The organism is Flavobacterium rivuli WB 3.3-2 = DSM 21788 (assembly GCF_000378485.1).
In the GTDB taxonomy this organism is placed as follows: domain Bacteria; phylum Bacteroidota; class Bacteroidia; order Flavobacteriales; family Flavobacteriaceae; genus Flavobacterium; species Flavobacterium rivuli.
Window position 1 is genome coordinate 1 of record NZ_KB899966.1, and the last position, 712,694, is coordinate 712,694.

659 protein-coding genes, 2 tRNA genes, 1 other RNA gene and 1 pseudogene are annotated in these 712,694 nt (G+C 39.2%); 331 read left to right on the forward strand and 332 right to left on the reverse strand.

Annotated elements, in window-relative coordinates:
* On the forward strand, positions 1 to 194 hold a 194-nt coding region (locus F565_RS20920), incomplete at its 5' end, for a transposase (protein ID WP_020211123.1).
* Between the two features lie 130 nt (positions 195 to 324).
* Here F565_RS20920 and F565_RS0100010 read toward each other — a convergent pair.
* The 3 genes from F565_RS0100010 to F565_RS0100020 all read right to left on the reverse strand — a co-directional run bounded on the left by F565_RS0100010 (position 325) and on the right by F565_RS0100020 (position 2,122).
* A complete protein-coding gene (locus F565_RS0100010; protein ID WP_020211124.1) occupies positions 325 to 675 on the reverse strand; it encodes a translation initiation factor in 351 nt (116 codons plus the stop codon).
* Between the two features lie 53 nt (positions 676 to 728).
* Entirely contained in the window at positions 729 to 1,103 is a 375-nt protein-coding gene (locus tag F565_RS0100015; protein WP_020211125.1) for a GxxExxY protein, read from the reverse strand.
* Between the two features lie 68 nt (positions 1,104 to 1,171).
* Positions 1,172 to 2,122 (reverse strand): isopenicillin N synthase family dioxygenase, encoded by a 951-nt coding sequence (locus F565_RS0100020; RefSeq protein WP_020211126.1) that lies wholly within the window; start codon positions 2,120 to 2,122, stop codon positions 1,172 to 1,174.
* Positions 2,123 to 2,281: 159 nt separating this feature from the next.
* Between F565_RS0100020 and F565_RS20925 the strand changes: the two genes are divergently transcribed.
* Positions 2,282 to 2,956, forward strand: a complete 675-nt coding sequence (locus F565_RS20925; RefSeq protein WP_020211128.1) for a hypothetical protein — start codon at positions 2,282 to 2,284, stop codon at positions 2,954 to 2,956.
* 148 nt (positions 2,957 to 3,104) lie between these two features.
* A complete protein-coding gene (locus tag F565_RS0100035; RefSeq protein ID WP_020211129.1) occupies positions 3,105 to 4,799 on the forward strand; it encodes an alkaline phosphatase D family protein in 1,695 nt (564 codons plus the stop codon).
* A 333-nt stretch (positions 4,800 to 5,132) separates the two neighbouring features.
* Here the strand turns inward: F565_RS0100035 and F565_RS0100040 are convergent, their stop codons facing one another.
* Positions 5,133 to 5,714 carry a PhnA domain-containing protein gene (locus tag F565_RS0100040; RefSeq protein ID WP_020211130.1) on the reverse strand — a complete coding sequence of 194 codons (582 nt, stop codon included), beginning with the start codon at positions 5,712 to 5,714 and terminating at the stop codon, positions 5,133 to 5,135.
* A gap of 174 nt (positions 5,715 to 5,888) precedes the next feature.
* Positions 5,889 to 6,257 carry a hypothetical protein gene (locus F565_RS0100045; protein ID WP_020211131.1) on the reverse strand — a complete coding sequence of 123 codons (369 nt, stop codon included), beginning with the start codon at positions 6,255 to 6,257 and terminating at the stop codon, positions 5,889 to 5,891.
* 619 nt (positions 6,258 to 6,876) lie between these two features.
* Between F565_RS0100045 and F565_RS0100055 the strand changes: the two genes are divergently transcribed.
* Positions 6,877 to 8,853, forward strand: a complete 1,977-nt coding sequence (locus F565_RS0100055; protein ID WP_020211133.1) for an alpha-ketoacid dehydrogenase subunit alpha/beta — start codon at positions 6,877 to 6,879, stop codon at positions 8,851 to 8,853.
* Positions 8,854 to 8,998: 145 nt separating this feature from the next.
* Here the strand turns inward: F565_RS0100055 and F565_RS0100060 are convergent, their stop codons facing one another.
* From F565_RS0100060 to F565_RS0100070, 3 genes are all read right to left on the reverse strand, one after another.
* Positions 8,999 to 9,304 (reverse strand): hypothetical protein, encoded by a 306-nt coding sequence (locus F565_RS0100060; protein WP_154652496.1) that lies wholly within the window; start codon positions 9,302 to 9,304, stop codon positions 8,999 to 9,001.
* A gap of 23 nt (positions 9,305 to 9,327) precedes the next feature.
* On the reverse strand, positions 9,328 to 10,551 hold the full coding sequence (locus tag F565_RS0100065; protein WP_020211135.1) for a sterol desaturase family protein: 1,224 nt from the start codon (positions 10,549 to 10,551) through the stop codon (positions 9,328 to 9,330).
* A gap of 115 nt (positions 10,552 to 10,666) precedes the next feature.
* Positions 10,667 to 11,860, reverse strand: coding sequence for a serine hydrolase domain-containing protein (locus tag F565_RS0100070; protein WP_020211136.1), 1,194 nt, complete (start codon positions 11,858 to 11,860; stop codon positions 10,667 to 10,669).
* A 206-nt stretch (positions 11,861 to 12,066) separates the two neighbouring features.
* On the opposite strand from F565_RS0100070, the gene F565_RS0100080 reads away from it, so the two are divergent.
* The 23 genes from F565_RS0100080 to F565_RS20940 all read left to right on the forward strand — a co-directional run bounded on the left by F565_RS0100080 (position 12,067) and on the right by F565_RS20940 (position 36,156).
* Complete coding sequence (locus F565_RS0100080; protein WP_020211137.1) at positions 12,067 to 12,909, forward strand: 1,4-dihydroxy-2-naphthoyl-CoA synthase; 843 nt, start codon at positions 12,067 to 12,069, stop codon at positions 12,907 to 12,909.
* Between the two features lie 51 nt (positions 12,910 to 12,960).
* The gene (locus F565_RS20930; RefSeq protein ID WP_020211138.1) at positions 12,961 to 13,560 is read left to right on the forward strand and encodes a PH domain-containing protein; all 600 of its coding nucleotides are present in this window, start codon (positions 12,961 to 12,963) and stop codon (positions 13,558 to 13,560) included.
* Entirely contained in the window at positions 13,484 to 15,046 is a 1,563-nt protein-coding gene (locus tag F565_RS0100090; RefSeq protein ID WP_081621296.1) for a PH domain-containing protein, read from the forward strand. The genes F565_RS20930 and F565_RS0100090 overlap by 77 nt, the downstream gene beginning before the upstream one ends.
* Positions 15,047 to 15,081: 35 nt before the next feature.
* Entirely contained in the window at positions 15,082 to 15,984 is a 903-nt protein-coding gene (menA, locus tag F565_RS0100095; RefSeq protein ID WP_020211140.1) for a 1,4-dihydroxy-2-naphthoate octaprenyltransferase, read from the forward strand.
* Between the two features lie 59 nt (positions 15,985 to 16,043).
* Positions 16,044 to 16,721, forward strand: coding sequence for a metal-dependent hydrolase (locus F565_RS0100100; RefSeq protein ID WP_020211141.1), 678 nt, complete (start codon positions 16,044 to 16,046; stop codon positions 16,719 to 16,721).
* A 110-nt stretch (positions 16,722 to 16,831) separates the two neighbouring features.
* Positions 16,832 to 17,866, forward strand: a complete 1,035-nt coding sequence (locus F565_RS0100105) for an o-succinylbenzoate synthase (protein WP_020211142.1) — start codon at positions 16,832 to 16,834, stop codon at positions 17,864 to 17,866.
* Positions 17,866 to 18,501 (forward strand): zinc-dependent metalloprotease family protein, encoded by a 636-nt coding sequence (locus tag F565_RS22180; protein WP_020211143.1) that lies wholly within the window; start codon positions 17,866 to 17,868, stop codon positions 18,499 to 18,501. Before F565_RS0100105 ends, F565_RS22180 begins: the two co-directional genes overlap by 1 nt.
* Before the next feature lie 159 nt (positions 18,502 to 18,660).
* Entirely contained in the window at positions 18,661 to 19,080 is a 420-nt protein-coding gene (locus tag F565_RS0100115) for an IS1/IS1595 family N-terminal zinc-binding domain-containing protein (protein ID WP_020211144.1), read from the forward strand.
* 104 nt (positions 19,081 to 19,184) lie between these two features.
* A complete protein-coding gene (locus F565_RS0100120; RefSeq protein WP_026299782.1) occupies positions 19,185 to 20,555 on the forward strand; it encodes a hypothetical protein in 1,371 nt (456 codons plus the stop codon).
* Between the two features lie 19 nt (positions 20,556 to 20,574).
* Positions 20,575 to 22,110, forward strand: coding sequence for an MFS transporter (locus F565_RS0100125; RefSeq protein WP_020211146.1), 1,536 nt, complete (start codon positions 20,575 to 20,577; stop codon positions 22,108 to 22,110).
* A gap of 12 nt (positions 22,111 to 22,122) precedes the next feature.
* Positions 22,123 to 22,344, forward strand: a complete 222-nt coding sequence (locus F565_RS0100130; RefSeq protein ID WP_020211147.1) for a DUF6814 family protein — start codon at positions 22,123 to 22,125, stop codon at positions 22,342 to 22,344.
* Between the two features lie 72 nt (positions 22,345 to 22,416).
* Positions 22,417 to 22,611: a hypothetical protein gene (locus F565_RS0100135; protein ID WP_020211148.1), complete on the forward strand. Its 195-nt coding sequence runs from the start codon at positions 22,417 to 22,419 to the stop codon at positions 22,609 to 22,611.
* Complete coding sequence (locus F565_RS0100140; protein WP_020211149.1) at positions 22,604 to 25,312, forward strand: ATP-binding protein; 2,709 nt, start codon at positions 22,604 to 22,606, stop codon at positions 25,310 to 25,312. Before F565_RS0100135 ends, F565_RS0100140 begins: the two co-directional genes overlap by 8 nt.
* Before the next feature lie 6 nt (positions 25,313 to 25,318).
* Positions 25,319 to 25,684 (forward strand): response regulator transcription factor, encoded by a 366-nt coding sequence (locus F565_RS0100145; protein ID WP_020211150.1) that lies wholly within the window; start codon positions 25,319 to 25,321, stop codon positions 25,682 to 25,684.
* Positions 25,685 to 25,842: 158 nt separating this feature from the next.
* Positions 25,843 to 27,753, forward strand: a complete 1,911-nt coding sequence (acs, locus tag F565_RS0100150) for an acetate--CoA ligase (protein WP_020211151.1) — start codon at positions 25,843 to 25,845, stop codon at positions 27,751 to 27,753.
* Between the two features lie 98 nt (positions 27,754 to 27,851).
* Positions 27,852 to 28,988, forward strand: coding sequence for an NAD(P)/FAD-dependent oxidoreductase (locus tag F565_RS0100155; protein WP_020211152.1), 1,137 nt, complete (start codon positions 27,852 to 27,854; stop codon positions 28,986 to 28,988).
* Positions 28,979 to 29,692: a methyltransferase gene (locus tag F565_RS0100160; protein ID WP_020211153.1), complete on the forward strand. Its 714-nt coding sequence runs from the start codon at positions 28,979 to 28,981 to the stop codon at positions 29,690 to 29,692. The genes F565_RS0100155 and F565_RS0100160 overlap by 10 nt, the downstream gene beginning before the upstream one ends.
* Positions 29,689 to 30,741, forward strand: coding sequence for a type III polyketide synthase (locus tag F565_RS0100165; protein WP_020211154.1), 1,053 nt, complete (start codon positions 29,689 to 29,691; stop codon positions 30,739 to 30,741). The genes F565_RS0100160 and F565_RS0100165 overlap by 4 nt, the downstream gene beginning before the upstream one ends.
* Positions 30,742 to 30,758: 17 nt before the next feature.
* Entirely contained in the window at positions 30,759 to 31,196 is a 438-nt protein-coding gene (locus F565_RS0100170; RefSeq protein WP_020211155.1) for a 3-hydroxyacyl-ACP dehydratase FabZ family protein, read from the forward strand.
* Positions 31,193 to 32,467, forward strand: a complete 1,275-nt coding sequence (locus tag F565_RS0100175) for a beta-ketoacyl-[acyl-carrier-protein] synthase family protein (protein ID WP_020211156.1) — start codon at positions 31,193 to 31,195, stop codon at positions 32,465 to 32,467. The genes F565_RS0100170 and F565_RS0100175 overlap by 4 nt, the downstream gene beginning before the upstream one ends.
* A gap of 4 nt (positions 32,468 to 32,471) precedes the next feature.
* The gene (locus tag F565_RS0100180) at positions 32,472 to 32,726 is read left to right on the forward strand and encodes an acyl carrier protein (RefSeq protein WP_026299784.1); all 255 of its coding nucleotides are present in this window, start codon (positions 32,472 to 32,474) and stop codon (positions 32,724 to 32,726) included.
* Positions 32,723 to 33,208 carry a 4'-phosphopantetheinyl transferase family protein gene (locus F565_RS0100185; RefSeq protein WP_020211158.1) on the forward strand — a complete coding sequence of 162 codons (486 nt, stop codon included), beginning with the start codon at positions 32,723 to 32,725 and terminating at the stop codon, positions 33,206 to 33,208. Before F565_RS0100180 ends, F565_RS0100185 begins: the two co-directional genes overlap by 4 nt.
* A gap of 215 nt (positions 33,209 to 33,423) precedes the next feature.
* On the forward strand, positions 33,424 to 36,156 hold the full coding sequence (locus tag F565_RS20940) for a PAS domain S-box protein (RefSeq protein WP_020211159.1): 2,733 nt from the start codon (positions 33,424 to 33,426) through the stop codon (positions 36,154 to 36,156).
* 11 nt (positions 36,157 to 36,167) lie between these two features.
* Here F565_RS20940 and F565_RS0100195 read toward each other — a convergent pair whose 3' ends face one another.
* Both F565_RS0100195 and F565_RS0100200 read right to left on the reverse strand, forming a co-directional pair.
* Positions 36,168 to 36,770 (reverse strand): 3'-5' exonuclease, encoded by a 603-nt coding sequence (locus tag F565_RS0100195; RefSeq protein WP_020211160.1) that lies wholly within the window; start codon positions 36,768 to 36,770, stop codon positions 36,168 to 36,170.
* Between the two features lie 2 nt (positions 36,771 to 36,772).
* Complete coding sequence (locus F565_RS0100200) at positions 36,773 to 38,692, reverse strand: DUF294 nucleotidyltransferase-like domain-containing protein (protein WP_020211161.1); 1,920 nt, start codon at positions 38,690 to 38,692, stop codon at positions 36,773 to 36,775.
* Positions 38,693 to 38,853: 161 nt separating this feature from the next.
* Here F565_RS0100200 and F565_RS0100205 point away from each other — a divergent pair, with 161 nt between their 5' ends.
* Both F565_RS0100205 and F565_RS0100210 read left to right on the forward strand, forming a co-directional pair.
* A complete protein-coding gene (locus F565_RS0100205) occupies positions 38,854 to 39,366 on the forward strand; it encodes a DUF2911 domain-containing protein (protein ID WP_020211162.1) in 513 nt (170 codons plus the stop codon).
* Between the two features lie 248 nt (positions 39,367 to 39,614).
* Positions 39,615 to 40,187, forward strand: a complete 573-nt coding sequence (locus F565_RS0100210) for a pentapeptide repeat-containing protein (protein ID WP_020211163.1) — start codon at positions 39,615 to 39,617, stop codon at positions 40,185 to 40,187.
* A gap of 328 nt (positions 40,188 to 40,515) precedes the next feature.
* Here the strand turns inward: F565_RS0100210 and glyA are convergent, their stop codons facing one another.
* Complete coding sequence (glyA, locus tag F565_RS0100215; protein WP_020211164.1) at positions 40,516 to 41,790, reverse strand: serine hydroxymethyltransferase; 1,275 nt, start codon at positions 41,788 to 41,790, stop codon at positions 40,516 to 40,518.
* Positions 41,791 to 41,898: 108 nt separating this feature from the next.
* Here glyA and fahA point away from each other — a divergent pair, with 108 nt between their 5' ends.
* The 13 genes from fahA to F565_RS0100280 all read left to right on the forward strand — a co-directional run bounded on the left by fahA (position 41,899) and on the right by F565_RS0100280 (position 56,679).
* Entirely contained in the window at positions 41,899 to 43,185 is a 1,287-nt protein-coding gene (fahA, locus tag F565_RS0100220) for a fumarylacetoacetase (RefSeq protein ID WP_020211165.1), read from the forward strand.
* A 296-nt stretch (positions 43,186 to 43,481) separates the two neighbouring features.
* Entirely contained in the window at positions 43,482 to 44,720 is a 1,239-nt protein-coding gene (locus F565_RS0100225) for an MFS transporter (RefSeq protein WP_020211166.1), read from the forward strand.
* Between the two features lie 498 nt (positions 44,721 to 45,218).
* Positions 45,219 to 45,854, forward strand: coding sequence for a GNAT family N-acetyltransferase (locus F565_RS0100230; RefSeq protein WP_020211167.1), 636 nt, complete (start codon positions 45,219 to 45,221; stop codon positions 45,852 to 45,854).
* On the forward strand, positions 45,847 to 47,043 hold the full coding sequence (locus F565_RS0100235) for an argininosuccinate synthase (RefSeq protein WP_020211168.1): 1,197 nt from the start codon (positions 45,847 to 45,849) through the stop codon (positions 47,041 to 47,043). Before F565_RS0100230 ends, F565_RS0100235 begins: the two co-directional genes overlap by 8 nt.
* Positions 47,036 to 48,013: an N-acetyl-gamma-glutamyl-phosphate reductase gene (argC, locus tag F565_RS0100240; RefSeq protein WP_020211169.1), complete on the forward strand. Its 978-nt coding sequence runs from the start codon at positions 47,036 to 47,038 to the stop codon at positions 48,011 to 48,013. The genes F565_RS0100235 and argC overlap by 8 nt, the downstream gene beginning before the upstream one ends.
* Before the next feature lie 82 nt (positions 48,014 to 48,095).
* Complete coding sequence (locus F565_RS0100245; RefSeq protein ID WP_026299785.1) at positions 48,096 to 49,229, forward strand: aspartate aminotransferase family protein; 1,134 nt, start codon at positions 48,096 to 48,098, stop codon at positions 49,227 to 49,229.
* Between the two features lie 45 nt (positions 49,230 to 49,274).
* Entirely contained in the window at positions 49,275 to 50,222 is a 948-nt protein-coding gene (locus F565_RS0100250; RefSeq protein ID WP_020211171.1) for an N-acetylornithine carbamoyltransferase, read from the forward strand.
* The gene (gene argB / locus F565_RS0100255; protein WP_020211172.1) at positions 50,215 to 50,997 is read left to right on the forward strand and encodes an acetylglutamate kinase; all 783 of its coding nucleotides are present in this window, start codon (positions 50,215 to 50,217) and stop codon (positions 50,995 to 50,997) included. The genes F565_RS0100250 and argB overlap by 8 nt, the downstream gene beginning before the upstream one ends.
* A 15-nt stretch (positions 50,998 to 51,012) precedes the next feature.
* Positions 51,013 to 52,140, forward strand: coding sequence for a M20 family metallo-hydrolase (locus F565_RS0100260; protein WP_020211173.1), 1,128 nt, complete (start codon positions 51,013 to 51,015; stop codon positions 52,138 to 52,140).
* A 19-nt stretch (positions 52,141 to 52,159) separates the two neighbouring features.
* Positions 52,160 to 53,440, forward strand: a complete 1,281-nt coding sequence (gene argH / locus F565_RS0100265; RefSeq protein ID WP_020211174.1) for an argininosuccinate lyase — start codon at positions 52,160 to 52,162, stop codon at positions 53,438 to 53,440.
* Positions 53,441 to 53,483: 43 nt separating this feature from the next.
* Entirely contained in the window at positions 53,484 to 54,530 is a 1,047-nt protein-coding gene (locus F565_RS0100270) for a TlpA family protein disulfide reductase (RefSeq protein WP_020211175.1), read from the forward strand.
* 149 nt (positions 54,531 to 54,679) lie between these two features.
* Positions 54,680 to 55,555, forward strand: a complete 876-nt coding sequence (locus F565_RS0100275) for a carbon-nitrogen hydrolase (protein WP_020211176.1) — start codon at positions 54,680 to 54,682, stop codon at positions 55,553 to 55,555.
* An 86-nt stretch (positions 55,556 to 55,641) separates the two neighbouring features.
* The gene (locus tag F565_RS0100280) at positions 55,642 to 56,679 is read left to right on the forward strand and encodes an agmatine deiminase family protein (RefSeq protein ID WP_231559617.1); all 1,038 of its coding nucleotides are present in this window, start codon (positions 55,642 to 55,644) and stop codon (positions 56,677 to 56,679) included.
* Positions 56,680 to 56,763: 84 nt separating this feature from the next.
* On the opposite strand, the gene trxA is transcribed toward F565_RS0100280, so the two are convergent.
* Positions 56,764 to 57,084, reverse strand: a complete 321-nt coding sequence (gene trxA, locus F565_RS0100285) for a thioredoxin (RefSeq protein WP_020211178.1) — start codon at positions 57,082 to 57,084, stop codon at positions 56,764 to 56,766.
* A gap of 169 nt (positions 57,085 to 57,253) precedes the next feature.
* Here trxA and F565_RS0100290 point away from each other — a divergent pair, with 169 nt between their 5' ends.
* Positions 57,254 to 58,828, forward strand: coding sequence for a L,D-transpeptidase family protein (locus tag F565_RS0100290; RefSeq protein ID WP_020211179.1), 1,575 nt, complete (start codon positions 57,254 to 57,256; stop codon positions 58,826 to 58,828).
* A 129-nt stretch (positions 58,829 to 58,957) separates the two neighbouring features.
* Here F565_RS0100290 and F565_RS0100295 read toward each other — a convergent pair whose 3' ends face one another.
* From F565_RS0100295 to F565_RS0100305, 3 genes are all read right to left on the reverse strand, one after another.
* Positions 58,958 to 59,473, reverse strand: coding sequence for a C40 family peptidase (locus tag F565_RS0100295; RefSeq protein ID WP_020211180.1), 516 nt, complete (start codon positions 59,471 to 59,473; stop codon positions 58,958 to 58,960).
* 212 nt (positions 59,474 to 59,685) lie between these two features.
* The gene (locus tag F565_RS0100300; RefSeq protein ID WP_020211181.1) at positions 59,686 to 59,973 is read right to left on the reverse strand and encodes a putative quinol monooxygenase; all 288 of its coding nucleotides are present in this window, start codon (positions 59,971 to 59,973) and stop codon (positions 59,686 to 59,688) included.
* An 11-nt stretch (positions 59,974 to 59,984) separates the two neighbouring features.
* Positions 59,985 to 60,593, reverse strand: coding sequence for an NAD(P)H-dependent oxidoreductase (locus F565_RS0100305; RefSeq protein WP_020211182.1), 609 nt, complete (start codon positions 60,591 to 60,593; stop codon positions 59,985 to 59,987).
* Between the two features lie 101 nt (positions 60,594 to 60,694).
* On the opposite strand from F565_RS0100305, the gene F565_RS0100310 reads away from it, so the two are divergent.
* The 4 genes from F565_RS0100310 to F565_RS0100325 all read left to right on the forward strand — a co-directional run bounded on the left by F565_RS0100310 (position 60,695) and on the right by F565_RS0100325 (position 65,591).
* Positions 60,695 to 61,591, forward strand: a complete 897-nt coding sequence (locus F565_RS0100310) for a LysR family transcriptional regulator (protein ID WP_020211183.1) — start codon at positions 60,695 to 60,697, stop codon at positions 61,589 to 61,591.
* A 131-nt stretch (positions 61,592 to 61,722) separates the two neighbouring features.
* Positions 61,723 to 62,145 (forward strand): SRPBCC family protein, encoded by a 423-nt coding sequence (locus F565_RS0100315; protein ID WP_020211184.1) that lies wholly within the window; start codon positions 61,723 to 61,725, stop codon positions 62,143 to 62,145.
* Positions 62,146 to 62,173: 28 nt separating this feature from the next.
* On the forward strand, positions 62,174 to 63,028 hold the full coding sequence (locus F565_RS0100320; protein ID WP_026299787.1) for an aldose 1-epimerase family protein: 855 nt from the start codon (positions 62,174 to 62,176) through the stop codon (positions 63,026 to 63,028).
* Between the two features lie 91 nt (positions 63,029 to 63,119).
* Entirely contained in the window at positions 63,120 to 65,591 is a 2,472-nt protein-coding gene (locus tag F565_RS0100325; protein WP_020211186.1) for a glycoside hydrolase family 95 protein, read from the forward strand.
* Positions 65,592 to 65,702: 111 nt separating this feature from the next.
* On the opposite strand, the gene F565_RS0100330 is transcribed toward F565_RS0100325, so the two are convergent.
* The 4 genes from F565_RS0100330 to F565_RS22185 all read right to left on the reverse strand — a co-directional run bounded on the left by F565_RS0100330 (position 65,703) and on the right by F565_RS22185 (position 70,589).
* Positions 65,703 to 67,127 carry a TolC family protein gene (locus F565_RS0100330; RefSeq protein ID WP_020211187.1) on the reverse strand — a complete coding sequence of 475 codons (1,425 nt, stop codon included), beginning with the start codon at positions 67,125 to 67,127 and terminating at the stop codon, positions 65,703 to 65,705.
* Entirely contained in the window at positions 67,102 to 68,454 is a 1,353-nt protein-coding gene (locus F565_RS0100335) for an HlyD family secretion protein (protein WP_020211188.1), read from the reverse strand. Before F565_RS0100335 ends, F565_RS0100330 begins: the two co-directional genes overlap by 26 nt.
* Positions 68,455 to 68,457: 3 nt before the next feature.
* A complete protein-coding gene (locus tag F565_RS0100340; protein WP_020211189.1) occupies positions 68,458 to 70,113 on the reverse strand; it encodes a peptidase domain-containing ABC transporter in 1,656 nt (551 codons plus the stop codon).
* A 98-nt stretch (positions 70,114 to 70,211) separates the two neighbouring features.
* Positions 70,212 to 70,589 (reverse strand): hypothetical protein, encoded by a 378-nt coding sequence (locus F565_RS22185; RefSeq protein WP_020211190.1) that lies wholly within the window; start codon positions 70,587 to 70,589, stop codon positions 70,212 to 70,214.
* Positions 70,590 to 70,874: 285 nt separating this feature from the next.
* Between F565_RS22185 and F565_RS0100350 the strand changes: the two genes are divergently transcribed.
* Positions 70,875 to 71,555 carry a Crp/Fnr family transcriptional regulator gene (locus F565_RS0100350; RefSeq protein ID WP_020211191.1) on the forward strand — a complete coding sequence of 227 codons (681 nt, stop codon included), beginning with the start codon at positions 70,875 to 70,877 and terminating at the stop codon, positions 71,553 to 71,555.
* Positions 71,556 to 71,624: 69 nt separating this feature from the next.
* On the opposite strand, the gene F565_RS0100355 is transcribed toward F565_RS0100350, so the two are convergent.
* A complete protein-coding gene (locus F565_RS0100355; protein WP_020211192.1) occupies positions 71,625 to 73,439 on the reverse strand; it encodes a hypothetical protein in 1,815 nt (604 codons plus the stop codon).
* A gap of 177 nt (positions 73,440 to 73,616) precedes the next feature.
* Between F565_RS0100355 and metN the strand changes: the two genes are divergently transcribed.
* The 4 genes from metN to F565_RS0100375 are packed head-to-tail and all read left to right on the forward strand — an operon-like array spanning position 73,617 to position 76,811.
* Positions 73,617 to 74,648 carry a methionine ABC transporter ATP-binding protein MetN gene (gene metN / locus F565_RS0100360; protein WP_020211193.1) on the forward strand — a complete coding sequence of 344 codons (1,032 nt, stop codon included), beginning with the start codon at positions 73,617 to 73,619 and terminating at the stop codon, positions 74,646 to 74,648.
* Positions 74,641 to 75,294: a methionine ABC transporter permease MetI gene (metI, locus tag F565_RS0100365; protein WP_026299789.1), complete on the forward strand. Its 654-nt coding sequence runs from the start codon at positions 74,641 to 74,643 to the stop codon at positions 75,292 to 75,294. Before metN ends, metI begins: the two co-directional genes overlap by 8 nt.
* Before the next feature lie 28 nt (positions 75,295 to 75,322).
* On the forward strand, positions 75,323 to 76,141 hold the full coding sequence (metQ, locus tag F565_RS0100370) for a methionine ABC transporter substrate-binding lipoprotein MetQ (RefSeq protein WP_020211195.1): 819 nt from the start codon (positions 75,323 to 75,325) through the stop codon (positions 76,139 to 76,141).
* A 43-nt stretch (positions 76,142 to 76,184) separates the two neighbouring features.
* Positions 76,185 to 76,811, forward strand: coding sequence for a trimeric intracellular cation channel family protein (locus tag F565_RS0100375; RefSeq protein ID WP_020211196.1), 627 nt, complete (start codon positions 76,185 to 76,187; stop codon positions 76,809 to 76,811).
* Here the strand turns inward: F565_RS0100375 and F565_RS0100380 are convergent.
* The 26 genes from F565_RS0100380 to F565_RS0100505 form a co-directional block, all read right to left on the reverse strand.
* Positions 76,804 to 77,952 (reverse strand): alpha-hydroxy acid oxidase, encoded by a 1,149-nt coding sequence (locus tag F565_RS0100380; protein ID WP_020211197.1) that lies wholly within the window; start codon positions 77,950 to 77,952, stop codon positions 76,804 to 76,806. The genes F565_RS0100375 and F565_RS0100380 overlap by 8 nt on opposite strands.
* A 104-nt stretch (positions 77,953 to 78,056) precedes the next feature.
* Positions 78,057 to 79,433, reverse strand: coding sequence for an FGGY-family carbohydrate kinase (locus tag F565_RS0100385; protein WP_020211198.1), 1,377 nt, complete (start codon positions 79,431 to 79,433; stop codon positions 78,057 to 78,059).
* Positions 79,434 to 79,444: 11 nt separating this feature from the next.
* On the reverse strand, positions 79,445 to 80,725 hold the full coding sequence (locus tag F565_RS0100390; protein WP_020211199.1) for a sugar isomerase: 1,281 nt from the start codon (positions 80,723 to 80,725) through the stop codon (positions 79,445 to 79,447).
* Positions 80,726 to 80,736: 11 nt separating this feature from the next.
* On the reverse strand, positions 80,737 to 82,833 hold the full coding sequence (locus F565_RS0100395) for a bifunctional rhamnulose-1-phosphate aldolase/short-chain dehydrogenase (RefSeq protein ID WP_020211200.1): 2,097 nt from the start codon (positions 82,831 to 82,833) through the stop codon (positions 80,737 to 80,739).
* Between the two features lie 159 nt (positions 82,834 to 82,992).
* Complete coding sequence (rhaM, locus tag F565_RS0100400; RefSeq protein ID WP_026299791.1) at positions 82,993 to 83,307, reverse strand: L-rhamnose mutarotase; 315 nt, start codon at positions 83,305 to 83,307, stop codon at positions 82,993 to 82,995.
* An 8-nt stretch (positions 83,308 to 83,315) separates the two neighbouring features.
* The gene (rhaT, locus tag F565_RS0100405) at positions 83,316 to 84,404 is read right to left on the reverse strand and encodes an L-rhamnose/proton symporter RhaT (RefSeq protein ID WP_020211202.1); all 1,089 of its coding nucleotides are present in this window, start codon (positions 84,402 to 84,404) and stop codon (positions 83,316 to 83,318) included.
* A 221-nt stretch (positions 84,405 to 84,625) separates the two neighbouring features.
* Positions 84,626 to 85,786: a glycoside hydrolase family 88/105 protein gene (locus tag F565_RS0100410; RefSeq protein WP_020211203.1), complete on the reverse strand. Its 1,161-nt coding sequence runs from the start codon at positions 85,784 to 85,786 to the stop codon at positions 84,626 to 84,628.
* Between the two features lie 25 nt (positions 85,787 to 85,811).
* A complete protein-coding gene (locus F565_RS0100415) occupies positions 85,812 to 86,597 on the reverse strand; it encodes a rhamnogalacturonan acetylesterase (protein WP_020211204.1) in 786 nt (261 codons plus the stop codon).
* Positions 86,598 to 86,603: 6 nt separating this feature from the next.
* Positions 86,604 to 88,409, reverse strand: a complete 1,806-nt coding sequence (locus F565_RS0100420) for a rhamnogalacturonan lyase (protein WP_020211205.1) — start codon at positions 88,407 to 88,409, stop codon at positions 86,604 to 86,606.
* A 221-nt stretch (positions 88,410 to 88,630) separates the two neighbouring features.
* Positions 88,631 to 90,268, reverse strand: coding sequence for a UxaA family hydrolase (locus tag F565_RS0100425; RefSeq protein ID WP_020211206.1), 1,638 nt, complete (start codon positions 90,266 to 90,268; stop codon positions 88,631 to 88,633).
* Positions 90,269 to 90,280: 12 nt separating this feature from the next.
* Positions 90,281 to 91,777 (reverse strand): tagaturonate reductase, encoded by a 1,497-nt coding sequence (locus tag F565_RS0100430; protein ID WP_020211207.1) that lies wholly within the window; start codon positions 91,775 to 91,777, stop codon positions 90,281 to 90,283.
* 1 nt (position 91,778) lies between these two features.
* The gene (locus tag F565_RS0100435; protein WP_020211208.1) at positions 91,779 to 92,606 is read right to left on the reverse strand and encodes a DUF4350 domain-containing protein; all 828 of its coding nucleotides are present in this window, start codon (positions 92,604 to 92,606) and stop codon (positions 91,779 to 91,781) included.
* Positions 92,607 to 92,634: 28 nt separating this feature from the next.
* Positions 92,635 to 95,421 carry a glycosyl hydrolase gene (locus F565_RS0100440; protein ID WP_020211209.1) on the reverse strand — a complete coding sequence of 929 codons (2,787 nt, stop codon included), beginning with the start codon at positions 95,419 to 95,421 and terminating at the stop codon, positions 92,635 to 92,637.
* Positions 95,422 to 95,449: 28 nt separating this feature from the next.
* Positions 95,450 to 96,784: a rhamnogalacturonan acetylesterase gene (locus tag F565_RS0100445; RefSeq protein ID WP_020211210.1), complete on the reverse strand. Its 1,335-nt coding sequence runs from the start codon at positions 96,782 to 96,784 to the stop codon at positions 95,450 to 95,452.
* 43 nt (positions 96,785 to 96,827) lie between these two features.
* Positions 96,828 to 98,192 carry a glycoside hydrolase family 88/105 protein gene (locus F565_RS0100450; RefSeq protein WP_020211211.1) on the reverse strand — a complete coding sequence of 455 codons (1,365 nt, stop codon included), beginning with the start codon at positions 98,190 to 98,192 and terminating at the stop codon, positions 96,828 to 96,830.
* 52 nt (positions 98,193 to 98,244) lie between these two features.
* Complete coding sequence (locus F565_RS0100455) at positions 98,245 to 101,094, reverse strand: glycoside hydrolase family 2 protein (protein WP_020211212.1); 2,850 nt, start codon at positions 101,092 to 101,094, stop codon at positions 98,245 to 98,247.
* A gap of 168 nt (positions 101,095 to 101,262) precedes the next feature.
* Complete coding sequence (locus F565_RS0100460) at positions 101,263 to 103,347, reverse strand: beta-galactosidase (protein WP_020211213.1); 2,085 nt, start codon at positions 103,345 to 103,347, stop codon at positions 101,263 to 101,265.
* Between the two features lie 33 nt (positions 103,348 to 103,380).
* Positions 103,381 to 104,958, reverse strand: a complete 1,578-nt coding sequence (locus tag F565_RS0100465; RefSeq protein WP_020211214.1) for a rhamnogalacturonidase — start codon at positions 104,956 to 104,958, stop codon at positions 103,381 to 103,383.
* A 6-nt stretch (positions 104,959 to 104,964) separates the two neighbouring features.
* Positions 104,965 to 106,641, reverse strand: coding sequence for a glycoside hydrolase family 28 protein (locus tag F565_RS0100470; protein ID WP_035642327.1), 1,677 nt, complete (start codon positions 106,639 to 106,641; stop codon positions 104,965 to 104,967).
* Between the two features lie 11 nt (positions 106,642 to 106,652).
* Positions 106,653 to 107,810, reverse strand: coding sequence for a glycoside hydrolase family 88/105 protein (locus tag F565_RS0100475; RefSeq protein WP_020211216.1), 1,158 nt, complete (start codon positions 107,808 to 107,810; stop codon positions 106,653 to 106,655).
* A gap of 34 nt (positions 107,811 to 107,844) precedes the next feature.
* Positions 107,845 to 109,974 carry a hypothetical protein gene (locus F565_RS0100480; protein WP_020211217.1) on the reverse strand — a complete coding sequence of 710 codons (2,130 nt, stop codon included), beginning with the start codon at positions 109,972 to 109,974 and terminating at the stop codon, positions 107,845 to 107,847.
* A 54-nt stretch (positions 109,975 to 110,028) separates the two neighbouring features.
* Positions 110,029 to 111,351, reverse strand: a complete 1,323-nt coding sequence (locus tag F565_RS0100485) for a rhamnogalacturonidase (protein WP_020211218.1) — start codon at positions 111,349 to 111,351, stop codon at positions 110,029 to 110,031.
* A gap of 173 nt (positions 111,352 to 111,524) precedes the next feature.
* The gene (locus F565_RS0100490) at positions 111,525 to 112,826 is read right to left on the reverse strand and encodes an acetylxylan esterase (RefSeq protein WP_026299795.1); all 1,302 of its coding nucleotides are present in this window, start codon (positions 112,824 to 112,826) and stop codon (positions 111,525 to 111,527) included.
* A gap of 330 nt (positions 112,827 to 113,156) precedes the next feature.
* Positions 113,157 to 113,462 (reverse strand): hypothetical protein, encoded by a 306-nt coding sequence (locus F565_RS0100495; RefSeq protein ID WP_020211220.1) that lies wholly within the window; start codon positions 113,460 to 113,462, stop codon positions 113,157 to 113,159.
* Positions 113,463 to 113,465: 3 nt separating this feature from the next.
* Entirely contained in the window at positions 113,466 to 114,056 is a 591-nt protein-coding gene (locus tag F565_RS0100500) for a glutathione peroxidase (protein WP_020211221.1), read from the reverse strand.
* A gap of 30 nt (positions 114,057 to 114,086) precedes the next feature.
* Complete coding sequence (locus F565_RS0100505) at positions 114,087 to 117,335, reverse strand: cytochrome c biogenesis protein (protein ID WP_026299796.1); 3,249 nt, start codon at positions 117,333 to 117,335, stop codon at positions 114,087 to 114,089.
* 250 nt (positions 117,336 to 117,585) lie between these two features.
* Between F565_RS0100505 and F565_RS0100510 the strand changes: the two genes are divergently transcribed.
* The 9 genes from F565_RS0100510 to F565_RS0100555 all read left to right on the forward strand — a co-directional run bounded on the left by F565_RS0100510 (position 117,586) and on the right by F565_RS0100555 (position 128,041).
* A complete protein-coding gene (locus F565_RS0100510) occupies positions 117,586 to 118,170 on the forward strand; it encodes a hypothetical protein (protein ID WP_020211224.1) in 585 nt (194 codons plus the stop codon).
* A 16-nt stretch (positions 118,171 to 118,186) separates the two neighbouring features.
* Entirely contained in the window at positions 118,187 to 120,112 is a 1,926-nt protein-coding gene (locus F565_RS0100515; RefSeq protein WP_020211225.1) for a M1 family metallopeptidase, read from the forward strand.
* 129 nt (positions 120,113 to 120,241) lie between these two features.
* Entirely contained in the window at positions 120,242 to 121,006 is a 765-nt protein-coding gene (locus tag F565_RS0100520; protein ID WP_020211226.1) for a Rossmann-like and DUF2520 domain-containing protein, read from the forward strand.
* Positions 120,990 to 121,517, forward strand: a complete 528-nt coding sequence (locus F565_RS0100525; RefSeq protein ID WP_020211227.1) for a KdsC family phosphatase — start codon at positions 120,990 to 120,992, stop codon at positions 121,515 to 121,517. Before F565_RS0100520 ends, F565_RS0100525 begins: the two co-directional genes overlap by 17 nt.
* Before the next feature lie 65 nt (positions 121,518 to 121,582).
* Positions 121,583 to 122,482: a UbiA prenyltransferase family protein gene (locus F565_RS0100530; RefSeq protein ID WP_020211228.1), complete on the forward strand. Its 900-nt coding sequence runs from the start codon at positions 121,583 to 121,585 to the stop codon at positions 122,480 to 122,482.
* Positions 122,469 to 123,059 carry a Maf-like protein gene (locus F565_RS0100535; protein ID WP_020211229.1) on the forward strand — a complete coding sequence of 197 codons (591 nt, stop codon included), beginning with the start codon at positions 122,469 to 122,471 and terminating at the stop codon, positions 123,057 to 123,059. Before F565_RS0100530 ends, F565_RS0100535 begins: the two co-directional genes overlap by 14 nt.
* Positions 123,060 to 123,062: 3 nt before the next feature.
* A complete protein-coding gene (locus F565_RS0100540; protein ID WP_020211230.1) occupies positions 123,063 to 123,596 on the forward strand; it encodes a mechanosensitive ion channel domain-containing protein in 534 nt (177 codons plus the stop codon).
* A 25-nt stretch (positions 123,597 to 123,621) separates the two neighbouring features.
* Positions 123,622 to 126,105, forward strand: a complete 2,484-nt coding sequence (locus tag F565_RS0100545; protein ID WP_020211231.1) for a PIG-L family deacetylase — start codon at positions 123,622 to 123,624, stop codon at positions 126,103 to 126,105.
* 235 nt (positions 126,106 to 126,340) lie between these two features.
* Entirely contained in the window at positions 126,341 to 128,041 is a 1,701-nt protein-coding gene (locus F565_RS0100555; protein ID WP_020211233.1) for a sodium:solute symporter family protein, read from the forward strand.
* A gap of 112 nt (positions 128,042 to 128,153) precedes the next feature.
* On the opposite strand, the gene F565_RS0100560 is transcribed toward F565_RS0100555, so the two are convergent.
* Positions 128,154 to 129,722: a DEAD/DEAH box helicase gene (locus F565_RS0100560; protein ID WP_020211234.1), complete on the reverse strand. Its 1,569-nt coding sequence runs from the start codon at positions 129,720 to 129,722 to the stop codon at positions 128,154 to 128,156.
* Between the two features lie 146 nt (positions 129,723 to 129,868).
* Here F565_RS0100560 and nfi point away from each other — a divergent pair, with 146 nt between their 5' ends.
* The 3 genes from nfi to F565_RS0100575 are packed head-to-tail and all read left to right on the forward strand — an operon-like array spanning position 129,869 to position 131,915.
* Entirely contained in the window at positions 129,869 to 130,597 is a 729-nt protein-coding gene (nfi, locus tag F565_RS0100565) for a deoxyribonuclease V (RefSeq protein ID WP_197062240.1), read from the forward strand.
* Positions 130,598 to 130,640: 43 nt separating this feature from the next.
* Positions 130,641 to 131,537 carry a toll/interleukin-1 receptor domain-containing protein gene (locus F565_RS22190; RefSeq protein WP_020211236.1) on the forward strand — a complete coding sequence of 299 codons (897 nt, stop codon included), beginning with the start codon at positions 130,641 to 130,643 and terminating at the stop codon, positions 131,535 to 131,537.
* Between the two features lie 36 nt (positions 131,538 to 131,573).
* Positions 131,574 to 131,915 carry an iron chaperone gene (locus tag F565_RS0100575; RefSeq protein ID WP_020211237.1) on the forward strand — a complete coding sequence of 114 codons (342 nt, stop codon included), beginning with the start codon at positions 131,574 to 131,576 and terminating at the stop codon, positions 131,913 to 131,915.
* A 146-nt stretch (positions 131,916 to 132,061) separates the two neighbouring features.
* Here the strand turns inward: F565_RS0100575 and F565_RS0100580 are convergent, their stop codons facing one another.
* The 3 genes from F565_RS0100580 to F565_RS0100590 form a co-directional block, all read right to left on the reverse strand.
* Complete coding sequence (locus F565_RS0100580; protein WP_026299798.1) at positions 132,062 to 134,398, reverse strand: ATP-dependent helicase; 2,337 nt, start codon at positions 134,396 to 134,398, stop codon at positions 132,062 to 132,064.
* Between the two features lie 267 nt (positions 134,399 to 134,665).
* A complete protein-coding gene (locus tag F565_RS0100585; RefSeq protein WP_020211239.1) occupies positions 134,666 to 138,097 on the reverse strand; it encodes a methylmalonyl-CoA mutase family protein in 3,432 nt (1,143 codons plus the stop codon).
* 85 nt (positions 138,098 to 138,182) lie between these two features.
* Positions 138,183 to 138,833, reverse strand: coding sequence for a VOC family protein (locus F565_RS0100590; protein WP_020211240.1), 651 nt, complete (start codon positions 138,831 to 138,833; stop codon positions 138,183 to 138,185).
* A gap of 257 nt (positions 138,834 to 139,090) precedes the next feature.
* Between F565_RS0100590 and F565_RS0100595 the strand changes: the two genes are divergently transcribed.
* Both F565_RS0100595 and F565_RS0100600 read left to right on the forward strand, forming a co-directional pair.
* Positions 139,091 to 139,987 carry an EamA family transporter gene (locus tag F565_RS0100595; RefSeq protein WP_020211241.1) on the forward strand — a complete coding sequence of 299 codons (897 nt, stop codon included), beginning with the start codon at positions 139,091 to 139,093 and terminating at the stop codon, positions 139,985 to 139,987.
* 1 nt (position 139,988) lies between these two features.
* On the forward strand, positions 139,989 to 140,477 hold the full coding sequence (locus F565_RS0100600; protein WP_020211242.1) for a hypothetical protein: 489 nt from the start codon (positions 139,989 to 139,991) through the stop codon (positions 140,475 to 140,477).
* A 56-nt stretch (positions 140,478 to 140,533) separates the two neighbouring features.
* Here F565_RS0100600 and F565_RS0100605 read toward each other — a convergent pair whose 3' ends face one another.
* Positions 140,534 to 142,015, reverse strand: a complete 1,482-nt coding sequence (locus F565_RS0100605; RefSeq protein WP_020211243.1) for a catalase — start codon at positions 142,013 to 142,015, stop codon at positions 140,534 to 140,536.
* Between the two features lie 305 nt (positions 142,016 to 142,320).
* Between F565_RS0100605 and F565_RS0100610 the strand changes: the two genes are divergently transcribed.
* The 4 genes from F565_RS0100610 (at position 142,321) to F565_RS0100625 (ending at position 145,981) form a co-directional block, all read left to right on the forward strand.
* A complete protein-coding gene (locus F565_RS0100610) occupies positions 142,321 to 143,055 on the forward strand; it encodes a DUF4197 domain-containing protein (protein WP_020211244.1) in 735 nt (244 codons plus the stop codon).
* 111 nt (positions 143,056 to 143,166) lie between these two features.
* Positions 143,167 to 143,883 (forward strand): DUF4197 domain-containing protein, encoded by a 717-nt coding sequence (locus F565_RS0100615; RefSeq protein ID WP_020211245.1) that lies wholly within the window; start codon positions 143,167 to 143,169, stop codon positions 143,881 to 143,883.
* Positions 143,884 to 144,136: 253 nt separating this feature from the next.
* Entirely contained in the window at positions 144,137 to 145,456 is a 1,320-nt protein-coding gene (locus tag F565_RS0100620) for an HTTM domain-containing protein (protein WP_020211246.1), read from the forward strand.
* Between the two features lie 81 nt (positions 145,457 to 145,537).
* Positions 145,538 to 145,981 carry a thioredoxin family protein gene (locus F565_RS0100625; RefSeq protein ID WP_020211247.1) on the forward strand — a complete coding sequence of 148 codons (444 nt, stop codon included), beginning with the start codon at positions 145,538 to 145,540 and terminating at the stop codon, positions 145,979 to 145,981.
* A 65-nt stretch (positions 145,982 to 146,046) separates the two neighbouring features.
* On the opposite strand, the gene F565_RS0100630 is transcribed toward F565_RS0100625, so the two are convergent.
* The 3 genes from F565_RS0100630 to F565_RS0100640 form a co-directional block, all read right to left on the reverse strand.
* Positions 146,047 to 146,556 (reverse strand): pyridoxamine 5'-phosphate oxidase family protein, encoded by a 510-nt coding sequence (locus tag F565_RS0100630; protein ID WP_020211248.1) that lies wholly within the window; start codon positions 146,554 to 146,556, stop codon positions 146,047 to 146,049.
* A gap of 43 nt (positions 146,557 to 146,599) precedes the next feature.
* Positions 146,600 to 146,971, reverse strand: coding sequence for a SpoIIAA family protein (locus tag F565_RS0100635; RefSeq protein WP_020211249.1), 372 nt, complete (start codon positions 146,969 to 146,971; stop codon positions 146,600 to 146,602).
* Positions 146,972 to 147,086: 115 nt separating this feature from the next.
* On the reverse strand, positions 147,087 to 147,578 hold the full coding sequence (locus tag F565_RS0100640) for a GNAT family N-acetyltransferase (protein WP_020211250.1): 492 nt from the start codon (positions 147,576 to 147,578) through the stop codon (positions 147,087 to 147,089).
* Positions 147,579 to 147,723: 145 nt separating this feature from the next.
* On the opposite strand from F565_RS0100640, the gene F565_RS20955 reads away from it, so the two are divergent.
* Complete coding sequence (locus F565_RS20955) at positions 147,724 to 148,989, forward strand: hypothetical protein (RefSeq protein ID WP_020211251.1); 1,266 nt, start codon at positions 147,724 to 147,726, stop codon at positions 148,987 to 148,989.
* A gap of 67 nt (positions 148,990 to 149,056) precedes the next feature.
* Here the strand turns inward: F565_RS20955 and F565_RS0100650 are convergent, their stop codons facing one another.
* Positions 149,057 to 149,749 carry a DUF421 domain-containing protein gene (locus F565_RS0100650; protein WP_020211252.1) on the reverse strand — a complete coding sequence of 231 codons (693 nt, stop codon included), beginning with the start codon at positions 149,747 to 149,749 and terminating at the stop codon, positions 149,057 to 149,059.
* Positions 149,750 to 149,912: 163 nt separating this feature from the next.
* On the opposite strand from F565_RS0100650, the gene F565_RS0100655 reads away from it, so the two are divergent.
* From F565_RS0100655 to F565_RS0100690, 8 genes are all read left to right on the forward strand, one after another.
* On the forward strand, positions 149,913 to 150,461 hold the full coding sequence (locus F565_RS0100655) for a type 1 glutamine amidotransferase domain-containing protein (RefSeq protein WP_020211253.1): 549 nt from the start codon (positions 149,913 to 149,915) through the stop codon (positions 150,459 to 150,461).
* Positions 150,462 to 150,550: 89 nt separating this feature from the next.
* Positions 150,551 to 151,321, forward strand: a complete 771-nt coding sequence (locus F565_RS0100660; protein ID WP_020211254.1) for a dienelactone hydrolase family protein — start codon at positions 150,551 to 150,553, stop codon at positions 151,319 to 151,321.
* 102 nt (positions 151,322 to 151,423) lie between these two features.
* A complete protein-coding gene (locus F565_RS0100665) occupies positions 151,424 to 152,455 on the forward strand; it encodes a M28 family metallopeptidase (RefSeq protein ID WP_020211255.1) in 1,032 nt (343 codons plus the stop codon).
* Between the two features lie 71 nt (positions 152,456 to 152,526).
* The gene (locus tag F565_RS0100670; protein WP_020211256.1) at positions 152,527 to 153,102 is read left to right on the forward strand and encodes a Crp/Fnr family transcriptional regulator; all 576 of its coding nucleotides are present in this window, start codon (positions 152,527 to 152,529) and stop codon (positions 153,100 to 153,102) included.
* A gap of 68 nt (positions 153,103 to 153,170) precedes the next feature.
* A complete protein-coding gene (locus F565_RS0100675) occupies positions 153,171 to 153,608 on the forward strand; it encodes a carboxymuconolactone decarboxylase family protein (protein WP_020211257.1) in 438 nt (145 codons plus the stop codon).
* Between the two features lie 19 nt (positions 153,609 to 153,627).
* Entirely contained in the window at positions 153,628 to 154,218 is a 591-nt protein-coding gene (locus F565_RS0100680) for an FMN-dependent NADH-azoreductase (protein WP_020211258.1), read from the forward strand.
* Positions 154,219 to 154,228: 10 nt separating this feature from the next.
* Positions 154,229 to 154,660 carry a GNAT family N-acetyltransferase gene (locus tag F565_RS0100685; protein WP_020211259.1) on the forward strand — a complete coding sequence of 144 codons (432 nt, stop codon included), beginning with the start codon at positions 154,229 to 154,231 and terminating at the stop codon, positions 154,658 to 154,660.
* Positions 154,661 to 154,682: 22 nt separating this feature from the next.
* Positions 154,683 to 155,126 carry a DoxX family protein gene (locus F565_RS0100690; protein WP_020211260.1) on the forward strand — a complete coding sequence of 148 codons (444 nt, stop codon included), beginning with the start codon at positions 154,683 to 154,685 and terminating at the stop codon, positions 155,124 to 155,126.
* Positions 155,127 to 155,342: 216 nt separating this feature from the next.
* Here F565_RS0100690 and F565_RS22195 read toward each other — a convergent pair whose 3' ends face one another.
* Complete coding sequence (locus tag F565_RS22195) at positions 155,343 to 156,341, reverse strand: helix-turn-helix domain-containing protein (RefSeq protein ID WP_020211261.1); 999 nt, start codon at positions 156,339 to 156,341, stop codon at positions 155,343 to 155,345.
* 220 nt (positions 156,342 to 156,561) lie between these two features.
* Here F565_RS22195 and F565_RS0100700 point away from each other — a divergent pair, with 220 nt between their 5' ends.
* Positions 156,562 to 158,547: a GEVED domain-containing protein gene (locus F565_RS0100700; protein ID WP_169336012.1), complete on the forward strand. Its 1,986-nt coding sequence runs from the start codon at positions 156,562 to 156,564 to the stop codon at positions 158,545 to 158,547.
* Between the two features lie 168 nt (positions 158,548 to 158,715).
* Here the strand turns inward: F565_RS0100700 and F565_RS0100705 are convergent, their stop codons facing one another.
* The 6 genes from F565_RS0100705 to F565_RS0100730 form a co-directional block, all read right to left on the reverse strand.
* Entirely contained in the window at positions 158,716 to 160,119 is a 1,404-nt protein-coding gene (locus F565_RS0100705; RefSeq protein WP_020211263.1) for an MFS transporter, read from the reverse strand.
* A gap of 27 nt (positions 160,120 to 160,146) precedes the next feature.
* Positions 160,147 to 160,806, reverse strand: a complete 660-nt coding sequence (locus tag F565_RS0100710; protein ID WP_020211264.1) for a bifunctional 4-hydroxy-2-oxoglutarate aldolase/2-dehydro-3-deoxy-phosphogluconate aldolase — start codon at positions 160,804 to 160,806, stop codon at positions 160,147 to 160,149.
* Between the two features lie 92 nt (positions 160,807 to 160,898).
* Positions 160,899 to 161,912, reverse strand: a complete 1,014-nt coding sequence (locus F565_RS0100715; protein WP_020211265.1) for a sugar kinase — start codon at positions 161,910 to 161,912, stop codon at positions 160,899 to 160,901.
* 11 nt (positions 161,913 to 161,923) lie between these two features.
* Positions 161,924 to 163,327 carry a glucuronate isomerase gene (gene uxaC / locus F565_RS0100720; RefSeq protein WP_020211266.1) on the reverse strand — a complete coding sequence of 468 codons (1,404 nt, stop codon included), beginning with the start codon at positions 163,325 to 163,327 and terminating at the stop codon, positions 161,924 to 161,926.
* Between the two features lie 65 nt (positions 163,328 to 163,392).
* Positions 163,393 to 164,229 (reverse strand): 5-dehydro-4-deoxy-D-glucuronate isomerase, encoded by an 837-nt coding sequence (kduI, locus tag F565_RS0100725; protein ID WP_020211267.1) that lies wholly within the window; start codon positions 164,227 to 164,229, stop codon positions 163,393 to 163,395.
* Between the two features lie 76 nt (positions 164,230 to 164,305).
* Complete coding sequence (locus F565_RS0100730) at positions 164,306 to 165,496, reverse strand: DUF4861 family protein (RefSeq protein WP_020211268.1); 1,191 nt, start codon at positions 165,494 to 165,496, stop codon at positions 164,306 to 164,308.
* Positions 165,497 to 165,794: 298 nt separating this feature from the next.
* Here F565_RS0100730 and F565_RS0100735 point away from each other — a divergent pair, with 298 nt between their 5' ends.
* Positions 165,795 to 166,841 (forward strand): GntR family transcriptional regulator, encoded by a 1,047-nt coding sequence (locus F565_RS0100735; RefSeq protein WP_020211269.1) that lies wholly within the window; start codon positions 165,795 to 165,797, stop codon positions 166,839 to 166,841.
* A 318-nt stretch (positions 166,842 to 167,159) separates the two neighbouring features.
* Here F565_RS0100735 and F565_RS0100740 read toward each other — a convergent pair whose 3' ends face one another.
* On the reverse strand, positions 167,160 to 168,107 hold the full coding sequence (locus tag F565_RS0100740; protein ID WP_020211270.1) for a PhoH family protein: 948 nt from the start codon (positions 168,105 to 168,107) through the stop codon (positions 167,160 to 167,162).
* Positions 168,108 to 168,212: 105 nt separating this feature from the next.
* On the opposite strand from F565_RS0100740, the gene F565_RS0100745 reads away from it, so the two are divergent.
* From F565_RS0100745 to gldG, 4 genes are all read left to right on the forward strand, one after another.
* Positions 168,213 to 169,040, forward strand: a complete 828-nt coding sequence (locus F565_RS0100745) for an SAM hydrolase/SAM-dependent halogenase family protein (protein WP_020211271.1) — start codon at positions 168,213 to 168,215, stop codon at positions 169,038 to 169,040.
* A 192-nt stretch (positions 169,041 to 169,232) separates the two neighbouring features.
* Positions 169,233 to 169,529, forward strand: coding sequence for a putative quinol monooxygenase (locus F565_RS0100755; RefSeq protein ID WP_020211272.1), 297 nt, complete (start codon positions 169,233 to 169,235; stop codon positions 169,527 to 169,529).
* Positions 169,530 to 169,572: 43 nt separating this feature from the next.
* On the forward strand, positions 169,573 to 170,298 hold the full coding sequence (gene gldF, locus F565_RS0100760; RefSeq protein WP_026299801.1) for a gliding motility-associated ABC transporter permease subunit GldF: 726 nt from the start codon (positions 169,573 to 169,575) through the stop codon (positions 170,296 to 170,298).
* Positions 170,298 to 171,962: a gliding motility-associated ABC transporter substrate-binding protein GldG gene (gene gldG, locus F565_RS0100765; protein ID WP_020211274.1), complete on the forward strand. Its 1,665-nt coding sequence runs from the start codon at positions 170,298 to 170,300 to the stop codon at positions 171,960 to 171,962. Before gldF ends, gldG begins: the two co-directional genes overlap by 1 nt.
* 59 nt (positions 171,963 to 172,021) lie before the next feature.
* On the opposite strand, the gene F565_RS0100770 is transcribed toward gldG, so the two are convergent.
* A complete protein-coding gene (locus F565_RS0100770; RefSeq protein WP_020211275.1) occupies positions 172,022 to 172,885 on the reverse strand; it encodes an AraC family transcriptional regulator in 864 nt (287 codons plus the stop codon).
* Positions 172,886 to 173,059: 174 nt separating this feature from the next.
* Between F565_RS0100770 and F565_RS0100775 the strand changes: the two genes are divergently transcribed.
* On the forward strand, positions 173,060 to 173,812 hold the full coding sequence (locus tag F565_RS0100775) for an alpha/beta fold hydrolase (RefSeq protein WP_020211276.1): 753 nt from the start codon (positions 173,060 to 173,062) through the stop codon (positions 173,810 to 173,812).
* 84 nt (positions 173,813 to 173,896) lie between these two features.
* Here F565_RS0100775 and F565_RS0100780 read toward each other — a convergent pair whose 3' ends face one another.
* The 3 genes from F565_RS0100780 to F565_RS22200 all read right to left on the reverse strand — a co-directional run bounded on the left by F565_RS0100780 (position 173,897) and on the right by F565_RS22200 (position 175,987).
* On the reverse strand, positions 173,897 to 174,133 hold the full coding sequence (locus tag F565_RS0100780; protein WP_020211277.1) for a hypothetical protein: 237 nt from the start codon (positions 174,131 to 174,133) through the stop codon (positions 173,897 to 173,899).
* Positions 174,134 to 174,182: 49 nt separating this feature from the next.
* Entirely contained in the window at positions 174,183 to 175,349 is a 1,167-nt protein-coding gene (locus F565_RS0100785; protein WP_020211278.1) for a THUMP domain-containing class I SAM-dependent RNA methyltransferase, read from the reverse strand.
* A 152-nt stretch (positions 175,350 to 175,501) separates the two neighbouring features.
* Positions 175,502 to 175,987: a hypothetical protein gene (locus F565_RS22200; RefSeq protein ID WP_020211279.1), complete on the reverse strand. Its 486-nt coding sequence runs from the start codon at positions 175,985 to 175,987 to the stop codon at positions 175,502 to 175,504.
* A gap of 197 nt (positions 175,988 to 176,184) precedes the next feature.
* Between F565_RS22200 and F565_RS0100795 the strand changes: the two genes are divergently transcribed.
* The 4 genes from F565_RS0100795 to F565_RS0100810 are packed head-to-tail and all read left to right on the forward strand — an operon-like array spanning position 176,185 to position 178,678.
* A complete protein-coding gene (locus F565_RS0100795) occupies positions 176,185 to 176,916 on the forward strand; it encodes an SAM-dependent methyltransferase (RefSeq protein WP_020211280.1) in 732 nt (243 codons plus the stop codon).
* A 5-nt stretch (positions 176,917 to 176,921) separates the two neighbouring features.
* Positions 176,922 to 177,632: a ZIP family metal transporter gene (locus F565_RS0100800; protein ID WP_020211281.1), complete on the forward strand. Its 711-nt coding sequence runs from the start codon at positions 176,922 to 176,924 to the stop codon at positions 177,630 to 177,632.
* Positions 177,633 to 177,654: 22 nt separating this feature from the next.
* Entirely contained in the window at positions 177,655 to 178,470 is an 816-nt protein-coding gene (gene murQ, locus F565_RS0100805; protein ID WP_020211282.1) for an N-acetylmuramic acid 6-phosphate etherase, read from the forward strand.
* A 10-nt stretch (positions 178,471 to 178,480) separates the two neighbouring features.
* Positions 178,481 to 178,678, forward strand: a complete 198-nt coding sequence (locus tag F565_RS0100810) for a DUF6095 family protein (RefSeq protein ID WP_231559616.1) — start codon at positions 178,481 to 178,483, stop codon at positions 178,676 to 178,678.
* Positions 178,679 to 178,715: 37 nt separating this feature from the next.
* Here F565_RS0100810 and nhaA read toward each other — a convergent pair whose 3' ends face one another.
* Both nhaA and F565_RS0100820 read right to left on the reverse strand, forming a co-directional pair.
* Positions 178,716 to 179,885: a Na+/H+ antiporter NhaA gene (nhaA, locus tag F565_RS0100815; protein WP_026299802.1), complete on the reverse strand. Its 1,170-nt coding sequence runs from the start codon at positions 179,883 to 179,885 to the stop codon at positions 178,716 to 178,718.
* Positions 179,886 to 179,952: 67 nt separating this feature from the next.
* Positions 179,953 to 180,420, reverse strand: a complete 468-nt coding sequence (locus tag F565_RS0100820; RefSeq protein WP_154652499.1) for a hypothetical protein — start codon at positions 180,418 to 180,420, stop codon at positions 179,953 to 179,955.
* A gap of 227 nt (positions 180,421 to 180,647) precedes the next feature.
* Between F565_RS0100820 and F565_RS0100825 the strand changes: the two genes are divergently transcribed.
* On the forward strand, positions 180,648 to 181,061 hold the full coding sequence (locus F565_RS0100825; RefSeq protein WP_020211286.1) for a hypothetical protein: 414 nt from the start codon (positions 180,648 to 180,650) through the stop codon (positions 181,059 to 181,061).
* A 45-nt stretch (positions 181,062 to 181,106) separates the two neighbouring features.
* Here the strand turns inward: F565_RS0100825 and F565_RS0100830 are convergent, their stop codons facing one another.
* Positions 181,107 to 181,337 (reverse strand): VF530 family protein, encoded by a 231-nt coding sequence (locus tag F565_RS0100830; RefSeq protein WP_026299803.1) that lies wholly within the window; start codon positions 181,335 to 181,337, stop codon positions 181,107 to 181,109.
* 58 nt (positions 181,338 to 181,395) lie between these two features.
* Between F565_RS0100830 and F565_RS20970 the strand changes: the two genes are divergently transcribed.
* Together F565_RS20970 and smpB are read left to right on the forward strand one after the other, a co-directional pair.
* Entirely contained in the window at positions 181,396 to 181,905 is a 510-nt protein-coding gene (locus F565_RS20970) for a phosphoglycerate mutase family protein (protein WP_020211288.1), read from the forward strand.
* A 55-nt stretch (positions 181,906 to 181,960) separates the two neighbouring features.
* The gene (gene smpB / locus F565_RS0100840) at positions 181,961 to 182,419 is read left to right on the forward strand and encodes an SsrA-binding protein SmpB (RefSeq protein WP_020211289.1); all 459 of its coding nucleotides are present in this window, start codon (positions 181,961 to 181,963) and stop codon (positions 182,417 to 182,419) included.
* A gap of 55 nt (positions 182,420 to 182,474) precedes the next feature.
* Here the strand turns inward: smpB and F565_RS0100845 are convergent, their stop codons facing one another.
* Positions 182,475 to 183,122, reverse strand: a complete 648-nt coding sequence (locus F565_RS0100845) for a protein-L-isoaspartate(D-aspartate) O-methyltransferase (RefSeq protein ID WP_020211290.1) — start codon at positions 183,120 to 183,122, stop codon at positions 182,475 to 182,477.
* A 167-nt stretch (positions 183,123 to 183,289) separates the two neighbouring features.
* Here F565_RS0100845 and F565_RS0100850 point away from each other — a divergent pair, with 167 nt between their 5' ends.
* The 9 genes from F565_RS0100850 to F565_RS0100890 all read left to right on the forward strand — a co-directional run bounded on the left by F565_RS0100850 (position 183,290) and on the right by F565_RS0100890 (position 192,202).
* Positions 183,290 to 184,255, forward strand: a complete 966-nt coding sequence (locus F565_RS0100850) for a Gfo/Idh/MocA family protein (protein ID WP_020211291.1) — start codon at positions 183,290 to 183,292, stop codon at positions 184,253 to 184,255.
* A 5-nt stretch (positions 184,256 to 184,260) separates the two neighbouring features.
* On the forward strand, positions 184,261 to 185,262 hold the full coding sequence (locus F565_RS0100855; protein WP_020211292.1) for a PDDEXK nuclease domain-containing protein: 1,002 nt from the start codon (positions 184,261 to 184,263) through the stop codon (positions 185,260 to 185,262).
* 5 nt (positions 185,263 to 185,267) lie between these two features.
* Positions 185,268 to 186,158, forward strand: coding sequence for a 3-hydroxyacyl-CoA dehydrogenase family protein (locus F565_RS0100860; protein WP_020211293.1), 891 nt, complete (start codon positions 185,268 to 185,270; stop codon positions 186,156 to 186,158).
* Positions 186,159 to 186,280: 122 nt separating this feature from the next.
* Positions 186,281 to 187,495 (forward strand): DUF1015 domain-containing protein, encoded by a 1,215-nt coding sequence (locus tag F565_RS0100865; RefSeq protein WP_020211294.1) that lies wholly within the window; start codon positions 186,281 to 186,283, stop codon positions 187,493 to 187,495.
* A 67-nt stretch (positions 187,496 to 187,562) separates the two neighbouring features.
* The gene (locus F565_RS0100870; protein WP_020211295.1) at positions 187,563 to 188,225 is read left to right on the forward strand and encodes a YggS family pyridoxal phosphate-dependent enzyme; all 663 of its coding nucleotides are present in this window, start codon (positions 187,563 to 187,565) and stop codon (positions 188,223 to 188,225) included.
* Positions 188,226 to 188,312: 87 nt separating this feature from the next.
* Positions 188,313 to 189,686, forward strand: coding sequence for an exonuclease domain-containing protein (locus F565_RS0100875; protein ID WP_020211296.1), 1,374 nt, complete (start codon positions 188,313 to 188,315; stop codon positions 189,684 to 189,686).
* A 51-nt stretch (positions 189,687 to 189,737) separates the two neighbouring features.
* Positions 189,738 to 190,544: an ion transporter gene (locus F565_RS0100880; RefSeq protein ID WP_026299804.1), complete on the forward strand. Its 807-nt coding sequence runs from the start codon at positions 189,738 to 189,740 to the stop codon at positions 190,542 to 190,544.
* Between the two features lie 3 nt (positions 190,545 to 190,547).
* A complete protein-coding gene (miaA, locus tag F565_RS0100885) occupies positions 190,548 to 191,462 on the forward strand; it encodes a tRNA (adenosine(37)-N6)-dimethylallyltransferase MiaA (protein ID WP_020211298.1) in 915 nt (304 codons plus the stop codon).
* A complete protein-coding gene (locus tag F565_RS0100890; protein WP_020211299.1) occupies positions 191,462 to 192,202 on the forward strand; it encodes an acyl-[acyl-carrier-protein] thioesterase in 741 nt (246 codons plus the stop codon). The genes miaA and F565_RS0100890 overlap by 1 nt, the downstream gene beginning before the upstream one ends.
* A 233-nt stretch (positions 192,203 to 192,435) precedes the next feature.
* Here the strand turns inward: F565_RS0100890 and F565_RS0100895 are convergent, their stop codons facing one another.
* The 7 genes from F565_RS0100895 to recN form a co-directional block, all read right to left on the reverse strand.
* A complete protein-coding gene (locus F565_RS0100895) occupies positions 192,436 to 193,158 on the reverse strand; it encodes a response regulator transcription factor (protein ID WP_020211300.1) in 723 nt (240 codons plus the stop codon).
* A gap of 4 nt (positions 193,159 to 193,162) precedes the next feature.
* Positions 193,163 to 194,683: a sensor histidine kinase gene (locus tag F565_RS0100900; protein ID WP_020211301.1), complete on the reverse strand. Its 1,521-nt coding sequence runs from the start codon at positions 194,681 to 194,683 to the stop codon at positions 193,163 to 193,165.
* 59 nt (positions 194,684 to 194,742) lie between these two features.
* Positions 194,743 to 195,342 carry a dephospho-CoA kinase gene (coaE, locus tag F565_RS0100905; RefSeq protein WP_020211302.1) on the reverse strand — a complete coding sequence of 200 codons (600 nt, stop codon included), beginning with the start codon at positions 195,340 to 195,342 and terminating at the stop codon, positions 194,743 to 194,745.
* Complete coding sequence (locus F565_RS0100910) at positions 195,342 to 196,334, reverse strand: glycosyltransferase family 2 protein (protein ID WP_020211303.1); 993 nt, start codon at positions 196,332 to 196,334, stop codon at positions 195,342 to 195,344. The genes coaE and F565_RS0100910 overlap by 1 nt, the downstream gene beginning before the upstream one ends.
* A gap of 112 nt (positions 196,335 to 196,446) precedes the next feature.
* Positions 196,447 to 200,961, reverse strand: a complete 4,515-nt coding sequence (locus F565_RS0100915) for an Ig-like domain-containing protein (protein ID WP_020211304.1) — start codon at positions 200,959 to 200,961, stop codon at positions 196,447 to 196,449.
* Positions 200,962 to 201,237: 276 nt separating this feature from the next.
* Positions 201,238 to 202,428: an enoyl-ACP reductase FabV gene (gene fabV / locus F565_RS0100920; protein ID WP_020211305.1), complete on the reverse strand. Its 1,191-nt coding sequence runs from the start codon at positions 202,426 to 202,428 to the stop codon at positions 201,238 to 201,240.
* Positions 202,429 to 202,486: 58 nt separating this feature from the next.
* Positions 202,487 to 204,139, reverse strand: coding sequence for a DNA repair protein RecN (recN, locus tag F565_RS0100925; RefSeq protein ID WP_020211306.1), 1,653 nt, complete (start codon positions 204,137 to 204,139; stop codon positions 202,487 to 202,489).
* Between the two features lie 294 nt (positions 204,140 to 204,433).
* On the opposite strand from recN, the gene F565_RS0100930 reads away from it, so the two are divergent.
* Positions 204,434 to 204,961 carry a DUF7935 family protein gene (locus tag F565_RS0100930; RefSeq protein WP_020211307.1) on the forward strand — a complete coding sequence of 176 codons (528 nt, stop codon included), beginning with the start codon at positions 204,434 to 204,436 and terminating at the stop codon, positions 204,959 to 204,961.
* A gap of 550 nt (positions 204,962 to 205,511) precedes the next feature.
* On the opposite strand, the gene F565_RS0100940 is transcribed toward F565_RS0100930, so the two are convergent.
* Positions 205,512 to 207,656 (reverse strand): M1 family metallopeptidase, encoded by a 2,145-nt coding sequence (locus F565_RS0100940; RefSeq protein ID WP_020211309.1) that lies wholly within the window; start codon positions 207,654 to 207,656, stop codon positions 205,512 to 205,514.
* A gap of 138 nt (positions 207,657 to 207,794) precedes the next feature.
* Here F565_RS0100940 and F565_RS0100945 point away from each other — a divergent pair, with 138 nt between their 5' ends.
* On the forward strand, positions 207,795 to 209,576 hold the full coding sequence (locus tag F565_RS0100945) for a mechanosensitive ion channel family protein (RefSeq protein WP_020211310.1): 1,782 nt from the start codon (positions 207,795 to 207,797) through the stop codon (positions 209,574 to 209,576).
* Positions 209,577 to 209,613: 37 nt separating this feature from the next.
* On the opposite strand, the gene F565_RS0100950 is transcribed toward F565_RS0100945, so the two are convergent.
* Both F565_RS0100950 and F565_RS0100955 read right to left on the reverse strand, forming a co-directional pair.
* Positions 209,614 to 210,453, reverse strand: coding sequence for a hypothetical protein (locus F565_RS0100950; protein WP_020211311.1), 840 nt, complete (start codon positions 210,451 to 210,453; stop codon positions 209,614 to 209,616).
* A gap of 194 nt (positions 210,454 to 210,647) precedes the next feature.
* On the reverse strand, positions 210,648 to 211,673 hold the full coding sequence (locus tag F565_RS0100955; protein ID WP_020211312.1) for a hypothetical protein: 1,026 nt from the start codon (positions 211,671 to 211,673) through the stop codon (positions 210,648 to 210,650).
* Positions 211,674 to 211,903: 230 nt separating this feature from the next.
* On the opposite strand from F565_RS0100955, the gene F565_RS0100960 reads away from it, so the two are divergent.
* From F565_RS0100960 to xth, 5 genes are all read left to right on the forward strand, one after another.
* Positions 211,904 to 212,233 (forward strand): hypothetical protein, encoded by a 330-nt coding sequence (locus tag F565_RS0100960; RefSeq protein ID WP_020211313.1) that lies wholly within the window; start codon positions 211,904 to 211,906, stop codon positions 212,231 to 212,233.
* Between the two features lie 51 nt (positions 212,234 to 212,284).
* The gene (locus tag F565_RS0100965) at positions 212,285 to 212,515 is read left to right on the forward strand and encodes a hypothetical protein (protein ID WP_020211314.1); all 231 of its coding nucleotides are present in this window, start codon (positions 212,285 to 212,287) and stop codon (positions 212,513 to 212,515) included.
* Between the two features lie 162 nt (positions 212,516 to 212,677).
* Positions 212,678 to 214,777, forward strand: a complete 2,100-nt coding sequence (recG, locus tag F565_RS0100970) for an ATP-dependent DNA helicase RecG (RefSeq protein ID WP_020211315.1) — start codon at positions 212,678 to 212,680, stop codon at positions 214,775 to 214,777.
* 193 nt (positions 214,778 to 214,970) lie between these two features.
* Positions 214,971 to 215,762: a glucose 1-dehydrogenase gene (locus tag F565_RS0100975; protein ID WP_020211316.1), complete on the forward strand. Its 792-nt coding sequence runs from the start codon at positions 214,971 to 214,973 to the stop codon at positions 215,760 to 215,762.
* A gap of 87 nt (positions 215,763 to 215,849) precedes the next feature.
* Positions 215,850 to 216,629, forward strand: a complete 780-nt coding sequence (gene xth / locus F565_RS0100980) for an exodeoxyribonuclease III (protein WP_020211317.1) — start codon at positions 215,850 to 215,852, stop codon at positions 216,627 to 216,629.
* Between the two features lie 95 nt (positions 216,630 to 216,724).
* On the opposite strand, the gene F565_RS0100985 is transcribed toward xth, so the two are convergent.
* Complete coding sequence (locus F565_RS0100985) at positions 216,725 to 217,075, reverse strand: hypothetical protein (protein ID WP_020211318.1); 351 nt, start codon at positions 217,073 to 217,075, stop codon at positions 216,725 to 216,727.
* 356 nt (positions 217,076 to 217,431) lie between these two features.
* Here F565_RS0100985 and F565_RS0100990 point away from each other — a divergent pair, with 356 nt between their 5' ends.
* Entirely contained in the window at positions 217,432 to 218,298 is an 867-nt protein-coding gene (locus F565_RS0100990) for a bestrophin family protein (protein WP_020211319.1), read from the forward strand.
* Positions 218,299 to 218,414: 116 nt separating this feature from the next.
* On the forward strand, positions 218,415 to 218,585 hold the full coding sequence (locus F565_RS22775; RefSeq protein WP_020211320.1) for a hypothetical protein: 171 nt from the start codon (positions 218,415 to 218,417) through the stop codon (positions 218,583 to 218,585).
* Here the strand turns inward: F565_RS22775 and F565_RS0101000 are convergent, their stop codons facing one another.
* Entirely contained in the window at positions 218,586 to 219,704 is a 1,119-nt protein-coding gene (locus F565_RS0101000) for a serine hydrolase domain-containing protein (protein WP_020211321.1), read from the reverse strand.
* 166 nt (positions 219,705 to 219,870) lie between these two features.
* On the opposite strand from F565_RS0101000, the gene F565_RS22205 reads away from it, so the two are divergent.
* Complete coding sequence (locus F565_RS22205) at positions 219,871 to 220,545, forward strand: hypothetical protein (protein ID WP_020211322.1); 675 nt, start codon at positions 219,871 to 219,873, stop codon at positions 220,543 to 220,545.
* A 57-nt stretch (positions 220,546 to 220,602) separates the two neighbouring features.
* Here the strand turns inward: F565_RS22205 and F565_RS0101010 are convergent, their stop codons facing one another.
* The 3 genes from F565_RS0101010 to F565_RS0101020 form a co-directional block, all read right to left on the reverse strand.
* A complete protein-coding gene (locus tag F565_RS0101010; RefSeq protein ID WP_020211323.1) occupies positions 220,603 to 221,613 on the reverse strand; it encodes an LLM class flavin-dependent oxidoreductase in 1,011 nt (336 codons plus the stop codon).
* 199 nt (positions 221,614 to 221,812) lie between these two features.
* On the reverse strand, positions 221,813 to 222,505 hold the full coding sequence (locus F565_RS0101015) for an SIMPL domain-containing protein (RefSeq protein ID WP_020211324.1): 693 nt from the start codon (positions 222,503 to 222,505) through the stop codon (positions 221,813 to 221,815).
* A 57-nt stretch (positions 222,506 to 222,562) separates the two neighbouring features.
* On the reverse strand, positions 222,563 to 223,201 hold the full coding sequence (locus tag F565_RS0101020) for a rhomboid family intramembrane serine protease (RefSeq protein ID WP_026299806.1): 639 nt from the start codon (positions 223,199 to 223,201) through the stop codon (positions 222,563 to 222,565).
* 115 nt (positions 223,202 to 223,316) lie between these two features.
* On the opposite strand from F565_RS0101020, the gene F565_RS20985 reads away from it, so the two are divergent.
* Positions 223,317 to 224,228, forward strand: coding sequence for a lysophospholipid acyltransferase family protein (locus F565_RS20985; protein ID WP_051087069.1), 912 nt, complete (start codon positions 223,317 to 223,319; stop codon positions 224,226 to 224,228).
* Here F565_RS20985 and F565_RS0101030 read toward each other — a convergent pair.
* The 5 genes from F565_RS0101030 to F565_RS0101050 all read right to left on the reverse strand — a co-directional run bounded on the left by F565_RS0101030 (position 224,203) and on the right by F565_RS0101050 (position 231,266).
* On the reverse strand, positions 224,203 to 225,705 hold the full coding sequence (locus F565_RS0101030; RefSeq protein WP_020211327.1) for an aminotransferase class V-fold PLP-dependent enzyme: 1,503 nt from the start codon (positions 225,703 to 225,705) through the stop codon (positions 224,203 to 224,205). The genes F565_RS20985 and F565_RS0101030 overlap by 26 nt on opposite strands.
* A 57-nt stretch (positions 225,706 to 225,762) precedes the next feature.
* Positions 225,763 to 228,129: a hypothetical protein gene (locus F565_RS0101035; RefSeq protein WP_020211328.1), complete on the reverse strand. Its 2,367-nt coding sequence runs from the start codon at positions 228,127 to 228,129 to the stop codon at positions 225,763 to 225,765.
* A complete protein-coding gene (locus F565_RS0101040; protein ID WP_020211329.1) occupies positions 228,062 to 229,165 on the reverse strand; it encodes a hypothetical protein in 1,104 nt (367 codons plus the stop codon). The genes F565_RS0101035 and F565_RS0101040 overlap by 68 nt, the downstream gene beginning before the upstream one ends.
* A 102-nt stretch (positions 229,166 to 229,267) precedes the next feature.
* Positions 229,268 to 229,894 (reverse strand): hypothetical protein, encoded by a 627-nt coding sequence (locus tag F565_RS0101045; protein ID WP_020211330.1) that lies wholly within the window; start codon positions 229,892 to 229,894, stop codon positions 229,268 to 229,270.
* 151 nt (positions 229,895 to 230,045) lie between these two features.
* Positions 230,046 to 231,266, reverse strand: a complete 1,221-nt coding sequence (locus F565_RS0101050) for a porin (RefSeq protein WP_020211331.1) — start codon at positions 231,264 to 231,266, stop codon at positions 230,046 to 230,048.
* Between the two features lie 248 nt (positions 231,267 to 231,514).
* On the opposite strand from F565_RS0101050, the gene prmA reads away from it, so the two are divergent.
* From prmA to F565_RS0101100, 10 genes are all read left to right on the forward strand, one after another.
* Positions 231,515 to 232,345, forward strand: a complete 831-nt coding sequence (gene prmA / locus F565_RS0101055; protein WP_020211332.1) for a 50S ribosomal protein L11 methyltransferase — start codon at positions 231,515 to 231,517, stop codon at positions 232,343 to 232,345.
* Positions 232,346 to 232,364: 19 nt separating this feature from the next.
* Positions 232,365 to 232,640 carry an ATP-dependent Clp protease adaptor ClpS gene (locus F565_RS0101060; RefSeq protein ID WP_020211333.1) on the forward strand — a complete coding sequence of 92 codons (276 nt, stop codon included), beginning with the start codon at positions 232,365 to 232,367 and terminating at the stop codon, positions 232,638 to 232,640.
* Positions 232,641 to 233,001: 361 nt separating this feature from the next.
* Entirely contained in the window at positions 233,002 to 234,450 is a 1,449-nt protein-coding gene (locus F565_RS0101065) for a T9SS type A sorting domain-containing protein (RefSeq protein WP_020211334.1), read from the forward strand.
* Positions 234,451 to 234,558: 108 nt separating this feature from the next.
* A complete protein-coding gene (locus F565_RS0101070) occupies positions 234,559 to 237,366 on the forward strand; it encodes a helix-turn-helix and ligand-binding sensor domain-containing protein (RefSeq protein WP_231559615.1) in 2,808 nt (935 codons plus the stop codon).
* 241 nt (positions 237,367 to 237,607) lie between these two features.
* Complete coding sequence (locus F565_RS0101075) at positions 237,608 to 240,643, forward strand: SusC/RagA family TonB-linked outer membrane protein (RefSeq protein ID WP_026299809.1); 3,036 nt, start codon at positions 237,608 to 237,610, stop codon at positions 240,641 to 240,643.
* An 11-nt stretch (positions 240,644 to 240,654) separates the two neighbouring features.
* Positions 240,655 to 242,154: a RagB/SusD family nutrient uptake outer membrane protein gene (locus F565_RS0101080; RefSeq protein WP_035641809.1), complete on the forward strand. Its 1,500-nt coding sequence runs from the start codon at positions 240,655 to 240,657 to the stop codon at positions 242,152 to 242,154.
* Between the two features lie 13 nt (positions 242,155 to 242,167).
* Positions 242,168 to 243,727 carry a PKD domain-containing protein gene (locus F565_RS0101085; protein WP_020211338.1) on the forward strand — a complete coding sequence of 520 codons (1,560 nt, stop codon included), beginning with the start codon at positions 242,168 to 242,170 and terminating at the stop codon, positions 243,725 to 243,727.
* A gap of 7 nt (positions 243,728 to 243,734) precedes the next feature.
* Positions 243,735 to 245,384 (forward strand): glycoside hydrolase family 16 protein, encoded by a 1,650-nt coding sequence (locus F565_RS0101090; protein WP_020211339.1) that lies wholly within the window; start codon positions 243,735 to 243,737, stop codon positions 245,382 to 245,384.
* Between the two features lie 89 nt (positions 245,385 to 245,473).
* A complete protein-coding gene (bglX, locus tag F565_RS0101095; protein WP_020211340.1) occupies positions 245,474 to 247,774 on the forward strand; it encodes a beta-glucosidase BglX in 2,301 nt (766 codons plus the stop codon).
* A 13-nt stretch (positions 247,775 to 247,787) separates the two neighbouring features.
* Positions 247,788 to 248,552: a glycoside hydrolase family 16 protein gene (locus tag F565_RS0101100; protein WP_026299811.1), complete on the forward strand. Its 765-nt coding sequence runs from the start codon at positions 247,788 to 247,790 to the stop codon at positions 248,550 to 248,552.
* Between the two features lie 198 nt (positions 248,553 to 248,750).
* Here the strand turns inward: F565_RS0101100 and kdsB are convergent, their stop codons facing one another.
* Together kdsB and F565_RS0101110 are read right to left on the reverse strand one after the other, a co-directional pair.
* Positions 248,751 to 249,476 (reverse strand): 3-deoxy-manno-octulosonate cytidylyltransferase, encoded by a 726-nt coding sequence (gene kdsB / locus F565_RS0101105; protein ID WP_020211342.1) that lies wholly within the window; start codon positions 249,474 to 249,476, stop codon positions 248,751 to 248,753.
* A 111-nt stretch (positions 249,477 to 249,587) separates the two neighbouring features.
* Complete coding sequence (locus F565_RS0101110; protein WP_026299812.1) at positions 249,588 to 251,009, reverse strand: ATP-dependent DNA helicase; 1,422 nt, start codon at positions 251,007 to 251,009, stop codon at positions 249,588 to 249,590.
* Positions 251,010 to 251,253: 244 nt separating this feature from the next.
* On the opposite strand from F565_RS0101110, the gene F565_RS0101115 reads away from it, so the two are divergent.
* The 5 genes from F565_RS0101115 to F565_RS0101135 are packed head-to-tail and all read left to right on the forward strand — an operon-like array spanning position 251,254 to position 253,996.
* The gene (locus F565_RS0101115; RefSeq protein ID WP_020211344.1) at positions 251,254 to 252,057 is read left to right on the forward strand and encodes a DUF3822 family protein; all 804 of its coding nucleotides are present in this window, start codon (positions 251,254 to 251,256) and stop codon (positions 252,055 to 252,057) included.
* Positions 252,054 to 252,647 (forward strand): 16S rRNA (guanine(966)-N(2))-methyltransferase RsmD, encoded by a 594-nt coding sequence (rsmD, locus tag F565_RS0101120; RefSeq protein ID WP_020211345.1) that lies wholly within the window; start codon positions 252,054 to 252,056, stop codon positions 252,645 to 252,647. Before F565_RS0101115 ends, rsmD begins: the two co-directional genes overlap by 4 nt.
* 15 nt (positions 252,648 to 252,662) lie before the next feature.
* Entirely contained in the window at positions 252,663 to 253,403 is a 741-nt protein-coding gene (locus F565_RS0101125; protein WP_020211346.1) for a CPBP family intramembrane glutamic endopeptidase, read from the forward strand.
* A gap of 60 nt (positions 253,404 to 253,463) precedes the next feature.
* The gene (locus F565_RS0101130) at positions 253,464 to 253,706 is read left to right on the forward strand and encodes a type II toxin-antitoxin system ParD family antitoxin (protein ID WP_026299813.1); all 243 of its coding nucleotides are present in this window, start codon (positions 253,464 to 253,466) and stop codon (positions 253,704 to 253,706) included.
* Entirely contained in the window at positions 253,703 to 253,996 is a 294-nt protein-coding gene (locus F565_RS0101135; protein ID WP_020211348.1) for a type II toxin-antitoxin system RelE/ParE family toxin, read from the forward strand. The genes F565_RS0101130 and F565_RS0101135 overlap by 4 nt, the downstream gene beginning before the upstream one ends.
* On the opposite strand, the gene F565_RS0101140 is transcribed toward F565_RS0101135, so the two are convergent.
* On the reverse strand, positions 253,997 to 256,234 hold the full coding sequence (locus F565_RS0101140; RefSeq protein WP_020211349.1) for a TonB-dependent receptor: 2,238 nt from the start codon (positions 256,232 to 256,234) through the stop codon (positions 253,997 to 253,999). It lies immediately after the preceding gene.
* A gap of 199 nt (positions 256,235 to 256,433) precedes the next feature.
* Here F565_RS0101140 and F565_RS0101145 point away from each other — a divergent pair, with 199 nt between their 5' ends.
* A complete protein-coding gene (locus F565_RS0101145; protein WP_020211350.1) occupies positions 256,434 to 257,798 on the forward strand; it encodes a sensor histidine kinase in 1,365 nt (454 codons plus the stop codon).
* A gap of 4 nt (positions 257,799 to 257,802) precedes the next feature.
* On the forward strand, positions 257,803 to 258,480 hold the full coding sequence (locus F565_RS0101150) for a response regulator transcription factor (protein ID WP_020211351.1): 678 nt from the start codon (positions 257,803 to 257,805) through the stop codon (positions 258,478 to 258,480).
* A 51-nt stretch (positions 258,481 to 258,531) separates the two neighbouring features.
* Here the strand turns inward: F565_RS0101150 and rnpB are convergent.
* An RNA gene (gene rnpB, locus F565_RS22270) (RNase P RNA component class A) lies at positions 258,532 to 258,846 on the reverse strand.
* 236 nt (positions 258,847 to 259,082) lie between these two features.
* Between rnpB and F565_RS0101155 the strand changes: the two genes are divergently transcribed.
* The 7 genes from F565_RS0101155 to F565_RS0101185 all read left to right on the forward strand — a co-directional run bounded on the left by F565_RS0101155 (position 259,083) and on the right by F565_RS0101185 (position 266,616).
* Positions 259,083 to 261,023 (forward strand): glycoside hydrolase family 97 protein, encoded by a 1,941-nt coding sequence (locus F565_RS0101155; protein WP_020211352.1) that lies wholly within the window; start codon positions 259,083 to 259,085, stop codon positions 261,021 to 261,023.
* 189 nt (positions 261,024 to 261,212) lie between these two features.
* Positions 261,213 to 261,518: a hypothetical protein gene (locus F565_RS0101160; protein WP_020211353.1), complete on the forward strand. Its 306-nt coding sequence runs from the start codon at positions 261,213 to 261,215 to the stop codon at positions 261,516 to 261,518.
* 3 nt (positions 261,519 to 261,521) lie between these two features.
* Positions 261,522 to 262,598, forward strand: a complete 1,077-nt coding sequence (locus tag F565_RS0101165) for a DNA topoisomerase IB (protein WP_020211354.1) — start codon at positions 261,522 to 261,524, stop codon at positions 262,596 to 262,598.
* 188 nt (positions 262,599 to 262,786) lie between these two features.
* Positions 262,787 to 264,034 (forward strand): Na+/H+ antiporter, encoded by a 1,248-nt coding sequence (locus tag F565_RS0101170; protein ID WP_026299814.1) that lies wholly within the window; start codon positions 262,787 to 262,789, stop codon positions 264,032 to 264,034.
* Between the two features lie 165 nt (positions 264,035 to 264,199).
* Positions 264,200 to 265,285 carry a DNA polymerase III subunit gamma/tau gene (dnaX, locus tag F565_RS0101175; RefSeq protein ID WP_020211356.1) on the forward strand — a complete coding sequence of 362 codons (1,086 nt, stop codon included), beginning with the start codon at positions 264,200 to 264,202 and terminating at the stop codon, positions 265,283 to 265,285.
* A gap of 35 nt (positions 265,286 to 265,320) precedes the next feature.
* On the forward strand, positions 265,321 to 265,971 hold the full coding sequence (locus tag F565_RS0101180) for a hypothetical protein (protein WP_020211357.1): 651 nt from the start codon (positions 265,321 to 265,323) through the stop codon (positions 265,969 to 265,971).
* A gap of 27 nt (positions 265,972 to 265,998) precedes the next feature.
* Positions 265,999 to 266,616, forward strand: coding sequence for a hypothetical protein (locus tag F565_RS0101185; RefSeq protein WP_020211358.1), 618 nt, complete (start codon positions 265,999 to 266,001; stop codon positions 266,614 to 266,616).
* Between the two features lie 32 nt (positions 266,617 to 266,648).
* On the opposite strand, the gene F565_RS0101190 is transcribed toward F565_RS0101185, so the two are convergent.
* Complete coding sequence (locus tag F565_RS0101190; protein WP_020211359.1) at positions 266,649 to 267,059, reverse strand: hypothetical protein; 411 nt, start codon at positions 267,057 to 267,059, stop codon at positions 266,649 to 266,651.
* A 143-nt stretch (positions 267,060 to 267,202) separates the two neighbouring features.
* Here F565_RS0101190 and F565_RS0101195 point away from each other — a divergent pair, with 143 nt between their 5' ends.
* Positions 267,203 to 267,532 (forward strand): toxin-antitoxin system YwqK family antitoxin, encoded by a 330-nt coding sequence (locus tag F565_RS0101195; RefSeq protein ID WP_020211360.1) that lies wholly within the window; start codon positions 267,203 to 267,205, stop codon positions 267,530 to 267,532.
* 470 nt (positions 267,533 to 268,002) lie between these two features.
* Here the strand turns inward: F565_RS0101195 and F565_RS0101200 are convergent, their stop codons facing one another.
* The 27 genes from F565_RS0101200 to F565_RS21000 form a co-directional block, all read right to left on the reverse strand.
* The gene (locus F565_RS0101200) at positions 268,003 to 268,740 is read right to left on the reverse strand and encodes a Mom family adenine methylcarbamoylation protein (protein WP_035641773.1); all 738 of its coding nucleotides are present in this window, start codon (positions 268,738 to 268,740) and stop codon (positions 268,003 to 268,005) included.
* A gap of 164 nt (positions 268,741 to 268,904) precedes the next feature.
* Positions 268,905 to 269,357: a hypothetical protein gene (locus tag F565_RS0101205; protein ID WP_020211362.1), complete on the reverse strand. Its 453-nt coding sequence runs from the start codon at positions 269,355 to 269,357 to the stop codon at positions 268,905 to 268,907.
* A gap of 19 nt (positions 269,358 to 269,376) precedes the next feature.
* Complete coding sequence (locus tag F565_RS0101210) at positions 269,377 to 269,571, reverse strand: hypothetical protein (protein ID WP_020211363.1); 195 nt, start codon at positions 269,569 to 269,571, stop codon at positions 269,377 to 269,379.
* Positions 269,571 to 270,887, reverse strand: coding sequence for a hypothetical protein (locus F565_RS0101215; protein ID WP_020211364.1), 1,317 nt, complete (start codon positions 270,885 to 270,887; stop codon positions 269,571 to 269,573). Before F565_RS0101215 ends, F565_RS0101210 begins: the two co-directional genes overlap by 1 nt.
* Positions 270,877 to 271,152 carry a hypothetical protein gene (locus F565_RS0101220; RefSeq protein ID WP_020211365.1) on the reverse strand — a complete coding sequence of 92 codons (276 nt, stop codon included), beginning with the start codon at positions 271,150 to 271,152 and terminating at the stop codon, positions 270,877 to 270,879. The genes F565_RS0101215 and F565_RS0101220 overlap by 11 nt, the downstream gene beginning before the upstream one ends.
* Positions 271,152 to 271,565, reverse strand: coding sequence for a hypothetical protein (locus F565_RS0101225; protein WP_020211366.1), 414 nt, complete (start codon positions 271,563 to 271,565; stop codon positions 271,152 to 271,154). The genes F565_RS0101220 and F565_RS0101225 overlap by 1 nt, the downstream gene beginning before the upstream one ends.
* The gene (locus F565_RS0101230; RefSeq protein ID WP_020211367.1) at positions 271,562 to 272,005 is read right to left on the reverse strand and encodes a hypothetical protein; all 444 of its coding nucleotides are present in this window, start codon (positions 272,003 to 272,005) and stop codon (positions 271,562 to 271,564) included. Before F565_RS0101230 ends, F565_RS0101225 begins: the two co-directional genes overlap by 4 nt.
* Entirely contained in the window at positions 272,005 to 272,778 is a 774-nt protein-coding gene (locus F565_RS0101235) for a hypothetical protein (protein ID WP_020211368.1), read from the reverse strand. The genes F565_RS0101230 and F565_RS0101235 overlap by 1 nt, the downstream gene beginning before the upstream one ends.
* Positions 272,757 to 273,275: a hypothetical protein gene (locus F565_RS22210; RefSeq protein ID WP_020211369.1), complete on the reverse strand. Its 519-nt coding sequence runs from the start codon at positions 273,273 to 273,275 to the stop codon at positions 272,757 to 272,759. Before F565_RS22210 ends, F565_RS0101235 begins: the two co-directional genes overlap by 22 nt.
* Complete coding sequence (locus F565_RS0101245; RefSeq protein WP_020211370.1) at positions 273,272 to 274,168, reverse strand: hypothetical protein; 897 nt, start codon at positions 274,166 to 274,168, stop codon at positions 273,272 to 273,274. The genes F565_RS22210 and F565_RS0101245 overlap by 4 nt, the downstream gene beginning before the upstream one ends.
* Positions 274,169 to 274,171: 3 nt before the next feature.
* A complete protein-coding gene (locus tag F565_RS0101250) occupies positions 274,172 to 274,447 on the reverse strand; it encodes a hypothetical protein (RefSeq protein WP_020211371.1) in 276 nt (91 codons plus the stop codon).
* Positions 274,428 to 274,772, reverse strand: coding sequence for a hypothetical protein (locus F565_RS0101255; protein ID WP_020211372.1), 345 nt, complete (start codon positions 274,770 to 274,772; stop codon positions 274,428 to 274,430). Before F565_RS0101255 ends, F565_RS0101250 begins: the two co-directional genes overlap by 20 nt.
* Entirely contained in the window at positions 274,772 to 274,981 is a 210-nt protein-coding gene (locus F565_RS0101260) for a hypothetical protein (RefSeq protein WP_020211373.1), read from the reverse strand. Before F565_RS0101260 ends, F565_RS0101255 begins: the two co-directional genes overlap by 1 nt.
* 6 nt (positions 274,982 to 274,987) lie before the next feature.
* Entirely contained in the window at positions 274,988 to 275,491 is a 504-nt protein-coding gene (locus F565_RS0101265; RefSeq protein ID WP_020211374.1) for a hypothetical protein, read from the reverse strand.
* Positions 275,484 to 276,455, reverse strand: coding sequence for a hypothetical protein (locus F565_RS0101270; protein ID WP_244874854.1), 972 nt, complete (start codon positions 276,453 to 276,455; stop codon positions 275,484 to 275,486). The genes F565_RS0101265 and F565_RS0101270 overlap by 8 nt, the downstream gene beginning before the upstream one ends.
* 14 nt (positions 276,456 to 276,469) lie before the next feature.
* The gene (locus F565_RS20995; protein WP_020211376.1) at positions 276,470 to 277,141 is read right to left on the reverse strand and encodes a DUF6046 domain-containing protein; all 672 of its coding nucleotides are present in this window, start codon (positions 277,139 to 277,141) and stop codon (positions 276,470 to 276,472) included.
* Between the two features lie 2 nt (positions 277,142 to 277,143).
* Entirely contained in the window at positions 277,144 to 279,078 is a 1,935-nt protein-coding gene (locus F565_RS0101280) for a tape measure protein (RefSeq protein WP_020211377.1), read from the reverse strand.
* Positions 279,071 to 279,226 (reverse strand): hypothetical protein, encoded by a 156-nt coding sequence (locus F565_RS22995; RefSeq protein ID WP_020211378.1) that lies wholly within the window; start codon positions 279,224 to 279,226, stop codon positions 279,071 to 279,073. Before F565_RS22995 ends, F565_RS0101280 begins: the two co-directional genes overlap by 8 nt.
* Positions 279,227 to 279,321: 95 nt before the next feature.
* Positions 279,322 to 279,648: a hypothetical protein gene (locus tag F565_RS0101290; RefSeq protein ID WP_020211379.1), complete on the reverse strand. Its 327-nt coding sequence runs from the start codon at positions 279,646 to 279,648 to the stop codon at positions 279,322 to 279,324.
* A gap of 2 nt (positions 279,649 to 279,650) precedes the next feature.
* Positions 279,651 to 280,067 carry a hypothetical protein gene (locus tag F565_RS0101295; protein WP_020211380.1) on the reverse strand — a complete coding sequence of 139 codons (417 nt, stop codon included), beginning with the start codon at positions 280,065 to 280,067 and terminating at the stop codon, positions 279,651 to 279,653.
* 3 nt (positions 280,068 to 280,070) lie between these two features.
* A complete protein-coding gene (locus tag F565_RS0101300; protein ID WP_020211381.1) occupies positions 280,071 to 281,294 on the reverse strand; it encodes a DUF2586 family protein in 1,224 nt (407 codons plus the stop codon).
* On the reverse strand, positions 281,294 to 281,632 hold the full coding sequence (locus tag F565_RS0101305) for a hypothetical protein (protein ID WP_020211382.1): 339 nt from the start codon (positions 281,630 to 281,632) through the stop codon (positions 281,294 to 281,296). Before F565_RS0101305 ends, F565_RS0101300 begins: the two co-directional genes overlap by 1 nt.
* Before the next feature lie 6 nt (positions 281,633 to 281,638).
* Positions 281,639 to 282,139, reverse strand: coding sequence for a hypothetical protein (locus tag F565_RS0101310; protein WP_026299816.1), 501 nt, complete (start codon positions 282,137 to 282,139; stop codon positions 281,639 to 281,641).
* A 3-nt stretch (positions 282,140 to 282,142) separates the two neighbouring features.
* The gene (locus F565_RS0101315) at positions 282,143 to 282,589 is read right to left on the reverse strand and encodes a CHAP domain-containing protein (RefSeq protein ID WP_020211384.1); all 447 of its coding nucleotides are present in this window, start codon (positions 282,587 to 282,589) and stop codon (positions 282,143 to 282,145) included.
* A 4-nt stretch (positions 282,590 to 282,593) separates the two neighbouring features.
* Complete coding sequence (locus tag F565_RS0101320) at positions 282,594 to 282,869, reverse strand: hypothetical protein (protein WP_020211385.1); 276 nt, start codon at positions 282,867 to 282,869, stop codon at positions 282,594 to 282,596.
* Positions 282,870 to 282,882: 13 nt separating this feature from the next.
* Positions 282,883 to 283,767 (reverse strand): phage major capsid protein, encoded by an 885-nt coding sequence (locus F565_RS0101325; RefSeq protein WP_020211386.1) that lies wholly within the window; start codon positions 283,765 to 283,767, stop codon positions 282,883 to 282,885.
* 13 nt (positions 283,768 to 283,780) lie between these two features.
* Positions 283,781 to 284,770, reverse strand: a complete 990-nt coding sequence (locus tag F565_RS21000) for an HK97 family phage prohead protease (protein WP_020211387.1) — start codon at positions 284,768 to 284,770, stop codon at positions 283,781 to 283,783.
* A gap of 182 nt (positions 284,771 to 284,952) precedes the next feature.
* Here F565_RS21000 and F565_RS22215 point away from each other — a divergent pair, with 182 nt between their 5' ends.
* The 5 genes from F565_RS22215 (at position 284,953) to F565_RS22220 (ending at position 290,297) form a co-directional block, all read left to right on the forward strand.
* The gene (locus F565_RS22215) at positions 284,953 to 285,504 is read left to right on the forward strand and encodes a hypothetical protein (protein ID WP_020211388.1); all 552 of its coding nucleotides are present in this window, start codon (positions 284,953 to 284,955) and stop codon (positions 285,502 to 285,504) included.
* Complete coding sequence (locus F565_RS0101340; protein WP_020211389.1) at positions 285,504 to 287,024, forward strand: hypothetical protein; 1,521 nt, start codon at positions 285,504 to 285,506, stop codon at positions 287,022 to 287,024. The genes F565_RS22215 and F565_RS0101340 overlap by 1 nt, the downstream gene beginning before the upstream one ends.
* A gap of 159 nt (positions 287,025 to 287,183) precedes the next feature.
* Positions 287,184 to 287,642: a phage protein Gp36 family protein gene (locus F565_RS0101345; RefSeq protein WP_020211390.1), complete on the forward strand. Its 459-nt coding sequence runs from the start codon at positions 287,184 to 287,186 to the stop codon at positions 287,640 to 287,642.
* Complete coding sequence (locus tag F565_RS21010) at positions 287,635 to 288,858, forward strand: phage portal protein family protein (protein WP_020211391.1); 1,224 nt, start codon at positions 287,635 to 287,637, stop codon at positions 288,856 to 288,858. Before F565_RS0101345 ends, F565_RS21010 begins: the two co-directional genes overlap by 8 nt.
* Before the next feature lie 167 nt (positions 288,859 to 289,025).
* Positions 289,026 to 290,297 (forward strand): phage minor head protein, encoded by a 1,272-nt coding sequence (locus F565_RS22220; protein WP_154652501.1) that lies wholly within the window; start codon positions 289,026 to 289,028, stop codon positions 290,295 to 290,297.
* On the opposite strand, the gene F565_RS0101360 is transcribed toward F565_RS22220, so the two are convergent.
* Positions 290,294 to 290,476, reverse strand: coding sequence for a hypothetical protein (locus tag F565_RS0101360; protein WP_020211393.1), 183 nt, complete (start codon positions 290,474 to 290,476; stop codon positions 290,294 to 290,296). The genes F565_RS22220 and F565_RS0101360 overlap by 4 nt on opposite strands.
* A gap of 21 nt (positions 290,477 to 290,497) precedes the next feature.
* Between F565_RS0101360 and F565_RS21020 the strand changes: the two genes are divergently transcribed.
* Both F565_RS21020 and F565_RS0101370 read left to right on the forward strand, forming a co-directional pair.
* The gene (locus F565_RS21020) at positions 290,498 to 291,046 is read left to right on the forward strand and encodes a hypothetical protein (protein WP_020211394.1); all 549 of its coding nucleotides are present in this window, start codon (positions 290,498 to 290,500) and stop codon (positions 291,044 to 291,046) included.
* Positions 291,043 to 291,519 (forward strand): hypothetical protein, encoded by a 477-nt coding sequence (locus tag F565_RS0101370; protein WP_020211395.1) that lies wholly within the window; start codon positions 291,043 to 291,045, stop codon positions 291,517 to 291,519. The genes F565_RS21020 and F565_RS0101370 overlap by 4 nt, the downstream gene beginning before the upstream one ends.
* Here the strand turns inward: F565_RS0101370 and F565_RS0101375 are convergent.
* From F565_RS0101375 to F565_RS0101390, 4 genes are all read right to left on the reverse strand, one after another.
* Positions 291,516 to 291,740, reverse strand: coding sequence for a hypothetical protein (locus F565_RS0101375; RefSeq protein ID WP_020211396.1), 225 nt, complete (start codon positions 291,738 to 291,740; stop codon positions 291,516 to 291,518). The two genes, F565_RS0101370 and F565_RS0101375, sit on opposite strands and share 4 nt — an antisense overlap.
* A 115-nt stretch (positions 291,741 to 291,855) precedes the next feature.
* Positions 291,856 to 292,392 carry a hypothetical protein gene (locus F565_RS0101380; RefSeq protein ID WP_020211397.1) on the reverse strand — a complete coding sequence of 179 codons (537 nt, stop codon included), beginning with the start codon at positions 292,390 to 292,392 and terminating at the stop codon, positions 291,856 to 291,858.
* 2 nt (positions 292,393 to 292,394) lie between these two features.
* Positions 292,395 to 293,054, reverse strand: coding sequence for a hypothetical protein (locus F565_RS0101385; RefSeq protein ID WP_020211398.1), 660 nt, complete (start codon positions 293,052 to 293,054; stop codon positions 292,395 to 292,397).
* Position 293,055: 1 nt separating this feature from the next.
* Positions 293,056 to 293,268: a hypothetical protein gene (locus F565_RS0101390; RefSeq protein WP_020211399.1), complete on the reverse strand. Its 213-nt coding sequence runs from the start codon at positions 293,266 to 293,268 to the stop codon at positions 293,056 to 293,058.
* 138 nt (positions 293,269 to 293,406) lie between these two features.
* Between F565_RS0101390 and F565_RS0101395 the strand changes: the two genes are divergently transcribed.
* Together F565_RS0101395 and F565_RS0101400 are read left to right on the forward strand one after the other, a co-directional pair.
* A complete protein-coding gene (locus F565_RS0101395; protein WP_020211400.1) occupies positions 293,407 to 293,766 on the forward strand; it encodes a hypothetical protein in 360 nt (119 codons plus the stop codon).
* Between the two features lie 168 nt (positions 293,767 to 293,934).
* Complete coding sequence (locus F565_RS0101400) at positions 293,935 to 294,630, forward strand: LamG domain-containing protein (protein ID WP_020211401.1); 696 nt, start codon at positions 293,935 to 293,937, stop codon at positions 294,628 to 294,630.
* 33 nt (positions 294,631 to 294,663) lie between these two features.
* Here the strand turns inward: F565_RS0101400 and F565_RS0101405 are convergent, their stop codons facing one another.
* Genes F565_RS0101405 through F565_RS0101415 form a run of 3 tightly spaced genes read right to left on the reverse strand, consistent with a single transcriptional unit; the run spans position 294,664 to position 295,258 of the window.
* Positions 294,664 to 294,858 carry a hypothetical protein gene (locus tag F565_RS0101405; RefSeq protein WP_020211402.1) on the reverse strand — a complete coding sequence of 65 codons (195 nt, stop codon included), beginning with the start codon at positions 294,856 to 294,858 and terminating at the stop codon, positions 294,664 to 294,666.
* On the reverse strand, positions 294,852 to 295,070 hold the full coding sequence (locus F565_RS0101410) for a hypothetical protein (RefSeq protein ID WP_020211403.1): 219 nt from the start codon (positions 295,068 to 295,070) through the stop codon (positions 294,852 to 294,854). Before F565_RS0101410 ends, F565_RS0101405 begins: the two co-directional genes overlap by 7 nt.
* Entirely contained in the window at positions 295,070 to 295,258 is a 189-nt protein-coding gene (locus F565_RS0101415; RefSeq protein ID WP_020211404.1) for a hypothetical protein, read from the reverse strand. The genes F565_RS0101410 and F565_RS0101415 overlap by 1 nt, the downstream gene beginning before the upstream one ends.
* 40 nt (positions 295,259 to 295,298) lie before the next feature.
* On the opposite strand from F565_RS0101415, the gene F565_RS0101420 reads away from it, so the two are divergent.
* The gene (locus F565_RS0101420) at positions 295,299 to 295,478 is read left to right on the forward strand and encodes a hypothetical protein (RefSeq protein WP_020211405.1); all 180 of its coding nucleotides are present in this window, start codon (positions 295,299 to 295,301) and stop codon (positions 295,476 to 295,478) included.
* On the opposite strand, the gene F565_RS0101425 is transcribed toward F565_RS0101420, so the two are convergent.
* From F565_RS0101425 to F565_RS0101505, 16 genes are all read right to left on the reverse strand, one after another.
* Positions 295,475 to 297,004 (reverse strand): DNA cytosine methyltransferase, encoded by a 1,530-nt coding sequence (locus F565_RS0101425; protein WP_020211406.1) that lies wholly within the window; start codon positions 297,002 to 297,004, stop codon positions 295,475 to 295,477. The two genes, F565_RS0101420 and F565_RS0101425, sit on opposite strands and share 4 nt — an antisense overlap.
* Before the next feature lie 2 nt (positions 297,005 to 297,006).
* Entirely contained in the window at positions 297,007 to 297,513 is a 507-nt protein-coding gene (locus F565_RS0101430; RefSeq protein ID WP_020211407.1) for a hypothetical protein, read from the reverse strand.
* Positions 297,513 to 297,797, reverse strand: a complete 285-nt coding sequence (locus F565_RS0101435; protein ID WP_020211408.1) for a hypothetical protein — start codon at positions 297,795 to 297,797, stop codon at positions 297,513 to 297,515. The genes F565_RS0101430 and F565_RS0101435 overlap by 1 nt, the downstream gene beginning before the upstream one ends.
* A complete protein-coding gene (locus tag F565_RS0101440) occupies positions 297,794 to 298,138 on the reverse strand; it encodes a hypothetical protein (RefSeq protein WP_020211409.1) in 345 nt (114 codons plus the stop codon). Before F565_RS0101440 ends, F565_RS0101435 begins: the two co-directional genes overlap by 4 nt.
* A gap of 330 nt (positions 298,139 to 298,468) precedes the next feature.
* Positions 298,469 to 298,903, reverse strand: a complete 435-nt coding sequence (locus F565_RS22225) for a hypothetical protein (RefSeq protein WP_020211411.1) — start codon at positions 298,901 to 298,903, stop codon at positions 298,469 to 298,471.
* Positions 298,878 to 299,108: a hypothetical protein gene (locus tag F565_RS23000; protein ID WP_020211412.1), complete on the reverse strand. Its 231-nt coding sequence runs from the start codon at positions 299,106 to 299,108 to the stop codon at positions 298,878 to 298,880. The genes F565_RS22225 and F565_RS23000 overlap by 26 nt, the downstream gene beginning before the upstream one ends.
* 64 nt (positions 299,109 to 299,172) lie before the next feature.
* Entirely contained in the window at positions 299,173 to 299,361 is a 189-nt protein-coding gene (locus tag F565_RS0101460) for a hypothetical protein (protein WP_020211413.1), read from the reverse strand.
* A gap of 1 nt (position 299,362) precedes the next feature.
* A complete protein-coding gene (locus F565_RS0101465) occupies positions 299,363 to 299,611 on the reverse strand; it encodes a hypothetical protein (RefSeq protein WP_020211414.1) in 249 nt (82 codons plus the stop codon).
* A 114-nt stretch (positions 299,612 to 299,725) separates the two neighbouring features.
* The gene (locus tag F565_RS0101470; protein WP_020211415.1) at positions 299,726 to 300,466 is read right to left on the reverse strand and encodes a DUF3164 family protein; all 741 of its coding nucleotides are present in this window, start codon (positions 300,464 to 300,466) and stop codon (positions 299,726 to 299,728) included.
* Position 300,467: 1 nt separating this feature from the next.
* Positions 300,468 to 300,698 carry a hypothetical protein gene (locus F565_RS0101475; RefSeq protein ID WP_020211416.1) on the reverse strand — a complete coding sequence of 77 codons (231 nt, stop codon included), beginning with the start codon at positions 300,696 to 300,698 and terminating at the stop codon, positions 300,468 to 300,470.
* Positions 300,695 to 300,856 (reverse strand): hypothetical protein, encoded by a 162-nt coding sequence (locus F565_RS22780; protein ID WP_020211417.1) that lies wholly within the window; start codon positions 300,854 to 300,856, stop codon positions 300,695 to 300,697. Before F565_RS22780 ends, F565_RS0101475 begins: the two co-directional genes overlap by 4 nt.
* Positions 300,837 to 301,241, reverse strand: coding sequence for a hypothetical protein (locus F565_RS0101485; RefSeq protein ID WP_020211418.1), 405 nt, complete (start codon positions 301,239 to 301,241; stop codon positions 300,837 to 300,839). The genes F565_RS22780 and F565_RS0101485 overlap by 20 nt, the downstream gene beginning before the upstream one ends.
* Positions 301,242 to 301,258: 17 nt before the next feature.
* Entirely contained in the window at positions 301,259 to 301,882 is a 624-nt protein-coding gene (locus F565_RS0101490; RefSeq protein ID WP_020211419.1) for a P-loop NTPase family protein, read from the reverse strand.
* The gene (locus tag F565_RS0101495) at positions 301,872 to 302,729 is read right to left on the reverse strand and encodes an AAA family ATPase (protein ID WP_020211420.1); all 858 of its coding nucleotides are present in this window, start codon (positions 302,727 to 302,729) and stop codon (positions 301,872 to 301,874) included. The genes F565_RS0101490 and F565_RS0101495 overlap by 11 nt, the downstream gene beginning before the upstream one ends.
* 57 nt (positions 302,730 to 302,786) lie before the next feature.
* On the reverse strand, positions 302,787 to 304,718 hold the full coding sequence (locus tag F565_RS21030) for a kinase (protein WP_169336013.1): 1,932 nt from the start codon (positions 304,716 to 304,718) through the stop codon (positions 302,787 to 302,789).
* 61 nt (positions 304,719 to 304,779) lie between these two features.
* Entirely contained in the window at positions 304,780 to 305,001 is a 222-nt protein-coding gene (locus F565_RS0101505) for a hypothetical protein (RefSeq protein ID WP_154652502.1), read from the reverse strand.
* Positions 305,002 to 305,082: 81 nt separating this feature from the next.
* Here F565_RS0101505 and F565_RS0101510 point away from each other — a divergent pair, with 81 nt between their 5' ends.
* From F565_RS0101510 to F565_RS0101525, 4 genes are all read left to right on the forward strand, one after another.
* A complete protein-coding gene (locus F565_RS0101510; RefSeq protein WP_081621299.1) occupies positions 305,083 to 305,820 on the forward strand; it encodes a S24 family peptidase in 738 nt (245 codons plus the stop codon).
* A gap of 729 nt (positions 305,821 to 306,549) precedes the next feature.
* Positions 306,550 to 307,203 carry a hypothetical protein gene (locus F565_RS0101515; protein ID WP_154652503.1) on the forward strand — a complete coding sequence of 218 codons (654 nt, stop codon included), beginning with the start codon at positions 306,550 to 306,552 and terminating at the stop codon, positions 307,201 to 307,203.
* Positions 307,204 to 307,398: 195 nt separating this feature from the next.
* A complete protein-coding gene (locus F565_RS0101520; protein WP_020211425.1) occupies positions 307,399 to 307,674 on the forward strand; it encodes a hypothetical protein in 276 nt (91 codons plus the stop codon).
* Positions 307,675 to 307,721: 47 nt separating this feature from the next.
* The gene (locus F565_RS0101525) at positions 307,722 to 308,186 is read left to right on the forward strand and encodes a hypothetical protein (protein WP_020211426.1); all 465 of its coding nucleotides are present in this window, start codon (positions 307,722 to 307,724) and stop codon (positions 308,184 to 308,186) included.
* A gap of 29 nt (positions 308,187 to 308,215) precedes the next feature.
* Here F565_RS0101525 and F565_RS0101530 read toward each other — a convergent pair whose 3' ends face one another.
* On the reverse strand, positions 308,216 to 308,587 hold the full coding sequence (locus tag F565_RS0101530) for a hypothetical protein (protein WP_020211427.1): 372 nt from the start codon (positions 308,585 to 308,587) through the stop codon (positions 308,216 to 308,218).
* 222 nt (positions 308,588 to 308,809) lie between these two features.
* On the reverse strand, positions 308,810 to 310,084 hold the full coding sequence (locus F565_RS0101535) for a Glu/Leu/Phe/Val family dehydrogenase (protein WP_020211428.1): 1,275 nt from the start codon (positions 310,082 to 310,084) through the stop codon (positions 308,810 to 308,812).
* A 329-nt stretch (positions 310,085 to 310,413) separates the two neighbouring features.
* Between F565_RS0101535 and F565_RS0101540 the strand changes: the two genes are divergently transcribed.
* Together F565_RS0101540 and F565_RS0101545 are read left to right on the forward strand one after the other, a co-directional pair.
* Entirely contained in the window at positions 310,414 to 311,820 is a 1,407-nt protein-coding gene (locus F565_RS0101540) for an MBL fold metallo-hydrolase (RefSeq protein ID WP_020211429.1), read from the forward strand.
* Positions 311,821 to 311,907: 87 nt separating this feature from the next.
* Positions 311,908 to 313,080: a TlpA disulfide reductase family protein gene (locus F565_RS0101545; protein WP_020211430.1), complete on the forward strand. Its 1,173-nt coding sequence runs from the start codon at positions 311,908 to 311,910 to the stop codon at positions 313,078 to 313,080.
* A 106-nt stretch (positions 313,081 to 313,186) separates the two neighbouring features.
* On the opposite strand, the gene F565_RS0101550 is transcribed toward F565_RS0101545, so the two are convergent.
* Positions 313,187 to 314,143 carry a phosphoribosylaminoimidazolesuccinocarboxamide synthase gene (locus F565_RS0101550; RefSeq protein WP_020211431.1) on the reverse strand — a complete coding sequence of 319 codons (957 nt, stop codon included), beginning with the start codon at positions 314,141 to 314,143 and terminating at the stop codon, positions 313,187 to 313,189.
* Between the two features lie 498 nt (positions 314,144 to 314,641).
* Between F565_RS0101550 and F565_RS0101555 the strand changes: the two genes are divergently transcribed.
* From F565_RS0101555 to F565_RS0101570, 4 genes are all read left to right on the forward strand, one after another.
* Positions 314,642 to 319,750 (forward strand): translocation/assembly module TamB domain-containing protein, encoded by a 5,109-nt coding sequence (locus F565_RS0101555; RefSeq protein ID WP_020211432.1) that lies wholly within the window; start codon positions 314,642 to 314,644, stop codon positions 319,748 to 319,750.
* Positions 319,740 to 322,097, forward strand: a complete 2,358-nt coding sequence (tamL, locus tag F565_RS0101560; protein ID WP_020211433.1) for a translocation and assembly module lipoprotein TamL — start codon at positions 319,740 to 319,742, stop codon at positions 322,095 to 322,097. Before F565_RS0101555 ends, tamL begins: the two co-directional genes overlap by 11 nt.
* Positions 322,098 to 322,266: 169 nt before the next feature.
* A complete protein-coding gene (locus tag F565_RS0101565) occupies positions 322,267 to 323,136 on the forward strand; it encodes a nucleoside phosphorylase (protein ID WP_020211434.1) in 870 nt (289 codons plus the stop codon).
* A gap of 174 nt (positions 323,137 to 323,310) precedes the next feature.
* Entirely contained in the window at positions 323,311 to 323,451 is a 141-nt protein-coding gene (locus F565_RS0101570; RefSeq protein ID WP_020211435.1) for a hypothetical protein, read from the forward strand.
* An 8-nt stretch (positions 323,452 to 323,459) separates the two neighbouring features.
* Here the strand turns inward: F565_RS0101570 and F565_RS0101575 are convergent, their stop codons facing one another.
* Positions 323,460 to 323,972: an adenine phosphoribosyltransferase gene (locus tag F565_RS0101575; protein WP_020211436.1), complete on the reverse strand. Its 513-nt coding sequence runs from the start codon at positions 323,970 to 323,972 to the stop codon at positions 323,460 to 323,462.
* Positions 323,973 to 324,078: 106 nt separating this feature from the next.
* Here F565_RS0101575 and F565_RS0101580 point away from each other — a divergent pair.
* Positions 324,079 to 324,155: transfer RNA gene (locus F565_RS0101580), tRNA-Arg, on the forward strand.
* A 142-nt stretch (positions 324,156 to 324,297) separates the two neighbouring features.
* Here F565_RS0101580 and F565_RS23150 read toward each other — a convergent pair.
* Both F565_RS23150 and F565_RS23450 read right to left on the reverse strand, forming a co-directional pair.
* Positions 324,298 to 324,468 (reverse strand): helix-turn-helix domain-containing protein, encoded by a 171-nt coding sequence (locus F565_RS23150; protein ID WP_231559600.1) that lies wholly within the window; start codon positions 324,466 to 324,468, stop codon positions 324,298 to 324,300.
* A gap of 78 nt (positions 324,469 to 324,546) precedes the next feature.
* A pseudogene (locus F565_RS23450) lies at positions 324,547 to 325,189 on the reverse strand (sigma-54 interaction domain-containing protein); the annotation flags it as partial.
* Positions 325,190 to 325,259: 70 nt separating this feature from the next.
* Between F565_RS23450 and F565_RS23160 the strand changes: the two are divergent.
* Both F565_RS23160 and F565_RS23165 read left to right on the forward strand, forming a co-directional pair.
* Complete coding sequence (locus F565_RS23160) at positions 325,260 to 325,682, forward strand: polysaccharide deacetylase family protein (protein ID WP_231559593.1); 423 nt, start codon at positions 325,260 to 325,262, stop codon at positions 325,680 to 325,682.
* Positions 325,663 to 326,046, forward strand: a complete 384-nt coding sequence (locus F565_RS23165) for a polysaccharide deacetylase family protein (RefSeq protein WP_231559594.1) — start codon at positions 325,663 to 325,665, stop codon at positions 326,044 to 326,046. The genes F565_RS23160 and F565_RS23165 overlap by 20 nt, the downstream gene beginning before the upstream one ends.
* Positions 326,047 to 326,225: 179 nt before the next feature.
* On the opposite strand, the gene F565_RS0101595 is transcribed toward F565_RS23165, so the two are convergent.
* From F565_RS0101595 to F565_RS0101645, 10 genes are all read right to left on the reverse strand, one after another.
* Complete coding sequence (locus F565_RS0101595) at positions 326,226 to 327,800, reverse strand: alpha-amylase family glycosyl hydrolase (RefSeq protein ID WP_020211437.1); 1,575 nt, start codon at positions 327,798 to 327,800, stop codon at positions 326,226 to 326,228.
* Between the two features lie 65 nt (positions 327,801 to 327,865).
* Positions 327,866 to 329,587, reverse strand: a complete 1,722-nt coding sequence (locus tag F565_RS0101605; protein ID WP_020211438.1) for a glycoside hydrolase family protein — start codon at positions 329,585 to 329,587, stop codon at positions 327,866 to 327,868.
* A gap of 14 nt (positions 329,588 to 329,601) precedes the next feature.
* Complete coding sequence (locus F565_RS0101610) at positions 329,602 to 330,909, reverse strand: MFS transporter (RefSeq protein WP_020211439.1); 1,308 nt, start codon at positions 330,907 to 330,909, stop codon at positions 329,602 to 329,604.
* A gap of 6 nt (positions 330,910 to 330,915) precedes the next feature.
* The gene (locus F565_RS0101615; RefSeq protein ID WP_020211440.1) at positions 330,916 to 331,968 is read right to left on the reverse strand and encodes a glycoside hydrolase family 130 protein; all 1,053 of its coding nucleotides are present in this window, start codon (positions 331,966 to 331,968) and stop codon (positions 330,916 to 330,918) included.
* Between the two features lie 77 nt (positions 331,969 to 332,045).
* Positions 332,046 to 333,524 (reverse strand): RagB/SusD family nutrient uptake outer membrane protein, encoded by a 1,479-nt coding sequence (locus tag F565_RS0101620; protein ID WP_020211441.1) that lies wholly within the window; start codon positions 333,522 to 333,524, stop codon positions 332,046 to 332,048.
* Between the two features lie 11 nt (positions 333,525 to 333,535).
* Positions 333,536 to 336,631 (reverse strand): SusC/RagA family TonB-linked outer membrane protein, encoded by a 3,096-nt coding sequence (locus tag F565_RS0101625; protein WP_020211442.1) that lies wholly within the window; start codon positions 336,629 to 336,631, stop codon positions 333,536 to 333,538.
* Positions 336,632 to 336,808: 177 nt separating this feature from the next.
* Entirely contained in the window at positions 336,809 to 340,936 is a 4,128-nt protein-coding gene (locus F565_RS0101630) for a hybrid sensor histidine kinase/response regulator transcription factor (RefSeq protein ID WP_154652504.1), read from the reverse strand.
* Between the two features lie 548 nt (positions 340,937 to 341,484).
* Positions 341,485 to 342,450 (reverse strand): zinc-dependent alcohol dehydrogenase family protein, encoded by a 966-nt coding sequence (locus F565_RS0101635; RefSeq protein WP_020211444.1) that lies wholly within the window; start codon positions 342,448 to 342,450, stop codon positions 341,485 to 341,487.
* 49 nt (positions 342,451 to 342,499) lie between these two features.
* Entirely contained in the window at positions 342,500 to 342,805 is a 306-nt protein-coding gene (locus tag F565_RS0101640; protein WP_020211445.1) for an ArsR/SmtB family transcription factor, read from the reverse strand.
* Between the two features lie 322 nt (positions 342,806 to 343,127).
* Positions 343,128 to 343,712: a Crp/Fnr family transcriptional regulator gene (locus F565_RS0101645; protein WP_020211446.1), complete on the reverse strand. Its 585-nt coding sequence runs from the start codon at positions 343,710 to 343,712 to the stop codon at positions 343,128 to 343,130.
* 459 nt (positions 343,713 to 344,171) lie between these two features.
* On the opposite strand from F565_RS0101645, the gene F565_RS0101660 reads away from it, so the two are divergent.
* The 5 genes from F565_RS0101660 (at position 344,172) to F565_RS0101680 (ending at position 346,982) form a co-directional block, all read left to right on the forward strand.
* Positions 344,172 to 344,825: a hydrolase gene (locus F565_RS0101660; protein WP_020211448.1), complete on the forward strand. Its 654-nt coding sequence runs from the start codon at positions 344,172 to 344,174 to the stop codon at positions 344,823 to 344,825.
* A gap of 83 nt (positions 344,826 to 344,908) precedes the next feature.
* The gene (locus F565_RS0101665) at positions 344,909 to 345,268 is read left to right on the forward strand and encodes a hypothetical protein (protein ID WP_020211449.1); all 360 of its coding nucleotides are present in this window, start codon (positions 344,909 to 344,911) and stop codon (positions 345,266 to 345,268) included.
* Between the two features lie 51 nt (positions 345,269 to 345,319).
* Positions 345,320 to 345,736 (forward strand): nuclear transport factor 2 family protein, encoded by a 417-nt coding sequence (locus F565_RS0101670; protein WP_197062220.1) that lies wholly within the window; start codon positions 345,320 to 345,322, stop codon positions 345,734 to 345,736.
* The gene (locus F565_RS0101675) at positions 345,733 to 346,047 is read left to right on the forward strand and encodes a phenolic acid decarboxylase (protein WP_020211451.1); all 315 of its coding nucleotides are present in this window, start codon (positions 345,733 to 345,735) and stop codon (positions 346,045 to 346,047) included. Before F565_RS0101670 ends, F565_RS0101675 begins: the two co-directional genes overlap by 4 nt.
* A gap of 536 nt (positions 346,048 to 346,583) precedes the next feature.
* Positions 346,584 to 346,982 (forward strand): hypothetical protein, encoded by a 399-nt coding sequence (locus F565_RS0101680; RefSeq protein WP_020211452.1) that lies wholly within the window; start codon positions 346,584 to 346,586, stop codon positions 346,980 to 346,982.
* A 454-nt stretch (positions 346,983 to 347,436) separates the two neighbouring features.
* Here F565_RS0101680 and F565_RS0101685 read toward each other — a convergent pair whose 3' ends face one another.
* From F565_RS0101685 to F565_RS0101750, 14 genes are all read right to left on the reverse strand, one after another.
* Positions 347,437 to 348,300 (reverse strand): SDR family oxidoreductase, encoded by an 864-nt coding sequence (locus F565_RS0101685; protein ID WP_020211453.1) that lies wholly within the window; start codon positions 348,298 to 348,300, stop codon positions 347,437 to 347,439.
* Positions 348,301 to 348,378: 78 nt separating this feature from the next.
* Positions 348,379 to 348,948: a Crp/Fnr family transcriptional regulator gene (locus F565_RS0101690; protein ID WP_020211454.1), complete on the reverse strand. Its 570-nt coding sequence runs from the start codon at positions 348,946 to 348,948 to the stop codon at positions 348,379 to 348,381.
* Positions 348,949 to 348,997: 49 nt separating this feature from the next.
* A complete protein-coding gene (locus F565_RS0101695) occupies positions 348,998 to 350,017 on the reverse strand; it encodes a VOC family protein (RefSeq protein WP_020211455.1) in 1,020 nt (339 codons plus the stop codon).
* Between the two features lie 68 nt (positions 350,018 to 350,085).
* On the reverse strand, positions 350,086 to 351,054 hold the full coding sequence (locus F565_RS0101700; protein ID WP_020211456.1) for a pepsin/retropepsin-like aspartic protease family protein: 969 nt from the start codon (positions 351,052 to 351,054) through the stop codon (positions 350,086 to 350,088).
* 48 nt (positions 351,055 to 351,102) lie between these two features.
* A complete protein-coding gene (locus tag F565_RS0101705) occupies positions 351,103 to 351,492 on the reverse strand; it encodes a RidA family protein (protein ID WP_020211457.1) in 390 nt (129 codons plus the stop codon).
* A gap of 151 nt (positions 351,493 to 351,643) precedes the next feature.
* Positions 351,644 to 352,294, reverse strand: coding sequence for a CPBP family intramembrane glutamic endopeptidase (locus tag F565_RS0101710; protein WP_020211458.1), 651 nt, complete (start codon positions 352,292 to 352,294; stop codon positions 351,644 to 351,646).
* A 117-nt stretch (positions 352,295 to 352,411) separates the two neighbouring features.
* Positions 352,412 to 354,022, reverse strand: coding sequence for a Na+/H+ antiporter (locus F565_RS0101715; RefSeq protein ID WP_231559596.1), 1,611 nt, complete (start codon positions 354,020 to 354,022; stop codon positions 352,412 to 352,414).
* A 55-nt stretch (positions 354,023 to 354,077) separates the two neighbouring features.
* Positions 354,078 to 354,518: an OsmC family protein gene (locus F565_RS21045; RefSeq protein ID WP_020211460.1), complete on the reverse strand. Its 441-nt coding sequence runs from the start codon at positions 354,516 to 354,518 to the stop codon at positions 354,078 to 354,080.
* A gap of 53 nt (positions 354,519 to 354,571) precedes the next feature.
* Positions 354,572 to 355,477 carry an alpha/beta hydrolase gene (locus F565_RS0101725; RefSeq protein WP_020211461.1) on the reverse strand — a complete coding sequence of 302 codons (906 nt, stop codon included), beginning with the start codon at positions 355,475 to 355,477 and terminating at the stop codon, positions 354,572 to 354,574.
* Positions 355,478 to 355,559: 82 nt separating this feature from the next.
* A complete protein-coding gene (locus tag F565_RS0101730) occupies positions 355,560 to 356,516 on the reverse strand; it encodes a pepsin/retropepsin-like aspartic protease family protein (protein WP_154652505.1) in 957 nt (318 codons plus the stop codon).
* 83 nt (positions 356,517 to 356,599) lie between these two features.
* Positions 356,600 to 356,884: a hypothetical protein gene (locus F565_RS21050; protein ID WP_051087073.1), complete on the reverse strand. Its 285-nt coding sequence runs from the start codon at positions 356,882 to 356,884 to the stop codon at positions 356,600 to 356,602.
* A gap of 8 nt (positions 356,885 to 356,892) precedes the next feature.
* Complete coding sequence (locus F565_RS0101740; protein ID WP_020211463.1) at positions 356,893 to 357,210, reverse strand: GNAT family N-acetyltransferase; 318 nt, start codon at positions 357,208 to 357,210, stop codon at positions 356,893 to 356,895.
* 157 nt (positions 357,211 to 357,367) lie between these two features.
* Entirely contained in the window at positions 357,368 to 359,008 is a 1,641-nt protein-coding gene (locus F565_RS0101745; protein ID WP_020211464.1) for an FAD-dependent oxidoreductase, read from the reverse strand.
* A 258-nt stretch (positions 359,009 to 359,266) separates the two neighbouring features.
* Positions 359,267 to 360,142, reverse strand: a complete 876-nt coding sequence (locus tag F565_RS0101750) for a pirin family protein (RefSeq protein ID WP_020211465.1) — start codon at positions 360,140 to 360,142, stop codon at positions 359,267 to 359,269.
* 276 nt (positions 360,143 to 360,418) lie between these two features.
* Here F565_RS0101750 and F565_RS0101755 point away from each other — a divergent pair, with 276 nt between their 5' ends.
* Positions 360,419 to 360,991, forward strand: a complete 573-nt coding sequence (locus F565_RS0101755; RefSeq protein WP_020211466.1) for a Crp/Fnr family transcriptional regulator — start codon at positions 360,419 to 360,421, stop codon at positions 360,989 to 360,991.
* 364 nt (positions 360,992 to 361,355) lie between these two features.
* Here F565_RS0101755 and F565_RS0101765 read toward each other — a convergent pair whose 3' ends face one another.
* Positions 361,356 to 362,318, reverse strand: a complete 963-nt coding sequence (locus F565_RS0101765) for an alpha/beta fold hydrolase (RefSeq protein WP_020211468.1) — start codon at positions 362,316 to 362,318, stop codon at positions 361,356 to 361,358.
* 85 nt (positions 362,319 to 362,403) lie between these two features.
* Here F565_RS0101765 and F565_RS0101770 point away from each other — a divergent pair, with 85 nt between their 5' ends.
* On the forward strand, positions 362,404 to 363,258 hold the full coding sequence (locus F565_RS0101770; RefSeq protein WP_020211469.1) for a LysR family transcriptional regulator: 855 nt from the start codon (positions 362,404 to 362,406) through the stop codon (positions 363,256 to 363,258).
* 194 nt (positions 363,259 to 363,452) lie between these two features.
* On the opposite strand, the gene F565_RS0101780 is transcribed toward F565_RS0101770, so the two are convergent.
* From F565_RS0101780 to F565_RS0101865, 16 genes are all read right to left on the reverse strand, one after another.
* Entirely contained in the window at positions 363,453 to 363,737 is a 285-nt protein-coding gene (locus tag F565_RS0101780; protein ID WP_020211471.1) for a GNAT family N-acetyltransferase, read from the reverse strand.
* An 89-nt stretch (positions 363,738 to 363,826) separates the two neighbouring features.
* The gene (locus F565_RS0101785) at positions 363,827 to 365,266 is read right to left on the reverse strand and encodes an alginate export family protein (RefSeq protein ID WP_020211472.1); all 1,440 of its coding nucleotides are present in this window, start codon (positions 365,264 to 365,266) and stop codon (positions 363,827 to 363,829) included.
* An 81-nt stretch (positions 365,267 to 365,347) separates the two neighbouring features.
* The gene (locus F565_RS0101790) at positions 365,348 to 366,370 is read right to left on the reverse strand and encodes an LLM class flavin-dependent oxidoreductase (protein WP_020211473.1); all 1,023 of its coding nucleotides are present in this window, start codon (positions 366,368 to 366,370) and stop codon (positions 365,348 to 365,350) included.
* Between the two features lie 27 nt (positions 366,371 to 366,397).
* Positions 366,398 to 367,312, reverse strand: coding sequence for a pirin family protein (locus F565_RS0101795; RefSeq protein ID WP_020211474.1), 915 nt, complete (start codon positions 367,310 to 367,312; stop codon positions 366,398 to 366,400).
* 495 nt (positions 367,313 to 367,807) lie between these two features.
* The gene (locus tag F565_RS0101805; RefSeq protein WP_197062221.1) at positions 367,808 to 369,523 is read right to left on the reverse strand and encodes an amidohydrolase; all 1,716 of its coding nucleotides are present in this window, start codon (positions 369,521 to 369,523) and stop codon (positions 367,808 to 367,810) included.
* A 260-nt stretch (positions 369,524 to 369,783) separates the two neighbouring features.
* Positions 369,784 to 370,365 carry a Crp/Fnr family transcriptional regulator gene (locus F565_RS0101810; protein WP_020211477.1) on the reverse strand — a complete coding sequence of 194 codons (582 nt, stop codon included), beginning with the start codon at positions 370,363 to 370,365 and terminating at the stop codon, positions 369,784 to 369,786.
* A gap of 1,043 nt (positions 370,366 to 371,408) precedes the next feature.
* Positions 371,409 to 371,496: transfer RNA gene (locus tag F565_RS0101815), tRNA-Ser, on the reverse strand.
* A 321-nt stretch (positions 371,497 to 371,817) separates the two neighbouring features.
* The gene (ribB, locus tag F565_RS0101820) at positions 371,818 to 372,960 is read right to left on the reverse strand and encodes a 3,4-dihydroxy-2-butanone-4-phosphate synthase (RefSeq protein ID WP_020211478.1); all 1,143 of its coding nucleotides are present in this window, start codon (positions 372,958 to 372,960) and stop codon (positions 371,818 to 371,820) included.
* Entirely contained in the window at positions 372,957 to 374,459 is a 1,503-nt protein-coding gene (locus F565_RS0101825) for an LptF/LptG family permease (protein WP_020211479.1), read from the reverse strand. Before F565_RS0101825 ends, ribB begins: the two co-directional genes overlap by 4 nt.
* A 7-nt stretch (positions 374,460 to 374,466) precedes the next feature.
* Positions 374,467 to 375,117, reverse strand: a complete 651-nt coding sequence (gene lolA1, locus F565_RS0101830) for an outer membrane lipoprotein periplasmic chaperone LolA1 (protein ID WP_051087076.1) — start codon at positions 375,115 to 375,117, stop codon at positions 374,467 to 374,469.
* A 1-nt stretch (position 375,118) separates the two neighbouring features.
* Positions 375,119 to 377,665, reverse strand: coding sequence for a DNA translocase FtsK (locus F565_RS0101835; RefSeq protein ID WP_020211481.1), 2,547 nt, complete (start codon positions 377,663 to 377,665; stop codon positions 375,119 to 375,121).
* A 35-nt stretch (positions 377,666 to 377,700) separates the two neighbouring features.
* The gene (locus F565_RS0101840) at positions 377,701 to 378,075 is read right to left on the reverse strand and encodes a diacylglycerol kinase (protein WP_020211482.1); all 375 of its coding nucleotides are present in this window, start codon (positions 378,073 to 378,075) and stop codon (positions 377,701 to 377,703) included.
* Positions 378,076 to 378,084: 9 nt separating this feature from the next.
* Positions 378,085 to 378,582, reverse strand: coding sequence for a thiol peroxidase (gene tpx, locus F565_RS0101845; protein ID WP_020211483.1), 498 nt, complete (start codon positions 378,580 to 378,582; stop codon positions 378,085 to 378,087).
* Between the two features lie 133 nt (positions 378,583 to 378,715).
* Positions 378,716 to 379,987: an MFS transporter gene (locus F565_RS0101855; RefSeq protein WP_020211485.1), complete on the reverse strand. Its 1,272-nt coding sequence runs from the start codon at positions 379,985 to 379,987 to the stop codon at positions 378,716 to 378,718.
* A 39-nt stretch (positions 379,988 to 380,026) separates the two neighbouring features.
* Positions 380,027 to 380,251 carry a hypothetical protein gene (locus F565_RS0101860; protein ID WP_020211486.1) on the reverse strand — a complete coding sequence of 75 codons (225 nt, stop codon included), beginning with the start codon at positions 380,249 to 380,251 and terminating at the stop codon, positions 380,027 to 380,029.
* 10 nt (positions 380,252 to 380,261) lie between these two features.
* Entirely contained in the window at positions 380,262 to 380,858 is a 597-nt protein-coding gene (locus F565_RS0101865; RefSeq protein WP_020211487.1) for a TetR/AcrR family transcriptional regulator, read from the reverse strand.
* Positions 380,859 to 381,041: 183 nt separating this feature from the next.
* Between F565_RS0101865 and F565_RS0101870 the strand changes: the two genes are divergently transcribed.
* The gene (locus tag F565_RS0101870) at positions 381,042 to 382,100 is read left to right on the forward strand and encodes a class I fructose-bisphosphate aldolase (RefSeq protein ID WP_020211488.1); all 1,059 of its coding nucleotides are present in this window, start codon (positions 381,042 to 381,044) and stop codon (positions 382,098 to 382,100) included.
* Positions 382,101 to 382,306: 206 nt separating this feature from the next.
* Positions 382,307 to 385,084, forward strand: coding sequence for an aconitate hydratase AcnA (acnA, locus tag F565_RS0101875; protein ID WP_020211489.1), 2,778 nt, complete (start codon positions 382,307 to 382,309; stop codon positions 385,082 to 385,084).
* A 27-nt stretch (positions 385,085 to 385,111) separates the two neighbouring features.
* Here acnA and F565_RS0101880 read toward each other — a convergent pair whose 3' ends face one another.
* The 8 genes from F565_RS0101880 to F565_RS23355 form a co-directional block, all read right to left on the reverse strand.
* Positions 385,112 to 386,365 carry an MFS transporter gene (locus F565_RS0101880; protein ID WP_020211490.1) on the reverse strand — a complete coding sequence of 418 codons (1,254 nt, stop codon included), beginning with the start codon at positions 386,363 to 386,365 and terminating at the stop codon, positions 385,112 to 385,114.
* A 156-nt stretch (positions 386,366 to 386,521) separates the two neighbouring features.
* Positions 386,522 to 387,367: a sugar phosphate isomerase/epimerase family protein gene (locus F565_RS0101885; RefSeq protein WP_020211491.1), complete on the reverse strand. Its 846-nt coding sequence runs from the start codon at positions 387,365 to 387,367 to the stop codon at positions 386,522 to 386,524.
* Between the two features lie 24 nt (positions 387,368 to 387,391).
* A complete protein-coding gene (locus F565_RS0101890; RefSeq protein ID WP_020211492.1) occupies positions 387,392 to 388,798 on the reverse strand; it encodes a carbohydrate porin in 1,407 nt (468 codons plus the stop codon).
* Positions 388,795 to 390,057: a sugar MFS transporter gene (locus F565_RS0101895; RefSeq protein ID WP_020211493.1), complete on the reverse strand. Its 1,263-nt coding sequence runs from the start codon at positions 390,055 to 390,057 to the stop codon at positions 388,795 to 388,797. Before F565_RS0101895 ends, F565_RS0101890 begins: the two co-directional genes overlap by 4 nt.
* 11 nt (positions 390,058 to 390,068) lie before the next feature.
* Positions 390,069 to 391,007 carry a carbohydrate kinase family protein gene (locus tag F565_RS0101900; protein WP_020211494.1) on the reverse strand — a complete coding sequence of 313 codons (939 nt, stop codon included), beginning with the start codon at positions 391,005 to 391,007 and terminating at the stop codon, positions 390,069 to 390,071.
* A 45-nt stretch (positions 391,008 to 391,052) separates the two neighbouring features.
* On the reverse strand, positions 391,053 to 392,075 hold the full coding sequence (locus tag F565_RS0101905; protein ID WP_020211495.1) for a LacI family DNA-binding transcriptional regulator: 1,023 nt from the start codon (positions 392,073 to 392,075) through the stop codon (positions 391,053 to 391,055).
* Between the two features lie 91 nt (positions 392,076 to 392,166).
* Positions 392,167 to 393,183, reverse strand: a complete 1,017-nt coding sequence (locus F565_RS23350) for a cation:proton antiporter (RefSeq protein ID WP_316931030.1) — start codon at positions 393,181 to 393,183, stop codon at positions 392,167 to 392,169.
* Positions 393,122 to 393,739 carry a cation:proton antiporter domain-containing protein gene (locus F565_RS23355; protein ID WP_316931031.1) on the reverse strand — a complete coding sequence of 206 codons (618 nt, stop codon included), beginning with the start codon at positions 393,737 to 393,739 and terminating at the stop codon, positions 393,122 to 393,124. Before F565_RS23355 ends, F565_RS23350 begins: the two co-directional genes overlap by 62 nt.
* A 186-nt stretch (positions 393,740 to 393,925) precedes the next feature.
* On the opposite strand from F565_RS23355, the gene F565_RS0101915 reads away from it, so the two are divergent.
* Complete coding sequence (locus tag F565_RS0101915) at positions 393,926 to 394,720, forward strand: HipA family kinase (RefSeq protein WP_020211496.1); 795 nt, start codon at positions 393,926 to 393,928, stop codon at positions 394,718 to 394,720.
* Positions 394,698 to 395,081: a DUF3037 domain-containing protein gene (locus F565_RS0101920; RefSeq protein WP_020211497.1), complete on the forward strand. Its 384-nt coding sequence runs from the start codon at positions 394,698 to 394,700 to the stop codon at positions 395,079 to 395,081. Before F565_RS0101915 ends, F565_RS0101920 begins: the two co-directional genes overlap by 23 nt.
* Before the next feature lie 136 nt (positions 395,082 to 395,217).
* On the opposite strand, the gene F565_RS0101925 is transcribed toward F565_RS0101920, so the two are convergent.
* On the reverse strand, positions 395,218 to 395,775 hold the full coding sequence (locus F565_RS0101925; protein WP_020211498.1) for a flavin reductase family protein: 558 nt from the start codon (positions 395,773 to 395,775) through the stop codon (positions 395,218 to 395,220).
* A 12-nt stretch (positions 395,776 to 395,787) separates the two neighbouring features.
* The gene (locus tag F565_RS0101930) at positions 395,788 to 396,468 is read right to left on the reverse strand and encodes a hypothetical protein (RefSeq protein ID WP_020211499.1); all 681 of its coding nucleotides are present in this window, start codon (positions 396,466 to 396,468) and stop codon (positions 395,788 to 395,790) included.
* A gap of 250 nt (positions 396,469 to 396,718) precedes the next feature.
* Between F565_RS0101930 and F565_RS0101935 the strand changes: the two genes are divergently transcribed.
* Together F565_RS0101935 and F565_RS0101940 are read left to right on the forward strand one after the other, a co-directional pair.
* The gene (locus tag F565_RS0101935; protein ID WP_020211500.1) at positions 396,719 to 397,276 is read left to right on the forward strand and encodes a helix-turn-helix domain-containing protein; all 558 of its coding nucleotides are present in this window, start codon (positions 396,719 to 396,721) and stop codon (positions 397,274 to 397,276) included.
* Positions 397,277 to 397,299: 23 nt separating this feature from the next.
* Entirely contained in the window at positions 397,300 to 397,746 is a 447-nt protein-coding gene (locus tag F565_RS0101940; RefSeq protein ID WP_026299824.1) for a response regulator, read from the forward strand.
* Positions 397,747 to 397,805: 59 nt separating this feature from the next.
* Here the strand turns inward: F565_RS0101940 and F565_RS0101945 are convergent, their stop codons facing one another.
* Positions 397,806 to 398,066, reverse strand: coding sequence for a DUF4834 family protein (locus F565_RS0101945; RefSeq protein ID WP_020211502.1), 261 nt, complete (start codon positions 398,064 to 398,066; stop codon positions 397,806 to 397,808).
* 124 nt (positions 398,067 to 398,190) lie between these two features.
* On the opposite strand from F565_RS0101945, the gene F565_RS0101950 reads away from it, so the two are divergent.
* Positions 398,191 to 399,168, forward strand: a complete 978-nt coding sequence (locus F565_RS0101950) for a transporter (RefSeq protein ID WP_020211503.1) — start codon at positions 398,191 to 398,193, stop codon at positions 399,166 to 399,168.
* Between the two features lie 18 nt (positions 399,169 to 399,186).
* A complete protein-coding gene (locus F565_RS0101955) occupies positions 399,187 to 400,305 on the forward strand; it encodes a GNAT family N-acetyltransferase (protein WP_026299825.1) in 1,119 nt (372 codons plus the stop codon).
* A gap of 127 nt (positions 400,306 to 400,432) precedes the next feature.
* On the opposite strand, the gene F565_RS0101960 is transcribed toward F565_RS0101955, so the two are convergent.
* Positions 400,433 to 401,308 carry an AAA family ATPase gene (locus tag F565_RS0101960; RefSeq protein ID WP_020211505.1) on the reverse strand — a complete coding sequence of 292 codons (876 nt, stop codon included), beginning with the start codon at positions 401,306 to 401,308 and terminating at the stop codon, positions 400,433 to 400,435.
* Positions 401,309 to 401,410: 102 nt separating this feature from the next.
* Here F565_RS0101960 and F565_RS0101965 point away from each other — a divergent pair, with 102 nt between their 5' ends.
* The 6 genes from F565_RS0101965 (at position 401,411) to F565_RS0101990 (ending at position 406,051) form a co-directional block, all read left to right on the forward strand.
* Positions 401,411 to 402,445: a formimidoylglutamase gene (locus tag F565_RS0101965; RefSeq protein WP_020211506.1), complete on the forward strand. Its 1,035-nt coding sequence runs from the start codon at positions 401,411 to 401,413 to the stop codon at positions 402,443 to 402,445.
* A 123-nt stretch (positions 402,446 to 402,568) separates the two neighbouring features.
* Positions 402,569 to 403,846 carry a DEAD/DEAH box helicase gene (locus tag F565_RS0101970; RefSeq protein WP_020211507.1) on the forward strand — a complete coding sequence of 426 codons (1,278 nt, stop codon included), beginning with the start codon at positions 402,569 to 402,571 and terminating at the stop codon, positions 403,844 to 403,846.
* Between the two features lie 137 nt (positions 403,847 to 403,983).
* Positions 403,984 to 404,553, forward strand: a complete 570-nt coding sequence (locus F565_RS0101975) for a hypothetical protein (protein ID WP_020211508.1) — start codon at positions 403,984 to 403,986, stop codon at positions 404,551 to 404,553.
* 226 nt (positions 404,554 to 404,779) lie between these two features.
* Complete coding sequence (locus F565_RS0101980) at positions 404,780 to 405,094, forward strand: hypothetical protein (protein ID WP_020211509.1); 315 nt, start codon at positions 404,780 to 404,782, stop codon at positions 405,092 to 405,094.
* Positions 405,095 to 405,098: 4 nt separating this feature from the next.
* Positions 405,099 to 405,377 (forward strand): hypothetical protein, encoded by a 279-nt coding sequence (locus tag F565_RS0101985; RefSeq protein ID WP_154652506.1) that lies wholly within the window; start codon positions 405,099 to 405,101, stop codon positions 405,375 to 405,377.
* Entirely contained in the window at positions 405,374 to 406,051 is a 678-nt protein-coding gene (locus F565_RS0101990) for an ATP-binding cassette domain-containing protein (RefSeq protein ID WP_020211511.1), read from the forward strand. Before F565_RS0101985 ends, F565_RS0101990 begins: the two co-directional genes overlap by 4 nt.
* Before the next feature lie 3 nt (positions 406,052 to 406,054).
* Here F565_RS0101990 and F565_RS0101995 read toward each other — a convergent pair whose 3' ends face one another.
* The 14 genes from F565_RS0101995 to F565_RS0102065 all read right to left on the reverse strand — a co-directional run bounded on the left by F565_RS0101995 (position 406,055) and on the right by F565_RS0102065 (position 423,758).
* The gene (locus tag F565_RS0101995) at positions 406,055 to 408,682 is read right to left on the reverse strand and encodes a DNA gyrase/topoisomerase IV subunit A (protein ID WP_020211512.1); all 2,628 of its coding nucleotides are present in this window, start codon (positions 408,680 to 408,682) and stop codon (positions 406,055 to 406,057) included.
* A 10-nt stretch (positions 408,683 to 408,692) separates the two neighbouring features.
* A complete protein-coding gene (locus F565_RS0102000) occupies positions 408,693 to 409,271 on the reverse strand; it encodes a hypothetical protein (protein WP_020211513.1) in 579 nt (192 codons plus the stop codon).
* Between the two features lie 285 nt (positions 409,272 to 409,556).
* Entirely contained in the window at positions 409,557 to 411,410 is a 1,854-nt protein-coding gene (locus F565_RS0102005) for a DNA topoisomerase IV subunit B (RefSeq protein ID WP_020211514.1), read from the reverse strand.
* Between the two features lie 116 nt (positions 411,411 to 411,526).
* Positions 411,527 to 412,498 carry a transglutaminase domain-containing protein gene (locus F565_RS0102010; protein WP_020211515.1) on the reverse strand — a complete coding sequence of 324 codons (972 nt, stop codon included), beginning with the start codon at positions 412,496 to 412,498 and terminating at the stop codon, positions 411,527 to 411,529.
* Positions 412,499 to 412,944: 446 nt separating this feature from the next.
* Positions 412,945 to 413,628 (reverse strand): TIGR02117 family protein, encoded by a 684-nt coding sequence (locus tag F565_RS0102020; RefSeq protein ID WP_020211517.1) that lies wholly within the window; start codon positions 413,626 to 413,628, stop codon positions 412,945 to 412,947.
* Positions 413,612 to 414,151 (reverse strand): NADPH-dependent FMN reductase, encoded by a 540-nt coding sequence (locus tag F565_RS0102025; protein ID WP_020211518.1) that lies wholly within the window; start codon positions 414,149 to 414,151, stop codon positions 413,612 to 413,614. The genes F565_RS0102020 and F565_RS0102025 overlap by 17 nt, the downstream gene beginning before the upstream one ends.
* A 164-nt stretch (positions 414,152 to 414,315) precedes the next feature.
* Positions 414,316 to 417,216 carry a serine hydrolase domain-containing protein gene (locus tag F565_RS0102030; RefSeq protein WP_020211519.1) on the reverse strand — a complete coding sequence of 967 codons (2,901 nt, stop codon included), beginning with the start codon at positions 417,214 to 417,216 and terminating at the stop codon, positions 414,316 to 414,318.
* 83 nt (positions 417,217 to 417,299) lie between these two features.
* Entirely contained in the window at positions 417,300 to 417,782 is a 483-nt protein-coding gene (locus F565_RS0102035) for a hypothetical protein (RefSeq protein ID WP_020211520.1), read from the reverse strand.
* Positions 417,783 to 417,794: 12 nt separating this feature from the next.
* Complete coding sequence (locus F565_RS0102040; protein ID WP_026299826.1) at positions 417,795 to 418,586, reverse strand: (Fe-S)-binding protein; 792 nt, start codon at positions 418,584 to 418,586, stop codon at positions 417,795 to 417,797.
* A 6-nt stretch (positions 418,587 to 418,592) separates the two neighbouring features.
* Positions 418,593 to 419,045 (reverse strand): LNS2 domain-containing protein, encoded by a 453-nt coding sequence (locus F565_RS0102045; RefSeq protein ID WP_020211522.1) that lies wholly within the window; start codon positions 419,043 to 419,045, stop codon positions 418,593 to 418,595.
* Positions 419,046 to 419,060: 15 nt separating this feature from the next.
* Positions 419,061 to 420,392, reverse strand: coding sequence for a 4Fe-4S dicluster domain-containing protein (locus F565_RS0102050; RefSeq protein ID WP_020211523.1), 1,332 nt, complete (start codon positions 420,390 to 420,392; stop codon positions 419,061 to 419,063).
* A 24-nt stretch (positions 420,393 to 420,416) separates the two neighbouring features.
* Positions 420,417 to 421,394, reverse strand: coding sequence for an MlaD family protein (locus tag F565_RS0102055; RefSeq protein ID WP_020211524.1), 978 nt, complete (start codon positions 421,392 to 421,394; stop codon positions 420,417 to 420,419).
* A 54-nt stretch (positions 421,395 to 421,448) separates the two neighbouring features.
* Positions 421,449 to 422,579 carry an N-acetylmuramoyl-L-alanine amidase family protein gene (locus tag F565_RS0102060; RefSeq protein WP_020211525.1) on the reverse strand — a complete coding sequence of 377 codons (1,131 nt, stop codon included), beginning with the start codon at positions 422,577 to 422,579 and terminating at the stop codon, positions 421,449 to 421,451.
* 42 nt (positions 422,580 to 422,621) lie between these two features.
* Positions 422,622 to 423,758, reverse strand: coding sequence for an N-acetylmuramoyl-L-alanine amidase family protein (locus F565_RS0102065; protein ID WP_020211526.1), 1,137 nt, complete (start codon positions 423,756 to 423,758; stop codon positions 422,622 to 422,624).
* 183 nt (positions 423,759 to 423,941) lie between these two features.
* Here F565_RS0102065 and F565_RS0102070 point away from each other — a divergent pair, with 183 nt between their 5' ends.
* The 3 genes from F565_RS0102070 to F565_RS0102085 all read left to right on the forward strand — a co-directional run bounded on the left by F565_RS0102070 (position 423,942) and on the right by F565_RS0102085 (position 427,937).
* The gene (locus tag F565_RS0102070) at positions 423,942 to 426,602 is read left to right on the forward strand and encodes a putative LPS assembly protein LptD (protein ID WP_020211527.1); all 2,661 of its coding nucleotides are present in this window, start codon (positions 423,942 to 423,944) and stop codon (positions 426,600 to 426,602) included.
* Positions 426,603 to 427,008: 406 nt separating this feature from the next.
* A complete protein-coding gene (locus F565_RS0102080) occupies positions 427,009 to 427,527 on the forward strand; it encodes a hypothetical protein (protein ID WP_020211529.1) in 519 nt (172 codons plus the stop codon).
* A 26-nt stretch (positions 427,528 to 427,553) separates the two neighbouring features.
* Positions 427,554 to 427,937: a RidA family protein gene (locus F565_RS0102085; protein WP_020211530.1), complete on the forward strand. Its 384-nt coding sequence runs from the start codon at positions 427,554 to 427,556 to the stop codon at positions 427,935 to 427,937.
* Here F565_RS0102085 and F565_RS0102090 read toward each other — a convergent pair.
* The 5 genes from F565_RS0102090 to F565_RS0102110 form a co-directional block, all read right to left on the reverse strand.
* Positions 427,915 to 428,292 (reverse strand): methylglyoxal synthase, encoded by a 378-nt coding sequence (locus F565_RS0102090; protein WP_020211531.1) that lies wholly within the window; start codon positions 428,290 to 428,292, stop codon positions 427,915 to 427,917. The genes F565_RS0102085 and F565_RS0102090 overlap by 23 nt on opposite strands.
* Positions 428,293 to 428,305: 13 nt before the next feature.
* The gene (locus F565_RS0102095) at positions 428,306 to 429,157 is read right to left on the reverse strand and encodes a hypothetical protein (RefSeq protein WP_020211532.1); all 852 of its coding nucleotides are present in this window, start codon (positions 429,155 to 429,157) and stop codon (positions 428,306 to 428,308) included.
* A gap of 151 nt (positions 429,158 to 429,308) precedes the next feature.
* On the reverse strand, positions 429,309 to 430,310 hold the full coding sequence (gene gap / locus F565_RS0102100; protein ID WP_020211533.1) for a type I glyceraldehyde-3-phosphate dehydrogenase: 1,002 nt from the start codon (positions 430,308 to 430,310) through the stop codon (positions 429,309 to 429,311).
* Between the two features lie 48 nt (positions 430,311 to 430,358).
* Entirely contained in the window at positions 430,359 to 431,345 is a 987-nt protein-coding gene (gene pfkA, locus F565_RS0102105; RefSeq protein ID WP_020211534.1) for a 6-phosphofructokinase, read from the reverse strand.
* Between the two features lie 210 nt (positions 431,346 to 431,555).
* On the reverse strand, positions 431,556 to 436,022 hold the full coding sequence (locus tag F565_RS0102110; protein ID WP_154652507.1) for a translocation/assembly module TamB domain-containing protein: 4,467 nt from the start codon (positions 436,020 to 436,022) through the stop codon (positions 431,556 to 431,558).
* Between the two features lie 162 nt (positions 436,023 to 436,184).
* Between F565_RS0102110 and tsaD the strand changes: the two genes are divergently transcribed.
* Together tsaD and F565_RS0102120 are read left to right on the forward strand one after the other, a co-directional pair.
* Positions 436,185 to 437,207: a tRNA (adenosine(37)-N6)-threonylcarbamoyltransferase complex transferase subunit TsaD gene (gene tsaD, locus F565_RS0102115; protein ID WP_020211536.1), complete on the forward strand. Its 1,023-nt coding sequence runs from the start codon at positions 436,185 to 436,187 to the stop codon at positions 437,205 to 437,207.
* A complete protein-coding gene (locus F565_RS0102120; RefSeq protein ID WP_020211537.1) occupies positions 437,207 to 437,914 on the forward strand; it encodes a 16S rRNA (uracil(1498)-N(3))-methyltransferase in 708 nt (235 codons plus the stop codon). The genes tsaD and F565_RS0102120 overlap by 1 nt, the downstream gene beginning before the upstream one ends.
* Before the next feature lie 152 nt (positions 437,915 to 438,066).
* Here the strand turns inward: F565_RS0102120 and F565_RS0102125 are convergent, their stop codons facing one another.
* Positions 438,067 to 439,113 carry an RluA family pseudouridine synthase gene (locus F565_RS0102125; RefSeq protein ID WP_020211538.1) on the reverse strand — a complete coding sequence of 349 codons (1,047 nt, stop codon included), beginning with the start codon at positions 439,111 to 439,113 and terminating at the stop codon, positions 438,067 to 438,069.
* Positions 439,103 to 439,723, reverse strand: a complete 621-nt coding sequence (locus tag F565_RS0102130; protein WP_020211539.1) for a PASTA domain-containing protein — start codon at positions 439,721 to 439,723, stop codon at positions 439,103 to 439,105. The genes F565_RS0102125 and F565_RS0102130 overlap by 11 nt, the downstream gene beginning before the upstream one ends.
* Positions 439,724 to 439,829: 106 nt before the next feature.
* Here F565_RS0102130 and F565_RS0102135 point away from each other — a divergent pair, with 106 nt between their 5' ends.
* The 5 genes from F565_RS0102135 (at position 439,830) to F565_RS0102155 (ending at position 445,663) form a co-directional block, all read left to right on the forward strand.
* Positions 439,830 to 440,816: a D-alanine--D-alanine ligase gene (locus F565_RS0102135; protein ID WP_020211540.1), complete on the forward strand. Its 987-nt coding sequence runs from the start codon at positions 439,830 to 439,832 to the stop codon at positions 440,814 to 440,816.
* Between the two features lie 152 nt (positions 440,817 to 440,968).
* Positions 440,969 to 441,424 carry a pantetheine-phosphate adenylyltransferase gene (gene coaD / locus F565_RS0102140; protein WP_020211541.1) on the forward strand — a complete coding sequence of 152 codons (456 nt, stop codon included), beginning with the start codon at positions 440,969 to 440,971 and terminating at the stop codon, positions 441,422 to 441,424.
* A gap of 9 nt (positions 441,425 to 441,433) precedes the next feature.
* Positions 441,434 to 443,161 carry a M14 family metallopeptidase gene (locus F565_RS0102145; RefSeq protein ID WP_026299831.1) on the forward strand — a complete coding sequence of 576 codons (1,728 nt, stop codon included), beginning with the start codon at positions 441,434 to 441,436 and terminating at the stop codon, positions 443,159 to 443,161.
* Positions 443,162 to 443,228: 67 nt separating this feature from the next.
* Positions 443,229 to 443,969: a hypothetical protein gene (locus F565_RS0102150; protein ID WP_020211543.1), complete on the forward strand. Its 741-nt coding sequence runs from the start codon at positions 443,229 to 443,231 to the stop codon at positions 443,967 to 443,969.
* A gap of 74 nt (positions 443,970 to 444,043) precedes the next feature.
* Positions 444,044 to 445,663 carry a M1 family metallopeptidase gene (locus tag F565_RS0102155; protein ID WP_020211544.1) on the forward strand — a complete coding sequence of 540 codons (1,620 nt, stop codon included), beginning with the start codon at positions 444,044 to 444,046 and terminating at the stop codon, positions 445,661 to 445,663.
* 60 nt (positions 445,664 to 445,723) lie between these two features.
* Here F565_RS0102155 and F565_RS0102160 read toward each other — a convergent pair whose 3' ends face one another.
* Both F565_RS0102160 and F565_RS0102165 read right to left on the reverse strand, forming a co-directional pair.
* Positions 445,724 to 446,776, reverse strand: a complete 1,053-nt coding sequence (locus F565_RS0102160) for an AMP-binding protein (RefSeq protein ID WP_020211545.1) — start codon at positions 446,774 to 446,776, stop codon at positions 445,724 to 445,726.
* Positions 446,766 to 447,728 (reverse strand): CPBP family intramembrane glutamic endopeptidase, encoded by a 963-nt coding sequence (locus tag F565_RS0102165; RefSeq protein WP_020211546.1) that lies wholly within the window; start codon positions 447,726 to 447,728, stop codon positions 446,766 to 446,768. The genes F565_RS0102160 and F565_RS0102165 overlap by 11 nt, the downstream gene beginning before the upstream one ends.
* Before the next feature lie 86 nt (positions 447,729 to 447,814).
* On the opposite strand from F565_RS0102165, the gene arsC reads away from it, so the two are divergent.
* Together arsC and F565_RS0102175 are read left to right on the forward strand one after the other, a co-directional pair.
* Positions 447,815 to 448,156 carry an arsenate reductase (glutaredoxin) gene (gene arsC, locus F565_RS0102170; RefSeq protein WP_020211547.1) on the forward strand — a complete coding sequence of 114 codons (342 nt, stop codon included), beginning with the start codon at positions 447,815 to 447,817 and terminating at the stop codon, positions 448,154 to 448,156.
* A gap of 88 nt (positions 448,157 to 448,244) precedes the next feature.
* The gene (locus F565_RS0102175; protein ID WP_020211548.1) at positions 448,245 to 450,821 is read left to right on the forward strand and encodes a TonB-dependent receptor; all 2,577 of its coding nucleotides are present in this window, start codon (positions 448,245 to 448,247) and stop codon (positions 450,819 to 450,821) included.
* Positions 450,822 to 450,988: 167 nt separating this feature from the next.
* Here F565_RS0102175 and F565_RS0102180 read toward each other — a convergent pair whose 3' ends face one another.
* Positions 450,989 to 452,167 carry an AIR synthase related protein gene (locus tag F565_RS0102180; protein WP_020211549.1) on the reverse strand — a complete coding sequence of 393 codons (1,179 nt, stop codon included), beginning with the start codon at positions 452,165 to 452,167 and terminating at the stop codon, positions 450,989 to 450,991.
* Between the two features lie 149 nt (positions 452,168 to 452,316).
* On the opposite strand from F565_RS0102180, the gene F565_RS0102185 reads away from it, so the two are divergent.
* Entirely contained in the window at positions 452,317 to 453,567 is a 1,251-nt protein-coding gene (locus tag F565_RS0102185) for a hypothetical protein (protein ID WP_020211550.1), read from the forward strand.
* Positions 453,568 to 453,885: 318 nt separating this feature from the next.
* A complete protein-coding gene (locus F565_RS0102190; RefSeq protein WP_231559597.1) occupies positions 453,886 to 454,674 on the forward strand; it encodes a phosphatase PAP2 family protein in 789 nt (262 codons plus the stop codon).
* A 58-nt stretch (positions 454,675 to 454,732) separates the two neighbouring features.
* On the opposite strand, the gene F565_RS0102195 is transcribed toward F565_RS0102190, so the two are convergent.
* The 5 genes from F565_RS0102195 to F565_RS0102215 form a co-directional block, all read right to left on the reverse strand.
* Positions 454,733 to 455,866, reverse strand: coding sequence for an aldo/keto reductase (locus tag F565_RS0102195; protein ID WP_020211552.1), 1,134 nt, complete (start codon positions 455,864 to 455,866; stop codon positions 454,733 to 454,735).
* A gap of 91 nt (positions 455,867 to 455,957) precedes the next feature.
* The gene (locus tag F565_RS0102200; protein WP_020211553.1) at positions 455,958 to 456,851 is read right to left on the reverse strand and encodes an OmpA family protein; all 894 of its coding nucleotides are present in this window, start codon (positions 456,849 to 456,851) and stop codon (positions 455,958 to 455,960) included.
* Positions 456,852 to 457,032: 181 nt separating this feature from the next.
* Complete coding sequence (locus F565_RS21060; protein ID WP_154652508.1) at positions 457,033 to 457,533, reverse strand: hypothetical protein; 501 nt, start codon at positions 457,531 to 457,533, stop codon at positions 457,033 to 457,035.
* Between the two features lie 41 nt (positions 457,534 to 457,574).
* On the reverse strand, positions 457,575 to 458,084 hold the full coding sequence (locus F565_RS0102210; protein ID WP_020211555.1) for a hypothetical protein: 510 nt from the start codon (positions 458,082 to 458,084) through the stop codon (positions 457,575 to 457,577).
* Between the two features lie 18 nt (positions 458,085 to 458,102).
* On the reverse strand, positions 458,103 to 458,867 hold the full coding sequence (locus tag F565_RS0102215; RefSeq protein WP_020211556.1) for an MBL fold metallo-hydrolase: 765 nt from the start codon (positions 458,865 to 458,867) through the stop codon (positions 458,103 to 458,105).
* A gap of 85 nt (positions 458,868 to 458,952) precedes the next feature.
* On the opposite strand from F565_RS0102215, the gene F565_RS0102220 reads away from it, so the two are divergent.
* The 5 genes from F565_RS0102220 (at position 458,953) to F565_RS0102240 (ending at position 462,567) form a co-directional block, all read left to right on the forward strand.
* A complete protein-coding gene (locus tag F565_RS0102220; RefSeq protein ID WP_020211557.1) occupies positions 458,953 to 460,425 on the forward strand; it encodes a hypothetical protein in 1,473 nt (490 codons plus the stop codon).
* A gap of 90 nt (positions 460,426 to 460,515) precedes the next feature.
* Entirely contained in the window at positions 460,516 to 460,719 is a 204-nt protein-coding gene (locus tag F565_RS0102225) for a SymE family type I addiction module toxin (RefSeq protein ID WP_020211558.1), read from the forward strand.
* 17 nt (positions 460,720 to 460,736) lie between these two features.
* On the forward strand, positions 460,737 to 461,504 hold the full coding sequence (locus tag F565_RS0102230; RefSeq protein ID WP_026299833.1) for a 5'-methylthioadenosine/adenosylhomocysteine nucleosidase: 768 nt from the start codon (positions 460,737 to 460,739) through the stop codon (positions 461,502 to 461,504).
* A gap of 2 nt (positions 461,505 to 461,506) precedes the next feature.
* Positions 461,507 to 462,226 (forward strand): transglutaminase domain-containing protein, encoded by a 720-nt coding sequence (locus F565_RS21065; protein WP_035641786.1) that lies wholly within the window; start codon positions 461,507 to 461,509, stop codon positions 462,224 to 462,226.
* Positions 462,166 to 462,567 carry a hypothetical protein gene (locus F565_RS0102240; protein ID WP_020211561.1) on the forward strand — a complete coding sequence of 134 codons (402 nt, stop codon included), beginning with the start codon at positions 462,166 to 462,168 and terminating at the stop codon, positions 462,565 to 462,567. Before F565_RS21065 ends, F565_RS0102240 begins: the two co-directional genes overlap by 61 nt.
* Before the next feature lie 16 nt (positions 462,568 to 462,583).
* Here the strand turns inward: F565_RS0102240 and F565_RS0102245 are convergent, their stop codons facing one another.
* Together F565_RS0102245 and bcp are read right to left on the reverse strand one after the other, a co-directional pair.
* Positions 462,584 to 463,336: a LuxR C-terminal-related transcriptional regulator gene (locus F565_RS0102245; protein ID WP_020211562.1), complete on the reverse strand. Its 753-nt coding sequence runs from the start codon at positions 463,334 to 463,336 to the stop codon at positions 462,584 to 462,586.
* Between the two features lie 68 nt (positions 463,337 to 463,404).
* On the reverse strand, positions 463,405 to 463,857 hold the full coding sequence (bcp, locus tag F565_RS0102250; RefSeq protein ID WP_020211563.1) for a thioredoxin-dependent thiol peroxidase: 453 nt from the start codon (positions 463,855 to 463,857) through the stop codon (positions 463,405 to 463,407).
* Positions 463,858 to 463,890: 33 nt separating this feature from the next.
* On the opposite strand from bcp, the gene F565_RS0102255 reads away from it, so the two are divergent.
* A complete protein-coding gene (locus tag F565_RS0102255; protein WP_020211564.1) occupies positions 463,891 to 464,559 on the forward strand; it encodes an endonuclease III domain-containing protein in 669 nt (222 codons plus the stop codon).
* 15 nt (positions 464,560 to 464,574) lie between these two features.
* Here F565_RS0102255 and F565_RS23005 read toward each other — a convergent pair whose 3' ends face one another.
* From F565_RS23005 to F565_RS0102270, 3 genes are all read right to left on the reverse strand, one after another.
* On the reverse strand, positions 464,575 to 464,718 hold the full coding sequence (locus F565_RS23005; protein ID WP_020211565.1) for a hypothetical protein: 144 nt from the start codon (positions 464,716 to 464,718) through the stop codon (positions 464,575 to 464,577).
* Positions 464,719 to 464,776: 58 nt separating this feature from the next.
* On the reverse strand, positions 464,777 to 465,361 hold the full coding sequence (locus tag F565_RS0102265) for a sigma-70 family RNA polymerase sigma factor (RefSeq protein WP_020211566.1): 585 nt from the start codon (positions 465,359 to 465,361) through the stop codon (positions 464,777 to 464,779).
* A 260-nt stretch (positions 465,362 to 465,621) separates the two neighbouring features.
* The gene (locus F565_RS0102270) at positions 465,622 to 466,107 is read right to left on the reverse strand and encodes a DUF1905 domain-containing protein (RefSeq protein WP_020211567.1); all 486 of its coding nucleotides are present in this window, start codon (positions 466,105 to 466,107) and stop codon (positions 465,622 to 465,624) included.
* Between the two features lie 350 nt (positions 466,108 to 466,457).
* On the opposite strand from F565_RS0102270, the gene F565_RS0102275 reads away from it, so the two are divergent.
* The 3 genes from F565_RS0102275 (at position 466,458) to F565_RS0102285 (ending at position 468,882) form a co-directional block, all read left to right on the forward strand.
* On the forward strand, positions 466,458 to 467,810 hold the full coding sequence (locus tag F565_RS0102275; protein WP_154652509.1) for a Gfo/Idh/MocA family protein: 1,353 nt from the start codon (positions 466,458 to 466,460) through the stop codon (positions 467,808 to 467,810).
* Between the two features lie 201 nt (positions 467,811 to 468,011).
* Positions 468,012 to 468,284 carry a SemiSWEET family sugar transporter gene (locus F565_RS0102280; protein WP_020211569.1) on the forward strand — a complete coding sequence of 91 codons (273 nt, stop codon included), beginning with the start codon at positions 468,012 to 468,014 and terminating at the stop codon, positions 468,282 to 468,284.
* 61 nt (positions 468,285 to 468,345) lie between these two features.
* Positions 468,346 to 468,882 carry an STM3941 family protein gene (locus F565_RS0102285; RefSeq protein ID WP_154652510.1) on the forward strand — a complete coding sequence of 179 codons (537 nt, stop codon included), beginning with the start codon at positions 468,346 to 468,348 and terminating at the stop codon, positions 468,880 to 468,882.
* Positions 468,883 to 468,893: 11 nt separating this feature from the next.
* Here the strand turns inward: F565_RS0102285 and F565_RS0102290 are convergent, their stop codons facing one another.
* Both F565_RS0102290 and F565_RS0102295 read right to left on the reverse strand, forming a co-directional pair.
* The gene (locus F565_RS0102290) at positions 468,894 to 471,047 is read right to left on the reverse strand and encodes a TonB-dependent receptor (RefSeq protein WP_020211571.1); all 2,154 of its coding nucleotides are present in this window, start codon (positions 471,045 to 471,047) and stop codon (positions 468,894 to 468,896) included.
* Between the two features lie 321 nt (positions 471,048 to 471,368).
* Positions 471,369 to 471,800, reverse strand: coding sequence for a response regulator (locus F565_RS0102295; protein ID WP_035641845.1), 432 nt, complete (start codon positions 471,798 to 471,800; stop codon positions 471,369 to 471,371).
* A gap of 199 nt (positions 471,801 to 471,999) precedes the next feature.
* Here F565_RS0102295 and F565_RS0102300 point away from each other — a divergent pair, with 199 nt between their 5' ends.
* From F565_RS0102300 to F565_RS0102315, 4 genes are read left to right on the forward strand one after another with little or no spacing between them, the layout of a single operon-like run.
* The gene (locus F565_RS0102300; RefSeq protein ID WP_020211573.1) at positions 472,000 to 472,518 is read left to right on the forward strand and encodes a thioredoxin family protein; all 519 of its coding nucleotides are present in this window, start codon (positions 472,000 to 472,002) and stop codon (positions 472,516 to 472,518) included.
* A 5-nt stretch (positions 472,519 to 472,523) separates the two neighbouring features.
* Positions 472,524 to 472,907 carry a rhodanese-like domain-containing protein gene (locus tag F565_RS0102305; protein ID WP_020211574.1) on the forward strand — a complete coding sequence of 128 codons (384 nt, stop codon included), beginning with the start codon at positions 472,524 to 472,526 and terminating at the stop codon, positions 472,905 to 472,907.
* A gap of 3 nt (positions 472,908 to 472,910) precedes the next feature.
* Positions 472,911 to 473,663 (forward strand): sensor histidine kinase, encoded by a 753-nt coding sequence (locus F565_RS0102310; RefSeq protein ID WP_035641789.1) that lies wholly within the window; start codon positions 472,911 to 472,913, stop codon positions 473,661 to 473,663.
* Entirely contained in the window at positions 473,632 to 474,354 is a 723-nt protein-coding gene (locus F565_RS0102315) for a LytR/AlgR family response regulator transcription factor (RefSeq protein ID WP_026299836.1), read from the forward strand. The genes F565_RS0102310 and F565_RS0102315 overlap by 32 nt, the downstream gene beginning before the upstream one ends.
* Positions 474,355 to 474,372: 18 nt before the next feature.
* On the opposite strand, the gene F565_RS0102320 is transcribed toward F565_RS0102315, so the two are convergent.
* Entirely contained in the window at positions 474,373 to 475,047 is a 675-nt protein-coding gene (locus tag F565_RS0102320) for a hypothetical protein (protein ID WP_154652512.1), read from the reverse strand.
* An 84-nt stretch (positions 475,048 to 475,131) separates the two neighbouring features.
* Complete coding sequence (locus tag F565_RS0102325; RefSeq protein WP_020211578.1) at positions 475,132 to 476,025, reverse strand: sulfite exporter TauE/SafE family protein; 894 nt, start codon at positions 476,023 to 476,025, stop codon at positions 475,132 to 475,134.
* Positions 476,026 to 476,210: 185 nt separating this feature from the next.
* On the opposite strand from F565_RS0102325, the gene F565_RS0102330 reads away from it, so the two are divergent.
* A complete protein-coding gene (locus F565_RS0102330) occupies positions 476,211 to 477,848 on the forward strand; it encodes an NADP-dependent glyceraldehyde-3-phosphate dehydrogenase (protein ID WP_020211579.1) in 1,638 nt (545 codons plus the stop codon).
* 69 nt (positions 477,849 to 477,917) lie between these two features.
* Here the strand turns inward: F565_RS0102330 and F565_RS0102335 are convergent, their stop codons facing one another.
* The 3 genes from F565_RS0102335 to F565_RS0102350 all read right to left on the reverse strand — a co-directional run bounded on the left by F565_RS0102335 (position 477,918) and on the right by F565_RS0102350 (position 479,413).
* Positions 477,918 to 478,127: a hypothetical protein gene (locus F565_RS0102335; RefSeq protein ID WP_020211580.1), complete on the reverse strand. Its 210-nt coding sequence runs from the start codon at positions 478,125 to 478,127 to the stop codon at positions 477,918 to 477,920.
* Between the two features lie 196 nt (positions 478,128 to 478,323).
* Entirely contained in the window at positions 478,324 to 478,809 is a 486-nt protein-coding gene (locus tag F565_RS0102345) for a hypothetical protein (RefSeq protein ID WP_154652513.1), read from the reverse strand.
* A gap of 112 nt (positions 478,810 to 478,921) precedes the next feature.
* Positions 478,922 to 479,413 (reverse strand): DNA-deoxyinosine glycosylase, encoded by a 492-nt coding sequence (locus F565_RS0102350; RefSeq protein WP_020211583.1) that lies wholly within the window; start codon positions 479,411 to 479,413, stop codon positions 478,922 to 478,924.
* Positions 479,414 to 479,608: 195 nt separating this feature from the next.
* On the opposite strand from F565_RS0102350, the gene F565_RS0102355 reads away from it, so the two are divergent.
* The 6 genes from F565_RS0102355 (at position 479,609) to F565_RS0102380 (ending at position 487,142) form a co-directional block, all read left to right on the forward strand.
* Positions 479,609 to 480,280 (forward strand): YciE/YciF ferroxidase family protein, encoded by a 672-nt coding sequence (locus tag F565_RS0102355; RefSeq protein ID WP_026299839.1) that lies wholly within the window; start codon positions 479,609 to 479,611, stop codon positions 480,278 to 480,280.
* A gap of 79 nt (positions 480,281 to 480,359) precedes the next feature.
* Entirely contained in the window at positions 480,360 to 481,016 is a 657-nt protein-coding gene (locus F565_RS0102360) for a DUF6766 family protein (protein WP_020211586.1), read from the forward strand.
* Between the two features lie 31 nt (positions 481,017 to 481,047).
* A complete protein-coding gene (locus F565_RS0102365; RefSeq protein WP_020211587.1) occupies positions 481,048 to 482,205 on the forward strand; it encodes a zinc-dependent alcohol dehydrogenase in 1,158 nt (385 codons plus the stop codon).
* A 106-nt stretch (positions 482,206 to 482,311) separates the two neighbouring features.
* Positions 482,312 to 483,097, forward strand: coding sequence for a non-homologous end joining protein Ku (gene ku / locus F565_RS0102370; RefSeq protein WP_026299840.1), 786 nt, complete (start codon positions 482,312 to 482,314; stop codon positions 483,095 to 483,097).
* Positions 483,098 to 483,102: 5 nt separating this feature from the next.
* Positions 483,103 to 485,904: a non-homologous end-joining DNA ligase gene (gene ligD / locus F565_RS0102375; RefSeq protein ID WP_020211589.1), complete on the forward strand. Its 2,802-nt coding sequence runs from the start codon at positions 483,103 to 483,105 to the stop codon at positions 485,902 to 485,904.
* A 29-nt stretch (positions 485,905 to 485,933) separates the two neighbouring features.
* Positions 485,934 to 487,142 carry a S41 family peptidase gene (locus F565_RS0102380; protein ID WP_020211590.1) on the forward strand — a complete coding sequence of 403 codons (1,209 nt, stop codon included), beginning with the start codon at positions 485,934 to 485,936 and terminating at the stop codon, positions 487,140 to 487,142.
* 51 nt (positions 487,143 to 487,193) lie between these two features.
* On the opposite strand, the gene yajC is transcribed toward F565_RS0102380, so the two are convergent.
* The 4 genes from yajC to F565_RS0102400 form a co-directional block, all read right to left on the reverse strand.
* Entirely contained in the window at positions 487,194 to 487,487 is a 294-nt protein-coding gene (gene yajC / locus F565_RS0102385) for a preprotein translocase subunit YajC (protein WP_020211591.1), read from the reverse strand.
* 13 nt (positions 487,488 to 487,500) lie between these two features.
* The gene (locus F565_RS0102390; RefSeq protein ID WP_020211592.1) at positions 487,501 to 487,977 is read right to left on the reverse strand and encodes a DUF1573 domain-containing protein; all 477 of its coding nucleotides are present in this window, start codon (positions 487,975 to 487,977) and stop codon (positions 487,501 to 487,503) included.
* 19 nt (positions 487,978 to 487,996) lie between these two features.
* Complete coding sequence (gene nusB / locus F565_RS0102395) at positions 487,997 to 488,941, reverse strand: transcription antitermination factor NusB (protein ID WP_020211593.1); 945 nt, start codon at positions 488,939 to 488,941, stop codon at positions 487,997 to 487,999.
* Between the two features lie 89 nt (positions 488,942 to 489,030).
* Entirely contained in the window at positions 489,031 to 490,134 is a 1,104-nt protein-coding gene (locus F565_RS0102400; protein WP_020211594.1) for a Glu/Leu/Phe/Val dehydrogenase dimerization domain-containing protein, read from the reverse strand.
* Positions 490,135 to 490,331: 197 nt separating this feature from the next.
* Here F565_RS0102400 and F565_RS0102405 point away from each other — a divergent pair, with 197 nt between their 5' ends.
* Together F565_RS0102405 and F565_RS0102410 are read left to right on the forward strand one after the other, a co-directional pair.
* The gene (locus F565_RS0102405) at positions 490,332 to 492,092 is read left to right on the forward strand and encodes an ABC transporter ATP-binding protein (RefSeq protein ID WP_020211595.1); all 1,761 of its coding nucleotides are present in this window, start codon (positions 490,332 to 490,334) and stop codon (positions 492,090 to 492,092) included.
* A 69-nt stretch (positions 492,093 to 492,161) separates the two neighbouring features.
* On the forward strand, positions 492,162 to 492,539 hold the full coding sequence (locus F565_RS0102410) for a PUR family DNA/RNA-binding protein (protein ID WP_020211596.1): 378 nt from the start codon (positions 492,162 to 492,164) through the stop codon (positions 492,537 to 492,539).
* A 175-nt stretch (positions 492,540 to 492,714) separates the two neighbouring features.
* Here the strand turns inward: F565_RS0102410 and F565_RS0102415 are convergent, their stop codons facing one another.
* The 5 genes from F565_RS0102415 to F565_RS0102435 form a co-directional block, all read right to left on the reverse strand.
* Entirely contained in the window at positions 492,715 to 493,047 is a 333-nt protein-coding gene (locus F565_RS0102415) for a tRNA-binding protein (protein ID WP_020211597.1), read from the reverse strand.
* A 134-nt stretch (positions 493,048 to 493,181) separates the two neighbouring features.
* Positions 493,182 to 494,114 (reverse strand): peptidylprolyl isomerase, encoded by a 933-nt coding sequence (locus tag F565_RS0102420; protein WP_020211598.1) that lies wholly within the window; start codon positions 494,112 to 494,114, stop codon positions 493,182 to 493,184.
* A 110-nt stretch (positions 494,115 to 494,224) separates the two neighbouring features.
* Positions 494,225 to 494,557 carry an SRPBCC domain-containing protein gene (locus F565_RS21070; protein ID WP_316931032.1) on the reverse strand — a complete coding sequence of 111 codons (333 nt, stop codon included), beginning with the start codon at positions 494,555 to 494,557 and terminating at the stop codon, positions 494,225 to 494,227.
* Between the two features lie 103 nt (positions 494,558 to 494,660).
* Positions 494,661 to 495,038 (reverse strand): DoxX family protein, encoded by a 378-nt coding sequence (locus F565_RS0102430; protein WP_020211600.1) that lies wholly within the window; start codon positions 495,036 to 495,038, stop codon positions 494,661 to 494,663.
* Positions 495,039 to 495,043: 5 nt separating this feature from the next.
* A complete protein-coding gene (locus F565_RS0102435) occupies positions 495,044 to 495,547 on the reverse strand; it encodes an SRPBCC family protein (protein WP_020211601.1) in 504 nt (167 codons plus the stop codon).
* Positions 495,548 to 495,771: 224 nt separating this feature from the next.
* Between F565_RS0102435 and F565_RS0102445 the strand changes: the two genes are divergently transcribed.
* The 4 genes from F565_RS0102445 (at position 495,772) to F565_RS0102460 (ending at position 498,691) form a co-directional block, all read left to right on the forward strand.
* On the forward strand, positions 495,772 to 496,221 hold the full coding sequence (locus F565_RS0102445) for a DUF1569 domain-containing protein (RefSeq protein WP_020211603.1): 450 nt from the start codon (positions 495,772 to 495,774) through the stop codon (positions 496,219 to 496,221).
* A 66-nt stretch (positions 496,222 to 496,287) separates the two neighbouring features.
* Positions 496,288 to 497,334, forward strand: coding sequence for a TlpA family protein disulfide reductase (locus F565_RS0102450; RefSeq protein ID WP_081621300.1), 1,047 nt, complete (start codon positions 496,288 to 496,290; stop codon positions 497,332 to 497,334).
* A gap of 115 nt (positions 497,335 to 497,449) precedes the next feature.
* Positions 497,450 to 498,124, forward strand: a complete 675-nt coding sequence (gene trmD / locus F565_RS0102455) for a tRNA (guanosine(37)-N1)-methyltransferase TrmD (protein ID WP_020211605.1) — start codon at positions 497,450 to 497,452, stop codon at positions 498,122 to 498,124.
* Positions 498,125 to 498,142: 18 nt separating this feature from the next.
* Entirely contained in the window at positions 498,143 to 498,691 is a 549-nt protein-coding gene (locus tag F565_RS0102460) for a hypothetical protein (protein ID WP_154652515.1), read from the forward strand.
* A 47-nt stretch (positions 498,692 to 498,738) separates the two neighbouring features.
* Here F565_RS0102460 and F565_RS0102465 read toward each other — a convergent pair whose 3' ends face one another.
* Positions 498,739 to 499,764 carry a threonine aldolase family protein gene (locus F565_RS0102465; protein ID WP_020211607.1) on the reverse strand — a complete coding sequence of 342 codons (1,026 nt, stop codon included), beginning with the start codon at positions 499,762 to 499,764 and terminating at the stop codon, positions 498,739 to 498,741.
* Positions 499,765 to 499,820: 56 nt separating this feature from the next.
* Here F565_RS0102465 and prfB point away from each other — a divergent pair.
* The 3 genes from prfB (at position 499,821) to F565_RS0102480 (ending at position 501,784) form a co-directional block, all read left to right on the forward strand.
* A protein-coding gene (gene prfB / locus F565_RS0102470; protein WP_154652516.1) for a peptide chain release factor 2 occupies positions 499,821 to 500,919 on the forward strand; the annotation gives its coding sequence in 2 pieces (ribosomal slippage) (positions 499,821 to 499,883 and positions 499,885 to 500,919; 1,098 coding nt in all).
* A gap of 88 nt (positions 500,920 to 501,007) precedes the next feature.
* Positions 501,008 to 501,565 carry a DUF6934 family protein gene (locus F565_RS22240; protein WP_020211609.1) on the forward strand — a complete coding sequence of 186 codons (558 nt, stop codon included), beginning with the start codon at positions 501,008 to 501,010 and terminating at the stop codon, positions 501,563 to 501,565.
* A gap of 33 nt (positions 501,566 to 501,598) precedes the next feature.
* Positions 501,599 to 501,784 (forward strand): hypothetical protein, encoded by a 186-nt coding sequence (locus tag F565_RS0102480; protein WP_020211610.1) that lies wholly within the window; start codon positions 501,599 to 501,601, stop codon positions 501,782 to 501,784.
* Positions 501,785 to 502,095: 311 nt separating this feature from the next.
* Here F565_RS0102480 and F565_RS0102485 read toward each other — a convergent pair whose 3' ends face one another.
* The 4 genes from F565_RS0102485 to rpsF form a co-directional block, all read right to left on the reverse strand.
* Entirely contained in the window at positions 502,096 to 502,563 is a 468-nt protein-coding gene (locus tag F565_RS0102485; protein ID WP_020211611.1) for a DUF6495 family protein, read from the reverse strand.
* 160 nt (positions 502,564 to 502,723) lie between these two features.
* Complete coding sequence (gene rplI, locus F565_RS0102490; RefSeq protein WP_020211612.1) at positions 502,724 to 503,170, reverse strand: 50S ribosomal protein L9; 447 nt, start codon at positions 503,168 to 503,170, stop codon at positions 502,724 to 502,726.
* A 15-nt stretch (positions 503,171 to 503,185) separates the two neighbouring features.
* Positions 503,186 to 503,482, reverse strand: a complete 297-nt coding sequence (gene rpsR / locus F565_RS0102495) for a 30S ribosomal protein S18 (protein WP_020211613.1) — start codon at positions 503,480 to 503,482, stop codon at positions 503,186 to 503,188.
* A 2-nt stretch (positions 503,483 to 503,484) separates the two neighbouring features.
* Positions 503,485 to 503,826 carry a 30S ribosomal protein S6 gene (gene rpsF, locus F565_RS0102500; RefSeq protein WP_020211614.1) on the reverse strand — a complete coding sequence of 114 codons (342 nt, stop codon included), beginning with the start codon at positions 503,824 to 503,826 and terminating at the stop codon, positions 503,485 to 503,487.
* A 172-nt stretch (positions 503,827 to 503,998) separates the two neighbouring features.
* On the opposite strand from rpsF, the gene F565_RS0102510 reads away from it, so the two are divergent.
* On the forward strand, positions 503,999 to 504,697 hold the full coding sequence (locus F565_RS0102510) for a LytR/AlgR family response regulator transcription factor (protein WP_020211615.1): 699 nt from the start codon (positions 503,999 to 504,001) through the stop codon (positions 504,695 to 504,697).
* Positions 504,698 to 504,808: 111 nt separating this feature from the next.
* Here F565_RS0102510 and priA read toward each other — a convergent pair whose 3' ends face one another.
* Positions 504,809 to 507,256, reverse strand: a complete 2,448-nt coding sequence (gene priA / locus F565_RS0102515) for a replication restart helicase PriA (RefSeq protein WP_020211616.1) — start codon at positions 507,254 to 507,256, stop codon at positions 504,809 to 504,811.
* A gap of 173 nt (positions 507,257 to 507,429) precedes the next feature.
* On the opposite strand from priA, the gene ligA reads away from it, so the two are divergent.
* The 3 genes from ligA to rlmH all read left to right on the forward strand — a co-directional run bounded on the left by ligA (position 507,430) and on the right by rlmH (position 511,282).
* Positions 507,430 to 509,892, forward strand: coding sequence for an NAD-dependent DNA ligase LigA (gene ligA, locus F565_RS0102520; protein ID WP_020211617.1), 2,463 nt, complete (start codon positions 507,430 to 507,432; stop codon positions 509,890 to 509,892).
* Positions 509,882 to 510,733, forward strand: a complete 852-nt coding sequence (locus F565_RS23360; RefSeq protein WP_020211618.1) for an exonuclease domain-containing protein — start codon at positions 509,882 to 509,884, stop codon at positions 510,731 to 510,733. The genes ligA and F565_RS23360 overlap by 11 nt, the downstream gene beginning before the upstream one ends.
* Before the next feature lie 75 nt (positions 510,734 to 510,808).
* A complete protein-coding gene (rlmH, locus tag F565_RS0102530; protein ID WP_020211619.1) occupies positions 510,809 to 511,282 on the forward strand; it encodes a 23S rRNA (pseudouridine(1915)-N(3))-methyltransferase RlmH in 474 nt (157 codons plus the stop codon).
* A gap of 66 nt (positions 511,283 to 511,348) precedes the next feature.
* On the opposite strand, the gene F565_RS21085 is transcribed toward rlmH, so the two are convergent.
* The 8 genes from F565_RS21085 to F565_RS0102570 all read right to left on the reverse strand — a co-directional run bounded on the left by F565_RS21085 (position 511,349) and on the right by F565_RS0102570 (position 522,430).
* Positions 511,349 to 512,296 carry a glycoside hydrolase family 43 protein gene (locus F565_RS21085; RefSeq protein ID WP_035641797.1) on the reverse strand — a complete coding sequence of 316 codons (948 nt, stop codon included), beginning with the start codon at positions 512,294 to 512,296 and terminating at the stop codon, positions 511,349 to 511,351.
* A complete protein-coding gene (locus F565_RS0102540; RefSeq protein ID WP_020211621.1) occupies positions 512,296 to 513,474 on the reverse strand; it encodes an aldose epimerase family protein in 1,179 nt (392 codons plus the stop codon). The genes F565_RS21085 and F565_RS0102540 overlap by 1 nt, the downstream gene beginning before the upstream one ends.
* 1 nt (position 513,475) lies before the next feature.
* The gene (locus F565_RS0102545) at positions 513,476 to 514,525 is read right to left on the reverse strand and encodes a glycoside hydrolase family 2 TIM barrel-domain containing protein (protein WP_020211622.1); all 1,050 of its coding nucleotides are present in this window, start codon (positions 514,523 to 514,525) and stop codon (positions 513,476 to 513,478) included.
* An 11-nt stretch (positions 514,526 to 514,536) separates the two neighbouring features.
* A complete protein-coding gene (locus F565_RS0102550; RefSeq protein WP_020211623.1) occupies positions 514,537 to 515,568 on the reverse strand; it encodes a glycoside hydrolase family 43 protein in 1,032 nt (343 codons plus the stop codon).
* Positions 515,568 to 516,584, reverse strand: coding sequence for a glycoside hydrolase family 43 protein (locus tag F565_RS0102555; RefSeq protein WP_051087074.1), 1,017 nt, complete (start codon positions 516,582 to 516,584; stop codon positions 515,568 to 515,570). The genes F565_RS0102550 and F565_RS0102555 overlap by 1 nt, the downstream gene beginning before the upstream one ends.
* Positions 516,585 to 516,606: 22 nt before the next feature.
* Positions 516,607 to 517,797: a glycoside hydrolase 5 family protein gene (locus F565_RS0102560; RefSeq protein ID WP_020211625.1), complete on the reverse strand. Its 1,191-nt coding sequence runs from the start codon at positions 517,795 to 517,797 to the stop codon at positions 516,607 to 516,609.
* A gap of 63 nt (positions 517,798 to 517,860) precedes the next feature.
* Positions 517,861 to 519,390, reverse strand: a complete 1,530-nt coding sequence (locus F565_RS0102565) for a RagB/SusD family nutrient uptake outer membrane protein (RefSeq protein ID WP_020211626.1) — start codon at positions 519,388 to 519,390, stop codon at positions 517,861 to 517,863.
* A gap of 19 nt (positions 519,391 to 519,409) precedes the next feature.
* The gene (locus F565_RS0102570) at positions 519,410 to 522,430 is read right to left on the reverse strand and encodes a SusC/RagA family TonB-linked outer membrane protein (RefSeq protein ID WP_026299843.1); all 3,021 of its coding nucleotides are present in this window, start codon (positions 522,428 to 522,430) and stop codon (positions 519,410 to 519,412) included.
* Between the two features lie 367 nt (positions 522,431 to 522,797).
* On the opposite strand from F565_RS0102570, the gene F565_RS0102575 reads away from it, so the two are divergent.
* Positions 522,798 to 526,763, forward strand: coding sequence for a hybrid sensor histidine kinase/response regulator transcription factor (locus F565_RS0102575; RefSeq protein ID WP_020211628.1), 3,966 nt, complete (start codon positions 522,798 to 522,800; stop codon positions 526,761 to 526,763).
* Here the strand turns inward: F565_RS0102575 and F565_RS0102580 are convergent, their stop codons facing one another.
* Together F565_RS0102580 and F565_RS0102585 are read right to left on the reverse strand one after the other, a co-directional pair.
* A complete protein-coding gene (locus F565_RS0102580) occupies positions 526,764 to 528,047 on the reverse strand; it encodes a glycosyltransferase family 4 protein (protein ID WP_020211629.1) in 1,284 nt (427 codons plus the stop codon).
* Positions 528,048 to 528,114: 67 nt separating this feature from the next.
* Positions 528,115 to 530,574, reverse strand: coding sequence for a YfhO family protein (locus F565_RS0102585; RefSeq protein WP_020211630.1), 2,460 nt, complete (start codon positions 530,572 to 530,574; stop codon positions 528,115 to 528,117).
* A 770-nt stretch (positions 530,575 to 531,344) separates the two neighbouring features.
* On the opposite strand from F565_RS0102585, the gene F565_RS22250 reads away from it, so the two are divergent.
* The 3 genes from F565_RS22250 (at position 531,345) to F565_RS21100 (ending at position 537,635) form a co-directional block, all read left to right on the forward strand.
* Positions 531,345 to 531,953, forward strand: a complete 609-nt coding sequence (locus F565_RS22250; protein ID WP_020211632.1) for a biliverdin-producing heme oxygenase — start codon at positions 531,345 to 531,347, stop codon at positions 531,951 to 531,953.
* A gap of 7 nt (positions 531,954 to 531,960) precedes the next feature.
* Positions 531,961 to 534,216 carry an ATP-binding protein gene (locus tag F565_RS0102600; protein WP_020211633.1) on the forward strand — a complete coding sequence of 752 codons (2,256 nt, stop codon included), beginning with the start codon at positions 531,961 to 531,963 and terminating at the stop codon, positions 534,214 to 534,216.
* Positions 534,217 to 534,347: 131 nt separating this feature from the next.
* Positions 534,348 to 537,635 (forward strand): CheR family methyltransferase, encoded by a 3,288-nt coding sequence (locus tag F565_RS21100; protein WP_020211634.1) that lies wholly within the window; start codon positions 534,348 to 534,350, stop codon positions 537,633 to 537,635.
* Positions 537,636 to 537,753: 118 nt separating this feature from the next.
* Here the strand turns inward: F565_RS21100 and F565_RS23010 are convergent, their stop codons facing one another.
* On the reverse strand, positions 537,754 to 537,915 hold the full coding sequence (locus tag F565_RS23010; protein WP_020211635.1) for a hypothetical protein: 162 nt from the start codon (positions 537,913 to 537,915) through the stop codon (positions 537,754 to 537,756).
* A 200-nt stretch (positions 537,916 to 538,115) separates the two neighbouring features.
* On the opposite strand from F565_RS23010, the gene fumC reads away from it, so the two are divergent.
* The 3 genes from fumC (at position 538,116) to F565_RS0102625 (ending at position 540,720) form a co-directional block, all read left to right on the forward strand.
* Positions 538,116 to 539,513 (forward strand): class II fumarate hydratase, encoded by a 1,398-nt coding sequence (gene fumC / locus F565_RS0102615; RefSeq protein ID WP_020211636.1) that lies wholly within the window; start codon positions 538,116 to 538,118, stop codon positions 539,511 to 539,513.
* 81 nt (positions 539,514 to 539,594) lie between these two features.
* Positions 539,595 to 540,233, forward strand: coding sequence for a hypothetical protein (locus tag F565_RS0102620; RefSeq protein ID WP_020211637.1), 639 nt, complete (start codon positions 539,595 to 539,597; stop codon positions 540,231 to 540,233).
* Positions 540,223 to 540,720: a GNAT family N-acetyltransferase gene (locus F565_RS0102625; RefSeq protein ID WP_020211638.1), complete on the forward strand. Its 498-nt coding sequence runs from the start codon at positions 540,223 to 540,225 to the stop codon at positions 540,718 to 540,720. The genes F565_RS0102620 and F565_RS0102625 overlap by 11 nt, the downstream gene beginning before the upstream one ends.
* Here the strand turns inward: F565_RS0102625 and F565_RS0102630 are convergent.
* From F565_RS0102630 to corA, 4 genes are all read right to left on the reverse strand, one after another.
* Positions 540,707 to 541,528 carry a helix-turn-helix domain-containing protein gene (locus tag F565_RS0102630; protein WP_020211639.1) on the reverse strand — a complete coding sequence of 274 codons (822 nt, stop codon included), beginning with the start codon at positions 541,526 to 541,528 and terminating at the stop codon, positions 540,707 to 540,709. The genes F565_RS0102625 and F565_RS0102630 overlap by 14 nt on opposite strands.
* Positions 541,529 to 541,581: 53 nt before the next feature.
* Positions 541,582 to 542,457, reverse strand: a complete 876-nt coding sequence (locus tag F565_RS0102635; RefSeq protein WP_020211640.1) for an SDR family NAD(P)-dependent oxidoreductase — start codon at positions 542,455 to 542,457, stop codon at positions 541,582 to 541,584.
* Between the two features lie 89 nt (positions 542,458 to 542,546).
* Positions 542,547 to 543,248 (reverse strand): DUF1003 domain-containing protein, encoded by a 702-nt coding sequence (locus F565_RS0102640; RefSeq protein WP_020211641.1) that lies wholly within the window; start codon positions 543,246 to 543,248, stop codon positions 542,547 to 542,549.
* A gap of 15 nt (positions 543,249 to 543,263) precedes the next feature.
* A complete protein-coding gene (gene corA, locus F565_RS0102645) occupies positions 543,264 to 544,349 on the reverse strand; it encodes a magnesium/cobalt transporter CorA (RefSeq protein ID WP_020211642.1) in 1,086 nt (361 codons plus the stop codon).
* Positions 544,350 to 544,424: 75 nt separating this feature from the next.
* Between corA and hutI the strand changes: the two genes are divergently transcribed.
* Positions 544,425 to 545,660 (forward strand): imidazolonepropionase, encoded by a 1,236-nt coding sequence (hutI, locus tag F565_RS0102650; RefSeq protein ID WP_020211643.1) that lies wholly within the window; start codon positions 544,425 to 544,427, stop codon positions 545,658 to 545,660.
* Between the two features lie 368 nt (positions 545,661 to 546,028).
* Positions 546,029 to 546,376, forward strand: coding sequence for a hypothetical protein (locus tag F565_RS0102655; protein WP_020211644.1), 348 nt, complete (start codon positions 546,029 to 546,031; stop codon positions 546,374 to 546,376).
* Between the two features lie 620 nt (positions 546,377 to 546,996).
* On the opposite strand, the gene capA is transcribed toward F565_RS0102655, so the two are convergent.
* Both capA and F565_RS0102665 read right to left on the reverse strand, forming a co-directional pair.
* On the reverse strand, positions 546,997 to 548,037 hold the full coding sequence (capA, locus tag F565_RS0102660) for a cysteate synthase (protein ID WP_020211645.1): 1,041 nt from the start codon (positions 548,035 to 548,037) through the stop codon (positions 546,997 to 546,999).
* An 80-nt stretch (positions 548,038 to 548,117) separates the two neighbouring features.
* The gene (locus tag F565_RS0102665) at positions 548,118 to 550,250 is read right to left on the reverse strand and encodes a S9 family peptidase (protein WP_020211646.1); all 2,133 of its coding nucleotides are present in this window, start codon (positions 550,248 to 550,250) and stop codon (positions 548,118 to 548,120) included.
* A 73-nt stretch (positions 550,251 to 550,323) separates the two neighbouring features.
* On the opposite strand from F565_RS0102665, the gene F565_RS0102670 reads away from it, so the two are divergent.
* From F565_RS0102670 to F565_RS0102695, 7 genes are all read left to right on the forward strand, one after another.
* Positions 550,324 to 550,647, forward strand: coding sequence for a YbaB/EbfC family nucleoid-associated protein (locus tag F565_RS0102670; RefSeq protein WP_020211647.1), 324 nt, complete (start codon positions 550,324 to 550,326; stop codon positions 550,645 to 550,647).
* 114 nt (positions 550,648 to 550,761) lie between these two features.
* A complete protein-coding gene (locus tag F565_RS0102675) occupies positions 550,762 to 551,322 on the forward strand; it encodes a helix-turn-helix domain-containing protein (RefSeq protein WP_035641865.1) in 561 nt (186 codons plus the stop codon).
* Between the two features lie 192 nt (positions 551,323 to 551,514).
* Entirely contained in the window at positions 551,515 to 552,261 is a 747-nt protein-coding gene (locus F565_RS0102680; protein ID WP_020211649.1) for a heavy-metal-associated domain-containing protein, read from the forward strand.
* A gap of 168 nt (positions 552,262 to 552,429) precedes the next feature.
* Positions 552,430 to 553,524, forward strand: coding sequence for an SGNH/GDSL hydrolase family protein (locus F565_RS0102685; protein ID WP_020211650.1), 1,095 nt, complete (start codon positions 552,430 to 552,432; stop codon positions 553,522 to 553,524).
* A complete protein-coding gene (locus tag F565_RS23180) occupies positions 553,514 to 553,834 on the forward strand; it encodes a hypothetical protein (RefSeq protein ID WP_020211651.1) in 321 nt (106 codons plus the stop codon). The genes F565_RS0102685 and F565_RS23180 overlap by 11 nt, the downstream gene beginning before the upstream one ends.
* Positions 553,835 to 554,893 carry a sialate O-acetylesterase gene (locus F565_RS21105; RefSeq protein ID WP_262486797.1) on the forward strand — a complete coding sequence of 353 codons (1,059 nt, stop codon included), beginning with the start codon at positions 553,835 to 553,837 and terminating at the stop codon, positions 554,891 to 554,893. It abuts the gene before it with no gap.
* 105 nt (positions 554,894 to 554,998) lie between these two features.
* Positions 554,999 to 556,246: a glycoside hydrolase family 27 protein gene (locus F565_RS0102695; RefSeq protein WP_020211653.1), complete on the forward strand. Its 1,248-nt coding sequence runs from the start codon at positions 554,999 to 555,001 to the stop codon at positions 556,244 to 556,246.
* A 73-nt stretch (positions 556,247 to 556,319) separates the two neighbouring features.
* Here the strand turns inward: F565_RS0102695 and lpdA (F565_RS0102700) are convergent, their stop codons facing one another.
* The 6 genes from lpdA (F565_RS0102700) to F565_RS0102725 all read right to left on the reverse strand — a co-directional run bounded on the left by lpdA (F565_RS0102700) (position 556,320) and on the right by F565_RS0102725 (position 562,094).
* Complete coding sequence (gene lpdA / locus F565_RS0102700; protein WP_020211654.1) at positions 556,320 to 557,726, reverse strand: dihydrolipoyl dehydrogenase; 1,407 nt, start codon at positions 557,724 to 557,726, stop codon at positions 556,320 to 556,322.
* 205 nt (positions 557,727 to 557,931) lie between these two features.
* Positions 557,932 to 559,563 (reverse strand): carboxylesterase/lipase family protein, encoded by a 1,632-nt coding sequence (locus tag F565_RS0102705; RefSeq protein ID WP_020211655.1) that lies wholly within the window; start codon positions 559,561 to 559,563, stop codon positions 557,932 to 557,934.
* Positions 559,564 to 559,641: 78 nt separating this feature from the next.
* Entirely contained in the window at positions 559,642 to 560,547 is a 906-nt protein-coding gene (locus F565_RS0102710; RefSeq protein WP_020211656.1) for a S66 peptidase family protein, read from the reverse strand.
* On the reverse strand, positions 560,548 to 560,862 hold the full coding sequence (locus tag F565_RS0102715) for a hypothetical protein (protein WP_020211657.1): 315 nt from the start codon (positions 560,860 to 560,862) through the stop codon (positions 560,548 to 560,550).
* Between the two features lie 341 nt (positions 560,863 to 561,203).
* Positions 561,204 to 561,599 (reverse strand): endonuclease domain-containing protein, encoded by a 396-nt coding sequence (locus tag F565_RS0102720; RefSeq protein WP_020211658.1) that lies wholly within the window; start codon positions 561,597 to 561,599, stop codon positions 561,204 to 561,206.
* 186 nt (positions 561,600 to 561,785) lie between these two features.
* Positions 561,786 to 562,094, reverse strand: a complete 309-nt coding sequence (locus F565_RS0102725; RefSeq protein WP_020211659.1) for a hypothetical protein — start codon at positions 562,092 to 562,094, stop codon at positions 561,786 to 561,788.
* Positions 562,095 to 562,192: 98 nt separating this feature from the next.
* Here F565_RS0102725 and uvrA point away from each other — a divergent pair, with 98 nt between their 5' ends.
* The 3 genes from uvrA to F565_RS0102740 all read left to right on the forward strand — a co-directional run bounded on the left by uvrA (position 562,193) and on the right by F565_RS0102740 (position 567,660).
* Positions 562,193 to 564,982, forward strand: a complete 2,790-nt coding sequence (gene uvrA / locus F565_RS0102730) for an excinuclease ABC subunit UvrA (RefSeq protein ID WP_020211660.1) — start codon at positions 562,193 to 562,195, stop codon at positions 564,980 to 564,982.
* A 159-nt stretch (positions 564,983 to 565,141) separates the two neighbouring features.
* Positions 565,142 to 566,938 (forward strand): NACHT domain-containing protein, encoded by a 1,797-nt coding sequence (locus F565_RS0102735; protein WP_020211661.1) that lies wholly within the window; start codon positions 565,142 to 565,144, stop codon positions 566,936 to 566,938.
* Between the two features lie 50 nt (positions 566,939 to 566,988).
* Positions 566,989 to 567,660 (forward strand): DnaJ domain-containing protein, encoded by a 672-nt coding sequence (locus F565_RS0102740; RefSeq protein ID WP_020211662.1) that lies wholly within the window; start codon positions 566,989 to 566,991, stop codon positions 567,658 to 567,660.
* Positions 567,661 to 568,038: 378 nt separating this feature from the next.
* On the opposite strand, the gene F565_RS0102745 is transcribed toward F565_RS0102740, so the two are convergent.
* Positions 568,039 to 568,539 (reverse strand): hypothetical protein, encoded by a 501-nt coding sequence (locus F565_RS0102745; RefSeq protein ID WP_020211663.1) that lies wholly within the window; start codon positions 568,537 to 568,539, stop codon positions 568,039 to 568,041.
* Positions 568,540 to 568,543: 4 nt separating this feature from the next.
* Complete coding sequence (locus F565_RS0102750; RefSeq protein ID WP_020211664.1) at positions 568,544 to 569,491, reverse strand: heme-binding domain-containing protein; 948 nt, start codon at positions 569,489 to 569,491, stop codon at positions 568,544 to 568,546.
* 369 nt (positions 569,492 to 569,860) lie between these two features.
* Here F565_RS0102750 and F565_RS0102755 point away from each other — a divergent pair, with 369 nt between their 5' ends.
* Both F565_RS0102755 and F565_RS0102760 read left to right on the forward strand, forming a co-directional pair.
* Positions 569,861 to 570,337: a Dps family protein gene (locus tag F565_RS0102755; protein WP_020211665.1), complete on the forward strand. Its 477-nt coding sequence runs from the start codon at positions 569,861 to 569,863 to the stop codon at positions 570,335 to 570,337.
* Between the two features lie 134 nt (positions 570,338 to 570,471).
* Positions 570,472 to 571,440 carry a hypothetical protein gene (locus F565_RS0102760; protein WP_020211666.1) on the forward strand — a complete coding sequence of 323 codons (969 nt, stop codon included), beginning with the start codon at positions 570,472 to 570,474 and terminating at the stop codon, positions 571,438 to 571,440.
* A 79-nt stretch (positions 571,441 to 571,519) separates the two neighbouring features.
* Here F565_RS0102760 and F565_RS21110 read toward each other — a convergent pair whose 3' ends face one another.
* The 7 genes from F565_RS21110 to F565_RS0102795 all read right to left on the reverse strand — a co-directional run bounded on the left by F565_RS21110 (position 571,520) and on the right by F565_RS0102795 (position 581,448).
* Positions 571,520 to 572,203, reverse strand: a complete 684-nt coding sequence (locus tag F565_RS21110) for a YoaK family protein (protein ID WP_020211667.1) — start codon at positions 572,201 to 572,203, stop codon at positions 571,520 to 571,522.
* 92 nt (positions 572,204 to 572,295) lie between these two features.
* Complete coding sequence (locus F565_RS0102770) at positions 572,296 to 573,330, reverse strand: cupin domain-containing protein (protein ID WP_020211668.1); 1,035 nt, start codon at positions 573,328 to 573,330, stop codon at positions 572,296 to 572,298.
* Between the two features lie 484 nt (positions 573,331 to 573,814).
* The gene (locus tag F565_RS0102775; protein WP_020211669.1) at positions 573,815 to 574,975 is read right to left on the reverse strand and encodes a sensor histidine kinase; all 1,161 of its coding nucleotides are present in this window, start codon (positions 574,973 to 574,975) and stop codon (positions 573,815 to 573,817) included.
* A gap of 280 nt (positions 574,976 to 575,255) precedes the next feature.
* A complete protein-coding gene (locus tag F565_RS0102780) occupies positions 575,256 to 577,460 on the reverse strand; it encodes an ATP-binding protein (RefSeq protein WP_154652517.1) in 2,205 nt (734 codons plus the stop codon).
* Positions 577,461 to 577,561: 101 nt separating this feature from the next.
* A complete protein-coding gene (locus F565_RS0102785; protein WP_020211671.1) occupies positions 577,562 to 578,257 on the reverse strand; it encodes a LytR/AlgR family response regulator transcription factor in 696 nt (231 codons plus the stop codon).
* Positions 578,258 to 578,487: 230 nt separating this feature from the next.
* Positions 578,488 to 578,964, reverse strand: a complete 477-nt coding sequence (locus F565_RS0102790; protein WP_020211672.1) for an ankyrin repeat domain-containing protein — start codon at positions 578,962 to 578,964, stop codon at positions 578,488 to 578,490.
* A 213-nt stretch (positions 578,965 to 579,177) separates the two neighbouring features.
* On the reverse strand, positions 579,178 to 581,448 hold the full coding sequence (locus tag F565_RS0102795) for a tetratricopeptide repeat-containing sensor histidine kinase (protein WP_020211673.1): 2,271 nt from the start codon (positions 581,446 to 581,448) through the stop codon (positions 579,178 to 579,180).
* Positions 581,449 to 581,783: 335 nt separating this feature from the next.
* On the opposite strand from F565_RS0102795, the gene F565_RS0102800 reads away from it, so the two are divergent.
* The 13 genes from F565_RS0102800 (at position 581,784) to F565_RS0102860 (ending at position 594,163) form a co-directional block, all read left to right on the forward strand.
* Positions 581,784 to 582,416, forward strand: coding sequence for a hydrolase (locus F565_RS0102800; protein WP_020211674.1), 633 nt, complete (start codon positions 581,784 to 581,786; stop codon positions 582,414 to 582,416).
* A 143-nt stretch (positions 582,417 to 582,559) separates the two neighbouring features.
* A complete protein-coding gene (locus F565_RS0102805; protein ID WP_154652518.1) occupies positions 582,560 to 583,852 on the forward strand; it encodes an alginate export family protein in 1,293 nt (430 codons plus the stop codon).
* Between the two features lie 20 nt (positions 583,853 to 583,872).
* On the forward strand, positions 583,873 to 584,607 hold the full coding sequence (locus F565_RS0102810; RefSeq protein ID WP_020211676.1) for a M17 family peptidase N-terminal domain-containing protein: 735 nt from the start codon (positions 583,873 to 583,875) through the stop codon (positions 584,605 to 584,607).
* Between the two features lie 5 nt (positions 584,608 to 584,612).
* On the forward strand, positions 584,613 to 586,499 hold the full coding sequence (locus F565_RS0102815) for an amidohydrolase (protein WP_020211677.1): 1,887 nt from the start codon (positions 584,613 to 584,615) through the stop codon (positions 586,497 to 586,499).
* A 10-nt stretch (positions 586,500 to 586,509) separates the two neighbouring features.
* The gene (locus F565_RS0102820; RefSeq protein WP_020211678.1) at positions 586,510 to 586,941 is read left to right on the forward strand and encodes a DoxX family protein; all 432 of its coding nucleotides are present in this window, start codon (positions 586,510 to 586,512) and stop codon (positions 586,939 to 586,941) included.
* A 4-nt stretch (positions 586,942 to 586,945) separates the two neighbouring features.
* Positions 586,946 to 587,617 (forward strand): YoaK family protein, encoded by a 672-nt coding sequence (locus F565_RS0102825; protein WP_020211679.1) that lies wholly within the window; start codon positions 586,946 to 586,948, stop codon positions 587,615 to 587,617.
* A gap of 103 nt (positions 587,618 to 587,720) precedes the next feature.
* On the forward strand, positions 587,721 to 589,907 hold the full coding sequence (locus F565_RS22255; protein ID WP_169336014.1) for a histidine kinase dimerization/phosphoacceptor domain -containing protein: 2,187 nt from the start codon (positions 587,721 to 587,723) through the stop codon (positions 589,905 to 589,907).
* Entirely contained in the window at positions 589,907 to 591,289 is a 1,383-nt protein-coding gene (locus tag F565_RS0102835) for a sigma-54-dependent transcriptional regulator (RefSeq protein WP_020211681.1), read from the forward strand. The genes F565_RS22255 and F565_RS0102835 overlap by 1 nt, the downstream gene beginning before the upstream one ends.
* Positions 591,290 to 591,310: 21 nt before the next feature.
* Positions 591,311 to 592,246: a ring-cleaving dioxygenase gene (locus F565_RS0102840; protein ID WP_020211682.1), complete on the forward strand. Its 936-nt coding sequence runs from the start codon at positions 591,311 to 591,313 to the stop codon at positions 592,244 to 592,246.
* A gap of 8 nt (positions 592,247 to 592,254) precedes the next feature.
* A complete protein-coding gene (locus F565_RS0102845) occupies positions 592,255 to 592,551 on the forward strand; it encodes a GNAT family N-acetyltransferase (protein ID WP_020211683.1) in 297 nt (98 codons plus the stop codon).
* Between the two features lie 2 nt (positions 592,552 to 592,553).
* Positions 592,554 to 593,171 carry an alpha/beta hydrolase gene (locus F565_RS0102850; RefSeq protein WP_020211684.1) on the forward strand — a complete coding sequence of 206 codons (618 nt, stop codon included), beginning with the start codon at positions 592,554 to 592,556 and terminating at the stop codon, positions 593,169 to 593,171.
* Between the two features lie 5 nt (positions 593,172 to 593,176).
* The gene (locus F565_RS0102855; protein ID WP_020211685.1) at positions 593,177 to 593,527 is read left to right on the forward strand and encodes a cupin domain-containing protein; all 351 of its coding nucleotides are present in this window, start codon (positions 593,177 to 593,179) and stop codon (positions 593,525 to 593,527) included.
* 12 nt (positions 593,528 to 593,539) lie between these two features.
* Positions 593,540 to 594,163, forward strand: coding sequence for a TMEM175 family protein (locus F565_RS0102860; protein WP_020211686.1), 624 nt, complete (start codon positions 593,540 to 593,542; stop codon positions 594,161 to 594,163).
* A 333-nt stretch (positions 594,164 to 594,496) separates the two neighbouring features.
* Here the strand turns inward: F565_RS0102860 and F565_RS0102865 are convergent, their stop codons facing one another.
* Positions 594,497 to 596,098 carry a sigma-54 interaction domain-containing protein gene (locus F565_RS0102865; protein ID WP_020211687.1) on the reverse strand — a complete coding sequence of 534 codons (1,602 nt, stop codon included), beginning with the start codon at positions 596,096 to 596,098 and terminating at the stop codon, positions 594,497 to 594,499.
* Between the two features lie 242 nt (positions 596,099 to 596,340).
* Here F565_RS0102865 and F565_RS0102870 point away from each other — a divergent pair, with 242 nt between their 5' ends.
* The 8 genes from F565_RS0102870 to F565_RS0102905 all read left to right on the forward strand — a co-directional run bounded on the left by F565_RS0102870 (position 596,341) and on the right by F565_RS0102905 (position 602,977).
* Positions 596,341 to 596,856, forward strand: coding sequence for a MaoC family dehydratase (locus tag F565_RS0102870; RefSeq protein WP_020211688.1), 516 nt, complete (start codon positions 596,341 to 596,343; stop codon positions 596,854 to 596,856).
* A 276-nt stretch (positions 596,857 to 597,132) separates the two neighbouring features.
* Entirely contained in the window at positions 597,133 to 598,098 is a 966-nt protein-coding gene (locus F565_RS0102875) for an alpha/beta fold hydrolase (protein ID WP_020211689.1), read from the forward strand.
* 65 nt (positions 598,099 to 598,163) lie between these two features.
* Positions 598,164 to 598,478 carry a hypothetical protein gene (locus F565_RS0102880; protein WP_020211690.1) on the forward strand — a complete coding sequence of 105 codons (315 nt, stop codon included), beginning with the start codon at positions 598,164 to 598,166 and terminating at the stop codon, positions 598,476 to 598,478.
* A gap of 45 nt (positions 598,479 to 598,523) precedes the next feature.
* Entirely contained in the window at positions 598,524 to 599,687 is a 1,164-nt protein-coding gene (locus F565_RS0102885; RefSeq protein ID WP_020211691.1) for an MFS transporter, read from the forward strand.
* 20 nt (positions 599,688 to 599,707) lie between these two features.
* Positions 599,708 to 600,709: a type I glyceraldehyde-3-phosphate dehydrogenase gene (locus tag F565_RS0102890; protein WP_020211692.1), complete on the forward strand. Its 1,002-nt coding sequence runs from the start codon at positions 599,708 to 599,710 to the stop codon at positions 600,707 to 600,709.
* 226 nt (positions 600,710 to 600,935) lie between these two features.
* Complete coding sequence (locus tag F565_RS0102895; RefSeq protein WP_020211693.1) at positions 600,936 to 601,832, forward strand: pirin family protein; 897 nt, start codon at positions 600,936 to 600,938, stop codon at positions 601,830 to 601,832.
* Between the two features lie 3 nt (positions 601,833 to 601,835).
* Positions 601,836 to 602,126 (forward strand): GNAT family N-acetyltransferase, encoded by a 291-nt coding sequence (locus F565_RS0102900; protein ID WP_020211694.1) that lies wholly within the window; start codon positions 601,836 to 601,838, stop codon positions 602,124 to 602,126.
* A 53-nt stretch (positions 602,127 to 602,179) separates the two neighbouring features.
* Complete coding sequence (locus F565_RS0102905) at positions 602,180 to 602,977, forward strand: alpha/beta hydrolase (RefSeq protein ID WP_020211695.1); 798 nt, start codon at positions 602,180 to 602,182, stop codon at positions 602,975 to 602,977.
* A 79-nt stretch (positions 602,978 to 603,056) separates the two neighbouring features.
* Here F565_RS0102905 and F565_RS0102910 read toward each other — a convergent pair whose 3' ends face one another.
* The 12 genes from F565_RS0102910 to F565_RS0102965 all read right to left on the reverse strand — a co-directional run bounded on the left by F565_RS0102910 (position 603,057) and on the right by F565_RS0102965 (position 613,350).
* Positions 603,057 to 603,995, reverse strand: a complete 939-nt coding sequence (locus tag F565_RS0102910; RefSeq protein WP_020211696.1) for a DUF5996 family protein — start codon at positions 603,993 to 603,995, stop codon at positions 603,057 to 603,059.
* 80 nt (positions 603,996 to 604,075) lie between these two features.
* Complete coding sequence (locus F565_RS0102915; RefSeq protein ID WP_020211697.1) at positions 604,076 to 604,981, reverse strand: alpha/beta hydrolase; 906 nt, start codon at positions 604,979 to 604,981, stop codon at positions 604,076 to 604,078.
* A gap of 128 nt (positions 604,982 to 605,109) precedes the next feature.
* A complete protein-coding gene (locus F565_RS0102920; protein WP_197062222.1) occupies positions 605,110 to 606,054 on the reverse strand; it encodes a bestrophin family protein in 945 nt (314 codons plus the stop codon).
* Positions 606,055 to 606,140: 86 nt separating this feature from the next.
* On the reverse strand, positions 606,141 to 606,584 hold the full coding sequence (locus F565_RS0102925; RefSeq protein WP_020211699.1) for a carboxymuconolactone decarboxylase family protein: 444 nt from the start codon (positions 606,582 to 606,584) through the stop codon (positions 606,141 to 606,143).
* Positions 606,585 to 606,632: 48 nt separating this feature from the next.
* Positions 606,633 to 607,304: a succinate dehydrogenase cytochrome b subunit gene (locus F565_RS0102930; protein WP_026299847.1), complete on the reverse strand. Its 672-nt coding sequence runs from the start codon at positions 607,302 to 607,304 to the stop codon at positions 606,633 to 606,635.
* A gap of 92 nt (positions 607,305 to 607,396) precedes the next feature.
* Positions 607,397 to 607,741 carry a YciI family protein gene (locus F565_RS0102935; RefSeq protein WP_020211701.1) on the reverse strand — a complete coding sequence of 115 codons (345 nt, stop codon included), beginning with the start codon at positions 607,739 to 607,741 and terminating at the stop codon, positions 607,397 to 607,399.
* 59 nt (positions 607,742 to 607,800) lie between these two features.
* Positions 607,801 to 607,974 (reverse strand): hypothetical protein, encoded by a 174-nt coding sequence (locus F565_RS22785; protein ID WP_020211702.1) that lies wholly within the window; start codon positions 607,972 to 607,974, stop codon positions 607,801 to 607,803.
* 39 nt (positions 607,975 to 608,013) lie between these two features.
* The gene (locus F565_RS21120) at positions 608,014 to 608,892 is read right to left on the reverse strand and encodes a pirin family protein (protein WP_020211703.1); all 879 of its coding nucleotides are present in this window, start codon (positions 608,890 to 608,892) and stop codon (positions 608,014 to 608,016) included.
* A 237-nt stretch (positions 608,893 to 609,129) separates the two neighbouring features.
* A complete protein-coding gene (locus tag F565_RS0102950) occupies positions 609,130 to 609,888 on the reverse strand; it encodes an SDR family oxidoreductase (RefSeq protein WP_020211704.1) in 759 nt (252 codons plus the stop codon).
* Positions 609,889 to 610,251: 363 nt separating this feature from the next.
* A complete protein-coding gene (locus F565_RS23075; protein ID WP_231559598.1) occupies positions 610,252 to 611,907 on the reverse strand; it encodes a sigma 54-interacting transcriptional regulator in 1,656 nt (551 codons plus the stop codon).
* Entirely contained in the window at positions 611,807 to 612,886 is a 1,080-nt protein-coding gene (locus F565_RS23080; RefSeq protein WP_020211706.1) for a GAF domain-containing protein, read from the reverse strand. Before F565_RS23080 ends, F565_RS23075 begins: the two co-directional genes overlap by 101 nt.
* Before the next feature lie 212 nt (positions 612,887 to 613,098).
* Entirely contained in the window at positions 613,099 to 613,350 is a 252-nt protein-coding gene (locus F565_RS0102965; RefSeq protein WP_020211707.1) for a DUF7660 family protein, read from the reverse strand.
* Positions 613,351 to 613,575: 225 nt separating this feature from the next.
* Between F565_RS0102965 and dnaN the strand changes: the two genes are divergently transcribed.
* From dnaN to F565_RS0102985, 4 genes are all read left to right on the forward strand, one after another.
* On the forward strand, positions 613,576 to 614,694 hold the full coding sequence (gene dnaN, locus F565_RS0102970; protein WP_020211708.1) for a DNA polymerase III subunit beta: 1,119 nt from the start codon (positions 613,576 to 613,578) through the stop codon (positions 614,692 to 614,694).
* 267 nt (positions 614,695 to 614,961) lie between these two features.
* Positions 614,962 to 615,414 (forward strand): response regulator, encoded by a 453-nt coding sequence (locus F565_RS0102975; protein WP_020211709.1) that lies wholly within the window; start codon positions 614,962 to 614,964, stop codon positions 615,412 to 615,414.
* 133 nt (positions 615,415 to 615,547) lie between these two features.
* Complete coding sequence (locus tag F565_RS0102980) at positions 615,548 to 615,880, forward strand: hypothetical protein (RefSeq protein ID WP_020211710.1); 333 nt, start codon at positions 615,548 to 615,550, stop codon at positions 615,878 to 615,880.
* Between the two features lie 319 nt (positions 615,881 to 616,199).
* Positions 616,200 to 617,477 carry an acetyl-CoA C-acetyltransferase gene (locus F565_RS0102985; RefSeq protein WP_020211711.1) on the forward strand — a complete coding sequence of 426 codons (1,278 nt, stop codon included), beginning with the start codon at positions 616,200 to 616,202 and terminating at the stop codon, positions 617,475 to 617,477.
* Positions 617,478 to 617,552: 75 nt separating this feature from the next.
* On the opposite strand, the gene F565_RS0102990 is transcribed toward F565_RS0102985, so the two are convergent.
* On the reverse strand, positions 617,553 to 618,839 hold the full coding sequence (locus F565_RS0102990; protein ID WP_020211712.1) for an NAD(P)/FAD-dependent oxidoreductase: 1,287 nt from the start codon (positions 618,837 to 618,839) through the stop codon (positions 617,553 to 617,555).
* A 257-nt stretch (positions 618,840 to 619,096) separates the two neighbouring features.
* Here F565_RS0102990 and F565_RS21125 point away from each other — a divergent pair, with 257 nt between their 5' ends.
* The 9 genes from F565_RS21125 (at position 619,097) to F565_RS0103045 (ending at position 625,644) form a co-directional block, all read left to right on the forward strand.
* Positions 619,097 to 620,077 carry a YihY/virulence factor BrkB family protein gene (locus F565_RS21125; protein ID WP_020211714.1) on the forward strand — a complete coding sequence of 327 codons (981 nt, stop codon included), beginning with the start codon at positions 619,097 to 619,099 and terminating at the stop codon, positions 620,075 to 620,077.
* A gap of 77 nt (positions 620,078 to 620,154) precedes the next feature.
* Positions 620,155 to 620,913: an alpha/beta hydrolase gene (locus F565_RS0103010; RefSeq protein ID WP_020211716.1), complete on the forward strand. Its 759-nt coding sequence runs from the start codon at positions 620,155 to 620,157 to the stop codon at positions 620,911 to 620,913.
* 242 nt (positions 620,914 to 621,155) lie between these two features.
* On the forward strand, positions 621,156 to 621,713 hold the full coding sequence (locus tag F565_RS0103015; RefSeq protein ID WP_154652519.1) for a hypothetical protein: 558 nt from the start codon (positions 621,156 to 621,158) through the stop codon (positions 621,711 to 621,713).
* 77 nt (positions 621,714 to 621,790) lie between these two features.
* Positions 621,791 to 622,390 carry a hypothetical protein gene (locus tag F565_RS0103020; RefSeq protein ID WP_020211718.1) on the forward strand — a complete coding sequence of 200 codons (600 nt, stop codon included), beginning with the start codon at positions 621,791 to 621,793 and terminating at the stop codon, positions 622,388 to 622,390.
* A 1-nt stretch (position 622,391) separates the two neighbouring features.
* On the forward strand, positions 622,392 to 622,688 hold the full coding sequence (locus tag F565_RS0103025) for a winged helix-turn-helix domain-containing protein (protein ID WP_020211719.1): 297 nt from the start codon (positions 622,392 to 622,394) through the stop codon (positions 622,686 to 622,688).
* A 56-nt stretch (positions 622,689 to 622,744) separates the two neighbouring features.
* Entirely contained in the window at positions 622,745 to 623,401 is a 657-nt protein-coding gene (locus F565_RS21130; protein WP_020211720.1) for a DUF1361 domain-containing protein, read from the forward strand.
* Positions 623,402 to 623,450: 49 nt separating this feature from the next.
* On the forward strand, positions 623,451 to 623,888 hold the full coding sequence (locus F565_RS0103035; protein ID WP_020211721.1) for a hypothetical protein: 438 nt from the start codon (positions 623,451 to 623,453) through the stop codon (positions 623,886 to 623,888).
* Between the two features lie 2 nt (positions 623,889 to 623,890).
* Positions 623,891 to 624,214 (forward strand): hypothetical protein, encoded by a 324-nt coding sequence (locus F565_RS0103040; RefSeq protein WP_020211722.1) that lies wholly within the window; start codon positions 623,891 to 623,893, stop codon positions 624,212 to 624,214.
* A gap of 5 nt (positions 624,215 to 624,219) precedes the next feature.
* Positions 624,220 to 625,644, forward strand: coding sequence for a B12-binding domain-containing radical SAM protein (locus F565_RS0103045; RefSeq protein WP_020211723.1), 1,425 nt, complete (start codon positions 624,220 to 624,222; stop codon positions 625,642 to 625,644).
* On the opposite strand, the gene F565_RS23015 is transcribed toward F565_RS0103045, so the two are convergent.
* Positions 625,609 to 625,830: a hypothetical protein gene (locus F565_RS23015; protein ID WP_020211724.1), complete on the reverse strand. Its 222-nt coding sequence runs from the start codon at positions 625,828 to 625,830 to the stop codon at positions 625,609 to 625,611. The two genes, F565_RS0103045 and F565_RS23015, sit on opposite strands and share 36 nt — an antisense overlap.
* Positions 625,831 to 626,428: 598 nt before the next feature.
* Here F565_RS23015 and creD point away from each other — a divergent pair.
* The gene (creD, locus tag F565_RS0103060; protein ID WP_020211726.1) at positions 626,429 to 627,820 is read left to right on the forward strand and encodes a cell envelope integrity protein CreD; all 1,392 of its coding nucleotides are present in this window, start codon (positions 626,429 to 626,431) and stop codon (positions 627,818 to 627,820) included.
* A gap of 51 nt (positions 627,821 to 627,871) precedes the next feature.
* On the opposite strand, the gene F565_RS0103065 is transcribed toward creD, so the two are convergent.
* Entirely contained in the window at positions 627,872 to 630,745 is a 2,874-nt protein-coding gene (locus F565_RS0103065) for a triple tyrosine motif-containing protein (protein WP_020211727.1), read from the reverse strand.
* A gap of 470 nt (positions 630,746 to 631,215) precedes the next feature.
* Here F565_RS0103065 and F565_RS0103070 point away from each other — a divergent pair, with 470 nt between their 5' ends.
* The 6 genes from F565_RS0103070 to F565_RS0103095 all read left to right on the forward strand — a co-directional run bounded on the left by F565_RS0103070 (position 631,216) and on the right by F565_RS0103095 (position 642,316).
* Positions 631,216 to 634,347 (forward strand): SusC/RagA family TonB-linked outer membrane protein, encoded by a 3,132-nt coding sequence (locus tag F565_RS0103070; RefSeq protein WP_020211728.1) that lies wholly within the window; start codon positions 631,216 to 631,218, stop codon positions 634,345 to 634,347.
* A gap of 18 nt (positions 634,348 to 634,365) precedes the next feature.
* Positions 634,366 to 635,880, forward strand: coding sequence for a RagB/SusD family nutrient uptake outer membrane protein (locus F565_RS0103075; RefSeq protein WP_020211729.1), 1,515 nt, complete (start codon positions 634,366 to 634,368; stop codon positions 635,878 to 635,880).
* Positions 635,881 to 635,883: 3 nt separating this feature from the next.
* Positions 635,884 to 636,765 (forward strand): hypothetical protein, encoded by an 882-nt coding sequence (locus F565_RS22260; RefSeq protein WP_020211730.1) that lies wholly within the window; start codon positions 635,884 to 635,886, stop codon positions 636,763 to 636,765.
* A 122-nt stretch (positions 636,766 to 636,887) separates the two neighbouring features.
* On the forward strand, positions 636,888 to 638,339 hold the full coding sequence (locus tag F565_RS0103085; protein WP_020211731.1) for a glycoside hydrolase family 30 protein: 1,452 nt from the start codon (positions 636,888 to 636,890) through the stop codon (positions 638,337 to 638,339).
* A gap of 21 nt (positions 638,340 to 638,360) precedes the next feature.
* Positions 638,361 to 641,621: a carbohydrate-binding protein gene (locus F565_RS22590; protein WP_020211732.1), complete on the forward strand. Its 3,261-nt coding sequence runs from the start codon at positions 638,361 to 638,363 to the stop codon at positions 641,619 to 641,621.
* A complete protein-coding gene (locus F565_RS0103095; RefSeq protein WP_020211733.1) occupies positions 641,618 to 642,316 on the forward strand; it encodes a hypothetical protein in 699 nt (232 codons plus the stop codon). The genes F565_RS22590 and F565_RS0103095 overlap by 4 nt, the downstream gene beginning before the upstream one ends.
* A 79-nt stretch (positions 642,317 to 642,395) precedes the next feature.
* Here F565_RS0103095 and F565_RS0103100 read toward each other — a convergent pair whose 3' ends face one another.
* Positions 642,396 to 642,950 (reverse strand): DUF4468 domain-containing protein, encoded by a 555-nt coding sequence (locus F565_RS0103100; RefSeq protein WP_020211734.1) that lies wholly within the window; start codon positions 642,948 to 642,950, stop codon positions 642,396 to 642,398.
* A gap of 429 nt (positions 642,951 to 643,379) precedes the next feature.
* Between F565_RS0103100 and hisG the strand changes: the two genes are divergently transcribed.
* The 11 genes from hisG (at position 643,380) to F565_RS0103155 (ending at position 653,345) form a co-directional block, all read left to right on the forward strand.
* Entirely contained in the window at positions 643,380 to 644,237 is an 858-nt protein-coding gene (hisG, locus tag F565_RS0103105) for an ATP phosphoribosyltransferase (protein ID WP_026299850.1), read from the forward strand.
* A 6-nt stretch (positions 644,238 to 644,243) separates the two neighbouring features.
* Positions 644,244 to 645,533, forward strand: a complete 1,290-nt coding sequence (gene hisD / locus F565_RS0103110; RefSeq protein ID WP_026299851.1) for a histidinol dehydrogenase — start codon at positions 644,244 to 644,246, stop codon at positions 645,531 to 645,533.
* Positions 645,526 to 646,551 (forward strand): histidinol-phosphate transaminase, encoded by a 1,026-nt coding sequence (gene hisC / locus F565_RS0103115; protein WP_020211737.1) that lies wholly within the window; start codon positions 645,526 to 645,528, stop codon positions 646,549 to 646,551. The genes hisD and hisC overlap by 8 nt, the downstream gene beginning before the upstream one ends.
* Complete coding sequence (gene hisB, locus F565_RS0103120) at positions 646,548 to 647,636, forward strand: bifunctional histidinol-phosphatase/imidazoleglycerol-phosphate dehydratase HisB (protein WP_020211738.1); 1,089 nt, start codon at positions 646,548 to 646,550, stop codon at positions 647,634 to 647,636. Before hisC ends, hisB begins: the two co-directional genes overlap by 4 nt.
* Positions 647,633 to 648,211, forward strand: coding sequence for an imidazole glycerol phosphate synthase subunit HisH (gene hisH, locus F565_RS0103125; protein ID WP_020211739.1), 579 nt, complete (start codon positions 647,633 to 647,635; stop codon positions 648,209 to 648,211). The genes hisB and hisH overlap by 4 nt, the downstream gene beginning before the upstream one ends.
* On the forward strand, positions 648,208 to 648,921 hold the full coding sequence (hisA, locus tag F565_RS0103130; RefSeq protein WP_020211740.1) for a 1-(5-phosphoribosyl)-5-[(5-phosphoribosylamino)methylideneamino]imidazole-4-carboxamide isomerase: 714 nt from the start codon (positions 648,208 to 648,210) through the stop codon (positions 648,919 to 648,921). Before hisH ends, hisA begins: the two co-directional genes overlap by 4 nt.
* Entirely contained in the window at positions 648,915 to 649,667 is a 753-nt protein-coding gene (hisF, locus tag F565_RS0103135) for an imidazole glycerol phosphate synthase subunit HisF (RefSeq protein ID WP_020211741.1), read from the forward strand. Before hisA ends, hisF begins: the two co-directional genes overlap by 7 nt.
* Positions 649,664 to 650,257 (forward strand): bifunctional phosphoribosyl-AMP cyclohydrolase/phosphoribosyl-ATP diphosphatase HisIE, encoded by a 594-nt coding sequence (gene hisIE / locus F565_RS0103140; protein ID WP_020211742.1) that lies wholly within the window; start codon positions 649,664 to 649,666, stop codon positions 650,255 to 650,257. The genes hisF and hisIE overlap by 4 nt, the downstream gene beginning before the upstream one ends.
* 146 nt (positions 650,258 to 650,403) lie before the next feature.
* Entirely contained in the window at positions 650,404 to 651,492 is a 1,089-nt protein-coding gene (locus tag F565_RS0103145) for an AI-2E family transporter (RefSeq protein WP_020211743.1), read from the forward strand.
* Between the two features lie 27 nt (positions 651,493 to 651,519).
* Complete coding sequence (locus F565_RS0103150; protein WP_026299852.1) at positions 651,520 to 652,341, forward strand: alpha/beta hydrolase; 822 nt, start codon at positions 651,520 to 651,522, stop codon at positions 652,339 to 652,341.
* 62 nt (positions 652,342 to 652,403) lie between these two features.
* A complete protein-coding gene (locus F565_RS0103155; protein WP_020211745.1) occupies positions 652,404 to 653,345 on the forward strand; it encodes an alpha/beta hydrolase in 942 nt (313 codons plus the stop codon).
* A 54-nt stretch (positions 653,346 to 653,399) separates the two neighbouring features.
* Here the strand turns inward: F565_RS0103155 and sucD are convergent, their stop codons facing one another.
* The 9 genes from sucD to F565_RS0103205 all read right to left on the reverse strand — a co-directional run bounded on the left by sucD (position 653,400) and on the right by F565_RS0103205 (position 662,208).
* A complete protein-coding gene (sucD, locus tag F565_RS0103160) occupies positions 653,400 to 654,272 on the reverse strand; it encodes a succinate--CoA ligase subunit alpha (RefSeq protein ID WP_020211746.1) in 873 nt (290 codons plus the stop codon).
* A gap of 127 nt (positions 654,273 to 654,399) precedes the next feature.
* Positions 654,400 to 654,756 carry a nuclear transport factor 2-like protein gene (locus tag F565_RS0103170; protein WP_026299853.1) on the reverse strand — a complete coding sequence of 119 codons (357 nt, stop codon included), beginning with the start codon at positions 654,754 to 654,756 and terminating at the stop codon, positions 654,400 to 654,402.
* An 8-nt stretch (positions 654,757 to 654,764) separates the two neighbouring features.
* A complete protein-coding gene (locus F565_RS0103175) occupies positions 654,765 to 655,688 on the reverse strand; it encodes a UDP-3-O-(3-hydroxymyristoyl)glucosamine N-acyltransferase (protein WP_020211749.1) in 924 nt (307 codons plus the stop codon).
* An 8-nt stretch (positions 655,689 to 655,696) separates the two neighbouring features.
* Positions 655,697 to 657,013, reverse strand: a complete 1,317-nt coding sequence (locus F565_RS0103180) for a carbohydrate porin (RefSeq protein WP_020211750.1) — start codon at positions 657,011 to 657,013, stop codon at positions 655,697 to 655,699.
* Between the two features lie 28 nt (positions 657,014 to 657,041).
* Positions 657,042 to 657,608 carry an elongation factor P gene (gene efp, locus F565_RS0103185; protein WP_020211751.1) on the reverse strand — a complete coding sequence of 189 codons (567 nt, stop codon included), beginning with the start codon at positions 657,606 to 657,608 and terminating at the stop codon, positions 657,042 to 657,044.
* A gap of 105 nt (positions 657,609 to 657,713) precedes the next feature.
* Positions 657,714 to 658,499 carry an acyl-ACP--UDP-N-acetylglucosamine O-acyltransferase gene (gene lpxA / locus F565_RS0103190; RefSeq protein ID WP_020211752.1) on the reverse strand — a complete coding sequence of 262 codons (786 nt, stop codon included), beginning with the start codon at positions 658,497 to 658,499 and terminating at the stop codon, positions 657,714 to 657,716.
* Between the two features lie 12 nt (positions 658,500 to 658,511).
* On the reverse strand, positions 658,512 to 659,900 hold the full coding sequence (locus F565_RS0103195) for a bifunctional UDP-3-O-[3-hydroxymyristoyl] N-acetylglucosamine deacetylase/3-hydroxyacyl-ACP dehydratase (RefSeq protein WP_020211753.1): 1,389 nt from the start codon (positions 659,898 to 659,900) through the stop codon (positions 658,512 to 658,514).
* Entirely contained in the window at positions 659,900 to 660,940 is a 1,041-nt protein-coding gene (gene lpxD / locus F565_RS0103200) for a UDP-3-O-(3-hydroxymyristoyl)glucosamine N-acyltransferase (RefSeq protein WP_020211754.1), read from the reverse strand. Before lpxD ends, F565_RS0103195 begins: the two co-directional genes overlap by 1 nt.
* A gap of 23 nt (positions 660,941 to 660,963) precedes the next feature.
* Positions 660,964 to 662,208: an HD domain-containing protein gene (locus F565_RS0103205; RefSeq protein ID WP_020211755.1), complete on the reverse strand. Its 1,245-nt coding sequence runs from the start codon at positions 662,206 to 662,208 to the stop codon at positions 660,964 to 660,966.
* Positions 662,209 to 662,397: 189 nt separating this feature from the next.
* On the opposite strand from F565_RS0103205, the gene F565_RS0103210 reads away from it, so the two are divergent.
* The 5 genes from F565_RS0103210 (at position 662,398) to F565_RS0103230 (ending at position 666,835) form a co-directional block, all read left to right on the forward strand.
* Positions 662,398 to 662,670 carry a hypothetical protein gene (locus F565_RS0103210; RefSeq protein ID WP_020211756.1) on the forward strand — a complete coding sequence of 91 codons (273 nt, stop codon included), beginning with the start codon at positions 662,398 to 662,400 and terminating at the stop codon, positions 662,668 to 662,670.
* Between the two features lie 99 nt (positions 662,671 to 662,769).
* Entirely contained in the window at positions 662,770 to 663,375 is a 606-nt protein-coding gene (locus tag F565_RS0103215) for a hypothetical protein (RefSeq protein ID WP_020211757.1), read from the forward strand.
* 185 nt (positions 663,376 to 663,560) lie between these two features.
* Positions 663,561 to 665,114 (forward strand): T9SS response regulator signal transducer PorX, encoded by a 1,554-nt coding sequence (porX, locus tag F565_RS0103220; protein WP_020211758.1) that lies wholly within the window; start codon positions 663,561 to 663,563, stop codon positions 665,112 to 665,114.
* 69 nt (positions 665,115 to 665,183) lie between these two features.
* On the forward strand, positions 665,184 to 665,591 hold the full coding sequence (tsaE, locus tag F565_RS0103225; protein WP_020211759.1) for a tRNA (adenosine(37)-N6)-threonylcarbamoyltransferase complex ATPase subunit type 1 TsaE: 408 nt from the start codon (positions 665,184 to 665,186) through the stop codon (positions 665,589 to 665,591).
* A gap of 50 nt (positions 665,592 to 665,641) precedes the next feature.
* On the forward strand, positions 665,642 to 666,835 hold the full coding sequence (locus F565_RS0103230) for an alanine dehydrogenase (protein ID WP_020211760.1): 1,194 nt from the start codon (positions 665,642 to 665,644) through the stop codon (positions 666,833 to 666,835).
* A gap of 155 nt (positions 666,836 to 666,990) precedes the next feature.
* On the opposite strand, the gene F565_RS0103235 is transcribed toward F565_RS0103230, so the two are convergent.
* The 4 genes from F565_RS0103235 to glmM all read right to left on the reverse strand — a co-directional run bounded on the left by F565_RS0103235 (position 666,991) and on the right by glmM (position 670,774).
* Positions 666,991 to 667,407 (reverse strand): OB-fold nucleic acid binding domain-containing protein, encoded by a 417-nt coding sequence (locus F565_RS0103235; protein WP_020211761.1) that lies wholly within the window; start codon positions 667,405 to 667,407, stop codon positions 666,991 to 666,993.
* A 177-nt stretch (positions 667,408 to 667,584) separates the two neighbouring features.
* Positions 667,585 to 668,583: an alpha/beta hydrolase gene (locus F565_RS0103240; protein ID WP_020211762.1), complete on the reverse strand. Its 999-nt coding sequence runs from the start codon at positions 668,581 to 668,583 to the stop codon at positions 667,585 to 667,587.
* A gap of 147 nt (positions 668,584 to 668,730) precedes the next feature.
* The gene (gene def, locus F565_RS21145) at positions 668,731 to 669,381 is read right to left on the reverse strand and encodes a peptide deformylase (protein ID WP_020211763.1); all 651 of its coding nucleotides are present in this window, start codon (positions 669,379 to 669,381) and stop codon (positions 668,731 to 668,733) included.
* 4 nt (positions 669,382 to 669,385) lie between these two features.
* A complete protein-coding gene (gene glmM / locus F565_RS0103250; RefSeq protein ID WP_020211764.1) occupies positions 669,386 to 670,774 on the reverse strand; it encodes a phosphoglucosamine mutase in 1,389 nt (462 codons plus the stop codon).
* A 197-nt stretch (positions 670,775 to 670,971) separates the two neighbouring features.
* On the opposite strand from glmM, the gene F565_RS0103255 reads away from it, so the two are divergent.
* From F565_RS0103255 to F565_RS0103270, 3 genes are all read left to right on the forward strand, one after another.
* Positions 670,972 to 671,553 carry an acyl carrier protein phosphodiesterase gene (locus tag F565_RS0103255; protein ID WP_020211765.1) on the forward strand — a complete coding sequence of 194 codons (582 nt, stop codon included), beginning with the start codon at positions 670,972 to 670,974 and terminating at the stop codon, positions 671,551 to 671,553.
* A gap of 175 nt (positions 671,554 to 671,728) precedes the next feature.
* On the forward strand, positions 671,729 to 673,543 hold the full coding sequence (locus F565_RS0103260) for a chloride channel protein (RefSeq protein WP_020211766.1): 1,815 nt from the start codon (positions 671,729 to 671,731) through the stop codon (positions 673,541 to 673,543).
* Positions 673,544 to 673,712: 169 nt separating this feature from the next.
* Complete coding sequence (locus tag F565_RS0103270; RefSeq protein ID WP_020211768.1) at positions 673,713 to 675,662, forward strand: glycoside hydrolase family 97 protein; 1,950 nt, start codon at positions 673,713 to 673,715, stop codon at positions 675,660 to 675,662.
* Positions 675,663 to 675,843: 181 nt separating this feature from the next.
* Here F565_RS0103270 and F565_RS0103275 read toward each other — a convergent pair whose 3' ends face one another.
* A complete protein-coding gene (locus F565_RS0103275) occupies positions 675,844 to 676,341 on the reverse strand; it encodes a metallophosphoesterase family protein (RefSeq protein ID WP_020211769.1) in 498 nt (165 codons plus the stop codon).
* 174 nt (positions 676,342 to 676,515) lie between these two features.
* Here F565_RS0103275 and truA point away from each other — a divergent pair, with 174 nt between their 5' ends.
* From truA to F565_RS0103325, 10 genes are all read left to right on the forward strand, one after another.
* Positions 676,516 to 677,250 carry a tRNA pseudouridine(38-40) synthase TruA gene (gene truA / locus F565_RS0103280; RefSeq protein WP_020211770.1) on the forward strand — a complete coding sequence of 245 codons (735 nt, stop codon included), beginning with the start codon at positions 676,516 to 676,518 and terminating at the stop codon, positions 677,248 to 677,250.
* Positions 677,251 to 677,318: 68 nt separating this feature from the next.
* The gene (locus F565_RS0103285; RefSeq protein WP_394362539.1) at positions 677,319 to 679,040 is read left to right on the forward strand and encodes an ABC transporter ATP-binding protein; all 1,722 of its coding nucleotides are present in this window, start codon (positions 677,319 to 677,321) and stop codon (positions 679,038 to 679,040) included.
* 355 nt (positions 679,041 to 679,395) lie between these two features.
* Positions 679,396 to 679,977: a Fic/DOC family protein gene (locus tag F565_RS0103290; protein WP_020211772.1), complete on the forward strand. Its 582-nt coding sequence runs from the start codon at positions 679,396 to 679,398 to the stop codon at positions 679,975 to 679,977.
* Positions 679,978 to 680,276: 299 nt separating this feature from the next.
* Positions 680,277 to 681,665, forward strand: a complete 1,389-nt coding sequence (lpdA, locus tag F565_RS0103295; RefSeq protein WP_020211773.1) for a dihydrolipoyl dehydrogenase — start codon at positions 680,277 to 680,279, stop codon at positions 681,663 to 681,665.
* Between the two features lie 149 nt (positions 681,666 to 681,814).
* Entirely contained in the window at positions 681,815 to 682,399 is a 585-nt protein-coding gene (locus tag F565_RS0103300; protein WP_020211774.1) for an outer membrane beta-barrel protein, read from the forward strand.
* 306 nt (positions 682,400 to 682,705) lie between these two features.
* On the forward strand, positions 682,706 to 683,920 hold the full coding sequence (locus tag F565_RS0103305) for an RsmB/NOP family class I SAM-dependent RNA methyltransferase (protein ID WP_020211775.1): 1,215 nt from the start codon (positions 682,706 to 682,708) through the stop codon (positions 683,918 to 683,920).
* A 77-nt stretch (positions 683,921 to 683,997) separates the two neighbouring features.
* Positions 683,998 to 685,110, forward strand: coding sequence for an endonuclease (locus tag F565_RS0103310; RefSeq protein ID WP_020211776.1), 1,113 nt, complete (start codon positions 683,998 to 684,000; stop codon positions 685,108 to 685,110).
* Positions 685,111 to 685,210: 100 nt separating this feature from the next.
* On the forward strand, positions 685,211 to 685,918 hold the full coding sequence (locus F565_RS0103315) for a hypothetical protein (RefSeq protein WP_020211777.1): 708 nt from the start codon (positions 685,211 to 685,213) through the stop codon (positions 685,916 to 685,918).
* Positions 685,918 to 686,580 (forward strand): GldM family protein, encoded by a 663-nt coding sequence (locus tag F565_RS0103320; protein ID WP_020211778.1) that lies wholly within the window; start codon positions 685,918 to 685,920, stop codon positions 686,578 to 686,580. The genes F565_RS0103315 and F565_RS0103320 overlap by 1 nt, the downstream gene beginning before the upstream one ends.
* 111 nt (positions 686,581 to 686,691) lie before the next feature.
* Positions 686,692 to 688,116, forward strand: coding sequence for an L-serine ammonia-lyase (locus F565_RS0103325; RefSeq protein WP_020211779.1), 1,425 nt, complete (start codon positions 686,692 to 686,694; stop codon positions 688,114 to 688,116).
* A 226-nt stretch (positions 688,117 to 688,342) separates the two neighbouring features.
* Here the strand turns inward: F565_RS0103325 and F565_RS0103330 are convergent, their stop codons facing one another.
* Together F565_RS0103330 and F565_RS0103335 are read right to left on the reverse strand one after the other, a co-directional pair.
* On the reverse strand, positions 688,343 to 688,963 hold the full coding sequence (locus tag F565_RS0103330; protein ID WP_020211780.1) for an L-threonylcarbamoyladenylate synthase: 621 nt from the start codon (positions 688,961 to 688,963) through the stop codon (positions 688,343 to 688,345).
* 132 nt (positions 688,964 to 689,095) lie between these two features.
* Positions 689,096 to 689,608, reverse strand: a complete 513-nt coding sequence (locus tag F565_RS0103335) for a DUF6155 family protein (RefSeq protein WP_020211781.1) — start codon at positions 689,606 to 689,608, stop codon at positions 689,096 to 689,098.
* A gap of 122 nt (positions 689,609 to 689,730) precedes the next feature.
* Between F565_RS0103335 and F565_RS0103340 the strand changes: the two genes are divergently transcribed.
* The 3 genes from F565_RS0103340 (at position 689,731) to F565_RS0103350 (ending at position 691,757) form a co-directional block, all read left to right on the forward strand.
* Positions 689,731 to 690,099 (forward strand): hypothetical protein, encoded by a 369-nt coding sequence (locus F565_RS0103340; protein WP_020211782.1) that lies wholly within the window; start codon positions 689,731 to 689,733, stop codon positions 690,097 to 690,099.
* A gap of 125 nt (positions 690,100 to 690,224) precedes the next feature.
* Positions 690,225 to 690,512 carry a DUF3817 domain-containing protein gene (locus tag F565_RS0103345; protein WP_020211783.1) on the forward strand — a complete coding sequence of 96 codons (288 nt, stop codon included), beginning with the start codon at positions 690,225 to 690,227 and terminating at the stop codon, positions 690,510 to 690,512.
* A complete protein-coding gene (locus tag F565_RS0103350) occupies positions 690,513 to 691,757 on the forward strand; it encodes a mechanosensitive ion channel family protein (RefSeq protein WP_020211784.1) in 1,245 nt (414 codons plus the stop codon).
* A gap of 14 nt (positions 691,758 to 691,771) precedes the next feature.
* On the opposite strand, the gene holA is transcribed toward F565_RS0103350, so the two are convergent.
* Positions 691,772 to 692,776 carry a DNA polymerase III subunit delta gene (gene holA, locus F565_RS0103355; protein WP_020211785.1) on the reverse strand — a complete coding sequence of 335 codons (1,005 nt, stop codon included), beginning with the start codon at positions 692,774 to 692,776 and terminating at the stop codon, positions 691,772 to 691,774.
* Positions 692,777 to 692,820: 44 nt separating this feature from the next.
* Between holA and F565_RS0103360 the strand changes: the two genes are divergently transcribed.
* The 3 genes from F565_RS0103360 to F565_RS0103370 all read left to right on the forward strand — a co-directional run bounded on the left by F565_RS0103360 (position 692,821) and on the right by F565_RS0103370 (position 695,176).
* On the forward strand, positions 692,821 to 693,273 hold the full coding sequence (locus F565_RS0103360) for a type I restriction enzyme HsdR N-terminal domain-containing protein (protein WP_020211786.1): 453 nt from the start codon (positions 692,821 to 692,823) through the stop codon (positions 693,271 to 693,273).
* Entirely contained in the window at positions 693,270 to 694,259 is a 990-nt protein-coding gene (locus F565_RS0103365; RefSeq protein ID WP_020211787.1) for a glycosyltransferase family 2 protein, read from the forward strand. Before F565_RS0103360 ends, F565_RS0103365 begins: the two co-directional genes overlap by 4 nt.
* Before the next feature lie 80 nt (positions 694,260 to 694,339).
* Complete coding sequence (locus tag F565_RS0103370) at positions 694,340 to 695,176, forward strand: OmpA/MotB family protein (protein WP_026299857.1); 837 nt, start codon at positions 694,340 to 694,342, stop codon at positions 695,174 to 695,176.
* Between the two features lie 291 nt (positions 695,177 to 695,467).
* Here F565_RS0103370 and F565_RS0103380 read toward each other — a convergent pair whose 3' ends face one another.
* Positions 695,468 to 696,754 (reverse strand): tetratricopeptide repeat protein, encoded by a 1,287-nt coding sequence (locus F565_RS0103380; RefSeq protein ID WP_020211790.1) that lies wholly within the window; start codon positions 696,752 to 696,754, stop codon positions 695,468 to 695,470.
* A gap of 16 nt (positions 696,755 to 696,770) precedes the next feature.
* Entirely contained in the window at positions 696,771 to 699,359 is a 2,589-nt protein-coding gene (gene gyrA, locus F565_RS0103385; protein WP_020211791.1) for a DNA gyrase subunit A, read from the reverse strand.
* Positions 699,360 to 699,631: 272 nt separating this feature from the next.
* Here gyrA and F565_RS0103390 point away from each other — a divergent pair, with 272 nt between their 5' ends.
* Positions 699,632 to 702,181: an ATP-dependent Clp protease ATP-binding subunit gene (locus F565_RS0103390; RefSeq protein ID WP_020211792.1), complete on the forward strand. Its 2,550-nt coding sequence runs from the start codon at positions 699,632 to 699,634 to the stop codon at positions 702,179 to 702,181.
* Between the two features lie 272 nt (positions 702,182 to 702,453).
* Here F565_RS0103390 and F565_RS0103395 read toward each other — a convergent pair whose 3' ends face one another.
* Positions 702,454 to 704,142: an RluA family pseudouridine synthase gene (locus tag F565_RS0103395; protein WP_020211793.1), complete on the reverse strand. Its 1,689-nt coding sequence runs from the start codon at positions 704,140 to 704,142 to the stop codon at positions 702,454 to 702,456.
* Positions 704,143 to 704,458: 316 nt separating this feature from the next.
* Between F565_RS0103395 and F565_RS0103400 the strand changes: the two genes are divergently transcribed.
* From F565_RS0103400 to F565_RS0103415, 4 genes are all read left to right on the forward strand, one after another.
* Complete coding sequence (locus tag F565_RS0103400; protein ID WP_020211794.1) at positions 704,459 to 704,884, forward strand: hypothetical protein; 426 nt, start codon at positions 704,459 to 704,461, stop codon at positions 704,882 to 704,884.
* Positions 704,885 to 705,060: 176 nt separating this feature from the next.
* Positions 705,061 to 706,143, forward strand: coding sequence for an efflux RND transporter periplasmic adaptor subunit (locus F565_RS0103405; protein ID WP_026299858.1), 1,083 nt, complete (start codon positions 705,061 to 705,063; stop codon positions 706,141 to 706,143).
* A 26-nt stretch (positions 706,144 to 706,169) separates the two neighbouring features.
* Positions 706,170 to 709,370: an efflux RND transporter permease subunit gene (locus F565_RS0103410; protein ID WP_026299859.1), complete on the forward strand. Its 3,201-nt coding sequence runs from the start codon at positions 706,170 to 706,172 to the stop codon at positions 709,368 to 709,370.
* Positions 709,357 to 710,799 (forward strand): TolC family protein, encoded by a 1,443-nt coding sequence (locus F565_RS0103415; RefSeq protein WP_020211797.1) that lies wholly within the window; start codon positions 709,357 to 709,359, stop codon positions 710,797 to 710,799. Before F565_RS0103410 ends, F565_RS0103415 begins: the two co-directional genes overlap by 14 nt.
* Before the next feature lie 548 nt (positions 710,800 to 711,347).
* Here F565_RS0103415 and F565_RS0103420 read toward each other — a convergent pair.
* Positions 711,348 to 712,694 (reverse strand): DUF4982 domain-containing protein (locus F565_RS0103420; protein ID WP_020211798.1); only part of this gene is annotated, 1,347 nt, incomplete at its 5' end.

Here is a 712,694-nt window from a genome sequence, read left to right on the forward strand (position 1 = left end):
CGAGGGAACTGCTTTTAAGCGAAAAAGGGTTACAAAAAAGAAAACAGCGCTCTGCCGATGTAGAACCTGTGTTCGCACATCTCAAACACAATAACAATTTTAAGAGGTTTACTTTAAAAGGACTTGAAAAAGTAGAATTAGAGTTCGGATTAATGGCCTTAGCACACAATCTGAGAAAGAAAATAGCGGCGTAAGCCACTTGAAAAATATCCTGACCTGAAAAATATAATAGCCTAATATAATAATGCTAAAAATGAAAAAACCGCCTCAATTGAATATTGAGACGGCTTCTTTGCAATTTAATATCAGGTACACGGTATTAAACTATCCGCCTACACGTTTTACTTTATAACCTTCTTTAATAAGGAAATCCATTATTTTATCACGGAAGTTTCCCTGAATGATAATTTCGTTATCCTTAGCCGAACCACCAACACCACATAAGGTTTTAAGCTGTTTTGCAAGGCTTTTAAGGTCATCATCTGTTCCTTCAAAACCTTTTATGATGGTTGCTACCTTGCCGCCACGGTTTTTTTTATCAAGATGCGCCTCAAGTTTTTGCTGACTGTTAGGCAACGTTTCCTGAGGTTCTTCATTAGAGCCTATTTCAAAATCTTTATTGGTAGAAAATACAAATCCGCCAAGGTCTTCAAGACTGCTTATTTTTTTTGCCATATTTATTTATAATGGAACGCGGATGCCGCCGATCAGGCGGATTTTCGCGAATCTTATTTGTTAATGTTTTCAAACACTTTTCTGACAAACTCTGGCTTCTTGCCAAAATTAAGTAATAGGCCAACTTCACAATGAGTGCTCCTTAGATAATTTACGATTTGGTGTTCAAAGTCTTTTGTTAGGTAATCACAAGCTTTAAGTTCAAGTATAATTATATTATTTACAATAATATCGGCAAAGTAGTCCCCAACAGGCAAGTCTTTATAATATACCGTAATTTTCCGTTGAGCATTCACTTCAAAACCTCTTGATTTCAATTCATAAAACATAGCATTCTGATAAACCCGTTCCAAAAAGCCATAACCAAGCTCATTATATACATCATAGAATGCCTTTAATATTTCAGATGTCAATTCCTTATAAAGCATTATGATAATTATTATAAATCTGCGTAAATCCGCTCAATCCGTGGCATCCGCGTTCCATACATTAATTATTATTTCTTAATCAAACCAAGCTCCACAAGCCTTTCATATAAAAAATCGCCGGCTGTAATATCATCATAAAGTTTAGGGTGTTCTGCATCTATACAATTAGGCAGGCAGTCCAGTTTCATTTCACTAACCGGATGCATAAAAAATGGTATAGAGTAGCGTGATGTACCCCAAAGTTCTCGTGGCGGGTTAACCACCTGGTGAATAGTGCTTTTTAGCTTATTGTTTGTATGGCGGCTAAGCATATCGCCTACATTTATAACAAGTTCGTCGGGTTCAGCAATAGCATCAATCCATTCGCCCTCATGGTTTTGTACCTGCAGGCCTTTGCCCTGTGCACCCATAAGCAGCGTAATAAGATTAATATCACCATGTGCGGCAGCACGTACTGCATTGTCAGGCTCAGATGTTATGGGAGGGTAGTGTATAGGGCGCAGAATACTGTTGCCCTCTGCCGCATATTTATCAAAGTAAAACTCGTCAAGGCCAAGGTAAATAGCAAGCGCGCGAAGCACATATACCCCTGTTTTTTCAAGCATTTTATAAGCCTCTTCGCCTACTTTATTAAACTCAGGAAGTTCTTTAACTTCTACATTGGCAGGATATTCGTTCTCATATTTAGAACCCTCATCAAGATACTGCCCAAAATGCCAAAACTCTTTAAGGTCGCCCTCTTTACGGCCTTTAGCATGCTCTTTACCAAAAGAAACATAACCACGCTGACCACCAATACCCGGAATTTCGTACTGCTCTTTTATATCAACCGGAAGGCTGAAGAAATTTTTAACTTCGGTATACAGGCTGTCTACAAGCCTGTCGTCCAGAAAATGCCCTTTAAGTGCTACAAAGCCTATATCTTCATACGCTTTGCCGATTTCATTTACAAATTTTTGCTTGCGTTCCGGGTCGCCCGAAAGGAAATCACGCAGGTCCACACTGGGAATGTTTTGCATACAGGTAGTTTATTGTTAATAACTTTAATGGCTATAAAGCCTTGCAGTTACAAAGCTAACAATAATTTTTTACCTGACAGGGGGGAAGTTGTTAACAAGCCTGTATCTTATAATACTTAACAATTACTATATTGCAGCCCAAATAGAAATCTGCTATAAATGAATGATCCTGTCTATACAGTTATATTATTATTGCTGGGTACTGCAATATTAATTATGTTATTGTTTTTTACCGGTAAAGCCAGGATAAGACGTAAACTGGGAAAAGCTCCAATAAAAAAGATAAGCGAATTTAAAAGTGGCGAAACTGCAAAAATAAAAGGTAAAGTCAAAATTATAGGCGACCCGGTGATTGCCCTGCTGTCGAAGCGTAAATGTGCCTATTATCATGTTGTCGTAGAGAAAAAAGTTTACAATAGAAGAAATATAAACTGGAAGACAATTATCAATAAAGAGTTTGCGGGCACTTTCGTAATTAAAGACGGTAACGAATACGCCTATATTGACAGGGGAAATATAAAAAGTTATATCATGTTAGACAGAAATTATACATCCGGTTTAAGCAAAGATGCCCATCCTGTATTAGAAGCTTATTTAAATAGTCATGGTTATGATACAAAGGGAGTTTTCGGTCTTAACAATACTTTTCGTTATAAGGAAGGTATATTAGAAAATGGTGAAAGCATAGCTGTATTAGGTAAAGGCAAATGGAAAGACGCAAAGGAGGCCGGATTACCTTCTGATTACAAAAATATCCTTGTTATTAGTCAGGAAAAAGGCGAATACGTTTATCTAAGCGACGACCCTGACGTAGTAGAAGGTACTATGTACTAAGAGTTTTGTCGGTTTCAGTCATATTGCATAACTCTGGTGTTCTCGTAACAAATTTTTAACCAATAAAATCATTCAATAATAAAACGGTAAAGATTAAGTAACCCGGTTTCCTATTAATAACACCATTTTTGGGCAAACTAATTTACTTATGAAACCAACACAACAAAGCAGGAGAAACTTTCTTAAAACAACCATGTGGGCTGCCGGGGCAATTATTATCGCTCCAAATTTTATTAGCTGTAATGATGACGATGATACACCAAGCGGCATTAATTCTTCGGGGTTCACTAATAAAAATTTTAACGAAGGCCTTGCGAGTTTTGATCCTACAAGCTCATCTGTAATAATCTGGACACGTTATAACAGGCCAAATGCAGAGGTTATATGGGAGGTTGCTACAGCACAGGATTTTAAAACCATAGTAAGGACTGGTAAAATTACTACAGAAACTACGAGAGACCTTACAATATCTATAGAGCTGACAGAACTTGATGCCGACCAAAAGTTATACTACCGCTTTATGAATGTGCAGGACGAGGCTATTTCTGTTATTGGAGAAACCCTTACGCTTCCTGTAAACCCATCATCGGTAAAGCTTGCGGTTTGTTCATGTTCTAACTATCAGGCAGGATATTTTAATGTGTATGATGCTATGGCAACATCTGATGCGCAGGTTATCGTGCATTTGGGCGATTATATTTATGAGTATGAAGCAGGAGGGTATGGGTCTACGCCTCAAAATGCCTCGCTAAACAGGCAGCACATCCCTTCGGGCGAAATACTATCGTTAGAGGACTACAGAACGCGCTATAAACAATACAGATCTGACGTTTCGTTACAGCTTGCCCACCAGAAAAAGCCTTTTATATGTGTATGGGATGATCATGAAATAGCCAATGATACTTATAAAGACGGTGCAGAAAACCATACCCCTGCAACCGAAGGTAATTTTGAGGTAAGAAAACAGCATGCACTACAGGCTTATAGCGAGTTCATCCCTTTTTCGAGACAGGACGAAAACAATAATTCGTTAATTTACCGTACTATAAAAATAGGCAGCCTTGTAAACCTTATCATGCTGGATACCCGCGTTATTGCACGCGACAAGCAGCTCAATATTACCGATTATTATACATCTTCAGGATTTGATGGTGTGGCATTCCAGACAGCACTTACCAACCCGTCACGAACGTTAATGGGTACTACACAACGTAACTGGCTTATAAATGAAATTAGCGGAAGCAGTGCCAAATGGCAGGTGTTAGGGCAGCAGATATTAATGGGCAAAATGTACATTCCTGCCGAGCTACTGTTAGCTTTTGGTCAGCCAGGCTTTGCAACAATATTGCAGCAGTTGGTTACTATTAAAGTGAGGATGGCTAATAACGACCCTACAGTTACAGCTCAGGAAAGGGCACGCGTACAAACCGTTATACCATACAACCTTGATGCGTGGGATGGTTACCCTGTAGACCGTGAAATACTATACGGCGCACTAAATGGCAAAAAAATTATTACTCTTGCAGGAGATACCCACAATGCATGGCACAATGTACTGCGCGCACAGGATGGTACAGAGGTAGGTGTAGAGTTTGCCACATCGAGTGTTACATCGCCGGGGTTTGAAACGTATTTGGGCAATGTTGATGCTGCTACTATTGCAGCTTTCCAGCAATCGCTCTTATTGCTGGTAGACGGTCTTAAATATTTTGATGCCGCAAGAAGAGGTTATCTTATGGCGACCTTTACTCAAGCCGATGTAAAATCAGAATGGGTATTTGTAAACAGCATTTTGTCTCAGTCGTATGCCACAGAGATTGGGCATAGTGTGACGTATTCATAACAGGCTATTTTATAAAACAAAAAATCTCCCGGTTATGGGAGATTTTTTGCTTTATAATAATACCTCCAAACGGTATATTTGTAAATGATGATACATTTTATAGCAGGTATTATTGCCTAATGTATTCAAAAATGTCACGCAAAGGCGCAGAGTCGCAAAGGGGTAATAAATACGATTGCATCCCAGCGACTGTTAAGTCGCAAAGCTTTGCGACTTAACAGTCGCTAAAAAAGTAATCCTGCTGTAGGTTGCAAACTTTGCGCCTCTGCGCCTTTGCGTGACAATATTACTATAGATTTATGAAATTTGTGCAATTCGTGGCTAAAAAACAATCTATGATTTTTTTACATACTTGGTAAGGATAACAATTAACTGGCCGTCAATTTTTCCCTCTACCTGTTCTATATTATCATGTACCAGGCGGATGTTGCGCACTGCTGTACCCACTTTTGCATTAATGGTAGAACCCTTTACATCAAGGTCTTTTATAAGGGTAACAGTATCGCCGGTTTGCAAAATATTGCCGTTGCTGTCTTTATGAAACTGCACGCTGGCATCGCCGGTATGGTCGCCGGTAGCTTTAGCCCATTCTAACAGTTCGTCGTCAACGTACATCATATCAAGTGCATCGGCAGCCCAGCTCTCGTTACGGAAACGGTTTAGCATACGCCAGGAAACCACCTGTACGGCAGGCACTTCACTCCACATAGAGGTTGGTAGTACACCCTGCCAAAAATCGGCATCCGGTTCCTCTTTTTTCTCTATCTGGTTAAAGCATTTTTCAGTTATAAGTATGTAACCATCTGCACCGCGGTTAATGGCCGGTGGCACCTCATAAGCGGTAAGATTGTCTGCTACACTACTTAGTTCGCATTGGTTTCCGCTTCGTTGCTGCAGTATTTCTTCTAATTTCATTGTTTGGCTTTTATGGGCGCAAAGATAGGGATTTGGAAAAAATAATAGGTATTAATAAAAGCAATTGTATATACAGAGTACAGTTGCTGGCGTGAGCGTCACGCTCGTGCGTTAAATATTACATTTGTTTATAACTTTACCGGCACGAGCTTGAAGCTCGCGCTAGCGGGGGGATTACTTAATTCTTGTATATTCATCTTTATATTCATTTACAGTCACTGTGCCATCTGTTTCTGATTCACTTGGTAGATATAATTTTCCATCTTTGAACTTATATTTTATCTTTTTCGTACTCACCATTGTACCGCTCATAAAAATAGTTTCAATGTAATATGTTATTCCATTTTCTGATTCAAGTTTGTAGGTTGCTTTTAATTTTTTATTAATACTTTCAAGGGTAATAAGATTTAAAAAGTTTAATTGCCCATCCTTCGTAAATTCAATAGCTGTCTTACTTTGCGGGGATTTAGTCCAAACTCCAACTATACTTTGAGAGAAAGCTATGCATGGAAAAAGGACTAATAAAATAATATATTTTTTCATTATTTACATGGTATTAAAGACGGTCGGGCTGTTTGGAGTTAATTTTTTAAAGTCCGAATGACGTTGGACTCTGAATAAAATTGTTTTATAGGAGGCAATGGGTAAACTCATAAAATCAATATTTATCAATTCTAAATATGCATTGAAAAGGAACTTCTTTTCATCTTCCATAAACCTACTTATAATTAAATAAACTTACAAAAATTATTCTTACAAGGAATAAAGATTTTCATCGATAATCTTTACATACTAATACCATTGTTCTGCTATTTTCTAATTTTTGTTTGTCACATAATAAATGATTATTCTAAAATCACTACGGATTTCAACTCAAAATTTAAACATAAGCATCTCTCCCGTGCAGGCTTTGAAATACACGAGAGATTAATGCTTACTAATAGTTGGTTAATGGTGTAATAAGTTTATTGTTGGGGAAAATAATCTATTAATAACCAAACTGTTCAAAAATACACAGAACATTTTCGGCAAACATAAAGCCTTTATTGAATGATTAAAGGAGGTTTTCCTCATTTTAAAATATTTTTTATAACACTCACATCATCTTATGTTATTTTCTTACTTTTGAAATATCATAATTAATGATTATTCAAAAATCGCTATGGATTTCGACAGAAAGCAACTAACAAACGAACAATTACTCGATTTATATAAAAAATTACTAAAACCAAGGCTTATAGAGGAGAAGATGCTTATCCTCATCCGTCAGGGCAAAGTATCTAAATGGTTTAGCGGCATAGGGCAGGAGGCAATCTCTGTAGGGGTAACTGCCGTACTGCATAAAGACGAATATATTTTACCCATGCACCGCAACCTCGCTGTGTTTACCGGCAGGGATATCCCGCTTTACAGGCTATTCTCGCAATGGCAGGGTAAGGCTAATGGCTTTACTAAGGGCAGAGACAGGTCGTTTCATTTTGGTACGCAGGAGTTTAAGATAATAGGCATGATATCGCACTTAGGTCCGCAGCTTGGAGTGGCAGATGGTATTGCTCTTGCCCATAAACTGCGTAACGAAGGTAAAGTTACTGCCGTTTTTACCGGCGAAGGTGCTACCAGCGAAGGCGATTTTCATGAGGCACTTAATATTGCTGCCGTATGGGAACTGCCTGTAATGTTTATTATAGAGAATAATGGCTACGGACTGAGCACGCCTACCAACGAGCAGTACCGTTGCGAGAATATTGCCGATAAAGGCATAGGCTATGGTATAGAAAGCCATATTATAGATGGTAATAATATATTAGAGGTATATACTAAACTTGATGCCCTTGCTACCTCTATGCGCGAAAACCCAAGGCCTGTTTTGCTGGAATTTAAAACCTTCAGGATGCGCGGGCATGAAGAAGCAAGTGGTACAAAGTATGTTCCGCAGGAACTTATGGATATGTGGGCTGTAAAAGACCCTGTAACTAATTACAGGGAATATCTTAAAACTGAAAAGGTATTAACCGATGAATATGACGAAGCACTTCGCGCTGAATTAAAGAAAGAAATCGACGAACATTACCAACAGGCTTCTGCTGAGCCAGCCATTGAAGCTAATTTAAGTGAAGAATTAAATGATGTTTACAAAACTTATGTATTTGAGGAAGTTAACTCAAAAAGTAATTCTGAAAATGTGCGGATGATTGATGCTATTTCGCAGGGGCTTAAACAGTCTATGGAGCGTCATGATAAGCTTGTTATTATGGGTCAGGACATTGCAGAATATGGCGGCGCGTTTAAAATTACTGATGGCTTTGTGGCCCAATTTGGGAAAGACAGGGTAAGGAATACACCAATATGTGAGTCGGCTATTGTGTCGGCAGGAATGGGATTGTCTATTAATGGATATAAGTCGGTTATCGAGATGCAGTTTGCTGATTTTGTATCTACCGGCTTTAACCCCATAGTTAATTATCTTGCCAAAGTACATTACCGTTGGCAGGAAAACGCCGATGTAGTAGTGCGCATGCCATGTGGTGCAGGAGTACAGGCAGGGCCTTTTCATAGCCAGACCAACGAAGCATGGTTTACAAAAACACCCGGGCTTAAAGTGGTATATCCGGCATTTCCTTATGATGCAAAAGGATTATTGGCAACAGCCATAAACGACCCTAACCCGGTTATGTTCTTTGAGCATAAGGCACTTTACCGCAGTATGTACCAGGATGTGCCAACAGATTATTACACATTGCCCTTTGGTAAAGCATCGCTTATAAAAGAAGGAGATGATGTAACTATAATAAGTTTTGGCGCTGGCGTACACTGGGCATTAGAAACTTTGGCTAAAAAGCCCGAAATCAATGCTGATTTACTGGATTTAAGAACGCTTCAGCCACTTGATATGGAAGCTATTTTTACATCAGTTAAAAAGACAGGCAAGGCAATTATATTGCAGGAAGATACCCTGTTTGGTGGTATTGCCAGCGATATCGCCGCCATGATCATGGAAAATTGTTTTGAACACCTTGACGCCCCGGTTAAACGTGTGGGTAGTTTAGAAAGTGCCATTCCGTTTACAAAAGCATTAGAAGACCAGTATTTACCTAAAGCCCGCTTTGAAACTGCTTTAGCAGAATTGATAGCGTATTAATATTTTAAAATAGATTCTTGTAACATACAATTTAGACAGGTATATATACTAATTATGTGCCTGTCTTTTGTTTTGAAGAAAGATGGTGAAGCTATTGTTAATCTATTTTTTGCTGTAGGATCGTCAAATATAAGCTGGTAATCGGCTATAGCCAAAGAATGCCTTTTAGCCGGGTTTTTACACTACAATGGGTAGCGGGTTTAGAGCCACGGCAGCCATCATCTGTAATATCTAAAATCTCTGCTTTAAGGTCTTTTATGGTTAAGGGCTGACCGTCGGCACGGTAAGCAATCACAGTACTGTTATCAAGATGAACAGCGTGGGCCACAGAATTTTCTTCGGCATCACCATCCGGTTTATTTAAAAGTTGCTCAATCTTAGTTGTAAAACCGGCATCATCAGATTCCATTATTTTACTTATTACCTGTAATTTTAATTCAGCTATATTCATAACAAACATTTATAAAGTTAACATTAAGCCCCGTCATCGGTCTGTAAAACATATTCCTGATAACGTTTACCCAGAGAAAAAGATTTTTCAGAAATTATCATGAGCATAACAGGTATAAATAAATACTTGGTTTGCCCCTGCGTGTAAAGTAAATAAGTTGATACTATAAACAACCTGCCATATTCCAGGTAGTATATCCATTTACGTTGCTCTAACAGTGCGCCACAATTTATCAGGGTAATAAGTATAAAAGCAGCTGTAAATATTTTAGTAACCGCATCCTGGCTTTCATAATAATACGTAAACCACATAAGCAGGGCAGTACATAATGCTACCTGAAAAGCAAGATATCCTTTAAACCGAAGTTGTTTAAGTTTAAGATTCCTGTCCTGTAAAAATTTCTTTTCCAGTTCCGGCCGTATGTCTTGATCCATATTGGCCGGGCTCCCAAAAACGGCTTTCCATTTGGCTTTGGCGCCCTCGGCTCTTTTATAACTTTCATAGATCTCGAAATAATAATGAAAATGCATCCATAAAAAGCTAAAACTTTTAAGGGGGTGGGTTAGCCCATACTTTGGTTTTTCTTCCTCTACCTGAAAAGTACCAAACATTTTGTCCCAAAACACGAACATATCGCCATAGTTCTTATCAAGATATTTTTCGTCAGATGCATGGTGTACACCATGTAAAGAAGGTGTTATAAAAACATACTCGAGCCATTTTATACGCTCAATAATTTGGGTATGCGTAAAAAATGAATAACTGCCGTGCACCAATAGCATTGTTATAACCATTGTAGGGTGAAAACCCAACAATGGTAACACGCACCAAAACCCTGTACGTATAACAGCCTGTATGGTAGTTATACGGGCCGCCGCCGTAAAATTAAATTCTTCGCTATGGTGGTGTACTATGTGGGCTGCCCAAAAAATATTTACCTCATGGCCAAGGCGATGGTACCAGTACCATACAAAATCTGTGGCGAGTATTAGCGCTATCCACACCATCCAATTGGCTGGAATAGTGAATAGTGCATAATGATTATATATCCAGTAATATAACTGGTAAAAACTGGCAGCAACAAAAAGGTTAAGAAGCCTCTCTGCAATACCAATGCTTACGTTTGATACCGAACTTTCATATTTAAATAAATATTCCTTTTTTTTATACTGCGCTGCTTTATATTCTAAAAAAACAAACAGGAAAAAAGCAGGCATGGCGAAAGCCAGATAATTTATATTCTCCATATCATTTAAATGTGTAAGGTACAAAAATAACAATACTCTACTAATTTAGTAGGGTATTTGTATAAAAAAAATATCAACCGGTTAAAGTTGATATTTAAAGTATTGAAATTTAGTGCTATTCTGCACCATCTTCTTTGTCCGGCTCTATAGGATATTTACCAAACTGGGTAGAAAGTTTCCATATTTTGTAAGGTTTGTACGAAAATTTGTTCGACAATGATATAAGCGCTACAGTATCGCCCTTAAGGGTAACGTAAGACGACGTATTACCATGCCACCAGCCGTTGTGGTAAAATAGTTTTTCGCCGGTTTTCCATTCGTGCATACGTATGCCAAGGCCATAATTGCGCTCGCCTTTATGCTCATAGCTATACCCTTTAAAAACCTGTTTTACAAGTTTCGGGTTCAGGAATTTTTTAGAATAAGTGGCAAGGTCAAACTTTAGCAGGTCGCGAGGAGTAGAGTAAATATTTTTATCGCCATAAACAGCATCAAGAAAATCGAAGCCGTACTGTACATTATTACCTTTATATGAGAGGGATACTTTTTGCCTGTCGGTATCATAATTAAAGACAAAAGTGTTTTTCATTTCAAGCGGATCGAAGATAATTTTCTTCATAGCATCGCGGTAGTTCATGTGCGTAACCTTTTCTATAACCAGTGCAAGCATGGCATAATTGGTATTACAGTAACCAAATTTTTTGTCCGGCTTAAAGTAAAGGTTAAATTTATGCTCTGCTAAAAGGTTTAGTACATCCTGGTTTGTAAGCACACTCCTGTCCCATATTGCACGGTCATCGGCAAAATAGGCATAGTTAGGCAGGCCGCTACGGTGGTTAAGCAGCATTTGAATGGTAATATCCTCATAAGGAAATTCAGGCAGCAGGGTATTTACCTTTTGGTCGAGCTTAAGTTTATCAAGGTCTATAAGTTTTAATACCACGGCGGCGGTAAGCACTTTACTTACAGATGCTATATGTATAGGAGTGTTAGCTGTAATTTCTTCTTTAGTGCTTCGGTTAGCAAGGCCACCATATTTCTCGAACAATATCTGGCCATTTTTAGCCACAAGAAAACCTCCGCTAAGATCATTCTTTGGCCATATTTTATTATAAAAGTGCTCTATGGCATTTTTTTTAGAATTTTTATAGCCAGTTGTAAGTTTGTTAAGTTCTATTTTTAGGGGAGTTATGTGTAAAACAGTATCTTTTACATTTTGCTCTTCTTCATTTTGTGCTGTGCTATTGTCTTTTTTGCATGAGGTTAAAAACAATATAAATATATAAGGTAGTATGTACTGGATCTTCATTTTTGGAAATAACATAAAAGGGGCAAATATAGCCAAACCAAAGTTGTGTAAAACGGTTTTTATATAAGGTTAACAATTAAAATTTAGATTTATTGCCCTATTAAAACATAAAGTTTTGAAATGCAGTATGTTTACCCTTTTGCATTTATTTTATTTTAAGGCTAAACCAAAATTGCCTATTTTTACGGTAAATTATTACACTAACAATGGATAAAATAGACTGGAAAACCGTTAAGGAATTTGAAGATATAACCTATAAAAAATGCAATGGTGTAGCTCGTATAGCCTTTAACAGGCCGGATGTGCGTAACGCATTTAGGCCAAAAACCACAGCCGAGTTATTTGAGGCTTTTCTTGATGCACGTGAAGATACCTCTATTGGGGTTGTATTACTTTCTGCAGAAGGGCCATCGAGCAAAGACGGTATATATTCTTTTTGCAGTGGCGGCGACCAAAAGGCGCGTGGGCAGCAGGGATATGTGGGCGATGATGGTATGCACCGTTTAAATATACTTGAAGTTCAGCGATTGATACGTTTTATGCCAAAGGTAGTAATTGCCGTTGTACCGGGATGGGCAGTAGGTGGCGGGCATAGCCTGCATGTAGTGTGCGACCTTACCCTTGCCAGTAAAGAGCATGCCATTTTTAAACAAACTGATGCCGATGTTACCAGCTTTGATGGCGGATACGGATCTGCTTATCTTGCTAAAATGGTGGGCCAGAAGCGTGCCCGTGAGATTTTCTTTTTAGGCAGGAACTATTCTGCGCAGGATGCTTACGAAATGGGCATGGTTAATGCTGTAATCCCTCATGACGAACTTGAAGACACTGCATACGAATGGGCTCAGGAAATACTGGGTAAATCGCCAACGTCTATTAAGATGCTTAAATTTGCATTTAATGCTACCGATGACGGTATGGTGGGGCAGCAGATATTTGCGGGTGAAGCCACACGCCTTACTTATATGACCGAAGAAGCTAAAGAAGGCCGTGATGCTTTCCTTGAAAAAAGAAAGCCTGACTTCAGGAATATAAAATGGATACCATAGAGTAATTTTCAAAGTCCAATTTTCAAATTACAAACAGAAATAAACAATAATTTGGAACAGCCATTTTCTAACGAGATCATAGATACTTTAGCGCTTCCGCAGTTTGAGGATGTGCAGCTTACTCCGTTACACCCGTCTTATCTTAAGGTAATATGGTTTAACATTGCGTTGGTTTTTAGTATCATGGCAATAGCTGCGGGAGCAGGTTTTTATTTTATAAATGAATTGCAACCATACCGGCTGGTAATTAGCGGTGCTTATATTTTTGTAGTAATCCTTACCATTGTAATAAACGTAATAAACTTTAAAACACGTGGATTTGCCTTTAGGGAACATGATGTTATATACCGCAGTGGTGCCATATCTGTAAGTACTACTATCATACCTTATAACAGGGTGCAGCATGTAGCCATTCATGAAGGCCCCGTTGCCCGCTGGTTGGGTTTAGCTACAATTGAAGTTTTTACTGCCGGTGGTGTAGGCGGCGATATTAAAATTCCTGGGCTCGAAAAAATTCACGCTGCTGCTATAAAGCAACTGGTTGTAGGCAAAATAGATTCTAAACAGGCAGAAGATGAAGAAGATATTTACACTGCAGCTACTAAAGAACAAGACTTACCGGAAGAAGATAATAATTATGAAAGATACTAATATTGATTTTAGCCAGCCACAGCGGCAGTCATTGTTAGGCGTTTTTATAATGTTTGCCGATGCTTTTCAGGAAAGTGTTCGAGCATTATTTCCTATTATTGTGATTTCGCTATTATCTGAAAAAAAGAAATTTATCTTTTACCTTATTACTGCCGGCGTTGTGCTAATAGGGGGTTTATTAAGAGGCTATTTAAGATATCGCAATTTTACATTTTATATAGACAACAACGAGTTTATATTACAGAAAGGGATCTTTAAAAAGACAAGAATTGGCATACCGCTACATAAAATACAGCAGGTAAACATTAACCAGAACTTTTTACAGCGTTTGCTTAAAATGTATGAAGTTGAGATTGATACTGCAGGAAGTTCTAAAACAGAAGTAACAATTAAAGCTGTTACAGCCCAATATGCACAGGCTCTAAAAGAACGCCTTATGCAGGATGTAGTTGGAAAAAACAAAATTGGAGATATTGCTGCTGATAGTGTACAAAACAAAGAAATACCTTTTATTACAGTTAGTTTTGCAAGTCTTTTAAAAACAGGTATTACCAGTAATTACGTTAGAAGCTTTGGTATTTTACTTGCCTTTTTTATTTCTACGTTTCAGCACCTTGATGAGTACCTTACCTACAGCGATACCAAAGACAATTTTATAAGCGAATATTTTAATACAACGTTTTTACTTCGCTTTATTGCGTTCATTGTTTTTTTAATCCTGATTTTAACTCTCGTTATCAATCTTGTACGTACAATTTTACGCTTTTACAATTTTAAAGTAGTAAAGCAGCAAAACTCTCTGTTGCTTTCTCATGGCCTTATCAATACGCGAAATACAATTATACGGCCAGACAAAGTTCAGATGGTTACCGTTGGACGCAATTACTTTCAGAAAAAATTTGATGTAAATGATGTAAAGATCCGCCAGGCATCAGATCTTGAGCAAAGTAAAGACCGGGCAAAAATGTCGATGGAAATTCCGGGGGTTAATCAGGCTGAAAAAAATGCCCTTTTAGAATTTCTGTTAGAAAAAATGCCAGAGCGCGGATTTCCTATTAAGCCTAACTTCCGTAAAATGATATTTGAGGCGTTTAAATATATTATTATCCCTGTTAGCTTACTATATGCATACACAAGGCTGATTCCGGATATTGCAGATATATTATATATAATACCTGTTTATATCGTTTTTGTAGCTACCCTTATTTATTTTGCCTTTCGCAACAGTCGCCTGTTTATAACGCCCGATTTTATTATTCGGCAGCGTGGCGCCTGGGATATAGATAATGATATTTTGGCACCCCATAAAATACAAGGCATTAAACTGCAACAGTTTTTTTGGCAGAAAATGAGTAATGTGGGCACGATAAAAATTTACACAGCCGGTGGAGACGTTCATTTTGGATTAGCTAACTTTACACAACTGAAAAAACTCGCCAATTACTGGCTATACCAGGTAGAGACAATCAATAAAAACTGGATGTAATACAATTACGAATTTTAAATTAGGAATTTTAAAAAATGTCAAATACAAAAGCGTGGCTACAGGCCGCACGTTTACGCACACTGCCGCTGTCGGTATCAGGAATATTAGTAGGGAGTTTCTACGCCTTCTCTCAGGGATTTTCTAACTGGGCAATACTTGCTTTCGCCCTGGTAACTACATTAGGCTTACAGGTGCTTTCTAATTTTGCCAATGATTATGGCGATGGTGTTAAGGGTACCGATAACGAACATCGTATAGGTCCGCAACGTGCCATACAAAGTGGCTCAATAACTATTGAAGCTATGAAAAAAGGCATAATAATTACATCTGTACTTACATTAATAGCTGCCGTTGTACTTATTTATATATCGTTTGGCAAAGAGAATTTTGCTTACTCCGTATTTTTCTTTTTTTTAGGTTTGGCAGCTATTGCTGCTGCGATTAAATATACAGTAGGTAATTCCGCTTACGGCTACAGAGGTTTGGGCGACTTGTTCGTGTTTATTTTCTTTGGGCTGGTAAGTGTACTGGGCTGTTACTTTTTATTTGCCAAACATATAGATGGTTTTGCTGTACTACCGGCAATATCTGTTGGTTTACTAAGTGTGGCGGTACTAAACCTTAACAACATGCGCGATCAGGTAAGCGACGCTATGTCGGGTAAAAATACACTTGTGGTAAAAATGGGACCTAAGCTGGCTAAGGTATATCATTATTCTATAATAATAACTGCACTGGTACTTACATTAACCTTTGCCATACTTAATAATTTCAGGCCTTTACAATATATTTTCTTAATTGCATACATCCCATTTTTAATACACATAAAAACGGTTGCTAAAAATACCGTACCGAGAGACCTTGACCCTGAACTTAAAAAAGTGGCGCTGGGAACATTTTTCTTATCGGTACTGTTATGCATAGCAATGCAGCTATAAATAGCAATATGTAATTGGTAACCATTCAATATCTATAAAAAATAATAACACATAATACTATGAAAATTACATTTTACGGCCACGCGAGCCTTGGAATAGAAGTAGGAGGTAAACATATTTTAGTTGACCCATATATTACAGCCAACGAACTTGCAAGCCACATTGATATTACGCAGCTTAAAGCCGATTACATACTGGTTACTCACGCTCACGGCGACCACGTTCTTGATGTGGAGGCTATTGCAACTAACACCGGTGCCACGATAGTATCTAACGCAGAGATTGCAACGTATTACACAAAAAAAGGTTTTAATGCGCACCCCATGAACCACGGCGGTAGCTGGAAATTTGATTTTGGCAGCGTTAAATATGTAAATGCTATACACTCAAGCCAGTTTCCTGATGGTACGTATGGTGGTAACCAGGGCGGTTTTGTTATAGAAACTACTAATAAAAACATTTACATTGCCGGAGATACTGCACTTACATATGATATGAAACTTATTCCGTTGCGTACTAAGCTCGATCTTGCCATCCTGCCTATAGGCAGCAACTTTACCATGGATGCAGAAGATGCTATTATAGCGTCAGATTTTGTAGAGTGCGATAAAGTATTAGGTTATCATTACGACACCTTTGGCTACATCAAAATAGACCATGAAGATGCCAAAAAGAAATTTGCTGATAAGGGCAAAGAATTAATTCTTTTAGAAATAGGCTCTTCTATCGAATTATAATTTATTTAGCCACGAATTACGCAAATTCCACTAATTTAATTGGTGAAGATTCGTGTAATTCGTGGCTAATTTTTTTAAGCAATTCATAATTTAAATTCGTAATTAATTAAATGAAGGCAACTTACAAAAGATACATTTTAGATTTTAAACGCCCCAGTGGTACATCGAGAGGTGTAATGACGGAAAAGGAAACCTGGTTTATCATTCTTGAAAATGATGGTAAGCAGGGCATAGGGGAGTGTGGTATTTTGAGGTCGCTTAGCATAGATGACAGGCCTGATTATGAAGAAAAACTAAAATGGGCGTGCGATAATATTCATTATGGTGAGGAAAAATTATGGAATGAATTGATTGAATTCCCGTCGATACAATTTGGACTGGAGACAGCTTTTAAATCGTTGCAGGGAGAAACTTCCTATCTTTTATTTCCATCAGAATTTACAAAAGGAGAGGCGAACATCCCTATAAATGGACTCGTTTGGATGGGTGATGAAGCTTACATGAAAGAGCAAATAGAAGATAAAATTAAGCAGGGATTTAATTGCATAAAGCTTAAAATAGGCGCCATAGATTTTGTCTATGAGTTGGGTTTATTACGGTTTATTCGAGAAAATTTCACACCACAAGAAATAGAAATAAGGGTAGATGCTAATGGTGCTTTTACCTTAGAATCTGCTTTAGATAAACTACAACAACTATCAGAATTTAAATTACATAGCATAGAGCAACCTATTAAAGTAGGGCAGCCTGACAGAATGGCGCAACTATGTAAAAACTCTCCATTACCAATTGCATTGGATGAAGAGCTAATAGGAGTTTTTGCTTATGAAAATAAAGAAGAGTTACTAAAAAAAATACAGCCACAGTACATCATATTAAAACCAAGTTTAGTGGGCGGATTTAAGGGATGTGCAGAATGGATAACAATTGCAGAAAAACTAAATATCGACTGGTGGGTAACATCTGCGTTAGAAAGTAATATAGGGCTTAATGCAATTGCACAATGGACATTTATGCAAAATAACCTTATGCCACAGGGATTAGGAACCGGGGCTTTATACACCAATAATTTTGAAAGCCCTCTTGAAGTTAAAAATGGTGAACTGTGTTATAATCCTAACATAGCCTGGGAGATAAATATATAATGAAGCCTCACTTTGTATACTTCGCATTATTTTTAATAGTACTTCTCGGTTGCTCTAAAAGCAATACATTTTCTAAAGAAACTACGGTAGGTGTTGTTCCTTACAAAGGAATGAGTGCCCAAAAAATTGATGAGCTTACAAAAGCCATAACGAGTTATTATGGCGTTACCGTTAAAATTCTACGTCAAAAAACACTACCTAAATCTGCTTTTATAAACATCAAGTCGCCCAGGTATAGGGCTGATAGTATTATTGCAATACAGGAACGCAATATGCCTGAAGGTGTAGATTATATTTTAGGGCTTACAACTAAAGATGTTTCTGTTACCAAACATGATGGTAACGGGAATATTAAACACCCTGAATGGCGTTATAACGACTTTGGTATTATGGGGTTGGCATATTGTCCCGGCAAAAGTTGCATCGTATCCGATTTCAGGCTGAAAACTAATGATAAAGATTTACATCTCGCCCGGTTTAAAAAAGTTGTTATCCATGAACTGGGCCACAACTTTGGCCTGCCCCATTGCCCTAACAAAAAATGCGTAATGACCGATGCAGTGGAATCTATAAAAACAATTGACAATGCAGATCCCGGGGTATGTAATGCATGTAGAAAAAAATTGAGGCTATAGTCTAAAATAATTAGCGAAGCTATGATTACATCTTATTAGTGTATATTATTCATATATTTTAGTATTAAATTGTATAGTAAATAAAAAAATCAATTTATTTTTTTATTATTCGTTTTTATATTGTTGCTAAATTAGTATATTTATGCAAAAATACTATAGATGGATATTTTAGCCTGCCCTAAATGTCAGGATAATAAGATCGTTAAAAGCGGTGTTATCAATGATAAACAAAGGTATCTCTGCAAGAACTGCAACTATTATTTTACCGTTAACAAGATGGGTAAAAAGATAGATAATTATTATGTTACCAAGGCATTGCAGTTGTTTCTTGAAGGTCTTAGTTTTCGTGAAATAGAGCGTATTCTTGGTGTATCGCATGTTACGGTAAGCAACTGGGTAAAAGAGTTTAATATAACTAAGCCTTCTCACGGCGATTACCATCCTACCTATAAGATTTTCAATCATTTAGAATTAGTTGAGTATCTTAAAAACAAACAACAGTTATCTGGTGCAGGCATGATAATTACAGAACTTGGCGATAAGTTTATGCTTATAAAATGGGAGCGTTTTAAAGACTAGCTATAGTACTTTACAGATATATATATTACTATAGTAATTCTTTCACATAAATTTTGGAATTTGGCTGTACCAAATAATTAATTCACCTAATTCCAAAACAAACCATGAAACGAATTTCCATCATTGCGGGGCTGCTACTCTGCTCGTGGGCAGGTTTTTCTCAGGGATCTAATGAATACAGTTCCGGTTTAAAGTTTAACCTCGATTCTACAGGTAATAAATACATGCGTGCCATCATTTGGGACCAAATATGGTTCCGGTCTACAGAAATGAACCCAGGCACCATGATAAATGGCGAGGCGGCAAGTAACAGTACAGATATTGGCAACCGCAGGCTACGTATTTTATTATATGCGCAAATATCCAAGCGTTATATGATACTAACACATTTTGGTATCAACAATCAAACGTTTACTAATGGTGGTGCGGCAAGCACTACCGGCACAGGCGGGTATGGAGCTGCTAAAAAGCCCGGTATGTTTTTTCATGATGCATGGAATGAGTATGCTGTGGTACTTCCGGGAGAAAGCGGCAAATTTAGCCTTTCAATAGGGGGTGGGCTTCATTATTATATGGGGCTTTCGCGCATGACAATGTCATCTACCTTAAATTACCTCGCTGCCGATGCACCAATTTTTAACTGGCCACTCATAGAAAATTCTGACCAGTTTGCCCGCCAGATGGGGATTTTTGCAAAGGGTAAATATGGCAAGTTTGAATATCGCATGAGTGTAAACAAACCGTTTGCCACAAATCTTGCTCCGGTAGATTCGCCCACTGCAGATGCTGCTGTTGCGGTAGACAATAGTGGGAATACCAAATGGAGCAAGGCAGGTTACTTTGAGTACCAGTTTCTTGATGTAGAATCTAATTTATTGCCTTATAAAGTGGGCAGTTACCTGGGAACAAAAAAAGTATTTAATGTGGGAGCCGGTTTTTACATGGCTCCCGATGCTACAAAAACATCTGTAGCGGGTGCATTACGAAAGCATGATATCAAACTCTTTGCAGGAGACGTGTTTTTAGATATGCCTGTAGGTACTAAAAAGGGAGCTGTTACGGTATACAGTGTTTTTTATGATTATGATTTTGGCCCAAATTACCTTCGTAACTTAGGTATAATGAATGTAGGCGTAGCAGATGCTGCATTTACAGGAACTCCTGCTCTTGCCGGTGCCGGTAATGCACAGCCTACTATGGGTTCCGGAACAATATGGTACACACAGGCAGGCTTTTTAATACCAGATTCTCACGATAAACCAAAGGTGCGCATACAGCCTTTTGGGGCATTTACACACAAAAACTTTGATGCTTTGGACAAGGCAAGCTCGCAGTTTGACATAGGCTCTAACTTTTTTATAGACGGGCATCATGCCAAAATAACTACGCAATACTCTACAAGGCCGGTATATACCACGCCAGGGTCTTCCAGCCTTAAAGGCGAATTTTTAATTCAATTACAGGTATATCTATAAACTATAATTAACTAATACTATGAGCGTAACATCTACTAAAGGGATATGGAAGGTTATTACAGCATCGTCCCTGGGAACACTTATCGAGTGGTATGACTTCTACATCTTTGGAAGCCTTGCTGTGGTAATTTCCACAAAATTTTTCCCGGCAGATAATCCTACGGCGGCATTCCTGTCTACATTGGCAACCTTTGCCGCGGGATTTGTAGTGCGCCCGTTTGGGGCACTGTTCTTTGGCCGGCTTGGCGATATCATTGGGCGTAAGTATACCTTTATGGTAACACTACTCCTTATGGGTGGGGCAACCTTTTTAATAGGCTGTATACCCAGTTATGAAAGTATAGGTTTCTGGGCACCGCTTGCTGTATTAATATTGCGCTTGCTACAAGGCCTTGCTCTTGGTGGTGAATATGGCGGTGCAGCAACGTATGTGGCCGAACATTCTCCTGCTAACCAGCGAGGCTACTGGACCTCATGGATACAAACCATGGCAACCTTTGGGCTTTTTATATCTTTAATGGTAATATTAGTTACAAGGGCAGTACTCTCTCCCGAAGAATTTGACCTTTGGGGATGGAGGATACCTTTCTGGATCTCTATCATCATGGTGGTTGTATCGTATGTTATTAGGAGAAAAATGCACGAATCGCCGGTATTTGCTAAGGCTAAAGCCGAAGGTAAAACAACTACTAATCCGCTTAAAGAAAGTTTTGGCAATAAACTGAACCTTAAGTTTGTATTGCTTGCACTGTTTGGTGCTGCAATGGGCCAGGGTGTTGTGTGGTACACAGGGCAGTTTTATGCCATGAGTTTTCTTAAAACGGTAATGTTTATAGACTCTTCTCAGGTAGATGCTTTATTAGGTATCGCTCTATTAATGGCTACCCCATTCTTTGTTTTCTTTGGCTGGCTGAGCGACAAAGTAGGCCGTAAGTCTATCATGATGACGGGTATGCTGCTCGCTATATTACTCTACAGGCCTATATATACTGCCATGTACCAGACTACAGATGTGGCTACAAAGACCGAATTAGTTGAGAAAAGCACTAAAGTAGCTGTAATTAAAGAAGCTAAAGAAGGTAAAATGGATTCTATTTATACAGCAACGAAAGAATTTGCAGATGGCACTAAATGGAGCCAGATTAAAACGGTACATTTAGAAGATGGAAAAAGTGTAATAGTGAATGGTAAGGTTAAAGCCGATACTAAAACTACAATTAACATAAACAACCATGACCGCTGGTGGTTAATATTCCTTGTGTTTATTCAGGTAATTTTTGTAACCATGGTATACGGCCCTATAGCTGCTTTCCTTGTAGAGATGTTCCCTGTAAAAATACGTTACACATCTATGTCATTGCCATACCACGTGGGTAACGGTATATTTGGCGGATTGCTGCCCGCAATATCTACATATTTTGTAACTACGGCAAAAGATGACGGCGACCCGCAGTTTTACCTTGCAGGCTTATGGTATCCTATAGTTATTGCAGCTGTAAGCTTCCTGATAGGGATGGTATACTTAAAAACCAAAAACAACATAGAACACGACTAAAACACAACGATCATGAAAACATTAAAAAGAATTTTAGGTGTCTTGTGGATAGCCCTTGCGGTGGCTGCAGCATACTTTTGTATATTTGAATTTGGTTTGCCCAAGTTTACATCGGGCAAGCAGGAAGACCTTGTTTTTGGTATCATTATACTTTTTATACTTACGCCGCTTATTGTATTAGGGCTGGGAATATTTGGTATATATGCCGTAAAAGGAGAATATGATAACGTTTAGTTAATTAAGTTTTTAGAAGTTACTATAGCTCTGCCATAAACACGGTAGGGCTATAACTGTTATAAACCGTATATGAGAAAAAGGCACGAACAAAAACTGCTTATACTGGCCATATTGCTGCTCATGGCATTTAACATGCCGTTAATGCTGCTGTTTGACAGTGCCGATGCCGTGGGTGGTATCCCTCTTTTATATGTTTATTTCTTTTCGGTCTGGACGCTTTCAATATTGATTTCTGTTTTTGTAATAAAAAGGTATTATGAGTAGCGCAGTATTATTACTTATACTATCTGTTTATCTTGGACTGCTATTTTTTGTAGCGCATTGGGCAGAAAAAAAATCCAACAGCAAGTGGACAAACAACCCATTTGTTTATTCGCTTTCGCTGGCGGTTTATTGTTCAGCGTGGACGTATTATGGCAGTATAGGTGTAGCAGCAAAATCCGGATTAACCTATTTACCCACTTATGTTGGGCCCATCATCATCATACCGGCGTGGATGATTATCCTGAGGCAGATAATCAGGATATCGCGGGTTAATAAAGTATCCAGCATTGCCGATTTTATTTCGCTGCGCTATGGTAACAGCCGTTTTTTAGGAGCTTTAGTATCATTGGTTTGCCTCTTCGGTATTTTGCCTTATATAGCACTACAGCTTAAGGCAATATCTGAAACCTTTCACGTAGTTACAAAAACGGGGTTAAGCTCTAATGTATTTAACGATACAACAACTTATGTAGCTATTGCACTGGCGTTGTTTGCGTCATACTATGGTACACGCTATGTAGATGCATCCGAAAAAAGGAAAGGTATAGTAACCGCTGTAGCTTTAGAATCATTATTAAAACTGTTCTTTTTTATACTGGTAGGATTGTATGTAACCTATTTTGTTTTTGATGGCTTTAGTGATATTTATGCACAGGCCAGTAAGCTGGAAGGCTTTGCAGCAAAAAACACAATAGGTGGGATACCCGAAGCACTCAACTGGTTTTTACTTTGTGTACTCTCATTATTCGCTATATTTTTATTACCAAGACAGTTCCAGATGAGTGTGATAGAAAATCATAGGGAAAGCCATGTAAAAACAGCAGTGTGGTTATTCCCGTTGTACTTATTGCTTATAAATATATTTGTATACCCGTTAGCCTGGGGTGGTAATATTTTGTTTGATGGTAAACATGCAAATGCCGACACCTATTCGTTGCTTATACCACAGCTTATGGGGAATCAAACCATAACGGTACTGGTTTTTCTTGGCGGATTTTCAGCAGCAATAAGTATGATCGTGGTTTCCTCTATAGGACTGTCAACAATGCTGAGTAACAACGTATTAATTCCGTATGGATTTTTAGGTACGTTACAGTCCGGCACTCCCGAAGAAAATACCCGCCGCATTGTAAATATAAGGCGTGTAGGTATTTTTAGCCTTATCATTAGTGCCTATTTTATATATAGGGTAGTAGTACTTGACTATAACTTAGTGTCGATAGGCCTTGTGTCATTTGCAGTAATAGGGCAATTGGCACCGTCATTTTTTGGAGCAATAATTTGGAGGAGAGGATCGCGCAGGGGAGCTGTGGCAGGTATTATTGCCGGGTTTGCAGTATGCACATATACGCTGCTTATTCCTTATGCAACCGGGGCATCACACATTGGCAGCAGTTTTATAACAAAAGGGTTGTTTGGCAACAGTCTGCTTAAACCATTTGCTTTATTTGGTTTAGACTATCTCGACCCTGTGCCGCACGCTTTATTTTGGAGTATGTTTGCAAATATGTTTGTGTTTTTATGGGTTTCGGTGGCATTTAGGGGTAATTATCGTGAGCGCAATTATGCCGAGATGTTTGTAGATATAGACAAGTATATAACCATGCATGAGAATGCTTTTATCTGGAAAGGGACGGCCTATACTAGCGACATTCAAAAAGTGCTGAAGCGATTTTTAGGCGAAGAGCGGACTATTCGTGCAATGAACATTTTTCACAACAAATATAGTGTAGACCGTAATGAAGATCTTGCCGATGCCCGCCTTATTAAATTTGCCGAAAACCTGCTTACAGGCCATATAGGTACAGCCTCAGCTAAAATATTAATTGCGAGTGTAGTAAAGGAAGAAAAGATAACGTTACCGGAAGTATTAAAGATTCTGGAGGAATCTCAGGAGAATCTTATCATCAATAAAAAACTCACAGAAACTTCAAATGAGCTTAAAATTATATCCGGAGAATTGCGGCAGGCAAATGAAAAGCTGATAATTAAAGACCACCAGAAGGATGAATTTCTTGATACGGTAACACATGAGCTTAGAACGCCCATAACTGCTATTAAGGCAGCCAGCGAGATATTGTATGAAGATGATGATGTGCCTAACGAAATACGGAAACAATTTTTGCAAAATATTATTTCTGAATCGGACAGGCTAAACAGGCTGATAGATAAAATACTGGACCTTGAAAAATTTGAAACCGGCAAACAGAAAATAAATGCAACATTAAATAACCTTGACCTTACTATCGAAAAGGCTTTAGAACCCCTTCAACAACTAATCAGGAATAAGGGTATAAGCATTCATCAGGTTAAGTGCGGCAGCGTAAATGCCTTTTATGATGAAGACAGGATCGTGCAGGTAATAACTAATTTGGTATCTAACGCTATTAAATTTTGCCCGGAAACAGATGGGAACATTTATATATCCATCAATGCGGATGAGCATGATATTATAACAGCAGTAAACGATAACGGCAGGGGCATACAACCTGAGGATATTGAGACTATTTTTGATAAGTTTTACCAGTCTAACAACCAGAATATAAAAAAGCCTGAAGGCAGTGGGCTGGGGCTTGCCATAAGCAGGCAGATTATAGAATACCACAAAGGCAGGATCTGGGCAGAGAATCGCCGTGGTGGGGGCGCAAGCCTTATTTTTACATTACCAAAAATTGATAACCAAAGAAAAGAACAAGCATAAATTGCCATGAAAAAAATACTTATTGTAGACGACGAACCTAATATAGTGATGTCGCTGGAATATACTTTTAAGAAAAATAACTTTGAAGTCTTTATTGCCCGCGATGGGCAGGAGGCTCTTGAACTGCTTAAAGATCAAATTCCGGATGTAATAATACTTGATGTTATGATGCCTATGGTAGATGGCTATGCAACCGTTGAGCAAATAAAAAAGAACGGCCGCCTTAAAAATACGAAGGTAATATTCCTTTCTGCTAAAAATAAGGAGAGCGATATAGAAAAGGGGTTAGCATTAGGCGCAAATCTTTATATGACAAAGCCTTTTTCTATTAAAAAACTATTAGAGCAGGTTAATGAACTGGTTGGGAAGTAATTTCCTGCCAAACAGATTAAATATTTATAAACGCTAAACCTCAAAAAAAGGATAAACAATAACGTTATATATATTATTTTTGCATAAATATATGTGATTTAAAAATAATCCTTAATATATTTACAAAGTCTTTAAAAATTGAATCAAAAACACACGCAATGAGTTATTATCAGGTAAAAAACTTAGAACAATATTTCAAGCATTACAATAAATCCGTACGCGAACCAAGAAAATTTTGGGATAAAGTAGCCGATGAGAATTTTACATGGTACCAAAAATGGGATAAAGTTGTAGAGTTTGATATGCAGGAAGCTGAAGTTAAGTGGTTTATAAATGCAAAAGTTAACATAACAAAAAACTGTATAGACCGTCATTTGGCAAAAAGGGGTGAAAAGACCGCCATTATTTTTGAACCGAATGATCCTAAAGAAGATGCACTTCATATAACATATAACGAGCTGTACGACCGCGTTGCTAAAATGGCTAATGTGTTACGCTCACAGGGTATTAAAAAAGGTGACAGGGTATGTATCTACCTGCCCATGATACCGGAACTTGCCGTAAGTGTACTGGCATGTGCCAGGATTGGGGCAATACACTCGGTTATATTTGCAGGGTTTTCTGCCTCGGCAGTAGCCAGCAGGGTAATTGATTCAGGGTGTAAAATGGTTATCACATCAGATGGTGGTTTCCGTGGCAGCAAAAAAATTGAGCTTAAAAGTATTATAGACGATGCCTTAAAAACATGCCCGACTATAGATAAAGTATTAGTTGTAAAACGTACTAATGCAGATATTGATATGAAAGAAGGCCGTGACCAGTGGTTACAGCCACTGCTTGATGAGGCAGAACCTAATAATGTTGCCGAGATAATGGATGCTGAAGACCCGTTGTTTATATTGTATACTTCAGGATCTACAGGAAAGCCGAAAGGCATGCTGCACACTACTGCAGGCTATATGGTTTATGCTGCTTATACCTTTAAGAATATATTTGCCTACGAAGAAAATGATGTGTACTGGTGTACTGCCGATATTGGCTGGATTACTGGGCACTCTTACATACTATACGGGCCATTATTAAATGGCGCTACTACGGTAATTTTTGAAGGCGTACCGTCATACCCAGACTTCGGCCGTTTTTGGGAAGTTATAGACAAGCATAAAGTTACCCAGTTCTACACAGCGCCAACAGCTATTCGCTCGCTGGCTAAAGAAAACTGGTCTTGGGTAGACAAACATGATCTTACATCGCTTAAAGTAATAGGCTCTGTAGGAGAACCTATTAACGAAGAGGCATGGCACTGGTATAATGACCACGTGGGCAAAAAGAAATCGCCTATTGTAGATACCTGGTGGCAAACAGAAACTGGTGGTATTATGATATCGCCACTACCATTTGTAACGCCAACAAAACCTACTTATGCAACATTACCTTTACCGGGTGTACAGCCGGTATTGATGGACGAAAAACGTAATGAGATAGAAGGCAACCAGGTTGTGGGCAGCCTTTGTATTAAGTTTCCATGGCCGGGTATGGCGCGTACCATTTGGGGTGATCATCAAAGGTTTAAAGATACTTATTTTACAACTTTCCCTGGTAAATACTTTACAGGAGATGGTGCATTACGCGACGAAGTTGGCTATTACAGGATAACCGGCCGTGTAGATGATGTTGTTATAGTATCTGGCCATAACCTTGGCACAGCACCTATAGAAGATGCTATAAATGAGCACCCTGCTGTGGCAGAATCTGCAATTGTAGGCTTCCCACACGACGTTAAGGGTAGCGCGCTGTATGGCTTTATTATTCTTAAAGAATCGGGCTCGGGTCGCGTTAAAGAAAATCTTGAAAAAGAAATTAATGAGCACATATCCAGCCATATAGGTCCAATTGCCAAACTTGATAAAATACAGTTCGTATCGGGATTGCCTAAAACACGATCTGGTAAAATTATGAGAAGGATATTACGTAAAATTGCCGAAGGCGACTTTAGTAATTTTGGTGATACATCTACATTACTAAACCCTGAAATTGTTGAAGAAATTAAACAAAGCAGGATAGAGTAATATTTTCTATAAATTATACAGGCGGCATCATTAGGTGCCGCCTTTTTTTATATTAATCATAACATTTGCCCACTATTAATTTGTTAAATTAGCACGTTATGGCTACAAATCATGATGTGCTTATTATTGGTGGTGGACTGGCCGGACTGGCCTCTGCCATTCATTTGTCTAAACAGGGGCTATCTGTTATTGTTATAGAAAAATCAGGTTATCCCAGGCATAAAGTATGTGGCGAATATATTTCGAATGAAATTTTGCCATACCTGGAATGGCTTGATGTTGATGTTTCTACATTAAATCCGACACAACTACACCGTTTAGAATTTTCTACCACAACCAGAAGAGCCATTACTGCACAATTGCCATTGGGCGGTTTTGGCATAAGCCGTTTTACTTTAGATAATTTTCTGTATCTAAAGGCATTGGCTAATGGCTGCATGTTTATAGAAGATACTGTTAATGATGTTTTTATTCAGGATGATATGTTTAGGGTACAGACTAAAAATGATATGTATATGTCTAAAATAGTATTAGGTGCCTTTGGCAAACGATCAAATATCGATCAGCAATTAGCAAGAAGTTTTATCGGGACTAAATCACCCTGGCTTGCTGTAAAAGCACATTACAGCGGTAATTTCCCTAATGATTTAGTAGCATTGCATAATTTTAGCGGTGGCTATTGTGGTGTGTCTAAAGTTGAAGACAATAAAATAAACATTTGCTACCTCGCAGATTATGCTACTTTTAAGCAGTATAAAAATATAGAAGACTATCAGCATGAAGTACTGTATAAAAATAAATGCCTTGAAACAATCTTTGAAAATAGCACCATCATGTTTGATAAGCCCTTAACGATTGGCCAGATATGTTTTGATAAAAAACTGTCTGTTGAAAAACATATTCTTATGATGGGCGATAGCGCCGGGCTTATTCATCCGCTTTGTGGTAATGGTATGGCCATGGCAATACATAGTGCTAAAATTGCATCAGAGTTGGTTTTATGTTATTATTCCGGGCAAATAACCCGTGAAGTTTTAGAAAAACAATATGCCCTCCACTGGAACAGGCTGTTTAACAAACGCTTGTTTACAGGCAGGATGCTGGGCAAGGTTTTACAAAATAAATCGCTGACGAACCAGCTGATGGAAGCTGCAGTAAATTTCCCGGTAATAGTGTCAAAAATTGTAAAGCATACTCATGGTAAACCCATTAAAACTGCTGCTAAATGGGAATAAATACTAATTACCGCACACAGGAACCAGAAATAATGGACGATTTTTTACTTAAAGGTGAGGAACTACGTGATGCTTTAGACAAAATTGCAGCCATTAATCAATTGCTTGGCGGCAATAAACTTACATTAAGCGGGATTAGGCGATTGCTTACCAATCATGACAAAAATAAAACTATTACTATAGTTGATATTGGCTGTGGAAATGGCGATATGCTGCGCATGCTTGCTAATTATGGCAAAGCACAACATCTTAACCTAAATTTAATAGGTATTGATGCTAATGCCTTTACCATTAGTTATGCAGAGCAGCTTACAGAGAAATATTCTAATATAACATTTAAGTGTATCGATATCTTCAGCCCGCAATTTAATAAACTAAATTATGATATTGTACTATGCACACTTACGTTACACCATTTTTCAGACAACGATATTGAAGATATTATTGCTACCTTTAAGAAAAATGCAGCTATAGGTGTTGTAATAAACGACCTGCACCGTAGTAAATTAGCCTATAGGCTTTTTGCTGTAATCTGCAGGATCTTTGCCTTAAACAGGATGTCTCGTAAAGACGGCCTGGTATCTATACTACGAGGTTTTAAAAAAGAAGAACTTGAAGCCTATTCTCAAAAACTGAATTTAAAAAACTACAGCATTCACTGGAAATGGGCATTTAGGTACCAATGGATAATATATAACCTATGAGTGTAAAAATAGTAACCGCTACAAAGCAATTGCCTCAATATTCGCGAACTACAGCAGATATATTACCCCTTTTAGACGGTTGGCTGCAAGGCCAGGACGAGCGTTTTATCAAAAAGGTAAAGAAAATATTTGAAGGTGCAGCAGTAGATGTCCGCTATTCTATAATGGATCCGCTGGAGGTTTTTACGGCCACATCATTTGAAGATAAAAATGATATTTATGTACGCGAAGTAATTAAGCTTGGCGAACAGGTATTGCAAAACGCATTAAGTAAAGCAGGGTGGGAGCCGCAAACGCTGGATTATATTATAACAGTGAGCTGTACCGGCATAATGATACCCTCGCTTGATGCTTACCTTATTAATAAAATGAATCTGCGGCAGGATATTGTGCGCCTGCCGGTAACAGAGATGGGCTGTGCAGCAGGTATATCAGGAATTATATATGCTAAGAATTTTTTAAAGGCAAATCCGGGAAAACGTGCTGCTGTTATAGCAGTAGAGTCGCCAACGGCAACATTTCAGCTCGATGATTTTTCTATGCCTAATATTGTAAGTGCAGCAATATTTGGCGATGGTGCAGCCTGTTGCTTATTATCATCTTACAAAGAAGATAGTGGCCCTGAAATTATAGATGAGCAAATGTATCATTTTTATGACGCAGAACACATGATGGGCTTTAAGCTTACTAACAGTGGCCTGCAAATGGTTTTAGATATTGAAGTGCCGGACACAATTGCGGCACATTTTGGCGATATCATTCATCCATTCCTGCAACGCAATAATCTTACTATAGAAGATATTGATCATCTTATATTTCATCCCGGTGGAAAAAAGATAGTACAGACGGTAGAAGAATTATTCTCCGGCCTTGGCAAGAACATAAACGATACTAAAGAAGTATTGCGGCACTATGGCAACATGTCGAGCGCAACGGTACTTTATGTTTTAGAACGTATTTTAGACAGTAACCCAAAAGTGGGAGAGCGGGGGGTAATGCTAAGTTTTGGTCCAGGATTTTCGGCGCAACGTGTTTTATTACAATGGTAAACAAAAAGATTTAATTTATGGAATTTAATGATATTTTAGCAAAGCTGCCATATAGCAAACCCTTTTTATTTGTAGATGAGCTTTTACATGTAGATGAAAATAGCATAAGCGGCACATATACTTTTGATGAGAATCTCGACTTTTACAAAGGCCATTTTAAAGGCAACCCTGTGACCCCCGGAGTAATTTTAACCGAAACTATGGCACAGATAGGTATGGTGTGCCTTGGAATTTATCTCTTAGATGATAAGTTGACACCAGAGACTGTAATAGCCTTTACATCAGCCGATATGCAATTTTTAAAAGCTGTTTATCCTAATGAAAAAGTAACCGTATTTGCAGAGAAAACATTTTTTAGGTTTGGTAAGATAAAATGTAACGTGGTTATGAAAAACGAAGCTGGAGACGAAGTTTGTAAAGGCGTAGTTGCAGGCATGATAACTAAAAACCTATGAAGCGCAGAGTGGTAATAACCGGCATGGGTATAGTTGCCCCAAATGGGGTAGGTATTCCTGCATTTACCCACGCTATAAAAAACGGCACATCGGGTATCAGGCATGATAAGCAGTTAGAACAACTTAAATTTTCCTGCCAGATTGCCGGTCAGCCTGTTATTACAGAAGAAATAAAATCTAACTATTTTACTGACCTTGATCTTCGCGGCTTTAACAGCACCGGAATTATGTACGGTATTATTGCAGGTATGGAAGCATGGGTTAATGCCGGTTTGCCCATCAATAATAATGAAGACCCTGACTGGGATAGTGGGACTATTTTTGGTTCCGGGACATCCGGTATTGATAAATTCAGGGAAAGTATTTATAAAATAGACGAGTTACAAACCCGAAGGTTAGGCAGTACCGTTGTAGCACAAACCATGAATAGTGGCATAAGCGCCTATCTTGGAGGTAAACTGGGGTTAGGTAATATTGTTACCACAAACTCTTCGGCCTGTGCAACAGGTGCAGAGGCTATTTTAATGGCTTATGAACGTATACTATCAGGCAAGGCAAAACGTATACTTGCAGGCAGTACAGGAGACAGCGGCCCTTACATTTGGGCAGGATTTGATGCTATGCGGGTTTGTACCTCTAAACATAATGATTCTCCTGAAAAAGGATCGCGTCCAATGAGTGCTTCTGCGTCAGGATTTGTGCCCGGAAGCGGTGCAGGAGCATTAGTTATAGAAGATTTAGAAACTGCCCTGCAGCGCGGAGCTACCATTTATGCCGAAATACTGGGTGGCCATGTAAATTCTGGCGGGCAGCGTGGTAGTGGAACTATGACGGCACCAAATAGTGTTGCGGTGCAGCGATGTATAACATCGGCTTTAGAAAATGCAGGGGTAACTCCGGATGCTGTTGATGTAATCAACGGGCATTTAACAGCAACCACCAAAGACAGCCTTGAAATAGAGAACTGGACTAAAGCATTAGGGCGCAGCGGAGTAGATTTTCCTTATATAAATTCGATAAAATCAATGACGGGACACTGCCTTAGTGCCGCAGGAAGCATAGAAAGTGTTGCTGCAGTATTGCAATTGCATGAAGGATTTATATTTTCAAATATTAACTGCGACGACCTGAACCCAGAGATTGCAGTACTGATTGATGCTTCAAAAATTCCAACTAAAATCATAAATAGAGAACTGAATATAATTGCCAAAGCCAGTTTTGGTTTTGGCGATGTAAATGCATGCATCATATTTAAAAAATATAATACTTAACGCCATGAACAAACAGGAACTTATAGAAAAACTAAAGATTATTGTAAAACCTTATACAACAAATAGTGAGGCGTACCAAAACCTTAATGAAAATACTGACTTTATAAAGGACCTGAAAATAAATTCGGCTAACCTTGTAGATATTGTACTGGATGTAGAAGAGCAGTTTGATGTGATAATTGAAAATGAAGATATGGAGCGGATGCTCGATATAAAGACAGCTGTAGAAATCATTGAAACCAAACTTGCAGCAAAATGATAGGTAATGATGTTGTAGATATCATACAATCGCGTAAAGAAAGCAACTGGCAGCGCCAGGGTTTTTTAAATAAGATATTTACCACCGAGGAACAGCAATTTATTACAATCTATCCTGATCCGGAAATTATGGTATGGATACTCTGGAGTATGAAAGAAGCAGCTTATAAAATATATAACAGGCAAACAGCAGTACGTTCATTTAATCCCAAGCATCTGGTTTGTAATATTAATAATAAACATTACGGGACAGTAATGTGTTATAATTTAATATTTTATACTACAACAAGTGTAAAAAAAAATTGCATTTATACAGTTGCCTCAACATCAAAAAAAAATCTTAAAAACGTATACGAAATATATGACCCGTTGATTTTTAAAGATAATAATGGATTGCCTTATGTAATAAATAACAAAGGAAAGATACAGCCAGTATCTGTAAGCCATCATGGAAAATATTATAAAATTGCTGGATTAATATAGGTTAAGTTAAAACTAAGAAAGGAAATATTAAGTTTTGAACCTATAATGACAATTTTGATTGAAGTGGAAATAGAGATTTTTGTTATAGATATTGGCTTTTTAGCACTGCATAGCATGGTGTGTAATTTTTTTTAAGAGTTTATATTAACACCCATTGTTTGAGTATTATCCATTTTTAAATATATTTGTATTGCAACCCCACTAAAATTTAAATAATGCTAACAAATGGTGCCGATACCGATCATCTTCGTAAAGCCCTTGAGGCTTCCGGTACAGGTACTTGGTGCTTCGACGTGGCTTCGGGAAAAATCTTTGCCGACGCTATAGCAAAACAACTGTTTGGCATTACAGCATCTACTACAACATACACACATTTGTTTGCACTGGCGCACCCCGATGACAGGGAGGCAGTAAATAATGCAGTATTAACAGCTTTATCATTTGGTGTTTTAGATGTTACTTATAATACACTCAATGGCAGAATAACTGTAAAAGGTAAAAAATTTACCGACGAACATAGTGGTATACAAAGTTTTCATGGAACTGTTCGCCTTACAGTATTTAAAACGAAACCACTTGCAAAAGTAGCCAAAAATGAAGATACACTTAATGCCATTATTGAGCAATCGCCCATAGCAATCGCTCTATATGTGGGCCGCGAAATGGTAGTAGGCCTTGCTAATGATGTTATGCTTAATTTTTGGGGTAAAGATAAATCTATTATAGGGCAACGCCTTGAAATTGCAGTACCCGAACTTGAGGGGCAGCCATTTTTACAAATACTTGATAATGTATTTACTACGGGAGAAACTTACCAGGTTACTGAAGCCCCTGCAAAACTTGCCGTAAATGGTATTTTAGATATTTATTATTTTGATTTTACATACAAGCCCCTCTTTGACGATAAAGGTAAGGTCTATGCCATTATGAATATGGCGGTAGATGTATCTGACAGAATGCAATCTAAAGAACTATTACAGCAAAGTGAAGCCCGTTTCAGGACAATTACAGAGCAAAGCCCCATGGCAATAGGCCTGCTAAAAAGCAGGGACATGATTATTGAGTTAGGTAATGAAAAGATTTTTGAGGTGTGGGGCAAAGATGCTTCTATTGTAGGTGTACCTTTAATTGAAGCATTGCCAGAAATTGAGGGTCAGGGTTTTATAGATATTTTGAGAAATGTTTACGATAGCGGCATGGCCTATAAAGGCTATGATGTAGTTGCAAAACTTAGGCACAACGGAATTTTAACGGATGTGTATTTTGATTTTATTTATACACCGCTTAAAGATGAAGATGGCAACGTATCTGGTATATTAATACTTGCTAATGATGTTACCCAGCGCATACAAACCATAAAAAAAATAGTGGAGAGTGAGGAGCGGTTTAAAGCCGTGATTTACTCTGCACAGGCAGCAATGGCCGTATTTAAGGGGCGCGATTTAGTTGCTGATATTGCCAACGATGCTTTTCTCGAATTTGTAGGCCGTACAGAAAAAGAAATGATAGGCCGCCCGTTGCTGGAATCTATGCCGGAAATGGCAGGGCAATCGTCTATAGAATTAATGCATGAAGTATTTGATAAAGGTATTAAAACCCATCATTACGGCAGGCTAATATACATATTAAAAAATGGCGTTTTAACACCTAATTACTATAATGTAAGCTATACACCTTTGTTTGACAGTGAAGGTAATGTATATGCGGTGCTTGATATTGCTATTGATGTAACCGAATCTATTAAAGCACAACAGGCCATTGAAGAAGCTGAAGCATCTCTTAGGGGGGCGATAGAACTGGCTGAATTAGGTACATGGAACCTTAATCCGCAAACAGGTATCCTAACTTATTCTGAAAGGATGTTAGAATGGTTTGGCTTCACGGGAGAACCTGAAAACCTGAGAGATGTGTACAATATTATTAATGACACCGACAGGGAAAGGATAGAAAAAGCAATATTAAGGGCGCTTGATCCTGAGTCTGACGGTATTTACAATGAGGAATACACGATTGTAAACAGGGTTACAAAGCGCGAACGAATTTTACATGCCCAGGGTAAGGCGTTCTTTGATGCATCAGGAAAAGCATATATGATTAGTGGTACCGCACAGGATATTACTACACAAAGAAAATTACAACTTGCTTTAGAGGGCGAAGTAAAAGCAAGAACTGTAGCACTGCAGGAAGCTAACAAGGAACTCGAAGATATTAATTACAGGCTTGTTAATACAAATAAAGAGCTGGAACAATATGCTTATGTGGCAAGCCATGATTTGCAGGAGCCATTACGTAAAATAAGCATGTTTTCTAATTTATTAAGAGACCGGGATAAAGATAGTATACATAAATCTACTATTGATAAAATTGTGCGTTCATCTGAAAGAATGTCTCTGCTTATAAAAGACCTTTTAGAATTTTCGAGGCTATTAAATCCCGATACCCGTTTTGTGCGTACAAATATGCAAACAATTGTCAGTGCTATTATAACTGATTTTGAATTGATGGTGGAGGAAAAGAAAGCTGAAATAATTGCAGATGTCCTGCCTACGATTGATGCAGTACCATTACAAATGAACCAGTTATTTTTTAATCTGATTGGTAACTCATTAAAATTTATAGGACCCGAAACTATACCTAAAATAATTATTGGCTGTAGAAAAATTGATAGGGAAGAGGTAAAACTATATTTACCACAGCTAACAGATTATAACTATTATTGTTTCTCTGTAAAAGATAATGGTATTGGTATTGACGAACAGTATCAAAAACAAATTTTCGAAGTTTTTAAAAGGCTACACTCTCGTACCGAATATTCAGGTTCGGGTATTGGCTTGGCTATTTGCAGGCGCATAGCAGCAAATCATGGAGGTGCTATCTATATAGAGTCTGCATTGGGCAAGGGTACAACTTTTAATGTTATCTTGCCAGAAAAGCAACCAGAGGAGTAAACAAAAAATAGTTATATCCCTATTTTTCGTTTTAATTTAAGGAAAACAAGAGCAGTAGTGTAAGCATTTCCCCATGCTGTAAGCCTGTCACTCTTATCTATTTTTAGAGCATCGCACACATCATCCAGGCTGGTTCGTGTGTCATCCGGCAGGCCTTTCCATCGTTGGTAAAGTGCATTTGTATCCATTAACGGGTTTTTAAGCCTGCCAAGGTCAAGACGTTTTAATGCCTGGTTAACCATCTCAATGTCAAGATTAACATTATGGCCCACTAATATTGAATCTTTTACAAAATTAAGAAACTGTATCATGCCTTCGGCTTCTACAACTTTTTCGCTACTAAGGTCTACAATACCATTGTTAAAAGCTATCGACTTTGGGCTAAACTTATCCTGCAGTATAGCAACTTCAAGAAAGTCGCCCACCTCAATACCATTCCCTACAACGGCAATTGCACCAATAGATAATATTACATCTTCTTTAGCATCAACACCTGTAGTTTCCATATCAAAAACTACAAAACGCTTTTGTGCAGAATTATCATCTGTATCAAATAAGTTAATATAATTTTTCCAAAACTGTGGGGTACTCCCGGTAAGCCATTCAAAAGCCATAATTAATTGATGTAGGTTAGTGAAAAGCGGTTTTTAATAAGGTCGTGAATATCACTAATAGGCTGAAAACAGTTTTTAAGTTTTACTTTATCATTTTTAGATAACTCACTTAAATTTAAATACCTGCCATTAGAACTATTTACTAATCCTTCTTCTGTTCTAAAGCGTTGCAATACGTTAAAAGCCTCGGCACATTCTTCATAAAGATCGGCATGTTGCGGCTCTATATCGGCCAGTTTTTTAAAGCGATGGTAGGTATTAGTAATTTCAGTTTGCCCCTGACTTAGAGCTAAAAGCCTTGCAGCATCTATAAGAGGCTCAAGGGCACGGGCTTTTATATCAAAATAATCTTTATGTTCTCCGTCGCCTTCAACCAGAAACTGCCTGAAAAACCCAAGCGGTGGCGGGTTCTTTAGCGTATCATTGGCAAGAAAAGCAAAGAACTTTTTATTTCGTAAAATTCGTTCCTTAATAAGTTCTGTCAATGTGTCTTCAATAGCGGGGAAACCGTAAATAAAATCAAAATCAAAAAACAAAGTGCTTATCTCTACACCTTTTTCTGCCGGAGTATTAATCCAGGTGTTATATTGCTTAATCCAGTCTGTTAATGATTTACACCATTGCGGATTTCTTGCCATTATATTATGTGGCGAAAATTCGTACCCCACTTTGCTAAGCGATTCAGTAACCAATTCTGCAAGTTCTAAAAAATAACGTTTAACACTTTCATACTGTTCTGGCTGTACATCTTCAAAAACCAATGCATTATCCTGGTCTGTAAGTAATAATTGCTCTTTACGTCCCTGGCTACCTATGTTTATCCATGTAAAGCGAACAGGGGGGTGGGTACCCATTTTTAGTACTGCAAGCTCTATGGCTCTTCGTGTTAATGCTATATTAATCTCTGCAACAATGTTAGACATGTGCGAGATAGGAATGTTTTTATCTATAGAACTTTGTATAAGGTCGGTAAGTTTTTCACGAACATACTTAAGTTCTTTATTATTAGTTGCCCTGCGGGTTTGTTTTAAAAGTACCCCCGGTGTGTTTGCTTGTGCTGCCACTACATCATGCTCTGATATTATGCCGCTTACTGCAGATTTATCGCTACCATCGCGGGTTACACACAAGTGGCCCACATCATGCTTAAGCATAATCATTTGCGCTTCTGCAACCGATATATTCTCCGGAACTGTAATTACCGGGCTTGTCATAACTTCCTGAGCCTCGGCAGTAATAGGAAAAAGGCCGGTAGCAATTTTAGAACGAAGATCCCTGTCGGTAATAATACCAACAGGCAGCTGGTTTTGCTGGATTATCACACTACCTATGGCACTGTTTGCCATTGTTTTAGCAATAAACATCAAAACATCATCCGGATTAGCAGTAATGGGGTTCCGTGTGTATTTAATGGGTTGGAAGTATTGTATGTCTGCATCCTGCTCATTAAATATTGTATTTTCCGATAATAAACGCCCGCTACGTTCCTTATCATAAGGATTACGTGTTTGCGAAGCAAAACTTTCAAGCAAAAATTCGAGTACTTTTGGATTTTGCGTTACGTACGGCTGAAAAACCTTTATAGGAATACCATATATTATAGCTTCTTCGCGGGCACGGGCAGTCATCAAATAGTCATTCTTAGCAAAAAAAGGGCGCAGGCCGAGAATATCACCTTCATCACACTTATCTATTAGAGTCTCTTCAGCGTCAGACGTAAGAGAAAGTCCTAAAGCCCCATCTTTAACTATATAAAAATCAGAATGTGTGGTATCACCTCCTTTAAAGAGCACCTGGTTTTTTTCGAGATACACAACTTTACATTGCAGTGCAATATCAAGCAGCTCAGCAGGCGTAAGGCTACTAAAGGGCGGGTAGTGCTTTAAAAAATCGGCAACATTTTGAGCAACAGGGTTTTTCATTACCACTAAATTTATGCTAAAAATACTGTTTTTTAAGTATATCCAAAAGAAATGCTAATGTGAAAAACACAAAGATTTGTTAAATTTATTTTGTTAAAGCATTAGCCCTTGGCTGTATGCTCTAAGTTGCTACCTTTACATAATAACACAAATTTATAACAATGAAATTTACAACGAAAATTGCCATACTATTTATGGCTGTATTTACAACATCTATGGCTGTAGCACAGGAAAAAAAACCTGCAAGCCCGGCAGCTACTGCAACAGGAACAATTAACGGATCTGTAGTAACTGTTAACTACAGCAGCCCATTTGTAAAAGGCAGGACTATTTGGGGCGAACTTGTGCCTTATGGTAAGGTATGGCGTGCAGGTGCTAATGCTGCTACAACTTTTGAAACAAGCAAAACTGTAAAAGTTGAAGGTAAAGACCTGGCTGCAGGAAAATATACTTTTTTTGTAATACCGGAAAAAGATGGTAAAGCAACGGTAATATTTAATAAAGAAATTACCGACCTGAATCCGTTTAATTATGATGAAAAGAAAGATGCTTTAAGAGTTTCTGTAAAAACAAAAAAATCGGCTAAACCATTTGAAAGTCTGGTTTATACAGTTGGTAAAAATAATGTAACTCTTAGTTGGGAAAATCTTGAAATTCCTGTTAGTATAAAATAAGCACTCATATAATATATTAAGAGTCCGTTATATTAAGGTATAGCGGACTTTTTTATATTAATTAAACAGATTACTCAAAGGTTTTTGCTATTTTATATTTTACATAATATACATTATAAGTCAAACTGAATGAATTTAAAAGGAGGGATGTTTTAGCTATTTTACAATATAAAATTATAGACTTTAAATGTATTACCATGCTTCTGTAATCGTCTACTTTATTTACCTTGCGGCAAATTTTAAAAACTATGTCGGCCAACTATATTGTAGATACACAAATAACAGATAAAATTTATAGCGTACAGGAAATTATGTACCGTGATTTTGAACGTTGCACATTTACCAATTGCGATTTTACACAGGCAGATTTTCTTGGTGTTGCCTTTACCGATTGTATTTTTATTTCTTGCAATTTTAAAGAAGCTAAAATAAACTATGTTTCGCTACGCGATGCATCGTTTACTAATTGCAATTTTACAAGCGTAAATTTTGCAATGGTTGATGATTTATTATTTAGTGTAGAATTTAAAGACTGTATACTCGACTATGCAAAATTTTACACCTTAAAGCTTAAAGGAACTTTATTTACTAATTGTAGTTTAACGGCTGTAGATTTTATGAAATCTGATCTTACAGATGTTATATTCGATAATTGCAACCTGCACAAAAGCGTTTTTAGCGACACAATTGCTAATAAAACTGATTTTACTACCAGTTATAACTTTACAATAGATCCTGAAAGGAACAAATTAAAAAAGGCAAAGTTCTCGCAGGCAGGACTTAAGGGTCTTTTAGAGAAGTATGATTTAATAATTAAGTAAATTTAGCCCGTATTCATTAGGAATATAGTAACATTTAGTTTACATTTGCAGCTTACTATTAATCATGTTATGGGTTTTTAGTATTTAAGACCCGGGGGCTTCCACCATCGGGTCTTTGCTTTTTTATATAGGTTTGTAATTTTAATTTCTTCAAAAATTAAAATCTGTATTACTCCTTAAAAATTTTCCTTAACTTATTATTGACATATGGAGTATCATCTTTGCAGATTCTCTTTATAGATATTCAACGTCGCAGATGTACCTTTGATTAGCAAACATAAAAAATCCCTCTTACGAGGGATTCTAACATAATATAAGCAGGTCAATATTAATAAACAAATATTGGCCTTTCGCTCATCATCTCATTCACTTCATCAGCCACTTCTTCAAGAACAGCCTCATCAGTATGGTTTGTAATAACTCTGTCTATAAGATTAACAATAGTTTCCATATCAGCTTCAACAAGTCCGCGTGTAGTTATAGCAGCCGTACCAATACGGATACCCGATGTTACAAACGGAGATTTATCATCAAACGGAACCATATTCTTGTTTACAGTAATTTCAGCTTTTACAAGGGCATTTTCGGCATCTTTACCAGAGATGTTTTTGTTTCTAAGGTCGATAAGCATCATGTGGTTATCAGTACCTCCAGATATAATATCATAACCTCTTTTAACAAAAGCTTCGGCCATAACTTTGGCATTTTTTTGTACCTGCCTTGCGTATGTAAAGAACTCATCAGATAATGCTTCGCCAAAAGCAACAGCCTTAGCAGCAATAATGTGCTCTAAAGGCCCACCCTGGTTACCTGGGAAAACAGCAAGGTCTAATAAAGAAGACATCATTCTTATTTCTCCTTTAGGAGTCGTAAGACCAAATGGGTTTTCAAAGTCTTTACCCATTAATATAAGCCCTCCCCTTGGCCCTCTCAGGGTTTTATGAGTTGTAGTAGTAACTACATGGCAATGAGGTAAAGGGTCGTTCATTAAGCCTTTAGCAATAAGCCCTGCAGGGTGTGCAATATCGGCAAATAAAAATGCGCCCACGCTGTCAGCTATTTGACGAAAACGCTCAAAATCCATATCACGTGAGTATGCCGAGGCACCTGCAATAATTAGTTTTGGTTTTTCTCTTTCAGCAATTTCCTGTATCTTATCATAGTTTAAACGACCTGTTTCCTTTTCAACGCCATAAAATACAGGAACATATAGTTTTCCTGAAAAGTTTACGGGAGAACCGTGTGTTAAATGGCCACCGTGGGAAAGGTCGAAACCTAAAATTTTATCACCCGGCTTAATAAAAGCATGAAATACCGATGCATTAGCCTGAGAACCTGAGTGTGGCTGTACGTTAGCATACTCTGCGCCGAACAGTGCTTTTGCCCTGTCTATAGCTATTTGCTCTACAACATCTACTACTTCGCATCCACCATAATATCTTTTGCCCGGGTATCCCTCGGCATATTTATTAGTTAGCACAGATCCTGCAGCTTCCATTACCTGGTCGCTTACAAAGTTTTCAGATGCAATTAGTTCCAGGCCGTGTATCTGCCTGTCCTGCTCTTCAAGAATAAGGTCGAAAATTTGTTCGTCGCGTTGCATTGTATAATTTTTCGTTAATTTGCCGACAAAAATACAAAAAACGTTTGTTAAAACGAGATATGCAACTATATTTGATAACGCAATAAAGCAAGAAACACACATACAACTATGCCGCTAATAGCAAACAACCCTAATAGAAAATCCTGGCTTAATGTACCTAAAGACAGCGATTTCCCCATACAAAACATTCCTTTTGGTGTGTTTATAACTAAAGATGATGTAGTAACTATAGGTACACGCATAGGCGACAACGCTATAGATCTTGGCGCTTTGCAGCAACTTAATTATTTTGAAGGTATAGAACTTACCGATGATATGTTTATGCAGGATACGCTAAACGATTTTATATCAGATGGTAAGAAAACATGGCGACTTGTGCGTAACCGAATTGCTGAATTATTTGATATTAACAATGCAAAATTAAAAGATAATGAAGCCCACAGGGAAGTTGTTATTTTTAATATAGAAGATGTAGAAATGCAATTGCCTGTACTTATAGGTGATTATACCGATTTTTACAGTAGTAAAGAACATGCTACAAATGTAGGGATGATGTTTCGTGATCCTGAAAATGCTTTGCTGCCTAACTGGCTGCATTTGCCTGTGGGGTATCATGGCAGGTCGTCTACCATTGTACCTTCGGGTATACCGGTACACAGGCCATTAGGACAAACGTTACCAAATGGTGAGAGCAAACCCGTTTTTGGTCCGTCTAAACTGGTAGATTTTGAGCTTGAAATGGCTTTTATTACTACCGATGCCAATGTAATGGGCGAAACCATTCCTGTGGAGGAAGCCGAAGAGCATATTTTTGGGCTTGTGTTATTTAACGACTGGAGTGCGCGCGACATCCAGAAATGGGAATACGTGCCGCTTGGGCCATTCTTAGCCAAAAATTTTGCATCGTCTATGTCGCCATGGATTGTTACGCTTGATGCTTTGGAACCTTTCCGTACTAAGGGGCCGGAGCAGGACCCACAGCCTATGGAATATTTACAACAACAGGGCGAGCACGCATTTGATATTAAACTTCAGGTAGCTATAGAGCCTGAAGATAGTGAAGAAACCATAGTTAGCAACTCTAACTTTAAGTACATGTACTGGAGTATGAGCCAGCAGCTTGCACACCATACCATAAATGGCTGCCGTATTAATAGTGGCGACCTTATGGGCAGCGGAACAATATCCGGACCTACGCCGGATAGTTTTGGGTCGATGCTGGAACTAAGCTGGGGCGGTAAAAACCCTGTAAAACTTAATGACGGCAGCGAACGTAAATTTATTAATGATGGCGATACCGTTATTATGCGCGGCCATTGTGAGAACGATACTATACGTATAGGCTTTGGCGAAGTTTGTAGTAAGCTTCTCCCTCCCTTTATTAAACATAAATAGTATTTACTAATAATACTTCAGACACGAATTTTACTAATTAGCATGAATTAAATTTGTGAGAATTTGTGAAATTCGTGTCTTTCTATTTATCAACCACTTAAAGTAGATGTTAATTCTGCATAAAATCATTTCAACAGAATATGAGGTTAAAAATTTTACTTTAAAATTTCGCACCCCATATTTATATTACTATAATTTTAGCATATTCTTATTAAATTTCTTATAGTTTACTTTTATGGTTATTGTGTAAAAAGCAGTTCGTAACTTTATTGTTTCACTTTGAAACAATAATTGTAATGAATTCTGATATATCTCCTAAAAAGGGCATTAATCCTTTTGTAATTGCCTGGATACTTGGCCTGCTTTTTTACTTTCTCGAATATGCGGTACGCTCTGCCCCCAGTATTATGATACCACAACTTAGGGAGGCATTCTCCACATCAGCCAGTGGTGTAAGCACTATTATTGGAGCTTACTACATTACCTATTCTATTACCAGCCTTGCCGCCGGTATGGCTCTGGACAAGGCTGGGGCTAAATACCCGCTCTTTGGCGGCGCCATAGTTTTAGGCTTAGGCTGCCTGCTGTTTACGTTTGCAGGTTATTATCCCGGTTACATTAGCAGGTTGCTGCAAGGCGCGGGGTCGGCAATGGCATTTCCTGCCTGTGTGTATATTGCTGTAAGGGCATTTTCGGCAAGCAAGTTAGCTACAGCCATTGGCGCAACACAAAGTTTGGGCATGCTCGGTGGCTCTGCAGGGCAATTTTTAGCAGCCCCTCTATTACAAAATGGCCTTTCATTAGCCCATTTCTGGATTATTTTAGGAGTATTTTCATTTATCATAGGTGCATTTATCGTTTATATTATTCCACAGGAAAAAATCACAATAGACGCTAACGTGCAGCGACAAAGCTTACTGGCACCCTATAAAATAGTATTCTCGAACCCGCAAAGTTACCTTTCGGGATTAGTCTCAGGATTGCTCTTTGCCCCTACTACAATTTTTGCAATGACCTGGGGTGTGGCTTTTTTCCAGACGGGCAGGCATTTAGATTTTAGTAATGCAACACTAACCTGTGCCATAGTCCCTTTAGGCTGGGCTGTAGGCTGCCCGTTACTCGGTTGGCTTGCCGACAAAATTGGACGTAGGAAACCTGTGGTTATAGGTGGGGCATCGGTTATGATAATCAGTTTGTTGCAACTAATTTATTTACCAAATCTCATGGCACCCTACATTACAATGTTTATAATGGGCGTTGCATCTGGCGCAGCAATGATACCCTACTCTATAATTAAAGAGGCAAACCCTGATAAAGTTAAAGGCAGCGCAACGGGAACCATTAATTTTCTAACATTTGGAGTTACATCATTATTAGGCCCGCTCTTTAATTATATGTATGGCAAAGACCTTTCTACCACTACCGATAATGAAGGGCATTTTCGTTCGGCGGGAATGTTTTGGGTTATAGGAATAGCATTAGCCATGGTTATCTGCTTTTTTTTAAAGGAAACCGGCTCTAAAAAGAAAGTATAGCTTTAAAATAATTTTACCTTAATATAATACGCACCCCTATTTTGTGGTGCGTTTTTTGCTTTATATGGCAATAAGTTAGTAGTTGGTATTTAACTTTTAGGGGTTTATTCGTGAAATTTATTTTTTTTACCGAAAAACCTGTAATGTTTTTTATAAATGATTTACATTTGCAACCATGAATAAAAATGAATTACATAGTAATGCTATGTCGCGCACTAACACCCCGGTAATTTGCCGGATGGTGCGGCTATAATAATGCCGCAAAAGTTTTTAGCCAGAATTTTCACTTTTATTTTTTATTACATTGAAAACACAACCTGTTTTTTTTATAGGGTCTTCTCTCACAGACCATGGTTTTATAAGCAACCTTAACTCTTTCCCGAGCCCGATGCGTCTCAGGCCGTAAGGTATACTTATATTTTAAGAATGGGTCCGTCCTGTTTATTACACCACAATTAGTTTCCCTATTTATACATCATTTATTTCTTTTTCCCCGAAATGAATATATCTATTGTAATAGCCCGAGAGGAGCACTACAAGTTTGCCCAGGAAATTTGCGACACCATGTACGCAAGTGCTATACAGCGCGGTACGGGTATTGCCAAACGTTCGCCTGAATACATTGTTAAAAAAATGGAAGGCAGTGATGCCATCATTGCAGTTGCCGATGGTAAGTTTGCTGGCTTTTGCTATATAGAAAGCTGGTCGCACGGTAAGTATGTCGCTAATTCCGGACTTATTGTACACCCTGATTATCGTAATCATGGTTTAGCCAAAAAAATCAAAACAAGGGTTTTTGAATATTCGCAGGAAAAATATCCGGGTGCCAAAATATTTGGTATTACCACCGGCCTTGCGGTTATGAAAATAAACTCCGATTTAGGATATAAACCTGTACCCTTTAGCGAACTTACAGACGACCCTACCTTTTGGAAAGGCTGCAGCGGCTGTAATAATTTTGATATCCTGCAACGTAAAGATTATAAAATGTGCTTGTGTACCGGCATGTTATATGATCCTGCAGAGAAGAAAAACGAAGAAGAAGATCAATATACCTTTAACAAAAAAGTGCTGGCAAGGTTAAAAAGCATCAAGCAGGCACTATTTCTTAAAAAAGACAAAGACCATGAGTAAAAAATTAGTTTTGGCATACAGCGGCGGATTAGATACGTCTTATTGCCTAAAGTATCTTAAAAACGATTTGGGGTATGAAGTACATACCATACTTATAAACACCGGCGGTTTTGATGAAGCTGAACTTACAGCTATAGAAAAACGCGCGTACGAGCTGGGCAGCGCCCACCACGTTAACCTTGACATAATAGACAAGTACTACGACAAAGCCATTAAATATTTAGTTTATGGTAACGTACTTAAAAATAATACCTATCCGCTATCTGTAAGTGCCGAGAGGGTTTTCCAGGCTTTAGAAACAGTACGCTATGCAAAAAACGTAGGTGCCGATGCTATTGCCCACGGTAGCACAGGAGCAGGTAACGACCAGATTCGTTTTGATCTTGTTTTCCAGACCATTGCTCCGGAAATGCAGATCATTACCCCTATTCGCGACCTAAAGCTAACACGCCAGCAGGAAGTAGAATACCTTCAAAAAAATGGAGTGGAATATTCATGGGAAAAGGCACAATACTCTATCAATAAAGGTATTTGGGGAACGAGCGTGGGTGGTAAAGAAACGCTTACATCTTCGCAGCCATTACCGGAGAGTGCTTACCCATCTCAATTATTAAAAATAAAAGAAAGTAAAGTTACGCTTCATTTTGAAAAAGGAGAACTTATAGGTTTGGATGATCAATTTGAAAAGCCTTCGGCAAATATCCAGAAACTGGAAAAACTGGCTTCGGCGTATGCCATAGGCCGTGATATTCACGTGGGTGATACTATTATAGGCATTAAAGGCCGTGTAGGTTTTGAAGCTGCTGCTCCGCTAATAACCATTAAAGCGCACCACCTGCTTGAAAAACATACGTTAGGCAAGTGGCAGCAATACTGGAAAGAACAATTGGGCAACTGGTACGGTATGCTGTTTCATGAAGGGCAATACCTTGACCCCGTTATGCGCAACATAGAGACGTTTCTTGAGGATACCCAGAAAACCGTTACCGGAACAGTAACTGTTACCCTTAAACCATACCACTTTACGCTTGACGGAATTGAATCGGCACACGATTTAATGAATACCGGATTTGGACAGTATGGCGAAGTGAATAATGCCTGGACAGCAGATGATGCCAAAGGCTTTATTAAAATAGTGGGCAATGCCCAGAATATTTACGCTCAGGTTAACAACGAAAAATATGATTAACATTGGCATCATTGGCGGATCGGGATACACTGCAGGCGAATTACTACGCTTACTGGTAAACCACCCGCAGTCTACTATCGATTTTGTGTACAGCACCACCAATGCCGGTAGCCCGGTAGCTTCTGTACACGATGATCTATATGGTAGTCTGGAATTGAACTTTACCGATACAGTTAAGCCTGATGTTGATGTAGTGTTCCTTTGTTTAGGCCATGGTAAATCGATATCATTTTTACAGGAACATCCTTTTTCGGCAAATGCCAGAATAATTGATCTCGGTAATGACTTTCGCCTTGCAAAAGATGCTGCCTTTAATGGTAAAACCTTTGTATACGGATTGCCGGAAATGAATCGTGAAGTTATAAAATCGGCACAATATATTGCAAATCCGGGATGCTTTGCCACAGCAATACAATTAGCATTATTGCCACTGGCAAAAAATAGCCTGCTTATTGATACTGTGCATATAAACGCAACAACGGGCAGTACCGGTGCCGGGGTTATGCCTTCGCCTACTTCCCATCACCCGTGGCGTACAAATAATATGTCGCATTATAAAGCATTCGAGCACCAGCATTTGGGTGAGATCATCCAGAGTTTGCAGTTAACGCAACAAGGATTTAACGAAGAGATATTGTTCATTCCTAACCGTGGCGATTTTACACGTGGTATTTTTGCAACACTTTATACCAAACTGCCAGCTGATTTTAATCAAGTTGTAGAACTGTATAAAGAGTATTATGATGGTGAGCCTTTTGTAAAAGTAACTACAGATAATATTAGTCTTAAGCTTGCTATACAAACTAACAATTGTTTTATAAGCCTTGAACAAAAGGGTAATTATTTACTAATAACATCAGTAATAGATAACCTTGTTAAAGGTGCAAGCGGGCAGGCAATTGAGAATATGAACCTGATGTTCGGGCTGGAAGAAACAACAGGATTAAAACTGAAAGCTGCGGGATTTTAATTCCCTGCAGTTACGTAAACTAATTTAAACCTACAAGGTCTTGGAGACCTTGCAGGTTGAGCAAAACCTAAAAACAAATACAATGAGTTTATTCAATGTATACCCCATATACAATATTACCCCGGTTAAGGCACTGGGCGCAAAAGTATGGGACGATAAAGGCCAGGAATACCTCGATTTTTACGGAGGCCATGGAGTGATTTCTGCCGGTCACTCCCACCCCGACTATGTTAAGGCAATTACAGAGCAGGTTGGTAAAATAGGATTTTATTCTAACTCCATACAAAACCCATTGCAGGAAGCCCTTGGTGTAAAACTTACACAGTTTTCCGGCTATCCTGATTATACATTATTTTTATGCAATTCGGGAGCAGAGGCTAACGAAAATGCACTTAAGCTCGCATCATTCCATAATGGAAAGAAAAAGGTAATTGCATTTAAAAAAGCATTTCACGGACGTACATCTGCGGCTGTAGCAGCTACCGATAATCCATCAATTGTTGCACCTATAAACGCAGGCCATGAAGTGGTTTTTCTTCCTTTAAATGACATCGATGCATTAAATGCAGAGATTACTAAAGGTGATGTTTGTATCGTAATTATAGAAGGCATACAGGGCGTAGGCGGATTAGACCAGGGAACAACTGAATTTTTTCAGGCTGTGGCCAAAGCCTGCGAAGCTAATGGTGTTGTATTGATATTAGATGAAATACAAAGCGGTTACGGGCGTTCGGGAAAATTCTTTGCGCACCAGCACCATGACATTAAGCCAGACATTATAACACTTGCTAAAGGTATGGGCAATGGCTTTCCTATTGGTGGCATACTAATATCTCCCAAATTTACAGCGTCTTACGGTTTATTAGGAACAACCTTTGGTGGTAACCATCTTGCTTCGGCAGCAGCATTATCTGTTTTAGAGATTATCGAAAAAGAAAACCTGATCGAAAATGTAAATACCATAAGCGCCTATTTTAAAGAACTTGCAGTACAGATACCCCAAGTTAAAAATATAAAAGGCCGCGGCTTAATGTTGGGGCTCGAATTTGACTTTGATGTGACAGAGCTTCGAAAAAAGCTTATATATGAGGAATTTATTTTTACAGGTAATGCCTCTCAAAAAAATCTGCTGCGTATATTGCCTCCCCTTTCTATAACAAGAGAAGATGTGGATGTATTTTTTGCCGGGTTAAAAAATGTATTAAAAGATTTATAACTGTTTTATTAATTAAACATAAGGTTAGGTTAACCAAAACAACAAATGAAAAACTTCACCTCTGTTGATGATATTCAGGATCTTAACGAACTTGTATCGTTGGCTAAAGCCATTAAGGCGGCACCTTTTGCTGATAAAGAAATTGGTAAAAACAAAACCCTTGGGTTATTGTTTTTTAATCCAAGTTTAAGGACAAGGCTCAGTACACAAAAGGCGGCGCTCAACCTTGGGATGGATGCCATTGTAATGAACCTGAATACCGAAGGCTGGCTGTTGGAATTTGAAGATGGCGTAATTATGGATGGCAATAAGGCCGAACATATAAAGGAAGCAGCACAGGTGGTATCGCAATACTGCGACATCATTGCGGTGCGAAGCTTTCCTTCACTTACAGATAAGCAAAAAGATGAAGAAGAGCAGGTTATAAATTCATTTAAAAAATATGCATCAGTGCCGGTAGTAAGCCTTGAAGGTTCTACAGAGCATCCTTTACAGGCAGTAGCCGATGCACTTACCGTTGAAGAATATAAAACAACAGCCAGGCCAAAAGTGGTACTTACATGGGCTCCGCACCCTAAAGCGTTGCCGCACGCGGTACCTAATTCGTTTGTTAAAGTGATGAAAAAGGCTGATGTTGATTTTGTAATTACCCACCCTGAAGGCTATGAATTGAATCCTGAATTTACAGAGGGAGTTACTATTACACATAACCAAGATGAAGCATTTAAAGATGCAGATTTTATTTATGCTAAAAACTGGAGCAATTATATAGATTACGGACAAATTACAAGTAAAGATCCGTTGTGGACAGTGACCACCGAAAAAATGGCACTGACAAACAAGGGTAAATTTATGCACTGCCTTCCCGTGCGCCGTAACATGATTGTTACCGATGAAGTATTAGATAGCGATGCTTCTATCGTGATTCAGCAGGCAAATAATCGTACCTATGCTGCGCAGGCCATACTAACTAAAATACTTAAGGATGAGTAAACCACAGCTTTCGGTAGTAAAAATAGGCGGCAATGTAATAGATAACGAGTCGGCGCTACAAGCTTTTTTGGTTGATTTTGCTGCACTTGAAGGCTTTAAGATACTGGTACATGGTGGCGGTAAAATAGCAACCAAGATTGCCGAAAGCCTTGATATTACAGCGATCTTTCATGAAGGCCGACGCATTACCGATAGACCAATGCTTGACGTTGCTGTAATGACGTATGCCGGATTAATAAATAAGGATATAACCGCTAAGTTACAGGCTTTACAAAACAACGCTATGGGCTTTACAGGAGCCGATGGTAACCTTATACTATCTGAAAAGAGAAAAAATGCCGCCGTTGATTTTGGCTTTGTAGGAGATGTTGTAGCAGTTAACGCCGATTTAATACAGGTTTTACTGCTGCAAAATGTGGTTCCTGTTTTTAGTGCAATTACGCATGACGGTAAAGGCCAGCTGTTTAACACTAATGCCGATACTATTGCCAGCACTATTGCCGTTGCGTGCAGTAATTACTTTAATGTAAACTTATTGTATTGTTTCGAGAAAAAAGGTGTCCTCATGGACTCCGAAAATGAGGAATCTGTTATAAAAAACCTTACTTTTGAAGCCTACCGGGAGCTGTGTGAGCAAAAAGTTATCCATTCTGGCATGTTGCCTAAACTGGAAAATTGCTTTGATGCACTGCATAAGGGGGTTTCGCAAATTGGCATAGGAAGCCCGGAAATGCTGAAAAAAGATAACAGCATTTTTACACTGGTAACTGCCTGACCAAATATTAACTGAATGAGTGGCAAAACAATACATACCTTAACACAAGAAGCTATAAACCTGCTAAAACAGCTAATTGCTACGCCTTCTTTTTCATCTGAAGAAGATCAGACGGCAGCGCTGATTAATGCCTGGTTTACTAATAACACTATCCCTTTTAAAAGGGAAAATAATAACCTGTGGGCGTTTAATAAGCATTTTGATGAAGCTAAGCCTACCTTATTGCTTAATTCGCACCACGATACTGTAAAACCAAACCAGGGTTACACTTTAAACCCGTTTGAACCTATTGAGAAAGACGGAAAATTATTTGGTTTGGGCAGTAATGATGCAGGAGGTTGCTTAGTATCTTTATTAGCAACATTTACGCATTTTTATAACGCTGAAAACCTTGCTTACAACCTTGTCATGGTAGCATCTGCCGAGGAAGAAAGCAGTGGGCAAAATGGATTGAACAGCGTATTAAAACATTTACCGGAACTGGATTGCGCCATTGTGGGTGAACCTACAGAAATGCAGCTTGCCATTGCCGAAAAAGGGCTTTTAGTGCTTGATGTTATAGTTGAAGGTACACCGGGACATGCTGCCCACCCTAATGATAATGTGTCTATTTACAACGCAATAGAAGTTATAGAATGGTTTAGGGATTACCGTTTCGAGAAAGTATCTGATGTTTTAGGACCTATGAAAATGACCGTTACAGGTATACATGCCGGTAAACAACACAATGTAGTTCCTGCTGAATGTCAGCTTGTTGTAGACGTTCGTGTAAATGATTGCTATAACAACCCGGAAGTACTGGAGATTATTAAAAATGAGTTGGACGGTAAGGCAAAGGTAACACCAAGATCGCTGCACCTTAACTCATCATCAATACCTAAAGAGCATGCACTTGTACTGGCAGGTATAGAATTAGGCAGGACAACCTATGGTTCACCCACATTGTCTGACCAGTCGGTACTAAGCTGCCAGTCGCTTAAACTGGGGCCGGGTTACTCTCCCCGCTCGCACAGTGCTGATGAATTTATATATATCAAAGAAATTGAAGAAGGAGTAGCATTGTATATTGAGATACTTTCTAAATTCCTGAAACAAGAAACAATACCGGTGCATCAAGCCGTAACACAGCCTGAAAATTTATAGGCAACCTAATTACAACTAAATGAAACTCTGGGATAAAGGCATACCTACCGATAAAAAAACCGACCTCTTTACTGTGGGCAATGACCGCGAACTCGACCTTGTGCTGGCCAGGTATGATGTTATAGGTTCTATGGCACATGCTAAAATGCTTGGGAAAACTGGATTGCTTACCCCTCAGGAAGCTGATGATCTGATAATTGCTTTACAGGATATTTTAGTTGACATTGAAAACGGGAATTTCACAATAGAAGATTCTTTTGAAGATGTACATAGTAAAGTAGAGTACCTGCTTATAGAAAAGTTAGGCGATACCGGTAAAAAAATACACGTAGCGCGTTCCCGTAATGACCAGGTTTTAACTGATGTTCATCTTTATGTAAAGGCCGAATTGTTAACTATTAAAGCACAGGTAAAAGAATTATTCAATTTACTTATTGCATTAAGTAAGCAATACCAACAAATTCTGTTACCGGGATATACGCATTTTCAGGTCGCTATGCCATCATCGTTTGGGATGTGGTTTTCGGCGTATGCTGAGAGCCTGATAGACGATGTTACAATGCTTAATGCAGCACTTACGGTGGCTGATCAAAACCCGTTAGGATCGGCAGCGGGATATGGCAGCTCCTTCCCTATCGATCGTACTTTTACAACTCAGGAAATGGGGTTTGCAACATTAAAATACAATTCGGTTGCAGCACAAATGAGCCGTGGCAAGACCGAGAAAACAGCTGCTTTTGCAATGGCATCTGTAGCAGGAACATTATCTAAACTGTCAATGGATATTTGTTTGTACCTGAGCCAGAATTTCAATTTCATAAGCCTGCCGCAGCATTTAACAACAGGCAGCAGCATTATGCCGCACAAAAAAAATCCGGATATTTTCGAGCTTATTCGCGGTAAATGCAATAAAATTCAGGCATTGCCGTATGAGCTAACCCTTATTACCAATAACCTGCCAAGCGGCTATCATAGGGAGTTTCAATTACTTAAAGAAGGATTATTTCCTGCGTTGCAAACCTTAAAGTCATGCCTTGAAATGGCTGTCTATTCGATTAAAGAAATCAAAGTAAACGAGCATATACTCGACGATAAAAAATACGACTACCTGTTTACTGTCGACAAACTTAATGAGCTGGTTACTGCCGGAGTGCCCTTTAGGGATGCCTACAAAATTGTAGGAGAACAGGTGGATAACGGCACATTTACATCGCCAAAGGCAACTGAACATACCCATGAAGGCAGTATAAATAATTTATGCCTTGATGAGATTGTGGCCAAGATGGAGAAGGTTTTGTAGTTTTTTTCATAACTTAACACCTTACCATTTAATGTATTAAGTTATGAAAAATTTTATATTAATTATATTGGTATTTTTTTTCATCTCATGTAAAAAAGAGGATACATTATCATCAATATCTACGGAAAATAATGGAACTCAAATTGATGTAGAAATTACCTCTGATACTAAAGCTGATAGTATTATCGTTACTGATATTGAATACAAAAATTGGAAATCTTTTCCTGACCAGCCACAATTTACGGCACAATTTGATACAAATGTGCCTCATCAATATATAATTGCATTTTATTTAAATGGCAAACCGTATACTAATGATAAAGAACTATGGCTTAACAATGGTAACCCAAAAGTAAAGCTACATTTTAAAGATAAAAAAGTAGTAATTGATACTGTAGCCAACTCTCTAATTTATTATGAGTACTTTTCTTTTATTAAAAAACTGGATTCGTTAGATACTGATAATGATAGTATTTCCCGGAATAAATATTTATTAAATAAAATTGAAGAACATTTTAATGATTCATTTTCTAATCTTGTTGCTGCGAACTATTTAGGTTATAATAGGTCTAATAGTAAGAATCTTAAAATCCTACTTAGCAAAATTGAAAAGCAGAGTAGTGATATAAAAAACTCAAATTCATCAGTCTACACGCAGTTAAAACAGTTACTTACTACTAAAAAGTTCAATCTTTCAGAATACTCGCTAATTAATACTAATGGCGATACAATTAAGCCTATTGTAAAACAGGACAAACTTTATCTTATAGATTTTTGGTTTGTAAGATGCCTTCCTTGTGCTGCCGATCATAAACTTATACAGCAGCGTATTAATGATTTCAAAAAGCATAATATTGAAGTTGTGGGTATTGCTAAAGAAAACTCATTTAAAAGCTGGGACAATTATCTTAAAAAGCACAATTATAACTGGACGAATTATAAAGAAATGATTCCGTTTAAAACTAATCCATCTGATAGTTTAGGGATTGATGTTTATCCCACTTATGTAATTGTAAACAGTAAAGGAGAAGTTGCATCTAAACGTTACAACTACGTTAAAGATGTATTTGAGGATTATCTCGATAAGTAAACGTACTCAGTTTTGCCAATGGACTCAACATTAAATATATTGTAAAGTGCTCAAAAACCTGATTATCATTTAAGAAAAGCGTAACAGGCAGGTACTTAAAAAACCAACTTTTTTTAGTAAATTTGCGGCTTAAATTTTATGTAACTGTCATGGGAAAAGTAAAAATTGGATTGGTACAAATGAGCTGTGTTAAAGACAAGCAGCCCAACATGGATAAAGCAATTAAAGAAATTCGTAAAGCTGCTGCACAAGGCGCAAACATTATATGCCTTCAGGAGTTATTTACTTCCTTATATTTTTGTGATGTAGAAGATTATGAGAACTTTAAGCTGGCAGAGGCAATACCCGGTCCCTCTACAGAAGCGCTTAGTGCTGTAGCCAAAGAGCTTAACGTTGTAATAATTGCTTCGCTTTTTGAAAAACGTGCCGAGGGGCTTTATCACAATACTACTGCTGTGCTTGATGCAGATGGTACGTATCTTGGTAAGTACCGAAAAATGCACATTCCGGATGATCCGGCTTTCTACGAAAAATTCTATTTTACCCCGGGCGACCTGGGTTATAAAGTATTCCAAACAAAATTTGCTAAGATTGGTGTGCTTATTTGCTGGGATCAGTGGTATCCTGAAGCAAGCCGCATCACAGCACTTATGGGGGCCGAGGTTATGTTCTACCCTACCGCTATTGGCTGGGCAACAAGCCAGGACGAAGATACCAACAAGGAACAATATGATGCTTGGCAAACCATTCAGCGTTCGCATGCCGTTGCAAATGGCGTACACGTTGTTAGCGTTAACCGCGTAGGCTTTGAGCAGGATGGCGACATGAAATTTTGGGGTGGCAGCTTTGTGGCAAACCCACAAGGTAAATTACTATACTTAGGATCTCATGAGAACGAAGAAACAACTGTTGTTGATATAGATACTAATGCTACTGACCATTACCGCACGCACTGGCCATTCCTTCGCGACCGAAGGATTGACAGCTACCAGCCTATTACAAAACGATATTTAGACGGAGATTAATCTTTGTTAGAAGTTTAAAGTTTTAGGTTATTCATAATTGTTTCAATTTTACAATGATATTAAACACAGCACAAACCCCCAAATCTTTGGGATTCCATTTTCCGGCAGAGTTTGAAAGACAAAGAGCGCTATGGTTATCATGGCCGCACAAAGAGGCTTCATGGCCCGGAAAACTGCACCTTATATATAAACCATACTGCGAATTTATACTACAGGTTTCACGCCACCAGAAAGTATGCATTAATGTAGGCGATGCTGCAATGCAACAGTTTGCACTATCTCAAATTGAGAAGTTTGCACCGCTTGTTCCGGTAGCACAATTAAATGAAATTTCATTTTACCTGCACCCTACCAATGATGCATGGTGTCGCGACCATGGCCCTGCATTTTTAGTAAACAAAACTACAAACGAAAAAGCAATTGTTGACTGGGGATATAATGCATGGGGCGATAAATACCCTCCGTATGACCTGGACGATGTAATACCTACCCGTATAGGCGAAGCACTTGGGCTTAAAGTATTTAATCCGGGTATTGTTATGGAAGGCGGCAGTGTAGAGTTTAATGGTAAAGGAACTTTACTAACCACTACGGCTTGTTTACTTAATAAAAACCGTAATCCGCATTTAACGCAATCTCAAATAGAGGAATACCTTATACAATATTATGGTGTAGAGCATATACTATGGCTTGGCGATGGTATTGTAGGCGATGATACTGATGGCCACATTGATGATATTACCCGTTTTGTAAACGAAGACACAGTTGTTACTGTTGTAGAACATCATAAGAATGATGATAATTACGAGCTGTTGCAGGAAAATTTAAAAAGCCTGCACACCATGCGCCTGCAGGATGGTAAACAGCTTAATGTTATTGAACTTCCAATGCCTAGAGCAGTAGTTTACGAAGACCAAAGGTTGCCGGCATCTTATGCTAATTTTTATATAGCTAACGAGACCGTTATTGTGCCAACTTTCCGTGATACAGAAAATGACACTAAAGCTCTTGATATTTTGCAGGATTGTTTTAAAAGCCGTGAAATTATAGGCATAGATTCGACGGATCTTATTTGGGGGTTAGGCAGCTTTCATTGTCTTAGCCAGCAGGAACCGTCTATTTAGTTAGCAGTATTCAGTTACAGTAGGCAGCAGCTTCACTCTTAAAAAGTAAACAGTTTTAGTCGCAATAATCACGCAAAGTGCTGATTACTGTGACTGTGACTGAGTCTGAAAACTTAAAATTGTTCGTATAATATCATCCTTCGGTACAACGCCTGATTGCCTCCATAACATTTTTCCGTTCTGGAAAAGCATGAGCGTAGGCACTCCTTTTACCTGAAATTGTGGAGTAGACATTAATGCCTGATTTTTGTCTACATCTACTTTTATAATTTTTATTTTATCGCCCAGGCTTTCCTTTACGTCTTTAAGTATAGGAGCCATCATTTGGCATGGGCCACACCAGGTTGCAAAAAAATCTATAAGCACAGGTTCTGAACTATTTATAAGGGTAGAAAAGCTATTCATATCTGATAATTTTATTTAAAATTAGTAAATTCCGATTAGACATTTACCACGTTAAGATAAAATTATAATGTTCATAATTGTTAGTTAAACCTATCTTATAGAATTGGTAACACTAATTTTTACAATAGTTTTTTTCCTACTTTTAACGCAAACAAACAGAAATTGCGCCATGAAAAAAACACATTTTATAGTAGCCTTTATTTTAGGATGTACGCTGCTTACTACCTCTTGTAAGAAAAAAGATGGAGAAGTAACGGATAACACCGAAGTACATGACCATGATGAAGCTACAATACCATTAGACACCACTAAAATTACTGCTTTCTTTGTAAAACACCCCGATTTTAAGCAGTTTGAGCAAGAGGTAAAAAAATTATACTCTAAACACAATCATTATGTATGGCAGGATAAGGGCGGACTTATAGAGTTTGCAGATGTGGTTCATAATAAAGTAAATCAGCTTGATAACGAAGGACTTGAGGTTAAGGTTCCTTATAAAGATGAGTTAAATGCCATTTTTGATGATGCTAAGAGCAAACCCGATACTGATAGTGAGCTGCTTATTAGCTCGATGTATTTTTTTTATGCTAAAAGAGTACTTGAAGGACTTGATCCAAGTAAAAGTAAAGAAACAGGATGGTACCTGCCGCGTGACAGGGTAGATTATGTGGCATATCTTGATACGTTAATGAAAGACCCTAAGCTGATTAAGCGTGATGAATCGGAACTTTTTAGCCAGTACTATAACCTGCGTAAAGGTTTACAAAAATATCGCGATATTGAAAAAAAAGGCGGATGGGGAACCATTGCACTTAATGAAGGTGTAAAATCATTGAAAGAAGGCGATTCGGCTGCGGCTATTGTACAAATACGTAAAAGGCTTACACTTGAAGGATACCTTAAAAGTGATTCGGGAAAATCAGTATTTGATACAGACCTTGCCGGTGGGCTTAAAGCCTATGAGGAAAAGCATAACCGCGTTTTTGATGGTAAAATAGGCCCTGCTATAGTTACAGAAATGAATATGCCGGTAGCACAGCTAATAAAAACCATATCGATAAACATGGAACGTTGCCGATGGATATCTCCTAAAATGGATAAAGCTCCAGAGGTTATAGCGGTTAATATACCATCTTACAGGCTGGTTTATTTTAAAAGTGGTAAGCCCGTATTTACATCTAAGGTTGTTGTGGGTAAAGAACTTAATAAAACGGTTGTATTTAGCGGACAAATGAGTTACCTTAATTTTGCGCCTTACTGGAATATCCCTACCAGCATTTTAAACAAAGAAATTAAACCTGGTATTGCTAAAAACCCTAACTATCTTGCCAAACACAATATGGAGTGGAACGGTAATATGGTGCGCCAGAAACCGGGTGGGCAAAACTCCTTAGGTAAAGTAAAATTTATGTTCCCAAATACTAATAATATTTACCTGCACGATACACCGGCCAAAAGTCTTTTTAATAAAGACGACAGGGCTTTTAGCCACGGCTGTGTACGCGTAGAAAAAGCCCGCGACCTTGCCATTATGATTACTAAAGAAGATGGAAACTGGACAGAAGCAAAAGTTGATAAAGCCATGAATGCGGGTAAAGAAAGTACTTACGTACTTAAAAAGAAAATACCGGTATACATTGCCTATTTTACTGCATGGGCAGATGAAAATGGGAATGTAGCTTTCTTTGAAGACATTTACAAACGCGACAATAGATTATCAGGCTTGCTTTATGCATCAAAATAGAATAATGCTTTAACTCAGCCTACTAAAAAAATAAAAAGGTTATTCCTTAATGCGATGCATTGGGTTTAACCTGTTTTTATTTATGTTATATAATGTATTATCTTATGTCTGTATTCAGACGTTTTTCAGCTAAAGTTTCAGCGGATCTATACATTTATAGAACCTCCTGGTGTATTGGTCACTGCCTAATTCACTTATTGTCACAGCCATTTCTTTGCCTGATGATGCATGGATAAATTTAGATTTCATACCATTGGCTTCGCATACTATACCCACATGCCCAACAGATTTACTGTCTCTGTACCCATAAAATACCAACACATCCCCTACTTTAAATTCTTCAGGTTTTAACGGTTTTCCAACTTTTGAAAACCCCGATGAACTTCTTGGAAGTTCAATGTCAAAATTTTTAAAAACAAAATTCACAAAGCCGGAACAGTCAAAACCTTTTTGTGGGCTGCCACCTGCATAACAGTATTTAGTACCCATGTATTTTTTTGCAAATGCAATTATAGAATCGCGCTGAATATCATCGGCAGATATTGCAGACGATACTATATTAGTTTTTACAGGTTTTGCCTCTTCCCTGCACGAAAAAAATGCGATGCCTGCCAATAGTAAAATAGTGTGTTGTAATAACTTCATAAAAGCGAAGATAACAAAACACATTTTTTAAGTAGTAAATAAATGTGGGTTTAACGCTTAAAAACAATTATTACCTATTAAGTACCCTATATAGTAATAATATAAAAATGATGGGTTTTTATTTAAAAAGAAAAATCCCACAACCATTATAGTGTGAGATTATTGTTTAGCAAATAATTTAAAACTATTGGCTAACCATCTATGCTATGTAATTATTTTATTTTATTTGTAATGTAAATTCCCGGTCCCTCAAGTAATAAAGGCTCAGCTTCCTTAATAAATTTAAGAATATGAGGTGTTTTATTGTGCGCTTCCAGTTCTTCTGCGCTACGCCATATTTCATGAAAAATAAAAATGTTAGGTTCGTCTACTGCCTGATGCAGGTCGTATTGCAGGCATGCAGCTTCGGTTCGCGATCCTTTTACAAGCTCCTCTAAAACAGCTTTCATTTCGGCTACTTTATCAGTCTTGCTTTTTATTATTGCGGTTAATGGTATCATAATGTTCAATTTTATAGTGTTACTTGTGTACCTAAAAAAACTTCTGTTAAGTGGTTCTTGTACAGTTGCATATCGCGTACAATATCGGCATTTTTTTCTATATCATGAAAGTGTATGCCCGGCAAAGGTTCCATACCTGTAAAAGCATTCATACGATGAAACCCAAAAAGCGGGCCTTCATCTACACTATGTTCATTAAAGAATTCCCCCGGCAGCGTAAAAGCTTCTTTAGGAGCATTCCATGATGTGGTAACCATATATTTACGCCCCTGCATAGTACCGCCTGTGCCGTAATTTATGGCAGGATTAGAGCGCGATCGGCCGTCGCTGTTATAAATACCTTTAGCATGGCCTTCGGTAAAAACAACATCTATATATTTTTTAAAATTGTGTGGTAGCTGAAACCACCATATTGGGGTATGGTAAATTACTACATCTGCCCAAACGTATTTTGCAACTTCTTCGGCGGCATCATATCCCGAACTAATATTAGTTATCTTAACTTCAAAATCACTGTGGTTACTAAAAAAAGCAAATGTTTCGGCAGCCACAGTATCGTTAAATTTTCCACCGGAATGGCCAAACTCCTGTCCACCATTTATTATAAATATCTTTGTCATAATTATTTGATCATTTTTTATAATGCAAATTTACAACGCAATAAACTATTATTAAAATAACATAATTTATACCTTTGCATCATAATTATAATAGTTACGTTATGGTAAATTTAGAATGGTACCGCACTTTTAAGGCTGTTTATAAAACGGGAACACTTACCGGCGCAGCGCAGGAGCTGTTTATATCCCAACCCGGCGTAAGCCTGCACCTTAGCTCATTAGAAAATTACACCGGTTATAAATTATTCGATCGTAAAGGCCGACGCATGGAACCTACAGAGCGTGGAAAAGTACTGTATAACTTTATTACCGAAGCACTTACTAAACTTGAAGATGCCGAAAAGAACTTTCAGCGCAGTACAGAAAAGCATACACCTACCATAAGCGTAGGGATGTGTTTTGAAACATTTCAGATTACTTTAGAGCCCTACATTGCTACCCTGCCCTTTAATGTAATCATTCAATTTGGCGAGTACCCGGAAATGGTTGCCAATCTTGAAAAAGGTATACTCGATCTTATAATCACCCCGCAAATGGTAACGTCAGCCACAGTTGAATATGAAGCCTTTAGTAAAGAAACCATTGTGCTTGTGGGTGGTACTACTACCGATGAAGAAGCTTTTAAAACACTCCTTTCCTTCAACGATCAGCAAGATTTGGAAGAATGGTTAAAGCACCAAAAATGGTATGGCACCACGGGCGATATGGAACACCTACGCCGTTTTTGGCAATTAAATTTTGGTAAATATCCAGATTTCAGGCCAAATTATATTGTACCTAACCTTAATTCTATTGTACGCTGCCTGGGTAGCGGCATTGGGCTGGCAGTTATACCCGATTTTTTATGCCGCAGAGAATTAGATAACGGTACCATTAAGCTTATTTGGGAAGGGAACTCTAAACTTACTAACATCCTTCATTTTGCCACAAGAAAAAAAACAATGTATGCTGATGAGATTGATGTTATAAAAAATATATTTAAAGAGGTAATGATATAAAATTTTAGAATTTAGCTTTAAATTACTTTAGTAAGAAGATTGATGTAAAAATTTGGATTAAAGTAACGTTAAATGGTTTTTACCCAATATTAGCTTTTGGTAATTTTAAGTATAAACTTAAAAATCACACCATGAGCAAGTCGTTAATTGTAAAGCACAGCATAAAAATAGATGCAGCACCAAGCCGTATTTGGGAAATTCTTACAAAACCGGAGTATATCCGTCAATGGGATAAACTGCCGGAAGATTTTGGTGATTACGAAATTCATCCCGCCACAATTATAGAATGGCCTGAACAAAAAAGGCTTAACGTAGTAGAGTTTGATTTGAACAAATCGTTAAAATACTCGTTGTCAATACCCGAATGGCGAGAACAAGGCGTTTTGCACATTGGCTACAATTACAATTTGTCAATTGATTCTGAAGGGTACACGTGGCTGGGTGTAGAAATTGGCGATTTTGCAATTCTTACAGAAGCAGATAGATATTATAACGAAAATAGTATCTTTGGGCAAACGGCTTCTCAAAAAATAAAAGAGCTTGCCGAAAATTAATTCACAGCATATTAAAACATATTATATTTTGGATATTACCATTACTAATAAGCAACTTACAGCTACCATAAACCCTAAAGGTGCCGAACTGAATTCTCTTAAAAGCAATACCAATACAGAATATATTTGGGAAGGCAATGCTAAATACTGGGGCAAGCACTCACCGGTGTTGTTCCCTATTGTAGGCACTTTAAAAAATAATTCGTATTTATATGAAGGACAGGTGCATGCACTTAGCCGCCACGGGTTTGCAAGGGATAACAACTTTACAGTAAAAAATCAAACCGAAGACAGCGTTACATTTTCACTTTCATCTAATGACGATACCCGTCGTGTATATCCATTTGATTTTGAGTTAGAACTGGTATATACCATAAAAGACAGCACCTTATTTTTAGACTATGTAGTTACTAATAAGGGCGATAAGCCACTGCCCTTTTCCATTGGTGCGCACCCTGCTTTTGCGTTACCCGGAAAATTTGAAAGTTACAGCCTCCAGTTTGAACAAGATGAGCCATTAGTTAGTACACAACTTACAGATGACTTACTATCTGATAAAACCGATATACTAACTGCGGAAAACGGAATTTTACCGCTGACTTATAAATTATTTGAGAATGACGCCTTGATATTTAAGTCTTTACAATCAAGAGCAGTAACAATAAAACAGGACAATAAAAATATTTTGAAAGTAACGTATCCTAATTTTCCGCATTTAGGGATATGGACTAAGGAGAATGCCCCATTTTTATGCATAGAGCCATGGCAGGGATATTCTGACTCGCCTGAAACCAAGGGGAATTTAATTGAAAAGGAAGGAATTATACTTCTTAACTCAGGCGATAAGTATACGGTCGGTTTTAGCGTAAAAATTTATAATTAATTTATTATATCGCATCCCATTACGTTATGCAATAAGAAATTAAATTTTAATTATCTTAACAACAACCTTACAAATGGCTAAATTCATTTAAATGCGCAATATCACACGTAAATTTTTTATTCCCTTATATTTAATATTATTTGTAATCCCGCTTTATGCCCAAAAAGATGTAAAGCTAACCTATACTAAACCTGCTGCCGTATGGACAGAAGCCCTGCCTGTAGGTAACGGCCGGTTAGGTGCTATGGTTTTTGGCGGTGTAAATGATGAGTTAATTCAGCTCAACGAGGCAACTTTATGGAGTGGTGGCCCGGTTAAAAAAAATATTAACCCTGATGCCTATCAAAACTTAGAGATCGTGCGAAATGCCCTTAGGGAAGAAGATTTTGCAAAAGCGTATGAAAGCACTAAAAAAATGCAGGGTCTTTACTCTGAAAGTTATTTGCCTTTAGGCGATTTAAATATAAATCAGGATTTTAAAAATGCTGTACCAACATCCTACAGCCGGGAACTAAACCTTGAAGATGCAATTACAACTACCACTTTTACCATTAATGGTGTAACTTATAAAAGAGAAGTTTTTGCATCGGCACCTGGACAGTGCATTATTATAAGGCTCACTGCCAGCCAAAATAAAAAACTATCCGTATCAATAAATGCTTCAAGCCAGCTAAAGTTTGAAAAATCTTTTAATAGCAACTCTTTATACATTAAAGGCAGAGCTCCTGCACATGCCGATCCCAGTTATATAAATTATAATAAAGAGCCTATTGTATATAACGACGCTACGGGATGTAATGGTATGCGTTTTGAAATAATTATGAAACCTGTTGTTAAACATGGAAATATAACTATAGATAACGATACACTGAAAATAGAAAATGCTACAGAGATAGTACTTTTTGTATCTGCTGCAACAAGCTTTAACGGGTATGATAAGTGCCCGGACAGCGATGGTAAAGACGAACATTTATTGGCAACAGGATATTTAAAAAATGCTGTAAACAAAAATTACAATCAGTTACTTAAAGAACATTTTGATGATTTTCATAACTACTTTAACAGGGTGTCACTAAACATTAATGAGTCAAAAATGGATCTTTCGGCAGTACCAACTGATAAGCGACTAATGGATTATGCCACAGGAAAAAAAGATAACGGGCTTGAAGCACTTTACTTTCAGTACGGCAGGTATTTACTAATATCATCATCAAGAACTAAAGATGCACCAGCAAACCTTCAGGGTATATGGAACAAAGAGTTGCGTGCACCATGGAGTAGTAACTATACTACCAATATTAATGTGCAAATGAATTACTGGCCTGTTGAAAGTGCCAATCTCACTGAGTTATTTTCTCCGCTTAACGACCTTATAAAAAATGTATCTATTACAGGGGCAGAAACAGCTAAGAGCTTTTACCATGCTAACGGGTGGGTATTGCACCATAACTCTGATATATGGGCTACAACAAACCCCGTAGGAGATTTAGGTAAAGGCGACCCTAAGTGGGCAAACTGGTACATGGGGGCAAACTGGATAAGCAGGCACTTATGGGAACATTATCAATATACCGGCAACAAAGAATATTTAAAGGAAATTTATCCTATAATGAAAGGTGCCGCCCTATTTAGCCTTGACTGGCTGCAGACAGATAAAGAAGGATATCTTGTTACTATGCCGTCTACATCTCCCGAAAATGATTTTTATTATGGCGATAAAAAAAAGGGAATTGTAACTGTTGCCAGTACAATGGATATGGCTATTATTAAAGACCTTTTTAAAAATGTTATGCAGGCCGCCACAGTTTTAAACACAGATAAAGATTTTGTAAAAGAACTTGAAACTGCTAACGGAAAATTATACCCTTTTAAAATAGGCAGCAAAGGGCAATTACAGGAATGGTATAAAGATTTTGAAGATGTAGACCCACACCACAGGCACACCTCCCATTTATATGCACTGCACCCTGCCGAACTGATATCTCCCATTAAAACGCCTGAGCTTGCTGAGGCTGCGCGCCGCACACTTGATTTACGAGGTGATGACGGAACAGGCTGGAGCCTTGCATGGAAAGTAAACATGTGGGCAAGGCTGCTTGACGGTAACCATGCATATACATTGTTTAAAAATTTACTGCGCCTTACTAAAGAGAATGACACCAGTTATAACAAAGGTGGAGGTGCCTACCCTAACCTTTTTGATGCGCACCCTCCTTTTCAGATTGATGGAAATTTTGCCGGTACTGCCGGTGTTATAGAGATGTTAATGCAAAGCCAGAATGATGAAATTTTTTTACTGCCTGCGCTTCCCGACGAATGGCAGGATGGAAATATAAAGGGTATTGTAGCGAAGGGTAATTTTGTAACAGCTATTAACTGGAAGAGTAATAAACTTGCTACAGCTACATTACTTTCGCGCAATGGTGGAAAATGTACTGTAAGAAGTAAAACTCCTTTTATGATAGCAGGATTAAAAATAAAAAGCCAAAAGTCAGAGATTGGATATACACTGACATTTGATTCTAAAAAAGGAAAATCGTATGATATAACTGCTACAAACTAATAGAACTTACACATAAATAAACAAAGCCTGAATAAGTTAGTTATTCAGGCTTTGTTTATTATTTAGCAGATATCAATATATCATACACTAACATATTTATTTAAATATAAATTAATCGGGATTTGCCAGTATTCTGAACAGCTGTGCATTTGAAGCAAAGTATTGATTCTCGATACTAATTTGGGAGAGGCGTGCATTAACCAAATTGTTCTCGCGGGAATTTATCAGGAATATAGAACTTTCGCCAAACGAGAAAAGTTTCTCTTCAGAGTTTAGCATGGTAGTATAATCCGTTACTAAAGCATCTATAATGTTCTTTTGTTTGCGTAGCGACTCGATCTCTGTTTGCTGTGCCGATATCTTATTTTTAAGTTCTAAGCGTTGCTGGCTAAGGTCGTATTCTGCATCCTGAATTTTAAGTTTGGCAAGTTTTAAGTTGCCGCGTTCTTTACGCAAAAAAATGGGGACGCTAAAGTTTACATTAAACTTATAATCTGCTACCCTAAAACTGTCAAAGTTTTCAGGTTCAGAGAGATAATTATATCCTACATTAGCTTTTGGCAATAGCTTATTAGCCTTTAGCTGCCTGTTTATCTCCAGCATAGAGAGCTTGGTTTGCAACGATTGTATTTTAGGATGTCCATCAAGTTCGTTTACATTTATTGCCAACTCATTAGTACGCAAAGTTTCGGGTAAAGTCTGCAATAAATTTTGTTCCGGTTTTACATTATCTTCAAGTTCTACCGGTACATCTTCAATCCATAAATAATTTGCAAGATTGAGTTTTGCCTTAACCAGCTTTAGGTTTGCATTTTCAAGGTTTAGCTGCCGGTTACGTACCGTTATACCTGCTTCTACACTATCTATGGCAGGAGAATCGCCCAGTTCTATTAATTGCTTTACACCATTAAAACGTGTGCTGGCAAAGCCCAGATAATTTTTATACAGTTCGGCTTCGGTAAAACTCCTTTTCCAGTCAAAATAAGCCTCACTTGCTTTATACAATACCTCTATAGCCCTTAGCTTACGTTGCGCATCACTAAGTTGTAATTGCAGTTTACCCTCCCTCACGTCGGCCATGCGCTCGTTAATAATAAGCCCCTGCCCTAATGGCACAGTTATACCTAACGATGTAAGCCCGCCCTGCGGGGTACGGTTTTCGGGGTTAAAATACCGGCCATCAGTCTGGTTAAAGCCGGCTTTAATTTCTATACCATACCAGGTAGGTATTTTAAAACTGCTGTTTAAAAGCGAATAATACTCTGTACCACTAAATCGCTTCTGGTCATAATCCACCTCTATCTTGGGGTCAAAACCACCACGAGCCAGCATAAGTGCAGCCTGTGCATTGCTAACTTCAAGGTTTGCCTGCTTAACTAAAGGGTGGTATTTTTTTACGTACCCTAAAAATTCGTTATAACTTAGTTCTTCTTTATTAAAATCCTGCCCGTAAACGTTTGTCACACAAAGCAAAAAGAGCAGGAAATATAGTTTTATAAAATGCAGCATATTATTTTTTTTCCTTACTTTTTCCATCATTTAAATCAGACTTGTAGTAATTAGGCGGGAATCCATTAAGGTTTCGCCATATCTCATACCATACAGATACTGTTTCGAGCAAAGCGATACTTTGAGCACCGGCACCTATGCTCAACTCTTTAGGCCATTTTTCTGCCTCACTGTCCGGCGATATTAGCACCCTGTATTTGCCATTCTGGCTTATAAAATTTTCTATAGCTACTACACGCCCGCCGTATGTACCATAAGAAAGTCCCGGCCAGCCAGAAAACACAATTCTTGGCCATCCGTCAAACCATACCCTAACTTTTGCACCACGGTGTACTAATGGCAAATCTATTGGGTTTACATAAGTTTCTATAGCAATATCATATCCCGCAGGCATAATACTTACTATTGGGGTTCCCTCCTTAATAGTTTCGCCAATACCGGCGAGCAAAGCACGGCTTACGTAACCATCCTGTGGTGAAGTAATATAGTACAGCCCGTTCCTCATGCTGTAATTTATATACTGGTTCTGCAACTTATTAACCTGTGCTTTAGTATCATACTGTGTACTGATTGCCGTAAACTTATCACTCTGAGATTTAGATATTTTTTCGGCATACTCTGCAGTAATACGGTTAATCTCTACCCTTGCATTTAAAAGTTCATTCTGGCTACTTAAGAGCTTGTTTTCCTGAGTAATAATATAAGCCTCAGCCTCCTGTAATTTGAGTTTTTTTTGCTCTACATCGGTCATTGGTTTCAGGCCTTCTTTATTAAGTGCTGTAGACCGGTTAAACTGGGTTTGTGCAATGCGAAGTTGTGTTTTTATGGCTTCAAGATCCATACTGTCGCTTTTAATTTTTAAGTGCGCCTGCTTTATCTTGTTTCGCGCCTGTTGTAGTTTCAGCCCTCTTTCTGTACCAAGTGATTCTGATTGCAGTTCGAGTGAACTCACTTTATCACTATACGATTCTACTGCCATTTTTTTTGCATCAACCTGTTCCTTAGTGTTGGATACAAGGTTAGGATCTAAATAATCCTCTTTAATTTCAGATATAAAAAGTATGGTATCGCCTTTCTTAACATAATCACCTTCCTGTACATACCATTTTTCTATACGGCCGGCAATGGCATTATGTACTGTTTGTGGCCTATGATCAGGCTTTAATGTTGTTACAGAGCCGTCTCCCGATATATTCTGGGTCCACGGCAGGAATAAACAGGCTACTAAAAAAATTAAGAAGCCAATAATTATTTTATTGAGGGTTTTATAATGGGGCCTGCGGGCTACATTTGTTATAGAGGCATACTTACCCGGGGTAATAAGTACCTGATTATCTTTAGATATATTAAGCATGCATTAAAGTTTTATATCGTTAGTAATTTCTCCACCTTCTATGGCAATCAGTCGGCTGCTTTTATTTTTAAAGCAGCTGTTTTTAGAGGCTACAATCAGTGTCCATTTATTTTCCTGAGAAAGCAAAAAGTCAATAATTTTTGTAGATGTCACCTCATCCATATTAGCGGTTGGCTCTTCCAGAATAAGCACATTAGGTTTATGCACTATACTTCGCGCAAGTAATATTTTTTGAACGTCAGAGCCAGATAATTGCCTGCCGCCGGGATGTATGTGCGTTTCTAATCCGTTAGGGAATGTCTTAATATAATCTGTAAGGTAAACGTTATCTAAAGCCCATTTTAAATCGTCGTTATCAATATTTTCGTTGCCATAAACTATATTATCCCTAATGGTACCGTCAAAAAGCGATTCGCCCTGTATTAGGGTACCTGTTTTAGCCTTAAATGCATCTTCATTAAGGTGGTTCATGTAATTATCTGTAATGTAAACAGATCCGTAATCAGGTTCTACAACCCCGGCAAGTAATCGTAACAGGGTACTTTTACCTGCACCATTAGTACCGGTAACCACAATTTTTTCTCCTTGTTTAATTTTCAGACTGATATTTTTAAGTGATTTTTTTTCATGCCCGGGATAGCTGTAATTAATACTATCCATTTCCATATTGATATCTATTTCACTTTTATTTAAAAAATCGGGTATAGCAGATGTTTGCATATCAGTAACCTGACCAATTTTTTCGACTGATGTTAGCACATCATAAAAAGATTCAAGACCAAAAATTATCTTTTCCACAGAGTTGATAAGCAATACAATTATAATTTCTGAGGCTATAAACTGCCCTATATTCATTTGGTTATTTATAACCAAAAAACCACCTACAGATAGTAATGCTGACGTAATTACAACTTTAAAAATAACAAGTTGTATATACTGCTTTCTCATTACACCAAAGTGTTTTTCGCGATAATTTACATAATCGTTAACGTAGCCATCATTCCTGTTAAGCGCATATTCAAATTGATTTTTTCTGCTAAAGCTTTCCCTATTACGGGCAATTTCCTGTATCCAGGCCGCCACTTTATACTTGTAAGTAGACTCTTTAAGGCTGGTCTCTAAACCATCTTTGTAAGAAAATTTAAAAATTATATACAAAACAGCAACGAGCAAAAGGCCTATAACTAAAAAGAAAGAATGGTAAAATGCAAGCAAAATAATACCAAAGCCTACCTGAAGAAATGCTGTAGAAAAATCAAGCAGTAGTTTTGCCGCGCCTTTTTGTACCATTAATGTATCAAAAAAACGGTTTGCCTGTTCCGGTGCATATTTTTCATAGAGTTCTTTAAATTTAATCAGGGGCATCCTGTAGGCAAATTCAAAAGAAGAACGTACAAATATGCGTTGCTGCAGGTTTTCTAATATTCGCAATTGCATAATGGTAAGCACGCCTGCAAAGCCAACTCCTATTGTTACTACAATTACAAGTACGATCCAGGACACGCTTACCTGTCCGCTTTGTATAAAGTTAATAATAGCCTGCACGCCCAGCGGTAAAGAAAGGTTTACCAACCCTGCAAATGCGGCATAAAATATAATTTGGTAAACATCGCGTTTATCAAGTTTGAGTAAATTATAAAGTCTTTTAAATGGAGTCATATTTTAAAAATAGTACGGTGTTTGTAAATAAATTACACGCATTTATATAAATAAATACTATATGTCTTAGTAAATACTAAAACATTTAAATTGTTGTATTACAAAACTATACGTTCGGGCGGAGGTAAATAGATTTTATTGTATAAGATACCGTTAAGGTTACAATCAGTCAGATAAATTTTATTTACCGATGTTGCAAAAACATGATGATAAATAGCTGCCTGAACAGGCACTAAATAATCTATTGTAAGTTTAATTTTATTATTGCAGCCTGTAGATTCATCTTCGATCTCTTCCTCGCCGGCGTTGCATTTAATAAATTTTTTACAAAGGCTCCATACCGCACTTTCTTTTTTGTGAATGTCTGTATTTTTGGTAGTAACCCTTGTAATGGTATTTGACAGATTTAAACTGCTAATTAGAAAATAGCCGATAAGAAGCACCTGAAGTACTTTACTAAATACGCTATTTTTCAATTGATTCATCATTGCACACAAATATCAACAGTTGTGCCAAATAAAAGAATTATTCATCTAAACAGCAAATTTTCAGCATTAAATTGTGTATATTAGAAATTCTAATGAATTAAATTAAAAATTTTAATTTTGAACCGTATTAATGGCAGTCCGTATTTTTAGAAATGAAAAGGCTGAGATTACCCTGCGACAGATACGAAATTGCTAAATCAGGCATATTGCTACAAAAACAATACTATCTATTGTACAAATGCTTAAATTTGCAATAGTATTTAAGGTAAGGCAATGAGCAAATGTGAACAATGTATTGTAAGGGAATTTAGTTCGCTAAAAACACTGAATAAAGAAGAGCTGCTCAGGATTGCCGATTGTAAATCGTCCTACATCATTAAAAAGGGCGAACCCATTTTTACCGAAGGAGAAAACGTAAACGGCATTTTTTGCATTAAGGATGGTGTTTGCAAGCTCACTAAACTTAGTCCTAACGGTAACGACCATATTTTAAAGCTTATTACTAAAGGCGAATTACTGGGACAACGCTCTATGATAAGCGATGAGCCTGTAAACCTTAGTGCTGTAGCCCTGGAAGATATGGAGGTTTGCTTCATACCAAAAACAGAGATTATGGGTTTATTTAACCAGAATAATAAATTCTCTATGGATGTTATGAAGGCTATTTGCGGCGACCTTAAAGACGCCGATGACCATGTGGTTGCTATGGCACAAAAATCGGTTAAGCAACGCTTGGCAGAAACCCTTATTTACCTTAATGACGCCTTTGGCATTAATGACGATAAAAGCCTTAAAATAAAACTATCGCGCGAAGAGCTTGCGGGCATGGTGGGTACAGCTACAGAAAGCTGCATCCGTTTACTATCTGAATTTAATAAACTTGGCGTGATAGAACTTTCCGGTAAAAAAATTACAATTACTGATATGGGCAGGCTGGACAAGCTTACAAATTAAAGAAGTTTGCCACGAATTACACAAATTATCAAATTTAATTGGTAAAAAAGCAATTCGCAGCAAAACATTTTAAACCAAAACCATTTCCGGAATTGCAATACCTTCTAATTGATTTTTATAATATTGCAGTTTGTCCAATACGTCCTGCTTCTCTCTTTGAAAGTAATTGTTGTTGGCAAACAATTCGTTGTAATAAGCAATTCCCTCCAATAAATTACTTTTAAAAGTATTCCATTTTTTAAGCTGGGCTTTGGTTATATCCTGTGCTACATTACCGATATCTTTAGCAAAGTAATCGATATATAATTGAAGTTCTTTTATAAAAAAGTTAGGCCTGTAAGCACTTGCCAATACATTAGCCTGTCCATAAATGTGGCGTACCATATCTTTTAAAGAAACTTCCTTATCAAAATAAGCCATATTAGGACCGGGACAAATAACTACACCCTGCGCTTCGCCTTTTATAGTAATATGATTTTCTATATATGCAGGATTTGCAAGCCCTACACAAAGGCATGATTTTACGGTAATAGCTTCTTCTTTCTCTTTAAAGGCTTTTGCAGTAAGGGTGTCTTTTTGCAATTGAAGTTCTGCCAGCTTTAACTGTTGGTACTTGCGCGATGCTGTACATATACCCTGCTCATCATACTCACGGCTTAGCGCCAATAGTTTTTTAGGACAGGAGCTGCCTGCTTTATGGTGGGCAATACGCATGTTTTTAAGGTGCTCGTTTGTAGTACCATTAACCGTATTAAAAGGCACACCCAGTGGCGATATATCACTATGATAAAAATCAGATTCTGTGGCATTTGCTAATAAATTACGGGTGGCAGCATCTGTAGCAGTAGCCTCCGGAACCAATAAAAATGGCGACCCCCACCCTACTGAGTCTGCACCATAATGGCCGAGTAAAAATTCATGTTCCTGTGCAGTCCCTACTCCGCCCTGTACTGTAATCTTTAAATCTAAAGCCTGGCCAGGTATAGGCAATCCTTTACTATCAAGAGCCTTACACATTAGCTGGTGTCCGGTTTGTACCAATTCATTTTTACGTAGTTTAAACTCTTCCATAATTGGGCCAAGCAATAGTCCGTCAGTCGCAAAAGCATGCCCGCCACAGTTAAGACCCGACTCTATACGGTATTCGCTAACCCAAACTCCTTTCTTTGCAAGAAAGCTGCCTTGTATCATCGCCGATCGAAAATCGCTTACCTTAAGGATTATCTTCTTTTTAAGCTGCCCATTTGCATCCGGTAAAAAACTGTCAAATTCGGCTATGTAATTGTATAATGAGGGGTTCATCCCTGCTGATAGTACAAGCGACGAACTTAAATTACTATTTGCAAAACCACGTAATGCGGCATGGGCATCATTGTACTCAGCAGGCAGTGCAATATTTTTAATATAATTTGCTTTATCTACCTTAGTCATGATATTAACATCTATTGCTCCATGGCAAAGATGTTTGTTTACAAAGTTTCTTATTTCGTTTGTTTTATCAAACGGGCTTGAAACATAAAACTGTAGTGCATTTTTTATATCTGATACCTGCGGCAGCATGGCTATAAAATTGTTTAATGCTTTTTTACTCGTAGCAAGTTCATCGCAAAAGGCAGCATATTTTTTCTTAACAATTTTATCTACCAAATTTAGGTATGACGTTATACGTTCAGCTCTATAATCCTGAACTTTCTGAGAAATTTCCCTGTATGGCAATTCAAATTTTTCGCTGTAAAAAGCGTTCATTTTTTCCATCAGCTCGTCATCTACAATAGATATAACAGAGTCAATACCATAGTGTGCAACCCTTATAGGGCTGTCTATTGTATATGCAAGCCCCATAACCGGTATATGAAACGTGTGAAGTTTTTTCTGTACATTCATTCTATCAATATTTAATGCACAAATATTAAATATTGCACTCACTTAAAACCTGATAAATATCATGTTGATGAAATTGCCGTTAAATTATTATTTATGAGTATTTATTAATCTACAATTTCTATAGACTTTGTTATTAAATGATTCCGCCTTACATTTGCAGCCTGAAAAAAGCACTTAATGATCGAATTAAAGAATATAACTAAAAAATTTTATAAAACCACCAGGGAGGTTACAGCGCTTAATAACGTATCACTACATGTACCTAAAGGTAAAATTTTTGGTGTAATAGGTACCTCCGGTGCCGGTAAAAGTACTTTGATACGTATTATAAATTTGCTTGAAAAACCTACAACCGGCGATGTTATTGTTGATGGAATATCGCTTCCCGGCCTTAGTAACTCGCAGCTTGCAAAAGAACGCAGACAGATAGGTATGATATTTCAGCATTTTAATTTACTGACATCAAGAACGGTATATCAAAATATAGCTTTTGCCCTGGAACTTGCCAATACTCCTAAAAACGTTATAGATGAAAGGGTAAAAGAATTATTAAAGCTCGTTAACCTTGAGGAAAAAATAAACGATTATCCCGCAAGCCTTTCGGGCGGGCAAAAGCAGCGTGTTGCCATTGCAAGGACATTGGCAAATAACCCAAAAATTTTATTGTGCGATGAGGCAACCAGTGCGCTCGATCCTGCCACAACACGCTCGATTTTAAATTTGCTTAAAGACATTAATAAAAGGCTTAACATTACTATTTTGCTGATTACCCACCAAATGGAAGTTGTAAAAGCCATTTGCGATGAAGTAGCTGTAATAAGCAATGGCGAACTTATAGAGCAGGGAACAGTAGGCGAAATATTTGCCAACCCCAAACATGAACTTACGCAGGAGTTTATAGCATCGTCATTGCATATTGAGATCCCTGCAATTTATAATGATAAAATTACAACGGCTTACGTTAAGGGATTGAGCAGCATGGTACGGTTAGAACTTAGTGGAAACAGCGTAGATGAACCCGTACTCACCGATGCTGCAAAACAATTTGGCATTGGTGCAAAAATCATCAGTGCGCAAACATCTTATGCAGGCGATACCAACTTTGGGATAGTGATCATAGAACTGTCCGGTGAATTCTCGCAGCAGTTTGAAGCATTAAAGCTCTTCCGTGAAAAAAATATTAAAACTGAAATACTTGGCTATGTCTGATTCTACCATAACACTTTTATTAAACGGCACGTGGGAAACTATTATGATGACTTTTACGTCAGGATTTTTTGGATTTGCATTAGGCCTGCCTGCCGGTATACTTCTTTTTCTAACTCGCAAAGATCAAATCCTGCAAAATACAGCATTAAATAAGAGCCTTTCTGTACTGGTAAATATATTCAGGTCGATACCATTTATTATACTTATCGTTTGGATGATACCTTTTACCCGTGCATTGGTAGGCACATCTATTGGGGTAAGTGCTGCATTGGTTCCCTTAAGTATAGGAGCCGCTCCTTTTATTGCCCGCCTTGTAGAAAATAGCCTTTTGGGTTTACCATCAGGCCTTATTGAGGCTGCAAGGGCTCTGGGCGCGACGCCATGGCAAATTGTATACAAAGTTTTATTGCCGGAGGCTCTCCCGTCATTAATTAATGCAGCATCTATTACGCTAATAACCCTTGTAGGTTATTCTGCAATGGGTGGCGCGGTTGGTGCCGGCGGGCTTGGGCAAATAGGTTATCAGTACGGTTATATAGGTTATGATGCTGTTATAATGAATACTGTGCTTGTATTACTGGTACTGCTTGTTTTTGCTATACAATTTGCCGGAGATAAACTATCTAAGAGTTTTGACCACCGATAAAAATCTTTAAATCCTAATTATACAATTTATGAAAACCATATTTAAAATATCTATACTAACCATACTATCTGGATTCTCTTTAATCGTAACAAATTGTGGTGGCGATAAAAAAAATGACCCTCATCATATTAAAGTGGGCGTTGCAGCGGGACCGGAATTTGTAGTGGCACAGGCAGCACAAAAAGTTGCCAAAGATAAATATGGCCTTGAGGTAGAGTTAATATCCTTTAATGACTACGTTATACCTAATGAAGCTTTAAACAATGGCGATATAGACGCTAATGCCTTTCAGCATAAGCCTTACCTTGATGAGCAATCTAAGCAAAGAGGTTATAAGCTTGCCATAGTGGGTAAAACATTTATATACCCCATAGCGGCCTATTCTAAAAAAATTAAATCGCTTACAGACCTTAAACCCGAAAGCACAATAATTATTCCTAACGATCCTACAAACGGCGGGCGTTCTTTATTGCTGCTTGAAAAAAATGGTTTGATAACGCTTAAAGAAGGTGTTGGTCTTTTGCCAAAATTAACGGATATTACAGCTAACCCAAAAAACCTGAAAATACTGGAACTTGAAGCACCACAAATACCTCGTGCATTAGATGATCAAAATGTAACTGTTGCTATTATCAATAATACATTTGCATCTCAGGCAGGCTTAGTACCATCGCGCGATGCGCTATTTGTAGAAGATAAAGATTCACCTTATGTAAACCTTGTTGTAACGCGTGAGGATAATAAAGATGAAGAAAAAGTACAGCAGTTTGTAAAAGCATACCAGTCTGCCGAAGTAGAAAAAGCAGCCGAAAAAGAATTTAAAGGTGGCGCAGTAAAAGGCTGGTAGTTTAACCTAATAAAGTTATTTTTGGCAAACTATATTTACATTTATGCAAATACAATATTTGTTTGAACTTTTAGGTACCTGCTTCTTTGCAATTTCCGGTGCTTTGGTGGCCAATAATAAGTCGGCACCAGATTGGTTCGGGGTAACTTTTATAGGTTTCATTACCGCTATTGGCGGTGGTAGCCTTAGAGATATATTATTAGGCAGCTATCCCATAGGTTGGGTAAAAGATGTACATTTTATATATGCAATATTAGCAGGAACGCTGCTTGCAAGCATTTTTTATACAACGCTGCACAAGCTGCGTAAAACGCTTTTTTTGTTTGATACGCTGGGTATTGCATTATTCACCATAGTGGGTACAGAGAAAGCGCTCGGGCTTGGTGCCGGTCCTGTTACTGCTGCAATTATGGGAATGTTTAGCGCTGTAATGGGAGGAGTATTGCGGGATATACTTACCAATGAAATCCCTATAATCTTTCATAAAGAAATATATGCCACTGCCTGTCTTACAGGAGCGGCATTATATCTTTTATTGTTTTATTTTAATATAGACAGGAACCTTAATTTTTGGCTTTCAGGAGCACTAATTGCAGGGATAAGAATATTGGCAGTAAGGTACAATCTTAGCCTTCCAAAATTCAGGAAAGACACCGCCGATACTATTTGATTAGGTGATTCGGGAAATCTTCCACTTTCTCACAACACACCTGTTCCATAACCTGTTGCAGTTGTATTTTTAGCATAGAGATGGCGTGGTTACCACCTTCATTGCCTAATGCCGCTACGCTGTACATAAACGTCCTGCCCAGGAATGTAAAGTCGGCACCGCTGGCAAGTGTCCTCGCTACATCTACGCCCGAACGGATACCGCTATCCATCATAACCTTTATTTGTCCTTTATATTTTTCAACAATAGGATGCATAGATGCTATGGCACTCTGCCCGGCATCAAGCTGCCTGCCACCGTGGTTAGATACTATTACACCATCAAAACCAAGGCGTATTGCCATCTCTACATCTTCTTCGCTTGCCACACCTTTAAGCACAAGTTTACCTTTCCACTTATCCCTTACAGGCGCTATGCGCTCTTCGTTTAACCTGCCCGAAAATGTCCGGTTCATAAACTGGCCCAACTGCTTCATATTCATTCCCTTTTCCATGTAGGGTTTTAGGGTTTCAAAAGCCGGTTGCCCGTGTATCAGTGTTTTAAGAGCCCATTCCGGCCTGCCCAGTATTTGCAATATATTCCGTACCGACATACTTGGCGGCATTGCAAGGCCATTACGAATATCTCTTGGCCTAAAACCAAATGTAGGTACATCACTTAGTGCTACGAGTACAGGATATTCAGCATCGGCGGCACGTTGTATAATACTGTCCCTAACACTTGCTTCTGCCGGATGGTATAACTGGTACCACGCCCTGCCTTGGGTAATTTCTGCAATACGCTCTATACTTGCAGTTGTAACAGTACTAAGAATAAATGGAATGTTATGTTCAAATGCAGCTTTTGCCAATATTTCCGGCGCATTAGGCCACATAAGTCCTTGTAATCCTACGGGCGATATACCAAATGGGGCATCATACGTGTGGCCAAACAATTCTGTCTTCATTTCAGAACGTTCGTGTTTGGTAAGGTAGTAGGGTTTTAACTCTACATTACGTATATCGGCAGTGTTTTTTATAAGGTTTACATCCTCATTACAGCCACCATCAAGATATTCAAAAGCAAATCGTGGTATTTTACGCTTAGCCTGTTTTATTAAATCTTCGACCGATGGATAACTGCTATTATATTTTAACTGCATTGTAAATTTTTTGATCTTTCTGCACTATTGTATACTACTGTAAAGATATATGTTATCTTTTATACAAAAAACAGAAAATAGATATTATAAAAGTAAAACGATAGTTACACGTCAAAGAAAAGTGGTACAAGCTTTTTCATTCTATAATTTTCTTTCAGGAATTTAGAGGTTACCTGCTTGTCTGATATTACCATGGCTGCCCCAAGTGCCGAACCTAACGGCGACTGTGTAGACAACACTTTAAAATTACTAAAATGGTGCGACATGAGTTTCATAAACACATCATTATCTGTAAAGCCGCCGTCTATATATATAGTCCTTATCTCACTATTGCCTATAGCGTTACTTATGGTATCTATTTGCAGTTCCATAAGCTCTATCATAAGCTGGTGATAGGCTTCTTCAAAAGTAGCAAAATGCTCTAAATCTGTTTCCTGTGGCAGGCGTTGCAATGAAATACCTTCAAATTTGAAATACACTTTAGGCTTCTCTATAAGCTTTAAGTAAATGTCCTGATTAAACTGTACTTCAAGATGATAGCCATATTCTTTTTTATAATAATCGGTAAGTTTTTCTACCTGAAGGCGGTACTCGTTGCCCATAAAAAAACGGGAAGCTTTTACACGCTTGCCATCTATACGTAAATAATTAAGGCTGTTGTTCTTAATATCAGCTTCTGTAAGGCTTTCAGAGTTGTACGGGTTTAATGCTATACTCCATGTTCCTGTAGAGAGCAACAGGAACGGCTTTTTTTTGCTTAAAATATAGGGTAGTAAGGCCGACGAACTGTCGTGTATACCTACACCTATTTTAATCTTTTTGTCTTTATAAGATGTATTAATACTTGCCGATGTGGGTACTATGGGCGGCAATATCCTGTCGATACCTTCGGCATATACCCAGGCATGATAATCTTCGCTATCATAGTCCCAAAGGCTTGTATGGCAGCCAATGCTTGTATACTCACTTACCGGAATACCTGTAAACAAAAATGACAGGTATTGCGGCAGGTGAAGACTATATTTTATCTTACTAAAAACATCCGGCTTAGTTTGCTTTAGCCAAAATAACTGCATACCGCTATTAAGCATACCAGATTGAGGGGAAGCAGTCTGAGCAGCAACAGTTAATAAATTGCCATGCTTTTCAGCGAATGTTTTAGTTACTTCTTCAGGAAATTCTTTAGTATAATTATATAAAGGTGTAAGTGCTTTGCCTTTGTAATCTAAATGTACGAGGCTCGCACCGTAAGAAGAAAAATTAAGCGTTTTAACATCAAACCCCTGATTTTCAAGAATGGTGTCAAAGGTTTTTTTTATCCAGCCGCGCAGGGCTTCAAGGTCTTCCGTTTCAAAACCGTCTTCGTCTACAGTAAGCGGGAGGTTTACATACTCCCTATGAACCTCATTATAGTTATCATCAAAAAGGAAGAATTTTTTATTGGTCTTCCCAATATCAAAAACGGCATTCACTTTTACCATTGTTTCTTTATTTACAAGCCTGTAGCTTTACTGTTGGTTCCTCTTTCTGTAATAAGTCCGTTACGAACCGCAAGGCTACGGTATGCCGCTAACGGATCTATTGCCCCACCTGCTTTTTGGCGTGCTGCCTTAAGTATCGGGCGAACATCGGTACGGTAGGCATCCTGCAATATTTCCTGGCATTTTACCACATCATTGTCCTGTTGCGCTGCCCTAAGTTCGTCCTGGTTTACAAGCAAAGCCTGTGTATATGCAATTTTTATAGCTTCTAACGATTGTATTAAATCTTCTAACGGATCTTTAGTATTATGGCTGGCATCTATCATCCAGGCAAGGTCGGGGTTTTGCGGATTGTTCTCTATACCATACACCAACTCGTTAAAAATAAGGAATAACGGGTAAGGCTTAATAGAACCTACGGTTACGTCATCATCGCCATACTTACTGTCGTTAAAATGAAAGCCGCCCAGTTTGCCTTTTAGCATAAGGGTAGCTACAATTTGTTCAATATTAGTGTTGGGTAAGTGATGGCCAAGGTCTACAAGAGTATAGGCTTTATCTCCGCAGGCATTTGCAAGCATGAACGATGTACCCCAGTCCTGTATAACGGTACTGTAAAAAGCAGGTTCATAAGGTTTGTATTCTATAAACAGTTTCCACTCTTCCGGCAGGTCTGCGTAGATGGCTTTAAGGCTGTCCTCGGTATGTTTTAAAACAGTCTGGAAGTTGCGCTGTCCCGGAAAGTTAGAACCGTCAGCAAGCCATACAGTAAGGCTTTTGGACCCTAATTGCTCGCCTATTTTAATAACATCAAGATTATGCTGTATGGCATAATCGCGGGATGCATCTACAGTGCTGCTTAGCGAGCCGTGCTTATAACTTTCTTTTGCTCCCGGCTGGTCCTGAAATGTATTAGAGTTCATCGCATCAAAAATAATCCCATGCCCTGCAGCTACTTCTTTTATAGCTTTGTAGTCTTCCGGCACGTCCCACGGAATGTGTAGTGATACCGCTCCAGCAGATTGTGTTAGTGCATGAAGCAAACCAATATCATCAAGCTTTTGCTCTAAAGTTGCAGGCTCACCACCGTAAGAAAAACGCCCGAAACGCGTTCCTCCTGCGCCTAATGCCCAGCTTGGTATTGCAACCTGAAATTTAGCAACTTTATTAACAATGACATTTACATCTACACCTTTTTTTGCAAAGCGGTTTGCTATCAAATCCAGCTCTGATGTAAATACAGAATCTTCCTTTTTATTAAGGTCAGCAATTTGCTGTTGTGTTATTTTCATAATATTTAATATTAACGTACAAATGCATTAGCCATACCGCCATCTACATTTATAGTGTTACCGGTACTTTTATCTAATAATGCCACACATGCAAAAACACCGTTGGCTATATCGTCCGGAAGTATTATTTCGTTTAATAAATTTCTTTTTGCGTAATGCGCAGGTAATTCTTCAACAGTAATTCCGTAAGCTTTGGCGCGGCCTTCGGCCCACTCGCCTTCCCATATTTTACTGCCTACAATAACACCGTCAGGATTTACTGTGTTCACACGTATTTTGTCTGCGGCAAGTTCTGCAGCAAGTAAGCGTGTCATGTGCTGCTGTGCTGCTTTTGCAGTGCCATAAGCTACATTGTTAGGGCCGGCAACAAGGCCGTTCTTACTGGCAATATTTACAATATCACCGCCAAGTTTTTGCTTGCGCAATATGGCAACACCCTCCTGAGCCATTAAAAACTGGCCTTTTACGAGTACATTTTGCAGGATATCCCAGTCTTTAAGGGTAGTTTCTTCTAATGGTTTAGAAATAGCAAGCCCTGCCGAATGGATAATAATATCGATACCACCAAAAGATAACGAAGCTTTTTTAAATGCTGCTGCCACCGCCTCTTTATCAGACACATCGCACACAACACCATCGGCCTGATCTCTCTTATAAGTAGCCAAAGCAGTTTTAATAGCCTCATCACTAAGGTCTGCCAGTACAACAACTGCACCTTCAGCCACAAGTTTATCGGCAATTGCCTTCCCTATACCACCACCGCCACCGGTTACAATAGCAATCTTGCGGCTTAATGGTTTTTCGACAGGCATACGGCTAAGCTTTGCTTCTTCAAGCAGCCAGTATTCAATATCAAACGCTTCCTGCCTTGGCAATGAAGTATAAGATGTAATTGCTTCGGCACCGCGCATTACGTTAATGGCATTTACATAAAATTCGCTCGCTACACGTGTAGTTTGCTTATCCTTTGCAAAGCTGAACATACCTACTCCCGGATAGATAATAATAACCGGATTAGGGTCTCTCATTGCCGGGCTGTTAGCATGTTTACACGTATTGTAGTAGTCAGCATATTCCTTTCTGTACTGTTCAAAAGCGGGTTCAAGTTTTTTAAGTACTTCTTCAGTATTATTTACATCTTCATCAGTACTTAAATTAAGCACCAATGGCTGAATTTTAGTACGTAAAAAATGGTCCGGGCATGATGTACCCATTGGTGCAAGCCTTTCCAGATCATTACTGTTTATATATTGTAAAACGATATCGCTATCGGTAAAATGCCCTATCATCCTGTTTTCACTTGAAGCAAGCCCACGCAGCAATGGCATTAGTGTAGCCGCTTTATCCAGCCTTTCAGCTGCCGGTAAGCTTTCTATTTTCTGGCCGCCAAAAACACTGCCTTTTTCTTTTATTTTCTTTTCTATGTAAGCACTTGCCGTTTCTATAACTTCAAGGCTGTTAATATAGCATTCGTATGATGTATCACCCCAGGTAAATAAACCGTGGCTACCCAATACAATACCTCTTATACCCGGATTATCGGCAAGGCATTTTTCAAGCTGAAGCCCAAGGTCAAAACCCGGGCGCTGCCATGGCACCCAACCCATAGTATCGCCCCAAATTTCTTTGGTTACCTGCTCACTGTCTTTAGCAGCAGCTACGGCAATAAGCGCATCAGGATGTAAGTGGTCTATATGTTTAAACGGAAGCAGTCCGTGTAATGGCGTATCTATAGAGGGTGCTTTACTGGCAAGGTCGAATATACAATGGTCAAAAAGGCCTACCATACGGTCTTCATCGGCAAGGCCGCCGTATACATTTTTAAGATTGCGAAGCCTGCCGGTGTACAAACCTGCAATACCGCTTCGGGTAAGGGTGCCTATGTCTCCACCCGAACCTTTTACCCACATAACTTCTACTTCCTCATTTGTAAGGGGGTCTTTTTCTATTGTTTTGCATGAGGTATTACCACCACCATAATTTGTTATCCTTAAATCAGCGCCCAGGATGTTAGAACGGTACAGGAACAAAGCAACCTGGTCATCGCCAAGCTCAGCCGCTTTTTGCTCATTCCACAAATAATTTACGTATTGAAATGTTTTTTCCATTATATATTACGATGATTTGATTTAATATTATTTACATCCAAAAGTATCTTTATTTAACAAATAGGGTATCCTGTAGTGTACAGCCCAAAAGCAAAAAAAATAAACAAATTGCAGCAATTATATAAGTGTTATCCGTTTATATTTGATAAATCATCAGTATTACGGCAGGTAAAACACTTCTTTAAGAGGTGTACTTACAGGCGAATTGTCTTCGTTACTCTGCATAATATCTTTCATGTAAGCCCACCATTTTTGCATTACAGGGTGCGATGGCAAATCGTTTAATTTAGATTTGTCGCTAACAAGTAGTGTTGCAAAAAGGCTATTTGTTGTTTCGTCTAAAAAAATAGAATAGTCGCTTACACCTGTTTGTTTCAATAATTCTTTAAGTTCCGGCCACAATTCATCATGGCGCTTTTTATATTCTGCTTCAAAGCCTTTATGCAGTTGCATTTTTGATGCTAATCGTTTCATTGATATTTTTATTTTAATGAATTACCGTAGCCTACTACCATAACCGACAGTAAAATTGCCAGTATACCTAATGATATTGTAGATACAGTTTTACTGTTTACACCTTTCCACTCTTTTAAAACCACACCCCAAACGTTAGCTGTAAATATAATAAAGGCCATGTGCAGTATCCAGGAACTTGGGCCATTGCCCATGCGGCTCTCTCCCATTCCGTAAAAGAAAAATTGCAAGAACCAGGTTGTACCTGCAAGGGCACAAAAAACAATATTCTTTAATTTAGGCACGCCCGATTTAGTATAATCGCCAAGTGTTTTATTTTTTATGGCAAGAAAAAGGCAGCCTATTAAATTACTAAGCAAACCACCCCAAAGCACTACTATATAAGTAACATTATTTTGAAACAAAAATTCCCCCTGCCCCGGATTTGAGGCTTTCCAAACTTCGTTTGCAATATCTGCCATTGGTTTTCCTGCTTCTAATCCAAAATTAAAACAGGCACTAAGAACACCCGATATGATTGATACAATAAGCCCTAAGCCAAATTTATATTCTGTTTTAACCGAGACTCCGTGAGGGTCTGTACCGGCTGTGCTTAGTTGTTTTTCCTTCATTACACCTGCTTTACCACATATACCAATACCTATAACACATATAAGCAGGCCAAGTAAAACCATTTGCCCCCAGGAAGAAGATACTATTGCACCTATACCGTCTTTACCCGCCTGCGGATAAAATTCATAATACACAGACGGAAGTAAGGAACCAAAAACCATGCATAAACCCAGGATAACACTACTGCCTAAAGCCACGCCAAGATAGCGTACACCAAGGCCATACGTAAAGCCGCCTACACCCCATAAAATTCCGAATATAAATGCGAGGCTTATTACAGAAGAATCTGCATTGGCAATAATACTCCAAAAGCCAGGAATTGTAAGCCATGCTGCTAATGGCGGAACTATTAGCCACGAAAAAATACCACCTATAAGCCAGTAGGTTTCCCACGACCAGCCTTTTACTTTTTTAAACGGAATATAAAAACTACCGGAAGCAAACCCTCCGATTAAGTGAAAAAGAACGCCAAAAAGAGCTCCCATAAATATGATCTTTAGTAATTATAACCTTTTACAGGTTACACTTGTTAAAAATGTGAAAATAGCCATAATTACATCAATCACTGTCATGCAGTGTCATGTAAAATTATATTATTAAAAATTTTAATCTTATATAATTTCACTTAGTGTAATTTTAAACACCCTATCCAATATTAATATAATACCCCTAAAATTTTTATACAAAATATTAGGGGTATTGATTTTTATTTAAGTTTATATACCTCGCTACCTGCAAGTAGCAGGCATCCAAGTCCGTAATCTTCAAAATCAGGTTCTTTAGAAACCGATAGCGGCTGACCGTCTTTAGGTTCTTTACCGGTGCCCTGTACCCATCCTAAAAATCCGTTGGGCTGTACACAATCTTTTACTATAGCATCCCAGGCTTTAAGCACTATTGGTAAATAAACTTTGCGATCTATTATACCTTTGTTTATTCCGTAAGCCATGCCATAAACAAAAAGGGCGCTGCCGGTCATTTCTTTACCCCCAAAATTAGTTGGGTCATGAAGGCTCGCATTCCATAGGCCATCGGTACGTTGTATAGCCGGCAGGGCCGATAGCAAATCTTTATAATCCTGTAGATACTCGGCATAATGCGGATCTGATTTTGGGGTGATATCAAGAGTGCGCACTAAAGCGGCAACTACCCAGCCATCGCCACGGCTCCAGTAACAATCCTGCCCATTAGGCTCTTTATACGGTGGCACAAAATCTTTGTCACGCCACCATAATTTATCTACCGGATTGTAAAGCCCGTTTACTCCCTGCTTATTTTTAGTGTAGGCGTACATTTCATAATTGCGTTCATAGTATTTAGGGTCGTTATACAACTTACCCAGTTTAGCATAAACGGGCATAGCCATTTGTAAAGCATCAATCCATGTCCAGTCATCTACTTTATCTGTAGCCATCATCCTGTCTATAGATTCTTTAATATCCTTTACTCTTTCAGGATTCTTTTTACCATCAATTTCATAAAGGTCTATATACGTTTGCCCCGCACAATGGTTATCGGCATGCCTGGTTTCTATACCGCCCCTTAAGCCCCATTTATGACTTTCGCCCCAATTTACGGCATAGTCATGATATTCTTTTTTAGGGTCTACGGCATACATTGCCATTAAGCCTTCGTAATACACAGCCCTTGTCCATAAATTGCTCGACCTTTCTTTACCACCACCAAAGGTGGGTGCGCCCGGGTCTGGCCATTTTTGCATAAAATAATTATTTGTCCTCTCCATTACTTCAAGGACATCTTTTTTAGCAGGAATTTTTTCGTTTGATGCTGTTGTACTTTTTTGAGAACCACAGGATGTTAAAAGAACACCGGCAGCGATAAAACTTAATAGAGAATTATATTTCATAGTTTGAATTAATGAGTTTGTACTCTTATTTTATTATATATTTATTTACTTTACAGCCCTTTAATTGTTGTAATCCCTTTACAACCAGTTGTGCATTAAGTTGGGCACCTGCTTTATTAGTATGTGTATGGTCTTTTGGGAAATAACTTTTAGTAGCCGCAATTCCTATTTTCTCATATTCTGCAATAACCAAATCATTTAAAGGGATGAAATATGCGTCTGTTTGCTGCGCTACATCTTTAGCCCAGGCGGCATATTTGTCTACCCCTATTTTGCCTTTTTCGTTAAAGTCAGATCGTGGTACGGGTGAACAAATAATAACCGTAGCTCCTTTAGCTTTAGCTTCGTTAGCATATTTTTTCATGTACCAACCGTAGCTGTGTACTGTCTCATTTACTTTTCTTATAGGATTAAAAATCTCGGTACTGTCATTGCCCACGCCCTGTAATGTTCCTCTTGCACGGGCGGTATCATCAAGCGGGCCGCCATCGTTATGGCCAAACTGCATCATTACATAATCATCTTTTTTTAGGGTTTCCAAAATTTTATCCCATCGCCCATCAGTAAGAAATGTCCGGCTGCTACGGCCTCCTATGGCATGGTTTTGAATATCTATCTTAGTCGTATCTATATATTTCTCCATAAAGCTGCCCCAACCCCAAAGCGAATCAGCCCCATTACCTGACCCGTTTTTAACGGTAGAATCGCCAATAATGTACAGCGTAGGTTTAGCCTTAAAAGAACTAAATGACAGACAGAATACCGATAACAATAATATTGCTGTTGTGACAAAGTGGTTTGTAATTTTCATGCGTAATTATTTCTTTTTCACAATAACAATATTAGGTACCGGTGGTTCAGGCATTTTTTCATCCATATAAAAATCAGTATGAGGTGGCTGGTTGTAGGCAACATTTTGCCAGGCTATACTCTGCCTGTATTGTGGATTGTGCATAAGAGTATAAAGCCTGTGCTCTGTAGGAATGGTTGTGGTAAAAATGCGTAATTCCTTATTATCAGTTGTTCTGTAAATTACCTCTTCGCGCCAGTCTCCAAATAAATCGGCAGATAGTACAGGATTCATTTTAGTACCGTTGTTAGATTCGCAATTATACTCTTTAGCATCAAACAGGGTATTGGTTTTATCAGCCATATAATCCCATTTATCAATAACGGTTCCGTTAAGAATTTCACTAAGCATGTCGCCATCCCAGTAAATACCAAAATTACATGCAGGTGCCGATTCAGATATTCTGTTCCCCTTACTGTCATACATTCCGCTCATACCTGCATTTATTGCCCAACATTCCGATCCCGGGTAACGGGGATCTACATTAATGGCAAGACCACGCCCGGGCCCCTGCCCTTTGTCTGCTTTAGATAGTGATGGTTTTTTCCAAAGTACCTCACCTGTGGCGCCATCCCTAAAATGCATACCTGCATCATCAAAGCGTTCCTGAATATCAAATATCTCTATTCCCGGGTGGGTAGGGTCAAGATCACCTACATGCAGTGCATCGCCGTGGCCATATCCTGTGCTGTTTAGCACTGTCCCGTTGTCATCTACCGTCATAGCGCCATATACAATTTCATCCCTGCCATCGTTGTCCACATCTGTTATAGAAAGGTTGTGGTTGCCCTGCCCCCTGTATTTTTTATTTTCTTCTGTGCTGTCGCTGTCAAAAAGCCAGCGCAGGCTTAGTTTTTTATTTTTAAAATCCCATGCGGCAATGGCAGTGCGGGTGTAATAACCCCTCGCCATAATAAGGCTGGGCGATTTACCATCTAAGTAAGCTGTTCCCGCAAGGTAGCGGTCACTGCGGTTGCCATTGCCATCTCCCCAAACCTGCTTTAACTGTTCTGTAGTTGGGTTATCTGTGTCAGGGTGGCGGGGTACTACAAATTTTACGGTATGCACTTCGGCGCCGGTTAGCCCATCAAAAACGGTTAGATATTCCGGGCCTTCTAAAATATGCCCATCGTTATTTCTAAAATCTTTAGAGGCATCGCCAATAATTTTGCCCTTGCCATCTTTAGTTCCGTCGGCAGTTTTCATGGCAATTTCTGCTTTGCCATCACCATCAAGGTCATACACTATTAATTGCGTATAATGCGCGCCTTCGCGGATATTTTTACCTAAATTAATAGTCCACATTAAAGTACCGTCTAATTTATACGCCTGAAATATGGGTTCATCTGTTGGGCCGTTGTGGCTATTATCATGTGCTTTTCCTGTCTGATGTAAAATAATTTCATATTCGCCATCACCATCAAGGTCGGCTACAGAAGCATCATTTGGCGAGTATCCCTGAGGTGTTTGCAGCGGAATGGAAATATAAACCGGCTGGTCTTGTTTTAAAATAAAAACTCCATCTGCAGGTAACTCCTTTTTACCCGAAAGTGTTTTTACAACATAGGTGTTTACCTGTTTGCTATCTGCAGCTGTATCTAAAAAGTTAGTTCCTGCTGTTAACGGCTTTTTGTTAAGCTTAACTTCTTTGTCATTGGTTACTCTGTAAAGGTTAAAAGCTGCTTTTCTGTCTTCTGTGCCTAAAAGCCGCCAACTTACAAACACGCCCTCTTTACTATTAGTAGCTACAACTCCCCTGTTTAAATATTCCATTTGCCGTTGTGCCATAAGGCTGCTGCTGCCAATAAAAAATATCGTTGTACAACAAATCAGATTACGAAAACGATTTAGAAAACAAGGTATAGTTGGTGCCATAATAAATGTTTTAGTTTGAATTAGAATAGAAATTCATGATGTGAATTTATAGCTGCCGGAACATACCAGCAGCTATAAATAATTAAACAACCCGTAATCCAATTATGGATTTATCTCAATTAAAGGGAAACCCCACGTTTCCACGGAATGAAATCGTCCTGGTTAAGTAATACTGCTTTTGGAGTAACCTCGCCACTTGCTGCCTTAATGCAATACTCCAGTATCTCTGCACCCATTTGCTGTATGCTTTTCTCTCCTTCTATTACCGGGCCACAGTCAATATCTATAATATCGCTCATGCGTTTTGTAAGGTTACTGTTTGTAGATACCTTAATTACAGGGCAAACCGGGTTTCCTGTGGGAGTACCCAACCCTGTAGTAAATAAAATAAGTGTTGCGCCACTTGCGGCTTTACCTGTAGTAGCCTCTACATCATTACCCGGCGTGCATACCAGGTTTAGCCCCGGCTTTGTTGCAGGCTCAGTATAATCAAGCACATCTACTACCGGAGATGTACCTCCCTTTTTTGCAGCACCGGCACTCTTAATAGCATCGGTTATCAGGCCGTCCTTGATATTACCGGGCGACGGGTTCATAGAAAAACTCGAACCTGCATTTGTAACAATCCTGTCGTAGCTGCGCATCAGGTGGATAAATTTTTCAGCCGTAGGTTTGTTAACAGACCTGTCTATTATTTCCTGCTCTACACCACACAGCTCAGGAAATTCTGCCAGTAAAACCTGCCCGCCGAGGCCAACAAGTAAATCGGCACAATATCCTACAGCCGGATTAGCAGATATACCGCTGAAACCATCGCTGCCACCGCATTTTACGCCAAGGCTTATTTTACTTAACGGTGCGGGTTTACGTTCAAGTTTATTTATCTGCGTTAGACCCTCAAAAGTAGACCGTATGGCTGTTGCAATGAGTTGCTCCTCACTTTGCGATTGCTGTTGTTCAAAAATATGCAGTGGTTTATCAAAGTTTGGATTATGAGCCCTTAAGTCGGCCATGAAATCATGTACCTGAAGGTTTTGGCACCCCAGGCTTAATACCGTTACCCCACCTACGTTAGGATGGTCTGCATAGGCAGCGAGCAATTTACTAAGCACCGCTGCATCCTGGCGGATGCCACCGCAGCCACCCTGATGGTTAAGGAACTTGATACCATCTACATTTTTAAATGCCCTGCTCTGGGTTACAGAAGATGGCATAAGATCTATAGTATCTAATGTTTCTCCCCTGTTATGTGCTTCAAGTAATTGATGCGTAAACTGCTTGTACTTATCTGTTACTGCGTATCCTAACTCATTGTGCATTGCTTCCCGAATGACATCGAGGTTTCTGTTTTCGCAAAAAACTGTAGGGATGAACAACCAATAGTTAGCCGTACCCACCCTGCCGTCGCTACGGCGGTAGCCATTAAATGTTTTTCCTGCAAATGCCGAAATATCGGGCGCATGCCACTCATAATCAACCTCTCTGTAACCATAAGGCTCTGCCGCGTGCTTAAGGTTTTCTGTACTCATCCTGTTACCGGCTTTTACCGGTTCCTGAATTTTACCTACAAGCACACCATACATTATCACTTCATCTGCGGGCTGCATATCCTGCATGTAAAATTTATGCTTTGCAGGTATATTTTCCTGCATTACATAATCATGCCCCTCAAAAGAAATAGTTTCCCCTTTTGTTAAATTAGATAACGCCACTATAACATTATCCTTACTATTAACTTTCAATACCTTGTGTGCCATGTATTATTTTACTTAGTTAAGCGCTGCCACAGTTTGCAAAGCGCCATTGGCAATTATATTTTTTAATTGAGTTTTTACAAAGGCTAAAAAGCCAGGTAACTGGGTAAGGTCTGTACCCCAAAAAGCCTCATTTTCAAGTACTAATTCTGGCACATGGGCGGCATCTTTTTTTTGCCATACATTATAAAAGTAGTCTGCTGCATCATCTTTAATTTCATACAGCTCGCCGTTTCTTTCGCCATAGTATTTATCGCCATCCTTTTTTACCACTTTCATATACAAAAGATAAGCGGCAAACCCCGTACCCATATATTGAGGTACCGAATTGAATTTTTTGTAATGGCTAATCAGTAACGGTACATTACGCATATTCATTTTAGAGGTATATTGCGTAGTTATACTTTGCCATTGATGGTTTATAAACGGGTTACAAAAACGCTCAAAGGTGTTTTTTACAAAAGCCGCTTTTACGTTTTCAGCAATATCATAAGGTATTGCGTCGCTTATTTGCTTCATAAGCTGTTTAGCAAATACACTAAACTGCACATCGCCCACAGCTTCCCTTGTTAAATTAAAGCCGCTTAAAAATGCTGTACCGCAATTAAAGGTATGTGTACCATTAAGTATTCTTAGCTTTAATTCTTTAAACAAAGTAATGTCCGGTTCAATTTTTACAGCATCGTCAATTTTATAAAAAGACAATACTTCTTTTACCTTATCATTACCTTCTATTGCCCACAACCTGAAGGGTTCGCTCATGGTCAATAAAGCGTCTGTATAACCTAATGAGGCTTCCAGTTCAGCTAAATCTTTACCTGAAGGTTTTCCAGGTACTATCCTGTCTACAAGAGAATTGCAAAATGTATTGTTTTTCTCTAACCAGTTAATAAAGGCACCGTCTAATTTGTTATAGTTGGCTAACTCTGTTATTATACCTTTTAATTTATCACCATTATCTGTAACCAGCTCTGTAGGTACGATCACCATACCACTATCTTCAGATCCGTTAAACGCTTTATAACGCTCGTGTAAAAATGCCAGCAACTTACCCGGGAATGACGATGGTGAGCCTTCAAGCACATTTTCTTCTACATATTGTATACCTACTTCTGTAGTGTTAGATAGCACAATGGTCATCTCGCTATTGTGTGCACATTTTAAAATCTCTGCCCAATTTGATTTTGCAGCAAGAACACGGCTAACCGATGCGTTGATGATATCTTCCTTAACTTCCTGGCCGTTCTCCAGTCCGCGAACACTTACAGTATACAAACCATCCTGCTGTGCAAACTCATCATTGCTGCCATCTGTAGATTTTACAATTACCACACGGCCGTTAAATATACCCTGTTTGTTAGCTTTATCTATAAAATAATCAGGCAATCCGCGAAGCAAAACCCCTGTGCCAAATTGTAACACCTTTTCCGGCAGGGAAAGTAATTTCTCATCCGGAATTTCGATACCCGGTTTTGCTTCAATATTTTTTAATGTGTGTTTAGATAGTTGCATATTATTTAGTTTGTTTCAGTAACCATTTTACCCATTCTTCTGCTGCTGCATAATTTTGGAATTCGGCAGGCATCTTTTTGCCGCCCACATATTCATTGTAAATCCACGGGTCTCCCAGTGCAAATACAGTACCCTTACCATATTTTGCCACAGCCATAAGGTTGTTGTCTCCGCTTTTTAAAACTGTTTTGGCAGGGCTGCTGATATTTAGCGAACTGTATTCTTTTACATATAATTTTTTAGAAGTGCCAAATATCTCATGCCCTTCCGGAGTTATTACAGCACCCTGCTCAAAGGCATCTTTTTGCACGCGGTTGTGGCTGTCTTCATTAAAATGAATACCAAATTTTTCTGATAGTTTATTAAAATTCTTTAATTCTGCATTACCGCTATCGTTGGTAAGCAATACCAGGACGCCACCTTTTTTAACCCATTCAGCAATAGATTCTGCCGCTTCTGCATCCATAAAATTTGGCTTTGCAGTTTCTTTCTCCGTATCAGGGTCTACTATAATGTATACAGAAGCATTTTTTAAATTAGCCGCTGTTGGTTTATTTTCCAGCGATGTTATTTTTGCATTCTGCTTTTTAAACATATCTCCTAATACCGAGTAGCCCCCAAAGGTAGTATCTTCCCACGTATAGTGCCAACGGATTTCTTTTCCTTCAGCATCTTTTTTCCACTCATTATTGTAATAATAATCTAACACAACAGTTTTTTCTTTACCTGCAATTTTAGACTCATTAATGTGGTTAGGAAAAAGCTGCGGTAACAAAAACATGCCGCAAACAGATGCCAGTACCTTAATTTTGTGTTGATAATTTATCATATTCTTTTATCTTTTAAATTGCTATTGTTTATTTTGAAAATTTTACGGGTGCAATGGTTATTACTCCACCTAATCCCGATGGCATTACATCCCACTTAGAAGCATCAAAACTTTCATATTTAATATTTACAAAATTTATTTCGTGGTATTTTCTCCACTCTATTTTATTTTGGTCCATATACCTTATACGGTTTGCCATTAAGTTACAAACCTCAATTTCTATAGTGTTTTCACCCTTTTTAAGATAATTGCCTATACTTAGTTTAAAAGGAATGCTCCATATAATACCCGCATCTTTACCATTCACTATAACCCTTGCACTCTCATATAATTTGTCTAAATGTAAAGTATAATCATCTGCCTTTTTGCCATTCAGCTTAAAGGTGGTAGAATATATACCTGTACCGGAGAAAGACTGTGTTGCCACATCATCCTTAAGATCTGTCCATGGCATTGTGCTTTCAATAGTACTGTCTGCGGGAATAACCGGCCCTCCATCTTTAAAGTGTAACTTCCAACTATTGCTTAACGCTATAGGCTTAAGATTTTCACCAATATAATTCCATTTTTTGCCCGATGCTTTTGAAGCATCCAGTAACTTAACAATTACAGCTTCGCCGGGTTCTAATTGCAACTTAACATTTGTAGCATTTTTTTGCGGTGTAAAATTTGCCAGGCCGGTCTTGCCTGTCTGAGGGTCAAGTAATGCTACGCTGCCCGCGATAGTATTTAATGTAACAGGTCCATCAATTATATTAGGAGTATGGTTAACTATGTAATAATACTTACCACCGTCTATTTTCCTTTTTATAAATTTTAATCCGTTATCGGTAAGTGTTTCCCTCTCTATATTTGCATACGCTAATCCCTGCGCGGGATTTTCGGCTATAATTATTTTTCCTTTACCGGTTACAGCTTCCTTAATGCCGTTACTTTTTTGCACAAAACTAACAGAAGCTATAAGTTCCTTCAGCTGTTTACGCTTAGCTTCAAGATTATTAAAACCAGGAACATCTTCCGGCAGTTGTTGTAATACAATAGTTGCACCGTTTTGTGCCAATCGTATAATATTTTGTAAAGTGGCAACAGGCATGTAAGTAGTTTTAGAAACCAGTAACACTTTATAAGCAGCCCCTTTATCGGTAATTTTAATTTCACCGTTTATAACCTTTGCCTCCGCCAGCATTTTATCTGAAGAAAAATCAAGAGAATATCCCTGGGCGTGCAGTACCGTAGCATTAGTATAAAAATCGGTTGGGCACAGCCAGTTGTCTATCTGGTGTATGCCAAAAGCCATGTCTAAACCTTTAGGGTTTGCCCAGCTGTCATAAACCGGCCAGTAAGCAAGCACTTCATTATCGGGCTCACCACTTTGCAAAACAGTTTGGCAACGCGTTATATATTCATTAAGCCCTTTTAAATGTGGCCATAAGCTATTTTGAGGCACAAAATTTACAGAGGCGTAGAACAACCAGCCGGGAAAAGGAACATTGGCAGGTGCGTAAGTAGTACCATGATAAAATACATGGTTAATTCCACTTAAAAAAACATGTTCAACCTCTGGTTTACACTGGCTCCATGACGTTTTAAAATGTTCTGTAAGCCAAGTAAATGTTTCGTTAGATGTTAGCTTTTTACCTGTAACGTGTGCCGCAGATGATGCAAACTTAAGCACATTAAGGTCGGGTTCCACGCTTTGTACATCGGCACTGTCCCTTCGTAATCCCGGAACATGAAATGTAGTACTGCCAAAAGTTTCAGATTCCGGAATATCTACCGCGGCATACAGGTCTAATAAATTGCCCGGCGAACCGTGTGCCTGATTAGTATTTATTGATTTTTTATTATGTGCCCATTCTGTAAATTTTGTAGTGAAATTTTCAAGCATCAGGGCACTCATGGTTTCCCTGTAGTCACTTTTAATCCTTGCCGCCTGCTCATCATTAGATTGTTTGGAAAGGTCTTTAATGTAGCGCCTTAAATCATAACCTCTCCTTTTCTCAAACTCATCAAAAAAATCAGGTGTCCAGTTGGCACCATAAACTTCGTAGCTGTCGTTAAAAAAAGAACGCACACCATGATTTGAATTGCCAAAGGCTTCATCAAATTTTTTAAAGTAGTTGCTTAGTGCTGTAGATGAAAAATGGTCTAACGTATAGCCTTCGCCACCAGCCGCAGCACGTTTTACCTTTTGACCTGTTTTGCACACAAACAAGGCATACAACTGCCAGTTCCCAGTAGGTGGTATCCAGTTTAAGCTACCATCCGATACTATCTTATCGGTTATTACAATTGCTTTCCCGCTATCATCATAAGCTGTTACAGCACTCAAAAAAACTTCGGGAATCCCCTTTTGCTTTTCGTCATTTATTACAATTTTGTCTTTAAATTTTTCCCCTGCTTTTATAGTATACGTTTGGATTATCATTTTTGTAGCAGCATCTTCGGTAGTTACCTGTGGGCCACCAATGGGCCAACCGGTACCTACAGAAATATCTACCCCCATATTTAAATTTTTAGAAGTAGCCACTGTATAATCAAGCATATTCATCCACTGTGGGGTAAGATAATTAATATACTTATCTTCATAACCTATTGCACCATAAATGGGTACAACCTGAGTACCGCCAAAGCCTGCGTTGTCTAATTGCTGCAACTGGTTTTTAATTCCCTGTTCATCTACCGCGCTGCCCATCCACCACCACCTTGTCCATGGTTTGGTCGTTTGGGTAATGGCAGGCCACTCTGTCTGTGCATTAACAGCGAGTGTTAAACTCAGGGCGGTAGCTACAAGTAATGTTGTTCTTAAACTCATTATATTTTATTTTCCTCTGTATGTAATACTAATTTCCGTCCGGCTTTACAGAACTTACAAAACCACTTTGTGGCCAGTAAAATTTATCTACAGGAGTAGGGTTGGCAGGATTATAATCAATTACATCTTTTCTGATAAATTTTGCCAGGGGCAAATTTTGCCTGCGTATACTGCTTACCACACAATTTGCAAGTTCGTATGCACCATAAGGGTTAAAATGGGTATTATCCTCTAACGCTTTGGCCTGATTAGGATACGTATTGGCAGGATAGTGTACAAATGCCTTTACCGATTCCTTCTCGCCCAATGCTTCATAAAATATTTTGCTCATAGCTGCCAAATCAATCAAAGCCACATTTTCTTCTTTGGCTGTCTGGCGCAATGCTTCAGGATAATCCAGTAATGTATTTTCTATATGGCCATCTGCATCAAACTTTCGACGGTTGGTAGATGTTACTAAAACAGGAATCATTTTTCTGTTCCTGGCTTCAGCTATCCATTTTTTTACGGTTTCCTTATAGGTTGTAAATGCATCAAGATGGTTAGGTCCCGGCTTTTGGTCGTTATGCGTAAATTCTATAAAAAGGTAGTCACCAGCCTTAGCAAGGCTAAATATCTTCTCAAACCTTTTTTCATTTTCGAATGCCTTAAGTGTTTCGCCACTCTCGGCATAATTGGCTACAGCCACTTTAGACGGCACTAAAAATGACGGAAACATTTGCCCCCATGACGCATAAGGGTCTTCCGGTTGGTCTACCACAGTAGAATCTCCCGCAAGAAAAATGGTTGTCGCCATTTTGTTAGGTATAATTTCTATAGCACATATTTTGGGCAACGAGTCATTAAACTCAATAGTTAATACATTATCCCAATGCAGGTAATTTTTTTCGCGTGGTTTAATTCGGACTTTACTAACTACAGCGCCATTGGCATCCCTTAATAGGCTATCCTTTACGTGTACCGTAAATGTTTTTTCGATTATCTCACCCTGTTTTGTGGTTACTTGTGGCAGCATTAGCCTGCGGCACTCGGCACGAATACTGGTGGCAGATGCCCCTTTTACATCGCCCAAAATAAGTTTAACATCATAATTACCTTCCGGCACTTTGACCGAAAAATAAAATGGCCCTTTACCGGTAATGTAATTTCCCGTTAACCCTGCTGTACCTCTGTCAACTGCTTCTACTTTAGATCCGGATACAAAACCGTAATCTGCTTGCGTAGTGTATTTAGTATCAGGCGTAATTTTAATGTATCCCTTCTGAGCCTTCCCCGTACCAAAATCAAACTTGTAAGAATTTGTCTGGGCATAAGACAGTGCAGAAAGTAAAAATGCTACCGCTATGTAAAATTGCTTTTTCATTTATAAATACATTTATTTAAAGACCTGATACTTTACGCTACTACTATTTTTTGTAATACTGGATAGCGCTGTCGTTTATTTTAATAGCGCTATTATTTGCCAGCGTTATTATCTCTGCCCCTGCCATTAATACCGGGCCATAACCGTGCGCTGCATAATTGTTAACCGGGCGGTAGTAATAATAAGCAGGGTCAAAACCCATACCCGTACCTACGCAGGTACCTTCTACTTCGCCTTTTGCATTAACTTTTGTGCTAACGGCATTCCACGCTAAAACAGCCATAGGGCTATAAGCCTGTGCATCGAGCCAGCCATTATTAATTCCGTGTGCTATACAATAGGCATATATAGCAGTTGCCGAAGTTTCCAGATAAGAGTCCTGCCTGTCCAGCAACTGATGCCAAAACCCGGTACCCGACTGGTAAGCCGCAAGCCCTTTTACATGTGCCTGAAACTGTGCCAGTACAAATGGCCTGTCAGGATGGTTTGCAGGCAGTACATCAAGAAGTTCTACAGCTGTTAGCAGTGCCCAGCCATTTGCCCTTCCCCAATGAAACTGCGGGTGCGGTTCCATCCCCTCAATCCAACCATGCATATAAATGCCTTTTTGGGTATTAAACATGCGGGGAACAAACTGTTTAAACTGTTTTACAGCATCATTAAGGTAAGCTTCCTTACCTGTAAGCATACTTAATTGTGCCAGTGCCGGTATGCCCATATACATATCATCCAGCCATAGTGCTTTATCTAAAGGGCGTATCCTTGACAATGTGCCATCGCTAAGGCGGTGTTCTTTATTTGTAATAAAATCGGCAAAAACATCTAAGGTTGGTTTCAATCCTGCCTCATCTGCATTGCTTGTTTTAATGGCTTTTATCATTGCGGTACATATAGCCCCACAATCATCCAGCGCTTTTGGCTCTAAACAATGCCTAAAGGGATAATCTTTACCGGTTAAACTTCCGTTATCTACGGATTTTTTTATGACCGGCAACCACGTACCTAAAAAGCTAAATCGTTTGCGAACATAGTCTGAATAACGCTTGTCTCCTGTGCTTTTAGCAACAGACAGCATAGCCCCGTAAGTAACTCCCCACTCATAGCTCGTTAAGCGGTAAGTACCTTGTTTTACAGTAACGGTATTGTCTATTTTTTTTGTGTTTGTATATACAGTGCCCTCTTTTTTAAGAATCATTTCTGCAGGAGTACCCTCATCAAGATAAGTAAAAATACGGTCCAGGATTACCTTTACGTCCTGCACTTTAGGAGGTGTATAAGGCATAGGATAATCCGGTTTTAACAAATGTAGCGGTGTAGTAACATCGTTACCGTTTTTCTCTGTGTATTGTGCCGATGCCTGTAAGGTAAAAGCACACAATAATGGTAATATATAGTATTTTTTTTGCATAATATATTAATGTGTAACCATTAGTTAATGACTTGTTCTATAGTAAATAAGATTAATCTGTAAGTATGTTTTCCTTAGGCATTACAAACTGAGTGTTTTTAGAGTCGCCTTCGGGTGTGCCAAAATAAAAGTACAGTGTCCTCTTTTTTGTTCCCTGCAGTTTATTAGGCTCTCCGAGCGGGCCAAGAGAGGCTGTATCGTTATTAAGGTTAAATGCCAGCTTGCCGCCTATTGGAGGGATGCATTCTAAAAATGAAATATCCCCTTTGGGCAATACCGGTTGCGGTACCGGCCCCGATAAGCCATAAAAATCGAACAGGCGCACGAAGAGGTTTTCCTGCTCTGTGCCTACCAACAATTTGCCTTCAGCAGTGTCAAGTTCTATCCAGGATACATCGGCATAATATCCCTTAAATTCAGGATATCCCCATGAGTAACCCGTTTGTATTGTATTAATTATATTGCCCCATACATTATGGGTTACGCCTTCCATACGGTTTTTCCAAACTCTGTACGGGCCTTTGCCCAGCCATTTTGCCGAGAACACATTATTTTCCGGATAACTAAAACTCACACCGGAAAACGTAAAGTCTCCATCTGCCTGAAATTCGTAAGATACTTCCAGCCACCCGTTAGGCCTAAGCTTCCAAAGCACTTTTTTCATATCTCCGGAATAGTTACATTCCACTACCTGTGCATTACCCTCTTTATATGCTTTAATATTTTGTAGCGCGCCCGAACCCGAAACTAATACTGGACCATTTGCAAACGACATTTTTTTACCTTTCTCTGACATTACAGATGCCAGCAATCCGTCTTTTTTATTAATAGTTATCACTTTAGTATTAGCGTTAAGCTCTATAACAGCATCAGTTTCATTCACAGTAACCTCTGCTGCTTTTTCGGGAGTTTTTAGTAATGCATCAGCAACCTGCTTATTAGATTTTATTTTCCAGGTCCATGTGTACAACTCTTTACCAAAGGCATCTGTAACACGAAGCTGTAAAGCATCATTATCTTTCCAGTTTTTAGGAAGATCTATTTTTAAATCTCCCTTTAGCGTTGGTTTAATATTAGGCGATTTTGCTGTACCGCCTGTAACTACTGTATAACCTAAAATGCTCTCGCCCGGTTTAGGAAATGTAACCAGTTCCCAGTTAAAAACACATTGGTTTGTGTTTGTAAAATGGTAACGGTTTTCTACGGGTATTGTGCCCGTAAAATTATCAGGAAGGGTTTTAAGGCTTATTTTAACCGGACTGTATATTTCTTTTATAGCATTATAACTGCCTTCCTTTTCGCGGTGTGGCCCTAATATACCATCAGGAGCGTTAATACCATCAGTATCTATACGGTTGTTATAATCTGTGCGCACAAGTCCTTCATCAAGCAGTGCCCATATAAAGCCACCCGCACCCTTTTTAGAATTCCAGTGAAGTTCCCAAAAGTCAGACAGGGAAGCCGCCCCGCCACCATCATCCTGGGCGTGTAAAAACTCGGTAACCATATAAATATTTTCGCCCTCAAGAATTTTTTTACTGCTGTAATAGTTTTCATAGTGGTTACAGTCTATACCCCTAAAATCATTACCGGGTTTATGGTGGGCATGAATTACAGGACGCGCAGAGAGATCGTATTTAGAATACTCATCATCAAGATCAAAGTTATGGCCTCCTTCGTTACCATTGCTCCAAATAATGATTGATGGATGGTTGCTGTCGCGAATAACCATTTCCTTTACTAAAGGTTTTCCGGCTTTAGTACTATACGCTTTTTGCCATCCGGCAAGCTCATCTAAAACATACAACCCCAGCGAATCGCAATACTGTAAAAATGCTTTGTCTGGAGGATAATGCGAGCATCTTACGGCATTCATGTTCATGCCCTTAATGATCTCAACGTCCATCAAATCTATTTTAGGGTTGATGGTCCTCCCTGTTTCCGGCCACCACACATGGCGGTTAACGCCTTTCATTTTTACCTTGGTACCATTAACATAGATACCATCGCCTTTACGAACTTCTATAGTCCTGAAACCAAAGCGGTCTTTAGTTTTATATGCAACCTGAGTTCCCTTCTTCAGCGTATAATAAACTGTATACAGGTTGGGAGTTTCGGCAGTCCACAACAATGGCTTCTTTACATCAACACTTACTTTACTAAGGGTATCGCCCGCTTTTACTGCAACTGTAGCAGAACCAACTATTTTATCATCTTTATCTTTTAATTCAACCAATAATTCAGATTGCTGTTTAATGCCTTCCAAATAAACATTGCTTTTAAAGTTACCATTGGCTTTAGCATCTATAGCCATCCAGGTAATATGGTCCTGTGGTGTAGCCTCAAGGTACACAGGCCTGAAAATCCCGCCAAATATCCAGTAATCTGCCAATCGCTCTGCATTGTTTACAGAAGCATCTGCCGACATTTTAGAAACGGTAACTTCGAGCTTATTTTCTTTACCAAACTGAATTTTATTTGTAATATCATATTTAAACCTATAAAAAGATCCCTGGTGTACAGCGCCTGCCAACTGGCCGTTTACCTTAACCTCGGTATCTGTCATAGAGCCTTCAAATACAATGGTTATTTTTTTCCCTTTCCATGACTCAGGTATTGTAAAAGTGTGTCGGTAAATACCTTTTTCATCATGAAATGTAAAGTTCTTTCCGTGTGTTACATAATCTCTCCCGTAATTGTAAGCACCAAATCCCTGTTGCTCCCAGTGGCTTGGTACCTGTATAGTAGACCATTTTCCTGCTTTTCTCCCGCCAGTTACCCAAAAATCCCAGGCAACAGTATTTTCATTATCAGTCCCGGAAAGATATTGTATCTGTTTAGTTTGTCCGTGAACAGATAAGCTAAGGGTAATAATAAAAATAAGAAGCAAAAAATTACGCATACAATTGAAGCTTTATAAAAAAAAATAAATTTAAAATGCTAATCTAATACCTTTAAAGTAAAGAAGTGTCATGACCTATCCTGTATAATAGCCCATGACACTTAATATTATTCCTATAAATTTAATTTCCGGTTAAGATATATGCTGCACGCAGTATAAATTAAAAAGTTACTTTTTTAATTTCCAAACTAATACTCCCGCCGTAGCAATAGTTTTTTTGCCAACTAAAATTTCGGCATCTTTAGGCAGGTTCATTTCATAAGGCTTATCAGAATAATTCATGGCAATACCAAAACCGTCACGATATTCTACAGTTACACCCACAGGGTAGTTTTCTATAGCAATACCCAGCTTTTTATAAAGTTTTGTAAGCACCGCCTGCTCTAAATTTCCGGTGTTACTGTCTGCACCAACATAAGTTACAGTTCCTTTTCCTAATTTAGTAAAGGTAACGGCTGCCTTACCTGCATAAAAATCTCCCGCATAGGTGCCCCAGGTTTCGGTTGCTCCTGTTGGCTTAAGAACATCTCCCCAACTGGTCCATGAAAAACTCTTGTTTTCCAAAACCACATTGTCAGGAGCATGAGGTTTAAGTAAATCATAAAATTCAATTTCGGCACCAATAAGTGGGTATATGGGCGCTGCATGGCGTGTCTGCCACAGGTGGCCCTGCTCATCCTGGTGGCCTGTCCTGCTGCTAAGTACAAGGTTGCCCCCTGCTTTGGCATAGCTGGTTAATTTGGCAATAAGCTTTTGGCTCATTTGCTGGTATGCAGGAACTACAATTACCGGATATTGTGAAAAATTGGCACTATCGCGAATAAAATCAACAGGAGCACCAAAACCTTTAAGGGGTTTATAATATTTTAATACATGTGCTTCGGTATTCCAAAGTGTGGTTTGTTTATTCTGGTTAATAGCTACGGTATTATCCGGATCATACAAAATAGCTGTTTTGCGTTTTGTGTAGTCGGTTGGTGCTTTACCAGTCCCAATATTTTTCCGTAACACCTTAACATCTTTAATAAACTGCTCAAACTCTAACCCTCCAGATGTGGGCGTAACACCATCTGTACCTAAAATACCTGCATGGTACTGCTCAAAACCATAAATAGGCGCACGAAAACGGTAGGTACACGTAAATTTACTACCACCTGCAAACACATGCCATAGCCACAGGTTTACTGCACCAGGAAGTGGCTGAGAATTAATTGTTCCCCAGTTTACCTGCCCCGGTTGTAGTTCCATTACCCCATAAAGTGGCGATAATGGCCTAAAATAATCATTTGCCATGGCTATACGCGAGTAATCGCCTACACGATAACCTTTTAAGCCGGTACCATCATGCTCGCCGTATACCATATAACGCGTATAAGTAATAAAATCAAGTTCTTTACTATTGCCTATGTAACGCGACTGATAATTAGGTATATAGTTAGATGTTATCCATTGTTTAGGATCGGTATTTTTTTTAAGCGTTTTTGCCTGCAGGTCTAAAAAATTAGCCGTTTCGTAATCACAAAATCGGCTGTGGTCCAGGCACTGGTATAAATTCATACCCCACTGGCTGTGCTGCGGTATATTTATCTGGTTAAAATCGGTATATGTACCGCTCCAAAAATTTGTGCCCCACGCTTTATTAAGTGCATCAACTGTTTTATATCTTTCTCTTAGCCAAACACGAAAACGCTTTTGGGCATCATCGCCATAATCAACGTTAGATCCCGGTTCGTTATCAAGCTGCCAGCCCATAATACGGCTGTCTTTGCCATAATGTTTTGCCAGTTCGGCAATCATTTTCATAGAATAGGTACGATAAAATTCACTCGAAAAAGAAGCATGCTGCCTTGATCCATGGTCTTCATACGTGCCATCTTCCCTCTTTTTTAATATTTCAGGATGCTTACGGCTTAACCATACGGGTGGTGTCGCAGTAGAGGTACACATAATTACCTTAAGCTTGTACTTAGCGGCAAGTGCAACCGCACGGTCCAGCCATGCAAAATCGTAGCGGCCTTCTTCGGGTTCCAGTTGTGCCCAGGCAAATTCGGCAAAGTGGGTAAATTCAAAACCCATATCGGCCATTTTTTTTAAATCACGATCCCATTGCGATTCATCCCAATGTTCAGGGTAATAATATGCCCCAACCGTGGTAAGGTCTTTATCAGGAAAAAATGGTGCCTGCTTATTTTGAGCCGTTGCACTTAACATAATTCCTGCTAAGAATGCGGCACTAAGTATTTTTTTTATCATGGTATAAATTTGTAATTGTAAGAATAAACCGGATTACAATTTTAAGCTTTTTACAGCTTTTATAGTCTTATCTTTTAAATTATTTATTCTGTGAATGCTAAAATTACTAACGTCCTTTAAATCAAATATTGGAACACCGGGCATGATTTGTACTTTAATATCTGAAAAATCTGCGCCCTTAACATCCTCAAGAATAAATGCAGGACGGTAATCGGGATTTTCAAATTCAAGGGTTATATGGTGCATTGTTATATTGCGCGCATGGCGAATGTAAAATCCGTAAGCAGGAATTTTGCCAAATTCCTGAGGGTCGGGATAAGATGTTTCATTTTCCGGCACTATAACTGCTCCCTGTTGCTTTGTGGCTCCTCCTTTAATTTTTATCATAATATTAGAGAAAACAATATCTTCTACATCATGCCCGGGTATGCCCATAAGCATAGAGCCGTACTGCGGATTTGAAGCCGTAATAATAACATTATCTATAAGTACATGCTTAAGGCTGCCCACCGCCATTTCGGCAGGGCCGCGCATACGCCTGCCAAGCCTAAAAAAGAAAGGGGCATTTAAAATATTATCCATTACAATGTTAGTAACTGTTATATTTTCCAACACTGAACCATCTACAGTTTCTAAAGCAAGGCCGCGGCAATGCTGAAATGTACAGTTTGAAATTGTGATGTTTCTAAAAGCACCATTAGATTCGGTACCCAGTTTTATACGGCCTGTAACCACGCCTTTATCAGGGGCGGCTTTTTGAGTGGTCTTATAAGTACCATCAAGAAAAGTGCCTTCATCATAACCATAAACGGCGCAGTTAGTAATGGTAATATTTTCGGTAGGTGCTGCATAGCCTAAAGCGTAAGATGCTTTAAGTACCAGCGCATCATCGTTTGGGGAATTTAGGGAACAGTCAGAAATTTTTACATGTCTGCAACAGTCTATATCTATAGCATCGCGGTTGGTATCAATTTTAAGATTGTTGATAGCCATATTATCTACACCCGTTGCCAAAATAGCAAAATGCCCACCGTGCAGTACCGTAAAATCACGGAGTATTACATTGCGGCATTTTTTTAGTGCTATGGATTTATTGCCAAGACCGGGAGTGGTTTTACCCCATTTTTGCAGCCCTTTACCATGAATTAATCCGGGACCTAATATAGAAACATTATCAAGATCTTCGCCCCAGATGAGGCTGTTGCGAAAATGGCTGTGCCCAAAATCCTGATACTGCAATGAGTCGCCCCAAATGTTAGGTTCAGGATCATCATATTTACCGTGATGTTCTTCCATATTGGCGGCAATTATGGTTGAACCTGCACTTAGGTATAATGAAATATTACTTTTTAAACGGATGGAGAAACTAAGGTAGTTACCCGCAGGAAAATAAACAGTTCCACCTCCCGACTTAAAAGCAGCATCGATAGTTTTATTTATGGCATCGCTATCTAAATGTAATCCATCACCAAGGGCACCAAAATCTTTTACATTAAAAACATGCTCGCCGTTAGCTTTGTTTTTAATTACCGGCTGGGTTTTTTGGATTGGAGAGCCACTACAAATAATACTGTTTAGCAAGATAATCAGGTACGTAATGGCTTTATTCATAAACTATTAATTTACTTTAGATAACTTAACTACAGTGTTCTTAACCTCTTTACCTGTTTTTAATTTTTCTTTACCGTATGGTGACTTAATAGCTATATTTTTTGAATTAGCGCCCGAGATATCGTAAACAGTTACCTGATTTTCGTTTCCTGTAAAACCATCTACGTCTACGTTTTTTACATTTTTAAGTATCAGTGCAGGGCCCTGTTCTGTAGTGATCTTTATATTTTTAAGCTTTATATTTTCAGATTCTACAATTTCTCCACCTTTATCGGCATGCACCGTGATGTTTTCTATATTAATGTTCTCAATATTTTTTTCGGGCAGGCCATTAAAGAACATTGCCCTTTTTGCGCCGCTGCACACCACATCCTTTATATAGATATTTTTAAAAACAGGCGTTGTTTTATCTACCGCCGGCAATACTGCTACTTTAGGCGTTTGGATACCTTCATCGGATGTTTCTACAGCCGATTTACCACCATAATACAAATCAAAAAGCAGCGGCTCTGTAGATATATCAAACATACTAATATTAGATATATAAATATTTTCTACAACGCCTCCCCTGCCGCGTTTACTTTTAAAACGCAGCCCCACATCTGTTCCTAAAAACTGGCAATTTGTTACTGATATATTTCTTACACCGCCCGACATTTCGCTGCCCACAACAAAACCTCCGTGCCCCCTAAAAACGGTACAGTTATTTACAATTACATTTTCACAGGGAAAGTTGCGTTTCCAGCCGTCTTCGTCTTTACCAGATTTAATGCAGATGCCATCATCTCCGGCATCAAAAGTACTGTTGATGATAAGGGCGTTTTTACACGATTCAAGATCGAGCGCATCGCCATTTTGAGAATATGGCGGGTTACGTGCCTGTATGCCGTCTATAATAATATTTTCGCACATTAACGGATGCAGGTTCCATGCCGGCGAGTTCTGAAAGATGACTCCCTGCAATAAAACATTTTTACAATTCTGAATGCTAACCATTACTGGCCGCAAAAAATCACGTATAGACTCCCATTCTGCATCAGTTTTTAAATTTTTAGGAATGTTCATATCACTTATGGTATCGCCATGTAAAAATTGTGCCGATGGTACCCAGTAATCCTTGCGTTTAAATACACCTCCTTTAGATGTTGCCTCTTTCCACTGCCTGTCGGTTACCTTATCTTTTTTTAATGCCCTCCAGTACTGACCGTTACCATCTATTGCACCTTTGCCTGTTATAGCAATATTTGTTTGCCCTTTAGCCCATATTGGCGACTGGCAGCGGCGGGTATCTAATCCTTCAAAAGAGGTTTCTATAATAGGATACAGGTTTTTATCCGGCGAAAAAAGGATAATGGCCCTGTCTTCCAGGTGCAGGTTAATGTTACTTTTAAGCACTATAGGTCCGGTAAACCAAACCCCCGCAGGCACAATTAATTTGCCGCCACCTTTAGCTGTAAGTGCTTCCATTGCTTTAACAAATGCCTGGGTATTTAGTGTAACCCCATCGCCTGTACCACCGAAATCTTTTATTGAAACTTCGTTATCAGGGAATACCGGAGCCGATATAACCGGCATTTTAAAAGGCAGGTTTTTATATAGATATTCGTAGTCGCTTTTTTGTGCAGATACAGAAAAACTACATAAAGTGGTAATAACGGTTAACAGTAAGATTGCTCTTTTCATCTTTATTTTTTTTATTTTCCTAATTCTAAACATCCCATAATAAACGGACCTGTTGCTTTTGCATCATTATCCCTAATGCGTTCGTTCACATAGTATTCAAAACTCCCGTCGCGGTAAGGAGTACCTCCTAACCCGGCTACAGCACAGCATTTAGTAAGTGTTAAAGTACCATCTGCATTCTTTAATATCAGGTTTTTCATAAGCCCGTCGTATGCTTTTTCAGCAACCTTTTTATATTTGGCATCTATATATCCTTTATTTACTGCCTTGGCATAACCATACATAAACATAGAAGATGCCGAGGCTTCGAGGTAATTGCCCTGTTGCATACCTTTATCTACTACCTGATACCATAAACCTGTTTTATCCTGGTAGTGCGTTAATGCTTCAGATAATTCTTTAATAATACGTATCAGTTCAGGACGTTTAGGATGATCCTGCGGTATATAATCCAGTGTATCTACAAGCGCCATATACCACCAGCCTATGCTCCTTCCCCAAAAATTAGGCGACTGCCCGGTAACCGGATTTGCCCACTTTTGATTTTTGCTCTCATCCCACGCATGGTAATACAAACCTGTTTTGGCATCATACGTATGTTTTGCACACACAAGAAACTGGTTAATAACATCATCTGTCATTTCCGGTTTATTAAAAGTAACCGCATACTGCGCAAGAAAAGGCGAACCCATATATAAACCGTCAAGCCATATTTGGTGCTGGTAAATAAGTTTATGCCAAAAAACGCCCTCATGCGTACGTGGCTGATTTTTCATTTGTTTAACGAGCCTCTCCATTGCAAGTTTATACTTTTCATTACCGGTTTCTTTATAAACATCAAAAAGAACCTTTCCGGAGTTAACATAGTCTATGTTATAGGTTTCTACCTCATACAGGTAAATTTCACCCTTATTATTTATAACAGTATCTGCCCACTTAACAACATAGTCAAGGTATTTACGGTCATTAGTAGCTTTCCACACCTTTAGCATCGCAAGGCAACCCAACCCCTGGGAATAACCAAAATACAAACGCTTGCCATAGTCCAGCTGCCAGGCTTCGGGAAAGCGTTTCATTTCAGAGTCGGCAAACAATTTCGCGGTCTGCTGGGCTTTTACCGCCGGTGTTCCAAGAAGAAATAAGAGTACTATTATAATGTATTTTTTCATCTTTTTTATTCTGATTATTGAACCATAAATTAAACTAAGGCATTGGCTTCATACCCTCCCAAACCACATTCCATGTACCATCTTTAGGAAAGCCGGGGTTTGCAACCTCATTGCCGTCCCAGCCGGCACACATCATACCTACAGCGGCAAGCAGGCCGCCATTACCAGGTAGATATACCCGAAGCCTGTCGTCCTGATAGTTATGCCCATTAATTAAATACGTGTTTGTGCGTTTATCCATTAATAATGCCTCTACAGCTTTATCGGGCTCGCCAAGGCGTGCCGCGCTCATGGCTGCCATGGGGTAATCCCAACCCCAGGTTTCATCCCAGTTCCATTTATCCCAAATCCAGTCGAAGGTATTTTTCATTATTTCCGGCTTTACAAGCCTGCTTTGTGGCAGGATGCCCACCGCTCCAAGTACAGCAGGATGATCTGATGTAAAGCGTACATCGGTATAAGTATTTACAGCATCTTCAGATGCAAGGTATAAACCGTCTTTGGCTGTAAGCGGCGACAGTTTAGCAATTAGGTCGTCCCATTCCGGTTTGCGTTTTTGCCCCATACGTTCCCTCCATTTTTGTGCCACCTGCATGGCGTAGTGCCAGTAAGAAAGCTCAAAGGGCGGGTTTACCGTTTCCGAAGCCCTCAGTGTTTCCTGTGCGGCAATAATACCTTTTAAAACATAGCGGTTTTTAGCTTGGTCGTAGGTTGCAAAAGATGCCATGAATTCTGCAGTTTCCTGCACAAGGAGATTATATTTTTCCAATACTTTTTTATCAGGGTTGTTCCTGTATATAAGTTCTGACATGTAAATGAAATGCGGCTGTTGCCAGATAAGGAACGACCCTACCCCGGACGGTGCTTCCTGCGCGGTAGGATCGGTCATTTTCATCCATCGAATGCCTTTAAACTTTTGTCTTTCGGCAATTTGCTTAGCTACAGGATAAGCCTTGGCATACCAGTCCATACTGCGTTCCAGTAAATCGGTGCGGTTCCATAATGCAAAATGCGCAGCGTGCCACCAGTGCATTTCTAAGTGAAATTTACCAAACCAACTGTTATAGGTAAGCCCGGTTTCCTGCGGGGGATATTTTCCTGCCGACTGTATGGCCATTAAATATTGCGACAGGATAACACGGCGCTCTAACTCTTTTGCCCTTACATCTGTACATTTAGAAAAATCTACAGCCGCACCTTTTTGCCAGAAATCATTCCAGTATGCCGAAGAAATCGCGTATACTTTATTTACATTTTCTGATAATTTAGCAGGCTTATTTTGTGTAAACTCACACACAAAAGAAAATTCATTTCCCTGCGGGGTTACTATAAAATAGTGTGGTTCTTTTTGAGATAAAACGGCTTTGCCTTCGTACCTTACAGACACATAATATACAGTAGTATCAAGAGTTCTCTTAAGAACAAATGAATGTTCATCCTGAGATACTATTTCGGTTTTATGCTTTAATGGCGACGACCAGTCGGTAGCATCATCGGTATGTTTGCCTGACGGGTATGGAAAACGGAAATTTACCTTTATTTGCTTTTTGCCCAACAAAGCCGATTTAAGCGTAACTGCCAGCTGGTCTTTATAGGCACTTACAGCGGTTTTAGCAGTAATCTTTGTACCCTCAAGACTGTAGTTACTCTCTATAAAACCGTTCCATAGGTCAAGCTTCTGGTCAATGTTAGTAATGTCTTCCGGTTTTACAGCAGCGCCGTCTTTCTTAGACATTTCGAGACCAATATATCCTAAATGCAGTCTGTGTTCGTTTGCCCTTAAATATTCGGAAGCATCATGCTGCCTGCCCGGCTCTTTTATCTGAACGGAATATGGCTCTTCCCACCCCCTGAAATTGTAATTTTTAAGTGCTTCTTCAGGTTTAAAATTTTCTGTATTAGGAAAACTATGCCAGCCCCATTGCGACTGGGTGCCCAGTGGTACACCAGTGCTGTACACATCAGGAAATGTCTGTAATCCGGTAGCGTCAACCGTATATGCAAAATTGCCGTTCCCTACAGATAGCGACGATAATTTATCAACCTGTTTTACATGCGGGCTGTTTCTCTCTACGAGCGCATGCCTGTCTATCTTTGCCTTTTGCGCAGCGCATGATAATGAGAATAGAGCCAACAGACTTAAAACTAATTTTTTAATAATCATAGTATAGTATTTATAGCATTTTACGTCAGATAAAAACTGATTATCTTTGTAGTGCTATGGGTTGATTGTTACATTTTTAAGGATTACATTTTTAATACTCTTTGTATTGTCCTGCAGGCCCTTATCTGTTTTTAAAGTAATGTTATCAAAAACGAAATCCTTAAGCTGGTATTTGTCAGATTCAGTTATATCAAAACCCTGCCTGCATTCCAGTTTAATATTTTTCATGGTTATGTTTTGAGCATAAGACATTAACGGCTCTGTTCTGCCTTTTAAATCAAAAAACTGTTTCCACGGCGCAATGCTTATTAAACTTCCGGCATCGCCACTAAGGTCTTCAACAAGAATATACTCATAAAGCTGCGGGGTATCGGGGCGCATTTTTAAATGAAGTGTTTTTTGTGCTTCGTGTAATTTGCATCGCCTGAATATTATATTGTAGTTATGTACAGATTCGCTGCCACACGTTAGCGCGCTGTGGCAAAAGCCATACTCATTATCTTCAATTATTATATTTCGGTTCTCGCCATTGGTTTCGTCTTTATCTGCAAATGGGCCCTTACCGCCTTTTAGTGCAATGGCATCATCATTTACCGACATGTAGCAGTTTTTTACCAATACATTTTTACAGGCGTCTAAATCTATAGCATCAGTACTTGGCGCCTTTACAGGTGTTTTAGGCGATGTAATGCGCAGGTTAAGCAGCTTTACATTTTCACACTTATAGTAATGGGTAGTCCAGAAAGGGGAGTCTTTTAAATGCAAGCCGGAAACCTGTACATTTTTACTGTTTGATATAAATATAAGGCGTGGACGCATCTCATCCATATTAGTGCATTTAGGATTCCAGTCGCGGCGCAGCCAAAAGGCTTTCCAGTACCTTAAACCGTTACCGTTTATGGTTCCTTTGCCCGATATGGTAAAACCATCTACACCATCGGCATTTACAAGTGCCGGGAAATACTTAACCGACTGGCCTTCTATGCGGGTCATTACAACAGGAAAATCGCTAATATCGTCACTGCCCTTAAGCACGCCACCCTGCTCTACATATAAATGTGTACCCTGTTTAAAAAAAAGTGAGCCCGTAAGATAAGTACCTTTAGGAACAATAATAACCCCGCCACCAGACTGTGCAGCTTTGTCTATTACAGCCTGTATGTTTTGTGTTTGTACAAGTGTACTGTCATTACCTACAGAGTAATCTGTTATTTTATATTGCCTGCCAAGTTTATTAATATTAGTTGGTTCACTTTTTTTAAACCAGTCGGGTATTCGTGTCCCATCTGGAAATTTATCCTGTGAGAAAACGGTAGTTGGAATTATAAATAGCAGAAACAAAATTTTAATAAAAAATCGTTTACAGATGTATTTCATAATAAGGGTTATTATAACTATAAGTTGTAAATTTATCCTTTAAGAAAACAAACTGTATCCTGCCTTATCCTGAAAAAATTAAATTAGTAACAATTTTATTTGATTTTAAATACAATATATTTAATAACTGAATAAGCTACATCGTGTGAGGACTTATTTACCAATATGTATATTTATTTAAGCTGTGTTTTTATCCAGTCTAATATTACTCTCCTTGTGTTGTCTGATACCCAATGCTCAGTAACGGGTGTAATAAGAGATTTTTTTTCGGATTTGATAACATTATACGTAATGTAGCTTGTAGTGGGCGGGCAAACATTATCGTTATAACCAAAAGTCATAAACACAGGTACCTTAATGAGCTTAGCAAAATTTACAGCATCAAAATACTGTAATGTTTTAATAATTTCGGGTTTATCCATATTTTTATATTCAGTAAAAAGGTGTGGGTAGCCCCCTGCCCTGTTGTCAAGATATCCTGCCATATCGCAAAGTGCAGGGTGTGTAGCGGCACAGGCAGTAATCCTGTTATCTAATGCTGTAGTTACTAATACTAATGCGCCACCCTGGCTTGTACCCTGCGCAATTAAATTTTTACCGTCCCATTGTGGCAATGTAGTAAGATAATCTATGGCTCGAATGCAGGACAGATATACTTTTTTCATGTAATACCTATCCTTATCTTCAATACCATTTATGAGGTAACTGTTATCTCCTCCGCCAAATGACCTGCTGATTTCTTTATACGTTTTAGCATCAAGGTCTGGCCGTATGCCGTGAATTTCCATATCAAAACGTATCACGCCATTTTCGGCATAAAAAGTATGCGTTAAAGGGTCCATAGGTTTTATGCCTGCACCGGGAGGTGAAAATACCACCGGATATTTACCCTCTTTTTTGGGCAGGGTTAAATAGCCATATACATTGTAGCCTTCTTTATACGCCTGGATTTTAACAAGGTAGCAATCTACTTTGTCGGTGCAGTACTCTGGTGCTAATATTTTTTCTATTTTTATCGGGCATAGTGCGGCTTCTGCTTTGGCTTTATCCCAAAATGAAGTAAAATCAGTTGGAAACTGAGTGTAAGGCTTTAATTTCTCGGGCTCAAACCCAACTTTAATGTGGTGCGAATATGTTTTATCATTAATTTCTGCCTTAAACCTGCAATCTAAAAATCCCGGTTTTTTTAATGTTCCCACGGTAAGCTCTGCTTTACCGTTTGCTAATTTAACCTTGCCTTCTCTTTCGGCTTTCATTAGTTCAGGGCCTATGCTGTAGCTTATTTCAATATCTTTTTGCAAAACACCATACAGGTATAATTCTATAGTTATTTTAGCCTGCTCATTTACTTTATAAAGCCAGTTATTATGGCTGGGATTAGTTACCCATTCTACATCGCTATGATAGGGTTCGTTTTGAGATTGCATGGTATAAGTGCTAAACTGCAAAATGCATAACAGTATAATTTTATTCATAAAATCTTATTTACCTGTATATTAGTATTAAAATTTAAGATCGTTCTTTTAAGTAATCATTACCCAGTTATACTATTGAATTCAAATTGACTTTCTTCAATTGGCTGCAAAATGATCTTTTCGCTCTATATTTTACCTCTTTTATTATTCCGTAGCGCTGCTATGCAATGCAGAAAAGCCAAAATCTGAAACAAAAATCTCTATTTTTCGCTTCAATCAAAAAAGTCAGGACGGGTTCATTGCTTAACTATTTTTTATGCAAATTGCGAACTATTTATGCAGGTTATATTCCCATACTTTCTACCCCCCGACGACAGCCCTATATCTACATTATTGAATTATAGTAAATGTAATCATCATGGTGGCAATAAATAAAGAAATAAGACCCGATAGAAAAACTACATCGGCAACACGCTCATAAGCCGGGCTCGATGGTTTATTACTGCGCATAGACAGGTAAGACAGTATACTGCTTACCATAAACAGCATAATTGCTATTGCCGTACACTCATCTATATAAGATGCCTCTTTATAATTATTTACCTTTAGTGATGTTAATACCACAAAACACAGCCCCACCAGTGTTGATGAGGCTGAAAGTATATGTGGAAAATTATTGTTATTGTTAGCAGACATAATTTATGCCTTTACCCAGTCCATAACTTCAGGATCTGTAACAAGGGTTTTAGGGCTTATTACTTTTACAAGCTCCCCCTTTTCATTAATTAGGTATTTCTGGAAATTCCATTGTACCTCGCTGTCTTCAAGTCCGTTTTTACTTTTTTGGGTCAGGAATTTATAAACCGGCGACATATCTTCTCCTTTTACAGATACCTTATCCATCATAGGGAAAGATACTCCATAATTTTTCTGACAAAATGCAGCAATATCTTCTTTAGTTCCCGGTTCCTGCTCAGCAAAATTATTAGCAGGGAAACCCACTATTACAAGGCCCTTATCTTTGTATTGTTCATACAATGCTTCAAGGTCTTTATATTGAGGTGTTAGTCCGCATTTAGATGCTGTATTTACCACAATAACCTTTTTGCCTTTAAGCGATGCAAAATCAAAGGTATTACCGTAAAGATCCTGAACTTTAAACTGGTATATATTTTCTGCTGCCATAGTTTTTGTTTTACTTTTTGCTGTATTGGTTTTGGCTGTTTGTGCCTGGTTTTGGCAACTAACCAACATTAAAAGCCCACAGGCAAGTATCGCGAATTTTTTCATTTGTTTTATTTTTATATAAATGTACAAAAATTACTTTTTTAAATGCTTTCGATATTGCATTAATGCAAAACCGCCCAGTATACATACACCCAGTGCCATATAAAAGAAATACATTGGTGTACGTAACTCTCCGCTGGCGTAACTGTGTAATCCGGTAAGGTAAAAATTTACCCCAAAATACGTCATTAATATAGATGCATAGGCAAGTACACTAAAAAAGTTATAGATCCAGGTACCTCTAAGCGACGGTACAAAACGCATGTGTATTACAAAAGCATAGACCATAATACTTACCAATGCCCATGTTTCTTTAGGGTCCCATCCCCAGTAACGACCCCAGCTCTCGTTAGCCCACTGCCCACCTAAAAAGTTACCTATAGACAACATAACAAGCCCTACGGTAAGTGCCATTTCGTTAATATAAGTAAGCTCTTTAATGGTAAGGTCCATTTTTATTTTGTTGTTTTTATTGGTAAATAACATAAGTATTAATGCTACAAGCCCCAATATCATGCCCAGTGTAAGCGGGCCATAACTACCTACAATTACTGCAACGTGAATCATTAACCAGTAAGAATTTAGTACCGGTACAAGATTAGCGATTTCAGGATCGGTCCAGTTCCAGTGAGCAACAGTAAGTACTATAGCTGCAACAAGTGCAGTAGATGCAACCGTAAGTTGTGACTTGCGGCCAAAGGCGAGACCGAAAAACATGGTTGCCCATCCAACATAAATAACCGACTCATAAGCATTACTCCACGGGGCATGACCTGATACATACCAGCGAACAGCCAGCCAAAGTGTATGCAGTGCAAATAAAACTATAATTAAACCATGAAAAAATGTAACGCCATACCTTACTGTCTTACGGCTGTTAAATAGCTTAATAATAGTAAACAGGAACATGAATATACCTGCCATTGCATACCATGAATACAATTTTTTAAACAGGTCGTACTTATTGTAATACAGCTCGGCATTAATCTTATCGTCTGATGGCATAACGGCAGCTCCTGCTTTCTTTTGGTATTTAGAAAGCCCATCCAGTATACTTTCTGCTGTGCTGTAATCTTTGGTTTGAGTTGCTTTGCCTAAAGCACCAAAGTAAAAAGGAACAATATTTCTTATTGTATCAAGACCTTTAATACTGCCTTCAGCAGCCTCCGGGTATGATACCCATTTGTTGCCTTTATCGTTAGGAATAGGTAATACTTTTAATATTTGGCCTGATATGGCCCAGTTAAGCAGGTTTATCTTTTTATCTATATCTATAAAATCTTTCTGGAACTGATTGGGTTCTTTTTCTTTATATGCATCCTGCAATAAAGGAGCCAATTTATAATTACCTACATTATCAAAAAAGTCGGACATTGCTGCATACTTAACTTTGCTTTCCAAACCTGCAATTTTACGAATACTGTCGTTTCCTCTTTTTAGGGCAATAATAGGCACATCATACCATATCTCGCCAAGCATGGACATAGATAATAATGCCTGATCTGCATTTAGTTTATTATAAGTATCCTTCTCGCTCACTTTACGCAACAACTCAGATGCAAAAGTATTTGCAGGCTTCATCCTTCCGCCGAAATCCTGAATAACTATACGGCTGAATTTTGCAGCATGTTCATCGCTAACTTTGTACTTATTTATAACACTGTCAAGCTGCGCCTGTGTAGGTTTTACGCGTTCATGAGCATGTTGGTCAGTAGCAGCAGTATGATTATGAACTTCTGCCGCTTCGTGTTTGTGGCCATCTCCTTCTGTGTGCACATGTCCATCTCCTTCGGTATGCACATGTTCCTGAGAAAATCCTGCAAGGCTTATCATTAACAACATAATTGTTAAAGCAGCTTTCTTGGCATTCACTTTATCAAGCTTCCTTTTAAGGTCGCCAAAACGAGTGTTTTTATCATCAAAAAGTATTGCCATAAGGCCAATATATAAAAGGAAATAACCTAAATAAGATATCCATGTACCCCAAAAATCATGGCTTACAGATAGTCTTGTACCCAACTCGTCCGGGTCATAGCTCGCCTGGAAAAAACGATAGCCTCTGTAATCTAAAACATTATTCATAAATATCCTCACATCTTCTGTATGGTTCTTTTCTTTGTCAATTATAGTTACCTTACTTTCAAAAGAAGCGTAGCTATTTTCTGTACCTGGATATTTCTCGGCAATAAAATCATTAAGTTTAATTGCAAAAGGTAATTCATACGTTTTGCTGCCATACATAATAGTATATTCAAGCTTGCCTTGTTTAAATGAGACAGGAATTCCTATTTTTTGCCTTCCGCCCAGTAGTGTAATTTCTTTTTCTTTACCTTCAGATTTTACCACAACAGTAAGCGCAGCATCCTCTTTGGTTTTGTAATCGTTGTTAGACTGGTAAGCCACTTTACCTTTTATGGCATGATCCGGAATTACAAACATTGCCCCTTCAAGGTTATATAAAGAGCGAAACATTAATGGTTGCACAGAATCTTTAGCTACGGGCCCCTGAAACTTATCAATCATTCGCATAAAGTTTCCGCTAAAAGGGGTTTGAACGGTGTAGTCTTCGCCTTTTTTTATGATATTTACTGCACCCTGTGTTTGCTTGTTAAAGGCAAAAAGTATGTTGTTTATGCTTTGCACTTCACCTTCTTTAAGGTAATGGTCGTGGCGAACACCTGCACCCTGCTCTACCAGTTTAAGATATTGTGTACCGTTAGGGTCTTGTGTAATAACCTCTTTTGCACCAAGTGTAAACTTTTTATATTCTATCTCAAAAGGGATATTATTAAATTCGTTAGAGATGCTAAAGTAATTACTGGCTATAAACGGAACTTCTTTAGATGTAAAAAGCAAAGGCTGCTCAAAAGTACGGCGTTGCATAGAACCCTGATATTCTCCATCTACCATTACGGTAAGATAAGGTTTATCGCTGTAAAAACGGCTTTCGGTAGCATTTTCCCTAATGGGCATCATACCTTCAAAACTTATGTAACGGGTTACAAAAGCACCTATAATAATAAATATGAACGAAAGGTGCAGCAACAGCGTGGCCCACTTTTCTTTTTTATTTAACTGGTAGCGTTTAATATTACCTATAAAATTGATTACAAACAATAACATTATGGCTTCAAACCATTTGGCATTGTATATAAAAACACGGGCAGTCTCTGTATTGTAAGCATCCTCTATAAATGTGCCAATGCCCATAGAGGCTGCAAAAACAAGGAACAAAATGGCCATTAAACGCGTGGAGGAAAAGAAGGAAATTATTTTATCCATGGGTATACGGAAAGGTTCTTTAAAAGTTAGTGCAAAAATACTCAAAACTTCAGTTTTAGCCTTATAATATATATTAAAATTACACAAATGGTAAATTTCATTACGTCTAAATGACTGCTAACACAAACCACTTAGATAAAATATTTTTGTAAGAAATGATTAGCCGGAGACTTAAATAGCAAAAAAAATACTGTTTTTAACTAAACTCAATTATATTTGCTTTAACAATTACCAACCCTATTATTAAATTATGACCATTAAATTAATTACGGCATCGCTGCTACTTATCCCCGCGCTCTCCTACTGCCAGACCGAAGCAACCACTAAAGATGGCAAAAAAGTTATTTTAAATAAAGATATGACCTGGACTTATGCTGATTGCAGTGCCCTGACCGAAACTAAAACCTATGCAGGCGGTAAGGTAATGACATCATCCAAAGAAAATTTTAGGGTTTCTGCCGATGGCAAAAACGGAATTGACATATCTATTTTAAAAGGTACAGGCACAATTATTTTTAACTTCGCCTCTATAAACCAGGATGTTAAATGCGTTAATAAAGATGCAGCGGGAACAATAGAGTTTACTGATGGCTCTAAAGTTGACATTAAACACATGAGTGACTTAAATTGTAAGGGCAATTTTAGCTGCTTTTTCGGATTGGCCGTAGGCACCGAAACAGAGGCTAAAGCGGTACAGGATAAAAAAATAAAAAGGATAAGCCTGGAGTATACTAAAAAAGAAAATAATACTTTCGTAAAGTATACCGAAGATTTCAATGTTGCCGCAGCACAGGCAGACAGAATCTTAAAAACAATACAATGCCTGTCTAATTAATAACTGATATTAGTTAATGAAAATACATAAAATACTATTGCTTACAGGCCTTATAGGCTTTGCATCTCTTGCCCAGGAAATTACTCCTAACAACCAGTCTAAATTTGATGATGTTACTTATCGCCGTAGTAACGTTTACAGGTCGGCGTCCGGTAAACCCGGGCCGCAATATTGGCAAAACAGCGCCAGCTATGCTATAGAAGCAGAGCTTGATGATAAAGCCAATACGCTAAAGGGCAAAGTTACCATGACCTATGTTAACAACAGCCCTGAAGACCTTAATTATATATGGATGTATGTAGAGCAAAACCGCTTTACACCCGAATCGCGCGGTACGCTAACTACTCCGTTACAAGGAAATCGATACTCCGGCGATATAGATGGCGGTGTCTCAATAACAAACCTTAGCGCCAAAACTAAAGGAGATGCGTCAACAAAATTCCTGATTACAGATACCCGTATGCAGGTGTTTTTTAACGAGCCACTTAAAGCCAAAGGAGGCAAGGCTACTGTAAGTATGAACTTTGAATTTAAAATTCCGGAAGCGGGTATGGACCGTATGGGTATGCTTGCTACAGAAAAAGGCACCACTTACTCTATAGCGCAATGGTACCCGCGTGTTGCTGTATTTGACGATGTAGTAGGTTGGAATACTGAGCCTTACCTTGGCGCAGGAGAATTTTATGTTGAGTATGGCAACTTTGATTATAAAATTACCGTTCCTTATGAGCATATTGTTGTAGGATCTGGCGAGTTAGTTAATGCTAAAGAAGTGCTTACCGCAGAACAGTTAAAACGTTGGGAACAGGCTAAAAATAGCGATAAAACCGTTTATCTTATATCGCCTGCCGAGGCTGGAAATGCTGCCGTTACCCGCGCTGCAAAAAGTGGTAAGGTAACATGGCATTTTAAAATGACCAACACACGCGATGTAGCTTTTGCATCAGCCAAAAATTTTATATGGGATGCCGCAAAGATAAACCTGCCAAGTGGTAAAAAAGCACTGGCGCAATCTGTTTATACTGCCGAGAGTGACGGCCCTCAGGCATGGACACGCTCTACTGAGTTTACTAAAGCATCTATAGAGAATTACTCTAAAATGTGGTTTGAATATCCTTACCCAAATGCTGTAAACGTAGCATCTAATGCCGGTGGTATGGAATATCCGGGCGTATCATTTTGCCATGCCAGCAGCACCGGCGCCGATCTTTGGGATGTGACCGATCATGAATTTGGACACAATTGGTTCCCCATGATAGTAGGTTCTAACGAGCGCCGCTACCCATGGATGGATGAAGGCTTTAATACGTTTATAAACTACTACAGTGCCGTTGCTTTTAACAATAACGAATTTCCCAGCGATGTGGCTAAAAGCCGCAGCAGGGTGCCATGGCTAAAATCTAAATACAGGGAAAGTATTGCTACCTACCCGGATGTTGCAAGGCCAATGAATCTTGGTTTTACCGCATATTACAAACCTGCAACAGGACTTATTATGCTTCGTGAATATATATTAGGACATGAACGTTTTGATAATGCTTTTAAAGCTTACATAAAAACATGGGCTTTTAAACATCCGCAACCTACAGATTTTTTTAACGCTATGGATAATGGTGCCGGCGAAAACCTTAATTGGTTCTGGAAAGGCTGGTTTGTAGATAATGATAATATAGATCTTGGAGTAACTAAAGTTACAGAGAATAAAGACAATACAATTATTACTTTTACTAATAAAGGCGATATGCCTGCCCCAGTGGTATTTAAGGTTACGTTTACTGATAATACAAGTGAGGTAAAGACCCTGCCTGTAGAGATATGGCAGCGCGGCAACGAGTGGGATTACCTGCTTCGTACTCCTAAAAAAGTTAAAACTGTTGATATAGATCCGGGACGCTTTATTCCTGATGTTAATATTAACGACAACTCCTGGATTAAAGAATAATCCCGGTGCAATAAAAGTTTAAAAGGATGGTTTTCTTAAAGAAAGCCATCCTTTTTTATTTGCAGATAATAATTATGGTTATTAGTAAAATTTGCGCTTGTAAACTTTAATTTTTATAATTTAGCCACCATGTTACAAGTAGTTATTATAGGATCGGGCAATGTAGCGCAACACCTTATTAAAGCATTTGCAACCACGTTGCAAGTACAACTGGTGCAGGCTTTCGCACGTCATCCCGAAAATCTGTCACACCTTTTACCTCAGGAAAAAATCACAAATTCGTTTGATGACATCGCAGAGGCTGATGTTTATATTATAGCCGTATCTGACGATTCTATAACTGAAGTGTCATCGCAGTTGCCTGTAAAAGGAAAGCTTGTAGTACATACATCGGGCAGTGCAGGGCTCGACCAGCTTGATGCTAAAAACCGCCGCGGTGTATTTTACCCGCTACAGACTTTCACTAAAAATAAATCGGTCGATTTTTCTTTAGTACCCATTTGTCTGGAAAGTGAGCATAAGGAAGATTACCGGCTGCTTGAAACTTTAGGTTATGCGCTCGCAAACAGTGTTTACAGGATAGATTCGGCACAGCGGCAGGCACTGCACGTGGCAGCAGTATTTGTAAGCAATTTTACAAATCATTTATACGGTATTGGCAGCACGGTATGCAAAGAAAACCACATACCGTTTGATATTTTAAAACCGCTGATTAAAGAAACGGCCAGTAAAATAACTACCCTGACACCACTGCAGGCACAAACAGGACCTGCCATACGCAACGATAAAAAAACCCTGCAAAGGCACCTCGCCTTTTTGCAGAACACTAACCAGAAAGAAATTTATACCCTCTTAACCCAATCTATACAAAAGGCAAATGAGCAAAAGTTATAAAGAGATAATGAACGATATTACCACATTTATATTTGATGTGGATGGCGTATTGACTGATGGCAACATACACATTGCCCCTAATGGCGAAATGCTGCGTAACATGAATATAAGGGATGGCTATGCCATGAAAGCCGCTGTAGAAAATGGATATACTGTGTGTATCATTTCGGGCGGGCTTAATGAGGGTGTGCGTATCCGCCTGCGCAACCTGGGCATAACCGATATTTACCTGGGTGTGCCTAACAAGGTTGAAACTTTTGACGAGTTTACCGATATTTATAAGATTAAACCGGAACAGGTATTATATATGGGCGACGACATTCCTGATTATCATGTTATGAAACTCGTAGGGCTACCTACCTGCCCGCAGGACGCCGCACCCGAAATTAAGGAGATAAGCAAATACATATCGCACAAAAATGGCGGTACAGGCTGTGTACGCGATGTTATTGAGCAGGTAATGAAGGTGCAGGGAAAATGGATGGAGCATTTTAATGCGAGATACGACTAAGAAAGATTTTAGAGAATAAATATTAGGCTTTTAGAAATTATCCTAAAAAAGAGATAGTAATCAGAATGAAATTAGTAAGATTATACAGCCTGCAAAATGTACTATTGCTGGCTATTGGTATGTTAGCTTTTAAATATGGTTTCCTGGACAGGCAGCCTGTTGTGCTGGCACTTAACAACTGGCAGTATATTGTTATGGTATTAGCTTGCTGCTTTATTGCTGCAGGCGGTTTCTATATAAATAATACAGCCGGGGTTGGTAAAGAAAACAATACCGAAATTAGCGAAGCTAAAATTTACAACATTTACATTGCCCTTACACTTATAGGTGTGGGCTTAGGGTATTACATTGCAAATTTTGTAGGCAGGCCTATGCATTCGGGTATATTTGTCGTGGGTGCGGCTACGCTGTATATTTATGCCACGAGCCTAAAGCAAACAGTTTTAGTGAGCAATATTGTTATTGCATTACTAATGGCGTTACCGCTTATTGCTATAGGTATTTTTACAATGTATCCGGTGCTTAATGCCGAGAACAAGCTTTTACTGGCAACACTGTTAGACCTTATGCTGGATTATGCCTTATTTATATTTGTAATTGGGCTTCTGATTACATTTATTAACGACCTCTCAAATGCCGATACTGATTACAATAATGGCATCACAACATTACCTATAACCCTTGGCAGGGCACGTACCCAAAAAATTGTTTTAGTATTTGCTTTATTACCTGTGGGTATGCTGCTCTATTACGGCAACGCCTATATAAAAGAGCTTCTTTTTGCGTTGGGCTACGGACTGGTATTTATATTGGCTCCTATGATTTACTTCCTTATAAAATTATGGAACGCCAAAACACCTAAAGATTTTCAGCATTTAGAAATGGTGCTTAAAATAGTATTGTTATTTACAGTGCTGTCTGTAGCAGTAGTAACCTTTAATATACAGTACAATGCTAAAGGATAAATTAAAAAACTATAAGCTCATTTTAGCATCAGGATCGCCACGCAGGCAGCAGTTTATGCGCGATCTTGATGTAGATTTCGAAGTTCGTCTTAAAGATGTGGAGGAAATTTATCCGGACCATTTACAGGGTGCCGAAATAACTGATTTCCTTGCCATACTTAAAGCAAAAGCACTTGAAAATCTTACGGATAATGAAATTGTAATTACCAGCGATACTATTGTTTGGCATGAAAATAAAGCGTTAGGCAAACCCAAAGATTATAATGATGCCTTTGCGATATTACGTTCGCTATCGGGTAAGACACATGAGGTAATAACATCTGTATGTATAAAGAATGCGGGGAACAGTGATGTGTTTAATGAAACAACAAGGGTTACTTTTAATACTTTATCAGACGAAGAAATAACGTATTACCTTGATAACTATAAACCATTTGACAAAGCCGGCGCTTATGGCATACAGGAATGGATAGGCCTTGTAGCTATTGCACGCATAGAAGGTTCTTATGCAAATGTTGTTGGGCTGCCGGTTGATAAAGTTTACCAATATTTGTGTAAATTTACCGAAAAGGAATAAAGAATGGATATATTAGGATCTGAGTATAGTAAAGAAATAATAAGGACAGTAATTGTCCTGATAGTATTTGTATTACTAAATTTTGTGATTAATATATTTACCAAACGCTACGCTAAAGCATCACATCTGTCGGAGCATCGTACTAATCTTATTTCCAAATATATAGACTTTATAATGTTTGCGCTTTTCTGTATTGTAATATTTGCAGTATGGGCCAGCAAGTCGCAGGATATTTTTGGGTTTATAGGTACGGCCATTACGGTTATAGGCGTGGCATTATTTGCGCAGTGGTCTATACTTAGCAACATAACATCGGGTGTAATAATGTTCTTTACGTTCCCTTTCCGCATAGGCGATGTTATTCGTGTGCATGATAAAGATTTTCCCATAGAAGCCCAAATAGAAGATATAAAAGCCTTCCATACCATACTTAAAACCCGCAATGGCGAAATGATTACCTATCCTAACAGCCTGCTGCTGCAAAAGGGTGTGAGCATAATTCCCATTAAGCAGGACGATAAAGAATTTTACGATTAAAGGTTTACCAAACCGCCCTTTTACAATGCAAAAACTACTATTATCCTTATTACTTATAACCACACTTTGCAATGCACAGCCCGAAAAGCCTACATCGGCAGAGATTTACCATAAACTCGAAAAACTTAACTTTCTGGGTTCGGCATTATATATCGCTGCCCACCCCGATGACGAGAATAACCGCCTGATATCGTTTTTAGCCAACAGCACCAAGGCACGCACAGGCTATCTGTCTTTAACGCGTGGCGACGGCGGGCAAAATTTAATAGGTTTAGAGCTAAGGGAATTACTTGGAGTTATCCGTACGCAGGAACTTATCGAAGCCCGTAAAATAGATGGTGGCGAACAGTTTTTTAGCCGTGCCAATGACTTTGGGTTTTCTAAACTACCTAATGAAACATTACAAATTTGGGATAAAAAAGAGGTATTGCAGGATATGGTCTGGGTAATACGCAATTTTGAACCCGATGTTATTATTACCCGTTTTGATCACCGCTCACCGGGAAGCACGCACGGGCACCATACTACATCGGCCATGCTCACGCAGGAAGCGTATGAACTGGCAAACGACCCAAACTATGAAACTGAACAGCTAAAATTTACCAAAACATGGAAACCTAAACGCGTGCTCTTTAATGTATCCTGGTGGTTTTTTGGCGGAAAAGACAAATTTGAAAAGGCTGATAAGTCCAATTACGTTAACCTTGAAACAGGTTCTTACTACCCATTAACAGGCAAATCGAACCAGGAGATTGCGGCCCTTAGCCGCAGCAGGCATAAATCGCAGGGCTTTGGTTCTACCGGTGAACGTGGCGACGATATGGAATACCTTGAATTGATAAAAGGTGATGCCCTTAAAGACAAGCAAAACCTATTTGAAGGTATAGACACCTCATGGAACCGTGTAAAAGGCGGTAAACAAATTGGCGATGCTATTGCAGCCATTCTAAAAAGTTACGATTTTAAAAATCCGGCGGCATCGGTACCGGCATTGGTAAAAGTGTATAGCCAGCTTAGCAGGCTGGAAGAGGGCTACTGGAAAAAACTAAAGCTGCAGGAACTAAAAGAAGTTATCGCTACATGCAGCGGCCTTTATTTAGAAGCCATTGCAGAACAGCAGTCGGTTACTCCGGGCAGTATTTTAAAAGTACGCTGGGAAGCTATTAATCGCAGTGCAGTACTTATGAACTTAAAATCACTTTCGGCTTTACCAGAAAATACGGTAACTACTCAAAACCTGCCATTAGCTAATAATGTGGGTCAGGGTACAACGATAGATGTGCAGTTGCCAAAGACTACACCGTACACTTCACCTTACTGGCTTACCGAAAAAGGAACATCGGGCATGTATAAGGTAACCGATCAGCAAAAAATAGGCAAAGCAGATATTATTCGGGAACTGGCCATTGCATTTAATGTTGATATAAATGGGGTTAGCATTCCGTTTGAGCGTAATATAGTTTATAAAACAAATGACCCTGTAAAAGGCGAAGTGTACGAACCACTTGATGTTATTCCTGCTGTTACGACTCGCATAACCAATAAAGTACAGTTGTTTACCGATACAAAAAAGCAAACAGTAAACATAAAAATAAAGGCCGGGCAGGACAATTGCAAAGGCAGCCTGAGATTTGAATTGCCACAGGGTTGGCTTGTAAATCCGGCATCAATTCCGTTTGACCTGAAAACCAAAGGCAGCGAAACAATGGTTAGCTTTGAGGTTACACCTCCTGAAAACCCTATGGAAGCTACTGGTAAAAGTATCGCTACTATAAACGGCGAGGAGTTTGACCGTGAACAAACCATTATAGATTACCCGCACATTGCACCACAAAATGTATTGCTGCCATCTACTGCTAAATTCTCTAAAGTAGACCTTAAAATCAAAGGACAAAAAATAGCGTATGTGATGGGGGCAGGCGACAATATCCCTGAAAGCCTAAAGCAAATGGCCTATGATGTAACATTGATTACCCCTGAAGCTATAACTATACAATTACTAACCTCTTTTGATGCTGTTATAATGGGTATCCGTGCCTACAATGTTTTAGATGGTATGGCGTTTAAGCAGCAGCTTTTGTTTGATTATGTAAACAACGGTGGCACTATGATAGTACAATATAATACACCCGGCAAGCATACTGTAAAAGATCTTGCCCCCTATCCGTTACGACTTTCGGGCAAGCGTGTAACGGATGAAAATGCTAAAGTTACGTTTCTTGACGCAACCAATCGCGTTTTAAATTATCCTAATAAAATCACAGCAAATGATTTTAAAGGATGGGTTCAGGAACAGGGACTATATTACCCGGATGAATGGGCTAAGGAGTTTACGCCAATATTCTCATCGCATGATAAGGATGAAGAACCACTTAAAGGAAGCCTGCTTGTAGCAAAATATGGCAAAGGATACTATATTTACACAGGATTAAGTTTTTTTAGGGAATTGCCGGAAGGTGTTTCCGGGGCTTACAGGCTAATGGCGAATTTGATTGCGGTAGGACAGTAAAGATTTTAAACATTAGATTTGAGACTATAGATAATAGAAAATACCCTGAAAGGGTAAGAAATAATAGCCCGGAGCGTTGCATTGGGTGTAACAATTACACTACAAATGAGTCTTATGATAGAAACAGAGCAAATGAAGAATAAACCGGTATGGAAAAAAAACTATACGCTGGTGCTGCTGCTTAACATTATCTATATAGTGTTATTTTATTTTTTAATGGAAATATACTCATAGCATGCAGTTATTAGACTGGATAATACTTACTGTTACACTGGTTTTTATTGTGGCTTATGGTGCACTTAAAACCCGTGGAAGCAAAAACGTAGAAGAATATATACTGGGCAACAACGAAACCCCGTGGTGGACTGTGGGCCTATCGGTCATGGCTACACAGGCCAGTGCCATTACGTTTCTTTCAACCCCGGGGCAGGCTTACCATGACGGTATGGGCTTTGTGCAATTTTACTTTGGCTTGCCGCTCGCTATGGTGGTTATTTGCCTTACCTTCATCCCTATTTACCATAAATTAAAGGTTTACACTGCATACGAATTTTTAGAACAGCGCTTTGATGTTAAGACCCGAACGCTGGCATCAATATTATTTATGATTCAGCGTGGGTTAGGTACAGGCCTTACCATTTACGCCCCTGCCATTATACTATCTTCATTACTGGGCTGGAACCTTAGCCTTATGAACCTTGTTATAGGCATTATGGTAATTATATATACGGTTTCGGGTGGTACTAAAGCAGTTAATGTTACCCACAAACAACAAATGTTTGTAATAATGGGAGGCATGATCATTACGTTTTTTATTATCATGGATTACCTGCCGGAAGAGCTTAACTTTAATAATGCCCTGCATATTGCCGGTGCTAATGATAAACTTAATATACTGGAATTTTCTTTTGATCCGGAAAAACGCTACACTGTGTGGAGCGGCCTTGCCGGTGGTTTCTTTCTTGCCCTCTCCTATTTTGGTACAGACCAGTCTCAGGTGCAGCGCTACCTTTCAGGCAAATCCATACGCGAAAGCCAAATGGGTTTAATAATGAATGGCCTGCTAAAAGTGCCCATGCAGTTTTTTATATTGCTTATAGGTGTTATGGTGTTTGTGTTTTTTCAGTTCCACTCTGCCCCGCTGCATTTTAACCCTATTAATACCAGGCTAATTGAAACCTCCCAACATAAAGGCGAATACACACAACTTGAAAAACAACTTACCGAACTGGCTACCGAAAAGCAGGAGATTAGCATGTTGTATGTACACCAGCTTAATCAGGATTATGATAATAGAGAGTTACATAATCGCATGATAGCGCTTAATACCCGCGAAAAAGACCTTCGTGACCAAGCGAAAGAACTTATAACACAGGTTGACCCCAATGCCGAAACTAACGATAAAGATTATGTATTCCTTTATTTTATCCTGAACTTTTTACCCAAAGGAATGATAGGCCTGCTGCTGGCAGTAATAATTTCTGCAGCCATGTCATCATCGGCATCTGGGTTAAATGCCCTGGCATCTACTACGGCTATCGATATTTATAAACGCAACGTAAAAGGCGAAAAATCAGAGAAGCATTTTGTAAATGCCACCAAGTTGTTTACCCTGTTTTGGGGCATTGTAGCCATATTGTTTGCTTGTGTAGGTACACTTTTTGAAAACCTTATACAGCTTGTAAACATTGTGGGCTCTATATTTTATGGCACCGTACTGGGAATATTCTTAGTAGCATTTTACATAAAATATGTAAGGGCCCAGGCCATTTTTATTGGTGCATTAATAAGCCAGTGTACAATATTTTACATTTACTTTTTTACCGATTTTATAGGGTTTCTTTGGCTAAATGTTATTGGTGCGGCACTTACTATTATACTTTCCAGTTTAATACAATTGTTTTTAAACCAGAGTAAACCGGCAATTTCAACATAATACTTCTCTATGGGTTGCAGTCATCACATAAAATTCTAAAGAAAATAATAACTATAACAAAAAAAATGCCTGTCGAAAAAATTTCGACAGGCATTTTTTATAAACTTAGTTTTTACCCGTTGTCTTTATTAATTTCAACCGGTTCATCCTCTTCATCATCAAATACCTGGTATTTTATAAACAAACGGCCTATCATAATATTAAGGCGATTTTTATAATCTTCTACCAGCCACTCACGATAATTTTTTGTCGTTTTAGACAATAGTTTAGAGTACTGTTTTACGCGGTACTCAATATCAGGATCAAGCTCTTTAGATAATTTACGTGCAAGCGATATGCTATCTGTATTAATAATACACATAACCGCATGCTGGTGTATCGATTTATCTATTACAGCTTTTGGCTTTTCTTTTCTGTCTGCCGAAAGCCTGAATTCTTCATCAACATCAAACCTGACGTCTTCATCTGCCGATTTTGCGAATTTCTCTCTTAGTTCATCCGGCATAACATACACATGATAACTCTCGATTTCAGAATCGCTGCGGATGTTCTCTAAAAACTGGTCTGGATTTTTAAATATATACTGCCAGTCTACAGGGTCGCTCCACAGGCCAAAACGCTGAGCATTATTACCAAGGTCTATTACGGTAAAATAATCTTTTAGCGGCAACTTGCGCGATCCACGGCCTATCATCTGGAAATATAGTGTAAGCGATCGTGTGGCACGGTTAAGTATTATAGTTTCAACCGTAGGCTCATCAAACCCCGTGGTAAGAATAGATACCGATGTTAGTATAGCATCGGGTGTCTTTTTAAACCATGTAAGTATTTTTTTACGCTCCAGGTCGGGAGTTTTATTATCAAGGTGCCTTATGGGTAAACCCGCTGCCCTGAAGGTTTCATAAACATACAGGGATGTATTAATACCGTTATTAAAGATAAGCGTTTTCTTGCCGTGTGAACGGGCCACGTAGGTTTGCAAAAGCAGATCCTGCATGTTTACACGCGAGTATAATTCATCTGACGATGCTACGGTATAATCTCCGTTAATACCCAGTTTAAGCGATGTAAGTTCTACATCATAACCATACATAACGGCATTGGCAAGAAACCCCTGGTTTATAAGCGATTTTATGGGTTCGCCTACCATAAGTTCGTCATACGTTTCATGCATGGGCAGCTCAATGTTAGAACTTAAAGGCGTGGCAGTAACCCCAAGGAACAATGAGTTCTTAAAATACGTAAACAGTTTACGGAAACTATTATAATGCGCCTCATCTACAATTACAAGCCCCACATAATCCATGTGGAATTTCTTGTCTTTAAGACGGTTATTAAGCGTTTCTACCATAGCTACATAACACTCATAATCGTTGTCATAAGGCAGTTCCTTTACATTACTGTCTATAACGGTATTTTTTACGCCAAAGCCCTTAAGCATTTGCGATGTTTGCTTACTAAGCTCTATCCTGTGAGTTAATACAAGTACTTTACGCTTATATTTTTCTATAAATCGGCGGGCAATTTCCGAGAAAATTACGGTTTTGCCACCTCCTGTGGGTAACTGGTACAGTAAATGATAGTTATCGGCCTTACCTTCAAACTTTTCAAAAATCTTGTCAATGTCTTCCTGCTGGTAACTGTACAGCTCTTTTCTTTCCCCTTCTTCTTCGGCTTGCATAATTGTGGTGTGTAAAATTCAAAAATATCAACTTATCAAACATTACTATGTTTAATAAATCATAATTCTGGTGGTGTTTTAATTTTGGCTAAATATTTGCAAAGATAACACTTTAAAAAGGTAGTTAATTACTAAATTTGTTATAAGTGGAAGGAAATATTATGCTAAATTATGACCATTTTTCGATAGAAGAAGCTACACAACTGCAAAATCAACTACGCCATAACCTTGCCAATCAAACAGATATAAAGGATTTTACCACCATTGCCGGTGCAGATATTTCGCATAATAAAGATACCGATATTGTTTATGCAGGCATAGTAATTTTAACCTATCCGCAAATGGTAGTGCAATCTTATTCGCTCATAGAGGCTAAGACAACTTTTCCTTATGTGCCAAATTATCTGGGTTTCAGGGAGGTTCCTTCTTTGCTGCAAGCCTGGGAGCAGCTACCTGTAAAGCCCGGCGTAGTAGTGTTAGACGGACAGGGAATTACCCACCCGCGCCGTATGGGTATAGCATCACATTTTGGCCTGTTAACAAACCATGCCACTATAGGCTGTGCAAAGACAATGCTCTTTGGCCATTTCCCCGATTTAGGGAGTACTAAATTTAGCAATAGCCCAATTATGAGTCCTGCTAATGAGCTTTTAGGGTATGCCTTACGTACAAAAGATAAAGTTAACCCTGTATACATATCGCCTGGGCATAAAATGTCGGTGCCCGATAGCCTTACCATAATGAAACAGTGCATACAACATCATCGGATACCGGAACCTACCCGACAGGCACATGAATATGTAAATATGTTACGTACCGGGCAGTTACAGCCGGGATACTATACAGCAAATTCGCAGTTGGGATTGTTTGATTAAAAATTTTATTCGATTATATTAACCTAACTTTTAATTTAAAAATATGCCCTCACTAATCGAATATTTTAATAATGACTTCAAAGATGTTAGTATTGATAGAACAATATCTATAGATAAGACTACAGATGATGGTTCTGAAAACGTAACAATTGAAATAAGTGAGAGAGTTCGTTGTTATACGAATTCTGATGTAAGGTATTTAACGTATTATATTCCTTACACGGGTGATAAATTAGAGCTTACTAAAATATTGCTAACTCAGGTTTGCTCGCAACGAAGATATTTACAAGATGTAAGTATACTCTCTGGATTTGGTGGAGATATTAATATCGGAGAATCAAAAATCGTATATTCGAATAGAATATATCTGTATATAGAGGATGACACATTGCTTGAAAATAGTAAAAGTGAATTAGAAAACATAGCAAATAGCTATGACTTTTATCTAACAATAAGAAGTAAAACTTATATAATTAAGAAAATGGAAATTGAAAAACCTATTGCATTTATCTCACATGATTTAAGAGATAAAGAGTTAATTGCAAAAAGACTTGCTTTGGGATTAAATTCCAGGCTATGTTACGTTTGGTATGATGAGTATTCTTTAAAAATCGGTGACAGCTTAAGAGAATCCATTGAAGATGGAATTAAAAATGCTCAAAAATGTATTCTCATTTTAACAAAAAACTATTTAAATAATCCAGGATGGGGAAAGAGAGAGTTTGATTCGATTTTTACCAGAGAAATGATATACAATGAAAGAATAGTTTTACCAATCTGGTTTGATGTGACCAAAGAAGAGATCTACGAGTATTCCCCATCTCTAGCCGATACTTTTGCCCTTGTATGGCCATCTCCTCAAAATAAAAACGAAGATGTGTATAAACAAGAAATTGAGCAAATAATTAGTAAAATTCATTCTGCAATTATCAGTAATTGATTTTTAGATAACATTTACTAATTCATATAGTATAAAGTGAACCCCGTACAAAACTACATATCAACATTTTCTCCGGAAGTTCAGGAGTTATTAAAGCAGGTGCGTGAAATTATTACAAACACTGCTCCCGAAGCGGAAGAGAGCATTGGCTACGGCATGCCGGCTTATAAACTTAGCGGTAAGCCTTTAGTTTATTTTGCGGGCTACAAAAAGCATATTGGACTTTACGCCCTGCCTTCGGGCCATGAAGCATTTGCCGAAGAACTCAACAAATATAAAAAAGGCAAAGGATCGGTACAGTTTCCTGTAAATGAGCCTTTGCCTTTAGATCTTATTGAACGTATTGTTAAGTTTCGTAAAGAGGAAAATTCGGGGTAAATAGTCGTATAAGACTGCTTAATGATACACTCGTCAGCTTCATCGCATAGCATAAGCGATCCTGGAATAACAGATAGGAAAAAACTATACCGACTACATCCGAGTAAGTAACTATAAACTTTTAAACATTAAGCTTTAAACAAAAATTACCCTATAACATCAAGCTTTGCAAATCGTAATAAAAGTTTTTTTAGACCACCTACTTCAAAGTTTATTTCAGCTTTTTTATCGGCTCCCACACCTTCAAGGTTTACTACCTGCCCACGGCCAAAACGTTCGTGCATTACCACATTGCCGGGCGCCAGTTTACTATCGGGCATGGCAGCAGCACTATCCTGCGGAGCAGGGCGCGACATAGGTTTTAACCTGCGTATACCGCTATCGGGTTTTGGGTCATTGTCGGTAATCCATTTGGGCGGTGTGCCGTTAGTTGGTTTTTGTTGCCTGAATTTAGATTTATCTACGTCGCCAAAAATGTCTGCATTTATCATTGGCTTATACTTATAGTTTGTCTCCGTTGGCGTAAGGTAATCCAGAAATTTATCGGTAATTTCTTCAATAAAACGCGATGGTTCACTGTCTACCAGCTTCCCCCAACGGTATCGCGACTGTGCATACGTTAAATATGCCTGATGCTCGGCACGTGTTAATGCCACATAAAACAATCGGCGTTCTTCCTCCAGTTCGCTGCGGGTATTTAAACTCATCGCACTCGGGAACAGGTCTTCCTCCATACCTACAATAAACACATACGGAAACTCAAGCCCCTTTGCAAGGTGAATGGTCATTAGCGCTACACGGTCGTCATCGCCGGTATCTTTATCAAGGTCGGATGCCAGGGCTACGTCTTCTAAAAATTCAGACAGCGCTCCCCTCGCTCCGTCAACTTCTATCTGGCCTTCAATAAAATCACGGATACCATTAAGCAACTCCTCAATATTTTCTACACGGGCAACACCCTCTGGCGTGGCATCTTTTTTAAGTTCCTGTATAAGTCCGGTTTTCTTGGCAATATGGTCGGCAAGGAAAAAAGCATCCTGGGTTTCGTTAATAACCTGAAAACTTTTTATCATGGTTACAAAATCCAGTAGCTTATTTTTAGTCCCGCTGGTAAGCTTAAGGTCTATGCGCTCTATGGCTTCCATAACCTCAAAAACAGATCGGCCGTAATGGTTTGCCGCTACGGTAAGCTTTTCTAACGTACTGTTACCTATACCCCTTGCAGGATAATTAATGACACGCATTAAAGCTTCTTCATCCTTCGGGTTTATAACCAGGCGCAGGTAGCCTAAAACGTCTTTAATTTCTTTACGTTGGTAAAAAGACAACCCGCCATATATACGGTAAGGGATATCGCGCTTGCGGAGGGCATCCTCCATAGCGCGGCTTTGTGCATTGGTGCGGTATAAAATGGCAAAGCTCCCGTTTTTTAACTGCTGCTGCATTTTTTGCTCAAAAATAGTGCTGGCCACAAAACGGCCCTCTTCGCCATCGGTTAGGCTGCGGTGTACACGTATGGGTGGCCCATCATCATTGGCGGTCCACACTACTTTATCAAGCTTAACCTTATTTTTATCTATAATGGCATTGGCTGCCTCAACTATATTTTTTGTAGAACGGTAGTTTTGTTCCAGGCGGTACATTTGTACGCCCTCATAATCCTTCTGGAAATTAAGGATATTGTTAATGTTAGCCCCGCGAAATGCGTAGATACTTTGTGCATCATCACCCACCACACATATATTCTGAAATCGGTCACTCAGCGCACGCACAATAAGGTATTGCGAGTGGTTGGTATCCTGGTACTCATCTACCATTATATACCTAAAACGGTCCTGGTATTTAGCAAGTACATCAGGAAAACGGTTCAGCAATTCATTGGTGCGCAATAGTAAATCGTCAAAATCCATAGCTCCCGCTTTAAAACAACGGTCTACATACTGCTGGTATATTTCGCCAAGGCGGGGTTTCTTGCTCATGGCATCGGCCTCCTGCAATTCAGGATTATTAAAATAAGCCTTAACCGTAATAAGCGAGTTTTTAAATGACGATATGCGGCTTAGAACCTGTTTTGGCTTATAGACATCTTTATCAAGCTGCATTTCTTTTATAATAGATGATATAAGGCGCACGCTATCCTGAGAATCGTATATACTAAAGTTAGAGGGAAAACCCAGTTTATCGGCCTCAAAACGTAATATTTTGGCAAATATGGAGTGAAAAGTCCCCATCCATAAGTTTTTAGCTTCAGATGAACCTACAATATCGGCAATACGCTTTTTCATTTCCTTAGCTGCCTTATTGGTAAAGGTAAGTGCGAGGATATTAAAAGAATCTACCCCAAGGCTCATCAGGTAGGCAATGCGTATAGTAAGTACCCTTGTTTTACCAGACCCTGCACCGGCTATGATAATCATAGGGCCATCTTTTTGTAGTGTAGGTGCCTGCTGGGCTTCGTTAAGCTGACTTATATAATTCTGAATGTCCATTGTATAACTTTAGTTGCAAAAATAATGATTTAAAGTGACAATTTATCACTCATTTTTTGTCGGGAAACCATAATATGCCATTGTTGCGCATGTAAAATAACCCTGGAAATTATTCACAGCAACATTAAGTTACCTATGTTTAAAATGTACATTATTAACTCCGTATCAATATTCAGGATCGGAATGATTTTAAACGAAAAGCCCTTCCTGTCGGAAAGGCTTTTCGTCTATAATCTATCATCTAAGATCTAAAACTCTCTTTTACATATTCCTTCTGTACTGCCCTCCTACCTCAAACAATGCCGAAGTGATCTGTCCTAATGAGCATACCTTTGTAGCTTCCATAAGCTGCTCAAAAATATTTTCATTTTGGATGGCAGTTTCCTGAATAGTAGCCAATGTCTCAGCGACTTTTTCTTTGTGAGCCGTATGTAATATTTCGAGGGTTTTAATCTGGAATTGCTTTTCCTCCTCCGTTGCACGGATAACTTCCGCAGGAACAACCGTAGGTGATCCTTTAGAGCTCAGGAACGTATTTACCCCAATGATTGGGAATTCGCCTGTATGCTTAAGTGTTTCGTAGTAAAGGCTTTCTTCCTGAATTTTAGAACGCTGGTACATTGTTTCCATAGCACCAAGTACGCCGCCACGTTCTGTAATACGGTCAAATTCTGCAAGTACGGCTTCCTCAACAAGGTCGGTTAATTCTTCAATAATAAACGACCCCTGAATAGGGTTTTCGTTTTTGGCAAGGCCCAATTCTTTATTGATAATCAACTGTATAGCCATTGCGCGGCGCACACTTTCTTCAGTCGGGGTCGTAATAGCCTCATCATAAGCATTGGTATGCAGCGAGTTACAATTATCGTAAATAGCATAAAGTGCCTGTAATGTTGTACGGATATCGTTAAAGTCAATTTCCTGTGCATGGAGCGACCTTCCAGATGTTTGTATATGGTACTTAAGCATTTGTGCACGCTCATTAGCGCCATACTTATTTTTTAATGCCTTCGCCCAAATTTTACGTGCCACACGGCCTATAACAGCATACTCAGGGTCTACACCGTTCGAGAAAAAGAACGAAAGGTTAGGCCCAAAATCATTGATGTTCATGCCCCTGCTTAAGTAATACTCTACATAGGTAAAACCGTTAGAAAGCGTAAAGGCCAACTGCGTAATTGGGTTGGCACCAGCCTCGGCAATATGGTAACCGGATATAGAAACCGAATAAAAATTACGTATATTATTGGTTATAAAATACTCCTGAACATCGCCCATTAACCTCAACGCAAATTCTGTAGAGAAAATACAGGTGTTTTGTGCCTGGTCTTCCTTTAAAATATCCGCCTGAACGGTACCACGAACCTGGCTTAACGTTCTTATTTTTATATCTTTATATACATCAGCAGGGAGTACAAGATCGCCGGTAACTCCAAGTAGTATTAGCCCCAAGCCGTTGTTACCCTGCGGCAGCTCGCCGTTGTAACGTGGACGTTCAATACCTTTAGATTTGTATATTTCGTTTATGGTTTTATTTACCTCATCTTCAAGATCGTTCTCTTTTATATATAACTCACATTGCTGGTCTATGGCCGCATTCATAAAGAAGCCTAAAAGCATGGGCGCAGGCCCGTTAATGGTCATACTAACAGATGTTAACGGATGTGCAAGGTTAAAACCCGAATAGAGTTTCTTGGCATCGTCAAGGCAGCATATAGACACTCCCGCATTACCTATTTTACCATAAATATCCGGACGTAAATGCGGATCGTTGCCGTAAAGCGTAACGCTGTCAAACGCTGTAGATAAACGCTTTGCAGGCAACCCTGCACTTACATAATGAAAACGCTTGTTAGTCCTTTCGGGGCCACCCTCTCCGGCAAACATGCGCGATGGGTCTTCACCCTCGCGTTTAAAAGGATAAAGCCCTGATGCAAACGGAAACTCTCCCGGTACATTTTCCTGCAGGCACCAACGTAGTATATCGCCCCATGCCTGGTACTTAGGCAGCGCAACCTTGGGTATTTGCGAATGCGAAAGCGACTCAGTATGTGTAGCTATCTTAATTTCTTTATCGCGTACTTTAAAGCTGTAAACCGGATTTTTGTATTTATCAACCTTATCTTTCCATGTCAGGATTATCTCCCAATTGTATGGGTCAAGATTCATTTTAACCCTGTCGAATTCGCCTGTTAATAATTTTAAAAAGTCAGCATTAGCTTCATTCTTAACTTTATCTATGCCTTCTTCATCAATACCAAACTTGGTTAACCCCAGCGTTACATTAGCAACTGATTCTATAGTTTTAAATATGCCATAAAGCTTTTGTGCAACTTCCTGCTGGCTCAACGCTATAGCATCATACTTGCGGTTATTTTCGGCAATTTCGCTAAGGTAACGCGTTCTGTGCGGAGGGATTACAAATATTTTTTCGCTCATTTCGCGGGTAATGGCAAAGGTAGTTTTCAGGTCGGCACCCGTTTTTTCTACCACTTTGTCCATCATGGCCTTATAAAGGGTATTCATGCCGGGGTCGTTAAACTGCGAGGCAATCGTACCAAAAATTGGCATACTATCAGGGCTGGCATCCCACAGGTTGTGGTTGCGCTGGTATTGTTTTTTTACATCACGCAGGGCATCAAGAGAGCCGCGCTTGTCAAATTTATTAATGGCCACCATATCGGCAAAGTCCAGCATATCAATCTTTTCAAGCTGTGTTGCTGCACCAAACTCCGGCGTCATCACATATAACGAAACATCGCTGTGCTCGATGATCTCGGTATCGCTTTGCCCAATACCCGATGTTTCAAGAATGATAATATCATATTTGGCAGCCTTCAGCACCTGTATAGCCTCAGCAACATATTTAGAAAGAGCTAAATTACTCTGTCTCGTAGCCAGCGAACGCATATAAACCCTTGGGTTATTAATGGCATTCATCCTTATACGGTCGCCCAATAACGCCCCACCCGTTTTGCGTTTAGAAGGGTCTACAGATATTAAACCTATAGTTTTTTCGGGAAAATCAATAAGGAAACGGCGCACCAGTTCGTCTACTAATGACGATTTACCTGCTCCACCCGTACCTGTTATGCCGAGTACCGGTATCTTGCTTGTAAGATTTTGCTGATGGATAATATCCAGCGCTTCTTTTGCCACTTCAGGAAAATTCTCTGCCGAAGATATTACCCTTGCTATTGCTGTGGGGTTCTTGTCTTCGAGATGGTTAACTTCGCCATTAAGTTTGTCGCCAATAGCAAAGTCTGATTTTTGAACTAAATCGTTTATCATCCCCTGAAGCCCTAATTCGCGGCCATCATCGGGAGCATAAATACGGGTAATGCCATATTCCTGCAGTTCTTTAATTTCTTCAGGAAGGATAACTCCGCCTCCGCCGCCAAATATTTTAATATGCCCTGCCCCTTTTTCTTTTAAAAGGTCGTGCATGTACTTAAAATATTCGTTGTGCCCTCCCTGGTAAGACGTTAGCGCAATGGCATTGGCATCTTCCTGAATGGCTGTATTTACAACTTCTTCCACACTGCGGTCGTGCCCAAGGTGTATTACCTCTACACCGGTGGCCTGTATAATGCGGCGCATAATGTTTATGGCGGCATCGTGCCCGTCAAACAACGAGGCTGCTGTTACAATACGTACTTTATATTTAGGAATGTAAGGCTTTGCTTGCTCCATGATGAATTATCTTCAATTTTAGACTTGCAATTTACATATTTATTAAGAATACCAAAAATTTATTGCAATTTAATTGAGGTAATCATTATCTAACAATATGCCCTACGTTTCCCTGATCCATAAACAGGACACGGGTACTAAAAGCCTTTGCTTTTATGGTGGTAGGAAACCAATCACGGTCTTTCTGCACGATTATGAACAAACCTGTATCATCTCCTGAAACAGTAAAATTATCACTGCGGGGCTGGCGTTTAAATATGGATACGCCATATTCGTCTTTAAGAATATTGGCAAGTTCGGGCACATTATTAGTTACCAGGCCTATCTCGCTAATACCTACATAGCATTTATAGCTAAAGGCTTCACGGTAATACTCTTTGTTGGGGTAACGGGTAATGAACTCTAAAATATTACCGTTATTATCGTAAAAGTAAAACGATTTGGCATCCCAGTTTACAAAGTTGGCAATATCATCGCCTTCGGCTGGCACTATTGGGGTAAGTGTTTTTATAAAATCGTGTGCATCAAAAAAACGGTTGGTGGGTACATCTATGGCAAAGTGGTAAACCGGTTTTAAATTATCCGACTTACGGAAAATAAGTTTTGTAGCCCCAACCGTAAAAAATATACGGGTTTTATCTTCCCTCATATACGGCTCAAGACCTAAAATTTTTTTGTAAAATTTTTCGGTTTCGGTAAGGTTGTCACTCAGTAATTCAAGCTCAATAATTTGCATGCGTTACGTTTATTTGGCTCTTGCTAATATAATGATTTATAGTGGCTTTTAGTTTAAATGAAAAATAATTTATTGTAGTAATAAAAGAACGAGGATGATATTTTGAAACACGAATAATACCGATTAAAAAAATTATACATGCCCTAAAGCAAATCCGCACAAATCCGCATTTGCGAAGCATCCGTTTAATCCGCGTTCCATTTATATATAAGTATAAAAAATAAAGTACTTTTGCACACTCTTTTGATACTAAAAAAATGCGTTATAAATATTACCTCGCAGCGGCAACAGCTTTTACCATTTGGGGATTGTTCAGTTTTGTTTTAAAACCGTTGCATGACTACCCGTCTCCTGATATTTTATTTTACCGCATATTTTTCTGCGTTACTTTAATGACGGTAACCAACCTGCTTTTCAGACGAAAAAATATTGTTGAAACTCGTAATAGTTTTGCGCTATTAGACTCTAAAACAAAAACAAACCTGCTCGCGCTTACCATTATAAGTTCTATATTACTGGCAGGTAACTGGTTCTTTTTTATTTATGTAATGAACCACATTAGCGTTAAGGCAGCATCGCTTGCTTATTTGGTTTGCCCTATACTCACCACCGTTTTTGCATTTATTATATTAAAAGAAAAGCTATCAAAATTACAATGGCTATCGGTAGTATTAAGTATTGTAAGCTGCGTATTACTATCTTTAAATAACTTTAATGATGTGTTTTACAGCATAGTAGTGGCGGCAACCTATGCTATGTACCTTGTGCTGCAAAAGAAATTTGCAGGTATAGATAAGTTTCTTTTACTATCTGTTCAGCTTGTCATTACCTCTGTAATATTATTACCATTTTATCCTGTATACAGTGGAACATTACCTACAGAGACTTCATTTTATTTATACATTTTGGTTATAGCTATAGGTTTTACTATTGTACCTATGCTCCTTAACCTGTATGCTTTAAAAGGGATAAACTCTTCTACATTAGGCATATTGCTATACATTAACCCAATTATAGGTTTTTTGTTAGCAGCATTTTATTACCACGAGGTTATTACGCAAATGCAAGTTATTGCCTATAGTATAATCGTAGTATCAATAGCAATATTTAACGTTGGGAGTTATTTACGACTGAAAACGATTACTCAACAATAATATGACTGCCAATCAATATATAGAGCTTTCTTGTATAGCCAAAATCCCTCTTAAGGATTTAGCAAGAGAGCTATATAGTAGTCCGAATAACAAATATTACATCTTACTCGAACAAAATAGGGAAAGTATTATTAATGATTTTTTTGAAACTTTCTTTTTAAAACTTGATCAGAAAAAATACTCTTTACTTAAGGAACATTTTATATTGTTATTAATTGACCCTTTCACTATAAAGGATGGTCCACGTTTTTTACAGATGCTATATTTTGTAAATAATGAAGCAGACAGCGGAATAACAGATGATTTATTAGACAATTTATGGACAATACTGGATAATGTTTTTCACAACTCGCTGCATGAAGATGTGCAAAACGAATTTGAAACCGAACTCAAAAAATTGAGATTGAAAATTTTAAGGTTACCACATTGCTCACTTGATTCTGTTGCTTTGTTAGAACAAAAAATTGGTCATTTTTTAGGATATGATTAAATCAAAAATCCCCTGCATAATTAAATACGCAGGGGATTACTAAGAATTAAAATATTTTAATGCTGTATCATAGACGGGTCAAGGTTAACCTGTAAGCCCTGTGCTATACCCATACCCAGCGAAATATCTGCCCTAAACCAGTGGCACAGCTGGCGGTTAATTATCTCTTCGCGCTTAGGCCCGGCAATTCCGCTCATGGCGCCTACAATATTGTTTATGGTATTTTGCTTAGCTTCTGCATCCATAAGCCTGAAAAGGTTACCCGGTTGGGTGTAATGGTCATTCTCTCCCTCTGCATTGCGGTCATACCAGTTAGCCGTAAGGCTTTCCAGCTCCCATGCAGGCTCTTTGTAGCTTTCGTCTTCTACAATAGTATCAAAACTGTTAGGATAGTAGTTTGGGTTGCTGCCGCCGTTACCATCTACGCGCATTTGTCCGTCGCGGTGGTAATTATTGGTCATATAAGGGCAACGGTTTACAGGTATCTGCTCAAAGTTGGCACCAAGGCGGTATCGTTGAGCATCAGGATACGAAAGCAACCTTCCCTGTAACATTTTATCGGGAGAAAAACCAATACCGTTTACAATGCGCGATGGCGAAAATGCTGCCTGCTCTACATCCTGAAAATAGTTGTAAGGGTTGCGGTTTAGTTCTATCTGCCCTACATCAATCAACGGATAATCGCCATGCGGCCAAACTTTAGTTAAGTCGAACGGATTAATATGATACGTACTTGATTCAGCTTCAGGCATTACCTGAATTTTAAGGTCCCATTTAGGAAAATTGCCGCTTTCTATGTTTTCAAAAAGGTCGCGTTGTGCAAAATCAAGGTCTTCGCTTTTCTTGGCTGCTGCTTCGCTATCGGTAAAATTCTTAATGCCTTGTGCTGTTATAAAATGAAACTTTACATAAAATCGCTCGTTTGCCGCATTTATAAAACTATACGTGTGGCTGCCAAAACCATGCATGTGGCGGTAACCTACAGGTGTGCCCCTGTCGCTCATTAATATTAGTACCTGGTGCAGGCTTTCCGGGTTTAGCGACCAGAAATCCCACATCATCGTAGGTGATTTTAGGTTAGTTTGCGGGTCGCGTTTTTGGGTGTGTATAAAGTCGCTGAATTTTTTAGGGTCTTTTACAAAAAATACCGGCGTGTTGTTACCTACAAGATCCCAGTTACCATCTTCCGTATAAAATTTCATTGCAAAACCACGTGGGTCGCGCTCTGTATCGGCCGATCCTTTTTCTCCACCTACGGTACTAAATCTAAGTACCATCTCTGTTTGTTTACCTACGGCTGCAAATATTTTCGCTTTGGTATATTTAGAAATGTCATGTGTAACTGTAAACGTTCCAAAAGCCGCCGAACCTTTTGCATGTACTACCCTTTCCGGTATACGTTCACGGTTAAACTGGGCCATTTTTTCGTGAAGTATAACATCTTGTAATAATATAGGGCCACGGGGGCCAACAGTTTGCGAGTTTTCGTGTTCGGCATAAGGGCGGCCGGATGCTGTGGTAAGTTTAGTTTGTGACATGGGTATGTGTGTGTTTTATATTATTTGATTACAAAAATAGGTTTGTGAAGATGTTGTTCCTTCTTAAAACTATTGATTTTGCCTATAGTGCCATTACAACTATGTTACCAAATTTACAAAATATTGATAACCATAATACTACAAAATCGTACTTTAAGATAGATTTACGATATATCGAAAATTTATGTAAGCATAGATGAAATATCAATAAAATGAGGAGTATAAGCAATAAATTGCGGTAAAGCTTACAATGCAGGAATGGTTTTTGTTTTACTTTTGGACAACACATTAACCCTTATCATCTAATGAAAAAAATTGCATTTACATTACTACTGCTTACCGTTATAAGCATCGGAGTTAACGCCCAGCTAAAAAATGTTTTAAGCAAGGCTAAAGAAAAAGTAACAGCCGCTACAACAAAGACCGGAAGCTTTAGCAATGCCGATATAGGCAGCGCACTTAAAGAAGCCCTTAATAAAGGCGTTACAGAGCAGGTTACCAAGCTTACTGCTACCGATGGTTTTTATAAAAATGAAGCTGTAAAAATACTCCTGCCTGCAGAATTACAAAAGGTAGATACAAAGCTACGCCAGATAGGCTTGGGCAGTATGGCCGATGAAGGTATTAAAGTACTTAACCGCGCTGCCGAAGATGCCGTTAAAGAGGCTACCCCTATTTTTGTAAATGCTATTACCAGCATGACTATTACAGATGCTAAAGGTATACTTATGGGCGCAGACAATTCGGCTACTGCATATTTAGAAAAAACTACTACAACGCCTTTATATGGCAAATTTAGCCCAGTGGTTAAAACATCTCTTAGCAACGTAGGTGCCGACGCCGTTTGGGAAAAGATCATTAAAAAGTATAATGGCCTGCCGCTGGTTACAAAAGTAAACCCCGACCTTACAGACTATGTTACTGATAAAGCACTGGAAGGTGTTTTTAAAATGATAACTGTAGAGGAGAAAAAAATAAGGACCGACCTGTCGTCACGAACTTCTGATTTGCTGAAAAAGGTATTTGCATTACAGGATTAAGATATTCATTTATTTTCAAAAAAACTTTTAGCACAAATTTATCAGTACAGGCCTTTATACTTTCTTTAAAAAGTGGTTGCTTTACAGCATTAACCGGTAAAACTATACTAAATGAAAAAACTTATCATTCCCATACTTGCCATAAGCTTTATGCTATCGGGCTGTGCAGAGCTGCAACAAGTCGCCTCGCAATTACCACAGGGTGTTGGCACTCTCTCTAATGCAGATATTGCTGCCGGGCTCAGGGAAGCGTTAGATAAAGGTATAGACACCCAGGTTACCAAGCTTACCGCCACAGATGGTTTTTACAAAAACAACCTTGTTAAGATATTATTGCCCGCCGAATTGAAAAAGGTTGACAAAACCCTGCGCGACATTGGCCTCTCCAGTCTTGCCGATGAGGGTCTTAAAATGATGAACCGCGCTGCCGAGGAAGCTGTAAAAGAATCGACACCAATTTTTGTAACTGCTGTTAAGAACATAACCTTTACAGATGCGAAAAATATTCTTTTGGGGAACGATGAAGCAGCTACTTCTTTTTTAAAAACTAATACCAACACACAGTTGTATGCTAAATTTAATCCGGCAATAAAATCGTCTTTTAGTAAAGTTGGGGCAGATAAAGTGTGGGCAAACATTATTACCACTTACAATAAAGTGCCCCTTGTTACTAAGGTAAACCCAGACTTAACAGATTATGTTACCACACAAGCCTTAAACGGAGTGTATAAAATGATAGCCGTAGAAGAAAAAGATATCCGTACAAACCTCAATGCACGTACATCTGCCCTGCTAAAAAAGGTATTCGCTTTACAGGACAGCAAATAGGTTAATTTTTTAATATACAGACACATACATATAACATATCCTTAACATTTGTATTAATTATAAATGTGTAATTTGCATTATATAAATGGTTTTCTCACATTTGGTTAGGGTTAGTTAGAAAAAATGCCGGTGATACACTCACCGGCATTTTTATTTTGCATGCCATTCAACATGTACTGCAATCGTCAAAAATTAATTACCCTTTATTTTTTGCACGCCTATTTATGTATTTTTGCAGCTACTATATTTAGCTATGTTCAACTCCCTTTACAAAAAAACAGATAATGCGCCATTAGTGGTTTTCAGGATATTGCTTGGGCTGCTCATGATATACCATTGCATAAGCCATATTTTTGATGGTACTGTCTACAGCCTGTATGTAAAGCCTAAAGTAACATTCTCATTTATAGGCATGGAGTGGTTACAGCCGCTTCCAGGTAATGGCATGTACATTTATTTTTGGGCAATGGCTGTATTTGCTATCTGTATAACAGTTGGATTTTGGTACAGGTTTAGCACCGCGTTTTTTACTATACTCTGGGCAGGGACCTACTTTATGCAAAAAACGGTATACAACAACCACCATTACCTTATATTATTGCTGCTTATAATTATGCTAATGTTTCCTGCAAATGCTTACGCCTCTGTAGATAGTAAACTTTATCCTAAAATAAAACAGCGCAGTATGCCTGTATGGTATATCTGGATATTTATACTGCAAATTGCCATAGTATACTTTTTTGCATCTGTAGCAAAATTTTATCCCGACTGGCTAAATGGCCGTTTTACCGGGTTTATTACACGAAAAATAAATAACCCATACATTACATGGCTTACTTTTAACCATCAGTTTCATTTGTTTATAGCATACGGAGGCATATTGTTCGATCTCTTAATTGTGCCTTTACTCCTTTATAAAAAAACCCGCAATGTTGCTGCAATACTTTCTGTGGGCTTTCATCTTTTTAACTGGGCAATGCTTAACATAGGTATCTTCCCTTTTCTCTCTATGAGTTACCTCGCATTTTTTTATCCTCCGGAAACGATTCGCGCTTTATTACTACGAAAAAAACCACCTCTAACCCAGGATGAACTTAATGGTATAGATTTGAGCAGCAAAAATCTTCTGCGCTATTTTTTTATACCCTATTTTATAATACAGCTTGCTTTACCAATACGCCATCATTTTATTAAGGGCGATGTATTATGGACAGAAGAAGGCCACCGCCTTAGCTGGCGCATGATGCTTAAAAACAAAAAGGGCACTGCCGTTTTTGCAGTTGAAGATAAAACTACCAATGATTCTTTTGTGTACGACCTTACTAAAATTTTAACCAGGCTGCAAATTAAAAACCTTGCGAACAAGCCCGATATGATATGGCAAACAGCACAAATTATTAAAAATGAATATGCTAAAAAAGGGCACAATGTGGCAGTATATGTTACTGCAAAAGTGTCTGTAAACAAACGTACCTCGCGATTGCTCATAGATCCTAAAGTTGATTTGGCACATACCCGATGGAACTATTTTGCACATAACGAGTGGATTTTACTTTACTACGAACTACAGTAGAAATTATGCTATAAATATTTTAAAATAAAGGTATTAAACCATTTTTAAATGCCATTACTTTTATAATTTTGTAAAAAACAAATGAAAGTGAAAAAGTCGGTCGTAGTGCTGTGCCTGATGATAAATGTTGTGGGGTTTTGCCAGGAATGGCATACAGACTTTGATGTGGCTAAACGTAAAGCGGCTGCATCTAACAAAAATATTGTGCTTTTATTTTCGGGGTCAGACTGGTGCATGCCATGTATTGAACTGGAAAAAAAAGTATGGGAAACTCCTGAATTTAAGGCAGAAGCAAAAGACAAATGGGTACTGCTACTTGCTGATTTCCCACAAAAGAAAGGCGACCCTGAGCCTGTAAACATTAACGACCCAAAAATTATCCTTGCCGAAAAATTTAACCGCGACGGCTTCTTTCCCTTCTTTGTAGTGTTAGATAAAAACGGAAGGTTATTAGGCAAGCGTGGTTATGAAGGTTTAGACACCGCACAGGAATACATCGCCCTTTTTGATAAGCTGTCGCGATAATAGTAATATCCAAAAAAAAACTCCCAGAGGGAGTTTTAAGAGAATGTATGTAGAGTGGAATTATATTATATTGTAATACTGCCTTCTACCCCACCATCATCGCCAGTTTTACCGGTAATAGCACTAACAGCAATTTTTAAAAAGCTAACCATTTTACCATCTGTGGTATCCCAATAATAAGCTTCTGACGGAGATACTTTAATTACGGTAACGTCCGGGTCTTCTTTGCCTTCTTCAAACCAGGCTTTTGCAACGGGCGACCAAACATCTTCTATATGTGCTTTGTCTTTATAAATGACCGCCGTACCAAAAACCGACAGAAAATGTGAGTCCGAATTTTTGGCGAAAATAAGCTGTACATCATCATCGTGCTTAATCTCGAAATTTTTGTTGCTTGCAGCAGAGCTAATGAACCAAAGGTTACCCTCTTCGTCTATATCCTGCAGGCTCATTGGCCTTGTAGGTATTGGCCTTACAGAAAGCTCTGTGCAAAACATGCACACCCTTATATCTTTTGCCAGCTCTTTTATTTTAGCAATGGCTTCTTCGCTGTATAAATCTTTATAATTTCCCATGGTAAATTGTTTTACGTTGTTGTTTGTATTTTTTTGGTCTTAATTAAACGTCAGATCGTTCAGAAACCCAGTTTACAGCCTTGGCATATTCGGTTTTAGGATAGCCCCTGAATTCGCCCGGCATAAGTTTACTAAAAACTTCAGTAAATTTTATAACTGCTTCAGAATCGGATATTATAGCCGCACGATTCCATTTGGTAATATTGCTAATACCAAGCAGGGCATCCTGTAGCCAGGCGCCAAGTGTAAAATCTTTAGGAGAGTTGTCAAGAAAAAGCAGGTAATTAAGCTTGCCTGTTTTTTCTACCAGTTGTGCTACCTCTTCTTTAACAAGTTCAAAATCTTCTTTGGTAACTTCGCCATCGGCACGAAAGCCTACCATATTATCAGGAACATCAGGAATTTGTACTATCATGATATTGAGTTTTAAAATTAGTTTTACTCAAAAGTAGCCAACACAATTTTAAACAACTGTTATAGTCCTGATAATAAATACCAAACGAAATGATAAACTTTTAAAGATTATATTTTTAAAGTTGTTTTACCATAAGGTAATCTTCCATAAGGTAACCATTGCCAATATCTACATCATCTTCGCCTTTATTTTCAAAACCTGCCTTTAAATAAAAATGAACGGCAGGATTATATCGGTTTACATTAAGCAGGAGTTTATCATTAATGTTTTTTCGGGCAGCATTTTCTACAACTGTTACCAGTGCCTTACCCACTCCTTTGCCATGTGCCTGTGGCAACACATACAGCTTGTGTAATTTTGTAGTTTCGCTTTGGTAATTAACCTCATAAGATGCAAAACCTAAATATTCTGTACCTTCTACTGCCAGTAAAAACTGATGCCCTTTAACAGATACCTGCTCTGTAAAAGCTTCTTCACTATAAAATAACTTCAGCATATAATCCATCTGTTCCTGTGTAAGGATAGTTTTATAGGTAGCATCCCACACCGGGATAGCAATATTATATATAGTTTTATAATCTGTAAGCGAAGCTTTTATAATTTCCATGGTTATATTTTTTACTTGAAAGCCCAGTTATTAAAAGGGTTTTTAATAATGTAAAGGTATAAAATAATTATTGGCACAGTAATTGGATATTGTTAAACATCAACAACGAAAAACAATTATAAGGGCACCAAACTTTACTTTAATCATGAAAACTAAATTAATAAATACAGTCTTATTTTCCTTACTCATTGCAGGGGAAATTTTTGCCCAGGACGTAACTACCGTAAGGGCTAACAGCAGCGACATAAGCGATAACCTGGATCTTCAGGCAGTTGCCTCCATATTTGGAGACTCTCAGGATCTTGAAGATTTTGAGCACAGGCTTAACGACCCGGATGCGCAAATATCTAACCTGGATCTTAACAACGACAACAGGGTAGATTACCTTAGAGTTATTGAAGTTACAGAAAAAAATACACACGTAATCATTTTGCAAAGTGTACTTGCAGTAGATACTTACCAGGATGTAGCGACTATAGAGGTAGAACGCGACAGAAACAATAATGTAACCGTGCAAGTAGTGGGAGACAGCTATATATATGGCAATAACTATATTTATGAGCCTGTTTATGTAACACAACCCGCTATGTTTAACGTGTTTTGGGTAAGCAGCTACCGCCCTTATTATTCACCGTGGTATTATGGCTACTACCCTACTTACTACAGCTATTGGGCTCCTTACACACCATACCGCTACAGGTACCATGTACACAACCATATAAATTATAATAATAGTTATCACTACGTTAATACAGGAAGAAGCACCCGTGCGCAGAACCTGTATGCCACCCGCAGTGCTAATGCCTATGCAAGGCAGCACCCTAACCAGTCTTTTACAAGCAGAAATGCAAATGTAACCAACAGGCACCAACTGGAGCAGACAAGGAGTACTACTGCGGGAACAAGAGGCACTACACGTGGTGTTAATGCTAACGGAACCGGACGCACATCTGTAAGAAATACGGCAAACAGCGATACCAGTATCAGGAATAACGGCAGCGTAAGAAGCAGCAATAGCTTAACTCCTGCAAATGGAACCCGCAATACAGTGAGGAGTACTAATCAGCCTGCACGATTTTCAGGCAGCGAATCTGCCACAGTAAGGACACCCGCAAATAACAATAATGGTTCAACGAGATTTCAGGGTAACGCGCCTCAACAGGTAAGAAGTTCAAATACAGTAACTCCGGAAAGGGCTAATAATACAGTTAGAAACACTCCTGCGCAGCAATACAATGCACCATCAAGAGTAAATAATACACAAACTCCTGTAAGAAGCATGCCTGCTCAAAGTGCACCGGCTGTAAGGAGTATGCCGGCTGCTGCACCATCAAGATCTATACAGGCTCCTGCACAGCAACAGCAAAGACAGGCTGTGCCTGCAGCAACAAGCGGCGGCAGAAGAGGTTAAAAAACTATATATTTGAGTTAGTCAGTTAAATATATAAAACCGGATTGTTTAGGCAATCCGGTTTTTTTTATACTATACGTTTACTGTTTATAGCAAGCACCCATTCTGTACGGTTACAAACGGTGCATACGCCAGTAGTAGGATCCAGTTTTTGGGTATTGGCACAAAACGTACACGCATAAATCCCTGATTTTTGTATTATAGTGCTTTTAAGGTTAAAAAGCTGCGGACGAATGGGTAAGCCATATTTTACATCTTCATCTTTATAAAAGTAAAGGCTTATGGCACCATTTGTTTCCATATAGGCATTACGCACCTGCCCTAAATGCTCTATAGAACGCAACCGCATCTCGGCAAAAAACTCATCCTGGGCAAGATCTTCACGTTCAAACGTTTGTATCGAAAACTGGCCATCTTCTATAATACACTCCACTTTACCCTCTATAAAATTTTCAAATCTTTTGCTTTTTCCTAATAGCCAGGTTACGCCACGATACATCATAATAATTACAAGAAATACCGCTATGGCGGGTACAAGGCCCACATCTTCATAAAACATAGGATCGCCGGCAGCAGAGCCTAATGATATTACAATAACCACCTCAAAAACAGAAAGTTGTTTCACTCCCCGTTTACCAGTAAAGCGTAAAGTTACAAGTACTACGAGAAACATTATTACAGTTCTAAAAACTACTTCAAACAAAAATTGTATGGGTAGGTCGTTAAACAGCAGGCGGTTCCATTCAAAAATCTCTTTCATGATTTATATAAGAATTATCGTTATAAAATTAGAATATTTTTATTGCTGTTAAAGTCCTCGTTAACAAACATTAGCACAACTTTAATAGAGCATTACAAATTGACCTCGCCCTGATGGAGTAATTTTATAAAAACCAATTTTATATAATCTAAAATTTAAAATCATGAGCAAAAGGATAGCCATACTGGCCACCAACGGATTTGAAGAAAGCGAATTAAAATCGCCAAAAGAATTTTTAGAAGCACAGGGCTGGACTGCCGAGATTGTTAGCCCGGAAGCCGGAACTATTAAATCGTGGGCAGAGACCGACTGGGGCCCGGAATATAAAGTAGACAAGGTACTTGGCGAAGTATCGTCATCTCAGTACCATGCACTTGTATTGCCCGGTGGTGTTATAAACCCAGACAAACTTAGGACTAACGAAGAAGCAATAAAATTTGTAAAGTCATTTTTTGACGAAAAGAAACCGGTAGGCGCAATTTGCCACGGTCCGCAAACACTAATTAATGCCGATGTTATAGATGGCAGGGAGCTAACCTCTTATCCATCAATTAAACAGGATTTGATTAATGCAGGCGCATTGTGGAGTGACAAAGAAGTGGTTGTAGATAATGGTTTTGTTACCAGCCGTACCCCTGCCGATTTGCCTGCTTTTAATAAAAAGCTGGTGGAAGAAATTAAAGAGGGTAAACATGAGCTGCAACACAGCTAATAAACAAAGTTAATATTAATTTAGCAGGGAAGCTTTTATGCCATTGGTATAAAAGCTTTCTTTTTATATTTACATAAAATAAATACATAATGAAAAAACTTATTGCACTTACACTAATTTTTATGGCTACACAATTACAGGCGCAGCTTAAACCTGTTGCATATACAGAGGGTGGACAAAAACTTAACGGCTTTGCAGCAACACCTGCAAAGGCTTTAAAAAACAAACCGGGAATACTTATACTACCCGCCTGGATGGGGATTAATACACATAGTAAAGAAGTGGCAACAGAGCTTTCTAAACTGGGCTACCATGCTTTTGTAGCTGATATTTATGGCGAAGGCAAGTATCCTAAAAGCACCCAGGAAGCAGGACAGCAGGCAGGTTACTATAAAGGCAATCCTGAAGCGTATCAAAAACGAATATCAGCAGCACTGGAAGCTTTAATAAAAAGTGGTGCCGATGCTAATAATATTGTGGTTATAGGATACTGTTTTGGCGGTACAGGGGCTCTTGAGGCTGCCCGTGCAGGCCTTAACGTAAAAGGTGTGGTTAGTTTTCATGGTGGTTTAGGCAAAGATGCATCGAGGGCTAATGGTGCTGTAAAACCTAAAGTGCTGGTACTTCATGGTGCTGATGACCCTCATGTTCCACAAAAAGAAATTGATGGCTTTATTACCGAGATGAAAGATGCTAAAGCCGATTGGCAACTTGTATATCTTTCTAACGCTGTACATGCATTTACAGAAAAAGAAGCCGGTAACGATAACAGTAAAGGTGCTGCCTATAATGAAAAGGCCGACAAACGCTCATGGGCTTATTTCATGGATTTTTTAAATGAAATTTTTGCTGCTAAGTAATTTTAAACTATCATGTAACAATAAAATACAAAAAGCCAAACTAACGTTTGGCTTTTTGTATTGATATTATTTCTATTTTTATGGCTAATAACTTCATCATCTATGATAAAAAGATCCATAATATCAATGTCAGCACTTGCTTTACTGATTGCATGCGGGGCGGGTAAAAACTCAAAAAAAGATTATGCTAAGGCAGATGTTGCCAAGTACATGAATACCATTACAGAAGCCGACCTCAAAAAGCACCTTACCATTGTAGCATCTGACGAGATGGAAGGCCGTAATACAGGCTCTGAAGGACAAAAAAAGGCAGGTAAGTATCTTATAAGCCAATACGAATCCGAAGGAATATCTTTTCCTAAAGGAGCTACCGATTTTTACCAGAAGGTACCATCGGCTTTTATGGCGCGTAACTTTAGCCCTAAGCTTCCAGATTCTGAAAACATCTGGGCGTACATTGAAGGATCTGAAAAACCAAACGAAGTATTGGTAATATCTGCGCATTATGACCACGTGGGCATGAAAAATGGCGAAGTGTACAACGGTGCCGATGATGACGGATCTGGTACTGTGGCACTGCTGGAAATTGCCCAGGCTTTTATGCAGGCAAAAAAAGATGGCTACGGGCCTAAACGTTCTGTGCTATTTCTGCACGTTACCGGCGAAGAGCATGGTTTGCATGGCTCGAGGTATTATTCGGAAAATCCGCTTTTCCCGATAGACAGTACTATTGCCGACCTTAATATTGATATGATAGGCCGCCGTGATGATGCTCATAAAGCCGATGGCAACTATGTATATGTTATAGGTTCTGACAGGTTAAGCACAGATTTGCATAACATAAACGAAGAGGCTAATAAAAAGTATACACACCTGGCTCTTGATTATACATTTAACGACAGGAACGACCCTAACCAGTTTTACTTTAGGAGCGACCATTACAATTTTGCTAAAAAGGGTATTCCTATTATTTTTTACTTTAACGGTGTACATGATGATTATCACAAGGCTACAGATGAAGTAAGTAAAATAGAGTTTAATTTACTTACTAAACGTGCACAGCTTGCCTTTGTTACCGCCTGGGAACTTGCCAACCGCGATAACCGCCCGGTAGTAGATAAAGACGGTAAATAAATTTTTAAATATACTAATAACATAAGGCTTGCAGCAAATGCAGGCCTTACTGTTAATAACCATTATTTATAATGCACGAAAAATTAATTAATCATATTAATACTTTACTAACTGCAGATGCCGGCCTTGCAACTGCTGCCCCTGATTATTTTAAAGAAATAAAACTTAAAAAAAAGGAAGTACTATTACAGGAAGGGCAAACATGCAATTATAATTATTTTGTGGTTAAGGGGTGTTTAAGGTTATATTACATTAATAATAAGGGTGTAGAGCATACCACCCAATTTGCCTTAGAAAACTGGTGGCTGTCAGATTATATAGCTTTTCAAACAGGGCAGCCGGCAAGTTTTTACATTCAGGCTGTAGAAAATTCAGAAATCCTGGCAATAGACCATAAATCGTTAGAAAAACTTTATAAATTATTTCCATGTGTAGAAAGTTATTTCAGGGTAATATACCAAAAGGCTTATGCGGCCTCCCAGCTTAAGGCAAAATATTTTAACGACTATTCTAAAGAAGAACTTTACAATCATTTTAGCAAAGCCTACCCCATGTTTATTAACAGGCTGCCACAATATTTAATTGCTTCTTTTTTAGGTTTTACTCCGGAATATCTTAGCGAAATAAGAAAGCGCAGCGTTTCTTAAACCAGTTTAAGTTTTCATGATAGCTGCCTGTTTTAACTTTGCTATAAATAATTAAAACACTATTTATCATGCAAACAAGAGTAAACATTCAGGCAACAGAACCGGCAGCATTTAAAGCAATGTTTGGGCTGGAAGGTTATTTACACACTACAAAATTATCTGCAATACAATTGCACCTTATAAAAATAAGGGCATCACAAATTAATGGCTGTGCCTATTGTATAGACATGCATACTAAAGAAGCATTGAAAGATGGCGAAACACAACAACGCATTTTTCTGCTTAATGCATGGAACGAAACTACGTTATTTACCCACGAAGAAAAAGTACTGCTTGCCGTTACCGAAGAGATAACCCTTATACATAAAGATGGCTTAACCGATGCTACTTACGCTGAAGCCAAAGCCCTGTTTGACGAAAACTTTATTGCTCAGCTTATCATGGCTATTGTAGCAATAAACGGCTGGAACCGCATTGCAAAAAGCACCCAATTACAAGTACAATAATTAAGTCAACCCAATTATTATGAATATATTACATGTAATTTCGAGCCCAAAACAAAAGGCGTCAACAAGTTTTCAGTTATCAGATGCAATTGTAAAGCAACTGCTTGAAAAACATCCTGATGGTAAAGTTGAAGAACTTATACCCGCCGGCTTCCCACATGCAAGCCAGGAGTTTATTGCCGCATACGACCTGCCTAAACACCAGCAGACAGCCAGGCAAAACGAAGTACTTACACACTCTGACAAGGCTATAGAACAGCTACAACGTGCCGATATTATTGTTATTGGCCTGCCGCTATATAATTTTGGCATCCCATCATCATTAAAGGCGTGGATTGACCAGATAGTAAGGCCGGGAATTGCATTTACCTACTCTGAAGAAGGTATTGTAGGATTAATAAAAAATAAAAAAGCTTATTTAGCACTATCATCCGGCGGGGTATATTCTGACGGCCTTTCTCATTTTAGCGAACATGCCTTAAACCACCTTAAAACCGTTCTTGAATTTATTGGTATTACAGATGTTAGTACGTATCGTGCCGAAGGGCTTGCGTACCCGTCATTAATGGATACAGCACTAACCAAAGCCATAAGTTCGATAGAAATTTAAAGTACATAATATGGAAACCATTATAAAAACCGCTAATACAGATGTGCAAATTGCCCTATGCTGGAAAGCCATGCACCTGCTAAGGCCCATGCTTAAAGAAGAAAACTTTGTAGCTATGGTAAGGCTGCTGCAAAGTGAAGGTTACATTCTTAACTATATAGAAGATAATGGCATGGCGGTGGCAGTGGCGGGATACAGGTTTAGGTACATGCTGCTTTGCGGTAAAATGCTTTATATAGATGACCTGTTTACCCTTGAAGAGAGCCGTGGTAAAGGATATGCCTCCCTCCTGCTGCGACATATAGATGCAGTAGCATTATCTCAAAACTGCAAAACGGTACAATTAGACTCGGGTGCAGAGCGTACTGTGGCGCATAAGTTATATTTTAAGGAAGGCTTTACTATTGGTGCATTTCATTTTGCCAAGCCCGTAAAGCTTTAAAACAAACCCAATCAACATAATTATGGAAAAGACATTAAACACAGCCCAAATTTACTTAAGGCTTGCCTTAGGCATTAGTTTTATATTGCCGGTTTTAGACCGCCTTGGCTTTATAGGCGCTCCGGGTACAGAGGGCATTGCATGGGGCAACTGGGACAACTTTGTAAATTACACTAATAGCCTCACGCCTTATTTAAATAAGCCCCTTGCTAATTTTAGTGGCATTATAGCATCCATATTCGAATTTGTATTTGGCTTAATGCTAATTGCAGGATATAAAACAAGGGTAGCAGCATACGGTAGTTTTGCTCTTTTACTTGTCTTTGCGTTTAGCATGCTATTATTTGCCGGCTACAGGTCACCCTTTAGCTACTCGGTATTTACAGGAAGCGCAGGAGCTCTATTGCTATCTGTACTACCAGATTACAGGTGGAGCATAGATGCCATTAAAAATGACAGAACTTAAGCGTTAATAATTTAGAATGAAAAAAGTCGTGTTTTACAATTAGAAACTTCTCCTTTGTCGAAATGAAAATACCTTGTGTTTCATTTCGACCGTAGCGCAGCGAATTGGAGAAATCTCATAATCATTATAAAAATAAATTGTCATTACTTAATTTGTTGACGTATAAAAAACTCTTTAGAAACCTAAAGAGTTTTAGCGCATTGTAAACTATTGGTTTTAAACCCTGCCTGTTGCATGATGCTTAAACTTTTCGGGCGTAGTGCCATATTTTTGTTTAAACGCCTTAGTAAAAGACTGTACATAAGCATATCCGCAGTATTCAGATATTTCGGTTATATTTATGCTGCTATTATATAGCATTTCTTTAGCCTTTTCCATGCGCAGTTCGTGCAAGTAGCCAAAAACGGTGTTACCAAAAAGTTCTTTAAAACCCTTTTTAAGCTTAAAGTCATTTAGTCCCGTTTTTCTGGCAAGTTCAGTTAACGAGTATGGGGTGGTAATATTTTGTTCTAAAAGCTGCCTGGCATAATGTAGTTTATCTACATCATATTCTTTAACCGTGCCAATACTCTTTTTTACAAAGGTGGCTTCGTATTGTTCAAACTGTAATTGTAGCAATTTAAGTACGTTTGTTTCTATATAAAGCTGTTTTATTATACCTTCTTTTTCGCAATGCACTATATCGTTAAGTACATTAAACATCTCTGTAGTAATAGGTAAATCGGCATCACAAAGTATAGAGAGTTCACCATTATTAACTTTTTCGGTAAACGATTTAAAAAGTGAATGCCCATTAGGCATAAGTCTTTTAAAATAATCCTGGGTAAACTGTATTTGCAGCGATATATTTTCGGCTTCATTAACAGAGGGCTCTATAAAAAATTCTGTATCCGGTATAAAAAAGATGTTGTGGTGGCTTGCTGCTACGGCACTACGCTGATTGCTTTGTGTAAAAAAAATGTCCCTGCTGCCTGCTAAAGAAAAAAACATCTCTACATACGGATCTGTGTTAAGCATTTTTACCGGTAGTGGCCTTTTAAATTTAAGGTTGCTGTAGAGCAGCCTTACACCCCTGAATTTTATTTTTTTAAAAGATGTTTCTCCAAAGTCGTAAGAAAAAGACACTTCTTTTTCAATAACTTCCTGAAGATTTCCAAGGTCTGCGTGAAGGTTCGTTTTACAAATTATTTCATCTAAAATCGTATTAGTTTTCATCGTCTTAAAAAATTATCCGTTTAGCTTAAATAAAAATCCGTCAGGAACACAACAGGTTTTATTTTGTTGCAGAATTTTGCGTAAAAGTAATTATTATTATTTAGACTAATTACTAATAATAGACAAACAAAGGGTTGAAATGATAAAATTAACAAATCGCAGCCCTTTTGTTATTAAACTAAAAAATCGACAAACAAACAAATTTCAACAAAAAACAGCTATGTTAAACTTTTACAAAAACAAGGAAATTACATTCCGTTTTGGCAAAGCCGCCCTGCTTTCGTCTTTCTTATTTTTAAGTACAGCAAACGCCCAGGAGAACTGTACTGTACCACAAAATTTCACAACAGGTAACGGTATTGCCCACACCACACTTGCTTGGGATGTACCTTCTACTCTGCCTGCTTATGGCTACGAATGGGAAGTCAGGCTTACAGGAAGCGAAACGATTATTCAATCGGGATCTGTACAGAATACCTCATTACTGATTCAGAACCTTAGTGCTAATACAGAATACACCTTTACTGTACGTGCACACTGCGCCACCATGGTATATAGCGAGTGGGCAACAGAGATTGTTAACACAAGGGCATTATCTGCTTCATTAACTACACAAATAGGTACAGGTGCCGATGCTAATGCTTTTTTTGGTTCTTCATACGGCCCCATAATGTATGCCAATATTGTACAAAGAAATGGCTCTGTAGCCAACATGCTTTTTACAGAAGCAGAAATGGAAACAGCGGGTATACCACAGGGAGCAGGCATTACAGGCGTAGCCTTTAATAAAATTAACGCTGCCAATAATAATGCAGACACTTATCCTGAAACAAGGGTAAGGGTTTTAGCAGCAAACTCTGAAACTGTTGCCCCGTTAAGTATGCTAACCACGTTAGGTGATATAGAAGATACTCATACAGAACTGATGGATAATGCTGATTACCAGCTTCCGGATACGATAGGATGGATTGATTTTAATTTTGACACGCCGTTTACATACAATGGCCAATCGCTTGAAATTGCAACGGTTATGTATCAAAATGGACAAACAGCACCGTTTAGCACCTGGATTACATGGCAGTATACAGCAGGTTTCAGGGATTATATGATTGGTGCATGGCCTATAAATACTGTACCCCTTGATGAAAATGTTGTATTGAGCCACAATAATGGTGGTGGCCAGTATAAAGACCGCCCTAATATGCAGGTTTATTATACAGTATCTAACGTACCGGTAATAGTTACTGCTACTACAACAGATGGTGCTCCTGCCGAAATTACTGTAAATAATGGTACTTTACAGTTAGCAGCAGCTGTAGCTCCTGCCACTGCAAGCCAAACATTAGTATGGGAAATAAGTGAGGGAACCGAATTTGCCACTATTGACCAGAATGGCCTTATATCCGGCTTTGCTAACGGAGATGTTGTTGCAAGAGCAGTATCTGCCGATGACGGAACAGTTTTTGGCGAAATTACTATTGTTATATCCGGCCAGGCGCCATGTAGTATAAACTTCCCTGATAATGCAGAACCTATATCGTTAGTACAATTTGCAGGTATTAACAATGATTCTGAAACTACAACAGGCGGCATAACACCTGCATACGAAGATTTTAAAACCCTAATTCCTGCTGCAGAGGTTGCTTTAGGCCAGGAGTATACCATAACCGTAAAAGGAAATACCAATGGTCCCTTTACCCATCAGGTTGTAGCCTATATAGACTGGAACAAAAATAATAGTTTTGAAGATGAGGGTGAAGCTTACATCATTGGCGCCCTTGTAAACTCTACAGGTACAGATGATGTAGCCGTTAGTTCAACTATTACTGTGCCAACGGATGCTCCCCTTGGTGTTACCACAATGAGGGTTACCAAAAAATTTAATGTCGCAGCACTTCCATGTAATACACTTGGTTACGGCCAGGCCGAAGATTACAGCTTAAATGTAAACAGGGAAATTGTGGCAGGTGCAGATGGTATTGCTACAACTTTAATTAGCCTGTACCCTAACCCAACTACAGATAATGTACACTTGCAAACAGAACAGGAAATCAAAAGTATAGAGGTATTTAACTCTCTTGGCCAGTCAGTCATTAAAGCTAATGGTAAAGATATAAGCCTTGCCACCCTTAGCAACGGTATATACCTGCTTAAAGCAGATACCGTAAATGGTAAAAACCATACTTTTAGGGTTGTGAAAAAATAGTTTAAAGAAAATATATTTATGCAGGAAGCCACCTCAGTTTGAGGTGGCTTTTTTTATTTTGGGAGTGGAGAGCAAAAGAGGCTGCCTAAAAGCAGCCCCTTAACCCAAATTTAAACTAACCAAATAACAATAACATTCTTAATTAAATACAATATACTTTTTACCAAATTACATATCAGTAATTGGCTCATACTTAGGAACCAATAATTTCATAACACTCCAGGCAATAATATATGCTAATCCGCAAAAGGCAAACATTATTGTGTATCCCGTTTCTATATGCCCTAGGGCTTTATAATGATCAAATAAAGCTCCGCCGGTTTTTGTAATAATAACGCCGCCTATGCCACCGGCCATACCACCAATGCCTATTATACTGCCTATCGCTTTTTTAGGGAACATGTCGCTAACCGTGGTAAAAATATTAGCACTCCACGCCTGGTGTGCACTGGCACCTATACCAATAAGTATAACAGGAATCCAGAAACTAATACTGCCAAAGGGCTGGGCAAGTAAAACAATTAATGGAAACAGAGCAATAGTCAGCATGGCACGCATACGGCCATCGTATGGCGAATAGCCTTTATTGATGTAGTAAATAGGAAACCAGCCACCGCCTATACTGCCAAACATGGTCATTGTATACAATATTGCCAGCGGCAACTGTATTTCTGAAGATTGCATGCCGTACTGTGCATTAAGATATTTTGGTAACCAGAATAAAAAAAACCACCATACCCCATCGGTCATAAATTTGCCAAACACAAACGCCCAGGTTTGCCTGTAGCTTAATAATTTAAGCCATGATATTTTTACTGAAGCCTCTTCATGTTTTGGTTCTGTAACAGGGGCTACATCTTCTTTATCGCTATTAATATATTCCAGTTCTTCGGCCGAAAGCCATTTTTGTTTTTGTGGTCTATCATAAAAAATGAACCAGAAAAACAGCCATATAAAACCTGCTGCACCTACTAATATAAATGCCATACCCCAACCCCATACAGATGCTATTACAGGTACGCTTATTGGTGCAAGTATAGCCCCTACATTTGCCCCCGAATTAAAAATACCGGTGGCAAATGCCCGTTCTTTTTTAGGAAAATACTCTGCGGTAGCTTTAATTGCTGCCGGAAAATTGCCTGCTTCGCCAAAGCCGAGAACTGCACGGCTTATCATAAAACCTATAACAGATGGTACAGCTATAATACCAAAAGCAGATAGTATACCGGAGGCTGCATCGCCCACAGGTACTGCTTCGGCATGCAGTATAGCGCCAAGGCTCCAGATAACTATTGCTATTGCATAGCCCCATTTTGTACCAAGCTTATCGATAATCCTGCCTGCAAAAAGCATTGATAGTGCATAGATAAATTGAAACACCGCTGTTATGTTAGCGTAATCTGTTTCGCTCCACCCAAATCCACCTTCAGCTATTGGTTTTGATAGTTCCGGCGCAAGCAAACTAAGTACCTGCCTGTCGAGATAATTAATTGTAGTAGCAACAAATAAAAGGGCGCAAATAGTCCATCGGTATTTACCCACGGGTTTGGCTATAGTAATGGTTTGGCTCATAATTACGGATATTTTGGCAGTGGGTTATTAACCCCTAACCTGTTTTATAGTCTGCAGCAGTTGCTGGGTATTATCTTTAATAATATCATACTGTTTATTATTCATAAGGTCTTTAGTAACCAGCTTGCTACCCATACCTACAGCGCAAACCCCTGCATTAAACCATGCCGAAATACTTTCTGCAACAGGTTCTACACCGCCTGTAGGCATAAACAATAAATCAGGGAATACATCGCGTATACTGCTCATAAATTCAGTACCAAGAATATTACCCGGGAACAGCTTTATAAATTGCACACCATTATTTTCGGCAGCAATAATATCTGTCGGGGTCATGCATCCCGGCGCATAAAGCATATTATTAGTATTTGCAAAATCTGCAATTTCGGCTACAAACCCCGGACTTATTAAAAAGTCAGCACCGGCCTCAGTATATTTTTCGGCATCGGTTCCAGTTTTTAAAGTACCAATACCTAAAAACAAGTCGGTCATTTCAGTATTTTTTACTTTTACCATAGCCTTAAAGTTGCTATAGGCCTCTTTACCACGGTTAGTATACTCCACAGCTCGTATACCTCCTGCATATAGGGCACGCAGTACTTCAATACTTACAGTTTCATCAGCATTAAAATATAGGGGCAAAACGCCTTGTTGTTTTATGCTATTTATTATAGATTCTTTATTCATTTTTAATTTATTATTGCGTATCCTTAAAACTATATCGATTGAATTTTTTGAAATGAGTGTACTTTTCCACTCATTATTTAATCAATATAATATTATCGTTTAAGGCGTCCGCTATGGTTACCATTTGCCACTTCGGCAATTTCCTGTACCGTTGCAAGATTTACATCTCCTGCAATAGTATGTTTTAAAGCGCAGGCAGCATTTGCAAAAGCAATTGCTTCAGGATCATTCATACCTGATATAAGTCCATAAATAAGTCCGGCAGCATAAGCATCGCCGGTACCTATACGGTCTACCACCTGCGTAATTTCTATCTCTTCGGTTTTACTATAGGTATTCTCCGTCCATGACTGCGCAAATATTTTTTGGTGCGTTGCACTTAGTCCTGTACGTACTTTGTCATATACTTTAATAATAGCAGGATAGGTCTCCTGCAATCTTTTTGCCGCAGTGATAAAACCATCTTTATCATGAGTAAAGGCAGTACCCAATATTTCGTTTACTTCATTGACCCCACCTATAAAAACAGTACTTAGCCCAATTAACTCTGCAAGAACCTCATGCCCACTACGTCCATATTGCCACAAGTTACTGCGGTAAGCAGGATCGGCAGTTATGGTAATTCCTTTCTTTAAAGCCAGGGTTAGTCCCTGTTTTAAAGTTTGATATGCTCCTTCGCTAATGGCAGGAGAAATCCCCGTCCAATGCAATAGTGAGCAACCATCGAGAACCTTTTCCCAGTCTACAAGATCCGGACTTATGTTTGCAAAAGATCCATGAAGGCGGTTATATGTTATCTGGCTTGCCCTTAAACCGGAGCCGGCCTCCATAAAATATAACCCTAATGGGTGGTTAACTTTATTAATGTGTGTAACATCGATACCATAGCCCTGCATACAGCTAATAGCAGCATCGCCCACAAAATCGTTGCTTACATTACTTACATGCTGTACCTGTAAACCAAATTGTGCCAAAGAGCCCGCCACATTCATCTCTGTCCCTCCAAAAAAGAACTCCATGCTCCGGCTTTGTTTCATTTTATCGAAACCCGGTGGCGAGAGCCTCATTATTACTTCGCCAAAGGTTACCACTTTTTGTTGTGTCATTTTTTTGTGGTTTACAATTCAAAATATTGTTTGACATTGCGGTAGCAAATATCAGATACCATACTGCCCACCCATGCTGCATCCTGCGGAAGTTCGCCACTTTCCATCTCCTGGCCTAATAGGTTACATAATACCCTCCTAAAATACTCATGCCTTGGGAACGATAAAAAGCTTCGCGAATCTGTAAGCATGCCAACAAAAGTACTTAACAGCCCCATATTACTCAATGCATTTACCTGCCTAATAATACCGTCTTTTTGGTCTAAAAACCACCACCCGGAACCATATTGTACCTTACCGCGCAACGAACCGTCGTTAAAGTTACCTACCATAGTGGCAAACAATTCGTTATCGGCCGGGTTAAGGTTGTATAAAATAGTTTTAGCAAGCTTATCTTTAGTATCTAATGCATCTAAAAATTTACTTAATGTAGCAGCCTGCGGATAATCGCCTATACTATCCCAACCGGTATCGGGCCCAAGCAGGCGATGCATACGCACATTGTTATTGCGAAGTGCCCCCAGGTGAAACTGCTGCACCCAGTTACGTGTAGCATACTCTTCGCATAAAAACAACATTAACGCTGTTTTAAACTGCTCTGTTTCGTGGGCAGAGACAGGCGTTCCTTTACGTTTTTTGTCGAAAACAGCATTTATTTCCCAATCCGTATAAACGGCAAAAGGCAACTGGTTTAAACCGTGGTCGCTGATTCGGCAACCATTTTCATGGAAAAAATCCAATCTTTTTAAGAGTGCAACTTTTAGGTCATTAAAAGTGGTAATGCTAATACCCGATGCTTTTTCAAGCTGGTTTATATAGTCATTGTAGGTTTCGCTTTCTATCAGTATTGCTTTATCGGGCCTGAAGGCAGTATTAACTTTGGTTGTAAAACTGCTACCTGCTAATTTTTTATGATGCTCTAGGGTATCAGTAGGATCTTCTGTAGTGCAAAGCATCTCTACATTCATACGGCTTAATAATCCCTGTGTAAAGTATTGAGGGTCTTTAAGCTTTTGATTTACGGAAGCGTAAACATCAGCTGCATTGCCTTCATTAAGATAATCATCTATATCAAAATAGCGTTTAAGCTCCAGTTGAGTCCAGTGAAAAAGCGGATTGCGCAACGTATGTGGAACCGTTTTTGCCCATGCTGTAAACTTTTCTTCATCGGGGGCATTACCGGTAATGTATTTTTCATTAATACCAAACGTTCGCATAGCCCTCCATTTATAATGATCGCCGGCTATCCAAAGTTGGGATATAGTATCAAAAACCCTGTTATCTGCAATTTCTGCAGGGGGCAAATGGTTATGGTAATCAATTATAGGCTGCTTTTCAGCATAATTGAAGTATAACTCCTCTGCAAATTTATTCTGCAATAAAAATGTATCGTTTATAAAAGGCTTAGCTGCCATAATTATTGTTTTAATAGGATGCCCGGATATGCTTTTGCCACCAGGAATAATGTTATAATCTGTCCTTATTTCAACTCATCTGTTGCCACGGCATCCATATCGCCATAGTCAAGGTTTTCGCCTGCCATACCCCATATAAAAGAGTAGTTACTGGTACCACAGCCAGAGTGTATACTCCACTCAGGGCTAATAACTGCCTGATGCCCCTGCATAAATATATGTCGGGTTTCATCCGGCTGGCCCATAAAGTGGCTAACGGTTTGCCCTGCTGCAAGATCAAAATAAAAATAAGCCTCCATCCTGCGCGTGTGGGTGTGCGATGGCATAGTATTCCATACATTACCTTCATGCAGCTCTGTAAGCCCCATTTGTAACTGGCATGTAGGCACTATACTATTTACAATAAGTTTATTAAGTGTACGGCGGTTAGCTGTTTTCTGGTCGCCAAGCTCTATAACCTCTGCATCTTCCTTACCTACTTTTTTAGTAGGATAAGCATGGTGCGCAGGAGCAGAATTAATATAAAAATAAGGCTGCTCACCATCAGCCGTTTCAAAAATTACTTCTTTACTGCCTTTTCCTACATATAAGGCTTCTTTTTTGTTTAGCTCATAAACGGTGCCGTCTACAGTAACTTTACCTTTACCGCCTACGTTAACAATACCCAGCTCACGGCGCTCTAAAAAATAGTCTGCCTTAAGTTCATCAATAGTTTCAAGCACTAAAGGTTTATTAAGCGGAAAAGCACCGCCCACAATGTAGCGGTCATACATGGTGTATACAAGCTTTATAGTATCTTCTTCAAACAGTGTTGGGATTAAAAAATGTTCCCTTAATTCCTGCGTAGTATAATGTTTTACATCTTTCGGGTGGTGCGCATACCTGAATTCTGATTTGGTCATTTTATATTGTATTATGTATTTATCTTAAGATTCTATTTTAGGTAATACCCGTTAGTACATTTAGTACTGTTTATGGCTACTTAACAGTAACCGTTAGCGGGCTTTTAATTATTTGAGCCTGTTTTTTAAGTAACGCATCCCAATCTGCCTTATTAGCTCCCTGCCCGCTTTTCTCCCATACAAAACCTGCATAATAGGTAAGCTTAGGGCTTGCCTTAGTTACAATAATAAGGTTGCTTTGGTCTTTTGTTTTACTTTTATTTACAAAAGCTTTCTCTATAATATTTGGCTGCATTATAATCCCTTCACCCAGATAGGTTCCGTCTATTTTTTCATGGTAGGCAAAAACGCCCTCTTTAGTAAGCACTTCTGCCTCGCCTTCATTTTGGTGCAGTGTAATACCTGTTGCATAATTAGGTACCTGCTTTGCAGAACTATGCATTACTTCAAACTTTGAAAAATTAGAACCAAGATCGAGCGATATACGTTTTGTCTCTTTAACCTGATAGGGGCTAAATGGCGCATAAGACAGTTCGAAAACAGTGCGTAGCGGACCAACAGCAATAGTTTTATATGTAACAAAGTTCTTAGATACCAACAGGCTGTCTTTTTCCCATATACCCGTACCGCCTGTACCGCGGCTTGCCCCAACATGGTATGGATCATAGCCTTCGCCACGATCGCTATGGTAAAACATAGGGTCTGTAAGATACCCTTTGTACCATTTATTTATAATAGGCAAAGGTGTACGTTTAAGCCAAATATCTATTCCGCTGCTTAACGTTCCATTTTCGCGGTGCTGCTCTGTACGCATTTGTGCATCCGGGCCATAAGTCCTAAAAGCTACCTTATCATTTTCCCAGGTATAATCGTCTGTACGCTCCGGTACAAAACGCGAAAATGTTGTTATTTGAGAAACTGGCACAGGTACACTTGCATCGCTAACTAAAGTATATATAGCTGAACTATTAGGCTTTACAGTAGCCATAAAAAGTAGCTCATCATTATTTTTGTCTCCATCATTGTCAATCCACTGCAGCGGCTCCATTTTGCCGGTAGTATTATTTTTAACGCGAATATCCTTTTCATTTTTGCCTTTAAGAAACCCTGTAATATCCTTGCTATTAATAGTCACAACCTCATTGCGGTCTATACCCAGGTTATTTTTTATCGTTACCGTCAGGCTTTCCTGTGCCATAACTTGTAACCCCGCAAAAGATGTAAACATTAAAGCAGTTAATAAAGCAGGTGTTTTTATATACCTCATAAATAATTTCGTTTTGTAGTTAATGTGCTAAAAATAGATTTTTTAAAACTTATGCTATAGATTTAACTAAGTTAATTTTAAATCAAATCATAATATAACACCTTATAAGGATAAACACATTATTATTTATATCCTAATATATCAATTAGCACCTAAGCAAGGGGCACATGGTTATTTTCAAAATTAAACGTATACAATACCGAATACATCCTGTAGTATCCTGCTTAAAAAGCTAACAAAAAAGCACGGTTGCGCTGTAAATTTAGTATATTTACGGGTGATAAAAATTTTTTAAGCTATGACGCAATCGTTTGATTTAAAAATTAATGAAAATTCCCGCATACCAAAATACAAGCAAATTATAGATTCTATTTTAGCCGATATTGCAAGGGGTAATATTAAGGTAGGCGAAAAAATACCTTCTATAAACGAACTTAGCGAAATGTGCTACCTGTCTCGCGATACTGTAGAGAAAGCTTATAAACAGCTAAGGGACAGGCAAATTATTGTATCTGTAAAAGGTAAAGGATACTATATTACCCGCATGGACAAGATTAATAAGTTAAGTATATTTTTTCTTGTAAATAAACCCAGTACTTACAAAATGATGATTTATGATTCTTTTGTAAATGCCATAGGGGCTTACGGACAGGTAGAAATGTATGTATACCATTGCGATGAAACCTTATTTATAAATGCACTTGAGCGTAATATGGGCGCTCACGATTATTACATTGTTATGCCCCATTTTAGAGACAACAACTCTAACCACGTGAGCTATACAGATAACATAATTAAAGTACTGGAGGAGATACCAAAGGATAAACTTATAATGCTGGATAATACCAAACCCGGTATTACAGGAGAATATGGCACTATATATCAGGATTTTAAAAACGATATTTACAACGCCTTAAAGGAAGCATTAGATAAAATAAGAAAGTATGATAAGCTTATTTTAGTATATCCTAATAAATCTGCAAATCCTTACCCCCGCCGCATTGTTCACGGTTTTCAGCGTTTTTGTTCAGAATATGATATTGATTTTGAGATACTGGATGAAATTTATGACGATATGGAGTTTGAAGGGCGCGATGTTTATATAACTATTCAGGAGCGCGATCTTGTAAATTTAATGCGACAAATACGCAACAACAAGTTGCAGTTGGGTAAAGATGTTGGTATTATATCTTATAACGAAACACCGCTTAAAGAGTTGCTTGATATTACGGTCATCAGTACTGATTTTGTAGCTCTTGGAGAATCAGCCGCTTATATGGTGTTAAAAAACAAGAAAGAAAAGGTAAAAAATGTGTTTAAATACATAGAAAGAAACTCGCTTTAATTTTAAGTTTGTTTATACTTAAATAAAAATTTCCAGCACAACCATATCTTCAATCCCATAATATAGATGAAGTATTAATAACAATCTGACATCAGGAAGGTAAAATAGACAGGTTGCCTTAAATAAAATGTATGTTAAACCTCTGCGGTTGGACTAAAGCACTGCCCGGATTTAGTTCTTAATGTCAGGTTATCGACAATAACAATCAGGAAATTAATCCGGCAGGCGCTCCATAAACCACAGAGGTTTTATAAAAAAACTAAAACGGAATATTACATTATAACTTAATATAAAATTCCTTTAAGTTTCTTAGAACCTCTAATCGTGATTCTCAATACTCTTATATGCTTCAATAATTTTCTTAACAAGGCGGTGGCGCACAATATCTTTATCGTCAAGATAAATAATGCCTACACCCTCTACATCTTTAAGTATAAGGATGGCCTCTTTAAGTCCGCTAATGGTGCGGCGCGGTAAATCTACCTGCCCGGGGTCGCCAGTTATCATAAATTTGGCGTTTTTGCCCATACGGGTAAGAAACATCTTCATTTGCGAGTGCGTGGTGTTTTGGGCTTCATCCAGTATTACAAAAGCATTATCAAGCGTTCGCCCACGCATAAAGGCAAGCGGTGCTATTTGTATAATCCCTTTTAATATATAATCTTCCAGCGTTTGCGGTGGCAACATATCGCGCAGGGCATCATAAAGCGGCTGCATGTAAGGATCCAATTTTTCCTTCATATCACCCGGCAGAAAACCAAGGTTCTCCCCTGCCTCTACAGCCGGGCGTGTAAGTATAATTCGCTTAACCTGTTTTTCTTTAAGGGCTTTTACTGCAAGGGCTACACCTGTATACGTTTTACCGGTACCGGCAGGGCCTATGGCAAATACCATATCATTCTTGGCCATGTAGTCTACCAGTTTTTGCTGGTTGGGCGTCATTGCTTTAATAAGCTTGCCGCCTATGCCATGCACAAGTATCTTATCGCTTGGGTCCATGTGCTCAACATTACTGTCGCTCTGTATTACGCGCTCTATAACATTATCATCTATAGTGTTATAGCGGGAAAAATGTTGCATGAGGCGTTTAAAACGTTTTTCGAACTCATCCAGCAATTCTTTTTCGCCAAAGGCCTTAAGCGTGGTGCCGCGGGCAACTATCTTTAACTTAGGATAATATTTTTTAATAGTTTCAAGATGAGAATCCTGTGCTCCCCAAAAGTCTTTAGGGGCTATGTCTGTCAGTTCAATCGTACGTTCGTTCAAAGGCAGAGGTTTTAATTTTTAAAAATTGTAGCTATATAATTAGTAGCTTTGCATTCAAATTTAGTGAAATTTTAGTCGCACTTTTTAAAAGTTTTGCACAATTTTATGTCAATAATTACTCTAACAACCGATTTCGGACTTAAGGACCATTTTGTGGGCGCACTTAAGGGCAAGATACTTTCCTGCTATGCTGAGGCGGCTATTGTTGACATTTCACACCACGTAGATCTATTTAACGTATCGGAAGCCAGCTACATAGTAGGTGCAGCATACGCAAGTTTCCCAGCGGGAACGGTACACCTTATAGGGGTAGATGCCGAGCTTACCAAAGAGAACCGCCATATTGCAATGTTATGGAACGGCCACTATTTTATTTGTGCCGATAATGGCATACTTAGCCTCCTTACAGAAAAAATTGTACCCGAAAAGATTGTTGAGATTAACATACACGACCGCGTGCCCGAAAACAGTAGCGAGATGGACGTTTTTGTTACCGTTGCATGCCACCTTAGCAAAGGCGGGCTGCTTAACGTTATAGGGCGCGAAATTACAGAGATTAAACAAATTTACGACCTTCACCCTGTTGTATCACCAGATAATGCTACAATAAGGGGCTGTGTGGTTTACATAGACCACTTTGGGAACTGTATTACCAATATTACCAAAAGGCAGGTTAAAGAAGTTGCCAAAGGCCGGGATTTTGAGATTACCTTTAGCACTAAGAGCATTAAGGCGGTTAAAGCAGGCTATTCTGATTTTACGGTAAATGAGCGTTTTTCACTTAAAGATTATGAGGGCGAAAAACTGGCTATTTTTAATGAGGCCGGTTTTCTCGAAATTGCTATTTACCGCAGTAACCCTTCTACCGTAGGAACTGCAAAAACATTGCTTGGCCTAAAATTCAGAGATGTAGTGAGTGTAGTATTTCGTTAGTAATTCAGATTTTAAATTTAAGAATTCAGATTGAGCTACATTTAAAGTACAGTCGCAGTTTTCAGTATCAATTGAATAACAATCCGGTTAAGTGTAGCTGGTTTCCCTTTAAAGAGGGGTTAGGGGTGTGTTATATGCCAAAAAAGGCCGTTACCATAAAAATTACATTTAAATAATAAACCAAAAAACAGTATGTTTGTACGCATCGTAAAAATGGGTTTCTATGAAGATAAAGTAGACGATTTCCTTGCTAATTTTGATATTGTTAAACAGGACATACGAAACTTTGATGGTAACCGTTTTTTAGAGTTATATCGCGACAAAACAAACCCAACCGTGTTTTTTACCTACAGCTATTGGGAAACAGAAGCGCATCTGGAAGCCTACCGAAAATCGGCATTGTTTTGCGAAACATGGGCTGTTACAAAGCCCTTATTTAATAGTAAGCCAGAGGCATGGAGCGTAGATAAGCTTGTTAGCCTGCCATAATATAATACCCTTATAAAAGGAAGTAATTAGTTTTAAAAGAAGAATGAAAGCATTATTAATCAGAGAGATAAAATCCTTTTTTGGTTCGCCCATAGGTTATTTAGTTATCGCTATTTTTCTCGTCTTAAACGGGTTGTTCCTTTGGGTATTTGAAGGCGATTATAATATTTTAAACAGTGGCTTTGCCGATTTATCGCCGTTTTTTACCCTTGCCCCCTGGATACTTATTTTCCTTATACCGGCGGTAACCATGCGCAGTTTTAGCGACGAAAAAAAGCAGGGTACTTTAGAGTTACTCTTTACCCGCCCTCTTAGCATTTGGGAAATTGTAAACGGCAAGTTTTTTGGTGCACTAACACTTATTGTATTGGCGTTATTGCCTACAATAATTTACGTAGTGGTAGTGTCGCAGCTGGGCAACCCGCCCGGTAATATAGATATGGGCAGTACGCTGGCATCTTATTTTGGCCTGTTGTTCCTTATTGCAGGTTATACGGCTATTGGGGTGTTCACCTCTACCCTTTCAGAAAACCAGATCGTGGCCTTTATCATATCAGTATTTTTTTGTTTTATACTTTATTTCGGGTTCGAGGAGCTTGCCCTATATTCGGGCAGTTTTAGTAATGTGGTAGCCTCTTTTGGTATGGATTATCATTTTAAAAGTATGAGCCGTGGCGTAATTGATACCCGCGACATTATATATTTTACCAGCATTGCCGTTTTCTTTTTATCGTTAACCGCTTATCAGCTTAAATCATTAAAAGGGTAATGGACGCAAGAAAACAAAAAAACCTTAAGCAACTGGGCCTTGTTGCAGCCGCACTAATTGTAATAAACTTTGCCGGCAGCTATATTTTTAAGCGCTTTGACATGACCGACGATAAGCGCTATACGCTGTCTGAAGCATCGATAAAAGTAATTGAGGAAGTTAAAGACCCTTTATATATTGACATTTTTTTAGGCGGCGACTTACCACCAGAGTTTAAGCGCCTGCAAAATGAAATACGACAGGTACTGGAGGAGTATCAGGTATATAACAGCAACATCACTTTTAATTTTGTAGACCCGCTTGCCGAAGAGGAAGATGTGCAGAAGAACATACAGGAAATGTATGCCTTGGGCTTCTCTCCAACTAATATTGATATGACCCGAAAGGGAAAGAAATCACTGATACAGATTTTCCCGTGGGCAATTGCTAATATGGGCCAGAAATCGGTGCGCATACCATTACTGGTCAACAATTTTATGACCAATAAGGATGATAACATCAATAAATCTGTACAATTATTAGAGTACAATTTCTCTGATGCCATAACCAAGCTTGCCATAACCAGCAAAAAGAAAATTGCAGTAATAAAAGGTAACGGCGAAATGCCCGATAAATACATGTCGGATTTCCTTATCAGTCTTAAGGAATATTATGTACTGGGCGAGTTTAACCTTGACTCTGTGCGCGGAGACAAGCAAAGAACACTGGATAATTTAGAGCGCTTTGACCTTGCCATTATTGCTAAACCTACTGAGGCTTTTACCGATGAGGAAAAGGCAGTATTTGATCAATATATTATGAATGGCGGCAAAACCCTGTGGATGGTAGACCGCGTAGCTGCAGATCTTGACAGCCTACGTAATGCACAGGCAACTACGCTGGCAATACCCAGGGATATTAACCTGGACGACATGTTTTTTAAATATGGTGTACGTGTAAATGCAAACCTGGTTCAGGACCTGTTAAGTACCCCTATAACCGTACAATCGGCTAACGGCGAGGTACCTGTAGACTGGCCGTTCTCTCCTGTGGTTCGCTCGCGCGAAAACCACCCCATAAACAAGAACATTAATATAGTTAAGTTAGAATTTGCAAGCCAGATAGATACGCTTAAAAACAACATAAAAAAAACGGTATTGCTGGAAAGTTCTGAACAATCTAAAACAGTTGGTATACCTGCGCAAATAAGCTTATATGAATTTGTAAATAAAATAAACCCAAGCCAGTTTAATAAAGGTAATCAAACTCTGGGTGTGCTGCTTGAAGGTAAATTTACATCGGTTTATGAAAACAGGATGAAGCCTGTAAAATTCAGGAATATACTGGATAAAGGTAAAGAAACCAAAATGATAGTTATTGCCGACGGCGATATTGTAAATTACAAATATGCCAACAAAAAATTACTTACCGAAGGTATAGACCCGTGGCTGCAGCAAAACTACAGTAACAGGGAGTTTTTACTAAACTGTGTAAACTACCTTATGGACGATGAAGGCCTTGTAAAAATAAGGGGCAAAAATGTAAACCTTCGTTTTCTTGATGCAAAAAAAGTTCAGGAGGAATATACCACAACCCAAATAGTAACTATTGGGTTGCCATTGCTTATACTGGGTTTATTTGGGCTTGTATTTACATACTTACGTAAAAGGGCATACGCTAAGTAAGCTATATATCTAAAATAAACAAACCTCCTAAAAGCAATCTTTAGGAGGTTTTTATTTTATTATAGTTGTTGTGTCTTTTCTAAATTAACCGTCCTGAAATCGGATGGGTTAATGTTAGTTGCATTTTTAAAAAACCTGCTAAAGTGGCCCGCATCTGTAAAGCCAAGCTCGTAGGCAATTTCCTTAACCGATAATGTTGTGTAATAAAACAGGCGTTTGGCTTCCATCAAAATACGCCCCTGTATTGTAAGCGACGGCGTCACATAGTTAAACCCCTTAAAGATACGGGCAAGTGTCTTAGGCGATTTATTAAGAAGGTCGGCATAATAACTTACCTGATGCTCATTTTTATAATGGGTATCTACTAAAAGATTGTATTGCCTTATCAGGTCAAATCTCTCATCTTCATACACTACCCCTTCCAGATATTGCTCCTTCGCCAGTCTTGTAGTAAGGATAACAAGGCGCTTAAGCAGCATTTGCAGCATATCTGTCTGTATGGTATCTATAGTTTCATACTCCTCAATAAATAATTTTTGCAGCCCGATAATCTTTTCATGGTAATGTTCATCAAGATTTAAAAACAGGTTACCCTTAAAGCCCGAAAAAAGCAGGCCAAGGCAACTTATCTCAAAATAATTATCTATAAGGCAGTAAAAATCCCGTGTATACTGCCATGCTGTAATAAGTTCGGGTTTTTCAAAACTAAATAACTGGCCGGAAACTAAGGGCACAATGCTATATGGTGCAAACTCATAATCAATTCCGTTAATAACCATTCGCTGCGATTGTTCACCATTTAATGCAATAGTAAGCAAATGGCGCTCGTCAGGGTCTTTTTTATGCAAATGATGTGCATTTGCAGCACAGTGTGTAAATATTAATTTACCGTTTGTTTTAGGCGATATATGGGTAAGGTGCATATTGTTATAATTATCCGGTTGCTAAGCTACAGCTTTCCCTATTCTTAAAAATCAAACCCGTGGGATAAATTGGCATGCCTTTGAGAAAAATGTCCATCTGCTTTGTAAGCCTTATGTCGCAACTTTGTAATGTGATTAAGAACAAATAAAATTAAACATTAAATTATTCAAAAAATGAAAACGATCAAATTTTTAGCCCTCGCATTATTACTATCATTAGGAGCATTAAACACGTATGCCCAGGAAGCAAAACCTACTATTATTTTTGTACATGGCATCTGGGCCGATGGCTCTTCTTGGAGTAACCAGATCACTGCATTGCAGGCAAAGGGTTACCCTGTAATATCTGTACAAAACCCTATAACCTCGCTGGCCGATGATGTTGCCGCCACAAAACGCGCTATAGAACAGGCAAAAGGAAAAGTTATTTTAGTAGGCCACTCATGGGGCGGCTTTGTAATTACACAGGCAGGAAACGACCCTAAAGTTGCCGGACTGGTTTTTGTAGCAGCACTGGCACCAGATCTTGATGAATCGTTAATGTCGCTATCTGCTAAAGGACCTGCGGTTACACTGGGCAATTATTTTGCACCTGTGGGTGGATTTATATACTTAACCCAGGAGGGTGTGAAAGCAGTATTTGCACAGGATCTTAAAGAAAAAGAGCAAACCTTAATTTATGCAACACAAACACCGGGAGCACAAAATGTATTTGCAGATAAAAGCGGAGCTCCTGCCTGGAAAACAAAACCAAGCTGGTATATAGTTGCCAAAAGCGATAAAGCTATACACCCTGAACTGGAACGATTTATGGCTAAAAGGATAAATGCAAAAACTACAGAAATTGAAGCAAGCCATGTAGTAATGCTGTCGCATCCTAAAGAAGTGCTTGCAGTAATAGAAGAGGCTGCTACCGGTAAAAAATAAACAGTATTTACAATGATAGCCTGAAAATAGAAATGCCCTGAAGAAATTACTTCGGGGCATTTTGTATTTGGGTAATTTTATAAATTACTTTATTTCTTTCACGCCTTTTAAAAACAGCCAGCTTACAAACAATTTTTCTTCTCCCTGAAATTTAGCTGCCTGAAATTTTGGCGAAAGTATGGTAGATGCTACAAATGCCACACCAGATATCCATAAAGTGTTAGGCAGCCCTGTATATTCTTTTGCAAGAAAATAAACAATTAAAAATATTGGGGCAAAACCCAGGAAATTATAAAGTACAGCTTTTACTTTTTTATTCATTGTGCTTAATTGATAGATAATAATGGGCTTAAACGATACAGCTTAAAAATTAAAGATCTTCTTCTTTAAGGTACTTATCTTTTTTACTGCCTTCATACATTTCGTATTTTACAAAACGCGTTTCGAGCTTACCGTTAAACAGTTTAATTTTGCGTGATGGCCTTAGCCCTACAAACTTAAGCGCCTCAAGGTTGGCGGTTATAAACCAGGCATTGGTACCCGGATAGCCCTGTTTTAGGGTGTCGCCTATTTCACGGTAAAAACGCTCAAGGTCTATTTCCAGCCTTTCACCATAAGGTGGGTTAAATACAATATGCAGTGGGCCACGGGTTTCTTTTTCTGTCCTGAAAAAGTCTTCCTGGGTTATAGTAACATATTCGTCCAGGTTAGCATTCTTAATATTATCTTTTGCCTTCATTACTGCCGACGGTGCTTTGTCATATCCTTTTATGGTATAATGAAACTCGCGCACGCGCTTAAGAAGCGAATCGGTAACGGCATCAAAGAGGTCGTTATCCCAGTCGTTCCATTTCTCAAAAGCGAACTCTTTACGGTTTAAGTTAGGCGGAATGTTACACGCTATCATGGCTGCCTCGGCAAGAATGGTTCCGCTACCACACATAGGGTCAAGAAAATCGCCCTGCCCATCCCAACCGGAAAGTAACAGCATACCTGCAGCAAGTACCTCGTTTATAGGCGCAATATTAGTAGCTGTACGGTAGCCACGCTGGTTTAGCGAATTTCCGGAACTATCTAAAGCTACAGAGCATTGGTCGTTAAATATATGGAGGTTTACACGAAGGTCAGGATAATCTTTATCTACATCGGGGCGTTTGCCGTAACGGTCACGAAACTGGTCTACAATTGCATCCTTAGTTTTTAGTGCCACAAACTGCGAGTGGTTAAACTGCTCACTGTGCAATGTAACATCTACCACAAAGCTTTGGTTAGCATTAATATACTCGCTCCAGTCTATAGCCTGTATGCCTTTATATAGGGTTTGCTCGTTGTAAGCCCTGAAACTGTTTATGGGCTTTAAAATTTTAAGTGCGGTACGCAACCCCAGGTTGGCTTTATACATAAAGCCTTTATCGCCCACAAAACTAACCATACGTACACCCTGCTGTACTTCCTGTGCACCAAGTTGTTGTAATTCTTTTGCCAGTATTTCCTCAAAACCAAAAAAGGTTTTGGCAATCATTTTAAAATTCTCCATTACGCCTGTATTGTATATCTAACCCTGTTAAAGGCTGGCAAAGATACAATTTTACAATTGCATGTTTATACACTTTACTAAAAGCATTATATAAGAAACAAAAAAAGCCTGCTTACAATGTAAACAGGCTTACTATAAATCTCTTCAAAATTTTATTCGTAGTAGTGTGTATGTACACTATCTGTATGAAGTACTTCTTTTGCTTTAGCAATTTCTTCTTCACTGCCACCTACAACCAGTACAAATTTACCGGCCTCAATATGGTCTTTAATATTTTCTATGTGGTCGTCTTTAGTAAAATATTTAGCTAATAGTGATACAAAACCACCTCCTATCAATCCGGTTTCGGCACCTGCAAAAGCACCTGCAAGGGCTCCTGCTCCATATAATATACCTATACCCGGTATAGCAAAAAGGCCAATACCTGTAAGTAAGCCTATAACGGTACCTGCACCTATGCCCACATAAGCAGGTACATTGGTAACCTTATCTGTTTCGTCAAGGTGTAGGTTCTCTTCGTCTACTCCTGCTTTACCTATTATTGATACATCGTCAAGAGAAAAGCCGCTCGCTTTTAATTTTTTAAGTGCGTCAACCGCTTTTGCATGCGAGTCAAATATTGCAACTTGTTGTTCCATAATGTTTGTTTTAAGAGTTATGTATTTTTGTCCCGGGTTAATTCAGGTGGGCTAAAGTTACTAATAATATTGACTGTTTTAGCTTAAATTGTAGTTAATATCCTGAAAAAACTTACAATATAGTAAACCATAATTTTACAGTATACTATCGTGCGTTTGTCTTTAAAAAACTAAATTTGCAGGTACATTTTATAACTATGCAAAAAGAAACAAACAACTGGTTTGCATCCTGGTTTGATACACCTTATTACCATATATTGTATAAAGACCGCGATTATGATGAAGCCCAGCTCTTTATGGATAACCTTACCAGTTACCTTAACCTGCCCGACAACGCTAAAATACTGGATCTTGCCTGTGGCAAAGGCCGGCACTCTGTTTACCTGAACCAACTGGGGTATGACGTTACCGGTGCCGACCTCTCACAACACAGTATAGATGAGGCTAAAAAATTTAGTAACGATACACTGCATTTTGAGGTGCACGATATGCGCGAGCCTTTTGATCAAAAGTATGATGCCATATTTAACCTGTTTACAAGCTTTGGCTACTTTGAAAACGAGGGCGATAACATTAAAACTTTAAAAGCTATATGCGAAAGCCTTGGCGAATACGGGTTTGGAGTAATCGATTTTATGAATGTAAAAAAGGTTATAGAAAATTTAGTACCCAAAGAAGTTAAGACAGTAGAAGGTATTGAATTTCATATAAAACGCTATTTAATAGACGACTACATTTATAAAGAAATAGACTTTGAAGATAAAGGCGAGAACTATCACTTTGTTGAAAAAGTAAAAGCATTAACATTACAGGATTTTGAAGCCATGATGGAAGAAGCCGGGATTTACCTGCTTGATACCTTTGGCGATTATAAGCTGCGCAAATTTTTTAAAAATGAGTCTGAACGCCTTATCATGATCTTTAAATAATAAGGATGATATATTTAATACCCTTACTTTCGGTAATTTTTGGCTATATAATGGCCCTGATATTAAAGCCGGAAAATAAAAAGAATTTAAAACTCCTGCTGGCTTTTAGTGGTTCGTTTTTATTATCGCTTACGGTAATGCATATTTTGCCCGAAGTGTATGAAGGCCTGCACAGCCATGAAGATGGCGAAGGAGAGCACCGGCACAATAACCCTGTGGGGTTATTTATCATGGCAGGTATTATCTTTCAAATCGTGCTTGAGTATTTTAGTAAAGGTGCAGAGCATGGCCATGTACACAGCCACAAACATGAGCATGAACACAGTATGCCCTGGCTGCTGTTTATAAGTTTGTGTATCCATGCATTGCTGGAGGGTATGCCGGTGAGCCATCATCATGATATGGCCTGGGGTATTGCCATACACCACTTTCCTATTGCCATTATATTAACGGCTTTCTTTATTAACTCAGGGCTTAACAAAACTGCCATAATGCTGTTTATGCTTGCCTTTGCAGTAATGACACCGCTGGGCACGCTGGTTTCCGGCCAGTTGCAGTTTGTAAGCAATTACCATACAGAAATATCTGCCGTTGTGGTAGGTATCCTTTTTCATATATCGTCTACCATAATATTTGAGAGTGGCGAGAACCATAAATTTAACCTTGCCAAACTTATGGTTATTATATTAGGTGTAATTATGGCCTATTATCTTTAACTTTATATTAAAGCCTTAAACAATGTCTTTTACAAGAACTACCGAACAAGCCTCTAAATACGAACATCTGGAAAAGATGTCTGTGCATGACTTGCTTTCAAACATAAATAACGAAGATAAAACCGTACCGTTGGCTGTAGAAAATGCGCTTGCGCAGATAGAAAGCTTTATACAGCAACTCGTTGAACGCATGAAGAACGGGGGCCGATTATTTTATATAGGCGCAGGTACCAGCGGCAGGCTTGGCATAGTAGACGCATCAGAATGCCCTCCTACCTTTGGTGTTCCGTTCGATATGGTTATTGGCCTTATAGCCGGTGGAGATACTGCCATTCGCCGTGCAGTAGAATTTGCCGAAGATAACCGCGAACAGGCATGGAAAGACTTATCTGATTACAACGTTAACTATAAAGATGTTGTTGTAGGCATTGCAGCATCTGGCAGTACACCTTATGTTATAGGTGGCTTAGAGCAATGCAATGCTAATAATATATTAACAGGCTGTATTACCTGCAATGCAGGCAGCCCCCTTGCAGCTACGGCAAAGTATCCTATAGAGGTGGTTACAGGCCCTGAGTTTGTAACAGGAAGTTCGCGCATGAAAGCCGGTACTGCACAAAAACTGGTGCTTAACATGATTACTACGGCTACTATGATTCAGCTTGGGCGTATAAAGGGGAACAAAATGGTAGATATGCAGCTTAGTAACCATAAGCTTGTGGGCCGTGGCGTGCAAATGATCGTGGACGAACTTAACATCCCTCAGGAAGAAGCAGCTAAATTATTAGATGAACATAAAAACGTACGCAAAGCAATAGAAGCCTATGCCAACAAATAAAAAAGTTTTAATGAAGGGTATTAAATACCTTAGCATAGCATTACCCCTGTTTTTTATAGGGCCTGTAGTTATACACAGCTCTTTTAAAAACCAGGCGCACCCGCTTTACATACCAGTTCTTAGTGGTGGCATTATTTTTTGTATTGCGGCAATTGTATTTGTATTTTTAGGCTTGCGCACCATTATGAAAAGCATGTTTAATAAATAAATATTTATTAAACCTTAAAGTCAAGTAATCGACCCTATTATCTTTTGTTATAAACTTTTAGCAGTAAAAAACCGGCAGTACCGGCAATAACGGACGCTGTTAGGACTGCAAATTTAGCTTCGTTTTGATAAGCAGTATCATTAAAAGAAAGCAATGCAATAAAGATAGACATTGTAAAACCTATACCCCCTAACAAGCCTAACCCTATTACATGCATCCAGTTAGTACCAGCGGGAAGTTTTGCTACATTTAATTTTACCGATAGCCAAGACATAGCTACAATACCTACGGGTTTGCCAACTACAAGGCCAAGCAAAATCCCTAAACCCATAGTGCCTGCAAGACCATGCAGCATACCGGCCTCAAAAGTAATATTAGTATTAGCCAGGGCAAAAAGGGGCATGATTATAAAGTTTACAGGGCGTGTAAGAAAGTGCTCCAGTTTTTCTAAAGGTGAATCAGAGTCATTTTCGTTAGTAGGCAGCGTTAGTGCAGTTAATACACCTGCAATAGTGGCGTGTATACCGGAATGATGTATAAAATACCACATTACCACACCCGGAATTATATAGAATGCTATATTCTTAATTCCCATTCGGTTAAAGATAATCTGTAGTATAAAAATAGCACCCGCATAAGCAAGATAATCAAAATGCAGTTGCGATGAATAAAAAACGGCTATTACCATTATTGCCAAAAGATCATCTGCAATTGCCAATGCAGCTAAAAAGACCTTAAGCCCAGTTGGTACTTTGCTACCCAAAAGTGAGAGTATGCCTAATGCAAAGGCAATATCTGTAGCCATAGGGATAGCCCACCCTTTAGCCGTAAACGCATTTGATGAATTAAAAACTGTATAGATAACAGCTGGCACAATTACACCACCTATGGCTGCAAGTACCGGCAGCGATGCCTGCTTTACAGATGACAGTTCACCTTCTGCAACCTCCCTTTTAATCTCTAAACCAACGAGTAAAAAAAAGATTGCCATGAGCCCATCATTAATCCACAATAAAACAGGATATCTCAAATGAAAATTATTCACTTCGAAGCCGGCTTCAGCATTCAGTAATTCGGTAAAAGCATTTGCCCAGCCGGTATTAGCTATTAGCAAAGACGTTACAACACAAAGGACTAATAATATTCCACCTGCAGAAGATGATCTAAAAAAATGAGGGAAAATCTTTAGGTTAATTAATTTTGTCATAGGCGTAAAAATACATCCCGTCTTTTTAGTAAGCAAGCAAAATATGGTAATTCAATATAGATAAGGATTAAGCGGCAACTCTGCTCTTCATATCAAAGCTAAAAATGTTTTGCTGTTTATTAAGTATAGGGTTATTTAGCTCTTGCGAATGATGCAGAATTAGTTCTTTTTTCTTTAAAGCTATAATACACCTTTCATAAATAGTTTCTCTGCTTTGAAGGCTGTTAAGATCTAACCGTAGCCGCATTTCTATAACCGCGCTGCAATGGTATGGCTCATTAAGGTATGATAGTGTGTTCTCTTTATTATAATTGCCAGACCAGTTAAAATCTGCAAGGGTAAGTTCATGTTCGGCCATTTTCTTTAAAATTATAGACGATACGCCCGCCTTGTCCTTCAAAGATTTTTTCGGTAAACCTAACTCCCCTTCATAAACAAATGTCATTGTGTAGGTATACATATTGAGTATTTTAGTTAAAGTGAATGCATAGTTAAAGTTAGCATTTATAATACCACATTTAAAAATGAGTATCATAAACATATATTAAATATCATGTGCATTCGCCAATATATCTTAATATACATAATAATAACTTACATTGTACTGATAATAATCATAATTGTTTAACCCAAATACAATTCTGGTAAACAATCGTTAGCTGTAAAATATTATAGGTTACATAATATAAAAAATATACTTTTGTAATAAACTAAAGTTCTGCCCGCAACTTTTAAGTGTCTATCATAACAAAACAACAACTAATGAAAAATATTAAATTAAAATTTTTAGCTTTGATAATCATTATTGCCGGTATAACTGCCGCCTGCAGTTTAGATGGCGATAACGATACTACCTGCTACTCATCGGGTTTTGCTTATACAACTGCTGTGTCAGGACCCGACTCTACAATAGTAAACAGGCCAATAACCATTAACCTTGATTTTAAACTGGATAATTCATGTGGTAGCTTTAACCGCATTGCAGAAACGAATGGTTATCCTAAAGACATTGTTCCGGTTGTAGAGTATACCGGCTGCAATTGTACCGCAACATCTACCACACTTACAAAACCTTATATATTTACAGCCCCTGCAGCCGGTAGTTATGTATTAAGGTTTCAAAAAGATGGTACCCTAGCTTACATTACAAAAACCATTGTGGTAACAGCCCAATAAAAATACAATTTTGCTTAAAATCTCCTTATTAAGGAGATTTTTTATTTAAGCAGGTAATTTTGGCAGTGTTTTAATGTAAAGTCCTTCCACTTTTTTACGTGCCCAATCGGTTTTACGTAAAAAGGTAAGGCTTGATTTTACACTTGGGTTTTCTTTAAAACATTTAATATTTATAAGTTCGCCTAACGTATCAAAGCCATAAAAAGCCTCAAGGTCTTCAAGAATTTTTTTAAGAGTAATGCCGTGCAGCGGGTCTTTGGGCTTAAGGTTTTCCATAAGTGTAAAAGTAATAATTATAAAATGTATATTTATAATTCCAATCAAACTTTAAACCATGAAAAACTTTTACCTTACTATTGCCCTGCTTTTGTTTTTTGCAGTGCAGGGACAGGAAGCCACTACCACTATTTATCTTATTCGTCATGCCGAAAAAGTAGATGACAGCGCAGATCATGAATTATCTGAAGCCGGGAATTTAAGAGCAAACAAATGGGCAGATTATTTTAAAGAAAAGCAAATTTCGATATTTTACACAACTGCTAACAAGAGGTCTGTTTACACAATTATGACTGCAACCGTTATTGCTTTAGATCGTACTCCGGGCACTACATATAATACAGAAATTAATACCTACGACCCTAAAAATTTCTTTTTAAAAGATATTGCCGAAAAACATAAAGGCGAAAAAATTATTGTTGTAGGGCATGGTAATACAATACCAGCTACTATAAACAACTATTTAGGAAAAAATATTTATAAAGACATACCGGAAAATGAATATGGCAACCTATACATAATTACCATTAAAGGAGACAACATAACCCATGAGCTGGTAAAAATATAATGTACTCTTAACGCTATTGCTACATTAAACTATTGTGCTTACCTTTGCCATCCTTATGCTAAAAACAGTAAATATATTAAATAAGCGCGCCCGGTTTGATTACGAAATTATAGACCGATATACGGCGGGTATAGTGTTGGCAGGATCTGAAATAAAATCCATACGCCTGGGTAAAGCATCTATTGCCGAAAGTTTTTGCGAATTTCATGATCTTGAGCTATTTGCAATTAATACCAATATTGAGGAGTATACCTTTAGCCGTAGCTTTAACCACGCCCCTAAAAGTGAACGAAAGCTTCTTTTAAATAAAAAAGAATTAAAGAGCCTTAACAAAAGTGTACAAAACCAGGGTTTAACCATTGTTCCGCTACGGTTGTTTACTAATGAGAAAGGCATGGCTAAACTTGAAATAGGCCTTTGCCGTGGCCGTAAAAACTATGACAAACGCGAAAACCTGAAAGAACAGGATACTAAACGCGATATTGCCCGGATTAAAAAAGAATTCAGGACTTAAATAAAACAATAGAGGCTTCAATTATTGGAGCCTCTATTGTTTTATTATATAAACACTAATTCTTGTTTTCTAATAGCGGTACAAACCTAAATTCGCCAAACTCATGTTTCTCAAACTGGGTTTCGTTTTTGCGTATCAGCATTGTCATTATTTGTGCCTGCCCTTCTTCACCCACGGGTATAACAAGCCTGCCCCCCACTTTAAGCTGCGCCATAAGCGGCTGCGGAATCATAGGGGCACCGGCTGTTACAATTATGCTGTCAAACGGGGCATAATTGGGCAGCCCTTTGTAGCCATCACCAAAAGTTAATAACTTAGGCCTAATGTTTAACTTAGGCAACAGCAGCGAGGTACTTTTAAAAAGTTCGTTTTGCCTTTCTATACTAAATACTTTAGCGCCCATAGTGTACAGCACGGCAGTCTGGTAGCCAGATCCTGTGCCTATTTCGAGTACCTTATCGTCTTTTTTAACTTCCAGCAACTGGCTCTGGAAAGCTACTGTATAGGGTTGCGATATAGTTTGCCCCGCCCCTATGGGGAAGGCTTTGTCCTGGTAGGCGTAATCTTCAAAACTGGAGTTTAAAAACAGGTGCCTGGGTATTTTTTTAATAGCTTCCAGCACATTTTTATCGGTTATACCTTTTTGAGATAAAACAGAGGCGAGCTGATTACGAAGTCCTTGGTGTTTGGCGGTGTCTTTCAAAGTGCAGATATTGTTTGGCGGTAAAAATAACAAACAAATTTGACAAATTCCAACTCTGCCGCACATCTCTTCACGATTATAAAACATCGATTTCGCTACACTCTTTTGCCCTGTTAAGTTTGGAATATCAAAGTAAATAATGTTATTTTTGATAAAAATTTATTATTATGCTAAAAGTTGGCGTTTTAGGCGCGGGCCATCTGGGAAAGATACACCTGCGTTTGCTCAACCAGTCCCAAAAATATGAACTTGTAGGTTTTTACGACCCTAACAGCGATAATGCCGATAAAGTGGCCAAAGAATTTGGCTACCAAAAGTTTGATACCATAGCTGCTCTTATTGCCGCTGCAGATGTTATAGATATTGTTACCCCTACCCTGTCGCACCACGAATGTGCAGTAGAGGTTATAAAAGCCGGCAAACATGTATTTATAGAAAAGCCTATAGCTAATACTATAGAAGAAGCTGATGAAATACTACAGCTGGCTAACCAATATAATATTAAGGGCCAAGTAGGCCATGTAGAGCGCTTTAATCCTGCATTTACAGCTACTAAAGCCAAGATAGAAAACCCTATGTTTATAGAAACACACCGTCTTGCCGAGTTTAACCCTCGCGGAACGGACGTGCCAGTGGTCCTGGACCTTATGATACACGACATTGATGTTATATTGAGTGTGGTAAAATCGAAGGTTAAGAATATTTATGCCAGTGGCGTTTCTGTAATTAGTGATACGCCCGATATTGCCAATGCCCGTATTGAATTTGAAAATGGCTGCGTGGCAAATCTTACTGCAAGCCGCATCTCTATGAAAAACATGCGTAAATCGCGATTTTTCCAAAAAGATGCCTATATCTCTGTCGACTTTTTAGATAAGGTATGTGAAGTGGTAAAGATGAAGGATGCACCGGAAGTTCCCGGCGATTTTGATATGATACTCCAAAATGCTGAAGGTATAAAAAAACAAATATATTTTGACAACCCTGATGTAGCAGCAAACAACGCAATACTGGACGAGCTTGAAACTTTTGCCGATGCCATAAATAACAACACTACCCCTGTTGTAACGCTGGAAGATGGTACTGAAGCGCTAAGGGTTGCTTATAAGATTATTGACTGTTTTAAGAAGTAGAAGATATGCTGCAGCCTAATTTACTTTCTGATGTTAAGACATTAATAGCTGCTGCTAAAGAGAATGCTATTCGTTCGGTAGATCATTACCGTACTTTATTATACTGGCATATTGGCGAACGCATATTTAATGAAGAGCAACAGGGTAAAGATAGGGCTGATTATGGGAGCTATCTTATAAAATATCTTTCTAAAGAATTGCAGCCGGAACATGGTGAAAGCTTTTCTTCAAGAAATTTAAATTGGTATAGGCAATTCTACAAAACATTCCCAATTGTGAACACACTGCGTTCACAATTAAGCTGGAGTCATTACAGAACATTATTACGTATTGAAAACAACAACAAACGAGAATATTATATTGCTGAAACTGTAAAGAATAACTGGTCGGTAAGGCAAATGGAGCGGCAAATCAACAGCCAGCTTTATGAAAGGTTATTAATGAGTAATGATAAGGAAAGCGTATTAGCGGTTGCCCGAAACGAAAAACTGCCAACCACACCCCAAGAGATTATTAAAGACCCTATGATACTTGAGTTTTTAGGACTAAGACGCGAAAGTGCTTATTATGAAAAAGATTTAGAGCAGGCTATTATTACTCATTTACAGGATTTTTTACTTGAATTAGGTAATGGATTTTCTTTTGTTGCACGACAAAAAAGGATTCACCTTGATGGAGATGAATTTTATGCCGATCTTGTTTTTTACAATCGTTTACTACAATGTTTCGTTGTTTTTGAAATTAAAACACATAAGCTTACCCATGAAGATTTAGGGCAATTGCAAATGTATGTCAATTATTTTGACAGGGTAGAAAAACTGGAACATGAAAAACCTACTATTGGTGTATTACTTTGCGCTGATAAAAATAATGCCGTCGTAAAATTTTCGCTTCCCGAAAATAACAAAACTATCATGGCAAGCCAATATAAACTTATTCTGCCTACAGAAGAGCAATTACTTAATGAGTTAAGAAAAGAAATAGAAAACCAAAACAACCAACCATAACAAACATGAAAAACATAGCAGTAATAGGTGCCGGAACCATGGGCAATGGCATAGCACATGCATTTGCACAAAGCGGTTTTAGCGTTAAACTTATTGATGTATCTGAAAAATCGTTAGATAAAGGTATGAACACCCTTGCGGCCAACCTGGACAGGATGGTAAGTAAAGGGACGATTACCGAACAAGATAAAATGAACACCATAGGCAATATTATTACCTATACTGATATTGAGGATGGTGTAATTAATGTAGACCTTGTTGTTGAGGCTGCTACAGAGAATGTAGACCTTAAACTTAAAATATTTAAAGACCTTGACAGATATTGCGAAGAGCGTACCGTTCTGGCAACCAATACATCGTCTATATCCATTACCCAGATTGCTGCGGTAACTAACAGGCAGGACAAAGTTATAGGCATGCACTTTATGAACCCTGTGCCTATCATGAAACTGGTAGAAATTATCCGCGGGTATAATACATCCGATGAGGTGACAAAAGACATCATGGCGTTATCTGAAAAACTGGGTAAAGTTCCCGTAGAGGTAAACGATTATCCCGGGTTTGTGGCTAACCGCATCCTGATGCCCATGATTAACGAGGCTATAGAAACACTTTACAACGGTGTTGCAGGCGTGTACGAAATTGATACTGTTATGAAACTGGGCATGGCGCACCCTATGGGTCCGCTACAATTAGCCGACTTCATTGGCCTTGATGTTTGCCTTTCTATACTTCATGTAATGCACGATGGTTTTAAAAACCCTAAGTATGCCCCATGCCCCCTATTGGTAAATATGGTACGTGCCGGTAAGCTTGGAGTAAAATCGGGCGAAGGTTTTTATGATTACAGCGAAAGTAAAAAGGCCGAAAAAGTAGCACGCCAGTTTACTAAATAGTCTAAGCAGCGGTATTTAGCTTATCATTCAAAGCGAAGTGCAACGAAGCGCAGAATCTCTATTTTTATTAAGTATATCAACTTCAAAAAACTTTGAACCTGAAACTTTAAACAACAAACCCCTTGGCAAAAATAGTCCCTTTTAAAGCAGTACGCCCGGCACGCGATAAAGTGAGCCTGGTAACATCCCGTTCTTACGATGAATACAGCCCTGCAGAACTGGCCTCTCAGCTGGATTATAACCCTTTTTCTTTTCTTCATATATTAAACCCTGCCTACATTAACCTTCAAAAAGCTTCGGCAGAAACAAGGTTCAAATCGGTACGCACAAGATATGAGGAGTTTAAGCACGAAGAGATATTAAACCAGGAAGATGCACCGGTATTTTATTTATACGAAATACAAAGTAAAAATCAGGTCTATTCAGGCATTATAGCAGGCACAGCTGTAGAAGATTATCAAAATAACGTTATAAAAAAACATGAAGATACTTTAGAGTACCGCGTAGAATATTTTAAAGATTACCTTCATCAAACAGGCTTTAATACAGAGCCGGTACTCATAACGTATCCCGAAAATCTTGCTTTAAAAAAATGGATATCTACCCGCAAGCACAAGCGGCCTGTATATTTATTTTCGTCACTTAACCGCGACAAACACACGTTATGGCGCATAAAAGACGATGCCGAAATTGACTGGCTGCAACAACAATTTGCAGGTATGAAAAGCCTTTACATAGCCGATGGCCACCATCGCTCAGCTTCGGCAGAATTGCTTTATGAACAGGACAAAGCTTCAGGTAATGAAAACCTTAACTATTTTATGAGTTTTCTTATTTGCGAAACCGACCTGAAGATATACGAATACAACCGCATTATCCGCGACCTTAACGGGCATACTAAAAAACAGTTTCTTACTGCACTTGCTAAAGATTTTACTGTTGAGAACAAGCACATGGAATTGTGGAAACCGGAAAAAAAATACCAGTTTGGGATGTATCTTGATGGAGAGTTTTATGCACTTAAATTAAAGGACACGAATTTTAGTTCAGTGCGCGAGGCGCTTGATGCACAGATACTTTATAACAAAGTACTTGAACCCTTACTTGCTATACACGATCTACGTAATGACGAGCGTATAGAGTATATTCCCGGAAGCAAGCCCATAACAGCCATTAAAGAAATTATAGACAGTGGCGACTACCAGGTAGGTTTTATATTGTTTCCTGCAAGCATACAGGAAATAAAAGAACTTGCCGATAATAACCTTATTATGCCGCCTAAAAGCACGTATATTGAGCCTAAGTTCAGGAGTGGTTTGGTTGTGTATGAACTTTGATAAGATTTCAGAATGTAGATTTCAGATTTTGATGCTCCTTAAAGCAACATGCTATAAATAAAAATAAATGTCAATACAAAATAACCTACTCGAAATAAAAAACGACCTTCCGGGGCATGTTACACTCGTAGCTGTTTCTAAAACAAAACCTGTACCTGATTTGATGGAGGCTTATGATGCAGGGCAACGCATTTTTGGCGAGAACAAGATACAGGAAATGGCAGATAAGCATGAGCAGATGCCAAAGGATATTGAGTGGCACATGATTGGGCATGTACAAAGCAATAAGGTAAAATACATGGCGCCATTCGTGAGCCTCGTTCATGGTGTGGACAGCCTGAAACTATTGGCCGAAATTAATAAACAGGCTGCTAAAAATGGCAGGATTATTGCCTGTTTATTGCAGATGCATATAGCAGAAGAAGACTCTAAATTTGGCTTAGATGAAAGCGAACTGCAGCAATTGTTAGAGTCGGAGGAATTTAAGCACATGGAAAACATTAGGGTAACCGGCCTTATGGGCATGGCTACATTTACGGATGATGAAACGCAGGTAACTAAAGAATTTACGCGTCTTAAAGCTATTTTTGACAGCCTTAATGAGTTGCCAACAACTAATAACTTACAGCCATCAACATTATCAATGGGCATGAGCGGCGATTACAAAATTGCGATTGACTGCGGCAGTACCATGGTAAGAATTGGCAGCAGTATTTTTGGCAGCAGATAGGTGGTTTGCATTTACGAACTTTGTATCTTTACATAAAGCAATAGCAAAAGTGTATTGCTTTTTAAACTTTTAACCTGAATAAGATATTTGTACGCAATACTTGACATAGAAACGACGGGTGGACAATTTAATGAAGAGGGAATTACAGAGATTGCCATTTACAAATTTGACGGCCACGAGGTTACAGACCAGTTTATAAGCCTTGTAAACCCCGAAAAAGAAATACAACCCTTTGTGGTTAAACTTACCGGTATTAATAATGCCATGCTGCGCAGCGCACCTAAGTTTTATGAGGTTGCAAAACGTATTATAGAAATTACAGAGGGATGCATTATTGTAGCCCATAATGCCCAGTTTGATTATCGCATTCTTCGTACAGAGTTTGACAGGCTTGGTTATAATTTCGAACGTCAGTCGCTTTGTACGGTAGAGCTTTCACAAAAATTACTGCCTGAACAAACATCCCACAGCCTGGGCAAGCTTGTTCGCGCACTGGGTATACCCATGAGCGACAGGCACCGTGCCACCGGCGATGCTCTTGCTACGGTAGAATTATTTAAACTTCTTTTAGATAAAGATATAGAAAAAGAAATTGTAAAGGGCCTCGTAAAATCGGAGAATTCCCAACAAAAGAAAGGGCTTTCTACCAAGCTGCTTGATATGCTTAATAGCATACCTGCCGTTACGGGTGTGTATTACATTTATAAAGAAAACGGCGAACTTATTTACATTGGCAAAAGCCGAAACATAAAAAAGCGTGTTAACCAGCATTTTACAGGAACATCAAGGCGGTCTAAGCGCATACAAAAAGATGCTTTTACCGTTACTTACGAAGAAACCGGCAGCGAACTTATAGCCCTGCTTAAAGAATGCCAGGAAATAAAAGTAAACCAGCCGCTACTTAACCGTTCGCAAAAAAAGGCTACTTTTCCGTGGTCATTGTATGCTGCAAAAAACACCAATGGTTACATAGCGTTAAGCCTTACAAAAACTGATGGCCGTAAAAAAGAAATCATCTCATTTTCGGGTGCTGCCGAAGGTAAAAATGCGCTGATACGAATTACCGAAAAATATAATCTGTGCCAAAAAATAAATGGCTTAGACCCTTCTGTTACAGATGCCTGCTTTCCTTATGGCACAGGTAATTGTAACGGCGGCTGTATAGGTGCAGAACTTCATACTGAATATAATGTTCGAGTGGGAGAATTTATAAGCTTTAATTCGTTTAACGGTCAAACCATGGCAATTATAGACCGTGGCCGGAAGGTTGACGAGCGCAGTGTGGTGCTTATAGAAAATGGCAAGTATATAGGCTATGGTTTTTATAAACTTAACTACCAGGTTAACAATCTTGATATACTTAAAAACATTCTTGTGCTTATGGAGGACAGTAAAGATGCTAAAAGTATAATAAGAGGGTATATAAGGAAAAAGAAAGATTTAAAAATACTGCACTTTTAAGCTATTTAGTATCTTTATGTAATGCAGGAAAACCCACCCATAAACCGCGGAATGATTTCCGAAGATTTCCGGAAAAAGCTACATACTATAATTTATGAGGCAGATACCCGCGCAGGCAGGCTTTTTGACATTATATTGCTTTGTGTTATTTTTTTAAGCATTGTAGCCGTAATGCTGGAAAGTGTCGCCTCGATAAAAATTGTATACGGTCACCAGCTTGCTGTTATAGAATGGGTAATAACAATACTTTTTACCCTCGAATATATAGGCCGTGTTATTGCTGTTCGTGAACCATTACGTTACGTTTTTAGCTTTTACGGCATTGTAGATCTTTTGGCAACATTGCCTAAATATATCGGGCTTATGTTTCCCGGTACAGGTTTCCTTATTGCTATCAGGGCGATAAGGCTGCTAAGGGTTTTCAGGATACTAAAATTGCACAATTTTGTTGGGGCATCTAACCAGCTTGTTGAAGCTTTAAAGAAGAGCCGGACTAAAATAGCGGTTTTTCTGTTTAGCGTTGTAGTGCTTTGTGTTATAATGGGCACTTTAATGTATATGATAGAAGGCCCTGCAAGTGGTTTTACAAGTATACCTGTAAGCGTATACTGGACAATTGTAACACTAACAACAGTGGGCTTTGGAGACATTACCCCACTTACCCCACTGGGGCAGTTTCTTTCTACAATTATTATGATAATGGGTTACGGCATTATTGCTATACCCACTGGGCTTGTTACTGCTCAGTTTATGAACGAAAAAGCACACCTTAACACACAGGCATGCCCCAATTGCGGCACCCACCAGCACCGCGACGACGCTAAGTTTTGTTATAATTGTGGCGCCAGCCTAAAATAATCTATGAACACCTCTCAAAAAAAATACCTTATTGCAGTAATAGGCCCTACCGCCATTGGCAAAACAGCTCTGGCAATACAAATTGCGCAGCATTTTAACTGCGAAATCATTTCGGCAGACAGCAGGCAGTTTTTTATAGAAATGGCTATCGGTACAGCAGTACCTTCTGCCGAAGAACTCGCTGCAGCACCCCATAATTTTATACAAAATATTTCTGTTTTTGAAGAATATACGGTTGGCGACTTTGAGCGCGATGCCATTGCTAAACTTGCTGAATTGTTTTTGACTAATGACTATGCAGTACTTGTTGGTGGCTCTGGTTTATACATTGACGCCATACTAAAAGGTTTTGATGATTTTCCCGATGTTGAACCAGACGTTCGCGAAAGCCTGAAAGCTAACTACGAATTACATGGTATTGAATATTTACAACAGCAGTTACAACTACTCGACCCTGTGCATTATGAAAAAGTTGCAAAGGAAAATCCGCAGCGTTTAATGCGCGCCTTAGAGGTTTGCATAGGCTCCGGCCGCCCTTACTCTTCTTTTTTAAACATTAAAAAAAACAGCCGTACCTTTACCCCTGTAATCATTGGGCTTGAAGCCGGACGACAGCTCATGTACGACCGTATTAACCAGCGGGTAGACATTATGGTTGAGGCTGGGCTTATAGATGAAGCACGGGAATTATATCCGAATAAAAGCCTAAATGCCTTGCAAACCGTGGGCTATCGCGAATTGTTCAGCTACTTTGATGGAGAGTTTACATTGCCCTTTGCTTTAGAGGAAATAAAAAAGAACACCCGCCGTTTCGCAAAAAGGCAGATGACTTGGTTTAAACGTACTGAAGGAGCTAAATGGTTTGACTTTAAAACACCATTAACCGAAATTATAAATTACATAGAAGAAAAAGTATAATGCCAATATCTCCAAATTTTACATCAGTATACTCACACGACTGGGAAATAAACTTTTTGCAATGCACGCCCAACGGCTTACTTAAACATACCGAATTGTGTAATATACTGCAGCTTACTGCCGGTTACCATGCCGAAATGGGTGGGATAAATTTTACCGATATGCAGCTGCATGACCAGGCATGGGTACTTAGCCGTATGCGTGTAGAAATTGACGAATTACCTAAATGGACAGAGACAATTACTGTAACTACGTGGATATATGACTTGCAGGGATCACGTTCTATAAGGGCATTTGAGGTTCATGTGGGCGGACGTAAAATTATAGGGTCGGTTACATACTGGGCGGTGTTTAATACTAAGCTTCGTAAAGCCGAAGCCCTCGCCCTGCCCCATGAGCATGTTGAAACATATCCAGAAAGAAAAGCAACTGAAGAATCCTTCAAAAAAATAGATGTAAACCGGGAATTATTATTAAATAGTGAGCGTAAGGTAATGCTGTCTGACGTTGATATTGTGAACCATGCCAATAACGTGAAATATTTGGAGTGGTGCCTTGACAATATAGATCCGCGCCCTATTTTAAAACAGCAATTAAAAAGTTTTGATATGAACTTTATGCGCGAACTTAAACTGGGCGATGCTGTGCAGTTATTTTCTGCTAAAGAAGACAATGCTACCATCTTTACCATTAATAAAGATGATAAGCCGTGCTTTGCTTTAGAACTTGACTGGAAGTAGTTTTAGTCTCAGTCTCAGTTTTCTGTTTTCAGCTTTCTATGTTTAAGGATGGAATGCAGAAATGCATATTCAATTATGTATATTAAATAGATTGCTTTTTTATTAGATTCATACATAGTTATAATAAACAACAAAAAAGAGATTCTCCCTTACGTTGGAACAGCATCCTTTAAAGAAACGCTACCCAAGAGTAAAAAAAGAATCTCCTAAATTATATAAACAGTTGCCTGTTCTTATTTTTCTTCAGCTACTTTGTTTTTTACAACAAGCCTGAAACCTTCTCCGTGAATGTTTAGTATCTCTACATCCTCATCTACTTTAAGGTATTTTCTCAGTTTAGCAATGTAAACGTCCATACTTCTTGAAGTAAAATAGTTGTCATCTCTCCAAATTTTAGTTAGAGCAAGTTCCCTTGGCATAAGGTCATTTTCATGCAGGGCAAGCATTTTTAACAATTCGTTTTCTTTTGGCGATAGCTTTATAGGCTCATCGTTTTCAAAAGTAAGGAAACGTAATTTAGAGTTCAGGTGCAATTTACCAATCTGGAATTCAAATTTAGAATTATCAGTTTTAGTTTCAGATGCCTTTCTCTGTATAATAGCTTTAATTTTCATTAAAAGCACTTCAGAGTCAAACGGTTTATTAAGGTAATCATCTGCACCTACTTTATAACCTTTAAGCACATCTTCTTTCATAGATTTTGCTGTAAGGAAAATAATAGGCACTTCTTTATTTTTTTCCCTTATTTCTCTTGCAAGGGTATATCCGTCTTTATAAGGCATCATTACATCAAGAATGCAAAGGTCGTAGTTGTCTTTTTTAAACTTCTCAAACCCTTCCATGCCATTTTTGGCTAATGTAACATCAAAATCATTAATTAAGAGATAATCTTTTAGTACGGCTCCAAAGTTGGGATCATCCTCAACTAAAAGAATCTTTTTGTTTACTTCTTCCATATTTTTAATTTATTAGTGGCATTTTTATTATAAAGGTGCTACCCTTTCCTTTCTCACTTTCTACATATATATGACTGCTGTGATCATCTACTATTCGTTTTACATAAGCAAGCCCCAGTCCGTGGCCTTTTACATTATGTACATCGCCGGTATGCTCCCTGTAAAACTTCTCAAAAATCCTTTTTTGGGTAGCTTTGCCCATACCCAGGCCATGATCTTTAATTTTTATCAAAATAAAATCCTTAACGTTCTCTGTAGATATATCTATAACAGGTTCGTCCGGCGAATATTTGATGGCATTATCCAGTATATTAACAAGAACGTTTGTAAAATGAACATCGTTTAACAATGTCGTGGTTCGCAGCGCATTAAAATGACGTGTAAGCGTTCCATGTCTTTCTTCAATTATTAAATCAACATGCTCAATTGCACCTTCAATCACATCGTGTATGTCTGCCTGCTCTTTATCAATGTCAAGCTCTTTCTTTTCGAGCCTCGATATTTGCAGTACATTTTCTACCTGGGAGTGCATACGCTTATTTTCGTCCCTTATCATTTGCAGGTAGCGCTGTACCTTCTCTTTATCGTCAAATATTTTTGGGTTTTTAATAGCATCCAGCGCCAGGTTAATAGTGGCAATGGGTGTTTTAAACTCATGGGTCATGTTATTAATAAAATCGGTCTTAATTTCCGATATATTTTTTTGTTTTATCAACTGGTTAATGGCACTTAAGTAAGCTATAATTATTATAAGCGTAAATACCAGTGACAACGATGTTATGCCAACAATTGATGAGAAAATAAAAGTTTTCTTTTCAGGAAAGCTTACGATTATCTTGTACCGGGTAGACCCTTCACTGTCTTCAAAAACCGGGTGGTCATACATTCCTGCTTCGTGCTTAAAATTTGCCGACCTTACTTTTGTAGAAAGGCTATTGTTGTAAATAGCAAACTCAAATGGTGTTTTAACGCCGCTTTGCTCTAACTCAGCGGCGATCATTTTTTGCAGTTTTCCTGTATTAATCCAGCTTTCAAGGTAATTATACTCCCTATAGTCTTTAAGAAACCCTTCTATCTGAAAACGCAGCCATCTGTCGGCATCAGCGTTAACCTTGTTTTTTTTAGTATCCTGAGAAACATTACTTCCTTTAGATTTTTTTCTTACAAGATCGTCTATCTTATCTTTATCAAAGAACACTTCATCATATTCTCTTGTAACCTGGTCAGAATATATTACAGTATCATCGCCCTCTTTTACGGCCCTGTCATAAAACGGTAATAAATCAGCACGTAATGGTACACGACCCGTACTGTCTTTAAAACGACTGTAAGTCTTATAAAACTCTTCGCCTTCCTGCTGCTCCAGTTTAAAAGCAACTTTGCTTAACACCTGCTGGATGTGGAATTTAAATTGTTCTTCGTTATTTTTAAGCGACGAGTTAACCCAATATAGCTGTACAAGTATTATACCTATCAGCGATAGGCTCATAAAAAACACCAGTAAGCGAAATTTTGTTTTATTCATCACTACAAATTTAACATTTTAACATTTACAGCTAAAAAATATTAACCAAATATTAACGCCTACCCCTTATTTATAACATTTTTTAAAAGATTATTAATGTCAACCACCTGTTCTTTAGCAGATTCCAAATCAATGTTATTTATCACGAAATTGCTCAGGGGTATCGTTTTTTGGTCATTCCACTGGTTTTCTATACGTTGCAGTACTTTTTCCCGGGTAACACCATCACGGTTCATCACTCTTTGTATGCGCACATCCGTTGGGGCAGTCACTAATATTATAAAATCGCAGTCTTTATAACTACCGCTTTCAAACAAAATTGCTGTTTCTTTAATAACAAAAAGTTTGCCACTATTTTGTAAAACCCAATCTTTAAAATGCTCTGCTACTTTAGGGTGTATTATACTATTTAGCTTTGCAAGCTGCTCTGGATTATTAAAAACAAGGGCTGCTATTTTTGCCTTATCAGGAATGCCCTCTGTAAGTATATCATTACCAAAAATTGCTATAAGTTCTTTAACCACATGAGGCATAAAAAGTATTTTTTTTGCCTCATCATCAGCAATATAAACCGGTATATCAAGTGCAGCAAAATAACCCGCAATGGTACTCTTACCACTGCCAATACCCCCCGTAAGACCTATAATTTTTGGTTTCATTAAAAAAATAATTCAGGAAATGCCTGTTGTGGTTGCTGCTTTAGCAAATTAATTTTTATAAACGAATTTATATACCCGGTACCATAGCCATAAAATTGTATAAAAACCGCTGCTACTGATAACAGACCCACTTTTACATTTTTATTGGCAACAGAAGAGAGCACAAATACCGCTGCGAAGTACAAAATATAAAGATAAAAGAAGAAATGCACATTAATTAACATTAGTATAAGAGAACCCGCAAGCCCTGCTATGAAAAATGACGGAAATAAAAATGTGATCTTTTTATACTCCGGATGCCATTTATCTAATATAGGCCTTGCCTTACCAAATTTATTAACCTGTATATAAAATTTATCCCAGTTAATACGGCGTTTATGATATACGTAAGAGTCGGTAAAAAGCTTGGTTGTGTATCCTAACTTCCATAACCTGATAGACAAATCAGGATCTTCGCCGGGATGGATGTTACCAAAACCCTGCGAGGCAATAAATGCAGCTTTAGAAATACCCATATTGAAACTACGCGGCTGAAATTTCTCTATCGTCTCTGATTTTCCCCTTATGCCGCCGGTAGTAAGAAAAGATGTCATAGAAAAGTTAATGGCCTTTTGCACATCACTAAAAGAATTAAGCGCTCCATCCGGACCTCCAAAGCAATCAGTATATTGTGCTTCAAGGTTAATGTCTACGCTTTGCAAATATTGCGGGGGTATTATGCAGTCAGAATCAAGTATTATAAAATAGTCTCCCTGCGCCTTTTGCATACCATAATTACGGGAATCTCCCGGGCCGCTGTTAGGCTTAAAATAATACGATATATTTAGACTGCTATCATACTTTGCGATAACATCGCTACATGGTACAGATGAACCGTCTTCTATAACCACCACCTCATAATCATTGGTATATACCTGCCTGGTAAGACTTTCTAAAAGTTCTTCAATTTCGTCCGGCCTGTTGTAAACGGGTATAATAAGAGAAAAAAACATGTACAGTAATTTTTAACAAAGTTACTCTTTATAAATAAAAAAGCCACCAAAAATTGGTGGCTTAGTTTGTAATAAAATTTTACTTTTTACTACGGTAATCTATAATAAGCTATTAATTCTTTTTAATTACTTTAATAGTTTTAACAGCATTACCGGCAGTAACTTTTACTAAGTAAGTACCCTCTGCAAGCATAGAGGTATCTACTTTAGCATTAGTAGTATTAGGCTTTTGCTCATTTACCTGCTGGCCTAAAAGGTTAAATATTGCAACAGATGTAATATCTGAAGAATAAGTTAGGTTAAGCACATTGTTAACCGGGTTAGGATAGTAAGAGAACGATGCAAGATCAAACCCTTTACCACCAAGTATCTCCTCGATAGTTACAGCAAGAACCTCAGTGCTTGTACAGTTGCCTATAGTTTGAGTAGCATAGTACGTGTTACCTTCTACAAGCTGAGTACCTTCCGGTAGCGCAACACCTGCAATAGCGTCGCTCTCAGTTGCATACCATCTAACAGTCCCAGTAGCTGTTACTACAATATCTTCAATCGTAGCATCTGTAGCAGAAGCAACAGTAAAGCTTTGAGGAGATACACCCGTTGGTGCAGGAGTATTATTAATAGTTACAGTAAATATAGACTGGTTAGTACAGTTTGGCGTAGTGGCAGATGTTGCAAAAACATACAGGGTTGTAGTTTCTTCAATTAATGCACCGGCCTCAAGCATTGTGCCTGCACCATTGTTTTCTGTATAGTAATTACCATTAGTTAATGCCGGTAAAGTATATGTTCCACCACACTGTGTAACATCTTCGGGGTCATCAACCAGAACAGTTGTTAAAACAACAGTAACCGGAGTTCTAGTTTCGCTTTCGCAACCGTTAGCAGTTTGCGATGCATAATATATTTCACCATTTACAAGCGCAACATCATCTACTAATGCAATACCACCTGTAGCATTTTCATACCATTTAATATCTGTACCTGTAGCCATAAGTCCCGCAATAACGCCGGCACCACAAAATGTTTGTGTAGCATCGGCTACAGGAGCCTGCGTAGCTGCAACAGTTATTACAGCCGTAGCAGTAACACTACAGCCAGACTCGTTTGCAGCACTAACAGTGTAAGTAGCGCTTTGGGTTAATTTTGCATATACAGTCTCTATATCCTGTCCTGTATAAGCTATGGTTGCAGCCTCATCTGTAAATAAACCTGCAGCTGGTGTCCAGGTTACAACAGTGTCAAAACTATAGTTAAAGGTTACATTAAATCTTTTAGGAGATAATGTACCTGAACCAGAGGTTAAATTGTTGTAATTAAACAGAGTGGTATTAGCACCAAGATCTGTATAATACGTTTTAGCATTATTTACATTATCTGCACCTAAATGAGAAACACTTATAACAATGTTAGATACACCATCCCAAACATAAGGAGTTGTAAATGTAATAGTGTTTACACCTACAGCATGTGTATAAGTTGCCGGTCCGTAAACGGTTGTAAATCCGGTTTCGCTTAAATATGTCGTATTTGCAAATACTGCATTTTCTGTACTGCCCAATTTTACAGTATAGCTATCGTTATTAGCAGCATCCCCTAAACTTGATATATTGTAAGCTATAGATGTTATGCTACCAGGCTGTAAACCCGCAGCAATAAGTTCTGCAGCAGTGTAAATTGTCTGGCTCTTGTAATTTACCCTCCTGTTAGAGAAAGCCGTAAGTTCTTCTGTATCTGTAGTCTGGGTTGTTGCAGTACCTACTGTAGCTGCACCATTAGCAGATGCTCCATTAATTGTAAGTGCTACTATTGCATCAGGGCAAACTGTTGGTGTAGCAGGAGTTACGGTAATTGCAGCTGGTAGTGTATTAACTGCAACCGTAATTTGCTCTACCGCCACACAGCCTGTAACAGCATCTGTTGCAGTAACAGTATAAGTTGTAGTTTCTGCAGGCGATACTATTTGAGACTCACCAGTAAGGTTAGTTCCCGGTGTCCATACATACGTATAATCATCATTATCGCTTGCAACAGAAAGTGTTGTGCTCTGCCCTTCGCAAATTGAAACCGCTGTAGCGGCAACTTCAATCGCAGGTGCGCTTGTTACTGTAACTGTAACCGCTTCACGAGGCGACTGGCAAACACCATTACCATTAAATGTAAACTGTGGCCTTACAGAATAGGACTCCAGGTTAGATCCTGTAGTTGTACCACATATAGCACTTGCTGATGTAGCATCGGATACATGGAATTTAACCGTTGATACGTACGATGTGTTATCTGTTTTCACAGTCCTGCTTAAAGTAGCAGTTGATGCAGCATTACCATGGCAAAACTCTACAAGAATATTTGATGTACCATCCCAGTTAAAAGGTGTTGTAAATGCAAAAGTATTTATTCCTGTAGTTGGCTGATATGTTGCACTTGTATAAACAGTTGCAAGGCCATTGTTACTAACAAAAGTTGTTAGCTGCGTAGCTGTAGTTGTACCGATTTTAATAGACAGATCGGTATTAGCAATAGAGCTTGTTGAAGTAACATTTAGAGCTATCGAATTTAAATTACCTGCTGTAATACCTGCACTTCTTAATTCCTGAGCTGTAATAAGGTGTTGCGTGTGATTATTGCTCCAGTTAGAATATAGCGGGTTAGAATATGTATCAGATGTTGTTGCACCTGCACCCACCGCTACATTAGAATTTGATACAATTTGCGTTGCACTAACATAAAAATCTCTTGTGGCATTTACCGATGGCGATGCAAATGGGCTGCCTGATCCAATAAAGTTTCCGTTTACAGGAGCATCATACCAGTATAGTAGTCCGCTATTAGTAGCTGTAGCAGTAAGCTGTGCAGGTCCTTCTCCACATACTGTTGCATCATTAGCAGTAACTATTTCAGGATAGTCGCAAAGCGTAGTAAATGTAGCCACTGGTGCCCATACACTTGTACCATTTGTAGTACCACAATTACCTCTTACCCATACATAATATGTAGTTGAAGGCTGTAAACCTGATAAACCGGTAGTTACGCCTGTTGCTGTTGCATTAGCTACAGTCTCTGCTGTAGGCGCAACATTGCTTGTAGAATAATAAATTTGATATCCTTCAGATGGTACTGTACCCGGCGCTGTCCATGAAAGGGTAGCCGCAGCTTTGCCTATAGCCGAAACCTGTACTGCACTTGGTGGTAAACATGATGGCGATACATCTACTGTGATATCATCTACAAATAACCTGTTCCTGTCGGTAATAGAATATACATTAAAGCCAATGTAGTATACTCCCGTTGATGATGGCGTAAAATCGATAGTATTTGTAATTGGTGTTGTATTATTTACAATATTGCTATGATTTGCTAATTCTGTAGTCATGCTTGTAGCAATATTAGCAGTACCATAAGACACCCTTAGCCTTTCTACATAAGTAGTACCTCCATTATTACCATACTTATATGTTAACCTGTAAGATACTCCGGCCGTTAAATTTAAACCACGGGTATAAAACCATGCATTTGCAGGGTTATTGCTGTTATAAGTATAATTAAGTACTTTACTTGTAAACCCGTTTCCGGCTGGGCTGTATGTTGTCCAGTTATTACCGTTACCCACGTTTTGAGATGTAGTACAACCTGGCAATGCAGGCGTTGTAGCTGATTCAAAATTTTCAGAATATGGGATGCCTGTAGCTTCACATGGAGTTGTAAATGTTATAGATGGTGTCCAGGTGCTAAAATTTTCTCCGCAACTGCTTCTTACCCAAACATAATATTGTGTGTTTGCTGTTAAGCCCGTTATAGTGGCTGTAGTACCTGTAGTAACCGGCGTACCCTCTGTTGTAGCAGTGGGTGCGGTGTTATTTGTTGAATAGTAATACTGATATCCAGATGACGGAGCAGTAGACGGAGCCGTCCATACAACCGTTGCCGTGGTTGAAGTTGATCCGGAAAATGTTAAGCCTGTGGGCGCAAAACATGATGGTGGTGCCGTTAAAATAAATCGCGCCTGTGGTTTAAAATCATTAGCAGTATCTGTATCCTCATTGCAAAGTGCATCTTCATCTGAAACAACAAACCTGCTGCTATCATCTGCCGTGCCGTATACAAAAACCTGTCCGTACGGATCGTCAAAGTCTGCTTCGCCATAACAAACATCAACAAGTATGTTACTTGTACCGTCCCATACAAATGGTGTGGTTAATGTAAACATATTATACCCACCTACAGACGTGTAGTTGCCGCTATAAACTTCTGTGAGGGCTGCATTATTATGCGTAGCAGAATTTGTAGCTGTAGTTTGCGCTAACCTGATTTTATAGTTAGGCAAAGTAACCACAGAGGGTGTTGCTACATTCCAGCCGAACTGGCTAATAGTACCTGTTGCCCCACCGGCAGCAGTAATTTCTGCAGCTGTGTATACAACCTGGTAATGCATGTATGCATAATAGCTGTTTACCGGTCCAAGCCCGCTACCGGAGTCTGCCACAGATACTTCTGTGCCAGATCCTAACGTAACTGTTTGTGCAAATGCATTTGTACCCACAAGTACAAAAAGCATCATAAAGCTGGCTATCCATTGCTGAGGTTGGCGCCATTGCTTTTGCAAAATTTCTAAAGTAGATTTTTTCATAAAATAATGTGTTATTAATCTACTAAAACTATAGAAAATAGCATCGTGCTTAACAAAATGTTGTAAAATTACTGCTTACGCAACTATTTTGTTAAAACATAATGCTCAAATAAGATGGAATGTGAAAAAAATGAATTGTAAGCATTAAATTTATGTTAACATAAATTTAATGCTTGTTAGAAAAATAATGGTTTTAACTACTTTAAATAAAAAAAGCCCCTAACAAGGGGCTAAATGTTATATTTATGCAATGACTTGCATTAATTGGGTTAAAAATTAGTCAAGACTATCTATTTTAACCATTTCGTTAGAATCTTTGTTATAATCTAGACCTTGAATATCAAAACCAAACAAGTTGTAAAAATCTTTACGATAACCTTCAAGATCGCCTATTTCGGCAAGGTTTTCTGTTGTTGCCTGTGTCCATAATGCTGCAACTTTTTCCTGTATATCATCACGCATTTCCCAGTCGTCTATACGAATCCTGCCTTTGTCATCTACAGGTACTTCGCTTCCCGCATAAAGCCTTTCGGAATAAAGGCGCTGAATTTGCTCAATAGTTCCTTCATGTACTCCTTCTTCTTTCATTATTTTATACAATAACGAAATATAAAGAGGTATAACCGGTATGGCAGAGCTTGCTTGTGTAACTAATGCTTTATTTACAGATACATAAGCTTTACCATCAATATCTTTTAGGCTGTCTGTAATTTCAAATGCTGTTGCTTCAAGGTGGTCTTTAGCACGGCCAATAGTTCCTTTTCTGTAAACTGCCTCTGTAAGTGAAGGCCCTATATAAGAATATGCAACAGTTGTTGCGCCCGGAGCTAAAAGGTTTTCTGCTTTTAGTGCATCAATCCACATAGCCCAGTCTTCTCCTCCCATCACCGCAACAGTATTTTCTATATCACCTTCCACTGCTGGTTGTATAGAAATATCTGATACTTTACCTGTATGAAAATCTACTGTTTTGTTAGTAAACACACCTCCTATAGGCTTTAGAACCGAACGGTGTAATACACCTGTTTCCGGATGCTGGCGTACTGGTGATGCAAGGCTGTAAATAACAAGGTCTACCTGTCCAAGATCGGCTTTTATAAGGTCTAAAGTTTGTTGCTTTATTTCTTTAGAAAATGCATCACCATTTATGCTTTTTGCATAAAGGCCTGCTTTGTGCGCTTCTTCCTCAAAAGCAGCTGAATTATACCAGCCCGGTGAAGCTGTTTTACCTTCTACAGGTGGTTTTTCAAAGAAAACTCCTATAGTAGCCGCGTTGCTGCCAAAGGCACTTGTAACCCTCGATGCAAGGCCAAATCCTGTTGAAGCGCCTATTACAAGCACTTTTTTTGCGCCATCTATAGCACCTTTAGATTTTACATATTCAATTTGGTTTTTAATGCTTTGTGCTGCACCTTCAGGGTGGGCAGTAAGGCATATAAATCCTCTCATTCTGGGTTCTATGATCATAATTTAAGGTATATCTTTATTGGTAAATATTTTTGCGGAACAAATATAGCCCGATTTTTTAGTTAAGCAATGCCCGTGCATGATTAAGCGCAGAGTCGCTTACATCTTTGCCCGAAAGCATCTCGGCAATTTCCCTTACGCGCTCATCATGGGTAAGCAGTTTAAGTTCAGATACTGTGTTATCTCCTTGGGTAGTTTTAAACACTTTATACTGCCTGTCGCCTTTTGCGGCTATTTGTGGCAGGTGGGTAATGGCCATAACCTGCATCTGTTGGCTCATGTTTTTCATGATGTCACCCATTTTATTAGCAATTTCTCCCGAAACCCCTGTATCTATCTCATCAAAAATAATACTTGGCAGCTTACTGTAATTAGCAAGCACTGCCTTTACAGCGAGCATAATACGGGACATCTCCCCACCGGAGGCTACTTTCTTCATCAACCCAAAATCTGTTCCTTTATTACCAGAGAATAACAGGCTCATCTGGTCTTTGCCATTGTTAAAATAGCTTTCTGTTACTGCAACTTCAAACTTAAAGCGTGCATTGGGCATACCAAGCTGGCTAAGTATTGCTGTAATTTTTTCGGTTAAAACAGGTATCGCTTTTTGCCTGGCTTCGTATAACTTAGCAGCAGTACCATCGGTTATGGCTTTAGCTTTTTCAGCCTCATCTTCCTGTTGTTTAATAGCATCGTCTATATTTTCTACAAGTACAACTTTACTTTCGAGCTCTTCCTGAATTGTCAATAAATCAGCCACTGTTGCCGCCTGATGCTTTTTTTGCAGGGCATAAATAAGCTGTAACTTCTGGTTAACACGCTCCAGTTCGGCCGGGTCGTCAGCGAGTTTTTCATAACCTTCGGCAAGGCTGCCGGTAATATCGTCAAGCTCTATAACAAGGCTTGATACCCTTTCGTAATATCCTGCATATTCAGCCGAAAGGCTACTTATTTTTTGCAATGAATTTTTTATGTCTTTCAGGTTTTGCAGTGCCCCTAACTGTTCTTCATTGGCTATGGCCAATGCCTTAGCTACAGATTCTTTAATGAATTCTACATTGCTAAGCATTTCCAGTGACTCTTCCAGTTCTTCCTGCTCCCCTGCTTTCAGGTTAGCAGTAACCAGTTCCTGTAGCAAAAATGCATTGTAGTCCTGCTCTTTAGAGAGTGATGCCTTCTGGTCCTGTAATTTTTTTAGCTTAGATAGTACCTCTTTGTACAGGGTATACTGTTTTTTATAGGTAACAAGCAAGTTATTGTTACCTGCAACGGCATCCAGTATCTGCATTTGGTATAGTTCGTCGCTAAGCTCGCGGGTTTGCTGCTGGGAGTGTATATCTATAAGATATTCTCCCAGTTGTTGCAGTTCCTGTAAGTTAATAGGAGTATCATTTACAAAGGCACGCGATTTACCCGACGGTAATATTTCACGGCGAATGATAGTCGTATCTTCATAATCCATATCATTTTGGGCAAAGAATTCATTGAGCTGGTAATCGCCAATATTAAAGTGGGCTTCTACCATACACTTTTGTTCTTTGTCTTTAAGCGATGTAAGGTCGGCACGATTGCCCAGCACAAGGCCAAGCGCTCCTAAAAGGATAGATTTACCGGCACCGGTTTCTCCTGTTATGGTAGAGAAACTGCCGGAAAAATCGATATGGAGTTGCTCTATAAGAGCAAAATTTTTAATATGTAATGTTTGCAGCATAAGGATTTAAAGTGCAATAGCAGCACAAATATAGTGTTTTAAGAAGTATTGCAAAGCCACGATACAGACTAATTTTTCATAAAATTTACCCTTTGAAAACCCTTTTAAATTAAATGTTTAGTAAGCTTGCTACATAAAGGTGTATAAAAAACACCCATACTATACAGAACTACATTGCATTAAATTTATTTTTTAAGGCTTGCAACTTTTATAACTAATTTCGTTATTTTCGCTTTTTACAATTATTTTAACGTAGCAACGTTATTTATGCTACTAACCATTTAACCGCACATTATGGAATTTGAAAGTTTCCTGCAAATTGTTTTCTCTGTTGTACCATCAATAATAGTGGGTGCTGTTGCTTACTATTTCTTTAAAATGCATACTGAAAATGAAGAAGGCCGTCGCCGTTACCTTATACATAAAGAAGCCCAGAAGACAGCTTTGCCACTACGTTTACAGGCTTACGAACGGCTGTCGTTATTTTTAGAACGTATAGACCCTGCAAAACTACTTATACGTATCACACCGCAGTCTAACAATAAACATGACTATGAAGACTATGTAATTGCACAGGTAGAGCAGGAATACGAACATAACCTTACCCAGCAAATTTATGTATCGGCAGAATGCTGGAATATTATTACCACTGCCAAGAATGCCACTATACAAACAATACGCAAGACCAATATGAGCGAACGTGTAGATACTGCAAACAAATTGCGCGAAGTTATGCTTACCGACCTGTTTGACAAACAAAGCCCAAGCAGCATTGCCCTTGCCCACTTAAAAAATGAGGTATCAGAACTTTGGTCGGAATAACTTAAAATAATTTATCTTTATACTTAAAAGGCATCTTTACAGATGTCTTTTTTTTATAAATATTAATATATGGCAGCATTTATAAGATACAAAATATACCTCATCGGATTGGCATTGCACTATCAGGAGAACAAGTAAAAAAATTACCTGCAATAGCTGCATTATCAGTGTTGATAATGCCGGTAGAAGCTTATATATTAGATATAAAAGGAATTGATCATATTGATTATTACACCCCTTACGCTAATTAGCAGTATACTTACATGTTCGTACTTTTTACAGGCTTCTATAAAAATAAGCAATCCTTATTTAAGCAGGACGATAAGTTATATTGGGCAAAATACAATGACCATTTTTGTTACTAACCCCCTGATTATTTTATTACTTACTTTAGCAATACCAACAGATTTTTTTAATTGTACAACATTAGCAGAAAAAAAATTGCTGCCTTTTTTATCTACAATTTTAATACTTTTAATAAGCTTGGCAATAAATGAGATAATAAAAAAAATAAAATTGAATGGAATATTAAATTAATAATTAACAACTGCTACTTCTCTCCCAACAACTGTTCGAGCTTCTTTTTCTCGGCTTCCGGTAATTGTGGCAGCATGGTTTCAAACAGTGTCCTGTAACCCTCTTTTTTAAGCAGTTTACGAATGTTGTCTTTACCAAATTTTACAAACTGCCATTTGTGGTGTAATGTAGCGTTTAAAAGGTTTTGCCATACAATAGGGTCGGCTTTGCCAATGTAAAGCAGGTTAGCCAGTGCATTTTGCCGTACCGAACTTTCGTATCGTGGAGAAGCATACTGTAATAACTCACCATAAAAATCGGCTTTCTTTTCCGGGTGGTAATACTTGGCGGCATAAGCCAGCGTAAGCCACAGAATACGCAGGTTTTTGTCATTAAAACCTATCCAATGGATACCTTTATCTAAAAATTCTCCCTGCCGTTCAGGAAAACGGCGGCATAAAACATTTAGTGCAACTTCGCGTGTAATGTAAGAATCATCATTTAGTAATGTAATATATTCCTTTTCAAACTCAGCCGGGATGGTAGTAACAGTACGCGCCACAGCCTGGCGCAGTTTAATATCTCCTGTATTCATTGCATACCTTACCAGTTCTGCTTTATCGGCAAACGGCACTTTTGCGGTCTGAAAAATTACTTCCTGTTTTACAGGGTAAAACTGGTCGCTTTGCAACACCTGCATAAATACAGGTTTCTTATCTTCAAAACGTTTATCACTCAATTCGCCCAACTTAAGGTATAATTGCATAAACTGGTTTTTACTCAGCAATTCTATAGCTTCGGCAACTTCAAATCCCGGGCTTTCCAGCCAGCGTTTTTTAAACGATGCAGTATCATAAGATGATACTTTGTTTATCTCTGCTAAAAATTCGTCGGTATTCACATTTTTATAAGCATACTTTTCGAGGTAATTTTTAATCGCCGTTTTAAAAACATCATGCCCTATACCCTCTCTAAGAACATGTACTGCCCATGCGCCCTTTTGATAAAAGGAAAGCGTACTTGCCTTCTCGTTCATTACCGGTATAGTATCTGTTTTTGCAGCTTGCTGCAGGCGTTCGGCCATTTCATAAAGCTGGTAGTTAAAATGGTCATTGCCATACAATTCCTGCTCTGCAAGTAGTGCAAAGTAGGTAGCAAAACCTTCCTGCAGCCAATGATGTGTTCCACTTTCGGCAGTTATAAGGTCACCAAACCACTGGTGTGCCAGTTCATGAGCGTTTACATTAATATAAGAACGATCATTAAAACCGGTTTCGTCTACCACAAAATCTTCGCTAAAAATAGTCGACGTAGTATTTTCCATACCCGCATACAAAAAATCAAGTACCGGTACCTGGCGGTAAATTCTCCACGGATAGTTTACCCCTATTTCACGCTCTAAAAAATCGAAAATACGTTTGCTGTCGCGGTACGTTGGTCCAAATTTAGACGCATCTTCAGGTCGGTACCAAAATTCTAAAGGCGTTCCTGTAGCTGCGGTTTGCGACTGGTGTTCAAACTGCCCTATGGTAAGCATAGCAAGGTAACTGCTCATGGGCTTATCCATTTGGTACTCCCACTTTTGCAGGTTGCCCTGAACCGACTTAGATTTCAGAACCCCATTTGCCATAACTTCATAACCTTTTTCATAACCAATAGAAAGGTTAAAGATTACTTTTTCATTAACATCATCAAAACTTGGCAGCCAGTGGCTGGTATATTTGCCCTGCCCCTGCGTCCATATTTGCACATCACTGTCGCCTATGCCATTTGGTCCTGTTGTCGCAGTATTATTACATTCAGGACAATCAAAACGTACAAAGTATAAAGTTTGTTTGGGTTGCGCAGTATAGGTAAACTCAACAGTGTTCTTCCCTTTTTTATAACCTTTAAAAAGCTTTAAAGCACTTGCCGAAGCCGCCCAGCCCGTCTTCTTTTTACCATTAACCTTTACATCCTTAAACTGCATGTTATGGGCATCTATATAAATAGTGTCGGGTTTAGATGATACCTCAAACGTGTAAGTAACTTTACCCGTTACCTGTTTTTGCGAAACATCAAAAGTCAGGTAGGCATCAATCGTTTTAAAGTCGACATCTTTTAATTGCTGAGGGTGCTGTGCTTGCGCAAATAGTATGGTGGTGCTAAATAACGCAAGGGCTTTTAAGCAGGATTTCATTGTATATTTTTTTACAAAACTACACAAATAGAATCATAATAATTGTAAAGGTATGCCAATCTCTTTTTTTAAACTTTACGTTAAAACAGCTCAAATTAAAGTTATAATTTCTAATTTTAACAATCTAATGTTTACAGCATGCCATACATCTCTTTTACATATAAAAAGTTAATTGCCGGTTTAGCGTTATTAGTGCTATTAGTATTACCACAATATACGCACGCGCAATTACTTACTTCGCCGGAGAGCAAAACAGAGGAAACAAAATTCCCTACTGATTCGCTTAACCGCCGTACACCGCGCGGTACCGTAAATGGCTTTATTAAAGCAATGGCCGACCAAAACTACATTAGAGCAAGCCAGTTTTTACAACTTAAAAGAAGCTGGAGAAAAAATTCGCAAAGGCTACGCATTGTACAAAGTTTTCAGCGGCTGTTAGATCAGGGTGGCGACATGGCACCTACAGCGCTGCTTAGCGACAAGTATGAGGGTAATCCTGATGATGTTCTTGAAGAGAACAGCGACCTTGTAGGTACAATAATTATTGACGATAAAGAAATAACGTTATATGTGGTTAATACCGCCCTCGAAGGCCAGCCTCCGCTATGGCAATTCTCGGCAGAAACGGTTGCCGAAATTTCGGCAACTACATCAGATGAAGATACATTGCTTAATAACATATTACCTAATTATTTAAAAAACAAAAAATTAGGTGGTGTGCCCATAGGCCACTGGATAGCAGTAGTAGTTATTGTATTAGTTAGCTACCTTATTGCATGGGCATTAGTTGCACTTATGGGTTTAATTATAAGAGCTACATGGAAAAAGACCCGCGAAGAAGAAGAATGGCTGCTCGTAAGGGCAATGGGTTTACCCATAAGGTTATGCATTGCGTTGTGGCTTTTCGTTGCCGTTTCGCAGTATGCAGGCATCTCTATAATTGTGCGGCAGCGTTTTAGTGCCATAACATTTGTAATAGGCATTGTGGCATTCCTTATCCTGCTCTGGAGGCTTTCAGACATTGTGAGCGATTACACTAAAAACCGCATGACGCTGCGCAACCGGATATCGGCTATATCTGTAATATTGTTCTTAAAGCGTATGGCTAAGGCAGCCATTGTTATCATTGGGTTCATAACCATATTGGGCGCAATAGGGCTCGATGTTACTACCTGGTTTGCCGCATTGGGTATAGGTGGTATAGCACTGGCACTGGGAGCCCAGAAAACCATGGAAAACTTTGTGGGCAGTGTTACCCTTATTGCCGACCAGCCCATTCGTGTAGGCGATTTTTGTAAAGTAGGCGAAATTACAGGAACTGTAGAGTCTATAGGAATGCGAAGCACCAGGATACGTACTAATAGGCGAACCGTAGTTACTGTACCCAACGGTAGTTTTTCGAGCAATAATATAGAAAACTATGCACACCGCGACCGCTTTTTATTCGACCCGGTATTAGAATTCAGGATGGAAACCACACCCGACCAGCTCCGTTATTTACTTGTAGAAATTCGTACATTGCTGTATTCGCATACCAGTATAAACCCCGAGCCGGCAAAAGTGCGCTTTACCGGCCTTACAGCCAGTGCTTACAAAGTTGAAATAATGGCCTATATAGAAGCTGTTAACCTTGATGCTTCGCAGGAAGTGCAGGAAGACCTGTTGCTGCGTATACTGGATATCGTGGCACAAAGCGGTACTGATTTTGCCTTCCCGAGCCAGACGTTATACATGGCACGCGACAAAGGAACCGATGAAGATAAAACTACCGCTACTAACGATATTGTAAAGCAATGGCGCGAAGCTAATGAGCTGCACCTTCCTTCTTTTACCCCTGAACATATTGAAAAGCTTAAGGGTAGTGTAAAGTTTCCGCCAGAGGGGTCGGCTGTGGGGAGAGAAGATGGTAAGACGGTTTAGCGTTAAAAAATTAAATCAGTATCTTATTGATTTAAACCTATATGTTATCAATGCCTAAAGCTTTAAAAAATACTTGATGTCTTTTTTCGGAGAAATCAAGCATTTGCTCGTAAGACATGACCTCAATATGCAAATTTAGTGATGGATTAATTTTATATAAATGTCCATGCGCACTTCGTTTAAAGTCATTCCATTTAATATTAAACTCAATATTTTCCTTATTTAATTCGCATATTATATATCCGAATTTTGGTGTATTATCCTCAATATTTAATAAATTACCCTTTTTACTTCTGGCCTTACTCTTCATCAAATCACGAAAATATTTTAAAACTAGTTCATCCAGATTAGTAGTATTACTCAATTCTCTACCGGGCTTTTTGAATTCAAAAACCACCAAAGAATTGATATTATCTATACTATCGGAATAAGCACAAGGCACATCGTAAATTAATAAATCTGCTTCCTTATTACCTTCGCTCTCGATATTTTTGACAGATTTTGTCTTTATATCCGATGAAGTATGGGTGTGAAATGTAAATCGTTCATCTAATAGCCACAAATTATGGTAGTCAACTGGCATATTATTGCTCTCTGCACCCATTGTGAAAATTATATTATGTAAATCCTCTTCAAGCATAAAATTTTCATCAGTTCTCCATTGTATATACTTTTGAAACAACTTTATAACCGATTTACGCTTAATCATTAAGTCCGCTAACTTGTCTTTTGAAAAAGCCGCTTCCTCTCGCAGAATATTATGAACAATTTCTCCAAAAGCTTCCTTATCATATTCTTTCTTTTTAAATACTTTTTCAAAAGCTTTAGATCTTTTTTGTTCTAATTTAAATTCTTTTTCATGAAGTCTTGCTTCCAATGTCTCATCAGAAGCATTAATGGGAATATCATTAAAAGCATTTTCAACGCTTAATAAATGTCTATATCTAAGTCTCGGTTTATTAGGATTTAAGATATATTTTTCGATTCTTTCATTTTTTTCCTTTTCTGCCTCTTGAATGTGTTCAGCAAAATTTACTCGAACATTATCTGATATATGATTAAAAAGTTCCTCTAATGAAAATTTATCAAAGTCATTTTTTTTGAAGAATTTTCAGGAATTGTAAATTTATTTCTTTGAGGGTGGTTGTTTTCATCCAAAAATACACTTTCAACATATATAGATAAGTAATATTTATTTTCTTCATGATAAAGTTCCTTAAATGATGGTAAATAATTTGTCAAAGACTGTTTTTTACCAACCTCTCTTTTATTTGCACATAAATGTATTGAGTGCGAATGTACGCCGTTGTAGTTTCTAATATAACTCAAGTTAAAAGTTTCCTCAATATCTGAAAACTTCAAATTGGGTTCAGTTTTTTCAATTTGAATAACTGATTTATATATATCGTTTAATATAATAGCATCTTTGATATCATCTTCTTCATAAAGTATTCTAATAGTAGGTATATTATCTGAGCCAATAAAAAATAAAAGACAATGTTGTATAATTTCGTCAGCAATTTGTTTAATCTCTATTTTAAAATTCTGAATATATTTATAGTATTCAGGTAAAAAATTATTCAATTTTACTACAGTTCTATTTATTAAATTATCAGTAGTTATATTTGATGATTCAGGATATTTTTGAAGTCCTTGAACCGTGTCAAATCTATATCGACGATTATGCATTAAATCTTTTTCGATAAATGTACTTTCAATATCCATACTGCCGAAACAAGCAAGTACAGTATATCTACCCATACCTTTTCCCCCTTTATTATAGTTGAAATTTGTATATGGTGTACTAAATGCGATCTCTCTTTTGTCTGTAAAACCAACGCCATTATCAATAACTGTAAATCCTGAAATTGGATGATAATTGTCGAGATTGTCTAATTCAAGTTTTTCTTGAAAATTTCTGTGAACTTTAATTATTATTGAGCCATTATCTTTTGGATTGACTCTGTCCTCAATGCTTTGTAAAGAATTTACAACAACTTCATGCAATGGCAACAAATATTCATCCGGTTTAATATCAATACTATTAATCAAACCTGCATAATTTACTTTTTGCTCAATAATTTGAATATCTTCCATATTAATTCCTGTTTCTACAAATGTAATTAAATAGCATTTAACATTTCATTAGAGATTGTAATTACAATTTATTAAATTTCTATCGAATTTTAAAGCTTACCCTTACCTTCTTCCCTTTCACCCACACTTAACTCCCATTAAAAGACACCATATAACCGTTTAACGAAAATAAAAATATACAGCGTTTTATAAATATACTTTTGGGTTATAATCAAATAGCCCTTACAATAATGAACGACTATATATTTAACTTAGAAAAAGAATTTCAGGCATACCTGCCGGAAGGATACTATACTTTTATTGGCCCTGCACACCAGGAACTTCTGGGCGATTTTACCAGCGTGGTTAATCTGGTTGCACCTGCTAATAATATAGCCAGAACCATAAACAATACCCTTAGTAATAAAAAAGCGGTTAAGCAGGTACTCTCTGCCCTATACCATGATGCTGAACTAAAAGTTTATGTTGTGGAGGGCGATTCGCCATACGGCCTTGTGTACACTACCGTTGAAGAATATTGCGAACGTGCCGATATACAGTTTCGGTCGCTGAGCTCGTAAAATATTTCTTTAAGCATTAACTACAATTTAATTTTACATACAAAGTATATCATGGCTACAAGGCTAACTCTGGTTGACGACGACGGCAACGCAATGGAATGTTTTTTAAACAAGAACAACACAGTACAGGTAAATGTATCTACAGACAGCGACGAATTTTTAAGCACGGCGTCTATAAGCCTGCATAAGGAGCACGTACAAAAGCTTATTAGGATACTAACAGAAACATTAAGCACTATGGAAGATACCATTGCCCCTAATGAAAGTGTACTTGTACAGTAGACTTTTAAATTATAGCAGCCCAGGATGTTTCTGTAATTTCTTATTTATAATTATCTTCGTGCTTTAAAATATCATAAAGGTTAATTGAATAGACCATCTGCCTTCTAAGCAGGCGGTCTCAAATTCGAATCCTGATGTGATTACAACACGGAGCCATAATTAATGAACAACCTTCTCGATACCCCCATAGAATACCTTAAAGGTGTGGGCCCGGCACGCGGCGAGCTACTCCGTAAGGAGTTGGGTATTCATAAATATAGCGACCTTGTAAGCCTTTTTCCTAACCGTTATATAGACCGCACCCGATACTATCGCATTAACGAGCTGCTAAATAGTAATTCTGAAATGCAAATTGTTGGTAAGGTTATCAACCTGAAAACCGTTGGCGAAAAACGCACCCGCCTTGTTGCCACGTTTACCGATGGTACCGGCGAAATGGAGCTTGTGTGGTTTCAGGGGCAAAAATGGATCAGGGAAAACCTTAAGCTTAATGCCCCTTATGTAATTTTTGGTAAATGCACTTCGTTTAACGGTGTCTTTAATATGGCACACCCCGAGATGGAACCCCTTGCCGAACATGAGGCGAGCCTGCGTAGTGCCATGCAGCCCATTTACCCAAGCACAGAAAAACTTATTCAGCGCGGCATTACCAATAAGGTGGTAAACAAAATAATGCAGCAGCTGTTTATAGAAACACAGGCATTATTTAGCGAAACACTCCCCGTAAACCTTATACAGCAGTTGCAGCTTATACCTAAAAATGCTGCGTTGTTTAACATCCATTTTCCTAAAAGCCAGGACATACTGGCACGGGCACAGTTCAGGTTAAAGTTTGAAGAGCTGTTTTTTATACAGCTACAGCTTATTACCAAGAACCTCATCCGTAAGCATAAAATAAAGGGCCATCCTTTTGGTACGGTTGGAACTTATTTTACAAATTTTTACAACAACCACCTTCCGTTTGATCTTACCGGTGCGCAGAAGCGCGTGCTTAAAGAAATTAGGAACGATATGGGCCAGCCTGCCCAAATGAACCGCCTGTTACAGGGCGATGTAGGCTCTGGCAAGACCATTGTAGCTTTAATGAGTATGCTGTTAGCTTTAGATAACGGCTTTCAGGCGTGCCTCATGGCACCCACCGAGATTTTGGCCAATCAGCATTTTATAGGATTATCAGAACTTGCAGCTCCTCTTGGCATCAACATAAAAATACTTACCGGATCTGTTAAAACCGCCGAACGACGCATCATTCATGAAGCGCTCGAAGATGGTTCACTGCACATTATTATTGGCACCCATGCCCTACTGGAAGATAAAGTTAAGTTTAAAAATTTAGGCTTGGCTATCATTGATGAGCAGCACCGTTTTGGGGTAGAGCAACGCAGCAAACTCTGGAAGAAGAACGAAATACCACCACACGTATTGGTCATGACGGCTACGCCTATTCCGCGTACGCTTGCCATGAGCCTGTATGGCGACCTTGATATTTCGGTAATTGATGAACTGCCACCTGGGCGTAAACCCATACAAACGGTACACCGGTCGGATGCTAACCGCTTAAAGGTCTGGAAATTTTTAAAAGATGAAATTGCTAAAGGCCGACAGATCTATATTGTATATCCGCTTATTCAGGAAAGCGAAAAAATGGACTATAAAGATTTAATGGATGGCTACGAAAGCATAAGCCGCGATTTTCCTTTACCGGAATACAGCGTTAGTATTGTACACGGACAAATGAAACCCGCCGATAAAGACAGCGAGATGGCTCGGTTCTCAGCAGGAAAAACTAACATTATGGTTGCCACCACCGTTATAGAAGTAGGCGTAAATGTACCTAATGCAAGTGTAATGGTTATAGAAAGTTCTGAACGTTTTGGGCTTTCACAGTTGCATCAGCTTCGTGGGCGTGTGGGCCGTGGTGCCGACCAGAGTTATTGTATACTCATGACCGGCCATAAACTTAGCAATGACAGCAAACTGCGCATAGAAACCATGTGCCGCACTAATGATGGCTTCGAAATTGCCGAAGTAGACCTTAAGCTGCGTGGCCCCGGCGATATTATGGGTACACAACAAAGCGGCGTGCTAAACCTGCAAATTGCCGACCTTGTTAAAGATCGCGACATCCTTATGCTGGCGCGAGAATATGCCATAAAAATTCTTAAGGACGATGCTGCCATGGCAAAGCCGGAACACACTGCTATGAGAAATGCCTATATAGAGATGACCAAGAAAAAAAGTATCTGGAATTATATTAGTTAAACAAGTTCATAGTTTATTGTCATTTTTCATAATCAGCCTTAAACATATTATACGTTTTTAACAATTACTGCCCGCATAACTCAGTAAAACAATCATCGCTTCAAAAAGAAACATAACAAGCCGTTAATTAACGGTTATTTAACCTGATACAGTATTATGATTTGTAATTTTAGTAAATAAATAATTACAGATCATGAGTACCTTTCAAGGAAAAACAGTTATAGTAACAGGCGCCGCTATGGGGCTTGGGCTTGCAGCAAGCAAAGTATTGGCACAAAAAGGGGCTAACCTCTCTATTGTAGATTACAATGAAGAAGCACTTGTTAAAGCTAAAGAAGAAATTAATGCACTTGCACCCGATGCAAAAATACTTACCGTTGTTGCCGACGTTTCGGATGAAGCAGCAGTGAAAAATTACGTAGATAAAACCGTGGCAGAATTTGGCCGGATAGATGGTTTTTACAACAATGCCGGTATAGAAGGCAAACAGGCACCGTTAGTAGATTATGATATTAACGTGTTTAAAAAAGTAATCGACATTAACCTTATGGGAGTGTATTACGGACTTAAACATGTAATCCCGGTAATGCAAAAACAAGGTGGTGGCAAGATTGTAAATGTAGCATCGGTAGGTGGTATAAGGGGCGTTGTAAACCAAATGCCTTATGTAGCGAGTAAACATGCGGTATCGGGTATGACAAAAAATGCCGCTATCGAGTATGCTAAAGATGGTGTTTATACCAATGCTATTGCCCCCGGCGCTATACTAACACCGATGGTTGCCGAAGCTTTTAAACAGATTAATTCTGCAGACCCTAAAGCCGCAGAAGCCGAATATGCCCAAAGGAACCCAACCCGCAAACTTGGCCTTCCTGAAAATGTGGGTAACCTTGTGGCCTTTTTACTTAGCGACGAATGCCAGTATGTAAACGGACAAACCATTGCAATTGATGGCGGCGAGTCTAACCTTTACGGAAATTCGTAACCCGAATAAACTTAAATTTTTTAAAACGGATAGTGGTCATACCATTATCCGTTTTTATCTTTAAGCATAATTGTATAATTTAACGGTATGAAAATAGCTACCTATAACGTAAATGGTGTTAACGGCCGTCTCCCTGTATTGCTGCGATGGCTCGAAGAAACGAGCCCCGATGCGGTATGCCTGCAGGAACTTAAGGCTCCGCAGGAAAAATTTCCTGAGCAGGCGATTATAAATGCCGGATATAACGCTATATGGCACGGGCAAAAGCAGTGGAATGGTGTAGCAATTTTGGCTAAAACTGAGTTTGAAATTAAAGAAGTGGGGCGTGCACTACCCGGCGACCCCGAAGATGTACAGAGCCGTTACATTGAGGCTATGATAAACGATATATTGGTTTGCTGCCTGTACCTGCCTAACGGTAACCCCGCACCGGGACCAAAATTTGACTACAAGCTATCATGGTTTAAGCGTTTGCACGATCGTGCCGCTGCTCTGCTGGAATTTAAAATCCCTGTGGTTATTGTAGGCGATTTTAACGTTATGCCAACCGAACGGGATGTTTATAAACCGGAACGCTGGATTAACGATGCCCTCTTTAGGCCCGAGGTAAGGGAGGCTTTTAAAACATTGACAGGTCAGGGATGGACGGATGCGATACGCACGCTCTACCCTACCGAAACGATATATACCTTTTACGATTATTTCAGGAATGCATACGGTCGCGATGCCGGGCTGCGCATAGACCATCTTTTGTTAAGCCCGCAGCTAAGCCTAAGACTTAAAGCCGGTGGAGTAAATAAAGACGTACGCGGTTGGGAGAAAACAAGCGACCACGTACCGGTTTGGATAGAAGTATCTGATAAATAATATATTTTACCTAAAAAAAATAACCCTGTTTTAAATGAAATTGTTGCACTTTCATTTAAAACAGGGTTATTTTATATAAGTCTTACACTATGTAATTAGCACTCCATAGTAACAAGCTGAAAATTATGCGCTTTGTCTATAACATTTACGGCGGCAGGTTTAATCATTGATCTCGAAGCCTTTTTATAAATCGTGTTGGTATTCTTTACGCTCTCCATTGGCATTGTTACCAATACGAAAGTAGTAAACTTTTCTATCTGCAAAACATGCCTGCGCAAATCTTCAGATACACCTGTATCCTTGCGGCATGAAATTACTTTAGCAGTGCCCTTATTAATGGCTTTTTTTGCTTTTGTCCAAAAATGCTCACTACTCTCTATACTCTCGTTAAATAAGAATTCCGGCTCCACCGGAAGTTCAAATACTATAAAATAATTTTGTGGCATAAACGTCGATTTGATACTATATTACGTACAAAAAAATACTTAAGATTTTATGTTAAGATATATTTAACATCCTTGTAATCCTTAGCCTTACAAATAAAAAACATATATTATTACATTTCAATACTTTAATCACAAAAAAAGAGCGTTAAAAAAATTTATTTATGATTTAAATAATAGTTTAAATTGTGAATAAACACGTTGAATGGTAAATTTTAGGGGTCGAAATTTTAAGATTTTTTTAATAAGAAAATTTTAAAGAATTTGCGCACATCGGGAAACAAAAATTAATTAGAGATAGTAATTACAAAACATAATTTTAAAAATCTTTGTGCATCTTTGCAGCCTAATATTTCGGTATGCAGTCGTACAATCCTAAAGAGTGGTTTTCGTTTATTTTCCAGTTCCATAAAGGCGATACGTTTAGGGCACTTAGCCCCATAATGGCAGGTATAGCTTTATATTGTGGCGTGGTAGCCTACCTTGAAACAGAATATTTTGACCTGCCCGATACCAGCCACGTAAAAAATATATCTATAATGCATACCATGCTGGGGTTTGTAATATCGTTGCTGTTGGTTTTCAGGACAAATACTGCTTATGACCGCTGGTGGGAAGGCCGCCGCATGTGGGGCTCGCTGGTAAACAACAGCCGCAACCTGGCACTTAAGCTCGCAGTAATGCTGAAAGATAAAGAGGATAAGGATATTTTTAAAAGACTTATCCCGGCGTATGCAGAAGTACTTAACCTGCACCTTAAAAATGCAGACATTAGCCATGAACTTTTTGATGATGCCATATTGTCTTCTAACCACTATACGCACAAGCCTAACCAAATTGCTAAAACTATTATGGCTAAGCTTAATGAGCTTTACATGCAAGGGAAACTTACGGGCGACCAACTAATTATACTTAATGGTGAAGCCCTTAGCCTTACTGATATTTGCGGTGCTTGTGAGCGTATTAAAAATACTCCCATACCCTACTCCTACAGCGCTTTTATAAAGAAGTTTATCTTTGTGTATGTACTTACGCTGCCCTTTGGTTACGTGTTTCAGTTAGGGTATTATGTAATACCGGTTGTGGTTTTTATATTTTACGTACTTGCGAGTTTAGAGCTTATTGCTGAGGAAATTGAAGACCCTTTTGGCACGGATGCAAACGACCTGCCTCTCGAAAAAATAGCGGCCAACATTAAAAAAAACGTAGAGGAACTTATATATTAACTATTTCCTTCAGGATTGTTTCTGAAAACTGTGACTGCGACTAAGTAATAAATCTTAGGTTAACCTTAACAGGCTGCATTATATATAATTGCTACTTTTAAAATAAAAGTAACATTATGCATAGCGACAAACAAAACAACGATAACACTACCAGTGCCGACGATAACGTGAGCAACAACGCACATTACTCAGAGTCGGGTGAAATTACCCGCGAAGACGACCGCGACAAAAAAGACAGCACCCAAGACTGGAATGCCGAAGAAAGCCGTACCGGCCGCCACAAGTAATTAATAGTTCTCTGCCAGGGATGCAAAAAGCCTTGGCCAGTCGGCATTGCCCCAGTCTTTACCCAGGCGAACAATAATTAATTTTTTTGCAGGGCATACATAAATGTATTGCCCTAAAATTCCTTCTGCCGAAAAATTACCATTAGGCTGTAGCCACCACTGGTATTTATAATTCATTACGCCACCCTCCATCAGGTCGGGCGTTGTAGATGTTTCTACCCATGCCCTGCTAACTATTTGCCTGCCGTTCCAGTTGCCTTTATTAAGGTACAGCCTGCCCAGCTTTGCAAAATCGCGGGCACGGGCATTAAGGCAGCAAAAGGTTTTCTCAAGGCCATTATCTTCACGGTCCAGGCTCCACGTTACGTCATACTCCATACCCAGCGGCTTCCATATCTTTTTCTGCAAATAGGCGGTAATAGTTTTACCTTTTAAGGCACGCTCTAAAACAAACCCAAGCATTTGGGTATCGCCACTACTGTAGCTGTTGTGGGTTCCGGGAGTATGTTCCAGCTTACGGCGCAGCAGGTATTTGCGCAGGTTGGTTCCGTAGTAATCGGTGGCTGCATCGCCAAAAGGGTTATGGTAACTCTCGTTATATTTAATGCCGCTTGTCATTTGCAACAGGTGCTTTATGGTTAGCTTTTCCATACCCTGTGTTTGTTTCAGTTCAGGGATATAATTTACAACCGGCTCTTCTACTGACTTTATAAGCCCTTCATCAATAGCACAGCCAACGAGTATAGACGTAACTGATTTTGCCATAGAAAAGGACGCTACTATTGATGCCTCATCGTACCCATTAAAATAATTTTCGTACTGTATGGTATCATTTTTAATAACCATAAAAGCAACCGTCTTGTTCTCTTTAAGGTAATATTCAAACTGTCTTTCTTTACCACTAACAGTGAGCGATTTTGGTATCCTGGGCTTATCTGCTACGGCAAAATGCCAGGTTGCAGTAGTATCTGTTGCGGCAGTATGGGTAGGGAAAATTTTATAATCGGTTATATTAGGAAAGTTGTAATATACAAACCTGCTCATTTTGCAGGACGATGCAGTTACTACTAAAATAGCAATTGCAATAAAGCAAAAGCTGCGGTGTGTAAAATGTTTCATTATTGTTATACCTGATTATAAAGGCAAATATGGAAAATTTGAACCTATTAAACTATCGAAATTTACAATTTAACCCTCTTTAAAACGTTATTAACCGCACAATAACTATTACTACTGAAATTACTGGCAGAATTTTTGTTACTTTGTTTTTACTGTTACAGGCTTTATGAAGAATTTTTTATTTTTAACCTTATTATTGTTTACTACCTGCAGCCTCTGGGCGCAGAAAGATAACCCCGGTGGCGGTATAGCCATACCCAGGGGCAATGATATTAGTATTAAGCCGGCAACCACTATAACTAAACCATCTACCACTACATTAAGCCCTAACAGCCCTTTTGCACCCAAGCCCGAAAAAAAGAAAGATTTTAACTATGCCCCAATTGTAGTAGGCGAAAAGAAATCTAACTTTAGTATGTATCAGGGCAATGATTTTGTTAACCGTAGTACAGAGTATGCCGACAGGACAACGGTAGCCCCAAAAGGTGAATCTAATGAAGCGTTTAGGGGTAACCAGGATTTTGGCGAAATACGAACCAAATCTAAGTTTATGCAGGTCATGGCGCGCGACTTTGGTGCTGAAGATGGCGATCGTATAAAAATAATGGTTAATGGTAAAACGGTAGTTGATGAAATATATCTTAGCAACAGCTTTAAAGGCATACAGCTTACTCTTGATGAGGGCTTTAATAAATTAGATTTTGAAGCGCTAAACCAGGGAACATCCGGCCCTAATACTGCCGAATTCAGGATATATGATGATAAAGAAACGCTGGTAACCAATAACCAGTGGAATCTTGCCACCGGCTTTAAAGCCAGTGTGATGATTATAAAAGAATAGCTGCCCACTTAGGCAGCTATTCTTTTATAATATATTATTTAAGAGATGTTTTAATTATTAACCTTCATTAATTTCTTTCATTATCTCTGCAAATATCCGGTAAGATTTTATCCTGTCGTTATGGTCATAAATATTAGATACCACCATAAGCTCATCTACACCGGTTTGTTGTAAAAACCTTTGCGTTTCTTTCTTTACAGTTTCCTTATTCCCTGCAAATGTGTACTTAAGCATATCCTTAACAGTGGGGTTATGCAACAGCATGAGCAATTCGTCTGTCATGACAGTTGGCGGTTTCAGGTAATCCCTTTTACCTGTTAATACCCCAAGGAACATGCGTATTAGCGATGTAAAATTTTCCTCGGCAGTCTCGGTATCATCTGCAGCGATAATATTTATGCCGGCAATAGTATACGGCTTATCAAGAAATTGGGACGGTTGAAATTCCCTTCGGTAAATTTCGAGCGCCTCGAATAACTGCGCGGTGGCAAAATGACTTGCAAAAGCATACGGTAAACCCATTTTTGCAGCAAGGTGGGCACTATCTGTGCTCGACCCTAAAATGTAAATAGGCACATTAACACCTTCGGCCATTGGGGCACGCACCTGCGCCCAATCGTTATCTGCCGAAAAATATTGCTGTATCTGTTCTACCTCCCCCGGAAAATTATTTACCGCCTGCATCCTGTCAGACCGTATGGCATGTGCGGTAAGCTGGTCGGTTCCAGGTGCACGGCCAAGCCCAAGATCTATACGGTTAGGATACATAGTGCCTAATGTACCAAACTGTTCGGCAACAATAAGTGGCGAATGATTAGGCAGCATTATACCTCCGGATCCTACCTTTATTGTTTTAGTGCCGCCTGCCACATGGCCTATTAAAACTGCGGTGGCACTACTTGCAATACTTATAGAGTTATGATGTTCGGCAAGCCAAAAACGGCTGTAGCCAAGATCTTCGGCTTTTTGGGCAAGGTCTACACTGTTTTTAAAACTTTGTGCCACAGAGCTGCCATCTGATATAAAAGCCAGTTCTAAGACTGAATATGATATGTTTTTAGAATCCATAATATTTTTGCGCTACACTACAGTGCTATTGCACCATAGCAGTTAATATCTGTTGTATTTGCCATGAACTTTGCAATTACAATGCCACGGTTACCTCATGTCAGTACCTAATACACTATACAAAACTATAGCATACTACTATAAAACAGAAAGCCCCAAACCATTACGGCCGGGGGCTTATATATATTTTAAAAGCTGCTTAGTTAAGCAGGTAGCTTATGTTTACATTAGCAGTAATGGTTATTTCGCCTACTGCAAGAGTTTCTCTTGGTGCAGCAGCATCCATACTTTTTTCCATCATTGTTGCCATACGGTATACCGGTGGGTAGTAGGTTTGTGTATTATCTGTCACTAACAACGCTTTGCCTAATTTCTGACCTAAAGCACCGGTATAATCGGCTGCTTTTTTATTAGCATCGGCAACAGCTTTAATTCTTGCTTCGCTTTCATACTGCGCCTGTTTAGATGTTTTAAAGCTTACACCGTTTATAGTGTTTATACCTGCATCTGTAAGGCCCATCATTAAAGCATCGTAGTTAGAAAGATCTTTTAAGTGAATAACAATAGTTTGAGATGCCACATAACTTTCTTTCTTTTTAGAAAGGTCATAATCACGATTAAGGGTTACCCTTTGCGTTTGGTAATCGCCCTGTGGCAGCTTTTGGCTTTTAAGGTATTTTATAACTTTATCTACGGCAACATCATTAGCCTTTTTAACTTCGGTGGCATTCGTACCCGTGTTGCTTACGCCCACGGTGATATCTGCCTGGTCTGGTGTTACAATAATTTTGCCTTCGCCAGATACATTTATCTGCGGTTGCTGGTTAGGCTGAACTTGTGCCGTGGCAAGTGTACCAACAAATACTAATACTAAAAGTGCAATCTTTTTCATGGTGTTTTATTTTACGATTTTCTGTAGGAAATTCAAATTGCGTGCCAGTTTTTTGATTTATATTTTATTTGTCTTGGCCATAACAAATAAAATGATAATGGGTATCAATAACAATATAACCATCAGGGTATTATCATAAATCATGTGCGGCTCTCGCGAAAGTGTAACGGCATACCCCCCAACGGCTCCGCCAAAATGGGCTACGTGGCCTATGTTATCATTCTTTGCCTTCATGCCATAAATAGAATACAGCAGGTAGCCAATACCAAAAACAAAAGACGGCAACTCTACAACATAATACAGGTATATAGTGCCGTACGGATTAAGCAATATTGCTGAGTATAATACTCCCGTTATGGCTCCTGATGCGCCTATGGCAGTATACCAATAATCGTCTTTATGAAAATATAATGTTAGCAGGCTGCCTGCCACAAGGCTTACAAAATAAACCAATATAAATGCAAATACACCCATATAGGATATAACCACCGGTGCAAAAAAGTAAAGTGTAAGCATATTAAATGCAAAATGCATAATATCTGCATGCAAAAAAGCACTGGTTATCATGCGATACTGCTCGCCTGCACGTATACTGCCAACATGAAATTGATACTTCCTGAAAAAATCCCTGTCGTTTAGCCCCTTGTAACTCACTATTGCATTAATGGCAATAATAATGATTACCGCGATGTTCATATCCATAAATTATTTTTAAGTTGTAAAATTACTTAATATCATTGGTAAACCATTATCCTGAACACTAACAAAAGTGTAATTTTATAAGAATAAAAAGTATATTTGTAAAAAAAACATGCATCTATTAGGATACATCCTCATATATCCCTTTTTCTGGTTCATCTCTATACTCCCTTTCAGGATACTATATTTTCTATCAGATATTCTTTACATTATTGTTTACATGATAGCAGGTTACCGAAAAAAAACTGTAAGGTTAAACCTTGCTCTTGCATTACCACATTTAAATGATGCCGAACGTAAAGTAATTGAGAAAAAATTCTTTCACCATTTTTGCGACAGCCTTGTAGAAATGATAAAAACCATGTCTATTTCTGAAAAGGAAATGAAAAAACGTTTTGTCCTTGAAAACATGGAACTGGTGCATGAGTATGAAGCCCGTGGAAAAAGCGTTGCCCTGATATGTGCCCACTATGGCAGTTATGAGTGGCTGCTCATAATGAATAAATATCTTTCTACTCACAAAGGCTTTGGGATTTATAAAACAGTACGTAACAAATATTTTGACGCACTTGTAAAAAAAATACGCAACAAGTTTGATGCCCAGCTTGTAGATACCAAGCAAGTTATACCTGCCATGCGCGACCACAGGCGTAAAGGTATTTTAGGATATTATGGTTTTTTAAGTGACCAGTCGCCTAAACTGGACAGTGCCATATATTGGACTAATGTATTTGATATGGAAGTACCTGTGCATGTAGGTGCCGAAATGCTCGCCAAAAAACTCGACCTAAATATAATGTTTGTAAAAGGGGCAAAAATAAAACGTGGCTACTACAAGGCAACGTTTATTGGCCTTGACAAGGCCCCTAAAGAATATCCTAATTATGAAATTACCGATATGTTTTTACGCCTTATGGAAGAACAAATTCGTGAAACTCCGGAATACTACCTTTGGACACACAAACGTTTTAAACACCGCCGTAATGACCCGCCCGCTTTTACTGCAAATCAAACCAATTCATAACCATAGCTGTAGCATCGGCGCTGTTATCCTGTAAATGGGTAAACTCATTTGTACGGTTATTATAAGTATAATCAGCAGCCCAGTCAGTATGATTTGCGGCTAATGCCTTAATACTTTCGCAAACATATTGTATCTCTGCATTTGTTGTAGTTGGGTGAATTGACATACGTATCCATCCCGGTTTTTGTATAAGGTCGCCTAATGATATTTTATCGGTAAGGTAATGGGACTGCTCCTGGTCTACGTGCAAAAGGAAATGCCCATAAGTACCTGCGCAGCTACAGCCACCTCGTGTTTGAATGCCAAACCTGTCGTTAAGCAGTTTTACCCCAAGGTTAAAGTGCAGCCCTGTTATGTAAAACGAAATTACCCCAAGCCTGTTAGTATGCTGTGGTGCCAGTATATTTATATTCTCAATATTGCCAAGAGTAGAAAACACATAATCTATCAATTCTTCTTCGCGGTGCAGTATATTAGCAACGCCCATTTGCTCCTTAAGCTTTACGGCAAGTGCCGTTTTTATAACCTGAAGAAAGCCCGGTGTACCGCCATCTTCGCGCTCCTCTATATTATCAAGGTATTTATGTTCGCCCCACGGGTTGGTCCAGCTTACTGTTCCCCCACCCGGATGATCGGGTATCATGTTTTTATACAGCTTTTTATTGAAAATTAATATACCTGCCGTACCCGGCCCGCCAAGAAATTTATGCGGAGAAAAGAATATGGCATCAAGGCGTGCCTCTTCATCTTCGGGATGCATATCTATAGTAACATAAGGTGCAGAACATGCAAAATCAACAAAACAAACACCATTGTACTGGTGTATTAATTTTGCTACTTCATAATATGGCGTCTTAATACCGGTAACGTTAGAACATGCCGTTATAGAAGCTATTTTAAGGGTGTTGTCTTTATACTCTTCAAGTAACGCTTTAAAACTGTCAAGACAAATAAGCCCCTGCGGGCATGCAGGGATTATAACCACATGGGCAATGGTTTCCAACCACGATGTGTGATTGGAGTGGTGCTCCATGTGCGATATAAAAACGACAGGTTTTTTCTCTGCCGGAACATTGGTAAAAGCCCTTAAATTCTCCGGAACCTTAAGCCCCAGTATCCTTTGGAATTTATTTATAACGCCTGTCATACCTGTACCATCGGTAATCAGGATATCATCGGCATCAGCATTAACGTGGTGTTTTATAATATGACGTGCTTCGTGGTAAGCCGTTGTCATAGCTGTACCACTTACGGTAGTTTCGGTATGGGTATTGGCTACAAAAGGGCCAAAAACATTGCTTATCTTATCTTCTATGGGGCGGTAAAGGCGGCCGCTGGCAGTCCAGTCTGTATATATAATTTTTTGTGTACCAAATGGCGAAACAAATTCCTGGCCTATGCCTATAATGTTTTGCCTGAACGTATTAAAATAATCTTCGAGTTCGGTATTCAATAAAGTATCTGTAGCCTGTAACATAAGTTAAAGTATTAGCATTGCAAATTTAGCAAAATATATATCTGTTTGCTTTAAATTCTATTTTAAATACATTGATAGTGTGGGACAGCTATATTTCTTAAAGGTTTCAGTTTTGTTGTATTTACCATAAAAGTCTTTAACCCATCGCGTAGGTTTGTATACCCTCTTTTCTTCCAACGAATAATTTTGTCTATAATCACTATACCGTTCACATGCGTGCAACATAAGCACAGCCATGGCACGCTGCTCATTATTTGTTGCAGCTTCAAAAGCTTTCATATAGTACTTGTGGGCAAGGGTAAGCTGCGCATAATTACCGCTGCTGTATTGTTTTTTGTAAGTTAAGAGGCTGCCAAATGTTACCTCCCATCCTGCACTACCCTGATAATAAGTACTCATAAACCATGCATTGCCTCTATAACTGGTGTTATAATATGCATGCCCTAACCTAAGATAGCTGTTTGCATCTGTTTTATTTTCAAGATCTTTAATCTCTTTTACAAACAATAATTTAGAAAATGTTTTTTTATTCTTTACAACCGGCCTGCCATAGTCAAGTATCGCAGGAAAAAATGGATCTATAGAATCATCTTCTGCATAAATTAATATCTCTTTTGCTATAGTATCAGGTATTTGCTTAAATGTTTCATAAGCCAGTTTCAGTTTATTTTCCCTGAATGCCTGCCTGCCTTTAAAGTCAAGATAATACTCCCTGACCGTAGTGGTACCCTCGCAAATAAATTTTTCGAATGGCGTTTTATTTTTTTTATCATTAAGTGCTATAAGATTATCTACATCTGATGATTTGGCGTACTTATCTAAGTAGCCCAAATAAGTGTAACTAAATTTTTCGGTAGATATCGGATTATAACCATAATCAGTATACTTATATGTATCTGCTTTAAGAAATAATAAATTAGCCGTAGCTATATCCCCCTTTTTGTTATATTCGGCGGCTAATAATGTAAGTAATGTATACAGGCTTTTGTTGTAAGACAAGTCTGTAATTGCAATTTCCTGTATTTTAGTAAAGGCATTATACAATTGTTGTTTTACCTCAGTGGTTGTAATATCATTTTGTTTTACGTTTACAAGAGCTAATTCGGTATATTTTTGAACCTGTATAGACGGTTTTGCATTATCACTTATTGCCGATGCATATTTGTATCCATCCTGTATGTTATCATCCATAAAGTTAAGGTGTGCCAATGCTGCAGCCATAAAATCATGGTTATTACCTACTGCTGCCCTGCCATATAACTCAATAAGATACTTCCTAAAACTACGAAGGTATTTAATGTCTTTTCGATAGTTTTTAGCACGGACATCCATATAGCTGTCGCCTTCCCAGGTTTCGGAATAAGCACCCGGAGCGTTGTTTTTCATTAGTGAGTAAAAAAGCCAGTCTTCAAATTTATTTACTTCCCGCCCTACCAGCAGGTTTACATACTCGCTGCCGGGTGCTAAACGGTTAACCTCTTTTATAGCATTAAACACAGGGCCGGGATCGCGCATGGCATGTATTGCTATTATAACGGCACGTTCATGATCATTTTTAGCCAGTTTGAGTGTGTTGTTTTTTTCTTCGAGATTATACCATTGCAATACAGAGATTACTTTTTCATCGCAAAGGTCGAAGCAGCGGCTCAAATAATAGTTTTGTTCGGCTTTATCATTTGCAGCATACGCCCTAAAAAGCATTGCCCAGGATTTTAAAACCGTTGTTGTAGCACTGTTTTCAAAATAGCGATTATAAAGTGGTACAACATTATCCTTCCTGCCATAACGTATAAGCATAAAGGCATAGCGCTCTTTAAGAAACTGGTCTTTACAGGCAGCAAGTCGCTTCTCTATAGGTACAAATCGGCTATAATCAACAATTGTGTCTTCGTTGCTGTCCCAATAATTGCGTGGCCCTTCATCGTCCCATGACTCCCATGATGTTTGCGAACTGCCACCCTCATACTCCATTTCTTTTGCAAAAATGAGATATTGTAAATAGGCTTTATTCTCTGCACGCAGCAATGCTTTTATAAAAGTGTTGTCTTTAAAATACGATTTTAACTGCTTAGCATCATATTGTTTCCTGAACTCTTCCGGCGGAGTGTTATATTGTATTTGATAAATATCGTCTGTCAACACGCCTTTACCCAGCTTATGCTGCCACTCGGCACAATTGCGCAGGCGATCGGCATCGCTTTGTATGATATCGGTATTTAAATAATGCTCTGTATAATAAGCAGGCTTAAATTTCTCCATACCCGGAGTGTCAGCCTTAAAAAAGGCCAGCCTCAGGGTTTCATAATCATCTCCCCACCCACAGGCACCCGCCTGTACCGTAATAAGTAGAGCCAGGCTAACGGCTAAAAAGCGAGTAATAGCCGGATATTGTTTTGATACCATATTGCTGTATATAATTTTCATCCCACGAAAAAAAAGTAACCCTTGAATTCTCCAGATCTATTTCATCTTTAAGTATATCGATCATTTTTCGCATTTCTTCATCCGAAACTTTTTCAACACGCACTTCGTCTCCGTTACGGTAATACGTTTCGCCCAATACTTTATCCTGCGTAAACACATAACGGTTAGCGGCTATTTTTTTAAACCGGGGACTGTCAGGCGAAAAATAATCATCATTCATTATCCCTAAAAAATCCTTTCCCCTAAAAACAAGGTTCCAGCTAAATACAGGTAGCGCTACATCTAATTTTAAAGGATAGTTGTCATGGTTTATATATTGTTTGAGCACTTTAGACGACCCTATAGAATTTGCCGTTTTAGTACTCGCAGGGTTGTCCATATTGTAGCACATAAGGAGTCCGCGGTCTACAGGTGGTATACCTGCTGTTTTATAATCGCGGTACTGCCATAAGCGTATTGTAGCCGATATTTTATACTGCGGTAATGCCTTTTTTATCCGGGATAATAAATAAAAATAATTATCGCGGCTTTTACCGGTCCAGTCGCAATCTATAAGTACTTCTTTTATACGCGTATCAAATACTCTTGTTTCTTCAGCCTCACACATACTTCGCTCCGCTCTATCATCCAACTTGTATTTTTCTACGGCAAAGTCGCCAATATCCTTACGGGTAAGCTCTATTATTTTATTAATACGTTTAACTACATTATCTGCCAGTGCAGCAAGCTGTTGCCTGTTACAATTTAGTACAACATCATTAGTAATATAAATAGACGGAGTTACCTCCCTGCGGTTTTCATAGCTTTTAAAATTCCATAAAGTAGCAACAGGCAACGGCTTTTGCTCATAGGGATTCCAGCCTACATCAAAAAGGCGCATGTAAATATGCGAAATTCCTAAACTGTCAGCTTTATCATCATCAATGCTGTAGGGTTCATAACTGGTTTTCCAGTAGCAAAAAGAGCGCGTTATATTAACGTCTTTATTACATGATATAAGCAAAAATATTCCACAGAGGAACAACAGTTTTTTCATTAGCCTGAGGTGTTTAAATCTGTAACGAAAATAGTATTAAAACAGTATGTTTTATTGTAAAAATAGATGGTGTTAATAAGTTTTTTAAAATTCCTAAGTTATTTATTTAGAATCAATAACCTTGTGAACTTTAAGAATATCCGACTCAAAATTCAGTGTGAATTTTCCTTGCCCGGATCTCACAATACTATCCATTTTTGGTGTAAGCCAAAAATAAAGCTTAGTATCTACAAAACTAAAACCTTTTGTATATTCTGCATTTATATTAATGTCATTAATAAATTTACCAAGACTAATGTTATTCTTATAAAAATTATCTTCGTCACCACCACCGCTGCTTTTATAAAGAATATCTTTTGCCAGTAATGAATCTTTAATTTTATATACTATTCCATTTTGAGTAAAGTTTATGCTAAACTGCGTTATGGCATCCATTGTACCACTTCTTCCCGGTTCCCTGCCATCTAATAACATTTTTTCAGAACGTTTACCGGCTTTAAATTCTTTTTTAAATTTCAAAATTATACCCATCCTGCCCTTCTGATTTTCATTATAGTTTTGTATAGTAAGACCCTCTACACTATCTCCCACAATTTGTACAACCTCTGCATCAATAGTTTTAACAGAATAATATTCGTTTGTCTTCTTAAAATTAAAAACTAAAATCACAACGACAATCAAACCTAAAATAAGGGCGATTGTAAGGACTATTTTTTTTATTGAAATCATAGTTTAGTTATAACGAAAATAGTATTAAAACAGTATGTTTTATTGTAAAAATAGATGGTGTTAATAAGTTTTAAATTAGTAGTATTGAAAGCAAAAAAAATGCGGTTGAATTTTACAATTCAACCGCACTTTTAATCTATATTATGTAGTACTATATACCAATCTCAACCTGAAAACGCAAATACCAGTTTTGTTTAGATGTCCCGTCAAGGTAATTAAGATCATCTAACGTTAGTTCGGCCTGTGCCTTAAAGGCATGTTCCCAAATATATTTTGTAACCCCAATGCTGTATTGCTTGGCATTTGGTGCCAGGTTTTGTATATCGCTGTTTACTTTCTGGGTAGAAAAACGGCCTATAATTTCGTAATCTGACAGGAATAAATAACTCAGTTCATAATCAAACCCGTGGCCTGTAAAAATATACTGCACATCGGTAGCATCAAGCGGGCTAACCGTAACAGGATTGTCTGCAATGCGCTGCATGTAGGCGCTCATAAAAGCCCAACCGTTATATTTTACCATCGCATCTAAAAGTATCGACTGCATATCACGTTTTTCAAAAAGGTCGTTCCCTAATTGCCCGCCCGTTCTCCTTGCCTTATTATTAAACTGGTAAGCACCGGACAACATTAACTTGGGTTTGGCTTCGCGCATAAGGTCGCCCTCAAAATAAGCTCCATCTTTAGTAAAAGAACCCAATGGGTATAACTCTACTTTACCGGTGTAAGCGAGTCCGTTATCGGGCTTATCGGTAGAGTTTCGGCCTTCGCCGGTACTTATCGCTCCCCGTAAATTGTACGAGAATTTGTCCATACGCTCATGCTGGTTATGCACCTGCACCCCAAAATCCCTGTCTATAGTAAAGCGTGCATTATTTATACTCCTGTCGGTTAGCTGCAAACCTCCGGATGAATTTACCCTCTGGCGGTTACCCGGCAATTTAGTTTGCCCAAAACCAAAATTCCAATGCTTGTTAGGACGATAAAACACAATTGCATCGCGAATAATGTTTATGTTCTCGCCATCTTTAATTTCGCCCACATCGCCGGGCGCAAAAGAAAGCTGTAGCGCATAAATAAATTTAGGGTTACCCACATAACCGTCAAAACGCAGGCGCAGGCGGCGTATCTGTCCGTCAATGGCAGACTCCTCCCCCTCATTCTGAATGTAAGTGGCGCGGTTTTGCATCCTGAAACGAATATTGAACTGAAAGATACTATCGGGAGATGTTATTCCTAATCCCTTACCGTAATTGTAATACGGCAATGCTGATAGTTTAAGGTCGTTATCCTTGGTAGTTTTTTTAATATCTATTTGCGCAGTAACTCCTGCACTAATTAACAAAATTAATAACGTTAATGCGTTCTTCATTTAGTGGATATAATTCTAAATTATCTTTTAAGTACTGCGTATTGCGTTAAATTACTTTAAGTTACGCGTCTATAAGACACAACTGTAAAGTTTGCGCAAACTTAATATTAATTATCATCACTCAATGTTACGTAAACGTTACGTTTACAAAAATTTAAAATTAACTTTGTTACTAACACCCTATACAATATAAGTTAGGAATTTTATTTTTGACTGCTTAAATAGTACCTTTGCAAAAATTTTTAGTTATGCCCGAATATATAGGATATCATTTTACAGTATCGCCCAAAGAGCCGGGAGCCGAAATACTTATGGCCGAACTGGAGTATACCCCATTTGAGAGCTTTGAAGAGACAGAGAACGGCCTTAGTGCCTACATACAAAAACAATTGTGGACAGAGGATGTATTAGAAGATATACAGATATTAGAGTCGGCAGAGTTTGAGATAACTTATATTGTTGAAGAGATTGAACAGGTAAACTGGAACGAGGAATGGGAAAAGAATTTTGAGCCTATTGAAGTTGATGATACCTGCAGGGTACGCGCTCCGTTTCATGAATACCGTGATGTAAAATATGATATTGTTATAGAACCTAAAATGAGTTTTGGCACCGGCCACCATGAAACTACATTTATGGTGATTAAGCATTTACTTGAAACTGATGTAGAGGGTAAGAAAACTCTTGATATGGGTTGCGGAACTGCTATTCTTGCCATTCTTGCAGAAATGAAAGGCGCACAGCCTATAGATGCAATTGATATAGATAACTGGTGTTACCTTAACTCTATAGAAAATGCAGAACGCAATAATTGCCACCATATTACCGTTTATGAAGGCGACGCAGCACTTTTGAAAGGTAATAACTATGATGTAATAATTGCCAATATTAACCGTAACATACTGCTAAATGATATGCAGCAATATGTTGACTGCCTTAATAAAGATGGCATATTATTATTAAGCGGTTTTTATGAAGAAGACATACCTTTTATAGACGCATCCTGCACAGAGAAAGGGTTAACGTTTGTAAATAAGCATCAAAAAAACAATTGGGTTGCTTTAAAATACGTAAATTAGCATTTTTAAATATTTGAATATGAGCACTAAAGAAAAGGTACTTGAAGAGGTACTTACAGAAGAGCAGGTGTCAAATAACAATGAGATTGTATTATATAATGACGAGGTTAATACTTTTGACCACGTAATTGACACACTAATGAAGGTATGCAGACATACCCCGGAACAGGCAGAACAATGTTCGCTTATTGTACATTACAATGGTAAATGCACTGTAAAGACCGGAGAATATAAAGACTTAGAGCCGCAATGTTCCTCGCTTCTTGAAGCTGGCTTAAGTGCAGAGATAATTTAAACAGGAGGGTGCCATAATCGGCATCCTTTTTATTTTTATTTTTATGTGATATTCAATTAATGAATTTATAATTCATAAAAATAGTTCTTATTATTACATTACAAATTGTAGCAGTTCTCAAGCAGTACAACAAAAGTCTAACTATACTTACATTACCTATACAACACCTATACATATTACATTTTAAAGCATAACTACAACGATATATTAAAGTGCAATCTGTATTATTAAATCAATAAAATCAACACTCTGCACGATTTAATTAAGTTGGTAAAAAATGGTATAGTTTGTATATAGGTGTATTAATTATATCGTTTTCGTTGATTAATTACTTTTACATCATAACCTTAAATTTTAACTTATGAAAGTAAAACAATTACTCAACAATAAATTTGTTAAGGCATCTGCCATAATGGGTTTATCTCTTTTAACCTTTAGTGGTTATTCTCAAATTAATGTAACGGTAGATACTACTATCCCCATAGAGCAATGGAACGGATATATGGTGGTAACCGGTACAGATGGTACTCCTGCATTTAATACCGGCTGGGGAGTAAGCGACATTAAAACCGAATTTGATACTACAAACAACCAGGTTATATTATATCCAAACTATAATACCTACGGTACGGGGATAGATCAGGACCCTACTTATTGGCAAATAGGAGAAATGGGAAATAAGATAATGGACGGAAGTACTTATATAGATACTGACGACCTTAACGGACAGAATTTTACTTTTAGTGGTAACGTTGTAAGCAATACCCTTGCTGCTGGTTATACAGCCATAGCATTTGTAAAAGTATTTAATGCAGATTATTCGTCAACATTTGCAAATATATCGGTACCGCTTACCACAGGGAATTTTACAGTAACATGCAACGGTGCCGATTATCCTGCCGCTGCACATGTGCAGTATGGTTTTACAGTACATGGCCTAAACGGAAATCCGGCACAAATGGCTGCTAATGGCAATGTAGTGGTTGGAGCTTCAGATCCTGTAATTGTAGAACCAACAGAAACTATTGTATCTATAAACACAGATTCTTCGCTTATTGCTTATGCCAACTGGTTTCAGCTTGACGGTACAACCTTTATTAATGGCAGCGCATGGAGTGTTGCAGATATTAAAACAGTACTTAATGCCGGAGATAATACTTTAGACCTGCACCCAAACTTTAGTGCATATACAGATGAGGTAACGAACAGGCCAAATGAAAGCGTTTTTCATAACGGAGAAATAGGTAATAGTATTTTTGAAGGCAATACCTATGTACAGGATGATACGTTAGCCGGGCAAACCTTTACTTATACAGGCAACACAATAAGCAACAGCCTTGCCGCCGGCTACGAGGCAACTGCTTTTATAAAAATATTTGATGCTAACTATAGTAACCTTCAAATGACAACTGCTCCACTTGTGGCAGCCGAAAACTTTAGCATCTCTGCAACTCCGGCGGCAGGTTCTCACGTACAGTACGGCTATGCCATTAAAGGATTAAACGCTAACCCTACCCAGGAAGCTACCTTAGGATTTGCCCGTGTAGGTCAGGCTATTGCAGCAGTAAAATCTGTAGCTAAAAACAATGTTGTTTTATATCCTAACCCTGTAGCTAATGTTTTAAACATTAACTCTCAGGATGTTGTAGAAAACGTACAGGTAATAAACATGTTAGGGCAAACGGTATTTACAGCATCGCCAAAAACAACTAACACATCACTCAACATGAGTGGGCTTAACAGCGGAGTTTATACAATAAATACTACTGTAAATGGTAAAATAAACTCATCGCGATTTATAAAACAATAGTTTTTCATTCATTTTTAATATTTCATGTTAATAGTTTAAACCGCCCTGCTTATGTGGGGCGGTTTTGTTATGTAATTCTTGTATATTCGTATTTAAAAACTTAAACAATTGGTAACTCCGAAAAAAATAGCCCTAATTTTTATATTATTACTTATTATTCCGGCTATGTCTCAGGACCTGCCGCCCATTATAAAATACAATACTGCCACATATAATGCCGGTAACCAAAACTGGATGATAAGCCAGGACAGTAACAGCTATCTTTATTTTGCAAATAATGAGGGGTTGGTAGAATTTAACGGCGCTGCATGGACGCTCTACCCTACTCCTAACGAAACTATTATGCGCTCTGTAAAAGTTATAGGAGATAAAATATACACAGGCTTTTACATGGATTTTGGGTACTGGAAACGCCAACAGGACGGCACTCTAAAGTATACGTCGCTTACTAAAAAAATCAGAAATAAGATTATTGATGATGAACAATTCTGGAATATTGCCCAGTATGACCATTGGGTTATTTTTCAGTCGCTTACCCAAATTTTTATTTACGATTGCAACACGCAGCAGTTTAATGTAATTAGTTCGTCTACAGGAATCAATAAAGTATTTACCGTAAACAATACTATCCTTTACCAAACCTTTAGCTCGGGATTGTTCGAAATTGAAAATGGCAAAAGCAGGCTGGTAAGCAATGCCCCTTTTTTCACGAACAATAAAATTGTGAACATTTACAGCCGCGAAGATGGCCTGCTTATACAAACGCAATACAATGGCTTTTACGATTTTAAAGGTGGTGCCATTAGCAAATGGATTACCGATGCAGATGCTGTATTGCAAACGAGCAGTATATACAGCAGCCAAATGCTTACAAATGGCAGCATTGCTTTAGGAACAGTATCTAATGGTGTTTATATATTATCGCCTAATGGTTCAACTCAATACCACATTACCCAGAACAGGGGGCTTAGCAACAATACAGCATTGTCCTTATTTGAAGATAAGGACAAGAACCTTTGGGTAGGGCTTGATAACGGTATAAACTGTATCAACATGCAGTCGGCAGTTCATAATTTTGTAGATGATACGGGCTTTTTAGGAACGGTTTATACATCTGTTTTATTTAAAGACATGCTTTATGTAGGTACAAATCAAGGCCTGTTTTACAAACCTTATAACACTAATACAGATTTTAAATTTATAACGGGAACAAAAGGCCAGGTATGGGCACTTTACCAGTATGACGGTACCTTGTTTTGCGGTCATGATTATGGCACTTATATAGTTAATGGCAACACTGCTACACAAATATTTTCGGGAATAGGCACATGGAAATTTGAACCACATCCCACAGATAAAAACCTCTTGCTACAGGGCAATTATTTAGGGTTGTCTGTATTAGAGAAAACTCCGGAAGGCTGGAAATTCAGGAACCGTCTTGCAGGTTTTGATAATTCGGCCCGTTATTTTGCCATAAGCGGTACTAACGAAATATATGTAAGCCATGAGTATAAAGGTATTTATCGTGTAAAAACAGATGCCGGTTACACAAGAGCATTGCTGACAACAAAATACAAATATCCGTCTAAGGGAAGGAATGCTGGGCTCACAAAATTTGGTGATGACATTTACTACGCCTACAAAGAGGGGATTTTTAAGCTTAATCCTAAGACCAAAAAATTTGAAAAGCAGGAGCAACTCAGCAAAATATTTAGTAACGACGAATATACATCTGGCAAACTGGTAACTGATTATTCTAATAAGCTCTGGTTCTTTAGCAAAAACTATATAAACTATTTCTCATCGGGCAAGCTTAATTCAGATTTAAAACATAATATTATACCCATCCCCTCTTCTCTAACAAACAGTATGTTAGGGTTTGAAAATATAACCCAGATTACACCAAGCACTTATTTAATTGGCACAACAGATGGGTATTACACTATAAATATTAAAGACATTAACTTTAAAAAATATAATATACATATTGCCACTGTTACGGCTAATGAAATGAATGCTAATGCTATTAACTATTCGATAACTGACGAAGGCGGTTTTAACCATTCAATAAACAACCTTGCATTTTCTTTTGCGGTTCCTGAGTATAGCAAGTATGTAAACACCGAGTTTCAATACAAACTGGAAGGCATTCAGGACAATTGGAGCGGCTGGAGCAGCAGGCTGGCAGCTAATTTTAAAAACCTGCCATCAGGAAGTTATGTATTTAAGGTGCGGGCTAAAACAGGAAACTCACTTTCCTCAAATACTGCTATGTATACATTTACAATTTACAAGCCATGGTATGCAACAACATTTGCCCTGATGATTTACCTTATACTTGCCATTATTGCTGCCTATCTAATAAACAGGGCTTACAAAAACTATTACCATACGCAAAAAGAAAAACTAATAGAAGAAAATAACAGGCTGCTCGAAATCAAAGAACTTGAAAATGAGCAGGAGTTAATGCGTTTTAAAAACGACCAGTTACAACTGGAGTTTGAAAATAAAAACCGAGAACTGGCTGTATCTACCATGAATCTTATTAAGAAGAATGAGTTACTGTCTACTATTAAAGACGACCTTAAAAAAACAAGTGAAGGCGATAAGAGTTTTAAATCTGTAATCACAACAATTAATAAAAACATTAATGAAGATGATACCTGGGATATGTTTAAAGAAGCCTTTAATAATGCGGATAAAGACTTTCTGAAAAAGATAAAAAAAATACACCCACTGCTAACACCAAACGATTTAAGGCTATGTGCATACTTAAGGCTTAATCTTTCATCTAAAGAAATAGCACCCCTGCTAAATATTTCAGTGCGAAGTGTAGAAATTAAGCGATATCGTTTGCGCAAAAAAATGGATCTACAGCATGAATTAGGCCTTGTTGAGTACATTTTATCAATTTAGGTAACTACATCAAAAGGCAAAAACACCTATACATTACCCATACAAATGGCTATTTACAAGGTTTTCGTTAACTATTAACGGCTACTGGTACTAATGACAATTTGTTGTTAACTCTGTGTTAATATAGCTATTGTTGCAATTATTTCAACTTTTTTGAGAATGTATGTTTTTTGTTGAGGTAAGTTTTAATAATAAATATTTTAACTGCCATAATTTTATAAAATCACAAAAACACATTTATATGAAGTCAAAATTATTTTTGATTGCCCTAATGCTAATTTCTGCAATTTGCTTTGCACAGGATGTAGAAATTGGCGGACAGGTAACAGAAGCAACAACCGGATTGCCTATGCCCGGTGTAAACGTTGCTGTAAAAAATTCTTCGATAGGTACAACTACAGATATGGATGGTAATTACACCATTAAAGTTCCTGTTGGCTCTGTAGTTGTTTACAGTTTTATAGGCTTTGAATCTTTTGAGAAAGTAGTTACCGCCAGTGCTACAATTGCAGTACAACTAAAAGACGGGGCAAAAAACCTTGATGAAGTTGTAGTTATTGGCTACGGTAGCCAGCGTAAAAAAGAAGTTACAGGTGCCGTAAGCACTGTTAACAGCGAAACTTTAGAACGTATAAAGCCTGTAAAAATAGAGCAGGCCTTACAGGGAACCGTATCTGGTGTAAATGTTACTTCAACATCGGGTTCGCCTGGTGCAGGGCTAACGGTAAGGATACGAGGAATCGGCACAAACGGATCCGGCAGCCCGGTTACGATTATTGATGGCTACCAGGGTGAACTTGGCCTTTTAAATCCAAGCGATATTGAAACCATAACCGTTCTTAAAGATGCTCAGGCAGCCATTTATGGTACCATAGGTGCTAATGGTGTAATATTAATTACTACAAAAAAGGGCCGTAAAAATCAAAAGCCTACATTGTCTTACAACGTATATACCGGCTTTCAGGAAACTACAAGAAAACTGCCTACACTTAACGCATCAGAATATGGAGCATTGCTAAACGAAAGTTATGCCAATGGCGGCCAGGCACTTCCTTTCCCTAATATTAGTACATTGGGTAAAGGCACTAACTGGCAGGATGAGGTTTTCGGCAAACAGGTACCATTGGTAAGCCATGATTTTACCTTAAGCGGAGGGTCAGATAAAATTGTATATTCTATTGGAGCATCGCACCTTGACCAGGAGGGTATTGTGGGAGGAAAAAAAGCCGATTTCCTGAGGAATACAGCAAGGATATCTCTTGGTGCCGACCTGAGTGAAAAACTTAAGCTAAACACTAATTTAATTTATACCCAGTTTGACAGAAGGACACTGGCCGAGAACGGATTAGGTTCTGTATTATTTAATACGCTTAATACCCCCTCTACCCTAACCCCGTATGATGAAAATGGTGATTTTACACTTGTGCCTGCCACAACCGGTTATGGTGCAGAGATTATAAATCCGCTGGCACAAATGGCAAATACATTTAACGCTTATAACTTCAAAAAAATAAACGGGACATTTGGGCTTGATTACGAACTTATAAAAGGCCTAAAACTTACAAGCCGTATGGGTTTTAATACCGCAAACAGCAAATCGAGGGTTTTTGGCAAACAGGTAAACTATGGCGGAAAAGTATATGATGTGCAGCGAAGTAGTGTTACACAAGGTGCTGTAAACGATAACAGTTATACGTTCGACTTTTTTGCAACCTACCAAAAAACAATTGCCGATAGCCATAACTTTACGGTAACGGCAGGTAACACCATCTACAGGGAATGGGGCAATGGTTTATATGGCACAGGCTTCGATGTACCATACAACTCATGGGATTATGCCGACATTAACCTTGCCAATGGTATTTCTACATCAAAAAGCACCAGTTCTTATACTTACGAAAACAGGAGGCTCTCTTATTTTGCCAGGCTGCAGTATGACTTTAAAGGCCGTTACCTCGTATCGGGTATGATACGCAGGGATATGTCTACCAAATTTGGACCGAATAATAAAACTGCTTATTTCCCGTCGGTTACAGGTGGCTGGATACTTTCTGAAGAGCCTTTTTACAACAAGTCATCTTTTATGAACTTTGCTAAAATAAGAGCCAGTTATGGTTCTTTAGGCAGCGATGATATTGGTATTGCTTATTTATCTGCACTGGGCGGCGAGGCTACTTATGTGTTTAATAACGCATTAGTAAGTGGTACTGCTACAGGCCAGGTACCTAACCCTAATGCTAAATGGGAAGAAGCACGCAAATTTGACGTAGGTACCGACCTGAATTTCTTTAACGACAAACTAACCTTTGTTGCAGACTATTTTATAGACATACGCAGGGACCTGCTTATCCAGAATATTCCGGTATCGGGCATTGTGGGTACTGGTGCACCGGGCGCAAGCTCGCCAACAGTAAATGCCGGAAGTGTAAAAAATTATGGTGTAGAGCTTGCCGCAGGTTACAAAGCCACAATAGGCAAAGACTTTAATGTAGATATAAACTACAATGTTACCTTCCTTAAAAACAAAGTGCTAGAAGTAAACAATGGTACAGGATTCTATCCGGGTGGTTCTTTTGGGTTAAACGAGCAAACATCAAGGATGGAAACGAATAAACCTATGGGCTATTTTTATGGATTACAAATGGACGGTATTTTCCAGTCACAAGCTGAGATTGACAATGCTCCATCTCAAAATGGATTAGGTTCTACAAACACAGCCCCGGGCGATATCCGATATAAGGATGTTAACGGCGATGGCATTATAACCGCCGCCGATAAAACTGATATTGGCAGCCCTATCCCATCGGCCATTATGGGCTTTAACCTAACCCTGAACTATAAAGGCTTCGACTTTACATCTTATGTATATGCCTCATTAGGCAACGATATGGTAAGGGCTTATGAAAGGAATGTACCAAACGGTAACCGCCTTAACTATGTGCTTAACCGCTGGACCGGCGAAGGCAGTACTAACGCGTACCCAAGAGTTACTACTGGTGCTACAAATAATAACCTGTTCTCTTCTTATTTTGTAGAAGATGCTTCTTACTGCAGGATTCAAAACATGCAACTGGGCTACTCTATAAACCCTGAAATGCTTGGTAATGCTGTTACTAAAGCACGATTTTATGTAGGTGTAAATAATGCCTTTACGTTTACAAAATACAGGGGCTACGATCCCGGGGCATCATCCGGGGCTGCCATTGGCGGCGGTGTAGACTACGGTTTTTATCCGGTACCAAGGACTTTTATGGTAGGGGCAAATATTAATTTTTAATGGTAATCAAAATGAAAAAGAAGATACTAACCGCAATAGCAGCCTTTTGCCTGCTATCTTTATCAATATCATGCGCAGATGACTTTGTAGATGCAAAGCCACCTTATACTATAGACTCTGAAACCTATTTTAATTCTAAACAGGATTACGAAAACGCACTAATAGGTGCTTACGACCTGTTGCAGTCTACTTATGTAAATGTTTTGCTGGGCGAAATAGCATCAGACAATACCCTTTGTGGCGGCGAAAGCGCTACAGATGTACCCGGTTTTGCACAGGTAGACCAAATGAGCCATACTCCTGTAAATGCCAACCTTAAAAATATTTGGGACTGGATGTTTGCCGGGGTAAACAGGGCAAATTACATTTTAGAATTTCAGAATAAAACTGATTTTGAGGGTAAAGAGCACATACTTGCCCAGGCACATTTTTTAAGGGCATACTATCAGTTTGAGCTTGTAAAATGGTTTGGCGGTATCCCTATGAAAGCTGATAAAAGATTTAGCGTAGGCGATGAGTTAACCATTCCGCGCTCATCTGCAACGGAGGTATATGCAGCCATCGAAGCCGATTTACTCTATGCTATTGCAAATATAGATACTAACGCCCCACAGGAAAGCGGGCGTGTAACTATAGGCGCTGCACAGGCATTATTGGGCAAAGCATATTTATATCAAAATAAAAACCAGGAAGCTGCTGCTATCTTAGAAACTCTTATACAAAGCGGCAGGTACACATTAGTGACTGATTATAACAAGATCTTCGAGAACGATATGGAAAACAACACCGAGTCTGTATTTGAAGTGCAATATACAGATGCCGAAGGTGCCGGTTTTGGATGCCTGCAGTGCAGCGAGGGTAATGTGGCTGTAGGTTTTAACGGGCCAAGATCTTTTGATGGACCCCTATTCGATTCCGGTTACAGTTTTAATATCCCGGTTCAGGCAGCCTATGACAGCTATGAAGATGGCGATCTTCGCCGTGATGTTGCCATACTTAATATAAGCGATTTTGCAAGCCAGAATACTAACTGGGTTAACGCTACAGGCGGTAATGGCGTATTGTATGGTGTTGGTTACCAGCATACAGGATATTACAATAAAAAGTACATACCAAGAAAAGGCGACCTTAACCTGGGCGATAAAATGCTAACCAATCCTAACAACTACAGGGCTATTCGCTATGCCGATGTATTGCTTATGGCTGCCGAAGCCAATAATAAAATAGGCAACGACGGCAAGGCACAAACGTATGTAAATATGGTAAGGACACGGGCCTTTGGTAACAGTAACCACAATTTTACCGATACAGGCAACTCTTTAGGAGACAGGATATGGGCAGAGAGAAGACGCGAGCTTATGGGCGAAGGCCACCGCTTTTTCGACCTTGTGCGCACAGGCCGTGGCGCACAGATACCAAATTTTACCGTGGGTAAAAATGAATTGTTCCCTATACCTTATGAAGAGATCCAGTTTTCTCATAACAACTGGCAGCAAAATCCACTCTACTAAAAAATTGTAACTCATGAAGAATATAAAATTTATAATAAGCCTGTTTTTTGTTGCCCTGCTTTTGGGCTGCGAGGGCGATGACAGCACCACTACATTTGCAGATGATGTAGCTGCTCCTACAAATATATCGGCATTATTAACCATTACCCAGGATAACACCGGCCTTGTAACCATTGCACCCAATGGCGAGGGCGTTACCGCTTTTGAGGTAACTTTTGGCGATGCTACTGCCCAACCTGAAACTGTTGAGCTTGGCGGAAAAGTTAACCACGTTTATGCCGAAGGTATGTATACGGTAAAGGTTGCCGGTGTAGCTATTAATGGCAAAAAGACTAATATAGATGTGCCTCTTACCGTAACCTTTGTAGCGCCCGAAAATCTTGATGTAACTGTAGCCACTGTGGTAGGAAACCCTTACTTAATTAATGTAACTGCAGAGGCGGACCTTGAAACCTTTTTCTCGGTATCGTGGGGCGAAGACCCTTTGGTAGCAACTGAGCAGTTTAATGAAGGCCAGGCTATGAGCCATACTTATGCTAATACCGGTACCTATACTATAACTGTAGTGGCTTACAGTGGCGGTGCCGCAACAAGTACGTTTACTCAGGAGGTTATAATATCTAACCCGTTAGTGTTGCCTATAAACTTTGAGAATGGCAATTATAATTTTGCAAATTTTGGTAATGCGGTAACTACTGTTATTGCAAACCCGGATCCTACCGGAATAAATACAAGTACAAGGGTAGCAAAACAAACTAAAAACCCGGGATCTGAAATTTGGGCAGGGTCGTTACTAACGTTAGATACTCCACTTACTAACCTTGCCACTATGCATTATTTCAGGATAAAAGTATGGTCGCCGGCTGTGGGTACAACTTTTAAACTAAAACTTGAAAATGTGCCTAATACTACAATAAGCTATGAGGCCGATGCTGTAACTACTGTTGCCAACCAGTGGGAAGAGCTGGTTTATAACTTCTCTGGTGCTAACACTTCTGCTTCTTATTCTAATGTAGTCTTGTTTTGTAATTACGGCGTTCAGGGTAATGGCCAGTCCTATTATTTTGACGATATAGTACAGGCAGCATCGGGAGGCTCTGTTGGTTTTCCTTTAACTTTCGAAGATGGTAGCGCAACCTACGTATTTAATGACTTTGGTAATGCTTACGGCAGCAAAGTAGCAAACCCGGACGTATCCGGCATAAACACAAGTACCACAGTAGGAAAATATTATAAAAATTCCGGATCTGAAACATGGGCAGGTGTAGCAATGCCTATGACAAATCCTATAGATTTTTCTGCGATGCAAAAGGTAAAGGTAAAAGTATGGTCGCCACGTGCAGGCATTATAGTACTGCTAAAATTTGAGAATATTAACCCAACACATAATACAGCACTGGATATTGAAAGGCAGGCAACCACCACAGTAGCCGGCGGATGGGAAGAGCTAACGTATGATTTTACAGGAATAAACAATGCTAATAATTACCAGATGGTTGTATTGTTCTTCGATTTTAATGTTCGTGGTGCAAACGAAAGTTTCTACTTCGACGATATAAAATTATCTAACTAAAAAAACTATGAAAAATACTTTAAAAAATTTAACGGGTTTCCTGATGCTGTTACTGTTTGCTACAGGATGCCAGGACGACGACAGCACCTTTGGCAATGTAACAACGCCATCTAACTTAGATTTAAGTTATGAGATCGTGGGGGCTAACCAGGCAAACCCTAACGGAGACGGCAGCGGTATGGTAGTGCTAAAAGCACATGCAGATAATGCCATGACCTACAAATTTATTTACCCTGATGCTACCAGCGATACTAAGCCTGCCGGATTAATGAACAAACGCTTTACCACCAATGGTGTTAACAGCTATGTAGTTACTGTGGTGGCTTATGGCACAGGAGGATCGGCGGTTACAGGAACAATTACTGTAGTCGATTTACTTAGCCTTTTTGATGATCCTGAAACAACACGCATACTTACAAACAATGGTACTAAAACATGGTATTGGTCGGCAGCAGAGCAAAATCATTTGGGTGTAGGCCCTAACGATGCCGCTGATACCGAGCATAACTTCTGGCCTTACTGGTATGGCGCAGGCCCGTTTGAAAAAGCAGGCGGCACAAGCAGCTGTATGTATAATGCCAAATTCACATTTTCGTTAGATGGTAACCAGATAAGGTTTACCCAGGATAATGGCGGCGCTACCTTTTTTAATAAAGCATTTGCATCTATAGCAGGCGGCAATGGATCTGAAGATATTTGTTTGGCTTATAATACAACCGGGCAAAAAACAGTACTCCTGTCTCCGGCAGAATCTGTTGTTGCACCAGAGCACAGTACAGGTACACAAATGACCTTTACCGATGGTGGTTTTATGGGCTATTATATTGGAGCAAGTACTTACGAAATTCTTGAAATATCCGAAAACCGTATGGTAGTAAGGGCTGTACAGGGCAATGACCCGGCAACGGCATGGTACCATATTTTTACAACCCAGGATCCTAATGCACCCACTGCCCCCGTATTTACTAACCTTGTATGGGCAGACGAATTTAATACCGATGGCGCTCCCGATGCTACTAAATGGTCGTTTGAGCTTGGCGGTGGTGGCTGGGGTAACCAGGAACAGCAGGTTTATACTAACCAAAATGCAACTGTAAGCGACGGAACCTTAAAAATTACTGCCAAAAAAGAAAATGACGGAACTTACACTTCATCGCGACTGATAACTCACAATAAGAAAGATTTTACTTATGGTATGGTAGAGATTAAAGCTAAACTACCAAGCGGTGCCGGTACATGGCCTGCCCTGTGGATGCTGGGATCTAACTATGTAGAAAATCCTTGGCCGGGCTGCGGAGAGATTGATATAATGGAGAGCGTGGGCCGTGCCCCGGATGTTATTAGCAGCACCCTGCACTACCCGGGCCATTCCGGCGGTGGCGGAGATTCTACCTCTAAAAATGTTGCAGGCATTTCTACCGATTTTCATATTTATACTTTAGTGTGGACAGTAGACAGCCTTAAATTTTATGTAAGGGATAATGAAACAGACCCGCTTCCTGCGCCATATAAAATATTCACCAATCCGGGAACTCCGTTTACCTCTAACTTCTTCCTGATCTTTAATGTAGCTATGGGCGGAACTTTAGGCGGAGCCATAGACCCTGGCTTTACACAATCTGCCATGGAGGTAGATTATGTGCGCCTTTACCAATAAGCCTTTCCTTTACAATAACATCTATCCATTCCCGTAAGTTTGGGGTTAGTAATCGCTAACCCCATCTTATTGGTTTCATTGCATATATAATGAAATATACGTTACCTAAATACCTTTTTGCCGCCTTGCTTGCCCTTTCACTGGGGTGCAGCACAGCAAAGCAAAACACAGCTGCCTTTACAAAAGAGAGGCAACTACCCATAGACCGCAGGGTAGACTCTGTATTAGCACTAATGACCCTTGAAGAAAAAGTGGGACAGATGAACCAGTATAATGGTTTTTGGGATGTTACAGGCCCTGCACCACAGGGTGGCGATGCGGCATTAAAATATGAACACCTTAAAAAAGGCTGGGTTGGCTCTATGTTAAACGTTAAGGGCGTTAAAGATGTAAGAGCCCTGCAAAAAATTGCAGTTGAAGAAACCAGGCTGCACATCCCGGTAATTTTTGGGTTTGACGTTATTCATGGCTATAAAACCATAAGCCCCATACCTCTTGCCGAAGCTGCAAGTTGGGACATGGAAATTATAGAAAGATCTGCACAAATTGCTGCTGCCGAGGCTGCTGCAAGTGGCCTTAACTGGACATTTGCCCCAATGGTAGATGTAAGCCGCGATGCCCGCTGGGGCCGTGTTATGGAAGGTGCCGGAGAAGACCCTTACCTAAACAGCCGTATTGCTGTGGCACGTGTAAAAGGGTTTCAGGGTAACCTGGGCGAATTTAATGTAGCTGCCTGTGTAAAACATTTTGCAGGCTACTCTTTTGCCGAAGCAGGGAGAGATTATAACACCGTAGATATTAGCAACAATACACTTCACAATATAGTACTGCCTCCGTTTAAAGCAGCGTCTGACGCAGGGGCATTAACCTTCATGAACTCTTTTAACGAACTCGAAGGTATACCGGCCACCGGCAACGCCTACCTGCAGCGCGATATACTTAAACGCGACTGGGGATTTAAAGGCTTTGTGGTGTCCGATTGGGGGTCTATGGGAGAGATGGTAACCCACGGTTATACAAAAGACCTGAAGGAAGCGGCAGAGAAAGCGGCTAATGCCGGCAGCGATATGGATATGGAATCTCACGGATATGTAGAACACCTTGCAGCATTGGTTCGTGAAGGTAAAGTAAGCGAAGATAAAATTAACGATGCTGCGCGCCGTATACTCAGTGTGAAATTTGAATTGGGATTATTTGATGATCCTTATAAATATTGCAATGAGGCGCGTGAACAGCAAACTATTGGTAAAAAAGAATTTCAGGATGGTGTTCTGGATGTGGCAAAAAAATCGATCGTACTGCTTAAAAACGAACGCAGCCTGCTCCCGTTAAAAAAACAGGGACAAAAAATTACCGTAATTGGTGCATTGGCAAATGATAAAACAAGTCCGCTTGGCAGTTGGAGGATAGCCGCAGAAGATGGCACGGCTGTATCTGTTTTAGAAGGTCTTAACCAGTATAAAGGCAATACAATAACGTATGCTAAAGGTGCCGATGTGGCTGTTGGTAAAACTCTGTTTGGCAGCGAAACAAAAATAAACACTACTGATAAAAGCGGTTTTGCTGAAGCTGTTGCCGCTGCAAAAAATGCCGATGTAGTTGTGATGGTTTTAGGCGAACATGGACTGCAAACAGGCGAAGGCCGCAGCCGTGCAAAGTTAGACCTTCCGGGCGTACAACAAGAACTGTTGGAAGCTGTTTATAAAGTGAACCAAAATATAGTATTGGTTTTGCAAAATGGCAGGCCGTTAACCATACCCTGGGCTGCAGAGAATGTTCCTGCCATTGTAGAAGGATGGCACCTGGGTACACAAAGTGGCAACGCTATTGCTCAGGTTTTATATGGCGATTATAACCCAAGTGGTAAATTACCTATGAGTTTCCCGAGGAGTATAGGGCAAGTGCCGTTATACTACAACCATAAAAGTACGGGCAGGCCAGGTGGCGATACGCCTACAGAGAGTGTTTTCTGGTCGCATTATGGTGACGAGGCTAACAGTGCCCTCTACCCTTTTGGCCACGGCCTTAGCTATTCTAAATTTGAGTATAGCAACCTTAAATTAAGTGGCTCGTCTTTTGGAAAAAACGGAAACATTACGGTTAGTGTAGATGTTAAAAACAACAGTACTGTAGATGGTAAAGAAGTGGTACAGCTATACCTGCACGATTTGTTTGCATCGGTAACGCGCCCTGTTAAAGAGCTTAAAGCCTTTGAACTGGCCGAAATTAAAGCCGGACAAACAAAAACTATTACCTTTACTATTAATGAAAAAGCAATAGAATTTTATACTGCCAATAACAAATGGGAGGCTGAAGCCGGAGATTTTAAAGTATTTGTGGGCGGCAGCTCTGTAACAAAACTTGAGGTACCTTTTAGCTACACCAATTAATATTATATTTATAATGAAAAGACTATCTGTACTATTATTACTTGCTGGCATTACGGCTACAGCACAGGTTAAAAAAGGAAAAGTTGTTTGGGAAGAAAACTTTGACGGTAAAGCCCTTAACGAAGCAGTTTGGAATTACGAACTGGGCAACGGCTGCCCCGATAACTGTGGTTTTGGCAATGCCGAAAAACAAATTTACACTAAAACAAACCATAAGGTTGCCAATGGTTTTTTAACCATTACCACAAAAAAAGAGGCCGATACGTATACCAGCACCCGTATTACCACTAAAGGTAAAAAAGAGTTTAAGTATGGCTATATAGAAGCACGCCTTAAACTGCCTGTAGGCAAAGGTATATGGCCGGCCTTCTGGATGCTTGGTGCTGATATAGACAAAACAGGCTGGCCCTTAGCCGGTGAAATTGATATTATGGAGTATGTGGGGCGTGAACCGCACATGGCTTATGCAACCCTGCATACTAAAGAAACGCATGGTGAACACGCTAACGGCAAAAAAACCGAATTTAATAACCTCGAAGAGGGTTTTCATGTATTTGGTGTAGACTGGACAAAGGATAAGATTACGTTTTATGTAGATGATAAACCGGTACATAGCTTTGCCCCAAAAGAAAAAACACAGGAAATATGGCCCTTTGATAAACCCTACTTCTTTTTACTGAATGTGGCTGTAGGCGGATATTTTGGAGGTATGGAGGTTGATGACAGCATTTTTCCGCAAGAGTATGTTGTTGACTATATTAAAGTATATTCTAATTAAGTTTTGGGTTAGTTAGATTTTGGGGCCGCAATTGCGGCCCCTTTTTTTATTGTGCCAAAGATTAGTTTATGCCATTCCTTAGTCGACTCTTAGTAAGAAATACTATTTACCGCTCTTCCATTTCGAAGGACTAATTTACTTAAACCGAGATTCTTCAACTACGCTGCGCTCCGTTCGGAATAACAAACTGCAAGAAAACTACAGCATCTTCCTGGCTCTTTCTAAATCTTCGGGGGTATCAATACCAATACCGGCGTGGCTGGTTTCTACCATGCGTATCTTTTTACCGTACTCAAGATAGCGTAGCTGCTCCAATTTTTCAGATGCTTCAAGGCTTTGCATAGGCAGTTTATAAAAATCCATTAAGGCATGCTTGCGGAAAGCGTAAATACCTATGTGCCTAAAATAGCGCACACCGGCATCTGTATCTCTTGGATACGGAATAACCGAGCGTGAAAAGTACAGCGCGAAATGCTTTTGGTCTACAATTACCTTTACATTATTGGGGTTCTCTATATCTTCCTTATCAGTAATGTGCATCATTACCGATGCTAAATCTACCTCGCGGGCAATATCATTTTTAAACACTTCGAGTACATCGGCAAGTGGCTCTTTATTTATAAATGGCTCGTCGCCCTGCACATTAACTACAATATCTACATCAAGATTTTCGACAGCCTCTGCAATACGGTCGCTGCCACTTTCGTGTTCCTTGATGCTCATTATAGCCTTGCCCCCATTTGCCACTATTTCATTGTAAATAATATCAGAGTCGGTTACCACAAACACATCGTCAAACAGGCCGGTGCCCAGCGCTGCCTGATACGTTCTTGTAATTACGGTTTGCCCGCCAAGGTCCTGCATAAGTTTTGCGGGGAAACGGGTGCTGGCATATCGTGCCGGTATTACTGCTATGATTTTCATATATTTTCAGTAGAGACACATCAAATGCGTCTTTATATTTTGTTTTAAATTTAGATATTGCACTGCAACGTTTGTGTGATTACAATTACCAGAGACGAATTCAATGCGTCTCTACTCCTCAAAAGCATCATCCTTAAACCCTATTAAATAAACCTTTTCTTTAGATCGGGTAATGGCAGTGTACAGCCAGCGGATGTAATCCTTGTCGATACCCTCCGGCAGGTAAGGCTGCTCTACAAAAACCGTATTCCACTGCCCACCCTGGCTTTTATGGCAGGTAATGGCATAAGAGAATTTTACCTGCAGCGCATTAAAATGCGGGTTGTTCTTTATCTTTAAAAACTTGCGGTACTGTGGTTCTCCTTCATAATCTTTCTGTACTTCCTGGTACAACCTGTTCGACTCGTCGTATGTTAACGATGGCGACTCGCTGTTAATTGTGTCCAGTAGCAGGTATGTTTCCAGATGCGGGCTGTTAGGATAATCTATCAGTCGTACTTTTACACGGGCAAAATTAAATCCGTACATTTCTTCTATCCTGAATATCTCAAGCACTTCTAAAATATCGCCATTGGCAATAAATCCTGCCTCTGACTTTTCGTCAAGCCAAAAATAATTATTTTTTACCACCATCATGTAATCGCCTGCCGAAAGTTCGCTTTCGCGGGATAGTACACGGGTGCGTATTTGCTGGTTGTAAGCGTTGGCACGCTTGTTAGACCGTACTATAAAAGCAGTGTCTTCTATGCTATAATTGCTGTAAGCCTGGTCTATGGCATCCTGAATATCATAGCCGTCCGTAAGCCTTATAATATCTTTAAACCCACGTACTTTAAACTGGAATGCATCTACAAAAGCCGATTTTAGTATCTCCCGTAACTCGGTAGCGTTATACAGTATGCCCGAGTTAAATTCCTGACGCATAACTTCATCAAGCTCTATATGCTGCACTTCTTTAAGGTAATGCTGTGCAAGCGACTGCTCATTAAGCGCCGGGCTAAGGTCGGAGTTTACCGGTGGCAGCTGCGCGGTATCGCCTACAAGTATCATTTTGCAGTTGATGCCGGAATAGACGTAAGACATAAGATCATCCAGCAGCGACCCGTTTTCATACATTTTAGATTCTGCCGGAGTGTCAGATATCATTGAGGCTTCATCTACAATAAAAATGGTGTCCTTAAATTTATTGGGTTGTTTTGTAAACCCCATGGTACCGCCACTTCCCTTTTTAGGGAAATATATGCGCTTATGTATGGTATGTGCCGGCTTATTTGAATAGCCCGAAATTACTTTTGCTGCACGGCCCGTGGGTGCCAGCAACACATATTTTTTATTAGCCTCGCGCAGGTTATTTACCAGTGTAGATATTATTGTGGTCTTACCCGTACCCGCATAACCCTTAAGCACAAAAAGCTCGTCGCGGCCGGTGTTTATAACAAATTCAGCTATTTTTTGTAAAAAAATATCCTGCTTAAGTGTGGGGCTAAACGGGAAGTTTTGCCGTAATAATCTATAAAATTGAGCAGGGGCCATTAATAGTGCAGTGGTTAATTTTTGTATGCCCAAAGATAGTGCATCGATAAATAACAGTTGCGAGGATTTTGCCACGAATTGCACTAATTTCATTAATCTTTTAATTTCAAATGTTTTAATATAGCTATTTTTGAATTTGTGAAAATTCGCGAAATTCGTGGCTTATCTTTTTTTAATGTAATTCGTGGCTAAAAAATTATAAGCCCGAAAAAGAATGTAAATTTGTAACCCAATAACCACCTTAATGAACGACGCCATTACCACAAAAAATTACAAAAAACTGTCGCTGCAAATAGCGGCAACAGGCATGTCGTTTTGTGTTTTTGATACGCTAAACTGGGAAATAACCAATTTTAATTACATAGCTTTTGGCAGGCATGTGCCTATAGAAGACGAGTTGTGGCGTGTTTTTGTTCAGTACCCAGAGTTGAAGAACAGCTATGACGAAATCGTGGTATTGCACGACAACAGCTTTAATACGTTTGTGCCCAATGCGTTGTTCGACGAGAATTATCCCGGCAGTTACCTGCAATATAACACACGAGTTTTTGAAGCCGACTTTTTTGCGTGGGATGTTTTGCCAGTATACAACATGACTAATGTGTATGTGCCACTTATGAATGTGAACAACTTTTTAGTGGAACGCCTTGGTGCTTTTGATTATAAAAACACCAATACCATACTCGTAGAAAAGCTTCTGGATGCATCGGTTAATATTGATGAAAAACAGGTATTTGCCCACATACAGGAAGCCCATTTTGAGATAGTTGTGGTAAGTAACCAAAAATTGCTGCTTTACAACTCGTTTGAATACAGCTCTCCCGAAGATTTTTTATACTACCTGCTCTTTACCATGGAGCAGCTTAGCCTTAACCCCGAAACAGCAAAAATTTTGCTGTTGGGCAACATAACCGAAGCCGATCCGCGTTTTAGCCTTGCATATACGTATATTCGTAATGTGTCGCTGTACGAACCACACGGCCCGGTACTAAAATGGAATGCCGATAAAGATGCGGCATTGCAAAATTTTATCTTATTTAACTCATGAGAATCATTTCAGGAAAATATAAAGGCCGCAGGATAAATGCGCCTAAGAACCTGCCCGTTAGGCCAACTACAGATATGAGCAAAGAATCGTTGTTTAACATTCTTAACCACCGCATAGATTTTGTGGGCTTAAAGGTGCTCGATCTTTTTAGTGGGACCGGTAACTTAAGTTACGAATTTGGCTCGCGTGGCGCTGCAACTATTACTGCTGTTGATGCAGATATGGGCTGTATAAAATTTATAAAGAAAACCGCCGGGGAGTTTGACCTGAACATCTCTGCCGTGAAAAACGATGTGGCAAAATTTCTGAAAGGCCATAAGGCAAGCTATGACATTATTGTTGCCGACCCACCTTATGCTATGGAACAGAAACTGTTTGAAGAAATGGTTACCCTTGTTTTTGAAAATGAACTGCTTAACGAAGATGGTATCATGATTATAGAGCACTCCAAATACACCAAACTGGAGCACATGATGCATTACTCGTTCCATAAAAAATATGGTGGCTCTATCTTTACCTTTTTTGAATTTGATAATGGTGAAGGCGATGCCGTTGGGATTGTAGAGGATGGGGACACGGAGGAGGATTAAATCCTAACATATACCATGCAGGAACTAAAACCATTTTGGAACCGGATTTTTAAATTCAACTGGGGGTTTGCCCTGGTTTTAGTTCTTGTTGTTTGCATTACAAGATTTGTTTTAGTATTGGATGCTAATAAATCGGGAAATTATGGACTAATTGGTATTGTAATGCTTATTTCGGCCATTACTCCTTTTATATTTCTTACCAAATACGGAAGGAAAGAAATTGGAATGGTAAAACCTAAAAAGTATTTAGCCTTGCTTATCGCTTTCATCGCCGGACTTATTTTTAGCCTAATACTATACTATTTGGGTTATAACCTTTACCACAATACATACGAAAACTGGTATGCATACATTGGTAAATCGTATAATATTCCTACCGTAATATCAGTAAATGATAAAGCAATTTTATTTAGTATTATGGCTTTTACAGGAATGATATTTAGCCCCATTGGTGAAGAGTTGTTCTTTAGGGGAATTGTACATTCTGCCTTTGCAAAATCCATTGGCGATACCAAAGCCTCCATTGCTGATAGTTCAGCATTTGCACTTACACACATTTCACACTTTGGGTTAGTATATCTAAATTCCCGATGGGATTTTTTTCCTGTACCTGCACTTATTTGGGTAGCAGGAATGTTTTTGGCAAGCCTTATGTTTTTTGTTTTCAAAAAACATTCGGGTTCTATTTTAGGAGCAATAATGTGCCATGCAGGTTTCAATCTGGGAATGATTTACGCAATATTTTATTTGATGTAATTTTAAATTAATTGTTTGGACAATATACCAAGAGTTGGTATATTTGAAATAAAAACGGTTATGGCTAAGAACACATCAATATTATTAGGCGGTCATTTCGAAGAATTCATAAGTAATGAAGTGGCTTCAGGCAGATACAACTCTGCCAGCGAAGTTGTACGTTCAGCATTGCGATTGCTTGAAATCGAGGAGCAAAAAGTCAAACACCTTAGATATGAATTAGAAATTGGTGAACAAAGTGGAATGGTTTCAGATTTTGACCCCGAAGCTCACTTGGAATATTTACGCAAAAAACATTTATGAATAATTACCGCATAAGTAAAGCAGCAATACTTGACCTTGAAAAAATTTGGGTGTATACTTTAAAAAATTGGTCGGCGGACCAGGCAGATCAATATGTTAGTTTATTGATTGATGAAATTAAATATTTGGCCACTAATTTTGAAAGCGGGAAAAACATTGATCAAATCAAACACGGTTTCAGAGTATCCAAAGTAAAATCACATCTAATATTTTATAAGAAGGCAGACGAAATAATTGAGGTCGTCCGGATTTTACATCAAAGAATGGATATTAAAAATCAACTCAAATAGTCACCTTATTCTCCCCTCATTCTCATTAACCCTTCTCTCTTCTTTCCCTTTAAAATTCCCGAATTTATACTTTAACGATAAAGCAATTTCGCGGGTATCGGTATAGTATCGGCCACGGGATGAGATGTTGTTTATTGCAAAATCTTCATTAAAGTTCATATTCCTGAAAACGTCGTTAAAGCTTAGCGTGCAATCCAGCGATTTAAAGAAGGTTTTGGTAAAACCAACATCCATTATAAAAAAGGCATTGCGGGTAAAGATACCTTCATTACGTTTTGTGGTTCCCCAAACAGAGAGCATTGCAGTATAGGCTTTAGGCAGTTTAAAGGTATTGTTAGAATAGTAATACAAATAGGGTTTAGATGTACTTAATAACGCCGACGGGTCTTCTATTTTATTCAGCACCATACTCAGCACATTATTAACCGTCCATAATTTATAACTAAATGGTATAACGGTTTCAAAAGTAAAACCAGATTCTTTAGCATAATTAATAGTGTTAAGGCTTATAAGTGTTTGGGCAGTATCATACGTAAATGTAGCGTATGAAGGGTCTTTTGTTGTGTAGTATCGCATGGTAGCCGACATCTCTTTGTACTGAAACCCTGCTGAAACTTCATCGGTGATCGTAGGGTTTAAGTTCAGGTTGCTCGCAAAAACCATAAAGGGACTGCCGTAAACCGTAACCTGGCTGGTAGATGAATAATTAGGCCGGGCAATACTTTTGGCATAATTAAGGCTCACGCTCATGGTGCTGTCTATAGCATAATCCAGTTGTGCTTTTGGGAAAATATTGGTATAGTGCTTATCTATTGTAAGTGTAGAGGTATTATTATATTTCCCTTCAATATCAGTAGTTTCTACACGCAAACCACCCGAATAACTTAACTTTTTAACTTTGCCGGATAGTTGGGTGTATCCTGCTGCATTCTGCTCCCTAAAATCATAGAGCGATTGCATTTGTGCAGGCGTTACATAATCATCTACTGCAAAATTCGTTTTGGCTGTAGCCGATAAATATAGTGCACCCACTTCCAGTTTTATATCGTTCTTAAAAACCTTTTCTGCATCGGCCCGGCCGGTAAAAGCATTAACCGTAAATTTCTGGTTGCGGTGTTGTGCAGCAACAAACTGGGTATCATTATAATTGTTTTGAACGTCGCTGTAAGACGTTTGATAAAAGTTAGAATACTGCAGGCCGGTAAATAATTTGGCATCCAGGCTTTTTATCTTTTTATTGTAATTTATAAATGAGTTTACAAAATTTCGCTGGTTATCATTCCGGCTAAGAGTGGTAATATTATCTGCCGTGTTATTTTGTAATATATAAGTCTGTGTATGGTTTCTGTCGTCATCGCCCTGTAGCTTGGCATTTACATTTGCCGAGATATAATCGTCATCATTAAACTGGTGAAAAATACCCCCGCCAAAAATATATTGCGCCCGGTCAGATATCGACCTGATCTTATAATTAGTTGCAACGCGGGCATCACTAATAGTTACATTATTGCCGTTTGCCTCCCAATGATAGAGTTTGTTATAATTAAAATTGGCTTTAAACTCTGTTTTACCTTTCTTAAAACCGGTATTTACCCCGGTGTAATTATTGTAACCCCGTTTAAATGATGCTGTTTCTAATCCTGAAATTTCGAAGCCATCGCGCCTGCTTCTTTTACGGGTTATAAACACTACTGCCCTGCCCTCTGCCTCATACTTAGCAGACGGATTTTTAATGATTTCTATCGTTTTTATATCCTCAACCGAGAGTGCATTAAGGTCGTTCATGCCCACTTTTTGATTATCAATATAAATAAGAGGGTCGCCGCGGCCTATAATGCTCAGGCTCTCCTTATCGGCACTTACTATTACACTCGGCAGTTTAGCCATAAGGTCTAACGGGCTTGGCGATGCCTTAAAAATTGAGTTGGCCACATCAACTTTTATATTTCCGTTATGGTTTGTAAACATTTTATTTTCAGAGTTTATAGCCACTTCATCTAAAACAATAGCTTTAGTAATTAATACGACAGAAATTGAAATATCTACATCGGGTTTCACTTCTCTAAATTCGGTTTCATATCCTGTTGCAGATAATTGCAGCGTGTAATTGTCCGGTGCTATTTCCTTAAACAGAAACACTCCTTTTTCTATCAGCACAGTTTTTATAAGTGTTCCCGTAGTTGTAAGTAGTAATGCTTCCCCTTCAATTATTAATTGCCCTTCGGAGTCTTTAACCACTCCCGAAAGGTTATGCCTGCTTTGTGCAAAGCAACACACAGAAAATAAGAGGAAGAGTAAACAAAAGGATTTCATCGGGTCGGTTAATGCAGCAAAAGTCAGCAAATTATCGTCAGTGAGGGTTAATCGTAGGTTAAAGGGCGGTTAAAAACTCAATGAAACAATAAATGATTTATTTTTGATGTTGAAATACAACTGTATGAAACTCAAAATTAACCTGCTCATTATTTTTTCTACCATTATACTGGTGGTACTTGCGGCTATGCAATACTATCTGGTAAAAACCGCTTACGACTATAAAGTAGAAGAATTCAGGACAGAGATACAAAACAAAATAGCAAAGGTTACTAATGAGGATAACGATATAGACTCTTCCATCTTTTATAAAAAAAACCTGTTATATAAAGAGATGGTTGCCCAGTATATTAAAGACAGCCGAAAAGGTTTTAAAATTGAAGATACTGTGCAGCAGGGCGAATTTCGCGATGTGCTTTCGGGCAGGCTGCAACAGGAACTTAAGCATGAATTTCCTGAGCTTAAATTAGATTTTGCCGTAGTACTCAACAAGTTTGTAATGTATGATGGCTCCGTGCCCGATACCCTTTTTGCGCAGGAACCGCGTATAGAAAATGCCATAATGGGATCGCTTACCTCGCTTGATGATGCCTTTATGGTACGCAATTATGTAGGTACTGTTGCAGGCAGTTCTAATGGCTTAGGTAATGACCATAGTTTACTAACCGAAGACACTTTGTATATTTATATACACGACTGGCAGCAGGTTATTTACAGCCGGATGCTACTTATATTCCTGTTCTCTGCGTTTGTAATGATTACGCTTATAACGCTTTTTGTAATTGCTATAAGGGCGCTTATCAAACAAAAAAAGGTAAGCGATATTAAGACCGATTTTATTAATAACATTACCCACGAACTTAAAACACCGCTTACAACCCTGTCTGTTTCTACAAAAATATTGCAGCGCAAAGAGACTATTAACGATCCTGAATTATTCAACAATATTGTAGATACCATTAGCCGCCAGAATATTCGCCTGCAAAATCTTATAGACCAGGTTTTAGTGAATTCATTGGGATACGATGAGATAGAGCTCTCTAAAGAAAATATTGAAATTACTGCCCTGTTACAAACTGTTTGCAACGATTTTACTATGGCGCACCCTAACATCGACTTTAAAACTGACTTTAATAAAACGGCTATAAAACTTGTTTTAGATACTTTTTATCTTACTACTGCCATTACAAATGTGCTGGAAAACGCGGTTAAGTACGGTTGTAAAAGCATTACCTTAAAAACGGTTTTGCAGTATGGCTTTTTTACCATCAGTATTCAGGATGATGGTATAGGTATTGCAAAAGACAAGCAGTTGCTCCTTTTTGATAAATTTTATCGTGTGGCACAAGGCAATATACACAATGCGAAAGGCCTTGGCCTGGGGCTATATTATACCAACCAGATTGTAAAGGCGCATCAGGGTTATATAAATGTAATAAGCCAGTTGGGCAAGGGTGCAATGTTTAATATAACTATTCCGGCAGTATAATTTTATGAAAAAAATTCTCTTAGCCGAAGACGATGCCGATTTTGCAGGGGTTTTAAAAATGTATCTCGAAATTCATGGGTATGCCGTGTCCTATTGCAAAGATGGCGAAGAGGCCCTACAACTTTCGCAAAAAGAAATATTCGACATTTGTATACTTGATGTGATGATGCCTAAGCTTGATGGTTTTACATTGGCTGAAAAAATGAATACCGATACTCCTTTTATTTTCCTTACCGCCCGCAAGCTTAAAGAAGACAAAATTAAAGGCCTTAAACTGGGTGCCGATGATTATATAGTAAAGCCTTTTGAAGTTGATGAGCTGGTTTTAAGGATTGGGAATATACTAAAGCGCAGCGAAAAAAGAAGTAGTATACCAACTGAAGATACATTTACAATAGGGCAATACACACTCAATACCAATCGGTTAGAACTAAAATTTGAATCTGCAGTTCAGCAACTTACCCAAAAGGAAGCTGCTTTGGTCATTTACCTGTACCATAACAGGAACAGGCTGTTAAAGCGTGATGAAATATTAAAAGCCATCTGGCAAACTGATGATTTCTTTTCTGGCCGTAGCATGGATGTATACATTAGCCGTTTACGAAAATATTTCCAGAAAGATTCCTCAATACGCATTGAGAGTGTTAGGCATCTTGGGCTGGAGTTTAAAGTAGGCTACTAATAAAACCACATACAAATTTGTGGAATTCGTGAAATTCGCGGCTAAAAAATTAAAAAAAGCAGGCCTGTAAGCCGGATTCTGTATCCCCGAGGGACCCTTATCATTTATCTAAACACAACATTACTGTTGCGATCAATCTGCCTACCCCCCGGCATCGGGCGGGCAGCCCTACAATAGCCGGTATACATGGCATTTCACCGCATAGAGTTTACCTGGTTTCACTACAGCATTACCTGTACATACTTTCTGTTGCACTTGTCCTCCCGCGGTTCTGCATACCACGGTGACGGGCGTTACCCGCTATGCTGCCCTCTGGTGTCCGGACTTTCCTCCCTTTTTGCAAAGAGCGATAAGGCGGCCTGCGGCGCGAAGATACTTTAAAAAATGGAATTTCAAATTTGCGGTTTCACATTTATGGCCGAATAAGCATATAAATTGTAGTGGCATTTATAATACGTTACCAATTTAACGAATCAAAACTACGTGATTAAAATTAACATAGTCACTACATCGCTGTAGTAAATAAAAAATGTATATTTGTGGTTTTGTAGAATAGTATAGAATAGAATAATTTTATAAATCCACTTTTACTTATTTATAATATGAAAAATAAATTTATTAATCGCGCTTTAATTTTATTGCTCCCTGGGGCACTTTTGCTCTTTACTAATTGTAACGCACAGGATAAGGCATTGTATATTAAATCTAAAGATGATTTAAACAAAATAACATTGTCATTAAATGCTAATGGCGAGTTATCTTATAATGTAACACATAAAGATAAAACTTTTATTCTTGACTCCCCTCTTGGACTTAACTGTGAAAATGAAGATTTTACAAAAGGATTATCTGTCGCAAATGTTTCGCAAATTACAGAAAAAAGGGAAAAATATGAACTTAAGGTTGCCAATAATAAAAGTATAGACCATGTTTTTAAAAGTAAAAGCATAACCTTTAAAAACAATAAAGGACAATTATTAATCGTCGATATAATTGCAGGAAATGAAGGTGTTGCTTTTAGATACCGTTTCCCCAATGAAGGAAATAGCATCCTTAAAATAAAAGAGGAGCTTACTGCATTTCATATTGCCCAAAATGCAAAAGGCTGGATGCAACCCTATAATAAGGCCGGAGATTATACTCCCGGTTACGAAGATTTTTATGTAAATGTAAATTCCGGCGACCCTATAAGAGGAGAACGCAATCCGTCTGTTGGGTGGTGCATGCCTGCACTGTTTAATGTAAATGATAATAAAAACTGGGTATTAATTGCAGAATCCGGCAATGAGGGCACATATCCCGGTTGTCACTTAGCACCTGATTCTAAGGGTGGCATTTATAAAGTTGCATTTGCAAAGAAAGACGAGAAATTTACATTGCCGTTACCCGATAAAGAAAATGTTTACCCGGAGTCAAGCCTGCCATGGGTTATGCCGTGGAGGGTTATTATCATAGGCGAACAAGCCGGAGATATACTACTTTCAACCCTTATTACAGATTTAGCTCCTGCCTCTAAAATTGAAGATACTTCGTGGATAGAGCCCGGAAAGGCGGCGTGGTCATGGTGGTCGCACCCTGATGACCATTCGCCCGAAATTTATAATGAATTTACAGATGTTTCGGCGGCATTTGGTTTTAAATATACACTTTTTGATGCAGGCTGGGAAAAGGCAAATAAAGACGGTAATATTATAAACATAGCCACTGCAAAAGGTATTAAACCTTTGGTTTGGGGATATTCATCAGAATATTTTGACACTAAGAAAAGGAAAGACAGGTTTAAACAACTGGCAGGCATGGGCGTTAAAGGCGTTAAGATAGACTTTTGGTGCTCTGACAGGCAGGAGGTAATGGCAACGTTGCAATCTGTATTTGAAGATGCTGCCAAAGAACATCTACTGATAAACCTTCATGGTACAACAATACCAAGGGGGTGGCACAGGACATGGCCTAATTTTATGACTGCAGAAGCTATACTTGGTACGGAAAGTTATTTTTATGAGCCCAGGTTTCCTGAAGAAGCCGCACAGCAAAATACGGTGCTGCCTTTTACAAGAAACGTAGCGGGCCCGGCAGACTATACCCCGTTTGCATTAACCATGAGAAAATACCCGCGACTTAACACCGCAGCTCATGAGCTTTCTATGGCTATGATATACACATCGGGTATTATACATTTTGCCGACTCTAAAGAGATATTTGACTCGCTACCGGCAGAGGTTAAAAACCTATTAAAAGATATGCCCGCCACCTGGGATAAAACAGAATATTTAGTTGCCGAACCGGGCAAAGCGTTAATACTTTCACGAAAAAAAGATGCACTGTCTTATATTGTGGGTATAAATGGTACTAATAAAGAGCTGCCTGTTAAACTGGACCTTGCAAAATATGGTAAAGGCTTCTCGCATTTCAGGATCATAAAAGAAGGACAGGATGCTTTAATGGGCTTTGATATAAAAACATACCCGATAACTTCTGGCTGGAATTATAATTTAGCGCCAAAAGGCGGTTTTATTATTCAGTTCATTAACGATAAAAAATAATAGTAAATGTTTTTGTCCTTTATTTTTAACTCTTAAATGTTCTTTAACAGTTATGTTTATTGTAGTGTAACAGGCTGTCTGTCCTAAATCTTCATTCAAAATTAAGATTAACATTTCGTTGGCTGCATGCAAAATATGAAATCTTTAATTTTAAGATAATAAAGCAAACTAACTTAAAGGACAAAGAATATGGACAGACAGATGTATCATTATGCAACGGTAAGCAAAGCGTTGCAGGAACTGGCAGAAAAAGGTTTTACAACAGATTTTAACCTGCAGGAAGATCGCATTAAGGCAAACTTTAGCGATTTTGAGATCGTTGAAATTTACCGTTATGAAGGCGAAAGCGACCCTGGTGATGAGGCTACTGTATATGGTATAAAAAGTGTAGACGGGCAAAAAGGGGTTTTTGTTGCAGGCTCTGGTGCATTTGAAGAAAACAGCGCTGCCAAGCTCTTAGATACTATGAGCATTAAAGGCAGGGAAGCGCAATAAGCAATGAACAGGCTGCAAAAAAAACTCGAAAAAATAGGGAGCGATCCTAAAACAACTGCAAAAGCTGTTGGCTTACGCTATTCGTTGTCGTCTGATAAGGGCTACTACAGGAAACGTAAAGCCAATGGCTTTTCTTATATAGATGAAACCGGTACAACCATAAAAGACAAAGACGCTTTGGCGCGTATTAAGGCACTGGTAATACCACCGGCCTGGGAAAACGTATGGATATCGCCTTATGAAAATGGACACCTGCAGGTAACGGGAACTGACGTTAAAGGCCGTAAACAATACCGCTACCACCCTGACTGGAACAAGATACGCAACCAGTCAAAATTCTTTCGCTTACGCAGGTTTGCGCTGGCGTTGCCGCATATTCGCGAACAGGTAGAAAAAGATTTAAAACGAAATGGGTTACCCTACGAAAAAATTGTGGCACTTGTGGTTAAACTTATAGAACTTACAAATATTCGTATAGGTAACGACGCTTACAAAAAATTATATGGTTCCTTTGGGCTTACAACGCTACGCGACAGGCACGTAAAGTTTGACGGTGCCACGGTAATGTTCGACTTTGTGGGTAAAAAAGGCGTTAAGCATAAAATAAAACTACAAAGCCGCCGCATGGCTAACCTTGTAAAAAAATGCCAGGACATACCGGGACAGGAATTGTTCCAGTATCTTGATGATGATGGGCACAGGCATACCATTGGGTCGGGAGATATAAACAATTATTTAAAGGAGATTTCGGGAGAAGATTTTACAGCCAAAGACTTTAGGGCATGGGCAGGCAGCCTTAATGCATTATGCGCTTTTAATGAACTGGGCGAGTTTGAAAGCGTAACCGATTTTAAACGTAAAGTAGTAAGCGTATTAGATTCTGTTGCCGAAAAACTGGGCAATACCCGTACTGTTTGCAAAAAGTATTATGTGCACCCTACAGTTGTTGCTGCTTATGAAAAAGGAACGCTCTGGAACTACAAAATTACAGAGATTAATAATGATGGAGAACTTAACCCATCTGAAAAAGCATTACTCGAATTATTGTCTACCGAAGACATAGCAGATGTGATAACATAGTAATCAGCTGTAGATATAATCTCAGACACGAATTTCATAGATTACACAAATTTATCAGATTTGTTGTTTGTGAAATTCGTGTCATAATTTTAGTCAGTTTTAAGCTTCTGTATATATTAACTTACATCTACAACGAAATTATTTATATTTGAACCTATGGCGATACATCGCTGTTTCAAATATAAGACATGGACAACTACACCGTCATACTATTTATACTCGCCATTATGATAGGGCTATCTGCCATGGCAGATAAGATTAACCTGCCTTACCCCATTTTGCTTATCGTAGCAGGTATAGGGATGGGATTCATTCCTATGCTGCCGCCTATGGAGATAAACCCCGAAATTATTTTCCTGATATTTTTACCGCCTTTATTATATGATGCTGCCTTTAATATTTCGTTTAAAGAATTTAAAACAAACATAAATACAATAGCAACGCTCTCAATAACATTGGTGTTTTTAACAGCTTTGGGTATTGCCGCCGTGGCCTATTATCTTGTACCCGGCATGACGTGGCCGTTGGCATTTGTATTAGGTTCTATACTTTCTGCTACCGATGCTGTTGCTGCTATGAGTATAACAAAAGGTTTAGGATTATCGCATAAAACAAATACTATATTAGAGGGCGAAAGCCTTGTAAATGATGCCTCTGCACTTGTAGCGTATCGCTTTGCCGTAGCTGCCGTAACCGGTAGTGCCTTTGTTTTCTGGAAAGCAGGGCTTGAGTTTTTATTACTCCTTGGGGGTGGCTTTGTAGTGGGCGCAGTAATGGGTAAAGTACTGGCTTTTATAATTATGAGGGTTGATAAAAACAAGGTAGTAATTATTAGTTTTATGCTGCTCATGCCTTTTATAACCTATCTTCTGGCTGAAGAACTTCACGTATCGGGGGTTATTGCAGCCGTAACGCTTGGGCTATCCATCGCCCGTTTTAGCAATAAGGTTTTTCCGGTTACTTTTAAGGAGCAGTCAAAATCTATCTGGGATATTATCATATTTATGCTGAACGGACTGATTTTTATTTTAATAGGCCTGCAATTTCCTTATGTATTAAAAAATATAGATGTGGCCGATGTTGGGTTTTACAGCCTTGTGGCGTTAGTTATTACCATTGTAGCGCTGGCCATACGCATGGTGCGTATATTTCTTCAGAAAATAAATTTGCAAAAAGCTTTCAGTGCAAAAAAAGGCAGGATAACAGAAGAAGCTCTGCTTGATTTTAAAAATAGCCTTATCATTGGATGGTCGGGCATGCGGGGCATTGTTTCATTGGCTATCGCACTTGGTTTACCTGAACATCTTGAAGATGGCACGCCATTTCCCCTACGTAATCCAATTATATTTATATCGGTAGCAGTAGTTTTGTTTACCCTTATTGGACAGGGACTTACGCTGCCATGGATAGTAAAGAAACTGGAAGAAAAAGAATGATTTTATTTTCCTGAAATCTGCATTTGCTAAGTATTTTTGATTTTTAATTTACTAAGCCCTGATACTTTGTAACTTAATAATTATTCGTGTTTTGCAGGATGTAAATCGTAGGCGGGTAACTATAAATCTCAAATGATTTGCTATATTTGCTACTCACTAAATGCTATGGAACAGTTTATTGTATCAGCCCGCAAGTACCGCCCGCAAACCTTTAAGGATGTGGTTGGGCAACAGGCTATTACCAATACCCTGCTTAATGCTATAGACAGTAACCACCTGGCACAGGCACTGTTATTTACCGGTCCTCGTGGTGTAGGTAAAACAACCTGTGCGCGTATATTAGCCCGAAAAATAAACCAGGAAGGCTATGATGACCCGTATGAAGATTTTGCTTTTAACGTGTTCGAGCTTGATGCTGCTTCTAACAACTCTGTAGATGATATCCGAAGCCTTATAGACCAGGTAAGGATACCCCCGCAAACAGGTAAGTATAAAGTTTATATTATAGATGAGGTGCACATGCTCTCTCAGGCTGCTTTTAACGCGTTCCTTAAAACGCTTGAAGAGCCGCCAAGGCATGCCATTTTTATACTGGCTACTACAGAGAAGCACAAGATTATCCCTACAATTTTATCGCGATGCCAGATATTTGATTTTAAAAGAATAACGGTTAAAGATGCTAAAGACCATCTTGCAGAAGTTGCCCGTAGCCAGGGAATAACTTTTGAAGATGATGCCCTGCACATCATTGCCCAGAAGGCCGATGGTGCCATGCGCGATGCCCTTTCTATTTTTGACAGGGTAGTAAGTTATTGCGGAAGCAACCTTACACGACAGGCTGTTACAGAGAACCTTAACGTACTCGATTACGAGTATTACATTAAGGTAACTGATTTAATATTAGAGAATAAAATACCCGATCTTCTGTTAGCTTACAATGATATTTTGGCTAAAGGTTTTGACGGACATCATTTTATTGCCGGGCTTGCCTCCCATTTTAGAGACCTATTAGTGTCTAAAAATCCGGCTACACTGGTGTTACTTGAAGCCGGCGAAGTTGCCCAAAACCTATACGGCATTCAGGCGCAAAAAGCAAGTCAGGATTTCCTGCTAAAAGGTATTGACATTGCCAATGATTGCGACCTTAAATATAAAGTAAGCCAAAACCAGCGCCTCCTTGCTGAGCTTTGCCTTATGCAGCTTGCCTCTATCACTTTTGATGGAGAAAAAAAAAAGCTGACCAATTTATAATTCCGCCTCACTATTTTAAAAATTTAGCGGCTCCGGTGGCTAAAGCTGTTGAAGCGCAGGCTGAACAGGCACCGATTATTCATATTGCTGAGCCATCTGTTACCATAGTTTCCGAAGAAAAACCGGCAACTATTACTCCCCTGCCCGCAACACAACTTGAAGTTACAGAACCCCAGGTGGTTAAACCTGCTGTTACTAAACCAGATTTAAATACGGGAGAAGTTAAGGTATCGGCATTTTCATTATCGGGATTACGTATGAAACGCGAAATGGCCGAAAGTCAGAGAGCGAGCGTTAAAAATCCTGATGAGTTGCCCCGCGAAAAGTTTAATGAAACCGATATGCGCCTGCAATGGAACAAGTTTGCACAGCGCCTTAGTGATGCCGGCCAAAAGATCATGGCTACGTATATGCAAATTAACGACCCTGTTTTAGACCCTGATGGTATAACGATACGATTAGAATTGCCTAACGGAGGGTCTAAGGTGGATTTTGACAATAACAAGTTGGATTTATTAGGTTACATGCGTGGCAAACTACACAATCATGATGTTGTTATAGAGGTTCATGTTAATGAGATTGTAAGTACTAAACATGCTTTTACCCCCGAAGAAAAGTACGAAAAGCTAAAAGCCATGAACCCGGCTGTAGAGATGCTCCGAAAAATGTTTGACCTGGATATATAATATAGGCATTAACTAAAAGACAATTGTATGAAACTATTCATTTTACTATTTCTTACATTTTACAGCCTGAATATTTTTGCACAAACAAATCTGAAAAAAGAATTTTACCTTGACGAGAACAATAAGCCAATCTTGCTTACAGAGTTTAAGGGTAAAGTTAGCTTGTACAATAAATACGGATATACTGTTGTATCTGAAACAGATAGTACTCTTACAGCTAAAATCATTTTTAGGGAAAAAACGGGAATCCTGCAACCTGGCGAACGTGATGCAGTTGTTAAAACGTTGCAACAGCTAACACATAACGCCGTTAATGTATCTCAAACTATTATTATAAATTACTTTTACAGTGAACCTGTAAAAAACCAGGCTCCATGTATAGACCATTACACATCTGATAAAAAATATTTGCGTTTTATAAATAAGCACACTGATTATGCCCAGTTTTTTATGACCGAGAAAGGCTTTAATTACAGTCAGCAATCAGTTTATGAAGATGTAAATGAAACTATCCGCAACCTGCTTTTTAAAGACGTAGTGCATTGTGGTAACTACATAATAATAAAACCAGACGGGCACTATTATAAACGGGTTGGTGAATACAGGCAGGATGACATTCCTTCTAAAATAAAAGAAGACTGGTAATTTATTAAACTACCGGCCCGGATACAAAATAATCATTGCTTGTTAAATACATGTACAAAATTTAAATTGTCTACACCCCAAAGAGCAAGTACAGCAGAGGTGAAATCAGCATAATTATAAGTGTAAAAACCATTACTTACATCTATGCCTGCTACGGGCATGTTCATTATTAGCCTGTTACTTAAATTATTAAAAACCCTCGTATCGGTTTGTATATATATGTTACGATCGCCAAAGTCTAACGGGTCTAAAGTATAATTATATTTCCCAAAAACCTTCGTATAATTTTTAGAGTAAAACGAAAGCGTAGGAATAATCTTAGGCTTTAATACACCCTGCTCTATCTTATTACTATTTACCGCAACCGTTAATGATTGTGGTAATTGTTGTGCATTACAAAAACATGTAGTTGCTAATGCGATTATGATAAAGTATATTTTCATGATGATGTAATTAGCTACGAATTATAAAGTTACGGAAAAACTGAACGTGAATGGTTATTACTTTATACATTTACAACATCTTGTTAAAGATTTAAATAAAATATCGCGCCATTTCGGCAATTAAAACACACATTATCAATATTATGAACTTACTTGTAGAGTATAAGGATTTAGAAACAATGGGTTTTGATAGTGGAGGTACCGAAATGTTATCTTATAAAGGCAAACCATTTACCGGATTCATTGTTGAATACTGTACAAATGGCATTTTAATATCTGAAGAAGAATATAAAGATGGCTATAAGAATGGTGTTAATAGAAGTTACTTTGAAAATGGCCAGATTGAAGAGGAATATTTCAGTAAATATAATCGTTTCTATAACACTTTCACGTCATGGGATATAAATGGCAATCTTATTTTAAAAACAACGTATGACGATAATGGAATAGAAATAGATCGTATTGTAGAATGAAGATTACAATTATAGTAACAGTGGATATGGAAAAATCATTGTGTACAAAGATTGATTGGTAAACATAATTTGTAGCATTTATTGAAAATAATTACCCAGCTGGCGTGAGCCTCGGGCTCGTGCCGGTAAAGACGCATAACAATAGAAGTATTTATTACAAAAAGGCCACCAGCAATTAGTGAATATCGGCACGAGCCTGAGGCTCGCGCTAGCGAGGGGATTATAAAGTTACATAAAATTACAGGGTATAATTACATTTGAACATTACTTATCGTTGTTTAAAACTCATGTATAATCGCAAAAATGAATTGTACAAAAATAAAAAATGAATTGTACACATTTTAACCAAATATACACAGTTTAAACAATATTTAAACACCAGTGAAAAAACACTAAAAAAGTGCCATTTTACTGGTGTTTTCTGCTTTAAATATTTGGCGGTATCGTTGCTTTTAACTATCTTTATAGAGTTATAAGTCAGTTATAAACTTTATAAGACGTTCTTTTATAAGTGCTTTATTTTTATCCATTGTTATGGCCATAGAGCCTTTTTTATATGGCGGGTATGGCTTTTGTTGGAATTTGCTTTTAAATCGCTTACAAAGCGGAAAAATGTATCTGTAGGTATCAACCTTAAAAAATTCCAAATCTCCTAATATATAAGCGACGTTGTTTCTTATATAGATGCTTTTGCTGTCCATCCTTGTGGTATTCATTTGATGGTTTATTTCGCCGGTGCGCTTATTACGGGCAAATACCGTTTCATGGCTACCATAGTATTGAAAGTTGGATGCCTTATAAATTGTGCCGCAACCTAAGCGGCCATCAGCAAAGGACTGTACAGCAACAATATTTTTATCAAGCTTTGGCAGTTGCTTAAGGGAATGCGCAATTAGTAAGCTTTCAGCATTTTTACCTAATTCATCACTTATCCACATCCGGTTAAGTTCTAACATTATGGCATCAGGGTTGGGGTGTGTAAATAGCCTTGCTTTGGGGTGCATCGTATAGCCATATACTGCCACGCCAATACAGTTATCTGTACCAGGTCTATAAAACCCAAAGTTATAAAGGCCAAAGCCTGCATTGTTCCACTTATTGCTATAATGATTTTTAACTATTAGCTCCTTAGCTACTTCTTTAGGCACTTGCCTGATCTCTAATTCTCCTAAATTCTTTGTTGTTAATCTTAACGTTTTAAATTCCATTCGTATTTTGATTGATGATTGATGATGATTATCTTTGCACCTCTCACAGGTAATTTTATAACGCACCAAAGCCACAACCAGAAGACTTTTTGTCCTCCGACTGTGGCTTTGCTGCTATATTTAAAATTACCGTGAGAAGTTTTTTAAATGTCGGGGGGCTTTTTTTACTTCTTACCCCTCAATTTTTGAAGTACTTTTTTAATTGTTGCAATCAAGGCAGGAAAACCACCCCAAATTTGAAACGAAGCCGCAAAGGCTATTCCTGCAACAACTAACAGCGGAACATTCCACGCCTTAAGCGTAAATAATAGCCACACAAACGCAATTGGTATAAATGCGGCAATACCTCCCAATGCGGTTGAAATTTCCTCGCAATTGCTTTTAAATGCGGTTTCTGCATTCTGCCCCTGTGAAAAGTTGCGTATTCCGGCAACAACTAAGCAACCTATTGAAGCCACAAAAAATAATAATAAAAACTTTTGCCATTGCGGCTCTGCCTCTGTGTCAAAAATTGCAGCTACAAAAGCCGTAATTGCCACGCCAAATAATGCGTTACCGTGAAAACGCTGTTTTAAAAAGTTTGCTTTAATAAAAGCCAATTTTGGTTTAATATTCATTGTTTACTATTTAGTTTAATTATGATATTTTTTTTACTGTTTTCTTTACGCTCCCTACGGGTGCAATTACCACCGTTACCGATTTAAAGCCTACAGCAGGTTCAATAAATTGTTTTGCACTCGTATATACCGTTAGCGATTTAAAGCCTTTTATAACCTGTATTTCTTCGGTGGCTTTTGGTATGACTGTTATACTTTTAAAACCTTCTGCCATTATACATAGTTGTTACGAAGCGTTATTTGTGGCTGGTACCACGTCCAAAAAACAGGATTGACAGATGCAGGGTTAAAACCTGCTGCACCATTTGCTTTACCTGCACTGTCTACTACAGGCTTACGGTTTAGTAAAAATTCGCCAAATGCACCCGCAGGCAGGAGGTAGCCATTAATATAGTCCGCGTCTATAACGGGTTTATTGTCGCTGTTTGTCCATCGTACTTCAAACGTTAATCGGTCAGGGTTACCCATTCCGTTCGCGCTGTTGCCGGGGTAAGTAGTAGCATCAGGCACAGTTAAGTTCGTGGCAGAACCACCAGGTGTACTTTTGTTAAAAAGCATCTGGCCATTGTATACGAGGTTTAAAATTTCAGATGAGTTAACCGATGTTCTAATTGGTGCCGCGCGAATTGTTCCAACGGTAACACCAGGGCTTAACACGATGTCTGTACCGCTAATCATTACACCTGTCCAGATTGCACCGTTTTCCTGTCTAAATTCGGGGTCAAGCGCGGCTGTCGATATACCGGTGGTTGTGCCACCAATGTTCACGGCATCAACCCTTATGTGGGGGCTATCAAACTGCAACGAGAAATCAAGCTTTTCAACACCATTAAATTTGGGCGGCAGGTTAAAGCTGTTAATGTTTAATGTTGGGTTTGCTGCCTTATGGGCTGTAAGGCTTAAATAATTTGTGTCGCTTACAGCAATTGCATTAGCACCCATTATATTATTACCGTCAAAGTTAGCAGCGGTAATACCGGCAATTGTCCTTACTGTACTAACACCATTCATATAACAATTGGTCATTTTAGAACAGTCACGAATGGTACAGTTTATAAAAATGCACTGGTCAAAAGTGTATCTGCTTGCATTTGTACCTGCCCATGTACAGTTAACAAAAATGCAATTGGTAAAAACTCCAAAACCTTGAGGATTAAATGCACTTATATTATAAAATTTACAATTGACAAAATCCCGACCATTACCATTAAATCGCGCCGATATAGCCCTATAACCATTAAATGTTATATTTGACACAGCAAATATACCCGTAGATACAGAGATGGTAAACTCCATTGTGCTATCTCCATAAAACAATACATCTCCATCGCCACGTATGCCCGTTATAGCGGTTGTAGCCACGATCGACTCGCTGTACGAGCCAGCACCAACAACAACATCGCCCACAAGGTTTAAAGCTACAGCCGCATTTAAGGTTGCTTTAGGTGTGTCTTTTGTAGTTCCGTTATTACTGTCGCTGCCTGCTTTACTGGTATAGGCAGCACCTGTTAGAAAAAAATTATTTGGCATATACTGTATATTCTGTGTTTTTAATTCCTGCCCACTCTTTGCTATCCGGTGCAGATGTATAATTGTACGTAATTCGCAAAACAAATGCGCCTAATGCATACTCAACCCACGATAAACGTTTATTATCACTATCGCATCTTTCCTTTTCCTGACTTACAGGTGCGGTGTGCTCTGCTTTGCCTACGGCTTCCTGTGCCTCGTCGGTTTGTTCCCATAATGGCAAATTATCCTGCCAAAAGATACCCGCTGCAATTTCTAATTCCATTATATTTTATAGTTTAGACCGGCCAATACAACGCCGGGCGTGTAGGTTATACGCCATTGAACCCAACCATTTAAAACTATGGGTGCGCCAAGTGGTAATGCCACCGCCGCATAAGTAGCACCTCCATTAGTAGATAATGATAAAGTTGCCGCCCCGTTAAGCTCTATCGCTGTAATTGATGTAGCAACAGGAAAATGGTCTTTTACTGTGTTTTGCGGCATAGTAAACGAAAATGTTACATCCTTTGCCGATGCTGTTTGAAAATCATTCACAACAGTAATAACTTCGTTTAATTTTGCAGGCAGGGCGTTAAATTCAGCCGCCGTTATTTTAGCATTGGCAGGAATGTTTGCTGTAGCTTCTACCTTTTCCTGTGTATCTATTTTTACACCTATCTCTAACTGGTTTATCATGGTTGTGTCAGTTCTTTAAGTTTAGTATAATAGGCGGTTAAAAATTCAAGCCTCGAAGCCTCTGCAATGTTTGTCATACCCGTTGTGGCTCTAACAGCATAGTCGCCCGGTGTTTGCTGCATAACCGAATAGTACAATCGTGCTGATAAAAACATGGGGTAACTTGAACCTTTATAAGCAAATGTTTGTGTGCTTAGGCTTTCGGCCTTAACATCATACAAGCGCAACGGGTTTTCTAAATTATATTCAGCCTCAAACGCCGCCATTTCCGTAGGTGTGCGGTTTTCTAACTGGCCGTTAACTATCTTAATTGGAAAAACTCCGAATTGAGGTTTTGGTAAATTGGCTTTAGGCAACACAAGCGCACCCTCTGTAAGGCTGGTTGTTTGAAAATAGATATATGGCTTATTGGGTATCTCTGTAGCTAAATAGTAGTCCATTAAAATCGAGGTATTAAAAAATAATTTACATAAAGGTCTTGTACGCTATTGCCCATTTGTCGCAATTGCAATACAAAAGATGTAGTGTTATAGGAATGCGTTGCATAAGTTAGATCATGTGTAGAACCTGCCGTACCTGCCGAACCTGACATAAATGTTATTACCGGCATATATTCCGTTGTCCCAACATTTGGAAAACTGATGGTGTAAGAACCTGTACCACCTACATCGCCTATATAAACCCTGCCACGTGCTAAAACGGTTAGCAGGTTTATAGGCTTGTTTAAAATTTCATTGGCCGCGCCTGCAGCAGCATTCCAGTTTGGTTTTATATTGATAATGTTATCGGGCAAAGCAAACTGACTTAACTCTAAAATTGTTTTAAGCCTTTGCAGGTTGGCAAACGGAAATGTTATAATGCCGCCCGTACCAAACCTCATGTACCTGTTTTTTATTACCGGCAATACATCATTAACACCGTCGTTGTTGCTGTCATTGTCATATTCGGCTGTAGTGTTTTCCTCAATTATAGTAACCCACTCGTTATAAGCACCGCTAATAAATGGCAGTACCTCACTATCATAAGCCACATACCCCCCCGAATAAATTACCGATGGCGCTACAACACGCACACCCGTTAAAATGGTCTGTTTGCCTGCAAGTCCTGCAACAGCCTCAAAAATATCATCCATTGCGCCCTGCACGGTGCGCCATGTATCGTTAGTAGCAGGATAACCTGTAGCGTTTATCGTTAATTGTTTATCTGCACCCATAGTATATTGTAATTTTTAGAATATAAATTGTAGTAATCTGTTAGCCCTCGCATCTTGGTTATAAATGCGGTTTCCCTTGTAATGCTTGCAGGTCTTAATGACGGCGGCACGCATATACTGAAGTCCACACCATCGCCTACAAACTCGTTAACCTCATTGTAGTACACCGGCTTGTTATCTTCCGGCTCATAGTGCAGTACCTCGCGGCGTTCGGGCGTTTCATAAAAAAACACAGCCTTTTTAAATACAGTATTCACTATCCTTATGCGGCGTAAACCCGGGTCAAAGCTGTCATTAAGCACAGCCTCTAAATATACTTTTTGGCTGTTGTGTCGCACTTTATACAGGCTTTCCTGCCTGAATGCCATAAACACTGCATGAAGCCACGTTACAGGCTTTATAAGTGCCTTAATCAGGATGCGGTTAACCGTTTTCCTAAAACTGGTAAGCAGCATGTTATCGGCAAATACATTCCAGTTTATTGTATATACATTCATTCTGCCACTATCCAGTTAATTTGTAAATCGTCCATAACCAGGTATCCGCCATCGGCAACACGAAAAACATCTATGGCACCAACGTTTGGTACTCCTGTATGCTCATATTCGTAATCCCCGTACTTACTTGCAGCCAAAGTGCGGTGCGCTTCCTGTACGCCCTCAATGTCGATAAGGTCGCGCTCTAACTTGTTTAGGTTCAACGTGCCATTAAATTCGATGCTTTGTAAAAATTGGTCAAGGGCATTCTGTACGGGTGTATCGTCGGTTCCGTCCAGTCGTTCGCCCTCAGGGTTTAAAATAAGCGGGCTATAATAGATGTCAAGGTGCAGCCTTAACTTATCAGCTACAGCCGTTGTAACAACAACCTGCGTACCGGCATCAACAACCTTTTCCAGTATATAATATTTTAAAGCCGCAAATTGCTCAGCCGGCACAGGCTGCAATGTACCATCGGGGGCAGCGGTTGCTACCTTAAGCCTTAATATGCCGTAACCATTATTACTAATAAGCTTTACCGCTGCTGCCTGCTTTACAACTTTTGCAGCTTCTATAGCCTCATCAGTCAGGCCGGCAGTGTCAAAAACATCAGTATCATTTATTAATGGCACACCAAGCATAAAGCCCAATGCCTTGCCCTGATACCAGGCTTTTGTATGTGGCTGCTGCTTTGCCATTTCTGCGGTTATCTCAGCGCGGAAAATGTCCCACAAACTTTCAAGGCTTAACATAGCGTCGGTAACAACATCAAACAGGTTGTTTTCTAAGCTCAGTAAAGAGAACTGCTGCAAAAATGTAAGACCTGCCTGTAACCCATAAAGCGCGACAATGCGAGCGTTAGTTATAAAGGGATTAGTAATACTGTCTTTTATTTCCTGTCTTTGTCGTGCCATAATTTATAAAAAAGGGAATGTCTCCGGAAAACCGTATAAGTTCGTTACCGGTCTTTCGGTATCAATAAATAAAGTTGCAGGGGTATCGTTATTTGTAAACAGTTCTGAAATGGATTTTTTAATTGTGCCTGCTACTATATAAACCCTGCCAACAACCGGTGTAGCCGTTGGGCTTACATCGTTAGCCGCTGCCATTACAATAAGGTTGGCAACGTCGCCGGTGGCTTTAATTACCAAGTCTTTAAAATTCTGTCCCTGGTTAGCGGTTATAGTCTGCATCTATTACAATGGGTTTATTTTCGTACAAATCAAGGCGGCTAACATTTAGCCCGTCTTTTGCATAGTGCTCTCTTATTTTGTGCCTATATTCCAAATACTCGTTACTCATAAGGCTGTCCTCGAATCCTACACCTATATCGGGCTTGCTGTTTACTTCGCCCTGGTGCGTTATAAGTATCAGGGCTTTGTTTTGCTGCAAAGTATTTCCTACCACTATACCCTGAATAATTTTGCCTGAGGCATCGCGCTCAACCTCAATTTTTACATCCAGTATTTCGCCATCATCGTTATGATCTATAAGCTGTATGCCTGTATCTTTTCCCATTATTCTAAGTTTCCTGCAAACGTTCCGGTTACGGGGCCATTAGGAGCTGTAAGCCCGTTTACATAAATTATACTGGCTGATTTTACAAAGCGTTCTATAGCTATGCTCAATCTTTCTGCAAACTCATCATCGCTAATTTCTGTGCGTGTGCGCATTTCAGTAGCGATGGTTTTAATATCTTCTTTTAGTACTGGTGTATTCAATGCCATTTAAATCTATTTTAAAAGCTGTTTAACCTTTACCTGCCATTGTTCTAAGGCTGTTATTGTATCGGGCAATGGCACGCCGCTTGGTCCCATCGGTGTAGTTACTTTTAGCAGCTTTAGCAAGTCGGCCAGATCGCCAAAAATATCTACCAGGCTTGCATTGTTATTCTTTACCGTAACTTTGCTGTCTGTGCCATCAAGCAATAGTATCAAGCCGCCCTGCGAGAGCTCCATGCTCTGTGCCTGGTCTGTTTTTATTACGGTAAGGTCGTCAAGGGTTCCATTACCGCTTAGCATCAGTACATCGCTGCCTACCTTTGGGGTTATGAGTAAATAATCGGCTGTATCGGTAATCACTGCCTTAAGACGAACGTTAGTAACTACAAGCCCGGTTACAAGCTTTACGCTGCACGTTTGCCCGTCTACACTCTCAACTGTGCCCCTCACTGGGTAATTAGCATCAGCATCCACAATGCTTTTTATAAGGGCTTTAATTTGGGCTGCTTTATCCATTTCCTACTTTAATGCCTATTGTTACGGTACGCTTGCCGCCGCCTGAACCAAATGTTGTTGTTACTGCAACTACATAGTACCTGCCGTTTTTAAATTCATAGTCCAGGTCTATAAGCTCAACGGTATAAGTTGGGCGTACAACAGGAATTAACCAACTGTCAAATGTGCCATCATAACCATCATAGTTGCTTTTTAAAAGGGCAGCCTGTGCAATTTTCCGCATATCTGCATCGCTCATAGGCCCCACGTTCAGGGTTATGCGGTCGCCACCGGTAACGCCTGCCACCACTTCTTTGACCTTGCCATCAAGCGAGGTGCTTTTTATATGCACTTCAACTTTTTTATCGATTGCCCTTTTGTAATTAAGGGACGAACTTTCTATATTATGATGAAACGAAAATTTCGCTTCGCCACCCTTTTCCACGTATGGCGGGTGTATATGGAGTGTTTTAGTGGCGGCATCAAAATAGATATTGCCTTTAGTTTCTTCCTGCAACTTTCGCAATACATCATAGGCGGTTGCCTGATGTATGGTAAACTTTTCGTAGTTTATGTCATAATCGCAGCTTACTTTATAAGATGGGTCTACCTGGTTAACCAGTAGCTGCGCTATCCTTTTTACACTGGTAGGCTTTAGCTCCACATCTTTAACCGACTTTCTGAATAAGAAAAGGGCATCTTCGCAAAGTATTTTAAGCGTGTTATCGTTAGTAGTAATGTTCTCAACAAAACCTGTAAACTCAGTTTCAAGGTTTCCATCATAACCAAGCTTTATCACTACGCTACTGCCTCGTTTTATTTTGCTCTCAATATCCTTTAAAATAACCTCGTTAAAAACTGCCTCAGGCAATACTATAGTTGCCGTATCGGCAAGGTTGTCAACACTGCATATAATAGAGCATTCAGCCATTGTCAGTAAATCATGATCTTGGCCATCCGTGGTAAACGTAATAGCCCAATCCATATCATAAAACATGATCAGGTAAGTATTAGATTAAAACTTTTATCACTGTATGCTTTAATTGTATAAGCCTGCACATTTTCGCCTTTAGTAAAAGGCCATGAGAAATCTTCAACGGCAATTCGGTTTATCCCTGTAAGCTGTAAGGGTTCACACCAAACATATAAAGCTTTGGCAGCTGTCAAATATTCCTTAAGCTTTATAAAATCATTTATAGGGTAACAATCTGCAAGACTACCGGTAAGCAGGGAACCAATTAAAACGCCAGTGATTTCGATAGTATAATCATCCCTGCTAAACCGTTCTTTAACTGTACCCTCAATTTCAGCCACACCAGGTACATCTTTCCACTTAGCCACATTGCGCCTCACTAATATATTTTTACCTCCAATATTGATCATAGTTTCATAAGGCAGTAAGAACTTTTCGCCGTTCTCTGTGAGGCTAAAAGACAATGGGAAAAATTGTTTATCTTCCGGTATAGGCGCGGGTGCCTGGTTAGTAGCAAACGGTTCTATTGCCTGCCCTTTCTGTACATTATTAGCCTGAGGCTGCACCGGAAACAATGGCAGACCCGGTAAAACATGCTTTTGCAGTTCGTTTTGTATCACTTCAAAGCGGGGTAAGCTTTTAACTATACCGCTACCTAAAAGCGATGCATATAAAATTTGTTGGTTGTTTAGTGCCATAATTAACTGCCTGCTGTATCTGCCATTGCCAACGTTCTTAATAATTGGTCGGTGGCTTGTGTGCCTATATTTTCAATTTCTTCTTTGCTGCCATTTACGGTATTGGCTTTTATACCAATCATTTCTTGCAGATTTATCGTTATGTAGTTGGTCTTACTGCCACCGGTGGCAATAGCTGTGTTAGATTTTTCTAAGTTGCTGTCGCTTTCGCCCAGTCCTGTAGTAACTTTTCCTGCACCGGGTGTGCCTTTTGGGTCAGAAATACCACCCATACCCATTGCGCCCAACATGTCATTTTTAAAATCGCCTAAACTCTTATCGTTAAACTTAAGGCTGCCACCTGCTTTTTTAAAATGGTCTATACCTGCTTTGCCCTGGTCTATGATCGCTTTGCCCTCTGATTTTACAGCCTCTAAACGGTTATCTGAGGCTTGCTTTATCTTGGCAAGCTCAACGGTTGCGCCGTCCTTATCCCAAAGGCTTTTAAGCTTGAACCATGCTATTTTTATGAGGTCAATGCCGGATAAGATAACATGCTGCCATGCTAACCAACCGAATTTTAAATAACTCATTGCTGCACCAAATATGGATTTAATACCCTCTATCGTATGGTGCCATGCTTCGCCCCAACCGTCTACTTTATACACTAGAAAACCTATAAGGGCTATAAGCGCAATTACACCGGCAATAATCCATGTCATAGGGTTAGCAAGCATAGCGGCATTTAAAGACCACCAAGATGCCGTTTGCAACATGTTAGCCACCGTAACTATACCTGTCCATGCTGCCTGAGCCATTGAAATAGCTTTCATAATTATTAATGATGCGGTCAATGCTCCAAGTGCTATAACTATCCCGGTAATTACGGGGCCACCCTCACTGAATTTTTGAATAAGCCACCCAATACCGTTGCTAACAGCGTCAAGGGCTGCACCTCCTAAATCTATAAGAACATTCACTATTGGCGAAATGTACTCGTATATTTTTAGTAGTTTTTCAGTAAACTTATCCAGGAGCTGTGCCGCTTTACCGCCTGTAGTTTGCCCCATAAGGACAGCCATGTTATTAAACTGGCCGCCTGCACTGGTGGCACTCATAAAGGCATCGGTAACCATTTGAGACGAAATTTTGCCTTTGCTCATTTCGTCCTTAAGGTAAGCCATGCTTTTACCTGTCTTTTTACTAATGATGCCAAGTGGATTAAATCCTGCATTGATCATCTGTAGCAAGTCCTGCCCGTTAAGTTTACCCGCGCTGCTCATTTGAGAGAAAGCCAATGTTAGCGAGTTCATTTTATTGGCATCGCCCATAGCTATATCGCCAATGGCGCGCATGTTAGGCATTATTTTATCCTGAGCTATACCAAAGCCAAGCATCATTTTAGCCGCCTCTCCAAGCCCCATTTTATCGTATGGGGTTTCCATACCATACTTTGTAATATCAGCAACCATTTTTTTAGCGGCATCCTCGCTGCCAAGCAACACTTCAAAGCTGGTGTTTTGCATGTCGCTTTGTATGCCTTTTTTAATGGCTGCACCGCCAATGGCACCGGCAATAACAAGCGGGTTGGTTAGCAGGCCTGCAAATGGCACCTGGTTAAAGGCATCCTTAAACCACCTGCCCACCATGTTACCGCCCGTATGGCTTTCAAGGCGGGTAATCTGCCTTTCAAGTCCCTGTATTTCGCGGTTATAGCGTTGTATGGTGCTTATATTGCGTTCAGGTATCCATTCCCTTTCAGACCGTAAAAGGTCAAGTTTTTGCTTTAAGGCTCCCACTGCGTTACCACTATCCCTAAGAGCCTGGCTTACTTCGCGGCTCCTGCGCTCTAAAGCAACAAAACGGTTCAGGGCTGCATCACTATTAATGCCTACCTGCCTGAGCCTGCTGCTCATCCTGTCTTGCAGGCTTAAGGTATATTCAAGTATGTTAGCCATTCTGTTTTTTTGCTTCCTGCGCCCTTATCCAATCCAGTTCACGCACACGGCGCGCCCATTCGTCTAAGGTTAAGTTATAGGGGTTAATTTTAAGGTGGTAGGTAAGGCCTATGTTTATCTGCCTGAGCCACGTAGTCCACTCAAACATTCGCTTACACCATTCGGCATTTGTAACGGTCTGCGTTTTTGGTGTTTTTTGCGGTGCCTCGCCTGTAGGAATGTTCCAGGTTAATGAAGCAGCCGCTAAAGCTTTTCCAAAGTGGCTGTAATGGTTTCGACGGTTTCCATCATCATTCCGGCAGCAGCCATGAGTTTGGCCTCATCGTCTTTTACATCGTCACCACCTAAAAAGCAGGTGTTAAACAAAAAGATATTGTAAGTAATAAATTTGCCTGCCTGCAAGTTGGGCTGTGCCGCCTCAATCTCTTTAATTTTGGGAGATCGTACAAAGCATACTTCGCCCGTTTCTAATGGTATTTTATATACTCTGCCATGCTGTGCTTTCCATGCCGCGATAACTTCGGGCGTTACCTGGTCTACTGTTGGTGGTGTAGGTTTTGTTGCCTGCATTGTTAAACGTTTTTAAGTATGTCAATAGCAATCCATGACAATTCCATTTCCTGAAATTTATCGCCCTGCTTCATTTCTTCATTTTCCTCAGTAAACTGTAAGCTTACAATGCGGTTAGTCCTGTTGGCATTACCTGTAGATGGATTACCATAACCCACAAGCGCATCCATCACAAGCCCTAAAATGGAGCCGTTACCGGCATCACAAAGCACATCGTAATCTTTTTTTAGCATGGTAAAAGAACCCTCATAGCTAAAGTTGCCTGTGCCTATGTATAGAGGCTTTCGCCCTTTACCGTATACAGGTTCTTTCTCAGCCTTAGCAGCGTGTTTTACACCACGTACACTAAGAACATCGTGCCCACCGGCAATAAGCGTTATATCGCCCCATTCATAATCTCTGCTATCAAATCCAGCCATTTATTAATTTGTTATTGGGACAAAGCCCAGTGGTACGTCTATATATCTAAAATACCCTCGTGGCTTAATCTGTAGTTTAGACAGCTTAAGGCGTGAACTTGATGTAACATTATTGGTAAGGTCTACCACACAAATTACACCCAGGTCTTTAGGGTCGTTTGCATCTATCGAAAGTTCGCCGGTCATGTTATTGCCAATGGCACTAATAACTGCGGTTTCTATAGTTTTTGCCACCATTACATCAATGGTGCCGTTGGGGTTTACGGTGCTGTCGTCAAGTAAAAACTCAATCAGGGCATCATAAGCAAGCCTGTACGCTTTATCAATTGTCCTGCGATGGGTGCCGTAATGATAATCGTCATCTATAGGAGTGGTCAAAGGATCGTCTGTAAAAAAGTAACCGCTACGGCCTGTATGGTTTCTAAAGCTCACGTAGCCTTTATCGTGCAGCGCGGCTATATCATACAATTCTGCCGGTGTATCAAGGATATAGGCAGTAAGTGTATTTGCAGCACCATCGCGCACCCTTGCAGGGTTTGCGTTAACAGGGCTCTTAGCCTTCCTGCCTGCTAACAGGCCTGTTGCTGCGCCTTTACTTGCAGGTACGCCTGTGCGCTTTTGAGTATCGCCAAGCATAATCTGGCATCGGTCATAATCAAGCGTTAAAAGGTCTTTAACTGCTGTTTTAATACCGTCAAAAGCGTAGCCCTCAAACAAGGTGTAAAAAGGGGCATACCTGTTTTTAGTGTAGTTTTCGGCAAGTGTTTGCGCTAAAGGTAGTGCCGCCCATACATCGGCATCTATGCCCGTTGTAATTACAGGCGCGTAGGTTCCTGTTGGCGAAAATGCTGTAAACAACATGGTAAGCTTGCCGTTAGCAGCATCAAGAAGTTTCTCTGCAGGTGTTTTACCTGTACCAACATCTACAGTAAACCAGTCGCTTACTTTCGTGGTTTTTGCCAGTCCCATAAGCCAAAGCTCCGTACCGTCTCCCGCCTCAGCATAAAACTCTTTTAGGGTTTTATACAGCACGTAATTATCTACACTGGGTGTAATGCCCAATGCCGCTACCTGACTCATGCCGCGCACCATATAAGGGGTGTTTAGCAAAAAGGTGGTAGACACAGCCGCCGCGCTTGCCAGTAACCCAAACACCCCATCGGGTGTATCAAGGTACTGGCCTAACTGGCCGTTCTGAAAGTTTATACTAATGTTTGGTAAAGACATTACTCAGCAGGTTTAGTAAGTTCAGCAGTCTTTTTGTCAAGGGCTGCAATTACACCTTTGCGGGTATCGGCTTTAAAGGCCTCTAAATCTTCAAGTGTTGTTGCTGCTTCAATTTGTGCAACAACTTCCTCAAACTTTTGCTTTGCAGGTGCAGCTTCTTTTTGCTCAGCCCTTTCTACAGGTTTAACCATAGTATCTTTAAGCCCTTTTGCATGGTTCTTGGCATCTTGTAATTTGTAAAATGCTTCGCCATCGCTGGTCTCAAAATAAAGGTCAAGGCTTGGGTTTTCTTTAAAAATGTCGGCGGCAACAACTGCCAGTATTAAAATATTTTTCAAAATCTCTTATTTTTTAAGTTTGTACTCAATTATCCAACCACCAAAAACCAATAGCATTATTAATAGTATGAAGCCCATACCTATTAGTGTTTTTTGCCACCATTTTAAAGGCTTATCAACCAATACAGGGATTTGCTTTTCGGTGTTAGTGGTAACCTGTTTGCTTTTCCAAAAGGCATACAGCTTTAGGCTGTCAGAACGGCAATCGCATCCAATGGTATCATTTTTAAGCGTTAGCGTTGGTGCTCTTAATTTCCTGCCTGGTGTCGCGTTTATGATCTGTTTAAGTACGGGCTTACCATTTTGGCACTCAATGAGCGCCTTTACCGCGCTGCTGTCCGGTACATCTATAAAAGTGGTGTCGTGCAGCGTTTCTTTTACCGTAATGACCGTGCTTTCTTTTTCGGGAGGTAAAGCGGTTCTACACCCCGAAAGCAGTAAAGGCGCGGCCATTATGAATAACATGGCTAAGAAAAAGCCCCAACATTTTAGTTCTAATTTTTTCATAGATTAAATTCTTAAGAAGCCTTTGCAGGCAGATATTTTGCGGGTTCGCCTGCATACTGCATAGCCCTCACGGCTGCCATCTGCATTTGTATTACCCTCTATAGTTTGAATAATCCCACCTGGTAAAACCTTTTCAACAAATCCGGTATGGCCTGCACCGTTACCAAAATCCATTATAAAGATGTCGCCGGGTTCGGGTGTAGTTTTGCGTAATTCGGGCTTATCGTTCCATTGTTTAAGTACGCCCCCTGTCCTTTTTAGCGGGTTGCTCAATTTTGCCTGAGCAACACACCAGTAAACAAAAGCCATACACCAACTGTAACCGCCGCCCAGCCCAACGGATTTTAAATATATTTCGACTTCGGGGCCTCTGTTGCTCCCTTTTGGAATTTCTATTACGCCTATTTGGCTGTTGGCTATTTTTAAGGCTGCGGATGCAGTAGGTGTCATGCTTTTATTTTAATTGTTTGTATCGTTTTAATTCGTCTGTAAGGCGTTCTATTTCCTCAATAAGCAGCTTGATTTTTATATCCTGCTTATCTATGGTGCTAATTGCTGTATCAAGCCTGCGCGAAGCATCATCTAACAGGTTTTGGTAAAATGTTGCTGCGGTTTTGGCTGCATCAAGTTCAGCGAGCTTAGCCTCAGCGTTCGTTTTACGCCTTGATAGGAACCAGGTAACAGCAGCAGTAACCACTGCTGTTATAAGGCTCATTAATGCTTCGTTCATGCTTGAAAGTGGGTTAGATTATAGCACCGTAATACTTAAGCTCTACGGGTGTAGCGATAAAGTAATGCCTTAATGAAAAGATGTTTGTCTGCGTTGTTGGATTTGCAGAAGCAGGCGAAAAATATATTTTTGTCGTACCTGTTTTCTTACCTACGTTGTTAACACAAAATGCAACTGATGCCATTTTATCGCCTGCACCTGCAACCGCACCATAAGCCTTTTTAACACCGGCAGATGTGTACATCGGCATTCCCAAATAGGCATAACACTCAAAACCCGCAATGGTTTGGCTCAGTTTACCTGTGTTATGGTCTACAAAAAGGTTGGCAAAACGTTCCTTATTTTTAAGGAACCAGTTAACGTGATCAGGTTGAAATACTATACGCCTGCCCTCGATTGGGAAATCAGCTTTTGTCATTAATGTGGCTAAATCAGCCATAGCATTGAAAACATCGCCGTCAGCAGCAACTGCCAAGACAGGTGTATTTACGCTGTTCTGTAGCGGTGCAAGTGCATGGATTGCTTTTTTGTTTTTAGATGTGGCAGTTTCTCTACGATGCCCATTTGTAGTGCTGTCTATCTTATCATAACTCGCGCCCATAGCAGCATCATCGCTAATGGATGTTGGCCTTGTTTGGTACTTATCAAGGGTAATGGTAGCACTACCATCTTCATGCACCTGTATATCTAATGGGTACGTATTGTTGTTAATCAAAACTTCAGGCCTCAATGTTTCTATTGAAACGTGTATGATATTCTTTTCGGTGGCGGTACCCTGTCCTAAAGTCATTACCTCGCCGTCAAGCTCAGGGATGCCGTCAAGCCAAGGGGCTATATCCTGCGTGGTTAATATTTGGCGAACTCTTGATTCCCAAACTTCTGGAAAATTTGCTGGCATTTACTATGCGGTGTTAGTTAGAAAATAGTTTGTTGTAATCGTCCGGCCTTTCGCTCTTAAAGGCAAGCTGCGCCTTTTGATCAAGTGCCACGAAATCATCGATACATTTAACATCGGTGGTGTTCGGGGTTCTTGTGCCGCCTGGTGCTGTACGACCACTTAAGTTTGCTTTAGCCGGGATAGTGTCAAGTACAGTTTTAGCAGTTTCAAAATCCATCGCTAAAAATGCTTCCTGTTTGTCAGCAGGGATTTTACCATCTGTAACCGCATCTGTAACCAAAGTGGTGTGAGCTGCAAGGCTGATGTTTTTAGCTTCTGCTTTTAGCTTTTGATTTTCGGTTGCAAGCTCAATAGCTTTTTGTTCAGCAGCATCAACACGAGCCGAAAGGCTTACAATGTGCGTTTCTATTTCTGCCTTTTCCATGCCATCAGTCGGGGCATCTTTAAGGCCAAGCGCAATAAGGCAGCGCAAACCCAATGAAATTTTTGTACTCATTCTTGTTTCTAAATTTAAATTCGGTTCTGTGGGTATTAGCGATAAACACAGTTGTTTAACATCGGCTTCGGTAAGTGGTACGCCCTCTTTGCCTTGTAGATAAAGCTGTAAAGCATTTGGGTTAGATGGGATAGGTGTAATAGTGCCTTCTACAAGTTCACATTCTAAGAGCCATACATCGCCGTTGATAACCTTTAGGTTTTCCTGACTGAAAAGAAGCCCGACCGATGCACCTTTTATATAACCCCTGTCAACTTTACCCGCTACTTTGGCGGCATCCTCATCGTCTAAATCAAATTCGGGTTCGCCTGTAAGTTGTGTACCCTCAATTTTAAGGTTAAGCCAACGGCCTAAAACAGCCATCGTATTATTATTGTGATTGGAAAGCATTACAGGGTTCTTATCAAACCGATCTCTTTTTATGCCTTTGGTGGCAACATAAAAACCAAATGAGTTTTTTACCGTCTCATCGCTTAATACAAATCGTTTTACATCTTTTTTCGCCATTTAATTTCTGTGCTGTTATCGCTGATTGTGATGGCAAAGATTAGGCGGCAATGTGTATTAAAAAATTAGTTGTAAAGCTTCTTAACACCTGTGTTTAATAGCTTTACAATGTTGTAAAGCTGGTTTACAACTCTTTTTTTAGATGGGGTTACTAATCCAATTTTGCCAATAAATAGATGTGTATGGCAAGATTAAAACAGGTAGAAAAGGATTACGCAAAAGTGCTTTTTGTGAATGATAACCTTTCGCAAAAAGAAATTGCGGAACGAATTAACGTAACCGAAAAAACGATTGGCAAATGGGTTAAGGACGGCAAATGGGATGAGCTTAAAGTCTCTATGCTTACTACTAAAGACAATCAGTTAAAGTCTTTGTATGCACAGCTTGAACGCAAAAATATTGAGATAGCCACACGCCCTATAGTAAGGGATATCCCTGCCTTTATGCTTAAACCTGTTAAGCTAAAGGATGCTGAGGGTGCAGAATCTTTGGAGTTCATAAAGTACGACCCTGAGGATTACCCTATAAAAATTGGCAATGTTCCAACATCTGCCGATGCCGATGCCATTTCTAAAATTACAACGGCCATAAAAAGGCTTGAAAGCGAAACGTCTATAGGAGACACTATAGAGGTTGCCAAAAAGCTTATCCAGTTTATACAGCCTATAGATTTTGCCTTTGCAAAGCAGCTTACAACTTATTGCGATAGCTACATAACCTCTTTAATGAAGTAATGGCTAAAAAGACAGATAAGGCACAATTACATAACTGGACGGCATTTGTAGATAACACACGCCGCGCCACCCCTGTAGACCTTAACGAAACGCCTACAGATAAGGCAAAGCGCATAAAAAGGTTAGAGGCAAACGATGAGGAATGGTTTAAATACTATTTCCCGAATTTTTACACGTCTGAGCCTGCGCCATTTCATAAGAAAGCCACCCAACGGGTTATGGCTAACCCTGAGTGGTTCGAGGTGCGCTCATGGTCGCGGGAGCTTGCAAAATCAGCCCGAACCATGATGGAGGTTATTAAGTTGACTGCCACCGGCAAAAAAAGGAACTGGCTTTTAGTAAGCAACACTTATGAAAATGCTTGCCGCTTGTTGCTGCCATACAAAATAATCTTTGAGAATAACACCAGGCTAATTAACGATTATGGCGACCAGGTTGGCTCTGTAAAGTGGGAGGCTGGCGAATTTATCACAAAGCCCGGTGCAGCGTTTCGTGCGCTTGGTGCGGGGCAATCGCCCAGGGGTAGCCGTAACGATAATTACAGGCCTGACGGCATACTGATAGATGATATTGATACCGATGAGGAATGCAGGAACCCTGACAGGGTAACTTTTAAAGTGGACTGGATAGAACAGGCACTAATACCTACACGGTCTATATCGGTACCGCTATTAATAATAGTGTGTGGTAACATCATTGCCAAATATTGCTGTGTTACCGAACTGGCAAAAAAAGCCGATGTACACGACATTGTAAACATCAGGGATAAAAACGGTAAATCTACATGGCCCACAAAGAACACTGAGGAAATGATCGATCGTGCGCTTAAGCCCATAAAGCTAAGTTCACAGCAAAAGGAATATTATAATAACCCGATCATAATAGGCAAGCTCTTTAAATCGGTGGCATGGGGCAAATGCCCTAAGCTAACAAGCTGCGAGCAATGGCTTACCTATAGCGACCCTGCAACCTCAGATAAAAAGACAAAAGACTCATCTACTAAAGGTACTGGCATAATCGGTTACAAAGCCGGTAAATACTACCTCTATAAAATATGGTTAGGCAGTATGACACAAAGCGAGTTCGTGAAAACCATCTATGATGCCAAAGCATACGCCATAAAAAACGGTGCTGATACCTGCCAAACATGGTTGGAAAACAACAGCCTGCAAGACCCTTTCTATCAACAGGTACTTAAAAAGCTTATAGCTGCTATTGGCGTGGTTAGGAAATTAAGATTGGCTATATCGCTTGATGCCCGTAAAAAAGGCGATAAGTACGACCGTCTCGAAGCCACTTTAGAACCATTATGGAGGCAGGGCGATTTAATTTTTAATGAAGACGAAAAGGACAATCCGCACATGCAGCTTATGGAGGAGCAATTTCTTGGGGTATCTCCTAACTCAAAATTTATGGACGGCCCCGATTTATTAGAGGGTGGCACATGGATTATACAAAACAGGGTGGCAAAAAGTGAAAATACCTACAGCTACGGCAAAAGGCAAAACTATAAATATTGATATGAAAAAAAGATTCTTTAAATGCATAGCAATGGTGCATTTCCAAATTGGTGTAAACGTAATTGGCTTGCCTGAAATCTACAGTCAAAGCCTTGCACAATACTATATAGGCAATAAACACAATAATAAACCCGTGTGGTTTAGAAAAAATATTATGCCATGTTCTTAACACCTGAAGATTTTGGACAGGTTATTTACCGTTACCAGGTAGACCAAATAACAGAGGGTGACGAGGCTTTAGTATTAGAGGCATTGGCAGCAGGCGAGGAAGAGGCGCGCTCTTATTTAGAGCAAAATACCAACCGTCATGATAGCATGGATGGCAGGCTAATTTACGACGTTGAAGCCATTTTTAACGCTTCGGGCGAAGCGAGAAATCCACTTTTAAAAACGCATTGCCTCACATTGGCAAAATGGCACTTGGTACAGCTTTGTAATGCCGATATTATTTTAGAAACAGCTACAGAGCGTTACGACCGTGCAATAGCATGGCTTACAAAAGTATCTAACGGTACAATTACAGTAAAATCGTTGCCAACCCTTACACCAACTACAGAGCAAAATAACAGCCGTAAGCCTTTTAGCTATGGCAGCCGTAAAAAGTTCAGACATGAGTAAGTTTAAAAAATACAGAAAAGACGGTATTAACCTTGCCGCACAACAAACCACTAAGACCGCGCCACCACGCGGTAATTTTAGCGTTGCACCAAAGAGCATCAGCCGTACCAGGCAGGATATAAAAGCTTACGTACAATCGTTGAATATTGCCCGTAACGCTGAGGCTCCAAGATGGTGGCCTTTTCAGCTTTTGCTTAATGATGTATATATGGATGCGCATTTGCGAAGCCAAATACAAAACCGTATCAATAAAAGCATTGCTGCCAGTTTCATTTTTACCGATATGGCAGGTAATGAATTGGAGGAACTTACCAACCTGCATCAAAATGCTACATGGGTTAGTAACCTTAACCGTTTTATCCTGCAATCCATTTACTGGAAACATAGTCTTGTAGAATTTAAGTGGGAAGATGGCCTGTTTAAATGCGGGCTGATACCCCGCACCAATGTCGAGCCTGTTAATGGTTTATTCTTTAAAGATTACCACGATGATCTAAGCAACTTTAACTACAGGGATATGCCCGAATATGGCTCGTGGATAATGGAGTTTGGCGACCCTGACGATTTAGGATTGCTTAATAACTGTGTGCCTCATGTGCTTATGAAACGCTTTGCCCAAAGCTGTTGGAGCGAGCTTTGCGAGATTTACGGCATACCACCGCGTGTAATGAAAACCAATACACAAGACCCTGCAATGCTAAGGCAGGCCGAAAGGATGATGACCGACATGGGGGCGGCAGCATGGTTCATTATTGACAGCTCAGAAGAGTTTGAATTTGCGCAGGGTGTATCTACCAATGGGGAGGTATATAAGAACCTGATACAGCTTTGTAACAATGAAATGAGCATGGTTATACAAGGCGGTGTTATCGGGCAGGACACAGCTAACGGCAACCGGTCTAAAGAGGAAGTTTCGCAGGGCTTGCTTGACGATTTGGTTAACAGCGACCTTGCATTGCTTGAGCAATATTGGAATACCACCGTTATACCGGGCTTGCAAAAATTGGGCATCCTGCCTAAAAATATCGTTTACGGCTATCCCAAAGCTGAGGACTTGGATAAACTTTGGTCTATGACAAAGGAGGCTTTACAGCATTACGATATTGCGGCTGATTGGGTAAGCGATACTTTTGGCATCCCTGTAGAACCTAAAAAACAGGTACAACAGCAAAACAAACCGTTATCCCTTAACCTTAACCCTGATTTTTTCGTTTAAGCCCCAAAGCCTGGAACGGGTATTTTGGGGCATTGCATGGCCGCTTATCATTTCTGTACGATTGCAATTGTGAAGATTGTAAAGCAAAGCCGCTGCAACTTGTAACCCTGTCTACAGGTAAGCCTTTTAAACAGCTTTTAAACACTGTTGAAAAGGCATTTAATAAGATGCATGAGTTAGGCAGCTATAAGCCTGAGGACATAAATAAGGTAAAGGAATATAAGGCACTTGTAAGCCATACTGCCAAGATTTTCAATAATGCAGTACAGGATAATGATATCCCGGCTGCAATGCTTAACAGCCTTAAGAACGATATTTATTTGTTTTCGGGGTTACGCACACATGCAGAACTTTTTGAGGCTTCAAGGCAGCTATTAACGGAAGATGGACAGGTAAAAGGCTTTAACCAGTTTAGCCGGGACATTGCCAAAATTAAAGATAATTATAACCAAACCTATTTAGAGGCCGAATATAATTTTGCGCTTACATCGGCACAAATGGCAGGGCAATGGGCTGCGTTAAACCCTGACTATAATTTGCAGTACCGTACGGCAGCAGATGAGCGCGTGCGCGATACACATGCCGCCCTGCATGATATTACACTACCTATAGACGACCCGTTTTGGTTATCCTATTACCCGCCTAACGGTTGGGGTTGCAGGTGCGATGCGGTACAGGTTCCTAACGGCAAGTATGAGGAAACAAACCCCGAGATTGCTATTACACGTGGCGAAGCTGCCACCAGTCAGATAGGTAAGGACGGTAAGAACCGCTTAGAGATATTCCGTTTTAATCCGGGTGTGCAAAAGGTAATTTTCCCGCCAAACCATCCATATAATAAAGTGAGCGGTGCCGATGTGGTTAAGGCAGAAGTAGCAGACACTTCGCATTTAGATGATCGGGTATTCAGGTATACGGGGTATGATGCCATTATGGTAAAAGAAAGGCCTTTTTACAGTAATGCTATGGACATAGCACCAAACCTGAGACCTGCGGAAGTATTAGGTATAAACAGGTATACAGGCAGTTATTACAATGAAATGAATAAGTATTTACGAGCCGGCAGGATACCTCCTAAAAATAACCTTGATGCACTTATAGGGGTAACTGATAGCGGACTTGATAAACTACCATCCTTTAAAGGTACCTCATATAGAGGTGCCAGGCTTGCTAAAGATATCCAAGATGCTTACGAGAATGCTTTTAAAACAGGTAAACCATATTTAGAACCTGCATACATGTCAACGTCTAACGATTTTACAAGAAAGTTTGATGGTAACACGGTCTTTAAAATTGTCGGCAAAAATGGCAAGTCGGTTAAAGCTCTTTCAGAATTTCCAACTGAGGAAGAAGTACTATATAAACAAGGTTCTCAGTTCAAGGTAAAAAGTTTTATCAGAAATGACAAAGGGGTAGAAATTGAATTGGAGGAACTTTAAGAGTTCATTTTAGCAGCAAGATGGCTGTCTGCTTTTTCAAGCTCAGCAACTTGCTCAGGTGGCAATTCTTTACGGCGCATAAGTTCATAATCCCTTTCCCAATCAAGGAAAAGGCGAAGTTCGCCGGGCTTAGGATTGCCCTCGTTATCCTGATAAGGATTGTTTGGGTGTGCTGTCATAAATACAAAGGTATAAAAAATATGGATATCAATGGCTTAGTAAATAAAATAACAAATGATGTTGCTGTAGAACTCAATGAGGAATACAAAAGAAACTTTGAAAGAAAAGCATTTTTTGACCAGGCATGGCCGGTATCAAAGTTTAAGAATGCTAAAGGCAGTGCCATGATGCGAACCGGTGCTTTGCGCCGATCTATTAAGTATAATGTAGTTACAGGCATGATAACCTGGAGTAGTTCCCTGCCATACGCCAAAATAAATAATGAGGGTGGCGAAATTACGGTAACGGTACAAATGCAAAAGTTCTTTTGGGCAATGTACTATAAAGCAGCCGGAGCTATTACAACCAAAAAAGATGGTTCAGCCTCCAAAAGTAAAAAGAACGAACGGTTAACCGGCGAGGCCGGACAATGGAAAGCTTTAGCACTTAAAAAAGTAGGTTCTAAAATTAAGATCACTAAACGCCAGTTCATAGGCAACCATCCACAGGTAACAGTAATTGTAAAAAAACATGCGGATAACCACCTGCACATAATAGACAGTTATATTAAAAACCATTTAAGACGATGATAGAAATTTTCAAAAATATTCAGGATAAAATTGCAGCAATTACTGTAGATAGCGAAACTACAAGACCATTGCTTAACTATGTGGATGAAGATTGGGGGCAGCTTGACGATTATGGCGTAAACTGCCCCGTTAAATGGCCTTGCTGCCTTATAGATGAGCAAAGCGAAAGTTACAGCGACATAGGCATGCAGCGCGGGTTAAGTCCCATTAACAGGCAACAGGGTACGCTAACCATTGTGCTTACTATTGCTAATGTAAAGCTTACCAACACAAGTGCGAAAGCACCTTTACAACAAAAGCAACAGGCATGGCACATAAAAATGATAAAGGAGCGCATACATGCCGAAATACATGGATGGGCACCGGTAGAGGGTCAGGGTAAACTTATGCGGGTGTCAGGGAGCAAAGTCGGGCGTGATGATGGTGTGCAGCAACACAAAGTGTTTTACAGTATGGGTTTAAACAATGTTTAAACAGCCATTTTAAGCTGCCTGGAGCTTTCTAACTCTTTAAGCTGCTTATCTACCTGAGTACTTAAAATATTGTAAAGGGTAACACGCGAAATTGGGTACACAGGATAAATATATTTCCTGAGTACCTGGCACGTTGATATATCTTCGGTCTTGTGTTTTAAGTACAATTCCTGAATAAGCTTATAACGTCGTAATGTGTTGAGATTTACAGTAGGTGACATAATGGCACAAATATATATAATATTTGGCGGATTATAAGAAAATTTTAGTAGGTTGTGTTAAAGTAGCCTTAAAATTTTCTGATACAAAAAAGCCTCTTAAACTGAGAGGCTTTTGTTATGATTGATTTTTTAATACCCACGAACCGCCTTGCTTTTGAATATAATAGTTAATCGCATTAGGAATGTCCTTAACGTGTTGGCTCTTATAATCCGTTAGTGTCTTTTCAGTATCGGCTGACGGGTTAAAATATTGTTTCCAATAAGGAAACAGGTTTAAATACATAGTCTGTACTGTACTAAGTCTGTACTTCTTAACACCTGTCTTTTCAAGGTCGGAATTTTCGCCTTCATTATAATATACAAAATCAATTGTAGTAAATATATTAGGCTGGCCCTCGTTATAAGTACGACCCGAAATTTCTTTATCTGAAAGTTGTGCGGGAGCAAATACATAACGTAAATTCTTTTGTGTAGGAGAATCTATAGTTTTATAAATCCGGAGTTCTACTTTGCTATATGATGCAATCTCATTAGCCACATTTAGAGCATCTGCCTCAGATGGCAAAGCTTTCAACTTTTGTAAATAACCAATGTCTTGTGCCTGGGCAAACATTCCAATTAGTAACGCGGTAAGTAATATTAATTTTTTCATTGTTATATCTTTGGAGCTCCTATTTTACCAAACGTGCCTTTTAAAGCTTCTGCAAACATAATACTTTCAGTAATAGCTTTTCTATCACTTTTACTTAATACTACATCGTGGGAGCTTTGACGGCCGTTAAAGCGGATTTTAACGGGTCCCTTGCCGTCATAGTAAGATATTGCCTGTGCAATATCGGGGGTATTCTCAGTATATTGTACAACTTCCCAAACTTGGCCGCCGTCATTATCTTTAATATTGTTTTTGCTGTAGGTAGGTATGGTTTCAGACGTAAAAACTTCATCGCCTAATTTAACTTGTACATTGGTATGAAAAACCCAATCTTCGCCATAATAGTTACTTTGTGTGTAGTAGCTGCCATCCTCACGTATGTATACAGCTAATGTACACCTATTAGGCCAGTACTTTGTACCAAACGCTTTATGATTAATCCAAACTGATTTATCAAATTCATCTTTCTTTATATGAAACTTACTCTTAAGAGAATCAATGATCTTTACATCGTGGGCAAATGACGCTTTTTCATTTTTTGCAAATTCTTCTTTGCTTATTTCCGCAGTTGCTTCTTTATCAGTAGGAATTGTGCTCTCAATATTTCCTTCTTTGCAGGCCACTAAGGATAGAGCTGCTAACAGTATTAATATATTTTTCATATTATTTAAACACTTCACCTGGAGTTTGTATTTTTTTAAATTCATCATTATAAGGTACAAAAACGGCAGCTCTACCTGTCTGAGCAACGGTAGAATATAACCAGCCTCCTGGTACTCGTGTTACTTTGTACTCTACATTACTCTGAGTTCCCAGTTTGCTAACGATTTTGGTACTCTCGTGAAGTCCCAAATCGTAAATAGTTTTATCAGCCATATTTGTTAGTTTAAATTAAAATGTGAAATTAACATATTTACGAATTATAGTAAATACCCATCAATAGGTATTTTTAACTTTTGTTACACATAGAAAATAATCATACATTTAAAAGACTTTTTTACATTTGCTGCTGTTATGGAGTTACATTCAGTAAATAACGAATATGTAAGATTAGGCGAACTTGATAAGGTGGTGTCCGAATGCCGTGTAATTGCTAATAAGCTTAGCCTCATAATTTCATGGCGCATTAAAAAGCGTACCGCTACAGTATTTTTAAAGTATAATGGGCATATAGTGTGGCAAAATAATTTTACTAACGATATGCCGCACATGGTGCTTTGCAACATGTATGCGGGTGTGCAGCAAGAACTTTATAAACGCACAATGGAAAACAATGAATCTATAGCCCGGATGCGGCGGGCAGAATTAGAACGCCTTGAAGAAAAGAGGGTAATGAACTTACCCAGTTGGCAGGAACGTAGAAACTCTAAATAAATAATTATATTCGCGGTGTGAATTATTAATTGTTTTTTTTACTTCACAACGTGTAAATTTAAATTGTTGATATTTTTATCTTTACAGATTAAGCCACTCTAACGAGTGGCTTTTTTTATAATTTTGTACAAAATTTCTTTTACTATGTTTTTCAAATAATGAAATAATATGACTATAGATACAAAAATTACTATTTGGCGCGCGATTTTGTGGGGAGTTTCTCCAATAATATCAGTTCTTATTATTTGGCTTGCAAATCACAACATTGCTGAGTTGCAAAGTTTAAAGTCTAAACAAAGTGCGAATGAGTCAGAACAACGAATTATACAAGGCGTAACAGAATTTGGCTTAGATAAGACTAAAGATGGGCTTCCTGGATTAAGTGTATCATTATTCATAGACGTAACAAATTTAGATTTAAATAGCCGTAAGTTCTTATTGGATTTAGGTAACGATAATAAAAATTCACTCTCTCTATATTTAGATGCACGTAATAATCTTGTATATAGATTAATTGATAATTACGGAGAAACATATTCCCTAAACATTAAACCTGGACTACAGACCTTTCGTAGCAATCAAGTTAATAACGTTCTTATCGAATATGGGCATTCTGCATCATATTCAATAATGAGAATTTTTATAAATAATGTAGAAGCTGCGAGACAAGAATTTAAATTTGATTTGCAGTTTAACGGCACATCGGAATTAATATTAGGAACCGCAAAAACTGGGGAAGTTAGTGGCAGTTATAGGGTTCACTCGTTAGTGGTTTTGGAGGGAGTTTTTAATAATGAAAAGAGGGAGAGCTTTTACAATGCAGTAGTTAAATTAAACGAAAATCTAGATCGATTAAAGTATTAAAATAAAACAGGCGAGCAAATATGCTCGCCTGTTTTATGCTATTTCCTCAACTATAGCACGCCAGTTATTAGGCAGTGCGTTATTTTCTTTCCATACAGCCAAGCCAATGGCACGGGCTGTAATTACTGCATCTTCTATTTGCAGGCGGTTGTTACGCCTTATTGCCAAATCCTTTTGGAACTGGTTAAGCTTTTTATAAGCTTTGCTATTTTTTATTTGCTCTAACATAGTTTTAAGTATAGTTTAATTAAGAGTTCGCCCAGAAAACAGCCTGCTGTAAAAGAGCCGATTATTTGAAAAGTCAGGTTTATTATTGCGAACGTTAGCCAAGTGGAAAGGCGTGCGCCATTGCCATGCACTACCTGGTACACCTCAGGTAAAAACCAATAGATTATTTTCTCGGCTAAATACAGCCTGATCTCTTTTATAAGTGCTTTCATTACGTTACAGGGTTTAATAGTCCGTAAAATGAGTTGTTACCGCATTTGGGGCAAACATGCTCTGTAATGCCATAGCCGTTATACTTTTCGGCTTTTTGGTCGGTAGTACCCTGCCATTTGCAGGTGCGCTTACTGCATTCGTAAGCTGCGGCGGCTTCGCCATTTTTGGCATATTTCTGTTTTGGCATGATTATCTATGAATTATTTAAAATTTAAAATTGTATTATTATGACCCCGTATGAAGAAAAAGTACTCGAATTATTGTCTGGTATAAATGACAAACTTCTATCAATTAGTGTCCAGTTTAAAGATTTAGACAAAAAGACAGATAGTCTACAAGCTAAAATTGAGGACATAAGCAACAACACGAATGTAGTTGCAACTCACTATGAAGAGCAAAAGGGCTAAGCAGTCCTTTGCCTTTGCTTGTAAGCTTTAATTTTAGGTATGTTAGGTTCTATAATAAGGCGCGCCCATTCTACCGGTACGGCATTGCCTATCATTTTTATGGCCGCTTTATTAGAGAGCTGCAAGCCTGGTGCATTAAAGTAGTTTTTAGGGAACGTCATGCAGCTGCCGAGCTCGTCGCGGTCTAAGAACCGGGCTTTAATATCAAAGGCATCTAAGGCTTTAAACAGCACCGTTACAAGCGCGGCCTTATTGGTAGTCATTACCGAGTTTAAAACCGTGTCAAGCGACTGCGTTTGGCTTTCGGGGTTATCGCTGCTATTAAAGTAGTGTGCTATAAACTGGGCTTTCTCAATTCTTATTTTTTGGTGGCAATCGTTAGTGCGAACCGTATTTAAAGGGTCTTCTATACTTTGGCTTTGCAGGGTGCCGTAATACTGGCAAATAAATTCCAGTTCGGCAAAGGTTACAAGTTGCTTGGTTTGGCGGGTTAGCTGCGGGTTTAATGGTTCATCGGGTGCATTAAAATTGTCGGTGTGGCAATGATCCATTATGAACTGCAGTTTTTCCATGCTTATAAGTTGGTGCATGTTTGCAGTAACAACTGTGTTTAAAGGCTGGTCTATTCCCTGAGATCGCAGCTTTGACATTAAGCCGCCGTAATAGTTACAAATGAACTGGGTAAAATCGGGATGCTGTTTTTTAGCACCGCCGCCAATACGCCTTAATGAATTTTTAGAAAGTGGCTTACGCAGGTGTTTAGGCAATGCCTCGTTAAACTCCCTGCCAAAAATACTTACACCCTCATTAGTCAGGTCGATGTGGTTCCGGCACGCCTGCCACTTCAATTTTCCGTTACCGCCCGTTTTGGAGTGGGTATGTTCAGGAAAAGTCATATCTATGCCATCACGGTAAAAGAATGCAAAATAGCGCACCCTGCGCGTTGGCAGGCCATCATCGGCAGCATTACGTATGCTCTCGACGTAATTATAGCCTAAATCCATTATGGCTTTTTTCCAACGCTCAAACTCTTTGCCGGTTTCAGTTGGTATAGGGTTGCCGTTTTCGCAAATGGGTGCCCATTTTTTAAACTCCGGTACATTCTCTATACCTATAACTGCGGGTTGTATATGTACAATATACCTTACAAGCTCCCAACCCATAGTATAAGAACCTATGGCCTTATCGCCGCCGCCTTTTGCCTTGCTATGCTGCGTACACTCTATAGATGCCCAAACAAGGTCTACAGGGTCAAGCTCGCGCTCATCCTGTACATAAACATCGGCTAAATAATGCTTAACATCAGGGTGATGGAACAAGTTTGTTTTAATAGCTGTTGTGTCGTGGTTTAAAACATACGATACCGTAACATTAGGCATTGTATATAAAGCCTCGGTTACGCCACCACCACCGGCAAAGAAGTCGGCGGCGGTAACATCATCATCCTGCGGAATATTTATAATGGCCTTTGGGTTGTAATTTAGCGCATGCACTAAATTGTATTGATTGTTTGATAATTTGCTCATTGTTACTTAATTTGTTTGGATTTTGCTAAGTCGATTAGGGTAGTGTTATAAACTTTGCCCTTTACGCTGTCTGGGCGTTCGTCTTCGTATCGACGTTTAGAAATGTAGGTGGCAAGGTTAAGCTGCTGTACATTGGGGTTGCGTTTAAGCCATTGCAGGTACTTTGGCACATCTATAAAGCATAGTAATATTTCAGGCTCTTTAAGCTTATTAAAAGCCTTAGTGGCATCCTGTTTAGAGAGCTTATAATTATACAGTTCCCAAAGTGCGTCAAAGGTTAGATCGGGCGGCGTAATGGAGATATCAAAGTTTTGCTGTAGTTTGATTTTCCATTCTTCAACGTCGGTTTGATAATAAGGAAACTGCTGTTTTAACCAGCCTATTTGCTTATCGCTGAGAATGCCATCAAACATTTTACATTCGGCTAAAACACCGTTTAAATGGTATTTAAATTGCCATACAAAACCATCTGCCTTACTCTTAATTGTGTAGGTGGTAAATTGTTCCATCAGGCATTAGCATTAAGGTTTATATAATTAAGAACAATGTTTATTGTCGTGGTGTAGTATTTTACATGCCGAACCTTTAAATAATCTTCGCCTTTAAAGCTTACTGTAGCTTCGACATATTTATCATTTATAAAATGACAGATAACCTGCCAATCTTTATTTATAATGATGTACTTATCGGTTCTTACTTTAACTAACCACCCCGGCTGTTTTTGGGCGGTTTGCTTTATACCGGACATTAGCATTTCCCAGTCTTTTATTAATTCGGGTTTAGGGTCTTTCATAATTTTGCATCTATGGTGGTAAATAGTTTGTTTGCCATTAAGCGGCGGTGCGGGTCTCTTTCCTTTGTAGTCCGGCCACATACGATAATGTTTATGGCGTAGGCCTCGTGGTATTGGAGCGATAGCTTGTATTTTTTCTTAGCATCAAAGAGATTTTGTTTACGGCTTAACGCCTTAAATTTATCCTCAACGGTTTCAGATACACCCGCTAAAATGCTTATTACTACTTTATTCTGTCGTTCGCTACGGGCAAAGGTGGCAACGTCTACATTTGCAGCATCAGAAAGCACATTGTTTAAATAGCCTATTTCGTCGGGAGTTAGTTTAAGGTCTATGTTCATTGTCGCTTGTTACTATCAACAGCAGTATCATTAAGATTACAAGTATGATACTACCTATGGTTAAAAATATTTTCATCTACATTCTGTTTTAGGGTCTTGGAGTTGCTTGCCACAATCGTAGCAGGTTAAAGCGGTAGTTTCGCAGGTGGCTTCAACGCTTATTTGGCGTAAATAAACATTGTTATGGGGGCAGGTTGCAGGCGGGTTAATATCGGAGGCAGGGAATATATTAGCGGTCATTTTTATTTCGGTAATAAATTTTGCAGATAAAACATCCAGTTGCAAAGCCTATAATGCAGGCGGCTACCATTCCGAATATTGAATATTGTATCATACTTTGGGAGGTTTAGAGTTCTTTTTAAGGCTCATGTTTTCGAGGGCGGCAATCACTTTGCTAAGCTCGTCTCCTGTCATTTTCATAAGGGGTTTACGCACCGGGCATTTACTGCTTAACATCCATTCGTTAAGCTTGTCGAGGTCGGCAATGCGGCCATATTTACCCGACCCTACAAACCAACCGTAAGTAATACACACAGAAAGCAGGTACTTATGGCGCGTATTCTTTTTGTCGAACTTGGCATAAAACAGGGGCTTGTGTGCCTTGCATTTATTTTGCACCAGTATTTTATTAGCCTGGTCAAAAGTGAGGTCTTTACAGCTTATCTTGGTAACGTCTTCGGTTGCCCATTGTACCCATTCTTCTTTTATATCACGATTAGGTGTGATGGAATGAATTATTTTAATTTGGTCGGCTGTCGCTTGCATGGTCTGTATCAATTATGTCAATTTTTCTTTGGAATTCTTCACAATCATCTTGACATTGCTGCCATTGGTGGTAATACTTACAGTCGCCCTCTTTGGCTTCTGTGCTGTCTATATACTCGCCGTCTTTTGCATATTTTAGAGATACAGAGCCCGGTCGATATTTTCGGGTTTGAGCGTCATAAACTCTTATCCATACTATTCTCATCTTCTAAGTTTTAAATTTTGCACCGTCTCAGGCCTCGAACCTGAGAGGATTGCCGTTACGGTTGTTAATAATCCTGGTCTTGTAAAAAACTTTCTACTGCTACGCCTACCATCAGGCCGCTGTTGTAATCAAATCCAAAGCTGTCTTTGTCAATTTTACCATTGTAGCCACGTGCGTTGAGCTCATCTACTACAAAATCAAACCATTCTTCGAAGCTTGAATTATCCTCTGTTAGTTGTAAGAAATCGTCCATACTATATTGCTAATTCAAGTTCTTTACTAATTACCACCTTAACCACTATGCCTGCACCTGAACGCTTAGCAGTGTAATCGCCAAGCTTGCCAAGCTCGTCGAATTGGGATTTTGTTATCTCGCCGTCAACATTGGTTTTGGCTAAAAAGTTTTCGCCTTGGTCGGTAACGGTTCCAATAAACTCATCGCTTACCTGCCCTTTAAAAATATTGGCTAAAAAGTCGTGAACATCTGTTTTTGAAATTTTCATAATACTTGTTTTTAATTTTGCGCCCTGAGCGGGGGTCGAACCCGCTTTTAAATTCCGCTAATTCAGGGCAACCACCTGCAACAAAAAGCCCCCTATGCAGGATTTCAACGTGTTTTACTTTTCCTCGTCTAATAAGAATGACAGGTCAAAGTCTGTAGGGAATGGCGCGGCAGAAAGTGAAAGGGGTAAGTTTACCTCTATGCCCACACCGTTTTTATATTTTGCCTGTATAAACCAGGTAGAGCGCGTAGGGTTATAAGCATCTTCTATAATCTTTACACCCTCAAGCAAATTAGGGTCGCTGTAATCGTTAGTCATTTGCCTAAGCTCCAAAATCCGTTTTGGGTCGAGGTCGCCCGTTTTGGTAGGGCGCAAAAGGCGCGTAATCTGATTGATTAGTTTAGCTGTTTGGGCATCGGTGGCAAGGGAGTTAATAAACTCTTTTACCTTTGCCACTCCTAAAAAGGCGGTGTCGTCATAACCGCGATTTACATTGTAGCCTATCGTAATACTATCGCCATTGTCTGCGGTAAAAGTGTGCGACATTTGGTCGCTCTTTATGCCGTATGCCTCAAACTTCAATTTTATAAGTGTCTTAAGGCTGCTGTATATTTCGGCTTTTATCTCAGCACCTATTTGAGAATAGGTTAAAAGCTTTTGAAAAAGCGTTGGCACCACCTCGTTAGACAGGCTTTTGTAAGCCACCTTGTTACCTTCCTTAAGGGCATTCCTGCGTTGTAATTCGGCTGCTAACTCTTTTTCGCTTAGTTTAGAAAGGTCAACAACTGGGGAAGTTGTTGGCGGGTTTGTTCCTACTATTTCTGCGGCTGTTACTGTAAATTCTGCTGTGTTCATGTTATGGGGTTTTAAGTAATTCTAAATGTTCAGGGTCGATGCCGTAAATTTGTATACCGCTATCGCTTTTAATGTTTAAATGGTTCTTAAGGGTAAAGTGCTTACCTATAATTGTTACTGTGGTGCCCGCTTCTACGGCTTCGCCACCAATGTTTTTATATTCAACAGTAAGCTTTGCCTTTTTGCCGTTGAAAAAATCGCGGGTATTACGTTGTACAAAAGCTGTTGTCATGGGGTCAATGTTTTTGCAATTGGAGGTTCTAACAGCAATAGTCTGTGTTCGTATGCACGCTTATCTTTTTGCACTTCGGCGTGATAAGGGTCATTTGGGTTCTTGGTTAACCAGTAATCAAGGTTCTCAATTTTGTCTTTAATTTGCTGTATGGTCATAAGGTGGGTTATCTATGGTTAGCTTCTTAGCGAAGTTTAGTAGCGATTTTGGGTACATTTTAAAAATATCAGCCATGATGATATCATAATGCTCACGCATTTGGCCTATAGAAATTGTTAGTACCTGCGGGTGCAACATTGCTAAAGCCTGATACTCTAATTCGTCATGTTGGTCGCTGTAGTAGTTGGTAAGTGCAGTATTAGCCATTACTTTCTGCAATTCGGCATGATAAAGCCTTTCTGCGGTTGGCGTGCAGGTGGCAGGGTCTACGATGTAGTCTTTAACCTGGTCTATGCACCAGTGCGTCCAGCGGTGCAGGTATTCGGCTGTATATTGGTCTTCGGTAATGTTTAGCAGTCGTTGTATTTGCTTAGCGTATTTCATAGTTGTAGTTTTTTGGATTACTTAATTTCGGCCCAGTATTTTGCAGCCGCTTCCGGCCATATTGTGTAAGGTTCTCCGCCACCCATTCGACTGGCAGGAAAAGCCCTATAACCTTCTACACGAATTTTAATATCCGCATCATACCTTATAAAGCTTGCAAGGGCACCCTTTGGCTCTTTGCCCTCAGCATGGCTTATGAAAATGAAAAGAACATTGGTAAATTCTTCTTTTAGAGCGATGTACTGCTTTTTAGTAAGCTCAGTATATTGGAGGCTATCTATAAAGACAAAGCGGGGGGCTTGTTTTTTGCTAAGCCTTTCCCGTAGGGCTTCTACAGGTTCGCGGTTAAGGACTATAAAGTTTTTTTTAACCTCATGCATCCGGCAAGCTTTCACGTTATTTTGAAAGGACTTTCGCGCACCCTCTTCGAGTGAGTTGTAAGCCACCCTGCCCATTTGGGCAAGGCATTTGGCTAACATCATACTAAAGCGGCTTTTACCATTAGCAGGGTTACCCCAAATAATCCATATACCGCTTGCCTCAGGTTCTCCCAGTGAAGCCGCCCACTCGTCGGGCAATTCTAATTCAATGAACTTTTTATTTAATATCTGGTCAACGGACAATGCCCTGTTAATCTCCATTTGGTTTTTGGTTTTTCAGGGCGTGAATTTTGCGTTTTACCCTGCGTAGGTCGCCGTCGCAATCTTCCCACACCTCTTTAATTAGTTTTCTATCTTCTACACCATTAGCGGCGCAAACATTAACAACATCGGTATAATTCAAATCGGGCAGCTCTATAAACTTTCGGCCTATGCGGCTGTATATTTCGTTGTAGCCTTTTTTATTAAGTGCAACGCCTTTCAAAATGCGTTTTCTTAAATGGTCTGTAGCGCAAAGCATAATACCGCAATGATCTTCGAGCTCATTATATATGGTTATAAAAAAATAGAGTACCTGGTCTGTAACTTTATCAAACTCATCTAACATTATAAGCGGTGTTTTTTTAGACATGAGACGTTTTACAACTTCCTGCATCATTTCGGGTATTGTTAGCCCGGATGAATCAAAGCCCATAACCTTAAGCAGCTCTACTAAAAAATATTTTCGATTCCAAAATTCTGAACATTGCAACCTATAGGCATTAGGGCGTTTTGCAAACATTTTCATGGTAGAGGTTTTACACAATCCTGCCTTACCTATAGCAGCAAATACATTAGAGTGTGTTTGCGCATCCGTTAAAATGCCGTTTAAAAGCTTCCCTGCCGTAGTTTCTGCAATTTGCCATACTTGCGTATAGTTGCCGCCAATTTGCGCGCTTACGTTGCGCCACATTTCGTTTTTAATTAAATCCCATTTACCGTTTATCATGTGGCTTACTGTAGCGGCACTTACATCTTTTAAAGAGTTTGCTGCTTTATTTTGGCTATCGTATGTGCCAACGTAATCACGTAAGCGGTCGGCAATTTGTTGTTTCTCTGTATTTTCCATAAGTTTGTATTGTATTTGGTACCGGCTTTAGTTCTCAGGCCAGGCCGGACGTGTTAATTACATGTGTGAATAAATATCATTTACATCAACAACCGCGTTGGATAGTTCCTTTTGGTACTGGCCTATGTCGGTTGTTTCTTTTTTAGTAGCCTTTTGCTTTTTGCGGCTGCTTTCTACACCTTTAATAAGTGGCGAACGCAATCCATAATCTTCGGCGGTACGGCCTTGCTCTTTAAGTATGGCATCCATCTTATCACGTTCGGCAATACGTTGGGCTTTATCAGCATCAATAATTTGTGTGATGTAAGAAGCTTCCCAATCTTCTTGTTCCTGCCTGCCTCGGTTAACCTCCACTTTAATTTGTGCGGCTCCGGCATGACGTAAGCCTAAAGGTGTGTTTTCATAAAGCTGTATTGTACTGCGGTCGTCAGGGTCGTACTTAATCACAAACTTTTTGTCTATGTTGTTACGAAGCCAAACAAGGTCAGGCAGGTTGTTATCATCATAAACCATATAAGTGTACTTCACTTTCTTATCTGTGTAGGTAATGCCATAAGCCGTGCAGGTAACAGGGTCTTTACGCTCAATCCAAAACATATTGATCATATCCCAAAGTCTAAGCTCAGGCGTGCCGGGGTTCTGACTGTTTAAATACATTTCTATCTTACTAACACCGGTTGCATGGTGCGGGGCTTCGTTCCACTCGCGGCGGCGTTGCGCATACACCTCTTTTATCTTATCAAGTGTGGGCAATTTTGCAGTATTTCTAAGAACGAACTCCATATTAGGCTTGCTTTCAAGCTTCTTAGTGGTAACATTTTGACCAGTAAAAAACCAATCCTTTTTTAAGTACTCTGCCTGAAATCGGCCAAAGGCACTTTCTATAGTTTTACTCTTACCGTTGTAAGGGCGAGTGTTAGTGCATAACCTGCCTAACTTGCCTAAAAACGACTGGCTTTCTAAAGTTTTAGTGCCGCCCTGATTGTCATATTTTATCTCATACGGCTTGTGTCCTGCAATCTGTGCGGCCATTTTATAAGCCATGTATTGCGCCTCAAAATCTTCGCTGTTGCTAATGTGGTAGCCAAGAAAGACCTCGCTGTACACATCAAACACCTCATATACCTGGCAGGTTTGCATTTTGCCTTTGTCGTCCTGGTAGTAATAGTTAAGCTTAGTACCGTCGCTATACCAAAGGCCGTCGCGCATACTGGGCAATTTGGTACTAAACTGAAAGCTGTATTTTTCTTTGCTTTTCAGTTCGCCGTACCTGTAACCATACCATAGGGGTTCAATTTTAGGGTCTTGCAAAAAGTTAATGAGCGTTTGTTCTACTTTTAAAGGTTTCCAACCCTTATCGGGGGCAAGCCGGTTATATTCGGCAAGCAGTTGGGCATGTGTAGCGCATTTTTGTACCTGGTCTGCCCATCTTGCCAGTACCCACCGTTTAGCATCGTCGCAAAGCTTTTCAGTATTCTTATGGCAAAATCCTTTGTGTATCAGGCTTTCGTAACCATCGGCTTTATACACTCTTAACTTGTCCTGTAACCTGCGAGGGTTGGCAGGTAACGAGTGAGGCCATCTATGCTGTGGCAGTTCTGCCACCACCTCTGCAATCTTAGGCCATACCTTAACTTTACTGCCTAATGCTTTACGCTTGCCCATTGTGCTGTTAACAATCTCGTCTATAGCGTTAAGCACTTCGGCATTTGCTATATACTCCTTGCGGTTCTTTTCGGGTAAAGCGTCGCCACTTTCTAAAGTGTAGCTGTTAAAGAACTCAGCCGCAAAGTCGTCGGTTTTTATATAGTCAATGAACGTGATATGCTTTGCCTTTTCAGTCGGGTCGCCAGTAATGGCGATAATTTTTTCTTTGATGTCTGGCCGTATGCTTTCAAATTCGATCAATGCAGGCCTGCCATTGCCGCCTTTTTGCAGTCTATTTAGTTTCTTCCTATCTATAAGGGCATCATAATTCGTTTTGGTCATTATATTATCTATCAACCAACCGGCTTGTACACATAAAGAATTTTGATAGTATTCATACATATTACGTGTTGTATTTAAATTTTTCAATAGCTTGATCTACCACTTGTTTTAAATCAGCTTCGCCTTTATTGTAATCCTTAACAAGTTCATCCGGCACAATACCTTTACTTGTACCTTTCAGACTTTTGCGAACGTAGTCTACAGATACATCATGACGAATTGCGACAGCTTTAAGGATATCCTCATTGTATTTGTTCCTTTTTTTCGTTTCTTTGTCCATCATTGTCATTGTCTTTTTTAGTGCTTGTTTTATCGTTTCGTACAGGACAAATATAAACGACATATTTCGCTTAAAAAAATATTTATGCAACAAATTTCGCCTATCAAGCAAAGAATTGTTCAATACCTTGATTCTATTAAGGTTTCCCGCTATGAATTTTATAAAGATTCTAAGATGACAAGGGGGGTTTTAGATAAAGAGACAGGTATTTCGGAAGATAACATTGCGAAATTTCTTGCCTATGCACCAAACGTTAATGCTATATGGCTAATTACAGGGGCAGGCAAAATGCTTTTAAGTGATATAAATGTGAATTCTGCACAACAGGTTAACGAGCCACAGGCAAATTACAATGAAGATAATAAAGTATTCAAATTGCGTACAGATCGTAACGTAAAACAGCAATCAATTCCATTATATAATATAGAAGCATCTGCCGGTATTGTTCAGTTATTTAAAGACGGCAACGAAAATGAGCCCATAGATTATATCAAAGTTCCTAACCTCCCTAAATGTGATGGAGCCGTTTATATTACAGGTGATAGTATGTATCCACTGTTAAAAAGTGGGGATATCGTAATGTATAAAACCGTTAATAATATCAATGACAGTTTATTTTTTGGAGAGATGTATTTAGTATCGTTGGATGTTGATGGTGATGAATTTATATCTGTAAAATGGCTGCATAAGTCCGAGCATGGTGATGATTACATAAGGCTTGTATCCGAAAACAGACACCATTCTCCAAAAGATGTTAAGCTTAAACATGTACGTGCGATGGCCTTAGTAAAGGGAAGTATTAGGATAAATAGCATGTTTTAAAATGTAATTTTCAATAACTATTCAATAACAAGTTCATTTTGAGTACTTTAATGTACGTAACACAAAAGTTTTATTGTCATTAAGGGGGTAGATTCTCGCAAATAGTTATGAATTTTTTAATTTTTGACATAGTAAAGGGGTGTTTTTTAGGCGATATATATCGCTTATTGTGCGCCCAACTGTATGCCCAACTGTATGCCCAAAGTCAAAATGTACACTATTAAACAATATACATGAAATAACAAAGCCTACCGGTAAGGCAGGCTGTAAGTATATGTTTAATCAGCTTTTAAACGTTCATTAAATACGCTATAAGGCTTTATTTACGGGCTTTTATAGTAATTGTCGGGGTAAATGTGCATTAATGTGGTAGTAACTGTTTAAAAGCCGTAGTTAATCGTTCATTCAATGGTAGCATTGTGGTAGTAAAAGGTAGTTAATGCACAATTTATTTTTTAATCCATTTCGGGCAAAAATAGCCTTAACCCCTTATTTTATTGGGTTTTTCGGGCAAAAATATAGAGAGTGTTTATGTACATTTCATTTTATAGCCCATACATGGCAAAAATACAAGCATTGATTAAAAATATTTATAAATTGCAAAGTATAGTAGTATCTTGAAATTTGATTAGTGTAACTATTAATGGTCTTTCCTGAAGTCAATGTCTCAATAATAGTGAGGGTTCAGACTATGATATATTAACAATAATGCAATTTAAATATCAAAGCATGAGTTTTAGAATTGAATGTAAAAATGAATTTGGAATATTAATATCAATGCAACAATTAGCTAATATAGATAATTTCTCCAAACTTTATTATGAGGACGAAAATTTAACAAAAGAGGAAATTTTTGAAGATAAAATTTTATCCGAAGGAATTTATTATTTACTACCAGGACAAAATTATACTGATGTATTAAATCAAATTGATATATCAGTTTTATGGGATTTTAAAAGTGATAGAGAAATTATAAATACTTTCGAAGTTTGGGAATCAAGAATTTATAAAAGCGGTGAATTATCATCAAATTACTCCCGTGAAGTATATTTTAATGGTAAAAATATAGCAGGACAAAGTTATACTTCCTCTTCGGAGCCTATTGGAGGCATATATAAAATTTTAGACCTTTCTAATGTTATTCTTAACAATAATGGATATATAATAAAATTTCCTAATGGTTCTTCTTATAATTTTTATTTTAATTCTAAAGGCGTTTTATACAGGATTTTCCCTGATACTGGTGGATGGGACAGACCATACGACAGGCTTTCAAAGTTTTTAGAAGATGATCCTATAGTTTCGCACTTATCATCAGAACAATTGAATTATTTTACAATTGCAGAACCACTAATTCCTGAATCAGCAGTAATATTATTGTAAACTAAAATCCTTTATTCCAGCCAACTAAAATTTAACATTATTCCTGAAAATTACTCCCAGCTAGCGCGAGCCTCGGGCTCGCGCCGGTAAAGACGCATAACAATAGAAGTATTTATTACATACAAGCTACCAGCAATTAGTGAATATCGGCACGAGCCTGAGGCTCGCGCTAGCGAGGGGATATGACCTGGGTGGTTGCAAATCAGTAAATTAGATAATTACAAAACAGGAATTGCAACATTAAAATTAGAATTAGAAGAATCATTTGTAAAAGATATTCTGCGAAATGAGCCCTATTTAAATCCTGTAGCGTTTGTGTATAATGATGTATTATTAAACGTTTTTAAACAAGCAATAACAAATGGCAAATACATAGTTTTTACCATTCCTGCCAAAGATAAAACAGAAGCCGAAAATATTTTTAGGGAAGCTAAGCAGGTATTAGAGGATTATAAAAACACTAATAAATAGAAATTTTTTTTGCCAATATTAGAACCCTTAAACTAACATTAATACAAATGAAAAAAAATTTAAAATTCAGAATTCTCTTAACTATACAAATAGTATTTTTATTAGTTGCTTGCAGAGCCGATCCTTTTCATTATCAAGGCGGAAAGATGAATCATGAATTATTAAATGAAAGGGATACAACACATTATCAACTATCACTTGGTCTTATTTTTGAAAATTCGATGAAGGGAAGTAAAATTTTTTTACAGGAAATTAACTCAAAAGATATAGTATTTACGGGTACAATAAACGACAGTGTAACTGAAAAAATTGCAAAAGTAGCTTTTATACCTAATAATCCGATTAATTACCGATTGTTAATAGATGGTAATTTCTTTTATATTGAACCATATATGTATCAAAAATACAGATATTTGACAATAAAAAAGGTTAGAAATAAGTTTATTTTAACCTATATGAATAAATATCAAGACTTCAGCTTTATAGAATTATCCAAAATTTATGAAAATTAGATTATTTTCAGCGTGTTAATAATATGATTTTACATGCGCTTTCTAAAGTAATTTGTATATCGTAAGATGTACTTTTCATCTTTCTTGTCTATCAATAAGTATCTGTATTTTAATACTTCATTACGTTTTATTAAAAACTCTTTATCATTAATCTTTAAAACAATATGATTTGAATTGTCAACTCGAAAAATATTGCAAAATCCCAAGGTTCCTGCAGGGCATTCTTTCATATTGTCATCATATATTATAGAATCGTTAGCTATGTAAACTCTTTCCTCTTGCATTGACCATTCAAAATAAATAAACATAGTAAGTAATTCGTTATTTAATGTAAGTTGCTTTCTTTTCTGTTCATCTTCTGTATTTTTTTCTTTAATAACTTTATACTGGCTGTATCCCATCCAAAGAGATTAGAAAAAAAATTAGTATTAGTATTTTGGAGAGTATTTTCATGGTTGTAATAACTAATATTTAATAAATAGTTTCATTGTAAACGTACTCCTATATATTTACAATTCAAAAGCCATATGCAATAACGAATTTTTATCCATAATATTCAAACACAAAAAAAGGCGCTACATATATAGCGCCTCTTAGAGAAATATTTGTTTGTTGTGTATTTATTAAGGAAATATCCCCCTTTGCAGGTAAGCCATTTCTATACGGGTAAGAGCTACAATGTAAGCAGCAGTCCTCCAGTCGGTTTTATGAGATTCGGCCGTTGTAATAACTTTTCCAAAAGCTTCTTCAAGTTTCTTTCTAAGTTTTACAATAACGTCATCCATAGTCCATATCTCGCCGTTACGGTTTTGCAGCCACTCATAGTAGCTACCTATAACACCGCCGGAGTTACAAAGGATATCAGGAATAATCTCCACACCTCTTGAAAGAAGTATTTCTTCACCTTCGGTATCTGTAGGGCCGTTAGCACCTTCAGCTATAAGGGTAGCTTTAATATCGTTAGCATTTTCAAATGTTATCTGGTTGCCAAGGGCAGCCGGGATAATGATGTCGCAGTCGATAGCAAAGAATTTAGTCGAATCAAAATCATGATTGGTATAACCATGAATTGTAGCATTCTCTTTTTGGTATTTTAACAGATCTTCAGGATCCATACCATCCGGGTTGTAAATAGTTCCGGTAGCATCCTGTACACCTACAAGTGTAGCACCCAGTTTGCTCATAAAGTGAGCACTCCAGTAACCTACGTTACCAAAGCCCTGAACAATATAACGCTTACCTTCCAGGCTAATGCCTTTCATTTTAGCCCATGCCTCTATAGTAACTACTACTCCAAAACCTGTAGCACGGTCACGCCCTTCAAGTCCACCAGACCCTACAGGTTTACCAGTAACAACGTGTTGGTTTTTAGAACGCTCAGCCGGAGATTTAGTACTCATGTAAGTATCTGCAATCCATGCCATCATCTGTGCATTGGTATTAACATCAGGAGCCGGGATATCATGTTCCGGACCAATGTTATCGCCAAGGGCAAAAGTAAAACGCCTTGTTATCCTTTCAAGTTCATGAACAGAATATTTTTTAGGGTCTATTTGTATACCACCTTTACCACCGCCAAAGGGCAGGCCGGCAAGAGATGTTTTCCACGTCATCCAGGTAGCCAGTGCACGTGCTGCATCAAGGTCTACTGTTTCATGGTAACGCAATCCGCCTTTGTAAGGGCCTAACGCGTTGTTGTGCTGTACGCGGTAGCCGGTAAATACCTCTACATCGCCATTATCCATTTTTACTGGAAAGTGTACAACTATCTCATTATTGGTTATAGATAAAATTTTCTTAACGCTTTCGTCCAGGCCCATTACGCTTGCGGCCTTTTCAAACTGGTTCTTAACGTTTTCATACATTCCCGTCTTGCGGGGTTTCGCAGTTGTTGCCATAATTATTAAATTACAACTAAGTTTTAAAAAGGTTGTTGGTACTTAAATGCAATACAAATATAATAACTTATTTCATTCAAATTATTAAATTTGCAAAAAATAAAGAGATAAACTAAGATTGCTATAATTTTACATTTTATTAACAGCTTTTTGCTAACTATATCATAAATAAATTATTTGCAATCCTTTAACATTTAAGCATATAATCACGCCTCATAACCTGTTTAAAACTATACTTTAACTGTAATAATGTTTACTACGTTTTTGGTATATTTGCAACAACTTACGGTAAAGCTACTAAAGTTTACCTTAGTATTAACTACACAACTATGAAAATTGAGCAAATATATACCGGCTGCATAGCGCAGGCGGCTTACTATCTGGAAAGTAACGGCGAAGCAGCCATTTTTGACCCACTACGTGAAGTGCAGCCTTATATTGACAAAGCTACTAAAGATAACGCCACCATAAAATACATTTTTGAAACGCACTTTCATGCCGATTTTGTTTCGGGGCATTTAGACCTTTCGCAAAAAACTGGTGCACAAATTATTTACGGCCCTACTGCGGCACCTGCTTTTAAAGCTACTATTGCTACCGACGGGCAGGAATTTAAACTGGGCAACTATACCATTAAAGCTATACACACCCCGGGCCATACACTTGAGAGTACCTGTTATTTGCTACTTAACGAAACCGGAAAGATTCATGCCGTTATTACAGGAGACACCCTGTTTATAGGCGATGTAGGCCGACCGGACCTTGCACAGTCATTAAGCAGCGACTTAACTCAGGAACTGCTGGCGTCTTACTTATACGATTCACTTAGAAATAAGATAATGGTTTTGCCGGATGACGTTATAGTATATCCAAGCCACGGCGCAGGCAGCTCTTGCGGCAAAAACCTAAGTAAAGAAACTACAGATACACTGGGCAACCAGAAAAAAATAAACTATGCCCTGCGTGCCGACATGACACGTGATGAATTTATTGACGAATTACTGGACGGCCTGGGCAGCCCGCCGGCTTATTTTCCTCAAAATGTACTTATGAACAGCCAGGGCTACCAAAGCCTTGATACTGTTTTAGCAAACGGCTCTAAAGCCCTTACCCCTGCCGAACTTGAAGCTATTGCTACCACTACAGATGCTCTTATTCTTGATGTAAGGCATGAAAATGATTTTATAGAGCAACATATACCCGGCTCAATTTTTATTGGCCTTAACGGCGGGTTTGCCCCTTGGGTAGGTGCCTTAATTATGGATGTTAAGCAGCCATTACTGCTGATAACGCCAGAAGGAAAGGAAGCAGAAACCGTTACCCGTCTTGCCCGTGTAGGGTTTGATAATACCCTTGGCTATTTAGATGGTGGTATTGAAGCATGGAAAGCCGCAGGTTTTGAAACCGACAGCATACAATCTGTATCGCCGGAAGCGTTTGCGGAAGCATTTAACGAGGACACCTTAGTGGTAGATTCCCGTAAACCGGGCGAGTTTGATGGTGGGCACGTTGTAAATGCCATAAATATTCCGCTTGATTTTGTAAACGAACAGCTTGCAGAAGTTCCTAAAGATAAAGAATTTTACATTCATTGTGCAGGTGGTTACAGATCTGTAATTATGATATCTATACTTAAAGCCCGTGGCTATCATAACATGATAAATGTAGAGAAGGGTTTTGGCGGAATTAAGGGCACATCTATAGGTACAACCACCAGCCAGGCTACATCGTTATAATTATCTTTCAAAAAAATACTGTAATACTATAAACCCGTGCTGTATTTTAATACTTTTGCACATCATAAAAAATAAACAAACATAAAGATGAAAAGAATAGCATTATTTCTGGCAGCGGCAGCTTTAGTTGTGTCTTGCAAAAACCTGGCAGAAAATGAATTTGAAGTTACCGGTAAAGTAGATGCTTCGCTTGAAGGTAAAAAAGTGTTTTTAGAAAAACAAGGCGGTATGATGGGCTTTACAGCTATAGATACTGCAGTAGTAAAAGATGGTAAATTTACATTTAAAGATACTACATCGGCTCCTGCTATACATTTTATAAGCGTTGAAGGCAAACCTGAGAAACTTAACTTTATACTTGAGCCGGGTGCTATTGATATTAATGTAGATAAAGATACTCTTTATAAATCTACAACAGGTGGTACTTACAACAACGATAAACTGGAAGAGTTTAAACAGATAAGCTACAAAATGTACAAAAAAAGCGATAAATTCCAGAAGGATAATACCGCTAAGTACGAAGCTGCTGCTAAAATAAATGATACTGTTACCATAAACAAACTTAGTAAAGACAGGCTAGCCATTACTAAAGACTGGGAAGGCCAGTTAGTAGACTTTATTAAAAAGAACCCTAAAGCATACTGCGATGTAATTGTTCTTGGACAAATTGCACAAATGGGTGTTAAGAAAATAGAAGAGGTAAAAGTATTATTTGATGGCCTTGACCCTGTTGTTAAAAACACTAAAGAAGGAAAACAGATATCTGATTACTTTAAAAAACTGGAAGAAGATAAAAAAACCGCAGCTGCTGTACAACAGGAGCCGGCCGGAGCTTTAAAAATAGGCGACGTTGCCCCTGATTTTTCTGCTGCTACACCAGATGGAAAACAGCTTTCTTTAAAACAGTCATTAGGCAAAGTAACTATCGTAGACTTTTGGGCATCATGGTGCAAACCATGCAGGGCAGAAAACCCTAACGTAGTAGCTTTATATAATGAGCTACATGCTAAAGGCCTTAACATTATAGGTGTATCTCTTGACAAAGAAGCAGGCAAATGGAAAGAAGCCATTGCTGCCGATAAACTTACATGGAACCAGATATCTAACCTTAAATTTTGGGAAGACCCAATTGCTAAACAATATGGTGTAACAGGTATTCCTGCTACATTTATTCTTGATGCATCTGGTAAAATTGTTGCAAAAGATTTAAGAGGCGCAGAACTTAAAGCTAAAGTAAGCGAACTTTTAGCAAGCAAGTAATCTTCAAGATTCAAAATATAAAATAAAGCCTCCGCTACAACGGAGGCTTATTTTTTTGCATTAAAAAACCCACTTTTCAAGTGGGTTTTGCATTTATAAGTGTAGATTACTTGTTTAAATAAGCAAGTACATTTTTTTCTATACGCTCGTGAATGTTTGTAATATCTGCCTTGCCAAACTTTTCTCCTATTATGTTTTCATAAAGCTCTATATAACGTTCAGATACTGTTTCTATATACTCATCTGTCATTTCCGGTATCTGTTGGCCTTCTTTCCCCTGAAAATCGTTAGCAATAAGCCACTGCCTTACAAACTCTTTACTTAATTGTTTTTGGGTTTCGCCGTTGTTCTGGCGTTGCTGGTAGCCTTCGGCATAAAAATAACGTGAAGAATCGGGCGTGTGTATCTCATCGATCAAAACAATCTTGCCGTCTTTAGTTTTACCAAATTCATACTTGGTATCAACAAGTATCAGTCCACGCGATGCCGCGATCTCTGTACCTCTCTGAAACAAGGCACGGGTATATTTTTCTAACACTAAATAATCTTCTTCAGATACGATACCATTAGTTAGTATCGCTTCACGAGAAATATCTACGTCATGCTCGCCAAAATCAGCTTTAGTAGTAGGTGTAATTATAGGCGACGGAAATTTATCATTTTCCTTTAAGCCTTCTACAAGCTCTACACCACATAGCACTCTTTTACCGGCAGCATATTCACGTGCAGAGTGTCCGCTAAGGTAACCGCGAATAACCATCTCAACTTTAAACGGCTCACACAAATGGCCTACAGCAACATTAGGATCGGGAGTGTCAATAAGCCAGTTAGGCACTACATCTTCCGTAAGGCGCATAAACTTAGTGGCAATCTGGTTTAATATCTGCCCTTTGTAAGGTATACCTTTTGGCATTACTACATCAAAAGCACTAAGCCTGTCGGTAGCCACCATAATAAGCAGCTCATCGTTAATATTATATACTTCCCTAACCTTACCGCGGTAAACAGATTTTTGTCCCGGAAAATTAAAATCGGTAGTTGTAATCGTGTTGTTTTGTGACATGTGTTGTTTGTTGTTTTGCAGTTTAAGGATGCAAAAATAAGAAAGTTTATTCGAGAATTTAAAAATTATATTTAGCACTCTAAATATGAAAAAAACTTAATCTATGCATTTAACTAAAAAGGAATCATTATAGCTTTTTTACTGAACCAAAAATAGCCGGTTTAAGCTTTTATTTTTTATGCAGGTAATGTTAAACATTACAGAACAGGGTAAATACATCCACAAAAAGAAAGTTTAAAGCCATGATGCGAAAATGAACAAATTAAAAAATTTAAAATATTACATTTTCCTGTCTAAATATAATGTATTAATATCCTGTAATGTATTTAACATCTGGGTAAATAATTAGGTAAGCATTAAATTTAACACATTATACAACACTAGTTGTTAAGATAATATTAACAATTTAAGATTAATTACATGCGCTGTTAAAACTCTAATTTTTTTTGGCAAAACTTTAAAATACTACTGTTAAAATTATATCTATTTTTAACCTTAATGAACGCAAAACTAAAAAAGTATTTACGCAAGACCATTAAAGTAGTCCTATGGATAATAGGATCGGTAATTGCATTGTTTCTGTTACTTGTTTTATTACTACAGGTTCCTTATGTGCAAAATATTGTTAAAGATAAGGCTGTCAGTTATCTGGAAGGCAAAATTGGCACCGAGGTAAAAATTGGCCGTATAGAAATTGGCTTGCCTAAAAAGGTAATTCTCGAAGGAGTTTATTTTGCAGGTCAAAATGGCGACACCCTTATTGCAGGCGATAAACTGGCTGTTGATATTAGCCTGATGAAGCTATTAGACAACGAAGTTGAGATCAATTCTATAAATCTGGAAGGAATTACTGCCAATGTAAGCCGTAATAAAGACTCAGTTTTTAACTTTGACTACATTATAAAGGCATTTGATAGTGGCAAACCGAAAGACACCACCGGCGCCCCGATGAAATTTTCTATCGAAAAAATTAACCTCGACCGCGTTCGATTGACCTTTAACGATGATATTTCTAAAAATTATGTAACTGCAAATATCACTCATTTTGATACCCGCATAAAAACTTTCGACCTTGACAAAATGGAGTTCGAAGTACCTAAGGTAAACCTTGATGGGCTTAAAGTAAAACTCAAACAGGGGATGATCGCAGAAATTGCCCAAAACACTCAAAAGGCCGCCGAAGAAGCTTCTAAAAAACCAGACCTAAAACTTAAGCTGGGAGAAATTTCGCTTGCCAATATAGATATAGGCTATGATAATGAAGGCAGCAGGCTTGACACCGGCATTACCCTGAAAAAGTTAGTGGTAGATGTAAATACGGTAGACCTTAAAACGCAATTAATCGACCTTAAAAGTATAGAACTTAACGGGCTTAAAGGCCAGTTGGCTTTTGGGAAATTCGAGAAAAAAGTACAGGAAGCGTTGCCGGAACAAAGCACTGCCGTGCAACAGGCACAATGGAAGTTTAAGCTGGGTACGACCGATATAAGCGATGTAGCATTTAAATTTGACGATGAAAATTCGGTACCAGTTGCAAAAGGCATCGATTATAAACACCTTGACTTATCTAACGTTAACTTAGCCGCTAAAGATCTTTCTTATGGCCCGGAGGGTATTTCGGGTAATATAAGCAAGTTTAGCATGGCCGATAAAAGCGGTGTCGATATTAAGGAGCTACGCACTAATTTTAGCTATACGCCTAAGGGTGCATCGCTTAAAGACCTGTACCTGGAAACGCCAAATACATTGGTTAAAGACCAGATAATAGTTGGCTACCCATCGCTCGATGCGGTTTCTAAAAACATAGGTAGCCTGTCGCTTAACGCAAATCTTGATAACAGCAAAATAGGCTTTAAAGATGTGCTGTTGTTTGTACCTACACTTGCTAATACTGCCCCTTTTAAGGGTAATCCCAACGGAAGCCTTTTTATTAACAGCCGTGTAGAAGGCTTAGTAAGCGACCTTACTATTGGCAACCTCGAAGTTCGCGGTATTGGTACAACCGTTATTGCTGCAAGTGGGCGTATAAAAGGGTTACCCGATGTAAAAACTGCATATTTTGACCTTAATGTGCGCGAATTTAAATCTACAGCTAAAGATATTAATACCTTTCTGCCACCAGGAACGTTGCCTGCTAATTTTCAGTTGCCTCCGGGAATTTCGGCGAAAGCCAATTTTAAAGGTACCTTTAATAATTTTAATACCACCTTAAACCTTGCCAGCAGCTACGGCAATGCAAAAATAAAAGGACTGTTTGACCAAAGCCGTAAAGGCCATGAAAGATATGATGCCGATGTTGATGTTGCCAATTTTGATGTAGGCAAGCTGCTTAAAAATGATTCTATAGGTAAAATAACCATTAAAGCACATGTAAAAGGTACCGGACTTGACCCTAAAACAGCCAATGCCAAACTAATAGGTAAAGTTATTAAAGCTGAATACAACGGCTATACCTATCGCGACCTTACCTTAAACGGCGCTATAAACAATGGTAAATTTAAAGCCGTGGCTAACATGAACGATCCTAACCTGGATTTTGACCTTAAGGCGGAAGGTGGATTTAAAGGCAAATACCCTAACGGAAAAATAAAACTTAATGTAGACATTGCCGACCTTGACAAACTTAACCTGCATGCCGGGCCCCTAAAACTGCGTGGTAACGTAGATGCTGATATTACCGATGCCAACCCCGATAACTTAAATGGCACCATAAGCATGCATAACTTTATGTTTGCCAACGAGAAAGAAGAATTTGCGTTAGACTCTGTTAACGTGGTTGCCGTTACCACTCCCGAAAAAAATTCTATTATACTAAAGTCACAAATCGCAAATGCTAAAATAGAAGGTAAATATAAACTTACAGAGCTGCCTGCGGCACTACAGGCTACTATTGCAAAATATTATAATACTGCAAAAACAGCACCTAAAAAACCTACTACACCACAACGTGTAGCGTTTGATATCCGTGTTGATAACGACCCGATATTGTATAAACTGATGCCTCAAATTACACGTTTAGAGCCAATAGACATTAAAGGAAGGTACAATAGCGAGGGCGACACACTGATTATAAGTGCGTTAATACCAAGAGTTGTGTATGGCGCAAACACCATAAGCGGTGTTATAATTAATGCCGAAGCAAAAGATACTGCATTGGTATATTCTGTAAAGATAGATGGCGTAGAGAACGAACAGTTTCAGTTAGCAACTACCACTTTAAGCGGCGATGTAAAAGACAACATTGTGCGTTACAAGCTTGAAATAGAAGACCGCAAGAAAAAACAGCAGTACATGCTTGCAGGCCAGATGAAAGCTGTAGATGGCAATACCGAAATTATTCTTGACCCAGACGGGCTTATGCTTAATTATGATGCATGGACAATTGCCAAGGATAACCTTATCCGTTTTGGGGCGGGTGGTTTATATGCCAATAACTTCGAGATGAGTAATGACGGAGGGTCTATTAAGCTGCAATCAGAATCAGAAGCTGCAAATGCGCCACTTAATGTAGCCCTGGATAACTTTCAGATAGAAACCATAACAAACATGGTTCAGAAGGAAGAAAGCAAATTTAAGGGTACCATAAACGGTACGGCAAATGTAAAAAACCTTACTACCTCTCCCCTGTTTACTGCCGATCTTGACATTACAAATTTTGCGGTAAGCAAAGATACCGTAGGCGAGATTAAAATTAAGGTCAATAATAATGTGGCGAATACCTACGCAGCAAACGTAAGCATTACCGGCCACGGTAATCAGGTAAACCTCGATGGTAACTACAATACTGAGGGCAGTAGCTTTGATATGGATCTTACTATCGAAAAACTAAATATTGCCAGCCTGCAGGCATTTACATTTGGGCAGCTTAAAGACGGTAATGGCTACCTTAATGGTAATTTTGAAATCAACGGTACCGTAAAAGATCCCAATGTTATAGGCGATCTTAAATTTAATGATGTAGCCTTCAGGGTAACGCAGCTTAACTCTTATTTTAAGGGTATAAACAAGAACATAAGCTTTACAGATACCGGTATTGTTATGAACCAGTTTGCCATTGAAGACGAGAAAAACAACCAGCTTGTTATAGACGGTACCATTGCCACGACTGATTACAGGGAGTTTGGCTTTAACCTTAACGTAAAAGCAGAGAACTTTAGGGCAATAAACTCTAAAGCTACAGATAACGACTTTTATTATGGCGACCTGTTTATTGATGCCGACCTGAATATTAAAGGTACTATGGCAAGCCCGGTGGTTAACGGTGACCTTAAAATAAATGAGGACACAAAATTTAGCGTGGCGCTGCCACAGCAGGATCCGTCTATTGCAGACAGGGATGGTATTGTAGAGTTTGTAGATGAAGATAACATTGAGGACCTGGAACGCCTTAAGATAGAAGAAGCCGTTAACAAAGTTCAGGCTACAGGTATAGATGTATCTGTAAACATAGAGATCGTAAAAGAAGCCGAACTTAACCTGATCATTGATAAGGGTAATGGCGATTTTTTACAACTTAAAGGCGAAGCCCAACTTACAGGCGGTATAGACGCATCGGGTAAAACAACCCTTACCGGCCGTTATGAGTTTAGCGAAGGTTCGTACCAAATGACCTTTAACTTCCTAAAACGTAAGTTTGACATCGAAGCCGGAAGCTACATTTTATGGACAGGTGAACCTACAGATGCTACTATTGACATTTCTGCGGTATATAAAACAGAAACTGCTCCAATAGATCTTGTTAGTGATCAGACAGGAACATTGGACAGAAATATTTTTAAACAAAAAATCCCGTTTAACACGGTTCTAAAAATGGAAGGCGAATTGCTTAAACCGCAATTATCTTTTGATATCGTTATTCCAGAAGGCAACTATAATGTATCGACCACAGTTATTAACACTACGAATACAAAGCTGGAGCAACTGCGCCAGCAACCGTCTGAACTTAATAAACAGGTATTTGCCCTGTTACTATTAAACCGCTTTATTGGCGAAAATCCATTCTCAAGCGAGGCTGGAGGCACGAGTACAGAGTCGTTGGCAAGGCAGAGTGTTAGTAAGATACTAAGCGAGCAGCTTAACAACCTTGCGGCTAATCTTGTAAGTGGTGTAGAACTTAACTTTGACCTTGAAAGCAGCGACAGCTACACCACTGGCCAACAGGAAAACCGTACCGACCTTAATGTGGGCGTATCTAAGCAACTCCTGAATGACAGGCTTAAGGTTACTGTGGGCAGTAGTTTTGGCCTTGAAGGACAACAAGCAAACGAGCAAACTACAAATATTGCAGGAGACGTATCATTAGACTACCAGTTAACAAAAGATGGCCGTTATATGATAAGGGCATACCGCAAAAACGAATACCAGGTTGCGTTGCAGGGCCAGGTGGTAGAAACAGGGGTTGGTTTTATAATTACAATGGATTATAACAAATTCCGTGAGCTGTTCCACAGGAGCCAGGAAGAAAGAGAAATGCTTGCCCGCGAAAGAGAACGTAAGCAACGTGTTAAAGAAGAAGAAGAAAAAGCTAAAACAGAAAAGACTGAAGCTGAACGTAAAAAAGCCGAAGAAGACAGATTACCGCCAAATAGTACAAAAAATGACAAATAAGCCTTTATATTACCTCCTATTAATAACATTGCTAATAGTATATGGATGCAGCAATACTAAGTATTTGCCCGAAGGCGATATGCTTTATACAGGCGGCAAAGTTACTGTTAAAGACACCTTGCTTAGTAAAAAAGAGCGCAAGGCCATGCAAAAAGAAATGGAGGGCCTGCTACGGCCAAAGCCTAACAGCAATGTACTGGGCCTGCGCTTTAAGCTATATATTTATAACCTTGCCGGCGAACCTAAAAAAGAAAAAGGTTTAAAGCACTGGCTTCGCACAAAAGTGGGGGAACCACCGGTACTTTTCAGCCAGGTAGACTTGGACTACAATGCCGATATATTACAAAATTATAGCGAGAACAGGGGCTATTTTAAAACCCGTACTTCGGCAGATTCTGTTTCTAAAGCACGCAGGGCAACAGCAATGTATACTGTTACAACAGGGCCTCAATATAAAATACGAAATGTAACGTTTCCTGTAGATACGCTAAGTAAAACTAAAGATTCAACCAATCTTATTTTAGAAAAAGCCATTGCCCGCAGCAGCCGAAGGAGCCTTCTTAAGAAAGGTGACCCATATAATCTTGATGTTATAAAACAAGAACGCGAAAGGATAGACAACCGGCTTAAAAACCGCGGTTTCTACTACTTTAGCCCTGATAACTTACTGGTTCGGGTAGACAGTACCGTGGGTAAAAATGAAGTAGACCTGAAAGTTATTGTAAAAAATGAAACTACAGAAAAATCTAAGCGGGTATACACTATAGATGATATTATTATTTACCCAAATTACTCATTAACAAGTGCCGAGAAAAACGAAAAATATCCGGCAGACTCTATACAACGGTATAAAGATTTTAAAATTATAGACCCGGACAGTACTTTCAGGCCTATCATTTACGACCGTACGTTGTTCTTCCACAAAGGCGATACTTACAGCCGAAGGGATCATAACCTGTCGCTTAACAGGCTTATAAACCTTGGTACCTTCAAGTTTGTAAAAAATGATTTTAAATTGTCAGATACCATCAGTTCTAAACTCGATGTGTATTATTACTTTACTCCCCTGCCCCGAAAGTCTGTAAGGGTAGAAACATTGGCCAAGACCAATTCTGCTAATTATAATGGAACAGAGGTTAATGTTAACTGGAGTAACCGTAATACATTCAGGGCTGCAGAATTGCTTACCGTCTCGGTTTTTGGCGGTCTTGAGGTACAGGTATCCGGCCAGAACAGGGGTTATAATGTATATCGTGTGGGCGGAGAAACAAGCCTTATATGGCCGCGTTTTATATCTCCCATCCACATTGCCGATTCCAGCGCTTTTGTTCCCCGTACTAAAGCTTTGGTAAGCTATGAGTATCAGAAACGGATGAAGTTATATGCATTAAACTCTTTCAGGGGGCAGTTTGGCTATTTATGGAAAGACAATATACGCGAAGAGCATCAGCTTAACGTAATGGATATAAATTATGTAAGCCCTGCGAACGTAACTGCCGAATATGATTCTATTGCCTTTGGCAACACCGCTTTGCAACGTGTAGTACAAAAACAGCTCATCTTTGGCCCTACGTATTCGTATACGTATACTAACACCATGCAAAAACGCAGGAGAAATACCATTTACTACAAAGGATCGTTTGACCTTGCAGGAAATCTTACAGGCCTTCTTACCGGTGCCAACGTGAAAAAGGGCGATACCATAAATGTACTTGGAGTTCCGTTTAGCCAATATGCAAAAATGGAACACGATTTTAGGCATTACCTGCGTTTAAGCGAAGGTTCGCAACTTGCAAGCCGCATCATTGTGGGCGTGGGTGCGCCTTACGGTAACTCGGGCGAATTGCCCTTTATACGCCAGTTCTTTATAGGAGGTACAAACAGTATACGGGCTTTCAGGGCACGGTCTATAGGCCCCGGAACATCTCGGGCAGATGTAGATGCTAATTCTTTCCTGCCGGACCAGGGAGGCGACATAAAGCTGGAAATGAACACAGAGTACCGTGCCAAACTGTTTAGCGTTATTAATGGTGCCCTGTTTGTAGATGCCGGTAATATATGGCTGTGGAACAAAGACCCCTCTAATATTAATGCCGAGGGTGTAGAAACAGCGAGGGTGGGCGGCGAATTTTCTAACAAGTTTTTAAGCCAGCTTGCCGTAGGTACCGGTGCCGGTTTAAGGGTAGACCTTTCATTCCTTATCCTGAGGCTCGACCTTGCCTTCCCTATTCGTAAACCGTGGCTGCCTGAAGGTAACCGTTGGGTTTTTGACCAAATAGATTTTGGCAGCAGTGCATGGCGTAAAGAAAACCTTGTATTTAACCTCGCTATCGGCTATCCGTTTTAAATATATTTCGTAGAAGCAGCACAAATACATATTCTCGATTATAATAAATGAATTAAAAAAACTGATTGTTTACATAGAGATGTAAAACCAAGCCACTTATAAAAGTTTGCACAACGCAAATGCTTTATTTACTTTAGCACTATCATATTTAAGAACAAGTACCTCTCTTATGGAAATTAAACAATCTGAACTTATATTAAACCCTGATGGGAGCGTTTACCACCTTAACCTTAAGCCAGAAAATATTGCGCATGATATTATTTTTGTGGGAGACCAGGACAGGGTAGAAAAAATAACAGCACATTTTGACAGTATTGAATTTACTACCCAAAAACGCGAGTTTAAAACCCAGACAGGAATTTATAAAGGTAAAAAGTTAACGGTACAATCTACAGGTATTGGCCCGGATAATATAGATATCGTAATGAACGAGCTGGATGCTCTCGTAAACATAGACCTAAAAACGAGAGAACCCAAAAAAGTACTTACATCGCTTAATATTATCCGCATTGGTACATCAGGATCTATACAGGAAGATATCGCGGTAGATAGCTTCGTGTTATCTCAATATGGCCTTGGCTTAGACAATATGCTACGCTCCTACCTGATTGACGAAATATCAGACTATGCAATGGAAGAAGCTTTTTTAAATCATACCAAATGGGATATCCGTAAAGGAAAACCTTATGTTGTACGCTGTAGCGAAAAACTGGAAAAACTAATTGAAACCGATTATATTTATAAAGGTATAACCGCTACTGCCGGTGGCTTTTATGGTCCGCAAGGGCGCGTACTTCGCCTTGATATACAAGATCCTGCATTAAATAACAAAATGGATATTTTTAACTTTAACGGCAACCGTATTACAAACCTTGAAATGGAAACAGCGGCTATTTATGGCCTTGCTGCACTGTTAGGGCATAATGCGCTTTCACTTAATGCTATAATTGCTAACCGGGCAACCGGTACCTTTAGTAACGACCCTTACAATGCTGTAAACAAACTTATAGAATATACACTCGATAAATTAGCAAAATAGTTTATTTTAAATATTGTTGCCGGTTTAAATTAAACCGGTATGTTTAATTCCAATCTTAACATTTTTAAGCTTAATACTTAAAAAAAATACTAATCATAGCCGGAAGAAAAAATTTTTAACCATAACCATTACAACTGGCAGCCTTTTCTTATTTTTACAATAAAACTTAAAGCAATGTTTAAAATACTGGCAAAAATTAATCACTGGCTCTTACCCAATTACACTAAAGAACAGTTAGATCTTACTAAAGCAACAAAGCTGCAAAAAGCAATAATTGCCTGGAAGTATTATGTTACTACCCATGCTATAGATTAGTTATCTGCTTAATATACTAAAGGTGCATAGACATCATAACCATTAAGCTTCTTGCGTCCGTTAAGAAACGAAAGCTCCATTAAAAAGTTGCACTGCACGATTATCCCTCCCAATTGCTCTACAAGTTCGCAAACCGCCTTTGCAGTTCCGCCGGTGGCTAATACATCGTCATGAATTAGTATTCGGTCTCCCGGCTTTATGGCATCTATATGCATTTCGAGCACATCTGTACCATACTCAAGCTCATAAGTAGCCGATATTTTATCGAACGGTAATTTATTTGGCTTACGTACAGGCACAAAACCCGCACTCAACTCATAAGCCAGCAATGTTGCAAAGAAAAATCCCCTACTCTCTGCCCCTACCACTTTATCTATTTTTTTATCCCTTAAATTATTAATTAGCAGTGCCATACACTCTTTCACAGCCTGTGGGTTACCCAAAAGAGGTGTAATATCTTTAAACATAACTCCCGGCTTAGGAAAATCCTGAACGTCACGTATATACTGGTTAAGCGTCAATTTTTTAATTTATTTAGTTGTTAGGGTTTGCAAGATAAACATTTATTTATATATTTGCACCCGCAATCATGTTAGCACATTATGTGTTAAAGTGGTAGTAAATAAAGGCCTCGTGGCGCAACTGAATAGCGCACTTGATTACGGCTCAAGAGGTTACTGGTTTGAATCCAGTCGAGGTCACCACAGCCAAATGCCTCCATTGTACTACAATGGAGGCATTTTTATATGTAGTAAATTAGACAATTAATAATAGCAGTATACTATATATCAATTAATTACCAACATATTTAAACCGCTTTTACTTTCATTATTTATATTTTAAAACTTACCTCTTAATGCCAAGCTTTTGCATTTTTGAGGCCAGCGTGGTAGGAGGTACACCTAAAATTTCTGCAGCACCGTTTATACCACGTATACGCCCTCCACATTGCCTTAAAGCGGTAATAATATGAGCTCTCTCATTTTCTTCTATAGTCTTTAGCCTGTGCTCTCCCATATCTGTAACGCCTATGTCATTACGGGGCAGAGATATTTCATCAATTGTTGTACTCTTGGCGAGTAATACACTACGCTCAATGAGGTTTTCAAGTTCCCTGATGTTTCCTGGCCAACTATAGGACAATAAACTCTCTACAGCACCAGAAGAAAGCCCGCTTACATTTTTACCAGCTTTTATGCTATAAATTTTAACAAAATGGCGTGCCAGTTCGCCAATATCTTCCCTACGTTCCCTTAATGCCGGCAGGTGAAGCGGGAATACATTAATACGGTAATATAGGTCCAGCCTGAAACGGCCTTTAGCAACTTCTTTTTCAAGGTTCCTGTTGGTAGCAGTAATAATACGGACGAGTACTTCCGCCAATGCGCTCAATCTCTTTTTCCTGAAGTACACGAAGCAACTTTGCCTGCATATCAAGAGGCATCTCGCCTACTTCATCCAGAAAGAGAGTTCCTTTATCAGCAAGTTCAAAACGCCCTTTTCTTCGTTCTACTGCCCCTGTAAAGGCGCCTTTTTCATGTCCAAATAATTCGGTTTCTATAAGGTTAGATGGCAATGAGGCGCAGTTAATCTTTATAAATGGGCCATTTTTTCTCTTCGAAAGATTATGGATACTACTGGCAATCCGTTCTTTGCCTGTACCACTGTCTCCGGTAATAAGCACTGTAGTATCGCCGGGGGCTACCTGTGCAATGTGGTAAAAAATTTCCGTGAGCAAAGGGCTTTTGCCTATAATACCTTCAAACCCTTCCTTGTAAGCGGTATCGCGCCTTATAGTATCTGTATCGATGCAATTTGAGGCAGGCGGGCAACCGGATAATGCAGAGAGCCCATTTCCACAAAATATGCAAAAAGGATTTACAGAACTTTCCGGTGCAACCTGTTACGACTATGGTTATAAAGAAGGCATTCCGAGGATGCTGGATAATTGGGACAAGCTTGGGATAAAAGTAACGTCGCACATGGTAGGTTCTGCAGTGCTTAAAAATCCGCTTCTTGCAAAAGAAATAGTAGACCGCGGCCATGAGGCTGCCGCCCACGGGATGAACTGGGCAAGCCAATACAATATGCCTTATGATGCAGAAAAAAAATTTATTAAAGATGGTGCCGATGCAATAAAAAAAATTACAGGTTTTACACCTGTGGGTTACAATGCTAACTGGTTGCAGGGGTGCAAATACACTCGAAATATTGCAGGAACTGGGTTTTAAATACCACATTGATGACCTGAGCCCCGACGAGCCTTTTTTAATAAAAGTTAAAGGCAGGGATTTTGCGGTAGTTCCTTACACTTTACGCTGTAATGATATAGTGCTGGTTGAAGGGAAAAATTTTAGTGCAGATCAGTTTGTGTGCCAGGTAAAGATGGAATTTGACCAACTTTATACAGAATCTGAAAAAAAACGAAGGCAAATGTCAATCAGTTTTCATGATCGCATTGGTGGCACCCCACAAATGGTTTTGGCAACAAAAGAAATTATAAGCTACATACAAGAGCACAAAGGTGTTAGCTTTAAAAGAAAAGATGAAATTGCCCAAATGGCCTACGCTGATAAAAATATTATACGTGAATGAACAATTAAAATGAATAAGATTTTAAAAGAAAATCCAGTAAGAGAAAACTTTCCTGCAATTTACTTTGCAATTTATAAGTCGCATAAAGCATGCTAATTATTCTGTTGTAATCACTTAATACAAATGGCGCTCATTTTTAAAATATTAAGTGCCATTTGTAATTGTGATTTATAATGTAACTAATTTAAAACTTTATAAATAATAAAATCATTTGGTTTTAGTTTGGTACTGCCCATTAATACAGCGGCAGTATCAGGCAGTTGTATTGTAGTTTCAATATCAAAATTAATTATAACTGTAATGCTTTCATTATTAAAAGTACGGGTAAAAGTGATCCTACCATCTCTAAACTCAAGATTAGTATAGATTCCATATTGAAGGGCCATCTCAGCATTTCTTAAAGCAATGAGTTTCCTGTACATATTAAGTATAGAATTTTCCTGTTTGCTTAGAACTTGTGCATTGATATCTTTATAATCTGCATTAACGTTTATCCACGATTTATTAGTAGAAAAACCTCCAAAATCATCAGGACTCCACTGCATGGGGCTGCGTGATTTATCACGGTTATGTACATTGCCTTCTATAAGGGCTTCATCGGCATTTTTACCTTTTTTTAAAGCCAGTTTATAATGTGTTACACCCTGTATATCTTTTATATCCTCAAAAGTTTTGGCAATGGTATTATGCATTCCTATTTCTTCGCCATAATAAATAAAAGGAACGCCCTTTGCAGTAAGCAATAATGCTGCAAGGGCCTCTGCCCTATCAATATTACCATTAGCTAAGCGGTCTATTATGCGTGGCATATCATGGCTGCCAAAAAATAACGTTGGGTAGCTCTCCATGTGTTTTTCCATGCTTTGAAGTTCATCAAAAATCCTTTTGGCAGAAAATGCCGGGATACTCCCAAAATTGAAATTAAAAACTACATCGAGCAAATCTTCTCGCTGATACTGCTTTAAAACCTCAATTTTATCGCTGCCTATTTCGCCTACAATAAACCGGTTTTTGTAAGCGCTAACCGTTGATTTTATAATCCGAATAGCATCTTTTACTCCATCTTGGTCTATATCATATTTATGCTCCTGCTTACCATCTTTTACAGGATTATCTAACGTTATCTCTTTTGTAGTAAGAAAATTAATAACGTCGAGCCTAAAGCCATCTACGCCGGTATCAAGCCAATACCTCAGCACTTTTTGTACTTCGGTTATAACCTTTGGGTTGGCCCAGTTAAGGTCGGCCATGCGCACATCAAATTTATGGTAGTAATACTGATTTGTTGCCATGTCTTTTTGCCATGCGCTACCCCCAAAAAATGATTCCCAGTTATTGGGTTTATCATTCCAGATGTAGTAATTACGGTAGGGGTTGTCTTTAGATTTTTTAGATTCCTGAAACCATTTACTTTCAGTAGAGGTATGGTTAAGAACCATGTCCATAATTACCTTTATGCCACGTTTATGAGCTTCTTTTAAAAACACATCAAAATCGGCCTTAGCGCCATAAACAGGATCAATGGCATAATAATCAGCTACGTCATAGCCATTATCTACTTTTGGCGATTTTAAAAAGGGAGTAAGCCAGATACCTTTTATCCCCAACCCATTAAGGTAATCCAGTTTTCCGGTTATCCCTTTAAAATCACCATATCCATCGCCATTGCTATCGGCATAGCTGGGCATATAAATTTGGTAAAATACAGTCTCTTTCCACCATATTTTTTTACCTGCCAAATGCTGGGCGTACATGGAGAAATAACTGAAAAATACTATTCCCAGTACACTTATAAACTTACATTTGGCAGGGCACATTCTTATTTTTTTGATTGAATTTCATAATCTATAACTACACCGTTAACCATCATTTTAGAACCGGAATAAGTTACTTTTCCCTTTGCAGGAACCATTACCAGCACTGCCGAACTTTTAGGGTCGAGCTTTATGGTGGTTGAAGAAGCAATGTTTTTTGCTATAAATTTGCCCGATACGGTGTTGTAAACATCTACCTTTTTACCTTTTTCGGCAGTTACCGTTACTGTTTTACTTTCACTAAACGGATTGTAATACAGGTATGAAGGATAAGCCTTATCATGATAAAAATCAGTTGCCAGAAGGTCAAGCTGCAAAATACCTTCTACATTGGTGTTTTTTATGATACTCCCAAAAATACCCACATGACCGCTGCCATAAACACTTAACTGAGATTCCTGGGGGTTTTGCCCCAGTACCCATAAAGGGCCGTCGCCCTGTGCAACGGGGCCTTTAATACCTTCGTGTTCTTTATAGTTAGATTGCTTTATTATGCCTTCATAAGCAATAACACCTTTACCTGCACCGGCCAGTTGTGGTATTATTTCATGCTCATCCGGCATGTACTGAGGATAAAATAGCTTTGAAGCATTGGCTGCATTAAGCATCCATTTACCTATAGCATTGGCATACGACTGGTCGTAACGTACAATGGGCACCAAAGGCCACGCAGCATCATACGTGTTCATAAGGAAACCGTAACCGCCGTGATCTACCGTACTGCCTACAATACCAGATATATCTATACCGTTCCAGTTACCTACTAACACACCCCAGCCCTCGCGGCATATCGGGGTTCCATCAAACGTCCAGTGCAGCATTTTATTTACATCATAATCCTTGCCCATTTCTGCATTAATGCGCACAGCCAGCTCTGCGCCAAACGGCATAAGCAGCTCGTATGTAGGGTTTTTAGATTGCGACTGTAATGCTTTAAGTGCAGACAGGGCACCTCTTAAATACCTTTCATCGCCAAATTTTTTATACGCCGAATATAATACCCACGCATGTCCCGCAGCAGCATCGGGCTGCAGGCAAATATTATTTGTCATGGGCTTCATTTTGCCATAATCAAAATAAGAATAATCGTAATTACCGTTTAAAATAACATCAGCCTCATAAAACTTATCAGCAATTTTTCTTGCTATTTCTTCAAAACCCGGCTCGTTAGGGTACTTGTCATAAATAGCGTAGAACAACAGGTTAGGATACACATCATACCACCAGTCGCGGCCATAACCGCCACCCAGTAATGCCACTTCGGGGCAGGTATTGTTCATCATTATATCCCAGCCTGTATCGCTGTTAAAATAATTTTTAAGCATGCCTACGTAGTTGCGCCCTCCTTCATTGGTTTTATCTATTCCCACTAAAGTGGCGCCTAAAGTTGCCCCCATGTTTGCAAGTGCCTCATGAAACATACCTTTATTATGCTCAGGCCCCTGGCGCACATCGCCTATGGCAGTATACACACCTACAACATCCTGAGGAAAATTTTTCTGGCTTTTATCAATCCATACCAATGGCCAAAATTTACCTGTAGCATTAAAATCAAAAACTGTTTTATCAAAATCGTGTGCCAGCTTATTATAATCTATAATCTTAAAAGGCTGCGGCACATCGGCCATTTGGTCTACACGGGGTATAGGCTGTTGTTTTACCTGTGCATCAATGCTAAGATTTACAAATAAAAAACACGGAACTAAGGCTTTATAAAAAATATTCATGGAGTAAAGTGATTTTATGATTTAACTAATTTGGCCGCGGCCTCTTCAATTACTTTAATGTCTATCTGCTCGTTTTGCAGTTCACGCTCAGGTGCTATTTTGTTTCCTTCAGCTATAATTTTTTTACTTAAATATATAGAGAATAATTGTAGCAGCGCGATAATGCCAATAGCGTAACGCAGTGCAAAATCTTCAGAAACTGTGTAATACAAAACAAGAAACGTTCCTGCGCCTAAAAGCCTTCCGGCATAAAGCCCGGCTTCATGATTTAATATATATGTAAATTCGCCCCTTCTTTCTATGCGCGATACAATGTCTATAACCCTAAGCTGAATTGGGAAATAAGCTAAGTCCATTAACGGGCGCGCCATAAGCAAAAGCAGTAAAAATACTATAACGCCAGTCTGGTTAAACAAAACCCCGTTAAGGCATGCACCAACAGCAAATAGCACAAGGCCTACCGTAAACGTTTTTATCCTGTCGGCAGGTTTACTAAATCGTCCTATAAAGTATATTATAACAGCTGCAAGTACAGCACCTATAGACTGTGCATTGCCCAGTGCACCTTCTTCGCCTAATATTTTAAAGATAAGCATGGCAGGTGCTGTTACTAAAAAGCCCTGTGCCAGGCCTTTAAACAATGCCAGAGACAATAATTTATACCAAAGTGAGTGAAATTTAAAAAAGATATACTGCTTTTGTACAGGATTTTCGAACCTGCCCATAAAGCACACTACCGATGCCAAAAACGTAATAACGAAGACTACCCCGGTAATTATTAAGTAAGCGGTATGTTTATCTTCTTCGCCGGTTGCAGATTGTATGAACCAACCTATAGTGGCAGGAACGGCAATGGCAATTATGGTATAAATAAATGTTTCCAGCCCGTAATAGTAATTACGGTTCTCGTCGTTTGTAATTGATATGGCAAGATAGTCCCTGTTAGACCAGTACAACCCAAAAGAGAGCCCCATGGTTATACCGGCAACGGCTATACCGGTAAGGTCTAACGTTTTTAGCGACATCATGATAACCATAGAAACACCACTTAACATCATGCCTATGGAATACAGCGTTTTAATATTAAAATGTTTAAGTAAAAAGCCGTTTAATAAAAAAGTAAGCGGGATACCTGTGTAAATGGCAAGCTGGTAAATAACCACTTTAGAGGTGTCATTAGAGTTTCGCATAATGTATGCCGCCACAAAAATATCTATTACCGGCAGTACCAGTGCGTAGACTAAATTCGTTAAGGTAAGGATGCGAAAATTGTGAGTCTGACTTTTAAAATGGTCAAACTCAGATGTAAGTTTCTTAAACATAAGAGTTTATTTTAAGAGTGAGAGTATTTCATTTATAGAAAATTTAGCGCCACACACAAACTCGTCTGATGCTCCATAGTATATTGTTAGTGTATCGCCATCAGGTTCTACAATATGCCCATTTGTAAACACTACATGCCCAAAAAAGCCACTTAATTCATACTCGGCAGCAGGAACCATAATAGGCTCCTCGGTCCTTGCAAGTACTTTTGCAGGGTCGTTAAGATCCAGTAAAAAAGCTCCCAGGCAATATTGGTGGTTTTCGTTGGCACCATGATAAATCTCCAGCCAGCCTTTAGCTGTTTTTATTGGCGCTGCACCGGCGCCCACACGTTTGCTATCCCATAAGCCTTTACGGGTTTTTACTATGCAATGGTGGTTACCCCAATGAAGGCCATCGGGCGATGAAGCGATCCATATAAAATTCCCGCCAATGTCTACACTGCTTGGGCGGTGAAGCGCATAATACAGCCCATTTATTTTTTCTTCAAAAATGGCGCAGTCTTTATTATGTGCAGGCAGAATCATACCGTGCTTTTCAAAGTTTTTCCAATCGGTCGTGGTGCGCAGGCCTACACCTACCCCATTATCTGAAACGGAGGTAAACGTCAGGTAATATTTACCATCTATTTGCGCAACGCGGCAATCTTCTATACCAAATGTTTCTAATATCCCTTCGCCTACTAATGAAGGATAATCTTCCGGTTCATAAAACTTAATGCCGTCATCACTGCATAACAATCTTAAGTGCGATAGCGTAGTTAAATAGTCGCTCCCTTTATAGTTAATAACCCTTGCATCTGTAGCAATAAGTTCGGGATCATTTTTTTCAATTTCTTTAATTATAATGTTTCCTGTCTCTGTAAGGATAGGGAAAGAAATAATACTGTCTTTTTGCTGTGGCCTTTCGGCAACGCGCACAATAAGCCAGGTTTTATCTTTAAATGTAAATACACCGGGATTAAGAAGGCAGGTAATTTCTAAACCGGGTGTACTGGCAGGAATATCGCCCGGGGATAGCAATGGATTCTCTATAAAACGTTTTGCAATGTCTTTCATACTTTATTGTGTTGTAAAAATTTAAAAAACTAACCCGGATGTTATAAGTTATCCGGGTTAACCTTTTGGTAATAATTTTAATAACCGGGATTTTGGGTAAGCGTTCCCGCAGATGCATCTATCTCTGATTGAGGGATAGGATACAGCATGTGTTTAGCCTGGAAGTTTTTGCCATGAGCCGTCATTACCTGTTGTGCAATACCCCAACGCTTAAGGTCGAGCATTCTTTGGTTCTCAAAACCAAGTTCAACTCTTCTTTCAGAAATAAGCCATCCTTTTATTGTAGCCCTGTCAGATGATGCGGGCCTGTCCGGCAAAGTTCCCGCAGGAGGCATTGTACCATCTGCAGTAGCTGTAGTTCTTGCCCTTTGGCGTATCTGGTTAATGATATTTACTGCTCCTGTGTAATCGCCCGTTTCATTTAGTGCTTCGGCTTTCCATAATAAAGCATCTGCATAGCGCATGTATACTTTGTTATTTGCAGCATCGTCATTGCCTTTGTTAGCTCCATTAACACTGCCCAGCATTTTATTTACGTTTTGGTTTGCAGGATCAACAGTATAAAATTTTCTCGGATCATTAGCCTCAAAAGAATTTAAGAAATCAGTACTTGGCGCAAAGAAACCCCAACCCAGCGGCGCACATATACCATTGCCTCTTTTTACAGGCGCAGCATTAGTTTGATGGTCGAATGAAAATATAACTTCATTATCATTATATTCACTGGTAAAATTTTCAAAATAATTTGCATCAAGGCTATATCCTAAAACAGCTAACTCGTCTACCAGTGCAGGCACAGCACCCCAGTCCTGGGTGTATAGAGCTGACTTTGCTAAAAGGGCTATAACTGCACCTTTAGACACACGCCACTTTTCAGTATCAGACGAATATTTTGTGTTAGGCAAAAGAGCTTTTGCCAAAGTAAGATCGCCCTTTATTTGCTCCCAAACAATGGCTTTATCTTTACGTACAGCAACTTCAAATGCTTCCTGATATGACTTTACAGGGGCAAGTATAAGCGGTACATCGCCAAAATTATTTACTAATGCAAAGTAATAGTACGATCTTAAAAAATAAGCCTCGCCAAGTAATTGATTTTTTCGTTCGGATGTAATACCTGTAATGGCCTGAATATCCGGATTGTTTAAAAATTCAATTGCTGTGTTAAGCCTTTTAATAGCCTCATAATTATATTTCCATAAACCGTTAGGGCCTCCATTGGTAGATGTAAAATTAAAATTATTAATTTCGTCTATCCACGGCTGGTCGCCGTCCGGGTTCCATTTTTTTTCCATATCGTCTGAAGCAATATCCTGCAGGATATAATCATTCTGAAATACAAGGCCGCCGTTCCAGTCCCATTGTGCCAATATATTTAAACGATTAGAAAGAAGTTCGTATGACCCTCTTACAGAGTTTTCTATTATGGGTAATGTTGGGGTATTATCTACCTGCTCCTGTGTTAATGTTCCAACCACCGGTTCAGATAGGTCATCATCACAACTTATGAGTACTACAGCACTCATTAAAATTCCAATTTTTATATAATTTTTCATAACATTTTTTTTTATAATTTTATCTTGGCACCAAAAATAATAGTTGCTGATTGCGGATATGTACCTTTATCTATAAGCGATGTAGATTCAGGATCCAGACCGGTATAATCTGTAAATGTTAACAAGTTTTGTCCGGATACATATATACGCAAACCACCAAGACCAGGGATTGCATCTTTACTAAAAGAATAGCCTAACTCTATGTTTTTTAATCTTAAGTAAGACGCATCTTCAACAAAAACACTCGAAACCCTGCTGCCTCCGTTATCATTTCTGGTAACCCTTGGTATAGTATTGCTCGTACCCTCTCCATTCCAGCTCCCTAAGACTGCGGTAGTAGAATTAAATGGCCGGCTGTCATAATCTAAAATTTGTTTAAGGTCATTATAACGATCTACATCCTGCACTCCCTGAAATAAGAAAGAAAAATCGAAGCTTTTATATGATGCATTAAATGATAGGCCATAAGTTACTTTTGGTATCGGATTGCCAATAAATGTCCTATCGTTAGCATCAATCTGGCCATCGCCATTTAAATCTTTAAATCGAATATCACCAGGCTGTCTGTTACCCTGATCCTGATATAGTTGCGAACTGATTTCTGCAGCATTTTGGTAGATGCCATCAAATTGATAACCATAATAAGAACCTATTGGTTGTCCAACCACGGTTCTTGTATTTGTATAGGTATCTTCTATTAATCTAACATTTGGATGTAGTTTGGTAACTTCATTTTTTAGTGTTGCTAAATTTGCATTTACCCCATATTTAAACGCGTGGTCGTTGTCCTGGAAATTTAAGCCAAACTCAAATCCTTTGTTTTCTACAGTGCCCGCATTAACATACGTTCTATCTATCCTACCTACTGCTAAAACAGGTAATTCTATAGTTAGTAATATGTCATCTGTTTGTTTTTTAAAATAATCAGCCGAAAATGTCAGTTTATTATTTAGCACTGCAAAATCAACACCAAAATTAGTTTGCGTTGTTGTTTCCCATTTAACTTCCGGATTTCCATAACGTATTACCTGAGGGCCGTTAGCTCCTGTAGTTAAAACAAATGTTTGAAATGCGTTATTAGGTATTTCCTGATTACCGGCCTGCCCCCAGCTTCCTCTTAACTTTAAATTAGAAAGCCATGCTGTTTTTTTTAGGAAATTTTCATTAGATACAACCCATCCCGCAGAAGCCGATGGAAAATACCCCCATGGGTTGTTAGGGCCAAATCGTGATGATTCATCTGCCCTGATGGTACCCGTTATAAAATATTTTTCGGCATAGCCATAAGTACCCGATGCAAAATAAGACAAGAGGGACCAGCTTTGCTGGCTTCCTGCATTACCCGGATAAGGCAGATTATTTACAAAGTTACCTTGCCCACCATAGTCTAAATACCTGAAAGGATCTGTAGTGTTATCATAATTTTGCCTGCTACCCCCAACTCCCGACTCTTTATTCCTTATTTGTTCTGCACCAAGCAATACGTTTACGCTATGTACATCATTAAAAGTTTTTACATAGTTAAGTGTATTAGACCATGTAAAGGTTACATTTTGGCCTCTGTCTTCATTAAGTCCATTAGGCCTGTTGTTTCTTCCTAATCCGTAGTACTGCGTTTCAGGGTTGGCAATATTAGGGTCTCCGTAGTTCTCTGCAAAGGTTTTACTGTGAAGAAAGCGAATATCGGCACCAAGATTACTCCTGAACTTAAGTGATTTATCTGAAAAGAATGCATATTCTGCATAAATGTTTCCAAACGTTTGAAATGTTTCCCTTACATCATCTGTAAAATGTACAATGGCAAGCGGGTTAGAACTAAATTCGTAATCTTTACTCCAGCCTTCATTGGGGCCTGTATAAAAAGGAAGATCTGTGTAAGGGTCATTTGCAGAATAGGTTGGATCATTCACATCCTTAAATACCGGTATAACTGGTGGACGAATTAATGCATGGCGGATAATACCCGGAACATCGCCGCTTGATGATAACCTGTCTTGTTTTTGAAAGCTTATCTGCACATTGCTGCCCACGGTAAACCTGTCGCTTAAATTTGCATTAATATTAGACCTGAAATTTACACGCTTATATTTATCATTATTTTCTTTAACAATGCCGTCTATACCGTAGTAGCCACCAGAGACAAGATATTGTACTTTATCTGTTGCTCCACTTGCAGATACCTGTAAGTTGTTAGATAATCCCGTAGTAAATAACTCATCCTGCCAGTTAGTATTGGCAAGGTCTGTCCTTGTCCTCCTGTCGCGGGCATACGGGCTCTCTGCATTGGCAGCATTGCCTGTAGTGGCGTGCCATGCCCTGTCTTCCATGGTAAGATACTGGTCTGCATTAAGCATGTGTGGCAGGTTTTGTGCATAATGTATACCTGTAAAAACATCTACATCTAAACTTGTTTTACCTATAACACCTTTTTTTGTGGTAATTATTACAACACCGCCTGCCGCTCTGGAACCATAAATTGCACCGGCAGCGGCATCTTTTAAAACCGTCATAGATTTTACATCATTCTGGTTAAGAAACGTAATGTCACGTGTGGGTACACCATCTACAACATAAAGAACATCATTATTGCCTAAAGTACCTTGGCCACGAATCCTTATTTGCACACCGTCGCCGGGGGCTCCGGTACTTGCCGCAACAAATACACCGGCTACCTGGCCTTGTAATGCCTGTGCAACATCGGGTATACGGGTTTTAGAAAGGTCTTCCATATCTACCTGGGCAACAGCACCGGTTATGGAGCTTTTTCGTTGGCCTACATATCCTGTAACAATAACTTCATTTAATTTTTGGGCATCCTCTACAAGTATGGCATTAATGGTACTGTCGCCTGTAGCGGTTTGCTCCTGTGTTATATAGCCTATGTAACTAAATACTAATACAGCACTGGAGCCACCCATGTTAGTTATAGTATAATTTCCGTCGATATCTGTAACGGTGCTTACAGATGTTCCTTTAATAACTACGCTGGCTTGTGGTAATGGGCCATTAGCATCTGAAACGGTACCTTTAACGGTTTGTGCATAAATGACGCTTCCTGATAGTAAGGTAAATACAAGAAGTAAACTGTAAATTATTTTTCGGTTCATATCAATAATGCTGAATTGTTAATAATAAGTACTTTTTTTTCCATGTTAATAAATAGTTTGGGTTTAATTGTGATAAGGGTTACTATATCGTTTGAGTGATAAAAGTAATGTATAGCAATAAAAACAAGTGTACACTATTTCGTCAATAGTGTACACTAAAGTTAAACAAACTGATTATTAGTTGTTTGAAAAAGAAGTTGCTTTTAATTTATATTGTAACTGATAGTTTTTAGGAGTGGTATTATAGGTCTTTTTAAACTCTCTGTAAAAATAAGAACGGTTATTAAAGCCGGATTTATAGCAAATCTCAGATACTGTAAATACATTTTTACGTAAAAGTTCGGCAGCATATTTTAAGCGTATGGTACGTATAAGGTCGGCCGGAGTCATGTCAAACAGTTCTTTTGTTTTTCTGTAAAGCTGCGATGCGCTAATACCTAATTCTTTTTCGAGATAGGCTCCCTGCAGGTTTTCGTTGTCTATATTTTTACGGATGATCTCTATGACCAGTCGTACAAAATCCCGCTCATTGTTTTGCACAGGCACATCTGTAATAGAGCCTGCGAGGTTATCTTGCGTAAAATGCTGTAATATGAGTGCTTTTTCTTCAAGCAGTTTTTGTATCCTTATAAGTAAATGATCAGGGTAAAAAGGTTTAGGTATGTAAGAGTTGGCACCATTCTCTAAACCTTCTATCCTGTGCTCTACCGAATTTTTAGCCGTTAGCATTATAAAAGGTATGTGGCAGGTGCTTACGTTAGTTTTAATATTACGGCAAAGTTCTACGCCATCCATCAATGGCATCATTACATCGCTTATAATAATATCCGGAACTTCCTGCTCTATAAGCTGCAATGCTTCTACCCCATTATTGGCAGTGATAATTTTATATTTATCAGCCAAAAGATCGTTAAGGAACAAGTGTATTTCTTTCTCATCTTCCACTATCATTACTTTTTTCCTATAATCTTCTATAGAATTAAGGGTTGATATTTTTAAAGGCTCAGCAACATCCTTAGCCACTGTCTCTTCAACCAGATTTTTAAGATGCTGCGAAATTAATATTGTTGAAGACAACTCCATATCTATCTCTTTATTTGTAAATGCGGTTTTTTCGCAGGGCACTAATATGGTAAAGGTAGTGGCTTCATCGGCCACGCTCGATACCAGGACTTCACCACGTAAAACCGTAACAAGCTTTTTAATATAAGCAAGCCCAATACCGGTTCTAAACAAATCAGTATCAGCAGTCTGGTTTGTATCAGACAGAAAGAAACGATCAAATAAAGAATCCAGTTTTTCTTTAGGGATGCCTTTACCGCTATTGGTTATTGTAATATTTAATGTTTTAAAGTCTTTATCCTCTATATGGCATTTAAAGGTTATAGTACCATTAACAGGTGTGTATTTAAAAGCATTAGACATTAAATTGAAAATTATTTTTTCTAACTTATCCTTATCAAACCATCCCGGCATAGCAGATGGTATATCTAACTGATATTCAATCTTTTTATCCATTGCCCAATCGTCAAATAATTCGGCAATTTGCTCTATTAAGTTTACAAGGTCAAATTTCTTTACCGTAATTTCAAGAGAATCATATTCGGCCTTTCTAAATTCTAAAAGCTGTTGGGTAAGAAATAATAACCTCGAAGCATTCCTCTGAATCATGTATATAAACTTTTGATTACGCTCTGTAAGGTTATTAGTTTCAGATAGTTTTTGCACCGGCCCAACAATAAGGGTAAGTGGCGTTAAAAACTCATGGGCAATATTGGTAAAGAACGTAAGCCTGTTTTCATGCAGTTCTTCTTCGTTTTTCCTGAAAAGTATATTTTTTTTTAGCGATTGCCTTTTTAAATAATAACTTCTAACAAAAAGTATAAAGAAAATAGCAAGGAATAAATAAATTGCAGTAGCAAGGTTAGACTGCCACCATACCGGTTTTATCTTAATATCAATAGCATGAACGGGATTACTCCACACCCCGTCTGCATTGGTCCATTTCATAAAAAGGGAGTAATTGCCGCGGGGTACATTAGTAAACGAAACAACTTTTCTGTAATCTATAGCATTCCAGCTCTTATCAAAACCTTTTAGCTGGTAAGCAAACCGGCATTTATCATTATTGGTGTAGGTTAATGCAGCCAGGTGTATATCAAAAAAGTTCTGGTCATGCTTTAAAGTTATTGAAGGCCAAGTGGTTGAATTTGGAGCTATAACCAACCCCTGATAATATGGGGTAGCCTGATTTTGTCCGCTTATCCTGTCTATTAAAAGGTCTGGTATTATGGTTGATTCTTTTATTTTTTGAGGTAAGAAATAGTTAAACCCTTTTATACCCCCCATAAAAATATATCCCGATGTAGTATCGCTATAAAATGCGCCATCGGCAAACTCATTATTTTGCAGGCCTTCATTTTTAGAGTAATTGGTAAATTTGGCCTGGCCTATTGCAAAATCTGATAAACCTAAATTAGTGCTTATCCACAGGTTTGATTTGTTTACAGGTATAATACCATGGATTGTGTTATTAGGCAATCCGTCTTTAACCGTAAAGCTTTTAAAAAAGGCTTTGCCGTTACTGTTTATTTTCGTTAGCATATTGAGGCCAAAACTGGTTCCTATCCACAATTTATTGCTTTCATCCTTAACAAGGCACAATATATCATTATTAGAGAGGCTTTCAGGATCGTTTGCTACATTTTTATATGTATAAAACTTTCCTGTACGTTTATCAAAAAGATTGAGCCCGCCAAGGCGTGTGCCTACCCAAAGCTGGTCTTTGTTTTCCGGGATAATAGAAAATATAACGTTACTGCTAAGCATGCCTGTAACACCTGTTCCTGCAATATATCTTTTAAAATAATTAATTTTTAATTTATTGCCGACCCTGACTATTTTACATTTAATCATGCCATAGCCACTGGTACCTAAATAAATATAGCCATCGGTATCCTGGTATATAGCATAAGTAGATTTAAAATAATCGTATGCTAACGCACCTTCTATTTCCCGCCAGCTTGTGATTTTCGAATTATTTTGATCGTACACCGAAACCCCATCTCCATCTGTACCTATAAAAATAAGGTTGTCTTTACCTTTACATAAGGCATACACAGCATTGTTAATAGTGCTATTACTCTCGTTAAAGTTTTGATATATGAGTGGCCTGTCCTGATTGCGATAAAAATCACCTGAAAAATGGAAAAGGCCTTTACCCTTAGTACCTATCCAAAAAGAATTTTCTCCCGATTTAAGAAAAACCCTCACTATACCACCATCTATTTCAGGTATTTGCGCTTTAGAAACAAGATTAAATGCTTTTTTAAGAGGATACATTTTAAAAACTCCATCGCCATCGGTACCCGTCCATAACACATTTTCGGTACCCTGAACTAAGGTTGTTATTTTTTGGTTTTTCAGGTATTTAGTCCATGGCATATTTATAGTATTGCCTTCAAAATCTATTACAGTATAGCCCATACGCCCGGCAAGCACCAATCCCTGTGCTATGCGGCCTACTATACCTTCAATATTTTTTTCTGGCACAGTTACTATTATCTTGTTATTTAGGTTAAATAGCGAAGCCTGGCCCTTGATGTTAACAGTGCATACTTTATTGTTAGGAAGTACATCAAATGTTTTTATGTCATTTGAAACTAATTTTGTTGCATATACTATTTTTTTGCCATTTGATAAACTGATAGTAAGCAAATAAAGCTTATTGCCCTCAACCAGTACTAATAATTTACCATTAGTTGCAAATTCAATTTTCTTTATGGTTTTGGCAGCAATTACAGGACAATTTAAAGGCGTGAAATCTTTACCGTTATAATAACCAAGTCCCCAGTCTTTTACTGCACAAAATACATCATTAGAATTGTTTAGCGCCATATTAAACTCAGATTCTGATAATGGCGGCTTGTTGTTCCTGGAAAAATAATAATGCTGAAAGGTGTCTGTCTTCTTGTTGTAGCGGTTTATACCATGCATGGTTAATATCCATATATGCCCGGCATTATCTTCGCCAACCTTAAGGATAACCTGATTACTTAAAGAATTTTTGTTGCCTGGCTCCGGCCTGAAAATTTTAAATTCGTTGCCATCATAACGGTTAAGTCCATCCCATGTACCTATCCATACAAGCTTTTGAGAATCCTGAAAGATACAGTTTATAGAACTGTTAGATAATCCTTTGGTATTGTCTAACTGCTCTATTGAATACTTTAAGTTATGGGTTTTAGATGCAGGAGCATATAGATTAGCATCATTTTTGTTTATTTTATATGGCTGATATTGCATACTTTGAAATGCATATATCCGTGTATTAGTGCCAGTAATAAATACACTAAAAAGGAAGATAGCAAATAGTACTATATTTTTCAAAGGGACTTATTTTTCTCGTTTCGCAGCTTTTAAATACTTGTTGTTATAGCAAGCAACCTTAATTATAATGATTTCTTAGTATAAATATTTTTAATTTGTGCCAAGCATTATTCTAACATAACCATTATAACAAATATACAAACAATGCGTATATAAACATATAATTTTACACCCCGTTTTTAAAGATAATTTATATAATTACATTTAAAATTATTATATGTTTAATAATTTGAGCAAGGAGTTAAAATAAAAATAAATAATAGGGTTACTGCGACATCCAAACGCACCTAAATGTCTCTCTGGTTGTACCTGCGCAGGCAGCGATGAGTTTATGAGCAACACACTGCAAATGTTGCGGATATTGCTTAAGGAGTTTATAATAACGCGCTTTAATACCCACGCTGCTTAGTTATACTTTCCGTTATTGTGAGCTTATTGCTGCGAAGCAAAATTGGAATAAAGATTTAGTCAATCTTTATTCCAATTTTACCGTAGAAATCTTTATCACCCGCTTTGGTTTCCAATAAGCTGTGGGCTTTACCTATCTCTGACAATGAGAATACTTTATTTAAGATTGGCTTCAGCTTATTATTTTCAACTAACTTGGTTAACTCATCCATTTTATTCCTGTTCTGTCGGGTAAAGACAAAATGATACGTGGCATTTTTTCCCCAGGCTTCAATAAGGTTTTGAGGCTTTTCTATATCTACCAGGGTAACCACCTGTCCTAACTGGCTGAGGATCTTACCGCTATCCGAGAGCGTATTTCCACCAAGGGTGTCAATAACTACATCAACCCCTTTATTATCTGTCAGTTGCTTAATTGCGGTAATGTAATTTTCATTCTCATAGTCAATCACATAATCGGCACCTAATTCACGAAGAAATTTATGATGCACTTTTCGTGCTGTAGTATATACAATTGCCCCCATAGCCTTTGCGATTTGAATAGTTGGTATCCCTACACCACCCGCACCTCCATGGATCAGGATAGACTGGTTAATCTTTAGCTGGGCCCTTGTAACAAGCATCTCCCAGGCAGTACCTGCTGCTAAAGGTAACGTTGCGGCTTCAAGATGGCTAATGTTTTTTGGTTTAAGGCCAATTATAGATTCGTTAGCACAATGGTACTGTGCGTAACTTCCCTGTCCGGTAAAAATCTCCGGTGTATAATAAACTTCATCACCGATTTTAAAATTCTCAACTCCCGGACCGAGTTCTACTATCTCGCCGGAGACGTCGTGGCCTGTAATGACAGGTAACTTCAGTTCATTTTTATAGTCCCCGCGGCGCACCTGGTAGTCCAAAGGATTTACAGAAGATGCAAATACCCTGACCAATACTTCCCTATAGCCAGGTTTAGGTATTGGTATCTCCACAATTTCGAAATTTTCAACAGGTCCGAATTCTTTTAATATTGCTGCTTTCATATTATATTTAGTTAATTAGGTAAATTCCTTAATGATGTATTAAACTTTTTTAAAGTACATTTTTTATATGCATTGCCAATTCCTGAAGCAATTGCTCATTTCTTTTATAATAGGTCCACTGGCCCCTTCTTGTCGCAATCAAAATATTAGCCACAGCCATTGTCTTTAAATAATCAGAAACTGTAGGCACCGACATTCCTGCCTTTTTGGCGATATCAGATACGCATACGCCTAATTCTAATGCCTCTTCGCTTAGTTCTTCTTTAGGAAAATGCGCATAAGGGTCTTTTAACCACTTAAGAATATTTAAACGTGTCTCGTTCGATAGTGACTTGATTACTTCTAATAACTCCATACTGCAAATTTAGGGAATTACCTAAATGCCTACAAAAAATAATAATTTTTTTGTAAAGGATCCAAATACCTACAGCTTTAAAAATGGATCTTGCCTTTAACTCAGGTTTTCACCGTTTCAATATTCGGGTATTCGCAATATTTACTACATAAAGTTCACGCTCATAAAAAAACATCCGATGAACCGCCAGCTCCGCATTACATAACAATTGATATAAGTTGACGTACAAATTTCAGTAACCGGGAAGCAAAAGACGATGATATTTGCATGAAAATATAATAGACTTAAGCCTATTATTTTAAAGACAAAGTGGAGAAAAAAATTATTTGTTATAGCGATTACGTTTAACGCGGCTAAGTGTGTCCTTATTGAGCCCGAGATAAGACGCTATAAAGTGCTGCGGAAAACGGCCCGGAAATTCGGGGTTACATTCAATAAAATCAGTATACCGCTTTTCTGCAGTAGCGCTTATGGCAGAGGTTAGCCGCCGGTTATTGGCAATTTGGTTTCGCTCGTCAAGCTGCAACTTCATTTCACAAAAGGCAGGTATCTTATGCTGCAGTTCATGAGAACCTTCTTTAGTGATATACAGCAATTCGCAGTGCTCCCACGCGTCAATATTATATAAGCTCGGTGTGAGCATCGAAAAGCTTTCCCTGTCACCCATCCACCAGTTCTCTACACCCATACGTACAATATGCTCAATGCCTTTATCATCCACTGAATACATTCGCATGGCACCTTTCACGATGAATGCAAAATTCTTGCACAGGTCGCCAGCCTGCAGCAAAAATTGCCTTTTCCTTAATCTGGCCGGAACAAATATCTGCCTTATCAATTCCTTTTCTTCCTCTGAGATTGGATCGGAACTGAATTTTTTCAGGTATTCAAAAAAAGCTTCATGCATATTCCCCTCGTATTGTTAATAGTAATAAATATTCTAATAAATAATAAATGGTAGCTATGGCAAATATAAAGCTAATGAAAGAATTTTCAAGTAGCAAATCGATTATGATTATGCAACCTGCTAAAAAACTGATATTTAATTTGGGTTAAATTAGGCATCGTTCTCACCTTTCGCAGGAAACAGGTATATAATACTGCAACCAAATAGACAAATGACTACGCTATTTTCAGGTAAATATCATCTTTAATTCCTAATCAAAATATGAAATTTGTTATATCGGTAACAACAAATTTTACTAAAACAGTGAAGGTAAATTCTGCAAAGTGCCAAAAAAAATTGCATCTGCACTGGGCACTGTCCATAAAGCAAGGCTCGTGTATGGGCATTCTTCTGATGAGGAAATTCTAATAAAAGTCTTTACATCTGAATTTTAATAATATTTATAAAACTATCAAAAAAATGACAAACAATCAAAAAAAAGGCCTTGAGGCCCTTCTCCGTCCGGAAGACAGTATTGTAGTACTGATCGATCACCAGCCTTTTCAATTCGCTAACCTCAACAGCCATGAACCCACTATGATCATCAATGCGGTGACCGGGCTGGCAAAAGCGGCTAAAGTTTTTAATGTGCCAACTATACTTACTACAGTAGTTGAAGAGCGCGGCGGATTGCTAATTAAACAAATCCAGGACGTATATCCGGAACAAAAGCCAATAAATAGAACATGGATCAATACCTGGCAGGATCCTGCAGTTACCGATATTGTAGCTAAAAGCGGCCGCAAGCAGCTGATTATTGCAGGTCTTTGGACAGAGGTTTGCGTAGCTATGCCAGCTATTCAGGCAGCAGCCGAGGGCTATGATGTATTCGTAGTAACGGATGCATGCGGCTCAGTTACACCTGAAGCTCATGATCAGGCCGTACGCCGTATGATACAACATGGTATTACGCCTATCAACTGGGTAGCCGTTACCTCTGAATGGCAACGTGACTGGGCTCGTCTCGATACCGCATCTGCATTAGCAGGTTTGATGATTGAGCATACGGGTGCAACAGGTGTGGCTTATGCCTGGGAGCAGCAGCTCCTTAACACCCCGGTGCCGGCGAAATAGTAATAATATTAAAAAGTAACATCCTGAATATTTGGGATGTTGCTTTTTTCATCACATCATACCATTACCAAAACTATTAAAATATGACCGACCCGGCAGCCATTATGATGGAAGATAATCTTAACCAGGTTTGGAATGAAAAAAATCCAGCCGTCAGGTTAAAGGCCATCGAAAGAATTTACAGCACGAGCGCTACCCTTAACCATGTTGGAAATCAGGTCACCGGTTTCGATGCTATTAATACCAGCGTAACAGCTACACAAAAAATATTGCCGCCAAATTTTGTATTTACCAAACTCAAACCGGTGATTATCAATAACAGTATCGGCAGGCTAATATGGGGAGCGGGGCCTCAAGGTGCGCCTCCTGTTGCAAGCGGAATGGACATCGCCAATTTCGAAAATGGCAGGATCAAATCACTATATGTCTTTCTTGATAGTTAAGAAAACAACAAGATCAATAGATTAAAGCTACAAGAATATTTTAGAAAAAACGTGCAGACATTTAACAATATAAAAATGACCAATAAAGAAATTGTAATAAAAGCGATGAAAGAATTTTTTGTTGACAGGGACAGTATGGCAATAGAGCGCTATTGGCATGAGTCGTACCTGCAGCATAATCCTTCAATGACCAATGGGCATCAGGGTTTAAGGGATATACTAAAAAATAATATCGCCCGGGATTTCAAATGGGTTCCCGGTATCTTCATAGAAACAGGTAACATAGTAATTTCCCACAGCCAGGTTACGGGCTGGGGACCGTCCCCGCTAATTGTAGTGGATATCTTCAGATTTGAGAACGGTAAAATTGCAGAGCACTGGGACGTGGTTCAGGATGAAGTGCCGGCCGAAAAAACGGCAAGCGGAAACTCCATGACCTCATTCAATTTAATTAATCCAGGGGAATGAAAAATAGTTTAACAGGCAAAACGTTTCTGGCAGATCTGGGAGCATTCAAATCGGAACTTTTCTTTGAGTCGGAAAATTCACTGGTCTTTAAGATCGTCGACGGAGGTGGGCCGGGCGAACAAGGTCATACAGAGAAAGTACAAATTACAATCTCCCAAGTACGCCCCCAGGTTTATATGGTAGCATGGAAGGAGGCAACAGGGGCTACGGTAACGCATATCGAAGATCATGAAAATGGCATACTTTACAGTAATGCTACATTGCCCGATGGCAGCTTTTATCCAATGAAGGGAACCATACGTATTTTATAAAGGTAAAACGACTGCCATCCCTTCGCAAATTGCTATAACATATTGGGATATAGAAAGCTATGCCAAACTTGAAAATCAGATGTCCGGACGGGAAGTTTGTAACGTAATTAGAAATAGTAAAAACAATTAAATTTGGAAAGGAACACAATTGTAATAGCATTGCAATGTAGCGAAGTGATCAGGACAATTAAAAAAATAACTTTGTATAGGTTTTTTTAATCTATTTCACTGCGCACCTCCAGACCACTGGAAGGGCCTGTAGGTGCGCAGATCAAATGGTGATCCCCTTATTACGCATTTGCGGTACCCCTTGGCGGCCGATAGCATTCCTATTCCGATAATTTCATGTTTGAATGCCTAAATGAATTATAATTTTTATGGAGAGCTTCGGTAAATTATTAACTTTTGCCCATATAGTTTAATCTCGCAACCGGCTACTTCACTCTCAAATTTGATCACTTCAGTCGAAAACTAAACTTTCCCAAAAGAGGGACAATGTACCTTTAAACCATAATTAAAAATATAACTTTAAAAATATGAAACAGTCAATTGTAATTTTAATATTCGGGATGCTCTTTTTTAGCAACGCCAACGCGCAAAAGTATTTTGGAAAGACCTATGCACCAACACAGACTGTCGATGAATTCTATGATATTGCTGACATTACGAAGGGATATACCGTTATGGGAAAAACAGAACTTGATAAAGGTTTCCGTTCGTTAGAAAAGACCCAGGCAAAAATCATCGAACTGGCAAAAAAGAAAGGTGCTGATGGGGTAATCTTCACAATGGAAGAAGAGGTGTATGCGACATCCAGCTCGGGCAGTAACAGTGAGAGTAAAAAAAAGGAGAACAAAACTACCGGTTTTTCAAATAACACTACGTCCCAATTAAAAGAAACAAAAATCCGGGCGACCTTTATTAAATACAAATAATAATTTGCTGTAATAAAACCGCTTTTGATAGCGCCTTTGTTGCCTTCAATTTATGTTTTGTGAAAATAACCATTAGCGGAAAGCTATGGGTCAAAATTGCATTACCCAAAAAGAATGGCCTGACAGCTTTTCCAAACATTTGGGATTGCCCGGAGACAGTGCTACCTTAGCACTTCCGCATTGCATCTTTTATTGCGAACCGATGCCAGGTTTTTTTTTGCAATTAACATTGTAAGAACCGGTGGGATTTCCACAAGCCTATTTATAGCTGAAATAGCCTGCTCAAATTGTGCAGGCTATTTAACTTATAAACTCATAGTATATGAACCAAAACTCCACAAATCTTTTTGTCATCAATTACAATTATTGCGGGTATACATATTATACGCGCAGAGGAAATAATCAATACTATTTTCATGTAGTACAGAGCCCATTAAATGGTAATTGTGATTGTTTAAGCCAGCAGATCTTCCATACCAAATGCCTTTAATACATTTTCAAATTCAGCTTGTACAGCATCATTCGCCCTTTTAGTAATTGCTCCTGTAGAGCGGTCAACAACTGTTCTTAGCGGCCTCTGACCCTTTGGTAAGTTAATCAGGTTTACTACCGCATCTGCAACTTCCTGCGGATCTGGATTTGAGGTTTCAAACATTTGGCCGATGGCACCAAATATTTTATTTGGAACCTCTGCTATCGCTGTATAATCGTCAGCAACTGACGCGTCAGAGCCCGGCTGGATTTTCTGAGACATTTCAGTAGGGAAAGCGCCCGGTTGAATAATAGCTACATCAACTCCCAACGGCCTAACTTCATAATGCAAACCTTCGCTTAAACCTTCCAAAGCAAACTTTGAAGCACCATATACTACTGTAAAAGGTGCGGCGAACCTGCCCCATCCGCTTGAAACGTTGATGATCAGGCCATCTGATTGCTTACGCATATATGGCAAAGCCAATTTCATTAATCTCCAGGGAGCAATAACATTAATATCAAACATGCGCTGCATATCATCAGTAGATACCGTTTCAGCCACCCCGAACATTGCAGCACCTGCATTATTTACCAATACATCAATTCTGCCTTCCTTTGCAATTATAGTGTCTATGGCATTTTTCACGCTTGTCTCATCGGTTAGCGATACATCCAGCACTGTCACATTTTCTACCTGCGCAAGGGCTTTCGCTTTATCAGCATTCGTTCCTTCAATATCCCTGATGGTAGCATAAACTTTATGCCCCAAAGCCGCGACACTATTGGCTGTAAACCATCCAAAACCACTATTTGTTCCTGTTATTAATACAACTTTTTTATTCATTTTTATATTTTTTAAAATAATTACACAAAGGTCGGCATCTAAAAAAAGATATCATTTACCATATGGTAAAAAGCGATCTCAAAGGATATTTTTCCGTATCCTGCTCAGCGACTGTTGGGTAATTCCCAAATAAGAAGCGATGTAAGACAGCGGAACGCGATTCATAAGATTAGGAAAGTTTTCAACAAACGATAAATATCGGGTAGTGGCATCTTCAGAGACCAGCGGGCTCCTCCTTTCAATTGTTTTTAAGAGACAGTTTTTTAAAATCAGCCCTGTAATAGCATCCCAGCCAACAATGGTATTGCCGATAGCATCCCAGTCTTTCTTTGAAAAAACAAGCAACCGGCAGTCGGTAACCGCCTGTATGTATTCGGAAGCCGCTACTTGCGCTTCAAACTTTTCCTGGTCTGAAACAAAATTGTTCTCCTCAATAAAATGATGGGTAATCTCCTGGCCTTTGTTGTTATAATAGCAGAAACGCACGACGCCTTCAAGAAGAAATCCAACTTGCCTTGGAATCTTTCCGGCTTCTGAGAAATACTCGTCCTTATGAAGTTCAAACATTTTTGCTTTGCTCATAATAAGGTCAGTCTGCTGCTGATTCAGGTTGCCAAACTGTAATATGTAATCTATAAACGGTTTCATAGGTAAGATATTTATTTATTGGAGGCAGTTCCTGTCTCCAAAATTTTGATTATTTTACATCATCAACAAAAACATACATTTTCTTTACTTTACCATTCTCCAAAACAAATATATCCATCCCAGTTATTGTAGCAGGTTTTGATACCGGTCCGAATTGCCAATAGAGACGAATAATATTATGATGTCCCTCAACAGATTTAGCCATGAATTTGAAATCAGGATTCTTCTTTTGTACTTCCTCTACAAATTTGCTGATTTCATCATTACCCGTTGCGATAAAACTGCGGTCTACCATTTCGATGTTCTTAGCATAAATCTTTGCCATTGCAGCGGTTCTCGTGTCCTGATCCTTTTCATTCCATATTTCAAGATGACGCTGGACCAATGCTTTATTTATTGAAAGGTTCTCAACCTCATTTTTTGAACTGAACGATGTATTTTCAGCAGCATCTTTAGGAGACCATAATATTACTTTTGGATTTATTTTTTCATAACCTTTGCCGTTAGGGTAAGAAACAAGTTCCAGCTTAGAGCCCCATGGTGTTTCAAAATAGACCCATGTTTCCCCCACTGTATCTCCCCCCTGAGTTACGTAGGGCTCACCTATTATTTTTACACCTTTAGCTTTTAAGTATTTTACGGCAGCATAAATATCTGTAGTGTAAAAGGCTATGTGTGTTGCCCCGACATCGTCAGTATTAGGCTGTACTTTATTTCCTTTACTATCTGCATAACAGATGATTTCGATATTCGCTCCGGTTCCGGCACTAAACATCTTAATAGTAACCGCCCCGGTTCCTGGATTAACATGGTTCGCTTGTTTCCAGCCTGCATCTAAAGGGAGAGGGCCTATTTGAGTTACAGGTGTAAAGCCTAATACATCGGTAAAAAAGGCTACGCCTTTTTCAAGGTCGGGAACATTGATACCGACATGTTCAACACCCTGGATACCTGCCCCATTTTGAGCAGAAGCTTTTTCTGATAGTGTAAGAAATAATACCACGCTTAAAAATGCAATGGCAGGTGTTACCAGGATGTTACGGGCAGATCTATTTTTTATTGTTTTCAATTTTGTTAGAATTTAATTTATTAATCGCTTAGTTATTTGTCATAGGCTTCTTCTAAGGCAAACTGTAATTAATATTCAAGTATATAAATTTTCTTATTAGGATAGTCCCATACCGTTTTATATTGTGAGAAAAAGCGGTAACCGATATCCAAGATATTCGGCTCGGTAATACCCAAAGCATTTCTGACGATCTGAGTGTCTTCTAAATTAGAAAATCCAACTCCCTTTAAATCAGTTTTAAATTTTCCGATAGTAATATTTTTAACATTCAATAAGGTATCGCCGCTACTATCCGTACCTGAATTTATGACGTAACCCTTGCTTTTCAGTTTGTAACCTGAAATACTATCTAATTGTAATGATCCATACTGTCCTGTATCAAAAGCGCCCAAAACATCGATATGGCCAATTTTTAACTTTACAAGAGGATTATTTGGTAATTTTCTTATTTCAAAATCGATAATTGCTAAGACCTTCTCATTTAATAAAAAGTCTTTGGAAATGTTACGTTCGGCAGAAGTTTTGTAAAATGTAATTTTTCTTTGTAGATAATCCAGCTTAAACAGATAACCGTTAAAGAAATTATGGCCTACGTAGCCGATGCAGTCCGGTGTGATGTGTTTCTGCAGAAAATCATAATTTCCACTAATAATATTTTCAAGATTCCGATATGTAATGCCATTTGCGAACTTAATTTCGCGGATCGTGTCAGATATACTGGTTTTGAAAGACTGGCCGCTGGCAACCAAACCATTACCTTTTACTTTTTTATTGGGCAGTTTGATAAAATTATCATTGAGACTAATAGTAGCCGGGCTTCCGGTATCGAACATGAATTTGCCTTCAACACCATTAACCGTCCCTGAAATGAAAGGAAAAGCATTGATGATGGTGATAGGAAATACAACTATGTCGCCATGCAGTTCCGGTGTTTTTTCAAAGACCTGGGCTTTTATTTGGGTTGAATAATAACATAATAATAAATTAATTAACCAAAAATATAAATTGGCGCGTGACATATATTTTAATGAACTCATGATTTTTGATCGTATTTTTGTTTGCTTTGATTTGCGAAATGAGTGTGCTTATCGCACTACTGTTGCCTCTAATTCGACTTTTAAAGTTTCAAAAAGGTATTTTACCTCAAGATAGGTTCCGCTCTGCTTAATTCCATTTTGTACCGTCCAATCCTGCAGAACATCCCATTCCCTAAAGAACTCCTCATGTGATATAGTATATACATTTAAGCGCACAATATTCTTTAATTCATACCCGGCTTCCTTAATAACAGTTTCCAAATTTTCAAGAGCTTTTTTAAGCTGCGTGCGCATATCCGCTTTGCTCGATATGCCTTCTGAATCAATTGCGGTCTGCCCCGAGATATATAGTGTAGCTTCAGGGTTTTTGACCTCTACGGCCTGAACATAATTACGGGCATCCTGCCATTTCCAGGGATTAATTTCACGTTTTTCCATTTCTTTCACTTTTTATTATGCACCTTTAGAGGTACAGTTCGTGTTTTTCAGGTCAGGTAATTCCTCAGTAATCCGGGAATAAATTTTATTTTTTGCGTTTCGATTTAATTCAGGTTGCTCTTCTAATTCAGAATGCGCAACTGTTTTTAATCTAATAATCACCCAAATAGATTTGATACAATCCAACCGTATCAACAATTGCATGAGCCAGGATTGTTGCATAAATGTTCCTGCCACTGCGGATAAAAACAATATAAAAAACCAAGGAGATTATAAATATATTGATTAGCCCCGATATCCCCTGAGAATAGTGAGCCAGTGTAAACAATAAGGCTCCGGTTACTATCGTAATGGCTTTTGACAGTTGTGATGTTCCGATATAGAATACAAGTAATGAACAGAAATAGCCCCTAAAGAGCACTTCTTCTGCAAAAGCGGCGCTGATCATCCCATAGAACCAAAGTTGGAGAACCAACTTTTTATTTCCTTTCAAAACGCCGTAAGCTGAATAGTCGGGCTTACCAAACAAGCCTTCGAGAAATGGAGTCCATAATAATATGGCAACCGTCGCCATAAAAACAATTAGAGATGCCCATAAGATGGTCTTCCATAACGAAACCTTATGCAAAAAACCTAATTCATGTAAGTTTTTGCTTTTGAGGAAAGTTACCGCTATTATCAGCAATGCACATAAAGGCAGCTTGAAAGGAAATTGGATCCAATTTGTAAAGTAAAACAGCAGTATAATTGAAAAAAGTAATCCATCTAAAATTATCTTTTTTTTCTTGTTTAACAGTATCATTGTATACGATTTTTAAGGGTTGTGTGAAATTGAATAGCCTTATTATTCCCATAGTACATCATGCGGTTTTGAATTGCTGGTTACAGCAATTTGACCCAGACGGTCAACAGTCTTATTCTATAGTACATTATCAATAACTTTCATATCGTTCAGGTCCAGCAGGTATTCTGCCTTGCGTACTGCTTCATCAGTAAATGTCCTCTCGTTTTTCATCTTAAATAATTCTTTACGCTGCAAAGCATGTATTTCCGATATGATTTTATAAAATTCCTTACGTTCGGAACTATTCTTACTGTCGATTTCTACTGAGGTTAGAGACTTCCTAAATCCTTCTATATCATTTTTCAGTTTTTCTTTCAGTGCTGTAATCAGGGTATTATTTTCATGAGCCGGGGAATACTTTCCATGCAGATGCTCGAACGCTAGTGTATCCAGTCGAAGCCGTATGCCCATGTGCTGTTCATGCTCCGGAAGCACCGGGTCCAACTCGCCGATGTTTGTCAATTTAATAACATAGGGCAGCGTCAAACCCTGGAAGACAAGGGTGACAAGTATAACTATGAACGTAATAAAGATAATGAGGTCCCGTTGAGGAAAAGCCCTCCCATCCTTCATTAAAAGAGGTATTGATAACGCTGTGGCCAGAGATACAACACCACGCATTCCTGCCCAGCTGATGATTAATGGATTTTTCCAGCCGGGTGATATGGCCCGGCGGTGCTCTTTAATTATCCAGCGGGGAATGTGTGCTACGGCGTAAATCCAAAGAAGCCGTATCACGATTACTGTAAGGCTTATATAAAGGCCGTATTCTATACCATGAAGAATGGATGTTTCCGCCAGCCCACCTACAATTGCCGGTAGCCCGAGCCCGATAAGGATAAACACAAGTGTATTTAAAACAAAAATGAGCGTATGCCACACAGCACTCATAGTCATCCTCGTGCTGCCGCTCGTGAAAACCTCATGTGAACGGAATGACATGAATAATCCACCGCTCACTACAGCCATAACCCCAGAGAAATGAAAGTGTTCTGCAGATAGGAACAAAAGGTATGGGGTCATCACCGTCAGCGTGGCATCTATGGCTGAACTGGTCGGCAAAAAGCGGTGTACAACATACATAATATGTCCCCCTGCCAGACCAACCACAACTCCCATCCCAGCTACTAAGAAAAATTGCCCGGCAGCCTGACCCATGGAAAAGGTACCCGTAAGGACGGCCGCTAAAGCAAACCTGAAAACGATTAGTGAGGAGGCATCGTTGACCAGGCTTTCACCTTCTAAAATCGTGATAGTCCTTCTTGGTACCTTAAGCCCTTTTAAGACCGTAGCTGCAGCCACCGCATCGGGAGGAGAAATAATACCGCCTAACAGAAAACCGAGGGCTAATGTAAAACCCGGTATAAATGATTGGGCAGCATAGGCCACAACGAATGACGTTAGAAAAACCAGACCAAAGGCAAGCAGCGCTATAGGGCCTTTCCACTTCTTAAACTCTTTCCAGGAGGTATACCAGGCCGCTTCGTAAAGCAACGGCGGCAAAAAGACAAGAAAGATCAATTCAGGATCCAATTTAAATACCGGGATACCGGGAATGAAGCCGATGCCCAAACCAGCCAGGAACAAAAAAATTGGATAGGCTATGCGTAGTTTCTGGGCCAGCATGACCAAAAGCATTAAGGCAAAAAGCAACCCAAGTATTAAAAGCAGATTTTCATGCATCATTTTATTGTTAATCAGCTGACCGCCGGGGACAGGCATTTATATACAGCTTCCTGTTCTACTTTGCATTAAACACTGAGTTCTTTTTTTTAAATTCAGTGACGATTTTAATTTTTCCTTCAAGGATTTTCGAAATCGGACAGTTTTCAGCGATCCGGATTAGCTTTTGCCTGACCTCCGGAGTTGGTGAATCCTGAATTTCTATCCTGCGTTCAATACACACTACTGTAACATCATTCTCTATTCTATAGAACAAATTTGCCTCTACTTCTATATCAGGAATTACCAGGCCTTTAAAGTCGATATACATCCTGAGTGTAGCCAGCGTGCACGAGACTAATGAAGACAGTAAAAGGGTGTATGGATCAGGGCCAAGGTCTCTCCCGCCAATGCTATCGGGTTCGTCTGTAATCAGCTCACCATTCCTCCAGCAAATCGTTGCCCGAAATTTTTCGCTTCCGATGGTTCCTTTTATCGGGACTTCTAACAAATATTTCATGTTTGACAATTATAATGCAGACCTATGGGTACCAGCTGCCACCTGCGCAATAGTTATAGATTTTTGTTATAAAATGCCGCAAGTTGTGCCAATGCCTCCCCTGTCGCTTCAGGCTGGTCATACAGATCGTAGTGGCCCGCACCCTTAACAACATGGATTTTTTTATTTGTTGAAGCCGCCTTATTAAAAAGGGTAAAGCCATCCCTGTAAGAGCCAAAGGCGCCTACCTTATCTCCAACAATTACCAGTAACGGCTGGGTCAATAGGCGCTCCGTAAGATGGAATGCATCGAAAACCGCCAAAGCAGACATGCTCTTAAAGAGTAGCTTATTATTGGCGGTAGGGTACTCACCTCTGGGTGTACGATAGTAGTTAATTGCTCCCAGCATATCAAATTCATCCATACCCTTTTTCCTGGCATCTTCGGCAGACTCAGGTGTCCAGGGCACGATCTTGGCTGCTTCACCCCTGGCTTCAGAAGTACGTTGCGCCCCAACGGCTTCTAATGTCTGTACTACATCCGATTCGCCGTAAGCACGGCTTGCATTCGTAGCGACTACAGTACCTACCGCTTTTATACGGCGTTCTGTTAACGACGCATTTACAGCATAACCACCACCGGCACAAATACCTAAAACTCCTATACGGTTTTCATCGATGTATTGTAAGGTAGTAAGATAATCTACCGCACAACGTATATCTTCGACCCTGGTCGCCGGGTCTTCCAGATAACGCGGCTCACCGCCGCTCTCGCCCTGAAAAGAGGCATCATATACCAGCGCAATAAATCCTTCTTCAGCTAATCCTGCTGCATAAAGGCCTGCAGTTTGTTCTTTTACACTGCTGCCGGGATGGACACATACAATTGCTGCATATTGTTTTGAAGGATTGAAATCCTTTGGAAAATGAATATTAGCAGCGACATCCCAGTTGCTGTTCTTAAATTTTACTTTTTCCATTTTTCTATAACTTAGATATATCAGTTTTATACCAACATTTATGGTTACTTCTGGCAGAATTGTCTACCCTATTGCTATTAATTCACTTTTTTTCTAACACGTGGATCACTTTATTTTTAGTATCCCATATCGTTATATACTGGGAAAAAAAAGAATAGGCGAGCGTAAGTGTATTTTTTTCAGTTATTTGCAAAGACTTGTGGGCAGGGCTATCATATTCTCTGTCTATCCCATACAGGTCTATAGTTAAAAGCTCATCAATTTTAATAGTATGCCAATTGTAGAGCGTGCCCGGTTCGTCATAAAAATCTTCAATATCTCCTTCATTTTTCAACTTTTCAAAATGAGCATCCTCCATAGTAACACTGCCTTTTCCGCCACCGGAATCAAACGATACAAGAAGATCGATTCCCTTATGCTGTATTTTTATCATTGGATGATTATCCAGCTTTCGGGTGAAATAAGGTAATGAGGTGATATAATTTTTATGCTTTTTGATATCTTTCCAATTTTCAGCATCCTCCTTTTGTTTATAAAAAGTAAGTTCACTTCTTAAATAATCCATTTTCATATCGTAGCCTTTAAAAAAGTTAAAGCCTACCTGACCAAGAACTTCAGGGGTAATCTGTTCAAGAAAATCATAATTATTACCCATCACATTTTTTAAAGAATCATATATATTGTCTCCAATTTTAATCTGGCCAATTACCGGATACTCGAGTACCTCAAATTTTTGCCCACTGCCTACAAATCCGGAACCTGTTATTTTTGATTCGATCCCATATACTTTTTTAGAATGGAGCGTCACTGCCTCACTCTTCCCCGTATCAAACATCCAACGCCCTTTTACCCCATTGATTTCTCCTTTTATAAAGGCCCAGTCGAGAATAATAGCTACCGGTATTTTTACCACGTCTCCTTTTAAATATGTTCCGTTTTTTTGTACCGTATTTACAGCATTGGTTTTCTGGGCATAACCGCTAAAGGATGTCGTTAAAAAGATAAAAAACAAAAAATTTACGATCTTCATTTTATTCATTTTGATTTGCAATTACAATTTATACCTATTAGAACTTTCAAACGTAAAACACAATTGGTACTAATTCACGAATTTGAGTTTGCTTAGCATTTCATCCTTAATATTGCTGGAATAAATGCTGAAGAATTGATAAGCGTCCCTTTTAACCCGTATTTTCCCGAAGTTATTTTATATAGAATAGATGAACTATCGGGGCTGGAATCTTTATCATCAAACCTAAAATAATGGCCAATTTCAAATTCGTTATGGAATAGCCTGTATTTTCCATTTCTGCATTTTATGCGATCCTGCTTCAGGTTGAAATCCTCCACATACCCTTCCGTTTTAAGGTCGTTTAGCGCCTCGATTAAATTATCGTATGATTTCATGTTGATATTTATAGTTGGTCGTACCCCCTAAATTTCTTACTGACAATACGTTTCCAGTCCGGATTCTTTTTTATAAATGCAAATACAAACGGGCAAAATGGAAGCAGTTCTATATGGTTGTTATCCAGATACTGTAGTGTCTTCTCTATTACCGCACTTGCAGCACCTTTACCTGATAATTCAGGGTCTGTTTCAGTATGGACAAGCGCTATCTGGTTGCCAAATTCTCCGTAATTGATAAAAGCATAGTTCCCGTCTACCGCTATCTCAAAACGGCTCTTTTCCTTGTTTTTCTGTAAAGGAATATCTTCAAAAATTGTTTTCATTTTCTTAGTAATATGTTTAATGGAATTCCCGTTTAAAGTGTTACGTTTTTTGCGCAATTCATATATTTCTTTTCCTTCATTGGCCTGTCCCGGTACAGCTCAACACCATTTCCAAACGTGTCATCTAATCTTTTTCCATTTGATAATCAGTTGCTCTTTAAACTGTCGTTTTTAGTTCTGCTAAATATTGATGGATCTGGCTAATTGCCATTGAACCCTCGCCAACGGCAGAGGCTACTCTTTTTACAGAACCCTTTCTGACATCGCCAACGGCATAAAAGCCGGGAATGCTGGTCTCCAGGGATTGTGGCTTTCTTTGTCCATAGATGGAACATTGGGTCATTGCCGATTCAATAACATCTGCACCGGTATATATAAATCCCCTTTCATCCATAGAAACAAGTCCGTTTAACCACTCTGTACAGGGCTTTGCCCCTATAAAGGTGAATAAATTGGAGATGCCTATTGTTTGCTTGCTGCCAGTTGTGTCCAACACTAAAGATTCTAAGTAATGTGTCCCGTTAAGCTGGGCAATATTACTGTCCTTGTGTACAATGATATTAGGCGTTGTGTAAATCCTCTGTACCAGGTAATCGCTCATTTTGTCCCCTAAATCATTACCACGGATGATCACGTGAACCTCGTGGGCATGATCGGCTAAAAACAATGCGGCCTGGCCTGCCGAATTACCGCCGCCAACAACACCTACCAATTCGTTTTTGCAGGCAGAGGCATTCATTCCTGTAGCGGAGTAAAAAACACCACTGCCTTCAAACTTTTCAATCTTGTCTATAGGCAAACGCCTGTAATTTGCACCGGTCGCTGCAATTATCGATCTTGCTTTAATGTTTTTTCCATTGGATGCACACAATGTGAAATAGCTACCGTTATACTCAACTTTTTCCGCTTTTTGTGGGATAGAGATGGTACAACCGAATTTCTGCGCCTGGATATAGGCCTTATTGGCAAGGTCATTTCCGGATATACCTGTAGGAAAGCCTAAGTAATTTTCGATTTTAGAACTTTTTCCGGCCTGCCCTCCGGGTGCGTTACCATCAATTGTAATTACAGTTAAACCCTCTGATGCGGCGTAAACGCTTGCAGCCAATCCGGATGGGCCGGCCCCGACCACTAATACATCAAATAGTTCATCCCCAAATTCAATTAATACTCCAGTTTGTTTGGCAAGCTCAGCAAGGGTAGGTTTTCTCGAGATTTCACCCGTAATGCTTACAAGAATGGGTAAATACTCGTCTTTCAGTCCAAAATTTTCCAGTAAATGTTGTGCTTCTTCAGAGGTATCTGTATCCAAAAAGGTATGCCAGATATGGTTTTTCTCCATAAAATCGCGTAAAATATATGTTTCTTTAGATTTTTCAGAACCGAATATTTTTATACCACCGCTAAACTCTTTCAGCATCGTTTCCTGTCTCTGAATAAAAGCACTCAAAATGACATCACATATATCACTATGCTTTGCTATGATCTCTTTAAGATCAGCAGGAGCAATACGCAGAACCGTACTGCCTTTTGAAGCATAGGCGCTAAAAGGTATACTCCTATCGGACAACATGCTGTTGTCTCCTGTAAATTCATTTATACCGTGTGTCGCTAAAACCTGATCTTTATTCATCGGGTCTTTAATAAATATCGCTCCGTCTAAGACAACATAAAAGTCATACGCGCTGTCCCCGCCTTCAAAAACTGCTGTTTCATTTTCAAAGCGTATTACAGTACCCGATTGTTTAAGGGTGCTAATTTGTTTTTGGGTTAAAACCGGAAATCTTGGGTCAGTCATTGTATATACTATGTTTTATTATTAGAGCTTTAATTTTTTCGTATCGGAATACCCCTTAATGGTTTTGCACACAATTCGAATCACTGTTCGCTATAGTTCTGTTTGGCTTTCGAGTCCCTAACATTAGTATTGCAGCAGTTAATGAGCGACACGCCATTTATCCACCAAAAACTACTGATATTTGTACATTGCACCACTTAATGGCCAGCCATGAATTAATACTACAGGTCTCCCTGTTCCTGTTGTTTTGTCTTAAGATTATACTTTTCCTTTTTGATTATCGATTGTACCGTATTTTCCGGCATAAAAATCACGATAGGCCTCCGCGATTCCTGATGGGCTGTTCATCACAAACGGGCCTTCGGCCGCAATGGGTTCCCAATACTCCTCGCCACCAAATAATAGCACATCAGTAGCTTCATCTCCTTTGTTTTCAAGGGTTATATCACCTTCTACGCGGTCAAATTCGATAAATTCTCCCGCCTGGAACTCAAGATCATTAAGTATCGTTTTCCGGCTTGGTAAAAAAGCAGCAACTTCTATTTTATCATCAATGGTAATGGTGAAATTTTTACCGGCCTCAAGATGGATATGAAATAGAAACTGCTCAGAATAATTTGGTATCCTTGAATTAGTATCCAGGTAATTACCCACTATTACTTTTAGCCAGCCGCTATCATCCGGGAAAATTTTCTTCGGGACTTCACTGCTTTGGATAGCTAAATATTCCGGCTCCTCAGCTTTAATTTTTGAAGGAAGGTTAATCCAGAACTGAAAGGCATGGGTAAGATTATTCCCTTCATGAGAGTCAGCGTTTAATGTTTCGTCATGAAGTATCCCGTTTCCGGCTTTCATCCACTGAATGCCTCCCGAATGAACCCTTTGGTGATTGCCCCTGCTGTCAAAATGCTCCACTTCACCATCAATAACGTAAGTAAGGGTAGCGATCCCGCGATGTGGATGCGCGCCCGTACCGCTGTTTTTTAATCCCTCATTAACTTTTGGGGCAATGTGGTCTAAAAATACAAAAGGACCTACCTTGTCAGCATACCTGTTGGCAAGCATGCGGTAAATTGTAATGTTACCAATATCTGCCCTTTGTCCAATGGTCGAGAAACTTGTCTTTTTTTTCATCGTTTTATTTCTTTAGATGATATATCTTTTTACTGCCAATGCTGTTGCCTTAACATGCAATCGACAACAATTCGGAAAGCCATAGGGATATGATACAAAGTTCCATTTATAATAAAAAAATAACGAAGACTTTTGTCAATAAAAACAGTATACAAATATCAACTGTGACCTGTTAAAGTACCTTGCACCAGTAACGTTAGTTGTAGTGTAATTTACTGACATACTTAACAATCTGAATACAAAGAAAAATGCCTAATTTTGCTTCAGGAGGGAATTATGAAACAACTATTTGACTACATAAACAGTTATTTGCCTAATGGTATCTCAGAAGGTGAATTTGAGATCGTAAAAAATTATTTTACACCAAAACGGTTGCGCAAAAGACAATACTTTTTACAGGAAGGTGACATCTGCAAATATTATGGCTTTATATTAAGCGGCGCAATGCGGCAATATTGCGTTGATGATAAGGGTACGGTATTTATCGTACAGCTATTTATTGAGAACTGGTGGGTGGGCGACCGCGAAAGTTATACAACTGCAACACCTTCAAAATACAATATTGATACCTGGGAGGATACTGAATTATTGCTGATTACAAGAGACGATGTTACAGAGTTGCTAAATCGTAGTCCCGCTTTCGCCAAAGTGGTCAGGATAATGGACGACAGAAATAGTATCGCTAACCAAAAACGGCTCACATCTTCCATAAGCGGTAGAGCTGAACAACGCTATGCCGATTTCGTTTCCTACCATCCCGATTTTTTGGATCGCTTTCCACAACATACTATCGCATCCTACCTGGGTTTTACAAAAGATACGTTAAGCCGCATTAAACGCCAGATTTAAGGAAAATAATAGAAAGAATAGGTGATGTCTATAAAAAAGGCTGATGTTACCTTATCCTGATATCACCAGCACTCATTGCATTAGTCGCAATCTCATAATAATAGGATTTCTTCTTGAATATAAGGGATTTTCGCAGCCAGCCATTAGCGGTGGGCTGATAATGTACCGCAGCAGCGCAAAAAAGGCAATTCCTACCAATGGGTAGGAATGCCTTTTTGCTCTGTAAAGTGGTAAGGCCGCCACGCAACAGCATCGGGAAAAATCCCTGCTACATTTGCGTGACGCGCGCTTTTTTTTTGCGCGGGATTATAACAATCCCGTAACAGATTTTATTTTTTACCTGCGCTTTTTGCGTCCGATTCGCTTATTCGCTCTTCATAAATTGCAATATATCCTGCCCAATTTCTGCGGCGTGCGTTTCCAGGGCAAAATGTCCGGTGTCGTAAAACTTCACGGTTGCATCGGGAATATCCTTTTTATAACTCTCTGCACCAACCGGTAAGAAGAACGGATCTTTATTGCCCCAGACGGCCAGCATTTTCGGCTTCCACTCCCTGAAGTATTGTTGAAACTTAGGGTAAAGCGCCACATTATTCTTATAATCCAGCATCAGGTCCAGTTGGATATCCACATGTCCGGGCTTATCCAGGAAATACTGGTCCAGGGTGTAAGCTTCCGGCTCTATCAGCGAGAGATCGCTTACACCTTCCTCATACTGGAAACGCGTCATTTTAATTGTCACAAAATCCCTGAGCGCATCCCGATTTTCCTGTGAAGGGTTAGCCCAGTATTTGCGTATACCGGCCCAGGCGTTACCTAATCCTTCCTCATAGGCATTGCCGTTCTGCGATATAATACTTGTTATTTTTTCAGGGTTGGCCATAGCCAGGCGAAAACCAGTGGGCGCCCCGTAATCAAATACATATAAGGCAAAACGCTTTAGCCCCAGCGTATCAATGAATGCCTGCATCGCAGAGGCCAGGTTATCAAAGGTATAATTGTACGTCGAAGGGTCTGGTGATTCTGAAAAGCCGAACCCCGGCAGGTCAGGGGCAATGACATGGTATTCTTTGGCCAGAATCGGAATCAGTTTCCTGAACATAAAGGACGAAGTTGGGTAACCGTGCAGTAAGAATAATACAGGGGCATCTTTTGGGCCCGCTTCCCTGTAAAAAATGTTTAGGCTACCAGCCTGCACAGTACAGTGGTGAATTTCATTTTGTTGCATAACATTTTGGTGTTTAAAGGTTGATGTTTGCTTTTGCCCATAGGCACTAATAACACAAAGTGCCATCAGCAGGGTAACTATTTGTAAGTGCTTACTCATTGTAATTATTTTAATAATACAAAGTTACACAGTACCTTTGATTAACAAAAACGATTAATTAAGATTACTTAAATCATATTTAGAGATGAATAGTAACGACCTCAGGATTTATGAAGCGGTAGCTGAACATTCTAATTTTACCAAAGCAGCGGAAGCAATGTTTACTGTGCAGTCCAATGTCACCTCCAGGATTAAAAGCCTTGAAGAGGAGTTTGATGCCGTTTTCTTTAAGAGAACTTCCCGTTCGGTCGAACTTACGGACCAAGGCCGTAAGTTCCTTGCCTATTGCAGGAGCGTAAGGCTGCTGACCGAGGATATTAAAAATGAGGTTAGCCCGGGTGGCACGATAACAGGAAATCTCAGGATCGGGTGCCTTGAAACTACGATGGCCCTGAAGGTGCCGGGGATCATTAACCGATTTACCGATGCCTACCCGGGTATCAGCCTTAATTTTACGGCTGATAATTCACCCAATCTTATCTCCGGGGTGATGGGACAAAAACTTGATGCCGCCTTTGTGGTGGCTCCGGTAATCATACCTGAACTTGACAGCCATCCGGTTAGTGAAGAAAAGCTGGTTATCGTCACCTCCAGGGCCTATACCTTACTCAGGGATTTCCTGGCCAAAGATGTTGTCAAGATTGTTGTATTCGACCAGGGATGCAGTTACCGCGCAAGGCTGGAAGTCTGGCTTAAGGCCAATGGTATCCTTAATTACCAATTCACCATTATCAATACGCTTGAAGGAATGATCAACTTTGTAGAAGCCGGCATAGGGATAACGTTGCTGCCGCAGGAGGTGATCTCGAAATTGTATTACAACCGCAGTATAAGCACCTATCCTGTTAAGGGCGACCTGGGGACACTGAATACGGTTATCGTTTCACGCAATGATATGCCTAAGTCCTTTGCCATGCAGGCCTTCCTGGAAATGTTCTGATACTTTTAGCGTGGTATTGGCCCTTGAACGGATACCCGCCTAACCGCTACAATTTAAACGCATCGCTGGCAGCAAACTGCTGCCATAGAAATTTATCTGCGGCAGCAAACCTTTCTGACCGGATTGGAAAACCGCTATCCATAATACAGTTTTATAGTTCCTAACACTACTGCTGCATTAACGAAACGCGTCGTTTAGGCCTTAAGCACGTCCTTTATATCGTCCGCTTTTTTGAAGACAGATGCCGCAAACGGGCATAATGGGATGATCTTTATGTTTTTTTCCCGTGCCATTTCCACGATGGCGTAAAGCAGCTGTTTGCCCACGCCCTTACCATTAAAATCAGGTTCAACCTCAGTGTGGTCTATGATGATTAGCTCTGCTCCTGCTATCGAATAGCTCATCATCCCTGCACGTTTCTCATTCTCGCGCGCCATGGCAAACCCCTTGCCTCCATTTTCTTTTATTATTATTTCCATTGTAGTTGTAGTTATTGGTAGTATTTTAATTCCATGTAACGTGCTAATATTCAACTAAAATATAAACCGAATTTCAATTTGCCCGAAGCTTATAATGTAATCTGGGCGCTTACAAACCCATATAATATATTTTCTCCGGGGCTTACCTCTTCCAGGTAATTGCCGCAGTCAAACCAGCTCATCCCAGCCAGTAGCGTTACATACCTGTTTGGCTGGCAGATAAAGGTACCTGATAGCTGGCTGCCAATATAACGGGATGCCGCATCTCCCGGCGCAAAAGTTGGAACCATAACCGGCCTGTAAATCCCGTCGCCCCTGCTGTAGCGCCACAGGAATGCATAGTCACATACAAATGTTATTTTTCTGGAAAAATGCACCGTGACACTGGGATGGATATCCATAAGGTTGCTTGGGCCCAATGGTACTGCCAGCCCAAAATAGGCACCGGGTGCAAAAAGGGGATTAAAGGTTTGATGAGACTTGTCAAATCGGTTTTTGTCGCCGCTTATCAGGTCGGCCTTAAGACCAATCTCGGGGCTGAATTTTATTTCCGGGAAGCGGTACAAAGTGGACAGGGCAACACTCCAGGCATTTATTGTCCTCTCACCTATGCTGCCAAACTGGTAGGCGCCTTCCACGTCATAGCCCCAACGCTGCCAGTTCTGAAAAACACGGGCAAGTAAGCTATGCCTTGTTTCTTTCCCACTACCATCATTAAAGACTGCCCTGTCGTTGTAAAAACCCAGATAATAAAGATTCAGGTTTAGCTTTCTCCCTGGCAGCCTGATATCCGAGAATGCGCCCCACAGCCGCAGATTGGGAGAGGACGTGTCATCAAAAATACCGGTCCTGTCGACAACAGCATGCAGATAAAAGGCATCCGCTGCAATGTTGTCTTTCTTATACATAGCTTTTACTCCGTCAAAGGAACGCCTGACATTAGGCCCATCCCGAAGCGAAACGACCCGGCCCGACCCGTAGGTGACTTCCTGCCGTCCTGCCCTCAGGGTTATGAGGGCATCGGAGAAGGTATAATCAATAAAAAACTGGTGCGGCTCTAATGGGTTCTCCTGCACCGGTACCAGTATCTCCGTGCTATTGGCCTGGCCACCCTGCAATTCCGCAAAAACACGCAGGTTTCCCGAGAGATGTAGGTCCGAGTGGAACAGCCACCTGTTCAGCGTATAACCGTCCTTATCCTGCGTCGCATTACTCCAGTTCTCATTGTGTATGATCAGGTACTGCGTCCTGAAATCACCGCCAAAGCTTATGTAGCCATTACTGCCCATTTTCGTATACTTTACTTTATCATAGAGGTCCCTTACGGTATCCTTTTCAAGAACAGTATAATCTTCATCGTAACGGAGTGGCCGGAAAGCAGGATACTCCTGACCGTTTATAAACTGGCAGGCGCATAGCGCTACCATCAGGAAGCCGCACCCTACCGGATTTCTTGTAGCCGGCAAAAGCCGGCAGGCCTTACCGCTAAAGTACGCCTGCAGCAATGCAATTTTCAATATAGTGTTCATCAGGAGGTTTTAAAGAAGATATGGTTTTTAGTACTGTGCCGCTATTAACAGCATCGCTTTATAGCAAAAATTACAGCGCTGTTACTGCATTTTCTTTACAAGAGGCATAACTTTTGTACCTATCAGTTCTATAGACTGCAGCAATTGCTGGTGCGTTAGCCCTGCATTGTCCATCTGGAAAGTAAACCTGTCAATACCACCCAGGGCTTTACTGTGCCTGGTAAGTTTTTCGGCTACCGTTTCCGGCCCGCCAACAACAAGTACGCCCCTTGGCGCGATCAATGCATCGAATTGACCGCGGGTTACCGGCGGCCAGCCGCGCTCATTGCCCAGTTTTGTCCATAATTCTTTGTATCCCGGATAATAGTCCGCGATAGCCTTTTCATCGGTTTCAGCTACGTAACCCGGGGAATGCAGCCCAACCTTAAGTTGCTCCGGCGCGTAGCCTGCCTCACGGCCTGCCTCCCGATATAGATCTATTAATGGACGGAAACGCTCTGTTTCCCCGCCAATGACAGCCACCATTAACGGAAGCCCAAGTGAACCTGCACGTACAAACGAGGCCGGCGTACCGCCTGCACCCAGCCATACCGGTAGCTTTTCCTGCAGCGCCCTGGGATAAACGGGCTGGTTGTCCAGTGCGGGCCTGAACTGTCCCGACCAGGTAACGTATTCGTTATCACGGATATTCAGCAGCAGTTCCAGCTTTTCCTTAAACAGGGCATCATAGTCTTTAAGGTTGAAGCCAAAAAGCGGGTAGGCATCTATAGCGGAGCCACGGCCCACGACAATTTCAGCACGCCCCCTGGAAATCAGGTCCAGGGTTGCAAAACTTTGATACACCCTTACCGGATCATCGGTGCTTAGTACCTTTACCGCGCTGCCCAAAAGGATGCGCCTGGTGCGTGCCGCTGCGGCGGCAAGGATAACATCCGGCGCCGAGTCCAGAAATTCTTTTTTATGGTGCTCACCGATGCCGAACACATCAAGGCCCACCTCATCGGCCCTAACAATACGCTCGAGCAGCTGTTCCATCGCATCAACGCTGCTCAGGCTATTTTCACCATACATGGCCGAGGCAAAACTGTCTATTCCTATTTCCATCATTTTTTGTTTTTAGGTTGTGTGTCATTATGAAAGCGCTCCCGGTGGTGGCCCTCCGGCCGGCCTGTACTTATCTTCGGGTAAAGCTATAAATTCATGGTTGTCATTAGGCGGCAGGATAATACGCCCCTGCTTCCAGTCTTCTTTTGCCTGCTCGATACGTTCTTTACGGCTCGAGACGAAGTTCCACCAGATATGGCGCTCGCCAAGGTGCTCCCCTCCCAGCATCATTAATGTTGCAGCTTCTCGTGCAATTATCAGGGGGTCGACGCCTTTTGTAAAAACCAACAGGTTGCCGGCGGTATAGGCCACGCCATTTACTTCAAGGCTACCCTTTACGATATAAACTCCTCTTTCGCTGTGTCCTGCAGGTATCCCGAAATGGGCACCCTGCTGCAGGACTACATGCACATAGAATAAAGGTGAAGTCGTCTTTACGCTACTAGTTAGCCCATAGGCATCACCGGCGATGAGGCGCATCCAGATACCTTTATCAGTAAATACCGGCAATTGTTCGGCGGCATAGTTCATAAAAGACGGGGCGCCCTCTTCATCCTTTTCCGGCAAGGCTACCCAGGTCTGAATCATTTCGAGCTGCCCGCCTGCACGAACTGCGGGATCCTCAAAGCGTTCGCTATGGGCTATGCCCCTTCCTGCGGTCATCCAGTTTACCTCTCCTGGTTTTATAACCTGCTCTACGCCAAGGCTGTCCCTATGGGTAACATTGCCGCTAAAGAGATAGCTTACCGTAGACAGCCCGATATGGGGATGCGGAAGCACATCTAAGTTGGAGCCGAGTTGTTTTGGAATATCCACAGGCCCGCCATGATCCATAAAGATAAAGGGGCCTATCATCCTCCTTAGCTGGTAAGGAAGTATCCGCTTAACCAAAAAGCCAGGGGTTATCTCGGCCTGTCGTGTAGGTATAACTAAATCAAGCATACTGGTAACTAATTATAATGTTATAATATATTCTACAAAACTTATGATAAGTACTATATTTTGTGTTGGAATTGTAATTCTTATTTTTAACTACTCCGTGTTTGGTTTTTAGTACCTGCCATGCGAAATCACTGTACTTTAAGGGCAAACTAAAGCCGGCCTGCCCTACCTGTCTAAACCAACGATTAAATGGTATAAGGGCATTTGGGTGTGCCGGTGCGCATCCACTATTTACAATTTTACGATTTATAACCTGCGCACGCTGCAATGACTGCTTGTTAACTATCATCTTTAGATAAGCATTTACCAAATCAAAACTACGGTAAGCAAAGATTTCAAACGATGATAATTAACAACAAAAACTGTAGATAAAAATCAACAGTTTAAGTATCTATTGTATTTAAGGGGTACTAAAAACAACAGTAAGGTAAGCCTCCCTGCCCGAAAAAAATGCGCGGGTTAGCATATATAGCCAGGTGTACTGTAAAGATGGATCTATTTTTCGCCATAGTAGCCTCCAAAGTATTTTATCGGCGACCAGCTTGGGATGGCTTCAGGCAGTTGAGGTGCCAGATTCGCATAATTATCAATCCCATAAACCACCCTTCCTCCAACTACAGTTAACACGGCTGTAATATTTTTTATCTCATCCTCTGGTACCGCGAAGTAATCTGCGGTAAGCAAAGTAAAGTCTGCCAGGTTACCCGGTGCTATCCTTCCCTTGTCCTGCTCCTGACTTTCGAACCATGCGGCACCGGTGGTATATAATCGCAGTGCTTCCTCACGGGTAAGGCGGTTATCTTCCGCTAATATTACCGAACCGGAAACCGACTTGCCGGTTACCATCCAGCTAAGTCCAAGCCATGGGTTAGCAGGCGAAACACGAAATCCGTCTGAGGTCATTGATAATGGCACGCCACTATCGACCAAGGCACGTAACCTTGGGGTATATAACGCTTTCTCCCTACCGTGCGTTTTAGCGAATGCATCTCCGTGGAAAGCCATCTTGGTATCCAGGGCGATACCACCTTTAAGTTTTTTTACCCTTTCAATGTTTTCGGGCGAGATGGTTTCGGCATGCTCAACACTCCAGCGCATGCCATCAAGAGGTGTGGTTAGGTTTACTTGTTCGAGGGCATCCAAAAAAGTTGTCATATTTTCGTTATAGGTAACGTGCATCCTAAAAGGAATCCTTTTCTGGATCAGCTTACGAAGGTCTTCCTGCGCATACTTCATCATCACTTCTTTTGGGATAATGACCGCCGGCTCATCGAAATTTTCGTGGTCATGGAGCTCGGCCCTAAGAAGTTCACCGGTTCCTTCGTATTCGTAACCGTGCTCCATTGTTGGGTGCAGGTTCTGTCCCGGGCTTATTGGTGCGGCCTTGGTGACACGATTAATTTCGTTGTCTACCCAATTGCTGTTAGGGTTCATGTCTAAGCCAAGGTCGACAAAAGGGAAACGTACATTTAGCCTATGTTCCTCAATTAGGGTTCGTAAAGGTGCATGCCCTTCCGGGTAGCCGATTATACTGGCACATTCGATTACTGAAGTTATTCCGAACCTATTGAGGTAGTTGATGACGTATTCCAGCGAGCTCACTTCTTCTTCAGGCGTAGGCCCCGGGGTAAGGCCCTCCAGGGCGATAAATGCAAACGTGTTGCCCGTAATCACCCCGGTGTAATGTCCTTTTTTGTCTTTGTGGATGTTGGTTCCTTCGGGCATCTGAAACTTAGCAGTTCCCACGCCAAGCACTTTCATGGCCTGTTTGTTTAGGAATCCCCAATTGTATGCGTAATGGATTAACAGCGGCCTGTTTGGGACTGCCTTACTTAGCTCTTCGGGGGTAGGCATCCTGTTTTCGGCAAACTGGTAAGGAGACCATCCGCCGGTTACCCTCACCCATTGCCCTTCAGGCGTCCTCGCTGCCTGTTCTTTCAGCATTTCGAGTGCACGCTTAAGGGTTGGTACGCCGTCCCACCGTACCTTGTGAGTAAAATTCCTTTCGTTCAGGGGATGGATATGTGAATCCTCTATCCCGGGGATAAGCCTCCTGCCCTGGGCATCGATAACTCTGGTCTTCGAATCTTTCATAGCGAGAATTTCAATATCATTCCCTACCGCATAAATCCTGCCGCCCTTTACTGCCAACGCAGTAGCTTCCGGCTGGGCAGCCGCCTGCGTTGTAATAATAGCATGGAATACGATCATGTCGGCGCCCGCAGGCGAACTGCCCGACTGGGCGTGTACTCCTATGGAGAACAGAGCTAATCCAAGTAATGTAATTCTTTTTTTCATAAAGGTTTGCTTAAAAGTTTAATAATCTGTGCTGCTATTGTGCAGTAATGCCGGTGCAACAGCATGTAAAATTGCAACCTATACAGCCTATCAAACGATGATATTTAATACAAAAAACCGTTGATAATAATCAACGGTTTTTTAGTAATGAGATGTCAAAAGCCGAAAAGAAACTATCGTATGGACTGGTTCCTGACCCTGCTCAATGTTTCTTTAGTTATACCCAGATACGAAGCGATCTGGTGTTGTGGAAAGCGGTTGATGAATTGCGGATAACTGGCAGCAAAGTCCTCATAACGCTTCTCGGCAGTGCAGCCAATGGAGAGGCTTAGCCTTTTCTGGTTTGCAATGGCATGCCGGTCATCCATAATGCGGAACATCTCTGCAATACTCGGGATCCTGGTGGCCAGTTCCAAAAAATCCTTCCTGGTTATTGTGAGCAAATCGGTGTCTTCCCAGGCCTCAATGCTGTATTTTGACGGTGTAAGTAATGTAAAGCTCTCGCGCTCATCCGCCCAGTAATCCTCCACAAAAAGGTTTACGGTCTGCTCCCCTCCCTTCGCGTCGAAACAACACTGGCGCATGGCACCTTTAACGATAAAGCCGGTGTAACGGTTCACATCGCCTTCCTGTAAAAAAAATTGCTTTTTCCTAAGTCTTTTAGGTGTAAAAGCATTTTTTATAAGATCCTGCTCCAGGGGCGTAAGCTGCGAATTCGTATAGCGTGTTATATAGTTAAAAAGGTTTTGGTACATAATTGATAATTTGCGTAGGTAAATTTAAGACAATTTTTATTAGTTGTCCTACTGGTCCTTTTTTGAAAATAATTCTTACTTCACCCGTAAAAACCATATACGGACTTACTTGTTACTTATAGTATTACAATGCCGCCGGCGCATCGGGAGAATTGTATCGGTAAGTACCCCAAAAAGGGACAATCATCACTTGATACACTGTCATAAATGCCCGGACATGATGAGAATTGCATACAATGTAAGCAAAATAGTTTCGCATGCGACGTTTTATTACTTTTAAAAAAGTTGATATATATCGACGTTTCAAGGTTATATACAAACGCACTATTAATTTCAATAGCGTCAATATCATCGATACCATATTGTTTGCTCATAAAAGCGACCAATAAATCTTAAGCACGGCCATATTTTTGCAAAGAGGCGGGTGCCTTTTCGCCGGCAGTAACTTTCCTTTCAAAAAAAGGTTGCATGTTTTTGCATTACTTCTGTAATACTGATCGATTTTGATTTAAGTTATATTTACCCTGAAATTCATTTTTCAACAGGGAAAGCGATACTTCAGAGTCGATTTTATGTAACTCATTAAATTTCTTTTCAATGTTCATTTGGAAGATATCCAGTGCTTGCTTAATTACTTTTTCTTGTTCAAGTTTAAGAACGCTTCGTAGATTTTTGGTAAAAATCCATCTCTATTTTGTGATGGATTTCCCAGTTGCCATTGTAATAGAATTTTGCTTGAACGAAATTTTTGCAAAAATTGGGGGATTGATACATGTGTTTTTTGACACCTGTAAGAAATGAAAAAAGCCTCTAAGTACTGAGTATTTAAAGGCTTTTTGATCTTTAAAGTTTCTTATGAAACTCCATTTGGCGGAGGAAGAGACTCCGCAGCCTTTATAATAATCCCAGTAAAATAAGGGGTTTTCAGCATTTTCTAAGAACAGGGTAACTTATAGGGTAACTATAAATCAAACAAAAAAACCTTCAAATACCGGAGTATTCAAAGGTTTCTGTTCTTTAGAAGTTTAGTCGTAAACTTCAGGTGGCGGAGAAAGAGGGATTCGAACCCCCGGACCTGTTACAGTCAACAGTTTTCAAGACTGCCGCAATCGACCACTCTGCCATTTCTCCAATAAAACGCACTCGTTACCTGATTGCGAGTGCAAATATATAATTTTATTTTTATATTCTATTAGATTTTTAAAGGTATTTTACCGTGAATTAATCTAAAAAAAAACTGTAAAAAATTTATTGCATAATGATTTTATTACAGGTGTTTAAGCTTGACATTTAAGGCCAAACGATGCTTTATTTACATGCAGCTATTAACATACTCATTAGCACTACAATAAGGATAAGCAATACATAATGTATTAATAAAGTAAATTATATTTATACAAAAACCCTCTGCGATTACAGAGGGTTTAATATTATATAAAATTTAAGTAGTAATTAAAAGCTAACATATTCGGCTATTTCAAGCCCATAACCTATCATACCTACCCTTTTAGATTGTTCAGAATTGCTTAGCAATCGTATTTTATTAACATCTATGTCATGTAATATTTGTGCACCAATACCAAAATCTTTCACATCCATTTTTAATGGCGGTGCTTTGTGCGTACCATTTGCCTGAAGATTTTTGAGCTCTGTAATCCTTCCAAGTAATTCGGCAGGTTGCACTTCCTGATTGATAAATAATACTGCACCTTTGCCTTCGTCGTTTATGCGCTTAAACATACTATCAAGCTTTGTATCAGGATTATTTGTTAGCGTGCCTAAAATATCGTTGTTTATCTGGGTAGAATTTATTCTGGTAAGAATAGTATCTCCTGCATTCCAACTGCCTTTTGTAAGTGCCACATGAATTTGCCTGTTAGTTGTTTGCTCGTAGGCTCTTAACCTAAAAGTACCAAAACGTGTTTCTATATCAAAATCTTCCTTTTTAACAATAAGGCTATCGTGCTGCATCCTGTATGCTACAAGATTTTCTATAGAAATTATTTTAAGGTCAAATTTCTCTGCAACTTTGTGTAGTTCAGGCAGGCGTGCCATAGAACCATCTTCGTTAAGTATCTCTACAAGTATACCTGCAGGCTTAAAGCCGGCAAGACGCGCAAGATCTATAGATGCCTCGGTATGCCCGGTACGGCGTAATACGCCACCCTGCTTAGCCCTTAACGGAAATATATGCCCGGGACGGCCTAAATCATAAGGTTTAGTTTCGTCATCTACCAGTGCTTTTATCGTTTTAGCCCTGTCATGAACAGATATACCTGTAGTACACCCATGGCCTAAAAGGTCTATAGATACTGTAAACTGCGTTTCGTGCAGCACCGTATTGTTAGCCACCATAAGGTTAAGATCAAGCTCTTTACAACGCTCTTCTGTAAGCGGGGCGCAAATAAGGCCACGCCCGTGGGTTGCCATAAAGTTTATCATTTCGGGAGTTACTTTCTCTGCAGCGGCAATAAAGTCGCCCTCGTTTTCACGGTCTTCGTCATCCACAACAATTATCACTTTACCTAAGCGAATATCTTCTATGGCTTCCTCTATCGTGTTGAGTTTTATTTTTTCTTCAGCAGGAACTATCATGCTTGTTTGGGTTTGGGTTTAAAAATTTTAGAAAAGGCCTTTTGTATAGGCGTTATAAAGTTATCAAAACTTATCAGGCCTATATCATTAGTGGCACGATAGGTTAATAATACGGCAAGCGGGCTTAACACGAACGTAGACATCCATGAACCTAAAAATGGCGGGATACCATTTTCCTGGGCCAGCTTTCTGCCAAAGGTATTTATAAAGTGAAAAATAATAAATATAAGCACGGCAAATACTATAGGCAGCCCTAAACCTCCTTTACGTATTATAGCTCCAAGCGGCGCACCTATAAAGAACATAAGGATACAGGCAAATGCTATTACATATTTGTCATATAGTGCCAGCCAGTGGTTGTTTATATTTTTTATTTTCTCAATTAATTCATTTTTTCCGGACATTACTACATATTGTGTACTGCCCAAATTGTTATTTGCCACTTCCAGCACACGCATCCTGTCAGCTTTAGCTACGAGCGCAAGCAGGTCTTTAGGTGCATCATCTTTCTTTTTTATAATTGCTGCCTTAGCTAATTTTAAACTGTCTTTTGCCAAATCAATTGAATCCTGAATAAATAAAACTCTTGGAGTTCCGGCAATGACAGCATTAGAACGCTGCGCAATATTTGCAGTAATACTCTTTGCATCTTTATTATAATTACCTTCAAGAGAATCAAGAGTATATTTAAGCTCAGATACATTTAGCATGTTGTTGGTATGCGCTACCTGCTCATCATCTTCATCGTTAGTATTAAGCGATGTAAGGTCTATATTCATTATCTGCTTAGAAAAGCTGCTTTTAGCAAAAGGTACTTTTTGGCGGTCAGCAGGTTTAGCAGATGTTATTTCTTCATAATAATAACCATCAAACAATTCAAGCTGTAACAAGTTACTTTTTTCGTTACTGGTTAGCAAACCCGTTTTAGACCGGATGATGGTAACGTTTGCAGCTCCGGGTTTTCGTTTATGGATTGTAACACCCGATAATTTTTCGCCATTTTCACCCGATTTTTTTTCAACTTTAATATTAAATGTACCTACTGCATTAAACTGCCCTTCTATTATAGCCATGGCCGGTTTACGCTGAATGATGTTTTTACGCAGGTTAAGAAATTTGTATTCGGCCTGAGGTATTACATCATTAGCAAAAAAGAATGCAACAATGCTTAACCCAAATATAAATATGATTAAGCTGCGCATTGCCCTGTTTAACGAAATACCGGATGATTTCATAGCGGCAAACTCATAATTTTCGGCAAAATTACCAAAGGTCATAATAGAAGCCAGCAGTATAGATAAAGGCAGTACGAGGGGTACTATTTTAGGCGAATAAAACAGTAAAAATTTTGCTACCACCCAGGCATCAAGATCTTTACCGGCAAGCTCTGATATAAATAGCCAAATGCCCTGTAAAATAAAGATAAAAAACAAGATAACAAATACAGAAACAAACGTCTGTATAAAGGATGTAAGAATGTAGCGGTCTAAAATTTTCACCCGTAAATTAGTCTAATTTGTTAATATAGTAATTAGGATATTTACTTTCGGTAAAGGTAAAATGATTTTTTGACAAAGGTTGGTTTGTTTTAAAAGAATTTATAGTAAAAGTGGTTTTAGTACCATCTTTAGCTGTTTGAATAAGTGTATAAATATGCTTTGTTTGAGAATCTATACCAATAAGCACATCCTTAACATCGTCTTTTACATCTATGGGTGTTAGCTTAATATATTGTATTTTCCTGCCTTTTACATTCTGCACAATATCTATAGCATACTTGTATCCTGTATTAAAAAATGAGAACATCTTAGAAGGTGTAAGCCCATCATCTTTTTTATCATCATAGGTAGAAATAGTTATTTCTTCATCTTCGGGTACAATGTTGTATACTTTTTTGCCATCAAAAATACGGGTAACCCCCATAAAGTTAAGCACGTATTTATTACCCTGTTGTGCTACGTTACCTTTACTCTCCTGGTTAAGGTTTTTTTTAGGGTTAGACATACTGTACTTAAAATCAATAACAACATTATTATAGCTTTTAATTTTAACGCTAACCTCGTCGAGCATTTTTTTTGCTTTTTGAGAATCCTGTGCATGCACAGATAAACCAATTGTTAAAATAAAGAGTGATAAAATCCTGATAATCTTTTGCATTTTAAAAGCTGTTTTCCTCATTCTTAAAAAATTGCTCAAGAGAACTAAGGTCATTTATAAGTACGCTGCGGGCTTTACTACCTTCAAACGGACCTACAATACCAGCGGCTTCCAGCTGATCTATTAGCCTGCCTGCACGGTTGTACCCCAATTTTAGCTTGCGCTGAAGCAATGATGCCGAACCCTGCTGGGCTGTAACAATCACTTCTGCAGCTTCTCTGAACATTGAATCTCTTTCGCTAATGTCTATATCAAGATTAGTGCCACTTTCCTCCCCAAAATATTCCGGCAGCAGGTAAGCTTCAGGATATGCTTTTTGAGAGCCTATAAATTCGGTTATCCTTTCTACCTCGGGTGTATCAATAAAGGCACACTGTACACGCACAAGATCATTACCTTGTGTATACAATAAATCTCCACGCCCTATAAGCTGATCGGCGCCCTGGCTGTCAAGTATAGTCCTTGAATCTATTTTAGATGTTACCCTGAAAGCTATCCTTGCCGGGAAGTTAGCCTTAATAATACCGGTAATAACATTAACTGATGGTCTTTGGGTAGCAATAATAAGGTGAATACCAATAGCCCGGGCTAACTGTGCCAGCCTCGCAATTGGAGTTTCAACCTCCTTGCCTGCTGTCATAATAAGGTCGGCAAACTCATCCACCACCAGCACTATATAAGGTAAAAACCTGTGTCCGTTTTCGGGGTTCAGTTTACGGTGGCGAAACTTCTCGTTGTATTCTTTAATATTACGTACAGATGCATCTTTAAGCAAATTGTAACGGTTATCCATCTCTATACACAAGGAATTTAGTGTATTTACCACCTTTGCATTATCGGTAATAATAGCATCACCACTATCCGGTAATTTTGCTAAATAATGTCTTTCAATTTTATTGAACAGTGTGAGCTCTACCTTTTTAGGATCTACCAATACAAATTTTACTTCAGCTGGGTGTTTCTTATAAAGTAGTGAAGTAAGTACTGCATTTAACCCTACCGATTTACCCTGCCCTGTAGCTCCTGCCATTAGTAAGTGGGGCATCTTGGCAAGATCTACCACAAAGGTTTCGTTGCTGATGGTTTTGCCCAATGCAATAGGCAGCTCCATCTCTGCAGTCTGGAATTTAGGGGCGCCAATAACGCTCTTCATAGAAACCATAGTAGGGTTTTTATTGGGTACCTCTATACCAATAGTTCCTTTACCTGGTATGGGCGCAATAATACGAATACCTAATGCTGCCAGCGAAAGTGCAATATCATCTTCAAGGCTTTTTATCTTAGAGATACGTATACCGGCCTCCGGTATAATTTCATACAAGGTAACTGTGGGCCCTACAGTAGCTTTTATCTGCGCGATGTCTATTTTATAATTGCGTAGTGTTTCTACGATCTTGTTTTTATTTTCTTCTAATTCTTCCTGGTTTATGGTAATACCGCCCGATGCATAATCACGCAAGAGGTCTAAAGGAGGGTACTGGTAATTAGAAAGTTCCAGCGTATGGTCAAATTCTCCAAAGTCTTTTACAAGCCTCGATGCAAGATTTTCTTCAATTACATCTTCATCAGAGATTTTTTCAATTACAAAATTCTCGTCTTCAGTTTCAATAATTTCATGAACCTGAGGAGCTTCTGCAATTATAGGCTTTGGCTTTGGTGCGGTATCAAGGTTTATTTGAGACGAATGTGATATAGTAGGCTTCATAGCCTCTTTATTTATCTCGAACTGGGACGGTGCAACAGCAAGGGGTACCGGCGCAGGAGGAACCGGCTTAGTTACCATTTTAAGTTCAATATTTGCAAGTTCCTCGTCATACTCTTCAGAGTCAGCATCCATATCTTCATAATTGGGGTGCAACTCCTGTTCAGCAACAGGCATAGCAGGCGGCCCGGCAACTCTTATTCCGTCATGCACAGGCTCTGCCACAGTTTCTCCCTCCTCTTCCGTTTCTTCTTCAGGGCTCTTTTCAAACAAAGCTTTAATTACATCCGGAGAAATTTTTACACGAAGAAAAAGGAATATGGCAAGGCCAAATATAAGTACTAAAAGAGTTCCTGTTTTGCCTATAAAATCCTGCATAAAAAGATTAATCTCAAACCCAATAACACCTCCAAGTTCTGGTATGTAAGCATTAGAGAAGCCGCAAAGTACAGATATTATTATAGCAAGGTAAAGATCCCAAAAAAGTGTTTTTTTAAGTTTGCTTACAGGCAGGTCTAACACTAAATACGACCCCATTAAAAAAAAGAATCGTATTAATATGAACGATGCTATACCAAACCCCCTGTATAAAAATAAGTCAGCAAGCCAGGCACCAAATTTGCCGAGCCAGTTTTGAACCGATTGTGTACGGTCTGTAAAAGAGGTTAGCACACTCTGGTCGTACTCCCAGTATAAAAAATAAGATACAAACGACAACAGCAATGCTACCGAAAATAAAAAAAACAAGATGCCCACAAGTACTTTGTTCCTGCGGGATAACTTCCACGGTCTTTTTTCGGTTACCGGTTTTTTTGCAGCCGGGGCTTCTTTTTTAGCTTTTGCCATGCAGTATATATTCCTTTTTTTGTAAAAATATTAAATTAAAATAACGCAGCCACCTTTGGGTAGTAAATAATACACCCTACTGCAATAGCCGATAGTGCCGCAAAAAACACAGCACCCGAAGCTATATCTTTTATAAAACCTATTTTAGGATTAAAATCAGGGTGAATAAAGTCGCATATTTTTTCTATGGCTGTGTTAGCGCCCTCAATAGCAAGTACAAGCCCTACAGCAAATATTTGCAGCATCCACTCTGTAGCAGATATATTAAAATAAAAACCGGCAATAGTAACGGCTACTCCTAAGCCAAACTGCACCATGATGCTGTGCTCAGATGTTACAAGTTTCCACGCGCCTTTTATAGAATATTCTACGCTTTTAAGCCTGCCTTTTACAAACCTGTTGTCTTTCATTTAGTAAAACTACAGGGCCGCAAGGGCATTATCATAATCAGGCTCATCTTTAATATCTGCAACCTGCTCTGTGTAAACAACATTACCTTCTTCGTTTACTACAATAACCACACGCGACAGTAAACCTGCAAGAGGGCTATCTGTAAGCGTTAAACCGTAAGCAGCACCAAAACTACCATCTTTAAAATCAGAAAGGGAGATTACATTCTCTAAACCTTCGGCACCACAAAAACGATTTTGAGCAAAAGGAAGGTCGCGCGATATGCAAAGTACTTTAGTATTGGCAAGGGTACTTGCCTTCTCGTTAAATTTGCGAACAGATGCAGCACATACGCCTGTATCTACACTCGGAAATATATTAAGAACCAGATTAGTACCTTTAAAATCTGAAAGTGAAACTGTAGAAAGATCGCCTTTTACAAGTGTAAATTCCGGAGCTTTTGTGCCTTTTGCAGGTAACTCTCCCGATGTGTGAACCGGGTTACCCCCAAGTTTTATATCAGCCATTATTTTGTGTTTTATTTTATACCGCAAAAGTAACAAAATATATGGTATGCCGCGGGGCATAGTGCAATTTTATAAGGGTGTATGTAAGAGCATGTTTACCTGCAATTTTAAAAAAGATGCACCCTTTTAAAGTTTAATCTATTACAGGAGCACTTACAACATCATTTGCATTTGTATCTTTTGGCTTAACAAGGCGGTCTACCCTCCAGATAAAAAATATAGACAGCATAACCACCACACCAATAACATAACCAAGAATATTATAATTTTCCAGCGGGCTTGTTTTAGTTTCCTGATGCACTATATAACCGGCACACACAGCTGCTATACCACCCGCAATTTGCTGCAGGGACGATGTTATGGCCATATAAGCGCCACGGTCTTTCATATCAGGTATTCCGGTATTTAGCGTAGTGGCGGGTATCATCCTGCTCATAATGCCCATGAACATTATCATATTGATAACTATTATTTCCCACAACGGCGTTGGGCCAAGGTTAGTGTAAAAAATAATCATTACCATAGAGATAACAGAACCTGCGGCGAACAGCCTGAATTTACTTACCCTGTCGCTAAGCTTGCCTACAAGTGGCATAATAAACAACACCGATAATCCTGTAAAGAAATAAACAGTAGGCAACTGAAGCTGGGCTATATGTATGTTATTGATAAGGAACGCACTGCCAAAAGGTTGTAGCATGAACCCACCAACAGATAAAAATGCAATTGCGGCAAAACCTACCTGGTATTTCTTGTTACTTAGCGTATGCCATAAATGCAGGAACGGGTTTTTATCATTTTGAAGTTTTAAATGTTCATTAACAGCCTGCATATTAGTTATTATAGCAATAAGTATAACAACTCCTACCCCCGCTATCATAAGGAATGCCGAATGCCAGCCCCATTTGTTTGCAAAATACAATCCTAAAGGGATACCTAATATCTGGCTGGTAGCAAATGCCATTTGTATAAAGCCCATAACACGGCCACGCTGGTGTATAACAAACAAATCTGTTACAATAGCCAGGGATACCGATCCTATTACACCACCAAAAAGGCCTGTAAATATACGTGCGCCAAGAAGCATCCAGTAGTTTGTTGCAAACGCACAAAATATGGTGCCAATAATAAAACCGGTATAGAAAAAGATAAGCAGTTTTTTACGGTCAAATTTATCGGCAAAACCTGCGGCAAGCAGCCCTGATGTTCCTGCGCTAAAGGCATAGGCAGAAACGGCAAAACCAAAGTTTGCCGTGGTCATGTTAAGTGTTTTCATAAGTATATCGCCCAGGGGAGACATAATTATAAAATCGAGTATAACAGTAAACTGTAGTAATGCAAGTATTGCAATTACAAATTTTTGATGCGAAGTAAATGGGGGGATTTCTATTTTAGGCTGTTCCATTTTTTTGACTGTGGATGGTAGTGATTAATAATGATTGAACTAATTAAGCTCCTGGCATTCATGGCCAAGGCTATTAATGATACTGATAATTTCTAAAGCAGACAAGGTGGCAGACTCAATGCGCAATACACGATCTACATCATCGGTATCAATATTCCATTGCTGTACACCTTCATGCCTGTTAAGTAATTTGTAAACTTCGCAATTTGGGCACAGTTCGGCTATATCAGTCTTAAATATAAAAAGTTGGCTATTTGTATCCATAGCTTAAAATTTATGGCGTTAACGATTTTATTACAGCATCAAAAGCTTCTTTTACAATTTCATTGGTAAGCTTAAAAGGAATGCCTCCCATGCTCTTGCCTTCACGATGAAAATTCAGCAATATATAGAGCGGGCCATAAGCTACACTCCAAAAAACTTCCAGCGAGAGCGGTATCAGTTCTTTATTGTTTCTCGCATTAATAACAAACTGTTTCATGCTTTCCTTAAAGTCCTGCATGTGTGTAGATTCAGCAAAAATACTTTCGGCATGGGGCGAGTGTTTTATAACCTCAAAGCAGGCTACCTCCATCGGAAATTCCATTGCAAAAGCCGACCGGTTTCTCCATTGTACCCACAACCCTTCTGCAAAAGGCATTTCAGGCGAAAAATCCTTCATCGTATTGACAAAAAAATTGTGGCCTATTTCTGCGCCAAGTTTTTTTATGAGGTCATCCTTGTCTTTGTAATAAATATAAAGCGTAGCAACAGATATATTGCAGGCTTTAGCCAGCTTGTTCATGCTAAATCCCTGAAAGCCATCCTGCACAATTTGTTTAATCGCTTTAGATTTCACCAGTTGTTCTTTATCTGCATCCCTTATGCGCATTATTAAATTTTTATGCAAAGTTATAATTATAAATGAATGTTCGCTTATTTATGGTAATATTTATTTTGCAGATATATTTTCTTGTGAAATATTGTTAAATACAACCCGCTATTTAACAATGATTTAATTATGTTGCTGCCTAAATTTTCTTACTTTTATAAAACACAATAATCATATAAATTTATGAATTTCACCGATATACAACAGCTTTTAGGTAACGAAGCTGAAAGCCTCCTTGGCTTTAATTCTCCCAAAGTTTCTAAAGACCTTTTACACTTCCCCTCACCCACTTTTGTAGATGATATTTTTGGTCAGAGCAACCGCAACCCACAGGTTTTAAAAAGTTTAGCTTCATTATATAACCACGGCAGGCTGGGTGGTACAGGTTACCTTTCTATATTACCTGTAGATCAGGATATAGAACATACTGCAGGAAGCTCTTTTGCTCCTAACCCGCTTTATTTTGATCCTGAAAACATTATCAAACTCGCTATAGAAGGTGGTTGCAATGGTGTAGCATCAAGTTTTGGCAACCTGGCAATAATGTCGAGGAAATATGCACACAAAATACCGTTTATAGTTAAGATAAACCATAACGAGCTTCTTACCTACCCTACCAAGTACGACCAAATAATGTTTGGCAGTGTAGATGACGCCTGGAACCTGGGCGCTACTGCCGTGGGTGCAACCATATATTTTGGATCTGAAAACTCCGACCGACAGATCATCGAGGTATCTAAAGCTTTTGAGCGCGCTCATCAGTTGGGTATGGCATGCATATTATGGTGCTACACCCGCAATAACGATTTTACTAAAGATGGTGTTAACTATGAGGTTGCGGCAGATATTACCGGGCAGGCAAACCGTTTAGGCGTTACTATTCAGGCAGATATCATAAAACAAAAACTTCCGCAAAATAACGGTGGTTTCAATACTATAAAATTCTCTAAAACCGACCCCAAAGTATATAGCGAGTTGTCGTCTGACCACCCTATAGACCTAACGCGTTATCAATTGCTTAACTGCTATGCAGGTCGCGCAGGTCTTATTAATAGCGGAGGAGAATCTAAGGGAGCTAGCGATGTTGCCGAATCTATAAAAACCGCGGTTATTAATAAACGCGCCGGAGGTACAGGGCTTATCATGGGCAGGAAAGCATTTCAGCGCCCGTTTGATGAAGGAGCACAATTAATAAGAGATGTGCAGGACGTGTATCTTTCTAAAGATGTTACAATTGCATAATCATATATACAGCATTAAAAAGTATTATCCATTATGCCTGCTTAATGCGGGCATAATTTTTAACGCTATATTGTATGTAAATTTTTACATATAATACACATTTTCAGCTTTTATTCACTAATTTTAAAGTTATACACAAAAAAATTAATGGCACGTATTTCACACACATGCATGCCACAGTTTAAAACAAATAACTACTTACAACTATGCAGAACGACATTTATCAAATTAAAAAACTACTCAATACAAAAACGGGCTCTTATACGTATTACAGCCTGCCTGAACTTGAAAAACAAGGGCACGAAATTGGCAAAATGCCTTTCTCTATTCGTATTCTATTAGAAAACGTATTAAGAAATTATGACGACTTTGCCATTACAAAAGAAAACGTAGAAACACTGCTCAACTGGAAACCGGAAGCATCTGATAAAGATATTCCCTTTAAGCCTGCCCGTGTATTAATGCAGGATTTTACCGGCGTGCCTGCCGTGGTAGACATAGCATCACTTAGGGCAGAGATTGCCCGTAAGGGTAAAAACCCAGACGAAATTAATCCGCTTATACCTGTAGACCTTGTTATAGATCACTCCGTTCAGGTAGATTATTTTGGTACCGAATATTCGTATGGCCGTAATATGGACGAAGAATACACCCGAAACAAAGAGCGTTACCAGTTTTTAAAGTGGGCACAAAAATCGTTCAGTAACTTTAGTGTGGTACCTCCCGGAATGGGCATTTGCCATCAGGTAAACCTTGAATATTTATCTAAAGGGGTTATACAGCGCAATGGCGAGGTGTTCCCGGATACTTTAGTGGGAACAGACAGCCACACGCCTATGGTTAACGGTATTGGTGTTATTGCCTGGGGCGTGGGCGGTATTGAGGCTGAGGCTGCAATTTTAGGCCAGCCAATTTATTTTATCATGCCTGAGGTTATTGGCCTGCGCTTAACCGGAGAGCTGCCTTTAGGCTCTACCGCTACAGATATGGTGCTTACCATTGCCGAACTGCTGAGGAAATATGGCGTTGTGGGTAAATTTGTAGAGGTTTTTGGCGATGGATTGGACCATCTTTCGGTACCGGACAGGGCAACGATAGGTAACATGTCGCCCGAATTTGGCTGTACGGTAACCTACTTCCCTATTGATGATAAAACGCTGGAATATATGCGTTTAAGCAACCGTAGCGAAGAGCAGGTACAACTGGTTGAAGATTACTGTAAAGCCAACCTGTTGTGGCGCACCGGCAATGAAGAAATTACCTATACCGATATTCTTGAATTAGACCTTGGTACAGTAGAACCTACAGTGGCAGGGCCAAAAAGGCCGCAGGATAAAATATTGCTAAAAGATTTTAAACCTAAATTTATAGATGTACTTCACCAGTCGTTTGGGCGTAAATATCTTAAGCCACAAGAACAGTTAACCCGCTGGTATGCCGAAGGCGGCAGCGCGTTGCCTATTGTTGTAACCGAACCTGAAATAAAACAGGATATTAAAATTGAAGAAAAGATAGAGGACGGTATGAAAATGGTTGCAGTTACCATGGGCCAGGAACAGTTTATGCTGTCAGACGGTGCCGTGGTGGTAGCTGCTATTACATCATGTACCAACACGTCTAACCCTTATGTTATGATAGGTGCCGGGCTTGTTGCCAAGAAAGCACGCCAGTTAGGAATTAATGTTAAGCCATGGGTAAAAACATCCTTAGCGCCAGGCTCTAAAGTAGTGACCGATTACCTTATCAAAGCCGATTTACTGGACGACCTCGAAGCACTTAAATTTCACGTAGTGGGTTACGGCTGTACTTCCTGTATAGGCAATTCCGGCCCGCTGCCTGCACACATTGCAAAGGCTATAGACGATCATGACCTTGTTATGGCATCAGTACTATCAGGTAATCGAAATTTTGAAGCAAGGATACACCCGCAAATAAAAATGAACTTTTTAATGTCGCCCATGCTTGTTGTTGCGTATGCCCTTGCCGGCCGGGTAGATGTAGACCTTGTTAATGAACCTATAAGCTACGACCCTAACCAGCAGCCGGTTTTCCTTAAAGATATCTGGCCAAGTAACGACGAAATTAATGCCGTTATGAGCGAAGTGCTTTCGCCAACACAGTTTGCCACAAGCTACGGGACAATTTTTGATGGTAACGAAACATGGCAAAACCTTGAGATACCTGATGAGAAAATTTATGTTTGGGATGATAACTCTACCTACATTAAAGAATCGCCGTTCTTTAATAACCTGCCCGATGAACCGGGAGAATTACAGGATATTAAAGATGCCAATGTGCTGCTTTCTCTTGGCGACAGCATAACGACCGACCACATATCTCCTGCAGGGGCTTATAACGAAACATCTGCAGCAGGTAAATACCTTATAAGCCGCGGTGTGGAAAAAGCCGATTTTAACTCATACGGTTCACGCCGTGGACACGACGAAGTTATGATAAGGGGAACTTTTGCCAATGTGCGCATTAAAAATAAACTGGCAAGCCGCGAAGGTGGGTACACTAAATTTTTGCCTACCGGCGAAGACATGAGTGTTTATGATGCATCTGTTAAATACAAAGAGGCACACATACCACTTATGGTACTTGCAGGTAAAGAATACGGTAGCGGGTCATCGCGAGACTGGGCTGCAAAAGGTACTTTCCTCTTAGGAGTTAAGGCAGTACTCGCCGAAAGTTATGAGCGTATACACAGGAGCAACCTTGTGGGTATGGGTGTGTTGCCATTGCAGTACAAAACCGGAGACAATGCCGAAAGCCTTGGCCTTACCGGCGAAGAAACCTTTAGCATTACCGGGATTGCCAACGATATTAAACCATTAAAAGTAGTTGAAGTTACTGCTGTAAAAAAAGATGGCCAGGCTATTGTGTTTAGCGCTATTGCAAGACTGGACTCTAAAATTGAAATAGAATACTACAGGAATGGTGGTATTTTACAATATGTATTAAGGCAGTTCTTAAAAGCATAATGATATAAAGTAATTAATGACAGGTATTTATTGCATTGCTTTTTCCTTTTGTATCAACGGGACAGAAAGCAATGCAATGCCTGCCATAAAAGCAGCGGTAACAAAAAAGATGTTACCGTGAAGCACGTTAAATAAAAATGCACCGCTAACCAACCCAATAATACTGGCAAGGCTTCCGGCTGCACTGGCTACTCCCTGTATAGCTCCCTGGGTATCTTCATTGCCGGTATTAGAGAGCAATGCCACAAACGATGGCCACATAAGCCCGTTACCCAAAGCAAAGAACAATGCCCCAATATACATTACCACAATATTATTAAAGGTAAGGCAGACAAAGCATATTGCCAATAAAAAGCCGCCTGTAATAACAAGTACGGCACCCGAAAAATGCTTGCTGAGATAGGTAAGCAATGGTCCCTGAACAACCACGAGTGCTCCACTTAGAAATGAGAAAAACACCCCAAGCTGTAGTACCGACCACTTTAATTCGTCGGCTGCATAAACAGGAAATGCTATATAAAAAAAATTAAAGGCAAGGTATATCAGGAAATAGAGCAACAGGAAATAAGGTACTCCATCTATCTTAAAAACTTTAAATACATCCTTTTTTGTGGGTTGATTAATTGTTACTTTATCGGTATCAGCAGATTTAAACCTGCTTTCATGGATGTAAAAATACACTACAAAGACAGCGACAAAAGATATTAGGGCTGTAGCAATAACAGGCAATAGGTTACCCAATACCGTGGCTCCCAGCAACCCTGCCATTAATGGGCCAAAAATAAGCCCCATATTTGAAGCAGCAGATATTTTACCAAAGTTTTGCTTCCGGTCTTTTTTCTCAAATATATCGGCAAGATAGGCATTGGCTACAGAAATGCTTCCACCGGTTAAACCATCAATAGCCCGTGCTAAAAAGATTAGCATAAGTGGTAAAGTTATTACCAGATCGTTATGCTTAGCGGCATTAGCTACTGTACCGGACGGTGCAATTAGCAAACCCACAATAAATATCATCCACCCTATAAACGTGCCTATTTCGCTAATTAATAATATCTTTTTGCGGCCAGAACTGTCTGACCAGTTGCCTAAAAGCGGTGCACCAACAAGCTGAAATACAGAATATGTCGCCCCAAGTAAACCGTAGGTTAAGGCGTTACCACCCATTTTTAAGACAATTACCACAAGGAATGGTAATACAACACTCATTCCTAACGTATCTATAAATGTAACCAAAAGTATAGGGAACAATTTAGGTTTTGCAGGAGTTTGTGTGGTCATGGTTTTTATATTTCAAAATTAAGGCAGATTGAAATCATTACTTAAAGTTACTGATAGTAAAGATACTAAATTACGTTCTATAAAGTAATAAACCCACAGGCTTACGTCTGTGGGTTTAAATATCTATATCAATTACATATATAACTACGGTTAACTCTATAGGTTGGCTAACTTATCCTTAATAAACCTTAAACTACCCACAGCAAGAGCCTCAGTATTGTAAGGAGATTTTTGCCATAGCGAAACCGCCTGCTGCATCCCGGCAACAGACGATGAAAAATTTTCAAGTACCAAATTTCCATTAAAGTCAATTTCCTTTAGTGCACCAAAAAATTCATCCCAATTAATTGTACCTTCGCCGGGCATACCACGGTTGCTCTCGGTAATATGCACATGCTTAAGTAATTTATCCGACTGTATTACCGGATCGTGAAAATTATTCTCTTCAATGTTCATGTGAAAAGTATCCAGGTGAACCGCAAGGTTAGACGCTCCTGTTTTTTCTATCAGCTCTATAACATTAGCAGCAGTATTACAAACGTAGCTTTCGTAACGATTTATTGGCTCTATGCCTATGGTAATGCCGCTTTTTTGGGCATAATATGCGGCTTCACCCCAAACATTAATAATAATATCTTTCTCTGCCTTAGTAAGTGGGTTTCCTGTAAACACACCAATGCCACCATGCAGTACACCACCTAAAAAGTCGGCATCAAGCACTGCGGTTTTATCAAGGGCCTTTTTTATAAGGGCCAGGGCATCTTTAGGATAAAAAGAAATATGTGCTTCTTTGGGCAGGTTAACCGAGCAAACCACACCCAGATTATTTTCTTTTAATTGTTTTTTTACAGTTGGAGCATCAAAGTCCATGTTGTTTGGCAGCAATATTTCGATGATGTCAAAACCTGCCTGTGCTGTTTTTTGTATGGCATAATGGCCTGCTTCGGCATTCCATAATGGCGTTATCCATGATAGCAGTGATGCCCCTATTTTAATATTCATTGTAATTGTTTTATTGTAATTAGTTTAAAACACCCACCATTCTGACCGTACCCCAAAATACGTACCCAGCCTTCTGTGTCCCGCCTGCTCTAAAAACGGCGAGTACATGGCACTCTTTGCATAGTCGTTGTACCGGGCTACTTCAGCAATAAGGCGAATATGTGGCCGTGCCCATGGGCTGCGTTCGGCAGTAGGTACAATAGTTGGCGCCAATGCAAATTTTGCCATTGTGGCCTGTGGGTTGTAACCGTCTTTACGGGTAGTATAATGCAGTTCTGTCACCATGTGGAACCAATCGGTAACGTAGTAAATGAGCCGTGTGCCGAGGGCAAGGTCAGTCTTATCGTTAAAAATTTCACGCCCATAAAAATTCATGGCTTTGCCTTTGGTGTCGGCACCTCCCCTGCTTTTGGTATACACTGCGTATGGGTTAAGGCTAACCCTGTCAGACAGGTTAAGCATTAAATGCTCAACTGCCGTAAAAGAAAAGGCTCCCTTGTATTTACCATTACCATCGGGTGCGCCAAAAGTGCGCCAGGTTTGTGTACTGCCGCTGTCTCCCCCATTTGCTATGCCTGTACCATACCGCACAGATATCTGGTTAAAAGAACCGGGCTTTTTTGTAGTGAGTTGCGAACTTAATTTAATACCGCCTACAAAGCCATAATCTGACGGATAATTAGGGTCGGCATTTTTTGTAACGGCAGAAACGTAGTGATATTCTGCCAGTAGCTTTATAAGATGTTTTTTATTGATGTTAAAGCTATGCTCTGCCACCATAACCTCCCTTTGCCTGTAAGCTAAAACCTTACTACCCGATATAATGTTAGCATACGAATATGGTGTAACATTAGACGAAGTAGTATCTATAGCCGCGGGAAAAAACATAGAGAAAGAAGTCTTTTTATACTTTACACCAAAGCCCTGCGAGGAGTGGTCATCAAAATAAAAATAATCGGCAATATGTATGTCGTCATAACGCATGTAGCGGGCCCCTGCCCAAACACTCCAGGGGCTCCCTACGATATTGCGCGCTTCTACAAAGGCTTCGGGCAGGCTTACTATCATACCGTTTATTGACCCTGAATGTACATTACCCAAAAATGTACCATTTGAGGAATAAAAGGCCAGCCTCACCTGAAAATCTATTGCAGTGCTATCCTTATTTGCATTTACCGGAGTGAAATGAAAGGCAGGAAGCAGGTCTACATAATCGCCCTGATCCATCCTGCCGCCCAGTGATCCCTGACCCAACAGGTTAAGTTGGCGGCCTGTATGCCCTTCTATATCCGGAGAGTACCCAAACCCTATCCGGCCGGTAGTGCCAAAGGAAAAATTTTTATTTGTTATTACTATTTGGCTGTTAACGGCATTACTGCCCAGCAATACAGCAATAAATATAATTAACCTGTAAAAAGAACCAGGTATCATATCGTGCTTTTATTTATAGCAACACGGTTTACACCAAGCGTTTTAGGCTTATAATATTTAACAGCAAAAAGTAGTATTACTACATAGCATACTATAGGCAACAGGTAAGCATAAGCAATATTAGTATTGGCTACCAGGCCCATTATTGGTGGAAAAACCGCCCCGCCAAACATAGCCATTACTAAAAATGACGATGCCTGCTCTGTTTTGTTGCCCAGCTTTTTTAAGCCTAAACTAAATATTGTAGGGTACATTACACTTAAAAAGAAATTGAGCATAACCAAAGCGCCAAAAGATACCCACCCAAAGCTTTGCGAAATTACAAGGCACAGCACCATATTACAAACGCAGTATATGGCAAGTAATTTATTAGGCGCTATGTAGCGCATTAAGAACGTGCCTATAAAACGGCCAACCATCATCATGGCCATACTAAGCGAAAAGTAATAGGCTACCTGGTTATCTGCCAGGCCTGTTTTTTCTACACCATAATTTATAAAGTATGCCCATGTACCGCCCTGTGCACCAATGTTGAAGAACTGTGCCAGTACTGCCCACATAAAATGACGCTGGCGGTATAATGGTGCGTTTGCAACTACATCAGTATTTACAGCATCAGCATCATTATGAGATGTTTCAGCATGTGGGTCTTTAAGGGCAGGGACTTTTACAAACCAAAAGGCAATGGCAATGGCAAGTATTACCCCGCCGATGATCATGTACAGATTTTTAACCGACTCTAACCCTGCTGCACCCTCTGTATTTAAAATAAAGAAACCTCCTAATAACGGCCCTATTATAGCTCCTAACCCGTTAAATGATTGTGCGAAATTTATGCGCTGGTCACTTGTACGTTCATCTCCTAACGATGCTATAAATGGATGAGCAACAGTCTCTAACGTTGCAAGGCCGGATGCCAATATAAACAATGCCGCCCTGAAATAAGTAAATGATTCGTTTTGCGCTGCCGGAACAAATAAGAATGCCCCCAGAGCATATAAAATAAGGCCTAATAAAACGCCTTTTTTATAGCCGTAACGTTTCATGAACAAACCTGCCGGAATGCCCATTACTGCATAAGCGCCAAAAATGGAAAGCTGCACAAGCCCTGATTCTGATTTGCTGATGTGCAGTACATTCTGGAAATGCTTGTTAAGCACATCGCCCATAGTTATGGCAATGGCCCAGCAAAGAAACAGTGAAGTGACAAATACAAAAGTAACAAGGTACTTTTTTTCGGTAAATTTTGCCTGAGACATACTACTGATTATTAAATATTAGCATTTGTTATGTTACCCTCTGCAACACTATTGGCCTCACAAAAAGATTCGAAATCTTTAATGGTATAATTTGGGCATGCGCCTTCTTTAGATGTTATAAAAGCACCAAGTGCCGTAGCCTGTTTCATGATTTCCTGTGGTGTTGCGCCTGCAATCCTTTTAGAAAGGAAACCTGCCAGGAACGCATCCCCGCTGCCTACTGTATCCTGAATAGTTACGGGTACTGCCGGAAACTCGAAATGCTCATCGCCATTATAATATACCGCACCTTTACTCCCTTTAGAAACCAAAACTTCGGATACATTAAACTCCTGCTGAATAAAACGGATACCATTGTCCTCGCTTGTATATTCTTTACCCAAAAAGTCAAGTATTATACGCAATTCGGCTTTATTCATTTTAACGAGGTCGGCTTTTTTAAGCAGTTCTGTAATAATTTCAACCGAATAAAATGGCGGACGTATATTTACATCAAACACCTTGAATTTTGCAACTTCTAAAAGTTTTAAAAGTGTTTTATACGACACCTCATTGCGGGTTATAAGGCTGCCAAAAACAAAAGCATCGGCGTTAGCCACTTTTTCTGTATAATCTTTGCGGTACTCAATAAAGTCCCAGGCTACGGGCTGCACAATATCATAATGTGCCTCGTTATGCTCATCTATATGAGCTATTACAGTACCCGTATCATATTTTTTATCTACCTGGCTATCGGCTACTGTAATACCCCAGTCTTCAATCTGGGCAAGTAATGTTGCTCCATAACCATCGTTACCTACACGGCTTATCATGTGGGCATCTACCCCCATGCGCATAAGGTTATAGGCTACATTAAATGGTGCACCACCGGCACGTGCGCCTGTAGGGAAAATATCCCAGAGCACTTCTCCAAAACAATATATGGAGGGCTTATTTATTCGATCTTTCATTTTAATATTTAGTTAAACGTTTAAGCAAATGGATAAATAAAAAAGTTAAGGTGTTTTAGGGTTAGAAGTCTGCCCTATATGGAGCGAAGCATCTACAACAATGTTTGCCACTGGTGCAGACGGATCTTCTATTTTTAAATGTAATTGTTTAAGGGCTTCCTTTCCTATTTCTGCCAAAGGTTGTCTTATATAAGATACCGACTGGCTAAAAAGTTCGTAAGCTTCTGTTTCATCAAAAGCTATTACGGCAATATCTTCCGGTATTTTTACAGTGCGTTTCATAAGGTTTTTTAATCCTGAAACTGCCAGTTTATTACTTGTAAAAAACAGTGCATCAGGTTTGTTATTATCATTTAGCAAAGTTGTAAGGGCAAAATCGATATCGGCGTCAATGCTATTAATATTAACACTTATAACAGAAGCATCATTAAAAGCAAGATCATGCTTTTTTAATGCATCTGTAAAACCAAGTGTCCTTTCGGTAAGATGCGGAAGTGTAGTATTATATGCCACAAGCACAATATTTTTGCGGCCACCGGCTATAAGGTGCTCTGTAGCAGCAAAACTGATATCATAATTATTTATGCGGATACCCGAAGCTTTAACATTCTCCAGATAACGGTCGATAAACACAAAAGGAATTTTTTGGCGAATTATCTTTTCCATGTAAAGCTCACTGTTTTCAACCGGGGCAATAATAAGCCCGTCTACCTGCCGGTCTGAAAACAGCTCAATAAGGCTTTCAAATTTTTCGTTATTCTCGTCGCTGCTGCCTATAATTAGCGTATAGCCTTTCTTTTTAGCCTCATCTTCTATAATACGTGCAATTTGCGAAAAGAAAGGGTTGGCAATATCTGCAACAATAAGCCCGATAGTAAATGTACGCTGCGTTTTAAGGCTTTTAGCAATATTGTTAGGCCGGTAATTAAGCTCATCGGCAGCTTTTCTTACCTTATCTATGGTTTCTTTACCAATACGGCTATCGGTCCTGTTGTTAAGCACATAAGATACTGAGGCGATGGATACTCCCGCCTTTAATGCCACATCTTTTATTGAAACTTTTTTCACTATAACGATAACTTACTTTGGCAAATATAACAAGATTAAACGTTTAAGCAAATAATTTTGAATTTATTTTTATTAGCGAGGATTGTCGATGTTAAAGCATTTTCAGTTTTTCTTCTTCAAGATCCAGGTAATGCAGGTGTTTCCTTATTATGTCTTCATTAATATTGTCTTCACTATTTCGTTTATGCAATACCTTGCGCTGCAGGTTAAGGATGTCAAGGTAAACAGCCTTGGCATCATCGCTCATAAGTACGGTATCGTGGGCATCATTGGTATCTTCCCACTTACGCTCAAAAAATTGCAATATAGGTTGGGCACGCAATGTGTCGCTATAGTTATCCCGCAAATGTTTAAGTGCATGCCCGGCAAGTTCTTTCCGCAAATCGCTGTAAAGCTCTTCCTCAGGTTTGGTCGTATCGGGGTCATCAATATGGATTACCTTTATAAGATATGGCAATGTTAACCCCTGTAATAGCAACGTTGTAAGAATAACAATAAAGGTTATAAAGAGTATTAGGTTGCGGTGCGGAAAAGCAGATCCATCCTGTAATTGCACCGGTATAGACAAGGCAGCAGCCAATGAAACAACACCCCGCATACCTGCCCAGCCTAAAAGTAACGGCACCCTTGCACCTGGGTTTGAGGCATCTGCAACAGTTATAAAATTTCGTGCTATGAGCGTTACCACAACAGCCATATAGGCCGAGATGATCCTGCCCATAACTAATACCGCCGTAACAAGAAGCCCATAACCTATGGCAGTAAATAAATTTACCTCTTCAAGACCATTCACAATTTCGGGAAGTTCGAGCCCTATGAACATAAATACAAGGCCGTTAAGCAGGAAACTAAAACTTTCCCACACATTTGTACTTCGCAGCCGCGATGTACTGCTAAGAAAAGAAAGCCTGTGGGTAGATAAAAACAAACCTCCGCTAACAACTGCCAGTACTCCAGAGCTATGTATTTCTTCTGCCGATATGTAAATAATATATGGCGTAACAAGGCTAAGTATAATATCGCTGTTAGCATCTGTAGGCAGTAATTTATGCATTTTCATAATTACATACGCTATAATCAGGCCGGCCCCTACCCCGCCTGCCAGCATCCATGCAAAACTTACTGCTGCCTCCTGCCATATAAACTGCCCCCGTGGCAACTGCTATTAGTGCAAACCTGAAAATAATAAGCGAAGATGCGTCATTCAATAAGCTCTCTCCTTCTAAAATAGATGAAAAACGACGCGGTACTTTTACAAATTTTAAAATAGCACCGGCACTAACGGCATCCGGCGGCGATATGATTCCGCCCAGTAAAAAACCAAGGGCAAGTGTAAAGCCGGGTATAAAATAATTTGCCACAAGCGCTACCGAAAATGCGCTGAAAAATACTACTACAAATGCAAAACTGCTAATTATGCGTCGCCATTTCCATAATTCTTTCCAGGATATAGCCCATGATGCCTCGTACAAAAGTGGGGGCAAAAATATTATGAATATAAGTTCTGACTCAATATGTAATGCAGGTATAAACGGAATAAAACTAATGCCTAACCCTGCTAAAACCAGTAAAACAGGATAAGCAACCCTAATTTTATTTGCCAGCATAATAAGCAACAAAATAGCCACAATGAGGCCTAAGTAGAATGGGAAATCATGTAGCATTTGCAGATATATTTTGATAGTATAATATTACAAAAAATTGCGGAATTTTATTTTGGTTTATACAATAACAATGCATTTTGCTACAAGGATATAATCTTTTAACCATGATAGCGCCTGCTAAATGAACAGATACTCCTTAAAAATTGTTATTTTTGATGTGAAACTACAGCCATAAAAAGTATTACTATGGATAAAAATTTAAGTATCAGGACGGTAAACGTTACCCGGTACATTACCCCGCTTCGCGAAGGCGGCTCGCTGCCTGCCCTTGCCGAAGCCGATGACAATTTTAACTATGTACTTAAATTTAAAGGTGCGGGCCATGGTACTAAAGCTTTAATAGCCGAATTACTGGGCGGCGAAATTGCCCGTGCCCTTGGCTTGCCCGTGCCCGAGCTTGTTTTTGCAAACCTCGACGAAGCCTTTGGACGTACCGAAGCCGATGAGGAAATCCAGGATTTGCTGCAAAACAGTCAGGGACTTAACCTCGCTCTGCATTATCTTAGCGGTGCCATAAATTTTGACCCTGTAGTTACTACAGTAGAGCCAAAACTTGCCTCGCAAATAGTATGGCTTGATGCTTATATTACTAACGTAGACAGGACATTTAGGAATACCAATATGCTTTTGTGGCATAAAGAGTTATGGCTTATAGACCATGGCGCAGCTTTATACTTTCATCATGCCTTTACAGATCCTGACGGGCATGCCCTTACCCCTTTTGCACTTATAAAAGACCATGTGTTACTACCCCAGGCATCGCTGCTTGAAGAGGTAGATGCAGAATATACTGCCCTGCTAACAGAAAATATAATAAGGCAAATTGTAAACCTGTTGCCGGATGAGTGGTTACAATGGGAAGGTGTTGAGCAAACACCCAATGAGGTTAGGGAAATTTATGTACAGTTTTTACTGGTACGGTTACAAAATTCAGCAATTTTTATAAAACAGGCACAAAATGCAAGACAAGCACTTATATGAGTATGCGGTAATTCGCGTTGTGCCAAGGGTTGAACGCGAAGAATTTATAAATGCAGGCATCATTACGTTTTGCAAACGCCAGCGTTTTGTAAAGGTATTGTATACCGTTAACGAAGTTAAACTAAAAGCGTTATGCCATGATATAGACACGCATCAGCTTGCTCTTAACCTTGCCTCGTTTGAGCGTATTGCACGTGGCGCTAAAGATGGCGGCCCCATTGCCCAATTTGATGCTGCCGAACGTTTTAGGTGGCTCACAGCCATACGCAGCTCTGTAATACAAACATCGCGGCCCCACCCCGGCTTTTCTATAGATATGAACGAAAAAACACAGCAGTTATTTGAAGACCTTGTGCTGTAAGTTAGATTTTAAAAGTAGATTAAACTTTCAACCTGTATATTAAATATAGGCACGAATTCCACAAATTTTCGATAAACAAATTGGTGAAAGTTTGTGGAATTCGTGTAAAAATAATTCGCAATGCGGTGCTTATGGTTTACAAATTTTGCGGTAAAAATTTATCCCTGTAGCTAACCGCATTGCCCGATACCATAAAATGCCCCTCGCCGCGGTAATGTATAGTTTCAGGATATTTTGGTGAAATAGCTACGTGCGCTTTAACTACTTCAAAAATGAAAAAGTTGTATTTGTCCAGCATTTGGGCATCATGAATTTTGCATTCAAAATGGGCATAACATTCGGCAATTAAAGGTGCCTTAACCATTGTGGCTTCTTCTGCCGTCAGGTTAAATTTTTCAAATTTATTTACGTCGCTCCCGCTACAATTACCTATACCTACTACGGTTGTAGCCATGTGCACTTCGGGAATATTAATAACACATTCCCCGCTGTCTTTTATTAGGTCATAACTATAGTTAGCCGATGTGATCATGCAGCCAATAAGCGATGGCGAAAATTCCATAACGGTATGCCAGCCCATTGTCATAATATTTGTTTCTCCTTTATAAGCACTGCTTACCAGTACTACAGGCCCCGGTTCAAGAAAACGCCTGATCTCTGATACGGGAAAATCCTGTTTATTATAATTTTTCATACTGTTTTGTTTTTAAGTAATATCCGGATCTCTATGATTAATTAGATAAATATATTTAAACATGCAAAAACAGGCAATGGCACCAAAGGTGTGCCACAAAAAGTGAGTCCCGGTTCCTCGCGGCAGCCACCCCCATTTATCAGATACCCTGAAGGTAAGCGCACATATAAATGCCAGTAACGCAAAGCCCACCCAGCGGCCGCTTTTAAAACCGGTGCGTATTAAGTATCCTATAACGGGCAGCAGTACAACACCCGCCAATACCGCATAGTTAATATTTATAAACAGCTGCACATCGCCAGGCACCATCTGCCGCCTGGCATAAAATTGGAAAATAATGTAAGCCACAATAAGCAGTACGGCATAATACCAGCGTGTAAGCTTTACCAAAAAATATACACCGGCACTAACACACAGCAACATAATGGGCAACCAGTCCATCATAATAAAAAAGCCCCACTGGCGCAGGCCGTGGTATATAGTTCCGCCTATACCGCCAATGTACAACAGCAGCAACGCTCCCGTCATAAAAATATGTTCGCGGGTGTGCCCCCATACTTTTATGGTCCAGTAAATAGCAATGGCAAGAAAAAAGCAGGATGTAATTGTATTGAGAGGCTCCGGAAAAAGATGTTGCATATTGGTTTCCGCGTATACACTCCCACCATCGGGCGGATTTGGAAAATTATTCATATATACAGTAAAATTTGTACTAAAATTAGCACTTAAACACTTTACAACTAATAGATTTAGTATAATATTATAAAATTTTACAACGCATATTATTTAAATAAATTTCTGATAAACAATATGTTAATTAAATACTAAAGAATTTTTGTTACAATATTTTACAATCAGTAAAAGCTACTGTTATTATTAAGTAATTTTTGTACATTTACTTTCATTTTTTAACTGCAATTATTCTTAATAATACTTAAGCACGATGGAACTTTACATAAAGTATAACATTGACATGATGTGTAAAGTCCTGCTACAGCAACAGCTTGATAAATTTAATATAAGCTGTAAGGTAACAGAACCCGGATATGTAAAGTTTAAAGAAAATATACCTATGGAAACTTACACGGCTTTTATAGAGTCGTTAAAACAATTTGGTATAGAAATAGTAGATAACCAAAAGAGTATACTGGTACAAAAAATTAAAAATGTTATTATAGAAATGCTGTATTCTGATAAGGGTATGCAATCTCTTAAAGTATCTTCTTACCTGGCCGAAAAACTTGGTGAGAGCTACCGCACATTATCGCAGGTTTTTTCGGAAGTGACTTTTATATCTATCGAAAATTTTATTATCTTGCATAAAATTGAAAGAGTAAAGCAGCTATTATTAACAGAAAATTTGTCTCTTACAGAGATATCTTTTATGATGAATTACAGCAGTGTGGCCTACCTGTCGCAGCAGTTTAAAAATATTACGGGGGTTACACCCACGGCCTTTCAAAAAATTATGAGGCAAAAACGTTACATAGATATCAAATAAAAATAGTTATATATACACAATAGATGCGCCCTAACAATTTACACATAATGCTTGCCGATGATGATGAAGACGACAGATTGTTCTTTAAGGAAGCATTTGAGGAGGTAAAAATAAAATATGATATTACTGCCTTTAATGACGGAGAGCAATTAATGCATTACCTTAACCAGGACGAAAACCCTTTACCGGATATCATATTCCTGGATCTTAACATGCCGCGAAAATCTGGCATGGAGTGCCTTAAAGAAATTAGACAAAATGACAGGCTTAAAAAAATATCTGTAGCAATTTACTCTACCTCCTCATCTGAGCAGGATATTGAAGATACTTTTGTAGCAGGTGCTAATGTTTATATAAAAAAGCCTAACGATTTTAATATGCTTAAAAAAGTATTAAGCGATGTTGTGCATATAAACTGGCAATACATTGTAGATGGCCTTAATAAAGACAGCTTTATACTTAGCCTTTAAAAATACAAAATAAATATAAACAAAACCCCTTAATCTTAACAATTAAGGGGTTTTGTTTATTAATCAATCTCCTCAAAATCAATATACTCACCTACTTTTTTCTTTTCTTTAGGGCGCTCTTCACGAGTTTTGCTTTCTTGATCCTGCTGATAGTTATATTGCTGTTGCTGTTGTTGCTGATATAAATTTTCGCCCGCTTTTTTTACCACCTGTTGCACTATTGTAGGTGCAAGCAGCCTTAAAAAATACCTTACGGCATAGTAAACAAGCATTATAATAAATAAAGTTCTTATAATACCGGGAAATGATGCTGTATCCATTATCATAAAGTTTTGTCAAAAATAAACAATCTCTTTTTTAAAATTAAATTACGATTCTTAAAATAATAATAAATATAGTATTTTTGGAGAACCTAACGTATCACAACCAATAAACGAGCCAAATATGACCCGCAACCTAAAATTTTTTATACCCGCACTATTGTTTGGCGCAACCGTTGCACATGCCCAATATACAGACCAGATTAACACAAACCGCCCGGGACAGTCAATGGCCGCATACTCTGTGGGCAAAACAATTTTTCAGATAGAAACAGGTATAAGCGGCACGCACGAAAACCACGATGTTTTAAACTATGAAGCTAATGGCGTAGCGCTCGACCTTGCTTTGCGCTATGGGGCTTTTGCCGAAGAACTGGAGTTTATACTGGATACGCAATACCGCTTTGACCAATATAGTGATGCTCTGTACACTTATAACCGAAACGACTTTAAAACACTTACGTTTGGAGCTAAATACATGGTTTACGACCCTAATAAAAACTACAAGCCGGAGCGAAATGTTATAAGCTGGAAAGCTTCGCATAAAATTAGCTATAGAGCACTAATACCTGCCATTGCTGTATATGCCGGTTTTAACTTAGTGGGTAAAAACAATCCCTACTCCTTTCCTGATGATAAATTAAGCCCTAAAGTAATGGCTATTGCCCAAAACAACTTTGGTAAATGGGTGTGGGTAAATAATTTTATTGCCGATAAAATAGGCACGTCTTACCCCAGCTATGGATGGATAACTACAGTAACCCGTGGGTTTAACACGCACTGGTCTGGATTTTTAGAATTTCAGGCCTACAAAAGCGATTATTATGCCGATGGTATTGCCCGCGTAGGTGCTGCTTACTTATTAAGTGATACTATGCAGATTGACGCTTCGCTAAGTAGTGGCTTTAAAAATACCCCTGCTGTACAGTATGGAGGTGTAGGCTTTTCATGGAGATTTGATGCCGATTACAATGATATACTTTTATCTGGCAAAGGCGACAGGGAAAACCTGCTTGAGGAAGACCAGAAAAAGGCAAAAGACGAAAAAGATAAAAGAAAAAAAGAAAGGGAAGAACTACTTAATACTCCTGTAGAGCCATAGCTCCCAGACTAAATGCACATGATAACTATAAAAGAAGCAAAGACTAAAAGCGAGGTAAAAGATTTTATAAAATTTTCTTTTACCCTTTATAAAGATAACCCCAACTGGATACCGCCGCTTATAAGCGATGAAATGGAAAGCTTTGATAAAACTAAAAACCCCGCGTTTGAGCACGCCGAGGTTAAGTTTTACCTTGCCTATCGCGATAATAAGATTGTAGGCAAAATAGCTGCAATTATTAACTGGCAGGAAGTTAAAGAACAGCATAAAAGTAAAGTACGCTTTGGCTGGTTTGATGTTATTGACGATATAGAAGTAACTAAAGCCCTGCTGGAAAAAGTATACGAATTTGGCCGTGAAAATAATTTGGAACATGTAGAAGGCCCTATGGGATTTAGCAACCTTGATAAAGTAGGGTTGCTTACAGAAGGGTTTGATAAAGTAGGCACTGCCATAACATGGTATACACTTCCTTATTACGTAACCCATTTAGAAAAACTGGGCTATGTAAAAGAGAAAGAATACAGGGAAAGTATTTTTCCTTTCAGTAATGTAAAAGTAGAGCACTTTCTTAAAGCCAGCATACTTATAAAAAAACGTTATGAACTTACCACACTAACATTTAAATCTACTAAAGATGTCATGCCTTATGTAGATAAAATGTTCGACCTGTTTAATAATTCTTATGGTAAGTTATCGTCTTTTGTGGCAGTGTCGCAATCGCAAAAAGAATATTTCAAGAAAAAATACATTAGTTTTATAAATCCTGAATACATTATTTTTGTTGAGGATAAAGACAAAAAACTTGTTGCTTTTAGTATAGTGATGCCTTCTTTTGCAGAGGCACTTGTTAAAGCTAAAGGCAGCCTTTTCCCTTTTGGTTTCTGGCATTTGCTACAGGCACGCAAAAAGAGTCGCGATGTTGTTTTTTACCTTATTGGCGTAGATCCTGAATACCAAAACAAAGGTGTAACGGCCTTAATTTTTGAACAGTACTATAACGTATTTAAAGAAAATAAGATAGATATGTGTATTCGTACACCAGAGCTGGAAGATAACCACGCCATAAATAACTTATGGAAAACTTTTGACCCTGTAGTACACAAACGCAGGGCTACTTACCGTAAAGATCTATAAGCTATAAAGCCTCCAGTTAACAAGGAGGCTTTTTTTGTGGTTAATCTATTATCTTTACCTAACATATTTAAGTAAAAAAGAGTCCCAAAACGGGACTCTCAATATAATTAGTAGATGCTCTAATTTATTATTTTAATGTAAATGTAGAGTTTGCTACCGCTACCCCTTTGTCAAATACATTTACAGTATATAAACCTTTGGCAAAGTCTTCACCTTTTACAGTTTGGCTTACTTCCATATTTTTGTTTTGATATGTAGCGTTTGTTATAAAGCTATAAGTAAGTGAGCTATCGCCAAAAGATTCTGTTTTCTTTTCGCCTATAACATTATTCTTAGGGTCTATAACCTGTACATAATATTGCTTGTCTCCGGCTGTGGCTACTTCATTAGCAGCAATGGTAAAACTAATTTTAATAACATCAACACGCCTTGCCTTTTCGGTCTCTACCAGTTTACCAGAACTTCTTTCTTTAAAAGACTGTGCTTTAAGATTTACAAGGCTAAGCTTTTGTGCTTTTTCTACCGTTTTGCTCAGGTTGTCGTTTTTAGTAGCAAGCGTGTCTATGTAACGTTTAGATTCGTCTAAGGCTGTCCTGCTGCTATCGCGCTGAGTTGTTAGACTGCCATTTTCTTCCTTTAGTTTTTTAACCTGTGCTATAAGCTGGTCATGCTCACGCTTAAGTTTAATATAATCTGTTCTGTAATGTGCTAATGAGGCTGTTGTTCCATCTGCTTTTTTTACTTTTTCAAGCAGCTCTACTATTTTAGCACGCTCTGTTTCGAGGTCGCCTTTCAGGCCTGTGTTCTCTGCTATTGCAGCATCATAACTTTCTTTGGCGGCTTCAAGCTCTTTTACTAAAGTTTCTTTTTCAGATAAATGCCCCTTCTCGATCTTCTCATTATCAGTACTCATTTTATACATGTAGGCAAGGCTGCCCACAAGTAAAATTGCTAAAACAACGATTATCGCTTTTAAACTTGAATTGCTTTTTTGACTTTCCATATTGAATTATTTTTTCTCAAATTTATATATATTTTAATACGATTTTTCCATTTTAACGAAAAATTAAAGAAAAATAGTATTTTTGACTGCAAGAAAGAAACTATGGAAAATATAATCAGGTTTACTGCGGCCGACCTTTTAAAATGTACAAACCAACGAAGCGGAGAAATAAAATTTGGCGAGCGCGTACAGTTAATTCCTGCCGAAACATCTGTTTATGAGGCATTAAAATCATCCGATGCAGAGTTTGTTTTACTCGGCATTCCGGAAGATGCAGGAGTACGTGCAAACAATGGCAGGCCCGGTGCAGCCCTTGCATGGGAAAGTGCAGTACAAACTATTGTAAACCTGCAGCATAATAAATTTTGCAAAGGGAACAGATTGCTCATTTTAGGCAGGATAGATGTTACCGAATCTCAAAAATTAGCCGAAACCATAGACCAGTCTGATAAAGAAGGCAGAAAGGAATTATCTAAAATTGTAGAAAAAATAGATAAAGATGTAGCTTACATAATATGCCAGATAGTTAAGGCAGGTAAAGTACCCATAATTATAGGAGGCGGCCAAAACAATGCTTACGGTAGTATAAAAGGCACATCGTTAGCAAAAGGCAAACCTGTAAATGCAATTAACTACGATCCTTACCCCGATTTTAGGGTGCTCGACAGGCGCCACAGCAGTAATGGCTTTATGTATGCATTTGAAGAGGGTTTCCTTAAAAACTACTTTATTTTTGGTGTTTTTGAAAATTATGCTTCTAAAGGTGTTATAGAAACTATTAAAAAATATACCGAAAGGATACGTTATAACACATACGAGCAAATTGCCATTCGTAAGGAAAAACATTTTAGCGAAGAAATGGCTCTTGCCGTTGGTTTTATAGGCGACGACCCTTTTGGGCTGGAAATAGACCTTGAAGCACTACCTAATGTGGGCGGCAGTATCATGACTAATACAGGGTTTAGCATAGAAAAAGCACGCCAGTTTGTACACTATTTTGGCGAAAGCAAAAACGTGGCCTACCTGCACATAAGCGAAGGCGCACCACAACTGGGCGATGAAAAAAACCCGCAGCTTACCGGCAGGCTTATTGCCCATTTGGTAACTGATTTTATGAAAGCCAAAAAGGTGGTGTAAAAATACACTGCACAATACAAATCAGGATAACCTTCTGCTTTTATTGTTTTAGCCCATACCATATTAAATGCGTATCTTTGCAGCTATCTTAGTACCTATTACTTAGTACTTAAACAATTGTACATGAAATTTGACGAATTAAATTTAATAAGAAATATTCAGCAGGCTTTAACCGAAGAGGGTTATGAAAACCCCACTCCCATTCAGGAGCAGGCAATACCCATTATTATGGAGGGTACAGACCTTGTGGGCTGCGCACAAACGGGTACCGGTAAAACAGCCGCCTTTGCAGTGCCCATACTGCATAACCTGCACCGCATAGTAGGTTCTGCCACAAAAGTTAAATACATCCGTGCACTTATAGTTACCCCTACCCGCGAGCTTGCCCTGCAAATAGGCGAAAGCTTTGATACCTATGGTAAGTATACTAACATACGCCAGCTTACTATTTTTGGCGGTGTAAACCAGGTATCGCAAACAGACCAGCTACGCAAAGGCGTAGATATTCTTATTGCTACACCGGGGCGTTTATTAGACCTTCATAAACAAGGGTTTATAAAATTTGACCACCTGCACACTTTAGTTCTGGATGAAGCCGACCAAATGCTGGATATGGGCTTTATTAACGACGTAAAAAAGATCATAAAACTTACTCCGGATAACAGGCAAACACTATTATTTTCGGCTACTATGCCGGTTGCCATACGCGAACTGGCAGATACTTTCCTTACAAAACCTAAGTATGTATCTGTAGCGCCAATATCATCTACAGCTGAAAAAGTTAAACAACAGGTTTATTTTGTTGATAAAGGCGATAAGCGCAAACTGCTGTACCACCTTATACGCAACGAGAACCTTGATAACGTACTGGTATTTACCCGTACCAAGCATGGCGCAGATAATGTTGTAAAAGCATTAAAGAAAAACGGCGTAGAGTCTGGAGCTATACATGGCGATAAATCGCAAAACTCGCGGGTGCGGGTGCTCGATGCTTTTAAAAATAAAGAGATCCCTGTACTTGTAGCTACAGATATTGCAGCCCGGGGCATAGATATTGAGAGCCTGCCTTACGTAATAAACTTTGACCTGCCTAACATACCTGAAACCTATGTACACCGCATAGGCCGTACAGGACGTGCAGGAAACAGTGGCCTTGCCATATCTTTTTGCGCTAAAGATGAGCAGCCTTATCTTAAAGATATAGAGAAGCTTATACGTATGCCTATAAAAGTTATAGATGGTCACCCCTACCCTTATGGTATGGGCGAAGATGCCCCTAAAGAAGGCCAAAAGCCGGATCTTAGAAACAAGCCTAAAAACAATAACGGCGGCAGCGGACAAAAATCTAACAACTCAAGAAAGTCTGAAGCTTCTAAACAAAATAAAAAACGCTGGTATTAACCGGCGTTTTTGCTATTGAAGTTGTACTGACTTTTTTAATTATAGCGAAACATAGAGATTTCGGCCAATTGAAAAAAGTTAAGATGACTTCAGGACAATAATCTTTAAATATATTCGCTTACAATAAAAATATTTTTATGAAAAAAGTTGCTGTTGCCTGCTGTCTCTTAATCGTTTCATTATGCTATGCACAAAAGCCTGCAAAACCTGCTGTTAAAAAAACCACGGCTGCAAAACCCATAGCTGCAAAACCTACAGTTCCCGAAAAAAATGAGTGGGACGACCTTGATATAACTTTTGTAGCCTTGGTAGATGCTTTAGTAAAAAACGACCTGCGTGCATTTACAGCACTTAGCCTTAAGGAAGTAGACTGCATAGACTGCGTTGGCAAACCGGAGTTTAACAACGAAGGTTTTTTTGTAAGTGCAGATGTTTTTTATTTAAATATTGCCAAAAATTTTAGCCTTTCGCCGGTTTACAAAGCACTCTCTACCCGTGGCTATACATTTGACAAGATCACGATTAAAAATTTCAGTCCAAGGGTGCTGCCACGTAATTACAAGGGCGATCTTGTATTGTATGAGGCCTGGGTACCCACCTATCTTGTTAACGAATTATCTAAAGGGCATAAGGGTACAAGCCACGGTTTTCAATTTATAAAGACCGATGGGAAATTTAAATTTTATGGATTAACATCCATACCATAATCTGAAATCGTCTTAACTTTTTTATTGAAGAAAAAAATAGAAATTTTTGTTTTAGATTTTGGCTTTTTTGCCTTGCGTAGCAGCGCAATGGAGTAAAAACAGATAAAATGTAGAGCGAAAATTATTTTCAAGTCAATTGAAAAAGTCAGGATGAGTTCTTTATATAGTTACGTTGGCAAACTGCCGGTTTTTGTTTAAATTTGGATATTAACTTAAATAACACACCATGGAAATTGTTTACCACTATGCCACAGTTCTTAAAGCAATAACTGATCTTAGGGAAAAAGGATATACTGAAGATTTTAACCTTACCGATAACAGCATTACCTTTAATACAGGCAGTTTTGGCGAAGACGAGTTTGAAATTAGCGATGTTTACTTTTACGAAGGTGAGTCTGACCCTGATGAAAAAGCAACCGTTTATGGCATCGAATCTAAATTTGGCCACAAAGGAGTTTTAGTTACCGGTAATGATGCTTTCCCTGAGAGCGTATCCCGCAAAATTGTAGACAAGCTCCTGGTACACAGAAAAGACAAATAGGCTTATGAGAGCCTTCTGGAACTACTACTTTACCATAAATGTAGTTAATGTATTAGCCAGTATAATAATAGCGATAATGAACGGCCCTGTATGGCTGCCATTATCGCTTTGCTCATTTGGCCCGGGCATAGGTATGTTAGCCTATTATATTTTTTATAAAGATCAGTATTACTTTTACTATAATCTTGGGTACACAAAAAAGAAGCTTGCCCTAATGGTATTTGCATGTAATGCTATAATTGCCCTGCCGTTTTTACTCATATACCTTATATTACGATCATGAATAGGCTATCAGTAACAGGGCTAACCAAATCATTTGGTTGTATAAAGGTGCTTGATAATGTTAGCCTTAATTTACAAACGGGCGATATACTGGGAGTTTTTGGGCGTAATGGCTGCGGTAAATCTACCTTGCTTAAAATATTGTTTGGCACTGTTAAAGCAAATGCCATCAATATGCTTATAAACAATAACCCATTAAAGGCTAAACACATTATTCCTAACGGAGTAATAGCTTATTTACCACAAGACCCATTTTTGCCAAATAACCTTAAAGTGCGCAATGTTATACCTATGTACTTTAATGATGGCGATTTGCAGGACAAAATTTTCTTTGCACCCGGTATCCCTAAAATCGCCAATACCAGAGTTGGCAATCTCTCAATGGGAGAACTTCGCTATTTAGAATTGCTACTTGTGGGCAACCTTAACCACCCGTTCCTGATGCTTGATGAACCTTTCTCTATGGTTGAACCGCTGTATAAAGAACGTATAAAGGAATTCCTTAACCAGCTTAAAACAACTAAAGGGATTATTGTAACCGATCATTATTACAGAGACATCCTCTCTGTAAGTACATCAAATATACTTTTAAAAGACGGTAAGACTATTACTATAACTACTGAAAACCAACTTATAACCGAAGGCTACCTGCCAGAATCTCTCTTAAACCAGTAAAAACTAAAATAAGGGTATCTGTCCGTCCTCTTCGGGTATAATATCGCCATCCGGTAAATCATCCGGTGGGGTCTCTATAATTTCTTCCGGCTCCGGTTCGGGCTCTTCATACGGTAACGGGTCAAGCAGGCTTATTTGTCTTACCTTTTCTGATGTTAACACGTTACCCAGAGCCTTAATACCTTTTACTGCAATATAATTTTCCATATCTATTACCATGGTATCTTTTTGCACACCTTTTATTTTGGCAAAAATAACCTCGGCAACAGGGCGGTAATCGGTAGCTACAATTTCAAGCTGCGACTTAGGATGCTCTGTAATAAACGTTTCTTCCTTAGTACTGCTTTCAACCAAAAAGCGTTTTATAAAATAACGCTCTTTTTCGCCATCAAAGTAAATAGCAGAAATTGGTTTTTTAGGGTTCCACTTTTCAAGCACGATCATGCCGTCTTCAAAATGTGTGGTGAGTTCTGGTATAATGGTTTTTAGCTTACCGTTCTGGTTGATTACAAGCAGCCTGTCGTTAGGCCTGAATTCGCCCAACAGCTCTCCCCTCGCATCTACATTAAGGCGGTGTACGGTATCATCAAACCAAATGCGTCGAGGCTTAAGGGTAGAAATTCCCTTCTCCTTAAGCTCGATTTTCTTGATAGGATATTTGGCAACGGTATTACCTCTCGAAGCACGCCCTTTAATGGCTATGTTGGCAAAATCAAGGTCGAATTTAAGTTTTTTAACGCTACCCACCTGGCGCAACAGTACAGTAACAACCTCTGCCTCCCCGTTAGGGTTATCAGAGAAATACAGTACCATAGAGTTTTCGGTCCCCGCAGTTAGGTCGTATGGCTTGTCGCGCGTAATACCCGACACGTTAAAACGTTTAATATAGGATGGCCCACTCTTGCCATCGCGGTATATCATATTATAAATAGTGCGCTTGTCGTTCTTGTCAAATACTGCAATGTGAATAATGTCCTTGCCCACAAAGGTCTTAACATCTACTTTTGTAACCATCATGCTGCCATCACGCAGAAACACGATAACATCATCAATATCACTACAGTCGGCAACATATTCGTCTTTTTTAAGACCGGTACCTATAAAGCCTTCTTCGCGGTTTACGTATAATTTTGTGTTACGCAACACCACCTTGGTAGCCTCTATAGTATCAAAACTACGTATCTCAGTTTTACGTTCGCGCCCTTTGCCATAACGCTCTTTAAGTCCCGTAAAGTAATCAATAGCGAACTCTATCAGGTTCTCTAAATGATGTTTAACCTGCGCTATTTCGCCTTCTAAAGCTTCAATTTTTTCTTCTGCTTTATTGATGTCAAATTTAGAGATACGTTTAATACGTATTTCCGTTAAGCGCACAATATCTTCTTCGGTAACAGCCCTTTTTAAGTGGCCGGTAAAAGGCTTCAACCCTTCGTCTATAGCGCGGATAACACCCTCCCAAGTTTCTTCTTCCTCCATGGCGCGATACACCCTGTTCTCTATAAAGATACGCTCCAGCGACTGAAAGTGCCAGCTTTCTTCAAGTTCGTCAAGTTGAATTTCAAGTTCACGCTTAAGTAAATCTACCGTTCTTTCTGTAGATATTTTAAGCATGTGGCTAACGCCTACAAACAAAGGCCTGTGATCCTCAATAACACAGCCCAGTGGCGCTACCGATGTTTCGCAGCCAGTAAAGGCAAACAGCGCATCGATAGTTTTATCCGGCGATACTCCCGGCGGAAGGTGGATTAATATCTCGACTTCGGCAGCAGTATTATCTTCAATTTTCTTTATCTTAATCTTACCTTTTTCATTGGCTTTCAGTATACTGTCTATAAGCGTACCGGTATTGGTACTAAACGGTATCTGGGTAATAACCAGCGTACTTTTATCAAGCTGCGCGATCTTGGCACGCACACGGATACGCCCACCACGCATACCATCATTATACGCCGAAACATCGGCAATACCGGCAGTAGGAAAATCGGGGTATATGGTAAAGGGTTTGCCTTTAAGTATTTTTACAGAGGCATCTATCAGCTCATTAAAGTTGTGCGGAAGCACCTTTGTAGATAAACCTACGGCAATACCCTCTGCCCCCTGAGCGAGTAGCAATGGGAATTTAACCGGTAAATTTATCGGCTCATTTCGGCGGCCATCATACGATGCCTGCCATGGCGTAATCTTAGGGCTATACAGCACCTCAAGCGCAAACTTAGAAAGCCGCGCCTCTATATAACGGGATGCCGCAGCACCGTCGCCTGTAAGTATGTTACCCCAGTTTCCCTGGGTATCTATAAGTAATTCTTTCTGGCCTATCTGTACCATGGCATCGCCTATACTGGCATCTCCATGCGGGTGGTACTGCATGGTATGCCCCACCACGTTAGCAACTTTATTGTAACGGCCATCATCAAGCTCCCTTAGCGAGTGCATGATACGGCGTTGCACCGGCTTAAAGCCATCTTCAATAGCGGGTACGGCACGCTCCAGGATTACGTATGATGCATAATCCAGGAACCACTCCTTGTACATACCTGTTACCTTAGTAATGGTATCGCCGGAGTCGTTACTGTCGTCCCTGTTATAAAAATGTTCTCCTTCTTTTAAAGGCTCTAAATTGTCTTCGTCCATTTATTTTACCTTACAACTTTTCATTTTCGCCGAAATATTTTACCCCGGCATCTTCAAAAATTTTGTGCAATATTGACATTCTCTCAATGCACATCTCATTATAATTTAAACCCTCACTGCCATAGGATGTAGAGCAGCCAAGACAAACTTCTATAGTGGCAAAAATCTCTTTTTTCCTGTTATAAAACAAAATACAGTGCCTTGGATCATAACATGAGGCTACAGAATAATTTTTAGGGCACTTTTCAATAAATAAAAAATTAAACAGCCTTTGTCTTAGTTTTTCATTTAAAATAACCCTGTCTTTAATACCCGCAGGACTAACGGTCAATTTTTTATTTTTTAAAATAGGCTTAATCCTAACCACATCATCGTCGCCGTCATTAATAGTATCCCATTTATATCTTAAAGCATATGAGATTACTTCTACATTATCAGCACCGGCAATAAGTACGTTTTTATCAATAACAGGATTCGCATTTTTATCACCAGAAACGACCGATACTTGTTTAAAACTGTGTGATTCTTTTTTGGTTTTTTCACAACCATAAATAAAAATAAAAAACAATAAAATCAGAATGTATTTCATTTACAAATGCTGTTGTAAAAATGTTCTCCTTCTTTTAAAGGCTCTAAATTGTCTTCGCCATTTATTTCCTTCCAAAAAATATATTTGCTTATCTTGTAACACACCCCTAACCCCTCTCAAGAGGGGAACCAGCTTCACTCAAGCCTGCTCAATCAAACTATAGCTGATTGCTTAGTTCTTTACAATAAAATTTATCTTTTAAGATTTTTAGGCGTTGCAGCGCAACGTCTCTACAGCAATCGCGTAGCTCAATCTGAAATCTGAAATCATCAATCTGAAATCCCCTTAACCCACCTCTACATCAAGCTCTACTTTCAGGTTATTGATAATAAATTCCTGCCTGTCAGGTGTGTTCTTGCCCATATAAAATTCGAGCAGGCTTTGTATCGATGTAGCGCTATCGAGCATTACAGGATCCAGACGAATGTCCTGCCCTATAAAGTGTTTAAACTCATCGGGCGATATCTCTCCAAGACCTTTAAATCGTGTTATCTCCGGTTTGCCTTTCAGCTTTTCCATAGCAGCTTTACGCTCGTCTTCACTATAACAGTATATGGTCTCTTTCTTGTTTCGCACACGGAACAACGGCGTTTGCAGTATGTACAAATGCCCTTCTTTTATAAGCTCAGGGAAAAACTGCAGGAAGAACGTTATCAGCAGCAGGCGAATGTGCATACCATCAACGTCGGCATCGGTAGCGATAACAATATTGTTGTAACGCAGGTTCTCCATTTCATCCTCAATATCAAGCGCAGCCTGCAGGAGGTTAAATTCCTCGTTCTCGTATACAATCTTTTTAGTCATGCCATACGAGTTAAGCGGCTTACCCCGAAGGCTAAATACTGCCTGAGTGTTTACATCCCTCGACTTGGTAATAGACCCCGAAGCAGAGTCACCCTCTGTAATAAACATGGTGCTCTCTAAACTGCGCGGATTCTTAGAATCTGTTAAATGCACGCGGCAGTCGCGTAGCTTTTTATTATGAAGGCTGGCTTTTTTAGCCCTGTCCTTAGCCAGTTTACGTATGCCCGAAAGCTCTTTACGCTCACGTTCGGCCTGTAATATTTTTTTAAGCAAGGCATCAGCCGTTTCCGGGTTCTGGTGTAAAAAGTTGTCAAGTTTGTTCTTAACAAAGTCGTTTACAAACGTACGTACCGATGGCGCATCCGGACCCATATCTGTAGAGCCCAGCTTGGTTTTTGTCTGCGATTCAAATACAGGTTCCTCTACCTTAACGCTTATGGCGCTCACGATAGATTTACGAATGTCTGACGCTTCAAAATTCTTGTTGTAAAACTCTTTAACGGTGCGCACAATTGCCTCACGAAAAGCCCCTAAGTGAGTACCGCCCTGTGTGGTGTTTTGCCCGTTAACAAAAGAGTAATATTCTTCGCTGTATTGCGATTTACTATGCGTCATTGCGAGCTCTATGTCGTCATCCTTAAGGTGGATGATGTCATAAATACGGTCGTCCTCGGCAATGGTTTCGCCAAGAAGGTCTTTAAGACCGTTGTCACTATGATATTTTTCGCCATTATAAATTATTGTCAGCCCCGTATTGAGGTAACAATAATTTTTAAGCATTTTTATAATGTACTCATTACGGTACTTGTAGTTTTTAAATATAGTTTCGTCTGCGGTAAAGGTTACTTTAGTACCCTTACGCCTGGTGGTTTCGGTAACAGGCTCTTCAAGGGTAAGCTCCCCGGCAGAGAACTCGGCAGCCTTTATCTGGTTATCCCTAACCGATTCTACCCTGAAATAATTAGACAGTGCATTAACCGCCTTTGTACCCACACCGTTTAATCCTACCGATTTTTTGAACGCCTTTGAGTCGTACTTACCACCGGTATTCATTTTAGATACAACGTCTACCACTTTGCCCAATGGGATACCACGGCCAAAGTCGCGCACGCTTACAGTTTTATCTTTAAGTGTAACCTCTATGGTTTTGCCGGTGCCCATTACAAACTCATCGATACAGTTATCAATAACCTCTTTTATAAGGATATAGATACCGTCATCGGCAGATGAACCGTCGCCCAACTTACCAATGTACATACCGGGGCGCATACGGATATGCTCTTTCCAGTCGAGTGATCGTATGTTGTCTTCGGTATACTGATTTTGTTCGGACATAAAGTTTAGGCAGATTTTCTGCTAATGTACCATTTCTGCGGAAAAAAACAAAAGCCGGACGCAAGAAAAGTTTTAATTTCCTTAACAAATCCGGCTTAAAATCGTTGTAGTATATCTTAGCGGTTTATCCTGTAAGCCGCTACCGATTTTTGGTTAATGTAAATAGTAAGAGTACCATTAGAGCCATTATCAAGAGGTACATCAAATTCGGTTATACCGTTGTTTATTAAAGGCTTTGCCTGTATTATTTTCCTGTCTTTGCTAAACGCGTAATGCACCACATCGCCCTGTTTTAAATTTTTAATTTTAAAGGGGATGACATTATATTTCCTATCGGTAAATGAACCTGTGTTAGGTGCCAAAAACTGATAACCACCCATAAGGTAATTACCATAATACAATGGCAGGTTAGCAAAATCGTCGCCTGTTTTTTTGGTCAGCAGCCATTGCTTGTCGTCGGGATAATGATTTAAGAAAAACACATCGGGTTCAGCAAAAAAGTAACCGTCGTTAAATTTAAAAGCAAAGGCTGGTTTTTCGCCTGTAACTACACCCGATGCCCACGTGGTATCGAGAAGTTGCCACTCACCGTTAATTTTTACGGCGTTCCAGGCATGGTCGCTGGCACCGGGGCCTTTACCAATGTGTGCCGGATGCGACTTAGATGTTCCCGGAATGATAACCGCCTCCAAACCTGCTTTTTCGGCCACCACGGCAAATAATGTAGAGTAGCCCTCGCACACCCCTTTTTTAGACTTGATGGTTTTTAGCGCAAGGTCATCGCGCATTATTTTTTGCTTGGCAATTTTCTCTTCCTGAGTAGAGTATGAAAAGCCTACCGGCTGCCTGTTGATGCCATAAGCAGCGAGGTCGTACTTAATATTAAGCGCTATCCATGTAAAAATAGCGCGGGCTTTAAGGTCGTCCTGTTTAAAATCAGCACTAACCTGTGCGGCAAGCTTATCAGGGTCGGAAAATTTAGGGTACGCTTTAACGGTGTTATCTACTTTTGTAAAATCCTGGGCCTGTGCAAAGCCAAAGGTTAACAACAAAAGCGCTATGTATAAGGTTTTAGATATGTACTTCATGGTAAATAACTATCCAAGAACGATGCCAAAATTAGATTCTAAGATGATAGCAAACAGAATACAGAATAAATAAACAAAAGTATTATGGCAGGAATTAAATTCACTAATAATCGCCAACCATCATTTCGCCGCTTGTCAACAATTATAAGCTTAACTAACTCAATACCATTGATTATAGAGAATATTAAGGAAAGCAAAGTAAGAATAACACAAACAAGCTGACCATAAACATAAATATAATGATATTTATAGTACACAGTAAAATATTTGGCTATTAAACCAACGATAAAAGCCAATACTAATAATGCTACTGGTATAAAGGCATTACGCCTTGTCCTTTCTAAAAATGTGTTTGGCATATATGTTAGCGGTTTTGGTCTTTAAGTTGCAAAGATTTATATCCATTTGTGACTTTGGAACTTTGCTGCTCTGAAACTCTTTAACTACTACCTGTAATGACAAAATATCCCTTTATCATAAGGCGTCCACAATGCCGCACGCTGATGTGCCGCTTTTAAAGCATTGTTAGCCCAGGTATTACAGGTATAAAATAAGCTATACTTGCGGTTGGCCTCATAAAAAGCATCGTACCGGCCGTAACTTTGGTCTTTTATCCACAAGACTTTTTTACCGTTATCGTACTGAAAGCTATCGGTAATATAGGCAACAAGGTCGGCGTAATCCTTTTGCGTGATCATGATCTTTACACACTCGTCATCTTCCTTTACGGTTTTGTAAAACTTAGTATGCATAGCCGATGTTCCCAAATAAAACGCTGCCTTAAAAGCGGTGCTGGCTTTAAGGTCGCTCCACTCCGGCGTATCAAGGTAAAAGCCTTTATCGCCCCAGCCAAAAGCCATATAGTTAGCTACGCTGTCTTTAGCTTTGGTCTGGCTGTAAAGAATATCTTTAGTCCAGTCTTTTACATTATTTTTTATAGGCACTAAAATATCGGTATGCACCCCGTTAGAGTTTATGTAAATAGGTATGTCGCCACCTTTTTCTGGTTCGCTGTTTACCGTAATGTGCGACATCCCAACTGCAGAGAGTAAATAGATTACTACAAAAGCCACAATGCCAAGCACTACCCTGCCGGTAATTTTCAACCCTTTTTTAAGCCTTCTGTCCATAATCAAAGTCTGCTACAATTTGTTTTAACGCAGCATCATATTCTTTATTAGATATTGTGTTGGTTTCTTCATCAAAATTTTCTGCAAAGCTGGGTAAAGAGAACGTAGCACGAATATTACCCCCATACCATGCAAGGCTTATTTTTGCTGCTTCCAGCGCATTCTTCCCGCCGTGCTTACCCGGGGATGTAGACATAAGCAGCAATGGTGTATTATTGAACACCAGTCTTTTTTGGCGCGATGCCCAGTCATAAATATTTTTAAAGGCAGCGGTTAACCCCGCATTATGTTCGGCAACAGAAATTAACAAAACATCGGCCTGCTCTATTTTATCCAAAAAGGTTCTCGCTATAGGCAGCTGGCCTATTAATTTTTCCCGGTCTACACTAAACAACGGAAGTTCATAATCATTAAGGTCGAGTATATGAACCTCTGCATTTTCAAAAAGTCCGGCGGCGTATGTGGCCAGTTTTTTGTTTATAGATTGCTTACTGCTGCTTCCGGCAAAGGCTAATAATTTCATAAAGTATATTTTATTATTAAGTCCTGCTAAATTTAACAATACCAACAGGCAATAAATTTTTAGAAAAATAGAGTTATCAATGGTATATAAATATCACTCGTGAAAAACGAATTACATTGAAAGTAGATATAGAAACTAAAGCATTTTAAATAAGCCTTATTTTTTTATTTTATAATCGCATCCTGAATAACCTTTTGTATATCTTCCCTTATATTTTCTTTAGATAATTTATTCTCTCCTGCTTCCGGATAGGTACGGTTAGACAGGAATACATATACAATCTCTGTTTCAGGATCTGCCCATGCCATAGTTCCAGTAAAGCCGGTATGCCCAAAGCTCGATTTAGATACACATCCGCAGGTAGGCCCTGATTTTTCTATCTGTGGTTTGTCAAATCCAAGTCCGCGACGGTTGCCTTCTTTACATGCGTAGCAGGTATTAAAGGTGTCGAAAGTCTTGGCAGAGAAATACTGTTTGCCACCGTAAGTACCTTTTTGCAGGTACATTTGCATAATCTTGGCAACATCCATACTGTTAGAGAAGAGACCGGCATGCCCTGCAACCCCATCCATCATGGCTGCAGCCATATCATGCACGTAGCCCTGAATTTCTTCATAACGGAAATAGTTATCAACTTCTGTAGGCGGTATCATACTCATATCAAACTTTTGCAACGGATTGTATGTGGTTGAATATGCGCCAAGCGGTTTGTAAAAGTTAGTATCGCTAAGCACATTAAGCGGTTTGCCTGTTTTAAGCTCTAAGAACTCTTTAAGCAGGATAAAATTAAAGTCGCTGTACTTGTACTCCTTTTTAGGTAATAACTTACTGTCGGCAATTTTGTCAATCATTATGCCGGGGTAATCTTTTCTAAGGAATAAATTCTCTGTAACCTGGTGTGGAAACTCCGGACTAACCGACCTGCGGTAATACAATGTATCCGGCTGCTTAAGGCTATCCAGCGTTTCCTGGTAAAAAGGCAACCATGCCTGAAAACGCGACTGGTGTAACAGCATATCCTTAAGGGTAATATCTTTTTTGTCGGTCTTTTCAAATTCCGGCAGCATGTTACCCAACTTTTCGTCAAGCCTTAAATGGCCTTTATCATACAATTGCATAATATTAGGCAATGTAGAAAGCATTTTAGTTAACGATGCCACATCATAAATATCAGTATCTTTTACCTTTACATCATTGTTGTACGTATGGTAACCGTATGATTTTTGATAAATAACCTTACCTTTTCTTGCTACTAAAAGCTGAATTCCCGGTGTCATTTTCTGGTCGATAGCACGCTTAGCAATTGCATCAATTTTTCTGAGAGTAACCGAATTCATACCTACATTCTCTGGTGTTGTAAAGCCAAGCCTGTTTAGAGGTTTTGTAAAAATACCGTCGTTAACCTTAAAGGCTCCTCCTACACTAACCGGAAGTTTACCTTTAGAACCCAAAGCGCCAAATATAATTTCGGCAGCAACAGTCTGGGCAATTTCATTATTTTGGTAAGCAAGCACGATACCGTCTATATTTCCAAAACTTTTAACGGCGCTAAGCACGTAGGGTTTTGCAAAAGAAGTAAGGATAACTCTTTTATTCTTAGCAATAGTATCCAGCCAAACTAATTCTTTCGATGTAAAATCGTGTTTTTTCCAGGCACCATCAGCTTTATGGTAACCTACAATAACGGTAGTATATTCTTTAAGTGCTTCGGTCATAAGAGGGAGGCTGTCCTGCTTAACCTCAGTAACATCAGCATATTTTTCGAGAACCTTAACATAATTAGAGCCATCATCATCGCCCATTTTTACATAAGCAATCTTCTCATTTTCAAGGTCTGCAATAGGTAAAATATTGTTATCGTTTTTAAGTACGGTTTCTGCCTGCTCATAAAGCTGGTAGTTAAGGTCGTCGTACTCATGACCATTAAGTTCGGCATACAAATTTTTAAGGTCTATAGGTTTATATTTGTTAAGGCCAATCCTGTATTTGTAAGCAAGTATTTTTTTAACCGAAAAAGCAAGTCTGCTTTCACTTAAAACAGTGTCATTATACGCTTTGCGAAACTTTTCTATAGCCAGTGGCACATTTTCTGCAAACAGTAACACGTCGTTACCGGCAAGAAAAGCTTCGAGGTCTATATCGCCGGGTTGCATGTATCCACTCGCTCCTTTCATATTTAGGGCGTCTGTAAATATAAGGCCTTTAAAACCCATTTGTTCCTGTACAAGATGTGTTACCACATTATAAGACAATGATGTGGGCAAGTTAGGAGTAGGCTCTAAAGCGGGAACGTTAAGATGGGCAACCATTATACTTGCCATACCTTCATTAAATAAACGCTTGTAAGGGTACATCTCTATATCCTCAAGCCTTTTTTTATCGTAGGGAAGAAAAGGCAATGCCAAATGAGAATCAGTCCCTACATCGCCGTGGCCGGGAAAGTGTTTGCCTGTAGCATAAATGCCGCCATCCTGTATACCTTTCATTAATGCCGAAGCCCTGTTGGTTACATTGTCTTTATTTTCTCCAAAAGACCTGTTGCCAATTATAGGGTTAAGAGGGTTAATATTAATATCTACAACCGGGGCAAAATTAAAGTGTATGCCCATGCGCTGCGCCTGCTTTGCCATCTGGCCTCCCATTTTTTCTATAAGGGCAAGATCCTGAACGGCACCAAGTGTCATATTCCAGGGGTAACGGTAGGTAGAATCGAGCCTCATGCTAAGGCCCCACTCGGCATCTATACCCACAAATAAAGGTATTTTACTTTCTTTCTGGTAGCGGTTGGTAAGCTTTGACTGTCGCACCGGCCCACCCTGAAAAAAGATGACCCCGCCCACTTTATAGTCTTTTATAAGCTTGTCTATCCCTCTTACGTGCGACGAATCTTTGTTAGAATAAGCCGCAACCATAAACAACTGCCCCACCTTTTCATCAAACGAGAATTGGTTGTAAACACTGTCTGTCCACCGTTGCTCTGCCGGCGATTTATAATCTGTAAACACCTTGCTTTGCGCAGATGCTGCTTGTATAGTGAGTAGTAATAGTAGGGCAAGGAACCTCATTAATGAAAATATATTTTAAATAATAAAACATCATTATAGTTTATATAATGATGTTTTTAATGTTTTTAAGGCAAATATTGGGTTTAAAAAAACCTGCTGTGCCAGCTTTCTCCTGCAGGTACTTCCCAAAAATCCTGCCACTCTCCTACTGTATTTACTAAATTGTTAAAAACAATTGTATTAGCCGAAACAGATTTGTCTTTAGCAAGCTTTTTAAATTCTATAAGTGGCTTGTGGGTAATAAATTCGCCCTGTTTAAAGGTTACATTCATTTTATCCAACAGCTCTACATTATACTTTTGCTCCAGTTGCTGTATAAAATGCACAGATGCATCTATAGAACAGCCCGTAGCATGCTGGTTATCCTGGTTAACGGCCAGGATTATAAACCTGTCATATTTTATAAGGAACGAAGCCTCAAGGCCGGTGCCGTGGGCAGCCCAGTTCTCTACAAAGTTTTGAAGCTGTGCTTCTATATCGGTAATTTCGTCTTCAGAAAATTTCCTGTTGGACTGATATATCCATATTTTGGATTCTTCAGGCAGTGTATCAAACGGAACGTACATAATTTGTCTTTCTTATAAATCCTTAGCATTGGCAATTAACTCTGCCACATCCATAACTTTAATATCGTGTTCCCTGTTTTTTGCTTTAACACCATCGGTAAGCATGGTATTACAAAACGGGCATCCTGCGGCAATAATTTCAGGTTGGGTTTCAAGGGCATCTTCTGTCCTCTCTACATTAACATCTTTTTTGCCCGGTTCAGGTTCTTTAAACATCTGGGCACCACCGGCACCACAGCAAAGGCCATTGGCACGAGATCGTTTCATCTCTACAAGTTCGGCATCCAGTTTTTCTATAAGATCGCGTGGAGCCTCATAGATATTATTTGCCCTACCCAAATAGCATGGGTCATGAAACGTAATTTTCTTTCCTTTAAACGCACCACCCTCTACAGTAAGCCTGCCATCATCAAGCAGTGACTTTAAAAACTGAGTATGGTGTACCACCTCATAACTCCCGCCCAGGCCGGGGTATTCGTTTTTAATGGTATTAAAACAGTGTGGGCATGCCGTAACTATCTTTTTAACATCATAGGCATTAAGCACCTCTATATTTGCCATAGCCTGCATCTGGAACAAAAACTCATTTCCAGCCCTTTTAGCCGGGTCGCCGGTACAGCTTTCCTCGGTTCCTAATACGGCAAACGGTACCTTTGCACTATGTAATAACTTTACAAATGCCTTGGTTATTTTTTTTGCCCTGTCATCAAAACTACCAGAGCAGCCCACCCAGAATAAAACTTCCGGCTGCTGTCCTGTAGCCATCATATCGGCCATTGTGGGTACTGTAATGTTATCCTGCATCATAATTTATTCTGCATCATGGTTGCCATCATCAAAAACCTGAATGGTAACCTCTTTATCAATAAGATCTGTAAACTTGCCACGGTAACGCGTAGCCTTAACAAGGTGGTTGTCTATCCAGTGGTAGTTACCACCGCGCGGTTTGCCCATAAGCATACCGTGATATTTAAATCCATGCTCTTTAAGCCACGTTTCTGTAATTTCCCTGTGTGCCTCTGTACGAGAGGTAAAAAAGAATATTATATGCCCTTCGTCATACCACTTATTAAGGGTAATAAGTGCATCAGGATATACGGCAGCCGTAACCATCCTTTCCGGCTCTTCGTTAGGAATATCGTCGCAAATAGTACCGTCTATATCTATCAGGTAATTTTTAATGCCTGCCGGTAATATTGGGCTTAAATGCTCGCCGTTTTCTGTAATCGTTTGAAGATTTTTTTCGATATCCTCCTGTTTCATTATCGTACCTGTTAATTATAATTCGTCTTTCCAGTTAAGCCTGTCCATCTGGCTGTACTGCCACGGGGCGCCGTTGTTCTCTATATTTGTCATCATACCGTTAAGCTCTGTAGGTGCAGCACTCTGCTCCATAACCAGGTAACGCCTCATATCCATAATAATAGATAATGGGTCTATGTTTACCGGGCAGGCGTCTACACAACCATTACAGGTAGTACATGCCCATAACTCTTCGGGTGTTATATAGTCGTTTAATAATGATTTACCATCATCAACAAACGTGCCCTTATTAGCGTCAATATTACGACCTACTTCTTCAAGCCTGTCGCGGGTATCCATCATTATTTTTCGTGGAGAAAGTTTTTTGCCTGTAAGGTTTGCGGGGCAGGCCGATGTGCAACGGCCACACTCTGTACACGTATATGCATTAAGCAACTGTACCCAGTTAAGATCCTGAACATCGCTCGCACCAAATTTTGCAGGCACCTCACCTTCCGCAGGGGCAGGCTGTGCAGCAAACGGGTCGGCATTGGGGTCCATCATCAACTTAACTTCGGCAGTAACCGAATCTAAGTTTTCAAATTTGCCTTTAGGCTCCAGTTTTGCAAAATAGGTATTAGGGAACGCCAATAAAATATGAAGGTGTTTAGAAAAGTACAGGTAATTCATAAAAATTAATATTCCCGTAATATGTAGCCACCATGTAGTTCTCTCTACAATGATAGCTGTACTTTCGCTCATACCATTAAAAAGCGGAGTTATAAATCCTGATACAGGAAAAGAACCCGCAGTAACATAATGATGAGCACCTAAACCCTGAAGGTAATGGTCGGCAGCATTCATGGTAAGGAAAAATATCATGAGTACTGTTTCAAAATACAAAATGATATTGGCATCGCTTTTAGGCCAGCCTTTTAGGTCACCATGTGCAAAACGCCATAGCTTTATAACGTTTCTCCTGATCCAGAACGTTACAACCGAAAAAATGACCCCAAACGCAAGTATCTCGAAGAAACCTATTAAGAAACTATAAAACCCACCAAGAAATGCAAATATCCTGTGGGTTCCAAATATACCGTCTATAATAATCTCTAAAACTTCTATGTTAATAATAACAAAACCTGCATAAACAATAATATGCAACGCACCCGCAACGGGGCGTTTTACCATTTTAGACTGGCCAAGAGCTATGAGCGCCATGTTGCCCCAGCGTGCTTTAGGATTATCGTACCTGTTTACATCCCTGCCGAGCTTAATATTGCGCGTAAGTTTTTTTACGTTTATTGCAAAGTAACCAAAACCAGCAACCAGCAACAGTACAAACAAGATATTATCTATGTAACTCATATAGTAAAGAATTATCCTTGTCCTTTAAGGCTTTTCTTCTGTCTTAACTTCAGGCTCTGTTTTCTCTTCTACGTAAGGAGTACCTTTTTTGCCAAATACAGAGAAGTGAACGTAACGCTTAGGATTATTTTTAAAATCGGCAAGCAATTCTTTTAATTCTTTAGATGCACCATTTAGGTTGTTATACATGGCATCATCTTTCATTAGTTTACCTAATGTGCCTTTGCCCGATTGTACATCGTTAATAAGGTTATCTACATTAGCAAGAGATCTTTCCAGTTTTTTAACTGCCTCACCAATGTTTGCCTGGTTAAGAGAGTCAGATAGCGCTGCAAAATTTTTACTGGTTTTATTAAGGTTATACATGGTAGCATCTATGTTGCCCCTGTTACCAGATATTGTACCGTTAAGCGTTTGTGCCGCTTTATTAAATTCTTTCATTGTAGCCCCAAGGTCTGCAATAGCAGTGCGCATATTTTGCTGTGTTTGTAAATCAAAAACGTTGTTAATGTTTTTAAGAAGGCTGTCTGCCGTAACAACGGTAGCTTCTACTTTTGTTTGCAGCGGCGAAAGTTTTTCTCCTACTACAGATAGCATTCCCGGTTTAAGGCCACTTAAAAGGTAAGCGCCATCTTCGGCAAGCTGGGTATTTTTAGTATCGGGTATCAGGGCAATTTGTTTGCCGGATAAACCAAAACCCGGCTCATACAACGTTGCATGGCTGGTTGTAGATATAGGGAAATCAGTATTAACCTGCAACTCTACAATAAGGCTTCCTTCTGTTAGGTCTTTAAATGTAATAGAATTTACTTTACCAACAACTAATCCGTTAAGGGTAACGGGAGCTGATGGAGAAAGCCCTTCTACATCTTTATAAACTACATAATAGGTTGTATACGAATTAAAAAGGTCTCTGCCTTTTAAAAAACTATATCCCCAGATAAATACTAATATGGCACCTAATACAAGAATTGCCGTCTTTACTTCTTTTGATACTTTCAAAACAGGTTTATTTTTTAACAAATGTAGGACAAAATTATTACTAATATGTGAATATTACTTTAAAGCTTCTGCAATACTAATAATTTTATTTTTCCTGAAAGCAACAACATAAGCCGATGTAAACCCTTTGCTTTTAGCCTCAGATAGTAGCTTTGCAGTTTTACTGTAATCAGTGGTTTCGCCATAAAAATATTTAATCTGGCTGCCACTTTTTAGTTTGGAAATATTTTTAAGCCCTTTAAAATTAGAAGGTTTAGTGGCAAGATCCCTGCCGCTCGAAGATATCTGAACCTTAAATACCACCCCTGCTTTTGCAACGGTGTCTTTTTGTTCAGCCTCCGGCTCTACTTCATTTTTTTTATCAGATGTTACTTCTTTTACAGCTTCGGTAATTTCTGCCTGCTGCTCACTATCACTTGCGTTGCCATCAAACATTTTTTTATAGCTGATGATAGCTTTTGCAATAGACTTTGCCATTTCTTCCTGCCCATCGGCAGAATTAAGGTAAGCACCTTCTGCCTTGTTAGATATAAAGCCAAGTTCTATAAGTACACCCGGCATTGCCGTAGCATCCAGCACCCATAGCGGGATTTGCTTTATACCCCTGTCATTCTTTTTAAGGTCATTTTTAAAACCATCCCTAATTTTACCTGCAAGTATTATACTCTGGTTAAGCGACTCTTCCTGTGCCAGTGCAATGCCTATAGTTGTATCCGGATTATCGGGGTTAAAACCTTTATACTTTAGCTTATAGTCTTTCTCTAATGTAATTACGCTATTTTCTTTACGTGCCACTTCAAGGTTAATTTTACTGCGCGACAAACCCATAACAAATGTTTCTGTTCCCTGAGCCTGCTCTGCATTAACACCGTTACAGTGTATTGATACAAAAAGGTCGGCATCGGCTTTATTGGCAATATTAGCGCGCTCCCTTAACTCAATAAATACATCGGTCTTGCGGGTGTACACTACATTAAAGCCCGGTTCGTCTTCTAATATCTTACCTATTTTAAGTGCAACGCTAAGCACAATAGCTTTTTCTTTATAGCTATTATGTGCAGTACCCTCATCGCCACCACCATGCCCGGCATCGAGCACTACCTTAAATTTTTTAGACTGCCCAAAAGAGGCTGTGCACAATAATATAAGTATGTAAAATAAATATTTTTTAGTTAACCTTGTCATGTATATAGTTTTAGTAGCCGCCTGCTAACGCTTATCTTTTTTTTATTTTTTACCTAATGCTTCCTGCACCGTAATTTTTTTTCCATCTTTAAATGCTACTACAAAGGCAGATGTATATCCTTTCTCTTTAGCTGTAACCAGTAATTGTTTAGCCTCATCATAACTATCTGTAGCACCATAATAATATTTAATTACCGCTGCGCTGGCATCTTTAGAGATATTGGTAAGCCCTTTAAAATTTTCCGGAACGGTCTCTAAAGATTTTCCACTTGCAGATATCTGAACCTTAAATGTAACACCTTTAGCAGCCGCTACTGCAGGTTTAGCTTCCGGCTTAGTCTCAGGTTTTTCTGCAGGCTTGGTTTCAGCTACAATACGCACTGTGGCGGTACCGCTATTAGCCGCCGGTTCTTTATATTCAGTTCCTCCTCCTGTGTAATATTCTTTTTTATACGATTGTATAGCTTTGGCAATAGCCTTTGCCATATCGTCCTGCCCGTCTTCAGAATTTAAGAATGCCCCTTCCTGCTCATACGATACAAAGCCAAGCTCTATAACCACGCCCGGCATAGAAGCCTTGTTTAAAATCCAGAATGGCGCATATTTAACACCCCTGTTTTTTCTTTTAAGGGTGCTTGTAAAACCATCCTGTATTTTGCTTGCCAGGTCTATACTGTTATTAAGTGTGGCATCGGGCACAGCACTTAACAATGCTTCCGGCTTATTAGGATCAAAACCTTCGTATTTTTCTTTATCCTTTTCCAGTTTAATAACAGAGTTTTCTTTTTTTGCAACCTCAAGATTACTCGCATTTTTAGTAGGCCCCATTATAAAGGTTTCTGTACCAAAAGCAGCCTTTTTAGGTTCGCCGTTACAATGTATAGATATAAACAAATTGGCGTCTGCCCTGTTTGCCATATCCGGCCTTTCGCTAAGTGCTACAAAAACATCGGTTTTACGGGTGTAAAGAACCTGTATGGCGTTGTCCTGCTCTAAAAGTTTACCTACTTTAAGCGCTACGTTAAGAGTAATATTCTTTTCTACATAGCCATGATAGAGTGCACCAAAGTCTTTTCCACCATGTCCGGCATCAAGTACTACCTTAAACTTGCCTCCGTCCTGTGCAAAAGTGCATGTGCACGATATAATAAAAAGTAAAAAAACCAGTTTTAAATTCATGTTCTCCCTCATTGCAAAATAGTTATTATGCTGCTTGTGTTATAATTACATTTAGTGGTTAGTTTGACAAAAATATTGTAAGTTTGGCACTTCAAAAAAATAAGCCACACTGTTACAAAAATAGTATTAAAACCATTGCGTACAAACTTATTTCATACCGTTTTATTATCTATTTTCCTTTGTATGGTGTGTTGCACCGCACAATCGCAGGAAATAAGAAACCGCAAGCCTGCAGTACCTGCTGTAAAACAGGCCGATAGTACTAAATTACCATCGGTACAATTACCCGTTGCCGGGAATGTTGCTATTACAGATACCATTAAACCCGCTGTTGATACCATTAAGCCTAAAAAGAAAGGCTTAGACGGCATTGTAAAGCGTAAAGCTACAGATTACGAAAAAATAGACCAGAAAAAGAAAGAGCTTACCTTATATAATGAAGCCGAACTATATTATAAAGATATAGAACTAAAAGCAGGCGTTATTATTATGAACTATGAAAAAGATGAAGTATATGCAGGCCGTATAAAAGACTCTTTGGGCAATTACTCGCAATATCCTTACTTTAAACAAGGTGCCAATGTTGTGGAGGCCGACTCCATACACTTTAATACTGTAACTAAAAAAGCCCGTGTATGGAATTCCCGTACAGACCAGGGTGAATTTAGGGTTAAAGCTGAGATTACTAAAAAAGAAAATGATTCGGTTATTTTTATGAAGAATGCCATTTTTACAACTTCTAAAAATATTGATAATCCGGAATATTATTTTAAAGCCAGCAAAATAAAACTTGTACCCGGTCAAAAAGTTGTGGTAGGCCCTACAAATATGTGGATTGCTAATGTGCCTACGCCCCTGGGAATACCGTTCGCGTTTTTCCCTACAAGTGACAAAGCAGAATCTGGCTTACTGGTACCAAGCTATGGCGACAGTAACAACCGGGGTTACTACCTGCAAAATGGCGGATATTACCTTGCCCTCAGCGATTACTACGACCTCTCTGTTACCGGAGATTACTATACCAATGGCAGTTACGGACTGCGATTTCAATCTGATTATGCCAAGCGGTACAGTTTCAACGGTAATGTTAACATAAGGTTCGAAAATCTTGTAACCAGCGAAAGGGGTTTACCTGACTACGCCCGTACAAAAAATTACAATATACAATGGTCGCACAGCCAGGATAGTAAAGCAAACCCTAACTCAAGGTTTTCTGCCAGTGTAAACCTTGGTTCCAGTACCTATTACAGGCAGTCTATAAATACTGCAAACGTAGGTTCCAGCCTTAATAATACGCTGCAATCATCAGTGTCTTACTCTAAAACGTTTCAAACGGTACCCCAGGTTAACATATCACTTAGTGCCACGCACAGCCAGAATACCAATACAAAGGTTATTAACATGACCCTGCCTACCCTGCAGGCAAGTGTAGACAGGATTTTCCCGTTTGCGCCGGCAGATGCGCCTAAAAAAGGATTTATAAAAAACATAAACCTCCAGTATAACCTGCGCGGCGAGAACCGTATACTTACAACAGATTCGTTATTTTTTAAACCTGAAATGTTTAGGGATGCAAGATCGGGACTGCAGCACACTATTCCGTTAAGTACAAACTTTAAGATATTTAAATACTTCTCTGTATCTGCCGGTACAAATTACCAGGAAACATGGGTAATGAATACCATAGACAAATCTGTGGTAAACGATACTGTTGTAACTAAAGATGTAAAAGGTTTCGATGCTTTTCGCACTTATAACTTTTCATCAAGTATTGGTACCACTATATATGGTACATTTAATTTTGGCGAAGACAAAAAAATACAAGCCATACGCCACGTAATGCGTCCATCTGTTTCTTACAGCTACACACCAAGTTTCGAAAAATACTACGACACCTATCAGTTAGACAACACAGGTACACAATACAAAGAATATACGCGTTTTGAAGGTGGTATATTTGGTGCGCCCGGACTTGGCTACTCTAACAACATAGGCCTTTCTGTAAACAATACCTTTGAGGCTAAGGTGCGTAACGATGACGAAAATGCAAAAGACAGCGAACCTAAAAAAGTAATGCTGCTTAACAACCTTAACTTTACCACGAGCTACAACATCGCTGCCGACTCTCTGGCATGGTCGCCCTTAAGGGTATCTGCCGGTACCAATCTTTTTAAGGAAAAGATGAATATTAACTTTGGTGCTACATTAGACCCTTATGCTATAGATAACTCCGGCAGAAGGATTGATATGTACAACATAGACAACGGTGGTAGCCTTTTTAGGCTTACAAGTGCTAACGTAACGCTTAACTACTCTTTGAGCAGTACAGATGGCGATGGTAATAAAAAAGACGAGAATAGCCAGACCGCTAAAAATGGTGGCCGTACCGATGACCTTTTTGGTGTTGGTACAGACCTGAGCGACAGCCGCCAGAGCCTGTTTAAAGATGAAGATGAGGAGGGCACCGAAAAGAAGGACAAATCAGAGGGTGGGTTTTTTAACGCCAAGCTGCCCTGGAACCTTAACCTTGCCTACTCGCTTACCTACAATAACAATGCCCGCGAACGCAGGATTACAGGTAGCTCGCTAATGGTTTCGGGTAATCTTGATATTACCCCTAAGTGGAAAATGGGCTTTTCATCCGGTTACGACTTTGTACAACAGGGTGTTACCTTTACACAACTACGTTTTGAGCGTGACTTACTATCATGGAGGATGGATTTTAACTGGGTTCCTTTTGGTAATAACACCTATTGGGGCTTCTTTATTGGTATAAAATCATCTGTACTTAGCGATATTAAATACGATAAACGCCAGGTGCCTGACAGGGCTGTGGGGCAGTAATTATGGAATATGTTAACTCTAAGAAAAATTTTATAAGGTTCTGCTTTGGGCTTACGGGGTTCTTTGTACTATTTTTTAGCTTAGGTTCTTTATTAATTATTACCGGTTTAAGGCAATACAATCAAATACCAAAACCACCAAAGACCGACCTTATGATCGTTCTGGGTAGTTTTAGTATTTTATTTGTAAGTTACTTTATATATTCCTATGTAAAAAATTCGCCAAAAATTTTTATTGACCGAAAAACAATACGTTTCAACAACAAGCAATACCTTACAAATAGTATCAAAGAAATTAGCTTTTCCGGGAAGCATTCTTTTACATTATCTAAGGTTGAAGGCATTAAAATACAATTTAAAAATGGCGAAGTCCGATATATTTTCAACTTATTATACGATAATTATTATTGTTAAGACAATACCTTGAACATATAACAAACTCTGAAGATACTTTTAAACCTTATATTGTTAAATCTGCAAAAGGAATAGATCCTGGAGAATCGGATACCTATAAAGGTATTTTTTTATTAAGCTTTAGAGGTATATTTTATATTATCATGAGTATGACAATGCTATCATTGCTATTTATAAAAGATAACATTATTGCTATACTAACGGCGTTAATGTGTATTACAATATTCTATCTTGTATTTGGAATTACGGTTTATTATGTAAGGTTAAATGATAGCTATCTGATTGTAAAAAACCATCTTTTTTTTTGGTACAGCCATGTTTATTACCTTACAGATATTGATGAAGTGATTTACGAAACACAAAGCAAACAACCCAATAATTTGCGTATTATAACCAAAGATTATAAAAATAAAGTCTACGGAGCGGGCACACTTAGTGATAATACGCTGCGCAGATTAAAAAGAGAATTAGAAAAAAGGCAAATACACGTAAGAAACGAAATAGGTATATAATTATATAAATTTTAAACTACACAACCATGAAAAAAATCATTTTTACAGATAAGGCTCCTGCTCCCATAGGCCCTTACAGCCAGGCAGTGCTTGCCGGCAATACACTTTACACATCCGGACAGATACCTTTAGACCCTGCTACAGGGGAGCTTGTGGGTGGAAGCATTGAGGCAGAGACTAAGCAGGTTATGGATAACCTTAAAGCGGTGCTTGAAGCTGCCGGTATGGACTTTAGCAACGTAGTAAAGACAAGCATTTTTATAATGAACATGGACGATTTTGCAGCAATAAACACCGTTTACGGTAGCTATATAAACGAAGAAACCGCTCCTGCAAGAGAAACGGTTCAGGTGGCAAGACTGCCTAAAAATGTAAATGTAGAGATATCTATGATCGCTGTGCAGCAATAGCATGCAAAAATAATTCTGCCGATGCAGGGTTTGTGGCAAGTGGCACGTTGTGCACGTCACAAACCCGTATCAGCATATTAATATCAGCGTCATGAGCATGGCTCGATAACGGGTCTTTAAAAAATAAAACCATATTGGTTTTACCCTCCGCTACCCTTCCGGCTATCTGCGCATCGCCACCCAATGGTCCTGAAAGCATTTTTCTAACTGTAAAACCAGCCTCTTCGGCCCTGCCGCCGGTAGTACCCGTGGCAATAAGTTTTATGTTCTCGTTTAATAAAATGTCTTTATTGGCAGTAAGAAAAACTACCATTTTATCTTTCATTCCGTCGTGGGCAATGATGGCTATCTCCATTATATTGTAAATCTTATTTGTTAAGTTCGTGGTATGTAATAAGCCCGTCTATAGGCCTGCGTAAAACATTACCTAATGTAAGGCCGTTTTTGCCTAATACTTCGGCAAGCTCTGCCTTAAGGTAAAATGCAATAGAACCTATAAAATGTACGGGTACCTCTTTAGCATTTTCATATTGCGTAATGTAATTATCCACAAACGTTTGCATTGCTTTTACAATAATCTCTTTAACAAAAGGCTCATCTTTATGCTGAATTAAAAACTTTGCAAAAGTAGCAAGGTATGCATTAGGGTTAGGCTCTTTGTAAAGGTTATGCTTTATAATATCTGCATCAAGATTGTACTCTGCCTCAAACTGCTTAGCAAGGTGCTCCGGCATTTTGTTAAAAAAGTAAGCACGCACAAGGTCGCGGCCAAAACGGTTACCACTACAGTCATCCATAGCTATGTAACCTAAAGACTGTACTTTTTGCTCCAGTGTTTCGCCATTAAAATAGCTACAGTTAGACCCTGTACCTAAAATACATATAATAGCTTTTTCGTTGTTTGGGTTTGTAGCATAAGCTGCCGCATAAGTATCTTCTTTTACACTAACCTCTGCATTAGGAAAAAACTCCTTAAATACACCGGTCATGTAATTCTTCATCCTGTCTGTACCGCAGCCGGCACCATAAAAATAAAGGTGGGTAACTTCTTTACGGTTGTTGTATATATCAAAACGGGCCTCCAGCCTTTCAAGGGCTTCTTCCTTATTAATTACTTCGGGGCTAAGACCAAGAGTCTGGGTTGTAAAAAGCCTGTTGCCCGCGTCGTCCAGCGCAATCCAATCGGCTTTGGTCGCACCACTGTCAACTAATAATTTCATACTCTGTTTGAGATTTGTTTGGGTTAAATATGAGTTAAGTTTGGGTATTGTAATTTAAATCAGGGTTATTAAATACTTGCTTTTGGGTTAAGCAGGTATAAAAAAATAAAGCCCCGCCTTTTATTAAAAAGCGGGACTTTACAGTATAAAATTATAGAGATGCGATGTGCACCGATAGGTCTATAAGCTTGCTTGAGTAGCCATACTCATTATCATACCAAGATACAAGTTTAAAGAATGTTGAGTTAAGGCCAATACCGGCTTTAGCATCTACAATACTTGTTCTCTTATCTGATACGAAATCCTGAGATACTACATCATCTTCTGTAAAGCCAAGGATACCTTTAAGCTCATTTTCAGATGCTTTTTTAAGTACTGCCATGATCTCTTCATAAGAAGTTTCTTTAGCTACTTTCACAGTAAGGTCTACTACAGAAACGTCAACCGTAGGAACACGGAAAGACATACCTGTTAGTTTACCGTTAAGTGTAGGAATTACTTTTCCTACTGCTTTAGCAGCACCAGTAGATGAAGGAATAATGTTTACGCTTGCTGCACGTCCGCCTCTCCAGTCTTTTCTTGAAGGACCGTCAGTAGTCATTTGTGTAGAAGTTGTAGCGTGAACGGTTGTCATTAACCCCTCTACAATACCAAAGTTGTCATTGATTACTTTTGCAAGCGGAGCAAGACAGTTTGTAGTACAAGATGCGTTAGATACTACAGTATCTGCAGCAGTAGCTTTGTCATGGTTAACACCCATTACAAACATTGGCGCATCGGCCGATGGAGCAGAGATGATAACTTTTTTAGCACCACCTGTAATGTGTTGTTGTGCAGTTTCTACTGTTGTAAAGAAACCTGTACATTCTGCAACTACATCAACGTCTACCTCATTCCATTTAAGGTTTTTAGGGTCTTTCTCTGCAGTTACTCTTATGTGTTTTCCGTTAACGTATAGTTGGTTGTCTTTAACCTCTACTTCACCGTTAAAACGGCCGTGAACTGAATCATATTTTAATAAATAAGCCAAATGATCTACATCAAGCAGGTCGTTAATAGCCACTACCTCAACATTATCCCTGTTGAAGGTTTCGCGGAAAACGATTCGGCCAATCCTACCGAAACCGTTAATCCCTAATTTAACTGTTGCCATTCTTCTAAATTGTTTTTTTATTTGTTTAATACTAATCGTGAAAGATTCTTAAATAGAAACGATGTCAGAAACCCTTATAAGCTCCTTGTCTACATGCGTTTTTCCTTTTACGGCATTCTCTAAAGGAGTAAGTACAACTTCATCCCTTATTAATCCTACCATATAATTTGAGTTGCCTTCAAGCAGTGTTTCTACCGCTTTAACGCCCAGCCTGCTCGCAAGTACCCTATCAAAACATGATGGCGATCCACCGCGCTGCATGTGTCCAAGGATAGATACACGAACATCATATTCGGGCATATTCTGGTCTACGTAATCTTTAAGTTCAAAAGCACTTTTGCCTATTTTATCGCCTTCGGCAATAACAACAATGCTCGAAGATTTGCCAGATGCCTTACTTTTCCTTAAAGACTCCAGCAACCTGTCAAGGCCCATGTCTTCTTCCGGGATAAGTATCTCCTCTGCACCAGCGCCTATACCGGCATTAAGTGCAATGTGGCCCGCATCGCGCCCCATAACCTCTACAAAGAAAAGCCTGTTGTGAGAACTCGCCGTATCGCGAATTTTATCAATAACATCTACAACAGTGTTAAGTGCAGTATCATAGCCTAAAGTGTGGCTTGTACCATAAATATCGTTATCTATAGTACCCGGTATGCCTATTACAGGAAAACCGTATTCTTTGTTAAATAAAAGGCCGCCGGTAAAACTACCGTTACCGCCTATTACAACAAAGGCATCAATTTTATGTTTAACAAGGTTGTCGTAAGCTTTTTTACGGCCTTCCGGAGTCATAAACTCTTTAGATCGGGCAGATTTTAGAATGGTACCTCCTTTATTGATAATGTTATTTACACTACGCGGGCCCATTTCTTTAAAATCGCCTTCTATCATTCCCTGGTAACCTCTATATATACCAGTACATTCTATATTATGGAAAGCACAGGTACGTACAACGGCCCTGATTGCAGCGTTCATACCCGGAGAGTCACCCCCTGATGTAAGGACACCTATTTTTTTAATATTAACTGACATTTTTTAGTATTTGATTGTAAAATTAATAATTTAATATGATTAATACATTTGTTTTTAGCTTATAATATAAAAATCGCAGTTTTTCAATCGATTTCGTTAATAAGTTTTTTGTAAACGATTGTTAAGAATTATAAAAAAAGCAGGAGTATCATCAAAAATATCCCTGCTTTTTTTCACATTATAAAATTTTAATGTGCGATAATTTAAAACTTAATCGGTTTCGGGAATCCGGTCCTTTTCTTTTTGCTCGGCAGCCTTCTTTTTATTTCTGCTATCAACAAACTTTATATAATCCGGCGAAATTTCCGAGTCAGGATAATCACTGGTCGAGTTATTATTTACCTCTTCTTTCTTAACGTTTTTAAACACCTTCCAGATAAGCTCATCAAAAGTATCAAAATCTACTTCCCATGTTAAACCTACCCCTTGTGTATAGCCTATTCCCTCTCCAAGAAAGTTAATATCATTCTCACGGTTAAACACACGGGCTTTTAGTGTACCATCATCGTTAATGCGTAACTGAAGCTCTGCATTACCCACAACAGCACTTTGATTTACTCCGCCCACAGGTACGCCCACAACACCGTTAAAGGTAATCCTGTCGTTTATTTGAGATGACAGTGTTAATCCCACCTGAGAGTTTGTCTCTATATAAGGGTTCCTGTTGGCCTGAACATAATTTACACCTACATTCACCTTGCTTTCACCATCTGTAAACAAGTCATTAAACAGTGAACTGGCTCTTTCGAACAAGCTGCCATACACAGCCGTGTTGGCATTTGTAGGGCTTATAAAGCTGCCTGTGCCTAAAAGCGACAGTGCCTGCGTTTGGCGGGTATCCATATCGCTAAGCCTGTAATCAAGGTCTGATTTTAATACAGAACTTACACCCGGGAAATTGATGGTGAAATCGGGTTCCGGGGTTGTAATTGTACCGTTCAGTACTATATTTACCTCTACCGGTATATTACGGTTAAAGGTTGCCGTTTCTAATAGTACCGACGGATTTGCCTGAGTTTTATAAATTGCCTCAAGGTTTAACCTTGCCCGTGTAGGGTCGCCCTCCCAGTTTATGGCCCCTCCTTTTTTAAGCGTAAACTTTTTATCGAACAGGCCACCATATTTAAAATTATACTGCCCCTGCTCTACAACAAAATCGCCAAACATATTAAACTTGCCCAGCGTATTAATATTAAGAAGCATAATACCATTGCCTGTAGCATTAAGGCTATGCCCCGTATTTTTATCTATAATAACTTCAAGCTTAGCAACAGGGGTTACATTTAGATCAAAGTTTAGCTCTAATCCTTTATACGTTTTTGTATTCTGAGCTATAATACCTTTTGCTATATTTTCTTTTTCCTTAGGGCTTAAAAAATGAATAAATGCAGCATTGGTAGTGCTTGTGGCACCGGTATTACCAAGGTTAAGCTTGATATCTGTACCCTCTGCCGATTCTGCATTTACATTAATTACAAGTTCTGTAGTAGGCCCTTTCAGTTCGGCATTACCTTTTATAAAAGCGGTGCCGTAATATATGGCATCGTCAGAATCCTGCGTGTTGAGCACCAGCATCCTGTCGGATGTTATATTAAGGTCGAGTGCCCAGTTTTTAAACAGCTTGTGCTGCACCGTACCATTAATTCTGCCTTTTGTATTAAACTTAGTATCTGTAAGTTCTATATTCCTAAAGAGTATGCGCTCCTGTGTAATATCTATTGTAGCGTTTTCTTCAAAATTATAATCAGTATTAAGGTAGCCTACTTTTATACCGCCCCCTTTTACATATATAATACCGTCTAACTGCGGGTCTTTAGCATTGCCCACAATTGCGGCACGACCGGATGCTTTGCCACGTATTTCAGGAAAAATAGATTTTAAGAATACCTGTAGCGGGCTAATATCAAAATCAGAAAAAATAGCATCTAAAGATAACAGCGTTTGCTTATCTACAATTTCTATATTACCTATAGTAGAAAACGTTTCTTTATCATCTTTAATAATAGATGTATTTACATTGAATTTTCTAAGAGATTTATCGCCTGTTACCTGCAGGCTCATGTTGCCCAGGTTATACTTATTCATTTGCAGGCTATCTATAGTTATAGATGATGCCGGTGCAAATTCGTTTTTGTTTTGCTTAAGGCTAACTTCCCCGTTTAGCCTGCCGCCAAAGTTAAGACTGTCTAACGAAGGGGTAACCTTGGCAAGGTCTACATCATTAAAGGATAAATGTAAATCTTTATAATTTTTCCCCTTTAAGTCGCCATTAAGTTCTACACGCTGGTTGTTGTGCGACATAGACAGGTTATCTATAGAAAAATCGGTTAGCTTTTTATTAAACGTTACCTTATTATCTTTAGCATCCTGCTCGTTAATAAACCACAGGTAATTTTTAAAATTAATTTCTGATTTTTTAAACCCTACTACCGAGTTCTTTTTCTCGTCTATAGTATGGTACAGGTTTAGGCTAAAGGCATCTTTTGCCTGCTTACCTCCTTTAAATTCTGTACGCACATACAAAGTATCGTTCTGGGTAATATTAATAAGGCTAAAATCAGATATCTTGTAGCTTTTCATCCGCACGCTGTCCATACTTACATAAGCGTTGTACAGCGGGTTCTTATTATCTATATCAATATTTATATTGTCGAAGTAATTATCGTATGCCGTTATATTCGGCGAATTAAAGGCAAGTTTAAAATCGCCTTTATCGCCATTAACCCGGCCACGCAGCTTTGTGTTTTGCCCCACAACAACTTCCGGCACTACGATTTCGAGAATTTTATTATAAATGGTAAAATCAAAATCAAGGTATTGCCCCTTTTTTATTTTATTGGGAGAATAATTGGTATAAAGGCTGCCCACGGCATTCTCCATTAGCTTGGGCAACTGCGCTATATCAAATTTTCCGGTAACACGCCCCTCTATAATATCGGTAGAATTTATGGTTAATGTTCTCACATTAGCCTCATCAAAAACAGACTCCACAACAAAATCTTCAAAGTAATAGCTATCCCTGCTATTTTGGTACGACAGCCTCGATATTTCTACCTTACCTGCTATATCGTTAATATTTGTTCCTTTGGCATTAAATAACAAATCACCTTTAAAGATAGACAGCGTATCTTTTTTCATAAGCTTAAGAGCAGCAAGATCGGCATAATCTACCTGGGCATGAAAATCGTACTCTTTTTTCTTCTGCCCCATATCTATAAGCCCGTCAAAGCTCATAAGCAGGTTAGGGTCGTTACTGTTTATACTACCTTTAAAATAAGGCCATTTAAAACGGCCGTCGATATTTATTTTTTTATAATTATAGCCATTAAAAGCAAGTCCGGTAATATTTCCTTTTACAGTAGTATTAAGCGATTGCTTGTTAAAGCCGCGCCCGTCTATATCAAGATGCAGTGTGGTATTACCCACAGCCTTAGCTTCGGCAATGGCACCTAAGTTAAAATTATCAAGGTCTATGGTACCGGTATAAATGGCATCTGACGGAGTATTATATCCTTTCACCGAAAGGTTTGCCTGCGCCTCCCCAAGACCCGACATTACATACATCTCTGTATCTATATCCTGCTTGGTAAGCGTTACATGGCCCACCATATCTACACGCCCAAATTTTTCTAAAACTTTAGGCAGGCTCTTGCCTAATATACGTGGCATTATAGCGGTAAGGTTACTATAGTTTGAAGCGATCCTGTCAAAGTCGCCATTCATGTAAAAACCTGCGCCCTTTTTGTCAAAAAGGTTCCTGAAGTTTATAGAGCCTATAATTTCTGAATCTTTGCTATCAAGCAATTTTAAATCGTGTAATACAAAATTGTTAAGCGGCCCTTTTAAAGTTGTAGAAAGATAGTATTTTTGGTCTTTACCAAATTCGTTAAAGAATATATTAAGCTCGTTAGATGATATGGTGGCTCTCTCTACCTTAAAATCTACATCAACAAGATTTACAAAATCCTTCATCTTTTCCTTGGTGTAACTAAGCGTAAGGTCGCCTGTTAAAGCCGACTCTGCCGTTGCCAATTCAATATCATGCAGCTGGATTTTTGTTTTAGTATACTCAAAATTACCTTTAAGGTTATTTACAAACAGGCCGTGATGGTCCAGTAAAGACAGTTTTTGTATATCGCCTTTAATATCGCCTCCTTTAAGAAAGAAGCCTTTTACATTTCCGTTCAGTTTTTTAAGATCTAATATCTTAGCGGTCACAGCATTCTCATTAGTAAGCCTGAACCTTCCGTTAGTTACATACACATATCCTGCCCTAACTTTAAAAGGATTGTTTGGGTCGGGTTTTTTACCATTATCAAACGATCGTGTAAAAACATCAAAGTTAGAAAGCGTTTCGCCCTTATATGCCTTCATGTGAAAGTTAAGCTTCTCCATGCGAACGGTACCAAACTGCAGGCCGTTTTTAGCAAACTCCCTTATCCCTAAAACATTGGTTTGTAGTTTATCTGCAGATATCAGCGTATCATTATGGTGGTCCATAATAAGCACGCCCTTAAGCTTTACACTGCCAAAAACAGTTATGGCAACTTTATCTACATTTATGTGAGTGCCAAACTGCTTATTAAGATAATTTGTACCATAGTGCGCAATGCCTGTTTGTACAAAAGGCAGCGATAAGGCTATAGCCAGCAGCAGCAAAAAAAGGAGCAACCCCACGAGGGTGCGTATTACTATTTTTTTAATTTTTTTGATACTGCTATTTGTTTTAAATTTGCACAACCGCGGTTACTGCTAAATGATTAGCAAAAGTAGGAATTTTTACTGTCGCTGCTTACTGCTTTAACCGTTTTTTATAACTCAAAATCCGTGCCTTAAACTATGGCTAACCAGCCCATTTACATACTATCTATAGAAAGCTCGTGCGATGATACCGCCGCAGCCGTGCTACAAAACGGCAAAGTGCTTAGCAATGTTGTTGCAAGGCAGGAAATTCATGAGCAATATGGCGGCGTGGTACCAGAGCTGGCATCGCGTGCGCACCAGCAAAATATTGTGCCCGTTATAGACGTTGCCATGACAAAAGCAGGCATAGATAAAAGCCAGCTTAGCGCCATTGCCTTTACACAGGGCCCCGGATTGATGGGGTCATTGCTTGTTGGCAGTTCCTTTGCAAAATCGCTTGCACTGGCGCTAAACGTTCCGCTGGTGGCTGTAAACCACATGCAGGCGCACATACTTGCCCATTTTATAGACGAAGAAGGTTTTGATAAGCCCGAATTTCCTTTCCTGGCAATGACCATAAGTGGTGGCCACACCCAAATTGTAAAAGTGAACAGCTTTTTTGATATGGAAGTTATTGGCGAAACTACCGATGATGCCGTGGGCGAAGCGTATGACAAGAGCGCCAAAATTCTCGGCCTGCCCTACCCCGGCGGACCCTTAGTAGATAAATTTGCCCAGCTGGGCAACCCTAAGGCTTTTGCATTTACCAAACCGCAGGTGCCGGGGCTTAACTTTAGCTTTAGTGGGCTTAAAACACAGATATTGTATTTTATACAAAAAAACGTGGCAATAAACCCTAACTTCGTGGCAGAGAATATGAATGATATTTGTGCCTCTATACAATATACCATTATCAATATTTTAATGGATAAACTTAAACTGGCTGTAAAGGAAACAGGCATTAAGCAGATAGCCATAGGCGGTGGCGTATCGGCAAACAGCGGTATCCGTACTACGCTTAAGGAAACCGAGAAAAAATATGGCTGGAAAACCTTTATACCTAAGTTTGAATACACTACAGATAATGCTGCCATGATAGGCATAGTAGGTTACCACAAATATTTAGAGCAGCAATTTAGCGACGCCTCAACAACATCTAAAGCAAGAATAGAACTATAATGCAGTTATTTTATAACCCAGATATTACCCCCGGCACTACCCTGTTTTTATTTGACAAAGAAGAAAGCCGACACATTGTAAAAGTGCTTCGCAAAAAAGAAGGCGACTTTATACAGATAACCAACGGCAAAGGTGCTTTGTTTACTGCCGAAATTACGTTTGCCAACGAGAAAAAGTGCGAGGTTACCGTTAGTACAGAGGAATTTTTTGAGCCTGCTCCTTACGAGCTTCACCTTGCGGTTGCCCCTACAAAGCTTAACGACCGTTACGAATGGTTTTTAGAAAAGGCTGTAGAGATAGGCATTACCCGGATTACACCTATTATATGCGAACATAGTGAACGCATTGCCTTTAAAGCCGACCGTTTTGAAAAAATAATTCAGGCGGCTATGAAGCAGTCACTTCAATATTATTTACCCATTTTGCATGAGCCTGTACCATTCAATACCTTTGTAAATGAACCCCATGAAGGTGATTTGTTTATTGCCCACTGCGAGGAAACCGACAAAAAGCTGCTTAAACATGCTTTACAGCCCAATAAAAAAATTACCATCCTTATAGGCCCCGAAGGTGACTTCTCTACTAAAGAAATCATGACTGCGTTAGGCTTAGGCTATGTTCCGGTATCGCTTGGCAATACCCGCCTGCGTACAGAAACGGCCGCTATTGTTGCAGCACACAGTGTGGCATTTGTCAATGAGGGTTAAGATAATTTTCAGTCGCAGTCGTAGTTTCAATTCTTATTGTGACTATAAAAATTGATGCGATATTACTTTTTTAAAGGCTTTGTAATAAACTAAAAAACAGTTATAACTAAAATGTTATAACTGTTTTACTATCTAATTTTTTAGGGATATAGCTAATCTTCCTGCTCTGCCTGGTTAGACTTAGAGTAAGTGCGCCATTTCTCGATACATTCCTGCATATCGGCAGGAATTTCGGTATCAAAACGCATAAACTCTTTAGTAACCGGATGCTCAAAACCAAGTGTTTTTGCATGCAGTGCCTGGCGGGGCAATATTTTAAAGCAATTCTCTACAAACTGTTTGTATTTAGTAAACGTAGTACCTTTTAGTATCCTGTCGCCACCATAACGGGCATCATTAAAAAGGGTATGCCCTATGTGTTTCATGTGTACACGTATCTGGTGCGTACGGCCTGTTTCCAGCCTGCACGATACCAGCGTTACATAACCCAGGCGCTCAAGAACCTTATAATGTGTTATGGCGTGCCTTCCCTGCTCTTCATCGGTAAAGACTGCCATTTGCATACGGTCTTTAAGATGGCGACCTATATGCCCTTCAATTGTACCTTCCTCTTCATCAATATTTCCCCATACAATGGCTATATATTCACGTTCAGATGTTTTATCGGCAAACTGCTTGGTAAGGAAACTCATGGCCTGCTCTGTTTTGGCAATTACCAAAAGGCCCGATGTATCTTTATCTATCCGGTGTACCAGTCCCGGGCGCTCGCTACTGTTCATGGGCAGGTTCTCAAAGTGGTATGCCAAAGCATTAACCAGCGTACCCGAATAATTACCATGACCGGGGTGCACCACCATTCCCGGTTCTTTATTAACTACCAGTAAAGCGTCGTCCTCATATACTATGTTAATAGGGATATTTTCAGGCTCAAGCAGGTATTCATAAGGCGGGTGCTCTAAAAGCACACGCACAATATCGTTAGATTTTACCTTGTGGTTAGATTTTACAGCAACATCATTTACATAAATGTTGCCTGCGGCGGCAGCCTGCTGTATCTTGTTACGGGTAGCATTCTCTACCAGGTTCATTAAAAATTTATCTACACGCAAAGGCTGTTGGCCCTTACCTGCTTCAAAGCGGTGATGCTCATACAATTCATCATCATCAGAGTCCTGCTCTACTATCGGCTTAGTTGTCATCTTCCTTTGTTTCGGTATTTTTGTTTGTATTTGTAAGGGTATCTGCGGCATCCTGGTAACCCGTTTTGCCATCGCCCAGTACAAGGTCTATTTTAGAGGCTTTCATTACTTTGTCGCCTGCCTTAAGTTTTTTACCATTCTGCCTCATTTCCAGCACTACATCCTTAGCAAGGTACGGTATGTATGTTTTAGTGCCTTCTTCAAGTCCCATTGCTTTAAGGGTAGGTACCGCCTGCCTGTATGTTTTTTGTATCAGGTCGGGCAGCCTCAAAGCGCTGTAGCCACCTGCATTAACCTTCACATATATTTTACGGCCTTCTTTAACATCTACCTTTGGCAACGGATCCTGCTCTACAATGGTATACGGCGGATATTCTGCCCTAAAATCTACGGTATCAAGCACCACATATTCCAGGTCCTGCCCTTCAAGGGCTTCGCCGGCTTTGGTAAGCGTCATTTTTCTAAGGTCGGGCACCGGTATTTTATCGCCGTGATTGGTGGTAAAATCCAGCCATTGCAGCAGCAAAAATACCACTATAACTATTATTATCAATGCAATAACTACCTGCTTGAAAAAAACTTTGCTTGTAATAAAATTTTTAAGGCTCATGTAAATCAGTTTCCGCAAAGATATAAATAATACTAAACTTTATAAGTTTACACAAATAATGATATTTTTGTGAGGGCAAACAACCGGTTAAACTTACCACTTATACATGAACATAGCAGTAGTAATGGGCGGATACTCAGACGAATCCGTTATTTCGATACGCAGCGGGCAGCTGATTTTAAATAATCTTGACCGCACAAAATATATACCTTTTGAAGTGCATATACTACCCGAAGGGTGGAATGTACTAATAGATGGCGAAAAATTTGCCATAGATAAAGGCGATTTCTCGTTTACTAAAGGCGGGCAAAAAACAACTTTTAATGTTATAGTTAACACCGTTCACGGCACACCGGGCGAAGACGGCCACCTGCAGTCGTACTGGGAGTTACTAAACCTGCCTTATACCGGCTGCGGCTTTTACCAGAGCGCACTTACCTTTAATAAACGTGATACGCTGAGCGTACTTTCTAAATTCAACATACCCCGTGCAAAATCTATTTACCTTTCTAAAGGTGATGCCATTACTGCCGAAGATATAGTGGATACACTGGGCCTGCCTTTTATGGTAAAGCCTAACCAGAGTGGCAGCAGCCTTGGCGTAAGCAAGGTTAATAATGTGGCTGATTTACAAAAAGCGCTTGATTTTGCCTTTGCCGAAGACAGCGATATACTTATAGAGTCGTACCTTAAGGGTGTGGAAGTGTCTGTAGGGGTGCTGAATTATAACGGAAAGACTACAGTTTTAGGGCTTACCGAGATAGTATCGCACAACGACTTTTTTGATTATGAGGCTAAATACCTTAGCAAATCTGAAGAGATTACCCCTGCGCGCCTTGATGCAGAAACTGAGCAGAAAGTTAGGGATACTGCTGCTAAAGCATACGAAGCACTGGGCATGAGCGGTTTTAGCCGTACCGATTTTATTGTTATGAACGGCGAACCCCATTTTATAGAAATAAACACGAACCCGGGACTATCGCCACAAAGTATTTTTCCACAGCAGGCGCAGCACGCCGGCATTGCAATGAGCGATTTGCTCAACAGCGAAATTAAACTGGCACAGAGCAGGAAAGTTTTGTGGAAGAAGTAATTTTTAGTATTCAGTGTTCAGTCGCAGTATTCAGTTATTAGCAATCCTAATATTACATCTGTTTACACGGTTTGTCATTCTGAGCGCAGCGCAGTGGAGTCGAAGAATCCTTTATTAGTTTTATTTTAGCAATAAATATAAATAACCAAAAAATGAAAACAGCCGTATTCCCCGGATCGTTCGACCCTATTACCCTTGGGCACTATGATATTATAAAGCGTGGTATAAGCCTTTTTGATAAGGTTATTGTAGCCATTGGTGTTAATGCCGAAAAGAAATACATGTTTACGCTGGAGGAAAGGTTACACTTTATCCGCGAGTCGTTTAAGGACGAGCCTAAGGTTGAAGTTATAACTTACGAAGGTCTTACTATAGACCTGTGCAAAAAAGTAGGTGCTAAGTTTATACTTCGCGGGCTTCGCAATCCTGCCGATTTTGAGTTTGAAAAAGCTATTGCGCACACTAACAGACAACTCTCAAAAATAGAAACGGTATTCCTGCTTACGGCTGCAAAAACATCGTACATAAGCTCGAGCATAGTTCGCGATGTATTGCGTAACGGCGGCGATTATACCATACTGGTACCGGATGCGGTAAGGGCAAAATAAAACTATTTAATGAAGAAACTATTACTGCTATTATTTTTCGCTACTACTTTATTTGCCCAGAAGAAACCTATGTATACAACCACTTACGAAAAAGGCAATGGCAATCAGACAGCAACCTATCAGGAAACTATAGATTACTTTAAGCTTCTGGATAAGGATTTTGAGAGTATCAAAATGATAGAGATGGGCCCTACAGATAGTGGCGAGCCTTTGCGTATAGTTATCTTTAACCCTGACAAAAATTTTGACTTTGCCGAGATTCGTAAAACCAAGGCGATACTCCTGCTTAACAATGGCATCCATCCCGGCGAACCCGATGGTATAGATGCTACCATGATGCTGTATCGCGACCTGGCTACAGGGAAAATTACCGCTCCAAAAAATACAGTAATCGTCAACATTCCGGTTTATAACATTGGCGGAATGCTGAACCGCAATTCGAACACACGTGCTAACCAAAACGGTCCCGAGAGTTATGGCTTTCGGGGCAATGAGCGCAACTATGACCTTAATCGCGACTTTGTAAAAAGCGACACTAAAAATTCCCGCAGCTTTGCTCAGATTTTTCATACGGTAAAGCCCGATATTTTTATAGACAACCACGTGAGCAACGGTGCCGATTATCAGTATGTGTTTACTTATATTGCCACACACCATCAAAAGTTGGGAGGCAATCTTGGTAATTACTTTAAGAAAGACATGATACCGGAAATCCTGGCTTCGCTTAAAGCTAAAAAGATTGATGCCACGCCTTATGTAAATATACATGATGAGAAACCCGATGGTGGTTTTGAGCAGTTTATGGATTCTCCCCGCTACTCTACCGGTTATGCGTCTATGTTTGATGTGCCGGGCTCAATGCCCGAAACGCACATGCTTAAAGAGTACGCATTACGTGTAAAAGTTACGTACGAATACATGCTTGAATCTTTAAATTACATAGAGAAGAACCACACTGCCATAAAAGAGATGCGTGCCGCCAACCGCGATAATTACCTGCCCGGCATGAAATACCCTTTGCAATGGGCTGTAGATTCGGCACAGGTTACGCTACTGCCATTTAAAGGGTATGAGGGCGATTATAAAACCAGCGAGATAACGGGGCAGCCACGCTTATTTTACGACCGCAGCAAGCCGTTCGAAAAGATTGTTAAGTATTACCAAACCTACCACCCAACGCTGGAGGTTACCATTCCGCAATCGTACATTATCCCGAAAGCATGGTATACTATTATTGAGCTCTTAAAAATCAATAATATACAAATGTACCCGCTTGAAAAAGATATTGATATTGAAGTGGAAAGCTACCGTATAGAAGATTACCAGACAACTACTTATGCTTACGAAGGGCATTACCCACACAGCGATACCAAAATAATTATAAAGAAAGAAAAAGTACATTTTACAAAAGGCGATTTTGTAATAGATACCCAGCAGCCCGGAGTAAAATACCTGCTTGAAACTTTAGAGCCACAGGCTGTAGACTCTTATTTTAACTGGAACTTTTTTGACAGTATATTGCAACAGAAAGAATATTTTTCGGCATACGTGTTTGAAGATACTGCAGCTAAACTGCTTAAAGATAACCCCGCCCTGAAAGCCGAATTTGAAGCTAAAAAGAAACAGGATACAGATTTTGCAAAAAGTGCCGAAACGCAACTGGATTGGGTATACATACACTCTGTTCATTACGAAAAAACGCATATGCAATACCCTGTGTACAGGAAAATGAAGTAATCAGGATATTTACAGGATTTTTCATACGTTAGTATACTAAACTGCTCACATATAAGTTATTTAAACTATGAAATTCCTCCCTTTAAAAGTCCACCCCCGCCTTTTTGCCATGCTGGCATTAAGTTTTGTAATTGCCACTATTGTAGGTACCGTTAGCCATGAGCTTGGGCACTATATAGTATATAAATGTTACGGTAACTCACCTAAACTGCATTACGATTCTGTATCTTATGGAGACATAAAAGAGAAGGACCAGCAATTTTTAGATTCCACATATAAAGTTAACCATGCAAAAATAGTTGCAAAAGAATCATCTCCTGAGAAGGAGTCTTTTCTTAAGCAGAGATATTCTATATTCAAAAATTTAGAATCTGAACGTTTAGCAATGATTTTAGGCGGCCCTGTTCAAACCTTATTAACAGGTTCCATTGGCATACTGTGGCTATGGTATAACCGCAAAAGGATACTATTAAAAAATGAGCTTGCTGTAAAAGAATGGTTCATGGTAATTGTGGCATTCTTTTGGTCGAGAGCTATTGTAAATGAACTAATCTGTATTTACGATTATCTTTTAAACGGGAGAATACCTCGGGGCGGCGACGAAGCTAAAATCAGCCTTCACTTTCGTCTTCCTGTTAACTCTATAAATATGGTAACCGCTATTATTGGTACTTTTTTATTACTTTGGGTTACATTTTACATCGTTCCTAATCAGCAACGCTTTACATTTATACTTTCCGGTATAGCAGGGAGCGCCCTCGGGGTTATGATCTGGTTTCTTTGGATAGGCCCGGTTGTACTTCCGTAAATAATTTTATGGCCAACTTTAATTATTTGTAACAATTGCTTACTTTTCAGTACCAATAGCCAAACACCATTGCAATGAAAAAAGTATTTTCAACAATAGTAATACTACTGAGCCTGTATCAGGCGAATGCCCAAAATTTTACCCGCCGCGACAGCCTTATGGGTGGTTTACGCCCTGAGCGTAACAGTTTTGATGTGCAGCGTTATGACCTCAGCATTAAAGTTGATCCTGATAAAAAATATATTTCCGGCTATAATAATATAACATTTAAGGTAATTGATAATACCAGCCGTATACAGCTCGACCTCTTTATAAACATGAAGATTGACAGTATTGTATACAACAAAACAAAACTAACATATAAACGCGATAACGATGCTGTGTTTATTACCTTCCCAAAGCAGCTTATAAAGGGCAGCGAAGAACAAGTGCGGTTTTATTATTCGGGTAATCCGTTAGTTGCAAAAAATGCCCCGTGGGATGGTGGCTTTGTATTTGCCAAAGACGACCAGCAAAAACCATGGATAGGCGTTGCTGTGCAGGGAACGGGTGCCAGCCTTTGGTATCCAGTAAAAGACCACCAAAGCGATGAGCCTGATCGCGGAGCAAGTATAAAAGTTGCAGTACCTAACGGACTGATGGATGTTTCTAACGGGCGGTTTACAGGCAGCGAAGACCTTAAAAATGGTTACACCCGTTGGGACTGGGAGGTTAAAAACCCTATAAATAATTATGATATTACTTTAAACATTGCCGATTATGCCCATATACACGATACGAACAATGGGCTTGACCTTGATTATTATGTGCTAAAAATTCATGAGGAAAAAGCAAAAAAACATTTTGAAGAGGTAAAGCTGATGCTGAATTGTTTTGAGTCGAAATTTGGGCGTTACCCATTCTTTGAAGATGGCTACAAACTTGTAGAAACTCCTTATCTGGGTATGGAACACCAGAGTGCTGTAGCGTATGGCAACCGTTTTAAAAAGGGCTATCTGGGCAATGACCTTTCCGGCACAGGTATAGGTATGAAGTTTGACTATATTATTGTGCACGAAAGCGGTCACGAATGGTTTGGCAACAGCATTACCTCTAAAGATATTGCCGATATGTGGATACATGAGGGCTTTACTACCTATAGCGAAACAGTATATGCCGAGTGCCAGTATGGCTATGATGAAGCTATGAAATACATAAATGGTGAAGGTGCGGGAAGTATGAACAAGCGACCCGTAATTGGCATTTTTGGCGTGAATAAAAAAGGTTCTAACGACATGTATTATAAGGGTGCATTGATGCTCAATACATTGCGCCATGTAGTAAATAACGATGCAAAGTGGTGGAAACTGATTCTTGACTACTCAGAACATTTTAAAAAACAGGTAATTACTACCGAAGATGTTGTGGCGTTTTTTAATAAAGAAACCGGCACGAACCTAACCTCCATTTTTAATCAGTACTTGCGTTATCCGGCTGTACCTGTTTTACAGCTTAAGCTTAATAAAGGCAAACTGGAATACCGATGGCAAACAGACGAACCTAATTTTACCATGCCTGTAGAAGTTACTATAGATGGCAAGCCTGCCCGATTACTGGCAACAAACACATGGCAATCTATTAAAACAGTTGCTAAAAACTTAGATGCTGTAGCAGTTGTAACCACCAAATTTTATATAAAAGTAGAAAAGCTTTAATTACATAAAAATAGAAATGGCCTGATATCCTCAGGCCATTTTTGCATTATAAATCTATCGCTAAATATTCCTCAGCGTTTCAGCCCGCTGTAATTTTCCCGATCCTGTTTCTGCAAATTTATTAGTAAATAAAACCTCTTTAGGCCTCTCGTACTTATCAAGGATAGAGAAAACATCAGGGTTTATATCATACGTTTCCCCTTCTACAACTAATACCAGTTTTTCGCCAAGGGCTTCATCCGGCATACCTTTTACAAATAAACGTCGATTAATATGTGCTGCCAGTTTTTCTTCAATCTGTTCAGGGTATAATTTAATACCGCCGCTGTTAATTACATTATCATAACGGCCCAGCCATATAAAATGAGTTTTGTTTATAACATCTACCACATCGTTAGTTACTACCGGCTCATTAGTAAGGCCATCTGCATGAATAATAAGGCAGCCCCTGCTATCGGTACTAAGTGTAATATTTGGCAGTGCTTCAAAAGCCGGCTCATCTATATGCTTGGCGGCAATATGGGTAATGGTTTCGGTCATACCGTACGTTTCAAACACTTCTGTCGGCAGGTTTTGCAACTCACTTGCAAGGGTGCTGCTCACTTTAGCACCTCCTAAAATAAGAGTTTTAACCTGGTTAAGCTTCTTGACAGACTGTTGAGCCTGTAAGGGTACCATCGCAGCAAAATCATACACATGGTCGTTACGGTCTAAGGGTGTTGCAGTGGGCTCTGCAATATCCATATCCCAGCCTAAAATAAAGGCCCTTACCAGCATCATTTTTCCGGCAACATACTGTGTGGGCAGGCAATGCAGGGCTCTTATGCCTTCGGTCATATTAAAATACTCGCCGGTGGCAACAGCACTGTTTACCATAGCCTGCTTACTTACCTCAATGGTCTTGGGTGTACCGGTAGTGCCGCTGGTTTGCATAAGCACATAGTCTTTGCTGTCAAACCAGTCCAGTATAAACATGCCAATGTGCTTCTCGAAGGCATCACCTTCTTTAATAAAACTGTAGGCTACGCGGCAAAGGTCTTCAGCCGTAAGGTGAAAGCCATTAAGCTTAAACCTGCTGTGCACAAAGCGTGGGTTTGGGTTATTAGTATTCATTATTAAAAGAGTTTGGGTTTACTTTTTCGGGTACCGGGAATACTATTTTTCCGGTAAGCTTATCTTTCCAGCCAGACCATTTGTATTTTTTTGCAAAAATAAACAGCAGGATGGGGTAAATAATGAGTATTGGCAGCAGGATGTCTATTCCTGCCGAGGGTTTAGTAATTTCCTTAAGTATTGCGGGTGTTTGCAACACACTCCAGTCAGACGTTATAAGTAAAGCTGCAATAAGGTTATTTGCGGCATGAAAGCCCAGTGCAAGCTCTGTGCCATCATCCATAAGGGTCATAATACCCAGGCAAAGACCGGTGCCTATGTAGTAAAGGGAAATAATGTATCCCATCTCTTCCACTTCGGGGTTTAAGAGGTGCATGCAGCCAAAAATTAATGATGTCATTGCCAAAGGAAACCACCTGTTCTTTGCTAATAAACCAAAGCCCTGCATAAGGTAACCACGAAAAACAAGTTCCTCAACCGTGGTTTGTATGGGTATCATGGGTATTGCAATAACGCAAAGTATCAAAAATTTATTCAGGTTAAACTGTACTTCGTAATCTTCGGGGGAAGCATAATACGCATATAGTGTTGTTGCCACAGAAAAAAGGGCCCAGATAAAAAAAGAAAAGAGAATGCGTTTCCAGTCTATCTTATGCCGTGATGTAATTATTTCCTTAAATTTTTGATGGTGGAGTTTTATTACTGCCAGCATAATGCCGCCCAAGGCAAATACAAACGATAGCAGCAAGAGGAACAACATAAGATTTTGGTCCATAAACCGGTAAAGCTGTGCGTTTGTAGTGGGCATGCTACTACCACGTGTTAAAGCTTTTATAGCAATAGCAATGGTTAAAGGAAGCTGGCCTGCAAACGATGCCAAAATTATGATAAGCGAACCTAAAAGATATTTACCAAAGCTGTTTTTAGGAGTAAAAGCCTGAATTATAAACATAAATATGCCGCTTAAATTTAAGTATTTGTTAGCACTAAGGTACTTTAATTTTAAATAATTATGGCTTACTTTGCAAAAAGTTTTACATGCTTACCATATACCATAACCCGCGCTGCAGTAAGTCACGCGAGGGTCTTGCACTGCTCGAATTACAGGACAAACCTTTTACTGTAATTAAATACCTTAATGAGCCACTTACCAAACCAGAACTAACTGATATCATTACAAAACTGGGAATTTCGCCTTTAGAACTCGTGCGCCAAAAAGAAAAAGTGTGGACAGACACTTACAAAGGCAAACAACTTACAGATGATGAAATTATAGTTGCCCTTGTAGCCCACCCTACCCTAATAGAAAGGCCTATTGTAATAAACGGAGACAAAGCCGTAATTGCCCGCCCTGCCGAAAGGGTAAAAGAAATACTATAACTTTATTAACATTATTTTATGATTTTATATATTAAACCTTTGTGTTATTATAAAGTCAAAGCATCTTTATCAACCTACTATATTTTTCATGAAACAATTTAAAGCCTCCTTATTACTCACTTTTTTACTGTCGGCATTTGTGTCGTTTGCACAGGCACCACCGGGAGCTCCCGCAGGCAATACCGTAAAGGTAACCGGACAGGTTATAGAGAAAGAAAGCAAACAGCCGCTGGAATTTGCTAATGTAATTATTCAGACCCTTAATAATGTTACCGTTGCAGGTGGCCTTACAGATGCTGCCGGTAAATTTAACCTTGCCGTAGCACCGGGTACTTACAATATAAAATTTGATTTTATTTCGTTTAAACCTACCGTTATTTCGGCCAGGGAAATTACAGGGAACACTAATCTTGGCGTTACAGCAATGGCACCCGATGCTACTGTTCTTAATGCTGTAGAAATTACTGCAGAGCGCAGCACTGTAGAAATTAAGCTTGATAAACGTGTATATACCGTAGGTAACGATATGATGGTAAAAGGTGGTACAGTGAGCGATGTGCTTGATAATGTACCCTCACTATCTGTAGATGCTGAGGGTAACGTAGCGCTAAGGGGTAACCAGAGCGTAACCATTTTAATTGATGGCCGCCCGTCTAACCTTGCCGGCAGCAACGTTGCCGAAGTACTTAGGCTACTACCTGCAGATTCTGTAGATAAGGTAGAGGTTATTACCAACCCATCTGCCCGTTATGATGCCGAAGGTGGTGGGGGTATTGTAAACATCATTCTTAAAAAAGGCAAGGCGAATGGCTTTAACGGGTCGGTTATTGCAAATACAGGCTACCCGTCTAACCAGGGAGTAAGCACTAACCTTAACTACCGCAGTACCAATTATAATTTATTCTCTAACTTAGGATATAACTACCGCGAAAACCCGGGTAACTCGTTTACAAACAGCGAGTACCTTAACGATGATAATTCTACTGCAAGTTTTACAAACGAGAAACGTTTAAACAAAAGACTGCGTAAAGGCTTTAATGCCAGTGTGGGTATGGAATGGTTTATAGATTCTACCACTACCTGGACAAACTCTGTAAGCTTTAGGCGCAACACAGGTAATAACCCTGCAAAAACATATTACGACAACTTTACTGCCGACAGGACTTATACCAATACGCGTTTTAGGAATAATGCCGAGGAAGATAAAGAAAACAACATGCAATACAGCAGTAGTATTGTAAAGAAATTTAATACTAAAGGTCATGAACTTAAGGTAGATGCATCTATATCGCGCAATGTTGATGATGAAGATGCCAATATTACCGATGAGATATTATTTACCACAGATACTTCGCGCAACACTTACGAACGCACTTTTAACGACCAGCTTGAAAAACGCGGACTTGTACAAGCCGATTATGTTTTACCCATTGGCGAAAAAGGCCGTTTTGAAGCCGGATACCGTGGGAGCTTTTCTTCATTAAAAACAGATTCGCGTGCTGAAACCCTGACAGGCGGCGTGTATGTAAACAATGCAAACTATACCAACTTTTTAGAATACAAAGAAAAGGTAAATGCTTTCTATACCCAGTATGGTTCTAAAATAGGTAAGTTCTCTTATTTGGGAGGACTTCGTTGGGAAGACTCAAACATAGATGTTAACCTGCTTACAACAGGCACGTTTAACAATAAAAGGTACAACAACTTTTTTCCGAGTGCATTTCTTAGCTACGAATTTTCAGAGAGCAGCAATGTTAGCCTTAGCTATAGCCGTCGTATCAACAGGCCGCGTGGCAGGTTCTTAAACCCATTCTCTGGTTTATCAAGTAACATAAATATTTTTAGGGGTAACCCGGACATCAACCCATCTAAAACACACGCGATAGATTTGGGTTACTTAAAGAAATGGAAGAACATTACACTAAGTTCTTCTGCATATCTAAATGTAACTGATGACACTTTCCAGTTTGTTAGGCAACGTTCGGGAGATTATGTAACGCAGGTAGTTGACGGTGCAGATACAGTTGACCCTGCAACAGGTACAATTATACCGGTAGGAGGCACAGACATTCGTACGCCGGTTACCCTTACCACCCCTATTAACTTAGCTAAAGAATACCGTTTTGGTTTTGAGTTTAACATCAATTACAATCCGTTTAAATGGTGGAGGATAAACAGTAACTTTAACTTTTACCGCAACCAGACTAAAGGCGATTACACCTTTACCTACCAGGATGAAGATGGCGTGACAATAAACGATTTCCAGAATTTTAATAATACCGCTTATGCCTGGACAACACGTATAAATTCTAAAATTACTTTGCCATACAAAATAGACTGGCAGCTAAACGGAAACTACGAGGGGCCGCAAAATAATGCACAGGGCCGCCGTGTGGGTGTTGCGAGTGCTAACACGGCTTTAAGCAAAGACATACTTAAAGACAAAGCTACTATAGCGCTTAACGTTCAGGATATTTTCAATTCAAGAAAAATGAAGAACGAAACATACCTGCCGGGACAAATACGTTCTTACAGCGAAATGCAGTGGAGACAAAGGCAAATAACACTATCTTTTACCTACCGCTTTAACATGAGCAAAAACGACAGGCAAAAAGAACAAAGAGGCCAGCAGGAAGGCGGCGGAGATGAATACATGGGAGGATAATTTCCATTAAAATATATAAAATTAAAGGCCGCCTGTAACAGGTGGCCTTTAATTTTTATATTGAACTCATCTTAATTTTTTCAATTGGCTACAAAATGATCTTTTCGCTCAATCAAAAAAGTCAGGTCGAGTATATTTTAAACGATTATTTATAACAACTTACACACTTAATATTCAAAAGTTCCGTACTCGCTTGTAATGGTTAGTTTTTTTGAATCTGAAGCTTCTACACGGCCTACAACCTGGGCATCAACATTAAAGGATTTTGATATGTCTATAATTTCCTGAGCAAGGCTTTCCGGAACATAAAGTTCCATACGGTGGCCGCAGTTAAATACCTGGTACATTTCTTTCCAGTCTGTATTGCTTTGTTCCTGGATAAGTTTAAACAATGGCGGAACCGGGAATAAATTATCTTTAATAATATGTACATTATCTACAAAGTGAAGCACTTTAGTTTGTGCACCACCACTGCAATGTACCATTCCATGAATTTCTTCGGGAGTATAAGTATCTAATATTTTTTTTATGATAGGTGCATAAGTACGTGTAGGCGATAGCACGAGCTTACCGGCATCTATAGGGCTGCCCTCTACAGTATCGGTCAGTTTAACATTACCGGAATATACAAGACCGGCTGGTAATGCAGCGTCATAACTTTCAGGATATTTAGCTGCAAGATAATTGCTAAACACATCATGGCGTGCAGATGTTAAACCATTACTCCCCATACCGCCATTGTAGCCTTTCTCGTAAGTTGCCTGCCCTGAAGAGGATAAACCTACAATAACATCGCCGGGTTGTATGCGGGCATTATCTATTACATTACTTCGCTTCATACGTGCTGTTACTGTACTATCTACAATAATGGTTCGTACAAGGTCGCCCACATCCGCAGTTTCGCCACCGGTTGAGTGAATGGTAACACCAAAGCCCTTAAGTTCTTCAAGAAGTTCGGCAGTGCCATTTATAATAGCCGATAGTACATCGCCCGGAATAACATTTTTGTTACGGCCTATAGTGCTGCTAAGCATAATATTATCTACAGCGCCTACACAAAGCAGGTCGTCTATATTCATTATGAGGGCATCCTGGGCTATGCCTTTCCAAACCGATATATCGCCGGTTTCTTTCCAGTACATGTATGCCAAAGACGATTTTGTACCTGCGCCATCGGCATGCATAATAAGGCAGTAGTCGTTATCGCCAGTAAGGTAATCAGGTACAATTTTACAAAAAGCTTTAGGGAACAGGCCTTTATCTATGTTTTTTATGGCGTTGTGTACATCTTCTTTAGAAGCCGAAACTCCTCTTTGGCTATAGCGTTTGCTGGTATCCTGGCTCATGTAAATTGTAGTTTGTGTTGTTGCAGGCAAAGATACTTTTTATGTAACAATTTAGCAATTAATGAATGTGCGAATGCATAAATTAATATTGTATAACTATCATAACTAATAAATATATTTGGAAAACATATATTTAAAAAATTTCACTTATGAAATACATATTAAGTTTATTACTATTATTTCTACTATGCTTAAAAGGAAACTGCCAGAGTATTAAAAAATTAGAATATGAATTGAGCTTTTATAAAAGTGGAGAAGTATATGGCGATAAAATAATGAAAGCAAAATTATTACAAAGTAAAGATCCTTTTAATAAAAAAGCTATTCGCTATATATGTGAATATTACAACGATCGCAAAATTGATTCGGTAAATATTTTTTTTGACAGGCTGATTGCAAAATTCCCTAACAAAACCGAACCTTATTTGTTAAGCTACGACTTTGCAAACTATTTTAAAATAAATAATATTTACGAAACAAAATTGGCTTATTTGCTAAAAGCAAATGATATTGAGGCTGAAAATATTGAGGCTGTTTACAAATTAGCCGAACTTTATTACAAAGACTTCATATATCCATTAAAAATGGAAATTGATTATGGTAAAGTTATTACGGGAGACAAAGAGTGGGACTCGGTCATAAATGCAGAAAATGAGCAATTCAAAAACCGAAAAAAAGAATCGTATTTTAAAAATCCTGAAATTGATGCTTACAAATATTTTGAAAGGTTGTGGGAATTAAGTCCTAAGCACAGATTGTTAATATATTTTCCGATAAAGCAATTAGAATGCATCCTGAGAAAAAGCTCAGTGCATAAAAAACCTGTCGAAGTTAATAATTATTTTCAGCCCGGACACTTTGCAAATTTAAGTGAGAATTGGGAATGTGATTTTTCAAAAGATTTGTTGTATGAAGTAGAGTCTTCTTTTGAACACGATAAGTGGTTAAGTGAACAACTTAAAGATTTAAAAGAAATAAGTTTATATAAAAAACAAGTTTTAGATGACATAGAGATTTACAGATTTACCTGGTTAAGAAGTTTTCATAATCCTATAGCATTAAGAATTGAAAAATCTAATAACGATGTTACTTTATACTATAGCATTGGTAAAGGAATGGGAGGTTATAAACCTATAGGTTTAAAAAAACGCGGCAGTAAAAAACTTACATTGACAGAGTGGGACAATTTCGTTAAATTATTAAGTAATGGTAACTACAGAGAACTGCCAAACTATGATTCTACACTTATGACCGATGGCGCAGTATGGCTGCTTGAGTATAAAACCCACGATACCTATGAAGCGAAGGCTGATAATAACCCCGGCAAAAACATTTATAATTCATGTATTTATCTCCTCAGGATTTCGGGCATTAAAATACCTGATTATGAAATCTATTAAAATACATAAATTAGTACCTGGCCAAACTCTCTATAATTTTATAAATAACCAATTTGGGCGCATATAAGTTAAAAACATTTTTGCCAACGATTTTGTAAATGGTGTACGCATAAATTTATCTAACCATTTAATATTAATTTCAATTTAACCACATGGCACACATATTGCATACAATAAACTACTGATATACTGCGTTGTATCCAACTATTAAATATTCATAACTTATAAACTAAAATAAAGTATTACATGGCATAAGCAAATTTTACCGGCAATACCCAGTTTCAGAAAGAAAGTCAGATTTAAAATGATGTAGAGAGAATGATGAACGTGAACCTGAACTACCTTAAAAAAATACCTTATTTATTATTTATGCTTGGGCTGTACTTTTTTACAGTTATGCCAGCAGAGGCACAAAATGACAGCATTGTTTTTATACCCGCAACAACGCTTACGGTTAAAAAACGGCCTGTATTTGTAAAACAACTCATTGTACCGGGAGCACTTGTTTTAGCAGGAGCATGGGCAAATAAACGCCAGTTTGAAAAATCAGTAAATAAAAATGTGTTGTTTACAGTGGGGCATAATTTTCATACTAAAGTAGATGATTATTTAAGGTATGCCCCTATTGCAGAACTTTATGCTGCCGATGCCTTAGGCGTAAAGGCAAAAAATCATTGGTTTGACCAAACAAAAAATCTTGCGATCTCCTTAATAATTACTGATTTTGTTACCGGTAAGCTTAAAAAGCTTACTAATAAGACGCGCCCTAATGGTGGTAAAATTGCCCATTCGTTCCCATCAGCACACAGCTCTATGGCATTTGCAAACGCTACAGTTTTGTATGAAGAGTTTATAGACACCAGCCCAGTTTTTGCATATACAGGCTACGGCTTTGCCGTGGCAACAGGCTCATTACGCCTCATGAACAACACGCACTGGCTAAGCGATGTTATGGTGGGTGCTGCTGTGGGTATGGTAATTACCAAATTAGTTTACCTACTGGACCCTATTATAAGATGGAATCCGTTTAAGGATACTAACAATTTAGTAATACTTCCAAAGTTTGATGACGAGGGCTACGGGCTTATTTTATCTAAACGGTTTTAAATTAAAAATCAAACCCTGCCATAAATTAGCAGGGTTTGATTTTTAATTGGTATATATCTTAAACCGGGGCGTTTGCCTCAATAAGTTTTTCTTTTTTAAGTTCTGCCCAAAAATCTGCGGGGATAGTAGCTTTCATAGAAGCAGCATTTTCTGTAACCTGTTTAGCAGTACGTGCTCCCGGTATGGTTGCCGATACCACTTTAGGCGCAACAGTAAATTGCAGTGCTGCCGTACGAAGGTCTACTTTATGTGCGGCGGCCACCTTTTTCATCTTTTCATATTTAGCCATGATATCGGCAGGCTTTTCACCACCATATAAATAGCGGTCCTGCCCTGCAAGTAATCCTGCAGCATACGGTGCACCAACCACTACGCTTACACCTCTTTTTTCGCAGGCAGGAAAAAGTGTATTAAGGTCGTCTTTATGCTTAACCAAAGAATATTGTGTTGCCGAAAGGAAAATATCAGGGTCGGCAACTTCAAGGGCTTTAAGGGCAGGCTCTATAGTATTTACCCCAAGGCCCCAAGCCTTTATCAGTCCCTCATCGCGCATTTTTGTCAGCTCTTTCATAGCACCATCCTGGGCAATTTTAAAATAGTCAAGCCATTTGCCTTTAAAGTCTTCGTTATCCGGAGACAAGTCGTGTATAAACACAATATCCAGTGCGGGTATACCCAGCCTTAGCAAACTATCTTCTACCGATTTTCTGGTACCTGCAGCCGTATAGTCATACTTATAATTAAAGTTAAGCCTGCCCTTCCATAGCTTATGTTGAAAATTAGCATCCGGGTACATAAGGCGGCCCACTTTTGTAGAAATTACATACTCTTTTTTATCCTTACCATGCAGAAAATTGCCTATGCGGCGCTCGCTTTGCCCAAGGCCATACCAGGGAGAGGTATCAAAATAACGAATGCCTGCCTGCCAGGATGCTTCCATAGCCTGCAACGCTTCCATATCGGTAGTTTCTTTAAAGCCATTACCAAGCGCTACACCGCCCATACCTATGTTATAAGGCGGACGGTAATGGTCTTTAGTTGTGCGTTCAAACGAAGCGGCCGACCCTGTAACTACAGGTGTAATACCGCTTTCGGGAGCAAGCTCGAAAGCATTGCCTACAATAGGAACTATAGAGGCAGCGGCAGCCCCTTTAGTAAGTGTATTTATAAAATTGCGTCGTGTAGTTGCCATAGTGTAAATTTAATAGTTAAAACTCAAAGTTAACCATCGCTTCACCTGCAAGCAATTATACAATCTTAAAATATTTATAAATGTGTAGTAACTAAGGATTTTCAACAATCATTACCTCAACCCTGCGGTTTGCCTCACGCTCGTCGGCATTTTTTTCGGGTATAGTGTATATTGGCTGCGATACACCAAACCCCTGAAACGACAGGCGGCTTTTTTCTATACCGCTTTGGTTAAGGAACATCATTACGGCTTTGGCACGCTGGGTAGAAAGGTCGTTACGATCTGCTTTCATACAGCATACATGTCCCAGTAATTTTATTTTAAGCTTAGGGTTAGCCTCCATTACCTGCAGTAGCTCATACAGCCTGTGCCTTGATTCTACCATTACACCAAAGGTGTTTTCGTAAAAATTAAGGTTCTCAATTTTTATTTTTTCACCGGTTTTGGCTTCGCCTACCCGCTTCATAAAAGCAACATCAAGAGTAAGTTCGGTTTCTTTACCGTTTGGTCCCATTACTGATATTTTATCAGGATATACCTTTGGCCCTTTTGCAACGGGTGCTACAGGCTTTACCACTTTAATACCCAAAATTTCATTCTCGCGGGCGAGATCTTTCTTTTCAATATAATAAACGGTAACCTTACGGTTTTCTGCCTTTTTAGACGATTGTTTATGTAACTCCCCAAAACTGCGTATCCTGAAATCTTCGCGGGTTGCTATTTTTCCTTTTAATATGCCAAACACCGTACTAACACGGCGCTGGGCCAGGGTATCGTTAAGGCCTGTAGTACCATCCTCATCGGTATAACCGTTTATAGCCAGTATTTTAGATTCTTTGTTGTTAAGCATCCAGGCATCCAGCCTTTCCTGCTCTCCTTTTTTAAGTTCATATTTATTACTGTCAAAATATATGGAGAATTGTTCCTGTGCCGCCAGTGTAAACGGGAACAGGAATATCAATAAAAATTTAAACAGGTTTTTCATAAATATTTTCTTTTAATACCAAACGAAAATAAGCAATTGTTTATTACCTCTGCTTCGCGCTAAGTTTATATTATAAATTTAATATAGTTTTACTTAATACATTTCAATAAAAAAAATTGTTAGCGATTTTATTATTAAGCAATGCATTTCGAATTACATAAAGCTAATTGTTATGCAATAACTAATCCTGTTCCTGCTGGTCATCGCCCGTTATTTGCCCTTCCTGCACCGCTGCGGCTCCTGCATAAAGCAAGTTGCCGTTCTTTTTTAGCTTATAACCATTTTGCGAATAAAGTATCCAGTCTTTATCCTTGTAGGGAGTATTTTTACCGTCCTGCTTTAATATAATAGAATTTGTGGTACCCGGCAAAAACAATTCTGCACGGTTGCCCCCATCTTCTTCAAAGGCCACATATACGCTGGTAACATCACTTTCGCTGGCAAGTTCCTGTATGGTATTTAAGCGGTAGCATTCTTCTACCGGCCTAATGCAATCGTTTTTAAGTACAGACCACCTGTACCCTGCCGATGCTACACACCCGTTTTCGTCTTTATCTGTACCCAGCACTACTTTCTTAGACGATGCTGCAGATTCTTTGTCTTCTGTATCGCGTTTTTTCATAATAAAATCGCAGGACAAAAGGCAAAGAGAGGCCAATAACAACAGTACAGGCTTTTTCATTATTTAAATTTAAATTAAACAGAAAACTAAATTACAAAATATTACTTAACTGTAGTTGCATACAATGACGATTGTAAGGTTTCGTAAGTTACAACGCCTTTATCGTCTACAAAGTATTTTATAAGTACATCGCCCCAGGCTTTACCATTGCTAAAATCGGCAATGAGCCAACGGTTGTTTAGTATTTTAACTTTATTAATTAAAAACTTTTCGCCGTTTAAAGGGTCGTAGCCTGTAAGCGGGTTACCATTAGGGTTTCCGTTTAACTCTTTAACACCCTCAACAATTTTTACGGCAAGAGCATCCGTATCATTAATGCCTTTATCAACAAAATAGTCTACAGCATTATCGTTTTTAACAAGGTCAAAATAATCGGCATCCTGTAGTGCAACTTTAGCAGTATTAAGGCTATCACGGGACGCTTTTAGCTTAACCTCCATTTTTTGCACGCGCTCCTGCACATATTTTTCCTGTCCGGAATAATACATATAAATGAAAACATTAATTACAAACGAAAAAATAAAGAGGTATAAATAAAGTTGCTTTTTCATGTTTGGGTAAAATAATAATTATAGGGTTATCTGTAAGTTATCATAAGCTAAAAATACATTGGCAGGCAGTTTTCCCTGCACTTCTGCATGAAAGCCCATCATGTGGCTAATGTGTGTAATATAAGCGCGTTCAGGTTTTACGCTTGCTATAAAATCGAGCGCTTCATCTAAATTAAAGTGCGAATGGTGTGGTTCCTCACGAAGTGCGCTTACCACAAGTACTTTAAGGCCTTTAAGCTTTTCAGTCTCTTCAGGAGCAACGGTCTTTACATCTGTAAGATAAGCAAAATTTCCTATGCGATAACCAAAAATTTCGAGGCTGCCGTGCAATATCCCTATAGGAATTACCGTTTTATTACCGGCAGGAAATGGCTCGTTATTTATTACCTCGTTAACAGATACAGATGGTGCACCGGGATACTTGTTCTCCTCTTCAAAAATATAGTCAAAACGCTTTTCAAGGTTTCGTAAAACCCTTTTATGGGCGTAGATGGGTATGTTGCCCTGACGGAAGAAATAAGGACGGATATCGTCGAGGCCGGCAGTATGGTCGGCATGTTCGTGAGTGTAGAGGATGCCATCTATTTTTACGCAGCCACAGGTAAGCATCTGCTGCCTGAAATCGGGGCCACAGTCTATTATGTACGAGTGTCCTTCCCAGTATACCCATACAGATACCCGCAGGCGTTTATCCCTGGGGTCGCTGCTAAAGCTTACCGGGTGCGTGCTGCCTATAACAGGTATGCCCTGCGAGGTTCCCGTACCTAAAAACCAAACGTTCAAGATTGTTTTATTTTTACACAAAAATAGCATTATTGTTTTATAAAACGCAGTGTTTTCCTAACTTTGCAACATATCTTTCATTGCTATGAAATTAACTGACACAGACATAACCCTTAAGGGCGACAGAATAATTGCACACGTACCTTCTATAAAGGATAAAACCTTACGCATAAACCTGAATGAGAACATTTACGGCACATTTGCCGAGATAGGCGCCGGACAGGAAACAGTAAGGCATTTCTTCCGTTCCGGAGGAGCATCTAACACCATTGCAAAGGCAATGTCTGCTTACGATAAAGACTTTAGCGATGCCATTTATGGCTGCGAAGAAGATGGCAGGTATGTAACCGAAAGCCGCCTTAAAAAAATGCTGGGCCACGAGGTGCGCATTATGGAGCAAAGGCTTAACCGCGATAAACACCCAAGCAAAGTATTTTTTAGTTATGCAAATACCGTTGCTACCATAGATTTTGCCAAGCAGTTTAAAGGCCACGGCTGGGTGGGTATCCGCTACCAGGTAGAGCCCGATGAAGATTATAATGAGATTACCCTGCACATTCGCTTTAAAGAAAATGATGCCCGCCTGCAACAGGAAACACTGGGCACGCTGGGTGTAAACCTTATTTATGGTGCTTTTTATAAATATAACGACCCTAAAAAATTGCTGCGTTACCTTTATGACCACCTTGATAAAGACCAGCTTGAAATTGATACCATTAACTTTAGCGGGCCCCGATTTGCCGATGTAGATAACAGGCTTATGAGCCTGCAGCTCGTTAAAAACGGCATGACCGATGCTGTAATGTTCGACCCTACTGGGCATAACGTACTGCCGGCTGCTATACTATACAAAAAAAATATCCTTGCACTAAGGGGGAGCTTTAGGCCGGTAACGAAAGTAAACATGGATATGTATGAAAAATCATACCAGATGTTTCTTGAAGAGAATAAGGTTGACAGAGAAAAAACCCTGGTTGTTTTTGAAATCACCCTTTCTAACCTGCGCTCTGAAGGCGAAATTGACGAACGTGATTTTATGGATCGTGCCGAATTGCTTTGTTCTCTCGGTCAGCACGTTATGATATCTAACTTTCAGGAATACTATAAGGTGGTAGAATATTTTTCAAGTTATACAAAAGCACGTATGGGGCTTGCTATGGGCGTGAGTAACCTTATAGATATTTTCGATGAAAAATACTACCGCCATTTAAGTGGTGGTATACTTGAGGCTTTTGGTAAACTGTTTTACCGCGACCTTAAAGTATACCTGTACCCTATGAAAGATGAGCATGGCGAAGTTATAGATTCTGAAAACCTGAAGGTACACCCAAGGATGAAGGAACTTTACAAATTCTTTAAGTTCAACGGTAAGGTTATAGACATTAGCAATGTTGACACTAACAACCTTGATATCTTCTCGCGTGAAGTGCTTAAAATGATAAATAAGGGTAAAAGTGGCTGGGAAGAAATGCTGCCACCAGGCATACCGGAGGTTATTAAACTTAACCACCTTTTTGGTTATGACCCTAAAAGAGTATTGGCCGAGCAAAATCAGTAGTATTTACTTTAAAATAAGATATTTAAATCCTCTTCAACGAGGATTTTTGATTTTCATGTGTTATTGATTTAAAATTAATAACAAAATATCATGAAAAGAATTACAAACAAAAGGCTTCTTACAATTGCACCACAATTTGTAAAAAATCGCTGGACAAAAATCGTAAATCCTAAACTAACTTTATCAGGAAACTGGCTGGAAAAAGCAGGATTTAAAATTGGTGAAAAAGTTACAATTGAAGTAGAAAAAGACGTTTTAACGATCAGAAAAGTTGATAATGAAACACCTGTATGATATACAGGTTATTAAAGATGAGCAAAATAACAATAGGCATCATGGCGGCAATGCCCGAGGAGATTGCCGGCGTAACAGCGTTACTTGATAATCCTCAATCAACTACCATTGGCAGGCGTATTTACACTACCGGAACTATTAAAGGTATTGACACTGTGGTGGTATTTTCGCGATGGGGTAAGGTTGCTGCTGCTGCAACAGTATCGGCACTTATACATCATTTTAATATTACCCAGCTTATTTTTACCGGTGTAGCCGGAGCTATAAGTGCATCATTACAAATAGGCGATATAGTATTGGCTAACAGGCTTATTCAGCATGATATGGATGCAAGGCCGCTAATGCCGCAATTTGAGATTCCGCTGCTTGGCAAAACTTATTTTGAAATTGACAATAGCCAACTTTCAATTGCCCAACAAGCAATTACTCCCCTATTAGAAAATGATACCCTTATAAATTTGATTGGTACTGAGGTGCTAACAACATTTGGGATAACACAACCAAAACTACTTACCGGCGATATTGCCAGTGGCGATAAGTTCTTTGCAAACAATAGCGATAAGGAAAATTTGCTTACTCTCCTGCCCGATGTGCTTTGTGTAGAGATGGAAGGCGCAGCTGTAGCACAGGTTTGTTATGAATATGATATTCCATTCACGATAATACGAACCATATCTGATAGTGCCGATGATAATTCGCATATAGATTTCCCTGCTTTTATTAAAGAGGTTTCCAGTAAATATTCGGTGGCAATAATTAAACAGATTTATAAAAGTATGCCTTAATCATGAAGTTAAAATTCATCATTTCTTTTTTGTCGTTGTTTTGTGCCACTATCGTATACTCCCAACCTGAAACAAGTCAAAACTATGCTGCAATTGATAGTGCCGCCGCAAAAATAATTTACAAGAATGACCTAAAGTTATTATCTGTCAATCTTACCAGTAAGTACAATAATGATATGGATAAGGCACGCTCCATCTTCTACTGGATTACCCAGAATATAGCATATGATTATAAATTTATAAACAAAGAAAAAAACCTAAAATTTCCCGATTGTAAAAAAGGTGATGATTGTACTGCCCTTTACGTTAAATGGGAAGATAATTATTTACATGAAGTAATTACAAGTGGTAAAAGTATTTGCGAAGGTTACTCCCGCCTTTTCAAGCGGTTATGTGATTATGCAGGGATACATGGATCTGTAGTAAGTGGTTACACAAAATATAAACCCTCTCAAATAGGCAGCACGGGGCCTTTAAACCATGCATGGAATGCTGTTGTTATTGACAATAATTATTATTTTCTTGACGTTACCTGGGCATCAGGCTATTGCGGGAGACATGAGAAAGACAAATTAAAACCTTTTGTTAAAAAGTTTTCTAACTATTACTGGTTAACACCTGTTGATAAATTATCAAGAAATCACTTTCCTAAAGATTCTGTATGGTACGCAATTCTAAATATAAAATTGCAAAAGAAAAATACAAAAAAACACCTTACATAGAGCCGTCACAATTAGGACAATTAGAAATTATTTCTCCTGATACAGGCGTTATAGCTGCAAAGGTAGGAGATACTATACACTTTAAGATAAAGTATAATAATACATTATCCAGATTACAGATAAACACAAATACCAATGCAAATCCAGAGGTATGGAAAACTATAAAAGAGGAATTAATTTGGGATGAAAAAGCCCTTGCTAAACAAAAATATGTAGATTTTTTAAAGCGGGATGATATTTATACTTTCAACTATGTCGTAACCGATAAAAACATGCGCTATATAGATGTACTTTTTGAGCTAAATATTGTCATGAAGTTTAAAGTTGCCATAATCAAATAGCAATTTCCCAATATGGTTACACCCACCCATTGTTATAAGCCTTCTGAATGATCTCATAAGTAGATTTTGCCTCAGTTTTTTTAAGCATGTTCTTACGGTGTACATCTACAGTAAAGCGGCTTATATTTAAAGAGTCGCTAATCTCTGCACTATTCATTCCGTTTGCCAAAGCTCTTAGTATTTCCCGTTCCCGCTTAGTAAAAATATGTTTTGTAGGGGTAAAAATATTGTTTACATCTACATTTATATAAGATGGTTCGTCCTCCAGGCCAATAAAAGAAAGCTGTGGGGTAACGTCTGTTTTTAAATTTGTTATGTCTGTATCTATGGCAAATGTTTTTACATTTTCCGGGTCATGCTGGATTATGATAAACTGATGCAATATCCTTATATACTGCCCATTCGCTTTTTTTATCCTGAAATCGTATTGCACTTTATATTTAAAAAGCTGCTCTCCGGAAAAATTGATAAAAAAATCGCCCACTGCCACTTCAAAGTTTAAAAAGAAGGGCAGATCATCAGGATGCATCCGGTTTACATAAAAGTCAAGGGTAAGATCTTGTAGCGGATATCCCAAAACCTCGCTCATTTCGGGGCTAACCATTTCAAAAAGAGACTTCCTTACATTAACCACAAAGTAAAAATAGCTTCCTACCTGAAAAACATCAAGCATTTTTTTATGCAATTTCAGGTCAAAGTTGTAATCGCTTACATCCTCGCTTTTGCTTATCCTGCCCCAAATGCCGCGCAATTCTTCAGATACATTCATACTCCAAGCTTTTAGACACCAAAGCTAAAGTACAAATATTTAACATAAATTAAGAAATTATTATTAATTTATTTTAATATTTGGGCAGTATGATCTTTTGTTTTAACAGCAGTAATTACATCTTCTATAATTCCGTTCTCATCTATAACAAATGTGGTGCGGTTAATACCATCAAACAATTTACCCATAAATTTTTTAGGGCCCCAAACACCAAAGGCATTTATTACCGTTTTATCTTCGTCAGAAATTAATGGAAATGGCAGTTCATACTTATCTTTAAACTTTACAAGCTTTTTCTGGCTATCGGCACTAACACCAAGCACTTCATAATTTTGGGCAATAAAACGGTGGTAATTATCGCGCAGGTCGCAGGCTTCGGCTGTACATCCGGGAGTATCTGCCTTAGGGTAAAAATAAACTACCAGTTTTTTACCGGTATAATCGGTTAAATTATGCGTTTTTCCGTCCTGGTCTACTGCGCTAAAATTGGGTGCTTTATCTCCTTTGGTAAGTGTGGTCATAGTGTTATATTTGTTTGTATAAATATACACAAAATGACCAAAGCAGAAAAGGCTAAATTCGTTATAAAAACCTTAGCCGAACTCTACCCTACCATACCCCTGCCCCTCGACCATAAAGACCCATACACGCTATTAATTGCAGTGTTAATGAGCGCCCAAAGTACCGATGTGCGCGTAAATATGATCACTCCGCTGCTGTTTGAACGTGCCGATAATCCTTACAGCATGGTAAAACTTTTGGTTGAAGATATACGCGATATCATCCGCCCGGTAGGATTATCTCCTGCTAAAGCCAAAGCAATTCACGGCCTCTCTGAAATATTGATTGAAAAACATGGCGGTAAGGTACCCGATAATTTTGAAGACCTTGAAGCCCTGCCCGGCGTAGGCCATAAAACAGCAAGTGTTGTTATGAGCCAGGCTTTCGGAGTACCTGCATTTCCTGTAGATACCCATATACACAGGCTTATGTATCGCTGGGGATTAAGCAATGGTAAAAATGTGGTACAAACGGAAGCTGACGCAAAGAAACTGTTCCCTAAAAAATTATGGAACGACCTGCATTTACAGATAATTTGGTATGGCAGGCAATACTCGCCGGCACGTGGCTGGGATATTAATAAAGATATTATTACCGCAACTATAGGCCGAAAATCAGTGCTTGAGGAGTATTATAAAAAACACGTCCCGCTAAAAAAATAGCAGGACGTGAGTAAATTAGTTAGCAAGGCATTCGTATGTACCGTTCTCTGTCTTAACTATTTTAAGTGCTTTAGAATAGTTAAGTAAAAAATCTATGGTTTCTTTTTTTGGTAACATTTTAGGCGCTGCTACAGGTTTTTGAGAGTAAAGTTTTGCCATTTAGCTTAATTATTTGTTGTTGTTTACACTACAACGCTAAGCAAAACCTTATTATTGCCTAATTAGTCAAAATAATTTTATTTTTTTCTATAACCTTTCTTAAGTTCATAAGTGCATAACGCATCCTGCCAAGAGCTGTATTGATGCTAACACCAGTTAAATCAGCAATTTCCTTAAAGCTAAGGTCTTGGTAAATACGCATTTGCAGTACTTCTTTCTGGTCATCAGGAAGTTGTTCTATTATACGCTGAAGGTCGCTTTCTACCTGCTCAGTAATAATTCTGTTCTCTATGTTAGGGCTATTATCTGTCATGATAGAAAAGATAGAGAATTCCTCTGTCTCGCGGTACATAGGCATTTTTTTGTTACGCCTAAAGTGGTCTACAATAAGGTTATGCGAAATACGCATTACCCACGGCAGAAATTTGCCTTCTTCGTTATACGAATTAGACTTAAGTGTTTTAATTACTTTAATAAAAGTGTCCTGAAAGATATCATCGGCGATATCCCTGTCAGTTACTTTAGAGTAAATAAATCCGTAAATTTTAGATTGGTGCCTCTTTATTAAGATAGACAGAGCATTTTCGTCTCCGCCTACATAATCTCTTACAAGAGCAGCGTCAGGGATTACAACATTAGCCATAACAGTACTTTTTAGCGTTTTTTGAATTTGGTCGATAAACCCCGTTGGTACGGGTTCTAAAAAGTAGTTTTTTATATAGGCAGTGTTAATTATGAATTAATTATATGCCAAATATAACATAAATAAATTATAAAAAACAAACGTCTCAAAAAGTTTTAACACATTTAAAGCAATAAATATTATTTTAACATATTAAACACCTCAAATTAGTCAGCAAAATCATGATAACACTGAATAATGTGAGAATTATTCAACAATTACTACACAATTTTTTCACGATTTTTTAATCGATACAACGTTTTCTTAACCCTTTCATTACGGGTTTCGTCTCTTTTAGCAGTATAAATCCAGGTTACACACATTTTCTGTTCCCACTTTTTATGGCGCACAAAAGCTTCATAAGCTCCGGGTTCATTAAGCAGTAGCACTCTAAATTCTTCGGGTATTTCAAATCCTGTGGTATCTTTATAAAGTATGAGGCGTACACTATCTCCCTCCTCTTTACCTATTGCTTTCCTTATATCTGCTTTAACTGCTATTAATAAATTACCGTTGCCATAAGGCATTAAGCTGTAGTTTTTTATTTCGTAACCATCTATGGTACCGCGCACTTTTACTAAACCAAAAGGTGCATCTTTATCCTTTTTAATTTCAGGAAGCGATACATACGTCCATCCTCCCTTACCGGGCATGCGTTCCAGTTGGTACTCTTTATCGGTTAGTAAATCTGCATTGTTGTTATCCATCTGATTTTTAGTTTATGTTCTAATATAATTTATCAATATAAAGTGGCCTAATACAGTTAGATTTTATGAAGTTTTACCACAAAGGACACAAAGATAAGCCTAACATTTTGCACAAATATAACAATTCTGTTTGCAAGGATTAAAATACACAAAGCTTTGCTAACAGCTTTTTGACCCTTCCGCCTACGGCGGAATATATATGCTTTTAGCAGTTTGCACAACTTTTAATTCTATTAAGTAAAATGCACAACGGGTTAAAGGGTACTAAACTTATCCCAAAACGAAGAAATAGCTTTTTGCTCTGGGCTTTGTGTGGTAACTTGCTGTATAACAATATCAACAATATTATTATGAATACTACACCTAACCCGACTCTAACAGGGATTAAAGATGTAAATAGCATTTCGCGTAAGGATTTTTTATCAATAACAGGAAGGAGTGTTGCGGCAGTTGCTGTGGCAGGATTAGCATCGGCCTGCGGAGTTTCCGGCAGTGCTATAAGCCACTCTGGGTTAAACGCTGTTTCGCCACCCGCAAAAGTTCCGGCATCTGCTACCGAACCTATAGTGCTGGAAGAATGGAAATCTAAAAATGATGTGCAGTCGGCCCCTACTCCTACGCCGCTACCCTATAAAGAACGTATAGGGTATGCCATTGTAGGGTTAGGACACCTTTCATTAGAAGAAATATTACCTGCCCTCAATACCTGCAAAAAATCGCGCCTTGCTGCCCTTGTAAGCGGCAGCCCCGATAAGCTTAAGAAAGTGGCCGAACAATACGGTGTAAAGCCTGAGAGTTGTTACAGCTATGAAAATTACGACCAGATAAAGAACAACCCTGAAGTAGATGTTATTTACATTGTGTTACCTAATGGCCTGCATAAAGAATATGTTATACGCGGGGCAAAAACGGGTAAGCATATTTTGTGCGAAAAGCCAATGGCAAATACTGCTGCCGAATGCCGCGAAATGATAGCTGCCTGTACTACTGCCGGAGTAAAGCTTATGGTGGCTTACCGCATACAGTACCAACCCCACAACCGCAAAATCAGGGATATGCTTAAGCAGAAAGTTTTGGGAGAAACTAAATACATTCAGGCAACAAACGGCCAGGCAAGTGCCAACCCAGACCACTGGAGGCATAAAAAAGCCCTTGCCGGAGGCGGCGCCCTGCCGGATATTGGGTTATATTGCATAAATACCAACCGATTTATTTTAGGACAGGAGCCTACTGAGGTTTTTGCGTACCAATATAGTACGCCGGGAAACCCACTTTTTGCAGAAGTTGAAGAAATGGTATCATGGCAAATGAAATTTCCTAATGGGATAATAGCTAATTGTGTAACCAATTATGACAGCCATGACAATAAAGATTATGGAGTGTTTTGCGAAAAAGGATGGCTTAAGCTTGATAATGCATACGCCTACACGGGCCAGGACTTAAAAAAGTCGCACGCTGAAGGAAAGGAAAAGATTATCGAAAATATTGTTCTTGCAGCTACGGACCAGTTTGCAGTTGAAATGGATCATTTCTCTGACTGTATTATTAATAACAAAAGGCCCTTTTCTACAGGAGAAGAAGGGTTGCAGGACCACATTATTATGGAGGCTATTTACGAGTCGGCACGAACAGGTAGGCCCGTAAAAATTCCGGCGAATGCCGATGCCAGTTTGTTTCATGGGCCTGAGCCGGACTTAGGATAGACTGATTATAGCAGTATAAATAGTGTATTTAAATGTATTACTTATGCATTACCCTACGTTTTACAATTGTCTAAATTTCTCAAAACAATATTAATTGAAGACTTTATATAAAATAACTTAAAAATCTGACTTATAAATTTTTGAATTTAAAGATAAACACATGTAAGAAAATTATCTTACAGCTAAATAAAAGCTTACTGTATGGATTTCATAGAACTTGTAGGCATCGTGGCAGGCTTATGCACGTCATCATCAATAATACCCCAACTGGTAAAAACCATTAAATCTAAAAAGGCCGGAGATGTGTCAGTCTTAATGTTTATAGTGCTGCTTACAGGTAATTCGTTATGGGTATATTACGGAGCCGACAAAGGCGATGTACCTATCATTGCAACTAATATTTTGTCTATACTACTTAACGTTGCAATGCTCATTTGTAAGTTTAAGTACAAGAAAAATGATGATGATCATTAAATTGCAGTACTATGCATTATAAAACAAGTTGTATATTTCAGCAATATATAACGCATCTAAAATGGAACCAAAACATATTTACACCAGCCGCAAGAAGAGCTTATTGTTGTTTTTAATGGGTTGTGTCTTAGTGGCATCAAGCATAGCCCTAATACTTTTTCCGGAGAAATTTACGCACCGATATTCAGAGACGGTGCCATTTGCGATAGGTATTGTTGGTACTTTGTTTTTTGGCGCCTGTACTATAGCTGCATTGCGAATTGTAATTTTTAAGAAAATAGCATTAAGTATAGATAATAATACCCTGACAATAAATCCGGGCAAAAAGAATACAACAGCATTGCGCTGGAATGAAATATCAGGATTTAAGGAGGTTACTGTTGCCAGCCAAAAATTTATATCGGTGCTGCTTTATAACCCTGAAAAAAATATTGAAGCAGAAACCAATAGCATTACTAAAAGGTTGCTTATTTACAACCTTAAACATTATAACTCTCCCTACTGCTTCTCGGCAAATGCTTATGAAACCAACCATAATATGCTACTAAATATGCTAAATGAAGCATGGATGCTTAACACCCATAAAACCATTTTATAAAATTAAACTTGTTACAAATTCTCCAGCATATTTGATTTTTTATCGCTGCTGATCGTCCAGAAGAATCCTACAAAAAAGAAACGGCTTGCAGGTTGCGTAATTGCCTGACGGGCAAACTGGCCATCGCTACCGGGGGTATTGGCATAGCTATAACCAAACACATTATCATTACCCAGCATATTTGATACGGAGAAATATAATATTTTTTGCTGTGAGATAAGGTATGCCCACCCCAGGCTAAGGCTATTATAACTTTTAGTATGGCTTGCCATAAAATTTGCTTCATTAGGATTATCATAAGGGCGGCCGGAATTATAGCTGTAAGTAAGCCCTATTTGCGAGCGCAGCTCTCCTACCCAATATTTAGTAATCACAGATAAATTATTGTTAGCAACATAGCTGGGGGTTACCGATTTTTCATAATTTTTATAATCCCTGTGGCTGTCTATGTAGGAGTACGATATCCAATATTCCAGGTTTTTTATAGTGCTATTATCCCTCCATAAAAGGTCTATACCCTGCGCGTAGCCACTCCCGCCGTTGTTATACTGGCTGTTGTATTGAGGCAATGTTGTATTGTATTTTACAAGGTTTGCATAGTCCTTATAATACGCTTCTGCCCTAAAGGTTGTACCGTTGCCATTATACATATAATTAAAAATATAGTGGGCTGTCCTTTCAAAATTAAATCTCTTGTAATACTTTAAGTAATCCTGCTTAGGAGTTTGATAAAAATCACCATACGCTAAAGAAAACTGTCCGTTTTTACCTGCCTTATATGCCAGTGCAGCACGTGGTTCTAAAGTAGCTTTACCCACAATATCTGAATATGAACTGCGCATTCCTACCTTTAATGCAAAGTTTTTAGAGAACATAAAATCAGCTTCTGTGTAAACTGCGGCAATATTATTAGTGTAACCACTGTTATAACTAAACCCAGTTGGCTCATTGTAATCTTCGCTAAAATTGGTAAGGAAATAATCTGCACCAAAACTTAACTTCATACGGCTGTTAAAACCTTTAGTCAGTTTCAATTTAAGATGACTGCTATGTTCGCCGTTTGTTACCTTATTATCGTTTAAACCAATATTGTTATGGCTATATCCGTAGGCAATACCGGTAAGTATTGTCCATTGCGTGCCAAACATTCCTTTATAAGATGTGTTTACATACAGGTTATCGTTTTTCATATCTACCTTAACCGGCAAAGGCTCATTAACGTCATTTTGGTAAAGGCTAAAGTTGGCATGATCAAAAGCGGCATATACTTTAAGCAAGCCGCTATTAAATTTATAACGGTAAACTCCTTCTCCCGCACCCGACTGATAAGGCTTTATCCAGCTAACATCCTGCGGAACTATCCATTGGTAGGGCTGTAAATTAGTATAAGCTGCATTAACGCTAAGCGAACTCTTTTCCCATTTTTGGGTATTGCTCAGGCCCAGGCCTACAGTCATTACAGAAACTTCTGTTTGCTCCTGCACAGGCTCATCAATAGAATTAAGGAGCAGCACGCTTGATAATGCTTCGCCATATTCTGCCGAATATCCTCCTGTAGAGAACGTCATACCCTTAAACAGAAAAGGCGAAAAACGCCCGCGGGTAGGTAAATTATTAGCCGAGGCGTTATAGGGCTGGGCAACACGCATACCGTCTACAAAAGTCTGGGTTTCATCTGCCTCGCCGCCGCGCACAAAGAGCCTGCCACTCTCGCCCACTGTTTGTGTACCCGGCAATGTTTGCAGTGCTGCAATTATATTGCCTGCAGACCCTGCCGTAGTAACAATATCAAGAGGTTTAAGTACATTAACTTTGCTGTTATCGCCTGCATTAAAACTTCCGGCCGAAATAACTACGGCATCAAGTGTATTTACATTTTCGCGCAGCTTAAATGTTTTGGGCGTATAATTTTCTATCACGATGTTTTGCTGTACATCATCAAAACCAAGAAATGTTATAATTAGTATTTGCGGCCCGGTCGTGGTTGTGGTAAAGGTAAATGTGCCATCCTGTGCAGATACCGTACCATCATAAGTGCCGTCTATATAAATATTGGCAGCAGATGCCGGCAGGCCTTTATCATCAGTAACGGTTCCGTTAATTGTGGTTTGTGCCTGGGCAATACAGCAGATAAATAGTACTAATAGAGTGGTAATAACTTTCATGGCGTTGGTTTCGTTGCTGCAAAGTTGCAGTACCAAACACGTGTTTCATAAAAAAGCTTACCCAGTTGCAGTATTTTAAGGATGAATTGTTAACAAGCCTAATTACTACTGTAAATAATTACCAATTACAATAGGCATCTATGCTGTTTGACAATTTTAAAATTTTAGCGACATCACAACTAACCAGATTAAATCTATATGAGATCGACACATTGTCTAAATGCATTTCTATCTTTTGATTAAGCGTGAATTTCGTGATTAAAATTAGTCTGAAATCAGAAAAAGGTCTTTCTGCCATAAAAATTATAAGGGTATGCGCGTTTAACTATTTCTGGACGAGAACGTATTAATATTTTCTTTCCAGTAATCTATTAAATTGCGTATTTTTTCTTTGTATTTGTTATAGTCCGTTCCTTTATGTATGTAGCCCTGTATAGATAGTTTATTAGCCTGCCTAATAGAATAATCGTCCTGGGCATTGCTTATAAAAATGTAGGGAATATCTTTATCGCTTAAAAGTTCTTCTTCCAGAATAATATTGCGCAATTCGAAACCGCCTAATTTAGGCATGTTAATATCCGAAATTATAATAAAAGGTTCAATTTCAGGCCTCCTAATATAGGCAAGAGCCTGAGTGCTATCTGCAAAAAACACCAGCTTGTTCCTGTACCCAAGGTCTTTAAATATTTCCTGCAAAATGTCCCTGTCGTCTTCATCGTCTTCTATTACAAGTATATCCCTATGCATTTTCATGAAGGCAATCATTTTTAGTTGGTGGTATAAAAGTATCGCAAATATATTTTTTTTCCAAAATCTCATGTTATTAAATAGCGTGAAAAGTTTATGTTTTTAGTACAATTTTTCTTATTTTGAGTGCGGAAAATTTTATCTGCCTGCAACAAGCATTTTTAGTAACTTCGTATCATCATCATAAACCAAAAAAATACACATCATGAAACTAAAATTATTATTACTGTCCTTTTTATTTTTATTGCCGGTTGTAAACAGCACAGCACAGGAAACTGCAGCAGTTGTAATGCAAAAGGCACAGGCTCTGGCAAAAAAAGAACATAAAAATGTATTTGTAATGTTTCATGCCTCTTGGTGTGGCTGGTGCAAAAAGATGGAAAAAAATATGGAGAGCGATGCCTGTAAAAAAATGTTCGACGATAATTTTGTTACCGTACAGTTAACCGTTCAGGAATCGCCTAAAAACAAAACCCTCGAAAATCCGGGTGCAGATGCACTATTAGAAACTTATAAAGGCACTAAAGCCGGTTTACCATTCTGGGTTATCACAGACGCTAACGGTAAGGTTTTATCAGATTCATTTAACGCTAAAGGCGAAAACCTGGGCTGCCCGTCATCTGCAGATGAAGTGGCCGAGTTTAAATCTAAATTAAAGAAAACTACTAAACTTAACGAAGGCCAGCTTGCTACTATAGCTGACACGTTTGTTATTAAAAAATAATTACTTTGAAGAAACTTTTTTACCTTTTTTGTATTGCCACTACCCTTATATCCTGCTACGCGCAGGAGAAAAAAATTGAGCTTGTGGCACCTTCGGTTTTTGCACAGAAAATGGAAGAGGATAGCGGCCAGGTTATAGATGTGCGTACACCCAAAGAATATAAAGGCGGACACATAGACGGTGCCGTTAACCTGCATGTGTATGATAAGAATTTTGATGCCAGGCTGGACAGCCTTGACAAAAACAAAACTGTTTATGTTTATTGCAAAGCCGGTGGCCGTAGTGCCGAGGCTGTAGAGAGCATGAAAACTAAAGGGTTTATACACATTGTAGAACTGGATGGTGGTATGGATGCCTGGAAAGAAGCCGGTAAACCTGTAAAGCAATAAACTGTGGAAGTAGGTTTAAATATCAAATTGCTCATTTGTATTATAGTGCTTTTAGTGCTGGTATTGGCGTGGCTTATATTCAGGACATTTAAAGCAGACAAAGTTAAACACGAACTGCAAAGCCGTTTTATAGAGCTGGAAAGCAAAACCAATAACCTGCAACTGCAAACGCTGGAATCGAGGCTTAATCCGCATTTATTTAAAAACATACTTAACTCTATTCAATCGCATGCGTACCAAACGTATTTTGCTATGGATAAGCTCTCAAACGTACTGGACTATATTCTTTACGAAAGCCAGAACCGTTTTGTAAGCCCTAAAGAAGAAATTGAGTTTGCCCTTAACCTTATAGAAATTAATAAGATAAAGATAAGTCCGCTATTTTCTATAAGCGTAAAGAAAAAAATTGATGAGATGGACCCTATGTATGAGCAAAAAATACTGGCTCCGCTTATCTCAATAGACCTTATTGAAAATGCCTTTAAGCACGCCGACCTGCAAAGCCCGGATGCTTTTATAACCATAGTTATAGAGTTTAAGGATAATAATTTTTCGATTACCGTTTCTAACAAAATATCGCCAAAATCGGCTTTTGCAAAAGAGCATAGCGGTATTGGGGCAGCCACGTTAGAGCAGCGCCTGCGCATTATTTATAAGTCCTGCTTTAAGCTGGAACGCTATGTGGAAGAAGATATATATGTTGCACATTTAAAAATAAACCTGCTTGAACACAAAAATCAGATGTTTACTTCTTGATGACGAATTGCCCGGGCTAACACTGCTAAAAATGCTTTGTGAACAGATGCCCGAGCTGGAAGTTGTAAAAGCTTTTAACAGCCCGCAAATACTTTTGCAGGAACAGGCCTTATTAGACTACGACCTGCTTATTACAGATATTGAAATGCCGGGAATGAATGGCCTGCAGGTTGCCGATGCCGTAAAAGGCAAAGCCGTGATATTTACTACCGCCTACAAAAATTTTGCTGTTGATGCATTTGACAGGGATGCTGTAGATTATGTAGTTAAACCTGTAAAGGCAGAAAGGCTGCATCAGGCAGTACTTAAGGTAGCCGGCAGGATTACCAAACCTGTTAAAGAAACACCTAAGCAAATTCAGTTAAATACAGATAAAGGTAAAGCGCTTATTAATGTTGATAAGATGTTTAGCATTGTAACATCTAAAATTGATAGCAGGGACAAAATTATTATTCTTAATGATACTACTAAAATTATAGCCAAGAATGCCTCTTTTGAAAAATTGCTCGAAATGCTGCCTGCCAAAGATTTTTGCCGTATAAATAAAACTACCATTATAGCCTTAAAGCATGTGCAGTTTTATGCTCACGATATAATTACAGCAGATATTTTATTGCAGGATGGGCATCACTACACGTTTCCGTTAAGCGAAATCTACAGGACAGACTTTATTAAAAAAGTGAGAGTGTAATCGTATAAATTCAAGAAATTAATTTTTCACTTTCTTTTTCAATTTCCACTTACCCTTAACGCCGTTATATATTTTTATTATGCCACCCTTGCCGGTAATACTGCTCATTTTTGTGTTATCAGATTCCTCTTTATAAATTGGTATAGCAACCTTATTTACAAGCCTGTAAGTACTCTCTGCCGATATACCATAATTGCCTGATACCGATCTTGTACTTATAATTCTTGTTTCAGGATCGTAAGTTGGATCACACCATATATCTTCATCAGCCGGCGTAGTTTCAAGTTTTAAAAGTTTGTGTTTATCCGGATGATTTAAGTATATAGATATCCACATATTTCCATTTACATTAGTATGTGACCAATACATAAAATCTTCATTTCCATCACTATCAAAATCTGTGATCATAAGTGCAGGGGTTACATCAGCAAAAACATTATAAGTTAAAGTATCTATGGTTTGCCATTTATGTTTGAGAAATTGATCAAATACAATATTCGCGCTATTATTTATCGTAAGAGCACATTTTATGCTTTTAGAACCTTTAAGATCGAATTCGTACCGTATCTTATCGCCCTGATTCCAAGCTATGCTATCAAATTCTCCATCAGCTTCTACCGAATGAAAATCTATATATTGAATGCTATTTTTCTCTTGCGCAAAAGCCAGGAAAGGAATAATAAATATAAGCAACCGAAAGTAATTCATGGCAAATCAACTCAATATTATGTTGAGTAATTTACATTAATAAATTAATTCTGCAAAAAAAAATAGATTTTAAGCAATTGCTTTATAAAGCGAATAACCCGAAGTAAGGATTATAAGTGTACCTACCATAAAAAATAGTGCCCTTTTATTAATTTTTGATGCTAAATAAGCACCAAACGGAGCCGCTAATGCTCCACCTGCAATTAGTCCGAGTATTATTTGCCAGTGCTTAACCCCCAAAATGAAAACAAAAATAACCGTTGCAAAATAAGTAATAAAAAATTCTGCCGTATTTACGGTACCTATGGCTTCTCGTGGGTCTTTGCCCTGGCTAAGCAGGTTAGAGGTTACAATAGGGCCCCATCCTCCACCGCCTATAGTGTCTAAAAATCCACCAAATAAAGCTAATAATGGTGCCCCCTTAATAGTTTCATTGTTATTTACTTTATTTACAAACCCTTTATATATTATGTAACTGCCCAACAGTATGAGGTAACCTGCTATATAAGGTTTTATAATATTTCCATCAAAATAGTCGGCAATAAGGTAAGCACCTAAAACAGCACCAAGCGTGCCCGTAATTACTATTTTAAAAAACAGGCCTTTATCTATATTTTTAAACTTTATATGCGATAGCCCGGATATGCCTGTAGTAAATATCTCTGATGTATGCACACTTGCCGATGCCAGCCCCGGCGGAATACCAAAGTTTATAAGTAGCGTAGTACAACTTACACCATAAGCCATACCAAGGGCACCATCTACAACCTGTGCAAGGAAGCCTACTCCCATAAAAATAAAAAAGGTACTGTCAAAAAGTAACGTACCGCTATAGAGCTCTCCTATTAGTAAGTATCCAAAATAACTTAAAATTATTAGCTTTAACAATAACATGGTAATGGCTATCTGCCTAAATGTTATGGTGTCTGTCGCTTTTTCCAGTTGCAATAATATCCTGGTCATTTGTTTTTCTTTAATTAGTATACTACTCCTATAGAGTAATAGTGATTGCAAATATAATAAACCATTTCTATATATGCCTGCCTACAACGATATATACTTTTTTTAATAAAATATTCACGTGCTGTAAGTCGTATATTACATTTACTTACCTAACTTTATATGTACAAATAAACACAATTTACTTTATGGAAAATACCAGTGAAACGAATACTGGTTTCGGAAACATTTTTGTTGACGAAGCCCAAATACCCGAAAAATTTAAAGTGCCTGTAATCCATCAGCGCGAATACCTGCTTAACGGGGAGCTTGTGCAATGGAGTGGCGATACAATGGATATATTGTCGCCTGTTTTTGTTCCTGCCCAAGGGGGCGGGTTTGAGCGTAAGGTGGTAGGCTCTATACCGCATACATCGCCTAAAGAAGCCATGGAATCGTTAGACGCTGCCGTAGCCGCCTACAATAATGGCCAGGGAGAATGGCCTACCATGAGCGTAGAAGACCGTATTAAATGCATGCAAAAGTTTGTGTACTTAATGATACAGGAACGCGACCAGGTTATTAACCTGCTTATGTGGGAAATAGGTAAAACCCTGGGCGACTCTACCAAAGAGTTTGACCGTACTGTAGAATATATTAACGCCACTATAGATGCCCTTAAAGATATAGACCGCGAATCATCACGCTTTCAGCAGGCCGAAGGCACACTGGCACAAATACGCCGTTCGCCACTGGGTGTGGTACTAAGCATGGGGCCATTTAACTATCCTTTAAACGAAATATTTACAACACTTATACCGGCACTTATAATGGGTAACACCATTTTATTTAAGCTGCCTAAACACGGTGTGCTTGCTCATTACCCGCTGCTTAAAGCCTTTAAAGAGGCTTTTCCTCCGGGAACAGTTAACACACTTTATGGTAAAGGGTCTGAAATTATAACGCCCATAATGGAAAGCGGCAAAGTAAATGTACTTGCCTTTATTGGATCGAGCAAAGTAGCAAACGGACTTAAAAAACAACATCCTAAAGTTAACCGCCTAAGGGCTATTTTAAGCCTTGATGCAAAAAATGCTGCCATTGTTACTAAAAATGCCGACCTTGATGTTGCTGTAAGTGAATGCCTTTTAGGTTCTCTTTCGTTTAACGGACAACGCTGTACTGCCTTAAAATTAATTTTTGTGCAAAAAGATGTGGCCGAAGAATTTGTACAAAAACTAAGTGCAGCAGTATCTGCAATGAAAGCGGGACTACCATGGGATAAAGACGTAAAAATTACCCCACTACCGGAAGCAGACAAACCGGGCTACCTTAAAGAGTGCATAGATGATGCTATTGCAAACGGAGCTAAAGTGGTAAATGAGCATGGTGGTTTCACAAATGAGTCTTTAGTATTCCCCGCGGTTGTTTATCCTGTAAACGATAAAATGAAATTATACCACGAAGAGCAGTTTGGCCCGGTTATCCCCGTAGTACCTTTTGATACTATTGATGAGCCTATACAATACCAAATTGAAGCTTCGCACGGTATGCAGGTAAGTATTTTTAGTAATAACGCCGAAGAAGTTGCAAGCCTTATAGACCCATTTGTAAATCTTGTAGCAAGGGTAAACATTAACTGCCAGGCACAACGTGGCCCGGATGTATTCCCTTTTACAGGCCGTAAAGACAGTGCAGAGGGTACACTATCGGTATTTGATGCATTACGTTCATTCTCTATACGCACAATGGTTGCTGCAAAGGTAACTGATGCAAATAAAGAGTTATTTAATACTATAGTTCGCGATCATGACTCAAACTTCCTGAGCACTGATTATATATTTTAATAGTACGTTAATTTTTTTTTACAAAAACAGGGGCTTTATTGCCCCTGTTCTATTTATACCCTGATACAATTATTTCAGGCTCATTTTATATTTGCGTTTGTGTTTTACAAACACTGGCTTATTAATAATTATGCCGGTAAGGCATATTAAGAGTAATACTACAAGTAACAGCAGGTATACGGTACCATTAAACGTTGTAATATCAGGAAAGTCGCTAATGAAAAAAAAGAGTGTGGTAATAAACATTACTACCGACACGATAAAGCTAAAAAGTTTCATAATCCCTGTAAGTTTTGTGTTTGCAAAATGTACAATTCTTAAAAAGGACTAATTGGTTAAAAAATCCTTTTTATTACCGGCCGTTTTTCATAATCAAAATTTATATAAAATAAAGCATAAAGAGATAACAATCAATGCTTTATTCTATAAAGGTAAGAGAAAAAATGTTTTGGTAATAAAAATAATTAAGTTTTTTTTATGATTTATTTTTATAAACCATAGTCATACTGAAAAGCTTGGTAAAATAGTTTTCAAGGCAGGTAAAATCAACATTTGCCGCCTCCCCTGTTTTTAGGGCATCATCTGTTAAAAAGTATTTCTCTGCGGGTGTTACAGTTTTTTGCTTTTTAATTTTTTTAGAGTATACCATATTGGTTATGGTAACCCTGTATTTACCATCGCGCAGTTCTATTTCAAAATCAAAGCTAAGGTCATCCTTAAAAAAATCAGATGTACCCGGGCAGGTATTCCTTACGTCTATGCCCTTGCCTTTATAAATATTATCTGCAGATGATGTTATTTTAAGGCGCGAATGCCTTGCAATAACATTAGGTATATTGGTTTCGCTGCTTATAAAAACATTTTCCCATACAACTTTACTATCACTCACTAAAAAGTTAGTTTCCTGTGCAAAACAGGTAACTGATAGTAAAAACAATACCACAAAAAAGATTTTTTTCATGCTTTTAAAAATAAGGAAATCGTTTAAGTACACATCAAAGATACTTCTTTTTTATATTGCCAAACAAAATTAATTCTTACAAAACTTTACAATTTGCATTATAAGATTTTACTCATAATTCTCTAATTGATGTTAATTTCTCTTTCCAAATTTCAAGCTTTTGCATAAAAGACATTGTTGCATTAGCCCCACTGGGAGATGGCAGTACATTATATTCTATATACCCCTTCCTGCCCACATACTTATCATAATAGGCAGCTGCATTTTTACTCGAAAAGAATACCTTATTAATTAGAGGGTACTTTGAGTAAAATATTTCAAAATCGTTAGCTACTTCATTTTTTATTTTGCTGTCAAGGCTTCCCTCCCGTTCGCAGTATTGCAATACATCCCAAAGGGCAATACTATTGTCTTTTAGGAATTTAATTTTATCCATATAATTTGTTTCAGGCTCTAAATTAAAAACCGAAAAGAGCAATCTCCAAAACTGATTTCCTTTATTGCCATAATATTCCTGCAAAAGCAACGATTTTTCGCCGGGCATCGTACCTAATATCAATATTTTAGAATCAGGATATACAATTGGCTCAAAGGCTTTTTTCATAAGGTTGTAATTTAATTGTGTAATTGTATAATATACTAATATTATTTTAAGTATTCTGTAACACAGTGAGTTAAAGTATTGTTACAGCTTTTTTATTTAAGATAGTATTAGCATTTGCAGCCCTGCAGACCACATAAATTTGTTAGAGCCAAAAGGCATAAACACAATTCTATTAATCAAATATAAACTAACATTATGGCAACAACAAAAACTACTGCAAAAAGTACTAAGAGTACTCCGGCAGCAAAAAGCACCACTACAAAAACTACGGCTGCCAAAACAACTGCAGCAAAATCATCTACCACTACTAAGGCAGCTTCTACATCCTCAAGAGGTGTTGTAAAAGCAAAAGCAAGCGCTGCCGAAGGTTTAAAAGAATTGTTTGTAGACAGCCTTAAAGACATTTACTGGGCAGAGAAAGCTTTAGTAAAAGCATTGCCTAAAATGGCTAAGAATGCAGAAAACGAAAACCTGATTGCAGGTATTAATAACCACACTACCGAAACTGAAGAGCAAATTGCACGCTTAGAGCAGGTATTCCAGATCATTGGAGAAAAAGCTGTAGCAAAAAAATGTGAAGCCATGGACGGGCTTCTTAAAGAAGGCCAGGACATTATGGAAAGCACAGAGCCGGGCCCGGTGCGTGATGCAGGTATTATTGCCGCTTCGCAAAAAATAGAACATTATGAAATTGCAACGTATGGCACACTATGCGCATTTGCAAAAACATTGGGCTATGACGATGCAGCCGAAATATTGCATACTACTCTTGGCGAAGAGAAACAGGCTGATATAACACTAACAGAGGCCGCTTATAACACCATTAATTTTGATGCTGCTGAAGCAGATGAAAATGAAGTGGAGTAATTAACAGCAGCATTGTTGAAAATGGGGTTTAGTTTTTTAAACCCCATTTTTTGTATAAACCTATTACATAAACCTTGCAATGAAAGATTTTTTAAAAAACAACAGCCTCTCGCTTACTTTTCTTTTTCTTTTTATTGCAACTCTGGCAGCACAGGTATATTTTGGGCTTCAGGAATATACTAAAGAGTTACTGGAAGATGGTGGCGCTACCGTTAGCCTGTTGCAATACTTTACATCGGGGCATTTTGTAGAGTCTACATTTGAAAACTGGGAAAGCGAATTTTTGCAAATGGCTTTATTTGTAGTACTTACCATTTTTTTGAAACAAAAGGGATCATCAGAATCAAAAAAATTTGATGGTACAGATGAAGTAGACCAACAGCCCGACCCTAATAAAAAAGGTGCACCGTGGCCGGTAAAAAAGGGTGGCGTTATAGTAATACTATATAAACATTCGCTCACTATTGCTCTTTTACTGCTGTTTTTAATTTCTTTCATATTACACTTTTACGGTAGCCTTGCCGATGAAAACACCCAAAACCAACTTAAGGGCAAAGTAATAACTACCGCCGCAAAATACATTACAAATTCAAGGTTTTGGTTTGAGTCGTTCCAGAACTGGCAAAGCGAATTCCTTTCGGTATTTGCAATAGTGGCATTATCAATTTATTTAAGGCAACAGGGCTCTCCACAATCTAAACCTGTAAATGCCCCGCATGATGAAACCGGCGAATAATAAATAACAATCAACATAAAAATTATATTCTATGAAAGCATTAGTATTTCACAAACCAAAAGATGTGCGCGTTGATAACGTTGACGACCCTATTATTGAAGAGGCGGGAGATGTAATTTTAAAGGTTACATCTACAGCTATATGCGGCAGCGACCTGCACATATATAATGGTTACATACCGCAGCCCCACAGCATGGTAATGGGCCATGAATTTATGGGTATTGTAGAAGAAGTGGGCAGCGGCGTAAGCAAACTTAAAGTGGGCGACCGTGTGGTTGTACCCTTTCCTATCTCCTGCGGAACCTGTCATTTTTGCAACATGAGCCTGCCTACGCATTGCGAAAACTCGAACCCCGAAATGTATGGCCCCGAAGGTGGGCTTGCCAAAGGTAAAGGTGGTGCGCTCTTTGGCTATACAGATCTTTACGGTGGCTACAGCGGCGGTCAGGCAGAGTATGTGCGTGTACCGTATGCTGATTTTGGCCCGCGCAAAATATCTGATAACCTGACAGATGACCAGGCATTGTTCCTTACCGATATTTTCCCTACAGGATGGAGCGCCATAGACTGGGCAGAACTTAAAGGTGGCGAAACCGTTGTGGTTTTTGGCTGTGGCCCCGTAGGTATAATGGCAATGAAATCGGCATGGTTGCGCGGTGCCGGCCGCGTTATTGGCGTAGACATTTTAGACTACCGACTTGAAAAAGCAAGGCTTACCGCCAATGTAGAAACTATAAACGGTAAAGATGCAGATGCTGTGGAGGTTATTCGTAACATGACCGGCGGCTACGGTGCAGATGTTTGTGTGGATGCGGTGGGTATGGAAACAGAACATTCATTCTGGGCGAGTGCTAAGAACCTTATTCAGGGCGAAATGGGATCGATGATGACCCTGCAACGTTGTTTTGATGCTGTGCGCCGTGGTGGTACGGTAACCGTTGTGGGTGTTTATGGTACGCCGTTCGATAACTTTCCGCTACATCAGTGGTTTGATAAAGGTATTAAGCTAAGAGGCGGCCAGGCACCGGTGCATAACTACATAGACCATCTTATAAATTTGGTTGAAACCGGTAAAGTAACCCTCGAAGATGTAATTACACACAAGGTTGCACTTAGCGACGCTGCAAAAATGTACGACATCTTTAACAAGAAAGAAGATAACTGTGTGAAAGTAGTATTAAAACCTTAGTACACAACAGTTATAATAAGTAATTTTAATGAGCGGTAACCTTTTAGGTTATCGCTTTTGTTGGCTAAAAGAGCCGGCATTTCGCAACACCAAAAAACAAAAAAACATGAAGGCAATCTGGAAAGGGAGTATTAGTTTTGGCCTGGTAAACATTCCCATTAAACTATATAGCGGCACAAATTCGCACAACATAAACCTCGACATGATAAGGCAGAAAGACAAATGTGCAATACAATATGTGCGCGTTTGCAAAAAAGACGGCCAGGAAGTGCCATGGGACGAAATTGCGAAAGGTTACCGTAAAGAAAATGGCGATTATGTGGTTATCGACAAAAATGATTTTGCCAAAATAGCCCCGGAAAAAACCCAGACCATAGATATTTTTGAGTTTATTAAGGAGGAGGAAATTCCATCTAAATATCTTGAAAAACCCTATATCGTTGAGCCATCTAAAGAATCTAAAAAAGTGTATGCCCTGCTTAGGGAAGCACTTAAAAAATCAGAGAAGGTGGGGCTTTGCAAATTTGTAATGCGCACCACCCAACACCTTGGTATCCTTAAGGTGGAAGAAGATGCCATATTGCTGATACAAATAAGGTTTAACGATGAGTTGCGCGACCCCGAAGAGGCAACCCTCATCCCTACCGATGTTACAATATCTAAAAAAGAACTGGATATGGCTCTCACCATTATAGACCAGCTTACAGATACTTTTGACCCATCTAAATATAAAGACACTTACAAAGAAGAACTGATTAAAATGATAAAGGCTAAGGCATCGGCCAAAGGAAAAGAAAAACCGGAGCCTGCCCCGCGAAAACGTAAAACTGCTGCAGCTAAAGACGATTTGCTCGAACAGCTAAAAGCCAGCCTTGCCGCTATTAAAAACTAAATGCTATGCCTAAACTATCTGAATATAATAAGAAAAGGGACTTTAATAAAACTGCCGAGCCTAAAGGTACAGTAAAAAAGGGCGGTAAAGAACTCCGATTTGTGGTGCAGAAACATGCTGCCTCACACCTTCATTATGATTTCAGGTTAGAGATAGACGGCGTGCTGGTAAGCTGGGCCGTGCCAAAAGGCCCCATTGCAGATACATCGGTTAAGCGCCTGGCAATGCATGTGGAAGACCACCCTATGGACTACATTGATTTTGAAGGTACTATCCCGAAAGGCGAATATGGAGGTGGTACCGTTATGGTTTGGGATACCGGCACTTACCTTGCCGAAGGCATTGATAATGTTGCCGACAGCGAGAAGGTACTGCGCAAAATGTATAAAGAGGGAAATATTAAAATTGTGATGAACGGCAAAAAGCTAAAGGGCTCTTACCACATTGTGCAAATGCATGGCAGGGAAGAGAACTCCTGGCTACTGCTTAAAGGCAAAGACGAATATGCCGATAAAAAAGATTTCGACCAAACATCGGTACTTACTGGGCGCACACTTGAAGAAATAGGCAAGGATAAAAAATCAGATGTTTGGGAAAGCAACCATGACGGTAAAACGGAAACTAAAAACCCAAATAAAATTGATTTAGAAGAAGTTGCTGATGCTGTTGAGCAGCTGAAAACTGATTCTGAGTCCAAAAAGAAGACTGCGACTGAGACTGAGACTTCCCAAACTTTCACTGCCGAAGATGTTGCAGATGCCAAAAAACTTGACGAATTTCCAACTAACTGGCTGCCGCAGTTGGCTACCCTTGCCGACGAAGTTTTTGATAATGAAGATTGGATATATGAAACCAAATATGACGGCTACCGCGCTATTATTGAGGTTAATGATGGCGATGTAAATTTGGTTTCCCGTAACGGAATATCATTTAACGACAGATATAAACCTTTGGTGAAAGCTTTTGATGCGATTACTAACGATGTAATTCTTGATGGCGAAATTGTTGTGGAGGATACTAAAGGCATAAGCCATTTTCAGTGGTTGCAATACTATGCTGATAATCCTGACCGTGGCACCCTGAAATGCTACGTTTTTGATATTTTATATTTTAATGGCTTCGACCTTACTTCGCTCGAACTGGTTCAGCGCAAGCGGATACTGGAGGCATTGTTACCACAATCTGACCAGATAATCTATTCTGGGCACATTAAGGGAAAAGGCAGCAAAGCACTAAAGGAAGTTGAGCAAAAAGGTGGTGAAGGCCTCATAGCTAAAAAAGCATCGTCTAAATACTACATAAATAAGCGTAGCAAAGACTGGCTTAAAATAAAGATAAGCAAAGAGCAGGAAATGGTCATTGGCGGCTTTACAGATCCTAAAGGGTCGCGCACTGCTTTTGGCTCGTTATTATTAGGGTATTATGAAGATGGTAAACTGATATATTCCGGTAAGGTAGGTACGGGCTTTAACGAAGAGTCATTAAAAGATATTTACGAAAAACTTACTGCCTTAGAGCAAAAAACTTCTCCATTTAGTATTAAACCGAAAGAGCCCGGCGCTCATTGGATTAAACCCGACCTTGTTGCGCAAATAAAATACAGCGAATGGACAGAGACCAACAGCCTGCGCCATCCTGTATTTATGGGATTGCGCACAGATAAAGACCCTAAAGATGTGATAAAGGAGATTGCCGGCCCCCTAACCCCCGAAGGGGGAAATTTGGAGGCTGAAAAAACAACGAAGAAAAATGCTGTAAAAAAAGCAGATAAAGTAAAGCCTGCCAAAGCTGATTCGGACAAAAAACCTGCTAAAGAAACAAAAACAAAAACTGCTGAAAAAGTAATTGAGGAAAAAACGCCAGCAAAAAAAGCAGCAGCCAAAACCAAAAGCACCTCTAAAACTATGAAAAGTAAAGCGGGATATGATACAGAAAAAGTAGAAGTTACGCATCCCGAAAAGATATTCTGGCCAAAGGAAGGATATACAAAAGGCGATGTAATTGCATATTATAATGAAATGGCTGACTATATTTTGCCATATATAAAAGACAGGCCAGAAAGTATGCGCCGCACCCCTGATGGCATTGTGAAGGAAGGTTTCTTCCAGAAAAATGTTGCGGGTATGGTTCCTGATTGGGCACAGACCGAAAAGATACATTCAGATTCCACCAAAGAAGATATTGAATACCTGATTTGTAACGATAAGGAAACGCTGATATATATGGCGAACCTGGGTTGTATAGAGATAAACCCGTGGAGCAGCAGGGTTGGCACTCTTGACAATCCTGATTACATAATTTTTGACCTCGACCCTAACAAGACAACGATTGAAAACCTTGTTACCACGGCTAAAAAAGTAAAAGAAATACTGGACAGCCTTAATATAAAAGGGTATTTAAAAACATCGGGCGGTAAAGGGTTGCACGTATTTATCCCTATAAAGCCCAAATATACCTATGAGCAAAGCCGGGATTTTTCGCACATAATAAGCCAGGCAGTAAACGCTGCCCTGCCCGATATTACCAGCCTCGAGCGTATGCCTAAAAAGCGTGAAGGCAAAGTATACCTCGACTTTTTGCAAAATGGTAAAGGCAAGACTATGGCCTGTGCATATTCGCTTCGCCCACGCGAAGGAGCCACCGCAAGTGCACCTTTAGAATGGGACGAGTTGGATGATACCTTTGACCTTAAAAACTACAACATTAAAACATTACCTAAGCGTGTTAAAGAAAAAGGCGACTTGTGGGAGGGATTCTTTAAAGATGCTTTAGATTTAGAAGAGGTGCTGAATAAGCTTTCGCAATAAATCTATTACTATATTTGTAAGAAAAATAAATGCATACCAGCTTTAAAAAACTTACTTTACTTACACTGTTTGCCACCTGTTTTACAAATGGAGTTACTGCCCAAAATAAGTATGAACCGGTTTTTTTGGAATTTTGGACCGACTATAAAGACAATTATGCTTATTTTGAAAAACAAGGTGTTGACTGGGATAAGGTTAAAGCAATATATCAACCGTTAGTTAAAGACATTACAACTAACGAAGATTTTATACGCTTTTTAGAACGTGTTACGCACGAGCTGCATAATGGGCATGTTACTTTAAACACCAACCTTTACACATCTAACAGGATAATACCCAGTGGCGAAGATGTGTTTGCAGAGAAAACAGGCAACCGTTTTTTTATTACCGATGTTCGTAAAGGAAGCAAAGCTGAACTTAGCGGCCTGAAACCGGGAATAGAAGTTGTAAAATTTAATGGCAGGGCAATTACAGAACAATTAAGCCAGTTTTTGCCTAAATACACAAATGTTTATGACGATAGCATGTATGCCTACGCTTTAAATATGCTTTTAGCAGGAACATACGATAAGCAGCGGGAGATTACAATATTCGAAAATGGTGTTGAGAAAACGTATTTACCTGACCAATATACCATCAACAATATTATGAACCATAATGTAGAATATCAAGTACTGGAGGGCAACATTGGCTATATAAAAATTAATAATTCGCTTGGAGATAATAGCGTTATCAATGAGTTTGATGATGTTTTAGATAAGCTTATGAATACCAAAAGCCTAATTTTAGACCTGACAGAAACTCCCGGTGGTGGCAATACTACTGTGGCACGGGGTATTATGGGCAGGTTTACAGATAAGGCACTACCTTATCAAAAACACCGGATAGATGAAAAAGAATACGGCACTGTAAGAAGTTGGGTAGAATATGTATCTCCGCGCAAAACCATTTATAAAAAGAAACTTACCGTTATGGTGGGCCACTGGACGGGCAGTATGGGCGAAGGCATTGCCATAGGGTTTGATGCCATGAAACGGGCAAAAATTGCAGGTACTAAAATGGCTGGGTTATTAGGTGCCATTTATTCTTTTAAAGCAAAGGATACTAATGTAGGGTATTCTATCCCGGCTGAAAGCATGTATCATGTAAATGGTACACCACGCGAAGATTTTGTACCAAAATACCTCACTAAAAACGGAGAAGAAACATATAGTAAAGCACTTAAATTAGCACGATAGAAAAAGCCCCATCCGCGACAACGGTGGGGCTTTTTGCTTCTTTAAAAAAAATTATGCTTTTAATGCAGGAGCAGTAACTTTTTGAGTAAGTTCCGGCGATATAGCCGAACGCTCAAATTTAATCCTACCGGCCATAGTTTCTATAACTACAGTACCTTCGGCAAGCTCAGCAATTTTGCCGTGTATGCCGCTTTTTGTTACTACCTTATCGCCTGTTTTAAGGTTGCTTTCAAATTCTTTTTCCTGTTTAGCCTTTTTTTGCTGAGGCCTCATCATAAAAAAGTAAAATACTATTATAACTCCAATAAAAGGCAAAAACTGCCCCAATGCTCCAAATTGTTCCATTATATAATTTTAATTAGTGAGATGCTGGTGTTACCCCTATTCCGGCCGATTCTATATTTGCTTTAAAGTCTACAGTCTCGGTACCTTTTTCTGTATTAAGCGTAAGGGTTACTGTTTTAGAAACGCTACCGCTTTTACCTGTAGAGTCGAATACTACGCTAACCTCTCCGGTAGCTCCTGGTTTTACCGGCTCTTTAGTATAATTAGGCACTGTACAGCCGCAACTTGCTTTAGCATCGCTTATTATAAGGTCGCCGGTACCTGCATTAGTAAATTTATAAGTATAGTTTACCTTTTCTCCTGCTTTTATATTACCAAAATCGTGAGAAGCATTTTCAAATTTTATAACCGGCAATTTACCACCTTCGGCATGAGCAATTTCTGCTTTTTTAGCAGTTGCATCGTCTATGGTTAATGCAGCATTTTCTTTTTTGCATGATGCCAGTGCTAAAGATGCTATTGCAAGCATGGCTACAGTTTTTTTTAACATAATTAAAATATTTATAGTTTTACATTAAACCTCTTCCGGTTTTTATAAGCTTATTATTGGTTTGGTAATCCTTGATAATATTGTCCAGGATTCCGTTTATAAAAATACTACTTTTTGGTGTACTGTACTCTTTAGCTATTTCAAGATATTCATTTATTGTAACCTTAACAGGAATAGACGGGAATTTTAAAAACTCGCATATTGCCATTTTAAGGATTATAGAGTCAATCTCAGCAATCCTGTCGGTATCCCAGTTAGGTGTCTTGTCAAGGAATTCTTTGGCAAGTTCTTTATCATTAAGAATTGTTTTCCTAAAAAGGTCACGAACAAAATCCTTATCGTCGCTATCCTTATAAATTTTAGGAACAAAAAAGGCATCGCGCCCTTCGGGCGTTATTTGAGATAGCTGCTTGCTTATAAGGGTATTAACAACCGGTATATCATCTACCCAGGTAAGCTTGTGGTCTTCCAGGTATTCGTATAACTTATCGTTAGGGGCAACAACCTCTGTAAACAAATCGGTAACAAACTGCCTGTCTTCCTCATAGTTGTTAACGGTAGTCTGCATGTACTTTTCATACACTTCGCTGGCTTTTACAGCCTCCAGCAACAGTAGAATGTAATCGTCGTTTTTAGTCCAGTTATCAATCTTATTTTCAGCCATTGCAATACTAAGCGGATTGCTTTCTGCCAATAGGCGCAGCACGGCATTATTGATAAACTTTTTGTTAGGGTTACGTTCCTGTGCGGTTGCAAGGTGCTTTTTTTGCGATTTTTCTATAAAATCTTCTTCGCTGTTTCTCAGCTCTACCAGTGCAGAAACCATAATTAAGTACAGGTCGCGAATATTCTCTATACTGTTTAAAAGAAATTTCTCTTCCTTTTGCAGGTCATCTGAATTGTTTTGGTGCATTGCGTAGATAGATTGCATCACCTTTACCCTGATATGTCTTCTGTTTAACATCCGCCTTTAAGAACTTTTTAAAATTAACAAGGCGAAAGAAAAGATTTCTTTCGCCCTGCAAAATTAAGAATATTATTTTTTTAAGCTAATTATTTAGCTGTTTCTTTTTTCTTGTCGTCAATTCGCTTTTGTGCAATTTGCATTGCAGCCTGCTGCGTTGTAATATTATTAGTATCAGCAAAATGGAAAATCTCTAACGTAGTGTTATAAATATTCTCTGTCCTTCTAAGGGCTTCGGCTTTATCATAACCCACAATCTCTGCATAAACATTAATAATACCACCGGCATTAATAAGGAAATCCGGCGCATAGCTAATGCCTTTTTCCATTAATATTTTACCGTGAACCTGCTCTACAGCAAGCTGATTATTAGCAGCACCGGCTATAACTTTAGCCTTAATCCTGTTAATTGTATTATCATTTATGGTTGCGCCAAGAGCACAAGGTGCATAAATATCAACATCGGCACTGTAAATATCTTCGCCGGTAAATATCTGTGCGCCATATTTAGCGGCAACAAGTTGTAATTTTTCTTCATTAATATCTGTAATCTGTACAAGAGCACCCTCTTTAGTAAGGTGGTCTATAAGCGTTTCGCCCACGTGGCCTACACCCTGTACCAATACTTTTTTACCGCTAAGATTAGAAGATCCAAACTGGTGCATTGCAGCAGCTTTCATACCCATGTAAACACCATAAGCTGTTACGGGCGATGGGTTGCCAGATCCTCCTCTGCTTTCAGATATACCGGTAACGTAAGGCGTTACATCACGTATAAGGTCCATATCCTCTGTCGTAGAGCCCACATCTTCGGCAGTTATATATTTACCGCTAAGCGAGTTAACAAACTGGCCAAAACGGGTAATTAATTCGGGAGTTTTATCTGTAGCTGCGTTTCCTATAATAACTGCTTTACCACCGCCAAGGTTTAATCCGGAAATTGCCGACTTGTACGTCATTCCCCTTGACAGCCTTAAAACGTCGTTAAGCGCCTCCCATTCGTTAGCATAGCTCCACATGCGGGTGCCGCCAAGTGCAGGGCCCAAAACTGTATTATGGATGCCAATTATTGCTTTTAAACCAGTATCTTTGTCATGGCAAAAAACAACCTGCTCATGATCATTAAACGATGGCTGGCCAAACACCGGGTCAACTTTAATAAGCTCGTTAGCCTTAATAACTTCTGCTACCATAATAAACTATTTAAATTTGAATAATAAGTCGTAAACCTAAAACAAATTTACACATTTAATTATTATAAGCCTCAAAAAAGAGATTTTTTTATGATAAGTGTAATTTACGCAAACGTTTTTTAGTAATAATTTAATAGAAATTATGCAGAACAATTAACATATTAGTCACATAAAAGACATACTTGCAAAGTTAAACCATGAAAGAATTACAGTATTTAAACAAATATTTTATCAAATATAAATTTCAATTTCTTTTAGGAATTGTTATGACTGTAGCAGCACAAATATTTGCATTATATACCATAGAACTGGTAGGCGACTCTATAAAAGAAACACAGGCATTCCTGGAAAATAACTCCATGACCGTTGATTTTATCCGCCAGAATTTAATGCATAACCTGCTCCTGATCGTAGCTACTACCCTTATAAGTGGCCTGCTTACTTTTTTTATGAGGCAAACACTTATTGTAATGTCGCGCCACATAGAATTTGACCTTAAAAATGAAGTTTTCAGGCATTATGAAAACCTTTCGCAAAGCTTTTATAAGCGTAACCGTACCGGCGACCTTATGAACCGTATAAGCGAAGATGTAAACCGTGTGCGCCAGTATGTGGGCCCGGCTATTATGTATGCACTAAACACCATTGTACTCTTTATAGTTATAATTACTCAAATGTGTATTATATCTACAAAGCTTACCGTTTTTACATTACTGCCTTTGCCTATACTTGCTTACAGTATTTACTGGGTAAGCCGCGAGATAAACAAGCGCAGTACTGCAGCACAGCAAAACCTTAGTTTACTATCAAGCTACTCGCAGGAAATGTTCTCTGGCGTGCGTGTTATAAAAGCTTATGCGCTGGAAGGCCAAAAGCAGGAAGGCTTTAAAGAATTATCGCGCGACAGCGTTAAAAAAAATATGGGACTTGCCAAGGTAAGCGCGCTATTTGGCCCACTTATGATATTGCTTATAGGTATAAGTAACCTTGTAGTTATTTATGTAGGCGGCCGCATGTATATTAACGGCAGTATTGCCGACCTTGGTACCATTGCGCAGTTTATACTGTATATTAATAAACTTACCTGGCCGGTAGCTTCTTTAGGATGGATATCGAGCATGGTGCAGGACGCCGAAGCCTCGCAAAAGCGTATTAACGAATTTTTAAAAACAGTGCCCGATATACAAAACCACAATCCGGCACATACCGCAATTTTAGGACAGATAGCCTTTAATAATGTAAGCTTTACGTATGAGGATACTAATATTACCGCCCTTAAAGATGTATCGTTTACCATTAATAAAGGCGAAACACTGGCTATACTGGGCAGGACAGGATCTGGCAAGAGCACAGTACTATCACTTATAAGCAGGCTCTATGACGCTGATGGCGGAGTTGTAACTATAGATAATAAAAATGTAAAAGACCTTAACCTGTATGACCTGCGCAGCAGCATAGGCTTTGTGCCCCAGGATGCCTTTTTGTTTAGCGACAGTATAGAGAACAATATTAAATTTGGCAAGGAAGATGCTACCCACGAAGAGATTGTTAGCGTAGCAAAAAAAGCCGTGGTACACCACAATATAGAAAATTTTACGCACCAGTATGAAACCATACTGGGCGAACGTGGCATAACACTATCTGGCGGGCAAAAACAAAGGGTATCTATAGCAAGGGCTATGATTAAAGACGCACCAATATTACTGCTGGACGACTGCTTATCTGCCGTTGATAATGAAACAGAGGAAGCTATACTTAACAACCTCATGGAATTTTGCAGGGATAAAACAACTATAATTGTAAGCCACAGGGTATCATCGGCTAAAAATGCCGACAGGATTATTATACTGGAGGATGGTAAAATTATAGAACAAGGCACTCACAACCAACTGGTAAGCCAACAGGGTTATTATAAGGAACTTTATCTTAAACAAATTTCTGAAAAAGAAATGCAGTAAAATGTTGCATTATTTACTTTTTTTTTGGATTTTTGGTAACTACATAATCCAATATAAAAGAACAGGGGTATGAGAGAACATGACATGCTGGAAAAGGAGGAAATCTTTTCTAAAGTTTTAAGGGCAGGAAGAAGAACATACTTCTTTGATGTAAGGGCTACAAAGGCCGACGACTATTACATTACCATAACCGAAAGCAAAAAGTTTACTGAAGAAGATGGTTCTTTTCATTTTAAAAAGCACAAAATTTATCTTTATAAAGAAGATTTTGTAGCGTTTAGGGAAATTCTTGATGAAATGACCAACTATGTACTTAGTAACAAAGGCGAAGAGGTAATATCTGAAAGGCACCAAAAAGATTTCAGGAAATTGTTTGGCGACAAAGACGAAGAGGTGGTGCTTACAACTACAGGTAGTTTTACCGATATTAATTTCGACGATATTTAATAGTCCTGTACACCTTACCGAAAAAATTTGAGGGTCCGAAAAACAATTGGTTTTTTGGGCTTTTTTATTTTATTTAGTTACAAAGTTTGAGGTTGAATGGAATTTGCAATAAGCAATAGACAATTAGCAATAAACAACTACAAAAACTATAGGCAACAACTACAAAGCAGTTCGACTACCCTATCCTTAAGCCGTTGTCGACTTTAAAATCAGGGGCAAGCAAAATTACATCGCCACCCTCGCCTACTGCTCCCAGCACCAGGCACTCACTCATAAATTTACCTATTTGCTTTTTAGGGAAATTTACCACGGCAACTATCTGCCTGCCTTCTAAAATTTCTTTAGTGTAACGCTTAGTTATTTGCGCAGATGTTTTACGTATACCTATTTCAGCGCCAAAATCAATAGTTAATTGGTAAGCAGGCTTACGGGCTTCAGGAAAATCACTGGCCTGAAGTATGGTTCCTACACGCATTTCTGTCTTTTCAAATTCTTCCCAGGTTAGCATAAAAAAATATATTAACTTTTAAATGTAGCAATTTAATAATTATTATAAATCAAGGCAAATATTGCAGCTAATAAAAATCAAAGGCCACCCTAAGGCAGCCTTTGATATTCTAATTCGAAATTTAAAATTCGAAATTATTTAACGTCCATTAATTCTACATCAAAAATCAATGTAGCATCCGGAGGTATAACGCCACCTGCACCACGAGAACCGTAGCCTAAGTGAGACGGAATTACAAAACGGGCTTTATCGCCTACCTGAAGTAGTGCAATACCTTCATCCCATCCTGAAATAACCTGGCCAACGCCCAATTGAAAATCAATAGGCTGCTTGCGTGTATATGATGAATCGAATACCTCGCCAGACTCTAACGAACCTTTGTAGTGTACCGATACTTTTTTACCTTTTTCAGCTTTTTTACCGTCACCTTTCTGGATTATTTTGTAACGAAGCCCGCTGTCTGTTTTATCAAAACCGGCAGCTAATTTTTCCATAGCCTCTTCAGCCTGTTTTTTACCTTCAGCAATACGTTTTTCCCTTGAGCCTTCAAATGTGCGAAATGCCTCAATAGCATTCCAGTTTTTAGCCTCATCGCCTACACGGATAATTTCAAGAGTTTCTATAACATCATCCTGAGCAATAGCATCTACCACATCCTGACCTTCAATTACATTACCAAAAATGGTGTGCTTATTATCTAACCATGGTGTAGCTACGTGCGTGATAAAAAACTGAGAACCGTTACTGCCTGGGCCGGAGTTAGCCATAGACAGTACACCCGGTGCATCGTGTTTTAACGACGGGTGAAACTCATCATCAAACTGGTAACCGGGACCACCTGTACCCCTGCCTATTGGGCAACCTCCCTGAATCATAAAATCAGGAATAACACGGTGAAATTTAAGTCCGTTATAATAAGGTTTACCTTGTGGTTTCTGGTCGTTTTCAAGATTACCTTCAGCCAGTCCTACAAAGTTACCTACTGTTCCGGGCGTTAAGTCATGAGTAAGCTTTACAACTATAGCTCCTTTATTAGTATTGAATTTTGCGTAAATTCCGTTTTCCATTGTATTGAATTTGTTTTGTAAGGTGCAAATTTACGAATAATTTTTTAACTCTATTTAGGTTGCTGTCTTAATGAAAATGTAAATTATATGCTCCTAAAATAGTGTTGATATTAAAGACTCTCGGTATATTTTTTAAAGTTATCTAAAATGGCCTGCCAACCTTCGCGCTGTAACTCTTCGCTATTTACAGTTTCGGCTTCAAAGGTTTCGGCAATATGCGTTTCATTACCCGTATCGGTAAATTTAATTTTTACAGTACGCCCGTCGCCAAGTGTGTAAGCAATGAGTTTATTAGTTTCCACTTCATCATACACGCCTTCGAAATCAAAACCAAAACTACCGTCTTTAGCCTCCATTCGAGAAGAGAAAGTACCAGCCACGCGCAGGTCGTTTTCAGCCTTTGTAGTATGCCAGTCGTCTGATGCAAAACTCCATTTTACAATGTGTTGTGGTGCCGTCCAGCTTTCCCATACCGTATTTAAGGTGCATTTACAAAAGCCTCTACAGTAATTTTTGTTTTACCCGATGTTTCCATATTTATAATCGTTATTTGAAAAGTGGTTTATATTTAGCCCTGTTATCTATAATTGCCCAAATATTTATCAGCGTTAATACTAATGCTATTGGTAAACCTTCGGGTGCGTTAAAAATATTGGTAAACAGTATGCCTACCATAACCGGCAGGATAATTATAGCGCCAAGAGCCCTGTATTTATTAGTGATAAAAAGTACACCGCCTATAACTTCTATTACACCCACAAGTGGTATAAGCCAACCGATGTCACTAAAGGCAGTCATTACTTTCACGGTGCTTTCGGGCATATCTTTAGGCATGGGCATATAGTTAAAGAACTTGTTAAGCCCGGCATTAATAAACATTAGCCCAAAAAGAAGGCTTACCACAAACAGGATTTTATTTTTCATGATCGTTATTTTTTAAGTGAAATTAAAAGCTCGTCTAAATTTCTCATAGCAGCAGATAATCCTTCTTTAAAACCCATATTAATAATTGCTTCGAGTTGTGCAACATTATCAAACGAATTGGTTATCTCCACCAATGTTGTATTACCTTTATCTGTAAAGCTTACCTCCCATTTAGACTTTGGCATGGATTCGTTAACATTACCATCTTCATCGGTAAAAGCATCTACACCCACATAGCTCTTTTGAAAATCAATAGATTTATAAGTCGCTACCGACCAATGAACTTCACCATTAGGACCTTTCATAGCATAGAGCCATTGGCCGCCTACTTTAAAGTCCATTCTTTTAGTATGGGCTTTCCATGGTTTTGGTGCCCACCACTGGTCAAGTAGTTCGCTTGTGGTATAAGCATCCCAAATTAACGGCAGAGCTGCGGCAAATTCCCTTTGTATTTTGATAGTTTTATTCTCTTTATCTACAATAAAATTAAACGTTGAATTGTTGTCCATATATTGTTATTTTTAAGTTTTTATAGTTTGATCAATTCTTTTACGCAAATGTTATAGTATCAAATTTAGTAATAATATTATTATGCTCCACAGGTTTTATTTTAACAAACCGGGCAGGTTTAGGATAGCTAACCTGGGTAATAAAATACCAATGGTATATTCTATAAAAGCAATTAAAAAAATATAGCAGATTATTCTTATTTTTGCTTAAATTTAGTCCTGACATGGAAAGCTTATTCGACCCTAAGGGGAACCAAAATATATTAGACCGCATTGATAATTTATCGCCTATTACCCTATCTCAATGGGGTAAAATGACGGTAAGCCAAATGCTGCTGCACTTACAAAAACCTATAGATTTAGCGTACGGTACATTACATATTGCACCACACTGGAAAAGCTACTTTTTCGCAAAATCGTACAGGAAAAAACTTAATGACCCAAAATTATTCCACAGGGACCAGTCTACCATAAAGGAATTTATTGTTAAAAATGAACCTAAATTTGAGGAAGCCAAACTGGCCCTTAAAGACTTAGTTGCTGTTTTTGCACGCGACGGTCATAAAGCTATTAAAAATACCCGCCACCCACTTATGGGCGAAATGACTCCTGAAGAATGGGATATACTGCAATGGAAACATTTAGATTATCATTTAAAGCAGTTTGGGGTATAATTATTTGGTAATGAGCTCAATGGTTTATGCATATTTCTTATCTTTATAAGAACCAAACATGCTGCCATGAAACGTTTTTACATTCTTATTTTTATGCTATCCCTGCCGTGCATGTGCTTTGCCCAAAAAAGCATTACAGGGAATGTAGTAAATGACGATCATAAAAATGACACACTGCTATTTAAAAAAGGCAATGTGTCTCAAGCTTATTATCAGTATAAAGATCTTTCAGCAGGCGTTAAAGACGGATCATTTAAACTTAACCACTTTGATTATCCTCAACTATATTATATAGCCTGGGAAAGTGAGCGCGACAGCGTATCCTACTACATGGGAGAATATTTTCTTGAAAAAGATACAAAGAATCTTACTGTTGATACCCACTATACAGCCGCTAAAGGTGATGGCACTGCTTTTGAAGAGTATCAAAATAAGTTTTTGCCTTTTATGCTTAAAGGTACTGCCTATAAATTTGCAGACGAATTAATGCTTAATGATACGCCTTCTTTTATACAAAAGTTGAGTGCCTACACAAAGCAAAACCCTGATTCTTATTCTGCACTATGGCACCTAATAATTTTGCTCAGCGAAAAAGGCTATGGCAATGAATATGAAACCATTGCGGCACAGTTTAGTAAAACTTTAAAAAAATCGAAACCGTGGCAGGTATTAAATACCGAACTTAAACAGATCGTTATTCGGGACGGGAAAAAATTTCCGGAGATTACCCTTCAGGATGTTAACCTAAAACCTGCCAAAGTACAGCCAAAAGCTAAATATACACTGGTAGATTTTTGGTGGAGCCGCTGCAAACCCTGCCTTGAACAAGTACCACATCTTAAAAAACTGTACAGTCAGTATAATAAAAGTGGTTTCGATATTATTGGCATTGCTGCCGATAACACTACACAGACAGACCTTTGGAAAAAACGAATTACAGATAACGAAATGCCCTGGAAAAATTACCTTGATGAAAATAAGGAGTTTACCTTTAGCCAAATGATTTTTTCTTTTCCTACCAACTATCTGTTAGACGAAAATAATGTGGTGATAAGAAAGAATATAAGCCCTGAAGAATTGGAGTTATTTTTAAAAGAAAATCTGCAGGTATAAAGCAACCTGTGTTTACAATAACATGGTTTCTTACGCACCTTAATACTGCCAGTATACTGCCGTTTTGTTAAATAACTTTGTAACTTTGCGCCTTTACAATTATGATACTTAAAAAATGCGCATAGACATCATTACCGTTTTACCCGAATTATTAAGAAGCCCCTTTGAAGCCTCTATACTTAAGCGTGCCCAGGATAAAGGTATTGTTCAGGTACACGTACACAACCTTAGGGACTACAGCACTAACAAACATAAAAATGTAGACGACTACCAGTTTGGCGGTGGTGCAGGCATGGTAATGATGATAGAGCCTATAGATACTATAATAAGCAAACTTAAGGCAGAGCGCGACTATGACGAGGTTATTTACATGAGCCCCGATGGCGAAACTCTTAACCAACGCATGGCCAACAGCATGTCGTTACTGCAAAATATAATTATTTTGTGTGGGCATTATAAAGGTGTAGACCAGCGTGTGCGCGACCAGTTTATAACCAAAGAAATCTCTATAGGCGATTATGTACTGAGTGGTGGCGAACTTGCCGCTGCCGTAGTAGCAGATTCTATTATACGACTTATTCCGGGTGTACTGAGCAATGAAACATCGGCCCTGACCGATAGTTTTCAGGATAACCTGCTTGCCCCGCCTGTATATACCCGCCCTGCCGACTATAAAGGCTGGAAAGTACCGGATATTTTATTAAGTGGCAACTTTGCCAACATTGACAGATGGCGCGAAGACCAGGCTATGGAACATACTAAAACACGCAGGCCTGATTTATTGGAGTAAGTTTGTTATATTACCAATATGATATATTCAGAAATTAACAACAACAATATCCTTCTCGAACTAAGGGTGGCACCTGTATATATATTGTATAGAGTTTTGATATTGCTATTGGCACTATTGTGTACAATATTATCTATTGGTATCTTATTTTTAGGAAACGCAAATCTTTTAGGCCGGATATTAGTTGCTGTTGCTTTAGGTTTCTTTGTTGCTTTCCTGTTTAAATCGTTATTATGGAATACGTATGGCAAAGAAGTATATGAAATAAGCAAAAGTGAGTTTACATCATATAACGACTACGGCTGGTATAAAGACAAAAAAAAGACAATACCGTTACCTCAGAATTTTGAGCTCTTTTACATAGATACAGAATTTCAGAATACAACCCTACCCCTCAATGATTTAATCCAACTTCACCATAAGCGGGACTATAAACTCGTTTTTTCTGTAGATGGTACATTGCGTGAATCTGTTGTAGAACACAAAGAACAGGATATTAAACAATTCCTTATGCTTTTACCCGAATTTAGAAAAATATATCAGCCTGTAAATCTTACACCTGTATAATATTTTTCTATCAGCAACATGAAACTTTAAACTTTAAACCTAAATACCTAAAACGTCATTTTCTGGAACGCTTCCAACACATAATTGTGCATTACCTCTTTATAATCTAAATGGGTAACAATGCGCAGTTTGCCTTTACCAAGAGAGCTTATAAAAATACTCTTTTGCTTTAATTTTTCAATCAGGGCGGTTTCGCTGTATTGTGGTTTTAAAGAAAATATAAGAATATTAGTCTCTACAGGCTCTACCTTTTCTATCCACGGCAATTGCTGAAGGAAACCTCCCAGCTGGCGTGCCCTGCGGTGGTCTTCTTCAAGCCGGCCTACGTTATTTTGCAAAGCATACAGTCCCGCAGCGGCTAAATAGCCCGCCTGGCGCATACCTCCGCCAAACACCTTACGAATGCGCAATGCCTTTTTAATATCGTCATGGCTACCCATAAGCACAGAGCCTACCGGAGCACCTAACCCTTTAGACAGGCAGACCGAAATAGTATCGAACATTTGCCCAAACTGTTTGGGGTGTTGTTTGCGTGCCACAAGGGCATTCCATATACGCGCTCCATCAAGGTGAAATTTTAATTTATTCTTGGTGCAAACGTCTTTTATTTCTACAAGGTTGGGCAGGTCATAGCAGGCACCTCCACCTTTATTGGTCGTGTTCTCTATAGTTACCAGTGTGGTAAGCGGGCTGTGGTAAAAATCGGGAGGGTTAATAGCCTCTACAATCTGGTTAGCCGTGATCATACCACGATGGCCATCGATCAAACGGCAGGAAACGCCACTGTTAAACGCGGCACCGCCACCTTCATAATTATAAACATGTGCCCATTTATCGCATATCATTTCATCGCCCGGCTGGGTATGCAGTTTTATGGCAGTCTGGTTAGCCATTGTGCCACTTGGAAAAAATAAAGCCGCCTCCATACCAAAGAGCCCTGCAAGGGTTTCCTCAAGTTCTATAACCGTAGGGTCCTGTTTATAAACATCATCGCCCACCTGCGCCCTAAACATGTGCTGCAGCATTTCGTGGCTGGGCTTGGTAACTGTATCGCTAATTAAATTAATTTCCATATAATTGAAAAGTATAGCTTATTTTTGCCTTAAGCTAATACAAAACTACATTATTTATGACAAATACCGAACAAATAAAAGGTATTATAGAGCGCCTCGGAGCACTAAGGAGGTATCTTTGACATTGACAGGAAGTTAATAGAAATATCTAACGAGGAAGAAAAAACCTATGCGCCTGATTTCTGGAACAATGCAAAGGAAGCCGAACTGATAATGCAAAACCTGCGAAGCAAAAAAAAGTGGGTTGAAGGTTATGAGAAAGGCATTGCAATGGCCGAAGAGCTACAGGTACTTTACGAATTTTACAAAGAAGGCGATGTTAGTGAGGAAGAACTGGAAAACCAGAACAAACTTACCATTGCCCATATAGAAAACCTTGAGTTTAAGAACATGTTATCGGACGAAGGCGACAGCCTGAGCGCCGTAGTACAAATAACGGCCGGTGCCGGCGGTACCGAAAGTTGCGACTGGGCAGCCATGCTTATGCGCATGTACATGATGTGGGGCGAAAAAGAAGGCTATAAAATAAAGGAACTTAACTTTCAGGCGGGTGAGGTTGCCGGTATTAAAACCGTAACCTTAGAGTTTGAGGGCGATTACTCTTTTGGCTACCTTAAGGGTGAGAACGGCGTGCACAGGCTGGTACGCATTTCGCCATTTGACAGTAACGGTAAGCGCCATACATCATTTGCATCGGTATATGTGTACCCACTTGCTGATGATACGATACAAATAGATATTAGCCCTGCCGATATTTCGTGGGAAACCATGCGAAGCAGCGGTGCAGGTGGGCAGAATGTTAATAAGGTAGAGACTGCCGTAAGGCTTCGCCACCACCCTACCGGGATTATTATTGAAAACTCTGAAACGCGTTCGCAGCTTGACAATAAGACCAAGGCCATGCAACTCTTAAAATCGCAGTTGTATGAAATTGAGCTTAAAAAACGCCAGGCGGTACGCGACGAAATTGAAGCTAACAAAATGAAAATTGAGTGGGGATCGCAAATACGTAACTATGTAATGCACCCCTATAAACTGGCCAAAGACGTTCGCACACAGCATGAAACCAGTGATGTTGAAGGTGTTATGAACGGCCACATCGACGAATTCCTGAAAGCGTACCTCATGATGATGGGACAAAAAACGGAGGAGTAGTTTTTTTAAAATGTTTTATAGGGAAACCTGTGGCTGAGAAGTTGCAGGTTTTTATGTAAGATTGTGACAGCAAATAAGCCAAATAAACATGCGAGATTTAATTAATGACTCATACAATTTTGAAAAGATTGACAGTAAACCCAATAAAACAAAATATGAGTTTTTAAGCATTGGCAATAAGAAGATTCCAAAGAGAGTATCAATTACAAAATATCCACAACCTGGACTTGAACAATATTACAACTTAGGATTTGGAAATATATTTATTGTAGATGGGTTTGAAAGTATTTCTGACATGTCGCGGGATAATAATTCTGATACCGATAAAGTTTTGAAAACTGTACTTACCTGTACACTTGATTTTCTATCTGAAAATCAAGATGCAATAATTACATTTTTTGGCAATACTGCAGCCAAGCATCGGATGTACAAAACACAATTGAATAAAAATCTTGAAGCAATAAATACATTTTTTATTGTGAAGGGAGCTGTTCTGAAAGACATATATTTTTTAGAAGACGATGAAGGAAGAAAATATCCTTCTCATGATATAGATATAGACAATATTGTATATGAAATATATAATATGAGAAACAGCCCTCTATACAATTTCATAACTTTTGAATTAAAGACAGAATTAAAATAATTTTTGTAATTTTACATTGAAAAAGAAATTGTTATGAGTAATACATTGAAAAAAATTCTTGAGCAATCTGGAAAAAAAACTAAGATTCACTTTGAAGGCAAAGAGAATAGAATTGCTTTTGATGAAAATTTTGAAAAAGGCAAAATGGATTTAGCAGCTAAATTCATTGGTAACGAGAAAAACTCAAAAGCTCTTGCTGCTAAGTTAGCTGGTAAATAAATTTTTCAACATATATATGAAACCTGCAAGGCTAAAAAGTGTTGCAGGTTTTTTTTATGTATTGTAAGGTAATATGACAGAAAAGGCCGTATAAAATGAGCTTGAAGATATCCTTTCCATCTTTCATGATGGCGGAATTGTTAAGTATGATGGCGATTTGAATTTATTATAACTTACTGTAGAATGTGGTTATCTCGCTGAAAAGATCAATCCTTATTATATAAACTTTTATATACGATTACAGAGAGTTAATATTCTAAATTTTACAACCTGTCCTAATACTTTACACCTGCCTGTTGAAATAACAAAATCTAAAACATATCCTCAAGCTGCTTATATAAATCACCTTCGCTTAGTATAGCGCCTTGCTCTATAAGGCTAAACACATCACCGTTACGGTCTTCGCTAAAATCTTTAGTGCCGCGGTTTATTTGTACCTCATCGCTAAAAATATTCTCATTAAGCCATTGCAGGCCACCTTCGGTTAAAAAATCGGCATGGGCAGTATGGGCATGTATTACAATACTTTCCATATTCTCGCGGCCAAGTTTAAATAAAAAGATGTGGTTTTTAGAGTAGTGCTCCAGCCATTCGGCTTTATCTGTAACAGCTTCCCATATCAGGTCAGAAAAAACATCCAGTTGCTCTTCAGCCCTTTCCGGCTGCTGCTCTTTAAGTTCATCCCATTGCTGTTTATCTATAGATTGAGAGGCAAGAAAACGTATAAATTCCGGGTGTAGTTCTTCAAGCTGTTCTTTGGTAAGGCGGGTATATTTCATAGCGTTAAGTTTTTTAGACAAAGGCACAAAGTTACGATTCCTTAAATTAGTCAGTGTACGTTGATGCAATTAAGCGCGTACACATTTAAGTAGTGTCTTTATTAAAAGCAAGAAGCCTTCCGGTTAGGGAAGGCTTCTTATATACAAATTAATCCGAAGATTAGTTTTCCTGCTCAGCAAGGATTTCGTAAGGAAGGTCTACGATTACATCTCTGTGTAGCCTGATGCTTGCAGAGTATTTACCGGTACGTTTAACGATACCGCTTGTAATGAATTTCCTGTCTATAGATTGTCCTTCTTTTTCTAAAGCAGTTACGATATCTGCATTGGTTACAGAACCAAATAGTTTTTCGCCACCTGCTTTAGCAGTAATTTTAATATCAAGTGCTTTAAGAGCTTCTGCTGTTGCTTTAGCTTCGTTAACCACTTTTTGCTCTTTAAAAGCCCTTTGTTTAAGGTTTTCAGCTAATATTTTTTTAGCTGTAGGAGTTGCCATATGAGCAAACCCTTGTGGGATTAAAAAGTTACGGCCGTAACCTGCTTTTACAGTTACAACATCGTCTTTAAAACCTAAATTTTGTACGTCTTGTTTAAGTATAAGTTCCATAATACTGCTTCTTTTTTATTTTAATAAATCGGCCACATATGGCATTAATGCTAAATGACGTGCCCTTTTTACAGCTACAGATACTTTTCTTTGGTATTTTAAAGAAGTACCGGTTAAACGACGAGGAAGGATTTTACCTTGCTCGTTAACAAATTTTAATAAAAAGTCAGGATCTTTGTAATCTACATATTTGATACCTGATTTTTTGAAACGGCAATACTTTTTAGTCTTGTTCGTCTCTATATTCAATGGCGTAAGATATCTGATATCCCCGTCTTTTTTGCCTTTAGCTGACTGCTCTATTGTTGACATAATTAGTTTGCTTTAGATTTTAGTTTTTCTCTTCTTCTCTCTGCCCAAGAAATTGCGTGTTTGTCAAGGCTTACGGTTAAGAAACGCATAACCCTTTCGTCACGGCGAAATTCAGTTTCAAAACCGATAAGTACATCAGCAGGAGCGTTGAATTCGAATAATGTGTAAAATCCGCTTTTTTTGTTCTGGATCTCATAAGCCAGTTTTTTAAGTCCCCAATCTTCTTTAGATACAAAGCTTGCACCTTTAGCAGTTAGGTAATCTTCAAACTTACTTACTGTTTCCTTTACCTGGGCTTCAGATAAAACGGGATTCAAGATGAAAACAGTTTCATAGTGATTCATAATAATAAATATTTATTTGTTATAAAATTGGGTGCAAAGATAATTATTTTTATTTACTGTACAACCCCTATTTTTGTTATTTCACCGATTATAAAAACCTTTTTTTCTTTATATTTGTAATCAGTCCAAAAAAACAAACATACATCCTAAACTTTACAAATAGAAATTGCAAATGAAACTTAACTGTGTTGTTGTAGATGATAGCACAATACAAAGGATTACCATTGCTAAACTGGTTAACGAACATCCTGACCTTACACTCGTTGGCGATTTTTCCAATGCATCAGAAACGCGAAACTGCATATTACACAAAAATGTAGACCTACTGTTCCTGGACATAGAAATGCCCGTACAAAGCGGTTTTGACCTGCTGGACGGCCTTAAAACGCGCCCACAGATCATCTTTGTTTCGTCTAAATCAGATTATGCCCTGAAAGCCTTTGATTATGCTGCCGTAGATTACCTGCACAAACCTGTTACTAAAGACAGGTTTAGCAAAGCTGTGCAAAAAGCTTTTGAAATGCACCAGCTTAAAAAAGATGGCCCTGAAGAAGAGGGCGAGTTTATTTTTGTAAAAAGTAACCTTAAAAACTTCAAGATATTTATATCTAAAATTAAATGGGTAGAGGCTTTTGGTGATTATATTAAAATTAATACCGATGAAGAAACCCACCTTGTGCTCTCTACCATGAAATCTTTTGAAGGTGAACTGCCTGCCGACAGATTTTTAAGGGTTCACAAATCCTACATTATCAATATTGATAAAGTAGACCGCTTTAACAGCAAGTTTGCCGAGATTGGCAATACAAAAATTCCGTTAAGCAGGAATAAAAAAGAAGATTTGGCCGTAGCGCTTAACAGGCCTCAGTAATTTGCATCCAAAAAAAATTACCCGTTATAATTCCCTCTTTCCTTACAAAGGGGGAATCGGGGCGAATAATTTATCTTTCCCTCCCTCTGCCTTATACTAAAAACACACTCCTTAATATGGGTCTACATTTACGGTAACCTTTAGCGAGCGGTATTGCGGTACAGCATCAAGACTATCCAGTATTCTCCTTATGCTTTTCTTTGTGGTTCCCAGTGCGGCACCAAGTGGTATTTTAATCATAATAGTACGTATGTATTCATTACGAATACGGCTTACGGCAGGTTCTTCGGGCCCAAGCACAGGTATATTAAGGTGTTGTATTAATACATTATACAGCCATAAAGCACCATCCTTTAACTTCTCATAATCTTTATGCTTTAAGGTAATACGCACCATCCTGAAATAAGGCGGATATTTAAAGTTATGCCTTTCATACAACTGCTCTTTGAACATACCTACATAATCTGCTTCTGTAACCTGCCTGATAACATTGTGCAGCGGGTTGTATGTTTGTATAAGCACCTTGCCGCGCTCATCGCGCCTGCCTGCACGACCTGCCACCTGTACCATCATTTGGTACGCACGTTCAAACGCCCTGAAATCAGGCTGATACAGCATATTATCTGCATTAAGTATACCTACAAGCCCTACATTATCAAAATGCAATCCCTTGGCAAGCATTTGGGTACCTACCAATATATCTATCTCCTTATTTTTAAAAGAGTCAATTATCTTTTCATATCCATGCTTGCCCCGCGTGGTGTCCTGGTCCATACGCCAGGAATTCTTTTCGGGGAACAAAACCTTTAGTTCCTGCTCAATTTGCTCTGTACCAAAGCCTTTAGAAGAAATATCGGTACTATGACATTTATGGCAATGTGTGGGGTTTGCAATATGGTAGCCACAATAGTGGCAGCGCAACTGGTTTTTATACTTATAATAAGTAAGGCTTACATCGCACTGCGGGCATTGCGGCACATGGCCACACGTCATGCACTCTACCCAGGGCGAAAAGCCACGGCGGTTCTGGAACAATATGACCTGTTTGCCGTTAGCAAGTGTTTCGGCTATTTCTTCGGTCATGGTATCGCTAAAATGGCCGGTCATTTGCTTGCGCTTGTACTTGTCTTTAAGGTCTACTAAAACAATTTCAGGCGGTAACACCTTACCAAAACGCTCTTTAAGCTCTACATAACCATATTTGCCCGATGTTACATTCATATAACTCTCCAGGCTTGGCGTAGCAGATCCTAATAAAACTTTGGCATCCATGTATGCCGCCAGTATAATAGCAGCATCACGGGCATGATAGCGTGGTGCAGGATCCTGTTGCTTGTAGTTTTGTTCGTGTTCCTCGTCTATAATTATTAACCCCGGATTTTGCAACGGTAAAAACAATGCCGACCGTGCCCCTATTATTACCTGTGCTTTATCTGATGCCTGTAGTACCTGCTTCCAGGTTTCTACCCGCTCGTTATTATTATATTTAGAATGAAAAGCAGCTACTTTATTGCCAAAATATGCCGAAAAACGGCCTATAAGCTGTGTAGTAAGGGCAATTTCGGGTAATAGCAACAGTGCCTGTTTGCCGGTGGCAATACACTCTTCTATAAGTTTAATATAAATCTCTGTCTTACCGCTCGATGTTATACCGTGCAGTAGAGTAACCGTATGTTGTTCAAAACTTTGTTTTATGCTATTAAAAGCTTCCTGCTGTTTTTCGCTCAGTTCAAACCCGGCATTCGCCGATCCGCTAAACTGCACACGGTCTTCTTCAAGCAAATATTCCTCAAAGATATTTTTATCTGCCAGCGATTTTATAACGGCAGACGTAGTACCTGCCTCAATCAGTTTTTTTACTGTAATGGGTTTCTTTTCCTTTGCCTGCAACTGAAAATAATGCAGCACAGCCTCGCGTTGTTTTTTTGCATTGCTAAGCAGCTGCAGCAATTCGCTAAGCTGCTCTTCCTTTAAAAACTCTTCCTGCAGGCGTACGTAGCGAATAGTTTTGGGCTTGTATTTCTCAGATATTTCTTCCTGTAGCGATACTGCGTTTTTTGCTATAAGCCTGTTAAGTACCGGCAGTATTGTTTTTTTATTAAGTATAGAAACTACCTCGCCCACCTTAAGGGCACTTTGCGTTTGCAATGCTTCGTATACCAGGTATTCATCATCGGTAAGGTTGGCGGCAACAGGGTCAAAATCTTTTTGAGATGTAATAATTGTTTCACTCTCTAAAAGGAAGCCTGTTGGCAGTGCCGATTTGTATACTTCGCCCACGCTGCACATATAGTATTCGGCAATCCAGTTCCAGTGTTTTATCTGGGTTTCGGTAACGAGGGGCTCATCATCCAATATCTGGTGAATATCCTTTGCGGCATACAGTTGCGGCGGTGTTTCGTGCAAAGCAATAACCAGCCCCGTATATAACTTATTTTTACCAAAGGGTACTGCAACGCGCATACCCGGCTGCAAAAAGGCATACTCTGCCTCGTTAACGGCATACGTAAATGGTCGGGGTAACGAGAGCGGCAGGACAACTTCTATAAAATAAGGCATATAGTATATTTCGTACTACAAAGATAAGTTTTTCTGTGCTTTATAAAAAGTAGTTATCGCCTGCAACGCTCGTTAGATTAAGACGATTTATATCTTTAAAAAACTATCCTTAAAAAACATTTCCCATTTTTTAAAAGTTGGTTAAATTAGCAGGGCAAACAAAACCGTACTAAATGGATACCTTCCAAACCATACAGGCACTTCGCGAAGAGCTTAACCAGCACAATTATAACTACTACGTTCTTGATAACGCCACAATAACCGATCTTGAGTTTGACCTGAAACTTAAAGAACTACAGGTTCTTGAAGATAAACATCCTGAATATTTTGATGAGGACTCCCCTACGCAGCGTGTGGGTGGCGGCATAACCAAGAATTTTAATACCATTGCGCACGAAACACGTATGTATTCGCTGGATAACTCCTACTCTAAAGAGGAGTTGCTGGAATGGGAAAAGCGCGTGCAAAAAGGCCTTGGTACCACTGATATACAATATACCTGCGAACTTAAGTATGATGGTGCCTCTATAAGCATAACGTATGAGGATGGCAAGCTTACCCAAGCAGTGACCCGTGGCGATGGCTTTCAGGGAGACGAGGTTACCACAAACATAAAAACAATTCGTGCTGTACCTATAAAATTAAAAGGTGATTATCCTCCTAAATTTGACATTCGAGGGGAGATCATCCTGCCACTTGAAGGGTTTGCAAAAATGAACCGTGAACTGATTGAGATAGGTGAAACACCTTACGCAAACCCGCGTAATACGGCATCGGGCAGCCTGAAATTACAGGACAGTGGCGAGGTAGCCAAGCGCCCGCTTGACTGTTTACTATATTCTATAATTGGTAATAACCTGCCTTTTAAAACACAGTTTGAAGGCTTGGAAAAAGCACGCCAATGGGGTTTTAAAGTACCCAAACAATCAGCGTTGGCAAACAGCATGGAAGAGGTTATGGCATTTATAGACCATTGGGATACCCACCGCCATGATATGCCTTATGAAACTGATGGTGTGGTTATTAAAGTAAACGACCTGCACCAGCAGGAAGAGTTGGGCTATACTGCAAAATCTCCCCGTTGGGCAATTGCCTATAAATTTAAAGCCGAACGTGTTGCAACGCGCCTTAAAAGCATTACATACCAGGTGGGCCGTACAGGTGCAATTACCCCGGTTGCTAATTTAGAGCCGGTACAGCTTGGCGGTACTACCGTGAAACGTGCTTCGCTGCATAACGCCGACCAGATAGCGAAACTGGACGTGCGCGAGGGCGACGAGGTATTTGTCGAAAAAGGCGGCGAGATAATCCCGAAGATTATTGCAGTTGTTGACAAAGATAATAGACCTAAAAATTCAGAACCAACGATTTATATTACAAGATGCCCTGAGTGTAAAACTGAATTAGTAAGAAAAGAAAATGAAGCACAACATTATTGTCCAAATTTTTATGGATGTCCTCCACAGGTTACCGGCAGAATAGCTCATTTTGTTAGTAAAAAAGCTATGAATATAGATAGTTTAGGATTAGGTACTATTGAACTGCTTTATTCAAAAGAAAAAATCCATAATTATTCTGACCTATATTTTTTAAAATATGAAGAAATTGTTGGTTTAGAAAAATGGCTTGATAATGATGAAGCGGGACTTGACAATGATGGCGAACTACAAGTTAGATTGGATAAAGCAATTTATGGTTTATCTAAAAATTGGGGGAATCTAACATTAACAGAAGCAGTAGAAATTGGAAAAAAAATAAAAAAAATAACGGATATCTTCACTATAGACACATCTGAATTAGAAATAGACCAGAAAAGATTTAAAATATTTATATCAAAATTTCAATCTGCGAAATTAAACTTAAATATAGAAGGCTATAAAAACTTTGAAAATTTTGTATCCCTGAACTATCTTTTATATTTAAAATTCCCAAATTATTTTCAAGATGATTTTTTTTCAAAGGACGAATTAAATAATATAAAATTCATTGACAACCTTCTAAATTTTGAGCGCTTGAAATTTGATGAAAAACTTTATAAAAAATTTGAAACTTTCGTTATTAATATTTCAGATAGAAACCGTGTAAGTATTCAAGACATATCTGCAAAAAAAATTATTGAATCAATTGAACTTTCAAAACAAATACCATTCGAAAAAGTTTTATTTGCTTTAGGAATAAATGATGTCGGTGAAGTAAGCGCAAGAAATATAGCTGCCCACTTTAAAAATATAGAAAATATCATGACTGCATCATATGAAGAATTAACAAACATTAGAGATGTTGGAAAAAGCGTTGCTACAAATATTCTTACCTTTTTTGCGAATACAAAAAATGTTGCAAGTGTCAATAGACTTATACAACAAGGATTAAAATTTAAAATTGAAGAAAAAGAATTATCTTCTGATAAACTAAATAATCTGACATTTGTAATCTCTGGAACTTTCACTATAAGCCGCGACGAATTAAAAAATAAAATTGAAGAAAATGGAGGAAAAGTTTCAGGCTCTCCATCAAAAAACACTTCTTATCTTATAGCTGGTGATAATATGGGACCTGCCAAAAGAGAAAAGGCTGAGAAAGATAAAATTAAGATTATAACTGAAAATGAATTTTATAAACTTATAAATGAAGAATAATTTTGTAGCCTTAGATTTTGAAACATCGTATGGAAAAATACCTTGTTCAATTGGTCTTGTTGAATTCGTTGATGGAATCCCTGTTAGGAAATATTACAAACTTATAAAACCTTTTGAACTAAAATTTAGTTATATAAATTCTGGTATCCACGGCATAAAGTTAGAACACGTTATAAATGAAAGAGAATTTAATTTAATATGGGATGATATATCACACTTAATTAATAATAGAGTGATCGTATGCCATAATTCATCATTTGATATCGCAGTATTAAATCATGCTTTAGAATTATATAATATACCCAAGCCGAATTATACATCCCATTGTACATACAGAATTTCACAGCAATGCTTAGATCTCAATAATTATAAGTTATCAAGTGTAGCAAAGCATTTCAAATTTGATCAGTTTAACTACCATAATGCACTGGAAGATGCGTTAATTTGTGGGAAAATATTCTATGAACTTTACGACGGATATAATTTGTCGGCAGTATCTCAAGAATCGAAAAAACAAAGTAATAGTTTTTACAATCAACTCTTAGAAAGAAGTTTAAACACAAAACCTATCGAAAATGCATTTGTATGGAATAAATCAACTATTCTCTTCAACAAAAGTTTTGTCGTATCTGGAATTTTTAAAAGATTTTCACGCGATGGTATTATTAGTGCTATTGTCGAAAACGGAGGATTAGTAAAAACTTCTATCTCCTCTAAAACCCATTATGTTGTTGCCGGAGGTAACATGGGTCCTGCAAAACTCGAAAAAGCAAACCAGCTTGGTATTAAGATTGTTAGTGAAGATGAGTTTATTAAATTAATAAGTGACTTAGACTCTTAGAAGCTTAGGCACTAAGAACCCATTACATTATCTAAGAATCTAAGAATCTCAGCAACTAAGTACCTTTCTCAAAAAATGAACATAAAACTTGTAGCCATAGGCAAAACCGATAATAAAGCATTACAAACACTTATAGACGATTACCAAAAGCGGTTATCGTTTTACATAAAGTTTGACCTTGAGATTATTCCGGATATTAAGAACGTAAAGAACCTGAGCGAAGCACAGCAAAAGGAAAAGGAAGGCGAGCTTATTTTAGCCAAACTCTCCCCTACCGACCAGCTTATCCTCCTTGATGAAAACGGCAAAAACTTTAGTAGTGTAGGCTTTAGCGAAGAGCTGCAGAAAAAGATGAATTCCGGTATTAAAACTCTGGTATTTGTTATTGGCGGGCCTTATGGCTTTAGCCAGGAAGTGCATAGTAAAGCACAAGGAAAGATATCGCTTTCGGCAATGACGTTCTCCCACCAAATGGTACGGCTGTTTTTTATAGAGCAGCTTTACAGGGCATTTACCATATTGCGAAATGAACCTTACCACCACCAGTAATAAATAGAAAAGCCACCCGCTCGTGGGTGGCTTTTCGGCGCAAAATTTAAAATAAACTAACCCAGTCTAATTTGTAACTAACCAAAACATAGACTTTCCTTTTTGTATTTGTAACTTTCCGTTCTTTAAACTAATAGGTACTATCGCACTTTTTCTTGGAGCAACTTCAGTTTCTGAAAAATGTGTATGGAACACATAATACATGTTCCCTTTTTTATCATAAAACACATCGCCGTGCCCTGTACCGGGATATTTTAAGATATCCGTCGAAATAAACGGGCTATCAGCACCTTTCTCCCACGGGCCATAAGGCGTTTTACTTGTAGCATATCCTACGGCATAGTCTTTATTTCTAAAGTCGTTCGCCGAATATATAAGGTAATACAGGTTATCTTTTTTAAGCACTGTTGGCCCTTCCGTAACGGTCCACTCCACTTTTTCTGTATCTTCCCAATGCTCGGTAGCGTGGATACACTCTTTAAGTGTGGCAGGTTTTATGGCACTAAGGTCGTTTTCCATTTCGGCTACAAAAATGCGGTTGCCTTTATCTAACCTTACATGGTACATATAAACCTTTCCATTATCAAAAAATATAAAGGGGTCTATTTGCCTAACGTCAGATGCCAGTGGCTTTCCCTCATTTTTAAACGGCCCAACAGGGCTATCGGCTGTAGCAATGGCAATTTGCTCATTAGCTGTATATGCCATGTAAAACTTACCGTTTCGTTCAAACACCTGCGGTGCCCAAAAACCTTTATCGCCATAAGCATCGCCTTTTTTAAGGGCAAAACCATTGGCAGCACCACCAGGGCGTTTCCAGTTTTTAAGGTCGGTAGAGGTATACACTAAAAAGCCCTCTCCTTTAATTTCTGGATCGCCTTTAGTACCATATAAATAGTAGGTTCCCTTGTACTCAAAAATAGTAGGATCGGCCAATAACGGGTTTTTGTCCTGTGCGTTCATACCGGCAAAAGCCAATAGCAAACACAGATAGGTATACATTTTTGTACTCATTATTCTTCTGTACTAAATTGATAATTAGAAACTGTATGGTACTTTTTACCCGGCTCTAACACTATCGAAGCAAAAGTAGGCTGATTTATGGCATCCGGAAAGTGCTGTGTTTCCATAGCAAAAGCCGTCCTGAAATCATCTTTAGCTCCGCATTTAAAAGTGTTTTTACCCTGCATAAAGTTTCCGCTGTAAAACTGTAATCCGGGCTCCTGAGTGGTAACCTTCATAACAATACCGGTTTTATCTCCTACTACTGTAGCAGCATCATGCATAGTCGCGGTATCATTTTTAAGGGCAAAATTGTGGTCGTAACCTTTGCCATTTTTTAGTTGCTGGTCTGCGGTTTCTATACGTTCGCCTATGGTATGGTATGATGTAAAATCAAACGGAGTGCCTGCTACTTTTTCCTGTTTTCCTAATGGTATCAAACCATCATCAACCGGAGTATAAGCATCTGCATTTATCATGACCTTGTGGTTTAACACCGTGCCGCCGCCTTCGCCGTTAAGGTTAAAAAAGGCGTGATTGGTTAAGTTTACCGGAGTATTCTGGTCGGTTGTAGCTTCATAATCCATTTTAAGGTTCTGGTTATCATCTACACTATAAGTAACTTTTACCTTCAGGTTCCCGGGGAAGCCCTCTTCGCCATCTGGCGATGTGTAAGTAAATACAAGAGTTTTATCATTAGGCTGCTCTACATTCCACACTATACCCTGAAACCCTTTTTTACCCCCGTGTAAACTGTTCTTATCATTGTTAAGCGGTATATGGTATTCTTTATTATTAAGGGTAAAAGTACCTTTTGCAATGCGATTACCCACACGGCCTATGGTAGCGCCAAAGTAAACCTCTGTCGAATTTTGGTAGGCTTTGGTGCTGTTAAGCCCCACAACAACATCGGTAATGGTACCGTTTTTGTCAGGAACCCAAAGCCCTACAATACGGGCTCCGTAGTTTGTAAAGGCAACAGTAATTTTATCTGATTTTATATAGTAAAGCCCTACTTTTTTACCATCTACTGTGGCATCAAAATCTTCCTTTTTAAGATGCGTATTAATTTCCTTTGCAGTAGTGGTTTCGGTTTCGGCTACTTCCTTTTCCTGTTTTTTAGTGTTTTCGCACGATGTTAAAAAGGCGGTGAATAATAACGACGCTGCAACTATTTTATAATTCTTCATATTATTTTACGCCGTTTAGTTTCTTAATAACATTTACCTCATCCTGGCGGTATGGCGTACCATCATTCCTGAATATATCATGAAACCAAATATCCGGTTCGCCACCTGTAGGTATCGGGGTATCCCAAGCAAAAATGGTATTGGTTTTACCGGCAACAAACCCCCAGTTTATAGCGCCTATGTTTTCTTTTTTAAGAAGCGACATGTGGTTGTAAAAGCTGTTATTTTTTGTACGTGCCATATACTCTGTACAAATCATAGGCCTGTCGTGGGTTTTAAGCAGGTTTATAACACGCTGGTGGCCATCAAGGTCTTCGTAAAAATGGTAGGTAATAATATCTGAGTTTTGTGCCTGAAACGTATTGTGCTCGTTAAAGCCCCAGTTCCATAATCCTGCCGAGATGGGCTGAGACGGGTTTGCCTCGCGGGCCCATTTAAACACATTTTTTAAAAGCTCTGCACTTTTAATGCCTTTGCCGCTGTTACCCGGTTCGTTGTAAAGATCCCAAAGCAAAATCCTTTTGTCTTTGCTAAAAGCGGTAAGGATATCTTTTACATAAGCCTCCAGTTCTTTATCGTTAGCCCTGTCTACCGATGCCGGAAACCCCGGATCCTGTAACCATCCTGAATTATGAACGCCCACTTTAGGCTCCGGTTGTTTGCCTATAGTTGCTGTAGGGTTCCAGCAGTCGTCAAAAAACACAAACATGGTGCTTATGCCGTGTTTATCGGCAATTTCAAGATATTTATCCATACGTTTTTTAAAACCTTTCGGGTCGGCTTTATAGGCAAGGCTATGTAAAAATACACGCATGGTATTAAAACCAATACCCTGTGCGTAACCTAATTCTTTATCTAAAACATCGGGGCTAAAAGTAGCTTCCTGCCACATTTCAAGCTGGTTTATGGCATTGCTTGGTATAAAATTAGCACCGCTCATCCATTTATGGTCGGCATACCATTTGTCGGCTTTTTCTTTGGTCCATTTCTGGCCCTGGGCAGCCAGGGTTAAACTTGCAGCGAATGCAAGCAGCACAAAAATTCTTTTCATAGGTAATAGGTTTATTCTGATGGTATTTGTAATATTTCTTTGTTAGATACTGGTATTCCAAAATTTGGTGTACCGTCTGCATTCCATTTTATTTTTTGCATACGCGGCGATCGTTTATTGCCACAGCCTTCTCCCGGATTATCATTAGCATGAAAAAGTATCCAGTCTTCTTTGCCGTCTGCCGATTTAAAAAAGGAGTTATGCCCCGGTGCGTAAACACCATTCTTTTCGCTCTTTGTAAATACCGGCTCAGGGTTTTTAACCCACGATTGCGGATTCATAACATCGGTACCTTTAAGGCGTAATAACCCAAGGTTATAAAAATCGGTCCAGCAGCCGCTTGATGAGAATACTATAAAAGCATCGTCGCCATGCTGCAGGAACTGTGGCCCCTCGTTAACGCTAACGTGCGGAGGGTTAGACGGGTCGTTGAGGTCGCCCTGCCTTTCCCAGTTGTAAGTAGGTTCAGAAATCATAACACGCCCTCCCTCTATTGTCCAGGGATTAGACATCTTTGCTATATAAATATTTTGCTGAACGTTTACATTACCTTCCCATCCTGCCCATATCATGTACAGTTGGTTTTTATAAGTAAACACATCGCCGTCTATAGCCCAGCGGTCTATATCTGTAGCAATTTTACCCTTAAGTTCCCATGTGCCTTTAAAAGGGTCTGCCGATGCATTTTCGAGCACGTACATGCGGTGGTTTTTATTTTCGCCATCATCTGCAGCAAAATAGGCATACCACTTGTTGTTTATAAAATGAAACTCCGGTGCCCATATCTCTTTAGACCATGCTGTTCCTGCAGGTGGTGTCCATACCAGTTTGCTTTCAGCGTTTTTAAGGTCGGCCAGGTTTTTGGTTTTCCAAAGCATAAGCTTGTTGCCAAGCGTATGGGTGTAATAGTAATAACCGTTATGGTAGGTGCTGTAGGGATCGGCACCTGCCGGTAGTAACGGGTTATTAAATGTCTTTTTTTGTGCAAACATTGCAGCACTTATAAATAGTGCCGCCAGCAGTAACTTTCTTTTCATTGTCATTATTTTTCAATTCCGAATTTTTTAACTAACGCGTCATATTCACTTTGAGATATGGTAATCATACAACCGTGCCTTACATCTTTAGGCAGGCTGTACTTATCCCAGTCGCTGTAAAAGGTATAGCCCGATGCCTGATACCACGGCCCGTTAAGGTTATCTGCCATAGATAAACCATAAGAAACTCCCGGATATTGCTCGTAATACATGTACCACGCCTTATTATCGGGCGAGGGTATTAAGGTAGGGGCTTCCCTAAAGTTAGGACTTATAGGTTCGGCAGGCAACGAGTAAGGCCCGGTAAGCGAAGCTGCTTTAGCTATGCGTACTGTTTTACCGGTAGTCCAGTATAATGTAGGATACGATTCGTCTTTTAAAATGGCATAGTAGCTATCATTAACCTTTCTTATGCTCACGTCTATAGTACCAAAACTCCAGTCGAACAACCTTTTAGGTGTACCTTCAAATGTTTTAAGGTCTTTGCTTAGCACATAAAGTGTGCGCTGGCTTGCCCAGTAGCGTTCGCCATCATCTTTTGTACCTTCAAGATGCGGCGTATGCCAGGTCATTATAAACTTTCCAGACGGTGCGTCATAATATAGCTTGGGTGCCCCAATGCGCTGCATCGCCTCGGCATAACCGGGTGTTGATTTAAGGTTTGGTGTGTAAGTGCTGTGCTTTTTCCAAGTTATAAGATCGGGCGATGTCCATATAGTAATATTAGGATCGTCATCGCTGTTATTGCCTGCCATGTAGTATTTACCATCAGGCCCTTTTGTAATATCGGGGTGGCCGTGATAGTCTTCAAAAACACGCTTTTTATTATTAAGCGGGTACCAGTGTAAACCATCGGTACTTACAGAGTAATACAGCTTACCGTAATCCTGATGCGTCATGTGGGCAAAAAGGTACGCCTGGTTTACAGCCTTTTCATTTGCCTTAACCTGCCCCGGAGGATTGGGCTGTTGGGCAAACAAGCTACTGCAAAACAACAATGATACATAAATATATTTTTTCATGCTTCTTTCTTCTTACAGATTATTACTTTGAATTTACTTCAGATGTAATTTTTTTAATGAAATCAGTTTCTGCCGTGCGGTATGGTGTACCATTGGTATGAAATACTTCATGAAACCATACAGGCGGCTCTGCAGTATACGTTTTTGTCCAGCTGTCCCAAGGGTATTTGGTTTGTGTCTTGCCATCTACAAGTCCCCAGTTTATCATACCCACATTATATTTTTTAGCTATAGGTAAAAAACCTTCAAAGGTACTGCCGTTTGGCCTTGCCATATATTCTGTACATATCATTGGCTTACCATAGCGTTGCAGCTCTTTAATCTTAGTTTCAAATTCCTGCGGTGTGCTGTAATTATGAAACGATATAACATCTGACTGTTCTAATTGCAGCTTGTGCATGGCTGCCAGCTTTTCGTGAGAACTCCAGTCGCCTTCCCATACACCCGATGTTAACGGCTGCGACGGATTTGCTGCTCTTGCCCATACAAACACTTTGCCCAGCAGGTTATACACTAAATCTTTTTTATTCGGAATTTCTACTGCCTGATACGAGTCTCCCGTCATATTATCGGGTTCGTTCCATACATCCCATCCCAAAATTCTTTTATCATTTTTAAAATGACCTACTGTTTCTTTTACATATTTTTCTAAACGCGGATATTGTGTAGAATCGTTCAGTGTTTTTTGGCCGGGGCTCTGTACCCATCCTGAATTGTGTACATGAGGTTTAGGGGCGCGTTGTTTGTCTGTAACAGGAAACGGGTCCCAGCACGAATCGAACAAAACAAATAATGTTTTTATATGGTGCTTATCTGCAATGGCAAGGTATTCGTCCATGCGCTTTAATGTACCCTGTGGGTCTTCCTTATAAAGCTGGTCCTGCAGGTAAACACGCATAACGTTCATGCCTATAGCTTCTGCCCAGCCTAATTCTTTATCAATAGTTTTAGGGTCAAAGGTATCGGCCTGCCACATCTCGAACTGGTTTATTGCTGTAGCCGGGGTAAAATTAGCACCTACTAACCAGGGCTGCTCACCATACCATTTGTTAGCCTGATCCTTAGTCCATACTGCTCTTTCTGCTTGTTTTGTTACTGCAACATCAGCATCTGTAGTTTCTTTTTTCTCATTGTTTTTGCATGAAAAAATCGTTGTGGCTGTTAGTAATAAAAGTAGATATGGCGTTCTTATAGAAATTTTTAGTGCGTTCATTATTGTGTTGTATAAAAACCCAAAGCGGCCTTTTTTAAAGAAAACCGCTTTGGGGTAAATTAATTAATAACCAGTATTTTGCTGTACATTAGGGTTGTTTTGCACTTCGCTTTGCGGTAAAGGCAGGCGAATAGTTTTGCCCACAATAAAGTTGTTAAAATCAGGGTCTCTTTGTGCTACTGCATCTACACCGGCCTGTGTTTCCAGGTCGCCCCATCTTTTAAGGTCTAACCAGCGCACGCTCTCGCCGCAAAGTTCTAATACACGTTCTTTTTTAAGGCGTGCAAGGAACAGGTCATGATTAGTTCCTATCTCCGGGTGAGCTGTAGCAAGCGGAGCCATGTTAGCCCTTGCCCTTACTGTATTTACATACTGGTAGGCATCTGCTGTTTGCCCAAGTTCGTTAAGTGCTTCTGCATACATAAGCAATACATCTGCATAGCGTATAAGCCTGTAGTTAACCTGGTTATAGTAGTCTTCGTTATTACGGTAATAATCTCTCTGCCCTTTTCTAAACCATGCTTCATCTGCATCCCACTGCCATGTCCTGCCATAGGTAAGATCGCCAAAATCTGCCTGAAGTTCCGGGTAAAATAGTGTATGGCGCAGGCGCTCATCAAGGCCACCTGTTGCATTACGTTCTTCTTTAAACAATCCTACCAACCAGTGGCGCGCCTGGCCATCTGACCAGCCTATGCTTCGTGGTGCAAAGAACTGTGCCCTTGTGTTAGATACTGCCGCGTTGGCCGATTCATCTGTACCGCCAAGACGCTGACTGCCAAACTGAATTTCAAATACAGATTCTGCGTTGTTTTCGCGAACATCGGTAAAATTGTCTTTAAAATTAGGTACAAGGCTATAGCTTATCCCCTGCCCGCTTATAAGGTAGTCCATTGCTAATTTGGCTTCGCTCCATTTGCGCTGCTGCATGTATAATTTTGCAAGCATTGCTTTAGCGGCACCTTTAGTGGGCCTGCCTATGTTATCGCCAGTCCATGAGGTTGGCAATTTTTCAAAAGCTTCATTAAGGTCTGTTTCTACCTGTGCAAATATTTCTGTCTTGGTTTTTTGCTCAGGACGGTCGTTTGGCTGAGAAGGCTCTAATACAAGTGGAATATTTTCCCATAGCTCTGCCGCATAAAAGTAATGCAGTGCCCTTAAAAATTTTGCTTCTGCCAGTATCGATTCTTTTCTTGCTTCATCTGTAAAAGTTATGCCGGGTACGTTTGCAAGTACCTGGTTACAACGAAATATGGCTTTGTACGTATCTCTGTAAGTAACAGAATTACCTTCCCAAAAGTTGTAGTTTACATAGTTAAAGCGTGTCCAGTCGGCCAGTTCTGTCCACGGGCTCCTGCTAAATCCTTCATCAGAAGTAAGGTCTAAACGAAAGAATATCCACCTTGACCACAGGCCATCTTTATAAAACATGGCATAAATAGAGTTAACGCCAAGCTCTGCATCAGTAGGGTTACCCCAAAACTGATCGGTAGTAAGGGCATTAGGGCTATTTAGGTTAAGCTCTTCCTCGTTGCACGAGCTAAAAAACAGGAGCGAACCCAATAATGTACTGTATAATAATATTTTTTTCATTGTTGCAATTGTTTTTTAATTAAAAACCAAGTTCTACTCCTACAGAATATGTGCGCACATTAGGGAAAGAACCAAAATCTACACCTCTCTCAAAAATGTTGTTGTTTACAAACTCAGGGTCAAGGCCACCATATTTTGTAATTGTAATTACATTTTGTGCCGAAACACTTATACGTGCCCTGTCAAAACCAATTTTAGATATTACGTCTTTAGGAATTGTATACCCTAAGCCTATGTATTTTAACCTTGCGAAGCTTCCATCTTCAAGAAAACGGTCTGTATCGCCACGGTTACTAAGGCTTGTATTATTATTAGCCCTTGGAGTATTTGTGTTAGGATTCTCGGGAGTCCACGGACGCACGCCTGCACGGTAGTTGTGGTCGCCGTTTATAACATCTACAATACTGCTGTAACCGTTATAAACTGTAGCATCAAAAGAGCCTATCCAGTTCATCGAGAAGTCAAAGTTTTTGTAAGATGCACCTGCGTTAAAGCCCATTTCAAATTTTGGCCACGGGCTGCCGTCTACAATTTTATCATCGTTAGTAATTTGTCCGTCGCCGTTTACATCTTTGTAACGTATATCGCCCGGTGCTGCATCCGGCTGTATAACCTGGCCTGCTGCATTTACATGGCTGTTAATTTCGGCCTGGTTCTGAAAGATACCATCTGTTTGCAATACATACCACATACCTACCGGCTGTCCTGCCTGTGTAACGGTATTGCCAGAGTAGCTTTCGTTTAAGCCATTACCAAGGCTTACCAGTTTGTTTCTTAACGATGTAAAGTTAACGCTGGCGTTATAGCTAAAATCGTCGCCTATTTTATCATTGAAGGCTACATTGATCTCGAAACCTTTGTTTTGTATCGTTGCCGCGTTAGATATTGGGTTACCGCCATCATTACCGGTACTTAAAAGAATTGGGAAGCCAAATAGTACATCTTCTGTTTTTGCAATAAAATAATCGGCTGTTACACTAAGCCTGTTGTCATACATACCCAGGTCGAAACCAAAGTTTGTTTGCTTAAGTGTTTCCCATTTAAGGTTAGGGTTAGACAGTTTTATCTGCGTTGCAGAAGGCTGCACTGTTTGTCCGCTACCAAAAACAGCACCACCAAATGTGTTGATAAAGCTACGGTACTCGTACTCGCCAATGTTACCACTACCAAGCTCTCCATAACTTACACGCAGCTTAAGCTCATTAATTTCTTTAACTTTAAAAAATGACTCATTATTAATTCTCCACCCAACTGAAACCGATGGAAAGCTTGACCATTTGTTAGCATCACTAAATTTAGATGATCCGTCCCTGCGTATAACTGCATTTAATAAATAACGGTTATCATAGTTATATTCCAGCCTGCCAAGGTATGACAATAATGCCGATTCGTTTTTAAAACCACCCACAATACCATTATCTCCCGTATCTAATACATCAAAATAATTACCTGTATTAGGATTTATAAGCAGGTTTCTTTTTTGTCCGTTTTGCTGCTCATAGCTTAGCTTTTGGTAAGTAGTACCTATTAGTGCCGTAATACTGTGCTTGCCAAAGTTTTTATTGAATGTTAGGGTATGTTCAAACAACGTGTTTTGAGACTGTGCCCTGTTCTGGTTAGTAAGTGAAGGATCTGCCGGTTGGTTAAGTGTCCAGTTTCCTACTTTTCTTAAGTATACAAAATGGTCAAAACTTGTTTCGTAACCAAAGTTAAAGCGGTACTTTAAAAACTCCCACGGCTGCAGTTCTGCCCATAAGTTACCTCTTACCCTAAAATTTTCTATTTTTTGGTCTATCAGGTTTGCAATAGCTACCGGGTTTGCTGCAAAAGTAGTTGCAACGCCTTCTTCGCCATAGCCATAACCGCCCGGGTTACGCGAATCTCTTACCGGAATGGTAGGGTACATCCTAATAACATCTATAAAAGGATTACCCCTCATAGCTTCAGGCCCACCGGTTTCGTTAGCCTTAGAGTTAGACAGCGCAAGATTTTCGCCTATGCTGAAAATTCCTTTTTTGCCACTTGCATTTACACGGAATGAAACCCTGTCAAAATCAGTATCAATTACAGTTCCCTCATTACCAAAGTAGTTGGCAGACATAAAGAAAGTTGAATTGTCTCCACCACCCGAGAAGCTTACATTCTGGTCTTGTATCATCCCCGTGCGAAAAGTTTCTTTTTGCCAGTCGGTATTTACGCCAAGGTTAAAATTTTGTCTTGGTTTACCTGCATTGTCATAAGCCATGTTGGTAAGCGATATAAACTCATCCCTGCTTGCAAGGTCATAGGTAGGTACATTGGTTATACTTAATTTAGAACTCGCCTCTATTTTAAGTGGGCCTTTTTTACCTCTTTTAGTTGTAATAATAATTACACCGTTTGCCGCACGCGAACCGTAAATAGCTGCCGCTGCTGCATCTTTAAGAATCTGGATAGACTCTATATCATTCGGGTTAAAATCGCGATTGGCCGTGGTAATAATACCATCTATTACATACAGTGGGTTAGAGTTTTGAAGGTTTTTAAGCCCCCTTATCTCAATTTTTGCTTCCTGGCCCGGCTGTCCGCCACCGCGCACGCTAACACCAGTTGCAAGCCCCTGTAAGCTTTCTGCTACCGTAGTACTTTGCCTTTTTTGTATCTGGCCCGCATCAACTACAGATATGGCACTGGTTAAGTCTTTCTTTTTCTGGGTACCGTAACCTATCACTATTACCTCTTCCAGCTGAGATACATCTGCCGTAAGCGTTACGTTAATTGTGGTTTGTCCGTTTACAGCTACTTCTTTAGACTGGAAACCAACGCTTGAAAATACCAATACAGCATCTGTAGCTGCCCCTATTGTATATTTTCCGTCAAGATCTGCAGATACACCATTTGTAGTGCCTTTAACAATAATGTTGGCAAAAGCGGCGGGACTGCCGTCAGATCCCATAACTGTGCCCGATACCTCTACCTGGGAGTAGCCATACTGTGCAGTAAGCATTGCCAGGAAGAGAAGGCATTTTGTGTTAAAAATAAATTGTACAATTGTTCTCATAGAATTTCGTTTTGAAATTTTTGATAGTGTTAGGTTTGGTTGATACGATTTGACTAATTTAATGCCTGTTTAACAGCTATGGTTACTATCCTGCCACCGGTAACAGGTTTGTCTCATTGCTGATTGAACAATAATAAGTGTTGTTTATTACACTTTATAAACTTATTGCATTAAAATATCACAACTATATCGTTTTCAAAAGTAGATTAATTTAACATGAGTGTTATGTATGCAATTGTTTCAATCTTTGTTCAAAATGTGTCAATGTTAATTTTTTGTCAACTAAAAAACTATTGTGAACCATTTTGTTGAAAAAAGACACGAAATGAATGCTCACGAAAACGTTATCTAAGCTTATTTTGTACCTATGAAAAATGTATGTTTATATCTGTTCTTATTGCTGTTTTTAACCTTCGCAAAAGGACAGGATTACTCTTTTAAACACCTGCAGGTAGAAGACGGGCTGTCTCACAATTCTGTTATATGCATGCTACAGGATAGTAAGGGTTTTATGTGGTTTGGCACTAAAGATGGCCTAAACAGGTATGATGGTTATAATTTTAAAATCTTTCAGCACATTCCCGGAGATAACAATAGTATAGGGAGCAATTTTATTCGCTGCCTTTATGAATTTAATGATTATCTGTGGGTAGGAACAGATACCGGTTTGTTTAAGTATGATGAAAAAACAGAATCCTTTTCTTTAATAGAAGTCTCGCGCAACTTACCCATATTAGATGTAGAGAGTAACGTAAATGGCAGCCTGTGGTTTATTGCTGCCGGCAGCTTATATAAGTTAGATGGTAATAAGCCGGATGCAAGGCCCGAAAAGTACGACCAGTTTTATGCCAACTATCTTACACATAATAATAAGGGGGATGTATTTGTAGCATCGGGTAATGAATTTTTAAAATATGTACCCGATAATAATTCGTTCCAGAAAATAAATCTAAATTTTGGCGACAAAAAACAGGTTATAATAACTGCCATTGCATCAGATGGTAATGATGGTGTTTTAATAGGTACAAAAAGCCACGGGGCATTTGTATACAAACTATCATCCATGTCTTTACAGCCTATTTTTACCGGAAATGAGAATCCGTTATTTGTACGTAATTTTTTAAAAAAGGGTAAAGACGAACTGTGGATAGGTTGCGAGTCGGGCATTTTTGTTTACAATAATAAGGAACATACCTACCAAAATTTCAGGAAAAACTATGGTAACCCCTACTCCCTTTCAGACAATGCCATTTACTCGCTGGTATTGGATAAAGAAGGCGGGGTGTGGATTGGTACTTATTTTGGCGGTGTAAATTATTATCCAAAGCCCTTTACCCCTATAAAACGCTATTTTCCCAGGGTTGGCGAAAACTCTATAAGTGGCAATGCTGTGCGGGAAGTAAAAAAAGACAACTTTGGCAACCTCTGGATAGGTACCGAAGATGCCGGCCTTAACAAACTTAATTTGCAGACAGGCAGGTTTACAAGCTATGGGCCGGGCACAGGCAATGGTAATTTATCGCATTATAACATTCACGGGTTACTGGCAAGGGGCAATGAGCTATGGATAGGCACCTTTGAACACGGGCTTGATATAATGGATATTAAAACCGGAAAAATTATAAGGCATTACGATGCAGGGCAAGTTAAAGGCTTAAGGAGCGATTTTGTTTTTTACATTTATGAAACTAAGGCGCACGATATTTATGTACTTACATCATCCGGTATACACAAATACCTGCCCGAAACCGATTCTTTTAAAGTACTGGACGGTTTTCCTGAAATGTACCACTACACTTACCTTATAGAAGACCATGCCGGTACGTTGTGGGCGGGAACTTACTGGGACGGACTGTATTATTATAACCCTAAAACTAAAAAGAAAGGCTTTTACCGTTACGAACGCGATAAACCATCGAGCATAAGCTGTAATGAGATTAACGGCATATTTGAAGACAGCCGCCACAGGTTATGGGTAACTACAGAGAATGGGCTTAACCTCCTTAACCGTACCACAAATACTTTTAAAAGTTACATGAAGGCAGACGGTTTCCCAAGCAATGTTACTTACGGCATGCTGGAAGACAGTAAGAAAAAGCTTTGGATAAGCAGTTCTAACGGGCTTGTAAAATTTGATCCGGAAACTAAAAACATAAAGATATTCTCTAAATCTAACGGATTGTTAAGCGACCAGTTTAACTACTGTTCTGCTTTTCAGGATAGTGATGGCGAAATGTATTTTGGCAGCGTAAAGGGGCTAATTAGCTTTAATCCGGGCGAGTTTACACAAAACACCTACAGCCCGCCGCTGTACATTACTGATATTTTTATTAATAATGAAGATGTACCTGTGGGCAAAGATGGCTCACCACTGGAAAAATCGATACTATTTTCGGATGATATCACATTAAACAACCATCAGTCTACCTTTAAGCTTGAGTTTGCGTCTCTCAGCTTTACCTCTGCAGAGATGACTGAGTATTGGTACAAAATTGAAGGGTTAAATGATAACTGGGTAGCATTAGGCAAAAACCATGAGGTAAATTTTACAGAGCTGCCTGCCGGTAAATATGTTTTTAAAGTTAAAGCGCTAAACAGCTATGGTGTATGGAGTAAAGAAAACAGGGTGGTTACCATTACCGTATTACCACCATTCTATTTCAGCAAGATAGCTTATATGGTCTATTTTATAATACTGCTAATTATGGGGTACTATTCACTGCGCTATTACCACCGCTATAACCGTGGCAAAAACAACCTGCGCATAAGGCAGCTTGAAAACGATAAGGAACGCGAAATATACCAGGCCAAGATTGAGTTCTTTACCAATATTGCCCACGAGATACGTACACCTTTAACGCTTATAAAGAGCCCGCTCGAAAAGTTGCTAAAACAAAAGTATAAAACTCCCGATATCCCTAAGAATTTAGGGATTATGGAAAAAAACACCAACCGCCTTCTTAATCTTGTTAATGAGTTGCTCGACTTTAGGAAAGCAGAAATGAAAAACCTGAAATTAAGCTTTATACAGGTAAATGTATCGGATGTTTTACATGAAACTTATGAGAGTTTTAGCCAGCTTATACAGGATAAAGAATTAAAGTTTGAAATTATTGAAGAGGCTAAAGATGTTGTTGCCTTTGTAGACGAAGAAGCTTTTAGGAAAGTATTGAGCAACCTTTTTAGCAATGCGGTAAAGTATGGCAAAAAGAACATTAAAGTTATTATACAATGCGATGATATAAATTTTTGGATCGTTGTAAAAAATGATGGCGATATAATTCCGTTGCATTTGCAAAAAAAGATATTCGAGCCGTTTTTCCGCCTGCCGGCAGATGCGCAAACTACCGGCACAGGTATTGGGCTTTCTCTCGCGCATTCTCTTATAGAGCTCCATAACGGTACACTGCGCATTGATGCTGCCGAAACTGCTATGAACAGTTTTGTTTTGCAACTACCTGTGCATCAAAGCGAGGAGTTTGTAGCCATTAAAGCATCTCACATTGCACCAACTAAAATAAACGAGAATGTTACCGTTAAATTTGATAAGCAGGCTCCTGTAATTTTAGTAGCTGAAGATAATGAAGAGCTTGCCGATTTTATATTTTCTGAATTATCTGAAACGTATAATGTTATACTTACCAAGAATGGAGACGAAGCCTGGAAAATGATCAATAAACATGAGGTACAGCTTGTGGTAAGCGATGTAATGATGCCTGTAAAAAAAGGGATAGAATTGTGCCGTGAAATAAAGAAAACCGAAAAAACGAGCCATATACCGGTTATACTCTTAACTGCTAAAAGTGCCCTTAACGCAAGGATTGAAGGATTAGAATCGGGTGCAGATGCTTATATTACCAAGCCTTTTTCTATGGATTACTTACTTGTGCAGATATCTAATCTTATACAAAACCGCAGGATAATATTAGGCCATTATTCCAGTTCGCCCCTCGCCCACTTAAAATCGCTTGCTACATCGGGCACCGAGAAAACTTTCCTCACAAAACTTGATAAAGTAATAGAGGATAACCTTAAAGATTATGAGCTAAGCGTTGATAAAATAGCCGACTTAATGAATATGAGCCGCTCTACACTATACAGAAGCATTAAGGAAATCTCTCAGTTATCGCCTAATGAGCTAATTAACCTCAGTAGACTTAAAAAGGCAGCACACCTTATTAAAACCACTAATATGAAAATTTATGAGGTTGCCGAAATGGTGGGTTATAAATCGCAAACAAGTTTTGGCAGGAATTTCCAGAAGCATTTTGGGATGACACCTACAGAGTTTGAGAAAAGCAGCCTTATAGAAGAAGCTGAAAAAGCAGAATAACTACATTTTTTTTAGCAATTCTGCTAACTGGCCTGTAAGTGCCTTCCTCGAATATTGCTGTAACCCCACAGGATGCGATTTTAAGCCTCCCCCGCGGTATTGCTTATGGTAAGTTAGAATAGATTGCTTTAGTCTTTCTTTCTCGCTGTAGGTAACAAATATGCCCGTATTTGTAGATTGTATTATGCCCGAAAAATCAGCACCCTGCGGGCCTATGGCAATTATAGGCCTCTCAGAAACCATATATTCGAACAGTTTTCCGGGAATGATGCACTTAGTTTCTTCGCTGTCAATTTCTACTAATAATAATACCTGGCTTTTTCGCTGGGCAGCAATAGCTTCGTCATGGCTTACATAGCCCAGATTGTTTACATATCCCGATAGTCCGTTCGCATCAATAGCATCTAAAACCTCGCGACTCACTGCACCTATCAGCTTTAGCTGAAAATCAGCTTTAAAATTACTGTCTTCATTTATCAGCTCGGCTATAGCCTCCCATAATATTTTTGGGTTCCGTTCTGACAGGAATGAACCTATGTGTGCAATGGTAAATTTTTCGTCAAGCGGTTGTTTCACTACTTTCTCTACATCGTAACCATTGGTAATAACTGCAATGGGTTTTGTAGTAAGTGCTTCAAACTCTTTTTTGGTAGTTGGGCTCGTAACAAGTATGGTATCGGCTGTATTTAAAACTTCACGCTCTAAATCCTTGTGCTTTTTAGCCGCCGAAGCTGATAATTTTAGCTGCTTGTGGTAACCAATGGTAGTCCACGGATCTCTAAAATCGGCAATCCATTTAACACCTAATTGTTTTTTAAGCTCCAACCCTATTAAATGCAGGCTATGCGGTGGCCCGGTGGTAATAACGGTATCGATATCATTTTCTTTTATATAAGCAGACAAATAAGCTATAGATGGCTTAACCCAAAACACGCGTGCATCCGGGATAAAAAGGTTACCGCGCACCCACAACATTGCTTTTTGCAACAGCGACTGCTTTTTTTGTGCCGGGATAATGCCCGAGCTTATCTTTTTTGTACTGCCTTTAGAAAATGCCGAAGCCCATGCATAAGGCTCAACAATTTTATGTTTTATAATAATGGTGCTATCACTAACATCACTAAGCAATCCCTTATCTATTAACGGATAAGTGGGATTCTCTGGTATGTAAACTACAGGCTCTATATCATAACCCGGCAGGTACTTAACAAACTTAAGCCACCGCTGTACACCCGGCCCACCCGCAGGCGGCCAGTAATAGGTTATGATAAGGACTTTCTTCATTGCAGATTTTAGATTTCAGATTGCCTCTTCTTGTGAAAAAGAACGCCCAAATACTGAAAATGAAACACTATGCTTTTACAGGCTGTTTGTTCTTTTTAGTCTCATAGTAAATTCCGGCACCTAACAATAGCAACATGCCTATAAAACTTACCAGTGCAATAGTACTGCCCGTTTTAACCACCTGTGGTTCAAACGTAAATATTATTGTGTGCTTACCGGCAGGAATTTTTAGCCCACGCAGCATATAATCGGCTTCGAAATGCGAAACAAGCTTGCCATCTATATAAGCATCCCAGCCATTGGCATAATACACTTCAGAGAAAATTGCCAGCCCCTCATTCTTATTGTTAGATGTGTAGGTAATTTTGTTAGGCCTGTATTCATCAAGCTTAATAGTTGCTGTACTGTCTGCTACATACGTAGTTTTAGTGGCAGCATCAGGAAACTTTGTTTTGTTTATCACCGCTTCATGCTTTGTATCAAGCTTGTTAATTGCCTTCATCTCTTCATCGGCAGTACTTACTGCCTTAACGCGGCTTACAAACCATGCATTGCCGTTAGCAGTATTGTTAGGTATAGGTATTACCTGGCCTTCTTCATTACGCTGCAATACGTATTTTACATTAAGCATATCCAGCACCCCAATATTCATAGGGCGTTGCGCTATCTGGTAATCAAATAGCTGCTGCATTTTTTGTGGTTTGGCTGCATGGTAGCCACCTATAGAATTATGAAAATAAGATGCCTGTGCACCGTTCATGTGGTTGTCCATATCAAACACACGATAATGCGAATCGTCCTGCGCTATTTGCTGGTCAGCCTGGGTAGCTTCAAAAGGCACATCTGCTTCTCGGGCACTAACAAAACTCTCGCTGTTTACATAGTTCTTATCTACAAAGTAAAGGTCGGCCACCATAAACAGTCCGGCTAAAATTATAGCCGTAGTTTGTGCCAGTTTCTCTTTAATATACAACCAAAGTACAAGTGCAACAGCAAGTATAAAGAAACCCGAACGTAAAAGGTCGTTCGTGTACATATCCATCCTGTCCTGCCTTAAGGCATCTATAAAGCCCTGGCCAAGCTGCTGTGTATAGTTAGCATCGCGGGGTCCGCTAAAATCAAAACTGCCTTTAAATAAAAGAAGTACTACCAATATACCAACGCTTACGGCAGCCGATTTCCATAAAACATTCCACTGCTTTGTTTTATCCGATTTAAAGAAGGCATACAGCCCCATGATTGCCAGCACAGGTATACAAAGCTCCAGCAATACCTGTATAGACGATACTGCCCTGAACTTATTGTACATGGGCACATAATCTATAAAAAACCTGGTAAGCACCTCAAAGTATTTACCCCACGATAGTAGTAATGCCACTATAGCTCCTGCTAAAAAAGCATATTTAATTTTATTTTCTTCGGCAAAAAGAGCCAGTATAAACAAGAAGAAAACTACTGCGCCTATGTATGCAGGTGCAGCAACGATAGTCTGGTCGCCCCAGTAGGTAACCACGCCCTGCTGGGCAAATTCTAAGGCTTGCTCCGGGCTTAAGTATTGTCCTTCTGCTACCTGTAATGTTTGCAAATATTCTACAACGTGACTGTCTTTACCTAACTTTTCATGACCCGAAGACCCACCGTAAAGGCGCGGAGCAATAAGGTCGAACGATTCGCCTATACCATAGCTATACTCTGTAATATATTCATAGCTCATGGCATTTTTATCTTCCTTAGGACTGCCATCAGGATTAAAAGAAAGGTTACTGTCGCTTCGGGTACTAAACTTTGCATACTCTGCAGTAGCCATAAGGTTTGTAGCATTCATACCCACTGCAAGTAGCGCCGCACCAAAAAATATAGCTAACGATATACCTAAATGCCTGTATTCTTTATTCTTAATAATTTCAACAATAAAGTAAATACCTATTATTACAAGGAGTATAAACAGGTAATACGTCATTTGTATGTGGTTAGCATTTATCTCTAATGCCGATGCCAGGAGTGTAAGCAATCCGCCCGCAATATACCGCTTCCTGAAAACAAGTATTACACCTGCAATTACCATAGGCATGTATGCAATAGCATGGGCCTTAGCGTTATGCCCTACCCCAAGGAGTATGATAAAGTAGGTGGAGAAACCAAAGGCAAGTGCCCCAAAAAATGCCATGAGCGTGTTTATCCTTAAGGCTTTAAGCAATACAAAGAACCCAAAGAAGTAAAGGAATAAATAATCGGCAGGGCGCGGTAAAAAGCGGATTACGCCATCTACAGTTTTTATAAAATTGTATGGATAGTGCGCACCAAGCTGGTAAGTGGGCATACCGCCAAAGGCACTGTCTGTCCAGTAAGATTCTTCGCCGGTTTGTTTCCTGAAATCATCTCTCTCTTTAGCCATGCCGGTATACTGTGCGATGTCGCTTTGAGATATTTTTTTGCCCTGCAATACAGGATAAAAGTAAATAAGGGAAACCACTACAAAACCTATTATGGCCAGCAGATACGGGTAAAGCTTACTGATATTTTTCATTAAAAACGGTGTATTTGCATTTTATAAAAACGCCGTGAAGATACTAATTTCTGTAAAACCTTTAGCTATTAACTATAATTAATGGCAACAGTGCATTACAACAACATGATGTTGTGGTTTTAATATATAGTAATGAGGTATTAACAGTATTATTATTTGTTTTTTTTAACCAGTATATCCGGCCACGTCATAAATATACCTGCTATACTATTTAACAAAATAATAACCAGTAACATAACGTACGTAAAATGACTGAGGCAATAACTATTTAAAAGATCGCAAACTAAAAAATATAATGCCAACACAAAAGCTGCGACAGAAATAATAAATAAGCCCGTTTTCATAATTACTTGTTAAATAATTACAAATTTAAACATAGACAGGCTTTTTACTATTACAACATTATACACATAATGTTATACTACACAATCTTAAGAAAGCGGTAATACCATACTAAAAAACACAATCTTAAAACCTGTAAAACTGTAATAAACAAAATGTTATTCAAACAAATATTTAAAATTATAGCACCTGTGCATTAACATTAAATTAATAAGTAACAGTAAAACAGCAAATACAAACTAAGATATTCTGTAAAGCATTCAACAGCAATTAGCCCTAAAATAATATAAAAAAACCTTATCTTAGACGCCAATATTACTTCTCTTCTTTTGTTAAGAAATTAAGTATTTTAATATGCTATAATCCTAAAATGGAGGCAGCATAAACCAATTATAAATTTTTATTTTACATTTTAATTACTGACTTTGATGAACACTACACTATCTGCCCCTGCATTTTTAGAAAAACTACGCGCTGCAACAACAGAATCTCACACAGGACTTGAAGCATTACCTGTATCTACATCAATTATGAACCCTGCGGTAACAGATAAAGAGTATGCTCTATACCTTGGCTTAATGCATGATGTTGTAAAAGATGCCGAAGAAAATATTTTTCCTGTTGTATATAAAAATGTTGAAGGCCTTGATGTGCACCCTAAAGCGCAGTTTATAGAAGCCGACCTTAAAACACTTGGTGTTACTAAAACACAGGTATCTAAGCCACTTACACAAAACCTTGATGCGGTGGCTATTACACCTGCTTTTGCATTTGGTGTAATGTATGTTATAGAAGGATCATCTTTGGGAGGCCGCGTAATCCTTAAAAATATTAATGGCGCCCTGGGACATGATGCAGAAAGCGGAGCAACCTATTTTTCCGGTTACGGAGCCCAAACAGGCAGCCACTGGAAGGCTTTTCTTGGTGCACTGATTCAGTATGCAGACGTTAATGATAGCGAAGAAGAAATTATTGCCGGTGCAAATTTTGCTTTTGATGCCATAAGCGCGCACTTAACAGCAAACGCACATCTATAGTAAATCTATGAAGATTAAAGATATTGTAAACCGCGATATTGTAAATCTCACAAACTGTGAGCAGGAACCTATACATATACCCGGCAGTATACAGCCTCATGGCTTTTTGCTTGGCCTTAAACAAGACTCACTGCTTATAGATTATTGCAGTGCGAATACTGCACAGTACCTAACCCTTTTTCATACTGAATTGCTTGGAAAAGGGTTTGATACCGTTTTTGGCGATGAGGCCAGGCAGCTGTTGCTGGATTATATAAATAATAACCAGATGCTCTCGTCGTTTTTACTGCCTCTTACCCTTGCCGGTGTTGATTTTTTATGCACCGTTCATAAAAGCAATGATATATATGTTGTAGAGGCAGAACCTGCAGTAATACAGGCAAAAGCGGCTAATGAAGTATATGACCAGACTTCGCAGTTTTTAGGTTACATGCAAGATACACATACCTTAAAACAGCTTTGCCAGCTTGTAGCAAATGGTACGCGGGAAATAACGGGCTATGACAGGGTTATGGTTTATCGGTTTGACGCCGATTATAATGGTGAAGTTTTTGCCGAAGCATGCCGCGAAGACCTTGAACCTTTTTTAGGGTTGCATTACCCACATACAGATATACCGCCACAGGCGCGCGATTTGTATATGAGTAATTTATTAAGGCTTATTACCGATATTGATTATACTCCTGTACCTATTTACACAATAGATGATGCGGAGCATAAAAACCTCGACCTAAGCCTTGCCATACTGCGCAGTACATCGCCCATGCATGTGCAATACCTGCACAATATGGGAGTTGGTGCTTCGCTTACCATATCACTCATATATAAAAAGAAGTTGTGGGGGCTTATAGCATGCCACCACTACTCGCCAAAAAATCTTAGTCCGGAAGTTAGGCTTGCCGCACAGTTGCAGGGCCATTTTATTACCTCGCAAATAGATGTGAGGCAGGCATCTGAAGAGTATGAACTTTCACGAAAAATTAAATTAGCGCTTGACAGGGTTAATAATTACACTCTTAATCAAACAGAGGTACTAAACAATCTTGTAAACAGTCAAGACCTTACTGCCTTATGCAATGCATCGGGCGTATCGATACTTTTTAACGGCACTATTTACAAGAGTGGCCATACCGCAGCCGATGAGGACATCTTAAAACTGGCATCATGGCTTGCGGTATACAGCAACCACACCAGCTTTAGCACTAATAAACTTATCGATTTTTTACCTGATGCAAAAAATTTATGCCGGGACACATCGGGGATAATATACCATTCGCTCGAAATTGACAGCGACAATTGCATTATATGGTACAGGCCGGAAACTATAACAGAAGTTAACTGGGCAGGCGACCCTGCAAAATCTATTATTAAGGATGCTAAAGGCCTGTCGCCAAGAAACTCTTTTGCGTTATGGAAAGAAGTTGTAGAATGCACGAGCAAGCCGTGGCTGCAACCGGAGCTGGATACTGCAGCTGCATGTGCCTATAACCTGCAACGGCAAATAAACCTGCTTATAATTACCCAGGAAGAAGTAAAGTACCGTAAACTTAGCGAACTGCTTAGCCAGACAAACTCTGAGCTTGAAAACATTAACTGGATAAGCACACACGACTTACAGGAACCCCTGCGTAAAATACAGCTTATTGCTTCGAGAATATTAAGTAAAGACGAGCAAATATCTGTAAATGCACAGGATGCTATACAAAGAATGAAGGCATCGGCTAACCGTATGCAAACATTATTGATAGATATCTTAAAATATACACGCCTTAAACATACAGATGAAGTTGTAGAAATTGTAAACCTTAACCATATTTTAAGTGAGGTAAAGATCGATATGGCAGAAACTATAAATGAAAAATCGGCAGAAATAATTGTAGATGCCCTTCCTGAAATAAAAGGTATGCCTTTTTTGTTAAGACAGCTGTTCTCTAACCTTATAGCAAATTCTATTAAGTATTCTTCGCCCGATACTAAACCCGTAATAAAAATTACACCTAACCATGTACCTGTCAATTTTAAAACCAATGATACTACATTATATAATGTAATATATGTGGCAGACAACGGCATGGGGTTTGACCAGCAATATGCCGAAACTATATTTAATATATTTACAAGGCTGCATTCTTCTCCTGATTATCGCGGATCTGGCGTAGGGCTGGCATTATGCAAAAAAATAATGCAAAACCATAATGGCCATATTAGTGCATCCAGCGCTTTAGGCACCGGAACAGTTATAAGCCTCTACTTTCCTGTTTAATGGTAATTAAAATACGTTTTACAAAAAGTAGTGCTTAAAAACAACTATATAAAATCTCTTTCAGGAGATTTTTTTTTATTTACAAAAAATTATTTTTAAGTATCTTTGAATTACACACCAAGCAAACTATAATGTCAGAACACATCACACAGCCCCTACATACAGAACAAAATTTCCCAATAGTTGGTATAGGTGCGTCGGCTGGTGGACTGGATGCTTTTAAAAGATTGCTAAGACACATCAACCCTAACTCGGGAATGGCCTACATACTGGTACAACACCTTTCTCCTACTCATGATAGCCTGTTAGTTGAAATATTAACGCCAGAAACTGTTTTGCCTATATATCAGGTTGAAGACGACATTAACATTGCACCGGATACTATTTACATAATTCCTGAAAATAAAATACTTACCACTATGGATGGTGTACTTAAACTTTCTGACAGAGACGCAGGAAAGCGAAATATGCCCATAGATATATTTTTTAACTCGCTTGCCGATGTACATAAAAGCTTTGCCCGCGGTGTTATACTTACAGGTACCGGTTTTGATGGTACTGAAGGATTAAAAACTATAAAGGAAAATGGAGGGATTACCTTTGTGCAAAACCCTGATTCGGCAGATTTTGACGGAATGCCACTTAGCGCCGTTAAAGCCGGCGCGGCCGATTTTGTGCTGGAGGTAGAAGAAATACCTGATAGCCTGAGCCATATTAACCATGCTTATGATACAAGCCGTTCGTACAGCGATGATGACCATTTAGTGAGTAAAGCAGAAGAAGACATCTTTAAACAGATAATAAGGCTCTTGCGACTGCGCACAGGCAACGACTTTTCTCATTATAAGCAACCCACCATTCGCCGAAGGATAGCCCGAAGGATGGTAATTACCAAGCGCGAAGAACCATCTGCCTATCTTACCTTCTTAAGGAACGACAGGCAGGAACAGGATGCGCTTTTTAATGATATATTAATCCCGGTTAGTTACTTCTTTAGGGATTCTAAAATTTTTAATAGCCTTTGCGATACTATATTTACAAATATACTCCCTAAAAAAGTGCCCGACGAAAGCATACGTGTTTGGGTTGCAGGATGTTCTACCGGCGAGGAAGCTTATTCTATAGCTATTTGCCTTCATGAGTACCTGTCAGATAAATTACCCGATATTAAAGTTCAGGTATTCGCTTCAGATATTTCAGAAAATGTAATATCTAAAGCACGCACCGGTGTATATAGCAAGCAGGAATTGCAAAATGTATCAGAAAAACGATTAAATACGTATTTCACTAAAATAGATGGTGCATATATTATAAATAAAGAAATACGCGATATGTGCATCTTTGCGGTGCACAATTTTGTTAAAGACCCGCCATTTGCAAAAATGGACCTTATTACCTGCCGCAATGTTTTAATATACCTTGACCCTTTCCTGCAAAAAAAGGCACTCACTACATTTCATTATGCCCTAAGGCCTTATGGTTGTTTATTTTTAGGAAAATCAGAAAGCGTATCTCATGTTAGCAATTTATTCGAACCTATAGTAAAGCAGCACAAAATATATTCCCGCAAATCGAGTACCAGCACTTTTTTGCCTACTTTTGACCGTACAGAAAACGTTAGTACAGAAAGACAGGTATTTACAGTGAAGAAAGCCACTATAGAGCCGGATTTTCATAAAATAGCTTCCGATATATTATTTACAAAATATACGCCACCGGGTGTTATAATAAACGAACAAAGAGAGATTGTTCATTTTCATGGCGATACCAGCCCCTTCCTGCTGCAACCACCTGGCAAACCTAACTTTGGTATTTTTAAAATGGTCCGCGAGGGTTTAGCCTTCGAGCTTAGAAATGCATTACTAAAAGTAAAGGGCGCAAAGGATCCTATTATTAAGGAAAATATTCAGCTTAAAGGTAAAGAATATACCGTAAATGTAGAGGTCATGCCCTTGGATAATAGTGCCAAACCTCATATTTTGGTACTCTTTCATAAAAACAATATTGTAGCCGATATAGACGGAAATATGGCTAACCGTAACGATGCCGACCTTGAACGCATAAAATTACTGGAAGAAGAGATCGAGCAAATGCGCGAGGATATTCGCCGCGTTACCGAAGATCAGGAAGCTGCGAATGAAGAGTTACAAAGTGCTAACGAAGAGCTGCTAAGCAACAGCGAAGAGTTACAAACGCTTAACGAAGAGCTGGAAACATCGGCCGAAGAATTGCAATCTAACAACGAAGAACTTGTCACCGTTAACGACGAGCTAATGGACAGGCAGGAACAGCTTACAATTTCGCGTATGTATAGCGAGGCTATTGTAGAGACTATTAGGGAACCATTGCTGGTATTAGACAGGGAGCTTCGTGTAAAAAGTGCCAATGCATCTTTTTACAAATATTTTAATGCTACAGAACAGGATATAGAAGGCAGGCTGATTTTTGAAATAGGATCTGCACAATGGAATATAGGGATACTAAAGGAGCAGCTTAACTATGTACTGATTAAAAAAGAGAAGCTCGAGAATTTTGAAATTACCGCTGTATTTCCTGAAATTGGCGAAAGAATAATAGTAATCAACGTTCGCCCAATTGTAAATGATAACCTTTCTGAGCATCTCTTGTTATTTGCCATAGAAGATATTACAGATATTAGGGCTGCAGATATACTACTGCATCAAAATAACCGTCATCTCGAAGAAAATAATCGGGAACTTACCTCTTTTAGTTATATTGCAAGCCATGACCTGCAGGAGCCTTTGCGAAAGATTCATACTTTTAGTAAAATGATCATGGACAGCGAAAAAGATGGCCTGTCGGATAATACCAAAACATATCTTGACCGGATTATGGTATCTACCAAGCGTATGCAACAGCTTATAAATGACCTGCTTAATTACTCAAGAATAAATAACATTGAAGATATTAATTTTGAGTATACAGATATTACTTATATTATTGATGATACTAAAGGTGAATTGCGTGAAAATATAGAAAACAAAAATGCAATTATTACTGTAGCTAAAATGCCGGTACTTAAAGTGCTGCCACCGCTAATAACCCAGGTATTTATAAACCTTATAGGCAACGCACTTAAATACTCTAAAGCCGGTGTGCCACCGCTTATAAACATAAGTTGTGAAATTGTACTCGGTAAAGGCCTTAAATTTTTTGAGTCGGACCCTACCCTATCGTATTGCAAAATTTCAATAGCTGATAATGGTATTGGATTTTCTCAGGAACACGCATCGCATATATTTGAGCCTTTTCAGCGCCTGCATGCCAAAGATAAATATGAAGGTACAGGCATAGGCCTCGCTATATGTAAAAAGATAATGCTTAAACATAAAGGCTATATAACTGCACAAAGCGCTCTGGGAGAAGGCTCGTTATTTAATCTTTATCTGCCGTCATAATTCAATTAATAGTGCTACCTCATGTTTTTACAATCTTAATAAAATAACTTAGCCCGGATAATTACTTATCCGGGCTATATATTTACAGGCTAACGCCTAAGGAATTACATTACAGAAATTATTCCTGAGCTTTTTTCTCCGCTCTTTTTTCTTTGATAAATTCTATCGCTCCACCGCTTACCCAGTACATTACAAAGGGTACCAAGAAAAACATTAACCAAAAACCAATTGACAAAACGGTTAAAAATGCTAAAAAGCCTAAATATTGTGCGAATTCCATGATTTGTGTTTTAAAGCACCAAATATAAGGCGAATATTTTTTTTAACCAACCCTTAACCCTTAAAAAATGGCTGAATTTTTTTACGAAATCATTTTCTTAACCCTGCATTTATGCTTAAATTTGGCTTGCTTTTAATTACCTGAATGTTACAGGAATTTTAAAGCCCTAATACTTAACATACAACCATAAAATTTTAAGGATGGAATACAGGATCGAGAAAGACACCATGGGTGAGGTACAAGTACCTGCCGAAAAATACTGGGGTGCACAAACCGAACGTTCACGCAATAATTTTAAAATAGGGCCATCCGGCTCTATGCCTACAGAAATTGTAGAAGGCTTTGCTTACCTTAAAAAAGCTGCCGCTTATGCTAACCACGACCTTGGCGTGCTTAGTGCAGAAAAAAGAGATGCCATAGCGCAGGTATGTGAGGAAATACTGGAAGGCAAACTGGCAAGCGAGTTCCCGTTAGTTATATGGCAAACAGGATCTGGTACGCAAAGTAACATGAATGTTAACGAAGTTGTGGCTAACAGGGCCCAGGTGTTAGCCGGTTTTAAAATTGGCGAAGGCGAACCTGTACTTAAAGCTAATGATGACGTTAACAAATCGCAATCATCTAACGATACCTACCCTACAGGTATGCACATTGCGGCTTATAAAGCTGTGGTAGAAGTTACCCTTCCCGGTGTAGAGAAACTACGCGATACGCTGCAGGCTAAATCGCAGGAGTTTATGAAGGTGGTAAAAATAGGCCGCACACACCTTATGGACGCTACTCCCTTAACCCTTGGGCAGGAACTTTCGGGCTACGTGGCACAACTTACTTATGGCATTAAAGCCGTTAAAAATACACTTGCCCACCTTAGCGAGCTTGCCCTTGGCGGTACAGCTGTAGGTACCGGCTTAAATGCTCCTGAGGGCTATGACGTTAAGGTTGCCGAGTACATTGCTAAATTTACAGGCCACCCGTTTGTAACGGCTCCTAACAAGTTTGAAGCCCTTGCCTCTCACGATGCTATTGTAGAAACGCACGGAGCATTAAAGCAACTTGCTGTATCCTTAAATAAAATTGCTAACGATATCCGTATGCTGGCTTCGGGTCCGCGTTCCGGTATTGGCGAAATTATTATTCCTGAAAATGAGCCGGGATCGTCTATCATGCCGGGTAAAGTTAACCCTACACAATGTGAGGCACTTACCATGGTGTGTGCACAGGTAATGGGTAATGATGTGGCAATTACAGTAGGCGGTATGCAGGGCCATTATGAGCTTAACGTGTTTAAACCGCTTATGGCAGCTAACTTCCTGCAATCTGCAAGATTGTTAGGCGATGCATGTGTATCGTTCGACGAGCATTGTGCACAAGGTATAGAACCTAACTATACACGTATTACAGAGCTTGTAAACAACTCATTAATGCTTGTTACAGCGCTTAATACTAAAATTGGTTACTATAAAGCAGCCGAAATTGCACAAACAGCACATAAAAATGGTACAACCCTAAAAGATGAGGCAGTACGTTTAGGATATGTAACCCCTGAAGATTTTGATGCATGGGTTAAGCCCGAAGATATGGTAGGGACGCTTAAATAGTTTCTACATTAAATTATATTTTCAAACCTGTACAAGCAATTGTGCAGGTTTTGTTTTATATTGCAGTATACCAAACCACTCATGAAACTACTACCCTACCTCTTTTTAATACTGGCAATATCGTGCTACGGGCAACGCAAAAAAAAATACTTTTTTGATGCGTACGGGAAGCAGGTAACAAAGACTGAATTTCAAAGTAAAATTAACCATGCCTACAATTTAAGCTACAAGGTAGAAAATGACACGGCAATATTATCTAATATAATTGTAAGGAGGTTTAATGGCAAACTGGATTCTGCTACCCATCATCAGTTACAACAATATTTAATAAAAATATCCGGTAGGGAAATAGATACAACCAAAATTGTTGTAATAAACTATTTATCAGGATTAGATAAGGTTTATTCCAAAAAAGATGAATTGGCCCACGGCACTATTTATGACAGTGATTACATACCTGTACTTAATAAAATAGCACAAAATGAGCAATTCTGGGTTAATAAATATCCTGAAAATTTAGATCATCATCACGGCAAAACGTTGAATTGGCGCCACGATACAGATGCTTTTATAGAAAAAACATTCTTTCCATATCATTTTAATTATGGTAGTGTTGCAATAATCCACCCTAATGGTAATTATTTTATTTATTTTGGCGAGTATGGTAAAGATGAAGTTTGGTTACACTTAAAAGATATGGTTACAAAATATGGAAATTAATATACTCCCCGCTACACTGCATCATCTAACAGGCATACTTAATATAGTAAACCACGCTATAACTCACACCACTGCAGTATATGATTATAATGAACGCAGTTATGCCGAAATGGAAACCTGGCTACTGGATAAACTGGCTGCCAACTGGCCGGTTATAGTTGCCGAGCAAAATGGCGAAGTGTTAGGCTATGCCAGTTATGGTACCTTCCGGTTTAAGGAGGGCTTTAAATATACGGTAGAACATTCTGTATATGTAAAGGATGGGCAAACCGGCAAAGGCATAGGTAATTTACTAATGGCAGAATTAATTAATTTAGCCAAAACCCAGAATTACCATACCATGATAGGTTGCATTGATGCATCAAACAACGGAAGCATTGCCTTTCATAAAAAATTTGGCTTTACAGAGAATGGCATTTTAAAAGAATCGGGCTATAAATTTAATCGCTGGCTCGACCTGCTTTTTATGCAGCTTATTCTCCGCTAAGCAGTTGCGACGGTGCCTTGCCAAAAGCTTTTTTAAAGGCGAACGAAAAGTGAGACAGGTTTTCAAAACCTACTTCCAGATAAACATCCGATGGTTTTTTGCCTTTTTCCTTAATAAGAAAATGTGCCTCTTCAAGCCTTTTTTGTTGCAGCCACCTGTTAGGTGTGGTGCTAAATATCTTTTCGAAATCGCGCTTAAAAGTGCTCAGGCTCCTGCCTGTTAAATAGGCAAACCGGCTCAGGTCTACATTAAAGTGAAAATTTCGAGCCATAAAAGCCTTAAGGTCTATCTTTCCGGGCTCATTAAAGTCAAATAAAATATCTCCCATTTCAGGTTTTGTTTCAAGCAATATCATAATTGCTTCGTTCACTTTTAATTTTAAAAGGGCATCACTATGGCTATCCGGCTTTTCTAAATATGCCAGTAGCGAATCGGCAAAGCCATGATACACCGGTTGTGGTTCCAGTTTTATAATACTGCTTTTTGTGGTATGCTTCCCGGACGCGCTGTAACCATACGTTTGAGAAAAATTTTGCAGTGTATCTTTATCAAGCCTTATAGAAAGTGCTTTAAATTCACCATTATCGGCATCGGGCATTTTAACAAATTTGGCCAGTGTATCCCGTGTATAAAATGCAAAAGTACCTGCCGTCATTAAATGTTCCTGTTTACCATCGTTTATCAACAAACTACCCGACTTTATGTAACTAAAAACATGTTCCGGTATAAACTGCTCCCCTTCCCTGCTTAATTTAAAATAGCAGGAATACATTATGCGTGGCCTGTTTAAAATTTCATGATCATCCATAATGTAAAGTTATAAAAAGGCGCAGTAGGTACTACGCCTTCTTGTATAAAATACTATTTTTTAAGGTAGCTCTTGCCCTGCTCTGTTTCAAAAAAGTTTACTGCTTCATCATGATCTGTAGAAAGGCTTACAGGCAGCCACTCCTCCCTTTCGGCAGTACGGGCTTCGTCGGCATGTTTAAGTATACCTATTGCCTCACTGCCTAACACTAAGTGTACCGGCGGATTAGGATGCTTTGCAAGGTCTACCATAACATTTGCCGCTTTAACCGGATCGCCAACCGGTACAAAGTCGCCGCTCTTAAAGAAGTTGGCGCGCTGGGTAACCAATTCATAATCTTCAATCTCTGGCGCGTAGGTCATGCTATCCCCTGCCCAGTCAGTCCTGAAACCTCCAGGCTCTACCGATGTTACCAATATTCCAAGTGGGGCAACTTCCTTAGCTAAGGACTCTGTAAAGCCACTAAGCCCAAATTTTGCCGCCTGGTAAATACTTACACCGGCATTGCCCACTCGCCCACCAATAGAGCTTATCTGCAATATGCGGCCACTGCCCTGCCTGCGCATGTATGGCAATACGGCACGGGTAATTTCTATAGGGGCATAAAGGTTTGTTTCGAGCTGGCTGCGCACCTGCTCATCGGTATATGCTTCGGCAGCGCCTGTAATGCCAAAACCTGCATTGTTTACTAATACATCTATATTGCCAAAATGCCGTACCGCATTTGCCACAGCAGCATGTACCTGTGTGTAATTAGTAACATCGAGTTGTATAGGGTATAACTGGTCGGGGTATTGGGCAACAAGATCTTCTAATTGTTTTGTGTTACGGGCAGTAGCCGCCACTTTATCTCCGGATGCTAAAACTGCTTTTGTAAGGTCGAGCCCAAGGCCTCTTGAACTTCCTGTTATGAACCAAACTTTTTCCATTATTATTAAGTTTAAATTATAGGACAAAGTTCGGGTATAACAGAAAGCATTATTTTGTTGTAAAGCTCAACTTTACTTTGTTAAAACGTTCAGAGCTTTTTTTCGAGGCGGTTAAGGATATCGTTCATAGCCTCTATCTGTGCTTTCTGTATCTCTATAAGTGCCTGCTCCTGCTGCAATATAAGGTGGTCTATTTTTTCGTGCAGCATACGTATCTCCAATTCAGATTTCAGGTTAACCATGTAGTCATTCTCTGCTTTATCGCGGTCTTTTTCGCCCTGGCGGTTTTGGCTCATCATAATAACAGGAGCCTGTAATGCAGCCACGCACGAAAGGATAAGGTTAAGCAATATAAATGGGTACGGATCCCAGCCTTTATTGGCAAGAAGCACAATATTAACGGCAATCCAGCCAAGAAGAAACGAAACAAACATGATTATAAACGTCCAGCTACCACCAAAGGCTGCTACCCTGTCGGCAACGCGCTGTCCAAAGGTAGAATTTGCAATATCATCATCGTCATCCGGATTATCAGATATTATGGTTTTATCTTTAAGGGCATTAACCACTTTGGTTTCCATTTCGTCGAGAGGCCCTAATTCCTGCTGAAGGAAATCTGCAATATATTTTTCGCGGTATTCGTTTAGCTCGCTCATGGCAAGGCTACAGGTTTCGTCAAATTCAGGGTGGTCTTTTTTAATCATTTCAACCAAAGGTTTGCGTACTAAAGTTGCAGCAACCTTTTCTCTTTGCGGAAATTCTTTTCCCGACACATCACTTGTAAACTTCATTCTAATATATTCTGATTAAAACCACCGTTTTCTTTTAAAGTAAATTGCCATACCTATGGTAACCACTATCATAACAACCCATACAACATAGTAGCCATCCCGAGTATGCAGTTCGGGCATATTGTCGAAATTCATGCCATAAACGCCCACGATAAAGGTTAGCGGCATAAAGATAACCGAAAAAATTGTAAGGGTTTTCATAATCTGGTTCATTCTCTGGCTTTGGGCTGCAAAATGAAAGTTCGAGGCACTGTCTAAAGCGCTAAGGTCATATTCGGCCTGGTCCAGTAGTTCAAGGCATTTTTGATGGAGGCGGGCAAAATAAGTATGAGTAGTTTTATGAATGGTTTCAAACTCCTCATCTTCCTTAACGCTTTTAAGGTTGTAAAGAGCATCACGCAATGGCGCAATAGCGCGTTTAAGATAATTAAGGCTGTCTTTAGTTTTCTCTACACCGGTAATAAAATCGTTACGAACGCCAAGCTTTGCCTCATTACCAAAAATTTCGATACGGCTCTCATACCCTTCCAGCGTTATGTAAAAATTCTCCATAATCGCGTCGAGCATCAGGTAAAGCAGGTAATCGTTTTGTTTTTTACGCACTATGCCTGTACCTGTGCGAATGCGTTCGCGTATATGTTCAAAGTAATCGCTCTTTTTTTCCTGAAAAGATACAATTACATTATCCTTAAGCAGGAAACTAACCTGCTCTGTCTTTATCATGTTTATTTCCTCTACCGGGAGTACCGATTTTACACTGAAAAACAATACGTCGCCCAGTTCTTCAATACGCGTACGGCGGGAGGTGTTTAAAATGTCGCTTACCACAAAACTGTCAATTTTAAACAGGTCGCCTATTTTGCGTATCAGCTCGGTATCATGAAGCCCATGCACATTAAGCCACTTAACATCTTCAGCCTGATTTACATCGGTACATTCTTTAATTACCCTGTCCAGCCCCACATTTTTGGTGTACTCTTCATAGCCCTCTTCATTAAATATAAAGAGCTGCATAGCTACAGGATCTGTTTTATATTCTCCTGTATACTCAAAAAAATTGGGCTGTACATTGCGTACTTTTCTATATTCTATTCTTTTCACAAAAAAGATAATTTGTATCCCTTAAAAGTAAGGCTTTTTTAAAATCCATTCTTAATTTTACAAAAAGTTTAATTTATGGCTACGCTCATCATTAATTGTAAAGAGATATTGCAAATTCGCGAAAGCGGCATCACAAAAGTTTCGGGTAAGGAAATGGCACATTTGCCTGTTATTAAAAATGCCTGGCTGCTTATAGAAGACAACCTGATTGCCGGTTTTGGCACAATGGATACCTGCCCTAACCTGCCGGATGCCACAATAATTGATGCCGCCGGAAAAACAGTATTGCCTGCGTGGTGCGACAGCCATACCCACATAGTATATGCCGGCAACCGCGAACAGGAATTTGTAGACCGCATAAACGGACTTACTTATGAGGAGATTGCTAATCGTGGCGGCGGTATTTTAAACTCTGCCAAACGGCTTAATGCAACCAGCGAGGAAGAAGTATACCAACAGTCTAAACTGCGTCTTGAGGAAGTAATGCAGCAGGGAACCGGAGCCGTAGAAATAAAATCAGGGTATGGGCTTACCGTTGAAGGTGAACTTAAAATGCTCCGTGTAATAAAACGACTGAGGGAAGAATATCCCATTGCCATAAAAGCTACGTTTTTAGGGGCACATGCTTTTCCTGCCGAATATAAAGAAAACCATACGGGTTATATAGATATAATTGTGAACGAGATGCTTCCTGCAATTGCCGCAGAAAACCTTGCCGATTATATTGATGCCTTTTGCGAAACGGGGTATTTTTCTGTTGAAGAAACCGAACGCATAATGACTGCCGGACAAAAGTATGGCCTGCCTGCTAAAATTCATGTAAATCAGTTTACTGCCATTGATGGTATTGCTGCTTGTGTAAAGCATAACGCACTTAGCGTAGACCATCTTGAAATTGTAACCGATGAAGATATTGAAGCACTTAAAAACAGCGATACTATGCCGGTAGCATTGCCTACCTGTTCCTTTTTTATAAGCATTCCTTACACGCCCGCACGCAAAATGCTCGATGCCGGTTTGCCATTAGCCCTGGCAACCGACTTTAACCCCGGTACCACGCCAAGCGGAAATATGAACCTTGTGGTTGCAACCGCCTGCATAAAAATGAAAATGACTCCCGAAGAAGCTATTAACGCAGCTACAATAAATGGGGCTTATGCTATGGGCCTGAGTGAAACGCATGGGAGTATAACCGTGGGCAAACGTGCCAACATAATTATTACTAAACCCCTAACCTCCTATTACCAACTGCCGTATGCCTTTGGCAGTAATTTAATTGACCGGGTTATTATTGAAGGGAAAGTGATTTAAAAATAAGTAAGTAACAGGCACAAATTTTACAGCCGAATTGTAATATATATTTTATTTTTTTTATGCAGACGCGAGCCGCTAAGCCGACACCCATAAATTAGCATCTTTACCGGCGACCTGTCAGTTGCCGGTGCATAGGCAAGGCGTGTCTCTCTACTTTTTGCGGCTCTGCGCTTTTGCGTGACATTTCTTAAAACATATTTGGCTATAACTATCAAACTTAAGGTAACATTTTTTTTATAAGATTATTTTCTAATGAAATAAATTATTCTTATCTTTGCAGTCATAGAATTACCTCTTTAATTCCTGACTACTTCCTCAATTTTTCTTTCCAGATTTGTACTGAGATTTCATATACATAATTTTATATGTATACCACAGAAAACAAAACCGCCAAACGTTTTGATTATAATGCTTACATACAGGGCCGCCTTGCCGGTAAATATGTTATTGCATACATTGATGAGGATATTTACATAGAGCCTCTCACAGAGCATATAAATGATAGCATTGTGCCTTTTACGGATATTGATTTCGATACAGTACCATCAAAAGAAGGAAAAAGCATATTAGCAGATGATGCATTTGAAGCTTTTGATCGTTCATCAAACTTCAACATTCTTAACAATAATATCCCATTTAACTATCGATTAGTTACCGGGTCCAACTTTCCTTTTCAGCAAATGCCCGACATCAATTGCAGGGGTGCGCCGTAGCGGTTCTAAATATCATGTCATTAAATTTTTATAACTATTATACATTACCCAAACTTCAACCGGCTTCACAAATTACCGGATTAACAAATCCACAAACAACCATTTTAGTTCCTTGGCATACTGAAAATAATAGTGCTAAGCAGTAGTGAAGATGCTGCTTTATAACGATATATAGAAAGCCACACAGCTTACCAAGACCCGGGGAACGAGCCCGGGCAGTAGCCCTTATTTAATAGCTAACGCATAATTTTAAATCAGGGATAACTACAGGAGGTATGTTGTGTGGCTTTTTTACGTCTAAATAAGTTCTTATAAAAAAAAATTTACCACAAGGGTCACAAAGTTTTTTCACTAAGTACACAAAGTTATATAAGTTCACAACGGACAACAAGTTGTCTTAAAAAGAACACAAGGCTATACGTAATTATCAGTCCTATTAAAATTTCAACATAGCCTTGTGTACTTCCGCCTTTGGGCGGTAATCTCTGTACCCACCGTGGAAAAATTTTGTGGCCTTTGTGGTAAATGATCTTTTATAAATATCTGCGGTAAATATAAACCTATTAAAACAAAAAACTCCGGCCTTAGCCGGAGTTCCCTATATATCTAAAAAAGTAAGATTACTTTATAAATTCAATTTTTTGTGCTTCTTCCAGGTTAACACTGTCAAAAAAGCCTTGTTCGTTCATCCATTCATCGCTGTACACTTTACTCATGTAGCGCGAACCATGATCCGGGAATATCATTACAATATTACTGTTTTCGTCAAACTCTCCTGCCTCGTCATACTGCCTTGCAGCCTGTAGCGTAGCGCCACTTGTGTAACCTACAAAAAGACCTTCGGTTTTAGCAATATACCTTGCGGCATGGGCGCTATCCTCGTCAGATACTTTTATAAACTTGTCTATAACATCAAAATCTGTTGCCGTAGGGATAAGGTTTTTACCAAGCCCCTCTATACGGTATGGGTAAATTTCTTCGCTGTCAAACTCTTTAGTCTCGTGGTATTTTTTAAGTACAGATCCAAAAGCATCTACACCCAGTATCCTGATATTAGGGTTTTGCTCTTTAAGGTAACGTGCCGCACCCGATATTGTTCCACCCGTACCGCTGCATGCAATAAGGTGCGTTATCTGGCCACCGGTTTGTTCCCAAATTTCGGGCCCGGTAGTTTTGTAATGCGCATCCATGTTAAGGTCGTTAAAATACTGGTTGATGTAAACCGAGCCTTTCATTTCTTCATGAAGCCTTTTAGCAACGCTGTAATAAGAACGGGGATCATCTGCCGATACATTTGCCGGGCACACATAAACCTTTGCTCCCATAGCGCGTAGCATATCTATCTTATCTCTCGATGATTTAGAGCTTACTGCAAGCACGCAATCATAACCTTTAATAATGCTAACCATAGCAATGCTAAAGCCAGTGTTACCAGATGTGGTTTCTATAATGGTATCGCCAGGTTTAAGTACGCCTCTTCTCTCGGCCTCTTCAATAATGTATAGTGCAATCCTGTCTTTAGTGGAATGACCCGGGTTAAAAGCTTCAACTTTAGCGTAATAATTCCCCTTTAAACCTTCTGTAACTTTATTAACCCTGATAAGGGGTGTATTCCCTATCAGTTCCAATATATTATTATAGGCTTTTATTTCTTCTTTCATAAAAAAATAAGTTAGCAAGGTAAACTGTAAATTAGTTTAAGTAACCTTAAAACCCTGCAAATCTAACAAAAAAAATTTAATTACTTTTTAATTCCTTCCAAATCTAACAAAAAACTGTATTCTTTGGCAACTTCTTTGATGGCCTCAAAACGGCCCGAAGCGCCTCCGTGCCCTGCTTCCATGTTGGTATCCAGATACAACTGATTGTTGCCCGTGCTTACAACCCTAAGTTTTGCAACCCATTTAGCAGGTTCCCAGTACTGCACCTGCGAGTCGTGCAGGCCGGTTGTTACCAGCATATTGGGGTAAGCCTGGGCTGTTACATTGTCATACGGAGAATACTCTTTCATGTACTTATAGTACTTTTTCTCGTTGGGGTTGCCCCACTCGTCATATTCGCCTGTGGTAAGAGGTATACTGTCGTCCAGCATTGTGGTAACCACATCTACAAAAGGTACCTGTGCAATAACGCCGTGGTACAGCTGTGGTGCCATATTAATTACAGCTCCCATGAGCAGCCCTCCGGCCGATCCGCCTTCGGCATACAAATGTTGTGGCGATGTATATTTCTGGTCGATTACAAAGTTAGAACAATCTATGTAATCTGTAAAGGTATTCTTCTTTTTTAAAAGCTTGCCATTATCATACCACTCACGGCCCAGGTCTTCGCCGCCCCTTATGTGGGCAATGGCAAAGATAAATCCGCGGTCGAGCAGGCTAAGCCTTATCGACGAGAAGTAAGGATCCATAGATGCCCCGTAAGAACCATAAGCATATAACAGGAACGGATTACTGCCATCCTGCTTAATGCCCTTGCGGTACACCATAGATATTGGTATTTTAGTACCATCCTGTGCAGTGGCCCATACCCTCTCTTCTGTATAATTATTTTTATCGAACTGCCCGCCTAAAACTTCCTGCTCTTTAAGCACGGTCTTTTTGCGGGTCTTCATGTTAAAATCTATAACCGATGATGGCACAGCCAGCGACTGATAGCTATAGCGCAGTATATCGGTATCAAAATCAGGATTGGTAGACGTGCCTGCGGTGTAGGTTTCACTTTCAAACGGCAGGTAATACTCTTCGGTACCATCCCACGGGCGAATGCGAATGGTGTTTAAGCCATTGCTGCGTTCGGATATTACAAGGTAATCCTTAAAAATATCAATATCCTCAAGCAGTACATCATCGCGGTGCGGTATCAGGTCGGTCCAGTTGGCTTTTCCTGTAGCATTCTCCGGCGTTGTCATCAGCTTAAAGTTAGTTGCCTTGTCTTTATTGGCAACTATATAAAACTTATCGCCATAGTGCGATATGCTGTACTCAAGGCCGCGTGTCCTTTTCTGGAACATCTTAAACTTGCCGTCGGGCTTTGCCGATTCCAGTATCCTGAACTCTGTAGTAAGCGTGCTTGATGATCCTATTACAAGATATTTTTTAGATTTTTCCTTGTATATAAAAGTGTTATAGGTATCGTCTTCCTCATGAAAAACAAGCACATCATCGGCACTGTCAGCACCTAATTTATGCTTATAAATTTTATCCGATCGTAGCGTAACCTCGTCGTTACGGGTATAGAACAGCGTGTGGTTATCGCCTGCCCATGTAGAGCCACCTGTAGTATTTTCTATTTTGGCCGGTAATATCTCGTTCGTTTCAAGATTTTTTACCTGTATGGTGTACTGCCTTCGCGATACAAGGTCTACCCCAAAGGCTGCCCACTTATTGTCTTCGCTTATGTTTAGGCCGCCTAACTGAAAATAAGAGTGCCCTTCGGCAAGCTCATTACAGTTAAACAATATTTCTTCGGGAGCATCAAGGCTTACTTTTTTGCGCGAATATATAGGGTAATCTTTTCCTTTTTCGTAGCGGGTTATGTAGTAATAACCGTTGTAAAAATAAGGAACAGATGAGTCGTCTTCTTTAATACGGGCCTTCATTTCTAAAAACAGGTCGTCCTGAAACTGTTTTGTATGGGCCGTTTGTGCTTTGTAGTAATCGTTTTCCTGGTTAAGGTAGTCTGTAACTTCGGGGTTTTCCCTTTCGTTAAGCCAGTAATAATTGTCTATGCGGGTATCGCCATGCATTGTAAGCTCCTTAGGCTTAACAGGTGCAACCGGCGGATTAATGGTTTTGGTCATTATAGTTTTGCTTGTTTGAGCATTTGCCGCAAAAGTAAGATAAACACAACATATAAATAAGTGTTTTTTCATTCTTTTATGAATTGGTAAATACCACTGCAATTTATACATTTGCATTAATATTTAACGTATAAATTCTGAAAAAATGTTTGGAGATTTAATGGGAATGATGGGAAAACTTAAAGAAACCCAACAAAAGATTGAAGAAACTAAAAAAAGGCTTGATACTGTTTTGATAGACGAACAAAGCAGCGACGGCCTGCTTAAGGTAACATTAACTGCTAACCGCACCGTTAAAGCAGTTACGGTAGATGATGCTTTACTGGAAGATAAAGAGCAGCTGGAAGATTACCTGGTTCTTGTTTTTAACAAGGCTATTGCCAAAGCTACTGCTGTAAACGAGGCAGAGCTTGCAGCCGTAGCACAGGACGGCATGCCGAACATACCGGGAATGGATTTTTTAAAATAATAAATATTGTTTCAGGTTTAAAGTTTAATGTTTCAGGTTAATCATCCTCCTGAACCTGACTGTAGCCATACAGAACTTCAAAAAAACTTTAAACCTGAAACTTTAAACTTTAAAATGCATCTCTACATAAAAAACATGGTTTGCAATCGCTGTATCACGGCCGTGCGCAATGAGCTCGATACTTTGGGCTACACTGTACATGACGTAACTTTAGGCGAAGCCGAAATTACAGGCGAGCCCGATGCTGCCCAGCTTGAAACCATAGCTTTTAGCCTGAAAAAATTGGGATTTGAACTGATTGCCGACCGTAAAGGCCGTATTATAGAGCAGGTTAAAAATGAAATTGTGCAGCTGGTACATCATTCAGGCGAAATACTGGCAACAAATCTTTCGTCTTTTTTAGCTGATAAATTACAGTACGACTATACCTACCTGAGCAATCTTTTCTCTGAAGTGGAAGATACTACGATAGAGAAATATTACATTGCCCAGCGTATAGAAAAAGTAAAAGAGCTCTTGGTTTACGACGAATTATCGCTTGCACAGATAGCCGGCCAACTGGGGTATAGCAGCCCCGCCTACCTATCAGGCCAGTTTAAAAAAGTAACCGGCTTTACCCCCACCCACTACAAATCTATAAAGGCTAACAAACGCCGCAGTATAGACGAACTGTAAATGTTACAGGTATTATCTTAAATTACGTAAGTCATTTTTTTATTTATTGCCGAACTTTGTAAAATCAATTTACACACCCCTAACCCCTCTCAAGAGGGAACACTCAAACCTGCTCACTCTGCTGTTTTGTGTATGAGTGAAGCTGGTTCCCCTCTTGAGAGGGGTTAGGGGTGTGTTACTCAAAAATATAAAATGACCCATACCTATAACATTACCGGAATGACCTGCGAGGGTTGCGTAGCAAAAGTGAGTTACCTGCTAAAACAAATACCACAAATTACTAACGTTGCCATAAATCTGGACAAAGGCCAGGCCGATGTTACCATGAGCAGCCATGTGGCTACTCCTGCCCTGCAGGATGCCCTTAAAGACTACCCTAAATATAAACTGACGGAGGAAAATGCACACCACGCCGCACCTGTAAATGTTTTTGAAAACCAGCCCGAAGTTGCCAAAAGCTGGGCGGCGACGTATAAGCCTATATTGCTCATTTTTGGGTACATAAGTGCTATATCTTTAATTACAGCAATGTGGGGAGATGGCTTTAGCGGCATGACCTTTATGCGCGTTTTTATGGCAGGGTTTTTCCTTACTTTCTCTTTCTTTAAGATGCTCGACCTTAAAGGCTTTGCCGAAAGCTACGCCATGTATGACGTAGTTGCTAAAAAAATCCCGGCGTGGGGTTATGTGTATGCCTTTTTAGAGTTGGCACTTGGCCTTGCTTTTGCGTTAAACTTTGCCCCGCTTTATGTTAATGCTTTTACGGCAGTGCTTATGGCAGTTAGCCTGCTTGGTGTATTGCAAAGCGTTTTTAATAAAAAACAAATACGTTGTGCCTGTTTGGGCGCGGTGTTTAACCTGCCCATGAGCACCGTTACCATTATAGAAGACGGCCTCATGATAGCCATGAGCATTGCCATGATTTTTATGTACCTGTAAAAAAAACACTTTTTAAAAAGCTTTGTCATACATTAAGCATCCCAAAGCTTTTTTACAGGAATATTATCCAACAAAAAACCATATTAATGTTATTATGACCTTTAGCTTACATTAAAATATAATTTAAGGCCTGTTTTTTTATATTTTTATGATCAGAAAATATAAATTATGATCATCCATCAAAAATTAGCATTGGTCTTTATAGCTGTATCGCTAACCTGTATTTCATGGTTTACAGTATTACCACCGGCTAAAAGTATTTTTGCCGTAAAGGGCCGTACAGAAGTACTGGCTAACGGAGAAGTAGTACTTATAGCATCGGCATCATCTGTAACATTTGGGTTTAAGGGTACTAAGTGTACCCTGAAACTTGAAGCCAAAGATAAAACGGCACATCATAATTATGTTGCTGTAGAAGTAGACGGGCAATACTACAGCCGCGAAAAAATAATGCCCACAGGTACTACGGTTTTTATTAATGTACCGGGCAAAAGCCATACCATTACCATTTATAAGGCTACAGAAGCTGTTAATGGTACTGTAATTTTTACCGGTGCAGAGGGTGATCTCTTTAAAATAGCTGAAAAGCCAAAAAAGAAAATTGAATTTATAGGCGACTCCATAACCTGCGGCATGGGTAACGATACTATTGCCATACCCTGTGGTAAAGGTGAGTGGTACGACCAGCATAATGCTTACTATTCTTATGCAGCTGTTACAGCAAGAGCGTTAAATGTTGATTTTGTGCTTAGTTCTGTATCCGGTATTGGCATGTACCGCAACTGGAATGATGAGCATGATAAAGAGGCCATAATGCCCGATGTTTACGAAAATCTTTATTTAAATAAAGACACTACAAAACCCTATGCATTTGGTTTTAACCAGGACATTACCTGTATTGCCCTGGGCACTAACGATTTTAGTAAGGGCGATGGTAAAAAGTCAAGGCTGCCTTTTAATGAAGATACGTATGTATCAAATTATGTAAACTTTATACAAACGGTTTACAAACACGCCCCGGATACACGCATAATATTGTTAGACAGCCCTATGGTAACCGGAGAAAATGCTGCCACTTTTGCTAAATGCCTTAATAAAGTTAAAGATGCAGTAAATGCACAAAAACACCATAAACCGGTAACCATTTTTACTTTTAGCGCAATAACCCCTCACGGCTGCGGCTTTCATCCCGAAATTGAAGATGATAAGCTCATGGCATTACAACTTGCACCTTATTTAAAAAAAGTACTTAATGAAAAATAGGCTGCTACTCAGTTTTATACTTGGCATGCTTGGCATATCATGCTTTGCTAATGTTTCGCTTCCTTCTTTTTTTTCAGATAATATGGTTTTGCAGCGCAATGCTGATGTTAAACTTTGGGGCTGGGGTAATCCGTTAGAAGAAATTACCATAACCACAGGCTGGGATAATACGGCATATATTGTAAAAACAGATAACCAGGCTGCATGGCAGCTTACCCTTAAAACTCCTCATGAGGGTGGCCCGTATACCATAAAGTTTAAAGGCAAGAATGAACTGGTTTTAAAAAACATCATGCTGGGAGAAGTGTAGCTGTGCTCCGGCCAAAGCAATATGGAGTGGACACCTGCTGCAGGTATTGTTAATGGGGAGGCCGAAATAGCCGGGGCAAATTACCCTGATATCCGCTTTTTTAAGGCTGTAAAATTAACAGCAAAAGACCCGCAGATAAATATGCCGGGAAGTTGGGAAACCTGTACACCCTTAACCATGAAAAATTTTAGCGCCATAAGTTATTTCTTTGCCCAGCGTTTAAATACAGAACTTACTGGTGTGCCCATTGGTATTATAAATTGCAGCTGGGGCGGCACCCCTGCCGAGGTCTGGATAGCTGAAAGTGATGTAGCCAACGATAAAACAGTAGCAGAAGCCGCAGTAAAATTAACCAACACACAGTGGGGGCCTAACCAGCCGGGGCGTGCTTATAATGCCATGATAAATCCGCTCGCCGGTTTTAAAGTTGCCGGCGTTTTATGGTACCAGGGCGAAAGCAATGTAGGGTCGCATGTGTACGATAAAACGTTAAGTACCCTTATAGAGACGTGGCGTGCTGCATGGCAGGATAACTTTCCGTTTTACTATGTACAAATTACGCCTTTTAATTATGAGGGCAATACTACACAGGGGGTAACCATACGCAATGCGCAACGCAAAGTGCTGCAGCAGGTAACTAAAACCGATATGGTTGTTGTAAGCGACATAAGCCCTGTTAATGATATACATCCCCGCGATAAAAAACCCGTGGGCGTAAGGCTTGCCAACCTCGCCTTAAAAAACATATACGGTATAGACAAAGGTGTGGTAAACAGCCCCCTCTATAAAAATTTTAAATTAAATGGCAGTAAGTTAACCGTTTATTTTGAAAATGCCACGGGGCTGCACTTTACAAATAAAACATCTCATCTTTTTGAAATTGCCGGCACCGACGGTGTTTACCATATTGCAAAAGCAAAAATAGAGAACGATGCTGTGGTACTAACATCTAAAGAAGTTGCAAAACCCACACAAGTGCGTTTTGCATGGCATAATACGGCACAGGCAAATTTATTTAATGGTGCTGATTTACCGGCATCATCCTTTATAAGCGAGTAACGTGTAGCCGTAATGCATCTTATTGCTTGCTAACCACAAATTTGTTTTTTACATCAATCAAAAAAAAATCAGGACCAATTCATTACTTATATACCAAACAAAAACATGAAAAAAATTATCTATTCACTTTTAGCGCTTGGCTTTAGCTTTTATGCTATGGCACAAGGCAACAACTACGTTCAGGATTATACAAAATATCCGGGGCTTGCTTTAACGCCGCCTATGGGCTGGAACAGCTGGAACAAATTTGCCTGTAATGTAGATGAAAATATGATAAAGCAAATGGCAGATGCCATGGTAAGCACAGGAATGGCTGCCGCTGGATACCAATTTATAAATATAGACGACTGCTGGCATGGCGACCGCGATGCACAGGGCTTTATTCAGCCAGATGCTAAAAGGTTTCCGTCAGGCATGAAGGCTCTTGCCGATTACGTACACAGTAAAGGCTTAAAGCTTGGCATTTACAGCGATGCAGGCTCTCAAACCTGTGGTGGCAGGCCCGGAAGCCGCGGCTACGAGTTTCAGGATGCGCTTACCTATGCCTCCTGGGGAATAGATTACCTTAAATATGACTGGTGTAATACTGAGGGCTTAAAGGCCGAAGGTGCTTATAAAACCATTACAGCCGCCCTTAAAAAAGCAGGCCGCCCTATTGTACTAAGCATTTGCGAATGGGGTAACGATAAACCCTGGGAATGGGGACAAACTGTAGGCCACCTATGGAGGACTACCGGAGATATAACCAATTGTTTTGACTGTATTAAAGACCACGGTACATGGAAGGCTTTTGGCACCATGCCCATTCTCGACAAGCAGGAAGGTTTAAGGCAATATGCCGGTCCCGGCCATTGGAATGACCCTGATATGCTGGAAGTAGGCAATGGCAAGCTAACCCCCGGCGAAGACAGGGCGCATTTTACTATGTGGGCCATGATAGCCGCCCCACTTATTGCCGGTAACGACCTGCGCAGCATGAGTAAAGAAACTACAGAGGTGCTTACTAATAAAGAGGTTATTGCCCTTAACCAGGACAAGCTCGGGATACAGGGCTTAAGGGTTTCTGCACAGGATGGACTCGAAGTTTGGGCGAAGCCGTTAAGCAATGGCGACTGGGCCATTAGTTTTCTTAACCGCAGCGACAAACCTCAAAAAGTAAATTTTGACTGGACAAAACAAAAGGTGTACGACGACATTAATAAAATCGATGCCTCTTTTACGACCACCACTTACACCATTAAAAACCTTTGGGATAAAAACGATAAAGGCAAAGCCACAACTAAAAAGACTTTTAATGCCGAAGTGCCCTCTCATGACATTATTGCTTTAAGGCTTACTAAAAGCAGCAGGTAATGTATAGACCGCTTTAAAAAAAAAGCCTTTCCGTTGCCGGAAAGGCTTTTTTAGTTTATATCAAATTTGTCTGTTACATGTGTATCGACCTGTTATCGGTAGCGGCAAGGGCAGCTTCTTTAACAGCTTCGGCATAGGTAGGGTGTGCATGAGACGACCTTGCAATATCCTCGGCAGATGCCTTAAATTCCATTGCTATAACTGCCTCAGCAATAAGATCGGCAGTACGGGCACCTATCATGTGTATACCTAAAACCTCATCGGTAGTGGCATCGGCAAGAATTTTTACAAAACCATCGGTATCCATACTCGCACGGCTACGTCCTAATGCTTTAAAAGGGAAACTTCCTGTTTTATAAGCAACGCCTGCTTCTTTAAGCTGCTCCTCAGTTTTACCTACAGCAGCAACTTCCGGCCATGTGTATACAACGCCAGGTATAAGGTTATAATCAATATGCGGTTTTTGCCCGGCAATAGTTTCTGCTACAAATGTACCTTCCTCTTCAGCTTTGTGGGCAAGCATTGCACCTTTTATAACATCGCCTATAGCGTAAATATTAGGTACGCTTGTTTGTAAATGTTCGTTAACCTCAACAAGGCCCCTATCGGTAATTTTTACACCTGCTTTTTCAGCATTAAGGCCTTCTGTGTAAGCTTTACGCCCAACAGATACCAGTGCATAATCGCCATCAAGGGTAATGGTTTCGCCTTTGGCATTTTCTGCCTGCACCTGTACATCGGCACCGTTGCGCTCTACCGATTTTACTTTGTGCGACGTGTAAAATTTCATGCCCTGTTTTTTAAGCACTTTAGTAAGTTCTTTACTAAGACCTGCATCCATACCCGGAATAATACGGTCAAGATACTCAACTACAGACACCTGCGCACCAAGGCGAAGGTATACCTGCCCAAGCTCAAGACCTATTACCCCACCACCTATAACAATAAGGTGCTTAGGCACTTCTTTAAGCTCTAACGCCTCTGTAGAAGTAATTATTTTTTCTTTATCTATTTTTATAAAAGGTAACGACGCCGGTTTAGACCCTGTAGCAATAATGGTGTTTTTTGCTTCGATAGTCTCTGTGCTGCCGTCATTTTTAGTAACCACTACATGCGTTGCATCTTCAAACGAGCCAAGGCCTTCAAAAACAGTGATCTTGTTTTTGTCCATAAGGTATTTAATACCGCTTACATTCTGGTCTACCACGCCGCGCTTACGCGCTATCATTTGCTCAAAGTTTACTTTAATTTCTCCTTCTATATCAATACCATGCGTTTTAAAATCGGTAACGGCATCATGGTAGTGGTGCGACGAATCTAAAAGTGCTTTACTTGGTATACAGCCCACATTAAGGCAGGTACCGCCAAGAGTTGGATATTTTTCGATGATTGCAGTAGTAAAACCTAATTGAGCAGCGCGAATGGCAGCTACATATCCGCCGGGACCCGAACCTATAACGACAACGTCAAATGAACTCATAGTATATATTTTATGATTTAATTTAGTACAGCAAATTTAGGCAATAACATTTATATGATACCAAATAAAATGATTGAATTTACGTACGCTAACATATACTTAATGTAGTCGCGCTGTTAGTGCGTTTGCCTGTTAAATTTAAAATGCCCAATAAAAAAAATGCCTGTACAATGTAAACTGTACAGGCATTTTTTATTGGCGCAAATTACTTTTTGCTGTTGTAATAAGAATCCAGGAACAGGTAACGTGCCCTGTTTGTTTCTTTATGAAATTTAGGATGTATGTTAAGATCCATAATGTTAAGGTCTAACGCCTGTTTGCTTACAGGCCAGTCCGGTAAACTGCCACTGTTAGGATTACCCGTTTTTATAAAATTAGCAAAATAGTTTAATGACAATTCAGATACTTTATAATCTTCCGATGTCCAGGCATATACTTTGTTCGTTTCCAGATTACCAAGCACATATTCTATGTCTGATGCGTGCGATGCTCCCACAAGCGGCTCAGGCATTTTAGGCTCTTCTTTTTTGGCATCGCCTCCTTTTATAATCCCACCTGCAAGGCCGGCTTTGGCATCACCCATTTCTTCTTTCATAGGTGGCCTTGGTTTAGAGAACTCGTACACAAAGGTAGGCTGTCCCGTGTTTTTATGCTCGTCTGCCCACTTCCAGGTACTGTACACTATAAAATTATCGCTTGCCAGTGCCGTAGCCGATTTAATAACTTCTTTCTCGGTTTTACCGGGATATAATTTTAAAACTTCATCTGCCCTTTCGGCAAACTTTTCCTTTACAAGTTTAGTATAATTGGCAGGGCTTGGATATTGCCCCTGCATAAATGCCTGGTACGGAACCTCGGCAGATGTCCACCCAACCATCAACGGCACTTTAGACTGGTCGCCCGCCTTAAAAATATCCGACGGAAGTTTGGTTAAAAAGTAACCATCTACAACGGCCTTTGCATTAAAATTATTTTTTGCGGCTACGTCTAATAATTGCTGTGCCGGTATAGCCCGTAGTTTTTCTATGTCGTTAATACTTATTGCAGAACCGAATTTTACACCGTTTGCTTCGCCCTCCCTTAACGGAATAGCATCGAGCGTTGGGTTTATCATGGCACCGCTCTGGCCTATAGCACCTGCTATTAAACCTTTAGATAAGGGAGATGCCATTTGCGCATATACCGATATAGACCCTGCAGATTCGCCTGCAATGGTAATTTTATCGGGGTTGCCGCCAAAGGCCGCTATATTTTTTTTAACCCAAAGCAATGCCGCATTCTGGTCTAACAATCCGTAATTGCCCGATGCTTTTTTATCTGATTGCTGTGTTAGCCCGGGGTGTGCAAAGAAGCCAAAGATGCCCAGCCTGTAGTTTAAGGTTACAACTACAACACCTTTTCGTGCCATAGCCTCGCCATCATACCTGTTTTCAGATCCGTCTCCGGCTACAAAGCCACCGCCATAAAAGTAAACCAGTACGGGAAGTTTTTCGGCTGGCGTTTTGGCGGGTGTCCATACATTAAGGTACAGGCAGTCTTCGCTCATATTTTCGGCACGAAAACTCATGTCGCCAAAAATGGCTTTTTGCATGGGATTATTGCCAAATTTATCTGCTTTACGCACTCCCTGCCATTTTGTGGGAGGTAATGGTGCTGCCCAGCGCAATTTGCCAACAGGCGGCAGGGCAAAAGGGACACCCCTGTAAGTCGCCACGCCCGATGTTAATGTTATGCCTTCCAGCATTCCCTGCTCTACCTTTGTTTGGGGTGCTTTTTGGGCAAATGCCGATATAGAAAATTGCAGTACCACTGCAAATACAAGATATTTTTTAATCATTTTTACAAGTTTGTTTTAACAAATATATCGAAATATATCATTATTTTGTTGCTATACAATGCGATTATACAAAACAGTTTATGTGGCAAATGTAAATTTCACAAACTCATTGTTTTGTGTTACGGTAATTTCCCTGCCCATGATAAGTGAGCGATTATCGGGCGCATGCCCGGCAGGAAAACCAAAGTATACCGGGTAGCCATATTGAACAGTTTGCTCTAAGGTTATCTGGTATGCATCGCGCCCAAAGGGAATTGTAGAATCTTTAATATCTATAAGCGTACCTACTACCAGGGCTTTAAGGTTTGCCAATTTGCCTGCCCTTTTTAACGACACCAGCATACGGTCGTAGTGGTACAGGTACTCATCTATATCTTCTATAAACAATATCTTACCATTAGTATCCATCTCAGATTCCGACCCTATAGTAGCGTAGATCATAGATAGGTTACCGCCCACGAGTGTTCCGGTAACTTCTTCTCCTTCTCCCCTGCTTCTCTCATGCACAGGGACCTCATAAACATGGCTTTCGCCAAAGAGTGCCGCCCGCACACTTTCTACAGCTTGTGGCGTACTTCCTGCATAACCCTGCAGCATAACGGCGTGCAGCGTCTCTATACCAAAATTATGAATGTGGCTGTGCAGCAGTGTGATGTCGCTATAACCCACAAGCCACTTAGGGTTTTGTTTAAAAGCTGTAAAATCTAAATCGTCTATAATGCGCAAGGTGCCATAGCCGCCTTTGGTAAAAAAGATAGCTTTTATAGATGTATCATCAAGCATTTGCTGCAGGTCGGCTGCGCGCTGCGCATCGGTACCTGCTAAAAAACCATCGGTAGCAAAGGTATTAGCGCCAATAACAGGCTGCAACCGCCAACTTTTTAGTACGGTAAGTGCGTGTTCTATTTCGTGTGGCTCGGTACGTTTTGCAGTACTTATAACGCCTACTTTATCGGCGGGAGAAAGGTATGGTGGGGTTGTCATTTAATGCTTTCTAAGTTTTTCATTGATTATTTTAGTAATTGTACCGGTGCCAATAATTCGGGCACCTTCTGTAAATTCAAAAGTCATTCCCTCTTCAAGACGGTTTTGAAAATATCCTGATATAATTAAATAAATATCAGCTGTTACTGTTTCTCCTGGCAATACCCATTCTTTTCCTATAAAGTACTGCACGCCACCAAATAATCCTTTTTCGAATGAAAATTTTATTGTTGGACAATATCCTGATTTTGCTGGTGTATAGCGCCCACCTTCTTCAGTTGATTTATATTTTAGAGTTGCCCTAAAATCAGCCATTAGTGTCTTGTTATTTGTCTTTTTTTACACCCCCCCAACCCCTCTCAAGAGGGGAGCCAGCTAAACTCAATTAATTAAATTATTTTTTGTGATGTACTTTATAGACTTTATTCACGTCTGTTTTGTACGACCGGGTGTAACTCGTTCCCCTCTTGAGAGGGATCAGGGGTGTGTCCTGTTGTTAAAGGGTGTGTTCTATTTATTCTAATTTTTATTTAAAACCTTATATTACAATCACATCTTCACGACCGAGTGTAGCTGGTTCCCCTCTTGAGAGGGGTTAGGGGTGTGTCCTTTTTAATGTTATTTACAAACTTTATATCCAAGCCTCAATATAGAGGTTAGAGCTGTGTTACTTTATTTAATTTTTCATATTCCAATATAAAATGCTCTATAACCCGAACTACATTCTCCGTATCCTTTAAAACCTGAAAGTCAGAGAACCGTAAAACGCTTATTCCAAACTCATTCATTTTCGCTTCCTTAACGATATCTTTATTATAAATTTCTATAAGTTCGTGCGAGTAGCCATCAACCTCGATACCAAACATCAATTCATGGCAAAAGAAATCCAGTATATAATTATCAACAGGTTTCTGCCTGTCAAAATCATACCCATACATTTGCCTGCGCTTAAGTATCTGCCATAAAATCACTTCAGCTTTTGTACTACTGTTACGCAGCTGTCGTGCCAGTTCTTTAAGATGTGGGTTGTAAGGAATTATTTTGCGTTTCATTGTTTGTTATTCATAATAGACACACCCCCTGCCCCTCTCAAGAGGGGAGCCAGCTACACTCAAACTCTAAACTCAACTAACTAGATTATTGTGATGTTGCACATACACTATAAACTTAAATTCACATCTATTTTTTACGATCGAGTGTAGCTGGTTCCCCTCTTGAGAGGGGTTAGGGGTGTGTTTTTAATCTTTACCTGTAATGGTAATGTCTAAATATTCATTTGCTATATTATTTGCCAACAGAAAGTTTAAAAATTCTGTATCTCCGTTAACTATTAGCAATTTATAAATAGTAGAATCATTTGTCATTTCTAAATCTTCAATGGCTGCTATTCTTACTGTAAGTGCCAACGACTTATTAAATGGAATATTTAAAAACCAATTTTTATTGACCTTACCCTCTTTAAGATTTCCAATTAAATAAAATTCACCTCTTTGCCTGATTACAAAACTATCTATAACTTCAAAAACCCCTTCTACAATTCTCTCCATAGTATTCATTTAACCTACCCAAATATAATAATTTCCTTCTATTTCCCTTAACATAATTCTCCCTCAAAACCCGTATCTTTGCGTATTCAATTTTCGCCATGATAAAGACCGATCTTGCTACCCTAAATCCTAAACAAAACATACTTATAAAAGGTGCGCAGCTGCACAACCTTAAAAACCTTGACGTAGCCATACCACGCAATAAGCTGGTGGTTATTACCGGTTTATCGGGGTCGGGAAAGTCGAGCCTTGCGTTCGATACACTCTATGCCGAAGGCCAGCGCCGCTATGTAGAAAGCCTTAGCAGTTATGCACGCCAGTTTTTGGGCCGTCTTGATAAACCCAAGGTAGAATACATAAAAGGCATTGCCCCCGCTATTGCCATAGAGCAAAAGGTAAATACTACCAATGCCCGAAGTACCGTGGGCACGAGCACCGAGATTTACGATTACCTTAAGTTGCTGTTTGCCCGTGTGGGCCATACCTTTTCGCCGGTATCCGGCCGTGAGGTAAAAAAAGACACGGTGACCGATGTTATAAACGAAATTAAAAAACTGGAACAGGACAGCCGCTGGCTGCTTCTTGCACCCGTACATATAGAAAATGGCCGCACCATAGAAGAGAAACTTGGTGTGCTGCTGCAACAGGGCTTTGCCCGTATACTGGTTAACAACGAAACCATAAGGCTGGATGAAATTGCCGACATTGATTTTGCCAATAAAGAGGTGCTGCTTGTAGTAGACCGTATTGTGGTAAAAGACGAGGAAGAATTTTACAACCGCCTTGCCGATGCCGTACAGACTGCCTTTTATGAAGGCAAGGGCGAAACATTTTTGCAGGAATTAAGCACCGGCAACCGCCTTGTTTTTAGCAATAATTTTGAGCTGGACGGCATTACGTTCCTGGAGCCTAATGTGCATTTGTTCAGTTTTAATAACCCCTATGGTGCCTGCCCGTCGTGCGAGGGTTACGGCAGCATTATAGGCATAGACGAAGAGTTGGTAGTGCCTAACACGGCACTGTCGGTTTTTGAGAATGCCATTTACCCGTGGAGGGGCGAGAGCATGGGCGAATACCGTAACCAACTGGTTAACAACAGTCATAAATTCGATTTTCCTGTACATAAACCTTATTTTCAGTTATCTGAAAGTGACCGTAACCTGATATGGACGGGTAATAAATATTTTACCGGGCTAAACGATTTCTTTACCGAACTGGAAGAGAAAAATTATAAGATACAAAACCGTGTCATGCTTTCGCGCTACCGTGGCAAGACCAAATGCCCTGAGTGTAAAGGCAAACGCCTGCGCCCGGAAGCCAACTATGTTAAGATTGCCGGCCGTACCATAAGCGACCTTGTAGACCTTCCTATTAAAAACCTCGCAGAATTTTTTGCTTCGCTTGAATTGTCTGACTATGATACTAACGTAGCCAAACGATTACTGGTAGAGATTAACAGCCGCATTGCTTTTTTGCAGGAAGTTGGGTTGAGCTACCTTACACTAAACCGCCGTTCGGCAACGCTGTCGGGTGGTGAGAGCCAGCGTATTAACCTTGCTACCTCTATGGGCAGCAGCCTTGTGGGGTCTATGTACATACTGGATGAGCCAAGCATAGGCCTGCACCCCAAAGATACAGAGCGCCTTATTGCCGTTCTGGAAGGCCTGCGCAAACTGGGCAACACCGTTATTGTGGTAGAGCACGACGAGGATATTATGAAAGCGGCGGACATGATCATTGACATTGGCCCCGAAGCAGGTACCCTTGGTGGCGAACTTGTCGCGCAGGGAACCTATGAGGAGATATTGAAATCTGACTCGCTTACGGCACGTTACCTTAACGGCGACCTGGAAATAAGCGTACCTAAAAAACGCCGAAAATTTAAGAACCATGTTGATGTTATTGGCGCGCGCGAAAACAACTTAAAGAATATAGACGTTACTTTTCCGCTGGACTGCCTTACCGTAATCACGGGGGTATCGGGTAGTGGCAAGAGTACGCTGGTTAAAAAAATACTGTTCCCCGCCCTGCAAAAAACACTAACGGGAGTGGGCGAAAAAGCCGGGCAGTTTACAGAACTTCGCGGTAGTTACAGCCACATTAAGCATATTGAATATGTAGACCAGAACCCTATAGGCCGCAGTTCGCGCTCTAATCCGGTTACCTATATAAAGGCGTATGATGATATCCGCGATTTATTTGCCAAACAAAAACTGTCGGGTATACGCGGGTACCAGAGCAAGCACTTTTCGTTTAACGTAGATGGTGGCCGCTGCGAAACCTGCAAGGGCGAGGGCGAAGTTACCATAGAGATGCAGTTTATGGCCGATGTGCACCTGGAATGCGAAACCTGCCACGGCAAACGATTTAAAAAAGAAATACTGGAAGTTACCTTTGAGGGTAAAAACATAGACGACATCCTGACCATGACGGTAGATGATGCCGTTGCCTTTTTTACCGAACATAAGCAAACCAAGATAATGACCAAGCTGCAGCCTTTACAGGATGTTGGCCTGGGGTATGTGCAGCTGGGGCAAAGTTCCTCTACCCTGTCGGGTGGTGAGGCGCAGCGTATTAAGCTGGCATCGTTTCTGGTTAAGGGCGTTACTAAAGAGAAAGCCCTCTTTGTGTTTGATGAACCTACTACAGGCCTGCACTTTCATGACATTAAAAAACTATTGGCATCTTTTGAAGCCCTGATAGATAAAGGCCACTCTATAATCGTGATTGAGCACAACCTTGACATGATTAAGTGCGCCGACTATATAATAGACATTGGCCCCGAAGGTGGCGAGCACGGCGGGCACCTGGTGGCGTTTGGCACGCCCGAAGAAGTGGCTAAAAACCCGAAGAGTGTTACGGGGGAATATTTAAGGGAGAAACTTTAATTTAGTTTCAGGTTTAAAGTTTAAGCTTCACTCACTCGGTGTCTGTATTTCATTATGAGCGAAGTGCAACGAAGCCGAAGAATCTCAATAATATTTTATACATTTATAAGCGGAGTAAGATTAATTTCTTGCTCCGTTTTATCTTAATTAGAAATTACTATGGCTCTAGAAACAATTTTAAAATTGCTGACAGTATTTAAAGAACCTTTATTTGCTGCAACGAATGGTGTAAAAGAAGAGTTTATTCAGGCTTTCAACAATGGTTTAATTGAGTTTTTAGAAAATTATTATGATAAATATTCCAATACAAAAACGTTTATATATAGAGATGAAAAGGCCGACTTTTATGATATTTATTACCCGGTAACGTTGAAAAATAGAGGGAAATCAATATTTAAAATTACTGATCTTAAACATCTTTTTAATAATAACGATTATATTACAATTATTGGCACTGCGGGTTCGGGAAAAAGTATGTTAATGAAGCATATATTTTTGTCAACAATTAATCAAAGCTATAAAATTCCTATAGTACTTGAGCTTAGAAATTTAAATGATTATGATGGTAGCCTATTTGATTATATTTCTGAAAGTTTGCTTAGCAATAAACTTGTGAAGTCGAAAAACTTCATCGAAAGAATTTTAAGTAAGGGAAATTTTTTGTTTTTATTTGATGGATACGACGAAATATACTCTTCAAATAAGAATAAAACGACAAATGAAATTGAAAATTTTGTTGATCTGTACAATAAAAACATATTTGTGATTACATCTCGACCTGGAGCAAATTGTGAATCGCTACAAAGATTTAATAATTTTTATGTTGAGCCATTAACAGATCAACAAATCAAAGATTTCATAACTCAACAATATAAATATCAAGATGATAAAGAATCAATTGAAAAAGTTGTAGCAGTAATTGAAAACCCACTAAATAGAGATTACAAAGATTATCTTACAAATCCATTGCTTCTATCAATGTTCATCTTTACATTTAATAATTATCCAGAACTTCCAAGAAGTAAAAATAAATTTTATTGGAATGTGTTCGACACTCTTTGTACTAAGCATGACACATTTACAAAAAAAGGATCTTGGCTTCATGAAAGAAAATCTGGTTTGTTAAATGAAGATTTTGAAAATATATTAAAATGGTTCTCCTACATAACACTTTTTAAGGGTAGATATAATTTTGATGAAAAATACTTAAAAACGAATTTTTCAGAAATTATAAAAAAATTAGATTTAAAAATTAATTTAGAAGATTTAATTTATGATCTGAATGTATCTATCTCAATTCTTATTTTAGATGGAACTGATTATACTTTTCCACATAAGTCTCTGCAGGAATATTTCTGTGCACTGCTTATAAAGGAATTAAATGAAAATCAAAAAGAAAAAATTTACACTGAAAAATTTGCCAATCTCAGTCATAACTCTACAGGGGGCAATTTAAATTTCTTTAAATTATGTTACGAGCTAGATAAATCGTCTTTCTTAAAATATTATTTAATTCCGCAAGCTAAAAATTTTTTATCGAAAATTGATAATAGTACAACTGAAAAATTAATTAAAAGCTTCATTAGAGAATTTGGATTTACAATTGAATTTCAAGAAAGTAAAAATAATAAGTGGTCAATAAAAATGATGACATATAGCCAAGTGGGTTCAGAATCTTTCCTATCATTTTTTAAAACTCAAAAAAGTATACCTGACATTATTAATCTAAATAGAGCTGAAAATATTAAGCTGATAGAAAATTATTTGAATAAGAAATCAATTAAAATTCTAATTTTAAGTAACGCTTGGAATAGAGAAATAAGAAGTTTTGTGAAGGCTACTGGCATTGATACTCACTTTAAAAATTTATTTGTTGGGATTTCAGAAGGTATTGAAAGACTTGAGGAAGAATCTAAAAGAGATAAAACTATTATTTCAGAATTGTTGGATATATAACCCTGTCATATTTTAGCAAACATCCTTAAATTGCCACTCCAATTATCCCGATGAAAGACTACTACAAAATACTGGAGGTAAAGCCCAATGCATCTCAGGCCGAGATAAAAAAGGCGTACCGGTTGCTGGCGGTAAAGTATCATCCGGATAAAAATAATGGCAGTAAGGAAAGCGAGGAACGTTTTAAGGAAATATCTGAATCGTATATTATTCTTGGCGACACCGCCAAACGCAATGCTTACGATTATACCAAAGGGAATTATAAAAACTATAACGGGCAAAACTCAGTACACGGCCAGCAAACGCCGGTAACATTCCTTATACTTTTTAAACGTATTAAAGAACGTGTTTTAAATGCCGACGGCCGCGTTAACAAGGAAGCATTGTTTAAGGTAATAAACGACTTACTGTCAGACGATACCATTAATTTTCTAATCAGCGCGCGCGATATTGCTACGAACAACCTCATTACAGACGAGATTTTAACCTGCTCTATATTTCTTGGCGAACAATTTAAAAGTGTATTGTATGCCAAGCTGCTACGCCTTTCTGACGGCGACCCCCGCTTTACCCAAAAGCTTGCATTGCTCAGCAAAAAGCACGAGGCCATTAACCTTAAAACAAGCGAAGTTGCTAACGACGCACTAAGCAGGAACTATATTATTATTTTTATACTGTTCCTGTTATTTTTTGTTGTGTTACTTGTTGTGGCAAATTTGTAAAATTGATATACCACAGCCTGTTCTACACTTTTTTACCACGAAGTGCACGAGGTTTTTCACGAAATGCACAAAGTCTACGCTTCGCTTTTAAGAACACAAAGCAGTATCTACCAATTACAACAACTTGCTTTCCATAACGTCTTTATAATTAAATTCTCTGCCATCTTGCATAATTCAATTTATAACAAATAAAAACTATCCAACTACAAGGTTGTCGTAGCTTAGTGTAACAAAATAAATTACACTAAAACAAACTTTGGCACGCAAGTTGCATTATACATTATATGAATCTGAAGGATTTATCCTGAAAGGTTTGTTAATAATTGGTTGGTTGGTTTGTTAAGTCCCGTTATCTTCGAGATAGCGGGACTTTCTTTTTTACTGCGGTAGTATACTTGCCTTTTGCCCCAGTATGTATTTAATTCTTTGTGCGGTATCTATACCGTCAGTATTCGTTTCTCTGGTAAGCAACGCACCATTAAATAGCTCAAACTTTATTTGTGGTGCAGCGGATTTTCCGGTAATGGTTACCGTTTCGGCACACAGCAAATCTCCGGGTATGCGCGCGCCAAACCAGCGCCCGTCATCTTCCTGGTTCCACGTTACAAGCGTCATCACCACCCCAACAGAATCTGCCGGAACTGCTTCCCTTGCAAACTTTTGTGCCGCCGCATTGCCATACAGCACAGCCGTAATATTCTCCCTCTTATTAATGCTGCTTGCTATTACATGCAGACCCTTACTTTTAAAATTAAAACTGTCCGGTAACGATGCCTTGGCGTTTAACTCTCCGGCATGGTTATCTGGGGTAGTGGTACATGCTGTCAGGGTTAGTGCAAAGCATGTCATAATGGCTAAATAGTTTATGTTGGGTAGCATGATGTTATTGTTTTATGGGTAATGTAAATACAAAATCGTTGTTGGCAACCGGCCTGTGGCAGTTAATGCATTCGGTGGCATAATCAGTAGTTTTGCCATACGGCTCGCGGTTAAGGGTCTTAAACCTACCCCAGCCCCAGCCTTTGGTACCGGCATATTTACCCGAATCTTTAATCATAAACTCCACCTGCTTAAAAGCTCCGGTAGTACTATTTCCCTCTTTATCCTGAATTTTATCCCAGGCTACCTTCGCTATTACTGCGCCATCCGGCCACGGGTTTATCTTATTGTCATGTATAGCTTTTATGGCAATGGCATTACCGTAAATTACCCGCATGGTGTTATTGTCTGCCCTATCGGTTGTGCTTATAATATCCCAGGAGGCATAACCGTCTACATAAGGCACGCCGGTTACAGTAACTGGCACTTTTGTCATTTTATTTACTTTAGCTGCCTGCTGCCTGCTGCGGGCATTAATCATGGCGGTATCTTCTACCTTCTCTACCATAAGCCCGGCAATATAGTGTTGCAGCACCGCTACATCCTCTTTACTTAATTTTGCACTGTGGTGCAGCGCAAGATAATTAGGCAACGGCATAGTACCTGTAGTAACCTGGTTTAGTATTTCGAACAGCTTGGCTTTTTGGTCGCCCGGCGCCAGCTTTCCCCATTCAGAAAAATTAAGCCCTGTCCTGCCCTCCTTTACATCCTGTGCCACGAGGGTATAAGCAGGCTGAACCTTATCAAACCATTTAAGTTCGGTTTTGTTAGAGTGGCAGTCGTAACACGATTTTTCAAAAATAGCCTTTACGTTTGCCGGACCTGTAAAATCGGCCACTACGGGTGGGTTAGGAATTTCGGGCCGGTAAAATTGTATTCCAATAAAGAGTATGCACAGTATGGCAAATGCTGCCAGTACCTTCTTTTTTAATGATTGTCCTTGTGTTTTCATGATTCTGAGAATTTATGTGTAAATAAACATATATAGTAAAGAGGCTGTACAGATATTTAGCCGAGTGAGGAAAAACAGTCGGTAAATGCGGCATTTGGAGCTTTGGCATTTTAAAGGTAAGCGAATATTATTTTATGCCCTGATTGTGGGTATTTACTGAATAATGTTTATTAACTTTATATAAAATTAGGGGCTTAAATGCAGGACAACCGTTTTTAACGACAGTATTTGCCTGCTCAACGATTAGTAGTAATAACGATGGTAGGTCTACCTGTACCTTTACACTACAATCACGAAAGCAAATCAACATAAAAACCAAATATCATGAGCACTACAGTCATTGAAAACAACACCGCAAAAAACAGATCTATGGAACCTAAAATTGGAATTTCTAAAGACAACAGGCAGGCAGTAGCCGACCAATTAGCTAAACTTTTAGCCGATGAGTTTGTATTGTACACCAAAACAAGAAATGCACACTGGAACATTGAAGGGCCCGACTTTCATTCAATGCACATTTTCTTTGAAGGGCAGTACCAGCAACTTGATGAATTAATGGACAGTGTGGCAGAACGTATTCGCAAAATAGGCCACTATGCACCGGGTACTTTAACGCAGGTTTTACAGCTTACACACCTTACAGAGCAGGAACAGGGCAAAAACGACAGCCTGGGCTTTATTAAGGAACTGCTGGAAGACCACGAGTCTATTATAGAATTTTTAAGGGGTAACATTAACCCGTTTGCAGAGACTTATAAAGATCTTGGTACAAGCGATTACATTACAGGGCTTATGGAAAAGCACGAAGAAATGGCATGGATGCTTAGGGCACATTTCAGGCAATAATATACGACCCAAATACATAACGCCGAATTACCTTTTGGCAATTTAACTGATGAAAAATCCAGGCCGGTAAAAACCCGGTTTTGGATTTTTTATTTTTAAGGTGCAAACCTTACAAACTATTTACTCCCCTTTTTATGATTACAACTTTACAAAAAGCACTGTTTACAGTAAGCGCTACTGCCCTTTTATGCTCATGCTCGGTTAAAAAAGACCTTAGCATAAATACCACTATGGATATTGATTACTGTTTCCCGGTAAGCTCTGAAATTGATGCACATATCATTCCGAATACGTATAATACCGATTCGCTATTGCAAAATGATACCCAGCTTAGCACACGTTACAGCAGGAAAGAAATTTTACTGGCCAATGCCACCGGTATTATCCCTGAGCTTAAAAAAGCGCTTACCCTTGCTGCCGATACCACAGGAGCCTCTGAACAGAACCTTATGCTGATGCAGTTTAAAATCCAGCAAAAAATAAACCTGATACATAATGCTATGGAAAATACTGCCGCAGAGCTGTATTGCGAGCAGGAACGTACCCGCAGGATATCTACTATTTTAATAAACAGCAACCAGAAACGAACAAATAAGTTAACGGTAGCTTCTTTAATTGCAGGAGCCGCAACAGGACTGGCGCCCGCGCTTATAGAAAAAAAGGGGCCTCAAAATGCAGTACTGCTAACCGGTGGCGTTATAACAGGGCTTGTGTCTCTGGCTTTAATTAAGAGTTCGGCAAAGACCATTAAACTTTCCTATCAAAGAAGTTTTTTAGGCGATATATGGTATGCACCTCAAAAACCAAATGCCCTGCCACAATTTATTTACCTTATACTTACCACTAAAGATTTTAATATACTGGACGGAAAGTACAGTACCCAGCAAAATATTAAGAGCCGATGGCAAATTGCAGAGCTTGGTGCCGATGTAAAAGATAAAACCATTACATTGATGTTTGGTAAAGGAGGTGATTTTAATACCGGAGACCTCAACTTAAAAATAGCTTTGCTAAACCAGCTTGAGGCAGCCATAAAATTATTAGACACCGATGTAAACTCTGCACTTACACACATGAATAATTTTAGGCCGGAGCCAAAGTAAACTAACAGTTAATATAACTTAAAAGCCAAACCCTAATAATCGCATTACGGTTTGGCTTTATTATTTGTGTAGTATTTTGTTACTGTACGCTATTACTATATTTTGTTGCCATTTGCAGTTCTGTATACGTATACAAAATAATAATAGCAGGTATAACCAGGGCAGCAAGCCCCGCCGCTTTGGCAACAATACCTCCTGCAAAGGCACCACAAAAAAATCCGCAAACTAAGATTGCCTGTTTTTTTAAATCGTTCCTGTTTACTACTCCCCGTTTTTTTATAACGTTTTCAAGGTCGATTGCTAACTGGGTTACATTGCCCGTCATTGCAGTGGTAGGCCCGTAAGACGATGCACTAAATATTCTGCTATAAGCACTTTGCAAAGACATGGCAAAAACGGTAATAAAAGTGCAAAGGTAAATATGCCATAAGGTACTTACATGCCATAAATTAAATACTACAGAAACTCCACCTGCAAGGAGCAGCAGTAATGCTTCTATTAATAATAACTTATTGGCATCTTTATTTTTACTGAATATACTTTCGGCTGTAAAAGAAGCGATAACAAATACCGGTAAGGAAATCAGCTTCAACCAGGATTTGGCATCTGCCCTGGTTAATATATCGTACACAAAAACAATAAAATTGCTTGTTATATGGGCCGAAAAAATGCCCAGTCCGCCAAAAAAAGTAGCCGCATCGCAGTACCCTGCACAAAAAGTGAGCAGTACACTTAATTGCCCAACATATTTAAACTCTTTCATATTAAAATCTCTTTTTATGAAACCGCCCTTAGTTTTTTAATTTTTAATTAAAAAACTAAGGGCGGCCTCTATTATATTGCTGTTACAGCTATCTACATTTTCACAATAAATTCGCTTTGAGACGGAAACTGGTTTACCAGCGCATCAGGGATACTAAAGTTACCTTTAAGCAACGCTTTAGGCACACCTTTAAGCCAGTCGCTAAGATCTATAGACTGATAATCGCCATTATTAAAGCCTATAAGCACGCGGCACACATCGGTGCCGGTATTTTTTATGTAGTGCCCCGCTCCCATAGGTACATAACCCGCATCTCCGGCTTCAAACTGTTCTGTAACAGCAGTATGTTCGGCAAGAAAAACAGTCATCTCTGCAGTACCGCTCAGGTAATACTGCCATTCATCGGCGTCGGGGTGCCAGTGCATTTCGCGCATGGCACCGGGCTGCAATTCTATAACACTGCCCGTCATGGTTTTGCTTATAGGAAACTCTTTAGACGTAACAATTTGCTGCGTGCCACCTCCCGGTATACGCTTAGGCTGCTGTGCATGTAACGGGTAGCGGTGCAGGCTTGTAAGCTCCGGCGCACTCCTGAAGTTAGATATCAGCGATTCATCATCAGGCACATCGCCTTTGGCAAAATACACCTCGTCTTTAGGCAGCTGGGCTACCTCTTCTAAGCTAAGCCCTAAATTTTGGGCAGCAACTTCGGGCGGAACGCACGATATAAAATCGGTTACACTAAAAGTATGCTCTTCAGAGAAATCGCCGTTATCAAATATTAGTATAAAATGGCACTCGCCCGGGCCTGTTCCCTGTATTGAGTGGCCATAACCTCTTGGGAAATACCATACATCGCCGGGGCCAAAACTATCTATGTATGTGGTACCGTCCGGGTGCACAATTGTAGTGCGGCAGTTACCCGCTACAACATACGCCCACTCCGCAGCATTAGCATGCCAGTGCAGCTCTCTCATTCCGCCCGGCTCAAGCCTCATAGATACTCCTGCAAGCCCTACCGACGCAGGAAAATCTCTAACAGATGCACCTCTTGTAATGCCGCCTTCGCCTAAATGGGGTTCTTTTTTTTCTAACTGGTAACGGAAACTTAATTTATTATCTTCCATGGTATTGTAATTTTATTGATTGGTTATTATGTTTGATTTTTTTGATCAGGCTTTTTTAATGACACACCCCCCAGCCCCTCTCAAGAGTTATCGTGTAGACACATCTCAATTATTTTTATCTCTTCTTTTGTCTTGAAACAAAAGAAGCAAAAGTTCAAGGCTCTAACTTCTTATGCTACAAAATATAAGCTTCGGCTAAATCATTTGAACTCGCTGCGCTCAAACAGCAAATGATTCTTTACGCCTCAACTTAAATTTTGCTTAACGCAACAAAGTTTAAGGCCTTAGCTTCACTCATAGGTGCATACTCTTAAATTTGATACACATTTTAAACGCTACGATTTTCTTGCTTTGGATAGTCCCGATAGCTATCGGGTGGGATGAGTACAAAAAATGTGTCCATATGATAGTCTCAAGAGGTAGCGAGCTACACTCATACCCGTATTCAATGTGTATATACACCTTTAACCAGCGGGTGGCCTTACTACAAAGGCAGGCTAAAGCCAAAAGTGGCACCTTCGCCTAAAAGGCTTTTTACCCATACCCTGCCGTTATGCCTTTCTATAATTTCTTTAGATAGAAATAAGCCAAGGCCGTGGCCTCTTGGCGCATCGGGCTGATCGATGCAAACCCTTGAGTTGCGCATAAATAATAGTTTTTGGTTTTCGGCACTAATGCCTGTGCCGTTATCTTTAACAGTTACTGTAACACCGTTTCTTGCTTTTTTGCATTTAATGTAAACGGTACTTTTTGCACCCGAAAATTTAACTGCATTTGAAATGTAGTTAGTTAGTACCTGTTTAATTTTTGTCTTGTCGCCATTTATAATAATGGCATCGCTCAACTCAGTTTTAAAGGTGGTTTCTGTATTTAAAAAAGCCATTTCGTGCACTAAGTCATTTACAAGTTCCGATACATCAAATTCTGATTTTTGCAACGTAAGCTTATTGTTTTCTATAAGCGATACATCAAGCGAATTATTTATCATACCCACCATGTTCTCTACCTGCTGGTCTGCCAGGGTAAGCATGCTTGCCGATTTTAAATCGCTGTGTTTAAAGGCTTTCTTTACCCCCATTTGCAGGCATAGCTTTATAGTACTTAGCGGCGTTTTTAGCTCATGGCTTAAAAAAGCCATTTGGTCTTTTCGCTTAATATCGGTTATTTTATCCTTGGTAATATCTGTAATTACACCGGCAATCTTTTTTGATGTACTGCTGCTTATAACTACCTTACCCGATATCCTGAACCATTTTTCGCCATCGGGAAACATAAGGCTTACTTCTTCCTCAAAGGCACTCTTTGTTTTACAAGCTTTATTTACAGCAATGGCAAAGCCACTTTGTCCGGAAATGGCAAGCTTATGTAAAAAGCTGGTAAGGGTTAATGGCTTGTGTGTGCTGTCTTTTAAAAGGAGCATAGTTACAGGGCTAAGGCTCACGTTTTTAGTCTGTAGGTCTACGCTCCATATACCAATGTTAGCTGTGGCAAGGATATTAGTTAAAAAAGAATTTTTAGCATGCAGTGATTGCAACATGGCATACTCTAAATTAAAACTGGTATTATCCTGTTTTTCAGTAACGTTTTGTTTTTGTGCTAATGGCCTTGCTGTAAAGGCTGCCGGGTTAAGTACTTGTGGTGTCATGGTAATTTATTTTTTGGTTATGATTGGTTTTGTGGTATCCTTTATTTTTTGTTAAAATTAATAATGTTGTGTGCCGGTTGAAAGTGCTAATCGGTAGACGGGCATTTACAGTCGTTGAAACAGGACTCTAAAAAAGTGAGGCTATTCCGGGCTAACCAAACCTTACTTGTATCCTTATACCAGACAGCAATACTGATGTTATTGCATAAAAAAAACAGCAGCCCTTTATGGTGCTGCTGCTACGGTAATTTGTGTTTGTTATTCTATATAAAATCCTGTTTTACAAGGCGTCGTGAAATTGCTGTGCCTCTAAGAGTGCTTTTAAACAAAGATCTTTTAAATCAGAAAAAGCTTTTGTAATATGCGCTTTATCATCAGAAAATTCGAGGGTTTCCAGTATACTTTCCAGCCTTGTGGTAAGCCCCATTATAGATACTGTTGTTTTAAGGTCGTGTGCAACGGCCCTTATTGTTTTTAAATCATCTGTAGCTATTGCAACTTCCAGTTTATTAAGAGACTGTGGCAGTAAATTAAGAAACTGGGAAGTAGCTTTCTTTTCAAAGACCGTATTGCCTTTACTTATATCTTTAAGATAAGTAACATCTATAAAATTGTTATTAGCATCAAAGTTATCAGAGGCATTTGTAACAGCCGTTTTTGTACCGGCGTTGGTAAATTTTATAATAAAGTTATATAGCTGCTGCTCTACAATAGGTTTAGAGAGGTACTCGTTCATGCCGTAACTCAGGCATTTTTCGCGTTCGCCTGCAAGGGCATGTGCTGTCATGGCTATAATGGGCACCTGTAAGTGTAACTGGTTGCGTATGTATTGTGTAGCTTCATAACCATCCATGCCGGGCATTTGTATGTCCATTAGCACCATATCATACGTATTGCTTTGCAGCATTGCTATGGCATCTGTAGCATTGCCTGCAATATCATGCTCAAAATCCCAGCTTTTAAGCAAATGCTTCATAAGGCTTTGGTTCATCTCGTTATCATCTACAACAAGGAGCCTGCTGTCCTTATTTTCTAAATTTTTAAATGAAATTATATGTGTTGCCGGTTTTTCTGTAAACTGCTCTAAAGAAACCTGGTACGGTATAACCATAGTAAACGTTGTGCCTTTACCTATGGCGCTGCTTACGTCTATACTGCCATTTTGCAGCGTTAGCAGGTCTTTTACTATGGCAAGCCCAAGGCCGGTACCACCATAATTTCTTGTGGTAGAATCTTCTGCCTGATGAAACCGCTCAAAAATACCGTTTACCTTATCTTTTTCTATACCAATGCCTGTATCGCTTATGCTTATGCCAAGCTGTATTTTATTATCTGTAATTCCTTTACTAAAAATATGAATGTGTATATGCCCTTTCTCTGTAAACTTTATGGCATTGCTTATAAGGTTAACCAGTATTTGAGTAAGGCGGGTGGCATCGCCCACAAGGGTATCGGGCACATTAGCATCTATATCAAGCTTTACGCTAAGGTTCTTTTCTTTAACTTTTTCTCCAAACAATGTTTTAATAGAATCAAAAAGGCCGCGTACACTAAATGCAGTGTTTTCTATACGCATCATGCCTGCCTCTATTTTAGAAAGGTCCAGTATATCGTTTATAATGGTTAGCAGGCTTTCTCCCGCTTTTTGTATGGCACCTACAAACTCTGCAGGTTCTTTATCAAGCTGCCTTTGCCTTAGCAAATTTGTAAAACCCAATATTGCATTTAGCGGCGTTCGTATTTCATGGCTCATGTTTGCCATAAAATTTTCTTTAATAATTGCCGCTTCACGGGCTTTTTTGTCAGATATATCTAACCGTTCTATAAGCAGGTTTTGCCTGCGTATGCGGCTTATTATAAACCATAACAACAAGAAGCCGCATAAGGTAATAAGCCCTATCATTAAGGCACCATACAGCCTGGCTTTACGGCCGCTTTCTTCTACATCCAGGCTTAGTTTGCGTATCATGCGCTGCCTGCTGTCGTATATTTTTCGTGTAAGGCTGCTAATCTCGTTAGATATGTTCCTGGCACGCGGGTTAGATATCATACTGGTATCATCCATCCTGCCGGATAGCTGATAATCATTCTGTATTGTTTTTTTGCTCTCCAGCTTGTGCAATGCCAGTACCCTTAACCTTTGTATGTAACCTTGTACTTCAAGGTCGGTATCTGCAGATTGTAAAGAGTCCAGATAATTTTCTACTTCCTGTATCTTACCATCTACCCCATCTATATGGCTTATATCATCTGTAGCTATGGCTGCACGCAGGCGGCTTTCTACCCAAATAATATCCCTTTCAATTTCCCTTAGCCTGTTTGTGGTTTGTATCTCTTTTAAAAGCCTTTCGTTACCTGTAATAAGGTTGTCCATGTTTGTTGCAGAATTGTACTGTACAATTATAAGCAATACTATACCGGTAATAAAAGAAGCAAAAATTAACGACGTAAACTGTTTGGTATTCATTCTATCTAAAAAAATCATAATGAGGGCGTTAAATTAGCAGATAAAATAAATGTTATAATAAAATAGTAGTTGAAACAGGAAAGTAACGGGTTGAATGCGGCAAAACTGTCGGTGGGATTTTACAAAACATTCATCCTTTGGTTTAAGGTCTTCCTGTAAGAATCTGCCACAGGCAAAAACTTTTTTAGTATTACCACGCCGCCATCCTGTACAGTGTCTATCTTGTTAATTGCAATAATAAAAGAACGGTGAATGCGCAGGAAAGTTTGTGCCGGCAACCGCTCCTCTACCGATTTTAAAGTGTTATGTATGGCATACATTTTATCTGTAGTATGCAGCTTTACATAATCGCCTAGTGCTTCGGCATATAAAATATCGTCTATTTTAAGACGTCTTACAATATTAGTATCCCTTATAAATATAAACTCTTCGGCAGTCATTTTAATATCTTCTTTCTGGCTGTTTAGTATATCGCGCGCCCTGCTTACAGCCTGTATAAAACGTGCCGGTACCACAGGTTTTATTAAATAATCGGCTACGTTAAGCTCAAAAGCTTCGGCCGCATATTCCTTTTTAGATGTTGTAAAAATTATTACCGGACAGCAGTCACCTAAATTTTTTGTAAGTTCCAGCCCTGTCATTTCGGGCATTTCAATATCCAGAAAAAACAGGTCTACCTGATTATCCTGTATGTAATTATAAGCTTCCATGGCACTACTGCATTCTGCAAGCACATTCAGGTCTTTAACCTGTTTTGCAAGCTCTGCAAGCATAGATCTGGCAATTTCGTTATCGTCGATGATGAGGCATTTCATGAACTGTAAATTTTGAGCGTGATATATTTAAACATTTGTTATCTAAAGAAAAAAGACAACCGTAAACCTGTATTTTGAAGTAGACAAATATAGTTTATTCAAAATAAAACCTAATAAAACATTTAGTGTAATTCTTACAGTTTTAATCGAAATTTGTTTTGAATTTTATATCCTCAAATAAACAAAAATACAATTTTACAACTCATAGATACCTACATGTTAAGACATTACTACAACAGGTAGTTATTTGCTGCAGCCACCATAAGCTCATAATTATGCACATTTTGTTGTGTGCGTGCATGGTCTAAAGCATTTTTGCCTGTATGGTCTTTCTTTAAAGGATCTGCGCCATATATAAGCAGCAGCCTTACAAGTTCCTGCTGTCCTAATAATGTTGCAAAGGTTAATGCTGTTTCGTTATTATTATTAACGCTGTGTACTACAGCACCATGTTCTATAAGCAATTTTGCAACTTTAGTGTATCCTTTAAAACAGGCTACCATAAGCGCTGTATAACCCCTGTTATCTTTCCATTCGGTATCTGCTCCTGCACTAAGTAATGCGAGTACTGCTTCGTTGTTATTATAGTTTACTGCAAGCAAGAGGGGTGTATTACCATATTCGTCGTGCTGGTTAATATTTTCACGGCCGGTATACCTTCTTACCTGTACTACATCGTTAGTGCGTGCTGCCTGAGTTAGTTTCATAGTGGTAAGTTTTATATTAACACTGTCATAGCAAACAAAGTACCAAAGGAAGTAAACAAATGATATTCAGTAATTTAAAAAAATAACGCAATTATTTTATTTACGTTATTTCGTAATTTTATAAATTCTTTAAGTTAATTTTCGTAAATATTAACACCGCTACAAATTTAAATACATAACAAAACTTTACTCACTTAGGATATTTTTGTAATTTTAAACAGGCACAGTAACATCAATTTTGCCTAAATTGTTATTTTTTGTAAAAGTTATAGCTACGTTTACACCATTATCATTTTTAATAGAGAACGATCCGTCGAGTTGTTGGCTTAAGCCGGCCATTAAATTCATGCCTAACGAATTACTGTTTTGTAAATCAGCATTTTCAGGCAGCCCCACGCCATCATCGGCCACTATAAGCTGGTAGTTAGTGCCTTCAGTTCTTTTTAGAGAAATTTCTATCGTGCCCCTGTCTTTATCCGGAAATGCATATTTTATGGCATTGCTTATAGCCTCGTTTAATATAAGCCCCAGCGGTACAGCCTGTGCTACATCAAGTTCTACAGCTTCGTTATCAAGTATAAATTTTATTTTTTTATCGCTGCCCAGGCATTCTTTTAAGTAACTAACCAGTTCGTTTATGTACCATGACATATTTATACTGGCAAGATTTTCTGACTGGTATAAACGCTGGTGAATTAAAGACATGGCATGCATGCGGTGCTGGCTGTTTTGTATGGCGGCCAGTGCCTCTTTATTTTCCAGGAACGAAGACTGTGTGTTTAAAAGGCTTATTACTATTTGCAGGTTATTTTTTACCCTGTGGTGAATTTCTTTAAGCAGCCATTCTTTCTCGGTAAGCAGTTTTTTTAGCAGGGCATTTTGTTCGTCTATCTGCTGCCTTTTTAATTCAAGTTTTTTATTGGTGCGCTGTTTAAGCCTGTAAGCATAATATAAAAGCCCTATAAACAGGGTAGATAATAGCAACCCGCCTGCAAACACATACTGTATTATTGTGCTGTTATGCAATTTAGACTCCTGAAGTTTAGACAGCTCTTTCAGGACAATAATATTTTTATCTTTTTTCTCTGTTTCATACTGTATTTGCAAGGCACTTACCTGTTTTGTCCTGCTAACACTAATGGTTGAATCTCGTAAATAGTGGTATTTTTTTAAATGATCTATTGCTCCCGAAAGATTTCCGCTGGCAGAATCGCTTTTAAAGTATGAAAACTCCATCTCGGCAAGGCCATGCAGGTATTTGTTCCCTACACAATAATTTTTATATTCTTCAAGGTATTTATAGGTCCTGGTAACCTGCCCGGTTTCGCGCAGGTAGGTAATTATACCTTTGTAAAGGTAACCCCTGTATATATTTGCATTGGTAGTTGTGCCATATTGTTGCAGTAGTTTGTTGTAATATATTTTAGCATTATTGTAGTCTTTTATCCTTAAGTAGCATATTGTAAAGAATTGGTTAATAACAACCTGAACATCTGAATTATCAGACGGGTATTTAGTAACTGCAATGTTTAACAAATCTATAGCTTCCCTGTCCCTGTGCTTCCTGTATAAAATAGATGCTATATTATGGCTAAGTTCGTTTACTGCCCTGTTGTCGTTATGCTGGTAGGCAACATTCAATGCCTTTTTAAAGTAAACGAGAGCCTCTTCAAAATTCTTTACATCAAAATAAATTAAGCCTACATGATTATAAATCATGCAAAGCTGCATAGAATTGTCGTGAAGGTCTTCGGCTGTTTTAACCGCCATGAGGGCATACTTTATGCTTAGGTCATTATTGTTAGATAGCCGGTATGCATCTGCCATATAAATATATACACCTTGTAATCGCTTAAATTTTATGTTTTTGTATATAGCAAGCGACTCTTGTAAAAGATGAAGTGATTTATTAAGGTCGCTTTTTGCCTGGTATAGATCAGAGAGATCTATAAGTGTATTAGCCTGCTTTTCTTTAGACCCTGATTTCTTATATAAGCCTATGGCAAGGTTTGTATATTTTATTTGCTTTTCTATGTCTTTTTCGTCCTGAGTAAGGTGGTTTCTTAACTCCAGGTACGTATCTCCTTTTAGCACAGGCATATTATTTACAGTAAAATAAGTAAGCGCATTATTTGCCACTTGCCATGCCTTTTTTTTATTGCCACCTTCCCTGTAAATCCTGGCATCCTGTAAAATGCTGCGCCCAATACCGGCTTTGTAATGCAGAGTTTCACTAAGGCTTCGGGCTTCATTAGTATAAGCGCGGGCACTATCAAGGTCTATTTTATATTCGCCTTCTTTGTATAGAGAATATTTTCCCAAAGCCAGTAGCAAGGTTACTTTTTTAGTATTGTCATTACTGCCCTCAAGTTGCTGCTTAAGCTTTGCGACTTCTTGCGGAGACTGTGCATTTACACTAATAGTGGTTGATAGTAATAGCAACAAGCCATAAAACACACCCCGAACATTTACTTTGCTAACCATTTTTAAAATGCATTAAATGAAAACTACAACGATATAGATATTTTCTTACAAGGATATATTGCGCCAAATATAAATTATAAAACTAACATATATACACTTTTTACTTAAGCAACTAAAATACAGTATATTATAAAGAACATTTCAAAGCTTTTAATTTATAAGTATAAATATCTTTAGCTAACACTATCAAAACTTTATCTAATAGCTTTATCATAAAATTACGATATGCCGTAGAAAAATAAATTGGGTAAATTATATAAACCTATGTCTTTAAAGGCTTTATAAAAAAGGCACAGCATTGGTTATATGTTAGAAAATATTTAATCTAACATTTTATGAAACCATCACCAGATCTTTTATCACCCGAAAATCATGCTTTAGTATTAATTGATTTTGAAGGGCAAATGGCATTTGCAACTAACAGCATTGCAATTAGCGAATTACGTACTAATGTAGCAATCATTAGCGGAGCATCAAAGATATTTAATGTTCCTACAATAGTAACCACCGTTGCCGAAGAAAGTTTTTCTGGCCCCGTTTTTCCTGAGATTGAAGAATTTTATCCGCAGGCTACATCAGGTTACATAGACCGTACCAGTATGAATACCTGGGAAGACGAAGCGGCCTATAAAGCCATTACCGGGCTTAACAAGAACAAGCTCGTACTTGCAGGATTATGGACAGGTGTATGCATAGTAGGCCCGGCATTATCTGCCATTGCAGAAGGCTATGACGTGTATGTAATTACAGATGCTTGTGGCGATGTAAGCACAGAGGCTCACGAACGTGCTGTGCAGCGCATGGTACACTCTGGTGTTAAACCTATCACATCGGTACAGTACCTTTTAGAACTGCAAAGAGACTGGGCACGCCAGGAAACGTATGTTGCTGTAACTAACCTTATGAAAAAACATGGAGCCGGTTACGGCCTGGGCATTCAGTATGCGCATAACATGATTAAACACTAAGAGCATTACCAATAACAACCACAATAAAACCCCAACCCGTGCAGGCATTTTATTACATAGCTTTTAAAAAATATTTTTTTATAACGGCAATTGTTATTACATGCCTGAACGGGTTTACATTGTATGCTCAAAATTTTAAATTAATGCGCTACGATGAAAACTACGAATACCTAAAAGATTCTTCCCGCAGCATTTATGAGAAAGTTAAGTACACACCGCTTAACAAATCGGGCAGCACATACATTTCTTTTGGAGGCGAGGCACGTGGCGAGTTTGTTGATTTTAATAATGAAGACTGGGGCCGGTTTAACGTAGGCCACAACAATTTTTTTCTGCAGCGGTACGACGTCCACGCCGATGTTCATTTTGGTCCAAAATTCAGGGTGTTTGCCCAGTTACGCAGTGCTTTTCAGAATGGCAGTAAAACAGGGTCGAGCCCTGTAGATGAGGACCATCTTAACATACAAAACCTTTTTGCCGATGTTGTTTTGTATAAAAAGGAAGATAAGGTACTGCAAACACGCCTTGGGAGGCAGGAAATAAATTATGGCTCCGGCAGGCTTATATCGGTAGGCGAAGGGCCCAATGCAAGGCTATATTTTACAGGTGGTAAGGTTTGGTATACATCGGCAAGGCTGTCTGTAGATGTGTTTGCCATGATGCAGGACACCGTTAACCCCGGCACTTTTGACAATAAGGCTTCTAAGCAGCTTAACCTTTGGGGCGTTTACTCAAAGCTTATTATACCTAAAAGTGGCAACTTAGATATGTACTACATAGGCATCAATAAAAAACTCTCCCGGTTTGAAGAAGGTACGGCTAAAGAGGTGCGCCATACCGTGGGTGCACGCCTCTGGAAAAACGGCGGTGGCTTTATTTATAACCTCGAAGCGGCCTACCAGTTTGGCACCTTTGGCAGTGGCAATATTAGTGCCTGGACAGCATCTGTAGACCTTGGGTACTCTTTCGAGAACACAAAATTTAAACCCACCATAAACCTGCGCAATGATTATATATCGGGAGATAAAAGAGCCGGAGATGGCAGCCTGCAAACCTTTAACCCATTGTACCCACGGGGCGGTTATTTAGGCTTTAGCCCGCAAACAGGCCCTGTTAACCTTATAGATATTCACCCGTATGGCACGCTCGATTTATTGCCTAACCTTAAGTTTCAGGCAGATGTGGTGCTTAACTGGCGTTACTCGCTTAACGATGGTGTGTACAGACCCAGTGGCGGCTTTAATATGCCCGGGTCATCATCGCGCAAGCGGTTTATTGGCACCTCATATCTTGCCAATTTAGCATATACTGTAAACAATTACACATCGCTGGTAAGCGGCCTGCAATATTTTAAAACAGGAGGCTTCCTTAACGATGTAATTCCAAATTCTAAAAATGGTTTGTTCTTTAACCTACAGCTTAGCTTCATGTTTTAAACAAACGCAAAACTAATATCATGAAAAACATAAAACACATATTTAATACTTTATTGGTTGCAGCTTTTTTAAGCACAGCAGCACTAACTACAACAGCACAAACCACTGCCGATGTTAAAACTACCCCACAGGGTACATCTGTAATTTGGGGTAAAGTGGATGGCGTAGCCGTAGAGGGTATGGTACAGGGCCCATCTACGGAAGTAGCCGACCTGCAGGTTGCCTGCGTTTTTGAATATACCGAAGGCGACATCTTTAATTCTCCCCCTGCCCTGCCTGCTGCTGTAAACGGTATGGTGCATTTAGACCACGACCTAAAAGGCATTATTACAGAGATTCGCAAAAGCGGAAAATTTGCAGGCCATGCCTTCGAAACTTTATTGATAACCCCGCCTGCAGGAACTATAGGTTCTAAAAAACTATTGCTTATAGGCCTGGGCGACCGTAATAAATTTACGCCGGAACTTATGAAAATTGTGGGCAGTGTAGCCATGAACGAAGCACTGCGCCTTGGGGTAAGCCATTATGCATTTGCAAGCGACCTTAAAGATGCCGGTATCGATTCGCCAACGGCACTTGTAGCGGGCTATGTAGTTGCCGGTACGTTTGAGGCCTACAGGACACAAGCATGGTTAAAAGATAAAAAAATGGCAGCATACAAGCCACTTACTAAGGTTACGTTACTGGCAGGCCCTGCATTTTACACCGTTGCCGGAGAGGGTATTAAAGAAGCTATTGCCAAACTAAATAAATAACCATTATGAAAGCAGATATAATATTATATAATGGCAAAGTACACAGTTTTAGCAAACAAAATGCCAATGCCACAGCTATAGCCATTAAAGACGGCAAGTTTGTAGCTATAGGCAATGATGCTGCCGTTATGGAGTTTGCATCTGAAGGGACCAGGATTATTAATCTTGAGAAAAAACGTGTGGTGCCCGGCATTAACGACTCACACATACACCTTATACGCGGTGGGTTAAATTATAATTTAGAACTTCGTTGGGATGGTGTACCATCATTAGCAGATGCCTTACGTATGCTTAAAGAACAGGTAGACCGCACACCATCGCCGCAATGGGTACGCGTAGTGGGCGGGTGGAGCGAGTTTCAGTTTGCAGAGCGACGCATGCCAACACTGGAAGAAATAAACGCCATAGCCCCGGAAACACCTGTATTTATACTACACCTTTATGACAGGGCTATTATGAACAGGGCTGCATTAAAAGCTGTAGGTTTTACTAAAGATACTCCTGCACCCCCGGGCGGACACATACAAAAAGACAGCAATGGCGAACCTACGGGGCTTATAATTGCAACGCCAAATGCTATGATATTATACAGCACGCTTGCAAAAGGGCCCACATTGCCTTATGAGCAGCAGGTAAACTCTACAAGGCATTTTATGAAAGAGCTTAACCGCTTTGGCATTACCAGCGTTATAGATGCCGGTGGTGGTTTCCAGAATTTTCCTGATGACTATAGAGTGGTAAACGAGCTTAACGAGAAAAAACAGCTTACCGTGCGCATTGCCTACAACCTGTTTACCCAAAAGCCCAAACATGAGTTTGAAGATTTTAGCGACTGGATAGACACCGTTAAACTATACCAGGGAGATGACATGTACCGCCATAACGGTGCAGGAGAAATGCTGGTATTTTCTGCGGCTGATTTTGAAGATTTCCTTCAGCCACGCCCGGACCTTCCTGAAAACATGGAAGCCGACCTTGAAAAAGTGGTACGCCTTTTAGTGGCAAACCGTTGGCCATTCAGGCTGCATGCCACTTACAACGAAAGCATTACCCGCTTTTTAAATGTATTCGAAAAAGTAAACCGCGATATTCCGTTTGACGGGTTGCCCTGGATTTTTGACCATGCCGAAACTATAGACGAACGCAATATAGAGCGTACTAAAAATCTGGGTGGCGGTATAGCCATACAAAGCCGCATGGCATACCAGGGCGAATACTTTACAGACCGTTACGGTGCTAAAGCTGCCGAAAGTACGCCCCCCATTAAAACCATGCTGGAAATGGAAGTGCCCGTAGGCGGCGGCAGCGATGCTACAAGGGTAAGCAGCTACAACCCGTGGGTTTCTATGTACTGGCTTACGGTGGGTAAAACCGTTGGCGGATTACAGCTTTACAATAAAAGCAGGCTAACGCGCGAGGTAGCTTTAGAGTTATATACAAAGGGCAGTGCGTGGTTTTCTCAGGAACAGCAAAAAAAGGGTGATATACAGGTAGGCATGTTTGCAGATCTTGCTGTATTAAACCGTGATTATTTTAATGTTGATGACGAAGATGTTAAAAACATAGAAGCCGAAATGACGGTTGTAGATGGTAAGATCGTATATGCTAAAGGCGATTTTTCTTCGTACTCGCCTCCTTCTATCCCCATTTTACCTGACTGGTCGCCTACTAAAATTTACAACGGCTATTATCCGGCGGGTGGGCATACAGCTCAGCCACATTCGCATGTTGGCAAGCCAAACACCAAAGGGCTTACAGCGCAAATACACAGTTGCAGCGGCAGTTGCGATGTGCACGCACATAACCATGACAATGCACGGCTAAGCAATGTACCCGTTAATAATTACACCGCATTTTGGGGTGCTTTAGGATGCTCATGCTTTGCATTTTAATATAACTATCATGACAGAACTTATAAAACAATTATTATATTCTGATGCGGGCAGCGCATTTAATAATGTCGCACTACTCATCTTCAGGATACTTTTAGCTATAGAACTTTTCAGGGTACACGGCATGAAAAAATTCAGGGTGCAAAATGGTGAAAAAGAGCATGTACCTAACCCTCTTGGCCTGCCCAATAAACTTAATGCGCTGGTAGCTGCATTTTCAGATACGGTTGTGCCATTTTTTATCATCTTCGGCCTGGGTACACGGCTGGCAATACTGCCCACAATTGGGGTAACTGCCATAGGCTATTTCGTAGTGCACCGCAAAGATTCTGTAGAAGTAAGGGATGTGCCTTACATGTACACACTCAGCCTTTTATTTTTACTGGCTTTGGGCGCCGGGACTTACTCTTTAGACTATTATGTGTTTAATCTCTTAAAATAAAAAAATGGCACAAACAAATAACATTGGTAAGGTAACCATGATGCTTACGGCTGTTGCCGGCTATTGCGATACGGCCACATTTGTAGCCGGCGATAATATATTTTCGGCACACGTAACAGGCAACTTTATAACGTTTGCCTACCAGATGATAACCGGTTCTAACATTAATTCATGGGTAAAATTGCTTACCTTTCCGGTATTTATCATCGCGGTAATAATTGGCGGAAGGTTATCCTTAAAAGCAGAAAACAAAAATAAAGTATTGCTGGCAGAGGCCATAATACTTATTATTGTCGGAATTTTAGCTTTTACCTGGCACTTGGAAAAAGACAAGGTTTTTATGTACACAATAGTAATGATGACCGTTTTTGCATTAGGGCTTCAAAATGCCTACGGTAAGCTTTACAGTAAAGAAACCTATGGCCCCACAACCATGATGACAGGAAATGTAACCCAGGCATCTTTAGATTTTGGGTTGCTTATAGCCGGTAAGTTTAGTGCAGGAGATGCACTTGTAAGCTTTAAAAAACAAATGACAACAATAATAGGTTTTTTGGCAGGCTGTATACTTGGGGCCTTATTAGCAAGAGAATTTGGGCTTGCATCTATTATCCTGCCCGGGTTTGCTATGCTGGCTTGTTATTTTTTATCGGCTAAACCCCAGGTAGCTGCATAACAGTAATTTTAAAAAAAAAATGATTTGTAAATATATAATACCGGCTTTAGTTTTAGTTTTTTGCATAAACAAAAGCTACTGCCAGAGCATATCCCGGCAAGAGATGAACGCTATAATTGCTAAAATTCATTTTGAAAAAAATGAAGAAAAAAAAGCCGGCTTATTATATAATGCAGCAGAATATTATTTAGAAACAGAAGGCAGCCTTAAAAAAGACCTGGATAGTGCCGGGTTACTTAATGGCCAGTCGGTAAAAATCAGCAGGGAGCTTGGATTAAAAAGTAATGTAGCAAAAAGCATGTTGCTTAATAGCCGCATTGCAAATGAAAAAGGAAATAGTACTGCTGCCCGCAACTTATGTCGGGCAGCACTGGATTATGCCCTTAGTAACAACCTAAAAAATGAAGCGGCAAGTATATACGTTACCTCGGCAGTGGACATTGAAGACAATGAGAATTTAAAAAAAGCCGAAGATTTAAAAAAGGCCGCCGTATTATATAAACAGGCAGGTGCACTTTATGATGAGGCAGAAACATTTAATCAGATATCTATACTTTATAATAGCATTGACGAGCCGGGAATATCTAACAAATATGCGCTACAGGCAATCAGCATTAAAAAGAGCATAAAAAGGCATGACCTGTATAAGGAATATACAATGCTGGGCTTAAACTTAAGGGTACAGGGCAAATACAAAGAAGCGCTGGCTTATGCGCTGGCTGCCGAGAAGATAACCGAAAATATTAAAATTAAAGATGACTGGCTTAGTATTATATACGACCTTACAGGAACTATTTATTCTGAAATGAAATTTTATGACAAATCTGTAGACTATTATAAAAAAGCCATTGAGGTAGCAAAAAGAGGTAATGATGAAGTTGGCATAAATGCTATAACAATTAATACTGCCAGGGGGCTGCTAAGCAGGGATAAATATGACGAGGCCCTTTCTATATTAAACAATGTGCCTAAGTATTACCATACCAAAGATTGTAATACAGAGTATGCATCGATATTTATTTTAATTTATTGCAAGCTAAAAAAATATGATAAGGCAAAACCTTATTATGACCACTTAGTAAAATGTAACGATGTTAATAATGGTATTTTTAAAGATCATATAGGTCAGGAAAAGGTGTATTATGCCATGATATACTATTTAATAAATACCGGCCAGGCAGGTAAGACTTATCAATACATTAACGAATTAAACACGCTTGCAAAAAAGAATAACGACTTATTGAATCTTTCGCAGTTAGAAAAAGTGCGCTTTGAAGCAGATTCTGCCACGGGTAATTACCTGTCTGCCATCTCGCATTTAAAGGAGCATAAACTGTTAAACGATTCTCTTTATAACATAAACAGCAGGAGGCAATTTGCAAACCTGCAGCTTAAGTACGAAACCGACAAAAAAGATAAGAATATAAAAATGCTCACGCAGCAGGGTAAGCTGCAGGAAGCACGAATATATAACGATACTGTACTGCGCTATGTATTTATTGGCAGCCTTGTTGCATTAATATTGTTTACAGGATTACTATATAACCGATTTAGGCTAAAACAACGCAGCAACAGTAAATTACAGTTAAAACAGGAAAAAATTAATGTGCAAAATGGCTTGCTTAAAAGGCTGCTCACAGAGAAAGAATGGCTGCTGAAGGAAATTCACCACAGGGTAAAAAACAACCTGCAAATTGTTATTAGCCTTCTTAATACACAATCTGCCTACCTGGATAACGAAGATGCACTTATGGCCATACAAAACAGCCAGCACCGCATGCACGCCATGTCGCTCATACACCAAAAGCTGTATCAGTCTAACAATCTTGCCAGTATAGATATGTCATGGTACATTTATGAACTTGTAAATTATTTAAAAGATTGTTTTGATACCACCCGAAAGGTAAACTTTATTTTAGATACCGATAAAGTAGACCTGGATGTGGCACAGGCGGTACCACTGGGCTTAATACTTAATGAGGCTATTAGCAATGCCATAAAATATGCTTTTCCTGATAATGCCAGGGGCATAGTAACCATAAAATTAAAAAAAACAGATGAAAGTACCTACCAGTTAATAATAGCAGATGATGGCATAGGACTGCCGGTCGACTTTGAATTAGAAAACAGGGATTCTTTAGGCATGAACCTTATGATAGGCCTTAGCGAACAGTTGGACGGTTCTTTTAGTATTGAGAACAACAAAGGCCTGCACGTTATAATAACCTTTATAAAAAACAAAAAACTTATGGGATCTGACGATAACCCATTAAATGTAAAAGATAACTGATGAAGGAGAAAATATTAATAGTAGAAGATGAATTTATTGTAGCTAACGACCTTAAATTAATGCTTATTAAGGGAGGTTACCAGGTTACGGGCATAGCATCATCTGTAGTGCAGGCAAGAAAACTCATAGAGGCTAAAAGGCCGGACTGGGTGCTGCTGGATATTATGCTTAAGGGCGACCTTACAGGCATAGACCTTGCATGGGAGCTGGTAGAACAACAGGTACCTTTTTTATACATATCTGCAAATACTAACCAAACCACGCTGGAGTCTGTAAAGGCAACACAGCCTTATGGTTTTATGGTAAAACCATTTAGAGAGCGCGACCTGCTTGTAATGCTGGATATTGCGCGTTACCGCTACGGCATAGAACATGCAAATGATACTGTTTTACTACAGCAAAATTTTGTAGCAGAACCTAATACTATTGATGGCATTATAGGCCACAGCGAAGAACTTTTAAGCGTTTTAGAAAAAATACATCTTGTTGCGCCTACAGAAACATCGGTACTGGTATTGGGCGAAAGCGGTACAGGCAAAGAAAAAATAGCCCACTCTTTACACAATCTTTCTTCACGAAAAGCAAACCCTGTTATAACAGTAAACTGTGCAGCCCTGCCCCACTCGCTCATAGAGTCGGAACTTTTTGGGCATGAGCGCGGGGCCTTTACCGGGGCAAATACAGCACGCACCGGCAAGTTTGAGCAGGCTGACGGTGGCACTGTTTTTCTGGACGAGATAGGCGAACTGCCTTTAGACTCTCAGGTAAAATTACTGCGGGTATTGCAGGAACGTGAAATAGAACGCCTTGGTGGCGATAAAACCATAAAAGTAAACGTGCGCATTGTGGCAGCAACAAACAGGTCTCTTGAAAAAGAGGTAGCCGAAGGACGCTTTCGCCTCGACCTATATTACAGGTTAAATGTTTTCCCTATACAGCTGCCACCGCTTAGGGAGCGTAAAGAAGATATAGAAGAGCTGGCACTTTACTTTCTTAAAAAGTATGCAGCAAAATCGCATAAAAATGTAACCGGTATTTCTTTGGCTGCTTTAGGACAGCTTAAACAATACAACTGGCCGGGAAATATAAGGGAACTGGAACATTTAATAGAGCGCAGCGTGCTCCTGTCTAAAGGTAATGAAATACAGGCTTTTGATATTACCGTGATTCCTGAAACAGCCTTAATTGCCACAACAAATGAAACCGTAAGCGGGGAAATAAAATCAATGGAAGAAATGGAAAGGGACCATATACTTAATGCCCTTAAAATTTGCGCAGGTAAGGTATTTGGCACAGGAGGCGCTGCAGAATTGCTAAAGATGCCGGCACAAACGCTGTATTCTAAAATGAAAAAATTAGGTATAAAACAAGAATACTCATAATCAACACAAAAAAATAGTATCATGCAACAAAAAATTTTAGGGCTTCACCATATTACGGCTATTGCCGGTAATGCCCAGCGCAATCATGACTTTTACACTAATGTATTAGGACTCAGGTTTGTTAAGAAAACCGTGAATTTTGACGATCCCGGAACATACCATTTTTACTATGGCAATGCCGATGCACAGCCGGGAAGTATACTTACTTTTTTTCCGTGGGAAAACTCGGGTAAAGGAGAGAACGGTACCGGTATGGCTACCGATATAGGATACTCTGTACCTGAGGGAAGCCTTGACTTTTGGGCAGACCGCTTTAAGGAATTTAATATTGCTGTGGGAGAAAAAGGAGAGCGTTTTGGCGAAACCTACCTGCCGTTTACAGATCCTGACGGGTTAAACCTAAGCCTTATTGTGCCTAAATATAATGATACAAGGAATGCCTGGGAAACCGTAGCCGTAAAAAAAGAAAATGCAACAAAAGGTTTTCATAGTGCTACACTTACCCTTAAAAGTATTGATGCTACTGCAAAGATACTTACTGATATTTTTGGCTACACACTACAGTCTCAGGATGGTAACCGTTACCGCTTTATTACCGATACTGTAACCGAAGCTGCTGTTATAGACCTTGTAGAAGACACTAACGGTAAACGTGGCATTAATGCAGGCGGCACTAACCATCACGTAGCGTTTAGGGTTAAGGATGAGGCTATGCAAATGGAGTTTAGGGAACGTATTTTAGAAAAAAATCTTAACATCACTCCGCAAATAGACCGCGATTACTTTTACTCGCTTTACTTTAGGGAACCGGGCGGGGTACTTTTTGAAATTGCAACGGATAATCCCGGCTTTGCAGTAGATGAACCCTTTGAATCGCTTGGAACAAGCCTTAAGCTGCCTAAACAATATGAGCCTCGCAGGGCAGAGATAGAAAAAATATTACCAATAATTAAATAAGCAAAATTATGGCAAATGTAAAACTGGAACTGGATGAAAAGCAACATGGCGCTTTTAACCTGTATGATGGGGAGTCTAAAATAGGCGAAATGGTAATAGGCATTAAAAATGATGTACTTACCGTTTACCATACCGAGGTAGATGAAGACCAGTCGGGCAAGGGATATGCAAAATTACTGCTGGATGCAATGACTACCTATGCACGCCAGAATAAATTAATGGTGCGCGCATTATGCGTTTATGTGCTTGGCCAGTTTAAAAGACATCCTGAAGAATATGCCGACATTTGGCTAAAAGAAGAATAACTATGCATACAGAAAACATACAAACAGCGGGCGTTTCTTTACAGGAAGCAGGTAAAGCCCTTATAATGATACATGGCCGTGGTGGCAGTGCCGAAGATATTTTATCGTTGGCAAGGCACCTCAACGTGCAGGATTATGCCCTCGTAGCACCACAAGCTACAAATAATAGCTGGTACCCTCAGTCGTTTTTAGCACCATTAGAGCAAAATGAACCTTACCTGTCTTCAGCTTTAGCATTATTATCTAAAACTGTTGATAGTATCGAGGCACAAGGTATTGCTAAAGAGAACATTTACTTTATGGGCTTCTCTCAGGGAGCTTGCCTGGCACTCGATTTTACAACCCGCAATGCTGCAAAATATGGTGGCATAGCTGCCTTTACAGGTGGGCTTATAGGCGATGCTGTGTACCCAGATCATTATAACGGCAATTTTAATGGCACTCCGGTATTTATAGGCACGAGCGACCCTGATTTTCATGTACCGGTACAAAGGGTACATGACACAACGGCACTGATGCAAAGTATGGGGGCTAATGTAACCGAGAAGGTATATCCTAATATGGGGCATACCATAAGCCAGGACGAAATAGATCTTGCTAACCAGCTCATTTTTAAATAATAGCTATGTTTAGTGTAACCCGTATTTACAGCGATGCTTATGGCGACAGTCATTTTGAGGATATTACCATTCCGCTTAAGAGCAATGGTGAGATAGGTTTCCTTTCGGATGAAGAACTTGTTAAGGGAATCATTTTTAGGGAAGTTGTAGCATCTTACGATTTTGATTTTCATAATGCCCCACAGCGCCAGTACATTATATTGCTCGATGGCGGAGTCATAATAGAAACATCTTTAGGCGATATAAGAACCTTTACAACAGGCCAAATATTACTGGTAGAAGACATAACAGGCAAAGGCCACAAGACTAAAAATATTGAGAATAAAACCAGAAAATCGGTTTTTATAACGCTATAAAAGCACAACGAAATGGAAAAAGAAACTGTGAGGATGGAGGGTTTTAGCGATGCTATATTTGCCATTGCCATAACGCTGCTTGTATTAGACCTGCACATACCCGATAAAGACGCGTTAACAAGTACAACCGCTATAATAAGCTATTTAAAAGGGCAATGGCCATCATACCTGGCAATTTCTATTTCGTTTTTTAGTATTTATATAATGTGGGTAAACCATCATAAATTGTTTAAACAAATATATGTAAGGAATACGGGGATTACTTTTGCAAACGGACTTATACTATTCCTGGTAACGGCTGTATCCTACCCTACCGGTTTAATGGCACGCTTTTTCGATACGCCATCGGCAAACTTAGTGGTAGCCATTTACACTGGTTTGTTTGTACTTATTAATTTGTCATATAACCTGTTGTGGTATATTGCAAGCCGCGATAAAACACTGCTACGCCCGGATATTACTAATGATGCCATTAAAAAGATAAAGCTGAATTATCTCTACGGTTTGCCTACCTACTGCCTTGCTTTTGGGCTATCTTTTAATTATCCTACAGCAGCTTTAATTATTTGTGTTGTGCTATGGGTCTTCTGGGCATTGTCATCAGGGAGAATACACCATAATGAGAATTTAGTGTAATACCATTTGCATATATTTTATGGTTCAATAGAGATTAAATGTCACGCAAAGTCGGGAAGCCACAAAGTTTAAAACGGAATATTTTCTGTGGAAAAAGCGACTGTTAAGTCGCAAAGCTTTGCGACTTAACAGTCGCTGTTGTTCCAACTTATTAAACAGTAGAGCTTTGCGGCTTCGCGACTTTGCGTGAAAAAATATTTGACCTATATTATATTTTAATTTGGTATAACACTTTAATAAGCTAATAAACTGCAAGCTGACACGAATTTTCCGTCTTAATAAATTTATTTTGTGAACCAGAGAAATTCGTGTCAGCTTTTTTTTTAGCGTCTGCTACCTAACCAAATGCATTTTTTTAATACCCAGCTTTTGCATTTTAGAAATGAGTGTTGTAGCAGGAATGCCTAATAAAACAGCAGCTCCATAAGGGCCGGAAATACGTCCGTTACATTTTTTTACTACCTTGAGTATATGGTCTTTTTCTACATCCTGTAACGACATGATGTAAAATTCATCCTCGCTACTATTCTGTGCATTAGTTTCTGTTTTAGGAAAATGCACTTCTTTAATAGTATCCCCTTTAGCATACAAAATGCTTCGTTCTATAATATTTCCCAGTTCGCGCACATTGCCCGGCCAGTGGTAAGCGGCCATCCCTTCCATTGCCTTATGCGAAAACTTAACCACATTTTTTCCTGTTTTTGCAGCATGGTAGGTTAAAAAATAGTTGCTTAATAGTGGCAGGTCTTCCATACGCTCACGCAAAGATGGTATAACTATGGGGTATACATTAAGGCGGTAATACAGGTCGCTCCTAAAACGGCCTTCGGCAACCTCTGTAAGCAAATCGCGGTTAGTGGCTGCAATAATACGTACGTTAATTTTAATTGTGCTGCTTGCGCCAATGCGCTCTATTTCGCGCTCCTGTAAAACGCGCAGCATTTTAGCCTGAAGTTCTAACGGCAACTCGCCTATTTCGTCAAGAAAAATAGTGCTGTTATTGGCAAGTTCAAATTTGCCTATCCTCCTGTCCGTAGCGCCGGTAAAACTACCCTTTTCATGGCCAAACAATTCACTTTCTATAAGGTGTGCGGGTATGGCGGCACAATTAACCTTTATCATGGTTTTATCCCTGTAAGGAGAGTTTTGATGAATGGCGCATGCTATAAGCTCTTTGCCCGTACCGGTTTCTCCCATTACAAGTACGTTGGTTTCAGAATAAGCTACGCGGTTTATTAAATCAAAAACCTTTTGTATGGTGCTGCAACGGCCTATAATGCCCGAAAAATTATCCTCTGTAATTTCCTGTTTTTTGGGAGCCAGCTTTTCTTCCTGCGGCTTGCTTCTCAATACCTCAAGTTCAGTCTCCATTACTTCCCACTTTTGCGCAAGTGATACATTAAGTACTGTGATTGATAACTGCGTTGCAACACCTTTAAGCAATCTCGCCGCCTGTCTGCTTAGTCCGTCAGGCTTTTTATATAGTAGGAAAACTATCGAGGGCTGTTTTTTTTTGTAGGGTAATGGTATGCCTATAACATAGCGAATGCCTGATAGTTGTGCTTTCTGAATATAATCAGGCAGTTGCTTTTTTGTCATTTGCGACAACTCAAAAACAATATTATCTGCCGATGCCGTACAGCAATTAAAAAAACCGTCGGCAGTGTTATAAAAAATCTTGCTTTTCTGTAAAGTTGTAGTGTCAGAACATTGGTAAAATATAGAATACTGCTGCTCATCTGCATCGGTGGTGCAAACAATCAGATCGTCAAAATTAAGCAGCTCCCTAAGCCGTGGATTTATAACCTGAGAAAAACCAATGCTATCTGTTACGGGCGCAAGACTGTTGCAAACCGAAAAAATAAGCGATTGCTCCCTTTCACGTTCCTGCAGGTTTTTTAATAAGGCATCTGTGGCGGCGTTATTTTTTTCCATAAAATTAAGGTATTAAAGGGGGCAATGCAATTTCGGCTAAAAAACTTAAATAGTAAAGAAAATCGCCACTTTTTGCTTTAGCAGTTTCGCAAAATTTTGCTCATAAATTTACGAAATAACATAAATAGTTAGTTACCGTACTCAATATAAATTAATGGTATACAGCACATTGTATTACAGGCATGTTTTTAGTGTAATTAAATATATCGCAAAATCAATTGTAATATAAAAAAACCAAAAAAATGGACACACAACCTACCTCAAAAAACAATGCAAATCCTGCAGGAGACTTTAACCCGGACACGTTTTTAATTGTAGAACCTAAAACATTTGAAGACCTTAAAATAGGGGATATTTTCAGGGCACCAAGCCGCACCTTAACCGATGCCCATGCATCGGCATTCCAAACCGTATCGTGCGATAATCACCCCGTGCATTATGATAAAGAGTGGGCACAAAAACGCGGGCACAGCGCACCGGTTGTACACGGGTTGCAGGTTCTTGCCTTTACCGCACCGGGTGCAACATTGTTCCCGCACTACATAGGCGAAGTATTCATTGCCTTTACAGGGCTGTCCTGCCAGTTTTTAAAAGAGGTACACTCCGGCGATACATTATACTCTGCACTTGAAATTAAGGAACTGATACCTAATGGCAAAACAGGGACTGTAGTTGCCGGTGTTACTGTTTATAATCAAAATAAAGAGCTTGTACTAATGGGTGAACACCAGTACTTACTGCGCACACAGGAAGTTTAAACCCGACCATAAAATTACGAAATACCGTAAGGTGCTTTTTAACCACTACAACGTAAGCAACTATAAATAAGCAGCTTAATTTTAAGAGTCGTTTTTTGAATTGTTGTTACTAAATATATAATCAATTTAAAAACAAAATTTATGGGCAACAGTTTCATTTACAATTGCAGAGGTTCATGCAGCTTCTAAAATCGAATCAGAATTACCAACACAAAACAATTATCTGTCCGGATAACAGATAATCACATTAATTTAAACTTTTAAAACACAATAATCATGGATTTCAAATACAAAATCGTAAATCTGGCGGCATTGGCAGCACTTGCCATCTCAATTTCAGCTTGCTCTAAAAAAGAAGAAACAAAATCTGAATCAACAGATACAACTGTTGCAACAACTACACAAACTACCGGCACTACAGGGGCACGTAAAGAATACTACGAGGTAGCGCCTAATGTAAAATTACACGTTACAGATCTGGGCGATGGCCCTGTTGTGGTACTTATTCCGGGTTACCCATTAAGCGATGAAAGCTGGGAATACCAGTTTCATGACCTTGTTAAGGCGGGTTATCGCGTAGTTGCCATAACAATGCGTGGCTTTGGCAAATCAGACAAGCCTTACGGCAGCTATAATTACGACCAGTTTGCTACAGATATCAAGTCGGTTTTAGACCAGCTTGATGTTAAAGATGCAACCATAGGCGGGCACTCTATGGGTGGCGCTATAGCCCTGCATTATGTGGCTAAATTTAATGGTGCACACATAAAAAAACTGGCCTTGTTTGCTGCTGCTGCACCCTGCCATACCAAAAAGGCTGATTATCCTTACCCTTTGTTTACCAAAGAGCAAATTTCGCAATGGGTCGACTTAAATAATACTGACCGTCCTGCCCTTCTTGCCGCAGTAGGTTCTCAGTTTACGCTAAACGCTACATCTGTAAATGCGGGTATTGGAGGATGGCTGTATGGCCTTGAAATGCAATCATCTGCATATGCTATGGAGCAGGCGCTTATATCACTTCGTGATGAAGACCTTCGTGATGACCTGCCCAAAATAAAAGTGCCAACACTTATTTTTAATGCTAAGCAGGACAGGATTGTTGCCTTTGCACTGGCAGAGCAAATGAACAAAGCCATTGCAGGGTCGAGGCTTGTACCGTTTGAAAAAAGCGGGCATGCCTTATTTATAGAAGAGAAAGATAAATTTAATACCGAGTTTATTAAATTTTTAAAAGAGTAACCTTACCCTGAATTATAACAAACCCCATATTATAAAAAGTATGGGGTTTTATTACAAATACAATTATGGAAAATACACAACCCTCTTTTGACACCGTTATAGAAACCCTTAACTGGCTGCGTACACAAGGCTTTACCCACGACTTTAACCTTGATTATGACACCATTAAATATAATAACGGTACAGGCATCATGTCGCCCGAAGACTTTCATATAGAATGGGTTTTTAGGTTTGAAGGTGAAACGGACCCCGGCGATGAAGAAATTATTTACGGCATAACATCTGCCGCACATAATATTAAAGGCGTATTGCTAAGTGCTTACGGCATGTATGCAGACCCGTTATCTGACCGAATGATACAGAAGCTTTCTGTACATTAATTTTTATGCTTAATTTTAGTAATAATTTTAATACTAAAAAATACAATGGAAAAAGTAAGTCAGTTATCGTTCACCCAGGTACTTATCATGGCAGTAACTGCCGGTATCTGTGTGGCTAACATTTATTATAACCAGCCTATTCTAAACGAAATTGCTTTGTCTCTGCATATAGACCCTAAACACATAGGTAACATTTCGCCATTAGCGCAGGCAGGCTATGGCCTGGGCCTGCTGCTCATAACACCGCTGGGCGATAAAATGGACAGGAAACGACTCATTTTATGGTTGCAGGTTTTTCTTATTCTTGCACTAATAGGCATGTCGTTTGCGGCTAATCTTTTCCAGCTTTATGCGGCAAGCCTTGCTATAGGATTATTTGCTGTAACTGCACAGGTTATATTGCCCATGGCTGCCAGCCTGGTAACCGAAAATAAGGGTAAAATTGTAGGCACTATATTTACGGGTATACTTATAGGGGTACTTACGGCCAGGGTTTTTAGCGGCTTTATAACAGAGAGTCTTGGCTGGCAATATGTATACAGGATATCGGCGGTATTAGTGGCGTTATCAGCATTATTAATGCAAACAGATTTCCCTTCAAACAAAGACCGTTTTAACGGAACCTATATTCAACTACTGCAATCGGTAATGTTGCAGCTTAAAAGATTCCATACCCTAAGGATAACGGCATTAATTGGCGCACTGGCTTTTGGCAGCCTAAGTTCGTTCTGGGTAACGCTTACCTTTTATTTAAGCGGAAGCCCTTTTAATTATTCGGCAGCAATAATAGGCCTTTTTGGCTTGCTGGCAGCAGGTGGCGCACTCCTTGCCCCGGTTGTAGGTAAACTTGCCGATAAAGGCAGCCACAAGCGGTCGCTAATGGTATCCCTGCTATTTGTACTGGTAAGCCTTGCGGCTTTGTATCTTTTCCCCGGGTCGTTAGTTAGCCTTTTAGTAGCTGTGCTGCTTATAGATATAGGTGTACAGGCAGTGCAAATTACAAACATTGCCCTTATCTATACTTTAGATACGCAGGCCAACAGCAGGATAAATACCGTTTACATGACGTCTTATTTTATAGGGGGTGCCGGTGGTGCATACATAGGCCTGCTTGCCTGGAACTACGGCGGATGGAATATGGTACTTGCCCAAATGGCAATTTTTATAACTATTGCACTTATAGCTTCGCGAAGCTTAAAAACTAAATAACAATATTAAATACAACTATCATGTCTAAAATAGCTATATATGGATTTGGCCGCATTGGCCGCCAGTTTTTGCGCGTTGCGATAACTAATAAATTATTTGTTCCTGCGGTAATTGCCGATGTTCAGGATATTAAAACCCTTGCTGCGCTTTTTAGTGTAGATACTAATTATGGCCGGTGGAATGAGCCTGTATCTGCCGAAGGCGATAGCTTTAGTATTGGCGGCAGGCAAGTAAGCTATGTAAACTCGCTTAAAGAGGTACCCGACTGGAACGCCCTTGGAGTTGACTTTGTGGTAGATTGCAGCGGCCGTGCCTCTACCCGTACCGGGGCACAGGTACATATAGACAGGGGCGCAAAACATGTGCTTATTAGTGCACCAAGCAAAACTTTGGCAGACTGTGATGCTGTGCTGCTTAAAGGTATTAATCTTGAATCGTTTGACCCTGAAAACCACAAAATAATAAGCATGGGCAGTTGTACTACTAATGCACTTGCGGCTGTAGTAAAAGTTGTCTTAGAAAACTTTGGTATACAATACGGTTTGTTTACTACAGTACACTCCTACACCAATACCCAGTCGTTAACAGACCAACCCATGAAAGACAGGCGTGACTCATGGGCTGCGGCAGAAAATATCATCCCGTCATCATCGGGTGCAGCAAGGGCATTGCAGTTTATATGGAAAGACCTTAAAATTACCGGCAAGGCTTACAGGGTTCCTACCCGTACCGGCAGTATTGCAGAGCTAAACCTGATTACAGAAAAAGACTGTACTGTACAGGAAGTTAACGATGCCTTTAGAAAAGCTGCTGCCGAAGGTTCGCTTAAAGGAGTTTTGGATGTATTGGAAGAAGAATGGAGCTCTGCCCGCATAGTTGCCGATCCGCATTCTTCTATAATAGACCTGCCACTTACCGTTAAGGAAGGCAATTTACTATCTGTAGCGGCATGGTATGATAACGAATGGGGCTTTGCTAACAGGCTTGCAGAAGTTGCAAAATATTTATCGGAAAAAATTTAAGTATTCAACATACAAAAATATCCTGTAAAGGTTGCGATGGTTTGCATTGCAGCCTTTATTTATTTTATAAAAAACCCTGAACAACCTATATAATAAAATGCAGATTACTGCCAGTCAGCAGATTGTCTGTAAATTTTGAGTGATTTAAAGTTTTGATAGCGAAATCGTTATCGAAGATTGCTCTTTCAGGATAATTTCGTAATTTTAAAGCTAATTATTTTACAATATGTCTAATATTAACCTTATTATTGAAGAGCGCCCCGCAAGCATAGGCAACTTTTTAGTGGGCAGGCTCTTGCCTTTTAAAGATAAGCGTACTGTGGGGCCTTTTGCCTTTATAGACCACATGGGGCCTGTGGCGCTTAGCGACCAGGAGAATATGGATGTAGGTCCGCATCCGCATATTGGCCTTTCTACCCTTACCTATTTATTTGAAGGCAATATACTGCACCGCGACAGCCTGGGTACCGAAATGGAAATTACTCCCGGACAGGTTAACTGGATGACATCCGGCAGAGGTATTGTACACTCTGAACGTACTCCCGAAAGGCTGCGCCACAGTGACAAGAATTTGCATGGCCTGCAAATTTGGGTAGCCCTGCCCAAACATCTGGAGCAAATGGATCCTTCTTTTGCGCACGTTACTGAAGATGAATTACCTGTTTGGGATGAAAATGGCGTTACCATTAAACTTATTGCAGGTGAGGCCTTTGGCAAAAAATCGCCGGTGCCGGTTTATAGCCCTCTTTATTTTTTAGAATTAAAAAGTACTGCTAAACAAAAAGTAGCCATAGGCAGCGGTTTATATGGCGAAAGCGGATTGTATATTCTTGATGGCAGCATAGATAGCGATGGTGCTACCTTTTTACCTAAACAATTGCTCGTGGCAAAAGATAGTTCCATCTGCGAATTTACCATGAATGAGAACACCACGCTATATATTTTTGGAGGAGAACCATTCCCGGAGCCGAGGCACATATACTGGAATTTTGTGGCATCGTCTGCAGAGCTTATTGAGGAGGCTAAGCAACGCTGGACAGCACAGGAGTTTCCTAAAATTCCAGGCGAAACGGGTTTTATACCCCTGCCGGAACAAAACAGCAATTTTAATATCAAGAAATAATATATGGATATACAACATTACAGCGATGGCACTAAAGGCCATTTTAAAGCAACCGAAGGCGAACAGGAAGCGGGTATAATGACCTATAGCATTACCGGAGACCATATCATTACCATAGAGCACACAGTGGGCAACCCGGAATTTAAAGGCGTTGGATCGCAGTTATTAGACAGGGCTGTGGCCTATGCCCGCGCCAATAGCCTAAAGATAATTCCGCAGTGCCCTTTTGCAAAAAAAATGTTTGACCGCAAGCCGGAAATACACGATGTTTTAGCACCTGAAATCGACAATTAGGGACTATTACATTTAACATATTTATAAAAACACTAACAAATCCCCCAGGATTTATGTACCTTTCTAAAACAATTGTATTTATTACAGGAGCTTTCGTGACCCATAAAAGTTGGGATCCGTGGGCCGCTTATTTTAAAACCAAAGGCTATACCTGCCTTGTGCCACCATGGCCTTACAAAGACGGCACCGTACATGAACTGCGAAACCGACAGCCCAACGATAAAGATCTTGCAGGGCTACGGCTTTCGCAGCTTATAGACCATTATGGAGATATTATAAAGAGCCTGCCCGAAAAACCTATAGTAATAGGGCATTCTCTTGGCGGACTAATAGCACAGGTACTGATAAACCGCGATCTGGTTTCGGCGGGGGTAGCCATACATTCTGTACCGCCAAAAGGTGTTTTCTCTTTTGAATGGCCTTTCCTTAAATCAATATGGAAACCTTTGGGTTATTTTACATCGGTAAAAAAAACACACCTCATGAGCCTCAACGAGTGGAAACACGCTTTTACCAATGGAATGACTGCAGAAGAGCAGCTACTATCTTATGAAGAAAATGCAATACCCGAATCTAAGCGTGTACTTAGGGATGCATTGAGCAGTGCAGCAAAAATTGATTTTAATAAAGTGCATCAGCCACTGCTATTTATAACCGGTAGTACCGATCATATAACGCCTAATTCGCTTAATTATGAAAATTACATAAAGTATGATAAGAACCATTCTTTTACCGATTATAAAGAATTTGCAGGCAAAAATCATTTTGTAATAGGTCTATCAACATGGCACGACGAGGCCGATTATATACTTTCCTGGCTTGATATTTTAAGCCATAGCGAAAAAAAATAATCCTATAATGCAAAAGTGATCTTAACTTTAATAAGTCAGGATCACTTTTTGCAACTTATCATGTGGCACGTTTATTTATTTAATGCCTCTGTACTTCTACTATTTTAAAGTCCCTGTCTTTTTTATATAGTTCATTATCCCAATTTGCAAGTTTGGCTCCAATGGCATAAGTGCTCCTTAAAAATTCTAAAAGCATTTCTTCAGGATTTGCAGATTGCTGTACTGCCGAATACGGTAAAATAAATTCTCCCATATCATTGTTGTAATATGCTTCTGAAGGAGATAAATCTGCTGTTTTATAACCCTCCGGTTCCGGGTACAGGTAGCAATAAAATGCAGCATCGGGAAATGCTTCAGATCCTGTCCAAAAACCAAAATCCATTAATTCATGGCTGTAGGCATCCTGCAAAACCCAGTTGGGCAGTCCCGGTATTTTTCCCGGATGCTGTGGTGCAGTACGGCCCGAAAAAAATGCAAGTGCAAGATCAAACCCGCCCCAAAAAAAATGTATCGGGCTGCTTTTTCCTGTAAATTCCCCCCTAAAAACCATAAAAACATCCTGTATAGATAGTAAAGCTTCATGAAAACCTGTGGCATGTATTGCAAGGTAGGTTTTATGAACCTCATCTTTTTCAAAAGGTATGGCATTTTCAATTTCAGAGGGTGTGGTCATTATCTCCAGTTCTATACCAAGCCCTTTTAGGGCATACATTACATCATTGTAAAATTGCGCTATAGAAAGTCCGTAAAGTTTAAATGCCCTTACATCTCCCCTGCTTGTTATAATTTTAAGTTCGTGATCTATAAAATCAAGATCCATCTGGAAGTCTAATTTTTCGTAAGGCATACTTTGAGTGGTAAGCCCCGATGGTGTAATGTGCAGGGTAACATTCCAAGAATGGTTTGCCCATGGTAGTGTTGCCAGTTTAATTTTACCTAAAACCTGCGTAAAAAGCTGTAATGTTTGATAAGTATCTTTCCCTTCTTTATAAGAGAGTAAAGGCCATAATTTTTTCATGATGTTAAGAATAATAGTTATGCCACCCTGTTATAGAGAATGACTGAAATTACTAAAAAATGTTTTGAAAGGAAATAGATTTAACTATTCTTGGCAAGAGATAGTACTGCTTTAGTTAAATACCCGTCGGCAGTTAGAAATCCCTCTAAAATGCTAAAGTGGTTAGCATCTGCCACTATTAATGAGCTGCCGTCATTGCCTGCCCTTTGCCATGCCTGCAAATAGAGCAGCGATTGTTTTTTAAAGGCAGCAGTTTCTTCAGATCCCCACGCTACAATTAAGGGGATGGCACTTGGCACAACAAGCCTTAAAGGGCTCGATGACAGTACCTGATCTGCAGTTATGCGCAATGCAGGTTCTACAAAAGTCTGGGCTACAGGCTCCAGGTCATAAAGGCCGCTTATTGCAAGAATACCTTTTATAATGTTATTAGATAAGCCATACTCTTTCCAGTTGGTTAATGTAGCCATGGCTGCAAGATGCCCCCCGGCAGAATGGCCTGCAATAAAAATCCTTGTAGGATCGCCATTGTAAGCGTCTATGTTTTTTGCTGTCCACGCTACCGAAGACCGTACCTGCCTTACAATTTCGGGGATGGTTACAACGGGGGCCAGTGCATACGTAACAATTACAACTGTAAACTTAGCTAACGATAATCCCATGGCAACAAAATCGTAATCATCGCCTAAACCCAGTTTCCAGTACCCGCCATGTACAAAAACGAGCACCGGTGCATTAGGGTTTGCAGAGGGATATACCGTTAGCCTTTCCATTACCGTATGGCCATAAGATACCGTTATCCTGTTTTTTAAAACTTTTCGTGTCGTTTCGCTTGTTCTTACATAGTTACTTATATAATCGGGAAAATTAGCCACAGCACTTTCCACGTCATATTCTTTATCTATTTCCTGCTGGGTATCATAATCTCCATAAAGCTTTTTAGCCGAAAAATCCTGGCTTGTAAAATTTGTATCTTCTTGTATCATAGCACTATTTTTTATTGTCTTGTTAGTTTTAAAGGTTGCACACAGGTACTCCTGCCGGCAGCAATTATTGTGATACAATTTTTGCAACCGGAAAATAAATGTGTATTAAAAGGATGTATTGGGTTACCTTACAGTATAATAGTATGCTGCGGCTGTAAAAAAGGTGGTAAGTGGGTTTCGCCAAGCATTTCGCGCAGGTCATTTTCTATAAGGCGGGATATTTGAGATATGGGTACATCGTTAGCGCTGCCTTCAAAAGGATTCTCTGTGCTGTCGCCCACCTGGCCCAGCGCCATATACATCCAGGATATAATAACACTGAAAGGAATAACCAGCCATACCATGTTACCTTTCATAATACCCTCTACAGTTTCGTTTAGCTTATCAAATTCTTTTAGCATTCCAAAGGGCAGCAAAAAACAAAAGAACCGCACAAGCAACGAATTAATAATTGCATATTGCCGTGGGTACGGGCTGTCTTTTAGTTGCTCGCTCCTTCCCTGGTGGCTGTAAAAATCTTTTATGGTGCGCTGCATATCGACAAATTGCAGTACAACAATTTCCTGATCATTATATAGCTGCTTAAGGGTTTTGCTTTGTAATGCCATAATTTGGGTTGCCTTATTTTTGGTGCTCAAAATATATTTCAATTCTGCAGCATCAAGATATTTGGCAAGTTCTGTTTCTAAATCTGTTTCCCATTCCGGTATAGAATAATATTTTTGATACTCTGCGTTGTGTGCCTTACCGGATGTTTCCCATACCCTGTAACTCCTCATTTCATACCGCAACGCCGTGAGCCATGCAAAATGGCGGTATACTAACTTTTTAGTATGCCCGGTATTATTTATAAAATCCCTGCTCATGGTGCCCCACGAACGGCTGCTGTTTAATATCGATGTCCATATTTGCTGTGCATCAAGCGTGCGGTTATAGGTTTGTGTATTTTTAAACCCAACAATAAATGCGGTAGCGGTACCTAAAAGGGCAACAACCGTCCAGGATACTCCAAGCCATTTCAGGTTTAAATATTGGTAAAGCACAACAGGTAGTATTCCCATTAAAAGCAGCATATAAATGCTTTTTCTTGTCCAGATTATAAACTCTGAAATTTTATATGATTTGCCGGTATACATGGTTGCTTTACTTGTTTGTGTAATTAAAAATTAGGTTCCATTTTAAAGCCCACGCCTATACGGTTCCAGGCGTTTATAACGGTAGCTGCCGTAATAATTTGTGCCGTAAGCGTTTCGCCAAATTTTTCTAAACATTTTGCATACAGCGCATCTTCCAGCCCGTCATGGTGTATAAATGTAACCTGTTCTGTAACCTGAAGTATTAGCTGCTCCTCTTCGGTAAAATGGCTTAAGGCTTCTCTCCATACATTTACTAAAGCTATTTTTCTTGGTTCTATACCTAATGCCAGTGCATCCTGCGTGTGCTTGTCCAGGCAAAAAGCACAGCCGTTAAGGTGTGATGCCTTAATTTTAATAAGCTCCTGGTGCCATTTATCAATGTCCGATTCTTTAATTACAACATCCATTGCATTTAGTGCCTGGAATGCTTTAGGAAATACTTTCCCAATAAAAAGTCTTGCTTTCATAATTTTTAAATTTAAATGTTTGTGTTGATTATATATAGTGTAAAATTTTTAACGAAGCCAGCCTGCATAAATTGATATAGGCATCATGAACAGGACAAACGGTACTGTTATTGAGAAACTATTGCATAAAAATGCCAGTATGGGATTCCATTTTGGGTGGTCTATGCCTAATGATGTTAGTGCACTTTTAAAACCGTGATACAAATGCCAGAATAATGCAAAACAGCCAAACGTATATATAATAACCTCTATGGGGTTCTGAAATTTCTCTATCATCATTTCATACAAAGGCAACTCTTCTCCTGTTTTAAACTGGTGTATGCGGTTAGGTATCCAAAAATTAGAGGTATGTATTACTAAAAACAACAATATTAGCGTACCAAGCAATGCCATACTGCGGCTGTACCATGTTACCCCTTTTACCGGTTTAGAGTAGGCATATTGTACAGGCCTTGCATCGCGGTTTTTTTTCCAGAGAAGCAGGCCCTGTATAATATGTATAACAAAACCCAGTATAAGTACAATTTCTATAGTGCGTATAATAGGGTTTGTAGCCATAAAATGTGCCCCAATAGTAAATATCTTACCACCATCATTATAAAAAATAAGCGCATTGATAGACATGTGCACTAAAAGAAAACTTATAAGGAACAGGCCCGTTAACGACATTGTTATTTTTCTGCCTATAGAACTTGTAAAGAAATTGGCTATCCAGTTCATACAAAATAGTTTTTTAACGTTAATATTTTTCATTAAAAAAGAGCATGCTAACTCTTAAAGAAAGGCGAAAGCATGCCCGGTAAAAAAATGTTTTATGCCACCGGTATTGCCATACGAACCTCTACCGTGGCACCGTATTTAATAATTGGGCAGCCTTGTGCCAGGGCAACAGCCTCTTCATAATTTTCAGATTTTATAAGGAACAATCCCCCTATAGAATTTGTACCTGTGCCAAAAGGGCCTTTTGTAACAGTTGTACCGTTAATAACCCTGCCATCTGCATCCCAGCGTTTAGGCGTGCCTACAAGCTTGTCCTGTGCAGCTATACCTGCAACCCAGTCCTGGTATGGCTTCATAGCCTCTTTCATTTGTTCTGCTGTTGGCGTTGGGTTTTCGCTTGTAATGTCTCTACGGATAACTAATAAAAATTCCTGCATAATAATTGTATTTAGTGATTTATATAAAATTGAAATTTGGTTAAAAATGCTGTACTACTTTAATAATCGCCCAGCTCAGTATCTGCAAAAGGGGCGTCGTGCATGTGCATAGATTCGTCTAAAAATTCGCAGCCGTCGCACTGGTCATGCTTATGTAGTGGCGAGGTGTGAAAATCTTTTTTATTGCCAATTGTTTTAAGGGTTGGCAGCCTTAATAAATAAAATAGTTTCATGATGTATGGTTTTTAATAATTGGTTTGTTTAAGTTATACTTACACCGGTGCTACCACTATACGGGTGGTACCATCTATTTTTATAAAGCCCATTTTTCCGGCATTATAATCGGCAAGGGCAGCCGTTAGCGCATCACGGTTTTCCATGGCCATAGCGCCCTGTGTAAATATCTCTTCCTTTAATGGCTTGCCCGATATAAAAAGCAGCTGGCTATTGCCAATACCCTTAAACGTTATGGGCTCGGCATAATCAGATTGCGACATTGCCAGTACATTACCCTCTTCAAGCTCTATAGCCTGGTCATTAATTATAATCTCGAAGTGGCCCTCTACCGCAAAAACAGTTCCTGACCAGCCTGCGGGAAGCGTGTGTTTATATTCTTTTTCAGATTCTATAAATGCGTGTAAAATGGTTAGCGGTTCGGGTGTTACAATGGTATTTACAACAGTATTTGTACTGCCACAAACTACCCTTACGAGTATACCATCTTCTATAATTTCCGGCATGGCATTTTTATCAATAAAAACGCTTTGTGGCGCGAGGTGTTTTTTATTTGCAGGTATGTTTACAAACAACTGTAATCCCTCTACACTGGCACCCTCGGGCACAGGATACTCTGAGTGTACAACGCCCCGCCCGGCCCAGGTCCATAAAAGGCTGCCGGGTGTTACAGTAACATTATTACCAAGAGAATCGATGCTTTGGTAAGGTGCAGAATCTTCAAAAACATAGCTAAGGGCAGACATGCCTGCATGCGGGTGAGGGCCAAAAATGTCTTTTGTAAGTTCAAAATGGTCAAACCCAATAATAGGATCCATAAGCCCGTTAAAATCTTTTGCTCTTACTTTCCTGGCAAAAAACTGCTCGTCACCCTGCACTTCAGGTGTTATTATTGATGATAGCTGTAGCTTTTTCATGGTTTGTTAATTTAAAATGATGGTTGGTAAAGTTGAGGTACAAGTTTATTTTTGGCATGCCGCTACCCGCTGAATTGCCGTGTTGTTGATTGGTTTTCACAAAATATATTGCGCCAACGTAGGGTTATATTTATGCACGAACGGGTGGAAAGTGCATACCCATTACAACCGCCACGGCAACCTGCCTACCCGTCATCTTCGTTTCAACGGGTATCGAAGCCAGGAAAAAAGGGAGTATTATGTTCTTGGCTGTGGGCGGTTAGGAAACCACTCCTCAAAAGTAAGGCTGCCAAGTTTTGCACCATCGTTAGGCACAAGTGTAAGGTCTTCGAGAGGGGCGCCAAAGTAAAGGGCCTTTTCATCTTCTACAACCGTTAACGGGTCGTTAGTCTTGGTAAGGTAGTTTTTTACAAGGCCAGAAAGGCTAAAACGTTCCGGGCCGCCTATCTCTACAGTTTTATTTATTGGGTTAGCAAGTGCAACCTCTGTAACTATTGCAGCTACGTCTTCGGCAGCAATAGGCTGGATTTTTGCAGGAGAAAGTGTAACACTGCCCGCAGCATGTGCAGAAGCTACAATGCCACCAAGAAATTCCATAAACTGGGTAGAATGGATGATTGTGTAAGGCACACCTGATTTTTTAATGAGGTCTTCCTGGACCTGTTTTGCCCTAAAGTAGCCACTTTGCTGCAAACGGTCTGTCCCTACCACAGATAATGCTATGTGGTGTTTTACACCTGCATTAATTTCTGCTGCCAGTAAATTTTTGCCCGATGTTTCAAAAAATTCCATTACATCTGCGTCTGCAAATGATGGTGAGTTAGCAAGGTCTATAACCACATCGCTGCCATTAACTGCTTCGGCAAGTCCTTCGCCGGTTATGGTGTTAATACCTGTTTGAGGTGATGCAGAAGTTACATCGTGGCCAAGCTGGCGAAGGTTATTTACTGTTTTTGTGCCAATTAATCCTGATCCTCCAATTACTAAAATTTTCATGATATTAAGTTTTAATGTTTATGATAAAACGGTTAGTGTTTCTTACCATTAAGAAGCCAATAGCCGTGCCAAACACGTAAACACCTAAATATCAAAACATTAAATAGAGTTAGCAAATCTGAAATTCACTTAATAAAGTGATTTCATTTTAACACTCCTTTTATATAGTGAATTGTACGAAAAAATCTTAAAAGAGATTTGCGCATAGAATGGGATTAGACGAAAAATCTGCACTCATGCTATAACCACCATCATTTCACTTATTTACACCAATCATTAGTGAAAATAAGTGAAATTAGTGTCTGAAAAGGTAAGGAGCCAATTACAATAATTACTTGGTCAAACTATTTTGAAATAAAAACATTAGCTAAAATAATCAGCTTTAGTAATATCCAGCTTTTTCATTTTAGAGTGCAGGGTATTTCCGGGTATATCCAGCACTTCTGCCGCGCCACCCGCACCCGATATTTTTCCTTTACAGCGTTTTAAGGCGCTTATTATAAAGGTACGTTCCATATCTTCAAGGGTTTTGCTAAATATATTTTCTTCGGGTGCATTTTGGGTATCTGCTTTTTTAGGCAGGTACACTTCTCGCAAAAGGTTATCTGTAGTCATAAGCACACTGCGCTCTATAAGGTGTTCCAGTTCGCGCACGTTACCCGGCCATAAGTAGCTGTGTAACTGTTGCATTGCCTTAGGCGATATACGTGTAATGTTTTTACCTGTGTTTTTATTATATTTAGATACAAAAAAATTAGCCAGTGCCTCCATATCCTCCATTCTTTCCCTAAGAGGTGGTAACAGTATAGGAAAAACGTTAAGCCTGTAAAAAAGATCCGATCTAAAACGGCCCGCATTTACCTCCTCTTCAAGGTCGCGGTTTGTAGCAGCTACAATTCTTACATTTACTTTAACAGTATCTTTACCACCCACCCGTTCCAGCTCACGCTCCTGTATAACGCGCAGTAATTTTACCTGAGCCTCAAGCGGCATCTCTCCTATTTCGTCAAGAAACAGGGTACTGTTATTTGCCAGTTCAAATTTGCCTATGCGCCTCTCTGTAGCACCGGTAAAAGCACCTTTTTCATGTCCAAAAAGTTCGCTCTCTATAAGGTTTGCAGGCATGGCAGCACAGTTTACCTTTATCATAAGCTTATCTTTTCTGGGCGATGCATTATGTATAGCCCTTGCAATAAGCTCTTTGCCCGTTCCTGTTTCGCCTAATATAAGTACGGTAGAGTTAGACTCTGCCACGAGCGACATTAGCTGATACACCTTTTGCATTTGCGGGCCGTTGCCTATAATTTCGGTAAAATTATATATCGTTTTTATTTGTTCTTTTAGGTATACATTTTCCTGTTCCAGCTGCTGCTTGTACAAAATAAGCTTTTCGTTAGCCTGTATATTTGCAATTGCCATAGATATTTGAGAACAAATACCTTTTACAACCGCCGGGTCAAGATAATCTGCCAGGAGCCACAATGTGCCCACATTAGTATTGCCTACCCGTAATAACGCAGCGTACGTATTCTGGAAACCTACCTTTTTCCAGAGTTGGGCAAATAAAGAGTTTGTTGTCCTTAACTCTTCCTCTACATTAAAAACCACAGGTTCCTTGCTGCTTACAACCCTGGCTGTGTAAGGCTCCTCTATAGTTAGTTTTATAGCAACGCGCTCGTCGTGGCTTGGCATTACATCTTTAAACAAACTTGTGTCAGACATGTAAGGCGTTAAGCCAAAACCATCATCATCAAACGTATGTATCATGGCCAGTTTAGTATCAAGAACATCGCGCAAAACATTAATAACGGCACACTCTAAATCAGCCTTAATGCGCACACCGGCAATTTCATTGCTAAACTGCAATAATACAGACTGTTCGTGATTTATTTTCTCTAAAGCTTCATTAGCAAGGATATTAGCCATAGCAGTAGATATCTGCGCGCAAATACCCTGTAACAGCGATATATTTATTTCGTCTATAACCCAGCCATAAAATTCCAAGGTTGGTTTCGCCATTGCGCAGTGCAATACCCACCATTCTTTTATATCCCAACCGTTTCCAAAAAAATAAATAGGCAGACGTTACCCCTCTTTCTATCTCAATATCAACACTAAAAAGCAGCGGTATATAACTCTCTAACACCCTGCTTTGCAGGCCATCATAAATAGGAAATTTTTCGCGCCCTACATCAATCATTATAGGGTCGCCTTCAGGAATCACACTATCATCGTGAATGTAGGTGCTCATGGTAGTACCATCGGCATTTATCTTTCGTACTACAAACCCCTTTATATTATTTATTTTTCTAAGCGCAGTTTTAACAGCCATTTCAAGTTCGGCCTTGCTCCTTACGGCAGCAATATCATTACTAAAATCCAGCAGGAACGATTTTTCGTTTTCCTTTTTTTCCAGCTCTTCATTTTTAATAATATTAGAAACCGCGTTAGAAAGTTGTGGCGCAATACCTTTAATAATATTCCTGAATTGTGGGGTAAAACTATCCTGCCTATCAGAATATATGTGCAGGAACCCCATAGGCTTATCAGCATTCCATAAGGTTGTCATTAAAATTTCTTTAATGCCGCCTTCATAATTTACCTTTAAAAATCGTGGACTTTCAGGCTTATCCATTACATCTTCCAGCATAAAAGACACAGGACCCTCGGCTGCTATAACACCGTTTATAAAAGGCTCGTTAAGCTTAAAACGCGACGCAACGAGCTGGTCGTAATAAGTGTGTACACGTATGGGCGAAGCATCTGTATTTAAAAGAAATGGCCAGTAGGTTTCATCTTTTTGGTCTATAAGGGTAACAATGGTATGTGTAAAATAAAACAGTCCCTTAATCCTTTTAGAAAAAAGCATAATAAGGTCGTTCTTCTCTCTTACTTTGGTAATATCTTTTCCCAACTCAAGAAGAATCTTTCTTTCCTGCTCCAGATAATTATCCCTGTGCGGCTCATCAGGATTTTGTGTAGTTATTACTTTTTTCATGTACTGTAGTTATTCGTTACAAAATTTGCAAGCGGCAACCGGGTCCGGTTAAAATAAATACTGCTTAACTTTATTTTGTGATGTAAATTTACAGAAAATGTAGTCTACATTTATCAAATCATAGTAACGTAATACATGACAGTTTTAAATTAAAAATAACGGTTTTATACACAGCACATAATTGCCGTGTATAAAACCGTTATTTTAAAATATTACTCGTAATGCCTTGCTGCCAGGAGCATTTCGGCAAAGGCTTTCCATGATGGACGGTCTTTTTCGCTATCGTAGTTAAAACCATGCAATGCTTCAAGGTACGACCGTAACGTATCGTTTTGCCAGGCTTCTTTATTCTGGCTGTAATCGGCAACTAATTTTTCTAAGAAATCTTCAAAGTCTTCTCTTGTTTTAATATTTTTTACTACAAGTTGTAATTCATTATCTTCATCCATAATTATTGTATTCATACGTTACCAAATATAGGCTTAAATAATTATTTATAGTTTAACTCTTTAAAAAGATTTCTTTACTAATAATTCATTTCGTGATTAATTATGGTATTTAAGTTAATAAATTTTTAAACTACAATTTACCCGAATAAGTGTTTATAAAATTTTCCAGTTCAATTTGATTACAATATATTTGCTACACCTAAAATTTTAGGTATTTTTACAATAAACACAAAACCTACGATGAAATTTATAGTATCAAGTTCATATTTACTAAAGCAGCTGCAGGTGCTTAATGGTGTAATTAACAGTAGTAATACCCTGCCTATTTTAGATAACTTTTTATTTGAATTAAACAATACAGAGCTTAAGGTATCTGCTTCAGACCTTGAGACCACGATGTCTGCCGTACTGGAAATAGATTCAGAAAGCAAAGGCAGCGTAGCAGTGCCTGCTAAATTATTACTTGAAACTTTAAAGACCTTCCCGGAGCAGCCACTTACTTTTACTGTTGAAGAAAACAACACTATAGAGATAAGCTCTAACTCCGGTAAATATGCACTGGCTTATGCAGCCGGCGACGAATTTCCTAAGGCAGTAAGCCTTGAAGACCCGTCTGTAACCATAGTTCCTGCAGAGGTACTTGCCACAGCAGTAAGCAAAACTATTTTTGCAGCCGGTAACGACGATCTTCGCCCGGTAATGTCGGGTGTGTTTTTCCAGTTCTCGCCACAAGGGCTTACCTTTGTAGCTACAGATGCACACAAGCTGGTTAAATACCAAAGAACAGATGTAGTTGCCTCTCAGGTGGCAGATTTTATTATGCCTAAAAAACCGCTTACCATACTTAAAGGCATACTGGGAGCAAGCGATGCAGAAGTTAAGATTGAATATAACGACGCTAATGCTACCTTCTCTTTTGATAATTATGTACTTACCTGCCGCCTTATAGATGGTAAATACCCTAACTACGAAGCGGTGATACCAAAAGAGAACCCTAATAAGTTAATGATAAACAGGACGCAGTTTTTTAGTTCTGTACGTCGTGTAGCTATTTTCTCTAACAAAACTACCCACCAGATACGCCTTAAAATTGCCGGTACTGAACTTAATATATCTGCCGAAGATATTGATTACAGCAACAAGGCCGAAGAGCGCCTTACCTGCGATTACCAGGGCGATGATATGCAGATAGGATTTAACTCTCGTTTTCTTACAGAGATGCTTACCAACCTGCAAAGCGACGAAATAATGCTCGAAATGTCTTTGCCTAACCGCGCAGGTATTCTTACTCCTGTAGATGGCCTTGACGAAGGCGAAACTGTAACCATGCTTGTTATGCCGGTTATGCTTAACAGTTAAATAATAATTATGGCTTTGGCCTGATGATATACAACCCCTTAAACAAGAACGTTTAAGGGGTTTATTTTTATTAGCTGTGAAAGATAAATTGTTTAACCAAAAATAAAACCTCCTGCTTTATAAATAATTGATCATCAGAACAAAATAACAAATTAAGCCAAATTTATTATTTTGAAACATTAAACAGAATATTAAATTTTATTACCTTCTTTTAAGACTACATTTATACACAGTTTTAAATCGTTCTTTAAATTTAATATCGGAAATATGAAAAAAAATACTAAAAGTGTAAATATTGTCCTTGTTGATGATGATATTGAGGATTGCATGTATTTTGAAGAAGCATTAGGTGAAGTACACACTAATCACGTATTTCAGTCATTTAATTCGGGGGCTGCAGTAATTTTGTATTTAAGCCTGATAGATACTATAATTCCCGATATACTTTTTTTAGACCTTAACATGCCGGGAGTTACCGGTAAAAAATGCCTTAAGGAACTACGCACAATGGAAAAATGCAATAATATGCCTATTGCAATTTACTCTACCAGCGACTCTGATGAAGATATACACGACACCTTAGTTACTGGAGCCAATATATACATAAAGAAAACAACAAGCTATATTGGCCTTAAAGCAACTATAGAAAAGGTACTGAGTTTAAACTGGCAATACCATTACCTTAACCTGAATATTGGTACTTATGTTATGGCTATTTAAAATGGTGCACCTACATAATCCTGCTTCCTGCTTATTTATTTTAGTACTAAATATAATGAAGAGGTAACGCGGGGTTAACGTGTAATTTCGTATTAATGCACACCTTGCAGCGTTTTAAAATACGCCCCCAATTATGGAAATGTTCAGCAAAAAGGAAAGAAAGCAATTACAGGAAATTAGTAAAAAAAATACCCAGCTTTTTAAAGAAGCCGTTAAGGAAATTGAAGAAGTATATGCCGATCTTAATAATGCCTATAGTGCTATAGATACCGTTACCGAAGAGTTTATAAAATTTACCGAAGAGATAAAACCTAAAGTAGAAGAAGCCGATATAGTAAAAATGCAGGCATTTGCTAAAAAGTTAGCCAAGGTAGATAAAGTTGCGCGTGATGCCGTACGCGATGTACGCGATGTATTGCGCAGCACAAAAAAACGCCTTAAAGAAATACAGAGAGAGGTAAATTAATTTCAGAATTCAGATTTTAGAATTCAGATTAAGCTATATTAAAAATTTCAGATTTTAGAATGTAGATTTCATATTAAGCTACACATTTTCTAAAGATTATATCTAAATCACAATAAGTATTTTTCACAAATACTATTGCCAATCCTGTAAGGGCAACACATATTAACCCGGGGTAGTACCCCGGGTTATTTTACATTATATAGTACAGCAATGTATCCTGCTTTGCTACTTAGCAACTTTCTTACTTTGAAACTCTCCTTCTTTGCAACTCAGTTTCAATTCAGAAATTTCGTACCTTGGTATCTCTAAACAACACATTATGCCAACCGATACTATAGCGCGAAAAGTAGCCATTGTAGGCTATAACCGTATACCCTTTGCACGACAGTTTACTAATTATGCCGAAGCCAGCAATACCGATATGATGGTGGCTACGCTAAATGGACTTATAGATAAATATAACCTTGCCGGTAAGCAGCTGGGCGAAGTAGCGGGTGGCGCGGTTATAAAGCACAGCTGGGAAATTAACCTGATGCGCGAATGCGTTTTACATACCTCACTCGACCCTAAAACACCGGCCTGCGATATTCAGCAGGCATGCAACACCGGCCTCGAGGCTTCTATGTATATTGCTAATAAAATTGCCCTTGGCCAGATAGATTGCGGTATTGCCGGCGGTGTAGATAGCACAAGCAATGTACCTCTATATCTTAATGAGCATGTGCGCAAGCTGCTGTTACGCGCCCGCCGCAGCAAAAGTGCTACAGAAAGGATAGGTAATATTTTAAAAATAAAACTGAAAGATTTTAGTCCGGAGGCACCGGCTAACCTTGAACCCGGCACAGGCTTGTCTATGGGCGGCCATACCGAATATACTGCTAAATTTTACAATATAACCCGCGAAGCACAGGACCTTTTTTCATTACAAAGCCACCAGAAAATGACTGCCGCGACTGACAGGGGATTTTTTAGCGATATGGTTAGCCCTTTTCTTGGCCTTACCCAGGATAACAACATGCGCCGCGATACATCGTTAGAAAAACTGGCTAAACTTCGCCCTGCTTTTGATAAAGAGCACGGTACACTTACAGCAGGCAACTCCTCTCCGCTAACCGATGGTGCCTCGTGTCTTTTATTAGCCAGCGAAGAATGGGCAAATGCAAACGGCCTGCCTATATTAGCTTACATTACCTATGCCGAGATGGCCGCTATAGAATATATAGAGAACAAACAAAACCTATTGCTTGCTCCTGTATATGCAGCACCACGCATGTTACAAAAAGCCGGCCTTAAACTACAGGATTTTGACTTTTACGAAATCCACGAAGCCTTTGCCGCTCAGGTTTTGGCATTATTAAAAATCTGGGAAAGCGAAGAGCTGTCTTCAGCCTTTGGTGTTACTGCATTGGGCAGTATCGACCTCACTAAGCTGAATGTAAATGGCAGCAGCCTTGCCACAGGCCACCCCTTTGCAGCCACGGGAGGCAGGGTAATTGCTACACTTGCAAAACTACTGAACGAGAAAGGCAGTGGCAAAGGTTTAATATCTGTCTGCGCAGCCGGCGGCCAGGGCATGACCATGATACTGGAAAAATAAATTGCCTGCAAATAAGACAAAAGGGATAGCTTAGTTTAAGCTATCCCCTTTTTTTATATACATCTTAAATAAAATTTAAACTTTTGTTTCTCCCGCAACATTTTTAGCCCTTTTCTCCGGCCTGATGATCATTCGCAACGGCTGGTCCATAGAGAAGTACGATACCATCCAGTTCCAGAACGTTACCAGCCTGTTCCTAAAGGTTATTAACGACAGCAAGTGAATAAACAACCACATTAGCCATGCTATAAAGCCTTTAAAGTGCAGCTTTGGCTTAGGTAAATCTACCACTGCTTTATTTTTGCCTATAATAGCCATAGAGCCTTTATCTTTATATTTAAAGGCTGTAAGGGTTTCATTTTTTAAGGCACGTTTTAAGTTTTTAGCAAGATGTTCCCCCTGCTGTATAGCCACCTGTGCCACCTGCGGGTGCCCGCCGGGAAAAGCCTCATCGGTAGTTTGTATACAGGTATCGCCTATGGCATAAATATTAGCGGTAAGGTTTACTTTATTGTAAGCATCTACCGCAAGGCGCCTGCCACGCCCATAGCTCTCTGCTGCTAAGCCATCGAATATCTTTGCAGATACCCCTGCCGCCCAGATAAGGTTTTTAGACTGTATAGTTTCTCCCCCGTCAAGGTAAACGGTATCATCTATATAATCGGTAACCCGAGAGTTTAATTTTATGATAACCCCAAGCTTGGTAAGCGCATCATATGTATCCTGCTGCGATTGTTTGCTCATAGGTGCAAGCAGTACATCGCCACCATCTACAAGGTAAATATTACTTATACTTGTAGCAAGTTCCGGATACTCTTTGCGTAGTATACCATTACGCATTTCGGCAAACATGCCAGATACCTCTACCCCTGTAGGGCCTCCCCCTGCTACAACAATATTTAAATACTTACGGCGTTCGCGGCTGTTTGTGTATAATGTTGCTTTTTCCATGCGTTGCAACAACTTGTTACGCATCTCTATAGCATCATTAAGGGTTTTCATTGGGATAGAATTCTTGCGAACGTTCTCCATTCCAAAGTAGTTGGTTTCGGCACCGGTAGCAATAACAAGGGCATCATACTCTAATTCGCCATTATGCAATACGGCAATATTTTGCTCCTGTTTTACAGAGACAAACTCGCCCATACGAAAGTGAATATTTTTCTTTTTAGAATAATACCTCCTGAATGGGTAACTAATTGCCGAAGGCTCAAGGTATGCAGTTGCTACCTGATAAATAAGCGGCGGAAAAAAGTTGTAGTTGTTCTTATCTACTAATGTAACATCAAAATTTTTGTTGTCGGCAAGTTCATTTGCAAGGTTTACCCCGGCAAAACCGCCCCCTATAATAACTATCTTCATGGTAATGTTATTGTTACAGAGCCTAAAAAATACCCCTGTAAATGCTGTATAAAGTTACGTTTTTTGAGGCTAATGCACAATTAACTTGGCACAGCATTAATAAATTTATGAAATTATTAGCTTATGATTTACCCCAATGCCATTAACAAAAAAAAAGCATATTAAAATTATGTACATGATTTATAGATATGTTAATATTGTAGTCTTTACCTGCCACAATAATTATTTTTATACACAAAATCAGGAATACAAGCACTATGAAAAAGATATTTACCAAAAAAACTTTACACAGCAGTATTAAAGTACTTAAAGACACTTTTAATGGTTTTATGATGGATAAGGGCTTAAAGCTAAGCGCTTCTTTGTCTTACTATACCATATTTTCGTTGGCGCCATTACTACTCCTTATTATATCGCTTGCAGGCTTCTTCTATGGGCGCGAAGCCAGCGAAGGCCGCATCTTTACCGAAATTAACGGTATTATAGGTAACGAAGCCGCGAAGCAGGTACAACAAATAATAAGCAACCTTGAGCTATCCGGCAATTCTACAATATCTATAATAATAGGTATTGTAACGTTAATAATAGGTGCAACAACTGTTTTTGGTGAAATCCAGGACTCTATAAACATGATATGGAAGGTAAAAGCCAAACCTAAAAAAGGCTGGGTAAAAATGCTGAAAGACCGTTTATTGTCGGGTTCTATAATAGTAGGGCTGGGTTTCCTGCTTATAGTTTCGCTTATTATAAACGGGGCACTCGCTGCACTAAACAACTTTTTAAAATCTATGTTCCCTGATTTTACGATTATAATCATCAATATTGCCAATATTGCTATAGGCTTTGGGGTAATTACAGTATTGTTTGGTGTAATATTTAAAGTACTGCCCGATGCTAAAATTAAGTGGAAACATGTGCGTGCCGGTGCCTTTTTTACGGCATGTTTATTTATGTTAGGCCGATACATTATAGGTATCTATATTACAACCACCGGTGCTGGATCGCCTTATGGCGCAGCGGGGTCGTTAATTGTTATATTGCTTTGGGTATACTATACTGCTGCCATACTGTACTTTGGTGCAGAGTTTACCCGTGCATACGCCATTTTTAAAGGATCGCGTATACAACCCGCAGAATATGCAGTGTTTATTGAGCAACACGAAACAGAAAAAGAAAATGTTTACATTACAAAAGTAGATAAGGCAACTAAAACAGAGGTTACCAAACCCCTTGAATAACAGTAGCAATTTGCCTGATACAGAATACCTTATCCCTATTCCCTTTTCCCTCATCATCTATTTTTGCCATATTGCTCATGAAAACCACATCATCTGATAAACAGACCTTAGGTACTGTTACCGAATTTACCATAGAAGCACCACAGCTAAACCGCAGTAAAACCATTTGGGTATACCTGCCTTATAATTATGAAGATAGCGACCAGCGTTTCCCGGTAATTTACATGCACGACGGTCAGCATGTTTTTGATCATGCCGAATCTGAAAAGCGTGACTGGCATGTGGAGGATAAGCTTAACGTACTGCATTCCCAAGCCATAATTATAGGTATAGAGCATGGCGGCCCTAACCGTCGCATTGACGAAATGACGCCCTATAAAAATGAAAAATATGGTGGCGGCCATGCTGATGACTATCTTGATTTTATAGTAAACACCTTGAAACCCCATGTAGACGGGAATTATAAAACAATTACTGATAAGGAGCATACCACAATTTTTGGGAGTTCTGTTGGCGGACTGATATCTTTTTATGCGATATTAAAGTTCCCCGATGTGTTTGGTAATGCCGGGGTGTTTTCTCCTTCATTCTGGTTCAGCGATGAGATTTTTGCACTGATGGAAACAATTGACCATATTGACGGACGAATATACTTCATGGCCGGCGACCATGAGAGCATGGGCATGGTGCCCGATATTGACAACATGGAGCAACTGGTTTTAGCACGGGTAAACTCCCCTGAACAACTACATAAAAAGATTGTACATAACGGCAAACACAACGAATTGCTTTGGGCTCGCGAATTTACCGATGCGTATACCTGGCTGGTGGGGTAATTCACAACTGACATTAATTTAATCTTCCCCTAAAAATTTATCCGTTATTTCTTTGGCACATCAATAATTATAATTTACTTTGCAATTCAAAGTACTTTTAAAATGATTAAATATTTAAAGGATATACAGGAATTAAAAACAGATAATGCATGAACTATACCTATGTTTTATCTTTAATTACATTTATAGGGTTTAATATTGCAAGCTTTCCCCTATATGTTTACTTCCACAATAAGGTGTCGGTGAAAACATTAAAAATTATTTTATTAGTTGTTGCAAGTCACATAGCATTATTTGCGTGTGGGATTTCGCTCATTGGCGATTATATAGATTATACACTTTTTTCGATAGAATATTTAATTTGCATTATTTTAGCCTTTGGGCTTGTGTCAACAAAAACCTGGCTTCTAAAAATTCCGGGATTTATAATGCTTACAATAGCATCTATTTCTGGACTTGTAACTATTTTATTGGGCATTTTCCTCTTTATTATAATGTCGCAGGATTATGAGGCCGACAAAGTATATAGCTTTAATAGTAATGGTTACGAATATCAGACACGGAGGTATTCTTATGGTTTCGTGACTTCAGATGACATTACCTACAGCTTTGCAACATATAGGCATTATGCTTACCTCCCGATTGAATATAAGATTGACTATACCTACTTTTCCAGTATGCAAAGCGACCTTAATTTTAGTAAACCGGAACAACTTAAACTAAAGGTTATTGACAGCGACTCATTAAATCAGCTTCAATTTACCACTTACAATAACAGCTTTGTAAAAGATCTTAAGTAATTTCCTTAAAAATTTCTTCCCTATTTCTTTGTCACATCAATAATTATAATTTACTTTGCAATTCAAAGTACTTTAAAATGGAAAACTACTTAAAGGATATACAGGACATAAAAAAGATGATGGATAAATCATCACAGTTTATTTCCCTTAGCGGTCTATCGGGTATCATGGCAGGTGTGTATGCACTAACAGGTGCTTTTTTTATAAAATATATAGATGCTCTTGATAGTGGCTATGTAATTGTAGACAGCTATTCTTTTAAGCTTATATTGCTTGTGGCTGTTGCTGTATTGGTACTATCTGTTGTTACCGGGTTACTGCTATCTGTCCGAAAGGCAAAAAAGCAGGGCGAGACCATTTGGAACAGCACCTCTAAACGCCTTGTGGCAAATTTTCTTATTCCGCTTGTTACCGGTGGTGTTTTTGCGCTGCTTCTTATAAAAAATCATTATTATGGCCTCATAGCCCCCATTACCCTTATTTTTTATGGCATGGCCTGTATCAATGCCAGCAGGTATACACTTCGCGATGTAAGGTATCTTGGGTTAACCATAACTGGTATTGGTTTAGTTGCCACTTATTTTATGGGCTACGGCCTGGAGTTCTGGGCACTTGGTTTTGGTGTATGCCACATACTATATGGCTCTGTAATGTACTTTAAATACGACCGTAAATAGTTTGAAAAACATTTTACAACATATAAATAAAGCTTTTGACCATCGTATACGCCTGGGTATTATGAGTATACTTATGGTAAACGAGTATGCCGACTTTAACACGCTTAAGGAACTGCTGGGTGTTACGGACGGTAACCTGGCCAGCCATGCCAAAGCGCTTGAAACGGAAAACTATATTATGGTAGAAAAACAGTTTATAGGGAAAAAACCAAATACCCGCTATATGGCTACTAAAGAGGGCCGTAAAGCCTTTAAGGACCATATTGATGCCCTTGAAAAATTAATACAAAAACGATAGCAAAAATTTTTTATCCATCTACTTTGAAAAACAAAGTACTTTACAAGTAACAAAAAATGAAACCTACCCAATCAACCGTAGCAAACGAAATCAGGCAGCACTTTATGCTGTTTACACTTGCCCTTTTTTGCCTTGCCTTACTGATGGTACGCGCTAAAATAACCCAGAGTATCTATTTGTTTTTCCTAATCTGGAATTTGTTTTTAGCTTACACACCCTTAGGATTATCGTCGTTAATTATGAACCGGATTAACCTTATAGAAAAATGGTACTTCTACCCTGCTTTTGGCTGCTGGTTATTGCTGTTGCCTAATGCACCTTATATAATTACCGATTTTGTACACCTTGAAAAGGAAAACAACATACCGCTGTGGTTTGATATTTTACTAATAACATCTTTTACCGTATGCGGAATGCTGTTTGGGCTTGCATCTATGAAAAATATGTACAACATATTAAGCGTAAAATTCAGTAATAAAGCAGCAACTGTAGTTATGGCTACTACTTGCCTGCTATCCGGTTTTGGCATTTATCTCGGGCGATTTTTGCGCTATAACAGTTGGGATGTTCTACATAAACCTTTTACCCTTACAGCCGATGTACTGCACAGTTTAATTGCGGAAGAAACCTATAAACCTGCATGGGGTATTACCATTGGCTTTGGTACACTGCTATTCCTCCTCTTCCGTCTTTACTATAATCCTGAAAAATAAAAAAATTTATACATCTACTTTGAATTTCAAAGTAAAATACTACTTCGATATGAAAACTATGAAAGAAAAAATTGAGGCCGTTCGCATAGAATTCGAACGCAAGACAAAAAACATTACCGCCAAACAACTTGTTAATTATCCCGAAGGCAGCCTGGGACATAACCTTGGCAAGCATCTTTTAAACAGCAATTATGGCACTAATGTTACTGCCGAAAAGGAAGATGTTTACCAGTTATTGATTGGCCGCGGTCAGGTATCTGTAAAAGAAGATATCGCGGTGCAGTATTATCTTTTTGGCAACGGGTCTAACAGCCTTAAAACCTTACTGGCCATGAGTATAGGCTTAGTTATGTGCCCCCACTATGCAGGTTACTTTTATAAAAGGTATAAAGATGGAAAGCAGGCGTTACGCTTTTATGATGTAGACCATTTTGGTATGCTGCACCTGCCCGTAGAACGTATTAAAGACACTTTTTTAATACGATAACCATGAAAACACAAGCTAAAAAACCCGACAGACTATTAATGATGCCGGTTGTAGTATGGGCATTTACCTTTACGTTTGGCACTATTTGGATGTTAATATTAATGAACGTTGGCCACAGCACAATAGTTTACGACCTGCTACTCTACACATTGCTGCCCATTATAGCACTCAATATTGCAGTGGTTACACTACTCTTTATATCGGGCTACTATCATGAATATTACAGGCAGGAACTGCACAACCGCATGTATTTAGTGCTTTCTAACCTTGCAGTAGCAGCACTATATTTTATTTTAATGTGCGGTTTTGCCAAATTTTTAAACTGATCATCATGAAAGTAAAAATGATATTACCTGCCCTGGCAGAAGCAGAAAGCCCTTTTTGGCGGCCTATCAAATATTCGCTATTCCCGCCATTAGGGCTGGCAACTCTGGCAGCATATCTTTCGCCAGATGACGAGATAGATTTGCAGGATCAGCATGTAGAAACGCTTAAACTTAATGACAATCCGGATCTGGTAATCATTCAGGTTTATATTACTAATGCTTACAGGGCATACAAAATTGCAGATCATTACCGCGAACAGGGAGCTTATGTTATTTTGGGAGGGCTACACGTTACGTCTCTTCCGCATGAAGCAGCACCGCACGCAGACAGTATTTTTCTTGGTCCGGGAGAAGAAACTTTTCCACGCTTTTTAAAAGACTTCAGGAACAGAACGCCTCAAAAAGTATACAACTCTGCAATACGCACATTAGATAAAATTCCGCCCATAAGGCGCGACCTGATAAAACGCAACAGGTATTTAGTGCCTAACTCTATAGTGGTTACACGCGGCTGCCCGCACCACTGCGATTTTTGCTATAAAGATGCTTTTTTTGAAGGTGGCAAAACATTTTATACCCAACTGGTTGATGATGCACTTGCCGAAATTGAAAGGCTCCCCGGCAGACATTTATACTTTCTGGATGATCATTTACTTGGCAATGCAAAATTTGCCACTGAATTATTTGAGGGGATGAAGGGGATGAACAGGGTTTTTCAGGCAGCTGCAACGGTAGATTCTATCCTTCGTGGCAATCTTATAGAAAAAGCAGCTGAAGCCGGGTTGCGAAGCCTCTTTGTAGGATTTGAAACCTTTTCGCCGGTCAACCTCAAGCAAAGCAATAAAAAGCAAAACCTGCAAAAGGATTATATAGAGGCTGTTAATAGATTACATTCTTTAGGAATCATGATAAATGGAAGTTTTGTTTTTGGCCTTGATGACGACGATAAGGATGTGTTTAAAAGAACGGTAGACTGGGGTGTTCAGAATTCTATTACAACATCTACCTACCATGTACTAACACCATACCCCGGCACTAAGCTTTATAAAGATATGGAACAGCAGGGCCGTATCCTTACCAAAAACTGGGACTTATACGATACCCGTAATGTGGTATACCAAACCACAAAACTTACTGCTGATGAACTTAAAGACGGTTACAACTGGGCGTATAAGGAATTTTACAGTTGGGAAAATATTTTTAAAGCAAGCCTAAACCACGAGTCGCACAAACATAAGTTAAAGCACCTAATGTATAGTGGTGGCTGGAAAAAATTTGAACCCGTATGGAATTTTCTCATTAAGACTAAAAACCTCAATAATATATTACCGGTATTAGAGTCGGTGCTATCAAAAGTAAAACCTAAAGACAATGAATTGTTAATCAATATACAATCAATTGAAAATGTTAAAAACTCTCAAATCCTTTAATTCAATATCGGCAAGGATTATGGCTGCCATTGCCATTGCAACGACTATTGTAACATTTATAATAGCAACTCTAATCTTTTTTTTAAGTATAGTAAATGAGCCAAATTTGCCTGTATTAGAACCAGTAGAATACAACATACTTGCAATTATAGCTTTAATTTTTATAATTAATCTAATAATATTCATCACATTAATTTTATGTTCTTTCTATCAAAAAGAACAGGTTATAAAGCTGCAAAATTGCATAACACTAATGCTGCTTAATATACCAATTTCAGCACTATATATAATGATCATTTTTATATAAATCTAAACACCTAATGATATGCAGAATATTCTCAACTTTTTTAATCCTAAACATTATGGAAGTTTATCGTCTGATAGGATATCTGAAAAAGTAAAGGAATACCTTTTCTTCCCTTTCAGGGTATTCAAAATCACATTAATTATTTCAACAATATTTTTCATCCTGAATTTTGTACTATTTTTTTATTGCGAACCCGAGTCGCTAATTGTGATATTGATGGTTGAAGCAGTATTACTGTTGGTGCTGTCAGCATTTCATGTTTTATTAGGAATCACTTTTATCATTTTCGCGATTGCAGATCGTGATCACGCCCCATTAATTGCAAAAAAAATTTCTGTCGTCCTGCTAAATATTCCGATAGGCATCTTATACATATACATATTAAAATCAGTTTTCTTACAGAGTTAATATATCTAAAAGCAAATATTTCATCTAAGAATTATCATAAATTAAATCAATCTTTAAAAAAAGAACATTATGGAAACCAACCAAAACCAAAATGAAGGCCAGCCACAATTTAAGTACCCTCAGCCTCAAAACAGTAATTTTATGCAATCTACCACTGCAAGGGTATTTATGGTAGGGCTGCTAACACTTGTGCTACTGCTCCCTCTGGAATATGTAAAGGCACTTATTCGCGACCGAAAAGCATTACAGGAAGGTGTTGCAAATGAAATGGCTGATAAATGGGGAGGTCCGGTCTATTTTTATGGGCCTATACTAAAGGTGCCTTATCAGGTGGTATCTGAAACGGAGATAACCAATAAAATTACCAAACAGGTTACTGTACAAAGATTGGTAGTTACAGATTATGCGTATTTTTTTCCTGATGATTTGAAAATCAATACCAATGCTAAGACCGAAAATAAACACCGTAACAATTATGAGTCGGCTGTTTTTAATACCAAAATGAATTTTAAAGGGCATTACACCACGCCTGATTTTTCGTCACAAGGCATCAAACCTGAAAATATAAACTGGGAAAAGGCAAGTATAGTTATTAAAACAAACAACCTTAAAAGCATTAAGGGTGCAGTAAATATTAATCTTAATGGCAAGGCTTATGCTTTTGAACCTGTTGCGAGCGAAAATCAGAACGACACTGTAGAAACGCTGCAGACAACTGCCATAAACATGAGGGACGCATTTACAGATGCTGTAAATTTTAACCTGAATATAGCTTATGATGGTACCGAACAAATAGGTATTGTGCCAATTGGTAAAATTACCGAGGCCAAAATGACATCTAACTGGACATCGCCAAGTTTTGATGGTAACTTTTTACCCGAAAGTAAGCATGTAGACAAGAACGGCTTTAGTGCAAACTGGAAAATATCGCATCTTAACCGCGGCTTTGTTCAGCAATATTTTACAGCACTGCCAGAATTAAGCAAATATACATTTGATGTTGATTTTCATATACCTGTAGATGAATACCAGCAAAACGACAGGGCATCTAAGTACGGATTCCTTGTAATAGGCCTTACCTTTCTTATTTTTTTCCTGATACAAACCATCAGTAAAATAAACATTCACATTTTTCAGTATGGTATGGTAGGCCTTGCGCTAATAATGTTCTATACGTTATTGATATCTATGACAGAACATAGCAGCTTTAAACTGGCCTATATAATTGCAGGAATTTCTGTAGTAATAATGATTGGAACATATTCTGTATCAATTCTTAAAAACAAAAAATTCCCGCTGTTTATTGCTGCCTCGCTAACGGCATTATATGCTTTTATTTATATAATTATACAGTTAGAAAGTTATGCATTGCTTGCAGGCAGTATAGGCCTATTCTTAATATTAGGTGCAGTTATGTATGTTTCCAGAACTATAGACTGGAACAACACAAAACCGGCATAAGCAATTGCGCCATTAAAGAAAAACCTGCGACAATAATCGCAGGTTTTTGTGTTATATACCCATCAGGAAACCCGTAAGGTTTTCTTTACGAGGCAGGTTAAGTTTTTTGCGCAGGCGATATCTTGCCAACTCAACCCCCCCATCAGATATGTTCATTATCTCAGCAATTTCCTTAGTACTCATATTCATAAGCAAATAAGTAGACAGGTCCATTTCCCGTGGTGTTATTGTGGGATACTTATCTTTAAGACGCTTTAAAAAATCAAAGTGCACATTACTAATATGCTTTTCCAGGTTATTCCAGCTTTTATCTGTATTTAACTCTTTATCAATAGTTTTATACAGTTTTGTAAAGCGTGCCTTTGCAGTTTCATCAAGCGTTTCAGAGTCAATATCCTTAAGCCTGTGTATAATACCGTTAAGCATTTTATTCTTTTTCACAACCTGTAATGAGTTATTAACAAGCTCTTTATCTTTAGTAAGTATCTTAACTTTAAGTTGTTCGTTTCTAAGCCGTTCAATTTCTTTTTCAAGCTCATATTGCTCCTGCCTTATCCTTGTTTCTTTTTCCAGGTATAGCCTTCTCTGCTCAAGGGTTTCATAGTACCGGTTTTGCCGTATTTTAATTTTTACCCTTCTGCGCACGTAGTAAATTGCAAAGGCAACAACAAGTATATAAAAAATATAAGCCAGCGGATGTCTGTAAAATGGAGGTGCTACCGTAAATGTTACCACAGCCGGTTTAGACTCCTTACCATAGCTGTTTATTACTTTTAGCAGCATACGATAATTACCCTCATGCAGGTTAGTGTATTCTTTTACAGGCACATTAGTCCAGTTACTCCACTTATCATCAAACCCTTCCAGTTTATAAGAAAACTTAATGTTTTCCGGGTTATCATACATTGGAGACGAGAATGTAAACTTTACATTATTGTCTTTATAAGGTATGCTAACATTTTTTAGAGTTGGCAGGTTACCTGTAATTAATGTATCTCCGGCGAAGGTAAAACTTCGTATAAATGCTTTTGGCTGTGTAGTTATACCGCTATGCAACTGCGGGTTATAATGTACCAGACCTTCTGTAATACCAATAAATATATTGCTGCTATCTATGGTATTAACCGATTCGAAAAAATATACAAGGTTACCGGCAAGCGATGCAAAAGGCGAAAGCACATTTTGATACGACCCATCCTGTTGCCTCATGAGCATACCCATAGACGAGTCGCCAAAAAAGTAACAGATATTACCCTTATTATCTTCAAAGCAATATTTAATTTTAGGTATTTTACTAAAAATGGCACTAAGGGTTTTGTCTTCGATAAATTTATCAGTAGCCTGATTATGAGTAAAAAAATGATTAGCCGACTGAAAATAAATTTTATTATTTATTTGCTGTATGCTGTTTATACCTTTTAAACTTTTATCAAGATTTTCATACGTTGTGGTTAGCGTAAAGCGTTTAAGATCGTCACTTAGTTTTAATTTGTAAACACTATTTTTTAAAAGCCAAACATTGTTGCCATCAGTGGCAAACTTACTGTCAGATACATTAAAACCTTCAATCTGGTTACGAAATTTCCAGCCGGCAGGTGTTTTTTCAATAATTGCGAAGCCATGATAATTAGAAGCTATAAGATAATTGGGTTTCCCGGGAATTTTCTTTAAACCAAGATATCCCTTCCTGTCATCAAGAAAATTACCGGCCTTGCCATTCACTATAGTAAAAAGTCCGCGGTTATGCGAACAAAACAATGTACCGTCTATTTCCTGTATGGCCCACGCCTGGCCTGTACTGCCTTGTATAAATTTAAATGATTCTTCTTTAAAGGGCGTATTCCAGGCATGGCTAAAAACCCCTTGGTTTGTAGCAACATATAAATTATTTTGATACTCTGCAGATGAATATACCGAGCTAAGCTCAAAACTGGAGCCTAAAAAAGTAAAGGGAGAATTTTCGTTAATGTAACCTATACCGTTATCAAGGCCAAGCCATAAATTGCCACTAACATCTGTGTAAGAGCTCAATGCCGTATTGTTTTGTAAGCCCTTACGATTATTGATGTGCTGAACAATCCTCCCATTAGTATCGCAAATAATAATACCGTCGAGTACTGAATTTAGTACAATGAATTTGCTGTTTAACAATCTCCCGCCCAAAGAATTATTTTTCCTTATAAAGTTATTAGCATCACACTGCCACGGAGACAGCATTCCGTTATTATATAAAAATAAACCTTTGTCAAGGGTAACAATCAGCATGGTATCATTTGCCATAGGTACTATACCCCAAACCTCCGTATTATTTAACGTTTTAGTATTAGCGAGAGGTATCAGCCTGCCATTATTATATTCTACTAAGCCAAGAACAATGTCCTGAAAGTACAGTTTATTATTAACTAAAAAAGAAAACTGAAAACGGTTTGGCGCTTCGAGAATAGTAAGTCTATTGTCCTTATATATATAGGTACGATAAAAAGTCTGGAAAAACACCGCATCGTCTACAATATGTACCTTCCACACAAAATCTATAATTTTTTTTGAGTTAGGGTTAACTAATTTAGATAGGGAATTGTATACTAATTTTCCACTACTGCTTACATTAAAAAAACCAAATTCGTTATATCCACCTACATATATACGGCCATCATTGGCAACCTTTAAAGACCGTACTGTAGTATTAGGTATAACATTTTTAGACCATGATGTACCGTTAAACTGTATAAGGCCCGAGGTATTTGCAAAATAGAGATTACCATTTTTGTCCTGTCCCACCTCCCAGTTTTGTGCTCCACCATTATAATCTGCTTTTTTATAATTAATTATTTTGGGTAAACCTATACTTTTTACCTGTCCGCTAAGTGGTAATAGTTCACCTAATAATAGAACAATAATTACTAAATACCTTTCTAACTTTATCATTAAGTTAACTATGAATTAATTTTTTGTTTCAAAAAACCGCCTTTAAAGCGCATTATGCAATACATAATAGTTGATTTTAAGTCATAATCAGGCTAAAAAATGCATTACTAATGCAAATATACGACTTAAATCTTTTGATTAAAATTATCATATCTTTAAAAATTTAGCAAAATAACAGTTCATTGGCATCATAATATTTATTATAATATATTGATATATAATCAACTATATCGATGTATTTAATAAATGATTAAGTGTATGGTTTACACTAATATTTTAACAAAATAACAACAATAAATTTAAAAATTAAAATATTTAAAATCAATAGATTATAAAATATTTGATGTGTTTTTATATAGAATAAATTTCATTTTGATGTGTTTTTGTAGCACTTGTGAGTTAACGATGTAGTAAAATAAGATGTATTATTGCTTATTATTAATAAATAATCAACCCAAATTTTAAAAAGTATGAAATTATTAAAATTACGATTTTTTTATTTTGTATGTCTCCTCTTTACTCTTGGCGCCTGGGCGCAGGACAGTACAGTAAGCGGAGTTATTACAGATGAGAACGGATTGCCCGTTCCCGGAGCCTCAGTAATGGTTAAAGGCACCTCAACTTCAACTTCGTCTGATATAGACGGTAAATACTCTGTACAGGCAAGCCCAGCCTCAACCCTTGTATTTAGCTATGTGGGTTATTCAAACCAGGAAATAGCAGTTGGCAACAAAACAACCATTAATGTATCTATGGCAGCATCGGCCCAAAACCTCGACGAAGTAGTTGTTGTAGGTTACGGTACGCAAAAGAAAGCTGTAGTTACAGGAGCTATCTCAAGTGTACGTGCAAAAGACCTTGAAAACATGCCGTTAACTACAGTTGGGCAATCATTACAAGGCCGTGCATCAGGTGTATATGTAGCACAAAATGCAGGTCAACCAGGATCTGCAGCCACTATCCGTGTAAGGGGTATTACTACTTTTGGTAATAATAACCCGTTGTGGGTAGTAGATGGTGTTATTGTAGACAATGGTGGTATTAACTTCTTAAACCAGTCTGACATAGAAAGTATGGAGGTACTTAAGGATGCTGCCTCTCAGGCAATCTATGGTGCAAGGGCTGCTGCGGGTGTAATATTAATTACTACTAAAAAAGGTAAAGCAGGAAAATTTACTGTTAACTACAACGGTTTTGCAGGATTTTCTAAAGCAGCACGCAAGTTAGACCTTTTAAATGCCACCCAATATGCTACATTACGTAATGAAGCATATTCTAATGGTTATACAGGAGGCACTTACAATTTGCCATATCCTAACCCTTCAAGCTATGGACAGGGTACAAACTGGCAGGACCTTATCTTTAACGATAGCGCACAAAGATCTCAGCATGAATTTAGCATAAGCGGCGGTAATGATAAATCTACATTCTATATGTCTGTTGGTTTAACAGATCAGGAGGGTATTGTTACAACTGCTATATCTAATTATAACCGTAAAAATATAAGGTTAAACTCTACTCATAAATTAGGCCGTTTTGTAACCGTTGGGCAAACACTTGGTTACTCTAACGAAAAATCTAAAGGTTTAGGTAATACAAATAACGAGTTTGGTGGGCCACTTGCTTCGGCAATCAATTTAGACCCTACTACCCCTGCCATTGTAACAGACCCAAACACAAGGCCAAACCCGGGTGAATATACTAATCACCCTTACGCTATTAGAGATGCCAATGGTAATTACTATGGCATGTCTGATGCGGTGCAAAACGAAATGACAAACCCGTTAGCTTACGTACAAACGCGTCTTGGCAACTATACCTGGGCAGATAACTTTGTAGGTAACGCTTATGTAGAGTTAGCTCCTGTAGACGGACTTAAAGTAAGAAGTACTGTAGGCGGTAAGCTTGCTTTTTATGGTACAGAAAGCTTTACTCCACTTTCATACCTTAACCCAATTAACAACGTTACAAGAAACAGCCTTTACAGGGAACAAAACAGGGGCTTTGGGTGGAATATAGAGAACACAGCATCATATACTAAATTAGTTGGTAAACACAATTTTAGTATACTTGCAGGACAGGCAACTTATGTAGACGACGACAGAAGGTCTAATGGTGTTACTTATTATAACCAGCCGGTTAACACCCATGCAGAGGCTTCATTTAACTGGCCTACAATCCAGGATGACATTCAGGGATGGGGATCTACAGGTAACAAGCACATTGTAACCTCTTTATTTGCAAGGGCTACGTATGATTATAACGAAAAATATTTATTTACAGGTATCGTTCGCCGTGATGGTTCTTCACGTTTCGGGCCAAACAATAAATTTGGTACATTCCCTTCGTTCTCATTAGGATGGGTTACTACAAAAGAAGATTTCTGGAAAGAAAATAAAGTAGTTACTAACCTTAAAATACGTGGTGGATATGGAGTTGTAGGTAATGACAACATAGGTAACTTTAATTACCTTGCCCTTGTAAGTGGTGGCAGGAACTACACTATAGGATCTGGAGCAGATTCTAATATTAATGTAGTAATTGGTAACAGCCCTAATGCACCGGCTAATCCAAACCTTAAATGGGAACAAACTTCTCAGTTAAACGTAGGTTTTGAGGCTACATTATTTAGCGACCTATCTCTTGAATTTGACTATTACAAAAAGAAAACTACAGACATCCTTCAGGATATCCAGATACCTGGCTACGTAGGAGCACCGGGTAACCCACAGGGTAACGTTGCCGATATGCAAAACACAGGTATTGATATATCTTTAACATACAGGAAACAACTTGGCGACTTTAACTTAAGTGTAAGCGGTAACGCTTCTACACTTAAAAATGAAGTAACAAGCGTAGGTAACGACCGTAGGTTTAATACGGGTCCGGGATTCCAATCTATGGGTGCACTAACACGTTATGAAGTAGGCAGTGCATATAACGAGTTTTATGGTTATCAAACAAACGGTATATTCCAGAACCAGGCAGATATTGATAATTATAAAAATGCTGCAGGAACTGTAATACAGCCTAATGCTGTACCAGGCGACTTTAGATGGACCGATTTAAATGGTGATGGCAGGATTAATGAGGACGACAGAAAATACCTTGGCAACCCGCTACCTAACTTTACTTATGGTTTAACTATTAATCTTGCTTACAAAGGCTGGGACATTATGGCATTTGGACAGGGAGCTGCCGGTAACAAAATATTCCAGGGGCTGCGCAGGCTGGATCTTGGTAATGCTAACTGGCAAACCGCTGCTCTTGATCGCTGGACAGGAGAAGGATCTACCAATTCATACCCAAGATTATCTACATCAGACAATAACCAGAACTTTACAAGGATGTCTAACTTTTATTTACAGGATGGCGACTATTTCAGGATAAAAATCATCCAGTTGGGTTATTCACTTCCAAGTGACATAATTAAAAAAGTTGGATTGTCTAAAACCAGGCTTTATGTAACTACAGAAAACCTTTTCACATTTACAAAATATACAGGTTTCGATCCGGAAATAGGTGGTGATGTAAGCGGTATAGACCGTGGCTACTATCCTCAGGCGAAATCGTTTATGTTAGGTGTAAACTTATCTTTCTAATTAAAAATGTTATTGAAAATGAAAACAAGGAATTTTAATCGCGGTGTTGTTACAGTAGCCGCGGCGTTAATGTTAATGGCGTGTAGTAAAGAGTATTTAGAAGTAACCCCAACGGGACAGTATGAAGAAGACAATTACTACCAAAATCAGACCCAGGCATATTCCGGTTTAATATCGGTTTATGATATAATGAAAAAACAGGCAGGTGGTTTCGAGAACATGGTTGCTATGCTAAATGCAGGATCTGACGATTTTTATGCAGGTGGCGGTAGTTCTACAGACGGTGCCGGTATACAGGGTTTTTCTAATTACCAGATAAACTCTAACACTATACCACGTAGTTTCTGGAGTGATTTTTACCAGGGAATATCAAGGGCTAATGTACTTTTGGTTAAGCTTCCGGCTGTACCCATGGATGACGCCCTAAAAACAAGATATGCTGCGGAGGCTAAAGCGTTACGTGCATATTACTATTTTCAGTTAGTTACAATGTTTGGCGAAGTACCATTTTATACCACAAACTTAACATCTGCAGAATTTTACACTATTGAAAAATCTCAGACATCTGTTGTATATGCGCAAATAGAGCAGGATTTAACTGAAGCAATTGCTGATTTGCCACCAACTGTAAACCTGGCTACCGAAGCCGGACGTTTTAGTAAAGCTGCTGCACAGGCGCTTTTAGGAAAAGTGTTTCTTTACGAAGGTAAAAATGCGCAGGCAGTACCATTATTTGCAGAGGTAAACGGGACACCAGGACAAACAAGCCAGTATGGTAATAAATTGTTAGCTAATTTTTCTGACTTATGGGTTATTAGTAATAAGTTTAATACCGAGTCTATACTTGAGGCGCAGTATACTAACAAGAGTAGTTCTACATGGGACAACTGGGGTTCAGGATCTGACGAGGGTAACTCTCTAAACCAAATGATTGGGCCACGTGGTTATAGTAAACCATCAGGCAGTAATGCACCTGATTATTATCCTGGCTGGGCATTTAACCCGGTAACTACAGATTTAGCAAATGCCATGCGAAATGACCCACGTTTTGCAGCTACCATTGCAGATTTAAATCCGTTAGTAGCAGCAGGTTCAGCATCATACTCACCTGCATACCAGGATACTGGTTATTTCCTTAAAAAGTTTATGCCAAACCTTGCTGACCGTACTACAGAAGCAGGTACAGTAGAACTAAACTTTAGGCAAAATATGTATGTTATACGTCTTGCAGACACCTATCTTATGGAAGCAGAGGCTTTAGGTGGTACAGGGGCAAGAGCACAAGCACTTCTTGATGCTGTTCGTTCACGCGTAAATCTACCTTCAGTACCGGTTTCCATTACTGCTATTTATAACGAACGAAGAATGGAACTTGCAGGCGAAGGACACCGCTGGTTAGACCTTGTGCGTACAGGCAGGGCTGCCACAGTTCTTGCATCACGTGGTTTTATAGCCGGTAAACATGAGCATTGGCCTATACCTTTAAAAGAAACAGAAAACACGAGGATTACTCAAAATCCTGCTTATAACTAAGATATGAAGACAACTTTAATAATAAAAAATAGCTTTTTTGCTGCAATTGCAGCCATAGGGTTTGTTGCATGTACACCTACAGAGGTAGAGAACGGCAACCCATTAACAGAGGGCAACCTTGATGCATCTTTTACAGCTACAGCTATAGATGGCAATCGTTACTCTGTAACGGCGGCTAACGATCCTAATGTACAATACCATGTATGGAAATGGACAACCGTTGGCGGCACTGTGGGAGGTACAGCAGGAGAATCAAGAGGTGGTGCTACAAAGCAACTTGTATTTCCTACCCCGGGTACCTATACTGTACAGCACAGGGCTGTAGGACGTACCGGAGGCACAAGCTATGTGTCTGAACAATCATTTGTAGTGACCACATTTGCGCTTGAAGATAACATTGTGGCAAGTCCTAATTTTGAAAATACAGCCGACTGGACTGTACTCAATATCTCTAACAACAACTCTGTTGTATGGACATTTAATACCGGTAGCGCAACTGTAAGCGGTGGAGATACGTCATATAGCGGTAAAGGTATTTATCAGGCTGTACCGGTTACAGCAGGTACCTATCTTTTAGATATGCATGTAGAGGGCGCAGGATCGAGAGATACATGGTTTGAAGCTTATGCATCATCTACACGCCCTGCACAGGGTGGCGATTATACCACGGGCGGAATTAAACTTGGTCTTAATACATGGACAGGTTGCGGAAACACACCTTTTAACGGACAGTTCTCTGCATTAGCCTGTACAGGTAGTGGTGCAAATGTTACAGTTGCCGAAGATGGTATATTATATATTGTAATAAAATCAGGTAGTGGCCAGAATAATGGCATCAACTCTATTACGATATCTAACGTAGCGTTAAGAAAATATATCGAATAAATAATTTTTGGGTTAGTTGTAAATAGCCTGTATTCACTTTTTGATTACAGGCTATTTTTTATACCCAACCCTGCCCTTTTATAGTTGCAAATTGCTATAATTTGAATTAACAATTTTAAAAAATGAAGAAAAATCTTGTAACCTGCCTTTTGTTATTATCAGGAACAATCTGGGCACAACAGGCATCAACTCAAAAAAATAATTATACAGCTGCCGGTAAAAAGGTAACGGTATATACAACCGCAGATAGCATAAACTTAAGGTTAACACAAACCGATAACCTTACCTTTTCTGCATCTAAACAGCCTCTGGAAACAGAGATATCCATTTTTGTAGAACCTCAAAAAACCTTCCAGACCATTATGGGTATTGGAGGTGCCATAACCGATGCCAGCGCAGAGGTTTTTGCTAAACTATCTCCGGTAAAACAAAAAGAATTTTTAACTGCTTATTACGATAAAAAAGATGGTATAGGGTACAATATTATACGTACTAACATACACAGCTGCGATTTTAGCAGTGGCAGTTATACTTATATTAAAGAGGGCGATAAAAGCCTTAAATCTTTTACTATAGACCACGATAAAAAATACCGGATACCGCTTATAAAACAAGCTTTAAAGGCTGTAGGTGGCCCGGTAACGCTTTACGTGAGCCCTTGGAGTCCACCTGCTTTTATGAAGGATAATAAGAATATGCTTAAAGGCGGTAAGCTATTGCCTGAATATTATCAGACATGGGCAGACTATTATGTTAAGTTTATTAAGGCATACGAAAAAGAAGGCATACCCGTATGGGGGCTTAGCATACAAAACGAACCTATGGCTACACAAACATGGGAGTCGTGCATTTTTACTGCCGAAGAGGAACGCGATTTTCTTAAAAACTACCTGGGCCCAACTATTAGGAAAGAACTGGGCGACAAAAAAATAATTGTTTGGGACCATAACCGCGACCTTATGAACCAGCGTGCCAATGTAATATTTTCTGACCCCGAAGCTGCAAAATATGCCTGGGGAATGGGTTTCCATTGGTACGAAACATGGGCAGGCGGAGAACCAATGTTTGAAAATGTACAAAAGGTACATGAAGCCTACCCTGATAAAAACCTGATGTTTACAGAGGGATGCATGGAAGCTTTTAATGCTGCCAAATATCAGTACTGGCCTACCGGCGAGCGTTATGGTAAGCAAATGATAAACGACTTTAATAACGGCACCGTGGGGTGGACAGACTGGAATATTTTGCTTGACGAAAAAGGTGGCCCTAACCATGTAGGTAACTTTTGTTTTGCCCCTATTCATGCCGATACTAAAACGGGAGAGCTTATATATACTCCGTCTTATTACTACATAGGGCACTTTTCTAAATTCGTACAGCCAGATGCTAAACGCGTAAGTTCGGCAGTAAGCCGCAGCCAGCTGCTTAGCGCCTCTTTTATAAATAAAGACGGCAAAATGGCTACTGTAGTTATGAACCAAAGCGATAAAAAGGTTACCTACAGCCTTATCATTGGTATACAAAAAGTATCTGCAACGGTACCTGCACATGGAATACAAACCCTGGTTTATTAAACCGGTAAAAAAATTATTTCGATGAAAAAAATATTATACATACTCTTACTGGCCATTGGTGCACCGGCTTTTAGTCAGGGATACCTGCATCAGGACAATCAGGAAATAAAAGACGGTAATGGCAATAACGTATTGCTTCGCGGCCTTGGCCTTGGCGGCTGGATGATACAGGAAGGCTACATGCTGCAAACGGGAGCCTTTGCAGGGCCACAGCATGAAATTCGCCAGAAAATTACCGCCCTTATCGGCGAAGAAAGAACCGAAGCTTTTTACCAGTCATACCGCGATAACGGTATTACAAAAAGAGATATAGACTCGCTTAAAGCGTGGGGTTTTAACTCTGTGCGTTTGCCCATGCACTATAACCTTTATACGTTACCAATAGAACTGGAACCTGTTGCAGGCCAGGATACATGGCTTGATGAAGGTTTTACCCGTACCGACCAGTTACTGCAATGGTGTGAGGAAAACGAAATGTACCTTATACTGGATATGCATGCTACACCGGGCGGCCAGGGAGTAGACGCCAATATATCTGACTATGATGATAGTAAACCATCATTATGGGATAGTGCAGAGAACCGCAGAAAAATGGTAGCCTTATGGCGCAGGCTTGCCGATAGGTATAAGAATGAACAATGGATAGGCGCATATGATTTGATAAATGAACCAAACTGGAACTTTACAGGTAGTAACCAAAATGGTTGCGATGAAGGATCTAACATTCCGCTAAGGCAGTTAATGGTAGATGTTACTACAGCCATAAGGGAGGTAGATACTAACCACATGATTATTATAGAAGGTAACTGCTGGGGCAATAACTACAACGGTATCTTCCCATTGTGGGATACTAACATGGCCCTTAGCTTTCATAAATACTGGAACAATAATTCAACGGGCTCTATACAGGGTATGCTAAACTTTAGGTCGCAATACAATGTGCCTATATGGCTTGGTGAAAGTGGCGAGAATAGTAACGTTTGGTTTAGGGATGCTATAGCCCTTATGGAGCAAAATAACATAGGCTGGGCGTTCTGGCCGGTAAAAAAGGTAGAAAGTATAGCAGGCATTACAGATGTTACCAAGACAGCAGCTTATCAGCAATTGCTTAACTACTGGGGTGGCACCGGCACAGCACCAACTGCAGATGAGGCTACTGCAACATTGATGGATCTTGCGGATAAATATAAAATGGAGAACGTTAAAGTAAAATATGACGTTTTAGATGCTATGTTCCGCCAGGTAACAAGTACAGAAACATTACCGTACAAAAACCACCCGCTGCCGGGCAAGGTTTATGCTACAGAGTATGATTTAGGCCGCTACCAGTATGCTTATAACGATGCCGAAGTTGCTACGTACCATACCGATGGTGGCAGCTATGTAGCATGGAACCAGGGTTGGTCTATGCGTAACGATGGTGTAGATATACAGGCTTGTACAGATACTGAAACAAATGGCTTTCAGGTAGGTTACACGAATGCAGGCGAATGGCTTTTATATACCCTCACTAATGAAAATGCTACTGCCTATGATATTGATATTCGCTATGCAGGCTTTGGAGGTTCTTTACACCTTGAAGACGAAAATGGCAGGATATCTGAACCTGTTATTCTCGCCTCCTCCGGTGGTTACAGCACATGGTCTACAGTAACTATTAATGATATAATATTAAAAGCAGGAACCAGCAAGTTGAAATTAGTGATAGATGGCGCAGGCTTTAACCTTAATTTTATTGAGTTTAAAAACCCTGTGGCCGCCGCAAATGCCGATTTTAAAGTAGTAGATGCTACAACTAATGTTTTAGGTGATAAAATTATTATAACATTTAACAAGCCGCTTCAGGCGGGTATCAACTTTACACAAAGCAGCCTTTCTTTAAAAGTAAACAATACCGCTGTTGCAATAACAGGTTATTCAGATGTTGCGGGGAACACCTTTACATTAACTCCTGCAACTGCTATTAATGCTAACGATGTGGTGTTACTTAGCTATGCAGGTACAAACATTATTGCTACAGATGCTACTGTGCAAACTGCCTTTACAGATAAACCTGTAGCTAACCGCATGGGCACTATTTTACAAATACCCGGTACTATACAGGCCGAAGCTTTTTATGCAAACAATGGTCTGAGCCTTGAAACTACAACCGATGTGGGTGGTGGCCAAAACATTGGTTACACAGATGTAGAAGACTATCTTGATTATCTTGTAAATATAAATGAGGCAAGCAATTACAGGATAGAATACCGTACTGCAGGCGAAAGTCAGACCGGCAGGATTAAATTACAGCTTATAAATGCAACTACGCAGGATATACAAACAGTAACCCTTAACCCTACCGGGGCATGGCAAACCTGGCAAACTACAGTGTCTACCGCACAAATGCCTGCAGGCAGGTATTTTATGAGGATTTTAGTAGATGCATCGGGCTTTAACTTTAACTGGGTTAAATTTACTCCTATCGCATCCGATGATGATGCCGACGGAGTTCCTAACTCGCTCGACCTTTGTGCCAATACACCCGCAGGAACAGTAGTAGACTTTAATGGCTGTACTTTATTTACATTAGCTGCAAACAACTTTACAGTACTCGTAGCCGACGAAACGTGCAGAAGCTCTAACAACGGCAGCATTGCAGTTACATCAGCTTCAAACCATAATTTTGTAGCTACACTTACAGGTACAGCTTCTCAAACAACTAATTTTACAACCACTGCAACGCTCGGCAACCTTGCTGCAGGTACTTATGAGCTGTGTATTACATTACCTGAGGCACCGGCTTACAGGCAGTGTTTTAGTGTTGTTATAAAAGAGCCCCGCGACCTTTCTGTACTGTCTCGCGTGTCTAACGCTGAGCGTACTGTCGAAGTAGACCTTAACGGAGGTAACCTGTATACCATTACACTTAACAACCAAACGTTTACAACAACAAGAAGCACCGTGAGCCTTTCGCTAAACCCGGGCATAAATAATCTTGAAATAAAAGCAGATAATGATTGCCAGGGTATTTACAGGCAAAGTATTACTCTAAGCGACACAGCTGTAGTGTACCCTAACCCGGTAAGCGGTAGTAACATTGTAAATGTTGCAATGCCTCTTGGTAAGGAAAATATATCTATAGAGGTTTACAGTACACTTGGCAACAGGGTGTATGTAAAAGAATACAACCCGCAAAACGGTATGCCTACAGTAGATATGAGCCAGCTTCAGGGTGGTATTTATATCATGAAAATAGTATCTGGCACCTATACATCTAACGTTAAAATAGTGAAAGAATGAAAAAGATAATAGTAGCATTAACTATGGTATCTCTAATTGCTGCAGGCTGTGGCAGTAGTGATGACGGTAATGGCAACTCAGGTGGCGGCACTACTGCCGCTACCCTTAGCCTGCCTACAAATAATTCTGAATGTATTACAGGTACAAGTATTAATGATTCGCAAAGCGCTGTTACTTTTGAATGGACAGCCGTGCCAAATACAGTAACGTATTTTGTGAATGTAACGAACCTTAACACCGCTAATGCCCAGCCGATACAATATAGTGCGGGTACCAATACAACCCAAACTATAAACCTGTTAAAAGGTACTCCCTACTCCTGGTATGTGTCGTCCAGGAAAGCGTCGGGAGAGACCGGTCAAAGTGAAAAATGGAAATTTTATAATGCAGGCGATCCTGTAACAAGCCATGCGCCGTTTCCGGCAGACCTTGTAAGCCCGGTTATGAGCAGTACTATTTTAACTACAAGTATAACTTTACAATGGAGAAGCAGCGATATAGATAATGATATTGCAAACCATAAAGTATATATGGATACTAATACAAATCCTTCTACACTTGTGGGTACGGTAACACAACAGTCTTTACCAAACCTTACGGTTAATAGTGGCGGAACCTATTACTGGAAAGTTGTAACTACAGATGGTGCTGGCAATGCAACAACATCGCCTGTGTTTCAGTTTAAGGTACAGTAAATTTAATATTTTTTTTGTGATACAAGAGAGGCTGCTTATTGGGCAGCCTCTTCTTTTTTATATTTTTCACAGCACGTATTTACCAGTCGGTAGATGGTTTATAATTGCCTTTTCTGATGGCTTTAATTAATAATCGTGTGAAAGCATTAAAATGGGTTTCAACTATTTTTTTTGCCTGCGGTTCTATAAGCTTTCCCTTATCATCCCAGAATGAAGGGAAAGGCATAACATGCTTTTCGTTATTAACATCGGTATAATATATCTCTATTTTACTGTACGTTACTTTTACCCTGTTATCTTTAAATTCTGTAGTGGTTGTAAAGGTTGCGTAATAAGTAAACTCTTCTTTACTCTTGTTTCTTTTACTTTTAGAAATGAACGTATCGTTAGATACAAAACTTAAGAGGCTGCCTTTTTCGGCACTATCCATAACACTGGCAATACCACTATTGTATGTTTCCTGAATGTATTTATTAGCATGGCTGTATAAGGTATCTGCCGGAACACCATCAAAATAAGCTATAAAATAGTTTTTAGTTTCATCCTGCTTAGATACTAATCCGGCAGGTATAATTACAAAATCCTGTGCAAATGTGGCGGTACACGTCAGTAAAAATAATAATAGTGTTTTCATAAAATTCTAATTAAGTTTTAAAAGATAATAAGTGGATTCTTACAAGTTATAAACATATTGGCATGTTTTTATATACTGTATATGATGTAAATAAAGCAAATAAAACAGTTTATTCCTACGCAATTATATCAACTTTAAGAAACTAACTCGTAATTACACAAGCACTTGTTAATTAAATTTAAAAAAACTTTGCAGTCATAACTTAATTCATATATTTGCTTCAATATAAAGCAGCAATGCTGTAACGTACAAAAAATGGTATTTAATCAATTACATCATCATCATTTACTAACTGGCTCATACGCGAGTAGGAAATGATTTTGTAGTAACCACAATATTTTTCTAAACCCGTCTGAGTAAAATCAGTCGGGTTTTTTGTTTTTTAAAGATCACTCTACTTTTTTTATTCAGGCTTTTAACCAAAAAACAATGAATAAACTAAAGATTGCTGTCCAGAAAAACGGACGGTTAAGTGAAAAATCACTACAACTGCTAAGCGAATGCGGCATTAAACTCTCTAACGGGGAGCGAAAATTAAAGACCGTATCGTCTAACTTTCCTATTGAGATACTCTTTTTGCGCGACGATGATATTCCTCAATATGTAGAGCAGGGCGTTGCAGATATTGGCATCCTTGGCGAGAACGAAGTTTGGGAAAAAAACAAAGATGTATTAACCATACACAAACTGGGCTTTGCTAATTGCAGGCTCTCCCTTGCATTACCAAAAGATATTGATTATAGGGACCTCTCCTACTTTAATAATAAAAAAATAGCCACCAGCTATCCTGTTATCTTAGATAAATTCTTCAAAGAAAACAACCTTACCGTAGAGATAGAAACAATAGGAGGCAGTGTAGAGATTGCACCGGGGATAGGCCTTGCCGATGGTATTTTTGATATTGTAAGTACCGGCAGTACCCTGCAAATTAATGGGCTTAAGGAGGTTGAAGTGGTTACCAAAAGTGAGGCGGTGCTAATAAGCAACAAAACGCTAAGTGCCGAAAAACAGTATATTTTAGAAAGGCTGTTGTTCAGGATACAATCGGTTAAGAATGCTGCCGAGAACAAATATATACTACTTAATGCTCCTAACGAATCGGTAGCAGAAATTGCGAGGATATTACCCGGAATGAAAAGCCCTACCATACTGCCCCTTAAAGAAGAAGGCTGGAGCAGCATACACTCTGTTGTTAAGGAAGACCAGTTTTGGGATATTATAGACCAGCTTAAAAAACTGGGGGCCGAAGGTATATTGGTTATTAATGTAGAAAAAATGATACTGTAAGCCATGATACAAAAAATAATGAACCCCCAGCCTGCTGAATGGGAAGGCCTGTGCCAACGCCCGGAACTACCTATTGCCGACCTGCAACAACTGGTACAGCAAATTTTTACCGATGTAAAAAAGAACGGCGATGCTGCCGTTAAAAAATATACATCCTTATTTGACGGTGCTGTGACCGATACCCTGAAAGTATCTGAAGCAGAAATTAACGAAGCCATTGCACAGGTGCCATCCGAACTAAAAGAAGCGATACAGACAGCAAAGGCCAATATTGAGAAATTTCACACATCTCAAATTGAGCAAAAACAAGTAACCGAAACCACTGCCGGAGTAAACTGCTGGAGAGAGAGCCGCGGTATAGAAAAGGTAGGTATCTACATCCCCGGAGGGTCGGCACCATTGTTTTCTACGGTATTAATGTTGGGCATACCTGCACAAATAGCAGGCTGTAAAGAAGTTATAATGTGTACCCCTCCTGACAAAAACGGTGTAATTAACCCCGCGATTTTGTATGCAGCAAGTGTTGTGGGAGTTACAGCTATTTATAAAGTTGGCGGTATACAAGCCATTGCCGCACTTGCCGTGGGTACAGATAGTGTGCCTAAAGTATTCAAAATTTTTGGCCCCGGTAACCAGTATGTTGCTGCCGCTAAACAATATGCTGTAAATTATAATGTTGCGACCGACCTGCCCGCCGGGCCAAGCGAAGTGCTTGTTATTGCCGATGCTACCTGCAATCCTGAGTTTGTAGCTGCCGATTTACTCTCTCAGGCAGAGCATGGTGCAGACAGCCAGGTCATTTTACTATCTGATAATGAAACGGTTTTAGATGCTGTAAATAAAGCCATAGAAAAACAGACGGATGAACTTCCACGTAAAGACATTGTGGTAAAGTGCCTGCTAAACAGTAAATCGATATTGATAAACAGCATAGATGAGTGCGTTACATTCAGTAATATTTACGCGCCGGAACACCTGATTATAGCGTCGGACAGAGCAGAAGATTATGCAGATGGTATTACCAGTGCAGGGTCGGTATTTTTGGGGAACTATAGTTGCGAGAGCGCCGGCGATTATGCCAGCGGAACCAACCACACATTACCTACTAACGGTTATGCCAGGAATTACAGCGGCGTATCGTTAGATAGTTTTGTAAAGAAAATAACCTTCCAGAAAATAACTGCCACCGGTTTACAGAACATAGGCCCTGCCATAGAAATTATGGCTGCCGCCGAACAGCTTAATGCCCACAAAAATGCCGTAACAATTCGCTTAAAAAGGTTGCAAAATGTTTGATATCACAAAAATAGTACGCCCTAATATCCTTAACCTTGAGCCTTATTCTTCGGCTCGGGATGAATTTGAGGGCAGCGAAGGTATTTTTATGGATGCTAACGAGAACCCCTTTGGCGACCTAAACCGCTACCCCGATCCGCTACAAAAAGCGGTGAAGCAAAAGCTAAGCGATGTAAAAGGTATTCCTGTAGAAAATATATTTTTAGGCAATGGCAGCGATGAGATAATCGATTTGTGTTTTCGTGTTTTTTGCGAACCGGCAAAAGATAAGGCACTAACGTTTGTACCTACTTATGGCATGTATGAGGTTTCGGCAACCATTAATAATGTGGAGCTTGAAAAAATTCCTCTCAATGAAAAATTCCAAATTAATACAGAGGATATAACACTAAATCTTTTAGACCCACTTGTAAAGGTCATTTTTATTTGCTCACCTAATAACCCTACCGGAAATTGCATTAAAGCAGTTGAATTTATCATTAAAAATTTTGGTGGTATTGTGGTGGTAGATGAAGCTTATATTGATTTTGCGGATGCCGAATCACTATCTAAAAAGTTAGATATATACCCTAACCTTATTGTTCTGCAAACGCTTAGTAAAGCATGGGGACTGGCCGCAGCCCGTGTAGGCATTGCCTTTGCGGGTACAGCCGTTATTAAATACCTCAACAAAGTAAAGCCCCCCTACAATATTAGTACACTAAACCAAAGTGCTGCCTTGTACGCTTTGCAGGAAACCTCAAAGTTTGAATTGCAACGCAACATCATCCTTCAGGAGAAAAGCAAGTTGCTGGCGGAACTTGAGAGCCTTGATTTTGTTATAAAAATATATCCGTCAGATACTAACTTCTTTTTAATTGTAGTAAAAGATGCAGATGCGATTTACAATAAACTGATAAGCAGTAAAATTATCATTAGGAACCGAAATAAAATAGTAAAAAACTGTCTGCGCATTACCATTGGCACCCCTGCCGAAAACGAAGCGTTACTGGCAGAACTAAAAAATATAACATTATGAAAAAAGTACTTTTTATAGACAGGGATGGAACGCTGGTTATAGAACCGCCCGTTGATTTACAGTTAGACAACCTTGAAAAACTGGAGTTTTTTCCCGGCGTTTTCCAGAACCTTGCAAAGATAGTTACCGAACTTGATTATGAACTTGTAATGGTAACCAATCAGGATGGGCTTGGCACTGACTCCTTTCCCGAAGACACTTTTTGGCCTGCCCAGAATAAAACATTACAGGCATTTAAAAATGAAGGCATTACCTTCTCTGAAATTATTATAGATAAAAGCTTTGCACACGAAAACCTCCCGTCGCGTAAGCCCGGCACTGCCCTGCTTACACACTATATTAAGGGCAATTACGATCTTTCAAATTCTTACGTTATTGGCGACCGCCTTACCGATGTGCAACTGGCTCAAAATCTGGGCAGCAAGTCTATTTATATGGGAATGGAAACTGCACAGGCCGACTTAGTTACCCAAAGTTGGGAAACCATTTATAAGTTTTTAAAGGTTGTTCCAAGAACTGGGTCGGTAATAAGGATAACTAATGAAACTAATATAGAAGTAGTTGTTAACCTTGATGGTACCGGAAAAAGCAGCATTAGTACAGGTTTGGCATTCTTCGACCACATGCTGGAGCAGCTGTCACGCCACGGCAATATAGACCTTGACATTAAGGTACAGGGTGACCTTGAAATTGATGAGCACCACACTATAGAAGACACAGCACTGGCTCTTGGCAATGCTTTTTTACAGGCCCTGGGCAGTAAGAAAGGCATAGAACGTTACGGGTTTTTACTCCCAATGGATGATTGCCTGGCACAGGTGGCGATAGATTTTGGGGGCAGGCCGTGGCTGGTTTGGGATGCTGATTTTAAGCGTGAAAAAATTGGGGAAATGCCAACTGAAATGTTTTTTCACTTTTTTAAATCGTTTAGCGATAATGCAAAATGCAACCTCAACATAAAAGCCGAAGGTACTAACGAGCACCACAAAATAGAATGCATCTTTAAGGCTTTTGCCAAATCGATTAAAATGGCGGTGCAGCAAACCGATAACTTTAATATACCCAGCACAAAAGGAACGTTATGATAGCCATATTAAAATACAACGCAGGCAATACTAAATCTGTACAGAATGCCATACAGCGGTTGGGTTATGAGTGTATCGTGACCGATGATACTGCACAATTGCAAGCCGCTGATAAAGTTATTTTCCCCGGTGTAGGCGAAGCAGGATCTGCTATGGAGTATCTTAAAGCAAAAGGGCTGGACGTGGTTATAAAAAACGTGAAACAACCTGTTTTAGGAATATGTTTAGGGCTGCAATTAATGTGTACCGCATCGGAAGAAGGTGCCACCGAAGGCCTTGGTATTTTTGATGTATTGGTTAAAAAATTTCCTCCAAGAGGCATTGTGCCACACATGGGATGGAACAATTTCAATACCATAAATAGTCCACTATTTAAAGGAATTTCGATAGAAGACAACATTTATTTTGTGCACAGCTATTACGCAGAACTTTGTAATGATACCATTGCTCAATGCGATTACCTGCTCCCGTTTAGCGCGGCATTACAAAAAGACAACTTTTATGCTGTACAGTTCCACACCGAAAAATCGGGCGCTGTGGGTGAGCAGATACTTAAAAACTTTTTAGCCTTATGAGAATTATTCCGGCCATAGATATCATCGACGGTAAGTGCGTACGCCTTACCAAGGGCGATTACAGCACACAAAAAACATATAACAACAATCCTGTAGAAGTTGCTAAAGAGTTTGAAGCAGCGGGTATAAAATACCTGCATGTGGTAGACCTTGACGGGGCAAAATCGGGACATATTGTAAACCATAAAGTACTGAAGGCTATTACTAATGAAACTAATTTAATCATTGATTTTGGCGGTGGTGTAAAAACGGATACCGATTTAGAATTAGCTTTTAATAATGGAGCATCACAAGTTACAGCAGGGAGCATCGCCGTTAAAAGTCCCGCCGTAGTATACCAATGGATTGAAACTTATGGTGCCGATAAAATTATATTAGGCGCCGACTGCATGAACCGAAAAATAGCAATACAGGGCTGGCAGGACAACACCGAAATTGACGTGATCGATTTTATAACACTTTATAAATCTAAAGGTATTAGTACTGTAATTTGTACCGATATTGCTAAAGACGGTATGTTGCTGGGCGCAGCTAATGAGTTGTATACCGATATCTTGAGTACTGTAAAAATTAACCTCATTGCAAGCGGTGGTATAGCCACAATAGATGATGTTTTGCAAATGCAGCAACTGGGTTGTAAAGGCGTAATTATTGGCAAAGCGATTTATGAAGGACGGATAACCCTAAAACAACTGAGCGAACTATGCTAAAGAAACGAATTATTCCGTGCTTTGATATTAAAGACGGGCGGGTTGTAAAAGGCATCAATTTTTTAGAATTGAGGGATGCCGGCGATGCGGTAGAAATGGCGGCACAGTATGCTAAAGCCGGTGCCGATGAACTGGTGTTCCTGGATATTACCGCCACACAGGAAAACAGGAAAACACTGGCAAGCCTTGTAGAAAAGATAGCTTCTGAAATTAATATACCTTTTACGGTGGGTGGCGGCATTAATTCGGTGGAAGATGCCGAAAGGCTGATACGCTGCGGTGCCGATAAGATAAGCCTTAACTCATCGGCAGTAAAAAACCCGGAACTGATCACTGCCATTGCGAATGCTTTAGGTACGCAGGCCGTAGTTGTAGCTATAGATACTAAACTGGCAAACGGCAACTGGGAAGTGTACAGTAATGGAGGCCGGGTTGCAACAGGATTAGATACTGTGGCGTGGGCACAACAGGCAGAGGCATTGGGCGCAGGCGAAATTTTGCTGACATCCATGCATAACGACGGTACAAAAAATGGCTTTGCCATAGCTATTACAAGCCAGGTTTGCAATGCGGTAAATATTCCGGTAATAGCATCGGGAGGTGCAGGCAGCATGGAACATTTTAGAGACGTATTTACCCAAACCACCGCCACGGCAGCACTGGCAGCGAGTGTTTTCCATTATGGCGAGATAGGCATACAGGAAATAAAGGATTATTTAAAGAACGAAAAAATTGCAGTACGATGAAAGTAGATTTTAATAAAGGAAATGGCTTGGTGCCGGTAGTAATCCAGGATAATATAAGCCTTAAAGTATTAATGCTTGGATACATGAATGAAGAAGCATTGGCAAAGACAAAAGCTAAAGGTTTGGTAACATTTTATAGCCGCAGCAGGAATGAGTTATGGACAAAAGGAGAAACATCCGGTAACTACCTGCATGTAAAGGAAATTTTTGAAGATTGCGATAATGATACCCTACTTGTAAAAGCAACACCCGATGGCCCAACCTGCCACACAGGCAGCGAAACCTGTTTTAAAGAAAACAGCGGCAAAGGATTTTTGTACCAACTTGAACAAACTATTGATGAACGTATAATCAACGATTCTGAAAAATCGTATACTAACGACCTGTTTAAAAGGGGCATTAATAAAATGGCTCAAAAAGTGGGTGAAGAAGCTGTAGAACTAGTAATTGAAGCCAAAGACAATAACGACGATTTATTTAAAAATGAAGCTGCCGATTTACTGTATCACTTTCTTATCCTCCTGAGGGCTAAGAATATGAAACTTGAAGATATAGAGGCCATTTTGAAGGATAGGAATACTTCTAAATAATATCCTGATATTGACAATTTAAACACATTGTTAATTTTTTAAATCCTGTATCAAATAATCCTTAAAAAATTATCATTAAATTATGATGACCTCACTATTGTAAAGAGTAATTTCGAATATTATATCTTACTATATACTCAATTACAATGATACAAACCCAGAAGCTGCCGTTTTACGCAAAATTTGCCTTTATACTCATCATTATTATTTGCCTTACGGGCATGTATTATTATGGTCAAAGCCTTATTTCCCCGGTGTTAATGGCACTTCTTTTTGCAATACTTTTGCGCCCCATATCAGCTTTTTTAACCAATAAGGCACGTATACCCCATACGCTTTCGTGCATACTAACGGTATTTTTATTTGTGTTATTCTTTGGCCTGATATTCTATTTTATAACTACGCAGGTTGCTGTAATGGCCGATGACTGGGACAAGATAAAATCGAACCTCAACCAGCATTACACCAACCTACAGGCATATATAAATGAAACATTTTCTCTATCCAAAGCAGAGCAGGACAAGATGGTAGACAAAGCCACGAGCGACTCTATGAGTACTGGTAAAGATATGGTAAGTACAACGGTGATGTCATTTAGTGACTCTGTAGTAAATATGGTGCTTATCCCTATTTACATGTTCCTCATACTATTGTACAGAACCCACTTTGTAAAATTTTTCTGTATGCTGTTTAAAGAAAAATACCATACTAAATTGCAGGACATACTGCATACCATAAAAATTTCGGTGCAAAGCTATATCGTAGGTTTGTTGTTTGAGTTTGTAATTGTATCGGTATTAACAGCCGTGGGCCTTATGATCATTGGGGTTAAATATGCCATACTGCTGGGTGTTATAACAGGGTTATTAAACTTAATACCCTACATAGGCATTCTTATTGCCGGTGTGTTAACCGTTATAGCCTCGTTAACCGGCACAAGCGACCTTACCGTTATAATCGGTATTTTAGTAGTGAATATTGTGGTTCAGATAATCGATAATAATATACTGGTTCCTATGGTAGTTAGCAGTAAAGTAGAGATAAATTCTATTGCATCAATTGTAGGTATAATCTTCTTTGGGCTCATAGGCGGCATATCAGGAATGTTCCTGGCCATCCCGCTTATGGCTATTGCCAAAGTAATATTCGACAGGATCGATTCTCTCAGGCCCTGGGGTTATTTATTAGGCGACGATTTGCCAAAATCATTCTCCTGGAAAATCAAACGTTCCTAAATTTCGTATATACCATAAAAAGCCTTTATGCGTGTTTTACTCTCAATATTTATAGTGTTGTTATGCTTTGGTATAATAAGTTGTTCTGTTACCAAAAAGAAGGATGTTGCTTACTTAAAAACCAATGAAACAGCACCTAAACTAAATGTATTTAGTTCTAAAAAAGGTAAAAAAATGCCGGTATTAATTTTTGTGCACGGCGGTAACTGGAATACAGGCAGTAAAGACCAATATGGTTTCTTTGGTCGGAATTTTGCGCACAAAGGCGTAGTAACTTTAATTCCTGATTATACCTTAAGCCCTTCGGCAGATTACAATACCATGACTGAGCAAATTGCCGCTGTTATACAATGGACCAAACAGAATATTGCCCAATATAACGGCGATCCCAACCAGGTATTTATTACCGGACATTCGGCGGGCGGGCATTTGGGTGCATTGGCAGTAATGAACCCAAAATACGGGATAAACCCAACAGATATTAAAGGGATTATCCTTAATGATGCCGCCGGACTGGATATGAAACATTACCTTGAACAATATCCTCCCACTACCGAGAATGATTATACAGCAACCTGGAGCAGCAGCCCTAAAGTATGGCAGGAGGCATCGCCCATTTATTTCCTGAATGCCAAAACGCCGCCTTTTTTGATTTACACGGGCAATAAAACATACGAGTCTATTAAAGAGGCTAACCAGCGTTTCCTTACAGCACTGCATACGTTCCAGCCAGATGTTACCCCTATCCGCATCAATAAAAAACATGTACCTATGATTGTACAATATGTATGGCCGTGGAGTAACCGGTACGGTGAGGTTATCAATTTTATTGCCAGACATAAAAAGTAATTTGGCAAATCTGTCCAAATGCATACCTTAGCGGTATGGCGCTATCCCGAAGAAAAACAGGCATGAAAAAAATTTACAAACAGTTAGGCTATACGCTGCTGTTTGTATTTGTGGTAATGAATGTAATTACCTTTTTCCATGCGTATAAATTTACCCATTTTAGCGATAGTGGTACTCCAAAAATAAAACCTGAACAACTTACCGCTTCTCAAAAAGCGGGGATATTGTTTTTTGGTGTCAATAATCCAAAGCCGGTCAATACGCAATTCCCAACCCAGAAATACACAACACTTCATCTTAAAAGCAATGTTGAAATTGAATGCTGGAGTATTAGAGTACCTAATTCTAAAGGTACCATAATAATATTTCATGGTTATGCCGGAGAGAAATCGCAGATGATTGATAAATCGGACGAATTTGTAAAAATGGGGTATAGTACCTTGCTGGTCGATTTTATGGGATCGGGCGGCTCTGAAGGCAACCAGACCACCATTGGCTATCTTGAAGCCGAAGAAGTTAAAACTTGTTTTGAATATTTAACCCAGCAGGGCGAAAAGAATATTTACTTATTTGGTACCTCAATGGGAGCTGTAGCCATACTAAAAGCAATTGATGATTATAATATAAACCCTAAAGCAATTATACTTGAGTGCCCTTTTGGTACTATGTATAAAACAGTTTGTGCCCGCTTTAATGTTATGGGAGTACCTACGGTACCTATGGCAGGGATGCTTATGTTTTGGGGCGGACTACAAAACGGTTTCTGGGCGTTTAGCCATAATCCTGAAACGTATGCCAAAAGTGTACTCTGCCCCACCCTGTTAATTTATGGCGAGCAGGACAGGCGTGTGAGCCGTGAAGAAATAGATACTATTTACAAAAACTTACAGGGAGCAAAAGAACTCAAAACCTATCCGTTAGCTGGACACGAAAACTACCTCAATAAGTATAGAGAACAATGGATTAACAATGTAAGATATTTTTTAGCCAATAATAATAAATAAAAAAAGGGAATCCGTAAGTAACCGGATTCCCTTTTTTATTATTATGAAGAAAAATTATCCTAATATTTCTTTTACTTTTTTTCCTATTTCAGCAGGAGAATCAACTACATGGATACCGTTTTCTCTCATGATGCGTTTTTTAGCTTCGGCAGTATCATCTGCACCGCCTACAATTGCACCTGCATGGCCCATTGTACGGCCTTTAGGAGCAGTCTCACCAGCTATAAAGCCAACAACCGGTTTACGGTTACCATCTTCTTTAACCCACTTCGCAGCATCAGCTTCAAGCTGTCCGCCTATTTCACCTATCATAATGATAACTTCAGTTTCAGGGTCATTCATTAGTAATTCAACAGCTTCTTTAGTAGTAGTACCAATAATTGGGTCGCCACCTATACCAATAGCCGTTGTAATACCAAGGCCTTGTTTAACAACCTGGTCTGCCGCTTCATAAGTAAGAGTACCTGATTTAGATACAATACCTACAGTACCTTTTTTAAACACAAAGCCTGGCATAATACCTACTTTAGCCTCACCCGGAGTAATAACACCCGGACAGTTAGGGCCTATTAGTCGGCAATCTTTATCTTGTATATAGTCATAAGCTTTAATCATGTCTGCAACAGGGATACCTTCAGTAATAGTAATAATTACTTTAATACCAGCCTCAGCAGCTTCCATAATTGCATCCGCAGCAAAAGCAGGCGGAACGAATATAATAGTAGTATCGGCACCTGCAATATCAACAGCATCTTTAACTGTGTTAAATACAGGAAGGTCAAGATGTGTAGTTCCACCTTTACCCGGTGTAACACCACCTACAACATTAGTACCATATTCTATCATTTGGGTAGCATGGAAAGTACCTTCGGTACCTGTAAAACCCTGTACAATTATTTTGGAATCTTTATTAACTAAAACACTCATGATATATTTTTTATTAATTTTCTTATTTGCGATACAAAAATAGGGTTTTTAAGTGATACCCATAAAGCTTTTTTTGATTTTTTGCACAATATCATTTAAAGAATTTTCTGTACAATCAGCGGTAATACTAATCTAAATGACTCATAACATAGCCCCTGTAAAGCAGGTTATCTTTAAGCTCCCAGATAGCCATTGAGTGCGATAAAACGATCTCGTCATACGGGTTATCTTTTGTTTTTACATAGTTAGTGTACCGTACAGATACTGTATTGCCTTCTTCTATAATGTGGCTAATCTCTAAGCGAAGGCTTGCATAGTTACCTTTTGTTTGCCTCGCAAATGTAATAATTTCCCTACTGTCTATTTCTATATATCCCCTTGTGCTATACCATTGTATATACAAATTTTGGTGCACATACATAGTAATCCCAACAGGATCTATAAGTGCATCATAATATGCCAGAACAACTTCTTTGGGAGACATTTTCATTGTTACTTCTCAAATATTTCGGGTAAACGCCTTACAAGTGCCATTTGTTTCATAGTGGTACGTGCCTCCTGTGCCGGGGTTCCCCAATACACTTTACCGCCTTCTAACGATTTACTAACGCCGGACTGCGCAAGAAGCACCGCTTTGGCACCTATGGTAAGTCCGCTTGCCATACCTACCTGGCCCCATATTGTAACTTCATCTTCTATAATAATACAACCCGCAAGCCCGGTTTGAGAGGCAATAAGGCATTTTTTACCTATAACCGTATCATGGCCTACATGTACCTGGTTGTCTATCTTAGTACCTTCGCCTATGGTGGTATCTCCGCTCACACCTTTGTCTATAGTACAGGCAGCACCTATGCCCACGTTGTCTTTTATAACAACACGGCCACCGGATAGTAACTGGTCAAAACCTTCAGCACGCTTTTTATAATAAAAGGCATCGGCTCCTATAACGGTACCGGAATGGATGATAACATTGTTGCCAATAACGGTATTATCATAAATAGATACATTGGCATGAATAACGCAATTTTTTCCAATGGTAACATTGTTACCCACAAAAGCATTGGGCTGAATAATGGTACCCTCACCTATTTGCGCTGATAAGGATATTGCTGCATCAGACGATTGAAAAGGCCTGAAGTTTCTGGTAAGCTTATTAAAATCCCTGAAAGGGTCATCTGATATAAGCAGTGCTTTACCTTGCGGGCAATCTACTTTTTTATTGATAAGCACTATTGTCGCTGCCGACTGTAATGCCTTATCATAATATTTTGGGTGGTCTACAAATACAATATCTCCCGGCTCTACCACATGAATTTCGTTCATGCCGTGTACAGGGAAGTTATCATCGCCCACATATTCACTGCCTATAATTTCGGCAATTTCTTTAAGTGAATGTACTTTAGGAAATTTCATAATTATTGTTATAAATTGGCATGAAGCCGTACTGAAAACACATTTACTAACCCGTTCCTGTCTTTATTATATCCGGGATTTAATATAAATTGATATCCACCTGAAAGATACAGATTTTTTTGTATTTCGGCAGAATAATAAAACTCGGCCACACTTTCCAGGCCGTAATTAAGCTGTCCGTCGCCAAGCATAAAACCGTAGCCACCTGCTGCAAGATAATCTTTATGCGGATTAGATATTCCCGATGCCACTACAGCTAAACCGGCAGTATCGTTTACACGGCTCCACTTGCTGCCCTTAGCACTAATGCCGAGGCTAATACTTTTATCTATCTCTGTAAATGCCCAGGTTTGTGTATGCCCATCGTTCCAACTGGCACGAAAAAAAGCACCCAAAAAATTGTTTAGTTCCTGCTCTGCATTTACTGCAAAGCCATACTTTTTATTGCCATATTGCTGTACATCTTCAATAACAGGGGCGTAGGGGTTTAGCCGGATGCTCTCGCTATAATTGCCCATCTTTCCTCTGGTAAGGAAAGCTAAAAAGCGTATTGCCCCTTTTTTACCCAACCAGGAATAACGACGGGTATACTCTGCAGTAGCCGAGTTTGATTTAGAGACGTTCCAGTTCATATCGAGTCCGTTAGCTTCTTTGGGTAAAAGGGATAATGCTAACCTCAGTTCATTTTTAGGAGTAACATACTCTAAAATTACGCTGGGTACATAACCACGTGTATTAGCAGGATAATCCCAGGCACCATTGCTCATAAGCCCCCAGTTCATGAACTGCGAGCGCGGATCATGGCTATAAGAATTTTGGTCGAAATAATCGGAAAGGCAAATTTTACCGGCGGTAATACCTATATAACTTTGAGGGACTGCGCCCCCCAGTTGGTTCTGGTCGCTTTCCTGGGTTTCCTCTGTAGCATCAAGAGCAAATAACTGCTGCATGTATGCTCTTGCAAGATAAATTTTGGGTTCTGTGCTGCCTACGCGAAATGTTTCACCATTTGTAGCATCGGCAAGTCCAAGAACTTTGCTTAACCCGGATCCTCCTGCGAGTTCCGGGTTAACAAAGACTGATGCATTTTTCCATAATCGTGCACCCGCAAACAACGTTGCGGTAACAGAATTTCTGGCTTCTTCCCGCGTTTGCAAACTATTTTGTCCTGTATAGTCGGCCTTAAAGCCCGGCTTATACTGATTAATAATAGTAGTTTGCATGTGAAAGGAAAAATTTTCCTTCTTAACAGTATCAGTAACCTGCGCATTCATCTTTAGTGCAACTAAAGAAAGCAGTAACACAGCAGCGGGCAGTGTTTTCATTGATATGTGGATTTATTAAATCCTTGAATTATTGTTTTACGCGCTCCAGGTAAGAACCTGTAGCAGTATCAATTTTAATTTTATCGCCTTCGTTAATAAACAAAGGTACGTTTATAGATGCACCGGTTTCCAGCTTAGCAGGTTTAGTAGCATTAGTAGCAGTATTACCTTTTACACCCGGCTCTGCATACGTTACTTCAAGCACTACAGATGCCGGCATATCTACAGATAGTGGTGCATCAGTTTCAGCATTAATAATAACCATTACGTTTTCTCCTTCTTTTAATAAATCAGGAGCATCAAGAATGTCTTTATGTAAAGATATTTGCTCGTACGTTTCAGCATGCATAAAGTGGTACTGGTCACCTTCAGGATATAAGAACTGGAACTTGTGAGTCTCTACCCTTACATCCTCAATTTTATGGCCAGCAGAAAATGTATTGTCAAGCACTTTACCGTTAGTAAGGCTTTTAAGTTTTGTCCTTACAAACGCTGGGCCTTTACCCGGTTTAACGTGAAGAAATTCTATAATTTTATATATATCGTGGTTAAACTTAATGCATAAACCGTTCCTGATATCTGATGTACTTGCCATTTTAGCTATATGTTAATTTGTTATTCTGTCAATTTGATTATTTGTTCTTGTTGACCGGATATTAGCTTTCATTTAAACAAATTTCCAAATCAACGCATCACATTACTACGATATACCCGTATACCCTTTCATGATACCACGGGAAGAGTTACGGATAAAGAGCAATATCTCGTCACGCTCCGGCGTAGCCTCCATTTCGGCTTCAATAATGCTTACAGCTTGTGTGGTATTATAATTTTTTTGGTACAATATCCTGTAAATCTCCTGTATTTCGCGGATCTTTTCAGGGCTGAAACCTCTCCTTCTTAATCCTACAGAGTTAATACCCACATAAGATAAAGGCTCTTTTGCTGCTTTAGTAAAAGGAGGTACATCTTTTCTTAAAAGCGAGCCACCCGATATCATGGTATGGGCACCTACACTAATAAACTGGTGTACAGCACTAAGGCCGCCAATAATGGCATAATCGCCTACGGTTACGTGTCCACCAAGCAAAACACCATTTACAATAATGGCATTATCGCCTATATGGCAGTCGTGGGCAACGTGTGCAGCCGCCATAATAAGGCAGTTTTTACCAATTTTTGTTACTCCCGATGCTACTGTGCCCCTGTTTATGGTAACGCATTCGCGAACAGTGGTATTGTCTCCAATAATAGCAAGCGAGTCTTCACCGCCAAATTTAAGATCCTGCGGGATGGCAGAAATTACTGCTCCCGGAAATATATTGCAATTTTTGCCTATCCTGGCGCCTTCCATAATGGTAACGTTAGATCCTATCCAGGTTCCTTCGCCAATCTCTACATTGTTATGAATGGTTGTAAACGGCTCGATAACCACGTTCTTGGCTATCTTAGCGCCGGGATGTACATATGCTAAGGGTTGATTCATATCAGATGTTGATTACTGTTTTCTGGCAATTTGCGCCATAAGTTCGGCCTCAGCCACAAGTTTTCCGTTAGCGTAGGCATTAGCCTGCATGTGGCATATACCACGGCGTATAGGCGAAATAAGATCGCACTTAAATGTTAACGTATCTCCTGGCAATACCTTGTGTTTAAACTTAACATTATCTATTTTCATAAAATACGTAAGATAGTTTTCAGGGTCAGGAACAGTACTTAAAATAAGTATACCTCCTGTTTGCGCCATGGCCTCTACAATAAGTACGCCCGGCATAACCGGTGCACCGGGAAAATGGCCTACAAAAAAATCTTCGTTCATGGTAACATTTTTAAGCCCTACCACGTGGCTATCGCTCATTTCTAATATCCTGTCTATCAATAAAAACGGCGGACGGTGCGGCAATATACTCATTATTTTATGAATATCCATAAGAGGCTCTTTATACAAATCGTATACAGGAACCTGATTGCGCTGCTCTAACTTTATAATCTTAGACATTTTTTTTGCAAACTGCGTGTTTACAAAATGCCCAGGCTTATTAGCAATAACTTTACCTTTTATTCGCGTGCCTATTAAGGCAAGGTCACCTATAACATCTAATAATTTATGGCGTGCAGCCTCGTTAGGGTAATGCAGTGTAAGGTTATCTAAAATACCGTTTGGCTTAACAGTAATACTGTCTTTACCAAAGGCTTTTTTAAGATTTTCCATAGTCTCCGGAGAAATTTCCTTATCTACGTATACTATTGCATTGTTTAGGTCGCCGCCTTTTATAAGGCCATTTTCCAGTAAAGTCTCCAGCTCGTGTAAAAAGCTGAATGTCCTGGATTCAGAAATCTGCTCTTTAAAATCTTTAAGGCTTTTAAGTGTTGCATTTTGTGTACCAAGCACTTTAGTACCAAAATCTACCATTGCAGTAATTTGGTAATCATCTGCAGGCATAACAATTATCTCACTGCCTGTAGCTTCATCAGTATAAGAAATAACCTCTTTTACCACATATATACGGCGTTCTGCATCCTGTTCCTCTACGCCTACTTTTTCTATAGCCTCTACAAAAAACTTAGAAGAGCCATCCATAATAGGAGGTTCAGATGCGTCGAGCTCTATAATAACATTATCTACATCGCAGCCCACAAAAGCGGCAAGCACATGTTCTGATGTTTGTATCTTAACACCTTTCTTTTCAAGATTAGTGCCCCTTTGGGTATTTACTACATAATTGGCATCGGCTTCTACAACCGGTTGGCCTTCTAAATCTACCCTTACAAAAGTGTAACCATTATTTACCGGCGCGGGCTTAAAAGTTATGGTAACTTCTTTACCTGTGTGCAGCCCAACCCCCTTTAACGATATTTCGCTTTTGATTGTGGTTTGTTTAACCATTATATGTCGTTTTTGTTTACTTCCCTGGTTTGTTTTTTAAGATCATCTACGTCGGCCACTATTTTAGGAAGATTCCTAAAATGTACATAAGCCTTATTAAAATCAGTATATGGCATGGCCGGCGAACCTTGTACAGATTCGTTATCTGCTATACTTTTAGTAACGCCCGATTGTGCCTGAATGCGCACGTTATTGCCTATAACAAGATGGCCAATAATGCCTACCTGCCCTCCTACAATACAGCTGCTGCCTATTTTTGTAGAGCCTGCAACACCCGTTTGAGATGCTATAACAGTATTTTCGCCTATTACAACATTATGCGCAATTTGTATCTGGTTATCCAGCTTTACGCCTTTTTTTATGATGGTAGACCCTAACGTAGCCCTGTCTATAGTAGTACAAGAGCCTATATCTACATTATCTTCTATAATTACATTACCTATTTGCGGCACCTTATTGTAAACACCTTCCTCATTTGGCACGTAGCCAAAACCATCTGACCCTACAATAGCACCTGAGTGTATGGTACAGCCCGCCCCAATTTGGGTTTCGGAGTATATACGTACACCGGCAAATAAAATAGTATTATCGCCTATAGTTACGTTATCTCCTACAAAAGTGTTAGGATATATTTTTACGTTATTACCAATTTTTACATTTTTGCCTATATAGCAAAAACTGCCCAGGTACAGGTTATCGCCATAGGTAGCCCCTTCTGAAATTACAGAGGGTTGCTCTATGCCAGATTTCATTAATTTAACCTGGTTATAGTATTCCAGCAGCTTAGAGAACGATTTATAAGCATCTTCTACCTTTATAAGGGTAGTTGTTACTTCGGCTTCGGGCTCAAAAGTTTTATTTACTATAGTAATAGTAGCCTGCGTAGTATATATGTAAGGAAGGTATTTAGGATTAGCCAAAAAGGTTAAAGAACCATCGGTTCCCTCCTCTATTTTAGCCAGTGTAGATACCTCTGCATTTGGGTTACCCACAACCTCACCTTCCAGTATACCCGCTATTTGTTCTGCTGTAAATTTCATCCCGACAAAAATATAAAATTAAATTAAATAGCGGCTTTTTCCAAAAGCACTTTTGGAAAACACAGGTAATACTTTGTTACCGGCTTAGATAATGCCTTTAAATTCAACTGGTCAGATGCTTCTGCTACATCCTCCACAGTACGGTCTTTCATTAATATATGTATGGGTTCATCGGTTTTATTGTATGCCTGGTTCTTTATTTTACCCCTAAACACAAAATATTCTGCTTCTTTTTCCGTTATTCCGTACTTTTCCATGATGGTTTTTTGCAATACTACCACTTCATCTTTTGCCACTTTATCAGATTGCATCCTTATTTTGGGCAGGTCGCGGTTAATGATCATTTTACTTAATTCACTCAGCACAAAATCATCATGAAACTGCCACGCTTTTATCGCACTTATAATATCAAAATCGTCCAGGTAAGAGAATGTTTTAAGCACATTGGCGTCAAAATCTCCAAGTTCTATTTTATGTTGAAGGAAAAACTGTAAAGGTTCGCTGGCATTAATTTCTTTACCCTGATGCGTTAGGTCTTTTGCGCGTTTTAATATCTTGGTAAGCACAAGCTCTGCCGCAACGCTGGTTTTATGCAGGTAGGCCTGCCAGTACATTAGCCTGCGCGCCACAAGAAATTTCTCTACAGAGTAAATACCTTTCTCTTCTATAACCAGCAAATCGTCCTGAACGTTAAACATTTGTATAAGGCGCTCACTGTTTATATTGCCTTCGGCTACGCCACTGTAAAAACTATCGCGCTTAAGGTAGTCCATCCTGTCCATATCCAGCTGGCTCGATATAAGCTGAAGCATAAACTTGCGGTGGTAATTGCCTTTAAATATTTGTATGGCAAGGGTTAGCTTACCTGTAAAAGTTTCGTTTAAGCTATCCATAAACAGCATCGAGATGGCTTCATGGTTAACATTCTCTACAATGCTATGCTCCATAGCATGCGAAAATGGTCCGTGCCCTATATCGTGCAGTAATATGGCTATGCAAAGCGCGTTTTCTTCTTCGGCAGAAATATCTACACCTTTAAATTTAAGCACCTGTATGGTTTTATGCATAATGTGCATACAGCCTAAAGCATGATGAAAACGGGTATGGTGGGCGCCGGGATACACAAGGTATGACATTCCCATTTGGGATATACGCCTGAGCCTTTGAAAATAAGGATGCTGAATAAGGTCGTATATCAGCGGGTTGGTTATAGAGATAAACCCGTAAATAGGGTCATTAAGTATTTTAAGCTTGTTGATTTCGCTCACAGGACAGCAAATTTTTTAACAAATATACTAAAACCTGTTGGTTATTGGGCAAAATGCATCTATTTAACGTGTTGTGTAAGGGTTGTTAACGCATTTTTGTAAAAAAAGTTAAACATAGGTTAATACACATTGTGCAGACAACAGATTACGAACAGATTACGTAGTTTTACATAAGCAAAACTCATTGCCATGAAAATAGTACTACTCTCATTATCAGCATTTTTTACAATCACTTTTGTAAATGCACAACAAGTGCAGGAACGCCTTGACCAGCAGCCTGCCCCGGTAACCCAACAGCAGGTAGAACGTGATGCCAAGGTGGCAGATGATGTGCGAAAAAAGGATGACGCCGACAAAAAAAAGCAGGAGGCCGAAGCTAAAAAGAAGGAAGAAGAAAAAAAGGCTGTTGCCAAATCTGAAGATAAAAGTAAAAAGACTTCAACAACACCAGGAAAACAATAATAACGTTATTTTTTGTTACTTAGGTTATTGAAGGAGAGGCTCGCAAAGATTTTTGCGGGCCTTTTTTGATTATATTTGTTTAAACTCAATTTAAAGCAAATGCCACTAAGATCAAATCTTACAAAATTATTCTTTCTTTTTTTTACACTGGCCGCCTCTACAGGTAATGCCCAAGATTCAGAATCCTTACCATTGCTTTACAGTTACGATGAGGGTTATAAATTTATTGAAAAGGCTAAAAATTTTATCAACGCAGGCGAATACTATAAAGCAGAAAAGTTTTTAGATATGGCGGCACGGGCAGACTATGGTTTTTGCGGCAATGCCTGGTCATCCGCCAATGGCGAGATCGGTAATACAAAAGCCGAAATTTACATTATCCAAAGATATTACAACAAAGCACTCAATACATTAGAAACAGTTGGCGAATGCATGTTCGGATCCGATTGTGCCACAAGGGACAGCCTTAAAATAATGGCGCTGATAGGTAAATATGGCAAAACAAATGTAAGGGCCGCATTTAATGAGGCGAGCGGCTTTAAAAAACCGGATGTTTTAAATTATCAATATTCAGTACATCTCTCCTCCCTTAATTATACTTTTAAATTTGAAAATTATATTAAAATAGAAGGAAATATTCCTCAGAGTGATGAAGATATTAAAGCTTTAATGAAGAAGCAAAAATTTTACAGCCTGCTGGAATAAGGAATTCGCATGCAAACTACTCCTGTTCACCGCAATAATTACAATTAAAAGCAATGATAAACATATTGCTGCGTTAGCATAAATACTATAAGAATTGTGTTACGATTTTATAATAAATTTAGGACAAAATCTCTTAAATAACGCTAACTTGCAGGATTAATTACGAACGAAAATTCACTCATAAAATGAATGAGATCAAGATACTTTGGGTAGACGATGAAATAGACATGCTAAAGCCCCACATTATGTTTTTAGAGAAAAAAAACTATAATGTTACTACTGCCAATAATGGCCAGGATGCTTTAGAACTTTTTGATAAAGAAAACTTTGACGTAGTTTTTCTTGATGAGAACATGCCCGGACTTAGCGGCCTGGAAGTGCTTGCAGAGATGAAGGAAAAAAAATCAACAGTGCCCATAATCATGATCACCAAGAGTGAGGAAGAATATATTATGGAGGGCGCCATAGGCTCTAAAATTGCCGACTACCTTATTAAACCGGTTAATCCTAACCAAATACTGCTTTCTCTTAAAAAGAATCTCGACCACTCGCGCTTGATATCTGAAAAAACTACGCTGGATTACCAAAAGGAGTTCCGAAAGATATCTATGGATATGTCTATGGTAAGAACCTGGGAAGACTGGGTAGATTTTTACAAGCGCCTTATTTTTTGGGAGATGGAACTTGAGAATATTGAGGACCAGGGAATGATAGAGATATTAGAATCGCAAAAAGCAGAGGCCAACTCGCAGTTTGGTAAATTTATAGAGAAAAATTATGAAGACTGGTATGAGCCGAAGGCAGATAAACCGGTTCTTTCTCATAATGTTTTCCGTGAGCTTGTTGTTCCGGAAATACAAAAAAAACAGCCTATACTTTTTGTTGTAATAGATAACCTGCGTTATGATCAGTGGAAATCTTTTGAGGGTGCTGTGAGTAATCACTATAAACTGGAAAAAGAAGCCGCCTACTATGCTATTTTACCTACTGCCACACAGTATGCCCGTAATGCTATTTTTAGCGGTATGACACCGCTGGAGATGGAAAAGAAATTTCCGCAATACTGGAAAAATGACGTAGATGATGGTGGTAAAAACCTTTATGAAGCAGAGTTTTTAACCGAGCATTTAAAACGCCTTGGCCTTACTGCACTTAAGCAGGAATATTATAAGATAACTAATTTTGCTGCCGGTAAAAAACTGGTAGACAATTTTAAGTCGCTTAAAAATAATGACCTTACCACCATTGTATACAACTTTGTAGACATGCTTTCTCACGCCAAGACAGAGATGGATGTGGTTAAAGAACTTGCAAGTAACGATAAAGCATACAGGTCATTAACACAAAGCTGGTTCCGCAATTCGCCGTTGTTAGAGATAATTCAGCAGGCACAGCAAATGGGCTTTAAACTTATTATAACTACAGACCACGGTACTATAAACGTTAAGAACCCAAGCAAGGTTATAGGAGACAGGAATACCAGCCTTAACCTGCGTTATAAAACAGGACGAAGCTTAACGTATGAAGACCGCGACGTTTACCATGTAAAAGATCCTAAACGTATACAACTGCCTACAATAAACATGAGTAGTTCGTATATATTTGCAAAGAACGATTACTTCCTGGCTTATGTAAACAATTATAACCATTATGTAAGCTACTACCGCAATACGTACCAGCATGGTGGTATATCGCTGGAAGAAATGATCGTACCATTCTTAGTCTTCAACCCTAAATAGTTGAGGGCTCACTTTTAAAAATTTATAAGAAGATTCAACAGGCTTAATAGCATATAATTGAAAATACTAATGGAGATTACTTTTTCCCTTGAGGAAATTGACCAGGCTGCACAAAAAACGCTGGCCTTAAATTTAAAAAACATTATACTACTACATGGCAGTATGGGTGCGGGTAAAACCACATTTATAAAATCTTTGGCAAGGCAACTTGGGGTAACCGATATGACATCGAGCCCCACGTTCTCTATTGTAAACGAATATGCAACCAGCGACGACAAGCCATTATACCACTTTGACCTTTATCGCCTTAACAGCGAAGAGGAAGCTTACGATATGGGTATAGATGAGTACTTTTATTCGGGCAACTTATGCCTTATAGAATGGCCTGAAAAAACACCAAACCTTATCCCTTTAGACCATACTTCGCTTACTTTAAAAGCCCTGCCCGATGGCCGAAGGCATCTTACTGTAAAATAGTTGTTTATATTTGCCTTTTTTTGTAAATTTCTCCCATATAATAGCCACCCATGTCATTTACACCTTTTACAAGACAGCAACTTCTGCCACAGGAGGAAATGCTTGAAGTAGCCAGGCAGCGCAGCGACCTTTTTATAGGCATGCCAAAAGAAACGTCGTTCCAGGAACGCAGGATATGCCTTACGCCCGATGCTATAGCATCATTAACGGCACACGGCCACCGCGTAATGATGGAAAGCGGCGCAGGCCTTACTGCAAGTTATACCGATAAAGAATACAGCGATGCCGGTGCCGAAATAACGCACGATACTAAAAAAGTATTTGGCTGCCCTGTAATACTAAAGGTAGAACCGCCCACGGTAAAAGAGATCGAGATGATGAATCCCGAAACGCTGCTTATATCTGCACTGCAGTTAAAAACACAGCGCAAGGAATTTTTTGAGGCTTTAGAAACTAAAAAGATAACGGCACTTGCCTTTGAATTTATAAGAGATGAAGACGGCTCCTACCCTGCCGTAAAATCCCTTAGCGAAATTGCAGGAACAGCATCTGTACTAATAGCATCTGAACTAATGATTAGCCAGAAGCTTGGTAAGGGTTTATTATTTGGAAATATAACCGGTGTACCACCTACAGAGGTTGTTATACTTGGTGCAGGAACAGCCGCCGAATTTGCTGCAAAAACCGCTCTTGGCCTTGGTGCCAGCGTTAAGGTTTTTGACAATTCTATAAACAAGCTACGCCGACTGCAAAATAATCTTAACCAACGTATTTTTACGAGTACAATACAAGAGAAGGCTATTCTTAAAGCCTTAATGCGCTGCGACGTAGCCATAGGTGCTATGCGTGGCAAAGACCGCAGCCCGGTTATTGTAAGTGAAACGATGGTAGAGCGCATGAAGCGCGGTGCTGTAATTATAGATATTTCTATAGATACGGGAGGATGCTTTGAAACATCTGAAGTTACAACGCATGAAAAACCTACTTTCGTAAAACACAACGTCACGCACTATTGTGTGCCTAATATCCCTTCGCGTTACAGTAAAACAGCTTCGCTATCCATCAGTAATATCATTAGTCCATTTCTATTGCAAATGGCAGATGATGGTGGTATAGAAAGTGCCATACGCTGCAATGCCGGCCTTAAACATGGCATATACTTTTACCACGGCCGCCTTACCAACAGTAGTATTGCAGAGTGGTTTGATCTTGGTCATACCGATATTAACCTGATCGTATTTTAGCAAAGCAACCAAAAATAATATAACACACTTAAAATAAACTATAAAACAGTTGTAAAATATTTGTTTACAACTGTTTTATTTGTTTTTAATCTGCTTAATTTTAGTTAGATAACACTAATGCTTATCTTGTATACTACTTTGTAAAAGATTGGAAATTACTTTAAATCGGTTACTTTAATAATTGTGTCATCACCAGGTCCAAAAGTAGTACCAATTACAGTAATTGTTTCGCCTATAGCTACATTCCTGTATTTTTTAGGGTCGGCCATATTAGGGATGCTTATAGTACCTGTGTATATTTTGCCATCGGCAGCCTCAATAGTAGCAGAATAACCGTCTTTACCCCTGTTTATTTCTGTTACTTTACCGGTAACGGTAACTTCTGTCTCTTTTGCCGGTGCATCTTCTATGGCAGATGTATCTTCGCCGGTAACAGGCAGGTTTGCAGTACTGTCTACAGCCTCAGCGGCAGCAGTGGGGTCTTGTGTCATAACAGCGTCTTTTTTTTCTGAACAGGCAATGGCACCCATTAACGATATGGCAAGGCCAAATACTAAAATTTTGTTTTTCATAGTTTGTTATTTTACCCAAAGATACCATTTTTGAAAGACGAAAACCGTGAAGTTATCTTACTTTTAAGAGTATTAAATTATACTTTTAAATATGAATTTGTTGTAAAAACATAAAATCCCGGTTACATAAAATAACCGGGATAGTAACAACTAATTTAAAAGCATTATAAGTACCGGTTATGCGAACAGGTATTTTTTTAACTCGGCAGCTGCCTGAATAAACAGTGCCTTTGTTTGCGGAATATTTGCTAAGGGATTAAGTAACCCAAAATCGTGAATAGTACCATTATATCGTACCGTGGTAACATTTACACCGGCTTCATCGAGTTTACGCCCAAAAGATTCTCCCTCTTCCCGCAAAATATCAGCATCGGCAACCTGAATCAGTGTTGGCGGAAAGTCTCTCAGTATATCAAGTCCGGCATTTAATGGCGAAGCATAAATTTCTTCGCGTTCTGCAAGATCAGGTGTATAATTATCATACATCCATTTCATTAGCGACGTTGTTAAAAAGCGGTCTTCACCAAATTGATTGTAAGAAGATGTTTCAAAATTTGCCGCAACTATAGGCCACATCATTATTATATTGGCAATTTTAGGTCCTTTGTTCTCTATGGTTTTAATGGTGGTAACTGCCGTCATGTTGCCCCCTACGCTATTGCCTACTACTGATAGTTTAGTGCCATCTACATTAATTTCTTCGCCATTTTCTGCAACCCATTTTGTAGCTGCATAAATTTCATTTACTGCCTGTGGGTATTGTGCCTCCGGCGATGGTGTGTAGTTTACAAATATACCTGCTGCACCGCTTAATACAACCAGGTCTCTAACCATACGTTTGTGTGTAGGATAGTCGCCCAGTACCCAGCCACCTCCGTGCAGAAAAATAAATGCAGGCAATTTTTGTGTGCTGCCTTGTGGCTTAACTATGTTCAGTTTTACGGTATAGCCATTCTCGGTAATTGTAATTTCGGACTCGTCGATGCCGGAATAATCAACTTGCACCGATTTTTGCGCATCTATAAGTACCTGTCTTGCCGCTATAGGTGTAAGAGTTTCTAAAGGTACACCACCAGAATTAAGTGCTTTTAAAAATTCTTTTACCGGTTTGCTAATGTTAGGGTCTGCCGCATAGTTTACAACTTCGTCTAATGGAGTAATTTCAAATGTTTTCATGATCGTATATGTCTTATGGTTTGTAGTGTAAAAGTACTCCCACATAAAATCATATTTTTACGCCAATCGCCCAATAGGCAAAAGGAGTCGTTTAATAAGGCTTATGCTTATTTAACGACTCCCTCAAAATTAATTTACAATATTATTTTACTGCCTTCTGAGTTTTTTTTCTACAAAAAAATCCACTTCATCATTTATACGCGAAAACTGCAGCCTTTCCTGCTGGGCAAGCCTGTCAGTAAACAATATGCCTATAAGGTGATCTGTTTCGTGCTGAAAAATTACCGCCGTAAAGCCCTCTACCATTTCGTCATGGTGCTTACCCTCAAGATCGTAATAAGTAATGCGTATAGTGTAATTGCGCATAACATCGCCCTTTATATCAGGTATTGAAAGACAACCCTCTGTGCCCTTGCGCATGAGTGCCGACCTCCATGTTATCTTCGGGTTAAGATACACTTCAAAAGGTTCGCCCACTTTATCAAAGCGCTGCACCCATATTATATTGCGGTTTATGCCCACCTGTGGCGCAGCAATACCCACACCGGGACTGGCAGGATCTTTAACCGTGGCAAGCATGCGTTGCGCCAGTAAAGGGATGCTCTCGTCCTTAAGGTCTACCGTTGCAGATACACTTTGCAGTATTTTCAGGTCGGCAGGGTTAGTGGTTTGCAGCACGCGCATCATGGTGTTTTTGTCGCCGGCATTTATCAGGCTTTTTTCTGTTTCGTTCATTTTCTGGGCATGCACATTAGCTGCAGCTACGAGGGCAAATACAGCAAATAGTATTTTTTTCATGGATTTATATCCCCGCTACTTCTTTAATTTCGTTAATAATGCGCACGGCAAGTTCATCTGCCTTTTCCTGTGTTTGCGCCTCTGTATATATCCTGATAATTGGTTCAGTATTCGATTTACGAAGGTGTACCCACTCATTGGCAAAGTCTATTTTTACACCATCTATTACAGATATATCTTCGTTACTATATTTACCTGCCATAGCCTCAAGAATGGCATCTACATTAATTTGCGGTGTAAGCTCTATTTTGTTTTTGCTCATATAGTATTGCGGGTATGATGCCCTTAGCTCTGCTACAGTTTTAGTTTGCCCGGCAAGATACGTTAAGAACAAAGCGACACCCACTAACGAGTCGCGGCCGTAATGTAATTCTGGGTAAATAATACCGCCATTACCCTCGCCACCTATAATGGCATTATTCTTTTTCATAAGGTCTACCACATTAACCTCTCCTACAGCGCTGGCCTCATAAGTACCGCCATATTTTTGGGTAATATCCCGCAATGCACGCGAAGAAGACATGTTGCTTACCGTGTTACCGGGTGTTTTACTCAGCACATAATCTGCACAGGCTACAAGAGTGTATTCCTCGCCAAACATTTCGCCATCGTTGCTAATAAATGCAAGACGGTCTACATCCGGGTCTACCACTATGCCCAAATGCGCTTTTTCTTCCACAACAAGCCTGCAAATGTCTCCCAGGTGTTCTTTAAGCGGCTCCGGGTTGTGCGGAAAATGTCCGTTAGGCTCGCAGTATAGTTTTACAACTTCAACCCCCATTTGTTCCAGCAACTTAGGGATGACAATTCCACCGGAAGAGTTAACGCCATCTACCACTACTTTAAAACCTGCAGCCCGTACAGCATCGGCATCTACAAGTGGTAAATCAAGCACCTCATCTATATGGATATCCATGTAGGCATCGTTAATGGTAACTTCGCCCAAATTATCCACGTCGGCAAAATCAAATGCTTCGCTTTCGGCAATTTCCAGTATTACGGCACCATTATCGCCACTAAGGAACTCCCCTTTTTCATTTAACAGTTTAAGGGCATTCCATTGTTTAGGGTTATGGCTTGCAGTAAGTATAATACCACCATCGGCACCTTCCATAGGTACGGCAACCTCTACCGTTGGTGTGGTAGAAAGGCCAAGGTCTATTACATTTATACCTAAACCTACAAGCGTGTTAGCTACAAGGTTATGTATCATAGGGCCTGAAATGCGCGCATCGCGGCCTATAACAACGGTTAGTTTTTGTTTATCAGAATTATTTTTAAGCCACGTACCATAAGCCGAGGCAAATTTTACAGCATCAACAGGTGTAAGGTTATCGCCGGTTTTACCGCCTATTGTTCCCCTAATGCCTGATATCGATTTAATTAATGTCATTCTCTATGCGTTTGTTAAGAAAACAAAGATAGTGGTTTCACCGGATTTTTAGATTGTAAGATTTTTAGATTATTTAGATGCCTGTACTATCATATTATATAGTTTATTAATCCGGCAATCTAAAAATCTTACAATCCAAATATCTGGCTGGCTACAAAACTCTTTGCCACCTAAAAAGTATTGCTTACTTTAGGGGTATGAATTTTTTAGCACACATATACCTTTCCGGCAACGACGACGAACTTAAAATAGGCAATTTTATAGCCGATGGTATTCACGGCAAGCCGGACCTGTTTCCTATAGGGGTGCAAAAAGGTATTATACTGCACCGCGCCATAGATACCTTTACAGATGCCCACCCTATATTCAGGCAAGGAACCAAGCGGCTGCATGCTAACTACCACCACTATGCCGGGGTTATAATGGATATTTATTACGATCATTTTTTGGCACAAAATTTTGCCGCTTACAGCGATGTCCCGTTGCATGATTTTGCCGATAATTTTTACAGGCTGCTTGAGGTAAATTATAATATGCTGCCCGAACGCAGCCAGGGCATGCTGCCGCACATGTTTAAGTATAACTGGCTTGTTAGCTATGCAGGTATTGAGGGGATTGCAAGGACGCTTACACAAATGGACAGCCGTACCAAAAACAAATCGAATATGCGTTTTGCCGATAAAGAATTAATTGAGTTTTACAGCGAATATGAAGCCGAATTTACCGAGTTTTTTGAAGAGATGCGCGCGTATGTAAAGGAGAAAACGGCAACATTATAATTATGGATTTCGTTACAGATGCATTTTTGGTACACCTATTTTTTTTGTAGCAACTACAAATTTAAAGCCCCTTAATACAAGAGAAGCCTTAAAAAATATATAAAATGGGCTAAAAAAAATATATAAATAAAGTAACTTAGCGTTTTATTGCAAATCCTAAAAATTTACTTACTAAATGCCCAATCGCATTGTTACTAAAATACGCTTATTTTTAAGGCATAATTTTGCACGTCTTGAGGCGTTTTTTTTTCTTTTAAAAAACCTTTTGCCAGAGCGGCATTTTATATATTTATCCTGTGTTTTTGTAGCAATGACCACTGCCTTTGCAGTTATATTACTTAAAAGTTTTGCGCATAACGTTTTTGTATTAGCTACATACGTAAATAAATACCTTAAACTGCCTTACATAAACAGTATACTCCCCATTGTAGGTATTTTGCTTACGGTACTGGTAGTAAAAAAAATACTCGATGGCAAGATAGAAAAAGGCAGCTCCCGCATACTTGTAGCAGTGGCAAAAAGAGGCGGTATAATGCCCCGCAAGCAAATGTATGCCCAGATAATAACAGCATCGCTTACGGTAGGCCTTGGTGGGTCGGCGGGGCTTGAGTCTCCTATTACTATTACTGGTGCGGCATTAGGATCTAATTTTGCGCGTAAATATAAATTGCATAAAAAAGACAGGATATTGCTCCTTGCCTGTGGCGTGGCAGCAGGTGTTGCAGCAGCATTTAATGCACCCATAGCCGGTGTGCTTTTTGCCATTGAGGTAATACTTACAGATGTTACCATATCTGCCTTTATCCCTATTATGATATCTGCAGCAACCGGGGCGTTAGTGTCTACAATAGTACTTAACGAGGAGGTCCTTCTATCCTTTAAACAACGCGAACTTTTCGATTTTCATAACATACCGTTTTATATACTACTTGGTATCCTCGCCGGGTTTGTATCATTATACCACGCCAAAACGTTCCAGAAGGTAGAGTCTCATTTTAGCAAACTGCGCATTAAAGGCTATCGCAAGGCCATGTATGGGGCTATACCGTTAGCTTTATTAATATTCCTGGTGCCTACCCTTTTTGGCGAGGGTTACGAAACCATAAAAACATTGGCTAACGAAAACCCACAATCACTTTTAGAGAACACACTTCTCGAAGATTTTAAGAGCAATGGCTGGGTGCTGCTTCTTTTTGCAGGCATTACCATGCTTTTAAAAGCTTATGCAACAGGTCTCACGCTTGCCAGTGGCGGTAATGGTGGCAACTTTGCACCCTCACTATTTGTAGGCTCCTACCTTGGCTTTTTTGTGGCTAAGTTTTTTAACCTGCTTGGTATGCATTTACCTATTGGTAATTTTACCATAGTAGGTATGGCCGGCATTTTGAGCGGGTTGTTTCATGCGCCACTAACAGCAATTTTCCTTATTGGCGAAATTACAGGCGGCTACAACCTCATGTTACCCCTCATGATAGTATCTTCTATAAGTTATGCGGTATCTAAACAGTTTGAAACCTACTCTATGGAGGTTAAACACCTTGTAGATAAAGGACAGGTTTTTACATCTAATAAAGACAAAAATATCCTTTCGAGTATCGATATCCTTAATGTGGTTACTACAGATATTCAAACATTTTCGGTAAACCAAAAACCGGAAGATGTTGTAGCCATACTTACTAACTCGCAACAGACTCACTTTGCCGTAACAGACGATAAAAAGAGGCTGATAGGCGTTATTGATTTTGATAACATACGCCATGTAGTATTTAGTGCTTTTAAGATTAAGTACACTAAAATTGAAGAGATGATGACCATTCCTGCCGAAGTTGCCCTTATGGAAGACTCACTCGAAATGATAATGGATAAGTTTGAGATCGCACAGGTTAATTATCTTGTGGTGCTTAAAGATGACCGCTATTACGGCATTATAGAAAAATGTAAAGTACTCGAAGCTTACCGTGGTGTGCTTAAAGAAATGGTAATTGAATAAGCTACCTATGTGTGGCGAATAGACTACAATATTATACTTTACTATGCCTGTACATATTGTAAATGTTTTATATTTGGCACCAAACCACCACCTGCCTCCGCAACCACGTTAATATTAAAGGTATTACTTGTTTTATACAAAAAATTAATTATCGAAGCTTAATAAATCAATGAAAAAGTACTTTCTCCTGCAATTTTTAGTGTTCATTACATTAACCCTCAATGCACAAAATAACAAAGTTTTAGTTACGGGCCCTGACAAAAAACTCGAAGTTACAATTGGCCTTAATGCGCAGGGAAGCCTTTACTACAATGCTGCCTACAATGGTAAGGCCATTCTTGAAGATTCGCCATTAGGATTAATTTCAAACGTTAGTGACTTTAGTAAAAATTTAAAGTTTACAGAAAAAAAAGAATCTGCCATAAATGAGAATTATACGTTAAACCGCACAAAAAAAAGCAACATAAACTATCAGGCCAATGAAATTACCTGTGTATATGAAACGCCAAAAAAAGAAAAAATAGCTATCATATTTCGCGTTAGCAATAACGATATTGCATTTAAATATTACTTAAGCCAAAATGGCGAAACCGCAAGGTGCATTATACAAAAAGAACTTACAGGTTTTAACTTTCCGCAAATAACCACTACGTTTTTAACACCTCAGGCTACCCCTATGATTGGGTGGATGCATACAAAACCAAGCTATGAAGAAGAGTATGTGCCGGATGAGGCTATAGGTACTCCGTCGAAATATAAAGTAGGCTATACATTTCCTGCGCTGTTTCATGTAGGCAATAACGGCTGGGCACTGGTATCTGAAACCGGCGTTAATGGTCTTTACTGTGGCTCTAAACTTAGTGAAGGCACAAAAGATGGGCTTTACAGTATTGCTTTTCCTGAACCGGAAGAAAATAACGGTACAGGCACGGCAAATCCGGCTATAAGTTTGCCCGGCGAGACACCTTGGAGAACGCTGACAATAGGCGAAAACCTGAAACCTATTGTAGAAACTACTGTTGCATTTGACGTTGTTAAGCCTTTGTATAAGCCGGGTATCAATTATAAATTTGGCCGTGCTACATGGAGCTGGCTGGAATGGCAGGATGACAGTGTTGTTTTTGAAGACCAAAAAACGTTTATAGACCTTTCTTCAACTTTAGGATTTGAATTAACCCTGATTGATGGCAACTGGGATAAAAATATAGGGTATGAAAAAATAGGTGAACTGGCTAAATATGCACAGTCAAAAAATGTTGGTCTTTGCCTATGGTATAACTCTAATGGCTTTTGGAATGATGCCCCGCAAACTCCAAAAAATAAAATGAGCAATACAACAGAACGTAAAAAAGAAATGGCATGGATGCAGAGCATAGGCGTAAAAGGCATTAAGGTAGATTTCTTTGGAGGAGATAAACAAGAAACATTTAAGCTGTATGAAGACATTCTAACCGATGCAAATGATTATGGATTAGCCGTTATTTTTCATGGGTGTACCCTACCCCGCGGATGGGAACGCATGTATCCTAATTTTGTGAGCAGTGAGGCTGTGCTTGCTTCAGAGAATCTTATTTTTACACAGGAAGCTAACGATAACGAAGCTTATAATGCATCTTTACACCCGTTTATACGTAACAGTGTAGCATCTATGGATTTTGGCCCTGTGCTGCTCAATAAAAAGCATAACAAAAATAACGACGGCGGTAAAATTCGTAAAACAACAGATATTTTCCAGATAGCAACATCTGTTGTATTTCAGTCTGCGATACAAAACTTTGGTATTGCCCCAAATAATTTAAACGATACTCCTGATTTTGTAATTAATTTTATGAAAACGGTTCCCACCACCTGGGATGAAACCCTCCTCTTAGATGGCTATCCCGGCAAATATTGCCTCATTGCACGACGCAATGGCGACAAATGGTATATAGCAGGCATTAATGCTGAAAAAGATGTGAAAAAAATTAAGATTGACCTTGCTATGCTGGCCAATAAAAACATTTCTTTTTACTTTGATGAGCAAAACAGGCAGCCAAAATTAAAGCAGTTAAAACTGAATAAAAAAGGGCAGGTAACTATAGAAATACAACCATTAGGTGGTGTTATACTTACTAACTAAATATAGAACTCATCCTGACTTTTTCAATTGGCTGCAAATACACTAACTTATTGTAGTGCCAACAGCTAAAAACCTAATTTTAAAGTACCCTTGCATTGTTTGCAAGGGTACTTTTATTTTATATAATGTTTAAAATAAAGCAATAACACCCTAAACTGCTGCTATTGTTACTTATAAATCTTTAAAGCTTCTTTGCTATTTCTACCACTTCAAGATTTTCTATTTTATCGCCGTTTATATCAAACCGCAGCATGGTACGCACCTGATGGAAACCATGTGTGCCTGCCGCCCCCGGATTCATGTGCAGTAAATTATGTTTCTGGTCAAACTGTACTTTAAGTATGTGCGAATGCCCGCAAATAAAAAGTTTTGGTGGGTTAAGCATCATTTCTTCTCTCACTGTGGGATTATATTTACCGGGATAGCCACCTATGTGGGTTATCCATACATCTACGCCCTCGCACATAAAACGATTGTTTAGCGGAAATTCCTGCCTTGCCTTAGCATCATCTATATTACCATAAACGGCACGCAGGGGTTTTTCTGCCTTAATAGCATCAGTCACACTCAGGTCGCCTATATCTCCCGCATGCCATACCTCATCGGCAAGGCGCACATATTTAAGTATGGTATCATCTATATAACTGTGGGTATCGCTAAGCAGGAGAATTTTTGTCATAGTAAAAGTAAAGAGGAACAAAGTTAGTTTATAGTTACAAAGCCTCAAAGTCGCACAGATACAAAGTTTTTTACAGAGACGTTAAATTTAAGGATCATTTACACTTTGCAACTTTGCCTCTCTGCTACTATGCCACTTAAAATTGTATCTTTGTGAAAAATTTAAAGGAACGCTTTGAGGTATTTTATAGAGTTTGCTTATAACGGTAAAAACTACTGCGGATGGCAGTACCAGCCGCACAGCCCATCGGTACAGGAAACGCTTAATAAAGCACTGTCTATGCTGCTTCGCCATAAAATAGATGTTGTGGGTGCAGGCCGTACAGATACCGGTGTACATGCCCGCCAGATGTATGCACACTTTGACCTTGAAGATACTTTTGATGCCGATAAACTTGTACTAAAACTCAACTCTTTTTTACCAAAGGATATTGTTGTGTACCGTTTTATACCCCTGCATGTTGATGCCCATGCCCGTTTTGATGCTACCAGCCGTACCTACGAATACCACCTGCATACCTTTAAGGATGCCTTTGAAAATGAAGGCAGCTATTATCATTTTCAACCTTTAAATGTTGCTAAAATGAACGAGGCAGCCCAACTATTAATGGGCTACACTGATTTTAAATGTTTCTCTAAAACCAATACGGATGTGCGCACGTTCGACTGCAAAATTACCCATGCCAAGTGGGAGCAGCATGGCACCCGCATGGTCTTTACCATAACTGCCGACCGTTTTTTGCGCAATATGGTTCGTGCTATAGTGGGTACTCTTGTAAACGTGGGCCTTGGTAAAATAACTGTAGACTATGTGCGTACCATTATAGAGAGCCGTGACCGCGGTTATGCAGGTGCATCTGTTCCTGCACACGGATTATACCTTACCAAGGTAATTTATCCGTACCTTTAAGCCCTTATAAATCTATGAAAGCCATAAAGAATACCCCAAATAAAAAAACGTCGCCACTTAAAAAAGTAATGGCGTTTGCAACCCCTTACAAAACCCGTTTTATATGGGTTATTGTATTTTCTGTAGCACTGTCTGTTTTTGCAGCACTACGCCCCTACCTGCTTAAAGAAACGGTAGATAATTACCTTATGAACAAAAACATGCCCGGCCTGCTTAAATATGTTGGGCTTATGGGCATTGCTCTTATTCTTGAGGTGGCTGCACAATTTTATTTTGTATACTGGGCTAACTGGCTTGGTCAGGATATTGTAAAAGATATCCGCGAAAAATTGTTTGCACACATAAGCAGTTTCAGGATGAAGTTTTTTGATAACGAAGCTGTTGGCAAACTGGTTACACGTACTGTTTTTGATATAGAGTCGATTGCCAAAATATTTAGCCAGGGACTGTTCATGATTATAAGCGACATGCTTAAAATGCTTGTTATCCTCATAATAATGTTTTACATGAACTGGAAACTTACCATCGTGGTTATGCTTGCCATGCCGCTGCTGGTTATTGCCACACGTATTTTCCAGAAAAAAATGAAAGGCGCTTTTGAAGAAGTGAGAACACAGGTATCTAACCTTAACACCTTTGTACAGGAACGCGTTACCGGCATGAAGATCGTGCAGCTTTTTAACCGTGAAGATATAGAATACGAAAAATTTAAAGGCATCAACAAAAAGCATAACGATGCCTGGTTAAAGAATATATTATACAACTCCATCTTTTTCCCCATTGCCGATATTATATCGTCTTTAACCCTTGGGTTTGTTATATGGTATGGTGGTGTGAGCATATTAGGCGGCGACAGCCTTACCACTCCCGGCGACCTGTTTGCCTACACCATGTTTATAAGCATGCTGTTTAACCCGCTGCGCCAAATTGCAGATAAATTTAACGAGATGCAAATGGGTATTGTAGCATCTGACAGGGTTTTCGAACTGCTGGAAATGCAGGAAGACATACAGAAAAACGGAACCAAAGAGGCATGGCATTTTAAAGGTGAATTAGACTTTAAAGATGTGCGCTTTAGCTACCTCGAAAATGAGGAAGTTATAAAGGGCATTACCCTGCATATTGAAGCCGGAAAAACCATTGCCATAGTGGGTGCTACCGGAGCCGGTAAAAGTACTATAATCAACTTACTAAACCGCTTTTACGAAATAGATAGCGGCACTATAGCCATAGACGGCACTAACATTGACGAATTTACCCTGGACAGCCTTCGCAGGCAAATTGCCATTGTATTGCAGGATGTTTTCCTTTTTGCCGATACTATACTGAATAACATTACCTTAAATGACGCTTCTGTTACCCGCGAAAAGGTAATTGAAGCATCTAAAGCTATTGGCGTTCATAACTTTATTATGAGCCTGCCGGGTGGTTACGATTATAATGTAAAAGAGCGCGGTGTAATGCTATCATCGGGACAGCGGCAGCTTATTGCCTTTTTAAGGGCTTACGTAAGCGACCCGAGTATTTTGATACTGGACGAAGCTACATCATCTATAGACACCTACAGCGAAGAGCTGATACAAAATGCTACCGATGCAGTTACTAAAGGGCGAACCTCTATTGTAATTGCCCACAGGCTTGCAACCATAGTAAACGCTGACAAAATCATTGTAATGGATAAAGGCAAAATTGTGGAAGATGGTACCCACTACGAACTTATAAACCGTGAACAGGGGTATTATAAAAACCTGTACTATTCGCAGTTTGTTGCAGAGAGTGAGGAGAAGTAGTAATCAGTGGTAGCATGCATTATATGTAATGTGATTTTAAATGAAGTATTTCTTTAAATTATTCCTGATCGTTATTGGTGCAGAAATTGCATTACGCCTTTTAATTCTTGTACTTCAGCTACAGGCAATACCACAGCCAATACATTTGTTGGGCAGTATTTTATCAAGCATATCCTGTTTGCCACTTTCGTTAATAGACCGCAGCTTTCCTTACTGGGCAATGGGAAGCATTGGGTTTAGTATTTCATTAATATTTATTACATGGCTAATACATACCGTAATTGTCTTTGTTTTCATCAGATTGATAAAAACATTTGAGAGACGGGATTAAATAATTTTGATAAATGGCAAACTGATGGATGACAATACAAATTATACAACGGGTCCGGAAGACAACCTATTAGGCATTACAGATTACAACCAGATTAATGAACTGGAAACTGAAGGACTTTCATTTGCTGAAATTATAGTTTTTGAACTGAATGCTGAAGACAAAATTACACCTTATATTTTGTTGTCGTTACATAAAACAGCATTTGGACTACTATATGACTGGGCGGGCAAATGGCGAACGATACAGGTTAATATGGGTAAGTTAGAACTTCCTCTTCCTTATCAGGTTCCTAACCTTATATATCAGTTTCTTGATAATTTAAACTTTAAAATAAGCATTGCTAAAACTTTAGACGATCATATAGATTGCCTTACGTATGCACATTACGAATTTGTAAAAATACATCCATTTAATAATGGTAATGGAAGATTAGGCAGGATACTTATGAATATGGTTGCTTTAAAATTTGGCTATCAGCCTATCGAACTCTATAAAAGAGAAGGCGATGCGAGAAAAATTTATATTGATGCGCTTAGACAATCAGATATTGGAAATTTCAATTCTCTACAAAGCCTTATTCGTAAAGAAATCAAGACTTTCTGATTCTCTCTTTCTAATAGTACTCTCAACAATTTCAGAAATTTTTTCTTTAGAAACTTTCTGATTTTCAAGAGCCATGGTAGTATATAGCGTCCTCTCAAGCGTTTCAGATAAAAAAGCCCTGTCCCTTAATTGCGGATATTTTTCGTAGAATTTCATAATTCCTTCATTCTCATAAGTTACCTACAAATTTAAGCAATAAAAATGTAATAACGAAACCATTAAATTATCCTTAGCATTTTCCTATAAGCAAATAAATACTTAATTTCGTACGCACAATTTAAATAGCAAATTATTTTACCATGAAATACGATATTATTGTTTTAGGCAGTGGCCCGGGCGGTTATGTAACAGCTATAAGGGCTTCGCAGTTAGGCTTTAAAGTAGCTATTGTAGAGAAAGAAAGCCTTGGCGGTATTTGCCTTAACTGGGGTTGTATCCCTACAAAAGCATTGCTAAAAAGTGCGCAGGTTTTTGATTACCTTAAGCATGCGGCTGATTACGGCCTTACCGTAAACGAATTTGATAAAGATTTTGGAGCTGTTGTTGCCCGTAGCCGTAATGTTGCCGGCGATATGAGCAAAGGTGTACAGTTCCTTATGAAAAAAAATAAGATAGAAGTTATAATGGGTACCGGTAAGCTTAAACCGGGCAAAAAAATAGACGTTACCGATAAAGACGGTGCTGTTACAGAACTTAGTGCCGACCATATTATTATTGCTACCGGTGCACGCTCGCGCGAATTGCCTAACCTGCCTCAGGATGGTAAAAAAGTAATTGGCTACCGCCAGGCTATGGTATTGCCGGAACAGCCTAAAAGCATGATCGTTGTAGGATCTGGTGCTATAGGTGTAGAGTTTGCTCATTTTTATAACGCTATGGGTACTAAAGTTACCATTGTAGAGTTTATGCCAAACGTTGTTCCTGTAGAGGATGAGGATATCTCTAAACAATTTGAGCGTTCTATTAAAAAAGCAGGCATCACGGTTATGACCAATGCATCTGTAGAGAAAGTAGATACAAGCGGCGAAGGTGTAAAAGCTACCGTTAAAACTGCCAATGGCGAGGAAATCCTTGAAGCTGACATCCTTTTATCGGCTGTGGGTATTAAATCGAACATTGAGAACATAGGCCTTGAAGAAGTGGGTATTGCTACCGACAGGGATAAGGTGCTTGTTAACGCTTTTTACCAAACTAACATACCGGGTTACTACGCCATAGGCGATATCGTTCCGGGCCAGGCGCTTGCCCACGTTGCATCTGCAGAAGGTATTACCTGTGTGGAGAAAATTGCCGGCCTGCATGTAGACCCTATAGATTATGGCAACATACCGGGTTGCACGTATGCTACACCGGAAATTGCATCGGTAGGTTTAACAGAGAAAGCTGCAAGAGAAAAAGGTTACGAGCTTAAAATAGGTAAATTCCCTTTTACAGCTTCCGGTAAAGCTAAAGCTGCAGGTACTCCTGATGGTTTTGTAAAAGTAATTTTTGATGCCAAATATGGCGAATGGTTAGGCTGCCACATGATAGGTGCCGGCGTTACAGATATGATAGCCGAGGCTGTTGTAGCGCGTAAGCTTGAAACTACAGGCCATGAGATAATTAAAACGGTACACCCTCACCCTACCATGAGCGAGGCAGTTATGGAAGCTGCCGCTGCTGCTTATGGCGAGGTTATCCATATCTAATTTTAGATTTTAGATCGCAGATTTCAGATTTGCTTACTCATAATACAATCCGTCCTGAAAAATTTTAGGGCGGATTTTTTTATTTATGATGTTTACTCATTATCTGTTATTGTTTACTTAATTTCTATATTTGGACAAAAATTTTAGATATGATAAAAAGCTACCTTTTACTAATTGTTTTTGTTTCATTTACCGGATTTGCACAAAATAAATTTGGGGTATTTTCGGGTATTACTTACTCCTATCTCGCGGAGGGATTTTCGAAAAAAGTTAACACAGATGATGCCATTGGTTTACAAATAGGCATTGTTTATCAAACGGAATTAACTAAAAAAATTAGTTTCAGGCCCAAGCTCGTATATTCACAACAGGGAGACAGAAAAGCTTCTAAAGGTTACAGCCCTTACACTTTAGATATATCTCAGATAGATTACAAATTAAACTACCTGAACGCGCCGCTCGATTTTAAATTCTGGAATAAAATATATGTTATAGCAGGACCACAGATAGGGTATCTTTTAAGTACCGAAAAGGGAGATATTAACTTTGGTGAACCAAAATCTAAATTTGATCTTGGTTTTAATCTGGGCGGAGGATTTACTATTAACCACCTGTTTTTTGAATTAGGGTTTTATCATGGTGTTACAACAGTATTAGAGTTCCCAAACAGAAGATATATTGCTGACATTAAAAATGGAGTTGGAAAATTTACAGTTGGCTATTCCTTTAATTAGTGTTGAGAAATGTTTGTATCCTAAAAGATTTCACTACATTTTTTTAAAATTTCACGCTATGCATTTACAGCATTATGGCATTCCGCTTTTCTATATTATTTTTTTTTATTGATATTATATTGGAATATGAGAGACAGGTTTAACCAGTACAAGTGTAGCCATCCGGTTAAAAGGACTTACTATAGTGAACTAAATTATTTAAGGTTATAAATTATTAAAGCTATCTGCGATCACATTTTTAATATGTGAAATTAACCCTGAAAACATCCGCTAAAAAATAATACCTTTGCAGTTCAATTTTTCGCAATGAGATTACACAGGAATTTATGTTTTACGGTTATAGACTCGTTAGGTTTTATTTTTAACGATGGAGAGTATGCCGATAAGGTTGTAGCCCGTGCCCTTAAAAAAGACAAGCGCTGGGGCAGTGCCGACCGCAAGTTTGTAGCCGAGACAATTTATGAAATTGTACGCTGGAAACGCCTTTATGTAGAGATAGCCGAGGTTAAGGAACCTTTTGACAGAGATAACATTTGGCGTGTATTTGCCGTATGGGCTGTGCTTCGCGGCATTACCCTGCCCGACTGGAAGTATTTTGAAGACACCCCTGTGCGCCGCATTAAAGGCCGCTTTGACGAGCTTTCTAAAATAAGAAAATATCGTGAATCTATCCCTGACTGGATGGATGAACTGGGTGTTAAAGAACTTGGCGAAGCTAAATGGGAAAAAGAACTTACTGCCCAAAACGAGCAGGCAAAAGTTATACTTAGGGTTAATACCCTTAAAACCACACGCGAAAAATTAAGAGCCATACTTATGGACCTTAATATAGATACCGAGGTGATGAAGGAATATCCTGATGCACTTATACTTAAAGAGCGTGCCAATGTATTTATGACCGATGCCTTTAAGGAAGGCTTTTTTGAAGTTCAGGATGCATCATCGCAAATGGTGGCGCGTTTTCTTGAGGTTGAGCCTGGCATGCGCGTGGTAGATACCTGCGCCGGTGCCGGCGGCAAGACCCTGCACATGGCTGCCCTTATGGAAAATAAAGGCCAGCTTATTGCTATGGATTTGTATGAAAGCAAGCTTAAACAGCTTAAAATACGTGCAAAACGCGACAGCGCTTTTAATATTGAGTACCGTATTATAGACAGCACTAAAGTTATTAAAAAGTTACATGAAAAGGCCGACCGTGTGCTTATAGATGCTCCATGCAGCGGCCTGGGTGTTATGAAACGTAACCCCGACAGTAAGTGGAAACTGCAACCGGAATTTATAGATAACATCAGGAAAACGCAGGCCGAAGTATTAGAAAACTACAGCAAAATAGTAAAGCCGGGCGGTAAACTTGTATATGCCACCTGCTCTATTTTACCATCTGAAAATGAGCAACAGGTTAAACATTTCTTAACTACAGAGATAGGTAAAGAGTTTACTTTTGTAAAAGAAAATAAAGTGCTGGCATCAGAATCCGGGTTTGACGGATTTTATATGGCACTTATGGAACGAAAAAAATAACATAGTAGCTTACAGATGTTAAATTTAGTAAGGGTGTTTATAAACTTGCTACATTTGCCCTCTTATTAATTTACAAAATGAAAAAAAATTACTCTTTATTATTGGTATTGCTTACTACTGCTGTATTTGGACAGATACCGGCAAATTATTACAATACCGCAACGGGTACAGGCTACGCATTAAAAACGCAGCTTCATAACATTATTGACGGCCATACAGACAGGGGATATGCAGGTTTATATGTTACCTACACCACTTCTGACAAAGATTTTTATTATGAAAATAACGGTACCCTTTTAGATATTTATTCTGAAATTCCTTCCGGAGAAGACTCTTATGAGTATACTTATGGCAGTGACCAACAGGATGACGGTTCTCTTGGCACCGCGGAAGGGCAAAGGTTTAACAGGGAACACATTGTGCCGCAGTCTTATTTTGCATCTGCACTACCCATGTATGCCGATGCACACTTTATTGTGCCTACAGATAAGTATGTAAATGGACAACGTGGTAATTTTCCGTTTGGAAAAGTAAATATGGCTACCTTAACTACAACTAACGGTTCTAAAAAAGGGGCAAACCTTAATTCAGGATACTCGGCAGGTTATACGGCTACGGTTTTTGAACCTATTGATGAATTTAAAGGAGATGTTGCCCGCATGATTTTATACTTTGTAACACGTTACCAGGGGCAGTTAAGCGGGTTCTATTCCTCTACAAATGTTTCTTCAACACAGTCTAAAGCAATGTTTGACGGTACCGAGGACCATGCCTTATCTAATACATTTTTAAACATCTTACTTACATGGCATGCAAATGACCCGGTAAGCCAGAGAGAGTTAGATAGGAATAACGCCATTTACAGACGCCAAAGTAACAGAAACCCATACATAGACCACCCTGAATATGCAGCACAGATATGGGGCGAAGTTGCAGGTCTTAACACATTTGCAGCTAACACAGTTACAGTATACCCTAATCCTGCGGTAAACCACGAGGTAAACATATATTCAGAGTCACCTCTGGAAAATATAGAAGTTATTAACCTTAACGGCCAGCTTATACAAAGTATACAAAAGCCACAGGCAACAAGTAATGCATACATTGTAAAAAACCTTTCTCAGGGCTTTTACATGCTAAGGGCAACATCAGGAAACCAAACGGTTACAAAGAAAATTATAGTTAACTAATTAGCTGAAATATTTTATTTAAACCTCCCAACCGGGAGGTTTTTTTATGGCTATATGTTAGCGATTTAGTTATATTTGGTAATATTATCACACCAATCAAATGAAGGCTTTTTTTCTGCTTCTATTAATATTGCCTTTATATTCTACCGCTCAGGTAACTATTTATGATGAGGAAAAATTTTTAGAATTTACATTACAATTTCCTCCGGATACCACATCGGCTACACAGATAGACTGGGGTAAGGAAAAACTTGTTTCAGAATTTATACTGAAAGGAGAAGTACCTTTAAAATACTCGATTGCTTTAAAAAACGATACAATAGCTGCGCTTTCAAAATATGCTGATGGCAGATGGGAATTTCAGGAAGATATAGCCTATACGGATTGGGCAGTGAGAAGAGTTGACGGGACAAAAGTTATATCAGAATTTAAAATTACTGATTTTGACAATGACGGCGATGAAGACCTTACATGCTGGACATTTACGAATATAAATGGGAATATGTGGACAATTATTTTTCTTAATGACCAGGAAAATCAAAAATTAGTGAGTCTTTATAATACCGCCGATCAAACCCTTATTTGGGATAGGCCAGAATATGATGCAGCTACAGGAATCATTAACTGCACATTAGACGGTAGTGCTTACGGAGCATCTGAAGAGAGTTCTTTTAAATTAAATTACTTAACCCCTATACCACTACTAAAAGAAAGGCAGGAACGTTATGATCCTAAATATATTGAAGATTTTTATTATAAAGGAGAAAAAGGAAAATGGAAATTGGTTAAACACACAAAGCATAAATAATGAAATACTTTCTAATCCTGCTATTCAGCATTTCGGCTTTTGCACAGTCAGATAGCATAAGCCGCGCTAACATCTCTGTAGTTTCTGCAGAGCGTTTAAACATTGTGTATCGTGGCATCGATAACCCTATTAAAATTGCAGTGCCGGGCGCGGTATCTTTTATTGCAACTGCTAAGGATTCAGCTTTAGTAAAAATTGATAACTTAGGCAACTATACATTAAGGGCCGGATCTGGGTCGAAAATGAAAATTTATATAGATGCTATCATGCAGGATAATTCGACTTTACATGAAGAAAAAGTATTTAGGATTTTAGGATTACCAGCACCTACAGGCTTAATTAATGGTGAAAATTGTGAAATTTGTACCGTAAATCTTTCTAAAGAGGAATTAGCAAATGCAATAATTTCTGTCGGTATCAAAGATTTTTCTTTTATTGATCGAAATTCAGATTTTTTTGTAGCCCGAAGTTTTGTAATCATTATTAATGAAAAAGAGATTCCAGTAGAAGGAAATAAAATAAGTATTAAAGCATTAAAGACTATTAATAAATTGAAATCAGGTAGTATATTAATTATAGATAAAATTAAATATGGAAAGTTTAGTGTAGAAGCAATTCCGAAAAGAGCCAGTCCAATTGTTGTGGAAATTAGCGGCGAATAATTCAATATTAACAATATAACAATTTTATCTCTATATCGTTATAGTAATCACAATTTATTTACCTTTGCCGGCGGCAAAAAAAGTATCTTTGCAACAAATTGCCCTATTGCTATGACCGAATGTATTTCTGTTTTTGATATGCTTAAGATAGGCGTTGGCCCATCGAGTTCCCATACCCTTGGCCCATGGCGTGGTGCCGAACGTTTTCTTAATGAAGTGCGTTCTATGGGAATTTTTAATGATATACAGCGTGTAAAGGTAGACCTTTACGGGTCGCTTTCGCTTACCGGTATAGGCCACGCGACAGATCTTGCCGTAATGCTTGGCTTAAGCGGCGCCGATCCTGAATATGTGCCTATAGACAGCATTTCGGGCATTATACATAGCATTAACCTTACCAAATCACTTAATTTGGGTAATGAGAAATTTATAGGTTTTAATATAGATACTGATATTGTTTTTAACCGCAATTTCCTGCCTTTCCATGCCAATGGTTTTACGTTTACAGCCTATTTGTCAGATAGCGAATATACCTCTACATTCTACTCTATAGGTGGTGGTTTTGTAGTTAAGGAAGAGCGTGTTGTAGCTAAACAAAAAGAGGCAATAAAGGGGGCCTTCCCCTTCCCTATCGACTTAGCCGATGAGCTTCTTGCCTACACCATTAGCGAGAATAAAAAGATATCTGATATTGTATATGAGAATGAAAAATCTATACGCACAGAAGAACAGATAGACCATGAATTAAAACGTATATGGGCTACTATGCTGGAGTGTATGTACACCGGCTGCCATACGGGCGGGATATTACCGGGTGGGCTTAATGTGCGCCGCCGTGCGTTTGATATGCACAAAGGCCTAATTGGCGAAATGCCATATAACAATCCGCAGGAATGGCTGGAGGTTATACGTTGTACAGAGGTTAAATTCAGGCAGATACTTAAGTGGGTTAGCTGTTTTGCACTTTCGGTTAATGAAGTTAATGCCGCGTTAGGCCGCGTTGTTACAGCCCCTACAAACGGTAGCGCTGGTGTTATACCGGCAGTGCTTATGTACTATCTGGTAATAGAAAATCACGATGCCGGTTTTGATGAGATAAAACAATTTTTGTTAGTAGCCGGAGAGATAGGCAGTATCTTTAAAAAAGGTGCTACTATATCTGCTGCTATGGGCGGCTGCCAGGCAGAAATAGGTGTATCGTCGGCTATGGCTGCGGCTGCGTTATGCGAACTTATGGGCGGGACACCGGAGCAATGCCTTATGGCTGCCGAAATTGCTATGGAACACCACCTTGGCATGACGTGCGACCCTGTAGGCGGACTGGTACAAATACCTTGTATTGAGCGTAATACAATGGGTGCCATTAAAGCCATTAATGCCGCTGAACTTGCACTGGAAACCGATCCTAAAAATGCGAAAGTACCGTTAGATAAAGTGGTTAACACGATGTGGAAGACAGCGCAGGATATGAACAATAAATACAAAGAAACATCTGAAGGCGGGCTTGCCCTTGCTGTTAACAGCACTGATTGTTAGCAATTACACAAAAAAATACACAAGAAGGAAGAAAGATTAGCGAAGAAAAGACGAGTGAGATTATAAATTAATTTATAATACGTAATTAGTTTACTTTAAAATGCTTTGTAAATCTTTATGCCTTATTTGCGAACCTCTGTATAAAGATAATAACAATACAAGATTGTAAAATGTTTTGTAAAATAATACAAAACCAGAAGTGCTTACACACAGTATTATTTAAAATCTAAAAAATATCTATATCCCCTTTGCCCTCCCTAACCACTACAGGCTCAGGGCCGGAAAGATCTATAATAGTAGATGGGCTGTTATCACCATAACCGCCATCAATTACAATATCTACAAGGTTTTGCCATTTTTCAAAAATCAGTTCAGGGTCGGTGCTGTACTCAATCACTTCGTCATCATCATAGATCGAGGTAGATATAATTGGGTTGCCTAACTGCTTTACAATTTCGAGAGCAATAGCATTATCAGGTACACGTATACCCACGGTAGTTTTATTTTTAAAAGCTTTAGGCAGGTTGTTATTACCCGGTAAAATAAAGGTATATGGTCCAGGTAACGAACGTTTTAATATTTTAAAAGTAGCCGTATCTATCTGTTTTACATAGTCGGATATATTGCTAAGGTCAGAACATACAAAAGAGAAATTGGCTTTTTCAAGCTTGATGCCTTTTATTTTTGCCACGCGCTCCAGGGCTTTATTATTAGTAATATCGCAGCCAAGGCCATAAACGGTATCAGTAGGATAAATTATGAGGCCACCTTCCTGCAAAACTTTTACAATTTTTGCAATTTCTTTTTCGTTAGGGTTTTGTGGATATACTTTTATAAACTGCGCCATGATAAAATAGTTTAAAGTTAACGGTTTAAAGTTTATAGTTAATTACCATTGCTTTAAACAATATTTACTTACAAAATTAAGGTTTTACGCTACCACAATTATATAAATTAACAAATTTTAGCATTGCATAATTTATTCAAAATTATCATAAACCCTTTCAAACTCTTTCATGTTTTCCCAGTGCTGCTTAAAACTTTCCTGATATATAGCAGTAATGCGTTCTTTAAAATTAGCAGCCATGCCATTAATCACTACATAATCAACTACTTGTTTATAGGCGGTAAAAATACTTTTGTAAAAAGATCCATATTTCATTTCTCTTTTGGCGCTGTACTTCATAGCTGTTTCAATAGTAAACAACATCACATCTGCCACTACATAAGGGTCTACCCCAAGGCTTAAAAAATGCTTTATAAACTTTTGTGCTACAGACCGGCGCAGTTTAGGACGTTTGCCCTTAAGCGGAAAGTACTCATTTGCAATCTTGGCTTTAGCAGCCTGCTCCAGCTTTTCTTCCTTTGGGTTAAATATAAAATCGTAATATGCCTTTACATCGGCAAACTTATCATAAAGTGCAATTAACTGTTCTTCAAGCTCCGGCTTGGGCAGCGAAGCAAGGTATTTTTTAAGGTCGCGTTTACTCATACAAGTCAAAAGTACGGGGTTAATTTTTCTATTACAATAAATTACAAAAAAGATGTGGTAAAATTATATAAAATAGTATTTTTGCCATTCTTAATAAATACTACAAACCAAAAATATTTACTGTGGAAAATCCGAGTGCACTAAAACTGATCAATAAAATACAGCTGGACCTCTTTAAAAAAGGTTTTGAAGCGGAAGTATTGGTAGCCGACCTAAAAAAATTACGCGAATATTCCCTTGAAGAAAATAATCCGGTGCTTACTAAAGCCATACGCCTTACGTATGAGCATATAGAGGCTAACGGCGCGTTCCTTATACCTATACCGGATGACGAGCCTATAGATGATGAAGAGCTGGTTACAGAGGATACCCCTGCCAACGAAAATAACCTTGAAAGCCTTGACTACCTTATCAATCTTTTTAGCGACCTTTCGCATAAAAACAATGTTCTCGACCTTAAAGAATACAACAAGGCATTTCTTGCTTACTAAGCACTGCCCTTCTATTTTATACCAAAGCTGTTTGTGACCCAAACAGCTTTTTTATTTTTAGTAATCTCTGTTTTTTTACTTCGCTACAAAGTGCGGCTTGCTTACCTTTGCAAAAATTTTATATTATGGTTCGCTTTTTTAAAATAGTTGCTACCCTGGAGGGTATTTCGTTACTGTTATTATTTTTTGTGGCAATGCCCCTTAAATATGTATTTGATAACCCGGAATATATTCGCCCTATGGGTATGGCACATGGTGTGTTATTTATAGCTTATATTTTTATGGCTTTAATGCTAAAATTCGAGCAGGACTGGCCTGTAAAAAAATTGCTTATTATTTGCCTTGCTTCTATTGTGCCTTTTGGTACTTTTTATATTGAATACAAATATTTCAGGACGTCTCAAAACAACTAAATGGGATTATTTAACTGGGCATATAAACTACTACGCAAGGCCGATGTAGGTGCTATGACAGCATCTTACGTTAACCTTGCTGTAGATATGGTAATGATAGGCATCGCCGCTTATTTTATAGATGTTGTGGCACGCAAAATACTTGTGTTTGCCATGAATATTATTGCCAAAAGGACAAAAACCCAGTTCGACGATTTTTTAGTTACCAATAATACCCCGCAGTATATTGCCCACGCCATACCGCTATATTTTATTTATAAAACGGTTCCGCTGGCCCTAAAAGGCTTTACCTACTGGGAATATCTTTTTAACAAAGGTATTACCATTTGCATTATCCTTATAAGTATCTGGATAGTGAGGAGTGTGTTTAACGCTGTTAAGGATTATCTTAAACTGCTGCCCGATTATAATGACAAACCTATAGACAGCTATGTGCAGGTGGCCATGATACTGCTTTGGATATTTTGCATTACTGGTATTGTACTTACGCTGTTTAACACTACAATGCCCATTTTGCTAAGTACCTTTGGTGCTATATCAGCGGTAATAATAGTTATATTTAAAGATACACTTTTAGGCCTTGTAGCCAGTATACAGGTTACCATTAACGATATTGTGCGTATAGGCGACTGGATTACCCTTGAAAAATTTGGTGCCGACGGTACCGTCATCGAAATTAACCTTGCTACTGTTAAGGTTCAGAATTTTGATATGACTACCACCACTATTCCTACATACAGCCTTATATCTGATTCGTTTAAAAACTGGCGTGGCATGCTGCAAAGCGATGGCAGGCGCATAAAAAGGCATCTGCTTATTAAAGCTAACAGTGTAAGGTTTATTCACGAAAGCGAACTTGGGGAACTAAAGAAAATTCAGCTCATATCAGAATATCTTACCCAGCGTTTTGAAGAAATTGAGGCTTACAACCAGGAAAACAATATTGACAAATCAATGTCTATTAACGGGCGTAACCTTACTAATCTGGGTATATTCCGAAAATATATCAACACTTACATTGAAACGCATCCGGGGATAAATAAGAACATGACCATTATGTGCCGCCACCTGCAACCTACAGAAAAAGGTATACCTATAGAGGTTTATGTTTTTACCAAAGACAAACGTTGGATAAACCACGAATACATTATGGCCGATATTTTTGACCATATCATTGCATCGGTTGCTTATTTTGATCTGGAGATATTCGAACTTCCTACGGGTAGAGGGTATATTGATGCTTAAAGAAGTTTACAGTCTTAATTAAAGATTTTAACCAGCATCTCCCTTAAAAGGTCTGACTGCGGGATAGAGTTTGCCCCCACCCCTTTGCTCTTTACATCAATATCCCTAAGTGTTGCAACAATGCCACTCACCTTTCGCATAGGATAATTGCGAAGGGCAATATCATAGTCTTTTAAAAAGTAAGGATTTACCCTAAGCATTTTAGCAACATTTGAAGGGTTTTTATCCTTGATGCCATGGTACTGCAATAACTGGGTAAAAAAACCAAATACAAGCCCCACCGTCATTACCAGCGGGTTATCTTTAGGATTTTGGGCAAAATAGTCGGCTATTTTGTAAGCCTTTAGTTGATCCTTCTCTCCAATGGCTTTGCGAAGCTCGAACACATTGTAATCTTTGCTGATACCTATATTATCTTCTATAAGTTTTGGGGTTATAGTGCTGCCTTTAGGTAAAACAATGGCAAGCTTATCAAGCTCATTGCTAATTTTACTAAGGTCGTTACCTAAAAATTCAACAAGCATGGCAGCGCCCTTTGGCTCTATGCTGTACCCTTTGCCCGATAGTACACGTTTTATCCAGTCGCCCACCTGGTTGTCGTAGAGTTTTTTACTCTCAAAAACAAGCCCGTTCTTATCTATAACTTTAGTAACTTTTTTACGCTTATCAAGCGTTTTGTATTTGTATGCAATAACTAAAACGGTTGTAGGCTGTGGGTTTTCGGCATAGCTTTCCAGTTTTTCTATAGTGCGCGACAGTTCTTGGGCTTCTTTAACAATAACCACCTGTCTGTCGGCCATCATGGGGTAACGCTTGGCATTGGCAACAATATCCTCTACAGTCACATCCTTGCCATACAACACCATTTGGTTAAAACCTTTCTCTTCTTCGGTAAGAATATTGTTCTCAATATATTCGGTAAGCTTATCTATATAATAGGGCTCTTCGCCCATTAAAAAATAAATGGGCTTAATGTTGCCCTGCTTAATATCGTTAATAATCTTTATAATTTCGTCCACTATTGTGCGCTATATTTATTGCCTGAAATTTTTACCTTTGCAGCATGCAGAAGCTTAATTTTCCTGACTATACTTTCCGTTTCAAAAATAGTGAAAATAAGGTCGCCATTTTTGATGAGATACGTAAAAAGTTTATTGTGCTCACGCCCGAAGAATGGGTGCGCCAACATGTAGTGCGCTTTTTGCACCAGGAAAAAAAGTTCCCAATGTCTCACATAAACGTAGAGAAAATAGTAAAAATAAACGGCCTTACAAAAAGATATGATATAGTTGTATTTCAGCCCGATGGTACTATTTTTTTGGTTGTAGAATGTAAGGCACCTGCAGTACCTATATCTCAAACCACTTTCGACCAAATAGCCCGTTACAATATGTCGCTCAACGCAGTACACCTTATGGTTACCAATGGGCTTAACCACTATTTTTGCCAGATGGACCACGCCGCCGAACGTTATAATTTTATGCCGGACGCTCCTCAATACTTACCTGCCTTATGAAAAGCATTGCCGTTGTAATCCTGAACTGGAATGGTAAGAAACTGCTCGAACAATTTTTACCATCGGTTATGGCACATTCTCCCGAAGCACAAATATATGTGGCAGATAATGCATCAACAGATGACTCTGTGGCATTTATTAAAGCCATCTATCCTGAGATAAGGATAATTCAGAATAATGGTAACTATGGTTATGCCAGAGGCTATAATGTAGCGCTTGAAGATGTTGAGGAAGAGATTTATGCCCTTGTAAATTCTGATGTAGAAGTTACCCAAGGCTGGCTGCAGCCTGTCATAGACCTTTTTGAACAGGATAATGAAACAGCAATAATACAGCCTAAAATACTGGATTACAAAAATAAATCGTATTTTGAATACGCAGGGGCTGCCGGTGGCTTTATAGATAAATACGGTTATCCATTTTGCCGCGGAAGGATTTTAGATACCATAGAACAGGATAATAGACAGTATGATGACGAAGTTGAAATTTTTTGGGCATCGGGTGCGTGTTTTTTTATCAGGAAAGACGTTTACCGGACACTTAAAGGTTTTGATGAAGACTTTTTTGCCCATCAGGAAGAGATCGATTTGTGCTGGCGTGCCTTTAATAAAAATTATAAAGTTAGGTTTTGCAGTGCTTCAACCATATATCATGTGGGCGGTGCAACACTTAGCAGCACTAACCCGCGTAAAACATTTTTAAACTTTCGAAACTCATTGTGGATGGTACTTAAAAACGTTCCTAAAACACAAATTGTGCCCGTTTTATTTGTAAGAATGGTTTTAGACGGCCTGGCAGGCGTTCAGTTTTTAGTTAAAGGACAGTTTGCAAATTTCTTAGCAGTATTAAAAGCGCATTTTTATTTTTATTTAAAGATTTTGTACTTCATAAACAAAAGAGAATCAAAACAGTACAATAATTACTACAAAGTAAAAAGTATTCCTTACAAATATTTTGTTAAAAATGGCAAGGTGTTTGATTCTTAATTTAACAATAGTTTATGTGTAAATGCGTTACTATTTTTTAGATTAGTATTAATTTTGTTAAAAATTTTAAATTAAACTTTATGAGAAGATCCATCCTAATGCTTTCGCTAGTAGCGATAACGCTTACTTCCTGCGGATCTAAGAAAAAGATCGCCGCTCTGGAAGCCAAAAACAAGGAGATTCAGGACTTACTGAATACTGCCACTGTAAAACTAAACCAATGTCTTACAGAAAAAGATGCCGTTGCTAACCAGCTTGATTTTTTAAAGAAAAACAACAGCGACCTTATTAATACCGTTGGTAATATTACCACCCTATCATCTAAAGGTGCAGAAAATCTTGAAAAATCTTTAGAGAGCCTTAAAGAGAAAGACCTTAAAATAACAAGGCTTCAGGATGCATTAACCCGTAAAGACTCTGTAACTCTTGCTCTTGTAACAAGCATAAAAAGAGCTGTAGGTGTTAACGACCCGGATATTGACGTTAGCGTAGAAAAAGGTGTAGTTTACATATCTATCGCCGATAAACTTTTATTTAAAAGCGGTAGCTACAACGTAACAGACAGAGCTAAGGAAATTTTAGGCAAAGTAGCTAAGATTGTTCAGGATAAGCCGGACTTTGAATGTATGGTAGAAGGACACACGGATAATGTGCCTATTAAAAACACCGTACTTATAGACAACTGGGATTTGAGTGTTAAGCGTGCAACATCTATTGTAAGAATATTGCAAAACGACTTTAACATAGACCCTAAACGTCTTGTAGCTTCTGGCCGTAGTGAGTATATTCCTGTTGACAGTAATACTACTCCTGAAGGAAGGGCTAAAAACAGAAGGACAAGAATACTTGTACTTCCTAAAATTGATCAGTTTTATGATATGATCGAGAAAGAAATGAAAAACCAGCAAGGTAAATAATCTTAAGGTTTAATTTATATTGAGGAGGCTGTCTATTTATTTAGGCAGCCTCCTTTTTTTTGCATTACCTTATTTATTACAAGCTACTGCATATACACCAATAGCAAAGGCAAATAACTTACAACTGCTTTAATATTTATAATTGCGGGTGAACAGGACTATATTACACTATTCAATCCTTAGCCTTTAGTTTAAGAAAACACTTAATATATAACTATTATGGTTAGATATGGGCATAAAAAAACGCCCTGCGGTTGCAGGGCGTCATCATCATATTATTTTTAAGTGATATTAAGCTTTAACCTTAGCCTTCATCGCTTTGTAATCATTAGTCCTTTCAAGAGCCTGGTAAAGACCTGCAAGCACTGATATTACATATTGTTCATCCGGTTTTAGCTGGTGGGCTTTTTCAAAGTAAGGAAGTGCTTTGTTGTACAAGCCATCCTTCTTCTTTTTAAGCACCTCATAGCGGGCGTTATCTTTAGCCGATGTAGTAAGTTTGTTCATCTCATCTACAATTTTCTTTTCGTCTACTAACTGTAAAGCACCTACACCCACTAAAGCATCAAAATAATCAGGCTTAATAGTAAGGGCTTTTTTATAATATTCTTCGGCACCGGCAGGATCTGCTTCAGAGCTTACAACACCAAGGTTATAAAACAACACAGCATCATTAGGATTTTTAGCAGCAGCCTCTGTAATAAGTTCTTTATACTTAGCCATATCTTTAGTTTTAAGATATAGTTCTGCTTCAGCAATTATCAGGCTTGAATCTTCAGGATTAGCCTTCCTTGCATTCGTCATTGCTTGTTTAGCCTTATCGACTTCGCCTTTTTGGGCATAGATAAGAGCAATATTTTTAACAATATCCCCTCTTAAAGATGGTAGCTTATCAACTTTAGCATCTGTGTATAGACCACGTTGTACAGCAACATCCATAGTAGCTTTATTCGGGAAGTTCTCCACCTGGCCGGTAGCTTTGCTTTTAGCTGAAAAATTTGTTCCTTCTCCTGTAAAACCAACTTTTTCAAGCTGAAGGTAGTACTCCAGGGCACTGTCAAAATCCTGTCCGTTAACAGCCATTGCAGCAGCATTATATAACTGGGCACCATCATTAGGGTCTACTTTATAAGCAGCGGCATAAAAAGCACCGGCAAGCTTATAATTCTTCTGGTCTACAGCCGTTTGAGCCATTGTTATAGCACCAGTTTTCAATTCAGGGAATATTTGTTCCTGAATTTCTTTAGTGTATTTTTTCTTACCCGTTTTCTCAATCTCAATCGTCTGGTTAAGATCTGCAATGGCAGTTTCAAATGCAGCTTTAGAGTTTGCAGGGTTAGCCATTACCTGTATAACACCATAACTACCTTTATAGTAATAATATTCGGCTTTTTGCTCTGGCGTAGCAGCAGCAATTTTAGGCTCAACTTCTTTTAGCAACCTGCCATATTCGGTAAAATCTGCCGGCGTAGGTTTTTCTTTATCATCAAGCTTTTTTAAGGCCTTTAATTCATCTTTTTGTGCAAATGCGCTAAGGGATAACAATAGCGAAGCTGCCAGTACATAAGTAACTTTCATTATTAAAAATCTTTAGTTATTCTTCAGTTTGTTCGTCTTCAGTAAAATCAGCAGGGTCTATATCCAGGTCTTCTGCTTCAGTACCTTCCGGTAAAATAATACCGCTAACACCATTTTCAGCATCTACATCATCAAGTACTTCGCCTATAGCTTCATCAACAGCCTCTTCCTCGCGCATTACTTTGGTAACAGCAGCAATAGAGTCGTTACCTTTAATGTTTATAAGGCGTACACCCTGTGTGGCACGGCCCATTACCCTAAGATCGCTCACCGCCATACGTATTGTAAGGCCAGATTTGTTAATGATCATAAGGTCATCTGCATCGTTAACGCTGTTTATAGATACCAGGCTACCTGTTTTATCAGTAATGCTAAGGGTTTTAACACCTTTACCACCACGGTTTGTTATCCTGTAATCATCAAGGCTTGATCGCTTGCCATACCCGTTTTCTGATACTACAAGAATTTCGGTATTCATATCATTTACAGATACCATGCCAATTACTTCATCTTTGTCATCCTGAAGTGTTATACCACGCACTCCACTTGCACTACGGCCCATAGGGCGTGTCTTGCCTTCTTCAAAACGAACCAGCTTGCCCGATTTAACTGCTATAAGCACCTGGCTCTCGCCTGTGGTAAGTTTAGCTTCTAACAGCTCATCGTCTTCACGAATGGTTATTGCAGCAATACCGTTAAGCCTTGGCCTTGAATATTGCTCTAACAAGGTCTTTTTAACAATACCCTGCTTAGTAGCCATAATAACATAGTGGCTGTTTATATAATCTTCGTTCTTTAAGTCCTGTGTGCAAATAAATGCCTTAACCTTATCGTCGTTCTCTATATTAATAAGGTTTTGTATTGCGCGGCCTTTGCTTGTTTTTGTTCCTTCCGGAATTTCGTAAACACGCATCCAGAAACATTTACCTTTTTGGGTAAAGAACAGCATGTAGTTATGGTTTGTGGCCACAAATAAATGCTCAAGGAAATCCTGGTCGCGGGTAGCCACACCTTTTTGGCCTACGCCTCCCCTGTTCTGGGTTTTGTATTCAGATAATGGTGTACGTTTTATATACCCTGCGTGAGATATGGTGATAACCACATTCTCATCGGCAATAAGGTCTTCTATACTCACATCACCGCCGGAATATTCTATTTGCGAACGGCGCTCATCGCCATATTTATCCCTTATTTCAATCAGCTCCTCTTTAATAAGGGCCATCCTAAGGTTAACATCGGCTAATAAGGCTCTCAATTCGGCAATCAATTTCATTATCTCTTCATACTCGGCACGCAGTTTATCCTGCTCCAGGCCTGTAAGCTGCCTTAATCGCATCTCTACAATGGCACGTGCCTGAATTTCAGACAAGTTAAAACGCTCGATTAATTTACCTCGCGCTTCTTCACCATCTTTTGATGAACGTATCAATGCAATTACTTCATCTATATTATCAGATGCAATAATTAAACCTTCTAATATGTGTGCACGCTCTTCAGCTTTACGAAGGTCGAATTTAGTCCTGCGTATAACTACATCATGCCTGTGCTCCACAAAATAGTGGATCATGTCCTTAAGGTTAAGCATTTGCGGCCTTCCGGCTACAAGGGCAATATTATTAACACTAAAAGAAGACTGTAGTTGTGTAAACTTATATAGGGTATTAAGTACCACATTAGGCACTGCATCGCGCTTAAGGATGTACACAATACGCATACCGTTACGGTCAGACTCATCACGGATATTTGCAATACCCTCAATTTTTTTGTCGTTAACCATATCGGCCGTTTTCTTGATCATGTCGGCCTTATTTACCTGGTAAGGTATCTCGGTAACAATAATACATTCACGCCCGTCTACTTCTTCAAAGCTTGTTTTAGCACGAACCACGATCCTGCCGCGGCCGGTTTTAAACGCTTCGCGCACGCCCTCATACCCGTATATTATACCACCTGTAGGAAAATCAGGTGCTTTAATATGGTGCATCAGTTCGTCTATCTCTATATCAGTATTGTCTATATATGCAAGTATACCATCAATAACCTCTGTAAGGTTGTGCGGCGGCATGTTAGTTGCCATACCTACTGCAATACCACTTGCACCATTTATAAGCAGGTTGGGTACACGCGTAGGCATAACCGTAGGCTCCTGTAAGGTATCATCAAAGTTTAATTGAAAGTCTACTGTTTCTTTGTCAAGGTCGCTCATTATCTCTTCAGATATTTTGCGCATCCTTGCCTCAGTATATCGCATTGCTGCGGGGCTGTCGCCATCTACTGATCCAAAGTTACCCTGTCCGTCTACCAAAAGGTAACGAAGGCTCCAGTCCTGGGCCATACGCACCATGGCATCATAAACAGAGGTATCGCCATGCGGGTGGTACTTACCTAAAACCTCACCAACGATCCTTGCCGATTTTTTGTGGGCTCTGTTACTAAAAACGCCCAACTCATACATTCCGTATAGTACCCTTCTATGCACGGGTTTCAAGCCATCCCTAACATCCGGAAGCGCCCTTGAGACAATAACCGACATTGAATAGTCAATGTAAGCCGACTTCATTTGGTCTTCTATGTTAATGGGAATTAACTTTTCTCCTTCAGCCATAAGTAGTTATATTAAAAATTATAGTTATTTTATAGTTTTTACAAAACGTGCCAATATACGTATTTTTATTAGGATATTATTCGTTTTCGCGAGGAATTTTGAAGCATTTATTAACAGACTTTGCTAAGATAAAGGTTAATAAAGTATTATTAAAACGCTTTTTTATATGGCATATTTTTTGTCTCTTAGCCTGACAGTACTATTAATAGGTATGGTTTTTGTAAAATCTTAAGTAAATAGTTACATTTACACTATTAAAGAAAGGAATCATTATGGATGATAATTTTTCACCAAGGGTCAAGGACGTTATAACTTACAGTAAAGAGGAAGCTTTACGGTTAGGCCATGATTTTATTGGTACAGAACACTTAATGTTGGGAATTTTACGGGACGGTAATGGCAAAGCTATTTCTATCCTTAACAACATATCGGTAGATTTAGACCATTTACGTAAAAAAGTAGAGATTTTAAGCCCTGCAAATCCTTCCGCGGAGCGCAATAATGAAAAGAAAAACCTTCATTTAACACGCCAGGCCGAAAGGGCCCTCAGGACTACATTTCTGGAAGCTAAAGTTTTCCAGAGCAGCTCTATAAGCACGGCACATTTACTGCTTTGCATATTGCGTAATGAGAATGACCCTACCACAAAATTGCTCAACAAACTTAAAATTGATTACGAAACAGTTAAAGAACAATTTATCAGCATGACATCAAACGAAGAAGATTATATGGAAAATCTGCCAAAAGCAGAGTCCTACAACGATGATCCCGGACAGGATGACAGTTTGCGCGAAAGCACATTTAACAACCCTGCTGCCGGTAATAAAGCCAACAAAAAATCTAAGACCCCGGTACTTGATAATTTTGGCCGCGACCTTACAGAACTTGCCGAAGAAGGTAAGCTGGACCCTGTAGTAGGCCGTGAAAAAGAAATAGAACGCGTTAGCCAGATATTAAGCCGAAGGAAAAAGAACAACCCTTTGCTTATTGGTGAGCCTGGTGTGGGTAAATCGGCCATTGCCGAGGGCCTTGCGCTTCGCATTATCCAGAAAAAAGTATCGCGTATATTGTTTAACAAACGTGTGGTTACGTTAGACCTTGCCAGTCTTGTGGCAGGTACTAAATACCGTGGCCAGTTTGAAGAGCGTATGAAAGCAGTTATGAACGAGCTTGAAAAAAACGATGATATTATCCTGTTTATAGACGAGATACATACCATTGTGGGTGCCGGTGGTGCTACGGGTTCGCTTGATGCGTCTAATATGTTTAAACCTGCGTTAGCAAGGGGCGAAATTCAATGTATTGGTGCCACAACCCTTGATGAGTACAGGCAGTATATTGAGAAGGATGGCGCTCTTGAAAGACGTTTCCAAAAAGTAATTGTAGAGCCTACCACCGTAGAGGAAACTATTACGATACTTAACAACATCAAGAACAAATATGAAGACCACCACAATGTAATTTATACACAAGAGGCTATTGAGGCTTGTGTGAAACTTACAAGCAGGTATATGAGTGAGCGTTTCCTTCCGGACAAAGCTATTGATGCTCTGGATGAGGCAGGAAGCCGCGTACACATTACCAATATAGATGTGCCTAAGCAAATTCTTGACCTTGAGCGCCAGCTTGAAGAAGTGCGTGAACTTAAGAACACTGTGGTTAAGAAACAAAAATATGAAGAGGCTGCAAAGCTTCGCGATGACGAAAAACGCATAGAGAAAGACCTTGCCGTTGCACAGGAGCAGTGGGAAGAAGATTCTAAAAACAACCGTATTGTTGTTACCGAAGATAATGTTGCCGATGTTGTAAGTATGATGACGGGTATTCCTGTTAACCGTATTGCACAAACAGAAAGTAACAAACTGGCTAAATTGCCCGAACTTATTCGTGGTAAAGTAATAGGCCAGGACGATGCGGTAATGAAAATTGCCAAATCCATCCAGCGTAACCGTGCAGGCTTAAAAGACCCTAATAAACCAATTGGTTCGTTCATCTTCCTGGGACAAACCGGTGTAGGTAAAACACAGCTTGCCAAAGTAATTGCTAAAGAACTTTTTGATAGCGAAGATGCCCTCGTACGTATAGACATGAGCGAGTATATGGAGAAATTTGCCATATCGCGCCTTGTAGGTGCGCCTCCGGGATATGTGGGCTATGAAGAAGGCGGACAGCTTACCGAAAAAGTGAGAAGAAAACCGTATTGCGTAGTATTACTTGATGAGATCGAGAAAGCCCACCCTGATGTATTTAACATGATGCTGCAGGTGCTTGACGATGGTTACCTTACTGACAGTTTAGGCCGCAAGATAGATTTCAGGAATACTATTATAGTAATGACATCTAACGTAGGTGCAAGACAGCTTAAAGATTTTGGCCAGGGCGTAGGTTTTGGTACATCTGCTAAAAAATCACAGGCTGATGAGCATACTAAAGGTGTTATTGAAGCTGCACTTAAAAAAACCTTTGCCCCTGAATTTATAAACAGGATTGATGATATTATTGTGTTTAATGCGCTTGAAAAAGAAGACATTAACCAGATCATTAACATCGAGCTTGAAAAATTATATTCAAGGATAAAAGATCTTGGTTATACCATTGCGCTTTCTGACAAGGCTAAAGAATTTATTGCCGATAAAGGATTTGACAAACAGTATGGCGCAAGGCCTCTTAAAAGGGCTATCCAGAAATATGTTGAAGACGTATTGGCCGAAGAGATCATTACCTCTAAAATTTCAGGTGGTGATGAAATCTTTATGGACCTTGACGACAATGGTACTGAGCTTGCCGTTACTATTAAAAAGGCAGAAAACCCTGCAAGCTAATATAGCTGCACATATAATTACCAAAAATGCCCGAAGATTAATTTCTTCGGGCATTTTTGTTTAAGCCTTACCGCAATATTTTAACCGATTTATTATCCTGATTTCACGCAAAGCCGCAAAGACGCAAAGTTGCACGCCGAATTAGTTATTTTAGAGCGACTTATAAGTCGCTTAGAGAGCAGGATGGTGTACCCAGCTTTGCGTCTTCGCGCCTTTGCGTGATAAATTATTTAGACTGCTTTATATGAATAAATGATATAACTTTAAAACAATTAAAAATCTTCCTCCACATCAAAACTAAGCGCTTCCTTACTAACCGGATGTACAAACTCTAAATGTGCTGCATGTAGGTATAGCCTGTCGGAAGCTGTGCCGTAAAGGTCATCTCCCACAATAGGAGCATTAAGCCCCAACTCGTGCGCTGCATGCATGCGCAACTGGTGCGTCCTGCCGGTATGGGGCCAAAAATGCACTTTAGTGGTGTCTTCTTTTCGTTCGATTGTTTTCCAATGGGTAACAGCTTTTTTACCAAATTCAAAACAAACCAACTGGCTCGGCCTGTTATCAAGGTCGCCACGAAGCGGCAATGTAATTTCGCCCCCCTCCTGCTCTATTACTTTACTAAGTAATGCTGTGTAGCGTTTGTTAACCGTTCGCTTAATAAACTGCCTCTGTATGTCTTTGTGGGCTTCTTTAGTTTTAGCTACGACCAGCAATCCTGATGTTGCCATATCTAACCGATGTATGATAAGCGGTTCAATATTACCAAACAGGTATTGCAGGCGGGTGTAAACAGAATCCTGTACGGCAATACCCGGAACCGAGAGTAACCCCGATGGTTTGTTAACCACTATAAAACTATCGTCCTCATAAACAACTTCGAGTTTTTTATCCTGACCGGGATTATCTAAAAAAGGGTTTTGTTCCAGTTCTATGCCTTGTAGCATGTGTTCAAGTATGGGTTTGCATTTCCCGGTACAGGCAGGGTAAAACTGTTTGTGTTTCCTTATTTCCGACTTTGGTGGTGCGCCCCACCAAAACTCGGCCATTGCAATAGGTGTATGCCCGTGCAAAAAAGCATACTGCAACAACTTCGGCGTAGCACACTCCCCTGCTGCTGCCGGTGGTTTGCCAAAAACCGTATCGCTAAAAATAGCATACAGGCTTTTTTCCTGTTTGTCTTTATTAAGAAACACATAATTTTCGAAAAGCTGCTGCTGCAACGCCGCCGATTTTTCTCTTCGTTCTTTCTTTAAAGCCTCAATATTCTCTTCGTATATAGATAACTCTGATTTAATATCGTCTAATTGTTGCTGCCATTTATTTACCACCAAATTAAACTGGTGTTTATCGTGCAGGCTATAGCGTATAAGATATGCTTCTAAGTCGGCATATTCTTGTTCACTTAAAATGCTTTTTTGTTCTTTGCGCTGTTTTTTACGGTCGTCTTTATTTATTTTCAACTGCTTTTTAAAAGCATCAATTTCCTGTAAGGACTTTGTTGTTAAATTCTCATAGTCCTTTTTAAGCTTCAGATAGCTTTCATCTTCTTCAATATCTATTACCTGTTTGTTAATATCATTTAGGATGTATTGTTCTTTTAAAAAGAAACTATCTTCCATGAGCATATCAAAAACCGGCGGCACAAACTTTTCATGATTATTAGAGTCCGCCAATTTACCTGAAAAAGCCGAAAGATATCCAAGTTTCCCTTCTGCATCTTTAACAACCAGCACGCCAAACATTTTGCCTATAACTATTCCATTTTGATTTTCTTTAAGCCCAAAATTATGGTCGAGGTCAGTCTGCGATTCTAAATAGCACTGCAATTCTTCAACAGCAATTTTAGTCAGCTCATGCGGTTCGTAAAAAAAAGGAAAGGTAAATTTTTCCGGCAGGGCTATACCTTTTATTAATGCCTGGGAAAAGTAAGTTATGATATTTGGGCTATTGGTAATCAAGTTGTTTATAATTTTACGGTGCGAAAGTAATGGATATTTATTCCAGACGAAAAAAAATCTAAAAATTTATAAAAGTGGCTCGCAATTTGTATTGTAGGAAATCATGAAGATTAATTGTTAACGATAAGGCTATTTAAGAAGGATACTAAATTTTCTCTTTTAAGATAAAACACTTCATTATTAAAAGAGATTTTAGATTTTACCCATCATTATCACAGCCATTCAGGTTAATAAATTGCATCTTTTACACATTCACAAGTCATTAACAAATACATTGTTGCCTGTATTGTTAAGTTTGGTTAATTTTGTACGCAAGATGAAGTTAGTATTTAGAATTTTCATATCGCTTTATATTTTCCTGTTGGCCGGATATAGCCAACTGCATGCAAGCGTGCAGCAGGACAATATATGCTTTACTCCTGAAAAAATTCTTGAAAAGGCTGACCACTCTGTTTTTAACCACAGCGACGGTACAGTATATTTAGATGTTAAATCGGCCGTGCTAACTACCCTAAAAGTAAATGATAAAGTTGACACATCTGACAATGAAGATGAAGATGAAAAACTTGTATCCCTTAAAAAGTCTGTAGACAGTAGTAAATACCTTACTACTACACTATATAATATCCCATCTCCGGGGTATTCAAGCCACTCTGTTGTAAAACGCTTCAATACTTTTGCGCGTTCTTATAAACTACCTTCACAAAAGTGGTATATCCTTTTCCGAGTTTTCAGGATTTGATTTAAAATCCTATGTATGCAGGTAAATTAGCTTTTGCCCTGCGTTTCCGTACCCGTAATGTATTACCCATTATCCTGTAGCAGTTTGCGCTAAAGGATAACATAGTGTATTCCCTTACACATACGTATCAACAAAAATTTCACAAAAAAACCAACTGCCTTAAAAAGCAAATTATTATGAAGAAACTGCTCATGCTTATGGGTTTGTGTACATTGATATGTGCCACAAGCTGCCAAACAAAAACAGAAGAAAAGAAAGAAGAAACTAAGTTTTTAGTTACCAACCCCGTAGTAAAAGATACTACTATTATTAAAGAATATGTTGCCCAGGTTAAATCTATACAACATATAGAATTAAGGGCTCAGGAAAGAGGTTACTTACAAAAAATATATGTAGATGAAGGCCAGTCTGTTAAACAGGGACAAATCCTGTTCCAGATCATGCCTAAACTGTACGAAGCAGAAATGCAAAGAGCTCAGGCAGAAGCTAATTTTGCCGAAATCGAATATAAAAATACGAAAAGGCTTGCCGATAGTAAAGTTGTTGCACCTAACGAGCTTGCAATGGCTAAAGCTAAGTGGGACAAGGCAAAAGCAGAACTTTCTCTAACACAGGTACACTTGCAGTTTACAGAGATAAGGGCTCCTTTTGATGGTATAATAGACCGTTTTCATGTAAGGCTTGGTAGCCTTGTAGATGAAGGCGATTTGCTTACAGAACTTTCTGATAATAGCAAGATGTGGGTTTATTATAATGTACCGGAGGCAGAATACCTTGATTATAAAGCGAAAATACAAAGCAAAGAGCAGGTTAATGTAAACCTGTTAATGGCTAACAACGAAATATTTAAACACGCCGGAGTGGTTTCTACTATCGAGGCCGATTTTAATAACGAAACCGGAAACATCTCTTTCAGGGCTACATTCCCTAACCCGGAAGGCTTACTACGCCATGGCGAAACCGGTAACATACAAATGAAAGTGCCGTTTAAAAACGCTATGCTTATCCCTCAAAAAGCTACGTTTGAGGTGCTTGATAAAAAATATGTGTATGTACTTGATAAAAACAATGAGTTAAAATCAAGAGAGGTTAAAATTGCAGGAGAACTTCCCCACATATTTATAATTGGCGAAGGCCTGTCTACAGGCGACAAAATTCTTCTTGAAGGCTTACGTCTTGTAAAAGAAAATGAAAAAATAGAATACAAACTTGAGAAGCCGGAATATGTGTTATCGCATTTAGAGCTATATGCAGAGTAATCCTGATAACCTAAAAAGAGAAAAAGATGTTTAGTAAATTCATACAAAGGCCTGTATTTGCCATCGTAATATCTATTATGATCGTGTTTATGGGTACACTGGCAATCATTAAATTGCCTACGTCGCAATTTCCCGATATTGCGCCTACAACAGTAAATATATTTATCGCCTATCCGGGAGCGAGCGCAGATGTACTGGTAAAATCTACCCTTATTACCTTAGAGAATGCCATTAATGGTGTACAGGATATGAGGTACATGGCTACAGATGCTACCAGCGCCGGTGAAGCCACATTAAGGATAATTTTTGAACCCGGTACAGATCCTAACCAAGCTGTAATACGTGTTAAAACAAGGGTAGACCAGGTTATGCCATTACTACCCGAACTTGTACAGCGTGAAGGTGTTGTTATTACACCTATACAGCCAAGTATGCTTATGTATGTTAACCTGTATGCTACAGGTAAAAACATGGATGAGAAATTCCTGTACAACTATGCCAACGTTAAAATGCTTCCTGAAATTAACAGGATTAAAGGTGTGGCAAGGTCGCAAATATTAGGTAGCCGTACGTATGCAATGCGTATATGGTTAAACCCTGACCGTATGAGGGCTTACAACGTATCTGTCGATGAAGTTATGAAAGCTCTTGGCGAGCAAAGTATTGTGGGCCGCCCCGGCCGTATTGGTCAGAGTTCCGGTCTTAATGCACAATCATTAGAATATGTGTTAACGTACAAAGGCAGGTTTAGTGAGCCTGAAGAATATGGTAACGTAATTATTCGTGCCAATGCCGACGGACAGGCTATCCGCCTTAAAGATATAGGCCGTGCAGAACTTGGTAGTGAATTCTTTGATATTTATTCCAATCTTGACGGCCACCCATCTGCATCTATTGTATTAAGGCAAAACTACGGCAGTAACGCAAGCGATGTAATTGCAAGTGTTAAAGCTAAACTTGAGGAAATGAAAGAAACATTCCCTCCCGGTCTTGACTATAAAATTAGTTATGACGTTTCTAAGTTCCTTGATGCTTCTATAGAGCAGGTAATAGATACTTTAAGAGATGCCTTTATACTTGTGGCAATTGTGGTATTTATCTTCCTGGGTGACTGGAGATCTACACTTATCCCAATCTTAGCCGTACCGGTATCATTAGTAGGTGCTTTCTTTGTTATCCAGTTCTTTGGTATTACTATAAACATGGTTACCATGTTTGCACTTGTACTTGCAATTGGTATTGTGGTAGATGATGCCATTGTGGTCGTCGAGGCGGTGCACGCCAAGTTTGAAGAGCATCCGCACATAACGCCTTATCTGGCTGTTAAAAAAGTATTAGGCGAAATTAGCGGTGCTATTATAGCAATTACCGCGGTAATGGTATCGGTATTCGTTCCTGTATCGTTCATGTCAGGGCCTGTAGGTACATTCTACCGCCAGTTCTCTATAACAATGGCGAGTTCTATTGTAATTTCTGCAATTATTGCACTTACCCTTACACCTGTACTGTGTGCTATGTTGTTAAAAAACACGCACGGACAGGAAAAGAAAAAGAACCTGCTTACTAAAGGCTTAGACCGTTTTAACCGCAGCTTTGATAAACTAACCGGCAGGTATGAAAAAATATTAAGGGTTATTGTAAGCCGCAGGGTAGTAACATTTGCTGTATTAATAGCATTTTGTGCAGGTACATTCTTTGTAAATAAAATACTTCCTTCAGGATTTATTCCGAGTGAAGATCAGGGTACAATTTATGCAATCATCCAGACACCTCCGGGATCTACACTTGAAACTACAAACATGGTTTCGCAAAGACTTCAAAAAATTTGTGAAAAAATAGATGGTGTAGAGTCTGTTACCTCTCTTGCAGGTTATGAGATCATGACCGAAGGCAGGGGCTCTAATGCGGGTACATGCCTTATCAACCTTAAACCATGGGATGAAAGGAAACATAAAGTAACCGAAGTAATGGAGGAATTAGAAGAGAAATCTAAAGGCCTTGGTGCAAAAGTTGAGTTTTTTGAACCGCCTGCAATTCCCGGATTTGGTTCATCGGGTGGTTTCTCACTACGTTTGTTAGATAAAAATACCGCTACTGATTATCAGGATTTTGATAAGATCAATAAACAATTTCTTGACGATTTAGGTAAACGTCCGGAGCTTGCAGGTTTGTTTACATTTTTTGCAGCAAACTACCCACAATACGAGTTACAGATAGATAATAACCTTGCCATGCAAAAAGGGGTATCTATAGGTACAGCAATGGAAAACTTAGACATCTTAATTGGTAGTACATACGAGCAGGGCTTTATTAAGTTTGACCGTTTCTTTAAAGTTTACGTTCAGTCAGATCCTAAGTTCAGGAGGTTACCGTCAGATGTACTTAACTTATTTGTGAAGAACGACCATGGCGAAATGGTACCGTACTCTGCCTTTATGAAACTTGTAAAAACACAGGGGCCTAACGAGATTACACGTTATAACATGTACAACTCTGCGGCCATACAGGGCTTACCTGCAAAAGGGTACACCACTGCAGATGCTATACAGGCAGTACGCGAAGTTGCCAAGCAAACATTACCTAAAGGATATGATATTGCGTGGGAAGGCCTTTCTTACGATGAGTCTATAAGGGGTAATGAGTCAATTTACATCTTTGCAATAGTACTAATGTTCGTATATTTTGTACTATCTGCTCAATACGAGAGTTTCATTATTCCGTTAGCGGTAATCTTGTCGCTTCCTGTAGGTATATTCGGGTCGTTCTTATTGCTACAGTTAGCAGGATTAGAAAATGATATCTATGCCCAGATCGCGCTCATAATGCTTGTAGGATTATTAGGCAAGAACGCAGTACTTATTGTAGAATTTGCGGTCCAGAAGCACCATGAAGGTGCCACGATACTGGAAGCTGCCATTGAAGGTGCAAAAGTGCGTTTCCGCCCCATCTTAATGACATCATTTGCATTTATTGCAGGTTTAATACCATTAATGCTTGCACACGGGGCCGGAGCCATTGGTAACAGGACACTGGGTTCTGCCGCACTTGGTGGTATGCTTTTCGGGACTGTATTTGGGGTAATTATTATACCCGGGTTATATTACATATTTGCATCTCTTGCAAATGGTAGAAAACTAATACAGTTTGAAGATGACAGTTCTTTATCTGAAGAGCTTGTTCACAGTATAGATAATTTTTCACACAATGAAGAACATGATGCAGAATAGTAAAATATACAGATATATAGCAATAGCCGCAATAGGTATAAGCTTTACCGCTTGTAGCCTTCCCGGCGTAGTGCAAAAAACAGAGAGTAATGCAGTTCCTGCCGCGTACAGTACTAATGGTACGCAGCAGGATACCATAAACTCGGCAAAATTAAAGTGGAAACAATATTTTACCGATCCGGACCTTGTTACCCTTATAGATACAGCACTGATAAACAACCAGGAGCTAAATATAACTTTACAGGAAATAGAGATCTCTAAAAACGAGATAAGGGCTCGTAAAGGAGAGTACCTTCCATTTATAGGGTTAAGGGCCGGTGCAGATGCTACAAAGGCATCCCGCAACACTACTCAGGGTGCATTAGAGCACAATATTGATATTGTTCCCGGTAAAGAAAATGGCGAGCCGCTGCAAAACTATATGATAGGCGCTTATGCAAGCTGGGAAGCAGATATTTGGGGGAAACTGCACAATGCAAAAAAAGCAGCTGTTAGCAGGTATCTTTCTACGGTAGAAGGTAAAAACTTTATGGTTACCAACCTTATTGCAGAGATTTCTGATTCTTACTATGAATTGCTTGCACTTGATAACCAGCTTGCTATTGTAAAACAAAATATTGAGATACAAAGCAACGCGCTTGAAATTGTGAAGCTGCAAAAAGAGTCTACCCGCGTTACAGAGCTTGCCGTAAAACGATTTGAGGCGCAGGTGCTTAACACTAAAAGTTTACAGTATGATATTCAGCAAAAGATTACTGAAGCCGAAAATCATCTTAACTATTTAGTTGGCCGTTACCCGCAGCCTATTAAAAGGAATACACAGCCGTTTGTAGATATTGTGCCTAATGCTGCAAGTACAGGTATACCGTCGCAATTGTTAGCAAACAGGCCGGACATCAGGCAGGCCGAGCTTGACCTTGCTGCTGCCAAGCTTGATGTAAAAGTAGCTAAAGCAAGGTTTTACCCATCGCTAAGTATTTCTGCAGGCGTAGGCTACCAGGCGTTTAATGCGTCTTACATTGTTAAGCCACAGTCGTTGCTTTACACCATTGCGGGCGACTTAGCTGCTCCGCTTATTAACAGGAATGCCATTAAAGCTACCTATTATAGTGCCAACTCTAAACAGATACAGGCTATTTACAATTATGAGCGTGTAATTTTGAATGCCTATGTAGAAGTGGCTAACCAGGTAGCTAAAATTAGCAACCTGTCTAAAAGCTATGATTTTAAATCGCAGGAGGTACAGGCCTTAACACGTTCTATAGATATCTCTAACGACTTGTTTATGTCGGCACGAGCAGATTACATGGAGGTGTTATTAACCCAACGTGATGCACTGGATTCTAAATTTGACCTTATAGAAACCAAACTTCAGCAAATGAATGCTTCTGTTAATGTGTACCGCGCTTTAGGTGGTGGTGCAAATTAATTTAATTTCCGGCTGATTATATCAGCTATATATATTAATGCAAAAGCCTTCAAAGTCTTATGATTTTGAAGGCTTTTTTGATTTAGAACATATATATTATTAGCAGGGCATTTGGTATTGATGAATCTGAAAGCTCCAAGGCATAAGGGTAAACAATTTGAACTCCTGCGGCTACAAACCGCTTTATACATGACATAAATGAGAGCTAATCTACATCAATTTCATTATGTGTATACTATTTGCATATGTATTATGCTTCAATTGGGATTAAATGTCACGCAAAGTCGCGAAGCCGCAAAGTTAAAACGGAATATTTTCTGCGGAAGAAGCGACTGTTAAGTCGCAAAGCTTTGCGACTTAACAGTCGCTGTTGTTTCAACTTACTAAATAGTAAGCTTTGCGGCTTCGCGACTTTGCGTGAAAAAATATTTGAACTACATTATATTTCATTTGGTATTAATTGACACAAAATACAAGCCCCTCTAAGTTACCTTAGAGGGGCTTTATAATTAATCCTGAACAGAATTATTGTTCTATTTTATGTTTTACTATTTAACATCTACTGTAACAGTAACCGGCTGTAGCCACGGGCTTGTAAAAGTTACTGTAACTTTACCACCTTCGCCGGCACTTTGTATGTAAGCTAACAAGTGTCCGTTAAATGCGCGTTGTATATTATCTGTATAATCGGTCATGTCGCTGTTGTTACCGGCTTCAAGGCCAAGCAATTTAGCCGAACCGTTAATCATACATGTAATGTCGTTATCACTCAATATTACAGGCAGGCCGTCTTTATCTACAATATCTACCATTATTTGTGCAACACCTTTTTGCTTATCTATGGTAACCGATTTATTTTTTACTACCAATGCATAAGGCTGCGATGATGATGTTATAGCATAACGGCTAACTTCTTTATTATCGGCACTAAGACCTATAACTTCAAGTTTACCCGCTGCATAAGGAACATCCCATGAAATGATACCTACGTTTTTATCATAGTTTTTAACCTCGCCCACTACTTTACCATTAAGCTCTAAACGGGCTTTTGCAGCATTGGTATAAGCAACTACACGCACAGTTTGTCCTGCTTCATAGTTCCATATTGGCCAAGCATCTTTACTTGGCGATTTTTCTTTTTGACGCGGAAGGTAAGTCCCGATAAATGCCATAGGCTTATCTGACCATAATGACTGGCGGAAATAACCCCTTGGTTTTATACGGCCTGCAAAATCTACAAGTCCTGAATAGAAACCTCTTGATGGCCATCTGCCCGATTCGCCAAGGTAATCGATACCTGTCCAAAGGAACTGTCCAAAAATATGGTCGTTGTTAACCACAGCAAGCCATGGCTCTATATCGTGAACGTTCTCACTGCCGTAAATAACCCTGTTAGGATATTTTTCGTGGTCAGATTTGTAACGGCTCTCTGTATAGTTGTAACCTGCAATATCAAGCAATCCGGGATATTCGGTTTCGTTACTCATTGCTACACCTGCAAGTCCTGCCGTTGTAGGGCGCGATTTGTCATATTTTTTAACCGCGGCAACAAGGCGTTTAGCAATAGCGCCAAGCCTCATAGCATCCGGGGCATCTTTTTTATAGCCACCGTAAGCAGCCTGCGTAAAGCCCATTGCTTTAGTACCGTCAAGTATTGGGTGCGAGTAAGGGTCGTTAGGATAATCTACCTCGTTACCTATACTCCATGCAAATACAGACAGGTGGTTGCGGTCGCGGCGCACAAAATCTTCAAGGTCTTTTTCGGCCCAGTCGGCAAAAATATCAGAGTTTCCTTCGTAGCCCGGAGTACCATAGTTCCATCCCTCAAGCCATTTACGCTTAGGGTATTCCCACTCATCATACGCTTCGTTTAAAACAAGTAAACCTATCTCATC

Bases quoted from the DNA above. Each gene is read 5' to 3' on its own strand.
- F565_RS0100010 (WP_020211124.1), bottom strand. From the start codon at position 675: ATGGCAAAAAAAATAAGCAGTCTTGAAGACCTTGGCGGATTTGTATTT.
- F565_RS0100015 (WP_020211125.1), bottom strand. From the start codon at position 1,103: ATGCTTTATAAGGAATTGACATCTGAAATATTAAAGGCATTCTATGAT.
- F565_RS0100020 (WP_020211126.1), bottom strand. From the start codon at position 2,122: ATGCAAAACATTCCCAGTGTGGACCTGCGTGATTTCCTTTCGGGCGAC.
- F565_RS20925 (WP_020211128.1), top strand. From the start codon at position 2,282: ATGAATGATCCTGTCTATACAGTTATATTATTATTGCTGGGTACTGCA.
- F565_RS0100035 (WP_020211129.1), top strand. From the start codon at position 3,105: ATGAAACCAACACAACAAAGCAGGAGAAACTTTCTTAAAACAACCATG.
- F565_RS0100040 (WP_020211130.1), bottom strand. From the start codon at position 5,714: ATGAAATTAGAAGAAATACTGCAGCAACGAAGCGGAAACCAATGCGAA.
- F565_RS0100045 (WP_020211131.1), bottom strand. From the start codon at position 6,257: ATGAAAAAATATATTATTTTATTAGTCCTTTTTCCATGCATAGCTTTC.
- F565_RS0100055 (WP_020211133.1), top strand. From the start codon at position 6,877: ATGGATTTCGACAGAAAGCAACTAACAAACGAACAATTACTCGATTTA.
- F565_RS0100060 (WP_154652496.1), bottom strand. From the start codon at position 9,304: ATGAATATAGCTGAATTAAAATTACAGGTAATAAGTAAAATAATGGAA.
- F565_RS0100065 (WP_020211135.1), bottom strand. From the start codon at position 10,551: ATGGAGAATATAAATTATCTGGCTTTCGCCATGCCTGCTTTTTTCCTG.
- F565_RS0100070 (WP_020211136.1), bottom strand. From the start codon at position 11,860: ATGAAGATCCAGTACATACTACCTTATATATTTATATTGTTTTTAACC.
- F565_RS0100080 (WP_020211137.1), top strand. From the start codon at position 12,067: ATGGATAAAATAGACTGGAAAACCGTTAAGGAATTTGAAGATATAACC.
- F565_RS0100090 (WP_081621296.1), top strand. From the start codon at position 13,484: ATGAAGAAGATATTTACACTGCAGCTACTAAAGAACAAGACTTACCGG.
- menA (WP_020211140.1), top strand. From the start codon at position 15,082: ATGTCAAATACAAAAGCGTGGCTACAGGCCGCACGTTTACGCACACTG.
- F565_RS0100100 (WP_020211141.1), top strand. From the start codon at position 16,044: ATGAAAATTACATTTTACGGCCACGCGAGCCTTGGAATAGAAGTAGGA.
- F565_RS0100105 (WP_020211142.1), top strand. From the start codon at position 16,832: ATGAAGGCAACTTACAAAAGATACATTTTAGATTTTAAACGCCCCAGT.
- F565_RS22180 (WP_020211143.1), top strand. From the start codon at position 17,866: ATGAAGCCTCACTTTGTATACTTCGCATTATTTTTAATAGTACTTCTC.
- F565_RS0100115 (WP_020211144.1), top strand. From the start codon at position 18,661: ATGGATATTTTAGCCTGCCCTAAATGTCAGGATAATAAGATCGTTAAA.
- F565_RS0100120 (WP_026299782.1), top strand. From the start codon at position 19,185: ATGAAACGAATTTCCATCATTGCGGGGCTGCTACTCTGCTCGTGGGCA.
- F565_RS0100125 (WP_020211146.1), top strand. From the start codon at position 20,575: ATGAGCGTAACATCTACTAAAGGGATATGGAAGGTTATTACAGCATCG.
- F565_RS0100130 (WP_020211147.1), top strand. From the start codon at position 22,123: ATGAAAACATTAAAAAGAATTTTAGGTGTCTTGTGGATAGCCCTTGCG.
- F565_RS0100135 (WP_020211148.1), top strand. From the start codon at position 22,417: ATGAGAAAAAGGCACGAACAAAAACTGCTTATACTGGCCATATTGCTG.
- F565_RS0100140 (WP_020211149.1), top strand. From the start codon at position 22,604: ATGAGTAGCGCAGTATTATTACTTATACTATCTGTTTATCTTGGACTG.
- F565_RS0100145 (WP_020211150.1), top strand. From the start codon at position 25,319: ATGAAAAAAATACTTATTGTAGACGACGAACCTAATATAGTGATGTCG.
- acs (WP_020211151.1), top strand. From the start codon at position 25,843: ATGAGTTATTATCAGGTAAAAAACTTAGAACAATATTTCAAGCATTAC.
- F565_RS0100155 (WP_020211152.1), top strand. From the start codon at position 27,852: ATGGCTACAAATCATGATGTGCTTATTATTGGTGGTGGACTGGCCGGA.
- F565_RS0100160 (WP_020211153.1), top strand. From the start codon at position 28,979: ATGGGAATAAATACTAATTACCGCACACAGGAACCAGAAATAATGGAC.
- F565_RS0100165 (WP_020211154.1), top strand. From the start codon at position 29,689: ATGAGTGTAAAAATAGTAACCGCTACAAAGCAATTGCCTCAATATTCG.
- F565_RS0100170 (WP_020211155.1), top strand. From the start codon at position 30,759: ATGGAATTTAATGATATTTTAGCAAAGCTGCCATATAGCAAACCCTTT.
- F565_RS0100175 (WP_020211156.1), top strand. From the start codon at position 31,193: ATGAAGCGCAGAGTGGTAATAACCGGCATGGGTATAGTTGCCCCAAAT.
- F565_RS0100180 (WP_026299784.1), top strand. From the start codon at position 32,472: ATGAACAAACAGGAACTTATAGAAAAACTAAAGATTATTGTAAAACCT.
- F565_RS0100185 (WP_020211158.1), top strand. From the start codon at position 32,723: ATGATAGGTAATGATGTTGTAGATATCATACAATCGCGTAAAGAAAGC.
- F565_RS20940 (WP_020211159.1), top strand. From the start codon at position 33,424: ATGCTAACAAATGGTGCCGATACCGATCATCTTCGTAAAGCCCTTGAG.
- F565_RS0100195 (WP_020211160.1), bottom strand. From the start codon at position 36,770: ATGGCTTTTGAATGGCTTACCGGGAGTACCCCACAGTTTTGGAAAAAT.
- F565_RS0100200 (WP_020211161.1), bottom strand. From the start codon at position 38,692: ATGAAAAACCCTGTTGCTCAAAATGTTGCCGATTTTTTAAAGCACTAC.
- F565_RS0100205 (WP_020211162.1), top strand. From the start codon at position 38,854: ATGAAATTTACAACGAAAATTGCCATACTATTTATGGCTGTATTTACA.
- F565_RS0100210 (WP_020211163.1), top strand. From the start codon at position 39,615: ATGTCGGCCAACTATATTGTAGATACACAAATAACAGATAAAATTTAT.
- glyA (WP_020211164.1), bottom strand. From the start codon at position 41,790: ATGCAACGCGACGAACAAATTTTCGACCTTATTCTTGAAGAGCAGGAC.
- fahA (WP_020211165.1), top strand. From the start codon at position 41,899: ATGCCGCTAATAGCAAACAACCCTAATAGAAAATCCTGGCTTAATGTA.
- F565_RS0100225 (WP_020211166.1), top strand. From the start codon at position 43,482: ATGAATTCTGATATATCTCCTAAAAAGGGCATTAATCCTTTTGTAATT.
- F565_RS0100230 (WP_020211167.1), top strand. From the start codon at position 45,219: ATGAATATATCTATTGTAATAGCCCGAGAGGAGCACTACAAGTTTGCC.
- F565_RS0100235 (WP_020211168.1), top strand. From the start codon at position 45,847: ATGAGTAAAAAATTAGTTTTGGCATACAGCGGCGGATTAGATACGTCT.
- argC (WP_020211169.1), top strand. From the start codon at position 47,036: ATGATTAACATTGGCATCATTGGCGGATCGGGATACACTGCAGGCGAA.
- F565_RS0100245 (WP_026299785.1), top strand. From the start codon at position 48,096: ATGAGTTTATTCAATGTATACCCCATATACAATATTACCCCGGTTAAG.
- F565_RS0100250 (WP_020211171.1), top strand. From the start codon at position 49,275: ATGAAAAACTTCACCTCTGTTGATGATATTCAGGATCTTAACGAACTT.
- argB (WP_020211172.1), top strand. From the start codon at position 50,215: ATGAGTAAACCACAGCTTTCGGTAGTAAAAATAGGCGGCAATGTAATA.
- F565_RS0100260 (WP_020211173.1), top strand. From the start codon at position 51,013: ATGAGTGGCAAAACAATACATACCTTAACACAAGAAGCTATAAACCTG.
- argH (WP_020211174.1), top strand. From the start codon at position 52,160: ATGAAACTCTGGGATAAAGGCATACCTACCGATAAAAAAACCGACCTC.
- F565_RS0100270 (WP_020211175.1), top strand. From the start codon at position 53,484: ATGAAAAATTTTATATTAATTATATTGGTATTTTTTTTCATCTCATGT.
- F565_RS0100275 (WP_020211176.1), top strand. From the start codon at position 54,680: ATGGGAAAAGTAAAAATTGGATTGGTACAAATGAGCTGTGTTAAAGAC.
- trxA (WP_020211178.1), bottom strand. From the start codon at position 57,084: ATGAATAGCTTTTCTACCCTTATAAATAGTTCAGAACCTGTGCTTATA.
- F565_RS0100290 (WP_020211179.1), top strand. From the start codon at position 57,254: ATGAAAAAAACACATTTTATAGTAGCCTTTATTTTAGGATGTACGCTG.
- F565_RS0100295 (WP_020211180.1), bottom strand. From the start codon at position 59,473: ATGAAGTTATTACAACACACTATTTTACTATTGGCAGGCATCGCATTT.
- F565_RS0100300 (WP_020211181.1), bottom strand. From the start codon at position 59,973: ATGATACCATTAACCGCAATAATAAAAAGCAAGACTGATAAAGTAGCC.
- F565_RS0100305 (WP_020211182.1), bottom strand. From the start codon at position 60,593: ATGACAAAGATATTTATAATAAATGGTGGACAGGAGTTTGGCCATTCC.
- F565_RS0100310 (WP_020211183.1), top strand. From the start codon at position 60,695: ATGGTAAATTTAGAATGGTACCGCACTTTTAAGGCTGTTTATAAAACG.
- F565_RS0100315 (WP_020211184.1), top strand. From the start codon at position 61,723: ATGAGCAAGTCGTTAATTGTAAAGCACAGCATAAAAATAGATGCAGCA.
- F565_RS0100325 (WP_020211186.1), top strand. From the start codon at position 63,120: ATGCGCAATATCACACGTAAATTTTTTATTCCCTTATATTTAATATTA.
- F565_RS0100330 (WP_020211187.1), bottom strand. From the start codon at position 67,127: ATGGAAAAAGTAAGGAAAAAAAATAATATGCTGCATTTTATAAAACTA.
- F565_RS0100335 (WP_020211188.1), bottom strand. From the start codon at position 68,454: ATGCTTAATATATCTAAAGATAATCAGGTACTTATTACCCCGGGTAAG.
- F565_RS0100340 (WP_020211189.1), bottom strand. From the start codon at position 70,113: ATGACTCCATTTAAAAGACTTTATAATTTACTCAAACTTGATAAACGC.
- F565_RS0100350 (WP_020211191.1), top strand. From the start codon at position 70,875: ATGAGCAAATGTGAACAATGTATTGTAAGGGAATTTAGTTCGCTAAAA.
- F565_RS0100355 (WP_020211192.1), bottom strand. From the start codon at position 73,439: ATGAATGTACAGAAAAAACTTCACACGTTTCATATACCGGTTATGGGG.
- metN (WP_020211193.1), top strand. From the start codon at position 73,617: ATGATCGAATTAAAGAATATAACTAAAAAATTTTATAAAACCACCAGG.
- metI (WP_026299789.1), top strand. From the start codon at position 74,641: ATGTCTGATTCTACCATAACACTTTTATTAAACGGCACGTGGGAAACT.
- metQ (WP_020211195.1), top strand. From the start codon at position 75,323: ATGAAAACCATATTTAAAATATCTATACTAACCATACTATCTGGATTC.
- F565_RS0100375 (WP_020211196.1), top strand. From the start codon at position 76,185: ATGCAAATACAATATTTGTTTGAACTTTTAGGTACCTGCTTCTTTGCA.
- F565_RS0100380 (WP_020211197.1), bottom strand. From the start codon at position 77,952: ATGCAGTTAAAATATAATAGCAGTTATCCATCGGTCGAAGATTTAATA.
- F565_RS0100385 (WP_020211198.1), bottom strand. From the start codon at position 79,433: ATGGTAAAAGTGAATGCCGTTTTTGATATTGGGAAGACCAATAAAAAA.
- F565_RS0100390 (WP_020211199.1), bottom strand. From the start codon at position 80,725: ATGAAAATAACACAACAGCAAATTGCTGACCTTAATAAAAAGGAAGAT.
- F565_RS0100395 (WP_020211200.1), bottom strand. From the start codon at position 82,833: ATGGAAAAAACATTTCAATACGTAAATTATTTGTGGAATGAGCAAAAA.
- rhaM (WP_026299791.1), bottom strand. From the start codon at position 83,307: ATGAAACGATTAGCATCAAAAATGCAACTGCATAAAGGCTTTGAAGCA.
- rhaT (WP_020211202.1), bottom strand. From the start codon at position 84,404: ATGGGAGCTCTTTTTGGCGTTCTTTTTCACTTAATCGGAGGGTTTGCT.
- F565_RS0100410 (WP_020211203.1), bottom strand. From the start codon at position 85,786: ATGAAATATAATTCTCTATTAAGTTTTATCGCTGCCGGTGTTCTTTTA.
- F565_RS0100415 (WP_020211204.1), bottom strand. From the start codon at position 86,597: ATGAAAATTACAAACCACTTTGTCACAACAGCAATATTATTGTTATCG.
- F565_RS0100420 (WP_020211205.1), bottom strand. From the start codon at position 88,409: ATGGAATATTTAAACAGGGGAGTTGTAGCTACTAATAGTAAAGAGGGC.
- F565_RS0100425 (WP_020211206.1), bottom strand. From the start codon at position 90,268: ATGGCACACAAGGTATTGAAAGTTAATAGTAAGGATAATGTTATAGTG.
- F565_RS0100430 (WP_020211207.1), bottom strand. From the start codon at position 91,777: ATGCAACTATCTAAACACACATTAAAAAATATTGAAGCAAAACCGGGT.
- F565_RS0100435 (WP_020211208.1), bottom strand. From the start codon at position 92,606: ATGATAAATTATCAACACAAAATTAAGGTACTGGCATCTGTTTGCGGC.
- F565_RS0100440 (WP_020211209.1), bottom strand. From the start codon at position 95,421: ATGAGTTTAAGAACAACATTACTTGTAGCTACCGCCCTGAGTTTAACA.
- F565_RS0100445 (WP_020211210.1), bottom strand. From the start codon at position 96,784: ATGAAAAAGCAATTTTACATAGCGGTAGCATTTTTACTTTCTGCACTG.
- F565_RS0100450 (WP_020211211.1), bottom strand. From the start codon at position 98,192: ATGCAAAAAAAATACTATATATTACCATTATTGTGTGCTTTTACCTTA.
- F565_RS0100455 (WP_020211212.1), bottom strand. From the start codon at position 101,094: ATGCGTAATTTTTTGCTTCTTATTTTTATTATTACCCTTAGCTTATCT.
- F565_RS0100460 (WP_020211213.1), bottom strand. From the start codon at position 103,347: ATGATAAAAAAAATACTTAGTGCCGCATTCTTAGCAGGAATTATGTTA.
- F565_RS0100465 (WP_020211214.1), bottom strand. From the start codon at position 104,958: ATGAATAAAGCCATTACGTACCTGATTATCTTGCTAAACAGTATTATT.
- F565_RS0100470 (WP_035642327.1), bottom strand. From the start codon at position 106,641: ATGAAAAGAGCAATCTTACTGTTAACCGTTATTACCACTTTATGTAGT.
- F565_RS0100475 (WP_020211216.1), bottom strand. From the start codon at position 107,810: ATGAAAAAATACATTATAATAGTACTCTTATTTCTTCTTGGAACACCG.
- F565_RS0100480 (WP_020211217.1), bottom strand. From the start codon at position 109,974: ATGATTATTAAAAAATTAGTTTTAAGTCTGTTGGCTCTATTCTCATTA.
- F565_RS0100485 (WP_020211218.1), bottom strand. From the start codon at position 111,351: ATGAAATACATCTGTAAACGATTTTTTATTAAAATTTTGTTTCTGCTA.
- F565_RS0100490 (WP_026299795.1), bottom strand. From the start codon at position 112,826: ATGAATAAAATTATACTGTTATGCATTTTGCAGTTTAGCACTTATACC.
- F565_RS0100495 (WP_020211220.1), bottom strand. From the start codon at position 113,462: ATGTCTGCTAACAATAACAATAATTTTCCACATATACTTTCAGCCTCA.
- F565_RS0100500 (WP_020211221.1), bottom strand. From the start codon at position 114,056: ATGAAAAAATTCGCGATACTTGCCTGTGGGCTTTTAATGTTGGTTAGT.
- F565_RS0100505 (WP_026299796.1), bottom strand. From the start codon at position 117,335: ATGGATAAAATAATTTCCTTCTTTTCCTCCACGCGTTTAATGGCCATT.
- F565_RS0100510 (WP_020211224.1), top strand. From the start codon at position 117,586: ATGACCATTAAATTAATTACGGCATCGCTGCTACTTATCCCCGCGCTC.
- F565_RS0100515 (WP_020211225.1), top strand. From the start codon at position 118,187: ATGAAAATACATAAAATACTATTGCTTACAGGCCTTATAGGCTTTGCA.
- F565_RS0100520 (WP_020211226.1), top strand. From the start codon at position 120,242: ATGTTACAAGTAGTTATTATAGGATCGGGCAATGTAGCGCAACACCTT.
- F565_RS0100525 (WP_020211227.1), top strand. From the start codon at position 120,990: ATGAGCAAAAGTTATAAAGAGATAATGAACGATATTACCACATTTATA.
- F565_RS0100530 (WP_020211228.1), top strand. From the start codon at position 121,583: ATGAAATTAGTAAGATTATACAGCCTGCAAAATGTACTATTGCTGGCT.
- F565_RS0100535 (WP_020211229.1), top strand. From the start codon at position 122,469: ATGCTAAAGGATAAATTAAAAAACTATAAGCTCATTTTAGCATCAGGA.
- F565_RS0100540 (WP_020211230.1), top strand. From the start codon at position 123,063: ATGGATATATTAGGATCTGAGTATAGTAAAGAAATAATAAGGACAGTA.
- F565_RS0100545 (WP_020211231.1), top strand. From the start codon at position 123,622: ATGCAAAAACTACTATTATCCTTATTACTTATAACCACACTTTGCAAT.
- F565_RS0100555 (WP_020211233.1), top strand. From the start codon at position 126,341: ATGCAGTTATTAGACTGGATAATACTTACTGTTACACTGGTTTTTATT.
- F565_RS0100560 (WP_020211234.1), bottom strand. From the start codon at position 129,722: ATGCAAGCCGAAGAAGAAGGGGAAAGAAAAGAGCTGTACAGTTACCAG.
- F565_RS22190 (WP_020211236.1), top strand. From the start codon at position 130,641: ATGCCCTCACTAATCGAATATTTTAATAATGACTTCAAAGATGTTAGT.
- F565_RS0100585 (WP_020211239.1), bottom strand. From the start codon at position 138,097: ATGGAGCAAGCAAAGCCTTACATTCCTAAATATAAAGTACGTATTGTA.
- F565_RS0100590 (WP_020211240.1), bottom strand. From the start codon at position 138,833: ATGCAAATTATTGAGCTTGAATTACTGAGTGACAACCTTACCGAAACC.
- F565_RS0100595 (WP_020211241.1), top strand. From the start codon at position 139,091: ATGCGTTATAAATATTACCTCGCAGCGGCAACAGCTTTTACCATTTGG.
- F565_RS0100600 (WP_020211242.1), top strand. From the start codon at position 139,989: ATGACTGCCAATCAATATATAGAGCTTTCTTGTATAGCCAAAATCCCT.
- F565_RS0100605 (WP_020211243.1), bottom strand. From the start codon at position 142,015: ATGTCACAAACTAAACTTACCACAGCATCCGGCCGCCCTTATGCCGAA.
- F565_RS0100610 (WP_020211244.1), top strand. From the start codon at position 142,321: ATGAAAAAAATTGCATTTACATTACTACTGCTTACCGTTATAAGCATC.
- F565_RS0100615 (WP_020211245.1), top strand. From the start codon at position 143,167: ATGAAAAAACTTATCATTCCCATACTTGCCATAAGCTTTATGCTATCG.
- F565_RS0100620 (WP_020211246.1), top strand. From the start codon at position 144,137: ATGTTCAACTCCCTTTACAAAAAAACAGATAATGCGCCATTAGTGGTT.
- F565_RS0100625 (WP_020211247.1), top strand. From the start codon at position 145,538: ATGAAAGTGAAAAAGTCGGTCGTAGTGCTGTGCCTGATGATAAATGTT.
- F565_RS0100630 (WP_020211248.1), bottom strand. From the start codon at position 146,556: ATGGGAAATTATAAAGATTTATACAGCGAAGAAGCCATTGCTAAAATA.
- F565_RS0100635 (WP_020211249.1), bottom strand. From the start codon at position 146,971: ATGATAGTACAAATTCCTGATGTTCCTGATAATATGGTAGGCTTTCGT.
- F565_RS0100640 (WP_020211250.1), bottom strand. From the start codon at position 147,578: ATGGAAATTATAAAAGCTTCGCTTACAGATTATAAAACTATATATAAT.
- F565_RS20955 (WP_020211251.1), top strand. From the start codon at position 147,724: ATGAAAACTAAATTAATAAATACAGTCTTATTTTCCTTACTCATTGCA.
- F565_RS0100650 (WP_020211252.1), bottom strand. From the start codon at position 149,749: ATGAAAGAGATTTTTGAATGGAACCGCCTGCTGTTTAACGACCTACCC.
- F565_RS0100655 (WP_020211253.1), top strand. From the start codon at position 149,913: ATGAGCAAAAGGATAGCCATACTGGCCACCAACGGATTTGAAGAAAGC.
- F565_RS0100660 (WP_020211254.1), top strand. From the start codon at position 150,551: ATGAAAAAACTTATTGCACTTACACTAATTTTTATGGCTACACAATTA.
- F565_RS0100665 (WP_020211255.1), top strand. From the start codon at position 151,424: ATGATAAAAAGATCCATAATATCAATGTCAGCACTTGCTTTACTGATT.
- F565_RS0100670 (WP_020211256.1), top strand. From the start codon at position 152,527: ATGCACGAAAAATTAATTAATCATATTAATACTTTACTAACTGCAGAT.
- F565_RS0100675 (WP_020211257.1), top strand. From the start codon at position 153,171: ATGCAAACAAGAGTAAACATTCAGGCAACAGAACCGGCAGCATTTAAA.
- F565_RS0100680 (WP_020211258.1), top strand. From the start codon at position 153,628: ATGAATATATTACATGTAATTTCGAGCCCAAAACAAAAGGCGTCAACA.
- F565_RS0100685 (WP_020211259.1), top strand. From the start codon at position 154,229: ATGGAAACCATTATAAAAACCGCTAATACAGATGTGCAAATTGCCCTA.
- F565_RS0100690 (WP_020211260.1), top strand. From the start codon at position 154,683: ATGGAAAAGACATTAAACACAGCCCAAATTTACTTAAGGCTTGCCTTA.
- F565_RS22195 (WP_020211261.1), bottom strand. From the start codon at position 156,341: ATGAAAACTAATACGATTTTAGATGAAATAATTTGTAAAACGAACCTT.
- F565_RS0100700 (WP_169336012.1), top strand. From the start codon at position 156,562: ATGTTAAACTTTTACAAAAACAAGGAAATTACATTCCGTTTTGGCAAA.
- F565_RS0100705 (WP_020211263.1), bottom strand. From the start codon at position 160,119: ATGAGCCAAACCATTACTATAGCCAAACCCGTGGGTAAATACCGATGG.
- F565_RS0100710 (WP_020211264.1), bottom strand. From the start codon at position 160,806: ATGAATAAAGAATCTATAATAAATAGCATAAAACAACAAGGCGTTTTG.
- F565_RS0100715 (WP_020211265.1), bottom strand. From the start codon at position 161,912: ATGACACAACAAAAAGTGGTAACCTTTGGCGAAGTAATAATGAGGCTC.
- uxaC (WP_020211266.1), bottom strand. From the start codon at position 163,327: ATGGCAGCTAAGCCTTTTATAAACGATACATTTTTATTGCAGAATAAA.
- kduI (WP_020211267.1), bottom strand. From the start codon at position 164,229: ATGACCAAATCAGAATTCAGGTATGCGCACCACCCGAAAGATGTAAAA.
- F565_RS0100730 (WP_020211268.1), bottom strand. From the start codon at position 165,496: ATGAGGTATATAAAAACACCTGCTTTATTAACTGCTTTAATGTTTACA.
- F565_RS0100735 (WP_020211269.1), top strand. From the start codon at position 165,795: ATGACGCAATCGTTTGATTTAAAAATTAATGAAAATTCCCGCATACCA.
- F565_RS0100745 (WP_020211271.1), top strand. From the start codon at position 168,213: ATGTCAATAATTACTCTAACAACCGATTTCGGACTTAAGGACCATTTT.
- F565_RS0100755 (WP_020211272.1), top strand. From the start codon at position 169,233: ATGTTTGTACGCATCGTAAAAATGGGTTTCTATGAAGATAAAGTAGAC.
- gldF (WP_026299801.1), top strand. From the start codon at position 169,573: ATGAAAGCATTATTAATCAGAGAGATAAAATCCTTTTTTGGTTCGCCC.
- gldG (WP_020211274.1), top strand. From the start codon at position 170,298: ATGGACGCAAGAAAACAAAAAAACCTTAAGCAACTGGGCCTTGTTGCA.
- F565_RS0100770 (WP_020211275.1), bottom strand. From the start codon at position 172,885: ATGCACCTTACCCATATATCGCCTAAAACAAACGGTAAATTAATATTT.
- F565_RS0100775 (WP_020211276.1), top strand. From the start codon at position 173,060: ATGAAAACGATCAAATTTTTAGCCCTCGCATTATTACTATCATTAGGA.
- F565_RS0100780 (WP_020211277.1), bottom strand. From the start codon at position 174,133: ATGAATAAAAAAGTAAAAGCTGTACTTTATAATTTCCTGGGTTTTGCC.
- F565_RS0100785 (WP_020211278.1), bottom strand. From the start codon at position 175,349: ATGGAGAATTTTAAAATGATTGCCAAAACCTTTTTTGGTTTTGAGGAA.
- F565_RS22200 (WP_020211279.1), bottom strand. From the start codon at position 175,987: ATGGAACAACAAGTTGCAATATTTGACTCGCATGCAAAAGCGGTTGAC.
- F565_RS0100795 (WP_020211280.1), top strand. From the start codon at position 176,185: ATGCAAAAAGAAACAAACAACTGGTTTGCATCCTGGTTTGATACACCT.
- F565_RS0100800 (WP_020211281.1), top strand. From the start codon at position 176,922: ATGATATATTTAATACCCTTACTTTCGGTAATTTTTGGCTATATAATG.
- murQ (WP_020211282.1), top strand. From the start codon at position 177,655: ATGTCTTTTACAAGAACTACCGAACAAGCCTCTAAATACGAACATCTG.
- F565_RS0100810 (WP_231559616.1), top strand. From the start codon at position 178,481: ATGAAGGGTATTAAATACCTTAGCATAGCATTACCCCTGTTTTTTATA.
- nhaA (WP_026299802.1), bottom strand. From the start codon at position 179,885: ATGACAAAATTAATTAACCTAAAGATTTTCCCTCATTTTTTTAGATCA.
- F565_RS0100820 (WP_154652499.1), bottom strand. From the start codon at position 180,420: ATGATACTCATTTTTAAATGTGGTATTATAAATGCTAACTTTAACTAT.
- F565_RS0100825 (WP_020211286.1), top strand. From the start codon at position 180,648: ATGAAAAATATTAAATTAAAATTTTTAGCTTTGATAATCATTATTGCC.
- F565_RS0100830 (WP_026299803.1), bottom strand. From the start codon at position 181,337: ATGGAAAACCTTAAGCCCAAAGACCCGCTGCACGGCATTACTCTTAAA.
- F565_RS20970 (WP_020211288.1), top strand. From the start codon at position 181,396: ATGAAAAACTTTTACCTTACTATTGCCCTGCTTTTGTTTTTTGCAGTG.
- smpB (WP_020211289.1), top strand. From the start codon at position 181,961: ATGCTAAAAACAGTAAATATATTAAATAAGCGCGCCCGGTTTGATTAC.
- F565_RS0100850 (WP_020211291.1), top strand. From the start codon at position 183,290: ATGCTAAAAGTTGGCGTTTTAGGCGCGGGCCATCTGGGAAAGATACAC.
- F565_RS0100855 (WP_020211292.1), top strand. From the start codon at position 184,261: ATGCTGCAGCCTAATTTACTTTCTGATGTTAAGACATTAATAGCTGCT.
- F565_RS0100860 (WP_020211293.1), top strand. From the start codon at position 185,268: ATGAAAAACATAGCAGTAATAGGTGCCGGAACCATGGGCAATGGCATA.
- F565_RS0100870 (WP_020211295.1), top strand. From the start codon at position 187,563: ATGTCAATACAAAATAACCTACTCGAAATAAAAAACGACCTTCCGGGG.
- F565_RS0100880 (WP_026299804.1), top strand. From the start codon at position 189,738: ATGATTTCCGAAGATTTCCGGAAAAAGCTACATACTATAATTTATGAG.
- miaA (WP_020211298.1), top strand. From the start codon at position 190,548: ATGAACACCTCTCAAAAAAAATACCTTATTGCAGTAATAGGCCCTACC.
- F565_RS0100890 (WP_020211299.1), top strand. From the start codon at position 191,462: ATGCCAATATCTCCAAATTTTACATCAGTATACTCACACGACTGGGAA.
- F565_RS0100895 (WP_020211300.1), bottom strand. From the start codon at position 193,158: ATGGAAGAAGTAAACAAAAAGATTCTTTTAGTTGAGGATGATCCCAAC.
- F565_RS0100900 (WP_020211301.1), bottom strand. From the start codon at position 194,683: ATGAATAAAACAAAATTTCGCTTACTGGTGTTTTTTATGAGCCTATCG.
- coaE (WP_020211302.1), bottom strand. From the start codon at position 195,342: ATGAAACCAAAAATTATAGGTCTTACGGGGGGTATTGGCAGTGGTAAG.
- F565_RS0100910 (WP_020211303.1), bottom strand. From the start codon at position 196,334: ATGTTTTTTTCTCTTATTATACCCGTTTACAACAGGCCGGACGAAATT.
- F565_RS0100915 (WP_020211304.1), bottom strand. From the start codon at position 200,961: ATGAAAAAATCTACTTTAGAAATTTTGCAAAAGCAATGGCGCCAACCT.
- fabV (WP_020211305.1), bottom strand. From the start codon at position 202,428: ATGATCATAGAACCCAGAATGAGAGGATTTATATGCCTTACTGCCCAC.
- recN (WP_020211306.1), bottom strand. From the start codon at position 204,139: ATGCTGCAAACATTACATATTAAAAATTTTGCTCTTATAGAGCAACTC.
- F565_RS0100930 (WP_020211307.1), top strand. From the start codon at position 204,434: ATGGAATTTGAAAGTTTCCTGCAAATTGTTTTCTCTGTTGTACCATCA.
- F565_RS0100940 (WP_020211309.1), bottom strand. From the start codon at position 207,656: ATGAAATCCTGCTTAAAAGCCCTTGCGTTATTTAGCACCACCATACTA.
- F565_RS0100945 (WP_020211310.1), top strand. From the start codon at position 207,795: ATGCCATACATCTCTTTTACATATAAAAAGTTAATTGCCGGTTTAGCG.
- F565_RS0100955 (WP_020211312.1), bottom strand. From the start codon at position 211,673: ATGGAAGATATTCAAATTATTGAGCAAAAAGTAAATTATGCAGGTTTG.
- F565_RS0100960 (WP_020211313.1), top strand. From the start codon at position 211,904: ATGAACGACTATATATTTAACTTAGAAAAAGAATTTCAGGCATACCTG.
- F565_RS0100965 (WP_020211314.1), top strand. From the start codon at position 212,285: ATGGCTACAAGGCTAACTCTGGTTGACGACGACGGCAACGCAATGGAA.
- recG (WP_020211315.1), top strand. From the start codon at position 212,678: ATGAACAACCTTCTCGATACCCCCATAGAATACCTTAAAGGTGTGGGC.
- F565_RS0100975 (WP_020211316.1), top strand. From the start codon at position 214,971: ATGAGTACCTTTCAAGGAAAAACAGTTATAGTAACAGGCGCCGCTATG.
- xth (WP_020211317.1), top strand. From the start codon at position 215,850: ATGAAAATAGCTACCTATAACGTAAATGGTGTTAACGGCCGTCTCCCT.
- F565_RS0100985 (WP_020211318.1), bottom strand. From the start codon at position 217,075: ATGCCACAAAATTATTTTATAGTATTTGAACTTCCGGTGGAGCCGGAA.
- F565_RS0100990 (WP_020211319.1), top strand. From the start codon at position 217,432: ATGCAGTCGTACAATCCTAAAGAGTGGTTTTCGTTTATTTTCCAGTTC.
- F565_RS22775 (WP_020211320.1), top strand. From the start codon at position 218,415: ATGCATAGCGACAAACAAAACAACGATAACACTACCAGTGCCGACGAT.
- F565_RS0101000 (WP_020211321.1), bottom strand. From the start codon at position 219,704: ATGAAACATTTTACACACCGCAGCTTTTGCTTTATTGCAATTGCTATT.
- F565_RS22205 (WP_020211322.1), top strand. From the start codon at position 219,871: ATGAAGAATTTTTTATTTTTAACCTTATTATTGTTTACTACCTGCAGC.
- F565_RS0101010 (WP_020211323.1), bottom strand. From the start codon at position 221,613: ATGGATTCTAAAAACATATCATATTCAGTCTTAGAACTGGCTTTTATA.
- F565_RS0101015 (WP_020211324.1), bottom strand. From the start codon at position 222,505: ATGAAAAAGATTGCACTTTTAGTATTAGTATTTGTTGGTACACTTGCC.
- F565_RS0101020 (WP_026299806.1), bottom strand. From the start codon at position 223,201: ATGAACATCGCGGTAATCATTATTATTGCCATTAATGCAATAGTGAGT.
- F565_RS20985 (WP_051087069.1), top strand. From the start codon at position 223,317: ATGCATCTATTAGGATACATCCTCATATATCCCTTTTTCTGGTTCATC.
- F565_RS0101030 (WP_020211327.1), bottom strand. From the start codon at position 225,705: ATGTTACAGGCTACAGATACTTTATTGAATACCGAACTCGAAGATTAT.
- F565_RS0101035 (WP_020211328.1), bottom strand. From the start codon at position 228,129: ATGAAAATTATATACAGCAATATGGTATCAAAACAATATCCGGCTATT.
- F565_RS0101040 (WP_020211329.1), bottom strand. From the start codon at position 229,165: ATGAAAAAACTGTTGTTCCTCTGTGGAATATTTTTGCTTATATCATGT.
- F565_RS0101045 (WP_020211330.1), bottom strand. From the start codon at position 229,894: ATGATTTCAATAAAAAAAATAGTCCTTACAATCGCCCTTATTTTAGGT.
- F565_RS0101050 (WP_020211331.1), bottom strand. From the start codon at position 231,266: ATGAAGAACGCATTAACGTTATTAATTTTGTTAATTAGTGCAGGAGTT.
- prmA (WP_020211332.1), top strand. From the start codon at position 231,515: ATGCCCGAATATATAGGATATCATTTTACAGTATCGCCCAAAGAGCCG.
- F565_RS0101060 (WP_020211333.1), top strand. From the start codon at position 232,365: ATGAGCACTAAAGAAAAGGTACTTGAAGAGGTACTTACAGAAGAGCAG.
- F565_RS0101065 (WP_020211334.1), top strand. From the start codon at position 233,002: ATGAAAGTAAAACAATTACTCAACAATAAATTTGTTAAGGCATCTGCC.
- F565_RS0101075 (WP_026299809.1), top strand. From the start codon at position 237,608: ATGAAGTCAAAATTATTTTTGATTGCCCTAATGCTAATTTCTGCAATT.
- F565_RS0101080 (WP_035641809.1), top strand. From the start codon at position 240,655: ATGAAAAAGAAGATACTAACCGCAATAGCAGCCTTTTGCCTGCTATCT.
- F565_RS0101085 (WP_020211338.1), top strand. From the start codon at position 242,168: ATGAAGAATATAAAATTTATAATAAGCCTGTTTTTTGTTGCCCTGCTT.
- F565_RS0101090 (WP_020211339.1), top strand. From the start codon at position 243,735: ATGAAAAATACTTTAAAAAATTTAACGGGTTTCCTGATGCTGTTACTG.
- bglX (WP_020211340.1), top strand. From the start codon at position 245,474: ATGAAATATACGTTACCTAAATACCTTTTTGCCGCCTTGCTTGCCCTT.
- F565_RS0101100 (WP_026299811.1), top strand. From the start codon at position 247,788: ATGAAAAGACTATCTGTACTATTATTACTTGCTGGCATTACGGCTACA.
- kdsB (WP_020211342.1), bottom strand. From the start codon at position 249,476: ATGAAAATCATAGCAGTAATACCGGCACGATATGCCAGCACCCGTTTC.
- F565_RS0101110 (WP_026299812.1), bottom strand. From the start codon at position 251,009: ATGGCCCCTGCTCAATTTTATAGATTATTACGGCAAAACTTCCCGTTT.
- F565_RS0101115 (WP_020211344.1), top strand. From the start codon at position 251,254: ATGAACGACGCCATTACCACAAAAAATTACAAAAAACTGTCGCTGCAA.
- rsmD (WP_020211345.1), top strand. From the start codon at position 252,054: ATGAGAATCATTTCAGGAAAATATAAAGGCCGCAGGATAAATGCGCCT.
- F565_RS0101125 (WP_020211346.1), top strand. From the start codon at position 252,663: ATGCAGGAACTAAAACCATTTTGGAACCGGATTTTTAAATTCAACTGG.
- F565_RS0101130 (WP_026299813.1), top strand. From the start codon at position 253,464: ATGGCTAAGAACACATCAATATTATTAGGCGGTCATTTCGAAGAATTC.
- F565_RS0101135 (WP_020211348.1), top strand. From the start codon at position 253,703: ATGAATAATTACCGCATAAGTAAAGCAGCAATACTTGACCTTGAAAAA.
- F565_RS0101145 (WP_020211350.1), top strand. From the start codon at position 256,434: ATGAAACTCAAAATTAACCTGCTCATTATTTTTTCTACCATTATACTG.
- F565_RS0101150 (WP_020211351.1), top strand. From the start codon at position 257,803: ATGAAAAAAATTCTCTTAGCCGAAGACGATGCCGATTTTGCAGGGGTT.
- F565_RS0101155 (WP_020211352.1), top strand. From the start codon at position 259,083: ATGAAAAATAAATTTATTAATCGCGCTTTAATTTTATTGCTCCCTGGG.
- F565_RS0101160 (WP_020211353.1), top strand. From the start codon at position 261,213: ATGGACAGACAGATGTATCATTATGCAACGGTAAGCAAAGCGTTGCAG.
- F565_RS0101165 (WP_020211354.1), top strand. From the start codon at position 261,522: ATGAACAGGCTGCAAAAAAAACTCGAAAAAATAGGGAGCGATCCTAAA.
- F565_RS0101170 (WP_026299814.1), top strand. From the start codon at position 262,787: ATGGACAACTACACCGTCATACTATTTATACTCGCCATTATGATAGGG.
- dnaX (WP_020211356.1), top strand. From the start codon at position 264,200: ATGGAACAGTTTATTGTATCAGCCCGCAAGTACCGCCCGCAAACCTTT.
- F565_RS0101185 (WP_020211358.1), top strand. From the start codon at position 265,999: ATGAAACTATTCATTTTACTATTTCTTACATTTTACAGCCTGAATATT.
- F565_RS0101190 (WP_020211359.1), bottom strand. From the start codon at position 267,059: ATGAAAATATACTTTATCATAATCGCATTAGCAACTACATGTTTTTGT.
- F565_RS0101195 (WP_020211360.1), top strand. From the start codon at position 267,203: ATGAACTTACTTGTAGAGTATAAGGATTTAGAAACAATGGGTTTTGAT.
- F565_RS0101200 (WP_035641773.1), bottom strand. From the start codon at position 268,740: ATGGAATTTAAAACGTTAAGATTAACAACAAAGAATTTAGGAGAATTA.
- F565_RS0101205 (WP_020211362.1), bottom strand. From the start codon at position 269,357: ATGAATATTAAACCAAAATTGGCTTTTATTAAAGCAAACTTTTTAAAA.
- F565_RS0101210 (WP_020211363.1), bottom strand. From the start codon at position 269,571: ATGGCAGAAGGTTTTAAAAGTATAACAGTCATACCAAAAGCCACCGAA.
- F565_RS0101215 (WP_020211364.1), bottom strand. From the start codon at position 270,887: ATGCCAAATAATTTTTTTCTAACAGGTGCTGCCTATACCAGTAAAGCA.
- F565_RS0101220 (WP_020211365.1), bottom strand. From the start codon at position 271,152: ATGGAATTAGAAATTGCAGCGGGTATCTTTTGGCAGGATAATTTGCCA.
- F565_RS0101225 (WP_020211366.1), bottom strand. From the start codon at position 271,565: ATGATAAACCAGTTAGAGATAGGTGTAAAAATAGATACACAGGAAAAG.
- F565_RS0101230 (WP_020211367.1), bottom strand. From the start codon at position 272,005: ATGGACTACTATTTAGCTACAGAGATACCCAATAAGCCATATATCTAT.
- F565_RS0101235 (WP_020211368.1), bottom strand. From the start codon at position 272,778: ATGGGTGCAGATAAACAATTAACGATAAACGCTACAGGTTATCCTGCT.
- F565_RS22210 (WP_020211369.1), bottom strand. From the start codon at position 273,275: ATGAATGTATATACAATAAACTGGAATGTATTTGCCGATAACATGCTG.
- F565_RS0101245 (WP_020211370.1), bottom strand. From the start codon at position 274,168: ATGGCACGACAAAGACAGGAAATAAAAGACAGTATTACTAATCCCTTT.
- F565_RS0101250 (WP_020211371.1), bottom strand. From the start codon at position 274,447: ATGCAGACTATAACCGCTAACCAGGGACAGAATTTTAAAGACTTGGTA.
- F565_RS0101255 (WP_020211372.1), bottom strand. From the start codon at position 274,772: ATGGGAAAAGATACAGGCATACAGCTTATAGATCATAACGATGATGGC.
- F565_RS0101260 (WP_020211373.1), bottom strand. From the start codon at position 274,981: ATGGCATTGAATACACCAGTACTAAAAGAAGATATTAAAACCATCGCT.
- F565_RS0101265 (WP_020211374.1), bottom strand. From the start codon at position 275,491: ATGGATAAAGCAGCCCAAATTAAAGCCCTTATAAAAAGCATTGTGGAT.
- F565_RS0101270 (WP_244874854.1), bottom strand. From the start codon at position 276,455: ATGGATTGGGCTATTACGTTTACCACGGATGGCCAAGATCATGATTTA.
- F565_RS20995 (WP_020211376.1), bottom strand. From the start codon at position 277,141: ATGGCACTAAACAACCAACAAATTTTATATGCATCGCTTTTAGGTAGC.
- F565_RS0101280 (WP_020211377.1), bottom strand. From the start codon at position 279,078: ATGGCTAACATACTTGAATATACCTTAAGCCTGCAAGACAGGATGAGC.
- F565_RS22995 (WP_020211378.1), bottom strand. From the start codon at position 279,226: ATGTTTGAGTGGACTACGTGGCTCAGGCAGATAAACATAGGCCTTACC.
- F565_RS0101290 (WP_020211379.1), bottom strand. From the start codon at position 279,648: ATGCAGGCAACAAAACCTACACCACCAACAGTAGACCAGGTAACGCCC.
- F565_RS0101295 (WP_020211380.1), bottom strand. From the start codon at position 280,067: ATGGCTGGATTTGATAGCAGAGATTATGAATGGGGCGATATAACGCTT.
- F565_RS0101300 (WP_020211381.1), bottom strand. From the start codon at position 281,294: ATGTCTTTACCAAACATTAGTATAAACTTTCAGAACGGCCAGTTAGGC.
- F565_RS0101310 (WP_026299816.1), bottom strand. From the start codon at position 282,139: ATGAAAAAATTAGAACTAAAATGTTGGGGCTTTTTCTTAGCCATGTTA.
- F565_RS0101315 (WP_020211384.1), bottom strand. From the start codon at position 282,589: ATGACACCTACTGCATCCGCAGCCTTAAAAATAGCCAACAGCCAAATA.
- F565_RS0101320 (WP_020211385.1), bottom strand. From the start codon at position 282,869: ATGAACGAAGCATTAATGAGCCTTATAACAGCAGTGGTTACTGCTGCT.
- F565_RS0101325 (WP_020211386.1), bottom strand. From the start codon at position 283,767: ATGCCAGCAAATTTTCCAGAAGTTTGGGAATCAAGAGTTCGCCAAATA.
- F565_RS21000 (WP_020211387.1), bottom strand. From the start codon at position 284,770: ATGGCGAAAAAAGATGTAAAACGATTTGTATTAAGCGATGAGACGGTA.
- F565_RS22215 (WP_020211388.1), top strand. From the start codon at position 284,953: ATGGCAAGATTAAAACAGGTAGAAAAGGATTACGCAAAAGTGCTTTTT.
- F565_RS0101340 (WP_020211389.1), top strand. From the start codon at position 285,504: ATGGCTAAAAAGACAGATAAGGCACAATTACATAACTGGACGGCATTT.
- F565_RS0101345 (WP_020211390.1), top strand. From the start codon at position 287,184: ATGTTCTTAACACCTGAAGATTTTGGACAGGTTATTTACCGTTACCAG.
- F565_RS21010 (WP_020211391.1), top strand. From the start codon at position 287,635: ATGAGTAAGTTTAAAAAATACAGAAAAGACGGTATTAACCTTGCCGCA.
- F565_RS22220 (WP_154652501.1), top strand. From the start codon at position 289,026: ATGCATGAGTTAGGCAGCTATAAGCCTGAGGACATAAATAAGGTAAAG.
- F565_RS0101360 (WP_020211393.1), bottom strand. From the start codon at position 290,476: ATGACAGCACACCCAAACAATCCTTATCAGGATAACGAGGGCAATCCT.
- F565_RS21020 (WP_020211394.1), top strand. From the start codon at position 290,498: ATGGATATCAATGGCTTAGTAAATAAAATAACAAATGATGTTGCTGTA.
- F565_RS0101370 (WP_020211395.1), top strand. From the start codon at position 291,043: ATGATAGAAATTTTCAAAAATATTCAGGATAAAATTGCAGCAATTACT.
- F565_RS0101375 (WP_020211396.1), bottom strand. From the start codon at position 291,740: ATGTCACCTACTGTAAATCTCAACACATTACGACGTTATAAGCTTATT.
- F565_RS0101380 (WP_020211397.1), bottom strand. From the start codon at position 292,392: ATGAAAAAATTAATATTACTTACCGCGTTACTAATTGGAATGTTTGCC.
- F565_RS0101385 (WP_020211398.1), bottom strand. From the start codon at position 293,054: ATGAAAAATATATTAATACTGTTAGCAGCTCTATCCTTAGTGGCCTGC.
- F565_RS0101390 (WP_020211399.1), bottom strand. From the start codon at position 293,268: ATGGCTGATAAAACTATTTACGATTTGGGACTTCACGAGAGTACCAAA.
- F565_RS0101395 (WP_020211400.1), top strand. From the start codon at position 293,407: ATGGAGTTACATTCAGTAAATAACGAATATGTAAGATTAGGCGAACTT.
- F565_RS0101400 (WP_020211401.1), top strand. From the start codon at position 293,935: ATGACTATAGATACAAAAATTACTATTTGGCGCGCGATTTTGTGGGGA.
- F565_RS0101405 (WP_020211402.1), bottom strand. From the start codon at position 294,858: ATGTTAGAGCAAATAAAAAATAGCAAAGCTTATAAAAAGCTTAACCAG.
- F565_RS0101410 (WP_020211403.1), bottom strand. From the start codon at position 295,070: ATGAAAGCACTTATAAAAGAGATCAGGCTGTATTTAGCCGAGAAAATA.
- F565_RS0101415 (WP_020211404.1), bottom strand. From the start codon at position 295,258: ATGCCAAAACAGAAATATGCCAAAAATGGCGAAGCCGCCGCAGCTTAC.
- F565_RS0101420 (WP_020211405.1), top strand. From the start codon at position 295,299: ATGACCCCGTATGAAGAAAAAGTACTCGAATTATTGTCTGGTATAAAT.
- F565_RS0101425 (WP_020211406.1), bottom strand. From the start codon at position 297,004: ATGAGCAAATTATCAAACAATCAATACAATTTAGTGCATGCGCTAAAT.
- F565_RS0101430 (WP_020211407.1), bottom strand. From the start codon at position 297,513: ATGGAACAATTTACCACCTACACAATTAAGAGTAAGGCAGATGGTTTT.
- F565_RS0101435 (WP_020211408.1), bottom strand. From the start codon at position 297,797: ATGAAAGACCCTAAACCCGAATTAATAAAAGACTGGGAAATGCTAATG.
- F565_RS0101440 (WP_020211409.1), bottom strand. From the start codon at position 298,138: ATGAACATAGACCTTAAACTAACTCCCGACGAAATAGGCTATTTAAAC.
- F565_RS22225 (WP_020211411.1), bottom strand. From the start codon at position 298,903: ATGCAAGCGACAGCCGACCAAATTAAAATAATTCATTCCATCACACCT.
- F565_RS23000 (WP_020211412.1), bottom strand. From the start codon at position 299,108: ATGAGAATAGTATGGATAAGAGTTTATGACGCTCAAACCCGAAAATAT.
- F565_RS0101460 (WP_020211413.1), bottom strand. From the start codon at position 299,361: ATGGACGATTTCTTACAACTAACAGAGGATAATTCAAGCTTCGAAGAA.
- F565_RS0101465 (WP_020211414.1), bottom strand. From the start codon at position 299,611: ATGAAAATTTCAAAAACAGATGTTCACGACTTTTTAGCCAATATTTTT.
- F565_RS0101470 (WP_020211415.1), bottom strand. From the start codon at position 300,466: ATGAACACAGCAGAATTTACAGTAACAGCCGCAGAAATAGTAGGAACA.
- F565_RS0101475 (WP_020211416.1), bottom strand. From the start codon at position 300,698: ATGACAACAGCTTTTGTACAACGTAATACCCGCGATTTTTTCAACGGC.
- F565_RS22780 (WP_020211417.1), bottom strand. From the start codon at position 300,856: ATGACCATACAGCAAATTAAAGACAAAATTGAGAACCTTGATTACTGG.
- F565_RS0101485 (WP_020211418.1), bottom strand. From the start codon at position 301,241: ATGAAATACGCTAAGCAAATACAACGACTGCTAAACATTACCGAAGAC.
- F565_RS0101490 (WP_020211419.1), bottom strand. From the start codon at position 301,882: ATGGAGATTAACAGGGCATTGTCCGTTGACCAGATATTAAATAAAAAG.
- F565_RS0101495 (WP_020211420.1), bottom strand. From the start codon at position 302,729: ATGGAAAATACAGAGAAACAACAAATTGCCGACCGCTTACGTGATTAC.
- F565_RS21030 (WP_169336013.1), bottom strand. From the start codon at position 304,718: ATGACCAAAACGAATTATGATGCCCTTATAGATAGGAAGAAACTAAAT.
- F565_RS0101505 (WP_154652502.1), bottom strand. From the start codon at position 305,001: ATGATGGACAAAGAAACGAAAAAAAGGAACAAATACAATGAGGATATC.
- F565_RS0101510 (WP_081621299.1), top strand. From the start codon at position 305,083: ATGCAACAAATTTCGCCTATCAAGCAAAGAATTGTTCAATACCTTGAT.
- F565_RS0101515 (WP_154652503.1), top strand. From the start codon at position 306,550: ATGAGTTTTAGAATTGAATGTAAAAATGAATTTGGAATATTAATATCA.
- F565_RS0101525 (WP_020211426.1), top strand. From the start codon at position 307,722: ATGAAAAAAAATTTAAAATTCAGAATTCTCTTAACTATACAAATAGTA.
- F565_RS0101530 (WP_020211427.1), bottom strand. From the start codon at position 308,587: ATGGGATACAGCCAGTATAAAGTTATTAAAGAAAAAAATACAGAAGAT.
- F565_RS0101535 (WP_020211428.1), bottom strand. From the start codon at position 310,084: ATGGCAACAACTGCGAAACCCCGCAAGACGGGAATGTATGAAAACGTT.
- F565_RS0101540 (WP_020211429.1), top strand. From the start codon at position 310,414: ATGAAAATTGAGCAAATATATACCGGCTGCATAGCGCAGGCGGCTTAC.
- F565_RS0101545 (WP_020211430.1), top strand. From the start codon at position 311,908: ATGAAAAGAATAGCATTATTTCTGGCAGCGGCAGCTTTAGTTGTGTCT.
- F565_RS0101550 (WP_020211431.1), bottom strand. From the start codon at position 314,143: ATGTCACAAAACAACACGATTACAACTACCGATTTTAATTTTCCGGGA.
- F565_RS0101555 (WP_020211432.1), top strand. From the start codon at position 314,642: ATGAACGCAAAACTAAAAAAGTATTTACGCAAGACCATTAAAGTAGTC.
- tamL (WP_020211433.1), top strand. From the start codon at position 319,740: ATGACAAATAAGCCTTTATATTACCTCCTATTAATAACATTGCTAATA.
- F565_RS0101565 (WP_020211434.1), top strand. From the start codon at position 322,267: ATGGAAATTAAACAATCTGAACTTATATTAAACCCTGATGGGAGCGTT.
- F565_RS0101570 (WP_020211435.1), top strand. From the start codon at position 323,311: ATGTTTAAAATACTGGCAAAAATTAATCACTGGCTCTTACCCAATTAC.
- F565_RS23150 (WP_231559600.1), bottom strand. From the start codon at position 324,468: ATGGGAGAGCACAGGCTAAAGACTATAGAAGAAAATGAGAGAGCTCAT.
- F565_RS23160 (WP_231559593.1), top strand. From the start codon at position 325,260: ATGCAATTTGAGGCAGGCGGGCAACCGGATAATGCAGAGAGCCCATTT.
- F565_RS0101595 (WP_020211437.1), bottom strand. From the start codon at position 327,800: ATGTACGCCCAGCATTTGGCAGGTAAAAAAATATGGTGGAAAGAGACT.
- F565_RS0101605 (WP_020211438.1), bottom strand. From the start codon at position 329,587: ATGAATATTTTTTATAAAGCCTTAGTTCCGTGTTTTTTATTTGTAAAT.
- F565_RS0101610 (WP_020211439.1), bottom strand. From the start codon at position 330,909: ATGTTTAAGAAACTTACATCTGAGTTTGACCATTTTAAAAGTCAGACT.
- F565_RS0101615 (WP_020211440.1), bottom strand. From the start codon at position 331,968: ATGAAAGACATTGCAAAACGTTTTATAGAGAATCCATTGCTATCCCCG.
- F565_RS0101620 (WP_020211441.1), bottom strand. From the start codon at position 333,524: ATGAAAAATTATATAAAAATTGGAATTTTAATGAGTGCTGTAGTACTC.
- F565_RS0101625 (WP_020211442.1), bottom strand. From the start codon at position 336,631: ATGAACCGAAAAATAATTTACAGTTTACTTCTTGTATTTACCTTACTA.
- F565_RS0101630 (WP_154652504.1), bottom strand. From the start codon at position 340,936: ATGCAATATCAGCCATATAAAATAAACAAAAATGATGCTAATCTATAT.
- F565_RS0101635 (WP_020211444.1), bottom strand. From the start codon at position 342,450: ATGAAAGCAGCAATATTAAAAGAATTCGGACCTGTTGAAAATTTCGAA.
- F565_RS0101640 (WP_020211445.1), bottom strand. From the start codon at position 342,805: ATGGAGTTATTAGAAGTAATCAAGTCACTATCGAACGAGACACGTTTA.
- F565_RS0101645 (WP_020211446.1), bottom strand. From the start codon at position 343,712: ATGCATGAAGCTTTTTTTGAATACCTGAAAAAATTCAGTTCCGATCCA.
- F565_RS0101660 (WP_020211448.1), top strand. From the start codon at position 344,172: ATGACAAACAATCAAAAAAAAGGCCTTGAGGCCCTTCTCCGTCCGGAA.
- F565_RS0101665 (WP_020211449.1), top strand. From the start codon at position 344,909: ATGACCGACCCGGCAGCCATTATGATGGAAGATAATCTTAACCAGGTT.
- F565_RS0101675 (WP_020211451.1), top strand. From the start codon at position 345,733: ATGAAAAATAGTTTAACAGGCAAAACGTTTCTGGCAGATCTGGGAGCA.
- F565_RS0101680 (WP_020211452.1), top strand. From the start codon at position 346,584: ATGAAACAGTCAATTGTAATTTTAATATTCGGGATGCTCTTTTTTAGC.
- F565_RS0101685 (WP_020211453.1), bottom strand. From the start codon at position 348,300: ATGAATAAAAAAGTTGTATTAATAACAGGAACAAATAGTGGTTTTGGA.
- F565_RS0101690 (WP_020211454.1), bottom strand. From the start codon at position 348,948: ATGAAACCGTTTATAGATTACATATTACAGTTTGGCAACCTGAATCAG.
- F565_RS0101700 (WP_020211456.1), bottom strand. From the start codon at position 351,054: ATGAGTTCATTAAAATATATGTCACGCGCCAATTTATATTTTTGGTTA.
- F565_RS0101705 (WP_020211457.1), bottom strand. From the start codon at position 351,492: ATGGAAAAACGTGAAATTAATCCCTGGAAATGGCAGGATGCCCGTAAT.
- F565_RS0101710 (WP_020211458.1), bottom strand. From the start codon at position 352,294: ATGATACTGTTAAACAAGAAAAAAAAGATAATTTTAGATGGATTACTT.
- F565_RS0101715 (WP_231559596.1), bottom strand. From the start codon at position 354,022: ATGATGCATGAAAATCTGCTTTTAATACTTGGGTTGCTTTTTGCCTTA.
- F565_RS21045 (WP_020211460.1), bottom strand. From the start codon at position 354,518: ATGAAATATTTGTTAGAAGTCCCGATAAAAGGAACCATCGGAAGCGAA.
- F565_RS0101725 (WP_020211461.1), bottom strand. From the start codon at position 355,477: ATGGAAAAAGTAAAATTTAAGAACAGCAACTGGGATGTCGCTGCTAAT.
- F565_RS0101730 (WP_154652505.1), bottom strand. From the start codon at position 356,516: ATGAATAAAATGAAGATCGTAAATTTTTTGTTTTTTATCTTTTTAACG.
- F565_RS21050 (WP_051087073.1), bottom strand. From the start codon at position 356,884: ATGAAATCATACGATAATTTAATCGAGGCGCTAAACGACCTTAAAACG.
- F565_RS0101740 (WP_020211463.1), bottom strand. From the start codon at position 357,210: ATGAAAACAATTTTTGAAGATATTCCTTTACAGAAAAACAAGGAAAAG.
- F565_RS0101745 (WP_020211464.1), bottom strand. From the start codon at position 359,008: ATGACTGACCCAAGATTTCCGGTTTTAACCCAAAAACAAATTAGCACC.
- F565_RS0101750 (WP_020211465.1), bottom strand. From the start codon at position 360,142: ATGAAAAAAAAGACAAGTTTCTCGACCATTGGACAAAGGGCAGATATT.
- F565_RS0101755 (WP_020211466.1), top strand. From the start codon at position 360,419: ATGAAACAACTATTTGACTACATAAACAGTTATTTGCCTAATGGTATC.
- F565_RS0101765 (WP_020211468.1), bottom strand. From the start codon at position 362,318: ATGAGTAAGCACTTACAAATAGTTACCCTGCTGATGGCACTTTGTGTT.
- F565_RS0101770 (WP_020211469.1), top strand. From the start codon at position 362,404: ATGAATAGTAACGACCTCAGGATTTATGAAGCGGTAGCTGAACATTCT.
- F565_RS0101780 (WP_020211471.1), bottom strand. From the start codon at position 363,737: ATGGAAATAATAATAAAAGAAAATGGAGGCAAGGGGTTTGCCATGGCG.
- F565_RS0101785 (WP_020211472.1), bottom strand. From the start codon at position 365,266: ATGAACACTATATTGAAAATTGCATTGCTGCAGGCGTACTTTAGCGGT.
- F565_RS0101790 (WP_020211473.1), bottom strand. From the start codon at position 366,370: ATGGAAATAGGAATAGACAGTTTTGCCTCGGCCATGTATGGTGAAAAT.
- F565_RS0101795 (WP_020211474.1), bottom strand. From the start codon at position 367,312: ATGCTTGATTTAGTTATACCTACACGACAGGCCGAGATAACCCCTGGC.
- F565_RS0101805 (WP_197062221.1), bottom strand. From the start codon at position 369,523: ATGATCGTATTCCATGCTATTATTACAACGCAGGCGGCTGCCCAGCCG.
- F565_RS0101810 (WP_020211477.1), bottom strand. From the start codon at position 370,365: ATGTACCAAAACCTTTTTAACTATATAACACGCTATACGAATTCGCAG.
- ribB (WP_020211478.1), bottom strand. From the start codon at position 372,960: ATGATAGTTCCTGCTGAAGAAAAAATAAAACTCAACACGATAGAGGAA.
- lolA1 (WP_051087076.1), bottom strand. From the start codon at position 375,117: ATGCAAAAGATTATCAGGATTTTATCACTCTTTATTTTAACAATTGGT.
- F565_RS0101835 (WP_020211481.1), bottom strand. From the start codon at position 377,665: ATGGCAAAAGCTAAAAAAGAAGCCCCGGCTGCAAAAAAACCGGTAACC.
- F565_RS0101840 (WP_020211482.1), bottom strand. From the start codon at position 378,075: ATGAAAGACAACAGGTTTGTAAAAGGCAGGCTTAAAAGCGTAGAATAT.
- tpx (WP_020211483.1), bottom strand. From the start codon at position 378,582: ATGGCTGATATAAAACTTGGGGGTAACCCGGTTCACACATCGGGAGAG.
- F565_RS0101855 (WP_020211485.1), bottom strand. From the start codon at position 379,987: ATGGAACAGCCTAAAATAGAAATCCCCCCATTTACTTCGCATCAAAAA.
- F565_RS0101860 (WP_020211486.1), bottom strand. From the start codon at position 380,251: ATGGATACAAATAGCCAACTTTTTATATTTAAGACTGATATAGCCGAA.
- F565_RS0101865 (WP_020211487.1), bottom strand. From the start codon at position 380,858: ATGCGCATAAGGGATGCAGATAAAGAACAACTGGTGAAATCTAAAGCG.
- F565_RS0101870 (WP_020211488.1), top strand. From the start codon at position 381,042: ATGAATTTCACCGATATACAACAGCTTTTAGGTAACGAAGCTGAAAGC.
- acnA (WP_020211489.1), top strand. From the start codon at position 382,307: ATGCAGAACGACATTTATCAAATTAAAAAACTACTCAATACAAAAACG.
- F565_RS0101880 (WP_020211490.1), bottom strand. From the start codon at position 386,365: ATGACCACACAAACTCCTGCAAAACCTAAATTGTTCCCTATACTTTTG.
- F565_RS0101885 (WP_020211491.1), bottom strand. From the start codon at position 387,367: ATGAATATTAAAATAGGGGCATCACTGCTATCATGGATAACGCCATTA.
- F565_RS0101890 (WP_020211492.1), bottom strand. From the start codon at position 388,798: ATGATACCTGGTTCTTTTTACAGGTTAATTATATTTATTGCTGTATTG.
- F565_RS0101895 (WP_020211493.1), bottom strand. From the start codon at position 390,057: ATGTCTCAGGCAAAATTTACCGAAAAAAAGTACCTTGTTACTTTTGTA.
- F565_RS0101900 (WP_020211494.1), bottom strand. From the start codon at position 391,007: ATGAAAGATCGAATAAATAAGCCCTCCATATATTGTTTTGGAGAAGTG.
- F565_RS23350 (WP_316931030.1), bottom strand. From the start codon at position 393,183: ATGCTGGCAGGCGGGGTAGGGGCCGGCCTGATTATAGCGTATGTAATT.
- F565_RS23355 (WP_316931031.1), bottom strand. From the start codon at position 393,739: ATGCTACATGATTTCCCATTCTACTTAGGCCTCATTGTGGCTATTTTG.
- F565_RS0101915 (WP_020211496.1), top strand. From the start codon at position 393,926: ATGGATAAAAATTTAAGTATCAGGACGGTAAACGTTACCCGGTACATT.
- F565_RS0101920 (WP_020211497.1), top strand. From the start codon at position 394,698: ATGCAAGACAAGCACTTATATGAGTATGCGGTAATTCGCGTTGTGCCA.
- F565_RS0101925 (WP_020211498.1), bottom strand. From the start codon at position 395,775: ATGAAAAATTATAATAAACAGGATTTTCCCGTATCAGAGATCAGGCGT.
- F565_RS0101930 (WP_020211499.1), bottom strand. From the start codon at position 396,468: ATGAATAATTTTCCAAATCCGCCCGATGGTGGGAGTGTATACGCGGAA.
- F565_RS0101935 (WP_020211500.1), top strand. From the start codon at position 396,719: ATGGAACTTTACATAAAGTATAACATTGACATGATGTGTAAAGTCCTG.
- F565_RS0101940 (WP_026299824.1), top strand. From the start codon at position 397,300: ATGCGCCCTAACAATTTACACATAATGCTTGCCGATGATGATGAAGAC.
- F565_RS0101945 (WP_020211502.1), bottom strand. From the start codon at position 398,066: ATGGATACAGCATCATTTCCCGGTATTATAAGAACTTTATTTATTATA.
- F565_RS0101950 (WP_020211503.1), top strand. From the start codon at position 398,191: ATGACCCGCAACCTAAAATTTTTTATACCCGCACTATTGTTTGGCGCA.
- F565_RS0101955 (WP_026299825.1), top strand. From the start codon at position 399,187: ATGATAACTATAAAAGAAGCAAAGACTAAAAGCGAGGTAAAAGATTTT.
- F565_RS0101960 (WP_020211505.1), bottom strand. From the start codon at position 401,308: ATGGAAAGTCAAAAAAGCAATTCAAGTTTAAAAGCGATAATCGTTGTT.
- F565_RS0101965 (WP_020211506.1), top strand. From the start codon at position 401,411: ATGGAAAATATAATCAGGTTTACTGCGGCCGACCTTTTAAAATGTACA.
- F565_RS0101970 (WP_020211507.1), top strand. From the start codon at position 402,569: ATGAAATTTGACGAATTAAATTTAATAAGAAATATTCAGCAGGCTTTA.
- F565_RS0101975 (WP_020211508.1), top strand. From the start codon at position 403,984: ATGAAAAAAGTTGCTGTTGCCTGCTGTCTCTTAATCGTTTCATTATGC.
- F565_RS0101980 (WP_020211509.1), top strand. From the start codon at position 404,780: ATGGAAATTGTTTACCACTATGCCACAGTTCTTAAAGCAATAACTGAT.
- F565_RS0101985 (WP_154652506.1), top strand. From the start codon at position 405,099: ATGAGAGCCTTCTGGAACTACTACTTTACCATAAATGTAGTTAATGTA.
- F565_RS0101990 (WP_020211511.1), top strand. From the start codon at position 405,374: ATGAATAGGCTATCAGTAACAGGGCTAACCAAATCATTTGGTTGTATA.
- F565_RS0101995 (WP_020211512.1), bottom strand. From the start codon at position 408,682: ATGGACGAAGACAATTTAGAGCCTTTAAAAGAAGGAGAACATTTTTAT.
- F565_RS0102000 (WP_020211513.1), bottom strand. From the start codon at position 409,271: ATGAAATACATTCTGATTTTATTGTTTTTTATTTTTATTTATGGTTGT.
- F565_RS0102005 (WP_020211514.1), bottom strand. From the start codon at position 411,410: ATGTCCGAACAAAATCAGTATACCGAAGACAACATACGATCACTCGAC.
- F565_RS0102010 (WP_020211515.1), bottom strand. From the start codon at position 412,498: ATGAAGTACATATCTAAAACCTTATACATAGCGCTTTTGTTGTTAACC.
- F565_RS0102020 (WP_020211517.1), bottom strand. From the start codon at position 413,628: ATGGACAGAAGGCTTAAAAAAGGGTTGAAAATTACCGGCAGGGTAGTG.
- F565_RS0102025 (WP_020211518.1), bottom strand. From the start codon at position 414,151: ATGAAATTATTAGCCTTTGCCGGAAGCAGCAGTAAGCAATCTATAAAC.
- F565_RS0102030 (WP_020211519.1), bottom strand. From the start codon at position 417,216: ATGAGGTTCCTTGCCCTACTATTACTACTCACTATACAAGCAGCATCT.
- F565_RS0102035 (WP_020211520.1), bottom strand. From the start codon at position 417,782: ATGTACGTTCCGTTTGATACACTGCCTGAAGAATCCAAAATATGGATA.
- F565_RS0102040 (WP_026299826.1), bottom strand. From the start codon at position 418,586: ATGCAGGATAACATTACAGTACCCACAATGGCCGATATGATGGCTACA.
- F565_RS0102045 (WP_020211522.1), bottom strand. From the start codon at position 419,045: ATGAAACAGGAGGATATCGAAAAAAATCTTCAAACGATTACAGAAAAC.
- F565_RS0102050 (WP_020211523.1), bottom strand. From the start codon at position 420,392: ATGAGTTACATAGATAATATCTTGTTTGTACTGTTGCTGGTTGCTGGT.
- F565_RS0102060 (WP_020211525.1), bottom strand. From the start codon at position 422,579: ATGACAAGGTTAACTAAAAAATATTTATTTTACATACTTATATTATTG.
- F565_RS0102065 (WP_020211526.1), bottom strand. From the start codon at position 423,758: ATGAATTTAAAACTGGTTTTTTTACTTTTTATTATATCGTGCACATGC.
- F565_RS0102070 (WP_020211527.1), top strand. From the start codon at position 423,942: ATGGTGTGTTGCACCGCACAATCGCAGGAAATAAGAAACCGCAAGCCT.
- F565_RS0102085 (WP_020211530.1), top strand. From the start codon at position 427,554: ATGAAAAAAATCATTTTTACAGATAAGGCTCCTGCTCCCATAGGCCCT.
- F565_RS0102090 (WP_020211531.1), bottom strand. From the start codon at position 428,292: ATGGAGATAGCCATCATTGCCCACGACGGAATGAAAGATAAAATGGTA.
- F565_RS0102095 (WP_020211532.1), bottom strand. From the start codon at position 429,157: ATGAAATTATTAGTTGACAGTGGTGCGACCAAAGCCGATTGGATTGCG.
- gap (WP_020211533.1), bottom strand. From the start codon at position 430,310: ATGGCAACAGTTAAATTAGGGATTAACGGTTTCGGTAGGATTGGCCGA.
- pfkA (WP_020211534.1), bottom strand. From the start codon at position 431,345: ATGTCAGTTAATATTAAAAAAATAGGTGTCCTTACATCAGGGGGTGAC.
- tsaD (WP_020211536.1), top strand. From the start codon at position 436,185: ATGGCTAACCAGCCCATTTACATACTATCTATAGAAAGCTCGTGCGAT.
- F565_RS0102120 (WP_020211537.1), top strand. From the start codon at position 437,207: ATGCAGTTATTTTATAACCCAGATATTACCCCCGGCACTACCCTGTTT.
- F565_RS0102125 (WP_020211538.1), bottom strand. From the start codon at position 439,113: ATGACAACTAAGCCGATAGTAGAGCAGGACTCTGATGATGATGAATTG.
- F565_RS0102130 (WP_020211539.1), bottom strand. From the start codon at position 439,723: ATGAGCCTTAAAAATTTTATTACAAGCAAAGTTTTTTTCAAGCAGGTA.
- F565_RS0102135 (WP_020211540.1), top strand. From the start codon at position 439,830: ATGAACATAGCAGTAGTAATGGGCGGATACTCAGACGAATCCGTTATT.
- coaD (WP_020211541.1), top strand. From the start codon at position 440,969: ATGAAAACAGCCGTATTCCCCGGATCGTTCGACCCTATTACCCTTGGG.
- F565_RS0102145 (WP_026299831.1), top strand. From the start codon at position 441,434: ATGAAGAAACTATTACTGCTATTATTTTTCGCTACTACTTTATTTGCC.
- F565_RS0102150 (WP_020211543.1), top strand. From the start codon at position 443,229: ATGAAATTCCTCCCTTTAAAAGTCCACCCCCGCCTTTTTGCCATGCTG.
- F565_RS0102155 (WP_020211544.1), top strand. From the start codon at position 444,044: ATGAAAAAAGTATTTTCAACAATAGTAATACTACTGAGCCTGTATCAG.
- F565_RS0102160 (WP_020211545.1), bottom strand. From the start codon at position 446,776: ATGAATACTAATAACCCAAACCCACGCTTTGTGCACAGCAGGTTTAAG.
- F565_RS0102165 (WP_020211546.1), bottom strand. From the start codon at position 447,728: ATGTTTATAATTCAGGCTTTTACTCCTAAAAACAGCTTTGGTAAATAT.
- arsC (WP_020211547.1), top strand. From the start codon at position 447,815: ATGCTTACCATATACCATAACCCGCGCTGCAGTAAGTCACGCGAGGGT.
- F565_RS0102175 (WP_020211548.1), top strand. From the start codon at position 448,245: ATGAAACAATTTAAAGCCTCCTTATTACTCACTTTTTTACTGTCGGCA.
- F565_RS0102180 (WP_020211549.1), bottom strand. From the start codon at position 452,167: ATGAGCCAGGATACCAGCAAACGCTATAGCCAAAGAGGAGTTTCGGCT.
- F565_RS0102185 (WP_020211550.1), top strand. From the start codon at position 452,317: ATGAAATACATATTAAGTTTATTACTATTATTTCTACTATGCTTAAAA.
- F565_RS0102190 (WP_231559597.1), top strand. From the start codon at position 453,886: ATGATGAACGTGAACCTGAACTACCTTAAAAAAATACCTTATTTATTA.
- F565_RS0102195 (WP_020211552.1), bottom strand. From the start codon at position 455,866: ATGGCAACTACACGACGCAATTTTATAAATACACTTACTAAAGGGGCT.
- F565_RS0102200 (WP_020211553.1), bottom strand. From the start codon at position 456,851: ATGAAAAACCTGTTTAAATTTTTATTGATATTCCTGTTCCCGTTTACA.
- F565_RS21060 (WP_154652508.1), bottom strand. From the start codon at position 457,533: ATGAAAAAGCCTGTACTGTTGTTATTGGCCTCTCTTTGCCTTTTGTCC.
- F565_RS0102210 (WP_020211555.1), bottom strand. From the start codon at position 458,084: ATGAAAAAGCAACTTTATTTATACCTCTTTATTTTTTCGTTTGTAATT.
- F565_RS0102220 (WP_020211557.1), top strand. From the start codon at position 458,953: ATGAAATTAACTGACACAGACATAACCCTTAAGGGCGACAGAATAATT.
- F565_RS0102225 (WP_020211558.1), top strand. From the start codon at position 460,516: ATGAAAAGAATTACAAACAAAAGGCTTCTTACAATTGCACCACAATTT.
- F565_RS0102230 (WP_026299833.1), top strand. From the start codon at position 460,737: ATGAGCAAAATAACAATAGGCATCATGGCGGCAATGCCCGAGGAGATT.
- F565_RS21065 (WP_035641786.1), top strand. From the start codon at position 461,507: ATGAAGTTAAAATTCATCATTTCTTTTTTGTCGTTGTTTTGTGCCACT.
- F565_RS0102240 (WP_020211561.1), top strand. From the start codon at position 462,166: ATGGTACGCAATTCTAAATATAAAATTGCAAAAGAAAAATACAAAAAA.
- F565_RS0102245 (WP_020211562.1), bottom strand. From the start codon at position 463,336: ATGAATGTATCTGAAGAATTGCGCGGCATTTGGGGCAGGATAAGCAAA.
- bcp (WP_020211563.1), bottom strand. From the start codon at position 463,857: ATGACCACACTTACCAAAGGAGATAAAGCACCCAATTTTAGCGCAGTA.
- F565_RS0102255 (WP_020211564.1), top strand. From the start codon at position 463,891: ATGACCAAAGCAGAAAAGGCTAAATTCGTTATAAAAACCTTAGCCGAA.
- F565_RS23005 (WP_020211565.1), bottom strand. From the start codon at position 464,718: ATGGCAAAACTTTACTCTCAAAAACCTGTAGCAGCGCCTAAAATGTTA.
- F565_RS0102265 (WP_020211566.1), bottom strand. From the start codon at position 465,361: ATGGCTAATGTTGTAATCCCTGACGCTGCTCTTGTAAGAGATTATGTA.
- F565_RS0102270 (WP_020211567.1), bottom strand. From the start codon at position 466,107: ATGGATAACAACAATGCAGATTTACTAACCGATAAAGAGTACCAACTG.
- F565_RS0102275 (WP_154652509.1), top strand. From the start codon at position 466,458: ATGAATACTACACCTAACCCGACTCTAACAGGGATTAAAGATGTAAAT.
- F565_RS0102280 (WP_020211569.1), top strand. From the start codon at position 468,012: ATGGATTTCATAGAACTTGTAGGCATCGTGGCAGGCTTATGCACGTCA.
- F565_RS0102285 (WP_154652510.1), top strand. From the start codon at position 468,346: ATGGAACCAAAACATATTTACACCAGCCGCAAGAAGAGCTTATTGTTG.
- F565_RS0102290 (WP_020211571.1), bottom strand. From the start codon at position 471,047: ATGAAAGTTATTACCACTCTATTAGTACTATTTATCTGCTGTATTGCC.
- F565_RS0102295 (WP_035641845.1), bottom strand. From the start codon at position 471,800: ATGAAAATGCATAGGGATATACTTGTAATAGAAGACGATGAAGACGAC.
- F565_RS0102300 (WP_020211573.1), top strand. From the start codon at position 472,000: ATGAAACTAAAATTATTATTACTGTCCTTTTTATTTTTATTGCCGGTT.
- F565_RS0102325 (WP_020211578.1), bottom strand. From the start codon at position 476,025: ATGACCAGGATATTATTGCAACTGGAAAAAGCGACAGACACCATAACA.
- F565_RS0102330 (WP_020211579.1), top strand. From the start codon at position 476,211: ATGGAAAATACCAGTGAAACGAATACTGGTTTCGGAAACATTTTTGTT.
- F565_RS0102335 (WP_020211580.1), bottom strand. From the start codon at position 478,127: ATGAAACTTTTTAGCTTTATCGTGTCGGTAGTAATGTTTATTACCACA.
- F565_RS0102345 (WP_154652513.1), bottom strand. From the start codon at position 478,809: ATGAAAAAAATCTTTTTTGTGGTATTGTTTTTACTATCAGTTACCTGT.
- F565_RS0102350 (WP_020211583.1), bottom strand. From the start codon at position 479,413: ATGAAAAAAGCCTTTGAGCCAATTGTATATCCTGATTCTAAAATATTG.
- F565_RS0102355 (WP_026299839.1), top strand. From the start codon at position 479,609: ATGGCAACAACAAAAACTACTGCAAAAAGTACTAAGAGTACTCCGGCA.
- F565_RS0102360 (WP_020211586.1), top strand. From the start codon at position 480,360: ATGAAAGATTTTTTAAAAAACAACAGCCTCTCGCTTACTTTTCTTTTT.
- F565_RS0102365 (WP_020211587.1), top strand. From the start codon at position 481,048: ATGAAAGCATTAGTATTTCACAAACCAAAAGATGTGCGCGTTGATAAC.
- ku (WP_026299840.1), top strand. From the start codon at position 482,312: ATGAAGGCAATCTGGAAAGGGAGTATTAGTTTTGGCCTGGTAAACATT.
- ligD (WP_020211589.1), top strand. From the start codon at position 483,103: ATGCCTAAACTATCTGAATATAATAAGAAAAGGGACTTTAATAAAACT.
- F565_RS0102380 (WP_020211590.1), top strand. From the start codon at position 485,934: ATGCATACCAGCTTTAAAAAACTTACTTTACTTACACTGTTTGCCACC.
- yajC (WP_020211591.1), bottom strand. From the start codon at position 487,487: ATGGAACAATTTGGAGCATTGGGGCAGTTTTTGCCTTTTATTGGAGTT.
- F565_RS0102390 (WP_020211592.1), bottom strand. From the start codon at position 487,977: ATGTTAAAAAAAACTGTAGCCATGCTTGCAATAGCATCTTTAGCACTG.
- nusB (WP_020211593.1), bottom strand. From the start codon at position 488,941: ATGTTAAACAGAAGACATATCAGGGTAAAGGTGATGCAATCTATCTAC.
- F565_RS0102400 (WP_020211594.1), bottom strand. From the start codon at position 490,134: ATGGTAGCAGAAGTTATTAAGGCTAACGAGCTTATTAAAGTTGACCCG.
- F565_RS0102405 (WP_020211595.1), top strand. From the start codon at position 490,332: ATGAAAGAATTACAGTATTTAAACAAATATTTTATCAAATATAAATTT.
- F565_RS0102410 (WP_020211596.1), top strand. From the start codon at position 492,162: ATGAGAGAACATGACATGCTGGAAAAGGAGGAAATCTTTTCTAAAGTT.
- F565_RS0102415 (WP_020211597.1), bottom strand. From the start codon at position 493,047: ATGCTAACCTGGGAAGAATTTGAAAAGACAGAAATGCGTGTAGGAACC.
- F565_RS0102420 (WP_020211598.1), bottom strand. From the start codon at position 494,114: ATGGAAAACGGAATTTACGCAAAATTCAATACTAATAAAGGAGCTATA.
- F565_RS0102430 (WP_020211600.1), bottom strand. From the start codon at position 495,038: ATGAAAAATAAAATCCTGTTTGTGGTAAGCCTTCTTTTTGGGCTAATG.
- F565_RS0102435 (WP_020211601.1), bottom strand. From the start codon at position 495,547: ATGGACAACAATTCAACGTTTAATTTTATTGTAGATAAAGAGAATAAA.
- F565_RS0102445 (WP_020211603.1), top strand. From the start codon at position 495,772: ATGGAAAGCTTATTCGACCCTAAGGGGAACCAAAATATATTAGACCGC.
- F565_RS0102450 (WP_081621300.1), top strand. From the start codon at position 496,288: ATGAAACGTTTTTACATTCTTATTTTTATGCTATCCCTGCCGTGCATG.
- trmD (WP_020211605.1), top strand. From the start codon at position 497,450: ATGCGCATAGACATCATTACCGTTTTACCCGAATTATTAAGAAGCCCC.
- F565_RS0102460 (WP_154652515.1), top strand. From the start codon at position 498,143: ATGATATATTCAGAAATTAACAACAACAATATCCTTCTCGAACTAAGG.
- F565_RS0102465 (WP_020211607.1), bottom strand. From the start codon at position 499,764: ATGGAAATTAATTTAATTAGCGATACAGTTACCAAGCCCAGCCACGAA.
- F565_RS22240 (WP_020211609.1), top strand. From the start codon at position 501,008: ATGCGAGATTTAATTAATGACTCATACAATTTTGAAAAGATTGACAGT.
- F565_RS0102480 (WP_020211610.1), top strand. From the start codon at position 501,599: ATGAGTAATACATTGAAAAAAATTCTTGAGCAATCTGGAAAAAAAACT.
- F565_RS0102485 (WP_020211611.1), bottom strand. From the start codon at position 502,563: ATGAAATATACCCGCCTTACCAAAGAACAGCTTGAAGAACTACACCCG.
- rplI (WP_020211612.1), bottom strand. From the start codon at position 503,170: ATGGAACTTATACTTAAACAAGACGTACAAAATTTAGGTTTTAAAGAC.
- rpsR (WP_020211613.1), bottom strand. From the start codon at position 503,482: ATGTCAACAATAGAGCAGTCAGCTAAAGGCAAAAAAGACGGGGATATC.
- rpsF (WP_020211614.1), bottom strand. From the start codon at position 503,826: ATGAATCACTATGAAACTGTTTTCATCTTGAATCCCGTTTTATCTGAA.
- F565_RS0102510 (WP_020211615.1), top strand. From the start codon at position 503,999: ATGAAACTTAACTGTGTTGTTGTAGATGATAGCACAATACAAAGGATT.
- priA (WP_020211616.1), bottom strand. From the start codon at position 507,256: ATGCCTTATTTTATAGAAGTTGTCCTGCCGCTCTCGTTACCCCGACCA.
- ligA (WP_020211617.1), top strand. From the start codon at position 507,430: ATGGATACCTTCCAAACCATACAGGCACTTCGCGAAGAGCTTAACCAG.
- F565_RS23360 (WP_020211618.1), top strand. From the start codon at position 509,882: ATGAAGAATAATTTTGTAGCCTTAGATTTTGAAACATCGTATGGAAAA.
- rlmH (WP_020211619.1), top strand. From the start codon at position 510,809: ATGAACATAAAACTTGTAGCCATAGGCAAAACCGATAATAAAGCATTA.
- F565_RS21085 (WP_035641797.1), bottom strand. From the start codon at position 512,296: ATGAGTACAAAAATGTATACCTATCTGTGTTTGCTATTGGCTTTTGCC.
- F565_RS0102540 (WP_020211621.1), bottom strand. From the start codon at position 513,474: ATGAAGAATTATAAAATAGTTGCAGCGTCGTTATTATTCACCGCCTTT.
- F565_RS0102545 (WP_020211622.1), bottom strand. From the start codon at position 514,525: ATGAAAAGAATTTTTGTGCTGCTTGCATTCGCTGCAAGTTTAACCCTG.
- F565_RS0102550 (WP_020211623.1), bottom strand. From the start codon at position 515,568: ATGACAATGAAAAGAAAGTTACTGCTGGCGGCACTATTTATAAGTGCT.
- F565_RS0102555 (WP_051087074.1), bottom strand. From the start codon at position 516,584: ATGAAAAAATATATTTATGTATCATTGTTGTTTTGCAGTAGCTTGTTT.
- F565_RS0102560 (WP_020211625.1), bottom strand. From the start codon at position 517,797: ATGAACGCACTAAAAATTTCTATAAGAACGCCATATCTACTTTTATTA.
- F565_RS0102565 (WP_020211626.1), bottom strand. From the start codon at position 519,390: ATGAAAAAAATATTATTATACAGTACATTATTGGGTTCGCTCCTGTTT.
- F565_RS0102570 (WP_026299843.1), bottom strand. From the start codon at position 522,430: ATGAGAACAATTGTACAATTTATTTTTAACACAAAATGCCTTCTCTTC.
- F565_RS0102575 (WP_020211628.1), top strand. From the start codon at position 522,798: ATGAAAAATGTATGTTTATATCTGTTCTTATTGCTGTTTTTAACCTTC.
- F565_RS0102580 (WP_020211629.1), bottom strand. From the start codon at position 528,047: ATGAAGAAAGTCCTTATCATAACCTATTACTGGCCGCCTGCGGGTGGG.
- F565_RS0102585 (WP_020211630.1), bottom strand. From the start codon at position 530,574: ATGAAAAATATCAGTAAGCTTTACCCGTATCTGCTGGCCATAATAGGT.
- F565_RS22250 (WP_020211632.1), top strand. From the start codon at position 531,345: ATGAACACTACACTATCTGCCCCTGCATTTTTAGAAAAACTACGCGCT.
- F565_RS0102600 (WP_020211633.1), top strand. From the start codon at position 531,961: ATGAAGATTAAAGATATTGTAAACCGCGATATTGTAAATCTCACAAAC.
- F565_RS21100 (WP_020211634.1), top strand. From the start codon at position 534,348: ATGTCAGAACACATCACACAGCCCCTACATACAGAACAAAATTTCCCA.
- F565_RS23010 (WP_020211635.1), bottom strand. From the start codon at position 537,915: ATGGAATTCGCACAATATTTAGGCTTTTTAGCATTTTTAACCGTTTTG.
- fumC (WP_020211636.1), top strand. From the start codon at position 538,116: ATGGAATACAGGATCGAGAAAGACACCATGGGTGAGGTACAAGTACCT.
- F565_RS0102620 (WP_020211637.1), top strand. From the start codon at position 539,595: ATGAAACTACTACCCTACCTCTTTTTAATACTGGCAATATCGTGCTAC.
- F565_RS0102625 (WP_020211638.1), top strand. From the start codon at position 540,223: ATGGAAATTAATATACTCCCCGCTACACTGCATCATCTAACAGGCATA.
- F565_RS0102630 (WP_020211639.1), bottom strand. From the start codon at position 541,528: ATGGATGATCATGAAATTTTAAACAGGCCACGCATAATGTATTCCTGC.
- F565_RS0102635 (WP_020211640.1), bottom strand. From the start codon at position 542,457: ATGGAAAAAGTTTGGTTCATAACAGGAAGTTCAAGAGGCCTTGGGCTC.
- F565_RS0102640 (WP_020211641.1), bottom strand. From the start codon at position 543,248: ATGAAGTTTACAAGTGATGTGTCGGGAAAAGAATTTCCGCAAAGAGAA.
- hutI (WP_020211643.1), top strand. From the start codon at position 544,425: ATGGCTACGCTCATCATTAATTGTAAAGAGATATTGCAAATTCGCGAA.
- F565_RS0102655 (WP_020211644.1), top strand. From the start codon at position 546,029: ATGTATACCACAGAAAACAAAACCGCCAAACGTTTTGATTATAATGCT.
- capA (WP_020211645.1), bottom strand. From the start codon at position 548,037: ATGAAAGAAGAAATAAAAGCCTATAATAATATATTGGAACTGATAGGG.
- F565_RS0102665 (WP_020211646.1), bottom strand. From the start codon at position 550,250: ATGAAAAAACACTTATTTATATGTTGTGTTTATCTTACTTTTGCGGCA.
- F565_RS0102670 (WP_020211647.1), top strand. From the start codon at position 550,324: ATGTTTGGAGATTTAATGGGAATGATGGGAAAACTTAAAGAAACCCAA.
- F565_RS0102675 (WP_035641865.1), top strand. From the start codon at position 550,762: ATGCATCTCTACATAAAAAACATGGTTTGCAATCGCTGTATCACGGCC.
- F565_RS0102680 (WP_020211649.1), top strand. From the start codon at position 551,515: ATGACCCATACCTATAACATTACCGGAATGACCTGCGAGGGTTGCGTA.
- F565_RS0102685 (WP_020211650.1), top strand. From the start codon at position 552,430: ATGATCATCCATCAAAAATTAGCATTGGTCTTTATAGCTGTATCGCTA.
- F565_RS23180 (WP_020211651.1), top strand. From the start codon at position 553,514: ATGAAAAATAGGCTGCTACTCAGTTTTATACTTGGCATGCTTGGCATA.
- F565_RS0102695 (WP_020211653.1), top strand. From the start codon at position 554,999: ATGAAAAAAATTATCTATTCACTTTTAGCGCTTGGCTTTAGCTTTTAT.
- lpdA (WP_020211654.1), bottom strand. From the start codon at position 557,726: ATGAGTTCATTTGACGTTGTCGTTATAGGTTCGGGTCCCGGCGGATAT.
- F565_RS0102705 (WP_020211655.1), bottom strand. From the start codon at position 559,563: ATGATTAAAAAATATCTTGTATTTGCAGTGGTACTGCAATTTTCTATA.
- F565_RS0102710 (WP_020211656.1), bottom strand. From the start codon at position 560,547: ATGACAACCCCACCATACCTTTCTCCCGCCGATAAAGTAGGCGTTATA.
- F565_RS0102715 (WP_020211657.1), bottom strand. From the start codon at position 560,862: ATGGCTGATTTTAGGGCAACTCTAAAATATAAATCAACTGAAGAAGGT.
- F565_RS0102720 (WP_020211658.1), bottom strand. From the start codon at position 561,599: ATGAAACGCAAAATAATTCCTTACAACCCACATCTTAAAGAACTGGCA.
- F565_RS0102725 (WP_020211659.1), bottom strand. From the start codon at position 562,094: ATGGAGAGAATTGTAGAAGGGGTTTTTGAAGTTATAGATAGTTTTGTA.
- uvrA (WP_020211660.1), top strand. From the start codon at position 562,193: ATGATAAAGACCGATCTTGCTACCCTAAATCCTAAACAAAACATACTT.
- F565_RS0102735 (WP_020211661.1), top strand. From the start codon at position 565,142: ATGGCTCTAGAAACAATTTTAAAATTGCTGACAGTATTTAAAGAACCT.
- F565_RS0102740 (WP_020211662.1), top strand. From the start codon at position 566,989: ATGAAAGACTACTACAAAATACTGGAGGTAAAGCCCAATGCATCTCAG.
- F565_RS0102745 (WP_020211663.1), bottom strand. From the start codon at position 568,539: ATGCTACCCAACATAAACTATTTAGCCATTATGACATGCTTTGCACTA.
- F565_RS0102750 (WP_020211664.1), bottom strand. From the start codon at position 569,491: ATGAAAACACAAGGACAATCATTAAAAAAGAAGGTACTGGCAGCATTT.
- F565_RS0102755 (WP_020211665.1), top strand. From the start codon at position 569,861: ATGGAACCTAAAATTGGAATTTCTAAAGACAACAGGCAGGCAGTAGCC.
- F565_RS0102760 (WP_020211666.1), top strand. From the start codon at position 570,472: ATGATTACAACTTTACAAAAAGCACTGTTTACAGTAAGCGCTACTGCC.
- F565_RS21110 (WP_020211667.1), bottom strand. From the start codon at position 572,203: ATGAAAGAGTTTAAATATGTTGGGCAATTAAGTGTACTGCTCACTTTT.
- F565_RS0102770 (WP_020211668.1), bottom strand. From the start codon at position 573,330: ATGGAAGATAATAAATTAAGTTTCCGTTACCAGTTAGAAAAAAAAGAA.
- F565_RS0102775 (WP_020211669.1), bottom strand. From the start codon at position 574,975: ATGACACCACAAGTACTTAACCCGGCAGCCTTTACAGCAAGGCCATTA.
- F565_RS0102780 (WP_154652517.1), bottom strand. From the start codon at position 577,460: ATGATTTTTTTAGATAGAATGAATACCAAACAGTTTACGTCGTTAATT.
- F565_RS0102785 (WP_020211671.1), bottom strand. From the start codon at position 578,257: ATGAAATGCCTCATCATCGACGATAACGAAATTGCCAGATCTATGCTT.
- F565_RS0102790 (WP_020211672.1), bottom strand. From the start codon at position 578,964: ATGAAACTAACTCAGGCAGCACGCACTAACGATGTAGTACAGGTAAGA.
- F565_RS0102795 (WP_020211673.1), bottom strand. From the start codon at position 581,448: ATGGTTAGCAAAGTAAATGTTCGGGGTGTGTTTTATGGCTTGTTGCTA.
- F565_RS0102800 (WP_020211674.1), top strand. From the start codon at position 581,784: ATGAAACCATCACCAGATCTTTTATCACCCGAAAATCATGCTTTAGTA.
- F565_RS0102805 (WP_154652518.1), top strand. From the start codon at position 582,560: ATGCGCTACGATGAAAACTACGAATACCTAAAAGATTCTTCCCGCAGC.
- F565_RS0102810 (WP_020211676.1), top strand. From the start codon at position 583,873: ATGAAAAACATAAAACACATATTTAATACTTTATTGGTTGCAGCTTTT.
- F565_RS0102815 (WP_020211677.1), top strand. From the start codon at position 584,613: ATGAAAGCAGATATAATATTATATAATGGCAAAGTACACAGTTTTAGC.
- F565_RS0102820 (WP_020211678.1), top strand. From the start codon at position 586,510: ATGACAGAACTTATAAAACAATTATTATATTCTGATGCGGGCAGCGCA.
- F565_RS0102825 (WP_020211679.1), top strand. From the start codon at position 586,946: ATGGCACAAACAAATAACATTGGTAAGGTAACCATGATGCTTACGGCT.
- F565_RS22255 (WP_169336014.1), top strand. From the start codon at position 587,721: ATGAACGCTATAATTGCTAAAATTCATTTTGAAAAAAATGAAGAAAAA.
- F565_RS0102835 (WP_020211681.1), top strand. From the start codon at position 589,907: ATGAAGGAGAAAATATTAATAGTAGAAGATGAATTTATTGTAGCTAAC.
- F565_RS0102840 (WP_020211682.1), top strand. From the start codon at position 591,311: ATGCAACAAAAAATTTTAGGGCTTCACCATATTACGGCTATTGCCGGT.
- F565_RS0102845 (WP_020211683.1), top strand. From the start codon at position 592,255: ATGGCAAATGTAAAACTGGAACTGGATGAAAAGCAACATGGCGCTTTT.
- F565_RS0102850 (WP_020211684.1), top strand. From the start codon at position 592,554: ATGCATACAGAAAACATACAAACAGCGGGCGTTTCTTTACAGGAAGCA.
- F565_RS0102855 (WP_020211685.1), top strand. From the start codon at position 593,177: ATGTTTAGTGTAACCCGTATTTACAGCGATGCTTATGGCGACAGTCAT.
- F565_RS0102860 (WP_020211686.1), top strand. From the start codon at position 593,540: ATGGAAAAAGAAACTGTGAGGATGGAGGGTTTTAGCGATGCTATATTT.
- F565_RS0102865 (WP_020211687.1), bottom strand. From the start codon at position 596,098: ATGGAAAAAAATAACGCCGCCACAGATGCCTTATTAAAAAACCTGCAG.
- F565_RS0102870 (WP_020211688.1), top strand. From the start codon at position 596,341: ATGGACACACAACCTACCTCAAAAAACAATGCAAATCCTGCAGGAGAC.
- F565_RS0102875 (WP_020211689.1), top strand. From the start codon at position 597,133: ATGGATTTCAAATACAAAATCGTAAATCTGGCGGCATTGGCAGCACTT.
- F565_RS0102880 (WP_020211690.1), top strand. From the start codon at position 598,164: ATGGAAAATACACAACCCTCTTTTGACACCGTTATAGAAACCCTTAAC.
- F565_RS0102885 (WP_020211691.1), top strand. From the start codon at position 598,524: ATGGAAAAAGTAAGTCAGTTATCGTTCACCCAGGTACTTATCATGGCA.
- F565_RS0102890 (WP_020211692.1), top strand. From the start codon at position 599,708: ATGTCTAAAATAGCTATATATGGATTTGGCCGCATTGGCCGCCAGTTT.
- F565_RS0102895 (WP_020211693.1), top strand. From the start codon at position 600,936: ATGTCTAATATTAACCTTATTATTGAAGAGCGCCCCGCAAGCATAGGC.
- F565_RS0102900 (WP_020211694.1), top strand. From the start codon at position 601,836: ATGGATATACAACATTACAGCGATGGCACTAAAGGCCATTTTAAAGCA.
- F565_RS0102905 (WP_020211695.1), top strand. From the start codon at position 602,180: ATGTACCTTTCTAAAACAATTGTATTTATTACAGGAGCTTTCGTGACC.
- F565_RS0102910 (WP_020211696.1), bottom strand. From the start codon at position 603,995: ATGAAAAAATTATGGCCTTTACTCTCTTATAAAGAAGGGAAAGATACT.
- F565_RS0102915 (WP_020211697.1), bottom strand. From the start codon at position 604,981: ATGATACAAGAAGATACAAATTTTACAAGCCAGGATTTTTCGGCTAAA.
- F565_RS0102920 (WP_197062222.1), bottom strand. From the start codon at position 606,054: ATGCTGCTTTTAATGGGAATACTACCTGTTGTGCTTTACCAATATTTA.
- F565_RS0102925 (WP_020211699.1), bottom strand. From the start codon at position 606,584: ATGAAAGCAAGACTTTTTATTGGGAAAGTATTTCCTAAAGCATTCCAG.
- F565_RS0102930 (WP_026299847.1), bottom strand. From the start codon at position 607,304: ATGAACTGGATAGCCAATTTCTTTACAAGTTCTATAGGCAGAAAAATA.
- F565_RS0102935 (WP_020211701.1), bottom strand. From the start codon at position 607,741: ATGCAGGAATTTTTATTAGTTATCCGTAGAGACATTACAAGCGAAAAC.
- F565_RS22785 (WP_020211702.1), bottom strand. From the start codon at position 607,974: ATGAAACTATTTTATTTATTAAGGCTGCCAACCCTTAAAACAATTGGC.
- F565_RS21120 (WP_020211703.1), bottom strand. From the start codon at position 608,892: ATGAAAAAGCTACAGCTATCATCAATAATAACACCTGAAGTGCAGGGT.
- F565_RS0102950 (WP_020211704.1), bottom strand. From the start codon at position 609,888: ATGAAAATTTTAGTAATTGGAGGATCAGGATTAATTGGCACAAAAACA.
- F565_RS23075 (WP_231559598.1), bottom strand. From the start codon at position 611,907: ATGGCGAAACCAACCTTGGAATTTTATGGCTGGGTTATAGACGAAATA.
- F565_RS23080 (WP_020211706.1), bottom strand. From the start codon at position 612,886: ATGAAAAAAGTAATAACTACACAAAATCCTGATGAGCCGCACAGGGAT.
- F565_RS0102965 (WP_020211707.1), bottom strand. From the start codon at position 613,350: ATGAATACAATAATTATGGATGAAGATAATGAATTACAACTTGTAGTA.
- dnaN (WP_020211708.1), top strand. From the start codon at position 613,576: ATGAAATTTATAGTATCAAGTTCATATTTACTAAAGCAGCTGCAGGTG.
- F565_RS0102975 (WP_020211709.1), top strand. From the start codon at position 614,962: ATGAAAAAAAATACTAAAAGTGTAAATATTGTCCTTGTTGATGATGAT.
- F565_RS0102980 (WP_020211710.1), top strand. From the start codon at position 615,548: ATGGAAATGTTCAGCAAAAAGGAAAGAAAGCAATTACAGGAAATTAGT.
- F565_RS0102985 (WP_020211711.1), top strand. From the start codon at position 616,200: ATGCCAACCGATACTATAGCGCGAAAAGTAGCCATTGTAGGCTATAAC.
- F565_RS0102990 (WP_020211712.1), bottom strand. From the start codon at position 618,839: ATGAAGATAGTTATTATAGGGGGCGGTTTTGCCGGGGTAAACCTTGCA.
- F565_RS21125 (WP_020211714.1), top strand. From the start codon at position 619,097: ATGAAAAAGATATTTACCAAAAAAACTTTACACAGCAGTATTAAAGTA.
- F565_RS0103010 (WP_020211716.1), top strand. From the start codon at position 620,155: ATGAAAACCACATCATCTGATAAACAGACCTTAGGTACTGTTACCGAA.
- F565_RS0103020 (WP_020211718.1), top strand. From the start codon at position 621,791: ATGGAAAACTACTTAAAGGATATACAGGACATAAAAAAGATGATGGAT.
- F565_RS21130 (WP_020211720.1), top strand. From the start codon at position 622,745: ATGAAACCTACCCAATCAACCGTAGCAAACGAAATCAGGCAGCACTTT.
- F565_RS0103035 (WP_020211721.1), top strand. From the start codon at position 623,451: ATGAAAACTATGAAAGAAAAAATTGAGGCCGTTCGCATAGAATTCGAA.
- F565_RS0103040 (WP_020211722.1), top strand. From the start codon at position 623,891: ATGAAAACACAAGCTAAAAAACCCGACAGACTATTAATGATGCCGGTT.
- F565_RS0103045 (WP_020211723.1), top strand. From the start codon at position 624,220: ATGAAAGTAAAAATGATATTACCTGCCCTGGCAGAAGCAGAAAGCCCT.
- F565_RS23015 (WP_020211724.1), bottom strand. From the start codon at position 625,830: ATGAATATTATTAGATTAATTATAAAAATTAAAGCTATAATTGCAAGT.
- creD (WP_020211726.1), top strand. From the start codon at position 626,429: ATGGAAACCAACCAAAACCAAAATGAAGGCCAGCCACAATTTAAGTAC.
- F565_RS0103065 (WP_020211727.1), bottom strand. From the start codon at position 630,745: ATGATAAAGTTAGAAAGGTATTTAGTAATTATTGTTCTATTATTAGGT.
- F565_RS0103070 (WP_020211728.1), top strand. From the start codon at position 631,216: ATGAAATTATTAAAATTACGATTTTTTTATTTTGTATGTCTCCTCTTT.
- F565_RS0103075 (WP_020211729.1), top strand. From the start codon at position 634,366: ATGAAAACAAGGAATTTTAATCGCGGTGTTGTTACAGTAGCCGCGGCG.
- F565_RS22260 (WP_020211730.1), top strand. From the start codon at position 635,884: ATGAAGACAACTTTAATAATAAAAAATAGCTTTTTTGCTGCAATTGCA.
- F565_RS0103085 (WP_020211731.1), top strand. From the start codon at position 636,888: ATGAAGAAAAATCTTGTAACCTGCCTTTTGTTATTATCAGGAACAATC.
- F565_RS22590 (WP_020211732.1), top strand. From the start codon at position 638,361: ATGAAAAAAATATTATACATACTCTTACTGGCCATTGGTGCACCGGCT.
- F565_RS0103095 (WP_020211733.1), top strand. From the start codon at position 641,618: ATGAAAAAGATAATAGTAGCATTAACTATGGTATCTCTAATTGCTGCA.
- F565_RS0103100 (WP_020211734.1), bottom strand. From the start codon at position 642,950: ATGAAAACACTATTATTATTTTTACTGACGTGTACCGCCACATTTGCA.
- hisG (WP_026299850.1), top strand. From the start codon at position 643,380: ATGAATAAACTAAAGATTGCTGTCCAGAAAAACGGACGGTTAAGTGAA.
- hisC (WP_020211737.1), top strand. From the start codon at position 645,526: ATGTTTGATATCACAAAAATAGTACGCCCTAATATCCTTAACCTTGAG.
- hisB (WP_020211738.1), top strand. From the start codon at position 646,548: ATGAAAAAAGTACTTTTTATAGACAGGGATGGAACGCTGGTTATAGAA.
- hisH (WP_020211739.1), top strand. From the start codon at position 647,633: ATGATAGCCATATTAAAATACAACGCAGGCAATACTAAATCTGTACAG.
- hisA (WP_020211740.1), top strand. From the start codon at position 648,208: ATGAGAATTATTCCGGCCATAGATATCATCGACGGTAAGTGCGTACGC.
- hisF (WP_020211741.1), top strand. From the start codon at position 648,915: ATGCTAAAGAAACGAATTATTCCGTGCTTTGATATTAAAGACGGGCGG.
- hisIE (WP_020211742.1), top strand. From the start codon at position 649,664: ATGAAAGTAGATTTTAATAAAGGAAATGGCTTGGTGCCGGTAGTAATC.
- F565_RS0103145 (WP_020211743.1), top strand. From the start codon at position 650,404: ATGATACAAACCCAGAAGCTGCCGTTTTACGCAAAATTTGCCTTTATA.
- F565_RS0103150 (WP_026299852.1), top strand. From the start codon at position 651,520: ATGCGTGTTTTACTCTCAATATTTATAGTGTTGTTATGCTTTGGTATA.
- F565_RS0103155 (WP_020211745.1), top strand. From the start codon at position 652,404: ATGAAAAAAATTTACAAACAGTTAGGCTATACGCTGCTGTTTGTATTT.
- sucD (WP_020211746.1), bottom strand. From the start codon at position 654,272: ATGAGTGTTTTAGTTAATAAAGATTCCAAAATAATTGTACAGGGTTTT.
- F565_RS0103170 (WP_026299853.1), bottom strand. From the start codon at position 654,756: ATGTCTCCCAAAGAAGTTGTTCTGGCATATTATGATGCACTTATAGAT.
- F565_RS0103175 (WP_020211749.1), bottom strand. From the start codon at position 655,688: ATGAAATTTCCTAAAGTACATTCACTTAAAGAAATTGCCGAAATTATA.
- F565_RS0103180 (WP_020211750.1), bottom strand. From the start codon at position 657,013: ATGAAAACACTGCCCGCTGCTGTGTTACTGCTTTCTTTAGTTGCACTA.
- efp (WP_020211751.1), bottom strand. From the start codon at position 657,608: ATGGCAAGTACATCAGATATCAGGAACGGTTTATGCATTAAGTTTAAC.
- lpxA (WP_020211752.1), bottom strand. From the start codon at position 658,499: ATGAATCAACCCTTAGCATATGTACATCCCGGCGCTAAGATAGCCAAG.
- F565_RS0103195 (WP_020211753.1), bottom strand. From the start codon at position 659,900: ATGGTTAAACAAACCACAATCAAAAGCGAAATATCGTTAAAGGGGGTT.
- lpxD (WP_020211754.1), bottom strand. From the start codon at position 660,940: ATGAAATTTACAGCAGAACAAATAGCGGGTATACTGGAAGGTGAGGTT.
- F565_RS0103210 (WP_020211756.1), top strand. From the start codon at position 662,398: ATGAAAATAGTACTACTCTCATTATCAGCATTTTTTACAATCACTTTT.
- F565_RS0103215 (WP_020211757.1), top strand. From the start codon at position 662,770: ATGCCACTAAGATCAAATCTTACAAAATTATTCTTTCTTTTTTTTACA.
- porX (WP_020211758.1), top strand. From the start codon at position 663,561: ATGAATGAGATCAAGATACTTTGGGTAGACGATGAAATAGACATGCTA.
- tsaE (WP_020211759.1), top strand. From the start codon at position 665,184: ATGGAGATTACTTTTTCCCTTGAGGAAATTGACCAGGCTGCACAAAAA.
- F565_RS0103230 (WP_020211760.1), top strand. From the start codon at position 665,642: ATGTCATTTACACCTTTTACAAGACAGCAACTTCTGCCACAGGAGGAA.
- F565_RS0103235 (WP_020211761.1), bottom strand. From the start codon at position 667,407: ATGAAAAACAAAATTTTAGTATTTGGCCTTGCCATATCGTTAATGGGT.
- F565_RS0103240 (WP_020211762.1), bottom strand. From the start codon at position 668,583: ATGAAAACATTTGAAATTACTCCATTAGACGAAGTTGTAAACTATGCG.
- def (WP_020211763.1), bottom strand. From the start codon at position 669,381: ATGAAAAAAATACTATTTGCTGTATTTGCCCTCGTAGCTGCAGCTAAT.
- glmM (WP_020211764.1), bottom strand. From the start codon at position 670,774: ATGACATTAATTAAATCGATATCAGGCATTAGGGGAACAATAGGCGGT.
- F565_RS0103255 (WP_020211765.1), top strand. From the start codon at position 670,972: ATGAATTTTTTAGCACACATATACCTTTCCGGCAACGACGACGAACTT.
- F565_RS0103260 (WP_020211766.1), top strand. From the start codon at position 671,729: ATGCCCAATCGCATTGTTACTAAAATACGCTTATTTTTAAGGCATAAT.
- F565_RS0103270 (WP_020211768.1), top strand. From the start codon at position 673,713: ATGAAAAAGTACTTTCTCCTGCAATTTTTAGTGTTCATTACATTAACC.
- F565_RS0103275 (WP_020211769.1), bottom strand. From the start codon at position 676,341: ATGACAAAAATTCTCCTGCTTAGCGATACCCACAGTTATATAGATGAT.
- F565_RS0103285 (WP_394362539.1), top strand. From the start codon at position 677,319: ATGGCGTTTGCAACCCCTTACAAAACCCGTTTTATATGGGTTATTGTA.
- F565_RS0103290 (WP_020211772.1), top strand. From the start codon at position 679,396: ATGGATGACAATACAAATTATACAACGGGTCCGGAAGACAACCTATTA.
- lpdA (WP_020211773.1), top strand. From the start codon at position 680,277: ATGAAATACGATATTATTGTTTTAGGCAGTGGCCCGGGCGGTTATGTA.
- F565_RS0103300 (WP_020211774.1), top strand. From the start codon at position 681,815: ATGATAAAAAGCTACCTTTTACTAATTGTTTTTGTTTCATTTACCGGA.
- F565_RS0103305 (WP_020211775.1), top strand. From the start codon at position 682,706: ATGAGATTACACAGGAATTTATGTTTTACGGTTATAGACTCGTTAGGT.
- F565_RS0103310 (WP_020211776.1), top strand. From the start codon at position 683,998: ATGAAAAAAAATTACTCTTTATTATTGGTATTGCTTACTACTGCTGTA.
- F565_RS0103315 (WP_020211777.1), top strand. From the start codon at position 685,211: ATGAAGGCTTTTTTTCTGCTTCTATTAATATTGCCTTTATATTCTACC.
- F565_RS0103320 (WP_020211778.1), top strand. From the start codon at position 685,918: ATGAAATACTTTCTAATCCTGCTATTCAGCATTTCGGCTTTTGCACAG.
- F565_RS0103325 (WP_020211779.1), top strand. From the start codon at position 686,692: ATGACCGAATGTATTTCTGTTTTTGATATGCTTAAGATAGGCGTTGGC.
- F565_RS0103330 (WP_020211780.1), bottom strand. From the start codon at position 688,963: ATGGCGCAGTTTATAAAAGTATATCCACAAAACCCTAACGAAAAAGAA.
- F565_RS0103335 (WP_020211781.1), bottom strand. From the start codon at position 689,608: ATGAGTAAACGCGACCTTAAAAAATACCTTGCTTCGCTGCCCAAGCCG.
- F565_RS0103345 (WP_020211783.1), top strand. From the start codon at position 690,225: ATGGTTCGCTTTTTTAAAATAGTTGCTACCCTGGAGGGTATTTCGTTA.
- F565_RS0103350 (WP_020211784.1), top strand. From the start codon at position 690,513: ATGGGATTATTTAACTGGGCATATAAACTACTACGCAAGGCCGATGTA.
- F565_RS0103360 (WP_020211786.1), top strand. From the start codon at position 692,821: ATGCAGAAGCTTAATTTTCCTGACTATACTTTCCGTTTCAAAAATAGT.
- F565_RS0103365 (WP_020211787.1), top strand. From the start codon at position 693,270: ATGAAAAGCATTGCCGTTGTAATCCTGAACTGGAATGGTAAGAAACTG.
- F565_RS0103370 (WP_026299857.1), top strand. From the start codon at position 694,340: ATGAGAAGATCCATCCTAATGCTTTCGCTAGTAGCGATAACGCTTACT.
- F565_RS0103380 (WP_020211790.1), bottom strand. From the start codon at position 696,754: ATGAAAGTTACTTATGTACTGGCAGCTTCGCTATTGTTATCCCTTAGC.
- gyrA (WP_020211791.1), bottom strand. From the start codon at position 699,359: ATGGCTGAAGGAGAAAAGTTAATTCCCATTAACATAGAAGACCAAATG.
- F565_RS0103390 (WP_020211792.1), top strand. From the start codon at position 699,632: ATGGATGATAATTTTTCACCAAGGGTCAAGGACGTTATAACTTACAGT.
- F565_RS0103400 (WP_020211794.1), top strand. From the start codon at position 704,459: ATGAAGTTAGTATTTAGAATTTTCATATCGCTTTATATTTTCCTGTTG.
- F565_RS0103405 (WP_026299858.1), top strand. From the start codon at position 705,061: ATGAAGAAACTGCTCATGCTTATGGGTTTGTGTACATTGATATGTGCC.
- F565_RS0103410 (WP_026299859.1), top strand. From the start codon at position 706,170: ATGTTTAGTAAATTCATACAAAGGCCTGTATTTGCCATCGTAATATCT.
- F565_RS0103415 (WP_020211797.1), top strand. From the start codon at position 709,357: ATGATGCAGAATAGTAAAATATACAGATATATAGCAATAGCCGCAATA.